At 67.5% G+C, this 910,479-nt stretch carries 876 protein-coding genes, 19 tRNA genes, 1 other RNA gene, 6 pseudogenes and 6 riboswitches (1 of these 908 only partly in view); of the genes and pseudogenes, 590 read left to right on the forward strand and 312 right to left on the reverse strand.

Going from position 1 to position 910,479, the window contains the following annotated elements; all coding sequences use genetic code 11:
• Window positions 1-71 precede the first annotated feature (71 nt).
• Window positions 72-1,055: an o-succinylbenzoate synthase gene (locus tag ABD678_RS05035; protein ID WP_344754383.1), complete on the reverse strand. Its 984-nt coding sequence runs from the start codon at window positions 1,053-1,055 to the stop codon at window positions 72-74.
• Between the two features lie 86 nt (window positions 1,056-1,141).
• On the opposite strand from ABD678_RS05035, the gene ABD678_RS05040 reads away from it, so the two are divergent.
• The 4 genes from ABD678_RS05040 (at window position 1,142) to ABD678_RS05055 (ending at window position 4,874) form a co-directional block, all read left to right on the forward strand.
• Entirely contained in the window at window positions 1,142-1,591 is a 450-nt protein-coding gene (locus ABD678_RS05040; RefSeq protein WP_344754385.1) for a hypothetical protein, read from the forward strand.
• A gap of 46 nt (window positions 1,592-1,637) precedes the next feature.
• A complete protein-coding gene (locus ABD678_RS05045; RefSeq protein ID WP_344754387.1) occupies window positions 1,638-2,627 on the forward strand; it encodes a 1,4-dihydroxy-2-naphthoyl-CoA synthase in 990 nt (329 codons plus the stop codon).
• The gene (locus tag ABD678_RS05050) at window positions 2,627-3,784 is read left to right on the forward strand and encodes an AMP-binding protein (RefSeq protein ID WP_344754389.1); all 1,158 of its coding nucleotides are present in this window, start codon (window positions 2,627-2,629) and stop codon (window positions 3,782-3,784) included. The genes ABD678_RS05045 and ABD678_RS05050 overlap by 1 nt, the downstream gene beginning before the upstream one ends.
• Window positions 3,785-3,896: 112 nt before the next feature.
• A complete protein-coding gene (locus tag ABD678_RS05055) occupies window positions 3,897-4,874 on the forward strand; it encodes a 1,4-dihydroxy-2-naphthoate polyprenyltransferase (RefSeq protein ID WP_425561968.1) in 978 nt (325 codons plus the stop codon).
• Between the two features lie 28 nt (window positions 4,875-4,902).
• Here the strand turns inward: ABD678_RS05055 and ABD678_RS05060 are convergent, their stop codons facing one another.
• Window positions 4,903-5,178 (reverse strand): DUF4229 domain-containing protein, encoded by a 276-nt coding sequence (locus tag ABD678_RS05060; RefSeq protein ID WP_344754391.1) that lies wholly within the window; start codon window positions 5,176-5,178, stop codon window positions 4,903-4,905.
• A 69-nt stretch (window positions 5,179-5,247) separates the two neighbouring features.
• Here ABD678_RS05060 and ABD678_RS05065 point away from each other — a divergent pair, with 69 nt between their 5' ends.
• Genes ABD678_RS05065 through ABD678_RS05075 form a run of 3 tightly spaced genes read left to right on the forward strand, consistent with a single transcriptional unit; the run spans window position 5,248 to window position 8,201 of the window.
• Window positions 5,248-5,586 carry a PLDc N-terminal domain-containing protein gene (locus tag ABD678_RS05065; RefSeq protein ID WP_344754393.1) on the forward strand — a complete coding sequence of 113 codons (339 nt, stop codon included), beginning with the start codon at window positions 5,248-5,250 and terminating at the stop codon, window positions 5,584-5,586.
• Window positions 5,583-7,340 carry a 2-succinyl-5-enolpyruvyl-6-hydroxy-3-cyclohexene-1-carboxylic-acid synthase gene (menD, locus tag ABD678_RS05070; protein ID WP_344754395.1) on the forward strand — a complete coding sequence of 586 codons (1,758 nt, stop codon included), beginning with the start codon at window positions 5,583-5,585 and terminating at the stop codon, window positions 7,338-7,340. Before ABD678_RS05065 ends, menD begins: the two co-directional genes overlap by 4 nt.
• 9 nt (window positions 7,341-7,349) lie before the next feature.
• Window positions 7,350-8,201, forward strand: a complete 852-nt coding sequence (locus ABD678_RS05075) for a PPK2 family polyphosphate kinase (RefSeq protein WP_344754397.1) — start codon at window positions 7,350-7,352, stop codon at window positions 8,199-8,201.
• Between the two features lie 7 nt (window positions 8,202-8,208).
• On the opposite strand, the gene ABD678_RS05080 is transcribed toward ABD678_RS05075, so the two are convergent.
• The gene (locus ABD678_RS05080; protein ID WP_344754399.1) at window positions 8,209-9,477 is read right to left on the reverse strand and encodes an isochorismate synthase; all 1,269 of its coding nucleotides are present in this window, start codon (window positions 9,475-9,477) and stop codon (window positions 8,209-8,211) included.
• A gap of 88 nt (window positions 9,478-9,565) precedes the next feature.
• Between ABD678_RS05080 and ubiE the strand changes: the two genes are divergently transcribed.
• The 4 genes from ubiE (at window position 9,566) to ABD678_RS05100 (ending at window position 13,292) form a co-directional block, all read left to right on the forward strand.
• On the forward strand, window positions 9,566-10,306 hold the full coding sequence (gene ubiE, locus ABD678_RS05085) for a bifunctional demethylmenaquinone methyltransferase/2-methoxy-6-polyprenyl-1,4-benzoquinol methylase UbiE (protein WP_344754401.1): 741 nt from the start codon (window positions 9,566-9,568) through the stop codon (window positions 10,304-10,306).
• Window positions 10,303-11,388, forward strand: coding sequence for a polyprenyl synthetase family protein (locus ABD678_RS05090; protein ID WP_344754403.1), 1,086 nt, complete (start codon window positions 10,303-10,305; stop codon window positions 11,386-11,388). Before ubiE ends, ABD678_RS05090 begins: the two co-directional genes overlap by 4 nt.
• Before the next feature lie 10 nt (window positions 11,389-11,398).
• Entirely contained in the window at window positions 11,399-12,766 is a 1,368-nt protein-coding gene (locus tag ABD678_RS05095; protein WP_344754405.1) for an FAD-dependent oxidoreductase, read from the forward strand.
• A gap of 229 nt (window positions 12,767-12,995) precedes the next feature.
• Window positions 12,996-13,292, forward strand: coding sequence for a GIY-YIG nuclease family protein (locus ABD678_RS05100; protein ID WP_344754407.1), 297 nt, complete (start codon window positions 12,996-12,998; stop codon window positions 13,290-13,292).
• Window positions 13,293-13,442: 150 nt separating this feature from the next.
• Here the strand turns inward: ABD678_RS05100 and cls are convergent, their stop codons facing one another.
• From cls to ABD678_RS05120, 4 genes are all read right to left on the reverse strand, one after another.
• Window positions 13,443-14,906 (reverse strand): cardiolipin synthase, encoded by a 1,464-nt coding sequence (gene cls / locus ABD678_RS05105; RefSeq protein ID WP_344754409.1) that lies wholly within the window; start codon window positions 14,904-14,906, stop codon window positions 13,443-13,445.
• A 28-nt stretch (window positions 14,907-14,934) separates the two neighbouring features.
• Window positions 14,935-15,423, reverse strand: a complete 489-nt coding sequence (locus tag ABD678_RS05110; RefSeq protein ID WP_344754411.1) for a YajQ family cyclic di-GMP-binding protein — start codon at window positions 15,421-15,423, stop codon at window positions 14,935-14,937.
• A gap of 63 nt (window positions 15,424-15,486) precedes the next feature.
• Window positions 15,487-15,930 (reverse strand): type II toxin-antitoxin system VapC family toxin, encoded by a 444-nt coding sequence (locus tag ABD678_RS05115; protein WP_344754413.1) that lies wholly within the window; start codon window positions 15,928-15,930, stop codon window positions 15,487-15,489.
• A complete protein-coding gene (locus tag ABD678_RS05120) occupies window positions 15,927-16,256 on the reverse strand; it encodes a toxin-antitoxin system HicB family antitoxin (RefSeq protein ID WP_344754415.1) in 330 nt (109 codons plus the stop codon). The genes ABD678_RS05115 and ABD678_RS05120 overlap by 4 nt, the downstream gene beginning before the upstream one ends.
• Before the next feature lie 72 nt (window positions 16,257-16,328).
• On the opposite strand from ABD678_RS05120, the gene ABD678_RS05125 reads away from it, so the two are divergent.
• Window positions 16,329-17,102, forward strand: coding sequence for a lytic transglycosylase domain-containing protein (locus ABD678_RS05125; protein ID WP_344754417.1), 774 nt, complete (start codon window positions 16,329-16,331; stop codon window positions 17,100-17,102).
• Between the two features lie 21 nt (window positions 17,103-17,123).
• Here ABD678_RS05125 and ABD678_RS05130 read toward each other — a convergent pair whose 3' ends face one another.
• Window positions 17,124-18,149 carry a LacI family DNA-binding transcriptional regulator gene (locus ABD678_RS05130; RefSeq protein WP_344754419.1) on the reverse strand — a complete coding sequence of 342 codons (1,026 nt, stop codon included), beginning with the start codon at window positions 18,147-18,149 and terminating at the stop codon, window positions 17,124-17,126.
• A 154-nt stretch (window positions 18,150-18,303) separates the two neighbouring features.
• Here ABD678_RS05130 and ABD678_RS05135 point away from each other — a divergent pair.
• Window positions 18,304-18,385 (forward strand) — tRNA-Tyr (locus ABD678_RS05135).
• 57 nt (window positions 18,386-18,442) lie between these two features.
• Here the strand turns inward: ABD678_RS05135 and ABD678_RS05140 are convergent.
• Window positions 18,443-19,057, reverse strand: coding sequence for a site-specific integrase (locus ABD678_RS05140; RefSeq protein ID WP_344754421.1), 615 nt, complete (start codon window positions 19,055-19,057; stop codon window positions 18,443-18,445).
• On the opposite strand from ABD678_RS05140, the gene ABD678_RS05145 reads away from it, so the two are divergent.
• Window positions 19,029-19,268, forward strand: a complete 240-nt coding sequence (locus ABD678_RS05145; RefSeq protein WP_344754423.1) for a hypothetical protein — start codon at window positions 19,029-19,031, stop codon at window positions 19,266-19,268. The two genes, ABD678_RS05140 and ABD678_RS05145, sit on opposite strands and share 29 nt — an antisense overlap.
• A gap of 415 nt (window positions 19,269-19,683) precedes the next feature.
• Here ABD678_RS05145 and ABD678_RS05150 read toward each other — a convergent pair whose 3' ends face one another.
• Window positions 19,684-20,274, reverse strand: a complete 591-nt coding sequence (locus ABD678_RS05150; protein ID WP_344754425.1) for a hypothetical protein — start codon at window positions 20,272-20,274, stop codon at window positions 19,684-19,686.
• A gap of 168 nt (window positions 20,275-20,442) precedes the next feature.
• Window positions 20,443-20,799 carry a hypothetical protein gene (locus ABD678_RS05155; protein WP_344754427.1) on the reverse strand — a complete coding sequence of 119 codons (357 nt, stop codon included), beginning with the start codon at window positions 20,797-20,799 and terminating at the stop codon, window positions 20,443-20,445.
• 210 nt (window positions 20,800-21,009) lie between these two features.
• On the opposite strand from ABD678_RS05155, the gene ABD678_RS05160 reads away from it, so the two are divergent.
• From ABD678_RS05160 to ABD678_RS05215, 12 genes are all read left to right on the forward strand, one after another.
• Complete coding sequence (locus tag ABD678_RS05160) at window positions 21,010-21,186, forward strand: hypothetical protein (RefSeq protein ID WP_344754429.1); 177 nt, start codon at window positions 21,010-21,012, stop codon at window positions 21,184-21,186.
• Window positions 21,187-21,765: 579 nt separating this feature from the next.
• On the forward strand, window positions 21,766-22,413 hold the full coding sequence (locus tag ABD678_RS05165; RefSeq protein ID WP_344754431.1) for a Panacea domain-containing protein: 648 nt from the start codon (window positions 21,766-21,768) through the stop codon (window positions 22,411-22,413).
• Window positions 22,403-23,086: a hypothetical protein gene (locus ABD678_RS05170; protein ID WP_344754433.1), complete on the forward strand. Its 684-nt coding sequence runs from the start codon at window positions 22,403-22,405 to the stop codon at window positions 23,084-23,086. The genes ABD678_RS05165 and ABD678_RS05170 overlap by 11 nt, the downstream gene beginning before the upstream one ends.
• A 509-nt stretch (window positions 23,087-23,595) precedes the next feature.
• On the forward strand, window positions 23,596-24,897 hold the full coding sequence (locus ABD678_RS05175; RefSeq protein ID WP_344754435.1) for a TrkH family potassium uptake protein: 1,302 nt from the start codon (window positions 23,596-23,598) through the stop codon (window positions 24,895-24,897).
• The gene (locus ABD678_RS05180) at window positions 24,890-25,585 is read left to right on the forward strand and encodes a potassium channel family protein (protein WP_344754437.1); all 696 of its coding nucleotides are present in this window, start codon (window positions 24,890-24,892) and stop codon (window positions 25,583-25,585) included. The genes ABD678_RS05175 and ABD678_RS05180 overlap by 8 nt, the downstream gene beginning before the upstream one ends.
• Before the next feature lie 9 nt (window positions 25,586-25,594).
• Window positions 25,595-26,398: an inositol monophosphatase family protein gene (locus ABD678_RS05185; protein ID WP_344754439.1), complete on the forward strand. Its 804-nt coding sequence runs from the start codon at window positions 25,595-25,597 to the stop codon at window positions 26,396-26,398.
• 216 nt (window positions 26,399-26,614) lie between these two features.
• On the forward strand, window positions 26,615-27,745 hold the full coding sequence (locus tag ABD678_RS05190; RefSeq protein WP_344754441.1) for a M23 family metallopeptidase: 1,131 nt from the start codon (window positions 26,615-26,617) through the stop codon (window positions 27,743-27,745).
• Between the two features lie 118 nt (window positions 27,746-27,863).
• Window positions 27,864-27,935: transfer RNA gene (locus ABD678_RS05195), tRNA-Thr, on the forward strand.
• Window positions 27,936-27,960: 25 nt separating this feature from the next.
• Window positions 27,961-28,034 (forward strand) — tRNA-Met (locus ABD678_RS05200).
• 234 nt (window positions 28,035-28,268) lie between these two features.
• On the forward strand, window positions 28,269-29,093 hold the full coding sequence (locus tag ABD678_RS05205; protein ID WP_344754443.1) for an SDR family NAD(P)-dependent oxidoreductase: 825 nt from the start codon (window positions 28,269-28,271) through the stop codon (window positions 29,091-29,093).
• Between the two features lie 25 nt (window positions 29,094-29,118).
• Window positions 29,119-29,754 carry a TetR/AcrR family transcriptional regulator gene (locus ABD678_RS05210; protein ID WP_344754445.1) on the forward strand — a complete coding sequence of 212 codons (636 nt, stop codon included), beginning with the start codon at window positions 29,119-29,121 and terminating at the stop codon, window positions 29,752-29,754.
• A 39-nt stretch (window positions 29,755-29,793) separates the two neighbouring features.
• Complete coding sequence (locus tag ABD678_RS05215) at window positions 29,794-33,291, forward strand: bifunctional proline dehydrogenase/L-glutamate gamma-semialdehyde dehydrogenase (protein WP_344754446.1); 3,498 nt, start codon at window positions 29,794-29,796, stop codon at window positions 33,289-33,291.
• 24 nt (window positions 33,292-33,315) lie between these two features.
• On the opposite strand, the gene ABD678_RS05220 is transcribed toward ABD678_RS05215, so the two are convergent.
• A complete protein-coding gene (locus tag ABD678_RS05220) occupies window positions 33,316-33,876 on the reverse strand; it encodes a DUF488 domain-containing protein (protein ID WP_344754447.1) in 561 nt (186 codons plus the stop codon).
• A gap of 396 nt (window positions 33,877-34,272) precedes the next feature.
• Between ABD678_RS05220 and ABD678_RS05225 the strand changes: the two genes are divergently transcribed.
• From ABD678_RS05225 to ABD678_RS05235, 3 genes are all read left to right on the forward strand, one after another.
• The gene (locus ABD678_RS05225; RefSeq protein WP_344754449.1) at window positions 34,273-34,719 is read left to right on the forward strand and encodes an FAS1-like dehydratase domain-containing protein; all 447 of its coding nucleotides are present in this window, start codon (window positions 34,273-34,275) and stop codon (window positions 34,717-34,719) included.
• Window positions 34,720-34,796: 77 nt separating this feature from the next.
• Complete coding sequence (locus ABD678_RS05230) at window positions 34,797-35,192, forward strand: MaoC/PaaZ C-terminal domain-containing protein (protein WP_344754450.1); 396 nt, start codon at window positions 34,797-34,799, stop codon at window positions 35,190-35,192.
• Complete coding sequence (locus ABD678_RS05235; RefSeq protein ID WP_344754451.1) at window positions 35,189-36,358, forward strand: UDP-N-acetylmuramate dehydrogenase; 1,170 nt, start codon at window positions 35,189-35,191, stop codon at window positions 36,356-36,358. The genes ABD678_RS05230 and ABD678_RS05235 overlap by 4 nt, the downstream gene beginning before the upstream one ends.
• Window positions 36,359-36,432: 74 nt before the next feature.
• Here ABD678_RS05235 and ABD678_RS05240 read toward each other — a convergent pair whose 3' ends face one another.
• The 4 genes from ABD678_RS05240 to ABD678_RS05255 form a co-directional block, all read right to left on the reverse strand.
• Entirely contained in the window at window positions 36,433-37,308 is an 876-nt protein-coding gene (locus ABD678_RS05240; protein ID WP_344754453.1) for an ABC transporter permease, read from the reverse strand.
• Window positions 37,305-38,225: an ABC transporter ATP-binding protein gene (locus tag ABD678_RS05245; RefSeq protein ID WP_344754455.1), complete on the reverse strand. Its 921-nt coding sequence runs from the start codon at window positions 38,223-38,225 to the stop codon at window positions 37,305-37,307. Before ABD678_RS05245 ends, ABD678_RS05240 begins: the two co-directional genes overlap by 4 nt.
• An 85-nt stretch (window positions 38,226-38,310) precedes the next feature.
• Window positions 38,311-38,646, reverse strand: a complete 336-nt coding sequence (locus ABD678_RS05250; protein WP_344754457.1) for a hypothetical protein — start codon at window positions 38,644-38,646, stop codon at window positions 38,311-38,313.
• On the reverse strand, window positions 38,643-40,292 hold the full coding sequence (locus tag ABD678_RS05255; RefSeq protein ID WP_344754459.1) for a tetraspanin family protein: 1,650 nt from the start codon (window positions 40,290-40,292) through the stop codon (window positions 38,643-38,645). The genes ABD678_RS05250 and ABD678_RS05255 overlap by 4 nt, the downstream gene beginning before the upstream one ends.
• Window positions 40,293-40,396: 104 nt before the next feature.
• Here ABD678_RS05255 and ABD678_RS05260 point away from each other — a divergent pair, with 104 nt between their 5' ends.
• Window positions 40,397-41,578 carry an ATP-binding protein gene (locus tag ABD678_RS05260; RefSeq protein WP_344754461.1) on the forward strand — a complete coding sequence of 394 codons (1,182 nt, stop codon included), beginning with the start codon at window positions 40,397-40,399 and terminating at the stop codon, window positions 41,576-41,578.
• Window positions 41,575-42,222 carry a response regulator transcription factor gene (locus tag ABD678_RS05265; protein WP_344754463.1) on the forward strand — a complete coding sequence of 216 codons (648 nt, stop codon included), beginning with the start codon at window positions 41,575-41,577 and terminating at the stop codon, window positions 42,220-42,222. The genes ABD678_RS05260 and ABD678_RS05265 overlap by 4 nt, the downstream gene beginning before the upstream one ends.
• A 250-nt stretch (window positions 42,223-42,472) precedes the next feature.
• Here ABD678_RS05265 and ABD678_RS05270 read toward each other — a convergent pair whose 3' ends face one another.
• Window positions 42,473-43,372, reverse strand: a complete 900-nt coding sequence (locus ABD678_RS05270) for a hypothetical protein (protein WP_344754465.1) — start codon at window positions 43,370-43,372, stop codon at window positions 42,473-42,475.
• Between the two features lie 137 nt (window positions 43,373-43,509).
• Window positions 43,510-44,742: a pyridoxal phosphate-dependent aminotransferase gene (locus ABD678_RS05275; RefSeq protein WP_425561950.1), complete on the reverse strand. Its 1,233-nt coding sequence runs from the start codon at window positions 44,740-44,742 to the stop codon at window positions 43,510-43,512.
• A 231-nt stretch (window positions 44,743-44,973) separates the two neighbouring features.
• Between ABD678_RS05275 and ABD678_RS05280 the strand changes: the two genes are divergently transcribed.
• The 6 genes from ABD678_RS05280 to ABD678_RS05305 all read left to right on the forward strand — a co-directional run bounded on the left by ABD678_RS05280 (window position 44,974) and on the right by ABD678_RS05305 (window position 48,470).
• Window positions 44,974-45,046, forward strand: a tRNA-Trp gene (locus tag ABD678_RS05280).
• A gap of 85 nt (window positions 45,047-45,131) precedes the next feature.
• A complete protein-coding gene (gene secE, locus ABD678_RS05285) occupies window positions 45,132-45,410 on the forward strand; it encodes a preprotein translocase subunit SecE (RefSeq protein ID WP_344754469.1) in 279 nt (92 codons plus the stop codon).
• A gap of 76 nt (window positions 45,411-45,486) precedes the next feature.
• A complete protein-coding gene (gene nusG / locus ABD678_RS05290) occupies window positions 45,487-46,440 on the forward strand; it encodes a transcription termination/antitermination protein NusG (RefSeq protein ID WP_344754471.1) in 954 nt (317 codons plus the stop codon).
• A gap of 170 nt (window positions 46,441-46,610) precedes the next feature.
• Window positions 46,611-47,042 carry a 50S ribosomal protein L11 gene (gene rplK / locus ABD678_RS05295; RefSeq protein WP_344754473.1) on the forward strand — a complete coding sequence of 144 codons (432 nt, stop codon included), beginning with the start codon at window positions 46,611-46,613 and terminating at the stop codon, window positions 47,040-47,042.
• A 2-nt stretch (window positions 47,043-47,044) separates the two neighbouring features.
• The gene (rplA, locus tag ABD678_RS05300) at window positions 47,045-47,734 is read left to right on the forward strand and encodes a 50S ribosomal protein L1 (protein WP_344754475.1); all 690 of its coding nucleotides are present in this window, start codon (window positions 47,045-47,047) and stop codon (window positions 47,732-47,734) included.
• Window positions 47,735-47,894: 160 nt separating this feature from the next.
• On the forward strand, window positions 47,895-48,470 hold the full coding sequence (locus ABD678_RS05305) for a GNAT family N-acetyltransferase (RefSeq protein ID WP_344754477.1): 576 nt from the start codon (window positions 47,895-47,897) through the stop codon (window positions 48,468-48,470).
• A gap of 81 nt (window positions 48,471-48,551) precedes the next feature.
• Here the strand turns inward: ABD678_RS05305 and ABD678_RS05310 are convergent, their stop codons facing one another.
• Complete coding sequence (locus ABD678_RS05310) at window positions 48,552-49,490, reverse strand: NADP-dependent oxidoreductase (RefSeq protein ID WP_344754479.1); 939 nt, start codon at window positions 49,488-49,490, stop codon at window positions 48,552-48,554.
• A gap of 59 nt (window positions 49,491-49,549) precedes the next feature.
• Here ABD678_RS05310 and ABD678_RS05315 point away from each other — a divergent pair.
• Window positions 49,550-50,158: pseudogene (locus ABD678_RS05315) on the forward strand (DUF998 domain-containing protein); the annotation flags it as partial.
• A 33-nt stretch (window positions 50,159-50,191) separates the two neighbouring features.
• Here ABD678_RS05315 and ABD678_RS05320 read toward each other — a convergent pair.
• Window positions 50,192-50,791 (reverse strand): YqaJ viral recombinase family protein, encoded by a 600-nt coding sequence (locus tag ABD678_RS05320; protein ID WP_344754481.1) that lies wholly within the window; start codon window positions 50,789-50,791, stop codon window positions 50,192-50,194.
• A 218-nt stretch (window positions 50,792-51,009) separates the two neighbouring features.
• Between ABD678_RS05320 and ABD678_RS05325 the strand changes: the two genes are divergently transcribed.
• The 3 genes from ABD678_RS05325 to rplL all read left to right on the forward strand — a co-directional run bounded on the left by ABD678_RS05325 (window position 51,010) and on the right by rplL (window position 52,987).
• A complete protein-coding gene (locus ABD678_RS05325) occupies window positions 51,010-51,753 on the forward strand; it encodes a hypothetical protein (protein WP_344754483.1) in 744 nt (247 codons plus the stop codon).
• Window positions 51,754-52,010: 257 nt separating this feature from the next.
• Complete coding sequence (rplJ, locus tag ABD678_RS05330; RefSeq protein ID WP_344754485.1) at window positions 52,011-52,520, forward strand: 50S ribosomal protein L10; 510 nt, start codon at window positions 52,011-52,013, stop codon at window positions 52,518-52,520.
• Window positions 52,521-52,591: 71 nt separating this feature from the next.
• Window positions 52,592-52,987, forward strand: coding sequence for a 50S ribosomal protein L7/L12 (gene rplL, locus ABD678_RS05335; protein WP_344754487.1), 396 nt, complete (start codon window positions 52,592-52,594; stop codon window positions 52,985-52,987).
• A gap of 298 nt (window positions 52,988-53,285) precedes the next feature.
• On the opposite strand, the gene ABD678_RS05340 is transcribed toward rplL, so the two are convergent.
• Together ABD678_RS05340 and ABD678_RS05345 are read right to left on the reverse strand one after the other, a co-directional pair.
• Window positions 53,286-54,890: a helix-turn-helix transcriptional regulator gene (locus ABD678_RS05340; protein WP_344754489.1), complete on the reverse strand. Its 1,605-nt coding sequence runs from the start codon at window positions 54,888-54,890 to the stop codon at window positions 53,286-53,288.
• Window positions 54,891-55,187: 297 nt separating this feature from the next.
• The gene (locus tag ABD678_RS05345; protein ID WP_344754491.1) at window positions 55,188-56,231 is read right to left on the reverse strand and encodes a LacI family DNA-binding transcriptional regulator; all 1,044 of its coding nucleotides are present in this window, start codon (window positions 56,229-56,231) and stop codon (window positions 55,188-55,190) included.
• A 316-nt stretch (window positions 56,232-56,547) separates the two neighbouring features.
• On the opposite strand from ABD678_RS05345, the gene ABD678_RS05350 reads away from it, so the two are divergent.
• The 9 genes from ABD678_RS05350 to ABD678_RS05390 all read left to right on the forward strand — a co-directional run bounded on the left by ABD678_RS05350 (window position 56,548) and on the right by ABD678_RS05390 (window position 69,634).
• Window positions 56,548-57,885 (forward strand): ABC transporter substrate-binding protein, encoded by a 1,338-nt coding sequence (locus ABD678_RS05350; protein ID WP_344754493.1) that lies wholly within the window; start codon window positions 56,548-56,550, stop codon window positions 57,883-57,885.
• A gap of 123 nt (window positions 57,886-58,008) precedes the next feature.
• Window positions 58,009-59,142, forward strand: a complete 1,134-nt coding sequence (locus ABD678_RS05355; RefSeq protein WP_344754495.1) for a carbohydrate ABC transporter permease — start codon at window positions 58,009-58,011, stop codon at window positions 59,140-59,142.
• Window positions 59,139-60,113 (forward strand): carbohydrate ABC transporter permease, encoded by a 975-nt coding sequence (locus ABD678_RS05360; RefSeq protein ID WP_344754497.1) that lies wholly within the window; start codon window positions 59,139-59,141, stop codon window positions 60,111-60,113. Before ABD678_RS05355 ends, ABD678_RS05360 begins: the two co-directional genes overlap by 4 nt.
• A gap of 275 nt (window positions 60,114-60,388) precedes the next feature.
• Window positions 60,389-61,705 carry an ABC transporter substrate-binding protein gene (locus ABD678_RS05365; protein ID WP_344754499.1) on the forward strand — a complete coding sequence of 439 codons (1,317 nt, stop codon included), beginning with the start codon at window positions 60,389-60,391 and terminating at the stop codon, window positions 61,703-61,705.
• A 12-nt stretch (window positions 61,706-61,717) separates the two neighbouring features.
• Entirely contained in the window at window positions 61,718-63,082 is a 1,365-nt protein-coding gene (locus tag ABD678_RS05370) for an ABC transporter permease subunit (protein ID WP_344754501.1), read from the forward strand.
• Window positions 63,079-63,960, forward strand: a complete 882-nt coding sequence (locus ABD678_RS05375) for a carbohydrate ABC transporter permease (protein ID WP_344754503.1) — start codon at window positions 63,079-63,081, stop codon at window positions 63,958-63,960. The genes ABD678_RS05370 and ABD678_RS05375 overlap by 4 nt, the downstream gene beginning before the upstream one ends.
• Before the next feature lie 123 nt (window positions 63,961-64,083).
• Window positions 64,084-65,940, forward strand: coding sequence for an ABC transporter ATP-binding protein (locus tag ABD678_RS05380; RefSeq protein WP_344757090.1), 1,857 nt, complete (start codon window positions 64,084-64,086; stop codon window positions 65,938-65,940).
• A gap of 102 nt (window positions 65,941-66,042) precedes the next feature.
• The gene (locus ABD678_RS05385) at window positions 66,043-68,208 is read left to right on the forward strand and encodes an adenylate/guanylate cyclase domain-containing protein (protein WP_344754505.1); all 2,166 of its coding nucleotides are present in this window, start codon (window positions 66,043-66,045) and stop codon (window positions 68,206-68,208) included.
• Window positions 68,201-69,634: a mechanosensitive ion channel domain-containing protein gene (locus ABD678_RS05390; protein ID WP_344754507.1), complete on the forward strand. Its 1,434-nt coding sequence runs from the start codon at window positions 68,201-68,203 to the stop codon at window positions 69,632-69,634. The genes ABD678_RS05385 and ABD678_RS05390 overlap by 8 nt, the downstream gene beginning before the upstream one ends.
• A gap of 31 nt (window positions 69,635-69,665) precedes the next feature.
• Here the strand turns inward: ABD678_RS05390 and ABD678_RS05395 are convergent, their stop codons facing one another.
• On the reverse strand, window positions 69,666-70,343 hold the full coding sequence (locus tag ABD678_RS05395; RefSeq protein ID WP_344754509.1) for a DUF305 domain-containing protein: 678 nt from the start codon (window positions 70,341-70,343) through the stop codon (window positions 69,666-69,668).
• Window positions 70,321-71,025, reverse strand: coding sequence for a DUF3105 domain-containing protein (locus tag ABD678_RS05400; RefSeq protein WP_344754511.1), 705 nt, complete (start codon window positions 71,023-71,025; stop codon window positions 70,321-70,323). The genes ABD678_RS05395 and ABD678_RS05400 overlap by 23 nt, the downstream gene beginning before the upstream one ends.
• 154 nt (window positions 71,026-71,179) lie before the next feature.
• On the opposite strand from ABD678_RS05400, the gene ABD678_RS05405 reads away from it, so the two are divergent.
• Window positions 71,180-72,544, forward strand: a complete 1,365-nt coding sequence (locus ABD678_RS05405) for a cystathionine beta-synthase (protein ID WP_344754513.1) — start codon at window positions 71,180-71,182, stop codon at window positions 72,542-72,544.
• Window positions 72,545-72,562: 18 nt separating this feature from the next.
• Window positions 72,563-73,702 (forward strand): cystathionine gamma-synthase, encoded by a 1,140-nt coding sequence (locus ABD678_RS05410; protein ID WP_344754515.1) that lies wholly within the window; start codon window positions 72,563-72,565, stop codon window positions 73,700-73,702.
• A 32-nt stretch (window positions 73,703-73,734) separates the two neighbouring features.
• On the opposite strand, the gene ABD678_RS05415 is transcribed toward ABD678_RS05410, so the two are convergent.
• Window positions 73,735-74,619, reverse strand: coding sequence for an EamA family transporter (locus ABD678_RS05415; RefSeq protein ID WP_344754517.1), 885 nt, complete (start codon window positions 74,617-74,619; stop codon window positions 73,735-73,737).
• Between the two features lie 21 nt (window positions 74,620-74,640).
• On the opposite strand from ABD678_RS05415, the gene ABD678_RS05420 reads away from it, so the two are divergent.
• Together ABD678_RS05420 and ABD678_RS05425 are read left to right on the forward strand one after the other, a co-directional pair.
• Window positions 74,641-74,784: a hypothetical protein gene (locus ABD678_RS05420; RefSeq protein ID WP_344754519.1), complete on the forward strand. Its 144-nt coding sequence runs from the start codon at window positions 74,641-74,643 to the stop codon at window positions 74,782-74,784.
• A gap of 63 nt (window positions 74,785-74,847) precedes the next feature.
• Window positions 74,848-76,212: an APC family permease gene (locus ABD678_RS05425; RefSeq protein ID WP_344754521.1), complete on the forward strand. Its 1,365-nt coding sequence runs from the start codon at window positions 74,848-74,850 to the stop codon at window positions 76,210-76,212.
• A 28-nt stretch (window positions 76,213-76,240) separates the two neighbouring features.
• Here the strand turns inward: ABD678_RS05425 and xylB are convergent, their stop codons facing one another.
• Window positions 76,241-77,698, reverse strand: coding sequence for a xylulokinase (gene xylB, locus ABD678_RS05430; protein ID WP_344754523.1), 1,458 nt, complete (start codon window positions 77,696-77,698; stop codon window positions 76,241-76,243).
• A 60-nt stretch (window positions 77,699-77,758) separates the two neighbouring features.
• Window positions 77,759-78,946, reverse strand: coding sequence for a xylose isomerase (gene xylA, locus ABD678_RS05435; protein ID WP_344754525.1), 1,188 nt, complete (start codon window positions 78,944-78,946; stop codon window positions 77,759-77,761).
• Window positions 78,947-78,976: 30 nt separating this feature from the next.
• Between xylA and ABD678_RS05440 the strand changes: the two genes are divergently transcribed.
• The 6 genes from ABD678_RS05440 to ABD678_RS05465 all read left to right on the forward strand — a co-directional run bounded on the left by ABD678_RS05440 (window position 78,977) and on the right by ABD678_RS05465 (window position 85,802).
• The gene (locus ABD678_RS05440; protein WP_344754527.1) at window positions 78,977-80,143 is read left to right on the forward strand and encodes an ROK family transcriptional regulator; all 1,167 of its coding nucleotides are present in this window, start codon (window positions 78,977-78,979) and stop codon (window positions 80,141-80,143) included.
• A 93-nt stretch (window positions 80,144-80,236) separates the two neighbouring features.
• On the forward strand, window positions 80,237-81,466 hold the full coding sequence (locus tag ABD678_RS05445; RefSeq protein WP_344754529.1) for a multidrug effflux MFS transporter: 1,230 nt from the start codon (window positions 80,237-80,239) through the stop codon (window positions 81,464-81,466).
• A gap of 70 nt (window positions 81,467-81,536) precedes the next feature.
• Window positions 81,537-82,166: a phosphatase PAP2 family protein gene (locus tag ABD678_RS05450; RefSeq protein ID WP_344754531.1), complete on the forward strand. Its 630-nt coding sequence runs from the start codon at window positions 81,537-81,539 to the stop codon at window positions 82,164-82,166.
• Between the two features lie 25 nt (window positions 82,167-82,191).
• Window positions 82,192-83,457, forward strand: coding sequence for a saccharopine dehydrogenase family protein (locus ABD678_RS05455; protein WP_344754533.1), 1,266 nt, complete (start codon window positions 82,192-82,194; stop codon window positions 83,455-83,457).
• Window positions 83,458-83,638: 181 nt separating this feature from the next.
• Complete coding sequence (locus ABD678_RS05460) at window positions 83,639-83,971, forward strand: hypothetical protein (protein ID WP_344754535.1); 333 nt, start codon at window positions 83,639-83,641, stop codon at window positions 83,969-83,971.
• A gap of 37 nt (window positions 83,972-84,008) precedes the next feature.
• Window positions 84,009-85,802 (forward strand): helicase HerA-like domain-containing protein, encoded by a 1,794-nt coding sequence (locus tag ABD678_RS05465; RefSeq protein WP_344754537.1) that lies wholly within the window; start codon window positions 84,009-84,011, stop codon window positions 85,800-85,802.
• Between the two features lie 26 nt (window positions 85,803-85,828).
• Here the strand turns inward: ABD678_RS05465 and ABD678_RS05470 are convergent, their stop codons facing one another.
• A complete protein-coding gene (locus ABD678_RS05470; RefSeq protein WP_344754539.1) occupies window positions 85,829-86,530 on the reverse strand; it encodes a spermidine synthase family protein in 702 nt (233 codons plus the stop codon).
• Window positions 86,531-86,853: 323 nt separating this feature from the next.
• Between ABD678_RS05470 and ABD678_RS05475 the strand changes: the two genes are divergently transcribed.
• Window positions 86,854-87,597: a nucleotide-binding protein gene (locus ABD678_RS05475; RefSeq protein ID WP_344754541.1), complete on the forward strand. Its 744-nt coding sequence runs from the start codon at window positions 86,854-86,856 to the stop codon at window positions 87,595-87,597.
• Window positions 87,598-87,847: 250 nt separating this feature from the next.
• Here the strand turns inward: ABD678_RS05475 and ABD678_RS05480 are convergent.
• Window positions 87,848-87,932: transfer RNA gene (locus ABD678_RS05480), tRNA-Ser, on the reverse strand.
• A gap of 189 nt (window positions 87,933-88,121) precedes the next feature.
• Between ABD678_RS05480 and ABD678_RS05485 the strand changes: the two genes are divergently transcribed.
• The 8 genes from ABD678_RS05485 to ABD678_RS05520 all read left to right on the forward strand — a co-directional run bounded on the left by ABD678_RS05485 (window position 88,122) and on the right by ABD678_RS05520 (window position 96,471).
• The gene (locus tag ABD678_RS05485; protein WP_344754543.1) at window positions 88,122-89,288 is read left to right on the forward strand and encodes a hypothetical protein; all 1,167 of its coding nucleotides are present in this window, start codon (window positions 88,122-88,124) and stop codon (window positions 89,286-89,288) included.
• A gap of 3 nt (window positions 89,289-89,291) precedes the next feature.
• Entirely contained in the window at window positions 89,292-91,925 is a 2,634-nt protein-coding gene (locus tag ABD678_RS05490; protein ID WP_344754544.1) for a multicopper oxidase domain-containing protein, read from the forward strand.
• A gap of 23 nt (window positions 91,926-91,948) precedes the next feature.
• On the forward strand, window positions 91,949-92,212 hold the full coding sequence (locus ABD678_RS05495; protein ID WP_344754545.1) for a DUF1905 domain-containing protein: 264 nt from the start codon (window positions 91,949-91,951) through the stop codon (window positions 92,210-92,212).
• 192 nt (window positions 92,213-92,404) lie between these two features.
• Window positions 92,405-93,799, forward strand: a complete 1,395-nt coding sequence (locus ABD678_RS05500; protein WP_344754546.1) for an MmgE/PrpD family protein — start codon at window positions 92,405-92,407, stop codon at window positions 93,797-93,799.
• 45 nt (window positions 93,800-93,844) lie between these two features.
• Window positions 93,845-94,666 (forward strand): phosphosulfolactate synthase, encoded by an 822-nt coding sequence (locus ABD678_RS05505; RefSeq protein WP_344754547.1) that lies wholly within the window; start codon window positions 93,845-93,847, stop codon window positions 94,664-94,666.
• Window positions 94,667-94,918: 252 nt separating this feature from the next.
• Window positions 94,919-95,371, forward strand: a complete 453-nt coding sequence (locus tag ABD678_RS05510) for an iron chaperone (RefSeq protein ID WP_344754548.1) — start codon at window positions 94,919-94,921, stop codon at window positions 95,369-95,371.
• A gap of 43 nt (window positions 95,372-95,414) precedes the next feature.
• A complete protein-coding gene (locus ABD678_RS05515) occupies window positions 95,415-95,924 on the forward strand; it encodes a MogA/MoaB family molybdenum cofactor biosynthesis protein (protein WP_344754549.1) in 510 nt (169 codons plus the stop codon).
• 88 nt (window positions 95,925-96,012) lie between these two features.
• Window positions 96,013-96,471, forward strand: a complete 459-nt coding sequence (locus ABD678_RS05520) for a luciferase domain-containing protein (RefSeq protein ID WP_344754550.1) — start codon at window positions 96,013-96,015, stop codon at window positions 96,469-96,471.
• A 31-nt stretch (window positions 96,472-96,502) separates the two neighbouring features.
• Here the strand turns inward: ABD678_RS05520 and ABD678_RS05525 are convergent, their stop codons facing one another.
• The 3 genes from ABD678_RS05525 to ABD678_RS05535 are packed head-to-tail and all read right to left on the reverse strand — an operon-like array spanning window position 96,503 to window position 98,674.
• On the reverse strand, window positions 96,503-96,820 hold the full coding sequence (locus ABD678_RS05525) for a DUF2249 domain-containing protein (protein ID WP_344754551.1): 318 nt from the start codon (window positions 96,818-96,820) through the stop codon (window positions 96,503-96,505).
• 58 nt (window positions 96,821-96,878) lie between these two features.
• A complete protein-coding gene (moaC, locus tag ABD678_RS05530) occupies window positions 96,879-97,367 on the reverse strand; it encodes a cyclic pyranopterin monophosphate synthase MoaC (RefSeq protein ID WP_344754552.1) in 489 nt (162 codons plus the stop codon).
• Complete coding sequence (locus tag ABD678_RS05535; RefSeq protein WP_344754554.1) at window positions 97,364-98,674, reverse strand: molybdopterin molybdotransferase MoeA; 1,311 nt, start codon at window positions 98,672-98,674, stop codon at window positions 97,364-97,366. The genes moaC and ABD678_RS05535 overlap by 4 nt, the downstream gene beginning before the upstream one ends.
• A 93-nt stretch (window positions 98,675-98,767) precedes the next feature.
• On the opposite strand from ABD678_RS05535, the gene ABD678_RS05540 reads away from it, so the two are divergent.
• From ABD678_RS05540 to ABD678_RS05560, 5 genes are read left to right on the forward strand one after another with little or no spacing between them, the layout of a single operon-like run.
• Window positions 98,768-99,169: a TOBE domain-containing protein gene (locus ABD678_RS05540; protein WP_344754556.1), complete on the forward strand. Its 402-nt coding sequence runs from the start codon at window positions 98,768-98,770 to the stop codon at window positions 99,167-99,169.
• Window positions 99,166-99,957: a molybdate ABC transporter substrate-binding protein gene (gene modA, locus ABD678_RS05545; protein ID WP_344754557.1), complete on the forward strand. Its 792-nt coding sequence runs from the start codon at window positions 99,166-99,168 to the stop codon at window positions 99,955-99,957. Before ABD678_RS05540 ends, modA begins: the two co-directional genes overlap by 4 nt.
• Window positions 99,954-100,772: an ABC transporter permease gene (locus ABD678_RS05550; RefSeq protein WP_344754559.1), complete on the forward strand. Its 819-nt coding sequence runs from the start codon at window positions 99,954-99,956 to the stop codon at window positions 100,770-100,772. Before modA ends, ABD678_RS05550 begins: the two co-directional genes overlap by 4 nt.
• A 1-nt stretch (window position 100,773) precedes the next feature.
• Window positions 100,774-101,892, forward strand: coding sequence for an ABC transporter ATP-binding protein (locus ABD678_RS05555; protein WP_344754561.1), 1,119 nt, complete (start codon window positions 100,774-100,776; stop codon window positions 101,890-101,892).
• Complete coding sequence (locus ABD678_RS05560; RefSeq protein WP_344754563.1) at window positions 101,879-102,475, forward strand: vitamin K epoxide reductase family protein; 597 nt, start codon at window positions 101,879-101,881, stop codon at window positions 102,473-102,475. The genes ABD678_RS05555 and ABD678_RS05560 overlap by 14 nt, the downstream gene beginning before the upstream one ends.
• A gap of 9 nt (window positions 102,476-102,484) precedes the next feature.
• Here the strand turns inward: ABD678_RS05560 and ABD678_RS05565 are convergent, their stop codons facing one another.
• The 6 genes from ABD678_RS05565 to ABD678_RS05590 all read right to left on the reverse strand — a co-directional run bounded on the left by ABD678_RS05565 (window position 102,485) and on the right by ABD678_RS05590 (window position 110,782).
• Entirely contained in the window at window positions 102,485-103,474 is a 990-nt protein-coding gene (locus tag ABD678_RS05565) for a cytochrome P450 (protein WP_344754565.1), read from the reverse strand.
• The gene (locus ABD678_RS05570; RefSeq protein ID WP_344754568.1) at window positions 103,461-106,307 is read right to left on the reverse strand and encodes a vitamin B12-dependent ribonucleotide reductase; all 2,847 of its coding nucleotides are present in this window, start codon (window positions 106,305-106,307) and stop codon (window positions 103,461-103,463) included. The genes ABD678_RS05565 and ABD678_RS05570 overlap by 14 nt, the downstream gene beginning before the upstream one ends.
• Window positions 106,308-106,405: 98 nt before the next feature.
• Window positions 106,406-107,236: an ECF transporter S component gene (locus ABD678_RS05575; protein WP_344754570.1), complete on the reverse strand. Its 831-nt coding sequence runs from the start codon at window positions 107,234-107,236 to the stop codon at window positions 106,406-106,408.
• Complete coding sequence (locus ABD678_RS05580; protein WP_344754572.1) at window positions 107,233-108,945, reverse strand: ABC transporter ATP-binding protein; 1,713 nt, start codon at window positions 108,943-108,945, stop codon at window positions 107,233-107,235. The genes ABD678_RS05575 and ABD678_RS05580 overlap by 4 nt, the downstream gene beginning before the upstream one ends.
• Complete coding sequence (locus ABD678_RS05585) at window positions 108,942-110,045, reverse strand: CbiQ family ECF transporter T component (protein WP_344754574.1); 1,104 nt, start codon at window positions 110,043-110,045, stop codon at window positions 108,942-108,944. The genes ABD678_RS05580 and ABD678_RS05585 overlap by 4 nt, the downstream gene beginning before the upstream one ends.
• A gap of 2 nt (window positions 110,046-110,047) precedes the next feature.
• Entirely contained in the window at window positions 110,048-110,782 is a 735-nt protein-coding gene (locus ABD678_RS05590; protein WP_344754576.1) for a hypothetical protein, read from the reverse strand.
• A gap of 113 nt (window positions 110,783-110,895) precedes the next feature.
• A riboswitch (cobalamin riboswitch) is annotated at window positions 110,896-111,024 on the reverse strand.
• On the opposite strand from ABD678_RS05590, the gene ABD678_RS05595 reads away from it, so the two are divergent.
• Complete coding sequence (locus tag ABD678_RS05595) at window positions 111,017-111,613, forward strand: cob(I)yrinic acid a,c-diamide adenosyltransferase (RefSeq protein ID WP_344754578.1); 597 nt, start codon at window positions 111,017-111,019, stop codon at window positions 111,611-111,613. (Overlaps the previous riboswitch by 8 nt.)
• A 5-nt stretch (window positions 111,614-111,618) precedes the next feature.
• On the opposite strand, the gene ABD678_RS05600 is transcribed toward ABD678_RS05595, so the two are convergent.
• The 13 genes from ABD678_RS05600 to ABD678_RS05660 all read right to left on the reverse strand — a co-directional run bounded on the left by ABD678_RS05600 (window position 111,619) and on the right by ABD678_RS05660 (window position 126,209).
• On the reverse strand, window positions 111,619-112,884 hold the full coding sequence (locus ABD678_RS05600) for a SufS family cysteine desulfurase (RefSeq protein ID WP_425561969.1): 1,266 nt from the start codon (window positions 112,882-112,884) through the stop codon (window positions 111,619-111,621).
• 43 nt (window positions 112,885-112,927) lie between these two features.
• Window positions 112,928-113,371, reverse strand: a complete 444-nt coding sequence (gene sufU / locus ABD678_RS05605; RefSeq protein WP_344754583.1) for a Fe-S cluster assembly sulfur transfer protein SufU — start codon at window positions 113,369-113,371, stop codon at window positions 112,928-112,930.
• 48 nt (window positions 113,372-113,419) lie between these two features.
• The gene (locus tag ABD678_RS05610) at window positions 113,420-114,154 is read right to left on the reverse strand and encodes an SDR family oxidoreductase (protein ID WP_344754585.1); all 735 of its coding nucleotides are present in this window, start codon (window positions 114,152-114,154) and stop codon (window positions 113,420-113,422) included.
• 37 nt (window positions 114,155-114,191) lie between these two features.
• Complete coding sequence (locus ABD678_RS05615; protein ID WP_344754587.1) at window positions 114,192-115,514, reverse strand: MFS transporter; 1,323 nt, start codon at window positions 115,512-115,514, stop codon at window positions 114,192-114,194.
• 30 nt (window positions 115,515-115,544) lie between these two features.
• Complete coding sequence (narI, locus tag ABD678_RS05620; protein WP_344754589.1) at window positions 115,545-116,351, reverse strand: respiratory nitrate reductase subunit gamma; 807 nt, start codon at window positions 116,349-116,351, stop codon at window positions 115,545-115,547.
• Window positions 116,348-117,076: a nitrate reductase molybdenum cofactor assembly chaperone gene (gene narJ, locus ABD678_RS05625; RefSeq protein ID WP_344754591.1), complete on the reverse strand. Its 729-nt coding sequence runs from the start codon at window positions 117,074-117,076 to the stop codon at window positions 116,348-116,350. Before narJ ends, narI begins: the two co-directional genes overlap by 4 nt.
• Window positions 117,073-118,737: a nitrate reductase subunit beta gene (narH, locus tag ABD678_RS05630; RefSeq protein WP_344754593.1), complete on the reverse strand. Its 1,665-nt coding sequence runs from the start codon at window positions 118,735-118,737 to the stop codon at window positions 117,073-117,075. The genes narJ and narH overlap by 4 nt, the downstream gene beginning before the upstream one ends.
• On the reverse strand, window positions 118,737-122,492 hold the full coding sequence (locus ABD678_RS05635; RefSeq protein WP_344754595.1) for a nitrate reductase subunit alpha: 3,756 nt from the start codon (window positions 122,490-122,492) through the stop codon (window positions 118,737-118,739). The genes narH and ABD678_RS05635 overlap by 1 nt, the downstream gene beginning before the upstream one ends.
• A 122-nt stretch (window positions 122,493-122,614) precedes the next feature.
• Window positions 122,615-123,238 (reverse strand): helix-turn-helix transcriptional regulator, encoded by a 624-nt coding sequence (locus tag ABD678_RS05640; RefSeq protein WP_344754597.1) that lies wholly within the window; start codon window positions 123,236-123,238, stop codon window positions 122,615-122,617.
• A 4-nt stretch (window positions 123,239-123,242) separates the two neighbouring features.
• Entirely contained in the window at window positions 123,243-123,869 is a 627-nt protein-coding gene (locus ABD678_RS05645) for an HAD-IC family P-type ATPase (protein ID WP_344757092.1), read from the reverse strand.
• A complete protein-coding gene (locus ABD678_RS05650; RefSeq protein ID WP_344754601.1) occupies window positions 123,797-125,095 on the reverse strand; it encodes a heavy metal translocating P-type ATPase in 1,299 nt (432 codons plus the stop codon). Before ABD678_RS05650 ends, ABD678_RS05645 begins: the two co-directional genes overlap by 73 nt.
• A gap of 160 nt (window positions 125,096-125,255) precedes the next feature.
• The gene (locus tag ABD678_RS05655; RefSeq protein WP_344754603.1) at window positions 125,256-125,963 is read right to left on the reverse strand and encodes a Crp/Fnr family transcriptional regulator; all 708 of its coding nucleotides are present in this window, start codon (window positions 125,961-125,963) and stop codon (window positions 125,256-125,258) included.
• A gap of 12 nt (window positions 125,964-125,975) precedes the next feature.
• A complete protein-coding gene (locus tag ABD678_RS05660) occupies window positions 125,976-126,209 on the reverse strand; it encodes a heavy-metal-associated domain-containing protein (RefSeq protein WP_344754605.1) in 234 nt (77 codons plus the stop codon).
• Window positions 126,210-126,363: 154 nt separating this feature from the next.
• Between ABD678_RS05660 and ABD678_RS05665 the strand changes: the two genes are divergently transcribed.
• Genes ABD678_RS05665 through ABD678_RS05675 form a run of 3 tightly spaced genes read left to right on the forward strand, consistent with a single transcriptional unit; the run spans window position 126,364 to window position 129,449 of the window.
• Complete coding sequence (locus tag ABD678_RS05665; protein WP_344754610.1) at window positions 126,364-128,154, forward strand: molybdopterin-dependent oxidoreductase; 1,791 nt, start codon at window positions 126,364-126,366, stop codon at window positions 128,152-128,154.
• Window positions 128,105-129,190: a GTP 3',8-cyclase MoaA gene (gene moaA / locus ABD678_RS05670; RefSeq protein WP_344754612.1), complete on the forward strand. Its 1,086-nt coding sequence runs from the start codon at window positions 128,105-128,107 to the stop codon at window positions 129,188-129,190. The genes ABD678_RS05665 and moaA overlap by 50 nt, the downstream gene beginning before the upstream one ends.
• 13 nt (window positions 129,191-129,203) lie before the next feature.
• On the forward strand, window positions 129,204-129,449 hold the full coding sequence (locus ABD678_RS05675; RefSeq protein ID WP_344754614.1) for a MoaD/ThiS family protein: 246 nt from the start codon (window positions 129,204-129,206) through the stop codon (window positions 129,447-129,449).
• 9 nt (window positions 129,450-129,458) lie between these two features.
• Here ABD678_RS05675 and ABD678_RS05680 read toward each other — a convergent pair whose 3' ends face one another.
• Genes ABD678_RS05680 through acnA form a run of 6 tightly spaced genes read right to left on the reverse strand, consistent with a single transcriptional unit; the run spans window position 129,459 to window position 136,016 of the window.
• Window positions 129,459-130,634 carry an acyl-CoA dehydrogenase gene (locus ABD678_RS05680; RefSeq protein ID WP_344754617.1) on the reverse strand — a complete coding sequence of 392 codons (1,176 nt, stop codon included), beginning with the start codon at window positions 130,632-130,634 and terminating at the stop codon, window positions 129,459-129,461.
• A gap of 22 nt (window positions 130,635-130,656) precedes the next feature.
• On the reverse strand, window positions 130,657-131,085 hold the full coding sequence (locus ABD678_RS05685; protein WP_344754619.1) for a molybdenum cofactor biosynthesis protein MoaE: 429 nt from the start codon (window positions 131,083-131,085) through the stop codon (window positions 130,657-130,659).
• A 2-nt stretch (window positions 131,086-131,087) separates the two neighbouring features.
• Window positions 131,088-132,248 carry a ThiF family adenylyltransferase gene (locus ABD678_RS05690; protein ID WP_344754621.1) on the reverse strand — a complete coding sequence of 387 codons (1,161 nt, stop codon included), beginning with the start codon at window positions 132,246-132,248 and terminating at the stop codon, window positions 131,088-131,090.
• 51 nt (window positions 132,249-132,299) lie between these two features.
• Window positions 132,300-132,563 (reverse strand): DUF6457 domain-containing protein, encoded by a 264-nt coding sequence (locus tag ABD678_RS05695; RefSeq protein ID WP_344754623.1) that lies wholly within the window; start codon window positions 132,561-132,563, stop codon window positions 132,300-132,302.
• A complete protein-coding gene (mobA, locus tag ABD678_RS05700; protein WP_344754625.1) occupies window positions 132,556-133,209 on the reverse strand; it encodes a molybdenum cofactor guanylyltransferase in 654 nt (217 codons plus the stop codon). The genes ABD678_RS05695 and mobA overlap by 8 nt, the downstream gene beginning before the upstream one ends.
• A gap of 20 nt (window positions 133,210-133,229) precedes the next feature.
• Window positions 133,230-136,016 carry an aconitate hydratase AcnA gene (gene acnA / locus ABD678_RS05705; protein WP_344754627.1) on the reverse strand — a complete coding sequence of 929 codons (2,787 nt, stop codon included), beginning with the start codon at window positions 136,014-136,016 and terminating at the stop codon, window positions 133,230-133,232.
• A 166-nt stretch (window positions 136,017-136,182) separates the two neighbouring features.
• Between acnA and pdhA (ABD678_RS05710) the strand changes: the two genes are divergently transcribed.
• From pdhA (ABD678_RS05710) to ABD678_RS05790, 17 genes are all read left to right on the forward strand, one after another.
• A complete protein-coding gene (gene pdhA, locus ABD678_RS05710; RefSeq protein WP_344754629.1) occupies window positions 136,183-137,271 on the forward strand; it encodes a pyruvate dehydrogenase (acetyl-transferring) E1 component subunit alpha in 1,089 nt (362 codons plus the stop codon).
• Complete coding sequence (locus ABD678_RS05715) at window positions 137,268-138,260, forward strand: alpha-ketoacid dehydrogenase subunit beta (RefSeq protein WP_344754631.1); 993 nt, start codon at window positions 137,268-137,270, stop codon at window positions 138,258-138,260. The genes pdhA (ABD678_RS05710) and ABD678_RS05715 overlap by 4 nt, the downstream gene beginning before the upstream one ends.
• Before the next feature lie 9 nt (window positions 138,261-138,269).
• Window positions 138,270-139,613: a dihydrolipoamide acetyltransferase family protein gene (locus ABD678_RS05720; RefSeq protein ID WP_344754633.1), complete on the forward strand. Its 1,344-nt coding sequence runs from the start codon at window positions 138,270-138,272 to the stop codon at window positions 139,611-139,613.
• 101 nt (window positions 139,614-139,714) lie between these two features.
• A complete protein-coding gene (locus tag ABD678_RS05725; protein WP_344754635.1) occupies window positions 139,715-140,818 on the forward strand; it encodes a tellurite resistance/C4-dicarboxylate transporter family protein in 1,104 nt (367 codons plus the stop codon).
• 25 nt (window positions 140,819-140,843) lie between these two features.
• An RNA gene (ffs, locus tag ABD678_RS05730) (signal recognition particle sRNA small type) lies at window positions 140,844-140,940 on the forward strand.
• Window positions 140,941-141,031: 91 nt separating this feature from the next.
• The gene (gene pta / locus ABD678_RS05735) at window positions 141,032-143,140 is read left to right on the forward strand and encodes a phosphate acetyltransferase (protein ID WP_344754637.1); all 2,109 of its coding nucleotides are present in this window, start codon (window positions 141,032-141,034) and stop codon (window positions 143,138-143,140) included.
• A complete protein-coding gene (locus tag ABD678_RS05740) occupies window positions 143,137-144,321 on the forward strand; it encodes an acetate/propionate family kinase (protein WP_344754639.1) in 1,185 nt (394 codons plus the stop codon). Before pta ends, ABD678_RS05740 begins: the two co-directional genes overlap by 4 nt.
• A gap of 28 nt (window positions 144,322-144,349) precedes the next feature.
• The gene (locus ABD678_RS05745; protein WP_344754641.1) at window positions 144,350-146,506 is read left to right on the forward strand and encodes a DNA polymerase III subunit gamma and tau; all 2,157 of its coding nucleotides are present in this window, start codon (window positions 144,350-144,352) and stop codon (window positions 146,504-146,506) included.
• Window positions 146,507-146,509: 3 nt separating this feature from the next.
• On the forward strand, window positions 146,510-147,109 hold the full coding sequence (gene recR / locus ABD678_RS05750; RefSeq protein WP_344754643.1) for a recombination mediator RecR: 600 nt from the start codon (window positions 146,510-146,512) through the stop codon (window positions 147,107-147,109).
• A 48-nt stretch (window positions 147,110-147,157) separates the two neighbouring features.
• Window positions 147,158-147,910, forward strand: a complete 753-nt coding sequence (locus ABD678_RS05755) for an SDR family NAD(P)-dependent oxidoreductase (RefSeq protein ID WP_344754645.1) — start codon at window positions 147,158-147,160, stop codon at window positions 147,908-147,910.
• Between the two features lie 94 nt (window positions 147,911-148,004).
• Window positions 148,005-149,270 (forward strand): aspartate kinase, encoded by a 1,266-nt coding sequence (locus tag ABD678_RS05760; protein WP_344754647.1) that lies wholly within the window; start codon window positions 148,005-148,007, stop codon window positions 149,268-149,270.
• A complete protein-coding gene (locus tag ABD678_RS05765) occupies window positions 149,267-150,319 on the forward strand; it encodes an aspartate-semialdehyde dehydrogenase (protein ID WP_344754649.1) in 1,053 nt (350 codons plus the stop codon). The genes ABD678_RS05760 and ABD678_RS05765 overlap by 4 nt, the downstream gene beginning before the upstream one ends.
• A gap of 183 nt (window positions 150,320-150,502) precedes the next feature.
• A complete protein-coding gene (locus tag ABD678_RS05770; protein ID WP_344754651.1) occupies window positions 150,503-151,978 on the forward strand; it encodes a malate:quinone oxidoreductase in 1,476 nt (491 codons plus the stop codon).
• Between the two features lie 138 nt (window positions 151,979-152,116).
• Window positions 152,117-153,388 (forward strand): sensor histidine kinase, encoded by a 1,272-nt coding sequence (locus ABD678_RS05775; RefSeq protein WP_344754653.1) that lies wholly within the window; start codon window positions 152,117-152,119, stop codon window positions 153,386-153,388.
• Complete coding sequence (locus ABD678_RS05780) at window positions 153,385-154,536, forward strand: hypothetical protein (protein WP_344754655.1); 1,152 nt, start codon at window positions 153,385-153,387, stop codon at window positions 154,534-154,536. Before ABD678_RS05775 ends, ABD678_RS05780 begins: the two co-directional genes overlap by 4 nt.
• Complete coding sequence (locus ABD678_RS05785) at window positions 154,523-155,215, forward strand: response regulator transcription factor (RefSeq protein WP_344754657.1); 693 nt, start codon at window positions 154,523-154,525, stop codon at window positions 155,213-155,215. The genes ABD678_RS05780 and ABD678_RS05785 overlap by 14 nt, the downstream gene beginning before the upstream one ends.
• Complete coding sequence (locus tag ABD678_RS05790) at window positions 155,215-155,892, forward strand: thymidine kinase (RefSeq protein ID WP_344754659.1); 678 nt, start codon at window positions 155,215-155,217, stop codon at window positions 155,890-155,892. The genes ABD678_RS05785 and ABD678_RS05790 overlap by 1 nt, the downstream gene beginning before the upstream one ends.
• A 43-nt stretch (window positions 155,893-155,935) precedes the next feature.
• Here ABD678_RS05790 and ABD678_RS05795 read toward each other — a convergent pair whose 3' ends face one another.
• From ABD678_RS05795 to ABD678_RS05805, 3 genes are read right to left on the reverse strand one after another with little or no spacing between them, the layout of a single operon-like run.
• Window positions 155,936-156,271, reverse strand: coding sequence for a hypothetical protein (locus tag ABD678_RS05795; protein WP_344754661.1), 336 nt, complete (start codon window positions 156,269-156,271; stop codon window positions 155,936-155,938).
• Window positions 156,268-156,711, reverse strand: a complete 444-nt coding sequence (locus tag ABD678_RS05800; protein ID WP_344754663.1) for a GNAT family N-acetyltransferase — start codon at window positions 156,709-156,711, stop codon at window positions 156,268-156,270. Before ABD678_RS05800 ends, ABD678_RS05795 begins: the two co-directional genes overlap by 4 nt.
• A gap of 40 nt (window positions 156,712-156,751) precedes the next feature.
• Window positions 156,752-157,669: an NADP-dependent oxidoreductase gene (locus tag ABD678_RS05805; RefSeq protein WP_344754665.1), complete on the reverse strand. Its 918-nt coding sequence runs from the start codon at window positions 157,667-157,669 to the stop codon at window positions 156,752-156,754.
• A 183-nt stretch (window positions 157,670-157,852) separates the two neighbouring features.
• Here ABD678_RS05805 and ABD678_RS05810 point away from each other — a divergent pair, with 183 nt between their 5' ends.
• Window positions 157,853-158,479: a TetR/AcrR family transcriptional regulator gene (locus tag ABD678_RS05810; RefSeq protein WP_344757094.1), complete on the forward strand. Its 627-nt coding sequence runs from the start codon at window positions 157,853-157,855 to the stop codon at window positions 158,477-158,479.
• 40 nt (window positions 158,480-158,519) lie between these two features.
• Here ABD678_RS05810 and ABD678_RS05815 read toward each other — a convergent pair.
• From ABD678_RS05815 to ABD678_RS05825, 3 genes are all read right to left on the reverse strand, one after another.
• Window positions 158,520-158,593: transfer RNA gene (locus tag ABD678_RS05815), tRNA-Pro, on the reverse strand.
• A 41-nt stretch (window positions 158,594-158,634) separates the two neighbouring features.
• Complete coding sequence (locus tag ABD678_RS05820) at window positions 158,635-159,594, reverse strand: metallophosphoesterase (RefSeq protein ID WP_425561970.1); 960 nt, start codon at window positions 159,592-159,594, stop codon at window positions 158,635-158,637.
• Between the two features lie 5 nt (window positions 159,595-159,599).
• Entirely contained in the window at window positions 159,600-162,122 is a 2,523-nt protein-coding gene (locus ABD678_RS05825; RefSeq protein ID WP_344754669.1) for a transglycosylase domain-containing protein, read from the reverse strand.
• An 81-nt stretch (window positions 162,123-162,203) separates the two neighbouring features.
• Between ABD678_RS05825 and ABD678_RS05830 the strand changes: the two genes are divergently transcribed.
• Both ABD678_RS05830 and ABD678_RS05835 read left to right on the forward strand, forming a co-directional pair.
• Complete coding sequence (locus ABD678_RS05830; RefSeq protein ID WP_344754671.1) at window positions 162,204-162,374, forward strand: DUF4177 domain-containing protein; 171 nt, start codon at window positions 162,204-162,206, stop codon at window positions 162,372-162,374.
• A gap of 21 nt (window positions 162,375-162,395) precedes the next feature.
• Window positions 162,396-162,857, forward strand: a complete 462-nt coding sequence (locus ABD678_RS05835) for a RidA family protein (protein ID WP_344754672.1) — start codon at window positions 162,396-162,398, stop codon at window positions 162,855-162,857.
• A 121-nt stretch (window positions 162,858-162,978) separates the two neighbouring features.
• Here the strand turns inward: ABD678_RS05835 and acs are convergent, their stop codons facing one another.
• Window positions 162,979-164,961 carry an acetate--CoA ligase gene (acs, locus tag ABD678_RS05840; protein WP_344754673.1) on the reverse strand — a complete coding sequence of 661 codons (1,983 nt, stop codon included), beginning with the start codon at window positions 164,959-164,961 and terminating at the stop codon, window positions 162,979-162,981.
• Between the two features lie 281 nt (window positions 164,962-165,242).
• Between acs and ABD678_RS05845 the strand changes: the two genes are divergently transcribed.
• From ABD678_RS05845 to ABD678_RS05870, 6 genes are all read left to right on the forward strand, one after another.
• Window positions 165,243-166,430, forward strand: a complete 1,188-nt coding sequence (locus ABD678_RS05845; RefSeq protein WP_344754675.1) for a low temperature requirement protein A — start codon at window positions 165,243-165,245, stop codon at window positions 166,428-166,430.
• Between the two features lie 199 nt (window positions 166,431-166,629).
• The gene (locus ABD678_RS05850; protein WP_425561971.1) at window positions 166,630-167,577 is read left to right on the forward strand and encodes a TadA family conjugal transfer-associated ATPase; all 948 of its coding nucleotides are present in this window, start codon (window positions 166,630-166,632) and stop codon (window positions 167,575-167,577) included.
• The gene (locus ABD678_RS05855) at window positions 167,570-168,541 is read left to right on the forward strand and encodes a hypothetical protein (RefSeq protein WP_344754677.1); all 972 of its coding nucleotides are present in this window, start codon (window positions 167,570-167,572) and stop codon (window positions 168,539-168,541) included. Before ABD678_RS05850 ends, ABD678_RS05855 begins: the two co-directional genes overlap by 8 nt.
• Before the next feature lie 308 nt (window positions 168,542-168,849).
• Window positions 168,850-169,620: a hypothetical protein gene (locus tag ABD678_RS05860; protein WP_344754679.1), complete on the forward strand. Its 771-nt coding sequence runs from the start codon at window positions 168,850-168,852 to the stop codon at window positions 169,618-169,620.
• Window positions 169,613-170,086 carry a hypothetical protein gene (locus ABD678_RS05865; RefSeq protein WP_344754681.1) on the forward strand — a complete coding sequence of 158 codons (474 nt, stop codon included), beginning with the start codon at window positions 169,613-169,615 and terminating at the stop codon, window positions 170,084-170,086. Before ABD678_RS05860 ends, ABD678_RS05865 begins: the two co-directional genes overlap by 8 nt.
• Window positions 170,087-170,088: 2 nt before the next feature.
• Window positions 170,089-170,589 (forward strand): hypothetical protein, encoded by a 501-nt coding sequence (locus ABD678_RS05870; protein ID WP_344754683.1) that lies wholly within the window; start codon window positions 170,089-170,091, stop codon window positions 170,587-170,589.
• Window positions 170,590-170,649: 60 nt separating this feature from the next.
• Here ABD678_RS05870 and ABD678_RS05875 read toward each other — a convergent pair whose 3' ends face one another.
• The 3 genes from ABD678_RS05875 to ABD678_RS05885 form a co-directional block, all read right to left on the reverse strand.
• Window positions 170,650-170,829 carry a hypothetical protein gene (locus ABD678_RS05875; RefSeq protein ID WP_344754685.1) on the reverse strand — a complete coding sequence of 60 codons (180 nt, stop codon included), beginning with the start codon at window positions 170,827-170,829 and terminating at the stop codon, window positions 170,650-170,652.
• A gap of 619 nt (window positions 170,830-171,448) precedes the next feature.
• On the reverse strand, window positions 171,449-171,721 hold the full coding sequence (locus ABD678_RS05880) for a hypothetical protein (protein ID WP_344754687.1): 273 nt from the start codon (window positions 171,719-171,721) through the stop codon (window positions 171,449-171,451).
• A gap of 99 nt (window positions 171,722-171,820) precedes the next feature.
• Window positions 171,821-172,384 (reverse strand): hypothetical protein, encoded by a 564-nt coding sequence (locus ABD678_RS05885; protein ID WP_344754689.1) that lies wholly within the window; start codon window positions 172,382-172,384, stop codon window positions 171,821-171,823.
• Window positions 172,385-172,471: 87 nt separating this feature from the next.
• Here ABD678_RS05885 and ABD678_RS13795 point away from each other — a divergent pair, with 87 nt between their 5' ends.
• From ABD678_RS13795 to ABD678_RS05910, 6 genes are all read left to right on the forward strand, one after another.
• Window positions 172,472-172,699, forward strand: a complete 228-nt coding sequence (locus tag ABD678_RS13795; protein ID WP_425561951.1) for a helix-turn-helix transcriptional regulator — start codon at window positions 172,472-172,474, stop codon at window positions 172,697-172,699.
• 139 nt (window positions 172,700-172,838) lie between these two features.
• On the forward strand, window positions 172,839-173,699 hold the full coding sequence (locus ABD678_RS05890) for a DUF3800 domain-containing protein (RefSeq protein ID WP_344754691.1): 861 nt from the start codon (window positions 172,839-172,841) through the stop codon (window positions 173,697-173,699).
• A gap of 57 nt (window positions 173,700-173,756) precedes the next feature.
• Window positions 173,757-173,999, forward strand: coding sequence for a hypothetical protein (locus ABD678_RS05895; RefSeq protein ID WP_344754693.1), 243 nt, complete (start codon window positions 173,757-173,759; stop codon window positions 173,997-173,999).
• 12 nt (window positions 174,000-174,011) lie between these two features.
• Window positions 174,012-174,509: a hypothetical protein gene (locus ABD678_RS05900; protein ID WP_344754695.1), complete on the forward strand. Its 498-nt coding sequence runs from the start codon at window positions 174,012-174,014 to the stop codon at window positions 174,507-174,509.
• Between the two features lies 1 nt (window position 174,510).
• Entirely contained in the window at window positions 174,511-174,939 is a 429-nt protein-coding gene (locus ABD678_RS05905; RefSeq protein WP_344754697.1) for a hypothetical protein, read from the forward strand.
• A 178-nt stretch (window positions 174,940-175,117) separates the two neighbouring features.
• Entirely contained in the window at window positions 175,118-176,329 is a 1,212-nt protein-coding gene (locus ABD678_RS05910; RefSeq protein WP_344754699.1) for a DNA-methyltransferase, read from the forward strand.
• Here the strand turns inward: ABD678_RS05910 and ABD678_RS05915 are convergent.
• Window positions 176,243-176,818: a hypothetical protein gene (locus ABD678_RS05915; RefSeq protein ID WP_344754701.1), complete on the reverse strand. Its 576-nt coding sequence runs from the start codon at window positions 176,816-176,818 to the stop codon at window positions 176,243-176,245. The two genes, ABD678_RS05910 and ABD678_RS05915, sit on opposite strands and share 87 nt — an antisense overlap.
• A gap of 580 nt (window positions 176,819-177,398) precedes the next feature.
• Between ABD678_RS05915 and ABD678_RS05920 the strand changes: the two genes are divergently transcribed.
• The 20 genes and pseudogenes from ABD678_RS05920 (at window position 177,399) to ABD678_RS06015 (ending at window position 196,650) form a co-directional block, all read left to right on the forward strand.
• Entirely contained in the window at window positions 177,399-179,774 is a 2,376-nt protein-coding gene (locus ABD678_RS05920) for a phage/plasmid primase, P4 family (protein WP_344754703.1), read from the forward strand.
• A 184-nt stretch (window positions 179,775-179,958) separates the two neighbouring features.
• On the forward strand, window positions 179,959-180,231 hold the full coding sequence (locus ABD678_RS05925) for a hypothetical protein (RefSeq protein WP_344754705.1): 273 nt from the start codon (window positions 179,959-179,961) through the stop codon (window positions 180,229-180,231).
• Window positions 180,232-180,552: 321 nt separating this feature from the next.
• The gene (locus ABD678_RS05930; protein WP_344754707.1) at window positions 180,553-180,681 is read left to right on the forward strand and encodes a hypothetical protein; all 129 of its coding nucleotides are present in this window, start codon (window positions 180,553-180,555) and stop codon (window positions 180,679-180,681) included.
• Window positions 180,678-180,884 carry a hypothetical protein gene (locus ABD678_RS05935; protein WP_344754709.1) on the forward strand — a complete coding sequence of 69 codons (207 nt, stop codon included), beginning with the start codon at window positions 180,678-180,680 and terminating at the stop codon, window positions 180,882-180,884. The genes ABD678_RS05930 and ABD678_RS05935 overlap by 4 nt, the downstream gene beginning before the upstream one ends.
• 46 nt (window positions 180,885-180,930) lie before the next feature.
• Window positions 180,931-181,098: a hypothetical protein gene (locus tag ABD678_RS05940; protein WP_344754711.1), complete on the forward strand. Its 168-nt coding sequence runs from the start codon at window positions 180,931-180,933 to the stop codon at window positions 181,096-181,098.
• Between the two features lie 94 nt (window positions 181,099-181,192).
• Entirely contained in the window at window positions 181,193-181,525 is a 333-nt protein-coding gene (locus tag ABD678_RS05945) for a hypothetical protein (protein ID WP_344754713.1), read from the forward strand.
• A pseudogene (locus tag ABD678_RS05950) lies at window positions 181,522-182,610 on the forward strand (recombinase family protein); the annotation flags it as partial. The gene ABD678_RS05945 and the pseudogene ABD678_RS05950, both read left to right, overlap by 4 nt.
• A gap of 631 nt (window positions 182,611-183,241) precedes the next feature.
• Window positions 183,242-183,352: pseudogene (locus ABD678_RS05955) on the forward strand (DUF4244 domain-containing protein); the annotation flags it as partial.
• A 408-nt stretch (window positions 183,353-183,760) separates the two neighbouring features.
• A complete protein-coding gene (locus ABD678_RS05960; protein WP_344754715.1) occupies window positions 183,761-184,057 on the forward strand; it encodes an Rv3654c family TadE-like protein in 297 nt (98 codons plus the stop codon).
• Window positions 184,058-184,126: 69 nt separating this feature from the next.
• The gene (gene topA / locus ABD678_RS05965; protein WP_344754717.1) at window positions 184,127-186,913 is read left to right on the forward strand and encodes a type I DNA topoisomerase; all 2,787 of its coding nucleotides are present in this window, start codon (window positions 184,127-184,129) and stop codon (window positions 186,911-186,913) included.
• A 5-nt stretch (window positions 186,914-186,918) separates the two neighbouring features.
• Window positions 186,919-187,536, forward strand: a complete 618-nt coding sequence (gene tmk / locus ABD678_RS05970) for a dTMP kinase (protein WP_344754719.1) — start codon at window positions 186,919-186,921, stop codon at window positions 187,534-187,536.
• Between the two features lie 20 nt (window positions 187,537-187,556).
• Window positions 187,557-188,723 carry a DNA polymerase III subunit delta' gene (locus ABD678_RS05975; protein ID WP_344754721.1) on the forward strand — a complete coding sequence of 389 codons (1,167 nt, stop codon included), beginning with the start codon at window positions 187,557-187,559 and terminating at the stop codon, window positions 188,721-188,723.
• On the forward strand, window positions 188,720-190,261 hold the full coding sequence (locus tag ABD678_RS05980) for an alpha/beta hydrolase (RefSeq protein WP_344754723.1): 1,542 nt from the start codon (window positions 188,720-188,722) through the stop codon (window positions 190,259-190,261). Before ABD678_RS05975 ends, ABD678_RS05980 begins: the two co-directional genes overlap by 4 nt.
• Before the next feature lie 60 nt (window positions 190,262-190,321).
• Window positions 190,322-190,972, forward strand: coding sequence for a TetR family transcriptional regulator (locus ABD678_RS05985; RefSeq protein ID WP_344754725.1), 651 nt, complete (start codon window positions 190,322-190,324; stop codon window positions 190,970-190,972).
• Between the two features lie 43 nt (window positions 190,973-191,015).
• A tRNA-Thr gene (locus ABD678_RS05990) sits at window positions 191,016-191,088 on the forward strand.
• Window positions 191,089-191,312: 224 nt separating this feature from the next.
• Complete coding sequence (locus ABD678_RS05995; RefSeq protein ID WP_344754727.1) at window positions 191,313-192,176, forward strand: CAP domain-containing protein; 864 nt, start codon at window positions 191,313-191,315, stop codon at window positions 192,174-192,176.
• Between the two features lie 9 nt (window positions 192,177-192,185).
• Window positions 192,186-193,169 (forward strand): Gfo/Idh/MocA family protein, encoded by a 984-nt coding sequence (locus ABD678_RS06000; protein WP_344754729.1) that lies wholly within the window; start codon window positions 192,186-192,188, stop codon window positions 193,167-193,169.
• 45 nt (window positions 193,170-193,214) lie between these two features.
• Window positions 193,215-194,843, forward strand: a complete 1,629-nt coding sequence (locus ABD678_RS06005; protein ID WP_344754731.1) for a D-alanyl-D-alanine carboxypeptidase/D-alanyl-D-alanine-endopeptidase — start codon at window positions 193,215-193,217, stop codon at window positions 194,841-194,843.
• A 14-nt stretch (window positions 194,844-194,857) separates the two neighbouring features.
• Window positions 194,858-195,463: an isochorismatase family protein gene (locus tag ABD678_RS06010; protein ID WP_344754733.1), complete on the forward strand. Its 606-nt coding sequence runs from the start codon at window positions 194,858-194,860 to the stop codon at window positions 195,461-195,463.
• A gap of 20 nt (window positions 195,464-195,483) precedes the next feature.
• Window positions 195,484-196,650, forward strand: coding sequence for an MFS transporter (locus tag ABD678_RS06015; protein ID WP_344754735.1), 1,167 nt, complete (start codon window positions 195,484-195,486; stop codon window positions 196,648-196,650).
• An 83-nt stretch (window positions 196,651-196,733) separates the two neighbouring features.
• Here the strand turns inward: ABD678_RS06015 and hpaD are convergent, their stop codons facing one another.
• The 6 genes from hpaD to ABD678_RS06045 all read right to left on the reverse strand — a co-directional run bounded on the left by hpaD (window position 196,734) and on the right by ABD678_RS06045 (window position 203,455).
• Window positions 196,734-197,783, reverse strand: a complete 1,050-nt coding sequence (gene hpaD / locus ABD678_RS06020) for a 3,4-dihydroxyphenylacetate 2,3-dioxygenase (protein WP_344754737.1) — start codon at window positions 197,781-197,783, stop codon at window positions 196,734-196,736.
• Window positions 197,780-199,273, reverse strand: coding sequence for a 5-carboxymethyl-2-hydroxymuconate semialdehyde dehydrogenase (hpaE, locus tag ABD678_RS06025; RefSeq protein WP_344754739.1), 1,494 nt, complete (start codon window positions 199,271-199,273; stop codon window positions 197,780-197,782). The genes hpaD and hpaE overlap by 4 nt, the downstream gene beginning before the upstream one ends.
• A complete protein-coding gene (gene dapA, locus ABD678_RS06030) occupies window positions 199,273-200,247 on the reverse strand; it encodes a 4-hydroxy-tetrahydrodipicolinate synthase (protein ID WP_344754741.1) in 975 nt (324 codons plus the stop codon). Before dapA (ABD678_RS06030) ends, hpaE begins: the two co-directional genes overlap by 1 nt.
• Entirely contained in the window at window positions 200,244-200,921 is a 678-nt protein-coding gene (locus tag ABD678_RS06035) for a GntR family transcriptional regulator (RefSeq protein WP_344754743.1), read from the reverse strand. Before ABD678_RS06035 ends, dapA (ABD678_RS06030) begins: the two co-directional genes overlap by 4 nt.
• Window positions 200,918-202,408: a fumarylacetoacetate hydrolase family protein gene (locus tag ABD678_RS06040; RefSeq protein WP_344754745.1), complete on the reverse strand. Its 1,491-nt coding sequence runs from the start codon at window positions 202,406-202,408 to the stop codon at window positions 200,918-200,920. Before ABD678_RS06040 ends, ABD678_RS06035 begins: the two co-directional genes overlap by 4 nt.
• Window positions 202,409-202,549: 141 nt before the next feature.
• Complete coding sequence (locus ABD678_RS06045; RefSeq protein ID WP_344754747.1) at window positions 202,550-203,455, reverse strand: LysR family transcriptional regulator; 906 nt, start codon at window positions 203,453-203,455, stop codon at window positions 202,550-202,552.
• 115 nt (window positions 203,456-203,570) lie between these two features.
• Between ABD678_RS06045 and ABD678_RS06050 the strand changes: the two genes are divergently transcribed.
• Genes ABD678_RS06050 through ABD678_RS06075 form a run of 6 tightly spaced genes read left to right on the forward strand, consistent with a single transcriptional unit; the run spans window position 203,571 to window position 210,114 of the window.
• Window positions 203,571-205,169 (forward strand): ABC transporter substrate-binding protein, encoded by a 1,599-nt coding sequence (locus ABD678_RS06050; RefSeq protein WP_344754749.1) that lies wholly within the window; start codon window positions 203,571-203,573, stop codon window positions 205,167-205,169.
• Between the two features lie 47 nt (window positions 205,170-205,216).
• Complete coding sequence (locus tag ABD678_RS06055; protein WP_344754751.1) at window positions 205,217-206,233, forward strand: ABC transporter permease; 1,017 nt, start codon at window positions 205,217-205,219, stop codon at window positions 206,231-206,233.
• Window positions 206,230-207,132, forward strand: a complete 903-nt coding sequence (locus ABD678_RS06060) for an ABC transporter permease (RefSeq protein WP_344754753.1) — start codon at window positions 206,230-206,232, stop codon at window positions 207,130-207,132. Before ABD678_RS06055 ends, ABD678_RS06060 begins: the two co-directional genes overlap by 4 nt.
• Complete coding sequence (locus ABD678_RS06065; RefSeq protein ID WP_344754756.1) at window positions 207,129-208,091, forward strand: ABC transporter ATP-binding protein; 963 nt, start codon at window positions 207,129-207,131, stop codon at window positions 208,089-208,091. The genes ABD678_RS06060 and ABD678_RS06065 overlap by 4 nt, the downstream gene beginning before the upstream one ends.
• On the forward strand, window positions 208,088-208,912 hold the full coding sequence (locus tag ABD678_RS06070) for an ATP-binding cassette domain-containing protein (protein WP_344754758.1): 825 nt from the start codon (window positions 208,088-208,090) through the stop codon (window positions 208,910-208,912). Before ABD678_RS06065 ends, ABD678_RS06070 begins: the two co-directional genes overlap by 4 nt.
• Entirely contained in the window at window positions 208,909-210,114 is a 1,206-nt protein-coding gene (locus ABD678_RS06075) for a serine hydrolase domain-containing protein (protein WP_344754760.1), read from the forward strand. The genes ABD678_RS06070 and ABD678_RS06075 overlap by 4 nt, the downstream gene beginning before the upstream one ends.
• A 23-nt stretch (window positions 210,115-210,137) precedes the next feature.
• Here the strand turns inward: ABD678_RS06075 and ABD678_RS06080 are convergent, their stop codons facing one another.
• Window positions 210,138-211,682, reverse strand: coding sequence for a PucR family transcriptional regulator (locus ABD678_RS06080; RefSeq protein WP_344754762.1), 1,545 nt, complete (start codon window positions 211,680-211,682; stop codon window positions 210,138-210,140).
• Window positions 211,683-211,765: 83 nt separating this feature from the next.
• On the opposite strand from ABD678_RS06080, the gene gabT reads away from it, so the two are divergent.
• The 7 genes from gabT (at window position 211,766) to ABD678_RS06115 (ending at window position 218,350) form a co-directional block, all read left to right on the forward strand.
• Window positions 211,766-213,151, forward strand: a complete 1,386-nt coding sequence (gene gabT / locus ABD678_RS06085) for a 4-aminobutyrate--2-oxoglutarate transaminase (protein WP_344754764.1) — start codon at window positions 211,766-211,768, stop codon at window positions 213,149-213,151.
• A 169-nt stretch (window positions 213,152-213,320) separates the two neighbouring features.
• A complete protein-coding gene (locus ABD678_RS06090) occupies window positions 213,321-214,784 on the forward strand; it encodes an NAD-dependent succinate-semialdehyde dehydrogenase (protein WP_425561972.1) in 1,464 nt (487 codons plus the stop codon).
• A 105-nt stretch (window positions 214,785-214,889) separates the two neighbouring features.
• The gene (locus ABD678_RS06095; protein WP_344754768.1) at window positions 214,890-216,050 is read left to right on the forward strand and encodes a thiolase family protein; all 1,161 of its coding nucleotides are present in this window, start codon (window positions 214,890-214,892) and stop codon (window positions 216,048-216,050) included.
• Between the two features lie 34 nt (window positions 216,051-216,084).
• A complete protein-coding gene (locus tag ABD678_RS06100; protein ID WP_344754770.1) occupies window positions 216,085-216,843 on the forward strand; it encodes an SDR family NAD(P)-dependent oxidoreductase in 759 nt (252 codons plus the stop codon).
• A 92-nt stretch (window positions 216,844-216,935) separates the two neighbouring features.
• Complete coding sequence (locus ABD678_RS06105; protein ID WP_344754772.1) at window positions 216,936-217,184, forward strand: ribbon-helix-helix protein, CopG family; 249 nt, start codon at window positions 216,936-216,938, stop codon at window positions 217,182-217,184.
• Window positions 217,181-217,555 carry a type II toxin-antitoxin system PemK/MazF family toxin gene (locus tag ABD678_RS06110; RefSeq protein ID WP_344754774.1) on the forward strand — a complete coding sequence of 125 codons (375 nt, stop codon included), beginning with the start codon at window positions 217,181-217,183 and terminating at the stop codon, window positions 217,553-217,555. Before ABD678_RS06105 ends, ABD678_RS06110 begins: the two co-directional genes overlap by 4 nt.
• Window positions 217,556-217,558: 3 nt before the next feature.
• On the forward strand, window positions 217,559-218,350 hold the full coding sequence (locus ABD678_RS06115; protein ID WP_344754777.1) for a TrmH family RNA methyltransferase: 792 nt from the start codon (window positions 217,559-217,561) through the stop codon (window positions 218,348-218,350).
• Window positions 218,351-218,436: 86 nt separating this feature from the next.
• Here the strand turns inward: ABD678_RS06115 and ABD678_RS06120 are convergent, their stop codons facing one another.
• Complete coding sequence (locus tag ABD678_RS06120) at window positions 218,437-220,305, reverse strand: ABC transporter ATP-binding protein (protein WP_344754779.1); 1,869 nt, start codon at window positions 220,303-220,305, stop codon at window positions 218,437-218,439.
• Between the two features lie 257 nt (window positions 220,306-220,562).
• Here ABD678_RS06120 and ABD678_RS06125 point away from each other — a divergent pair, with 257 nt between their 5' ends.
• The 10 genes and pseudogenes from ABD678_RS06125 to ABD678_RS06170 all read left to right on the forward strand — a co-directional run.
• On the forward strand, window positions 220,563-221,963 hold the full coding sequence (locus ABD678_RS06125; RefSeq protein WP_425561973.1) for a GH1 family beta-glucosidase: 1,401 nt from the start codon (window positions 220,563-220,565) through the stop codon (window positions 221,961-221,963).
• 85 nt (window positions 221,964-222,048) lie between these two features.
• Window positions 222,049-223,296, forward strand: a complete 1,248-nt coding sequence (locus ABD678_RS06130) for an extracellular solute-binding protein (protein WP_344754783.1) — start codon at window positions 222,049-222,051, stop codon at window positions 223,294-223,296.
• Between the two features lie 100 nt (window positions 223,297-223,396).
• Window positions 223,397-224,278: a carbohydrate ABC transporter permease gene (locus tag ABD678_RS06135; RefSeq protein ID WP_344754785.1), complete on the forward strand. Its 882-nt coding sequence runs from the start codon at window positions 223,397-223,399 to the stop codon at window positions 224,276-224,278.
• Window positions 224,265-225,155, forward strand: a complete 891-nt coding sequence (locus ABD678_RS06140) for a carbohydrate ABC transporter permease (RefSeq protein ID WP_344754787.1) — start codon at window positions 224,265-224,267, stop codon at window positions 225,153-225,155. The genes ABD678_RS06135 and ABD678_RS06140 overlap by 14 nt, the downstream gene beginning before the upstream one ends.
• Before the next feature lie 35 nt (window positions 225,156-225,190).
• The gene (locus ABD678_RS06145; protein WP_344754789.1) at window positions 225,191-226,738 is read left to right on the forward strand and encodes a glycoside hydrolase family 5 protein; all 1,548 of its coding nucleotides are present in this window, start codon (window positions 225,191-225,193) and stop codon (window positions 226,736-226,738) included.
• Window positions 226,739-226,753: 15 nt separating this feature from the next.
• The gene (locus ABD678_RS06150; protein WP_344754792.1) at window positions 226,754-227,980 is read left to right on the forward strand and encodes an ROK family protein; all 1,227 of its coding nucleotides are present in this window, start codon (window positions 226,754-226,756) and stop codon (window positions 227,978-227,980) included.
• An 81-nt stretch (window positions 227,981-228,061) separates the two neighbouring features.
• Window positions 228,062-229,033 (forward strand): ABC transporter ATP-binding protein, encoded by a 972-nt coding sequence (locus tag ABD678_RS06155; RefSeq protein ID WP_344754794.1) that lies wholly within the window; start codon window positions 228,062-228,064, stop codon window positions 229,031-229,033.
• Entirely contained in the window at window positions 229,030-229,908 is an 879-nt protein-coding gene (locus tag ABD678_RS06160) for an ABC transporter permease (RefSeq protein ID WP_344754796.1), read from the forward strand. The genes ABD678_RS06155 and ABD678_RS06160 overlap by 4 nt, the downstream gene beginning before the upstream one ends.
• Entirely contained in the window at window positions 229,905-230,735 is an 831-nt protein-coding gene (locus ABD678_RS06165) for an ABC transporter permease (protein ID WP_344754798.1), read from the forward strand. The genes ABD678_RS06160 and ABD678_RS06165 overlap by 4 nt, the downstream gene beginning before the upstream one ends.
• Window positions 230,736-230,881: 146 nt before the next feature.
• Window positions 230,882-231,742 (forward strand): annotated as a pseudogene (locus ABD678_RS06170) (formylglycine-generating enzyme family protein); the annotation flags it as partial.
• Here the strand turns inward: ABD678_RS06170 and ABD678_RS06175 are convergent.
• The 6 genes from ABD678_RS06175 to mvaD all read right to left on the reverse strand — a co-directional run bounded on the left by ABD678_RS06175 (window position 231,739) and on the right by mvaD (window position 237,431).
• Window positions 231,739-232,119 (reverse strand): DUF202 domain-containing protein, encoded by a 381-nt coding sequence (locus ABD678_RS06175; protein ID WP_344754800.1) that lies wholly within the window; start codon window positions 232,117-232,119, stop codon window positions 231,739-231,741. The pseudogene ABD678_RS06170 and the gene ABD678_RS06175 overlap by 4 nt on opposite strands.
• The gene (locus tag ABD678_RS06180; protein ID WP_344754802.1) at window positions 232,104-232,490 is read right to left on the reverse strand and encodes a YidH family protein; all 387 of its coding nucleotides are present in this window, start codon (window positions 232,488-232,490) and stop codon (window positions 232,104-232,106) included. Before ABD678_RS06180 ends, ABD678_RS06175 begins: the two co-directional genes overlap by 16 nt.
• A gap of 45 nt (window positions 232,491-232,535) precedes the next feature.
• The gene (locus ABD678_RS06185; RefSeq protein ID WP_344754804.1) at window positions 232,536-232,889 is read right to left on the reverse strand and encodes a hypothetical protein; all 354 of its coding nucleotides are present in this window, start codon (window positions 232,887-232,889) and stop codon (window positions 232,536-232,538) included.
• Between the two features lie 143 nt (window positions 232,890-233,032).
• Window positions 233,033-235,354, reverse strand: coding sequence for a hydroxymethylglutaryl-CoA reductase, degradative (locus ABD678_RS06190; protein WP_344754806.1), 2,322 nt, complete (start codon window positions 235,352-235,354; stop codon window positions 233,033-233,035).
• Complete coding sequence (locus tag ABD678_RS06195; RefSeq protein WP_344754807.1) at window positions 235,351-236,436, reverse strand: mevalonate kinase family protein; 1,086 nt, start codon at window positions 236,434-236,436, stop codon at window positions 235,351-235,353. Before ABD678_RS06195 ends, ABD678_RS06190 begins: the two co-directional genes overlap by 4 nt.
• Window positions 236,433-237,431: a diphosphomevalonate decarboxylase gene (mvaD, locus tag ABD678_RS06200; RefSeq protein WP_344754809.1), complete on the reverse strand. Its 999-nt coding sequence runs from the start codon at window positions 237,429-237,431 to the stop codon at window positions 236,433-236,435. Before mvaD ends, ABD678_RS06195 begins: the two co-directional genes overlap by 4 nt.
• Window positions 237,432-237,494: 63 nt before the next feature.
• Between mvaD and ABD678_RS06205 the strand changes: the two genes are divergently transcribed.
• Genes ABD678_RS06205 through ABD678_RS06220 form a run of 4 tightly spaced genes read left to right on the forward strand, consistent with a single transcriptional unit; the run spans window position 237,495 to window position 242,198 of the window.
• Complete coding sequence (locus ABD678_RS06205; protein ID WP_344754811.1) at window positions 237,495-238,994, forward strand: hypothetical protein; 1,500 nt, start codon at window positions 237,495-237,497, stop codon at window positions 238,992-238,994.
• Window positions 238,995-239,014: 20 nt separating this feature from the next.
• Complete coding sequence (locus ABD678_RS06210) at window positions 239,015-240,328, forward strand: flavin-containing monooxygenase (RefSeq protein ID WP_344754813.1); 1,314 nt, start codon at window positions 239,015-239,017, stop codon at window positions 240,326-240,328.
• Window positions 240,325-241,251, forward strand: coding sequence for a bile acid:sodium symporter family protein (locus ABD678_RS06215; RefSeq protein WP_344754815.1), 927 nt, complete (start codon window positions 240,325-240,327; stop codon window positions 241,249-241,251). Before ABD678_RS06210 ends, ABD678_RS06215 begins: the two co-directional genes overlap by 4 nt.
• Window positions 241,248-242,198, forward strand: a complete 951-nt coding sequence (locus ABD678_RS06220) for an SDR family oxidoreductase (RefSeq protein ID WP_344754817.1) — start codon at window positions 241,248-241,250, stop codon at window positions 242,196-242,198. The genes ABD678_RS06215 and ABD678_RS06220 overlap by 4 nt, the downstream gene beginning before the upstream one ends.
• Here the strand turns inward: ABD678_RS06220 and ribH are convergent.
• The 9 genes from ribH to ABD678_RS06265 form a co-directional block, all read right to left on the reverse strand.
• A complete protein-coding gene (ribH, locus tag ABD678_RS06225) occupies window positions 242,195-242,677 on the reverse strand; it encodes a 6,7-dimethyl-8-ribityllumazine synthase (protein ID WP_344754819.1) in 483 nt (160 codons plus the stop codon). The two genes, ABD678_RS06220 and ribH, sit on opposite strands and share 4 nt — an antisense overlap.
• Window positions 242,674-243,960, reverse strand: a complete 1,287-nt coding sequence (gene ribB, locus ABD678_RS06230; protein WP_344754821.1) for a 3,4-dihydroxy-2-butanone-4-phosphate synthase — start codon at window positions 243,958-243,960, stop codon at window positions 242,674-242,676. The genes ribH and ribB overlap by 4 nt, the downstream gene beginning before the upstream one ends.
• Window positions 243,957-244,592: a riboflavin synthase gene (locus tag ABD678_RS06235; RefSeq protein WP_344754823.1), complete on the reverse strand. Its 636-nt coding sequence runs from the start codon at window positions 244,590-244,592 to the stop codon at window positions 243,957-243,959. Before ABD678_RS06235 ends, ribB begins: the two co-directional genes overlap by 4 nt.
• Window positions 244,593-244,594: 2 nt before the next feature.
• A complete protein-coding gene (gene ribD, locus ABD678_RS06240; protein ID WP_344754825.1) occupies window positions 244,595-245,656 on the reverse strand; it encodes a bifunctional diaminohydroxyphosphoribosylaminopyrimidine deaminase/5-amino-6-(5-phosphoribosylamino)uracil reductase RibD in 1,062 nt (353 codons plus the stop codon).
• A gap of 79 nt (window positions 245,657-245,735) precedes the next feature.
• A riboswitch (FMN riboswitch) is annotated at window positions 245,736-245,887 on the reverse strand.
• 139 nt (window positions 245,888-246,026) lie between these two features.
• On the reverse strand, window positions 246,027-246,809 hold the full coding sequence (locus tag ABD678_RS06245) for an HAD family hydrolase (protein WP_344754827.1): 783 nt from the start codon (window positions 246,807-246,809) through the stop codon (window positions 246,027-246,029).
• A 56-nt stretch (window positions 246,810-246,865) separates the two neighbouring features.
• On the reverse strand, window positions 246,866-247,417 hold the full coding sequence (locus tag ABD678_RS06250; protein ID WP_344754829.1) for a GNAT family N-acetyltransferase: 552 nt from the start codon (window positions 247,415-247,417) through the stop codon (window positions 246,866-246,868).
• 2 nt (window positions 247,418-247,419) lie between these two features.
• Window positions 247,420-248,427: a tryptophan--tRNA ligase gene (gene trpS, locus ABD678_RS06255; protein ID WP_344754831.1), complete on the reverse strand. Its 1,008-nt coding sequence runs from the start codon at window positions 248,425-248,427 to the stop codon at window positions 247,420-247,422.
• A 35-nt stretch (window positions 248,428-248,462) separates the two neighbouring features.
• Complete coding sequence (locus tag ABD678_RS06260) at window positions 248,463-249,290, reverse strand: exodeoxyribonuclease III (RefSeq protein ID WP_344754833.1); 828 nt, start codon at window positions 249,288-249,290, stop codon at window positions 248,463-248,465.
• Window positions 249,291-249,299: 9 nt separating this feature from the next.
• Window positions 249,300-250,328, reverse strand: coding sequence for a YihY/virulence factor BrkB family protein (locus ABD678_RS06265; protein WP_344754835.1), 1,029 nt, complete (start codon window positions 250,326-250,328; stop codon window positions 249,300-249,302).
• A 120-nt stretch (window positions 250,329-250,448) separates the two neighbouring features.
• Here ABD678_RS06265 and ABD678_RS06270 point away from each other — a divergent pair, with 120 nt between their 5' ends.
• Window positions 250,449-251,966, forward strand: a complete 1,518-nt coding sequence (locus ABD678_RS06270) for a sigma-70 family RNA polymerase sigma factor (RefSeq protein ID WP_344754837.1) — start codon at window positions 250,449-250,451, stop codon at window positions 251,964-251,966.
• Between the two features lie 183 nt (window positions 251,967-252,149).
• On the opposite strand, the gene ABD678_RS06275 is transcribed toward ABD678_RS06270, so the two are convergent.
• Genes ABD678_RS06275 through sdhC form a run of 4 tightly spaced genes read right to left on the reverse strand, consistent with a single transcriptional unit; the run spans window position 252,150 to window position 255,592 of the window.
• Window positions 252,150-252,914 (reverse strand): succinate dehydrogenase iron-sulfur subunit, encoded by a 765-nt coding sequence (locus ABD678_RS06275; RefSeq protein WP_344754839.1) that lies wholly within the window; start codon window positions 252,912-252,914, stop codon window positions 252,150-252,152.
• Complete coding sequence (sdhA, locus tag ABD678_RS06280) at window positions 252,914-254,713, reverse strand: succinate dehydrogenase flavoprotein subunit (protein ID WP_344754841.1); 1,800 nt, start codon at window positions 254,711-254,713, stop codon at window positions 252,914-252,916. Before sdhA ends, ABD678_RS06275 begins: the two co-directional genes overlap by 1 nt.
• Window positions 254,710-255,162 carry a succinate dehydrogenase hydrophobic membrane anchor subunit gene (locus ABD678_RS06285; protein ID WP_344754843.1) on the reverse strand — a complete coding sequence of 151 codons (453 nt, stop codon included), beginning with the start codon at window positions 255,160-255,162 and terminating at the stop codon, window positions 254,710-254,712. The genes sdhA and ABD678_RS06285 overlap by 4 nt, the downstream gene beginning before the upstream one ends.
• Window positions 255,163-255,166: 4 nt before the next feature.
• Entirely contained in the window at window positions 255,167-255,592 is a 426-nt protein-coding gene (gene sdhC / locus ABD678_RS06290; protein WP_425561974.1) for a succinate dehydrogenase, cytochrome b556 subunit, read from the reverse strand.
• A gap of 123 nt (window positions 255,593-255,715) precedes the next feature.
• On the opposite strand from sdhC, the gene ABD678_RS06295 reads away from it, so the two are divergent.
• From ABD678_RS06295 to ABD678_RS06330, 8 genes are all read left to right on the forward strand, one after another.
• Complete coding sequence (locus ABD678_RS06295; protein WP_344754845.1) at window positions 255,716-256,837, forward strand: mannose-1-phosphate guanylyltransferase; 1,122 nt, start codon at window positions 255,716-255,718, stop codon at window positions 256,835-256,837.
• Between the two features lie 178 nt (window positions 256,838-257,015).
• On the forward strand, window positions 257,016-258,068 hold the full coding sequence (locus ABD678_RS06300; protein ID WP_344754847.1) for a BMP family lipoprotein: 1,053 nt from the start codon (window positions 257,016-257,018) through the stop codon (window positions 258,066-258,068).
• A 142-nt stretch (window positions 258,069-258,210) separates the two neighbouring features.
• A complete protein-coding gene (locus ABD678_RS06305; RefSeq protein ID WP_344754849.1) occupies window positions 258,211-259,731 on the forward strand; it encodes an ABC transporter ATP-binding protein in 1,521 nt (506 codons plus the stop codon).
• Complete coding sequence (locus ABD678_RS06310; protein ID WP_425561952.1) at window positions 259,728-261,068, forward strand: ABC transporter permease; 1,341 nt, start codon at window positions 259,728-259,730, stop codon at window positions 261,066-261,068. Before ABD678_RS06305 ends, ABD678_RS06310 begins: the two co-directional genes overlap by 4 nt.
• A gap of 20 nt (window positions 261,069-261,088) precedes the next feature.
• Window positions 261,089-262,351 (forward strand): ABC transporter permease, encoded by a 1,263-nt coding sequence (locus tag ABD678_RS06315; RefSeq protein WP_344754851.1) that lies wholly within the window; start codon window positions 261,089-261,091, stop codon window positions 262,349-262,351.
• The gene (locus ABD678_RS06320; protein ID WP_344754853.1) at window positions 262,351-263,634 is read left to right on the forward strand and encodes a CynX/NimT family MFS transporter; all 1,284 of its coding nucleotides are present in this window, start codon (window positions 262,351-262,353) and stop codon (window positions 263,632-263,634) included. Before ABD678_RS06315 ends, ABD678_RS06320 begins: the two co-directional genes overlap by 1 nt.
• A gap of 2 nt (window positions 263,635-263,636) precedes the next feature.
• Entirely contained in the window at window positions 263,637-264,038 is a 402-nt protein-coding gene (locus ABD678_RS06325) for a cytidine deaminase (RefSeq protein WP_344754855.1), read from the forward strand.
• Window positions 264,035-265,369 carry a thymidine phosphorylase gene (locus ABD678_RS06330; protein ID WP_344754857.1) on the forward strand — a complete coding sequence of 445 codons (1,335 nt, stop codon included), beginning with the start codon at window positions 264,035-264,037 and terminating at the stop codon, window positions 265,367-265,369. The genes ABD678_RS06325 and ABD678_RS06330 overlap by 4 nt, the downstream gene beginning before the upstream one ends.
• Before the next feature lie 103 nt (window positions 265,370-265,472).
• Here the strand turns inward: ABD678_RS06330 and uriH are convergent, their stop codons facing one another.
• Window positions 265,473-266,417 carry a uridine-preferring nucleoside hydrolase UriH gene (uriH, locus tag ABD678_RS06335; RefSeq protein ID WP_344754859.1) on the reverse strand — a complete coding sequence of 315 codons (945 nt, stop codon included), beginning with the start codon at window positions 266,415-266,417 and terminating at the stop codon, window positions 265,473-265,475.
• Between the two features lie 63 nt (window positions 266,418-266,480).
• Between uriH and ABD678_RS06340 the strand changes: the two genes are divergently transcribed.
• The 3 genes from ABD678_RS06340 to ABD678_RS06350 are packed head-to-tail and all read left to right on the forward strand — an operon-like array spanning window position 266,481 to window position 269,555.
• On the forward strand, window positions 266,481-267,656 hold the full coding sequence (locus ABD678_RS06340; protein ID WP_344754861.1) for an adenosylhomocysteinase: 1,176 nt from the start codon (window positions 266,481-266,483) through the stop codon (window positions 267,654-267,656).
• Between the two features lie 4 nt (window positions 267,657-267,660).
• Window positions 267,661-268,404, forward strand: coding sequence for an IclR family transcriptional regulator (locus tag ABD678_RS06345; RefSeq protein WP_344754863.1), 744 nt, complete (start codon window positions 267,661-267,663; stop codon window positions 268,402-268,404).
• Window positions 268,401-269,555, forward strand: coding sequence for an adenosine deaminase (locus tag ABD678_RS06350; RefSeq protein WP_344754865.1), 1,155 nt, complete (start codon window positions 268,401-268,403; stop codon window positions 269,553-269,555). The genes ABD678_RS06345 and ABD678_RS06350 overlap by 4 nt, the downstream gene beginning before the upstream one ends.
• 457 nt (window positions 269,556-270,012) lie before the next feature.
• On the opposite strand, the gene ABD678_RS06355 is transcribed toward ABD678_RS06350, so the two are convergent.
• The 4 genes from ABD678_RS06355 to ABD678_RS06370 form a co-directional block, all read right to left on the reverse strand.
• A complete protein-coding gene (locus ABD678_RS06355) occupies window positions 270,013-270,168 on the reverse strand; it encodes a hypothetical protein (protein ID WP_344754867.1) in 156 nt (51 codons plus the stop codon).
• 11 nt (window positions 270,169-270,179) lie between these two features.
• Window positions 270,180-270,815 carry a C40 family peptidase gene (locus ABD678_RS06360; protein WP_344754869.1) on the reverse strand — a complete coding sequence of 212 codons (636 nt, stop codon included), beginning with the start codon at window positions 270,813-270,815 and terminating at the stop codon, window positions 270,180-270,182.
• Window positions 270,816-271,011: 196 nt separating this feature from the next.
• Window positions 271,012-272,337, reverse strand: a complete 1,326-nt coding sequence (locus tag ABD678_RS06365; RefSeq protein WP_344754871.1) for a hypothetical protein — start codon at window positions 272,335-272,337, stop codon at window positions 271,012-271,014.
• Window positions 272,338-272,391: 54 nt separating this feature from the next.
• Window positions 272,392-273,849: an HNH endonuclease signature motif containing protein gene (locus ABD678_RS06370; RefSeq protein WP_344754873.1), complete on the reverse strand. Its 1,458-nt coding sequence runs from the start codon at window positions 273,847-273,849 to the stop codon at window positions 272,392-272,394.
• A 197-nt stretch (window positions 273,850-274,046) separates the two neighbouring features.
• Between ABD678_RS06370 and ABD678_RS06375 the strand changes: the two genes are divergently transcribed.
• Both ABD678_RS06375 and ABD678_RS06380 read left to right on the forward strand, forming a co-directional pair.
• The gene (locus ABD678_RS06375) at window positions 274,047-277,808 is read left to right on the forward strand and encodes a DEAD/DEAH box helicase (protein ID WP_425561953.1); all 3,762 of its coding nucleotides are present in this window, start codon (window positions 274,047-274,049) and stop codon (window positions 277,806-277,808) included.
• 60 nt (window positions 277,809-277,868) lie between these two features.
• Window positions 277,869-278,060: a hypothetical protein gene (locus ABD678_RS06380; RefSeq protein ID WP_344754875.1), complete on the forward strand. Its 192-nt coding sequence runs from the start codon at window positions 277,869-277,871 to the stop codon at window positions 278,058-278,060.
• 59 nt (window positions 278,061-278,119) lie between these two features.
• Here the strand turns inward: ABD678_RS06380 and mscL are convergent, their stop codons facing one another.
• Genes mscL through ABD678_RS06395 form a run of 3 tightly spaced genes read right to left on the reverse strand, consistent with a single transcriptional unit; the run spans window position 278,120 to window position 279,510 of the window.
• Window positions 278,120-278,548 carry a large conductance mechanosensitive channel protein MscL gene (gene mscL / locus ABD678_RS06385; RefSeq protein WP_344754877.1) on the reverse strand — a complete coding sequence of 143 codons (429 nt, stop codon included), beginning with the start codon at window positions 278,546-278,548 and terminating at the stop codon, window positions 278,120-278,122.
• A 15-nt stretch (window positions 278,549-278,563) separates the two neighbouring features.
• The gene (locus tag ABD678_RS06390) at window positions 278,564-278,911 is read right to left on the reverse strand and encodes an FmdB family zinc ribbon protein (protein ID WP_344754879.1); all 348 of its coding nucleotides are present in this window, start codon (window positions 278,909-278,911) and stop codon (window positions 278,564-278,566) included.
• An 8-nt stretch (window positions 278,912-278,919) separates the two neighbouring features.
• Window positions 278,920-279,510: a 5-formyltetrahydrofolate cyclo-ligase gene (locus ABD678_RS06395; protein WP_344754881.1), complete on the reverse strand. Its 591-nt coding sequence runs from the start codon at window positions 279,508-279,510 to the stop codon at window positions 278,920-278,922.
• Window positions 279,511-279,549: 39 nt separating this feature from the next.
• Here ABD678_RS06395 and galU point away from each other — a divergent pair, with 39 nt between their 5' ends.
• The 4 genes from galU to ABD678_RS06415 all read left to right on the forward strand — a co-directional run bounded on the left by galU (window position 279,550) and on the right by ABD678_RS06415 (window position 282,310).
• Entirely contained in the window at window positions 279,550-280,443 is an 894-nt protein-coding gene (gene galU, locus ABD678_RS06400; protein WP_344754883.1) for a UTP--glucose-1-phosphate uridylyltransferase GalU, read from the forward strand.
• Window positions 280,444-280,446: 3 nt separating this feature from the next.
• Entirely contained in the window at window positions 280,447-281,094 is a 648-nt protein-coding gene (locus ABD678_RS06405) for a GNAT family N-acetyltransferase (protein ID WP_344754885.1), read from the forward strand.
• 140 nt (window positions 281,095-281,234) lie between these two features.
• A complete protein-coding gene (locus ABD678_RS06410) occupies window positions 281,235-282,164 on the forward strand; it encodes a hypothetical protein (protein ID WP_344754887.1) in 930 nt (309 codons plus the stop codon).
• Window positions 282,165-282,234: 70 nt separating this feature from the next.
• A tRNA-Ala gene (locus tag ABD678_RS06415) sits at window positions 282,235-282,310 on the forward strand.
• Window positions 282,311-282,342: 32 nt separating this feature from the next.
• On the opposite strand, the gene rimK is transcribed toward ABD678_RS06415, so the two are convergent.
• Window positions 282,343-283,527 (reverse strand): 30S ribosomal protein S6--L-glutamate ligase, encoded by a 1,185-nt coding sequence (gene rimK / locus ABD678_RS06420; protein WP_344754889.1) that lies wholly within the window; start codon window positions 283,525-283,527, stop codon window positions 282,343-282,345.
• Between the two features lie 24 nt (window positions 283,528-283,551).
• Between rimK and ABD678_RS06425 the strand changes: the two genes are divergently transcribed.
• The gene (locus ABD678_RS06425) at window positions 283,552-284,025 is read left to right on the forward strand and encodes an ATP-dependent zinc protease family protein (RefSeq protein ID WP_344754891.1); all 474 of its coding nucleotides are present in this window, start codon (window positions 283,552-283,554) and stop codon (window positions 284,023-284,025) included.
• 22 nt (window positions 284,026-284,047) lie between these two features.
• Here ABD678_RS06425 and ABD678_RS06430 read toward each other — a convergent pair whose 3' ends face one another.
• From ABD678_RS06430 to ABD678_RS06440, 3 genes are all read right to left on the reverse strand, one after another.
• On the reverse strand, window positions 284,048-284,644 hold the full coding sequence (locus tag ABD678_RS06430) for a MarR family winged helix-turn-helix transcriptional regulator (protein WP_344754893.1): 597 nt from the start codon (window positions 284,642-284,644) through the stop codon (window positions 284,048-284,050).
• Entirely contained in the window at window positions 284,641-285,228 is a 588-nt protein-coding gene (locus ABD678_RS06435; RefSeq protein WP_344754895.1) for a protoglobin domain-containing protein, read from the reverse strand. Before ABD678_RS06435 ends, ABD678_RS06430 begins: the two co-directional genes overlap by 4 nt.
• Window positions 285,229-285,326: 98 nt before the next feature.
• Window positions 285,327-286,235 carry an Fpg/Nei family DNA glycosylase gene (locus ABD678_RS06440; RefSeq protein WP_344754897.1) on the reverse strand — a complete coding sequence of 303 codons (909 nt, stop codon included), beginning with the start codon at window positions 286,233-286,235 and terminating at the stop codon, window positions 285,327-285,329.
• 234 nt (window positions 286,236-286,469) lie between these two features.
• Here ABD678_RS06440 and ABD678_RS06445 point away from each other — a divergent pair, with 234 nt between their 5' ends.
• Window positions 286,470-287,801, forward strand: a complete 1,332-nt coding sequence (locus tag ABD678_RS06445) for an MFS transporter (RefSeq protein WP_344754899.1) — start codon at window positions 286,470-286,472, stop codon at window positions 287,799-287,801.
• Between the two features lie 37 nt (window positions 287,802-287,838).
• Window positions 287,839-288,462, forward strand: coding sequence for a hypothetical protein (locus tag ABD678_RS06450; protein ID WP_344754901.1), 624 nt, complete (start codon window positions 287,839-287,841; stop codon window positions 288,460-288,462).
• A 67-nt stretch (window positions 288,463-288,529) separates the two neighbouring features.
• Here ABD678_RS06450 and ABD678_RS06455 read toward each other — a convergent pair whose 3' ends face one another.
• From ABD678_RS06455 to ABD678_RS06485, 7 genes are read right to left on the reverse strand one after another with little or no spacing between them, the layout of a single operon-like run.
• Entirely contained in the window at window positions 288,530-289,438 is a 909-nt protein-coding gene (locus ABD678_RS06455; protein ID WP_344754903.1) for a siderophore-interacting protein, read from the reverse strand.
• Window positions 289,439-289,441: 3 nt separating this feature from the next.
• Window positions 289,442-291,514: an iron ABC transporter permease gene (locus tag ABD678_RS06460; RefSeq protein WP_425561975.1), complete on the reverse strand. Its 2,073-nt coding sequence runs from the start codon at window positions 291,512-291,514 to the stop codon at window positions 289,442-289,444.
• Window positions 291,511-292,488 carry an iron-siderophore ABC transporter substrate-binding protein gene (locus ABD678_RS06465; protein WP_344754905.1) on the reverse strand — a complete coding sequence of 326 codons (978 nt, stop codon included), beginning with the start codon at window positions 292,486-292,488 and terminating at the stop codon, window positions 291,511-291,513. The genes ABD678_RS06460 and ABD678_RS06465 overlap by 4 nt, the downstream gene beginning before the upstream one ends.
• Window positions 292,485-293,327: an ABC transporter ATP-binding protein gene (locus tag ABD678_RS06470; protein WP_344754907.1), complete on the reverse strand. Its 843-nt coding sequence runs from the start codon at window positions 293,325-293,327 to the stop codon at window positions 292,485-292,487. Before ABD678_RS06470 ends, ABD678_RS06465 begins: the two co-directional genes overlap by 4 nt.
• A gap of 49 nt (window positions 293,328-293,376) precedes the next feature.
• Window positions 293,377-294,411, reverse strand: a complete 1,035-nt coding sequence (locus ABD678_RS06475; RefSeq protein WP_344754910.1) for an LLM class flavin-dependent oxidoreductase — start codon at window positions 294,409-294,411, stop codon at window positions 293,377-293,379.
• 36 nt (window positions 294,412-294,447) lie between these two features.
• Window positions 294,448-294,654, reverse strand: coding sequence for a DUF6186 family protein (locus tag ABD678_RS06480; protein WP_344754912.1), 207 nt, complete (start codon window positions 294,652-294,654; stop codon window positions 294,448-294,450).
• Window positions 294,651-295,256, reverse strand: coding sequence for a hypothetical protein (locus ABD678_RS06485; RefSeq protein WP_344754914.1), 606 nt, complete (start codon window positions 295,254-295,256; stop codon window positions 294,651-294,653). Before ABD678_RS06485 ends, ABD678_RS06480 begins: the two co-directional genes overlap by 4 nt.
• 66 nt (window positions 295,257-295,322) lie before the next feature.
• Here ABD678_RS06485 and ABD678_RS06490 point away from each other — a divergent pair, with 66 nt between their 5' ends.
• A complete protein-coding gene (locus ABD678_RS06490) occupies window positions 295,323-295,697 on the forward strand; it encodes a hypothetical protein (RefSeq protein ID WP_344754916.1) in 375 nt (124 codons plus the stop codon).
• Window positions 295,698-295,783: 86 nt separating this feature from the next.
• Here ABD678_RS06490 and ABD678_RS06495 read toward each other — a convergent pair whose 3' ends face one another.
• Window positions 295,784-296,665: a DUF4349 domain-containing protein gene (locus ABD678_RS06495; protein WP_344754918.1), complete on the reverse strand. Its 882-nt coding sequence runs from the start codon at window positions 296,663-296,665 to the stop codon at window positions 295,784-295,786.
• 171 nt (window positions 296,666-296,836) lie between these two features.
• Between ABD678_RS06495 and ABD678_RS06500 the strand changes: the two genes are divergently transcribed.
• From ABD678_RS06500 to ABD678_RS06515, 4 genes are all read left to right on the forward strand, one after another.
• Complete coding sequence (locus tag ABD678_RS06500; RefSeq protein ID WP_344754920.1) at window positions 296,837-297,034, forward strand: hypothetical protein; 198 nt, start codon at window positions 296,837-296,839, stop codon at window positions 297,032-297,034.
• A 100-nt stretch (window positions 297,035-297,134) separates the two neighbouring features.
• A complete protein-coding gene (locus ABD678_RS06505) occupies window positions 297,135-297,920 on the forward strand; it encodes an alpha/beta fold hydrolase (protein ID WP_344754922.1) in 786 nt (261 codons plus the stop codon).
• Window positions 297,921-297,936: 16 nt separating this feature from the next.
• Entirely contained in the window at window positions 297,937-298,923 is a 987-nt protein-coding gene (locus ABD678_RS06510; protein WP_344754924.1) for an aldo/keto reductase, read from the forward strand.
• Window positions 298,924-299,029: 106 nt separating this feature from the next.
• Window positions 299,030-300,454 carry an MFS transporter gene (locus tag ABD678_RS06515; protein WP_344754925.1) on the forward strand — a complete coding sequence of 475 codons (1,425 nt, stop codon included), beginning with the start codon at window positions 299,030-299,032 and terminating at the stop codon, window positions 300,452-300,454.
• Window positions 300,455-300,667: 213 nt separating this feature from the next.
• On the opposite strand, the gene ABD678_RS06520 is transcribed toward ABD678_RS06515, so the two are convergent.
• Together ABD678_RS06520 and ABD678_RS06525 are read right to left on the reverse strand one after the other, a co-directional pair.
• Window positions 300,668-301,636 carry a type IV toxin-antitoxin system AbiEi family antitoxin domain-containing protein gene (locus ABD678_RS06520; RefSeq protein ID WP_344754926.1) on the reverse strand — a complete coding sequence of 323 codons (969 nt, stop codon included), beginning with the start codon at window positions 301,634-301,636 and terminating at the stop codon, window positions 300,668-300,670.
• 248 nt (window positions 301,637-301,884) lie between these two features.
• Window positions 301,885-303,096, reverse strand: a complete 1,212-nt coding sequence (locus ABD678_RS06525; protein WP_344754928.1) for an MFS transporter — start codon at window positions 303,094-303,096, stop codon at window positions 301,885-301,887.
• 349 nt (window positions 303,097-303,445) lie between these two features.
• Here ABD678_RS06525 and ABD678_RS06530 point away from each other — a divergent pair, with 349 nt between their 5' ends.
• Together ABD678_RS06530 and ABD678_RS06535 are read left to right on the forward strand one after the other, a co-directional pair.
• A complete protein-coding gene (locus ABD678_RS06530) occupies window positions 303,446-305,911 on the forward strand; it encodes a ribonucleoside-diphosphate reductase subunit alpha (protein WP_344754930.1) in 2,466 nt (821 codons plus the stop codon).
• Window positions 305,912-306,053: 142 nt separating this feature from the next.
• Window positions 306,054-307,055, forward strand: a complete 1,002-nt coding sequence (locus ABD678_RS06535; RefSeq protein WP_344754932.1) for a ribonucleotide-diphosphate reductase subunit beta — start codon at window positions 306,054-306,056, stop codon at window positions 307,053-307,055.
• An 84-nt stretch (window positions 307,056-307,139) separates the two neighbouring features.
• Here the strand turns inward: ABD678_RS06535 and ABD678_RS06540 are convergent, their stop codons facing one another.
• Complete coding sequence (locus ABD678_RS06540; RefSeq protein WP_344757106.1) at window positions 307,140-307,508, reverse strand: PH domain-containing protein; 369 nt, start codon at window positions 307,506-307,508, stop codon at window positions 307,140-307,142.
• 512 nt (window positions 307,509-308,020) lie between these two features.
• Here ABD678_RS06540 and ABD678_RS06545 point away from each other — a divergent pair.
• A complete protein-coding gene (locus ABD678_RS06545) occupies window positions 308,021-309,169 on the forward strand; it encodes a hypothetical protein (RefSeq protein WP_344754934.1) in 1,149 nt (382 codons plus the stop codon).
• Window positions 309,170-309,597: 428 nt separating this feature from the next.
• Here ABD678_RS06545 and ABD678_RS06550 read toward each other — a convergent pair whose 3' ends face one another.
• Window positions 309,598-310,998 carry an FAD-dependent oxidoreductase gene (locus ABD678_RS06550; RefSeq protein WP_344754936.1) on the reverse strand — a complete coding sequence of 467 codons (1,401 nt, stop codon included), beginning with the start codon at window positions 310,996-310,998 and terminating at the stop codon, window positions 309,598-309,600.
• Window positions 310,999-311,277: 279 nt separating this feature from the next.
• On the opposite strand from ABD678_RS06550, the gene ABD678_RS06555 reads away from it, so the two are divergent.
• The 3 genes from ABD678_RS06555 to ABD678_RS06565 are packed head-to-tail and all read left to right on the forward strand — an operon-like array spanning window position 311,278 to window position 313,956.
• Window positions 311,278-312,168, forward strand: a complete 891-nt coding sequence (locus ABD678_RS06555) for an ABC transporter substrate-binding protein (RefSeq protein WP_344754938.1) — start codon at window positions 311,278-311,280, stop codon at window positions 312,166-312,168.
• A 4-nt stretch (window positions 312,169-312,172) separates the two neighbouring features.
• Window positions 312,173-313,180: an amino acid ABC transporter permease gene (locus ABD678_RS06560; RefSeq protein WP_344754940.1), complete on the forward strand. Its 1,008-nt coding sequence runs from the start codon at window positions 312,173-312,175 to the stop codon at window positions 313,178-313,180.
• Window positions 313,177-313,956: an amino acid ABC transporter ATP-binding protein gene (locus ABD678_RS06565; RefSeq protein ID WP_344754942.1), complete on the forward strand. Its 780-nt coding sequence runs from the start codon at window positions 313,177-313,179 to the stop codon at window positions 313,954-313,956. Before ABD678_RS06560 ends, ABD678_RS06565 begins: the two co-directional genes overlap by 4 nt.
• 121 nt (window positions 313,957-314,077) lie before the next feature.
• Here the strand turns inward: ABD678_RS06565 and ABD678_RS06570 are convergent, their stop codons facing one another.
• On the reverse strand, window positions 314,078-315,358 hold the full coding sequence (locus ABD678_RS06570; protein ID WP_344754944.1) for an ArgE/DapE family deacylase: 1,281 nt from the start codon (window positions 315,356-315,358) through the stop codon (window positions 314,078-314,080).
• Between the two features lie 68 nt (window positions 315,359-315,426).
• Window positions 315,427-319,545, reverse strand: a complete 4,119-nt coding sequence (gene hrpA / locus ABD678_RS06575; RefSeq protein WP_344754946.1) for an ATP-dependent RNA helicase HrpA — start codon at window positions 319,543-319,545, stop codon at window positions 315,427-315,429.
• 111 nt (window positions 319,546-319,656) lie between these two features.
• On the opposite strand from hrpA, the gene ABD678_RS06580 reads away from it, so the two are divergent.
• Window positions 319,657-320,463, forward strand: a complete 807-nt coding sequence (locus ABD678_RS06580) for a CPBP family intramembrane glutamic endopeptidase (protein WP_344754948.1) — start codon at window positions 319,657-319,659, stop codon at window positions 320,461-320,463.
• A gap of 27 nt (window positions 320,464-320,490) precedes the next feature.
• On the opposite strand, the gene ABD678_RS06585 is transcribed toward ABD678_RS06580, so the two are convergent.
• Window positions 320,491-321,162 (reverse strand): winged helix-turn-helix transcriptional regulator, encoded by a 672-nt coding sequence (locus tag ABD678_RS06585; RefSeq protein WP_344754950.1) that lies wholly within the window; start codon window positions 321,160-321,162, stop codon window positions 320,491-320,493.
• Between the two features lie 4 nt (window positions 321,163-321,166).
• Window positions 321,167-321,610: a VOC family protein gene (locus ABD678_RS06590; RefSeq protein ID WP_344754952.1), complete on the reverse strand. Its 444-nt coding sequence runs from the start codon at window positions 321,608-321,610 to the stop codon at window positions 321,167-321,169.
• A 122-nt stretch (window positions 321,611-321,732) separates the two neighbouring features.
• Here ABD678_RS06590 and ABD678_RS06595 point away from each other — a divergent pair, with 122 nt between their 5' ends.
• A complete protein-coding gene (locus tag ABD678_RS06595; protein WP_344754954.1) occupies window positions 321,733-322,617 on the forward strand; it encodes an HpcH/HpaI aldolase/citrate lyase family protein in 885 nt (294 codons plus the stop codon).
• Between the two features lie 39 nt (window positions 322,618-322,656).
• Here ABD678_RS06595 and ABD678_RS06600 read toward each other — a convergent pair whose 3' ends face one another.
• The 6 genes from ABD678_RS06600 to ABD678_RS13800 all read right to left on the reverse strand — a co-directional run bounded on the left by ABD678_RS06600 (window position 322,657) and on the right by ABD678_RS13800 (window position 329,076).
• Window positions 322,657-323,079, reverse strand: coding sequence for a nuclear transport factor 2-like protein (locus ABD678_RS06600; RefSeq protein ID WP_344754956.1), 423 nt, complete (start codon window positions 323,077-323,079; stop codon window positions 322,657-322,659).
• A gap of 84 nt (window positions 323,080-323,163) precedes the next feature.
• Complete coding sequence (locus ABD678_RS06605) at window positions 323,164-324,633, reverse strand: dihydroorotase (RefSeq protein ID WP_344754958.1); 1,470 nt, start codon at window positions 324,631-324,633, stop codon at window positions 323,164-323,166.
• Window positions 324,626-326,095 (reverse strand): MmgE/PrpD family protein, encoded by a 1,470-nt coding sequence (locus ABD678_RS06610; protein WP_344754960.1) that lies wholly within the window; start codon window positions 326,093-326,095, stop codon window positions 324,626-324,628. The genes ABD678_RS06605 and ABD678_RS06610 overlap by 8 nt, the downstream gene beginning before the upstream one ends.
• On the reverse strand, window positions 326,088-326,906 hold the full coding sequence (locus tag ABD678_RS06615) for a cyclase family protein (protein ID WP_344754962.1): 819 nt from the start codon (window positions 326,904-326,906) through the stop codon (window positions 326,088-326,090). The genes ABD678_RS06610 and ABD678_RS06615 overlap by 8 nt, the downstream gene beginning before the upstream one ends.
• The gene (locus tag ABD678_RS06620) at window positions 326,903-328,090 is read right to left on the reverse strand and encodes a CaiB/BaiF CoA transferase family protein (RefSeq protein WP_344757108.1); all 1,188 of its coding nucleotides are present in this window, start codon (window positions 328,088-328,090) and stop codon (window positions 326,903-326,905) included. The genes ABD678_RS06615 and ABD678_RS06620 overlap by 4 nt, the downstream gene beginning before the upstream one ends.
• Window positions 328,091-328,302: 212 nt before the next feature.
• Window positions 328,303-329,076, reverse strand: coding sequence for an IclR family transcriptional regulator (locus ABD678_RS13800; protein WP_425561954.1), 774 nt, complete (start codon window positions 329,074-329,076; stop codon window positions 328,303-328,305).
• 432 nt (window positions 329,077-329,508) lie between these two features.
• Here ABD678_RS13800 and ABD678_RS06630 point away from each other — a divergent pair, with 432 nt between their 5' ends.
• The 5 genes from ABD678_RS06630 to ABD678_RS06650 all read left to right on the forward strand — a co-directional run bounded on the left by ABD678_RS06630 (window position 329,509) and on the right by ABD678_RS06650 (window position 335,219).
• On the forward strand, window positions 329,509-330,294 hold the full coding sequence (locus tag ABD678_RS06630; protein WP_344754966.1) for an ABC transporter ATP-binding protein: 786 nt from the start codon (window positions 329,509-329,511) through the stop codon (window positions 330,292-330,294).
• Between the two features lie 17 nt (window positions 330,295-330,311).
• Entirely contained in the window at window positions 330,312-331,208 is an 897-nt protein-coding gene (locus ABD678_RS06635; protein WP_344754968.1) for an ABC transporter permease, read from the forward strand.
• Between the two features lie 53 nt (window positions 331,209-331,261).
• Complete coding sequence (locus tag ABD678_RS06640; RefSeq protein WP_344754970.1) at window positions 331,262-332,332, forward strand: ABC transporter substrate-binding protein; 1,071 nt, start codon at window positions 331,262-331,264, stop codon at window positions 332,330-332,332.
• Between the two features lie 29 nt (window positions 332,333-332,361).
• On the forward strand, window positions 332,362-333,774 hold the full coding sequence (locus tag ABD678_RS06645; protein WP_344754972.1) for an aldehyde dehydrogenase family protein: 1,413 nt from the start codon (window positions 332,362-332,364) through the stop codon (window positions 333,772-333,774).
• 65 nt (window positions 333,775-333,839) lie between these two features.
• Window positions 333,840-335,219 carry an MFS transporter gene (locus ABD678_RS06650; protein WP_344754974.1) on the forward strand — a complete coding sequence of 460 codons (1,380 nt, stop codon included), beginning with the start codon at window positions 333,840-333,842 and terminating at the stop codon, window positions 335,217-335,219.
• A 5-nt stretch (window positions 335,220-335,224) separates the two neighbouring features.
• Here the strand turns inward: ABD678_RS06650 and ABD678_RS06655 are convergent, their stop codons facing one another.
• A complete protein-coding gene (locus ABD678_RS06655) occupies window positions 335,225-336,022 on the reverse strand; it encodes an SDR family NAD(P)-dependent oxidoreductase (RefSeq protein WP_344754976.1) in 798 nt (265 codons plus the stop codon).
• A 107-nt stretch (window positions 336,023-336,129) separates the two neighbouring features.
• Here ABD678_RS06655 and ABD678_RS06660 point away from each other — a divergent pair, with 107 nt between their 5' ends.
• The 17 genes from ABD678_RS06660 (at window position 336,130) to ABD678_RS06740 (ending at window position 354,909) form a co-directional block, all read left to right on the forward strand.
• Window positions 336,130-336,741, forward strand: a complete 612-nt coding sequence (locus ABD678_RS06660) for a cysteine hydrolase family protein (protein WP_344754978.1) — start codon at window positions 336,130-336,132, stop codon at window positions 336,739-336,741.
• On the forward strand, window positions 336,738-337,745 hold the full coding sequence (locus tag ABD678_RS06665; protein ID WP_344754980.1) for a carbon-nitrogen hydrolase family protein: 1,008 nt from the start codon (window positions 336,738-336,740) through the stop codon (window positions 337,743-337,745). Before ABD678_RS06660 ends, ABD678_RS06665 begins: the two co-directional genes overlap by 4 nt.
• Window positions 337,742-338,512, forward strand: coding sequence for a maleate cis-trans isomerase family protein (locus tag ABD678_RS06670; protein WP_344754982.1), 771 nt, complete (start codon window positions 337,742-337,744; stop codon window positions 338,510-338,512). The genes ABD678_RS06665 and ABD678_RS06670 overlap by 4 nt, the downstream gene beginning before the upstream one ends.
• 5 nt (window positions 338,513-338,517) lie before the next feature.
• Window positions 338,518-339,729, forward strand: coding sequence for an FAD-dependent oxidoreductase (locus ABD678_RS06675; protein ID WP_344754984.1), 1,212 nt, complete (start codon window positions 338,518-338,520; stop codon window positions 339,727-339,729).
• Window positions 339,726-341,675: a flavin-containing monooxygenase gene (locus tag ABD678_RS06680; RefSeq protein ID WP_344754986.1), complete on the forward strand. Its 1,950-nt coding sequence runs from the start codon at window positions 339,726-339,728 to the stop codon at window positions 341,673-341,675. Before ABD678_RS06675 ends, ABD678_RS06680 begins: the two co-directional genes overlap by 4 nt.
• 195 nt (window positions 341,676-341,870) lie before the next feature.
• Window positions 341,871-343,100: an extracellular solute-binding protein gene (locus ABD678_RS06685; protein WP_344754988.1), complete on the forward strand. Its 1,230-nt coding sequence runs from the start codon at window positions 341,871-341,873 to the stop codon at window positions 343,098-343,100.
• A 54-nt stretch (window positions 343,101-343,154) separates the two neighbouring features.
• The gene (locus ABD678_RS06690; RefSeq protein ID WP_344754990.1) at window positions 343,155-344,282 is read left to right on the forward strand and encodes an ABC transporter ATP-binding protein; all 1,128 of its coding nucleotides are present in this window, start codon (window positions 343,155-343,157) and stop codon (window positions 344,280-344,282) included.
• On the forward strand, window positions 344,279-345,157 hold the full coding sequence (locus ABD678_RS06695) for an ABC transporter permease (protein WP_344754992.1): 879 nt from the start codon (window positions 344,279-344,281) through the stop codon (window positions 345,155-345,157). Before ABD678_RS06690 ends, ABD678_RS06695 begins: the two co-directional genes overlap by 4 nt.
• A complete protein-coding gene (locus ABD678_RS06700) occupies window positions 345,154-346,014 on the forward strand; it encodes an ABC transporter permease (RefSeq protein WP_344754994.1) in 861 nt (286 codons plus the stop codon). The genes ABD678_RS06695 and ABD678_RS06700 overlap by 4 nt, the downstream gene beginning before the upstream one ends.
• A gap of 46 nt (window positions 346,015-346,060) precedes the next feature.
• A complete protein-coding gene (locus ABD678_RS06705; RefSeq protein ID WP_344754996.1) occupies window positions 346,061-346,936 on the forward strand; it encodes an amidohydrolase family protein in 876 nt (291 codons plus the stop codon).
• Window positions 346,929-348,905 (forward strand): alpha-ketoacid dehydrogenase subunit alpha/beta, encoded by a 1,977-nt coding sequence (locus ABD678_RS06710; RefSeq protein WP_344754998.1) that lies wholly within the window; start codon window positions 346,929-346,931, stop codon window positions 348,903-348,905. Before ABD678_RS06705 ends, ABD678_RS06710 begins: the two co-directional genes overlap by 8 nt.
• Window positions 348,906-348,997: 92 nt before the next feature.
• Window positions 348,998-349,660, forward strand: a complete 663-nt coding sequence (locus tag ABD678_RS06715) for a GntR family transcriptional regulator (RefSeq protein WP_344755000.1) — start codon at window positions 348,998-349,000, stop codon at window positions 349,658-349,660.
• Window positions 349,661-349,675: 15 nt separating this feature from the next.
• Window positions 349,676-351,208 (forward strand): MmgE/PrpD family protein, encoded by a 1,533-nt coding sequence (locus ABD678_RS06720; protein ID WP_344755002.1) that lies wholly within the window; start codon window positions 349,676-349,678, stop codon window positions 351,206-351,208.
• Window positions 351,208-352,113 (forward strand): methylisocitrate lyase, encoded by a 906-nt coding sequence (gene prpB, locus ABD678_RS06725; protein ID WP_344755004.1) that lies wholly within the window; start codon window positions 351,208-351,210, stop codon window positions 352,111-352,113. Before ABD678_RS06720 ends, prpB begins: the two co-directional genes overlap by 1 nt.
• Before the next feature lies 1 nt (window position 352,114).
• On the forward strand, window positions 352,115-353,257 hold the full coding sequence (locus ABD678_RS06730) for a bifunctional 2-methylcitrate synthase/citrate synthase (RefSeq protein WP_344755006.1): 1,143 nt from the start codon (window positions 352,115-352,117) through the stop codon (window positions 353,255-353,257).
• 1 nt (window position 353,258) lies between these two features.
• Window positions 353,259-354,065 (forward strand): sulfite exporter TauE/SafE family protein, encoded by an 807-nt coding sequence (locus ABD678_RS06735; RefSeq protein ID WP_344755008.1) that lies wholly within the window; start codon window positions 353,259-353,261, stop codon window positions 354,063-354,065.
• Window positions 354,066-354,087: 22 nt separating this feature from the next.
• Complete coding sequence (locus ABD678_RS06740) at window positions 354,088-354,909, forward strand: aldo/keto reductase (protein WP_344755010.1); 822 nt, start codon at window positions 354,088-354,090, stop codon at window positions 354,907-354,909.
• A 92-nt stretch (window positions 354,910-355,001) separates the two neighbouring features.
• Here the strand turns inward: ABD678_RS06740 and ABD678_RS06745 are convergent, their stop codons facing one another.
• On the reverse strand, window positions 355,002-355,634 hold the full coding sequence (locus ABD678_RS06745; RefSeq protein WP_344755012.1) for a pyridoxal 5'-phosphate synthase: 633 nt from the start codon (window positions 355,632-355,634) through the stop codon (window positions 355,002-355,004).
• Between the two features lies 1 nt (window position 355,635).
• Window positions 355,636-356,409 (reverse strand): MBL fold metallo-hydrolase, encoded by a 774-nt coding sequence (locus ABD678_RS06750; protein WP_344755014.1) that lies wholly within the window; start codon window positions 356,407-356,409, stop codon window positions 355,636-355,638.
• A 63-nt stretch (window positions 356,410-356,472) separates the two neighbouring features.
• Between ABD678_RS06750 and ABD678_RS06755 the strand changes: the two genes are divergently transcribed.
• The gene (locus ABD678_RS06755) at window positions 356,473-358,332 is read left to right on the forward strand and encodes a thioredoxin domain-containing protein (RefSeq protein WP_344755016.1); all 1,860 of its coding nucleotides are present in this window, start codon (window positions 356,473-356,475) and stop codon (window positions 358,330-358,332) included.
• Here the strand turns inward: ABD678_RS06755 and ABD678_RS06760 are convergent.
• The 3 genes from ABD678_RS06760 to ABD678_RS06770 form a co-directional block, all read right to left on the reverse strand.
• Complete coding sequence (locus tag ABD678_RS06760; RefSeq protein WP_344755018.1) at window positions 358,222-361,308, reverse strand: Ig-like domain-containing protein; 3,087 nt, start codon at window positions 361,306-361,308, stop codon at window positions 358,222-358,224. The two genes, ABD678_RS06755 and ABD678_RS06760, sit on opposite strands and share 111 nt — an antisense overlap.
• 183 nt (window positions 361,309-361,491) lie before the next feature.
• Entirely contained in the window at window positions 361,492-364,548 is a 3,057-nt protein-coding gene (locus ABD678_RS06765; RefSeq protein ID WP_344755020.1) for an FGLLP motif-containing membrane protein, read from the reverse strand.
• 133 nt (window positions 364,549-364,681) lie between these two features.
• Window positions 364,682-366,313: a dolichyl-phosphate-mannose--protein mannosyltransferase gene (locus tag ABD678_RS06770; RefSeq protein ID WP_344755022.1), complete on the reverse strand. Its 1,632-nt coding sequence runs from the start codon at window positions 366,311-366,313 to the stop codon at window positions 364,682-364,684.
• Window positions 366,314-366,349: 36 nt separating this feature from the next.
• Here ABD678_RS06770 and rsmI point away from each other — a divergent pair, with 36 nt between their 5' ends.
• The 10 genes from rsmI (at window position 366,350) to ABD678_RS06820 (ending at window position 377,006) form a co-directional block, all read left to right on the forward strand.
• On the forward strand, window positions 366,350-367,162 hold the full coding sequence (rsmI, locus tag ABD678_RS06775) for a 16S rRNA (cytidine(1402)-2'-O)-methyltransferase (RefSeq protein WP_344755024.1): 813 nt from the start codon (window positions 366,350-366,352) through the stop codon (window positions 367,160-367,162).
• 107 nt (window positions 367,163-367,269) lie between these two features.
• Complete coding sequence (gene metG, locus ABD678_RS06780) at window positions 367,270-368,847, forward strand: methionine--tRNA ligase (protein ID WP_344755026.1); 1,578 nt, start codon at window positions 367,270-367,272, stop codon at window positions 368,845-368,847.
• 3 nt (window positions 368,848-368,850) lie between these two features.
• A complete protein-coding gene (locus ABD678_RS06785; RefSeq protein WP_344755028.1) occupies window positions 368,851-369,765 on the forward strand; it encodes a TatD family hydrolase in 915 nt (304 codons plus the stop codon).
• A gap of 42 nt (window positions 369,766-369,807) precedes the next feature.
• On the forward strand, window positions 369,808-370,635 hold the full coding sequence (gene rsmA, locus ABD678_RS06790; protein ID WP_344757110.1) for a 16S rRNA (adenine(1518)-N(6)/adenine(1519)-N(6))-dimethyltransferase RsmA: 828 nt from the start codon (window positions 369,808-369,810) through the stop codon (window positions 370,633-370,635).
• 10 nt (window positions 370,636-370,645) lie between these two features.
• Window positions 370,646-371,185, forward strand: coding sequence for a hypothetical protein (locus ABD678_RS06795; RefSeq protein ID WP_344755030.1), 540 nt, complete (start codon window positions 370,646-370,648; stop codon window positions 371,183-371,185).
• 21 nt (window positions 371,186-371,206) lie between these two features.
• Complete coding sequence (locus ABD678_RS06800) at window positions 371,207-372,139, forward strand: 4-(cytidine 5'-diphospho)-2-C-methyl-D-erythritol kinase (protein ID WP_344755032.1); 933 nt, start codon at window positions 371,207-371,209, stop codon at window positions 372,137-372,139.
• Between the two features lie 144 nt (window positions 372,140-372,283).
• Window positions 372,284-373,279: a hypothetical protein gene (locus ABD678_RS06805; RefSeq protein ID WP_344755034.1), complete on the forward strand. Its 996-nt coding sequence runs from the start codon at window positions 372,284-372,286 to the stop codon at window positions 373,277-373,279.
• A gap of 150 nt (window positions 373,280-373,429) precedes the next feature.
• The gene (locus ABD678_RS06810; RefSeq protein WP_344755036.1) at window positions 373,430-375,259 is read left to right on the forward strand and encodes an ABC-F family ATP-binding cassette domain-containing protein; all 1,830 of its coding nucleotides are present in this window, start codon (window positions 373,430-373,432) and stop codon (window positions 375,257-375,259) included.
• Between the two features lie 147 nt (window positions 375,260-375,406).
• Entirely contained in the window at window positions 375,407-376,051 is a 645-nt protein-coding gene (locus ABD678_RS06815) for a TetR/AcrR family transcriptional regulator (RefSeq protein WP_344755038.1), read from the forward strand.
• A gap of 25 nt (window positions 376,052-376,076) precedes the next feature.
• The gene (locus ABD678_RS06820; protein ID WP_344755040.1) at window positions 376,077-377,006 is read left to right on the forward strand and encodes an NAD-dependent epimerase/dehydratase family protein; all 930 of its coding nucleotides are present in this window, start codon (window positions 376,077-376,079) and stop codon (window positions 377,004-377,006) included.
• Here ABD678_RS06820 and ABD678_RS06825 read toward each other — a convergent pair whose 3' ends face one another.
• Complete coding sequence (locus tag ABD678_RS06825) at window positions 377,007-377,714, reverse strand: hypothetical protein (protein ID WP_425561955.1); 708 nt, start codon at window positions 377,712-377,714, stop codon at window positions 377,007-377,009. It lies immediately after the preceding gene.
• Between the two features lie 22 nt (window positions 377,715-377,736).
• Window positions 377,737-378,228, reverse strand: coding sequence for a MarR family winged helix-turn-helix transcriptional regulator (locus ABD678_RS06830; protein WP_344755044.1), 492 nt, complete (start codon window positions 378,226-378,228; stop codon window positions 377,737-377,739).
• Window positions 378,229-378,285: 57 nt separating this feature from the next.
• Here ABD678_RS06830 and ABD678_RS06835 point away from each other — a divergent pair.
• From ABD678_RS06835 to ABD678_RS06845, 3 genes are all read left to right on the forward strand, one after another.
• Window positions 378,286-378,357, forward strand: a tRNA-Gln gene (locus tag ABD678_RS06835).
• Between the two features lie 142 nt (window positions 378,358-378,499).
• On the forward strand, window positions 378,500-379,948 hold the full coding sequence (gene glmU, locus ABD678_RS06840; protein WP_344755046.1) for a bifunctional UDP-N-acetylglucosamine diphosphorylase/glucosamine-1-phosphate N-acetyltransferase GlmU: 1,449 nt from the start codon (window positions 378,500-378,502) through the stop codon (window positions 379,946-379,948).
• Between the two features lie 19 nt (window positions 379,949-379,967).
• Window positions 379,968-380,945 (forward strand): ribose-phosphate diphosphokinase, encoded by a 978-nt coding sequence (locus tag ABD678_RS06845; protein WP_344755048.1) that lies wholly within the window; start codon window positions 379,968-379,970, stop codon window positions 380,943-380,945.
• Here ABD678_RS06845 and ABD678_RS06850 read toward each other — a convergent pair.
• A complete protein-coding gene (locus ABD678_RS06850; protein WP_344755050.1) occupies window positions 380,942-381,283 on the reverse strand; it encodes a hypothetical protein in 342 nt (113 codons plus the stop codon). The genes ABD678_RS06845 and ABD678_RS06850 overlap by 4 nt on opposite strands.
• A 131-nt stretch (window positions 381,284-381,414) precedes the next feature.
• Here ABD678_RS06850 and ABD678_RS06855 point away from each other — a divergent pair, with 131 nt between their 5' ends.
• Together ABD678_RS06855 and ABD678_RS06860 are read left to right on the forward strand one after the other, a co-directional pair.
• Complete coding sequence (locus ABD678_RS06855; protein ID WP_344755052.1) at window positions 381,415-382,659, forward strand: APC family permease; 1,245 nt, start codon at window positions 381,415-381,417, stop codon at window positions 382,657-382,659.
• A gap of 42 nt (window positions 382,660-382,701) precedes the next feature.
• Window positions 382,702-383,223: a hypothetical protein gene (locus ABD678_RS06860; protein WP_344755054.1), complete on the forward strand. Its 522-nt coding sequence runs from the start codon at window positions 382,702-382,704 to the stop codon at window positions 383,221-383,223.
• 9 nt (window positions 383,224-383,232) lie between these two features.
• On the opposite strand, the gene ABD678_RS06865 is transcribed toward ABD678_RS06860, so the two are convergent.
• Genes ABD678_RS06865 through ABD678_RS06875 form a run of 3 tightly spaced genes read right to left on the reverse strand, consistent with a single transcriptional unit; the run spans window position 383,233 to window position 386,202 of the window.
• A complete protein-coding gene (locus ABD678_RS06865; protein ID WP_344755056.1) occupies window positions 383,233-384,108 on the reverse strand; it encodes a D-hexose-6-phosphate mutarotase in 876 nt (291 codons plus the stop codon).
• A 7-nt stretch (window positions 384,109-384,115) separates the two neighbouring features.
• Entirely contained in the window at window positions 384,116-385,573 is a 1,458-nt protein-coding gene (gndA, locus tag ABD678_RS06870; protein ID WP_344755058.1) for an NADP-dependent phosphogluconate dehydrogenase, read from the reverse strand.
• Between the two features lie 35 nt (window positions 385,574-385,608).
• Window positions 385,609-386,202 (reverse strand): gluconokinase, encoded by a 594-nt coding sequence (locus ABD678_RS06875; RefSeq protein WP_344755060.1) that lies wholly within the window; start codon window positions 386,200-386,202, stop codon window positions 385,609-385,611.
• Between the two features lie 98 nt (window positions 386,203-386,300).
• Here ABD678_RS06875 and ABD678_RS06880 point away from each other — a divergent pair, with 98 nt between their 5' ends.
• The 17 genes from ABD678_RS06880 to ABD678_RS06960 all read left to right on the forward strand — a co-directional run bounded on the left by ABD678_RS06880 (window position 386,301) and on the right by ABD678_RS06960 (window position 405,491).
• Window positions 386,301-387,086, forward strand: a complete 786-nt coding sequence (locus tag ABD678_RS06880) for a FadR/GntR family transcriptional regulator (protein ID WP_344755062.1) — start codon at window positions 386,301-386,303, stop codon at window positions 387,084-387,086.
• A 150-nt stretch (window positions 387,087-387,236) separates the two neighbouring features.
• Entirely contained in the window at window positions 387,237-388,139 is a 903-nt protein-coding gene (locus tag ABD678_RS06885; protein WP_344755064.1) for a carbohydrate ABC transporter permease, read from the forward strand.
• A 48-nt stretch (window positions 388,140-388,187) separates the two neighbouring features.
• On the forward strand, window positions 388,188-388,982 hold the full coding sequence (locus ABD678_RS06890; protein ID WP_344755066.1) for a carbohydrate ABC transporter permease: 795 nt from the start codon (window positions 388,188-388,190) through the stop codon (window positions 388,980-388,982).
• Window positions 388,983-389,046: 64 nt separating this feature from the next.
• Window positions 389,047-390,348, forward strand: coding sequence for an ABC transporter substrate-binding protein (locus ABD678_RS06895; RefSeq protein WP_344755068.1), 1,302 nt, complete (start codon window positions 389,047-389,049; stop codon window positions 390,346-390,348).
• A 168-nt stretch (window positions 390,349-390,516) separates the two neighbouring features.
• On the forward strand, window positions 390,517-391,635 hold the full coding sequence (nagA, locus tag ABD678_RS06900) for an N-acetylglucosamine-6-phosphate deacetylase (RefSeq protein ID WP_344755070.1): 1,119 nt from the start codon (window positions 390,517-390,519) through the stop codon (window positions 391,633-391,635).
• A 35-nt stretch (window positions 391,636-391,670) separates the two neighbouring features.
• The gene (locus ABD678_RS06905; protein WP_344755072.1) at window positions 391,671-392,825 is read left to right on the forward strand and encodes an N-acetylglucosamine-6-phosphate deacetylase; all 1,155 of its coding nucleotides are present in this window, start codon (window positions 391,671-391,673) and stop codon (window positions 392,823-392,825) included.
• Window positions 392,822-393,589, forward strand: coding sequence for a sulfite exporter TauE/SafE family protein (locus ABD678_RS06910; RefSeq protein ID WP_344755074.1), 768 nt, complete (start codon window positions 392,822-392,824; stop codon window positions 393,587-393,589). The genes ABD678_RS06905 and ABD678_RS06910 overlap by 4 nt, the downstream gene beginning before the upstream one ends.
• A 216-nt stretch (window positions 393,590-393,805) precedes the next feature.
• Window positions 393,806-394,576, forward strand: a complete 771-nt coding sequence (locus ABD678_RS06915) for a 6-phosphogluconolactonase (protein ID WP_344755076.1) — start codon at window positions 393,806-393,808, stop codon at window positions 394,574-394,576.
• A gap of 95 nt (window positions 394,577-394,671) precedes the next feature.
• Window positions 394,672-396,003 carry a tagaturonate epimerase family protein gene (locus tag ABD678_RS06920; protein ID WP_344755078.1) on the forward strand — a complete coding sequence of 444 codons (1,332 nt, stop codon included), beginning with the start codon at window positions 394,672-394,674 and terminating at the stop codon, window positions 396,001-396,003.
• Window positions 396,000-396,785: an SDR family oxidoreductase gene (locus ABD678_RS06925; RefSeq protein WP_344755080.1), complete on the forward strand. Its 786-nt coding sequence runs from the start codon at window positions 396,000-396,002 to the stop codon at window positions 396,783-396,785. Before ABD678_RS06920 ends, ABD678_RS06925 begins: the two co-directional genes overlap by 4 nt.
• A 47-nt stretch (window positions 396,786-396,832) precedes the next feature.
• A complete protein-coding gene (gene manD / locus ABD678_RS06930; RefSeq protein WP_344755082.1) occupies window positions 396,833-398,068 on the forward strand; it encodes a D-mannonate dehydratase ManD in 1,236 nt (411 codons plus the stop codon).
• 6 nt (window positions 398,069-398,074) lie between these two features.
• Window positions 398,075-398,578, forward strand: a complete 504-nt coding sequence (locus ABD678_RS06935) for a gluconokinase (RefSeq protein WP_344755084.1) — start codon at window positions 398,075-398,077, stop codon at window positions 398,576-398,578.
• A gap of 9 nt (window positions 398,579-398,587) precedes the next feature.
• Entirely contained in the window at window positions 398,588-399,409 is an 822-nt protein-coding gene (gene nadE, locus ABD678_RS06940; RefSeq protein WP_344755086.1) for an ammonia-dependent NAD(+) synthetase, read from the forward strand.
• A gap of 272 nt (window positions 399,410-399,681) precedes the next feature.
• The gene (locus ABD678_RS06945) at window positions 399,682-400,401 is read left to right on the forward strand and encodes a 50S ribosomal protein L25/general stress protein Ctc (RefSeq protein ID WP_344755088.1); all 720 of its coding nucleotides are present in this window, start codon (window positions 399,682-399,684) and stop codon (window positions 400,399-400,401) included.
• A 9-nt stretch (window positions 400,402-400,410) separates the two neighbouring features.
• On the forward strand, window positions 400,411-401,004 hold the full coding sequence (gene pth / locus ABD678_RS06950; RefSeq protein WP_344755090.1) for an aminoacyl-tRNA hydrolase: 594 nt from the start codon (window positions 400,411-400,413) through the stop codon (window positions 401,002-401,004).
• A gap of 290 nt (window positions 401,005-401,294) precedes the next feature.
• Window positions 401,295-405,026 carry a transcription-repair coupling factor gene (mfd, locus tag ABD678_RS06955; protein WP_344755092.1) on the forward strand — a complete coding sequence of 1,244 codons (3,732 nt, stop codon included), beginning with the start codon at window positions 401,295-401,297 and terminating at the stop codon, window positions 405,024-405,026.
• A gap of 252 nt (window positions 405,027-405,278) precedes the next feature.
• Window positions 405,279-405,491, forward strand: a complete 213-nt coding sequence (locus ABD678_RS06960) for a hypothetical protein (RefSeq protein ID WP_344755094.1) — start codon at window positions 405,279-405,281, stop codon at window positions 405,489-405,491.
• Window positions 405,492-405,583: 92 nt separating this feature from the next.
• Here the strand turns inward: ABD678_RS06960 and ABD678_RS06965 are convergent, their stop codons facing one another.
• The gene (locus tag ABD678_RS06965) at window positions 405,584-406,237 is read right to left on the reverse strand and encodes a TetR/AcrR family transcriptional regulator (RefSeq protein WP_344755096.1); all 654 of its coding nucleotides are present in this window, start codon (window positions 406,235-406,237) and stop codon (window positions 405,584-405,586) included.
• A 64-nt stretch (window positions 406,238-406,301) separates the two neighbouring features.
• Here ABD678_RS06965 and ABD678_RS06970 point away from each other — a divergent pair, with 64 nt between their 5' ends.
• The 5 genes from ABD678_RS06970 (at window position 406,302) to ABD678_RS06990 (ending at window position 410,103) form a co-directional block, all read left to right on the forward strand.
• A complete protein-coding gene (locus ABD678_RS06970; protein WP_344755098.1) occupies window positions 406,302-407,606 on the forward strand; it encodes a nucleotide disphospho-sugar-binding domain-containing protein in 1,305 nt (434 codons plus the stop codon).
• 58 nt (window positions 407,607-407,664) lie between these two features.
• On the forward strand, window positions 407,665-408,093 hold the full coding sequence (locus ABD678_RS06975; RefSeq protein ID WP_344755100.1) for a hypothetical protein: 429 nt from the start codon (window positions 407,665-407,667) through the stop codon (window positions 408,091-408,093).
• Window positions 408,087-408,335 carry a helix-turn-helix transcriptional regulator gene (locus ABD678_RS06980; protein ID WP_344755102.1) on the forward strand — a complete coding sequence of 83 codons (249 nt, stop codon included), beginning with the start codon at window positions 408,087-408,089 and terminating at the stop codon, window positions 408,333-408,335. Before ABD678_RS06975 ends, ABD678_RS06980 begins: the two co-directional genes overlap by 7 nt.
• Window positions 408,332-409,300, forward strand: a complete 969-nt coding sequence (locus ABD678_RS06985) for an NAD(P)-dependent alcohol dehydrogenase (RefSeq protein ID WP_344755104.1) — start codon at window positions 408,332-408,334, stop codon at window positions 409,298-409,300. The genes ABD678_RS06980 and ABD678_RS06985 overlap by 4 nt, the downstream gene beginning before the upstream one ends.
• 383 nt (window positions 409,301-409,683) lie before the next feature.
• Window positions 409,684-410,103 (forward strand): NYN domain-containing protein, encoded by a 420-nt coding sequence (locus ABD678_RS06990; RefSeq protein WP_344755106.1) that lies wholly within the window; start codon window positions 409,684-409,686, stop codon window positions 410,101-410,103.
• A gap of 164 nt (window positions 410,104-410,267) precedes the next feature.
• On the opposite strand, the gene ABD678_RS06995 is transcribed toward ABD678_RS06990, so the two are convergent.
• The 4 genes from ABD678_RS06995 to ABD678_RS07010 form a co-directional block, all read right to left on the reverse strand.
• Window positions 410,268-410,651 (reverse strand): type II toxin-antitoxin system VapC family toxin, encoded by a 384-nt coding sequence (locus ABD678_RS06995; protein WP_344757112.1) that lies wholly within the window; start codon window positions 410,649-410,651, stop codon window positions 410,268-410,270.
• Entirely contained in the window at window positions 410,648-410,905 is a 258-nt protein-coding gene (locus ABD678_RS07000; protein WP_344755108.1) for a hypothetical protein, read from the reverse strand. Before ABD678_RS07000 ends, ABD678_RS06995 begins: the two co-directional genes overlap by 4 nt.
• 50 nt (window positions 410,906-410,955) lie before the next feature.
• On the reverse strand, window positions 410,956-411,501 hold the full coding sequence (locus ABD678_RS07005) for a hypothetical protein (RefSeq protein ID WP_344755110.1): 546 nt from the start codon (window positions 411,499-411,501) through the stop codon (window positions 410,956-410,958).
• Between the two features lie 99 nt (window positions 411,502-411,600).
• Entirely contained in the window at window positions 411,601-412,062 is a 462-nt protein-coding gene (locus tag ABD678_RS07010; RefSeq protein ID WP_344755112.1) for a hypothetical protein, read from the reverse strand.
• A gap of 109 nt (window positions 412,063-412,171) precedes the next feature.
• Between ABD678_RS07010 and ABD678_RS07015 the strand changes: the two genes are divergently transcribed.
• Window positions 412,172-412,369, forward strand: a complete 198-nt coding sequence (locus tag ABD678_RS07015) for a hypothetical protein (RefSeq protein WP_344755114.1) — start codon at window positions 412,172-412,174, stop codon at window positions 412,367-412,369.
• A 43-nt stretch (window positions 412,370-412,412) separates the two neighbouring features.
• Window positions 412,413-412,895 carry an 8-oxo-dGTP diphosphatase gene (locus ABD678_RS07020; protein ID WP_344755116.1) on the forward strand — a complete coding sequence of 161 codons (483 nt, stop codon included), beginning with the start codon at window positions 412,413-412,415 and terminating at the stop codon, window positions 412,893-412,895.
• Here ABD678_RS07020 and ABD678_RS07025 read toward each other — a convergent pair.
• Window positions 412,892-413,764, reverse strand: a complete 873-nt coding sequence (locus ABD678_RS07025; protein WP_344755118.1) for a YDG/SRA domain-containing protein — start codon at window positions 413,762-413,764, stop codon at window positions 412,892-412,894. The two genes, ABD678_RS07020 and ABD678_RS07025, sit on opposite strands and share 4 nt — an antisense overlap.
• 121 nt (window positions 413,765-413,885) lie before the next feature.
• Here ABD678_RS07025 and ABD678_RS07030 point away from each other — a divergent pair, with 121 nt between their 5' ends.
• Window positions 413,886-419,366: a hypothetical protein gene (locus ABD678_RS07030; protein ID WP_344755121.1), complete on the forward strand. Its 5,481-nt coding sequence runs from the start codon at window positions 413,886-413,888 to the stop codon at window positions 419,364-419,366.
• Window positions 419,367-419,617: 251 nt separating this feature from the next.
• Here ABD678_RS07030 and ABD678_RS07035 read toward each other — a convergent pair whose 3' ends face one another.
• Window positions 419,618-421,876 (reverse strand): hypothetical protein, encoded by a 2,259-nt coding sequence (locus tag ABD678_RS07035; RefSeq protein WP_344755123.1) that lies wholly within the window; start codon window positions 421,874-421,876, stop codon window positions 419,618-419,620.
• An 81-nt stretch (window positions 421,877-421,957) separates the two neighbouring features.
• On the opposite strand from ABD678_RS07035, the gene ABD678_RS07040 reads away from it, so the two are divergent.
• A complete protein-coding gene (locus ABD678_RS07040) occupies window positions 421,958-422,698 on the forward strand; it encodes a hypothetical protein (protein WP_344755125.1) in 741 nt (246 codons plus the stop codon).
• 55 nt (window positions 422,699-422,753) lie between these two features.
• On the opposite strand, the gene ABD678_RS07045 is transcribed toward ABD678_RS07040, so the two are convergent.
• Window positions 422,754-424,661 carry a hypothetical protein gene (locus tag ABD678_RS07045; protein ID WP_344755127.1) on the reverse strand — a complete coding sequence of 636 codons (1,908 nt, stop codon included), beginning with the start codon at window positions 424,659-424,661 and terminating at the stop codon, window positions 422,754-422,756.
• Window positions 424,662-424,731: 70 nt separating this feature from the next.
• Window positions 424,732-425,178: a hypothetical protein gene (locus tag ABD678_RS07050; RefSeq protein ID WP_344755129.1), complete on the reverse strand. Its 447-nt coding sequence runs from the start codon at window positions 425,176-425,178 to the stop codon at window positions 424,732-424,734.
• Between the two features lie 196 nt (window positions 425,179-425,374).
• On the opposite strand from ABD678_RS07050, the gene ABD678_RS07055 reads away from it, so the two are divergent.
• Window positions 425,375-427,939: a DEAD/DEAH box helicase gene (locus tag ABD678_RS07055; protein WP_344755131.1), complete on the forward strand. Its 2,565-nt coding sequence runs from the start codon at window positions 425,375-425,377 to the stop codon at window positions 427,937-427,939.
• A 36-nt stretch (window positions 427,940-427,975) separates the two neighbouring features.
• Here the strand turns inward: ABD678_RS07055 and ABD678_RS07060 are convergent, their stop codons facing one another.
• From ABD678_RS07060 to ABD678_RS07070, 3 genes are all read right to left on the reverse strand, one after another.
• Window positions 427,976-428,191 carry a hypothetical protein gene (locus tag ABD678_RS07060; protein WP_344755133.1) on the reverse strand — a complete coding sequence of 72 codons (216 nt, stop codon included), beginning with the start codon at window positions 428,189-428,191 and terminating at the stop codon, window positions 427,976-427,978.
• A 68-nt stretch (window positions 428,192-428,259) separates the two neighbouring features.
• On the reverse strand, window positions 428,260-428,829 hold the full coding sequence (locus tag ABD678_RS07065) for a hypothetical protein (protein WP_344755135.1): 570 nt from the start codon (window positions 428,827-428,829) through the stop codon (window positions 428,260-428,262).
• A 251-nt stretch (window positions 428,830-429,080) separates the two neighbouring features.
• Window positions 429,081-429,554 (reverse strand): NAD(P)/FAD-dependent oxidoreductase, encoded by a 474-nt coding sequence (locus ABD678_RS07070; protein WP_344755137.1) that lies wholly within the window; start codon window positions 429,552-429,554, stop codon window positions 429,081-429,083.
• Window positions 429,555-429,599: 45 nt separating this feature from the next.
• Here ABD678_RS07070 and ABD678_RS07075 point away from each other — a divergent pair, with 45 nt between their 5' ends.
• The 3 genes from ABD678_RS07075 (at window position 429,600) to ABD678_RS07085 (ending at window position 430,712) form a co-directional block, all read left to right on the forward strand.
• Window positions 429,600-429,803, forward strand: a complete 204-nt coding sequence (locus ABD678_RS07075; RefSeq protein ID WP_344755139.1) for a hypothetical protein — start codon at window positions 429,600-429,602, stop codon at window positions 429,801-429,803.
• Window positions 429,804-429,979: 176 nt separating this feature from the next.
• On the forward strand, window positions 429,980-430,231 hold the full coding sequence (locus ABD678_RS07080; RefSeq protein WP_104096283.1) for a ribbon-helix-helix domain-containing protein: 252 nt from the start codon (window positions 429,980-429,982) through the stop codon (window positions 430,229-430,231).
• Entirely contained in the window at window positions 430,218-430,712 is a 495-nt protein-coding gene (locus tag ABD678_RS07085) for a PIN domain-containing protein (RefSeq protein WP_344755144.1), read from the forward strand. The genes ABD678_RS07080 and ABD678_RS07085 overlap by 14 nt, the downstream gene beginning before the upstream one ends.
• On the opposite strand, the gene ABD678_RS07090 is transcribed toward ABD678_RS07085, so the two are convergent.
• From ABD678_RS07090 to ABD678_RS07100, 3 genes are read right to left on the reverse strand one after another with little or no spacing between them, the layout of a single operon-like run.
• Window positions 430,695-431,504, reverse strand: a complete 810-nt coding sequence (locus ABD678_RS07090; RefSeq protein WP_344755146.1) for a CPBP family intramembrane glutamic endopeptidase — start codon at window positions 431,502-431,504, stop codon at window positions 430,695-430,697. The two genes, ABD678_RS07085 and ABD678_RS07090, sit on opposite strands and share 18 nt — an antisense overlap.
• Before the next feature lie 26 nt (window positions 431,505-431,530).
• Window positions 431,531-432,076 (reverse strand): GNAT family N-acetyltransferase, encoded by a 546-nt coding sequence (locus tag ABD678_RS07095; RefSeq protein WP_344755148.1) that lies wholly within the window; start codon window positions 432,074-432,076, stop codon window positions 431,531-431,533.
• The gene (locus tag ABD678_RS07100; protein ID WP_344755150.1) at window positions 432,073-432,642 is read right to left on the reverse strand and encodes a class I SAM-dependent methyltransferase; all 570 of its coding nucleotides are present in this window, start codon (window positions 432,640-432,642) and stop codon (window positions 432,073-432,075) included. The genes ABD678_RS07095 and ABD678_RS07100 overlap by 4 nt, the downstream gene beginning before the upstream one ends.
• A 106-nt stretch (window positions 432,643-432,748) precedes the next feature.
• On the opposite strand from ABD678_RS07100, the gene ABD678_RS07105 reads away from it, so the two are divergent.
• The 11 genes from ABD678_RS07105 to ABD678_RS07155 all read left to right on the forward strand — a co-directional run bounded on the left by ABD678_RS07105 (window position 432,749) and on the right by ABD678_RS07155 (window position 443,132).
• Complete coding sequence (locus tag ABD678_RS07105; RefSeq protein ID WP_344755152.1) at window positions 432,749-433,417, forward strand: nucleoside triphosphate pyrophosphohydrolase; 669 nt, start codon at window positions 432,749-432,751, stop codon at window positions 433,415-433,417.
• A gap of 156 nt (window positions 433,418-433,573) precedes the next feature.
• Window positions 433,574-434,104 (forward strand): ferritin, encoded by a 531-nt coding sequence (locus tag ABD678_RS07110; RefSeq protein WP_344755154.1) that lies wholly within the window; start codon window positions 433,574-433,576, stop codon window positions 434,102-434,104.
• A 292-nt stretch (window positions 434,105-434,396) separates the two neighbouring features.
• Window positions 434,397-434,996 carry a TetR/AcrR family transcriptional regulator gene (locus ABD678_RS07115; RefSeq protein WP_134542291.1) on the forward strand — a complete coding sequence of 200 codons (600 nt, stop codon included), beginning with the start codon at window positions 434,397-434,399 and terminating at the stop codon, window positions 434,994-434,996.
• A gap of 35 nt (window positions 434,997-435,031) precedes the next feature.
• Entirely contained in the window at window positions 435,032-436,396 is a 1,365-nt protein-coding gene (locus ABD678_RS07120) for a histidine--tRNA ligase (protein ID WP_344755159.1), read from the forward strand.
• 381 nt (window positions 436,397-436,777) lie between these two features.
• Entirely contained in the window at window positions 436,778-438,058 is a 1,281-nt protein-coding gene (gene eno, locus ABD678_RS07125; protein WP_344755161.1) for a phosphopyruvate hydratase, read from the forward strand.
• 179 nt (window positions 438,059-438,237) lie between these two features.
• Window positions 438,238-438,759, forward strand: coding sequence for an FtsB family cell division protein (locus ABD678_RS07130; RefSeq protein WP_344755163.1), 522 nt, complete (start codon window positions 438,238-438,240; stop codon window positions 438,757-438,759).
• Between the two features lie 13 nt (window positions 438,760-438,772).
• Window positions 438,773-439,309, forward strand: coding sequence for a DUF501 domain-containing protein (locus ABD678_RS07135; protein ID WP_344755165.1), 537 nt, complete (start codon window positions 438,773-438,775; stop codon window positions 439,307-439,309).
• Window positions 439,306-440,577: a S8 family serine peptidase gene (locus tag ABD678_RS07140; protein ID WP_344755167.1), complete on the forward strand. Its 1,272-nt coding sequence runs from the start codon at window positions 439,306-439,308 to the stop codon at window positions 440,575-440,577. The genes ABD678_RS07135 and ABD678_RS07140 overlap by 4 nt, the downstream gene beginning before the upstream one ends.
• Before the next feature lie 12 nt (window positions 440,578-440,589).
• Complete coding sequence (locus ABD678_RS07145) at window positions 440,590-441,912, forward strand: NAD(P)/FAD-dependent oxidoreductase (RefSeq protein ID WP_344755169.1); 1,323 nt, start codon at window positions 440,590-440,592, stop codon at window positions 441,910-441,912.
• A 33-nt stretch (window positions 441,913-441,945) separates the two neighbouring features.
• Window positions 441,946-442,019 (forward strand) — tRNA-Leu (locus ABD678_RS07150).
• A gap of 351 nt (window positions 442,020-442,370) precedes the next feature.
• Window positions 442,371-443,132 carry a dienelactone hydrolase family protein gene (locus tag ABD678_RS07155; protein ID WP_344755171.1) on the forward strand — a complete coding sequence of 254 codons (762 nt, stop codon included), beginning with the start codon at window positions 442,371-442,373 and terminating at the stop codon, window positions 443,130-443,132.
• A gap of 105 nt (window positions 443,133-443,237) precedes the next feature.
• Here the strand turns inward: ABD678_RS07155 and ABD678_RS07160 are convergent, their stop codons facing one another.
• A complete protein-coding gene (locus tag ABD678_RS07160; RefSeq protein WP_344755173.1) occupies window positions 443,238-444,056 on the reverse strand; it encodes an MBL fold metallo-hydrolase in 819 nt (272 codons plus the stop codon).
• A 103-nt stretch (window positions 444,057-444,159) separates the two neighbouring features.
• Here ABD678_RS07160 and ABD678_RS07165 point away from each other — a divergent pair, with 103 nt between their 5' ends.
• Both ABD678_RS07165 and ABD678_RS07170 read left to right on the forward strand, forming a co-directional pair.
• The gene (locus ABD678_RS07165) at window positions 444,160-444,756 is read left to right on the forward strand and encodes a TetR/AcrR family transcriptional regulator (RefSeq protein ID WP_344755175.1); all 597 of its coding nucleotides are present in this window, start codon (window positions 444,160-444,162) and stop codon (window positions 444,754-444,756) included.
• A complete protein-coding gene (locus tag ABD678_RS07170; protein ID WP_344755177.1) occupies window positions 444,753-445,865 on the forward strand; it encodes a glycosyltransferase in 1,113 nt (370 codons plus the stop codon). The genes ABD678_RS07165 and ABD678_RS07170 overlap by 4 nt, the downstream gene beginning before the upstream one ends.
• A gap of 31 nt (window positions 445,866-445,896) precedes the next feature.
• Here the strand turns inward: ABD678_RS07170 and ABD678_RS07175 are convergent, their stop codons facing one another.
• The gene (locus ABD678_RS07175; protein ID WP_344755179.1) at window positions 445,897-446,988 is read right to left on the reverse strand and encodes a hypothetical protein; all 1,092 of its coding nucleotides are present in this window, start codon (window positions 446,986-446,988) and stop codon (window positions 445,897-445,899) included.
• 107 nt (window positions 446,989-447,095) lie between these two features.
• On the opposite strand from ABD678_RS07175, the gene ABD678_RS07180 reads away from it, so the two are divergent.
• Genes ABD678_RS07180 through ABD678_RS07200 form a run of 5 tightly spaced genes read left to right on the forward strand, consistent with a single transcriptional unit; the run spans window position 447,096 to window position 453,006 of the window.
• Complete coding sequence (locus ABD678_RS07180) at window positions 447,096-447,713, forward strand: TetR/AcrR family transcriptional regulator (RefSeq protein WP_344755181.1); 618 nt, start codon at window positions 447,096-447,098, stop codon at window positions 447,711-447,713.
• The gene (locus ABD678_RS07185) at window positions 447,710-448,984 is read left to right on the forward strand and encodes an MFS transporter (RefSeq protein ID WP_344755183.1); all 1,275 of its coding nucleotides are present in this window, start codon (window positions 447,710-447,712) and stop codon (window positions 448,982-448,984) included. The genes ABD678_RS07180 and ABD678_RS07185 overlap by 4 nt, the downstream gene beginning before the upstream one ends.
• A gap of 7 nt (window positions 448,985-448,991) precedes the next feature.
• Window positions 448,992-450,227, forward strand: a complete 1,236-nt coding sequence (locus ABD678_RS07190) for a type III PLP-dependent enzyme domain-containing protein (RefSeq protein WP_344755185.1) — start codon at window positions 448,992-448,994, stop codon at window positions 450,225-450,227.
• A gap of 53 nt (window positions 450,228-450,280) precedes the next feature.
• Window positions 450,281-451,594, forward strand: a complete 1,314-nt coding sequence (locus tag ABD678_RS07195) for a D-arabinono-1,4-lactone oxidase (protein ID WP_425561976.1) — start codon at window positions 450,281-450,283, stop codon at window positions 451,592-451,594.
• Window positions 451,591-453,006: a GH1 family beta-glucosidase gene (locus ABD678_RS07200; RefSeq protein ID WP_344755187.1), complete on the forward strand. Its 1,416-nt coding sequence runs from the start codon at window positions 451,591-451,593 to the stop codon at window positions 453,004-453,006. Before ABD678_RS07195 ends, ABD678_RS07200 begins: the two co-directional genes overlap by 4 nt.
• 201 nt (window positions 453,007-453,207) lie before the next feature.
• On the opposite strand, the gene ABD678_RS07205 is transcribed toward ABD678_RS07200, so the two are convergent.
• The 3 genes from ABD678_RS07205 to ABD678_RS07215 are packed head-to-tail and all read right to left on the reverse strand — an operon-like array spanning window position 453,208 to window position 455,347.
• Entirely contained in the window at window positions 453,208-453,942 is a 735-nt protein-coding gene (locus ABD678_RS07205; RefSeq protein ID WP_344755188.1) for an ABC transporter permease, read from the reverse strand.
• A complete protein-coding gene (locus ABD678_RS07210) occupies window positions 453,939-454,688 on the reverse strand; it encodes an ABC transporter ATP-binding protein (RefSeq protein WP_344755189.1) in 750 nt (249 codons plus the stop codon). The genes ABD678_RS07205 and ABD678_RS07210 overlap by 4 nt, the downstream gene beginning before the upstream one ends.
• A gap of 8 nt (window positions 454,689-454,696) precedes the next feature.
• The gene (locus ABD678_RS07215) at window positions 454,697-455,347 is read right to left on the reverse strand and encodes a TetR/AcrR family transcriptional regulator (protein ID WP_344755191.1); all 651 of its coding nucleotides are present in this window, start codon (window positions 455,345-455,347) and stop codon (window positions 454,697-454,699) included.
• Window positions 455,348-455,548: 201 nt separating this feature from the next.
• On the opposite strand from ABD678_RS07215, the gene ABD678_RS07220 reads away from it, so the two are divergent.
• The 16 genes from ABD678_RS07220 (at window position 455,549) to ABD678_RS07295 (ending at window position 470,297) form a co-directional block, all read left to right on the forward strand.
• Window positions 455,549-456,115, forward strand: coding sequence for a LemA family protein (locus ABD678_RS07220; RefSeq protein ID WP_344755193.1), 567 nt, complete (start codon window positions 455,549-455,551; stop codon window positions 456,113-456,115).
• A 153-nt stretch (window positions 456,116-456,268) separates the two neighbouring features.
• Window positions 456,269-457,189 (forward strand): M48 family metalloprotease, encoded by a 921-nt coding sequence (locus tag ABD678_RS07225; RefSeq protein WP_344755195.1) that lies wholly within the window; start codon window positions 456,269-456,271, stop codon window positions 457,187-457,189.
• 619 nt (window positions 457,190-457,808) lie between these two features.
• Window positions 457,809-458,156, forward strand: coding sequence for a RidA family protein (locus tag ABD678_RS07230; RefSeq protein WP_344755197.1), 348 nt, complete (start codon window positions 457,809-457,811; stop codon window positions 458,154-458,156).
• A gap of 47 nt (window positions 458,157-458,203) precedes the next feature.
• Window positions 458,204-459,442: a metal-dependent hydrolase family protein gene (locus ABD678_RS07235; RefSeq protein ID WP_344755199.1), complete on the forward strand. Its 1,239-nt coding sequence runs from the start codon at window positions 458,204-458,206 to the stop codon at window positions 459,440-459,442.
• Window positions 459,443-459,514: 72 nt separating this feature from the next.
• The gene (locus ABD678_RS07240; RefSeq protein ID WP_344755201.1) at window positions 459,515-460,393 is read left to right on the forward strand and encodes an ABC transporter substrate-binding protein; all 879 of its coding nucleotides are present in this window, start codon (window positions 459,515-459,517) and stop codon (window positions 460,391-460,393) included.
• A gap of 4 nt (window positions 460,394-460,397) precedes the next feature.
• The gene (locus ABD678_RS07245) at window positions 460,398-461,342 is read left to right on the forward strand and encodes an amino acid ABC transporter permease (RefSeq protein WP_344755203.1); all 945 of its coding nucleotides are present in this window, start codon (window positions 460,398-460,400) and stop codon (window positions 461,340-461,342) included.
• On the forward strand, window positions 461,339-462,103 hold the full coding sequence (locus ABD678_RS07250; protein WP_344755205.1) for an amino acid ABC transporter ATP-binding protein: 765 nt from the start codon (window positions 461,339-461,341) through the stop codon (window positions 462,101-462,103). Before ABD678_RS07245 ends, ABD678_RS07250 begins: the two co-directional genes overlap by 4 nt.
• Window positions 462,103-462,843, forward strand: a complete 741-nt coding sequence (locus tag ABD678_RS07255) for an urea carboxylase-associated family protein (RefSeq protein ID WP_344755207.1) — start codon at window positions 462,103-462,105, stop codon at window positions 462,841-462,843. The genes ABD678_RS07250 and ABD678_RS07255 overlap by 1 nt, the downstream gene beginning before the upstream one ends.
• Window positions 462,836-463,663 carry an MBL fold metallo-hydrolase gene (locus tag ABD678_RS07260; RefSeq protein ID WP_344755209.1) on the forward strand — a complete coding sequence of 276 codons (828 nt, stop codon included), beginning with the start codon at window positions 462,836-462,838 and terminating at the stop codon, window positions 463,661-463,663. Before ABD678_RS07255 ends, ABD678_RS07260 begins: the two co-directional genes overlap by 8 nt.
• 23 nt (window positions 463,664-463,686) lie before the next feature.
• Window positions 463,687-464,649, forward strand: coding sequence for a phosphoglycerate dehydrogenase (locus ABD678_RS07265; RefSeq protein WP_344755211.1), 963 nt, complete (start codon window positions 463,687-463,689; stop codon window positions 464,647-464,649).
• Window positions 464,646-465,476, forward strand: a complete 831-nt coding sequence (locus ABD678_RS07270; protein WP_344755213.1) for a hydroxypyruvate isomerase family protein — start codon at window positions 464,646-464,648, stop codon at window positions 465,474-465,476. Before ABD678_RS07265 ends, ABD678_RS07270 begins: the two co-directional genes overlap by 4 nt.
• The gene (gene otnK, locus ABD678_RS07275) at window positions 465,473-467,428 is read left to right on the forward strand and encodes a 3-oxo-tetronate kinase (RefSeq protein ID WP_344755214.1); all 1,956 of its coding nucleotides are present in this window, start codon (window positions 465,473-465,475) and stop codon (window positions 467,426-467,428) included. Before ABD678_RS07270 ends, otnK begins: the two co-directional genes overlap by 4 nt.
• Complete coding sequence (locus ABD678_RS07280) at window positions 467,421-468,056, forward strand: class II aldolase/adducin family protein (protein WP_344755216.1); 636 nt, start codon at window positions 467,421-467,423, stop codon at window positions 468,054-468,056. The genes otnK and ABD678_RS07280 overlap by 8 nt, the downstream gene beginning before the upstream one ends.
• A 15-nt stretch (window positions 468,057-468,071) precedes the next feature.
• On the forward strand, window positions 468,072-468,800 hold the full coding sequence (locus ABD678_RS07285; RefSeq protein ID WP_344755218.1) for a molybdate ABC transporter substrate-binding protein: 729 nt from the start codon (window positions 468,072-468,074) through the stop codon (window positions 468,798-468,800).
• Window positions 468,801-468,819: 19 nt separating this feature from the next.
• Window positions 468,820-469,605: an NAD-dependent epimerase/dehydratase family protein gene (locus ABD678_RS07290; RefSeq protein ID WP_344755220.1), complete on the forward strand. Its 786-nt coding sequence runs from the start codon at window positions 468,820-468,822 to the stop codon at window positions 469,603-469,605.
• On the forward strand, window positions 469,602-470,297 hold the full coding sequence (locus tag ABD678_RS07295) for a GntR family transcriptional regulator (protein WP_344755221.1): 696 nt from the start codon (window positions 469,602-469,604) through the stop codon (window positions 470,295-470,297). Before ABD678_RS07290 ends, ABD678_RS07295 begins: the two co-directional genes overlap by 4 nt.
• Window positions 470,298-470,418: 121 nt before the next feature.
• Here the strand turns inward: ABD678_RS07295 and ABD678_RS07300 are convergent, their stop codons facing one another.
• Complete coding sequence (locus tag ABD678_RS07300; protein WP_344755222.1) at window positions 470,419-471,660, reverse strand: winged helix-turn-helix domain-containing protein; 1,242 nt, start codon at window positions 471,658-471,660, stop codon at window positions 470,419-470,421.
• Window positions 471,661-471,755: 95 nt separating this feature from the next.
• Between ABD678_RS07300 and ABD678_RS07305 the strand changes: the two genes are divergently transcribed.
• Both ABD678_RS07305 and ilvA read left to right on the forward strand, forming a co-directional pair.
• On the forward strand, window positions 471,756-472,937 hold the full coding sequence (locus ABD678_RS07305; RefSeq protein WP_344755223.1) for an AI-2E family transporter: 1,182 nt from the start codon (window positions 471,756-471,758) through the stop codon (window positions 472,935-472,937).
• On the forward strand, window positions 472,930-474,195 hold the full coding sequence (ilvA, locus tag ABD678_RS07310; RefSeq protein ID WP_344755224.1) for a threonine ammonia-lyase: 1,266 nt from the start codon (window positions 472,930-472,932) through the stop codon (window positions 474,193-474,195). The genes ABD678_RS07305 and ilvA overlap by 8 nt, the downstream gene beginning before the upstream one ends.
• A 229-nt stretch (window positions 474,196-474,424) precedes the next feature.
• Here the strand turns inward: ilvA and greA are convergent, their stop codons facing one another.
• Both greA and ABD678_RS07320 read right to left on the reverse strand, forming a co-directional pair.
• Window positions 474,425-474,910 carry a transcription elongation factor GreA gene (gene greA, locus ABD678_RS07315; RefSeq protein ID WP_344755226.1) on the reverse strand — a complete coding sequence of 162 codons (486 nt, stop codon included), beginning with the start codon at window positions 474,908-474,910 and terminating at the stop codon, window positions 474,425-474,427.
• A gap of 101 nt (window positions 474,911-475,011) precedes the next feature.
• Entirely contained in the window at window positions 475,012-475,431 is a 420-nt protein-coding gene (locus ABD678_RS07320) for a DUF4307 domain-containing protein (RefSeq protein ID WP_344755228.1), read from the reverse strand.
• A gap of 117 nt (window positions 475,432-475,548) precedes the next feature.
• Between ABD678_RS07320 and mca the strand changes: the two genes are divergently transcribed.
• Together mca and ABD678_RS07330 are read left to right on the forward strand one after the other, a co-directional pair.
• Complete coding sequence (mca, locus tag ABD678_RS07325) at window positions 475,549-476,424, forward strand: mycothiol conjugate amidase Mca (protein WP_344755230.1); 876 nt, start codon at window positions 475,549-475,551, stop codon at window positions 476,422-476,424.
• Window positions 476,421-476,714, forward strand: a complete 294-nt coding sequence (locus ABD678_RS07330) for a hypothetical protein (RefSeq protein WP_344755232.1) — start codon at window positions 476,421-476,423, stop codon at window positions 476,712-476,714. Before mca ends, ABD678_RS07330 begins: the two co-directional genes overlap by 4 nt.
• Here ABD678_RS07330 and trhA read toward each other — a convergent pair.
• Entirely contained in the window at window positions 476,704-477,438 is a 735-nt protein-coding gene (gene trhA / locus ABD678_RS07335; protein WP_344755233.1) for a PAQR family membrane homeostasis protein TrhA, read from the reverse strand. The two genes, ABD678_RS07330 and trhA, sit on opposite strands and share 11 nt — an antisense overlap.
• A gap of 71 nt (window positions 477,439-477,509) precedes the next feature.
• Here trhA and ABD678_RS07340 point away from each other — a divergent pair, with 71 nt between their 5' ends.
• From ABD678_RS07340 to ABD678_RS07355, 4 genes are all read left to right on the forward strand, one after another.
• Window positions 477,510-478,295 carry an isoprenyl transferase gene (locus ABD678_RS07340; RefSeq protein WP_344755234.1) on the forward strand — a complete coding sequence of 262 codons (786 nt, stop codon included), beginning with the start codon at window positions 477,510-477,512 and terminating at the stop codon, window positions 478,293-478,295.
• A 92-nt stretch (window positions 478,296-478,387) separates the two neighbouring features.
• Window positions 478,388-479,512 carry an aminotransferase class V-fold PLP-dependent enzyme gene (locus tag ABD678_RS07345; protein ID WP_344755236.1) on the forward strand — a complete coding sequence of 375 codons (1,125 nt, stop codon included), beginning with the start codon at window positions 478,388-478,390 and terminating at the stop codon, window positions 479,510-479,512.
• A 232-nt stretch (window positions 479,513-479,744) separates the two neighbouring features.
• Window positions 479,745-481,082, forward strand: coding sequence for a PhoH family protein (locus ABD678_RS07350; RefSeq protein ID WP_344757116.1), 1,338 nt, complete (start codon window positions 479,745-479,747; stop codon window positions 481,080-481,082).
• A 21-nt stretch (window positions 481,083-481,103) separates the two neighbouring features.
• Window positions 481,104-481,877 (forward strand): hypothetical protein, encoded by a 774-nt coding sequence (locus ABD678_RS07355; RefSeq protein WP_344755238.1) that lies wholly within the window; start codon window positions 481,104-481,106, stop codon window positions 481,875-481,877.
• 14 nt (window positions 481,878-481,891) lie between these two features.
• Here ABD678_RS07355 and ABD678_RS07360 read toward each other — a convergent pair whose 3' ends face one another.
• The 7 genes from ABD678_RS07360 to ABD678_RS07390 all read right to left on the reverse strand — a co-directional run bounded on the left by ABD678_RS07360 (window position 481,892) and on the right by ABD678_RS07390 (window position 488,263).
• Complete coding sequence (locus ABD678_RS07360) at window positions 481,892-483,289, reverse strand: class II fumarate hydratase (protein ID WP_344755240.1); 1,398 nt, start codon at window positions 483,287-483,289, stop codon at window positions 481,892-481,894.
• A 30-nt stretch (window positions 483,290-483,319) separates the two neighbouring features.
• Window positions 483,320-483,961 (reverse strand): carbonic anhydrase, encoded by a 642-nt coding sequence (locus tag ABD678_RS07365; RefSeq protein WP_344755242.1) that lies wholly within the window; start codon window positions 483,959-483,961, stop codon window positions 483,320-483,322.
• Window positions 483,958-484,626, reverse strand: a complete 669-nt coding sequence (locus tag ABD678_RS07370) for a DUF4245 domain-containing protein (protein ID WP_344755243.1) — start codon at window positions 484,624-484,626, stop codon at window positions 483,958-483,960. Before ABD678_RS07370 ends, ABD678_RS07365 begins: the two co-directional genes overlap by 4 nt.
• Window positions 484,623-484,925, reverse strand: coding sequence for an exodeoxyribonuclease VII small subunit (locus tag ABD678_RS07375; RefSeq protein ID WP_344755245.1), 303 nt, complete (start codon window positions 484,923-484,925; stop codon window positions 484,623-484,625). Before ABD678_RS07375 ends, ABD678_RS07370 begins: the two co-directional genes overlap by 4 nt.
• Window positions 484,926-484,934: 9 nt before the next feature.
• Complete coding sequence (gene xseA / locus ABD678_RS07380; RefSeq protein ID WP_344755247.1) at window positions 484,935-486,167, reverse strand: exodeoxyribonuclease VII large subunit; 1,233 nt, start codon at window positions 486,165-486,167, stop codon at window positions 484,935-484,937.
• A 162-nt stretch (window positions 486,168-486,329) separates the two neighbouring features.
• Window positions 486,330-487,691, reverse strand: a complete 1,362-nt coding sequence (locus ABD678_RS07385) for a hypothetical protein (protein ID WP_344755249.1) — start codon at window positions 487,689-487,691, stop codon at window positions 486,330-486,332.
• Window positions 487,688-488,263: a 3'-5' exonuclease gene (locus ABD678_RS07390; RefSeq protein ID WP_344755251.1), complete on the reverse strand. Its 576-nt coding sequence runs from the start codon at window positions 488,261-488,263 to the stop codon at window positions 487,688-487,690. The genes ABD678_RS07385 and ABD678_RS07390 overlap by 4 nt, the downstream gene beginning before the upstream one ends.
• Window positions 488,264-488,353: 90 nt before the next feature.
• Between ABD678_RS07390 and ABD678_RS07395 the strand changes: the two genes are divergently transcribed.
• From ABD678_RS07395 to ABD678_RS07405, 3 genes are read left to right on the forward strand one after another with little or no spacing between them, the layout of a single operon-like run.
• Window positions 488,354-488,923, forward strand: a complete 570-nt coding sequence (locus ABD678_RS07395; RefSeq protein WP_344755253.1) for a DUF6264 family protein — start codon at window positions 488,354-488,356, stop codon at window positions 488,921-488,923.
• 37 nt (window positions 488,924-488,960) lie between these two features.
• Window positions 488,961-490,175 (forward strand): sensor histidine kinase, encoded by a 1,215-nt coding sequence (locus tag ABD678_RS07400; protein WP_344755255.1) that lies wholly within the window; start codon window positions 488,961-488,963, stop codon window positions 490,173-490,175.
• A complete protein-coding gene (locus tag ABD678_RS07405) occupies window positions 490,168-491,316 on the forward strand; it encodes a hypothetical protein (RefSeq protein ID WP_344755257.1) in 1,149 nt (382 codons plus the stop codon). The genes ABD678_RS07400 and ABD678_RS07405 overlap by 8 nt, the downstream gene beginning before the upstream one ends.
• Window positions 491,317-491,353: 37 nt before the next feature.
• Here ABD678_RS07405 and fbaA read toward each other — a convergent pair whose 3' ends face one another.
• Window positions 491,354-492,385, reverse strand: coding sequence for a class II fructose-bisphosphate aldolase (gene fbaA, locus ABD678_RS07410; protein ID WP_344755259.1), 1,032 nt, complete (start codon window positions 492,383-492,385; stop codon window positions 491,354-491,356).
• A 170-nt stretch (window positions 492,386-492,555) separates the two neighbouring features.
• Between fbaA and glpX the strand changes: the two genes are divergently transcribed.
• Window positions 492,556-493,542, forward strand: coding sequence for a class II fructose-bisphosphatase (gene glpX / locus ABD678_RS07415; protein WP_344755261.1), 987 nt, complete (start codon window positions 492,556-492,558; stop codon window positions 493,540-493,542).
• Window positions 493,543-493,700: 158 nt separating this feature from the next.
• Here glpX and ABD678_RS07420 read toward each other — a convergent pair whose 3' ends face one another.
• Window positions 493,701-495,011 carry a DNA recombination protein RmuC gene (locus tag ABD678_RS07420; RefSeq protein WP_344755263.1) on the reverse strand — a complete coding sequence of 437 codons (1,311 nt, stop codon included), beginning with the start codon at window positions 495,009-495,011 and terminating at the stop codon, window positions 493,701-493,703.
• A gap of 81 nt (window positions 495,012-495,092) precedes the next feature.
• Between ABD678_RS07420 and ABD678_RS07425 the strand changes: the two genes are divergently transcribed.
• From ABD678_RS07425 to ABD678_RS07435, 3 genes are all read left to right on the forward strand, one after another.
• Window positions 495,093-496,010, forward strand: a complete 918-nt coding sequence (locus ABD678_RS07425; protein ID WP_344755265.1) for a LysR family transcriptional regulator — start codon at window positions 495,093-495,095, stop codon at window positions 496,008-496,010.
• Between the two features lie 150 nt (window positions 496,011-496,160).
• A complete protein-coding gene (locus tag ABD678_RS07430) occupies window positions 496,161-497,654 on the forward strand; it encodes a CoA-acylating methylmalonate-semialdehyde dehydrogenase (protein WP_344755267.1) in 1,494 nt (497 codons plus the stop codon).
• A gap of 17 nt (window positions 497,655-497,671) precedes the next feature.
• Window positions 497,672-498,403, forward strand: coding sequence for a hypothetical protein (locus ABD678_RS07435; RefSeq protein ID WP_344755269.1), 732 nt, complete (start codon window positions 497,672-497,674; stop codon window positions 498,401-498,403).
• On the opposite strand, the gene ABD678_RS07440 is transcribed toward ABD678_RS07435, so the two are convergent.
• Window positions 498,400-499,014: an exonuclease domain-containing protein gene (locus ABD678_RS07440; RefSeq protein WP_344755271.1), complete on the reverse strand. Its 615-nt coding sequence runs from the start codon at window positions 499,012-499,014 to the stop codon at window positions 498,400-498,402. The genes ABD678_RS07435 and ABD678_RS07440 overlap by 4 nt on opposite strands.
• A gap of 132 nt (window positions 499,015-499,146) precedes the next feature.
• Here ABD678_RS07440 and ABD678_RS07445 point away from each other — a divergent pair, with 132 nt between their 5' ends.
• On the forward strand, window positions 499,147-499,527 hold the full coding sequence (locus ABD678_RS07445; RefSeq protein ID WP_344755273.1) for a VOC family protein: 381 nt from the start codon (window positions 499,147-499,149) through the stop codon (window positions 499,525-499,527).
• Here the strand turns inward: ABD678_RS07445 and ABD678_RS07450 are convergent.
• The 3 genes from ABD678_RS07450 to ABD678_RS07460 all read right to left on the reverse strand — a co-directional run bounded on the left by ABD678_RS07450 (window position 499,469) and on the right by ABD678_RS07460 (window position 502,621).
• Window positions 499,469-500,506: a LacI family DNA-binding transcriptional regulator gene (locus ABD678_RS07450; RefSeq protein WP_344755275.1), complete on the reverse strand. Its 1,038-nt coding sequence runs from the start codon at window positions 500,504-500,506 to the stop codon at window positions 499,469-499,471. The two genes, ABD678_RS07445 and ABD678_RS07450, sit on opposite strands and share 59 nt — an antisense overlap.
• 71 nt (window positions 500,507-500,577) lie before the next feature.
• Window positions 500,578-501,444, reverse strand: a complete 867-nt coding sequence (locus tag ABD678_RS07455; RefSeq protein ID WP_344755277.1) for a carbohydrate kinase family protein — start codon at window positions 501,442-501,444, stop codon at window positions 500,578-500,580.
• 1 nt (window position 501,445) lies between these two features.
• Window positions 501,446-502,621 (reverse strand): adenosylhomocysteinase, encoded by a 1,176-nt coding sequence (locus ABD678_RS07460; RefSeq protein WP_344755279.1) that lies wholly within the window; start codon window positions 502,619-502,621, stop codon window positions 501,446-501,448.
• Window positions 502,622-502,817: 196 nt separating this feature from the next.
• Here ABD678_RS07460 and ABD678_RS07465 point away from each other — a divergent pair, with 196 nt between their 5' ends.
• From ABD678_RS07465 to ABD678_RS07490, 6 genes are read left to right on the forward strand one after another with little or no spacing between them, the layout of a single operon-like run.
• Entirely contained in the window at window positions 502,818-503,855 is a 1,038-nt protein-coding gene (locus ABD678_RS07465; protein ID WP_344755281.1) for a Gfo/Idh/MocA family protein, read from the forward strand.
• The gene (locus ABD678_RS07470; RefSeq protein ID WP_344755283.1) at window positions 503,852-504,598 is read left to right on the forward strand and encodes an SDR family NAD(P)-dependent oxidoreductase; all 747 of its coding nucleotides are present in this window, start codon (window positions 503,852-503,854) and stop codon (window positions 504,596-504,598) included. The genes ABD678_RS07465 and ABD678_RS07470 overlap by 4 nt, the downstream gene beginning before the upstream one ends.
• Before the next feature lie 35 nt (window positions 504,599-504,633).
• Window positions 504,634-505,680, forward strand: a complete 1,047-nt coding sequence (locus tag ABD678_RS07475) for a BMP family ABC transporter substrate-binding protein (RefSeq protein WP_344755285.1) — start codon at window positions 504,634-504,636, stop codon at window positions 505,678-505,680.
• Between the two features lie 34 nt (window positions 505,681-505,714).
• Window positions 505,715-507,253 carry an ABC transporter ATP-binding protein gene (locus ABD678_RS07480; RefSeq protein ID WP_344755287.1) on the forward strand — a complete coding sequence of 513 codons (1,539 nt, stop codon included), beginning with the start codon at window positions 505,715-505,717 and terminating at the stop codon, window positions 507,251-507,253.
• Window positions 507,250-508,347 carry an ABC transporter permease gene (locus tag ABD678_RS07485; RefSeq protein ID WP_344755289.1) on the forward strand — a complete coding sequence of 366 codons (1,098 nt, stop codon included), beginning with the start codon at window positions 507,250-507,252 and terminating at the stop codon, window positions 508,345-508,347. The genes ABD678_RS07480 and ABD678_RS07485 overlap by 4 nt, the downstream gene beginning before the upstream one ends.
• Window positions 508,348-508,392: 45 nt before the next feature.
• Entirely contained in the window at window positions 508,393-509,286 is an 894-nt protein-coding gene (locus ABD678_RS07490) for an ABC transporter permease (protein WP_344755291.1), read from the forward strand.
• Here the strand turns inward: ABD678_RS07490 and ABD678_RS07495 are convergent.
• Window positions 509,276-510,208: a LysR family transcriptional regulator gene (locus ABD678_RS07495; protein WP_344755293.1), complete on the reverse strand. Its 933-nt coding sequence runs from the start codon at window positions 510,206-510,208 to the stop codon at window positions 509,276-509,278. The two genes, ABD678_RS07490 and ABD678_RS07495, sit on opposite strands and share 11 nt — an antisense overlap.
• 97 nt (window positions 510,209-510,305) lie before the next feature.
• On the opposite strand from ABD678_RS07495, the gene ABD678_RS07500 reads away from it, so the two are divergent.
• Together ABD678_RS07500 and ychF are read left to right on the forward strand one after the other, a co-directional pair.
• Window positions 510,306-511,220, forward strand: coding sequence for a pseudouridine-5'-phosphate glycosidase (locus ABD678_RS07500; protein ID WP_344755295.1), 915 nt, complete (start codon window positions 510,306-510,308; stop codon window positions 511,218-511,220).
• Between the two features lie 72 nt (window positions 511,221-511,292).
• A complete protein-coding gene (gene ychF / locus ABD678_RS07505; protein ID WP_344755297.1) occupies window positions 511,293-512,369 on the forward strand; it encodes a redox-regulated ATPase YchF in 1,077 nt (358 codons plus the stop codon).
• Window positions 512,370-512,531: 162 nt separating this feature from the next.
• Here the strand turns inward: ychF and ABD678_RS07510 are convergent, their stop codons facing one another.
• Window positions 512,532-512,879, reverse strand: coding sequence for a VOC family protein (locus ABD678_RS07510; RefSeq protein ID WP_344755299.1), 348 nt, complete (start codon window positions 512,877-512,879; stop codon window positions 512,532-512,534).
• Between the two features lie 52 nt (window positions 512,880-512,931).
• Here ABD678_RS07510 and ABD678_RS07515 point away from each other — a divergent pair, with 52 nt between their 5' ends.
• The 9 genes from ABD678_RS07515 (at window position 512,932) to ABD678_RS07555 (ending at window position 517,926) form a co-directional block, all read left to right on the forward strand.
• Window positions 512,932-513,450, forward strand: coding sequence for a helix-turn-helix domain-containing protein (locus tag ABD678_RS07515; protein ID WP_344755301.1), 519 nt, complete (start codon window positions 512,932-512,934; stop codon window positions 513,448-513,450).
• Window positions 513,451-513,557: 107 nt separating this feature from the next.
• Window positions 513,558-513,896, forward strand: a complete 339-nt coding sequence (locus ABD678_RS07520) for an ArsR/SmtB family transcription factor (protein ID WP_344755303.1) — start codon at window positions 513,558-513,560, stop codon at window positions 513,894-513,896.
• Window positions 513,893-514,357 (forward strand): SRPBCC domain-containing protein, encoded by a 465-nt coding sequence (locus ABD678_RS07525; protein ID WP_344755305.1) that lies wholly within the window; start codon window positions 513,893-513,895, stop codon window positions 514,355-514,357. The genes ABD678_RS07520 and ABD678_RS07525 overlap by 4 nt, the downstream gene beginning before the upstream one ends.
• A gap of 142 nt (window positions 514,358-514,499) precedes the next feature.
• Entirely contained in the window at window positions 514,500-515,054 is a 555-nt protein-coding gene (locus ABD678_RS07530) for an OsmC family protein (protein ID WP_344755307.1), read from the forward strand.
• Between the two features lie 109 nt (window positions 515,055-515,163).
• On the forward strand, window positions 515,164-515,943 hold the full coding sequence (locus tag ABD678_RS07535; RefSeq protein WP_344755309.1) for a hypothetical protein: 780 nt from the start codon (window positions 515,164-515,166) through the stop codon (window positions 515,941-515,943).
• Window positions 515,940-516,251 carry a hypothetical protein gene (locus ABD678_RS07540; protein WP_344755311.1) on the forward strand — a complete coding sequence of 104 codons (312 nt, stop codon included), beginning with the start codon at window positions 515,940-515,942 and terminating at the stop codon, window positions 516,249-516,251. The genes ABD678_RS07535 and ABD678_RS07540 overlap by 4 nt, the downstream gene beginning before the upstream one ends.
• 91 nt (window positions 516,252-516,342) lie before the next feature.
• A complete protein-coding gene (locus ABD678_RS07545; RefSeq protein WP_344755313.1) occupies window positions 516,343-516,708 on the forward strand; it encodes an iron chaperone in 366 nt (121 codons plus the stop codon).
• An 82-nt stretch (window positions 516,709-516,790) separates the two neighbouring features.
• A complete protein-coding gene (locus ABD678_RS07550) occupies window positions 516,791-517,372 on the forward strand; it encodes a DinB family protein (protein WP_344755315.1) in 582 nt (193 codons plus the stop codon).
• Window positions 517,369-517,926, forward strand: a complete 558-nt coding sequence (locus tag ABD678_RS07555; RefSeq protein ID WP_344755317.1) for a GNAT family N-acetyltransferase — start codon at window positions 517,369-517,371, stop codon at window positions 517,924-517,926. Before ABD678_RS07550 ends, ABD678_RS07555 begins: the two co-directional genes overlap by 4 nt.
• On the opposite strand, the gene ABD678_RS07560 is transcribed toward ABD678_RS07555, so the two are convergent.
• Window positions 517,923-519,821: a CASTOR/POLLUX-related putative ion channel gene (locus ABD678_RS07560; protein ID WP_344755319.1), complete on the reverse strand. Its 1,899-nt coding sequence runs from the start codon at window positions 519,819-519,821 to the stop codon at window positions 517,923-517,925. The two genes, ABD678_RS07555 and ABD678_RS07560, sit on opposite strands and share 4 nt — an antisense overlap.
• 79 nt (window positions 519,822-519,900) lie before the next feature.
• Window positions 519,901-519,996, forward strand: a riboswitch (glycine riboswitch).
• A riboswitch (glycine riboswitch) is annotated at window positions 519,997-520,094 on the forward strand.
• A gap of 9 nt (window positions 520,095-520,103) precedes the next feature.
• Here ABD678_RS07560 and gcvT point away from each other — a divergent pair.
• From gcvT to gcvP, 3 genes are read left to right on the forward strand one after another with little or no spacing between them, the layout of a single operon-like run.
• A complete protein-coding gene (gene gcvT, locus ABD678_RS07565; RefSeq protein ID WP_425561956.1) occupies window positions 520,104-521,267 on the forward strand; it encodes a glycine cleavage system aminomethyltransferase GcvT in 1,164 nt (387 codons plus the stop codon).
• Between the two features lies 1 nt (window position 521,268).
• Window positions 521,269-521,655, forward strand: a complete 387-nt coding sequence (gene gcvH / locus ABD678_RS07570; protein ID WP_344755323.1) for a glycine cleavage system protein GcvH — start codon at window positions 521,269-521,271, stop codon at window positions 521,653-521,655.
• On the forward strand, window positions 521,655-524,540 hold the full coding sequence (gcvP, locus tag ABD678_RS07575; protein ID WP_344755325.1) for an aminomethyl-transferring glycine dehydrogenase: 2,886 nt from the start codon (window positions 521,655-521,657) through the stop codon (window positions 524,538-524,540). Before gcvH ends, gcvP begins: the two co-directional genes overlap by 1 nt.
• A 95-nt stretch (window positions 524,541-524,635) precedes the next feature.
• Here gcvP and ABD678_RS07580 read toward each other — a convergent pair whose 3' ends face one another.
• Together ABD678_RS07580 and ABD678_RS07585 are read right to left on the reverse strand one after the other, a co-directional pair.
• Window positions 524,636-525,397, reverse strand: coding sequence for a CPBP family intramembrane glutamic endopeptidase (locus ABD678_RS07580; RefSeq protein WP_344757118.1), 762 nt, complete (start codon window positions 525,395-525,397; stop codon window positions 524,636-524,638).
• A gap of 38 nt (window positions 525,398-525,435) precedes the next feature.
• Entirely contained in the window at window positions 525,436-525,849 is a 414-nt protein-coding gene (locus tag ABD678_RS07585; protein WP_344755327.1) for a thiol-disulfide oxidoreductase DCC family protein, read from the reverse strand.
• A gap of 258 nt (window positions 525,850-526,107) precedes the next feature.
• Between ABD678_RS07585 and ABD678_RS07590 the strand changes: the two genes are divergently transcribed.
• From ABD678_RS07590 to ABD678_RS07600, 3 genes are all read left to right on the forward strand, one after another.
• Window positions 526,108-527,862 carry an ABC transporter family substrate-binding protein gene (locus ABD678_RS07590; RefSeq protein WP_344755329.1) on the forward strand — a complete coding sequence of 585 codons (1,755 nt, stop codon included), beginning with the start codon at window positions 526,108-526,110 and terminating at the stop codon, window positions 527,860-527,862.
• Window positions 527,863-528,063: 201 nt separating this feature from the next.
• Complete coding sequence (locus ABD678_RS07595) at window positions 528,064-529,602, forward strand: ABC transporter permease (RefSeq protein WP_344755331.1); 1,539 nt, start codon at window positions 528,064-528,066, stop codon at window positions 529,600-529,602.
• Window positions 529,602-530,627, forward strand: coding sequence for an ABC transporter permease (locus ABD678_RS07600; protein ID WP_344755333.1), 1,026 nt, complete (start codon window positions 529,602-529,604; stop codon window positions 530,625-530,627). The genes ABD678_RS07595 and ABD678_RS07600 overlap by 1 nt, the downstream gene beginning before the upstream one ends.
• Window positions 530,628-530,632: 5 nt before the next feature.
• Here ABD678_RS07600 and ABD678_RS07605 read toward each other — a convergent pair whose 3' ends face one another.
• Window positions 530,633-531,223 (reverse strand): PH domain-containing protein, encoded by a 591-nt coding sequence (locus tag ABD678_RS07605; RefSeq protein ID WP_344755335.1) that lies wholly within the window; start codon window positions 531,221-531,223, stop codon window positions 530,633-530,635.
• A gap of 53 nt (window positions 531,224-531,276) precedes the next feature.
• Here ABD678_RS07605 and ABD678_RS07610 point away from each other — a divergent pair, with 53 nt between their 5' ends.
• Complete coding sequence (locus tag ABD678_RS07610) at window positions 531,277-532,989, forward strand: ABC transporter ATP-binding protein (RefSeq protein WP_344755337.1); 1,713 nt, start codon at window positions 531,277-531,279, stop codon at window positions 532,987-532,989.
• 204 nt (window positions 532,990-533,193) lie between these two features.
• Window positions 533,194-535,122: an ABC transporter family substrate-binding protein gene (locus tag ABD678_RS07615; RefSeq protein WP_344755339.1), complete on the forward strand. Its 1,929-nt coding sequence runs from the start codon at window positions 533,194-533,196 to the stop codon at window positions 535,120-535,122.
• Window positions 535,123-535,244: 122 nt separating this feature from the next.
• Here the strand turns inward: ABD678_RS07615 and glgB are convergent, their stop codons facing one another.
• Entirely contained in the window at window positions 535,245-537,470 is a 2,226-nt protein-coding gene (gene glgB / locus ABD678_RS07620) for a 1,4-alpha-glucan branching protein GlgB (RefSeq protein WP_425561957.1), read from the reverse strand.
• A complete protein-coding gene (locus tag ABD678_RS07625; RefSeq protein WP_344755341.1) occupies window positions 537,470-539,515 on the reverse strand; it encodes an alpha-1,4-glucan--maltose-1-phosphate maltosyltransferase in 2,046 nt (681 codons plus the stop codon). The genes glgB and ABD678_RS07625 overlap by 1 nt, the downstream gene beginning before the upstream one ends.
• Before the next feature lie 346 nt (window positions 539,516-539,861).
• On the opposite strand from ABD678_RS07625, the gene ABD678_RS07630 reads away from it, so the two are divergent.
• The 7 genes from ABD678_RS07630 (at window position 539,862) to ABD678_RS07660 (ending at window position 547,140) form a co-directional block, all read left to right on the forward strand.
• The gene (locus tag ABD678_RS07630; protein WP_344755343.1) at window positions 539,862-540,404 is read left to right on the forward strand and encodes an alternate-type signal peptide domain-containing protein; all 543 of its coding nucleotides are present in this window, start codon (window positions 539,862-539,864) and stop codon (window positions 540,402-540,404) included.
• 85 nt (window positions 540,405-540,489) lie between these two features.
• Window positions 540,490-541,068: a TasA family protein gene (locus ABD678_RS07635; protein WP_344755345.1), complete on the forward strand. Its 579-nt coding sequence runs from the start codon at window positions 540,490-540,492 to the stop codon at window positions 541,066-541,068.
• Between the two features lie 2 nt (window positions 541,069-541,070).
• Entirely contained in the window at window positions 541,071-542,792 is a 1,722-nt protein-coding gene (locus tag ABD678_RS07640; RefSeq protein ID WP_344755347.1) for an RICIN domain-containing protein, read from the forward strand.
• Window positions 542,792-543,508 (forward strand): hypothetical protein, encoded by a 717-nt coding sequence (locus ABD678_RS07645; protein WP_344755349.1) that lies wholly within the window; start codon window positions 542,792-542,794, stop codon window positions 543,506-543,508. Before ABD678_RS07640 ends, ABD678_RS07645 begins: the two co-directional genes overlap by 1 nt.
• Window positions 543,505-544,134, forward strand: a complete 630-nt coding sequence (locus tag ABD678_RS07650; RefSeq protein ID WP_344755351.1) for a signal peptidase I — start codon at window positions 543,505-543,507, stop codon at window positions 544,132-544,134. The genes ABD678_RS07645 and ABD678_RS07650 overlap by 4 nt, the downstream gene beginning before the upstream one ends.
• Before the next feature lie 53 nt (window positions 544,135-544,187).
• Window positions 544,188-546,782, forward strand: a complete 2,595-nt coding sequence (gene glgP, locus ABD678_RS07655; RefSeq protein WP_344755353.1) for an alpha-glucan family phosphorylase — start codon at window positions 544,188-544,190, stop codon at window positions 546,780-546,782.
• Window positions 546,775-547,140 carry a hypothetical protein gene (locus tag ABD678_RS07660; protein WP_344755355.1) on the forward strand — a complete coding sequence of 122 codons (366 nt, stop codon included), beginning with the start codon at window positions 546,775-546,777 and terminating at the stop codon, window positions 547,138-547,140. The genes glgP and ABD678_RS07660 overlap by 8 nt, the downstream gene beginning before the upstream one ends.
• A 17-nt stretch (window positions 547,141-547,157) precedes the next feature.
• Here the strand turns inward: ABD678_RS07660 and ABD678_RS07665 are convergent, their stop codons facing one another.
• On the reverse strand, window positions 547,158-548,414 hold the full coding sequence (locus ABD678_RS07665; protein ID WP_344755357.1) for an LCP family protein: 1,257 nt from the start codon (window positions 548,412-548,414) through the stop codon (window positions 547,158-547,160).
• Window positions 548,415-548,535: 121 nt separating this feature from the next.
• Here ABD678_RS07665 and ABD678_RS07670 point away from each other — a divergent pair, with 121 nt between their 5' ends.
• Entirely contained in the window at window positions 548,536-549,951 is a 1,416-nt protein-coding gene (locus ABD678_RS07670) for an amidase (RefSeq protein ID WP_344755359.1), read from the forward strand.
• Window positions 549,952-549,976: 25 nt separating this feature from the next.
• Here the strand turns inward: ABD678_RS07670 and ABD678_RS07675 are convergent, their stop codons facing one another.
• Window positions 549,977-550,408 (reverse strand): hypothetical protein, encoded by a 432-nt coding sequence (locus ABD678_RS07675; RefSeq protein WP_344755361.1) that lies wholly within the window; start codon window positions 550,406-550,408, stop codon window positions 549,977-549,979.
• Window positions 550,409-550,491: 83 nt separating this feature from the next.
• Here ABD678_RS07675 and ABD678_RS07680 point away from each other — a divergent pair, with 83 nt between their 5' ends.
• Complete coding sequence (locus ABD678_RS07680; protein WP_344755363.1) at window positions 550,492-551,718, forward strand: glycosyltransferase; 1,227 nt, start codon at window positions 550,492-550,494, stop codon at window positions 551,716-551,718.
• Window positions 551,719-551,766: 48 nt separating this feature from the next.
• Here the strand turns inward: ABD678_RS07680 and ABD678_RS07685 are convergent, their stop codons facing one another.
• From ABD678_RS07685 to ABD678_RS07705, 5 genes are all read right to left on the reverse strand, one after another.
• The gene (locus ABD678_RS07685) at window positions 551,767-553,215 is read right to left on the reverse strand and encodes a dihydrolipoyl dehydrogenase family protein (protein WP_344755365.1); all 1,449 of its coding nucleotides are present in this window, start codon (window positions 553,213-553,215) and stop codon (window positions 551,767-551,769) included.
• A gap of 209 nt (window positions 553,216-553,424) precedes the next feature.
• Window positions 553,425-554,261, reverse strand: coding sequence for a crotonase/enoyl-CoA hydratase family protein (locus ABD678_RS07690; protein ID WP_344755367.1), 837 nt, complete (start codon window positions 554,259-554,261; stop codon window positions 553,425-553,427).
• A gap of 38 nt (window positions 554,262-554,299) precedes the next feature.
• Complete coding sequence (locus ABD678_RS07695) at window positions 554,300-555,157, reverse strand: arginase family protein (protein ID WP_344755369.1); 858 nt, start codon at window positions 555,155-555,157, stop codon at window positions 554,300-554,302.
• Window positions 555,158-555,194: 37 nt separating this feature from the next.
• Window positions 555,195-555,938, reverse strand: a complete 744-nt coding sequence (locus ABD678_RS07700) for a PspA/IM30 family protein (RefSeq protein WP_344755371.1) — start codon at window positions 555,936-555,938, stop codon at window positions 555,195-555,197.
• Window positions 555,939-556,008: 70 nt separating this feature from the next.
• Window positions 556,009-557,946, reverse strand: coding sequence for a TPM domain-containing protein (locus ABD678_RS07705; protein WP_344755373.1), 1,938 nt, complete (start codon window positions 557,944-557,946; stop codon window positions 556,009-556,011).
• A 333-nt stretch (window positions 557,947-558,279) separates the two neighbouring features.
• On the opposite strand from ABD678_RS07705, the gene ABD678_RS07710 reads away from it, so the two are divergent.
• Window positions 558,280-558,840 carry a hypothetical protein gene (locus tag ABD678_RS07710; RefSeq protein ID WP_344755375.1) on the forward strand — a complete coding sequence of 187 codons (561 nt, stop codon included), beginning with the start codon at window positions 558,280-558,282 and terminating at the stop codon, window positions 558,838-558,840.
• Window positions 558,841-558,928: 88 nt separating this feature from the next.
• Here ABD678_RS07710 and ABD678_RS07715 read toward each other — a convergent pair whose 3' ends face one another.
• From ABD678_RS07715 to ABD678_RS07725, 3 genes are all read right to left on the reverse strand, one after another.
• Window positions 558,929-559,720 carry a hypothetical protein gene (locus ABD678_RS07715; protein ID WP_344755377.1) on the reverse strand — a complete coding sequence of 264 codons (792 nt, stop codon included), beginning with the start codon at window positions 559,718-559,720 and terminating at the stop codon, window positions 558,929-558,931.
• Window positions 559,710-560,222: a SigE family RNA polymerase sigma factor gene (locus tag ABD678_RS07720; protein ID WP_344755379.1), complete on the reverse strand. Its 513-nt coding sequence runs from the start codon at window positions 560,220-560,222 to the stop codon at window positions 559,710-559,712. Before ABD678_RS07720 ends, ABD678_RS07715 begins: the two co-directional genes overlap by 11 nt.
• Window positions 560,223-560,470: 248 nt before the next feature.
• Window positions 560,471-562,336: a phosphoenolpyruvate carboxykinase (GTP) gene (locus ABD678_RS07725; protein WP_344755381.1), complete on the reverse strand. Its 1,866-nt coding sequence runs from the start codon at window positions 562,334-562,336 to the stop codon at window positions 560,471-560,473.
• Window positions 562,337-562,448: 112 nt separating this feature from the next.
• Here ABD678_RS07725 and ABD678_RS07730 point away from each other — a divergent pair, with 112 nt between their 5' ends.
• A complete protein-coding gene (locus tag ABD678_RS07730) occupies window positions 562,449-563,879 on the forward strand; it encodes a helix-turn-helix domain-containing protein (protein WP_344755383.1) in 1,431 nt (476 codons plus the stop codon).
• Window positions 563,880-563,982: 103 nt separating this feature from the next.
• On the opposite strand, the gene ABD678_RS07735 is transcribed toward ABD678_RS07730, so the two are convergent.
• The 8 genes from ABD678_RS07735 to ABD678_RS07770 all read right to left on the reverse strand — a co-directional run bounded on the left by ABD678_RS07735 (window position 563,983) and on the right by ABD678_RS07770 (window position 572,184).
• Window positions 563,983-565,032, reverse strand: a complete 1,050-nt coding sequence (locus ABD678_RS07735; protein WP_344755385.1) for an N-acetylglucosamine kinase — start codon at window positions 565,030-565,032, stop codon at window positions 563,983-563,985.
• A gap of 11 nt (window positions 565,033-565,043) precedes the next feature.
• A complete protein-coding gene (locus ABD678_RS07740; RefSeq protein ID WP_344755387.1) occupies window positions 565,044-566,303 on the reverse strand; it encodes a 6-phospho-beta-glucosidase in 1,260 nt (419 codons plus the stop codon).
• Between the two features lie 34 nt (window positions 566,304-566,337).
• A complete protein-coding gene (locus ABD678_RS07745) occupies window positions 566,338-567,195 on the reverse strand; it encodes a carbohydrate ABC transporter permease (protein ID WP_344755389.1) in 858 nt (285 codons plus the stop codon).
• Window positions 567,192-568,145: a carbohydrate ABC transporter permease gene (locus ABD678_RS07750; protein ID WP_344755391.1), complete on the reverse strand. Its 954-nt coding sequence runs from the start codon at window positions 568,143-568,145 to the stop codon at window positions 567,192-567,194. The genes ABD678_RS07745 and ABD678_RS07750 overlap by 4 nt, the downstream gene beginning before the upstream one ends.
• Before the next feature lie 29 nt (window positions 568,146-568,174).
• Window positions 568,175-569,479 (reverse strand): extracellular solute-binding protein, encoded by a 1,305-nt coding sequence (locus ABD678_RS07755; RefSeq protein WP_344755393.1) that lies wholly within the window; start codon window positions 569,477-569,479, stop codon window positions 568,175-568,177.
• A 107-nt stretch (window positions 569,480-569,586) separates the two neighbouring features.
• A complete protein-coding gene (locus ABD678_RS07760) occupies window positions 569,587-570,777 on the reverse strand; it encodes an ROK family transcriptional regulator (RefSeq protein WP_344755395.1) in 1,191 nt (396 codons plus the stop codon).
• Window positions 570,778-570,887: 110 nt separating this feature from the next.
• Window positions 570,888-571,985 carry a glycerate kinase gene (locus ABD678_RS07765; RefSeq protein ID WP_344755397.1) on the reverse strand — a complete coding sequence of 366 codons (1,098 nt, stop codon included), beginning with the start codon at window positions 571,983-571,985 and terminating at the stop codon, window positions 570,888-570,890.
• Window positions 571,986-572,111: 126 nt separating this feature from the next.
• Window positions 572,112-572,184, reverse strand: a tRNA-Arg gene (locus tag ABD678_RS07770).
• Between the two features lie 84 nt (window positions 572,185-572,268).
• On the opposite strand from ABD678_RS07770, the gene ABD678_RS07775 reads away from it, so the two are divergent.
• A complete protein-coding gene (locus tag ABD678_RS07775) occupies window positions 572,269-572,736 on the forward strand; it encodes a hypothetical protein (RefSeq protein ID WP_344755399.1) in 468 nt (155 codons plus the stop codon).
• 12 nt (window positions 572,737-572,748) lie between these two features.
• Here the strand turns inward: ABD678_RS07775 and ABD678_RS07780 are convergent, their stop codons facing one another.
• Window positions 572,749-573,357, reverse strand: a complete 609-nt coding sequence (locus ABD678_RS07780; protein WP_344755401.1) for an arginyl-tRNA synthetase — start codon at window positions 573,355-573,357, stop codon at window positions 572,749-572,751.
• Window positions 573,358-573,452: 95 nt separating this feature from the next.
• Here ABD678_RS07780 and ABD678_RS07785 point away from each other — a divergent pair, with 95 nt between their 5' ends.
• The 7 genes from ABD678_RS07785 to gatB all read left to right on the forward strand — a co-directional run bounded on the left by ABD678_RS07785 (window position 573,453) and on the right by gatB (window position 583,070).
• A complete protein-coding gene (locus ABD678_RS07785) occupies window positions 573,453-575,141 on the forward strand; it encodes an arginine--tRNA ligase (RefSeq protein ID WP_344755403.1) in 1,689 nt (562 codons plus the stop codon).
• A gap of 59 nt (window positions 575,142-575,200) precedes the next feature.
• Window positions 575,201-575,578, forward strand: coding sequence for a VOC family protein (locus tag ABD678_RS07790; protein ID WP_344755405.1), 378 nt, complete (start codon window positions 575,201-575,203; stop codon window positions 575,576-575,578).
• A 9-nt stretch (window positions 575,579-575,587) separates the two neighbouring features.
• Window positions 575,588-577,906 carry an NAD-dependent DNA ligase LigA gene (ligA, locus tag ABD678_RS07795; protein ID WP_425561958.1) on the forward strand — a complete coding sequence of 773 codons (2,319 nt, stop codon included), beginning with the start codon at window positions 575,588-575,590 and terminating at the stop codon, window positions 577,904-577,906.
• 222 nt (window positions 577,907-578,128) lie between these two features.
• The gene (locus tag ABD678_RS07800; protein ID WP_344755407.1) at window positions 578,129-579,481 is read left to right on the forward strand and encodes an alpha/beta hydrolase; all 1,353 of its coding nucleotides are present in this window, start codon (window positions 578,129-578,131) and stop codon (window positions 579,479-579,481) included.
• Between the two features lie 51 nt (window positions 579,482-579,532).
• Window positions 579,533-579,847, forward strand: coding sequence for an Asp-tRNA(Asn)/Glu-tRNA(Gln) amidotransferase subunit GatC (gene gatC, locus ABD678_RS07805; protein WP_344755409.1), 315 nt, complete (start codon window positions 579,533-579,535; stop codon window positions 579,845-579,847).
• Window positions 579,844-581,550 (forward strand): Asp-tRNA(Asn)/Glu-tRNA(Gln) amidotransferase subunit GatA, encoded by a 1,707-nt coding sequence (gene gatA / locus ABD678_RS07810; RefSeq protein WP_344755411.1) that lies wholly within the window; start codon window positions 579,844-579,846, stop codon window positions 581,548-581,550. The genes gatC and gatA overlap by 4 nt, the downstream gene beginning before the upstream one ends.
• Window positions 581,547-583,070, forward strand: a complete 1,524-nt coding sequence (gatB, locus tag ABD678_RS07815; protein WP_344755413.1) for an Asp-tRNA(Asn)/Glu-tRNA(Gln) amidotransferase subunit GatB — start codon at window positions 581,547-581,549, stop codon at window positions 583,068-583,070. The genes gatA and gatB overlap by 4 nt, the downstream gene beginning before the upstream one ends.
• A 40-nt stretch (window positions 583,071-583,110) precedes the next feature.
• On the opposite strand, the gene ABD678_RS07820 is transcribed toward gatB, so the two are convergent.
• From ABD678_RS07820 to ABD678_RS07830, 3 genes are all read right to left on the reverse strand, one after another.
• A complete protein-coding gene (locus ABD678_RS07820; RefSeq protein WP_425561977.1) occupies window positions 583,111-584,610 on the reverse strand; it encodes an MFS transporter in 1,500 nt (499 codons plus the stop codon).
• 82 nt (window positions 584,611-584,692) lie between these two features.
• On the reverse strand, window positions 584,693-586,126 hold the full coding sequence (locus tag ABD678_RS07825; RefSeq protein WP_344755417.1) for an HNH endonuclease signature motif containing protein: 1,434 nt from the start codon (window positions 586,124-586,126) through the stop codon (window positions 584,693-584,695).
• Between the two features lie 151 nt (window positions 586,127-586,277).
• Window positions 586,278-587,324, reverse strand: a complete 1,047-nt coding sequence (locus tag ABD678_RS07830) for an NYN domain-containing protein (RefSeq protein WP_344755419.1) — start codon at window positions 587,322-587,324, stop codon at window positions 586,278-586,280.
• Window positions 587,325-587,406: 82 nt separating this feature from the next.
• Between ABD678_RS07830 and ABD678_RS07835 the strand changes: the two genes are divergently transcribed.
• Window positions 587,407-587,880 carry a GNAT family N-acetyltransferase gene (locus ABD678_RS07835; protein WP_344755421.1) on the forward strand — a complete coding sequence of 158 codons (474 nt, stop codon included), beginning with the start codon at window positions 587,407-587,409 and terminating at the stop codon, window positions 587,878-587,880.
• A gap of 9 nt (window positions 587,881-587,889) precedes the next feature.
• Complete coding sequence (locus ABD678_RS07840) at window positions 587,890-588,969, forward strand: alanine racemase (RefSeq protein WP_344755423.1); 1,080 nt, start codon at window positions 587,890-587,892, stop codon at window positions 588,967-588,969.
• Between the two features lie 63 nt (window positions 588,970-589,032).
• Here the strand turns inward: ABD678_RS07840 and ABD678_RS07845 are convergent, their stop codons facing one another.
• Window positions 589,033-590,421: a pyridoxal phosphate-dependent decarboxylase family protein gene (locus tag ABD678_RS07845; protein ID WP_344755425.1), complete on the reverse strand. Its 1,389-nt coding sequence runs from the start codon at window positions 590,419-590,421 to the stop codon at window positions 589,033-589,035.
• 168 nt (window positions 590,422-590,589) lie between these two features.
• On the opposite strand from ABD678_RS07845, the gene ABD678_RS07850 reads away from it, so the two are divergent.
• The gene (locus tag ABD678_RS07850; protein WP_344755427.1) at window positions 590,590-590,871 is read left to right on the forward strand and encodes a Fe-S cluster assembly protein HesB; all 282 of its coding nucleotides are present in this window, start codon (window positions 590,590-590,592) and stop codon (window positions 590,869-590,871) included.
• A 46-nt stretch (window positions 590,872-590,917) separates the two neighbouring features.
• Here the strand turns inward: ABD678_RS07850 and ABD678_RS07855 are convergent, their stop codons facing one another.
• A complete protein-coding gene (locus tag ABD678_RS07855; protein ID WP_344755429.1) occupies window positions 590,918-591,190 on the reverse strand; it encodes a DUF2277 domain-containing protein in 273 nt (90 codons plus the stop codon).
• Between the two features lie 44 nt (window positions 591,191-591,234).
• Between ABD678_RS07855 and ABD678_RS07860 the strand changes: the two genes are divergently transcribed.
• Window positions 591,235-591,987, forward strand: a complete 753-nt coding sequence (locus ABD678_RS07860; protein WP_344755431.1) for an SDR family oxidoreductase — start codon at window positions 591,235-591,237, stop codon at window positions 591,985-591,987.
• A gap of 69 nt (window positions 591,988-592,056) precedes the next feature.
• On the opposite strand, the gene ABD678_RS07865 is transcribed toward ABD678_RS07860, so the two are convergent.
• Both ABD678_RS07865 and ABD678_RS07870 read right to left on the reverse strand, forming a co-directional pair.
• The gene (locus ABD678_RS07865; protein ID WP_344755433.1) at window positions 592,057-592,476 is read right to left on the reverse strand and encodes a DUF1761 domain-containing protein; all 420 of its coding nucleotides are present in this window, start codon (window positions 592,474-592,476) and stop codon (window positions 592,057-592,059) included.
• Between the two features lie 65 nt (window positions 592,477-592,541).
• Complete coding sequence (locus ABD678_RS07870; RefSeq protein ID WP_344755435.1) at window positions 592,542-594,062, reverse strand: MDR family MFS transporter; 1,521 nt, start codon at window positions 594,060-594,062, stop codon at window positions 592,542-592,544.
• Between the two features lie 186 nt (window positions 594,063-594,248).
• On the opposite strand from ABD678_RS07870, the gene ABD678_RS07875 reads away from it, so the two are divergent.
• Both ABD678_RS07875 and ABD678_RS07880 read left to right on the forward strand, forming a co-directional pair.
• Complete coding sequence (locus ABD678_RS07875) at window positions 594,249-594,593, forward strand: ArsR/SmtB family transcription factor (protein ID WP_344755437.1); 345 nt, start codon at window positions 594,249-594,251, stop codon at window positions 594,591-594,593.
• Window positions 594,590-595,063: an SRPBCC family protein gene (locus ABD678_RS07880; protein ID WP_344755439.1), complete on the forward strand. Its 474-nt coding sequence runs from the start codon at window positions 594,590-594,592 to the stop codon at window positions 595,061-595,063. The genes ABD678_RS07875 and ABD678_RS07880 overlap by 4 nt, the downstream gene beginning before the upstream one ends.
• Before the next feature lie 513 nt (window positions 595,064-595,576).
• Here the strand turns inward: ABD678_RS07880 and ABD678_RS07885 are convergent.
• Window positions 595,577-596,071, reverse strand: a complete 495-nt coding sequence (locus ABD678_RS07885; protein ID WP_344755441.1) for an EXPERA domain-containing protein — start codon at window positions 596,069-596,071, stop codon at window positions 595,577-595,579.
• 92 nt (window positions 596,072-596,163) lie between these two features.
• On the opposite strand from ABD678_RS07885, the gene ABD678_RS07890 reads away from it, so the two are divergent.
• Together ABD678_RS07890 and ABD678_RS07895 are read left to right on the forward strand one after the other, a co-directional pair.
• Window positions 596,164-596,340, forward strand: coding sequence for a PspC domain-containing protein (locus tag ABD678_RS07890; protein WP_344755444.1), 177 nt, complete (start codon window positions 596,164-596,166; stop codon window positions 596,338-596,340).
• Between the two features lie 107 nt (window positions 596,341-596,447).
• Window positions 596,448-597,476, forward strand: coding sequence for an LLM class flavin-dependent oxidoreductase (locus ABD678_RS07895; RefSeq protein ID WP_344755446.1), 1,029 nt, complete (start codon window positions 596,448-596,450; stop codon window positions 597,474-597,476).
• 42 nt (window positions 597,477-597,518) lie between these two features.
• On the opposite strand, the gene ABD678_RS07900 is transcribed toward ABD678_RS07895, so the two are convergent.
• A complete protein-coding gene (locus ABD678_RS07900; protein WP_344755448.1) occupies window positions 597,519-598,040 on the reverse strand; it encodes an SRPBCC domain-containing protein in 522 nt (173 codons plus the stop codon).
• A complete protein-coding gene (locus ABD678_RS07905) occupies window positions 598,037-598,375 on the reverse strand; it encodes an ArsR/SmtB family transcription factor (RefSeq protein WP_344755450.1) in 339 nt (112 codons plus the stop codon). Before ABD678_RS07905 ends, ABD678_RS07900 begins: the two co-directional genes overlap by 4 nt.
• Before the next feature lie 100 nt (window positions 598,376-598,475).
• Between ABD678_RS07905 and ABD678_RS07910 the strand changes: the two genes are divergently transcribed.
• From ABD678_RS07910 to ABD678_RS07925, 4 genes are all read left to right on the forward strand, one after another.
• Window positions 598,476-598,817, forward strand: a complete 342-nt coding sequence (locus ABD678_RS07910) for a carboxymuconolactone decarboxylase family protein (RefSeq protein ID WP_344755452.1) — start codon at window positions 598,476-598,478, stop codon at window positions 598,815-598,817.
• Between the two features lie 38 nt (window positions 598,818-598,855).
• Window positions 598,856-599,974 (forward strand): Rv2578c family radical SAM protein, encoded by a 1,119-nt coding sequence (locus ABD678_RS07915; protein ID WP_344755454.1) that lies wholly within the window; start codon window positions 598,856-598,858, stop codon window positions 599,972-599,974.
• A 131-nt stretch (window positions 599,975-600,105) separates the two neighbouring features.
• The gene (locus ABD678_RS07920; RefSeq protein ID WP_344755456.1) at window positions 600,106-600,414 is read left to right on the forward strand and encodes a hypothetical protein; all 309 of its coding nucleotides are present in this window, start codon (window positions 600,106-600,108) and stop codon (window positions 600,412-600,414) included.
• Window positions 600,415-600,458: 44 nt separating this feature from the next.
• Entirely contained in the window at window positions 600,459-600,941 is a 483-nt protein-coding gene (locus tag ABD678_RS07925; protein ID WP_344755458.1) for a GNAT family N-acetyltransferase, read from the forward strand.
• Between the two features lie 20 nt (window positions 600,942-600,961).
• Here ABD678_RS07925 and ABD678_RS07930 read toward each other — a convergent pair whose 3' ends face one another.
• A complete protein-coding gene (locus ABD678_RS07930) occupies window positions 600,962-601,426 on the reverse strand; it encodes a Dps family protein (protein WP_344755460.1) in 465 nt (154 codons plus the stop codon).
• Between the two features lie 286 nt (window positions 601,427-601,712).
• Between ABD678_RS07930 and ABD678_RS07935 the strand changes: the two genes are divergently transcribed.
• The 4 genes from ABD678_RS07935 to ABD678_RS07950 are packed head-to-tail and all read left to right on the forward strand — an operon-like array spanning window position 601,713 to window position 605,068.
• Window positions 601,713-602,450, forward strand: a complete 738-nt coding sequence (locus tag ABD678_RS07935; RefSeq protein WP_344755462.1) for a M23 family metallopeptidase — start codon at window positions 601,713-601,715, stop codon at window positions 602,448-602,450.
• A gap of 40 nt (window positions 602,451-602,490) precedes the next feature.
• A complete protein-coding gene (locus ABD678_RS07940; protein WP_344755464.1) occupies window positions 602,491-603,315 on the forward strand; it encodes a glycosyltransferase family 2 protein in 825 nt (274 codons plus the stop codon).
• Window positions 603,316-603,347: 32 nt separating this feature from the next.
• Window positions 603,348-604,619, forward strand: a complete 1,272-nt coding sequence (gene dinB, locus ABD678_RS07945) for a DNA polymerase IV (protein ID WP_344755466.1) — start codon at window positions 603,348-603,350, stop codon at window positions 604,617-604,619.
• Window positions 604,616-605,068, forward strand: coding sequence for a nitroreductase family deazaflavin-dependent oxidoreductase (locus tag ABD678_RS07950; RefSeq protein ID WP_344755468.1), 453 nt, complete (start codon window positions 604,616-604,618; stop codon window positions 605,066-605,068). The genes dinB and ABD678_RS07950 overlap by 4 nt, the downstream gene beginning before the upstream one ends.
• 16 nt (window positions 605,069-605,084) lie before the next feature.
• On the opposite strand, the gene ABD678_RS07955 is transcribed toward ABD678_RS07950, so the two are convergent.
• Window positions 605,085-606,017 (reverse strand): LLM class F420-dependent oxidoreductase, encoded by a 933-nt coding sequence (locus tag ABD678_RS07955; RefSeq protein WP_344755470.1) that lies wholly within the window; start codon window positions 606,015-606,017, stop codon window positions 605,085-605,087.
• Between the two features lie 26 nt (window positions 606,018-606,043).
• Window positions 606,044-606,154: riboswitch (TPP riboswitch) on the forward strand.
• A gap of 34 nt (window positions 606,155-606,188) precedes the next feature.
• On the opposite strand from ABD678_RS07955, the gene ABD678_RS07960 reads away from it, so the two are divergent.
• The 4 genes from ABD678_RS07960 to ABD678_RS07975 are packed head-to-tail and all read left to right on the forward strand — an operon-like array spanning window position 606,189 to window position 609,586.
• Window positions 606,189-606,800, forward strand: coding sequence for an ECF transporter S component (locus tag ABD678_RS07960; protein ID WP_344755472.1), 612 nt, complete (start codon window positions 606,189-606,191; stop codon window positions 606,798-606,800).
• Between the two features lie 2 nt (window positions 606,801-606,802).
• A complete protein-coding gene (locus tag ABD678_RS07965) occupies window positions 606,803-608,245 on the forward strand; it encodes an ABC transporter ATP-binding protein (RefSeq protein WP_344755474.1) in 1,443 nt (480 codons plus the stop codon).
• Between the two features lie 59 nt (window positions 608,246-608,304).
• The gene (locus ABD678_RS07970; RefSeq protein ID WP_344755476.1) at window positions 608,305-609,084 is read left to right on the forward strand and encodes an energy-coupling factor transporter transmembrane component T family protein; all 780 of its coding nucleotides are present in this window, start codon (window positions 608,305-608,307) and stop codon (window positions 609,082-609,084) included.
• Window positions 609,074-609,586: a nucleoside/nucleotide kinase family protein gene (locus tag ABD678_RS07975; RefSeq protein WP_344755478.1), complete on the forward strand. Its 513-nt coding sequence runs from the start codon at window positions 609,074-609,076 to the stop codon at window positions 609,584-609,586. Before ABD678_RS07970 ends, ABD678_RS07975 begins: the two co-directional genes overlap by 11 nt.
• Window positions 609,587-609,592: 6 nt before the next feature.
• Here the strand turns inward: ABD678_RS07975 and ABD678_RS07980 are convergent, their stop codons facing one another.
• From ABD678_RS07980 to ABD678_RS08015, 8 genes are all read right to left on the reverse strand, one after another.
• Window positions 609,593-610,216 carry a hypothetical protein gene (locus tag ABD678_RS07980; RefSeq protein ID WP_344755480.1) on the reverse strand — a complete coding sequence of 208 codons (624 nt, stop codon included), beginning with the start codon at window positions 610,214-610,216 and terminating at the stop codon, window positions 609,593-609,595.
• A 68-nt stretch (window positions 610,217-610,284) separates the two neighbouring features.
• Window positions 610,285-610,641 (reverse strand): metallopeptidase family protein, encoded by a 357-nt coding sequence (locus ABD678_RS07985; RefSeq protein ID WP_344755482.1) that lies wholly within the window; start codon window positions 610,639-610,641, stop codon window positions 610,285-610,287.
• A complete protein-coding gene (locus ABD678_RS07990; RefSeq protein WP_344755484.1) occupies window positions 610,634-611,131 on the reverse strand; it encodes a DUF2017 domain-containing protein in 498 nt (165 codons plus the stop codon). The genes ABD678_RS07985 and ABD678_RS07990 overlap by 8 nt, the downstream gene beginning before the upstream one ends.
• Window positions 611,128-611,412, reverse strand: a complete 285-nt coding sequence (gene clpS / locus ABD678_RS07995; RefSeq protein WP_344755486.1) for an ATP-dependent Clp protease adapter ClpS — start codon at window positions 611,410-611,412, stop codon at window positions 611,128-611,130. Before clpS ends, ABD678_RS07990 begins: the two co-directional genes overlap by 4 nt.
• A gap of 143 nt (window positions 611,413-611,555) precedes the next feature.
• Window positions 611,556-611,631: transfer RNA gene (locus tag ABD678_RS08000), tRNA-His, on the reverse strand.
• A 42-nt stretch (window positions 611,632-611,673) separates the two neighbouring features.
• On the reverse strand, window positions 611,674-612,294 hold the full coding sequence (gene orn, locus ABD678_RS08005; protein WP_344755488.1) for an oligoribonuclease: 621 nt from the start codon (window positions 612,292-612,294) through the stop codon (window positions 611,674-611,676).
• A gap of 34 nt (window positions 612,295-612,328) precedes the next feature.
• Window positions 612,329-613,564: an MFS transporter gene (locus ABD678_RS08010; protein WP_344755490.1), complete on the reverse strand. Its 1,236-nt coding sequence runs from the start codon at window positions 613,562-613,564 to the stop codon at window positions 612,329-612,331.
• Complete coding sequence (locus ABD678_RS08015; RefSeq protein ID WP_344755492.1) at window positions 613,564-613,998, reverse strand: MarR family winged helix-turn-helix transcriptional regulator; 435 nt, start codon at window positions 613,996-613,998, stop codon at window positions 613,564-613,566. Before ABD678_RS08015 ends, ABD678_RS08010 begins: the two co-directional genes overlap by 1 nt.
• Window positions 613,999-614,097: 99 nt before the next feature.
• Between ABD678_RS08015 and ABD678_RS08020 the strand changes: the two genes are divergently transcribed.
• Window positions 614,098-614,373 (forward strand): oligoribonuclease, encoded by a 276-nt coding sequence (locus ABD678_RS08020; RefSeq protein ID WP_344755494.1) that lies wholly within the window; start codon window positions 614,098-614,100, stop codon window positions 614,371-614,373.
• Between the two features lie 28 nt (window positions 614,374-614,401).
• Here ABD678_RS08020 and ABD678_RS08025 read toward each other — a convergent pair.
• Window positions 614,402-614,474, reverse strand: a tRNA-Arg gene (locus tag ABD678_RS08025).
• A gap of 43 nt (window positions 614,475-614,517) precedes the next feature.
• On the opposite strand from ABD678_RS08025, the gene ABD678_RS08030 reads away from it, so the two are divergent.
• A complete protein-coding gene (locus ABD678_RS08030) occupies window positions 614,518-615,594 on the forward strand; it encodes an NAD(P)H-dependent flavin oxidoreductase (RefSeq protein ID WP_344755496.1) in 1,077 nt (358 codons plus the stop codon).
• On the opposite strand, the gene ABD678_RS08035 is transcribed toward ABD678_RS08030, so the two are convergent.
• The 4 genes from ABD678_RS08035 to ABD678_RS08050 all read right to left on the reverse strand — a co-directional run bounded on the left by ABD678_RS08035 (window position 615,591) and on the right by ABD678_RS08050 (window position 618,675).
• Complete coding sequence (locus tag ABD678_RS08035; RefSeq protein ID WP_344755498.1) at window positions 615,591-616,223, reverse strand: hypothetical protein; 633 nt, start codon at window positions 616,221-616,223, stop codon at window positions 615,591-615,593. The genes ABD678_RS08030 and ABD678_RS08035 overlap by 4 nt on opposite strands.
• A 97-nt stretch (window positions 616,224-616,320) precedes the next feature.
• The gene (locus ABD678_RS08040; protein WP_344755500.1) at window positions 616,321-616,596 is read right to left on the reverse strand and encodes a hypothetical protein; all 276 of its coding nucleotides are present in this window, start codon (window positions 616,594-616,596) and stop codon (window positions 616,321-616,323) included.
• Window positions 616,597-616,716: 120 nt separating this feature from the next.
• Window positions 616,717-617,667, reverse strand: coding sequence for an EamA family transporter (locus ABD678_RS08045; RefSeq protein WP_344755502.1), 951 nt, complete (start codon window positions 617,665-617,667; stop codon window positions 616,717-616,719).
• A 3-nt stretch (window positions 617,668-617,670) separates the two neighbouring features.
• Window positions 617,671-618,675 (reverse strand): aldo/keto reductase, encoded by a 1,005-nt coding sequence (locus ABD678_RS08050; RefSeq protein WP_344755504.1) that lies wholly within the window; start codon window positions 618,673-618,675, stop codon window positions 617,671-617,673.
• 121 nt (window positions 618,676-618,796) lie between these two features.
• Here ABD678_RS08050 and ABD678_RS08055 point away from each other — a divergent pair, with 121 nt between their 5' ends.
• The 5 genes from ABD678_RS08055 (at window position 618,797) to ABD678_RS08075 (ending at window position 622,393) form a co-directional block, all read left to right on the forward strand.
• Window positions 618,797-619,015, forward strand: a complete 219-nt coding sequence (locus ABD678_RS08055) for a methyltransferase (protein ID WP_344755505.1) — start codon at window positions 618,797-618,799, stop codon at window positions 619,013-619,015.
• Window positions 619,016-619,134: 119 nt separating this feature from the next.
• Complete coding sequence (ssb, locus tag ABD678_RS08060) at window positions 619,135-619,602, forward strand: single-stranded DNA-binding protein (RefSeq protein WP_344755507.1); 468 nt, start codon at window positions 619,135-619,137, stop codon at window positions 619,600-619,602.
• Between the two features lie 74 nt (window positions 619,603-619,676).
• Window positions 619,677-620,165 (forward strand): DUF6993 domain-containing protein, encoded by a 489-nt coding sequence (locus ABD678_RS08065; RefSeq protein WP_344755509.1) that lies wholly within the window; start codon window positions 619,677-619,679, stop codon window positions 620,163-620,165.
• Window positions 620,166-620,232: 67 nt separating this feature from the next.
• On the forward strand, window positions 620,233-621,915 hold the full coding sequence (ettA, locus tag ABD678_RS08070; RefSeq protein ID WP_344755511.1) for an energy-dependent translational throttle protein EttA: 1,683 nt from the start codon (window positions 620,233-620,235) through the stop codon (window positions 621,913-621,915).
• Window positions 621,916-621,919: 4 nt separating this feature from the next.
• Window positions 621,920-622,393, forward strand: a complete 474-nt coding sequence (locus ABD678_RS08075) for an acyl-CoA thioesterase (protein ID WP_344755513.1) — start codon at window positions 621,920-621,922, stop codon at window positions 622,391-622,393.
• Here the strand turns inward: ABD678_RS08075 and ABD678_RS08080 are convergent.
• The 3 genes from ABD678_RS08080 to ABD678_RS08090 all read right to left on the reverse strand — a co-directional run bounded on the left by ABD678_RS08080 (window position 622,387) and on the right by ABD678_RS08090 (window position 623,935).
• Window positions 622,387-622,890, reverse strand: coding sequence for a COG4315 family predicted lipoprotein (locus tag ABD678_RS08080; RefSeq protein WP_344755515.1), 504 nt, complete (start codon window positions 622,888-622,890; stop codon window positions 622,387-622,389). The two genes, ABD678_RS08075 and ABD678_RS08080, sit on opposite strands and share 7 nt — an antisense overlap.
• 98 nt (window positions 622,891-622,988) lie before the next feature.
• The gene (locus tag ABD678_RS08085; RefSeq protein ID WP_344755517.1) at window positions 622,989-623,459 is read right to left on the reverse strand and encodes a hypothetical protein; all 471 of its coding nucleotides are present in this window, start codon (window positions 623,457-623,459) and stop codon (window positions 622,989-622,991) included.
• Window positions 623,456-623,935 (reverse strand): QcrA and Rieske domain-containing protein, encoded by a 480-nt coding sequence (locus ABD678_RS08090; RefSeq protein WP_344755519.1) that lies wholly within the window; start codon window positions 623,933-623,935, stop codon window positions 623,456-623,458. Before ABD678_RS08090 ends, ABD678_RS08085 begins: the two co-directional genes overlap by 4 nt.
• Before the next feature lie 130 nt (window positions 623,936-624,065).
• On the opposite strand from ABD678_RS08090, the gene ABD678_RS08095 reads away from it, so the two are divergent.
• A complete protein-coding gene (locus ABD678_RS08095; RefSeq protein WP_344755521.1) occupies window positions 624,066-624,602 on the forward strand; it encodes a sigma-70 family RNA polymerase sigma factor in 537 nt (178 codons plus the stop codon).
• Window positions 624,599-625,273 (forward strand): anti-sigma factor family protein, encoded by a 675-nt coding sequence (locus ABD678_RS08100; RefSeq protein WP_344755523.1) that lies wholly within the window; start codon window positions 624,599-624,601, stop codon window positions 625,271-625,273. Before ABD678_RS08095 ends, ABD678_RS08100 begins: the two co-directional genes overlap by 4 nt.
• A 105-nt stretch (window positions 625,274-625,378) precedes the next feature.
• Here ABD678_RS08100 and ABD678_RS08105 read toward each other — a convergent pair whose 3' ends face one another.
• The gene (locus tag ABD678_RS08105) at window positions 625,379-626,248 is read right to left on the reverse strand and encodes an acyl-CoA thioesterase (RefSeq protein WP_344755525.1); all 870 of its coding nucleotides are present in this window, start codon (window positions 626,246-626,248) and stop codon (window positions 625,379-625,381) included.
• A 65-nt stretch (window positions 626,249-626,313) separates the two neighbouring features.
• Between ABD678_RS08105 and ABD678_RS08110 the strand changes: the two genes are divergently transcribed.
• Window positions 626,314-626,991: a hypothetical protein gene (locus ABD678_RS08110; RefSeq protein WP_344755527.1), complete on the forward strand. Its 678-nt coding sequence runs from the start codon at window positions 626,314-626,316 to the stop codon at window positions 626,989-626,991.
• A 10-nt stretch (window positions 626,992-627,001) separates the two neighbouring features.
• Window positions 627,002-628,138 carry a hypothetical protein gene (locus ABD678_RS08115; RefSeq protein ID WP_344755529.1) on the forward strand — a complete coding sequence of 379 codons (1,137 nt, stop codon included), beginning with the start codon at window positions 627,002-627,004 and terminating at the stop codon, window positions 628,136-628,138.
• Here ABD678_RS08115 and ABD678_RS08120 read toward each other — a convergent pair.
• The 3 genes from ABD678_RS08120 to ABD678_RS08130 form a co-directional block, all read right to left on the reverse strand.
• Window positions 628,135-628,755, reverse strand: coding sequence for a DUF2510 domain-containing protein (locus ABD678_RS08120; protein WP_344755531.1), 621 nt, complete (start codon window positions 628,753-628,755; stop codon window positions 628,135-628,137). The genes ABD678_RS08115 and ABD678_RS08120 overlap by 4 nt on opposite strands.
• 99 nt (window positions 628,756-628,854) lie before the next feature.
• Window positions 628,855-630,540, reverse strand: coding sequence for an FAD-binding dehydrogenase (locus tag ABD678_RS08125; RefSeq protein WP_344755533.1), 1,686 nt, complete (start codon window positions 630,538-630,540; stop codon window positions 628,855-628,857).
• A 195-nt stretch (window positions 630,541-630,735) separates the two neighbouring features.
• Window positions 630,736-631,548, reverse strand: coding sequence for an IclR family transcriptional regulator (locus tag ABD678_RS08130; protein WP_344755535.1), 813 nt, complete (start codon window positions 631,546-631,548; stop codon window positions 630,736-630,738).
• Between the two features lie 208 nt (window positions 631,549-631,756).
• On the opposite strand from ABD678_RS08130, the gene hutH reads away from it, so the two are divergent.
• From hutH to hutI, 4 genes are read left to right on the forward strand one after another with little or no spacing between them, the layout of a single operon-like run.
• Window positions 631,757-633,316 (forward strand): histidine ammonia-lyase, encoded by a 1,560-nt coding sequence (gene hutH, locus ABD678_RS08135; protein WP_344755537.1) that lies wholly within the window; start codon window positions 631,757-631,759, stop codon window positions 633,314-633,316.
• Entirely contained in the window at window positions 633,313-634,974 is a 1,662-nt protein-coding gene (hutU, locus tag ABD678_RS08140) for a urocanate hydratase (protein ID WP_344755539.1), read from the forward strand. The genes hutH and hutU overlap by 4 nt, the downstream gene beginning before the upstream one ends.
• Window positions 634,974-635,855: an arginase family protein gene (locus ABD678_RS08145; RefSeq protein WP_344755541.1), complete on the forward strand. Its 882-nt coding sequence runs from the start codon at window positions 634,974-634,976 to the stop codon at window positions 635,853-635,855. The genes hutU and ABD678_RS08145 overlap by 1 nt, the downstream gene beginning before the upstream one ends.
• Complete coding sequence (hutI, locus tag ABD678_RS08150) at window positions 635,852-636,991, forward strand: imidazolonepropionase (protein ID WP_344755543.1); 1,140 nt, start codon at window positions 635,852-635,854, stop codon at window positions 636,989-636,991. Before ABD678_RS08145 ends, hutI begins: the two co-directional genes overlap by 4 nt.
• A gap of 216 nt (window positions 636,992-637,207) precedes the next feature.
• Here the strand turns inward: hutI and ABD678_RS08155 are convergent, their stop codons facing one another.
• From ABD678_RS08155 to pepN, 4 genes are all read right to left on the reverse strand, one after another.
• A complete protein-coding gene (locus ABD678_RS08155) occupies window positions 637,208-637,405 on the reverse strand; it encodes a hypothetical protein (protein WP_344755545.1) in 198 nt (65 codons plus the stop codon).
• Between the two features lie 174 nt (window positions 637,406-637,579).
• Window positions 637,580-637,987 carry a globin gene (locus ABD678_RS08160; RefSeq protein ID WP_425561978.1) on the reverse strand — a complete coding sequence of 136 codons (408 nt, stop codon included), beginning with the start codon at window positions 637,985-637,987 and terminating at the stop codon, window positions 637,580-637,582.
• Between the two features lie 86 nt (window positions 637,988-638,073).
• On the reverse strand, window positions 638,074-639,027 hold the full coding sequence (locus ABD678_RS08165; protein ID WP_344755547.1) for a mechanosensitive ion channel family protein: 954 nt from the start codon (window positions 639,025-639,027) through the stop codon (window positions 638,074-638,076).
• Window positions 639,028-639,031: 4 nt separating this feature from the next.
• Window positions 639,032-641,590, reverse strand: a complete 2,559-nt coding sequence (pepN, locus tag ABD678_RS08170) for an aminopeptidase N (RefSeq protein ID WP_344755548.1) — start codon at window positions 641,588-641,590, stop codon at window positions 639,032-639,034.
• Between the two features lie 124 nt (window positions 641,591-641,714).
• On the opposite strand from pepN, the gene ABD678_RS08175 reads away from it, so the two are divergent.
• Entirely contained in the window at window positions 641,715-642,350 is a 636-nt protein-coding gene (locus ABD678_RS08175; protein WP_344755549.1) for a mycothiol-dependent nitroreductase Rv2466c family protein, read from the forward strand.
• On the opposite strand, the gene ABD678_RS08180 is transcribed toward ABD678_RS08175, so the two are convergent.
• Window positions 642,231-643,007, reverse strand: a complete 777-nt coding sequence (locus ABD678_RS08180; RefSeq protein WP_344755551.1) for a hypothetical protein — start codon at window positions 643,005-643,007, stop codon at window positions 642,231-642,233. The genes ABD678_RS08175 and ABD678_RS08180 overlap by 120 nt on opposite strands.
• A gap of 118 nt (window positions 643,008-643,125) precedes the next feature.
• Here ABD678_RS08180 and ABD678_RS08185 point away from each other — a divergent pair, with 118 nt between their 5' ends.
• The 7 genes from ABD678_RS08185 to ABD678_RS08215 all read left to right on the forward strand — a co-directional run bounded on the left by ABD678_RS08185 (window position 643,126) and on the right by ABD678_RS08215 (window position 649,596).
• Window positions 643,126-643,707, forward strand: a complete 582-nt coding sequence (locus ABD678_RS08185) for a hypothetical protein (RefSeq protein ID WP_344755553.1) — start codon at window positions 643,126-643,128, stop codon at window positions 643,705-643,707.
• Window positions 643,708-643,748: 41 nt separating this feature from the next.
• Window positions 643,749-644,234: a ribose-5-phosphate isomerase gene (locus tag ABD678_RS08190; protein ID WP_344755555.1), complete on the forward strand. Its 486-nt coding sequence runs from the start codon at window positions 643,749-643,751 to the stop codon at window positions 644,232-644,234.
• 1 nt (window position 644,235) lies between these two features.
• On the forward strand, window positions 644,236-645,246 hold the full coding sequence (locus ABD678_RS08195) for an Fpg/Nei family DNA glycosylase (protein WP_344755557.1): 1,011 nt from the start codon (window positions 644,236-644,238) through the stop codon (window positions 645,244-645,246).
• Window positions 645,247-645,287: 41 nt separating this feature from the next.
• Entirely contained in the window at window positions 645,288-645,911 is a 624-nt protein-coding gene (locus ABD678_RS08200; RefSeq protein WP_344755559.1) for an FMN-binding negative transcriptional regulator, read from the forward strand.
• Window positions 645,908-647,371 (forward strand): amidohydrolase, encoded by a 1,464-nt coding sequence (locus tag ABD678_RS08205; RefSeq protein ID WP_344755561.1) that lies wholly within the window; start codon window positions 645,908-645,910, stop codon window positions 647,369-647,371. The genes ABD678_RS08200 and ABD678_RS08205 overlap by 4 nt, the downstream gene beginning before the upstream one ends.
• A 120-nt stretch (window positions 647,372-647,491) precedes the next feature.
• Window positions 647,492-648,817, forward strand: a complete 1,326-nt coding sequence (locus ABD678_RS08210) for a sensor histidine kinase (RefSeq protein WP_344755563.1) — start codon at window positions 647,492-647,494, stop codon at window positions 648,815-648,817.
• Window positions 648,818-648,948: 131 nt separating this feature from the next.
• Window positions 648,949-649,596 carry a response regulator transcription factor gene (locus ABD678_RS08215; protein WP_344755565.1) on the forward strand — a complete coding sequence of 216 codons (648 nt, stop codon included), beginning with the start codon at window positions 648,949-648,951 and terminating at the stop codon, window positions 649,594-649,596.
• 43 nt (window positions 649,597-649,639) lie between these two features.
• Here the strand turns inward: ABD678_RS08215 and ABD678_RS08220 are convergent, their stop codons facing one another.
• Together ABD678_RS08220 and ABD678_RS08225 are read right to left on the reverse strand one after the other, a co-directional pair.
• Window positions 649,640-649,819, reverse strand: coding sequence for a DUF2510 domain-containing protein (locus tag ABD678_RS08220; RefSeq protein ID WP_344755567.1), 180 nt, complete (start codon window positions 649,817-649,819; stop codon window positions 649,640-649,642).
• A gap of 134 nt (window positions 649,820-649,953) precedes the next feature.
• Window positions 649,954-653,736, reverse strand: coding sequence for an SCO7613 C-terminal domain-containing membrane protein (locus tag ABD678_RS08225; protein ID WP_344755569.1), 3,783 nt, complete (start codon window positions 653,734-653,736; stop codon window positions 649,954-649,956).
• A 100-nt stretch (window positions 653,737-653,836) separates the two neighbouring features.
• On the opposite strand from ABD678_RS08225, the gene ABD678_RS08230 reads away from it, so the two are divergent.
• The 3 genes from ABD678_RS08230 to ABD678_RS08240 all read left to right on the forward strand — a co-directional run bounded on the left by ABD678_RS08230 (window position 653,837) and on the right by ABD678_RS08240 (window position 655,750).
• A complete protein-coding gene (locus ABD678_RS08230; protein WP_344755571.1) occupies window positions 653,837-654,739 on the forward strand; it encodes an NAD(P)H-binding protein in 903 nt (300 codons plus the stop codon).
• Between the two features lie 18 nt (window positions 654,740-654,757).
• Entirely contained in the window at window positions 654,758-655,126 is a 369-nt protein-coding gene (locus tag ABD678_RS08235; protein ID WP_344755573.1) for an A1S_2505 family phage non-structural protein, read from the forward strand.
• Window positions 655,127-655,399: 273 nt separating this feature from the next.
• Window positions 655,400-655,750 carry an ArsR/SmtB family transcription factor gene (locus tag ABD678_RS08240; protein ID WP_344755575.1) on the forward strand — a complete coding sequence of 117 codons (351 nt, stop codon included), beginning with the start codon at window positions 655,400-655,402 and terminating at the stop codon, window positions 655,748-655,750.
• Between the two features lie 19 nt (window positions 655,751-655,769).
• On the opposite strand, the gene ABD678_RS08245 is transcribed toward ABD678_RS08240, so the two are convergent.
• The 3 genes from ABD678_RS08245 to ABD678_RS08255 form a co-directional block, all read right to left on the reverse strand.
• Complete coding sequence (locus tag ABD678_RS08245; protein WP_344755577.1) at window positions 655,770-656,255, reverse strand: hypothetical protein; 486 nt, start codon at window positions 656,253-656,255, stop codon at window positions 655,770-655,772.
• Window positions 656,256-656,328: 73 nt separating this feature from the next.
• The gene (locus ABD678_RS08250; RefSeq protein ID WP_344755579.1) at window positions 656,329-657,375 is read right to left on the reverse strand and encodes a DMT family transporter; all 1,047 of its coding nucleotides are present in this window, start codon (window positions 657,373-657,375) and stop codon (window positions 656,329-656,331) included.
• 75 nt (window positions 657,376-657,450) lie between these two features.
• Window positions 657,451-657,528: transfer RNA gene (locus ABD678_RS08255), tRNA-Gly, on the reverse strand.
• Between the two features lie 613 nt (window positions 657,529-658,141).
• Here ABD678_RS08255 and ABD678_RS08260 point away from each other — a divergent pair.
• From ABD678_RS08260 to ABD678_RS08275, 4 genes are all read left to right on the forward strand, one after another.
• Window positions 658,142-658,633: a tyrosine-type recombinase/integrase gene (locus ABD678_RS08260; RefSeq protein WP_344757126.1), complete on the forward strand. Its 492-nt coding sequence runs from the start codon at window positions 658,142-658,144 to the stop codon at window positions 658,631-658,633.
• A 298-nt stretch (window positions 658,634-658,931) separates the two neighbouring features.
• On the forward strand, window positions 658,932-660,080 hold the full coding sequence (locus ABD678_RS08265) for a TIR domain-containing protein (RefSeq protein ID WP_344755581.1): 1,149 nt from the start codon (window positions 658,932-658,934) through the stop codon (window positions 660,078-660,080).
• 36 nt (window positions 660,081-660,116) lie between these two features.
• The gene (locus tag ABD678_RS08270) at window positions 660,117-660,251 is read left to right on the forward strand and encodes a hypothetical protein (protein WP_344755583.1); all 135 of its coding nucleotides are present in this window, start codon (window positions 660,117-660,119) and stop codon (window positions 660,249-660,251) included.
• Window positions 660,252-660,381: 130 nt separating this feature from the next.
• A complete protein-coding gene (locus ABD678_RS08275) occupies window positions 660,382-661,203 on the forward strand; it encodes a hypothetical protein (RefSeq protein ID WP_344755585.1) in 822 nt (273 codons plus the stop codon).
• Window positions 661,204-661,283: 80 nt separating this feature from the next.
• Here ABD678_RS08275 and ABD678_RS08280 read toward each other — a convergent pair.
• Window positions 661,284-661,354: transfer RNA gene (locus tag ABD678_RS08280), tRNA-Gly, on the reverse strand.
• A gap of 162 nt (window positions 661,355-661,516) precedes the next feature.
• Here ABD678_RS08280 and ABD678_RS08285 point away from each other — a divergent pair.
• The 4 genes from ABD678_RS08285 (at window position 661,517) to ABD678_RS08300 (ending at window position 664,551) form a co-directional block, all read left to right on the forward strand.
• A tRNA-Pro gene (locus ABD678_RS08285) sits at window positions 661,517-661,591 on the forward strand.
• Window positions 661,592-661,644: 53 nt separating this feature from the next.
• Window positions 661,645-663,057: a trigger factor gene (tig, locus tag ABD678_RS08290; protein ID WP_344755587.1), complete on the forward strand. Its 1,413-nt coding sequence runs from the start codon at window positions 661,645-661,647 to the stop codon at window positions 663,055-663,057.
• 175 nt (window positions 663,058-663,232) lie between these two features.
• Entirely contained in the window at window positions 663,233-663,847 is a 615-nt protein-coding gene (locus ABD678_RS08295) for an ATP-dependent Clp protease proteolytic subunit (protein WP_344755589.1), read from the forward strand.
• Between the two features lie 32 nt (window positions 663,848-663,879).
• On the forward strand, window positions 663,880-664,551 hold the full coding sequence (locus ABD678_RS08300) for an ATP-dependent Clp protease proteolytic subunit (protein WP_344757128.1): 672 nt from the start codon (window positions 663,880-663,882) through the stop codon (window positions 664,549-664,551).
• A 99-nt stretch (window positions 664,552-664,650) separates the two neighbouring features.
• Here the strand turns inward: ABD678_RS08300 and ABD678_RS08305 are convergent, their stop codons facing one another.
• From ABD678_RS08305 to ABD678_RS08315, 3 genes are all read right to left on the reverse strand, one after another.
• The gene (locus tag ABD678_RS08305) at window positions 664,651-665,271 is read right to left on the reverse strand and encodes a copper resistance CopC family protein (protein ID WP_344755591.1); all 621 of its coding nucleotides are present in this window, start codon (window positions 665,269-665,271) and stop codon (window positions 664,651-664,653) included.
• A 3-nt stretch (window positions 665,272-665,274) separates the two neighbouring features.
• Window positions 665,275-665,952 carry a YcnI family copper-binding membrane protein gene (locus ABD678_RS08310; RefSeq protein ID WP_344755593.1) on the reverse strand — a complete coding sequence of 226 codons (678 nt, stop codon included), beginning with the start codon at window positions 665,950-665,952 and terminating at the stop codon, window positions 665,275-665,277.
• A 94-nt stretch (window positions 665,953-666,046) separates the two neighbouring features.
• Window positions 666,047-666,664 (reverse strand): hypothetical protein, encoded by a 618-nt coding sequence (locus ABD678_RS08315; protein WP_344755595.1) that lies wholly within the window; start codon window positions 666,662-666,664, stop codon window positions 666,047-666,049.
• Window positions 666,665-666,863: 199 nt separating this feature from the next.
• On the opposite strand from ABD678_RS08315, the gene clpX reads away from it, so the two are divergent.
• Window positions 666,864-668,141 carry an ATP-dependent Clp protease ATP-binding subunit ClpX gene (gene clpX / locus ABD678_RS08320; protein WP_344755597.1) on the forward strand — a complete coding sequence of 426 codons (1,278 nt, stop codon included), beginning with the start codon at window positions 666,864-666,866 and terminating at the stop codon, window positions 668,139-668,141.
• A gap of 58 nt (window positions 668,142-668,199) precedes the next feature.
• On the opposite strand, the gene ABD678_RS08325 is transcribed toward clpX, so the two are convergent.
• Window positions 668,200-668,340: a hypothetical protein gene (locus ABD678_RS08325; RefSeq protein ID WP_344755599.1), complete on the reverse strand. Its 141-nt coding sequence runs from the start codon at window positions 668,338-668,340 to the stop codon at window positions 668,200-668,202.
• A 66-nt stretch (window positions 668,341-668,406) separates the two neighbouring features.
• Here ABD678_RS08325 and ABD678_RS08330 point away from each other — a divergent pair, with 66 nt between their 5' ends.
• The 7 genes from ABD678_RS08330 to ABD678_RS08360 all read left to right on the forward strand — a co-directional run bounded on the left by ABD678_RS08330 (window position 668,407) and on the right by ABD678_RS08360 (window position 677,170).
• A complete protein-coding gene (locus ABD678_RS08330) occupies window positions 668,407-669,633 on the forward strand; it encodes an ROK family transcriptional regulator (RefSeq protein WP_344755601.1) in 1,227 nt (408 codons plus the stop codon).
• Window positions 669,623-670,507: a carbohydrate ABC transporter permease gene (locus ABD678_RS08335; protein WP_344755603.1), complete on the forward strand. Its 885-nt coding sequence runs from the start codon at window positions 669,623-669,625 to the stop codon at window positions 670,505-670,507. Before ABD678_RS08330 ends, ABD678_RS08335 begins: the two co-directional genes overlap by 11 nt.
• Window positions 670,497-671,324: a carbohydrate ABC transporter permease gene (locus ABD678_RS08340; protein WP_344755605.1), complete on the forward strand. Its 828-nt coding sequence runs from the start codon at window positions 670,497-670,499 to the stop codon at window positions 671,322-671,324. Before ABD678_RS08335 ends, ABD678_RS08340 begins: the two co-directional genes overlap by 11 nt.
• A 31-nt stretch (window positions 671,325-671,355) precedes the next feature.
• A complete protein-coding gene (locus ABD678_RS08345; RefSeq protein WP_344755607.1) occupies window positions 671,356-672,618 on the forward strand; it encodes an ABC transporter substrate-binding protein in 1,263 nt (420 codons plus the stop codon).
• Window positions 672,619-672,623: 5 nt separating this feature from the next.
• Window positions 672,624-673,733, forward strand: a complete 1,110-nt coding sequence (locus tag ABD678_RS08350; RefSeq protein WP_344755609.1) for a glycoside hydrolase family 15 protein — start codon at window positions 672,624-672,626, stop codon at window positions 673,731-673,733.
• Window positions 673,730-675,940, forward strand: coding sequence for a glycoside hydrolase family 31 protein (locus ABD678_RS08355; RefSeq protein ID WP_344755611.1), 2,211 nt, complete (start codon window positions 673,730-673,732; stop codon window positions 675,938-675,940). The genes ABD678_RS08350 and ABD678_RS08355 overlap by 4 nt, the downstream gene beginning before the upstream one ends.
• A gap of 108 nt (window positions 675,941-676,048) precedes the next feature.
• On the forward strand, window positions 676,049-677,170 hold the full coding sequence (locus tag ABD678_RS08360; RefSeq protein WP_344757130.1) for a benzoate/H(+) symporter BenE family transporter: 1,122 nt from the start codon (window positions 676,049-676,051) through the stop codon (window positions 677,168-677,170).
• On the opposite strand, the gene ABD678_RS08365 is transcribed toward ABD678_RS08360, so the two are convergent.
• The gene (locus ABD678_RS08365) at window positions 677,148-679,169 is read right to left on the reverse strand and encodes a M3 family metallopeptidase (RefSeq protein WP_344755613.1); all 2,022 of its coding nucleotides are present in this window, start codon (window positions 679,167-679,169) and stop codon (window positions 677,148-677,150) included. The genes ABD678_RS08360 and ABD678_RS08365 overlap by 23 nt on opposite strands.
• 25 nt (window positions 679,170-679,194) lie before the next feature.
• Between ABD678_RS08365 and ABD678_RS08370 the strand changes: the two genes are divergently transcribed.
• From ABD678_RS08370 to ABD678_RS08380, 3 genes are all read left to right on the forward strand, one after another.
• On the forward strand, window positions 679,195-680,016 hold the full coding sequence (locus ABD678_RS08370) for a methyltransferase domain-containing protein (RefSeq protein WP_344755615.1): 822 nt from the start codon (window positions 679,195-679,197) through the stop codon (window positions 680,014-680,016).
• Window positions 680,017-680,107: 91 nt separating this feature from the next.
• Window positions 680,108-680,803, forward strand: a complete 696-nt coding sequence (locus ABD678_RS08375; protein ID WP_344755617.1) for an ArsR/SmtB family transcription factor — start codon at window positions 680,108-680,110, stop codon at window positions 680,801-680,803.
• Window positions 680,804-680,831: 28 nt separating this feature from the next.
• Window positions 680,832-681,107 carry a hypothetical protein gene (locus ABD678_RS08380; protein ID WP_344755619.1) on the forward strand — a complete coding sequence of 92 codons (276 nt, stop codon included), beginning with the start codon at window positions 680,832-680,834 and terminating at the stop codon, window positions 681,105-681,107.
• Between the two features lie 50 nt (window positions 681,108-681,157).
• Here ABD678_RS08380 and ABD678_RS08385 read toward each other — a convergent pair whose 3' ends face one another.
• The 5 genes from ABD678_RS08385 to ABD678_RS08405 form a co-directional block, all read right to left on the reverse strand.
• The gene (locus ABD678_RS08385; RefSeq protein WP_344755621.1) at window positions 681,158-681,448 is read right to left on the reverse strand and encodes a hypothetical protein; all 291 of its coding nucleotides are present in this window, start codon (window positions 681,446-681,448) and stop codon (window positions 681,158-681,160) included.
• Window positions 681,448-684,036 carry a valine--tRNA ligase gene (gene valS, locus ABD678_RS08390; protein ID WP_344755623.1) on the reverse strand — a complete coding sequence of 863 codons (2,589 nt, stop codon included), beginning with the start codon at window positions 684,034-684,036 and terminating at the stop codon, window positions 681,448-681,450. Before valS ends, ABD678_RS08385 begins: the two co-directional genes overlap by 1 nt.
• 96 nt (window positions 684,037-684,132) lie before the next feature.
• The gene (locus ABD678_RS08395) at window positions 684,133-684,714 is read right to left on the reverse strand and encodes a hypothetical protein (RefSeq protein WP_344755625.1); all 582 of its coding nucleotides are present in this window, start codon (window positions 684,712-684,714) and stop codon (window positions 684,133-684,135) included.
• Window positions 684,715-684,735: 21 nt separating this feature from the next.
• The gene (locus tag ABD678_RS08400; protein WP_344755627.1) at window positions 684,736-685,401 is read right to left on the reverse strand and encodes a hypothetical protein; all 666 of its coding nucleotides are present in this window, start codon (window positions 685,399-685,401) and stop codon (window positions 684,736-684,738) included.
• 124 nt (window positions 685,402-685,525) lie between these two features.
• A complete protein-coding gene (locus ABD678_RS08405; RefSeq protein WP_344755629.1) occupies window positions 685,526-686,848 on the reverse strand; it encodes an MFS transporter in 1,323 nt (440 codons plus the stop codon).
• A 79-nt stretch (window positions 686,849-686,927) separates the two neighbouring features.
• On the opposite strand from ABD678_RS08405, the gene ABD678_RS08410 reads away from it, so the two are divergent.
• The 11 genes from ABD678_RS08410 (at window position 686,928) to ABD678_RS08460 (ending at window position 699,741) form a co-directional block, all read left to right on the forward strand.
• Window positions 686,928-687,488: a TetR/AcrR family transcriptional regulator gene (locus tag ABD678_RS08410; protein WP_344755631.1), complete on the forward strand. Its 561-nt coding sequence runs from the start codon at window positions 686,928-686,930 to the stop codon at window positions 687,486-687,488.
• Between the two features lie 21 nt (window positions 687,489-687,509).
• Window positions 687,510-687,863 (forward strand): GntR family transcriptional regulator, encoded by a 354-nt coding sequence (locus ABD678_RS08415; RefSeq protein ID WP_344755633.1) that lies wholly within the window; start codon window positions 687,510-687,512, stop codon window positions 687,861-687,863.
• Complete coding sequence (locus tag ABD678_RS08420) at window positions 687,860-688,861, forward strand: DUF1648 domain-containing protein (protein ID WP_344755635.1); 1,002 nt, start codon at window positions 687,860-687,862, stop codon at window positions 688,859-688,861. Before ABD678_RS08415 ends, ABD678_RS08420 begins: the two co-directional genes overlap by 4 nt.
• Before the next feature lie 251 nt (window positions 688,862-689,112).
• Complete coding sequence (locus tag ABD678_RS08425; RefSeq protein ID WP_344755637.1) at window positions 689,113-690,081, forward strand: hypothetical protein; 969 nt, start codon at window positions 689,113-689,115, stop codon at window positions 690,079-690,081.
• A gap of 353 nt (window positions 690,082-690,434) precedes the next feature.
• A complete protein-coding gene (locus ABD678_RS08430) occupies window positions 690,435-693,869 on the forward strand; it encodes an isoleucine--tRNA ligase (protein WP_344755640.1) in 3,435 nt (1,144 codons plus the stop codon).
• On the forward strand, window positions 693,862-695,268 hold the full coding sequence (locus tag ABD678_RS08435) for a bifunctional folylpolyglutamate synthase/dihydrofolate synthase (RefSeq protein WP_344755642.1): 1,407 nt from the start codon (window positions 693,862-693,864) through the stop codon (window positions 695,266-695,268). Before ABD678_RS08430 ends, ABD678_RS08435 begins: the two co-directional genes overlap by 8 nt.
• Complete coding sequence (locus ABD678_RS08440; RefSeq protein WP_344755644.1) at window positions 695,265-695,654, forward strand: DUF4233 domain-containing protein; 390 nt, start codon at window positions 695,265-695,267, stop codon at window positions 695,652-695,654. The genes ABD678_RS08435 and ABD678_RS08440 overlap by 4 nt, the downstream gene beginning before the upstream one ends.
• Window positions 695,651-696,073 carry a nucleoside-diphosphate kinase gene (ndk, locus tag ABD678_RS08445; protein ID WP_344755646.1) on the forward strand — a complete coding sequence of 141 codons (423 nt, stop codon included), beginning with the start codon at window positions 695,651-695,653 and terminating at the stop codon, window positions 696,071-696,073. The genes ABD678_RS08440 and ndk overlap by 4 nt, the downstream gene beginning before the upstream one ends.
• 388 nt (window positions 696,074-696,461) lie before the next feature.
• Complete coding sequence (locus ABD678_RS08450; protein WP_344755648.1) at window positions 696,462-697,823, forward strand: quaternary amine ABC transporter ATP-binding protein; 1,362 nt, start codon at window positions 696,462-696,464, stop codon at window positions 697,821-697,823.
• The gene (locus ABD678_RS08455; RefSeq protein WP_344755650.1) at window positions 697,820-698,749 is read left to right on the forward strand and encodes an ABC transporter permease; all 930 of its coding nucleotides are present in this window, start codon (window positions 697,820-697,822) and stop codon (window positions 698,747-698,749) included. Before ABD678_RS08450 ends, ABD678_RS08455 begins: the two co-directional genes overlap by 4 nt.
• Window positions 698,750-698,832: 83 nt before the next feature.
• On the forward strand, window positions 698,833-699,741 hold the full coding sequence (locus tag ABD678_RS08460) for a glycine betaine ABC transporter substrate-binding protein (protein ID WP_344755652.1): 909 nt from the start codon (window positions 698,833-698,835) through the stop codon (window positions 699,739-699,741).
• Between the two features lie 151 nt (window positions 699,742-699,892).
• Here ABD678_RS08460 and ABD678_RS08465 read toward each other — a convergent pair whose 3' ends face one another.
• Together ABD678_RS08465 and ABD678_RS08470 are read right to left on the reverse strand one after the other, a co-directional pair.
• Window positions 699,893-700,201, reverse strand: coding sequence for a GIY-YIG nuclease family protein (locus ABD678_RS08465; protein ID WP_344755653.1), 309 nt, complete (start codon window positions 700,199-700,201; stop codon window positions 699,893-699,895).
• A gap of 223 nt (window positions 700,202-700,424) precedes the next feature.
• On the reverse strand, window positions 700,425-701,027 hold the full coding sequence (locus ABD678_RS08470; RefSeq protein ID WP_344755654.1) for a vitamin K epoxide reductase family protein: 603 nt from the start codon (window positions 701,025-701,027) through the stop codon (window positions 700,425-700,427).
• A gap of 263 nt (window positions 701,028-701,290) precedes the next feature.
• Between ABD678_RS08470 and ABD678_RS08475 the strand changes: the two genes are divergently transcribed.
• Complete coding sequence (locus ABD678_RS08475; protein ID WP_344755655.1) at window positions 701,291-703,834, forward strand: Rne/Rng family ribonuclease; 2,544 nt, start codon at window positions 701,291-701,293, stop codon at window positions 703,832-703,834.
• On the opposite strand, the gene ABD678_RS08480 is transcribed toward ABD678_RS08475, so the two are convergent.
• Window positions 703,818-704,105, reverse strand: coding sequence for a DUF4031 domain-containing protein (locus ABD678_RS08480; protein WP_344755656.1), 288 nt, complete (start codon window positions 704,103-704,105; stop codon window positions 703,818-703,820). The two genes, ABD678_RS08475 and ABD678_RS08480, sit on opposite strands and share 17 nt — an antisense overlap.
• An 18-nt stretch (window positions 704,106-704,123) precedes the next feature.
• On the opposite strand from ABD678_RS08480, the gene ABD678_RS08485 reads away from it, so the two are divergent.
• The 18 genes from ABD678_RS08485 to ABD678_RS08570 all read left to right on the forward strand — a co-directional run bounded on the left by ABD678_RS08485 (window position 704,124) and on the right by ABD678_RS08570 (window position 721,367).
• Complete coding sequence (locus ABD678_RS08485; RefSeq protein WP_344755657.1) at window positions 704,124-704,711, forward strand: hypothetical protein; 588 nt, start codon at window positions 704,124-704,126, stop codon at window positions 704,709-704,711.
• A 110-nt stretch (window positions 704,712-704,821) separates the two neighbouring features.
• The gene (gene rplU / locus ABD678_RS08490; RefSeq protein ID WP_344755658.1) at window positions 704,822-705,130 is read left to right on the forward strand and encodes a 50S ribosomal protein L21; all 309 of its coding nucleotides are present in this window, start codon (window positions 704,822-704,824) and stop codon (window positions 705,128-705,130) included.
• A gap of 12 nt (window positions 705,131-705,142) precedes the next feature.
• Window positions 705,143-705,397, forward strand: a complete 255-nt coding sequence (gene rpmA / locus ABD678_RS08495) for a 50S ribosomal protein L27 (protein ID WP_344755659.1) — start codon at window positions 705,143-705,145, stop codon at window positions 705,395-705,397.
• 134 nt (window positions 705,398-705,531) lie between these two features.
• Window positions 705,532-707,073: a GTPase ObgE gene (obgE, locus tag ABD678_RS08500; RefSeq protein ID WP_344755660.1), complete on the forward strand. Its 1,542-nt coding sequence runs from the start codon at window positions 705,532-705,534 to the stop codon at window positions 707,071-707,073.
• Window positions 707,066-707,863 (forward strand): glutamate 5-kinase, encoded by a 798-nt coding sequence (gene proB / locus ABD678_RS08505; RefSeq protein ID WP_344755662.1) that lies wholly within the window; start codon window positions 707,066-707,068, stop codon window positions 707,861-707,863. Before obgE ends, proB begins: the two co-directional genes overlap by 8 nt.
• Window positions 707,860-709,125 (forward strand): glutamate-5-semialdehyde dehydrogenase, encoded by a 1,266-nt coding sequence (locus tag ABD678_RS08510; RefSeq protein ID WP_344755664.1) that lies wholly within the window; start codon window positions 707,860-707,862, stop codon window positions 709,123-709,125. The genes proB and ABD678_RS08510 overlap by 4 nt, the downstream gene beginning before the upstream one ends.
• 86 nt (window positions 709,126-709,211) lie before the next feature.
• Window positions 709,212-709,430: a hypothetical protein gene (locus ABD678_RS08515; RefSeq protein WP_344755666.1), complete on the forward strand. Its 219-nt coding sequence runs from the start codon at window positions 709,212-709,214 to the stop codon at window positions 709,428-709,430.
• 11 nt (window positions 709,431-709,441) lie between these two features.
• Window positions 709,442-710,044: a nicotinate-nucleotide adenylyltransferase gene (nadD, locus tag ABD678_RS08520; RefSeq protein ID WP_344755668.1), complete on the forward strand. Its 603-nt coding sequence runs from the start codon at window positions 709,442-709,444 to the stop codon at window positions 710,042-710,044.
• Between the two features lie 266 nt (window positions 710,045-710,310).
• Complete coding sequence (locus ABD678_RS08525; protein WP_344755670.1) at window positions 710,311-711,537, forward strand: hypothetical protein; 1,227 nt, start codon at window positions 710,311-710,313, stop codon at window positions 711,535-711,537.
• Between the two features lie 35 nt (window positions 711,538-711,572).
• Window positions 711,573-711,929 carry a ribosome silencing factor gene (rsfS, locus tag ABD678_RS08530; protein WP_344755672.1) on the forward strand — a complete coding sequence of 119 codons (357 nt, stop codon included), beginning with the start codon at window positions 711,573-711,575 and terminating at the stop codon, window positions 711,927-711,929.
• Entirely contained in the window at window positions 711,926-712,885 is a 960-nt protein-coding gene (locus ABD678_RS08535; RefSeq protein WP_344755674.1) for a hypothetical protein, read from the forward strand. Before rsfS ends, ABD678_RS08535 begins: the two co-directional genes overlap by 4 nt.
• 74 nt (window positions 712,886-712,959) lie before the next feature.
• Entirely contained in the window at window positions 712,960-713,592 is a 633-nt protein-coding gene (locus ABD678_RS08540) for a hypothetical protein (protein ID WP_344755676.1), read from the forward strand.
• Window positions 713,593-713,672: 80 nt separating this feature from the next.
• A tRNA-Ala gene (locus tag ABD678_RS08545) sits at window positions 713,673-713,745 on the forward strand.
• 55 nt (window positions 713,746-713,800) lie between these two features.
• Window positions 713,801-714,781, forward strand: coding sequence for a squalene cyclase (locus ABD678_RS08550; protein ID WP_344755678.1), 981 nt, complete (start codon window positions 713,801-713,803; stop codon window positions 714,779-714,781).
• 25 nt (window positions 714,782-714,806) lie between these two features.
• Entirely contained in the window at window positions 714,807-715,559 is a 753-nt protein-coding gene (locus ABD678_RS08555) for a trimeric intracellular cation channel family protein (RefSeq protein WP_344755680.1), read from the forward strand.
• Between the two features lie 73 nt (window positions 715,560-715,632).
• Window positions 715,633-717,669 carry a hypothetical protein gene (locus tag ABD678_RS08560; protein WP_344755682.1) on the forward strand — a complete coding sequence of 679 codons (2,037 nt, stop codon included), beginning with the start codon at window positions 715,633-715,635 and terminating at the stop codon, window positions 717,667-717,669.
• Window positions 717,670-717,708: 39 nt separating this feature from the next.
• Window positions 717,709-719,547 carry an outer membrane protein assembly factor BamB family protein gene (locus ABD678_RS08565; protein ID WP_344755684.1) on the forward strand — a complete coding sequence of 613 codons (1,839 nt, stop codon included), beginning with the start codon at window positions 717,709-717,711 and terminating at the stop codon, window positions 719,545-719,547.
• On the forward strand, window positions 719,544-721,367 hold the full coding sequence (locus ABD678_RS08570; protein WP_344755686.1) for a hypothetical protein: 1,824 nt from the start codon (window positions 719,544-719,546) through the stop codon (window positions 721,365-721,367). Before ABD678_RS08565 ends, ABD678_RS08570 begins: the two co-directional genes overlap by 4 nt.
• Here ABD678_RS08570 and qcrB read toward each other — a convergent pair.
• The 4 genes from qcrB to ABD678_RS08590 all read right to left on the reverse strand — a co-directional run bounded on the left by qcrB (window position 721,364) and on the right by ABD678_RS08590 (window position 726,043).
• Entirely contained in the window at window positions 721,364-722,923 is a 1,560-nt protein-coding gene (gene qcrB, locus ABD678_RS08575) for a cytochrome bc1 complex cytochrome b subunit (protein ID WP_344755688.1), read from the reverse strand. The genes ABD678_RS08570 and qcrB overlap by 4 nt on opposite strands.
• A 99-nt stretch (window positions 722,924-723,022) precedes the next feature.
• Complete coding sequence (locus ABD678_RS08580; protein WP_344757132.1) at window positions 723,023-724,477, reverse strand: SDR family NAD(P)-dependent oxidoreductase; 1,455 nt, start codon at window positions 724,475-724,477, stop codon at window positions 723,023-723,025.
• A 134-nt stretch (window positions 724,478-724,611) separates the two neighbouring features.
• Window positions 724,612-725,088 carry an SRPBCC domain-containing protein gene (locus ABD678_RS08585; RefSeq protein ID WP_344755690.1) on the reverse strand — a complete coding sequence of 159 codons (477 nt, stop codon included), beginning with the start codon at window positions 725,086-725,088 and terminating at the stop codon, window positions 724,612-724,614.
• Between the two features lie 37 nt (window positions 725,089-725,125).
• On the reverse strand, window positions 725,126-726,043 hold the full coding sequence (locus ABD678_RS08590) for an EamA family transporter (RefSeq protein ID WP_344755692.1): 918 nt from the start codon (window positions 726,041-726,043) through the stop codon (window positions 725,126-725,128).
• Window positions 726,044-726,123: 80 nt separating this feature from the next.
• On the opposite strand from ABD678_RS08590, the gene ABD678_RS08595 reads away from it, so the two are divergent.
• On the forward strand, window positions 726,124-727,059 hold the full coding sequence (locus ABD678_RS08595) for a nucleoside hydrolase (protein WP_344755694.1): 936 nt from the start codon (window positions 726,124-726,126) through the stop codon (window positions 727,057-727,059).
• Between the two features lie 25 nt (window positions 727,060-727,084).
• Here the strand turns inward: ABD678_RS08595 and ABD678_RS08600 are convergent, their stop codons facing one another.
• A complete protein-coding gene (locus tag ABD678_RS08600; protein WP_344755696.1) occupies window positions 727,085-728,656 on the reverse strand; it encodes a molybdopterin-dependent oxidoreductase in 1,572 nt (523 codons plus the stop codon).
• Between the two features lie 53 nt (window positions 728,657-728,709).
• On the opposite strand from ABD678_RS08600, the gene ABD678_RS08605 reads away from it, so the two are divergent.
• The 3 genes from ABD678_RS08605 to ABD678_RS08615 all read left to right on the forward strand — a co-directional run bounded on the left by ABD678_RS08605 (window position 728,710) and on the right by ABD678_RS08615 (window position 734,044).
• The gene (locus ABD678_RS08605; RefSeq protein WP_344755698.1) at window positions 728,710-731,283 is read left to right on the forward strand and encodes a DEAD/DEAH box helicase; all 2,574 of its coding nucleotides are present in this window, start codon (window positions 728,710-728,712) and stop codon (window positions 731,281-731,283) included.
• 51 nt (window positions 731,284-731,334) lie between these two features.
• Window positions 731,335-732,720: an MFS transporter gene (locus tag ABD678_RS08610; RefSeq protein WP_344755700.1), complete on the forward strand. Its 1,386-nt coding sequence runs from the start codon at window positions 731,335-731,337 to the stop codon at window positions 732,718-732,720.
• A gap of 70 nt (window positions 732,721-732,790) precedes the next feature.
• Window positions 732,791-734,044, forward strand: a complete 1,254-nt coding sequence (locus ABD678_RS08615) for a Glu/Leu/Phe/Val family dehydrogenase (RefSeq protein ID WP_344755702.1) — start codon at window positions 732,791-732,793, stop codon at window positions 734,042-734,044.
• Window positions 734,045-734,329: 285 nt separating this feature from the next.
• Here the strand turns inward: ABD678_RS08615 and ABD678_RS08620 are convergent, their stop codons facing one another.
• Window positions 734,330-735,175, reverse strand: a complete 846-nt coding sequence (locus ABD678_RS08620; protein WP_344755704.1) for a UbiA family prenyltransferase — start codon at window positions 735,173-735,175, stop codon at window positions 734,330-734,332.
• A gap of 35 nt (window positions 735,176-735,210) precedes the next feature.
• Complete coding sequence (locus tag ABD678_RS08625) at window positions 735,211-736,737, reverse strand: amino acid permease (RefSeq protein ID WP_344755706.1); 1,527 nt, start codon at window positions 736,735-736,737, stop codon at window positions 735,211-735,213.
• 183 nt (window positions 736,738-736,920) lie between these two features.
• Between ABD678_RS08625 and ABD678_RS08630 the strand changes: the two genes are divergently transcribed.
• Genes ABD678_RS08630 through ABD678_RS08650 form a run of 5 tightly spaced genes read left to right on the forward strand, consistent with a single transcriptional unit; the run spans window position 736,921 to window position 741,952 of the window.
• Window positions 736,921-738,303, forward strand: a complete 1,383-nt coding sequence (locus tag ABD678_RS08630) for a glutamine synthetase family protein (protein WP_344755708.1) — start codon at window positions 736,921-736,923, stop codon at window positions 738,301-738,303.
• Between the two features lie 19 nt (window positions 738,304-738,322).
• Window positions 738,323-739,048, forward strand: coding sequence for a gamma-glutamyl-gamma-aminobutyrate hydrolase family protein (locus ABD678_RS08635; RefSeq protein WP_344755710.1), 726 nt, complete (start codon window positions 738,323-738,325; stop codon window positions 739,046-739,048).
• Window positions 739,045-740,418, forward strand: coding sequence for an aldehyde dehydrogenase family protein (locus ABD678_RS08640; RefSeq protein ID WP_344755712.1), 1,374 nt, complete (start codon window positions 739,045-739,047; stop codon window positions 740,416-740,418). The genes ABD678_RS08635 and ABD678_RS08640 overlap by 4 nt, the downstream gene beginning before the upstream one ends.
• Window positions 740,415-741,203, forward strand: coding sequence for a 3-oxoacyl-ACP reductase (locus tag ABD678_RS08645; protein WP_344755714.1), 789 nt, complete (start codon window positions 740,415-740,417; stop codon window positions 741,201-741,203). Before ABD678_RS08640 ends, ABD678_RS08645 begins: the two co-directional genes overlap by 4 nt.
• Window positions 741,204-741,205: 2 nt before the next feature.
• Window positions 741,206-741,952, forward strand: a complete 747-nt coding sequence (locus ABD678_RS08650; RefSeq protein WP_344755716.1) for a FadR/GntR family transcriptional regulator — start codon at window positions 741,206-741,208, stop codon at window positions 741,950-741,952.
• Between the two features lie 9 nt (window positions 741,953-741,961).
• Here the strand turns inward: ABD678_RS08650 and ABD678_RS08655 are convergent, their stop codons facing one another.
• Entirely contained in the window at window positions 741,962-742,939 is a 978-nt protein-coding gene (locus ABD678_RS08655; RefSeq protein WP_344755718.1) for an NAD(P)H-quinone oxidoreductase, read from the reverse strand.
• A gap of 41 nt (window positions 742,940-742,980) precedes the next feature.
• On the opposite strand from ABD678_RS08655, the gene ABD678_RS08660 reads away from it, so the two are divergent.
• The gene (locus ABD678_RS08660) at window positions 742,981-743,472 is read left to right on the forward strand and encodes a hypothetical protein (protein ID WP_344755720.1); all 492 of its coding nucleotides are present in this window, start codon (window positions 742,981-742,983) and stop codon (window positions 743,470-743,472) included.
• Window positions 743,473-743,500: 28 nt separating this feature from the next.
• On the opposite strand, the gene ABD678_RS08665 is transcribed toward ABD678_RS08660, so the two are convergent.
• From ABD678_RS08665 to ABD678_RS08680, 4 genes are all read right to left on the reverse strand, one after another.
• The gene (locus ABD678_RS08665) at window positions 743,501-744,550 is read right to left on the reverse strand and encodes an FUSC family protein (protein ID WP_344755722.1); all 1,050 of its coding nucleotides are present in this window, start codon (window positions 744,548-744,550) and stop codon (window positions 743,501-743,503) included.
• Window positions 744,551-744,576: 26 nt separating this feature from the next.
• Entirely contained in the window at window positions 744,577-744,924 is a 348-nt protein-coding gene (locus tag ABD678_RS08670; protein WP_344755724.1) for a hypothetical protein, read from the reverse strand.
• A gap of 159 nt (window positions 744,925-745,083) precedes the next feature.
• Window positions 745,084-746,169, reverse strand: coding sequence for a winged helix DNA-binding domain-containing protein (locus ABD678_RS08675; protein WP_344755726.1), 1,086 nt, complete (start codon window positions 746,167-746,169; stop codon window positions 745,084-745,086).
• Entirely contained in the window at window positions 746,166-747,998 is a 1,833-nt protein-coding gene (locus tag ABD678_RS08680; RefSeq protein ID WP_344755728.1) for a glycoside hydrolase family 15 protein, read from the reverse strand. Before ABD678_RS08680 ends, ABD678_RS08675 begins: the two co-directional genes overlap by 4 nt.
• 60 nt (window positions 747,999-748,058) lie before the next feature.
• On the opposite strand from ABD678_RS08680, the gene ABD678_RS08685 reads away from it, so the two are divergent.
• Window positions 748,059-749,438 (forward strand): glucose-6-phosphate dehydrogenase, encoded by a 1,380-nt coding sequence (locus ABD678_RS08685; RefSeq protein ID WP_344755730.1) that lies wholly within the window; start codon window positions 748,059-748,061, stop codon window positions 749,436-749,438.
• Here ABD678_RS08685 and ligD read toward each other — a convergent pair.
• Window positions 749,435-750,370: a non-homologous end-joining DNA ligase gene (ligD, locus tag ABD678_RS08690; protein ID WP_344755732.1), complete on the reverse strand. Its 936-nt coding sequence runs from the start codon at window positions 750,368-750,370 to the stop codon at window positions 749,435-749,437. The two genes, ABD678_RS08685 and ligD, sit on opposite strands and share 4 nt — an antisense overlap.
• Before the next feature lie 98 nt (window positions 750,371-750,468).
• Between ligD and ABD678_RS08695 the strand changes: the two genes are divergently transcribed.
• Window positions 750,469-750,885, forward strand: a complete 417-nt coding sequence (locus tag ABD678_RS08695) for a low affinity iron permease family protein (protein ID WP_344755734.1) — start codon at window positions 750,469-750,471, stop codon at window positions 750,883-750,885.
• Here ABD678_RS08695 and ABD678_RS08700 read toward each other — a convergent pair.
• Complete coding sequence (locus tag ABD678_RS08700; protein ID WP_344755736.1) at window positions 750,882-751,637, reverse strand: siderophore-interacting protein; 756 nt, start codon at window positions 751,635-751,637, stop codon at window positions 750,882-750,884. The two genes, ABD678_RS08695 and ABD678_RS08700, sit on opposite strands and share 4 nt — an antisense overlap.
• A gap of 128 nt (window positions 751,638-751,765) precedes the next feature.
• Window positions 751,766-752,851 (reverse strand): App1 family protein, encoded by a 1,086-nt coding sequence (locus tag ABD678_RS08705; RefSeq protein WP_344755738.1) that lies wholly within the window; start codon window positions 752,849-752,851, stop codon window positions 751,766-751,768.
• Between the two features lie 209 nt (window positions 752,852-753,060).
• Between ABD678_RS08705 and ABD678_RS08710 the strand changes: the two genes are divergently transcribed.
• The 5 genes from ABD678_RS08710 to ABD678_RS08730 all read left to right on the forward strand — a co-directional run bounded on the left by ABD678_RS08710 (window position 753,061) and on the right by ABD678_RS08730 (window position 757,125).
• Window positions 753,061-753,696 (forward strand): TetR/AcrR family transcriptional regulator, encoded by a 636-nt coding sequence (locus tag ABD678_RS08710; RefSeq protein ID WP_344755740.1) that lies wholly within the window; start codon window positions 753,061-753,063, stop codon window positions 753,694-753,696.
• A 167-nt stretch (window positions 753,697-753,863) separates the two neighbouring features.
• Window positions 753,864-754,769: an ABC transporter ATP-binding protein gene (locus tag ABD678_RS08715; RefSeq protein ID WP_344755742.1), complete on the forward strand. Its 906-nt coding sequence runs from the start codon at window positions 753,864-753,866 to the stop codon at window positions 754,767-754,769.
• The gene (locus ABD678_RS08720; protein ID WP_344755744.1) at window positions 754,769-755,452 is read left to right on the forward strand and encodes an ABC transporter permease; all 684 of its coding nucleotides are present in this window, start codon (window positions 754,769-754,771) and stop codon (window positions 755,450-755,452) included. The genes ABD678_RS08715 and ABD678_RS08720 overlap by 1 nt, the downstream gene beginning before the upstream one ends.
• A complete protein-coding gene (locus ABD678_RS08725; RefSeq protein ID WP_344755746.1) occupies window positions 755,449-756,192 on the forward strand; it encodes an ABC transporter permease in 744 nt (247 codons plus the stop codon). The genes ABD678_RS08720 and ABD678_RS08725 overlap by 4 nt, the downstream gene beginning before the upstream one ends.
• Before the next feature lie 6 nt (window positions 756,193-756,198).
• A complete protein-coding gene (locus ABD678_RS08730) occupies window positions 756,199-757,125 on the forward strand; it encodes an ABC transporter substrate-binding protein (RefSeq protein ID WP_344755748.1) in 927 nt (308 codons plus the stop codon).
• Window positions 757,126-757,156: 31 nt separating this feature from the next.
• On the opposite strand, the gene ABD678_RS08735 is transcribed toward ABD678_RS08730, so the two are convergent.
• Window positions 757,157-757,834 (reverse strand): DedA family protein, encoded by a 678-nt coding sequence (locus ABD678_RS08735; protein ID WP_344755750.1) that lies wholly within the window; start codon window positions 757,832-757,834, stop codon window positions 757,157-757,159.
• A complete protein-coding gene (locus tag ABD678_RS08740) occupies window positions 757,831-758,688 on the reverse strand; it encodes an aminotransferase class IV (protein ID WP_344755752.1) in 858 nt (285 codons plus the stop codon). Before ABD678_RS08740 ends, ABD678_RS08735 begins: the two co-directional genes overlap by 4 nt.
• An 11-nt stretch (window positions 758,689-758,699) precedes the next feature.
• Here ABD678_RS08740 and ABD678_RS08745 point away from each other — a divergent pair, with 11 nt between their 5' ends.
• The 5 genes from ABD678_RS08745 to holA all read left to right on the forward strand — a co-directional run bounded on the left by ABD678_RS08745 (window position 758,700) and on the right by holA (window position 767,020).
• A complete protein-coding gene (locus ABD678_RS08745) occupies window positions 758,700-760,139 on the forward strand; it encodes an anthranilate synthase component I family protein (protein WP_344755754.1) in 1,440 nt (479 codons plus the stop codon).
• Between the two features lie 133 nt (window positions 760,140-760,272).
• Window positions 760,273-762,822: a leucine--tRNA ligase gene (gene leuS, locus ABD678_RS08750; protein ID WP_344755756.1), complete on the forward strand. Its 2,550-nt coding sequence runs from the start codon at window positions 760,273-760,275 to the stop codon at window positions 762,820-762,822.
• A 139-nt stretch (window positions 762,823-762,961) separates the two neighbouring features.
• Window positions 762,962-763,603: a ComEA family DNA-binding protein gene (locus ABD678_RS08755; RefSeq protein ID WP_344755758.1), complete on the forward strand. Its 642-nt coding sequence runs from the start codon at window positions 762,962-762,964 to the stop codon at window positions 763,601-763,603.
• 8 nt (window positions 763,604-763,611) lie between these two features.
• Window positions 763,612-765,981, forward strand: coding sequence for a ComEC/Rec2 family competence protein (locus ABD678_RS08760; RefSeq protein WP_344755760.1), 2,370 nt, complete (start codon window positions 763,612-763,614; stop codon window positions 765,979-765,981).
• Window positions 765,982-766,012: 31 nt separating this feature from the next.
• Window positions 766,013-767,020, forward strand: a complete 1,008-nt coding sequence (gene holA, locus ABD678_RS08765; protein ID WP_344755762.1) for a DNA polymerase III subunit delta — start codon at window positions 766,013-766,015, stop codon at window positions 767,018-767,020.
• A gap of 146 nt (window positions 767,021-767,166) precedes the next feature.
• Here holA and rpsT read toward each other — a convergent pair whose 3' ends face one another.
• A complete protein-coding gene (gene rpsT / locus ABD678_RS08770) occupies window positions 767,167-767,427 on the reverse strand; it encodes a 30S ribosomal protein S20 (protein ID WP_344755764.1) in 261 nt (86 codons plus the stop codon).
• Between the two features lie 195 nt (window positions 767,428-767,622).
• On the opposite strand from rpsT, the gene ABD678_RS08775 reads away from it, so the two are divergent.
• From ABD678_RS08775 to hemW, 5 genes are all read left to right on the forward strand, one after another.
• Entirely contained in the window at window positions 767,623-768,021 is a 399-nt protein-coding gene (locus ABD678_RS08775) for a DUF5655 domain-containing protein (protein ID WP_344755766.1), read from the forward strand.
• A 202-nt stretch (window positions 768,022-768,223) separates the two neighbouring features.
• Entirely contained in the window at window positions 768,224-770,110 is a 1,887-nt protein-coding gene (gene lepA / locus ABD678_RS08780) for a translation elongation factor 4 (RefSeq protein WP_344757134.1), read from the forward strand.
• A 57-nt stretch (window positions 770,111-770,167) separates the two neighbouring features.
• Complete coding sequence (locus ABD678_RS08785) at window positions 770,168-770,833, forward strand: DUF1990 family protein (RefSeq protein ID WP_344755768.1); 666 nt, start codon at window positions 770,168-770,170, stop codon at window positions 770,831-770,833.
• Between the two features lie 115 nt (window positions 770,834-770,948).
• Window positions 770,949-772,712: an acyl-CoA dehydrogenase gene (locus ABD678_RS08790; protein WP_344755770.1), complete on the forward strand. Its 1,764-nt coding sequence runs from the start codon at window positions 770,949-770,951 to the stop codon at window positions 772,710-772,712.
• 33 nt (window positions 772,713-772,745) lie between these two features.
• A complete protein-coding gene (gene hemW / locus ABD678_RS08795) occupies window positions 772,746-773,987 on the forward strand; it encodes a radical SAM family heme chaperone HemW (protein WP_344755773.1) in 1,242 nt (413 codons plus the stop codon).
• A gap of 106 nt (window positions 773,988-774,093) precedes the next feature.
• Here the strand turns inward: hemW and ABD678_RS08800 are convergent, their stop codons facing one another.
• Window positions 774,094-774,468: a DUF4870 domain-containing protein gene (locus ABD678_RS08800; protein ID WP_344755775.1), complete on the reverse strand. Its 375-nt coding sequence runs from the start codon at window positions 774,466-774,468 to the stop codon at window positions 774,094-774,096.
• 74 nt (window positions 774,469-774,542) lie between these two features.
• On the reverse strand, window positions 774,543-774,953 hold the full coding sequence (locus tag ABD678_RS08805) for a DUF4870 domain-containing protein (RefSeq protein ID WP_344755777.1): 411 nt from the start codon (window positions 774,951-774,953) through the stop codon (window positions 774,543-774,545).
• Between the two features lie 204 nt (window positions 774,954-775,157).
• Between ABD678_RS08805 and hrcA the strand changes: the two genes are divergently transcribed.
• From hrcA to ABD678_RS08850, 9 genes are all read left to right on the forward strand, one after another.
• The gene (gene hrcA / locus ABD678_RS08810; RefSeq protein WP_344755779.1) at window positions 775,158-776,180 is read left to right on the forward strand and encodes a heat-inducible transcriptional repressor HrcA; all 1,023 of its coding nucleotides are present in this window, start codon (window positions 775,158-775,160) and stop codon (window positions 776,178-776,180) included.
• Between the two features lie 17 nt (window positions 776,181-776,197).
• Entirely contained in the window at window positions 776,198-777,295 is a 1,098-nt protein-coding gene (gene dnaJ, locus ABD678_RS08815) for a molecular chaperone DnaJ (RefSeq protein WP_344755781.1), read from the forward strand.
• Window positions 777,296-777,307: 12 nt separating this feature from the next.
• Window positions 777,308-778,036, forward strand: a complete 729-nt coding sequence (locus ABD678_RS08820; RefSeq protein ID WP_344755783.1) for a 16S rRNA (uracil(1498)-N(3))-methyltransferase — start codon at window positions 777,308-777,310, stop codon at window positions 778,034-778,036.
• A gap of 50 nt (window positions 778,037-778,086) precedes the next feature.
• Complete coding sequence (locus ABD678_RS08825) at window positions 778,087-778,455, forward strand: histidine triad nucleotide-binding protein (RefSeq protein WP_344755785.1); 369 nt, start codon at window positions 778,087-778,089, stop codon at window positions 778,453-778,455.
• Window positions 778,445-779,569 (forward strand): PhoH family protein, encoded by a 1,125-nt coding sequence (locus ABD678_RS08830; protein ID WP_425561959.1) that lies wholly within the window; start codon window positions 778,445-778,447, stop codon window positions 779,567-779,569. Before ABD678_RS08825 ends, ABD678_RS08830 begins: the two co-directional genes overlap by 11 nt.
• Window positions 779,566-780,027: an rRNA maturation RNase YbeY gene (gene ybeY, locus ABD678_RS08835; RefSeq protein WP_344755787.1), complete on the forward strand. Its 462-nt coding sequence runs from the start codon at window positions 779,566-779,568 to the stop codon at window positions 780,025-780,027. The genes ABD678_RS08830 and ybeY overlap by 4 nt, the downstream gene beginning before the upstream one ends.
• 4 nt (window positions 780,028-780,031) lie before the next feature.
• The gene (locus tag ABD678_RS08840) at window positions 780,032-781,324 is read left to right on the forward strand and encodes a hemolysin family protein (protein WP_344755789.1); all 1,293 of its coding nucleotides are present in this window, start codon (window positions 780,032-780,034) and stop codon (window positions 781,322-781,324) included.
• Entirely contained in the window at window positions 781,321-782,214 is an 894-nt protein-coding gene (era, locus tag ABD678_RS08845) for a GTPase Era (RefSeq protein WP_344755791.1), read from the forward strand. The genes ABD678_RS08840 and era overlap by 4 nt, the downstream gene beginning before the upstream one ends.
• Before the next feature lie 122 nt (window positions 782,215-782,336).
• Complete coding sequence (locus ABD678_RS08850; protein ID WP_344755793.1) at window positions 782,337-783,128, forward strand: LuxR family transcriptional regulator; 792 nt, start codon at window positions 782,337-782,339, stop codon at window positions 783,126-783,128.
• A gap of 106 nt (window positions 783,129-783,234) precedes the next feature.
• Here the strand turns inward: ABD678_RS08850 and ABD678_RS08855 are convergent, their stop codons facing one another.
• Window positions 783,235-784,743, reverse strand: a complete 1,509-nt coding sequence (locus ABD678_RS08855) for a trypsin-like peptidase domain-containing protein (protein ID WP_344755795.1) — start codon at window positions 784,741-784,743, stop codon at window positions 783,235-783,237.
• Between the two features lie 165 nt (window positions 784,744-784,908).
• A complete protein-coding gene (locus ABD678_RS08860) occupies window positions 784,909-785,556 on the reverse strand; it encodes a hypothetical protein (RefSeq protein ID WP_344755797.1) in 648 nt (215 codons plus the stop codon).
• A gap of 221 nt (window positions 785,557-785,777) precedes the next feature.
• On the opposite strand from ABD678_RS08860, the gene leuA reads away from it, so the two are divergent.
• Window positions 785,778-787,538, forward strand: coding sequence for a 2-isopropylmalate synthase (gene leuA, locus ABD678_RS08865; RefSeq protein WP_344755799.1), 1,761 nt, complete (start codon window positions 785,778-785,780; stop codon window positions 787,536-787,538).
• 23 nt (window positions 787,539-787,561) lie between these two features.
• Here the strand turns inward: leuA and ABD678_RS08870 are convergent, their stop codons facing one another.
• Window positions 787,562-788,224, reverse strand: coding sequence for a pyridoxamine 5'-phosphate oxidase family protein (locus ABD678_RS08870; protein WP_344755801.1), 663 nt, complete (start codon window positions 788,222-788,224; stop codon window positions 787,562-787,564).
• Between the two features lie 103 nt (window positions 788,225-788,327).
• On the opposite strand from ABD678_RS08870, the gene recO reads away from it, so the two are divergent.
• From recO to ABD678_RS08890, 4 genes are all read left to right on the forward strand, one after another.
• Window positions 788,328-789,062, forward strand: coding sequence for a DNA repair protein RecO (gene recO, locus ABD678_RS08875; protein ID WP_344755803.1), 735 nt, complete (start codon window positions 788,328-788,330; stop codon window positions 789,060-789,062).
• Window positions 789,059-789,862, forward strand: coding sequence for an isoprenyl transferase (locus ABD678_RS08880; protein WP_344755805.1), 804 nt, complete (start codon window positions 789,059-789,061; stop codon window positions 789,860-789,862). The genes recO and ABD678_RS08880 overlap by 4 nt, the downstream gene beginning before the upstream one ends.
• Window positions 789,863-789,954: 92 nt before the next feature.
• Window positions 789,955-791,049 carry an aminotransferase class V-fold PLP-dependent enzyme gene (locus tag ABD678_RS08885; RefSeq protein WP_344755807.1) on the forward strand — a complete coding sequence of 365 codons (1,095 nt, stop codon included), beginning with the start codon at window positions 789,955-789,957 and terminating at the stop codon, window positions 791,047-791,049.
• A 96-nt stretch (window positions 791,050-791,145) separates the two neighbouring features.
• The gene (locus ABD678_RS08890) at window positions 791,146-792,531 is read left to right on the forward strand and encodes a glycine--tRNA ligase (protein ID WP_344755809.1); all 1,386 of its coding nucleotides are present in this window, start codon (window positions 791,146-791,148) and stop codon (window positions 792,529-792,531) included.
• Between the two features lie 87 nt (window positions 792,532-792,618).
• Here ABD678_RS08890 and ABD678_RS08895 read toward each other — a convergent pair whose 3' ends face one another.
• Entirely contained in the window at window positions 792,619-793,356 is a 738-nt protein-coding gene (locus ABD678_RS08895; protein WP_344755812.1) for an SDR family NAD(P)-dependent oxidoreductase, read from the reverse strand.
• Between the two features lie 131 nt (window positions 793,357-793,487).
• Here ABD678_RS08895 and ABD678_RS08900 point away from each other — a divergent pair, with 131 nt between their 5' ends.
• Together ABD678_RS08900 and ABD678_RS08905 are read left to right on the forward strand one after the other, a co-directional pair.
• Complete coding sequence (locus tag ABD678_RS08900) at window positions 793,488-794,141, forward strand: DsbA family oxidoreductase (RefSeq protein WP_344755814.1); 654 nt, start codon at window positions 793,488-793,490, stop codon at window positions 794,139-794,141.
• Window positions 794,138-794,281, forward strand: coding sequence for a hypothetical protein (locus ABD678_RS08905; RefSeq protein ID WP_344755816.1), 144 nt, complete (start codon window positions 794,138-794,140; stop codon window positions 794,279-794,281). The genes ABD678_RS08900 and ABD678_RS08905 overlap by 4 nt, the downstream gene beginning before the upstream one ends.
• 73 nt (window positions 794,282-794,354) lie before the next feature.
• Here ABD678_RS08905 and ABD678_RS08910 read toward each other — a convergent pair.
• A pseudogene (locus ABD678_RS08910) lies at window positions 794,355-794,866 on the reverse strand (aminoacyl-tRNA deacylase).
• Window positions 794,867-794,898: 32 nt separating this feature from the next.
• Here ABD678_RS08910 and dusB point away from each other — a divergent pair.
• From dusB to ABD678_RS08965, 11 genes are all read left to right on the forward strand, one after another.
• Window positions 794,899-796,098 carry a tRNA dihydrouridine synthase DusB gene (gene dusB, locus ABD678_RS08915; protein ID WP_344755818.1) on the forward strand — a complete coding sequence of 400 codons (1,200 nt, stop codon included), beginning with the start codon at window positions 794,899-794,901 and terminating at the stop codon, window positions 796,096-796,098.
• Entirely contained in the window at window positions 796,091-797,392 is a 1,302-nt protein-coding gene (locus ABD678_RS08920) for a deoxyguanosinetriphosphate triphosphohydrolase (RefSeq protein ID WP_344755820.1), read from the forward strand. The genes dusB and ABD678_RS08920 overlap by 8 nt, the downstream gene beginning before the upstream one ends.
• Window positions 797,393-797,401: 9 nt before the next feature.
• Window positions 797,402-799,321: a DNA primase gene (gene dnaG, locus ABD678_RS08925; RefSeq protein WP_344755822.1), complete on the forward strand. Its 1,920-nt coding sequence runs from the start codon at window positions 797,402-797,404 to the stop codon at window positions 799,319-799,321.
• Window positions 799,322-799,523: 202 nt separating this feature from the next.
• The gene (locus ABD678_RS08930; protein WP_344755824.1) at window positions 799,524-801,155 is read left to right on the forward strand and encodes an ABC transporter substrate-binding protein; all 1,632 of its coding nucleotides are present in this window, start codon (window positions 799,524-799,526) and stop codon (window positions 801,153-801,155) included.
• A 107-nt stretch (window positions 801,156-801,262) separates the two neighbouring features.
• The gene (locus tag ABD678_RS08935) at window positions 801,263-802,360 is read left to right on the forward strand and encodes an ABC transporter permease (protein ID WP_344755826.1); all 1,098 of its coding nucleotides are present in this window, start codon (window positions 801,263-801,265) and stop codon (window positions 802,358-802,360) included.
• Between the two features lies 1 nt (window position 802,361).
• Window positions 802,362-803,348 (forward strand): ABC transporter permease, encoded by a 987-nt coding sequence (locus ABD678_RS08940; RefSeq protein WP_344755828.1) that lies wholly within the window; start codon window positions 802,362-802,364, stop codon window positions 803,346-803,348.
• On the forward strand, window positions 803,345-805,078 hold the full coding sequence (locus ABD678_RS08945) for an ABC transporter ATP-binding protein (protein ID WP_344755830.1): 1,734 nt from the start codon (window positions 803,345-803,347) through the stop codon (window positions 805,076-805,078). Before ABD678_RS08940 ends, ABD678_RS08945 begins: the two co-directional genes overlap by 4 nt.
• A gap of 1 nt (window position 805,079) precedes the next feature.
• Entirely contained in the window at window positions 805,080-805,907 is an 828-nt protein-coding gene (locus ABD678_RS08950; RefSeq protein ID WP_344755832.1) for a dipeptide/oligopeptide/nickel ABC transporter ATP-binding protein, read from the forward strand.
• Entirely contained in the window at window positions 805,904-806,911 is a 1,008-nt protein-coding gene (locus ABD678_RS08955) for a D-isomer specific 2-hydroxyacid dehydrogenase family protein (RefSeq protein ID WP_344755834.1), read from the forward strand. Before ABD678_RS08950 ends, ABD678_RS08955 begins: the two co-directional genes overlap by 4 nt.
• A gap of 5 nt (window positions 806,912-806,916) precedes the next feature.
• A complete protein-coding gene (locus ABD678_RS08960; protein WP_344757138.1) occupies window positions 806,917-807,897 on the forward strand; it encodes a lactonase family protein in 981 nt (326 codons plus the stop codon).
• 77 nt (window positions 807,898-807,974) lie between these two features.
• Window positions 807,975-808,047: transfer RNA gene (locus tag ABD678_RS08965), tRNA-Asn, on the forward strand.
• Here ABD678_RS08965 and ABD678_RS13805 read toward each other — a convergent pair.
• Window positions 808,009-808,842, reverse strand: coding sequence for a TetR/AcrR family transcriptional regulator (locus ABD678_RS13805; protein ID WP_425561979.1), 834 nt, complete (start codon window positions 808,840-808,842; stop codon window positions 808,009-808,011). The two genes, ABD678_RS08965 and ABD678_RS13805, sit on opposite strands and share 39 nt — an antisense overlap.
• Between ABD678_RS13805 and ABD678_RS08975 the strand changes: the two genes are divergently transcribed.
• The 9 genes from ABD678_RS08975 (at window position 808,809) to ABD678_RS09015 (ending at window position 814,856) form a co-directional block, all read left to right on the forward strand.
• Complete coding sequence (locus tag ABD678_RS08975) at window positions 808,809-808,994, forward strand: hypothetical protein (protein ID WP_344755838.1); 186 nt, start codon at window positions 808,809-808,811, stop codon at window positions 808,992-808,994. The two genes, ABD678_RS13805 and ABD678_RS08975, sit on opposite strands and share 34 nt — an antisense overlap.
• 45 nt (window positions 808,995-809,039) lie before the next feature.
• Complete coding sequence (locus tag ABD678_RS08980) at window positions 809,040-809,603, forward strand: DUF2269 domain-containing protein (RefSeq protein WP_344755840.1); 564 nt, start codon at window positions 809,040-809,042, stop codon at window positions 809,601-809,603.
• Window positions 809,604-809,693: 90 nt separating this feature from the next.
• Entirely contained in the window at window positions 809,694-810,398 is a 705-nt protein-coding gene (locus ABD678_RS08985) for a DUF899 family protein (RefSeq protein WP_344755842.1), read from the forward strand.
• A gap of 98 nt (window positions 810,399-810,496) precedes the next feature.
• Window positions 810,497-811,681 (forward strand): sensor histidine kinase, encoded by a 1,185-nt coding sequence (locus ABD678_RS08990; protein WP_344755844.1) that lies wholly within the window; start codon window positions 810,497-810,499, stop codon window positions 811,679-811,681.
• Window positions 811,682-811,694: 13 nt separating this feature from the next.
• The gene (locus ABD678_RS08995) at window positions 811,695-812,363 is read left to right on the forward strand and encodes a response regulator transcription factor (protein WP_344755846.1); all 669 of its coding nucleotides are present in this window, start codon (window positions 811,695-811,697) and stop codon (window positions 812,361-812,363) included.
• Window positions 812,364-812,490: 127 nt separating this feature from the next.
• Window positions 812,491-812,820 carry an SHOCT domain-containing protein gene (locus ABD678_RS09000; protein WP_344755848.1) on the forward strand — a complete coding sequence of 110 codons (330 nt, stop codon included), beginning with the start codon at window positions 812,491-812,493 and terminating at the stop codon, window positions 812,818-812,820.
• Between the two features lie 95 nt (window positions 812,821-812,915).
• On the forward strand, window positions 812,916-813,842 hold the full coding sequence (locus ABD678_RS09005) for a sensor histidine kinase (protein ID WP_344755850.1): 927 nt from the start codon (window positions 812,916-812,918) through the stop codon (window positions 813,840-813,842).
• The gene (locus ABD678_RS09010; RefSeq protein WP_344755852.1) at window positions 813,829-814,548 is read left to right on the forward strand and encodes an AzlC family ABC transporter permease; all 720 of its coding nucleotides are present in this window, start codon (window positions 813,829-813,831) and stop codon (window positions 814,546-814,548) included. The genes ABD678_RS09005 and ABD678_RS09010 overlap by 14 nt, the downstream gene beginning before the upstream one ends.
• Complete coding sequence (locus ABD678_RS09015) at window positions 814,545-814,856, forward strand: AzlD domain-containing protein (protein ID WP_344755854.1); 312 nt, start codon at window positions 814,545-814,547, stop codon at window positions 814,854-814,856. Before ABD678_RS09010 ends, ABD678_RS09015 begins: the two co-directional genes overlap by 4 nt.
• 2 nt (window positions 814,857-814,858) lie before the next feature.
• Here the strand turns inward: ABD678_RS09015 and def are convergent, their stop codons facing one another.
• Window positions 814,859-815,425 carry a peptide deformylase gene (gene def / locus ABD678_RS09020; protein WP_344755856.1) on the reverse strand — a complete coding sequence of 189 codons (567 nt, stop codon included), beginning with the start codon at window positions 815,423-815,425 and terminating at the stop codon, window positions 814,859-814,861.
• A 40-nt stretch (window positions 815,426-815,465) separates the two neighbouring features.
• On the opposite strand from def, the gene ABD678_RS09025 reads away from it, so the two are divergent.
• The 3 genes from ABD678_RS09025 to ABD678_RS09035 all read left to right on the forward strand — a co-directional run bounded on the left by ABD678_RS09025 (window position 815,466) and on the right by ABD678_RS09035 (window position 817,756).
• Entirely contained in the window at window positions 815,466-816,389 is a 924-nt protein-coding gene (locus ABD678_RS09025) for a DMT family transporter (RefSeq protein ID WP_344755858.1), read from the forward strand.
• Between the two features lie 40 nt (window positions 816,390-816,429).
• Window positions 816,430-817,668 carry a glycosyltransferase gene (locus tag ABD678_RS09030; protein WP_344755860.1) on the forward strand — a complete coding sequence of 413 codons (1,239 nt, stop codon included), beginning with the start codon at window positions 816,430-816,432 and terminating at the stop codon, window positions 817,666-817,668.
• Window positions 817,669-817,682: 14 nt separating this feature from the next.
• Window positions 817,683-817,756 (forward strand) — tRNA-Ile (locus ABD678_RS09035).
• A gap of 198 nt (window positions 817,757-817,954) precedes the next feature.
• On the opposite strand, the gene ABD678_RS09040 is transcribed toward ABD678_RS09035, so the two are convergent.
• Complete coding sequence (locus ABD678_RS09040) at window positions 817,955-819,289, reverse strand: helicase associated domain-containing protein (RefSeq protein ID WP_344755862.1); 1,335 nt, start codon at window positions 819,287-819,289, stop codon at window positions 817,955-817,957.
• A gap of 629 nt (window positions 819,290-819,918) precedes the next feature.
• Here ABD678_RS09040 and ABD678_RS09045 point away from each other — a divergent pair.
• Entirely contained in the window at window positions 819,919-820,170 is a 252-nt protein-coding gene (locus ABD678_RS09045; RefSeq protein WP_344755864.1) for a hypothetical protein, read from the forward strand.
• 532 nt (window positions 820,171-820,702) lie between these two features.
• On the opposite strand, the gene ABD678_RS09050 is transcribed toward ABD678_RS09045, so the two are convergent.
• Window positions 820,703-821,290, reverse strand: a complete 588-nt coding sequence (locus ABD678_RS09050; protein WP_344755866.1) for a cation transporter — start codon at window positions 821,288-821,290, stop codon at window positions 820,703-820,705.
• A gap of 87 nt (window positions 821,291-821,377) precedes the next feature.
• On the opposite strand from ABD678_RS09050, the gene ABD678_RS09055 reads away from it, so the two are divergent.
• The gene (locus ABD678_RS09055; protein WP_344755868.1) at window positions 821,378-821,545 is read left to right on the forward strand and encodes a hypothetical protein; all 168 of its coding nucleotides are present in this window, start codon (window positions 821,378-821,380) and stop codon (window positions 821,543-821,545) included.
• Window positions 821,546-821,560: 15 nt separating this feature from the next.
• Complete coding sequence (locus ABD678_RS09060; protein ID WP_344755871.1) at window positions 821,561-821,758, forward strand: hypothetical protein; 198 nt, start codon at window positions 821,561-821,563, stop codon at window positions 821,756-821,758.
• 64 nt (window positions 821,759-821,822) lie between these two features.
• Here the strand turns inward: ABD678_RS09060 and ABD678_RS09065 are convergent, their stop codons facing one another.
• Window positions 821,823-822,215 carry a type II toxin-antitoxin system VapC family toxin gene (locus ABD678_RS09065; RefSeq protein ID WP_344755873.1) on the reverse strand — a complete coding sequence of 131 codons (393 nt, stop codon included), beginning with the start codon at window positions 822,213-822,215 and terminating at the stop codon, window positions 821,823-821,825.
• A complete protein-coding gene (locus ABD678_RS09070) occupies window positions 822,212-822,442 on the reverse strand; it encodes a FitA-like ribbon-helix-helix domain-containing protein (RefSeq protein WP_344755875.1) in 231 nt (76 codons plus the stop codon). Before ABD678_RS09070 ends, ABD678_RS09065 begins: the two co-directional genes overlap by 4 nt.
• Before the next feature lie 143 nt (window positions 822,443-822,585).
• Here ABD678_RS09070 and ABD678_RS09075 point away from each other — a divergent pair, with 143 nt between their 5' ends.
• From ABD678_RS09075 to ABD678_RS09085, 3 genes and pseudogenes are all read left to right on the forward strand, one after another.
• Window positions 822,586-823,326, forward strand: coding sequence for a hypothetical protein (locus tag ABD678_RS09075; RefSeq protein WP_344755877.1), 741 nt, complete (start codon window positions 822,586-822,588; stop codon window positions 823,324-823,326).
• A 52-nt stretch (window positions 823,327-823,378) separates the two neighbouring features.
• Window positions 823,379-824,572 (forward strand): MFS transporter, encoded by a 1,194-nt coding sequence (locus ABD678_RS09080; RefSeq protein WP_344755879.1) that lies wholly within the window; start codon window positions 823,379-823,381, stop codon window positions 824,570-824,572.
• A 10-nt stretch (window positions 824,573-824,582) separates the two neighbouring features.
• Window positions 824,583-825,311: pseudogene (locus ABD678_RS09085) on the forward strand (dienelactone hydrolase family protein).
• A gap of 27 nt (window positions 825,312-825,338) precedes the next feature.
• On the opposite strand, the gene ABD678_RS09090 reads toward ABD678_RS09085, so the two are convergent.
• A complete protein-coding gene (locus tag ABD678_RS09090) occupies window positions 825,339-826,544 on the reverse strand; it encodes a MarP family serine protease (RefSeq protein WP_344755881.1) in 1,206 nt (401 codons plus the stop codon).
• 75 nt (window positions 826,545-826,619) lie between these two features.
• Here ABD678_RS09090 and ABD678_RS09095 point away from each other — a divergent pair, with 75 nt between their 5' ends.
• Entirely contained in the window at window positions 826,620-827,450 is an 831-nt protein-coding gene (locus ABD678_RS09095) for an aldo/keto reductase (RefSeq protein ID WP_344755883.1), read from the forward strand.
• A 5-nt stretch (window positions 827,451-827,455) separates the two neighbouring features.
• On the opposite strand, the gene ABD678_RS09100 is transcribed toward ABD678_RS09095, so the two are convergent.
• A complete protein-coding gene (locus ABD678_RS09100; RefSeq protein WP_344755886.1) occupies window positions 827,456-827,797 on the reverse strand; it encodes a hypothetical protein in 342 nt (113 codons plus the stop codon).
• 223 nt (window positions 827,798-828,020) lie between these two features.
• On the opposite strand from ABD678_RS09100, the gene ABD678_RS09105 reads away from it, so the two are divergent.
• Window positions 828,021-828,533 carry an MDR/zinc-dependent alcohol dehydrogenase-like family protein gene (locus tag ABD678_RS09105; RefSeq protein WP_344755888.1) on the forward strand — a complete coding sequence of 171 codons (513 nt, stop codon included), beginning with the start codon at window positions 828,021-828,023 and terminating at the stop codon, window positions 828,531-828,533.
• Between the two features lies 1 nt (window position 828,534).
• Here the strand turns inward: ABD678_RS09105 and surE are convergent, their stop codons facing one another.
• Both surE and ABD678_RS09115 read right to left on the reverse strand, forming a co-directional pair.
• On the reverse strand, window positions 828,535-829,284 hold the full coding sequence (surE, locus tag ABD678_RS09110) for a 5'/3'-nucleotidase SurE (protein WP_344755890.1): 750 nt from the start codon (window positions 829,282-829,284) through the stop codon (window positions 828,535-828,537).
• A complete protein-coding gene (locus ABD678_RS09115; protein ID WP_344755892.1) occupies window positions 829,281-830,276 on the reverse strand; it encodes a 1-phosphofructokinase family hexose kinase in 996 nt (331 codons plus the stop codon). The genes surE and ABD678_RS09115 overlap by 4 nt, the downstream gene beginning before the upstream one ends.
• A gap of 128 nt (window positions 830,277-830,404) precedes the next feature.
• Here ABD678_RS09115 and ABD678_RS09120 point away from each other — a divergent pair, with 128 nt between their 5' ends.
• From ABD678_RS09120 to ABD678_RS09150, 7 genes are all read left to right on the forward strand, one after another.
• A complete protein-coding gene (locus ABD678_RS09120) occupies window positions 830,405-831,004 on the forward strand; it encodes a DoxX family protein (protein ID WP_344755894.1) in 600 nt (199 codons plus the stop codon).
• Between the two features lie 109 nt (window positions 831,005-831,113).
• On the forward strand, window positions 831,114-832,508 hold the full coding sequence (locus tag ABD678_RS09125; RefSeq protein ID WP_344755896.1) for an HNH endonuclease signature motif containing protein: 1,395 nt from the start codon (window positions 831,114-831,116) through the stop codon (window positions 832,506-832,508).
• A gap of 35 nt (window positions 832,509-832,543) precedes the next feature.
• Window positions 832,544-832,852: a hypothetical protein gene (locus tag ABD678_RS09130; RefSeq protein WP_344755898.1), complete on the forward strand. Its 309-nt coding sequence runs from the start codon at window positions 832,544-832,546 to the stop codon at window positions 832,850-832,852.
• A 157-nt stretch (window positions 832,853-833,009) separates the two neighbouring features.
• The gene (rpsO, locus tag ABD678_RS09135; protein WP_104094938.1) at window positions 833,010-833,279 is read left to right on the forward strand and encodes a 30S ribosomal protein S15; all 270 of its coding nucleotides are present in this window, start codon (window positions 833,010-833,012) and stop codon (window positions 833,277-833,279) included.
• Window positions 833,280-833,364: 85 nt separating this feature from the next.
• A complete protein-coding gene (locus ABD678_RS09140) occupies window positions 833,365-833,598 on the forward strand; it encodes a DUF167 domain-containing protein (RefSeq protein WP_344755903.1) in 234 nt (77 codons plus the stop codon).
• Between the two features lie 62 nt (window positions 833,599-833,660).
• A complete protein-coding gene (locus tag ABD678_RS09145; RefSeq protein WP_344755905.1) occupies window positions 833,661-834,308 on the forward strand; it encodes a lysoplasmalogenase in 648 nt (215 codons plus the stop codon).
• Window positions 834,305-834,514: a hypothetical protein gene (locus ABD678_RS09150; protein WP_344755907.1), complete on the forward strand. Its 210-nt coding sequence runs from the start codon at window positions 834,305-834,307 to the stop codon at window positions 834,512-834,514. The genes ABD678_RS09145 and ABD678_RS09150 overlap by 4 nt, the downstream gene beginning before the upstream one ends.
• A gap of 5 nt (window positions 834,515-834,519) precedes the next feature.
• Here the strand turns inward: ABD678_RS09150 and ABD678_RS09155 are convergent, their stop codons facing one another.
• Together ABD678_RS09155 and ABD678_RS09160 are read right to left on the reverse strand one after the other, a co-directional pair.
• The gene (locus ABD678_RS09155) at window positions 834,520-835,290 is read right to left on the reverse strand and encodes a hypothetical protein (RefSeq protein WP_344755909.1); all 771 of its coding nucleotides are present in this window, start codon (window positions 835,288-835,290) and stop codon (window positions 834,520-834,522) included.
• 160 nt (window positions 835,291-835,450) lie between these two features.
• On the reverse strand, window positions 835,451-836,650 hold the full coding sequence (locus ABD678_RS09160) for an LPXTG cell wall anchor domain-containing protein (RefSeq protein ID WP_344755911.1): 1,200 nt from the start codon (window positions 836,648-836,650) through the stop codon (window positions 835,451-835,453).
• A gap of 122 nt (window positions 836,651-836,772) precedes the next feature.
• On the opposite strand from ABD678_RS09160, the gene ABD678_RS09165 reads away from it, so the two are divergent.
• The 3 genes from ABD678_RS09165 to ABD678_RS09175 all read left to right on the forward strand — a co-directional run bounded on the left by ABD678_RS09165 (window position 836,773) and on the right by ABD678_RS09175 (window position 839,792).
• Window positions 836,773-837,858, forward strand: a complete 1,086-nt coding sequence (locus tag ABD678_RS09165; protein WP_344755913.1) for an LLM class flavin-dependent oxidoreductase — start codon at window positions 836,773-836,775, stop codon at window positions 837,856-837,858.
• 168 nt (window positions 837,859-838,026) lie between these two features.
• Entirely contained in the window at window positions 838,027-839,169 is a 1,143-nt protein-coding gene (locus ABD678_RS09170; protein ID WP_344757140.1) for an LLM class flavin-dependent oxidoreductase, read from the forward strand.
• A complete protein-coding gene (locus tag ABD678_RS09175; protein ID WP_344755915.1) occupies window positions 839,166-839,792 on the forward strand; it encodes an FMN reductase in 627 nt (208 codons plus the stop codon). The genes ABD678_RS09170 and ABD678_RS09175 overlap by 4 nt, the downstream gene beginning before the upstream one ends.
• 12 nt (window positions 839,793-839,804) lie before the next feature.
• Here ABD678_RS09175 and ABD678_RS09180 read toward each other — a convergent pair whose 3' ends face one another.
• Genes ABD678_RS09180 through ABD678_RS09190 form a run of 3 tightly spaced genes read right to left on the reverse strand, consistent with a single transcriptional unit; the run spans window position 839,805 to window position 842,709 of the window.
• Window positions 839,805-841,178, reverse strand: a complete 1,374-nt coding sequence (locus ABD678_RS09180) for an NAD(P)(+) transhydrogenase (Re/Si-specific) subunit beta (RefSeq protein WP_344755917.1) — start codon at window positions 841,176-841,178, stop codon at window positions 839,805-839,807.
• Window positions 841,175-841,504 (reverse strand): NAD(P) transhydrogenase subunit alpha part 2, encoded by a 330-nt coding sequence (locus ABD678_RS09185; protein ID WP_344755919.1) that lies wholly within the window; start codon window positions 841,502-841,504, stop codon window positions 841,175-841,177. The genes ABD678_RS09180 and ABD678_RS09185 overlap by 4 nt, the downstream gene beginning before the upstream one ends.
• Window positions 841,504-842,709: a Re/Si-specific NAD(P)(+) transhydrogenase subunit alpha gene (locus ABD678_RS09190; RefSeq protein ID WP_344755922.1), complete on the reverse strand. Its 1,206-nt coding sequence runs from the start codon at window positions 842,707-842,709 to the stop codon at window positions 841,504-841,506. The genes ABD678_RS09185 and ABD678_RS09190 overlap by 1 nt, the downstream gene beginning before the upstream one ends.
• A gap of 111 nt (window positions 842,710-842,820) precedes the next feature.
• Here ABD678_RS09190 and ABD678_RS09195 point away from each other — a divergent pair, with 111 nt between their 5' ends.
• The 6 genes from ABD678_RS09195 (at window position 842,821) to ABD678_RS09220 (ending at window position 851,255) form a co-directional block, all read left to right on the forward strand.
• A complete protein-coding gene (locus ABD678_RS09195; protein WP_344755924.1) occupies window positions 842,821-843,675 on the forward strand; it encodes an LLM class flavin-dependent oxidoreductase in 855 nt (284 codons plus the stop codon).
• Between the two features lie 326 nt (window positions 843,676-844,001).
• Window positions 844,002-846,281, forward strand: coding sequence for a polyribonucleotide nucleotidyltransferase (locus ABD678_RS09200; protein WP_344755926.1), 2,280 nt, complete (start codon window positions 844,002-844,004; stop codon window positions 846,279-846,281).
• A gap of 274 nt (window positions 846,282-846,555) precedes the next feature.
• Entirely contained in the window at window positions 846,556-847,668 is a 1,113-nt protein-coding gene (gene pdhA, locus ABD678_RS09205) for a pyruvate dehydrogenase (acetyl-transferring) E1 component subunit alpha (RefSeq protein ID WP_344755928.1), read from the forward strand.
• On the forward strand, window positions 847,668-848,723 hold the full coding sequence (locus ABD678_RS09210) for an alpha-ketoacid dehydrogenase subunit beta (protein WP_344755930.1): 1,056 nt from the start codon (window positions 847,668-847,670) through the stop codon (window positions 848,721-848,723). The genes pdhA (ABD678_RS09205) and ABD678_RS09210 overlap by 1 nt, the downstream gene beginning before the upstream one ends.
• Window positions 848,724-850,148: a dihydrolipoamide acetyltransferase family protein gene (locus ABD678_RS09215; protein WP_344755933.1), complete on the forward strand. Its 1,425-nt coding sequence runs from the start codon at window positions 848,724-848,726 to the stop codon at window positions 850,146-850,148.
• 264 nt (window positions 850,149-850,412) lie between these two features.
• Window positions 850,413-851,255 (forward strand): serine protein kinase RIO, encoded by an 843-nt coding sequence (locus ABD678_RS09220; RefSeq protein ID WP_344755935.1) that lies wholly within the window; start codon window positions 850,413-850,415, stop codon window positions 851,253-851,255.
• Window positions 851,256-851,269: 14 nt separating this feature from the next.
• Here the strand turns inward: ABD678_RS09220 and ABD678_RS09225 are convergent, their stop codons facing one another.
• A complete protein-coding gene (locus ABD678_RS09225; RefSeq protein WP_344755937.1) occupies window positions 851,270-851,773 on the reverse strand; it encodes a mycothiol transferase in 504 nt (167 codons plus the stop codon).
• 77 nt (window positions 851,774-851,850) lie between these two features.
• Between ABD678_RS09225 and ABD678_RS09230 the strand changes: the two genes are divergently transcribed.
• Entirely contained in the window at window positions 851,851-852,507 is a 657-nt protein-coding gene (locus tag ABD678_RS09230; RefSeq protein WP_344755939.1) for a VOC family protein, read from the forward strand.
• A gap of 33 nt (window positions 852,508-852,540) precedes the next feature.
• On the opposite strand, the gene ABD678_RS09235 is transcribed toward ABD678_RS09230, so the two are convergent.
• The 3 genes from ABD678_RS09235 to ABD678_RS09245 form a co-directional block, all read right to left on the reverse strand.
• Complete coding sequence (locus ABD678_RS09235; RefSeq protein WP_344755941.1) at window positions 852,541-852,867, reverse strand: DMT family transporter; 327 nt, start codon at window positions 852,865-852,867, stop codon at window positions 852,541-852,543.
• A gap of 9 nt (window positions 852,868-852,876) precedes the next feature.
• Window positions 852,877-852,940, reverse strand: a riboswitch (guanidine-III (ykkC-III) riboswitch).
• 7 nt (window positions 852,941-852,947) lie between these two features.
• Window positions 852,948-854,237 (reverse strand): MFS transporter, encoded by a 1,290-nt coding sequence (locus ABD678_RS09240; RefSeq protein ID WP_344755943.1) that lies wholly within the window; start codon window positions 854,235-854,237, stop codon window positions 852,948-852,950.
• Between the two features lie 183 nt (window positions 854,238-854,420).
• Window positions 854,421-855,014 (reverse strand): TetR/AcrR family transcriptional regulator, encoded by a 594-nt coding sequence (locus tag ABD678_RS09245; protein ID WP_344755945.1) that lies wholly within the window; start codon window positions 855,012-855,014, stop codon window positions 854,421-854,423.
• A 117-nt stretch (window positions 855,015-855,131) separates the two neighbouring features.
• On the opposite strand from ABD678_RS09245, the gene ABD678_RS09250 reads away from it, so the two are divergent.
• From ABD678_RS09250 to ABD678_RS09280, 7 genes are all read left to right on the forward strand, one after another.
• Window positions 855,132-856,739, forward strand: coding sequence for a carboxyl transferase domain-containing protein (locus ABD678_RS09250; RefSeq protein WP_344755947.1), 1,608 nt, complete (start codon window positions 855,132-855,134; stop codon window positions 856,737-856,739).
• A gap of 11 nt (window positions 856,740-856,750) precedes the next feature.
• Window positions 856,751-858,805 carry an acetyl/propionyl/methylcrotonyl-CoA carboxylase subunit alpha gene (locus ABD678_RS09255; RefSeq protein ID WP_344755949.1) on the forward strand — a complete coding sequence of 685 codons (2,055 nt, stop codon included), beginning with the start codon at window positions 856,751-856,753 and terminating at the stop codon, window positions 858,803-858,805.
• Window positions 858,802-859,968 carry an acyl-CoA dehydrogenase family protein gene (locus ABD678_RS09260; RefSeq protein ID WP_344755951.1) on the forward strand — a complete coding sequence of 389 codons (1,167 nt, stop codon included), beginning with the start codon at window positions 858,802-858,804 and terminating at the stop codon, window positions 859,966-859,968. The genes ABD678_RS09255 and ABD678_RS09260 overlap by 4 nt, the downstream gene beginning before the upstream one ends.
• Window positions 859,969-859,978: 10 nt before the next feature.
• Window positions 859,979-860,476 (forward strand): MaoC family dehydratase, encoded by a 498-nt coding sequence (locus ABD678_RS09265; protein WP_344755953.1) that lies wholly within the window; start codon window positions 859,979-859,981, stop codon window positions 860,474-860,476.
• A complete protein-coding gene (locus ABD678_RS09270) occupies window positions 860,473-861,285 on the forward strand; it encodes an HpcH/HpaI aldolase/citrate lyase family protein (protein ID WP_344755955.1) in 813 nt (270 codons plus the stop codon). Before ABD678_RS09265 ends, ABD678_RS09270 begins: the two co-directional genes overlap by 4 nt.
• Window positions 861,286-861,364: 79 nt before the next feature.
• Window positions 861,365-861,736, forward strand: coding sequence for an ArsR/SmtB family transcription factor (locus tag ABD678_RS09275; RefSeq protein ID WP_344755957.1), 372 nt, complete (start codon window positions 861,365-861,367; stop codon window positions 861,734-861,736).
• On the forward strand, window positions 861,733-863,391 hold the full coding sequence (locus ABD678_RS09280) for a SulP family inorganic anion transporter (RefSeq protein WP_344755959.1): 1,659 nt from the start codon (window positions 861,733-861,735) through the stop codon (window positions 863,389-863,391). The genes ABD678_RS09275 and ABD678_RS09280 overlap by 4 nt, the downstream gene beginning before the upstream one ends.
• 15 nt (window positions 863,392-863,406) lie before the next feature.
• Here ABD678_RS09280 and ABD678_RS09285 read toward each other — a convergent pair whose 3' ends face one another.
• Window positions 863,407-863,940 carry a YbhB/YbcL family Raf kinase inhibitor-like protein gene (locus tag ABD678_RS09285; RefSeq protein ID WP_344755961.1) on the reverse strand — a complete coding sequence of 178 codons (534 nt, stop codon included), beginning with the start codon at window positions 863,938-863,940 and terminating at the stop codon, window positions 863,407-863,409.
• A 123-nt stretch (window positions 863,941-864,063) separates the two neighbouring features.
• Between ABD678_RS09285 and ABD678_RS09290 the strand changes: the two genes are divergently transcribed.
• Window positions 864,064-865,065, forward strand: coding sequence for an aldo/keto reductase (locus ABD678_RS09290; protein ID WP_344755963.1), 1,002 nt, complete (start codon window positions 864,064-864,066; stop codon window positions 865,063-865,065).
• A gap of 36 nt (window positions 865,066-865,101) precedes the next feature.
• Here ABD678_RS09290 and ABD678_RS09295 read toward each other — a convergent pair whose 3' ends face one another.
• Complete coding sequence (locus tag ABD678_RS09295; RefSeq protein WP_344755965.1) at window positions 865,102-865,695, reverse strand: TetR/AcrR family transcriptional regulator; 594 nt, start codon at window positions 865,693-865,695, stop codon at window positions 865,102-865,104.
• 377 nt (window positions 865,696-866,072) lie between these two features.
• Here ABD678_RS09295 and ABD678_RS09300 point away from each other — a divergent pair, with 377 nt between their 5' ends.
• Both ABD678_RS09300 and ABD678_RS09305 read left to right on the forward strand, forming a co-directional pair.
• Window positions 866,073-867,425, forward strand: coding sequence for a M16 family metallopeptidase (locus tag ABD678_RS09300; protein WP_344755967.1), 1,353 nt, complete (start codon window positions 866,073-866,075; stop codon window positions 867,423-867,425).
• Window positions 867,426-867,469: 44 nt separating this feature from the next.
• Window positions 867,470-868,072, forward strand: coding sequence for a histidine phosphatase family protein (locus ABD678_RS09305; RefSeq protein ID WP_344755969.1), 603 nt, complete (start codon window positions 867,470-867,472; stop codon window positions 868,070-868,072).
• Between the two features lie 10 nt (window positions 868,073-868,082).
• Here the strand turns inward: ABD678_RS09305 and ABD678_RS09310 are convergent, their stop codons facing one another.
• Window positions 868,083-868,565, reverse strand: coding sequence for a GNAT family N-acetyltransferase (locus tag ABD678_RS09310; protein ID WP_344755971.1), 483 nt, complete (start codon window positions 868,563-868,565; stop codon window positions 868,083-868,085).
• Between the two features lie 57 nt (window positions 868,566-868,622).
• Between ABD678_RS09310 and dapB the strand changes: the two genes are divergently transcribed.
• Window positions 868,623-869,378 carry a 4-hydroxy-tetrahydrodipicolinate reductase gene (gene dapB / locus ABD678_RS09315; protein WP_344755973.1) on the forward strand — a complete coding sequence of 252 codons (756 nt, stop codon included), beginning with the start codon at window positions 868,623-868,625 and terminating at the stop codon, window positions 869,376-869,378.
• A complete protein-coding gene (locus ABD678_RS09320; protein WP_344755975.1) occupies window positions 869,375-869,830 on the forward strand; it encodes a hypothetical protein in 456 nt (151 codons plus the stop codon). The genes dapB and ABD678_RS09320 overlap by 4 nt, the downstream gene beginning before the upstream one ends.
• A gap of 12 nt (window positions 869,831-869,842) precedes the next feature.
• Here the strand turns inward: ABD678_RS09320 and ABD678_RS09325 are convergent, their stop codons facing one another.
• Window positions 869,843-870,271: an OsmC family peroxiredoxin gene (locus tag ABD678_RS09325; protein WP_344755977.1), complete on the reverse strand. Its 429-nt coding sequence runs from the start codon at window positions 870,269-870,271 to the stop codon at window positions 869,843-869,845.
• A gap of 143 nt (window positions 870,272-870,414) precedes the next feature.
• On the opposite strand from ABD678_RS09325, the gene thyX reads away from it, so the two are divergent.
• From thyX to dapF, 22 genes are all read left to right on the forward strand, one after another.
• On the forward strand, window positions 870,415-871,143 hold the full coding sequence (gene thyX, locus ABD678_RS09330) for an FAD-dependent thymidylate synthase (protein ID WP_344757142.1): 729 nt from the start codon (window positions 870,415-870,417) through the stop codon (window positions 871,141-871,143).
• Between the two features lie 145 nt (window positions 871,144-871,288).
• The gene (locus ABD678_RS09335) at window positions 871,289-872,125 is read left to right on the forward strand and encodes a MurR/RpiR family transcriptional regulator (RefSeq protein ID WP_344755979.1); all 837 of its coding nucleotides are present in this window, start codon (window positions 871,289-871,291) and stop codon (window positions 872,123-872,125) included.
• A gap of 59 nt (window positions 872,126-872,184) precedes the next feature.
• Entirely contained in the window at window positions 872,185-873,354 is a 1,170-nt protein-coding gene (locus ABD678_RS09340) for an ABC transporter substrate-binding protein (RefSeq protein ID WP_344755981.1), read from the forward strand.
• Window positions 873,355-873,358: 4 nt separating this feature from the next.
• On the forward strand, window positions 873,359-875,149 hold the full coding sequence (locus ABD678_RS09345; RefSeq protein ID WP_344755983.1) for an ABC transporter permease: 1,791 nt from the start codon (window positions 873,359-873,361) through the stop codon (window positions 875,147-875,149).
• Complete coding sequence (locus tag ABD678_RS09350) at window positions 875,146-876,258, forward strand: ABC transporter ATP-binding protein (RefSeq protein ID WP_344755985.1); 1,113 nt, start codon at window positions 875,146-875,148, stop codon at window positions 876,256-876,258. Before ABD678_RS09345 ends, ABD678_RS09350 begins: the two co-directional genes overlap by 4 nt.
• Window positions 876,255-876,845, forward strand: coding sequence for a histidine phosphatase family protein (locus ABD678_RS09355; protein ID WP_344755987.1), 591 nt, complete (start codon window positions 876,255-876,257; stop codon window positions 876,843-876,845). The genes ABD678_RS09350 and ABD678_RS09355 overlap by 4 nt, the downstream gene beginning before the upstream one ends.
• A 52-nt stretch (window positions 876,846-876,897) precedes the next feature.
• The gene (dapA, locus tag ABD678_RS09360) at window positions 876,898-877,875 is read left to right on the forward strand and encodes a 4-hydroxy-tetrahydrodipicolinate synthase (RefSeq protein ID WP_344755989.1); all 978 of its coding nucleotides are present in this window, start codon (window positions 876,898-876,900) and stop codon (window positions 877,873-877,875) included.
• Entirely contained in the window at window positions 877,872-879,548 is a 1,677-nt protein-coding gene (locus ABD678_RS09365) for a ribonuclease J (RefSeq protein WP_344755991.1), read from the forward strand. Before dapA (ABD678_RS09360) ends, ABD678_RS09365 begins: the two co-directional genes overlap by 4 nt.
• Window positions 879,549-879,676: 128 nt before the next feature.
• Entirely contained in the window at window positions 879,677-880,684 is a 1,008-nt protein-coding gene (locus ABD678_RS09370; RefSeq protein ID WP_344755993.1) for an efflux RND transporter periplasmic adaptor subunit, read from the forward strand.
• Window positions 880,681-881,406, forward strand: a complete 726-nt coding sequence (locus ABD678_RS09375; protein ID WP_344755995.1) for an ABC transporter ATP-binding protein — start codon at window positions 880,681-880,683, stop codon at window positions 881,404-881,406. The genes ABD678_RS09370 and ABD678_RS09375 overlap by 4 nt, the downstream gene beginning before the upstream one ends.
• Window positions 881,406-882,620 carry an ABC transporter permease gene (locus tag ABD678_RS09380; RefSeq protein ID WP_344757144.1) on the forward strand — a complete coding sequence of 405 codons (1,215 nt, stop codon included), beginning with the start codon at window positions 881,406-881,408 and terminating at the stop codon, window positions 882,618-882,620. Before ABD678_RS09375 ends, ABD678_RS09380 begins: the two co-directional genes overlap by 1 nt.
• A gap of 55 nt (window positions 882,621-882,675) precedes the next feature.
• Entirely contained in the window at window positions 882,676-885,393 is a 2,718-nt protein-coding gene (locus tag ABD678_RS09385) for an FtsK/SpoIIIE family DNA translocase (RefSeq protein ID WP_344755997.1), read from the forward strand.
• Between the two features lie 2 nt (window positions 885,394-885,395).
• On the forward strand, window positions 885,396-886,007 hold the full coding sequence (pgsA, locus tag ABD678_RS09390) for a CDP-diacylglycerol--glycerol-3-phosphate 3-phosphatidyltransferase (protein ID WP_344755999.1): 612 nt from the start codon (window positions 885,396-885,398) through the stop codon (window positions 886,005-886,007).
• Window positions 886,008-886,023: 16 nt separating this feature from the next.
• The gene (locus ABD678_RS09395; protein ID WP_344756001.1) at window positions 886,024-886,548 is read left to right on the forward strand and encodes a CinA family protein; all 525 of its coding nucleotides are present in this window, start codon (window positions 886,024-886,026) and stop codon (window positions 886,546-886,548) included.
• Between the two features lie 172 nt (window positions 886,549-886,720).
• A complete protein-coding gene (locus ABD678_RS09400) occupies window positions 886,721-887,029 on the forward strand; it encodes a helix-turn-helix domain-containing protein (RefSeq protein ID WP_344756003.1) in 309 nt (102 codons plus the stop codon).
• Between the two features lie 82 nt (window positions 887,030-887,111).
• A complete protein-coding gene (locus ABD678_RS09405; protein ID WP_425561960.1) occupies window positions 887,112-887,357 on the forward strand; it encodes a DUF3046 domain-containing protein in 246 nt (81 codons plus the stop codon).
• Window positions 887,358-887,604: 247 nt separating this feature from the next.
• Window positions 887,605-888,750, forward strand: coding sequence for a recombinase RecA (recA, locus tag ABD678_RS09410; protein ID WP_344756005.1), 1,146 nt, complete (start codon window positions 887,605-887,607; stop codon window positions 888,748-888,750).
• A 20-nt stretch (window positions 888,751-888,770) separates the two neighbouring features.
• Window positions 888,771-889,367 (forward strand): regulatory protein RecX, encoded by a 597-nt coding sequence (locus ABD678_RS09415; protein ID WP_344756007.1) that lies wholly within the window; start codon window positions 888,771-888,773, stop codon window positions 889,365-889,367.
• Window positions 889,368-889,421: 54 nt separating this feature from the next.
• The gene (locus ABD678_RS09420; protein WP_344756009.1) at window positions 889,422-889,877 is read left to right on the forward strand and encodes a hypothetical protein; all 456 of its coding nucleotides are present in this window, start codon (window positions 889,422-889,424) and stop codon (window positions 889,875-889,877) included.
• Window positions 889,878-889,939: 62 nt separating this feature from the next.
• Entirely contained in the window at window positions 889,940-891,442 is a 1,503-nt protein-coding gene (gene miaB / locus ABD678_RS09425) for a tRNA (N6-isopentenyl adenosine(37)-C2)-methylthiotransferase MiaB (protein ID WP_344756012.1), read from the forward strand.
• Window positions 891,439-892,365, forward strand: coding sequence for a tRNA (adenosine(37)-N6)-dimethylallyltransferase MiaA (gene miaA / locus ABD678_RS09430; RefSeq protein ID WP_344756014.1), 927 nt, complete (start codon window positions 891,439-891,441; stop codon window positions 892,363-892,365). The genes miaB and miaA overlap by 4 nt, the downstream gene beginning before the upstream one ends.
• On the forward strand, window positions 892,358-893,233 hold the full coding sequence (gene dapF / locus ABD678_RS09435) for a diaminopimelate epimerase (RefSeq protein ID WP_344756016.1): 876 nt from the start codon (window positions 892,358-892,360) through the stop codon (window positions 893,231-893,233). Before miaA ends, dapF begins: the two co-directional genes overlap by 8 nt.
• A gap of 4 nt (window positions 893,234-893,237) precedes the next feature.
• Here dapF and ABD678_RS09440 read toward each other — a convergent pair whose 3' ends face one another.
• Window positions 893,238-893,846, reverse strand: a complete 609-nt coding sequence (locus ABD678_RS09440; protein WP_344756018.1) for a class I SAM-dependent methyltransferase — start codon at window positions 893,844-893,846, stop codon at window positions 893,238-893,240.
• A 42-nt stretch (window positions 893,847-893,888) separates the two neighbouring features.
• On the opposite strand from ABD678_RS09440, the gene hflX reads away from it, so the two are divergent.
• Entirely contained in the window at window positions 893,889-895,403 is a 1,515-nt protein-coding gene (gene hflX, locus ABD678_RS09445; RefSeq protein WP_344756020.1) for a GTPase HflX, read from the forward strand.
• Between the two features lie 15 nt (window positions 895,404-895,418).
• Here the strand turns inward: hflX and lexA are convergent, their stop codons facing one another.
• Complete coding sequence (gene lexA / locus ABD678_RS09450) at window positions 895,419-896,162, reverse strand: transcriptional repressor LexA (RefSeq protein WP_344756022.1); 744 nt, start codon at window positions 896,160-896,162, stop codon at window positions 895,419-895,421.
• A gap of 287 nt (window positions 896,163-896,449) precedes the next feature.
• Here lexA and ABD678_RS09455 point away from each other — a divergent pair, with 287 nt between their 5' ends.
• From ABD678_RS09455 to ABD678_RS09480, 6 genes are read left to right on the forward strand one after another with little or no spacing between them, the layout of a single operon-like run.
• Window positions 896,450-896,839 (forward strand): LysM peptidoglycan-binding domain-containing protein, encoded by a 390-nt coding sequence (locus tag ABD678_RS09455; RefSeq protein WP_344756024.1) that lies wholly within the window; start codon window positions 896,450-896,452, stop codon window positions 896,837-896,839.
• 47 nt (window positions 896,840-896,886) lie between these two features.
• Window positions 896,887-897,966: a histidinol-phosphate transaminase gene (locus tag ABD678_RS09460; protein WP_344756026.1), complete on the forward strand. Its 1,080-nt coding sequence runs from the start codon at window positions 896,887-896,889 to the stop codon at window positions 897,964-897,966.
• A gap of 9 nt (window positions 897,967-897,975) precedes the next feature.
• Window positions 897,976-898,581 (forward strand): imidazoleglycerol-phosphate dehydratase HisB, encoded by a 606-nt coding sequence (hisB, locus tag ABD678_RS09465; protein ID WP_344756028.1) that lies wholly within the window; start codon window positions 897,976-897,978, stop codon window positions 898,579-898,581.
• 2 nt (window positions 898,582-898,583) lie between these two features.
• The gene (hisH, locus tag ABD678_RS09470; protein WP_344756030.1) at window positions 898,584-899,225 is read left to right on the forward strand and encodes an imidazole glycerol phosphate synthase subunit HisH; all 642 of its coding nucleotides are present in this window, start codon (window positions 898,584-898,586) and stop codon (window positions 899,223-899,225) included.
• 54 nt (window positions 899,226-899,279) lie between these two features.
• Window positions 899,280-900,026: a bifunctional 1-(5-phosphoribosyl)-5-((5-phosphoribosylamino)methylideneamino)imidazole-4-carboxamide isomerase/phosphoribosylanthranilate isomerase PriA gene (gene priA, locus ABD678_RS09475; protein ID WP_344756032.1), complete on the forward strand. Its 747-nt coding sequence runs from the start codon at window positions 899,280-899,282 to the stop codon at window positions 900,024-900,026.
• A 41-nt stretch (window positions 900,027-900,067) separates the two neighbouring features.
• A complete protein-coding gene (locus tag ABD678_RS09480; protein ID WP_344756034.1) occupies window positions 900,068-900,832 on the forward strand; it encodes an SseB family protein in 765 nt (254 codons plus the stop codon).
• Here ABD678_RS09480 and ABD678_RS09485 read toward each other — a convergent pair.
• Window positions 900,825-901,163: a DUF1844 domain-containing protein gene (locus ABD678_RS09485; RefSeq protein ID WP_344756036.1), complete on the reverse strand. Its 339-nt coding sequence runs from the start codon at window positions 901,161-901,163 to the stop codon at window positions 900,825-900,827. The genes ABD678_RS09480 and ABD678_RS09485 overlap by 8 nt on opposite strands.
• Before the next feature lie 246 nt (window positions 901,164-901,409).
• On the opposite strand from ABD678_RS09485, the gene infC reads away from it, so the two are divergent.
• From infC to pheT, 10 genes are all read left to right on the forward strand, one after another.
• Window positions 901,410-902,075, forward strand: coding sequence for a translation initiation factor IF-3 (infC, locus tag ABD678_RS09490; protein WP_344756038.1), 666 nt, complete (start codon window positions 901,410-901,412; stop codon window positions 902,073-902,075).
• The gene (gene rpmI, locus ABD678_RS09495; RefSeq protein WP_344756040.1) at window positions 902,068-902,262 is read left to right on the forward strand and encodes a 50S ribosomal protein L35; all 195 of its coding nucleotides are present in this window, start codon (window positions 902,068-902,070) and stop codon (window positions 902,260-902,262) included. Before infC ends, rpmI begins: the two co-directional genes overlap by 8 nt.
• A gap of 27 nt (window positions 902,263-902,289) precedes the next feature.
• The gene (rplT, locus tag ABD678_RS09500; protein ID WP_344756042.1) at window positions 902,290-902,682 is read left to right on the forward strand and encodes a 50S ribosomal protein L20; all 393 of its coding nucleotides are present in this window, start codon (window positions 902,290-902,292) and stop codon (window positions 902,680-902,682) included.
• A 110-nt stretch (window positions 902,683-902,792) separates the two neighbouring features.
• The gene (locus ABD678_RS09505) at window positions 902,793-903,620 is read left to right on the forward strand and encodes a TrmH family RNA methyltransferase (RefSeq protein ID WP_344756044.1); all 828 of its coding nucleotides are present in this window, start codon (window positions 902,793-902,795) and stop codon (window positions 903,618-903,620) included.
• A 123-nt stretch (window positions 903,621-903,743) separates the two neighbouring features.
• Entirely contained in the window at window positions 903,744-904,499 is a 756-nt protein-coding gene (locus ABD678_RS09510; RefSeq protein ID WP_344756046.1) for an amino acid ABC transporter ATP-binding protein, read from the forward strand.
• Window positions 904,500-904,532: 33 nt separating this feature from the next.
• Complete coding sequence (locus ABD678_RS09515) at window positions 904,533-905,402, forward strand: glutamate ABC transporter substrate-binding protein (protein ID WP_344756048.1); 870 nt, start codon at window positions 904,533-904,535, stop codon at window positions 905,400-905,402.
• 79 nt (window positions 905,403-905,481) lie between these two features.
• Entirely contained in the window at window positions 905,482-906,129 is a 648-nt protein-coding gene (locus tag ABD678_RS09520) for an amino acid ABC transporter permease (protein ID WP_425561980.1), read from the forward strand.
• Window positions 906,126-907,046: an amino acid ABC transporter permease gene (locus tag ABD678_RS09525; RefSeq protein WP_344756052.1), complete on the forward strand. Its 921-nt coding sequence runs from the start codon at window positions 906,126-906,128 to the stop codon at window positions 907,044-907,046. Before ABD678_RS09520 ends, ABD678_RS09525 begins: the two co-directional genes overlap by 4 nt.
• Before the next feature lie 11 nt (window positions 907,047-907,057).
• Entirely contained in the window at window positions 907,058-908,113 is a 1,056-nt protein-coding gene (gene pheS, locus ABD678_RS09530) for a phenylalanine--tRNA ligase subunit alpha (protein ID WP_344756054.1), read from the forward strand.
• Window positions 908,113-910,479 carry the 5' portion of a phenylalanine--tRNA ligase subunit beta gene (pheT, locus tag ABD678_RS09535; protein ID WP_344756056.1) on the forward strand. It continues 186 nt past the right edge of the window, so 2,367 of the gene's 2,553 nt are visible here — the first part of the coding sequence; its start codon is at window positions 908,113-908,115; the stop codon falls past the right edge of the window. Before pheS ends, pheT begins: the two co-directional genes overlap by 1 nt.

Consider the following 910,479-nt stretch of genomic DNA (forward strand, 5'->3'; position numbering starts at 1 on the left):
GACAGACACCATCTCGGCATCGGAGGCAAGACCCCCATCGACCGAATCAACAACGGTCGAGGTCAGTACAGCTAGGTCCGCGCGAGCACGGCGTGGCAGCGCCGGAGCCGCTCGAGCCACCAGCCGCGGCGTTCGTTCGGGGCGGCGTACCGGGCGAGCAACTCATCGCTCACCTCGATCCGGCGTACCGGCACTGCCCCCTCGACCGGGACGAGGGGTCTGTCGGTGACGTCGGCCGCCAGCAGTGCGGCGGTTCCGAGGCCGCAATCGAAGGGCAGGTCCGCGACGGCCGCCGCGAGGTGGGCGCCCATCGACAGCCCCACCGAGGTATCGAGAGCGCTGGATACGACGACCGGTAGCCCGGCCTCGGCGACGATGCGCAGCGCGGCCGCGATCCCGCCGAGCGGCTGCGCCTTCACGACGAGGAGATCGGCCGCACCCGCCCGTGCCACCGCAAGCGGGTCAGTGGCCTTCCGCACACTCTCGTCGGCCGCGATCGGCACGCCGAGATCCCGGATGCGCGAGCGCAGTGCGGCGAGCTCGGCAACGCTCGCGCAGGGCTGCTCCGCGTACTCGAGGTCGAACGCAGCCAGCGCACGCAGGGCAGTCTCGGCCTCGTCGACTCCCCATCCGCCGTTCGCGTCGACCCGGATGCGTCCTTCCGCGCCGATGTATTCCCGCGCGGCCGCCACCCGGGCGACGTCGTCGGCGAGCGCCTGCCCGCGTTCGGCGACCTTGACCTTGACGGTGCGGCATCCGGGGAACCGGTCGAGCACGCCGGTGACCTCGTCGGGCCCGACGGCGGGCAGTGTCGCGTTGGCGGGGATCGAGTCGCGGAGCGCCGCCGGAGGCGGCGACCATCCGAAGTCGATCGCTGCGGCGAGCCAGGACGCGCTCTCCGCATCGTCGTACTCGATGAACGGGGAGAACTCGGTCCAACCGTACGGCCCGCGCAGGAGCATGGCCTCCCGCACGTCGATGCCGCGGAACCGCGTCGACAGCGGCAGGGTGACGACGTGCGCGGAGCCGAGCAGGTCGTCGAGATCAGGGTGCACGGCTCCAGTCTGCCCCGGTTGGGGCCGGTGCCCTATCCTGAGAGCCACGCAGGCGGATGTCGACAGGTCGACGAGGAGGTTCCGGGGTGAGGATCGAGGACGGCACGCCGACCGAGCCCGGCCCGGCGTGGCCGGCGACCGGGTCAGGGGGCACTCCGCTGCCGGATGCTGCGCTGCCGTATGCTGCGCTGCCGTACGCGGCCTTGCCGGTCACCGAACCGCTCCCTCCCGAGAGTCCGGTCACGCCGCCCACGCCGCACACGCCGTGGCCGCTCGGCTACATCGCGTTCGGTATGGCTGTCCTGCTGGTCGTCGCCGAAGGCGTCGCCGTGTACCTGGCGACCTACGGACAGCCGGTGGCGGCCACCGTCATCGGTCAGGTACTCGTCGTGCTCACCGCCCTCCCGCTCGCGCTCGGCCTGCTCGCCGTTCTGCGTGGTCGCCAACGCGGATGGGGCATCGCGGCCATGGTGCTCGCGGTCATCGCGAACCCGCTCATCCTCATCAACCTGCTCGGGTTCTTCGGCACCATCTGACCCCTCAGTCCGACGGCTTGATCCGGCGGTTCGTTAGGCTGTGAACATGGCCATGGTCTCCGAATTGTTCGACGCAACGCTGTGGAAAGCGGTCGACGGTTTCGACTCTCTCGCCGACCTCACCTACCACCACGACCAGGGCGGCCGCGTCGCGCGCATCGCCTTCGACCGGCCCGAAGTGCGCAATGCGTTCCGGCCGCAGACCGTCGACGAGCTCTACCGCGCGCTCGACGACGCGCGGCAGAACCCGAGCATCGGCGTCGTGCTGCTGACCGGCAATGGGCCGAGTTCCAAGGACGGCGGCTGGGCGTTCTGCAGCGGTGGGGACCAGCGGGTGCGGGGGCGGAGTGGGTACCAATACGAGGCGCCTACCTCTCCGGTCGAGCCTTCCTCTCCGGTCGAGTCTTCCTCTCCGGTCGAGTTTGCCGAGACCCGGCCCGACGACCGGCGGATCTCGGCAAGCTCGATGAGAGAGGGAGGCGTCGGCCGCCTCCACATCCTCGAGGTCCAGCGCCTCATCCGGTTCATGCCCAAGGTCGTCATCGCCGTGGTTCCCGGCTGGGCGGCCGGCGGCGGCCACTCGCTCCACGTCGTGTGCGACCTCACGATCGCGAGTGCGGAGCATGCCCGCTTCAAGCAGACGGATGCCGACGTCGGCTCCTTCGACGCGGGCTACGGGAGCGCGTACTTCGCCCGCCAGGTCGGACAGAAGTTCGCGCGGGAGGTGTTCTTCCTCGCCAGGGAGTACTCGGCGCAGCGTGCACTCGAGGCGGGTGCCGTCAACGCGGTCGTCCCCCACGCGGAGCTGGAGAGCACCGCGTACGCCTGGGCGCAGGAGATCCTCACCAAGTCGCCGACCGCCATCCGGATGCTCAAGTTCGCCTTCAACGCCGTCGACGACGGGCTCGTCGGTCAGCAGGTGTTCGCCGGCGAGGCCACCCGCCTCGCCTACGGCACGGATGAGGCCGCCGAGGGCCGCGACGCCTTCCTCGAGAAGCGCGACCCCGACTGGGGCCCTTACCCCTGGCAGTTCTGATGACGCGACCGCTGGAGGTCACGGCGGGCGACCCCGACATAGTGCTGCCCGCCCTGCGGTCCGCGCTCGGCGGCGGCCCCGCGATCATGCCGCTGCCGGAAGGCGCCGACCGGGCCGGCATCCCGAACGAGGTCCCGCAGCGGGTCGCTCTCGTCGTGCAGACGAGCGGCTCGACCGGCTCGCCCAAGCGCGTCGCCCTCAGCGCGGATGCCCTGCTCGCGAGCGCTGCGGCATCCGAGGGGGCACTCGGCGGCCCGGGGCAATGGGTGCTCGCCCTGCCCGCCCACTACATCGCCGGCGTCAACGTGCTCGTGCGATCGATCGCGGCGGGGACGGAGCCGATCATCCTGCCGCAGGGCCACTTCGACCCCCACGTCTTCCTCGAGGCGGCGGCCGCCATGGATCACCCCGCGCGCTACACCTCGCTGGTCCCCGCGCAGCTCGCAAGCCTGCTCGGTTCCGTCGAGGGCAACGATCTCGACGCGCTGGAGACCCTTCGCCGTTTCGATCGCATCCTCGTGGGCGGTCAGTCGACGCCGACCGGGCTCCTCGCGCAGGCGCTCGAGCTGGGGTTGGGCGTGACGCGCACCTACGGGTCGAGCGAGACGAGCGGAGGATGCGTCTACGACGGGGTCCCGATCGGCGCGACCGCCGTTCGCCTGGCCGGGGATGCTGTGGAGGGTGAGATCGAGCTCGGCGGCCCCGTGCTCGCCGAAGGCTACCTCGGCGACGATGAGCGCACCGCAGCGTCGTTCTATTCCGATAGCGGCATGCGCTGGTATCGCACGGGCGACACCGGGGAACTGGTAGAGGGGGTGCTGCGAGTGACCGGCCGACTCGACGATGTGATCGTCTCCGGCGGGATCAAGGTTTCACTCGCGGCGGTCGAGCGCATCGTGCGTTCGCTGCCCGGGCTCTCGGATGCCGTGGTCGTCCCGCGTGCGAACGACCGCTGGGGCGAGGTTCCCATCGTCGCGACCACGGCATCCGCATCGCCAGAAGGACTGCTCAAGGCGGTACGCACCGCGGTGGGCGTCGCGCTCGGCCCCGCGGCCCGCCCGGCGGAGCTCGTCACCGTCGAAGCCATCCCCGTGCTCGCCAGCGGAAAGCCGGATCGGGCGTCGCTCGTCGCCCGGCTTGCTCCGCCCGCTGGATAGGATTCTTGTCGTGGCCAGGAACAGCAACCCCAAGCAGCAGCGCCTCGACCCGGCGAAGACGCCGGTCAAGGGCGCTGTGCGCGAACCCGTCAAGCAGTCCTCGAAGGTGAAGATCGCCGAGACGCCCACCTACGAGAAGAAGAAGCCGGTCACGGTGAAGAAGCGCAAGGGCGGTCGCCCGGGCGGCCGGTCGCCGGTCCCGGTCGTGCACCCGGCGACGTTCGGCGACTGGGTCGCCGGCGCGCGCATCCGCACCCTGCCCCTCGCGATCGCACCCGTGGCCCTCGGAACGGCCGCGGCCTACGCCGCGAGTGGATTCCTGGACTGGCACTGGGTGCGCGCACTTCTCTGCCTCGCGGTCGCGCTCGGTCTTCAGATCGGCGTCAACTACGCGAACGACTACTCCGATGGCGTACGCGGCGCTGACACCCACCGCGTCGGCCCCTCGAGGCTCACCGGCTCGGGTGCGGCCAAGCCGCGTACGGTGCTCGCGGTCGCCCTCGTCTTCTTCGTGCTCGCGGCGGCCGCCGGCGTCACCGTCGTGGTGCTGAGCGGACAGTACTGGATGCTCGCGGTCGGCGCCGCCTGCATCCTCGCTGCCTGGTTCTACACCGGCGGCAAGCATCCGTACGGCTACTACGGCCTCGGCGAGGTGTTCGTCTTCCTGTTCTTCGGGCTCGTCGCCACGGCGGGTACGACCTTCGTGCAGGTCGGGACCGTCAACCTCGAGAGCTGGGTCGCCGGGACCTGCGCCGGTCTCCTCGCCTGCGCGGTGCTGGTCGCCAACAACCTGCGCGACATCGACCAGGACCGGGTGGCCGGCAAGCGCACGCTCACGGTGCTGTTCGGGTCGCTCGTCTCGCGCATCCTGTTCACGGTGTTCGCGATCCTGCCGTTCGTGGGGCTCGCGTTCTTCGTCCTGCTCTACGAGAACGCCTACCTCGTGTACTTCTGCCTGCTGCTCGCGGTCCCGGCGGCGATCATCGTGCTCACCGCGAAGACACCGAAGGAGTTCCTGCTCGCCTTGAAGCTCACGAGCCTCACCGCGCTGTTCTTCGGCGTCGGTCTGGCCCTCGCGATCGCGTTCTAGGGCGCCGCCCGGCCAGCCTGGTCCCTGCTCAGTGGGACTGCTCCTCGCGGCGGTCGAGCGCCTCGTTCTCGAGGTCGTTGTCGTCGTCCCGACTGGTTCCGTTGTGGCGCCAGCCGTAGACGGTCTCGGCCACCTCGTTCCGCTGCTTCGTCAGGAACAGGTAGGAGAGGCAGCCCGCGATGACGACCGAGATGAGCGCCGATGCCCACCACGGCACGTTCACGACCATGAGGATGGCGAACGGCACGGCGAACAGGATGACCCGGATGATCGAGTAGAGGAGGATTCGGCGCGCAGGACTCACCTGCCCAGTGTAAATCTCTTGAGAGTGGTCGCTGGAGCACCGATCAGCCGACTGGCTTACAATCAGCACATGCGGGCGTTCCTGACTTTGGCCGCCGCGGCCCTGGCCGTCGGCTTCTGGATCTACGCAGTCGTCGACTGCGCACTCACCGACGCGCGCCGGGCCCGCGGCATCCCGAAACCCGCCTGGGTCGTCGTGGTGGTCGTGCTCAACGTCGTCGGCGGCCTCCTCTGGTTCCTGATCGGCAAGGACCGCACGCAGGACCGCGGTGCTATCCCACTCGGCCGCGCACCGGATGACGACCCGGCCTTCCTGCGCCGCCTCGGCTCGGACGCCGACCAGGATGAGCGCATCCGTCGGCTCGAGCGGGAGATCGCCGAACTCGACGACGATTCGAAGGACTCGTGACCGAAGGGAGCCCGGCCACCGATTTCGCGGTGGCGGTGCTCGGCGAGTTCGTCCGGCTGGGCGTTCGTCACATCGTTCTGAGCCCCGGCTCCCGCTCCCAGGCGCTTGCGCTCGCGGCGGCGGAGTTCGAGCGCGCCGGGCTGGTCACGCTCGCGGTGCGGATCGACGAACGCGGTGCCGGATTCCTCGGCCTCGGCACGGCGGTCGAGACCGGGCTTCCCGCGCTCGTCATCACGACATCGGGCACCGCGGTCGGCAACCTCCTGCCGAGCGTGCTGGAGGCGCACCACGCCGGGGTGCCGCTCATCCTGCTCACCGCCGACCGGCCGGAGGAGCTGCGCGGGATCGGCTCCAACCAGACCACCGACCAGCTCGGGATGTTCGGCGACTTCGTGCGGTTCGCGCGCGAGGTGGAGGCCCCGAGCACCACCGGCTTCGACGCGGCCTATCCGCGCGAGCTTGCGACTGCGGCGTTCTCGGCCGCCCTCGGCCATTCGGATGCTCCGGGCCCGGTGCAGGTGAACCTGGCCTTCCGTGAGCCGCTCTCCGGGACGATCGACCCGGTCCTGGTCGCGACGCTCGGGGGTTTGCGGGAGGCACCCGCAGCCCGGGAGTCCCGCGGGTCGACCGGGGCGGTCACCGAGCCCATCCGGGTCGTCCCCGACACGGTCGTCATCGCCGGTCATGCTGCGGGCGAGGAAGCGGAGGCGGCAGCTCGGGCGTTCGGCGCGCCGCTCCTGGCCGAAGTGTCGAGCGGTGCGCACTTCGGGCCGAACCTCGTCGTGGCGTACCGTGAGCTCCTGAACGACGAGAGCTTCGGAGGGCGGGTCCGGCGGGCGGTCGTGTTCGGGCATCCGACCCTCAGCCGTGAGGTGCCGCGACTGCTCGAACGCGACGATGTCGAGGTCATCGTCGTGCGCGGGCAGGCCGGCGAGGCCTACAACCCCGGTCGCCGCGCGAGCCGCATCCTCGAGACGGTCACCCTGGCCGGCGAGCCGGATGCGGGCAGGAAGGGTGCCACCGCGCAGGATGCCACGGCGCGGGCGTGGGTGGGCTCCTGGGTGGCGGCGAGTCGTGCGCTCCTTGACGTCCCCGCGAAGGTCGACCCGGCCGATGCACGCACCGATGACGCCCGGGCGGTCTCGGCTTTCACGAAGGCGCAGCTCGCGGTGTTCCGGGAGCCCGTCACGCGACGGATGCTCGTGGAGACTCTCTGGCAGAAGACCTGGCCGCACGACCGTCTCGTGCTCGGCTCCTCCAGGCTCATCCGGGAAGCCGACCGCGTCGTGCCGGGCAAACGCATTTCCGTGCACGCGAACCGGGGTCTCGCGGGCATCGACGGGACGATCGCGACCGCGACCGGCATCGCGATCGCGAGCCAGCAGGAGGGTGGCGTGCCGGATGCGGGCAGAAGCGGCGCTGCCGGCATCACCCGCGTGCTGCTGGGCGACCTCGCCTTCCTCCACGATGTCGGTTCTCTGCTCGGCGCACCGGGGGAGCAGGCCCCGCGCATCCAGGTCATCGTCGGCAACGACGGCGGCGGGACCATTTTCGACTCTCTCGAGGTCTCGGCGACCGCGTCGACGGAAGCATTCGACCGCGTCCTCTACACGCCGCACGAGGTGCGGATCGCCGCCATCGCCGAGGCCTACGGCTGGGACTACCTGCCGGCGAGCAACCGGGGTGAGCTCGACGAGGCACTGGGCACGGCATCCGGGAGGACCGTCATCGAGGTTCCGCTGCCTCGCGAGTAGCATCGGCACATGCCGAGATCAGCCTGGACCGACGATCCCGCCACGCTGCTGAAAGTGATGAGCGGTTTCGTGCTCGCCGACGTCGACCCCTCCTCGACCCCCGGATTCGAGGGCGACAAGGATGACGGGGAGGCGCTGCTCACCGACGCCGGCCCCGAGATCGCCGACCTGCAGGAGCGGCTCTACGCCGAGAGCAGGGAGGGCGGGCTGCGCAAGGTGCTGCTCGTGCTCCAGGCGATGGACACCGCGGGGAAGGGCGGCGTCATCCGGCACGTCGTCGGAGCGATCGACCCGCAGGGCGTCAAGGTCCACGGGTTCAAGAAGCCGACGCCGGAAGAGCTCGAGCACGACTTCCTGTGGCGCATCCGGAAGCAGCTGCCGCCCGCCGGCGTCGTCGGCGTGTTCGACCGCTCGCACTACGAGGATGTGCTCATCGCCCGGGTGCGCGGCCTCGCGCCGGCGGAGGAACTCGAGCGCCGCTACGACGCCATCGTCGCCTTCGAGAACGAGCTCGTGGCCGACGACACGACCGTCATCAAGGTCATGCTCCACCTGAGCGCGGCCGAGCAGAAGGAGCGGCTCGCCGAGCGGCTCGACCGCGCAGACAAGCACTGGAAGTACAACCCGGGCGACCTCGACGAGCGCGCTCTCTGGCCGGAGTATCAGCGGGCCTACCAGCTCGCACTCGAGCGCACCGCGACCGAGGCTGCCCCCTGGTATGTGGTGCCCGCCGACCGCAAATGGTACGCGCGCATCGCGGTGCAGCGGCTGCTGCTCGACGCGCTGCGCCGTCTCGACCCGCAGTGGCCGGCCGCCGATTTCGACGTCGAGGCCGAGAAGAAGAGGCTCGCGCAGTCCTGACCGGCGCTCACGCGCCGAGCGCCTCGACGATCGGCCGGAACTTCATCGTCGTCTCGGCGAGCTCGTGCTCCGGCACGGAGTCGGCGACGATTCCCGCCCCCGCGAATGCTCGCACGAGGCCGTCGGCCCCGACCTGCGCGCAGCGCAGGCCGATCGCCCACTCGCCATCCCCGTCGGCGCCGATCCAGCCGACCGGGCCGGCGTAGCGCCCGCGGTCGAAGGGCTCGAGCTGTTCGATCGCGGCGACGGCGTTCGCGGTCGGCGTGCCGGCGACGGCGGCCGTCGGGTGGAGTGCGGCGGCGAGATCGAGCGAGCCGGAGTCGTCGGAGAGCACGCCCTCGACGTCGCTTGCGAGGTGCCAGAGGTTCGGAAGCCTGAGGGTGAACGGCACATCGCTCGCGGTCACGCCCGGGCTGTGCGGGCGGAGGGCTGCGAGCACGCTCTGCACCGCGTACTCGTGCTCGTCCTGGTCCTTCGCCGAGGTGGCCAGGGCGACGGAGGCGTCGAGGTCGGATGCCGCATCCGTCCCCCGCGCACCGCTGCCGGCGAGCACGCGCGCCGAGACGGTGCCGTCGTTCACCTTCACGAGGGTCTCCGGGCTCGACCCGAAGAAGTCGTCGACCGCGAAGGTCCAGCAGTCGGGGTAGCCGGCGGCGAGCGCCTCGAGTGCGCCGCCGATGCTCCCGCCCGCCGGCAGGCGTCCGATCAGGTCGCGGGCGAGCACGACCTTCTCGAGCTCTCCGGCCCGGATGCGTGTCACACCGTGTGAGACCGCCTCGAGGTAGGCGTCCGGCGACAGCGCTCCCGGTTCGAACCGGATGCCGGTGGCCGGAACGGCGCGGCGGCCAGGTGCTCCAGCGGCCGCGTGATCGCCCGGCGCAGGCGGCGGCGCATCCGTCGCACCGATACGCGTCATCCAGGCGCGTCCGTCCCGGCGCCCGATGACGACCTCGGGGACGATGAGCACACTCGGCGCCTCGGATCGAGCGGCGAAGGCGAACGTCCCGAAGGCGACGAGTCCGGTGCCGGGAAGGCCGACCTCATCGGCGACCAGTGCACGGCCGGCGAGGTCGCGCCAGGCGGCCGCGGCATCCGTCATACGGGAGGGGCCGCTGAAGTCCCAGCGGAGGGCGGTGCCGAACCCGGCGAGACCGTCGCCCCGGCGGAGCCAGAGAAGCTGACGCTCCGGCGGCAGCAGTGCGGTGAGGTCGCCCGGGTCGTCGATGCCGACGGTGGAGACGGTGAGCGCAGGGGCCTCACGCTCTCGTTCGCTCACGCTCCCAGCGTAGCCGCGCTGCCGGGCCGCCGTGGGCGGTGCGGTAGAGCGACGGCGGCCCCTCGGCGGTCCCGAATAGACTGGGAGCATGGCGAAGGCGGACTTGGACAAGCAGCCCGATGAGGTTGCCGCGATGTTCGACGAGGTCGCCCAGAAGTACGACCGCACCAACTCGGTGCTGTCGATGGGGAACTCGTTCCTCTGGCGCCTGCAGACGGTACGCGCGATCGCTCCCCAGCCGGGCGAACGCATCCTGGATGTGGCGGCCGGCACGGGTACGAGTTCGGCCGCGATCGCGCGGCACGGCGCCGACGTCGTGGCCCTCGACTTCTCAGCGGGAATGATCGCGGAGGGCCGTCGCCGCCACCCGTCGATCGACTTCGTCGAGGGGGATGCCATGGCGCTCCCGTTCAAGGCGAACGAGTTCGATGCCGCGACGATCTCCTTCGGCCTGCGCAATGTCAAGGACCCGCGGAAGGCCCTCAAGGAGCTCTACCGGGTCGTGAAGCCGGGTGGCCGCGTGGTCGTCTGCGAGTTCTCGAAGCCGCCGCGAGCGCTCCTGCGTGCCGGCTACGGCGTCTACCTCAAGTACGTCATGCCGCGGGTCGTCGGGCTCTCGAGCTCCAACCCCGAGGCCTACAGCTATCTCGCCGACTCGATCAACGACTGGCCCGACCAGGCCACGCTCAGCCAGTGGCTGCGCGGTGCGGGCTTCACGCGGGTCGCCTACCGCAACCTCACCTCCGGTGTCGTCGCCCTTCACCGCGGCCACAAACCGGCCCGCAAGCCGCGGGCGAAGCCTGCCACCAAGGAAGCAGCCCCGAGTTGAGTTCGCAGCCGAGCGCGCAGCAGCTCCGTCGACGCCACAAGCTCAAGTCGACCCTGGGGCTGGGTGAGACGCTCTTCGCGTCCGCCGACGAACGTCGTTTCGCCCTCGCGCTCGAGGATGGCCTGCGCCTCGTGGAGGACGGCCTCCTCAAGGAGATGACCTTCGCCGACAACCTCGCGGATGTCACGGCGCGCTACCTGTTCGAGGCGGGAGGCAAGCGCATCCGGCCAACGCTCGCCCTGCTGACCGCGCAACTGGGCCTCGGGAACACCCCCGAGGTGGTCGTCGCAGCGCAGGCCATGGAGATTACCCACCTCGCCTCGCTCTACCACGACGACGTGATGGACGATGCCGAGGTGCGCAGGGGCGTGCCGAGCGCGCAGTCGGTGTGGGGCAACTCGGTCGCGATTCTCACGGGCGACCTGCTGTTCGCGCGCGCGGGTCGGCTCATTGCGAGCCTCGGACAGCGGGCGGTCCAACTGCAGTCGATCACCTTCGAACGCCTGTGCCTCGGGCAGCTGCACGAGACGATCGGACCCGAACCGGATGACGACCCGATCGAGCACTACCTGCAGGTGCTGGCTGACAAGACCGGTTCGCTCATCTCCGCCGCAGCCCAGGTCGGGGTGATCTTCGCCGAGGCGCCCGAAGAGTTCCAGGAGCCGCTGCGCGAGTTCGGGGAGAAGATCGGCGTCGCCTTCCAGCTCATCGACGACGTGCTCGACCTCTCCGGCGAACTCGAGGAGACCGGCAAGACCCCCGGTACCGATCTTCGCTCAGGGGTGTCGACCCTTCCCCTCCTGTACCTGCGTCGCCAGGCGATCGACGACCCGGATGCGGCAGCCCTCGTCACCCGCCTCGACCGCGGGGTCCAGGGCGGCCCGGTCGCCTCGGCCAGCGCCTCGGCCGAGTTCACGGCCGCCGTCGCCGACCTGCGCGAGCACGAGGTCACCCGCGCGACACTCGACGAGGCGCACCGCTGGGCGCACGAAGGCGTCGCCGCGCTCTCCCCGCTTCCCGACGGCCCGGTGCGCACGGCGCTCACCCGGTTCGCGGACACCCTCGTCGAGCGTTCGAACTGAGAATCTGCGGATGACAACGCTTCGCGTCGCGATCGTCGGCGCCGGTCCGGCCGGCATCTACGCCGCCGACCTGCTGCTTAAGGCCGACCGTCGCTTCGAGGTCTCGATCGACCTGTTCGAGCAGCTCCCCGCCCCTTACGGACTCGTCCGCTACGGCGTCGCCCCCGACCATCCCCGTATCAAGGGCATCATGAACGCGCTGCGCCAGGTGCTGGACGGCGGCGACATCCGGCTGTTCGGCAACGTCCAGTACGGAAGGGATGTGACCCTCGACGACCTCAAGCGCCACTACCACGCCGTCATCTTCACGACGGGGGCGGTGCGCGACGCCGAGCTCGACATCCCGGGCGTCGGGCTGCCGGGCAGTTTCGGGGCGAGCGACTTCGTGAGCTGGTACGACGGCCATCCGGATGCCCCGCGCGACTGGCCGCTCGACGCCCGCGTGGCCGCCGTCATCGGCAACGGCAACGTCGCGCTCGATGCCGCGCGCATGCTCGTCAAGCACGCCGAGGACCTGCTCTCCACCGAGGTCCCCGCGAATGTCTACGATCAGCTCGCCGCCTCGCCGATCACCGACGTGCACCTGTTCGGTCGTCGCGGACCCATGCAGGTCAAGTTCACGCCGCTCGAGCTGCGCGAGCTGGGCGAACTGCGCGACGTCGATATCGTGCTCGCCGACGAGGACTTCGGCATCGACCCGGCGGCCGAGGTCGCGATCGCCACCAACAAGCAGATCTTCGTCATCAACCGGATCCTCACCGAGTGGCGGTCGCGCGAGGTGGGCGCGGCGTCGCGCCGCATCCACCTGCACTTCTACGCCCGGCCCTTCGAGGTCGTCGGTACCGACGGTGCCGGCGAGAGTCGGGTCGGCGGGCTGCGCTACGAGCGCACGGCTCCGGATGGTGCGGGCGGCGTCGTCGGGACGGGCGAGATCCGCGAGCTCGCGATCGAGGGGCTCTACCGCGCGATCGGGTATTTCGGCACGCCGCTGCCCGGCATCCCCTTCGACGAGCATCGCGGGGTCATCCCGAACCGGGCCGGACGTGCGATCGACGACGATGACCAGCTCGTGCACGGGGTCTACGCGAGCGGCTGGATCAAGCGCGGCCCGGTCGGGCTCATCGGAGCGACGAAGAGCGACGCCATGGAGACCGTGCAGAGCCTCCTGAACGACCAGGCCGAGTGGTGGACGCCGTCCGAGCCGTCGCCGGATGCCGTGATCGCCATGCTCGAGGACCGCGGCATCCGCTACACCGACGTCGACGGCTGGCATCGCCTCGACCTGCACGAGCGGGCGCTCGGCGAGGCGGACGGTCGGGAGCGCATCAAGGTCGTGCCCCGCGAGGAGATGGTCGACATCTCCCGCGACGATCGCTGACGAGCGTCGACCCCCTTTCGTCTCCGGTCGAGCCGTAGCTCCCCGGTCGAGCCGCTATTTTCTCCGGTCGAGCTTGCCGAGACCCCGGGCCCGAACCGCTATTTTCTCCGGTCGAGCTTGCCGAGACCCCGGGCCTGAATCGCTCCCTCACCGTCGTAACCTCGTCGAGTTTTCCACTGATAGCTCAGTGGCGGGCACCGTGCCAGCGCTTCGTGAGGCACACTGCCGCATGCCGTTTTTCTACATCCTGACCTGCAGCGATGGAAGCTTCTACTGCGGGAGCACGCACGATCTGAGCCTCCGCTTCTGGCAGCACGAGTCGGGACTCGGCAGCGCGTATACGTCGAAGCGACTTCCGGTGGCGCTCGCCCATTGTGAGGAGTACGACACCATGCATGAGGCGTTTCTGCGGGAGAAGCAAGTGCAGGGCTGGGGCCGGGCGAAGAGGATCGCACTGATCGAAGGCCGGGTGGGCGATCTGCCGGCGCTCAGTCGGTCTCGGCAGGCTCGACCTGAGAGTGGGTGAGCTGATTTCTCCGGTCGAGCCGTTAACTTCTCCGGGCGAGTCGTAGCTTCTCCGGTCGAGCTTGCCGAGACCTGCGGCGGTCGGTCTCGGCAAGCTCGACCTGAGAATGTGCGGAATATCTCGGAGCGAGCTCGTCGAGATCGAGACCCCCTACTGCACCGCCGAGGTGAGCCTCGCCACGTTGTCGAGCACTTGGGCGCCGAAGGGCCGCGCGAGCCACTCATCGAGGTGCAGCTCCCGGCTGTTCTGGCGGTAGTCCTCCTCGAGCATCCGGAGCTCCCGCACGAAGGAGTGCCCCCGCACCATGACCGAGATCTCGAGGTTGAGGCTGAACGAGCGCATGTCCATGTTGCTCGAGCCGATGACGGCCACCTGCTCGTCGATCGTGAAGTGCTTCGGATGCAGCACGGTCGGCGACCGGTACAGCCAGATCCGCACGCCCGACTTGAGCAGCTCCTCGTAGTAGCTGCGCTGAGCGTGGTAGACCACGGGCTGGTCCCCCACCTCCGAGACGAAGAGCTGCACGTCGAGGCCGCTCTGCGCCGCAGTCGTGATCGCGTACAGCATCGACTCGTCCGGGACGAAGTAGGGGCTGCAGATGATGATGCGCTCCTGCGCCGCATAGAGCAGGGAGTTGAAGAGCCGCAGGTTGTTCTCGCCGTCGAAGGACGGCCCACTCGGTACCACCTGGGCGCCCACCCGGTCCTTGACCCTCACCTCGCGGATGGGGTCCGTCTCGCGCGTGAGCAGCTCATCCGTCTCGCTGTACCAGTCGGTCACGAAGAGGGCGTTGATTCCCGCGACGATCGGCCCCTCGAACCGCACCATGAGGTCCTTCCAGTGCAGGCCCCGGCGCTTGTTCGACCGCTTGTTGTAGCTCGAGTCGATGATGTTCTGCGAGCCGGTGAAGGCGACGAGCCCGTCGACGACGAGAAGCTTGCGATGGTTGCGCAGGTCCAGCCGCTGGAACTTCCAGCGCAGCGGTTGGAAGGGAAGCATGAGCTGCCACTGCACACCCATCGACTTGAGCCGCCGGATGGTGCGCCGATACCCCGGATAGCGCAGCGAGGCGATGTGGTCGAGCAGCACGCGCACCGTCACCCCGCGGGCGGCGGCGGCCTCGAGCGCGTCGAAGTACGGGGCGGTCGTCTCGTCGAGCGACATGATGTAGAACTCGGAGTGCACGTACCTCTTCGCCTTGCCCACGGCATCCGTCATCGCCTGCAGCGACTCGAGGTAGTCGGGGTAGAGGCGGGCATCGTTGCCCCCGACGAGCGGCATGGCCCCCAGGTTGCGGTTGAGCGCGGCGATCGGTTCGAGCCACTCCGGCCACGGATGCTCGTGGCTCACCTGGTCCATCCCCTCCGTCGTGTCGAGGATGTAGCGGTTGATCTCCTCCTGCTTGTCGCGCCGGCCCTTCGGCAGGTGACGGCTGCCGAGCACGAGGAACAGCAGGATGCCGATGTAGGGCAGGAAGAAGATCGCCAGCAGCCAGGCCATGGCCGTCTGCGGGCGGCGGTTGCGCGGGATGACGATGATGGAGACGACGCGGATGACGAAGTCGACCGCCACGAGGAAGATCGCGACCCAGAGGGCGAAACTCCAGCCGTCCACCGTGCTCCGATCGGTCAGGCGGTGTGCGTCACCGGAAGTTCACGAACTGCAGGTCGACGTCGAGCTTCGCGGCCTTGAGGATGGCCATGGTCGCCTGCAGGTCGTCGCGGCTCTTCGAGCTGACTCGGAGCTCGTCGCCCTGGATCTGCGATTTGACGCTCTTGGGCGCCTCGTCGCGGATGATCTTGCCGATCTTCTTGGCATCCTCCTGCGCGATGCCCTGCTTGATGCCCGCCTCGAGGCGGTACTCCTTGCCGGAGGCGTACGGTTCGCCGGCGTCGAGGCTGCGCAGCGAGATGCCCCGCTTGATGAGCTTCGACTCGAACACCTCGAGCACGGCCTTGACCCGCTCCTCGGTGTTCGCCTTCATGAGCACCTTCTCGCCGCTGTAGTCGATCTCGGCGCCGACGTTCTTGAAGTCGTAGCGCTGGGAGATCTCCTTCTGCGCCTGGTGCAGGGCATTGTCGAGCTCCATCTTGTCCACTTTGCTGACGATGTCGAAGGTTGAATCTGCCATGCGCCCAATGGTAGCCGGGCGGGTGCGGGCGGGCGATTCGGTCTGCTTGGCGGGGCCGGTAGGTCAGAGGATGGCGAAACCCATTTCCCGCGCAATGGCCGCCTGCTCCCCGTCGCGGGTGGCGAAGCCGCGCTCCTCGCCCGGTTCGCTGAGCTCATCGAGGGCGAGGCGTGCACAGGCGAGATGCCAGGCATCCATTGAGCGGATGCCGGAGCCGCGAACCAGCTCGAGGGCGATGCGCTCGAGTTCGGCCTGCTCGGCGTCGACAACGGTCAGTGTGCCGGACACTTCACTGACATCGTCTTCGAACGCCGCCAGCAGTGCCTGATGGTCGCCTCGGTGTGCGGCTGCGGCCCGAATAAGTGCGCCGGTCACCTCGATGCGGGTCCACGAACCAGTGATAGTGGTGTGTCTCGGGTCCTCCAGGAGTCGTCGAACCTCGACGTGGTCGATTTCATCGGCGAGGTAGCCACGAACAACGACCGAGGAGTCGAGGTAGACGATCACCGCTCACCGCGCTCGTACGCCATGATCTCATCGGCGATCGGCCCCACCCCTCGCATCGATTCGAGGGCGCGTTCCAGAATCGCTGCCTTCTCTTCGGGGGTGCGCACCGGGGCGAGCTCGGCCTTCGGATGCGGCCGACCCCGCCCCACCGTGCCGACGACCATGAGCTTGAGCTTGAGGCGGTCTCGGCGGGAGAGGGAGGACGGATCGATGCCGAGTCCGAGGATCTGGTTCGCGAGGGCGTTGACCGAGGTCCCGGATGCGCGTGCCTGGTCAGTCAGGCGAGCATGGAGTTCCTCAGGGACTCGAAGGAGAAGCTGCTTCATCGCACAATGATAGCAGTTGACCACCGTGATATCAGTCCGTCTGTCGCAGCAAACTGTGATGGGATAGCCCGGATGTCGACCCGCTCCCGTGTTCTTGTCGCGATTGCCGCCGTGGCCGCACTCGCGGTGATCGTGGTCGCCGTCATGCTCGTGCTGAGCCCGCGGCTCATGCTCCCGGGCGACTCCGGTGCAGCGCCTCCTGAGCCGCCCGGGCCCGACCACGCACTCCCGGCCGCTGCACCGCCCCTCGCTGAGGCTCGGACTCGCGCGGGCGTCGCGGGGCTTGCGGATGCCGACTGGGTCGAGCGGGTCTCCGCGGCATCCGGAATCCCTGCTCGCGCGCTCGCCGCCTATGCGGGCGCCGCGATCGTGAAGGCGCGGGCGATGCCATCCTGCGGGCTCGGCTGGACGACGCTCGCCGCGATCGGACTCATCGAAAGCGATCACGGCCGGCACGGTGGCTCGAGCGTCGGCGAGGACGGCACGGTCACTCCGCCCATCTTCGGCATTGCCCTCGACGGCGCGGCCACCGCGCACATCGCCGACTCCGACGGCGGCGCGATCGACGGCGACGCCGAGTACGACCGGGCGGTCGGTCCCATGCAGCTCATCCCGCAGACCTGGCGCAACTGGCACGTCGACGGCAGCGGCGACGGCGTCGAGGATCCGCAGAACATCGACGATGCGGTCGTGGCGACCAGCAACTACCTCTGCCGGGCGAGCGGCGACATGGCCGGCCGCGAGGGCTGGCGCGCGGGGGTCGGCGCCTACAACTCCTCGGACGCCTACGTCCAGTCGGTCGCGGATGCTGCCAACCGCTATGCGAAGGATGCCTCCGGCGACTGAGCGGGGACGGCCCAGGGTGCCTCAGCGCCTCCGGTTGCTCACGCGTGCGGTGCTCGACCGCACGATCAACTCGTAGGGGAGCGACGTGTTGAGCGTGCCCTGCGTGCGGCGGCTCGGGTGCAGCTGGTCCATCAGGATCTCGACCGCCAGCCGTCCCTGCAGTTCGGGGAACTGGGCGACCGTGGAGAGCCCGAAGAAGTCGGAGAGGTCGTGGTCGTCGATGCCGATCACGGAGACGTCCTCCGGTACCTCCAGGCCGAGGTCGCGTGCGGCGAGGATCGTGCCGATCGCCATCTCGTCGGATGCCGCGAACACCGCGGTGGGACGCTTGCGCGGGTTGCCGAACAGCTGCTTCGCCGCCTGGTAGCCGCCGCGCATCGTGAAGTCCGCGGTCTGGAACAGTTCGGGGTCGACGGGGATGCCGGCGGCCTCGAGCGCCGACTCGTAGCCGACGCGGCGGTTGGTCGGCAGGTGGAAGTCGCGCTCGTATTCCTTGTTGCCGCCGATGTGGGCGATCGTGGTGTGCCCGAGCGAGAGCAGGTGTTCGGTGGCGAGCCGGGCGATCGCGACGTCGTCGATACTCAGGGTGCGCACCCCCGGCAGTGGTCCGCCGACGCCGACGATGGGCTTGTTCATGTCGAGCAGGCGGGTGGTCTCCCCGGCCGTGAGCTCGAGGGAGACGGCGATGACGGCATCCACCCGCTTACGCAGCAGGAAGTGTTCGAAGACACTGCGGCGCTCATCCGCCCCGCCGCCCAGGTTGTAGAGGGTGAGGTCGTAGCCGTTGGCGAGGAGCGCGCTCTCGGCCCCCTGCAGCACGGAGCTGTAGAACCACTGGTTGAGCACCGGGATGACGACGCCGACGTTCTTGGTCCTGCCGGTGGCGAGGCTGGAGGCGTTGGAGCTCACGACGTAACCGAGCTCGGATGCCGCACTGATGACCCGCTCACGGGTCGCCGCCGAGACGTGACCGTTGCCGCTCAGGGCGCGCGAGACGGTCGCCGTCGAGACGCCGGCGAGCTCCGCGACTTCGTTGATGCCGGGCACCACACCTCCTCGTCGACCGGTCGGGTACCGCTTCGCCGATCCTATCCGCGCGCGGCATTCGATGACGGCGCCGGCGTGATTTCAGGAGACCCGCCGACCCGCTATCCTTGATTCTTGTCTCCGGTCAGGTGAATACATGTGGCCGGAGCACTACGGCAAGTTACCCAAGCGGCCAAAGGGATCTGACTGTAAATCAGACGTCTCAGACTTCGGGGGTTCGAATCCCTCACTTGCCACTCTCAATGAAACAAAGGGTTTCCGGCCTCTTCGACCGGAGGCCTTTGTCTTGCTCCCTACGATTGTGCGTGCATTGTGTGTGCAGTTCGGTCGCGGGGGACCAGCATCGCGGCTGCAGCCTCGGCCGCGTCACGGTTCGCGTCGCGCAGCAGGTGGCCGTAGAGGTCAACTGTGACGGCGATGGTGGAGTGCCCGAGGCGCTTGCTCACGACGGCGAGGGGAACGCCGGCGCTGATGAGCAGGGACGCGTGCAAGTGCCGGAGGTCGTGGAAGCGAATCTTCGGCAGGCCGGCCTTGAGGGCGTAGGTGTCGAAGTAGCGGGTGACGTAGCGCGGCTTGAGCTCGCGACCGTCCTCGTCGGTGAAGACCCGCCCTGAGTCTTTGTACGCGGCACCCCAGGCGTCTCGCTCCTCGTCCTGGCGGAGTTTCCATGCGGCGAGCGCATCCACGAGACCATCGTCGAGAGAGACGACGCGGTCCTGCCCGGAACTGGTCTTGATTTCCCCCTCGAAATTGACTCCACCGACCTCGATGAGCTGTACCTTCACGACGAGTTCCCGGTCGGTGAAGCTGACGTCTTGCCAGCGCAACCCGCACAATTCCCCACGGCGCAGCCCTGTACGGATGGCGACCTCGTAGAGGATGAAGGGCAAGGACACCGGCAGGCTCACCATCGACAGACTGACCCTCGACGCCTACAAGGAGGGTCGCATCACTCCGCTTGAGGGGAAGCTGCTCCAGCAGTACAGCCGGCAGAGCCCTCGCGGTCGTAAGCGGGCCCGGTCAACCCCCATCTCGCCTGAGAAGATTCAGGCCATGAAGGACAAGCTCGAGCGGGTGATGGCGCAATTTGAAGCCAAATATCCGAATCCCCGACACTGAAGATTCAGGCCCGGTCATCCCCCAGGGCGCAGCCTGCTTCACGAACAGACTCGCAGGGGCGACTCTCGACGAGCTGCTCGAGAACGCTGGCCGGAACTGGTGGCCTGAACACTCCCTCGAAGTCGAGTGGGAGCTACTGCGCTGTCACGCGTTCCAGGCAGAATGCCTACTCATCGACAAGGCCGAGAACCGCGCGTGGGAGCGCCAGATGCTCGAACTCTTCCACCGGAATCTCCCGTACGAGGAATACGTTGAGGCGCGCATGAGCGCCCTCGAGGCGCGGCTCAGGGCGCGGAAGCTGGCGTAGTCGAACCTCCGATACAAGTACTGGTTCAAGCCGCGCCGAGCACGCCTGGTGCAACGAGAGGTGCGACGCTTCTACGGGCAATGGACCGGGTCGTAGATTCCGACGGCGTCATTCCCAAAGGTCGGCGGCACTCGCTCGCGCCTGGGCATCGATGATCTTCTTGACGCCCTCGTCAGCCTTCCTCAGAGCATCCAGCGCTCTCACATAACCTTTTCGTGCGTCGATGACCGCAGTGGTGACGCGGAATGATCCTCCTTGCGTCGTCACCTTCTCAGTTCCGTCATACCAGTCCCAGTCGCGCCACTGGCCGGGCGCAAACCCGTACCCCTTCAGCACGTCCGCCAAATCAGCGCCGACCCTCGCAATTGGAGCAGACTCAGCCTTCTCGACGCGTCCCGAATAGCCTCCAGGAGATGGCACAAGGAGCTCCGGCGTAAAGCCGGCCAGCGCTTTCGCTACAACATCGGCAGATCCCTCTGCCATCGCTACAGCCGACTGCTTGAGGTCCTGGACTCGATCGCGACCCATTTCCTTACTGACGTCCGGCTCGCCCGTCACGTGCGCCTTGGCCTGCTCAACAATCCAATCGGCGACCGCAGCGCCGACCGCGGCCCGCCACGCCGAAAACGCCACCTGCGCGAGCCCCAGGCGTTCGTCGTAGCTCTCACGTGCCGTCGCCAATTCTTTTTCGTCATCCATGCGCACATAGTATTCGCGACCCCAGACGTGCCGTACACGCGTACACGCGTCGTGCGCGCGCGTAGGCTGACTGATCGCGGCCAGTTCAGTGCTGAGGCCAATGCTTCTCGGGTATTCGGGGGCATTGGGGCAGTGGAACGTTCGACAGCCCGGTCGACGGGGTCGTTGTTACCGGTACGTGCCGTTGTGGTGCCGGTTGACGTTGTAGAGGGCGTAGCTGAGGCGCTTCTCGGCTCGTGACGGTTCGCCGTTCGGTCGCATGGGGTTTGGCAGGTGGAAGTACTGCTCCATGAGTTCGTCCTGGCGTTCGACGCGGGCCACCCATTGGTCGATCTGGGGGGCCCGGACGGCGGTGCCGACCTTCCAGGTGTTCTTGAAGCTGAGGCCACGTTCGCGGGCGACTTTGGAGACGAGGCCGGGGGAGACTTTGTATCGGCGTGCGATCTCGTTGCGGCCGAAACCGACGAAGATGTCGTCTCCGATGCGTTGGCGGAGCTCCTGACTGATGGGCATGGTCCGTGGCATGGATCTCACCTTCAATCTATTCTCTCGCCCTTTTTCTCGTGTGGTGATCAACTGGTCGATGGGCTGGGCGTGTTCGTTCTGCTATCGTCATCGCCTCATCGCGTCGCCTAGCTGCTTGTGGGGAGGCGTGGGCATCGGGATTGTCGGGTCGGGGGTCTACGGTTGGGGAGCGCTCAGCATCGGGCTGAGGCGTGAGAAAGGACGATCGATATGGCAAGTCAAGTCGAGGCGAAGGATGCGCTGTGGAGCGCGATCGAGAAGCTCGCGAAGGAAGCCGAGAGGTACAACAGCCCCGCGGGTAGTGTGATGCTCAGGGATACAGCGATCGCGTACCGCGCCGTCGTTGGTGGCGCTCAGCCTGGCTCGATGGTTGTCGAGTCGAAGTAGCAGTACTGCCGAACGCCCCGAGAGTTGTCGGCTCTCTCGAGGCCTCGGGATGACTCACGCCATCCAATATGGGCTACTCACGGATTGAACTACAGGCGCATCATGATCGCGCGCTTGACGCTTGTCGAACGTTCGACGAACTGCCGCGGTCACGGAGTGAAGAATCGCTCAGCAGAATGTCAGTCCTCACCGCTACCGTCAGAGCATGAACATCGCGCAGCTCATCCTTGAAGCGTTTCCCGAGACGCTTGCTAATATCTGGGGTTGGCTCGTAGCGGCGTTCACAGCGAACCCCTGGGTCTTCCTGTTCGCGGGCGCGATGGCGCTCCTTAGTACCTTGGTGCCGGCCCGACGCCGACGTAGGCGCGCCCACTACTAGATGCGCGCCAAGATCTTCCCGCGGCCATTGGAGATCGTTGACCGGCGGACAGCTTGCTGCGAGCGAGGAGTGGGAACTACTCAGGGTGTACGAGTAAATGCGACACCCCACCTTGGGGGCCAACTCCGCTGAAAGACGTCTCTGTATACTTGTGTCAAGGCCCGCTGTGGATAACTTGTGTAAAAGCCTGTGGATAACGATTGGAGAAGGCAGTGGACGTTCACTCTGCCGCCATCGCCGCCCGGTTCTTGGCAATCGCAGCCGAAGAGGGTGGCGGGATCACCAACCTCAAGCTTCAGAAGCTCGTCACCTTGGCTCAAAGCCTCAACCTCTTCCGGCACGGATCGCGACTCTTCGTTGAAGATGTCCAGGCTTGGAAGAATGGTCCCGCGATCAAGCCGCTTTACGGCATGTATAAGCGCTTCAAGCAGTCGCCCATTTCAGCAATAGATGACAGCTGGAAGAGCCGCGAAGATATCGATAAGTCCTCTGTCGCCGTCATAGATGAAGTTTGGCGTGTCGCTGGCGATCTGTCGGCGTCGGAATTGTGGAAGCTCACGCACGAATCCGGCCCATGGAAAGACCGCTACCTGCCGGATGTCAGCGATATCGTCATCCCCATTGAAGACCTGAGCAACGCTTGGCCGGCGTATAAGCATCGAGCCCAGACCATGTCCGGCAAGGCGCCTGCGGCCCCCTCCGCGGTGGATTTCTCCACTGTCGAGGTGTCAGCAAGCGATGCCGCTCTCACTCCTGTGGTCGGATATGGACAACACGGATTCAAGGACTTCGACGAGTACAAACGTGCGCGCAGCCTGCTGCTCGGACACGTGAGCCGTGAAAGCTGATCCGAGCGATTCTGATCGTTTGAGCCGCGACCGAATCCTCGTCGTGCTAGACGTCAACATATACCTTGATGTCGCGCGGATCGTAGGGGCACCGTTCACCTGGGAGAAATTCGACGCAGCGGTTCGTGTAGCACTTGAGAGTCCGATCCCGAACCCGACCGACGCGGGATATGACAGCATCCTGGCGATCGCAACCACCCGCAAGGGGGTGCACCCGTCCGGAGCCCGGCTCGAAGTGTGGACCAGTGAGCACATCGACCGGCTCGTGGCCTTGAAGGCCGCTCAACCGCCCGACGCGCGTGACCCGCGCGATCGGGGACTTGGGTGGCCCGCACACTATGCGCGCGAACTGGTTGAAATCTTGATCAACGACGTCGTCGTGGAATATAGCAACGGTGACACGATCGGTGTCGTGGCGATTCCATACGGCAACCCGCCGCTCGATCACGAAGACGGTTGTGTGTTTGCGACGGCCCGGGACTCTGGGTGGAGCGGAATCTATTACGAGCGGTATTGCATAACTCGTGATGTTCAGTTCCGGACAGCTGCTCTGCCCGGCCAGATTGACGTCCTGCATCCTCACGAGTGGGTCATTCGCTACAGGAACGAGTCTCGAGCGGCAAGCATCGCGACGATGCCGAAACCTCCTAGACAGAAGTCGCCAGCCGGCTGACCTTGCACACCGAGCACACCGAGCACACCAGTACGGGTGCTCGATCGGTCCGCCGACCTCGAACAGATTGCAGGCACTGGCTGCAGTTCGGGGTGCCGAGATCCTCGAGGTCGGCCATGTCGCGACCTTAGCCCTCCAGACGGCTTGTGTGTGCAGTTGTGTGTGCAAACTGCAGATCACTCCCTGTGCCAGACTGGATGAAAGGCATCTGATATCGCCTGGATTCCCCGAGGTTCCGGGCCAGACAGCACTGGATGTGCTGAACGATACGACCGGTATCCCTCTGTAAATCAGACGTCTCAGACTTCGGGGTTCGAATCCCTCACTTGCCACTCTCAAGAACCAGGGTCCCGCCCGCTTCGCCCGGAGCCCCGGGGCGAATGCACCTCGCGGGGTTCGGTCAGCGCAGAACTGCTGCCTCCGAAGAGTAGGGTTTCGGGGTGCGACCTCAACGGCTGCCTCGAGTGTCTTCGGCGCTGCGAAGACGAAGTCACCTGCACCCTGCGCAGGTGATCCTCCTCGGCTTCGTTCTCGCCATCGTGATTGGCGCTTCTCTGCTCACCTTGCCCTTCGCAAAAATCGGCCCCGGCGGGGCTTCCTGGATCGAGGCTCTCTTCACCGCGGTCTCCGCCGTGTGCGTCACCGGTCTCGTCGTCGTCGACACGCCGGCCTACTGGACGGGGTTCGGACAGGGCGTCATCCTTCTCCTCATCCAAATCGGTGGCTTCGGGGTGATGACCTTCGCCTCCGTCATCGGCCTGACCGTGATTCGTCGTATGTCACTGCGATCCAGGCTCAACGCGGCAACAGAGACAAAAACCCTCGGCCTGGAGGACGTTCGTGCCCTCGTCCTCGGCATCGTCCGGATCTCGCTGGTGATCGAGGGGGCAGTGGCGATAGCCCTGACCGCGCAATTCGCGATCGGCTACGGGTATTCGCTGGGTGAGGCCGCGTGGCTGGGGGTGTTCCATGCCGTGTCGTCCTTCAACAATGCCGGCTTCGCCCTGTTCAGCAACAGCATTGTTCCCTTCGCGACGGATCCGCTGATCTGCCTGCCACTCTGTGCGGCGACCATTCTCGGGGGACTCGGCTTCCCCGTCATCATGCAGTTGAAAAAGCACCTCCGCAGACCGCTCAAGTGGACGATGAACACCCGGATCGTGCTCTGGGCGACGGTGTTCTTCCTCGTGTTGGGGACGGTGTATGTCACCGCGCTCGAATGGAACAATCCGGACACACTCGGCCCCCTGGACTGGCCGGGGAAAGTCCTGGCTGGATTCTTTCAGTCGGTGCAGACCCGCACCTCCGGCTTCAACAGCGTCGATATCGGAGCCCTGCATCCTGCGACTCTTCTCGGCATGGATGTGTTCATGTTCATCGGTGGCGGGCCGGCGGGAACAGCCGGCGGAATCAAGGTCACCACCTTCGCCGTACTCTTCTTCATCCTTGTCGCCGAGATTCGAGGTGAGGCCGTTGTCAACATCTTCGGCAAAAGACTCTCGCGGGCCGTTCACCGTCAAGCGATCTCCGTTGTTCTCCTCGCGACAGCCCTCGTCATGGCAGCGACAGTCGTGCTCATGCTCTTGACCGACTTCGAGCTGGGACCGGTGCTCTTCGAAACCGTGTCCGCATTCGGGACCGTCGGCCTCTCCACCGGGATCACGGCCCAACTTCCCGTCGCCGGTCAACTCGTCCTCATTCTCCTCATGATCGTCGGCCGGCTCGGCCCAATCACCTTCGCCTCGGCACTCGCGCTGCGCGAACGCACCCTCGCCTATGAACTCCCCAAAGAAAGGCCGATCATTGGTTAAGCTCAAAAGATTCCACGGCGACCCGATCCGGGTCGCCGACGCTGACTCCGTCGCCGTGATCGGGCTGGGACGCTTCGGGAGTTCCCTCGCGCTGGAGCTGATGGACAACGGCACCGAAGTGCTCGGCATCGATGGAGACGAAGACATCGTCCAGAGCCTCAACGGGCAGCTCACCCACGTCGTGAAAGCCGACTCCACGAAGGAGGAAAGCCTCCGACAGCTCTCGCTCCCCGACTTCGAACGCGTCGTCGTTGCGATCGGCAGCGACGTCCAGGCCAGTATCCTGACGACCTCCCTGCTGCTGCGATTCAACATCCAACATGTCTGGGCCAAGGCCGTCAGCGATGCCCATGGCACGATCCTCGAACAACTCGGCGTGCAGCACGTCATCTACCCCGAGAAAGACATGGGCAAACGCGTTGCCCACCTCGTGCGTGGCGCCATGCAGGACTACATCGAGATCGGCGACGACTTCGCCCTCGTCAAGACCACGCCGAACTCGGTCGTCATCGGCAGACCTCTGGGTGAAACCCAGATCCGATCGAAGTATGGTGTGACGATCACCGCCTACAAGCGCCCCGGCCAGGCTTGGAACTACACCACCGCTGAGACGATTATCCAGGCAGGAGACACGATTCTGGTTGCGGGAGCAACTCGAAGGGCTGAAGTCTTCAGCCAACTTGCGTGAGCCGACGACATGACAACACCATCAGAACTGCTTGAGCTCGCCACGAGGATCGCGGTGACGACGGGCGACCTGATCGCCCGGCGGCGCGCAGAAGGTGTGCGGGTGGCTGCGAGCAAGTCCTCGCTCGAGGATGTCGTGACGGATGCCGACCGCGAGGCCGAGACGCTCATCCGTTCGCTCATCGCCGAGGCGCGACCGGAAGACGGCTTCCTCGGGGAGGAGAGCGGCGCCGAGGCGGGGACGAGCGGACTCACCTGGGTCGTGGACCCCATCGACGGGACCGTCAACTACCTGTACGGCATCCGGCAGTATGCCGTGAGCATCGCGGTCGTCGAGGGCGAACCTGAACCGGAGACCTGGCGTGCGCTCGCCGGTGTCGTCGTCAACCCGGCCGCCGATGAGGTGTTCGCGGCCTCCGTCGGGGGCGGCGCGACGCTGAACGGCCTGCCGATCCGGGTCGCCCCGCCCGTCGACCTGTCGCAGGCGCTCGTCGGCACGGGCTTCGGCTATCTTGCCGAGAGGCGGGTCGAACAGGCGAAGGTGCTGGTCGGGCTCGTGGCGCAGGTGCGCGACATCCGGAGGCAGGGGTCGGCGGCGCTCGACCTCTGCGCGGTCGCAACCGGGCGGCTCAACGCCTACTTCGAACGCGGCCTCAAGCCGTGGGATCACGCGGCGGGCGGCCTCATCGCGGCGGAGGCCGGCGCGCGCGTGAGCGGCCGCGGCGGGGCTTCGGCGAGCAGCGAGTTCCTCGTCGCGGCGGAGCCGTCGGTCGCGGCCGCCCTGGAGTCGGTTCTCGACGAACCTGGAAACTGAGGATTTGGGGCTGTTGCTCTTCCAGCCGATTGCGTTATTCTTTATGAATCCGTTATCTGGCGATGTCACGACGTAGTCAGAACCCGATCTAACTCGGCTTGCGACCCCCTCGAGTACCAGCCGATTGTTGAGGAGCACCAGGTCATGACTTCGCTGTGGTTCACTGCGCGTCATGGCGGGGACCTCGATTCCGCTGAGGCCGGGGTCCGATAGCCCGTGGCAGATTTCGACTGGATGAACGGTGCGGCAGGTACCGACGTCGACGCCGCCGACTCCGGATTCGCGCAGCTCGGACTGGTTTCCACGCCGCAGGAGCGGGTCGCCCCGCACGAACAGACGACCGCCCCCCTGCTGACACGTCGGGAACTGCGCGAGCGCGAGCAGGCCGTCAGGGCGCGGCCGGCGGCGAATCCCGGACGCAATCCCGGACGCAGGCGCAATGTCTCCGCGGCAGCGGCATCCGAGGGTCATCGTTCGCGGAAGGCGCCGAAAGCGCCCAAGGCGCCGAGGGTCGCTCCTCCCGCCCGACCACCCCGCGTCGACGGTCGGCGCCCGGTCGCGGCGTCAGAGCCCCCACGTGATGCGATCGTGCGGAGGCCGAGCGCCCCGAGGTCCGCTCCCAGGCCGCACGGCAGGAAGCGGTCGTTCCGGCGGCGGATGCTCTCCAAGCTCATGACCTTCGGTGCCATGGTCGGGGCCGGTCTCATGATGGTGTCGACGTCGATCCCGGCGAACGCGTTCTTCAACCCTGACAGTTCAGTGGAGTCGGCGTTCTCCGCCCCCGCGGAGAGCGAGGTGCAGACCCTCGAGGTGAGGCCCCTCGCCGAGAACACCCTGGCGCGCGATGGTTACACGGCCGTGTCGCTCAGGGAGCAGATCTTCCTTCGGTACGGCAACCGCAACTTCGCGTACACGAACGACCCGAACGGAACCATCCAGTGGCCGTTCGCGGTCGCGGTTCCGATCAGTGACGGATTCGGCTACCGGATTTCGCCGTGCGCCGGGTGCTCGACCGATCACAAGGGTGTCGACTTCACTCCCGGCGCCGGCGCGGTGATCCAGGCGATCGCCGACGGCGTGGTGAGCGCGGTCGTCCCATCCCATTACGGTCTCGGCAACCACGTGATCATCGACCACCACATCAATGGGCAGTTGATCCAGAGCGTCTACGCCCACATGGCGGACAACTCCATGCGGGTCGTGGTCGGCCAGCACGTCAAGGTCGCCGACGAGGTGGGCCTGGTCGGAAGCACGGGAGAGTCGACGGGTGCCCACCTGCACCTCGAGATTCACGTCAACGGTGTTCCGGTCGACCCCTTCGCCTGGCTCAAGGCCAACGCGAACTAGGCGCTTCCCGGGGACGTGGCATTCGCCGATCGATCGGGTGGGTAAGGTCGAAACCACCCTGCCGGTGGATGCTAGTCTCTTACGGTGTCAATCCCACGCGGGTCGTGGTGTTTTGCGCGCCCCCTTAGCTCATTGGTAGAGCACTTCCTTGGTAAGGAAGAGGTAGTGGGTCCGATTCCCACAGGGGGCTCGGCCATCCGGTTTCCGGATGCCGTGGCTGGGTAGCTCAGTTGGTGAGAGCGCACGACTCATAATCGTGAGGTCGCGGGTTCGAATCCCGCCCCAGCTACTTTTGTCTAGCCCGCCGGTTCATTAGCCGTCGTGATACCACTGGTCGAGCGGCAGCGTAGCGGCGTGCCGAAACCCGCGAAAGTTCGCGTCGAGGGGTCGAATCGTCAGCTTGACCATCGCTTTGACGATCAGACTTATCGCAATCCGCAGTCGGCGCCGAAGGACCTCAACGGGCGCTAGCGTGTGAGCTGAACGCTCCAGCCCATGAACACCGACGAAAGGGAAGGGTCGCATGGACTCCGTCTCAGGTAGGACCGTGCTCGTCACCGGCGCAGCCCGCGGCATGGGGGAGCTCTACGCGCGGCGGGCCGTCGCCGAAGACGCGCGGGCCGTCATCCTGTGGGACCTCGAACAGGTCGCCCTCGACGAGGTGAGCGCATCCCTCGCCGGTACCGCAACGACAGTGCTCGCGCAACGCGTCGACATCTCCAGTCTCGACGACATCACCACGGCGGCCGCCACGGCACGCGAGGAGGTCGGGGCGCCCGACATCCTCATCAACAACGCCGGCATCGTGCGCGGCGGCGCCTTCTGGGAACACGACCCCGTCACCGGCATCGACGCCACCATGCGCATCAACACGATCGCGCACATGTGGATCACGCGCGAATTCCTGCCCGACATGATGGCCGACACCGCCACCCCGAAGCACATCCTCAACATCGCCTCCGCCGCCGGCACCGTCGCCAACCCCGGCATGACCGTGTACGCCGCATCCAAGTGGGCGATGATCGGCTGGAGCGACTCCCTGCGACTCGAACTGCGCAAGACAGGCCACCGCCACATCCGGGTCACCACGTTCTGCCCCAGCTACATCTCCACCGGCATGTTCGAGGGCGCTCGCGGCCCCGCACTCACCCCCATTCTGACCCCGAAGAACGCGACAGATGCCGCGTGGCGGGCCATGCTGCGCGGCGCGCCCGTGCTGTACAAACCGTGGACGGTGAGACTCTCCATGGTGCTGCGCGGCATCCTGCCCGTTCGCGCCTGGGACTTCCTGGCCGGCCGCGTGTTCAAGGTGTACAGCTCGATGGACGAGTTCACCGGGCGCTCGTAGGCTGGTGACTCCACGAGAGGAACCGATGCCGAAATCCGTGCCGAAACCTGCGCCGTCACCCGCCGGGCGCACCCCGAAGGGCGTCGCCAAGCGCGAGGCCATCCTGGATGCCGCGCTCGAGGTGTTCGGCGAGGTCGGCCTGCACGGGGCATCGCTGCGGGAGATCGCGGGTCGCGTGGGCGTGAGCCACCAGTCGCTCATGCACTACTTCCCGACCAAGAATGAACTGCTCATGGCGGTGCTGCGGCGACGCGACGAGCGGTTGCGCCGGCACTTCGACGACGAGGGCGGCATGTCCCTCACCGAACTCATCTCGCTCGCCGAGGACAACGTGGGGATGCCCGGCGTCATCGAGCTCTACAACATGGCTTCGGCGGAGGCGACCAACGACGAGCATCCGGCGCACGCCTACTACGCCGAGTTCTACGAGAGCATCATCGCCTCGAACGCGCGATATCTACAGCGAGCCGCGGATCGCGGGCTGCTGCGCGAAGGGTGGACCCCCGAGTCGGCGGCTCGCGCGATTCTCGGGATGATGGACGGCCTGCAGTTGCAGTGGCTCTACGACCGGGATGACGTGCGCGTCGCCGAGAGCCTGAAACTGCTGGTCAGCGCGCTGATTTCAGCGCCGTTGAGCGAGCTGGACGACCCCGTCAAATAAACTTGCCAATTGGCAAGGTTTAGGTACTATTCTGGCTGCATGGCCAAGACCTCCACCGCTTCCGTACGCCCGCCGCGTGCTGTCCAGAGCGCCACCCCAGCCCTCCCCGCGACGATCGCCGACGACGCCGTCGAGCTCGCCCGCACCTGGGCGAAGCGCGGCGCCGCAGCCGGATCGAGCGGCTCCGCCGCCCTCCTCGCCCAGGTGCTCAAAGACCAGAACGGGCTCGACTTCACCATCGGATTCGTCGACCGCGTCATCCGCCCAGAGGATCTCCGCGTCGCCGCCCGCAACCTCGCCGACCTCGCGAAGCGCACGCCGTCCTTCCTCCCCTGGTACATGCGGATCGCGATCCGCCTCGGCGGGTTCGTCGCCCCGCTGCTGCCCTGGCCGGTCGTGCCCATCGCCCGCGCCGTCCTGCGCCAGATGGTCGCCCACCTCATCGTGGATGCGCGCCCCGCCAAGCTCGGCCCGGCCATCGCGCGCCTCAAGAAGCCCGGCATCCGGCTCAACATCAACCTGCTCGGCGAGATCGTGCTCGGCAAGGCCGAAGCCGAACGCCGCCTCGAGGGCACGAAGAAGCTCCTGCAGCGCCCCGACGTCGACTACGTCTCGATCAAGGTCTCCTCGATCGAGAGCCAGCTCAACATGTGGGCGTTCGACGAGACGGTCGAGCGGGTGACCAAGCGACTCACGCCGCTCTACGAGCTCGCTGCGGCATCCGCGACCCCCAAGTTCATCAACATGGACATGGAGGAGTACCGCGACCTCGACCTCACGATCGCCGTGTTCGAGGCCATCCTCGACCAGCCGCAACTGCTGAAACTCGAGGCCGGCATCGTGCTGCAGGCCTACCTTCCGGATGCCCTCGGCGCCTACCAGCGCATCGTCGAGTGGTCGACAGCGCGCGTCGCCCGCGGCGGTGCGCCCGTCAAGATCCGCCTCGTCAAGGGTGCGAACCTCGCCATGGAGACCGTCGAGGCGACCATGCACGGCTGGGAGCTCGCGACCTGGCCGAGCAAGCAGGCCACCGACACGAACTACAAGCGCGTACTCGACTGGGCGCTCACGCGCGAGCGGACGACCGCCGTGCGCATCGGCATCGCCGGCCACAACCTCTTCGACATCGCTTTCGCCCACCTGCTCGCCGAAGCGCGCGGCGTCTCCGACCACGTCGAGTTCGAGATGCTGCTCGGCATGGCAGAGGGCCAGGCGGATGCCGTGCGCGCCGACGTCGGCGGCCTCCTGCTCTACACACCCGTCGTGCTGCCGCAGGAATTCGACGTCGCGATCGGCTATCTCATCCGGCGCCTGGAAGAGAACGCGAGCCAGGAGAACTTCATGTCGGCGGTGTTCGAGCTCGTCGACGACGAGGAGCTGTGGAACCGCGAGCGCGACCGGTTCCTCGCGTCGCTCGCGGATGTCGACGTCGAGGTGCCGGCGCCGAATCGCCGGCAGTCGCGACTTGCGGCGCACACCGCTTTCGTCGGTGGATTCGCGAACACCCCCGATACCGACCCGGCGCTGCCGGCCAACCGCGCCTGGGGCGCGAAGGTGCTCGGCGCCGTCGAGAAGAGCCCGCTCGGGCTCGACATCGTTGCGGCCGCTGCCGTCACGAACGAGAAACAGCTCGACGCGGTGTTCGCGCGGGTGCTGCCCGCGGCGAAGGGCTGGGCTGCGCTCGGCGGGAAGGGTCGCGCCGCGATCCTCCGCAGGGCTGCCGACGTGCTCGAGGAGACCCGCGGCAACCTCATCGAGGTCATGGCCGCCGAGGCCGGCAAGACCATCGCCGAGGGCGATGTGGAGGTGAGCGAGGCGATCGACTTCGCCCGCTACTACGCACAGCTCGCCGAGGAGCTCGACACGGTCGACGGGGCCAAGTACACCCCCTCGACGCTCATCGTCGTGACCCCGCCGTGGAACTTCCCGGTCGCGATCCCCGCCGGCTCGACGCTCGCCGCGCTCGCCTCCGGCGCATCCGTCATCATCAAGCCGGCGAAGCAGGCGCAGCGCTCCGGCGCGGTCATGGTAGATGCGCTCTGGCGTGCCGGCGTGCCGCGCGACGTGCTCGCGCTCGTCGACCTGAAGGAGCGCAGCCTCGGCGAGAAGATGGTGTCGCACAGACAAGTGGACCGCGTCATCCTCACCGGCGGCTATGAGACGGCGGAGCTGTTCCGCTCGTGGCGGCCGGAGCTGAACATCCTCGCCGAGACGAGCGGCAAGAACGCGATCATCGTGACGCCGTCCGCCGACCTCGACCTCGCGGTGGCGGATGTCGTCAAGAGCGCGTTCGGCCACGCCGGCCAGAAGTGCTCGGCGGCGAGCCTCGTCATCCTCGTCGGTTCTGTCGCCCGGTCGGAGCGCTTCGAGAAGCAGCTCGTGGATGCCGCGACGACTCTGCGGGTCGGCTACCCGAGCGACCCCACCACCCAGATGGGTCCGATCATCGAGGCCGCGAACGGCAAGCTCAAGCGCGGTCTCACCGAGCTCGAGCCGGGCGAGCGCTGGCTCCTGAAGCCCGAGCAGCTCGACGAGACTGGGCGGCTGTGGTCGCCCGGCATCCGCACCGGAGTCGCCGCGGGAAGCGACTTCCACCTGACCGAGTTCTTCGGGCCGATCCTGGGGATCATGCGGGCGGCGACCCTCGGGGAGGCGATCCGCCTGCAGAACCAGGTCGACTACGGACTCACCGCAGGGCTCCACTCGCTCGACCCGAACGAGCTCGCGACGTGGCTCGCCAAGGTTGAGGCCGGGAACCTCTACGTCAACCGCGGCATCACCGGTGCGATCGTTCGGCGCCAGCCGTTCGGCGGCTGGAAGCGCTCGGTCGTCGGTGCGAGCACGAAGGCCGGTGGGCCGAACTACCTCGTGCACCTCGGGTCGTGGTCGCGCACGAAGGCGACGGTGAAGGCTTCGGTGTCGGATGCCGTGGCGGCGATCGTCGCGGCGGCCGGTTCCGAGTGGGTCGGCCGTGCCGCGCAGAGCGACCAGGCCGCCTGGGAGCGCGAGTTCGGTGCGGCGAAGGACGTCTCGGGCCTCGGCGTGGAGCGGGATGTGTTCCGTTACCGGTCGCTGCCCGTCACGGTGCGGCTCAACGCCGGCGGCTCGGTCGACGAGCTCGCACGGGTCGTCGCGGCCGGCGTGCGGGCCGGCGGCCTGCACGACGACGGCAGCGCTGCGCGCACCTCGGAAACGGGCCGCAACGTCTCCGTGAGCGCGGCGGAGCAGCTGCCTGCGGAACTTGCCCGTGCGATCGAGGCGACCGGGGCATCCGTCGTCATCGAGAACGATGAGGCCTGGCTCGCGCGCGCCGGCGCGGGGAGCCTGCGAACCTCGCGGGTGCGACTGGTCGGCGGCGGGCACGTGGACCTCGCGGTCGCGCTCGGCGGAAGCCCCGACGTGGCGATCTACTCGGAGTCTGTGACCGAGGCCGGTCGCATCGAACTGCTTCCGTTCCTCCGCGAGCAGGCGATTGCGATCACGGCGCACCGCTTCGGCAACCCGGACCACTGGTCGGAAGAGGTTCTGCCGCTGTAGTGGCGGTTCTGTCGCGGCAGCGCGTCACCCGGATTCGGGGCGGGGATAGGTGATCGCCCCGTCGTGCACCCGCGCGAACTCGGTCAGCTCTGCGGGCGTCGTCGAGGTCGGCGACATGATGTCGAAGACCTCGACCCCTGCGACGATGAGCGCGTCGGTGATGAGCCGCCGGTGACACCGCCACGGCACCGCCTCGCTGCACATGATCGCCGGGACCGACACCGCCGCGACATCCATCAACTCTGCAAGCCCGGAACGGAATCCGTCGGTCGCCATGTAATCGGCATAGTCGCGAAACGCCTTGACCCTCCACCCGCCGTTCACGCTGGGAACGCCTGCCGGTGTGTGCCGGCGGCCGCCGAGGTCCTCGATCCATCGGTACCGGATGTCGTCGGGCAGCGCGTGCTGAATCGCGGCCTGGTTCCACTGCGGAAATTTTCGGGACGAGGGAAACGACCGCACGTCGACGAGCTCGTCGACGCCGTTCTCCTGCAGCATCGCCAGCACTTCGTCGAAGGCACGGGTGGAATGGCCGATGGTGAAGACTCGAAGCGTCGCCCGGTCGGCTGCACTGTTCTCAGACATTCGTCCTGACCCCCCCCCAGGTCAGGACTCTAGGCGATGCGCCCAGAGAATGGGGTCGGAATGTCGGTGGTCGCACCTAATCTTGAGAAATGGCGCGACACGCCGAAAACACTATATGTAGGGGAATGACATTCGTGTGATTCCCGTTATATAGTAGGAGACCACGCAGGGGCTGGATATCCGGTTCTTGGGGGATATCCGCTTCGAGAAGACTTAAGGAGGTCACCATGGAGAACGACACCGACACCGTCGGCGGCTACGCAGTTCCCGTCGACCCGATGGATCTTCTGCAGTGCGACAGCTGCCAGTAGGCAGCCGCACGACAGGGTTCTAGAAGCCCCGGACACCACGAAGGTGACCGGGGCTTCGTCGTTTCCGCCTCGATAGGATGGGCGGATGGGAGTGAACCCTGACATCGCCGGCCGCGTCTTTCCCCGGGCCGAGCCCTACCTCGTCGGGCGGGAGAAGATCCGCGAGTTCGCCCGCGCCGTCTTCTCCGAGAACCCGGTCAACCATGATCCGGATGCCGCGCTCGCCGCAGGCTACCCCGACGTCGTCGCCCCGCCCACCTTCCCGATCGTCGTGCAGGAGCGCACCCTCGCCCAGCTTCTCGCCGAACCGGATGCCGGCATCGACTTCACGCGCGTCGTCCACGGCGACCAGCGCTTCAGCTACACCCGGCCCATCGTCGCGGGCGACGAGCTCACCGCGACACTCACCGTCACGAGTGTCAAGTCGCTCGGGGGGCACTCGATGGTCACCTCCGAGTCGGCCATCGTCGACGCGACCGGTGCGCACGTCGTCACCGCGACATCCACCCTCGTCGTGCGGGGTGATGAGTAATGGCGCACGAAGGGTCCGAAAGTGCCCTTCCCGGGGTGCATGAAGGGCCATCTGGGGCCCTTGGGGAAGGGCTCACGGTGGGCGAGGTGGTGGCCGAGCGCGAGTTCCACCTCACGCGCGACTCGCTCGTGCGGTACGCGGGGGCATCCGGCGACTTCAACCCCATCCACTACCGCGACGACGTGGCGACGAGCGTTGGCCTGCCCGGCGTGCTCGCCCACGGCATGCTCACGATGGGCATCGCCGCACAGCCCGTCGTCGACTGGATCGGCGACCCGGGACTCGTCTCCGACTACCAGGTGCGCTTCACGCGGCCCGTGCTCGTTGACGCGACGGATGGCGCACTCGTGCGCGTGGTCGCCAAGGTCGGCGCCGTCGACGACGTCGGGGCGCGTATCGACCTGACCGTGACGTTCTCCGACGAAACCGTGCTCGGCAAGGCGCAGCTGCGCATCCGCACAGGATCGGCATGACGCAGGGGGGCGAGAGGCTCTCCGAGCTGACGACCTTGCGCGTCGGCGGCGAGGCGCGAGAGCTGCTCGCACCCGAGACGACCGACGAGCTCGTCGAGGCCGCCCGCGAGACCTGGGCGAGCGGCGAGCCCTGGCTCGCGCTCGGCGGCGGCTCCAACCTGCTCATGGCGGACGAAGGCTTCGACGGGACGGTCATCCGGGTGCTGACGCGGGGGATAGAGCGGGTCGGGCCAGCGGGGGACTCCCTTCGTGACGCCGACTTCGTCGGCTCCTCAGGGAGCGGTAGTTCAGGGAGCGGCGACGAGAACCGCTCCCTGAGAAGCGCGCAGCGCGTCACGAAGGGAACCTCCGTGATATTGCGGGTCGCTGCCGGCGAACCGTGGGACGTCGTCGTCGCCCACGCCGTCGACAACGGGCTCTCCGGCATCGAAGCACTCTCCGGCATCCCCGGTTCCGCAGGCGCGGCCCCAGTGCAGAACATCGGTGCGTACGGCCAGGAACTCTCCGAGGTGCTCGACTCGATCGACTTCCTCGACGCCGGGACGGGCGAGCGGATGCGGCTCGCCGCATCCGACCTCGGCCTCGGCTACCGCAGCTCAGCCCTCAAAGGCTCCGCAGACCGCCCGGGCCGCCGCGGAGTCGTCCTCTCACTCGACCTCAGGCTGGAGGCGAGCGAACTGAGCGCACCCATCGCCTACGACCAACTAGCCACCGCCCTCGGCGCCACCGCGGGCGACCGCGTGCCACTCGCCGCCGCGCGCGCCGCCGTGCTGGGGCTGCGCGCATCCAAGGGCATGCTCCTCGACCCCGCCGATCCGGATTCGGTGAGCGCCGGCTCCTTCTTCACGAACCCGATCGTCTCCGAGAACTTCGCCCGCGGGCTCCCGGATGCCGCCCCGCGCTGGATCATCGACCCCGACGCACCTGAGTCCCCGGTCAAGCTCAGCGCGGCCTGGCTCATCGAGCGCTCCGGCATCACGCGCGGGTTCTCGCTGCCCGGTTCCCGCGCGGCGGTGAGCAGCAAGCACACGCTCGCGCTCGTCAACCGCGGCGGCGCCACCGCCAGCGATATCGCCGAGCTGGCCCGCTACATCCACCTGCGCGTGCTGAGCGAGTTCGGCATCCGCCTGCAGCCGGAGCCCCAGCTCGTCGGCCTGAGCCTCTGACCTTCACCGTTTGTGCGCACTTTTGGTCGGAATGACGCCGGCCAGACCGACCAGAACTGCGCACAAACGGGCGCTCAGGAGTCCTTTCGGATCCAGCGGAACGTCATCCGGCACAGGAACAGGCCGACGACGAACCAGACGCCCATGATGATCGCCACCCACGGCAGGTTCCAGTCGCCGGTCTGCTCGAGCGCCGCGAACGATTCGGGCAGGAACACCGCGCGCATCCCCTGAGCCATCCACTTGAGCGGGAAGACGCTCGCGACGTTCTGCAGCCACTCCGGCAGCATGCTGAACTGCAGGTAGACGCCGGAGATGAACTGCAGCAGCAGCACGATCGGGATGACGACCGCCGTCGCGCTCTTGCCGCTGCGGGGCAGGGCGGACAGCGCGATCCCCAGAACGCAACTCGTGATGACCCCGAGCAGGAACACCCACACGAACAGCAGCCACTTCTCCGGGTCGGTCGGCAGTTCGACGCCGAACGCGAACCTCGCGACCACGAGGAGGAGCGCCGCCTGCAGCACGGCGCTCACCATGACCATGCCGATCTTGCCGATGAAGTAGGAGATGACCGGCAGGGGCGAACCGCCGAGGCGCTTGAGCGTGCCGTCGCCCTTCTCGCCGGCGATGTCGACCCCGAGGTTCTGCACGCCGCTCAGGAGCATGCCCGCCGCGACCATGCCGGGCAGGTAGAAGGCCGCCCAGGTGATGCCGCCCGTGCCGTCGGGCGCCGCGCCGATGTTGCCCGCGTTGCTGAACGCGACCGCGAAGATCGAGAGCATGAGGATCGGGAACAGGAACGTGAAGAACACCGAGTCGCCCTGGCGCGCGTAGACCTTGAGCTCGTAGCCGACCCGGGAGAGGCCGAGGCGGATGCTGCGCCCGATCGAGTGGATGCGCGGGTCGGGCGGCGTGGTCGGCGGCTGCGCCGCGGTCGTCGTGGTCATGCGCGTGTCGCCTCCGGGCTAGTGGTATCGGTGTCGGGGGAGGCGGCATCGAGGGGGTCGGATCCGATGCGCTCGGCGCCGACGAGGTCGAGGTAGATGTCCTCGAGGCTCGGGCGGATGACCTCGAGCCCGTCCGGCTCTCCTCCGTGCTCGGCGTGGAGCCGCGCCACGAGAGCCGCCGGCTCGGTCGTGCGCTCTTCGCGCAACGCGCCCCGCTCACGCCAGCGGACGACGGGGATGCGCGCATCCGCACCGCCGAGTTCGCCGACGCGGCCGATGTCCACGATGAGTCCGCCGTTGATGACGGCGGCCCGATCGGCGAGGTGCGCGGCTTCGTCGAGGTAGTGGGTCGTGAGCAGGATGCTCGTGCCATCCGCTTTGAGCCCGTCGATGAGCCCCCAGAACTGGCGCCGTGCCTGCGGGTCGAAGCCCGTCGTCGGCTCGTCGAGGAAGAGGAGCTCCGGCCGTCCGATGATGCCGAGGGCGACATCCACGCGCCGTCGTTGCCCGCCGGAGAGGTTGCCGATGCGGGTCTTCGCCTTGCCCGTCAGGCCGACCGCCTCCATGACCTCGCCGACGGGGCGGGGGTTCCGGTAGTAACCGGCGAAGTGGGTCAGCTGTTCGAGCACCGTCACGTTGCCGCTCTCGCCGGTGCTCTGCAGCACGATGCCGAGCCGTGCCTTCCAGTCGATTCCGCCGTGCTGCGGGTCGACGCCGAGCACGCTCGCCTCGCCGCTCGTGCGGTCGCGGTAGCCCTCGAGAATCTCGATCGTCGTCGACTTGCCCGCGCCGTTCGGCCCGAGCAGGGCGAAGGTCTCCCCGCGCCGGATGTCGAAGGTGACTCCGTCGAGACCGGTCACAGCGCCGTAGGTCTTGCGAAGGTCGCGCACGCTCACGACGTTGTCGGGATCGGTCATTGCACCATCCTGCACCGTCACGCCACCCGACGGTGACGGCCGGCTGAGCGGGCTTCGGTACCCACCGATCGGGTCGAGCCCGCCCTCAGCCGATCGGGCGACTCGACCGCTGGCGTTGGAGGCGCCGGATGACGCCGAGCAGGCCCCACAGCAGGATGAGGCCGCCGAGCACGAGCACCCCGATGAGCACGTATCCGCCGGGGGTGAGCGAACCGAGCCAGGAGGCGAACGCCGACCGCGCACCCGGTGTGCCGATCACGGTGAGCACTGCCCCGGCGATCGCGCAGACGATGAGGCCCCACGCGATCGCCCCGAATCGGATGCGCGGGCGCACCCGGGATGAGGAAGCATCCGCCGTGTCCGCGCGAGGCGTCTCAATCCCGGTGTCGTCGGTCGTTGCGAATTCGGTCGTGTCGGTCATGGTGCGACCTCTTCCTCGGTCGGGGTCGGTGTCGTGATGCTCTGGTCGTAGAGGTAGATCTGCCCAGCGCCCTGCCAGATGCGCAGCGTCGGGATGTCGGGGGAGTCGACGCCGATCACGGCGGTCCAGACCCACTCATCGCCCACCTTGTGCGTCGACTGCGTCGCCGGGCTTCTGTCGTACTCGCTATTGCCGTCCCCGTCGTCATCCCTTCGTTCAAAGAGGTAGATGTTGCCGGATCGCGACCTCAGCTCGACACGCACCCCGGCCCCGTCGGCGATCTCGAACTCGATCGTCCCGGCGCCCTGCCAGATATCGGTCACGCCGGCCGGGGCTCCTGCGTACGTCGAGAGGTAGAGGTTGCCGAACAGCTGCGTATACCGTGCGGACTCCCCGACACCGACACCGTAACCGGAACCTGGCCAGAGCAGCACGCGATCGCGCGGGACCGTCGCACTCACGAGGGTTGCGAGCAACACGAGCACGGCGAAGAATCCCAGCACCCCGCTGCGCCGACGACACAGGCCGGCCACGATGATTGCCACCCCGAGCACGATCGCGGCAACCGCGAGCGAGACCGTCACCTCATACCCGGCGAGCGCGGGCGTTCCGGATGCCACGAGTGCGGCGATGCCGCCGCCGACGATGGCGGCGCCCAGCACGCTGAACGCCGTCGCCGCATTGATGCGCGGATTCGCCAATCGCCTCAGCCGTCGCCGTTCCACATGCTCGGCGGATGCGGCCAGCGCCCGTTCGCGGGCTTCCGCGGCCCTCTGCTCGCGGATCTCCCGCTCGGTCGCCGCCCGCTGGGTCTTCCACTCCGCGTGCTGAGTCTTCCACTCGGCCTGCTGCTGCTTCCACGCCTCGAGCTCGTCTGCACCGGCACCCGCCGCGGGGGCGGGCGGTGGGGCGGGCGCCGCGAACGCCGCGGAACCGGCCGGGGCTGCCGCTGCATCCGGTGTCACGACCGGGTGGGTGGTCGCGCTCCCGGCGGAATCCGCCGCCAGGCCGGCATCCGGAACGATGGGAACCGGAATCGTGTCCGGCTGGTCGTCGGTCGTCGCCGGTGTGACGATCGGGTTGCTGTCCGCGCGGCGGGCGATCCAGATCACGAACAGCACGATGGCGGTGAGGATCACGGCGGTCCACAGCACGCGGCCGAGGGAGGAGGCCCAGGAGAGGTCACCCCAGTAGAACGCGCCCGCGTACCAGAAGCCCTGCGTGAGCGGGAGCAGCGAAAGCAGCGTCATGATGCCGATGCCGATGAGGGCCGGATCGAAGCGCCCGCGGCCGAGCTCCTCGGCGTGGATGCGGTCGTTCGTGTCCGGCAGCAGCAGCCAGGCGGCCGCGTAGAGCAGGAGGGCCGGGCCGCCGAGCACCGCGATGACGACGATGATGCCGCGCACGATGATCGGATCGATCCCGAGTCGCACCGCGATGCCGGCCGCGACACCGCCGAGCCAGCCGGGCTGGCGCTGGATGCCGGTGCCCCGTATCCAGGAGAAGAAGCGGTTGCCCTGTCGCGGGCCTGGAGGCGTCGCGGAGGATCCGGTGGAGGTGGGTTCGGTGGCGGATGCGGCGGGCGGCTGCTCGCCGGTGTCGTCCGGTTCTGCGGTGCCAGCCTTGGGGGTCTTCGAGGATGCCATGTCTGAATGCTCCCGCACCCGCGGCATCCGCCTCTATGAGGGTTCACCCTGATTCGACCCTGAGTGCACCCCCACCCTGGCGCCGCACGTGCTTGGATTCAAGGGTGACCACGACCTCCGCGCACGCCACGACCCGCCCGGGCCTCATGACCCGGCCGCGTCGGGTCATCGTCTCCGGGGTGGCCGCCGGACTCGCCGAGCACCTCGGCTGGCCCGTCGCCACGGTGCGCGTGCTGCTGGTCGTGCTCGTCCTTGCCGGCGGTGCGGGCATCCTTCTCTACCTCTGGCTATGGGCGCTCACGCCGCTGCGTCCCGCGGATGTCGACGACGACAGCGGTGTCCGCCGCGCGGTCCCCGGGGCAGCCATCCTCGTCTCGTTGGCAGGCGTCGCGGCGCTCGTTGCGGCCATCGTCCCGCGGTACGGGCTGCCGACGCCACTCGTCCCGGGCGCGCTCGAGACCGTCCTGTTCGCCCTCGCGGCGGTCGCCTGGAGCCTCGGTTTCGATCGCAGCGACCCCGGCCGCAGCGCGCGATACGGGGTCGTGGTCCGCAGCACGGCGGCCGGCCTCATGATCCTGCTCGGCATCGTCCTGCTCCTGCGCGAACCGCCCGCGCTCACCGCGGTCGTCGCGGTACTCCTCATCGTGCTGGGCAGCGGGGTGCTCTTCATCCCGCGTGTCGTGACGCTGTGGAGTGAGGTGCTCGCGGAGCGCGCCGGCCGCGTGCGCGAGGAGCAGCGGGCGGAGATCGCGGCGCACCTGCACGACTCCGTTCTGCAGACCCTCGCGCTCATCCAGAACCGCGCCGGCGCATCCAGTGAGGTCGCGCGCCTTGCGAGGGCGCAGGAGCGGGAGCTGCGGGACTGGTTGTTCGCGGGAACCGGTCCGGTGAGCGAAGACCTCGCCACCGAACTGCGCGAGATCGCCTCGGAGATCGAACTCGAATACCCGGTGAGGATCGACGTCGTCACCACGGGCGAGACGACCGTTGCGAGCGCTGCGATCGTGGCAGCAGCCCGCGAGGCCATGCTCAACGCGGCACGTCATGCAGGAGGCGAGGTGTCGGTCTATCTCGAGACCTCCCCCGCCGCAACCGACGTCTTCGTGCGGGATCGCGGGCCGGGAGTTGACCTCGCGAGCCTTCCGGACGACCGTCTCGGCATCCGGGAGTCGATCATCGGCCGGATGCTGCGAGTCGGGGGAACCGCACGGGTGTCGCCGGGTGCGGGCGGGGCCGGCACCGAAGTCCATCTGCACCTTGACAGCGAGCGGGAGCCCACACCGTGACCCGCGTTCTGATCGTCGATGACCATTCGATCTTCCGCTCCGGGCTGCGGGCGGACCTCGACGACACGATCGACGTGGTCGGCGAGGCGGCGGATGTCGGCTCGGCCGTCGCGCAGATCGCCGCCCTCGAGCCGGAGGTCGTCCTGCTCGACGTGCACCTGCCGGGGGGCGCGGGAGGCGGAGGTGCCGAGGTCATCCGGAGCAGCGCCGCGCTGCTGGACCGCGTGCGCTTCCTCGCGCTCAGCGTGTCGGATTCGGCCGAGGATGTCGTGGGCGTGATCCGCGCCGGCGCTCGCGGGTACATCACGAAGGGCAGCTCCGGGGCGGAGGTGAGCGCGGCGGTCGCCTCGGTCGCGGGTGGGGACGCGGTCTTCTCGCCGCGCCTGGCCGGCTTCGTGCTGGATGCGTTCGGCGCCGTCGCCGGGGAGCAGGCTGTCGCCGATGACGAGCTCGACCGGCTCTCGGCCCGCGAGCGCGAGGTCATGCGGCTCATCGCCCGCGGCTACGCCTACAAGGAGGTCGCCGCGGACCTCTTCATCTCGATCAAGACCGTCGAGACGCACGTCTCGGCCGTGCTGCGCAAGCTGCAGCTCTCCTCCCGGCACGAGCTCACCGCCTGGGCGCTCGAGCGCAAGCTGCTCTGACCTCTCGCAGAAGGGGCCGAAATTGTCCTTCCGGGGCATGTTGAAGGTCACTTTGAGACCCTTTTGGTGGTTCACCGAGTCAATGGCGTAGCGGCGGGGCCATGTTGCGCAAGCTGCAGCTCTCCTGGCGCCACGAGTTCACCTCCGGGGCAGGCTGCTCTGACCCCACGCAAGAGGGTCCCAAAGTGCCCTTCCCGGGCGTGTTGAAGGGCGTTTTGGGACCCTTTCGGTGGGTCAGGACGTCAGTGAGTCAGCAGCTCGGGGACCGATCAGCGAGCACTTTCCGGATGCGCTGGACGAGTTCACCTGAATCGGCAAGATCGCGATTGTTGACCTGGAGCACGTACCAGTGATCCGCCTCAAGTCGCGAGATGCGCGTCATGTCCGCGGCAAACTCCTTCGTCCCATCGTGGAAGCGGCTCTGGTACTCGATGATGACCTTCTTCCCTCGGATGACCAGGTCGCCCCGATATCGATATCCGCCCGACGTGACGATCCACTCGTTCGCCGTGACCCCCGAGATTCGCGCTCCGAGCACCAGGACCCTCAGGATCGACTCGCGGCGTGACTCGGAATGGTCGTCGAGCCGCTCGATGGCCCACCGAAGCCGTCCGGCTCCGGCGCGGCCGCCCCAGCCGTCAACGGCCGCACGAAGCGCGTCCTGGCTGGTGAGCGGGAGTTCGTGATGGATGAGGTAGTCGCCCGCCGCGACGAGGTCCGGCCCGGAGAGTACGGACGCGAGGTCGCACCAGGTGCGTTCGGGAGTGGTCATGCGGATGCCGTTCCGCATCCACAGTTCGTCGGCGCGGATCTGCACCTTTCGGCCGGCGGTGCCGCGACCTCTCGGCGCCCGGTGCGGGGCCGGCGCCGCGACGTGAAGAATCCGGGAGCGTTCATGACGGGCGGGAAGTGGTATCCGCAGGATCACGGCGGCGGAGACCCCGCAGACGAAGACGTGCCCTGGCGCCCCGCACTGGAACGCTCTCGCGAGCGCCTCGATCGTCGTGGCGGGTCGGTGCGTGCGGATGCCGTGAAATGGCCTGTGCAGATCGGGCCCGCGCATCCGCTTCGTGCCGAGACCGGCCGCGTGGCCCTGTTCCGTGGTGAAGGGTTCCGATATCAGGCGTGCTGGGAGGCCGATGCGAGGCATGACCGACAGGGTGCCACAGCCTCCACCGCGGCCAGGTCGACTATCCACAGCCCGCGAAAGGGCCTCATCTGACCCTTCCCGGGGGCGCTAAAGGGCCATTCGAGGCCCTTGCATGCGACCGCCGTGGGACCAAGCCGTCAGGCGAAGAGCTCCTGCAGCCTCCGGATGCCCTCCAGCAGTGGCTCATCACCGAGCGCGTAGGAGAGCCGCAGGTAGCCGCTCGGCCCGAACGCCTCGCCCGGCACGACCGCGACCTCCGCCTGCTCCAGGATGAGGTCGGCGAGCTCGAGGGACGTGGTGGCGACGACACCGCCCCAGGCGCGCCCGAGCAGCCCCCTGACATCCGCGTAGGCGTAGAACGCGCCTTCCGGCATGGGCGCGTGAAGACCGTCGATCCGGTTGAGCTCTTCGATGATGACGTTGCGCCTGCGCTCGAAGGCCTGGCGCATGAGCTCGACCGTTTCCTGCGGCCCGGTGAGCGCGGCGAGCGCCGCCCGCTGCGAGATGTTGGAGACGTTCGACGAGAGGTGCGACTGCAGGTTCGCAGCGCCCTTGATCGCATCCGCTGGGCCGACCATCCAGCCGAGCCGCCATCCGGTCATCGCATAGCTCTTGGCGACCCCGTTGACGAGCAGTGTCTGGTTCGCGAGCTCCGGCACGGCCTCCACGATCGAGACGGCTCTGACCGGTGGGGAGTCGGGGGAGTCGGCCGGCGAGTAGACGAGGTTCTGGTAGATCTCGTCGGTCATGACCCAGATGCCGTGCTCGAGCGCCCACCGCCCGATCGCGGCGGTCTCCTCCGGCGAGTACACCGCTCCGGTCGGGTTGGAGGGCGAGACGAAGACGAGCAGCTTCGTCTTCCGCGTGCGCGCCGCCTCGAGCTGTTCGACCGTCACACGGTAGCCCTGGTCGGCGCCGGCGAAGACCTCGACCGGCACACCGCCGGCGAGCTTGATGACCTCGGGGTAGGTGGTCCAGTACGGCGCCGGCAGGATGACCTCGTCGCCGTCGTCGACGACCGTCGCGATCGACTGAAACACAGCCTGCTTGCCGCCGTTCGTGACGATGACCTGCGCCGGGTCGACGGCGAGGCCGCTGTCGCGCCGGGTCTTCTCGGCGATCGCCGCGCGCAGTTCCGGCAGGCCGGCGGCGGGGGTGTAGCGGTAGTTGCGGGGGTCGAGAACGGCGGCGGATGCGGCATCCACGACGTTCGACGGCGTCACGAAGTCCGGCTCGCCCGCTGCGTAGGAGATGACCGGGCGGCCCTGCGCCTGCAGGGCCTTCGCCTTCGCATCGACCTTGAGCGTCGCGGATTCGGCGATGGCGGCGATTCTGCGAGAGATGCGTGCGTGTTCGTTGGTCACGAGCATCAGCTTAAAGCACGAACCCAGCCGGAGACCGGGTGACGGAGGCCGGGCGACGGAGGCCGGATGGCGCAGGATTCTCGGGAAGGCGGAACGGCATCCGCGGGCTTTGCGCGAGGGCGACCGCGTCGCCTACACTGGAGCGAGGTAGTTGAAATCTGCCATGCTTTCGTGCGCCAATTTTTGGCAGAACCCCTCGGGCGTGAATCGCGAGACTGTGGCTTTTTGGCACTGCTGAGGGCGGTGGCTCAATTGGTAGAGCAGCGGTCTCCAAAACCGCAGGTTGCAGGTTCGAGTCCTGTCCGCCCTGCAGCTGGATACGGGCAACCGCTCGTGACAGCGCGAGCACGTCCGGTCACCTTGGCCGGCTGCGCACCATCCGGAAGGTAGTCACTGTGGCGAGAAGAGTGGTCGACGAGCCCAGCGAGGACATCGTCGCGAACGCCAGGATGGACCGTGCCCAGAAGCGCGGGCCGTTCGGGCGAATCAGGCTGTTCCTGCGCCAGGTGATGAACGAGCTCAAGAAGGTCATCACACCGACCCGCAAGGAGCTCATCAGCTACACGGGGGTCGTCCTGGTGTTCGTGGTCTTCATGATGGCGATCGTCTCGCTGCTCGACCTGCTGTTCGGAACAGGCGTCGGCTACGTCTTCGGTGACGGTCCGACCCAGTAGTACCTTCGCGCACCGGCGCGACTTTGCACGTGTGATCGGCCCGTCGGCCGGGTCACCGGAAATGGAATGAGAATCAGTGCCTGACAGAGAGTTCGAAGAGCTCGAGGACGTCGACCTCGCGACCGCGGCTGAGCAGTCCTCTGAGGAGGACGAGGCCCAGGAGGGCGACATCCTCGCCGAGGAGATCGCCTCGGTTGTTCCCGCCGAGGAGCGCGCCCTGCACATCGAGGGCGAGGGCGTCAGCACCGACGGCGCCAGCACCGACGGTGTCGATGTCGAGGCGGGACTCGAGGCGGCACTGGATGCCGTGCAGGCCGCCACCGAGTCGGAGTCCGACGCCGCGTCGACCGATTCGGATTCGACGAGTCCGGATGCCGGTGGTGCGGATGCCGAGGCCTCCGACGAGGACGCGGTCGACCCCTACGCGGACTTCCGCGCCGAGCTCAAGGCCAAGCCGGGCAAGTGGTACGTCATCCACTCCTACGCCGGGTTCGAGAAGCGCGTGAAGTCGAACATCGAGAACCGTCGCGTGAGCATGGCCATGGAGGACTACGTCTTCGAGGTGCAGGTGCCCATGGAGGACGTCGTCGAGATCAAGAACGGCCAGCGCAAGCTCGTGAACCGCGTGCGCATCCCGGGCTACGTGCTCGTGCGCATGGACCTCAACGAGGACAGCTGGTCGGTCGTGCGGCACACGCCGGGCGTCACCGGCTTCGTGGGCAACTCGCACAACCCGACCCCGCTGCGGTTCGAGGAGGCGTTCTCGATGCTGCAGAGCCTCGTGCAGATCGTCGAGGCTCCGACCAAGGGCGGCGGCGCGAAGGGCGGCAAGACCGCGGCGCGCACCATCCCGCAGGAGGTCGACTTCGAGGTCGGCGAGACCATCACGATCAAGGAGGGCTCGTTCGCGGGCCTGCCGGGTTCGATCAGCGAGATCAAGCCGGAGAGCGGCAAGCTCACCGTGCTCGTCTCGCTCTTCGAGCGCGAGACCCCCGTCGAGCTCTCGTTCGACCAGGTCACGAAGTTGTAGCGGTTCGGGTCAATGCTGCACAGCAGCGTTGATGCGAGCCGGCACAAGGTCGAGTAGCGGCGAAGCCGCGTATCGAGACCCCAGATAGAATTCAAGATCACCGCCCCGGAGATACCGGACGCGGGAGAGCTGGACGGACATCCGCCCGGTTCGACAGTAAAGGAAGAAAAATGGCACCCAAGAAGAAGGTGACGGGGCTCATCAAGCTCCAGATCCAGGCCGGCGCCGCCAACCCCGCACCGCCCATCGGGCCGGCGCTGGGCCAGCACGGCGTCAACATCATGGAGTTCTGCAAGGCGTACAACGCGGCGACCGAGTCGCAGCGCGGCAACGTCATCCCGGTCGAGATCACCGTGTACGAGGACCGCTCGTTCACGTTCATCCTCAAGACCCCGCCGGCCGCAGAGCTCATCAAGAAGGCCGCCGGAGTCCCGAAGGGTTCCGGAACGCCCCACACCGTCAAGGTCGGCAAGCTCTCGAAGGATGCCCTTCGCCAGATCGCCGAGACCAAGATGACCGACCTCAACGCGAACGACGTCGAGGCGGCCGAGAAGATCATCGCGGGCACCGCCCGTTCGATGGGGATCACGGTGGAGGCGTAATCATGGCGACCAAGTCAAAGGCATACCGCGCTGCTGCCGAGAAGATCGAGGCCGGCAGGTACTACACCCCGCGTGAGGCGGTGGGCATCGCCCGCTCGACCGGCTCGAGCAGGTTCGACTCCACTGTGGAGGTCGCGCTCAAGCTCGGCGTCGACCCGCGCAAGGCGGACCAGATGGTGCGCGGCACCGTCATCCTCCCGCACGGGACGGGCAAGACGGCTCGCGTCATCGTGTTCGCCACCGGGCCGGCCGCCGAGGCCGCGCTCGCTGCGGGCGCGGACGAGGTCGGCGGTTCCGAGCTCATCGAGAAGGTCGCCGGAGGTTACACGAACTTCGACGCCGCCGTCTCGACCCCGGAGCTCATGGGCCAGGTCGGTCGTCTCGGCAAGGTGCTCGGCCCCCGCGGCCTCATGCCCAACCCGAAGACCGGCACGGTCACGCCGGACCCGGCGAAGGCCGTCTCCGACATCAAGGGCGGAAAGATCGAGTTCCGCGTCGACAAGCACTCCAACGTGCACTTCATCGTGGGCAAGGCCTCCTTCACCGAGGACCAGCTCGCGGAGAACGCCAAGGCGGCACTCGACGAGATCGCGCGCGCGAAGCCGAGCTCCTCGAAGGGCCGCTACGTGCTGAAGGGGACGGTGTCGACGACGTTCGGCCCCGGCATCCCGCTCGACGTCACGGTTCTCTGACAGAAAGCTCTCTGACAGACAGTTTTCCAGCAGAGCACGAGCGAAGGGTCTCGCCTCCGGGCGGGGCCCTTCGTCGTCTCCCCGGCATCCGCCCACCGCTGTCGCGTGAACCAATTCGAAGGAGTAACACGCGTGTCGGGCCATTTAGGCTGTCACAGTCATGAAGAGCGGTGAATCTCCTTCGAATTCGTTCACACCGGAGCCGACCGTGCGCCGGGCGGGTGCGGCGGATGCCGCGGTGCTGCACGAGGTCGCCGCGACCACTTTTCCCCTCGCCTGCCCGCCGGACTCCAAGTCCGAAGACATCGAGGCGTTCATCGCCGCACACCTGACCGCGGACGCGTTCGCGCGCTACCTCGCCGACCCGGCCCGGACCCTCCTCATCGCCGAGTTCGCCGGCGAGCCGGCCGGCTACGCGATGCTCATCGCCGAGGAACCGCACGATCCGGATGTCATGGCAGCGGTCATCCGGCGTCCCACGGTGGAGCTCAGCAAGTTCTATGTCATGCCGGGACAGCACGGGCGCGGCGTAGCCCAGGTGCTCATGACGGCGACGGTCGGCGAGGCAGCCCACAGCGGTGCGGCGAGCCTCTGGCTCGGAGTCAACAACCAGAACGAGCGGGCGAACCGCTTCTATGAGAAGAGCGGGTTCGTCACGGTCGGCACCAAGCGGTTCCGCCTCGGCGAACGGTGGGAGAGCGACTTCGTCAGGGAGCTCGTGCTCGCCGATTCCTGAGTCGAGCCCCAGCTGCCAGACCCCAGCCGGCCTGACCCCCAGCCGTCTGGCCTCAGCCGACCTGACCCCAGCCGTCTGGCCTCAGTCGGCGACCCGCAGCACGATCTTGCCGCGCGTGTGGCCCTCCTCGAGCAGGCGGTGCGCATCCGCGGCCTCGTCGAGCGGGAACTCGCGGTCGACGTGCACCACGAGCTCGCCGGCGTCGATGAGTTCGGCGATCGCGGTGAGCGATGCCGTGTCGGAGAGCGCCTTGATGTCGGTCGCGCGCATGCCGGCGGCAGCGGCATCCGCCCGGAATTCGGGCCAGCTGCCGGTCGGGACGTTGATGAGCAGTCCGCCCGGGCGCATCGCCCTGAGCGAGCGTGTTCCCGTGTCGTCGTGCACATTGCCCACGAGGTCGACCACGAGGTCGAGGTCGCCGGTCTCCTCCTCGAAGCGGGTGGTGCGATAGTCGATCACCTCGTCGGCCCCGAGCTCCCGCAGCCAGTCGACATTGCGCTCGGATGCGGTGGCGACGACGTGCGCACCGGCTCGCTTCGCGAGCTGTACGGTGAAGTGCCCGACCCCTCCGGCCGCCGCATGGACGAGCACCCGCTGGCCCCGCTCGACCTGGCCGACCGTCACGATGCAGCCCCAGGCGGTGAGTGCTGCGCAGGGCACGGCTGCCGCCTGCGCCTCGGTGACGGTTCGCGGTGCACGGGCGATCGCCACGACCGGCACGGTGAGGTATTCCGCGTAGCTCCCGGAGAGCCGCGGCACCGAGACCATTCCGTAGACCGCGTCCCCCGGCTGGAACGGATGCGTGTCGAAGGCGGGTCGCACGATCGTGCCGCAGAAGTCGACCCCGAGGATCGCCGGATACTCGCGGATGAGCCCGGCAGCCCCTCGCCCGGCGCGCGTCTTCGCGTCGATCGGGTTCACCCCCGCCGCGCTCACCTTCACGAGTGCCTCGCCGATGGCGGGCACGGGCAGGGGGAAGTCTGTCGGGACGAGGACCTCAGGTCCTCCGATCGTGTTCATTGCGACTGCGTGCATCTGGTCCATCACACCACCGTAGTCGCAGGCCATAGCATGGTGTTGTGACCGACAACCTGCCGGCTGCCGGTCGCCGGAGCCTCGACGCCCACCTCGCCCTCCTCGGCTGTGCGCTCGTCGCCGCAGCGCTCGTCATCATCTGGGGCGCCAGACTCACCGTGCCCCGCGTCATGTACGTGAGCGAGCTCGGGGCGACGGGGGAGCCGACGGCGGAGTGGTTCCGGGCGGCACTGCTGCTCATCGTCGTGGGCGGGAGCCTCATCGCGTGGGCCGGCCGCCGCATCCGCACGATCGCGCCGCTGCTGCGGGCCTGGGCGCCCGCGATCTCGCTGTGGGTCGGATGCGCGTTCTTCCTCGTCGCCTCCCAGGTGACCTGCACGGCGCGCTGCCCCCTGCCCTACGGCCCGAGCTTCACCTGGCAGGATTTCATCCACACCTCGGTCGCCGTTCTCGCGTTCGCCGCGGCCTGCTGGGCCATGCTGCAGTGCTCGTTCGCGGTCGGTCATCGGGCGCTGCGGCGCTTCTCGCTCGCGAGCGGGATCGCGGTGGCGGCCGTCGCCGGTACCGGCGGCATCCTCTCGCTCGCGCGCTTCGGCACGGATGTCGGCAGCGTGCTGGAGCTCGTCGCGACGACGATCGCGCTCGCCTGGCTCGGTGTGCTCGGGGGTTCCCTCGTCGCCGTCGGGTCAGCCGCGCAGCAGTTCGAGGAGGCGGTCGGCGAGCCCGATGAGCTGGTGGATCTCGTTGTCGTCCCGGTCGACCCACCGCACGCGCGGCTCGGCTTCGACCGGCACGAAGTCGCGATGCTGCTCCCAGACGACGAGCGTGCGTTCGGCACCTAGCACGTACTGCTGCCACCAGACCTGCCGCAGGTAGCTGCGCGGGATGCTGCGCCACGGCTTCGCGGTCGTCTTGATCTCGGCGAGTTCGATGGCTCCCTCCCGCAACCGGATGCCGTCGGGCGTTGCGAGGTGCGCGTCGTTGTGCTCGGCGTGGTACAGGTCGATGCTCGGGTCGATCCCGTAGACGGAGCGCACCCAGCGGGCGATCTCCGGCTCGCGCGCTCGGCCGTGGTCCGTGTAGGCGTTGCCGGTGAAGCTGCTGCCGTTGACCTTCTCGAAGGCGACGGCCTGGAGCGCGCGTTCGCTCGAGAGGCGGGCGACATCCGTGGCCGTGACGCCGCGCCGTCGGGCACGCAGCCAGGCGACCCGGTCGGTGGACCGCGCGACGATGCGAGCGCGATGGTCCGGGACGGGGTCTCCCCAGAGGGCCGGCTGCACGCTCACCCGATCATTCTCTCCCCTGCTACCGTCCCCGGCACGCCTCGCGCGGGTGTTTTCTTCTCGCGCGGGTCGAACTCATCCCGCGCGAGAAGAAAACACCCGCGCATCCTGGGTCGATCGTGTCGACAGCCAGAAACCCCCGGATGCCGCCGAGTCGGGGTCTGAAGTGACAGACTAGGGGAGCCCCCGCACCCGAAGGACCCGACGTGAGAATTGCGACCATGGGGAAGCTGCTGCCCGCGATGGGCGTGCTGCTCCTCACCCTGCTGTGCGGGGTCGCGGTCTCCCCCGCCCTCGCCGCCGATCAGCCGAAGACGCCGCAGCAGGTGGCCGACTACTTCGCCGATGGGCTCATCCCGCGGCTCATCGACCTGTACGGGTCCGGCGACGGGGTCACCAAGGGGATCGACTTCGACGCGACGACGACGGTGGGTCCGATCTCCCGCGTACTCGAATGGACGCCCGACTTCCTGGCCGGCAGGCAGACCGAGGTGCCGACGGTGCTCACCAACAACTGGGTCGCGTCGGTGAGCGTGCGCGGCGCGGTCCTCGGGCTCGCGACCGTGTGGATCAACCCCGCACTGGATGCCCCGGAACTCGCGGCCTTCGACCCGCCCGAACTCGCCCGCGCGCTTGCTGCCGCCCCGGCGGAGTCGCTGCTCGTGCACGACCCGGCCCGCAAGGCCTGGTTCGCGATCGACGGGGACGTGTTGACGCCGCTCGTGCCCGGTACTTCGGGAGCGACCGAGGCGACGACCCCGGATGCCTACCAGCACACCATCTCGGATGCCGCGATCGGCGATAACGCGGCGGGTTCCGCGCCGCCCGGCGTCGCGATCGCCGCTCTCGTCCTCGGAATCGTGGTCGTCGGTCTCGCGGTGTTCGTCCTGCTGCCGGTGCGGAGGCGGTCGAAGGCCGCCGACGATGACGAGTTTGACGAGGACGTCGACCTCCCAACCCCATGACACCGTTCTTCGGCCCTGACGAGTTTGCACGGAACGAGCCCGATCCCGTAGTCTTGACGAAGCCAAAGACCGCTGGTTCGGTGTGCCTGCAAGGGGATGCCGCGAAGGATCGCAGAAGCGAACGCCCGCGCAGGTGTGTGAAGTAGACATCCGGATACCGGAATCCCTGCTCCGTGCGCATGCGCCGGAGCATTCTTTTTTGCCTGAACTCGTCGACCTGAACCCAGTTCGAGCGGTCTCCAACAATAAGGAGTGCCATGGCGGACAAGGAAGCATCGGTCGCCGAGCTCACGGACAAGTTCCGGAACTCGAACGCCGCCCTGCTCACCGAGTATCGCGGACTCACGGTCGCCCAGCTCAAGCAGTTGCGCGGGTCGATCGCCGAGCACGCAACCTACGCCGTGGTGAAGAACACGCTCACCAAGATCGCAGCCAATGCGGCAGGAATCAGCTCGTTTGACGACGAACTGGCCGGCCCATCCGCGATCGCGTTCGTCCACGGAGACACTGTCGCCGTGGCGAAAGCACTGCGCGACTTCGCCAAGGCGAATCCTCTGCTCGTCATCAAGGGAGGTTACTTCGACGGTAACCCCCTGAGTGCAGCAGAGGTGACGAAACTGGCCGACCTCGAGAGCCGGGAGGTGCTGCTGGCGAAGCTGGCCGGCGCCTTCAAGCAGTCGCTGTTCGGTGCGGCCTACCTCTTCAACGCACCGCTGTCGAAGACCGTCCGTACGGTCGACGCTCTGCGCGCGAAGCAGGAAGCCTAAACAGCCCCTCCGTCGGCACCGTCCGACGGGTCAGATCGACAACGTACCAACGTACAAACAAGGAGAAAGAAATGGCCAAGCTGACCACAGACCAGCTGCTCGATGCGTTCAAGGAGCTCACCCTCATCGAGCTCAGCGAGTTCGTCAAGAAGTTCGAGGAGACCTTCGAGGTCACCGCCGCAGCCCCGGTTGCTGCTGCTGCTGCCGCCCCGGCCGCCGGTGGCGCCGGAGCCGGTGCCGCTGAGGAGGAGGAGAAGGACACCTTCGACGTCGTCCTCGACGCCGCGGGCGAGAAGAAGATCCAGGTCATCAAGGAGGTCCGCGCCCTGACCAGCCTGGGTCTCGGCGAGGCGAAGGCTCTCGTCGACGGCGCGCCGAGCACCGTTCTCGAGGGCGTCAACAAGGAGACCGCCGACAAGGCGAAGGCCCAGCTCGAAGAGGCCGGCGCCACCGTCACCCTCAAGTAGTCCGCCACCACGGCGACGCATGAAGCGGCGCGGGACACACCTTAACCACGAGGCATGTCCCGCGCCTTTGCCGTCTCAGCCGGGAAACTCGGGATCAGGGACGAGCATCCCGACTGTTGTTCACCAGGACGCCCGACGGCGAAGCATCCCTGGCTCTTGGTGGGGCAGCGCGGCTCACAATTCGGGTTGCGTGAACCGCCTGGTTCGGACACCCGGGCCGCACGGAGGATAACCTCCGGGTCGCGCCCGTGCCCTCCATACAACCACAGCCGTGTTCGGAATGCAGGATGAGGGCGGGTTAGTAGGGGGTGATTTCCAGGTACAGCCCCAACTCCCGTACCCGGCGCACCGCTTCCTTGCGATTGGTCGCCGCGAGCTTGCGGTAGATGCTGCGCACGTGGGTCTTCACCGTGTTGGTGGAGATGAACAGTTCGGCGGCGATCTCGCTGAGCGTCTTGTCGAGGTAGAGGTGCTGGGCGACATCCAGTTCGCGATCGCTGAGCGGCTCGATCGAGGTGCCGCTCATCCCACCGAGCCCCGCCCTCAGCTCCTCGAGCACCGAGTGGACGTGCTCGGGCTGGTTGCGATCGGTCGCGCGGCCCAGCATCCGCTGCATCGTCATCGCCGGGACGAGTGTGAACGGCGTGCGCATGCGGGTCCTGCTCACGAACAGGAGTGCCCGATCGAAGGCGATGTCGGCGATCACCTCGTTGCCGAGGTCGTAGTTCGCGGCCGCTTTCAGCAGAAGCACGTCGATCATGGTCCTGCTCGAGTGGCTCTCGCCGAGGCGCTCGCAGTCCTGCAGGGCGGCGAGGCATCCGGCGCTGTCCCCGGACTTGAAGCGGATGCCCGCGATGAAGCGCGCGGGGCAGTTCGCGTGGTTCTGGGTGGGGGTGAGGCTCGAGATGATCTGCTCAGCGGCAGTCAACTCGCCGAGGTGCATGAGCAGGGTGCCCCGCATTCCCTCGCACTGGATGCGCACGGCCGCCGGCCCCTCCCAGGAGCGGATGAGCTGCTGCGCGTGGTGGACGTGGTCGAGCCCCTCGATATACCGTCCGTTGATGATGGAGATGGCCGCGGTCGCGTAGAGGGCTAGTGGCTCCCAGTCGGTGCGTTCGGTAATCGTTCGCACCCTCTTCGCGAGTGCCTCGGCATCCTGCAGATGGTTGCGTTCGACCGCGACGAGCAGTTCGGCGATGCGGGCGAGCGCGCCGAACCGGCTCTCGACGACCTGCGGATCACCGGCCTCTCTCATGCGGGCGACGAAGTCCTCGACGCAGTCGAAGTCGCCGGAGGTGTATTTGAGGAAGCCCAACCCGGCGAGGCATTCGATGAGCTCCGGCTCCGCCAGGTGGGGATCGCTCAGGCCGTGCGCGAGGCGCAACCAGCCGCTCGCGGCCTCGTAGTCGCCGAGATGGATGGCGATCATCCCCTGTTGGAGCGCCGTGACGGCCTGGACCGCCACGCGCTTGGCCGGGGTCAGTGTCACATCGCGCTCGAGCACCTCCCAGGCGGAGTCGGCGAGCTCCCGCGCGGACTCGAGCCGGCCCAGCGAGCGCAGGGCCGCGGCATGGTGCGCTCGGAGCGTCGCCACCGTGTGGACAGAGGCGCCGTCCTGCGCATCCAGGAGTGCCTGGGCGGTATGGAAATAGGGGAGCGCTGCCGAGCGGCTCGGCGAACCGACCGAACGATAGCTCGCACCGATCGCGGTCAGGATGCGTGGGTCGGTGTTCCAGTTGTCGAAGGGGAGGCCCTCGATGAGCTCGCGCAACTCACGACCCCGGGAGCTCGTCAGGTGAGGCCATTGATCGGCGATGTGTTCGACGGCGGCATGGTGGTCACCGGTCTCGAGTGCGCGCGCGACGGCATCCGTCAGCTCTTCGACGCTCCCTGACCACTGCACGATTCACCCCGTCGCCATATCGGATGAGCCCCGTCACGAATCCGGGGGCTATGGCTCGGGCCCGCCCAGGTGCCGTGAGAATGCCCGCACGTGCCGGCAGACGGCACTGTCCAGGGCCCACAGTGAGGATACTTGCAACGGTCAGCCGTGTCCACCATAATGAGGACGCACCGCCCCCAGTATCTCTGGCAGTCCCCCGAACTCCCGAGAAGCCGTGTACCCCGATTTCGAATCGCTCTAGACAGTCTTACCCTCTGGCTAGCCTTCGGAGCATGGTGCCGGGGCAGGATGCAAGGATCAGACGGCGACGGCGTCGCCAGCGGAGTCATCCGCGGGTGGCGCCGTCGTGCTGGTTCGCACGGCGAAAGCGACCGGCATCGTGATCCGGTTGTCGATCGGCTCCTCCGCGTGGCCCGAGAGGCGGTCGAGGACGACGTTGGCGGCCATGGCGCCCTGGCGCGCAGGGAACTGTTCGAGGGTCGTGAGCCCGAACATGGGGGACAGGTCGTGGCCGTCGATGCCGACGATCGAGAGCTGCGACGGCACCTGGATCCCGAGTTGGCGTGCTGCGATGATGACGCCGATCGCTATCTCATCGCATCCGGCGACGATCGCGGTAGGACGCAGGCGTGGGTCCGCCAGCACCTGAAGCGCCATCGTGTACCCGCCGGGGATGCTGAACGGGACCGCCCGGAAGCTGCCGAAGCGCTCGAGCGCACTGTCGGCAAGAGCGAGCCGGAAGCCGGCCAGGCGCTGCGCGTGAACGCGAAAGTCCATCTGCTCCTCCTGGTCTCCGCCCAGGTGCATGATCCTTCGGTGCCCGAGGCTGATGAGGTGGGTGGTCGCCAGGCGTGCGGCCTCGACATCGTCGATGTTGAGGGTCGGGATGCCGTCGATGGCCCCCCCGAGTCCGACGATCGGCTTGCCGAGGGAGCGGAGCTGGTCGACCTCGTGCGCGGTCAGCTCGATGCCGACGGCGATCACGGCATCCACACGCTTGCGCACGAGGAAGTAGTCGAAGATGCGCCGTCGCTGTTCGGCGTCCGAGCTCAGCCGGTACAGGGTCAGATCGTATCCGGCGCCGATGAGGGTGGACTCGATCCCGTCGAGCACTTCGGCGAAGAACCAGCGGTTGACGTAGGGGATCACGACCCCGACGTTCCGGGTCTGCCCGGTGACGAGGCTCGCGGCATTGGAGGAGACGACATAGCCGATATCGGTCGCCGCCTGCACGACCCGCTCACGCGTGGCGTCGGAGACGTAGCCGCGGCCGCTGAGCGCACGGCTCGCGGTCGACTTCGAGACGCCTGCGATGCGGGCCACATCGGCGATCGCACTCATCGTCGACACCTCCTCGGACCCTGCACGCACAGCATAGCCAGCATCCCGGCGATATGGAACCGGTTCCATATTTTTCGAACCCCGGAAACACCGCGAACATCGAATCATCGTGTCCGGGGCGCAACTCACGTGATGCAAACGTTAGCAATTCGGGGTGATCAAGCGCTTGCAGTCGTCACGGCGGGTGCAATAGCTTGGATCATGGAACCGGTTCCCGAAGGCGGGCACTGAACCACTGGCGGGACGGGTTTCGGCACACACCGACCCGTCGGGCTCTATTCCTCCGGCGGAATGACCTCACTGAGGAGGGAAGTACATGAGTTCCACCCTGCATAGACGTTTCACGGCACCATTGGCGATCCTGGCCGCATCGAGCCTCGCGCTCGTCGGCTGCGCCGGCGGTGGCACGGGCGATGAAAGTCACGGACCCGGCGATGCCGGCAACGCCGACGGCGTCGTCACCATCTACGGGACGATCTCCGACACCGAAGCGGAACTTCTCCAGCAGTCCTGGGCGGACTGGGAGAAGGACAACAACATCGAGATCAAGTACGAGGCCAGCAAGGAGTTCGAGACGCAGATCAGCATCCGGGCCCAGGGCGGCAACGCACCCGACATCGCGATCTTCCCGCAGCCCGGACTCCTCGGAGACCTTGCGAGCCGCGACCTCATCCAGCCTGCCCCCGATGGGGTGAAGGCGAACGTGGAGAAGTACTGGTCGACGGACTGGGCAAACTACGCGACGACCGACGACGTGCTCTACGGCGCCCCGCTCATGGCGAGCGTCAAGGGCTTCATCTGGTACTCCCCGAAGAAGTTCGCCGACAACGGCTGGGAGGTCCCCACCACCTGGCAGGGGCTCCTCGACCTGACCAAGAAGATCCAGGAGTCGACCGGCGAGCCGCCGTGGTGCGCCGGCTTCGGCTCTGACGCGGCCACCGGATGGCCGGGAACCGACTGGATCGAGGACCTCGTCCTGCGCCAGGCCGGCCCGGAGACCTACGACAAGTGGGTCAGCCATGAGGTTCCGTTCTCCGACCCGGCGATCAAGGGCGCGTTCGACTCGCTCGGCGAGATCCTGCTGAACCCGGATTACGTGAACGCCGGCTTCGGCGACGTCAAGTCGATCAACGCGACACCGTTCGGCGACGTGGCCCGCGCGATGGGCAACGGAACCTGCACGCTCACCCACCAGGCGTCGTTCTTCGACGGGTTCCTCCAGGATCCGGACAACGGCAACGTCAAGGTGGGCCCGGATGCCGACATCTGGGCCTTCATGACCCCGTCCGTCGAGGCCGGTGGCAATGCGGTCACCGGTGGTGGCGAGATCGTCGCGGCGTTCTCGAACGACGCGGACACGGTCAAGGTGCAGGAGTACCTGTCGAGCCCGGAGTGGGCGAACAGCCGGGTGAGCCTCGGTGGCGTCATCAGCGCCAACAACGGCCTCGACCCGGCCAACGCGTCGAGCCCGATCCTGCAGGAAGCGATCAAGATCCTCCAGGACCCGAACACGACGTTCCGCTTCGACGGCTCGGACCTCATGCCGGGTGTCGTGGGCGCGGGATCGTTCTGGACCGGGATGGTCGACTGGATCAACGGCAAGTCGGTGGATGAGGTTCTCACCACCATCGACGGCTCCTGGCCGTCCAGCTAGGTTGCACCGTGGTGGGGCCGGCGGCGACGTCGGCCCCACTACCCTGGCTCGCGCGACGCTGATACGCTCGCGGAGCACAAGGCGCTCCACCCTGAGTCCGACGCCGTACTCGAAAGGTTGCCCATGTCACAGTTCCTCGGCTGGATAGCGACACTTCCCGCCTGGCTGCAGATCGTGCTCGTCATCGCGGCTTTCCTCGCCGTCATCGGGCTGCTGCTCTTCTTCATCGAGATCGCTCCGCGCTCGGGGAAGAAGTACACGATCGTCCGCCTCGCGGTGTGCGTGCTCGTTCCGCTGATCGCGATGCTCCTCCTCGGCTCGGTGGTCTGGGCCGCACTCATCGCCGCCGTGCTGGGGGCCCTGTTCTTCTACCTCGACTACCGGTCGAAGCAGGGCGCCGGATACCTGTTCCAGTTGATCGGTTTCCTCGCCCCTGCGGTCATCCTGCTCGCGATCGGCCTCATCTACCCGACAATCGGCACGACGATCCAGGCCTTCCAGGACAACCGCAGCAAGGGCTTCGTCGGCCTCGACAACTTCGTCTGGATCTTCACCCAGCCCTACGGCATCCGGGTCGTCGTCAATACGATCGTCTGGGTTCTCCTCGTCCCGGCGCTCTCGACCATCTTCGGCCTCGCCTACGCGGCGTTCATCGACAGGTCGCGCGGGGAGAAGATCTTCAAGGCGCTCGTCTTCATGCCGATGGCGATCTCCTTCGTCGGCGCGAGCATCATCTGGCGCTTCGTCTACGCGGCCAAGCCCGCCGACCAGGACCAGATCGGCCTCCTCAACCAGATCGTCGTCTGGTTCGGGGGCGAGCCGGTGTTCTGGCTGCAGAACTCGCCCTGGAACACCTTCTTCCTGATCATCGTGCTCATCTGGATCCAGACCGGATTCGCCATGGTCATCCTCTCGGCCGCCATCAAGGGGGTGCCCGCCGAGCAGCTGGAGGCCGCGGAACTCGACGGGACGAACGCCTGGCAGAGGTTCATGAACGTGACCGTGCCCGGCATCCGGAGTTCGCTCATCGTCGTGCTCACCACGATCTCGATCGCCTCGCTCAAGGTCTTCGACATCGTGCGCACGATGACGGCCGGCGCCAACGAGACGAGCGTCATCGCGAACGAGATGTACACGCAGTGGAAGGGGTTCGAGACGGGCCGCTCCGCAGCCTTCGCCGTCGTCCTGTTCCTGCTCGTCATGCCGATCATCATCTACAACGCGAGACAGATCAAGAAGCAGAGGGAGATCCGATGAGCGCCGTCACCCCCATCGATGTCCCGATGAGCGACTCGACGAGCAGGCAACTCGCTCGCGGCGAGGCCAGGGTGGAGGCGGCCACCAAACGCACCAAGCGCCGCCTGACCAGTCGCACCGCGACGATCGCCGCGCTCGTCATCGCCATCCTGTGGACCACCCCGACCTTCGGGCTCTTCCTGTCGTCGTTCCGGCCGGCCGGGGAGGTCGCCACGACGGGGTGGTGGACGATCTTCTCCAACTGGGGATTCACCTTCGACAACTACCTGCAGGTTCTTGAGGCGGGCAACACCCAGCTCACGATGGGCCAGGCGTTCCTCAACTCGATCGCGATCACCCTCCCGGCCACCGTCATCCCGCTCGTGATCGCCTCGCTGGCCGCCTACGCCTTCGCCTGGATCGACTTCAAGGGCAAGGACTGGATGTTCATCGGCATCTTCGCCCTGCAGATCGTTCCGCTGCAGATGGCGCTCGTTCCGCTGCTGAGCCTGTTCTCGCGCGGCGTGAACATCGGCGGAGTCGAGCTGTTCAGCGGCCTCAACGCGGGGACGTCCTACTCGCAGGTGTGGATCGCGCACACGATCTTCGCGCTTCCTCTCGCGATCTTCCTGCTGCACAACTTCGTCTCCGAGATCCCGCGGGAGCTCATCGAGGCCGCGAGGGTCGACGGCGCGAGCCACGGCCAGATCTTCTTCCGCATCATCCTTCCGCTCACCATGCCGGCCATCGCCTCCTTCGGGATCTTCCAGTTCCTATGGGTCTGGAACGACCTGCTCGTGGCGCTCGTCTTCGCCGACGGCACCGTCGCACCGATCACCAAGCTTCTCGCAGAGGTGACCGGCAAGTACGGCCAGGACTGGCACCTGCTCACCGCGGGAGCCTTCATCTCGATCGTCGTCCCGCTCATCGTGTTCTTCTCATTGCAGCGCTACTTCGTCCGCGGCCTGCTCGCCGGCTCGACGAAGGGGTAAGAGCCGACCGGACCTGCCGAAACCGTCTGAACCGTGCGTGGTAAGGGTGCGTTCTCGGCAGGTCCGGTCCTTGCCCGCGCCCGAGGGGCAAGCTGGGCGCCGACTGAGAGCACTCTATGAGTAGCTGAGTTTGGGTCGCCACAGCTTGTGAGTGATAGTTAGCAAGCCTAACGTTGTGCGCGATATCACCAACCGATTGTCTGCCCCATTGTGAGACACCAACCGGCGATGAACGGGAGAGACCCGCCGGTGAATCGACTCCACAAGGAGGAGACATGCGTTTCCATCGAGCCCGAAAAGCACTCATCCCTCTCGCCACTGCGGCCATTCTGGGTGTCACCCTCGCCGGCTGCAGCTCAGGCGGAACGCCGCCGGCGTCGACGACGCCGAAGGAGGACCTCTCCGGTGTCACGCTCAACGTCGCGGCCGACTGGTCGGGCGCCGAGCAGGCCAACTTCGAGAAGGTGCTCGCCCAGTTCTCGAGCGAGACCGGTGCGAAGGTCAACTACACGAGTTACGGCAGCAATGTCGCCACCACCCTCAACACCAAGATCGCCGGCGGCGATCCGCCCGATGTCGCGGTCATCCCGCAGCCAGGCCTCCTGAAGTCGCTGGCGCAGGCCGGCAACCTCATCCCGCTCTCCGCCGACACTCTCGCGACCGTCAAGAAGTACTACTCGCAGGACTGGATCGACCTCGGCTCGGTCGACGGAAAGACCTACGGGGTCTGGTTCAAGGGCTCCAACAAGTCGACGGTCTGGTACAACACGAAGGTCTACCAGAACGCCGGCGCCGACGTGCCGAAGACCTGGGACGACTTCGTGGCCGCCCTGCAGAAGGTCTCCGACTCCGGTGTCCCGGGCCTCTCCATCGGGGCGGATGTCGGCTGGCCGCTCACCGACTGGTTCGAGAACATCTACCTGAGGACGGCTGGTGCCGCGAAGTACGACCAGCTGACCAACCATGAGATCCCGTGGACCGACCCCTCCGTCATCGACGCGCTCACGATCCTCTCCAAGCTGTGGAGCAACTCGGCGCTCATCGAGCCGGGCGGCGCGCAGCGCACCTTCGGCGACTCGGTCACCGAGGTCTTCGGCAACCCGCCCAAGGCCGGAACCGTGTACGAGGGCGACTTCGTCGCAGGGAACATCACGTCCCAGACGAAGTCGGTCATCGGCACCGACGCGAAGTTCTACGACTTCCCCTCGATCAACGGATCAGACCCTGCGGTCGTCGGCGGAGGCAACGCGGCCATCCAGCTCAAGGACAACAAGGGGGCTGCGGCCCTCATGAGCTACCTGGCCGGCCCTGAGGCGGCGACGATCTGGGTGAAGCTCGGCGGGTTCACCTCACCGAACAACGGCGTCGACGTGTCCAACTACCCGGATGACACCTCCCGGCAGATCGCAGACGCCCTCGTGAACGCGAAGACGTTCCGCTTCGACATGTCGGACCAGGCGCCGAGCGCATTCGGCGGCACCTCCGGTTCGGGCGAGTGGAAGATCCTGCTGGACTTCTACCAGAACCCGACGAACATCCAGGGCACGGCCAAGGCTCTCGAAGCTGCGGCGACAGCGGACTACGGCAAGTAGGAGTCTGCCGACGTGTCCACCGCGGTGGAAGCGGTCGACGGGAAGGACGTGAGGCTCGCTCCGGCGGGTCCGCGCCCTTCCCTCAGCCGCGCGCGACGTTCGCTCGTGACCGCGGTCATCTTCCTCGCCCCCGCGCTGTTCCTGCTGGGGGTGCTCATCGGCTATCCGGTCGTCTACTCGGTGTGGCGTTCCCTGTTCGACGCGAGCGGCAGGAACTTCGTCGGGGGCGCGAACTACGTGACGATGTTCACCGACCCGGCCACCTTCCTCTCCATCCGCAACAACGTCATCTGGGTCATCGTCGCGCCCGTGACCTGCACGGTGCTCGGGCTCATCTTCGCGGTGCTCATGAACCGTATCCGCTGGGCGAGCGCGTTCAAGCTCATCGTCTTCATGCCCATGGCGATCTCGATGGTCGCCTCGGGGGTCATCTTCCGCACGCTGTTCCAGGAGAATCCGGATCTCGGCGCGGTCAATGCGGGGCTCGTCGCGATCCACGACGCGGTCGCGGACGGCGCCGGCTATCCAGGAGCCCGCCCGCGCGACGGCGTCGGCCTGACCGGCACCGGGGGTGCGGTCGAGTCGGGCGCCGCGGTGCCGGCCGGTGGGCAGCAGGACTTCCCGCTCGTCGGCATCCTGGGTGCGACCCTTCCTGGCGACGCGGCGACCGCCGTTCCGGCGTCGAAGGCTGCGGATGACGAGATCACCGGCACGGTGTGGCTCGACTTCGTCACGGGCGGCGGTGGTGTCGACGGCGAGCTCGGCGACGGCAAGAAAGGGCTGCCCGGTGTCACCGTGCAGGCGGTCGACTCGGCCGGCGCCGTCGTCGCCTCCGCGGTGACCGGTGCCGACGGGACCTACGCGATCAGCGGTCTCGACCCTGGCGACTACCGGGTCGGCCTCCCGGCCTCCAACTTCGCGGCGAACTACGCCGGCGTCTCCTGGCTCGGGCCGACGCTCGTGACGGCCGTCATCATCCTCGCCTACGTCTGGATCTGGGCCGGGTTCGCGATGGTCATGATCGCCTCGGGGCTCTCCGCCATGGACGTCTCGCTCCAGGAGGCGGCGCGCGTGGACGGGGCGAGCGAGTGGCAGGTGTTCCGCCGGATCACCGCACCGCTGCTGTCGCCGGTGCTCATCGTCGTGTTCATCACGCTCATCATCAACGTGCTCAAGATCTTCGACCTCGTCTACGTCATCCCGCCGGGGTCGTCACTTCCCTCGGCGAGCGTCATCGCCGTGCAGCTTTGGACGGTCTCCTTCGGCGGCGGCAACGACCAGGGGCTCGGCAGCGCGCTCGCGATCCTCCTCCTCGTGCTCGTGCTGCCCTTCATGATCATCAACGTGCGGAGGTTCAGGATGGAGCGCGAGCAGTGACCGCGCCCGCCGGGATCGTGACGGCGCGGCGCAGGGTCGCCGGGCGCATCCTCGACTTCTTCGGGAAGGGCGCCGTGAACGTCGTCCTCATCGTCGTCGCGGTGTTCTGGCTCGTCCCGACGATCGGGTTGTTCCTCTCCTCGCTCCGGTCGACGACCGACAACAGCCAGAGCGGATGGTGGACCGTGTTCACGAGGCCTGCCCAGCTCACCGTCGAGAACTATGCGAACCTGCTCGGCAACGCCCAGTTCATGGGTTCGTTCGTCAACACGATCGCGATCACCGTGCCGGCCACGGCGCTTGTCGTGGTGATCGGGTCGCTCGCCGGGTACGCCTTCGCCTGGATCCGGTTTCCCGGTCGCGACTGGCTGCTCGTGGTCGTGATCGTCCTCCTCGCCGTTCCCCTGCAGGTCTCGCTCATCCCGATCGCGAAACTGTACGGCGAGGTGGGGCTCTTCGGCTCGGTCGTCGGCGTCATCCTGTTCCACACCGCGTACGGGCTGCCGTTCGCGATCTTCCTGCTGCGCAACTTCTTCACGCAGATCCCGGGGGAGATGCTCGAGGCGGCGCGCATCGACGGGGCGAGCGAGTGGCGCATCTTCGGCCGCATCATCCTGCCGCTCGGGCTGCCGGCGATCGCGAGTCTCAGCATCTTCCAGTTCCTGTGGACCTGGAACGACATGCTCGTCGCACTCATCTTCACGAATGCGACCTCCCAGCCGGTGACGGTCGCCATCCAGAGCCAGCTGCGACAGTTCGGGGCGAACATCGACATCCTCTCCGCGGGCGCCTTCCTCTCGATGATCGTGCCGCTCGTCGTGTTCTTCGCCTTCCAGCGCTACTTCGTCTCCGCCCTGCTCGCCGGGTCCACGAAGTAGCCGGTCCGCGCCCTCCTCCCGCCCCTCCCCCCGCGAGACCGCATTTTCCGCATCAAAGCCGCCCGTTGGTGCGGAAAATGCGGTCTTGCGAACAGTTTGCGGGAGGATGAGGGGGTGAGCGGAATGCGTGGCGGAGGCGGTGGGCGCGGCCGCATCGGCAGCGCGGATGTCGAAGCGCAGCGCGCGGCGAACGCCTCGGCTCCCCGGGTGGCGGGCCTGCTCCGGCGGATCGCGGAGCTCTTCGTCCCGCACCGCACCCAGCTCGTCACGACCGGCGCGCTCGTCATCGTCGGCGCCGGCCTCTCGGTGCTGCCGCCGCTGCTCACGCAGCAGGCCTTCGACCACGGACTCTTCCCCAGGGGCGGACCGGACCTGCCGGTGCTCGGCGGCATCGTCGCCCTCATGGTCGTCATCTACCTCGTCTCCGCCGCGCTCGGGGTCTGGCAGACCTGGCTCACCGCGACGGTCGGCAATACGGTCATGGGAGCGCTGCGGGTCAAGCTCTTCGACCACCTGCAGCGCATGGAACTCGCCTTCTTCACCCGTACCAAGACCGGCGTCATCCAGTCACGCCTCCAGAACGATGTCGGCGGCGTCGCCGGGGTGCTCACCAACACGGTCTCGAGCGTCCTCGGCAACACCGTCACGGTCATCGCCGCCTTCGTCGCCATGGTCGTGCTGTCCTGGCAGCTCACGGTCGTGGCGCTCATCCTCATGCCCGTCCTGGTCATCGCCCAGCGCCGGGTCGGCCAGGTGCGGGCGCGCATCGCGACGAAGACGCAAGAGTCGCTGAGCGAGCTCACCGCGATCACGCAGGAGACCCTGTCGGTCTCCGGCATCCTGCTCGCCAAGAGCTTCAACCAGCAGCCCTCGGAGGTCGCCCGCTATCAGGACGAGAACGACAACCAGGTGCACCTGCAGGTGCGGCAGCAGATGAGCGGTCAGTGGTTCTTCGCGATGGTGCAGATCTTCCTCGCGATCATCCCGGCGATCATCTACCTGTGCGCGGCCTGGCTCATCCTCGGCGAGGTTCCGGTGACCGCGGGAACGATCGTCGCCTTCACGACCGTGCAGGCGCGACTCATGTTCCCCCTCCTCGGCCTCATGCGCGTCGCCCTCGACCTGCAGACCTCCGGCGCGCTGTTCGCCCGCATCTTCGAATACCTCGACCTCAAGCCGACCATCCTCGACGCCCCGGACGCCCAGCCCGTGCGAGTGCATGGCCGCGACCTCGGCAAGGTCGAGTTCGATGATGTCGTGTTCGGCTATCCGGATGAGTCGGGCCAGGCGGCCCCCACCCTCAAGGGCGTCTCCTTCACGATCGAACCCGGCCAGTTCGCCGCCTTCGTCGGGCCGTCGGGGGCGGGGAAGACCACGATCTCCTACCTCATCCCCCGGTTCCACGACGCGACGAGGGGGCGGGTGCTCTTCGCCGGCGACGACGTGCGCGACCTGCGGCAGGAGTCACTGCTCGAGAACATCGGAATCGTCAGCCAGGAGACCTACCTGTTCCATGCGACGATCGGCGAGAACCTGCGTTACGCGAAGCCGGGAGCGAGCGATGCCGAACTCGAGCGCGCCTGCCGGGCTGCGAACATCCATGACACTGTTCGATCGTTCCCGGACGGCTACGACACTGTCGTCGGTGAGCGCGGCTACCGCCTGAGCGGCGGTGAGAAGCAGCGCATCGCGATCGCCCGCGTCCTGCTCAAGGACCCGGCCGTGCTCATCCTCGACGAGGCCACGAGCGCGCTCGACTCGATCTCGGAGCGGGTGGTGCAGCAGGCGCTGGATACGGCATCCCGCGGCCGCACCACGATCGCGATCGCCCACCGGCTCTCGACGATCGCCGCCGCGGATGTCATCTTCGTGCTCCAGGCGGGGGAGGTCGTGGAGCGCGGAACCCACACCGAATTGATGGCGGCGGCGGGGGTGTACGCCAGGCTGTACGCGGAGCAGGCGGGTGCGCGCGCCGGGTGAGGTTCGACCCGGCGAAGGCTGGTCGAACCGGCCATTGTTGACGCGTACCCGCATTCACTACAGTGAGTGCCAGCCCTTCGGGCCGGACCAACGGGAGCCCCTGTGTCACGAACCGAACCAACGCCGCAGCGGGCCGACGGCGCCGTCCGCAGGTCGAGCCGCCGCGCGGGCCTGAGCATCCAGTCGGCGCTCCTCATCATGCTGCTCCTCGTGAGCCTCCTTTCGAGTTTCGTGGTCGGGCTCATCGGCTACGTCAACGGCTCCGACTCCCTGCGCGACGCCGCATTCGACCGGCTCGTCGGGGTGCGCGACGCGCGGGCGCGCGAGGTCAGCGAACTGTTCACCCGCATCAAGAACACGATGCTGCTGGAGGGCAGGAGCGCCGAGACGATCGACGCGACGCAGGCGTTCACGGAAGGGTTCGCCGCCCTCGAGGACACGGAGCTCACCGAGGATGAGCGGATCGCGATCCGGGCGTATTTCAGCGGCCCGTTCGCACGCAGGCTGGGGGATGCCACCGGCCACATCATCGATGCCGCGAGCTTCGTCCCCTCCGGTGCGGCGCAGAGCTACCTGCAATTGCACTACACGATCCCGTTCGACGACTTCGACGCCTCGATCGAGACCGTCGACGCGGGGGACGGCAGCGAATGGTCGGCCGCGAACGCGCGCTACCACGAGCAGTTCCACCGGATGACCCAGCTGCTCGAGTTCGAGGATGTGCTCCTCATCGACACCAAGGGCAATGTCGTCTACTCGGCGTACAAGGGCGTCGATCTCGGTACGAACCTGGTCGACGGACCTTACGCGTTCAGCAACCTCGCGACCGCCTACGCGAAGGCGCTCAGCACGAACATCCTCGACACCGTCGAGTTCACCGACTTCGGGGAGTATCCGCCGTCGCTCGGCCGCCCGGCCGCCTGGGCGGTCTCACCGGTCGGGTCGGACGGCCAGGCGATCGGGGCGATCGCGGTCGAAATGCCGATCGACGCGATCAACTCGGTCATGACCGGCGACCTGCAGTGGAGCGCGAAGGGTCTCGGCGACACCGGGGAGACCTACCTCGTCGGGGGCGACCACCTCATGCGGTCGACCTCGCGCGAGGTCGTCGAGCATCCGGACGACTATCTCAGGAAGGCGGTCGCGACGGGCACCAAGCCGGATGTCGCCGACCGCGTCGTCGAGACCGGGAGCACCCTCCTGCTCCAGCAGATCGACACGGATGCCGTGAGCCACGCCCTGAACAGCGAGACCGGAACGCTCATCGGCAACAACTACCTGGGGGAGGAGTCCCTCGCCGCCTACACCCCGGTGCGGGTGGGCGACCTCGACTGGGTCATCGTGGCCGAGATCGGCACGACGGAGGCGTTCGCGCCTGTGCGCGAGTTCACGCGCAACCTCGTGCTCTCCTCGACCGCTCTCATCATCGTCGTCGCCCTGCTCTCGCTCGTGCTCGCCCAACTCATCGTGCGGCCACTGCGCAGGCTCAAGACCGCCGCGGGTCGCATCGCCGCCGGCGAGCAGGGGGTGCAGGTCGATGCCGGCCGCAGCGATGAACTCGCGGATGTCGGCACGGCCTTCAACGACATGAGCAGGAGCCTGCAGGTCAAGGCTTCTCTCCTGGACGAGCAGATCGCCGAGAACGAGCGGCTGCTGCTCACGCTCATGCCGCCGACGGTGGCCAAGCGCTACCGGGACGGCGACCAGAACATCGTGGAGGACCACAAGGAGGTCACGGTTCTCTATGCGGACATCGTGGGTTTCGACGAGTACAGCAGGAATCTGCCGTCGGAGAAGGCGCTCGAACAGCTCAACGAACTGCTGCGGAGCTTCGACGAGGCGGCCGACCTGCATGGTGTCGAGCGGGTCAGGACGACGCGCAGCGGCTACCTGGCGAGCTGCGGCCTGACCATCCCGCGTGTCGACAACGCGCGGCGTACCGTCGACCTCGCGGTCGAACTGCAGTTCATCCTCGAGCGGTTCGGCGCCCAGCTCGGGGCGAGTCTGAATCTCCGGGCCGGAATCGACACCGGTACCGTCACGAGCGGCCTCGTCGGCCGATCGCACATCGTCTACGACCTCTGGGGCGACGCCGTGAGCCTCGCCTTCCGGGTGCAGGGGGAGACCGCGGAGCCGGGCATCTTCCTCACCCAGCGCGTCGTCGACAAGCTGCCGGGCAGCCAGAGCCTCGTGTCCGTCGGGCTGCTGCAGACCGCCAAGGGGGAGCAGCGCGTATGGCGCGTGGATATCTCCGGTCGCCATGTCTGACCTCCTGGGCCAGCCGTGGTTCTGGCCGGCCGTCATCATCGTCGTCGGACTGCCGGTCTCCCTCCTCGTGCTCACCGAGGTGCACAGCACCCTGGCGCGCCGCGGGAGCCCGGCGGCGCGCGTCGTCGCCCTGCTGCGCAACTTCGTCGTCCCGGTCGGGGCATTCCTGCTGCTCATCAGCCAGGCCGGCTACCTCAACGTCGACTGGAGCTGGACACGGATCACGGCGACCGTCTTCGGGTTCCTCATCATCCTGCTGCTCATCAACGCCTTCAACCTCGCGTTCTTCGAGACGGCGAAGAAGGGCACCTGGCGGCAGCGGGTCCCGTCGATCTTCGTGGAGATCGTGCGGCTCGTGCTCATCATCGTGTTCGTCGCCCTGTTGTTCTCGTTCGTCTGGAACGCCGACATCGGCGGCCTGTTCACGGCGCTCGGCATCGGATCGATCGTCATCGGCCTCGCGTTGCAGAACGCGGTCGGATCGGTGGTCTCCGGCCTGCTGCTGCTGTTCGAGCAGCCCTTCGAGCTCGGCGACTGGCTCGATGCCGATGGCGTCCGCGGGCAGGTGGTGGAGGTCAACTGGCGGTCGGTGCACATCAGGACGGATGCGGGCATCCGGATCGTGCCGAACGCGAGTCTCGCCTCCAGCTCCATCGTGAACCTGAGTCGCAGCGAGGGCGCTTTCGGCGTCTCCACGCTCACCCGGTTCTCGACGGATGATCCGCCCCAGGCCGTCATCGCGGTGTGCCGGGAGGTGGCACGCGGGTTGCCGCAGACCATCCCGGGCGAGGAGGCCATCGTCACCCCGCACCCCAAAGGCCGGTACACGGTGTATCTGACCCTGAATTCGCCGGCCGACGAGTTCAGTGGCCCGCGCCTCTTCAAGACCCGCATCTGGTACGCGGCGCGGCGGGCGGGCCTTCACTACGACAACGACCTGACCGACAGCCACCAGTCCGAGGAGAACTACCGCGCGGCGCTCCTGCAGGTGGCGCCGGCCCTGTACCTCTCGAACGAGGATGCGCTGCAGTTCCGCGAGAAGGTCGTCCTCGAGCGCTACGGCGCCGGTGAGGTCGTGCAGGCGCGCGGATCGGTACCGGAGGGCATGCGGTTCATCCTGCGCGGCACGGCCGCGCTCGCCGCGCGCACGACGGATGGCGCCGAGATCACGGTCACCGAACTCGGGCGGCTCGAGATCATCGGGCTCACCTCGCTCACGCGCCAGGCGGTCGCCGCGGCCATCACGGCGGTGACCGACCTCACCGTCATCCTCGTGCCCAACGAGATACTCGACCAGTTCGTCGAGTCGAACCCGGAGCTCGCCCTCGACATCGGAACGGAGATCGACAACCGTCGCGCCAAGACGGCGACGGTGCTGGGCGAACTCGGTGTCGCCACGCATCCGGATGACCGCTTGACGGCCTGATCGTCTGACGGCGCGACGGACCCGGTCGGAGCTACTGCCGCTGGGCGAGCAGCTCCTGCATGTAGTCGATCTCGCTCTGCTGGGCGGCGATCATGCCGCGCGCGAGGTTCGTGACGACGCGGTTCGTGGAGCGGTCCAGGATCGCCTCGGCCATGTCGATGCCGCCCTTGTGGTGCGCGATCATGAGGGTGAGGTAGAGATTCTCGGCCTCCACGCCCGTTGCGGCGCTCAGCTCGGCCATCTGCTCGTCCGTGGCGAGCCCAGGCATCGGCTCGCCGGGGACGTGGGCAGCCTCCCCAGCACCATGGTCGTGACCGGTCCCGCTGCGACCCGGCCGCACCATCCAGGTCATCGACGGCTCGCTCGCAGCCTGGGGCAGTCCCCACACGGTGAGCCAGGAGAACATCTGTCCGGCCTGCTGCTGCTGCGCGAGGGCGATGTCGTAGGCGAGCAACCGGATGTCCGGGTCGTCGGTCTCGTCGCGCACGATCATCGACATCTCCACGGCCTGCTGGTGGTGGAGCTGCATGTCGCGTGCGAAGCCCGCCTCGGCGCTCGTGTCGTTCGGGACCACCTCGGCCGGCGTGGTGAGACGCCCGGCGAGGAAGCCCGCGATGACGAGTGCGGCGACGCCGAGGATCGCGAGGACGATCGTCCTGGTCGGAACCGCGTGCGCAGCGCCGGTGTCAGCCGATCTTTCCGGGGCCATCCACCGCTCCCGTGCAGGATGCGCCGAGCTCCGGCGCCGTGCCCGACTGCCAGTACCGGGCGATGAAGCCGTCGAGGCGCTCGTCGTCGACACCGTCCATCCGGATCTGGGCGCCCCACGCCGAGGCGACCACCGGGGAGTCGAGTCCGGGGTACGGCGACAGGATGCTGTAGGTCCGCGGCATCCGGTCGCGCAGCGTGTCGAGTGCGGCGCCGGTCACCTCGTCGGGGTTGTAGGTCACCCAGACCGCACCGTGCTCGAGGGCATGCACCGCGCGTTCGTTCTCCTGCGGTTCGTCGTAGATGCCGCAGTTGAGCCAGGCGCTCCAGTGCGGACCGCCGGCCGGCGGGTCCATGCCGTAGTCGGCCTTGTAGTCGACCCGCTCCGGATCGACGTGAACGGCACCGGGGACGTCCCAGGTCTTGAGTCCGGTGAGCTCGATCGACAGCGGATCCTTCTTGGGGGTGGCCGTGATGACGACGATGGTGACGACGAGACCGACCGCGACGATGCTGCCGACCACTGCGCCCCAGATGCCGAAGAGCCGGTTGCGCCTCGAGCGCGCCTGTTCTTTCTTGAACGCCTCGACCTTGGCCTGGCGACGCTGCTCGCGTTCCTGCTTCACGGTGAGCTTGCCGCCGGGCGCGGCGGACTTCTTCGGCGGGTTCGTGCTCGATGCCATGGGCGTCGTCCTGTCGGTCGGGCGGCGGGGGTTCCTCTTTAACCTAGACGGTCTGCTGGTAAGAAGTCCGGCCGACGGGCAAACATTCCCGCCCGCCCCGGTATCGCACACGCCCGGGTAACGCTCACCGTGCCGCTGGTAGGTTTGGCTCACCATGAAGTACGCCAACAGCATCCTCGATCTGGTCGGCAACACGCCGCTCGTGAAGCTCCAGCACGTCACGGACGGGATCGCGGCGACCGTGCTCGTGAAGGTCGAATACCTGAATCCCGGTGGCTCCTCGAAGGACCGCATCGCCGCGCGCATCGTCGACGCGGCCGAGCGCGAGGGGCTGCTGAAACCGGGTGGGACGATCGTCGAACCGACGAGCGGCAACACCGGAATCGGCCTGGCCCTCGTCGCACAGCAGCGAGGCTATCGCTGCGTCTTCGTGCTGCCCGACAAGGTCGGCGAGGACAAGCGCAGCGTACTCACCGCCTACGGCGCCGAGATCGTCGTGACGCCCACCGCGGTCGCGCCGGAGAGCCCCGAGTCGTACTACAGCGTCTCCGACCGGCTCGCGCGGGAGATCCCGGGCGCCTTCAAGCCGAACCAGTACTCGAACCTCAACGGGCCGCTCAGCCACTATGAGACGACCGGTCCGGAGATCTGGCGCGACACCGAGGGCGAGATCACCCACTTCGTGGCCGGCGTCGGCACGGGTGGAACCATCAGCGGCACGGGCCGGTACCTCAAAGAGGTATCGGATGGCCGGGTCGTCGTGATCGGAGCGGATCCGGAAGGGTCCGTCTACTCCGGCGGCACCGGGCGCCCCTACCTGGTCGAGGGCGTCGGGGAGGATTTCTGGCCCGAGGCCTACGACCCGAGCGTTGTGGACGAGATCGTGGCGTCGAGCGACGCGGAGTCGTTCGAGTACACCCGCCGTCTCGCCCGTGAGGAGGGGCTGCTCGTGGGCGGCTCGAGCGGCATGGCCGTCGCCTCCGCGCTCAAGGCGGCGCGCACGCTTCCTGCCGAAGCGGTCATGGTCATCCTGCTGCCTGACGGCGGTCGCGGCTACCTCGGCAAGGTCTTCAACGACCGCTGGATGGCCTCTCATGGGTTCGCCGCCGCCGGGCAGGGGCCTACCGTGGAGGACGTGCTGCTCAGCAGGGACGGCGAGGAGCACCTTCTCGTGCATGCGCATGCGAGCGACACGGTGCGGGACGCCATCCGGATCCTGCGGGAGAACGGCCTTTCACGGCTGCCGGTGCTCTCGGCGGAGCCGCCGGTCGTCATGGGGGAGGTGCTCGGCGCCGTGGATGCAACGACGCTGCTCGACCTCCTCGCCTCGGGCGAGACGAAGCCGGATGACGCCGTTGAGACCCGCATCGGGCCGCGACTGGGCCTCATCGGCATCCACGAAACGGTCGACACGGCGCGCGAAGCCCTCACCCAGGCGGATGCTCTTCTCGTCGCCCGGGATGGCAAGCCGGTCACGGTTCTCACCCGCAACGACGTCCTCGCCTACCTCTCCTCCTGAACCACTGAAAGCGACACCATGAGCCACGACTTCAGCACGCGCGCCGTCCACGACGGTCAGGGCTTCGACCCGACCACGGGCGCCGTCATCCCGCCCGTCTACCTCACGACGACGTTCGTGCAGAAGAGCATCGGCGACCTGCGAAATGGTTACGAGTACACGCGCGGGACCAACCCGACGCGCGACTCGCTGCAGGCTCAGCTCGCGAGCCTCGAAGGAGGAAAGCACGGCCTGAGCTTCGCCTCGGGCCTCGCCGCGGAGGACGCCCTCCTGCGCACGGTGCTGAAGCCCGGCGACCACGTGCTCATGGGCAACGACGTCTACGGTGGCACGCACCGGCTCGTGAACCGCATCTTCGTCCCCTGGGGCGTGTCGCTGAGCGTCGTGAACATGAGCGACCCGGATGCCGTGCGCGCGGCGATCACGCCGACCACGAAGGTGCTGTGGGTCGAGACGCCCAGCAACCCGCTCATGACGATCTCCGACATCGCGGTGCTCGCCGAGCTCGGCCACGCGGCCGGCGCCCTCGTCGTCGTCGACAACACCTTCGCCTCGCCCTACCTGCAGAACCCGCTCGCGCTCGGCGCCGACGTCGTCGTGCACTCGACGACCAAGTACCTGGGCGGCCACTCCGATGTGCTCGGCGGCGCCGTCGTGCTGAACGACGACGAGCTCGCCTCGCGCGTCGGCTTCGTCCAGTTCGCGGCCGGCGCCGTCTCCGGCCCGATGGATGCCTGGCTCACGACCCGCGGAGCCAAGACCCTCGCGCTGCGGATGGAGCGTCATTGCGCGAGCGCGCAGGCCATCGCCGAGAAGCTCGTCGGGCATCCGGCCCTCGAGCACGTCTACTACCCCGGCCTGCCCGACCATCCCGGACATGAGCTCGCCGCACGGCAGATGCGCGGGTTCGGCGGGATGCTGTCGATCACCTTCCGCGGCGGTGCTGCGGCGGCGAAGAAGTTCGCGGAGTCGACGAAACTGTTCCAGCTTGCCGAGTCGCTGGGCGGCGTCGAATCCCTCGTGAACTACCCGGCCGAGATGACGCACGCCTCGGTGCGCGGAACAGAGCTCGAGGTGCCCGACAACCTCATCCGGCTCTCGGTGGGCGTCGAGGACGCCGCCGACCTCATCGAGGATGTGCTGGCCGCGCTGAAATAGCCGTTCCCTCCTGCGCTGGTCGTGGCTCGGCGTCAGGGCGTTACGGTTGCGGTGGCCTCCAGTTGGGAGGCGGGCGGGGTGCGCTGGGTGGCGAACGCGGTGGCGGCGGCGGCGCACACGAGCACGACCGCGAGTTGTTGCAGGAGCGACAGTCCCTGCCCGAGGATGAGCCAGCCGAACAGTGCGGCGATGACCGGAGAGCAGCTCGTGATGATGGAGTAGAGGCGAGGCGTGATCCTGCGCAGGATGACGCTGTCGAGGCTGTACGGGATGGCCGAGCACAGGATCCCCGTCGCCACGAGCAGGCCGAGCACCCGCCAGTCGATCGCCGAGTAGTCGACGACCACGAGCGCGGCCGGCCCGATGATGGCGAGCGCGACGACGCTCGCGATGCCGAGCCCCTCGAGTCCCTTGAACCGTGCCGCCACGGTTCTCGTGACGAGAATGTAGAGCGCCCAGCTCACGCCCGCCGCGAGTGCGAGCAGGATGCCCACGACATCCAGCTGCCCCTCGCCGCCGGCCAGGATGAACACGCCCGCGCCCGCGGCGAGCGCGCAGGCGACGTCGAGGATGCGCCGGGAGGTCGCGAGGGCGATCGAGAGCGGACCGAGGAACTCGATCGTCGCAGCGATACCGAGGCCCACGCGCCCGACCGCCTCGTAGAAGGTCAGGTTCATGACGGCGAGGATGACGCCGAGCGCGATGGCGGGCCAGAGGGCGCGCCAGGAGCGGCCGCGTATCCGGGGCCGGGAGAGCGGAACGACGACGAGTGCCGTCACGAGCTGACGCACCGCGACGACGACGACACTGCCGACGATGGGGATGAGAAGGCCCGCGATCGATGAGCCGAAGTTGATGCTCACCTCGGTGGCGAGCTGCGTCGTCGCGCCGACGGTTCGATCGCGTTGGGTGGTCACAACTTATGACAGTAGACGGTGGTGAGATGGCGCAGCGCCAGGCGCGATGCCACGGCCGGCGATGCCGGCCGGATGCCGACGAGTGTGCCGACGAGGTCGGTGGCGGATGCGAGAATGACACCGAGCGCGACGCCGGCTGCATGGCACGACGTCGACATGGCGTGAGGTAGACACAGAGTGGCAGTTTCTCGATGGACGACACCTGACTGCCAGAGAGACTATGGAGTGGTGAGCAACCGTACCGTCGCGACGATCGCCGATCCCGGGCCTGCCGGCACCGGGCACGCCGGCACCGTCGGCCTGCTGCAGGGCTCATCGCTGTACATCGCCTCCGTGCTCGGCACCGGCATCCTCGTACTGCCGGCGCTCGCGGCGACCGCGGCCGGCCCCGCCTCGATCCTCGCCGTCGTCGCGGTGCTCGTGCTGTCCATCCCGCTCGCCGGCACGTTCGCCGCGCTCGCGGCACGGCATCCGGATGCCGGTGGTGTCGCCACCTTCGTGCGGCTCGCGCTCGGGCCGACGGCCGCCCGGATGGCCGGCTACTGGTTCTACTTCGGCGTGTGCGTCGGCGCGCCCGTCGTCGCGGTGCTCGGCGCCTCCTACATCGGTGCGATCTTCGGAGCGCCGCAGTGGGTCATCGTGCTGCTCTCGGTACTCATCTTCGTCCCACCGTTCGTGTCGAACATGTACGGGCTGCGGGTGTCGGGCGCGGTACAGCTCGTGCTCACCGGCGCACTCGTCGCCATCGTGATCGGGGTCGTGGCGGTCACCCTGCCTGCCGCGCATCCGCAGAACTTCGAACCGTTCCTGCCGAACGGCTGGCTCGGGGTCGGTACTGCCATCAGCCTGTTCGTCTGGGCGTTCGCCGGTTGGGAGGCCGTCACCCACATCGCCGGTGAGTTCCGCAACCCGCGGCGCACCATCCCGCTCGCCACCGCGATCGCCATCGCCGCCGTCGGCATCGCCTACCTCGCGCTCCAGTTCATCACGATCGCCGTGCTCGGATCGAACGCGGGAGACAGCCCGGTTCCCCTCCTCGACCTCGTCGCCACGACCGCGCCGGGCGTCGGCCCCGCAGCCGTCGCCGTCATCGCGGGCATCGTCTCGCTCGGCGTGCTCAACACCTACCTCGGCGCCTTCGCGAAGCTCGGCGCCTCGCTCGGGCGCGACGGCGACCTCCCGCGGTGGATGGCGGCCGGTGCGGAATCCGGCGGCATCCCCAGGCGCAGCCTGCTCGTCGTGGGTCTGCTCATCGGCGTGTACTTCGTGGCGCTGAGCCTCGCCGGGCTCGATCTCGCGGCCTTCATCCTCATCCACACGAGCTGCATGGTGGCGATCTACGCACTCGGAATGTGGGCGGCCGTCCGGCTGCTCGAACGCTGGTCGGTCGGCTGGTGGATGGCCGTGGTCTCCTGTGTCTTCGTGGTCGGGCTGCTCATCCTCGCCGGAGTGCATCTGCTCGTCCCTGCTGGGCTCGCTCTCACGGCAGTCATCGTCACGGTCGTCAAGCGGGTGCGCGCGAGGCAGCCTCGCCCCGTTCCCCGCGAGTCGGGGCATCCTGCGGGTGCGACGGATCCGGAAGCCGCACATTGACCCGAGTCATGACGGGGTGGACGACTCGTCAGGCGCGGTGCGATGAATACTGCTCGCGGATGATCGGCCGGTGGTCGGATGCCGGCCGCGAGGCGATGCCGATCTGCCAGGCCGGGCGCTCGCCGGTGAGCGCCCAGGCGGCCTGCACGGCGGCGCCCGCCGCGACGTATTCGCCGGGTTCCGGCACCACGACGGGCAGGTCGAACACCTGGGCTGCGATCGTCGCGACGGCGGCGTTCTGTGCCGCGCCACCGATGAGCAGGATGCGACGCGCTTCGACCCCGCAGCGCGTCAGGGCGTCGAGGCCGTCGGCGAGCCCGCACAGCATTCCCTCGATCGCCGCCCGCGCGAGGTTCGCGCGCGTCGTCGAGGCGAGCGTCATGCCGGTGAGGCTGGCCGTCGCATCCGGCAGGTTAGGGGTGCGCTCGCCCTCGAAGTAGGGGGTGAGGACGAGGCCGCCTGCGCCTGGCTCCGCGGTGAGGGCGAGGCGACCGAGCTCATCGTGGTCCGTGCCGAGGACTGCGGCGATCGAGACGAGCGTGCGTGCGGCGTTCAGGGTCGCGACGAGCGGGAGGAAGCCGCCGGCGGCATCCGCGAATCCGGCGACGGTGCCCGCCGTATCGCGTACCGGCCGGTCGGTGACGGCGAAGACCGTGCCGCTCGTGCCGATCGAGACCACGACATCACCGGTCGCCGCGCCCAGCCCGAGGGCCGCCGCCGCGTTGTCGCCGGCGCCTGCTCCCACCACCAGCCCACCACCCGCGCCTGTTGTTGTCCCAAATGAAGGCATTTCGGCATCGACGGTCTGCGCTGCCCAGGGATCCAGTACCCGGGGAAGCTGGATGCCTTCATTTGGGACAGGGACGTCCGGAAGGCGGAGTGCGCGGGCGAGCAGGTTGCGGTCGTAGGAGCCGGTCGTGGGGTCGAAGTAGCTGGTGCCGCTCGCATCGGATCGGTCGGTCGTCAGTTCGGAGAGCACCGGCCCGAGCGGGCTCTCACCGACGGGGCCGTAGCCGCGCAGGCGCCAGGTGAGCCAGTCGTGGGGGAGTGCGATGGCGACCACGCGCGCGGCGTTCTCGGGTTCGGCGTCGGCCAGCCAGCGCAGCTTGGTGAGGGTGAAGGATGCGACGGGCACTGTTCCGGTGCGGCGTGCGAATTCGGCGGCGCCCACCTCGTCGACGAGGTCAGCGGCGGCCTGCGCTGAACGAGTGTCGTTCCAGAGCAGCGCGGGACGGATGACGCGCCCATCGGCATCCAGCGCCACCATGCCGTGCTGCTGGCCGGCGATCGAGATCGCGGCCACGTCGCCGAGACCGCCCGCATCCGCGATCGCCGCTCGCAGCGCCTGCCACCACGCCTCAGGGTCGACCTCGGTGCCGTCCGGATGCGGTGCCCGCCCGCTGCGCACGATCGCTCCGGATTCGAGGTCGCGGATGATGACCTTGCAGCTCTGAGTGGAGGAGTCCACCCCGGCGACACTAGTCATCGCGCACCGCCGTCATCGCGCACCGCCGTCATCGCGCACCGCTGTCATCGAGCACCGCTGTCACCGAGCACCGAGGAGATGCTCGGTCGCGAGCTGCTGCAGGGCGACGAAGTTGAAGCCACGGCCGCCGAAGTAGACCGAGGTGTCGAAGTCTTCGAACGCGGTGCGGTCGGCGAGCAGGTCGTCGTAGGTCTCGCCCGTCGCGAGGGTCGGCACGGAGAGCTCCGGCACGCGCGCGGCCTCGAGCGCGGCCTGTACCTCCGGGTCGGCGCGGAACGCCGCGGCCCGCTCCTTGAGCAACAGGTAGTTGCGCATGTTGGCGGCGGCAGAGGCCCAGACGCCCTCGACATCCTCGGTGCGCGAGGGCTTGTAGTCGAAGTGCCGCGGCCCGTCGTAGGCCGGTCCGCCGCCCGGTGCACCGTTCTCCAGCAGGTCGACGAGCGCGAAGGCGTTGTACAGGTCGCCGTGCGCGAACACGAGGTCCTGGTCGTATTTGATGCCGCGCTGCCCGTTGAGGTCGATGTGGAACAGCTTGCCGTGGTACAGCGCCTGCGCGATCCCGGCCGCGAAGTTGAGCCCGGCCATCTGCTCGTGCCCGACCTCGGGGTTGACGCCGACGAGCTCCGGCCGCTCGAGCGACGCGATGAACGCGAGCGCGTGCCCGACGGTGGGCAGCAGGATGTCGCCCCGCGGCTCGTTCGGCTTGGGCTCGATCGCGAACCGGATGTCGTAGCCCTTGTTCGTGACGTAGTCGCCGAGCAGGTTGACGGCTTCCCGGTAGCGCTCGAGGGCGGCACGGATGTCCTTGGCCGCGTCGTACTCCGCGCCCTCGCGTCCGCCCCACATGACGAAGGTCTTCGCTCCGAGCTCGGCGGCGAGGTCGAGGTTGCGCAGGACTTTGCGCAGCGCGTACCGGCGCACCGCACGGTCGTTGGAGGTGAACCCGCCGTCCTTGAAGACCGGCTGGCTGAAGAGATTCGTCGTGATCATCGGCACCGCGAGTCCGGTGTCGGCGAGCGCCTGCTTCAGGCGGTCGATCTGCTGCTGGCGGGCGGCATCCGTCGAGCCGAACGCGAACAGGTCGTCGTCGTGGAAGGTGAGACCCGAGGCGCCGAGCTCGGCGAGATGGGTGACGGCGTCGACCACGTCGAGCGGCGGTCTGGTCGGCCCGCCGAAGGGGTCGGTGCCGTTGTAGCCGATGGTCCACAGCCCGAAGGTGAATTTGTCGTCGCGTGTCGGTGTCGCCATTGCCTGCTCCAAGGTACATTTGTTGTTGCCATGAACATATCCCCTCCCGCAATCGGGCGCAATCACACCGACGATGTTCACCGCCACAATCTGTCCGCCATCCTGACCGTCGTGCATCGTAGTGGCGGTGTCCCCCGAGCCCGCCTCACCGAGTTGTCCGGGCTCAACCGCTCCACCGTCGCCACCCTCGTCGCCGAGCTCGTCGAAGCGCGACTCGTGGTCGAGGCGGAACCCGATGCCCGCGAGAGCGCCGGCCGTCCGAGCCGATACGTGCGGCCGGGTACGCTCCCGGTCGCCATCGCCGTCAACCCGGAGGTGGATGCGATCACCCTGGGGGTTGTCGGCCTCGGCGGCACGGTCATCCAGCGGATGCGGCGACCGGTGGAGGACGGTTCGGATGTCGCCGGCGTCGTCGAGCAGATCGTCAGCATGATCGGTGAACTCGATCTGAGGGAGAACCGCGTCGTCGGGATCGGAGCCGCCGTTCCCGGACTCGTGCGCCGGTCGGACGGCGTGGTGCGGCTCGCCCCGCACCTGCAGTGGGTCGATGTCCCCTTCGCGCGGATGCTGGAGGATGCGACCGGGCTTCCCGTCCGTGCCGCCAATGACGCCTCCCTCGGGGCGACCGCGGAGCGCGCGTTCGGCGCGGGCATCGGGGTCGGCGATCTCGCCTACCTCAACGGCGGGGCCAGCGGAATCGGCGGTGGCATCGTGATCGCGGGGAACCCGCTCGCCGGCGCCGCGGGCTACGCCGGCGAGCTCGGCCACACCCTCGTCAACAGCGAAGGGCGCGCCTGCCATTGCGGCGCGCGGGGCTGCCTGGAGACTGAGGTCTCCCAAGCGGCGCTTCTTGCCGCGGCGGGAGCCGGAGACCTCCGCGAACTTCAGGCCGTCCTGGCGGCAGGCACGAGTCGGGCGCTCGATGCGGAGATCAATCGGCAGCGCCGCCACCTCGCGGTTGCCCTCCGCAACATCGTCAACGTGCTCAACCCCTCCCGGGTCGTGCTCGGTGGTTTCCTCGAGCTGCTCATCGGAACGGAGGACGGCAGCCTGGCGGCGCTCGTCGGCGACACTGCGCTGGGAGCGCCATTCGAGTCGGTCGAGATCCTGCCCGCCGCCTTGGGTGCGGACATCCTCATGATCGGCGCGGCCGAGCTGGCCTTCGAGCGGGTGATGGCCGATCCGCTGGGCCGGTGACGGTAAAGTCGACACCGTACGCGCACCAGGGTCGCTTCGCGCAAGTCCGCACTTCCGCCGCGAGCAAGTCCGCGCCCGATCCTGGGAACTTCCTTGACCACCATCGTCCATCCCGGGGACTCCCTCTCCGGCCGCCAGCGCCTCGTTTACGTGCTCGTGCTGGGCGCGCTCACCGCGCTCGGACCGTTCACGGTCGACCTCTACCTGCCTGCCTTCCCCGCCCTCGAGCACGAGTTCGCGGTCTCGACGGCGCTCATCCAGCTCACCCTCACGGCGACCGCGGTCGGTTTCGGTGTCGGGCAGCTCCTGGTCGGACCGTGGAGCGACCGGGTCGGGCGCCGACTGCCGCTCATCCTCGCCACCGCGCTGCATGTCGCGGCCAGTTTCGCCGTCGCGCTCGCGCCGGATGTGCTGTGGCTCGGCCTCTTCCGGGTCCTGCAGGGCATCGGGGCGGCCGCGGGCGGTGTCGTCGCGATGGCCATGGTGCGCGACCTGTTCGGCGGAATCCCGCTCGTGCGGATGCTCTCCCGCCTCGCGCTCGTCAACGGGCTCGCCCCGATCCTCGCCCCGGTCATCGGCTCGCAACTGCTGACCATTCTCGACTGGAGGGGCATCTTCTACTTCCTCGCCGCCTACGGAATCCTCGTGGTGGTCGCCACGACGGTGTTCATCGTCGAGACCCTGCCGCCCGCGCGACGCGTCGACCGAGGTCATGCAACGGTGTGGGAGCGCTACCGGGCGATCTTCTCCGACCGGGTCTTCGTCGGGGTCGCGATCATCTCCGGAATGACCTTCTCCGGCCTCTTCGCCTACCTCTCGTCGTCGTCGTTCCTGTTCCAGCAGGTGTACGGGATGAACCCGCAGGAGTTCGGCATCCTGTTCGCCGCGAACTCGATCGGAGTCGTCGCCGGGGTGCAGATCTCCTCGCGTCTCGCGAACTACTTCGGCCCGCAGTGGATCCTCGCGGTCTCGACCGCCGTGCTCGTGGTGTCGGCGACCGCGATCGTGGTCGTCGACATCCTGCACCTCGGGCTCATGGCGATCCTCATCCCGCTGTGGGTGTTCATCACCGCCTGCGGATTCGGGTTCCCGCTCGTGCAGGTGCTCGCGCTCGCCAACCATCCGAAGGAGGCGGGCACAGCGGCATCCGTGCTCGGGGCGCTCAACTTCGGCCTGGCCGGGGCGATCTCGCCCATCGTCGGGGTGTTCGGGATCGATACGGCCATCCCCATGGGTGCTGTCATGGCGGTCACCGCGGTGGTCTCGGTGCTGGCCCTCTGGCTCGTGGTGCGACCATCGACCGTGCCGCCGCTCGTGCGCTAGCTACCATCAGACGATGGATGGGCTGCCGAGTACGCGAACGTCGCGAAAGGCCACGCGCCACTGGCCATGGGTGAGCGGCCTTTCGGCGGTCGTCCTCGCCGTGCTGCTCGGGTTGCTCATCTTCGCCAGACACAACGGACCGATCCTCGTCGACGAGGTCTGGATGGACGAGATGCTCGAGCACCGGGTCGGTTGGCTCGAGGGGCCCGCGCTCGTGCTGAACTTCGTCGGCGGCGGATGGTTCGCCCGGATCCTCGTCCCCGTGGGGACGGTCGCGGCTCTCCTGGTCGCGCGCCGACGTTGGGCAGCGGCGTACTACGCGCTCGCCGTCCTGCTGAGTGTGCTCGCCGTCCAGTCGCTCAAGGCGACCTTCGACCGTCCGAGGCCCGAGGAGATCCTTGTCGTGAGTGATGCCGGCTCCTTCCCCTCGGGCCATGTCGCCAACGCTGCGACGCTCGCGGTCTCGCTCGCCATCATCCTCGGGCGTGCGTGGGTCTGGTACGCGGGGGCCGTCTACACGGTCGCCATGGCCCTCAGCCGCACGTATCTCGGTGCTCACTGGCTGACCGACACGGTCGGCGGCGCACTCCTCGGTGCGGGAATCGCGGTCATCGTCTGGGCGCCGCTGGCACGGCGACTGGATCGCGAGCGAGGGTCGCGGCGGGCGACGAACTCCCACGAACGCCCGCTACCTTCCTGAGGGTGAGAGCCGCTAGCGTCGATCCATGAGAATCCTCCTCGTCGGCGCCGGCGGCGTCGGCAATGCGATCGCGAAGATCGCCGCCCGCCGCACCTTCTTCGAGACCATGATCGTGAGCGACTACGACCTCGCGCGAGCGGAGGCGACGGTCGCCTGGGTCGAAGCGAAGCATGGACCGCAGGGCGGGCGATTCGTTGCGGCGAGAGTCGACGCCTCGAATCCGGATGACGTGGCTGCCGTCGCGAAGGAGCATGGCGCCACCCATGTCATGAACGCGGTCGAGCCCAAGTTCGTGCCCACCATCTTCGCCGGGGCGCTCGCCGCCGGGGCGGACTACCTCGATATGGCCATGAGCCTGTCCGAGCCGCATCCGGTGAACCCGCACGAGGAGACCGGCGTCAAGCTCGGCGACGACCAGTTCGCCCAGGCGCCCGACTGGGAGAAGGCCGGGCGGCTCGCCCTCGTCGGTATCGGTGTCGAGCCGGGGCTCTCGGATGTCTTCGCGCGCTACGCCGTCGACCACCTGTTCGGCGAGGTCGAGGAGCTGGGCGTGCGCGACGGTGCGAACCTCGTCGTCCGCGACGAGGCCGGCAACGAGATCTTCGCACCATCCTTCAGCATCTGGACGACCATCGAGGAGTGCCTGAACCCGCCGGTGATCTGGGAGAAGGACAAGGGCTGGTATACGACGGCGCCGTTCAGCGAGCCGGAGATCTTCGACTTCCCGGAGGGCATCGGCCCGGTCGAGTGCGTCAATGTCGAGCACGAGGAGGTGCTCCTCATGCCGCGCTGGCTGCCGGCGAAGCGCGTGACCTTCAAGTACGGGCTCGGGAACGAGTTCATCGGCATTCTCAAGACCCTGAACCAGCTCGGCCTCGACAAGACCCAGCCGGTGCGGGTGCGTTCGGCGGATGGCCCCGTCATGGTGGCGCCGCGCGACGTCGTGGCCGCCGGGCTCCCGGACCCTGCGACGATCGGGCCTCGGATGACGGGCAAGACCTGTGCCGGAGTGTGGGTGACGGGCACGGGCAAGGACGGCGCCCCTCGGTCGAGCTACCTCTACCACGTGAGCGACAACGAGTGGACGATGGCCGAGTACGAGAGCCAGTGCGTCGTGTGGCAGACGGCGTTGAACCCGGTGATCGCGCTCGAGCTGCTCGCATCCGGCGTGTGGTCGGGCGCGGGCGTTCTCGGTCCGGAGGCCTTCGACGCGAAGCCGTTCCTCGACCTCATGGCGCTGCCGGAGGCCGAGGGAGGCTATGGGCAGGCGTGGGGCATCTGCGAGCAGTGATCGGCGGCGAGCTGCGCGAGTGATGGCCGTCCGGACGAGTGTGCCCGCCCCGGCGCCATCATTCGTCCGGACGGCCATCACTCGCGGCGGGAGGGCCTGCAGTGGGACGGCTCGTCGGCTCCGGTGACTCCCAGCCGATCGGCGTAGCCTGCCCGCAAGTACAGCAGGATGGGTGAGAAGGATGTCGCGTTCCGATCGTCGGGATCCCACGCGGGTGGGCGACCAGCCCGCGCTGCGCACCTCGGGCGGTGCCGTCTGGCTCAGTGTCGGCGGGGCACTGGCCGCGCTGTCCATCGGGTTGTTGCTGGCACTCAACTCCCTCCAGCCGCCGGTCGGTCTCATAGGCGCCGCAGTCATCCTCGTGCTCTACGTCTTCATGGTGGCGGCGGTCCTCGCGATTCCCGCTCGCCGTGCAAGGCTCATGACCCTGGCCTGTCTGATGATCGCGATCGCGGTCACGGCGCTCGTGTTCGTCCTGATTGTGAATGCCGCGGAGTGGTCGGCCGTGCGCTGAGCTTCGAACCAGTCGACCCACGAATAGGCTTGGCGCCATGACGGATGCAGCGGAGCAGGTGGCGGCGGCGAAGAGAGCGCTCGAAGAGGCCCAGGCGGCGCTCGCGAAGGCCCAGGCCGCTGCTGATGCTGCCGATGCCGCTGCGGCGACTGAAGCTGCCGCATCCGAGACGGCGAAGGAGCCGGATTCCGCTAGAGGCACGGAAGACAGCATCGCCCCACCGGCGCCCCTCAAGCCTGACGCCGTCGCAACCATCAAAGCCGGTTACGCCTTCGAGGGCTCGGTCCTGGAGATCGGCGCCCTCGTCAACGGCCAGGCCGACCCGGGCGTGCAGGTGCGCATCCCGATCGGCATGCTCAACCGCCACGGGCTCGTCGCCGGCGCGACCGGCACCGGAAAGACCCGCACCCTGCAGGTTCTCGCCGAGCAGCTCTCGACGGCCGGCGTCCCGGTCTTCGCGGCCGACATCAAGGGCGATCTCACCGGGGTGTCGGCGCCTGGCCCGGCGAGCGACAAGCTCCTCGCCCGCACCCGCGGCATCGGCCAGGACTGGGCGCCGGCGAGCTTCCCGACCGAGTACTTCAGCCTCGGCGGCGTCGGCATGGGGGTGCCGGTGCGCGCGACGATCTCCGGGTTCGGGCCGACCCTGCTCTCGAAGGTGCTCGGGCTCAACGAGACGCAGGAATCCTCGCTCGGACTCGTGTTCCACTACGCGACGAACGCCGGCCTCCCGCTCGTCGACCTCGCCGACCTGCGCGCCGTTCTCACCTGGCTCACGAACGAGGGCAAGGACGATCTGAAGAATCTCGGCGGGCTCTCCAAAGCCACCGTCGGCGTCATCCTGCGCAACCTCATCGCGTTCGGCGACCAGGGTGCAGACGTCTTCTTCGGCGAGCCGGAGATCGACACCGCCGAGTTCCTGCGCACCGCATCCGATGGCCGGGGCATCATCAGCCTGCTCGAGGTGCCGGGTGTGCGGGACAAGCCCGCGCTGTTCTCGACCTTCCTCATGTGGCTGCTCGCCGACCTTTTCAACGACCTGCCCGAGGTCGGCGACCTCGACAAGCCGAAGCTCGTGTTCTTCTTCGATGAGGCGCACCTGCTGTTCCAGGATGCGTCGAAGGACTTCCTGCTCGCGATCGTCCAGACGGTTCGCCTCATCCGTTCGAAGGGCGTCGGCATCGTCTTCGTCACGCAGACGCCGAAGGACGTTCCGGATGACGTGCTCGCCCAGCTCGGCTCGCGCATCCAGCACCAGCTTCGCGCCCACACGCCGGATGCCGCCCGCGCCCTGCGCGCGACCGTCTCGACCTACCCGATGTCGGGGTACGACCTCGAGCAGGTGCTCACTCAGCTCGCGACCGGTGAGGCGATCGTCACGGTCATGAGCGAGACCGGTGCCCCAACGCCGGTCGCCTGGACGCGGCTGCGCGCACCGCAGGGGTCGATGGACCCCGCGTCCCCGGATGCCGTGAAGGCCGCCGTCGCCGCCTCGCCGCTGCAGGCGAAGTACGGCACGGCGATCGACCCTGAGTCGGCGCGCGAGATCCTGGCGAAGAAGCTGGCCGCAGCATCCGCCGCCGCATCAGCCCAGCGAGACGCGGCGTCCGCCCAGGACGAGGCCGCGCAGGCGCAGGCCGACTACGAGCGCATGCAGCGCGAGTGGGAGAAGACCCGCCCGAAGACGCGCAAGCCCACCACCCGCACGACGACCCGCACCTCGTCGAAGAAGGAATCGAATCCGATCTCCGACTTCATCCGGTCCAGGCAGGGCAAATCGATGATCAATACGGTCATCAAGGGCATCTTCGGGACGCTCAAGCGCCGCTGAGGCCCCGCTGCGACGCGGACTGAACGCTAGGGATGACGGGTCGCCACGTACACCGTGTTGGAAGAAACGCCGCCGGTGAGTGCGTTGTCGAAATCGACGATGTGCGCGACGGGGTCGCTGAACACGACGCTAAGGCGGGCCATGAATTCGTCGTCGGGCGGGTCATCCGACCACAGCGCGAACACGCCACCCTCTACCAGGTGGTGGCGCACCTGCCCGAGCCCTGCCATCGTGTAGAGGTCGGAATGGCTGGGGTCGAGCTGGTGGCGTGGCGAATGGTCCACATCGAGCAGGATCGCGTCATACCGGGTGGTGGGCTTGCGCCGCATCAGAGCGAAAAAGTCGTCGAGCACGAGCGTGGTGCGGATGTCCCCCGTCAACTGCGCCGACACGGGCAACAAGCCCCGTTCATGCCAGTCGATGACGGCGGGGAGCGCATCGATCACCTCGAGTGAACCGACCCGGGCATCCGCAAGGGCCGCGACCGCCGTGTATCCGAGACCCAGACCGCCGACCACCACGGTGAGGTTGTCGCCGCTGACCGCCGCGAGCCCCAGGTCGGCAAGCGCCACCTCCGCCACCGTGAACAGGCTCGACATGAGAAACTCTTCGCCGAGCTTGACCTCGAACACGTCGACACCGAGGGTCGGTTCGAGCCGACGTCGCAGAGTGAGCTCACCCATGGGGGTCTCTTGCCAATCGAGTTCCTCGAAGCGGGCAGTGGTCATGGTGTGAGCCTAACTAGCGCAGTCGCGACTTTGGGCAAGAGCGGAGAATGGGGGATTCGTCCCCACCGATCCGCTGCCACGCGTCGGAACTGGCGGCGTGGCCCATCCAAGGACTCGAATCCGCAGCGCCGACAATGGAAATGCGCGCCCACCGTTCGGGCGAAGGTGCATTTCTGTTGGCGGGTTGTCTGCTAAATGCGCTTTGCCCTGCCGCTGCTGACCTGTTTGCAGGAGCATCGTACGTGATCCCAATGAAAGTCGGCAAGAATGCCAAGACTATGTGCGCCAAATGGGATTCAGTCTCTCGCTAGTAGGTTTACGTCATGACTGAAACGAACTCGTTGGCCCGCGTGTTCATCGGCTCGTCTATAGAAGGCCGCGAGGTTGCGCGCCACTTGCAAGTGGAGTTGGGGAACAAATGCCAGGTTGTCCGGTGGGATCAGGAAGTATTTGACCCGTCAGGATACGCGCTTGATTCTCTAGTTGCTACTGCCGCCAAGATGGACTTTGCCGTGCTCATTGCAACACCCGATGACACGATAGCGAGCCGGGGAGTTACTACGCCGACTGCACGAGACAACGTAGTTCTAGAGTTCGGGCTGTTTGTCGGCGCTATCGGCAGAGCCCGTACTTTTCTACTCGCCACTGGAGTTTTGACACTGCCGAGCGATGTCTTTGGATTGACTCGATTGACATACCAGCGTTCGCCCGACGGAAACGAGCGAGCCGCGGTCACCAGCGCGGCACTCGAGGTCGAGCAACAGATACAGAAACAGGGCCTCCGTACACATACCGTCGCATCCCAAGACTCGGACTCCGTGCGCTCAGCCCTCGACAAAGAGCTCGCAATCTTACTCACCAACGCTACGGCGCAGGGATGGTCCGTTAGGACGGATAGCACAACTACACTTCGTCTACGTACGCCGCGAGGCAAGACAATGACGCTCACTAAAGGCCCCACCGAGGCTACTCGTCATCAACTCCGGGAGTTCGTCGCCGAACTGAGGGCGGCAGGACTTCGGGTGAACTCCAGTATTCGGCGACCGGTGGAGGAGTCGCCCTTTTAGAAGGCAGGGAGCATGTCCTCCTGTGTCGCACCCATAACGGCTGCGGCACAAGAGGACGGCGCTCCAACTCGGGCTCTACCGAGAGCACCTCGGAAGGTAGCTGCGCCTCGGCCGTGTCCCTGAGTTCAGGCATCGCGCCCGGCTGCCGCCTGGGCAGCATACTTGTAACACGGCGTGCTCAGTCTAGATAAGCGACACATTCAGGTTTCAATGTTGGTTACGAGGCCTATATCGCGAGACATCACATGAGCGGAGAATGGGGGATTCGAACCCCCGAGGGCTTGCACCCAACACGCTTTCCAAGCGTGCGCCATAGGCCACTAGGCGAATTCTCCAGGTCGCGCCGCGGTCGAGCTGCGGCGGCCTCCAAGAATCTTACGGGATTAGTCCATGCCCGGCATTCCCACTCCACCGTCCCAAATGAAGGCAATCACGCACGTCCACGCGCGACTGGCCTGCGAACGGGAAGGCCGGGCCGGTGATTGCCTTCATTTGGGACGGGATGGCGGCGCTACGATCGAAGCGTGACCTCCGCCCTGCGGCCGACCGGCCAGGGGATCGGAACCGGTGCACCCGAACGCCCGGTTCTCGACCGTACTGCGCTGCGGCTCGTCTTCCTCATCCCCGGGGGCCTGGCGTTGCTGCTCGGTCTCGACGCGGCACTCCTGCTGCTCGGGGTGTGGGCGCCGCTCTCCTCCGCTGAGGTCGCCGCGCTCCATGCACCGCTCATGGTGTTCGGCTTCGTCGGCACCCTCATCGTGCTCGAGCGCGCGGTCGCGGCCCGCCGCGCGTGGGGTTTCGCCGCGCCCGCTCTGCTCGGCCTCGGCAGCCTGCTCCTCCTCTCCCCGCTCCCGGATGCCGTGGGCCAGACGCTGGTCCTCCTCGGCTTCTGCGCGCTGCTGGGCGTGTACCTCGTCATCCGGAGGCGCTCGCCGGCTGCAGCCATCGACATCCAGCTCCTCGGCGCGGTCGCCGGGCTCGCAAGCGCGATCCTGTGGATCTCGGGCGTCCCGATCTCAGCAATGGTGCCCGGAATGGCCGCCTTCCTCATCCTCACGATCGCGGGAGAGCGGCTCGAGCTCGCCCGCATCTCGCCCGTCGTGGATACCCGGGCGGAGTCGCTCGGGCTCGCCGCATCCGTGCTCGTGGTCGCGGCGGCCGCGATCGCACCGCTCTGGCCGGAACCGGGTTACCCGCTGCTCGGGCTAGCCCTCGCCCTGCTCGTGGTGTGGTTGTTCCGCTACGACGTCGCGACGCGCCTGGCCAGCACGAGAGGGCTGCCTCGCTACATGGCAATCTGCCTGCTCGCCGGCTACGTCTGGCTCGTCGTGGCGGCCGGCGTCTGGATCGTCGGGGGAGAGGCTGCCGACGGACCGCGGTATGACGCGGTGCTGCACTCGATCTTCCTCGGCTTCGTCATGTCGATGATCATGGCTCACGCACCGGTGATCCTCCCTGCGGTGCTGCGCAAGCCGCTCCCGTACCGCTGGTTCCTCTACCTGCCGGTCGCCCTCCTCCACGCCTCTCTCGTCGTGCGGGTGCTCGGCGGGGACGCCTGGGCTTCGACCGAGGCCATTCGAATCGGCGGGGTGCTCAACGTCGTCGCCGTGCTGTCGTTCGCTGCGCTCGCCGTCACGAGCGCTGCGATGGGGCCGCCGAAGAAACCCGTCAACAACGCCCTGGAAGGCTGAAGAATGAGCCGCAAGCTCTGGTACCTGCTCATGAACGGCCTCGTCGCCCTGTGGCTCGTCGCGGCGGCGATCATCGTCCTCACGCACCGCTTCGTGCCCGCGGGCGACTGGCTCATGGTGCACCTGCTGCTGCTCGGCGCCGTGAGCACCGCCATCCTGGTCTGGAGCCAGCACTTCGCCGACACGCTCCTGCGGCGACCCGCCCCCGGGGGGCGCGCGTTCCACGGTATGCGCCTCGTCGGCCACACGGTCGGGGCCGGGCTCGTCGTCGCGGGGATGGTCACCATGCTGTGGCCGCTCGTCCTGGCCGGCGGCATCCTCGTCGGGGTCGTCGCGGTGACCCACGTCGTGACACTGTTCCTGCAGTCGCGTGGCGCGCTGCCGGCTCGGTTCGCCCCGCTCGTCTGGTACTACATCGCGGCCGGGCTCGCACTCGTGATCGGGGTCGGCCTCGGCATCGTCATGGCGCGCGTCACGCTTCCCGACGGGCTGCACGATCGTCTCTACCCCGCGCACCTCGCCTTCAACCTGCTCGGCTGGGTGGGGCTCACGGTCGTGGGCACCGTCATCCTGCTCTGGCCGACCGTGCTGCACACGCGCGTCTCGGATGCCGTCGATGCCATCGCCCGCCGCACCCTCTGGCTCATGGTCGGCGGGCTCGTCGTCGTGGGAGGTTCGGTCGCGCTCGACCTGCGACCGCTCTTCGCCCTCGGCATCCTCATCTATCTGGTCGGTGTGGGCTTCGTCGTCGTCGAGGGGGTGCGTCAGGCCCGGCGCTCGGCGCAGGGCACTTTTGCGAGCTGGAGTATCGGTGCCGGCGTGCTGTGGTTCGCCTTCTGCACGATCGCCTTCGGCGTCGTGGTCGTCGAGGCGCCGGGGTGGGCGGATGCCGCCTCCGGCGTCGGCTGGCTCGTCGGCCCGTTCGCGGTCGGCTTCGCTGCGCAGGTGCTGATCGGGGCGCTCAGCTACCTGCTGCCGGTCGTGCTCGGCGGCGGGCCGGAGGCGAGTCGGCGCACCGCACGTGAGCTGGACCGTGTAGGGCTCTACCGGGTCAGCGTCGTCAACCTCGGGATCGTGGTGTTCCTGCTTCCGGTGCCGAGCTTCGTCAAGGTCGTCGTCTCGCTCGTGGTGTTCGCGGTGCTGCTTGTGTTCCTCGTGCTCGCAGTGCGGGCGGTGCTCGCCTCCCGGGCGACGGCGACAACGGCGACAACGGCGACAAGGACTACAACGGCGGCGGCCCCTGCGGACACAGCTGCGGTTCCCGCGCGCCGCGGGGCCGCGCTCGCGGCCGCCGTGTCGACCGTGGTCCTCGCGCTCACGATCGGGATCGCCCTCGACCCCACGGCAGCCGGGTTCCAGCTCGCGGCGCCCGCGGCATCCGTGACCCCGACCGGCCACACGACGACCGTCGAGGTGAGCATGAAGAACATGCGGTTCAGTCCCGATGTCGTCGAGGTGCCGGCCGGCGACGAGCTGGTCATCCGGCTCACCAACAAGGACAACCAGGTGCACGACCTCGTGCTCGCGAACGGGGCGTCCTCCGGGCTGCTGAACCCCGACGCGTCGACCGACGTGAAGGTGGGCGTCGTCGGTTCGAACATCGACGGCTGGTGTTCGATCGCCGGTCACAAGCTTCTCGGCATGGTCATGACGGTCAAGATGATCGGCGGTGCGACCGCGTCCCCGGCGCCGTCCGACACCCCGGCGGCCGGCGGCCACGACCACGGCGCACAGGCCGGGCCATCGGCGGCCGAGGACATCGACCTCGCAAAGGAGCCGGATGCGACCTTCCGGGCGCACGACGCCGTGCTCGCGCCTGCGACATCCGGGACCACCCATGAGTACACCTTCACCGTGCGGGAGGGCATGCGCGAGGTCGCACCCGGTGTCAAGCAGACGCTGTGGACCTACAACGGCACAGCGCCAGGGCCGACCCTGCGCGGCCAGGTCGGCGACACGTTCGTGATCACGCTCGTCAACGACGGCACCCTCGGGCACTCAGTCGACTTCCACGCCGGATCGCTCGCCCCGGACGAGCCGATGCGTACCATCCAGCCGGGCGAGCGCCTCACCTACACCTTCACGGCCACGCGTGCCGGCATCTGGCTGTACCACTGCTCGACCATGCCCATGTCGCTGCACATCGCGAACGGCATGTTCGGCGCGGTCATCATCGACCCGCCAGGGCTCACACCGGTCGACCGGGAGTTCGTGCTCGTGCAGTCCGAGTACTACCTGGGGGGACAGGGCGCGATAGCGGACGCGACGCGCATCGCGACGCAGAACCCGGATCTCGTCGTCTTCAACGGCTACGCGAACCAGTACAAGTACCGGCCGCTCGAGGCGAAGGTCGGCGAGCGGGTGCGCATCTGGGTGCTGGATGCCGGGCCGAATCGGCCGAGCGCGTTCCACGTCGTCGGTGGGCAGTTCGACACCGTGTACGCCGAAGGCGACTACTTGTTGCGCGATGGCGGCAGCACCGGTGTCGGCGGCGGCCAGGCGCTCGCGCTGCAGCCCGCGCAGGGCGGCTTCGTCGAGTTGACGTTCCCCGAGGCGGGGAGCTACCCCTTCGTCACGCACATCATGTCGGATGCCGAGAAGGGGGCAGCCGGCGTGTTCCACGTGACCGGCCCCTGATCCGGGCTCGCTACGCTGGCGTCATGTCCGACGAACTGACCTTCCGCTCGACGATCGTCAACCCGGAGTGGATGCCCGCCTGGTCGGTCATCGAAGTGCCGGGTTCGCAAGACTTCTTCGGAACGGGGAAGTCGGTGAAGGCCGACACGACCGTCGACGGTGTCACGGTGACCTCCGCGCTCATGCCGACGGGCCAGGGCTACCACTTCATCTCGGTGAGCGCTGCGCTGCGCAAGAAGCTCGGCAAGGATGTCGGCGACGAGGTCGAGGTGCGCATCAGGCGCTGAGCGGTTGTCTCGAGGCATCGACTCGTTCGAGCAGCGTGGTACGGGTTGCGGGTCGCTGCAATCCTCGCGAATTTTCTAAAAGCGGAATATGTCTCTTTAGAGCGAGGTTGTCACCAGTGGTCGCCCCGATTCGCTCGCCCCGGCCGCTGAGTCGGAGAACGGCTCGGGAGAAACCGCGGGAAAGAGATTCCGATGACCGAAGTCCAGGAGCTGGCCGCATTCGTGACCGGTGCGAGGTTCGCGCAATTGAGCGCGACGGCGGTGGAGCAACTGAAGATCCGCGTACTCGACACCATCGGCATCGCCATCGCTGCCCTCGACGCGCCGCCCCTCGTCGCCGTCCGTGAGCTCACCGAGTCGCTCGGCGGAAACGGGGCGTCGACCCTCATCGGCGGCGGGGCATCCGCCCCCGACCGTGCCGCGTTCTACAACGTCGCCCTCAGCCGCTATCTCGACTTCATGGACAGCTACCTCGCGAAGGGCGAGACGAATCACCCGTCCGACAACATCGGCGCGGTGCTCGCCGCGGCAGAAAGCGTCGATGCGAGCGGTGCCGACTTCCTGACGGCCGTCGCGGTCGCCTACCAGGTGCACACGCGGCTGTCGGATGTCGCCCCGGTGCGCGCGAAGGGTTTCGACCACACGGTGCAGGGCGCCTACGCGGTCGCCGCCGCCGTCTCGAAGGCGCTCGGCCTGAGCGTCGACCAGACGGCGAACGCGATCGCGATCTCGGGAACAGCCAATAACGCGCTCCGGGTCACCCGCACCGGGAACCTCTCGAACTGGAAGGGCCTCGCCTACCCTCAGGTCGGCAAGGAGGGCACGTTCGCGGCGCTCCTCGCCCGCGCGGGCATCACCGGCCCCGAGGAGGTCTTCGAGGGCAACAAGGGCTTCAAGGAGACCATCGCCGGCGACTTCACGATCGACTGGTCAACAGAGGATCTCGAGAGCGTCCTGCGCACGATCATCAAGAAGCACAACGCCGAGATCCATTCGCAGTCCTCGATCGACGCGGCCCTCGACATCCGCTCGCAGGCCGGATTCGACGCGACGCAGATCGCGGCCGTGCGCGTCACGACATTCCAGGTCGCGTTCGACATCATCGGCGGCGGGGAGGAGGGCAGCAAGCGCGAGATCCGCACGAAGGAGGAGGCCGATCACTCCCTCCTGTACATGGTCGCCGCGGCGCTGCTCGACGGTGAGGTGCAGCCTGCCGCCTTCGCGCCGGAGCGCATCACCCGGGCCGATGTGCAGGAGCTCCTCCAGAGGGTCACCGTGACCCCGGATGCCGGCTACTCGGCACGGTTCCCGAACGAGATGCCCTCCCGCGTCGAGGTCGAACTGGCCGACGGCACGGTGCTGATGGCAACCACGGCCTCCTACAAGGGTTTCTTCACCAATCCGCTCGACTGGGCGGATGCGATGGGCAAGTTCACCCGACTGGTCACGCCGTTCACCGGTCCCGACCTCCGCGACCAGCTCGCCGAGGTCATCCACAGCCTGGATACACAACCGGTCCGGGAGCTCACAACGCTCCTGGCCCGGGTGCCGCTCACGCGGCGCAAAGGATCCACATCAGTGGCCTGAGGCGCCCACCCGGCGTCCGGCCAGCCATCCGAACAAGGAGTAATCATGGCAAACACCAGTTTCGATTTCATCCCCCGCGCATTCCGCCCGGAGAAGCCCCGCACGTTCGGGCTCACCGAGGTGCGCGGACCGTACTACTCCACCTACGGAACGCGGCACCTCGCCGACGTGCTCGACGTGGCCGGCCAGTGGGTCGACGGCGTGAAGTGGGCGGGCGGATCCTTCGCCCTGCTGCCCCGTGAGCAGGTGCGCGCGTTCAGCGACCTCGCCCACGAGCACGACGCCTACATCTCCTCCGGCGGATGGCTCGAGACCGTCCAGCGCTACGGTCCCGACGCGATCGACCACTACCTCAAGGAGGCCAAGGAGGTCGGGTTCGACGTCATCGAGATCTCTGCCGGGTTCATCTCCATCCCCACCTCGGGCCTGCTGCGTCTCATCGAGCGGGTCAAGAAGGCGGGCCTCAAGGCCAAGCCGGAGCTCGGCATCCAGTTCGGGTCGGGTGGCGACTCGACGGAGGAGGAACTCGCCGCGGAGGGCAAGAAGGATGTCGGTGACCTCGTCGCCCGCGCCAACAAGGCTCTCGAGGCCGGCGCCGACATCATCATGATCGAGTCGGAGGGCATCACCGAGAACGTGACGACCTGGAACACGGCCCCGGTCGCCTCGATCATCAACGGCGTCGGTATCGAGCACGTCATGTTCGAGTCGGCAGACCCGCTCGTGTTCGAGTGGTATATCAAGAACTACGGCAACGAGGTCAACCTCTTCGTCGACCACTCACAGGTTCTGCAGCTCGAAGGGCTGCGTCAGAACATCTGGGGCAACAAGTCGACCTGGGGGCGCATCGCGAACCCCAGTTTCTAGGCGTCGGACACTCCGCTGCGGCGCTTCCCGCAACCGCGGCCGAGCCGCCGGTTCCCCACAACCGGCCCAGGCCCGCGGTCGACGGCACTCTGTGGCCGTCGCCGCGGGCCTCGTCGTGTCTGGAGTGATCCTGCGCGGCTCAGGTCGGCAGACCGAGCAGGAATCGAGAAGCGCAGGCACAGGTCGCGCTTGTATCGTGACTGTCACGAACACGACGGCTCGATCGAGCGTCGCGACGAACGGGAGGCAACCATGGCAGGCAGGTCCGACAACGAGGAAGGCAAGTTCACCGCCGACGAGCGCGCCGCGATGAAGCAGCGCGCCGCCGAACTGCGGGAGCAGCGCAAGGGCGGCAAGGCCGAGGAGAAGAGGGAACGGGAGGCGCAGGCCTGTCGTGACGCGATCGCCGCGCTCACCGGTTCCGACCGCGCGATCGCCGAAAAGCTGCACGCGATCGTGACCGAGGTCGCGCCCCAGCTCGAGCCCAAGACCTGGTACGGCTTCCCGTCCTACGCACGCGACGGCAAGGTCGTCGTGTTCTACCAGTCGGCGTCCAAGTTCAAGACCCGCTACGGGACGGTCGGCTTCACCGAGGATGCCCTGCTCGACGATGGCGTCTTCTGGCCTGCGGCCTACGCGGTGCTCGAAGTCACGGATGCCGTCGACAAGGAGCTCCGTTCCCTCGTGAAGCGTGCTGCCGGCTGACGCAGCGAGCCGCGATGGGGTTCGGGGTCGTACGGTTGTACTCATGCAGCACCACCACGACGCCCAGAACCCCCCGATCCATGCCCGAGTGATCACGGTCTCCGACCGCAGCGCCCGCGGCGAGCGTCCGGACACATCGGGTCCGCGAGCGGTCGAACGCCTGGAGGCCGATGGCTACCTGGTCGACTCCGCCCTCGTTCCGGATGGCGTGGACAGTGTCGCCGGCGCGATCGGCTCCGCCATCCGATCCGGGGCACGACTCGTGATCACGAGTGGCGGAACCGGAATCGGACCGAGGGACCTCACCCCCGAGGGCACCCGTCCGCTCCTGAGCCGCGAGCTTCCCGGCATCGCCGAGGAACTGCGACGCGAGGGCGCGCGCAACACGAAGACGGCCGTGCTCACGAGGGGTCTGGCCGGTATCGCCGGGGACCCGCCCGGCTCACTCGTGGTCAACCTGCCGGGGTCCGTGAAGGCCGTCGACGAGGGCCTCGACGTGCTGCTGCCTCTCGTACCGCATATCCTCAGCCAGCTCGACGGCGGGGACCACTGAACGCTCCGACATCCGCCGCCCGCCGCGGCCACATTTTCACGGTCTGGAGCCGGGTCGCGCCACGCCGCAGGAGCATATCCTCGATGGCATGTCCGATCTTCCCGGCCGGCCCGGGGTGCGTCCGAAGACGTCGGCGTCAGGTCCCCACCGGCAGTTGAGCCAACAGTCCCGCCCTGGCACCTGGGGCCACACTGCGTCAGCGATCTTCGGGCTTGCCGGGGTCGTCGAGGGCCACAGCTCGGTGTGCCCGCCTGCATCCCGCGCCGTGCTGCTCGAGGGCCTGCCGACGGTGCGCGACCCGGAGACCTCCCTCGCGCCTGTGGGAGACCCCCTCGAGCCGATCCACCTCCATGGGGTCTTCGACACGAGCCTGCACCTGTGCCTGCCCGTCGAGCGTGCCCGCGAGGTATGCGCCCTGGGGTGGGGGGAGCCGCACCGGTACGCGGGTCATGGGACCGAGATCATGATCTACGGCCCTCGCGACCGCGATGAACTCCTCGTGCTCGTCCACCTGGTCGGCGAGAGCATCGCCTTCGCACGAGGCTGAGGGCGTCCGCCAGATCGGCCGGACGCGCAGGTCAGGCGGCGTTCTGCCTCGTGATGTGCAGCGTCCAGACATCCGGACCCTCGGTGAGGTAGCTCACGCTGAACCGGCCGGGCTCCCGCTGTTCGAGTTGCGCGAGCAGCGGGAGCGGGTTGTGGTCGGCCACGAGATCGATACTGACCCCCGGCGCGATCGAGCCGAGAGCCCCGAAGATGGTCGCGTGCCGGATCGCGTGCGGAATCTGCCGTACGTCCAGGACGATCTCGCTCTCGTTCTCGTGTCCGCACGCGCAGCCGGAGTGCGCCGCACTGCTCGGGGCCTGCCGTTGAAGGTCAATCGATTCTGCAGTCATGCTTCCACGATAGGCACGACGTCGAACTTCTGCCCGGCGTGCGACCGTGACAATTCACTCAGTTGGCGGGATCCGGTCGCCGCCAGTCGCCGGAGCGGCCACCGGACTTCGCGAGCAGCCGTACGTTCTCGATCTGCACCGTCTTGTCCATGCCCTTGACCATGTCGACCACAGCGAGTGCCGCGACGGCGACGGCCGTCATGGCCTCCATCTCGACCCCGGTGCGGTCGGCCGTGCGCACGGTGGCTGAGACACGCACCCCGTCGTCGACGACCTCGAGGTCGACGCTCGCCCCGTGCACACCGATGACGTGGGCGAGGGGGAGGAGATCCGGCGTGCGCTTGGCCGCCTGGATGCCGGCGATCCGCGCGACCGCGAGGACATCCCCCTTGGGCGCTGTGCCGGAGCGCAGCGCGGCGATCACGGTCGGTGCGCAGCGGACGAAGCCGGCCGCGGTGGCCTCGCGCGCCGTCGGGGTCTTGGCGGTCACATCGACCATGCGGGCCTGGCCGGCGGAATCCAGGTGGGTGAAGGGCTGCTCGCTCATGGAACCAGTGTGACATCCACGACGTCGCCCTCCCGCACCTCGGTCACCGCTTCGGGCACGAGCGCGAGGGCGTTCGCCCCGGCGAGGCTCGCGACGAGGTAGGAGCCGGAGCCGCCGCTGCTGGCCGGGCGCACGCCGAGCGTGCCATCCGGATGCCATTCCGCGACCACCGGCATGTACTGTGCGCGCCCTGCCGGGCTTCGCCACCCCTCCGAAGCGATACCTCGTGCGACTCCGCGCACGGCGTCGCGCTGAACATCCGACCGACCCTGCATCGCGAGGAGGGCGGGGCGCACGAACTCCTCGAAGGAGACGAACACGCTCACCGGGTTGCCGGGGAGCGCGAAGATCGGTGTGCCGACCCCGGTGCCCGGCCACCGGCCGAAGCCCTGCGGTTTGCCCGGCTGCATGCGCACGGGTCCGAACCAGACCCCGAGCGGTGCGAGCACGGCCTTGACGACGTCGTACGCGCCGACGCTCACCCCACCCGACGTGATGAAGGCGTCCACGGTCGCCGCATTCTGCTCGAAGATTGCCCGGAGGGCATCCTCGTCGTCGGGCACGGAGCCGAGCTGCACCGGGATCCCGCCGGACTCGGCGACCGCCGCTGCGAGCAGGATCGAGTTCGAGTCGTGGATCTGACCGCGCGCGAGCGATTCACCGGCCGGCCGGAGCTCGGTGCCGGTCGAGAGCACGCCGACGCGCGGCGCCGGATGCACGAGCAGGTCGCGCACGCCGACGGCGGCCGCCGCCGCGAGATCGCGCGCGCCGAGCATCCGGCCCGCGGGCAGCACCGCCTCGCCGACGCGAACGTCGGATCCTGCGTGCCGGATGTGCGCAGCGGGCTGGGGTGCACGGAAGATGAGCACGGTCCCCGTACCGGAATCGGTGTCTTCGACCGGCACGATGCAGTCCGCGTCGTGGGGGACCGGTGCGCCGGTCATGATGCGGGCCGCCTCCCCGGCACCGAGCGGCGGGTCCACCGCAGAGCCCGCGGGGAGGTCGGCGACGACCCGCAGTGCAACGGGCGCCTCCCGCGTCGCGGTTGCAGCATCGACCTGGCGCAGCGCGTAGCCGTCCATGGCCGAGTTCTCGAATCCGGGAACGTCGACGAGGGCGACGATATCGGCCGCGAGTACCCGATCCCGCGCGAGCGACAGTGGCACGGTGACGGCGGGAAGTGGCGAGAGGGAGTCGAGGATGCGCGTCCGGTGCTCCGCGACGCCGATCGTCACGGGGCCGTGTTCGCCCGCGCCGTGTTCGCCTCCGCGGTGATCGGGCCCGCCGTGGGCCTCCCGATGTGTCATGACTCAACCCTACCGATGAGCTCGATGCGCACTTTCCAGCCTTCCCCTCGATTTGCACATTTCAGCCGCAGATGCGGTGATAACCTTTGAATCATGACGCAGTATCGGATCAGCGAGGCGGCTCGACTTCTCGGCGTGAGTGACGACACCGTCCGCCGCTGGGTCGCAGCGGATGTCGTGGAGGCGACCCAGGACGACGCAGGTCGCCAGGTCATCGCCGGCATCGAACTGGCGCGCCACGCACAGTCGACCGCGGTCGCGCCCGACGACCCTTCCGGCATCGGCAGCAGCGCGCGCAACCGGATGGTCGGGCTCGTGACGGCCATCGCGAGCGACACCGTGATGTCCCAGGTCGAGTTGCAGTGCGGCCCGCACCGGATCGTCTCCCTCATGTCCACCGAGGCGGTGCGCGATCTCCGCCTCGAGATCGGGTCCCTCGCCGTCGCGGTCGTCAAGTCCACCATGGTCATCGTCGAGACACCGAACGGCTCATGACCGTGCGCGGCACCGCACCTCGTCGCGGGCGCGCCGTGATTCTCCACGCGGCCGCCTTGGGAGTCGCGACACTCCTACTCTCCGCGTGCACCCCGTCGGCATCCGACACGGCGCACCCCGGCAGCCTCAGAATCCTCGCCGCCGCCTCTCTCGTCGCATCCTTCACTGAGCTGGCCGGGGAGTTCGCCGCCGACAACCCCGGGGTGACCGTGGCCCCGATCTCCTTCGACGGCTCCTCGACGCTCGCGACGCAGATCGCCGAAGGAGCGCCGGCCGACGTGTTCGCCTCGGCGGACGAGGCCACCATGGCGACGGTCGCGGACGAGGTTGGCGGGTCACCGTCCGACTTCGCCTCGAACACCCTTCAGATTGCGGTGCAGCCGGGAAACCCGCTGCACATCACGGGGCTCTCCGACCTCACCAGACCCGGGGTGCAGGTCGTGCTGTGCGCACCGGAGGTCCCGTGCGGCACGGCATCGCACACCCTCCTCGACCTCGACGGAGTCTCGCTCACCCCGGTCAGCGAGGAGCAGAGCGTCAAGGCCGTGCTCGCCAAAGTGCAGGCCGGTGAAGCGGATGCCGGCCTCGTCTACGTGACGGATGTCGCCGCTGCGGCGGGCTCCGTCGAGGGCGTGAGCATCGCGGGGGCCGAGCGCGCCAGGAACACCTACCCGATCGCCGTGCTCGCGCGCGCAGCCGATCCGGATGTCGCGAGGGCATTCGTCGCGTTCGTGCTCTCCGCCCGGGGCCGGGCCGTTCTCGCGACGTACGGTTTCGCCGCGCCATGAGCGGGTGGGTGACGGGCTCGAGGCCGGTGGGGATACCCCGCCTGCTCTACGTGCCTGCCGCGCTCGGGTTCGCGCTGCTGCTCCTGCCCGTCATCGGTCTTCTCGTCCGGGCCGACTGGCCGAGGGTTCCCGCCGCCATCACCTCGGTCGAGGCGCTCTCCGCACTGGGACTCTCCCTGCAGACGGCGACCGCCGCGACCATCCTGTGCGCCATCGTCGGGGTGCCGCTCGCCCTCGTCATCGCGCGGTCGAGGCAGCGCGTCGCGGGCGTCCTGCGGGCGCTCACGACCCTCCCTCTCGTGATGCCACCCCTGGTCGGCGGCATCGCCCTGCTCTACCTGCTCGGGCGCAACGGGCTCGTCGGAGCCGTGCTCGAACCGGCGTTCGGCATCCGAATCCCGTTCACGACCGCGGCCGTCGTGATCGCGCAGTCGTTCGTCGCCCTGCCGTTCCTCGTGATCTCGGTCGAGGGGGCGCTGCGCACGGCGGGGACGCGGTTCGAGACGGTCGCCGCGACGCTCGGTGCGGGCAGGTGGACGGTGTTCAGGAGGATCACGCTCCCGCTCATCCTGCCCGGTCTGGTCTCGGGCACGGTGCTCTGCTTCGCCCGCGCGCTCGGCGAATTCGGCGCGACGGCGCTCTTCGCCGGCAACGCGGCAGGGATCACGCGCACGATGCCCCTCGCGATCTACACGGCCTTCAATGGTGCGGGTGTGAGCCAGGACTCCGCCGTCGCCCTCTCCCTGCTGCTCATCGTGGTCGCCGTCGTCATCCTGCTTCTCATGCGCAGCTGGCGGCCGGAGCCGGAGCGTTGACGTGACCCTGAGCGCGGAACTGGTCGTTCGTCGGGGAGACTTCGTCCTCGACGCGAATCTTGAGGTGGGCGCGGGCGAAGTACTGGCGCTGCTCGGCCCCAACGGGTCGGGCAAGTCGACCCTCCTCGGCGCGCTCGCGGGCCTCCTCCCGGTGGCGACCGGCAGCATCCGGGTGAACGGGCGTCCGCTGACCCGCGTGAGTGCCGGCGAACGGATGTCCCTACCGGCCCACGCCCGCCGGGTCGGCCTGCTCGGTCAGGAGTCGCTCCTCTTCCCGCACCTGACCGCAGTGCAGAATGTGGCCTTCGGCATCCGCGCAGCCCACGGGAGCAGAGTCGACGCCGGCAGGAGGGCAGAGCGCTGGCTGGCGGATGTCGGACTCTCCGGCTTCGAAGGGAGGCGGCCGGCCGAACTCTCCGGAGGGCAGCAGCAACGGGTCGCCATCGCGCGCGCGCTCGCAGCGGAACCCGACCTGCTGCTGCTCGACGAGCCGATGGCCTCCCTCGACGTGGAGGCCGCGTCGAGCATCCGCACGCTCCTGCGCGAGCGGCTGTCGAGCACGGGGACGACGACGGTGCTCGTCACCCACGATGTCGTCGACGTCATCGTGCTGGCCGACCGTGTCGTGACCCTCGACAGCGGGCGGGTCGCCGACGACGGCAGCGCCTCGGATGTTCTCGGTCGACCGGTCAACGGGTTCGCGGCGTCACTGGCCGGCCTCAACCTCCTGGCCGGGCGAGTAACCGGCCGTGGACTGGTCGCCGTCGCTCACGGCCACGTCCTCGCGGGCAGCGGTGATCTCCCGCCCGTGGGTAGTGAGGCCTGGGTGGCCTTTCCTCGGTCGGCGGTCACCGTCCGGGAGCCGGGCGCGGAGCCGACTCCTGCCGTGGAGAACTCGTGGGTGGGCACGGTCGCCGCGCTCGAGCCGGCCGCGGGCGGCATCCGGATCGTCCTCGCCGGCGACGAGGTCGTCGCCGAAGTGCCGTCATCGCAGGTCCTTGCGCGGCAGCTGGGTTCGGGGTCCGTCGTGTCGCTGCACGTCGACCCGGAGTTTGTCACGGTCTACCGTCGTCACGGCCGGGGCGGTCATGCGTCACACTGGGAGGGTGGCTCTGACTGAATCCGCGCGCCGTCCCGTCGGCCTGCCGATCACGTTTCTCGTCACGGGGATCATCGGACTCATCGCCTCCCTCGCGCTCACGCTCGACAAGATCGCACTGCTCGAGAACCCCAACGCGCAACTCGCGTGCAACTTCAGCGTGCTCGTCGGGTGCAGCGACAACCTGAACTCCGCGCAGGGCTCCGTCTTCGGCTTCCCGAACCCGATCCTCGGCATCGTGTTCTGGTCGGCCGTGATCACGGCTGGGGTCGGGATGCTCGCCGGCGCCCGGTTCGCCGGCTGGTTCTGGGTGCTGTTCGGCATCGGCACTGCTGCGGCCCTCGCGCTCGTCGTCTGGTTTATCTCCCAGAGCGTCTTCGTCCTGAGGGTGCTGTGCCCGTGGTGCATGGTGACCTGGGCGGTCACGATCCCGGTCTTCTTCGTCGTCGTGCTGCACACCCTCCGGTCCGAGTGGGTCCCGGCTCCGATCCGCAAGGTGGCCTCAGCCGGGTTCTTCTGGATCCCGATCGCGACGCTCCTCTGCTACGTCATCGTCGCGGTGCTCGCCCAGGTGCAGCTCGACGTGCTGAGCGAGTTCTTCTGATCGGCACCCCTACCGGGTGATCCGCACCGGGAGCGTGCGGAATCCGCTCGCCGGGTAGGTGGCGGGGTCCACCGGACCCAGGACGAGGTCGATCCGGCGCGTTCCCGTCAGGAGCGCTGAGAGAGCGACGCGCAGTTCGAGGCGCGCGAGCCCGGCGCCAGGACAGACATGGATGCCGCGCCCGTACAGCACGTTGTGTGGTGCATTGGCCTCCGGCCGGTAGTCATCCGGGTCGCCGAAGACGGTCTCGTCCCGATTCGCGGACGCCCAGAAGATCGTGATCCGCTCGCCCTCCGCGATGCTGCGGCCGCCGAGCACGACGGGGCGGGTCGTCACCCGGCGGTTCGACACGAGAGGCGAGTGGATGCGCAGGATCTCGTCGATCGCGGCCGGAAGCTCCTCGGGGGAGTTCCGCAGGCTCTCCTGCAGGTCCGGATGCCGGGCGAGGTGGCCGACGAGGATCCCGACACTGGCAGCCATGGTGCCCAGCTCGCCGACCGTCCAGTTGCGCAGGATCGACACGATGAGATCCTCCGACAGGGGCTCGCCATCGATCGTCTCGCGCAGCAGTCGGCTCGTGGCGTCGTCGTCCGGTCCGGGCTGCGCTCGCCGGTCCGCGATGACCCGGCGCACCGTGTCATCGAAGTCGCGGGCGACCTCCTCGATCGCCGCGCGATCGCCGGCGAGGGTAGTGCGTTGGTTTCGGGCGACCCAGTCCCGAAGGGCGTCCCGGGTGTAGTCGGGCCAGTGGAGCCAGGCCTGCTGGGTGCGCAGGGCGTAGTCGAGGGCGAAGCCTTCGATGAACTCGACGTCGGCGTCGTCGGGCAGTGCGTCCGTCAGTTCGCGGGCGATCGTCTGGAACGACGATGCGTAGCCGGCCACGTCCCCGTCATCGAAGTAGCGATCGATGAGGGCGCGCAACTGATCCGACTGGACCTCGGGGCTGCGCACATCCCAGTCCCAGGCCGACTCGGCCGACGCCGGGTCAGCTGCAGCCACTCGTGCTCCCGCAGCTCTCGCACACGTAGCACGAGCCGGAGGGGCGCATCTTGACCCCGCACGACAGGCACAGCGGCGCATCCGCCACGAGGCCCTGCTGCGCCTCGAGCAGTTGTGCGCTCGAGTGCACCGCCTCCGGCGCGGCGGGCGGCACGGTGGCAGCAGGCACGGTGGCGGGGGGCACGACCGCGACGGGCGCATCCTCGGTGACAGCCGCCGCGGGTGTCTCCTCGGCCAGGTCCGCCGTTCCGGGTTGCGGTTGCGCGTACTCCCCCGCGTTCAACTGGGCCGTGCGCTCAGCGGTCGTGTACACGCCGAGGCCCGCGCGGGTCTCGTACGGCAGGTGGTCGAGGGCGAGGCGGCGGAAGATGTAGTCCATCATCGACTGGGCGATCCGGATGTCCGGGTCGTCGGTCATGCCCGCCGGCTCGAACCGCAGGTTCGTGAACTTCTCCACGTAGGTCGTGAGCGGCACCCCGTACTGCAGGCCGATCGACACGGCGATGGAGAACGCATCCATGACCCCGGCGAGGGTGGAGCCCTGCTTGCCGAGCCGCAGGAAGATCTCGCCGAGCCCGTTGTCGGGGTAGGAGCCTGCCGTCAGGTAGCCCTGGGCGCCGGCGACCGTGAACGAGGTGGTCATCGACGGGCGCGTCTTCGGGAGGCGGCGGCGAACGGGTGCGGCGTGCTCTGCCGTGGTCGTCGTCGCGGCGGTCTCCCTCTTGCCGTCGGAGAGCGGCTGGCCGACCTTGCAGTTGTCGCGGTAGATCGCGAGCGCCTTGAGGCCGAGCTTCCAGCCCTGGTAGTAGACCTCCTCGACCTCGTCGATCGTGGCCTCCTCCGGCAGGTTCACGGTCTTGGAGATCGCCCCGGAGAGGAACGGCTGTACGGCTGCCATCATCCGCACGTGCCCCATGGGGGCGATGGAACGCCGCCCCATGGCGGTGTCGAAGATCTCGTAGTGTTCGGGCCTGAGCCCGGGAGCGTCCACGACGTGGCCCTTGTCGGCGATGTACTCGACGATCGCCTCGACGGTCTCTTCCGGGTAGCCGAGGCGGCGCAGAGCGCGCGGAATGGTCTGGTTGACGATCTGCATCGAGCCGCCGCCGACGAGCTTCTTGAACTTGACGAGCGAGAAGTCGGGTTCGATCCCCGTCGTGTCGCAGTCCATCATGAAGCCGATCGTGCCGGTCGGCGCGAGCACGCTCGCCTGGGCGTTGCGCCACCCGCTCTGCGCACCGACCTCTATGCTGCGCTTCCACTCCTGCTCTGCGCGCGCGTGGATCGCGCCGTCCATGGCCCCGAGGGGGTGCAGCTCATCGTTCGCCGCCGCGTGCTTGCGCATGACCCGCTCGTGCGCCTTCGCGTTGCGGGCGAAGCCGGCGTATGGCCCGACGATGGCGGCGAGCTCCGCCGAGCGGCGGTAGGACGCACCCGTCATGAGCGAGGTGATGGCGGCGGCGAGAGCGCGGCCGCCGTCGGAGTCGTAGCCGTGACCGGTTGCCATGAGCAGTGCGCCGAGGTTCGCGTAGCCGATGCCCAGCTGGCGGTAGTCGCGGGTGTTCTTCGCGATCGGCTCTGTCGGGAAGTCGGCGAAGCAGATCGAGATGTCCATGGCGGTGATGATGAGCTCGACGGCGGCCGTGAACCCCTCGACGTCGAAGGTGTCATCGGCCTTCAGGAACGCGAGCAGGTTGAGCGAGGCGAGGTTGCACGAGGAGTTGTCGAGGGACATGTACTCGGAGCACGGGTTCGAGCCGTTGATGCGCCCGGATTCCGGGTTCGTGTGCCAGTCGTTGATCGTGTCGTCGTACTGGAGCCCCGGGTCTGCGCACGCCCAGGCGGCATCCGCGATCTCGCGGAAGAGCTCCTTGGCCCGCACGGTCTCGATGACGCGGCCGCCCGCGCGTGCGGTGAGGTCGAAGCCGGCATCCTTCTCCACGGCGCGCATGAACGCGTCGCTCACCCGCACCGAGTTGTTGGCGTTCTGGTACTGCACGGAGGTGATGTCCTGGCCGCCCAGGTCCATGTCGAAACCGGCGTCGCGCAGGACGCGGATCTTCTCCTCCTCCTTCGCCTTGGTCTGCACGAATTCGCGGATGTCGGGGTGGTCGACGTCGAGCACGACCATCTTCGCCGCGCGTCGCGTCGCCCCTCCGGATTTGATCGTGCCGGCGCTCGCATCCGCGCCGCGCATGAACGAGACCGGACCGCTCGCAGTGCCGCCCGAGGAGAGCAGCTCGGCGGCCGAGCGGATGCGGGAGAGATTCACACCCGAGCCGGAGCCGCCCTTGAAGATCATGCCCTCTTCGCGGTACCAGTTGAGGATCGAGTCCATGGTGTCGTCGACCGAGAGGATGAAACAGGCGCTCACCTGCTGCGGAGAATCCGTGCCAACGTTGAACCACACGGGGGAGTTGAACGAGAACGCCTGGTGCAGCAGGAGCCAGGTGAGCTCGTCGCCGAATGCGGTCGCGTCCTCCGTGGAGACGAAATAACCGTGTTCGATCCCCGCGGCGACGTACTTGTTCACGACCCGGTCGATGAGCTGGCGCAGGCTCGATTCCCGCTGCGGCGTGCCGGCGGCGCCGCGGAAGTACTTCGTGGTCACGATCGTCGAGGCGTTGAGCGACCACGTGGTCGGGAACTCGACGCCGCTCTGCGAGAAGATCGTCTCCCCGGTCTTCCAGTTCGTCTGCTCGACGTCGCGACGCTCCCACTCGACCTCGTCGTACGGGTGGATGCCGGGGGTGCTGAATCGTCGCTCGATGCGGAGGCCGGTCGCACCGGCCTGCTGGGCATTCCCGTGTGCTGCGCGTTGTTCGGTTGCCATGTCTCGCTCCCCGTCGTGCTGGAATCCGCAGTTTCCGCTGAGTCCGTCAACAGCCAGATATAGCGGCTGTCCCAACATCTAAGCACTACATATAGTGATTATCGAGAGCCGGGACCGGGTTTAATCGGATTCGAGAACGAACCGATCCCCGCGGTCCTGCGCAGGGCCTTCAGGACCGGCCGGCCGAGCAGTGCGACCCCGACGGCGAGGACGATCGCGCGCATGAGGTCCCACCCGAGCGAGGTCGCGACGCTGAAGAGAGCGAAGCGCTGGAGGTTCTCCCACACGGATGCGTCGGGCTGGAAACTCAACGCGGTTCCGGCGCCGATCGCGAACGGCCAGAACGACAGGTTCATGAGCTGGCCGTACAGGAACCCGCTCACGGCCGCGAACGCGGCGAGGCAGGAGAGCTCGCGCGCGCCGCGCATCCGTCGGGGGAGCAGGCCGGCGCCCATCCCGATCCAGGATGCCGCGAGCATCTGGAACGGCAGCCACGGGCCGAATCCGCCGGTCAGCAGCGCGGAGGCGAAGAGCGTGACAGAGCCGAGGGCGAACCCGAACCCCGCGCCGAACACGCGCCCGCCGAGGATCACGAACAGGAACACGAACTCGACGCCGGCGCTGCCGGCCGACAGGGGGCGCAGCACCGCGCCGATCGCCGCGAGCAGACCCAGCATCGTCACGGTCTTCGCGTCGATGCTGCGGTCGCCGAGCGCGACGAGCGTCACGAGAACCACCGCGAGGAGCACACCGGCGAGCACGACGGGGGCTGCCGCCGTCTGCGCGAGAGGCGAGTCCTGGCCGACGAGCAGCGGCCAGGTGAACGAGGCGACACCGATGACCGAGGTGATGGCGAGGGCGGTACCCGTGCGGGCGCCGAGCGGGATCGACCGGATGCCGGACCCCGCCGACCCGGCGTTCTGGGTCATAACGTGCCCGCGATCGCCCGACGCACGCCATCGACCGTGAGGAACGGCAGCGGCCGCAGGATGCGGGCGACCTGCGGCGCAAACCCCGGGCTCGCCGTGAGCACGTCGGATACCGGGCCATCGGTGATGATCTCGCCGTCGGAGAGCACGACGACCCGATCCGCGGTCCCCGCGACGAACTCCACGTCATGGCTGGAGAGCAGCACGGCGCCGCCGGATGCCGTCACCTCGGCCAGCAGCGCGCCGAGTCGCCGCTTGGCCTCGTAGTCGAGCCCGCGGGTCGGCTCGTCCAGGAGCACGACGCCGGGAGCGCCGGCCAACTGGAGCGCGAGCACGAGGGCGAGGCGCTGCCCCTCGGAGAGATCGCGCGGGTGCGCAGCCTCCGGCACGCCGGGCCAGAGGCGTTCGAGGGTGGCGGATGCCGTGCCGGGCAGTGCGCCAGCCGCGCGGTCCGCCTCGCGGCACTCCGCACCGACGCTCTCGAGGTAGAGGAGGTCCGCCGGCGCATGCGGGACGAGGACGATATGCCGGATCGCGGCATCCGGGGCGAGGGTCGCCGGATCGACACCGCTCGCGGGGTCCGAACCAACCACCGCGCCGGGCCCACCCGGCAGGCCGGAGCCATGCTCCGCACTGGAACCACCCGCCATACCGTGGCGGCCGACGACCCGCACGGTGCCGTCCGATCGCGTGCCCGTGCCCTGCAGCGCCCAGAGGAGCGACGACTTGCCGGAACCGTTGCGCCCCATGAGCGCCGTGAGCTCGCCGGCCCGGAGGTCGAGGTCGAGACCGTCGATCGCGGTCATCCGGCCGTACCGCACGCGGAGACCGCGGGCGGTGAGTGCGATCGATCCGGCCGCCGGTGCGACGGCGCCGGACGGCACACTCGACTGCGCAGAGCGGAGTCGCTCGCGCAGTGGCCCCGCGACGCGGCGCGCATCGCGGATGGAGAGCGGCAACGGCTCCCATCCGTCGAGGCGACCCAGCTCGACGATGGGCGGCGCGATGGGGCTCGACGCGAGCACCACGGCAGGCGTACCGTACTCGAGCGCGCCTTCAGTGTCGAGGCGCAGCACGGAATCCGCGTACTGGATGACCCGTTCGAGGCGATGCTCTGCGAGCAGCACCGTGACCCCGAGGTCGTGGACGAGCCGAAGGAGAGCGGCGAGTACCTCCTCCGCGGCGTGCGGGTCGAGTGCGGAGGTCGGTTCGTCGAGGACGAGCACGCGGGGACCGGCGGTCAGCGCAGAGCCGATCGCGACGCGCTGCTGTTCACCAGCCGAGAGGGTCGTGAGGGCGCGGTGCCGGAGCCGGTGCAGGCCGAGCAGGTCGATGACCTCCTCCACGCGTTGCCGCATGGTCGGGGCGGGGACACCCAGCTGCTCCATGCTGTACGCGAGCTCGTCCTCGACGCGTTCGGTCACGAACCCGGCGAGCGGATCCTGTCCGACCACGCCGACCGTGCCGGCGAGGTCGCGTGGGGGGTGGGTGCGCGTGTCGAGCCCGTCGACGGTGACGGTCCCGGTCAGGTGGCCGCCGGTGAAGTGCGGCGCGAGACCGTTCACGAGCCGCAACACCGTCGACTTTCCCGACCCCGTCGCGCCGACGACGAGGCACAGTTCACCCTCGGGAATCGAGAGGCTCGCATTGTCGAGAACCGGTGTGCTCGCCTCCGAATACCGGAACGTCACGGCGTCGAACCTGATCATCTCCTCACCGCCACAAGCGCGGGTACGATCGCGAGCGCGCCGCACACGATGAACGTGAGGGACCAGCCCCCGACGTCGGCTGCGGCTCCACGGAGGGGAGGCGGCAGGATGGCGGGAACCGCGACGGCCAGCACGGCGACCGCGACACCGCATCCGGCGATCAGACTCTCGCGCGCTCCCCAGGTGTCTGGGCGGTACGTCGTCGTCGCGATGCGACGGGAGGCGATGATCGACCCGGTGATCGCGGCAGTCGCACCGGCGGCCAGAAGGGGGAACGCGAGCCAGCGAGGGCCGGAGCCGTCCAGAAGCGCGTAGGTGCCGAGGGCCGCGCCGACGAGTGCGCCCAGCATGAGGGCGAGCACGGTGCGACTGCTGCCCTTGTGCACCCGTGCGTAGCCGCGAGAGTCCATCGACGCGGCGAGTGCGATCGAGCGTTCGAGCGCATCCTCCAGCACGGGGAGCGTCGTCGCGGCGACGGCTCGCCTCCCGCGCAGCGACCTGCCGCGCAACGCCTGCGCCCTGCGCACCCGTTGCCACGACTCCACGAGCTGCGGTGCGAGGGTCATGGCGATGACCGCGGATGTGCCCAGCAGGTGCAGCGACGCCGGCAGACTGCGCAGGGTCCGCTGCGGGTTCGTGAGGGCGACGGCGGACCCGAAGCACACCAGAAGGGCGGCGAGCGCGAGGCCGGCCGACGCCGCGGCCAGGAGCCCGGATGCCGTCACGGGACCGAGCAGCGCGATTCCGCCCGCCCAGTCCGGCAGCGGGATGCGGGGAAGCGGAACGAGCACGTCACCGCCGGTCTTGATCCCGACGAGGACGTAGAAGACGACCCGGACGATCACGACAGCGGTCGCGAGCGCCAGGTAGGCGGGGAAGGCACGGGAGAAGGCCGAGTGCTCATGGCACAGCCAGACGACTGCCACGAGCGCCGCGAGGAGGATCACGGTCGAGACGATGCCGGGGGACCGTGTCGTGGCGACGGCGATCCCGATAGCCCAGATCCACCACGACACCGGATGCGGGCTGCCGCGCCCGGCCGGACGCTCCTCGACGCTCTGGTCGAGTCGCGGCGTCGTGACGGGGTCTGCGCTCGGCACTCTCAGTCACTCGCTCCCGGGCCGCGGCGGCGGGCGCGCACGGCGAACACCACGACGAGGGCGGCGATGACGACGAGGAAGCCGATCGCGGTCGCGGTGAGCGCCGCGCCCTGAGCCGCCTGCGCCTGTTCGCCGGGTGGTTCGGTACCGGGTTCGTCGCCCGGTACCTCCTGCGGGGCGGTCGCCGGCGTGCTTGTGACCACGGCGTCGGCGACATCGCCGGGGGCGATTCCGGGCGGAGTCGTCCCGTCGTTGTACCTCCACCCCTCGATCTGACCCGGGACGGGATCGCTCGAGTCTGCCCCGACCTGGTAGCTCGTCCACTCACCGTCGGGGGTGGCATGCCAGTAGGACCAGAACGATCCGTCGAAGGTCTCCGGGCACGGGTCCGGTCTCGAGTCGATGGCGCACAGGAAGCCGGGTTGCGAATCGGTCACCGTGAAGCCGGCGGCCACGAGCGCGGCGCGACCATTCTCCGGGTCGCCGTCCGCGCATCCGACCTCGACTGCGCCGGCCTTCCCGTCGACGGTGACGTCGGTGAAGTCGACTACGACGGTGACCCCGTCACTGCAGGACGCATCCGCTGCGAGGGCCGGAGTCCCCCCGGCCGACACCGGCATGCCGACTGCCCCGATCGCGAGTGCAGCCGTTGCCAGCATCCGGATGCCGGCGCGGGTGAATCCACCGTGGCGATCCGGGCGGTGGGCGGTTCCGCCTGCGGAAGCGGACGACGTCATGGCTGGCCTTCCCTGTGGGGTCGGCGAGCGTGCCCGGTTCCGCGGGGCGGTAACGACGTCGAGTGTCGTGCGGGGTACCCGGACTCCGTCACGCAGACCGCGGCGATCAAGAGTTGTACTGCCCTCCCGTGACAGGTATCCCGGCTCGACGGTTCACACCGTCCTACGGTTGCGGGTCAGCACCGGATTTCGACCGGTTTCCCCTCCGCGGGAGTTGTGTCACCCTGAGTACGGGTGACTCTCCTCACCCTAGTGTCGGGTCCGACGGGAGGCCAGAGCGTGAGCCGTGTTTATACGAGGACGGGCGACGGAGGCACGACCGGGCAGCTCTACGGCGGTCGAATCGAGAAGGGCAGCGCCCTCGTCGAGGCACTCGGGGACATCGATGAGACGGTGTCGGCGCTCGGCGTGGCGCGGGCCGGATGCGACGACGACCGCATCGCCGCGATCCTGCTTCGCGTCCAGCGGGAGCTCTTCGTCGTCGCCGCGGACCTCGCCGTCAACCCAAAGCACCGCGACCGGCTGGAGCCCGGGGTCTCCCTCGTCGAGCCGGAACTCGTCACGGCCATCGAACAGCTCATCGACGAGCTCACCGAGGAGCGACCGCTCAAGCCGGTCTTCCTCGTGCCGGGCACGACCCGCCTGGAGGCCGCGCTCGACCTCGCGCGCACCGTCGTGCGGCGTGCGGAGCGTCACACGCTGCGCGCGAAGGACGCCGGACACGTCGTGAGCGAGCCCGTTCGCCACTACCTGAATCGACTCTCCGACCTCGTGTTCGTGCTCGCGCGCCGGGCCGCGGGTGAGGCGGAGGAGCCCGCAAGCCACGGCTGACCGCCTCAGGCGCGGAAGAACGCCCTGACCCGGCCGACGCCGTCGAGGAAGGCGGCCAGGTCCGCATCGGTCGTGTACACCGAGGTGCTCGCTCGCGTGGATGCTGCCAACCCCAACCGTCGGTGCAGTGGTTCGGCGCAGTGGTGGCCCACGCGGACGGCGATCCCCAACTCGTCGAGGAACTGCCCGACGTCGTGCGAGTGCACGCCGTCGACGATGAAGCCGGCCAACCCCACCCGCGGCTCGCCCGGCGCGGGGCCGAGGAGCCGGATGCCCGGGATCGCGGCGAGGCCCGTCGCGAGCGCCTGCCCCAGCTCGGCATCGCGCTCGTGAACCCGGTCCATCCCGAGATCGTCGAGGAAGTCCACTGCGGCAGCGAGGCCGATGGCCTGTGAGACCGGCTGCGTTCCCGCCTCGAATCGCGCGGGGGACGGGAGGTACTCCGCGTGCTCCATCGTGACGCTCGTGATCATCGAGCCGCCGGTCAGGAACGGCGGCATCGCATCCAGCAGCTCTCGGCGGCCGTAGAGCACTCCGATGCCGAGAGGGCCGAGCATCTTGTGGCCGCTCAGCACGGCGAAGTCGACATCGAGAGCCTTCACGTCGAGTGGCAGGTGGGGCGCCGACTGGCATGCGTCGAGTACGACGAGCGCGCCGACCCGTCGTGCGAGTGCGACGAGCTCTGCGACGGGGTTGATCGCCCCGAGCACGTTGGAGACGTGGGCGAAGGCGAGGACCCGGGTGCGCTCGCCGATGATGCCCGCCGCTTCATCCATCCGGAGCCGGCCGGCGTCGTCGACCCCGATGTGACGGAGGGTCGCGCCCGTGCGCCCGGCGAGCTCCTGCCAGGGGATGAGGTTCGCGTGGTGCTCGAGTTCGGTGACGACGAGCTCGTCACCGGGGCGCAGGCGGAATCGTTCCGCCTGTGCCCCTCCTCGTCCGCTGCTCGCGTTGGAGAACGAGTAGGCAAGCAGGTTGAGGGCGGCGGTCGCACCAGCGGTCCACACGATCTCCTCGGCCGTCGCGCCGAGGAAGCGGGCGAGGCGTTCGCGGGAGACTTCGAAGAGCTCGGTCGCCTCCGCGGCGAGAGCGTGGGCTCCGCGGTGTACGGCCGCGTTGTGGTGTTCGAGGAAGGCGCGCTCGGCATCGAGCACGGCGCGGGGCTTCTGGCTCGTCGCCGCCGAGTCGAGGTAGACGAGGGGATGATCGTTGACGCGACGCCGCAGCACGGGAAACTGCGCGCGAATCCGGTCGATGTCGAGCGGCACGATCCCAGCTTAGAGGTGTCGATCGTTGGGGAAGGTCGGCCCACCCTCAGGCGTCGATGCGGCTCAGACCGTCTTCGAGAGCGGTCCAGGCGAGCATCGCGCAGTTGATACGCGGCGGGTACAGCGAGACGCCGCTCAACGCGACCGCATCGCCGAGGAGCTCCTCGTCCCCGTCGTCCGTCCCCCGCGACTGCAGCATCGAACGGAATCCGTCGAGACAGCGAGTGCACTCGTCGCGCGTCAGACCGGCCACGATGTCGGAGAGCATGGATGCGGACGCCTGCGAGATGGCGCAGCCCTGGCCGGTCCAGCCGATCGACTCGACGACACCATCGCCCGCGCGGATGTGGAGGGTGATCTCGTCGCCGCACGACCGGTTGATCCCGTGGGATTCTGCGGTCGGATCCTCCAGCAGACCGTAGCCGTGGCGCTCGTGCGAGTGATCGACCAGAACGTCCTGATAGAGATTGCGCAGGTCCTCGCGGCTCATATTTCCACTCTAGACCGGCGTGAGAACGAGCGCCCTGGGGCCGGACGATCAGACGTTGAGCGCCTGGCCGACCGTCGCACCGCCGTCGACGATGAACTCGGTTCCGGTGGAGAACGTCGCATCGGCCACCAGGTACAGGATCAGCCTGGCCACCTCATCCGGTTCGCCGATTCGGGGTATCGGCTGGGACGCGTACATCTCGTTGCCCTCCAGTCCCGCCGTCATGGGCGTTCGGATTCCGCCGGGGTGTACAGACACCACGCGGATGTTGTCACGACCCAGGTCGAGGGCGGCGGCCTTCGTGAGTCCCCGCACGCCCCACTTGCTGGCGACATACGCGCTGAGGTTCGAGTAGCCCATCATCCCCGCCGTGGACGAGAGATTGACGATGACACCGCCCCCGGCGGCCTTCATCGTCTCCACGACGGAACGGATGCCGAGGAAGACGCCGGTGAGGTTGATGTCGATGACTCGATTCCACTCCGCAAGCTCCGTCGTCGCGACCGGGGTGAACGCGACGACGCCCGCATTGTTGACCAGGATGTCGATGTTCCCGATCGTGGCCACCACATCGGCGACGACCTCGCGCCAGTTGTCCTCGCTCGTGACATCGAGGTGGCGGTAGTGACCACCGATCGACGCCGCGACGGCGTTGCCATCCTTCTCGTCGACATCCGTCACGACGACCGTGGCACCCTCGCTCGCGAGAAGCGCCGCGTCCGCCGCACCCATGCCCATCGCGCCGCCGGTGATCAGGGCGACCTTTCCATCCAGCTTTCCCATTGCCCTGCCCTTTTCTCTTCTGCCGGCCCCGGATGGGTCAGCTCGGCTTCTCTGCGTGCGGCCGCGCGTAGTACCACCACGCGAGGACCGTGCAGAACGCGCACCACACTGCGCAGATGATGAAGAACGCGGTGGGTGCCATGACGGACAGGGACATCCCGACGAGGAACGGCCCGAACGCCCCGATCGCCGCGGTCCATCCGATGGCACCGCCCGCCTGCCTCGGGGGGAAGATCATCGGCATCTGCTTGAAGGTTCCCGCATTGGCGAACCCGGAGAAGAAGAAGATGAGCGTCATCCCCGTGAAGAAGCCGGAGAACTCGCTCACCGAGGTCGGGCTCAGGAAGAACAGGGTGACGATGGTGCCGCCCGTCATCCCGAGCCCCCCGATGAACGTGAACTTCGCACCACCCCACCGGTCGCAGAGCGGCCCGACCGCTGCGCGGACGAGCGCGCCGAGCATCGGCCCGATCCAGGCCCAGGTGAGCGGGTTCGGAGCGTCGGGGAACGAGCCGTACACGTTGAGGATGATGAGGCCGGTCTGCGCGGCCAGACCGCTGAAGGCGCCGAACGACATGAGGTAGATCGCGGTCATGATCCAGGTGTGCTTGAGGCGGAAGATGTCGAGCTGCTGCCGGAAGTTCGCCGTCACCGGCACACGGCGCAGCACGACGACGGCCATCGCAACCGCGAGCAGCACCCACGGGATGAGCACGAGGCCGCCGTTGTGCAGCCAGACGAGCTTGCCCTCCGAGTCGCTCTGAGGGGTGAGGAGGGCCGTGCCGAAGAGACCGAAACCGACGACCCAGGGCAGCAGAAGCTGCATGAGCCCGATCCCGAGGTTCCCGATCCCCGCCTGGATTCCGAGCGCCGTCCCCGCGAGCCGTTTCGGGAAGAAGTAGCTCGTGGAGGCCATGAGGCCGGAGAAGCTGCCTCCCCCGACGCCGGCGGCGAGAGAGAGTGAGATGAGCACCCAGTACGGGGTCGTCGTGTCGCGGGCGGCGAGAGCCCATCCGAAGAGCGGGAGCACGAGGAGTGCGCCGCTGAAGGCCACGAGGATGCGGCTTCCCATGATGGGAGGCAGGAACATGAACACGAGCCGAAGGGTGCCGCCGGCGAGCCCGGGGACGGCCACGAGCCAGTAGAGCTGCTCCGTCGAGAGCATGTTCTCCGGGAGGCGGATGTCGTTCAACCGTGGTGCGATGGCACTCACGAGATACCACGTGGCGAACGCCAGGATCATCGTGTACGTGGTCACCCAGAGGGTGCGCCACGCGAGCTTTTTATCCCAGGTCGATTCGTCTTCCGGGTTCCAGTTCGAGAGATCGGGTTTGAGCGCCGAGCCTGCGACGGTGGTCATCGGGGGCCTTTCCTGGACGTGGTGATGGTGCTAACGATCGGAACTGAGTTTCTGCTTCTGCTTCGGCCTGGTCGAGTCGATGACGGGGCTCTTCTGCCAGCCGCGACGGATGGCGCGGGCCCCACGGTGATCGTCGCGTGATCGGTAGACCACATAGGGGCGGAACAGGTACATCACCGGCACGGACAGCACATGCACGAGGCGCGTGAACGGCCAGATCAGGAACAGTCCCGTCGAGGTGAGCACGTGCAGCTTGAACGCGAGGGGAACGCCGACCATGAAGGTGGCATCCGGCTGGAACAGGATGAGGCTCCGGATCCACGGTGAGACCGTCTCGCGGTAGTTGTATCCGGTGGCCGGCGCCTGGAACTGGCCGATGACCTGGAACTGGATGACCGCGATCATGCCGAACACGAGTGAGCCGGCCAGGAACGAGTACATGATGACATCCATGACGGTCGTGACCCGCAGGACCCTGCGGATGGCGCCGCGGCGTGCCAGGAGGATGGCGAGCCCCGCGACGGTGATGGCCCCGACGATGACGCCCGCCCAGGTGGCCCCAAGGTGGTAGAGGTGCTCGGTGATGCCGAAGAACTCCAGCCACTGGTGCGGGATGAGCAGGCCGACGACGTGCCCCACGAACACACCGAGGATTCCGTAGTGGAACATGGGCGATCCCCAGCGCAGCCACTTGCTCTCGTAGGTCTGGCTCGAGCGGGAGGTCCAGCCGAACTTGTCGTACCGATAGCGCAGGATGTGCCCGACGATGAAGCTTGCGGCGGCGATGTAGGGGAACGCCACCCAGAGCAGAACGTCAAGGACGGTCAGGTCACTCATACCCGTACTCCTTCGCTGGACTCACCCGACGGGCTGAACGGCGCGAGCGCGCCGAGGAAGGTGGTGACGCCGACCATCTCGGTCGGCGGTCCCTCATTGACGAGGCGCAGGTAGCGCTCGCGGGTCGCGGCGTCGATCTCCGGGAACGAGCGGCAGACGGCGGCCACCACGTGGGAGTACGGACTCTCGAACGTCTCGAGTGCGGTGCGCAGGACCTCGATTCCCTCGCGGTAGGAGCTGAGGAGCTGGCCGGCGATGGGCGAGTCGCTGCGCGCGGAGAACTCGAGCACCATGGGCAGGTAGTCGGGCAGTTCACCCTCCTCCACCTCCCAGCCGGCGGCGCGGTACGCCTCGATGAAGCCGACGAGCGCCATGCCGCGCCGCCGCGTATCGCCCGTCGAGTAATAGGTGAGGTACGGGCAGCACTTGCGCTTCTGGTCGAAGGTCGACGTGAAGTGCGCCTCGAGCTCACCCTGGCTCATGACGGTGGCCTCCGAGAGGAACGCGTCGAACTCCGCGGCGATCTCCTGCGGAAGCGAGGTGACGACGGATGCCACCTGGTCGAAATGGGCCCGGCGCTCGGGCGTCGGATAGTCGAGCAGGATGGAGGCCGCCATGTGCACGGTCCTCCGCTCGTCGTCGGTGAGCGCGGAGGTGTCGAGACTCTGGGGCGCCTTCTTTCGTCGGCCCCCCGGCACCCTCCTGCGCTCGGTCACGGTCGTCACGCAGGGCTCCCGGATTCGGCGGGCGGGAACATCCCGTTCGTGATGCCCTTGCCGTTCCAGTTCAGGAGGTTCAGCCTGCCCGGCGTCGACGGCTCGCTCGGGTCGCTCACGTTTCGCAGCGCGTCGAAGCTGGCGACGGTCGAGTCGATCGGGGTGCCGGGGATGCGGTCCGTCGCGCGGATGTCGCCCGTCGATCGCGCGCCGCCCATACCGGGGCCGCCGTCCGTGTCGAGCGAGCACGCGAAGTCCTCGAGGTCGCGCGCCGACTCGACGTGGGCCTTCGGGATGACGTAGCGGTCCTCGTACTTGGCGATTGCGAGCAGGCGGTACATCGCCTCCATGTCCTCACCGGACATCCCGACGGCCCGCGCGATGTTCTCGTCGGCCTCGTTGCCGAGGTTGATGTCACGCATGTAGGAGCGCATGGCCGCGAGCTTCCTCAGCGAGTACTCGATCGGGACGGTGTCTCCCGCGGTGAAGAGGCCCGCGAGGTACTCGACGGGGATGCGCAGCTTGTCGATCGCGGCGAACAGGTTGCGCACATCCTCGCCGTCGTTTCCGCTGTTGGAGACGACATCCACGACAGGGGAGAGCGGCGGGATGTACCAGACCATCGGCATCGTGCGGTACTCGGGGTGCAGCGGCAGCGCCACCTTGTACTCGCTGATGAGCTTGTAGATCGGGCTGTTCTGCGCGGCCTCGATCCAGTCGTCCGCGATGCCGTCACGCTTGGCCTGGGCGATCACCTCGGGGTCGAACGGGTCGAGCATGACCGAACGCTGGGCATCCAGCAGCTCGTGCTCGTCCTCGATCGCGGCGGCCTCGAGCACGCGGTCGGCGTCGTAGAGCATGAGGCCGAGGTAGCGCAGGCGCCCGACGCAGGTCTCGGAGCAGATCGTCGGCTTGCCCTGCTCGATGAGCGGGTAGCACAGCGTGCACTTCTCCGCCTTGTTCGTCTTGTGGTTGAAGTACACCTTCTTATAGGGGCACGCGGAGACGCACATGCGCCATCCGCGGCAGTCGTCCTGGTCGACGAGAACGATGCCGTCCTCCTCGCGCTTGTACATCGCACCGGACGGGCATGCGGAGACGCAGGACGGATTCAGGCAGTGCTCGCAGATGCGCGGCAGGTAGAACATGAAGGTGTTCTCGAACTCCATCTTCACGTGGTCGCTCATGTGGGCGAGGATCGGGTCATCCTGGGCGGTCTCCTGTGAGCCGCCGAGGTTGTCGTCCCAGTTGCCGGACCACTTGATGTCCATGTTCTCGCCGGTAAGCAGCGACTTCGGTCGCGCGACGGGGCCGTTCTTGGTCTGCGGCGCCGAGGTGAGCATGTCGTAGTCGTAGGTCCACGGCTCGTAGTAGTCGTCGATCGTCGGCAGGTCGTTGTTGGAGAAGATGGTCGCGAGCTTCTTCAGCCGTCCGCCCGACTTCAGCTTCAGGCGGCCGTTCTTGTTGCGAACCCAGCCGCCGTTCCACTTCTCCTGGTCCTCGTACTGCCGCGGGTATCCGAGACCAGGCCTGGTCTCCACGTTGTTGAACCAGACGTATTCCATGCCGTCGCGGTTCGTCCACACCTGCTTGCAGGTGACGGAACAGGTGTGACATCCGATGCACTTGTCGAGGTTCATCACCATCGACATCTGGGCCATAACGCGCATCAGTACTCCACCTCCTGGCTGCGGCGACGGATCACGGTGACCTCGTCACGCTGGTTCCCGGTCGGACCGAGATAGTTGAATGCGAACGACAGTTGTGCGTAGCCGCCGATGAGGTGGCTGGGTTTCAACAGGATGCGGGTGAGCGAGTTGTTCGTCCCGCCTCGCTGTCCGGACGTCTCCGCGATCGGCACGTTGATCGTGCGATCCTTCGCGTGGTACATGTACACCGTTCCCTCCGGCATCCGGTGGGAGACGATGGCGCGGGCCACGACGACGCCGTTGCGGTTGTACGACTCGATCCACTCGTTGTCGCGGACCCCGATCTTGTTCGCGTCGGGTGGGGACATCCAGATCGTCGGGCCGCCGCGCGAGAGCGTCAGCATCATGAGGTTGTCCTGGTATTCGGAGTGGATCGACCACTTCGAGTGGGGCGTGAGGTAGCGCACCGTGACCTCGGCGCGGCCGGCCGAACCCGGCGCGCCCGTGGGGTCCATCGAGCCGACGGGCGAGTATCCGTCGAACAGGCGGTGCATGTCGAGCGGCGGGCGGTAGACGGGCAGCTGCTCGCCGAGCTCCACCATCCAGTCGTGGTCGAGGTAGAAGTGCTGGCGACCGGTCAGGGTGTGCCAGGGCTTGAGGTTCTCGACGTTGACCACGAACGCGCTGTAGCGGCGCCCACCGTGCTCGCTCCCGGACCATTCGGGGGAGGTGAGGACGGGCACGGGCGCGTCGGAGACGTCCTTGAGGGTGAAGCGCCTGCCCTCGTTGTCGCTCGCGAGGTGCGCGAGCTTCTGGCCGGTCTGCTTCTCCAGGACGCGGAAACCCTGCGTCCCCAGCCGACCGTTCGTCGTGCCGGAGAACGCGAGGATCATCTCTGCGGCACGCTTGTCGGTGTCGAGCTTCGGGCGGCCCTTCGTCGGTCCGCTCTGCACAACACCGTTGCGGCGGGCGAGGTCGGCGACCTCGACGTCCGGGTTGAACTTCACACCCTTGGTGATGAGTCCGAGCTTCTCGGAGAGCGGTCCGAGCGATGCCATCCGCGCGGCGAACGCGGGGTAGTCTCGCTCGACGACGGCGAGCTTCGGCATCGTGACGCCCGGAATCAGTTCCGGGTTGTCGACGACGATCCCGTGCGGGGTGGCCATCGCATCCGGAGTGTCGTGCAGGAGCGGGGACGCGACGAGGTCCTTGCGCACCCCGAGGTGCTCTACCGCGTACTCGGAGATCTTCTTCGCGAGCAGGTGGAAGATGTCGAAGTCGGTCTTCGCCTCCCACGGCGGGGTGATCGCCGGGTTGAAGGTGTGGATGAACGGATGCATGTCCGTCGTCGAGAGGTCGTTCTTCTCGTACCAGGTGGCCGGCGGGAGCAGGACGTCGCTGAACGTCGTCGTCGAGGTGTTCCGGAAATCGCTCGTGACGAGCAGGTCGAGCTTGCCCTCCGGCGCCTCATCGACCCAGTCGATCGTCTTCGGCCTGCGGTCCGGACCGGACTCCTCGCCGCGGATGGCCGCATCCGTTCCGAGGAGGTGCTTGAGGAAGTACTCGTTGCCCTTACCGGAGGATCCGATGATGTTCGCGCGCCAGACGTTGAGCACGCGGGGGAAGTTCTCCGGGGAGTCCGGGTCCTCGCACGCATAGCGGAGGTCGCCGCTCGTCAACTGATCGACGACGTATTTCGCCGGCTCGACTCCGGCCTTCTCGGCCTGGTCGACGATGTCGAGCGGGTTGCGGTTGAACGTCGGGTAGCTGGGCATCCAGCCCCGTTTGGCGGACTCGACGAGGGTGTCGGCCGTCGTGCGGCCCGCGAACAGCCCGTTGCCGAGCTCCGTGGACAGGCTGTCGGCCGGCAACCCGTCGTAACGCCACTGGTCCGTCGCGAGGTACCAGTACGCGGTGCTGATCATCTGGCGCGGCGGGCGCACCCAGTCGAGACCGAAAGCGAACTGCGCCCATCCGGTGAGCGGACGCACCTTCTCCTGGCCGACGTAGTGGGCCCAGCCGCCCCCGTTCTTGCCCTGGCACCCCGTCATGGTGGTGAGCGCGAGGAAGGAGCGGTAGATGAGGTCGGAGTGGAACCAGTGGTTCGTTCCCGCGCCCATGAGGATCATGGACCGGCCGTCGGAGTCCTCCGCGTTCTGGGCGAATTCGCGCCCGATGCGCATCGCGGTCGCGGCGGAAACCGAGGTGATCTCCTCTTGCCACGCGGGCGTTCCCGGGGATGAGGCGTCGTCGTAACCGGTCGGCCATTCGCCGGGGAGCCCATCGCGACCGACGCCGTACTGCGCGAGCAGCAGGTCGAACACGGTCGTGACGGTGCGCCCGGCGACCTGCCGGACGGGAACCCCGCGGCGGATGGTGCCGGAGCCTCCTGCATGCTCCTGGCCGGGCTGCGGCTCGAGGTCGAACCGCGGCAGGTCGATCGAGACGGATTTCTTGTCATAGTCTGCTGCATCCGCGATCGACAGCAGAGGGTCGACGTCGCCGAGGTCGAGGTTCCAGAGGCCGGCGTCGGCCTCTGAGAAGCGGTGGCCGAGGGAACCGTTGGGAACGACGGGCGCGGCGTTCTGGTCGAGGAGCACCGGCTTGAACGCCGCGTTCGCGACCTTCCCGTCCTTGCCGGGAAGGGCATCCGCCATGAGGAACTTGCCCGGCACCCAGGCGTCGCCGCGCTTCACGAGCTCGATGAGGTACGCCGAGTCGCTGAACCTCTTCATGTAGTCGATGAACATCGGGGTCTTGCGCTCGAGGAGGAACTCCTTGAGGATGACGTGCCCCATCGCGATCGCAAGCGCGGCATCCGTACCGGGGTGGGTCGCGAGCCACTCGTCGGCGAACTTCGTGTTGTCGGCGTAGTCGGGGGAGACGACGATGACCTTCTGGCCCTTGTAGCGCGCCTCCACCATGAAGTGGGCGTCGGGGGTGCGGGTGACGGGAACGTTCGAACCCCACATCATGAGGTACGACGAGTTCCACCAGTCGGCGGACTCCGGCACGTCGGTCTGGTCTCCGAAGACCTGGGGGGATGCGACCGGCAGGTCGGCGTACCAGTCGTAGAAGGAGAGCATCGTTCCGCCGAGCATCGTGACGAACCGCGAGCCGACCCCGTGCGAGACGATCGACATCGCAGGGATGGGCGAGAATCCGGCGATGCGGTCGGGGCCGTAGGTCTTGATCGTGTGCACGTGGGCCGCTGCCACGATCTCGGATGCCTCCTCCCAGCTCGCCCGGACGAGGCCGCCCTTTCCGCGGGCCTGTTTGTACGCGCGAGCCGTCTCCGGGTTTCCGGTTACCTCTGCCCACGCCAGGACGGGGTCGCCGGTCTTCGCCTTCGCGGCGCGGAAGGCCTCGAGCAGCACGCCGCGCACGTAGGGGTAGCGAACGCGGGTGGGCGAGTAGGTGTACCAGCTGAACGCTGCGCCGCGCGGGCAGCCGCGCGGTTCGTACTCCGGCGAGTCCGGCCCGACGAGCGGGTAGTCCGTCTGCTGAGTCTCCCAGGTGATGATCCCGTCCTTGACGTAGACCTTCCAGGAGCAGGAGCCCGTGCAGTTGACGCCGTGGGTCGACCGCACCTCTTTGTCGTGCGACCACCGGTCGCGATAGAAGGAGTCCGCCTCCCGGCCACCTTTGAGGAAGACCGAGCGGAGGTCCTCAGAGACCGTGCCGGGGCGGAGGAACCGGCCCAGATTGACGAGGGTGTCGGCGAGAAGGCCGTCCGTCCCTGCGCGTGCGGTGCTGGCATCCTTGCGAGTGCTCACGGCGGCTCCTGTGTTGCTCGGGACGCCCCGCGGTCGCGATCGCGTCCTTTCGGACAGTCTTGTCGACCCTGTCGAGGGGGGCAAGGACAAAGGCCGTGATAAATACCGGTCCCGCGGGAGAGTCAGAAGATCTGATCCGCCTCGGCGTCGTCCAGGTCGACGGTGCAGGTTTCGGGCCCGCAGAACGGGTGGAGCTCGGTGGCCCGCAAGGGACCGTCGTCGATCGCCAGGGCATCCTGGACGAGCGCGAAGTGCACCTCGCACACCTGAGGGTTGTCGTGGGCGAGCCCTGCGAACGGGCATCCGAACATCGTCATGTGGGTGTGGCCCGAGTTGATCTCGGCGTCGAACCCGCATTGCTCCATGTGATCGTCGAGGGAGTCCAGCTGCCGGGTCCTCGCCTCGTCATCGCCGGTCACGTCCCGGATCGGGAGCAGGCGTCGCAGGAGCGCGGTCCTGTTCTCCGAGGACTCCTGCCGACGCCGCCGGGCCGGGTCCTGCCGGTCGCGGGCGGCACGGTAGCGCAACTGCGGGCGGCCTCGTCCGACGCTCGGAATCGACTCGGAGTCGACGAAGCCCGCCTCGATCAGGCGGTGAAGATGCTCGCGCGCCGTGTTGTGGTGCAGGCCCGTCACGTCGGCGAGTTCGGTCACGGTCTTCGCGCCATGCTGTTGCAACTCGTGCAGCAGGTTGATCCTGCTGAGCGAGGCCAGTGTCCGGTAGTCCGGAAGGCGGCGCGGGGCCATGTCCCTATTCAACGCCAAGCCTCTCCGGAATACCAGCGCCCGCCGGCGATGATTCCTGGTTGCCGACAGCACGCCGATATCGAGTGCCGAAGCGCACGAGCCTGACCGCGTTGAGGATCACGACGAGGACGCTCACCTCGTGCACGAGCATCCCCGTCGACATGAACACCTGCTGCGCGAGCACCCCCGCGAGGAGCACGACGACGGTGCCGAGCGCGATGATCGTGTTCTGCTTCATGTTGCGCACGGTCGCCCTGGCCAGTGAGAGGGCGTGCACGAGCTGGTCGAAGCGATCGGCCATGAGGATGACATCCGCCGTGTCGATCGACACGTCGGTTCCCGCCCCCATCGCGATACCCACGTCGGCGGTGGCGATCGCCGGCGCATCGTTGATCCCGTCCCCGATCATCGCCACCCGGCGGCCCTCTGCCCTGAGCTCGCTGATCGCAGCGACCTTGTCCTGGGGGAGCAGTTCCGCCCGGACCTCGTCGATTGCGAGTTCGTCAGCCACTCGCTGGGCCGTGTGGGCGTTGTCCCCGGTGAGCATGACGAACCGACTCACACCGCTGTCCCGAAGTTCGGCGATGGCGGCGCCGGCGTCGGGGCGGATCCGATCGGCGATGGAGATGATGCCGGCGAGTTCGCCGCGTCCGGCGACAGGTGCGCGCCCCCTGTCGAGAGCACCCGGCGTGATCCGATCGCGATCAGGCGGCCGTCGACGATTCCCCGGATGCCGCCTCCCTTGATCACATCCACGTCGCGGGGCGTCCCGGGGAGCACCAGGCGACGGGATTCCGCCTCGTCGACGATCGTTCGCCCGAGCGGATGCTCGGAGGCGACCTCGAGGCCGGCTGCCAGCCGCAGCATCCGCTCTTCGTCCCCGCCGACGGCCAGGACCTCGGTGACCCGCGGAACGCCCTGGGTGAGGGTTCCCGTCTTGTCGAACACGATCGTGTCGACCTTCGACAGGCGTTCGAGCGCGTCGCCGCCCTTCATGAGCACACCATGCCGCGCCCCGTTTCCGAGCCCCGCCACCATCGACACGGGAGTCGAGATGACGAGGGCGCCGGGGCAGGCGATGACGAGGAACGTGAGGGCGAACTCGATGTCGCGCGTGACGATGAACACGATCACGGCGAGCACGACGATCGCCGGCGTGTAGATGCCGGCGAACCGGTCGAGGAACCTCTGGGCCCTCGTCTTCGTCTCCTGGGCCTCCTCGACGAGCTCGATGATGCGGGAGAACGTCGTCTCCTCGCCCACCCGGTCGGCGACGATCTCGAGGTAGCCGCTGTCCACGATCGTGCCGCTGAACACGGGGTCGCCGACCGTGAGCGAGACGGGGAGGGGCTCACCCGTGATGGTGGCCTGGTTCACGTGGGCCCGGCCGAATTCGATCGTGCCGTCGACGGCGATAGTGCCGCCGGAGTGCACGAGCACGCGGTCGCCCGGGATGACATCCTCGGCCGCGACGGTGACGGTCTCACCGTCGCGCCGGACCTGTGCCACCTGCGGTGCGAGATCGACGAGGTCCCGAAGCGAGCGCCTGGTCTTCTCGAGCGTGCGCGCCTCCAACCAGGCGCCGAAGATGAAGAGGAACGCGACGACCGCCGCCTCGACGTACTCGCCGATGATGAGCGCGCCCACGACGGCGATCGTCACGAGAAGGTCGATGCTGAACGCCTTCGCGCGCAGAGCCTGGAACGCGCGCATCGCCGTGGGGACTCCGGCGACGACCGCCGCGACGATGAGCGCAGGGTCGCGCCCCGGCGCGACGGAGCCCAGGTGAAAGCCGAGTGCCACGAGCAGCAGCGCGCCGGATGCTGCGGCGATCCAGAACTTCCTGCGACCGGTCATCGGTCTCTCCTCACTCCCTGCGCCGTGAACTCCGACGCGACCCCAGTACACGGCACGCGACGCGAAGGCGCCTTGACCCCGGTCAAGTTCCCGGGGCCGGGCTCTCAGACGAGGCGGAGCGCCCGCGCTGTTTCAGACGAGGCGGAGCGCCCGCGCTGTTTTAGACGAGGCGGAGCGCCTCGATGTCGAGGAGGTCGACGCGGCGGCTGCCGTGCAGGTGGATCCAGCCGTTGTCCTCGAAGGCGGCGAGCCTGCGGCTCAGGGTCTCCGGCGTCAGACCGAGGTAGGAGGCGACATCCTTCTTGCTGATGGGGAGCAAGAAACTGCTGCGGTGGTACTCGTCGGCGAGCCCGACGAGGTACGCGGCGACCCGGCCGGCGGCATCCTCGCCGGTCATCGCGCTCACCTGCTCCTCGGTGGTGCCGAGCCTGGCACTCAGCGTCTCCAGCATCGTGAACGCCACGGAGGGGTAGCGCAACAGGTAGCTGCGCATGTCCTCGTGGTCGAGCGAGCAGATCTCCGACTCGTCGAGCGTGACCGCGAAATGGTCGGATGCGCTCGGCGAGATGACGGCCTTCTCCCCGAGGAAGTCGCCTGAGCCGAGAACGCGGATGACCTGCTCGTGCCCGGACTCGGTGATCCGGTACACCTTCACTGTTCCAGTGTGGATGATCCGGAGGTACGGGTTGATGTCGCCGGCTCCGTACAACTGCTGGTTGCGCGGGACGACCCTGGGCCTGACCCTGCTCGCGATCTCACTGATCTGCTCGTGGGTCAGGCCGGCGAAGAGCGGCACCTTCGCGACGAGTGCCTCGAGCTCTGCGTGGGCACCATCGCCGCCGCTCTCGCACCCGTGGTGGTGATCCATGTCTCTAGTGAATCAGTTGACCTTCTGGCCGAGGACCGGATAGCCCAGTTTCGTGATCGAGTCGGCGATCTCGTCGGCCGTCACGACCGCCTCGTCGAAGGACACCTTGACCTTGTTCGAGTTGAACATGACCTGGGCCGATTCCACGCCGGGCTTTCTGCCCACGACGGTCTCGATCTTGTTGATGCAGGACGGGCACGTGAACGGCTCTGTCTCGAACTTCGCGGTGCGGATACCGGTGTTCATGATCTGACCTCCCTGTACCGAGCCCCTGTGGCCCGGTACCTCCATTGAGCCGAATGGGCGACCGGTGCGCCTTGACGCAGGTCAACTCCGACCGCGGCACTTGTCACGGCGCCTTCCATGGCCGGTCGAGAAGGTGAGGGCTACGCTGGAAGATATGATCCACCCGCCGTCCGACGACCAACTCTTTCCAGCACCAGACAAGGGCTACGCCACGAGCGGGGTCCACACGAGCTATCGGACGGAACTGGTCAAGAAACCCCACGACGTGGTGGACGAGGACTGGGCGGGCGGAGTGCCGCCCCAGTACGGGGTCGCCCCGCGCATCCGCGTCGGTCGTGACAAGTGGTTCAACCTGCTCTGGCTCATCCCCATCGGACTCGTGTTGCTTGTGGCGGGCATCGCCGTCGCGAAGGGGCTGAGGGAGCTCCCCGGGGTCCAGGAGTTCATCGCCCAGTACCCGGGGGAGTCGGAGCTCCCTGCCGGTGCCCCGGTCGGCTTCCCCGCCTGGCTCGGCTGGCAGCACTTCCTCAACGCCTTCTTCATGATCTTCATCATCCGCTCCGGCGTGACGATCCTCGCCGACCACCCGCGCCTCTACCTGACCCGGCACTCGACGCCGGGCAAGGACTGGTTCCGGATGCAGAAGCCGGTTCCCGCAGACCCGCTCTACACCGCGAAGATGGACTCGCTCACCTTGCCGGATGGCGTCGGGCTGCCAGGACGCCGGCACTCGATCGGCCTCGCCCGCTGGTGGCATCTGGGCATCGACACGCTGTGGCTTCTGAACGGGCTCGTGTTCTTCGTCCTCATCTTCGTCACGGGGCAGTGGATGCGGCTGGTCCCGATGAGCTGGGATGTCATCCCGCATTCGATCTCGGTCGCGATCCAGTACCTGTCGCTCGACTGGCCGCTCGATAACGGCTGGGTGAACTACAACAGCCTGCAGCTGATCGCCTACTTCCTGACCGTGTTCGTCGCGGCGCCGCTCGCCCTCATCACCGGGCTCGGGATGTCTCCGGCCCTGTCGACCCGGTTCCGCTGGATCAGTTCGATCTTCAGCATCCAGGTCGCTCGTTCGCTGCACTTCGCAGTGCTGTGCTGGTTCGTGATGTTCATCATCGTGCACGTCTCCCTCGTGTTCGCGACCGGGGCGCTGCGCAACCTCAACCACATGTACGCGGGTCGTGACGACGAATCCTGGGTCGGTTTCTGGGTCTTCGCGGCCTCGCTGGTCGTCATGATCGTCGCCTGGGTCGCGGCGACGCCGCTCACCTACCGGTTCCCGCGGAAGGTGCAGAAGGTCGGCTACGCCCTCATCGGTCCGGCGCAGAAGCTCTTCGAGCACATCGACGCGAAGCCCGGCCAGTACACCGAGAAGGACATCTCACCGTACTTCTGGCACAACGGCAAATACCCGGAGACCGAGGAATACCAGAAACTGCGCGACGGCGACTTCGCCGACTACAAACTGCGCATCAACGGGCTCGTGGAGAACCCGGTCGAACTCGACCTGGCCCAGCTGCGCGCCCTCGCCCACCACGAGCAGATCACGCAACACTTCTGCATCCAGGGCTGGTCGGGAGTCGCGAAGTGGGGCGGCGTCTCGATGTCGACGATCCTCGATCTCGTGAAACCGAAACCGGAGGCGAAGTGGGTGATCTTCTATTCGTTCGCCCTCGGGCCGGATGGCGGCATCTACTACGACGCCCAGTCGATGGAGCAGATGCGGTACCCGCTGACCATGCTCGCCTACGAGATGAACGACGAGGACCTCTCCTTCGGCCACGGGGCCCCGCTGCGCCTTCGCAACGAGGTGCAGCTCGGGTTCAAGATGGTCAAGTGGATCAAGGGCGTCGAGTTCGTCGAACACTTCGATGAGATCGGTGGTGGTCACGGTGGATACAACAACGATCACGAGTTCTTCGGATACCGACAGTCGATCTGACGCCGCGCCGCTCGTCGACGTGCGGGGCCGCCCGCTCCACGACATCCGGTTCTCCGTCACGGACCGCTGCAATTTCCGCTGCGTGTACTGCATGCCGAAGGAGATCTTCGGGCGGGACTACGCGTTCATGCCGCGCGAGGAGCTGCTGACGTTCGAGGAGATCACTCGGCTCGTCGCCATCGGAATCGGCCACGGTGTCGAGAAGATCCGGCTCACCGGTGGCGAGCCGCTGCTGCGCAAGGGGCTCCCGGAGCTCGTCGCCATGCTGAGCGAGCTGCGCACACCGTCGGGGGCTGCTCCGGACATCGCCGTCACCACGAACGGCTCTGCGCTCGCCCACCTGGCCCCCGCTCTCAAGGATGCCGGGCTGCGCCGGGTGACGGTCTCGCTCGATTCCCTCGACGACGCCACGTTCCAGTCGATGAACGACGTGCGGTTCCCCGTGGCGAAGGTCCTGCACGGCCTGGACGTCGCCCACGAGGTGGGCCTCGGACCCATCAAGGTCAACATGGTCGTCAAGAAGGGCCTGAACGACCAGGACATCGTCGCGATGGCGCGCCACTTCAAGGGCACCCCGTTCATCCTGAGGTTCATCGAGTTCATGGACGTCGGAACGACGAACGGCTGGCAGCTTCGCGAGGTCGTGCCCTCCGCCGAGGTCATCGCCCGCATCCACGCTGAACTGCCGCTCGAGGAGGTCGAGCCGAACTACCGCGGCGAGACCTCGCGGCGCTGGCGGTACCGGGATGGCGAGGGCGAGATCGGCGTGATCTCGAGTGTCACGCAGTCCTTCTGCCACTCCTGCTCCCGGGCGCGCATCTCCGTCGACGGCAAGCTCTACACCTGCCTCTTCGCCGACACGGGGCACGATCTGAGGGCGCTGCTGCGGGGCGGGGCGTCGGACAATGAGTTGTCGGAGGCGATGGCGACCATCTGGCGCGCGCGGACAGACCGGTACTCGGAGCTGAGGGGCCTCAACACCCCTCGCTCGGGCAGGGGAGCGAAGCGAATCGAGATGTCCTACATTGGCGGCTGAGACGGGTACCGGCGTGATCGTTGCGGTCAGATACTTCGCTGCGGCGGCGGATGCTGCGCAGTGCGAGGAGGAACAGCTCGTGCTCGAGGACGGCGCGACGCTGGGCTCGCTCAAGGCGCTCCTCGTCGAACGATACGGGGACCTCATGCGCCGCGTCGTGGAATCCGGTTCCTTTCTGCTGAACGGTGTCGTGCGCAAGGACGACGCGGTTCCGGTGGGCGAGCGAGTGGATGTGCTCCCGCCCTTCGCCGGCGGCTGACGCCCTGCCTTAGGAGAACGCGGCGATCCCCGTCTGTGCCCGGCCCAGAATGAGCGCGTGCACGTCGTGGGTGCCCTCGTAGGTGTTGACGACCTCGAGGTTCACGAGGTGCCGCGCGATCCCGAACTCGTCGCTGATCCCGTTGCCGCCCAGCATGTCGCGAGCCTGGCGCGCGATGTCGAGCGATTTGCCTGCGCTGTTGCGCTTCATGATCGAAGTGATCTCGGGGGTCGCCGTACCGTCGTCCTTCATGCGTCCGAGGCGGAGGCAGCCCTGCAGCGCGAGGGCGATCTCGGTCTGCATGTCGGCGAGCTTCTTCTGGATGAGCTGGTTCGCGGCGAGCGGGCGGCCGAACTGCTTCCGGTCCAGCACGTACTGCCTCGCGGTGTGCCAGCAGTCCTCCGCCGCGCCGAGCGCACCCCAGGAGATGCCGTACCGGGCCGAGTTGAGGCACGTGAACGGTCCCTTGAGGCCACGGATGTCGGCAAAGGCGTTCTCCTCGGGGCAGAACACGTCATCCAGGACGATCTCACCGGTGATCGACGTGCGCAGGCCCACCTTGCCGTGGATGGCGGGGGTGCTCAACCCTTCCCAGCCCTTCTCGAGCACGAACCCGCGGATGTCGCCGGCGTCGTCCTTCGCCCACACCACGAACACGTCGGCGATGGGGCTGTTCGTGATCCAGGTCTTCGCGCCGGAGATGCGATATCCGCCGTCCACAGCACGGGCTCGCGTGACCATGCCGCCCGGGTCGGAACCGTGGTCCGGTTCGGTGAGTCCGAAGCAGCCGATGAGCTCACCGCCGGCGAGCCCCGGAAGGTATTTCCGTCGCAGTTCGTCGGTGCCGAACTCGAGAACTGGCACCATGACGAGCGAGGACTGAACGCTCATCATCGAGCGGAACCCGGAGTCCACCCGTTCGACCTCGCGGGCGATCAGTCCGTAGCTGACATAGTTGAGACCGCTGCCGCCGAACTCCTCCGGAATCGTCGCACCGAGCAGTCCGAGCTCTCCCATCTCACGGAAGATTCCAGGGTCGGTGTGCTCGTTGCGGAACGCATCCAGCACCCTCGGGGCGAGCTTGTCCTGCGCGTACTTTGCCGCCGCGTCGCGGATCATCCGCTCGTCGTCGGTGAGCTGCTCGTCGAGGTGAAGCGGGTCTTTCCAGTCGAAGCCGTGTGCCATGGGTCAAGTTTGCACTACCGGGTCACAGGCCGACCCATTCCGATCGGCCGTCCGTGAAGTACTGGCGCTTCCAGATCGGTACCGTCGACTTGATGCGCTCAACGAGAAGCTCGCACGCGTCGAACGCCTCTCGGCGGTGTGCAGCGGAGGCGGCCGCCACGAGGGCGACATCGCCGATCTCGAGGTGCCCGATCCGATGCGCTGCGGCGACGGCGAGGCCGGTCTCGTCCGCGACGGATGCGCAGCATTCTGCGAGGATACGTTCGGCATCCGGGTGCGCCTGATAGTCGAGGGAGAGGATGTCGTGGCCGTCGTCATGGTTCCTCACCACACCGTGGAAGAGTACGACGGCACCGCTTCGCGGGGACTCGACCGACCCCTGAACGGTGCGCACGCTGATCTCCTCACCGGTGATGACGGCGAAGGGGCGCGGCCCGATGCTCGATGGCATGCTCAGTACCGGACCAGGGCGGGCTCAACGGTGGCGGAGTAGGAGTCGATTCCGCCCGCCAGGTGGCGGACGTTGTCGAATCCGGAGTCGCGCAGGAAGGCGAGTGCTCTCGCCGACCGAACCCCGGAATGGCAGTACAGGACGACGGGGATGTCACGCCGGACCTCGTCGATTCGGCGGGTCAGGGTGCCGAGCGGAATGAACTCGGACGGTTCGATCGTCACGATCGCCCTCTCGTAGGGTTCGCGGATGTCGATGAGCTGCACCGGTTCGCCGCGCTCCAGGATCCTCGCGAGCTGCCGCGCATCGACCTCGTCGCCCTCCGCCTCCTCGTCGTGAGTCGCCGTCGTCGCGACCCCGCAGAACGCCTCGTAGTCGATGAGCTCGGTGATCGGCGGCGACTCAGGGTCAGCGGCGAAGTCGATGTCCCTGAACCGCCCGGTGAGCGCATCGTAGGTCGTGACCGTACCGAGCAGCGGTTGCCCGATCCCCGTGATGATCTTGATCGTCTCCGCGCCCATGATGGCCCCGATGACCGCGCAGACGCTCGGCAGCACCCCGCCCTCCGAGCAGGAGGGGATCGTGCCGGGGATGGGCGGCGTGGGGAACAGGTCCCGGTAGGTGGGCCCCTGCCCTGCCCACGCGACGCCGACCTGGCCGTGGTACTGCAGGATGGCGCCCCACACGAGCGGCTTACCCGTGATCGCTGCGGCATCGTTGGCGAGGTAGCGGGTCGGAAAGTTGTCGCTGCCGTCGAGCAGCACGTCGTAGTCGGCGAGGATGTCCAGGATGTTGCCGGAATCCACGCGCACGTCGTGCCGGATGATGACGGTCGAAGGATCGATCCCGGCCACCGTGTCGGAGATCGAGTCCAGCTTGCTCCGCCCGATGTCGGAGACGCCGTGGGAGATCTGGCGGTGCAGGTTCGACAGTTCGACGACATCCGTGTCGACGATGCCGATCGTGCCGACGCCCGCCGACGCGAGGTAGGGGACGGTCGCGCTGCCCAGACCTCCCGCGCCGATGACGAGGACCCGGGCGTTCGCGAGCCTGCGCTGGGCCACCTCGTCGAACCCCGGCAGCGCGAGTTGACGGCTGTAGCGCGCGAGTCTCTCCGGTGCGAGGGGAGCACCGGGCTCGACGAGGGCGCCCGGTGAACTCACGCTGGCCTCCCTGATGCGTCGGCAGCCGTTCGCCGACAGGTTCACACCATTCTATTCGGCGGCGGCGAGCCTCGTCGCCGTGGCGATCGCCTCCGAGACCGCCACGGCGGGGTCGCTCCCGTTCCCGGCCGAACGTCCTGCGGCATAGCCTGCGAGGAACGTGGTGACAGGAGCTGCGGGGCGCACGACGGCGCGGGCGGCGTCCCCTGCGAGCTCGAGCACACGGTCGATGTCGAGCTCGAGCTCCTGCAGCTCGAGCGCTTCGGCGAGCCTGCTCGCCCAGTCCGCGAGGGCGGTGCGTTCGTCGTCATTCATGGGATGTCCCTTCGTCGGCGGTGGAGTAGAGCGGTTCGGGGGTAGTTGGCGGTGGCAGCGCGCTGAGTCGCGCCGCGTCGGCCCAGGAGTCGACATCGGATGTCGTGCCCGCCGGCACCGCCACGGGCACGAGCGCGAGATCCTCGATGAGACGGAACACGCGCAGCGAGTCGAGCAGGCCCTCGGCCCGGTGTCGAGCGACGGCCTCGACGATGGCCTCGGTTCGATAGCACGCAGCCAGAGGCTGCTCACGGCCGTCGGCGTCGACGGCGATCGCCCCGTCGGCCTGGGGATGCGCGGCGAGCGCCTGCTCCAACGCTGCGATCGCACCGTCGACCCGCGGCATGTCGCACGCGAGTAGGAGTATCGCTTCACTCGGTGTCGCGGATGCCCCGTCGAGCGCATCCAGGCCAGCGGCGATCCCCGCGACGGGGCCCGAGAACGGCGGACTCTCCCTCACCAGCAGCACGGCATCCGGAATCGCTCGGGCGGGTTGCGGACCGACGACCACGATGCGGCGGGCGCCGTCAACCGCGGCCAGGGTGCGCTCCAGCAGCGTGACGCCGTCCACGGTGAACTCCGACTTGGGGATGGAGTCCAGCCGCGCCGAACGTCCTCCGGTCAGGACGATCGCGTCGATCAGCACGGCCCAACCCTACGGCCGAGTCAGGCCGCCAGCAGCTGCCGCAGCACGTATTGCAGGATGCCGCCGTGCCGGTAGTACTCCGCCTCCGCGGGGGTGTCGATGCGCACGGCCGCCTCGAAGTCGCGCGCAGCCCCGTCATCCGGCGTGACCGTCACGGTCACTCTGGCCGGCGCAGCGGATGCCCCGTCGAGGCCCGAGATCGAGTAGGTCTCCTCGCCCGTGAGGCCGAGGCTCTCGGCAGTGTCACCGGGCAGGAACTGCAGTGGCAGCACCCCCATCCCGATGAGGTTCGACCGGTGGATGCGCTCGAAGCTCGTGGCGAGCACCGCCTTGACCCCGAGCAGGAGCGTGCCCTTCGCCGCCCAGTCGCGGGAGGAGCCCGATCCGTACTCGGCGCCCGCGATCACGAGCAGCGGGACACCGTCATCGAGGTACCGCCGTGAAGCGTCGAAGATGGTCGTCTGCTCCCCGTCGGGGAAGTGCCGCGTGAATCCGCCCTCAACGCCCGGAACGAGTTGGTTGCGCAGTCGGATGTTCGCGAACGTTCCGCGGATCATGACCTCGTGGTTGCCGCGCCTCGAGCCGTACGAGTTGAAGTCCTTCGGGATCACGCCCTGCTCCTGCAGCCACACCCCCGCCGGCGAATCGCGCTTGATGCTCCCGGCCGGGGAGATGTGGTCGGTCGTGACGGAGTCGCCGAGCAGCGCGAGCACGCGGGCGTCCCGGATGTCGCGCAGGGCTTCAGGCTCCCGCGGCATGCCCTCGAAGTACGGGGGCTGCCGCACGTAGGTGGAGGTGTTGTCCCAGGCGAACATGTCGGCATCCGGGATCTCGAGTCCCTGCCAGTTGTGGTCGCCGTCGAAGACGTTCGCGTAGCCCTTCGAGAACATGTCCGCCTCGACGACCTGGCCGACGACCGCCTGCACCTCCTCGACGCTCGGCCAGATGTCGCGCAGGTAGACGTCCTGGCCGTCCTTGCCGACCCCGAGGGAGTCGGTCTGCAGGTCGGTGTTCATCGTCCCGGCGAGAGCGTAGGCGATCACGAGCGGCGGGGAGGCCAGGAAGTTCATCTGCGTCTGAGGGTGGATGCGACCCTCGAAGTTGCGGTTACCGGAGAGCACCGCAGACACGTTGAGATGATGGTCGTCGACCGCCGTCTGGATCTCCGGTATGAGCGGCCCCGAGTTGCCGATGCAGGTCGTGCAGCCGTATCCGACGAGGTCGAAGCCGAGCTGGTTGAGGTAGGGGGTGAGCCCGGCCTTCTCGTAGTAGTCGGTGACGACGCGGGAGCCCGGCGCGAGCGAGGTCTTGACCCAGGGCTTGGAGCTGAGGCCGAGCTCGACCGCCTTCTTCGCCATGAGGCCGGCGCCGATCATGACCTCGGGGTTCGAGGTGTTCGTACAGGAGGTGATCGCCGCGATGACCACGTGGCCGTTGTCGATCGTCGTCTCGCTGTCGCCCACGGTGACCGTGATCGGGTCGGAGAGCCAGGGGACCTCCTTCTGCTTGACCGTCCGGTCGACCGGAAGCGCACTGCGGCTCACATCGCCGAGCGCGATGGGGTCGCTCGCCGGGAAGGACTCGGCGCTCGCCTCATCCAGGCCGACGAGCTCCTCCGGCGCCTTCGACCCTTCGGTGAGGATGGCGCTCACGACCTTGCGGGCCTTGCGCAGCGGGATGCGGTCCTGCGGCCGCTTGGGGCCGGCGATGGATGCTTCAACACTCGCGAGGTCGAGTTCGAGCACGAGCGAGTAGTCGGCCTCGCGGCTCGGATCGTGCCAGAGGCCCTGCTCCTTCGCGTAGGCCTCGACGAGGGCGACCTGTTCCTCCGGGCGACCGGTGAGGCGGAGGTAGGCGAGCGTCTCGTCGTCGATCGGGAAGATCGCGCAGGTCGAGCCGTACTCCGGGCTCATGTTGCCCAGGGTCGCGCGGTTCGCGAGCGGGATCGCGGCCACACCCGGGCCGAAGAACTCGACGAACTTGCCGACCACCCCGGTCTTGCGCAGCAGCTCGGCGACGGTGAGCACGAGGTCGGTCGCCGTGGTCCCCTCGGTCAATGAGCCGGTGAGCTTGACGCCCACGACCGGCGGGACGAGCATGCTCATCGGCTGGCCGAGCATCGCCGCCTCGGCCTCGATGCCGCCGACGCCCCAGCCGAGCACGCCGAGACCGTTGACCATAGGAGTGTGGGAGTCGGTGCCGACGAGGGTGTCGCAGTAGGCCTGGTTCGTGCCTCCGCGCTGTCGCGTGAAGACGACCCGGGAGAGGTACTCGAGGTTCACCTGGTGGCAGATACCGGTGTCCGGCGGCACGACGAGGAAGTCGTCGAAGGCCTGCTGCGCCCAGCGCAGCAGCTGGTAGCGCTCCTGGTTGCGCTGGAACTCGAGGTCGGCGTTGATCCGGAACGCCTTCGGGGTGCCGAACGCGTCGGCGATGACCGAGTGGTCGATCACGAGCTCGGAGGGGATGAGCGGGTTGATCTTCTGCGGGTCGCCGTCGAAGGCGGCCATGGCATCCCGCATCGCGACGAGATCGACGACGCAGGGGACTCCGGTGAAGTCCTGCAGCAGCACGCGCGCCGGGGTGTACTGGATCTCGGCACCGTGCTCGGCGGCCGGATCCCACTCGGCGACGGCTCGAACCTGGTCGGCCGTCACGAGGGTGCCGTCCTCGTTGCGCAGCAGGTTCTCCAGGAGCACCTTGAGGCTGTAGGGGAGCCGCTCGTAGCCCGGGACGGCATCCAGTCGGAAGATCTCGTAGGTCGTGTCGCCGACCGTCAAATCCGCACGCGCGCCGAAACTGTTCATGACTCACTCCTCCGCCCGACCGCCGGAGATGCTCTCACCTTCGGCGGTGATCCTCCTCCCATAGTCCGCTGTTCCTCGGGGGGTGTCAACGCGAGCACCGCCGTGAACAGCTCGGACGTCCGAGTAATAGGCTGGAAGTGAGCGGTCTATCGAAAGCGAGGCCCGAATGGCGGACACACGACGTCCGGCAGGTGCCAGAAAGACCGCGAAGCAGAACGGCGACTCCGCCGACGTGCTTCGCGGATACTACGAGCAGATGGTTCTCGTGCGCGAGTTCGAGCTCCGTGCGAGCGAGATGTATGCGCGGGCGAAGATCGGCGGGTACTGCCACCTCAATCTCGGTGAGGAGGCCACGGTCGTCGGCCTCATGGCGGCCCTCCGCGCCACCGACTACCTGTTCACGACCTACCGCGACCACGGCTACGCGATCGTGCGCGGCATGGACCCCGGCGCGGTCATGGCCGAGCTCTTCGGCAAGACGGCGGGCGTCGTCGGCGGCCGCGGCGGTTCGATGCACATGTTCGATGCCGACCTGCGGATGCTCGGGGGCTACGGAATCGTGGGCGGTCAGATCCCCCCGGCGACGGGCGCCGCATTCGCGATCGACTACCGCAGCAAGGCGGGCAAGAAGGCCGAAGCGGTCATGTGCCTCATGGGTGACGCGACGACCAACATCGGCGCGTTCCACGAGTCGCTCAACCTGGCCGGCCTCTGGAAGCTCCCCATCGTCTACGTCATCGTCAACAACCGGCTCGGGATGGGCACCCCGGTCGAGCTGGCTTCCGCGGAGCCCGACCTCTACAAGCGCGGCTCCGCCTACCGCATCCCCGGCGTCCGCGTCGACGGTGACGATCCCGTCGCTGTGCGGGATGCGGCGATCGCCGCCCTCGAGAAGGCGCGCGCCGACCGGCAGCCGAGCATCCTCGAGACCATGAGCTTCCGCCTCAAGGGGCACTCGGTCGTCGACCCCGCGCGCTACCGCTCGAAGGAGGACAACGAGGAGGCGCAGGCCAACGATCCGGTGCCGGCCTTTCGCAATCGGCTGCTGAAGTCGGGCGCGCTCGACGAGAAGGCTGCCGACGGCATCCACGACGCGATCGAGAAGCGGGTGACGGATGCCGTGGAGTTCGCCGACGCGAGTCCGGATCCGTCGCCCTCCGAGCTGTTCGACGCTGTGTATGCGACGCCGGTGGCGAACGAGTCCAGGGCGTACCCCGGCGATCCGGTCACGGCCGTGGGGTCGGTGGTGTCATGACCGAGCTGACGTACCGCCAGGCGCTCAACGACACCTTGCGCGCAGAGCTCACCCGGGACGAGAACGTGTATCTCATCGGCGAGGAGATCGGCGTCTTCGAGGGCTCGTACAAGATCACCGCGGGGCTGCTGAAGGAGTTCGGGCCGAAGCGCGTCGTCGACACCCCCATCTCGGAGGAGGGGTTCACCGGGGTCGCGATCGGGTCGGCCATGCTGGGCCTGCGGCCCGTCGTCGAGATCATGACGCTCAACTTCTCGCTCATCGCGATCGACCAGATCGTCAACCACGCGGCCAAGATGTACGGGATGTTCGGCGGACGCGTGAAGGTGCCCATGGTCATCCGCACCCCCGGTGGTGGTGGGCAGCAGCTCGCCGCGACGCACTCGCAGAACCTCGAGGTCTGGTACGCGCACATCCCCGGGCTCAAGGTCGTCGCCCCCTCGAACCCGGCCGACGCGAAGGCTCTGCTCACGGCGGCGATCCGGGACGATGACCCGGTGCTGTTCCTGGAGAACCTGGCCCTCTACAACACCAAGGGCGAGGTTCCGGATGGCGAGCAGGTCGCCGAGATCGGCCGTGCCGCCATCGCGAGGGAGGGCACCGACCTCACCGTCGTGAGCTACTCGCGCGGTGTCGTGACGGCCCTCGAAGTCGCAGAGCAGCTGGCGGGGGAGGGGATCTCCATTGAGGTCGTTGACCTGAGAAGCCTGCGCCCGCTCGACCGGGAGACGTTCTGCGAATCCGTGAAGAAGACGAGTCGCGCGGTCATCTTCGAGGACGACATGCTGAGCTACGGCATCGGCGCCGAGATCTCGGCGACGATCGGCGAGGCGGTCTTCGACTGGCTCGACGCTCCCGTACGCCGGGTCGCCGCAGCCGAGGTCCCCCTGCCATACGCGAAGCCGCTCGAACTCGCAGCGATGCCGGATGCTGCGGCGCTCACGAAGGTCATCCACGAGACGCTCGCGGCGAGCGGATACCGGAAGTAGGAGGCTGCCATGTCTGAGGTTGTGATGCCCCGCTTGTCCGACACCATGGAGGAGGGCGAGCTCTCGAAGTGGCTCAAGAACGTCGGGGACCCGGTCGCGAAGGGCGATGTCCTCGCCGAGATCGAGACCGACAAGGCGACCATGGACCTCGAAGCGTTCGAGGCCGGTGTGCTCGAGCAGCAGCTCGTGGAGGCCGGGTCGGTCGTTCCGATCGGAACGCCCGTCGCGGTCATCGGCGATGGGAGCGGTTCGGCGGCGAAGCCCGCTCCCGCACCGGCCGCCGAAACGCCCGCCGAACAGCAGGACACTGGCCCGGTCGAGCCGACGTCTTCTCCGGTCGAGCCGACGTCTTCTCCGGTCGAGCCTGTCGAGACCGGATCTCGGCAGGCTCCGTCCGGGAAGCCTGTGGTTGAGCCGTCGACCCCAGCGGTCGGCAAGCCCAGAACCTCCCCCCTCGCCCGCAAGATCGCGAAAGAACACGGCATCGACCTCGCGGCCCTCACCGGCTCCGGTACGCAGGGCCGCATCGTCCGCGCGGATGTCGAGGCCGCCATCGCAGCGGGTACCGGCATGGCGACCCCGGCAGCACCGGCGACGTCGTCGGGTGCAGCGGCGGCCCCAGCCTCAACTCCCACGCCCGGTACCGACCAGCACCGCGAGGACGAGCGCATCCCGGCCAACCGCCTCCGGTCGGTGGCGGCGAAACGGCTCACCCAGAGTCAGGCGGTACCGCACTTCTTCCTCACGAGCGTCGTGGATGTCGAGAAGCTGCTCGCGTTCCGCGGCCAGGTGAACGAGGCGCTCGCTGCCCAGAATCTCAAGGCGAGCGTCAACGACGTGATCGTGCGGGCGGTCGCGGTCGCGCTGCGGCAGCATCCGGAGGCGAACGCGTCCTGGGTCGACGATGCCGAGGGCCAGGCGGTCGTGCGGCATGCCCGGGTCAACGTCGGGATCGCTGTCGCGACGGATGCCGGACTGCTCGTGCCGGTCATCCGGGACGCCGACCGCAAGACCCTCGGGCAGATCTCCACCGAGACCGTTGCTCTCGCCGAGAAGGCGCGCGATGGCAAGCTCTCCCTCGATGAGATGACCGGCGGGACCTTCAGCGTCTCGAACCTCGGCATGTTCGGCATCGACCAGTTCACGGCAGTCATCAACCCGCCGGAGGCCGCGATCCTCGCGGTCGGTGCGGCCAGCCCGGTGCCGGTGCTGCGCGACGGCGTGCTCGTCGATGTGCCGAAGCTCAGGATCACCCTGACCGTCGACCACCGCGTCATGGACGGTGCGATCGCGGCGGGCTTCCTGCGCGACCTCGTCGGCATCCTCGAGCAGCCCTTGCGGATGCTCCTCTAGCCGGCAGCGAGCAGCCCTGGCGGATCTCGTTAAGCCGGCGGTGGTATTTTTCACCGGGTTCGGCAGTGACACCGTCGCGCGTGCCCGCGTAGCCTACGAACATGGCAACGGCGAGGATGACCGACGCGAAACAAAGCAACCTCATGGCCGGCCGAAGCCGGCTCGGAACAGCGGTTCGCAAGCTGCCTCCCGGGGCCTTCGCCTTCGTGATGGCGACCGGTATCGTCGGGGCAGCGTTCTCGCTGGTCGGTCAGGACGCCATCACCATCGTTCTGCTCGTCATCGCCGTGGTGAGTCTCGCCGCGCTCCTGGGCGCGCTGGTGTGGCGGGTGGTGCGCCATTGGGACCTTGTCTACGCCGACGCCCGCAACCCGGCGATCGCGTTCGGATTCGCGACGATCGTCGCTGCCCTCAACGTCGTCGGCGCGCTCTTCTTCTCGATCGAGCCGGCGGTGACGATCGTTCTCCTGTGCATCAGCGTTCCGTTCTGGCTCGTCCTGACCTACGGCATCGCCGCGGCGATGATGCTGGGTCCGCAGGATGGCGCCCCGGCGCTCAAGGCGAACGGCAGCTGGTTCATCTGGGTGGTCGCGACACAGTCGATCTCGGTCGTGACCGGCATCATCGACCATGGGCTGGAGATCAACATCCTCGGTGTCATCGCGGTCGCGATGTGGAGTATCGGTGTCGTGCTCTACATCGTTCTCACCGTGATCATCACGCTGCGCCTCATGACGACGACACAGGATGCGTTCGGCATCCGGCCGACCTACTGGGTGTACATGGGGGCGACGGCGATCACGGTGTACTCGGGCTGGTCGATCCTGAGCCTGCTCGCGGACCTGCCGATCATCAAAGCCACGCACGACTTCGTGTCGGGGTTCACCTTCATGCTCTGGGCTTTCGGTGTCTGGTGGATTCCGCTGCTCGTCATCTTCGGGCTCTGGCGCCACGCGGTGAAGCGCTACCCGGTGCAGTACGAGTCCGAGCTGTGGAGCATGGTCTTCCCGCTCGGGATGTTCTCGGTCGCGAGCATCCACCTGGGACGACTTCTCGGCCTGCCGATCGTGCACGACCTGGGGATCATCTGCACCTGGATCGCCGGAGTGATGTGGGTCGCGGTGACTGTCCTCATGCTGAAATCGGCCTCCCGCAGGGAGATCCCAGGTGCGACGACGACCGAGAGAATCGCGCAGCATCGCTAGCGAGGCGCGTCCCGGTTAGACTGGTGACGGCTCCCCGTGTGGCGCCATCCAGGCCAACTCCCCCAGGACGGAAACGTAGCAAGGGTAACCGGGCTCTGGCGGGTGCGCGGGGAGTCGTTACATTTTCGGGCAAGCGCTTCACGCGCCCGATACCTCGCTTCGCTCGGCGGACTTCCGCGATGGTTCACGGGGCGCGGCACGTAGGCTGGAAGCGTGGCTCGCTCCATCTACATCACCTCGGCCGAGGGCAACACCGGCAAGTCGACGATCGCACTCGGAGTGCTCGACACCCTCACCCGGTCGATCGAGCGAGTCGGGGTGTTCCGGCCGGTGGCGCGCTCGAGTGCCGAACGCGACTACGTGCTCGAACTCATGCTCGAGCACGACGGGGTCGACCTCGACTACGACCTGTGCGTCGGTGTCGGCTACGAAGACGTCCACAACGATCCGGATGCCGCCCTCGCCACGATCGTCGAACGGTTCAAGGCCGTCGAGGCGCTGTGCGACGCGGTCGTCATCCTCGGCTCCGACTACACGGATGTCGGAACTCCGACCGAGCTCGGCTACAACGCGCGCATCGCCGCGAACCTCGGTGCGCCCGTCGTGCTCGTGCTCGGCGGACGCGTCGGCGAACACGCCGAGGCGCGAACCCCGGATGCCCTGCGCCAGCTCGCCGAGGTCACGGTCGCCGAACTGCATCACGAGCACGCGACGCTGCTCGCCGTCATCGCGAACCGGAGCGACCCGGGCAACGCGGACGACATCCGGGCCGCCATCGGCAGCGTCGTGCCCGCCGGCCAGAACGGTGCCGGCGTGCCGGTCTGGGTGGTCCCCGAGAATCCGGTGCTCGTCGCCCCCACCATGCGGTCCATCATGGAGGCCACCGCGGGCACGCTGCTGAAGGGTGACCCGGAACTCCTGAGCCGGGAGGCCCTCGGCGTCGTCGTCGCCGCCATGGGCATGAACAACGTGTTGCCGAGACTCATCGAGGGTTCCGTCGTCGTGGTCCCCGCCGACCGTACCGAGGTGCTGCTCGCGGTGCTCATGGCCAACGAGTCCGGCACATTCCCCTCCGTCGCGGGCATCGTGCTCAATGGCGGGTTCGAGTTGCCAGAGCCGATCGAGCGGCTCATCGAGGGCATCCGCTCGACGTTGCCGATCATCCGCACCGAGCTCGGCAGCTACGACACGGCGGTGCGCATCACGCGCATCCGGCCGCGCCTGGCCGCCGACTCGCAGCGCAAGCTCGACACTGCACGCTCCATGTTCGAGGAGAACGTCGACGCCGACGAGCTGCTCGGCCTGCTCGACCTCGAACGCACCCCCGTCGTCACCCCGCTCATGTTCGAGTACGGGCTCATCGAGCGCGCGCGCACCGACCGTCGCCACATCGTGCTGCCGGAGGGCGAGGACGACCGCATCCTGCGCGCCGCCGCGACCGTGCTGAGTCGTGGCATCGCCGACCTCACGATCCTCGGCGAGGAGATCGAGGTGCGTTCCCGCGCGATCGGGCTCGGCCTCGACATCCAGAAGGCGGCCGTGCTCAGCTCCTTCGACGACGTGCTGCGGCTGAAGTTCTCGGAGGAATATCACCGGCTGCGAGCGCACAAGGGCGTCACCCTCGATCGGGCGCGCGACACCGTCACCGACCCCTCCTACTTCGGGACTCTCATGGTGCAGCTCGGGCTGGCCGACGGCATGGTCTCCGGCGCCGCGCACACGACGGCGCAGACGGTGCGCCCCGCGTTCGAGATCATCAAGACGAAGGAGGGGGTCTCGATCGTCTCGAGCGTGTTCCTCATGGCGCTCGCCGATCGCGTGCTCGTCTACGGCGACTGCGCGGTCATCCCCGACCCGACCGCCGAGCAGCTCGCCGACATCGCCGTCTCCGCCTCCGAGACCGCGCAGCAGTTCGGTATCGAACCGCGCATCGCGATGCTCTCCTACTCGACCGGCGAGTCAGGGACGGGGGCGGATGTCGACAAGGTCCGCGAGGCGACCGCCATGGTGCGCGAGCGGCTGGCCGGCATCCCCGTCGACGGGCCGATCCAGTACGACGCGGCGGCGGATGCGGCGGTCGCACGGGCGAAGCTGCCCGAGTCCGAGGTGGCCGGGCGCGCGACGGTGTTCATCTTCCCCGACCTCAACACGGGCAACAACACCTACAAGGCGGTGCAGCGCAGTGCCGGTGCCGTCGCGATCGGACCGGTCATGCAGGGGCTGCGTCTGCCGGTCAACGACCTCTCACGCGGGGCGACGGTGCAGGACATCGTCAACACGGTCGCGATCACGGCCATCCAGGCGCAGGCCGCGCGCGCATGAGCCGCGTTCTGGTCGTCAACTCGGGCTCCTCATCGCTCAAGTACCAGCTCATCGAGCTCGACGGCGAACGGGTGCTGGCGTCGGGCCTCGTCGAGCGCATCGGTGAAGCCTCCCTCGCCGACGACTCCCGCAATCCTGTCCCGGATCACACCGCTGCATTCCAAATCATGCTCGAGGGGCTGCGAGAGCAGGGCATCGACCTCGACGAACCTCTTGCCGCAGTCGGGCACCGGGTGGTGCACGGCGGCGAACGGTTCGTCGAGCCGACGATCGTGACCGACGAGGTCAAGCGGGAGATCGATGAGCTCGCAGTGCTCGCTCCACTGCACAACCCGCCGAACCTCGCCGGCATCGTCGCGGCGGAGGCCACCTTCCCGGGTGTGCCGCAGGTCGCCGTGTTCGACACCGCCTTCCATCGGACGCTCCCGCCGGTCGCCCGCACCTACGCGATCGACGCCGACCTCGCGGAGCAGTATGGCATCCGGCGTTTCGGATTCCACGGCATCTCATTCGAGTACATCTCCGGCGAGGCCGCGCGCTTCCTCGGGCGGCCGTCCGCCGACCTCAAGCTCATCGTGTTCCACCTCGGCAATGGCGCGTCGGTGACCGCGGTCGACGGCGGCCGGTCGGTCGAGACGTCGATGGGTCTGACGCCGCTCGAGGGGCTCATGATGGGCACGCGCGGCGGCGACATCGACCCGGGTGCGATCATCCACTTGCAGCGCGAGGGCGGTCTGACCGCGGATGCGATCGACGAGCTCCTCAATCATCAGAGCGGGCTGCTGGGGCTCGGCGGTTTCGGCGACATCCGGGATGTGCAGAAGGCGGCCGCAGCCGGCGACGCTCGCGCGGCGCTCGCCCTCGAGGTGTACCTGCACCGCATCCGGGGCTACCTGGGCGCGTACCTGGCGCAGCTCGGGCGGGCGGATGCGATCGTCTTCACGGCCGGCGTCGGCGAGAACAACGCCGCCGTGCGGGCGGCCGCGCTCGCGGGGCTGGAGAGCTTCGGCATCCGGGTCGACACCACGCGAAACGAGTCGGACTCTCGTGACGCGCGCACGATCTCGACCGACGGATCGGCGATCGACGTGCTCGTGATTCCCACGAACGAGGAACTGGAGATCGCGCGGCAGGCGCTCGCGCTCGTCACCGGACAGCGGGCTGGGGACAGCCCGGCGTAGGGTCAGCGGCGCCCAGTAGCATGGGGTGGTGGTCACCGCCCTGTATCGCCGTTACCGGCCAGAAACGTTCGCCGAGCTGATCGGCCAGTCGCAGGTGACCGAGCCGCTCATGACGGCGCTGCGCACCAACCGGGTCAATCACGCCTATTTGTTCAGCGGGCCCCGCGGATGCGGCAAGACGACGAGCGCGCGCATCCTGGCCCGCTGCCTCAACTGCGTCGAAGGCCCGACCGACACCCCCTGCGGGAAGTGCCCATCCTGTGTCGAACTCTCGCGCGACGGCGGCGGGTCGCTCGATGTCGTCGAGATCGATGCTGCCAGCCACAACGGCGTCGACGACGCGCGGGACCTGCGCGAGCGCGCCGTGTTCGCCCCAGCCCGTGATCGCTACAAGATCTTCATCCTCGACGAAGCGCACATGGTCACACCCCAGGGCTTCAACGCGCTGCTCAAGATCGTCGAGGAGCCGCCCGAGCACGTCAAATTCATCTTCGCGACGACCGAGCCGGAGAAGGTCATCGGCACGATCCGCTCGCGCACGCACCACTACCCCTTCCGGCTCGTGCCGCCCGCTCAGATGCTCGAGTACGTGCAGCAGTTGTGCGAGAGCGAGAAGGTCACCGTCGCACCCGGCGTGCTGCCCCTCGTGGTGCGCGCGGGCGGCGGCTCGGTGCGCGACACGCTCTCACTCCTCGACCAGCTCATCGCCGGCTCCGAGGGCGACTCGATCGAGTACGAACGGGCGGTCGCCCTCCTCGGCTACACCCACGCCTCGCTCCTCGGCGAAGTCATCGACGCCATCGGCGCACGGGATGCCGCCGCCGCATTCTCCGCGGTCGACCGCGTCATCCAGACCGGCCAGGATCCCCGCCGGTTCGTCGAAGACCTCCTCGAGCGGCTTCGCGACCTCATCGTCGTGGCCGCCACCGGTGGCGGGGCCGCAGCGGTGCTGCGCGGCATCCAGCAGGACGAGCTCGACCAGATGGCGGCGCAGGCCTCCCGGTTCGGTGAGGCAGAGCTCAGCAGGGCTGCGGATGTCGTGGCCGGCGCGCTCACCGAGATGACCGGCGCGACCTCCCCCCGCCTGCACCTCGAACTCATGATCGCGCGCGTGCTGGTCCCTGCGTCGGATGCCTCCGCGCGAGGGACACTCGCGCGCGTGGAGCGGCTGGAGCGGAGGGTCGGTGTGGAGGGGGGTGCTGGAGACACTCCTGTGGCATCGCGGGGGAACCCGACAGCCGAGACGGCTGTCGGCGCTGGCGTCGCCGGCGAAGGCGAGAAATCGCCTTCGCCCCGTGGCTCCAGCGCGCCCGTAGACGCCCGCCACACCCGAGGCTCCACTCCACTGCCCGACGACTCGTCGTCGGCGGATTCCGAGTCACCGCTCCCTGAGGAGGGCGGAGCACGTCACGAAGGGAGCCCAGAGAAGACTCCGGCCACCAGCGCCGACAAGGCAGTCACGTTCCAGCAGCTCTCCGACGCCTGGGCCGAGATTCTCGAGGTCGTCGGCAAGAAGAAGCGCGCAGCGTGGGCCGTCGCCTTCACCGCGAAGCCGATGGGTCTCAAGGAGGACGTGCTCGCCCTCGCCTTCCCCAGCCAGAACGACGTCGAGAACTTCAAGAAGCCGCAGGCGGCCGATCAGAGCGTGAGCGAGATCCTGCGGCAGGCCATCATCGAGGTGCTCGGACTCCGCGTGAAGTTCATCGCGAGGGCGGATGCTGCGGCCGCGAACGCCGCCGACGCTGAGCCGGATGCCCCGCCGGCTGAGCCTGGCCCCGACCGTTCGACCGAAGTCGTGCCCGAGCCTCGCCCAGCGGTCGACGCGGAAGGCTGGGCTGTCGCTCCGATCCCATCCGAGAAACCCGCCTCTACTCCGGTCGAGCCTGGATCTCGGCAAGCTCGATCCGAGAAGACTGGTGCTCGATCCGAGAGAGTTCCGGTCGAGCCGGCTTCTTCTCCCGTCGAGCCTCCTGCTTCTCCGGTCGAGCCTCCTGCTTCTCCGGTCGAGCCTGTCGAGACCGCCGAGCCCCGATCTCGGCAAGCTCGATCCGAGAAGGCAGCGAAGTCAGCCCCATCCGGCGGCAAGCAGCGCTATGGCGAGGCCGTCGTGCGCGAGATCCTCGGCGCCAACTTCATCGAGGAGCAGCCCATCGCACCGCGCGTCACTCCGAGTCCGGAGGCCTGACCCGTGTACGAAGGCATCGTCCAGGAACTCATCGACGAGCTCGGCAGGCTTCCCGGTATCGGCCCGAAGTCCGCGCAGCGGATCGCATTCCACATCCTGCAGACCGAGTCCTTCGATGTGTCGCGGCTCGCGGAGGTGCTCGTGGAGGTGCGCGAGAAGGTGCGGTTCTGCGAAGTGTGCGGCAACGTCACCGAACAGGAGCGCTGTACGATCTGCCGTGACCCGCGCCGTTCGGCCACCACGATCTGCGTCGTCGAAGAGGCGAAGGATGTCGCCGCCATCGAGCGCACCCGCGAATTCAGGGGCCTGTACCACGTGCTGGGCGGGGCCATCAGCCCGATCGACGGGGTCGGGCCCGACGACCTCCGCATCCGGCAGCTCATGGAGCGCCTCGCCGACGGCACCGTCACCGAGGTCATCATCGCAACCGACCCGAACCTCGAGGGCGAAGCGACAGCGAGCTACCTCAGCAGGCTCCTCGTCCAGCCGAATCTTCGCGTCACGCGATTGGCGTCCGGGCTGCCGGTCGGCGGCGATCTCGAGTACGCGGACGAGGTGACCCTGGGGCGCGCGTTCGAGGGTCGTCGCGTCGTACAGGGCTGACAGCCGTTCTCTCAGCAAAAGCCGACCTTCATCGCGTAATATATACATATGAATATAAATGAGGGCCGGTTTGCCGGCAAAGTCGCCATAGTCACAGGGTCGGGTTCAGGGATCGGTGCTGCGGTCACGCGCAGGCTCATCGCTGAGGGCGCGAGCGTCGTCGGCGCCGACCTCAACCCGGGTGGCGCGTCGGAGAACTACGTTCCTGTCGTCACCAACGTCACGGTCGAATCCGACCTCGAGGCGGCCGTAGCGACCGCGGTGTCATCGTTCGGCGGCCTGGATCTCGCCTTCAACATCGCGGGGGCGGCCAAGGGTGCGCCGATCGTCGACCATTCCGAGGCTGACTGGGACTTCACCGTCGACCTCGTGCTGAAGGGCGTCTTCCTCAGTACCAAGCACGAAGCTCGCGCCATGAGGAACGGCGGCGCGATCGTCAACGTCTCGAGCCTCAACGCCCACGTTCCCATGTTCGGTGGAAGCGCCTATGCCTCCGCGAAAGCGGGAGTCGAGATGTTCAGCAAGAATGCCGCCCTCGAACTCGGTCGCAGCGGAATCCGGGTGAACGCCATCCTTCCGGGCCTGGTCTCGACGCCGCTGACCTCCGCCTTCAGCGAGAACGAGGTGCTCGCATCCGACTTCAACAGCAAGATCGTGCTCGGCCGCCCGGCCGATCCCGACGAACTCGCCGGCCCGATCCTGTACCTCGCGAGCGAGGACGCCGGGTACATCACCGGAACGAGCCTGGTCGTCGACGGTGGCTGGGAGATCACCGGATACCCGGATCTCAGCAAGTACTAGAGCAGGCCAACCGGGCTCGCCCCGTGCCGAGTCACGTAACCGGCGGCTCGGCCCGTTTAGAATAGGGCGTTACCCCGCAAATCCAGGAGCGTCCGTGAGCCTCATCGTGCAGAAGTACGGCGGATCGTCGGTCGCGGATGCCGTGAGCATCAAGCGCGTGGCGAAGCGCATCGTCGAGACGCGCAAAGCAGGCAACGAGGTCGTCGTCGTCGTCTCGGCCATGGGTGACACGACCGACGAGCTCGTCGACCTCGCGACGGAGGTAGCACCGCTTCCGTCCGGCCGGGAGCTCGACATGCTGCTCACGGCGGGGGAGCGTATCTCGATGGCTCTTCTCGCCATGGCGATCAAGTCGCAAGGCTTCGAAGCGCGTTCCTACACGGGCAGTCAGGCGGGCATGGCGACGGATGCCCGGCACGGCAGCGCGCGCATCGTCGAGGTGAACCCCACGCGCATCCGGGAGGCCATCGACGCCGGGGCCATCGCGATCGTCGCGGGATTCCAGGGCTTCAACCGCGGCACAGGCGACATCACGACCCTCGGTCGCGGTGGGTCGGACACGACGGCCGTCGCGCTCGCCGCAGCACTCGGCGCCGAGGTGTGCGAGATCTACACGGATGTCGACGGCGTGTTCACCGCAGATCCGCGGGTCGTGCCGAGCGCCCGCAAGCTTGCGAAGATCACGAGCGAGGAGATGCTCGAGCTCGCGGCGGCCGGCGCGAAGGTGCTCTATATTCGCGCGGTGGAATATGCCCGGCGGCATGGGGTGACGATTCACGTGCGGTCGTCGTTCAACAATAATGAGGGGACGCTCGTCGTCAATCCGAAGGACGGAGAAACCGTGGAAGAGGCCATGATCGCGGGTATCGCGGTCGATCTCGGCGAGGCGAAGATCACCGTCGTCGGGGTTCCGGACGTCCCGGGCAAGGCGGCGGAGATCTTCACGATCGTCGCGACGACCGAGGCGAACATCGACATGATCGTGCAGAACGTTTCGGCCGCCGACACCGGGCTGACCGACATCTCCTTCACCCTGCCCATGGCCGATGGCGCCCGCGTTATGCAGACCCTGCTCTCGGAGAAGGAGCGGGTCGGATTCGACAGCCTCCAGTACGACGACCAGATCGCGAAGCTCGCGCTCGTCGGTGCGGGCATGCGCACGAGTTCGGGCATCTCCGCGAAGCTCTTCACCGCGCTGTTCGAGGCGGGCGTCAACATCGAGATGATCTCGACGAGCGAGATCCGGATCTCGGTCGTGACGCGCGCCGACACGATCGACGACGCAGTGCGCGCGGTGCACACCGCATTCGAGCTCGATGGCGACGAGCTCGCCGTCGTCCACGCAGGGACCGGCCGATGAGCCGCGGCATCAACATCGGCGTCGTCGGCGCCACCGGCCAGGTGGGCACGGTCGTGCGCCGCCTGCTGGAGGAGCGCGACTTCCCGGTCGCGAGCATCCGGTACTTCGCCTCTGCGCGCTCGGCCGGGACGACGCTGCCCTGGAAGGGCGAGCAGATCACCGTCGAGGATGCCGCGACCGCCGACCCCACCGGTCTCGACGTCGCGATCTTCTCGGCCGGCGCGACGACCTCGAAGGCGCAGGCCCCCCGGTTCGCTGCCGCCGGCGTGACCGTCATCGATAACTCGTCGGGCTTCCGCATGGACCCGGATGTCCCGCTCGTCGTGAGCGAGGTCAACCCGCACGCGATCGCGGACGCCCGCAAGGGGATCATCGCCAACCCGAACTGCACCACCATGGCTGCGATGCCGGTGCTCAAGGTGCTCGACGCCGAGGCCGGACTCGAGCGCCTGATCGTGAGCACGTACCAGGCGGTCTCCGGTGCAGGGCTCGCCGGGGGCGAAGAACTGCTCGCCCAGGCGAAGGCCGCCATCGGGCAGGACGCAGCAGCGCTCGTGCACGACGGCTCGGCGGTCGACTTCCCCGCCGCATCCACGTTCCCGCGCACGATCGCGTTCGACGTCGTCCCCTTCGCGGGCAACCTCGTCGACGACGGCCTGGGGGAGACGGACGAGGAGAAGAAGCTTCGCAACGAGAGCCGCAAGATCCTCGAACTGCCCGAGCTGCTCGTGAGCGGGACCTGCGTTCGCGTGCCCGTCTTCACCGGCCATTCACTTTCGATCAACGCCGAGTTCGCGCGGCCGCTCTCCGTCGCGCGCGCGACCGAGCTGCTCGCGGATGCCCCCGGCGTCCAGCTCTCAGACGTTCCGACCCCGCTCCAGGCGGCCGGGACCGACCCGAGCTATGTCGGCCGCATCCGGCAGGACGAGGGTGTGCCGAACGGTCGCGGTCTCGCCCTGTTCATCAGCAACGACAACCTGCGCAAGGGCGCCGCGCTCAATGCGGTGCAGATCGCAGAGCTCGTCGCTGCGACCCTCATCCCCGCCTAGCTCGTCGCCCCGTCGGCACCCCCTTGCCCCGCCCAACCTGTCCCAAATGAAGGCATTTCGTGAAGGGGGCCGTCCGCTGCCCCGCGGCGCCGTTGTCCCGGTACGGGAATGCCTTCATTTGGGACAAGCGACGAGGCAGCGAGGTGGAAAGCGGCGGCAGTTTCGCGACACTAAACTGGAGCAGTGAGCCCCGCAAACCCGATCGACGTCGCGCTCATCGGCGGCGGCATCATGAGCGCAACACTCGGAACCATCCTCAAGCAGCTCGAGCCGGGTTGGAGCATCCGCATCTTCGAGGCGCTGCCCGAGGTCGGGCAGGAGAGCTCGAACCCGTGGAACAACGCCGGCACCGGTCACTCTGCTCTCTGTGAGCTCAACTACACCAAGGATCTCCCCGACGGCACCATCGACATCTCGAGCGCCGTCAAGATCAACGAACAGTTCCAGGTCTCCCGCCAGTTCTGGTCCTACCTCGTGAAGAAGGACTTCCTTCCCGCCCCCGAGGACTTCATCAGCCCCGTCCCGCACATGAGCTTCGTCTGGGGCGATGACAACGTCGCCTTCCTCAAGCGTCGATTCGACGCGCTCAAGGACCACCCGCTGTTCGCCGGCATGGAGTACAGCGAGGATCCTGCGGTCATCTACTCCTGGGCGCCGACGCTCATGGCGGGCCGCCCGAAGTCGCAGCACATCGCGGCCACCCGCATGGAAGCCGGAACCGATGTCGATTTCGGCGCGCTGACCCGCGACCTCACCTCCTACCTGACTGCGAACGGCGCCGTGCTGAGCACGGATGAGAAGGTGACGGGCCTGCATCGGATGCGCGACGGGCTGTGGCGTATTCGACTTCGCCGCGCGATCGGCAAGAGTCCGTCGACCGTGCACGCGCGCTTCGTCTTCGTCGGTGCGGGCGGCGGGGCGCTGAAGCTCCTGCAGAAGTCCGGCATTCCGGAGGCACGTGGCTACGGCGGCTTCCCGGTGAGCGGCCAGTTCCTGCGCACCGACAATCCTGCGCTCGTCGCGAAGCATCGTGCGAAGGTCTACGGCAAGGCGTCGGTCGGAGCGCCGCCCATGTCGGTTCCGCACCTGGACACCCGCGTCGTCGACGGCACCGCGAGCCTCATGTTCGGCCCCTATGCCGGGTTCAGCCCGAAGTTCCTGAAAACCGGCTCCTGGCTCGACCTGCCTCTCTCGATCCGCCCCGGCAACATCATCCCGATGCTCGCGGCCTTCAAGGACAACCTCGACCTCTCCTGGTACCTCATCACCCAGTTGCTCGCGGGCAAGCGCACGAAGTTCGCGGCGTTGCGTGAGTTCATGCCGGATGCGCGGCCGTCCGACTGGTATCAGATCACCGCCGGCCAGCGCGTCCAGGTGATCAAGAAGGATGCGAAGAAGGGCGGCATCCTGCAGTTCGGCACCGAGGTGGTCACCGGGGCTGCCGGATCGATTGCGGGTCTGCTCGGAGCATCCCCGGGAGCCTCCACCGCCGTGCCGATCATGCTCGACCTCATCGGGCGGTGCTTCCCGGACCGCTTGGAGGCGTGGACCCCTGGCCTCCGCACGATGATCCCGAGCTACGGCAAGAACCTCTCGGATGCCCCGGCGCTCGTCGGAAAGACCCTCGCAGCGACCGCGAAAGTTCTCGAGCTCAACTAGACCTCAACCCCAGTTCGGGGCACAGAGACCCCGGGGCCGAGGGGTTCTCGACGAAATCCCGCACAATTCGGGGTACAGTCTTGGGGCAAACGGTGACATACTCAGGGACACGTACCACCCGAGCGGAAGTTAGCCGACGTGTCGTTAGGACTGCCAGCACACCTCGCACCCCAGGCGGTTCGGCGTTCCCTGGTCGCGGCCCAGCGCACCGTGTCGATCACCCTGCTGTGCGTCGCCCTGTTCTCCACCCTCGTACTCCAGAGCGCCCGTGTCGACTCGATGCTGTGGCCGGCGGCGCTCGCTCTCCTTGCCCCGATCGGGATTCTCCTCCTCCGCGACCGCGACCGGCCCAGCTGGTGGCTGGCGGGGTACCTTCTCATCGGGGGGTTCGCGGTCTATGTCCACGCCCTGGTGCTGGTCAGCCAGCCGATCCCCATCGTCGACGGTGACGGATTCTCGTTCCTTGCGGTCAAGGTGGCACTCATCATGGTGGGGGGAGCGGTGTTGGGCGTCGGCCCCGGCCTGGCCTGGTCGACGGCCGGCTACGTCGTCGCGGAGGCTGCGATCGGGGTCGCTCTCCTGCAGGCAGGGCTGCCGCTGCACCTCGATGCTCCTGCGTTCTTCGCCTACCTGGCGACCATGGTGGTCATCCCGCTCGTCGGTTATGTGCACCGGCGTCAGCTCGGTGCGCAGCCGCGGCTGCACCGCGCGGCGCAGGACGAACAGGTCGCCGCTTTGCGCTATCGCATCGAGGTGAAGGCGGCGACCCTCATGCACGATACCGTGCTCAACAACCTCGCGGCGCTCGCCGACTCCTCGGGGGATCGACTCGATCCGACCCTGCGCCGCCAGATCCAGGAGGATGTCGATTCCCTCGTCGGCGAGGAGTGGCTTGCCGACTCGTCGGACGCCGTCGACGAGAAGATCCGCCTCGACTGGCAGCACAGCGGGCTCTTCACGGCCATCCAGGAGAGCCGGCTGCTGGGGCTCGAGGTGGATACGACGGGGGACCTCGCGGCGGTCGGCCGTCTCGACCGGGAGAGTTCGATAGCGCTCGGCCTGGCCGTCAAGCAGTGCCTTGTGAACGTCCTCAAGCACTCCGGTACCACCTACGCTGAGGTCGCCGTATACGGTTCGGATACCGCCCTCTCCGTCATGGTGGTCGACAACGGCGCCGGATTCTCCGAGGCTGCGACGGGCGCAGACCGACTGGGCCTGCGATCGTCGGTGCGCAAGCGTATCGAACTCCTCGGCGGCCAGGTCAACGTCTGGTCGACACCGGGCCGTGGCACCTCCATCATGATCAAGGTCCCCGTCGCCGGGCATGAGGGCGCGACCACCGTCCCGTCCGCGGTCGCGACAGGACCGGTCTCGACAGGGCCGGTCACGCTCGGAGGCGACACGCCATGACCGGTCTGGAGCGTACGAGGCAGCAACTCGATCCGGTGGGCACCCTCGGCAACCGGATGCTCGTTCTCGTGCTCGCGGTCGGAGCGTTCTACTACGGCATCGTCATGACGGTTCGATCGCTCGACCAGGTGTCGAGCCTGCCGCTCGCCATCCTCGCGCTCCTATGGCTCGCGGCGGCCTCCATCACCGTCGTGGTCGCGACATCGCCGACCCGGGCCCCGTTCACGAGATCCGGCCACGTCGTCGTCCATCTGCTCGCGCTCGGGGCGGTCACCCTCTCGGTCGCGAGCCAGTGGGGAACGAACCAGCGGATCCAGGACGATTTCGGGCCCATGGCACTCGGGTTCCTCATGCTCGCGATCGGCCCCTATCGGCCGGCCACGGAACTCGCGTCGGCGGGAAGCCTCTCCGCCGTCTTCGTCGGCTTCGTGACCCTCCTCGAAGTGCCGGCGCTCCAGTCGGCCACTCCTCCGGTCGCCTTCGTCATCGTCGGGATGACGCCCGTGCTCGCACTCTCCTACGCGTCCGCCTCCTACTCCGGTCGGCTCGTCGAGTCGCTCGAACGCTGGCAACGACGTGCCATGCACTCCGTGACATCGCGCACCAGTCGCCTGCGTGACGGCATCACGCGTTCGGTGCGGCATAACCGGGTGATGATCCTGGGCCGGGATGTGCTTCCCTTCTTCAACTCGGTGCTCGAGCGGGAGAACGTGACCCAGGATGATCGGGTGCGAGCCCGGGAGATCGCCGAGTCCCTTCGCTCCCTCATGGTCGCCGAAGCCGACCGCACCTGGCTGGAGGTCATCGCCGGTGACGACGGGTTGGAGGCCGAGCGCCTCCAGCGCGCCGTCATCGACCCGGCGGGGCGAGCATCCGCCATGGTCACCGACCAGAGGACCGTGCTGCGGGCGCTCATCGTGGCGATCCTCGACGAACCGGCGTTCGTCGGGAACACCCTGAGGATCGAGCTCGGGGGTCGCGGAACGGTGTGTCGTGGTGCCCTGACTGCACGGCTCGAAACGACCGATTCCTTCGTCCGCTCTGCGTTCGCTCCCTACTTCGCGGTCATGCGGATTGTCTTCTCGAGCCTGCAGGTCGACTTCCAGGACCTGACACTGACAATAGGATTCACCTATGAGCAGCGTTGACCCGAGCATGCCCACGCCCGCCGGGACCGCGGAGGGGCGTGCCCCGATCAGACTCGCGGTGCTCGACGACCACGAAGTGCTGCTCGACAGCCTGGACAGCTGGATCGCGTCGAACGCCCCGGATTTCGACCTCGTGCTGAGCGCCCAGACCTGGCTCGAGCTCGTGCACAGCGACAACTTCCCGACCGAACTGGTCTTCCTCGACTTCCAGCTCAAAGAGTCGGTCTCCATCGAAGCGCGCGTGCGGACCTGTCGCGCGGCCGGGGCGAAGGTCATCGTCCTGAGCAGTCTGGACACGCGGGAGGCGCGCGAGCGGGCCCTCGCCGCGGGGGCATCCGATTTCCTGTCCAAGTCGCTGCCGATGCGCGAGGTCATGGACACCGCGCGCCGCATCATGGGAATGGACGTCGGCTCTCACGAGCAGAAGGACTGGCGACCGCTTCCGGTCGGGGCCGTCCTCCAGGCGAGGCCGAAGCTGAGCCCAGGCGAGGAGGAGGCGCTCACGCTCTACGTTTCCGGCCTGAGCACAGCCGAGGTGGCGGAGAATATGAACGTGCAGTATGAGACGGCGAAGACGTATCTTCGGCGCGTACGGGAGAAGTACGCGAAGGCGAACAGACCGGCCAGCAAGAAGGCGGACCTCATCCTTCGGGCGGCCGAGGACGGATACCTGGAGTAGTGGCGAAGCTGTACTTCCGTTACGGGGCGATGAACAGCGGCAAGAGCACCAACATGCTCCAGGCCGCCTACAACTACGAGGAGCGCGGCCAGCAGGTGCTGCTCGCCAAGCCGCAGATCGACACCAAGGGAGACACCGATATCGTCTCCCGTCTGGGTGTGCGCCGGCCGGTCGACTTCGTGATCGCACCTGACGACGACCTGTGGGCGCTGTTCGCCGAGGAGCGGGCGAAGCTCGAGGTGGCGACCGGGAAGCCGCTCAACTGCCTCCTCGTCGATGAGGCGCAGTTTCTCACCGAAACCCAGGTCGACGACCTGCTGCGCATCGCGATCCTCGCCGACGTCCCCGTGCTGGCGTACGGCATCCGCACCGACTTCCAGACGGTCGCCTTCCCGGGCAGCAGACGGCTGCTGGAGATCGCGCACTCGCTCGAGGAGCTCAAGACGATCTGCCGCTGCGGCCGCAAAGCGGTGTTCAACACCCGCACGGTCGGCGGGCAGTACATCTTCGACGGCGACCAGGTGGCGATCGAGGACGGCGTGGATGTCGTGTACGAGTCGCTCTGCGGCGCCTGCTACCTCGAAGAGAGCGGCGGTGTGTTCAACCGGGGCCGCCGGGTGTTGTCCGAGCCGCTCGGCACCGCCTACAACTCGGCGCCCGACTCCGACTTCGCCTGAGCCGGGTTTCGATACATCGCCGCGTGGAGCGGTCCCGCCGCCATCAGCTTGACGCCCGCTCGAGCTGCTCGACATCCCGGTACAGGCATTCCACCAGGGCGTATGCCGGACAGGATGGCCCGTCGGTGCCGTCGGTCGAGGCCACGCGGGCGAACTCGCCGTGAGCTTTCGACAGCAGGATCGCGAACTCCTCGTCCTTGACGATGCACTGTTCCGTGTCGAGCCATTCGCGGAGAAGCTTCTCGACGTCCTGGTGGTAGACATGCGCGTCAGACCACACCATCGCCACGATGCCGGCGATCTGTTCCTCGCGGGGTGCCGGGCCACCACCATCCATCACGGGGAATTGCTGAACCGGCTTCGGCTTCTTCCTCTTCATCTGGTCACTCCCGGATGCTCTGGGTCGATGAGGTCGGCGTACTCGGGGTGGTGCTCGATGAAGGTGCGCACGATCGGGCACCTGATGGTGACCGTCTTTCCGTGCGCGCGTACGTCGTCGAGTACACGTCGGATGAGCTCGGTGGCGATGCCCTGTTTGCGGAACTCGGGGAACACCGAGGTGGCCAGCAGCACCAGGCGACCATCGCCGGCGACGCTGTAGGGCATGCCGGCGATCTCGCGGTCACCGACGATCGCCTCGTAGATGCCCGCTTTCTCATCGTTGACGACGGCGAAGTCGAATGCGGGGGCACGGGGATCGTCGATCACCTCGTCGATGAGGACGACCTGATCCTGGCTGAGGGTGCCTTTCCCGTCGGGGTATCCGGCCTCATCGGGGTACTCGAAGTCGTAGCGGCTCGACCGGGTCGGGTCTGTCATAGGGTGTCCTTTCGTCTGCTCGTTCGTGCGGGGTGCGTCTTTACGGACGAACCCGGATGATCGTCTTTCCCTTGGATCGCTCGGTCGGGTTGAGGGCGGCGACGGCGTCGTCCAGAGTCGCGACGTTGCCGATGTTCGTCCGCAGTCGTCCGTCTCGCACCCGCTGGACGATCTCACCCAGTTGGGCACGATCGGACTCGACGACGAAGTCGACGGCCAGACCGTCCTCGGGCCATGCCTCGGCCGGCCCGGTAATGGACACCAATGTTCCTCCGGCCCGGATCAGGCCTGCGGACCGCTTCTGGATGTCACCGCCGATGACATCGAAGACCAGATCGACTCTGCCGATGTCCTCCAGGGCATCGCTGTCGAGGTCGACGAACTCATGCGAGCCGAAGTCGAACGCTTTCTGACGATCGGCGGCTCGTCCGGTGCCGATGACATGGGCGCCGGCCTCGCGCGCGAGTTGGGTGACCATCGTCCCGACCGCGCCGGCCGCGCCGTGCGCGAGGACGCTCTGCCCTGCCTGGAGACGGCCGTGCACGAACAGGCCCTGCCACGCGGTGAGGCCCGAGATCGGCAGGCTCGCGCCCGCCGTGAAGTCGGCGTCGCCCGGAAGCGGCGCGAGGTTGCGTGCCTCGATCGCCACATACTCCGCCAGGGTGCCGTCGCGATGCCAGTCCGAGAGGCCGAACACCCGTTGCCCCACCGACAGTCCGGTCGTGCCATAGCCGAGGGCGGTGACCACCCCGGCCAGTTCGTGCCCGAGGATCGACGGCGTTCGATCCTGACCGGCGCGATCGATCCAGGTCGACGGCCACGTCACCTCAGTCGGAACGAACCCCGAGGCGTGAACCTCGACGATGACGTCGTTGATCGCCGCCCGCGGCTCCGGGCGCTCCATCAGCATCATCCCGGCCGCCCCCGCGGCCTGATCCGTCGCCACAATCGCCTTCATTCGGCACCTCTCTCCTATCCAGTCTGACGCGGTTTGGTCCAGCCGCAACTGGACTATTTCGTCCAGTCTATTACGGGATGCGTGGATGGCCCTGACCGGCAGCCGGCGCCACGGCGCGGTCGAGGAGCCGCTGGTGCCGAAGCCGCCGAGAACGAGTAGCCCGATAAGTAACATGGACCCGTGATGACGACCGCTGACTCGCCCGAGGGCAGGCGCCTGACGGCGCGCGGGGCGAAGACGCGCGCACGGATCATCACGGCAGCGGCCGACCTGATCTACGTCCGGGGAGTCGGGGCCACCACACTCGACGACGTGGTAGCGGCGAGTGGGGTGAGCAAGTCCCAGTTGTACCACCACTTCGCCGGCAAGGGCGCGCTCGTCCGGGCCGTCATCGACCATACGGGAGAGCGTGTCATCGAGCGTGAACGCGCTGCCCTCCGCCAGGTCTCGACCATCGCCGGGCTGCGACGCTGGCGGGACGCCTTGGTAGAGAGCAACGAGCTGCAGCATGGCGCCTACGGCTGCGCGCTCGGCTCACTGGCCGCCGATGTCGCCGATCACGACGATGTCGCCCGTCAGTCCCTGTCTGAGCTTTTCACCGAATGGCAGGGGCTCCTGGCGGGCGTGTTGCGCAGGCTCCAGGACACCGGCGCGCTTTCGCCCGAGGTGTCGACCGACCAGCTCGCGACCGGGCTCATGGGCGCCCTTCAGGGTGGGTACCTGCTGGCCCAGGCCGTGCACGACGTCACACCGATGGCGACGTCGATCGACATGGCGCTTGCGCACATCGAGAGCCTGTCGACCGGTTGAATCCACTCCGGACCGAACCAGCCGAGAAGTTAAAGATCTGTCGGGGTAGCGGGATTTGAACCCACGACCTCTTCGTCCCGAACGAAGCGCGCTACCAAACTGCGCCACACCCCGATACTGCACCCAGCCGAACCTCGCGGCTCAACCGGACCTCATCAAGAATAGCTGAAATCGTCGCCGGTCAGTGTCACGACCACTGCTTCGGGCGGACAGGAGAACCGCACCGGCGCGTAGATCGACGTTCCGACGCCGGCGGAGACCTCCAGATACGCTGCATTCAGGGCGTGACGCCACAGGTGCAGCCCACTCGCCATTGTCCGGGGGAGGTCGGAATTGGTCACGAGCGCACCGATCCCCGGCACCTGCACCTGACCGCCGTGCGTGTGCCCGGCGAAGATGACATCCGCACCGTAGTTCACGAAGGAATTGAGCACCCGTTGGTAGGGGGCATGGGTCACGCCGATCGTGACGGGTTCGGGACCGGTGCGGTCATCCTGCCAGCCGACGTTCTCGCGCATCTCGTCCATCGCGCCGGGGAGCAGATCCAGCCGGTCCCAGTCGCGGTGGGCGTCGCCCACGCCGAGGAACTCGAGACGAGAGCCCTTGATCGTCATCGCGCGCACCGTGTTGTTGAGGTCGAGCCAGCCGAGCGACTCGAAGAAGCCCTCGAGGCGCCGTGTATCGAGCTTGACAGGGTCGGTGGTCTCGACCCGACGCTCCCTGAAATACGCGAACGGGTTCTTGATGCTCGGACCGAAGTAGTCGTTCGACCCGTGCACGAACACTCCGGGGATGCCGTCGAACGGCTCGAGGGCGTACTCGATCCCATCGATTCCGCGCACGTGGCCGAGGCTGTCGCCCGTGACGACCACGAGGTCCGGCTCTTCGACGACGAGGCCGCGGATCCAGTCCTGCTTCGCCCGCTGCCAGGGCGCCATGTGGAGGTCGGAGAGGTGCAGCACCGTCAGCGGTCTCGCGCCGGGGTCGAGCACCGGGACGGCCTCGCGTCGCACGGTGAAGCGGTTGCGCTCGACGAGCGCTCCCCACAGGAAGGCACCGAGAGCCGCTGCTCCGAGGGTGGCGAGCGTGGTCCCTGCGGCGCGGCCGACCCCCACCCGACTCACGGCATACAGCCCGGTGGCGGGCTGCCGTCAGGCAGGGCGGAGACCGTGAGTGTGACGGCGGCCGTCTTCGAGGTGGGAGTGCCCGGTGACGGGTTCGACGCGGTCACTTCGCAGGTCGGGTCGCCCGGATTGGCCGTCGGCTGCCACTCGACACTGATCTTGTCGGAGTCGAAGCCGGCAGCGACCAGATCCTGGTTTGCCTGGTGCAGCGACTTCGTGATGACGTCGGGCATCTCCACGTACAGGGTCCCGTCGCTCGTGAACACCGTGACCTGGTAGCCCTTCGACACCTTCGTCCCAGCTGCCGGATCGGTTTCCGCAACGGACCCGGTCGGCGCATCCGAAGCCTTCGTGCCGCCATCGGCATAGTTGAGGCCGAGGCTCAGGAGGAGGGCTTTGGCCTCCTCGACCGTCTTGCCTTTCAGGTCCGGGAGCTCGAGCGTCGTGCCACTCAACAGGTTCGCGGGCGGGCTCGGGAACGCCGAACCGCCGTACTCACTGGTCAGCGGTCCGAGAACCCCCAAGCCGATTCGGTGCCGGATCAGGGAACCGAAAGTACCGGCGACATTGATCCGCCTCAACGACTGGTGACCCTCGATGTTGCCGACCCACACGGCCATGGCCACCTTTGTGCTGGAGCTGATCACCCAGGTGTGCCATGCCTGGTCATCCGTCCCCGATTTGCCGATGAGCGGGGTACCGTTACGAGGATTCGATGCGTAACCGGTTCCCCCACCGTCCATCACGGCTTTGAGCGCATAGGCCGCGCCGGCCGCGATGTCCGCGGAGATCGCCTGATGGCAACGACTGTTCTGCCCGCCGATGTCGGTGCCGTTCGCATCGACGATCTTGTCGATGGCGATGGGGGCGCAATAGACGCCGCCACCGCCGATGGTCGCGATCGCGGAGGCCATGGTGAGTGGCGCGACCTCGTTGACGCCAAGAATGGATGATGCATCCGTCTTCAGCGGGTTGCCGTCAGCGCGGTGGACCCCCAGGGATTCGGCGACGTCCCGGATGTCGCACAAGTCAAGCTGTTCGGCCATGGAGATGAACGCCCCATTGACGGACCGGGCAGTCGCTCGAATCACCGTCCAGGGGCCCTGCTCACCCGCGTCGTTGGCGGGGTGATATGGGGGGTTGTAGACGTAGCCGCCGACGCAGTCGGCCTTGAAGTGCCTCGAGTCGTGGGGTGACGCGTTGACGACCTCGCGCAGGCCGTGGCCGTTCATCAACCAGTCGGTGAGGGTGAACAGTTTGTAGGTGGATGCCGCCGGAAACCCGGACGAGCCGCCGTAGGCCTTGTCGGTGTTGAAGTTGACAGCCGTAGTCTGGACGGGGTCACCGTTTCCCGTGTCGTCGAAGCTCTTGTTCTGTGCCATCACGAGGATGCGGCCGGTGCCCACCTGCACGGAGGACACTGCACCGCCGAGCTTGAACCGATTCTCCGCTCGCGGTGCGTAGGCCTCCAATTGCCCCTCGGCGTTCGCCTGCTCGTCGAGGTCGATCGTCGTGTAGACCTTGTAGCCGCCACGATCCCAGTTCGCCTCGCGCTCGTCAGGGGTGCTGCCGAGCATCTCGAGATCCTTGACGCTCTTGCGGATGTAGTCGCAGAAAGTCTTCGCCGCGGACGCGTAGGTGCATCCGCTGCTCGGAGCGGTGATCTTGACGTAGTCCTCGATGGGGGTTGCGACGGCCTCGTCGTACTGGGCCTGCGTGATCATCTTGAGGTCGAGCATGTTCTTCAGGATGAAGTCGCGCCGCACCTTGTTCGCCGGATACTTCTTGGGGTCGTCGAGGTTCTGGTCGTTGGGCAGCTGCACGATCGCGACGAGGCTCGCGGCCTCGACGAGGGAGACATCCGCGGCGCTCTTGCTCAGGTACTGCTGTGCAGCCGACTCGATCCCGTAGGTGTTGCCGCCGAAGCCGGCGATGTTGAGGTAGGCCAGCAGGATCTGGTTCTTGGTGTAGTTCTTCTCGAGGCCGATCGCGAACTTGGCCTCCTTCAGCTTGCGATCGAGAGACTGCGCCTGGGCCGCCGCGATGGCCGCGTCGCGCTGCTCCTTCGTCGGGAGCAGGAGGGCATTCTGGATGTTGATGTTCTTCACGAGCTGCATGGCGAGGGTCGAGGCGCCACTGCCGATCTCGTTGCTCGAGAGGTTTCCGAGCGCTGCGCGGATGATCGACTGGACGTCGACGCCGCCGTGCTCGTAGAAGCGGCGGTCCTCACCGGCGACCACGGCATGCTTGATGAAGGGGGAGACCTGGTCCCAGGCGACCTCTTCGCGGTTCTGTTTGAAGATCTCGGCGAAGGGAACGTACTCGCCGTTGAGCTTGCCGTACAGGGTGTTCTTCTGGGCGAGCTCGCCTACCTCCATGTAGTCGGGGAGCGCTTCGAACACGCCGATGGAGGAGTTCGCGGTCATACTCGTCACGGCGAGAGCCGGGGTGACCAGCGCGGTCACGAGAACTCCGGCGAGAACGCTGAAGCCCAGGAGTCCCGCGATCGCTGAGAGCACGCCGAGAGGCTGGGTTTTTTGGCGAGGCATAGGATACAGAGTAACGGGTGAACCGACCGTAGAACCTGAATGGATGCCGTGATGACGCGCTGGGAGTACCTGACGACGCCGCTCATCGTGCACAACACCGCTGCAATCCTCAACAACTGGGGCGAGCAGGGCTGGGAGCTCGTGCAGGTCGTCACCGGCCCGGAGGGTGGCCTGGTCGCCTACCTCAAACGCGCACTGCCGGCAGAAGACTCTGCCGACTGATCGAGAAGATGGGAATGCCTGATGTCCACATTGGATGACCGCCTCCGCGAGCTCGGGCTCGTCGTTCCGGAGGGCTCCAAGCCTGTCGCCGCCTACATTCCGGCGGTCGTGTCCGGCAACCTCGTCTACACCTCAGGGCAGCTGCCGATGGTGGATGGCGCACTCCCGGCCACGGGCAAGGTCGGCGCTGCGGTCGCCCCGGAGGATGCGAAGGCGCTCGCCCGCACCTGTGTGCTCAACGGCCTGGCCGCCGCCCGGTCGGCGATCGGGTCGCTCGACCGCATCACGCGAGTCGTCAAGGTCGTCGGTTTCGTGGCATCCGACCCGTCGTTCACCGGCCAGCCGGGCGTCATCAACGGCGCGTCGGAGCTGCTCGGCGAGATCTTCGGCGAGCCGGGCCAGCACGCCCGCAGCGCCGTCGGCGTGGCAGTGCTGCCGCTGGATGCCCCGGTCGAGATCGAGTTCGTCTTCGAGTTCGCCTGATCCGCAGTTAACCGAGCTGGCGAGAGAGGGCGTCGATTTTCTCGCGAGTTTCGAGGCGTCGAAGCCGCCTCGATGTCTGAGCTGAAAATCGACGCCCTCTCTCGCCAGCGCCCCGCAGAACTTACTTGAGCTTCTCGGTGATGATCTGCATCACTTGCGTGTCGGCGAGCGTGGTCGTGTCCCCGACCTCGCGCCCCTCCGCCACATCCCGCAGCAACCGTCGCATGATCTTGCCCGACCGGGTCTTCGGCAGCTCGGTCACGATGAAGATCTGGCGCGGCCTGGCGATCGCGCCGATCTGCTCGGCGACGTGGGCGCGCAGGATCGCGCTCGCCTCCTCAGGGGTCTGCGCGGCCTCCTGCTTCGCCCGCAGGATGACGAACGCGACGACGGCCTGGCCGGTCGTGTCGTCGGAGGCGCCGACGACCGCGGCTTCGGCGACGATCGGATGCGACACGAGCGCCGACTCGATCTCCATCGTGGAGAGGCGGTGGCCCGAGACGTTCATCACGTCGTCGACCCGCCCCATGACCCAGACGTCGCCGTCGGAGTCGAGTCGTGCGCCGTCGCCGGCCAGGTACATCCGGCGCTGCGGTGACCCCTCGAAGTCGAACTTCTCCCAGTAGGTTTCGATGAAGCGCTCCGGGTCGCCCCAGATGCCGCGCAGCATCGCCGGCCACGGTTCGGTGACCACGAGCAGTCCGCCGTTGCCGTTGCCGACCCGGGCACCGGTCTCGTCGAGCACATCCACCGAGATCCCGGGGAGCGGAACCTGTGCCGAACCCGGCTTCGCCGAGGTGATGCCGGGCAGGGCTGACACCATGATCGCGCCGGTCTCGGTCTGCCACCAGGTGTCGACGACGGGGGTCTCGCCGCCGCCGATGATGTCTCGGTACCAGATCCAGGCCTCGGGATTGATGGGCTCACCCACCGACCCGAGCACGCGCAGCGAGCTGAGGTCGAACTTCTGCGGGTATTCACGGCCGGTCTTCATGAACGCGCGGATGGCGGTCGGCGCCGTGTAGAGGATGGTCACGCCGTATTTCTCGATGAGCTCCCACCAGCGTCCGGGGTGCGGGGTGTCGGGCGTGCCCTCGTACATGAGCTGGGTGGCGCCGTTGGCGAGCGGGCCGTAGACGACGTAGCTGTGGCCGGTCACCCAGCCGACGTCGGCCGTGCACCAGAACACGTCGGACTCCGGATGCAGGTCGAAGACGTTCTTGTGGGTGTAGGCGCACTGGGTGAGGTAGCCGCCGGAGGTGTGCAGGATGCCCTTCGGCTTTCCGGTGGTGCCGGAGGTGTAGAGGATGAAGAGCGGGTTCTCCGCCTCGAAGGGCTGGGCCTCATGCTCGGCGGAGGCGGTCTCGACGGTGTCGTGCCACCACAGGTCGCGCCCATCGGTCCAGTCGACCTCGTTCTCGCCGCGCTTCACCACGAGCACATGCTCCACCGTCGTCGCGCCGCCGGCGGCCTGGCTGCTGAGCGCAGCATCCACCGCGTTCTTGAGGGGGAACACTTTGCCCTTGCGCCAGCCGCCGTCGGCGGTGATGACGAGTTTGGCGCTCGCATCCTCGATGCGGGACCGCAGCGACTCCGCGCTGAATCCGCCGAAGACCACCGAGTGCACCGCGCCGATGCGGGCGACCGCGAGCATGGCGATCGCCGCCTCCGGGATCATCGGCAGGTAGATCGCGACCCGGTCGCCGCGCCGGATGCCGAGGGCTTCGAGCGCGTTCGCCGCCTTCTTGACCTCTTCGGTCAGCTGCGCGTAGGTGATCGACCGGGAATCGCCGGGTTCGCCCTCCCAATGGATCGCGACCCGGTCCCCGTTGCCGGCGAGCACGTGCCGGTCGAGGCAGTTATAGGCGACGTTGAGCTGCCCGTCGGCGAACCAGCGCGCGAAGGGGGCGTTGTTCCAGTCGAGGGTTTCGGTGAACGGCGTATGCCAGTGGAGGAGTTCCCGGGCCTGGTCCGCCCAGAACCCGAGGCGATCATCCTTCGCCTTGTCGTAGAGGTCGGGCTTGGCAACCGCCTGTGCGGCGAATTCTGCGGAGGGCGGGAAGCGCCTCTCCTCGTGAAGCAGGCTGTCGATCGTCTCGCTCATGGTTCTCCCGGGCGCTTCCTTGCGTTGACGGTGACATGCACGGTCACCTGGAATTCGACATTACTCGGTTGTGAAAGTCACCACCCAAACGAGGGTCGGCTGCGTTAGACTGAAGGCTGTCAAATGAGAGTTTGACCTGCAGCGAGCGCTACGATTCCCCCCAATCAGCTCGTTGCCGTGGCGGCGCCCGTTCCCCCCAACTGGCGCCGCCCCTCTCGTTAAGGCGAGTCTCCCCACTGCCCCGTTGTTCTCGCCCCGCCCGGTGGCGGATGATGGTGGCCATGGTCTCCGAACCCGCACAGGGACATCCGGGGCCTGCTGCGCCCCGACGCGTTGCCGACTGGTACGAGTTGTTCTTCGATCTGGTCTTCGTGGTCGTGGTCGCGGTCGCCGTCCACCTCATCGAGGTCGACCCGGCGATCGGAACGGTCGTCGTGTTCGTTCTGCTCCTGTTTCCGCTGTGGTGGGCCTGGGTCAACCTCATGGTCACCAACAATCTGTTCGGTGACCGGTTCCGGTTGATCGGGGTTCTCGTGGTCGCGGCGATGCCTGGGCCGGCTGCGATGGCGGTCGCGATCTCGGGCGGAATCGACCGTTTCGCCTGGCTTTACGCGGCAGGGGCGGCCTGGATCCGCATCCTGCTGCTCGTCATGTGGCTCGTTCCGAGGGCGAAGGAGGCGAGCTCGATCTCGCCGTGGCGCACGGTTGCCTACAACCTCGTGACCGCTGCCGTCTGGCTCGTGTCGATCGTGGTCCCCGCGCCATACCAGTACGTGTTGTGGGCGGTCGCGGTGGGTGGGGAGATCGGGCTCCTTGCGGTGCGCTCCCGATTCTCTTCGGAGGTCTACGACCGCGCTTCGGTCTCGCATTCGCTCGAGAGGATCGGGCTGTTCGTCGTCATCGTGATCGGCGAGGCCGTCTATCTCTCCGTGACCGGGCTGGCTGAGCATCCGACGGTCGCCGGCAGTGCGGCGGCGCTCTTCGGGTTCGTCGTGTGCGTCATGATCGCGCGGGGGTTCTTCCGCTGGGGGATCCCGACGGCGGAGGCCGGGCTCGAGGCCGCGCAGCGGGCGAAACATTACGGCGCGTTACGCGACGTGGTCATGTACCTGCCGTTCCTGCTCATCGTGGGGCTCACTTTCGTCGCGGCGTCGATCGGTATCGCGGTCGTCGATGCGGCCGAGCCGCTGACGCTGGGCGTGCGGGTTCTTCTCGCGACGGGGGTCGGCATCCTGCACCTCGCGAACGCGGTCATCGGCGTGAGGCTCGGCAGGCGATGGCGCCGCATCGCCGTGATGTTCGTGCCGGGTGGCGTTCTGCCCGTGCTCGCCTGCCTTGCGAGCGGCGGGCTCGCCGCGTGGGCGACGATCGCGCTCGTCGCGGCCGCACTCATCGTGCTCGACCTCGTGAGCTTCGCACTCGAGCGGACAGCCGTCGGCCTCTCCACTCCTCCACAGCCGGTCACCTGAGCGGGAATTCACCGGACGACGGGCGCGCCGTCTGGTCGCATACCCGGCGCACCTAGCCTGTCCGCATGTCCCCGGATGCCCGACCGCGATTCGTGGCCGTGCGCCCAGGAGTCCGAGCGCTGGGGACAGAGTCGCTGGGGCGGGGCCGCAGGATGTCGGGCCATCCAGCACCGTCGAGCCGATACCACCCGCGCGGAACCTGCCCGAGTTCGGCGAACTCGCCTCCTTTGTGTCGGACCCGGCAGTCACGGATGTCTTCGTCAACAGCGCGGGGGAGTTGTGGGTCGACCGGGGGCATGGGCCAGAGCGCAGGCCGACTCTTCCGCTGACCGAGCCGGAGCTGCGCGAGCTCGCCGTACGCCTCATCGCGCTCGGAGGCAGGCACATCGATGAAGCTGCCCCCTGCGTGGATGTCCGCCTGCACGACGGCATCCGGGTGCACGCCGTGCTCCCTCCCGTCTCACCGCTCGGGACGCTGCTGTCGATCCGGCTCCCGCGCGTGCGGCGTCTCGCGGTCGACGATCTCGCCTCTGCAGGATTCTTCGACGACGTCGCCGTCGATGGAGTGCTCGATCTCGTGGCCCGGCGAGCCAACATCCTCGTGACGGGCGCGGGCGGCAGCGGCAAGACGACGCTGCTCTCCGCGCTGCTCGCGGCGGCGGCGCCGACCGACCGCATCATCGCGATCGAGGACGTCGCCGAACTGCAGGTGGATCATCCGCACTTCGTCTCCCTGGAGGCGAGACAGCCGAACCTCGAAGGGGCTGGTGAGATCGGTCTCGCCCGGCTCGTGCGCGAAGCGCTGCGGATGCGACCGGACCGGCTCGTCCTCGGCGAGTGCCGTGGTGCGGAGGTGCGCGAACTGCTCGCCGCGCTCAACACCGGGCACGACGGGGGAGCGGGAACCCTGCACGCCAATTCCCTCGAGGACGTTCCCGCGCGTCTCGAAGCCCTCGGCGCCCTCGCCGGCCTGGGCGTCACCGCGATCGCGCGGCAGGCGGTCAGCGCGATCGGGGCGGTGCTGCACGTCGGGAGGGGGGACGGCATCCGGCGACTCGTCGCGGTCGGGCGGTTCACCGTGGATGCAGCCGGGCGCCTGCGCACTGAGGCTCTTCCGCGGCAGCGGGCGGAGGAAGCCGGTGGCTGAGACCGCGAGTCTGGATCCGGTGGCCAGCGTCGTGCAGCGACTGGGCGTTCTGCTTGCTGCCGGGGTCACCCCTGCATCGGCATGGGGCTACCTCGCCGAGTCGTTCGATGACCGGCCGTCCGGTGGAAGGACCTCGGGGCACGCGACGCAGGACATTGTGGCGACAGTTGCGGCGCGGGTCGGCACGGAGCCGGTCGCCGGGGCGATCCTGGCTGCCTTGCCGGCGGAGTCGGCGCCGCGGCGCGGCGAGGCCTGGGCGGCGAGCGGCGCCGCCTGGCGTGGGCTCGCCGCCGCGTGGTTCGTCGCCTCGGATGCCGGGGCTCCGCTCGCACCGAGCCTCCGGGATCTCGCGGGGTCGCTTCGCGATCTCGCCGAGACCCAGCGCGACGTCGATGTCGCGCTCGCCGGGCCGGCCGCGACCGCGAAGTTCGTGACCGTTCTCCCGGTGGTCGGCATCCTGTTCGGGCTCGGTCTCGGGTTCGACACGCTCGGCGTGCTGTTCGGCACTGTGTCCGGGGCGCTGTGCCTCGCCGGAGGGGCGGCGCTCATGCTCGTGGCCCGCGCCTGGAACCGTCGCCTGTTGCGGGCCGCGACACCGAAGGACGTCACTCCAGGCCTGTCGCTCGAGTTGCTGTCGATCGCGGTCTCCGGTGGGGCATCCCTCGATCGCGCCCGCCGAGCGGTCGCGAGTGCGCTCGAGCGGTGCGAGCTCGACGGTCGCGACGCCGAACTCGACGAGGTGCTCGAACTGTCGCGGCGCGCCGGCGTGCCCGCAGGGGCGCTGCTGCGCAGCGAGGCGGAGCAGTCGCGACGCATCGCCCGCAGCGCGGCTCGGCAGAAGGCGGCGGCGCTCTCGGTGACCCTCATGCTCCCGCTCGGCCTGTGCGTACTGCCGGCGTTCCTGCTGCTCGGCGTCGCCCCGCTCATGATCGCCGTCATCTCCTCAACAGCCGGGTCGTTCTGAAGTTCTCCCCCGATCGACCCTCGTTGGCCGAGGGCCGTCGTCGACCCGGCACACACTGGGTGACGACAACAGAGAGGACCATCATGATCCAGAGGATTCGCCGCCGACTCGCATCAGGGACCGGAACATCGGAGACCGGTGCATCGACCGCGGAATATGCCATCGTGACGATCCTCCCCGTGCTCAGGGTTTCCCGGCGTTCGACTTCGCCATCGAGGACGGTCCCCGCGCGGCGTGACGAGACTCCTCGTCGCGCCCGCGACGGGGCCAACTGAGGGCCGAGGCCCGACACGAAAGGAAACACCAAAATGACGAGCAAGTTCGCAGAGGCGCTTGCAGTGGTCAACGGGCGGTACCAGCCGACCGCAGCCCCGCCAGCGCGGAGCGCGCCTTCCTACCCGGAGGCTTACGCCAAGTTCGAAGCCGCGAAGCGGGAGGCGGTGAAGTTCCACGATAAGAACTGGAACAACAGCGCCATCACTCACGAGCGCCGCCGCCGCCTCCAGATGGCGCGCGCCGAACTGCGACAAGTGCTGGACGCCACTTCCGCACAGGCGGGGGCCGATCCCGACGCGGCCCGGCGGGCGGCGTTCGAGCAGATTGCCGCGACTGACGCCAACTCGGTGGCCGTCGTCTCCAACGAGTGGGGCAAGGTTCGGGCGTTACTGGACTCGGGGCGCAACCTCGGCCAGATCATCGACAACGCCGACCGGCGGCGGCTGTCCGCGATCCTCGACCACCTCGACTCCGACCTCGCGGTGCAGACCGGCGACCCGGAGGGCGTGGCCGCGGAGGTCTCGCAGGCGGTGCTCGTCCGGCTTGCCGGGCTGGGTGACGAGAAAGCACAGCAGGCCATGGCCGCCCAGGAGGCCACCGAGCACAGCGCGGCTTGGCGGGAGGTCATCGAGCAGGCCGGGAGCGGACAGGTGACACTGAAGGCGCGCACGGCGCTTTACCAGGCGAACGTCGACGAGTACCGGGCGGCGTTCAACGACGACCTGGAGGCCGCAGAGCTCGACCAGGCCGTGGCCAACCTGGACAGCCTCCAGGTCGATGCGAAGGAGGGTGCGGATGGCTAGCCTCCGTCCTTGGACCCCGGAGGACGACGCGACCCTGCGCCGCCTCCATGGCTCAGGTATGGCGCTGCACTCCATCGCGAAGGCGATGAAGCGCTCGAAGGATACTGTGGCGAAGCATGCAGTCCCCCTCGGTCTCGACTTCGACCGAACAGCGACGGCAGTTGCCACCGAGGCGGCGAAGAAGGACGCCAAGGCTCGCCGGGCGGCGCTGGAGTTGGCCGTGCTCGCGGATCTGGAGGAAGCGCGGAAGCGCGTCGGGCGGGCGGAGTCAGCACGCGAGTTCCAAGCGGTCGCTCAGGGCATGGATGCACTCATGCGGTCGTATGTGAACTTGCTCCGGCAGGCTACCGACGACGGTGGCTTGGGCGAGGCGCGCAGCATCGTCGGGGCTATCCTCGGTGCGATCCGGGGGTCGGTAGAGGGCGAGCCTCGGCTCAATCCGACCGCGGCGAAGACGGAGGTGTGACTATGGTCATTCTCCAGTTGCCGACCGGTTTCCAGATCGGCGACGTCGTAGGGCACGAGTGGACTAGTCGCCTTACGGTCAGCCGCGAGCAGTACCCGGATGGGTCTGAGTTCTGCGTCTGCTGGGTCGGATCGTTCTGGCTACTCACGGACCGATCAGGAGGCCAGTCTGGGGAGGGCGACGGTGTAGCTGTCGGGTTCGCACCTTCGGGCGAGGTTTGGTCCGACCCCGCTTGGGAGGAGCGACTCGATGGCTTCGATGCGCTGCCCGAGGACAGCAATCCACTGTCGAAGGCGGTGCTGCTGGCACCGGTCATCGCCACCTTCGCCACGATGCTGCTGCCCATGGTCGATGAAGGGTTCGCCATCGGTGCGGACCTGGAATGGACCCTGGAGGCGGCGCAGGCAAGTTCACAGTTCGATTCGCTGATGGGTACGGTCATGTGCCTGGCATTGACCGCCCTTTGGCGTGCGGAGGACGAGCGGCGCGAAGCGGGCAAGTAGCGCGCTCCGGGTGAGCGTGTGACGGGGCCGGGTCCGGGATGGGCTCGGCCCCGAGCCGTGTCAGTCCTCGTCGTGGGCTTGCTGAAGTTCGTCCTCGCTGAACCCGAACGTGTAGTCGGGGTCCTTGCCCTTCGAGGCCCAGATGTCGGCGGCGTCCCAGACGCTCATGCCGTCGCCGCTGTCGTCGTCGAGGTCGTCGCTCGGCACGGTGCCGTCGTCGAAGTGGTCGGCTCCGATCATGCAACGGCACTCCTTCACCTCCCAGGCGACGTTGGTCGTCCGGTAATGCAATGGCCCTGTCGGCATCTGAGTCCTCCTCGCTGGCGGTGGTCACGCCCACTATAGGTCTCCCCGACGCACCGTGGGGTCTCGGAGGCGCTGGGAGACGCGGGACGCCCTCGAAGCCGTCTCACTGTGTCTCAGGTCGCGGGAGAGCCGCCCGGGGCCGCTCTGTATCGGTCCCCGAACAGCCAATGTGTGTAGTCCGCGAGGTTCTGCCCGTACTCGGCGAACCACTCAGGGTCGGACTCCTGCTCGAACTCAGCATCCGCCTGTTGCACAACCGCCTTGACTTCTGCGGGTGTCTCCGGTCCAGCCATCACTTGCCCTTCTGAAGTTCAAGATGTGGTAACTCGGCTGTCGTGCTTCCCAGTGTCCAGCCGCCACGAACCATCCACAATCCCCAGGATCACGGAGAGCCTGGCGAGTACCCTCGGACCATGGGCGACGTGGTGGAAGGGCCATGGGTAGACCCCGAGGAACTCGGCATCTTCGCGCCGAACTGCCCGAAGTGCCTCGTCCGGATGCAGCCTGGTGAGGTTGGCTGGACCTGTCCCGAGTGCGGCCTGGTGAGTGTTCCCTAGAGGTTCGACTTCATCCAGTCCGTCACCGCAGAGTCGATGCCGAAGCTGGCCCATGACCGCCCATCGACGTTGATCACAAGCACCTCGTCGTTGGTGTCGATGCGCTGCTTGATACCGTCGCGGAGATCGCCGACTGAGAGCGAAGTCTTGACAAGGAAGCTGCTCTTCAGCGGCTTAGCCCAGCCCTGATGCGACTTCAGGTAGGTGATGAGGCTGTCGTAGTTCTGACCAGCCTTGTTGAGGTCATAGTTGACCCAGTGAACGGACATTTCGACTCCAAGGGTAAGTGAACTTCTCGGGTAACCCGAGGTTAGCTCCGACCCCAGACATGACGGAGTTTCTTCTGGGGGCGCTGGTTCCCCGAGCGGTTACTTGCCTGTGACCAGTGAACCCGTGGCTGTAAGAACCTTCAATGTGGCAAGGACGGGATTGTCCCGGTAGGTAGTGCTCGTAGCCACCTTGCGCACAATGTCGACGACCTCATGGGCTCCCACTACGCGAATCGGAGAACCGCCCACGAGTTGCGAATCGCACCACGCGCGCACACGTTGCTCGTGGCCTCCAGCGAATCGCCCAACATAGAGCCGGATCTCCAATTGATTGACGTCATAACCGAATCGTTCAGCAGCACTGCGCGTCACGGCACCTCGAACGTCGGGATTGTTCAGGAGCGCATACCAACCGGAATGGGTTGGAGATTCGCCCGAGACCTGCTCCGCGACCACGCCACGAGATCCGAAGAATGACTTGACTGTGGCGAGCACGAGTCGCTCTCGATTCGCGCCGATGAGGTCAACCTCGAATCCGTGAGTCTGGAACTCTGCATAGCCAGCCTTCCTAGTCTGTCGTCGAACGGGAAACTTCAACGCGCCCGAGACCACAAGCCCCTCGGTTTCCATCGCGAGTGCAACGAATTGCTCGAATGCCTCCATGTCAGCCCTTCGGATCGGTGAAGATATCTTCACGATAGTGAAGGTTTCGACACTGACTTGGAGACCATGCCGCGATGAACTGACTCAGTGCCCTACCCTGTCCGAGAGCCGAACTTCGAAGCGCTCCGGATTGAGTTGGGGAGGCAGCGAGCGGTGCGTGGCTGGACTTATGACGAGTTGGCGGAGCGCTCTGGCGTGACTCGAAGGACCCTTATCGCTATGGAGACCGGCACGACGAATGGTCGTCTCGATTCATGGTTCCGCGTGGCCCAGGCGTTTGATTTGGACCTGGGGACTCTGCTGAAAGCACTGTGATCGTGGCACGTTAACCGGTTTCGCTACAGCGACCCTCGACTTGACGGTGGGGAGGGTGCAGCGACATCCCATGCAACGCTCGAAAACGCCATTCATCCACCGATAACCTCTCAGTATGCGCTGGATGTGAGGAGTCGATATGCATGTTGTGTATGCCGACGATTCGGCGCAGAAGGGCAAGCGCGAAGGCCAGGGAATGCTCGTTGCGCTCGGCGCTGCTGCCTTCGAAGAGTCACACGTGAAGCCTTTCGCTGACGACTTCTATGCGATTTACGACAAGCACGGGATCCCACACGAGGTCGAACTTAAGTGGTCGCCTGATAGTCGAGTGGATTGGTTTCGGGCGGAAGGCAAGACAGAACTATTGACGCCCGTCCGTCGGGCCGTGCTCAAGGCAGCCGTTGAACACGAGGTTCGAATCTTCGCCTCAATCTGGGATAAAGGGGCGCAGCTCACAATGCGCGGTCAACCCGCTGAGCATTGGGTAATCCAGTTTCTCTTCGAGCGAGTGGCGATGTTTCTGGAGAACGCCGACCACCGCGGCATGATTGTGTTCGACAAACCGGGCGGGAGCCATCAGGACGAGGACGCATGGATCGAGGGCACTCGCTATCTCACGGATCTCGGGACGGAGTATGTGAAATCCACCGCGATCATTGCTCCAATCTTGACGGCACCCTCGCACCACCACCCACATTTGCAACTCGCTGATCTGGTGGTAGGCGCAACGACTGCTGCCTTCGCGGGCAACAAGTACGGTTTAGCCCTGATGAAGCGCCTCAAACCAATGTTTCACACGAACTACTGGGGCAACTCAATTGGTGGTTCAGGTGTAAAGCTTTATCCCGACCACGTGTGCAACCTCTACCACTGGGTACTGGGCGATGAATTCGTAATGCGTCGAAGTATGGGAATTCCGATGCCCATCGACGGGCTCGGTTGGCTCTATGTCGCGAGCAACGGGCTACCCGCCCGGAGAGGCAAGTCTGCTGCCTCCTGAGTTCTCCGACGCGCTAACCAATGACCACCCTCGCGGCGCGTATGCCATTCTCTAGTCATGGCAGAGCCGATCGATTGGATAGTGGCTGGCGCAACGATCGCGTCCGCTGGAGTGATCGCATGGCAGGCATGGCAGACGCGTGCCGCCGTGCAGGCATCCAAGGACACGGTGACGGCGGCTAACCGCTCAGTCGAACTTGCTGCCGAGGCGCTCCGCGAAAGTCAGCTCGCTCGATTAGAGACCGCATTTCCTCGATTCTTCGTGACAACCCACCCGTGGATTGACCTCGGCACAGTTTAACAGTCGGCCACCGTGACGAATGCGCAAAATGGGAGCTATGTCCGCTTTGAACCCATGACGGAAGGACGTATCTTCAAGCTCCCCCGGGACGAAGCCGTGGAGCTGCTTTACCGTCACAGAATCAAAATCCGGAACGACGGGCCCGGTTCAGGGCTGGTTGAACTCCGAACAGGATCTCAATGGGGCCCGGGAGATTACGAACCTGTGGTCGCGGCAGGGACAACCCGAGAGGCATTCGTGATGGCGCGCTTGTCAGTAGCGGACTGGGTTGAACTGAGCGAATCGCGTGGGGTTGCCAAGACGGGCACAGTACGGATTCGAGGACCGAAAGACTCCGATCTGGATGAGACCTTCATGGTCGTTCTCACGGGTTCAGTTCTCGCACCAGTCGCCGACGCAATCGGCGATTGGCATGTCCCAGTTCTAGAGTTCGACCAGCCAATGGAAGCCCGTGTCGAACCGGGCAAGCGAAAGTACTGGCGATCCCGCTCGCAGAATCAGGAGTTTTGACGTGGCGCCACTTGCCCCCGCAGGACCGCCGCGCGCCGTCTGGGTCGTGATGGTCGAGCCGCCGACGCCGCCCATCGACGACCCGATGCTAGGCGGGCATCCTGCCGGAACGCCCCTTGCGCTGTTTCCGCCGCGATGGGGCATCGACAAATTGCTCCCCGTCGTTGATTCATTTGTGCAGTTGCTAGACCCCAACCTCGTTGACAAACTCGATTACAGGCAGATGTCGCACGTGCCCTACCCAGCCAGAGTCGTCGGGTATGGAATGGAGGTGGAGGGCGGCTGGAACCCCACTGTGGTGGCGTTCAAAGTTCAGGACCTCCAGGTGTTCACCGAGGACGAGACCGGTATCGAGTCTGTGACCTTCACGCGAGTGCCGCCGTCCGCACCTGAGTGGTTGCTTCGGGAGAGAGAGCTGGGTCTCCGCTAGTAAAGATCGACTCAACAATTCATGACCGAAGTGCACCTGCTCCGCTAGCAGGAGTCGTCGCTTTCGACGGATGGGATCGGGGTTCCGTGGGGGACTGACCCGCCCGGGCTAAGCCTGCGCGGCGTTCGTGCCCAAGTGTCAGTGGGCACATGTAGAATGACGTCTAGACGTCAACGAAATGGGTACCGTGGGAAAGTTTCAGCCTGGCCAGATCAGAGATGGCATCGCCGAGTGCCTCAGCAGGCATGGCATGGACGGCGCCTCCATCGGCGAGATCGAGGCTCACATGGAGACGGCCTTTGGGGAGGCGGTGGCGTCGTCTTCGATCCGCTCTTACCTCCAGCTAAACACGCCAGGTAAGTTCGAACGGCTCGGTCGAGGTCGCTACCGCATTGCTGATGCGGGGCTCGTTATGACCGATCCAGCTCCTGATGGGGAGGTTGAACTCAAGGGTAAGCCCGTGTACCGACACGGCAAGACTCGACTCTTCCGGGCAGACTCACTGGAGTGGCTTCGTGAGCAGCCGGAGCACTCCGTTCACGGAGTCGTAACCGACCCTCCGTATGGACTGGTCGAATATACGCCGACCGAACTGGCGAAGCTTCGAGCGGGACGAGGAGGTACCTGGCGCATTCCGCCGTCGTTCGATGGGCACCAGCGCGCTCCGCTCCCTCGCTTTACTACGCTGAGCAGCGCCGAGCTTGATCAGCTCGAACGGTTCTTCAGGCAATTCGGCGAGATTCTCATGCCGGTGTTGGTGCCCGGCGCTCACGTCATGGTAGCGGCGAACCCTCTGGTGTCACACCTCGTGTCATATGCTCTCGACGCGGCGGGCTTCGAACGGCGCGGCGAAGTGGTTCGTCTTGTCACGACGATGCGCGGAGGTGACCGGCCGAAGAACGCCCACGAGGAGTTCCCCGACGTGTCGGTAATGCCGCGCTCGAATTGGGAGCCGTGGCTTCTGTTCCGGAAGCCGGTCGAGGGGACCGTCGCGGAGAACCTGCGGAAGTGGAAGACCGGGGGCCTCCGGCGTATCTCCGACGAGCGTCCGTTCGGTGACGTGATCGCGTCGTCGCCGACGAACGTCAAGGAGCGGACGATTGCGAACCATCCGTCGCTCAAACCACAGGCGTTTATGCGGCAAGTGGTTCGCGCGATCCTGCCCCTCGGTGAGGGCATCGTTCTCGACCCGTTCGCAGGGTCCGGGTCCACGCTCGCTGCGGCTGAGGCAGTCGGCTATCAGTCCGTTGGCGTCGAGTTGGATCCCACTTACGCGGAGTTGGCATCCAAGTCCATCCCGAAGCTAGCTGCGCTCCCGGATCGGGTTGGGCTGGTCCATGTAGATCCAGTTGGCGCGGAGGCGAGCGACGCCGTCCCGGTCGAGGGTTGAGGTCCGGGTGCCGAGCGCGCCACGGTTGTTCGTGCGGAAGTCCTCCGGATCCACCTCTGACAGGTAGACCTCGCGGAATAGGAGCGGATTGCGATCGGTAGCAGGCTCCGTGGCGTGGTCGGTCTCATAGACAAACACGCACATCCATTGCTTGCGCCCACCGTGGGTGTCGACTGCGCCACCACGCTTGAGCGTTGATTTGATCTCGACGCCCTCGGTTCCGGACTTCACCGAGTTGTTCGGATAAATGCCCTCGACCACGAGGTCGGGGTGACCGTTGTGGAAGTTGTTCTGCACTAGCGACCGGGAGTGTTTGGCGACCGAGGCGGTGAGCATGTCGGAGATTGTGCCGGACAGATTAGCCTTCCGGAGCATGTCGTCGAGCCGCGCGAGGTCGCGCCCCCGCAGGAACTGGTTCACGTCGTAGAAGAAGTCGTATACGTCCTGCATCGCCGACTGGAAGTCGATGATTCGGAGGTTGTATGGCAAGACAGGGGCAGGGTTGAATTTGTCGAGGTATACCTCTTGACGCGAAACCATGACGTCAGCGTAAGTGAAAACTCTGACGTCAGCGAGACATTTACGCTGACGTCATGAAAATGTGATCAAACTGCCTACTTCCATGGCAGGTAACACTTGTGGTTCCCTGGTTTTGGTGCTGGCTGGTCCCGGCCCAACTTCGGTTGAATACACGCTCGACCCTCGGTCCCAACTCTCGACCGAGGGTCGAGCGTACTCCGGCAGTTCCGCCAGTCCTTGACTCGTGGTCACGCTACACGCGCTCGCTGACCAAGGACTTGTGGCTGGGGTGAAACTGTGCTGAACTTACTCCCGCACTACTAGAGCAGCTCACCTGTCTCGACATGCTGTGTCCCAGGGAGAGTAACCCAGGGTGGGGTGGGCTGAGCTAATCAGATGGCAGGTCGGCCCGCTGGTTCCGATAAAGGGACCAGCTATTGCGAACTACTCTCGATCTCACCGTCGCGTCACTTCCTGACGACGACTTCCACCGCCTGCTCTCGCTGTTGTTCGGCGAGGACGAGCCCACCTCCAACGAGGAGGTGGGCGCTTGACCCCGCGGCTCACCGCCGAGCAACTCGCAGCCCCAGACGGGGTAGAACCCCGGCCTGCGGCTCGGAAATCACGGGAGGCCGTCCCGGAGCCCGGCGGTTATGCCTCCGCTACCAGCCAGTACGCCGCGCTGGGGTGGGGCACGATTCCGGTACTCGGCAAGACCCCGCCGCCGAGCGGAGCGACCGGGCGCGCGGGGACCGTCACCGACGAGAAGCGGGCCGAGTGGTCACGCGACAGGAAGTGGCGCGACTCGAACATCGCCATTCGGCACGACGGCACCATCGCCATCGACGTTGACGAACACGACGACAAGCACGGAGCGCGTCAACTGGGCGATTGGGTGTCGAGGTTCGGCATCCTCCCGCGAACCTTCAGCAGCACGGCACGAGCTGACAGTGCGCCCGAAAGTCGCCAGTACATCTACCGGGTGCCGCCTGGAACCCGACTGATATCCGGCGGCGAGAACGTCGAAATCTGCCAACACGACCACCGATACTCGATGGTCTGGCCGTCCGTGCACCCCGAGACCGGCGAGCAGTACCGCTGGTTCGGGTCGGACGGTTCGCCGCTCGATGGTCCGCCCGCGGTCGAGGATATCCCGTTCCTGCCTGACCGCTGGCTCGAAGGACTCGCCGCCGACCGAGCAGCAAACCGAGCAACCGAGCGGAGGACCACCGCTCCCCGCAGAAGCCTCGCGGAACTGCTCGCCGATCCACCCGCTCGCGGCGACGGCCAGACTAACGACTGGCTGACACAGGTCGCAGGGCACTTTGCTCGCCAGCACCGCGACCGTCGCGACCTCTACGAGACGAAGGTCCGGGAAGCCGCCGCGCGCGTCGACCCAGACTACGAGGACACCGAGAAGACACTGGAGTCCGTCTGGCGAGGTGACGTGCAGCGCAACCCTTCGCGGGTGCGCCCACAGGCGCTCGACGACTCAACGCTCGTCGACTCGATGGCCGATGCGTTCCGGTTGTTGATCTGTTGGTCCGGCGGGCACGGATGGCGCGAGTGGGACGGCAAGGTTTGGGAGTCCAGAACCGACGCCTACGTGGTGGAGCGGGTGCGGCTGGCGATGCAAGACCTCTACCACCGGGAGTCGGCGGCGACGACCGATTCGAAGCGTGCCTCCGCACTCGGGCAACTGCTCTCAGGCGGCAAGGTGCGGGGTGTCACCGGGCTCCTCCGGGGCGCACTCGAAGTCGAGTCCACCGCGTTCGACTCGCACCCCGACCTGCTCAACTGCAACAACGGCATGGTCGACCTGAGGTCGGGTGAACTTCGCCCGCACGATCCGCGGATGTTCATGACCAAGGTCACGACGACCGACTACGTGCCCGGCGCGACACACCCCGACTGGGACAAGGCGCTCGGCGCGATCCCCGAGGACGTACGTCCGTTCATGCAGGTCCGGATGGGGCAGGCCGCAACTGGGTACCGCGTCACCGACGAGTTGATGCCGGTTCTCTACGGCGGCGGCAAGAACGGTAAGACGACGTTCCTCTCGTCAGTGCAGTCTGCCCTCGGCTCGCACGCCAGGTCGGTCTCCGACCGAGTGCTGACGGCCCGCGACACTGACCACCCGACCGAACTCACCGACCTCCAGGGGCTGCGGCTCGCGGTTATCGAGGAGTTGCCGGAGGCTGTGCCGCTCTCGGTGAAGCGGCTGAAGGACACCGTGGGTCAGCCAACGATCACGGCTCGGAAGATCGCGAAGGACACGGTGACCTGGGAGACCAGTCATGCGCTGCTCCTGGCGACCAACCACAAGCCGCGGGTCAACGAGACCGACCACGGCACTTGGCGGCGGCTCGCGCTCGTCCGCTTCCCGTTTGTGTTCGACGGCAAGGACGGGGCAGACCACAAGCCCGGCGACCCCGGACTTCACGACCGGATGCGGCGAGGTGTGGAGGGTCGTCGGGAGGCGGTGCTGGCCTGGATCGTTGAGGGTGCCCACCGTTGGTATCGATCGGGCCAGGTGTTCCCACCGATACCGGAGCGAGTCACCCGAGACACTGAGGAGTGGCGCGGCGAATCGGACGTAATCGTTTCCTACCTCACCGACCGCATCCGGTTCGACTCGCAAACTGCGGTCGGTACCACTGACCTGCTGCACGACCTCAACGCGTGGCTCGATGCGCACGGCAAGGCGGCCTGGGGCGACCAGCTCCTCACCGAGCGCTTCGGCACCCACGAGCGCGTCACCGGGCAAGGGGTCGAGAAGAAGCGCGTTCGAGTGGCCTCATCCGGCGTCCAGGTGGTCGGACGGGACGGCAGGCCGTTGGCCCGGCAGCCGGAGGGGCAGGCCCGCCTGTGGCTCGGTGTGGCGTTCTCGGCGGACGGCGAAACGACCGAGGGGATCCCGTGGTGACGGGCATGAGACGGAGTGAGACGGGGTTCTCGGAGCTCCTCGGGGAGAACTCACTCTTCTCGTCTTCCGAAACCCCGTCTCACCCCGCCTCACCCCCCTGGTCAGCCACCGCCCACGAGACACACGACCGGCAGACGTTCGACCTCTCGCACGCGCGAACTTCACCCACCGAAAGGAGCACCCAATGACCGACCAGAGCCTCGCCGCCTGGGTCCGCGCTCATGTTGATGAGGTGCGGGGGTGGCCTGCAATCTCGCGCCCTGACCGCATGTGCCTCGTGGCCGTGTGTGACCGCCCGGTGTTCGCAAGCTTGCTCTGCAAGACGCACTACAAGCACGCGGTGTTAGTCCGGCGCATCCACCGCGACGCGATGCACGTCGTCCCTCGAACTGCGATCTGGCCCGAGTACGGCATGCCGGTCTATGCCGACACCAACCCCCAAGACCTCGGGGCCTGACGCCCCGTGGAAGTAGATATGACCGACCGATTGGAGAACCAGCCATGAAGCAGAACCAGCACGCAGTTAAGCGCGCACGGCGAGCCCGCCGCCGTCGCGTCTACGACGCGCGACGCACCAGGCGTCGTTGATCGACCGGGAGGGGCGACTCTACTCCAACTCGCCGCCCCTCCCTCCCACCCGAAAGGAACACCATGGCGACGGATTCGCACGGGAGCCAGCGTCCCCATGCCGGTTACTCGGGACGGGGAATTGTGCGCAGTACCGCGGGTACATTTTCATGGAAATCAGAACCAATTCTGCCTCTGACCAGGAGAAAACATGATCCGCGAACTGTTTCGAACACTGATTGGCGACCTGCGCGCCCGAGTCCCCTGGCGCGACATCGAAGCCGACTTGTGGGCCACCTACTACGCGATGAAGGTCCAGCGACAGGCGGGTCCGCGATGACCGAGCAGGCCGACCTCCAACCCGGCGATGTCGTCATCATCGACGACTTCGGTGAGCCCCGCACCTGCACCGCGACGCTCGTCAGTGGGCTTCCCGACATGGTGTGGTTCCGCGGGAGGCCTGCCGACACCCAACTCTGGCTCATCGACAGAGACGGTCGTGCATTCCGTGCCGACATGCCCAGGTGGGAGGGACGGCGATGAATATCAGCGGCCCCGCCTACGATCCCCAGCAGGAAGGGACACAGCCGTGGCACTCACCAACGACAAAAGAACCCGTCGGTACCAGGAAGCGTTCGACGAGTTCGTACAGGAGCGCAGACTCGACATCGAGTACCCCGACACCTGGAGCGACGCCGATAACCAGGCGTGGGCCGCAGTCGTTGCGCAACTCCGAGCCGAAGGCGTCATCCGCTAAGCACTGCCCCTCCTGTGAGCGCGACATACCCCTGACCGGATGGGGCTGGTCGGACCGCGCCCACACCCGCCGGCCGCCGTATTGCAAGCCGTGTATGAACCTCGCTGGACGCGATTCCTACGCCCGCAAGCGCGAGCGCGAGCGGCGACTCAGTGAGCCGGACGGACGCGAGCACCTGACGAACCACTACGACACGGCGCTGACCCTGTGTGGTCGGCTCACCGGCTCGGCGCTCGCGAGCCACTACTACGACGAGCTCGCGACTACAAGCCTGCCTACATGCGCCGACTGCACCCGCATCGATGAGCTGGCCTGCCTCGAAGCGGACGCCGCCCAGCGGCGCCCCCGTGGCCCCTTCGACCCAAACCCATATCGCCAGACCTACCTCGCCGCTGTCGAGCGGCAGATCGGGAGTGTGACCGCATGACCACCAAGAAGATCACCCGCGCCGCAATCTACGCCCGCGTCTCGACCGAGGAGCAAGTGGACGGCACCTCGCTGGACGAGCAGGTGCGACTCTGCCGCGAGGAGGCGACCCGGCGCGGCTGGGAGGTCGTCGCCGAGTACATCGACGCAGGTATCTCCGGCACCGACCGGAGTCGCCCCCGCTGGCGCGCCATGCTCAACGTCGCCCAGCAACGGGAGATCGACGCCGTGGTCGTTCTAAAGCTCGACCGGTTCGCACGCCGCGCCGCCGACATCCTCACCGAGACCGACCGCTTCATCGAACTCGGGATCGGCTTCGTCGTGGTCGACCAGGCCATCGACATGAGCACACCCGCCGGACGCATGATGCGAACTATGCTCGCGGGCGTCGCGGAGATGGAGCGCGACCTGATCGTTGGGCGTACAGTGGCCGGGCAACGTGCCAAGGCCAAGAACGGTGGACGTCCCGGTGGCGAGCCCCCGTTCGGCTGGCGGATTGAGGGCAAGAACACCAAGGTGTCGCGGGTCGTGCCGGACGAGAACGAGCGCGCCGTGCTGCGCGAGGCGGTCGACTGCATCATGCGCCGCCGGATGAACATGCAACAGGCGACCGACCATCTGAACGGGATCGGGATGCGCCCCCGCAAGGCCGCACGCTGGAACCCCGATGTTCTCCGCCGGATGCTCGCCAACCCGACGCTCTACACGGGGCGTTCCATATGGGGCGCGACCGAGACCGGCTCGTTCTACAAGCGGAGCCATCACACCCGGCTGGATCGGGACGGCCGGCCCGTCCACGGCGATCCCATCAAGATCGACCTGGGCAATCCGCCGCTCACCGAGAAGGAGCACCGCGCGATCATGCGGACCGTCGAACGGCGGAGCACTCGCGGCAAGTCCGCCGAGGCCAGGACGCAGATGCTCTCGACCCGCCTGGTTGGCGCGTGCGGCAAGCATTACATCGGGGTGAGCATCAACGGGAAGCCCTATGACGTGTACCGCTGCACGGGGAGGAAGCACATGAACGGGCCGGACAAGTGCAAGTGCAAGCAGGTGCGAGCGGACTCCCTCGATGCCCGAGTGTGGGGGGAGATCAAGGGACTGCTCGGCAGTCCCGAGCGCTTGGAGGCGATGGCACGGCGGTGGCTGGAAGTACCGGACGACGCCGACCTCTCGGACCTCGGCCCGATCCTGGCAAAGCTTGATCAGGAGATCGAGCGAAAACAGCGCGCCCTCACCCGCGCCCTGGATGATCGCTACGAGGCTGACGATCTGACCGAGCACGACGAGCGGATCGCCCGGTTCAGGTCGGAACTGTCGGCCCTGCGGCAACGCCGTGACGCCCACGCGGCGATGGACGCGGCGAAGCAGGAACGGACAGAGCGGCTGAACGATCTTGTGGCGCTCGCGGAGCGTGCTCGCGGGCGGTTGGAGAGCATGTCCGACGCCGCGCGACGGGAAATCGTCCAGATCCTCGACATCCGCGTAACCATGCTCGGCGATGTGGTCATGCATCTGCCCGAGCGGGTCTCCGAACCCGAGCGCGTCCGCATCACCGGCATCATCGACCCACGCCTATTCGGCAACGGCGACACGCAGAACCGGGAGGGGAGCGTCAACCCCCTGCCCGGCTTCCCGGGTGTCGCGAAGCCCAAGACCGGGGTAGGAGCGCGCCCCGCGGCAAGGCTTCACGACCCGAGTAACCCTGGCGCCGAGAACGATGGCGGCCGTGGCCTTTGCCGGCCTGCTCGTCGCCATTCTGCGCAGCGACGAGGTGCGCGGGATACTTTTCGACCTCGTGCAGCGCGCGCTCACCTTCGGCGGCTGAGCGCATGCTGTACCGCCAGCGGGGCAGCGTCACGGCCGAGTTCGCTGCGGTCGTGCCCGCCGTCATGCTCATCCTCGCTCTCTGCCTCGGCGGCCTGCAGCTCTCGACCCGTCAGCTGCGGGTGCAGGACGCCGCCGCGCTCGCCGCGAGGAGCGCCGCCCGGGGTGCTTCCTTCGACGCCGCCGCGCTCGTGCCCGGGGCGTCAACGAGGATCGAGCGGCGCGGCAACCTCGTCTGCGCCGCCATCACCGTGGCGGGGACGCCCCTGGCCGGCGTCCTCGGTGCGATCGAGATCTCAGCGTCCAGTTGCGCGTTCGCCGGCGGCGGATGAGCCTGCGCGCCGAGACCCGGCTCCGGAGAGCACTGCGCGCCGAATCCGGTGCCGGCTCGGTGCTCGGCATCGCGGTCGTGAGCGCGATCCTCGCCGTGGTTCTCCTCGTCGTACCTCTTTATAGCGTGCTCGTCGCGAGGGGCTGGGCGACGGCCGCCGCGGATGCCGCCGCGCTCGCCGCAGCGGACGTCGCGGTCGGGATCGCACCGGGTGTTCCGTGCTCCACTGCGGCATCCGTTGCGAAGATCAATCGCGCGGTGGTGACGGAATGTCAGGCAGATGGGGTTATGGTGACCGTGAGGGTCAGCATCCCGGTTCTCGGGTTCCCGGTGTCGGCGACCGCCACGGCGGGACCACCCGCCATGGCACCGTGACGAGTGCGCGCGCTGATTCTGTGTGTATGGTGTCCCCTGTTGCAGTAACTGAAGCCCGTAAGGAGTCGCGTGCCCGGCACGAAGAAACTGGTCATCGTCGAGTCGCCGGCGAAGGCCAAGACCATCGCCCAGTATCTTGGCGACGGCTACGAGGTGCAGGCCTCGGTCGGTCACATCCGCGACCTCATCGAGCCGAAGAACCTCCCGCCCGAGCTCAAGAAGGGTTCTCTCGGCAAGTTCTCGGTCGACGTGGAGAACGGGTTCGAGCCGTACTACGTCGTCTCCGACCAGAAGCGCAAGACCGTCGCCGACCTCAAGCGCGCCCTCAAGGACGCCGACGAGCTCTACCTCGCGACAGATGAGGACCGCGAGGGCGAGGCGATCGCCTGGCACCTGCTGCAGGTGCTGAACCCCAAGGTCCCGGTGAAGCGCATGGTCTTCCACGAGATCACGAAGGACGCCATCGAGCACGCCCGCGACAACACCCGTGACATCGACACGGCGCTCGTCGACGCGCAGGAGACGCGGCGCATCCTCGACCGGCTCTACGGCTACGAGGTCTCGCCGGTGCTCTGGCGCAAGGTCGGGCCCGGCCTCTCCGCCGGCCGCGTGCAGTCCGCAGCGACGAGGCTCGTGGTGGATCGCGAACGCGAGCGACTCGCCTTCGTGAGCGCCGCCTACTGGGACCTGCTCGCGCAGCTCGCGCCGCAGGCCTCGAGCGACTCCTTCGAGTCGCGACTCGTCCGCCTCGATGGCGGGCGCATCGCCACCGGCCGCGACTTCGACGACCTCGGCACGCTCAAGGTCGGCGCCGTCTCCCTCGACGAGGCCGCAGCGGAGGCGCTCGCCTCTGCGCTGCGCGAAGACTCGACGACGTTCACGGTCAGCTCGGTCGAGTCGAAGCCGTACACCCGTCGCCCAGCGGCGCCATTCACGACCTCGACCATGCAGCAGGAGGCCGCGCGCAAGCTGCGGTTCTCCGCCCGCCAGACCATGAGCGTCGCCCAGGGCCTCTACGAGAACGGCTACATCACCTATATGCGTACCGACTCGCCTGCGCTTTCGCAGCAGGCGATCACCGCGGCCCGCACCCAGGCCAGCGCGCTCTACGGCGCCGACAGCATCCCGGAGAAGCCGCGTGTGTATGCCGGGAAGTCCAAGAACGCGCAGGAAGCGCACGAGGCGATCCGCCCATCCGGCGACACGTTCCGCACGCCCGGCCAGCTCGAGGGCACCCTGCGCGGCAACGACTGGAAACTCTACGACCTCATCTGGAAGCGCACCGTGGCCTCCCAGATGGCGGATGCCAAGGGCTCGACCGCGACCGTCACGATCGCCGGAAAGACGACGGATGCCCTGGCCGAGTTCGTGGCGAGCGGCACGGTCATCACCTTCCGCGGCTTCCTCGCCGCCTACGAGGAGGGACACGACGAGGAGCGCAACGAGTCGGCGGAACCCGCCGAGGCGAAGCTCCCCGCCCTCGCCGAGGGCCAGGTGCTCGAGCTGCGCGAGGTGGAGGCGAAAGGTCACGAGACCTCACCGCCGCCGCGCTACACCGAGGCGAGCCTCATCAAGACGCTCGAAGAGCTCGGCATCGGCCGCCCATCCACCTTCACCTCGATCATCTCGACGATCATCGACCGCGGCTATGTGACGCCCCGCGGCACCGCACTCGTTCCGAGCTGGATCGCGTTCTCCGTCGTGCGTCTGCTCGAGGACTACTTCACCGAGCTCGTGCAGTACGACTTCACCGCCGGCATGGAGAACGATCTCGACCGCATCGCGGACGGTAGTGAGAAGAGGGTCGACTGGCTCAACAGCTTTTACTTCGGCGGCCCCGACTACAAGGGCCTCCGCAACGTCATCGACAACCTCGGGGAGATCGACGCGAAGACGATCAACTCGATCCCGCTCGACGACCTGGTGACCCTGCGCATCGGCAAGTACGGCCCCTACCTCGAGGTCATCGACCCGGATGCCGCCCCCGACGCCAAACCGCGCCGCGTCAACATCCCGGATGAGCTGGCTCCCGACGAGCTCACGCTGGCGAAGGCCCACGAGCTCATCGATGCGCCCGTCGTCGTGGACCGGGTGATCGGCATCAACCCGGAGAACGGCAAGGAGATCGTCGCGAAGAACGGTCGCTACGGTCCATACGTGACCGAGCTCGAGCCGGAGCCGCCCGCTTCTCCGGTCGAGCCGCCCGCTTCTCCGGTCGAGCCCGTCGAGACCGTCGACCCGCTCACAGGCGAGGTCACCGAAAAGCCTAAAAAGAAACCGGCCAAGAAGAAGTCGACCGCGCCCAAGCCGCGCACCGCATCCCTCTTCGCCTCGATGGATCTCGCCACGATCGACCTCGAGACCGCCCTTCGCCTGCTGAACCTGCCGCGCGTCGTCGGGCAGGACCCGGAGACCGGTGAGGACATCACCGCACAGAACGGCAAGTTCGGCCCCTACCTCAAGAAGGGCACCGACTCCCGCTCGCTCACGACCGAGGAGCAGATCTTCGACCTCGACCTCCAGGGCGCACTCGAGATCTTCGCCCAGCCGAAGTACGGCGCACGCCGCCCGTCGAGCGCACTCAAGGAGTTCGATGCGGATCCGGAGAGCGGCAAGCCCATCAAGGTCAAGGACGGCCGGTTCGGCCCCTACGTGACCGACGGCGTGACCAACGCGACGATCCCGCGCGGCGAAACCGTCGAGGACATCGACTTCGAGCGGGCTGTTCAGCTGCTCGCCGACAAGCGGGCGAAGGGTCCTGCGAAGCCGAAGGCCAAGAAGCCGGCCGCCAGGAAATCTGCGGCGAAGAAGCCGGCAGCCAAGAAGCCGGCCGCCAAGAAGCCGGCCGCGAAGTAGCAGCGATGCGCGGGCTCTTCATCACCTTCGAGGGGGGCGACGGCTCCGGAAAGTCGACGCAGTCGGCCCTGCTCGTCGAGTGGCTCGAGCAGCAGGGCCGCACGGTCGTCACGACGAGGGAGCCGGGCGGCACAGAGCTCGGCGAGGAACTGCGCGAGATCGTCCTGCACAGCCGCGGCCACATCACGCCGAAGTCGGAGGCGCTCATCTATGCGGCCGACCGCGCCCACCACATCGCGACGAAGGTGCGGCCGGCGATCGACTGCGGCGACATCGTCGTGCAGGACCGCTACCTCGACTCCTCCGTCGCCTACCAGGGCGTCGCGCGGGGGCTCGGCGCGAAGGAGGTCCGGGACGTCTCGCTGTGGGCGACCGACGGGCTCCTTCCCGACCTCACGATCCTGCTCGACCTCGACGAGTCCGTCGGACGGGACCGGATGTCGTCCCGCACGAAGTACGACCGGCTCGAAGCGGAGGAGCGCGAGTTCCATGCCACCGTCCGCGCCGCCTACCTCGACCTCGCTGCCGCCGAGCCGGGAAGGTTCCTCGTGATCGACGCCACGGAGGAGGTCCCGGAGATCGCGGCGAACATCCGGGACCGTGTCGCAGCACTTCTCGGCTGAGACTCCCTATGCTTGCGCGTATGTCACTGTGGGATGAGCTGACCGGCCAGCCCGAGGCCATCGCCGTCTTCCGCGCGGCGGCATCCGGCGTCACGCAGGCCGACGCGCCCCAGGCCGACTCGATGACGCACTCCTGGCTCATCACCGGGCCGCCCGGATCCGGGCGCTCGAACCTCGCCTACGCCTTCGCCGCGGCGCTCCTCAGCCCTGGGAACCCGGAGGGGGACGAGGCGACCAGGCGCCAGGTGGAGGCGCGAACGCATCCGGATCTGGGCGTGCTCAGCACCGAGCGGGTCATCATCTCGATCGACGAGGTGCGTGCGCTCGTGACGAGTTCGCAGTTCTCGCCGTCGGTGGGCCGCTACCGCGTCATGATCATCGAGGACGCCGACCGGATGACCGAGCGCACTTCCAACGTGCTGCTCAAGGCACTCGAGGAGCCCCCGCCGCGCACCGTCTGGATCCTGTGCGCCCCGAGCGAGGCCGACCTCATCCCGACCGTGCGATCGCGGGTGCGCAGTGTCAGACTGCGGGTGCCGGCGCTCGCGGATGTCGCCGACCTCATCGCGCGGCGCGACGGCGTCGACCCCGCGCTCGCCCTGCGCGCGGCGAGGGAGGCCCAGAGCCATATCGGGATGGCGCATCGACTCGCGACGAACGAGGATGCGTGCGTCCGTCGCGAACGCACCCTGCAGGCGGCCCTCGGCATCCGCACCGTGTCGGACGCCGTGATCGCGGCGGGGGCGCTGCTGGAGATGGCGACCGAGGATGCGAAGGCGATCACCGAGGAGCGGGATTCCGAGGAGCGCGAGGGCGCGCTGCGATCGCTCGGCATCGAGCCGGGCGGTACGATCCCGCCCGCGCTCAGGGCGCAGTTGCGGTCGCTCGAGGAGGACCAGAAGCGGCGGGCCACCCGGAGCCTTCGCGATGGGCTCGACCGCATCATGGTCGATCTGCTCTCGCTCTACCGCGACATCCTGCTGCTGCAGCTCGGTTCGGAGGTCGAGCCGATCAACCTCGAGATTCTCGACCGCTTGCGGGAGGCCGCGGGCGCGGCGACTCCGGAGCAGACGCTCGCCACCCTCGAGGCCATCTCGACCGCCCGCCGTCGCATCGACAGCAATGTCGCGCCGGCGCTCACCCTCGAGGCGATGCTCATCTCCGCCCGGCGGAGAATCAGCTCGTGACCCGCCGGAGGTGGCCGCTGCGGACCGCACTGGCTGTCGCGTGCCTCGCGTTCGTCGTCCCGCTCAGCGGCTGCGTCACCCTGTTCCTCCCACCCGCGCCGGAGCTCACCTCGAAGCCGACCGAGGAGAAGGTGGACGCCGCGCTCGTCCCGTACTACTCGCAGGTCCTCGCCTGGTCGAAGTGCGAGGGCAGCTTCCAGTGCGCGACCGCGACAGCGCCGCTCGACTGGAACGACCCCGCACGCGACTCCATCCACCTCGCACTCATCCGCTCGCCTGCGACCGGCTCACGGCTCGGTTCCCTGCTGGTGAACCCCGGAGGGCCGGGCGGCTCAGGGTACGACTTCATCCAGGACAGCCTGAACTACGCCGTCGACGCGAAGCTCACCGAACGCTACGACATCGTCGGCTTCGATCCGCGCGGCGTCAATCGCTCCTCCGCCGTCTCCTGCTACGACGACCCCTCCGAGCTCGACAACTTCCTCTACGAGCTCTCGCCCCGCGATCTCGGCCAGGATGCTCTCGTCGATCACATCGAGCAGACCTACGCCGATTTCGGCGCCGCGTGCCTCGAGCACACCGGGGAGCTGCTCGGCTATGTCGACACTGTGAGCGCCGCCCGCGACCTCGACCTGTTGAGGGCGATCCTGGGCGATACGAAACTCAACTACCTCGGGTACTCGTACGGGACCTTCCTCGGGGCGACCTACGCGGGTCTCTATCCGGAGAAGACCGGACGCCTCGTGCTCGACGGCGCACTCGACCCGGCGACGACCGACTTCGATGTGACGCTCACGCAGGCGAAGGGTTTCGAGGATGCGGCGCGCGCCTACCTGGCCGACTGCCTCGCCGGCTCGGAGTGCCCGTTCCGGGGCACGGTCGACGCCGGCATGAAGCGCATCCGAACGCTGCTCGACCGGCTCGATGCGAGCCCGCTGCGGGCGAGCGACGACCGGATGCTGGGAAGCGACGCGATGTTCACCGCGATCATCCTGCCCCTCTACAGCCAGTCGAACTGGCCGTACCTGAGCGACCTCTTCACCGATGTGTTCGCGGGCAACGCCGACTACGCCTTCCAGCTCGCGGATGCGTACAACGGCCGCAACTCCGACGGCACCTACCAGGACAATTCCACCGAGGCCTTCATAGCCATCAACTGTCTCGACTACAGGCAGACGAGCACACGGGACACCCTGGCAGCGGAGGCGGCGGAGCTTGCGAGGGTGGCGCCGACATTCGGCCCGCAGATGTCATGGGGCGGTACCTCCTGCAGCGAGTGGCCGTTCCCCTCGACACGCGTTCGCGAGGCGATTCGGGCGCCGGGATCCGCGCCGATCCTCGTCGTCGGCACCACGAACGACCCGGCGACGCCGTACCAGTGGGCGGTGAATCTCGCCGATGAGCTGGAGAGCGGCCACCTCGTGACGTACCACGGCGAGGGGCACACGGCCTACAACAAGTCGAACTCGTGCGTGAACGACACGGTCGATGCCTACTTCATCGATGGGACGGTCCCGGCGGAGGACCCCGACTGCTGAGCCGGGCGCCCTGGCCCGGCTGAGATTGTGCAAAATTGCAGTCGGTGCAAGAATGGGCGCATGAGTGAGCCGGAGCCCGAACCGACCCCTGGCCTTCGCGAGCGCAAGCGGCGTGCCACGCGATCGGCGATCCAGGTCGCCATACTCGACCTGGCCGCCCGGCACGGCTACGACCAGGTCACGATCGACGAGGTCAGCGCTGCCGCCGACATCTCGCCACGCACCTTCTTCAACTACTTCTCCTCCAAAGACGACGCGGTCATCGGAGACTTCCCCTCGTTGCCCGAGCTTCCGGCCACGGCCGAGTTCCTCGCGGCGGGGCCGCGGGAGAGCATCTACGCGGGGCTCGGCCGGTTGCTGGATGCGGCATCCGGTGCCCTCGCGGAGGAGCGGATGCCGGAGGAGCGCCGCCGAGCGCTGCTGCGGGAGCACCCGGGGCTCTTCGCGAAGCGGATGGCATACCTGCACCGCTTCGAGGACGAACTGACCGGGATCATCGCCGAGCGCCTCGCCACCGACGATGCGACGATCGCCGGCGACGCCGCCGCCCTCCAGCGTCGTTCGCGGTTGCTCAGCCTCATCGGGCTCGCGGCCGTTCGCTACGCCTACCGCGCCTGGATCGGTGCGGAGGATGGGCGCTCGCTCGGCGACAACATCCTCGAGGCGTTCAGCGAACTCGAGGAGACGCTGGCACCAACGAGCCGGTCGTGATCGGCTAAGCTTTCATGCTGTGTCTCCTGCCTGCAGGAGGCCGGCCGCCTTAGCTCAGTCGGTAGAGCATCTCACTCGTAATGAGAAGGTCGTCAGTTCGATTCTGACAGGCGGCTCTCGCCCCCACTTCGTTTCCGCACTTCGTGTCCGCACTTCGGGGGACCGACACGCTGTTCCACCCCCCGATCGTGTGACAATCGGCGCAACAAAACGCCCCCAAAACAGGGGTTATCGACGCATCGGGGCTTGCCGCGGATTGCCTCCCCAGCCCTGGGGCCGTAGCGTTGAACCAGCGATTCGTTGGGGAACGGTCGCCAGGCACCTTCTGGGGGGAACTGTCGTGAAGCGCTCTGCTTTTCTCATCACCGTCTTCACGGCGGTGCTGACGCTCGTGCTGCCGTTCGTCGGCGGCAGTGGGCCGTCGCTGTTCGGCAACGCCAGTTCCGCCGGCGCCGTCCAGCAGACCGGACTCCCGATATTCGCGACCGCACCCATCGCAGCCACCACCGCATCCTCCTCCGCGCCGGTCGCACTCGCCTACGTCAACGAGGCGGTGCGCGTGGCGCAGCAGGATGCGCGGGCCAAAGAACTCAAGGTCGATTCCGAGCACCTCGCCCAGAAGCCCGTACCGAAGCCCGTCGTGGTCTCTCCTGCCGACCGGGCGAGCGGCACTGCCGCCCGCCGGGCCGCCGTGGTCGCCGCCGGTGGCAGCTGTCCAGGTCCCATCGGAGGTTCGACGAGTGGCGCGCCGAGCAAGGTCTCGTCCGGAGGGGTCGCCGGCACGACGAGCGCCGACCTGGCGTCGTTCGCTTCGACCTACAACGCCATCCGCGTCGCCAACTGCCTCGCTCCCGTCCCGATGAACCACATCCGCTACGACAGTTGCATGGAGACTCGCCTGTTCTGGATGGCGGAGGACCCGAGCGAGGACCCGTTGAGCGCGTGGGGCCACATGGGCTCGCAGCGCAGCGACGGTGTTCCGAGCCGCGGATGCGACGGCAACCTCGCCGGCGGGTACAACAACACCGGCGCGACGGTCGCCCAGAAGTGGTGGAACTCCCCGGCGCACCGCGCCTCGCTCTACCGGCCCACCTACACGGGCAGTACAGCCGGGGTCTGCATCTACTTCGCGATGACGCACGGCGGTATCCCGAACGAGCCTTACAGCTTCACCCGGGCCGCCGCGCGCTGGGGCGGCTGCTAGATTCCCTTCGTGGGAACGCTTCGCTGGGGCATCCTCGGGACCGGCTGGATCGCGCACGCCCAGACGGCGGATCTTCTGGCCAACGGCTTCACCGTCACCGCGGTCGGCTCGCGGACGATGGATGCCGCGGCGGCCTTCGCGGGCGAGTTCGGCATCCGCAAGGCCCACGCGAGCTATGAGGAACTCGTGGCGGACGACGAGGTCGATGTCGTCTACGTGTCGACGCCGCATCCGCTGCACGCCGCCAATGCGCTGCTCGCACTCGAGGCGGGCAGGCACGTGCTCGTCGAGAAACCATTCGCGCTGAACGCGCGCGAGGCGCGGCAGGTCATCGGCTTCGCCGAATCTCGCGGACTCATCGCCCTCGAGGCGATGTGGACGAGGTACCTCCCGACCATGGTGCGCCTGCGCGAACTCATCGCCGGCGGCGTGATCGGCGACGTGCGCACCCTCATCGCCGACCACGACCAGGTGCTCTCGGATGACCCGCTCGCCCGCGGCCTGAACCCCGATCTCGGCGGCGGGGCCCTGCTCGACCTCGGCATCTACCCCATCTCCTTCGCCTACGACCTGTTCGGTGCGCCGACCACCGTGCTCGCGAACGCCGCGATGACGGCGACCGGGGTCGACCGCCAGACGGCGATCGTGCTCGGGTTCGACGGCGGGCGGCAGGCCGTCATGCATGCGGCACTCGACACCCGCGGGCCGAACCGTGCGGTGGTGCTCGGCACGAAGGGACGCATCGAGCTCGACGCGGTGTGGTACACCGCGACCTCCTTCACCGTGTTCGACTCGGCCGGCGAGGTGATCGACCGCTACGACGAGCCGGTGAATGGCCGCGGGATGCACTTCCAGGCGGCCGAGCTCGAGCGACTCGTGGCCGGGGGGTTCACGGCCGGAAGCATCCTGCCGCCGTCGGAGACCGTGCAGATCATGGAGACGCTCGACGAGGTACGCCGTCAGATCGGCCTGACCTATCCGCAGGAGGGCTGAGGTCGCTGGCATCCGGCGCCCGGCGTGCGCAGTTATCATGGGCGAGTGAGTGACGAACAGCCCCTGACCCGTCGGGCAGCCCGTGAGGCCGCTGCCGGCAAGGGGAAGCGGCGTGCCCGATCGACTCCGCCCGCCGGGAGCGCCGCGCCGACGGAACCGGTCGCGACGGATCCGGCAGCCGCCCCCGCCCCGGCCTGGGCCGCCACGCCCACCGAGGTGATCGGTGGCGCTGGTCCCGGTGCCCAGGACGCTCAGGATGCGGGGGAGAAACGCGGCGGATTCCGCGCCGCCCTCGAGCGGCATCCGAACACCCTGATGTTCTCGGCCCTCGGAGTAATTTTCCTGCTGCTCGGCACCGGGGCGGTCTTCACCGGCATCGCCGTCGGCTCGGCGGAAGCGGCCGTTCCCCTCGAGACGCAGACGCCGACACCCGACCCGCCGCGAAACGTCCCCGCGGAGATCGCGTCGGCCTCGGCGCTGCGCACCTGCTCCATCGACTCGCTCACCGAGGACCCCCGCCTGTTGACCTTCGCGGGATCGGTCATCAACGTCACGACCGGCGAGGTGCTCTTCGACCGCTCCGCAGAAGACGGTGCCCCGCCCGCGAGCGTGCTCAAGGTGCTCACCGCCGCTGCAGCGCTCGCGACCATCGGGCCCGACTATCGGATGGCCACGCGCGTCTACGAGGGCAGCACCCCCGGCAGCATCGTGCTGGTCGGCGGCGGCGACCCGACCATCAGCGCACTGCCCGCCGGGGTCGAGAGCTTCTATCGTGGCGCCCCCAAGATGGATGATCTCGCGGCGAAGACCAAGACGGCCTGGGAGGCCGCGCATCCTGGCGAGGAGATCACCTCCGTCATCCTCGACGCCACCTACTGGGACCCGGCCGATAAGTGGGACCCGACCTGGGAGCGCAGCGAGCAGACCATCGGGTATCACTCGGAGGTCACGGCGCTCATGGTCGACGGAGACCGCGCCAATCCCCAGAAGGGGACCAGTCCGCGCAGTACCGACCCGATCGGCCGCGCCGGCAATGCGTTCGTCGCCGCCCTCGACCTGGGGCACCCCGTCGACATCAGCACAGGGGCGGCTCTCGCCGGCAAGCCGCTTCTCGCCGAAGTGAAGTCCCAGCCGATCAAGATCCTCATCGGGCAGATGCTCCTCACCTCGGACAACACGCTTGCCGAGATGATCGCCCGCGTCGTGTCGAAGGAGTCGGGCGCCGGCGGGACGGCAGCGTCCCTCGCCTCGGTCATCCCTGGATCGCTTGCCACCTATGGGCTCGACCCCGTCGGGGTGATCGTCCGGGATGGTTCCGGTCTGAGCGCGAACAGCGCTGTGGCACCGCTGTTCGTTGCCCAGCTCATGGCGAAGGTATACACAGGTGGCCAGGGACTCGACGTCATCAAAGCGGGGCTGCCCGTCGCCGGCAAGACCGGAAGCCTGGCGAGCCGGTTCACCGGCGCGAACGCCGTCGCACGGGGCAATGTCGTGGCGAAGACCGGCTGGATCAAGTCGTCGCGAACACTTGCCGGATGGGTCCATGCGACCGACGGGTCGGTGCTCTCCTTCGCGTTCTACGCCCTCGGCCCCGTTCAGGCGAACGCGACGGATGCGCTCGACACCGTCACCACCGGCGTCTACAACTGCGGCAACAACCTGTCAAACAACTGAACGGGGGAGGACTCATGGGCAAGGCACTCTTCATCATCGACGTGCAGAACGACTTCACCGAAGGAGGCGCGCTCGGGGTGGACGGCGGTGCGGCGGTCGCCGCCGGGATCACCTCCTACCTGCAGCAGCATCCGGATCACTACCAGCAGGTCTTCGCCTCCCGAGACTGGCACGATGCTGTCGGCGACAACGGCGGACACTTCGCGACCGACGGAGAACCGGACTATGTGACCACGTGGCCGGTGCACTGCGTCGCCGGCACGGAAGGCGCCGAATACCACCCGGCCCTCGACACGAGTGCCGTGACCGTTCACGTGCGCAAAGGCCAGGGTGTGCCGGCCTACTCAATCTTCGAGGGAACGACCGACGAGGGGAGCACCGTCGCCGACGCGCTCGAGGAGCTCGGCATCCTCGATATCGATGTCGTCGGGATCGCCACCGACTATTGCGTGCGCGCATCCGCCCTCGACGCACTCGAACTGGGCCGACACGTACGCGTGCTCACCGACCTCGTCGCCGGGGTCGCGGCGGAGAGCTCCGAGGCGGCGCTCGCCGAGCTCGGTCACGCGGGGGCGGAGCTCCTGACCTCAGAGCAGTCGGAGTCGATATCGCCCGAGTGAACCGAGGCGGCATCGCCATCATGGCGGCGTCGCACGTTGTCGATGACTTCTATCAGGGGGTCGTTCCTGCCCTCCTGCCGTTCCTCGTGATCGAGCGTCAGTACAGTTACGCGGCCGTCGCAGGTCTCGTCCTCGCGGCGAACCTGCTGTCCTCGGTCGCGCAACCCGCCTTCGGCTGGTGGGGGGACCGCCGGCCCCGGCGATGGCTCATCCCCGTCGGGATGCTCACGGCCGCCGTCGGTGTCGGCCTCGTCGCCTTCTCCGTCGAGTACTGGGCGACCTGGGTGCTCATCGCCATCGCCGGGCTCGGGATCTCCGCATTCCATCCGGAGGCGGCGCGAGCTGCGCGCGTCGCCGCAGGCGACAGCAACCGCGCGATGAGCGTCTTCGCGCTGGGCGGCAACACCGGGTTCGCCCTCGGCTCTCTGGTGACGACTCCGCTCCTGCTGCTCACGGGGCTGCAGGGTGCGATCTACCTCATCATCCCGGCCGCGCTCATGGCGGTGCTGCTGTTCGCTCGGCTGGGGAGGGTGCTCGACGGGCCGGTCGGCACGCCGAAACGGGTGGTGCACCCGCCCGGCCCCGACAACTGGCCCGCATTCCTTCGGCTCACCGCCGTCGTGGTCGTGCGGTCGATCATCTTCTTCGGTGCGGTGTCCTTCGTGGCGCTCTACTTCATCCACGGTTTCGGGACGTCGGAAGCGCTCGGCGGCCTCGCCCTCAGCGTGTTCCTGTTCGCCGGCGCGGGAGGAACCCTCATCGGCGGATGGCTGGCCGACCGCGTCGGGCGGCTCCTGAGCATCCGGCTCGGCTTCGCCGCGACGATCCCGGCGCTGCTCGGCCTCGTGCTCTCGCCCGACTGGTTCGTCGCCCTCGTGTTCGTGGCGGTCTTCGGGGTCGCCATCTTCGTGCCGTTCGCGGTGTTCGTCATCCTCGGGCAGGACTACCTGCCGAACCGGATCGGGATCGCGAGCGGGGTGACGGTGGGGCTCGCGGTCACCGTGGGCGGGCTGTTCAGCCCGCTGCTCGGGTGGATCGCGGACCAGACGGATCTGCGGGTGACCTTCGCGATACTGCTCGGGCTCACTCACGGTCGTGGCGCTCGCCCTCGCCTTCCTGCTGCGGGAGCCGACGCCGGTGCCGCGCCATCCGCGGCCTGCCGGGGACGCGACGGCCGAGGCCGCTGACGAGGGCGTCCTGTAGCCGATCCCGCTGGTTGAGCGGTAATACGGGGTCACCAACTTCCCGCGCACACTCGGACAGTCGCTGACTAGACCTGGTTTCCGAGCTTGTACTCGGGCATCGCCTCGCCCTCGCGCGTGTAGGAGAAACCGTCGGCACCGATCGTGACCGCGGCCTCCTGGGCCTCTACGCGTTCGACGAGAGGCTTTGGCCGGCCGTCGAGGTCGAGCACAGTGGAGGCCTCGGAGTACCAACTGGGAACGACGGGGTTTCCCCACCAGTCGCGGCGCTGGTTGTCGTGCACGTCCCAGGTGAGCGTGGGGTTGTCGGGGTCGCCCGTGTAGTAGTCGTGGGTGTAGATCTCGATGCGATGACCGTCGGGGTCGCGCAGGTACAGGTAGAAGGCATTCGAGACGCCGTGACGGCCGGGGCCGCGCTCGATGTGGTCGGAGCGGCGGTGTGCCCCGAGCGTGTCGCAGATGTTGACGATCTGGTTGCGCTCGTGGGTCGCGAACGCGATGTGGTGCAGGCGCGGCCCGTCGCCGCCGGTGAGGGCGATGTCGTGAACCGTCGCCTTGCGGTACAGCCAGCTCGCGTACACGGTGCCCGCGTCATCCTGGATGTCTTCGCTCACCTTGAATCCGAGGCTCTCGTAGTGCGCCTGGGCGGCCGGCACGTCGGGGGTGAGGATGTTGAAGTGATCGAGCCGCGAGATCGCCCCCGTCCCCTGCAGGTCATAGCGGCGCGTGTACCGTTCGACATGCTCGGCGTCGTAGAAGAACTCGATAGGGAACCCGAGCGGGTCGATGACGCGCACCGCCTCGCCGATCCCGCGGGTGGCACCGGATGCGCGGTGCTCGACCGGGCAGCCGAGTGACTCGAAGTGGGTGGCGGCCTTGGTGACCTCGGCCTGCGATCGCACCCGGTAGGCGAGGGCGGCGAGGGCGGGCTGGGGGCCTCTGCGCAGCACGAGCGAGTGGTGCAGGTACTCCTCGAAGGCGCGCAGGTAGATCGCGTCGTCGTCTTCGTGGGTGACGACGAGGCCGAGGATGTCGACGTAGAAATGGCGGCTCGCGGCGAGGTCGCTCACGATGAGCTCGGCGTACGCGGCGCGGATGATGTCAAAACTTGCGGTCACCGTGAAGCTCCAAACTTCGGGGTATGGACGGGGGACAGGCTGATGTGCACGGCCTGCTGCTCGGTGTAGAAGTCGAGCGAGCGGTAGCCGCCCTCGTGCCCGAGGCCGCTCGCCTTGACCCCGCCGAACGGGGTGCGCAGGTCGCGCACGTTGTGCGAGTTGAGCCACACCATGCCCGCCTCGATGCCGTGCGCGAAGGTGTGGGCGCGCTTCAGATCGCTCGTCCACAGGTAGGCGGCGAGCCCGTACTTGACGGCGTTCGCGAGTTCGAGCGCCTCATCGTCCGTGTCGAAGGGGGTGATCGCCACGACCGGCCCGAAGATCTCCTCCTGGAAGATGCGGGCATCCGGTTTCACGTCGGCGAACACGGTCGGCGCGACGTAGTTGCCGGTCTCGAGCCCCTCCGGACGTCCGCCGCCCGCGACGAGGCGCCCTTCGCCCTTGCCGAGCTCCACGTAGCTCATGACCTTGGCGTAGTGCTCCGGATGCACGAGTGCGCCGACCTCGGTCTTCGGGTCGTGCGGGTCGCCCACGACGATGTTCTTCGCGCGCTCGGCGTACTGCGAGACGAAGTCGTCGTAGATCGAGCGCTCGACGAGGATGCGGCTTCCCGCCGTGCAGCGTTCGCCGTTGAGCGAGAAGACCCCGAACAGGGTCGAATCGATCGCGGCGGGGAGGTCGGCGTCGGCGAAGACGATCGCCGGGGACTTGCCGCCGAGCTCCATCGAAAGACCCTTGAGGTGCGGGGCGGCGTTGGTGAAGATGGTCTGCCCTGTCGTCGTCTCGCCGGTGAACGAGATGAGACGGACATCCGGATGCTTGACGAGCGCATCGCCGGCCTCCTCGCCGAGCCCGTTGACGAGGTTGAAGACGCCCTTCGGGAGCCCGGCCTCCTCGAAGATCCCCGCCCACAGGCTCGCCGAGAGCGGCGTGAACTCGGCGGGCTTGAGCGCGACCGTGCAGCCGGAGGCGAGCGCGGGAGCGAGCTTCCAGCTCTCGAGCATGAACGGCGTGTTCCACGGCGTGATGAGTCCGGCGACCCCGACCGGCTTGCGGTGCACGTAGTTCACCTGGGCGCCGGGCACCTGGTAGGTGTCATCGCGCTGCGCGACGATCAGGTCGGCGAAGAAGCGGAAGTTCTCCGCCGCCCGCTGGGCCTGCCCGAGCGCCTGGGTGATGGGCAGGCCGGTGTCGAAGGTCTCGAGTTCGGCGAGCTCGGCATCCCGAGCCTCGACCTGGTCGGCGATGCGGTTCAGGATGCGCGCCCGCTCGCGGTTCTTCATGCGCGGCCAGGGTCCGTCATCGAAGGCGCGCTTGGCCGCGGCGACAGCCCGGTCGATGTCGGCCTGCTTGCCGGAGGCTGCCTGCACGTAGGTCGTGTTCGAGACAGGGTCGAGCACGTCGAAGGTCGAGCCATCGACGCTCTCGACGAACTCGCCGTCGATGTAGTGCCGGATGCGGTCCGGCAGGTTTTCGGGGACGAAGTGCATCAGCTGCCTCCTGTCGTGTAGCCGCGAGTGGTGTGTCCGTCGACCGTGTAACCGGCGACTGGGCTCAGGTACTGCTCGCCCTCGGCCATGAGCTGTCGTATCTTCTCGAGCCCGGCATCCGTCGGCTCGATGAGGGGCGAGCGCACGTGGCCGCTCGAGATGAGTCCGCGCTGCTCGAGCACCCACTTGCCGGGGGCCGGGTTCGTCTCGACGAAGAGCAGGTCGACGAGCGGGTGCAGGCCGTAGTGCAGTTCGCGGGCGCGGGCGAAGTCGCCCGCTTCCCAGGCCTCGAACATCTGGGCGACGGCGGTGGGAGCGATGTTGGCGGTCGCGCTCACGAAGCCCGCGCCGCCGAGAGCCATGAGCGGCAGGCACAGCAGCTCGATGCCTGACCAGACGAGCAGCTCGGGCCCGCACAGGTGCAGCACGCGGGAGAAGTGCTCGAAGTCCTTCGTGGTCTCCTTGACGCCGACGAAGTTCTCGACGTCGCGGAACAGGCGGGCCACGGTTTCCGGGGCGATGTCCACCGCGGTGCGGGAGGGCACGTTGTAGGCGACGATCGGCAGGTCAGGGAACTCTTCGGCGACCGTCTTGTACCAGCGATAGAGCGCCTCTTGGGTGGGGCGGGCGTAGTAGGGGGTGATGATGAGGGCGGCGTCGACGCCGGCATCGCGTGCGGCAGCGGTGAGTTCGAGGGTCTCATCGAGCTTCGCGGATCCGGTACCCGGCATGAAGGGCACGCGATCGCCGATAGCAGCGGCGACCGTGCGGATGGCGTCAGCGCGCTCGGCGATCGTCTGCGCGCTCGGCTCGCCGGTCGAACCGCCGATCGAGATGCCGTGGCTGCCGGATGCCAGTTGCCAGTTCACGAGGTTGGTGAGGCTCTCGTGGTCGACGGGCCCTGCCCTCGTGAATGGTGTCATGAGCGGGGCGATGGATCCGCGGATCCTGCTCGGGTCACTGCGGAACTTCATGCTGTCTCCTTGTGGGCGTGCTGGTGGGCGAGGAAGGCGTCGAGCGTCCCGAGCCGGTGGTTGCGGGCGGCGAGCTCCAGTTCGAAGGTCTCGGCGCCGGCCTCGATGAGCCCGAGAATCGCCTCGTGCTCGGCGACCGACTCCCGCGCGCGGCCCGGCACGAAGCTGAACGTCGACTCCCGCAGCGCCCGCAGCCGCGCCCAGCCGCGGTCGACGAGCTCACGGATGTGCGGGTTAGGGCAGTGCTCGAAGAGCACGGCGTGGAAGTCGAGGTTCAGCGCGGTGAAGGCCACAGGGTCGAAGTGGTGCAGGCTCTCGGCGAGCGCGTCGTTGATCGCCCGCGCGCGGGCCACGTCATCCGGGGTCATGAACGGGGCGGATGCCGCGGTCGCCCAGCCCTCGACGAGGCTCAGCGTCTGCATGGTCACCTCGTACTCGCGCGGGTCGACCATCGCGACCTGCGCGCCGACATTGCGTTCGAACTGCACGAGCCCCTCGGCCTCGAGCAGGCGGATCGCCTCCCGCACCGGCACGACGCTCACGCCGAGTTCGCCGGCGATCGCCCCGAGCACGAGGCGGTAGCCGGGGGTGTAGCTCGAGTTCTCGATGCGGGACTTGATGAAGTCGTAGGCGAGCTGCGACTTGCTCTGCGTCGCGATCGCGGTGGTGGTCATCGCGCCTCCAGCCACTGCTCGTATCGAGCCTTCCACACGGCGTTCAGCGGGTAGAGGCCGTCGACGCTCTCGCCCGCGGCGACCATCTCGGCGATGAAGGTCTCCTGTCGCTCCTGCTCGATCGCATCCTCGACGACCTCCTCGACGAGGGAAGGCGGAATGACGAGCACACCGTCGCCGTCCCCGGCGATGACGTCGCCGGGCTGCACGGCTGTGCCGCCGCACGCGACCGTGACATCCGTCTCCCAGGCCACATGGCGGCGGCCGAGCACCGCAGGGTGCGGCCCGGCATGGTAGGTCGGGATGCCGAGGGCGGTCACGGCGTCGAGGTCGCGGACGCCGCCATCCGTCACGATGCCGGCCGCGCCGCGCACCTGCGCGCGCAGGGCCAGGATGTCGCCGACCGTCCCTGTGCCCTTCTCACCGCGGGCTTCGATCACGAGCACCTCGCCCGGATTCAGCGAGTCGAAGGCGCGCTTCTGCGCGTTGAAACCGCCGCCGTGGGAGGCGAAGAGGTCTTCGCGGCCGGGGATGAAGCGCAGGGTGCGGGCGAGGCCGACGAGGCGCGTGCCCGGCTGCGTCGGAGTGAGACCGTCGATCGACACCGTGTTGAGGCCGCGCTTGCGCAGTTGTGAGCTGAGGGTCGCGGTGCCGACCGAGTTGATCTTCGCGGTGAGCTCGTCGGTGAGTGTGCTGGAGCCGGGAAGCGAGCGCGGCTTCTCCTCCCGGCCGGCCGTCGGCGCCGTCGGAACAGCCTCCGCCGAGCCGAAGGCCTCGACCCGTAGCTCGTCATCGACCCGCGGCCCGAAGCCGTAGTCCCCGAACGCCGTGACCCCTTCGATAACCGGTGTCACGAGGCGCCCGGTCGTGCGGCCCTCGGCGTCCTCGACCGCGACTTCGACCGTGTCGCCCGGCTGCACCACGGTCGACCCCGCGGGAGTTCCCGTGAGGATGATGTCGCCCGGCTCGAGGGTCACGAGCTGCGAGAGGTCGGCGATGAGCTGCCCAAACGGGAACAGGAGCGTCGCCGTGGTGTCGTCCTGCACGAGTTCGCCGTTCACCCAGGTGCGGATGCGCAGCCCGGCCGGGTCGAGCAGGTTGGCGGCGAGGATCGCCGGCCCGATGGGGGTGTAGCCGTCCCCGCCCTTCGAGCGGAGGTTGGAGCCCTTGTCCGCGTATTTGAGGTCGTAGACGCCGAAGTCGTTGGAGGCGGTGACACCCGAGACGTACGACCAGCCGTCCTCCGGTGAGACCCGTCGCGCAACCTTGCCGATGATCAGTGCGATCTCGCCCTCGAAGGCCAGCAACTCGCATCCGGCCGGCCGCTCGATCGGGGTCTCGGATGCCGAGAGCGAGGTCGAGGGCTTGAGGAAGTAGCCGGGCTGTTCGGGGGTGCGCCCGCGCTGGGCGGCACGGCTCGGGTAGTTGAGGTGGACGGCGATGACCTTGCCCGGGCGGGATCCCAACAGCGTCTCGAGCTCGGTCACCCGGCACCTCCAGTGGTGTACGAAATAATATACGATCTCAGCACACTCGGGCCGCCACCGCAAGACCCTCGCTCCTTCCCAGGAGCCCAGGTGCCGAAGGGCGGAGGGACGCCGCAACCCGGAGGCGATGGTACGGGCGATTCAGAGCTGGACCGCCAGGCCCCCCGCCACCTGCGGATACAGCTCGGCGATGAACTCGCTGAGCTCGTCGAGGGTGTCGCCGATCTGCGCCGACGCGTAGTGCAACGGACCCCACACCCCGAACAGAGTGATGATGAGGTCCTGCCCTCGCACCCGGATGGGCACGCTCTGAAGGCCGTACCGAGCGTCGTCGGACAGGACGCAGACGCCGCGACCCGCCGCGGCGAGGGCCTGCGCCGTCGCCGTCGACTCGGTCTCGACCGCCGCAGCATAGGTGAGTCCGGCGGTGGCGACGGCCGTGTCGAACATCTGGCGCACGCCGTGGGCGGGAGTCATGGCGATGATGGGCTCGGTGACCAGTTCCGTCATCGAGATGCTCTCGCGGCCGGCGAAGCGATGTTCCGGATGCACCTGGGCCCACAGGTAGGCGTGGCCGATGACCCGGTATTCGAGGTCGGCCGGCGGGATCCTGGTGCCCACCGCGAAGTCCGCATCGCCGGCCCAGAGCCGCGGATAGACCCGCTCGGGGTTCGCCTCGATCACGTTTCCGATGGTGCCGTCCTGCCCAGTGCGAACGATGAAGGGTGCGATGATGTCGGCGACGGTGGTCGGCGCGGCGACGAGGTTGAGCTGCGGGACCCAGCCGCGGGCGATCGCGGCGGAGGTGGCCTCCGCCTGTACGGCCCGGGTGAGCAGGTCGCGGGCGACGGGCAGGAAGGCGCGGCCGGCCGCAGTCGGGACGAGGCCGCGTGGTGTCCGGTCGAACAGGGTGAAGCCCAGGTCGGACTCGAGTCGCCGGATCTGCCGGCTGAGCGACGGCTGGGCCACATGCACCTCGGCCGCCGCGGCATGGAGGGATCCGTGCTCGCACACGGCCGTGAAGTAGTGCAGCAGTCGAAGTTCCAATCGATGCCTCCAAGGTATCGGGTTTACTTAAATACAGTATTAGCGGGTTATCGCTCTGGTCCATAGTCTGTACTCAACCCTGCCCCTCACGGGGCCCCACAACAGGAGGCCTGACATGGAAGTCACGCAGCTTCGCCGTACACCGCGGCTCACTGTGGCGCTGGTACTCGCGAGCGCCGTAGTGCTTTCCGGGTGTACCGCCACGAACAACGGAAACGAACCCGGCGGCACGACCGTGCTGAAGGTCGCGGCATCCGCGGCCGTCACCACCTGGAACCCGGTGACCTCGTTCTCGACGGAGGCCCTGTACATGGGCAACGTCTACGAGACGCTGATCTGGCGCAATCCGGATGGCGCGGCCGAGGAGTTCACCCCCGGCCTCGCGGAGACCTGGGCGGCCAGCTCCGACGGACTGACCTGGACATTCGACATCCGCGAAGGCGCCACCTTCCATGATGGCGAGCCCGTGAACGCGGAGGCCGTCAAACTGAGCATCGAGGCGGCCAAGGCCAAGGGCGGTGCGTCGTTCATCTGGGCGCCGCTCGAGTCCATCGAGGCCACGGACGAATACACCGCGGTGTTCCATCTCTCCTACGCCGCCCCGCTCGACCTCATCGCCGCCTCCACCTACGGGTCGTGGATCGTCTCGCCCAAGGCCCTCGCCGCTGCGGACGCCGACGAGAACTACTTCGAGGAGGGCAAGGACGCCGGGAGCGGCCCCTTCACCGTCGACTCCTACACGCCCGGCTCGTCGGTCGTGCTGAAGCGGTACGACGACTATTGGAACAAGGATGCGCTGCCGTACTACAGCATCGTGGACATCGCGATCACGCCGGATGCGGTGACCTCGCAGCAGATGCTGACGAGCGGCGAGGTCGACCTCGCCACGAACATCCCGCTGGCGAACGTGAAGACGGTCGCGGATTCCATCGGCGCCGAGGTGCGGACCTCCAACTCGCCGTTCAACTTCGTCGCCCTGTTCAACACCACGCGCCCGCCACTCGACGACCCCATGGTCCGCCAGGCGCTCAGCTACGCGGTGCCCTACGACGACATCATCGATGTCGGCGCCCAGGGCTACGGAACACAGTCGCGCGCGGCGGTACCGAAGGGCATCTTCCCGTACTCCGACGATGTCCCCGTCTACACGCAGGACCTGGACAAGGCACGCGACCTCCTCGCTCAGGCCGGCCACGAAGGCGGCGGCTTCGACCTCGTCCTCACCTACGCGTCGGAGAACTCGGCAGAGGCGAACTTCGTGCCGCTGATCAAGGATGCGTTCGCTCAGATCGGGGTCGATGTCGAGGTCCGTGGAGAGCTGTTCAACCAGCAGTGGGAGAACGCGAAGGCCGACCCTGCTTCTGCCCAGGACATCTTCGTCCTGTACTACTGGCCGACCTACAGCGACGCCGGTGCCGACAACCTCTGGTCGCTCTTCCACTCGAGCGAAGCGCCGTTCTTCAACCTCAGCTACTGGAAGAACGCGCAGTTCGACACGATGATCGACGACGCGGCGGTGCTCTCGGGCAGTGACCGTGCCGCAGCGCAGGCGAAGTACATCGAGGCGATGAACCTGCTCGTCGACCAGGCTCCGGCCATCTTCCTCTACGACACGCAAGCGATCCTGGTGTCACCGCCTGACCTGAACGTCGGACAATTCAACGAGAACTACCCGTTCACGACGTTCTTCGCGCCGATCACTCCGGCGTCCTGATGAGTTCGGGGTGGGTCTTCGGGCCCACCCCGGACTAGGGGGCAACCTTGACACTTTTCCTGCTCAAACGCGTCGGTACCTCGGCGATCGTCCTGTTCAGCCTGTCGGTCATCGTGTTCCTGCTCACGCGTCTCATCCCGAGCAACCCCGCCGTGATCTACGCCGGACCCAAGGCCCGGCCGGAGGAGCTGGCGCGGGTGACCGCCGAGCTCGGACTCGACCAGCCGCTCTACCTCCAGTTCTTCCGCTACCTGGGCGGACTCGTCACGGGCGACTGGGGCAACTCCCTGGCCACCAAGCGCCCGGTGCTCGACGAACTCGCACTCCGCACCCCCGCAACCCTCGAACTGCTCGCGGTGGCCATGCTCTTCGCCCTCGTGGTCGGTGTCATTCTGGGGGTGATCGCCGCCCGCAGACCCGGCCGGATACTCGACATGGTCATCCGCTTCCTCTCCATCGGCGGCGTCTCGATGCCGGCGTTCTGGCTGGGTCTCCTCCTGCAGGTCTTCTTCGTCGGCGCCCTCGGCATCCTGCCGGCGACCGGGCAGTTCAGCACCGAGATCAAGTATCTGAGCCCCATCACCAGCGTTACGGGTTTCCCGTTGCTGGACAGCCTGCTCACCGGCAACTGGGTCGCGTACTCCGACGGGCTCGCGCACGTCATACTCCCCGCACTCACCCTCGCCGCATATCCGCTCGGCCTCATCGCCCGGATGACGAGGGCCTCGATGCTCGACGTGGCGGAACAGGACTTCGTCTTCACGGCCAGGGCCTACGGTCTGAGGGAGGGGCTCATCCGCTGGAAGCTCGCCCTCAGGAACGCGCTTCCGCCGACCATGACGATCGTCGGGCTCGCCGCGGCCTACACGCTCACCGGGACCTTCTACGTGGAGATCGTGTTCAACTGGCCCGGTATCGGGCAATTCGCCGCGGGCGCGATGCTCGCGGTCGACTATCCCGCGATCGTGGCGATCACGATGCTCAGCGCGGCGGGCTACCTCGTCGCCAACCTGGTCGTCGACATCGTCCAGGCCCGACTCGATCCGAGAGCTCGACTGTCATGACCTCTGCATCCGGGGTGCCGCCGCTGGCCGCCTTCGTCCCGCTCGGTGAACGCCCCTTCACCCGCATCCGTCGCGTGCTGGCTCGCGACCCGATGGCGATGGTCGGGGTCGCCATCGTCGTTCTCGTCCTGGTACTCGCCCTGTTCGGCCAGTGGATCGCGCCGTATCCGGAGCAGGGGCTCGGCTCGCCGCGCCCATCGCTGAGGGGGCTCGCCCCGGGCGCGGAGTACCTCTTCGGCACCGACCAGCTCGGCCGTGACGTGCTGAGCCGGATCATCATGGGAGCCAGGCCCGCTCTCCTGATCTCGGTGTTCGTCGTCCTGTTGGCCATGGTCATCGGAATACCCCTCGGAGCCATCGCCGGCTACCGGGGAGGCTGGGTCGACCAGGTGCTCATGAGAGTCACCGAGGTCTTCCAGTCCTTCCCGCCCCTGCTGCTGGCCATGGTCACCGTCGCCATTCTCGGACCGAGCCTCGTCAACGCCGGAATCGCCCTGGCGGTGTCGTGGTGGCCCTGGTACGCCCGACTGGTGAGAGCGGAAGCACAATCGCTGCGCGGCCGCCCGTTCGTCGAGGCCGCGCGCGCGATCGGGGTGCCGACCTGGCGCATCATCCCCCGCCACATCCTGCGCAACTCCCTGACCCCGATCCTCGTGCAGGCCACGGTGGACATCGGGAGCGTCGTGCTCGCGGCCGGGGCGCTGGCGTTCATCGGCCTGGGCGCCCAGCCGCCGGAGCCGGACTGGGGGCTCATGGTGGCAGAAGGCCGCGGGCTCATCTTCACCCAGTGGTGGATCTCCACGTTCCCCGGCCTCGCGCTCTTCGTGACGGTACTCGGCTTCAACCTCATCGGGGACTCGCTGAGGGACATCTTCGACCCGAGGTCGGTGAAACGATGAGCGAGCTGCTGGTCGTGGATGACCTCACGGTGACATTCCTCGAGCGGGGGAAGCCGAAGAACCGGCCGCTGCGCGGCATTTCGCTCACGATCGGCGAAGGCGAGATCCTCGGAGTCGTCGGGGAGACGGGATGCGGCAAGACCCTCACCGGCCTCGCGGTGCTCGGGCTGCTGCCCCAGGGCGCGCAGCCGAACGGCCGGATCGTCCTCGACGGGGTGGAGCAGGATTTCACGAAACCCTCGGCCGACACCCGCGGAAGGATCGTCTCACTCGTCTTCCAGAACCCGGGCACCGCGTTCAACCCGGTCTTCACGATCGGCGCCCAGATGCGCGACGTCATCCGCCGGCATCGGGGACTGCGGCGCGGGGAGGCGCGAGAGCACATCCTGCACTATCTCGCTGAGGTCGGGCTGCCCGACCCGGACCGGGTCTACCGCAGTTTTCCGCACGAGCTCTCCGGCGGGATGCTCCAGCGCGCGATGATCGCGATGGCCCTGCTGTGCGAGCCGCGGCTCCTCGTCCTCGACGAGCCGACGACGGCGCTGGATGTCACCATCGCCAAGCAGATCCTGCAGCTCATCCGGAGGCTGCGCGACCAGTTCGGCTTCGGCGTCCTCTTCATCACGCACAACCTCGGGGTCGTGAACGAGCTCTGCGACAGGCTCGCGGTGCTCTACGCCGGCCGGGTCGTGGAGTCGGGCCCGACCGCCGAGGTGCTGCAGGATCCGCAGCATCCGTACACGCGGGGACTCCTCAATGCGCTGCCCAGCAGGCAGACCCCTGGCAGCCCGCTCGAGGCGATTCCCGGTGCGGTCCCCGGCAATCTGCTCGCGGTCACCGCGTGCGCCTTCGCGGACCGGTGCCGCTATGCGATCGCCGCCTGCCGTGAGATCGACCCGCTCCTCGAGGAGCTGTCGGCAGGCCACGGAGTGGCCTGCATCCGGGCGGGGGAGATATGAGCGCGCTGATCGCGGTGCAGAACCTCGTGAAGATCTACCGGGCGCACCGCCAGGAGGTACGGGCCGTCGACGATGTCTCCTTCGAGATCGAGGAGGGGACCACGTTCGGCCTCGTGGGGGAGTCCGGCTCGGGCAAGAGCACGATCGCCCGGTGCGCTCTCGGGCTCATCCCGCTGAACTCGGGGGAGGCCCGCTTCGATGGGAGGCGCATCACCGGGCTCACCGAGCGGGCGATGCGACCGGTCCGGGCCGAGATGGGGATGGTGTTCCAGAACCCGGTGGCCGCGCTCAACCCGCGCATGACCGTCCGGGACTCCATCGCCGAACCGCTGCTCACCCACACCACGGTGCGGGGGCGCGCACTCGACGACCGCGTCGGACAGTTGCTGGAGGAGGTCGGGCTCGACGCCGGATTCGCCACCCGCCTGCCCCATCAGCTCTCCGGCGGACAGAGCCAGCGGGTGGGCATCGCCCGAGCGCTCGCCACCCGGCCGCGCCTGCTCGTCCTCGACGAGCCGACGAGCGCCCTGGATGTCTCGGTGCAGGCGCAGGTGCTCAACCTGCTGCAGGAGCTGCGAGCCCAGTACGGCCTCACCTACCTCATGATCTCCCACGACCTGGACGTCATCCGCTACCTGTGCGACACCGTCGGCGTCATGCGACGGGGACAGCTCGTGGAATCGGGATCGGCGGCCCAGGTGCTGACCAGCCCTCGACACGAGTACACGAAGCAGTTGATCGACGCCATGCCGGAGGCCCCGGGGGCGAAGCCCCGCGGTGCCGACACCATTCCCACGAAGCTACGGAGGACGACGCAGTGACCGGAACCGCCTGGACATCCGCCGGGATGTCGGAGCCTGCAACAGCCCGAGGGCGCCAACTGCGCGAGCGCGGCATGGACCAGGAGCGGCCGACCATCGACACCTGGCAGGATCCGCCGTTCAACCGCTGGACGTTCTCGCACGTCGACGAGTTCGTCACGAGCGTGAGCATCTCGACCGGCAGGGAGCGGTCGCAGAAGGCCGTGAACGACCTCGATGCGTTCAGCGGGAAGGTGCCGGAGCTCGAACGGCGACTGGCACAGACCTGGACCGATGTCATCCTCGTCGTCCACGAGGATCGGATCGTGGGCGAATGGTACGGGGAGGGGTCCCGTCCGGATGACCGGCACCTGCTCATGTCGGTGTCGAAGTCGATCTGCGGCATCGTCGTGGGCGCGCTCGCCGACGACGGGCTGATCGAGCCGAGCCGCACCGTCGCGCACTACATCCCCGAACTCGCCGAGAGCGCCTACGGCACTGCCACGGTGCAGCAGGTGCTCGACATGACGGTGGCGGTCGAGTACCTGGAGGAGTACGCCGACCTGAACTCCCATGTGCGCGCCCACGACCGGGTCGCCGGCTGGAGGACGCGTTTCGATACGGATCCCAGGGACACCCACGAGTTCCTGATGGGGCTTCGGCCCGCCGGCGAGCACGGGAAGGTGTTCCAGTACTGCTCGGCGAACACCGACGTCCTGGCCTGGCTCGTGGAGGTCGTGACCGGGAAGCGCTACCACGAGGTCGTCGGGGAGCGGGTGTGGTCCAGGCTGGATGCGCAGTCGGATGCGCGGATCACCGTGGACTCGAGCGGCTTCGCCTTCGCGAACGGCGGCATCTCCTGCACGGCGCGCGACCTCGCCGGAGTCGGTCGGCTCATGCTCGCCGGAGGGGAGTTCGATGGTCGGCGGATCGTGTCCGATGGCTGGGTGCGGGCGACCATGGCCGGGGGCGACCCCGAGGCGGCCCGCGGTCTGCCGTACCAGGACATCCATCCGAACGGCTCGTACAAGAACCACTGGTGGGCGACCGGCAACGAACGGGGCAGCGTCTACGCGGTGGGGATCCATGGCCAGTACGTCTGGCTCGATCCTCCGACCAGGACCGTGATCGTGAAGTTCTCCTCCGCCCCCGAGGCGCTGGGCAGGACGATGAACTCGGATCATGCCCGGCTCTTCCAGGAGTTGTGCGCGGCCCTGGAGTGATCCATGGCCGGCCGACGGGCCGGTCAGAGCGGGGTGCGCCTGCCTTCGGCGACCAGGGACTTCAGGCAGATCCAGAGGTCGGCGCGGGTCTGCGGGTCGAGGAGCGATCGGCCGAGCGCGGTCTCCGCCACCGCCAGCCGGTTCGTCATCGTGTTGCGATGGACGCCGAGCGAACGCGCTGCCGCACCCAGGTGACCGTTGTGGACGAGGAAGGCATGGAGGGCGTCGATGAGGTCGGCGCTGTCGGCGCGGCCGGTGATGTCGCGCAGCAGCTCGGTCGCGTAGGCCTGGAGCGCCGAGGGCGGGAGCAGGGCGTCGACGCCCTGCTCGCTGAGTTCCGACCAGCGGACGATCGGTCGTCGCTCGGTGGCGAAGGCGAGCGCGTCGAGCGCCGCCGACTCGCTCGAACGGAGTTCCGTGGCGGAGACCGTGGGGCCGACGCCCGCCGTGAGGCCGTGGAGGGTGCTCGTGAAGTCCGTGCTCGCGGCGGTGGCTTCGTCGACGACGATCGCGAGCGACTCCCAGGGGTGCGAACTCCCCTCCGTCGGGACGACGCGGGCCGGCAGACAGCGGTCGGCGAGGCCTACCTGCGTCTCGAGGCGGTTCAGAGCCGCCTCGATCATCCGGGCATCGCCCTGAGCACGGACGACGACGGCCGGGCCGGGGGGAAGACCGGTGCCGGGCGACGTGTCGCCGAGGAGCGCCTGCGCGGCGGCCAGCTCACCGCGGATCAGGAGGGAGTACACACCTGACCGCAATCGCCGGTCGGCCTGCCGTTCCGCCTGGGCGCGCCGGCGATCGAGCGCCAGGAGTGCGATGGACGTGGTGACCGCCGAGCGGAGGGGGACGGTGAGCGGACCGTCGGTGGAGAGGACGAGGTAGGCGTCCACCTCGTCGCCGATGCCGACCGGGTGCACCGTCAACCGCGTCGACACAGTGACCTCCGATGCGGCACCGCGGCCATCGGACCCGACGAGGCGGGCGACGAGCGGTCTGGCCCGGTCGAGCAGGTCGTCGTTGCGCGGACCGTGGGCGGTCCCGGCCAGCAGGTCTCCGCGGGGGTTCGTGAGGATCGCCTCTCCATCGACGATCGCCCCCAGCGCCTCCAGGACGGCGGCGCCACCGGGGTTCGACACCGCGATCCTGGTGAGCATCCGCTGGTGGTCGAGAGACTCGCGGATGCCCAGCCTCTCCGCTTTCTCGAGGAGCTCGGCGACGGCGCGGCTGACGGCGATGAAGGGCACGTGGCGAGGCACGGTGAAAAGGTTCAGACCCTCTTCCCGGGCCGACTCGACCAGCGCGGCCGGCGCCTCGTCGTGCGTGAGCCCGACCCCGAACCCGATCGCGACGACGCCGGCGGCCAGGCAACGCCGCACCAGTTCGCGCCAGCCCGCTCCCGTCCTCTCGGTCAGGCCGGTTGTCAGGAGGATCTCGCCGCCTTCGAGGAACGGGCTGGGGTCCTCCAGCTCGCTCGTGGCCACCCAGCTGACTCCGGCATCCGGATCGACGACGGTGAGAGGGGTCAGTGAGAGCGCGGGGAGTTCCAGGATCTGGGCGAGGCGGATCATCCTGTCAGTGTTGCACAACAGCTGGCCCACCACTGTGCAGTAATGCCACTCATCGCCGGCGCGGTCCGCCTATTCTTTCCCCCATGAACCTCCCCGAAACCCTCGCCGTGGCGAGACCGCCTCTCACCGGTGGCGGGACCACGTCCCTGCCTCAGATCAGATCGCTCGCGGGGGCGATGCCGGGGCCGCGGTCGACGGAATGGGATGACCGTCGTCGCCGATCCGTCTCCGCCGCCGTCAGCACCACTCTCCCCGTCTACGCCGCCGCAGCGGGAGGAGGGGTGCTGGTCGACGTCGACGGGAACTCCTTCATCGACTTCGCCTCCGGAATCGCGGTCACGAGCGTCGGCAGCAGCGCCCCGCCCGTCGTCGATGCGGTCAAGGCCCAACTCGACCAGTTCACCCACACCTGCTTCATGGTCACCCCCTACGGTCCATACGTCGAAGTGGCCGAACTGCTCAACCGCATCACTCCCGGCGACTTCGACAAGCGCACCGCGCTCTTCAACAGCGGCGCCGAGGCGGTCGAGAACGCGGTCAAGATCGCCCGCCGGTACACGGGACGGCCCGCCGTCGTGGCCTTCGACCACGCCTACCACGGGCGCACGAACCTCACCATGGCGCTCACCGCGCGTAATCAGCCGTACAAGTCCGGCTTCGGCCCGTTCGCTCCCGAGGTCTATCGCGCCCCGATGTCCTACCCGTTCCGCGACGGAGGTCGCTCCGGGCAAGCCGCTGCGGCACAGGTCATCGCCGGGATCGAGAGCCAGGTCGGCGCCGAGAACCTTGCCGCCATCATCCTCGAGCCCATCCAGGGTGAAGGAGGGTTCATCGTCCCCGCCGACGGCTTCCTGCGCGAGCTGGCATCCTGGGCCAGGGCCAACGGAGTCGTCTTCATCGCCGACGAGGTGCAGACCGGCTTCGCCCGCACGGGGGCGATGTTCGCGTCCGAGCACGAGCAGGTCGAGCCCGACCTCATCGTGACGGCCAAGGGTATCGCCGCCGGGCTGCCGCTCGCGGCCGTCACGGGCCGCCAGGAGATCATGGACGCCCCGCAGCGCGGTGGACTCGGCGGCACCTACGGCGGCAACCCGCTGGCCTGCGTCGCCGCCCTCGCCAGCCATCGCATGATCGAGGAGTACGGGCTGGTCGATCGGGCCCGCCGGCTCGGCGAGGTGGTCTTCGAGCGGCTGCGTGCCCTCCAGTCAGCGGACCCGAGGGTCGGCGATGTGCGCGGTCGCGGCGCGATGATCGCGATGGAGCTCGTGAAGGCGGGGACGCTGGAGCCCGACGCCGCGCTGGCGGAGGCGGTCGTCGACTTCGCGCATCGTCACGGCGTCATCCTGCTGCGCTGCGGAACCCTGGGCAACGTCGTGCGACTGCTGCCACCCCTGGTGATCGACGAGTCGCTCCTGGGCGAGGGCCTCGACGTGCTCGCGGATGTGTTCGCCTCGGGGGGCGCGAGGTGAAGGCCTCGTGTCGATACCCGGATGCGGCGACCGGATGCGGCGGCCGGCTCGCCTCCCTGCGCCGTATTCTGGAGGAGTGGGAAGTCCGGCGATGACGTCGGCGTCGGCGGTGTCGACAACGGCAGTGCTGCAACCGCAGTGGTGAGAAAGAGGTGTGCTCGTGAGTGAAGTGCGCGAGGCCGAGCTGTTGGCTTCGGTCCCGGACAAACTGTTCATCGCCGGGAAGTGGGTGGCGGCATCCGGTGGCGGCACGCTCGACGTGCAGGATCCCTCGACCGGAAAGGTCATCCGTACGATCGCGGATGCGACGGCCGAGGACGCGCAGAAGGCGATGGATGCCGCGGCCGACACTCAGGCTTCCTGGGCGGCGACCGCGCCGCGCGAGCGCAGCAACATCCTGCGCCGTGCCTTCGACCTCCTCATGGAGCGCGCGGACGACTTCGCTCTGCTCATGACGCTCGAGATGGGCAAGCCGCTCGCCGAGTCTATGGGCGAGGTCAAGTACGGCGGCGAGTTCCTGCGCTGGTTCAGCGAGGAGGCGGTGCGCATCCAGGGCCGCTACGGCTCGAACCCCGAGGGCACTGGCACGATGATCGTGACGCAGCGGCCGGTCGGCCCCTGCTACCTCATCACGCCGTGGAACTTCCCGCTCGCGATGGCGACCCGCAAGATCGCGCCGGCGCTCGCCGCGGGCTGCACGGTCGTCGTCAAGCCGGCCGCGCTCACACCGCTCACGACGCTCGCCTTCGTGAAGCTGCTCGAGGAGGCCGGGCTGCCGGCCGGGGTCGTCAACGTGCTCACGACATCGTCGTCGAGCGCCGTCTCGAAGCCGATCTTCGCCGATTCGCGCCTGCGCAAGCTGAGCTTCACCGGGTCGACCCCGGTCGGCGTCGCGCTGCTCAAGCAGGCGGCCGACGGCGTGCTGCGCACCTCGATGGAGCTCGGTGGCAACGCCCCGTTCGTCGTCTTCGAGGATGCCGACCTCGATGCGGCGGTCGACGGCGCGATGATCGCGAAGTTCCGCAACATCGGCCAGGCCTGCACGGCGGGCAACCGTTTCATCGTGCAGGAGTCGGTCGCGGACGCGTTCGCGCAGAAAGTGACCGAGCGCGTCAAGGCGTTCAAGGTGGGTCGGGGCACCGACGACGGCGTCACGATCGGCCCGCTCATCGACACGAAGGCGGTCGAGAAGGTCGGCGCGCTCGTGGCGGATGCCGTGAAACGCGGCGCGAAGGTGCACACCGGCGGCTCGGCGATCGCCGGCGATGGGACCTTCTTCGAGCCGACCGTCATCAGCGAGGTGAAGCCCGGGAGCGACATCCTGAGCGAGGAGATCTTCGGGCCGGTGCTGTCGATCGCCACCTTCAAAGACGAGGCGGATGCTGTGCGCATGGCCAACGCCACGGAGTACGGCCTCATCGGCTACGTCTACACGAAGGACCTCGCGCGCGGCCAGCGGATGATCGACGCGATCGACACGGGCATGATGGGCCTGAACGTCGGGGTCGCCTCGAACGCGGCGGCGCCGTTCGGAGGCGTCAAGCAGTCCGGCCTCGGCCGCGAGGGTGGCTTCGAGGGCATCCACGAATACCTCTCGACGAAGTACACGCTGACGCCCGCGCACTCCGGCTGAGAGCGAAGGCGATTTCTCGCCTTCGCTGCCGGTGCCAGCGCCGACGGCCGTCTCGGCCGCCGGTCAACCTCGGCGGCGAACGCGCATCGACCGTAGGCTGGGACTATGCACGAAGCAGTCATCGTCGACGTCATCCGTACCCCCTCCGGCCGTGGCAAGCCGGGCGGTCAGCTCTCCGGCATCCACCCGGTCGACCTGCTCGCGGGGGTGCTCGAAACGCTTGTTCAGCGCAGCGACCTCGACCCAGCACTGGTCGACGACGTGATCGGCGGATGCGTGTCGCAGATCGGCGAGCAGGGCTACAACGTCGCGCGGAATGCGCTGCTCGCGGCAGGCTTCCCCGATTCGGTGCCCGGCACGACCGTCGACCGGCAGTGCGGGTCGAGCCAGCAGGCTGCGATGTTCGCGGCGCAGGGCGTCATGACGGGCCAGTACGACATCGCGATCGCGTGCGGTGTCGAGTCGATGAGCCGTATCCCGCTCGGCACCTCCGCGGCTGGCATGGACCGCTACGGCTCGAAGCTGCGCGCCCGCTACCCCGAAGGGCTTGTCAACCAGGGTGTCTCCGCCGAACTCATCGCGCACAAGTGGGGGCTCGACCGCGACGTGCTCGATGCGTTCTCGGCCCGATCGCACCGGCTCGCGGTCGAGGCGCGGGAGGCGTTCGCGGATGAGATCGTCCCGGTCGACGGACACACGATCGATGAGACGGTGCGCGACACCACGACCGCCGAGGGACTTGCCGGCCTGAACCCGGCATTCCGCACCGACGAGCTCGCCGATCGCTTCCCCGAACTCGACTGGCGGATCACGCCCGGCAACTCGAGCCCGCTCACCGACGGTGCATCCGCCGCCCTCATCATGAGCGCCGAGCGCGCCGAGAGCCTGGGCCTGAAGCCGAGGGCGCGATTCCACGCCTTCGCCGTGACCGGCAGCGACCCGATCTTCATGCTCACGGGCGTCATCCCGGCAACCCGCAGGGTGCTCGAGCGCGCCGGCCTCACGATCGACGACCTCGACTGGTACGAGGTGAACGAAGCCTTCGCATCCGTGCCGCTCGCCTGGCAGAAGGAGCTCGGCACGGACCCCGACAAGCTCAACCCGCGCGGCGGGGCGATCGCGCTCGGGCACGCGCTCGGGTCATCCGGAACTCGTCTGCTCACGACCCTCGTCAACCAGCTCGAGGCGAGCGGCGGCCGTTGGGGTCTCCAGACCATGTGCGAGGGCGGCGGCATGGCCAACGCGACGATCATCGAACGGCTCTGAGCCGGTAGGAGGAAACCATGCAGGAGGTCTCTGAATGAACATCGGCGGATGCTCGGCGCTCGTCACCGGCGGCGCCTCGGGCCTCGGGCTTGCGACGGCGCAGGCGCTCGCCGCGGCCGGCGCCGAGGTCGTGATCCTCGACCTGCCGAACTCGAAGGGCGAGCAGGTTCCGGATGTCGTGTTCGCCCCCGCGGACGTCACCGACGAGGCGCAGGTGCGGGCTGCCATCGCGATGGCGACCATGCCGCTGCGGATCGTCGTCAACTGTGCCGGCGTCGCGACCGCGGAGCGTGCCCTCGGCAAGGAGGGGCCGCTGGCGCTCGACCGGTTCGAGCGGGTCATCCGGGTGAACCTGATCGGAACGTTCAACGTCATCCGGCTCGCCTCCGAGGCGATGGCGGCGACGGAGCCGGTGGGCGGGTCGCGACAGGGCGAGTCGGAGCGCGGCGTCATCGTCAACACGGCGTCGGTCGCCGCGTTCGACGGGCAGATCGGCCAGGCAGCGTACGCCGCCTCGAAGGGCGCGGTCGCGGCGATGACGCTGCCGCTCGCCCGCGAGTTCGCGGCGCGACTCATCCGTGTCATGACGATCGCGCCGGGAACGTTCGACACCCCGATGTTGGCGGCCTTGCCGGAGGCGGCGCGCGACTCCCTCGGAGCGCAGGTGCCGCATCCATCGCGCCTCGGCCGACCGGAGGAATACGCGGCGCTCGTGAAGCACATCGTCGAGAACCCGATGCTCAACGGCGAGGTCATCCGGCTCGACGGCGCCATCCGGATGCAGCCGAAGTAGCCTGTGGAGAAGTCGGAGCTGGTCATGGGCGACCGCGCTAACCTGCTCGGATGGGTCGACCTTCAGCAGTAATACCGAGTTATACTGGGGCGATGAAGACCGCGATCTCTGTTCCCGATGAGCTGTTTGCACGGGTCGATGATGCGGCGGCGCGCACTGGTATGAGCCGGTCGGCGTTCTTCTCGGCCGCTGCCGAGCGCTACCTCGCCGCGCTTCGGGACGACGACTTGACGACGAGGATCGATGCCGCGATCGCCACGGTCGGTGATCCGCGTGACGAAGCCGTCATCCGCCACAACAACGCGTGGCTGGCCGCCGAGACGGAGACCGAACACTGGTGACAGGCCACGTCATCACGCCGGCTCGTGGCGAGATCTACTGGAAGGATTTCGGCTCGCCGACGGGGAGTGAACCTGACTATCGACGACCAGTGGTTGTGGTGCAGGACGATCGGTTCAACCGCAGCGCGATCGCGACGTGCATTGTCGCAGTGGTGACGAGCAACGTGGGACTGGCGACGATACCCGGCAATGTCTTCCTGCCCGCGTCGGCATCCGGGCTGCCTCGAGACTCAACGGTCAACCTCTCGCAAGTGATGACAGTGGACACCCTCACGCTGTCGGGGCCGGCCGGGTCGATTCCCGACTATCTCATGACCGATATCGACGCCGGCTTACGTCTGGTTCTTGGTTTGTACAACCAGGCGCGGTGACGGATGCCCGTCATCGAGATTGCCGACTTGGCCGACCCCCGACTCGCCGACTTCGCCCACGCGACGGATGTCGGGCTCAAGAACGGTCGCGGCCCCCACGGCCTCTACATCGCCGAGTCGGCGCTCGTGCTGGAGCGGGCTCTTCGTGCGGGTCACACGCCGCGCGCGGTGCTCGCGCTCGGCGACTCGGTCGAGCAGGCCGTCGCCCTCGTCGGGCCGGACGTTCCGGTGTTCTCCGGTCCCGGCGAACTGCTCGCCGAGCTCACCGGCTACCTCCTCCACCGCGGGCTCATCGCCTCATTGGAGCGCCCGCCGCTGCCGGAGCCAAGGGCGTTGCTCGCGGGAGCCCGTCGCATCGTGGTGCTCGAGAACGTCGTCGACCCGACGAACGTGGGCGCGATCTTCCGTTCGGTCGCGGCGATCGGTGCGGATGCCGTGCTCGTCACCCCGCGCTGCTCCGACCCGTTCTACCGGCGGGCGATCCGCGTGTCGATGGGTACCGTGCTGCAGGTGCCGTGGACGCGCATCGGGGACTGGACTTCGACCCGGGAACTGCTCACGGCATCCGGGTTCCATGTCGCAGCTCTCGCCCTCGCCGACGGCGCGGTGAGCCTGCGCGACTTCGCCGCGACCCCGCCCGAACGCGTGGCGCTCGTGCTCGGCACCGAGGGCGACGGTCTCACCCCGGATGCCCTGGCCGCCGCGGACACGATCGTCCAGATCCCGATGCGGCACGGCATCGACTCGCTCAACGTCGCCGCGGCGGCCGCCGTCGCGATGTGGGCGCTCGCCTGAGGACGGCGCCACGAAAGGGTCCCGAAGTGCCCTTCGGAGGCAACGGGAAGGGCACTTCGGGACCCTTTCAGGGACCATCGGCCAGATCAGGCCAGGAGCTGGTGGTGCGCGAGCTCCTTGTAGAGGGGCGTCGAGGCGATCAGTTCGGAGTGCGTGCCGACGCCGATGACGCGGCCATGGTCGAGCACGACGATCTGGTCGGAGTCGACGACGGTCGAGAGTCGGTGCGCGATCACGATGAGGGTGCGGTTCTCGGCGACCGCGTCGATCGCTTTGCGGAGCAACTGCTCGTTGAGACCGTCGAGGGAGGAGGTCGACTCGTCGAGCAGCAGGATGGGCGGGGCCGCGAGCAGGGCGCGCGCGATCGCGAGCCGCTGGCGCTCGCCGCCGGAGAGCATCACGCCGTCCTCGCCGACTGGCGCATCGAGGCCGAGCGGGTTCCGCTCAAGAACCTCGGTGAGGTTGACCGCATGCAGCACGTCGATGCACTGCGCATCCGTCGCATCCGGGGTGGCGAGGGTGAGGTTCTGCCGGATGCTTCCGGCGAGCACCGGCGCATCCTGTTCGACGTAGCCGATCTGCGCGCGCAGCTCCTCTCGGTCGAGAGCCCGGATGTCGACCCCGCCGAGGCGCACCGCCCCGGCATCCGGGTCGTAGAACCGCTCGATGAGGGCGAGGATCGTGCTCTTGCCGGCGCCGGACGGGCCGACGAGTGCGGTACGCGTGCCACGGGGTGCGCCGAAGGTGACGTCGTGAAGGACACCGGTCTCGACAGGCTCGACCGGAGAAGCATCAGGCTCGACCGGAGAAGCATCCGGCTCGACCGGAGAGTTGGGCTCGACCGGAGACGACTGCGAGTACCCGAACGACACTCCCTCGAAACTGATCGCGTCATCCGATTCGACCGGCGCAGCAGGCGAGACCACCGCATCCGCTTCGCCTTCGCTCGGCAGGTCGATGATCGCCTGGATGCGCCCGAGCGCTCCGAGCGCGGCGTTCACCGAGGTGACTGCCCCGAACGCCTGCCCGAGCGGCAGGATCATGAGGAACAGGAACAGGATGAACGCGACGAGCGACGCCACCGTGATCGCGCCGCTCGCGACCCGGAATCCGCCGACGCCGAGCACAACGAGGAACGACACTTGCATCGCGATCCCCGCGACCGGCACGACGAGGGCGGAGATCTTCGCAACGGTGATCCCCATCCTCCAGGCGCCGACGGCATCGTCCTCGACTGCGGCGATCTCGCGGTCGGTCGCATTCGCGGCCCGCACGGTACGCACTGCGCTGATCGCGCGTTCGACGGATGCCGCGAGGTCGCCGACCCGGTTCTGTGCCTGCTGGCTGGCGACCCGGATGCGGGAAGCGAGCAGCGTGACCGTCACGACCGAGACGGCGATCACGAGCACCGTGAGCCCGAGCAACACGGGATCGATGATGAGCATGGCGACGAGCGCGCCGATGAACGTGAGCGAGCCGCCGATCGCCTCGACGAGCCCCTGGGTGAGCACGGCGCGGAGGAGTGTGGTGTCCGAGCCGACGCGGGAGACCAGGTCGCCGGTGCGGCGCGTGTCGAACTCGCTGATCGGCAGGCGCAGCATCCGCCCGACGAGACGCTTTCGGCTGGAGAGCACGACGCCTTCGCCGGTGCGCTGCAGCAGGTAGTGCTGGTAGCCGGAGATGAGCCCGGATGCGACGACGAGCCCGACGAGCAGCCAGACGAGCGCGCCGAGCCCGCTGCCTTTCTCGACGAGCGTGATGACCTGGCTCACGAGGAGCGGCTGGGCGAGGCTCGCGGCCGCCCCGAGCACGCTCAGAACGGTGACGAACGTGAGCACCTTCTTGTGTTCGAGAAGGTAGGGGAGCAGCTGGCTGAAACGGGCACGCGGGCCCTCGTCACCGGTGCCGCCCCGCCCGCGTCTCGTGCCCCCACGGTTCGTGGTGGTCGTACTCACTCTTCCTCCCGCCAGCGGGTCGAGGAGTGCGGCGCCACGCGATGGTCGTCGTGATTGCTCAGAACGGGGGAGATACCGGACACTCTGTCCACTGTAGTTGACCTGCTGCGGCGTGCGAGCGGGCAGCCTGCGGTCGGGGAGCGTTCCTGGATTCTGCTTGTGCTCAGTTATAGTAATAGTTATAGTAAGCCGTAGAATAAGTAAGAAATCGGCATCGAGCACCATGCCCGGCCCGCAGGGAGAACCAGTCAATGACGATGAACGCCAGTCGCAGAATCGCGCAGCGCCTCGACGTGGAGGCAGCGCTTCTGGACCCCGGAGCGTTCCCTTCCGACTTCCGCTGGGGCCTTGCCACGGCCGCCTACCAGATCGAAGGCGCTGCGAGCGAGGGAGGAAGAGGGCCGAGCATCTGGGACACCTTCTCCATGACTCCCGGCCTCACCCGGCATGGCGACACGGGAGACGTGGCCTGCGACCACTACCACCGCTGGAGCGACGACCTGGACCTGCTGGTGGATCTCGGCGTGCAGGACTACCGTCTTTCGGTCTCCTGGTCGCGGCTGCAACCCACCGGGCGGGGCGGGCTCAACCCACAAGCCGTCTCGTTCTACCACGACCTGCTCGGCGGCCTTCGCGACCGCGGCATCCGCCCGCTCGTGACCCTCTATCACTGGGACCTCCCCCAGCCCCTCGAGGATGCAGGCGGTTGGCCGGCTCGCGCCACCGCCGAACACTTCGCTGAGTATGCACGACTCGTGGTGCGCGCCCTCGGCGACCTCGCCACCGACTGGGTGACGCTCAACGAGCCGTGGTGCAGCGCATTCCTCGGCTATGGGACGGGTGCCCACGCGCCCGGCCGCCGCGACGAACTCGCTGCGATCGCCGCCGCCCATCACCTGAACCTCGCGCACGGGCTCGCGCTCGCCGCGATCCGAAGTGAAAGGCCGGATGCCGCCGTCGGCATCTGCAACATCGTCACCGAGGTGCTTCCCGAGTCCGACGACCCGGCTGACTCGGCTGCGGCCGAACGCCTGGATGCCTCAAGCAACCGCGTGTTCCTCGACCCGGTGTATTCCGGCGGCTATTCCGCGGAGGTCCACGCGGTCTTCCCGGAACTCGCCGGCCACATCCGTCCGGGCGATCTGGAGCTCATCGCCGCGCCCACCGACTTCGTCGGCGTGAACCACTACCAGCGACTGATCGCCTCGCATGACGACGAGGCAGGGCGCCTGAAGGTCTCGGACCACCCGGCCGAACCGGCGTCGACCTCGTTCGGATGGTCGGTGACCCCGGATTCGCTCGCCGCGGTTCTCCAGAGGGTCTCGACCGAGTACTCCAACCTTCCGATCTACGTCACCGAGAACGGCGCGAGCTACGACGACTACGTCGACCCGGATGGTGTCGTCGCCGATACCGAGCGCGTCGCCTACCTCCGGGGCTATCTCGATGCGGCGGCCAGGGCCATCCGCTCCGGCGTCGATCTGCGTGGCTACTACGCGTGGAGCTTTCTCGACAACTTCGAGTGGGCGGAGGGCTACGGCAAACGCTTCGGCCTCGTCCACGTCGATTACGGCACTCAGGAGCGGATTCCGAAACTGAGCGCGCACTGGTACCGGAGGACCATCGCCGGCCAGTCGGGTCATCCGCAGCGAGGATGACCCGACCACAATGGGAGCAGGTCGTTCGTGGCTTCGGCTCCTGCACCACACCGCGAATCACACCAACAAGAAGAGGAATAGCTCAATGAAGAGAACAGCAAAGACGGTCCTCGGGATCGTCGCGGTCGCGAGCCTGACGGCCGGACTCACCGCATGCACGGGCGGCGATTCGGGCGACGGTGAGCAGTCCGGCCCGCTCACCGTGTGGATCATGGGCGACTCCGGCACGAACTTCGAACAGCTCGTCGCGCCCTTCACCACGGAGACCGGAACCAAGGTCGAGGTCGTGGCCATCCCCTGGGATGGGATCGACGAGCGCCTGACGACCGCGGTCGCCTCCGGTTCGGGCCCGGATATCGTCCAGATCGGTCTCTCGAAACTCCGCACCTTCGCGGATGCCGGAGCCCTGCTCCCACTCGACGGAGAGCTCGCGGCCCACCCGGGACTCGCCTCCGAGAACTTCGCCGACGGGGTCGCGGGTTCCGCGACGGCGGTGGCGGGGAAGATCGTGAGCGTCCCCTGGGTGAGCGACACGCGCGTGCTGTTCACGAGGACGGACATCCTCGCCGAGAACGGAATCGACTCTCCGCCCGCCACCTGGGACGAGTTGCGGACCGACGCGAAGACGCTTGCCGCGCGCGGCAGCGGACAGTACGGCTACTACATTCCCCAGTGGGACAGCCCGCTGCCGGTCGTCATGACCTGGGACTTCGGCGGCAACATCATCGATGCCGACGGGAACGTGAACTTCGACACCCCCGAGTTCGCCGAGGCCGTCGACCTGTACACCGGGCTCTACGCCGATGGCAGCGTTCCGACCAACAGCGACTTCGACCAGGCGCAGGGTTTCATCTCCGGCATCGCTCCGATGCTCGTGAGCGGGCCGTACCTCGCCAAGGCGATCAGTGATGCGGCACCCGAACTCGACGGCAAGTGGGCCGTCACTACGGTGCCTGCGGCCTCGAGCGGGACCTCGCTGTTCGCCGGCTCCAACATGGGCGTGTGGTACAACAGCCCGCGCAAGGATGCCGCGCTCGACCTGCTCGAGTTCCTCTCCAAGCCTGCGACACAGCTCAGCTGGTACACCATCAACGGCGAGCTGCCGACCGTGAAGGCGGCCCTGGAGGACCCCAGCCTCACCGGCGACCCGCTCGTCAAGGTCTACTCGGCGCAGCTCGCGGATGCCAAGGTGCTGCCGCTCGTCCCCAACTGGGACGGCGGGGTCGGCTCCGACCTGCTGACGGCGCTCAACTCGATCGTGCTCACCGGTGCAGACCGTGACAGCACGCTCGCCGAGTTGTACGCGAAGACGAAGGACGTCTCGATCAACTGACCGGATGGGGCGCCTCCGAGCCGGGGCGCCCCACATCCGGGTCGGTGATGGCGAAGCCATCATCGACCACATCGATCACGGAAGCAGTGAGGGAGGGCAGATGAAGAGATCCGCGATGGTCCCCTACCTCCTGGTGTCCCCTGCGATGCTCCTTCTCGTCGTCTTCGGGGTCTTCCCGATCCTGGTCGCGGCTCTCGTGAGCCTTACCGACATGAACATCTCGGGCCTGGCGAACTGGGCGAACGTGAAGTTCATCGGGGTGGACAACTACGGGAAGCTCCTGGGAGATCCGGATTTCGGCAAGGCGCTCTTCAACACGGGCGTCTTCGTCCTGGTAGGCGTGCCATCGGTCGTCATCCTGTCTCTCATCGTCGCGCTCCTGCTCCACCGCAGCGAAGGCCGGTTCGCCCGCGCGTTGCGCTCGTTCTACTTCGTCCCGGCGATCACCGGCATCGTCGCGATCTCCCTGGTCTGGGGCTACCTGTACAACACCCAGTTCGGGCTCTTCAACTGGCTCCTGTCCCTCATCGGCGTCGAACAGGTCCAGTGGCTCTCCGATCCGGTGCTCGCCAAGTTCTCGGTCGCCCTCGTGGCGATCTGGCGAGGAACCGGCCTCAACATCATCATCTTCCTCGCGGCGCTGCAGGGCGTCCCCCGGGAGTACATCGAGGCCGCTGAACTCGATGGTGCGAGCGAGTGGCGCACGACCCGGTCGATCACGATCCCGCTTCTCGGGTTCGCCATCTTCTTCGTCACTGTGACGACGATGATCGCCTGGCTGCAGTTCTTCGACGAGCCGTTCGTGCTCACCGACGGCGGCCCCCTCGGGACAACGACCTCGGCGTCGATCTTCCTCTACAAGGAGGGCTTCCGGCTGAATCAGTTCGGCTACGCGAGCGCGGGCTCGGTCGTGCTCTTCGCGATCATCGCCGTCGTGACGCTCATCCAGCTTCGCGGACGGAGGGCCGATGTCGAGTATTGATTCGCGTCGCCGCGCGGTCGGGGCTTCTTCCCGGTCGCAACCCTCACGACAGTCGACCAGGGCATCCAGGCGGGCGCTGTCGGTCACGATCGGGGTCGCGCTGGCCATCGGGGCTGTCATCACGGCGTTCCCGTTGTTCTGGATGCTCAGCGGGTCGCTCAAGCCGCACCGCGAGTCGATCTCCTACCCGCCGCAGCTGCTCCCGCAGAACCCCACCCTCGATCAATATGTACGGCTGTTCACCGAGCTCGACTTCGGTCGCTATCTCGTCAACACCGTCATCGTCGTCCTGATCGGCGGTGTCGGCATCCTGCTGATGGCGATGGCCGGCTACGCCTTCGCCAAGTTCGACTTCCGCGGCAAGGGCTGGATGTTCTTCCTTGTGCTGGCCACGCTCATGATCCCGGTCCAGGTGACCATGATTCCGACCTACCTGATCCTCAACAGCATGAAGCTCACCAACACCCTCGTCGGAATCGCCTTGCCCACGCTGGTGAGCGGATTCAGCATCTTCCTCTTCCGACAGTTCATGTCGACCGTGCCCACCGAGTTGCTCGAGGCGGCGCGACTGGATGGCGCCGGTGAATTCCGTACCTTCTGGCAGGTCGTGCTCCCGCTGTCGAAACCGATCCTGGCCGTGCAGGCGGTGCTGACCTTCATCAGCGGCTGGAACAGCTTCCTCTGGCCCCTCATCATCGCGAGCGATCAGAAGCTTTACACGCTCTCCGTGGGGTTGTCACTCCTCAACAAGCAGATCTCGGTCGACCCTTCGCTGCAGATGGCAGCGGCATCCGTCATGGTCGTCCCCGTGCTCATCGTGTTCATCGTCTTCCAGCGGTACGTCGTCCAGGGCTTCGCCCTGTCCGGCCTGAAGTGATCCAGGAGCCCTCTTTCGTGACTGACAGTCCAGTAGTGACAACCCCGCGATTCGCCGCGCGACCGGCGACCTTCGACGGCTTCGTGCGGGCCCAGGGTGCTCGACTGGTCGATGGAGCCGGTCGCGAGGTGCTCCTGCGCGGTGTCGGGCTCGGCAACTGGTTGCTTCCCGAGGGCTACATGTGGAAGTTCGGAAAGGGCGCCGAGTCGCCGCGCGAGATCGAGTCTTTGGTCGAGCGGCTCATCGGCGCATCCTCCGCCGAGGCCTTCTGGACCCGTTTCCGCGAGGCGTTCATCTCCGAGGCGGACATCCAGCGGATCGCCGAGAGCGGGTTCGATCACGTGAGGCTGCCGATCAACTCGAGGGTTGTGCAGACGGCGGATGGGGAACCGATCGAGGCCGGTTATGCGCTCATCGACCGGGTCGTCGAATGGTGCCGCCGTCATCGGCTCTGGGTGTTGCTCGACCTGCATGGTGCACCGGGCGGCCAGACCGGGACGAACATCGATGACTCGCCGCGGGGTAAGCCCGAACTGTTCATGGAGGAGCGGTACCGGCGCAACACTGTGCGGCTCTGGCGCGACCTCGCGAGTCGCTACGCGGCTGACACCACCGTGCTCGGCTACGACCTCCTCAATGAGCCTTTGCCCAACGAGTGGCAGGACGTGTACGCGGTGGAGCTCATCGACCTCTACCGGGACCTCACTGCAGAGATCCGTTCTGTCGATCCGCACCACCTGATCGTCTATGAGGGTTCGCACTGGGCGACCAATTGGCAGATCTTCACCGAGGTCTGGGACGAGAACTCGCTGCTCCAGTTCCACAAGTACTGGTCTTCGCCGGACGAGGCGAGCATCTCGACGTTCCTCGAGACGCGCGAGCGGCTCGGCCTGCCCATCTACATGGGGGAGGGCGGCGAGAACACCCTGGAGTGGATCTATACCGCCACCCGGCTGTACGAGACTCACGACATCGGCTGGAACTTCTGGCCCTGGAAGAAGCTCGACACGAGAACCTCCCCCTTGTCGGTCGTGCCGCCCGTGCGCTGGCCGGAGGTGATCGGCAGCATCGGGGGCGAAGCCCGGTTGAGCACCGCGGATGCGGTCGTCGTCTTCGACGAGCTGCTCGAGGCGATGCGAGTCGAGAACTGTGTCTGGCAACCGGACCTGGTGGCAGCCCTCACCGCCGAGTCGCCCTCCGTGCTGCCGGCGTGGGGGTTCGGTTTCCGGGGCGAGGGCGAGTCTTACGCGACGAGTGCGGCGAGACCGATGGAGGGCATCCGTTGGCAGGAAGCCGTGACACTGCGCTTCGCAGTCGACGGGGCGTCGCCCGAGAACCCGTTCGGGCAGTCTGACGGGAGGGCGTACGCGAGGGACGAACTGTTGGTGGCCGAGCTCGAGCGGGGGGACTGGCTCGAGTTCGAGCTCGACCCGGCGACGGATGCCCGTGCGGCGGAGGCGCTCGGCCCTGGTGGGGAGCCTGCGGCGATGGAGCTCACGCGCACCGAACGAGGTCTTCGGGCGACGGCCACCCGGCCGACGACATTCGCCAGGATCGTACTGCGGGGTCGCGGGAGTGATTGATATCGTCGAGGCATCATGATCGCCGACGTCGGGTCAGTGCGAGGCAGTGCGCCCATCCGGGAGCCGGCCACGGTCACCACCCTCCGCGCGCGGAACCGCGCCATGGTGCTCAAGCAGATCATCCTCGCCGGGCAGACCACGCGGGCGACGATCGCGCGCGAGTGCGGGCTCTCGGTGGCGTCGGCGACGAATCTCGTCGTCGAGCTCATCGGCGAGGGGCTTGTTCTCGAGGCAGGGTCGGTCTCCTCACGCGGTGGACGCCCGATCACACTGATCGAACCCCGGCCGGATGGGGCCTACTTGATCGGTGCCGACGTCGGTGAGCGCGGCGTCGCGGTCGAGCTGTTCGACCTCAGCATGGCCCGGGTCGACCGCGAGTTCCGTGGCGGGCGAGAGCTCGAGAGTCCGGAGACCATCGCGCATGATCTGGATGACGCGCTCAGTGCGCTCCGCGAGAGGAATCCCACTGCCTGGAAGTCGGTCGTCGGCGTCGGGCTCGGGCTGCCGGGCATCGTCGAAACGGAGGCGGACGGGCGTCAGGTGCTGTACGGGCAGAGCCTCGGATGGCCGCCGGTCCCGATCGCGGACCTCATCTCACACGACATCGCGGTGTACGCCGATAACGGAGCGAAGGCGCAGGCGAAGGCCGAGCTGTGGTTCGGGGGGGCACGGGGGGTCGAGCACGCCGTAGTGGTCCTCCTGGGTCGTGGTGTCGGCCTCGGCGTGGTGGCCGGTGGTGAACTGCAGTACGGCTCGATGAGCAGTGCCGGCGAGTGGGGCCACGTGAAGATCGAACGCGACGGCAGACCCTGCCGTTGCGGCGGGCGCGGTTGTATCGAGGCGTATGTCGGCGCCGACGCCATCCTCTCCGCATGGTCGGAGGCTGGGGGGCGCTACGAGGGGACGGGCTGGAGGGCGCTCGGTGAGCTCATCGACTCCGCGGAGTCCGGTGACCCCGCAGCGAGCTCCGTAGTCGATGACATCGTCAGGACTCTGGGAGCCGGGCTCGGCAGCCTGGTCAACTTGGAGAACCCACAGCGGGTGCTCATCGGCGGCTGGGTCGGGCTGCGTCTCATGGAGTCTCTTGCGGGGCGGCTCGATGCCGCCATTCGCGAGAATGCCCTCCAGCGGCCGGGGAGCCAGTTCGAGCTCCTGGCCGCCACTTTCGGCGGCGACACCGTTGCACTCGGAGCGGCGATCATGCCGCTCGAGACGCTCATCAGGGCACCGCGCGCAGTCTGACGACCGGGCGCGCCACCGCGCCTCGTCGGATCCGCAGATTCCCGCAGAGGATGTCGGCCGCACCGACTATTCTTGACTCTCGTGCCAGAGCCAAAGACCTCCTCGACCGCGCGTTCCGCGGGTACCGCCGCCGCATCGGTCATCAGTGCGAGCAACCTGACCAAGAAGTACAAGGACTTCGCCGCCGTCGACGGGATCTCCTTCGAGATCGCGCCCGGAGAGTCCTTCGGATTCCTCGGGCCGAACGGCGCCGGCAAGTCGACGACGATGCGGATGATCGGGGCCGTGTCGACCCGGACATCCGGCGACCTGTCGATCATCGGACTCGACCCGAACGACTATGGGCCGGAGATCCGCTCCCAGCTCGGTGTCGTCCCGCAGTCCGACAACCTCGACTCCGAGCTCAAGGTTCGCGACAACCTTCTCGTCTACGGGCGCTACTTCGGGCTGCCGCGCAGCTACCTCGGCCCCAAGGCCGACGAGTTGCTCGAGTTCGCCCAGCTGGGCGAGAAGGCGAAGTCGCGCGTCGACGACCTCTCCGGCGGGATGAAGCGAAGGCTCACGATCGCCCGTGCCCTCATCAACAACCCGCGCATCCTGCTGCTCGACGAGCCGACGACGGGCCTCGACCCGCAGGCGCGCCATATCCTGTGGGATCGCCTGTTCCGGCTCAAGGAGCAGGGGACCACGCTCGTGCTCACGACCCACTACATGGACGAGGCGGAGCAGCTGTGCGACCGGCTCGTCGTGATCGACAAGGGCGCCATTATGGCCGAGGGGTCGCCGGCGTCGCTCATCAGGAAGTATTCGACGCGCGAGGTGCTCGAGCTGCGCTTCGGCTCGGACCGCAACGCGAGCATCGCGAAGAAGGTGGAGAAGCTCGGAGAGCGCATCGAGGTGCTGCCCGACCGCATTCTCGTCTACAGCGACAACGGCGAGGCGGTGCTCACAAAGGTGACCGAGCTCGGACTCAACCCGCTCACCTCGCTCGTGCGCCGTTCGAGCCTCGAGGATGTCTTCCTGCGGCTCACAGGGCGGAGCCTCATCGAATGACGCATTCCTCTCCGGTCGGGTCTTCTTCTTCTCCGGTCGAGCTTGCCGAGACCCCGACCGCCACCGCCCGCGCCATCGCCGCCGGCGTCAAGCCCCGCGCCTACGGCGGCTGGTACGTCGCCGAGCACCGCCTGAAGGTCATGCGCGGCTACCTGCAGACGATGATCGCCACCGGAATCGGCACGCCGCTGCTCTACCTGTACGCGCTCGGGGTCGGTCTCGCGACCCTTGTCGACGCGAACATGGGCGCGGGCGGCAGCCAGGTGAGCTACCTCATCTTCGTCGCGCCGGCGCTTCTCTGCAGCGCCGCGCTCACCGCAGCGACCGAGGAGTTCAGCTACCCGATCATGCTCGGGTTCAAGTGGAACCCGACCTTCTTCGGCATGAATGCCGCGCCCATGCAGGGCGGCCAGATCATCAACGGCGTGACCTACTCGGTCATCATCCGCCTCGTCGCCCAGAGCATCGTCTACTACCTGTTCATGCTGCTGTTCGGCGCGATCCCGGGCCCCCTCGGATGGCTGGTGATCGTCGTCGGCGTCATGACCGGTATGGCGCTCGGCACGATGCTCATGGCTTACGCCACGCACCTCGAGGAGGACAAGGGCCAGTTCAACTACATCATGCGGTTCGGCGTGATCCCGATGACCCTGTTCTCCGGCACGTTCTTCCCGCTCTCGACGCTTCCGGTGTGGCTGCACTGGATCGGCTGGATCTCGCCGCTCTGGCACGGCACCGAACTCTCCCGGGTGCTGTCCTACGGCTACGAGGAGCCGATCTGGCTCTCCGCCATCCATGTCGTCTACCTCGTGGCACTCACCATTCTCGGCTGGTGGCTGGCCCGCCGTCTCGCCGTGAGGAGGCTCAACAAGTGACTACCATCGAAGCGCCCCCGTTGAGCCATGTGAACCGGCCGTTCCTGCTGCCCTCGCTCTATGCCGGAAATGCGCGCTCGGTCATGGAGCGCGGCGTTCTCGCCACGGCGAAGACCAACTGGCTCATCGTGGTCTCCGGATTCTTCGAGCCGGTGTTCTACCTGCTCGCCATGGGGATCGGGCTGGGCTCCTACATCGGATCCGTCCAGGTCCCCGGCGGTCCTACCATCCCCTATGCCGCCTATATCGCACCGGCGCTGCTCGCGGTCGCCGCGATGAACGGCGCCGTCTTCGACTCGACCTGGAACGTCTTCTTCAAGATGAACTTCGGGAAGATCTACGACGGGATGCTCGCCACCTCGCTCGGCCCGTTCGATGTCGCACTCGGGGAGATCATGCTCGCCCTCGCCCGGGGTGCCGTCTACGCGTGCGGGTTCATGATCGTCATGCAGGTGCTCGGCCTCAACCTCGCCTGGACCGCCATCCTCGCCCTGCCAGCGGTCGTGCTCATCGCATTCGCGTTCGCGAGCTTTGGGATGGGCATCACGAGCTACATGAAGACGTTCCAGCAGATGGACTGGATCAACTTCATCATGCTGCCGATGTTCCTGCTCTCGGCGACCTTCTACCCCATCACGGTCTACCCCGAGTGGATGCAGTGGCTCATCCAGGCGATGCCGCTCTGGCACGGGGTTGAGCTCGTGCGCGGTCTCACGACGGGTCTCCTGTCACCCGCGATGATCTGGCACGTGCTCTACTTCGTGGTCATGATCCTCATCGGGATGACGCTCACGACCAGGCGCCTCAAGGTCCTGTTCCTGAACTGAGCAACAAGGCCGGGCCGACCAGCTCTGGAATAATCATGCTCATGGGACATCTAGACGGCCACCCTGATTGCTGTACACCGAGCCAGCACTGTGTCGGCCACACGGCGGAGGTTGTCAGGGAGTCCGCACTTCCTGGCATAGGACGCTCCCAGCACATGATAAAACAAGCACGAGTTCCTGCCGGCACCTTCTCCATGGGCGATTCGACGGACGACGGTAACGCCGGCGACGGCGAGACACCGGTCCACGAGGTTTTATTGCCGACGTTCGAGATCGACGCCACGAGCGTCACCAACGATCAGTTCGCCCTCTTCATCGCCGAGACCGGATATCGCACTGAGGCCGAGAGTTTTGGCTTCTCCGCGGTCTTTCACCTCGCGGTGGAGACGGATTTGTCAAATATCATGAGTTCCGCACGGGGGACGCCCTGATGGCTGGGTGTTACGGGTGCGGATTGGGCGCATCCCGGCGGCCCAGGTTCCGGCCTTGAGTATCTGGGATCCCACCCGGTAGTGCACGTCAGCTGGAATGACGCCGTCGCCTACTGTGAATGGGCGGGGCGCAGGCTACCCACAGAGGCGGAGTGGGAGCGAGCGAGCCGAGGTGGACGGGAAGGCAACGTCTACCCCTGGGGCAATGAACTCATGACGGACTCTGGTGCGTGGCAGTGCAATATTTGGCAGGGTACATTTCCCCGGGTCAACACCGTCGATGACGGATGGCTCACGACCGCACCCGTGGAAACGTTCTCTCCGAACGATTTCGGCCTGTGGCAGACGGTGGGCAACGTCTGGGAATGGTGCTCTGACTGGTACTCGCCGCGGTACTACGAGCGCTCGCCGCGGGAGAATCCGCGTGGCCCGGATACCGGAAGCGCCAGGGTGCTGCGCGGCGGCTCCTACCTGTGTCACGACTCCTACTGCAACCGGTATCGCAATTCGGCGCGCTCCTCCAACACACCGGATTCCTCGATGGGCAACGCGGGCTTCCGAACCGTCGCGCTCTAACGCCCCAGGGTCACCGTGAGCACGAAGCCCAGGCCGGCGATCGCGAGGCAGAACACGGCGAGCGCCCAGACGAAGAGTGGAAAAGCCTTCGAGAAGGCGACGCGTTCCTCCGCCGCGGCGACCAGGGCGCGGTGGGCGGATCGGTAGCGGCGATACCCGACGAAGAAGAGTAGCGAAGTGGCAATTAGTCCGACCCCGGCAACAGTGGAGCTCAGGACGATCGAGATCTCGGCGAGCAGTCGCGCCGCGATGAGGATGCCTACGGCAAGCGCGAGCGTCGTACGCTGCCAGGACAGTGCGGTCCTCTCGGCCTGAAGGCCGAGGTCGAAAGGTCTATCCGGCAGCTCGATCACGGTCTGGATCAGCCGAGTTCCCACAGCAATCCGACACCCAGAAGCAACCCAGCGATCGCGACACCGATACCGATCGGTCCCGCGAGTCCCGGCGCCGGAAGCGACCGTTCGAGTCGCAGAGCGCGCTCGACGGCCATCCAGCCGAACCAGGCTTGAAGCGGCGCGCCGATGCCCAGGAGGATGAGGAGCAGTGATGCTGCCAACCTGAATCCCGGCGTGATGGGAAGTGCGAATGCCTCGAGCGCCACACCGGCCGCAATGAGCGCGAGTGAGGTGCGAATCCAGGCCAGAAAGGTGCGCTCGTTCGCGAGACTGAAGCGTGCATCAGGTTCCGCACCAGACCCATATACGCGCCGGGGGAACCGTCGCCGGACCGTCCCGCCGTCGTTTGTCATCGTTGATACCTCACGCACCGATTCTACCGAGGCGCGGCCCCTGCCCTAATGCCAGAGCACCGCGATGGCGATGTTGGCGATGGTGAGCGCGCCGATGACCCAGATAGCCCAGGAGACGACCGGGTTCTTCTTGCGGAACAGGAACACGAGCACCGTGATGATGAGCACGATGGCGAGCTTGACGGCGATCTTGGTGTTGTTGATCTCGCCGCCGCCCATCTGGATGAGGCCGACGAGCGCGACGCCGGTCACGAGCTGGGTGAGGGCGCCGTGGATCATGGCCGCGACGATACGACCCTTGCCGGCGATCGCATCCTTGACCTGGACGAGAACACCGCCGAGCAGGGAGGCGAGGCCGATGAAGTGAAGGATGAGGATGATGCCGAGAAGGATGTCCATGCCGATCATCCTCCCAGAGCGCGTGCTGCCGAGCCAGTCGGCACGGGATCAGGCCTCGAAGAAGACCACGTACACCCAGGCACCGGCGAGCACGATCGCACCGAGGGCGCACAGGGTGAGCAGGATGCGGGAGAAGTTGAAGGTCACCGTTTCACTCTACCGTTCGGCGAAGTCCTGATCTCGGTGAGGTAGGTCTGGTAGCCGGCGACATCGAGCGTGTTGGCGACCGAGTGGATGCGACCGGGTTCGGCGATCGCGATCATCGCGCCTCCGCCGCCGCCACCGGTGAGCTTCGCACCGAGCGCGCCGGACCGTCGAGCCAGGTCGACGAGCGCTTCGAGCTCCGGGCTCGAGACCTGCAGCGCGTTGAGCAGGCCGTGGTTGAGGTTCATGACCTCGCCGAGCGCCGGCAGGTCGCCGCGGCGGAGCGCTTCGACGCCGGTGCCGACCAGCCCGTCGATCTCGGAGAAGATCGCCTCGTAGTGCTGCGGGTTCTTCTCCCACCCGGCGTGCACGCGTCCGACGGTGTCGGCCGTGAGAGAGCGGACCCCGGTCAGGCCGACGACCACGGGAATGGGCACCGGGATGTCGAGCTCCTCGATCTCGTTGCCGGCATCCGTCTTCCGGAACAGGATCGTCTGACCGAAGGTCGCGACCGTGTTGTCGATACCGGAGGGCGTGCCGTGCACGAGTTGTTCGCACTCGAAGGCGAGCTGCGAGATCTCCTCTTCGCTGAGTGAGAGCCCGAAGCTGTGCACGAGCGCCCGGATGACCGAGACGGCGAGTGCTGCGGATGCGCCGAGACCGCTCGCCCTTGGGAGCTCGGGGAAGACCTCGACGCGCACGGGAGTGTCGGCGACACCAAGGCGAGCCGCAATGAGCGTGGCGACGCGCTCGGCGAGGGCGGCGCCATCCGGGTTGTGGGCGGCGGGGTCCGAGTCCCAGCCGGAGATCACGAGCTCGCTCTTCGCGGCGGCATCCGGTCGGGCCCCAGCCACGGCTGCCGGCCGCGTCACCTCGGCGCGGATGGCGAGGTTGATCGGTGCCGCGATCGCACGATAGCCGTACACGACCGAGTGCTCGCCGAGGAGGATGATCTTGCCGTAGCCGACATTCTGCGCGGGGTCGACGCTCGCGGCGATGATCGGGGCGATATCGATGGTGCCGGTGGCGGTCGCGCCGCCCCTGAGTGTTTCGATGATCTTCTGCGCCTTCCACACCTTGATGTCGCCGCTCGCCACGAGCCTCTCGACGACCTCCTCGAACTGGTCCTCGCTCGCCCCCGCCGCGACGGCGACGCTGCGCGCGTGCAGCCGCATGTGTCCCGGCTGGATGCCTTCGGTCGAGAGCGCCTTGAGCGCGGCGAGATTCTGGGCGAGCCCGACGGCGGCCATGACCTCGGCGAGCTCCTTCGCCGAGCCGGTCCCGAGGATGTTGTAGGCGAGACGGACGGCCGGGTTCGACTGCACCTGGCCGCCGACCGTTCCGACCTTGAGGGGGAGTTCGATCTCACCGACCAGGTTGCCCGCCTCATCCGCCGACCAGTGGGTGAGCGGCTGGTAGCGGCCGCTCGTCGAGGCCCAGGCATGCGCCGCCGCCTCGATGGCCCGCCAGTCGTTGCCGCTGGCGATCGCGACGGCGTCGACGCCGTTCATGATGCCCTTGTTGTGGGTGGTGGCCCGGTAGATGTCGAGTTCGGCGAACTCGCCGGCGAGCACGATGCCGTCCCGGACATCCGCCCCGCCGAAGTGTTCGGTGGCGAGGCTCGCGGCGGGGATCACCGCGCGGGCGCGGACCATCGCCCGGTCGGTGAGGTTGGAGAGGATGCGCAGGAACACCCGGCCGCCGCTCAGCTCCTCGATGAGCGGGCCGACCGCCTCGCACATCGTGTTGACGAGGTTGGCGCCCATCGCATCGCGGCTGTCGACCACGAGGTGGACGACGAGAAGCTCGCCGTTGCCGGCGCTCGCGCCGCGCAGGTGCACTTCGACGTCCAGCGCGCCGCCGCCGCGCGCCACCATGTTCGGGTGCGTGCTGTTGGCCAGGTCGAGGATGCGCTGCCTGCCGTCGAGGATGCTGCGGCGGGCGGCATCCGGATCGGCGACATCCAGCACCTGCACCTGGCCGATGATGAGCGGGTCGTCGGCCGTGCTCGTGAAGCCGCCCGCCTCACGGACGATCAACGCGGCGGAGCTCACGGCGGCGATGATCGAGGGCTCCTCGACGACCATGGGTACGAGGTAGTCGCGCCCGTTGATCGCGAAGTTGAGCCCCAACCCCATGGGCATCGAGAACACGCCGACGACGTTCTCGGTGAGGCGGTCCGCCTTGATCGCGGTGAGGATATAGGAGCCGGTGCTGAGCGACTCGTAGTCCTCCGGGCCGATGATGCCCCGGTCGCGCAACTCCCTCAGACGCTCTTCGACGCTCAGCTGGTAGAAGCGCGGAATGCGCGAACTCGTCATGCGACAGCCTCGATCCTGACCCCATCGAGGCTGGTGGGAATGGGGATCACGGCGGCTCCGGCATGGGCGAACGCGGACTGGAGTTCGTCCGTCGCCTCCAGCTTGGCAAACACCAGCCCTAAGTCGCCACCTCCCGCGCCCGTGGTCTTGAAGACGGCCCCGGATGCGGCGGCCAGCGCGCGCAGTTCGCGGTGGCGATCGGTGACGATGTCGGCGCCCGAGTGGAGACCGAGCGTCTCGAGCGCGCGGAAGTAGTCGTCAGCGAGCGTGAGGAAGGAGCCGGCGTTTTCAAGGGCTGTCTTCGTGGTGGCGGCGAGCTCGGCGAGGGCGTCGAGGTCGCGACGGTGGCCTTCGGGGTCGCGGCGGCCGTAGTCGGCGACGCGGGCGACGAGATCCACGGTGCTGCTGCCGGTGCCGGTCACGACGGCGAAGAGATCGAGACCGTCCGGCCAGGCGACGTGCACCGGTGGCTGGTCCCGGGTGTAGAGGATGCGGTCGCCGTACACGCTCGCGGCGACGTCACCGCCGCTGCCCGATCCGCCCTGGGCACGTCGATGGGCGGCGTCGGCGAGCGCGAAGAGCTCGTCACGGGCGAGGTCGACCCCGCGCGAGCGCGACAGAACGGAGGCGAGGGCGGCGGCCAGGGCGGCGGTGAGGGCGGCCGCGACGGCCGCGCTCGAGCCGAGTCCGAGCTTGTGGCCGTCCTGCTGGAAGGGCGACGTGTCGATGTGGATGTCGACGCCGGCATCCGGGGAGACATCGAGCTTCTCGAGGTGGGCGGCGACCTCCCGCCGGACGGCATCGAACAGCGCCAGGGGTTCCCGCGTCTCGGGGGCCAGGTTCGTGGGGAGCGCCCCGTCATCCCCGAGGAGGAGCGCCTCGATACCGAGTTCGCGGGCCGTGAGCCGCCACCCGGGCGATCCGCCCCCGCCGACGGTCGCCGTGACGGCGGCACGCCGGTCGACGGCCAGGAGCAGCGCCGGAGCACCGTGCAGCACCGCGTATTCGCCGAGCAGGAAGAGCTTTCCCGGGGCGGTCGCCGTCACTCGTGTGGACGTCGTCGTGCGGGCCGACGCACTCACGATTTCGACACCACCCTGGCGGCCGGGCCGAGCGTGCTCGTCCTCGTCTCGGCGACCCCCGGGATTGCGGCGAGTGCGGCCGAGACCGCCGCCGCATCCTCAGGACGGCACAGTGCCTTGAGCTGCGGCCCGGCGTCGATCGTGAAGTACACCGGCAGTCCTCCGGCGCGCAGCGCCCGCACGGCGTGGATGCCGGCGACGGTTGCGGCGTTCCAGTAGATGAGGGCCGGCCGGGTGGTGAGCATGATCGAGTGCAGTGCGAGGCAACTGTGCTCGGCGAGCTCGCCGACCGTCTCGAGATCGTGGGCGAGGATGGCGGCCCGCATCCGGTCGAGCCCGGCCGGAGCCGATTCGACCCACGGGCGGTAGAACGGGGAGCTCGCGCTCGTCGCCTGCATTCCGGCCGTCGAGGAGACCGTCTTCGGCCCCGGATCGGTGATCGCGACGACGACGCTGAGCGGCCAGGCCTCCCCCTCGAGCAGCGGTTCGGCGAAGGAATCGCTTCCGTCGGGGGAGGATCCGGCGTGCAACTCGGCGTACCCGCCGAAGATCGACCGGGCGGCGGATGCCGAGCCGCGTCGGGCGAGCACCGACGACTCGCGGGGGGTCGCCTCGATCCCGGCGGCCGCCGTTGCTGCGACGGCGAGTGCAGCGAACCCGGATGCGGAGGAGGCGAGGCCGGCCCCCGTCGGGAAGTTGTTCTCCGACACCACCCTGGCGCGCAGGTCGAGCCCGGCGCGTTCGCGCACCAGGTCCAGTACGACAGCGACCTTGCCGACCGGCTGTTCCCGGCCATCCAGCCACAACTCATCGTCGGCGAGGCCCGTGTCGAAGCTCACCGTCGTGTCGGTGTGCAGGGCATCGAGCGTGATCGAGATCGACCCGACCGCCGGAACGTTGAGGGTCGCGTCGCGCTTGCCCCAGTACTTGGCGAGCGCGATGTTGCTGTGCGCGCGAGCCCGAGCAGTGAGGTCACCGCCGATGGTCCCGTCCACAGTGGTGCTCCGATCGCGTTGGTGAACATTTTAGCCTCCCACCTGCTTGCTAAAATCGTGACCGTGGCCTCGCCGCCGCCCGAACGAAGGAACCGCGTGCTCCCCGGAATCAGTGGATTGTCGCTCTATCTGCCCCCGTACCGCGTGCAACTGCAGGACTGGTGCGCCTGGAACGACGAGTCGTGGGAGAAGACGCGCAGCGTCGTCGGCCGCAGTTTCCGGATGCGCGGGCCGGCCCAGAGCGTCTACACGCTCGCCGCGAACGCCGTGCTGCGCCTCATCGAGGACTACGAGCTCGACCCGCAGCGCATCGGGATGCTCGCCCTCGGCACCGAGTCGAGCAGCGACAACTCCGCTGGGGCGATCATCGTCAAGGGCATGATCAACGACGCGCTCGAGGCGAAGGGCATGCCCATGCTCGCGCGCGACTGCGAGGTTCCTGAGTTCAAACACGCCTGCCTCGCCGGTGTCTACGGGCTCAAGGCCGCCCTGCGCTACCTCGCCGCGGATGGCGCCGGCCGGCAGGCAATCGTCGTCTCCGCCGACATCGCCGAGTACGCGCTCGGCAGCACGGGTGAGCCGACCCAGGGCGCCGGTGCGGTCGCCATGCTCGTCGACGGCGAAGCACGACTGCTCGAGGTCGACATCGCCGCGGGCGGCAGCGACTCCGACTACCGCACGGTCGACTTCCGCAAGCCGTTCGCACGCTTCCGCCAGGCACCCCGCGACGACGGCCAGATGCAGGACCTCCCGGTCTTCAACGGCCGGTACTCCACGAGCTGCTACATCGACGCGACCCACCATGCGATGGCGGCCATGCTCGCCAAGCGTGGTGGACGCCCTGTGGACTACTTCAGTCAGGTCGACCGCGTCTTCATGCATCGCCCGTATACCCAGATGCCGACGACCGGTTGGGTCATGGCCTACCTGTTCGCGCTCGCCGCGGACGACGAGGGGCGCGCGCAGCTGCGCGAGTACTGTGCGGCATCCGGAGTCGACGCGGATGCCCTGCTCCACGAGCTCGATACCGCCTCGCCCTTCGACGAGTCGATCGTGACCGGTGCGAGCGACGGTGACGTCTTCCCGCTCTCGCGCAAGCTCCGGCAGCACCTGCGCGGGCTCGACCTGTGGCAGTCGCTCGTCGTCGACAAGTTGAGCCTCGGCGCGGATGCGATGCGCGACCTCGGCAACCTGTACTCCGCCGCGCTGCCCGCCTGGCTCGCCTCCGGGCTGCGGCAGGCTGCGGATGACGGCATCGACATCGCTGGGCAGTCCTGGCTCGCGCTCGGCTACGGCAGCGGCGACGCAGCTGAGGCGATCCCGATGCGCGTCGCGGATGGCTGGCGGGAGGCGGCGAGCCGCATCAACTTCGCCGAGGCGCTGGGCGACCCCGTGGACCTCGCCGAGGCGCAGTATCTGGCCCTGCATGAGGGACGTTCGAGCGACCTCGTGCCTGTACCGCCGAGCGGCGAGTTCGTGGTCGAATCGATCGGCACCGTCGACGGCCCTGACTTCCACAATCTCGGGGTCGAGTTCTACCGATACGTTCCGACGAGCAACTGATCCCCGAAGGGTATCCGCGCATGGCCCACGGGATGACGCCTCGCTATGCCCTGATCGGTGCGGGTCCGGCCGGCCTCGCCGGCGCGCGCAATCTTGACAGGTTCGGCATCGACTTCGACGGCTTCGAAGCGGCATCCGAGGTCGGTGGACTGTGGAACATCGATAACCCGCGCAGCACGATGTACGAGTCCGCGCACCTCATCTCGAGCAGGACCACCACACAGTTCGCCGAGTTTCCGATGCCGCCCGGCACGCCCGATTACCCGGGGCACGCAGACCTGCGTCGCTATTTCGCGGCGTTCGCCGAGGAATTCGACCTGCGCCGGCGCTTCCGTTTCGACACGGTGGTGACATCGGTGGAACCGGTCGGTGGCGCTTGGCGGGTGACCTGGACTGGCCCCGACGGGGCGGGCAGCGAGATCTATGCGGGTGTGATTCTGGCCAATGGAACTCTGGCCGAACCGTCGATCCCGGCGTTTCCCGGTACGTTCAGCGGCGAACTCCTCCACAGCAGCGCCTACAAGTCGGCACGCGTCTTCGAGGGCAAACGCGTGCTCATCATCGGCGCGGGTAACAGCGGATGCGACATCGCCGTCGACGCCGTGCATCACGCGGCGAGCATCGACCTGAGTGTCCGGCGCGGATACTATTTCGTGCCCAAATATCTGTTCGGGCGCCCCGCCGACACGCTCAATCAGGGCAGACCGCTGCCGGCCAGGATCAAGCAGTGGGTCGACACTCACGTGCTGCGGCTCTTCACCGGCGATCCGGCGAAGTTCGGATTCCCGAAGCCTGACTACCGGATCTACGAGTCCCATCCGATCGTCAACACGCTCGTGCTGCAGCACCTCGGGCAGGGCGACCTGCGCATCCGGCCCGATATCGCCCGTTTCGATGGGGATACCGTGCACTTCGCGGACGGCACGAGCGACGACTACGACCTCATCATGCTCGCGACCGGGTACGTTCTCGACTACCCGTTCCTCGATCGTCGCCACCTCAACTGGACCGGGATGGCACCGAAGCTCTTCCTCAACATCTTCGGCAGCGACACCGGCGAGCCGATGCCGAACGGGATCTACGTGCTCGGGATGGTCGAGGCATCCGGGCTCGGCTGGCAGGGCCGCTACGAGCAGGCGGAGCTTCTGGCACGCTATCTGGCGGCGGATGGTTCGGCGCAACGAGATTTCGAGAATCAGCTCGCCAGGCGATGGCCTGACCTCACGGGTGGATACCATTACCTCGCGCTCGAACGGATGTCGTACTACGTCAACAAGGACGCCTACCGTCGAGAGGTGAAGAAGCAGATCCGCCGACTGAAGGGTCCAGCGTGAACATCGACGACGTCGTCCTCAACTTCAACCCGGGGTCTCTTCTGGCGCTGGACATCGTGATCGCCCTCATCATGTTCGGCATCGCACTCGCCGTGAAGGTCGAGGACTTCAAGGCCGTCATCACCATGCCGAAGGCGATCACCGTGGCGATCGCGGCGCAGTTCCTGCTGCTGCCGGCCGTGACATTCGGGCTCACACTGCTGCTGCAGGTCGGTCCATCGATCGCGCTCGGGATGATCCTGGTCGCCTGCTGCCCGCCGGGGAACATCTCGCAGGTGCTCACCAACCAGGCCCGCGGGAACGTGGCGCTCTCCGTGTCGATGACCGCGATCGGCAACCTTCTGGCGATCTTCCTCATGCCGCTCAACTTCGCACTCTGGGGGAGCCTGCACCCCACGGCCTCGAAGATTCTGGAGGCCGTGCAACTCGACGCGCTCGACATGCTGCTGAAGATCGTCCTCATCATCGGCCTCCCATTCGCGCTCGGGATCCTCATCGGCAATCGCTGGCCGGCCCTCACCGCGAAGGTGCAGCCGTGGGTGCGCGGAATCAGCCTCGTCGCCCTGCTGGCCTTCATCGTGTTCGCGCTCGTCGGGAACTGGGCCTACTTCATGGCCTACATCGGGGTCGTGCTCCTCGCGGTGTTCCTTCATGACGCCGTGGCCCTCGCCCTCGGTTACGCCACCTCGAAGGCGACGAGACTGGATGTGCCGAGCACGAAGGCGGTCACGTTCGAGGTCGGCATCCGGAACGCCGGTCTCGGTCTCGGCCTGGTCTTCGCGTTCTTCGACGGGCTCGGCGGCATGGCGATCGTCGCCGGCTGGTGGGGGATCTGGGACATCGTCGCCGGCCTCGCGCTCGCCACGGTCTGGTCGCGTTTCACCGTTCGGAAGAATCGGGAGAAGGCTGCAGTACCGGCATGACGCGGGTCCTGGTCACCGGGGGAAACGGCTTTCTCGGCAGTTCGGTCGTTGCAGGCCTCGCCGCCTCGGCCGGAGTCGACGTCGTGGTGAGCGGTGACGTGCGGGACCCGACGCGTACCGTCGCCGGCGTCGTCTACGAACACGTCGATATCACGCAGCCGGAGCAGCTCCAGGCCACGATGCGCGAACACCGGATCGACACCGTCGTTCACCTGGCCGCGATCATGAACCCCGGCCCGCACATCACCCGCGAACAGGAATACCGGGTGGATGTCGACGGCACCCGCCATGTGCTGGACGCGTGCCTGGCCGCCGGAGTGCGCCGAATCGTCGTGTCTTCGAGCGGTGCCGCGTACGGCTACCACCGCGACAATCCTGAGTGGATCATCGAGACGGACGCGATCCGGGGTAACCCCGAATTCGCCTACTCGGACCACAAGCGCCTCGTCGAGAACCTGCTCGCCGAAGCGCGGGAGCAGCATCCGGAGCTCGAACAAGTGGTCTTCCGCATCGGCACGATCCTCGGGGCCACCGTCGACAACCAGATCACCGCCCTGTTCGAGCGGCGGCGCGTGCTCGCCATCGCCGGGTCCGACAGTCCGTTCGTGTTCATCTGGGACGAGGATGTCGTCGCCTGCATGGTGCGCGCAGCGACCGACGGCCCTGCCGGGATCTTCAACCTCGCCGGCGACGGTGCGGTGACCGTGCACGAGCTCGCCGGGATGCTCGGCAAGAAGCTCACGGTGCTGCCCGCCTGGCTGCTGACAACGGTGCTCGCGGTGGGCAAGCTGCTGCGGGCCACCAGGTACGGCCCCGAGCAGGTCGGCTTTCTCCGTTACCGTCCGGTGCTCAGCAACGAGCGGCTCAAGAACGACTTCGGCTACTCACCGAAGAAGACGAGCCTTGAGGCGCTCGAGGCGTGGAAGGTCGCGAGAAGCCGACGTTAGCCGCGCAGGGCGCGCAGCAGCACCGCCGTCTCCAGGGCCGCGGATGCCGCCTCGGCACCCTTGTCCTCCTTCGAGGCCGGCAGACCGACACGATCGATGCCCTGCTGCTCGTCGTCGAGGGTGAGCACCCCGAACCCGACCGGCTTGCCGGTGTCGAGGGCGACGCGGGTGAGCCCATCCGTCGCTGCATTCGAGACGAAGTCGAAGTGGGGGGTGCCGCCCCGGATGATGACGCCGAGGGCGACCACGGCATCCGCCCCCGCCTCGAGCGCCGCCTTGCAGGCGACCGGCAGCTCGAAGCTGCCGGGCACGCGTACCTCGGTGATCTCCGCGCCGGAGACATCGAGCACGCGATGCGCCCCCGCCAGCAGCCCGTTCGCGATCGTGTCGTGCCAGCGGCCGGCGACGATCGTGACCTTGAGGCCCGTACCGTCGATGGCGGGGGAGTCGGGGTGGTTCGGGGATCCTGCGCCGCTCATGACGGGTGTCCTTCCAGTTCGATGAGATTCGAGATGTCCGCCGGGAGGTGGTGGCCCATCCGGTCGCGCTTGGCGTCGAGGTAGCCGTGATTGAACTCGCCCACGCCGACGAGCAGGGGGACGAGTTCGCTCACCGTCACACCGTGCGCGGCGAGCTGCTTCGCCTTGTCCGGGTTGTTGGTGAGCAGCCGTACCGAGCTGACACCGAGATCCTCGAGGATCGCGACCGCAGCGCCGTAGTCGCGGAGGTCTGCCGGGAAGCCGAGCGCGAGGTTCGCGTCGAGGGTGTCGAGGCCGCCCTCCTGGAGCTTGTAGGCGCGCAGCTTGTTCACGAGCCCGATGCCGCGACCCTCGTGGCCGCGCAGGTAGACGAGGATTCCGCCGTCGCGCTGGATGAGCTCGAGCGACTCGTTCAACTGCGGCCCGCACTCGCACTTGAGCGAGCCGAACACCTCGCCGGTGAGGCACTCGGAGTGCACGCGCACGATCGGGTTGTCGCCCGGGTCGCCGGCGATGACGGCGACGTGGTCCGCCCCGGTCATCCGGTCGCGGTAGGCGCGGAACCGGAACTCCCCGTAGACGGTCGGCACCGTCGTCTCCACTTCGAAGATCACCCGGGAGGTCTCCGCGATCGAGTCGACCGGGGCCGGGGCGACCGAGGCATCCGTGCTCGCATTCTGCGCGTTCAGATACTCGATGAGGTCGGCGATCGTGATGACCGCCACCCCCTCGGCCTCACCGAGCTCGATGAGGCCGGGCAGACGCATCATCTCGCCATCGTCCTGCACGATCTCGGAGATCGCCCCCACCGGGGTGAGGCCGGCGAGCTTCATGAGGTCGACCGCCGCCTCGGTGTGGCCGGCGCGCTCACGCACCCCGCCATCCATCGCCCTCAGGGGCAGGATGTGCCCAGGGCGGTGCAGGCTGGTCGGAGTCGACGCCGGGTCGGCGAGCACGCGCAGGGTGTGGGCGCGGTCGGCGGCGCTGATGCCGGTGCTGAACCGGTCGGCGGCGTCGACGGTGATCGTGTAGTTGGTGCCGCGCGGGTCCTCGTTGTCGAGCACCATGACCGGGAGGGCCAGCCGATCGGCGAGCTCGTCGGTCATCGGTGCGCAGATGAACCCGGACGAGTGGCGCACCATCCAGGCGATCCACTCCTGGCTCGCGAGCTCCGCGGAGATGATGACGTCGCCCTCGTTCTCGCGGCCCTCGTCGTCGGCGACGATGACCGGCTTGCCGGCGCGCAGTTCGGCGAGCGCCGTAGGGATGTCGGCGAGGCTCATGACCTGCTCCTCTCGTTTGCGCTGGTCTCGAGCATCCGCTCGACGTGACGGGCCAGGATGTCGGTCTCGACGTTGACGAGGTCGCCCGGGTGCTTGAGGCCGAGGGTCGTCACCGCGAGAGTCTCGGGGATCAGGGACACTTCGAACCAATCGCTGGACTTGGCGTCGTCGTCGTCCCTCCCCACCGCGCTGACGGTGAGCGAGACGCCGTCGAGGGCGATCGAGCCCTTGCGCACGACGAGGCGCGCGAGTTCGGGCGCGAGACTGAACCGCACCACGCGCCAGGCGCTGCCCTCGGTGACCGCGAGCACCTCAGCCGTCCCGTCGATGTGACCCTGCACGATGTGTCCGCCGATCCGGTCGCCGACCTTCGCCGCGCGCTCCAGATTCACGCGGTCACCGGGTTTCGGCGCGGTGAGGGTGCTCATTCGGATCGTCTCGGCCATGACATCCGCCGTGAACCAGTCCGGACCCTGGTCGACCACGGTGAGGCATACGCCGCTGACCGAGATCGAGTCGCCGTGGGCGGCATCCGAGACGGCGAGCGGTGCGCGCACCGTGATGCGCGCGGCATCCTCCGACGACTGCCAGTCGATCACTTCGCCGAGTTCCTCGATGATTCCAGTGAACATGGTTACCTCTCCTTGCCTTCCTGCTGGTCGACCCGGTCGCTCGCAAAGGCATCGACGTCACGCGCCCTCACGAGAATGTCCTCCCCGAGCCGCTCCACGCCCACGATGCTCAACCGCCGAGCCTGCGCGAGTGTTCCGATCCCGAGATCGCCGAGCGCAAGACGCGGCCCGCCGAGCAGTGTTGGCGCGAGGTACATGAGGTACTCGTCGACGAGCCCTGCGGCGACGAATGCGCTCGCGAGCGTCGGCCCGCCCTCGACGAAAGCGTGCCGGATGCCACGGGTATACAGCCCGCGCAGGACGGTCTCGAGGTCGCGGCTCGCCGTCGCGATGAGCGGCTTCGGGTGTCCATGGAGCCGTGCGCCGGCGGGCACCGCCCGCTTGCCGATCACGACGGGGACCGGCTGCTCGGCGAGCAGCCCGCCGTCGGCATCGCGTGCGGTGAGGCTCGGGTCGTCGGCGAGCACGGTGCCGGTGCCGACGATGATCGCGTCGGCCGCCGCCCGTTGCTGGTGCACGTGTGCCCGCGCCGTCTCGCCGGTGATCCACTGGCTCGTGCCGTCGGATGCCGCAGCACGGCCGTCGAGGCTCGACGCCCACTTGAGTGTGACGTAGGGGCGGCCGAGCCGGGTCGCGGTGAGCCAGGGGTGCAGGAGCTCGCTGACGGCATCCGCGAGCATTCCGCCGGTCACCTCGACGCTTGCCTGGCGCAGTCGTTCCGCTCCACCGGATGCCGCCGGGTTCGGGTCGGAGACGGCGTAGAAGACCTTCGCGATGCCGGCCGCGATGAGCGCCTCGCTGCAGGGACCGGTGTGACCGAGATGATTGCAGGGCTCGAGGGTGACGACCGCGGTCGCGCCGCGTGAGCTGTCGGGGGAGAGTTTGGAGAGCGCATCCACTTCGGCATGGGGGGTGCCGATCCCCCGATGCCAGCCCTCGGCGATGATGTCGCCGTCGGGGGAGAGGATGACGCAACCGACCTGCGGGTTGACCCCGTTCGCGGGCCCCCGTTCGGCGAGTTCGAGAGCGCGACGCATCGCGTCTTCGATCGCCTGGCTGGTCATCCGGTTCCTCGTGTCTCATCGAGACGGACTCCGGGAACGCTCGCGCGAACGCCAAGCGCTATGAACGCTCGCGCGTTCACTCGTGCTGCCTTCCATCCGGACTGAGAACCACCACTGGTTCATAACCGTCGGTCCCGGAATTCCACCGGCTCAACCGCTCCCAGCCTTGGCCGGTCGCGGGTCGCGGACTGTCACCGCCGGTTCGGACTTTCACCGACCCCGGAGCACGTACTTGTTACAAAGTCTACCAACGCCCCCGCGCCCGGATTATTCCTGCCCGGGTGGTGAACGAAAACGAAGGAGAACCGGCGTTTGCGCACCAGAACGTGCCGAATGGATCGCCGTCACGGCCGATCTCCTTCGTTTTCGTTCACATGGTGTGGCCGGCCAACAGTGGAGGGAGTTCGATGAGGGATCGGATGACGAGGACTCCGGATGCCGTGGCCGCGGAAAGATCCTCCGCAGTCGCCGTTCCCTGGCGGTCGAGCCACACACCGGTCAACCCCGCACTCGTGGCGCCGATCGCATCCGTGTGCAAGCGGTCACCGACGTAAGCGGCAGAGGCGGGTTCGACCTCGAATATCGAGCATGCATGTTCGAAGATGCGGGCATCCGGTTTCGCGAAGTCGAGCTCGCCCGAAGCGATCAGATGCTCGAATAACCCGTCGAGCCCGACGGCGGTGACTTTGAGCGACTGGTACTCGAGTTCGCCGTTGGTCACGACGCCGAACCGCACACCCGGAATGGCTCGCTTCAGCGTTTCGAGGCAGGGTAGAGCATCGTCGTGCAGTGCCCACGCCCTCTCGTATTCGAGATAGTAATCGCTGTACCAGCGATCGGCGGCGGCATCGTCGAGTTCGACCCCGTAGGGTGCGACGAATCCCCGCACTCGTGCCCGCCGCTGCTCGAAGAAGTCGATCTCGCCTGCAAGGTAGCGGTGATAGTGCTCCTCTTCGAGGGCGTGCCACCGGTCGAGTTCGGTGGTCTCGTCCGCGTCGGCAAACGCGCCGCCCAGTGCCGAACGATGCGCCGTGACTCCGAGACCGACGGCCTCAGCGTGGGCGAAGATCGTGTCATCCAGGTCGAAGAGTACGAGCGAAAACGAAGGAGAACCGACGGATGCCGCACCGTTTTGCGCCGGGGTGGTCGTCATCCGGTCGTCTCTCCTTCGTTTTCGTTCACGCGGCGGCTGGGGGCGCAGGGCACGGTTCAGGTGCCGGGCCAGCCGGGCTTCGGGGTGCGATCGTCGGCCGCGTGCAGCACCGCCTGCCAGGAGTCGGGACGGGATCGGTCACGGCGGACCACGATGGCGGGCTCGACCCCCGTGTAACGGAAACCGGCCCTGCGCGCGACGGCGAGCGAGGCGGTGTTCCCGACGACCGCCTCCCAACGGATGCTCTCGAGCCAGCGGCTGGTGAACACCCAGTCGACGACGGCGGATACCGCGAGGGGCATGTAGCCGTGGCCTCGGTGCTCGGCACCGAGCCAGAAACCGATCATCGAGTTGGTTTCGCGCAGCCCGACGACCCCGAGGAATTCGCCGCCCTCGCGAATCGCCCAGGTGACCTCGTCGCCGCGCGACCATCCGCCGGGAACGTACTCATTCACGAAGAATTCGGCATCCTTGCGCTCGTACGGCCAGGGCAGGGTCATGAACCGCTCGAAGACCGGATCCTGGCAGTACCGTGCGATCGCGTCGACATCCGCGGCCACCGGCTGGTCGAGCAGGAGTGGCCCAGCCTCCAATGTGAAGGGCTGCACGGCTATACGCGCGGCAGGAGGCCGACGCGGTCGTACACCTTCGCGAGGGTCGCATCCGCGATGGTCGCAGCCCGCGCGGCATTGCCGGCGAGCACTCGGTCGAGTTCGGCGGGGTCATCGAGCAGCTCGAGCGTCCGCGCCCGGATCGGCCCGAACGTCTCCACCACGACCTCGGCGAGATCCTTCTTGAGATCGCCATAGCCGCGTCCGGTGTACTCCGCCTCAAGCTCGGCGATCGTCTTCCCGGCCAGCACGGAGTAGATCGTGAGCAGGTTCGCAACCCCGGGCTTCTCGCCGCGGTCGAACCGCACCTCGCGCCCGTCATCCGTCACCGCCGAGCGGATCTTCTTCGCGGTCACCGACGGTTCGTCCATCATCCACACGACACCGGACTCCGACGACGCCGACTTGCTCATCTTCGCGGTGGGCTCCTGCAGGTCGTAGATGCGCGCGGTCTCCTTGAGGATGACCGCCTCGGGCACCACGAAGGTCTCGCCGAACCGTGAGTTGAACCGGCCGGCGAGGTCCCGCGTGAGTTCGACGTGCTGCCGCTGGTCGTCCCCGACCGGTACGGCCACGGCGTCATACAGCAGGATGTCGGCCGCCATGAGCATCGGGTACGCGAACAGGCCGACCGTCGCGCCGTCACTGCCCTGCCTCGCCGACTTGTCCTTGAACTGGGTCATCCGGCTCGCCTCGCCGAAGCCGGTGATGGTGTTGAGCACCCAGGCGAGCTCCGGATGCGCTGCGACGTGAGACTGCACGAACAGTGTCGACTCGGCCGGGTCGATCCCTGCAGCGATGTACTGCGCCGCCGTGCGGCGGGTGTTCTCGCGGAGGAGTGCCGGATCCTGCGGCACCGTGAGCGCGTGCAGGTCGACGATGCAGAATACGGCGTCGTAGTCGGTCTGCAGGTCCTTCCACTGAAGGAGCGCCCCGATGTAGTTGCCGATCTGGAGGCTGTTGGCCGAGGGTTGCATGCCCGAGAACAGGCGGGGCTTCGAGGTCATGCAGTTATTCTCCCAGAGCCTCGAGGGTCAGAAGCTCAGATGTCGTAGTCGACGACGACGGGGGCGTGGTCGGACCAGCGCTCCTCGTAGGAGGCCGCCCGGTCGATCACGTAGTTCTGCACGGTCGCCGCGAGTGCCGGAGTGGCCATGTGGTAGTCGATGCGCCATCCGGTGTCGTTGACGAACGCCTGGCCGCGCGCCGACCACCAGGTGTACGGCCCCTCGACCTCGCCTGCCCAGCGGCGGCCGACATCCACCCAGCCGAACCCGGCGCCGGCGTTGTAGTCCGGGTCGTCCTCCGCGCCGAAGAACCGGTCGAAGTAGGCGCGCTCCTCCGGAAGGAACCCGGCGGACTTCTGGTTGCCGCGCCAGTTGCGGATGTCGAGCCTGCGATGCCCGACGTTGAGGTCGCCGACGATGAGCGAGAGGGGGTTGTGCTCGGCGAGCGCCGGCACTCGTAAGAGCATCGCCTCGAGGAACTTGTACTTCTCGACCTGCTTGGGCGTTCCCGCCTCACCCGAGTTGACGTAGGTGCTCACGACCGTGACGATCTTGTCTCCCACCTCGTAGTCGGCCTCGAGCCAGCGGCCGGCGCTGTCGAAGTCGTCCGGGCCGAACTCGACACGGTGGATGGAGGCTTTGTTTCTGCTGGCGAGCGCGACGCCCGCGCGGCCCTTCGCGGTAGCGGCGTCGTGCAGGATGTCCCACTCCGGTCCGAGCAGGCCGACGACATCCTCGGTCGAGGCACGAACCTCCTGCAGTGCGAGGATGTCGACACCGCGCGCATCCAGCCATGCGCCCATGCCGTGGCGGTAGGCGGCCCGGATGCCGTTGACATTGACGGTGGCGATGCGAAGCGACATGGAATCAGCCTACCGGGGGCCACCGTCACGGCTCCTGTCCCGTCGGAGGATCCGACTGAACCATCCTCGTTGGCGCGCAGCGATGGCTGCCAGTTCCGCCTCCTTCCTCGCCAACGCAACGCGTTCGGCCTCCCTGCGTGCCGCCGCGACTTTGGGGTCCGCGGCGATACCGGCATCCGCCATGCCCACCGCGATCCAGCTCGCTCCGAGAAGAATGGCCGCGCAGACGAGGTTGAACCAGATGAGCAGACCGATGATGATCGCGAACGAGGCGAGAAGCGGATTGCGGCCTGCACCACCGAGAAGGGCCCCTCCGAGCACCTTGAGGACGCCGAGCACGACAGCGCCGAGGACCGAGCCGACCAGAAGTCGCCGGATGGGGATCGTCAGCCCCGAGAGCACCCGATAGAGCGTGCCGAGAACGACCGTGTCGAGCAGGAGCATGAGGGCGAGGCCGATGGCGCGCCCGGTTGCCGCAGCGATCATCGAGTCCTCCCGGATGCCGAACCAGCCGAGCGTGATGTCCAGCGCCTGAGTACTGAACACCGAGAGCGCGGAAGAGAGGAGAAGCGCCGCGCCGAAGCCAATGGCGAGTCCCAGATCCTTGAGTTTGAGCAGCAGGAAGTTGACCTGTTCGCCGGGAAGGTCGAAGAGGGCGCGGACGGCGTCGCGCGTCGAGGAGAGCCAGCCGAGGGCGGTGAGCAGGAGCCCGACCGCCGCGATCGCACCGGTCCAGCCGAGGATCTCTACCTGCGTCAGCTGATCGGGGTCGATGACCCCCTCCGCCCCACGCCAGGCGAGGAGGCCCGGCACGGAGCGCGCAATCGTGTCGAAGAAGGCTCCGCCCAGCGCAGGGTTGCCCTTCAGGATGAGTCCGAACGCGGCGAAGCCGACCCAGATCGCCGCAAAGACGGCGAACAGCGACTGATACGACAACCCGCCCGAGAGCAGGAAGCCGCGTCGATCGGCGAAGTGGCGGAACACCCGTACCGGTTTCAGCGCGAGGACCCAGGCGATGGCCTTCTTGATCGAGGACACCTGCCGAGAGTATCGAGGATTGCTGAAGTGCTCCTGCGGTTCTCCCGACACGATACGCGCGCGGTAGAGTGAGGTCTGGTCAGGGCCGCCGAAACGCGCCATACTGATGAGCAGATCGCGGTGAATCCCGAGGCGATCGAGATGCGTGCAGGGGTGCGTATGGGCCAGGTCGAATCCGAACAGACGGACGTCTCCGACGCGGACCTCATGCTCCTGGCGCGTGAAGGCGACCGCACCGCTTTCGGCGAACTGTGGATGCGCCACGCCCGGTCGGGGATCACCGTGGCACGGCGATTCACCTCGAGCCTTGACGCCGAGGACCTCGTGGCCGAGGCCTTCGCGCGGATCTACCAACGCGTGCTCGATGGCGGCGGGCCGGACGGCGCGTTCCGCCCCTACCTCTATACGACCATCCGCAACCTCGCGAGCCGCTGGGGCAGTGACCGGCGCGACATCCAGATCGAGGACATCGAGGACCTCCGCGACGACAACCTCCCCGAGGACCCTTCGATGGTCGCCCTCGACACGCACCTGACCGCGAGCGCCTTCCGCAGCCTTCCGGACCGCTGGCAGTCGGTGCTCTGGTACACCGAGGTCGAGGGGATGGCACCACAGGACGTCGCCCCCATCCTCGGGCTCACCGCCAACGGCGTCGCCGCGCTCGCCTATCGTGCGCGTGAAGGGTTGCGCACGGCCTGGCTCCAGGCGCACGTCTCCGAGGCGGGCACGACCGCTGACTGCCGATGGGTCATGAGTCGGCTGGGCGAGCACGCCCGGAACGCTCTCACCGATCGTGAACGATCACGGTTCGATGCCCATCTGGACGAGTGCGACAAATGCGGCTCCGTCGCCGTCGAGGTCGACGAGGTGGGCTCGAGCATCGCCGTCGTGATGCTCCCGCTTCTGCTCGGTGCGACTGTGGGGGGCTCCCTCCTCGCCTCGCTCGCCCCGGCGGAGGCTGTGTCGGCGATGCCGCTTCCGGATGTCCCGGCCGTGTTCGATGCGATCGCCGCCTCGGCGGCACCGTCGGCCGTGACCGCTGCGGGAGTCGGTGCGGGTGTGGCCGCCGGCGCGGGCGCCACGGCATCCGCACCGCTGCTCGCGGGCGCGCTCGCAGTCACCGTGGTGCTCGGCGGAGGGGGCGCGATCCTGCTGCAACCCGCCCCGGAGCCCGCACCGCCCGTCGGGATGCAGCGCAGCGTTCAGCTGCCGGCCCCCGCGGCCCCATCCGGAGGCACCGCCTCCGAGGGAATTGATCCACAGAATGATCCGGCAGTGTCGAGGGGCCTCATCACCGCCCTCACCGACCCGGTCAACACGATCATCCCGAATCTGCCCGTAGGCCCCGTGCCGGAACACGTCGCGCCGGAAGGCGTCGTCGGTGCGTTCGTCGACCTCGACCTCAATGGCAAGGGGACGCCGGGTGCGACTGTCTCCGCCCAGGTCGCGGACCAGGTCTACACGACGGTCGTCGCCGTCGACGGGGCCTGGGCGATCAGGATCACGGCGCTGCCCGAAGGGAGCGGCCCGATCACGCTCTCGCAGAAGCTGACGATCCTCGGGATCGCGGTGCCGCTCGACATCCCGCTGACCCTGTTGTCGGACCCCCTCGGGGTCACCGTCGAACTCCTCAACTGAGGCCGACGGCAACCGGGAAGAACCCGCAAAAAATCCCGCAAAACTTTCTTGGATTCCGGCGTCATAATTCCCGCCGGGGCCGGTCTCTCAGTGTGAGGGAAATCTCTGCAATCCAGGGGGAGACGACGCCGACAGCCTTTCGGGTAGGTTGTCGGCGTTTCTCGTTTACACGGGAGAAGAGGCTCAGGCCTTGCCGCGCAGGATCGCCTGCTTGACCTCGGCGATCGCCTGCGTCACCTGGATGCCGCGCGGGCAGGCATCCGTGCAGTTGAAGGTCGTGCGGCAGCGCCAGACGCCCTCCTGGTCGTTCAGGATGTCCATGCGCACCTGGGAGCCCTCGTCGCGCGAGTCGAAGATGAAGCGGTGCGCGTTGACGATCGCGGCGGGGCCGAAATACTGGCCGTCGGTCCAGAACACCGGGCAGCTCGAGGTGCATGCCGCGCACAGGATGCACTTGGTCGTGTCGTCGAAGCGGGCCCGCTCCTCGGGGGACTGCAGGCGCTCCTTGCCGTCCTTCGGTTTGTTCGAGGCCATGAGGAACGGTTGCACCTCGCGGAAGCTGTCGAAGAACGGCTCCATGTCGACGATGAGGTCCTTCTCGAGCGGAAGGCCCTTGAGCGCCTCGACGTAGATCGGCTGCGAGATGTCGAGGTCCTTCAGCAGGGTCTTGCAGGCGAGCCGGTTGCGACCGTTGATGCGCATCGCATCCGAGCCGCACACGCCGTGGGCGCACGACCGGCGGAACGCGAGGGAGCCGTCGATCTCCCACTTGATCTTGTGCAGTGCGTCGAGCACCCGGTCGGTGCCGTGCATCTGGAGGTCGTAGTCCACCCAGCGCGGTTCGTCATCGACCTCGGGGTCGAAGCGGCGCACGATCATCGTCACCGTGAAGGTCGGAACCTCGTCGTGGGCGCGCGGCCCGCTCTTCTCGAGAACGTCGGATGCCATCAGTACTTTCTCTCCGTCGGCTGGTAGTTCGTGACGACGACCGGTTTCCAGTCGAGCTTGATGTGGTCGTCCGCCTCGGCGGACTCGGCGTCACCGGTCAGGTACGCCATCGTGTGAACCATGAGGTTCTTGTCATCACGTTTCGGGTAGTCCTCGCGCATGTGGGCTCCGCGGCTCTCCTTGCGGTTCCGTGCGGAGTAGACCACGACCTCGGCGAGGTCGAGCAGGAAGCCGAGCTCGACCGCCTCAAGCAGGTCGGTGTTGAATCGCTTGCCCTTGTCCTGGACCTGCACGTTGCGGTACCGGTCGCGCAGCGTCTTGATGAGGTCGCCGACCTCGCGCAGCGACTCGTCGGTGCGGAACACCTGGGCGTTGCGGTCCATGGCCTCCTGCAGCTCGCGCCGGATGACGGCGATGCGCTCGCTCCCGTCCCCGCCGCGCACGTGGTCGAGCAGGCGGCGCACTCCGGCCGTCGGGTCTTCGGGCAGCGGAACCCAGTCCGCGGTCTTCGCGTAGGCGACCGCGTTGTTGCCCGCACGCTTGCCGAACACGTTGATGTCGAGCAGCGAGTTCGTCCCGAGACGGTTCGAGCCGTGCACGCTCACGCAGGCGCACTCCCCGGCGGCGAACAGCCCCGGCACCGTCTCGGTGTTGCTGCGCAGCACCTCGGCGTTGTTCGTCGTCGGGATGCCGCCCATCGCGTAGTGCGCCGTGGGCAGCACCGGCACCGGTTCGGTGTACGGCTCGACGCCGAGGTAGGTGCGGGCGAACTCGGTGATGTCCGGGAGTTTCGCGTCGATGACGGCGGGCTCCAGGTGGGTGATGTCGAGGTAGACGTAGTCCTTGTACGGTCCCGCACCGCGCCCCTCGCGGATCTCGGTCGCCATCGACCTGGCGACGATGTCGCGCGGTGCGAGGTCCTTGATGGTGGGCGCGTAACGCTCCATGAAGCGCTCGCCGTCGGCGTTGCGCAGGATCGCCCCCTCACCGCGGGCTGCCTCCGAGAGCAGGATGCCGAGGCCGGCCAGCCCGGTCGGGTGGAACTGGAAGAACTCCATGTCCTCGAGCGGGAGGCCCTTGCGCCACACGATCCCGACGCCGTCCCCGGTGAGGGTGTGGGCGTTGGAGGTGGTCTTGAAGATCTTCCCGAAACCGCCGGTGGCGAAGATGATCGACTTGCCCTGGAAGACGTGCAGGTCGCCGGTCGCGAGCTCGTAGGCGACGACGCCGGCCGGACGTTCGATGCCGTCGACCTCGCTCATGAGCAGGTCGAGCACGTAGAACTCGTTGAAGAAGTTGATGCCGTGCTTGACGCAGTTCTGGTACAGCGTCTGGAGGATCATGTGGCCGGTGCGGTCGGCCGCGTAGCAGGCCCTGCGCACCGGCGCCTTGCCGTGCTCGCGCGTGTGACCTCCGAACCGGCGCTGGTCGATGCGGCCCTCCGGGGTGCGGTTGAAGGGCAGACCCATGTTCTCGAGGTCGATGACCGCGTCGATGGCCTCCTTGGCGAGGATCTCGGCGGCATCCTGGTCGACGAGGTAGTCGCCCCCCTTGACCGTGTCGTAGGTGTGCCACTCCCAGTTGTCCTCTTCGACGTTCGCGAGGGCGGCCGCCATGCCGCCCTGCGCCGCACCGGTGTGCGACCGCGTCGGGTAGAGCTTGGAGATGACTGCGGTGCTCGCGCTGGGCCCGGCCTCGATCGCCGCGCGCATCCCCGCGCCGCCCGCACCGACGATGACGATGTCGTGCTGGTGGTAGTGGACGCCGTCGATGATGTCTCCCTGGTCCGGTTGCGTCATGATCCGACTGCCGGGCAGAAGGTCGGGAGCAGGTCGACGGGCTGGCCTGCGGGGCACGGGTCGAAGGTGTAGATCACGAGGGTTCCCAGGATGAGTAGTACGACGGTGGCGGCCAGGATGGCGCCCTTCAGGGTGACGCCGACCAGCCGGTTGTGGGCGTAGTCGTTGGTGATGGTGCGCATGCCGTTGGCGCCGTGGATGAGCGCGAGCCAGAGCAGGAGCGTGTCCCAGACCTGCCAGAACGGGCTGGAGAGCTTGCCGCCGACGAAGGCGAAGTCGAGCGCTTTGACGCCGTCCCCGATCATGAGGTTCACGAACAGGTGGCCGAAGATGAGCACGACGAGCACGACGCCGCTCGCGCGCATGTAGATCCAGCCCCACTTCTCCCAGTTGATACCGCGACGGCGGACGGTGCGCGGGGTGCGGGGTGCTTCGATGGTGGTCGTCATGGCCTCACTCCGAGAACACGTTGATCAGGTGCCGCGGGACGAACCCGATGAGCAGGATGATCCAGAGGGCCAGCGCGATCCACTGCAGGAGCTTCTGGTGTTTCGTCCCCCATGCCCAGAAGTCGACGAGGATGATGCGCAGGCCGTTGAGGGCGTGCAGGCCGATCGCGGCGACGAGCGCCACCTCGCCGAGTCCCATGATCGGGTTCTTGTAGGTGCCGATGACCGCGTTGTAGGCCTCGGGGCTCACCCTCACGAGTGCCGTGTCGAGAATGTGCACGAGGAGGAAGAAGAAGATCGCGACGCCGGTGATCCGGTGCAGTACCCATGACCACATGCCGACGTTGCCGCGATACACGGTCCCAGCGGGAGCCTTCGGCTTCACGATTCTCGGAAATGGGTACTTGCCCTGCGGTGCCGCAGACGCCACTGTTCCCGCCGATTTTCCAGGCACGACCAACCCTCCTGCAGATGTACCACCCACCGGGCCCACACCAGCCTCACTTACTGCTGACACTGCCAGTCTATTCCTGCGTTCGCTAGTCTGAACGCCATGGCCACCAGACCGAACGGCCTCGACCGGTTCTACAGCATCATTCCCGCCGGGGGTATCGGCTCCCGCCTGTGGCCGTTGTCGAGGGCAGATGCTCCGAAGTTCCTTCACGATCTCACCGGGTCCGGCAAGACGCTCCTGCGCGCCACCTGGGACCGTCTCGAACCGCTCTCGGGGGCCGACCGCATCATGGTCGTCACCGGTCGCGCGCACCGCGCCGCCGTCGAGGAGCAGCTCCCGGAACTCATCGACCGCAACGTCGTGCTCGAGAGCGAGCCGAAGGAGTCCTCCGCGGCGATCGGCCTCGCCGCCGCGATCCTGCACCATCGCGAGCCGGATGTCATCGTCGGCTCCTTCGCGGCAGACCACGTCATCGGCGACATCCGCGGCTTCCATCGAGCGGTCGGCGAGGCGGTGGCAGCGGCGGATGCCGGCTACATCGCGACGATAGGGATCACCCCGACCGAGCCGGCGATCGGCTTCGGCTACATCCACTGCAACGGCAGGCTCGGAATCCAGGGTGCTCCTTCGGCCGTCGGGGCGGACCGCTTCGTGGAGAAGCCGAGCCTCGAGGTCGCGGAAGGCTACCTCGCCGACGGGAACTTCCTCTGGAACGCCGGCATGTTCATCGCCAGGGCCGATCGCCTTCTCGAGCAGCTCGGTGAGAGCCAGCCCGAGTTGCTGGAGGGCCTCACCGAGCTCGCCGAGGCGTGGGACACCGACAAACGCGGCCTCGTCGTCGACCGGGTGTGGCCGAGGCTCACCAAGATCGCCATCGACTACTCGGTCGCCGAGCCCGCGGCGGCGGCGGGGAGGCTCGCCGTCGTCCCCGGCGGGTTCGACTGGGACGACGTCGGCGACTTCGCCGCGATCGCCAAGCTCCACTCCGGCGGACGCAAATCCGACCTCGCGATCCTCGGCGAGAACGCCCGCGTTCTGGCCGACGCATCGAGCGGTGTCGTCATCAGCCAGAGCGGCCGGTTGATCTCCCTCATCGGCGTCACCGACATCGTCGTCGTCGACACTCCGGATGCTCTTTTGGTGACCACGAGCGCGAATGCGCAGCGGGTCAAGGCCGTCGTCGACGCGCTCAAGCTCTCGGGGCGCAGCGACATCCTCTGAACATCGTCACCCGGCCCCGGATCGCCCGTTGCAGCTTGGTAACCATTGCGTGTTCTACCCCTCGGAGGGTTGCGGGGAAGTTCGCAACATTAGGTAATCTGGTCGGATATCGCCGCGGCGCCAGTGCCGCGGCAGCACCTTGGAGGACACCTTGAGAATCACCTCTCGAAAGACCGTGATGAGCGGTCTCGCACTCGCCGGCGTGAGCAGCCTGCTGCTCGCCGGATGTGCTGCAGCACCCGAAACGGGCGACGACACGCCCGCAGCCCCCGACTTCCTGCCATGCATGGTTTCGGACACCGGCGGGTTCGACGACAACTCATTCAACGAGATCGGCAAGCAGGGCCTCGATGACGCGGCCGCAGCGCTCGGTGTCAAGGCCAACGCGGTCGAGTCCCAGGCGGAGACCGACTACGCGTCCAACCTGAGCAACCTCGTCGACCAGGGCTGCAACATCATCGTGACCGTCGGCTTCCTGCTCGCGGACGCGACGAAGGCCGCCGCCGAGGCGAACCCGGATGTCGACTTCGCGATCATCGACGACAGCTCGATCGACCTGCCGAACGTCAAGCCGATCGTGTTCGACACCGCCCAGGCCGCGTTCCTCGCCGGCTATGCAGCGGCGAGCTACTCGAAGACCGGCATCGTCGGCACCTTCGGTGGCATCCCGATCCCGCCGGTCACCATCTTCATGGACGGCTTCGTCGACGGTGTGAACTACTACAACGAGGTCAAGGGCACGAGCGTCAAGGCACTCGGCTGGGATGTCGCCGCTCAGGATGGCGCCTTCACCGGCGGCTTCGAGGCGAACGACACCGCGAAGAGCACCGCGAAGAACCTCCTCGACCAGGGCGCCGACGTGCTGCTCCCGGTCGGTGGTCCGATCTACACCTCGGGCGCCGAGGCGATCAAGGACTCCGGTAAGGACATCGCGCTCATCGGCGTCGACGCCGACGTCACCCAGACCGACCCGAGCGTGGCCGGCATCCTGCTGACCTCCATCATGAAGGGCATGCAGGTCGGTGTCGCCGAGGTCGTCAAGTCGACCGCGGATGGCAAGTTCGACAACAGCCCGTTCGTCGGCACCCTCGCCAACGGCGGTGTCTCGATCGCTCCGTTCCACGACTTCGAGTCGAAGGTGGACCCGGGACTCCAGGCTGAGCTGGACGCCCTCACGGCGGACATCATCAGCGGCAAGGTCAAGGTCGAGTCGCCTTCCTCGCCGAAGTAGGCGGAGCAGTAACACTCAGGAGCCGGGGAGACCAGCAGGGCTGGTCTCCCCGATTCCGTGTAGTCTTCCCAAACGCGCTGTGCTCGAAGGCGCTGGGTATTATCACCGGCAGGGTCGCCGGTTGTAGAGGATTTGATACGCAATGAAGCTCGAACTTCGCGGGATCACGAAACGGTTCGGCACGCTCGTCGCCAACGATCACATCGACCTCGTGGTCGAGGCCGGCGAGATCCACTGTCTCCTCGGCGAGAACGGGGCGGGCAAGTCCACGCTCATGAACGTGCTGTACGGCCTGTACCAGGCCGACGAGGGGGAGATCCTCCTCGACGACAAGGTTCAGCACTTCGCCGGGCCGGGCGACGCCATGGCCGCCGGCATCGGCATGGTGCACCAGCACTTCATGCTCATCCCCGTCTTCACGGTGGCCGAGAACGTCATGCTCGGGCACGAGCCCACCAAGTTCGCCGGCACCCTCGACCTCGCCACCGCGCGCGAGCGGGTGCGCGAGATCTCCGCCCGGTTCGGGTTCGACGTCGATCCGGATGCCACGGTCGGCGATCTTCCGGTCGGCGTCCAGCAGCGGGTCGAGATCATCAAGGCGCTCTCGCGCGACGCCCGTGTGCTCGTCTTCGACGAGCCGACCGCGGTGCTGACCCCGCAGGAGACCGACGAGCTCATGGAGATCATGAGGCAGCTCAAGGCCACCGGTACCTCCATCGTCTTCATCACCCACAAGCTGCGCGAGGTTCGCGAAGTCGCCGACAAGATCACCGTCGTGCGACTCGGCAAGGTCGTCGGACAGGCCAGCCCCACGGCGAGCAACGAGGAGCTCGCCTCGATGATGGTCGGCCGCGCGGTCGAACTCACGATCGAGAAGGGCAAGGCGAAGCCGGGGGAGCCGGCGCTCGTCGTCGACGGGCTCTCGGTCATCGACGCTGTCGGCCAGCTCGTCGTCAACCACATCAGCTTCGACATCAAGGCCGGAGAGGTCGTTGCGATCGCCGGCGTGCAGGGCAACGGCCAGACAGAACTCGTCGAGGCCATCATGGGCTTGCAGCCGAAGGTCAGGGGACACATCGGCCTCGACGGCCAGGCGCTTCTCGGGCTCACGGTGCGCGAGATTCTGGACGCGGGCGTCGGATTCGTGCCAGAGGACCGCAACGAGGACGGCCTCGTCCCCGAGTTCTCCATCGCCGAGAACCTCATGCTCGACCGGGCGACCGGCGAACCGTTCGTGAAGTACGGCAGCCTGCAGCTCGGCACCCTCGCGGACTTCGCCCAGGAGAAGCTGCGCGAGTTCGACATCCGGGCCCAGGGGATCGGCACGCTCGCCGGCAAGCTCTCCGGCGGCAACCAGCAGAAGGTGGTGCTCGCCAGGGAGCTGAGCCGCGAACTGCACCTGCTCGTCGCCGCCCAGCCCACGCGAGGGCTCGACGTCGGGTCGGTCGAGTTCGTGCACACCAGAATCGTCGAGGCGCGGGATGCCGGGGTTCCGGTGCTCGTCGTCTCCACAGAACTCGATGAGGTCGTCGCACTCGCCGACCGCATCGTCGTCATGTACCGCGGTGGCATCGTCGGGATCGTCCCCGGTGACACGTCGCGAGACGTACTCGGACTCATGATGGCGGGCGAGGCCCCCACGGGAAGCGGCAAGGCAGCATGACAACCGACAAGCAGAGCCCCAAGAGCTCCCACGACGCCGGCCAGCAATTGCCGGCAGTCTCCTCCACCCCCCAGGAGCCGATGACGCGAGAGCAGGGACAAGAGGAGACCCTGGCAGCGGAGCCATCTCGCTGGAACACGGCGCTGCGCGAGATCTTGTCCGGGAGCGCCGTCATGTCGGTGCTCGCGGTCGTGCTCGCGATCATCATCGGCGGCATTCTCATCGCGCTGACGGATTCGCGGGTCGAGAGCGCGGCCGGGTACTTCTTCGCCCGCCCCGGCGACCTGTTCAAGGCGGTCTGGGACTCGGTGTCCGGTGCGTACTCATCCCTCTTCCAGGGCTCGATCTACAACTTCCGGCGACCTGGCTTCCTCAACGGGATCAAGCCGCTCACCGAGACCCTCGCCTTCGCCACGCCCCTCATCGCCGCCGGTCTCGGTGTCGCGCTCGGGTTCCGCGCCGGCCTGTTCAACATCGGTGGCCGAGGCCAGATGCTCTTCGGCGCCGCCGCAGCGGGTTGGGTCGCATTCTCCTTCGACCTGCCGTACGGACTCCACCTCATCCTCGCGCTCGTGGTCGGCGTCGCCGCCGGGGCGCTGTGGGCCGGCGTGGCCGGTCTGCTCAAGGCGCGCACCGGGGCGCACGAGGTCATCACGACGATCATGCTCAACTACGTCGCGTACTACTTCGTCTACTGGATGCTGAGCACCCCGGGGCTCCTCCAGGCGCCGGGCTCCAACAACCCGAAGACGCCCGCCATGAAGGACACCGCCATCCTGCCCGACCTCCTCGGGCCGCAGTTCAACCTCCATCTCGGGTTCATCATCGTGATCGGCGCCACGATCTTCGTCTGGTGGCTGCTCAACCGCTCGAGCATGGGCTTCCAGTTCCGCGCCGTCGGGTTCAACCCGCACGCGGCGAAGACGGCCGGCATGAGCGTGAACCGGATGTACATCTACGTCATGCTGTACTCCGGCGCCCTCGTCGGTCTCGCCGGTGTCTTCCAGGTGCTCGGAACCGTGACGACCGGCTTCAGCGCCGGCATCGACGCTGGTATCGGGTTCGATGCGATCACCGTCGCCCTGCTCGGCCGGTCGAAGCCGTGGGGCGTCTTCGCCGCCGGCATCCTGTTCGGCGCGTTCAAGGCCGGCGGATTCGCGATGCAGGCCTCACAGGGCATCCCGATCGACATCGTGCTCGTCGTCCAGTCGATGATCGTGCTCTTCATCGCCGCGCCGCCGCTCGTGCGCGCGGTGTTCCGCCTGCCGAAACCGAACCTCCTCGCGCCCGAGAAGACGGCGAAGCTCCAGGGCAGGAAGGCGGTGGTGACCAAGTGAGCGCGGCACCAGCAGCACCCATGGCATCCGCACCCATCGTGCTCGAGAAGACGGTCATCAAGAGCTGGAAGGCGCCCATCGCCTTCGGCATCTTCGCCCTCGTCTCGGTGATCGCCTTCGGCATCTTCGGACGACCGGGCACGACCCACTTCCGGCTGTCGACGGATGCCGACTTCATCCAGATCCCGGACTGGCACCTGCCTTCCCAGCTCACCTGCTGGATCCTCGCGGTCATTCTCGTCGGCCTCGCCGCCTACTCCGCCTGGCGGGTGCAGGTCGCGGCGAAGGTGCCGCTGTGGCTCACCGTCATCTTCGCGATCGTCTTCATGTTCGCCTTCCTCACCTGGGCGGCCGCCGGGGCGCTCATCCCGCTCCCGGGCCTCCTCATCGGCGCAGTGAGCCTGAGCGTGCCGCTCATCTTCGGTGCGCTGAGCGGCGTCATCTCGGAGCGCTCCGGTGTCATCAACATCGCGATCGAAGGCCAGTTGCTCGCGGGGGCGTTCGTCTCCGCCGTGGTGGCCTCGGTGACCCGGCAGCCGCTCGCCGGTCTCGCCGCCGCGATGATCGCCGGCGTGCTCGTCTCCTTCGTGCTGGCCGCCTTCGCGATCAAATACATCGTCGACCAGATCATCGTCGGTGTCGTGCTCAACGTGCTCGTCGCGGGCCTCACCGGGTTCCTGTTCTCGCAGGTGCTCACCAAGAACGAGCTGCTGCTGAACAAACCGCCGCGATTCCCGCGCATCGACCTGCCCGTACTCGGTCAGATCCCGATCATCGGGCCTGTGCTCTTCAACCAGACGATCATCGTCTACATCATGTACCTCACGGTCGCGGCGGTCGCCTACGCGCTCTTCCGCACCCGCTGGGGCCTGCGCACCCGCTCGGTCGGCGAGCACCCTCAGGCTGCGGACACCGTGGGCATCAAGGTCAACCTGACGCGGTTCTGGAACGTGTCGCTCGCGGGCGCCATCGCCGGCTTCGGCGGGGCGTACTTCACGCTCGGCTCGGTCGGATCGTTCACCAAGGAGATGACGGCGGGTGCCGGCTTCATCGCGCTCGCCGCGGTCATCTTCGGACGGTGGGACCCCATCCGGGCCACCCTGGCTGGCCTGCTGTTCGGGTTCGCGACGAACCTGCAGAGCGTCCTCGGCATCATCGGGTCCCCGGTGCCGAGCCAGTTCATGCTCATGCTGCCGTACATCGTGACGATCTTCGCGGTCGCGGGGCTCGTCGGCCAGTCGCGCGCCCCCGCCGCCGACGGCAAGCCGTACATCAAGTCCTGATGACCGCCAGGGATGCCGCACCGGCCCGGTCGGTGTCCGGTGGCCAGCCGAGATCGGGCGGCCAGTCGATCTCTGGCGGCACCTGGGCTGCGATCGCCGTGGTGCTCGTCGCGCTCAACCTGCGCCCGGTCATCGTGGCCGTCGCGCCGCTCTTCGACACGATCAGCGCCGAACTGGAACTCAGCTCGTTCCTCGCCGGACTGCTCGTGACCCTGCCGGTGCTGTGCTTCGGTGCGCTCGGCCCGCTCGCCCCGGCGATCGCTGCGAAGATCGGTTTCGAGCGGAGCCTCGCGGGGGTGCTCGTCGCCGTCGTCGCCGGTTCGGCTCTGCGACTCATCCCGACGATCCCCGCACTGTTCGCGGGAACCCTGCTCATGGGGGCGGGCATCGCCATCGGCAACATCCTCCTGCCCGGCCTCATCAAGAGGGACTTCTCCCACCGGCTCGGGCTCATGTCGGGGCTGTACTCGATGTCGCTTGCAGCCGGTGCGACCCTGGCCGCGGGAATCACCATCCCCATCGCGGAGGCCGCCGGGTGGACCTGGAATGAGGCTCTCGCCGCATGGGGCCTCTTCGCGGTGCTCGGCCTGGCCTGCTGGGTGCCGTCGCTCTGGCACGCGCGAGGCTCAGCGGGGCACCCGCCGACCCTCGGCATCCGGCTGTCGGGGGACCGGGTCGCCTGGTTCGTGACCGCCTTCTTCGGGCTGCAGTCGTTCAACTTCTACTCGACGACCGCGTGGCTGCCCACCATCCTGATCGGCTACGGGCATGATGCGGTGTTCGCCGGGCTCATGCTCTCCCTCGTGAACCTCGTGAGCATCCTCCCGGCCCTCGTCATCCCCCTCGTGCTCGATCGGATGCGCAGCCAGGCCGCGTTCTCGATCCTCGTCTCGGTGATCTATTTCGCGGCGTTCGGCGGGTTCCTCGCGCTCCCGGGCCCTGTCGTGCTCTGGATGGTGCTGCTCGGACTCGCTCAGGGCGCCGGCCTCGGTCTCGGCCTGACCTTCATCGTGCTGCGCTCGCCGGATGCCGCCCACGCCACGAAGCTCTCCGGGATGTCGCAGAGCTGGGGCTACCTGCTCGCCGCGATCGGGCCGCTCGCGCTCGGGGCCCTGCACGACCTCAGCGGGGCGTGGGTCGTGCCGGTGCTGCTGCTCTTCGTCATGCTCGTGCCGCAGGCCATGGCGGCCTGGCTGGCCGGGCGACCCGGCCTCGTCGGGGAGCGCCGCCCACCGGGCCCGCCGACGGGCGGCGCGGCTAGATTGGAGGAGTCGGAAGGATGACCATGACTGACATCGACTGGGACGGGCTGCGCGACATCGCGAACGAGGCGAACGCGCACGCCTACGTGCCCTATTCGAAGTTCCCGGTGGGCGCTGCCGCGATCGTCGACGACGGTCGGGTGATCTCCGGCTGCAACGTGGAGAACGCCTCCTATGGGCTCACCCTGTGCGCCGAGTGCGCCCTCGTCTCGAGCCTGCACATGACCGGGGGCGGGAGGCTCGTCGCCTTCACCTGCGTCGACGGCCACGGCAACATCCTCATGCCCTGCGGGCGCTGCCGCCAGCTGCTGTTCGAGCACTCGGCCCCCGGCATGCTTCTCCAGACGGTCTCCGGCGTGAAGACCATCGACGAGGTCATCCCCGACGCCTTCGGACCCCGCACTCTCGAGGAGTACCGCGCATGACCGCCGCGACAGCCGGCGACGCTGCCCAGGCCCACGGAATCGAGCCCTTCGACACGGTCGACCTCATCCATGCCAAGCGCGATGCGAAGAAGCTCTCGACCGCGCAGGTCTCCTGGCTCATCGACGCCTACACCCGCGGCTACATCGGCGATGAGCAGATGGCCGCCATGGCGATGGCCGTCTTCCTCAACGGGATGGATCGCGACGAGGTGCGCGACCTCACCCTCGCCATGATCGACTCCGGCGAACGGATGAGCTTCGACGGCCTCTCGAAGAAGACGGCCGACAAACACTCCACGGGCGGCGTCGGCGACAAGATCACGCTTCCGCTCGCCCCGCTCGTCGCCTCGTTCGGGGTCGCCGTTCCGCAGCTCTCCGGCCGCGGCCTCGGCCACACCGGCGGCACGCTCGACAAGCTCGAGAGCATCTCCGGCTGGCAGGCCGACCTCAGCAACGACGCGATGCGTGCCCAGCTCGAATCGATCGGCGCCGTCATCTGCGCAGCCGGTGCCGGTCTCGCTCCGGCCGACAAGAAGCTCTACGCGCTGCGCGACATCACGGGAACCGTGGAGTCGATCCCGCTCATCGCCTCCTCGATCATGAGCAAGAAGATCGCGGAAGGCACGAGCGCGCTCGTGCTCGACGTGAAGTTCGGCTCCGGTGCATTCATGCAGGACCCCGAGCGCAGCCGCCAGCTCGCCGAGACCATGGTCGCGCTCGGCACGGATGCCGGGGTGGCGACGACCGCGCTGCTCACCAACATGAACGTGCCACTCGGGCTCGCGATCGGCAATGCGAACGAAGTGCGCGAGTCGGTCGAGGTTCTCGCGGGCGGTGGGCCGGCGGATGTCGTCGAACTCACGCTCGCCCTCGCCCGCGAGATGCTCGCCTCGGCCGGCCAACCCGATGCCGACGTCGAGGCCGCCCTGAAGGACGGTCGCGCGATGGACACCTGGCGCGCGATGATCTCCGCCCAGCAGGGAGACCCGGATGCCCCGCTGCCGGTGGCGAAGGAGACGCACGTCGTCACGGCCGAGCGCGACGGCATCCTCGTCGACCAGCAGGCGCTGCCGTTCGGGATCGCCGCGTGGCGGCTCGGGGCGGGACGCGCTCGCAAGGAGGACCCGGTACAGCATTCCGCCGGAGTGGACCTGCACGCGAAGCCCGGCGACACCGTGACGAAGGGCCAGCCGCTCTTCACCTTGAGCGCGGACGAGCCGGCCCGCTTCGAGCGTGCGCTCGAGGCGCTCGAGGGCGCCTACCGGATCGGCGACCCCGGCGACGAGGTCCTGAACGGCGGTCCGCTCGTCGCTGACCGCATCACGGCCTGAGCTGTTCCTGACCGCGAGTGATGGTCGACCGGACGAGTGATACCGCCTGGGCACCCACATTCGCCCGGACGACCATCACTCGCCGTGGTCAGCACCGCCGAAGTCAGGCGGGATCGCCGATGCGCTCGAGTGCGTCGGTGATCAGACCCCAGAACTTCGCGTGGTCGAGGTCGGTCGCAGCATAGGTGTTGCAGGTCTCCGGCGCCTCTTCGCGGAAGTCGGCGACCGTCATGCCGAGCGTGAGGGTTCCGGTGAGCTCGACATCCAGCGGCACGCGCACGACCTTCATCACGGTGGGGTCGATGACGAGGGCGACCGCGCAGGGGTCGTGCACGGGCGGATGGTCGAAGCCCTGCGCATCCTTGTAGCTGTGTGCGAAGAACTCGAGCAGTTCGAGCACGAAGCGCGCCGGTGCCGTATCGATCGTCGTGATCGCGGCGACGACCTCGGGTGTCGCGAGCGCCTGATGGGTGACGTCGAGCCCTACCATCGTGAGCTTCCACGACTCGTTGAAGACGATGTGCGCCGCCTCGGGGTCGATCACGATGTTGAACTCGGCGGAGGCGCTCCAGTTGCCGACGTGGTAGCCGCCGCCCATGAGCACGACCTCCTTGACGCGGCCCGCGATGCGCGGTTCCTTGCGCACGGCGAGGGCGATGTTGGTGAGGGCGCCGGTCGGCACGAGGGTGATGGTCCCCGGCTCGTGGCTCATGATCGTGTCGATGATGAGGTCGACGGCGTGCCGATCCTCTGCCGCGAAGGCCGGCTCCGGCAGCACCGGGCCATCGAGTCCGGAGTCGCCGTGGATCGACTCGGCGACCTCGGCCTCTCGCACGAGCGGCCGGTGGGCGCCGGCGGCGAACGGTACGCCGGTGATGCCGGCGACCGTTGCGACGGCGAGCGCGTTGCGGGTGACCTTTTCGATCGTCTGGTTGCCGTGCACGGTCGTCACCGCCACGAGGTCGATCTCCGGATTGCCGTGCGCGAGAAGGAGGGCGATCGCGTCGTCGTGGCCGGGATCGCAGTCGAGGATGATCTTCGTGGTCATGACTGCATCCTACGCGAATTCAACGCATATGAAAATCAGATTCATATAGGTAAGCTTAGGGTCATGAATGAACTCGCCGAACGCGGCAGACGACGGACAGAGTGGATCAGGTCCCGGATGCCGTTGCTCGCCGCCGTCCACGCCCACTTCCTGGAGACCCGCCCCTTCGCCGGCCACCGGATCGGGATGTCCCTGCACCTCGAGCCGAAGACCGCGGTACTTCTCGAGACCCTCGCGGCCGGTGGCGCCGAGGTCGTCGCGACCGGCAATCACGGCTCCACCCAGGACGACGTCGTCGCATTCCTGCGCGAGGGCGGCATGACGGTGTTCGGCAGCCGCGCAGACACGATCGAGAAGCACCACGAGAACCTCGCGGGCGTGCTCGACGCGAGCCCGGACATCCTGCTCGACAACGGTGCGGACCTCGCCGCCGGCATCGTCGAGCGTGGCACCCAGACGGGCATCCTGGGCGGCACGGAGGAGACCACCTCAGGGGGCCTCCGCCTGCGCGGCGAGCTCGCCGGCAGCATCCCGTTCCCCATCGTCGTCATCAACGACAGCATCCTCAAGGCCATCGGCGAGAACCGCCACGCGGTCGGCCAGTCCGTCGTCGAGAGCTTCATGCGGATCACCAACCTCATGGTCCCAGGCCGCCGCTTCGTCGTCGCCGGTTATGGCTGGTGCGGCCGCGGCGTCGCCCAGTACCTGCGTGCGCTCGGCGGGCGGGTCGCGGTCGCCGAGATCGACGAGCTCAAGGCGTTCGAGGCGGCCCTCGACGGGTACCGCGTCGACACGATGGAGAGCCTCGCCGGCTGGGGCGAGGTGTTCATCACGGCGACGGGGCATCCGGATGTCATGGGCCCGGCGATCTTCCCCCTTCTGAACGACGGCGCCGTACTGGCCAACTGCGGGCACTTCCCCTGGGAGATCGACGTCACCGCCCTCAAGGCACGGGCGAGCGGGGTTCGCGTGCTGGACGACGCGATCGAGCGCATCGACTTCGCGGACGGCCGCCACGTCATCCTGCTCGCCGAAGGGCGCATGATGAACCTCGCGGGCCGGGAGCCCAAGGGCAACTCGCTCGAATCGATGGACCTCGGCTTCCTGCTGCAGTCACTCTCCCTCGAACGCGTGGCGACCAGAGCCGAGACCCTCGAGCCCGGTGCGCAGCCGGTTCCCGACGACATCAACCGCGATATCGCCAGACGGATGCTCGCCGCGATGGGGGCGGACCGGTAGAGCTGTGGAGACACGCAGCACGGACTCCGTCGCCGGTCCAGAGGAAGCCGGCCCGGAATACGCCGTCCCCGCCCTCGACAAGGCCCTCGACATCCTCGAAGCGCTCGCCGAGGAGGGCGGTGGGCTCAGCCAGGGCGAGATCGCGGCGCTCGTCGGCCGCACTCCCAGCCAGGTCTTCCGTGTGCTGCAGCGTCTCGAGCGGCGCGGCTGGATCGTGCGCGAGAGACCGTCCGGCCTCTACCTGCTCTCGACGAAGATGCTGGACCTCGCCCATCGTCACCCGCCGCTTCGCGGACTCGTGGCCCACGCGCTCCCGGTGATGCGCGCACTCACGGATGCCGTCCACCAGTCCTGCAACCTGAGCACCCTCGATGCGGGTCGCGTGCGGGTCGTCGCGCAGGTGGAGAGCCCTGCCGCGTTCGGGTTCCGGGTGCGGGTGGGGGCGGAGTTCCCGATCGACACTCCGGCCGGGCGCGTGCTCACCGCCGGTGCCCCCGAAGGGTATCTTCGCGCCGACGACAGCCTCCAGCCCGGGATCACCGACCTCGTCGCTCCGGTCGTCGACCGCGACGGTGAGACGGTCGCGGCGATCACCGTCCCGTACATCGCGACCTCCTTCAGCGACCTCGACATCGACTCGGTGCTCGCCGAGGTGAGGTCGGCAGGCGAGACGGTGAGCTCGCTCCTGCAGGGGGAATCTCCTGCCCCCGTCCGATGGCCGGCCGCCTCCGCTAGATTTGCGGAATGACGACAGCGAATTTCGAGGCCGCGGCGGGGAAGCAGTTCACCCTGGGCAGTGACCTGAGCATCAACTCCCTGCCCAAGGTCTCCCTGCACGACCACCTCGACGGCGGCCTCCGCCCGCAGACGATTATCGACCTCTCGACCGAGCTGGGCCTCGACCTTCCGGCCCCGGATGCGGCATCGCTCGGAGCCTGGTTCGCGAGCCAGTCCGACTCCGGCTCGCTCGTCGAATACCTCAAGACCTTCGACGTGACGATCTCGGTCATGCAGACGCCGGAAGGGCTCGCGAGGGTCGCTCGTGAGTTCGTCGAGGATCTTCACGCCGACGGGGTCATCTACGGCGAGGTCCGCTGGGCGCCCGAGCAGCACCTCACCCGGGGCCTCAGCCTCGATGAGGTCGTGGATGCGGTCCAGGGAGGTATCGAGGACGGCATCGCCGCGGTCGCCGCCGCCGGTGGCCGCATCCGGATCGGCCAGCTCGTGAGCGCCATGCGCCAGAACGACAACGGGCTCGAGATCGCTCAGCTCGCCGTCCGCCACCGCGAGCACGGCGTCGTCGGGTTCGACATCGCCGGACCGGAGGACGGGTTCCCGCCGAGTCGGATGCGCACGGCCTTCGACTACCTCGCCGAGCACTACCTGCCGACCACCGTGCACGCCGGGGAGGCGGCGGGTCTCGACAGCATCCGGAGCGCCCTGTTCGACGGACGCACCCTGCGACTTGGCCACGGCGTCCGCCTCGCCGAGGATATCGAGGTCGAGGAGACCGCTGCAGGCGATTCAGCCGGGGGCGACAGCACCTTCGTGACGCTCGGCCCGCTCGCGGAGTGGGTCAAGGACCGCGAACTCGCCCTCGAGCTCAGCCCGACCTCGAACCTGCAGACCGGCGCGATTGCGCAGTGGGGCAGCGAGCTCGTCGACCACCCGTTCGACCTGCTCTACCAGCTCGGGTTCCGCGTCACGGTCAACACCGACAACCGCCTCATGAGCAACACGACGCTCAGCCGAGAGCTGGCGATCCTGGCCGACACGTTCGGTTACGACCTCGGCGACCTCGAGGTCTTCCAGCTCAATGCGGCCGCGGGAAGCTTCCTTCCGGTGGAGGACCGCGAGGAACTCGCGAACCGCATCGTGGCCGGTTTCGGCGACGCCTGAGTTCCACCGGGATCTGATGGCTGCTCGCATCGGGGAGCCGGATCGGGCAGTATGTAACGACGACGGTCTCGGGAGGATTGTGAAGTTCGACACCAGGGCACGGATACTGGGTTCCCTGGCAGGCACCGGGCTGGCGATGGCGCTGGGTGCGGGGCTGGCGCTCGCGGCGGGCGGTGTATTCTCGGTCCCCGACCAGGTGCCGCCCTCGCCCGCACAGGGTTCGAGCGCGACCCGGTCCGAGGTGCATGCGCGCACGGATGGCGGGAATCCGGGCGGTACGCCGGACACGTCGCCGCCGCCGTCGCCCGCGCAGAAATCGCGGTCGGGCGCAGCGCCTCCCGCCGGACCACCGGCCCGTGCCGTGCCGTCGCCTCACGCCGCCCCACCGCCTGCTGCGCCACCGCCCGCGCCGCCGGTGGAGGCTCCTGCGGCCCGCCTTGCTCCTGCGCCGGGCCCGTCACCATCCGCCGAGGGGGATGCCGAAGCCGAGGACGATTGCCGATCGGATGACCACGGAGACGACGACGGCTCGTATCGCTGCGATGACGACGACCATCACCGAGGCGAACACCGTTATCGGTAGTGCAGCCGGCATGCTGCCGGGGCCGGGCACCGAGCCGAACGCTACGGGGTGGCGGCGAGTCGCAGGTAGACCGGGTTGCCCCAGATCGGGTGGAGTTCGACGTAGCGTCCCCACCGCGGAGAGTCGAGCAGCATCCCGCCGCCGGCGTAGATTCCGATGTGCTGTCCGGGCCACCAGAGCAGGTCACCGGGAACGGCGTCGGCCGGCGAGATCCTGACACCGTACCGAGCCTGGGCGTCCGCCGTGCGGGGGAGGCTGATGCCGAAACCCTTGAAGACGTACTGGGTGAACCCGTCACAGCTGAAGCTCGTCGTCGGGCTGTTTCCCATACCGTAGGGGACGATGCCGACGAACTGCATCCCGTAGGCGACGACGGCGGCCCCGCTGTAGGTCTGCGCCGGCGGGTTGAGTGTCACGAAGCGGTTGACGGCCACGGAGGCGACGACCGGGGCCGGCTTTGTTGCGCTGTACCCGTCGCGGCTGACGGCGAGTTCTACTGCCGGGGCTGAGGCGAAAGTCTGGGTGATGACCTCTTTGGGTGCCAGCGCGGCGACATTCCCCTGGCCACTGTCCTGATTGAACGCGTAGGCCGGAAGTGCGAGGGTCGCCACGAGTCCTCCGGAGACCGCGATGACCGCGAGCTTCGCGAATTGCTCTCGGACTTTCTTGGAACTCAAGCGGAACAAACCCTTCTCTTACCTGGAGACAGTTGCCGTGGTTGGCATCTTGGCGGCGCCCTCTCCGGGCAAACCCGAGGTCAATGGTACCCCGTGCCCGGCTGAGACCCAATCGCGAGGGCCAGGTTCAGGACTTTCCCAGCCCCGGACACCGCAGGGGGAGACGCCCTCACGGTCGATACGGCCTGGCGATGGCTCAGCGGCCGAGCAGGTCGAATCGGGCGAGCGCGTCGGCGTCGCGCGAGTAGGTCGCCGAACTGCGGGCGGTGTCGAGCGCGGCGACCGGATCGGATTCTGCTTCGGCGACGGCGAGCAGCCGCTCGGCTTCGGCCAGCCTCGTCCTCGCCTCGGCGCCGACTCCGCCGCGGCGGGTGGTGATGAAGTTGCGGGTCGCCGTGAGCTGGCTGCGGGCCCCGACGAGCGCCCCGACCAGCGCGGTCCTCGCACCGTCGAGGCGTCGTTGCTGATTGCGGGCGCCCGCCATGCTCGAGTCCAGTTCGGCATTGGCGGCGCGCAGGACCTCGAGGGTCGCGAGTGGGTCGGTCAGCAGCGCGTGGGCGGCCAGTGCGCGTTCGACCGTCCCGATGGCGCGGCCGACGGCGGCGCTCGAGTCGGCATCCGGCGGGGCGTCGCGCAGCGCTCGCGCCTCGGCGAGGTTCTTCTGGGTGGACCCGCGCAGTGAGGTGACGGCATCCGAAGCCTTGCCGAGCTCATCGCGCAGGGCGTCGATGGCATCGAGGAAACGCCCGGCCCGATAGGCGCCCTCACCGGCCTCCCGGATGAGGTCGGTCGCCGGTCGCGCATCGGCCACCGCTTCGCCGTCCCGGCCGTCGAGTGCCTCCTGGGCGCGATCGGCGGCGGATGTCGCCTTCTCGCGCTCCTGAGCGGCCCGGTCGAGGTTGTCGGCGACCGACGCGATCGCACTGGCCGAATAGTCGGAGCGGAGCGTGGCGAGCGTCGCGGTGGATGCGGCCATCCGGGCGTCGAGCGCCTCGATTGCGCGGCCGACCGCGGCGAGGTCGGCGGGAGCGTTCTTCTCGAGTTCGCGCCGGGCGGCGAACGCCTTCTCCTGTGCGTCGAGTGCATCCTGCGTGCTCTCGCACAGGTGCACGATCCTCGCACTCCACTCGCGGCGCTGGGTCTCGGTGTCGGGGTGGGCGTCGTCGAGCTTCTGCTGGAGGCCGAATGCTTCGCGCAGATCGGACCGCGCGGTGACGAGTACCCGCTCGAACTCCTGGGAGGTGACATCGCCGAACTGGGCGATCGCGAATCCGAGCTCGTCCTCGGCGTTCTTCACCGCGTCGTCGGCCCGCACGAGCAGGATGTTGGCCTTCTGCTGGAGCGCCCCCAGCGCATCCTCACGTCGGCCCGCCCTGCGCTGGCCTGACCTGCCCTGGCCAACCCTTCCCTGGCGGGCCGTGCGCCGGGCGAGCAGCCAGAACCCGGCACCCACGGCGAGGACGAAGATCACGACGAGCGTGATGCCGACGGTCCACGCGGCGCTGACCAGTTCACCACCCATGCGGGCTAGTTTATGGGGACGCGATCGAGGCAGGGCAGAGTTCTCCCCTGGCCGTCAACCCGTGCGTTCTCGCTGCAGGTGTCGGATGACGGGACTCTTGCTTCGAAGCGGGATCGGCACCTGTTCCGGATCGACGGCCCGGGGCGGGACGAGCCAGAATCCATTGCCGGACCCCGATGCCCGCCGACCATCGACGGCCTCCCGGCCGAAGCGCCGGATCTCCCAGTGATTGTTGTGCAGGAGCAGGTGGTGGAAGCGGCACAGGAGCACGCCGTCGTCGATGTCGGTCGCGCCGTGATCGCGTTTCCAGTGCCGAATGTGATGGGCCTCGGTGAAGGCCGGCGGCTGGTGGCAATCGGGCCAGAGGCAGCCTCCGTCACGGGACGCGAGAGCCTCTCGCTGCCGCTGGTTGTAGAGGCGCTGGGTGCGACCGAGGTTGAGAGGCATCCCGTCGACGGTGACGGTGAGTTCGACCGAGTCGCCGCAGCAGAGGTCGGCGGCCACGGACTCCGGGCTGATCGGCGACTGGTCGTTCTCGATCACGCCGAATCCGATACCGGTGCGGATCGTCTCCTCGGTGGCGACGAGCTTCACGAGCGGCCGCATGCGACTCTGGGCCTTCTGCGGGTCGGCACCCGCACCGACCCGCACGAGTTCGACAAGCGCGTCGAGGGCGATGCGGTCGGTCGTGCGCTGGTCGTCGACGATGGCCTGCGCACGTCGCTGCTCGTCCGGGTCGACGAAACGCGGGCCGCCACGTCGGGGGCTCGTGAACGGATCGAGGGCCGCCGACAGGGCGGCAGCGGATTCCGGATCGGCCTCGCCGGCGAATCCGTACATGCCGTTGGCCTTCGCGTAGAGCCGGAACCCGCCGCGCTCGTAGAGCTCCTGCTGGCGCGCCTTCACCCCCGTGAGGTCGATGAGGTCGCGTTCGAGGCGTGCAGTCTTGTAGGCATGATCTGCGCTGAGGGTGGTGGCCTCGTCCACGAGTCTCGTCGCGAGTTCGCGCAGTGCCTCGATGCCGACCTGCTCGGTGGGTCGGCCCAGTCCGCGGCGGAGGGCCCCGGCACAATCGACCGAGAGGTCGCCGGAGGCGACAGCGGCGGCGATGGGGGCATCCCAGGGGAGCACGAGGGGTTCACCGGCGATCTCGGTGACGCCGGTATCGAGGAGTTCCTGGGTCGCCGAGGCATCGTCGAGCGCCTTGCCGAGTGAGACGAGCTGTGCAGCTTCGCGACCGGTTGTCTTGGTCACCGATTCGAGCATCTTCTCCGGGCTGGAGAACCCTTCGCGCGCGGCGAGTCCCGAGTGGCCGAACTCCCGGCGGGAACGGCGGGCCACCTCTGCTGCCGCATGGGCCTCGAATGCGCCCAGTCGGCGCTTGTGGTCGGCGATCGCCCGCGTGAATTCGAGCACCTGCGCATCCGAGAGGCGCTGGAAGTCGGCGGCGCACGACCCGAACTCGACCACCGCGGTTGCGGAGGTCACGAGGGTCGACGCCAGATCGTTCACATTGCGATTCTATTATGTTCTAATATAGATCGCAATACGGATGCTTAGATTAGTGTATAACTTCGTATCAACAGGAACCGCGACCAGAGAAGCAGTGACGCCGGGCTCGCCCGCCCCATCCGTTCGTCCCCCCGCCAACCGCGCAAAACCGGCCTCGCCTCCCCGGAAATCACAGGTTTTCTGCTTAAGGTGGCATCGTGTGGCGGGCCGGCAATCATGACGACGACTTCCTGGAAGAACCAGCGGAGCTCCTACCCGACCCTGCCCGCGCCGAGACGCAGGTCACCGCCCCCCACGCCCTGAGCCTCGGCGACCCGAGCTTCACCCCCGTCAACGTCGCCGAGCCGACCTGGGACGGCTGGCGACAACAGCTCGGCGGGATCGGCGGCGAGAGCCCGCTCCTCCATTTCGTCGACGGCCCGGCGACGCGCATCGAGCTCGGGGCGACGCATCCGGGTGGTCTCGCGCAGTTCATCACCGGCAAGACGACTCTGCTGTCGAACCTCATTCGTGACGACCTCGCGCTGCGCGCCGCCAAGCACGCAGCGGGGGCGATCTCGGCGAAGGCCCTCGAGCTCGCGACCGCGCGCGGCATCGACTCCGTGCATCTGGGCATCGGCATCGCCGAGTGGCAGTTCGACGGAATCGACCATCGCGCGCCGATCCTGCTGCGCCCGCTCGCCATCCGCCGTTACGGCAGCGACTTCGAGCTTCGCCTGCGCGGGCAGCCGTTCCTGAACCCGGCCCTCGCCGCCGCCCTCGAGTCGCAGTTCGGCATCGTGCTCGACGCGCGCGGATTCGTGGCGCTGGCCGAACAGGACGGCTCCTTCAAGCCGAACCCCGTCATCGACCGCCTGCGTGGGCTCACCGGCCACCTCGAATGGTTCAATGTTCAGCCCCGCCTCGTCGTCTCCTCCTTCGCGGATGTCGCCACCGCCCTCGTCGCGGATGCCGCCGACCTGGAGCACCCGCTCCTCGATGCGCTGGCCGGCAACCCGAGCGCGAAATGGGCGGTGGAGGAGAGCTATCGCCAGGCCGAACTGCAGAACCCCGACCAGCGCACCCCGGAGACCGATACGTTCCTCCTCGATGCGGACGCCGAACAGGAGAACGTGATCGCCCAGATCGCGGCGGGCAACTCCGTGGTCGTGAAGACTCTGCCCGGCACCGGCGGGACGCAGACGATCGTCAACGCGATCGGCGCACTCGTGCAGCAGAACAAGCGGGTGCTCGTCGTGAGCCCTCGCCGGGCATCCCTCCACGGCATCGCGCAGCGCTTCGGCGATATCGGCCTCTCGGGCCTCGCCGTCTCACCGGCGACCCTGCGCCGCGACATCATCCGGGGGATCGGTCGCAACGAGAAGGCCAGGTCGCCGAAGCTCGGTGAGATCGACGAAGCCCTCGTGCGCCTGCGCAAGGTGCTCCTCGACTACCGGGGTGCGATCGCCCGCACCGATCCAGAGCTCGGGGTCTCCGTACTCGACTGCCTCACCGAACTGTCGCGGCTGGCCCTGCTGCCGACCCCGCCGGCGACGACCGCGAGGCTCGGACGGGCATCCGTCGAACTCATGGCGAAGGGGCGGGAGCGCGCCGCCACCACGATGGTGCAGGCGGCCAGGCTCGGAGAGTTCAAGTACGGCCCGGGCGACTCCGCCTGGTACGGCGCGAGCTTCACCAGCACCGAGCAGGCCACCCGTGCGCACGGCATCGCCAAGCAGTTGTATCACGTGGAGTTGCCGCGGCTCGTCGACCGGGCCAACCAGCTCGTCGGCAGCACCCGGATGCGTCCCTTCGAGACGATCGCCGAGCTCGGCGTGTACCTGCGGCTGCTCACCGACATCCGCGACACGCTCGACAAGTTCCTGCCCGTCGTCTTCGACCGTTCGCTCAGCGAGCTCATCGCGGCGACGAGTTCCCGCAAGGAGTCGGCGCACATGTCGGGCGCCAACCGGCGTCGGATGCGGCGGCTCGCCCGCGAGTACCTGAGGCCTGGCGCCCACGTGCCCGAGCTCAACGAGGCGCTGCGGCGCATCCAGCAGCAGCGGTTCCTCTGGCAGCGATTCGCCACCGACGGGGTCGCGCCCGAGGTGCCGGTCGGCATCGCCGACGTGCAGGTCGCCCACCAGCAGGTCATGCAGGACCTGGCGGCGCTCGACGAGCCGCTCGGCAACCACACGACCGCGAGCCAGCTCGCCAACATCCCGGTGAACGAGCTCGCCGTCCGGATGGCGGGACTCGCCGCAGAGTCGGATGCCCTCCACAACCTGCAGGAGCGCACGGCGCTTCTCTCCACGTTGCGCGAACTCGAACTCGACCCGCTCCTGGCCGATCTCGCTGGCCGGCATGTGCCGGAATCCCAGGTGGCCGCGGAACTGGAGCTGGCCTGGTGGCGCTCGACGCTCGAATCGCTCCTCGAGGCGGACCGGGCGTTGCTCGGTGCGAACACGGATGTGCTCGACCGTCTCGAGGCCGACTTCCGCCTGGTCGACGAGGCGCACGCATCCGGAAGCGCCCAACTGCTCGCCTGGCAGCTCGCCGAGAACTGGAGCATCGGGCTCGTCGACTGGCCGGAGGAGGCGAGCGCCCTCAAACGCCTGCTGCGCGGTCCGGGCACGACCTCCCGCGACCTGCAGGAGGCTGCTCCGCATCTTTCCCGCGTCGCGGCGCCGGTCTGGATCGCCTCGCCGTACGAGGTGCCCGGCATCACCGACACGCTGCGGTTCGACGCCGTGTTCCTCGTGGATGCCGGTGCGACGACGATCGCCGAGAACGTCGGCGGCATCCGGCGGGCGAAGCAGGTCGTCGCGTTCGGCGATCCCGTCACCCAGACCCCGTCGGCCTTCGAGCTCGCGCTCGGCGAGGGGGAGCCGGTCCCGCACACCGAGGAGGAGCTCGACGAGCTGCACGCCTCGTCGGCGCTCGCCGTGCTCGGCACGCTGCTTCCGACGCTCACGCTCACCCGCAGCTATCGTGCCGGTGGCGAGGATCTCGCCGAGCTCGTCAACCGCCGCTTCTACTCCGGGCGCATCGAGTCGATCCCCTGGGCAGGCAGCTTCCTCGGGCACGGCAGCATCCGGATCGACCACGTCGACAACGGAACCGGCATGCCCGACCCCGAGACCGGTGCCGTCGAGAGTGTGGACGCCGAGGTCGACCGCGTCGTCGAGCTGGTTCTCGAGCACGCTGCCCAGCGGCCCCACGAGTCCCTCATGGTCATCACGGCGAGCCCGCGTCACGCCGTGCGCGTACAGCGCGCGGTGCTGCTGGCCCTCTCGACGCGGCCGGAACTGCACGACTTCCTGCTCGGCGATCGGGCCGAGCCGTTCACGATCGCCACCATCGAGCAGGCCGTCGCGGAGAGCCGCGACCGCGTCATCTTCTCGATCGGCTACGGCCGCACCCCGCATGGTCGGGTTCTGAGCGATTTCGGGGTGCTCGGCGTTGCGGGCGGCGAGCGGATGCTGGCGGTCGCCATGACGCGTGCCCGTCGCGCCATGGTCATCGTGACCTGCTTCGAGGCATCCGACATCGATGAGGACCGGATGCGTCACGGGGCGATCGCGCTCGCCGAGATCCTCACCGACGTCACCGCCCGTACCCGTGAGGAGTCGATTCCGGACGACAGCGACCCGTTGCTCGTCGACCTCGCCCGGCGGCTCGAACTGCGCGGCCTGCGGGTCGCGCTCGGTCATCGCGGCAAGCTGGGGCTCGTGACCTCCCACCAGGGCATGTGCCTCACGATCGAGACGGATGCGGTGCTGCACGGTGGGAGCCTGCGCGAGTCGCTGCGGTTGCGCCCTGAGCTGCTGCGCCGGCTCGGCTGGCACTACCTGCGGGTCTACGCCTTCGAACTGTTCAGCGAACCGGATGCGGTCGCCGACCGTGTCGTCGCCATGCTCGGGGCCGGCCGGGCGCCGGTGACCGAGCCGATCCCGGTTGTGACCGGCTTGCGAAGTTAGGCGGCGATGAACGGCAGGCACGAGGCGGACCTTCCCCCCGATGGCCCGTCGGAGGATCAGGTGAGTACGGACCGCGACCAATCCGAAGAGGCGGAGGGCGCTGGGCCGGGGGATCGGTCGAGGAACCGGCATCGTCGCGTGCGCACGGCTGCCGTGCCGGGGTCGGACCCGGAGCCGCAGCCTGAGCCGCCGCGGCACTCCACGCACGAGAACGACGAGCGGCTGCGGGCCGACAAGCCGCCGCATTGGTAGTACAACGGACTGTGGCCTTCGTCCCCCTGTGCCGCGCGCTCCTCAGGGAGCGGTAGCGATCAGTCGGAGTGCTTTCCGCCGCCCGACGTCGCGAGCAGGTCGCGGATCTCGGTGAGCAGCTGCAGCTCGTCCGGCGGCACTTCCTCATCCGAAGCGCCGGCCTTGCGCTTGGCCTCCGCGCGCTCCTTCAACTTGTTGATCGGGAGGACGAGCGCGAAGTACACCGCAGCGGCGACCAGCAGGAACTGGATGGCGGCACCGATGAGCGCGCCAAACAGTATCTGCGCCTCGCCACCCGAGGTGGTCGGGATCGTGACGATGAGCGACTTGCTCAGGTCCGCGGTGTTGAACAGCGCGCCGAGCGCCGGGTTGACGACCCCGTTGACGAGCACGCCGACGATCGCCGTGAACGCCGCACCGATGACGACCGCGACAGCGAGGTCGATCACGTTGCCGCGCATGATGAACTCTTTGAATCCCTTGAACATGGCTGGTTCTTCTCCCTATGAGGTTGCTGGGGCTGCGCTGCTGGTCGCGGCCTTCCCTGTCCCACTCCCGGTGCCGGGGGTCGATGCGGCCTTCTCCTTCGTGGCCGGCGGCGCCTTCTCGGTCTTCGTATCGGTTCCCGACCTGTCGCCGCTGCTCTTCTCGCCACCACCGGCCGAGGCCGGCTTCGCCCTCGAGTCGTTGCGGTAGAAGCCCGAACCGTTGAACGAGACACCGACCGGGCTGAAGACCTTGCGCAGTGCGCCGCCGCAGGTCGGGCAGACGGTGAGGGTGGCATCCGAGAACGCCTGGTGGATGTCGAAGGCGGTCCCGCATTCTGTGCAGCGGTAGGAGTAGGTGGGCACGGTGTTCCTTAGGCGGCGGACTCGGGGAACGTCGTGATCCCGGAGGGGGTGACGACCCCGTTGACCGGTTTGTCGTGAAGCTCGGTCGGAACCGAGTCGACGAGTTCGTTGTCGAAGATCACAGCATAGACCGGCGGGCACTTCTCCATCGATCCGAGGGTGCGGTCGAAGTAGCCGCGCCCCCAGCCCATGCGCATGCCGGTGCGGTCCACGGCGGCGGCCGGAACGAGGATGAGGTCGACATCGTTGATGGCGATCGGGCCGAGCAGCTCGCCGACCGGTTCCGGCATCCCGTCGATCCCCTCCTGTTCGGCATCCGTCGACACCGCCCAGTCGAGCAGTCCGTCGTCGCGGCTCACCGGCAACAGCACCCGGATGTCGTTGTCCTCCGCCCAGGACAGGAACGGCCGGATGTTCGGCTCGTCCTGGGCGGGCAGATAGGCGGTGAGGTAGTGGGCGTCGAGGTCGGTCGCGAGGTCGACGAGATGCTGGGTGAAACCCGCGGTGGCGTTCTCGAGTTCTGAGGAGGTGAGCGTGCGGCGACGCCCGCGCAGCTCGGCTCTGAGCGCCCGCTTCTGGTGGCTCTCGTCACCGCTCATGCTGCCAGTTTACGGTGAGCGGACGGGTAACCTTGCCCCATGGCGTTTCAGATCACCAAGGCGGTCATCCCTGCGGCAGGCCTTGGCACCCGGTTCCTCCCTGCGACGAAGGCCATGCCGAAGGAGATGCTGCCGGTCGTCGACAAGCCGGCCATCCAGTACGTCGTGGAGGAGGCGGTCGCCGCCGGACTCATCGACGTGCTCATGATCACCGGGCGGAACAAGAGCGCGCTCGAGAACCATTTCGACCGGGTCGGCGAACTCGAGGCGGCGCTCGAGCGCAAGGGCGACACCGTGCGCCTGCAGAAGGTCAACTATTCGACTGAGCTCGCCGAGGTGCACTACCTGCGCCAGGGGGACCCGCTCGGTCTCGGCCACGCGGTGCTGCGGGCGAAGATGCATGTCGGCGACGAGCCGTTCGCCGTGCTGCTCGGCGACGACCTCATCGACGAGCGCGACCCGCTGCTCTCCCGGATGCTGGAGGTGCAGGCCGCGCGGAACTGCACCGTGATCGCTCTTCTCGAGGTCGATCCTTCGCAGTCCCACCTCTACGGCATCGCCACGGTGGAAGCGACCGAGGTTGACGATGTCGTGCGCATCACCGGACTGGTCGAGAAGCCGGCGGAGGGAACCCAGCCCTCGAACCTCGCCATCATCGGGCGGTACGTCCTGCGCCCGGAGATCTTCGGCATCCTCGAGCAGACCGAACCGGGCCGCGGCGGCGAGATCCAGCTCACCGACGCGCTCGAGACCCTCGCCACCGATCCGTCGATCGCGGGCGGGGTCTATGGCGTGGTCTTCCGCGGCCGTCGCTATGACACCGGCGACCGGCTCGACTACATCAAGGCGATCGTGCAGCTCGCCGTCGAGCGCAAGGATCTCGGCCCGGCGCTGCGGCCGTGGCTCAAACAGTTCGCCGACGACCTGGACTGACCCATGACCATCCCCACGCTGAGCGAAGGTTCGGTGACGATCCGTGCCATCCGGCTTCGGGATGCGCGGCGTCTTGAGCGGGAACTCCTGGACAACCGGCGCTGGCTGCGGCAGTGGGAGGCGACCAACCCGCACGGCGCGATGAACTTCGATGTGCGCTCGAGCATCCGGAGCCTGCTTGCGAACGCGCGCGCCGGGCTAGGCCTCCCGTTCGTGGTCGAGCACGATGGTGAGCTGGCAGGCCAGCTCAACGTGTCGTCGATCGCCTGGGGCAGTGTCTCGTCGGCGACCATCGGCTACTGGGTGGCCGAGCGGTTCGCCGGCAGGTCGCTCACGCCGACGGCGGTCGCGCTCGCGACCGACTACTGCTTCTTCCAGCTCGGGCTGCACCGGATGGAGATCTGCATCCGTCCCGAGAATGAGCCTTCGCTCCGGGTGGTGGAGAAGCTGGGTTTCCGGTACGAGGGGCTGCGCAGGCGGTACATCCACATCAACGGGGACTGGCGCGACCACTTCTGTTTCGCCCTCACCTCGGATGAGTTGCCGGTCGGGGTGCTGCGGCGCTGGCTCGACCGCAAGGTTCCGGATGGCGCGGGCGTCGTGCCGGCATCCGACCGCGCCGCCGCCCAGAGCCCCGCACCAGGCCCCTGAAGCGCCGCGCGGGTGTTCTGGTCGCCCGCGGGTGAATTTCGGCCCGCGTCGGAGGAAAACGCCCGCGTTCGGCGAGGATCGATGGCGTGGTGCGGCGAGCCGAGCCACGGATGCCGCGCGGGCGCCTTACCGTTGATCGCATGGGAATCGACGGGATCGGATCGAGCGTAGTGATCGCGCTCGCGGCGGTGCTGTGGTTCATTTACCTCGTACCGACTTGGCTCAAGCGGCGCGAGTATCTCGCGACGGAACGCAACGCCGTGCGGCTGCAGCAGACGATGCGCATCATGGCGGAGAGCGCCGAGTTGCCGGCCGTGGTGCGCGTCGAGGCGACCGCGCGCACGGCAGCGGCTCAGGAGCGCGCCATTCGCAAACAGGCGAGGCTGGCCGGTCGCCGGGGCACCCCGTTCCCCGAGGAGGCTTCCGTAGGCGCCCGGATGCCGGCCCCTGAGGGATCGCGCAGCGATCGCCGCGAAGGGAATTCACGGGCCGCCCGCCGCCTTCGCCGCTCCCGGGCACTCGCCTCCCTCGTCCTCATCGCCTCCTTCGTGGCGGGCGGGTTCGGTGTCTCGGCGCTCGCGACGTCGGGCTCCTGGCTGCTGCTGGCGGCATCCACGGTCGTCGCCGTCGGCGCGCTCGCGCTCCTCGGTCAGGCCTCCGCCGTCTCCCGTGCGCGTGCCGAACTGCGTCGCGCCGTGGTCACGCCACCCTTGCAGGCTCCGCTCCATGACGACGCCGACTACACCGAGGAGCGGCAGCCGGGATGGATGCCGGTTCCGATTCCGAGGCCCCTCTACCTCCGTGGTCCCGCCCCGGTCGCGGTCGAGACGGTCGTCGCGAAAGCAACCGCCCCACAACCCGACCACGCCGCAGCCCTCCGCGCAGCCGCAGCCGAGGCCGAGCATGCGCTTCGGGCAGCCCATGCTGCACCGGAGGTCACCCGCATCGCGCCGCCCTCTGCCCCGGCCGCCGAGTCCCGTTTCGCGCGCATGGGCATGGTCGACACGAAGGATGCCGCTCCCGCCGACCTCGACGACATCCTGCGCCGCCGTCGCACCCTCGCCGGCTGAGCGCACCGGCATCTCGGGTCGAGCTTGTCGAGACCGCGGCCCTCCGTGCTAACGTAGCTACGCAGCATCCGGGGCTATGGCGCAGTTGGTAGCGCGCTTCGTTCGCATCGAAGAGGTCAGGAGTTCGAATCTCCTTAGCTCCACCACCTACACCGGAACTGCCGTAACGGGCAGAACGTCACCCCTCGGGGATCGGCTCCTTCGGCAGCTTGCGCACCCGCCGGCGCCGGCGCGTCGGCATCATCGATCGCATCTCCTCGAGGCGGCCGAAGCACAGCAGGCGGTCGCCGGCCTCCATCACCGTCGTGCCCTTCGGGTTCGGGATGACGCTCGTACCGCGGTGGAGGGTGAGCACGGTGAGGTCCCGCTCGCTCAGCATCGAATCGCGCAGGGCCCTGCCGACGAGGTCCGCGTTGCTGTGCACGACGATCTCGGCGACGCCGTAGCCGGTCGACACCGTCAGCCTCTGCCGCACGTCGATCTCGGGGAACGCCACCTGGTTGTCGATGAAATCGATGATCGCCCCCGCGACATCCAGCTCCGTCGCCTTCTCTATCCCCTCGAGCCCGGGCGAGGAGTTGACCTCCATGACGAGCGGGCCGTCCTTGCCCTCGAGCATGTCGACACCGGCGACGCGCAGGCCCATGATCTGCGCCGACCGCACGGCCGCCTGCTCGTAGGCCGGCGTGAGCTCCACCGGCTCGACCCTCCCACCGCGGTGCACGTTCGACCGGAATTCGTCTCCCACTGCCACCCGCCGCATCGCCGCGACCACCCGATCCCCGACGACGAGCGCCCGGATGTCCCTCCCGCGGCTCTCGGAGATGAAACTCTGGATGAGCACGTTCTGCTTCGTCGAGTGCAGGGTCTCGATGATCGCTTCCGCGATCTTCACCTCCGGCGCCAGGATCACCCCGATCCCCTGGGTGCCCTCGAGGAGTTTGATGACGACCGGCGCGCCGCCCACCTTCTCGATCGCGAGCCGAACATCCCCGCGGTTGTGCACGAATGCGGTCGCCGGCATCCCGATGTTGTGGCGGGAGAGGATCTGGGTGGCCCGCAGCTTGTCGCGGGAGTTGGTGATGCCGTTCGCGGTGTTGGGCGTGTAGACATCCATCTGCTCGAACTGCCGCACGACGGCGGTGCCGAAGTAGGTGATCGAGTTGCCGATCCTCGGCAGGATCGCGTCGTAGTCGGAGAGCCGCCGGCCCCGGTACTGCAGGTCGGGTTCGGCGTCCGAGAGGTCGATGGCGAAGCGCAGCGTGTTGAGCACTTTCACCTGGTGCCCGCGTTGGAGCGCCGCGGCGCGCAACCGCTGCGTCGAATATGCCTGCGGCGCTCGCGAGAGGATCGCCAGTTTCATCGTGCCCCCTGCGAAGATGGTCGAGTGAGAGACGACCACCATTCAAGCACCATCGTGGGCTGGCGCGAATGGGTGAGCCTGCCGGGGATCGGCGTGCCCTGGATCAAGGCGAAACTCGACACGGGTGCGCGCAGTTCAGCGCTGCATGCGTTCGACATCGAGGAGTCCGCCGACGGCGAGCGGGTGCGGTTCAAGGTTCGCCCCTGGCAGCGGTCGGTCGAGGATGCCGTCGAGGTCGAATGCCCTGTGCACGACCGCCGTATGGTGCGCAGTTCATCCGGACACAGCGAGGCGCGCATCGTCGTGCTCGTGGAGGTCGGAATCTCGGGACGCACGGTTCTCGCGGAGACGACGCTGAGCAATCGCGATCAGATGGGCTTCCGGATGCTCATCGGCCGCGAGGCGCTTCGGCAGGGCTTCCTGGTGAACCCGCGCAAGTCGTTCCTGGCGGGTCGAGCACCGAAGCCGATCCGTCGCCGCAACCGGGATCGCGCGTAGGCCCCGGGGCCCGGTCCTGGCTTCAGCTCGCGAGCAGAGGTTCGTGCTCCGGGCAGTCGACGCGCAGGGCGGCAGGTGGGAGCGGGATCTGCAGCAGGGCGCACCGGGCGTCGAGTCCGTCGCGATGGTCGTAGAAGCGGCAGGTGCGGCAGGTGCGGGCCACCTGGATGATCCCGGCGTCGAGGAGGTTACCGATGAGGGAGAGCAGGATGTCGAGGACGGCCTCCTGGTCCGGGCCGGCGAGCGCTGCGACGCTGCTCCGGAGGATCTCCCCCGCACGCCGGACCTCGCCGACGAGTTCTCGGCCGGAGTCGGTGAGCTCCATGGTGGTCCGGCGCCGATCGGTATCCGATCGACGCCGGACCACGTGGCCCTTGCGCTCGAGGGCGAGGAGGGAATCGCTGACGGTCGGCTGGCTGACCTCCAGCTCCTTGGCGAGCAGTCCGATGACGGGTCGCGGAGACTCGTCGATGGTCTGCAATAATTCGAGCTGCAGTGGTGTCAGGCCGACCCTGGAGGCGACGGACTGGCGATGCGATCGCAGGCCGCGCGCGATGCGGTCGAGCGCGGCGACGATCTTCTCCGGGACATCGCCGGGGGAGGGGTTCGCTGAGGTCACCACAATTCCGGGTTGTACGGCCGGGTCCAGAGCACGACCGAGAGAGTCACCGCCTTCATCCAGGCATGGTACATGGCATCGACCTCGGCGGGATCGGCGCCACGCGCTCCCAGGAAGTCGCGAATCGTCACGGTGATGGGGACGATGAGGGCGATGAGGTGGCTGAGCGGCACGTGGCCGGAGGGCGAGTCGACCCCGTCGGTACGGTTCTTGCCCCTGGTGTGGTGACGGAGGGCGATCTCCTCCTGATAGGCCAGCCAGTCCGCATCGAACGGGCGCGCGCACAGGTCGGCGATCCATCGTCCGAATCGTTCCCGCACGGCCGCGAGGTAGACGCCGTCGGGCTGCCCGTCGGAGCCGGCGAAGGTGGCGACCAGGTGCGGGTTGGCGCCGACGAAGCCGTACCAGACGTCGAGGATCTGCTCCGTCTGGGGGACCAGTATCTCGCCAGCGCGGCGAAGCGCCTCGCTGTCGTCCTCGCTCCAGAGCACTGAGCGCTGGATCTGGGCGAGGGTGTCGATCGAGACCGGTGAGGGGGCGAGGGAGGTGTCCCCGTAGCTGTATCCGGCAGGGTGGTGATTCATGGACAGTGCCTTTCCGTGAGGGGCGTTTCCCAATCACGGTTAAAGAATAGGAGTCCTATCTAATTTGTCAAGCCTGGCGGACGAGCCCGATCCTGGAGCTACTTCAGCAGCCGCGACAGCACCCGGTCGGCGAGCGGCTTGCCTCCGGTCTGGCAGGTCGGGCAGTACTGGAAGGTCGAATCGGTGTAGATGACCTGCCGCACGGTGTCGCCGCACACCGGGCAGGGTTCGCCGGTGCGGCCGTGGACCTGCAGGCCCGACTTCTTCTCCCGCTTGAGCTCGGATGCCGCGAGCCCGTCCGCGCGTTCGATCGCCCCGCGCAGGGTCGCCTGCATCGCGTCGAAGAGGCTGCCCGCGTCATCCGGCGACATCGCCGCCGGCTTGAAGGGGGACATCCGGGCCGCGTGCAGGATCTCGTCCGAGTAGGCGTTGCCGATGCCGGCGATGACGGCCTGGTCGCGCAGGAGGCCCTTGATCTGCTTGCGACCGCCCGCCTCGAGGATGCGCCGGAAGCGTTCGAGGGTGAAGCCCGCCCCGAGGGGGTCGGGGCCGAGCCGCGCGATACCCGGAACCTGGCGCGGGTCGCGTACGACGTAGATCGCGAGGCTCTTCTTGGTTCCCGCCTCGGTGACGTCGAAGCCTGATCCCTTCGCCAGGGTCGTGCCATCCAGCGCGGTTCCGTCATCGAGAACGAGACGCGCGGCGAGCGGGGTCTTGCCGGGGCGGCCCGAACGCTGCGGCGCTGCCTCGCGCCAGCGGATCCAGCCGGCCCTGGCGAGATGCAGGATGAGGTGCAGTTCGCCTTCGCCCTCCCGCTCGAGCAGGAGGTCGAGGAATTTGCCGTGCCGCGTCACATCGGTGACGGTGCGACCGGAGAGTGCTGAGATCGGCGGGTCGAAGGTCTTGAGCGCCGCGAACGCGATGATCTCGAGCCGCTCCACCGTGCGACCGCGCAGGCGCGTGCCGAGATCCGTCACGAGGGCGTGCACCTCGGGCAACTCCGGCATGACACCAGTCTTCACTGTGCCGACGGCACCCGTCCATCCGCGATGCCCGCGCCCCGTCCCCGGATCATGACGGGGTTTGTCTCTCCTGACGCCGAACGTTCGTCGTCATGGGAGGCGAACGGCGTCATGAGCAGTCGGTCGCGCATCCAGAACCTGAGAGAAGCTGTCGCGTGGTGGATGCCCGGAAGGGGCTAGTCTGGCACGCCGGATTCCCGGCCCGATCAGGAGAAACTCATGACGGAATCCACGGACGCCACAGACTCGGCGCCCGACGACGCCCAGGGCCGGGCCACTGAGAATCGGCCGCACTGGAAGCGGGATGTCGTCGTCTTCCCCACGAGCCAGACGATCTCCCTCTTCGGCTCGATGCTCGTGCAGTACGCGATCATGTGGCACCTGACCCTCGTGACGAAGTCGGGTGTCGTGCTCGCGCTCGCCGCCGTGTTCGGCTTCCTGCCGCAGGCGGTCGTCTCCATCTTCGGCGGCGTATGGGCGGACCGCGTCAGCCGCAAACTGCTCATCATCTGGGCGGATGCCGCGATCGCCGTCACGACGCTCGCCCTCGCGATCTTCATGCTCTCAGGGCTCGACGACCTCTGGCTCATCTACGCGACGCTCGCGATCCGGTCGACCGGGGCCGGCATCCAGATGCCCGCAGTCTCCGCGCTCATCCCGCAGCTCGTACCGACCGCGCACCTCATGAGGGTCAACGGGATCAACGGCTCGATCCAGTCGGGGATGGCGCTCCTGGCGCCTGCGGCGGCCGGCGTGCTGTACGCGACGGCATCCATCGTGTCGATCTTCTTCGTGGATGTCGTCACGGCCGTGATCGGGATCGTCCTGCTTGCGACCCTCGCCGTACCGACCATCCGGCGCGCCGGCGCGGAGCATCCGAGCTACTTCGCTGATCTCGTCGAGGGGGTCAGGTACGTCGCGCACCACGCCTTCGTGCGCTGGCTGCTCATCGTCTTCGCGATCGTGTTCGTGCTCATCGTCGCGCCGTCGTACCTCACACCGCTCATGGTGGTGCGCTCCTTCGGCGACGAGGTGTGGAAGCTCACCGCCACCGAACTCGCCTTCAGCATCGGCATGGTGCTCGGCGGCATCGTCATCTCGGTGTGGGGTGGAATGAAGAACCGGATCACGATGATCGCGGCCTCCTCGCTCGTTTTCGGTGGCATCTCGATCGCGATGGGACTCTCGACGAACCTGTGGGTGTTCCTGTCGTTCATGTTCCTGCTGGGACTCGTGGTGCCGTTCTTCTCGACGCCGTCGATGACCCTCCTCCAGGAGCGCGTCGAACCCGAGCGCCAGGGTCGCGTGTTCGGTTTCGTCGGGATCGTGATGGCCGTCGCGATGCCGTTCGGGATGGTCGCGTTCGGGCCGCTCGCCGACGTCTTCACGGTCGAGTCGCTGCTCATCGTGGCCGGCATCCTGCTGTTCATCGTGATCGCGATCGCACTCACCGTGCCTGCCGGGCGCCGGGCGATGGCCGCGGCCGGCGCGCCGCCGACGCCGACCGCCGTCTCGACGGATGGTGGCGCATCCGACCTGGTGGAAAGCTGATAGTTTCTGGGGAGTCCATTCGCTCCTGGGGGAAAACTTGACCGCACAACGACTCGCGCCTGCTCTCACGCTCACGGCTTTCGCCCTCCTGCTCAGCGGGTGCACCTTCTCTGCGAATCTCACCGTGTCACCGGATGCCGTCGCCAAGACGGTGGAGGACTCGCTCGAGGAGAAGGTCGGCACCCGTCCCGATGTCGACTGCGGCGAAGAGCAGGTGGACCTCGTGAACGGCACTGTCGTCGAGTGCGTACTGACTGACCCCGAGACCCTGGACGAGTACGACACGACGGTCGTCATCAACCAGGTCGAGGGAACCGATTACCGCGTGGACTACACGGTCGCCGACCAGCCGCGGGCCGGATCCGGCACGACGCCAGAGGCGGAGGAACCGGCGGAGGAGCCCGAGGCTGAGGGCATCCGGCACACCGTCGCGGCCGATTCCGTGAGCAGGCTCGCCGCAGACGCTCTCTTCCGGGAGGCGCCCCCGCAGTTCGAAGTCGACTGCGGGGACGGCGACCTCGAGGTCTTCCTCGGCGCGGTCTTCGACTGCGCCGCGACTCATCCGGAAGGCGCCGTCTACGATGCCAGCATCACGGTGACCGATGTCACGGAGACGAGCTACTCCATCGACGTGGTGCGCGCGGCGACTCCGCGCAGCTAGGGCGTGTCTTGTGGTTGTCGTGTCCAGGCGATGACGGTGTCGGGGACGACTGCGGCGCGGCGAGCGACTAGTTCTCGCTACGGCCGAACCGCCAATATCCCATGAACGCGACGCTGGAGCGGTCCAGCCCGGTGTCGCGCACCAGAAAGCGGCGCAACTCCTTGATGCACCCCGCCTCGCCGGCGAGCCAGGCGTAGAGCGTCTGGACGGGCTCGGTCGCGGGCACCTCCCACAGCACCTCGTCGTCGACATCCACCTCATCCAGTTGAGCGAGCGCTGATGCGCCGCCGCCCGGCCTCAGTTCGCCCACCCACCGGCGTACGGCCGCATCGAGCAACTGCCCCTGGTGCGGCTGGGGGGCGGCATCCCGTGGCAGCCACGTGACGGTGACCCCGGTCGGCCCGGGAACCGGCAGCACGTCGCCAGCGGTCGGAACCTCGATGAACGCCTGGCCGCGAGCCTCGGCGGGCAGCGATTCCAGAATGCTGCAGATCGCCGGGGCGGCCGTCTCGTCGCCGGCGAGCAGCACCGACTCGGCAGCGCCCGGATTCCATTCGACCCCGCCGATCCGTGGACGGTCTGCTTCGACGAGCGTGCGGACATCCGGTCCGATCACCAGCAGGTCGTCGCCGACGGCGGCCGAGGAGACCCAGCGGGTCGCCGGTCCGGTGTCGCCGTGCACGACGAAGTCGACATCGATCTCCCGCTGTTGGATGCGCGCCGCCCTCACGGTGTAGGTGCGAAGGATGCAACGGTCCTCCTCCGGGCTCGCCCGCCACTGGTCGTACCAGTCGCTCGTGTCGCGGGGGAACGTGCCGAGACCCTTCCCGCCGGGGAAGACCAGCTTGATCCGCTGATCGAGCCCCGCGAAAAGGAAGTTCTCGAGCTCATCGCCGCGGAACGTGACGCGGACGAAGGACGGACCGATCGGCCGGATGCGGGACACCCGTACCGCGAAGACTGCGTAGTCGACCATGGGCTAGCTCCGTTCGCCAAGACTGGACAGGAACCGGGAACGCCATAGCAGCCAGGCGAAGTACGGTGCACCGACGATCGCCGTCACCAGACCGGCCGGGAGCTGTCCCGGGGCGATCACAGTGCGTCCGATGGTGTCGGCCACGCTGACCAGGATGGCGCCGAGCAGCGCCGCCGCAGGGATCACGCGGGAATGCCTGCCGCCCACCAGAACGCGCGCCGCGTGCGGGGCGACCAGCCCGACGAAGGCGATGACGCCGACGGATGACACGGCGGCGGCGGTCAGCGCCACGGCGATCGACAGCATGGCCAGTCGCGACCGGCCGAGGGGGACCCCGAGCAGGCGCGGGGTGTCGTCGTCGAGCGCGAGAAGGTCCAGGTTGCGCCGCCGCCAGCCGAGGATCGGCAGCGCGATCGCCACGGCGGCCAGCACCGGCAGCGCGGATTCGAACGACCGGCCGTAGGTGGAGCCGGAGAGCCAGGTGAGCGCCTTCGTCTCGTTGTAGGGGTCGGTGAGCACGATCAGCAGTGTGATGACCGCGAGCGTTCCCGCGGCGACCCCGATGCCGATGAGTACCAGACGGTTCTGCGAGAGGCCGCCCCGCGCCGCGAGCCCGAACACGAGCGTGGCGCTCAGGGCCGCCCCGGCGAGTGCCGCCCCGGTGACGAGCCACGCGCCGGCCAGTGGAACCGCCGTGATGACGGCGATCGCACCGAGTCCTGCGCCGCCGACGACGCCCAGGATGCCCGGCTCGGCGAGCGCATTCCGCGACACCGCCTGCACGATCGCCCCGGCGAGCGCGAGTGCGGCGCCGGCGAGCAGGGCGACGAGCACCCGCGGCATCCGGGTATTGAGGATGAACGTCGTGGTGTCGCCCGCGCGCCCGGTGATCCAGTTCGCCACATCCCCGAGCAGCAGCCGTGCATCGCCGAGCAGCGTCGCCGCGATGACCGCGCCGATGGTCGCGGCGGCGATGATCCCGATGGTGAGGAGAAAGCGACGGCGGGTTCGCAGGCGGGCCAGGGCGATCCGCGTCGACGTGATACCGGAGTCGCCGACCCGGTACGCGAGCGCGATCAGGAACGCCGCCCCGAGCAGGGAGGTCACGACGCCCGTCGGCACCTCGACACCCGCCTGCGCGCCGAGTAGCCCGCGCAGCGCCACGTCGGCGCCGAGCACCACCACGATTCCCACCAGACCGGAGACCGGTACGAGCACGCGGTGCCGATACAGCCCCCGGATGCGTGGGGCCAGCAGTCGCACGATCGCCGGCGCGCACAACCCGACGAACCCGATCGGCCCGGCGATCGTCACGGTCGCGGCCGACAGCAGCACGGCGAGGGTCACGGCGATGATCCGCGTGCTGCGCGGGTCGACGCCGACGACGCGGGCGCTGTCGTCGCCGAGGGAGAGGATGTCCAGACGACGGGACAGCACGAGCAGGCCCGCGATACCGATCAGGATCACGGGGGCCATCTGGGCGGCCGCCTGGATGCCGATCTGGCCGAGCGACCCGCTGCCCCACGCGAACAGGCCGATCGTCTCCTGGCTGAACAGCAGGAGCAGCACCGCGGTGATCGACGCCAGCCCCAGCGCGATGGCGGACCCGGCGAGGATCAGCCGCAGCGAGCCGCTGCCGCCCGAGGACAACGACAGTACGAGCGCCGCGGCCAGCAGTCCGCCGCCGAACGCGACCAGCCCGGCGGGCAGCACCGGAAGGGTCACCCCGAACGCGGCAACGGCGACGATCGCGAGGAACGCGCCGGCATTGACCGCCAGGGTGTCCGGCGAGGCGAGGATGTTGCGGGAGACCGATTGCATCGCCGCCCCGGCCGCGCCGAGCGCCAACCCGACCAGAAGGCCGGCGACCAGCCGCGGCAGTCGTGACGCGATGACCACCGCGGCGGCGTCATCGGTTCCCCTGCCGGTCACCAGGTCGAGCAGCTCGCCGGCACCGACCGCCGCCGTGCCCTGCGTGAGGTGCACGACGGCGAGCAGCAGGATCACCGCGCCGACGCCGCCGATGAGCGCGGGCAGCCCCCAGCCCACGCGGGCGATCGGGCGGGTCAAGGTCAGTCCGTGAGCGCTGCGACCAGCGCGTCGATGTACTGCTCCATCGACGACGGCCCGCCGAACATCCAGATCCCGTCAACGAGCCGGTGCACGTTCCCGCCCGTCACGAACGGCAACGACTCCCAGATCGCGTTGCCGGCGAGACCCGCGGCGAACGGGTCGGTCTCGGCAGTGCCATTGGTGATGTAGACGAAGGTCACGTCGCCGAGCGCCGTGAGCCCCTCGACATCGGTGCTGGCCAGTCCGTAGTCCGGGTCGCCCTCGAGGGTCCACGGCGTGGTCAGACCGAGGGACTCGTTCACCGCCGCGATCAGCGAACCCGAGACGAAGGGGCGGATCGACACCTGGTTGGAGGCCACCCAGCCGTCGGCGAACGCGACCGGCTCGCCGGTGAGGCCTGCGGCGCTGAGAGCGGCAGCGCCATCCGCAACGGCCTTCTCGTACTCCGCGAGCAACGCCTTCGCTTCGGTCTCGGTTCCGGTGGCCTTGGCGATCAGGTTGACGTTGTCGTACATCTGCTCGATCGGGCGGCTCGCGTCGGCGGAGCGGACCACGAGTACGGGCACGAATTCCTCCAGCTGCGCGATCGCGGCCTCCGGCAGGTCGGTCGTCGCGACGACGAGGTCCGGCTTCAGCGAGGCGATGGTCTCGACACTGGGTTCGCCGCGCACCCCGATGTCGGTGACGTCGTCCGAGAGCGGCTCTGCGGAGACCCAGGCGGTGTACCCGTCGACATCGGCCGCGCCGACCGGCATCACGCCGAGGGAGACCAGGTGCTCGAGTACGTTCCACTCCGTCCCGACCACCCGGCTCGCCGGACCGTCGAGTTCGACGTCGACGCCGCGCGCATCCGTGATCGTGATGGTGTCGGCGGATGCCTGGGCGCCATCATCGGGTTCCTCGGTCACGCCGCAGCCGGAGAGGGCGAGTGCAGCGGCGATGGTCGTGGCGGCCAGGGGGAGCAAGCGGAATCTCATGGTGCGGTGATCAGCCTTTCGGATCGTGAGTGATGGTGGCCGATCGCGCGGGTGCGCAGTCCGCCGGTGAAGGGGTCGGTGTCGACATCGATGCGGATGCCGTAGACGGCGGTCAGCCGGTCGGGGGTGAACACGTCATCGGCGGGTCCGCTGGCGACGACCCTGCCCTCGGAAAGGAGTACGACGTCGTCGGCGACGGCCGCGGCCTGGTCGAGATCGTGCAGCACGACGCCGATCGTGACGTTGTGATGATCGGCGAGATCGCGGATGAGGTCGAGCGTCTCCACCTGATAGCGCAGGTCGAGGAAGGTGGTCGGTTCATCCAGCAGCAGGATGCCGGTGTCCTGGGCGAGGCAGCTCGCGAGCCAGACGCGCTGGAGCTGTCCGCCGGACAGTTGCTCGACACTGCGATCGGCGAGATCGTCGACGCCGGTGACGGTCATCGCGCGGGCAACGGATGCCGCGCCATGCACGTCGTTGGACCTCCATCGTCCGCGGTGGGGGTGACGCCCGAATTCGACCACGTCCCGCACGCTGATCCCGCTCGGCGCCGTTCTGCTCTGGGAGAGCAGGGTCAGTTGGCGGGCGAAGTCGGAGCGCCGCAGCATGAGTGCGTCGGTTCCGTCGTCGAGCATGATGGTGCCCGCGAGCGGTCGGTGCAGGCCGGCGATGGCGCGCAGCAGCGTGGACTTGCCGCTACCGTTCGGTCCGACGAGTGCCGTGACTTTGCGCGGTGTCAGCCGGAGGCCGGCCCCATGAACGACGGTGGCTGATCCGTAGGAGAGCGTCACGCCGGCAGCGGTCAGCCCCTGCGGTGAACGGCTCTCCGGAATAGGCATGAGGTAAGGCTAACCTAATCTCGCCGCCGAGCATACCGGGAGCCCCGCGTTACGTCCCGCGACTCGGCTTCCAGCCGAGCGCGGGCGCGATGTGCTCGGCGATGGTCCGCAGCAGGTGGGTGTTGTAGGCGACACCCAACTGGTTGGGGACCGTGACGAGCACGGTGTCGGCTTCCTGCACGGCGGTGTCCTTCGCGAGTTCCTCGACGATTCGCTCCGGCTCGCCCACGTAGCTCTTGCCGAACCGGGCGAGGCCGCCCTCGAGGTGTCCGACATGGTCGCTGCGCTCGCGCGAGCCCATCCCGCCGAAGTACTCGCGGTCGAGGTCGGTCACGATCGGCAGGATGCTGCGGCTGACCGAGACACGCGGCTCGCGCTCGTGGCCGGCCGCCCTCCACGCGTCCCGATACCCGGCGATCTGCTCGGCCTGCAGCTCGTGGAACGGCACGCCGGTGTCCTCGGTGAGCAGCGTCGAGCTCATGAGGTTCATGCCCTGCTCAGCGGTCCATACCGCGGTGGCGCGGGTGCCCGAACCCCACCAGATTCGGTCGGACAATCCTGGCGACTGCGGCTCGATCGCGAGGCCGCCGTCGACGCCGGTCATCTTCGGGTCGGAGCGGGCGACAGCGCCGCCGCCGATCGCGGCACGGAACAGCTCGGCATGGGAGCGGGCGAGATCGGCATCCGTCTCTCCCTCCGCGGGAACGTGCCCGAACGACTCGTAGCCGCGCAGGGCCGGCTCCGGCGATCCGCGGCTGATGCCGAGCTGCAGGCGGCCGCCGCTGATGAGGTCGGCTGCGGCGGCATCCTCGGCCATGTACAGCGGATTCTCGTAGCGCATGTCGATGACGGCCGTGCCGATCTCGATCCGCTTGGTGCGTGCGCCGATCGCGGCGAGGAGCGGGAAGGGCGAGGCCAGCTGCGGGGCGAAGTGGTGTACGCGCACATACGCGCCATCGATGCCGAGCTCCTCCGCAGCGACCGCGAGATCGATCGTCTGGAGCAGGGCGTCCTTCGCCGTTCGCGACCTCGAACGGGGGATGGGCTGCCAGTGGCCGAAGGAGAGGAACCCGATGCGCTTCACCCTGTGTTCAGCGTGCGAGGTCTGCAGCATATTCCCTCACACCGTCTGCCCGACGAGGAAGTGCCAGCCCGCCCACCACCAGAACAGCAGGATGCCGATGCGGGCAGAGCGCGTCGCCATGACCCGATCCATGAGCGTGCCGAGCGGGGAGATTCGGTCGGGGTCGCGATGGGCGAGCATCTCGACGAGGACCGCCGCGGCGAGGCAGGCCAGATAGCCACCGATCGTCACGAGTCGGATCATCGCCGCGTTCCCCTCCGCAGCAAAGCGATTCCGACGACGAGCCACAGCGCGGTGAACACGACGCGCCCCTCGATCGTGTCGAGCGCGGGGTCGAGCAGCAGCGAGATGCTCGGATGCGCGAACTGCGCGGCCTCCGACGGCAACCCGAGCAGGAACGACGTGACCTCGATGAGGCAGATCGCGACGGCGATGATCGCCCACAGGATGCCGGCTCGACGCAGCGGCGTGGGCGCCGCATCCGTCGATCTCGGGTCGGGCCAGGCGAACAGCAGCACGGTGAGCCCGATGCCGGAGACGATGAGCCCCTCGACGAGCCCATGGCGCGGAGCGAGCACCATGAGGGTTCCGAGCACGGCGGCGACGCCTGCGAGGGCGCTGCGCCCGGCCCGCCCGGACGGGAGCCCGACCGCCGGCAGCGCAACGAGGCCGAACTCGTCAGCGAGGAGAACCGCCGCGACGGCGAGGAAGAATGCGCCGTCGACCGGCGCCCCGCGAAACAACTGGAACAGTCCGGTGATCACGAGGATGATCGTCCACGGCCGGGCGAGGCGGCGAAGCGCGAGCCGTTGCCTCGTCGCCCGGTCCGCCGGGTCCTGACGCATGGGCCTAGGCTACGCCGACCGCCGTGTCCGCGTGCGGGCGCCTGCGGGGACGCGCATAATCGAGGGGTGACCCAGAACCCGGATGCCGAGGAGACACTCGCGGGACTCGGGCGGGAGATCGAACTGCTCGCCCGCAGCGCGTCGGATGCCGCCGCTCTGGCCCGCCCCGGCACGTCGGAGGAGCTCTTCGACCGGGCAGCGGTGCTGCGCGAGAACGCGATGGGGATCATCTACGACGGCGACGGATCGAGCGACCAGGAGCGCGTCGGCCGGCTGCTCGCGCTCCTCCCGGCGCTCCTGACGGTCGTCGACGAGGCCCGCGACACCATCGGCCGCCTGCGCGAGCTCGCCGGCGAGGACGACCCGGCCAAAGCTGTCAGCCCCTGGGACACCGCCGGCCGCGGCGCCCCGGCCCGCCCCGACTGGAACACGACTACTTAGCGGATTCCGGTCGATAGTTCGGACGCGGCGGCTCCGTTTACCGCCAGAGCGTTCGAACTATCGACCGGAATCCGCGACTCGCCGCCTCACTCCGACTGAGCAGCCTTACGACGCCGCGCCAGCCGCACCCACAGCAGCACGATCGCCGTCACGATGCCGGCCGCGATGAGCCACGGCACGAGCACCCCGAGCACGACGAGCGCCGCATTCAGGAAACCGACGAAGGCGGTCCATCCGGCGACGAGGCCGGTCCAGAAGGTGTCCGGCGTCTCGGCCGGGGTGTCCCTCTCGGAGATGAGGTAGAGGGTCACGGTCGACAGCTGCACCTGGTCGTCGAGGTTGCGCTTCTGCGATTCGAGGCTCTCCAGGTCGGCCTGGCGTTCGGACAATGCCGACTCGATCTTGATGAGCGCGTCGGTGGAGTCCGCCTTGGCCATGAGGTCCAGGAGTCGGTCGACGGAGGTGCGAAGGGCGGCGATCCTGGCATCCAGGTCTTCGGACTGGGCCGTGACATCCGTCGAGTCGATCGACGTGTCGCGGGCGACCCCGAGGTCCTTGAGTTCTTCGAGGGTCGCGGTGAGTTTCGCGGACGGGATGCGCAGGGTGAGCTGAGCGCTGCCCGGTTCGTTCTCGGATGCTGCGCGTTCGCTGCGGTTCGCCACCGTCCCCCCGGCGCGGTCGACGATGCGTGCCGCCTCATCCGCAGCATCGATGGGCTTGTCGACGGTAACCGTCACCTGCACGGTCGTGATGATGCGCGGACCGACGGGAATGCCCGCCGTATCGTCGCTGACCGCGCCGCCATCCGACGACTCGTAGCCCAGCTCACCCTGCGGGGCAGACTCCGGCGCACCCACCGATGGCATCGAATCCTGCGAGCTGCCACCGGACATCGAGCATCCGGTCAGCGCGACGGCCGAGAGTGCGGCGGAGAGTGCCAGGGTTGCGGTGATCAGTGAGCGCCTCATGCGGCAACCATATCGACGGGCGAATTCGGGCGAAACCCAACGAAAGTCACGATTCGGCCGTCACCAACCTGTGCCCAGTGGGGGCGGCGCCTGACAAGGCGCTGAGCATTCGAAGTTACCCGCACCCCCCCGTTGTAGGGTCACGGTAAGGAGGAAAAGGGGGAGGACATCATGGGCTTGTTCGACAAGGCGAAGGATGCCGCCGACGCCACCGGCGAGAAGGTCGCCGAAGAGGCGAAGGAGATGAAGGAGCGCATCGCCGACCAGCTGGACGCCATGAAGGCCGATGCGGATGTCGCGCACGCCGAGGCGGAACGCGATGCGACGCACGCGAAGAACGAATACAAGGAGAAGCTGCGCGAGGATTGACCCGCGGTGCGCTCGCGGAAGGGGACCGGATCATCCGGTCCCCTTGTTCGTGCCGTGCCGCCTTTTCCGTGCGGTGCTGCGGGTGGGCGATACTGGGCTCATGGCGATGTTCTCCTGGTGGCGCCGAGCGAAGGGGCCGCTTCTGCACATCGCGGGCGATGAGGGCGAGGGTCCGGTCGTCGTCCTCATCCACGGGATCGCGTCATCCTCGGTCACCTTCGAGAAACTGGTCCCGATGCTCGTCGACCGGCACCGGGTCATCTCGATCGACCTGCTCGGCTTCGGGGAGTCGCCGTCACCGGCGGATGCGACCTACACGCTCGAGGAGCACGTCTCCGCGCTCACTCGCACGATCGACTCGCTGAAGCTCCGGGAGCCGTTCGTTCTCGTCGGCCACTCGATGGGCAGCCTCATCGCGAGCCGGTATGCCGCGACCAACCGACGGCGACTGACGAGGCTCGTGCTCGTGAGTCCGCCGATCTACGTGTCGCCGAGCGCGATCGGCGACCGGCGTGACCGGGCCGCGATGGGGATCTACCTCAAGGCCTACGAGTACCTTCGCTCCAACAAGGCTTTCACGATCCGCAACGCCGCGATGCTCGCGAAGCTCTCGCCGATCAGGAACGTGCTCGAGGTCTCGGAACGCAACTGGACCGCGTTCGTGCTCTCCCTCGAGAACCTCATCGAGTCGCAGACGACCATCAGCGACCTGGCGGCGGTGCGGGTGCCGGTCGAGGTCGTCTACGGGACGCTGGATCCGTTCCTCACCCCGGCCGGCCTGCGCATCGTCGAGCAGCTGCGCGGCATCACGGTGCACAAGGTTGAGGCGAACGATCACATCATCCGCACGAGGCTCGCGCGCGTGGTCGTGAAGGCGATCGGATGACGGGGAGGAGAAATCGATGAAGGCGAACGTCATGGAGAGGGCCGGGCTCGCCGTCTCGGCGGTCGGGCTCGGCACCTGGCAGCTCGGCGCCGACTGGGGCGAGGTGGACGAGGCGGATGCGCGCGCCGTGCTCGACGCGGCCGCCTCGAGCGGCGTCACCTTCTTCGACACGGCGGACGTCTACGGCGACGGCCGCAGCGAGATCATCATCGGCGGTTACCTCGCCGACCGTCCCGGCCACGGCATCCGCGTCGCGACGAAGATGGGGCGCCGGGTCGACCAGCTGGCCGAGAACTACACGCTCGCGAACTTCCGGTCCTGGACCGACCGCTCGCGCCGGAACCTTCGCACCGACACCCTCGACCTCGTGCAGCTGCACTGCCCGCCGACCGCGGTGTACTCGATCGATCGGGTCTTCGACGACCTCGACACGCTCGTCGCGGAGGGCGCGATCGCCCGGTACGGCGTGAGTGTGGAGAAGGTCTCCGAGGCGCTCGCGGCGATCGCGCGACCCGGTGTCGCGTCGGTGCAGATCATCCTCAACGCGTTCCGGCTGAAGCCGCTGGATGCCGTGCTCCCCGCCGCGCGCGAGGCCGGAGTGGGGATCATCGCCCGCGTACCGCTGGCATCCGGACTGCTCTCGGGCCGATACACCGCGCGCACGACGTTCGCCGAGAACGACCATCGCAACTTCAACCGGCATGGCGAGGCGTTCGACGTGGGCGAGACCTTCTCGGGCGTCGACTATGCGGACGGCGTGGCTGCCGCGAACGAGTTCGCCGTGCTCGCCCGAGAGCACGGGCTCGAGCCGGCGACCGCTGCGATCGCCTGGGTGGCGCAGCTCGATGGCGTGAGCACCGTCATCCCCGGCGCGCGCAGTGTCGCGCAGGCGCGGGCGAACGCGGAGGCCGGTTCGGTGGCCCAGCTCGGCCCCGAGTTCTCGGCACGGGTGCGCGAGCTCTACGACCGGTTTTTCCGGGAGGCGGTCCACCCGCGCTGGTGACGTTTCGGTCATCCACGAAGAAAAGGCTTGCGGATTCCGCAAACGCGATATAGCGTGACTTTCTGACTCAAGATATATCGCGACTTCGACACTGGAGGGAACTCGGATGAATGGTGACCAGGAGGCGCCGGCACCGACATCGGTGACCGGGTCGACGACGTCGACCGGGGCGACCGGGTCGGCCGCATCCGCGACATCAGGAGGCAGCCCGGCGAAGAAAGCCCTCGGCCCCGCCTTCGCGAACCTCTTCACCGCGAACATCGCGAGCAGCCTGGGAGACGGGATCGCCAGGACCGCCATCCCGCTCCTCGCGGTGCAGGTCACCCAGGACCCGCTGCTCATCTCCGGCATCGCCGCCCTGGCGATGCTGCCCTGGCTGTTCTTCGCGATCCCGGCCGGCATCCTCATCGACCGGATCGACCGGCGGGCCGCCATGGCCATGGCCAACACGGTGCGCACCCTGCTGGCCGTCGCGCTCTTCGTCATCACGGCATCCGGGAATCTCACCATCTGGTGGCTGTACCTGATCATCTTCGTGTACGGGATCTTCGAGACCGTCTACGACGGCGCGGTCCGTGCGGTGGCGCCGAGCATCCTTGAGAAGGCCCAGCTGCCGCGCGCGAACTCGCTCATCGAGGCCGGCGAGCAGGTCATCCAGAACTTCGTGTCGGGCCCGGTCACCTCGCTGCTGTTCGCGGTGTCGGTGCTCATCCCGCTCGGGGCGAACGCCGCGGTGTACGCGATCGCGGTCATCCTCGCGATCCTGTTGCCGAAGGTCGCCTCCGGTCGCCAGTTCGCGAAGGCCCACGCCGAGAAGAACGGCGATTCGGTCGCCTGGTACAAGCAGTTCGTCGACGGCCTGCACTTCATCATGGCGAACAAGCAGCTCAAAACGCTGTGGTTCCTCAGCACGTTCAGCGGGATGTGCATCTCGATCGCGACCGCGAGCTTCGTGCTCTACCTCGTGGACCGGCTCGGGCTGCCCGAGGCTCTCTTCGGGGTCTTCATGCTCTCGGGCGCGATCGGAGGGATCGGCGCCTCGCTCGTCGCCGCGCGGTTCAAGGCCCGTTGGGGGACAGGGCTCACGGTCGCCGTCGCGAACGTCGTGGCCTCGCTCGCGGTCGTCTTCATCGGGGCCGTTCCGACGCTCTGGGCCGCGGCGGTCGCCTTCGTGATCGTGAGCGGATCGATCACGGTGTGGAACATCCTGATCATGTCCCTGCGGCAGAGCATCATCCCCGGGCGGCTGCTCGGGCGCGTTCACGGCACCTGGCGCACGCTGCTCTGGGGCAGCATGCCGGTCGGGTCGATCATCGGAGGGCTCATCGGCCGCATCGACCTCGTCCTGCCCTTCATCATCGGGGGCGGGCTCTCAGCGCTCGCCGGCATCCTCTGGTTCCGGTTCCTGAAGACGCTCCCCAACCCCGAGGATGTCGACAACGGCGACGATGCGGCCCTCGCCGGCGCGGACGACTCCGCCGCGCGCGCTGCGGAGACCGCAGGCCCCACCGACCCCGCCATCCAGGAGTAGCTTCCACAGCCGGGCTCATGAGGGCATTCGGTCCAGGATGTCCCATCGATCGGCCCAGCGATACCCATCAGTTGACCCCATGAGGCCATTCGTCCCTCATGACGGCGAACGTTCGCCCTCACTCGGTACAAACCCCCTCATGAGTCGGATGCAGGGCGCCAGGAGCGCCGGATGCCGGCGCGCAGGCGGCGGATGACGTCCGCTCCGCTGCGCTCAGCCAAGCCCTGCCCTCTGAAGCGTCTCTCTCAGCCGAGCGGGCGAGATCGCGACCTTCCAGCCCCAGCGGGCGAAGCCGTGTCCCGCGGCGCGGAGGTCGTCCTCGCGGGCCTTCTCGTCGAGCATCACCTGTTGCGAGGTCCGCCCGGCCATGAACGCGGGATCGGTGTACTTCCATTGGCCGTCGAACTCGCCGATGAGATCGAACTGCGGCCACCAGAAGTCGACGGTCCAGATCCGCCCACTCGCACCGGCGAGTTCGACCTGGAGTTCGGGGGCTGGAACGCCGGCGCGTAACATGCTCACCCGGCTCATCGATTCGCCGGGGCGATCGGCGAGCCCGTTGGAGAACTCGATCGCCGCTCGGGCCTTGGTGGCTCCGTGAGCAGGGGAGATCCGGTCGAGCTCGCCCAGGATGTCCTCCCGCGTGAGCAACGTCGACGGGATCCCGGGCAGCGGATGTGCGGTCCTTCGGAGTGCGGCATCCGCCACCGCGACCGACTGCCCGAAGGTCGCGACGCAGGCCACATCGACCACGGTCCGCGCGAGCGACGTGACCGAGAGCCCGTCGATGTACTCGGGTTCAGCGGAGTCTCCCGTTGTATGGCGCAGCACCCCGGGCGTCGACCGCCCGCCTTTCGAGGGCGCCACCAGGACATGCACGCGTTGCGGCCAGTCGCCGACCCAGGGCAGTCGCCACAGCGCTGCAGCGGAGTGGTGGGAGAATCTGGCATCCGGATGGCCGACCGCGGCCGCCTTGACGCGCGTGCGGTAGCGGGCGTGTCGATCCATCGCGCGCCAGAGCTCCGTCCCCACGTAGACGCCGCGCGCCACAGCGACGAACTCGCCCCGGGCGACCATCCGGTAGAAGGCGCTGCGCTCGGCACGCACCACTAGTTCGCGGATGACGGTGAAGTGCTCCCGCCACTCCGCCTGCGTCAGGCGGAAGGCTGCTGTCTGCGTCATCCGACCATCATGGTGAAACTTCAGGGACGGGTGCCGCGGCGTCCGTCATTCGGGGGACTCGTCGCACTGCCTGGTCCGGTGGAGGAGTGGAGCCGGGCGGCGGGGGTGGACGCAGCCGAGCGGACGACATCCGGCTTACGAGGCGCTTTGTGCCGGATGAGGGCGAACGTTCGCCCTCATGAGATGCGAACGGCCTCATGATTCGTCACGCGCACTCGGCGACGGCGGCGTGGCGAGAGGCGCGGATGCTACGGCCGCACGGCCTGGATCGGCTCGGTGTCGGGGATGGGGCTCGCGTCGCGACCGCGCAGGTCGGGGTGAGCTCGCCGCAGCACCACCGGGATGAGGAAGCCGACGAAGGCGAAGGCGATCGCGACCCAGAAGGCTCCTGGGGCGTCGAAGGCGTCGATCATGAACCCGGCGGCGGCGGACCCCAGGGCGGCGCCGATGAGCTGGCCGGTGCCGACCCATCCGTAGGCCTCGGCGGTCTCGCTGAACTTGACGCTCGCCGAGACGATCGCGAACATGACCGCGAGCGCGGGGGCGATCCCCACGCCGGCTATCGCGAGCGAGAGGGCGAGCCACCAGAACTCGAGCGAAGCGGCGGCGACCGCCATCCCGAGGAAGACGATGAACATCCGCCGCGCGAGCGCCCAGGGGCCGATCGGGATGTGGCCGAAGGCGAGTCCGCCGATGAGCGACCCAACGGAGAAGATCGCGAGCACGATCCCGGAGTTCGGGCTGTCGTGCCCGAAGGTCGCAACGACGCCGGCCTCGACGGCCGCGCATGCACCGACGAGCAGGAATCCGGTGACCGTCGCGAGCAGCACGGCGGGCCGGGCGAGCACGGCCCCGATCTTGCGCCGACTGCGCGGGATGCGCACGCGACCGACCTCGGGGGAGGAGATGAACCAGATCCCTCCGACCACGAGGAAGATCATGGCGAGCACGATCGCGAGCACCGTGCTGATCTGTGTCGCGACGAACGTGGTGATGACCGGGCCGACGACCCAGATGACCTCCTGGGCGGAGGCGTCGAGGGAGAAGAGCGGGGTGAGTTGACGGGAGTTGACCATCTTCGGGTAGATGGTGCGCACCGCGGGCTGTACCGGCGGGCTGCTGAGTCCGCCGATGAAGCCGACGACCATGTACACCGGCACGGGCAGTGTCGGCGCGAAAGCGATGACTCCGAGCGCGCTCGCGCACACCACGAGCGTGAGGGTGAGCACCTTCCGCATGCCCCACACGCCCATCCAGCGACTCGTGAGTGGTCCGGCGATCGCCTGCCCGACGCTCGTGGCGGCAAGCACGAGGCCGGCCGCCCCGTAGGAGTGATGGATGCGCTCGATGTGCAGCAGGAAGGCGAGGGAGAGCATGCCGAAGGGGAACCTGGCGAGCAGTTGCGCGGACATGATGCGCGCGACTCCGCGCGTCTGAAGGAGGGTCCAGTAGCTGTCCACAAGGGTCCAAGTCTATCGGCGGGCGTGGCGTCGAACGGTGCTGCGGCGCGGCCGTGCAGCGCGCACCCGGATGTCGGTGGCGGGCGCGAGAATCGGCTAACAGGCTGTGCAGAACTCGTCCGAGTTATGCACAATTGTGGATGACACGCCCACTACATATTGGGTTTAGCGAATGCTGAATACCCGCTATATAGTGATGAGACTGCAATGGAGCGCGGCGGGCCGAAACCCAGGATTCGGTCGGATCGGACCCCGTCGCAGTGCAGTTCGCGGGCTCGTCCAGAGCTTGTTGGGGATGGGAGAACCGCCGGTCGGAGCGGGTTTTTTCAAGGATTCGGGAGTACTTCATATGGCCATCACAGTCGTCAAGCGCAACGGGCAGCGCGAGCCGTACGACGCCAACAAGATCAACCTCGCGATCGAGAAGGCCAGCGCCGGCCTCGACGAGAACATCACCTGGGTCACCCAGATCGCGAGCGAGCTCGAGCTGACGCTCTTCGACGGCATCACGACCCAGCAGCTCGACGAGGCCGTCATCCAGGTCGCGCTCCAGAACGTCAAGGACGACCCCGAGTTCGACACCGTGGCCGCCCGGCTCCTCCTCAAGACCATCTACAAGCGCGTGCTCGGCGACTACGAGAGCGACGAAGAGCTCCGCCGCCTGCACGTCGAGCACTTCGAGCCCAACATCCGCCGCGGCGTCGAGGAGGGGCTGCTGGACACGCGCCTCCTCGAGCTGTTCGACATCGACCTGCTTGCGAAGACCCTCGAGCCCGACCACGACGACCTGCTCAAGTACATCGGCGTCGTGACGCTCAACAACCGCTACGGGATCAAGGGGCGCAACGGCGACGCGCTCGAGGTGCCGCAGTACTTCTGGATGCGCATCGCGATGGGCCTCTCGCTCAACGAGGCCGACCCGACAGCTCAGGCCATCCGGTTCTACGAGAAGATGTCGAAGCTCGAGTACCTCGCGGCGGGCTCAACGCTCGTGAACGCCGGAACCAGCTACCCGCAGCTCGCCAACTGCTTCGTCATGGAGATGCAGGACGACATCGAGCACATCGCGAAGACCACGCGCGACGTCATGTGGCTCACCAAGGGCACCGGCGGGATCGGGCTCTCCGTGACCAAGCTGCGCGCCCAGGGCTCGCCCATCCGGAGCAACAACACGACCTCGACCGGTCCGATCCCGTTCATGCACACGATCGACTCCGTGCTGCGGGCGGTCAGCCGCGGCGGCAAGAAGTTCGGCGCGCTGTGCTTCTACATGGAGAACTGGCACCTCGACTTCCCCGAGTTCCTCGACCTGAGGCAGAACTCCGGCGACCCGTACCGTCGTACCCGCACGGCCAACACCGCGGTGTGGATCAGCGACGAGTTCATGAAGCGCGTGCAGAACGACGAGGACTGGTACCTGTTCGACCCGCTCGAGGTCGCCGACCTCAACGAGCTGTACGGCAAGGCGTTCTCCGAGCGCTACGCCGAGTACGCGGCCATGGCCGAGGCCGGCGAGCTGCGGATGTTCAAGAAGACGACCGCGCGCGAGCAGTTCAAGGCGATCCTCATCTCCCTCTCCGCGTCGAGCCACCCGTGGCTCACCTGGAAGGACACGATCAACAACCGCGCACTCAACAACAACACCGGCACGATCCACCTCTCGAACCTGTGCACCGAGATCTGCCTCCCGCAGGATGTCGACAACGTCTCGGTCTGCAACCTCGCCTCGATCAACCTCTCGCAGCACCTCCTCGCGAGCGGCGGAATGGACTTCGCGAAGATCGAGGAGTCCGCCCGCATCGCGGTGCGCCAGCTCGACAATCTCATCGACATCACCAAGTCGAGCGTTCCGGAGGCCGATTTCTCCAACCACCAGAACCGTGCGGTGGGTCTCGGCGTCATGGGGTTCACGGATGTCGTGGAGAAGCTGGGCTACAGCTACGAGAGCGAAGAGGCCTACGACCTCATCGACGAGATCATGGAGCACGTCTCCTACGCGGCGATCGACGAGTCGGCCGAGCTCGCGAAGGAGCGCGGTTCCTACCCGAACTTCGACGGCTCCGGCTGGTCGAAGGGCATGGTGCCGCTCGACAGCATCGCGAAGACCGAGGAGGACCGCGGGGTCCCGATCACGGTCAACCGCACGACCCGTCTCGACTGGGACGCCATGCGCGAGAAGGTCAAGGGCGGGATGCGCAACGCGACGCTCATGGCGATCGCGCCCACGGCATCCATCGGTCTCGTCGCCGGCACGACGCCGGGCCTCGACCCGCAGTTCACGCAGATCTTCAGCCGGTCGACCTCGTCGGGCAAGTTCCTCGAGGTCAACCGCAACCTCGTGCGCGACCTGCAGGATCTGGGGCTCTGGGGGAGCGTTCGCGAGGCGATCCTGCGCAGCCAGGGCGACATCCAGTCGATCGACGCGATCCCCGCGCACCTCAAGGAGGTGTACAAGACGAGCTTCCAGCTCTCGCCGTACGCGTTCCTCGAGGTCGCCGCCCGCGCGCAGAAGTGGATCGACCAGGCCATCAGCCGCAACATGTACCTCGAGACGCGCGACCTCGGCGAGATGATGGACATCTACTACGGCGCATGGGAACGCGGCGTCAAGACGACGTACTACCTGCACATGAAGCCGCGTCACCAGGCGGAGCAGTCCACCGTCAAGGTCAACAAGGCCGAGGACATCTCGACGGGCGCCGGCGAGAAGCGCGGATTCGCGGCGGCGGGCGCCCCCGCCGAGCCGGCAGCGGCATCCGCCCCCGCCCGCAAGGGATTCGGCTTCGCCGGGCTCGCGCCGAAGGACGGTGAGTGACTATGGACGAGGACGAGTTCTACGTCCCCGCCGACCCCATGGACGAGCTGCAGTGCGACAGCTGCCAGTAGCAGTCACCGCTCCCTGAGGAGGCCGCAGGCCGTCTCGAAGGGGCCTCCAGTAACGAAAGAAGGAAAGCGCAATGTCAGGGATTCTCGGTACGGGCGTGCAGGAAGGGCTGCTGCTCAAGCCGGTCAAGTACCAGTGGGCGATGGACCTCTACGACCAGGCGGTCGCGAACACCTGGTTCCCGAACGAGATCCAGCTCGACCAGGACATCGCCGACTTCAAGAAGATGACGGATGAGGAACGTCACGCGATCACGTTCCTCATGAGCTACTTCAACCCGAACGAGCTGCTCGTCAACAAGGCGCTCGCGTTCGGCGTCTACCCCTACATCAACGCGGCGGAGTGCCACCTCTACCTCGCCAAGCAGATGTGGGAGGAGGCCAACCACTGCATGAGCTTCGAGTACGTGCTCGAGACCTTCCCGATCGACCGCGAGGCCGCCTACGGCTCCCACGTCGAGGTGCCGTCGATGGCGCGCAAGGAGGAGTTCCAGGTCAAGTTCATCAAGCGCATGACCGAGGAGACCCTCGACATCACGACCACGAAGGGCAAGCAGGACTTCGTGCGCAACCTGGTCGCCTACAACATCATCCTCGAGGGGATCTGGTTCTACTCGGGTTTCATGGTCGCGCTGAGTTTCCGGCAGCGGAACCTCCTGCGCAACTTCGGTTCGCTCATGGACTGGGTCATCCGCGACGAGAGCCTGCACCTCAAGTTCGGGATCAACCTCATCCTCACGGTGCTCGAGGAGAACCCCGAGCTGCAGACGCCGGAGTTCGCGGCCGAGATCAAGCAGATGATCCTGGATGCCGTGGAGATGGAGGAGGCCTACAACCAGGACCTGCTCCCGAGCGGCATCCTCGGCCTGAACGCCACCTACATCAACCAGTACGTCAAGTACCTCGCCGACCGGCGGCTGGAGGAGCTCGGATTCGACCCCGAGTACAAGGTCTCGAACCCGGCCAAGTGGATGGCGACGGCGAACGACACGTACGAGCTCGTCAACTTCTTCGAGTCGACGAACACCTCCTACGAGGCGAACGCGAAGGCCGTGACGGGTAAGAAGAGCGAGTAGTCACCGTTGTGAGGAGATCGCCGTCGGCGATCGTCTCGAAGGAAGCCGGCGGATGCGCTCAGCAGCTCAGCTCAGCTGGCCACGTCAGTGGTTGAGTACGGCCCAGGCAATGAGGCTGTCAATGCGTCGAACGTCGGCACCCTTGGCGAGCTTGATCTTGATGTGTCCCGCTCGCGTCCAAAGCTCTATCTCTGAATTCCAATCAAGCTTTCCTGCGTTCTCGGATGACCACATGTTGATTGCACCGTATGGCAGAGAGTAGATTTCCACTTTCTTGCCGGTCAGCCCCTGCGCGTCGCGGACGATAAGACGCTTGTTCGTGAACGTCGCCGAATCTCGGAACGTCTTGAATGAAGCGACGGCTTGTTCGCCCTCGGTGAGAAGCCCTTCGACGTCGTTAGGGACCGGGATCTCTATCTGAAGGGTCCAAGTCAGAATCGGTGTTGGTTCCACGCCCTGATCTTGGCGTACTTGAGTCGAATTCGTCAATTCCTTCGAGCTCATCGCCCTAGTTGCGGGGAGATGCGCCGGTCATGGACTGAATCGACATATCAGCATCATTGGTCTGCTTGGTTGCGACGCAAACGTGGCACTCCTCCTCGGCGTGACTTAGTTGAGATGTCGCTCGTGGGCACCAATGGCTCCATCTGGCTTGGAATCTGGTCCGCCCCCTTTTCATCGGACCAAAAGTCGGCGGAGGGCGATAGCGTGAATCCAGTATGGAAATCCAATTCGGACTCGATTAAGACTGGACCGGTTCTAGATTCTTGGGACACACAGCGAATCTCATCGATGTATCCGCGGTCACCGTCGCCTTACTCGCGCGTCCACTCGAATGGCGCATTAGGGCGGTCGAAGAGATCATCGTTGATTCGGCTACTTCGTGTTTGCGACGGCGATCGCTACAGGTCGCCCCACTGCGGGAAGTTCTTTCTCCCCATGTCTCCTCGAATGACACACATGCTTTGCTTGCACTGAACGTCGCGCCGCTCCCGCGAGGCCCGCTACTGGAGTTTGATGTGCACGGGCCGCTCGGTGATGCTTGGCTCCTACCGCGACTAGAAATCGCCGCACGGCAAGGGCTCTATTTAGAAGGACTCGCAGCCAGCTTTGGACAAACGGTGTCTCCGGAACTTCGAGTCTTATTGGCTGCACTACTTGGATTCACGGGTGAATGGTTCGCTGATGGGAAAGTCGCTGACCTCGAAGACTATCTCAAGGAGGGATTCGGGGATCGCCCTCCCGATGATGTTGTTCAGCACTGGCGTGCTATCGCTGAAGATTGCCGAGACGTACTCCGTCCCCGACTAGATGAGTTCAGAAACTATTCGGCTCCCGAGAATCCCGCCATGGTGCTTCCTGAGTTGTTTGCAAATGGGCAGGTGAATTCTTTTGAAGACGCGAGTCGCGCGCTAGAACAGTACCGAGAACTGCTCCGGGTTTGCGATGAGAAGGCATCCTCGGCTTCACCGAATGCGGCCAATGACTTACTCAACTCGCTCGCGGACTACGGCAATAACTTTGACCTGATCGTCGCAATGCTAGTCCCGCTCGATGAACCTTTCATGGTCAAGTTTTCCGAGCGACGAGACTTGTCTTTGTCGCCTTTTCGCAATCTTGGGACCCAGGATTTGGTAATTGCTGACGCCCAAACCAACCACGTCACATTCAAAGTGACGGATGCGAACGTCCGGATCGGCAAGTTCAGCGCCCGGCAACCGGGAACCAGTGATTTTGCATACGGGGCATTTCAAGCTCGAGAAGACCAGCAGGGCCGTGCCATCTACGCGCATGACGCGGAACGGGACTATCGCATCCGGCTAACTTTTCGCCTTGCGTTCCTTCGTCGACTTCAAGTAGTACCGTACCTCGCGGCCGCAATCCTGTTTATGCTCGTACTTGCCCTTCTCCACGAACGCCCTGGAGACCTAAAGGATCTTGCCTTAATTGTTGGACCGTCAGCACTGGCGGCTTCTGTTCTGCTCGCGCGAGAACCTTCCACTCTCGGCTCTCGTCTCCGTCAATTGAGTTCGATTGTGCTCGCAGTAACGCTGGCAGCCTTAATCCTCATTGCGGCCATCCTGTACGTCAGCGGTCTCATTGCGGCCGAATGAAGTAACATCCCACCAAGGAGGCACTATGGCAAAGAATACTGGCCGCGGATCACGCCAAGGCGCGGTGTCAGGTCGATCTCAGGTGCGTACGTCGTCAGGGACGTGGGTCAAACGCGATTCCACGAGTGGCCGATTCCTTGAGGCGAAGAAGAGCGGCGGGAGCTTCAAAGGGATTCGTAAGGAGAAGTAGTTCTCCTCAATTCTCGAGCCCGGTTGAGATGCCGCCCTGTCCGGATAGGGGCGAAGCCGTCGATGGTGGCGCTCCCTATTGAGCTTAGTGTTTCACTACGTTCGTTCCGGTTGTCGCCGGTCGGTGGTCGGGGTGTCGGCTCGAATCCTCAGCTTGTCGGAGCATGTGGCGACCGTGCAGTTGAGTGGACCCCGACGGGAACTTCAAGGAGTGCTACATGCGGCCTTGACATTTCCTGCTAAGGAGCCGAAGGTGCAACAGCTGTCGGCCGTAGTCCCGCCAGCACCTCATTCAGCGCCTCCGTGCTTGAGGGATGCGTCCAGATCCCGTCGCGCAGGTTGGTCGCGGTCACGCCCGCGCGCATGGCCAGGGCCAGCAGGTTGATGACCTCCTGCGCATCGATCGAGAACACGGTCGCCCCGAGGATCAGGTCGGTGTGCGGGTCGACCAGCACCTTGATCAGCCCGTGCGTGTCACCGACGATCTTCGGCCGCGGCATCGCGGCGATGTCAGCGATGCGCTTCGAGGCGACCAGGACATCCCGACCGCTCTCGCGCGCCTGTGTCTCGTTCATCCCGACCCTGGCCAGCGGCGGGGTGAGGAAGACGGTGCTGGGAACCGCGACGCGGTCAGCCCTCGAGCGTTGACCGTTGCCGGCGAGCTGGTCCAGGACGATCCGGTGGTCGTCGAGCGAGATGTAGGTGAACTGCGGTCCGCCGTTGATGTCGCCGACCGCGAAGACCCCCGGCACCGAGGTCTGCAACCGATCGTCCACCACGACGAAACCGCGATCATCGACCGCGATGCCCGCCGCCTCCAGGTCGAGCCCGTCGGTGGTCGGCTTACGGCCCGTCGCGACGAGCACGGCATCCACGGTGAGCCTCCGGATGTCGTCGGCGGTCGCGACGACGACGGTCGCCGCATCCGGCTCGTCCTCGATCCGCTCGACATCGGCGTCGAGCACGAACTCGACTCCGGACTCCTCCAGGAGCGCCTGCACGGTATCCGCCACATCGCGGTCCTCGTGCCGCATCAGGCGTTCACCGTGGTCGACGACGGTCACCTGTGAACCGAAGTGGGCGAACATGCCCGCGAACTCGAGCCCGACATAGCCGCCGCCGACGATCAGCAGCCGCTCCGGCAGCGGCTCGACGTGCTGGATGGTCGTCGAGTCGTACACGCGGGCGCTCTCGGATGCCCCGGCGATCGCCGGCGTTGCGGGCACGGTTCCCGTGTTGATCACGATCGAGCCGGCCCGGATGTGCAGCAGGTCGGACCCCGCAGTCACCTCCACCTCGTGCGGACCGACAAACCGTGCGCGGCCGTCGATGAGGGTGACGGCGTCGACGTCGGCGAGCATGGCGTGGTTGCGGGCGCGCAGCCTGGCCGTGAGGTCATCGCGCCCGGCCACGGCATCCGTGAACCAGGTCTGCGGGTCGTCACCCGGGCGGCGCTCGGCGGCGCTGTGCACGAGGTCCTTGGTCGGCACGCAGGCGATGTTGATGCAACCGCCGCCGTACATCGACTCGGACTGTTCGACCAGAGCAATCGTGCGCCCCTGTCGACCGAGCGCACCGGCGAGGGTCTTGCCGCCCTTGCCCCAGCCGATGACCAGCACTTCGACCTCGATGTCTGCCATGACGCACCTCCGATCGGTCAAGCCTACGAGGGAATTTTCGTCACCGGATGGGCCTTCGCTGCTCTGTTCCGCGCGCCCGGGGGACGGTATGGCGAATAAGCGCGCAAGCATCCGCCGCATCCGGTCGGTTTCGACACCGAACCGTGTCGGTCGCGGCGATTCCTGCACCGAGTGCAGGAGTAGGCTGCGGATACCGGCGTGTCGACGAGGTGCGCGTTCGACGAACTCTTCGCCTCGGTACGCCGAGGCACCATTCACCAGGAGAAGAGAAGGTCAGAAATGCGCACGAAGTACGCGCTGCCGGCGATCGTCGCCGCTGCAGCACTTTTGCTCACCGGTTGTGTGGACAACAGCACCGACACCCCCGGTACCGGAGGCGACACCCCAGCGGTCGGAGTCGACGAAGCGGCGGTCGCGCTGCTCCCCGACGACATCAAGGCCTCCGGCAAGCTCGTCATCGGCATCGACCCGACGTATGCGCCGAACGAGTACAAGGATGACGCCGGCAACCCGATCGGCTGGGACGTCGACCTGGGCAACGCCATGGCGGCCAAGCTCGGCCTTACGCCCGACTACCAGATCTCGAGCTTCGACAAGATCATCCCGAGCATCACCGGTGGCACCTACGACATCGGACTCTCCTCGTTCACCGACAACGAGGAGCGGGAGAAGAGCGTCGACTTCGTCAACTACTACCAGGCCGGCATCCAGTGGGCGCAGCAGATCGGCAAGACGGTCGACCAGGCGAACGCCTGCGGCCTGACCGTCGCAGTGCAGGCGACCACCTATGAGGAGACCGACGAGCTGCCCGCCAAGTCGAAGGCGTGCACGGATGCCGGAAAGGCAGCCATCACGATCCTCAAGTTCGACAAGCAGGACGAGGCCAGCAACGCGCTCGCCCTCGGCCGCGCCGACGCCATGACCGCGGACTCGCCCATCACGCAGTACGCGGTGTCGCAGCTCAGCGACAAGATCGAGTTGGCTGGAGACGCGTTCGACGTCGCGCCGTACGGCATCGCGGTCGACAAGGGTTCGGCACTCGCCCAGGCGATCCAGGCCGCGCTGCAGTCGATGATCGATGACGGAAGCTACAAGACGATCCTCGACAAGTGGGGCGTCTTCAGCGGGGCCATCGACAAGATCACGATCAACGCGGCCACCGCCGGCTAGTTAAATGAGTTCGCCAGACTCTGGCCGTTCGGCGACACGGGAACCCGTGTCGCCGAACGGCGTCGGGCAGCCAGCCCCCATCAAAGCCATTCGCCTCAAACACCCGTGGCGTATCACCGTCGCCGTCATCCTCGTCATCCTGCTGGCGCTCTTCCTCATCGACGCCTCGCAGCGCGAGGCCTACGGCTGGGACAACTTCGGCAAGTACATCTTCGACAAGCGGATCTCGCAGGCTGCCGGCTACACGCTCCTGTTGACGATCTACTCGATGGTCATCGCGATCGTGCTCGGCATCACCCTCGCCGTCATGCGGCTCTCCGACAACCCGGTCGTCAAAGGCGTCGCCTGGTTGTACCTGTGGGTCTTCCGCGGCACCCCGGTTTACGTGCAGCTCGTGTTCTGGGGCCTCATCGCGACCATCTACTCGACGATCGACATCGGCATCCCGTTCACGGCGCCGTGGATCCAGTTCGAGACCAAGAACGTCATCGACGTGTTCTGGCTCGCTGTCATCGGGCTCGCACTCAACGAGGCCGCCTACATGGCGGAGATCGTGCGCGCCGGCATCCTCTCGGTCGACAAGGGTCAGGATGAGGCGGCCACCGCCCTCGGGATGTCCTGGCTGCAGACCATGCGTCGTGTCGTCATCCCGCAGGCGATGCGCATCATCATCCCGCCGACCGGCAACGAGGTCATCTCGATGCTCAAGACGACCTCGCTCGTCACCGCCGTGCCGTTCAGCTTCGACCTGTACGGCAGATCGCGGGACATCTCCGCGGTCATCTTCGACCCGATCCCGCTGCTGCTCGTCGCCTCGGCGTGGTACCTGCTGTTCACCTCGATCCTCATGGTCGGTCAATACTTCCTCGAGAAGCGGTTCTCGCGCGGAGTCGGGCAGGCGCGGCCGGACAAGAAGGGCGGCACCGGGACGGGTGGCGCTGAAACGGGGGCGGTCCAGGTCGCTACCGGTGCCATCCGGGTCGACTCGCACGGATCGGAGCACACGAAATGACCGCCGCGACGGTCGAGATCCCCATGGTGCACGCCGACTGCGTGTCCAAGAGCTTCGGCTCCAACGAGGTGCTCAAGAGCATCTCGCTCACCGTCAAGCGCGGCGAGGTCCTGTGCCTCGTCGGGCCGAGCGGCTCGGGCAAATCCACCTTCCTGCGCTGCATCAACCATCTCGAACGCGTCGACGCCGGCCGTCTCATGGTCGACGGTGTGCTCGTCGGCTACGAGGAGCGCGGAGACAAGCTCTACGAGCTGCACCCGAGGGAGGCGGCCCGCCAGCGCCGCGACATCGGCATGGTATTCCAGCGCTTCAACCTGTTCCCGCACATGACCGCGCTCGAGAACATCGTCGAGGCGCCCATCCGCGTCAAGGGCGTGAAGAAGGATGCCGCTGTCGTGCGTGCCCGCGAACTGCTCGCGCGGGTCGGCCTCGGCAACAAAGCGGATGCCTACCCCGCGCACCTCTCCGGTGGCCAGCAGCAGCGGGTGGCGATCGCCAGGGCACTCGCCATGGACCCGAAGCTCATGCTCTTCGACGAGCCCACCTCGGCGCTCGACCCGGAGCTCGTGGGCGAGGTGCTCGATGTCATGAAGACGCTCGCCGAGTCGGGCATGACGATGATCGTCGTGACGCACGAGATGGGGTTCGCACGGGAGGTCGCCGACTCGCTCGTCTTCATGGACGGCGGAGTCGTCGTGGAGTCCGGCGACCCGGTCGAGGTGCTCACCAACCCGCAACACAAAAGGACGCAGGCGTTCCTGTCGAAGGTGCTGTAGGGGGCAGGCGGCGTTCGGCAATGCGTTTGCCAGCTCCGCCCATAGACGCCCGCCACACCCGAGCTGCCAAACGCATTGCCGAACGCCGACGGTAGTGGAAAGCGACGGGCTTCTGTACGTCCTACAGGTGCGCGCCGCAGCGGCGCACCGCGAGGAGCGCGAGCGAGCGGGTCACGGAGATGAGCTCGTCGAGGTTCACCTGCTCGCGCACGGCATGGGCGAAGCGCACGTCGCCGGGGCCGAAGTGCAGGGTGGGGATGCCGCCGATCCCCGAGTACAGGCGCAGGTCGCTGCCGTAAGGGGCTGCGGCCCGCTCCGGGGTGGTGCCCACGAGATCGGAGATCGACGCTGACACCTCGTCGATGAACTCGTGCTGGGCGTCGATGCTTCCGCTCGCGAACTGGCCGCCAGGCCAGGTGACGATTGCGGGGTGATCTCGCAGCCACGGGTCGAGCGCGCAGGCGGCGGCGACGCGCTCCTCGAGGGCGGCCCGGGCATCCGCCGGGTCCTCGCCGAGGAGAACGCCCATGCGCCCATCGGCGACAAGGCTCTCCGGAACGCTCGACGACCAGTTGCCGGCGCGCAGGAGTCCGATCGAGATGCCGAACGGCATCTCGTAGTTGCGGAACAGCGGATCGGGGTCGGCGTTGCGCTCCGCCTCGAGATCCTTGATGGCCGCATCGATCCCGAGGAACGAGTCGAAGGCGCTCACCCCGCTCAACCGGGTGCTGCCATGCGCCGCCTTGCCTGCCACCTCGATTCGGAAGGTCAGCGCGCCGGCGCAGGCTGTCACGATGCGCCCCGTCGTCGGTTCGGTGAGCACGGCGGCGTCCCCGCGGTGGCCGCGCAGCATCGTGGCGAACGCCCCGAGCCCGCCGTCCTCCTCGCTCATGACTGAATGGACCGCGAGCGGTCGCTCGAGCGAGACTCCGGCCGTGCGAAGCGCGCGCACCACGGCGAGATTCGCCGCGATCCCGGCTTTCATGTCGCAGGCGCCCCGGCCGTGCAGTACCCGGCCGACGATATCTCCCGCGAACGGGTCACGGCCGTCCCACTTCGCCAGCTCGCCCTCCGGTACGACGTCGACGTGACCCTGCAGGACGAGCGCGGGCTGACCGTCGCCCGGGGTGACGCCGACGACGCCGTAGCCTTCGTGGCGATCGGTCTCCTCGCCGGGATAGAGCGGATGCGCGCGCAGCTCGTCGAGGTCGAATTTCCAGCTGTCGACGTCGAGACCCAACTCCTCGAGCACACGCGCCTGCGAGTTCTGCAGGTCGGATTCGGCGTCGGTCCCGGTGGTGCTGGGCACGCGGATGAGGTCGACCAGGCTTTCGATCAGGACTTCATCGTCGATCGCGTCGAGGACTCGGCGCTCGACGGGGGTCAATTCCGTGGCAGGCATATGCCTACTTTATTGCGGGGGAGGCTTCCCCCAAGCGGCCTTTGACAAGCTCGATCAGCGGACGATGGTCAGCCGTTGGCGAGCAACTTCGTGATCCGCTGGAGGCTTACCGGCTCTGCGGTGCCGAGGTGCTGGGCGAACAGGGAGAGACGCAACTCCTCGAGGAGCCAGCGGGCGTGGGTGAGCGCGGCAGCGGCATCCGGATGCGGTGGCAGTTCACCGCCCGCCGCGCGGTAGCGTTCGGTCGCCGACTGCACCTCCGACATCCAGACGCGGTCACGGCCGAGGTTCTCGGCGAGCTTGCCGACGCGGTGGGTGATCCCGGTGAGGTAGACCGGCAGGCGGCGCAGTTGAGCAAGTCCGGTGCGGGAGACGAAGCCCGGGAAGACGAGCGCATCGAGCTGCTCGCGGGCGTCGGCGAGCGGTGCGATGAGCGCGATGCTGGAGGCTGCGGTGATCGCTTTCTCGGCGTTCCTGGCTGCGGCGAGCACTGAACTCACGAGGCTCACGGCCGCGAAGAGCGAGTCGAGGACGGAGGCGGAGAACTCGTCGCGCACCCCCTCGAAGTCCGCGCGGGAGCGGATGTCCCGCTCGCCGAGCACGGCATCCGCGCAGGCGAGCATGCAGTCGGCGAAGAGCGCGCTCGTCGACGGATAGGGGCTGCGCGCGAGCGCGAGCTTCTCGGGCGCGGTGAGGTGCTCCTGCACGTAACCGGTGGGGGAGGGCACGGCGAGTTGCAGCATCCGGAGCACGCCGCGGCGGTGCTCCCTGGCCTGATCGGCCGGCGTCGCCATGAGTCGGATCGCGACGCTCGGCCCATCGTCGACGAGGGCAGGGTACGCGCGGATCGTGTTGCCGGCCTGGCGCGTGTCGAGGATGCGGGGGAGCTCGTCGAAGTCCCAACTCGTGAGGCCGTCGCGCTCGATCGCGTTCGGCGTGCTTACGACCGCCTTCGCAACCGACTCCCGGGTGCGGGACCTGAGCTTGTGCTGCAGGCTCCCGAGGTCTTTGGACGCGGCGGCCTTCCGGCCGTGCTCGTCGATGACGGCGAACGTCACCATGAGGTGTGGGGGGATGCGCTCGAGGTCGAAGTCGTCCACGGCGACCGGCGTGTAGGTCGCGCGCTGGATCTGCGCGGCCAGGAACTCGCGGAGACCGACCTCGTCGGATCCCTCGATCGGCGCATCCTGAAGCAGCCGCCTCGCCCAGTCGGCGGCCGGCACGACGTTGCGGCGGATCGCCTTCGGCAGCGACTTGATGAGGGCGACCACGAGCTCTTCGCGGAGGCCCGGCACCTGCCAGTCGAAGCCGGCCGGAGCCAGCCGGGGCAGCAGGGCGATCGGCACGTGCACGGTCACGCCGTCGTCCTCGGCGCCCGGCTCGAAGCGGTAACTGAGCTTCAGGCGCTGGTCGCCCTGGTGCCAGACATCCGGGTACCGTGCGTCGAGGTCGGGCCGGCGCCCTTCGTGACGCGCTGCGCGCTTCTCGGGGACCGGGACGTCCTCATCGAGGAGGTCTGCGCGCGTCATGGTCAGCAGGTCGGGGTTCTCGGCGCGCGCCTTCTTCCACCACGACTCGAAGGCGCGCTGGTCGGTGACCTCGGCCGGCAGCATGCGGTCGTAGAAACCGAACACCGCCTCGTCGTCGAACAGGATGTCGCGCCGCCGGGTACGCTCCTCGACTTCGGCGAGCTCGCGGCGGAGGGTGCGGTTGGCGCGGTCGAAGGCGGTCAGGCGCTTGTCGAGCCCGCCGAAATCCCATTCGCCATCCACCAGCGCACTCCGGATGAACAGCTCGCGTGCGAGCTCAGGATCGATGCGTCCGAGCTGCACGCGCCGTCGGGCCACGATCGGCACCCCGTAGAGCGTCACCCGCTCGTAGACCACCGCCGAACCCTGCTTCTTCTCCCAGTGCGGCTCGCTGTAGCTGTGCTTGGCGAGGTCGCCCGCGATCGGTTCGGCCCAGGAGAGGTCGATCGCGGCATTGGTGCGTGCGAACAGCCGGCTCGTCTCGACGAGCTCGGCGCTCATGACCTCGGCCGGCTGCTTCTTCGCAAGCGCAGACCCGGGGAAGATCGCGAACCGCACCTGGCGTGCGCCGAGGTACTCCCCGCGCTGTTGCTTCTTCGCGTCGCCCTTCTGCTCGTCCCGGATGCCGATCTGGCTGAGCAGGCCGGCCAGCAGCGCGCGGTGGATGCCCACGGCATCCGCCCCGGTCGGACCATCGTCGGCCGCCCCGGTGCCGGACCTGCCGACCGTTAGCCCGAGCTGTTTGGCGAGCCGCGTGAGCTGCCGGTAGACGTCGCCCCACTCACGAATTCGAAGGTAATTGAGGTACTCGGCCTTGCACAGGCGCCGGAACGCGCTGCTGGAGAGCTCCTTCTCCTTGCGTTTCGTATAGTTCCAGAGGTTGAGGAGGGTCACGAAGTCGCTCGTCTTGTCGGTGAAGCGGGCGTGCGACTGGTCGGCCTGCGGACGCTTCTCGAGGGGGCGCTCGCGGGGATCCTGGATGCTGAGGGCCGCGACGATCGCCATCACCTCGCGCGTGACCGCGTACTTACCGGACTCGATGACCATGCGCCCGAGTCGCGGGTCGATGGGAAGGCCGGCCAGTTGGCGGCCGATTTTGGTGATCCTGGGCGGTCTCGACAGGCCCGACCCGAGAGAGTCGGTCGATCCGCCTTTTTCTCCGGTCGATCCGCCTTTTTCTCCGGTCGAGCTTGTCGAGACCGCGCCGAGCTCCCGCAGCAGGTCGAGCCCGTCCTTGATGCCGCGTGAGTCCGGCGGCTGCAGGAACGGGAACTCGGCGATGTCGCCGAGCCCGAGCGAGATCATCTGCAGGATGACGGCGGCGAGGTTCGTGCGCAGGATCTCCGGCTCGGTGAACTCCGGCCGCGCGAGGTAGTCCTCCTCCGAGTACAGCCGGATGGCGATGCCGTCGCTCGTGCGGCCGCTGCGGCCCGACCGCTGGTTCGCCGAGGCCTGCGAGATCGCCTCGATCGGCAGCCGCTGGATCTTCGACCGCACGCTGTACCGGCTGATGCGCGCAGTGCCGGCGTCGATGACATACCGGATGCCCGGGACGGTCAGGCTCGTCTCGGCGACGTTCGTGGCGAGCACGATACGGCGACGGATGCCGGCCGGGCGCGATCCGAACACGCGGTGCTGGTCGGCTGCGCTGAGCCTGCCGTACAGGGGCAGCACTTCGGTTCCTTCTCGGATCGAGCCCGCCGAAATCCGCCCCTTGATCGCCTCCTCGGCATCACGGATCTCGTTCTCGCCGGAGAGGAACACGAGCACGTCGCCGTCGTTCTCGCGGGACAACTCGTCCAATGCCGCGTTGATCCCGTCGAAGAGGTCGGTACCTTCCGGCGACTCGTTCGTTGAGCGCTGCCCTGAGGTTTTCGAAGCGTAGCCCGCTCGCGGGCGTATCGAAACCTTGCCGGGGTGGTTTCGATAAGCGCCTTCGGCGCTACTCAACCGGCGGCTCTCGCGGGTTTCGTCGGGGGTGGCATCGGGGTCGTCGGCGGGGTCATCGGAAGGTGGATCGGGGGACAGCGGCCGGTACCGGATCTCGACCGGGTAGCTGCGGCCGGAGACCTCGACGATGGGCGCCGGCGTGCCCGCCGCATCCGCGAAGTGTCGGGCGAAGCTCTCGGGGTCGATCGTGGCGCTCGTGATGATGACCTTGAGATCCGGCCGCTTCGGCAGCAGCTGCTTGAGGTAGCCGAGCAGGAAGTCGACCGTGAGACTGCGCTCGTGCGCCTCGTCGATGATGATCGTGTCGTATTTCTTGAGCATCCGGTCGCGGTGGATCTCGTTCAGCAGGATGCCGTCGGTCATGAGCTTGATGCGGGTGTCCTTGCCGACCTTGTCGGTGAACCGCACCTGGTAGCCGACGAGGCCGCCGAGCTCCGTACCCAGCTCCTCGGCGATGCGCTCGGCGATCGTGCGGGCGGCGATGCGTCGCGGCTGCGTGTGCCCGATCGACTCGCGGCCGAGCTCGAGGCAGATCTTCGGAAGCTGCGTCGTCTTGCCCGAGCCGGTCGCACCCGCGACGATCACGACCTGGTGATCCCGGATGGCCGCGGCAATATCGTCGCGCCGCTGGCTGACCGGCAGGTCGGGCGGGTAGGTGATCGGCACGGTGCTGACAGGCACAGTGCGGATGCGCGGGCTGGCATTCATGAGCCTTCCAGCCTAAGTGCACCGCGGCATCCGTGGGCCCGATCGGCGGCCAGTGGAGGTCAGGAGTGTGCAGCAACGGCGATCACGGGGGCCTTGTGCTAGAAAACAGTGATGGCACCGCAGGCAGAACTCCCGACCACCGCGACTGCGGCGAGCCCCGCTCGCAGCTCCGGAGCCGGTTGGCCCTTCGCGCTCCCGTTCGTGCGAGTTGCGCTGACGGGGGTCGCTGCGCTGTCGACCGCGGGAGTTCTTGCCCTCGCCGGCCAGCCCTCCGGCCTTCCCTCGGTCTCGATCTTCGCTGCGCTGTTCCTGCTGCCGGTGAACATCGTGAGTTTCCTGCTGGTTCGCCGGCTCGTCCATCGTGCGGGAAGCAGCATCCGCAGCCTCATCGGCTATGGCCGGGCGCGACTCGGACGTGACATCCTGTGGGGCCTGCTCTGGATTCTGGTGCTCTACGTCCCCTTCGCGCTCGCGATCGTGGGCACCATGTTCGTGCTCTTCGGGGCCGATGCCTTCACCTCGTTCGAGGCGGTGTTCGCGCCCGACCCGGGCGAGATCCCCGCTCTCGGGACCGTCGCCTCGATCATCTTCGCGGTGGTCGTGTTCGTCAGCTTCGCCCCGCTCAACGCCCCCACCGAGGAACTCGTCTACCGCGGGTACAGTCAGGGCGGACTGGCCGCGTATCCGGTGATCGCGATCCTCGCCCCGTCGTTCGCTTTCGGACTGCAGCACATCTTTTTCGCCAGCACGGTGCCAGGGATGCTCGTCTACGGCGTCGCGTTCTTCGTGTGGGGGATCGGGTCGGCGCTCATCTACCGCCGCCAGGGCCGCCTCATGCCCCTCATCGTCGCGCACCTTCTCGTGAACCTTGCCACGACGGTTCCCGCTCTCCTCCTGCCGTTCGTGCTCGGTGGATGACGAGGTCGGCGACGTACGCTGACCCGCTTATGCCGCAGGCTCGAGGTGGAATGTGCCGGCGAAGCGTTCGAGGAGCGCGCCATCGCCGGAGAGGACCCGGACCGTCTTCTGAGCCAGGGCATCCGCCGGGCTGAGTTCGCCCGAGATGAGCCCGCGGATGCCGGGGCCGGCCGCGAAGGCGAGGTCGGCGCCCCGCGTGCCCGGCCGTGCGTTGCCCGGGCCCAGCCGCAGCACGTTGAGGTGATCGCGGTCGACGTGGAGGCGCAGTGCGAAGTCGCCGAGGTGCGTGTCGTAGACGGTCGCGGGCAGTCGGTGGGCGGCATCCGGCTGGAACGCGGTGCGGAAGGCGATCGTCATCGAGTCGGGGGTGATGATGTCGCCCTCAGCGGGTTCGCCCATCGCCTGGAAGCCCCACCGCCCGAGAGCGAGCACGACGTCCTCCAGGCCGCGGCCGAACTCGGTGAGCTCGTACACGAGACCGTGGGCGAGCGGGACCCGGCGCACGATGCCGGTCGCCTGAAGCTCCTTGAGGCGCGAACTCAGGATGTTGGTGGGGATGCGGGGGAGCCCCTGCTTGAGGTCGCTGTACCGGCGCGCGCCGACGAGCAGGTCGCGAACGATGAGCAGCGCCCACCGTTCGCCGACCAGCTCGACCGCCGTGACCACACCGCAGTATTGTCCGTAGTTGCGCGCCGCCATCGGGTCAGGAGTCCTGGCCCTGCTGGGCCATGAACGCCTCCGGGCCGATCTCGGCGGCGACCGGGTCCATCCAGAGCATGCCGAAGGTGTTGCCGTCCGGATCCTCGAAGTCGCGGGAGTACATGAAGCCGTAGTCCTGCGCCTCGCGCTGCTCGGCCCCTCCCGCGGCGAGGACCTTCTCGAGGAAGGCGTCGACATCGTCCCGGGCGTCGGCGCTCAACGAGATCTGCACCTGGGCCGAGGTGCCGGGGTCGATGATCGTCTTGTCGGTGAAGGTCGCGAAGTAGTCGCGCGTGAGCACCATGAGGTAGATGGTGTCGGAGATGACGACGCAGATCGCATTCTCATCGCTGAAGTTGTCGTTGATCGTCCAGCCGACGCCGGAGTAGAACGCTCGCGCGCGCTCCAGGTCGCTGGTGGGGATGTTGACGAAGACGCTGGTTGGCATGGTGGCCTCCTGACCGATTTGTCGGGGGATGTGCTTTCGTGGTGACGATACTTGCAAAAAGCAAGTGCGCTTGTCAATAGCAAGTGCGTGATCGGATGGCCCCGGCATCCTAAGCTGGGATCATGGAGAGCGGCGGCACGGGCACCGGATCGCCGCGGAGCTACCTCTACGTTCCGGGTGACCAGGCCGAGCGCCTCGAGAAGGCTCCGGGGCGAGGTGCCGACGCCCTGATCCTCGATCTCGAGGATGCCGTGGCACCGCAGAACAAGGCGGCCGCCCGTGAGCTGGTCGGCGGTTGGATCCAGGGGCATCCGGAGTTCGCCGCCTCGGTGTGGGTACGGATCACCGCGGAAGACCCGGCTGCTGACCTCGAGGCGATCACTGCTCCGATCGCCGGTGTCATGGTGCCCCGGGCCGAGACCGCACTCCTCGCCGAAGTCGACGAATTGCTGGCTGCGCGGGAGAGTCGGCTCGGAATCCCGGCCGCCAGTATTGCCGTCATCCCACTCATCGAGACCGCGCGTGGGCTGCTGGATGCCGTCCAGCTGGCGAGCGCTCCCCGCACCGTGCGCCTGGCCATCGGGCGAGCCGATCTGGCCGGCGAGTTGGGACTCGGTATCGACCCGGAGGGGCCGGAGTTCCGGAGCATCCTGCTGCAGTTGGTGATCGCGAGTTCCGCGGCTGGCATCTCGGCACCGGTCGCCCCGACCTCCACCGACTTCCGCGACCTCGACGGGCTGCGGGCGAGCACTGAGCAGTTGCTGCGGCTCGGCTACCGCGGCCGTACGGCCGTGCATCCGGCGCAGCTTTCCGTGATCAACGAGGCGTTCACCCCGGCGGCGGATGAGGTGCAGCGCGCCGAGCGACTGGTCGCCGCCTTCGAGGAGGCCGAGCGCAGCGGGTCGGGAGTCACGACCGACGAGAACGGCCGGATGGTGGATGCCGCCGTCGTGCGCTCGGCGCGCGACGTCCTGGCACGCGCCCGCCCGGCGAGGACGACCGAGTAGGGTCGCGAGGCGCTGTCATTCGCGAGGTCCTCGCGAGACTCAGCGGGCAGCTCCTACGGAGAGCCGCTGGGCCAGTAGGGGCGTGACCCCGAGCTCCGAGAGGTCATTCCAGACGTACTGCTCGTGAATGAGTCCGTCGCGGAGGATGAACAGGTCGATGTAGCGCACTCCGGCGAAGCTCGTCCCCCAAAGGGTCTCGCCCTTGAGAGCCCCTGACGAGATGCAGCTCACGGCTCCGTCACTCGTGCGCTCACCGACGAAGAAGTCGGTGCGATCCTTCTGGACCCATTTGTAGCGGTGCGAGGCGTCCGCGACGACGCTCGGCAGGTCGTCGAAGGTGAGCCCTCCGGGGAAGACCAGCTTCGCTCCCGGTGCCAGGTAGGCGCTCGCCGCCTCGAGATCCTTCTCGCCGAACAGTCTCAGGTAGGTGTCGACGATCTCGACCTCGGGTGCGCGCTCCATAGCGTTCGATCCTTCTCCTCGTGGGCAGTCTGTCGCCAGACTAGCCTTTCGAGAGGGTCGGCACCGACCGCGATACGGCAGGCCTCAGCGTCGAGGTCCGCGGGGGATGTAGGCTCCCTCGGCGGTACCGGTGACCTGGCCGCCGGCGAGCACCTGGTTTCCGCGTACGAAGGTGTCGGTGACCGTGGCATCCAGCGTGAAGCCCTCGAACGGCGTGTACTCCTGCGTCGACTCCGAGTCCTTGGCGTGGATCACCTGGCTGTGGTTCGGGTCGACGAGCACCACGTCGGCGTCGAAGCCGACCGCGAGGTCGCCCTTGTCGTGCAGGCCGTAGCGCTGGGCGGGATTCCAGGACACCAACTGGGCGATGCGCTGGAGGCTGAGGCCGCGTTTGAGCCCCGCGCCGACGAGCCCGGGGAGCAGATATTCTGCGCCGCCGAATCCGGACTTCGCGGCGAACACGTCGTCGCGGTCCTCGTGGCCGAACTTCATCTCGTCCTTGCAGCAGGCGTGGTCGCTGACCACCCAGTCGATGTCGCCGGCGATCAGGTGCCCCCAGAGCGCCTCGACATCCTCGGCCGATCGGAGAGGGGGGTTGACCTTGCCGCCGAGGTTCGCGGCCGTGTGGAAGTCGGCGAGCAGGTGCCCGATGGTGACCTCGCGCCGGAAGTCGATGTGGGGGAACGCCTTCGCCATGGTCATGGCCGCCTCGAGCGCCTTCGCACTCGACAGGTGCAGCAGGTTGATGGTCGGCAGGGCGGTCTCGTGGGCGAGGTAGGAGGCGATCGAGATCGCCAGGCCCTCGGAGTGTGGCGGTCGCGCAGCGCTGTAGGCCTCGAGTCCGGTGAGCTTGCCCTCGTTCTGCACCATCGCGGTGTAGGCCCGCATGATCTCGGCCGTCTCGCAGTGCAGCGAGAGCGAGATCTCGTCGGCGTACTCCGGGAACTGCTCGCGCAGTCGCTGCACGCCCCGCATCACGAACTCGAAGTGGGCGATGTCGTAGGACTCGCCGTCGGGGATCATCAGGAACTCGCGCTGGCTCGACGAGGCCCCGTGCAGGCCGAAGCCGCCGTAGAACATGAAGATCTTGAAGGAGGTGATGCCGAAGTCCTTCGCGATGAGCGGGAGCTCGTCGATGTGCTCCTTCATCATCGGCGCGACGTGGAAGGCGTAGTCGATGTAGGACTTGCCTTCGCAGGCCTCCAGCACCTTGGGCAGGAACTGGGCGTACGGCCCGCCCTGGTTCAGGTAGTACTGGCCCGTGCGCATGTAGGTGATCCCGGTGGTGACGCCGCCCTGGGCTGATGCGCGGGACTCGCTCACAGCATCCTCGGCGAGCGGGTTGTAGATGCCCCAGTGCTGGTGGCCGTCGACCGCACCGGGAAAGGCCAGCTTGCCGCCGCCGTCGACGACGCGGGTTGCGAGGCCGGCGTCGATGCCGGGGGCGATCGCGGCGATCTTGCCTTCCTGAACGGCGATGTCGGCGTCGATGACGTCGGAGCTGTTCGGGCTCACCACCCGGACGTTCCTGATCAGAAGGTCGAATTCAGACATAGGAGTCCTCCTTGGGCTCGTCGGGGGATGCGGTGATCGGGGATGCGGGAGTGGAACCGAGGCGGGCCAGCGGGCTCAGAAGAGTTCCCATGTCGTCCAACTGTTCCATCCGGGCGACATTCTCGCGAATGCTCGAGACCGCGTCACCGTCGAGCACCCGCCCGGCGTTGTCGGTGAACTTCGTGGCGAGCTCGTCGTAGGTCAGCGGCCGTTGCGGGCCGCCGCGGTTGGCGAGGACCTTCTTGACGTGCTCCCGCCCGTCGGTCGTGCGCACGCGCAGGACGGCAGGGAACTGGTGCGGGAATATCGCGTCGCACTCCGGGTCGGCCTCGACGCTCACCTTCGCCATGAGAGCGCGCAGCCCCGGATCGTGGGCCCTCTCGTCGGTGAAGTCGTCGAGCCCGAGTCCGAGGCCGCTTCCGCCGTGAAGTGCGGCGGCGACCACGAAGGGGGCGCTGAACTGGGCCATGTAGCCGGTCTCCGGCATCCGTTTGACCTCGATCGGCTCGCCGATCGTGCGCACGGTCGGTGCCGAGACGCCGACCGTGACCGAGGCGACCTCGTCGGGCGCGAGGCCTTCCGCGCGCAGCTCCAGCGCGGCGTCGATCGCGGCGTGGGTGAAGTGGTTGGCGGGGTAGGGCTTGAAGAAGATTCCCGGAACCGACCATTCGCTTCCCAGGTGGTCGGTGATCGCGCTCGCATCGAAGACGCCATGCAGCCAGGCCTGGAAGAAGCCGAACCGTCCCTCGAGGACGGTGGGCGGCCCGGTGAAGCCGAGTGCGACGAGCTGGGCGGCGGAGACGCCCGCGTGCGCGGCCCATCCGCAGTGCAGGCGTTTGACGGTGCCGCCCGTGCGGTTCGACTCGATGATGCCGGAGGCCATGGAGGCCGCCACGCCGAGCACGTCGACGAGGCGGTCCTCGTCGAGGCCGAGCAGCATCCCGGCCGCCACCGCGGAGCCGAGCGCCCCGCAGATGGAGGTCGCATGCTGACCGTGCTCGAAGAAGGTCGAGTTGCCTGTAACGCTGTCGTAGCCGGCCATGCCCACGCGCACGCAGATCTCGATGCCGACCGCGATGGCGGCGATCGTGGCGCGGCCATCAGCCCCGGCTGCCTGTGCTGCGGCGAGTGCTGCGGGGACCACCGAGGCGCTCGGGTGGAGCACGGAAGGCAGGTGCGTATCGTCATAGTCGAGCGAGTGTGCCAGCACGCCGTTGACGAAGGCGGCCTGCGCGGCGGGAACCCGTCCGTTCACGCCGATCGCCGTCGCGTGCGGCACCCCGCCCTGGGCGCCGACCCAGGCTGCGGCCGCGCGGCTCGTCTCGAGCGGGGTTGCGGCCGCGCAGATGCCGAGGATGTCGAGGACCCTGCCCCGCACACTGTCGATCACCTCGACCGGAAGCCGGTCGTAACTGCTCGCCACGGCGAAGGCGGCGAGGCGCTGGGCGAGGGTGTCAGGCATCCGGAACCACCGCGAGGGGACGTACGGGCGAGCCGGTCGCGCCCTGGAGGTTGAGCGGCACGAGGATGAACGTGAACTCGTGGACGCCGGCGTCGGCGAGCTCCTCGAGATCGAGTGCCTCGATGATGTAGATCCCGTGCTCGACGAGGAGTACGCGGTGAGCGGGGAGCACCGAGTGGCCTGAGCCGGCGGGAAGCCATTCGAACGCGATGGTGTCGGCCCCTGCCGCGATGACCTCGCGGTCGGCGAGCCAGTTTGCGCCGGCCTCGCTGATGCCCGGGACCCCCGTCGACGTTCCGAGGTAGGCCTCGGCGCCGTCGGCGAACCGCCTGCCCCAGCCGGTGCGGATGAGCACGACGTCGCCCGCGTCGATCCGGGCGCCCTGACGCGCCACAGCGGCATCGAGGTCGGCGGTCGTCACCTGGTACGCCGGCTCGCACACTTCGATATCGATGGCCCGTGGAATGTCCAACACCACGCCGCGACGCACGATGGGGGAGATCGTGTGCACGCCGTGCGTCGGGTAGCCGCCGCCGATGCAGGCGTCGCCCGCGTTCGCGCCACCGTGGAGCAGCCCGTCCTGCGATACGTGCGCGAGTGCGTCGATGTGGGTCCCGACATGGGTACCCATGACGAGGAGGTCGTTCGCGGCGGAGCCGCCATCCGGGCGCACCATGTCGCCGTGCCGGCGAGGAAGCGTGTGAGTGTACTTCGGATGATTCGGCGACTGCGGCATCCCGGCGAAGAAAGGCCGGCCGAGGTCGAAGATGCGCACTCCCGCGCTGACCGCATCCAAGAGCGCGTCGGTCATCTGATCACTCCTTCTTCGCGCAGGGCGCGAACAGTATCGGCGGCGTAGCCGAGTTCATCGAGAATGGCGTCGGTATCCGCGCCGAGGGGACGGCCGGTGAAGCGGATGCTGCCGGGCGTCTCGGACATCCGCCACAGGACGTTGTGCATGAGCATCGGACCCAGGTCGGGATCGTCGACCTCCACGAGCATCTTCGTTTCGCGGATGTGCGGGTCATCGACGATGTCCTTGGCGCTGTAGATCGGGGCGACGGCGCCGCCGACCCGCTCGAACTCTGCGACGACCTCACGGCGATCGCGCTGCCCGATCCAGTCGGCGACGTAGCCATCGATGAGGTCGGCGTGGTCGGCGCGCCCTCGCCCGCTGCCGAACCAGGGCTCCTCGAGGAGCTCCGGATGTCCGACGAGGGTCATGATGCGCTCGGCCACGCTCTGCGCGCTGCTGGAGACCGCGACCCAGTGCGCGTCGCGGGTGCGATAGGTGTTGCGCGGGGCGTTGTTCGTCGAGCGGTTGCCGTGCCTCTCCTCGATGATGCCGGTCTGCTGGTAGACCGTCGGGCTGGGACCGACCGCGGTCATGATCGGCTCGAGGATGCTCAGATCGATCACCTGCCCAGGGCCGCCGTTCACCTCCCGGTGACGCAGCGCCATCATGACCGCGGAGGATGCCGCGATGCCGCAGATGCTGTCGGCGAGGCCGAAGGCCGGCAACGTGGGCGGTCCGTCGCTGGAGCCCGTGAGGTGGGCGAATCCGCTCATCGCCTCGGCGAGAGTGCCGAAGCCCGGCCGCGCGGAGTATGGGCCGGTCTGGCCGAAGCCGGTGAGGCGGACCAGGATGAGCTTCGGGTTCACCCGGTGGAGTTCGTCGGGGCCGATGCCCCACCTCTCAAGGGTGCCGGGGCGGAAGTTCTCTACGACCACGTCGGAGGTGGCCGCGAGTCGCAGGAAGACCTCGGCGCCCTCCTGAGTGCCGAGGTTCAGGCCCACCGTCCGCTTGTTGCGGCTGACTTCCTTCCACCACAGCGAGACGCCATCCTTCTGGCCGCCGTGGCCTCGCATGCTGTCGCCATGAATCGGGTGTTCGATCTTGATGACATCGGCGCCGAAATCGCCGAGGATCTGACAGCACAGCGGGCCGGCGAGGATGGTGGAGGCGTCGATGACCTTCAGGCCGTGCAACGGCATTGCTGACAACGAGGCTCCCGTGAGTTCCGGTTAGAGAAACGTCTCTGGGGCTTGACTCTAGCCTAGGTTCTCGAGGGAATCCAGCTAGATTATGGCGATACGTAGAGAAACGTGCGTCATGGCAGAGTTCAGAAGAAGGGCTGTGCGATATCTGTTTCTCTTAGCGAAACACCTTGCGGGAAGAGGCGCCCAGCGAGAAAGGTGCCATGGTCCTAGCGAGTAGCGTGCATTCCTTTGGATATCTCTCGTGCGGTCGACACCACGAAGGGAATGAAGCGGCTCACTGCCTCGTCGTTGAAGCGTGAGAGCGGCCCACATACGCTGATCGAGCCGATGACGTCGTCGCGCATGCCGAAGACGGGCGAGGCGATAGAGCCGGCACCGGCCTGCCGTTCGCCGACGGAACGCGCATACCCGAGCTTGCGTACCTGATCGAGCTGGTGCCGAAGCTCATCGGCGTCGGTGAGCGTGTGTGAAGTGAGGGGATCCAAGCCGCGCTGGATGATGTGTTCGATCTGCGAAGCCGGAAGGTGGGCGAGGATCGCACGCGACGAGGAGCCGGCATGCAATGGGTACATCCTGCCGAGCTCGACAGTCATTTTGATCTCGTTCGGACTCTCGTACTGATCGACGTAGGCGCGGGAATCCGCCGTGAGCAGAGACAGAGTCGTCGTCTCTCCCGTCGTATCCCGGAGTCGGAGGAGTGGCTCGCGTCCGACGGTTCTGACGTCGAGCTGTCGAAGGGCCCTGGCCCCGAGGACGGTCGCACTCGGTCCGAGTGAGTAATCGCGACTTTTCGCCGAGTACTGGAGAAGGCCCCGTGAGACGAGCGATTGCAGGATTCGGTGCACCACAGCCTTCGACAGATCGAGATCCCGTGCGAGTGCGCTCACACCGATCGAGGAGTTGGTTCTGGCGAAGGCCAGAAGTACGTCGGCGACTCGTTCTGCCGATTCGGTGCCGGCTCCCGCGGCTTTTACGGTCATCGCTGCTCGGTCCTGTTCAGGTGGAGAGGGATGCGGTGCCCGAGCGACCCAGGACACGCATTTCAGCTGGTTCAAAGCTACTCAGCTTACCGGCCGACTCTAGACGGAAGTCGGGTCGACGCGGGCGGGTTCGATGCCGCATTCGGTTCCCAGGGATGACCAGCGTGCTGATCCAGCGAAAGAAGCGTTGTTGTGTTTCGCTTAGAGAAACATTCGTCACCATGATGGAATAGTAATCGAAGTCGCAGGGATTGCCTGAAAATTACGCTGAAATCGCTGATACGTCGGTCGAGTCTATTGACAGAATCGACGAGATATGCGACTCTCGTGCTCGATGACTATGAACTTGCGGTACGCTTAGCGGAACACTTGGCAAGTTGTGATTGTTATCGAGTGCGCTGTTCATCACCACGGGAGCAAAGAGGCAAGTCTATGGGAGCTATCACCGTCGACGCGGTGAGCAAAGTCTTCACCAGCCGCACTGAGAAGCAGGTCATGGCGTTGCGGGAGATCTCGCTCGAAGTCAAGGAGGGCGAGTTTGTCGTGTTGCTCGGTCCCTCGGGCTGCGGCAAGACGACGCTTCTTCGGATCATGGGGCAGCTGGAGGCCGCCACGGTGGGAACAGTCACGATCAAGTCCTCCAAAGGGGGTGGCGACAGCACCATCGGCTTCGTCTTCCAGGAACCGACGCTCATGCCATGGCGGACCTCCGAAGACAATGTGGGCCTGCCGCTTGAACTCACCGGAGTGCACAAAAAGGACCGATTGCGACGTGTGGGAGAGATGCTCGAGCTCGTCCAATTGGCTCACGCGCGGCGAAAGACTCCTGCGCAACTCTCCGGTGGAATGCGCCAACGTGTGTCGATCGCGCGTGCGCTCGTTCACGATCCCGATGTGCTGCTCATGGATGAACCGTTCGGAGCGCTCGACGCCCAGACTCGCGACATGATGAATATCGAGCTTCAGCGCATCTGGATGCAGAACCCGAAGACAGTGGTGTTCGTGACGCACTCCGTAGCGGAAGCTGTCTTCCTGGGGGACCGCATCGTCATGCTCGGCATCAACCCCGGTCATGTCCATTCGATTACGGAGGTGAACCTTCCGCGACCGAGAACGATGGAGATGGCCGAGTCTCAAGAGTTCCGTGAGTTGGTCGCCGAGCTTCGGGAGCAGATCGGCGACGTCCAGCGGTCCGACTACATTCCCATCTCGGTGTGACGGAAAGAACGGCATCCATGATCACCAACGAAAACCCCGACACCGCGGCCATCCTCACCGAGCAGGGACCGAAGAATCTGAGCGCAACCGACGCAGAGATCCTGGCCCGGGCACCGATCCCCGGGCTTCGCCAACGGATTCTCAAGAGCCGGTGGTTGACGATCGTCTCCACGCCCCTGCTGATCATCATCTTCCTTGTCGCCTGGAAGCTGTATACCGAGTGGAGCGGTGTCACTCGCTTCGTGCTGCCCGCTCCGGAAGCCGTCGGGGCAGCCTTCCTTGATCAGATCACAGATCCTCATACCTGGACGCAGCACATATGGACCACCTTCTACGAAGTCGTGGCCGGGCTTTTCTGGGCGATCATCGTCGGGGTCGGTCTAGGCTTCGCGATCGGGAAATCGCCCGTCTTCGAACGGGTCTCGCGCCCCTTCGTCGTTGCCACGCAGGTCGTCCCGAAAGTGGCCCTCGTACCGCTCTTCCTGCTGTGGCTGGGTTTCGGCGCCGAGTCGAAGATTCTCATCGCAGCACTATTGGCCTTCTTCCCGCTGCTCATCAACACCGCGCTCGGTGTGCGCTCTGTGCCACGGTCCATGCACGATCTCATGACCTCGCTCAAGGCGAACCGGCTTCAGCGGTTCTGGAAGGTGGAAGTCCCGCACACGATGGCGTACATCCTCGCGGGGCTTGAGGTAGCGGTCGTTCAGGCAACGGTCGGTGCGATCGTCGGTGAATACCTCGGCGGCGACAAAGGCCTCGGCAGGTGGGCCGTTGACCTTCAGAATGCTTTGCAGATCGACAAGCTGTATGGCTCGATCCTGATCATGACGCTCTTCGGCTTCGTCCTCTACAGCGTCGTTGCCGGATCTCGCCGTCTTCTGATCCCATGGCATGAATCCGTACAGAAGAGATGAAAGCACGTGATCGATAGTCCCACCCCCATCACTAGAGAAACCAGGAGAGAACCATGAAGTTCGGCACCAGCAATCAGACATCGTTGTCGCGTCGCGCCTTCCTCGGTGGCACCCTCATCGCAACCGGCACCGGTGCGGCATTCATTCTTGCGGGCTGCGCAGCACCGGCACCGGAGAATCCGGGTACCGGTAAGCCGAAGACGCTGAGCGGCACCTACATGACGGCATTCGGCATCAGCCTCAGCTTCGTCGAGGTACTCGTTGCGAAGGAGCGGGGCTTCTTCGACGAGCAGGGCCTGAATCTCGATATCAAGGGTGGCACCGGCACGGCGTCGGCTATCCAGGGTGTGCTCAGCAATGCCGTCGATCTCTCTCGCACGGCAGGCGTCAACGCCATCATCGCCTGCGCCAACGAGGGCGCGCCGCTCCTCTCTATTGCGACGGTTCGTCAGCGCTCGCAGTTCGATCTCGTGTCGCTCGCGGACAAGCCGGTCAAGAGCCCGGCCGAGTTGGCTGGTAAGACTGTCGGCGTCGTCTCCGCGGGCGGGTCCACCGAAAACCTTCTGGACATGATGCTCGTGGGCGCAGGCGTCGATCGTGCCAGCGTGAGCCGTCCGATCACGGGAGTCGGAACGGCTGCGTACGAACTCGCTCGCAAGGGCGAGGTCGACGCCTGGATCTCGGTGGACACCGACCGGCAACTCATCAATGACGAGCTCGGAGCGGTCTACTACTTCAACTCGGACGACTACGCCAAGGTTCCCTCGGACACCTACAACCTGTCGTCGAAGCTCCTCGATTCGGGCTCCGACATGCCGACTCGCTTCCTGGCAGGCGTCTTGCAGGCAATGGAGTTCGCGAGCGACCCGGGCAACTATGAGCAGGTCGTCAAGGATCTTCAGGTGTACACACCGGATGCCGACACTGAGCAGTCGCTTGCTGCGATGCCACTGCTCGTCGAGGGGTGGACCGCCGGTGGTAAGAATGAATTCCTCGCGCTCGACGATGACGCCTGGTTGAGTGGTCAGGATCTGATGCAGAAGACCGGCCTGATCAACCAGACGGTCGGCATCGACAAGCTGATCACGCACGAGTACCTCGACGACGCGCGCAAGCTCGTCTAGAAACTCAGAGATGAGGAGGCAGGTCGCTCGTGACTCAGGTTGTCTATTCCCCCATTGAAGGCAGTGTTCTTCGTGAGCTTCCGCTCACTACGGCCGCGGAAGTGGAAGTGGGAATCAGCGCGGCCCGCGCTGCGCAGGTGGAGTGGGCGCGACGGCATCCGAGTGAGCGCGGGCGGCTGATCGCGAGCGTGGCCGGGATCATCGAGAGCCGCGTCGAGGAGATAGCCGAACTTGAGAGCAGGAACACCGGCAAGCTGCTCTCGGATACCCGACGAGAAGTACTTCGCGCGGCCGGCTCCTTCCGTTACTACGGAGGATGGGCGGACAAGGTTGTCGGTGAGATGATTCCCATGGACGGGGATCATCTCATCTACACCTCGCCCGAGCCCTACGGAGTAGCAGCGGGAATCATCCCGTGGAACGTTCCGTTCTTCTTCGCGGCCAAGAAGATCGCACCCGCGTTGGCATTCGGCAACGCTTGTGTTCTCAAACCTGCGGAGGACACACCACTCACTGCTTTGCTTCTGAAGGATATGCTCCGCTCGGCGGGTATCCCCGAGGATCTCGTTCAGGTCTTCATCGGCGGGCGCGAAGTGGGCGAGGCCGTTGTCGCTTCCCCGAACGTCGATCTCATCGTTTTCACGGGGAGCGACGCCACTGGCAGGGCGATCGCCAGAAGTGCCGCCGAACGGCTGGTGCCGGTCGCCATGGAACTCGGCGGCAAGTCGCCTCAGGTGGTGTTCCAGGATGCGGATCTGGAGAAGGCAGCCGATGCGATAACCCTGGGGGTATTCGCCTCCTGCGGGCAGATGTGCATTGCCGGCTCCCGGCTCGTTGTTCATCGCTCCGTCCACCGCGCCCTCGTCGACCTGCTTGCGGAACGTGTTCGGGGCCTTACCGTTGGGGATCCATTCGAATCGGGAACGGATGTCGGTCCCCAGATCACGTCGCTTCAACGGGACAAGACGCTGGCCTTCATCGAAGAGACCTCGAAGGTCGGGAAGGTCGTCGCCCAGGCATCGATGCCGGGCAATCCCGCGTTGAGCGGAGGCTTCTACGTTCCGCCGACGATCTTCGACGATTTACCGCCCGATGCAAGAGTGCTGAGGGACGAGGTGTTCGGACCGGTTCTGGCGGTCACGACGTTCGACGACGACGAGGAGGCGGTTGAGTTGGCTAACCGCACCGACTTCGGGCTCGCGGCCGGGATATGGACCTCGGACATCGGACGCGCTCACCGTATGGCGGCCGCGGTCCGCGCGGGCACTGTGTGGATCAATACGTATCGGGTTCTCTCCGAGCTGGTCCCCTTCGGCGGTATCGGCCTGTCTGGTTACGGCCGAGAGAATGGCACCGAGGCGGCCAGGTTGTACACGCGGCCCAAGTCGGTCTGGACTTCTCTCGCACCCGGCGCGCCCGCGGGGTTCACGATGGGCCAGTAATGACCGAACCCATGACATCCCCGCTTACCGGCTCGGGGACAGTCAATCGTTGGCGGATTCATTCGGTGCTCCTGGTCACGGTCGCCTTGACCCTGACCGGCATCAGCATCGTGAACGTCGCTTTGCCGTCGATCCGACAGAGTCTCGGGGCCACCGAGTCGGATCTTCAGTGGGTCCTTGCCGGTTATGCTCTGAGCTTCGGGGTCACCTTGATCCCGGCGGGCCGGCTTGGCGACCTCGTGGGTCGTCCACGGCTCTATCTCATCGGAGTCCTCGTCTTCGCCACGGCCTCCATCGTCGCGGGGCTCGCGGGCGATGTTCTTCTGCTCAACCTCGCCCGAGTGCTTCAAGGCATCGGTTCCGGACTTCTCAGCCCGCAAATACTCGGGATGATCCAGCAGTACTTTCAGGGTGCGGAGCGTGCACGCGCGCTCGGAGCGTACGGCACCGTGGTCGCGGTGTCGATGGGAATGGCGCCATTGCTCGGTGGCCTCATCATCGACTCCGTGGGCGGTGAGGAGGGGTGGAGATGGACGTTCTTCGTCAACGTGCCGGTGAGCGCGACAGCGCTCGTTCTCGCACTCCTCTGGTTCCCTCGTCCCGTCGTATTCCAGCGCAACGTGGAGCGCGGGTCGAGACTCGATTTGGACCTGGTGGGGTCGCTTCTGTTGGGGCTGTCGATCTTCCTGGTGCTGTTTCCCTTCGCCACACCGATCGGGGGCTACGTCTGGGGGTTGCTCCCGGTGGGGGTGGCCGTCCTCGCGGCGTGGGTCCTCTGGGAGCGTCGGTACAAACGTCTCGGCCGGATGCCGATGGTGGATCTGGGCATTCTCTCGGATGCCGGATTCAGTTCCGGGGTGGCTCTCGCCACGGTCTACTTCTTGGGGATCACCGCCGTTTGGGTGATCGTGGCGGTCTATCTTCAGCTCGGAATCGGTTTCAGTGCCTTCCAGGCCGGATTGATCGGGTTGCCCAGCGCTCTGCTCGGGGCTATCTCAGCGCGCTGGGCGGGTAGACACGTCTACTCGATCGGGCGCCGTATCGTTTCCGCGGGAATCGTCGTCGCTCTCGTCGGCCTGGTACTCACTATCGTCGTGCTCCATCTGAGCGCCGGGGGCTGGGTGAGCCCATGGTGGCTTCTGCTCACGCTGGCTCCCATAGGCGCGGCGCAGGGCTCGGTCATCAGCCCCAACCAGACCATTACGCTCACTTCGGTGCCTCTCCACTACGCCGGATCCTCAGGCGGCGTTCTGCAGACCGGCCAGCGAGTGGGGTCGGCCATCGGCGTCGCCGTGATCACGGCGATCCTCTTTTCGGTGCAGCCGGTTGCGGGATGGGAGACGGCGGCGACCGCTGCGTTCGGAGGCATCATCCTGGCCTTATGTCTCGCGCTCGCGATCTCGTTGCGTGATCAACATCGGCGTCGAGTCACGGGGGGTGATTGACGGTGTCAGGCCGGTCCCATATGACTGCCAGCGTTGACCAGGATGTTCTGGCCCGTGATGTAGCGGCTCGCGTCGCTGAGGAGGAAGCTCACGACCTCGGCGATATCGCGGGGGCGGATGGGTTCCTTGATGCACTGCGTGTCGATGACGCGCTTGCGGTACTCGTCGCCGTGCTGGGCGACCGTGATGTCCGTGGTGACCATGCCCGGCGAAACCGTGTTGACTCGGACCAGGTGATCACCGAGTTCCCGGGCGAGGCCACGGGTTATCCCGATGATGGCAGATTTGGACGAGACGTATTGCAGGAACTCGGACGCCCCGTAGCTGACGACGTTCGAGGCGATGTTGACGATGGCCCCGGCACGTTGCGCGACGAGGCGGGGTGCGACTGCTCGCGTGCAGAGAAGCACCGAGGTGGCGTTGACGGCGAGGGCGCGCTCCCACTCTCCAAGGTCCAGCTCCATGAACGGCCGGCGCTGGAGTGTCGTGAACAGTGCGGCGCAGTTGACGAGACCGTCGATTCGTCCGGTCGTCGAGACGATCTCGTTCACACCTTCCTCGATGGAGGACTGAACGGTCACATCGCCCCGCAGACGGAGGGCCCGGCCTCCCTCGGCCTCGATCAGGTCCACGGTTCTCCCGGTGTCCTGGATGTCAAGCGCGGCGACGACGACCCCTCGTGCGGCGAGTTGGCGAGCGATGACCTGACCGAGGCCCTGGGCCGCGCCGGTGACCAGTATGGATTTGCCCCTCATGTCGTCGACGGGTCGGTGGTCGTGAAGGTCGTCGGGTTCAGTGCTCATAGAAGCGACTCCGTTCGTTCGTGGCAGTCCGGTAGGTCCCGCTATTCTAACACAAGCAATATTCAGGTTTATAAAGAATCCGGAGAGAAACAGGCAAGGAGCGCATGATGAGACTCGATGAGAAGACCGCTGTGATCGTGGTCGATATGCAGAACGACTTCTGCTCTTCGGAAGGCGCGCTGGCCGGGCTCGGTGCGGACGTTTCGAGGAACCAGGAGGTCGCGGCCCGACTTCCTTTCTTCCTCCAGCGTGCGCGGGAGAAGGGGGCGCTAGTCATCTGGATACTGCAGAATGCGCGAGCAGAGTTCGTCTCGGAGGCGCGACGAGAGCGGGCCTCGGCCATGGGGCGAGGCGTCACTGCGATCGCAGCAGCAGGCACGTGGGGAGCGGAACTCTACGACGGGCTCGTCCCACAACCCGGGGATGTCGCCCTCGAGAAGAGCAAGTACAGCGCGTTCGTCGGAACGCCGCTTCGAAACCTCCTGCAGGCGAGGGCGCGCACGAAACTCGTCGTCTGCGGCACGGCTGCCAACGTCTGCGTCGACTCGACGGTGCGCGATGCCTATATGGCTGACTTCACGGTCGCTCTCCCCCGCGATCTGGTCGGCAGCACACGCGCCGCGCTCGGGGAGTCGGCGATCGAGAATCTCGGGATCTACTTCTGCGAGGTGGTCGAGTCCGAAGAGATTGTCGCCGCCGAGAGCGATGTGGTGTTGTGACGATCCTGGCCGCGGTCCAGGCCTCGTCGGTGTGGCTGGATCGGGAAGCAACGATCGACAAGGCCTGCGGCCTGATCGCCGAGGCAGGGAAGGCGGGTGCCTCGCTCGTCGCCTTCCCGGAGAACTTCGTGCCGGGGCATCCGTCCTGGTTCCACTACCTGCCGGGCGGGCATCGTGACAGCATCAGCCGGGCTCTGCGCCTCATCGATCAGTCGGTGACGATCCCCGGGCCGTCCACGGATCGGCTCGCCGAGGCGGCCCGGATGGCCGGCACGACCGTCGTGATCGGGCTGACCGAGCGGGCCCCCGGTGCGAGCGGCACCCTGTACAACACGCAGCTCTGCATCGGACCCGATGGCGCTCTGATCGGCAAGCACCAGAAGCTCGTGGCAACCATGACGGAGCGGATGGTGCATTCGCCCGGAGGCGCGGAGACGCAGCGTACTTTCGAGACGCCCCTCGGTGTCGTGAGTTCCTTGATCTGCGGGGAGAACTCGAACCCGTTGGCGCTCGGCATGATCGCTGCGCAGCATCCGCTTGTGCATGTCGCCAGCTGGCCGGCTCACGTGTCGCCGAGTTCGCTGGGAGGAGTCCGGGAGATCAGCGGTATCGCCTCGAGAGGCGTCGCCCATATGCTCGGCTGTTTCGTCGTGAGCGCCAGCGGTGTGAACGATGCCGGCATGATCGCCGACATCGCGATAACGGACGAGGATCGGGCCTTTCTCGCCGATCCGGAGAAGAACGGCGGCGCGTGCATCGTGAACCCCTCGGGGGTGATCATCGCCGGCCCCCTCGAAGGGAACACCGAGGGCATCGTGACCGCCGACGTCGACTTCGACGCCTGCCTGCGCTCGCGGCTCATCAACGACATGGGGGGACACTACAACCGATCGGACGTCTATCAGTTGAGGGTCGACAATCGGGCAGCTCCGCTCGTCACCCTGATCCGGGACGAGCCGGCGCAAGCCGAGCGTGATCAGGAGAACGGAGAGGATGCCGAATGATGAAGCGCCATGCTCTCGGGGTGATCGTCCCCCCGGCCAACCCCACGGTCGAACCCGAGCTGAGGAGGCTCCTTCCACGCTCGGTCGACGGCTATGTCGCCCGGCTCCCGGTCCTGGAGGGAGACCTCAAGGCTCGTCTCAGCGGATACGTCCCCGACTTGCCTCCGACGGCGAGGACTCTGAACGGTCTCGGCCTCGAGGCGGTGCTCGCTGCCTGTACCGGCAGCTCGTACCCTCTCGGCGAGAAGGGCGATGGCGAGTTGGCGGTCCGGTTCGGGGCGGAGCTGGGGGGAGTGCCGGCCTTCACCTCGGCGGGTGCGCTCGTGAAGGTCCTGAGGAAACTCGAGGCCCGCGAGGTCATTCTGGTGAGCCCCTATCCGGATTGGCTCACGAACGCCTCCGCGGGCTTCTGGAGAGGCGCCGGATTCGTGGTGGCGAAGACAGTACTGATCCCGGGCACCGGGAAGATCTACGATCTCGAGAACAGCGCCGTACTGCCAGTCCTCGATGAGGCGATGTCGGAGGCCGCCGACACACCGGACGCGGTTGTTCTCGTCGCGGGAACCGGAGCACCGAGCCTGGATGCGCTCGAGGCGAGAATGCCCGAGGCTCCCCGACCGGTGGTGTCGTCGAACCTCGCCTCGGCGTGGGTGAGTCTCATGGCACTGGATGGTTCGGGTGACCTGGTACAGCAGAGCGAGAGCCCCGCTCTCGTCTCGCTGCACGAACGGATCATGAGCAGACGCAGCAACGATCGAAAGGGCTGAGCAGGGTGAGTACAACTGTCGACGCACGAGTCGCCATCGTCGGAGGGGGTCCGGTGGGGATGGTTGCCGCGCTGGGGCTGCACCAGCGCGGGGTCCCGGTGATCGTCCTCGAGTCGGAGCCGGATCGCATCCGTTCGGAGTGGCGAGGTTCGACTCTCCACCCACCGACGCTGGAGATCTTCGACGAGCTCGGCATCGCGGAGCCGATTCTCGCGACGGGAGTGCGGCTGGAGAAGATGGTCTACCGCGACCTCGAGCTCAGTGGAGAGGCCGCCTTCCGCTATGACGTGATCTCCGACCTCACGCGATTCCCCTTCCGGCTCCAGTACGAGCAGTACAAAGTCATTCGTCATCTCAAGGATGCTCTTGTCGCCGAGGGGGTTCCCGTCCTCTACGAGCATGCGATGACGTCTTTCGCCGAGGATGAAGGTGCCGTGTCGATCACCGTCGACGATGGCGCGACCGAGAAGGTGATACGGGCCGAGTGGATGGTGGCGGCCGACGGCGCTCACAGCATCGCCCGGAAGGCGCTCGGCCTCGATTTCCCCGGGTTCACCTATCCGACCCAGAGCCTCGTCGTGGCGACCCCGCTCGACTTGGGGGCTTACGTCGATGACCTCCCTCCGGTGAGCTATTGGAGCGGGCCGCGAGGGCGCGTCTCCGTCATCCGCACGCCGGACATCTGGCGCCTGGCGATCACCACCGATCTGGGGGTCGACGAGGAGTACGAGTACACCGGCGACAATCCGCACCCGTCCTTCATCGACGGGATGAGGCTTCTTCTACACGGGGCTGTCGACCCTTTCTCCATAGAACTGAAACAGCATCAGTTCTATCGCAGCCATCAGCGTCTCGCCGATAGGTTCCGCGTCGGGAGGGTCCTCTTCGCCGGCGACGCGGTGCATCTGGCCAGTACCACTGGCGGCATGGGGCTGAACTCCGGTGTCCACGATGCGCATCAGCTCGCGCTCGCATTCGAGCAGGAGGACCTTGAATCCGCACTGAACGCATACGCCACAGGCCGTCGCCTGGTCTCGGAGATGCTCGTGCAACCGATGACGACGGACAACCGGGCAGGAACGGATCTCCTCGACCCCCGGTACCGTCAGGCTCGCCTCGAGGAGTTGCGTTCGCAGGCCGGCGACCTCGTGTTGGAGAAGGAGCACATCTATCGTGCGGCGATGCTGGGTGCAGCCGGGCTCGAGTTCTCCACGTGACACCGGCGGCCCGAGGCGATGCCGCATCCGATGAGAGGGACCCGGGAGACGACGGTCCCCCTCGAGACGCCGCCGAATTGGAGGGATGGCTGGCCGAGGCGCACCTGCCCTCCCTTCTCGCCGCCCTGGCATACCGGACCGGCGAGCTCGGCGTGCTCGAAGGCAGGTTCGGTCCGAAGACGGGGTTCAAGGCCCTGCGCACCGAACCGCCGGGAGGCGTCGACCCTGAGGTCAGGGCCGATGCCGTCGCAGCGGCGTCGGATCTCATCCGCAGGCTAGGAGAATTACCGGAACCAGTGCATTCCGATGAGCGGCTTCGCGCGATCATGGAGTTCCTGACCGGTCTGCTCGAGGCCGACTATCTGCCCTTGCTCAAGCATGAGCTGGCCCTGCCCGAGGATGCCGGGCATCCGGGTTGGACGTTGTCGGAGCTCGCCCCGGGGCGGAAATTCACCGCGGTCGTCATCGGAGCGGGGATGTCGGGGCTGGCCGCCGCCCATCGACTTCGGCAGGCGGGGGTTCCGGTCACGGTCTTCGAGCGCCGACCGGATCTCGGCGGAGTGTGGCACGACAACGACTATCCGGGAGCCCGGCTCGACACGAGCAACTTCAATTACAGCTACTCCTTCTCGCAGCACGGCGAATGGGAGGACCAGTTCTCCCCGCGCGATGCCGTGCTGGACTATCTGCGGGGCCTTGCCGAGGACTTCGGGTTGCGGGAAGCCATCCGATTCGATGAGACCGTTACTGAGGGGCGCTATGACGAGAAATCGGGTCTGTGGTCTCTCGTCGTCATGAACTCGGCGACGGGTGCGAGGACGGTCGTCGACGCGAACGTCCTCATCTCGGCGGTGGGCCAGTTGAACGAGCCGTACTACCCTGAGATCCCGGGATTGGGGAGCTTTTCCGGCCCTGTCTGGCACACCGCGCGCTGGCGGCACGATGTTCCGATCGACGGCCTGCGGCTCGGGGTGATCGGCACCGGTGCGAGCGCCTTCCAGGTGATCCCGCCGCTCGCGAAGGCGGCGGCGCATCTGAGCGTGTTCCAGAGGACTCCCGCATGGGTCCTCCCGACTCCCGGGTACAACCTGCCATTGGATCCGGGATTCAGGCATCTGTTGTCAACGACCCCTTACTATTACCGGTTCTATCGCTTTACCCAGTTCTGGCGCAATGTCGAGGGCCTTCGGGAGTTCGCAGTCGTCGATCCAGCCTGGGAGCATCCGGTATCGGTCTCTGAGGCGAACGAGGCGGTGCGGGCGGTCCTGGAGGAGAGCCTGCGGACGGCCTTCGCCGATCGCCCGGACCTGGTCGAGAAGCTGCTGCCGGCTTATCCGCCGTATGCGAAACGTTCGGTGCGGGACGATGGAACGTGGGCCGAAGCCCTGCAGCGCGACAATGTCGACGTCATCACCGATTCGATCGAGCGCGTCACTCCCGATGGCATCGTCGTCGCCGGCGAGACGATTGCTCTCGATGCGATCGTCCTCGGCACCGGGTTTCGGGCCTCGGAGTTCCTCGCCTCCCTCTCCCTGACCGGGCTGGACGGACAGACACTCGAGGAGTATTGGGGCGGGGACGCCCGCGCCAAGTACGGGAGCACGATTCCCGGGTTCCCTAACCTCTTCTGCCTCTACGGACCCAACACCAACGTCAATACGAACGGCAGCGTTGTGCTCTTCGTCGAATTGGCACTCGAGTACGCGATGTCCTGCGTGGGCGAGTTGCTGCGTCGTGACGCGAAGGCGATGGTGCTGCGCGAGGAGGTATTCGAGGAGTTCTACGAGCGGCTCGACGAGGCGGCAAAGGGGTTGGCGGTCGGGCACTCCACGGTGAACAGCTGGTACCGGAATCGCTTCGGGAGGGTCTCCCAGAACTGGCCGCTGTCGACCATGGAGTTCTGGCGCGGCACGAGAGGGCCAGGGAACGATTACGACTACCTGTGACCCGTGGACGCGGTCCTACAGTAAGCCGCCATCGAGAAGCGCATATGTACCGCCTATCGGAACATATAGCGAACGGAAGTGAAGAAGAGGCTGGCGAAGAGGGCGGAGTGATCTCGAGCACCTCAATTTTAAGGAGATATCTTCGGAGAAGGTGGCGAAAATCACTCCCTGTTACGCCCGCGGGAGGCGCGATGCGTGATCTCGCACGTCGTTTCGTCTAGCGAAACAAATTTGTGGAAAATTGCCGAAAATGTTGACAATGCGATCGGAAGACGACAGAGTTTGTTCCATCGAGAGTGCACCTTTCGTCCGCAAACCGTAGGAGTCACATTGGATCGCAGAAGCTTCCTGAAGGCAATCTCAGTCGCCGGTCTCGGCGCCGTCTCTGTCGGTGTGCTGGCGAGTTGTGCGCCCACGTCGCAGCCGGGGTCCGGAGACAATCCCGACGGTGCGGACCTCACTGCGGACATTGCCTTCGCACTGTTCCCCGGATATCTCGACTTGATGAACAAGCACGTGTTCGGCCCCTTCACCGGCAAGAACTCGAAGGTCAGCATCGCCCCGCTGGAGGGCCCGGCTTCCCAGACCTATGCGCAGCTGCTCGCAAGTCCCGAGTCGGCTCGGTCGATCCAGGGCGGGATGATGAACGACGCCCTGTCCTGGTCCGGTGTCAAGGACGGCCTCTGGGAGCACATGACGACCGCAGACGTGCCCAACCTGGAGAAGGTTCCTGAGGAACTGCGCAACGATGCAGGAACACCCTGGGTGTTCAACGGATTCGGCATCTCGTACAACCCGGAGAAGCTGCCTAGCGGGCTCGACAGCTGGAATGATCTCTACAGTCCCTCGCTCAAGGGCAAGGTCGCGATGTGGCCTGCCTACTTCGACGCCTATCTCATGGCCGCCGTTGCTGCCGGTGCGGATAGCACGGAGGTCGAGAAAGGTATCGAGCAGTGGAAGAAGGCGAAGGACAACATCGGCATGTGGATCACCTCCGTTGCCGATCTGCACCAGGCGATGGATCGTGGTGAGATCTGGGCCGCTCCTGACTACCTGAGCGTCACAGTTCGGGACTCGAAGGCAGGTATGAAACTCGCGATGTCTCTTCCTTCTGAGGGGGCCGTCCTGAATACCTATCAGCTTGAGTCGGTCAGCGGTAACAGTGCCGACCAGAAGAAGGCCATGGCCGGATTGATCGACCTCTCACTCGGCGATGGCGCACAGAAGGCTGCTTTCGAGCAGTCGTTCCTGACCCCGTCGAACGGTGACGTCACGGTCGATGCCAGCAGTGCACAGATCGAGGGTCTTAACGGTTATAGCTTCACCGCGGCCGACGCGGTCAAGCGCTTCTACAAGGTCGACTACAAGTGGGTCGGCGAGAATACTGCGATGATCAAGAAGCTGATCGAAGACAATCTGCAGTAGCCTCGTCCGGACTCCGCTGCCGGAGCCGGGCACCGACGTCAGGAACCACCGAGAATGAACGCTGCCTCCATTCGATTGAATTCGGTCAGCAAGAGTTTCGGTCCGGATGTCCACGCGGTTCAGGACGTCTCTCTCACGATCGAGCCGGGGAGTCTCGTCACGCTGCTCGGGCCAAGCGGGAGTGGCAAGACCACCATCCTGCGATCGATCGCCGGCTTCGAGGACATCTCCTCCGGTGAGATACTCATCGACGGCGAGTCGATCGCCGCGACCCCGACCCACCGGCGGCAGCTGGGGATGGTCGCGCAGGACTACGCCCTGTTCCCCCATATGACGGTTCGCGACAACCTTGCCTTCGGGATCAGGAGCTCGAGGCGCGCCCGACGAGAGCGTTCGCGTCTGTCGTCCGGTCAGGTCGCGGAGCGGGTGGACCGCATGCTCGCTCTGGTGGGGCTCGACGGGTTCCAGGCGAGGAGGCCGCAGCAGCTTTCCGGCGGACAGAAGCAGCGAGTCGCCCTCGCGAGGGCGCTCGTGACGGACCCGAGGGTTCTGCTCCTGGACGAGCCGTTCGCCGCCCTCGACAAGCATCTCCGCGAGCAGCTGCAGATCGAGGTCCGCAGGATCCAGCAGGAGGTGGGCATCACCACCGTCTTCGTGACGCACGATCAGGGTGAGGCCCTCTCCATGAGCGACCATGTCGCCGTGCTCAACCGTGGCAGGCTCGAGCAGTACGCCACCCCGCTGGAGATCTACGATGAGCCGGCGACCCGGTTCGTGGCCGAGTTCGTCGGAAGGATCAATCTGCTCGATGGGGTCGTCGCATCCGGCAATGCCGGTCGGACGGATGTCGTGCTGGCGGATGGGAGCCGGATAGCCCTGGAAGGCGGGCGAGAGACGCCGGCGGGCGAGAGGGTCCAGTTGTCCGTCCGCCCCGAGCGCATTCGTCTCACTCATGCCTCCGAGCGTCACGACGACGGCCTCAACACCATCATGGGCGTCGTCAAGACGGTGGTCTACCTCGGGGATCGCATCGATGTGACGATGAACACCATCGTCGGGGAGATCGCGGCGAATGTTCCGCGCGATCGTTCCGGCGACACCGAGTTCGCCGATGGCGATCATGTCCGGATCCAGTTCGCCTACGGCGCTGGGACGGTGCTTCCGGACCTCCTGCCGTCATGAACGCGCGCCTGAAGATGACGGCGAGCAGGCGACGACTCGTCTCGTTACTGATCAGCATCTCACCGGCACTCATCCTGATCGGGGCGCTGTTCCTCCTGCCGCTGCTCCGCCTGATCCAATTGAGCACTACGGATGCCTACCCGAAACCGAGCGAGGTCCTCACCTTCGAGAACTACGCGGAGATCTTCGCGAGGGCATTTCATCTGACCTCGCTCGTCACGTCCCTGGAGCTTGCGGTGGTCGTCACGGTGATCACCGCGGTGCTCGGATACCCTCTCGCGTACTACCTGGTCCGTTCCACCTCGAGGTACAAGGCGCTGATCCTGCTGGCCATCATCTCGCCACTCCTGATCAGTGTCGTCGTCCGGAGTATCGGCTGGCTCATCCTGCTCGGTCGGGAAGGCGTCGTCAACCAGCTTCTTCTGTCGCTCGGTCTCGTCTCGGAGCCCCTTCAGCTGCTGTACAACTTCATGACGGTGGTCGTCGGCGAGGTGAATATCCTGATGCCGTTCATGGTGCTCAGCCTCACGACATCGTTGAGCCAGATACCGCGCTCGCTGGAGGAGGGGGCTTCTGTCATGGGAGCAGGAGCGGTGCAACGCTTCCTGCGCGTGACCCTTCCCCTCAGCGCTCCCGGCTTGATCTCGGGGGCGATGCTGGTGTTCATCCTGACCATGGGTTCCTACGTCACCCCTCAGATGCTCGGAGGCGGCAAGGTGAACGTGATCACGACCGACATCTACAGCAGGATGATGGTCGACTTCGACTGGCCGATGGGCGCGGCCCTTTCCGTCGTGACGCTGCTGTTGACGTTGAGCGTCGTCGTGGTCATGAGTCGGATCCAGTCCCGGCTGATGGGTGGGATGACGCGATGAGCCAGGAGATGCTGAGCACGACACTGCCGCCCGCGACGGTCCCGGCGCGCAGAGGCAGAGCCGGAAAGAGGCGCGCGACGCCTCGGATGCTCGGGCTCTATGCGGCCGTCATGGCACTGCTCTCGGCGCTTCCGCTGCTCATCCTCATCCCGGTGAGCCTGAACCCGAAACCGGTGGTGGGTTTTCCCGAGGGCGGACTGAGCCTTGCCTGGTACGTCAAGGTTTTCGAGGGCACGAACTTTCCCGAGGCCTTTCTCACGAGCTTCCTCGTCGGGATCGTCTCAACGGGGATCAGCCTTATCGCCGGTTCTCTGGCGGCCTGGGGGCTCACTCGCAATCGTTTCAAAGGTGTTGCGCTGGTCGAAGCCTTCCTGCTGAGCCCGTTGCTGCTCGCGCGCATCGTCTACGGCATCGCGATGCTGATCGTGCTCACTCAGTTCGGCCTCATCCGCACGACGTCGGGGCTCATCGTGGCTCACGCGGTGATCGTGATGCCGTACGTGGTCCGCATCGTCGGGAGCACGCTGCTGGGAATCCCCAAATCCCTGGAGGAGGCGGCCGCTGTGCTCGGTGCAGGCCAGGTCCGCACGTTCGCCCGGATCACCTTTCCCCTTCTCCGGCCCGGTCTCATCGCCGCGACCATCTTCGGGTTCATCACGTCTTTTGACGAGTTCACCATGACCGTGTTCCTCGTCGGTGCGCAGACCAGGACTCTGCCGGTGGAGATCTTCAGATACGCAGAACTGATCGTCGACCCTTCGGTCGCCGCCTTGAGCGTCATGCTGATCCTCGGGACCTTGGTGGCGGTCATCGTCCTGGAGAGGACGCTCGGGTTGGAGAAGGTGCTGAAGGCCTGAGGCCCGAGGCCGCCGAGCTCGAGGGCTCAGAGTGAAGAGATATGGAGTGAATGTGATCGTCGACTGTTCCGTCAACTACCGTGGGCACCCGAACCTCGGGCTCTACGACTACCTTCAGATCCCGCGTCGCGATCCGAAGCCGTGGCAGCTGGGCGACCTGATCGCCGAGCTCGACGCCAACGGCATCGCGATGGCCGGCCTCATCGCCAGTGTGGTGGCCGATGGCGTTGGGGGAGAGATCGATCCGATCGGTGCGGAGGAGATCCATCCGATGCTCGCAGCGGCGCCGGATCGGCTCTTCGGCTGGGTGGGGATCAATCCGCTCACCACCATGGAGACCGTCCGCTACATCGACTACGCCGTCCGTGAGCTCGGCTTCAAGGCCGTGCACGTTTATCCGCACTGGTTCGGGGTGCCGATCAACGACCGGCTCTACTATCCGATCTACGCGAAGTGCGCCGAGCTCGGGGTGCCGATCGGTCTCCAGGTGGGCACCCAGTCGCCACGCTCCGGCGCGAAGTTCTCAGCCCATCCGCTGCTCCTGGACGATGTCGCTTTCGACTTTCCCGAGCTGAAGATCCTGGGCCTGCACCTGGGCCATCCGTTCCTCACCGAGATGCTCATGCTGTGCAAGAACCACGAGAACGTGTACGTCGTCGCCGACGCGCACCCTCCGGCCCACTGGGGCAGTGAGGTGCTCGACTACATACTGCAGAAGTACTGGTCGAACAAGGATGGCGCCCGAAAGGTCATCTGGGGTACCGATTACCCGGTCCAGGGCTTCGCCGAGTCGCTACGGCAGCTTCGCGACCTGGAGCTGCCCGCCGAGACTCTCGACCTTGTCGCTGGAGGAAATGCGCGGCGGGTCTTCGGGCTCGACGAGGTCCCGGCTCCGACTGATCAGGAGGAAACTCATGCGTAATGAGGCGCTTACGGTACGGTCGGCGTACCGGCACATGTCGCTCATCCGCCGCTTCGAGGAGCGAGTGCTCGAGCTCTCGGCGGAGGGGCTGGCGGCCGGGTCCATCCATCCGTGCCTCGGCCAGGAGGCGATTCCGGTCGGCGCGCTGGCGGCGCTCCAGCCGCAGGACAGGGTGCTCGCCACCTACCGGGGCCACGGCTGGGCCCTGGCTTGCGGATCCGAGCCGGCGGCGGTGCTCGGCGAGATCGCGCAGCGAGCCGGTGGCACCAACGGTGGGAGGGCGGGTTCGGCCCTGCTCAGCGATCCGGATGCGGGGTTCCTGGGCGAGAACTCCATCGTCGGCGCCGGGGTGCCGATCGCGGATGGGGTGGCACTGGCCGCGAGGTCCCAGGGGACCGGGCGGGTCGTCGTCACCTCGATCGGCGATGGCGCGATGAATCAAGGCTCGACGTCGGAAGGGATGATCTTCGCCGCCGCCAACAACCTTCCCGTGATCTTCCTGTGCGAGAACAACGGATGGTCGGAGATGACCCCGATCTCCCGGACGACCCGGGGAGCGGACCTCGCCGTACGCGGGACGGCGCTGGGCATCGAGAGCCACGTCGTCGATGGCCTCGATCCGTTCGCCGTGGAGAAGGCGGTCTCCCAGGCCGCCGAGGTCTGTCGCAGGGGGGAGGGGCCGGTCCTGCTCGAATGCAAGACGGTGAGGCTCAAGGGTCATTACAACAAGGACATCGAGCACTATCGCCCGACAGAGGATCAGGAGGCGGCCACTGCCGCCGATCCGATCGCCCGGTTGCGGAACGCTGCGCTCGACCACGGGCTGCTGGAGGAGCAGGATCTGCGTGACGTCGACGCGGAGGTGGCCTCGATCATCGACGACGCCACCCTTCGGGTGCGCTCGATGCCGCTTCCGGACCCCGCGACCGTCCTCGATCACCTCTACGGCGAGGTTCCCGTGCCCGGGGCTGTCTCGGGGCAGGTCCAGACTCTCGAACTGACCTACCAGAGGGCGGCCAACCTCGCCTTGAGAACCGAGCTCGAGAATCGCCCGGAGGTGCTCGTCTACGGCGAGGATGTCGGCTTCAGCGGAGGCATCTTCGGTGTGACCCGGGGTCTGCAGAAGGAGTTCGGCAGCGAGCGCGTCTTCGATACACCGATCTCGGAGAGTGCCATCCTCGGTTCCGCCATCGGCGCGGCCATGGAGGGGATGCGTCCCGTCGTCGAGATCATGTGGGCGGACTTCGTGTTCGTCGCGCTCGATCAGATCGTCAACCAGGCGACCAACGTCAGGTACATCAATCGTTCGAGACTGCATGCTCCCCTCACGATCAGGATGCAGCAGGGGGTCACCCCCGGATCCTGCGCCCAGCACTCCCAGTCCATTGAGGCATTCTTCGCCCACATGCCGGGGATCAAGGTGGGGCTGCCGTCCACGCCTCAGGATGCGTACGACATGCTCCGGGCGGCGGTGGCCGATCCGGACCCGACGGTTCTCATCGAAGCGCGCGAGCTCTACCAGGAGAGCGCGTCCGTCGAGGTCGGAGGCCCCCTCCAGCGGGCCGAGGGCGCCAGGGTCCACCGGGATGGGGAGGACGTGGCCATCATCACCTGGGGGGCGATGCTGCACCGTGCCTTGGCTGCGGCGGAGCGGCTGCAGTCCGAGTCCATCTCTGCCACGGTCCTCGATCTGCGGTGGTTGCGTCCTCTCGACGAGGAATCCATCGCCTCGGTCGTCGAGAGATGCCGGGGTCGTGTCCTCGTCGTCCACGAGGCCACCGAGACCTCGGGTTTCGGTGCCGAGGTGGTCACGAGGATCACCGAGCGCTGCTTCGACGAGTTGCCGTCACCCGTTGTACGACTCGGAACTCCGGATGTGCGCATGCCGTCCGCCCCCAATCTGCAGCAGGCCGTTGTGCCGACGTCGGAGAAGATCTACTTCGCGGTGCGAGCCTTGCTGGGTCGGTAAGAAAGGCGCTCTGTATACATAGGTGCGATATAATCGGAGAAAGCGGCATTCTTTTGCTGTCTGTCGCGATCTTTGTATACGCAGGAGGTGCGATGCGGGCGAGCGATCAGGCCTTCGAGGCGCTCCGCGGCGAGATCCTGGAGTGGACATTGCGTCCCGGTACCATCCTCACCGAGGTCGAGCAGGCCGATCGCCTGAAACTCTCCCGTACCCCGATCCGTGAGGCGTTCGCGCGGCTCACCGCCGAAGGCCTGCTCGTCCCGTTGCCCGGCCGTGGCGTTGTCGTCAGCGACCTCTCCCGGGAGACGATCATCGAGCTGTTCGAGCTGAGGGTCGTACTCGAGTCCGAGGCCGCGCGGCTGGTCGCGCTGCGCCGGGATCCTGCGGTCTTCCTCGCCCTGCGCGATGAGTTCCTCGTCGCCCCCGCCCTGCTCGAGCACGACGATGATCGTCGGGAGTACTACGCTCTCGTCGAGCGTCTCGACGCGGCGATGGACGCGGCGCTCCAGAGTCGTTTCCTGCTCGCCGCCATCCGTCAGTTGCGACCCCACTTGACCCGCGCGCGCCGACTGGCGCGTGACGACAGCGCCCGGTTGATCGCCGCTGCGGGCGAGCACATGACGATCGTCGAGGCGATCGTCGACGGCGACTCCGAGCTTGCTGCGAATGCCACCAGCATCCACCTGAAAAAGAGCCTGAAGAATATTCTGAACGCGGTTGACACGACCACCGAGACAGTAACCACATCACGATAAGCAAGGGGGAACACCATGGATCAGCACGAAGTACGCGTACACAAAAGCGAAGAGAACCTCGCCCGCGAAGGCCAGCTCGCCTGGAAGATCGCCGAGGTCGCGACCGACCCCGTCGAGGTGACCCCCGAGGCGACCGACATGGTCATCAACCGCATCATCGACAATGCTGCCGTGGCGACCGCCTCGCTGCTGCGGGGCCCGGTGATCGCCGCGCGCGCTCAGGCGCTGTCGCAGCCGGTCTCGACCGGAGGCGTCGGTGCAACGGTGTTCGGCAAGCCCATCGATCGCAGAGTGACCCCGGAGTGGGCGGCCTGGGCCAACGGCGTCGCCGTGCGCGAACTCGACTACCACGACACCTTCCTCGCCGCAGAGTACTCGCACCCCGGCGACAACATTCCCCCGATTCTCGCGGTCGCCCAGCACGTCGGCCGCAACGGCACCGACCTCGTTCGCGGCATCGTGACCGGGTACGAGATCCAGATCGACCTCGCCAAGGCGATCAGCCTGCACGCCCACAAGATCGACCACGTCGCCCACCTCGGCCCGAGCGCCGCCGCCGGAATCGGTACCCTGCTCGGGCTCGACACCGAGACGATCTTCCAGGCCATCGGCCAGGCCCTGCACACGACGACGGCGACCCGCCAGTCCCGTAAGGGCGAGATCTCCACCTGGAAGGCCCACGCGCCAGCATTCGCCGGCAAGATGGCGGTCGAAGCCGTCGACCGGGCGATGCGCGGCCAGACGAGTCCGACCCCGATCTACGAAGGCGAGGATGGCGTCATCGCCTGGCTGCTCGACGGCCCGGATGCCCGCTACACCGTCCCGCTGCCCTCGCGGGGCGAGGCGAAGGCCGCCATCCTCGACAGCTACACGAAGGAGCATTCGGCCGAGTACCAGGCCCAGGCCTGGATCGACCTCGCCCGCAAGCTGAACCGAGAGCATCCGGAGCTGACGAGCCCCGATGGCGCCCAGCGCATCGAGCGCATCGTCATCCACACGAGCCACCACACCCACTTCGTGATCGGTTCGGGTGCGAACGACCCCCAGAAATACGACCCGACGGCCAGCCGCGAGACGCTCGACCACTCGATCCCGTACATCTTCACCGTCGCGCTCCAGGATGGCGAGTTCCACCACGAGCGCTCCTACGCGCCCGACCGTGCGAGCCGGCCCGACACGGTCGAGCTGTGGAAGAAGGTCAGCACGGAGGAGGACGCCGAGTGGACGCGCCGCTACCACTCGCTCGACACCGCGGAGAAGGCGTTCGGTGGCCGCATCGAGATCACCATGACCGACGGCTCCACGATCGTCGATGAGATCGCCGTCGCGGATGCGCACCCGCTCGGCGCGCGCCCCTTCGCCCGTGAGCAGTACATCGACAAATTCCGGATGCTGGCCGAGCATGTGCTCGACGAGGAGGAGATCGAGCGTTTCCTCGGGCTCGTTCAGCGACTGCCCGAGCTCGAAGCCGACGAACTCGGCGGTCTCACGGTGGTCGCGAAACCTGGCCTGCTCGTCTCCGCCGACACCCCGAAAGGACTCTTCTGATGCTGTACTCCACGGTGACCCCGGCCGCCAAGCGCCAGCTCCTTCGCGAGCGGCTCACCAGCGGTGAGCTCCTGCGCTTCCCGGGCGCCTTCAACCCGCTCAGCGCCAAGCTCATCCAGGACAAGGGCTTCGAGGGTGTCTACATCTCCGGCGCCGTCATCGCCGCCGACCTCGGCCTGCCCGACATCGGCCTCACGACGCTCACCGAGGTGGCGATGCGCGCCGGCCAGATCGCGCGGATGACCGACCTCCCGGCGATCGTGGATGCCGACACCGGCTTCGGCGAACCGATGAACGTCGCGCGCACGGTGCAGACCCTCGAGGATGCCGGGGTCGCCGGCCTGCACATCGAGGACCAGGTGAATCCCAAGCGCTGCGGCCACCTGGACGGCAAAGCCGTCGTCGACTCCGACACCGCGATCAAGCGCATCCGGGCGGCGGCCAGCGCACGCCGGGACCCGAACCTGCTCATCCTGGCCCGCACCGACATCCGGGCGGTCGACGGGCTTCAGGCGGCCGTCGATCGTGCGAAGGAACTCGTCGACGCGGGTGCCGACGCGATCTTCCCGGAGGCGATGAAGGATCTCTCCGAATTCGAAGCCGTGCGGAAGGCCGTCGATGTTCCGGTGCTCGCGAACATGACCGAGTTCGGCAAGAGCGAGCTGTTCACGACCGAACAGCTCGCCGGCATCGGCATCAACATCGTCATCTACCCGGTGAGCCTGCTGCGCCTCGCCATGAGGGCGGCGGAGCGGGGTCTCGACACCCTCCGTGCCGCCGGTACGCTGAAACCAGCTGTCGGTGACATGCAGACGCGCGCGCGACTGTACGAACTGCTGGACTACGAGGCGTACAACGCCTTCGACTCCGGCGTCTTCAACTTCACCCTCGAACCAACGGAGTGACATGACTGACCAGGACATTCGCAAGGGCCTCGCCGGCGTCGTCGTCGACACGACGGCGATCTCCAAGGTCAACCCGGAGACGAATTCGCTGCTCTACCGCGGCTACCCGGTGCAGGAGCTCGCTGCGAACTGCCAGTTCGAGGAGGTCGCCTACCTGCTCTGGAACGGCGAGCTGCCGACGCCTGTGCAGCTGGAGGAGTTCCAGAAGCTCGAGCGCTCGATGCGTGCGCTCGATCCGCGGACCAAGCGCGTCATCGACGAGCTGCCGCTCACCGCTCACCCGATGGATGTCGTGCGCACCGCGGTGAGCGTCGTCGGCGCGACCGATCCCACGCTCGCCGAGGAGAACGGCATCCTCGACCGGAACCTGAACAACGGTCGCGCGATCTATCTCCTCGCCCAGCTCCCGGCGATCGTCGCCTACGACCAGCGTCGTCGCCGCGGCCAGGAGCTCGTGGAGCCCCGCGACGATCTCGCCTACTCGGCGAACTTCCTGCACATGACCTTCGGCGAAGTTCCGGACATCACGGTCGTCAACGCCTTCGACGTCTCGATGATCCTCTACGCCGAGCACTCCTTCAACGCTTCGACGTTCACGGCCCGCGTCGTCACGAGCACACTCGCCGACCTGTACTCGGCCGTGACGGCGGCGATCGGCGCGCTCAAAGGGCCTCTGCACGGCGGCGCCAACGAAGCCGTCATGCACATCTTCGAGGAGATCGGCACTGCGGACCGCGCGGAGGCCTGGCTCGACACCGCCCTCGTCGAGAAGCGCAAGATCATGGGCTTCGGCCACCGCGTGTACAAGAACGGCGACTCGCGCGTGCCGACCATGAAGGCGGCGCTCGACACGCTCATCGCCGAGTACGACCGACCGGATCTCGCAGAGCTCTACGGCACGCTGGAGAAGGCGATGGACGACCGCAAGGGCATCAAGCCGAACCTCGACTACCCGTCCGGCCCCGCCTACCACCTCATCGGGTTCGACACCGAGCTGTTCACGCCGCTCTTCGTCATGAGCCGGATCACCGGCTGGACGGCGCACATCATGGAGCAGATGGCCTCCAACGCGCTCATCCGTCCGCTCTCCGCCTACGACGGGCCGGACGAGCGACACGTGGCCCAGCAGTCAGTAGCCTCCTAGGGTGACCCTGAACCGGGGCCGGATGCTGCGGCTTGCCGCGATCGGACTCGTCGTCGGGTTCTTCTCCGGCCTGTTCGGTGTCGGCGGCGGGATCGTCCTCGTCCCGCTGCTCATCGTGGTGGTCGGGTTCGCGCAGCGCCGGGCGAGCGGAACGTCGCTGGCCGCCGTGCTCCCGACCGCGATCGCGGGCATGATCGCCTACGCTGCGCACGGCTCGGTCGACTGGATCGCCGGTGGTTTGCTGGCTGCCGGGGCGATCGTCGGGTCGCTCCTCGGTACCTGGCTCCTGCACCATACCCGTCAGAAGATTCTGCGCTGGATCTTTGTCGCCTTCCTCCTCGTCGTCGCGGTACGGATGCTCTTCCTCGTTCCCGACCGCTCCGTCGATCTGGCCTTCAACCCCTGGGTCATCGCCGGTCTCGTCGCGCTCGGCCTCGTCACCGGCACCCTCTCCGGGTTGCTCGGTATCGGCGGGGGAGTGTTCATCGTTCCTGCGCTCATGCTCGTCTTCGGCGTGGGCGACCTCGTGGCGAAGGGCACGTCGCTGCTCATGATGATCCCGACGGCGATCACGGGCACGATCGCGAACGCGCGGCGGGGTCACACCGACCTCACGGCGGCGGCCGTCATCGGATGCCTGTCCGTTCCGGCCTCGATCGGCGGGGCCGCGCTGGCCTGGGCTGTACCACCGGCGCTCGGCAGCATCCTGTTCGCCCTCCTCCTCGTCTACTGCGCCGTGCAACTCGCCTGGAATGCGCTCAGCCAACCGCGCCCTGGGCCGACGGAGCAGCCCGCGCCTCCGGCCTAGTCGCTCGGCCTAGGCTCGAGCCATGGACAGCATCACGCTCAACGACGGCACAACCATCCCCCAGCTCGGCTTCGGCGTCTTCAAGGTCGACCCGGCGCAGACCGAGCGCATCGTCTCCGAGGCGCTCGAGGTCGGCTATCGGCACATCGACACGGCCGCCATCTACGGGAACGAGGAGGGTGTCGGGCGAGCGATCGCGGCATCCGGCATCCCGCGCGACGAGCTCTACGTGACGACCAAGCTCTGGAACGACCGGCAGGGCGACGCCCCGGCGGCGCTGCGCGAGAGCCTCGACAAGCTGGGCCTCGAGCGCGTGAATCTGTACCTCATCCACTGGCCCGCCCCCGCGAACGACCGGTACGTCGACGCCTGGCGCTCCCTCATCGAATTGCGCGATCAGGGCCTCACGACGAGCATCGGCGTCGCGAACTTCCTCGTGCCGCACCTCGAGCGGCTCCTCGCCGAGACGGATGTCGCTCCCGCCGTCGACCAGATCGAGTTGCACCCCGCCCACCAGCAGCCGGAGACCGCGGAGTTCGCCCGCGAGCACGGCATCGCCGTCGAGTCCTGGGGACCGCTCGGGCAGGCGAAGTACCCGCTGCTCGAGCTGCCGGAGGTCACCGCGGCGGCGGCGGCGCACGGCAGGACTCCGGCTCAGGTGATCATCCGCTGGCACCTGCAGAGCGGGTACATCGTGTTCCCGAAGACGAACCACCGCGAACGCATGGTCGAGAACTTCGACGTCTTCGACTTCGAGCTCACGGATGCCGAGCTCGCCGCGATCACCGCCCTCGAGCGCGGAGGCGCGGGCCGGGTCAGCAGCGACCCCAACACCGTCAGCTGACTACCGTTCCGCTCCCCGAGGAAGCCCACAGGGCTGTCACGAAGGGAGCTGGGGAGGGAGCATTCCGCGGACACGCCCCCGCGCGGCAATCCTCAGGGGTAGAGACGGCGGTGGGTCCAGCCGGAGGGGGTTCGGTCGTAGCGCAGGCGACGGTGCATCCGGTCGGCACCGCCGTGCCAGAACTCGATCGAGTCGGGACGGAGTCGATACCCGTTCCAGTCGGCGGGGCGCAGCAATGGTACTCCCGGCGCCGCGAGCCTGGCCGCCTCCGCTCGGTACGCGGCGTCGTCCTCGAGCGTCGCGCTCTGCGCGGATGCCGCAGAGGCCGCCTGCGACTGGACCGGCCGATCCGTCCAGATCGCGTCGGACTCGGCATCCGTGAGCAGTTCGACAGCGCCCGTCAGCCGCAGTTGCTGTCGCGTCTCCCGCCAGTAGATGACGGCGGCCGCGCGCGGGTTGGCGGCGAGCTGGTGACCCTTGAGGCTGCTCGTATTCGTCGCGAACGTCATCCCACTCGCATCGAACGACTTCGCGAGCACGAACCGGTTCCCGAGATCGCCATTCTCATCGGCCGTCGCGATGGCGATGTTGTACGGCTCGATCACGCCGAGGCGCTCCGCGGTGTCGACCCAGGAGACGAGCAGGGGCATCGGGTCGGCCGGCGGAGAGTCGAATTCGGGCAGCTCGAGGTCGATCGTGCCGGTCACCGAAGGCCGCGAGTGCATGTCAGAGCGTCCCGACCTCGATGACGACCCGCTCGCCGCGTGGTGAGTCGACGAGGACCTCGGTCAGGTCGGCGGCGGCGAAGGCCTTCTCGAGCTGCTCGCGGGACTCCGAGAAGTGTTCCCAGTCCTCGGTGTGCACTCCCACGACCTGCTGCGCCGCAAGGATGATGGCTGCCTTCACCGCGGCGGCCGACCCGAAGGTGAGGTCGGCGTCGATCTCCCGCACGCGGGCGGCACCGGCATTGAGGATCGCGATCGATGCGCCGCCGAACGTCCCGGTCACCTCCCGGACGACATCGAGCGATGCGTTGTCGCCGCTGACGTAGACCGTCGGCTCCCCTTCGGCCTGCAGTACGAACCCGATGACCGGGCCGATGGCTTCGGCGACGTCGTCCGGTCCGTGCAGTGCCCGCGTCGCCGTCACTGTGACAGAGCCGACCGGATGCGATTGGCCTGGTTCGAGTCCGACCGCCGTCCCGCCGAGCTCGGCGGCTCCCGCGACCGTCGTGAGTGTGCGCGGTACTTCGGCGAGATACTCACGTCCCGCGGTGTCGAGGTTGTCCTCGTGATGATGGTGGGAGACGAGCGCGAGGTCGACCGGGCCGAGCTGGGCGGGCTGCAGGGCGGGGCCGCGGGTCTTCACGAGCGCCTGTCCGCCATCCGGGTCCGGGTAGCGGCCGGGCTCGTCGAAGGTGGGGTCGGTGATGATGCGCAGGCCCGCGTATTCGAGCAGCACGGTCGGCCCGCCGAGGTAGGTGACGGCGATTTGGGTCATGACTTCAGGCTAGGACGTGGCCGACGATCCTGCACGGATGGCGCAGCGGCGTACCGTGGGATCATGCCCAATGTTCTTGCCGAGGCGCTCAGCCCATACCTGCGCCAGCACGCCGACAACCCGGTCGACTGGCAGCAGTGGGGGCCGGAGCCCTTTGCGGAGGCTGCGCGCCGTGACGTTCCCGTCTTCGTCTCGATCGGCTACTCGACCTGTCACTGGTGCCATGTCATGGCGAGGGAGAGCTTCAGCGACCCCGCGATCGCCCGGCTGCTGAACGCGAACTTCGTCTCGATCAAGGTCGACCGGGAGGAGCATCCGGAGGTCGACGCCGGGTACCTCGCCGCCGCGAGCGCCTTCACGCCCAACCTCGGGTGGCCGCTCAACGTTTTCGTGACCCCCGCCGGGCAGGCGTTCTTCGCCGGGACGTACTGGCCGCCGGATGCCATGGCCGGCCATCCGTCATTCCGGCAGGTGCTCGACGGCGTCACCGATGCCTGGGCGAACCGGCGCGCCGAGGTCGAGTCGAATGCGGCGGATGTCGCTGCCGCGATCCGGGGGCATGCCGCGCATCCGGCGGCGGCGCTTCCCGACCGGGCGGAACTCGACAAGGTCGTCGACCTCCTCGCGGCGAACGAGGATCGGCAGTTCGGCGGGTTCGGGTCTGCGCCGAAGTTCCCGGTGGTTCCGGTACTCGACTTCCTGCTCGAGCACGGTTCGCCCGAATCGATCGCTCTCGCCGATCGCACACTGACGGCGATCGCCGACTCGGGCCTCCGGGACCGGGTGGAGGGCGGGTTCTTCCGGTACGCCACGCGCCGGGACTGGACCGAGCCGCACTACGAGCGGATGCTCTACGACAACGCGGGACTGCTGCGGGCGTATTCGCTGCTGGCCGTCCAGGTTCCCGAGCGCGCCGACCTCGCCCGCGAGGCGGCGGAGGGGATCGTCTCGTTCCTGATGCGAACCATGCGGCTGCCGGGTGGTTTCGCCTCCGCGCAGAACAGCGAGAGCTTCGTGGACGGATACCTCACCGAGGGCGACTACTACTCGTTGAGCGCTGAGGATCGCGCCGCCCAACCGGATCCGGCGCTCGATGAGAAAGTGCTCACCGGCTGGAACGGTCTGGCCATCGGGGCGCTCGCGAGCGCCGGCCACCGCTTCGGCCGCGACGACTGGCTGGATGCCGCGCGCGATGCCGCCACCACCATCCTCGCGTCCCAAGTGAAGGAGTCGGGTGAGCTGGTCAGGGCCACCCTGGCTGGAAACCCCTCTGCGGCAAGGGCCACACTCGAGGACTATGGCCTGCTGGCTCGTGGGCTCCTGCAGTTGGCCCAGGCCACGGGGGAGTTGCGGTGGGCAGGTGAGGCACGCCGCCTCGTCGATGCCTGCACGACGGACGAGGGGTTCGCGATTCCGGGTGGTGGCGATCCGACACTCGCCGGATTCGGCATCGACGCCGGTGTCGACCCCACCGAGGGCGCGCTGCCCTCCGGGACGAGTGCGCTCGCCGAGGCGTCGTACCTGCTCTACCTCCTCAGGGGCGAACGCGAGTACCTGCGTCAGAGCGGCCGCGCCATGGAGAGGCTCGCCGGTCCCGCGGTGCGTCAGCCGCTCGGCTTCGGTTCCGCGCTCGCGGTCATGTCGGCGCTCGCATCGCCCGTGACGCAGCTCGTCGTGGTGACCGACGATCCGGATGCTGCGCTCGCGGATGCCGCCCGGGGGTGGTTCGAGGCCGGCGGAGTCTCGGTGACGGTGTCGGCATCCGGTGCGGCGGAATGGTCCGACGCAGGATTCGAGCTGTTCGAGGGCAGGTCACTTCACGACGGTCTGCCCACCGCCTACCTGTGCAGCGACTTCGTCTGCCGGCTCCCGGTCACCGACGTTTCCGGCCTCGTCGGCCTCGGGATGCGCGCGGAACCATAGGTAGACTCCCACGCACACGGCGGCGAATACGAGCAGGACGGTCAACCAGATCCAGAACGGACCGTCGATCTGTCCCCACAGTTGCCCACTCGGCAGGACGATGAGGAAGAACGCGACGAGCGCCACGAGGTAGGTGAGTGTCCACCGGACTTTACCGCCGCGGAACAGGCTCGCGCCGTCCAGGTATCCGATCGGCAGGAGCCCGATGACGAGCCCGGAGATACCCTCCACGGCGACGGCCACGAGCGAGTCGTCGAACAGGGCCCCGGCGAACGTGTTCGGCGCCACGACCCCATTCATGAGGCTGTAGACGACCCAGCTGGCCACAGAGATGCCGAGCACGATCGCCGCCCAGATGAGCACTTCCCGGACCTCGTCCTTGAGGGTTGCCGACGCGCTCAGGGAGAGCCCGAGGACCAGGCCGACAAGGAGCCCCGGTGTGAAGTCGAGCAGTCGGGAGAGGATGACGCCCACGAGCGCGACGACGAGGCCGAAGGGCTCGAGCTCGATGACCGAGGCGATGCTCCAGCGCCTCTTGAGGATGATGCCGGTGATCGCGTTCGCGGCGTAGCCGAGCACGAACATGCCGATGACGCACGCGAGGAACAGCCGAAGCGACGAGAGGTCGAAGCCGAAGCGGGGGTCGGAGAAACTGAAGATGAGTGCCGCGAGCGTCGTGACCGCGAGGCCGCCGACGAGGCGTCGTTGGGCGAGCCAGGAGCGCATCCGGGAGAGCCACGGCAGTTTGGGTTTCGGGATCCTACCGAACAGGCGCCCGTAGTTCTCCTCGATCGTCGAGTTGAGAAGCTCGGCGGGGAAGGCCACGAGGAACAGGAAGGCGAGGCTGCTCGCCACCGCGGCACCGATGACCGCGGGATCGATGAAGAGACTCTGCGCGGCGGGCAGTGCCTGACTGAGGACATTGGGCGCTGCCGGCTCGTCGCGGTGGTCCTGGACCGCACTCGGAGCGCTGAGGGGAGGCAGGACGATGGTCGGAGCGGGTACCGGTGCGGGAATCACCGCAGGAACCGCAGCGACGATCGTGACCGGAACCTCTACGGTCTGGGCCACATCGCCAGGGGGTGCGACGGTGACCACGTAGTGGTGCAGGCCGGGAACGACCGTATTCGGGATCACGGTGTTGAGCCGGAACGTTCCATCGCCCTTCACGACGCTGGTGCCGAGTGGAACCGGGGTCGAGTGCAGCTCCGCGGTCACCTTCGCACCGATCGGCAGGTCGCTGCCGACCAGAGTGATGTTCTGTCCCGGCGCCGGGCTTCCGCCGAGCGCGTGGAAATTCAGGAACCAGGAGGCGGAGAGGGTTGGCAGTGAGCCGAGCGGTGGGTTGGGCCGCGGGGTTGCCGGCGGAGTGGCCGGAGCGAGAACCGTGAGCCGAAGCTTCACGATCGAGGAGCCGCTCGAGTTTCCGGCCAGGTCGGTCTGGGAGAACGCGAAGTAGTGCACCCCGACGCCGAGGGCGGCGCTCGGTGTGCATCGGAAACCGCTCTCGCCGGAGACCTGCGTTCCCTCCCGGCAGTCGACCGGGATCGATCCGTCGCGATAGATCCGCAGGGTGGCGTCGGGTTCGCCCATGCCGGAGATGAGCGGATGCGCGCTCGTCGTCGTCGCGAGGACGACACCGTCGGACGTCGGGCCGGTCGGCGTCCACAGTTCGAAGGCCTCTGGCGCGGTCGTGTCCACGGTCAGGCTCAGTTCCGGGCTCGCCGGAGCCGAGGTGTTGCCGGCGACGTCGGTCTGGGTGAAGGGAAGGAGGAAGGTCCCGTCCGGGATGAGCGAGGTCTCGAGAGTGCAGCTCCAGTCTCCGGTGATGCTCACCGTGACCGTCTCGGTACAGGCGCCCGCCACCGAATCGATCATCGCACCGGGTTCACCTGTGCCGACGATGGTGGGGGTCGGATCGTTCGTCAGGGCCTCGATCGTGCTTTCGGAGGTGGTGCCGGCGGGCGAGGTGATGACGGGGGGTGCCGGCGGGGTGCTGTCGCGGATGGTGATCGTCACGGCCGGCGAGCTCAGCTCCGACGTGTTCCCGGCGAGGTCGGTCTGCGTGGCGGTGAGGTCGTGGTCGCCCTCCGACAGGATCGCCGTGAGCGTGCACGACCAGGCCCCGGCGTCATCCGCGAGGATCGCCCCCGCCGCACAGTCTGCCGGGACGCCGTCGACGAGGAGCTGGACGGTCGCGCCACCCTCGGCGCCCCCGCTGATCGTCGGCGCAGGAGAACTGTCGACCATTCCCTCGAAACCGTTGATGGTCGGTGGGGTCGGGGCGACGGTGTCGATGTGGATGGTCCGCGGCTCCGACTGCAGCTCGTCGCTCGTCACGCGGTACGTGTAGTTCCCGTCGGCCAGCGCAGGGTCGGCCGTGCACTCCCAGGCGAGGTCGTGCACGGTTCCGGAGCACAGTACGACGCTCGTGTCCGTCGTCACCTGGAAGGCCTGCCCGCCGGCGGTCCCCGTGAATGACGGGGTGTCGTCATTCGTGTATGAGTCGCCCGCCGGGGAGGTGATCGTCGGCGGGTCAACGCTGGTCGGCGGCTCATCGTTCTGCTTGTCGACGAGGGTGATCAGGATCGTGGCGCTCGGGAGCGACGTCCCGTCACCATTGGTCGCCGTCGCCCGGAGGTAGTTGAGCCCCAGCTGCAGGGAACCGGTGAAAGACCCGCCATCGCCGGAGCACGACCAGACCTGTTTCGACTCGGGGTTCGGATTCACCATGGTGCAGAGTGGTGTGAAGGTGATGTTGTCGCTCGATACGCTGACGGTGACGACGTCGACCCCGACATCCATCGACCCGTGGATCTGGGCTTCCTGGCTGGAGGTGGTGACCCAGGGATCGTGGGGCTGGTCGATCACGGGCGCCGCGGGTACGGCAGCCCAGGCGGGCGACGATCCGATCGCCACGGACAACAGGGCGATGGCGCTGACGGTGATGATCGTGGCGACTTTGCGCACGCCCATAAGGGGACTTCTCTCGGATAGGCACAATTCCGCGGGGGACGGAAATTCGGGTAAGAGCCAGGAACCAGAGAGGAGGCCCCAGACAGTGACAACAATCTAATACTTGACGGAGCAGTTGTCACTAACGAATATATCGCTTAGGTGGGAAGGCCAGGTGCACACCACCGGAGCAACGGTGTGACGCTAGCGGGACACCGTCTCGTGCTCGCGATGGTCGGTGGTTGCAGCCTCGCGTCCGGCCGCCGATTCTGCGATGCCGTCGGAAGCGTCCGTGTCATCCTCGGGTTCCGGATGCGCCCGGAACCACAGGTAAACCCCGACGCACAGGGCGGCGAACGCGAGCAGCACCGCCAGCCAGATCCAGAACGGACCCTGGATGTCGCCCCACAGCGCCCCGCTCGGCACGACCACCGCGAAGAACGCGACGAGGGCGACGAGGTAGGTTCCGAGCCACTGCCAGCGGGAGTGCCGGTAGAGGCTGCGGCCGTCCAGGAAGCCGATCGGCAGGAGCCCGATGACGAGGCCCGAGATGCCCTCGGTCGCCACGGCCACGAAGGTGTCGTCGACGAGCGCGCCGCCGAAGGTGCCGGGGGCGACGATGCCGGAGAAGAAGCTGTAGCCGAGCCAGCCGACGATCGACAGACCGAGTATGGCGCCCGCCCAGGTGAGCACGTACCGGGCCTCGTCCCGCAGCTTCGCGGAGGCGCTCAGCGAGAGTCCGAGGACGAGCCCGATGAGGAGCCCCGGTGCGAAGTCGAGCAACCGGGAGAGCACGACGCCGGCGAGGGCGACGAGCAGGCCGAACGGTTGGAGTTCGATGACCGAGGCGATGCTCCAGCGCCGCTGGAGGATGGCGCTCGTGATCACGTTCGCGATCCAGCCCAGCACGAACATGCCGATGGCGCAGGCCAGGAACAACCGCAGGGAGGTGAGGTCGAATCCGAATCGCGGATCGGAGAAGCTCAGGATGAGGGCCGCGAGCGTCGTGAGGGCGAGACCGCCGACGACCGGGGTCCTCTTCAATCGATTTCGCACGCGATCCAGCCAGGGCAGCTTCGGCTTGCGGATCCGGCCGAACAGTCGCTGGTAGTTCTCGTCGAGGGTCGAGTTCAGCAGCTCGGCGGGCAGGGCGACCAGGAACAGCAGGGCGAGGCTGCTCCCGGCGGCCGCAGCGAGCACGACCGGGTTGGTGATGATGTCCTGCAGCGTCGGCAACGACTGGCTCAGGGTGCTCGGAGCCGCCGGTTCCGTGCGGTCCGCCGTTGCCGCGGTGACGCCCGACCCACCCGGGTCAAGCGGGGGAAGGTCCTTGTCCGTGACGGCGGGCGGCGGCGGGATGACGGACTCGGGAGCCGCCATGACGGTGACGGGGCTCTCTACGGTCTGCGGCTCGCCGTCGAGGGGGCTCACGGTGACGACATAGTGGTGATCGCCTGGCGCGACGGTGTTCGGTATGTGGGTGTTGAGCGTGAACGTGCCGTCGTCCTTGACGACCGTGGTACCGAGGGGCACCGGGTCGGAGTGGAGTTCGCCCACGACCGTGGCTCCCGCCGGCAGCGAGCTACCGGTGAGGACGACGTTCTGGCCGGGAGTCGGCGCGTCGTTGTCCGACGTGAACGCGAGCGACCAGAGGATGCCGACGGTCGGCTGCGGCGCGGGCGGCGGTGCCGGCGGTGCCGGCGGTGCGAGAACTGTCAGTCTCAGGTAGACGACCGGGCTGCCGCTCGAGTTGCCGGCGCTGTCGACCTGGGTGAAGCCGAAGTTGTAGGTTCCGGGGCTGAGCGCCGGCGCAACGGTGCAGCCGAAGCCACCCTCTCCGGCGTACTGCGGGCCCTCGTCACACGGGACAGGAATCGACCCGTTGCGATAGATGTAGATCCGTGCGCTGCCCTCCCCGTTGCCGGAGATGAACGGATGCGGATTCGAGGTCGTCGCGGTCGTCACACCTCCTGATGTGGTGCCGGTGGGCGTCCACAACTCGAAGTAGGTCGGTGCGACGGTGTCGAGCGAGAAGCGGACGAAGGGACTCGTGAGCGGCGACGAGTTCAAGGCGGCATCGGTCTGGCCGAAGTGCACGTCGTAGTCGCCGTCCGGGGTCATCGGCGTCGTCAACTGGCACGACCAGTTGCCGCTGCCATCCACGATCGTCGGCACGATCATACAGGTGTTGCCGACAACATCCAGGGTCGCACCGGGCTCGCCGGTTCCGTAGACGGTCGGGTTGGTGTCATTGGTAACGACGAGGTTCATGCCGGCGAAGATGTCGCCGATGGGCGAGGTCACAATCGGCGCAGCGGGTGGGGTGTTGTCGGTGACGGTGAAAGACTCACCGACGCTCAGGGGGGAGATGTTGCCGGCCAGGTCGGTCTGGAATGCGGTCAGGGTGTGCGGTCCTGCGGGCAGGCCATCCGGGAGGTTGCAGGACCAGTAACCGGTGTAGTCGATCGGCCCGGTGTTGCACGGCACGGAGACGCCGTCGACCAACAGGTCGATCGTGGCGTTCTCCTCGGCACTGCCGGAGACGGGCGCTCCAGGGCTGCTGTCGACCGGGGTCACCATCGCGTCGATCACGGGCGCTGCCGGGGCGACCGTATCGATGTGGATGAACCGGGAAGTCGAGAAGACCTCTGTGGCGCTGTACGAGGTGCTGACCATGTACTCGTAGTCGCCGTCGGGCAGCGCCGGTGAGGCCTCGCAGTTCCAACTGAGGTTGACCACGGTTCCGTCGCAGAAGGTGAAGGACTCATCCGTCGTGAAGACGGTGAAGTAGCTTCCCTCGGCTGTGCCGGCGAACGTCGGCATGTTGTCGTTCGTGTAGATGTCATCTGCCGGCGAGGTGATCGTCGGCGGGTTCACGAGGGTGATGAGGATGGACGGGCCGAGCACGGAGGTCCCGTCCACATTCGTGGCGGTGGCCGCAAGGTAGTTGTCGCCCAACGCGAGGCTTGCCGAGGTCGGAGCGCAGCCGAACCACCCTGTCCCACCCGGAGTGTCGGTCATTGTGCAGTACGGGACGTTGCTCACCACGTCGTTGCTCAGGTAGACGTCGACCTGGGTGACGTCGATGTCCTTGTTGCCCTGCAACGTCGGCTGGTCGTAGCTCGTGGTCCAGGGGGAGAACGTCTGGTTGATGGTCGGCGGGGCCGGGATAGCGGCATAGGCCGCCATCGATCCGGTGACGACGGAGAGCCCGACGAGCGCCATGACGGCGCCGACGGCGGCTATCTTGCGCGAGATCACGGGCGACTTCCCTCACTGCAGGGTTGCCGGCTGGCGGCACGGGGGTTGGGTTGCGGCGGCTGCGGGTCCGGCGCTTCAACACAATCTAGCGTTGAATCGAGTCGATATCAGCAAGTGGTATATCGCGAAGGCGCTATCGCCAGGTCGGAAGCCAGTAATGCGATTGGATGAACTCGAGCGGCACCTGCATCCCGGTCCAGAGCGGGAAGAAGAACGCGCTCGCGAGCACCATCGCGGCCAGGACGACCGCGAGAAGCCGGATGCCGCCCAACCGGCGCCAGGTCTCATCCGTCCTCTTCCCGAGCAGCAGGCCCATCGTGAAGACGAGAGCGAGGATGAGGAACGGCTCGAACACGATCGTGTAGAACTGGAACACCGTGCGGTTCAGGTAGAGAAGCCACGGCAGGTAGCCGGCCGCGAGTCCCATGAGAATGGCCCCGACCTGCCACTCCCGGTATCGCACCAGCCGATAGACCAAGTAGCAGGCGGCGGCGACGGCGGCCCACCAGATGAACGGGTTGGCGATGCCGGTGATCGACTCGCCGCAGCGGGTGAACTCGCATCCGAGTTCCCCCCGGTCCGTCCCGAGGTAGTACATCGCGGTCGGGCGCACCATGAGCAGCCAGGTGAGCGGATTCGCCTGGTAGCCGTGCGGCTGGTGCTCGCCGATGTGGTAGGCGTAGGCGCTCGCCTGGTAGTGCCAGAAGCTCTGCAGGTCGAGGGGGACCCAGGCGAGCAGCCCCTGCCAGGCGTTACCGGCCTGCTCCGCCCAGTGCCGGTAGTAGCCGCCGTCGGTGGAGAACCAGCCGGTCCAGGTCACGAGGTAGGTCGCGAGTGCGATCGGGACCATGAGCAGGAAGGTCGCCGGAGCCTGCTTGAACGCCGTGCCGCTGCCGAAGAAGGTGACGCCGGCGCGGCGGCGGGCCACGGCGTCGACGACAAGTGTGTAGAGGGCGAAACCGGCCAGGTAGTAGAGGCCGTTCCACTTGACAGCGGAAGCGAGTCCGAAGGCGAGCCCCGCCGCGAGGAGCCAGGGGCGCCACCAGAGCGCGGGCCCCCAGTCGATCGTGCGGCCGGCATCCGCTCGTCGCCGGAGCCAGCGGTCGAGGCGGCGCCTGCTGTGGCCGCGGTCGAGAAGGATGGCGCCGAAGCCCAGAAGGACGAAGAACGCGAGGATGCCGTCGAGCAGGGCGACGCGCGACATGACGATCGCGTTGCCGTCGATCGCGAGAAGGCCGCCGGCGATCGTCGCCAGCAGGGTCGAGTGGAAGAGGCCCTTCGCGATGATGGTGACGAGGGCGACCAGCAGGATGCCGACGACGGCCGTGCCGATACGCCAGCCCACCGCATCCTGTGCGCCGAAGATGGCGAGGCCGATCGCGATGATCCACTTGCCGAGCGGAGGGTGCACGACGTAGGAGCCGGTGTCGAGGTAGCCGTCGACGCTGCCGGTGTTGAAGGAGGCGTTGGCCTCGGCGGGCCACTGGGACTCGTAGCCGAGGTGGAGGAGGGTCCAGGCGTCCTTGACGTAGTAGGTCTCGTCGAACACGAGGAAGTGGGGGTTGCCGAGGTTCCAGAGCCTCAGGACCGCCGCGAGCACGGTGACCGCGATCGGGCCGCCCCACGCCCAGGCGCGTTGCCTGCCCGGGCTCGACAGCATCCGCCCCCACCAGGCGTCCAGGCGCGAACCGCGTGGCTCGGCCGCAGTGCCGGCAGGGTGGAGCCCCCCGGCGACCACCTCATCGAACTCGCGGCCACCGGTCACCCCGCCATGCTAGCCGCCGAATGGGAGGATGGGGCGGTGATCATCCTCGCGGCCACCCCCATCGGCAACCTCGGCGACGCGTCGCGGCGGCTGGTCGAAGCGCTCGAGAACGCGGAGACGATCGCCGCGGAGGACACCCGCACGACCATGCACCTGCTGCGCGCGCTCGGCATCGAGAACCGGCCGCGCCTGATCGCGCTCCACGAGCACAATGAGGTCGAGAAGGCCGCCGAGATCGTCGAGCTCGCGCGCGACGCGGATGTCCTGGTGCTGACGGATGCCGGCATGCCGGCGATCAGCGACCCCGGCTTCCCCCTCGTGGCGGCGGCCGCGGCGGCCGGCGTCACCGTCACCGCGATCCCCGGCCCGAGCGCGGTGCTCACCGCGCTCGCGGTCTCCGGCCTGCCGACCGATCGGTTCACGTTCGAGGGGTTCGTCCCGCGCAAGGGGCGTGTGGCCTGGTTCTCCGCACTCGCACACGAGGAGCGCACGATGGTGTTCTTCGAGTCGCCCAACCGCCTCGCCGAGTCCCTGGCCGACCTCGCGGCGGCACTCGGTGGCGCGCGTCGCGTCGTCGTCGCGCGGGAGCTGACGAAACTGCACGAGGAGGTGCGTCGGGGAACGGCCGATGAGCTCGCCGCCTGGGCGGCATCCGGGGTGCGCGGCGAGATCTGCATCGTCGTCGCCGGGGCCGAGCCGGCATCCGCATCTCTCGACGGGGGGATCGCACAGGTGCTTGCGCTCGTCGCGGCCGGAACGGGCCTCAAGGATGCCGCCGGCGAGGTCGCCGAGGCCACCGGGCTCAGCCGTCGCAGCCTCTATCAGGGCGCGTTGAGCTCCCGTCCGTAAGCCCTACGCGACTGAGTCAACCCGCCCTTGCAGGCTCGGTCGGCGCTGGCGTCGCACGGTTGCTGTGCAACCGTCATGGCTCCAGCGCGCGGAATAGGATTGAGCGCATGGCCGCCGACCGCTCCTTCTATATCGCGACGCCGATCTTCTACGTGAACGACGTGCCGCACATCGGCCACGCCTACACCGAGGTCGCCGCCGACGTGCTCGCGCGCTGGCACCGGCAGGCCGGCGACGACACCTGGCTGCTCACCGGAACGGACGAGCACGGCGAGAAGATCCTGCGCACGGCGATCGCCAACGACACGACACCGCAGGCCTGGGCGGATGAGCTGGTCGAGTCGGCCTGGAAGCCGCTGCTCAAGACGATCGACATCGCCAACGACGACTTCATCCGCACGACGGATGCTCGGCACGAGCAGGGCGTGACCCTCTTCCTGCAGAAGCTCTACGACGACGGCTACATCTACCTCGGCGAATTCGAGGGCTACTACTGCGTGGGCTGCGAGGAGTACAAGCAGCCGAACGAGCTCGTGCCGGGGGCCGGCGAGTACGAGGGCCAGCAGGTCTGCGCCATCCACTCGAAGCCGGTCGAGATCCTCAAGGAGACCAACTATTTCTTCCGGATGAGCGACTTCGGGCAGAGGCTGCTCGACCTCTACGAGGCGAACCCTCGGTTCGTGCAGCCGGACAGCGTGCGCAACGAGATCATCCAGTTCGTGAAGCAGGGGCTTCGCGACCTCTCGATCTCACGCTCGAGCTTCGACTGGGGCATCAAGCTCCCCTGGGACGATACGCACGTCGTCTACGTCTGGTTCGATGCGCTGCTCAACTACATCACCGCGATCGGCTATGGAACCGACCAGGTGCAGTTCGACCGTCGTTGGCCGGCCGTCCAGCTCGTCGGAAAAGACATCGCGCGCTTCCACGCGGTCATCTGGCCCGCCATGCTCATGGCGGCAGGGGTGGAGGTGCCGCGGCAGGTGTTCGGTCACGGCTGGCTGCTCGTCGGCGGCGAGAAGATGTCCAAGTCGAAGCTCACCGGTATCGCGCCGAGCGAGATCACCGAGACCTTCGGATCGGATGCCTTCCGGTTCTACTTCCTGAGCGCGATCAACTTCGGGCAGGACGGCTCGTTCAGCTGGGAGGACCTCTCGGCGCGCTACCACTCCGAGCTCGCCAACGGCTTCGGCAATCTCGCCTCGCGCGCGATCGCCATGATCGGCAAATACTTCGACGGGCTCGTTCCGGCGCCGAGCGGATACACCGACGACGACCTCGCCATCCAGCAGGCCGTCTCGGCGGCGGCGAAGAACGCGGATGCCGCCATGGATCGCCTCGCGATCGACCAGGCGATCGAGGCCATCTGGACTGTCGTCGACGACCTCAACGGCTACATCACGGCGCAGGAGCCCTGGTCGCTCGCCAAGTCGGATGCCGACCGGGAGCGGCTGGGCACCGTGCTGTACACGGTCGCCGAGGGGCTTCGCGCACTCGCGGTACTGCTCTCCCCGGTCATGCCCGTCGCGACGGAGAAGCTGTGGGCGGCGATCGGCGCGGCGGGGGCGCTCGCCGAGCAGCGCATCCGCGAGGCCGGGAGCTGGGGCCAACTCGCGCCCGGCAGCAGGGTCTCTCCGCTCGAGCCGCTCTTCCCCCGCATCGAGACCGCACTTTCGGCGGTGTAGCCGATGAGCGATTCCCAGTACATCCGGCAGCGTGACAACACGACCGAGCACGGCCAGACGCGGGACCTCAGCTACCCGCCGCTGCCTGAAGCGCTCACGGTGGGCGTGTACGACAACCACGCGCACCTGGAGATCGCCGACGGAAGCAACCCGTTGGACTATCGGGAGCACCTCGACCGCGCGAGTGCGGTCGGCATCCGCGGCGTCATCCAGGTCGGCGGTGACCTCGAGACCTCGCGCTGGTCGGCGGAGATGGCCGCGCGGGAGCCGCGCCTGCTCGCGGCCGTCGCCATCCATCCCAACGAGGCGCCGAACTACGAGGCGGCCGGCACCCTGGATGCCGCGCTCGCCGAGATCGACGAACTCGCCTCCCGTCCGCGCGTGCGGGCGATCGGGGAGACCGGCCTCGACTTCTTCCGCACCGATGAGGGCGGGCGGGCCGCCCAGTTCCGCTCCTTCGAGGCGCACATCGGCATCGCGAAGAAGCACGACCTTGCCATGCAGATCCACGACCGGGATGCGCACGGTGACGTGATCGCGACCCTGCTGCGCGTCGGCGCCCCCGAGCGCACGGTGTTCCACTGCTTCTCGGGCGACGCTGAGATGGCCAGGCTCTGCGTCGACCACGGCTGGTATCTGTCCTTCGCCGGTACCGTGACGTTCAAGAACGCCGGCGGGCTGCGAGAGGCGCTCGCGGCGATCCCGCGCGACCGCATCCTCATCGAGACGGATGCACCGTTCCTCACCCCCACCCCTTTCCGTGGGCGACCGAACTCCCCATATCTCATCCCGCACACCCTGCGCGCGATGGCCGAGCATCTCGGCACCGACGTGTCGATGCTCGCCGCGCAGGTCTCCTCGAACACCGAGCTCGTCTACGGCTCCTGGGACGCCGAACCCGTCGACCGCCCCCTCTGATGGGAGCAACGGGTTGATGGGGGCGACGGGCTGATGGCGGTGATGGGCGGGTATCTGGGGCCGGCGGAGATCCGCGACCTCGCTGAACTGCTCGGGCTGCAGCCGACCAAGAAGCTCGGCCAGAACTTCGTGGTCGACGCCAACACGGTGCGCCGCATCGTCGCGGCCTCGGGGGTGACGGATGCCGACACGGTCGTCGAGGTCGGCCCCGGCCTCGGCTCGCTCACCCTCGGCCTGCTCGCGACGGGGGCATCCGTGGTGGCCGTCGAGATCGACCCTCGGCTCGCCGGGCAGTTGCCGAAGACCGTCGACCAACTGCATCCGGATGCCCCGCTCACGGTCGTCACGGCCGACGCCATGACGGTTACCGAGCTTCCCGGCAACCCGAACGCTCTCGTCGCGAACCTCCCGTACAACATCTCGGTGCCCGTGCTCCTGCACCTGCTCGAGCATTTTCCCCGCCTGCGCACCGGTCTCGTCATGGTGCAGGCCGAGGTGGGCCAGCGTCTGGCCGCTCCTCCCGGCTCGAAGGTCTACGGCAGCCCGAGCGTCAAGGCCGCCTGGTACGGCGCCTGGCGCACGGCCGGCCAGGTGAGCCGTCAGGTGTTCTGGCCGGTCCCCAACGTCGACTCGATCCTGGTCGGCTTCGAGCGTCACGCGACCCCCCTCGGCACCGAGGGGGAGCGGCGCGCGATGTTCGCGATCGTGGATGCCGCGTTCCAGCAGCGCAGGAAGATGCTGCGGCAGGCGCTCGTCCCCGTCTTCGGTACTACCGCATCCGCGACCCTCGAGGCCGCGGGCATCGACCCGACCGCGCGTGGCGAGCAACTCTCGGTCGCCGACTTTCTCGCGATCGCCCGCGTCGGCTAGCGTTGCGGTCATGGCGGCAGTGTCCCCCCAGAAGATGAGCGACGAGCGGATGCTCGAAGCGACCGGCCGAGTGCGCGCCGATTGGCACGCGCTCCTGGATGCGGCCGGAGCGCGCGACTGGGCGCATCCGAGGATCGCGCGCTGGCTCGTCGAGGAGCACGGCATCGACGGCTGGTGGGCGCAGGGCGTCACGGTCGGCTTCGAGCAGGCGATCGGCAGGCGGCTGCCCGGGCAGCGCGCCGACGGGACGTTCGAGGCCTCGGTGACGAAGACGCTCGGCGCCGCACGGGAAGCGGTCCTCGACCAGGTCATCGCCATACTCGTCGAACAGCTCGGCGAACCGGCGTCGCTCAGCCCGGATTCCCTTTACTCGACGGCGCGCTGGAAGATCGCCGACGAGACGGTGGTTGCGGCGATCTCGGAGCCGAAGCCGGGCAAGACACTCGTGGCGCTCACCCGGTCGCGCATCCTCGACGGTGAGACGCTCGACGCGGCGAAGAGCGAGTTGCGTGGCATCCTCGGCCGCCTCGGCCCGTCAGGCGGCGGGTAGCGGGTCGACTAGGTTAACTCCATGACCACCGAGGCGAGCAGGGTGGTGCACGCGAGGGCACCGGGGAAGATCAACGTCTACCTCGGCGTCGGTGCGCTCGGCGATGACGGCTACCACGAGATCGCCACCGCGTACCAGGCCGTTTCGCTCTACGAGGATGTTCGTGCGAGCGATGCCCCCGATTTCTCCGTCGCGTTCACCGGCCCTGTCGACCTCCGCGAGCTCGAGACGGACGGCTCCAACCTCGCGATCCGTGCCGCGACGCTCCTGGCCAGAACGACCGGCTACCGACGGGGGGTGCGCCTCGAGATCGAGAAGAACGTGCCCGTCGCGGGCGGCATGGGCGGCGGATCGGCGGATGCCGCGGCCACGCTGCTCGCCTGCGACGCGCTGTGGGGCACCGACCTCAGCCGTGAGGACCTGCTGGAACTCGCGGCCACGATCGGTGCGGATGTTCCCTTCGCCTTCACCGGCGGCACGGCGGTCGGTACCGGCCGCGGCGACCAGTTGAGCCCTGCCCTCGCGCAGGGACAGTTCCAGTGGGTTCTCGCGTTCGCCGCCTTCGGCATGAGCACCCCCGACGTGTACCGGGAGCTCGACCTTCACCGGGAGCGCCACGCCCTCGACATCTTTCCGGCTGAAACGCAGCCCCGGGTGGATCCGAACGTGCTGCAGGCGCTCCGTGCCGGCGACCCGCACCTGCTCGCCGAGAGCCTCTTCAACGACCTGCAGGCCCCCGCGCTGCATCTGGAGCCGCGGCTGGCCGAAGTCATCGAGCTCGGCGAGGAGAACGGCGCGCTCGCGGGCGTCGTCTCCGGCTCCGGCCCGACGGTCGCCTTCCTCGCCGCGGATCTCGACAGTGCTCTCGAACTCCAGATCGCCTTGTCCGCCGCACGGCACACCGTCGCCAGGGTGACCGGCCCCGTGCACGGGGCGCGCATCCTCGGCGAGTAGCCGGCCGCCCCTTCTCCGTTGACTCGGGTCATTTTGCGGGTCGTCATGGCGCGCAACCCGCACGATGGCCCGAGTCAACGGAATCGAAGTGCGACCTGTGGATAGGTTCTGCAGAGCTAACGCCCGTTCGAGCAGAATCTCGGCATGTCCAGACCCTCGCCGCTGCCGGATGCGCTGGGCGGCTCGCCCTTTCGTGTCGGGGAGGCGAGGGGGCTGGGCGTGTCCGCGGCGCGGCTTCGCGCATCCGACCTCGAGGCGCCATTCCATGGCATCCGGCGGTCGAAAGCCGCGCCCGCCGAGAATGCGGAGACTGGTGAAGAGCGGGCGCGCGTGAGACTCGAAGGGCTCCGACGGGACTGTGAAGCCTTTCAGCGTCGGGAGGGGCGACCGGTCATCTTCAGTCACGTCACGGCTGCGCGGCTATACCGGATGCCGCTGCCGTGGCGCCTGGAGTCGCGTCAGGTCCTCGACGTGGCGGCCCTCACCCCCGACCACGCGCCGCAGGGAGCGGGGATCATCGGGCACCGTCTGACCGGTGGCAGCTTCGTCGTCGCCTCAGCCTCCGGATTCCTCGTGCCGGCTCCGCTCCGAGTATGGGTACAGCTTGCCCCACTCCTTTCGGTTGACGAGCTCATTGTCGCCGGTGATCACCTGGTTCGACGCAAGGCGCCGTTCGCGAGCCTGAACGAACTGCTCGAGACTGTGGCGCGCCTGCGCAGGTTGCGCGGTGTGAGGAAGCTGCGGGCTGCCGCAACCAGGGTCAGGGCAGGCACGGATTCCGCGGCGGAGTCCAGAACGCGGTTGGTGCTCATCGATGGTGGGCTCCCCGAACCTGTCATCGGCCACAAAGTGTTGGATCGAGATGGTTACTTCGTCGGCACCCCCGACCTCGCCTACGTCGTCGAGCGGGTCGCGCTCGACTACGAGGGCGAGATTCATCGCGTGGACCGGGAGACGTTCGAGAGCGACATCGAGCGACGGGAGCGGTTCCAGGATGCCGGCTGGCGCCACATCCGGGTGACGAGGGAACACCTCGCCCATCCGCACACGCTTGTCGACCGGGTCGGCTTCGCCCTGGCCGAGCGCCGGGCCGATCGCGGGGCTTCGAAGACTTTCGCTTCCGCCCACCTCCTCCGTTGACTCGGGTCATTTTGCGGGTCGTCATGGCGCGCAACCCGCAAGATGACCCGAGTCAACGGGAGTGAAGGGTATCGGCGACGCGGGCGGGCCGACGGGCAGGAGCGACGGCGACCCCGCATCGCCGGAGCGCCGCGGGTAGCCTTGAGACATATGGCCCACCTTCTCGGCGCTGAGTCGCTGCACCTCGAGTACCCGACCCGCGTCATCTTCGACTCCGTCACGGTCGGGCTGAACGACGGCGACCGGATCGGAGTCGTCGGCCGCAACGGCGACGGCAAGTCCACCCTGCTGCGTTTGCTGGCCGGCCGCCTCGAACCGGATGCCGGGCGCGTCACGCGCAGGGGCGGCATCCGCTTGGGCATGCTCGACCAGGCCGACGAGCTGCACAGCGAGCGCACCGTGCACGAAGTCGTGATCGGCGACATCGACGAGCACGTCTGGGCGGGCGACCCGAAGGTGCGCGATGTGATCGCCGGGCTCATCGCCGACCTCCCCTGGGAGGCCCGCGTCGACGATCTCTCCGGCGGGCAGCGGCGCAGGGTCGCGCTCGCCGCGCTCCTCATCGGCGACTGGGATGTGATCTTCCTCGACGAGCCCACCAACCACCTCGACGTGGAGGGCATCGCCTGGCTCGCGAAGCACCTCAAGACTCGCTGGTCCCGGAACGCCGGTGCGCTGGTCACCGTGACCCACGACCGCTGGTTCCTCGACGAGATCTGCACCGCGACCTGGGAAGTGCACGACCGCCTGATCGAGCCGTTCGAGGGCGGCTACGCGGCCTACGTGCTGCAGCGGGTGGAGCGCGACCGGATGGCGGCGGCGAGCGAGGCGAAGCGCCAGAACCTCATGCGCAAGGAGCTCGCCTGGCTGCGCCGTGGCGCCCCGGCGCGCACGAGCAAGCCGAAGTTCCGCATCGACGCGGCGAACGAGCTCATCGAGAACGAGCCGCCGATCCGCGACAGCGTCTCGCTCGCGCAGATGGCGATGCAGCGGCTCGGCAAGGATGTCGTGGACCTCGAGGACGTGTCCGTCTCGTACGACGGGGCCGAAGTCCTCCGCGACGTCACCTGGCGCATCGCGCCCGGCGAGCGCACCGGCATCCTCGGGGTGAACGGCGCCGGCAAGTCGACGCTGCTGAACCTCGTCGCTGGGACCCTCCAGCCGACGAGCGGGCGGGTCAAGCGCGGAAAGACCATCAAGGTCGCCCAGCTCACCCAGCAGCTCGCCGAGCTCGCGGATGTCTGGAACGACCGCGTGAACGATGTCATCTCGCGCCAGAAGAGCTCGTACCTCGCGGGTGGCAAGGTGCTCACGCCGGGGCAGCTGCTCGAGCGGGTCGGATTCCAGAGCGCTCAGCTGAGCACCCCGGTCAAGGATCTCTCCGGCGGCCAGAAGCGCCGGCTGCAGCTGCTGCTCATCCTGTTGTCGGAGCCCAACGTGCTCATCCTCGACGAGCCGACCAACGACCTCGACACCGACATGCTCGCCGCCATCGAGGACCTGCTGGACTCGTTCCCCGGAACCCTGCTCGTCGTCTCGCACGACCGGTACCTGATCGAGCGGGTCACCGACCAGCAGTACGCGATCATGGACGGGCGGTTCCGCCACCTGCCGCGCGGGGTCGACCAGTACCTGGAATTGAGGTCTGGTAGGGCTGTTGCATCGGGGCAAAAGCCTGAACCGGCGGCCGGGACGGCCGACGGCGCCGGCGTCTCAGCGAAGTCCGGAATTGGCCTTCGCCCCCAGCTCCATCTCGCGGGCGCCGACCTCCGCAACGCCCAGAAGGAGTTCGCGGCGGCCGGGCGCAAGCTCGAAAAGCTCGGCCAGAGCATCCGGGACGTGCACGAGCGGATGGCCGCCCACGACCAGTCCGACTATGTCGGCCTCGGCGCTCTCAGTCAGGAGCTGGCGGGCATCGAGGCCGAGAGGGAAGCGCTGGAGACCCGCTGGCTGGAGCTCGCCGACGTGCTCGGTGAGTGAGGGTGGCGCATCTCGCCGATGTGCTCGGCGAGTAGCGGTGGTTGAGCTCGCCGACGTGCTCGGGGAGTAGTGGAGCACTGGCGGGCCGCTTGCACTCGAATCCTCGGGCGTCTATTCTATAAGTAAGTAGTTACTTACTTTAGGGGAATGACGATGGCCGGAAACGCGACGCGGGAGCGCCTGATCGCCGAATCCATGCGACTCTTCGGCGAGCGGGGCTACGCCGGAACCTCGGTGGCCGACATCGAGGCGGCGGCGGGCCTGTCCTCCGGCGCCGGCAGCCTCTACCGTCACTTTCCCTCCAAGCAGGCGTTGCTCGCGGCGGGGGTTCGTCAACAGATCGACGCGGGGCAACACCTCCTGAGGCTGCTCGCAGACGCCGATGACGGTGCCGCGATACCGTTGCGTGAGCGTCTCATCGCGGTGGCGACGGCGGGCCTCCGCAGGCTTGAGCAGGAGGCCGACCTCAATCGGATCATGCTCAAGGATCTCGCCCACTTCCCCGAACTGCTGGACCTGGCTCGCCGGGAGGAAGTGGCAAGAGTGCACCAGGCGGTCGCTGCCTGGCTGGACGCCCAGCTCGGCGCCCGGTCCGACGGTCAAGCCGGCACGGGCCGCAGGGACACCGAAGGAATCGCGGCGGTCCTGGTCGGAGCAGTCTCGAACTTCTGGATGCTTCGCGACATCTTCGGCGAGCATCCGGCGGGGATCAGCGAGGAGCGCTACCTGGCCAGCCTGGTAGACGCGCTGATGCCGTCACTGCCCGGCGTCGAAAAGACGCTCGAGAACTGACGCGGCCGAGGGAAAGGAATCCACAATGAAGGTCATACTTGCAGGCGCAACGGGCGCGCTGGGCGTTCCACTGGTTCGGCAACTCGTCTCGGCCGGCCACGACGTGGTCGGCATCACCCGCGGTGAAAGCGGCGAGCGGCTGCTCACCCAACTCGGTGCGACTGCCATCCGCGCCGACGTCCTGGACCGGGCCGCCCTGCTCGACGCGGCCGGTGGCATCCAGGCGGATGCCGTCATGCATCAGCTGACGGCGCTCAAGAAGGCCCCGGCCGGCCACGGTGCGATGCGTCAGACCAATGTTCTGAGGACCACCGGTACCGAGCATCTGCTGGAGCTGGCGAAAGCGGTGGGTGCGCGCCGTTTCGTCACCCAGTCGATCGTCCTCGGATACGGCTACCGCGACCACGGTTCGCAGGTGCTCACCGAGGAGTCGCCGTTCGGGCAGATGCACGGGAACGCCTTCGATGCTCACGTCCGGGCCATGGTGTCGGCGGAGCAGCAGGTCTTCGAGGCCGATGGCATCGAGGGCATTGCACTGCGGTACGGGCTCCTGTACGGGGCTGCTGCCGATCAGGACAAGGTGGCGCGGATGCTGCGCAAACGCGCTCTCCCGGTCGCGAGGCATGGCGGATACCTCCCGTTCATCCACCACGATGACGCGGCTGCAGCGACGGTCGCTGTGCTCGAGCGGGGTGCATCCGGCCAGGCGTACAACATCGTCGACGACACGCCCGCGACGTTTCGCGACCTCGTCACCGGCATCGCGAGGGCCCGCAACGCACCGGAACCGCTGATCCTGCCGGGCTGGCTGCTCAAGCTCGCCGCCCCGTACGGCGGCGTCGTGCTCAGTGATGTGTCCCTTCGCGTCTCCAACGCCAGGGCGAAGCGGGAACTCGGTTGGTCACCGGCGTACCCGTCCTACGCGGATGGCCTCGCCGACGCTGTCAACGGATGACTACTCGCCCAGCTCGCTCAGTTCTTCCGAGACATCCGCGTCATCCGGTCGTTCCGCGGCGAGCTCGCGTTGGATCTCCAGCGCTTCGTCCAGCCTGCCCAACGAGCGCAGGCACCGGGCGAACGCCCACCGCGCCCGGAACCGCTGGTCCTCGCTTCCGAACCGGATGGCGGCTCCCTGGGCGAGGGAGAACTGGGTGAGCGCGTCGTCATAGCGGTGCAGGTCGTGGAGGTGCCATCCGAGGTTGTTGTGGAGTGCAACGGCCCAGCGCCGGATGCGCTCGTCGTCGGTCCGGTCGAGCACGGCCAGCGCCTCGTCGGTCCAGCGCGCGGCATTGTCGGTGTCCGTGATCGCGAGCATGTGCAGTGCGTCGACTTCGAGGAACCCGAGGCCGGCCCGGCTTGCGGTCACCCGGGCGCTGGTGAAATATACGATGGCGTTCTCCGGATGCCCGGAGCTGTTGAGCAGTCGCCCCCGCTCGAGCAGTACTCGCGTTGTCACCGGCGGAGAGTCGAAGATGATGCGACCCAGCAACCGGCCGGCTTCCTCGAACCGGGACTGGAGGCCGAGCGCCCGCGCTACCTGCGTCTCCAGTTCCGCCCGGCTCTCCGGGGGTTCATCCGGTTCGCGTGCGGCATCCTTGAGTCGCAGCTCGCTTGCCGACGGGTCGGCGAAGTCCCACAACTGGTCGAGTCGTTCCTGGGTCACCATGCGCTGCTGCCCTCGTCTTTCAGTCGAAGTCGAGGCTCAGCTTGCGCAGCAGCGAGGCGAGACGCTCCCGGTCGCCGGGGGCGAGTTTCTCGAGCAGTACGGACTCGGCGACGAGTAGGGTGCTGATGGCGGCATCGACGCTCGCCTGACCTTTGGGCGTCATGACGACGAGGATGCCGCGGCCGTCGTTCGGGTCCGTCCTGCGCTGGACGAGCCCCCGTTCGACGAGCCGGTCGATGCGGTTGGTCATCGTGCCGGAGGAGACGAGGGTCTGCTGAAGGAGCGCCTTCGGGCTCAACTGGTACGGCACGCCGGCGCGGCGCAACGCGGAGAGCACATCGAACTCCCACGAGTCGAGTTCTGAGGTCGAGAAGGCTTCGCGGCGGGCGCGGTCGAGGTGCCGGGAGAGTCGTCCGACGCGCGAGAGCACCTGCAGCGGTGCGAAGTCGAGATCCGGTCGCTCGCGTGACCACGCCTCGACGATCCGGTCGACTTCGTCGTGGGTGGGCATGCTCCCATTATCGCGGCCTTTGCGTCTGGCAGACTTGACTTCGCGCAGCACGCGCGATCCGCCTTGGTGTAACGGCAGCACGACAGCCTTTGGAGCTGTTAGGTCCAGGTTCGAATCCTGGGGGCGGAGCTCGTCTCGCGGTCTTCGCGATTCGAACACTCAGCGCCAGGCCAGCACCATCCCGTCGACTCGGGTCATATCGCGGGTGCGGGTGACCTCGTACCCGCGATATGACCCGAGTCAACAAGAGAAGGAGAGAGAAGGAGGAACCATGACCGACCAGAACCTCGCGGTGATCGTGCTCGCAGCAGGCGAGGGCACCCGGATGCGGTCTGCGACCCCCAAGGTCCTCCACATCCTCGCCGGCATCCCGCTCGTCGGCCACGTGCTCGCGACGGCGCGGGAGCTGCATCCGGCCCACATCATCGCGGTCGTGCGGCACGAGCGGGACGCGGTCGCCGCGGTCATCGCACAGAACCTGCCGGAGACCGTCATCGTCGACCAGGATGAGGTCCCGGGAACCGGGCGCGCGGTCGAGGTCGCGCTCGGTGCGCTCCCCGGTGATTTCGCCGGCGACGTCGTCGTCGTGAGCGGCGACGTTCCCCTTCTCGACGCCGACACCCTCGGCCGTCTGCTCGAGACCCACCGCGCGCACCATGCTGCGGCGACGGTCCTCTCGGCGGTGCTCGACGATGCGAGCGGTTACGGCCGGATCATCCGGGGCGCCGACGGGCTCGTCGACCGCATCGTCGAGCAGAAGGATGCCGACGAGTCCGAGCTCGAGGTCACCGAGATCAACTCCGGCAGCTACGTCTTCGGCGTCCGGTCGCTGCGCGACGAGCTTCCCAAGGTCGGCACGGGCAACGCGCAGGGTGAGAAGTACCTCACGGATGTCGTGGGCCTGCTGCGCGCATCCGGGAACCCCGTCGAGGCGGTTCCCGTCGCACAGAGCTGGATCGTCGGCGGAATCAACGACCGGGTGCAGCTCGCCGAGGCGGCCGCGCGACTGAATGCGCTCATCGTGCGCGGCTGGCAGCTTGCCGGCGTCACGGTGCACGACCCGGCGACGACCTGGATCGACCTCAACGCGACCATCGCCGAGGATGTCGAGATCCTCCCCGGCACCCAGATCAAGGGCGCGACGAAGATCGACCGCGGTGCGATCATCGGCCCCGACACGACACTGGTCGACTGCGAGATCGGCGAGAACGCGGTCGTGAAGCGCACCGATGCGACCCTCGCGGTCATCGGCAAGGGAGCATCCGTGGGGCCGTTCGCCTACCTGCGCCCGAACACGGTGCTCGGCGAGAACGGCAAGATCGGCACCTTCGTGGAGACCAAGAACTCGACGATCGGGTTCGGCAGCAAGGTTCCGCACCTCAGCTACATCGGCGACACCGAGGTGGGCGTGCAGTCCAACATCGGTGCCGGCACGATCACCGCGAACTACGACGGGGTCGAAAAGCACCGTACGACCGTCGGTTCGCACGTGCGGACGAGCTCGCACAACGTGTTCGTCGCGCCCGTTAGGATTGGTGACGGAGCCTACACCGGTGCAGGAACCGTCGTCCGCAAGGATGTTCCGGCCGGCGCTCTCGCCATCAGTGTGGCTCCCCAACGGAACATGATGGGCTGGGTCGAGGAGAAGCGTCCGGGCACTGCGGCAGCCGAGGCTGCTGCGGCGGCCGGCGAGTCCGGCGACCGGCCAGACGTCGGCTAGCCGGCAGAGAGCGGGAGACGTGTCCGGCATCAAGATCACCGGCCAGAAAAGACTCGTCATCGTCTCAGGGCGCGGCTACCCTGAGCTCGCCCAGCAGATCGCCGATGAGCTCGGCAGCGAGCTCGTGCCCACGGATGCGCGCACCTTCGCCAACGGCGAGATCTACGCGCGGTACGACGAGAGCGTGCGCGGATGCGATGCGTTCGTCATCCAGTCGCACACGACCCCGATCAACGAGTGGCTCATGGAGCAGCTCATCATGGTGGATGCGCTCAAGCGCGCCTCCGCCAAGCGCATCACGGTGGTCGCCCCGTTCTACCCGTACGCACGCCAGGACAAGAAGGGTCGCGGCCGCGAGCCGATCTCGGCGCGGCTCGTGGCGGACCTGTTCAAGGCGGCCGGCGCCGACCGCATCATGAGCGTCGACCTGCACGCCGCGCAGATCCAGGGCTTCTTCGACGGGCCGGTCGACCACCTGTTCGCGATGCCCGTGCTGCTCGAGCACTTCCGCACGACGCTCGACACCTCGAACCTCACGGTCGTCTCGCCCGACATGGGCCGCGTCCGCGTCGCCGACATCTGGAGCGACAAGCTCGGCTCGCCGCTGGCGATCATCCACAAGCGCCGGGACCCGCTCGTGCCGAACAAGGTCACGGTGCACGACATCGTCGGCGACGTGGAGGGCCGCGTCTGCCTCATCGTCGACGACATGATCGACACCGGCGGCACGATCGTGAAGGCTTCGGAGGCGCTCAAGGCCGCCGGGGCGCTGAGTGTCGTCGTCGCGGCGACGCACGCGATCTTCTCCGATCCTGCACCGACGATCCTGCAGTCGGAGTTCATCGACTCCGTCGTCGTGACCGACACGCTGCCGCTGCCGGCGGCCAAGCGCTTCCCGACGCTCACCGTGCTGTCGATCGCACCGCTGCTGGCGCGGGCGATCCACGAGGTGTTCGACGACGGCTCGGTCACCTCGATGTTCGATGGGGCTGCTTAGGCATCCACCCCGCGCGGCAGTTCGACCATTCCAGGGATGAGTCCGAGCGAGACGACGTGCCTGCCGTCATGGAACCCGCCGACCGCATAGCACTCCCAGCCGATGCCGCCCGGCCCGAAGAGCTCGAATCTCGCCGACGACCCGGTGGCATCCGGAGCGACGTAGGCGACCGCTCGCGCGCATGAGGAGGAGGCGGTCGCCGCGCTCACCGTCACAAGGTTGGCGACGAGCGGCAGCACCATCGCCGCCACCGCAACGAGCACGATGACGCGCATGACAGTGCGACGCCGCCGGCCGTAGAGCGGGCGGTCGTCGATCTCGCTGTCGGCGGTATCCACTGCCCCATCCTCCCATTGGATGAACGAATTCGAAGGAGTTCTGCCGGCAAACGACCCCCGCGAGCACTTTCCGCCCCGTCGGCGTCGGTTCTCCTTCGTTTTCGTTCACCACAGCCCACTAAGGTGTGCGCATGACCACGCTGCAACGCCGCCTCGGGATCGGCGGGGCGATCGTCATCGGCCTCGCGTCGATGATGGGCGCCGGCGTCTTCTTCGTGTGGGCGCCGGCTGCGCAGGCGGCCGGCAGCGGCCTGCTCGTCGGCCTCGTGATCGCGGGGCTCATCGCCACGCTCAACGCGCTCAGCTCCGCGCAGCTCGCCATGGTGCATCCGGTGTCCGGCGGCACTTACGCCTACGCGCGCGCCACGGTCGGTCCGTGGACGGGGTTCACCGCCGGATGGCTGTTCCTGGCGGGCAAGACCGCCTCGGTGGGTGCCATCGCCCTGATCGCGGGCGGATACCTGTGGCCGGATCAGGCACGGGCGGTCGCGATCGCCGCCGTCGTGGTGCTCGCCGTCGTCAACATGACGGGAATCCGCAGCACCGCGGTCGTGAGCACCGTGATCATCACGATCGTGCTGGTCGGCATCGCCGCGATTCTCATCTCGGCGCTCGGCCAGTTGCCGGAAGCGCCGCCCTTCGACGCGATCGACGCCGGCCCGTTCGGCATCCTGCAGTCGGCGGGACTCCTGTTCTTCTGCTTCGCCGGCTACGCACGCATGGCGACGCTTGGCGAGGAGGTTCGCGATCCGCACCGCACCCTCCCGCGCGCGATCCTGGCGGCGCTCGCGATCGTGCTCGTGATCTATGCCGCCATCGGCATCCTGTCGCTCACGGTTCTCGGCCCGGATGTCCTGGCCGCGTCGAGCGCGCCCCTCGCCGATCTGGTCGGCGCGGCCACGCCGCTCGGGGCCGTCGTGCGCGTCGTCGCGGGCATCGCGTGTCTCGGCTCGCTCGCCGGCATCCTCGCCGGGCTCAGCCGCACGTCGCTCGCCATGGCGCGCGAGCGGGATCTGCCCCCGGTGCTCGGCTTCATCTCGAGCCGCACGCACGCCCCGATCGTCGCCGAGGCGACCTTCGCCGTGCTCGCGATCGTCGGCGTCCTCGTCCTCGACCCGGCGAGACTCGTCGGCTTCTCGTCCTGTGCGGTGCTCGTCTACTACGCGATCGCACACCTGTCGGCACTGCGCCAGCCGGTGGGGGAGCGCTGGCTGCCACGCTTCGTGCAGGTGGTCGGACTGGTGGGCTGCCTGCTGCTCGCTGTCACCCTGCCGTGGCAGGCGATCGTCTACGCGGCCGTCGTGCTGGCGCTCGGACTCGCGGCACGGATGCTCTTCTCGCGGGCGAGGAGATCCGAAACACCGACGGTGCAGTAGTACCAGTACGATGACCTGAAACGAGAACCGGGAGACGCCGACATGGGACTGTTCGACGCCATCAAGAAAGCTTTCGACGCGGGTGGGATCAAGGTGGGGCTGGAGGTTCCGAAGAGCTTCCAGTGGTCGGATGAGTCGATCCCGGTCACGGTGACGCTCACCGGCCACAAGACCGAGCCCCGCACGGTGACCGCCCTCGCGTTCAAGCTCGAGGAGGACGACGATGACGACCGCGGCACGGGTCGCCCCGGCTCGCGCATCTCAACGGGCAGCGGTGGGAGTCTGAAGTACACACGCACGGAGACCATCGAGCTGCAGCCGCTCCAGGTCGTCACGGTCGAGGTGTCGATTCCTCTCAAGCCGGATGCGGCGATCACCAAGGAGGCCGGCTGGGTCGGCAAGGCCGTCGACGCGATCGCGATACTCGGCACGATCCGGTTCAACTCGCAGTGGTACGAGCTCTCGGTGCACACGACCGTCGAGGGTGCTGCGGCGTCCAAGGGCACGTCGAAGCGCATCCGGAATGGCGACGTGTCCTTCAGCGCCTCGTTCTCGATCGGCTGAGTAGCTCGATCAGTCGAGCGGTGCGACGGAGAACCGCGCGCCCATGTGATGGCTTTCGCCCGGGCCGAGAGTGACTGCGGCTTCCCCCACGTTACAGGTTTCGAAGCAGAGCATGGTTGACCAGCCATCGTCGGAGAAGTCGTCTATGGTCTTGGCTGTCGCTGGGCCCGGGTTCCAGACCACCACTCCGTTGGACTCTTCGGAGTTAACTGAGATGGCGCGTCGATTCCCCGCATCGAGGATCACACCGGAGTTCGCAGGTGAGTATCGTCGGCCAATGCCGAATGGCCCCGGATCGAGCGGGCGGCCTTCGGCGGCGAACCCTTGGCCGTCGATGAGGTAGTCGAGGCCTTCGAGTCCAGTTACCTGTGTTCGTCGGACATCACCGATCGCGAAGTAAGTGTGGAAGGCCTCCTCGAACGTGAATTTTTTGGCGTCGCGGTTGGTCACCTCCAGTGCGAGTTGAAGCTCCATGCCGAGCGTGATGGTCATGGTGAGTTCGAAACGGTACGGCCATACCGTCGCTCGCGTCATCGGGTTGTCGCGAAGTTGTAGTGCGAGTTCGACTGCGTCGCCCCGTTCTCGCACACGAAGGAGCGTCCATGGCAGGACGCGGGCGAACCCGTGCTGGGGAGCATCCCGGTGGTGCGCGTAGAAGTTGAACCAGGGAAAGCAGAGTGGAATGCCGCCGCGCAAGGGGAGTCCGGGCGCGAAGCGACTGCGGGCGCTCATCCACAGCACCGGGCTGCGGTCGCGTGGAATCCATGACGTGAGGTGTGCTCCCTGCAGGCAGAGTTCACCCGTACCACCGGGTGCATCGATCTTGAGAAATGTCAGGCCGCCCGCTCTCTCAATCGGCCGCACCGACGTGGGGAGTTCGATCACGACGTTCTCAGTGGGTGTCGGTGGTTTCGACTTCGCTGCGATCGCCTGACCACAGGGTGTGGAAGGTCCCTGGCGCATCCACTCTCTTGTAGGTGTGGGCGCCGAAAAAGTCGCGCTGGCCCTGCACGAGCGCGGCTGGCAGGCGGTCAGCTCGTAGTCCGTCGTAGTAGGCGAGCGATGACGAGAACGCGGGGGAGGGGATGCCCGCCTGGGCGGCCGCAACGACAACCCGACGCCAGGAGTCCTGCGCGGCCGCAACAGCGTCGCGGAAGTACGGGGCGGTGACGAGCGCGACAAGGCCGGGGTCGGCGGCGTAGGCCTCGGTGATCCGGTTGAGGAACTGGGCTCGGATGATGCATCCGCCGCGCCAGATCTTCGCGATCTCGCCTTTCTTGATGTCCCAGCCGTACTCCTCGGCGCCCGCGATGATCTCGTCGAAGCCCTGCGAGTAGGCGATGATCTTGGAGGCGTAGAGGGCGAGGCGAACGTCCTCGACGAAGGCGTCGGCATCCTTCACCTGCCACGGCGTGGTCGGCCCGGGAAGGTCGGATGCCGCGGCGCGCTGGGCGGGCTTCGACGACAGCGAGCGGGCGAAGACGGCCTCCGCGATACCGGAGACCGGGATGCCGAGGTCGAGGGCGGTCTGCACGGTCCAGGCGCCGGTGCCCTTCGCGCCGGCCTGGTCGACGATGACGTCGACGAGTGGCTTGCCGGTTCTCATATCCGTCTGGCGCAGCACTTCCGCGGTGATCTCGATGAGATAGCTTTCGAGTTCGCCCTTGTTCCATTCGGTGAAGACGTCGGCGATCTCAGCCGGACTCTTGCCCGTGCCGCGCCGGATGAGGTCGTACGCTTCCGCGATGAGCTGCATGTCGGCGTACTCGATGCCGTTGTGGATCATCTTGACGAAGTGGCCGGCCCCGTCGGTGCCGACGTGCGTGACGCAGGGCTCGCCGTCGACGACCGCGGCGATCGAGCGCAGGATCGGCCCGAGTGTCTCCCAGGCCTCAGCGGAGCCGCCTGGCATGATCGAGGGGCCGAGCAGCGCACCCTCCTCACCGCCGGAGATGCCGGCGCCGACGAAGTTGATTCCGGTCTCGCGCACCGCCTTCTCCCGGCGGATGGTGTCGGTGAAGAGCGCGTTGCCGCCGTCGACGATGATGTCGCCCGGCTCGAAAACCGCCACGAGCTGGTCGATCACGGCATCCGTGCCCGCACCGGCCTTGACCATGATGATGGCGGTGCGCGGTGCGCTCAGGCTCGCGGCGAAGTCCTCGATCGTCTCGCTCGCGACGAACCGGGCTTCCGGCTGCGCGGCAACCAAATCGCGGGTCTTCTGAGGCGAGCGGTTGTAGACGGCGACCGTGTTGCCCTCCCGGCTTGCCAGGTTACGAGCGAGGTTGGAGCCCATGACGGCAAGGCCCACGACGCCGATGTTTGCCTGTGCGGTCGAGTGATCGGTCATGGTTTCTCCTGAACTTTCGCGGACTCCCTTTCAGGTTATCTGTCTCGAAGTGCCGGAGGTATCGCAGCGGCGGCAACGGCACTTCTGACAGTGTCGACGATGCGGACCGGAGATTCCTCGATATCGACACGGATGCCCCGTTCGTCCTCAGCCAATGGCTCGAGACTCAGGTATTGCGAGGCCAGAAGCGTCGGGGGCATGAACTCGTGATTTCGACCATCGATGCGCTGGTGGACGACCGACATCGGGCCGTCGAGGAAAACGAAAAAGGCATCGGGAACGTGCCTTCGGAGCGCATCGCGATAGGAGTGCTTCAGGGCGGAGCAGGCCATCACGGTACCTCGATTCGCCGTTCTCGAGTCAGCCAGATATCGGCCGACTGCCTCTAGCCACGGCCACCGCTCGACGTCGCCCAGCGGATAGCCGGCTGCCATCCGCTCGACATTCTCTGGAGGATGCAGGCTGTCTGCATCACAGAATGTGAAGTCGAGTTCCCGCGCCAACATATTGCCGACTGTGCTCTTTCCGGCGCCCGAGACTCCCATGACGACGATAGAAAGAACCCGCTCCTCCGGATCGACATCGGAGTAGTCAGATCTCCCGAAACTGGTGATGGCGGAACTCCTCAATTTTCACAGGCACACTGCAATGAGCCCCTTTATGAGCGACAATATGCGTTTAAAGCATACTTATGCAAGTTAGAGGAGCTATCCCGTATCATTTGCGGATGAACGATGATGAGCAAGGCATGTTCACGGTGGACCCAAAGGATGATTCCTTGACGACGGTTGCCGGTGGCCTCCACGCGCGCGTTCTCGAACGATTGGGCTTGGCGATCTGCGGCCAGGAGCTCACAACCGGGTCAGTCATGAAGATCGAGGATATCGAGCGCCAATATGGGGCATCGAGATCCGTGATCCGAGAGGCTGTTCGTGTTCTCGAGTCCATGGGTCTTGTCACGTCTCGCCGCCGGGTGGGAGTGCTCATTCAGGCTCCGAGCGAGTGGAACCTGTACGACCCACAGGTGATCCGCTGGCGCCTTGCCTCGAGGGCCAGGGTCACGCAGCTTCGTTCGCTGACTGAGCTTCGCACCGCGATCGAACCGGAGGCTGCCCGCCTGGCCGCGATTCGTTCCCCCCTCACCAATGCCAGCGACCTTATGGGCCTCTCCGGTCAGCTCTGGGCTGCAGGCGAAGCGGGTGATCAGGGACTATTCCTGACCCTCGACATCCAGTTCCATAGTCTTGTATTGGCGAGTTCGGGCAACGAGATGTTCGCGAAGCTCGACAGTCTCGTGGGTGAGGTCCTCGCCGGTCGAACGAACTACGGGTTGATGCCGAACCACCCGCATGAGGAGGCTTTGCAACTCCACGTGGACGTCGCATCCGCTATCCAGCGAGGTGCTCCGGATGCCGCACAGAGCGCCATGCTGCGCATCATGCAGAGGACGATGGAGGAGATGGCGCATCTTTGGGACGCCCCCCATCAGAATGGCGAGTTCATCCGCCGATAGTCTGATCCCGAATAAAGATAATATTCGGATGCATTCTGGACTTGTATAAGTATGCTCTTTTCGTTTAGAGTCGCACACTAAGGATGCGAGATGTGAATCTCTGCCGTCCCCACATCGTCAGTCACCTTGGCGAAATTCGAGGAGGAATCTGTGGAAGCCACGAGGCGTAAGCGCCGGCAGTTCCCCGCCGGTGTGCTCTTCATCCTCCCTGCTTTCCTCTTCATCTTCGTTTTCATGCTGTACCCGCTGGTTTCTTCGGGGTACATGAGCCTGACCGAGTACAACTTCGTCTACGACGATGTTCCGAAGTTCATCGGTCTTGACAATTATTTCGCGGCATTTCGGGACCCTCAGTTCGTCACGGCTCTTACGAATACCTTCGTCTTCGGCATCTTCTACTTCGTCATCGTCATGGTGTCCTCGTTGGCGATCGCCTTGCTGCTCTTTCAGAAGCTTCGATTCAACTCCTTCTACCGCAGTGCGGTCTTCGTCCCCATCGTGGTACCGCTCTCGCTGGCTGCTCTCGTCTTCCTCTGGATTCTTCAACCGAACTACGGGTTGCTCAATTACTTTCTGGGCGACGTTCTGGGACTACGGTTCCTCACGCAGCCCTGGCTGAGCAATGGCACGACTGCGATGGCCTCGATCATCGTCCTGGCAGCCTGGGCGAGCATCGGGTTCGTCACGATCCTGTTCCTGGCCGGGCTGCAGGGGATCTCCAATGACACTCTCGAAGCGGCGGAAATGGATGGCGCCCGAGGCCTGAGGAAGATCTTCTACATCGTGCTGCCGAGTCTGAGGGAGACCTACATCCTGACGGGGACCTGGACGATCATCCACGCACTCAAGGTCTTCGTCGAGCCCATGGTGATGACCGACGGTGGGCCGGGAACGAGCACTCTGGTCGTATATCAGCAGGTCTACCTCACGGCGTTCACCTATTTCGACATGGGATACGCCTCCGCCATGGGCTACATCCTAGGCCTCATCATTCTCATTCTGGTCGTACTGAACTTCTTCATCGGCAGGATCAGGGCGGACAAAGATGCCTAAGGAAGTGAGGGTGAAATGGTGAAAGCCTCCTTGGCCTCTCGGCTGTGGATGAACGCAGTACTGATAATTCTGGCCATTCTGTTCCTGGCGCCCTTGATCTATATCCTGCTCAACTCCTTCAAGCCCGCGGGGGAGATATTCCAGGTGCCGCAGAGCATCCTGCCGAAGGAGTGGACCTTCGAGAACTATCTTGCGGCGACGAGCAAGGGGTTCCTCGATTACTTCCGCAACAGTGTCGTCATCACGGTCGGTGGTGTCTTGCTGACAGTGTTGTTGAGCTCCTTGGCGGGATACGGTTTCGCCAAGCTTCCGTTCAAGGGCGTCAATCTTGTCCTTCTGACGATTGTCGCGACTCTCACTATTCCCTTGGTGATCTTCCTGGTCCCGATGTTCCTGATGGAGAATTCCGTCGGTCTTCTCAACACGAATCTCGGGCTCCTGCTCCCGAACGTCGCTGTGTCGCTCCCGTTCGCGATCCTCATCATGCGGGCCTCTTTCCTGGCTATTCCCAAGGAGGTCGAAGAGTCCGCGACCATGGACGGCGCCGGGGTGATTCGTCGCTGGTGGACGGTCATGCTCCCCATGGCCCGAAACGGCGTCGTCCTCGTCGTGATCATGTCCAGTTACGCGATCTGGGGGGAGTACACCATGGCGAAGACCCTCGCGATGGATCCGCCGGCAATGCCCCTTTCGGTCGGTCTCACCCTGCTCAAAGGAGAGGTCTGGCAGTACGGGATCCTTGCAGCCGTGATCGTGCTCGCCATGCTTCCGCCGATCATCATCTTCATCATCTTCCAGAAGCACATCGTCGCGGGAGTCGCCCAGGGGGCGGTCAAGGGGTGACGCGAGTTCGCGATATCAAGTGTCAATCCAGCAAGAGCGTTCAACCAAGAAAGGTGCAATACACATGAAAAGACAACACAAAGTCGTGGGCCTCGTAGCTTCGGCTGCGATCGCGGCCATGACTCTCGCCGGATGTTCCTCCGGTGGCGAGGGTCCGGGAAACGGCGGAGAAGAATCGAACGAGATCACCGTTGCCGCACAGGCATGGATGGTCGAGAAGTTCCATATGGCGGACATGGTCAAGAAGTTCGAGGCCGCCAATCCCGGAAAGACGGTGAACGTCGTCGAATACCCGGACAATCAGGCATTGTCGAACTTCGCCCTGCAGTGGAGCCAGAACAAGTCGAGCCAGGACATCGTCGTCGTCGACGGCGCCTCGGTCGCGGTTCAGTTCCTGGCCAAGGATCTGATCATCGACTTCAACAAGACCGACTTCTTCGAGGGTGCAACCGCGAAGGACAAGTTCGTCGGTGAGACACTCAAGTTCGACTCGCTTGGCGACGTTCAGTTCGCTATCCCGATCGGGCTTGAGACGTACAACATCAGTGCCAATAAGACCTACTTCGACGAAGCGGGTCTGCTCGATGCCAACGGTGACATTCCGGCACCGAAGGACTGGGACGAACTCTACGAGATGGCCAAGGCCATGACCGTCAAGGACGGCAATACCGTCACACGGCCCGGCATGACCATTCAGTGGGGTCCCAACGCAATGAGCACCATGATCGCAGTCGAGCAGGCTGTCCGCGGCAGCTTCTACAAGAGCGACGGAAAGACGCTGACCTTCGACACTCCGGAAATGCGAGAGGTTCTGGAGATCTGGAAGAAGGGTGTGACCGAAGGGGTCTTCTCCATCGACACCTTTGCGAACAAGGACGCGGGCCGCAGCAACTTCAACGCGGGGAACATTCCGATGGTCCTCGAGACGGCGGCCCACGTGCCTGAGGCTGCGCCCACGATCGGTGTCGACAACTCCGTCGTGCTCGCCATGCCAGGGTCTCTGGAGAACGGCTCGTACGGCTTCACCGCAGGAATCATCGTCCCTTCCGCCTCCAAGAACCAGGCCCTCGCTCTCAAGTTCATCCAGGAGGGCATGATGTCCGATGTGCAGGTGGATGTCGGACTCGAGTGGGGCAAGCTCCCGGTCATCAAGGAGTACTTCGACCAGATCGATGCCCCGTGGAAGACCGCGATGTACGACCTTGTGAAGATCTCCCAGCCGGCTCCGATGTACCGCGACCTGCCGGAAATTCAGGTGACCGGTAAGCAGATGCTGCAGGAGTACCTGACCGGTGCGAAGGACCTCGACGGGTTCCTCGCCGATCTCGAGTCACTCATCGATAAGGCGAACAAGGAAGCGCAGTAGCCTCTGAGGCTCGCCTCAGCACGAGTGGGGCTCCGCGGACTCGGGACATCACGTCCGGAGGAAGCGGAGCCCCATCCGGCTGGGCTGGCACGCGGTGGTCCATCTACCTGAAGGGCAGGGATAGTGGCAGCACAATGGACTGGCAGACTGTGGTCGACCGGCGAGGGTGTGAGGGTCACCGCAGAGAAAGGCCTGGTCACGGAAATCTCTCCCGCTTCGGCATCCGGCCAGTGGATCGCCCCTGCGCTCATCGACGTGCAGGTCAACGGCATGGGGGGCTTCAACCTCAACGGGGACGCGGCTTCCGTCGAAACCGTGCGCGGTACCGTCGATGCTCTGCACCGTGAGGGCGTGACGCGCTTCTGCCCCACGATCGTGACGGCCACCGAGCAGAGCATTGTCGCGAGCGTCGCCTCGGTCGCACGGGCCTGCGAGCAGGATGCGGGCGTCGAACACGCGGTCCTCGGTATCCATGTGGAAGGCCCCTTCATCTCACCCGAGGACGGGCCGCGCGGCGCGCACAACGCCGAGTGGGTCCGTCCGCCGGATTGGGACGAGTTCCTCCGCTGGCAGGATGCCGCCGGCGGCAGGATCAAGAAGGTCACTATCGCACCGGAGTGGCCGGGAGCGATTTCGTTCATCGAGAGGCTCGTCGCGACCGGCGTCATCGCCTCGATCGGTCACAGCGCGGCGTCGGTCGAGGACGTCAAGGCCGGTGTCGACGCAGGGGCCAGGATGGCCACGCACCTAGGCAATGGCGCGCACCCGCTCATCAGGCGTCACCCCAACTACATCTGGGCTCAACTCGCCGAGGACAGACAATGGGCGGGACTCATTCCCGACGGCTTCCACCTACCCCCCGAGACCCTGAAGGTCATGATTCGAGCAAAGGGCCGCAAGGCGATCCTGACGAGCGACGCCTCCTACCTCGCGCAGATGCCTGCTGGGCGGTACGGTACCCACCACGGACACGAGGTCGTTCTGGAGCCGAGCGGCAAGCTCCACCTCGCGAGCACGGAGGACATCCTCGCGGGCTCCGCCCTGACTCTGCGTCGAGGCGTGCAGAACGTCGCCAACTTCGGCATCCTGCCGCTCGGCGAGGCAATCGACCTCGCGACACTCCATCCAGCCGAGTTGTTCGGGCTCGCCGACAGTGGGGTGGGAACGCTCCGGGTCGGCGGACCGGCGGATCTCATCACTTATCAGTGGGATGCAGAGGCCCCCGTCGGAGAGCTGAAGATCACCGGCACAGTGTCACGGGGTGAATGCGTCTATGTCGCAGAGTGACGTCTTCCAGGACGGGAACCTGGCTGAGCGGGTAGGTGATCAAGGTGCGTGAGGCGCTGGTAGGGCCGGATATTGTCGCGGACAGCGAAGTGCTCCAGGACCATTCCGTGCTCGTTCGGGACGGGAGGATCGAGGCCATCGTCCCGCTCCGCCAGGTGCCCACCGATTATTCAAAGCGGGAACTCGGCCAAGGAATCCTGACCGCCGGGCTGGTTGACATCCATACTCACGGAGCTGGTGGGCGCGGCTTCAACGAGGGCGATGCCGGAGGGCACCGACAAGCACTCGAGGCGTACTTGGCTGCGGGGGTTACGTCTCTGCTTCCGACCATGTCGGCGGCTCCCATTGAGGATCTCGTAGCGTCGCTCGAGGTGGTCGACTCCATCCGCAGTAGTGCGGGCCTGCCTCGCATCGAAGGCGCTCACCTTGAGGGTCCATATTTCTCCGACGCCCAGCGCGGTGCACAGGATCCGCGAACGCTGCGCATGCCCGACGACGGCTCGGTCGAGCAACTTCTCGACCACGCACGCGTGATCCGAATGATGAGCCTTGCCCCTGAATTGCCGGGGGCGGTCAGGCTCACCGAGCGGCTGGTGTCGCTCGATATCGTCGCGGCGGCCGGTCATACCGATGGCCGCGACGAGGACCTCTTCGCCTGCCAGCGCGCGGGGCTCAGCCATGTCATCCACGTCTTCAGCGGGCAGTCGACGACAGTCCGCGAGGGTCCGTGGCGTCGACCTGGGATGCTCGAGGCCACTCTCGCCTCCGATTTGCTGACTGTGGAGATGATCGGGGACGGGAAGCATTTGCCGCCGACCCTGATGAAACTCGCAATGCGTTGCCTTCCTGATCGACTGTGTCTTGTGTCCGACTCGACGCCGGGTGCCGGGCTGCCCGATGGAAGCCGATACGGGATGGGCGACAACGAGTATCTTGTCGAGGATGGCGTTGGTGTGACGACGGACCGTACTGCATTCGCTGGAAGCACGACCCTGATCTCTCAGATGCTCCCCATCGTCTCCCAACTCGGGGTCGGCCTGACCGACCTCATCGCGATGGCGACATCGATCCCAGCTCATGCGGCCAGGCTTTCCGAGGTTGGACGAATCGCCCCCGGGTACCACGCGGATTTCGCGCTTTTCGACGAGGCGCTCTCGCTGCGGAGCGTGGCGCTGGCCGGACGATGGTGAGCCTGCTTGACGCTGGCATCATCATGGTGGCGGGAGTCGCTGCGGGGATCATCAACGTCGTCGCCGGTGCGGGAACGCTCATTACCTTCCCAGTGCTGCTTGCGCTCGGTATTCCGCCCGTCACGGCGAACGTCTCGAACACGGTGGGACTCGTGCCCGCATCGATCTCGGGTGCATACGGATATCGCAGGGAGTTGCAGGGCCAGTGGCGCAGTGTGCTGTGGATGGCGTCGCTTTCCGGCATCGGCGGTCTCACCGGGGGTGCTGCCCTGCTCCTGCTGCCCGCCGAGAACTTTTCGATCATCGTCCCCTTCCTTCTGGTCATCGCTGCCGTGCTGGCGGCCATCCAACCCAGGGTTGCCGCATACGTGAGGCGTCGATCGTCGGCGGAGGCAGCGAGTGCCACCCGACCGCTCACCTTCGGATTGATCCTGGGTGTCTTCTGCACCGGGATCTATGGCGGCTATTTCGGGGCAGCGCAGGGAGTGGTGCTCCTGGCTCTCCTCGGAATCATGTGGTCAACGGACATGAACCGTGCGAACGGCGCGAAGAACGTGCTCGCTGGCGTCGCCAATGTCATTTCGGCGATCCTTTTCATCACGATGGGAATCGTCGACTGGCCGGTTGCGATACTCGTGGGCGTGGGTTCTGCGGTCGGCGGATGGATCGGTTCGCGCATCGGACGCAAGCTGCCGGCACCGATACTTCGCGCAATCCTGGTCGCGGTTGCCCTGATCGCCGCCTTGGTGCTCTTCGTGACGTGACGGAGCGCGCGTTGCGGCAACGCAGGGGAACGAATCAAGTCAATCGTCATACCTCAAGAAGACTAATGACCAAAAATCGCTGGAATTTCAGTGATTGGAAGTAGCAGTGATATTTGAATAAGTATGCTTTATTGAATAGTCTGTGATGAGGCGCGGAAGCCAATACCTCGCCTCCGAGACGCGAACTGGGATATTTTGCAGCGAAAGGACCTACCCATGGAGAATCTCACCTACGACAAGCTCGAGGTCACCCTTTCCGAGTCGAATGAGGAACTTGGAATCGAAGTGGCCAAGGCTTTCGCAGATGCGGCCAGCGCTGCGTTGGCGGTGAAGGACGAGATCGCGGTGATCCTCGCGACAGGGAATTCCCAGTTGAGCTTCGCGCGCGCGGTCCGTTCGCGTGAGGACATCGACTGGTCGCGCATCACGATCCTGCACATGGATGAATACCTCGGGATGTCGGAGGAACATCCGGCCAGCTTCCGTCGCTGGATGCAGGAGAACCTCGTCGCATACGTTTCGCCGAAGGCTTTCGAAGGCGTTCGAGGCGATCATGAACCCGTCGAAGAGGAGCTTGAACGCTACTCCCAGTTGGTTCGTGACCTTTCCCCGTCCATCACGGTCATGGGCATCGGTGAAAACGGCCACCTCGCGTTCAATGACCCTCCAGCCGAATTCGAGACATCCGAAACCATGAAGCTCGTTGACATGGATGAGGTCTCCCGCAAGCAGCAGGTAGGGGAGGGACATTTTCCCTCGCTCGCCGAAACGCCACAACAGGCACTCAGTCTCACTATCCCGGCTCTACTGCGCTCGGAGATCGTGCTGGTTGGGGTGCCAGAAGAGCGAAAGGCCACTGCGGTGAAGAACGCGCTCGAGGGTTCGGTGAGTCCGAACTGTCCAGCATCGATCCTGCAGACCCAGGGGCACGCACGCGTCTTCCTCGACCGGGACTCGGCCTCCCTTCTCGATCGCGCAGCATCATGACCTCAGCCTCGGGCCTGTCGGTTGTCGGTGCCGGTGACTCACGTCGACTGCGAGTGGTCGCCTCCTTGGCCTCCGATCTCCGGGGATTCGAAGGTATGGCCTCTGAGGGCGATGGCGGGACGATTCTGGAGGGTCCGCTTTCTGCGAAGAACGCAGCCATGGTGAGAGCGAAGATGCCCGTGCTCAAGCCGAGGCCTATCGGCCTTCTCGCGTCGGCCGGTGTTGGCGACCGACTCGGTCTCGCCACTGCCGGTCAGGTGCGGGCATTCCGAAAGTCCGGGTCGGGAATCATGCCCGTCTTCGCACAGCAATCCGCTCGCGAGATGGACCGTTTGGGGCGCACACCGCAGCGGGTTCTGGACGATGCGACCTTCGGATGCCTGCAAGCCGGTTGGGATCGGCCGGTGGGGGCGGATGCTGATCACCTCAAGTCGACCGATGAGGTCGACCGATGTCTGGATGCCGGGTTCACCTCGTTCACGCTGGATCCCGGCGATCACGTCCGTCACCTGGAAGGGGAGCCGAGCGATGCCCAGCTTGCCGAATTGCCCTGGGGGGAGCTGGAGGACACCGCCGACGCGATGATGCGACGCTATGCGGGTCGCAGCATAGATCTCGGCGACAGCGTCCTGCGCATACCGGAGGGTGACATCCGTTTCGCCGCAGCGAAGTACGGTCCGGCCGTGGCCCACGTCGTGTCCATGTATCGGCACCTCATGGGAAGGGCGAAACATCCGGTCGAGGTCGAGGTTTCCGTCGACGAGACGGACGACGTGACAACCCTGATCGAACACGTATACCTTGCGACAGAGATGAAGCGCCTCGGTATGGAGTGGGTGAGTTTCGCCCCCCGATATGTCGGCAGGTTCGAGAAGGGCGTTGACTACATCGGCGACCGGGATGAGCTCTACCGCAGTCTCGTGCAACATTCGAACATCGCCCGCGCGTTCGGCCCCTACAAGATCAGTCTTCACTCAGGTTCCGACAAATTCAGCATCTACGACCTGGTGGTGGAGGCGACCGGTCGTCTCGTGCACCTGAAGACGTCGGGGACCAACTACCTCGTCGCGCTCGACATTGCGGCTCAGTTCGCGCCCGAATTGTTCCGGGAGGTCTACGAGGTGAGTCGTGAGGCCTATCGTGGTGCGCGATCGAGCTACCACGTCTCCGCACAACTGGATCGCACTCCGGACATCGGAGAGGTTCCCGACGAGCGTCTTCCCGATCTCGTCGCGTCATTCGACAGTCGACAGATCCTGCACGTCGGATACGGAGCAGTGCTTCGTACCGAAGATGGCACGGGGCCTTCGAGTGCGGATGCGGCGCTTCGCGAGCTCCTCGAGACCCGTGTCGACGAGTACGAGTCCCTGCTCGAATCGCACATCGGCCGCCACCTGGCGCCGTTCTCATTGATGGAGACAAGATGACAGAGATTCTCGACCCGGGTGAACTCTTCAGCTTGAAGGGAACCAGGGCTGCCGTCATCGGCGGTACCGGCGTGCTCGGCGGTCGGTTCGCACAGTGTCTCGCCGCCGCGGGAGCCGCCGTCGCGGTACTTGGCCGTTCCCAGGAGCGGGGGGCGGATGTCGTCAGCTCCATTATCTCCGCGGGCGGCTCAGCAGAATTCGTTCCGGTCGACGCCACAGAGCGGAGTTCGCTGGAGTCGGCAGCAGCAGCGCTCGAGGAGCGTGGCGGCCTCGACATCCTCGTCAATGCTCCGGGAGTCAACAGCACAACCCCGTTCGAGCTTCTGGACGATGAGGAGTGGAACCGGTTGCTCGATGTCAATCTCGGATCGGTGTTCCGCACCTGCCAGATCTTCACCCCGCTACTGCGCAATCGTGAGCACGGAGCGTCGATCATCAATATTTCGTCAGCATCATCCGGCCCGCCGCTCAGCCGGGTTCTCGGCTACGGGGTCGCGAAGGCGGGCGTCAACAATCTCACTCAGTACCTCGCTCGCGAACTCGCGGGGGACGGCATCCGGGTGAACGCGATCGTGCCCGGCTTTTTCCCCGCCGAGCAGAATCGCACGGTGCTGACCCGTGATCGGGTGAACAGCATCATCGGCCACACGCCCTTGCAACGACTCGGTGTTCCGCAAGAACTCGACGGAGCGCTCCTGTGGCTCGCCGCCTCAAAGGCATCGGGCTTCGTCACCGGATCTCTCGTCACCGTCGATGGCGGCTTCTCGGCGATGACGATCTGACCGTCGTTTTCCACTCGACCATCGCTCTAGCCCATCAGGAGGCAATCATGATCATCACCAAAGCAGAAGTCATCGTCACGAGCCCCGACCGCAACTTCGTCACGCTCAAGCTGACGACGGATGACGGTCTCACCGGCCTGGGCGACGCGACCGTCAACGGCCGGGAACTCGCCGTCGTGAGCTACCTGCGCGACCACGTCGTCCAGTTGCTCATCGGCCGCGACGCCTCGAAGATCGAGGACACCTGGCAGTTCCTCTACCGCAGCGCCTACTGGCGCCGCGGGCCTATCACGATGGCGGCCATCGCCGCCGTCGATATGGCGCTGTGGGACATCAAGGGCAAGGCCGCGGGCATGCCCGTGTATCAACTGCTCGGCGGAGCGAGCCGCACGGGTCTCATGGCCTATGGTCACGCATCCGGAAAGGAACTTCCTGAGATCTTCGACTCCGTTCGCGATCACCTCGAACAGGGCTACCGGTCCATTCGTGTGCAGACGGGTGTACCTGGCCTCAAGGCCATCTACGGGATCGCCTCGAACGACGCGGCAGCCGCCCTCGGGACGCGCTATGACCACGAGCCCGCAGTGCGTGGTGCGTTGCCTCAGGAGGAGGACTGGGATACGCGGTCGTACCTGCGTCATATCCCCACCGTGTTCGAGGCGGTCCGCAACGAGTTCGGACCGGAACTGCCACTGCTTCACGACGGGCATCACCGGATGACCCCGATTCAGGCGGCTCAGCTGGGGAAGAGCCTCGAGCCCTACGACCTCTTCTGGCTCGAGGACTGCACTCCGGCGGAGAATCAGGAAGCACTGCGTCTCGTGCGTCAGCACACGACGACTCCCCTCGCGATCGGCGAGATCTTCAACACCATCTGGGATTTCAAAGACATTATCCGCGAACAGCTCATCGATTACGTGCGTGGTGCCGTGACACACATGGGAGGTATTACGGCCCTCAAGAAAACCCTCGACTACGCGGCCATGTACCAGATCAAGTCGGGCATGCACGGGCCGACCGACATCTCGCCCGTCGGGATGGCGGCGGCCATGCACCTCGGCCTCGCGATCCACAACTTCGGCATCCAGGAGTACATGAAGCACGGTGCGAAGACGGATGCCGTGTTCGAGCAGTCCTTCACCTGGGAGAACGGCCTGCTGCACCCGGGTGACAAGCCGGGCCTCGGCGTCGAGCTCAACCAGGATGAGGCGGGCAAGTACCCGTACGAGCAGGCGTACCTCCCCTACAACCGTCTCGCCGACGGCACGGTCCACGACTGGTAGCGGAGCGTGAAACCACTCATCGTCGTCCTCGGCGTCAGCGGCTCGGGAAAGACGACCATTGGCGGGCTCCTTGCCGGTGCGCTCAGCCTCCCGTTCGCGGATGCCGACGACCTGCATCCGGAGGCGAACGTCCGCAAGATGGCGGCAGGGCATCCGCTCGACGATAACGACCGATGGCCATGGTTGCAACGGGTCGGCGGCGTGCTGTCGGATGCGGACACAGCCGACACTGGGCTCGTCATCGCCTGTTCCGCGCTCAAGCGGTCCTACCGCGACGCCATTCTTGAGGTGGAGCCCCGCGCCCGCTTCGTGCTTCTCGACGGAGATCGCGAGTTGCTGCAGAAGAGGCTCGCCCAGCGCGAAGGCCACTTCATGCCCGCCACCCTCCTCGACTCGCAACTCGCCACCCTCGAGCCCCTCGCCGACGGCGAACCCGGCGTCACGGTGAGCATCGACCAGACCCCCGCGCAGATCGTCGCCGAAACGCGCGCGAAACTGGCGCCGTTGTAGGGTGGCGTCATGCGCCCCCTGCAGCAGCAGATCATCCGCGACCTGAACGTGTCGGCGACGATCGACCCGCGCGAGGAGATCGAAGCGCGGGTCGGGTTCCTCGTCGACTACGCGAAGGCCACCCACGCGAAGGGCTTCGTGCTCGGCATCAGCGGCGGGCAGGACTCCTCGCTCGCCGGCCGCCTTTGCCAGCTTGCGGTCGAGCGGCTCGCGGCCGACGGCATCCCCGCGGAATTCATCGCGGTGCGCCTGCCCTACGCGATTCAGCGCGACGAAGATGACGCCCAGCTCGCGCTGCGGTTCATCCAGCCGCAGCGCACGGTCGACTTCAACATCCAGCGCGCGGTCGACGGCTTCGAGGCCGAATACCTGGACGCGATCGGCGATGAGATGACCGACTTCACGAAGGGCAACGTCAAGGCTCGCGCGCGGATGATCGCCCAGTACGCGATCGCCGGGCAGCGCTCCCTGCTCGTCGTCGGCACCGATCACGCGGCGGAGGCGGTCACCGGTTTCTACACCAAGTTCGGTGACGGCGCCGCCGACCTCCTCCCGCTCAGCGGTCTCACCAAACGGCAGGGCCGAGCCCTGCTCGAAGAGCTCGGCGCACCGGAACGTCTCTACCTGAAGGAACCCACCGCCGACCTGCTCGACGACACCCCCGGCCAGAGCGACGAGGCGAACCTGGGCCTCAGCTATCAGCAGATCGACGACTACCTCGAGGGGGCGGATGTCCCTCCCGCCGTCGCCGAGACGATCGAGGCGAAGTACGTCGCGACGCGCCACAAACGCAACCTGCCGGTCTCGCGTTTCGACGACTGGTGGCGCTGAGCGCACCCGACGTCGGACTTACGGGCGCACTCGGCTGCGCGCATCCGACCCCCGCGCATTCGACGTGCGCGCGCATGCGCTAAACTCGGGGATTGAACTTCGGCGAGGGATCGCTGGGGCCAGGCCGTTCCAGGACGGTCGGGCGCAGCATCCGTAATCGACGCGGTGAGCAGGCAGGGTCTTCACAGGCCGCACAGTCTTTCCTCACGCGCAGGCGTTCGAGTTGACCACCACGAGACACGCGGGCCAGACAGCCTGCGAAGGAGACAGACATGACTGACAAGAAGGTCAGCACGGGCAAGAAGTCCGACGCCGACAAGAAGGCCCAGGCCGACAACCACATCAAGGCCGAGCTGCGCGAGAACTTCGGCAAGGGCTTCGCCCGCCGCCTGCGCGCCGAGGGCCGCATCCCCGCCGTCATCTACGGCCACGGCACCGCGCCGCAGCACGTGAGCCTGCCGGGCCATGAGGTCGGCCTGCTCCTGCGCAAGGCGAACGCCATCCTCGACCTCGATGTCGCGGGCAAGAAGCAGCTGGCCCTCGTCAAGGATGTGCAGAAGGACCCGGTGCGCCAGATCATCGAGCACCTCGACCTCGTCATCGTCAAGAAGGGCGAGAAGGTTCACGTCGAGGTCCCGATTCACCTCGAGGGCGAGTCGTTCAGCGGCACCATCGCCATGCTCGAGGTCAACACGATCCGCCTCGAGGCCGACGCCACGAGCATCCCCGAGCGCATCGTCATCGACATCGAGGGCGCCGAGGAGGGCACCAAGATTCACGCTTCGGAAGCCACGCTGCCGGAGGGCTCGAGCCTGCTCGACGACCCCGAGCTCCTGCTCGTGAACGTCATCGTTCCGGCTGCGGTGAGCCTGGGCGAGCCCGCAGAGGGCGAAGAGGCCGAGGGCGAGGCTGCGGAGGGCGCCGAGGGCGAGGCTGGCGCGGAGGCCGAGTCGGCATCCGGCGAAGCACCCGCCGAGGCTGCTGCCGAGTAGCCTGCTCGCATGACCACCGATTCGTGGCTCGTGGTCGGGCTCGGAAACCCCGGGCCCGGCTACGCCGCGAATCGTCACAACGTCGGCGAGATGGTCGTCGCCGAACTGGGCACCCGGATGTCGGCGAAGTTCAAGCGACACCGCGCGAACGCGATGGCGGCTGAGGTGCGCGCCGGCATGGGCGGACCGAAGCTCATCCTCGCCGGGACGAACACCTACATGAACCTCTCCGGCGCGCCGGTCGCGAACCTGCTCAAGTTCTACAAGCTTCCGCCGGAGCGCCTGATCGTCGTCCACGACGAGCTCGACATCCCGTTCGACACGGTGCGTCTCAAGTTCGGCGGCGGCCACGGCGGGCACAACGGCATCCGGGACATCGTGTCGGCGGTCGGCACGGGCGACTTCATCCGTGTGCGCGTCGGCATCGGGCGACCGCCCGGGCGGCAGGATGCGGCCGACTTCGTGCTCAAGGACTTCTCCTCGACCGAGCGCGCATCGCTGCCGTCGCTGATTTCGGATGCCGCGGATGCCGTCGAGGTGATCGCCGTCGACGGGCTCACCGCGGCCCAGCAGCGCTTCCACTCGCCTGATCCCGCGTCTTGACCTGACCGCGTCCTGGCCTGGCCTGGCCGCGTCCTGACCTGACCTGGCCGCTTTCTGGAGTGGCCCGTGCCCGAGGGCACCGCTCCCCGGTCCGCGCCCGGGGCTCGGCGCCCGTCGATGCGGAGTTTTGTCAACGATGCGCCGGCTGTAGCGTGCGCATCGTTGACAAACCTCCGCATCGATCCTGTGTCCGGACGCCTCCGCTCCCCGAGGGTCCGATGGCTCGCTGGCTGAGCAGCGGGCAACGCTCGACCAACGCACGCCCAGCCGGCGGTTACTAGACTTGTCCGGTGATACTCGAGGGCTTAAGTGCCAGGCTTCTGCACGCCCGCACGTTCTCCGAGGCCGCGCGAAACGCCCGCAACAGCACTGACTTCTCCCTCGTCGACGGCCTGCGCGCCCCACTGCTCGCCACTCTCCTCGATGCCCGGACCGGCCCGCAGGCGCTCTTCGCGATCGTCGCCACCGGTCGCGACTCCGAATCCCTGCGCGATGCCCTCGCCGCGGTCGTCCCGGATGCCGAGATCCTCGAGTTCCCCGCCTGGGAGACGCTCCCGCACGAGCGCCTGAGCCCGAGCGCGGAGACGGTCGGCAAGCGCATCCGGGCTCTGCGGCGGCTGCAGGAGTGGCAGGCGGAACAGGCACAGGATGTCGGATCCGCGCAGGGCGCAGCGTCGCCCGGCGACCCGACTCGCGTGAGCCCTGGGCATCCGATCATCGTGGTGGCGAGCGTGCGCGCCGCACTGCAGCCGCTTGCCCCCGGCCTCGCCGCGCTCGAGCCGATCACGCTCACGGTCGGCGGCCGCGGTTACAACCTGGCCGAACTCTCCGAGCAGCTGGTCGCCCTTGCCTACACCCGCGTCGACATGGTGACCCGGCGCGGCGAGTTCGCGGTGCGCGGCGGCATCCTCGACGTGTTCGCTCCGACCGACGAGCATCCGGCGCGGGCCGATTTCTTCGGCGACGAGCTCGAGCAACTGCGGCCGTTCTCGGTCGCCGACCAGCGTTCGCTCGAGGAAGAACTCGTCTCGGTCGAGCTGCAGCCGAGCCGCGAACTGCTGCTCACGGATGCGGTGCGCCAGCGGGCGGGCGAGATGCAGCACGAGTTCCCGAGTCTCAGCACCCTGCTCGCGAAAATCGCCGAGGGCATCCCGGTCGACGGCATGGAGTCGCTCGCGCCGGCGCTCGTCGACCGGCTCGTGCCGGTGACCGATTACCTGCCCCCGGATGCCGCGGTCGCCGTGATCTCGCCCGAGCGCGTCGCGAGTCGCGCGGTGAGCCTGGGGGAGACGAACCGCGAGTTCCTGGCGGCGGCGTGGAATGCGGCGACGGCGGGGGCGGAGGCGCCCATCGACCTCGACGCCGGGGACTTCCTGTCGATGAGTGAATTGCGCGAGCGAGCCGGCGGGTGCACCTGGTGGACGCTGAGCAGTTTCGACAGCGGGGTCTCGACCGGCTCGACCGGAGAAGTAATGTTGGGCTCGACCGGAGACGGCCATACTTCTCAGACCGAGCCCGTCGAGACTCCCGATCCGCATACCTCTCGGATCGAGCCCGTCGAGATCCCCGAACCGCTCACCGTCGACGACCATTACCTCCGCATCGAGGCCGCTCCCGCCCCCAACTTCGCCGGCAACCCCGACGGCGCCATCGAGCACATCGCCACCCTCCTCAAGGACGACTGGACCGTCGTCATCACCGCCCAGGGCGCCGGCCTCGTCGAGCGCGCGGCATCCGTGCTCGCCGAGCACAACCTCGCCGGCCGCATCGTCGACGCCTTCCCCGAGGATGCCGAACCCGGCGTCGCCTACCTGCTCAAGGCATCCGTGGAGGCCGGCTTCGAACTGGCCGAGACGAAGCTCGCCCTGTTCAGCGAGTCCGAGTTCTACGGTCGCTCCGCCGGCTACGACTCGCGCCAGGTGAAGAAGCTCGCGAGCCGGCGCCGCAACGTCGTCGACCCGCTGCAACTGAAGACCGGGGACTTCGTCGTGCACCAGACGCACGGCATCGGCAGGTTCGTCGAGCTCGTGCAGCGCGAGGTGAGCACGGGAGGCCGGAATCCCGTCAAGAACTCCCGCGAGTACCTGCTCATCGAGTACGCCCCGAGCAAGCGCGGCTACCCGGGCGACAAGCTCTACGTGCCGACCGACCAGCTCGACCTGCTCACCCGCTACGTCGGCGGGGAGGCGCCCGCGCTCAGCAAGATGGGCGGCAGCGACTGGTCGGCGGCCAAGGGCAGGGCGCGCCGCGCGGTGCGGGACATCGCGGTCGAGCTCGTCAAGCTCTACAGCGCCCGGATGGCGAGCCGCGGTCACGCGTTCGGTCCCGACACGCCCTGGCAGCGCGAGCTCGAGGAGGCGTTCCCGTTCGTCGAGACGCCCGACCAGCTGACGACGATCGACGAGGTCAAGGCGGATATGGAGCGCGCCATCCCCATGGATCGCCTCCTCTCCGGTGATGTCGGTTACGGCAAGACCGAGGTCGCGGTGCGCGCGGCGTTCAAGGCGATCCAGGACGGCAAGCAGGTCGCCATGCTCGTGCCGACGACCCTGCTCGTGCGCCAGCACCTGGAGACCTTCTCCGAGCGGTTCGCCGGCTTCCCCATCCACCTGCGCGCGCTCAGCCGGTTCCAGACCGACAAGGAGGCGAAGGAGACGATCGCGGGGCTCGCGGATGGCACGGTCGACCTCGTGATCGGAACGCACCGCCTGCTCACCAACGACATCCGGTTCAAGGATCTGGGCCTCGCCATCATCGACGAGGAGCAGCGTTTCGGCGTGGAGCACAAGGATGCGCTCAAGAAGCTCAAGACGAACGTCGACGTACTCGCGATGAGCGCGACGCCCATCCCGCGCACGCTCGAGATGGCGGTGACCGGCATCCGCGAGATGTCGACGCTCGCGACGCCGCCGGAGGACCGGCATCCGATTCTCACGTTCGTCGGGCCGTACAGCGACAAGCAGGTGGCGGCCGCGATTCGGCGCGAGCTGCTGCGCGAGGGGCAGGTGTTCTTCGTGCACAATCGGGTCAAGAGCATCAACCGGGTCGCGTCGCAGCTCGCCGAGCTCGTGCCGGAGGCGCGCATCGCGGTCGCCCACGGGCAACTGCCGGAGGGCGTGCTCGAGCAGGTCATGGTCGACTTCTGGGAGCGTAAGTTCGACGTGCTCGTGTCGACGACGATCATCGAGACCGGCATCGACATCACGAACGCGAACACGCTCATCATCGACCGTGCTGACAAGTACGGGCTGAGCCAGCTGCACCAGATCCGCGGGCGGGTGGGGCGCGGGCGCGAGCGCGCGTACGCGTACTTCCTGTACGACGAGAACAAGCCGCTCAGCGAGACCGCCCACGACCGGCTCGCGACGATCGCGGCGAACAACGAGCTCGGCGGCGGCATGCAGATCGCGCTGAAGGATCTCGAGATCCGGGGTGCGGGAAACCTGCTCGGCGGGGAGCAGTCCGGGCACATCGCCGGCGTCGGCTTCGACCTGTACCTGCGGATGATCGGCGAGGCCGTGAACGACTTCCGCGGCGAGGTCGCCGAAGGGCAGACCGAGCTGCGGCTCGAGCTGCCGGTGGATGCGCACATCCCCGAAGAGTATGTCGAGAGCGAGCGGCTGCGGCTCGAGGCCTACCAGAAGCTGTCGGCGGCGAGCGGGCCGGCATCCACCCCGGATGCGCTGGATGCGGTGCTCGAGGAACTGACCGACCGCTACGGCCCACCGCCCGAGCAGGTGCAGAACCTGATCGCCGTGTCGCGGCTCAGGCGGATGGCGCAGAAGGCCGGGCTCTCCGAGCTCGTGAACGCGGCCGGCAAGGTGCGCATCGTCGGAGCTGAGCTGCCGGACTCGATCCAGGCGCGACTGCAGCGGATGTACCCGGGATCGCGCTACCTCTCGGCGACCCGCACGGTCATGCTGCCGCTGCCCGAGTTCCCGGATGACGCGGCGCTCATCGAGTGGGCGGCGACGCTGCTCGGGGCGATCTACCCTGCTACCGCGCCTTCGCCGCTTGAGTAGCGTCCCGTCACTTCCACCACACCTACACCCTGAGGTCATGACGCGGTTTGTGTCTCATGACGGCGAATTTTCTGCGTCATGAGACACAAACCGCGTCATGACCGAGCGATCCGCTGGTTGAGTAGTCGCCGCAGGCGACGTATCGAAACCCGCCGTCGCGACACCTCGATTTCGATACGCCCGCTCCGCGGGCTACTCAATCGGCGGTAGCTACTCTGGCCAAGCCGACCTCCGATTCACTACGGTGTCGTCATGGACCCTAACCCACCTGTTCCCTTCGACTTCGGCATGATCGCCGGGTTCGGCATCGTGTTCTTCGTCATCTGGCTCGTCGTGACGGCACTCATTGTGCTGCTCGCGATCTGGATCCAGTACACGATCGTGTGGCGGGCCGTGCGCCGCGGCATGCGCGAGTTCCACTACGGCGGCAAGGACGCGCCGCAGGCGCTCCCGCCCGTCCAGTAGCCTCCCGACTTGCGCGGTCGGGGGCCCAGATCCTCAGACACGCGACGCTAGGGCCTCTCGCAGTGCGAGACGGAACAGCAGGGCCCCCGGTGTCAGGAGTCGGTGGGGGAGAGCACGAGCTGCCGCACCGACGCCTCGAGCCAGGTCGTGTAGCGCGCGTGACTCCAGCCGGCCTGGGCCACCAGTTGCTGGTGACCCTCGGCGGAGATCACGAACGACAGCACATCGGCCAACCGGTTGCGTGCGGAGTCGGTGGTGATCATGTCGCGCCGGTCGAGTTCTGCGATCGCGGTGCGGCAGTCCTGAAGCTTCCGCGACAGCAGATCGTCCATCTCGAACTTGGCGAGGGGATCTGAGGCCGCCGCCGCGGTGAACGCCGCCCACAGCGCGCTCGTGCGCGCGTTGGCGTCGGCGATGAACCTGACCATGGTGCTCAGGAACTCGTCGTTGTCGGCAATCCCGAGGGTGGCGCGCCCCGCCTCGCTGTCGACGATGTTCTCGTGGCTCTCGTTGCCGGAGAAAGCCTGCTCGAATGCTCCGATCAGCAGTGCGCTCTTCGGGCCGTTGAGCTTCACGGTCTCCACCGAGACGCCGGCGGCGACGGCGATGTCGCGCAGGGAGGTGCCGGCGAAGCCCGCCTCGGCGAAGCATCCGGCCGCCGCGTCGAGGATGCGCTGCCGGGTGTTCGCCGCCTGCTCCTCTCGAAGCGGCGAGCGGTAATCGCGAGAGGTTTTCGTCGCTGCCATATTGACTCCCTTATCGGTGTAGTGAATACTATCCCGTGACACCGAAGTCTAACAAAGGATCATCATGGCATCCATTCTGTTGTGCGCCACCCCCGTGCACGGGCACGTCACGCCGCTGCTCGCGGTCGCCGCCTTCCTCGTCGAGCGCGGCCATCGGGTGCGTTTTCTCACCGGTTCGCGCTATCGGGAGAAGGTCGAGGCGACCGGCGCCGATTATCTGCCGCTGCCGGCGGAGGCCGACTACGACGGCAGCAACCTGGATGCCGCCTTCCCCGGGCGGGTCGGCTTGTCCGGGCCGGCCGGCATCCGGTTCGACCTCAGCACGATCTTCCTCAAGCCCGCGCCGGCCCAGTTGCGCGCCGTCGATGCGGCGATCAGGGCCGAGAAGCCGGATGCTGTGCTGGTCGAGGGCCTCTTCCTCGGCGCAGCGATGCTGGTGGCGCGCCCGCGCGAGACCCGGCCACCGGTGGTGATCCTCGGCATCGTGCCGCTGAGCGTCGAGAGCGTCGACACCGCTCCCTACGGCCTCGGCGTGATGCCGAAGCCCGGTGTGATCGGGCGGGTGCGCAACGCGCTGCTCGCGGTGCTCGCCAAGAGAATCGTGTTCGGCTCCTTGCAGAAGCTGGCGGAGCGCACGGTGCTCGATGCCACGGGATACCCGCTTCGCACTTTCTTCCTCAACTACCCTGCGCTCGCGGACGCGGTCGTGCAGTTCACGGTGCCGAGCTTCGAATACCCGCGTCGCGACCTGCCGGAGACCGTGCACTTCGTCGGGCCGGTGTCGCGGAGCGCCACCTCCACGCAGGCGCTGCCCGAATGGTGGGACGAGTTGGACGGCTCCCGTCGGGTGATCCACGTCACCCAGGGCACCGTCGCCAACATGGACTACGACGAGCTGATCGCCCCGTCGATGGCCGGGTTGGCGGACGAGAACGTGCTCGTCGTGGTGAGCACGGGCGGGCGGGATGTCGCGACGCTGCCGCATCCGTTGCCGGCGAATGTGCGCGCATCCGAGTACCTGCCCTATGACAAGCTGCTGCCGTTGACGGATGTTCTGGTCACCAACGGCGGATACGGCGGGGTGCACTACGCGATGGAGTACGGCGTGCCGCTCGTGGCGGCCGGGCTCAGCGAGGACAAGACCGAGGTGACGGCGCGGGTGCAGTGGTCGGGGGCGGGGATCAACCTGAAGACGAACCATCCGAAGCCCCCGCAGGTGCGCGACGCCGTGCGGCGTGTGCTCGCCGATCCGAGCTATGGGAAGGTGAGCGCGCGCATCGGTGCCGACATCGTGGCGTCGCCCGGTCTGGCCGGCCTCGAGGAAGTCGTCCTGACGCTGGCGGGGGCCGACGCTGTCGGGAGTATTTGACATCAAGTAAAAGATTCTTTACAGTGACCATGTCAATAATCTTGTACAAGGAGTTCACATGGCATCCGAAGAACGCAACGCCTGGCAGTTCGGGATCCTCGCGATCGTGGCCTACACGGTCTATGTCGCGGTCATCCTGGGTCGCGCCGCGGGCGCACCCCTCGTCGAGGTAGAGTTCGCCTGGCCGATGATCTGGACGATCCTCGGCTCGATCGCGGCATCCATCGTTATCGCGATTCTCCTGGGCACGCTCTTCCCGAGAACCGTCCAGAAGCCGGATGTCCGCGACAAGCAGATCGGCCGCTTCGGCGACCACGTGGGCCAGGGCTTCGTCATCGCGGGCGCGCTCGCGGCGATGCTCATGGCGATCGCCGACTGGGACCGCTTCTGGATCGCGAACGTCATCTACCTCGGCTTCGTGCTCTCGGCGGTGCTCTCGTCGGTCGCGAAGATCGTGGCCTACCGCAAGGGGTTCCAGCCGTGGTGAAACCGACGATGGTGACCAACGACATCCGGACCCTGCGGTTCACGCACGGCGAGATGACGCAGGCCGAGCTGGCCGACCGTGTCGGGATGACGCGGCAGACGATCATCGCGATCGAGCAGGGGCGGTATTCGCCGTCACTCGAGGTCGCGTTCCAGATCGCGCGGGTGTTCGGGGTTCCGCTCGATGAGGTTTTTCAGTATCCGGATGCCGACGCGGCTCCGCAGGGAAAGGCAGGCAAGTGAAGGCGATCATGCAGGACTCCTACGGCTCGGCCGACGTGCTCGAGTTGCGCGAGGTGGAGCGGCCCGTGCCGGCGGCGGATGAGGTGCTCATCCGGGTGAAGGCGGCCGGTGTCAACATGGCCGATTGGCACGTGATGACGGGGGAGCCGACGTTCGCCCGGTTGTTCCTCGGCTTCGGGGGCCCGAGGGAGAAGACGCGGGGTTCGGATGTCGCGGGTGTCGTTGAGGAGGTCGGCTCGGCTGTGACGCGGTTCCGCGTGGGCGATGAGGTCTTCGGCTCGGCGTCGGGGTCGTTCGCGGAGTTCGCGGTGGCCCGCGAGAAGCGGGTGGTTCTGAAACCGGAGAGCGTGCTGTTCGTGCAGGCGGCCGCAGTGTCGATGGCGGGCTACACGGCGTTGCAGGCGCTGCGCGCTGCGGGCGTGGTCGAGGGTGTGGAGGCCGGCATCCGGGTGCTCGTGGTCGGCGCCGGGGGCGGGGTCGGTTCGTTCGCGGTGCAGCTCGCGAAGCATGTCGGGGCGCACGTCACGGGCGTGTGCAGCACGGGCAAGGTCGAGCTCGTGCGTTCGCTCGGCGCGGATGCGGTCATCGACTACACGTCCGAGCCCGTGACGGGGGAGTTCGACGTCGTGATCGACATCGCGGGTGGACGGTCGCCGGCCGAGTCCCGCAGGCTCCTCGCGCCGAAGGGCGTTCTCGTGATCGTCGGCGGCGAGGGCGGTGGCAAGGTGCTCGGACTGGCCGGCCGCAGCCTCGCGGCGCCGTTCCTGTCGATGTTCGCGAGCCAGAAGCTCGTCGGCCTGTTCGCGACCGAGTCCGCGGATGACCTGGCCGCCCTGGCCGAGCTCCTCGCCTCCGGCGCGATCACCCCGGCCATCGACCGCACGTTCCCGCTCGCCGAGGCACCGGATGCGATCCGGCACCTGGCGGCCGGCCGTGCGGCCGGGAAAGTTGTGGTGGCTCCCTAGGCTCGCGGGCGAGTTATCCACACGGGGAGCATTCTTTCGAACCATCTGGCGGGATATCGCTAACGTGGCGTCATGCGTGTCGGCGTCTACATTGACGGGTTCAACTTGTACTACGGCGCACGCGGGATTTGCGGGCGATCGACTCCGGGATGGCGGTGGCTCGATCTAAGGGCCCTCTCGGCGAACCTTCTTCAGCAGCAATCGAACTGGTCAAATGCAATTGTGGAGCGAGTGGTGTTTTGCACCGCGCGCATCAGCGGGGGTGACAATCCGGGTGGCCAGCGTGATCAGGATGTCTACCTGCGTGCTCTGAGGGAGGCTGGCTCCGCGGACGAGCAGTCGATGGGCCACTATGTTTCGCGAACGTCTACTGTCCCGCTTGCGTGCCCGACAAGAAAGGGCGGCCAGTGTTAACGAAGCCCGCCTGGCCGGTCATGGTGAAGGACGTTTCGGGTCAGCCGCGGCCCGACTCAGTATTCATGGTGTCGGTCGCTCGGCGCGAGGAGAAGGGCTCCGACGTCAACGTCGCTTCCCATCTACTACTTGACGTGCTCAGCAATCGAGTTGATGCGGCGATCGTGATCAGCAATGACAGCGACTTGGCCTTCCCCGTTAAGGAAGTGCGCCGCCGCGTGCCGGTGGGGCTCGTCAATCCGACCAGAAACTTTCCCGCTGGGCGAATGAATGGGTCCGCGAGCGATGGTGTCGGCCAGCATTGGTGGTACCAGCTGCGGAAGACCGACTTCGAAGATGCACAGCTACCGGATCCGGTCGGCTCAATCTTCCGGCCTGTGGGCTGGTGAACGCGCCTTCGCGCAATCTCGGGTAAGCTAACTGCTACACCGCTCGGCCCCTCTGGGGCCGAGTTTTCTTTAACTGGTACTGGGGCCTCGAGCGCCGCTGGTTGATGGATCGCCGAAGGCGATCGTCTCCAAACCAACTCACGATGACCACGAGGGGATCTGCCTCACCGAAGCGTTCCCACCCCGATACTCTCAGCGGCGCGAGTGAGCTGCTGATCGAAGGTCGCGAGCGGCAGCCCCTCCAGCTGCGCGACGGCCAGCACGCAGCAGTCCGGCATCCGGAGCCCGGTGGTGGCTCGTAGTTCGGCGAGGATCAGCGGCTCGCTGGCTGAGGCTTGGTGCGCGGCTACGCCGATAGTGGTGAGGTTGTCGAGTAGCTGGCTGCCGCGTCCGGTTCGTACGGCACCGACGAGTACTTCGGCGAGGGTGAGTTGATGCATCCGGAATCCGTGGACGGCGTGGTCTTCGAGCAACTCCGCGGCACGCTGGTGATGGCGGTCGTTCGGGTCGAGGAAGGCAATGACGACGCTTGCGTCGAGAACGATCATGCTGGCCAATCGGTGCGAAGATCCTCCAAGTAGCCGGGGCCGTAGGCATCCGGTTCGCTTCCCTGCAGGCGCTTAAGGGCGGCTAGTCGGATTTCTAGCGCGGCATCCTGCGCGAGCGCTTCGCCACCGGCGGTGATTGTGCGGACGATGAGGCGAGACCGTGGCTCGTTCGGCCACCGTTTTGCGGCTTCGTCGAGGGCGCGCGCGACGTCGTCGGTCTCGGTGACCTGGTAGCGGCGGCGGGATGTCGGCATGAAAGCATGGTACCACCGAGGCTCGAGGTGGTACACCGTTGCGCTCGGTGTCATGACTCGTCAGTCGTGGTGGCCTCGTAGCGCTCCCGGTTGCGGCGGAGCATCTCGTCGTGCTGAGTGCAGGCCAGGCAGGCGCAGGGGTATTCATGCGGCCCCGGAATCGTGGCATTGCGCGGTAGGTGCTCATAACCGAAGTAGTCCCGAAAGCTGTAGCGCGGCCCGTCGCTGTAGATGCTTTTCCCGTTGGAGAAGTAGATGCTCAGGAGCTCATGCTCGATGAGTTCCGGCGCCAGTCGGAGGGTTTCGGAGAAGTGCTCGAACGGTTCGCTGTAGCCGCCGTGAAGTTCGGTGTCGAGGTGGGCGACCGCGTAATAAGTGACGGGGCGGAGGGCGCGCTTGTTCAACGCCTTCACAAACTTCGGAATGCGGTTCTCGATCGCGTCGGAGGCATCGCCGCCGACTTTCGCCATGTGCTGGTTGCGCAGGTTCTCATCCAGGGCGAGGACCCAGGTGCCATTCCCTCCCTTGGCGTGAGGTTTGGCGAAGAGCTTGGGCGCAAAAAGTTCGAACAGGTCATAGCCGGCTTCGATGATCATGGGGCGAGGGTACAGAGGCCCGAATAGCAGGGTGCTGCAACTGCCTAAACTGGGGAAAGTGTGCAGGTCTGTGCAGCTGTGAGGGAGGGGATGTTGAACCTAAAATTCAGTCCCGAGCACAAACGGCGCGAGCGCCTCGCGGAGCTTCGCATTTAGGGTCGCTGTGTAGTACCGGTGCTTCTCCTTCCACTCCTTGGTATTCAGGAAGGTCGTGTGCTGCCCGCATAGTTCAACGAGCGCATCGTGCTCGATGAGGTACCAGGTCTCTTTCGCGCGAAAGGCTATGTAGAGGGCCTTCGATTGGTACTTCTTGTGAATCTCGAGTCCAGCCTTGAGTTGGACGTTCAATGTTCGGTCGCCATGATGGTGGTAGGCAAGGAAGTCCGCACCCTGCCAGTCGTCGGCGAGTTTGATGCAGTTAAATCCGAACTCGGCGAGAAGCGCAGCAACCTTCTGGAAGTTGTAGATCTCTTTCTGGTTCGCGTTGAGTTCGGCGTATTTGATCTGTGGCCACCTCGAGACGGGGCCAAGCGGCGTTGTAGGTTGCGTGTGTTCGGTCATGAAGTTTAGTTTCCTTCATCGCATGAAGACTGGGCGCCTGCGGCAGTCGTTGCCGCGCCCTGCTTTCGTGTATGAGTCGACATGGGACAGCCTCGACTATGTTCGGGTCATGTTCAATGACTACCTCGGAAACTATGCCGGTCTCGGAATCGTCCTCCTGATCATCTACCTCGTTGTCTCCTTGGCGATGATTGGGGTCTTCATCTGGATCATGTATTCGATCATCTGGCGGGCAGTGCGTCGTGGGATGCGCGAGTTCTACGCCGAAACGGATCTGCCTCCGAGTGCTCGCTTCACGTCGCCATAGTTGTCGGGGGAGCGTGCATTCGCGCGACGGATAACCTTTCACCATGGCTCTTCCCGAGGTATGCGTCTGCTACCTCATCCGGGAGACCGCGCATGGAGCCGAGGTGTTGCTCGGCCGCAAGAAGACCGGCCTCGGTCGCGGCAAGCTGGTCGGCCCGGGAGGGAAGCTTGAGCCCGGTGAGTCGTCGACGGATGCCGTCGTGCGCGAGGTCGCCGAGGAGGTCGGGGTGGTCGTCGATGCTGACGCGCTCGAGCCCATCGGTGAGCTGACCTACCCGTTTCCGCATCATCCGGAATGGAGTCAGAAGTCGTGGGCGTTCGTGTGTCGTCGATGGGCGGGGGAGCCGAAGCCATCCGTCGAGCTCGAGCCCGAGTGGCATCCGCTCGACGCCATCCCGCTCGACGGGATGTGGGATGACGCGAAGCACTGGCTGCCGAACGCGCTGCGAGGGGAGTACGTCGTCGCGACGTTCGCGTTTGCCGAGGATGGCGAGACCATCGAGTCGACGGACTGGGTCCCGCGCTAAGCGAATCCCCACTGCGACCGGTGGTACTGTGCGTTAGCAATGTCGAGCTTGTGATCCTTGCGGAAGGTCAATTCGGCGAACGGGGTAAGGTCACTCGTCTTCGCCACCGTGAGGTCGTTGAGGATCACCATTCCGCCGATATCGAGCTGTGTGTGGTGGTTCGGGCAGAGGCAAAGAAGGTTGTTCAACGCATCAGCTCCCAGATGGGGTCGCCCAAGCGGTCGGACATGGGCACCTTCCGAGTAGTAGCGGTCGCTAATCCCGGGTATCGACGATTGGCATATCTGACAGTGGTGCTCGTAGAGGGCTTTCACTTCACGAGAGAGTTGAGTGTCGCGGATGCGGCGTGAGATCGTGCTGGTTGCGAATGCTGGATCCAGAACCGGCTCTTCCTCTGTCCATAGGTGCGCTTGTTCGGGGATCCGATCGAGTCGGAAGCGGACAATCTCCAAACCTTCGGCTCCCTCTTCAATCCACCAGTCGGTGACGAGGAAGAGTCCCGCGTACTGATATCCCGAGGGTGGGGCATAAGGGTTCGATCGGTGAGCGCCTCGCACGACGCGGACGGGGAGTCCTTCAACCTGGCTTGTGATGAGCCCAGCGTTTCCCGGTGCATCGACTGACTGGTTCTTGGTCTGCTTCGTGGCGCCCGGATCACGACCGCCGTGACCGGTGTAAATGATGTAGTCGCCGTAGTCTCGATCATCCACGTAGCCGCCCGAGACGACGATCGAGTCGGCGCCTTCCTGCTTGGCGCCGGAGATGCCGGCTTGGGTCGGGCGATGAACATGGGCGTCGTGCAGCTCGCGGCGGTCGACGAAGAGGTCGCCGACCTTGACGCCGTCGGGTGTGCCGAAGAATCTGGCCATTTTGCGTCCTCGCGCTCAGGAAAGTGAGCCTTTCATAGAGTGCCTGTTTATACCGAGCTTGGCGCGTTCTTGTTCGGTATGCCACTTTCGTCGATCTTTGCCTGGGGGAATCGATGGAGGTGTGAAGGCGCAGGTGACAGAACCGGATCATCGTTCGGTCGTCGAGCTTCCTCAAATAAGAGTGAAGGAACCAGAGGTCGCAGGTTCAAATCCTGTCAGCCCGACATTTGTCAGCCCGACACCGAAGTACCGGAGATTCAAGGGTTTCCGGGACTTCGAAGGACTTTCACCCATCCCGGTCTTCTCGCTTTACCGTCTATGTCCAGTATTTCTGGACATAGACGGTAAAGTGTGTTTCATGGCAACGGCGGGAGAGACGCTCCAGGCGACACTCAGTGAGACTGAGTTCGGCGCTTTGAGGGTGCTCTCCGAAAGCACCGTCCCGCTTTCCGGCCGCAAAGTCGCGACCGCCTTGGGCATGTCGCCGACGGCGGCCAACGATGCGTTGTCCACATTGTCGGAAGCGGGATTCGCCACCTCACGGAAGTCAGGAAGGGCAACCCTGTGGCAGCTCGCTGTCTCGAACCCTTCCATCAGCGCCTGGTTGGCGGAAGCCGTGCCCGCTGACCGGGCACCCTCGACTGGGTCAAGCCCGTACTCGACGGGCGGGGGCGGCGTCCGTCTGGAGCACTCGTACGCAGCGTGCCTGATTGCTGGCCTCCTCGCGGGTTACGCACTTCCCGAACTCGGCGATGCCATATTGGTGGACTCGATTCGCCTCCAGGCCAGCGACTTGAGCGATGCTGACGACGTCGTGATCGAGGGTCGAGATGCTCACGGTGAGCGGCATCGTGCATCGCTTGCCGTGCGAAGGAACCCAGCCCTGACCACCAGCGACGATGCATCGGTCCCCCTCGTCCGGGACTTCCTGGCGATCGTGACAGATCACTGGACCGAGGTGTCCTCGGGCAGGTGGCGGCTCGTCCTAGCCGTGTCGACCAACGCGAATGCGGTGACCGAGCTCGCCGAATTGGCGGAACTCGCTCGTTCTCTCCCGACGTCAGCTGAACTGGCGGCCCGCCTGACGCAAGCGGGAAGGACCAATGCCCGCGTTCGTGGTCGGTATGACCAGCTCAAAGGTCTGGTGGAGCGGGCATCGGAGGGCCTCTCCTCAGCCGACGGGCTGACCGCGGAGGAGTTGACGTGGCGGCTCATCTCGAGTCTCAGCACGCGAAGCCTTCGCCTCGAGCGTACGGATAGGGCTGACCGAACGGCCGCGGTCAACATGCTGCAGCGAGTGCTTAGCGATGGCACGCCGGCCGCGGCCGATGCATTGTTCTCTCGCCTCGAGGAGCTTGTCGGTGAATGGGCCCCGCAGGCGGCCGTGCTCACTCAATCGCTGGTTCGACAAAAGCTGAGCAACTACTCGCTGGCGAGGTCCGCATCGTTCGCGTCCGCGTGGGGGTTGTTCGACCGACTCGGGACTCGACTTCGTGAATCCGTTCGCCCAGCTCTGCGGTCGGGCCAGCAGGCGCTCGAGCTTGAGCGCCCCGCCGAAAGAGCGCGGCTCGTCGAGGCCATGCGGTCAGTGGGTAAGTCCGTTGGCGCCCTTGCGGTCACCGGCGACCCCGACGTCGGGAAGTCGGCCTTGTCTCTGCGCGCGGTCGAGACGCTTGAACGGGAGGGTGCGGCCATCGTCAGCCTCAGCCTGCGCGACCTCCCGGTCACCGTGATGGAGCTCGAGGGGCAGTTGGGCGGCCACGCACTCGACGATGTGATGGCCGCGGGAGAAGTGCGACCTGTCCGACTTCTCCTCGTGGACGGCGCCGAGTCCGTTCTCGAAGGTAAGGGGCAGATGTTCCGCGCGATCATCGCGGCTGGCCTACGGGCTGGCTTCGGCGTGGTGAGCGTCACTCGCACCGACGGCTCTCGTCAAGTCCGGGATGAGATGACCAAAGCCCTCGAGCTGGCTGGGTCAAGCCTGTCGCCAGGCGAGCACCCCGTCGGGCCGTTGACCAACGACGAGCGTCAGGCTCTTCCGGAGGCATTCACGGCCCTTACGCGTCTGAGCGTTGACTCGCGCGCCAGTTGGGTGCTCGGACGGCTGGGACTGGTCGATGCGCTGTTGCGGACCGGCGCCTCACTCGCCCCTGGCGATCTGTTGTGCGAGGCCGACGTGTATTCCACAGTGTGGCGGAGTCTCATTCGCCGCGACGAGATCCACCCGCCGGGAGCCGCGTCCCCGGACGACCGCGATCAGGCCGCGCTGAGCGTCGCCAAGCGAATCCTCGGCATCGCCGCAGACCCTCCCCATGGAACCGGCGCCGCTGAACTGCGCTCCGACGGAGTCCTCCGGGTGCCCAACAACCCCGCGCTCGCCGCCGGCGATGAGTTCGCCACTGACCTGTTCCGCGACTTCGCTCTGTGTCGACTCTTCATCACGCAAGCGTGGGAGGCTCTCAGCTCGGCTGGGGCCCCGCGCTGGTCCATCCGCGCCGCCCGCCTCGGGTGTCAGGTCGCGCTGCTCGACCCCAACCGCGTAGACGCCTGGGCCAATCTCTCGGCGAGGTTCGGCGAGATTGCCAGCGCCCAGGGCGATCGATGGTTGGAAGTTCCCTACGAGGCCCTGCTCACCCTGGGGGATGCGGAGCCGGCCCTCCGCGAGCTGTGGGGGACTCTGACCGACAATGACTCAGCTGGCCTCGGCATCCTGCTCCGCCTCGCCGAGGTGCGGTACGTCCACGGGACGATCGGCGACGCGTTCGCTCTTGCGCCGCTGGTGAAGGTCGCATTTTGTGAACGGCCCAAGATCGAGCGCGGCCCACAGTTCGGCCGCCGGAACGTACACGAGGTCATCCGAGATCTCGTCCTGGCTTGGCTGCGCGGGATGGCGACCGTCAGTCCGCAGTCCGACCCTCTCCGCCAAGAAGTCCGCGACATCATCCTCGCTGGCGACCCACCCCTCTACGACGACTTCGCCATCGAGGCCCTCGCCTCTCTGGGCCCAGACATCGACGACAAGGCAGAGGCGTGGCTGCGGCAGGTTGGCAGCGACCGGCCGGGAGACCTCAACGCGGCCGTGGAGTCGTTCGCTGTCGTCGCGAGCATGTCGCAAGCACGGCCCAAGCTGCTGCTGGATCTCGCGGAGGCCTACTACATCGAGCTGCCCGATCCAGACGATCACTGGGGCGGTGGCCGTCTCGACGACGGCATCCGAGACTTCAAGCACGGACTCGGCGTCGGCTTCGGGATCCCGGGAGCCGCCTGGTACTACGGCCCCTTTTTCAGGTTGCTGAACACGATTCCCCGTGAGGCAATCGGCTTCATCAATCGAATGCTCGACCACGCGGCGAGAGTGCGCGTCGAGAAGACCTACGACTTCATCGACAAGCCGCAGGAGGCCGCCGAGCCAGCCGGCATCGAAATGGACGTCGCCGGCATCGGGGTGCGTCGCTACATCGGCGACAGCCACGTCTGGGCCTGGTATCGAGGATCGAGCGTCGGGCCGTACCCGTGCATGAGCGCGCTGCTTGCTCTTGAGCGATTCATCGACCACATGCTCGAGAGCTTGGACATCCCGGCACGAACCCTCCTCGAACTACTCCTGCGCGATTGCCACAACCTCGCCGTGCCGGGGCTGCTCGTCGGGTTCCTCACGAGGCACCCCGACCAAGTCGGTGATCTCCTTGACGTCTTCCTCGAGCACCCCGAGATCTGGCACCTCGAGACATCCCGCGTCGTGGGCGAGCACTTCCATGTGCGCGACCCGGACGCAGACAAGCTCACGGGCCTCGGCCGCCGATCGAACACCCCGCACCAGACCGTGGCCGGCATGGTGGTCAACGCGCGAGTCAACGGCGATGAAAAGCGTCTCGCCCAGCTCGTCGAGGTTGGGACTCACCTCGTCGACAACGCCAAGGCAACCCTCACGGGCGCAGCAGGCGATGCGGAGTACATCGCCATGATCGAAGGCTGGGCCGCCGGGTTCCGATTCAACAATTACCGCGCCAGCTCGACTCCGGACGGAGTCCTGATCGAGTTCGAGCGCCCCGCCGAAATCGAACAAATCCTCGCGCCCGGCAACCAGGAGCTGCAGACGGTCAACCTGATGTACGCGTTCCAGAATCGCTACGGGCGCTACAACGACGATCCCGAGAACTGGCCAGTGGAACACCTCGAGGAGGACCTCGCCGTCGCCCGACGGATGGACGACGAGGAGACGGTCCCCAAGAATTTCTACGGCCCTGAGAACGCCCTGGTGGCCGTCGCGGCGGCCGCAGTACACGCTGAAGCCATGGGTCTCGCCACCCTGGATCCGTCCAACCTCGCGTGGGCGGCGGGCGCCGTCATCTGGGCTGGCGAGAACCCCCAGGTCGACGGGATGGACTACAGCGGCTCGATGTTCTCGATGGGTGCAGACAGAGCAGCTGCCGCGTCCGTGCCGCTGCTCCTTCTCGCGCCGTTCGACGACCTGGGTCTGGACCGGCAGCAGATCGAGCGCTGCCTGCGATCCCTCGGGACCAGCGTCTTCGACGAGGTACGAGCAAACTACGTCAAAGGCACCCTCCCTGTTTGGGCTGCACCGTGCGACATCGACGCGGACACCAACCGCTGTCGTCGGCACGCCCCGGCGTGGGCCGCGGCAACAGCGGGCCTGATCGACTGCCGGCTCGGACCGTGGAATCGAGACGGACAGCGGCGGGAGTCCGATCCGCTGCCGCCACCATTCCACGAGTCGCTACTCCTCGTCGCCGACGGCGACCTACTCGTCAACCGACTACGCATGCCGCTCGCCTGCATGATCGACGCCCGCAACGTCGCGTGCCTTCAAATTGAAGTAGCAGAACTCTGGGCACCCCTGTGGGACGCCCACCGCAGAGGACTCGCCCACTGGTGGAAGGAGGGGTACGACCACTACGCACACATCACACACGAGCCCATCGCCCGTCGAATGATCGAGGTTGCGTTGGACGGCGACCGCGACATCATCGGTGCGCACATCGAGACCTTCGCTGCAGACTCAAACGCCCTGCATCTCCTCTTCGACGGGTTCGCCACGGTGTTCACCTATGACGGGGGCCTTCGGGCCCGCATGGCCGAGTTCTGGCCCTGGGCGCTCAAGATCGCCCTGGACACCGTCGGCGACGGAACCGAGCTCCGATCGCAACGGCACGGGTTCGACTACATGGCAGCGGCCCTGCTCCCTACCCCAAGCCCAAGGTCAGCGGACCCGGACATCGATGGCACTCTGGCAAGATGCCGTGAGACCTGGATTCAACCGGCTGACCTCGGCGACCTCCCCGACCGCTGGCTGCACCTCGCGCGTACGGAGGCAAAGGCCGTCGATGCAGTCGTCAAGTTCGCGAAAGGCGCCCCGCTTGCGTGGCAGACGACCGCCGCCCTCACCTGGATCGAGACGATCATCGACAGCCGCTTTGACCTGATCGCGAACCACCTGTGGCACCTCGAGGAATGGCTAACTGACCTTCGCAACGCTGGCGCGATAGTCGGTGGGGTCAAAACTCACTACCACCGAATCGTTGACGGGCTCGCCGCCGCGGGCGACCACGGAGCCGTCAGACTCCAGCAACTGGATGAATAAGGCATCCACTCACTCTTGCAGCTTGAGCGGGACGAGCCGTCGCGGGTCGAGCATCATCGCAACGTCATCGAGTGCTCTGTCGAAAACGGGAAACCTGCGAGCCTCCAGAATTTCAGGAAAAATCTCTCTGATCAGGGATTTCTCCAGAGGGATTTAGAGTCAAGTCTGACGCCGCAGGTTCAAGTCCTGTCCAGTTCACGATCGTGTTGCCGGGCGCTCGGTTGGTGGCTGTACTTCTACAGGTCAGGCGCTCAGCGCCCTTCGTCAGCTAGTTTGCGTTCCGATCTTTGGAGTCCCGCTTTCGTGACTGCCGCGTCGAGCTGCGGATCGAACTCCCACTCGTTGTCGAGATGTAGGAAGACATCAAACGGGGACTGGCTTCCTTGCCAAGCACCGAAGGCCGAGACCGGACCAAGGCCGGACGCGTACTGTCGAAGAGCCGCGTATTGAAGGAACTGGGCCTCTATTGACTTCTTGGTTGCGCCGGCCTTGAAGCTCATCGCGACGAACCCGAACCGTTCACCGACCGGCGCCGAGACCTCACTGTACATCGAGTGCGGCCGGCGATCCTTCCGGGTCGCCGCTCGAAGTTGCCTTGGTGCACTTCCTAGTTGGTTTCGCTGCGGCAGATCCATCTCAAGGAGGTTGAGGCTGGCCTGAAGCCAGCCGTAAGGTCGATGCTCGTCCAGTAGGTGCAGCGTGTCTATCAGGTCGGCTGTCAGGGGCTGAGTGGGCTTCGGAGCTGCGACGGCTTGTTGACCGATTTTGTAGAAGTACCAGGCGTCGAGGTCCTCGTTGAGGCCCATGACCATCTCGGTGGCATCTGTGGGTTTGTCCGTGTAAAGGCCCATTGTGATGTAGTGCATGACGTAGTCGAGTTCATCGGCAGCCAGGATGGTGTTTTTGTCGGCCGCTCTTCTGCGCCGCGAGAGAAAGTGGACCAGCTCGCTGGGCCGGGACAGAAGTTCTGCCGTGATCTCAAGATCGTGCACGTTCACGATCCACGGTGCGGATGCACCGGCCTGAATCAGGCCGCTGTCGACCAGTTCAGCCGTGATCGTCGCGATGAAGTTCAGGTCTTCGAGCGACAGCGCGATGGTGAAGACGTCGGTGATGTTCGAGATGTCGAGATCCCAGTTCGTTCGAGCCTTCTCAAGTGTGCCGTCCGTCCCGAGGGATGAGGCGCTGCGGATGTGGAGCGACGAGCCTTCGAGGATGATCGCCCGAAGCCGCTCAGCTTGCTCTGCGGCCTTCGTGACGATCGGGCCGAGTTCGAGCCAGAGCCGTTCAGCGGCCCCGGAGCGCGCAAGGGGGGTGATGCGGTTGCTCTTAGCCTCGAGCACGATCGCGATATGGCCGACGAGGATGAGGCCGTCTGCCTCAAATCGTTTGTGCTGCCCGTCGACGTACTCGACGTTGACCAGCGCCTTATCGGGGCGCAGTGCCTCCGCCAGGGCGCGCATTCCGCGCCGCTCGAGCAATTCGCCCCGTTGCTTCATGTACGACTGGTCCATCGGCTTTGCGGACAGCTCGATCTCGAACAGTTCGCGCATGCCAAAGATGAGCCAGGTCGGCTGGACCAATAGCCACTCTCTCCGGCCGTCGGCGTTCGTTCTCGATATGAAAGGTCGGATTCGCATTGGGTTGTCGCCGCGGAGGAACTCCTTCACGAGTCCCGTGTTCTCCGCATCGAGGTCGATGGTGAGTCGCTCAACGAGCGCCCGCAGCGATGCGTCCGGGAGCCCGGTGCGTTCCTTGAGCTGATCGAAGGTTAGTGCGACCGCGGAGCCGAAGTCCGAGAAGCCCTGCACCGTGGCTATATGCGCCTTGGCGGCGTCGATGCCGCGCGGATGTGCTTCGAGGTGTGCCAACAGTTCTGAGGACTCTGCGAGCTGATCATCGAGATCGTCCGCGGCTGCACGAATGCGGTCTGCGGCGGTCTGCGCGACAAACGAGTTCAGTGACTCGTAGACGGCGAACATCTCCTCCGCACCGAAACCGAGTCTGTCGAGCAGTGACTGACGAATCTCCCCGGTGAACAGCTCTTTGAGAAGCTGCATCTCTTTGTCATGGAACCGAGGCAGGCGGAGGAAGATCTCCCGGGAGATCGCCGCATGCGTCAAACGGGGCACCACCCGCCCAGGCTGATTACCTCTCCGCCCAGCGCGGATGAGCGAGAACATCACGCGCATGTCCGCTGCGAATAGCGCTCCCGGGATCAGCGAGTGCATAGTCGAGAGCGCTCGCGAGTCTCCCAAGTCGCCGGCAACGTGTGGCCCTCGCCCTTCGGCGAAGATCAATGCGGCGAGCTCGGGCAGCGCCATCAGCCTGTCCGTGTCAGGCGGTACTTCGGTCTGGCCGTTGAGCGGCGTCACCGCGAGGCTGAGGTTCGCGATGGCGTCGAACGAATCCAGTCGTTTGCTCGCTCGACGAATGCGCCGGAGAAGGGCTCGCTCGCGCAGGCTCGCCGCAAAGCCGAGCACGCCGGGAAGCCGCCGAAGAAAGTTCACGACTCAATGATCGCGTGCGGATCAGACAATTGGAGGCGTGGTCGCCGGCACTATGTCCGAAGTAGCTCAGACGATCTTCCTATGACAGAACTCGCGTACATGGTCCGAGAAGACTGGGGACAGCACGGAACCGCAATGGTGCCCCAGAGCGCGGTCATCCGCGAGTGGATCGGCGCACCGCCCTACATCTTTGCTGTCACTGATCTGAAGAAGTTCAATTCCGACGATCGAGGCGCAGACCTCGAGGCCGCAGAGTACATCGCTCCTGAAGTTGCAACCCACAAAGTCTTCAACATCAGCGAGCTGTCGCGGCTCGAACGCGAAGACAAGGTCATCGATCACGCGATCGTCGTTCTGCACCCGTACGAGCAACGTGAGCTGGACACCATCCGCGAAGCTGCTAAGGCCGATTCGGTCGGCCGCCTTTTTGTCTTGATCTGGTCCCCTCATGACATCGTGAGGACGTGGCTAGACGGCCTGGGCGCGATCAACCTGCACACTGGCAAGTCCCTGCCTGATCCCGACCCCCTGATGGTTGCGGCGTCGGGCATGATGGTCGGCGAGGAGTACAACGGGCTCAGCTCGGGCCACGGCAAAGACGCGGTCGTGCAACTCGTCCGGGTGTTCGCCGCAGAAGGATATTCGATCGACGTCGACGCATGGCTGCGCGCGTACTTCGCCGCTGGCGGCAGTTTCCGGCACGCTGAGTCCATCGAGAAGCTCGTCAAGGATATGAAAGCCGGCACCCGCCACCGGGTCACGCCACGCTACCGCGACAACATCGTCCAGATCATCAGAGAGCGAGTCAGATCTGGTCAATAGCCGTTGGGGATCACGGAAGAGCGACATATCGATGCCCTGCGCCCGTCCGTCGAAGCTAGGGGGTCGCGGCCTTCGCCCTCCACAGATCGGCGGCCGACGTGCCCGCGAGGAGGGACGCGGATTCCTGCAATTCACGATCGAGGATGATCGGGAGGTCTTGACCTGTGACGAAGGAGTCCAATCCGACGCGCAGTGCGTAGCGACTGAGGTAGCTGGCCATGGAGCTCACGGAGTCGACGACATGCGTTCCGACGGGGTTTCCATGAACGAGTGCGTTGCGCACTCTCGTCCTTCTGTCCGCGAGGACATCTCTTTCGAGCTCGTAGTCGTGGATGAGCTGCGCGTAGCTCGTCGGATCGCTGACGCTGCGGATCAGGCGTGTGATCCAGGCTCGTTCGGACTCGATTCGACAAACGTTCAGTAGGTCAGCCTCGTTGTCGGCGACGAAAACTAGCCACGGCGCCTTGGAGCTCGTGGAGTAGAGCTTTCGTTGAAGTTCTCTGACTTTGTCCGCCTGCGGTCCTGACCCAAGGAGGCACCAACGCACCGCTCGGTCGACGTCGGACTCCCATCGTGAGGCCGGCCAGCGGCGAAGCAGTAGGGCGAACAGGTCGGCTGGGGGGAGAGCAGCGTGTGCGGCGATGTGCTGCACGACCCGATCCTCGAGCGGGATCGCAGCGCGGACATCAGCGTCGCGCGCAGGCTGCAGCAGGCGCTCGCGACTGTACGGCAGATCAGCAGCGGTCTGTGCTTCCAGCGCCGCCGAAAGATACATCGGGAGCGGGACCGTCGACAAGGCGTTCCCAAGATCTGGCGCGAAACTGCGGATCGCCTCCGCGGTGATGTTCAGCCCGTAATAGTCGTCGGCGATGGGAGCCGAGCCCGTGGCCTGCATGGACATTCCGGCGACCTCACCGCCACGCAGCACCACCGTTTGTGCAAGTTCCGGGCGAACGCCGTTAGACCAATGGATGACCGCGTTCAGCAGAGCACTGACGATGTTCTCGGCGCGAAGCGCCGCGCCGGCCAGTGAGGTCCTCCCAAGGTCGACTCGGACCAGCAGGTCTGCGTCGGGCTGCTCTTCGATTGACTCCGGAAACCGGAGAAGCCCCATTTCGACAATCTTGGATAGTTCTGCCTTGTGTTTGAAGTCCTGCCTTCCCGGCTGCGCGTTTGGGACGAACCACGCAGCCTGCATGAATGTCACATTGCCCGCCTGGACCGAGAAGTCGATCCGCCCTCCGAGATAGCCCAGCCAAACCACAACCGGCTCATCTTCAGCCGGTTCCAGCACAATCGCCCCGGCACGCGTCAGACGCTCCTCCGCGGGCAGCGATATCTTCGCCCATGGCTCATCGCTCGGGCCGCGGCCATACGCCAGCATCTCCTTCACTGAGCTCAGCACTGACTCCGGGTCAAGTCGCCGCAGCCGTAGTTGGTCGTACAGCAGGTCCGCGATCGGCCGGTACTCGCGGTGAACCAGCGTGGTCTTTCGTGCCACTTCGACGAGATCACCCCAGCACTGGGCAACGGTATCGTCGGCAATCAGCGCCGCTAGCAGCGCACGTCCGGATGCCTCCACGTCGGTCCACGCCGCGTCAGTGCGCATGCCCGGCGCCTGAGCGAGGATGATGCTGCCGGCGGCGTCCTTCTTGCTCAGATCGAGTGAAAAGAATGCCGACTGGAACAGGGCGATCGGACGCGCAAGGTGCGCGCGGATGTTTGGCCCGAGCGCGACCACTGACTGGTCGAGGTCCGACCTCAGAGACTTTCGGTTGGCTGCCTTTCGCCAAGCATCTTCGCCGCTGGCGAGACTGACCCAATCGAGGATCGCCGTCACGCTCGTGGTGAGTGGCAGCACCGTCGTCGCACCGTGTCGGCGGTAGAGGGACGAGACAAGCGACTTCATCCATCGAGGCTCACCGGGCGGCCAGTCGTCTCTCACATTGTAGTCGATCATCACAGATCTATTCTCATCTGTCCTCGACTGCTAGCTCTGCGCTTCGTCCTGCCTACCTCCGCCTGGGCAAGAATCAGATGGAGTTCCGATCCCTGCCGGCGCGGAATCGCCCCTCCTCTTCGACGTAGACGCAGACCTTATCGGTCTGGACGTTGAAGCTTCCAGCCGGCTGGTCTCCATGAACTTCGATGAGGTCGCCGTCAGGTGCAAGCCGGAATGCACCGCGGCTTGTGGTTATGAGGGAATCAACCCCGACCGCCACTCGCCCGACGCCAGCGCGCGGCTCGAACCCCACTTGTCCATAGAGCAGTAGAGCACCATCGTTCCGCTCGATTTCACCATTGAAGCTTCCCTGCACCATCAAGATCGCGTCGGCTTCGACTATCGCGGGTCCCAAGAACGCCCCAAGTACTGTGAGCTGCCCACCAGAGCGCACTGTTGCTCCGGCTCGAACCGCACCCTGGATCATCCGATCCGAAGTCACCACAAGATGCTCAGGAAAGTCATGCGCTTCAGCCACGTCGGTCCTCTCGTCTGCGCCTGCGGCCTCCGACGCCAGAGGCCAATGAACCATTCTCCCGTATCGAGCACTTCTCGTCGTGCCCTCGGTGCGCCGGAGACACCAGAACCCGAACTGGGGTATGCCGGGCGCTGTCGGCATCGAAGAGGTGCGGGGACAATGGGACGGCAACTAACGATCTGATGGAGGGAGCCAGATGAGTTTCGAGGAGCGTCTCGCTTCGTTTTGCTCACCGAGCCTTCAAGGGCTTCGACCCGCACAGTTGCGCGCCCTCGCGACCTATGACGACATCCGGAGCAGCAGCACCGACATCGGGATCGAGTTGCCAACGGGTGCAGGCAAGACCCTTATCGCGCTGTTGATTGCAGACCAGGCCCTTGAGGAAGGTCGAACCGTTGCGTACCTGACGGGCACGAAGCAACTCGCTGAGCAAGCTGTAGAACAGGCGCAGCTCCTTCCTGGACTTGATGTCAAGCTCTTCTACTCCCAGCACTACCCGGCTGCTGCGTTGCAGGCCTACAACCAGGCGCAGGCCGTGGGCATCATGAACTATTGGGTCTATTTCAACAGCAGCCCCAGGGTGGAACCGGCCGATCTTGTCATCTTCGACGATGCACATCTGGCTGAGCAGGCACTGTCCGGGATGTTCACCCTTCGCATCCCGCGGGGAGCAGGGGGCGGGACGGACCTTTTCCGTGAGATCTGCGACCTGATCCTGCAGCTCGCGCCCGAATCGTACCCGTCACTGCAGGCCCTGAGAGATGGAGCGGCGCCGCGGAACAGCCCACCGGAGCTGATCTCCTTCGTGGACTGGGCCGCCGTCGCGGCAAGCGTCGAAACCGCGATAGATGGGTCCCGGTTCGTCGCCGGCGAGCGCGACGCTGGCTATTCCTGGCAGGCGATCCGGGCGCACCTCAAGCGCTGTGGTGTACTCATCGGCCCTGCCGCGATCGAGATCCGTCCGTACCACATCCCCGCGCAGACGGTCACTGGATATCTCCGATCCGAACAGCGCGTCTATCTCTCGGCAACGTTGGGCCAGTCCGGAGACATCCAGCGACGCCTGGGTGTCAAGGAGGTCGTTGCGGCCGCTACCGCCAGCGATGCGGCGCTCGCTGAGCTGGGCAAGCGTACCTTCCTCATCAACCCCACGCAGGACGCAACCCTGTCGCCAGAGACTTGGGCGTTCGCGATGCAGCAGGTCCAGGCCGCCGCGGCCGACGGGGGTGGGCGGGTTGCGTGGCTGTGCTCAAGCCATCCTGAGGCCGACGAGGTCCAAACTAGACTCACCGATGCCGGAGCGACAGTCTTCCGATTGCGCGCCGGTGACGACCCATCAATTGACCGGTGGCGTCGCGCGCCGAACGCTCACCTCGTCACGGCCGGCCGATTCGACGGACTCGACTTCCCCGACGACATCTGTCGGCTGGTCATCATCCCGAGCGTCCCATCAGCGTCCACGGAGTTCGAGCGATTCGTCGTTGCTTACCTCGGCGACGCTTCGTACATGCGTTACCGCATCGGACAGCGAGTGACCCAAGGCCTCGGGCGAGCCAACAGGACAGCCAACGACTCCGCGCTCTACATCGGACTCGATCCCGGGTTCGGACCGATCCTTGCGGACGCATCAGTGCAGGCCGCCCTCGGCCGCGACGTCCGCCCGGTGGTGACAGAGGCTCTGCAGTATCACGGGGATAGCTGGCAACGAGTCATGACTGCGGCGAGAAGTCTCTGGCGGACTCATCGGCAACCAGCCGGGCCTTTTCTCGAAGAACCGGTCGCAGCCGCCCGTAGAAGACCGGGGCGAGCGCTGGGCAGCACCGCACAAGGCGAAAGCGCCCCCCATGAGGTCGCCGCGATCACACGGCTATGGCTCGGCGACAACGCTGATGCGGCACAGAGAGCCGACGAGGCAGCGCAGGTGCTCCGCGATGCCGGTGAACTCGAGCACGCGGCGTTTTGGCAGTACGTCCAAGCTCACGCCCTCTTCGACCGAGGGCGGCCGACCGACGTCGCGTCGGCAAGACAGGCGATCGAGGCGGCCGTCACGTCCGCACCGCAAACCGCGTGGTTCGTTCGACTGAAGCGAACCATCGACACGCTCGCGGGCACCACGGTCGACGGAACAACCCATGACCCGCTCTTCCTAAGTTGGGACGACTGGATTCGAGAGGCGGGTACCAAGGTCCAGCGTCGAGTCGCCAACGGCCGCCAGCTTCTTGAAGGCACCCACGATCAGCGATGCGACGGACTCGCGATCCTTGCTCGGCTCTGTGGCGCCGACGGTGACAGGCCAATGGGCCAAAGCGCGACCGACGCGCGATGGGTTTGGGCCTCACCACGTAAGGGGCAGAGGAGGGTTTGGGAGGTGAAGACCGGTGATCCGGAACGAGTTCCCCGCGACGATATCAATCAGGTCCTCGGCCAAGTTCAGGAGGAGGAGATGCGCAATCCGCTCTCAAGGGTTGTCGGATGCCTGCTTACTTCGCTTGACGAAATCGAACCGGATGCTGCGCGCGCGGCGATGGACAAGGTTGTGCTGGTCAACCTCGACGCCGCCTTCGCACTCTATGACGTGATGGCTGAACGGTTCATCAGCTATTTCACGGCATATGGGACCGGAACCGCCCTCGAGCGCGGAAGCGCTCGTCAAGCCACGGAGCCCCGCCTCCCCGCGGGGGACTGGCTCCATAACCTGCTTAGTCCGCGAGGAGCGAACTTCCTGACACGCGCTGACATTGACTCTCTCTTCCTTGTTTGAGTAGGAATGTGGCTGAGGATCTGGGTGATGGGCAGCTCATCCATCGCCAGAGCACCCCGCGATAACCCCAGCGTCCCGCCCGACCCCGCCCAGCAGCTGCGAGGTGAGCCCGTACGGGAACGGCATCCCTACGAAGTACAGGCAGGGCATGCTCGCCACGACGCCGCGCGGTGCATCCCGCAGACCATGCTCGTCGAGCGGCAGGCCGGCGATCCAGTCGAGGCCGGGGCGGTATCCGGTCGCCCTGATCACGATCGTGGCCGCGCCACGACCGCACCGGTACGCGCCCGGGAAAATCCCCGCTTCCCCGCCATCAAGTTCTACTTCTGAACGATGATGAGATTCATGCCGTTATCAGGGTGGTAGCTCCACGATGCCGTGTAATCAGCCCATTCACCCGCCTGCCGGCCATCAAGCGCACGTGTGACGCCAATTTCCTCTGTGAGGTATTTCGGCATATCAAGCTGTTCATAAACACAATCCAAGGCAAGCGTGGAGATGCCGAGGATATCGTCATCCTTCGGCTTTGTGCGAACGATGAGTGTTTTGCCGCCATCCTCAACCGTAACGACACCATCAAAGATCTTGTCGATGAAGTCAGAGTCTTCTTTCGGTTTGTCTGAGTCAGTTGTGGGAGATGGTGAGCTCGTGATGTTTTCCTCATTCAGTAGCGCCTGGAAGGGCTTAGAACCGGAGCATGCATCCCCTGCTCGCTGGATCGCTGTGGGCTGCGTGAGCACCAGGACAATACCAGCCGCTAGCGCAAGCACGAGAACTCCGCCGCCAACGATTGCGAGGAGCTTCACGTTTAGCTTCCGCGGAGAAGCTATCTCTGATGTATCACCGGGAGATGCTTCATCCCGGTCATCCGCTTCCGTTGACTCTGACATGGGAACCTCGTTCTCACTTGTCCAAAAATGAGGGAAACACTCTCATTCCTGCTGACCCTATCGGCTCTATGGAGGCGCCGGTACGACCATTTCGGGGCAGTTTCGCAAGGAGCTGGCCTGCACCTCAGCGAGAGATATGACGCAACGCCAAAGAGCGCATTGGCTCACCACGCGAAGGACCGTTGTTGCAGGTTTGGACGAAACGGTCGGAGCCGAAACTTGGATCGCTTGTTGACGAGCCAGACAAGGGCCTATGAAGAGTGAGGGACGTGCGACTCACTGCAATTCGCAACTCGTCCCGCCACATACCCAGCATCCCGCCCCACTCCGCCGAGTAGCTGCGAGGTGAGTGCGTACTGGAACGGCATCCCGACGAAGTACAGGCCGGGCATGCTGGCCACGACCCCGCGCGGCGCATCTGGCAGGCCGTGCTCGTCGAGGGGGAGGTCGGCGATCCAGTCGAGGCCGGGGCGGTATCCGGTCCCCCAGATCACGGTCGCGGGCCGCGGCACAACCGTACCGGACGCAACCGGCAGGCCATCCGTCGCCCCCGTGATGCGCGGCAGCAACGTCACGCCGGCATCCGTCACCTGCTTCATCGAGATCCGGATGAGCGGCGCCCCGCGCGAGTGAAACCCCCGCGCGACCTTCCGCCCGATCGGGGTCGCCCGGGTGAGCACGCCGTTGACGAACGCCCAGTACAGCCCGCCGGCGGGCAGGAACACGGCATCCGGGATGTGCGGGGTCGGGCGCCCGGCGAGGAAGACCGGATGCGTCTGCGCCAGTTCACGGGCCAGCTCGAGCGCGATCTCGGCCCCGAGGTGCCGGCCCCCACGATGAGCACCGGGCCGCCCGCCACCGAGGCGGGGTTGCGATACTTGTCGGAGTGCATTTGCCGTGTGCCCGCATCCAGACCGGCGGCGAAACCCGGCACGGCAGGCACCCGCGCCGCACCTCTCGCGGTGCTGGGGTAGTGATTCCACTCCTGCACAATGGCGGGCGCTGCACTTCATCCACTTTTGGCGGAGGTTCCGATCGGGGCTCGAGGGGCCTGCGCGATACTCGTCCGCATGACGACAATTACTTCCCGTCCAGAGCCTGAGCCGCTATGATTGCACATGCGTTGCATACGCAGAGCGAAGGGCAGCCGATGACAGCGAAGACCGTGGGATTCGCGATCGCCGATGAGGATCGCGAGCAACTCGACGCGCTCGTCGAGCACTACGGCAAGGGCAACCGATCCGAATTCCTTCGCGTGGCCATGAGACGCCTGCACCGCGACCTGGTGGCCGAACGGTTGCAGTCGCTCCAGGCTCGTGCTCGGGAGGAACTCGCCGGCCGTGCAGTCTCCCGCGAGGAAGTGACCGCCCTCGTCAAGCAGACCGCCCGTGGCCGCGAGTAGCTCCACCACATCCGTCGTCTTCGACATTCACGTTCTCGTCAACGCCCTCGTCGGGCCCGAGTCGGCGTTTCCGCTACTCGCTGCGGTACCTCCCTCGACGAGCAACGCCTCTGCAGACTGCCTGTCGATCGCGCTGGATGCGGACGAGTTCCGCCTGCACCTCTCACCGCACATCCTCACCAACACGGTGCGGGTGCTGCGGCTTCTGGGGATCAGCGCGGAACTCGCGGAAGACTACATCGAGACGATCCTCGACATCGTGGCCGAGTCGGGAGGGCAGATCATCGACCCGGCGAGGACCGTCTTCGATGTCGACGACTACGAGGACAACCTGGTGCTCGATCTCGTCGTCGCCACCGACTCGCTCATCCTCGTGAGCGATGACACCGACCTCACGCGGCTGAACCCCTGGAATGGGCGCCTCATCCTGCGCCCGCGGGACTTCGTCAGCCGGGTGGTTCAATCACGGCGTGGGCGGTGACGGCACCTCGGACGCCGGCGGCGCCGCATCCGTCACCCGGTGCACCTTGTACACCACCACCGGGATCAGCACGAGCGAGCGCAGGTCGAAGACGGCGTGCGCGATGATCGGCCAGACGATGTTGCCGGTCAGCAGGAACAGCGCCATGAGCACGACGCCGATTAGGAAACTTCCGACGATGCCCCACACCCCCTGGTAGGCGTGCAGCAGCCCGAACACCACAAGGCTCACGGCGACCGCCAGCAGCGCGTTCCCGAAGACCCCGAAGATGAGCGCGGGCATCGCGAGCCGGAACAGCAGCTCCTCCACGACGCCCGCGTTGACGGAGAGCGCCCAGCCGAACTTCAGCTCCGCGCGGTTGCGGGGCAGCAGCGCGTGGATGTCGCCGATCGTCGGCACCTGCTTCTCGTTTCGCCCGAGGAACACCGTCCCCACGATGCCGACCAGCAGTCCGACACCCGCCCCGATGAGCAGGCCGGATGCCAGCCCGCTGTCCGCGAGCAGGCCGCGGAAGCCTGCCACCGGCGGCCACTCGTCGACCTGCGCCAGCATCCGGGGCACGAAGCCCCACACGAACAGGAGCACCACGAGCGCGGACCCGCCGAACCACCCGAGCGACTCGAGCACCCACTTGCGGAACATCGCCTGCCGGCGAACAGTCGAGTGATAGCGCTTGAAGCGCTGGTACTCGCGGCGGTCCTTCGTGCCCGCGCGCCAGACCAGCAGCCCGAGCAGTGCCACCAGAACGACGCCGAGCACCCACGGGGTGGCGAGGGCGTCGACGGGCAGCACCCCGCAATTCTGTCAGCTACGGCTGGTCAGCCCTCACGCGCATCGAAGGACGCTGCCGTGCCGATGCGCATCCGGGGCAGCTCGCGGCCGGCGATCGACCCGCTCGGCGCCGTGCCGATGATGCTCGCCCCGCAGTGCTCGTAGAACGGCACCGCGAAAGGATCGGCGTCGAGCACGAGCGATGTCAACCCCATCGCCGCCGCCCGCGCGAGGGCATGCCGCAACAGCCTGCCGCCCACGCCCTGCCCGATGAAGGCCGGGTCGACGAACAACGCCTCGAGGACTCCCTCGACTTCAGCGCCGGCCCCCGTTCCGGCATCGGATGCGCGCCCCAGTCCGGCTGCGCGCCCCGATCCGGATGCGTCACTCACGACGCGCGAGAACCCGGCGAACTCGCCCCCGTCCCCCTCCGCGACAGACACCTCCCCGGCGGCGCACTGCTTCGCGGTCACGGTCAGCTCGGCGCGGCACGCCTCGAGGAACTCGGCGTCATAGCCCCAGTGCGCCTTCGAGCGCAGGGCGAGCTCCGAGAGGCGGCCTGCGTCATCCGCCCGCGCCTGCCGGATCCTCACGCCTTCACCGCCCGGCCCGCCGCGAACGGGATCGTGAAGCCGAGCCCGGACGGCATCCGGTACTCGTGCAGTTCGTCGATCCGTAGCCCCGACCGGCGGATGCTCTCGACCGTCTCGCGAGCGAGGTGGCATCCGCGATCCAGCCGTCTCGTGAGCGGGGTGGCCAGGCGCTGCACACCGCGCAGCACCGTGCGCGGCGCGGCCGCCACATGTTCGACGAACACGAGCTCGCCGCCCGGGCGCAGCACCCGGATGATCTCCTCGAGCGCCTTCTGCTGGTCTCCGACCGAGCACAGCACGAGCGTGCTGAGCACTGCATCCACACTCGCGTCCGGCAGCGGGATGTCCTCGCAGGTGGCGACGAGCACCTCGCGACGACGACCCCACCGCGCGGCGTTCGCACGCAGCGCCTCGGTGTCGCGCGGGTTCGGCTCGAGTCCGATCCAGTCCACGTCCTCGGCGAGGAAGCCGAAGTTCGCCCCGTCGCCGGCACCGACCTCGAGGACCGTGCCGTGCAGGCCGCGGACGAGCGCGGCCTCGAGCTCGGTCGAGTTCTCGGATGCCATCACCTCATCCTTCCACGGTCCTCCAAGCGACCGCAGCGGCATCCGGAATCATACGAGTCGTACCACCTCCTGAACGACGAAAGCCGCACGGGTGGGAGGATAGGGCATGGCCGCTTCGCATCCGAAACTCGACGAACTCATCGCCGTGCTCGCCCAGCTGCGGGCGCCCGGGGGATGCGCCTGGGACGCCGACCAGACCCACGAGAGCCTCGTGCGCTACCTCGTCGAGGAGTGCTACGAACTCGTCGACGCGATCGAGACCGGCGACCGCGACGCGATGCTCGAGGAGCTCGGCGACGTGCTCTACCAGGTCGTCTTCCACGCCGACCTCGCCGCGCACACCCCCGGCGAGGACTTCACGATCGAGGATGTCGCCGCCCACATGACCGCGAAGATGGTCGGCCGGCATCCGCATGTCTTCGGCGATGCGGCCGCCCGCGAGGCCATGAACATCCAGTCGGCCGACGACGTCGTCGCCGTCTGGGACGAGCTCAAGGCCCACGACAAGCCCGACCGCTCGAGTGTGCTCGACGGCGTCCCGCAGGGCATGCCCGCGCTCGCGCTCGCCGACAAGCTCGCCGGCCGCGCCGAGAAAGTGGGGGTCGCGATCGCGGTTCCGGATGCCGTGGCCGAGTCCGCCACGGAGGCCGAGCTGGGTGCGCACCTGCTCGCCATCGCGTCGACCGCGCGAGCCGCGGGGCTCGACCCGGAGCGCGCGCTCCGCACCGCCCTTCGCACCCTGCAGGAGGAGATCCGGGCTGCGGAGGCCGACTGAATCGCGGGGTTCGATGCGCCTGCGGCGCGGGCTACTCAACCGGCGGTTACCCCGTCGGTCGAGTGCCGCCGAAGGCGGTGTATCGAGACCGCCGCCGTCGCGAAGGCAAGCCTTGCCTGTCTGGAAACTGTCGGCGGGGCCGCGTACCGTCGAGACATGACGAAGACAAGTTTCGACGCGTTGCTCACGACCCAGATCGGCAACGAATTCGCCGCGAGCCAGCAGTACGTCGCGATCGCCGTGTGGTTCGACAACCGCGACCTTCCGCAACTGGCCAAGCACTTCTACCGCCAGTCGCTCGAAGAGCGCAACCACGCCATGATGCTTGTCCAGTACCGACTCGACCGTGACCTCGGTATCACGATCCCCGGCGTCGACACGGTCGTCAACGACTTCAAGGACGAGCGCGCGCCGATCGCCCTCGCCCTCGAGCAGGAGAAGCGCGTCACGAAGCAGATCGAGGCCCTCTTCGCAGCCGCCCGCGCCGAGAATGACGCGCTCGGTGAGCAGTTCATGCTGTGGTTCCTCAAGGAACAGGTCGAGGAGGTCGCCTCGATGACGACGCTGCTCACGATCATGAACCGTGCCGAGAACCTGTTCGACGTGGAGAACTACCTCGTGCGGGAGGCCATCGGCGACGGCGGACTCGACGCGGATGCGCCACAGGCCGCCGGGGGCGCGCTCTAAGCAGCGGGCGCCGTTAACGGGGTGGTGCCCACACCAACCCGAATGGTGTGGGCACCGAGTCCGACTCGCGGCACAGCTCGCACGCAGGCAGCACGGTCGGACAATGTGGCCAGCAGCGCGCAATTGCACCGCTGGTCAGGGCAGAGAAGACCTGATCCAGAACCTTCTCGTGTGATTTCGTTGCGTATCGCCCGTCTTGATCCCCCCGGATCCTCGTCGACGGGGCAGCGTCGCAACATGGCAACTGTAATTCATAACACCCGTTTGTGCAAACATCCGTTATGTTAAATAAATGAGTCGTCGACCGGATCCGGGCCGCAAACCGGAATTGCTCGCGCAGATTCTCGAGTACCTCCTCGACAAGCCACTCGCGAGCCTCACGTTCCGAGCCGTCGCGACCGCGCTCGGCGTGAGCACCTACACGCTCGTCTACCAGTTCGGCACGCGCGCAGAGCTCGTGAGCGACATCGTGGGGGCGATCTCCGACCGCCAGTCCGACATCGAAGAGCGCCTCATCACGAGCCCCGGCACGCTCGACGCGTACTACGAGAACCTCGAGATCTCCTGGCGGTGGACGCTCGACCCGCGCAATCGCCAGCTGCAGCGACTCGAGTTCGAGGCATCCATGCTCGAGGCGCTCGATCCCGACCTCCACAACTTCAGTCGTGCGCTCTACGGCACCTGGCTGCGGGTCGGTCGCGATTCGCTCGAGTCGTTCGGCCTCTCGTCACACGATGCGGAGATCGAGGCGCGCATCATGGTGGACGCGTTCTACGGTCTGCAGTACGACCTCGTCGTCAACAATGACGCGGTCGCCGCGACGGCGGCGTTCGAGCGACTCGTCGAGCACCACCGCGAACGCGTCGAGGCGCTCGCGATTCAGCCCGCCTGAGGCGGCCCACCGGCCCGAGGTGCCAGAATCGAGGGATGGCGACCCAGGTGAACCCGCCCCGCGGCATGCGCGACTTCCTGCCCGAGGAGAAGGCGCGGCGCGAGCGCGTGCTCTCCGTCATTCGCGACACCTACCGCGCACACGGCTTCGATGAGATCGAGACACCGGTCGTCGAGGACAGCTCCCGCCTGCACGCCGGCCTCGGCGGCGACAACGAGAAGCTCGCGTTCGGCATCCTGAAGCGCGGTCTCACCGCTGAGGATCTCGCGGCGGCGACCGACCCGCTCGACCTCGCGGACCTCGGCCTGCGCTTCGACCTGACCGTGCCGCTCACGCGTTTCTATGCGACCCACCGGGCGGCGCTGCCGAGTGTGTTCCGCTCGATCCAGCTCGGATCGGTGTGGCGCGCCGAGCGCCCGCAGAAGGGTCGCTACCGGCAGTTCGTGCAGTGCGACATCGACGTCATCGGCGACGCCACGGGCCTGGCCGAGGCCGAACTCATCGTCGCTTCGCTCGCCACCTTCGACGCGCTCGGGCTCGACGGCGTGACAATGCGCGTCAACGACCGCCGCATCCTCACCGGCCTGCTCGTCCACCTCGGCTTCCCGTCCGACTCGCACGCCGGCGTGCTCGTGACCCTCGACAAGCTCGACAAGGTCGGCCCGGATGGCGTGGTCGCCGAACTCGAGGCGAACGGCGCCGCTCTGGATGCCGTGGCCGCGCTGCGCGGTTTCCTTACGCGTGCACAGACGGCCGAGTCGCACGGCTATGGCGAGCAGCAGATCCGTGCGGCGCTGCCCGAGGGATTCGACTCTCCGGCGGTCGCCGACCTCGTGGCGCTTGGCGAGAACGTCGCTTCGGCGCTCGGCGCCGGGTTGAGCGCGGGCGACTTGAGCGGCGCTGGCGCGGGCGGCGCAGACTCGGACGGCGTCGGTTCCGCGACCGGCCTCCCGCTCTCCTTCGACCCGTTCCTCGTGCGCGGCATGGGCTACTACACCGGCGCGATCTTCGAGGCGATGCACCCGTCGGCCGGATACTCGCTCGGCGGCGGCGGGCGCTACGACGGAATGATCGGGCGGTTCCTCGGCACCGATGTGCCCGCGACCGGATTCTCGATCGGTTTCGAGCGCATCGTCGACCTCGTTACGCTCCGTGGCGACGCGTCGGCGGATGCCGTGGTGCTGCTCCACGATTCCGACGCCGACCCCGCGCTGCTCGTCGCGCTCAAGGCCGAACTCATCGCGCAGGGCAAGCGCGTGCGGCTGGAGCGAGCACCGCGGAACGTCAAAAGTCTGCTCGACTCGCTCGCGGCATCCGGTTTCCGCCAGTTCGCCCACGTCGGCGACGCGGCGACCGCCTCCGACCTCACGTTCCGTGATCTCTCGACTTCTGCTGGTTGAGTAGCACGCCACGAAGTGGCACGCGTATCGAAACCACTGCCCGCAAGCGCCCACGAACTGCGGCAAGTTCGGGGTCGAGGCATCGTGCACCCCGAACTTTCCGCATCTCGCGCGGCCGCGGCCGACCTCGAGCCCGGGACCTCTCTGCTTCCGTTGGTTGAGTAGCCGCCCGAGGCGGCGTATCGAAACCGGGTAGCCCGAAGCATGGTTTCGATACGCGCTTCTCCGAACGTCGGGACGGCGCTCGGAGAAGCGGTACGCGAAGGCCAGAAATGGCCCTCGCTGCTCTGTGCCGCGCTCAACCAAGCGGGTAGGGGTGACCGGCAATTCGTGGCGAGTAGGCTTGCAGCCGACGAAAGAACACGACGAAGGAGAACCCCCGTGGCATTGATCGAGGCTGTTGGCGCGCGCGAGATTCTGGACTCCCGGGGCAACCCGACGGTCGAAGTCGAGGTGCTTCTGGATGACGACACCGTTTCGCGCGCGGCCGTACCGTCCGGTGCATCCACCGGTGCTTTCGAGGCCTACGAGCTGCGCGACGGCGACAAGAAGCGCTACGGCGGCAAGGGCGTGCTGAAGGCCGTCGACGCCGTCATCAACGTGCTCGGCCCTGCACTCGAAGGCTACGACGCCGCCGACCAGCGCCTCGTCGACGCCGCCATGATCGAGCTCGACGGTACCGACAACAAGAAGAAGCTCGGCGCCAACGCCATCCTCGGCGTCTCGCTCGCCGTCGCCAAGGCGGCGGCCGACTCGGCTGACCTGCCGCTCTTCCGCTACCTCGGCGGACCGAACGCCCACACCCTCCCGGTGCCGATGCTCAACGTCATCAACGGCGGGGCCCACGCCGACACGAACGTCGACATCCAGGAGTTCATGATCCTGCCCATCGGCGCATCCAGCTTCGCGGAGGGGCTGCGTTGGGGTGCCGAGACGTATCACGCGCTCAAGGGGCTCCTGCATTCCAAGAAGCTCAGCACCGGCCTCGGCGACGAGGGCGGATTCGCGCCCGACCTGAAGAGCAACCGCGCCGCGCTCGACCTGCTCGTCGAGGCGATCACCGCGGCCGGGTTCAAGCCCGGCAAGGACATCGCGCTCGGCCTCGACGTCGCCGCGACCGAGTTCTTCGCGGCCGGCAAGTACACCTTCGAGGGCAAGAAGGTCACCGCGAAGCACCTGCTCGACTACTACACCGAGCTCGTCGCGAACTACCCGCTCGTGACGATCGAGGACCCGCTCGCCGAGGACGACTGGAAGGGCTGGGTGGAGCTCACCGCAGAGCTCGGCTCGAAGGTGCAGATCGTCGGCGACGACCTCTTCGTCACCAACCCGAAGCGCCTCGCGACCGGCATCGAGAAGGGTGCAGCGAACTCGATCCTCGTGAAGGTCAACCAGATCGGCACACTCACCGAGACGCTGGATGCCGTGGCCCTCGCCCAGCGCAGCGGCTACACGGCGGTCATGTCGCACCGTTCCGGCGAGACCGAGGACACCACGATCGCCGATCTCGCCGTCGCCACCGACTGCGGCCAGATCAAGACGGGTGCTCCGGCGCGCAGCGAGCGGGTCGCCAAATACAACCAGCTGCTGCGCATCGAGGAGGAGCTCGCGGATGCCGCGGTCTACGCCGGGCGCAGCGCCTTCCCGCGGTTCAAGGGGTAGGTAGCGGGCGGCCTTCTCGGGGACCGGGCGGTCTTCTCGGGTGTCGGGCGGTCTTCTCAGGTCGAGCCTGTCGAGACCGGATTTCGGCAGGCTCAATCGGAGAGAGGGCGCGAGGTCGGATTTCGACAGGCTCGATCGGAGAGACGGAGAGCGACCCCGCCGCCGCTTAGGCTTGAGCCATGGCCCGGCAGCAGCGAACCCAGCGCGTTCCCGTGCGCCTGCCCGAGCAGAGCGCGCAGGCCGGCTGGCTGCGCAGCATCCGGTTGTCGGGGTTCACGATCGCGACCCTCACCGTGCTCGTACTCACCGTCGTCGTGCTCGCGCCCAGCTTGCGCATCTTCGTCGAACAGCAGCAGCAGATCGCCCAGCTGCGGGCCGAGGTCGAGGCGCAGAAGTCCGGCGTGAAGGATCTCCGCGACGAGCGCGCCCGCTGGGACGACCCGAGCTACATCGAGGCGCAGGCCCGCGAGCGGCTCAACTACGTCTACCCCGGCGAGTACAGCTATCTCGTGATCGACGACGGCCAGACCGTGTCCACAGGCGACGGGCAGCCGATCAGCGACCAGGTGCAGACCACCCAGGTCGACTGGGTGCGGATGCTGCTCTCCTCCGTGCTGACCGCCGGCCTCACCGACGACAAGCCGGGTGAGATCGTCGCCCCGGTGATCCAGGGACCTGACGAGGACGGGTCCGACGAGTGAAAGCATCGACCGGATGACGAGGCCTCCGTTCCCGCCGCCCAGCGCCGACGACATCCGCCTCGTCTCCCACCAGCTCGGGCGCCCCGCGCGCGGCGTCATCGGGATCGCCGCCCGCTGCGTGTGCGGCGCACCGACCGTCGTCGCGACCGCACCGCGGCTGGACGACGGCACGCCGTTCCCGACCCTCTACTACCTGAGCCACCCTGCTGCGACCGCCGCGGTGTCGACGCTCGAGGCGACCGGGGTCATGTCCGAGTTCGTGACCGAGCTCGAGCAGGATGCCGCCCTGCGCGAGGGCTACGCGCGCGCCCACGAGGCCTACCTCGCCGATCGCACCGGTATCGAGGATGTCGAAGAGATTCGCGGCATCTCCGCGGGCGGCATGCCGGCCCGCGTCAAATGCCTGCATGCGCTCGCCGCCCATGCGCTCGCCGCGGGTCCCGGCCTCAATCCGATCGGCGACCTCGCCCTCGCCCGTTCGTCATGGTCGCCGAGGGTCTGCCAGTGCGCGGACTACGACGCGGCCGACCCGCAAGGAGGGGAAGCGTGAGGCGCGGGCTGGGGTGGCGCAGCCGTGTGAGGGGCGCCGTCGCAACCCTCGCCGCCCTCGGGATCGCCGCCTCCGTCGCCTTCGTCGGCTCGCCCGCCTCGGCCGACGCGATCCGCGACAGGGAGTACTGGCTCAGCCAGTACGGCATCACGGCCGCCTGGAACACCACGAAGGGCGCCGGCGTCACGATCGCGATCATCGACACCGGCGTCGACGGCGCCCACATCGACCTCCAGGGCGCGGTCGTCGGCGGCACGGATGTCTCCGGCATCGGCGACTCGGACGGCCAGAAACCCATCGGCACCAGCTCGGAGCATGGCACCATGGTCGGCTCGCTCGCCGCCGGGCGCGGGCACGGTGGCGATTCAGGTGTCATCGGCTCCGCCCCGGCCGCCTCGCTCCTCTCCATCTCGATCGGCTTCGGAGCGGGCACGCGCAGTTCCGACGATCAGATCGCGGATGCCGTGCGCTGGGCCGTCGACAACGGCGCCGACGTCATCAACATGTCGCTCACCCGCAACAGCCTCGAGTGGCCGAGGAGCTGGGATGACGCCTTCCTCTACGCCTTCGAGAACGACGTCGTCGTGGTCGCGGCCGCCGGCAACCGGGGCAGCGGGACGACCGAGGTCGGGGCACCCGCCACGATTCCCGGCGTGCTCGTCGTCGGCGGTGTCGATCGCAACGGCAAGGCCAGCTTCGACGCCTCATCCCAGGGCATCACGATCGCCGTCTCGGCCCCCAGCGAAGACCTCGTCGGCGCGGCCCCCGGCGGCGGCTACTACGCGTGGGCCGGGACGAGCGGGGCGACCCCGATCGTGGCCGGCATCGTCGCGCTCGTGCGGGCCGCGCATCCGGACCTCGACGCCGCCAACGTCATCAACCGCATCACCGCGACCGCCAAGTCGCCTGGTGTCGAGGTGCCGAGCCCCATCTACGGCTACGGACTCGTGGATGCCGCGGCCGCGGTGACCGCGAATGTCCCCTCCGTCTCGACGAGCCCCGCGCAGGAGCTCAAGGACTGGATCCACCTGCACCGTCGCGCCGAGGCGAGCCCCGAGCCGACCCCGATCGGCACGCCCTCGTCGACCCCGTCGCCGACGCCGGTGCCCCAGGCCGGCCCGCAGAGCCCGCTCGGAACCCTCCTGCCGACGGTAGCCCAGCTGCGGGATGTGGGCATCCCGTTGCTCGTGTACGCGGTGTTCCTGACCCTTCTCATCGCCTGGCTCGTGCAGGTCGTCCGGCGTGTCAGGAGGTCTCGGCGCTCGTAGTAGATTGGTCTGGTGCCAAAAATCCTGATTGTCGGCGGCGGGTACGCCGGTTTCTACACTGCACTCAAGCTCGAGAAGTGGTTGCGTACCGGCGAGGCCGAGGTCACCATCGTCGACCCCCTCCCGTACATGACGTACCAGCCGTTCCTCCCTGAGGTCGCCGCGGGCTCCATCGAGCCACGGCACGCGGTCGTCAGCCACCGTCGTCACCTGCGCAACACCGAGATCCTCACGGCACGCGTGACCAAGATCGACCACGCGAACAAGACCGCGACCATCACCCCGGTCGTCGGCGACGAGTGGGAGTTCGAGTACGACATCGTCGTGGTGACCGCCGGATCGGTCTCCCGCACCTTCCCGATCCCGGGTGTCGCCGACCTCGCGATCGGCATGAAGAACATCGAAGAGGCCATGGCGGTGCGCGATCGCGTGCTCACCAACTTCGACAAGGCGGCCGACCTGCCGTCCGGCCCCGAGCGCGACCGGCTGCTCACCTTCACCGTCGTCGGCGGCGGTTTCGCGGGCATCGAGATCTTCGGCGAGCTGCGCAGCCTGGCGAGCGAGCTCATCCGGTACTACCCGACCATCTCCTTCGAGGACACCCGGTTCCACCTCATCGAGGCCATGGACCGCATCATGCCCGAGGTATCGCTCAAGACCAGCCACTGGGTGCTCAGGAACCTCGCCGAGCGCGGGGCCGAAGTGCACCTCGAGACTCAGCTCACCTCCGCCGTCGGCGGCAAGGTGGAGATGTCGGATGGCGGGTCGTTCGAGTCGGACCTCATCATCTGGACCGCGGGCGTCATGGCGAACCCGGTGCTGCGCGACACCGACCTTCCGCTCGAGGAGCGCGGGCGCCTGCGCGTCGGTGCGGACCTTCGGGTGCTGAACGACGACGGCGTGGTCCCGGATGCCTGGGGTGCGGGCGACGTCTCGGCCGTCCCCGACCTCTCCGGCGGCGGTGTCGGCGGGTACTGCGTGCCCAACGCCCAGCACGCGGTGCGCCAGGGCAAGCTCATGGCGAAGAACGTGGTCGGGGTGCTGCGCGGGGATGCGCCGGCCGAGTACTTCCACAAGAACCAGGGTGCGGTCGCCGGCATCGGCCTGTACCACGGCGTCTACCAGTCACGCGGACGGCTGGCGATCAAGGGCCTCGTCGCGTGGTTCATGCACCGGGGATACCACGGGCTGGCGGTTCCGATGTGGGAGCGCAAGATCCGCGTCTTCGGCAACTGGATCTTCAACTTCCTGTTACACCGCGACATCGTCTCGCTCGAGGCGCGCATCGCCCCGCGTGCGTCGTTCGAGGAGTTCGCCGCTCGGCCCAAGGGCTAGAGGTATCCGGCCTCTAAACTGGGCGGACGCATCGCCCCCGTAGCCCAATTGGCAGAGGCAGACGACTTAAAATCGTCACAGTAAGGGTTCGAGTCCCTTCGGGGGCACGCTGTGGCGTGCTCCCTTCGGGACTCGCCTTCTTCTTGATTTCGCTCGCGCGAAATCGGTTCGACTCCCTCCGGGGGCACGCTGTGGCGCGCGCCCTCCGGAGCTCGCCCTTTACCTGAATCTGCTGACGCAGATTCGGGTTCGACTCGCCCTGCGAGCCCGGCTTGCGGCCACTACCCGGTCGAGTCAGCGGAAGCGATGCTAGGCTCGCGCTGTTCGTGACGCGACTATGCAGGAGGTGAGACCCATGAGCGACGTATCCCTGTGGGTACTCCCTTTCGAGTTCACGATCGCGCGACCGAGGTAACTGTCGCAGGGAGTGCCTCTCACGACATCCGAAAGGCACTTCGATGCGCACATCATTCTTCACTTCTGAGACCATCGCAGATGGCGTGGTCGAACGCGACTTCCAGGTCGGCGACGCCCCCGGCGTGCTGTGGTCTCCCGCCTCCGTTTCACCGGGAACACCGCTCGTGCTCATGGGCCACGGCGGCGGCCTGAACAAGCGCTCGCCAGGACTCGTCGGTCGGGCCCGCGACGCAGTGCTCCGGGACGGGTTCATCGTCGCGGCCATCGATGCGCCGGGGCACGGAGATCGACCTCGATCCGCCGAGGACCAGCACTGGGTCGACACCATGCTGGCCGAGCGGGCAGCAGGCCGCTCGATGGCGGCGACGATCGCCGCGTACAACGGATCGCTCGCCGAGCGGGCGGTTCCCGAATGGCGGGCGACGATCGACGCACTCCAGGAACTGCCTGAGATCGGCGCCGAGGTACCGATCGGCTTCTCGGGCATGACGCTCGCGAGTGCGATCGGGATCCCATTGGCCGCGGTCGACGACCGGATCACTGCGGCGATCTTCGGGGGAGTGTTCGTCTACGAGGCGATCACCCGGGCCGCCAGGCAGGTGACGATCCCGATCGAGTTCCTGCTTCCCTGGAATGACGACGAGATCGATCGCGAGTCGGGCATGGCGCTGTTCGATGCATTCGCATCGCAGGACAAGACCCTGCATGCTTTCCCCGGCAGCCACTTCCGGGTCCCGATCGAGCGTATCGACACCCGATTCTTCGCCCGGCAGCTGAGGCGCGAGGGTTCGATAGCCGCTTGATCGGCGAGCCGCCTCCGGCAGCGGAACCCGCACAGCGGGGCTCCGCATCCGCCATCCAGAGGCACAGTCGAGCGCGGGCGTGCCGGTCGCTCTCGAGGAGGTGGATCAGGTCTGGTCGTCGTGGTCTCCGCGCACCCAGGCGATGTGCCGCTCGGCCGAGCGACGGATCGAGTCGTGCCCGCCACTCTCGATCCGGTTGTCGAAGTTGCCGATGACGGCATCGAACCGGAGCCGGCCCAGATCATCCGCGATGCGCTGTACGACTGCGGCTGAGAGCGGGATCTTGTTCGGGTAGCTGCGCAGGAACCCGACCGACCATCCGTCCGGGTTCGGGAAGACGGTGTCGCCGGTCAGCAGGGTTCCGCGCCCGCCGGCCCCCGCAGGCCAGAGCGCGACGGCGCTGCCCGCGAAGTGGCCACCGATCTGGTGCAGCGTGACAGAGCCCAGCTGCTCCTTGCCGCTCCAGAAGCGGATCGACGCATCCGGTCGACCGAGCCACTGCGCATCGGCCTCATTGACGAGCACTGGCGCATCGAGGGCATGCCCCCATTCCACCTGCACCCCGAACATGTGCGGGTGGCTCGTCGCGACGCCGAGCACCGGGCCGAGCCCGCGGATGCGCGCGACGGTCTCGTCGTCGATGTAACCCGGCGGGTCCCAGAGCACGAAGCCGTCGCCCGCGTCGACGACCTGCATGCTGTGTCCGATGCCGACCGTCGGCTCGGTCGAGACGACGTGACGCCCAGGCTCACCGTCGCGCCAGGTGAGGCGCTGGTCGGCGGCCGCGAGTTCGTCGAGCGTGGTCCAGGCCTGACCGGTCGCCGGCACCCACTGGCGGTCGTCGGCGCAGATGGTGCAGACCTCGGGCAACAGATGCGCGTACTCGACGCCGCAGGTTGCGCACAGTGAGAACGACTGGGACATGGTGGGCTCCTCTCCGCCACTCACACGCTAGTCTCGTCCGTCTCGAACAATTTTGTGTCACTAGCTATTGACATCAAATATCGACCACCGCTAGCGTTTCGGCATGTCGTCGAGAGACTACGAGATGCGCGCCCGCGCCGAGTCGGTGACCGCCACGCGTTGGCGCATCCTCCGCTCCGTGCTCGACCTCGCGACCGAGCGCCTCACCGTCGAGGTCACCCTCGATGATGTCGCCGCGCGAGCCGGGGTGAGCGTGCGCACCGTGCTGCGACACTTCGGCGACCGCGAGAGACTCCTCGATGCTGCCTTCGAAGCCGCCGCGGCCGACATCATCGCCGAACGGCTGGCACCCGCCGATGACCCGACGAGGGCCATCGCGGTGCTCGTCGACCACTACGAGCGGCGGGGCGACCTTGTCCTCCGCCTGCTCGCGCAGGAGGAGAATCCGCGGATCGGCCCCGCCATGGCGACAGGGCGCCTGGTGCACCGCGAGTGGGTGGTCAACGTGTTCGGGACAGCACTGCCCGGGGGGATGCAGGAGCAGGAGGCCGTGATCGACCTGCTCGTCGTCGCGACCGACGTGTACGCCTGGAAGCTTCTGCGCCGCGACCGCGGCCTGGGGCGCGTCGTCGTCGAGGCGCGAATCCTGGCGCTCACCGCCGCGGTGCTCGCCGATGCTCGAGAAGGGAAGTCAGAATGACCCGCACGCTCATCGTCACCTTCAACGGCGGTGGGAACCTGCCGCCCGCGCTCGGAATCGCGGCCGAGGTCGCCCGCCGCGGGGGAGACGTGCGCTTCCTCGGCCACTCGCAGCAGCGGGCCGGAATCGAAGGCGCCGGGTTCCGATTCGAGCAATTCCGCCGCGGCCGGGACTACGACGCGACGCTCCCGCGACGCACCCTCGACGGCCTGCTCGACTTCACCGCGATGGTGAGCGATCGCGGAGTCTCCGCAGACGTGCTCGAGGCGGCCGCAGCCGAGCCGACCGACGCCGTCGTGATCGACTGCCTGCTCTACCGTGCGCTCGCGGATGCCGTCGCGGCCGGTCTGCCCGTCGTCGAGCTCATGCACACCCTCTACCGCTTCAACGTCACGAACGCTCGGGGACCTGTCGGGATGATCACCCGCCTGCGCGGGGTCGACCCGGTCGCGGCCATCGCCGCCCCGGAGCTTACGCTCGTCGCGACCCGCCGCGAGTTCGACGGCGGCGATCCGCCGCCCGCGGTCCGCCATGTCGGCCTCGTGTGGCAGGGGACGCCCGTCGCGGCCCGCCCCCGATCGACCCCGCGCGTTCTCGTGAGCTTCAGCACGACGAGCTTCCCCGGCCAGCTCGAGGCTCTCCAGAACACGGTCGACGGGCTCGCCGGCCTGGATGTCGAGGTCGTCGTCACGACGGGACCGTCGATCGACCCGACAGAGGTGCGCCCTGCGGCCAACAGCACGATCCACCGCTACCTCGATCACGGAAAGCTTCTCGCCGAGACCTCTCTCGTGATCGGACACGGCGGACACAGCACCGTCGCCCGCGCCCTCTCCTATGGCATCCCCATGCTCCTGCTGCCCATGCATCCGATGCTCGACCAGCCCGCGGTGGCCCAGGCGGTCGCCGACCAGGGGGCGGGCCTCGTGCTCTCGCGGAGGGCGTCCCCCGAGCGCATCCGGGAGTCCGCGGAGACTCTGTTGGCTGACGGGCCCCACCGCGATGCCGCGACTCGCCTCGGCGCATCCATCCGCGAACGCGACGGGGCTGCGGCCGCGGTCGACCTCGTCGAGGAGTTCGTGCGCACCAGGCTCGCCTCGGCCGGGTGACCACGGCGCCCGGCGCGGGCCGACGGAGGGCTCAGTCCGCGTAGCCGAGCGCGTCGAGGGCTTTCTGCGCGAGAGTCGCCAACGCGTCGATGCCGGCCGCCGAGTTGCCGGTGACGCTGATCCAGACACCGTCGGCGAGAACGTCGACGTGACAGAAGTCCTGGTCGCCGGCGCATCCGGCGAACGCGGCCTCGCCGAGGCCGTCGCGGGCGGTCACCGGCCTCGAGTCGGGGCGCGGCTTGGCCCATTCCGCCTCCCAGGCCCAACCGGCGCCCGGCAGAACGGTCACCCCGAGGGGCATCGCCTGGGCGGAGGAGTACGCGTTGCTCCAGGAGCAGTCGAGTGCTTCGGCCAGCCCTGCGTTGTAGAGGAGCGGCATGAGCAGGCTCGCCTCGCGGGCGGCCATGCCCTCCGTGGCGACGATGGCGCCGACCTCCTCCGCGGTCGCGAGCAGGTCGCAGTCGACCGGCACGCTGAGACCGGATGCCGGGGACCGCCAGGCGCTGTCGGCGACGCTGGCAGCACCCACCGCATCCGTCACCGCCTCGACGATCGCCATGGCCGTGTCGGGATTGAGTGCGTTGTCGAGGTCGACGCGCAGCCACGTGCTGCCGACGAGTATCCCGAACTGGCAGTACCGATAGTCGGAGGATGTCTGGCAGTTGCCGTACGCGTCGTCGCCGAGGCCCGGCGCCGCGGGCAGGTAGGTGAACTCGTCGTGCCAGGACTTCCACGCCTCCGCCGCGTCGGGCAGCGCCGTGACCTCGAGGTTCGCCGCGAATTCGCCCTGCTGGTCGGCCGCGTCGCTCCAGTGGCAGCGAAGCGCGCCGGCCTGGGCCAACCCGACCTGGGAGAGCGGCCATGTGCCGCCCGGCTCTACCGGGAAGGCATCCGGTTCGACGGCGTCGCCGAGGGCGACCCGGATGTCCTCGAGCGGGACGAGGTCGGCGCACGCGATCGAGAGCAACGGTGTGGGCAATGCGGCGTCGGAGTCACCGGGGTTGCCAGGACCACCCGGGCCACCGGCATCCGGACCCGGCGAGCATGCCGCAAGCCCCACGACCACTGCACCGACGACCGCGCTGACGACGAACAACTGACTGAGGCCGCGTGGAGTGCTCATACCGTTACAACGTACCGGGTGCCACGCAGGGTTGACAGGGGCAGTGGAGTCGGCCACTATTCTGCATAGTCGAGCGTCTTGGACGCTTGACCCACTGGGGAGGATGCGTGGCCAGACTGTCGTCGGCGCAGCGTCGCGTCGAGCTCGTTCAGGCCGCACTGCGCGTCATCGAGCGCGATGGCGTGCACGGTGCGACGACGCGTGCAATCGTGGCCGAAGCCGACATGCCGCTCGCGAGCTTCCACTACGCCTTCCGCTCGCGTGACGAGATGATCCGGGAACTCATCGCGTTCGTCGTCGAGCAGGAGGGCCTCGCAGCCGAGGGCTCGCTGCGGCCGGGCACCGACATCCGCGGGACCGTGCGTGCCGGCCTCCAGGGCTACTTCGACCTCGTCGTCGCCGACCCGAACCGCGAGCAGGCGATGTTCGAGCTGTTCCACTACGCCCTGCGCACCGAGGAGCTGCGCGACCTTCCGAGGCTGCAGTACGAGCGTTACCACCGCACCGCGGCCGCGGTGCTCGAGGCCGGAGCCGCACAGACCGGAATCGCGTGGAGCATCCCCGTCGCCGACCTCGCCCGCCTGCTGGTGACGCTCACCGACGGGCTCACCCTCGCCTGGCTCGCCGACCGCGACGACGCCGCCGCCGCCCGGACCATGGACTTCGCCGCCGACACCATTTCCGCCTTCGCCCAACCACCAACACCCAAGGAGCACACGCAATGACGCAGAACACGACAGCCGCTCCAGCGGCGCTCTCCGAACCCACGCGGCTCGTCTCCGCGAGCTGGATCGCGCTGTTCGCGACCGCCTGGTTCGGCATCTGGATGGCGCAGCTCACGCCGGTGCAGCTCCTCCTCCCACAGCAGGTCGAGGCGCACGTCATCTCCGACAACTGGGTTGACAAGGTGGTCGCGTTCGGCATCATCTCCGGTATCGCCGGCGCCTGCGCCCTCGTCGCCTACCCGCTGACCGGCGCGCTCTCCGACCGCACGACGAGCCGGTTCGGCCGTCGCCGGCCCTGGATCCTCGGCGGCGCGCTCCTCTTCGCCGTCTCGCTCGTCGTGCTCGGCCTCCAGGACACCATGGTCGGCATCGGCATCCTCTGGTCGTGCGCGATCATCGGTTTCTGCATGCTCACCTCGGCGCTCACCGCGACGATCTCCGACCAGGTGCCGATCCACCAGCGCGGTTTCGTCTCCGGTTGGCTCTCCGCCCCGCAGGCGGTCGGCACGATCGCCGGGCTCCTCCTGGTCATCACCCTCGCACTCAGCCAGTTCTTCGGCTACACGCTCATGGCCGTGCTGCTCGTCCTCTTCGTGCTGCCGTTCGTGCTGCGCATCCCGGATGCCGTGCTCCCCACAGAGGAACGCCCGCCGTTCACGATGCGCGCCCTCATCGCCGGTTTCTGGATCAGCCCCCGCCAGTTCCCCGACTTCGGCTGGACGCTGCTGAGCCGCATCCTGGTCAACTTCGGCAACGCGTTCGGCACCGGCCTGCTGCTGTACTTCCTGCAGGACGGACTTGGCTTCGCCGCCGGCGACCCCGCCGAAGACGCCCTCCTCACCCTGACCCTCATCTACATGGTCTTCGTGATCGTCGCCTCGCTCGGACTCGGCCGGCTCTCCGACCGGCTCGGGCGTCGCAAGATCTTCGTCTTCGCCGCCTCTGCGCTGCAAGCGGTCGCCGCGCTCATGCTCGCCTTCGTCCCGACCTTCGAGGTGGCCATGGTCGCGGCAGGATTCCTCGGCCTCGGCTACGGATGCTTCCTCTCCGTCGACCAGGCGCTCGCCACCCAGGTGCTGCCCTACGCGGCCGCCCGCGGCAAGGATCTCGGCATCATGAACATCGCGACGACGGTCCCGCAAGCGCTCGCGCCTCTGCTCGGCGCATTCATCGTCGCGGCGCTCGTCGGCTTCCAGGGGCTGTTCCTCATCGCCGCGATCTCCGCGCTCGTCGGCGGGCTTGCGGTCATCCCGGTGAGAACGGTGCGCTAGGCACGGTATGAGACTCGATCGTCCGTCCGACACCCCATGGCTGAGGCCGGGGGAGTACTGGCCCGCGCTCGCCGCGGCGACCGCCGGGCTCGATACCCCCTTCGGCGTGCTCTCGCAGCCCGCGCTCGCGCACAACGCACACGAGATGCTCGGGCGGCTGCACGGCGGCCCGGCGAACGGCACGACCATCCGCGTTGCGAGCAAGTCGTTGCGCGTGCGGAAGGCGATCGAGGCGGTCGAAGCCCTGCCCGGGTACCGGGGTGTGCTCGCCTACACCCTCGCCGAAGGGCTGTGGCTCGCCGAGACGATCCCGGATGTCGTGGTCGGCTACCCGAGCGCCGACCGGTCGGCGATCGAGCGGCTCGGCCGCGATGAACGGCTCGCTGCGCGCGTCACGATCATGGTGGACTCGGTCGCCCAGCTCGACCTCGTCGACAGCGTGATCCCGCCGGGGAAGCGGAACGGCATCCGGGTCTGCCTCGAGCTCGACGCCGCGTGGGATGCCCCGCTGCTCGGTCACGTCGGCACCTGGCGTTCGCCCGTGCACTCGGTCGCGCAACTGCGTGCTCTCGCCGAGCGCGTCATCGAGCGGCCCGGGTTCGATCTCGTGGGGCTCATGGCCTACGAGGGGCAGATCGCCGGCACGGTCGACCGCCCGGCCGGGAAGCCCGTCTACGGTGCGGTCGTGCGGTGGATGCAGAAGCGCTCGGCGCACGAGCTCGCCGCTCGCCGTGCCGCCGCGGTCGCCGCGCTGCGCGAGCTGACCGACCTCGAGTTCGTGAACGGCGGGGGCACCGGCTCGCTCGAGTCGACGAGCGCCGAGCCCGCGGTGACCGAGATCGCGGCGGGCAGCGGGCTGTTCGGCCCGCACCTCTTCGACCACTACGGGAGCTTCCGGCCGGCACCCGCCGCCGCATTCGCCCTCTCGGTCGTACGCAAGCCTCGGCCGGACATCGCCACGGTGCACGGCGGCGGCTGGATCGCATCCGGACCGCCGGCCGCCGACCGCCTGCCGCTCGCGGTCTGGCCGGAGGGGCTGCGCATGGTCCCGCGCGAGATGGCGGGGGAGGTGCAGACGCCGCTCACCGGGTCATCCGCGCTCGAGGTCGGCGACCGGGTCTGGTTCCGGCACACCAAGGCCGGCGAGCTCGCCGAGCACCTGAGCGAGGTCGCCGTCGTCGAGGGGGACCGCATCGTCGACACTCTCCCGACCTATCGGGGGGAAGGGAAGGCATGGCTGTGATCGGGGTGGACGGTGCGAATACGACGGGGGCAGGGGGCATGCGCGGAGCCGACCTGCTGCAACCGGGCCGGCGCTGGCAGAACTGGGGCCGCGTCGAGGCTGCGGAGCCGGTGTACATCGCCAGGCCGACGAGCGTCGACGAGGTCTGCGCGGTCGTGCAGCGCGCCCGTGAGCTCGACCTTCCTGTGAAGGCGGTCGGCGCCGGCCACAGCTTCACCGCGATCGCCGCGGCGCCGGGGGTGCAGGTCGATCTCGCGGGGCTCGACGGGCTGTTGGAGGTCGACAGCGAGCGCCGGCGCGTCACGATCGGCGGGGGCACCAACCTCTACCAGCTCCCCGCACTGCTCGCCCCGCACGGCCTCGCGATGGAGAACCTCGGCGACATCGACCGGCAGACGATCGCCGGCGCGACCTCCACCGGGACCCACGGCACCGGCGGGGCGTTCCGCGGGCTCGCCGCGCAACTCGTGGCCGTCACGCTCGTGACCGCCGACGGCGGCATCCTGCGGGTGAGCGAGACCGAGAACGCCGAGTTGCTGCCGGCGGTGCGGCTCGGGCTCGGCGCGCTCGGCATCCTCGTCGACGTCACCATCCAGTGCGTTCCGGCCTTCGCCATGCACGCGCTCGAGCGGCCGGAACCGCTCGCCGACGTGCTCGACGGCTTCGGGGCGCGCGTCGAGGCGGCCGACCACTTCGAGTTCTACTGGTTCCCCCACACCGACTCGGTGCTGACCAAGACGAACACCCGACTACCCGCCGACGCCCCGCTCGCTCCGCTCGGCGCAGTGCGCACCTGGTTCGACGACACTTTCATGGCGAATGGGGTTTTCGAGGCGACGTGTGCGATCGGCACGGTGCTGCCCCCCGCGGTTCCGGCCATCAACCGGCTCGCGACCAGGCTCACCGGTAACCGCGAGTTCACCGAGCAGTCGGCCTCGGTCTTCACGACGCAGCGTTCCGTGCGGTTCCGGGAGATGGAGTACGCGATTCCGCGCGAGGCGGTCCCGGATGCCGTGCGCGGCATCCGCTCGCTCATCGCGGACCGCGGATGGCGCATCTCCTTCCCCATCGAGGTGCGCGCGGCCGCCGCCGACGACCTGTGGCTCTCGACCGCGCACGGCCGGGCGAGCGGCTACATCGCCGTTCACCGCTACTGGCGGGAGAACCACCTCGAATACTTCCATGCGGTCGAAGACCTGCTGCGCGGCTACGAGGGAAGGCCGCACTGGGGCAAGATCCACTTCCAGGATGCCGCTTCGCTCGCCGCGGGGTATCCGCGGTTCGGGGACTTCCTGGCCGTGCGCGACCGTCTCGACCCGGATCGCGTGTTCGCGAACACCTACCTGGAGCGGGTGCTCGGACCATGACCGACCACAGCCACATCGACGATCTCGACCCCGCGGTCTTCGCACAGCGCGTGCCGCCGGGCTTCGTGTTCGGCACAGCGACCTCGGCCTTCCAGGTCGAAGGGGCGGTACGCGAAGGCGGGCGCGGGCCGTCCACCTGGGACACCTTCATGGCGCAGCCGGGGCGCATCTCCGACGGAAGCACCGCAGCGATCGCCGACGACCACTACCACCGGTACCGCGAGGATGTCGCGCTCATGAAGGAGCTCGGCCTCGACGCCTACCGGTTCTCGCTGTCCTGGCCGCGCATCCAGCACGGCGGGAAGGGCGGTGCGAACCGCGAGGGCGTCGCGTTCTACGACCGGCTGCTCGACGAGCTGCTCGCGGCCGGCATCCGGCCCATGGTCACGCTCTATCACTGGGACACGCCGGAGGAGCTGCAGCAGACCGGCGGCTGGATGAACCGCGACACGGCGAAGCGTCTTGGCGACTTCGCCGCGCTCGCCGCTGAGGCGTTCGGCGACCGGGTGGACCAGTGGGTGACGATCAATGAGCCGACGACGGTCACGCTCAACGGCTACGCGCTCGGCATCCACGCACCGGGACACGGGATGCTCTTCAACGCCCTGCCGGCCGCCCACCACCAGTTGCTCGGGCACGGGTACGCCGTGCAGGCGCTGCGCGCGGTCGGCGTGCCGGGCGGTATCGGGATGACGAACGTGCACTCGCCTGTCGTTTCCGCTCGCGACCGGATGACGGACCGCTTCTTCGCGAACGTGTTCGACACCGTGCACAATCGCATCTTCGCCGACCCGGTGCTGCTCGGGCAGTATCCGAAGCCTCCGTTCGGGTCTGGCCGGCTGTTTCGGGCGCTCAGCGAGGTCGACGACGAGGATCTCAAGGTCATCCACCAACCGCTCGACTTCTACGGCCTCAACTACTACATGCCGACCCGCATCCGGGCCGGGTCTCCGAAGACCGGGGAGACCCCGGATGGCGAGGCCGAGGTCATGAAGGAGGTGCCGTTCTCGCTCGAACCGTTCCCGGAGTTCGCGAAGACCGGGTTCGGCTGGCCGGTCGCGCCCGAGTACCTCGCGGTCACGCTCGGCGACATGGTCGAGCGGTATGGCGACGCGCTCCCGCCGGTGTACATCACCGAGGGCGGCGTGAGCTATCCGGATGCGCGCGGCGCGACCGGCGCCTTCCACGACGATCGGCGCATCGACTACCTCGCCGAACACCTCGCGATCGTGCTCAACGGGGCACCGGGCATCGACCTGCGCGGGTACTTCGTGTGGTCGCTGCTCGACAACTGGGAGTGGGCGGCCGGGTTCAGCCAGCGGTTCGGGCTCGTGCACGTCGACTTCGACACACTCGAGCGCACCCCGAAGGACTCCTACCGCTGGTTGCAGGCCGTGCTCGCCGCGCGCTGACCACTACTGCACAGACCCCACCGCGCATCTTCCGTTGACTCGGGTCAAATTGCGAGTAATTCGGTGCCACAAGCCGCAATTCGGCCCGAGTCAACGGAAGGCGGGCGGATGCCGGGGCGGTGCCAGGGCGCGGCACTGAAAGCGGGGTGCGGATGTGGATGCGGTGCAACTGCGGCTACGGTGCGGATGCGGCTGCGCGTGCTACGGCGTACGACGCCGCAGCGTGATCGACCCGAGCACGATGGCCCCGACCGCGAACGCGGCGATGATGAGCAGCTTCATACCCACGTAGCCGGCATCCTCGGAGTCCCGCGCGACCGCGTTGAGCGCGTCGATCGCATGCGAGAGCGGGAGCCAGTCGGAGATCGCGTGCAGGACATCCGGCATGTTCTCGCGCGGCAGGAAGATGCCGCCGAGCAGGATCTGCGGGAACACGATCGCCGGCATGAACTGCACGACCTGGAACTCGGTCTGGGCGAACGCGCTCGCGAGGAGGCCGAGCGTCGTGCCGAGCACGGCATCCGCGAAGGCCACGGCCAGCAGCAGCCACACCGAGCCCTCGATCTCGAGACCGCACACCCACACGGCGAAGCCGACCGCGATCGCCGACTGCACGATCGCGAGAAGCCCGAACGCGAGCGTGTAGCCGAGGATGAAGTCGAGCTTCGAGATCGGCAGGGTGAGCAGCCTCTCGAGCGTGCCCCCGCGCCGTTCCCGCAGCGTCGAGATGCTCGTGATCAGGAACATGATGATGAAGGGGAAGAGCGCGAGCATCGCCGGTCCGACGAGGTCGAAGACCGGGGTGTCGGAGAACAGCCAGGCCATGAGGCCGATGAGCAGGCTCGGCACGATGAGCAGCAGCCCGATCGTGCGCGGGTCGTGACGGATCTGCGTGAGCACGCGCCCCGTGGTGGCCAGAGTGCGGCGAAGACTCATGACGCCTCCTCGAGCCGGTCGGGGCCGGCATGCTTCGGATGCCGCCGGATGAGCGTGAGGAACGCCCCCTCCGCGTCCGCGGCGCCGGTGCACTCCAGCAGGCCCGTCGGCGTCTCGTCGGCGAGGATCTCGCCCTCGCGCAGGAGCACGAGGCGATCGCACCGGGTGGCCTCGTCCATGACGTGGCTCGAGACGAGGAGGGTCGTCCCGCCCTCGGCGAGCCGGCGGAACAGGCTCCACAGGTCGACGCGCAGCACCGGGTCGAGGCCGACGGTCGGTTCGTCGAGCACGAGCAACTCGGGGCTGCCGAGGAGTGCCGCGGCGAGGGACGCGCGGCTGAGCTGCCCGCCGGAGAGCGAGTCGACGAGCTGGTTCGCCTGGCCTCCGAGGTCGGTCGACTCGATGACCCGGTCGACGTCGGCGCGCTCGGCGTGCAGGATCGACGCGAAGTAGTTGAGGTTCTGGCGCACGGTGAGGTCGGGGTAGACGCTGGCATCCTGGGTGACGTAGCCGACCCGGTGGCGCAGGATCGCGCTTCCGGCAGCGTGCCCGAGCACGGTGACGGTTCCGCTCACGTCGCGCTGCACACCGACGATCGCGCGCATGAGGGTGGTCTTGCCGGAGCCGCTCGGGCCGAGGAGCCCGACGAGGGAGCCCTTCGGCACGTCGAACGAGACCCCGTGCAGCACTTCCTTCTTACCGCGGCGCACCCGGATCTCATCCGTATGGATCGCATAATTCTCCATGTGATGAATTATTCTGCTGTGACCGCGTTCGTGTCAAGGGGTGCTGGATAGCCGGTGAGGTGCCATTGGATGGCCGGGCCGATCCGTGCGGCCACCTCGGCGATGGATGCGCTCGCGAGGGGGTCGATCCGCACGCCGAAGCGGACCATGAACAGTCCGACGAGCTGCGAGGCGGCTGCGGTGGCGCGCATCTCGCCGTCATCCACACCCAGCTCATCGGCGATCCTGCGCATCACCTCGCGCACGAGGAACTGTCGCAGCATGGTCGCGGCGAAATCGTGGCCGAGCGCGGTGCGGATGAGACTGATGACGCGTTCGCGCGCCTTCCCGTTCTCCATCGCGGTCAGGGCGGCGGTCACCAGGTTCACCCCGATCGAATCGCGAGGGCCGCGCAGCACCTCCTTGATGATCTGGTCGGGCCGGATCGGAACGCTCACCGATTCCGCGAAGAGCTCGGCCTTGTCGGCGAAGTAGTGGTGGACGAGGGCCGGGTCCACATCCGCCCGGCGCGCGATCGCCCTCATGGAGACCGCGTCGTAGCCGTGCGCCAGGAACTCCCTGGATGCCGCCGCGACGATCTGCTCACGGGCATCCGCTTCACCGGTGCGCCGGCGCCCGCGCGGTCGCGGAATCACCTCGCCGCTCGCCGATCGTGCCATACCGACAGGCTAGCGCGCGTCATGCTCGGGTAGGCCGGGCTCCGACTCCTTTGACCGGGATGGGAGTTCGCTCGAAGCGAGGTGGATTCTCAGTGGGAGACGAGGCGGAGTTGGTTATAGTTGACGAGAATGCGGCAGGCCGACGGCGTGCCGCGAATAGTGCGCCACGCCCCACGGCAGCCAATAAGGAGCTTTCAGCACATGGAACTACTCATCGTCATCGGCATCATCGTCCTGCTGGTCGTCATCATCGGCATCTACCTGTGGTCGACCTACAACGGGCTCGTGCGCCTGAACGTCCGCGTCGATGAGGCGTGGAGCGACATCACGGTGCAACTCAAGCGACGTGCCGACCTCATCCCGAACCTCATCGAAGCGGTCAAGGGCTACGCAGCGCACGAGAAGGGCGTCTTCGAGGCCGTCACGAAGGCCCGTGCCGAATCACTGAGCGCCGGCACCCCGGGCGAGGCTGCCGCTGCCGAGAACCACATGCAGGCCGCGCTCAAGAGCATCTTCGCGGTCGCCGAGGCCTACCCGCAGCTCCAGGCCAGCCAGAACTACCTGCAGCTGCAGGGTGAACTGGTCGACACCGAGGACAAGATCCAGGCCTCTCGCCGGTTCTACAACGGCGGTGTGCGCGAACTCAACACCAAGATCAAGGTCTTCCCGAACACCCTCTTCGTCCGCGGTCTCGGCTTCACCGAGCGCGAGTTCTTCGAGGTGTCCGACTCGGCCGCGATCGCGGAGCCGCCGCGGGTTCAGTTTTGACCCGAAGGTTGAAGCTTCGAAGAAGGTTCAACCGAAGGGTCAAGATTGAATAGCCCGAAGGGCGTATCGAAATCCGTGGCGCATGGCCGTAGCGAGCGGCCCGCCGCCCGCGTCTCGAGACCTCCTGAGCCCACGCAGTAACGAAGGCATCCCATGTACAGAGCCATAGCGCGCAACAAGCGCAACACGGTCTTCATCATCGCGCTGTTTCTCGTGCTCGTCGCGGTCATCGGCTTCGTCGCGAACCTCCTCACGGTGGGCAATCCGTTCGACTCCGATAACCCGTTCGACCCCGGCAACTGGACCATCACCATCGCGACGATCATCGGCGCCGGCATCTACGTGCTCATCCAGTACTTCGCCGGCAGCGGCGAGGCGCTCGCGATGAGCGGAGCCCGGCAGATCCAGAAGGCCGACAACCCGCGGCTCTACCGCGTGGTCGAGAACCTCGCGATCACCAAGGGCCTGCCGATGCCGAAGGTCTACATCGTCGACGACCCCGCCCCGAACGCGTTCGCGACGGGGCGGAAGCCGGAGGCCGCATCCGTCGCTGCCACGACCGGTCTGCTCGACATGATGACCGACAGCGAGCTCGAGGGCGTCATGGCGCACGAGATGGGCCACGTCGAGAACTTCGACATCCGACTCAACACCGTTGTGTTCGCGCTCGTCGTCGCGATCGGCGTGATCGCCGACATCCTCATGCGGATGATGTGGTTCAGCGGTGGACGGCGGAGCAACAACAACTCGAACCCGATCATGCTCATCGTGGGAATCGCCGCCCTCATCCTCTCTCCCATCGTGGCGACGCTCATCCAGGCGGCGATCTCGCGTCAGCGCGAATACCTCGCGGATGCGACGGGCGCGATGACGACGCGGCACCCCGAGGCGCTCGCGAGTGCCCTGGAGAAGCTGGGCCAGTACGGCCGGCCGCTGAAGCGCCAGAACTCGACCATGGCGCACATGTGGTTCGGTGACCCGTCGAAGCCGGGCGTCATGGACCGGCTGTTCGGCACGCATCCGCCGATCTTCGACCGGGTTCAGCGTCTTCGGGACAACGCGACGAAGTTCTAGAGGGCCGAAGATCTAGATACTTTTCCCACGGGAGCGCGTGCATCGGGGCCTGACAGGATGTCCCCCCCATCATCAGCCCGGCCGCGCTCCTTCAATCGGTGATGGGCCTGGCCCATGTTCGATGTTGCAAATCGCCGACTAAAGCGCCTTGATGCCCGCGTCATCGGAGGGGAAGTGGCCGCAGTTCATGATGGCCTTGCGCAATTGGTAGTTCAGTGGGTCGATTGCGTTGTGGCGGAGATCACCGGTGCAGCATCGGGGGGAATGCCGGGAACGGGATGGACTGGTATCGGGCATCCTGGAGCGCTGGATAGCGTTCGGGTTCGGATTCGCGTTGCCAATGTTGGAAGCGATGAACTCATCCAGCGCGATACGGCCGCGGCAGTCGCCGTGCCGCCGTCTTGACTGGCCAGAAATATATATATATATTTATGAGGAAGTCGGCCCTTAGGCGTCATGTGCGGAGATGCTGTGACACACCTCGTGAGCCGACGTGCACCCTGCGAACGGCGACGCAGGGGTGATGCACGAGAAAGCTCGCCCCTCGACCCTCCACGAAAGGCCACTCATGCCGTACTCAGCAGTCAAAGCAGCTGGTGTCTTCGACACTCCTGCACCGATGTCGCAGTCGACCCTGACTCCGGCGGGCCGGACCTTGCACATCTCCGGGCAGACCCCGCAGGCCGAAGACGGTTCGACGGTAGCGGTCGGCGATATCACCGGTCAGACCGAGAAGGTGCTCGGCAACATCAAGGCGCTCGTCGAGCAGGCCGGCGGCAGCCTCGCCGACGTCTGCCGCATCGTCGTCTACATCGTCGACAGGTCCGATCTGCCGGCCGTGATGGAGGTGCGCAAGCGTATTCTTCCCGAGCCCTACCCCGCCACCACGGCGATTGTCGCCGGCGGCCTCGGAAACCGCGAATGGCTGGTTGAGATCGAAGCGACCGCCGTGCTGGCCGACGCATAATGAGCCAGCTACCTCCGGAGACCGGCGCCGGTCAGAACCTGGTTCTGTTGGCGGGTCAGCTGTTGGATGGTAACGGCGGTGCCACGACTGATGTCGCGGTCCGGATCGAAGGGGAGAGGATCACCGCAATTGGCGCGCGCGGTGACGACGCGCTCACCGCCGACGCTACGGTCATCGATTTGGGCGGCTCGACCCTGATGCCGGGGATGATCGACGCCCACATGCACTTCTTCGGCGTGCCCAGCGACGCCTCCAACACCATGCGGTTCGAGACTCTTCCCTACCGCGCGTTTCGGGCCGCCGGGGAAGCGAAGCGGATGCTCGATGCCGGCATCACCTCCGCTCGCTGCCTCGGATCCGCGGTGGGCCCGGACATGCGCCGCGTCATGCGAGAGGGCCTGATCCCCGGGCCCCGGCTGGAAGTCTCGGGCGACTTCATTTGCTCGACGGCCGGTACCTGGGACCACTTCAACGTGCCGATGGAATGGGTGGCGAAGCAGGGCATCATCGCCGATGGGCCCGACGAGTGCCGCAAGATGGTGCGCACGCGCATCCGTCAGGGGGCGACCGTCATCAAGATCGGCGTTTCGAAGGGTGCGCTGGGACACCGCTTCCGCCCCTGGGGGGAGGACCCATACAACGAGGCACCCGGTTTCTCGCTGGCTGAGATCCGGGCCGTGACCGACGAGGCGCACCTCAACGGACTCGAAGTCAGCGCCCACTGCATCGGCGAACCGCAGGTGCAGCTCGCTCTCGACGGGGGCGTCGACATCATCGAGCACGGCTTCGGGATTACTGACGCCACCCGCGACCGTCTCGCGGCGGAGGGCAAATGGGTGGTGACCACACTTTCGCACCCGTACCTGCACCACGCCGCAGCCGACGAGTTCGGCTATCCGGCCTGGAAGAAGGAGGCGTTCGCGAAGCACGTCGACGCGATCAGCAGCGACTTCGCGAAGGGGCTGGAAGCCGGCGTCAGGTATGCGCTCGGCAGTGACAACATCGGCTGGCCGACGCACCCACAGGGGGCGATGGCGCTGGAGTTCGAACTCGCCGAGCGCTGGGGGATGTCGGCAGGCGATGCAGTCGTGGCAGGCACCCGCTCCGGCGCCCAGGTCATGCGCACCGACCACCTCGTCGGGACGGTCGAAGTGGGCAAGCTCGCCGATATCATCGCGCTCGACGGCGACCTCTTGCGCGATATCACGCTCCTACGCACACCGCAGATGGTGATGCAGGGCGGCGAGGTCGTCGTCGCGCCGACCGAATCCGCCTCGCTTCGGTGAGCCCGAGAGACACATCAGATACCCATGCAGTACCCGATAATGCCCGCGGGCATTGGAAAGAAGGCACCAATAATGAAGGTATACGGCAAGGTCACAACGATCGCGGCATCTGTCGTCGTTGTCGGCGCAGCGCTGAGCGGCTGCGCGACAGACGATGGCGCGGTGGCACCAAAGCCCGACGATGACGCGGTCATCGCCGAAATCGCAGACATGGTCCCCAAGGAGTTCACCGACCTCGTCTACGTTCTCGACGCCACCTATCCTCCGCTCTCCTACCAGGACGCGTCGGGCAAGATGACCGGCGTCGAGTTCGATCTCGGAATGGAGGCGTTCTCCCGCGCTGGCATCACTGCTGATGTGCAGCCCTCGGGGTTCGACGCGATCATCCCGGGAATCCAGGCAGGCAAGTACGATGTGAGCGCGTTCAACGACAATGCCGAGCGCCAGAAGATTTTCGACTTCGTCGACCTCTTCCAGTCGGGCAGTTCGATCATCGTGTCGCACGACAACCCGAAGTCCCTCACGATCAATACGCTCTGCGGTCACAAGGTCGCGGTCCAACTCGGCTCCCAGCAGGAGACCACCGTCGCGCCGTCGCTGAACGAGGCGTGCCAGGCGGCCGGAGAGGATGCCTTCGAGGTCATCACCTACAACAGCGGCAACGAAGCGGTCCTCGCGGTGATCAGCAAGCGCGCTGACGCCGTGCTCACCGAGACGATCAGTGCGGGTTACGCGGTCACGGAGAACCCGGATGATCTGGCCATCACCGATGACGAGCCGCTCGACCCGCATCCTGTCGCGCTCGGCATGATGAAGGACACCGGGCTCGCCGAAGCCCTGCAAGCGGCTCTGCAGTCGATGATGGATGACGGGACGTACGCGAGGATCCTGGCCGACTGGGGCATGGGCTCCCTCTCGATCGACTCGGCGACCATCAACGCGGGAACGTAATACCATGGCGATCGATCTGTCGGCGTCGACGGTCGACGTTGCACAGATGAAGGTCGTCCCGCGCAGGCATCCCTGGCGCTGGGTCGGGGTCGCGATCGTGCTCATCACGGTCGCGACCCTGATCCAGGGTTTCCTCACCAACCCTCGCTATCAATGGGGCGTCGTGGGAGATTACCTCCTGTCCGGGGCGGTGCTGGCCGGGCTCGGGCGCACTCTGCAGCTCACCGCGATCGCAATGACGATCGCAATCATCCTCGGCATCGTCCTGGCGCTGATGCGACTGTCGCAGAACCCTGTACTGCGTGTGGTGGCCGGGGCGTTCGTGTGGCTCTTCCGGGGTACTCCGCTGCTCGTGCAACTGCTGTTCTGGAACTTCATCTCGGCGCTCTTCCCCACGATCTCGATCGGGGTACCTCTCCTCGGCCCCGAGTTCGTGAGTTTCGATGCGAATACCGTGATTCCCACATTCGTCGCCGCGATTCTGGGACTGGCCCTGTACGAGTCGGCCTACATGTCCGAAATCGTGCGCGCCGGAATCCTCTCGGTCGATCGCGGGCAGTTCGAGGCGGCGCAGTCCATCGGGATGCGGCGATCGCTACTGATGCGCAAGATCGTGCTCCCGCAGGCGATGCGCGTCATCATTCCACCGACCGGCAACGAGACGATCGGCATGCTGAAGTTCTCCTCGCTGGTCAGCGTCATCGGGCTGCCCGAACTGCTCAACTCCGTGCAGTTGATCTATGCGCGCACTTTCGAGACGATCCCCATGCTGATCGTGGCCACCATCTGGTATCTCGTCGTGACCACGGTGCTGACGATCGGACAGTTCTTCATCGAACGCTACTTCGGCCGTGGCGCTCGGCCGCAAGCGCAGGGCACGCCCATCGGGCAGTTCCTTCGTAAGGCGTTCACATTCCACGACAAGTCCCGGAAGGAATCCGCACAATGAGCTCAGCGATCATCTCCGCGCGCGGAGTGCAGAAGAGCTTTGGTCGGGTGGATGTCCTGAAGGGGATCGACCTGGACCTCTTCGAAGGGCAGGTGATGTGTCTGCTGGGGCCATCCGGCTCCGGCAAGAGCACGTTTCTGCGATGCGTCAACCATCTCGAGTCGGTCTCCGGCGGTGTGCTCACCGTACACGGCCAGCTGGTCGGATACCGTGAACGCAGAGGCAGGCTCTACGAGTCGTCGGAGGCGGAGATCTGCCGGGATCGTTCCGACATCGGGATGGTCTTCCAACACTTCAATCTGTTCCCGCATATGACGGTGCTGGAGAACCTCACCATCGGCCCGGTAACGGTGCGAGGGAAGTCGCGAAAGGCCGCGGCGGTGCGGGCCGTCGAGTTGTTGGACCAGGTCGGCCTGGGAGACAAGCTGAAGGCGTACCCGCGACAGCTGTCGGGCGGGCAGCAGCAGCGGGTGGCCATCGCCAGGGCGCTCGCGATGGAGCCGCGGCTGATGCTCTTCGACGAGCCGACCAGCGCGCTCGATCCGGAACTCGTGGGCGACGTGCTCGCCGTCATGAAGAACCTCGCGTCGGAGGGGATGACGATGCTTGTCGTTACCCATGAGATGGGATTCGCCCGTGAGGTCGCCGATGTCGTTGTCTTCATGGACGGTGGCGTCGTCGTGGAGTCCGGCCCTCCCGGTGAGGTGCTCGACAACCCCAGGAACGAGCGGACGCGGGCCTTCTTGTCGGCGGTGCTCTGATGGTCACCCTGATCGCGGAAGAGCATGTGCTCGCCCCGAAGGCGGCGATGACGGTGGAGCTCCGGCAGGGACAGGTGCTGCGCGTCACCGACCTCGAGGGGCAGCAGGTGGTCGACATGGCCGTCTGGAACTTACACAACCTGCGAGAGAAGCTATCGACTTCGTACTCGCGGACGCGTTACTTCCCGCCAGAGGGACAGTCGTTCCGCCCGCGTATGACCGTGCAGCAGGGCGACTGGGTGATGTCTGGACTCTGTCGTCCTCTCATGACGATCCTTACGGAGACCGCCGACCCCCCGGGGACCCACGGTGTGCACCACCGCATGTGCAATGCCTTCTTCTACGCCTCGCACGGGGCAGGCATTCGGGACGGCTGCTTCGAGCAGCTCGCCGCCGTCGCCGCCCCGTACGGAGTGCCCGCCGAAGATATCCCCGACTCATTCGATATCTTCCAGAACTACCCCTACGACGTCGATGCGGAGGGATTTCTTGTCAAGGATCCCGTGACGCGGCCCGGTGACTACATCGAGTTCCGTGCAGAGATGGATCTGCTCGTCGCTTTGAGCAACTGTCCCGATGACGAGGTCGCCGCGGCCAACGCGTTCCACTGCACGAGCACCGGAGTTCAGGTGCGCGACGACCCCGAGTGGGTCGCTCGTCCGGTGCTGGATCCGCGCGAGTGGCTCCTCGAGCAACTGCGCGTGCGCGGGATCGATCCGTTGGGCGCAGCCCATGTATGAGGCGACACCGATCGTAAACGGATTCCCCGGAAAGACCGAGACGCATGGCTCGTTCGGCTGGAGCAGCGTCTGGTTGCTGCGCGGATTCGACCGCGTGATCATCGTGGAGACCGGCCCTCCGTCCTATCTTCCACTGATCACGACCGCACTGAGTGAACTCGGACTGGGGACGAACGAGGTGACGGATGTGCTGATCACCCATGCGCACTGGGATCACCTGGGCAACATCAGCCTGTTTCCGCAGGCCCGGCGATGGATCGGCCGTGTCGAATACGAGTGGGCGCTCTCCCAGGCTCCCGACGAGCCTTTCGTCTCGCAGCCTCTTCTGGGTGCGTTGTCGCATCCGCAGGGTCTTCTCCGATTGATCGACGGCGAGAGCGAGCTCGTCGCTGGGGTTCGCGCGCACAACGTGCCCGGGCACACGCCGGGACACCTCGCGTTCGCCGTTGACACGACCGAGGGACCGAAGCTGTTCACCGGGGACGCGGCCAAGAACATCCACGAGCTCGAGTCGGTCGCGGTCGATTCCGCCGTGGACCGAGGGCTCGGCGCGCGGAGTGTGACCTGGATCCGCGAGTTCGCACGGAACACGGGTTCCTCAGTGGTTCCCGGCCATGACGTCGAATGTGAGCTGACGGGTCACGGATGGCAGCGGCGGTCCGAACAGCGGGCCGAGATCCAGTTCTTTCATCGGCGCGACGCACCTCCTGCGCGCATCAGCCTGAGCGATGCGGAACTCGGTCCTGTGGCAGTCGAACCCTTTCCACCGGAGTGCGGGATGCCGCGCCCCTCCATTAACGAACAAGCAAACGCGGAGTAGTAATGCATTCGGATCGCAAAAGCGTGACCGTGACCACGAATTACCTTCATCCTGGAGGCCCAGTGGAACGGCTCCTGCGGGAGGCCGGTTTCGAGGTTCGCTTCTCTTCTGAGGTCTTGAGACGAGGGACCGAGTGGACGGTCCATGAGCACATCCCACAGACGGATGCCCTGATCCTTGGTACCGAACCACTGACTGCGAGTGATCTCGCCGCCATCGATGGGTTGGAGATCGTGGCGCGGACGGGCGCTGGGTACGACAACGTCGATATCGCCGCCGCCGACGTAAACGGCATCGCGGTCTGCAATACCCCCGGTGCCAATCGACAGTCCGTCGTCGAACTCACCATCGGTCTTCTCCTGAATCTCGCCCGTGACCTCCCGGCGAACATCAATGCCACCGCACGCGCGGAGTGGCCGCAGAATAGTGGGTCGGAGCTCTCCGGATCCGTGCTGGGCATCCTGGGCGTGGGTGCCATTGGGCGATCCGTCGCCCAGAGTGCGCGCGCGCTGGGGATGTCGGTCATCGGCCACGACCCGTGGGTGGGCGCGGACGACATGGCCGCGGTAGGGGTTGAGGCGGTGACGCTCGATGAGTTGCTGTGTCGAGCGGATTATGTCTCCCTGCACATCGCCCTCACTGAGGAGACACGCAACCTCATTGATCGCAGTGCGTTTCGCCGTATGAAGAATTCCGCGTTTCTGGTCAATACATCGCGAGGGGGGATCGTGAATGAGCGCGATCTGATCTCGGCGCTGCAGGACGGGGAGATTGCCGGAGCGGCGTTGGATGTGATCGAGCGTGAGCCGGTCACCTCCGCCGATCCTCTGCTGACTGCGCCGAACCTTCTGCTCACTGCGCATATCGCCGGCGCGACGAATCAGGCGCGCCAGCGATCGGCCGAGATCGCCGTGCAGCAGATCGTCGACTTCTTCGCCGGCCGGGTGCCGGCGCATCAGGTGAACCTATCGAAGGTGACCGAATGATTGATCAGAGGATCGCTCCGCCGCTCCGAGACGCCGATGGCGACGGTCTGCGGTTCGCGGCGAACCTTAAGTGGCTGTTCACTGACGTTCCGATAGAGGACAGGATCAGGGTGGCTGCTGAGCATGGATTCCGCGCCGTCGAATACCCGGCTCCTTACGAATTCTCCGTTGATTCGTTGCGAAGAATGCTCACGCAGGGCGGTGTGGAACTCGCGCTGATCAACACTCCGCCGCGAACGGAGTCCGGGCGGACGGTGACTGGGATCGCCTGCGACCCGTCCCTGCGGACGGAGTTCCGTTCTGGTGTCGAGCTGGCCCTCGAGTACGCAGCAGGGTTGGACGTGCCATTGGTCCATGTCGTTGCCGGGCCCGTCCCTGCTGACGTGCCCTTCGAGCGAGCATGGGCGGAATACCTGCTCAATATCGCGTGGGCCTCCGAGATTGCGAGGTCCACGGGCATCACCCTGCTCATCGAGCCGCAGAACCTACGGAGCTCACCGGGATTCGCACTCACATCACAGGGCCAGGCCGCAAGCGTCATCGACGCCGTCGGCTCCGATCGGCTGAGACTCCTCTTCGACGTCTTCCATGTGCAGGTGCAGGAGGGCGGTGTGACAGAGAAGTTGGTACGATTCGCGCCGATCATCGGACACATTCAGATCGCAGACGCGCCGGATCGCACGGAACCCGGTACCGGAGAGCTGTCGTGGAGGCATGTCTTCCGACAGCTGAAGCAGATCGGCTATCGCGGCTGGATTGGATGCGAGTACTCCGCGACGACACCTGAGGGACTACGGGTGGACTGGCTGAAAACCTGGGAGGAATGATGACGAAGAAGCCCCTGGTGGCGCTCATCAGCGCGACACCGCTGGCGATTCCTCCGGCCGAGGCCGCGATGGCCGAGACCTTCTGCGAAGTCGAGATCTGGAACCTGCTCGACGATCGATTGATGACGGAAGCGGCGCTGCAGGGTGGGCTCACGCCTGAGCTCGCGGCGCGCATGGAGACTTTGATCGATTTCGCGATCGGCCAGGGGGCGGACGCCGTCCTCTTGACGTGCTCCCTCTACGGCTCCGTCGCAGATGGTTTCGTCGCCCCCATTCCGGTGCTCGCGCCCGATAGGGCCGTCTTTGACGACGTCACAGGTTCGTCCTACCAGCGGATACTCGTCGTGGCGTCCTTCGAGGAGGCGCTGAAGGACAGTGCATATCGCCTGGGGAAGGATGCCGCCGCGAGCGGTCGTGCGATCGAGGTCACCGGGGTCGTGGCCACCGCGGCGATGACGAGCGCGAAGTCCGGGAACACGCGGGCGCTCGTCGATGACCTGGCAGAGGCGGTCGAACCGGCGTCGGCCGGCATCGATGCGGTGCTGCTCGCTCAGTACTCGCTCGCGCCGGCGCGTGAGGACTTGGAGAGGCGACTGGGCATCCCTGTCCTGTCCGGTCCTTCCAGCGCCGCGGTGAAGCTGCGTGATGCGTTCGTCGGATCCGCGCCGCGGGGGGTCCTGGGGGCTATCGCGGATGACTACACGGGAGCAGTCGATGTGGCAGATGCCCTGCGCTCCGCAGGGTTGCGCACCTTGCTCTTCTTCGGCCTCGACGCCCCGCCTGAGCATCTGCCGGAGCATGATGCGATCGTGATCGCGCTGAAGACGCGGTCTGTGCCGGCCGCCGAGGCGGTAGAGGAGTCCTTGACAGCTCTGGACTATTTGCAACAGCATCGCGCAGATCAGATCTACTTCAAGTACTGCTCGACGTTCGATTCGACCCCGGAAGGGAACATCGGTCCCGTGCTGACGGCTCTGGCTGAGCGGCTTGATGCGGACATGGTCGTGACGACACCGAGTTCTCCGCATCACGCACGCACGGTTTACAGTGGGCAGCTCTTCGTGGGGGGAGTGCTGCTGGAGGATTCGCATATGGCGCAGCATCCGCTCAATCCGATGACGGATTCCCTGCTGCCGCGCCTTCTGGCAGCCCAGACGGACCGCCAGATCCGCTCCCTGTCGTTGGAGACGATCCGCGCGGGAATCGGCGCCATTGATGCGGAGTTGGGTGGGCACGCTGGTCGCCAGCCGAGCTTCGTCGTCGCCGACGGTATCACCCAGGACGATTTGGACGCACTCGCGGTCACTCAGATCGATCGTCCGCTCGTGGCGGGGGCGGCGGGCTTTGCGCTGGCGATGGGGCGGGCGCGTGCCCGGCGTGGCGACCGTGCCCAGAGCGGGGACGGCGCATCGGGGAACCAGTTCCGCTCAGCCGTTCTCGCAGGAAGTTGCTCGGCGTCGACGCTCGAGCAGATCTCGCGGTTTCAAAGTCAGGGGTTCCCGTCCTACCAGTTGACGGCTACGCCGGAGATGACCATTGAGTCGCTGAGCAGCGACGCGTTGCGCTGGTACGACGCCCTTGAAGAAGGCTCCGTGCCACTGTTCTATTCCTCGGTGAACGCGGAGGAGCTGGCACGGATCCGCGCCGAATTAGACGGTGATCGTGTGGCGGCCATTTTCGAGCAGGCGCTCGCGTCGATCGCCGTCGGGCTACGAGAGCGCGGCGTCGATCGGTTCGTCGTTGCCGGAGGGGAGACCTCGGGCACGGTGACACAGCGCCTCCACGTAACAGGCGGCATCATGGGCGGCCGGGTCGACGACGGCGTGGCTTGGTTGTACACGGCGCAGGATCCGCCGCTGGCACTGCTCCTGAAGTCCGGCAACTTCGGCGACCCCGATCTCTTCTTGAGGTCCACGGATCCGGAGCGGGCGTGGGGTGAGATCGATGACTGACCTCGTGAATCGGGCCATGAACCGTGTCGTGGAGGTGAGCCGCTACGTCCATGAACGCGGTCTCACCCACGGCAGCACGGGCAACCTGTCGGTGCGCCTGGGTGACGAGATCGTCGTCACACCCACTGGCAAGAGTCTCCGCACGCTCGAAGTGGTCGATCTCGCGATCATCGGACTGAATGGTGAAGCACGCTCATCGGCGAAGGCGTCCAAAGAGGCTGTACTGCATGCTGCGGTGTTTCGGGCGCGCCCCGGAGCGACGGCGGTGATCCATACGCATTCTCGCTTCTCGACGGCAGTGTCGTGCCTTCGGGATATCGACGAATCCGATGCGCTTCCCCCTCTGACCGCGTACTATGCGATGCGCGTGGGAAAACTCCCCGTCGTGCCGTACTTTCCGCCGGGCGACCCGGAACTGGCTGTGCGAGCCGGTCTTGTCGCCGAGGGGAGCCACGCCATGCTGCTGCGGAACCACGGACCGCTCGTCGCGGGCAGAGATCTGGACCACGCGCTCGATGTACTCGAGGAATTGGAGCAGACAGCAGAGCTCTCCCTCTTGCTTGAGGGACGCAGGACGTCGCCCCTTGAGCCTGATGCCGCTCGCAGGCTGCATCCGACGGACAACTGAATTCACGAGTCGGATATGCAGACGATCACCCTGTTCAGCGGCCTTGCGCTGAAAGACGTCCTCGAGGACGACATCATCGGGCCGTTCATCGAGAAGACCGGCGCCATTGTCAGGCGCGTGTACGAGCCGACCATGATCCTGCGGGACATGGTGCGAAACGGGGAGGCACCCGATGTCCTCGTCGGGGTCACCTCGACTCTCCACGAGATGGCTGCAGACGGTGATGTGCACACCGCCTCGATTCGCGGCCTGGTCCGCTCAGAGGTCGGCGCGGCTGTCTCCGAGGCCTCATCGCTTACCGTTGCGGAAACTGTCACCGACTTCCAAGATCTGATGCGCCGTGTCTCCTCCGTCGCATACTCGGCGACGGGGGCCAGTGGGGCGGTGTTCCAACAGGTGCTCACCGACTTGGGGCTCACCGATGTCGTCACACCCAAGGCAGTAGTGCTCCCGAAGGGCTTTACCGCGGAGGCCGTCCGCGACGGAAGAGCCGAGATCGCTATTCAGCAGATCAGTGAGCTGGCCGCGGTATCAGATGTGCGCATCCTCGGACCTCTCCCGGCCGATCTGGGCGCCTATGTCGAGCTCTCGACCGCGATCGGAACAAACTCGGGAGACGAGATTCTCGCGGAACGACTCATCCTGCATCTCAGCGCGGAGGAGTACGCACCAGCTTATCGACGAGCCCACCTCACCCCGATCGCTGCCAGGCACACCAGGCCTGGCAACGTCGGCATCGGCTAATGTTGCGGATTGGATTGATATGACAAGAGTTCTCCTCACAGGTGCTAGCGGCCGGATGGCAGCGGCCATCCGGCCGCGGCTCCGAGAGATGTTCGACGAGGTCGTACTCTTCGCTCGTTCGCCGATGGATGATCCGGGTGCGAATGAGCGCTCGATCGCGGGTGACCTCGCAGACCGCGACGCCGTGGTCAGGGCAGCGAACGGCGTTGACGTCGTAGTCCACTTGGGCGGCAAGGCCGATGAGGCGCCCTTCGAAGAGATCGCCCAAGCTAATATCACCGGGACGTACAACGTGTTTGAGGCGAGCAGAAGCGCGGGGGTTCGACGGGTTGTCTATGCCAGTTCGCACCATGTGACTGGCTTTCACTCTGTCGAGACCATGGTCGACGAGACCAGTCCCGTTCGACCGGACACGATCTACGGCGTCAGCAAAGTTTTCGGCGAGGCGCTGGGGCGTCTCTATACCGACAAGTGGGGCCTGGAGGTCGTCTGCTTGCGGATCGGAGTCTGCCGAGAGCGTCCAGAGAATTCGGACCAGCTTCGAACCTGGCTTTCGGTCCCCGACAGCATCTCTTTGGTGGAGGCAGCGATCTCTGCAGATCTTCCCGAGAGGTTCTGGGTCGTCTATGGCGTCTCGAACAACTCCCGCAGATTCTGGCGAGATGGCTCGGCGCGAGCTCTCGGATTCTCTCCCCAGGACAAAGCGGATGACTTCAGCGAGGAGTTCGACGCCAAGGCCTCATATTCATCGAACAATCAAGGCGGACGATTCACGAATGCTGAGTATGCAGGGGGCACCTGGTGAATGAAGACGGATCCCACCGACTGCCGATTGCGGATCGCGTCTACGACACGCTCTCGGTTCAGTTGATGACGGGCGAGCGCCCCCCGGGAGAGCGCTTGAAGATCCACATGCTGTCCCGAGAGTTCGATGTGAGTCCGACGCCGATTCGTGAGGCGCTGGCGCGCTTGGAGCACACCGGATTCATCGAGCGGCACTCCCAGCGCGGCTATGTGGTCGCGCGTCTTCTCGGAGCCGAGGAGATCGCCCAGCTCATGGACGCACGGCTTCTCCTTGAACCCACCATGGCTCGAGCTGCTGCCGAGCGGGCTTCGGCAGGCTTCCTGTCGCGGCTCGCAGACACGATCACAGTCATGCAGGATACGAAGGCAGGCCCATATGGTGAAACTCTGCGAGAATGCTGGCTCGCAGACGAGCAGTTCCACGGACTGATCGCCGATCAGTCCGGCAATCCGTTCATCGCCAAGGCCTATCGCTCGTTGGGCGGTCAGCTGCAGCGGTTCCGTATCATCGGCAAGTCTGGTGTGTCGCATGCCAGATCGGCCTGTGGGGAGCACGAGATGATCTTCGCGGCGATAGAGTCCGGAGACATCGATGGCACTGCGACTGCGATGAGCCGCCATATCGTCAATGCAAAAGGACGGGCCTTTGACGATGTCGTGCGTGCGGCAAGAGCTCCCGGCGCTGACAACTGATTCTTCAGCCAGCAGCCGAATTCAGGTGAGGCGCACTGTCTAGAGCGTCCTCGACAGCACCACCAGGTTCTGGCAGGTCGGGGCGCCCTCCCGTCCCGAAGATCTCGCAGCCGTCATTCGATTATTCCGTGCTATCGGGGCGCGGGAGCACCGGTACGCCGAGTTCCGCTGCGACCGCGGGGGCCAGGTCGCCCCAATCGGCGACCGAGACCGCATCGAGTCCCTGCCAGGATGCTGTGGTCCGCAGGAGCGGTGCGATGCGTTCAGCAACGTGCCCTGCATCCGCATGTGCCTCGGTCCACGCCGACTGCACGCGCAGAACCCGCGCCTGCCGGTCGCTCTTGAGGTCGATGCGGCCGACGATCGCATCATCGAGCAGGATCGGCAGGCTGTAGTAGCCGAAGACGCGCTTCGGGGCCGGGGTGTAGATCTCGATGCGGTAGTGGAAGTCGAACATCCGCAGCGCGCGCTCACGCCGCCACACGACCGGGTCGAAGGGGGAGAGCAGGGCGGTCGTCTCGATGCGGCGGGGGATGCGGGCGTCGCGGTGCAACCAGGCCCGTTCCTTCCGGCCCTTCTCGTTCCAACCCTTCACCGTGACCTCCTGGACGACGCCGTCGTCTGCGAACTCCTGCAGCAGTCCAGCAACATCCACCTTCTTGAGCCGGAAATAGTCGGTGAGATCCGAGGTCGTGCCGACGCCGTGCGCCCGCGCCGCGTGCTCGACGAGCGCCTTGTGCGCCTCGTTCGCCGGAACCTCCTGCTCCAGGAGCTCCGCCGGCATGAGGTGCTCGGCGAGTCCGTACACGCGCTCGAACCGGGTGCGCCCCGCGCTCACCACCTCGCCCCAGCGGAACAGCACCTCAAGCCCGGTCTTCACATCCGACCAGCCCCACCAAGGACCGGATCGTCGGTTCGCGTCGTGCTCGACCGCGCTCGCGGCCAGCGGCCCCTTCTCGGCCAACTCCGCGCGCAGCCAGTCGAGAATGCTCCGGTGCGCGGTGGCCCAGTCGAGCAGGCCATTGGATGAGGCGGTGCGGTAGCCTTCCATCCGCCAGCGGAAGAGCGGCCACCATTCGCGCGGGATGAGCGCGGCCTCGTGCGCCCAGTACTCCACGTAGCGACCGCGGCGGGTGAAGGTGAGCCGGTCGAGCAGGTCCTTGTCGTAGGCACCGAGCCGCGCGAAGACCGGAAGATAGTGGCTGCGCTCGAAGACGTTGACTGAGTCGAGCTGGAGCAGGCCGATGCGGTCGATCGCGAGGTTCAACTGTCGCGTGCCCACGGCATCCGGGGCTGGACGCCCGAAACCCTGGGCCGCGAGGGCGATGCGGCGCGCCTGGGAAGAGGAGAGTGAATCGACCATCGCCTCCGACGATACCGTGCGCGACTGACAGGGGTTCACGGATACCGCAGAGGGAATATGACCGATACGGCATACCCTCCCGCATAGACTGAAGCGTGATTTTCCGTAAGCGGGGCACGGCTGCCGAAGGCCGACGGCAGGCTCTGCAGCGTCACGCCGTACAGCGGCAGACCGTGGAGGATGCCGTCCCGGTCGGCATGCGGATCGCCGGCGCCTGGTCGTGGCGCCTTCTGGTCATCGCCGGCGTCATCGCGGTGTTCGTCTTCCTCGTCATCCAGCTGAAGCTCATCGTTATTCCGCTCATGGTCGCGATTCTGCTCGGGGCGCTCCTGGTTCCCCTCGTGCAATTCCTGCAGCGTCACCGCTGGCCGAAATGGCTCGCGGTCGCGGTCGCCGAGGTCGGGCTCATCGGCGTCGTGACCGGACTCGTGTATCTCATCGTCACCCAGATCGTCCGGGGCTTCCCCGACCTGCGCGACCGCTCCCTCGTGTTCTTCGAGGAGCTGAAGACGCTCCTGCTCAACTCGCCCCTGCATCTCACCGAGGCGCAGATCAACGACTACCTCGCCCAGAGCTGGGAGGCGATCCAGCGGGACAGCCAGTGGCTGCTCTCCGGCGCCGTATCGTTCGGCTCGTCGTTCGGGCATTTCCTCGCCGGCATCCTGCTCGTGCTCTTCGCCACGCTGTTCATCCTCATCGACGGCAGGCGCATCTGGCAGTGGACCGTTCGGCTGTTCCCCCGGCGGGCGCGGGCAGCGGCCGACGGCGCAGGGCGGGCCGGATGGGTCACCCTGACCGACTTCGTGAGAGTCCAGATCTTCGTGGCCTTCATCGACGCGGTGGGCATCGGGCTCGGCGCCTGGATCCTCGGCCTGTTCTTCGGCGGGTTCCCGCTCGTGGTCCCCATCGCGATCGCCGTCTTCCTCGGCTCCTTCATCCCCGTGGTCGGCGCCGTGCTGACCGGTGTGATCGCCGTCTTCGTCGCCCTCGTCTACCTCGGAATCTGGCCGGCGGTCATCATGCTCGGGATCGTGCTGCTCGTGCAGCAGGTCGAGGGCCACGTACTGCAGCCGCTCGTCATGGGTACGGCCGTCAAAGTGCACCCGCTCGCCGTCGTCTTCGCGGTCGCCGCCGGCGGGTTCCTCGCCGGAATCGCCGGTGCACTGTTCGCCGTCCCGGTCGTCGCGACGCTCAACATCATGATCCACTACATCGCGCGGGGCGAGTGGCGCGAGCATCCCGACCCCACGCTCGAGGATGTCCTGCGCGATGAGTGAGGCATCCGGCGCCCCGGAGCCCGGCGCTTCGGCGAACGCGATTCCGGCGCTCGAGGACATCGAGGCGGCTCGCGAGATCGTGGCCGCCGTCGCGAACACGACCCCGATGGAGAGCTCCCGGTACCTCTCCGAACTGCTCGGTTCACCCGTGTACCTCAAGTGCGAGAACCTGCAGCGCACCGGCTCCTACAAGGTGCGGGGAGCATACAACCGGATGGTGCGGCTCACCCCCGAGGAGCGCGAGCGCGGCGTCGTGGCGGCCTCGGCCGGGAACCACGCCCAAGGTGTCGCGCTCGCCGCGCGGGAGCTCGGCATCCGGGCCACGATCTTCATGCCGGTCGGGGTCGCCCTGCCGAAGCTGCAGGCCACGAGGAGCTATGGGGCGGATGTGGTGCTGCGCGGTCACACCGTCGCCGAGCCGCTGCGTGCGGCGGCCGAGTTCGCCGAGACGACCGGGGCCATCCTCATCCCGCCCTTCGACCACCGCGACGTCATCACCGGCCAGGGCACGCTCGGGCTCGAGATCCTCGATCAGGTGCCCGACCTCGACACCGTGATCGTGCCGCTCGGCGGCGGCGGACTCATCGCCGGGGTCGCGAGCGCGGTCAAGCAGCGCGCCGCCCGCGAGGGCCGCACCGTGCGGGTCATCGGCGTGCAGGTCGAGAACTCCGCGCCGTACCCGCTCTCGATCGAGGCGGGCGAACCGGTCGAGGTGCGCATCAAGCCGACGATCGCGGACGGCATCGCGGTGAGCAAGCCGGGGGAGCTGAACTTCGCGATCATCCGGGAGCTCGTCGACGAGATCGTCACGGTGAGTGACGACGACACGGCGCGCGCCCTGCTCCTGCTGCTCGAGCGCGCCAAGCTCGTCGTCGAGCCGGCCGGTGCCGTCGCGGTCGCGGCGATCGTCACCGGCAAGGTGAGCGACCTCGGCACGACCGTCGCGATCCTGAGCGGAGGCAACATCGACCCGCAGGTCATGGAGCGGGTCATCTCGCTGGGGCTCGTGGCGAGCGACCGCTTCCTCAAGCTGCGCGTCAAGCTGCCGGATCGCCCCGGCCAGCTCGCGCGCATCGCCGAACTGATCTCGGATGCCAACGCGAACGTCATCGAGGTGTCCCACACCCGGCACGGCCGCGGTGCGCTGCTCGGCGAGGTCGAGCTCGAGCTGAGCCTCGAGACGCGAGGGCCGGAGCACGTGCAGCGCGTGCTCGACCACCTGCGCGAGGCCGACTACGACCCGCGCGTCGACTTCTAGGCAACCGTTCCCGGCTACCGCTCCCTGAGGAGGGGGTCGCTGGTTGAGTAGTGCGCAGCGCGTATCGAAACCAGATTGCGGTTCGCACCTGACTCCGCGAGATGCGGCAAGTTCGGGGTGTGCGGGCACAGCGACCCCGAACTTGCCGCATTTCGCGCATGGTTGCCAGCCCGTTCGCTCCTCAGGGAGCGGGACTGCGCCCGGAGCGGAATCGTGCGGTAGTGCGGTACTAGAAGCTGTAGGTCTTCACCTTGAGCAGCTCGACCGTGATCTCCTTGCCGTTCGGCGCCGTGTAGACGACCGAGTCGCCCTGCTTGTGGCCGATGATGGCCACGCCGAGCGGGCTCTGCTCGCTGTAGACGTCGAGGTCGCTGTCGCCGGCGATCTCGCGGTTGCCGACCAGGAACTCGCTCTTCTCGCCCGCGATCTTCGCGGTCACGACCATGCCCGGCTCGACGACGCCGTCGTCCGGGGGGTTGCCTACCTTCGCGGTGCGCAGCAGGGCCGTCAACTGGCGGATGCGGGCCTCGATCTTGCCCTGCTCCTCCTTGGCGGCGTGGTAGCCGCCGTTCTCCTTGAGGTCGCCCTCTTCGCGTGCGAGCTCGATCTTGCGGGCGATCTCGATGCGCCCCTCCCCGCTCAGGTGCTCGAGCTCGCTCGTCAGGCGGTCGAACGCCTCCTGGGTCAGCCAGGTCTCTGCAGTGGCGTCAGCCATTGTGCACTCCTTCGGTGAGTCCCGCCCCGTCGGCGGCCATGCGCCAGCCAAACAAATGAGACCGGCCAGTTCGACCGGTCTCCGAAGCGATTCGCTCAATCCTACGTGAGCCAGCAACGGTAGATCAAGCCGGTGACGGCCCGTTGCGCGGTGCGGACCGTCTCCGTGTACTGCCGTGTGTAGGTCTCGGATGCGGGCAGGTCGACGATCTTCCAGCCCACGATCCCGTGCGCCTCGTTCTGCGCCTGCAGCGCGCAGGACACCTCGGTACCCGCAGTCACCGAGACCTCCCAGGTCACGCTCACGGTGCGGTCGTCGACGAGTCGGTGGCCGATGTCGCGGGCGTCGAGGCCGCCCTGACCGTTGTCGAGGCCGGCCCAGACCACCCAGGCGGTGAAGATCGCAGCGAAGAGCACCGCGGCGACGACGATGATCCAGCGATCGCGTCGCGAGCGGTCGGCCGTACGCCCGTAGCGCGCATCCAGTGCCGCGCGGGTGCGCTCCGGTGTGGCGTCTGCCATCGCTCTCCTCGGATGTGACCGCCGGCCGGGACGACCCTGCCGGCTCGGCCGATGTGTCCTGTCGGTCTGGCCGATTAGTCTGGTAACCCAAGGCTAATCGTCGAACGGAGTCCATTGGTGTCCAGACGGCTGCTCGCGGTACACGCCCACCCCGACGACGAGTCGAGCAAGGGCGCTGCGACCTACGCGCACTACGTGAACGACGGCGCGCAGGTGCTCGTCGTGAGTTGTACGGGCGGCGAGCGGGGCGACATCCAGAACCCGGGGCTGGACCGGGTCAGCGCGGCCATGGCCGAGCGGGACATGGCGGGGTTGCGTCGGCTCGAGATGGCGGCGGCGCGCGAGGCGATCGGTTTCGACCACCGCTGGCTCGGGTTCGAGGACTCCGGGCTGCCCGAGAACGACGAACCGCTCGCGGCCAACTGCTTCGCCCTCATCCCGCTCGAATACTCCGCCGCGCCGCTCGTGAAGATCATCCGCGAGTTCCGGCCGCAGGTCATGGTCACCTACGACGAGCAGGGCGGCTACCCGCACCCCGATCACATCCGCACGCACGAGATCTCGATGTACGCGATGGCGGCGGCGGCGGATGCGACCCGATACCCCGAGGCCGGGCCGGCCTGGCAGATCCAGAAGGTCTACTACGACCGGATCTTCAACACGCCGCGGGCGAACGCGATGTACGAGAAGCTGAAGGAGTCGGACCCGGAGTCGCCGCTCCTCGGCGAGCTCGACGACATCCGCAAATGGATGCGGGAGCGCCCGGACCTCGCGACGACCCACGTCGAGGTCGGCGCGTTCTTCGACGCCCGCGATACGGCACTGCGGTCGCACGCGAGCCAGGTGGCCCCGGACAGCCACTTCTTCTTCTGGCCGAACGAGTTCCAGCGCGAGGTGTGGCCGTGGGAGGACTACCAGCTCGTCACCTCCCTCGTGGAGAGCGAGTTGCCGGAGGACGACCTGTTCGCCGGAATCGAGGAAGAGGACCGATGATCCACGCCGCAGTCGCTGCACTGGCCGCCCTGTTGCCCGGCGCCGCCGCCTTCGTCACGTTGCTCCCCGGAGCAACCGAACCGACCCCGTCTCCGGCCCCGGACTTCGACCCGAACTCGGTCACGCCGACCTGGGTCGGCTTCGCGATCACCTTCCTCGTGGCCGTCGCGGCCGTACTGCTCATCATGGACATGGTGCGCCGCATCCGCCGCACCCGCTACCGCGCGGAGATCCAGGAGAGGCTCGAGGCGGAAACCGATGTGGAGGCCGACGGCGAATCTAGGCCGTGAGCGGCGGGTCGATCGCGACGAGGAAGATCGCGGTCCAGTGGCACAGGAACGCGAGCAGGGTGAGCGTGTGGAAGATCTCGTGGAACCCGAACCTGCCGGGGAAGGGGTTCGGCCGTTTGAGGCCGTAGACGACGGCGCCCGCCGTGTAGAGCAGCCCGCCGACGATGATCAGGATCATCATGGCCGCGTTCGCCGCGAAGAAGTCGACGATGAACATGACGGCCGCCCAGCCGAGCAGCACGTAGAGCGGCACGTAGAGCCAGCGCGGCGCGGAGATCCAGAACACCCGGAACCCGATGCCGATCAGCGCACCGCCCCAGACGAGACTGAGAAGCAGGATCGCCTTGCCCTCGGGGAGCGCGAGCACCGTGATCGGGGTGTAGGAGCCGGCGATGAGCAGGAAGATGTTCGCGTGGTCGAGCCGCTTGAGCACCCTCTTCGTCCGCTCGCTCCAGTTGAAGCGGTGGTAGAGGGCTGAGACGCCGAAGAGCAGCAGTGAGCAGAGCATGAAGACGGCGGAGCTCAGCTTGGCGGCGAGGCCGTCGGCGAGCACGATGAGGATGATGCCGAGCGCGATCGCGGCGGGGAACGTGCCGGCGTGGATCCAGCCGCGCCAGGTCGGTTTCGTGTCCTGGTGCTCGCTGGCGTCCTCCAGGAGTGGGATGTTCGGAAGGTCGACTTCCGTCACATCCGCCGCCGCCTCATGGCGTACATCCGCAGTCATGGGCTCAGCTTAGGCGCGCACCGTAACAGCAGGCTGGGAATCGCAGGCGCCAAGTGGACTAACGTAGCCGTGTGCGAAAGCGGGAAGTGCCGTTGGGCCGTGGAATCCTCTATGGCCTGTACCAGAGGCGGCTGAGGCGCGAGATCGCCGACCTGACGGTACCGAAGCACATCGCCATGATCCTCGACGGCAACCGGCGCTGGGCGCGGCAGAATCTCCTCGAGTCGGCCGGTCACGGCCACCGGGCGGGCGCGGCGAAGTTCCGCGAGTTCCTGATCTGGTGCGACGACATCGGCGTGAAGGTGACCACCCTCTACCTGTTGTCGGCCGACAACCTCACCGGGCGCACGAACGAGGAGCTCCAGGAGCTCTTCGAGATCATCGCCGACCTCGCCGACGACCTCTCCCACTTCCGCAACTGGCGGGTGCAGCACGTCGGCTCACGCGACGGGCTGCCGGGGGCGCTCATCGCGAGCCTCAAGGCAGCCGAGGCCCGCACCGCGAAGAACACCGGCATGCACATCAATCTCGCCGTCGGCTACGGCGGTCGGCGTGAGATCGCGGATGCGATGCGCAGCATCGTTCAACAGCACGCGACCGCAGGCAAGTCGCTCGACGCGCTCGCCGAGATCCTCACCCCCGAACTCATCGGCGAGCACCTCTACACGGGGGGACAGCCGGATCCGGACCTCGTCATCCGCACCTCGGGGGAGCAGCGGCTGAGCGATTTCATGCTCTGGCAGAGCGCCCACAGCGAGTTCTACTTCGTCGAGGCGCTCGGGCCCGACCTGCGCGAGGTCGACTTCCTCCGCGCCGTGCGCGACTACGCGAGCCGCGAGCGACGTTTCGGGCAGTAAGACGGGCACCCGAGCCGCCCGTCACGGGCGGGCAGCGGTCATCGAGCGGGTGGACGCCGGGGTCTACCCCGGCGCCATGGGACACTGGAGCCATGTTGTCGATCGACGATTTCGCGCTCCGGTTCGACGAGGAGCCAGGCTATCTCGACTTCGCGCGCGTCGGCCCGCTTGCGCGGACGGTCGTCGAGGAGGAGCAGGCTCAGGTCGAGCTCCTGCGCAAGGCCCGCTTCGGGAGCCTCGACAGTCTCCTGGCCCAGGACGAGCGCGTGCGCACCGCGGTCGCCGCGGTCACCGGATTCCGTCCTGAGCAGCTCGTGTTCCAGCCGAACACGAGCACGGGCCTGTTCCAGGCGATGCTCGGGCTTGACGGCGGAGTGCTGATGTCGTCGGCCGAGTTTCCGAGCAGCCCCTTCGCGGCGGTGCGCGCCTCCGACGCCCTGGGCGCCCTGACGCCGCAGTGGCTCGACACCGACTACGGCGGGGTCACCGCGGGGGCAGTCAAGCAGCAGCTCACGAAGGAGACGTCAGCCGTGGCGGTGAGCCTCGTCGACTTCCGGACCGGCCACGTCGCGGACCTCGACGGCATTCGGCAGGTCATCGGCGACCGTCTGCTCATCGTGGACGCGATCCAGGGCTTCACGGTCGTGGATGCGCCCTACCAGGTCGCCGACGTCGTGGTGTCCGGCGGCCAGAAGTGGGCGCGGGCCGGGTGGAGCACGGGCTTCCTGGCCTTGAGCGACCGGGCAGCCGACCGCATCCGTCCGATTCTCTCCGGCTTCAACGCGACGGATGAGGGGGACATGCCTCTCGACTCCGTTCCGCATCCGGCGCGCGGCGCCAGGGCGTTCCAGGTGAGCAACCCGAGCCCGATCGCCGAGGCTCGTCTCGCCTCCGCGCTCGAGGAGATCGCCGAGGTCGGAGTTCCCGCGATCGCTGCGCGCGTCGCCGAGCATGCGGTGCGCGTCATCGAACTCGCCGACGAGTTCGGCATCCCCGTCGTCTCCTCGCGCGACGACCGCGAACGTGCCGGCATCGTCGTGCTGGAGCCGGCCGTCGACCAGTTCACCGTACTCGTCGCCTCGCTGCACAACCACGGTGTCACGGTGACCTCCCGCGGCGGGACAGTGCGGGTGAGCGTGCACGTGACGACAACGGAGGAGACGCTCGGGATGCTCCGCGCCGCCTTCCAGTCGTTCGCCTCGGCGACCACCGTGTGAGCTCTGGGGGCGACCCCGAAGGTGGGGCATCATCCGATACCGGCATCGGGCGTGTCGTCACTGTTTCTGCAGACGCTTGCACGTAGCGTCGAGACATCAGGCACGGCGCCTGACCGAAGCGGCCACGCAAGTTCGCTTTCGAGATCTGGTCGGCTGCAACGGACATGGTCCGGACCCCCGGGGTTCGGGGATGGAGTAGTCAGTGGCCACGAGCAGGACCACCCAGCAGAAGATCAGCCAGCCCGACCGGGCTGCGGATGCCGGGGAGGTGGTTCGCCAGGCCGAGAAGACCTATGTGCTCGACACGTCGGTGCTCCTCTCCGACCCCAAGGCGATCTTCCGCTTCGCCGAGCATGCCGTCGTCCTCCCGGTCGTCGTGATCAGCGAGCTGGAGTCGAAGCGCAACGACCCCGAGATCGGCTACTTCGCCCGGCAGGCGCTGCGCAACCTCGACGACCTGAGGGTCAAGCACGAGCGGCTCGACTTCCCGGTCGCGGTGGGATCGGGTGGGAGCCTCCGCGTCGAGCTCAATCACACGAGCATGTCGATCCTGCCCTCCGGGCTGCAGCTCGGCGACAACGACTCGCGCATCCTGGCGGTCGCGCTCAATCTCGCCGGTGACGGGCTCAACGTCACGGTCGTCTCGAAGGACCTCCCGTTGCGGGTCAAGGCGGCCTCCGTGGGGCTCGCCGCCGAGGAGTACCGCGCCGAGCTCGCGGTCGACTCGGGCTGGACCGGCATGGCCGAGATCGATCTCGGCTCGAAAGACATGTCGAAGCTCTACGACGAGGAGGCCCTCAGCACCCGCCTGGTCTCCGATATCCCGGTCAACACGGGGCTCGTCATCCATTCGGAGCGCGGATCGGCCCTCGGCCGGGTGACCGGCCCCGGCACGGTGCGGCTCGTGCGCGGCGACCGCGACATCTTCGGCCTGCACGGTCGTTCCGCCGAGCAGCGCCTCGCGATCGACATGCTCCTCGATCCGGAGCTCGGGATCGTCTCGCTCGGCGGCCGCGCCGGGACCGGGAAGTCCGCGCTCGCCCTGTGTGCGGGCCTCGAGGCTGTGCTCGAGCGTCAGCAGCACCGCAAGATCATGGTGTTCCGTCCGCTCTACGCGGTCGGCGGCCAGGAGCTCGGCTACCTGCCGGGGGATGCCGCCGAGAAGATGAACCCCTGGGCCCAGGCGGTCTTCGACACCCTTGGCTCCGTCGTGTCGCAGAACGTGCTCGACGAGGTCGTCGAGCGGGGGTTGCTGGAGGTGCTGCCGCTCACGCATATCCGGGGCAGGTCGCTGCACGACGCCTTCGTGATCGTCGACGAGGCGCAGTCGCTCGAACGGAACGTGCTGCTGACGGTGCTCAGCCGGATCGGCCAGAACTCCCGGGTCGTCCTCACCCACGACGTGGCCCAGCGTGACAACCTGCGGGTGGGCCGGCACGACGGGGTGGCTTCGGTCATCGAGACGCTCAAGGGCCACGACCTGTTCGGCCACGTCACGCTCACGCGATCCGAGCGCTCCGACATCGCCGCGCTGATCACCGAGCTCCTCGAGGGCAACGACGTGGCCTGATCGAACTGTTAAGGTCGAGAGGTGACAATCCTCCTGCTCGTCGTTCTGGTGAGCCTGGGGGTCGTCTTCCTCTGGGGGCTTCTCGCACCGCGAAGTCAGTGGCGGATGCTCGTGAGCTGGAGTTACCGTGACCCCCATGCGAACGAACCGACCGGCTCGGCCTACACGCTCTACCGCCTCGTCGCCGCCCTCGGTATCGCGACGATGGTGGTGAGCGGACTCCTCGCCTATCGCTCGTGGGTCGATAACCAGCCTCCTCCGCCGCCCCCGCCGACAGCCGTCGAGCGAATGTGGGGCTCGCCCTATCCGCTCGTCGTCAACCGCGTCGTCCATGCGCTCGGTAAAGTGCCCGCCGGCCTCGTCGAACAGCCGATCCTCGGCTATCAGGCGGTGAGCGGCACGACTCGGCAGCCGGTCTACCTCTTCCGGCTGGGGGTGTTCGACCCCGTCGCGGCGACGGAGGAGAACGGCTACATCGGCACCGACCCCGATACCGGGTTCCTGGCGCTCGACACAGCGGAGCTCGTCGTGAAGGTCGCCGGCGATCCGCAGTGCTTCCCGCATGCTGCCGTCATCCGCGAGGATGCCAAGGCGGTACGGGTGGGGATCTACTACGGGCAGGCGAACCCTGCCGACGGGTCGAACGCCGAAAACCTGGCCGACTGCAACACGCGCGCGAGCGGGCTCAATGTCCCGGTGCTGGTGCCACTGAAGCTCGCATCACCGCTCGGGGACCGCCCCGTACTCACGCTCGACGGCGATCCGATCCGGCAGGTGCCGGTCATCGACCAGTAGGCCCGGGCCGGGCTTCAGCCCGGGTGGGTCATGCTGAGCACATCGAGCAGCGTATCCAGCTGTTCCTCGGTGATCTCGCCACGCTCCACGAAACCGAGTTCGACGACCGACTCGCGGACCGTGATCCCGCGGGCGACCGCGTTCTTGGCGACCTTCGCGGCGGCCTCGTAACCGATCACCCGGTTGAGCGGCGTGACGATCGACGGTGAGGACTCCGCCAGCGCCCTGGCACGCTCGACGTTCGCTTCGAGCCCGTCGACGACCTTGTCGGCCAGCAGGATGCTCGAGTTGGAGAGCAGGCGGATCGACTCGAGCAGCGCCGTTCCCATGACCGGGATCGCGACGTTGAGCTCGAAGGAGCCGCTCGCACCGCTCCACGCGATCGTCGCATCGTTGCCGATGACCCTCGCGCACACCATGAGCACGGCCTCGGGGATGACCGGGTTGACCTTGCCGGGCATGATCGAGGAGCCGGGCTGCAGGTCGGGGATATGCAGTTCGGCGAGACCGGTGTTCGGGCCGGAGCCCATCCAGCGCAGGTCGTTGCAGATCTTGGTGAGACTCACGGCGAGCACCCGCAGAGCCCCGGATGCCTCCACGAGTCCGTCGCGCGCGCCCTGCGCCTCGAAGTGGTCCTCCGCCTCGGTGATGGGCAGGCCCGACTCTTCGGCGAGCACCGCGATGACCTGCTGGGGGAACCCGGCCGGGGTGTTGATGCCGGTGCCGACCGCGGTGCCGCCGAGGGGGACCTCCGCGACGCGTCCGATGGTCGCCTGCACGCGCTCGAGGCCGAGTCGAACCTGTCGCGCGTACCCGCCGAACTCCTGGCCGAGGGTGACGGGCGTGGCATCCATGAGGTGGGTGCGACCGGACTTGACGACGTTCGCCCACTCCTTCGCCTTCGCCTCGAGCGAGACGGCGAGGTGCTCGAGGGCAGGGATGAGGTCCGCCAGCAGGGCACCGGTGACCGCGACGTGCACCGAGGTCGGGAAGACGTCGTTCGAGGACTGGGAGGCGTTGACGTGGTCGTTCGGGTGCACCGGCGAGCCGAGCGAGGCCGTCGCGAGCGAGGCGAGCACCTCGTTCATGTTCATGTTCGAGGAGGTGCCGCTGCCGGTCTGGTAGACGTCGATCGGGAACTGGTCGTGGTGGTCGCCGCCGATGATCGTGTCGGCAGCCGCGACGATCGCGTCGGAGATCTTCTGGTCGAGGATGCCGAGCGAGCCGTTGACGATCGCCGCCGCGCGCTTGATGCGGGCGAGCGCCACGATCTGGGCCGCCTCGAGGCCGGCTCCGGAGATCGGGAAGTTCTCGACCGCGCGCTGCGTCTGTGCTGCGTAGAGCGCGGTCGCCGGAACGCGCACCTCGCCCATCGTGTCGTGTTCGATGCGGAACTCGCCTTGCGTACTCACGGGTGTGACATCCTTCGTGCGGGGTGGTGGTCAGGTGGGCTGCACGTCGCCGACGATCACGTCGGGAACGGCGAGTCCCTCGAGGAGTCGGTAGTTCGCACCGACGATAGCCAGCGTACCCGCAGCGATGGCCTCGCTCATGAGTTCGGAGCCGGCGACGAGGCCCGCGACGGTGTCGCGGAGGTGCTCGCGGCCCACCTCGGTCGCGTCGAGCGGGCCGGTCCCCGGATGGCGGTCCCGCACCCGGCCCACCGCATCCGTGATCGGGTCGATGAGGTTCCGGATGTGCGGGGGGATCGCCGGAGCGTTCTCGTCCTGGCACTGGATCGCCGCGGCGACAGCGCCGCACTCGTCGTGGCCGAGCACGACGATGAGCGGCACCCCGAGGATCTCCACCGCGTATTCGAGCGAGCCGATGACCGAGTCGGAGTTGACCTGTCCGGCGTTGCGGACGACGAAGAGGTCGCCGAGCCCCTTGTCGAAGATGATCTCGGCGGCCAGCCGCGAGTCGCTGCAGCCGAACAGGGCGGCGTGGGGGAACTGCTTGCCGATGAGCTCGCCGCGGCGCTCGACGTCCTGCCGCGGATGCCGTGGCTCGCCGGCGATGAACCGCCCGTTGCCGCGCACCATCTCCCGCCAGGCCTTCGCGGGCGTCGTCGTGGGAGTGGTCATCGTTGCATCCTTATCGTCGGGGCCAGGGCGGAGGCCAGTACTTCGAACTCGTCGTCGGGCGCCGTACCGAACAGGACGTAGCTGCTCGTCCGGCCGGACTCGTCCTCGGTCCCGGTCGCGGTCATGGCGTAGGCGAGGTTGCCGGCATCCTTCGCGAGGCGGTGGTCGTAGACCTGCCAGGTGACCCCGTCGATGACGGTGCTGCCGGTGGCGGAGCGGCCGGCGAGCTGGTTCGACACCCAGGTCGGATTCGCGTCGATTCCCTGGCGCAGCGCCACGAACTGCTCCTTCGGGGTGAGGAAACCCACGTACCAGTTCGCGACGCCATCGGCCGGCATGGCGGAGAAGCTCGCGGCGTTCGAGGTCCAGCCCTCGGGCAGCGACGGCGCAGCCAGCGGCACCCCGGCATCCGCCTCGGCAGCGATCGCCTGGTAGTCGATCGGTTCGCGCGCGGGAGGGTCCGGGCGCACGACCACGAGCACGGTGACGAGCACCACGAGGAGGCAGGCCACGAGGGCGAGTGCGAGATTGAGGAAGGTCTGGCCCTGGCGGTGCCGTCGCGACGACTCCGCCTTGCGGTCGGCGATCTCCTGGGGGGTCTCCGGCCGTCCGAGCTCCGCGACGACGGGAGGTTGCCTGGATCGTGGTGGTGTGTCGGGGCTCATGCCGAAGGGGTGCCCTCCGCGGCGGAATTCCCGGGAGCAGCGTTGCCCACGGCACCGCCCCGTGCCGCATCCAGGCGGGCCTTCGCGCCGATGAGCCACTCCTCGCACCGTCGGGCGAGGGCCTCGCCGCGCTCCCACAGGGCGAGCGACTCCTCGAGCGTCGAGGAGCCCTGCTCCAACTCGTTCACGACCCTCACGAGTTCGTCGCGCGCCTGCTCGTAGCTCAGGTCGGTCAGGTCGGTCGCTGTGCTCCTGGATGCCGAGTTGCCGGATGCCGTGCTGTCGGATGCGGTTGCCACGGTTCCAGACTACCGAGCCCTGGACCCTGTCGGAGCGTTGCTGTCCACAGTCGTCCCCACGGTGCCGTCGGCGAGAGTGAGGAGGAGGGGTGTGCCGGCCACGGCATCCGATGCGCGACGAAGCACCGCGCCGCCCGGAAGCTGGGCGATCGCATAACCGCGGTCGAGGGTGCGTTGCGGCGAGAGGGCGCGCAGCTGACCGGTGAGCTCGGCCACAGAGGTGCCGGCTCGCTCGAGGAGGCGGTCGACGAGCTCGGCCCCCCTCGCGACGTGCCGGGTGAGCTCCTCCGAGCGGACCTCGACGATCCAGTTCGCACTCGACAGCGCCGGCCTCGTGCGCAGTTGCCCGATGCGGTCGATCTCAGCGGTCACGAGCCCGGTCACGCGCGTCCCGATGCGCGAGCGGGCCTGCTGCACGCGACTGAGCTCCTCCGCGACATCCGGGACGACCCGCTTGGCGGCATCCGTCGGGGTCGAGGCCCGCAGGTCGGCGACGTCGTCCAGCAGCGGGCGGTCGTTCTCATGGCCGATCGCGCTCACGAGCGGCGTCGTGCACTCCGCGGCGGCCCGCACGAGCGTCTCGTCGCTGAACACGAGCAGGTTCTGGAAATCGCCGCCGCCGCGCGCCACGATGATGACATCCACCTCCGGGTCGGCATCGAGCGTGCGGATGGCGGAGACGACCTCGCCGACCGCCCGGTCGCCCTGCACCGCGGCATGCACGACGCGGAAGGCGACGGAGGGCCAGCGCAGCTGCGCGTTGCGCAACACGTCCTTCTCGGCGTCGGAGTCCTTGCCGGTGACGAGCCCGATGCAGTGCGGGAGGAACGGTAGCGGCTTCTTGCGATCGGCGTCGAACAGCCCCTCCGCCCTGAGCTTCTGGCGCAGGCGCTCGAGGCGCTCGAGCAGGTCTCCGATGCCGACGTGGCGCATCTCGAAGACCTGCATCGAGAGCGTGCCGCCCTTGACCCAGTAGTTGGGTTTGAGCAGGGCGACGACGCGATCGCCCTGCTTGAGGTCGTCGGGGAGCTTCGAGCGCACCGACGACCAGATCGTGAACCCGATCGTGGCGTCGGCCTCGAGATCCTTGAGCTTGCCGTAGACGTTGCCGCCGGAGACGCCCCACTGGGTGATCTCGCCCTCGACCCAGGCCGTGCCGAGACGATCGATCCAGCCCTTGAGCTTGTCGGCGAGGATCGCGACCGGCCAGGGGGTCTCGCGGGTCGAGGGCGCATCGGTCATGGACGTTAGGTTACGGGATGCTTCCGACCGCCGGGACGGCGATCGGCGCTGGCGTCGCTGCGAAGCAACCTGACGGCCCGGAGTGCCGTCAGCGCTGGCGTCGCGGCGAAGGCCAGAAATGGCCTTCGCTCCAGGCTCCAGCGCGCAGAGATGGTCACCGCCTCATGCTTCGGCGCGCTGAATTCCCTCGATGTAGGCGTTGATCGTCGGCATTCCCATGAGCTTGTCGTGGAAGAAGGTGTTGACGACGTTGATGACCCGAGCCTGCGCCGCCTCCACCTCGGCGATGCGCCCTGCACCGGCGTTCTGGTGCTCGAGCGACTGGCGCAACTGCAGGAGCGCCTTGACGACCTCGGTCTCCTCGTCGCCCTCGAGCGCCCTGATGACATCGAGAACGAGCGCGTCGGCCTGGGACTGGACGTCGGCGATCGGGATCGACGACCCCGGCTGGGTGGCGTTGTCGAGCGTCGAGATGAGGGACCACACCTGGTACAGGATCGTCGTCGGCTCGTCGAACAGCTCACGGACGTAGGCGGCCTCCAGATGCTTGCCGGAGAGCCGGAACACGTTGTACATCCGCTTGGCGGCCTTGCCGTAGTTGAGATGGTGGGTGAGGTACTTGCGCACCTCCTGCTCGAGACGGTCGACGTAGTCGTCGAGTGCGTCGTCGGAGACGAACTTCGCGACCTTGGCGAACATCGGGACATCCTCGGCGTCGAGGTAGACCTCCTGGAAGAAGGCGTCGAGGTAGCCGTCGAGCGAGACGATCTCGCCATCCGGGGCCTCCCAGGTGACGTCGATGACGTTGCTCGCGTTGGAGAGCTGGCGGCGCTCGGAGTCGACCACGACCCAGTCGAGCTTGCACCAGCCGGGGTCGAGTGCGACCTCTTCCCAGCGCAGTACCGTCTCGCCCTGCGGACCTTCCACGCGCAGCTCCCGTGCCTCGATCTCGTCGAAGTCCCAGCTGATCGGACTGCCCTTGCTCACGCTTTTGCCCGCATGGGTGCCGTCGAAGGGATAACTGCCGAGTTTGGCCTCGAGGAACTGGTAAGTGGCGCCCTGGCGAGTGGTGAGCACCTTCTCTCGCAGGAGCTCCGCCATGGTCGCGCAGGCCGCTTCACGGGTCGGTGCCTTGATGTTGAGACGCTGGAAGTAATCGCAGTCTCCGGGGAAACTCTGGATCTTCGACTGCGCGGCGGAGCCGGAGATGGCCAGCGCGCTCTCGACGTCGGGAGACGGACCAGTTACCTCGACGATCTTGCCGAACCGGCGGAACCGCTCGAGGTCGCGCGGGCTGAAGTCGAGCATGGCGACGCGGTGACCGAAGGCACCGCTCGCGGTGTCGACGACGAGGTCGCCGCTGTCGGACTGCTGGGCGATGGAGGCCATCCACTTGACGGTGTCCTCCTCCTTGATCTCGAAGCCGAGCCGCTGGGCGGACTCCATGAGGCGCCGCACGTCGGCGGCGTCGCCGAGGGTGTCGAGAGCATCCGGGCTGTTGGCTGCGGGTTGTGTCGTGGTCATTTCTTTCTCCGTTTCGTCGTCGGCGGATGCCGTCGGGTCGTTGCGTCAGCCGCGATCGCGGTAAAGAGGGTGGCCTGGTCCTGTGCGTCGCCCAGGGCGTTGTGGGAGAGCGGTCGTCCGTCCAGGTAGTGGGGGGAGAGGAACCGGAGGCTCGTCTCGGCCCAGGTTCCCCCGGCCATGCCGAGGTAATAGGACTTGATGTCGATCGCCGAGTGGCCGAAAGGGTTGCGGCCGAGGAATCGCTGGAAGTAGTCGCACACGAACATCCAGTCGAAGGCGGCGTTGAACCCGACGAACACGGCCGTGTCGCCATCCGGAACGATCTCGGCGATCCAGTCGGCGAAGCGCTGCATGGCCTCGTCGGAGGCGACACCGTTGGCTTCGAGGTATTCGAGGGTGAGCCCGCCGATCGAGAGCGCCTCAGTCGTCATCTGGTCGTTGACGGGCTTGAGTTCGACGTAGAAGCCGTTCGCCGGGTCGTCGACCGGGCACGCGCCGATCGAGAGCATGGAGTAGCCGCTCGGATGCGGACCAGCCGTCTCCACATCGACGCTGATCAGTGTTTCGGCCATGGGGCTCCCGTCCACTCAGGCAACAGGCTACGGGATGCGGGGGGACGCTCTCCACTGCTGCCGTGCAGGCGTTGTTCGTAGACTGTGCAGGTGACGGTCCCGAATGACGCCCCCGGCCAGGAGCCGCGCCCTCGGCCGGAGTACGGGGAGTACGCGAGCCCCGAGGAGCAGGAGCAGGCGATCGCCCGCTCGCAGCCCCGCGAGGGTTCCGTGGGGCCGGATCGGCAGGCCCAGGCCATGCCCGCCGCGACACCCGTCGCACCGGACCATGCGCCGGTGCCTGCGACACCCGCGCCGGCGGGAGTCGGCGATCGGATGGTGACAGTGTTCCTGCTCGCCCTCGGTCTGGTCTACCTCATCGGCGGCGCGGGCGGCTACCTCGCCCTCGGGAAGACCCTCGACACCGTCTACGCGCAGTTCGGCCTCGGCGACTACACGCCGACGGCGGCGACCCCCGCCTTCGGTATCGCGATCGTCGTCGGCCAGGCGGTCATCTGGATCGTCGCGGCGGCGTGGTCGTACCGGCGCCTCTCGAGCGGCCGACGGTCGTGGTGGGTGCCCGTGCTCGGGGCGGTGGCGACGTTCCTGGTGACGGTCGTTCTCTTCGGGGTGCTCCTGGCGGGGGATCCCGCGTTCCTCGCCTACGTGTCGGAAGCCTGAGCCGGAAGGCGCTGTCATCACCGTACGATGGCGGTCAATGAGTGAGCAATCGATCCACAGAGCGGTGCCCCCTCGGGAACTCGCCGCGACGATCACGGCGCGCTCCGTGCTCCGGGCCGGATGGGCGGTCGCGGCCACCTACCTCGCGATCTCGGCCATCGCGATCATCGAACTCTGGATCGTCCGGCGCTATCCGGTTGAAGCTGCGATCCCCCTCCTCGCGCTCGCCGTCATGGGAGTGGCATTGTTCTTCCTGGTCAGGTACGTGAGTTGGTGGAGCGGCCTCATGTACCTCGCTGTCGGCGGGCTCGCCACGTTCGCCTACGTGTACGGTCTGCTGTCGATCGACCCGACCGTCAACGACCAGGGAACCTATCTCGTCAACCGGTTGGTCATCGTGTTGCTCCTGATCGGGCCCGTGAGCAGCAGGCTCATCCACGGGGTGCTGTGGTGCAGCGGCGGATGGCTGCTCGGCACACTCGCGACGATGGCGGCGCAGTCCGCGCTCGGGCTGTCGGTTCGGCCCGGGTTCGGCCCGGTCGTCTCGCTCTCGATCTACCTGACCGTCATCGTCCTGTTCGTGTTCATCCGGCGAGACCAGCGTCGGTTCGTTCCCGACTTCTCCGCCATCGAGGTGGAAACGGCCCGGATGGCGGGCCAACGCGAACTGGAGGAACGGGCAGTCGCACTCCTGCACGACACCGTGCTCAGCGACCTGGTTGCCCTCGCGAACGGCAAGAGCGCCCTCGACGAGCGCACCCGTGCGCGATATCTCAGCGATATCGGGAGGGTCACGAGCGGTCGACTCGAGCCGCGCGCCAACGCAGGCGCCGAAGGCGATGGCACCGACGAGGATTTTCGTCAGGAACTGCTCGCGGTCATCAGCGACTTCCGCTGGCGGGGGCTCGCCGTCGACGTGACCGGCGGTGAGGCGATGTCGGCGAGGCTGACCCCGGCGGCCGCGGATGCACTCCTCGGCGCGGTACGCGGGACTCTCGAGAATGTGGCGCGGCACTCCGGTTCGACGAGGGCCGAGGTGTTCCTGGAGGTATCAGGACCCGACCTCTCGGTCATGATCGTCGATCACGGTGTCGGCTTCGATCCGGAGGACGTCCCGGCGAACCGACTCGGCATCCGACGCTCACTCATGCAGCGAATCGAGGGCAACGGGGGCAGAGTACGGATCTGGTCGGCGCCCGGTGCAGGCACCTCGGTGCTCATCTCCCTGCCCCTGGAGGCGACGGATGATTGAGGCTTTCACGAGGTCGCCGCGGGAAGTGGACCTCCTCAGCTGGTTCACCGGCCCACTCGTGCCGACAGTGTTCGGCGGGCTTGCCGTCGTCTATGGATTCGGAATCGCCCTGTTGTCGCAGGGGCAGGAGATCTACCTTCCGCTCGAACTGGCCTCCGTGGCGTCCATGGCCATCGGATTCGTCATCATCGCCCTCCTCACCTCTTCGCGCCGCCTGGAACTCACCCCAGCGCTCAGCATCGCCCCGGCGGCGTTCGGGTGGATCGGACTCGGGCACTCGGCTTTTGCCCACATCCAGAGCACCGAGCAGGTCGAACTCTGGTGGGCCCCCGTTGGGCTCGGATTTCTCGTGGCGGCTCTTGCCCCCTACCTGTCGGCGATTCGTCTCCTCGTCATCGGCGGTGCGAGCACCATGGTCACGATCGCCGCCACGGCCGCCATGATGACGATCGGGGCGAGGCCGGAGTATTGGCCCACCGTCACCCAGCTGCTGCTCGGGGCCGGGTCGGTCGTGGTCGCCACGGTGGCAGCGGCGGTTTTCTCCTCCCAGGTCGTGCGGCGCACCATGGAATGGGCGGCCTCGGCACCGGGCCCCGTGCTGTCGAGCGGGGTGTTGGGCGAGTCGGCGAGACGCCGGATCCTGCGCCAGGAACTGGCCAGTGTCGGCGATCGTGCCGTGCCGCTGCTCGAACGCGTCGCGACAGCGGGCATCGTCACGCCCGCTGACCGCGAGCAGGCACGAGCGCTTGCGGAGGACTTGCGGGCTGAGCTCGTCGAACGCTCGAACCGGAGCTGGCTCGAATCGCTCGCTCGCCGCATGAACCTCACTGTCATCGACCAGGATCATCGCGCCGACCGAATGAACCGAGCCCAGCGTTCAGCCCTGCTCGGCCTGTTGCAGGCGGCGATTGATAGGTCTGCATCCGCCGGCGCGCCACTGGTCATCGAACTCCGCGGCGAGCCGGACGGATCCACGGCCGTCGCGCTCAGTACGGACGTTGCGCTCCCCGAGGGCCGGAGACTCACCCTGCTCGCCCCGCACTACGTCACGTTGCGGGCCGCCGTCGACGAGCTGGAGTGGGACGCCGGCGAGAAGCTTCGGCTGCGATTCCGGCTGCCGCCGGACCACTCGAAGAGCTGAGTGGCGTGGTCGCCCGGCGTACCCGGGTCCTAGGGTGTCAGCGTGAGGTGATCGAGTTGCCCGCCGAACCGAGCTGCTGGGTGGACTGGGCGACTCGCTGCGCCATCGCCGACTCGGCCACCTTGCCCCAGGCACGCGGGTCGTACTGCTTCTTGTTGCCGACACCGCCATCCACCTTGAGCACGCCGTCGTAGTTCTTGAGCATGTAGTCGGCGATCGAACGGGTGTAGGCGTACTGGGTGTCGGTGTCGACGTTCATCTTGATGACGCCGTTGCGCACGGCGGTCGCGATCTCATCGTCGCTCGACCCTGAGCCGCCGTGGAAGACCAGGTCGAGCGGGTTGGCGGCCGTGCCGAACTTCTTCGCGATCCCGGCCTGGATCTCGGCGAGCAGTTCCGGCTTGAGCTTGACGTTGCCCGGCGCGTAGACGCCGTGCACGTTCCCGAAGGTGAGGGCGGCCATGTAGCGGCCGTTCTCACCGAGGCCGAGCGCCTCGACCGTCTGGATGCCGTCCTCGACCGTCGTGTACAGGTGCTCGTTGATCTCGTGGCTGACGCCGTCCTCCTCACCGCCGACGACACCGATCTCGACCTCGAGGATGGCGTTGATCGCCTTCATGCGGGGCAGGATCGACTGGGCGATCTCCAGGTTCCCGGCGAGGGGAACGCTCGAGCCGTCCCACATGTGGGACTGGAAGATGGGCTCCCCACCCGCCTTCACTCGAGCCTCCGAGGCCTCGAGGAGCGGCATGACGAAGCCGTCGAGCGCATCCTTGGGGCAGTGGTCGGTGTGGAGGGCAACCGTGACGGGGTAGTTCTTCGCGACCTCGGTCGTGAACGCCGCGAAGGCGAGCGCGCCGGATGCCCGCGCCTTGACGCTCTGGCCGGCGAAGTAGTCCGCACCGCCGGTCGTCACCTGGATGATGCCATCCGAACCGGCCTCGGTGAGTCCCTGCAGAACCGCGTTGATGGTCGCCGAGGAGGAGACGTTGAAGGCCGGAAACGCGAATCCGCCCTTCTTGGCCTTGTCGAGCATCTCGGCGTACTGGTCCGGGGTGGCGATGGGCATGACTACTCCTTGGAGATTCCGGTGTGCTTCGAGTCTATTGACAACCGGGCACCCGCTACCGCCTCGGGGCGAGAAAGCGGGGACAACCTGACCTGATGTTTAAGAACATCGGATATTTCGGGCATTGCGCGCAGAGCCTGATACTCGCGGTCAATAGGGTTGGGGGTGTGATGACGACCGACACCGGCACCCTGTTCCTGCACCCCGACCGCAACCTCGCCATGGAGCTCGTGAGAGCCACCGAAGCGGCGGCCATCCGAGCCTGGCCCTTCATCGGTCGCGGCGACAAGAACGCGGCCGACGGGGCGGCGGTGGATGCCATGCGCAAGTTCCTCGGCACCGTCAACTTCGACGGGGTCATCGTCATCGGCGAAGGTGAGAAGGACCACGCGCCGATGCTCTTCAACGGTGAGCACGTCGGCAACGGGCGGGGACCGGCCTGCGACATCGCGGTCGACCCCATCGACGGTACGTCGCTCACGGCGGCCGGGCGCCAGAACGCGCTCTCGGTGATCGCGGTCTCCGACCGCGGCAGCATGCTCGACGCCTCCTCGGTCTTCTACATGGACAAGATCGTCGCCGGGCCGGAGGGGTTCGGCGTCCTCGACCTGGACCGCCCGATCGGGGACAACATCCGGGCGCTCGCGAAAGCGAAGAACAAGCCGGTCGGCGAGATGACGGTCGCCGTGCTCGACCGTCCGCGGCACATCCAGCTCATCGACGAGATCCGGGCGGCCGGCGCCGGCACCCGGCTCATGCTCGACGGCGACGTCGCCGGCGGGATCAACGCGGCGCGCTACGACACCCGCATCGACCTGTGCGTCGGCATCGGCGGGAGCCCGGAAGGCATCACGACGGCCTGCGCCATCAAGGCGCTCGGCGGGTTCATGCAGGCCAGGCTCGCACCAGGGACCGATGACGAGCGCGAGAAGGCGAAGGATGCCGGCCTCGACCTCGACGCCCTCATGGACGCCGACGACATGGTCAAGGGCGACAACACCTTCTTCGTCGCAACCGGCGTGACGGATGGCGGGCTCGTCGACGGCGTACGCAGGAAGGGGCCGATCATCCGCACCGAGAGCATCGTGCTGCGGTCGCGTTCGGGGACGATCCGGCGGGTCACCGCGGAGCACCTCGTCGCCAAGTGGCTGGACTGACCTGTGCGTCCCGGTCCCAGGTGTTGCACACACCGACGAAGGGTCCCATATGGCCCCTCCGCGAGTGTGTGAAGGGCCATATGGGACCCTTCATCGGGGTGAGCGCACGCTGCGCCCAGGTCGACGCCGGTCTCTCGAAACGCTGATCGGGTGACCCCTCAGGGGGTCGTGGCGTCCGTGTCGGCATCGGAGACCAGCTCGAAGGCGGTGAGCTCGCGCGGTGCCTCCTCGATGCCGGGGAGCGTGCCGAGCACCTTCGACTCGTCGAGCGCGCCGAGTCGCCGGGCGCTCGGCAGCACCTGTCGCTCGAGCGAGCCGACGAAGGTGTTGTAGTCCTTGACGCTGCGCTCGATCGAACGGCCGAGCTTCTCGACGTGCTCCGAGAGTTTCGCGAGCCTCCCGTAGAGCTCCTTGCTGAGGTCGAAGAGGAGCTTCGCGTCCTCGGTGAGCACGTTCTGCTGCCAGGAGAAGGCCACGGTCTTGAGCACCGACCAGAGTGTCACGGGCGAGGCGAGGGCGACCCGCTTGCCGAACGCGTAGTCCATGATGGCGGGGTCGGCCTCCAGGGCGCTCGAGACGAGCGATTCGCTCGGGATGAAGGCGATGACGAGTTCCGGCGAGGCGTCGAGCCCCGCGTAGTACTCCTTGCCGGCGAGCGTGTCGATGTGCGAGCGCAGTGCTTTGACGTGCTCCTTGATGAGGCGCTCCCGTTTCGCGCCCTCGTCCCCGGTCGCGGTCACCGGGATGCCGCTGGCCTCAAGGTAGGAGTTGAACGGCACTTTGGCGTCGACCGCGATGTTCTTGCCGCCCGGCAGGTGGACGACCATGTCCGGGCGGCCTGCTCCGGCATCCGAGGAGATGCTCGACTGCACGTCGAAGTCGACGCGTTCGATGAGGCCGGCCGCCTGCACGACGTTGCGCAACTGCGTCTCGCCCCATACCCCCCGCGTGCTGTTGCTCTTGAGCGCGGCCGCGAGCGACTCGGCGGTACTGCGCAGGCGCTCCTCGGATTCCGTGGCCGACTTGAGCTGTTGGCTCAGCTCACCGTGCTGCTGCCGGCGCTGTGTCTCGAGTTCGGTGACCTTGGTCTGCATCGCCCGCAGGTTCTCCTGCACCGGAGTGAGCATCTGCAGCACCTTGCTCTCGGCGCGCTCGCGCTCCTTCTGCGCTTCCTGCTCGGTACGCTGCCGCTCGAGCAGGTCGCGGTGCTGCTCCTGGAGCCCGCCGACCTGCTCCTTGAGCGCGGTCGCGGTCGCCTGCACGGATGCCAGCTCTGCCGCGAGCGCGGCCTGCGCCGACTGCTCGGCGGCCCGCAGTTCGGCGAGCGCGGTCTCATGGCGGGCCTGGAGCACGGCCGGGTCGTCACCGCCGCCGGGGATGCGGCGCAATCGACCGACGAGCCAGCCGATGACCGCGCCGAGTACGAGGCCGCAGGCGATGCCGACGAGGAGGGCGAGCAGTGGATCCATGGGACCAGTGTGTCAGCGTGCGCCGACAGCGTGCCCGAGGGCGGCCTCCGCGCGCCGTCACCGACCACGTAGGGTGATGCCATGACCTCACCGTCGCCGCGCAGCACCGAGGTGAGCACCGACGACCTTCGCTACCTGCTCTCCGTTGCCAGGACGGGCCGGCTGGTCTCCGCCGCTGCACTCCTCGGCGTCGACCACACGACAGTACGCCGCCGCATCGACCGCCTTGAGGCGACCCTCGGGGTGCGGCTTCTCGACCGCGGAGCGGACGGATGGGAGCTCACCGCGATCGGTCGCGATGTCGCGTCCCGCGCGGCAGGTCTGGAGCACATCGTCGAGCAGGTTGTGGGGGCGGCATCCGGCGGCACGGAGGAGTTGCGCGACACCGTGCGGGTCGCGGCACCCGACGGGTTCGGGGCGGTGTTCGTGGCGGCCGCACTCGCCAGGGTACGGCAGGAGCACCCGGGCATCACCGCTGAACTCGTCACCTCGACGAGGCCGCTCAGCCTGCGCGGCTCGGGCTACGACCTGGCCGTGACGATCGGTTCCGGCACGAGCACGCGGCTGACCGCCGAACCGCTCGCGCCGTACTCGCTGCGCCTGTACGCCTCACCCGACTATCTCGCCGCCTATCCACCGATCCGCTCCGTCACCGACCTCGATTCCCACACGCTCGTCTTCTACGTGGATGCCCTGCTCACGGTGCGCGAGCTCGACCTGGCCCCCGTGCTCTCCGGCATGCGGGTCGGGTTCGGGTCGACGAATGTGTTCGCGCAGCTCGAGGCGACCCGGCGCGGCGCGGGCATCGGGCTTCTGCATGCGTTCATGGGGGAGCCGGACCCCGGTCTCGTTCCCGTGCTGCCGCGCGAGGTCGACTTCCGGCTGCAGTTCTCGCTCTCGGCCCGCAGGGACAGTCTCGCGGTCGAGTCCGTGAGCGTCGTGCGGGACGCCATCCGACGGGAGGTCCGAGAGCGGGAGGGCGAGCTCATCCCGCGCTGAGCAGTTCCCCGTCCAGTCCTCGAGCAGGTCCGTGCTCACGCCGCGCGACCATGCGATTTCGCACATCCACTCCGCGGTAACAGCCCTTGATTGCAGATGTATTCCGGCCGACACTGGGGTGAACGACACCTCACGAAAGGGGCAGGGATCATGGGCGACATCCTCAACCACTGGATCGGCGGCGCAACGGTCGAAGGGGAGTCGACCCGCACCTCGCCGGTCTACAACCCCGCGCTCGGCACCGTCGCCAAAGAGGTGCGTCTGGCCACCGTGGGCGACATCGCCACCGCCGTCGCCGCAGCGAAGGCAGCGTTCCCGGCCTGGGCGGAGACCTCCCTCGCCAAGCGTCAGGCCGTGATCTTCAACTTCCGCCAACTGCTCAACGAGCGCAAAGAGGACCTTGCGCGCATCCTCACCGCCGAACACGGCAAGGTGCTGTCGGACGCCCTGGGCGAGATCGCGCGCGGCCTCGAGGTCGTCGAGTTCGCGAGCGCCATCCCGCATCTCATGAAGGGCGAATACAGCGAGAACGTCTCGACCGGCGTCGACGTGTACACGACGCGCGAGCCGCTCGGCGTCGTGGGCATCATCAGCCCGTTCAACTTCCCGGCCATGGTGCCGCTGTGGTTCTTCCCGATCGCGATCGCGGCGGGCAACGCCGTCGTGCTGAAGCCCTCGGAGAAGGACCCGAGCGCGGCGAACTGGATGGCGGAACTCTTCGCCGAGGCGGGCCTGCCGGACGGCATATTCAACGTCGTGCACGGGGACAAGGTCGCGGTCGACGCGCTCATCGAGCATCCGGATGTCGCCTCGATCTCCTTCGTCGGCTCCACCCCGATCGCGCGCTACATCTACGAGAACGCGGCGAAGCAGGGCAAGCGCGTCCAGGCGCTCGGCGGGGCGAAGAACCACATGCTCGTGCTTCCGGATGCCGACCTCGACCTCGCCGCGGATGCCGCCGTCAACGCCGGCTTCGGATCGGCGGGGGAGCGCTGCATGGCGATCAGCGTGCTCGTCGCGCTCGAGCCCATCGCCGACGAACTCGTCGCCAAGATCGCCGAGAGGATGAAGGGGCTCAAGGTCGGCGACGGCCTGCGCTCCTGCGACATGGGCCCGCTTATCACGAGGGAGCACCGCGATAAGGTCAGCGGCTACATCGACCTCGCCGCCACGGACGGCGCGACGGTTGTCGTCGACGGTCGCGGTGTGGGCGTCGATGGGGAGGCCGACGGTTTCTGGCTCGGCCCGACCCTCTTCGACAAGGTCCCGGTGAGCTCGAAGGTTTACGTGGACGAGATCTTCGGGCCGTTGCTGTCGGTCATCAGGGTGCAGACGTTCGAGGAGGGCATCGAGCTCATCAACAGCGGCCCCTACGGCAATGGCACGGCGATCTTCACGAACGACGGCGGGGCCGCGCGCAAGTTCCAGCGCGAGATCCAGGTCGGCATGATCGGCGTCAACGTGCCGATCCCGGTGCCGGTCGCCTACCACTCCTTCGGCGGCTGGAAGCACTCGATGTTCGGCGACACGAAGGCCTACGGCGTCGACGGCGTGCGCTTCTTCACGCAGGAGAAGGCGATCACGCGCCGCTGGCTCGACCCGAGCCACGGCGGCATCAACCTGGGCTTCCCGGAGAACCGCTGAGGGTCTACTGTCGCGGTATGACCCCGACGAGGGCACCTGGCATTGCGCTCGTCTGCGCGGCCGTCGCACTGGTAGCGGTGGCTGCGCTGGAGCTGGCGGTGGGAAGCGCTCGCGGGGACGGTGACAACCCCGCGGAGAGTCTCGACTATCTTGCTTCGTATGGCCAGCTCTATGCACTGTCCGGCCTGGCCCTCGTCGCTGGTGGAATGGCCGTGATCGTCGCGGCCCTCGGAGTGCGCCGGTTCGCTCGGACGGCAGGTGTTTCGCTTGCGCTTGAGTCGATCACGGTGGTTGCGGTACTGGCCGCAGGTTTTTTCGCGGTTGCCGGCGTGATGCGAATGCAGGCCGTCGGTACCGTGCCGCACATCCAGGGTCTCGATCAGCAGTGGGGCGAGTCTGCCTACCTGGTGGTGCAGATAGCGGGGACCCAGGGTCTGCTCTCCGCGGGGCTGATCGGACTTGCAGCGTGGCTCGTCGGCTTCGTACTCTTCGCGTGGCGCCGCAGGGTTCGTTGGCCTGGGGTGGTGGGGGTGATCCCGGCCCTGCTTCTGCTGTTATTGCTCACGGACCTTGCGATCCCGTTCGTCGTTGAGATCGTCGGTGATGGCCTGTTCCTTGCGTATATCGCCAGTATCGTCATCGGGTTGCCCTTGTGCTGCTTTATCTTGGGCGTTGCATTGCTGTTGCCCGCCACGCAATCCCGACTATCGACGGTGCCTGGCCCGCGGCCTGTCGGATTCCGGGGTTAGCCGAGCGCCATGCTGCGGTGAGCGGTGGAAGTCGCTGCCGCGGCCGGGCCGATCGCACGGAGTCGCTGGCTCGTGATCGTCGCGAGGTGCGCGATGTCGATCGCGTCGTGGCGCCGCGCGGCGTGGACGACGATCGCCGCGCAGGCCTCGGCGTCGGCGAGGGCGTTGTGGTGGTCGAAGTCCTCGAAGCCGGCGGCCATGGCGGCGACCGGCAGCCGGTACGAGTCGAGGTGGTAGGTGCGACGCGCGACCTGCAGGCTGCACAGGTAGCTGAAGTCGGGGCAGTCGACGAAGCTGGCGGCGCAGGCGGCGGTGATGACCCCCATGTCGAATCCGGCGTTGTGGGCGACGAGTGTGTCGCCCGCGGCGAAGGCGACCAGGTCGGGGAGCTGCTCGCTCCAGAGCGGGGCGCCCTCGACATCCGGGGCCATGATGCCGTGGATACGCGTGTTCCACTCGTTGAACGCGTCGTAACCGAGCGGCGGATGGATGAGCCACCCGGCCTTGTCGACGACTTTGCCGTCTCGAACCTTCACCATGCCCACCGAACACGCCGACGCGCTGTTGGAGTTGGCGGTTTCGAAGTCGATGGCGGTGAAGTCGAGTCCCATCACCGCATCGTCTCACGGGCATCCGACCATCCGCTGCGCCACGCCCCGCTGATCAAGATTGGGGCGTGCACCGGGGGCGGATGCGGATGTCGGGCGGGCCGTGTTGACTGGGCTGGAAGGAAGGGAGTCGCCATGTTCCTCGGACTGAGGACCGTCATCTACCCCGCGCCGGACCTGGCAGCCGCGAAGGCCTGGTGGATCGAGGCGCTCGGCATCGAGCCGTACTTCGACGAACCGTTCTTCGTCGGCTTCAGCCCGGGCGGTTACGAACTCGGCCTGAACCCCGGCGCAGACCCCGCGCTCGGGGCCGTGAGCTACTGGGGTGTTGCGGATGCCGATGCGGCCTACGCGCGCCTCGTGGCGATGGGCGCGACACCGCTCGAGCCCATCGAGGAGGTCGGGGACGGCATCCGGCTGGGAACCGTTCGCGACCCGGTAGGCAGCATCGTGGGAGTCATCGAGAACCCGGTGTTCGAGTTGCGGCCGGTGGAGTCGGCGGGGCCGGGGCGGTAGAGGCGCGCGCCTGAAGGTGCGTCTGCATCGTCAGGTTCCCGCTGCGGTCGCCCTGGATCGCGGCCAGTAGCTTCTGCCCGGCGAGGCGGCCGAGTTCCTGCCCGTCGAAGGTGACTGAGGTCAGCGGCGGGTCGAGCAGTTGCGCGAAAGGGATGTCGTTGTAGCTGGCGATGCTCAGGCGATCGGGGATCGGGACTCCGATGGAGTGCGCGGCCCCCACGACGCCGAAGGCGAGCATGTCGTCGGCGCAGACTATTGCCGTGACTCCGACGGCGTCCCATTCCTGCCAAGAGGAGAGGAAGACCTTGGAGCCTTCTGCGACGCTTAGTTCGTCGGCGAATGCGGTGGCGACGATGTTGCCCCCGTTTGCCCGCAAGCTTCCTTCAAGGCCTTCGCGGCGCTGTACGAAGGTGTCTTTGGAGCGCCGGACATCGAGGTAGGCGATCCAGCGGTGGCCGAGCGAGGTGAGGTGTTCGGCGATCTGGCGTGATGCGTCCCGGATGTCGATGTCGACGCGGTCGAGTGAGACGGTCGCATCCGGTGAGTCGATGAGCACGGTGGGGCAGGTCGCCTGAAAGGTGGCCAGGACCTCGTGGGAGGGGTTGGCGAGCACGAGGCCGGCGATGTTGCCGGCCTGCGCTTCGCGCACGGTGTCCGAGTCATAGTCGGCGCCGCCGGGGCCGACCCGCAGGTCGACGCCGTACTTGCCCGACAGCGATTCGACGATGCCGTGGAATACGTCGCCGAAGAAGGGGTTCCGCACATCCGGGCAGACGAGCACGACGTTGGACGGTGTCCGCGTGGCGAGACTCCTCGCACTCTGGTTGGGGCGGTAGTCGAGCACGTCGATGGCGGCCAGGATGCGCGCGTGAAGCTGCTCGCTGATACGCCCCTCGTGCTGGCCATTGACGACGAGCGAGACGGAGGCGACCGAGCATCCGACGTACTCGGCCACATCGCGTGAGGTGACTCGTTTCATGCGGATGGACTCGCTTTCGTTGCTGCCCGGTCGGTTGTCAATCTACGGCACTGCGGATGTTCCGGGCGGCGCTACCCGGCAAGCGCTCCCGGTTGGCCGAGTGCGATGGATGCCAGGTCCGACCCCGATCGGACGGCATCGGCGACGGTGCTCCCCACGATGACCGCGGAGAGGAACCCAGCGGCGAACGCGTCGCCGGCACCGGTCGAGTCGAGGACCTCGGTGAGGCGGGGCACCGGAACGAGCTCGATTCCCGTGGCGGTGCGGATCTCGACGGGTGCCGGGCCCCGCTTGACGATGTAGGTGCGACCTGGTGGCGGGGTGTGGACGTCGAGACCCAGGAAATCGGACTCGTCGGAGTTCGCGAAGACGATCTTCGGCGCGAGCTCATCGAGGAGGTCCATGGTGGGGGCGGTGCCGAGCTCGCGCATCACCGAGACGGCGGAGACGTCGATGCTCGTCGGCGCCCCGAGCGCAGTCATCCGCCCCATGAGCTCGGTGATCGATCGCCGGGCGGACGGGGTCGTGAACCCGTAGAGGGGCACGTGCAGCCATCCGACACCCTCGAGCCAGCCGGGGTCGACGGTATCGAGTTCGCTCGCCGCAGCACGGTCGGGGAACATCGTGCGCTCGCCGTCGGGGTCGACGAGCACCACGACGGTGCCCGTTCGCCCCGCCCGCTGCACGCGGACATCGATTCCGGTTCCGTGGAGTTCGGCCACAAGCTGGTCGCCGCGGGCGTCCGCTCCGACCCGACCGATGAAGCGCACAGGGCACCGCCGGGAGGCAGCGGCAGCCACGTTGGCTGCGCTGCCACCTCGTGAGCGGTAGACCGTCGCGGCGTTGTCGTTGCCGCGCTCGATCGGCCCCCTGGTCCAGATGACCACGTCCTCGAGGAGGTCACCGGCGACCGCGAGCGTGGCCCCCGACTTCGTCATCTCAACGGGACCAGCGCGCGGCCGGCATCGTCTCGAGGATGTCGTGCGCGATCGTGAGATCGATCGACCGGGGGACGAGCTGGTCGCCGGGGACGAAGTCGGCCAGGCTCGTGGCGAGGGCGTGGACGGCGTGCCCCTGCAGCGCGAACCCGACATCCATGACCTCGATCGGGTGACCGGTGGCTGCGCTCAGGTTGAGCATCTCACCGCGGGCGAGCAGCCGGATGGACTTGCCGGAGTCGAGCGTGTACTCGACGACGTGCGGGGCGAGCCTCGTCTCGGTCGTCGCGGCGTTCCGCAGGCCGGGAACGTCGATCTCGGTGCTGAAGTGGCCGACGTTGCCGAGCATCGCCCCGTCGCGGAAGAGCGGAAAGTGCTCGGGCCGGATGATGCCGGGCCGCCCGGTGATCGTGATGACGGTGTCGGCGATCGGGAGTGCCTGCTCGAGCGGCATGACAAGCATCCCGTCGTACGCGGCTTCGAGTGCCCGGATCGGGTCGATCTCGACGAGCAGCACGGTGGCGTTGAGCGCGCGGAGTGTGCGTGCGAGGCTCCGGCCGCAGGACCCGTAGCCGACGACGCAGAAGGTGCGCCCACCGACGATCGTGTTGGTCGCCCGCATGAACCCGTCGAGCACCGCCGGGCCGATCCCCTTCTCGTTCTCGACGATCTGCTTGAGAGGGCTGTCGTTGATGATGACGACCGGGAACGGGACTTTTCCAGCGAGCTCGTTGCGCAGGCGCAGGGCGCCGGAGGTGGTCTCCTCGGTGGCAGCAACGACCCGATGCGAGTCGGCGGCGAGGCTGGCAGCGATGAGATCGGCGCCGTTGTCGACGAGGATGTCCGGCCTGGTCTTGAGGATGGCGGCGATGTGCTCGAGCTGGTCGGCATAGGTGCCCGCACGCTCGCCGCGGACGTCGATGTCCAGGTCTGCGCGCAGTGCTGCCGCGACTGCGTCGTCAGTGGTGCCGGGGCTGCCGGCCATCGAGAGCGATGCTCCGCCGGCCACGAGGAGTTCGGCCAGAACCGCGGTCTTCGATTCGACATGCAGTCCCATGGCGATGGTGCGACCTTCGAGGGGGCGCTCGGCCTCGAATCTGGATCGAAGCCCCGCCAGCAGCGGCATGTTCTGACGTGCCCAGGCGATTCGCTCGGCGCCTTCGGTGATGAGGCTCATGTGTGTCTCTCCATTCCCTGATCTACTCGGTCTAGGACAGGGTGAACCACGAAGTGCCCTTATGTCAAGCGCTTGACGTCTAGAACCTCTGTGACCCTTCCTCTTCCGGTGGGAAAAAGAATGAAGAAAGTTAAGCGCTTGACGTATAGCGCTTAACGTGTCACTCTCATACACACCCCAACGCAAAGGAGCACCGGTGAGCACCACCAGCGGGAGCATCATCCTCGGCAGCGGCTACATCGCCGGCCGCCATGCGACGGCGCTGCACGAGGCCGGACGTTCGATCGTCGGCGTCCACAGCCCGACGGCCGAAAACGCGGCGAGGGCCGCCCGCGCCTGGGGCTCGACTGCGTACGACTCATTCACCGAACTGCTCGACGCGCCCGGGGCGACGCACCTGCACGTGTGCACGCCGACCACGAATCACGCGAGTGTCGTGACCGCCGCCATCGAACGCGGACTCACCATCGTGTGCGAGAAGCCGCTCACGGTCGACGCGTCGAGCGCGCGCGACCTGGCCGATCGCGCAAGAGCGGCAGGAGTCGACAACTACCTGACCTTCAACCGCCGGTTCGACAACGGTATCCAGCTCATGAGGCAACGCTTCGCCGCTGGCGAGATCGGCGGTGCCGTCGCCGTCTACGGGTATTACCAACAGGAGTGGAATGCTCCGGTTTCCACCCGTGACTGGAGGTTCGACCCTGCCCAGATCGGACCCAGTCGGGTGGTAAGCGAGATCGGTTCCCACTGGTTCGATCTTGCACGCTACGTGCTCGGCACCGACGTCGCCTCCGTCAGCGCTCTCACGGCGAACATGGGGGAGCGGGCGTATAGCCAGGGCAACGACACCGGCACGTTCACACCGGTCAACGAGGACCTGTTCGCCTCGCTCCTCCGATTCGAGGGTGGCGCGGTCGGGAGCCTGTTCGCGACGCAGCTCGCCCAGGGCGCCTGGGACGACATCACGCTGAGGATCGACGGCACCGCAGGATCTCTTTCCTGGGACAGCCGCGAGCCTGGCCGCCTGAAGGTCGCGCACAAGGGCCTCGGGGTTCTCACTCTCGGTTCTGGTGCGGACACCCGATCGATCGAGGACATGATCGCCGCCATCTATCGCGGCGACGACACGATCTGCGCCGACTTCGCCGACGGCGTGGCCAACTGCGCAGTGCAGGATGCCGTACTCGCTTCCGCCGAGTCCGGCCAGTGGACGACGGTGAAGGAGAAGGCATGACTGTTAAGGGTTCGGTGGCGCTGGTCACGGGAGCGGCTCAGGGAATGGGGCGCAGCTGTGTCGACGCCCTGCTCGAGGCCGGCGCGGCGAAAGTGCTCGCCGTTGACCTCAATCGCACCGAGAGCACGGATGCCCGGGTCGTCCCGATCGAGCTCGACATCACCGACGAGAACGCGATCCGCGACCTGTTCGCCGAGACCGATCAGGCAGTGCAGGTCCTCGTCAACTGCGCGGGCGCCTACCGGTTCCGCAACGGTCTCGAGATCGAGACGGAAGACTGGAACCGGTCGTTCGCCATCAACCTGCAAGCGCCCTTCCTCACCATGAAATACGCCTCACGCCGGCTCATCGGTGAGAACCTGCCCGGTGCTTTCGTCAATATCGCTTCGATCGCGGGCAAGCGAGGATTCCCGAATCAAGCCGACTACTGCGCAGCGAAGGCGGGGTTGATGGGTCTCACCCGCGCAGCGGCCCTGGACCTCGGCTCCCACGGAATCACCGTGAACGCCATCGCACCCGGAACGGTCGACACTCCCATGATGGCGAAGGTCGTCGCCGACCTCATGGACATCACCGGTCTCGGCGTCGAGGAGCAGCGCAATGAGCTCACCAGGGATATCCCGATCGGACGGATGCAATCCCCCCAGGAGATCGCCGCAGCGGTCGCCTTCCTGACTTCGGCCTCGGCTCGCGCCATCACTGGCGAAACCCTGGTCGTCGACGGCGGTCTCACCCGGGACTGACCAGAACCCTGAATGCACCACAGAGGAGTAGAGACATGAAGAGGTATTTGTCCAGCCCGCGGCGCTCGATCATGACCGTCGTCGTGTTGGCGGCAGCAATGACGCTTGCCGCCTGCAGCACCACCCCCGAGCCCGGCGCCGGAGACGAGTCCGTGTCGATCGCCTTCGTCAGCCCGCAGAAGGCCGGCGACAGCGGACCCATCGACGACATGATCGCCGCACTCGACCGGTTGAAGTCCGACTACGACGCCACCACCAAGTACGTCGAGCTGAGCGACCCGTCGACCTACGAGAGCACGTTGCGCAATCTCGCCCAGGCCGGGACCGACTACGTCGTGACCGCCTTCCCCGGCATGCAGCAGCCGCTGCAGGCCGTCGCCCCGGAGTTCCCGGACACCAACTTCCTACTCATCTTCGGTGACAAGTTCGATCCGGAGCTTCCGAACGCGCGGTCGGTCTCCTACGACGTCTACCAGGCGATGTACGTGTCGGGTATCGCTGCGGCGAATGCGACGACCTCCGGCAAGATCGGCTACATCGGTGGGGCACCTCAGCCGCCGCTCAACGCGAACTACCACGCCTTCTCCGATGGGGCGAAGTCGGTCGACCCGAGCATCACCGTGATCGGCGCCTTCGTCGGCAGCTTCGACGACGCGGCCAAGGGCAGGGACGTCGCCGCATCGATGATCGCGGAGGGTGTTGACGTCATCCAGACGGATGCGGCAGCCGCCTCCCTCGGGGTCATCACCGCAGGCCAGACCGGCGGCATCCTCGTGATCGCCGACTCCTCGGGCGAGGTCGCGGCGCAGTACCCGGAGACCGTCGTCGGCACCACGTTCCTCAAGTTCGGCGATTCGCTGTACCAGCAGATCAGTACAGCGTTGGACGGCTCCTTCGAGTCGGGCTATGTGACGAGCGGCCTGGCTGACGGAATTGTCGGACTCAACCTCTCCGACGCGTTCCTGAATGGCACCAGCCCCAAGGCTGCCGCGATCAAGGGGATCGTCGACCAGCTGACCAAGGCGGTCGACGACGTCTCTTCCGGCGCCGTCACGGTGACCTTCGACCCCAGCGGTATCTGACCGGGTAGTCGAGCGAGAGAGAAGGACAGGTTTCATGCCCGACGCATTGGAGGCGCGCAGCCTCACCAAGCACTTCGGTGACTTTGCGGCGATCGATGACGTGAGCCTGTCCTTCCCTCGCGGCCAGGTTCACGCCGTTGTGGGGCAGAACGGCGCGGGAAAGACCACCTTCTCGCGTCTCATCTGCGGACTCTACGAGCCGACCGCGGGAGAGGTCCTGGTTGACGGGACCCCCCTGCGCGTCGGCGACATCCGCTCTGCCCGTCAGCAGGGTGTCGACATGGTCCACCAGAACTTCTCCCTCCCGCCTTCCTTCACGGTGGCGGAGGCGATGCAGCTCTTCGACCCGGGCGCACCGGCCGTCGTCGGTCGTCGCGCGATGGAACGCCGCTGGAGCGAGGCCCTTCGCCGTCGGGGCAGCGCCATCGACGCGCGTCGGCGCATCCGCGACCTGTCCGTCGAGGCCAGGCAGTCACTCGAGATCATTCGTGCACTCGAGGGTCAGCCGACGGTCCTGCTTCTCGATGAGCCGACCGCCGTACTCGCGCCGTCCGAGGTGCAGGGACTCTTCGAGCAGGTGCGCCGGCTGCGCGACAGCGGACTCACCATCCTTATCATCCTGCACAAGCTTCCGGAGGTCTTCGCGATCGCCGACACCGTGAGCGTGTTGCGGGAGGGTCGGGTCGCGCTCGCCGTGACTCCCATCGGGGAGGTCACGGCGGAGGAGCTGACCCGGCACATCATCGGCCCGGACAGCGAGCTTCCCCAGGCGCACAGCAGGGCGGAAGACGCCGTCGGGAGCGCAACGGGTGCGGACCACCTCGATCAGGCGTCAGGAACCGTTCTCGAGCTGGAGGCGGTGGATGCGCCGCCGAGCGCGAGCGATCGATCTCTCGAAGACGTCGACCTCCGGGTCAGGGCCGGCGAGGTGCTCGGCATCGCCGGGGTGGAGGGCAACGGGCAGGAAACCCTTCTGGACGTGCTCTCCGGATTCGGGAGAGTCTCCTCGGGCACCATCCGGCTGGAGGGCACAGAGGTCACCGGGCTCGGCGTGCTCGCACGTCGCCGGCGGGGAGTGCGGTTCATCCCCTCCGATCGCAACAGCCAGGGAGTGAGTCTCACGACGTCCCTGTGGGAGAACATCGCGATCACCGATCTGCTGCTGGAGGGGCGCCGCTGGTTCTCGCCCCGCGGCCGGAAGGCGGCGGCCGCGACGCGACTCGCGACCTGGAAGGTCAAACATCGACGGGTCGAGCAACTTGCCGGAGAGCTGTCCGGCGGTAACGTGCAACGCGTCATCCTCGCGCGGGAGCTCGCGGACGGAGTGCGGCTCGTGATTGCCGGCAACCCCACCCGCGGACTCGACCTCGCCGCGACCGCATTCGTTCGGGCAGGGCTCACCGCCCTCGCCCAGGAAGGTGTCGCCGTGGTCATCGTCTCGGCAGACCTTGAGGAGATCAGGGACGTGTCGGACCGGATCTGCGTCATGAGAGGCGGGCGCATCGTCGCCGCGCTTGAGCGCAATGCACCCCTCGCGACGGTGGGGGCGGCCATGGTGGGTGACGCAGCATGATCACCAACGGGAGCGCCTTGTTGCGCAGCATCGTGATGATCGCGATCGCGATCGTAGCCTGCGCCATCATCTTCCAGCTCTCCGGATACTCGGCCGTCGACGCGATGTCCGGCTTCGTACAGGGCGCCATCACCGGCCCCGGCTCGCTCATGAGCACCCTGCGCTGGAGCCTGCCGCTCATGCTCGTCGGGGTCGGAACCGTGCTGTGCTTCCGCAGCGGATACTTCAATGTCGGGGCGCAGGGTCAGCTCTACATGGGCGCGATCGCTGCTGCCGCGCTCATCCCGGTGCTGCCCGGCCCCGCCCCCGTTCGGATGGCGGTCGGTGTCCTGGCGGCGATCGCCGCGGGCATGCTCTGGTCGCTCATCGCCGCCTGGCTCAAGACCTCGACGGGTGCGGACGAGCTGCTCACGACCCTCATGCTCAACTTCATCGGGGCGCTCGTGCTCCAGTACGTCACCAACGGGCCCTTGCGCGACCTCTCCGGCTCCGGGCAGGTGGCTGCGGCGCCGCCGCTGCCCCTCGACGTCAGGATCACCGGGTCGTCGGGCGTCGGGCCGGTCAACGTCACGCTCGTCATCCTCGTCCTGATCGGATGCTGGTTCCTGGTCAACCGGACGACCTTCGGCCTCTCTGCGACGATCGTCGGCCGCAACCCTCAGGTCGCCGCGCGCCAGGGCGTCAACCCGCGCTCGATCGTCTGGTCGACCTTCGCTCTCTCCGGTGGTCTCGCCGGTCTCGCCGGCGCGCTCGAGGTGCTCGGCCCGACGGGTCGCCTCATCCAGGGGTTCAGCCCCGATGTCGGCTTCACCGGTGTTCTCGTCGCCCTGGTGGGTGGCCTCACTGTGCTGGGGGCGACCTTCGCCGCTCTCTTCTTCGGCGCGCTCGCAGCGGCCATCGGATACCTGCCGATCGTGACCGACCTCCCGCGCTCCGCCCTGGAAGTCCTTCAGGGACTCGTGGCCCTGCTCATCACGGTGCAGTTGCGCGCACGTTGGAAGAAACGTGCGGCCAAGGCGAAGCCCGATCCGGCTCCGGCGGTGTCGAAACCCGGGGTATCGGAACCGGCGGCGCGAACAGAGGATCCGACATGATCCTGCGACCGACGACATCCGATCCCGACAGGAGGTAGAACGACCATGTGGCAGTTTCTTGAGACCAGCCTTCAGGATGCGACGCCGATTGCCCTCGCGGCGCTCGCCGGCACCTTCGCAGCGCGGTGCGGGATCTTCCATCTCGGGCTTGAGGGGCTCATGTGCGTCGGCGCCTTCACGTCCGTCGCGGTAACGATCGGTACCGGCAACGTGCTCACCGGGCTCACCTTCGCGGCGATCGTGTGCGCCATGCTCTCGGTGCTGTTCTGGGCGATCACGGTCAAGCTCAAGGCCGACCCCATCATCGCCGGCCTCGCGCTCACGACCCTCGGCCTCGGAGCCTCGACCTTCGCCCAGGAGACGATCTTCTCGACCCGCGGCACCATCACCGCGCCGGAGGGGCTCTGGCAGCCGTTCGCCGGCACCGGCTTCCCTATGCCGACCCTCTCGATCATCGTCATCGTGACCCCGCTGATCATTCTTGCCTCGTGGATCGTGCTGCGCCGCTCGCAGTTCGGTTTCTCCATCTCGGCGATCGGCGAGTTCCCCTACGCGGCGAGAAGTGCGGGAATCAACATCGATCGGACGCGACTCACGGCCCTGGTCATCGGCGGGGTGCTGTGTGCTCTCGCCGGTGCACAGCTCGCGCTCGGCGGCCTGACCTCGTTCTCCTCCGACATGACTGCGGGGCGTGGCTTCATCGCGTTCTCGGCCGTCGTTCTGGGCGGCTCGCATCCACTGGGCGCGGCGGCGGCGAGTCTCTTCTTCGGCGCGGCGAATACGCTCGGCATCCAGGCGCAGCTGGCCAAGTGGCCGGTTCCGCTCGAGCTCGTGCTCATGCTGCCCTACATTCTCACCATCGTCGCCGTCGCACTCACCGGGGTGCTCTTGCGCAAGGGTGCGGTCGCGCAGTCGGCTTTCGGGGAGCTCAGGAGCTGACCGATCCCGGTGCGGACTCGGTTCGCGACGCGCCCTGCGCTGCCACCCGCCGGACCAGGTCGACGAGGGCGAGCACCTGCTGCCTGGGCTCATCCGCGAGCCAGGCGACCGACATGGGCAGCAGCTGGGGCTCCGCGAGCGGGATGGTGGTGATCCCCGGGAGTACGAGGTTGGCGGTCGACTCGGGCACGAGCCCGAACGCGCGTCCTTCGGAGATGAGGTACGAGCGTGCGCCGACGATGCGTGGGCGGCTGACGAGCACGAGCGGCTCGAGCGAGGACTGCGCGCAGATTTCCAGCAACCGGTCGTAGTACTCGGGGTTGCGCTCGCGCGGCCAGAGCAGCAGGGGAACGTCGGCGAGGTCGGCCAGACTGATGCCGTCCGCACCAGCGAGCGGATGCTCCGAACTCAGCGCCACGAACACCGGTTCCCAGCGGACGATCTCGGTCTGGAAGCGCGCGGGAACATCGATGTAACGGCCGATCCCGACATCGGCGCGACCGGATGCCAGTGCCACTCCCGCTTCTCCCGTCTCGACGGCGAGTTCCTCGACGACAACCCCGGGCATCGTCTCTTCCGCCACGCGCAGGATGTCGGGGACGAGTGCGTTCATGGCGCTCGGCGTTGCCGCGAGTCGGATGCCGGAGTTCGCCGGTCCGGTCAGCCGGGCGGCGACCTCGGTGAAACTCTCACCCGCTTCGAGCAGCGCGCGAGCAAGAGGGAGGAGCGCTTCGCCGGCGGCGGTGAGCACGACGGAGCGGGTCGAGCGCTCGAAGAGCGCGAGTCCGAGATTGCGTTCGAGCCGGCGGATCTCCTGGCTCACGACGGGCTGTGAGACGAAGAGGTTCTCGGCGGCCCGGCCGAAGTGCTCGGTCGTCGCCACGGCCACGAAGAACTCCGCCTGCCGCATCGTGATATTCATAGGGTCACCTTATCAAAGCCATCCTAATCCGTCTTGTTCTTATCAATAGCACCGGCTTACAGTGGAGGAAACACCCACCGATCTCGAAGAGGTTCCCATGTCCCATTCACCATTCGTCGTCTCCACCGAGGTCGCCGATGCGCTTGCCGCCGGCCGCCCCGTGGTCGCCCTCGAGTCGACCATCTTCACCCACGGTCTGCCGCGTCCCCGCAACCTCGAGGTCGCGCGCGAGGCGGAAGAGAGCCTGCGCGCATCCGGCGTCACGCCCGCCACGATCGGCGTCGTCGACGGGGTGCCGACGATCGGCATGTCGGATGCCGAGATCGAGCGCCTCTCCCTCGACGACACCGTCGTCAAGGTGAGCCTGCGCGACCTGCCCATCGCGGCCGCGAAGAAGCTGAACGGCGGCACGACGGTCGCCGCCACCGCCTACCTGGCGCACCTGGCCGGCGTGAAGGTCTTCTCCACCGGCGGCCTCGGCGGGGTGCACCGCGGTGCGGAGACCACCTTCGACGAGTCCTCCGACCTCGGCACGCTCGCCAGGGTGCCGCTCGTCGTCGTGAGCGCCGGCGTCAAGTCGATCCTCGACATCCCGCTGACCCTCGAGCGCCTCGAGACCCTCAACGTGCCGGTCGTCGGTTACCGCACGACCGACTACCCCGGCTTCTACGTCTCCGACTCCGGCTACGACATCGAGTACTCGGTCGACAGCCCGGAGGAGATCGCCGCGATCGCGAAGAACCGCGACGAGATCGGCCTGGAGTCGACACTCCTCGTCGCCAACCCGGTCGCCGAGGACAAGCAGCTTCCGCCTGAAGTGCACGTCGCGGTGCTCGCCGAGGCCATCGAGGCTTCGCATACCGCCGGGATCTCCGGCAACGAGACGACCCCGTTCCTGCTCGACTACATCCAGCGCGCCACCAAGGGTGCGAGTCTCGACGTCAACGTCGAGGTGTACCGCGGCAACGTCGCGCTCGGCGGTCTCATCGCGGCTGCGATCCAGAAGGCCTGAGTTTCAGCAGCACTGATCGGTCGGGTTGCTGCGGGCAGGGGCCACGGCGGGTAGCGGATACGCTTAACCCCCGTGGCCCTTACTATCGCGATCGTCGGACTACCGAACGTCGGCAAGTCGACCCTGTTCAACGCCCTCACCCGAAACCAGGTGCTCGCGGCGAACTACCCGTTCGCGACGATCGAGCCGAACATCGGCGTCGTGAACCTCCCGGATGCCCGGCTCACGGTGCTCTCCGACATCTTCGGCAGCGAGCGCATCCTTCCGGCCCCGGTCTCCTTCGTCGACATCGCCGGCATCGTCAAGGGCGCGAGCGAGGGGGAGGGGCTCGGCAACAAGTTCCTGGCGAACATCCGTGAGGCGGATGCGATCGCGGTCGTCTCGCGCGGTTTCGCCGACCCGGATGTCGTGCACGTCGACGGACGGGTGGATGCGGCATCCGACCTGGAGACGATTCACACCGAGCTCGTGCTCGCCGACCTGCAGACGCTCGAGAGGGCGATCGAGCGGTACGAGAAGGAAGTGAAGACGAAGCGCACCGAGCCCGTCGTGCTCGAGACCGCGAAGGCGGCGGCCGAGTGGCTGAACACCGGCAGGCCCCTGTCGGCCGACGTCAAGCTCGACCTCGAACCGATTCGTGAGCTCGGGCTGCTGACCGCGAAGCCGTTCATCTACGTGTTCAACGTGGATGAGGGCATCCTCGGCGACGCGGCGGCGCTCGACGGTCTCGCCGCGCTCGTCGCGCCCGCGAAGGCGGTCTTCCTCGATGCGAAGCTCGAGTCGGAGCTCATCGACCTCGACCCCGCGGATGCCGCGGAGCTTCTCGCGTCAACCGGCCAGTCCGAGTCGGGTCTCGACCAACTCGCCCGCATCGGCTTCGACACGCTCGGCCTGCAGACCTACCTGACGGCGGGCCCGAAGGAGGCGCGGGCCTGGACGATCCACAAGGGCTGGAAGGCGCCCCAGGCCGCCGGGGTCATCCACACCGACTTCGAGAAGGGCTTCATCAAGGCCGAGGTCATCTCCTTCGACGACCTCGTGGCGACCGGCTCGGTGCACGAGGCCCGCTCCAAGGGCAAGGCCCGCATGGAGGGCAAGGACTACGTCATGCAGGACGGCGACGTGGTGGAGTTCCGGTTTAACGTCTAGCGTTAATGGCGCACCTCGTTCTGGCTCAACCTACAGACGCGCTACGAACTGGAACTCGCGGAGGGTCGGATGGCCGATCAAGTCGCCGCAATCACTCCGCTGAAGGTCGCGTGAGGTCGCAACTTCTCGGATTGCGCCCACCGCGCGATGGCGTCGATCGGCCTAGTCGGCCGTACTTTGATCGATGATGTAGGTGATGTTGCCGGACGGGTCGGTCACACTCGCCCACCAGCCTCCAGGAATCTCCGACGGTTCTTTCGCGACCGACAAACGTTCGCGCCGCTCGTCGATCCACAGTCGGACGTCATCCACGGTGAGTATCGGCCCCGATTTCTCGCTGCCTGTCGTGGAAACGTCCAGCATGACGCTCACCTCGCCGTCCGATGGTCCGATGGCGGCGGTGCTGTCACCTTCGCGCCAGAGTTCAGTCCAGCCCAACGCATCGCGGTAGTAAGCGAGCGCTTGCTGGAGGTCGGTGACCGGCAGGTACACCATCTCGATTTTCTCCATGTCCAGATCGTAATCGGGTTACGATATTCCGTCAACGTGTTATGTTGACCGTGTGCCGGACTGGATCCCCAATCGATCGTCAGCCAAGGGCCGGCTCGCCCTGGCTGCACTCGAGGTTTTCGGATCGTCGCCCTTTGACGTGGTGTCGGTGTCGACCCTCGCACGAGCGGCCGACGTGACGACCGGAGCGCTCTATCACCACTTCGGAAGCAAGGTCGGTCTCTACGACGCGGTTCGTGGTGACGTCGAACGGCGTGTACTGGATCGGGTTGAGGGGGCCTTCGCCGCTCGGCCCGACGACGAACCCGCCGCCGCCGCCCTCGCTGCACTGAAGGTCGCGTTCGATTACCTCACCGATCAGGGCTACACCCGGCTCTTGGGCGCCGATCACCCTGATCGGCGCGTCGATCCGATCGTCGAGTACCTCTCCGGTGTCGTTGACCGCGATCACGTGCCGCTTGCCCGTCTGTTGTGTGCCGCGTGGCGTGAGGCTCTGCTCAGTGTGAGTGACGGCGTTTCCTCAGCTGACGCCCGAACTGCGCTCGACGCACTTCACGTTCGAGTGCAGTGAGACGCTTGGGGTGAAAGCGATGACCCCGCCGGGTCGAGCGAGTACGCCGGAAGCCGCCGTGCGTCCATGTCTTGCGCGTCGACGGGACGTAAACCATACTTAGCTACATGGCTAACTATTCGGAGGCCCTCGACAACGTCTTCGCCGCGCTGTCGGATCCCACCCGTCGTGCCGTCGTGCGTCGTCTCGGTGCGGGCGAGGCGAGCGTCAGTGAACTTGCCGCAGACACGTCCATGGCGCTGCCATCGTTCCTGAAGCACGTGCGCACACTGGAGCGCAGCGGCATCGTTCGCACGTCGAAGGTGGGCCGTGTGCGCATGTGCTCGCTGCGGCGAGAGCAGCTTGCCGCGATCGACGATTGGCTGATCGCTCAGCGTCGCGGGTGGGAGGAGCGCACTGACCGACTCGAAGACCTCGTCACCCGCCCGGAACAGGAGGAAACATGAACCCCGATCTCGATTTCATGATTGAGCGCATCATTCGCGCACCCCGTGCCACCGTCTGGAAGGCATGGACCACGCCGGAGCTCTTCGAGAAGTGGTGGATCCCCAAGCCCTACTCGTGCCGAGTCGATGCATTCGCGCCGCACGCGGGTGGTGGCTTCGTCACCATGATGAGTGAGGACGGTTCTGCGTTCACACCGCACATGGATGCGGCGTTCCTCGTCGTCGACGAGGGGGAACGCCTGGTGTTCACGAACGCCGTGGACAGTACTCTGCGTCCTGCAAACCCGATGCCGGTTCCGGTGACGGGAGAGGTGACGCTCGCCGATCATGCCGACGGGACCCTCTACCGGATCGTGGCGCGTCATGGGGATCCCCGGGCTCGCGCTCGACATGAGGAACTCGGTCTGTCCGACGGCTGGGGCTCTGTCGCCGAGCAGCTGGCCGCGCTCGCTGAAGCGTGACGATCGAGGGTCGACGCGTGGTACTCCGGGCACCCGCGCGGGACGCACCCGTTGCACGACCTCACAGCGCGTTCGTTACGCCAGGTTCCCTCGTGTGACGTAACGTTCGGCGTGGGATTGCGCCGGTCTATAGCGTCGCCTCATGACTATCACCGACACCCAATTCACCGTCCCGTCCATCGCCGACGAGGAGCGCGCCCAGCGCCTCGATGAGGCCGCCGTCGCCTGGGGTGAGCGCATCGCCGCCACACCATCCAGCGCCCACCTCACCTACCACGTGAACGGAGTGGGCACCGGCTCCGTCGCCACCGAAGTAACCGTCGGCAAGCACAGCTTCCTCGTGGACGAGCCCGACTCGCTCGCCGGAGACGACCTCGCGGCGAGCCCCGTCGAGTACGCGCTCGGCGCGCTCATCTCGTGCCAGGTCGTCGTCTACCGGTTGTATGCGCAGGCACTCGGCATCCGGATCGACGCCATCGACGTGACGGCGGCCGGCGACCTCGACGCGCGCCGCCTGTTCGGCATCGACGAGTCGGTTCGCGCGGGATTCAGCGACGTGCGCCTGGCGATCTCCATCTCCGGCCCCGACAGCCAGGAACGCTATGACGAACTGCGTGAGGTCGTCGACGCGCATTGCCCAGTGCTGGACCTCTTCGCCAACCCGACCCCGGTGAGTGTCACGGTCACCAAGGCCTGATCCCGTCGATCGCCTGCCCGTGAGCCGCCGACCGCGACTGCGCACTGGTGCAGACCCCTTCTCTGCTGCTAGATTGCACCGGTAGCTACCACTTTCTTTTGGGGGGAAAATGAAGCGCTCATTAATCAGTCTGGCCGCAATCGGCTCACTGGTCGTCGGCTCACTCGGCGTTGCAGGCGCAGCACAGGCGGCAACGCCCGATGAGGTCGCCGACTGGATCACGGCCGCGGCCCTGGAGAACCTGGGTCTCACGACCGGGTCTCCGGAGTTCGAGGACGCCATCAGGGATGCCATCCAGCAGGCGCTCGAGGCCGGCCTGATCTCGGCCGCGGTCGAGGAGGTCGCCGACGACGAGGGTGACGAGGGCGATGCGGACGACGCCCTGGACGAGACGCTCGAGGAGCAGGGCACCATCTGGGACGAGATCAAGGAAGCATGGCGTACCGGCCAGGAAGAGGCACACGCCGCCTTCACCGAGTGCCGTGACGCCGCCGAGGGCGGCGCGAACCTGTGTGCTTTCGAGTTCCGCTACGCGATGCAGGTCAACAACATCGCCGCCTTCCAGGCGCGTCACGAGGCGCGCTTGCTCGCCGATGCCGACTCGATGACCGAAGAGGAGCTCGCGAATGCTGAGGAGAAGCTCGCTCACCACGAGTCGATCGCCATGGCGCGCCTCGATCGTGCCGCTGCGCACCTCGCGAAGAAGACCGGCACCGTGATCGAGGACGACATCGAGGAAGCGACCGAGGAGGCCCTCGTGACGATCGAGGCGACCTCGTCGGTCAAGGCTCACGCCAACAACGGAAACGGCGCTGGCAAGTCGCACAAGCCCGACCGGTCGGACCGGCCTGCCAAGGGCAACAACGGCAAGGGCAACCCGAACAAGTGATTCGGCTGCGCAACCGGTCAGGACTGCTCGGTGCGGTCCTGGCCGGTTTCGTCGTCGCCGGATTGCTGTCGGGCTGCACGGCCACCCCGCCTGAATCGGTGACGGATACCGAGGTCAGGGCCCCGGATTCCATCACCGCGAAAGGCGTCGTCCTCGCAGCCGTCCTGCTCTCGACCGCCGACATCACCGCCGCAGTAGCGGAAGGGCTGGTCACGCCGGCCGAGGTCGATACGGCGCAGAAGGCGATCGAAGAGGGAACCCTCGACGAGTGGCGGCAGAAGGCCGAGCAGGAGTCCTCGACCGACTGAGGCTCGAGCGTGAAGGACACATCGGGCCTGCGCGACTCGTGACGTCCGGTCGCCGCTTGAGCGTCTCGCGGCCGGGAGGTACCCTCGGCCCATGGCGAAACCGCAGACGGTCGACGACTACATCGCCGCGTTCCCCATCCCGGTGCAGTCGCGGCTCCGGGAGCTGCGTGCACTGAGCAGGGCGAGCGCGCCGCTGGCAGCCGAGGGTCTCAAGTGGGGCAACCCGGCATATTCCTCGGGCACGATCCTGTTCGCCTTCGCCGGTTACCGCGGGCACTCCAATTTCGTCTTCACCCCGAGCACGAGGGAAGCATTCACCGACGAGCTCACCGCGTTCACGACAGGCAAGGGCTCGGTGCAGCTCCCGCACGAGGAGCCGGTACCCGCCGATCTTCTCCGCCGGATGATCGCCTACCGCATCGACGAGTTCGAGAACCAGCACATCCTCTGGCGCTAGCGAGCGCCGACAGGCGCCCCCTCCACTTGCCTTCCTCGAGGTCGGTATTCGGGGTTACTCGGTGCTGGTTTAGTCTGGGCGAATGCTGACGGAGAAGGAAACCCTCCACCGCTACGTGCAACAGGGCAGGGAGGCGCTCCTATGGAAACTCGACGGGCTCGGCGAACGCGATGTGCGCTGGCCGATGACCCGTACCGGCACGAACCTCCTCGGCATCGTCAAGCACGTCGCCAGCGTCGAGATCGGCTACTTCGGCGAGGTGTTCGACCGCCCGTCGGGTGAGCCGCTTCCCTGGTTCGCAGACGGCTCCCCGGACAACGCCGACATGTGGGCGACCGCAGACGAGTCGCGGCAGGGCATCATCGACCTCTACCACCGGTCCTGGGCGCACTCCGACCGCACGATCGACGAGCTCCCGCTGGATGCTCCCGGCTTCGTCCCATGGTGGTCTCCGGAGTCGCGCGACGTCACGCTGCACCGCATCCTCGTGCACATGATCGCCGAGACGGCCCGGCATGCCGGGCATGCCGACATCGTCCGCGAACTCATCGACGGGCAGGCAGGAGTGCGCGCCGACAGCAGCAACCTGCCCGATCACGACGCGGCATGGTGGTCCGACTACGTCGCGACACTGCAGCGGGCTGCGGAGGATGCCGCAGGATGACGCCCGACCTCCCCATCGAGACCGAGCGCCTCATCCTGCGGGCGTTCACCACCGCCGACGCCGAGCGCTACTTCTCCTACCGCAGCCTCCCCGAGACCGTCCGCTACCTCTACCGCGACCCGTTGACGCTCGCCGAGTCGATCGAGCGGATGCCCCAGTACGCCCGCCTCGAGTTCGAGAAGGATGCCGACATCTTCACGCTCGCGATCCAGCCGAAGGGCGAGACCGAGCTTGCCGGCGAGATCCTGTTCAAACTCGAGAGCACGCGTGCCAGGCAGGGCGAGATCGGCTACAGCCTGCATCCGGATGCCATCGGCAGGGGCTACGTGACGGAAGCCGCCGAGGCCATGCTTCGCCTCGGGTTCGAGCACTTCGACTTCCACCGGATCTTCGCGCGCATCGACGCGGAGAACGCCCGGTCGGCGCGGGTCGCCGAGCGTCTGGGGATGCGCCGCGAGGCACACCTCATCGAGAACGACTTCTTCGGCGGCCGCTGGGGCAGCGAGTACGTCTACGCCATCCTCGCCTCGGAGTGGCGTGGGCGGCCCGCCTAATCCTCCGCGAGGACGACGATGCGATCGGATGCCGCGAAACTCACCCGCTCACCCTTCGGCGGGTTCAGCAGCACCCCGTAACCCCGTGCGGCGTCGTGAGCATGGGCGACGATCCGGTACCCGATCGCGGTCTCTCCGCGCCGTCTGGCCGCCTCGAGCAGGGTGTAGAAGTCGACCGGCTCACCGGGGCGCACATAGCGGTCGACCGGCTTGAGGTAGATCTCGCTGCCCTCACTGGAGAACAGGGAGTCGAAGACCTTCGCCAGGATGCGGTTCTCCGAGAGCTGGGAGAGGGCGAGGCTGATGAGCTTGTCGCTCACGATGAAGTCGTCGGCCTTCGTCACCTCGGCGATCTCACGGTTGCGATCATCGAGCATCTCGCTCACGATGTTGAGCGCGGCGCCGGCGTTCTCACCGATCTCGCGCAGGTGCAGCAGCGTCACGAGGGTCTTCGCATCGGCGCGCTGGGCGTCCGCCATCTCCTTGTAGGCGAGCACGATGATGTGGTCGAACGAGGGGACGTCGAGGCTCTCGAGCATCGCACGGCTCGTCGTGTCTCCCCGGATGTACTCGATCTCGAGGCTCCCCAGCTCGGGCAGCTTGGGCGGTTTGGCCTCCGCCACGATGGTCACCTGCGAGCCATCGCTGACGTACTCGTCGAGCTCCTGGAGGATCGTCCCGAGGTCGGAGTTGCAGCCGAGCACGAGGGTGCGCTCGGAGCGTCGTTCCCCGTCCGGCGTGCCGGTGATCGCGGCCGGGTCCGGAGTGCCGGGAGTGCCGAGCTTCACCGCGCTGTCGTCGGTGGAGATGACGATCAGCCGGTCGTCGGAGGTGAGGACGGTGGCGGCATCCGGGTTGATCATGACCGTCTCGCCTCTGGCGATGCCGAAGACGCAGGACTCGGCGAACGCGAGCTGGGCGTCGAAGTAGGTCTTCCCGGCCAGGGTCGGCTGCGCGGTGAAGTAGATCTCGTCCCCCTCGAAGTCGAGCAGCTCGGTATAGACGGCGCTCAGCCCGCTCTGACGACAGGTCTGCACCGTGATGCGGCTGATGAGGTCGCGGGTGAGCACCCAGCTGACCTCATCGCGCCCGACGAGCGTCGCCGCCTCGAGATTGCGCGCATCCTGCAGTTCGCCCACGATGTTGAGCACACCATCGCCGCGCCGAGGATTGTTGGTGAGTGCGAGCGCCATCTTGATGACGACCGAGTCGGGGTCTTCGCTGCCTTCAGGCGCGACGAGGATGATGCTGCGCGCCGAGTGCGGATTGCCGAGCTCGAGGTCGCCGAGATCCATGGGGTCGCCGCTGCGCACGATGATGCGCGTCGACGTGTTGCGCGGCAGCACGGCCTTCAGCTCGTCCTCCAGTTCCACCTTGTCGCGATTCGCCAGCACGACGATGGCCGGTCTCCTGCGCGATTCGTTGGCGATGCACAGCTCGCTCACGATCGGCAGCACCTTCTGGCTCCAGCCGAGAATGAGCGTGTGATCGGCCTCGAGGACGCGCGAGCGGCCTTTGCGCAGGTCTTCGACCTTGCGGTCGAAGGCGCTCGAGATGATGCCGATGAGGCTCGCCACCATGATGAGGCCGCCGATGGTGACGACGAGCATCGCGGCGCGGAAACCCCAGCCGCGGTCGGTGCCCATCGTGCCGGGGTCGAGCGTGCGCATGAGGTTGCCCCAGAGGATCTCGAAGAACGTCGGATCGTCGTCGCCGGTCTCCTGAGGCGGGAAGAATCCGAACACGACGACCACGAGGGCGATGACCGCGATGAACAGGAGGGTGGCCACGCCGAGCAGGCCCATGACCGCGATCGTGCCCCGCGCCATGATGTTGTCGAACCAGTAGCGGAACCGGTCACGCAGCGGGGCCGGAGCTGCTCCTCGAGTCGGCATGGCCGTCATCCTAGTGGGACGGGGGCACGCACTGGGAGCCTCCGCTTGCTAGGCTTGCACGACAATCGAATATCGGGCCGCACACGATGCGGGAGAGCCGTCCGATCACCGGCACGGCACCGAAGGAGCAAGCCTCCCCGCCAATCTCTCAGGTCACCAGTACCGCATCGCCCAGGCCACTCTGGAGAGCGGTTTTTGCGTAGCAAGAACCCGCCCACGGTGAAAGCCGACGACAGTCGGTGAAACTCTCAGGCCCAAGACAGAGGGGGAGTTCGTCCGCTCATGCCAGGAGAACTCGTGTCCGATTCCCCCACACCCCGATCGCAGATCACCGAACGACATTCGCCGCTCCATCGACTGCATGTGGATGCCGGTGCGAGCTTCACCGACTTCGCCGGCTGGCAGATGCCGGTGAGCTACGGTTCCGATCTCGCCGAGCATCACGCCGTGCGCCGCGCCGCCGGCATCTTCGACATCTCCCATATGGCGGAGATCAGCGTGACGGGCCTGGATGCCGCAGCCTTCCTCGACTACGCCCTCGCCGGCAAGATGTCGACCCTCTCGCTCATGCAGGCGAAATACAGCCTGCTGCTCGATGAGAGGGCCGGGATCGTCGACGACCTCATCGTCTACCACAACGCGGACGGGGAGTACCTCGTCGTCGCGAACGCCGGCAACCACGATGTCGCCGTCGAGGAGCTCGTCGCCCGCGCGGCAGGGTTCGACGTGACGGTCACCGACGTCAGCGACGCCACCTCCCTCATCGCCGTGCAGGGGCCGCGGGCACTCGAGATCCTCGAGGCGACCGAGGGGCTCACCGTCCTCGACGGCCAGCAGCCCTTCGCCGACCTCAAGTACTACTGGTCGACGGGCGCCGCCTTCGGCGACGGTACCGTCTTCGTCGGGCGCACCGGGTACACCGGCGAAGACGGCTTCGAACTCTACGTCGACACGGCGAGTGCCGAGCAGCTCTGGCGCGCGCTCGTCGCGGCCGGGGAGCCCCTCGGGCTCGTGCCGGCCGGACTGGCCAGCCGCGACACCCTCCGCCTCGAGGCCGGGATGCCGCTCTACGGTCATGAGCTCGGCCGCGATGTCCTGCCCGTCCAGGCGGGCCTGGCTCGCGTCGTGCACTTCACCAAGGAGGGCGACTTCGTCGGCCGGGCCGCGGCGGAAGCCGGACCGCCGGAGGGGGCGAGGGTCCTCGTCGGACTCGTCTCCGACGGCCGCCGCGCAGGGCGTGCCGGCTACGGCGTCTTCGCCGGTGACACCGCCGTCGGCGAGATCACGAGCGGCGCCCTGTCGCCGACACTCGAGCATCCGATCGCCATGGCGTTCGTCGACCCGCAGTACTCCGAGCCCGGAACCGTGCTCGACCTCGACGTGCGGGGGACCAGGATCCCCGCGACCGTCACCGCGTTGCCGTTCTACACGAGAGAGAAGAACTGACATGACCGAGAAGGCGAATCTCAAGTTCACCGCCGAGCACGAGTGGCTCGACATCCAGGGGAAAACGGCGACGATCGGCATCACCGACTACGCCGCCGACAAGCTCGGCGATGTCGTGTTCGTCGAGCTGCCGAAGGCCGGCAGCACCGTGCAGGCAGGCAGGGTCGTCGGCGAGATCGAGTCGACCAAGTCGGTGGGGGAGCTCTTCGCTCCCGTCGACGGCACGGTGCTCGAAGCCAACAGCGTCGTCGTCGACAGCCCGGAGCTCGTCAACGAGGACCCGTTCGGCAAAGGCTGGATGATCAAGGTCGAGGTCGCCGACGCATCCGTCTTCGATTCGGCCGGCCTGCTCGACCTCGACGCCTACACCGCGCTGGTAGGGGAGTGATGGCGTCGAACCCCGCCCCGCTGCGGAACCCGGAAGACCTCGATTCGTTCTCGTCCCGCCATATCGGCACCGGAGGCGACGCCCAGGCCACGATGCTCGGGGCGCTCGGCTACGAGTCCGTCGACGCGCTGCTGTCTGCGGCGGTCCCCGACTCGATCCAGCTGAAGAATGCCGCATCCGTGCTGCCGCCGGCCGCGACCGAGCGCGAGGCGCTCACCGAACTCCGCGGCATCGCCTCCCGCAACACGGTGAATCGCGCCATGATCGGGCTCGGCTACTACGACACGATCACGCCCGCGGTCATCAAGCGCAACGTGCTCGAGAACCCGAGCTGGTACACCGCCTACACGCCGTACCAGCCGGAGATCTCCCAGGGACGCCTCGAAGCGCTCATCAACTTCCAGACCATGGTCGCCGACCTCACCGGCCTCGACACGGCGAACGCCTCGATGCTCGATGAGTCGACGGCGGTCGTCGAGGGGATGCTGCTCGCACGGCGCGCATCCAAGTCCGACTCGAACGTGTTCCTCGTCGACGCGGATGCCTTCCCCCAGACGAAGGCGCTGCTCGAGAATCGCGCGGAGGCCGTCGGCATCCAGTTGCACTACACACCGTACGACATGTCGCCTCCGCCGTCGGACATCGATGTCTTCGGCGCCTTCATCCAGTACCCCGGCGCTTCCGGCCGTGTCTGGGACCCCTCCGAGGTCATCGATGCAGTGAAGGCCCAGGGGGGTGTGACCGTCGTCGCAGCCGACCTGCTCGCCCTCACCCTGCTCAAGTCGCCCGGTGAACTGGGCGCCGATGTCGCGGTCGGCACGACGCAGCGCTTCGGTGTTCCGATGGGCTTCGGCGGACCCCACGCCGGCTACATGGCGGTGCGCTCAGGGCTCGAGCGACAGCTTCCCGGCCGCCTCGTCGGCGTCTCGAAGGATGCGGACGGTCACCCCGCCTACCGCCTCACCCTGCAGGCGCGCGAGCAGCACATCCGTCGCGAGAAGGCCACCTCGAACATCTGCACCGCGCAGGTGCTGCTCGCCGTCATGGCGGGCATGTACGCCGTGTACCACGGTCCAGGGGGCTTGCGCGTCATCGCCGAACGGGTCGCGCTCTCGACCCGGTTCCTGGCCGGCGCCGCAAGCGATGGCGGGCATACGGTCGTGCACGGCAACTACTTCGACACGCTCACACTGGAGACGGGCCGCAGCGCCGACGACCTCCTCGAGCGCGCCGGCCAGGCCGGCTTCCTGTTCCACCGCGTCGACGACGACCACGTGCAGTTCTCCGTCGATCAGACGACGAGCGCCGAGGAGCTGCGCGCCCTCGCCGGGGTGCTGGGCGCCGAAGGCGTGGTGCTCGAAAACACGAGACCCGGCCGCGCCGATCTGGCCGACTGGATCCCCGAAGCCCTCCTGCGCACGAGCGACTACCTCACGCATCCGGTGTTCAACACGCACCGTTCGGAGACGAGCATGATGCGCTACCTCAAGTACCTCGCCGACAAGGATTACGCGCTCGACCGCGGGATGATCCCGCTCGGTTCGTGCACCATGAAGCTCAACGCCGCGACCGAGATGGAGGCGGTGACCTGGCCCGAGTTCGCCGGCATCCACCCGTTCGCGCCCGAGGCGGATGTCCTGGGCTACCTCGACCTCATCGAGCAGCTGCAGAGCTGGCTCGCCGATGTCACCGGGTACGACTCCGTCTCCCTGCAGCCGAACGCGGGCAGCCAGGGCGAGCTCGCCGGGCTCCTCGCCATCCGGGGCTATCACCGCTCGCGGGGCGAGGACGGGCGCACCGTCTGTCTCATCCCGTCGAGCGCGCACGGCACGAACGCGGCGAGTGCCGTGCTCGCCGGCATGCGCGTCGTCGTGGTCGACTGCGACGAGCTCGGCAACGTGGACGTCGGCGACCTGCGTGCGAAGGTGCAGGAGCACGCGGCGGAACTCGCCGCCCTCATGGTCACCTACCCTTCGACGCACGGCGTCTACGAGCACGAGATCCGCTCGATCACGGATGCTGTGCACGAGGCCGGCGGACAGGTCTACATCGACGGTGCGAACCTCAACGCGCTGCTCGGGTATGCCCGATTCGGGGAGTTCGGCGGCGACGTCTCGCACCTCAACCTGCACAAGACCTTCTGCATCCCGCACGGCGGTGGCGGCCCGGGTGTCGGCCCGGTCGCCGCGAAGGAGCACCTCGCGCCCTTCCTGCCCGGGCACCCCCTGTCCCAGCGTGGGGCCACGAGCAATCCGGTCTCGGCCGCCCCCTACGGCAGCCCGAGCATCCTGCCCATCACCTGGGCCTACATCCGGATGATGGGCGCCGACGGGCTGCGTGAGGCGACGGGCGCGGCCGTCCTCGCCGCGAACTACCTCGCGGTGCGCCTGCGCGAGCACTTCCCCGTGCTCTATTCGGGCGAGAACGGGCTCGTCGCGCACGAGTGCATCCTCGACCTGCGTCCGCTCACCGAGCGCACCGGGGTCACGGTCGACGATGTCGCGAAGCGGCTCATCGACTACGGGTTCCACGCCCCGACGATGTCGTTCCCGGTTCCCGGCACCCTCATGGTCGAGCCGACCGAGAGCGAGGATCTCGGCGAGCTCGAGCGCTTCATCGAGGCGATGGTCGCGATCAAGGCCGAGGCGGATGCCGTGGCCGCGGGCGAGTGGCCGGCCGACGACAACCCGCTCCACAACGCTCCGCATACGGCGCGGTCGGTCATCGTGGGGGAGTGGGAGCACGCCTATCCGCGCGAGAAGGCCGTGTATCCGGTGTCGTCGCTGCTCAGGGACAAGTACTGGCCGCCGGTGCGCCGCGTCGACCAGGCCTGGGGGGACCGCAACCTCTTCTGCGCCTGCCCGCCGCCGGAGGCCTTCGAGTAGCGCGCTGGAGCTTGGAGCGAAGGCCATTTCTGGCCTTCGCCGCAGCGCAGCGTGCCAGCGCCGACGCCCGTCTCGGGTGGCGGTCCGGGGTGGTCTCACAACCAGGGGAACGTGGCCACCGCCCAGGGATACCCCACGAAGATCGCCGCGTCGATCACGAAGTGGGCGATGACGAGCGGCAGTACCCGGCCCCACCGGGTATAGAGCCAGCCGAACAGCACCCCCATGGCGATGTTCCCCACGAACGCGCCGAAGCCCTGGTACAGGTGGTAGGTGCCGCGCAGCAACGCTGCGCTGAGGATGATCGTCCAGCGACCCCAGCCGAGTTCGCGCAGCCGCGTGAACAGGTAGCCGACCACGATGACCTCTTCGACGATGCCGGCGCGCGCGGCCGAGAGCAGCAGGATCGGCACGGTCCACCAGTACTGGTCGAGCGCGGTGGGCACGACATTCACCGTGATCCCGAGCGCCCGCCCCGCCACGTAGAGTCCGATCCCCGGGATGCCGATCACGAGGGCGAGCGCGAGGCCGCGTAGCGCGTCACGGCCCGGCTGCCGGAAGTCGACGCCGAGCCTGCCCAGGTGCGGCCGTGCCGCCTGCCAGAGCAGGAAGCCGACGAGGGCGACCGGAACGAGGTCGAAGAAGATGCCGAGGAACTGGTAGATGAGGTCGAACACCTCACGCGTGCTGAGCGGTGCGTTGAGGGTCGCGGTCTGCTGGCTGAGCGAGGTCTTCTGGGTGAGCCGGTTCGCGATCGCGACGACCGAATAGACTGCGGAAAGCCCCAGCGAGAGGCCCAGCACGATGAGGATCTCCCCCCACAACCGCCGCCGCAGCGACGGGACCGGCAGAGGCATCGGCACAGGCCCCGGTTGCGCGTGATGGATCGGTTCGCTCACTCCGGGCGCCCCGCCCGGCAGGCGGGGGTTCCCCCCGGCAGCAGGTACCGGTACCGCGCCACGAGTCCGTAGCCGGCGGCGGCCGCGAGGGAGAACGGCGGCGTGTCGAGCAGGATGCCCAGAAACCGCCATCCGAGCGCCGGTTGGTGGCGGAGCACGACCGAAACGGCCAGGTGCCCGCCGTACTGGTGCAGGTCGCCGCGCGCGTCCCTCGCCACGAGCCAGACCCGCTCGGCAGCCTCCTCGGCCGTCAGCCCCAGGTCGTCGAGTTCGGCCCACTGGTACGGGGTTGTCGCGGGCATCGCCGGGAGGGCGCGCTCCAGCCAGTTCACCGCACTTGTGCAGAACCCGCAGTCGCCGTCGAAGACGAGCACCGCGTGGTCGCGGGAGAGGGCGGATGTCGGGGGCACCTCACCGATGCTACGCGCCGATACGCGCCGCTTTGGCCCGTTGGGTTGCCGCCGATCGCCCGATCGATGCAAATCGACGAAAAAGTGCGCAATAATTCGTCGCAGATTGCAAAATTGTCGTGTGCGCGTTACCACTGGGTAACGTTTGCCCTTACAGTTTTGCCTGTGGAGCAGACCCTGTTTAGGGTTCTCTATAACAAGCGAGTCGGGGTGCTAGGAAATCATCCTGTCTCGTATCCATCTTGCACAGGAGGAAAATTGAAAATCAGACGCATAGGAGCGCCGATCGCGGTCGCTGCCGTCGCGGCGATGCTGATCACCGGTTGCACAACGACCGGTGAGACGCCGGAGGCCCAGACCGGAGGAACCATCACGGTCGCCGAGGTCAACGAGCTCACCGCATTCACGTCGAGCACGAGCACGTCGAACCTGGACATGAACGGCAAGTTCATCGGGTACACCCGCTCGAGCTTCTTCTACCTCGACGACAAGCTCAACATCATCCCCGATGAGAGCTTCGGAACGGTTGAGAAGACCAGCGATGACCCGCTCACCGTCAAGTACACGCTCGCGAAGACCGCGACCTGGTCCGACGGCACGCCGGTCACCGCAGACGACCTTCTGCTGGCCTGGGCGATTCAGTCCGGATTCTTCAACGACTCCACGATCGACGCCGACGGCAACGTCACCAGTGGCACCACGTACTTCGACTACGCGGGTGACACCTCGGGCCTCGGCCTCGCCGACCGTCCGGTCGTCGGTGACGACAACACGTCGATCACCCTCACCTACAGCGAGCCCTACGCGGACTGGCAGCTCATCAACCCGATCGACGCGCCCGCGCACGTCGTCGCGGACCACGCCGGCGTCTCGCTGGCCGACCTGAGCGACGCGTTCCTGAACGCGCCGCGTGGTGACGCCGCCGCTCCTGCCGAGGCGAACGCGACCATCAAGGCCGCTGCCGACTTCTGGAACACCGGCTTCGACGCCACGTCGCTTCCGTCCGACAAGAGCCTCTACCTCTCGTCGGCTGCGTTCGTGCTCGACGCGTGGGTTCCGAAGGAGTCCATCACGCTCGTCCTGAACCCCGAGTACAAGGGTGACCTCAAGCCGAAGGTGGACAAGATCGTCGTCCGCTTCATCGGTGACGCCCAGGCTCAGGTGACCGCCCTCAAGAACGGTGAGGTTGACATCATCAACCCGCAGGCATCCGCCGACACCATCAACTCTCTTGAGGCGCTCTCGGACGTGACCACCCTCACCGGTGACCAGTTCAGCTACGACCACCTCGACCTCACGTTCAACACGGGCGTGTTCGCGAACGCTCCGGACATCCGCGAGGCGTTCCTCAAGGTGGTTCCGCGCCAGCAGATCCTCGACGCGATCGTCACGCCGCAGAACCCTGAGGCGACGCTCGACAACTCGCAGCTCTTCTTCCCCGGCACCGACGGCTACAACGCCACGGTCAAGGTGAACGGCTCCGACGCGTTCAACGATGTCGACATCGAGGGCGCCAAGGCGCTGCTGAACGGCCGCACCCCTGAGGTCCGCGTGCTGTACAACACCAAGAACCCGAACCGTGTCGCTTCGTTCCAGGCCCTCCAGGTCTCCGCGGAGCAGGCCGGGTTCAAGATCGTCGACGCGGGTGCTGAGAACTGGGGATCGCTCCTCGGTAGCGGCACGTACGATGCCTCGATCTTCGGCTGGATCTCCTCGGGTGTCGGCGTTGCCGGCGTCCCGCAGATCTTCGGCAGCAAGGGCGGCGGTAACTACAACGGTTACGCCAACTCCAAGGTCGACGAGCTCGCCAACCAGCTCCAGGTGACCCTGGACAAGGCCGAGCAGGACAAGATCCAGGTCGAGATCGACACGCTCCTGTGGCAGGACTTCTACGGAGTCCCGCTGTTCGTTGCTCCGGGCGTCATGGCCCACAGCAACAACGTCACGGGTGTTGTCTACTACCCGGGCCAGGCCGGTGTCGGCTGGAACTTCTGGGAGTGGGCGAAGAAGTAGCACCCTGGCTCAGTCCACTGTGACTGACCCTGGATGAACTTCCAGGGCGGAGCGCCAGGACCACCCATGGTCCTGGCGCTCCGTTCGTTCCCTCCGTTCCAGCCCACGCGCCCGAGCGATGCGCTACAAGCGCGGATGCTCGGCTAAACTTCCCGCAGGCCCGCCACCGATGTCGGCCTGCGATCGCGAAAGTGTTTTCCCATGGTGTCTTTCATCGCGAGACGACTCATCGTCTCCGTTCTGCTCCTCATCGGAGCGGCGTTCATTATGTACCAGCTCACCGCGCTCGCGGGTGATCCGCTCGAGGAGTACTACCAGAGCAGGCTCCCCAACCGTGATCAGCTCATGGCGGCGCGAGTCGAAGCGCTTCAGCTCAACGTGCCGGCGCCCTTGCGGTTCTTCCTCTGGCTCGGCGGGGCCGCCAAGTGCGTCATCCCGTTCGCCAACGCCTGCGACCTCGGGCTCACCGCACAGGGCCAGCCGGTCATCGCCCTCCTGCCCCAGGCCATCGGGTCCACCCTCCAGCTCGTGACGGCCGCGACGGTGCTCGCCATCATCGTCGGCATCACGATCGGCATCGTCTCGGCTCTGCGCCAGTACACGACCTTCGACCTCGTCGTCACGTTCTTCTCGTTCCTGCTCTACTCGCTGCCGTCGTTCTGGGTCGGCATCCTGCTCAAGGAGTGGGTCGCGATCGGATTCAACGACTTCCTGAGACATCCGGTGGTCGGCATCGGCTGGATCATCGGGATCTCCCTCGTCATCGCCCTCATCTGGGTGGGGCTCATCGGCGGCGACAACCGGCGAAGGCTCTCCGTCTTCCTGGTCTCGGGACTCGCGACGGCCGCCGTGCTCGTCTACTTCTCGCTCACCGACTGGTTCACGCGTCCCTCGCTCGGGCCGGTGTTCGTCTTCGTCATGGCCGCGGGCATCGCCGTCATCCTCACCGCCCTCCTGGCCGGCCTGCGCAACCGCAGGGCGCTGCTGACGGCGGTCATCCAGGTCGTCATCGCGCTGATCTGCTACTTCGCGCTGCAGGGGCTGCTGGACGTCTCGAGCATCTATACGCTGCTCATCCTCGGCGTCATCACCTTCGCCGTGGGCATGCTGACCGGTTATCTCGTCGGAGGACCCGATCGGGGCCTCAACATCAGGGTGGGTGTGTTCACCGCCCTCCTCTCGGCCTCACTCATCCTCGTCGACCGGCTCATGCAGGCCTGGCCCGCCTACGTCAACAGTTCGGCGATCAACCGCCGGCCGATCGCGACGGTCGGTTCCCAGACACCGGGGCTGCCCGGCGACATCTGGGTGCACGGCGTCGACTCGTTCACCCACCTGCTGCTGCCGACGCTCACCCTCATGCTCATCGCCTTCGCCGGCTACACCCGGTACTCGCGAGCCGGCATGCTCGACGTGCTCAACCAGGACTACATCCGCACCGCGCGGGCCAAGGGGATGCCGGAGCGGGTGGTGATCGTGCGTCACGCCTTCCGCAACTCGCTCATCCCGATCGCGACGATCGTCGCCTCCGACTTCGGCGCTCTGCTCGGTGGCGCGATCATCACCGAGCAGGTCTTCGCCTTCTCCGGGATGGGGGCGATGTTCCAACGGGGGGTCACACTTCCCGATCCGAACCCCGTCATGGGGTATTTCGTCGTCATCGCGACGATGGCCATCATCTTCAACTTCATCGCAGACATGACCTATTCTGCGCTCGACCCGAGAGTGAGGGTCCGCTGATGTCGCTCATCGCTGGAACCGACCTGCCTGAGTCCGCACCGCCGGAGGAGACCCGCGAGGTCACCCAGGGCATGAGTCAGGGCCGCCTCATCTGGAAGCGGTTCATCTCCAACGGCGTGGCGATGACCGCGCTGGGATTCTTCCTCTTCATCGTCGTGCTCTCGCTCACCGCGACCGGCGCCTTCGGCATCCCCGGCTGGTGGAAGTACACCTACACCGACCTGCCGAAGCTGCTCAACGGTGGTGCCCCGACCCTGTCGCTCATCCCCGAGTGGCTCGGCGGCGACGGCATCCACCTCGGCGAGCACCCCTTCGGGCAGACTCTCATCGGGATCGACTATTTCGCGATGACCATGCGCGGGGTCCAGAACTCGCTCATCGTGATGTTCATCATCGGCATCCTCGTCGCGGTCATCGGGACCGTCATCGGGGCGGTCGCCGGGTACTACCGCGGTTGGGTCGAGTCGGTGCTCATGCGCTTCACCGACCTGATCATCGTCATCCCGGTCATCGTGCTGGGCGCCGTCGTCGGAAAGATCGCGAGCGAGCACTTCAAGGGGCTCGGCGTGCTCGGCCTGTCGATCGTGCTCGGCCTGTTCCTCTGGACGGGGCTCGCCCGACTCGTGCGCGGCGAGTTCCTCACGCTGCGGGAACGCGAATACGTGGATGCCGCCCGCGTCTCCGGAGCGCGGGACGCCCGGATCATCTTCCGTCACATCCTGCCGAACGCGATCGGCGTCGTGATCGTCACGACAACGCTCGTCATGGCGGCGGCCATCCTGCTGGAGACCGGGCTGAGCTTCCTCGGGTTCGGCATCCGGAGCCCTGACGTCTCGCTCGGTCTCATCATCAGCCAGAACCAGACGGCCTTCAGCACGCGGCCCTACCTGTTCATCTGGCCCGGTGTGTTCATCGTCGCCATCGCGCTGAGCGTCAACTTCATCGGCGACGGCCTGCGCGATGCCTTCGACCCGCGACAACGGAAGTTCGTGGCGCGGAAGATGAAAGAGCGGGTCGAGTCGTGAGGCTGCTAGCCGAGCGCGAGGGAGACCATCGCGGCCACGAGCAGCGCGGCGCTCATCGCGATCACCGCCCAGTGCCAGCGCCGCGTCGCCGGCGTGCTGTCGGCGACGCCGAGTTCGATGCGCTCCTCCGCGACGAGTTTCTCCCAGCGCTGGCGGACGAGGTAGGCCGCCGCCCCGGAGTCGGTGGTGGGCAGGTCGCCCGGGCGCATGGTGCCGACGCCACCCGTCTGCGACTCCACGCGGCCCATCTCCCGTCGGCTGAGCGCCGTCGCGAGGCGGCCGGGCGCCGGAGCGGCCGTCGCGGTGTAGCGTCCGCCCGGGGTCACGAGGGTGAGCGCGTAGCGGGTCTCGACCTGGATGAGCGCCGTCCACGGTACGACGACCGTGCTGAACACATTGACGATCGTCACGGCGTCGTCGGCGACCCCCACGGCGGGTCGCCAGAGCCCGGCCCAGGCCAGGAACGCGCCGAACGCGATGAGGGGAAGGTATTCGGCGGACTTGCCGAGACCGGAGACCAGGACGGCGGCCACCGCGCCGCAGCAGAACAGCCAGACCGCAATGGCGAGTACCTGATTGAAGCGGGAGTGGAACATTCCCCTATCGTCGCAGGTGATGGTCGCTGATGGTTGACAGGGAGACCACGGAAATGACAGAGACAGCAACACAGACCCCGGTCGAAGACATCCCAGAGCTCGACGTGCCCGAGGCGAGCGACCGGGTCCCGGTGCTCAAGGTCGAGGACCTGAGCGTCGACTTCGGCGTCGACAACGAGTGGGTCCCAGCTGCGATCAAACTCAACTACGAGGTGAACAGGGGCGAGGTGCTCGCCATCGTCGGCGAGTCGGGTTCCGGTAAGAGCGCGAGCTCGATGGCCGTGCTCAACCTGCTGCCGGTCAACAGTCGCATCCGGGGCAGTGTGAAGCTCAACGGTGTCGAGCTGCGCGGCATGCGCGACAGTGCCATGCGGCGGGTGCGCGGCGAGAAGATCGCCGTGATCTTCCAGGAGCCGATGACCGCGCTCAACCCGGTCTATACGATCGGGTTCCAGATCGTTGAGACACTGCGCCAGCACTACGGGACGAGCCCGGCCGCCGCGAAGGAGCGTGCGATCGAACTGCTGACCATGGTCGAGATGCCCGACCCGGTGAAGGCCTTCAACTCCTACCCGCATCAGCTCTCCGGTGGCCAGCGTCAGCGGGCGATGATCGCCCAGTCGATCTCCTGCGACCCCGACCTGCTCATCGCCGACGAGCCGACGACGGCACTCGACGTCACGGTGCAGGCGGAGATCCTCGACCTCCTGCGCAACCTGCACAAGCGGCTCGACTCGGCGATCGTGCTCATCACGCACGACATGGGTGTCGTCGCCGACCTCGCCGATCGGGTGGTGGTCATGCATCGCGGCCTCATCGTCGAGAGCGGCACCGTGCATCAGATCTTCGACAAGCCGGTCGAGCCGTACACGATCGAGTTGCTCTCCGCAGTTCCGCACCTCGGTACGAACGAGGAGCGGCTGTTGCCAAGGACGGAGGCCGCGAAGGAGCCGGTCCTCTCCCTCAAGCACGTGACGATCGACTACCCGAAGCGCGGACGGGTTCCCGCATTCCGAGCCGTCGACGATGTCTCGCTCGAAATCCACCCCGGGGAGCTGCTCGGCCTCGTCGGCGAATCCGGATCCGGTAAGACCACGATCGGCCGTGCGGCCATGGGTCTGCTGCCGATCACCGAGGGCGAGTTGCGGGTCGTCGGCAAGGACATGGCGAACATGCCGACCAGGGAGCTGCGGGAGCTGCGTCGCAAGACGGGCATCGTGTTCCAGGACCCGGCATCCTCGCTCAACCCCCGGATGCCCGTCGGTCAGAGCATCGGGGAGCCCATGCTCCTCGCGGGCATCGCCAAGGGCAAGGAGCTCGACCGCAAGGTGGAGGACCTGCTCGAGCAGGTCGAGTTGCCGACGTTCTTCCGCAACCGCTACCCCCACGAGTTGTCCGGTGGCCAGAAGCAGCGCATCGGCATCGCGCGCGCCCTGTCGCTGAGTCCGCAGTTGCTGGTCGCCGACGAACCGACCTCCGCGCTCGACGTCTCGGTGCAGTCCCGGTTCCTGGAGCTCCTGCTCGAACTGCAGGGGCAGCTCGACTTCGCGTGCCTGTTCATCAGCCACGACCTCGCGGTCGTCGATCAGCTCGCCCACCGCATCGCGGTGCTGCGCAACGGCAAGCTCGTGGAGCAGGGGACGCGGGACCAGATCCTGCGCGGTGCGAAGGACGCCTACACCCAGCGGCTCATCGCCGCCGTGCCTTTGCCCGACCCGGACAAGCAGCGGGCCAGTCGCGAGCAGCGTCTCGCCTCGCGGCACTGACCGCATCGTCGGGCTTGAGGGCGGTGCTGGAACCGGCCCGGGGCAGTGGTCACGTCATCCGCGGTCACAGGGAGCTTCGGGGACGGACCCGTCCGTCGCCAAGGTCAACCGGACTCTCAGGTGCCTGTGGTGAGGTCGAATGGGCGTTGGAGTCTCCAGCGCGAACGTGAGCGTGAGGGCTGAGTGCTGACTGGGGTTTCTGTCATGAGGGCGCACCGGTCCTCGCGGGTGGTCGCACTCGCTGCTGCGCTGGTCGGCCTGCTCGCGCTGGCCGGATGCTCGACGCCGACGGTCATCGAGGACAGCTCGGTGACCGTGGCCATGAGCCGGGCGTTCTTCTCCCTCAACGATCGCACCTCCTACGGCAACTCTCCCGCGAACTCGCAGGTGCTGCAGGCGACGAGCTCCCGCTTCGCGGCGTACGACGAGAACTCCGAACTCGTGGCGGACACCTCTTTCGGCACCTACCAACTGCTTTCCAATGATCCGCTCACGGTGCGCTACACGATTGCGAACGATGTCACCTGGTCCGACGGCGTGCCGGTGGATGCCGCGGACCTGCTGCTGGCCTGGGTCGCCAATTCCGGTGCGCTCAATACGAAGGACTTCGACGACGGCCCGTACATCGACGAGGAGACCGGTCGTTATGCCGAGCCGTTCCCGTCGGATGTCGTGCACTTCGACGGTGCGACGAGCGAGGGACTCCAGTATGTGACCGAGATGCCGGAGATCGGTGACGACGGCCGTTCGCTCACGCTCACCTGGGATCGCTACTTCGTCGACTGGCCGCTCGTCCTCGAGGTGGGGCTGCCTGCGCACGTCGTCGCGACGAAGGCGTTGAAGCTCACCCCCACCGCCGTCCCGGATGACGAGACGGGCGCGGTGTCGGATGCCGACCGCGTCCGCGACGGCGAGACGGCGAAGGCCGCCCTCGTGGAGGCGATCCAGGAGGACGATACGGCGGAGCTCTCGGCGATCGCCAACGTCTGGAACTCGGGGTTCAATCTCGAGCGACTTCCCGACGACCCCTCCCTTCTCGTCTCGAACGGGCCCTACACGATCACCGGGTTCGAGGCGGGCGACCACCTCGTGCTGAGCGCGAATCCGAACTACCGCGGCGATCACCGGCCGGTCTTCGAGACGATTCGGGTGCGGTTCATGGCTGACCCGCTCGCTCAGGTGCAGGCGCTCGCGGACGGCGAGGTGGATGTCGTGACGCCCCGTCCGAATCCGGATGTCGTGGACGCGTTGCGCCGGATCGCAGGCGGGGCCGCGCCCGGCGTGACCGCATCCGACGAGCCGGACCGCGAGGGGGCGCACGGTGTGACGGTGCTCGACGGGGTCGACGGAACCTACGAGCACCTCGACCTGAAGTTCGCGAACTCGAAGAACGGCAGTCTCGACGACCGGCGGGTGCGTGAGGCGTTCCTCAAGGTGGTGCCCTGGCGGGCGATTCTCGACGCGATGGTCACGCCCGTGCTGGGGGAGGCCCAGCCTCGGGCCTCACAACTCTTCTTTCCGGGTGCGCCCGGCTACGAAGGGTCGGTCGCGGACAACGGTTCGCGCTCGCTCGAGCGCGTGGATGTCCCGGGAGCGAAAGCGCTGCTGGCCGAGGCGGGTGTGGCGAAGCCGGTCGTCTGCATCATGTTCGACCCGGCAAACCCCAGGCGGCAGGAGGAGTTCAAGCTCATCAGGGAGAGCGCATCCGATGCCGGGTTCGCGGTGACCAACTGTTCGAGCCCGGACTGGCTGAATCTCCTCAGCACGCTGGGGACCTATGACGCTTCGCTCTTCTCCTGGCGGGTGACCAACCTCTCCTTCACGGGGATTCAGGCGATCTACCTGACCGACGGGCTGAGCAACCTCAACGACTACTCGAACCCTGAGGTCGACGCGCTGCTGGCGACCCTGTCGGTGACCGTGGACCCCGCGAAACAGCTCGAACTGCGGCAGCAGATCGACGCGATCCTGTTCGAGGACTCCTACGGACTGCCGCTCTACCAGAATCCGGTGATCGTCGCCCACGACGACTCCGTGAGCGGGATCGGGATCGCTCCGCTCGCGCCGGGCATCTTCTGGAACGTGTGGGAGTGGATGCCGGTGGTCGAGGCGAGCCCGAGCCCCTCGGGTTGAGCACCTGCTGACTGACGTCCACGGGTCGACGGTGCACAGGATCATGGCCTCGGGCACGAGGTTCCCCGCCCCGCCGTCACCGGAGTCGTCGCCTACCGGATGGGTCCGGAGGCCGCCTCAGCTCAGTGACGCGGGGTCAGCCAGAGGGCGGCGAGCGGCGGAAGCGTGAGCTCGGCGGACGCCGGCCGCCCGGCGTGGGGCTCTGAGTTCGCGACGATCGTGCCGAGATTGCCGACGCCCGAGCCGCCGAACTCCACGGCATCCGTGTTGAGGAGCTCGACCCACTCGCCGGCGACCGGGAGACCGAGGCGGTAGGGGCCGACCGGGTTGCCGGAGAAGTTCACGATCACCGCGACCGGGTCGCCCGCCGCCGACCAGCGCAGGAACGCGATCACAGTGTTGGCGGCGTCATCGCCCACGAGCCACTCGAAGCCGCCGGGGTCGTGGTCGCGCTGCCAGAGCGCCGGCTCGGCGCGGTAGACCCGGTTGAGCTGGGCGACGAGCGCCTGCAGACCCCGGTGCACCGGCTGTTCGAGGATCCACCAGTCGAGACCGCGCTCTTCGCTCCACTCCGACGGCTGGCCGAACTCCTGGCCCATGAACAGCAGCTGCTTGCCCGGATGCGCCCACTGGAAGGCCAGGTAGGCCCGCATGTTCGCGAGCTTCTGCCACTGGTCGCCCGGCATCTTGTGCAGGAGCGAACCCTTCCCGTGCACGACCTCGTCGTGGCTGATCGGCAGCAGGAAGTTCTCGCTGTAGGCGTAGACCATGCTGAAGGTGAGCTCGCCGTGATGGTGCGAGCGGTAGAGAGGATCGACCGCCATGTACTGCAGGCTGTCGTGCATCCAGCCCATGTTCCATTTGAGGCCGAAGCCGAGCCCTCCGGCATCCGTCGGCGCGGTCACGCCGGGGAAGGCCGTCGACTCCTCGGCGATCATCACGATGCCCGGATTGCGCTTGTAGGCGGTCGCGTTGACCTCCTTGAGCAGGTCGATCGCCTCGAGGTTCTCCCGCCCGCCGAAGCGGTTCGGCGTCCACTCGCCGTGTTTGCGGGAATAGTCGAGGTAGAGCATCGAGGCGACGGCGTCGACGCGCAGCCCGTCGATGTGGAACTCCTCGAGCCAGTACAGCGCGTTCGCGACGAGGAAGTTGCGCACCTGCGACCGTCCGAAGTCGAAGACGAGCGTGCCCCAGTCGGGCTGTTGGCCCCGGCGTGGATCCCTGTGCTCATAGAGCGGTTCTCCGTCGAAGCGGGCGAGCGCCCACTCGTCCTTCGGGAAGTGCGCCGGGACCCAGTCCATGATGACGCCGATACCGGCCGCGTGCAGCCGGTCGATGAGCCCGCGCAGATCGTCCGGATGCCCGAACCGGCTCGTCGGCGCGTAGTAGCCGGTCACCTGATAGCCCCACGAGCCCCCGTAGGGGTGCTCGGCGAGCGGCATGAACTCCACATGGGTGTAGCCGAGCGAGGTCACGTGATCGACGAGCTCCGTGGCGAGCTCGCGGTAGCCGAGCCCAGGCCGCCACGACCCCAGGTGCACCTCGTAGACGCTCATCGGGCCGTCGAGCGGGTTCCGGTCGGCGCGCTCGGTGAGCCAGGCCGAGTCCGCCCAGTCGTACCGGGATTCGCCCACCTTCGACGCCGTCGCCGGCGGGACCTCGGTGTATCTCGCCATCGGGTCGGCCCGCAGCACCCAGACGCCGGCCGGTGTGAGCAGTTCGAACTTGTACGTGGTGCCCGGTCCGACGGCGGGGACGAAGAGCTCCCACACGCCGTTGTCGTCGAGGCGCCGCATGGCGTGCCCCGCGCCGTCCCAGTCGTTGAAGTCTCCGACCACCCTCGCGGCCTGTGCGTGCGGTGCCCACACCGAGAATGACGTACCGTCGATGCCCTCGTGCGGTCGGTGATGAGCCCCGAGCACATGCCAGAGCTGTTCGTGCCTGCCCTCGCCGAACAGGTACAGGTCGACCTCCCCGACCGAGGGAACGAACCGGTACGGGTCCTCGGTGACCCAGTCCGGGCCGGACTCATAGGTCGCCTCGAGCGTGTACGACTGCCCCCTGCCGCGGGCTCGACCCTGCCAGATACCTTCGCCAAGGTGCCTCAGCGCGATGCGCGTTCCGTTCGCCCGGATGGCCGTGACGGTCTTCGCGAGCGGCCGCCTGGCTCTCACGACCCAGCCGCCCCCGTTGACGTCGCGCTGGTCGAGAGCGTGCTGGCCGAGAACGGCGTGGGGTTGCGGATGCCGCCCGGCGGCGATCGCCGCGAGTTCGCTGTGGGAGGGGATGGGCAGGGCGGGCGCACGCGCGGGGCGGCCGACGGCTTTCGGCTCGCGTCCGCTCACCATCAGCGCGCCTTCGGGGGCTCGACCCGCAGGATGTGCACGGGCTCGGTGAAGGCATCCAGCCGCACATAGTTGTCGCGGCCCCACTCGAAGCGTTGTCTGGTGATCAGGTCGGTCACCTCGAAGCGCGCATCCATCCCCGCATCGACCATGTCGAGCCCGAATCGCTCGGGATCGAGCCGCTCGAGGTCCAGATGGATGGTCGTCTCCCGCACCGAGTGCGGGTCGACGTTCGCCACGACGATGATGGTGTCGCTGCGACCGCTGCGCACGAACTCTGCGGCCAGGTGCTTGCTGTAGACGAGGATCGCCTCGTCGTCGCTCCAGTGCACCTCGAGGTTCCTGAGCTGGCGCAGCGCCGGATGCTCGGAGCGGACCCGGTTGAGCTGTCGCAGGTAGGGGGCGATCGACGCCCCGCTCTTCTCCGCCTTCGCCCACTCGCGCGGCCGGTACTCGTACTTCTCGTTGTCGATGTTCTCCTCGGAGCCGGGCCGCGCGACGTTCTCGATGAGTTCGTAACCCGAGTACACCCCCCAGCTCGGGCTCCCCGTCGCAGCGATCGCGGCCCGGACCTTATAGGCGGGCACCCCGCCGAACTGCAGGTATTCGGTGAGGATGTCCGGGGTGTTGACGAACAGGTTGGGGCGCAGGTAGTCGCTCGACTCGTGTGAGAGCTCCGCGAGGTAGTCCGCGAGCTCCTTCTTCGTGTTGCGCCAGGTGAAGTAGGTGTAGGACTGCTGGAAACCGACCTGTGCGAGCGCGCGCAGGGGGGCAGGACGGGTGAAGGCCTCGGCGAGGAACACGACATCCGGATGCGCGACCCTCACCTCGTGCAGCAGCCACTCCCAGAACCGCAGCGGTTTGGTGTGCGGGTTGTCGACGCGGAAGATGCGGACGCCGAGGTCGATCCAGTGCTCGAGGACTCGCAGGACCTCCTCGCGCAGCCCCTTCTCGTCGTTGTCGAAGTTGAGCGGGTAGATGTCCTGGTACTTCTTGGGCGGGTTCTCGGCGTAGGCGATGCTCCCGTCGACGAGCGTCGTGAACCACTCCGGATGATCGAGCACCCAGGGGTGGTCGGGGGAGCACTGGAGGGCGAGGTCGAGGGCGACCTCGAGGTTGTTGGCCTTCGCGGTCGCCAGGAACTCCCGGAAGTCCTCCTCGCTGCCGAGGTCGGGATGGATGGCGTCGTGGCCGCCCTCCGGCGAGCCGATCGCCCAGGGAGAGCCGGGGTCGTGGGGGCCTGCTGTGAGCGCGTTATTGGGGCCTTTGCGAAAGCTCGTGCCGATCGGGTGGATGGGTGGGAGGTAGACGACGTCGAAACCCATGGAGGCGATCGCCGGAAGGCGCCGCGCTGCGGTCAAGAAGGTGCCGCTTCGCCAGCTGCCGTCCTTGTTCTGCCTCGCGCCCTCCGAGCGGGGGAAGAACTCATACCAGCTGCCGACCCCGGCGCGAGCGCGTTCGACCCTCACCGTGAACTCCTCGCTCTCCGTCTCGGTCGAGACGAGCGGATGCGCGTCGAGCTCGGCGGCGAGCTTCGCGTCGGCGGCTGCGGCCAGACGATCAGCCGGTGCTGCGGCGACGTTCGCGAGTGCGTGGAAGGCGCTCGTGATCACCGGGTTGCCCGGTCGCGCATTGTCGGCACGGTGCAGGAGGACTGCGCCGGTCGCGAGCATGAGCTGCACGTCCACGCCCGCAGGGACCTTGGTTTCGGCGGCGTGCAGCCAGGTGGCCCAGTCGTCGGTCCAGGCCTGGATGCGATACTGCCAGTCTCCGGTCTCCTCGAGCTGCACCGCGACCTCCCAGAGATCCGTGCCCTTCCCGGCCAGGCGCATCCGGTGAGTCGAGGTCGCGCCGGAGGGCGCGGTCAGCAGGAGCGCCGCCCTGAGCTCGTCGTGGCCGTCCTTGAAGATGGTCGCGCGGAAGGGGACGACCTCGCCGTCCCAGGCTTTGGCGGGCCGGCGGTCATCCGGCTGGCGCGGGGAGAGCGGGCGGATCGGGATCCGTCCCGACGTCGGCCGGTATTCGGGTGGCTGGTGTGCAGCGCTCACACTTCGACCGTAGCGAACCAGGCTCGAAAACGCGTGTGTCAGCGGCAGATTGCCTCGTGCCGGATCGGCGGCCGGCACTGGCCGAGCATCGGACAGGCCCCCGAGGTGGTGTGACTCGTTTTGGGTGGGGTACAGGTCTTGTCCGCCATTATGCCGACCGAATACCGTTTTCGGTGGGGGATTCATTCGGGGGCGAATCGAGCACTACGACTCGAACCCGGTTCCTTGAACACAGCGGACGGTTACCCTGCCGGCCGCGAACATTGCATAACCCGCGACCCGAAAGCGGGCTTCCAGCTTCAGTGGATGCTGCGTGCACGGGTCCTGACCCGAACAGGACACACCAATGAACAAGCTCACCAAGGCAGCGATTGCCGGCGCAGCCGGAATCGCCCTTCTTCTCGGAGGCGCGGGCTCGCTCGCGTACTGGAACGACTCCACCTCGCTCGCCGGTGGCACCATCAACGCCGGCCAGCTGCAGATCACGGCTGACCCGGATGGCGGGGTGTGGACGGACGCCGACGGCGATCCGGTCGACCTCGCGACGTTCCTCGCGGTTCCCGGCGATGCACTCACCTACACCGATACCTTCACGCTCATGGCGACCGGGGACAACCTGTCGGCGACTCTCGCACTCGCCCCGACATCCATCACCCCTGCATCGTCCGATTCCGAGGATGTCGCACTGGCGGCCCTCCTCAGCTCGAGCGCCGTGTTCACGGTGGACAGCGTCACCACCAGCACCGTCACGGCGAATGCGGGCACGCAGACCGTGGATGTCGCCGTCACGATCACCTGGCCGGACGGCACATCCACGACTGACAACGCCGCTCAGCTGGGGTCGGTCGTGCTCGCGAACATGTCGGTCGTCCTGACCCAGGTCGTCTAGTACGCCGGGGTGGTGGATGCGGGAGTCCGAATCCCGTATCCACCACCGGGCACCCGAAGACCACCCGACCCGAGGAGGTGATGTCATGCCCAGAAACTCATGCGAACCGCGCCATCGTGCGCACCAGAAGCCTGTACGACGCACCGCGATCACGGTCGGCGGCATGCTCGCCTCGTCCGCCGCCATCGCGGGGGCGAGCATCGTCGCAGTCGTCGCCGCCGGCGGCACCTACGCCATGTGGACCAGTGCGGCCACGATGAGCGGCGGGACCATCTCGAGCGCCTCGGTCGATCTCACCGTCAACAACCAGTCGAGCTATGCGCTGGGCGGTGCGGCGTGGTCGAAGCTCCTGCCCGGCGATGTGGTGTCGCAGGAGGTCACACTCGAGAACACCGGTACCGCCGCCAGCACCGTGACCGCCGAAACGAGCGGGCCCTTCGGCGCCCTGCTCGTCCATCTGGCCAGGGGAGGGTGCCCGGCGCCTCCGGCCGCCCCGATCGCCGGCCCGAGCTCGACCGTGAGCCCGACCGACCTGGGCGTCTTCGCGGCGGGTGAGGCATCCGTCGTCTGCCTCCAGACCACCATGCCGGCGGGGGTCGCCGACACCGTGCAGGGCACGGGTCAGGATTTCACCATCACCTTCACCGCGGCGACGGAGTCGTGATCATGGGTACCCAGCGGATGCGCACCCGATCCTCGGCACGCCGGCGCCGGCGCGCGACCCGCCGCGGGCTCATCGCGGGCATCACGACCTTCCTTCTCCTGGCCGGCAGCGGCATCAGCTATGCGGCCTGCACCGCCGGGGCCGCGGCGACGAGCACCGCGAGCGCGGCGAGCCTGACCATCACGACGGCGGGATTCGACTCCAACGCCTTCGTCTTCCAGAACCACCTCATGACGACGACCGGCAGCGTCACGGTCGCCAACGACACCGATACGACGAGCACCACCCCCGGCACCTTCGAGTTGAGCCTCGGCTATACAGGATCGGCGGTGCTCGCCTCCCGGCTCACCGTCACGGTCTGGCCGACCACGGACGCCTCCGGCTGCGCCGGCGTTGCGACTCCGCCGTCCGGAGCCGTGACCGGTCGCTGGGACACGGTCGCCACGACCGCATCGCCCATCGTTGGCACGCTGGTCGCGGGGTCCGCACAGGGCTACTGCCTGCGGGTGACCGCAGCCGAACGCGGCGACCTGGCATCGGCCACCGGTGCGCTCGCGATCCAGCCGAACATCTCGGCGATCCTGAAGGTCGGCAACTGGTCTCGGTCCACCGGCGCCTCCACGACGCAGACGACCGCCTGGATCTTCCCGGCATACGGTCCAACGCCGAACACCTGGTACCAGATCAGGAACCTCGGGACGGACAACTGCGTCGACGTGTACGGCGCCTCGACCGTCCCGGGAACCGGAGTCATCGACTACGCCTGCAAGACCGGCGACGTGAGCGACGGCTACAACCAGCAGTGGAAGTTCACCCGGGCGAGCGGCGACTACTACGACATCACGCCCCGCCACGAGCAGACCATCCGAATGGATGTCACGGGGGGCTCGACCGCGACACTCGCCGCGGTGGACGTCCAGACGGCACTCACCGCGCGACTCAGCCAGGAGTGGCAGCTCCAGCTGCGCGCGACCGACGTCTACCAGCTCGTCAACCGGGCGAGCGGCCTGTGCCTGCAGGTGAACGACACGTCCGTCTACGGCCCGGAGGCCGAGTACGCACAGGCGGTGTGCGACGGGTCGGTGGGTCAGAGCTATTCACTCACCCAGGTCGCTGTCGACGTACCGTCGATCGCACTCGCCTGCAGTTCTGCAGCCGGCGGCGGGGTCACGTTCTCCTGGTCCGGCGACGCCATCGACACCTACGACTTCCAGGTCAAGCCGAGCACCGACAGCATCTGGAGCGGCGTCGGAGACGTCGCGACGGGCGTCACCGCCATCACCATCCTGCCCGCGGCGATCACCGGCGCCGACGGTCAGTACGACGTGCGCGCACTGTGGCTCGCCAACCTGCTCACCGCGGGCGGCGTCAACCTCTGGAAGACCGCCGGTGCGCTCAGTTGCACAGCCCCGGCACCGGTCTCCATGACCTGCGAGGGAGACGGCGTGTCGGCCGAACGGACCGTCCACTTCACCTTCAGCTCCACGCCGGCGGAGTACCGACTGCAGATCGACACGGGCGGGTCCACCTGGCAGGATCTGAACGGCGGGGCCTACTACACCGGGACGAGCGCGGTGATCAGCGGAAACCCACCGTTCGACCTCGGCAACGGCGCCTACCCGGTGCGGGCGATCACCAGCGCAGGGATCGTCGTCGCCACCTCCGGGCTGAGGGTGCGGACGGGCGGCGCATCCGGCCCCTACCACTACCTCGATTGCCGATGATGCTGCGCCTTGCCAGGACGCCCTCGCCGTGGATCGGGGGCCCTGCCGTCGCCCTGGTGGTCGCGATGGCGCTCGCCGCCTCGTGGCCTGCGCCCGCGTACGCCGCGCCGGCCGACGGCATCCAGGTGAGTCCGGATGGCGTGACGTACGCCGCAGCGCTTCCCGGCGGCCTGTTCGACCAGATCGCCATCTCCGTGCCGGGCGACAGCCAGGCGACCGAATTCTGGGTCCGCAATGCCGGACCGGTGCCCGCCGCTCTGCGGATCGCGATCGCGATGGTCACCGTCTCGGACCCCGTCCTCGCCGACGCCATCACGGTCAGTGCCGGCACGACAGCGCATCCGGGGGCCCCGGTCGCGCTCGCCGCGGTCCAGTCGTGCCGGGTGCTCACCGAGGGCGACCTGCTCTCGCCGGGCGGTACCGTTCAGGTGTCGGCCACGCTCGCCCTCGGCGACCTCGACGGGCTCTCCGGGCAGGGCGGAACGGCGACGTTCGCCCTCCGGGTCGGCTTGACCGACTCCGCCGCTCAGCTTCCGCCCACCTCGTGCGGCAACAGCGGAATCAGCCTCCGAGTCACCGGTGGCGACGGCGACATCCCGCTCGCCATGACCGGTTCGACGTTGCCTCTCCCGTTCGTCATCGGAGCAGCATCGCTCCTCGGCGTCGGCCTCTTCCTCCTGGTCGCCGCGAAACGACGCAGGGAGGCGGAAGAGTGAGCGGACGCCACGAAGCGAGCAGACGTGCAGCCAGGCCGACGAAGGCCTCGCGCGGCCTGCTCGGCTACCTCGGATGGGGTCTGAGCGCCGGGCTGCTGGCGTTCGTCGCGCTCATCGGGGTGCTCGCGATCGTGGTGCCCGCCGCCACGGGGGCCACGCCGATGACCGTGCTGACCGGCTCGATGACCCCGACCTACCCTCCGGGAACACTCATCGTCGTCAAACCGATCGACGCCGAGGACATCCGGGTCGGCACACCCATCACCTACCAGCTCGAGTCAGGCAAGGATGTCGTGGTCACCCATCGGGTGGTCTCCATCACCACGGCGTCGGACGGCTCCAGGGAGTTCACCACCAGGGGCGACGCGAACGCCGTCGCCGACGAGAAACCCGTGCGGCCGGTCCAGGTGCGCGGCGAGGTCTGGTACAGCATCCCGTACCTGGGTTGGGTCAACACCGCGGTCAACGGCGAGAGCCGTGTCTGGATCATCCCCGTCATCGCCGGTGGGCTCTTCCTCTATGCCGGATACGCCGTCGCGAGCAGCATCGCCTCCGCCCGCAAGCGCCGCCGCGAGCGGGAGCGCCGGAGGGAGCGTTCGGAAACGGTGGACCCGGTCCGGCCCTGAGCCCCGCGCCGCGTTCACAACCTCACCGGGAACTGCGCCTAGGCTTGATCGACGTGAAGGCCATCAGAAGGTTTACCGTCCAGCCCGTCCTGCCGGAGTCGCTCGACGCGCTGGACGAGCTCGCCACCAACCTGCGCTGGTCCTGGCACCTCCCCACCCGCGAACTCTTCGAGCAGCTCTCGCCGCCCGCCTGGGAGGCGACCGGCCACGATCCGATCGCGGTGCTCGGCACGCTCGATGCCGCACGCATCGCCGAACTCGCCGACGACGAGCGCCTCATCGCCCGCGCCAACGCACTCCGGGACGACCTCCACGACTACCTCGGCAAGCCGCGCTGGTATCAGTCGCTCCCGGATGGCGTCCCGCAGTCGATCGCCTACCTCTCGCCCGAATTCGGCATCGCCGCCGCCCTCCCGCAGTACTCCGGCGGCCTCGGCATTCTCGCCGGGGACCACCTGAAGAGCGCTTCCGACCTCGGCGTCCCCGTCATTGCGGCCGGCCTCTTCTACCGTTCCGGTTATTTCGCGCAGGCCATCTCCTCGGACGGCTGGCAGCAGGAGTCGTACCCGGTGCTCGACCCGGACGGGCTCCCGCTCACCGTGCTGCGGCATCCGGACGGCACCGCCGCGCGCGTTGTGCTCGCCCTTCCCGACGATCGCGCACTCCACGCGCGGATCTGGCAGGTCGCGGTCGGGCGCGTCACCCTCCTCCTGCTCGACTCGGACATCCCCGAGAACGAGGACAGCCTGCGATCGGTGACCGACCGCCTCTACGGCGGTGGGGGAGAGCACCGGCTGCTCCAGGAGCTGCTGTTGGGCATCGGCGGCGTGCGCGCGATCGACCTCCACGCTCGCCTGACCGGAACCCCGCTGCCCGAGGTGTTCCACACCAACGAGGGCCATGCCGGGTTCCTCGGTCTCGAGCGCATCAGCAACCTCATCGGCGGCGGCCTGAACTTCGCCGCAGCGCTCGAGGTCGTGCGCGCCAGCACGGTATTCACCACCCACACGCCGGTTCCTGCCGGGATCGACCGGTTCGAGGCGGACCTCGTCGAACGGTACTTCTCCACCTCGCTGCTGCCCGGCGTCGCCGTCGCCGATGTGCTCGCGCTCGGTGCGGAGGACTACGAGGGCGGCACGGAGGACACCTTCAACATGGCCGTCATGGGCCTGCGCCTCGCCCAGCGCGCCAACGGCGTCTCGAAGCTGCACGGCGAGGTCAGCAGGCGGATGTTCGGCTCGCTCTGGCCCGGATTCGACAGCGAAGAGGTGCCGATCGCCTCCATCACGAACGGCGTGCACGCACCGACCTGGACGGATCGCGCGGTCACCCGGCTCGCGGCCGAGAAGCTCGAGACCACCGACACGACGGCCTGCGACTGGCTCTCCGACGCGGTGACGGATGCCGACCTCTGGAGCCTGCGCGGCGAACTCCGCGCGAAGCTCGTCGACGACGCGCGCCGGCGCATGACCGCCGCCTGGACCGCCCAGCACCCGGGCGCGGTGCCGCCGGCCTGGTACTCGACGCTGCTCGATCCGGACACCCTCACGATCGGGTTCGCGCGCCGCGTCCCCACCTACAAGCGCCTCACGCTCATGCTCCATGACGAGGACCGGCTCCGCTCGATCCTGCTCGACCCCGAGCGGCCGGTGCAGATCGTCGTGGCCGGCAAGTCGCATCCGGCCGACGATGAAGGCAAGCGCCTCATCCAGCGGCTCGTGCGGTTCGCGAACGAGCCGGCGATCCGGGGGCGGCTGGTCTTCCTGCCCAACTACGACATCGGGATGGCCCAGACCCTCTACCCGGGCACCGACGTCTGGCTCAACAACCCGCTCCGCCCCCTCGAGGCGTGCGGGACGAGCGGAATGAAGGCCGCGATGAACGGTTCGCTCAACCTCTCGATCCTCGACGGATGGTGGGCCGAGTTCTTCGACGGGGAGAACGGCTGGGCCATCCCGAGCGCGGATGCTGCGGGCGACTCGGCCGAGCGCGACGCTCTCGAGGCGGGCGCCCTGTACGACCTCATCGAGCATCAGGTGGCGCCGAGGTTCTACGACCGCGGGGAGGACGGCGTTCCGACGAGGTGGGTCGAGTCGATCCGGCACACCCTCTCCACCCTGTCACCACAGCTGAGCGCCGACCGCATGGTGCGGGAGTACGTCGAGCGTCTCTACGTTCCGGCGGCCGCCTCCACCCGCGTCCTCACGGCGGAGGATGCGAAGGGCGCCAGGGAGCTCGCGGCCTGGCGGCAGAGGATCGTACAGGCCTGGCCTGCTGTGAGCGTCGGCAATGTCGAATCCGGGGGAGTGGACGCCGTCCCGCAGGTCGGCGACGAGTTGCACGTCCGCGCCCAGGTGCACCTGGGCGGACTCTCCATCGACGACGTCACGGTCCAGCTCCTCCACGGCTCGGTCCGCTCCGACGACGACCTCCTCGCCCCCGAACGGCTCGCCCTCGAACCCGATGAATCGGGGCCCTCGGGTGCGATGCCCCCGGATGCCGATTCGGCCCGATTCGCCGGGTCCGTTCCGCTGGCGAAGGCGGGGAGCTTCGGGTACACGGTGCGGGTTCTCCCGCGGCATCCGGGGCTCACCAGCGGAGTCGAGCTGGGTCTTGTGGCGGTCGCGCCGGGCTCGGACCGTGCCTGAGGCGCCCCGCACGCGCCCGGAGCACGCCGAGGTGCTCCACGAGTTCCGCGCGCACATCCGGGCGAGGCCGAGGGCCGTGTTCGAGGCGATCGTCGCTCGCGAGGATCCCGGCCCGGATGCCCAGAGCATGTTCACGGCAGACCCCTCGGCCTGGCTCGTCATCTCCCAGGGCGGCTGGTGGTACCGCGCGGAGTACCGCGTGGTGCCGGACGCGACGGGGTCGAACCTCGAGTACACCCTGCTCAATGTCGCGGAGACGGCGCACCGGTTCGGCAGGTTCACCGGCCGCAAGGTCATCGAAGCCGCGCCGGTCGCCTTCGACCGGCTCGTCACCGAGCTTCGGGCCGAACTCGAATAGCGGGATCGCCTGGACCGTTATGGTCGGTAGGTCTGCCCCTCCGAGCAGGTCTGCTGAGCGGAGGACTGGCCGGTGATCGTTGAAGGCAGTGGAACCACGTTGGCGAGTGGAGGTGTCGCAGGGTCGGAGGGTGCCCCCGTTGCGCTCGGGTCGGCCGGCGGAGTCGTCGCGTTCGGGTCGAGGGAGGCCCCAGGGCCAGTCGAGCCGGTTATCTGCACAGGCAGGTCGGCGGCGATCGCCGCGAACAGCTTGTCCGCGGCATCCTGGATGGGAAGCACGCCCCCCTGGCCGTTGCTGTTGCCGAACCGGGACGGGTACTGGATGAGCTGGATGTTCTCGGCCGGGATGTCCTTGAGCGCGAGCGCGATCGACGCCAGGGTGAGTGGATTGCGGAGGCTGTTGGAGACCTCCATGTTGTCGACGGCTGCCTTGGCGAGCCCGTAGACCTTGATGGGATCGGTGAGGGTCTCGCGGGCCTTGACCTGGCGCACGAGCGCCGACATGAACACCTGCTGGTTGCTGATCCGCGCGAGGTCGGTACCACCGTTGACGCCGTAGCGGCTGCGGAGGAACATGAGGGCGTTCCAGCCCTTGAGCGTTTGCGGCCCGGCAGCGAGGTCGAGCCCGATCTGGCCGTCGTGAATCGCGCTCGCGACACACACCGTCACGCCGCCGATCGCATTCGACATCTCGATGACGCCGTTGAACTCGATCTTCGCGGCGAACGGTATGTCGAGGCCGGTGACCTCTTTGACCGTCTCCACCACGCAGGCGAGACCGCCGTAGGAGAGGGCGACATTGATCTTGGCGGAGGACTGGGAGCCCCAGTTGCCGCTGCCGTCGACCTTCGGGCAGGAGGGGATCCGCACGAACAGGTCGCGCGGGAAGCTCACGACCGTCGCGTTGGTGTGGTCGGCGGAGATGTGGAGCAGGATCGTCACGTCGTTGAGGTGTTCGCCTCGCCGCCCGTATGCGGGGTCCCCTTCACCACTGTCGCTTCCGACGAGGAGCATGTTCACGCCGCCCTCGATCGCGCCGATATCGGGTGCAGGCCCCTCGGTCTCCCCGATGAGCGCGACGCCGGGTTTCACGGAGCTCGCGATGTCCCACACGGCGTAGCCGACGACCGCCGCACCGCTCACGAGAACGACGGCGAGGCCGGCAGCCAGGAACTTCAGGATGGTCGCGACGGGGCCCGGTGGGCGCAGCCGACCGTGCCGCGCGATGGTCGGCTCTGGCGCCCTGCGGCCCCCTCGGGGACGAAGTTCACTCACTCACCCGATCCTAGGCCAGCCGTTCCTGAGAACGTGCCCGGAATGCGACGCGTTGCGAGGGCAGTTCTCCCTCCGGCGGCGGCTCTCGGTCGTGAAACGGTCTGCCGCGTAGGCTCGGAGCGTGTTCGAACTCCACCACCTCACCGCCCAGGAGCAATGGGACTGGCTGCAGCGCGGCGAGATCACGGTCCCCGAACTCGTCGCGCACTATCTCGACCGCATCGCCCGTCTCGACGGCGAGCTCGGCGCGTTCATCACCGTGACACCGGATGCCGCCCTCGCCCGCGCGCGCGAGGTGGAGGAGGCGGCGCCCCGATCCGCCGCGCTCCGGGGCCTCCCCTTCGCCGACAAGGATCTCGTTCAGCGCAAGGGAGTGCGAACGACCTACGGCTCGCGCCTGCTCGCCGACTACATCCCGGATGTCTCCGACGAGCTCGTGACGGTGCTCGATGCCGCGGGGGGCGTGAGCCTCGGTAAGACGAACACCCCGGAGTTCGGTCTCCCCTCCTACACCGAGAACCTCGTCGGGGGGCCTGCCCGGAACCCTTACGACACCGAGCTCGGACCCGGCGGCTCGAGCGGCGGCGCTGCCGTCGCGGTCGCCGCCGGGCTCCTGCCCTTCGCCCCCGGCTCCGACGGCGGGGGTTCGGTGCGCATTCCGGCCGCCGCGACAGGGCTCGTCGGCATCAAACCCTCCCGAGGGCTCATCCCGGCCGGCACCGGCATCGACAAGCTCGCGGGACTCGTCGTGCCCGGACCCCTCGCGCGCACGGTCGCCGACGCTGCCATGCTGCTCGATGCGATGATCGCCGGGGGAGACCACCCCTTCACGCTGCGCGCGCCGCGCTGGGAGGGTGGAGCGCTGCTCGGCAGCGCGGTCCGCGGTGAAGGCCGGTATCAGTTGGGGGTCATGACGACCTCGCCCTGGGATGACGCGTACGACATCCGGATCGCACCCGAGGCGGTCGCGGCGCTCGACCTCGCGGTGCGTGAATTCGACGCACTCGGGCACGGGATCGAGCGGACCGCCCTCGAACCCGATGACAGCTACGCGCCGGCGTTCCGCACGATCTGGCAGGCGGGAGCCGCGAGCATCCCGGCGGAGGGCGAGGAGCTGGCCCTGCTCGAACCGCTCACCCAGTGGCTCGTGGCTCGCGGCCGCGAACTCAGCGCGCGTGAGCTCGCCGAAGCGCTCACCGCGCTCGCCCTGTACGAACGCTCCGTCATCCGGCAGTTCGCGGGGTTCGACGCCGTGATGACGCCGGCGCTCGCGATGACGCCGCGGCCGATCGGCTGGTACGACCAGGACGATGCGGAACTCAACTTCGCACAGCAGGTGCAATACACGCCGTTCACCTCGTTCCTCAACGTGTCAGGGCTGCCAGCGATCACGCTGCCGGTCGCCACGACGGATGACGGCCTCCCCATGGGGGTGCAGCTCATCGGTCGCCCCGGCGGCGAGCACGTGCTGCTGGCCCTCGGCGCACAGCTCGAGCGACGCCTGCGCTGGCAGGAGCGGCATCCGCCCCAGTGGTAGCGGTTGGTGTCAGGGCGCGAGTCGGCTAGCGAACGTAACCGCCGCGGCGCAGCCCGGCCTCGATCTCGAAGCGGTTGGCGGTCCCGGTCTGGCCGGCCGCGATGTAGAGCGGGATGAAGGCGAGCCCGTACCTCTTCCACTGTGCACGGTGCACCGCCTCGTGTGCGAGCACACCGGGAGAGAGCGCGTCATGGGTGAGGAAGACCGCGCCGATCGTCGTACCCCCGCGTCCGAACGCCCACCGCGGGCACCCCCGCGCCACGATCACCCCGCCCTGGGGTCGGATGCGGCCAAGGCTGAGAGAGGCCCCCCAGATGAGCCCGCACACCGTCGCGAACCAGTAGCCCGGCCTGGCGATGACCGGGCTCAGCAGCACCGCCCGCAACCATCGCACGCGGGACACCGCCCGCACGAGGGACTGCGTCCCGCGTTCGAAGCGGGATCCGGCGATGGCCATGCTGACTGTTCTAGCACCTCCAGGGCTCGGTCGCGCAGGAGCAGGTCCGGGTCGGGGAGCAGGCCAGGCAATACAGTGTTGGCATGGTCGGCATCCCCACCCGCGTCGCCCTCGTGTCGATGCACACCTCTCCGGCCCGGCAGCCGGGAACGGGCGATGCTGGCGGAATGAACGTCGCGCTGCGGTCACTCGCCACCGAGCTCGCCGCTCGTGGTGTCGAGGTCGAGCTGCTCACGCGGGCGGACGGGGCGGCATCCGAGCGGCAGCTTGAACCCGGGGTGGTGCTGCACGAGCTGGCGGCGGGTCCGGAGGGTCCGATACCGCGTGGCGAGCTCGCGGCGGTCTCCGACGAGTTCGGTGAGGCCGTCGCCACGCTCGCGGGGCGTCGCAACGCTCGCTACGACCTCATCCACGCGCACTACTGGCTGAGCGGCATCGCCACGCTCCCGGTCGCCCTCGAGCTGGGCCTGCCCTTCGTGCAGAGCTTTCACACGCTCGCCGCGCTCAAGGAGCGGAATCCGGCCCCGGGCTCGACCCCGGAGCCCGACCGCAGGCGGCATTCCGAGCAGTACCTCGCCGGGCAGGCGACCGCGATCGTCGCAGGCTCGGCCGCCGAGGCCACGGTGCTCATCGACGAAGTGCGCGCGCCGGCCGAACGCGTGTGGGTCATCCCGCCCGGAGTCGACGTCGACCTGTTCCGCCCCAACCGCACGGATGCCGACGAGCGCGTACGGGAAACGCTCGCGGTCGCACCCGGCCGCCCCATCCTCGTCGTAGCGGGCCGGGTGCAGCCGCTCAAGGACCAGGAGCTCGCCATCCGGACGCTCGCCGAACTGCATGCACTGCGCGGATGGGCGCCGGTGCTCGTCGTGGCGGGAGAGGCCACGCCCGGCGACGAGGCCTATGCCGCGCACCTGCGCTCACTCGCGCAGGACCTGGGGGTCGTCGAGGATGTGCGCTTCGTCGGGGCACTGGGCCGGGATCGCCTCGCCGAGTTGTTCACCGCGGCATCCGTGACGATACTGCCCTCGCACAGCGAGACCTTCGGCCTGGTGGCCCTCGAATCGGCCGCTAGCGGTACGCCCGTCATCGGCTACCGGGGGAGCGGCATGGTCGAGTCGATAGCGGAAGGGCGCTCCGGGCTTCTCGTCGACACCCGCGAGCCGCGCGACTGGGCCGAGGCCGTCACTCGCCTGCTCGACGACCCGCAGGGGCTCGCGCGGATGTCGGAGTCCTCTCGCGACCACGCGCTCGACTACACCTGGGCGGCGTCGGCGACGGCGCTGCTCGGAGTGTATGGGAGCCTCTGAACCCGGCGACCTCGGCGGCGGGCCGGAACTCGCCGCCATGCTGAGCCCTCAGCCGCGATAGGCCTCGAGCAGCCGCAGCCACACCTCGCTGACGGTCGGATAGGCCGGCACGGCGTGCCAGAGCCGGTCGAGCGGCACCTCGCCGACGACGGCGTTCGTGGCCGCCTGCACGAGTTCGGCGACATCCGGACCGACGAAGGTCATGCCGACGATGACCTGACGACTCTCATCGACGACCATGCGGGTGCGCCCGGTGTAGCCGTCGGCGTGCAGGCTCGCCCCGCCGAGGTTGCCGAGGTCGTAGTCGACGACGCGGATGTCGAGGCCGGCCTCCCGGGCGGCCTTCTCGGTCAGCCCGACCGAGGCGACCTCCGGCTCGCAGAAGGTCACCTGGGGAACCGAACGATGGTCGGCGGTGGCGACGTGGCGGCCCCACGGGGCGTCGTCGACCTCCTCGCCGTTCGCGCGCGCAGCGATGACGTCGCCCGCGGCCCGCGCCTGGTACTTGCCCTGGTGGGTGAGCAGGGCGCGGTGGTTGACGTCGCCGACGGCGTAGAGCCAGTCGACCCCGTGCACCCGCAGGGTGTCGTCCACGTCGATCCAGTCGCCGTCGCGCCACCCGCCGCCGTGCCCGCCGCCTTCGCCCGGAGCCGAAAGGTCGAATGCCTCGAGCCCGAGCCCCATCGTGCGCGGGACCCGGCCCGTCGCGACGAGCAGCTCCTCGGTGGTCACCGAGCTCCCGTCATCGAGCTCGACCACGACCTCCTGCCCGTTCCGGTGCACGGATGCCGGTGAGACCCCGGTGCGCACGGTCGCGCCGAGCCCGCGGAGGCCCTCCTGCACGAGCTCGCCCGCGAAGGGCTCCTCGTGGCCGAGCAGGCCACTGCGCGAGAGCACGGTGACCTGGGTGCCGAAACCGGCGTAGGCGGTCGCCATCTCGACAGCGACGACCCCGCCGCCGATGATCGCGAGTCGCGCCGGTGCCTGTGTCGCGCTCGTCGCGTCACGGCTCGCCCACGGAGCGGCCTCCCGCAGGCCGGGGATGTCGGGCAGCATCGCGGCCGAACCGGTGCACACGGCGACGGCGTGACGGGCGGTGAGCACGATGGGTCCGCCATCCGGAACCGCCACGGTCACCTCGCGCTCGCCGGTGACGCGGGCGTCGCCGCGCACGAGGTCGATCCCGACCGAGTCGAGCCAGTCGACCTGACCGCTGTCGTTCCAGTCGTGGACGGTTGCATCGCGGCGGGCGAAGACGGCGGCGACATCGAGCTCGCCGGCCACGGCTTCGCGGGCACCGCCGACGGCTCGGGCCGCGCGCAGGGCGGCTGCGCTGCGCAGGAGGGCCTTCGAGGGCATGCAGGCCCAGTAGGAGCAGTCGCCACCGACCAGCTCCCGCTCGACGATCACGACGGAGAGTCCGCCCGCGCGGGCGCGGTCCGCGACGTTCTCGCCGGCTATGCCGGCCCCGATGACGATGAGGTCGTACTCGGTCATCCCTCGAGGCTACGCCCTCTTCCTTCGCGCCGAGTCGGGTCATCTTGCGGGTATCGCGCCTATCGCGCCCGCAAGATGGCCCGACTCGAGGATGTGGCCGGGTGGGTGGGCAGGCAGGCAGGCAGGCGGGCGGGCAGGCAGGTGGGTGGGCGGGTGGGTGGGCGGGCGGGCGGACAGGCGGGCGGGCAGCGCCGGATTCGGTGACCGGGTCAGCGACCGACGAACTTCGCGGGCTGCCGGGTGACGAACGACTCCATGCCGAGGCGGGCATCCTCGGTCGCGGCGAGCCGGACGAGCTCCGGCTGGAGTTCCGCCTCGGCGGCCGCGTCGCCTTCCCGGATGGCGGTGCGGGCGTTCGCGAGCGAGGCCTGCACAGCGAGCGGCGCCTGGGCCGCGATGCGATGGGCGAGCTCCAGTCCGCGCGCGTACTGCTCACCGTGCGGAACCACCTCCTGCACGAGCCCGATCCGCAGAGCTTCCGCCGCGTCGAAGCTGTCCCCGGTGAGGATCCAGCGCATCGCATTGCCCCAGCCGACCGCGCGCGGCAGCCGGATGGTCGCTCCGCCGAAGGGCAGGATGCCGCGGCTCACCTCCATTTGGGAGAACACCGCGGAGTCCGCCGCGATCGCCAGGTCGCTCGCGAGGATGAGCTCGATGCCGAGCGTCAGGCACAGACCCTGGACGGCCATGACGACGGGCTTGCGGACGGCACGCCCCTCGACGGCCCAGGGGTTGATTCCGCCCTCCGGCACGATGTCGATGCCGTCCGGCCCGATGCGGGGACCGACATCCGCGAGGTCGAGTCCTCCCGTGAAGTGCTCGCCGTGCGCGAAGACGAGGCCGGCGCGCAGCTCAGGATCGCGGTCGAGCTCGCCGTAGGCGAGGGAGAGCTCCTGCAGGAGCCGAAGGTCGGCGGCGTTGCGCTTCGCGGACCGGTTGAACCCCATGAGCAGGACGTGGCCGTCGCGTTCGACGGTGATGCGCGGCTCGCCGTCCGTCTGGCCACTGCCGCTCGGGTGGACCTCACCGTGTTGGGCATCGTTCATGACGCCAGCCTATGGCCCGCCCTGAGGCTCCGGCACGGTCAGGCGGTGAGCGCCCCGATGATGCGCAGGATCGTCGGCAGGTCGTCGGATGCCGCCTCGGGCGTCGAGGGCGCGAACTCGCAGATCGCGGCGCCGGCCAGCTCGAAGCGGGCGGTGACCACGCGGATCGCATCCAGGAGGGCGGCGACCGTCACCCCGAACGGCTCGGGGTGGCCGAGCGAGGTGAACTCGCCCGGGTCGAGCACGTCGAGGTCGAGGTGGAGGTAGACCGCGCTCGCGCCGGTCGCCTCGATCGCGGCGACGAGCGCATCCGGGGTCAACTCGGAGGGTGGCAGCATCCGGATGCCCCGCTCGGCGATCCACTCGGCCTCCGGCTCGTCGAGCGCCCGCGTCCCCGCGAGCACGATGCGCGAGGGCGGCACTGGGGCGTCCGGAACGAACGAGGGGAGACCATCGCCCGCGAGCGTGCGCAGGACCATCCCGTGGAACGCGCCCGAGGGTGAGTTCTCCGGTGTGTTGAGGTCGGCGTGCGCGTCGAGCCAGACGACGGCGAGGTCATCCGGATGCGCCGCGTGGGCCCGTTCGATCGGCGCGAGATCGACGCCGCAGTCCCCGCCGATCGTCACGATGAGATCCGCCGGAGAGACATCGGGGTCTGTGCTGTCCGACAGCGCCGCGAGCGTCTCGGCCGTCCGATCGCGCACCACCTGAACAGAGCTCAGTCGCCGCACGCCGCTGCCGAGTCCCTCGCCGGCACCGAGCGGCACGTCGACGACGACGGTCCGCGACGCCGGAAGGTCGCCGCGGATCGCCTCGGCACCGTCCTGCAGTTGCAGGGCCCTGGCCGATCCAGAACCCTGCCACTGCGGGACGACGAGAAAGGTGGTCGACACCATATTTCGATCGTGCAGTCGTGCCGTCGAGCGGATTCGGCTACTCGCCGGACGTCACGGCCCTCTGCGGGTCGCCGCCGGCCTTGAGGGCTGCGAGCCGGGCATCGACCTCGACATCCTTGTCGCTGTCGGCGAGCTGCTCGAATTGCGCGTCGAGGCTGGATGCTGCGAGCTCCTGCTGGCCGAGCACCTTCGCCTCCTCGCGGCGGATCTTCTCCTCGAAGCGGTGGATCTCACTCGTCGGGTCGAGCATGTCGATGCTCTTCATGGCGTCCATGACCTGCTGCTGGGCGTCGGCCGTCTTCGCGCGGGCGATGAGTTCGTCGCGCTTGGAGGAGAGCTCGGAGAGCTTGCCGCGCATGCCATCGAGGCCCTTCTTGAGCTTGTCGACGACCTCGGTCTGGCTCGCGATGGTCGGCTCGGCGGACTTCGCCTCCTTCTCGGCGGAGAGCTGACGGCCGAGCGCCACCTTGGCGAGGTTGTCGAACTTGTCGGCGTCGGCGGTGTTGCCGGCGGCACGCAGTTCGTCGCCCTTGCGGCTGGCGGCGAGCGCCTTGCCGCCCCAGTCCTGGGCGTTGGCGACGTCCTCGGCGTGGTCCTGCTCGAGCAGGCGCAGGTTGCCGATGGTCTGTGCGATGGCGCTCTCGGCCTCCGCGATGTTGTTCGTGTAGTCCCGCACCATCTGGTCGAGCATCATGGCGGGGTCTTCCGCCGCGTCGAGCAGTGCGTTGATGTTCGCCTTGGCCAACTGGGCGATCCTGCCGAAGATGGACTGCTTTACCATTGTGTTTCCTTCCGTCGTGCCACCGTGGTGTGCAACTGGTTGATCGTGCCTGACCGTACGCCGTCGAGCCTCAGAACCTGCCGCCGCTGCTGCGCCGGCCGCCTGAGCTCCTGCTGCTGCTGCGCGAACTCCCTCCAAAGCTACTGGAGCGGGAACCGCCTCCGAAAGACGAGCTGCCTCGGGAACTGCTGCGAGAACTGCTGCGACTTCCGCCGCTGAAGATGCCCCCGCCTCCGCCGCCGTAGCCTCCGCCCCCACCACCGAGCAGTTCGCCGAGGAGCCCGCCGAGGCCGGCGCCCTCGTAGCTCGAGTCCGTGTAGTTGCCGCGCGTATCCCAGCCGCGCACATCCGATTGGGCGGAGCTGGAGGCCTCCTCGGCGAGGGAGGACGCCGACTGCGCCTCGGCGAGCGCGCCGACCGGGTTCGTGGTCGCGAGCGCGGCCGCGCTCTCGAGGTGACGTCTCGCCTCGGAGAGCCGGGTGCGAGCGGTGCTGCCGATCCCGCCGCGCCGCGTCGTGATGTAGTCGTCGACCGCGGAGATCTTCGCGCGCGCCGTGGTCAGCGCGCGTTCGAGCGACGCCTTCGCGCGTTCGACGCGCTCCTGCTCGTTCCGAACGGTGGTGAGGATGCCGTCCAGCTGTGTGTTGGCGGCCTGCAGTCCGACGAGACTCGCGACCGGATCGTTTCCGGCGTCCGCAGACGAGAGGGCGCTCTCGGCGGCGGCGATCGCGGGAGCCAGGCCGGCATTGTCACCCGCCGGAAGGGCTTTTGCCGCGGCGAGGTCCTGGCGGGTGTCGGCGATGACGGCATCGAGCTGGGAGCCGGCGAGTGCGAGATCCTTCGCGGCGCTGTCGATCGCCTCGAGCAGCTGCGCAGTCTGTCCGACACCCTGCTGGGCTGCGCGTATGCTCACCGCTGCCGCAGAGGAGTCCCCCGAGGCGAGCGCCTTCTCGGTCGCCTTCGCCGAGGCTTCGGCGAAGGCGAGGAGCTTCTCGACCTGGTCCGGGTTGCCGGCCACCTCCGAGAGCGCGGCCGGCGAGTACGACTGCTGCAGTGAGGCAAGGGTCTTCTGCGCCTCGGCGAGCCTCGTCCGGGTCAGGGCCGCGGCCGCGCGTGTGGCGACCAGGGCATCCGGAGCCGTCTTCTCGAGTTGGCGAAGTTCATCGAACGCGTCGGCCTGTGCGTCGAGTTCGGCGTCCGCACTCGTGCACAGCTCGATGATCTGCCGGGTGAGCTCCCGCTTCTCCTCCGGTGTCTCGGGGAAGGCGTCGTCGAGCTTCTGGCGGAGCTCGAAAGCGCTCGCGACCTTCTTCTTCGCCTCGGCAAGAGCCTCACGGAACTGTTTCGTCGCCTCGTCGCCGAACTGGGCGATCGCGAAGCCGAGCTCCTGCTCGCTCGTCTTGAGGGAGTCATCCAGCTGGACGAGGAGACGGCCGGACTGCTGGTCGAGCTCTTTCTGGGTGGGCTCACCCGACGCGGATGCGTCTCCCGCAGTTCTGCGCTTGCGCCGGACGCGCGAGTAGATGAGGGCGCCGGCGCCGCCCGCGACCACCACGATCCCGACCGGAATCCAGGGGAAGCCGCCACCAGAAGAGTCTCCCGACGTTCCCGCGAGCCCGTCCGCCATGGCGATCGCGGCATCCGCCCACTGGTCGTCGCGCAGTTTCGGGATGAGCCGGTCGTTCTCGATCGAACCGGTCGTCGACTCGGGCAGCTCGAAGTCGTCGGGGTAGGAGACGGTGAAGTTGCGATCCTGGATCGCGATGGCCAAGAGAACGTCGTTGCTGCCGAAGCCGTTGAGGATCGCGGTCGCGTTCGCCCAGTCGTCCGGCGCCGTGCCCTCGAAACGATCGACGTAGACCACGAAGAGCTTGATGCCGGTCTTCTCGTAGAGCGCATCGATCGCGGCGATCACCTCGTCCTCGTGACCGGTGATCGCGCCGGCGTTGTCGAGCACGTAGGCGCCGCGCAGCGGTGTCGGATCGTCCGCAAGGGCCGCGGAGGGCATGAGGAGGGTCCAGGCGAACCCGAGGGCCAGGACCAGACCGATGACCGGCGCGAATCGGGTTGCCGGTCCCGATCGACCGGCCGTGGTGGTCGCGATGTCACGATCAACGTGTCTGATGGCCGGCTCCCTGCAGTCGGTGATCTATTGAGCAGATTGTATCCGCAGTGTTTAACGACCCGCATGTCCCGCGAATACACTGAGAATCACGCGTTTCTCAGCTTATTCCAAGCTTTTTGTGCGTGTGCCCTGTACACGGCTGCCGCGCGCTGTCACAATGGGGCCGTCACGGTCATCGTGGCCGTGGTGTCTTCTGGAAGGTAGAAGGAAAAAACTATGGCATCTGTTGACAAAGACACCGCCAACTGGCGACTGTTCGGCGGCGGCGGGCTTCTCGTCGGCGGCATCCTGTGGCTGCTCGCGGTCATCCTCGGCCAACCCAGCGTCATGGGTCCGGGCGATGTCTCGAAGTGGCTGGGCATCATCGGCCTCGTCGTCGTCGCGATCGGGTTCTTCCTCGTCGCATGGGGCCAGACCGGCTCGAATGGCGCGGTCGGGGGCAGCATGCTCGGAAAGATCGGACTGTGGGCCGCCGCCCTCGGTACGCTCCTCTGGGCGCTCCTGCCGCTCTTCGGCGTGGCGATCGCCGGCACCTGGGGCTGGGTCGTCGCCATTCTCGTGGTGGTCGGTACGCTTCTGGCGGCCATCGCCATCATGCAGAAGGGTGTCGCACGGGGCCTGGCCAAGTGGATGATGTGGCTCGTGTTCCTCCTGGCGTTGCTGTTCTTCCTCGGCACGGTCGCCGGGGTCGGTGCACTCGCCAGTTGGGTGATCGCGCTCATCTTCGCTATCGTGGTGGCCCTGACCGGATTGATCTACCTCCTCAACAAGAAGTAGAGCTCCGGAAACACGCGCGATCGCTGCCCCAGCGTTGTGGCAGCGATCGTCGCGTTTAACCGCCCGTCGCGTTTAACCGCCCGCGCGCTCAACCACCCGTCAGCGTGATGTCCTGCGATGGGCCCCCGACGAGTTCCGCCGGGGCATCGGATGCGTCGAGTGCGAGATCGATGCGGGCGCTCACCTGGTACACGCCGGTGCTGAGCGGGGGCAGGTCGCTCGGGAAGGAGAGACCCGATTCGTCCTCCATGGTGCACTCGACGGGTGTGAGGCTCGTCGGGTAGTCCATCGACTCGCCGGGGGCCAGGTCGACGAGGATGCCGATCGAGCGCACCGCCCCGTTACTGTGCCACACCGTGACACCGTTGTGGGAGATGACAATGGTCGGCTGGGCGTCGGTCGTCCCGGTCACCCGCTGGGTACCGGTGTTGGTGAGCGTCACCGTCCCTTCGACGGGCAGGCCGTTCGCCGGTCCCTCCTCCGGGAAGTCGGTGGTGAGCACGAGGCCGGAGGCGCTCGGGCCGGTCTCGATGAGAGGCGTCCCGCAGCGGTTGGACAGTGCCGCCGACTCGCGGCTCGGATCTGGAGCCATCGGATGCGAGCCTCCCGCCGTGAAGTCGTCGATTGCGGTCTCCGGCGCTGCCCCGCTGTCGGACGCCGACATGAGCACCGACTGGGGCCAGGGGATCGCGGTGACCCCGGTATAGCCGATCCCGACCACGGCGAGCAGGGTCGCCGAGCCCAGCACGAATTGCTTCGGGCGCCGGTGGGCGCGCGCCTTTCGGATGACGGAGGCGGCGTCGAGCGGTTCCGCGCCGGTGCGGGCTGCTGCATCCGGGGCTGCACGCAGGGCGTCGCGGAGTTCGGACTCAGTGGGCATGGGTGCCTCCCGCATCCTTGAGCATGTCGTCGTCGGCCGGTTCGGCGAGAGAGACGGCGAGCTTGCCGAGTGCATCGCTCAGGTAGCGCTTCACCGCACCGGGACTGATCTCGAGTTGGGCGGCGATGTCGTCGACCTTGAGGTCCTCGTAGTAGCGCAGCACGATGCAGGCGCGTTCCCGCGGTGCCAGACCGCGCAACTGGCCAAGAAGGTCGATGCGGGCATCCGTCGCGGGGGCCGCCGACTCCTGCTCCTCCGGCCCCGCCGTGAGGTGGGCGATGCGCCGCCACAGCGTGCGGCGACGTCCGCCGTCGAGGTAGGTGTTGAGCACGGCCTTGCGCACATAGGCTTCGGCGCTGGCGACCGTGAAACCGTTGCGCAGCCGGCCGAAGGTCTTGACGAGGGCATCCTGCACGAGGTCTGCGGCGTCATCCGTGTTGCCGCACAGCAGGTAGGCGTAGCGCCGCAGCGAGTCGCCGCGCTCGGCGACCAGACGGGTCACGACCTGCTCCCATGGCTGCGCGCCGGAGTGAGCACCCGATTGCCCAGTGGCGTGCTCTGGCACCGACAGCCCCTCTCTCGCTGCCACCATTCTCCCGGTTCGCAGCCCTGGAGAGGTGCGCGGAAGCGAAACGGTGCTCATACCTACCAAGACGAAGCCCGGGGGCCAAACGTTGGGCGCGGTGGAGTTATGGCAATCGCGCAGCGATTGCGCGACCCCAGCGCCGAGCGAGCCTGCGAGCTCGGTCTCTACTCTTCCTTCTTGAGCCGCGCCCGAATATCCTCGAGCTGCCGCGGCAGCGCATCCGGAAGCCGGTCGCCGAAGGTGGAGAAGAACTGCCCGGTGCCGTCGAGCTCGTCGAGCCAGGCTTCGCGATCGATCGTGAAGAGCTCGTCCCAGTCCTCATCGGTCACCTCGAGGCCGTCGCGGTCGATGCCTCCAGCACGCGGAATGAGACCGAGCGGGGTGTCCTGTGCGGGGACCTGGGCGTCGACGCGGTCGAGGATCCAGGCGAGCACGCGCGAGTTCTCGGCGAAGCCCGGCCAGAGGAACCGGCCATCCTCGCCCTTGCGGAACCAGTTGACCTGGAAGATGCGCGGCACGGTCGCGTTCTGGCGCAGGGTCTCACCCATCCGGAGCCAGTGGGCCCAGTGGTCGGCCATGTTGTAGCCGCAGAACGGCATCATCGCGAAGGGGTCTCGGCGCAGTTCGCCGACCTTGCCCTCGGCGGCGGCGGTGCGTTCGGACGAGACTGTCGCACCCATGAAGACGCCATGCTCCCATTCGCGGGCCTCGACGACGAGGGGGACGTTGTGGGCCCGGCGACCGCCGAAGATGATCGCGTCGAGCACGACGCCGTTCGGGTCGTCCCAGGTGTCCGCGATCGAGGGCGCCTGGCGTGCGGCGACCGTGAACCGCGAGTTGGGGTGCGCGGCCGGGGTACCGGATGCCGGGGTCCAGTCGTTCCCCTGCCAGTCGGTGAGGTGCTCGGGCGCCTTCTCGGTCAGTCCCTCCCACCACACGTCGCCGTCGTCACGCAGGGCGACGTTGGTGAAGATCGTGTTGCCCCAGATCGTGTCGACGGCGGTCGCGTTCGTCGTCGGGCTCGTGCCGGGGGCGACGCCGAAGAAGCCTGCTTCGGGGTTGATCGCGCGCAGGCGGCCATCCGGGCCAGGGCGCAGCCAGGCGATGTCGTCGCCGATGGTCTCGACCTTCCAGCCGGGGATCGAGGGCCGCAGCATGGCGAGATTCGTCTTGCCGCAGGCCGAGGGGAATGCCGCCGCCACGTGGAAGACCCGGCCACGGGGGTTGGTGACCTTGAGGATGAGCATGTGCTCGGCGAGCCAGCCCTCGTCGCGCGCGATGACGGAGGCGATGCGCAGCGCGAAGGACTTCTTCGCCAGGAGGGCGTTGCCTCCGTAGGCCGACCCGTAGGACCAGATCTCGCGGGTCTCGGGGAAGTGGGTGATGTACTTGGTCTCGTTCGACGGCCACGGGACATCCTTCGCGCCCTCCAGGAGCGGAGCGCCGACGCTGTGCACGGCGGGAACCCATGGTGTCTTCGCGGTGATGAGGTCGAGGGCGGGCGTACCCATGCGGGTCATGATGCCCATGCTCGCCACGACGTAGGGGGAGTCGGTGACCTGCACGCCGAGCTTCGCGAACGGGCTGCCGAGCGGCCCCATGGAGAACGGGATGACGTACATCGTTCGACCGCGCATGCTCCCGGAGAAGAGCCCCTTGAGCGTCTTGCGCATCTCCTTGGGGTCGCGCCAGTTGTTGGTGGGGCCGGCGTCGTCCGGGTCTGCGGAGCAGATGAAGGTGCGCGCCTCGACGCGCGCGACATCCTGCGGGTCGCTGCGGGCGAGGAAGCTGAAGGGGCGGTGCTCGGGGTTGAGGCGGATGAGCGTGCCCGACTCGACCATGCGTCGGGTGATGAGATCGAACTCGTGCGCGGATCCGTCGCACCAGTGGATGTTGTCCGGCTGGGTCAGGGCGGCGATCTCCTCGACCCATTTGACGACAGAGTGCGGAGCACCCTCGGGTGTGCCGTTCGCGGCGTCGATCCGGTCATCCACCACGGTTTCCGTACGATTGGGGGCAGTGAGAGTCATGTCGTCCAGCTCCTCGTGAAAATCTCCTGTCCTACCATCGTGCGCGCCTCAGCAGAAGATTTGCGGAGAATCAGGTGGAAAGATCACTGAATCTTTCACTATGGTGGAATTCATGACCGACCTCGTGACGCTGGGCCAGCGCATTCGCCACTACCGAACGGATGCCGGGTTCACCCTCGACCGGCTCGGCGAGGCGGTCGGAATCGCCGGCAGCCAGCTCTCGCTCATGGAGAACGGCAGGCGCGAGCCGCGACTCTCCCTCCTCCAGTCCATCGCCGGGACGCTCGGCGTCGAGGTCTCCGACCTTCTCGACCCAGCACCGCCGTCGCCGCGCGCAGCCATGGAGATCGAGCTCGAGCGGATGCAGCGCAGCGCCGTCTATGCGGGACTCGGACTGCCCGCCATCCGGCCCTCGCGCACCATGCCCGATGACACGCTCGGGGCACTCGTCGGGCTGCACCATGAGCTCGCGCGGCGGGCTCGCGAGGCGATCGCGACCCCGGAGGAGGCGCGGCGGGCCAACACCGAGCTGCGCCAGTACATGCGGACGCAGGACAACTACATGCCCGAGATCGAAGAGCTCGCCCAGGAGCAGTTGCGCCAGGTCGGGCATTCGACGGGCGCGCTCACCCACCGCTCGGTGAGCCTCATGGCCAAGAAGCTCGGCTTCGAACTCATCTTCGTCGCCGACCTGCCGCACTCGACCAGGTCGGTCACCGACCTCGAGAACGGGCGCATCTACCTGCCGCCGGCCTCCATCCCCGGCGGCCACGGCCTGCGGTCGATGGCGTTGCAGGCGCTCGCCCACCGGTTGCTCGGCCACCACGAGCCGGCCAGCTACGCCGAGTTCCTGCGGCAACGGCTCGAGATCAACTACTTCGCGGCCGCCTGCCTCATGCCGTTGCGGCAGTCGGTCGACTTCCTGAAGGGGGCGAAGGCCGGCAAGAACCTGGCGATCGAGGATTTCCGCGATGCGTTCGGGGTCACCCACGAGGCGGCGGCGCTGCGCTTCACCAACCTCGCGACGACCCATCTCGATATGACGGTGCACTTCCTGCGCGTCGGGGAGGATGGCGCGCTCTACAAGGGCTACGAGAACGACGGGCTGCGGCTGCCGACCGACGTGACCGGGTCGACGGAGGGGCAGATCGTCTGCCGTCACTGGAGCGCGCGGCTCGCCTTCGAGCGCACCAACCGCACGACCGAGTTCTACCAGTACACCGACACTCCGGCCGGCACCTACTGGTGCTCGACCCAGATCGGTACCTCCCAGGCGGAGGAGTTCTCGATCACGTTCGGGGTGCCGTTCGCCGACGCCAAGTGGTTCCGTGGGCGCGAGACGACGAACCGGCGGGCCTCGACGTGTCCGGATGCGAACTGCTGTCGGCGCCCCGCCGGCGAGCTCGCCTCGCGCTGGTCGCACAAGGCGTGGGCGAGCGCGAAGCTGCACGCGCACATCCTGTCGCCTCTGCCGTCGGGGACCTTCCCCGGCGTGGACGACACCGAGCTCTACGACTTCCTCGAGGCGCACTCCGGCAGTTGAGTCACCGCTCCCTGAGGAGCCGGAAGCGCGTCGCGAAGGATGCCGGCCGCATACTCGCCTCAACCGCCGTTCCCGGCGAAGTGGTCCACCGTCTCGGCCGCGGTCAGGTCGCGGCTTCGTCGCCCTTCGCGTCACCCTGTGGGAGCGAGAGCCGATCGGCCACGGCCGCCTGCGCCCGAGCGAGGGCCTCCGAAGCGGCACCCGCCGACTCGAGTGCGAGCAGCGCGGCGCCGACGATCGGGCGGGCTCGCACGAGGTGGACCCGCACGCGGGGCGCTCGTGCCGCGAGACCCGTCTCGATCCCGTCGATGAGCCGTCGGTTCGCCGCGGCGAGCACCCCTCCTCCCAACACGAGCGGGAGAGGCGTATCGCCGAGCCCGAGTCGGGTGATCGCCGAGACCGCCATCGAGACGATCTCCTCCGCCTGGCGATCCAGGATGGCGAATGCCGCCGAATCCCCGCCGTCGGCGGCCGCGAGGACGAGGGGTGCGAGCTCGGAGAAACGGTGCCCGGGAAGCCGCCCGAAATGGAACGCCTCGATGACGGTCTGGACGTCCTCGAGGCCGAAGTGGGCGGGGATGCTCGTCGTGAAGACTGTCGGCCCACCGCGTCCGTCGATGGCGCGGGCAGCGTGCCAGAGCGCCTGCTCGCCGAGGAAGGTCCCGCCGCCCCAGTCCCCGGAGATCGTGCCGAGCGCGTCGAACCGCGCCTGCTCCCCGTCGGCGCGGACGCCGATACAGTTGATCCCGGTCCCGCACACGACGGCGACCGCATCCGGCTCCTCTGTGCCGGCGCGCAGGAGCGCGAACATGTCGTTGTCGGCGACGAAGGGTCGCCCGCCCCGCGTCCAGGGGAGCGGTTCGAGTGCCGTGCGGAAGGTGGCGACCTCGACCGGGAGGTCGAGCCCGGAGAGGTATACGCCCGCCTGGAGCACGGATGGGCCACCGCACGCCTCGAGGAGTTCGTTCACGAGCGCGTCGACAACCCTCACCGCCCCATCGACTCCGATGATCTGCGGGCTCGACCCTGTGCCGTGCGCCATCGTCAGGAGCGCGCCGTCGAGGCCGAGGGCCACCGCATCCGTCTTCGATCCGCCGCCGTCGACGGCGATGACGATCGGATCACCGGATGCCCGTGTCGCTGCTGCCTTCATGGATGCAATGCTCATTCGGCCCATGCCAGGTGCTGCGCGTTCTCGGCGATCAGCAGATCGGTGAGCTTCTCCGCGCGGTCGTACTGGCCGACGAGCGGATGCGCGAGCAGGGCGCGCAGCACACGGTCGCGCCCGCCGTGGACGGCCGCGTCGAGGGCGAGCCGTTCATACCCTGCCACGTGCTCGACGAGGCCGGCCATGTCATCCGGGAGCGGATCGACCGGCAGCGCGTGCACACCGGTCGCATCGACCGTCGCCGGCACTTCGATGACGTGGTCATCGGGGAGGAACGGCAGCCTGCCGTTGTTGAGCAGGTTCACGACCTGGACGTCGCCGCGGTTCGACCTGAGTGAGGCGATGAGGTCGACGGCAGCCTCCGAGTAATAGGCGCCCCCGCGCTTCTCCAGCTCCTCCGGCTTCGTGTCCACCGACGGGTCCGCATACTTCTCCAGCAGCGCATGCTCGATCGCCATGACCTCCTCGGCGCGCGTGGGGGAGCCGAGCTGCTCCCGGAGCACCTCGTCGTGCGCGTAGTAGTAGCGCAGGTAGTAGGAGGGGACATTGCCGAGCAGGCGCAGCAGGCCCTCGGGAAGCTCCACCTCGCTGGCGAGCTCTGCCAGGTGGGCCTCGAAGAGCTCGGAGAATCGATCCTTCCCGTCGACGCTGGCCCCACGCACCCAGGTGAGGTGGTTGAGTCCGACGTGATCGAGTTGCACCCGCTTCCAGTCCACGTCGAGCATTCCGGCGAACCGGCGCTGGAATCCGATCGCCACATTGCACAACCCGATCGCACGATGGCCGGCGCTCAGGAGCGCGCGCGTCACGATCCCGACCGGGTTCGTGAAGTCGATGATCCAGGCGTCCTTCTTCGCGTGGCGGCGCACGAGCTCGGCGTACTCGAGCACGACGGGCACCGTGCGCAGCGCCTTCGCGAAGCCGCCGGGGCCGGTCGTCTCCTGGCCGATGCAGCCGCACGCGTGCGGCCAGGTCTCGTCGCCCTTCCTGGCCGCCTGGCCGCCGATGCGCAGCTGGAGCAGCACGACATCGGCATCCGAGACCCCCGCGACCACGTCGGAGCTCGCCACGATCTTCCCCGGATGTCCTGCTCGCGCGAACATGCGCCGCGAGACTCCGGAGACCAGCTCGAGCCGGTGCTCATCCGGGTCGACGAGCCAGAGCTCCTCGATCGGGAGCAGCTCGCGCAGGCGTGAGAAGCCGTCGATGAGTTCTGGAGTGTAGGTGGATCCGCCGCCGATGACGGTGAGTTTCATGGCCTGTCCTTAGTGTGTCGATTCATGGAAGCGCTCAGCCCTTGACGCCGGTGAGGGTGATCCCCTCGACGAACGTGCGTTGGGCGAAGAAGAAGATGACGACGACGGGGAGGGTGACGAGCATGGTCACGGCCATGGTCGTGCCCCAGTCCGTGCCGTGCGAGCCATGGAATGTCGCGAGACCGTAGGAGACCGGCCAGGCCAGGGGGTTCTCGGAGGTGTACAGGAACGGGCCGAAGTAGTCGTTCCAGCTGTGGAAGAACAGGAAGATCGCGGCGGCGGCGATCCCCGGCTTCGCCATCGGGACGACCACGCGCAGCAGCACCCCGAGCTCGCCGTTTCCGTCGATCCGCGCGGCATCCGAGTACTCCTTCGGGATCGTCAGGAAGAACTGGCGCAGCAGGAAGATCGAGAACGCGTCCCCGAGGATGTTCGGGAGGATGAGCGGCCACAGGCTCCCGGTGAGCCCCAACTGGGCCCACATGACGTAGATCGGGACGACGGTGACCTGCGGCGGAAGGAGCATCGCGACGATGATCCCGAGGAAGATCAGGTTGGCGCCCCGAAACCTGATCTTCGCGAGGACGTACGCGGCGGGTACGGAGGACACGAGCATGAACAGCGTCGCGAGTGTCGCGTAGAGGGCGGAGTTCCCGAACCACAGGGCAAGCGGCACCTGCGTGAACGCCTTGCCGTAGTTGTTGAAGTCCCAGGGCGCCGGCCAGAATGACGCCGTGAGCGTCTGGGTGCTCGACATGAAGGAGGTCAGCAGCACGAACACGATCGGCCCGACGAACAGGACGCCGAGGGCGACGAGCAGGGTGTGCTCGGCGATCCAGGACAGTACGCGGCTGGGCTTCTTCTTCGTGTTCCGGGCGACGAGGGTCGTCATGATGCGTCCTCCGGGGTGAAGGCCTTGACCTTGCGCAGCAGCACGCCGACGAGCACGCTCGCGACGACGAACAGGATCACGGCGAGCGCGGCGGCGTAGCCGAGCTGGAAGTTGCTGAACCCGCGAACGTACAACCACTGGGTGTAAGTGAGCAGGGAGTCGCCGGGGTAGCCGAGGACAGATCCGGGGTTGGTCGAGACGACGCCGGCGCTGCCGCTGGCGACGGCGCTCGCCACGGCGGATTCGGTGAAGTACTGCAGGGCGGAGATGATGCCGGTCACGACCGCGAAGATCAGCACGGGCACGATCGTCGGGATGGTGATGTACCAGGTCTTCTGGATGCCGTTGGCCCCGTCGAGGGATGCCGCCTCGTACTGGTCCTGCGGAACGTCGAGCAGGGCGGCGAGGAAGATGATCATGATGTCGCCCATGACCCAGATGCCGAGGAGCACCAGGGAGGGCTTGGAGAGCGCGGGGTCGTTGAACCACAGCGGACCCTTGATGCCGAAGAACTTCAGGAACAGGTTGACCGGCCCGGTGCCCGGGTTGAACAGGAACACGAACGCGACGACGGAGGCGACCGGCGGTACGAGCGCCGGAAGGTAGAACAGGGTGCGCCAGAAACCGCTTCCGCGCTTCGCCCGCACGAGCAGCCAGGCCACCGCGAGTGCGGCCACGATCCGCACCGGGACGAGGATGACCACGAACCACAGGGTGTTGACGGTCGCGGTCACGACCCTCGGGTCCTTCGTGAACAGGTACTCGTAGTTGCGGAAGCCGACCCATTCGGGCGGGGAGAGCAGGTTGTAGCTCGTGAGCGAGTAGTAGACGTTCGCCAGGAGCGGGTAGACGAAGAAGACGAGCAGGCCGAGGAGCGCGGGCGTGAGCATCCCCCAGACGAGCAGAAGCCGTCTGGTGCGCGGCCGGAGGGGACGGGTGACTTTCGCCACCCGTCCCTCCGTGCTGACCGTCGCGGTCATTACGGACCGGTGCTCAGGGCGATCGAGTTGTCGATGTCCGTGTCGACCTTCGCGAGGCCCTCGGTGAGGTCACCGCCGGCACCGGACTGGTACGCCTCCCAGTACGTGGAGAGCGTGTCCTGGTTGCCGCTGCCGATGGCCGTTGCCGGGTTGGTGGCCAGGTGCGGGCTCGCGACGACGTCGAGGAACGTCTGGAACTGCGGCGGGAAGTCCAGGTTCGGCGAGGCGAGTGAATCCTTCGTCGTCGGGACGTTCTTGATGCCGTTCGCAAGTTTCACCAGCGCATCCGTGTCCAGTGTCAGGTACTTCAGCAGCGCCCAGGCCGCCTCGGGGTTCGAGGCGTTCTTCGCGATGCCGGCGATCGTGCCGCTCGTGTAGCCACCGCCGTAGAGGTCGGGGTGGTCGTCTGCCACCGGGAACGGTGCGGTCGCGTAGTGGAGGTCCGGCTTCTGGTCGGCGAGGAACGCGACGCGCCACTCACCGTCCATGTTCATCGCGAGCTGACCGGTCTGGAAGGCGTTGTCGGCCGACCATTCGTCGCCGAGCCCAGCCGTGAAGGCCTGCAGCTTGTCGTAGCCGATCGCGTCGACGAATCCCTTCTGCCAGGTCATGAGTTCCTTCCAGGCGTCGGAGTTGATCGCACTCTTGCCGTTCTCCATCCAGGTCGCACCGGATGCCGGGGCGTAGTGGATCGGGACGTTCTCATAGGAGCCCATGAGCGGGTTGAAGCCGAGGGTCTTGATCGACCCGTCCGGGTTGTAGGTCGTGAGCGCCATGGCCATGGCCTGCAACTCGGACAGCGTCTTCGGCGGTTCGGTGAAGCCGGCCGCGGCGAAGAGGTCCGTGTTGTAGTACAGGCCGTAGACATCCGCGAGCATGGGAAGCATGCACTGCTTGCCGTCGAAGGAGGTGTAGCTCTTCGCTGTCTCGGAGAGCTGCGACATGTCGACGTTGTCGCGGGCGATCACGTCGTCGAGGTAGCGGAACGACCCACTCGAGCAGAAGGAGCCGACCCGGTCGGTCGATCCGGAGATCGCGAGGTCGATGTTGCCGCCGGTGGCGATGACCTTGGCGATCTTCTCGTCGTCCTGGCCGTCGTGGATGGTGACTTTCACCTTCGGGTTGGCCTTCTCGAAGTCTTCGACGACCGACTTGATCGTGGCTGCTTCACGATCGGTGAAGAAGTGCCAGAGCGACACGTTCCCCTCGATCGTGGCCGGGGTGCTGTCGGCGAAGGGTACGGCGGCACTGCTGCCGGTGCACCCGGACAGGGTGAGCGCGGCCGCCGTGGCGATCGCAGTCAAGACGCCGACTCGGCGTATTGGGAAGTGGTGCTTCAACGTAGTACCTCACTGTTCTTCGTTGGGTCCTGTTCTCCTGCGAGGACTCTGTGTTTCGGTGTGGGGGCCTTTCAGCCCAACTCGCTGAATAGGCGCTGCCGCACCTGGTGAACGAGGACCTCTCGTGCCCCGCGGAGAACCGGGAACTCGAGGACGGATGAACGCGTGACACCGGGGTGCCACGGGGTTGTGCGCGCGATTTCTGTTCGGACGAGGTCGGCGAGGAACTCGCCGCCCGCAGTGCCGATCGGCCCGCCGAGAACGATGAGTTCCGGATCGAGGATCGCGAGGACGGGGATGACGCCGAGCGCCACACGCGGCGCGATGGCGGCGAACACCGACTCCCGGGCCGGATGGTCGGCAAGCGCGCCGACGATGTCGCGCGCGGAACCGGTCATGCCGTTCGCCCTCGCGATCTCGATGACCTTCTCACCGCCCACGAGTTGCTGCAGATCGGTCGCCTCGGGGTCGATTGCGGCGGCCGATTGGGGGACCGAGAGGTAGCCGATCTCGCCGGCGCCTCCGGCCGCACCGCGGTGCACTTTCCCGTCGAGGTCGGTGGCGAGGCCGAGGCCTTCGCCCATCCAGAGCAATGCAAAACTGCTCGATCCGGCGCCGACGCCCTCCGACCGTTCCGCAATCGCGGCGAGGTTCACATCGTTGTCGATGTGCACCTGGCGACCGAGGGCGGACTCGAGGTGGGTACGGATGCCGTGCCTCGGCCATTCGGGGAGGGTGTCGATGAAGGAGAGCTCGTCGCTGCGAGGGTCGATCGAACCCTGGACGCCGATCGAGACGACACGGACGGCCTCCATGTTCGCCCGTGCGGCGGCGCAGGCTGCGCCGATCGCGTCCCGGATGTCTGTGGCGGCTGGGTCGGCGGCGGCGGAGCTCGTTGTCTTTCCGGCATCCGCGTCGATCGCGGTCTCGACGACGGGGCGTTCGGTGCCGACGGCATCGACGACGGTGGAGCGGATGGTCGTCTTGTCGATGTCGATCGCCACACCCAGTACACGGTCGGCTCGCACACCGTAGCTCGTCGCGTTCGGGCCGCGTCCGGCGGAGACCTCACCGACGACCTCGACGAGGCCGACGCTTTCGAGTCGGGAGACGATCTGGCCCACGGTGGGCTTGGAGAGGCCGGAGAGTTCGCCGAGGCGGTTTCGGGTGAGCACCCCGTGCTCCAGCAGCAGGGTGAGTGCGGTGCGCTCGTTCTGACCGCGGAGCCAGGACGGGGTACCGGGAATGGTCTTCGTCGACATCGGAGTCTTTCGTTCAGCCTGCGTCGAATGTAACAGGAAACTTTCCTAATAGAAAGAGGCATGTTGCGGAGTGCTGAAACGGAACGCGGTTCCTCGGACCCGGCTTCCCGTCAGTCCAGCACGGCGAAGTGCAGCGCAGCCTCCCGTGCCGCCCGTTCCAACTGCGGAGCCGGATCGGCGATCGCCACCGCGACCGAGCCCGCGAGGTCCGCGAGCGAGATCGACCAGCCCTCGGCCTCGGCCGCGATCTGCCCGGCGATGACCCCGACCGGAACGTGGTTCTGCGCGGCGAGCCCGAGAAGCTCCCCGACGACCTTGCCGGTGGAGGACGTCGTGTCGAACCGGCCCTCCCCGGTGAGCACGACATCCGCCGACCGGATGAGCTCGGTGAGCCCGGTTACCCTCTGGACGTGCCGTGCGCCCGGCTCGATCCGCGCTCCCCAGGCCTCGACGAAGCCGTAGGCGGTCCCACCCGCGGCGCCGGCGCCAGGCCGGTCCGGATCGCCGCCCAGGACCGCGGCCAGACGTGCGAGCCCCGCCTCGAGGGTGCGGATCTCCGCGACTCCGGCACCCTTCTGCGGTGCGAAGACGGCCGCCGCGCCCTGCGGACCGACCAGGGGGGCGGTGACGTCGGCGAGGAGAGTGACGCCGCCGGGTGGCGGGGGGAGCAGAGAGCCCGTGTCGACTCGCCCGAGCCGGGCGATCGCGCCCCCTCCGTCGGCCAGCGGTGCGTCGTCCTCGTCGAACAGCTCGAGGCCCAGGGCGCGGAGGGCGCCGACGCCACCATCGGTCGAGGCGGATCCGCCGAGACCGATCACGAGCGAGTCGATCCCGTGATCCAGGGCATGCCGGATGACCTCGCCGAGCCCGCGCGTCGTGGCGCCGAGCGGGTCGGGCCCTGCCATGAGCGGAAGCCCGGAGCACTGGGCGAGCTCGACGACACCGATCCCGTCGGGCAATTCGAGCCAGGCGCCCTGGGTGGCGCGGCCATCCGGGCCGGTGACCGGTCCGACCGTCTGGAGCACCGCATCCGGGATGGCCGCGGCGATCGCCTCGAGGGTGCCCTCGCCGCCGTCGGCCTGCGGGAGGAGGGTGACGACGTCATCCGGCCGTACGCTCCTCCAGCCCCGGGCGATCGCTGCCGCGACCTCGTGTGCCGCGAGGGACCCCTTGAAGGAGTCGGGGGCGACGACGACGTGCTTCGGCATGGCTTTCATCCTGCCGCACGTGACGCCGCTTCGAAGCCAGGCCGCCTCGCGCACGCGGTCGCGACGGCGGGGGCGAGGGGCGATGCTGCCTGCTCTAGTCCCGTCCTCCCGGCCACTCCGCAGCAGTGCCCCCAGCAGGATTTGAACCTGCGGCCTTCTGCTCCGGAGGCAGACGCTCTATCCCCTGAGCTATGGGGGCCAGGAGTGCGTGACAAGGTTACCAGCCGTGGCGATCGGACGAGTCCCGCGGTCGCGGAATCGGAGCCGGGAATAGGCTGGCAGCATGGACCTGGATGGCGCGCGGATGCTTGCCGTGACCCTCGCAGTCGGCTCCGGGGTGTGGGTCGGCGGGCTCGTGACCGTCATCATCCTTTCGGCCAGCAGCCGGAAGACGATTGCCCCGCCAGACCGCGTCGTACTTTTTCGCGACTTCGGGAGGCGGTTCGCCATCTTCGTGGGCGTCACGGCCCTCTTCGTTGTCCTGCCAGCACTTGTGCTGGCCACGATCGAGCCGGCGCCGCTCACGGCGAGCACCCTCCTGCTCGCCCTGGGTCTCCTTCTCGCCACGGCCGCCGGCATCCTTCAGGCGCGCAGGATGACGAGGCTGCGCGGATCCGCGGCCGGGCCGGTCGACGCTGCGGAGGCGAGCATACGGGGCAACGCGCAACTCGCCGCCGCAGTGCGTGTGGTGCTGGTACTCGGCTACCTCGCACTGGTCGTACTCGCAGCGCTGCAGGCGAGCATCGCCTGAGTTGGGTAGGCGTCAGCGCGCCGCCGCTACTGCGTCCTTCATAAGGGCACCGGCGTCTCCCGCGCCGGAGAAGTACACCGAGGTCGCCGTGATCCAGAACGGGCCGCTGAAAGCCTGAACGACCCCCGCGTCGCCGTCGGTCGAGAAATATGCGGCGTCGCCCAGCCCGCTCACCGGCGTTCCGTTGCTCGCGGCATCCCGCGCCGCGGCGAACGCTGTCGGACCGGGCTGCGAGATCGTCACATCGATGGTTTCTCGGCTGGTCTGATTCATCCAGCGGCAAGCCGTGCCCTGATTGGCGACGGCCTGGGCGGCGAGGGTGCCGGCACCCGGAGTGAACTTGGCGAGCAGGCCGAAGTTCGGGTTGAAGTCGTACATGGTCTGGGCATCGATGACCGATGCGCACGGGATCGACACCGGGGTCGGCTTCTCTTCGGGCGCGGTGGTTTCGCTCGGCGAACTCGAAGGCGACAATGACGGCGACGCAGAGGGCGTCGAATCCGAGGGCGAGGCAGAAGGCTCCGTCGGCTCTCCTGGCGACAGGCAGCCGGTGAGCGAGACGGCCGTCGCGAGGGCGACGGCGGTGAGCGTGGTCCGGATGGCGAGTTTGCGTGTCAGCACCGCTTCATTCTCGTCGCCCGGTCGCCGGCACCGAGGCTGCAACGCCGCGAACGGGACGATCGCCGTGGTATCACCGCCCGATAGAATCGACTCTCGTGACCCCCGCCGAACTCTCCGCCGCCGTCCTCGCGATCGTCCAGGACGAGCTCGCGCGACGCGGCAGCGCGGGGTTGGCAGGCACGGGGGAGGCCGGCGCTCTCCAGGTCGGCCCGGATGACGTCACCCTCGAGCGTCCCAAGAACCGCGATCACGGCGACTGGGCCCTCAACATCGCCATGAAGCTCGCGAAGCAGCTCGGAACCAACCCGCGCGAACTCGCCGCCGCGCTCGCCGCCGGCATCGGCGCGATCCCCGGTGTCGCGGGTGTCGAGGTCGCCGGCCCCGGCTTCATCAACATCCGCCTGGATGCCGGAGCCGCCGGCGCACTCGTGAAGACGATCGTCGAGCTGGGCGAGAACTACGGCCACAACGACGCGCTCGCCGGCCAGACCATCAACCTCGAGTTCGTCTCTGCGAACCCGACCGGGCCGCTGCACATCGGCCACACCCGCTGGGCCGCCCTCGGCGACTCGATCGCGCGCGTGCTCACGGCATCCGGCGCGCACATGGTGAGCGAGTTCTACATCAACGACGCCGGCAACCAGATGGACAACTTCGGTGCCTCGGTGCTCGCAGCGCTCAAGGGCGAGCCCACGCCGGAGAACGGCTACCCCGGAACGTACGTGACCGCGCTCGCCGAGCGGGTGCGCGAGCAGCACCCCGGCATCCTCGACGAGACCCCGGATGCCGCGCTCGCCCTCGCGCGCGAGACCGGCTACCAGCTTCAGCTGGCCGACATCCGCGAGTCGCTCGAGAAGTTCAACGTGCACTTCGATGTGTGGTTCAGCGAGCGCACGCTGCACGAGCCCGACGCGAGCGGGACCAGCCCGGTCGAGTCCGCGATCGGGCGGCTGCGCGCGCAGGGGCACGTCTTCGAGGAGGACGGCGCGGTCTGGGTGCGCACGACCGACTTCGGCGACGACAAGGACCGCGTCATCCGCCGCAGCAACGGCGTCTACACCTACTTCGCGTCGGATGCCGCCTACTACCTCGACAAGGGCGACCGCGGCTTCGCGCACAAGATCTACCTGCTCGGAGCCGACCACCACGGCTACGTGCACCGGCTCAAGGCGCTTGCCGGTGCGGCGGGCGACGACCCGGAGAAGGACATCGAGATCCTCATCGGGCAGCTCGTTAGCATCAACGGTGCGCGGCTCTCGAAGCGCGCCGGAAACATCATCGAGCTCGACGACCTGCGCGAATGGCTCGGCACGGACGCCCTGCGCTACTCGCTCGGGCGCTACCCGGCCGATTCGCCGCTCACCCTCGACCCCGAGCTGCTCAAGAAGCGCACGAACGACAATCCGGTCTTCTATGTGCAGTACGCGCACGCGCGCACCCACCAGGTGGCGCGGAACGCGCAGAGCTCCGGGGTCGACCGCAGTGCGTTCGAGCCGGAGTCGCTCGTGCACGAGACCGAGAACAACCTGGTCGGGCTGCTCGCCGAGTTGCCGCGCATCGTCGCCCAGTCGGCGCAGCTGCGCGAACCGCACCGCGTCGCACGCTACCTCGAGGAGCTCGCCGGCGCCTACCACCGCTGGTACGACTCCTGCCGGGTGACCCCGCTCGGCGACGAGCCGGTGACCGACGTGCACCGCACACGGCTGTGGCTGAACGACGCGGCCGGTGTCGTGCTGCGCAACGGTCTCGGCCTTCTCGGGGTCTCGGCGCCGGAGCGGATGTAGCGGTCGTCCCATGCGCTGAGGCTCTGGAGCGTGTCAGGGGCGGGTGCGAGACTTCTCCCATGAAGATTCTGAAGCAGGTCGTTGTCTTCGACACCGGGGACCTCGCCGCCGAGAGCGCCTTCTGGGCCGGGTTCCTCGGGGGAACGGTCGAGGCCGAGGACGACTGGCACACCCTCTACGTCGATGGCAACCAGGCGCTCGACTTCCAGCACGTCGCGAATCACGTGAAGCCCGACTGGCCGGACGGCCAGCCCCAGCAGCTGCACCTCGACCTCTACGTCGACGATATCCACGCGGCCGAGGAGAAAGCCCTGTCCCTGGGCGCGAAGCTGTTGAGACCGACGAGCGAACTGGATGCCGAAGAAGGTTTCCGGGTCTACGCCGACCCGTCCGGGCATCCGTTCTGCCTGTGCTGGAATCCCGCCGCGTCTGCGTAGGCTTGCGCTGTGGCTGACAACGAGGCTGACGACGAGGTGCCTACCGCGCTCGAATCCGACCTCGATCCTGACCTCGACCTCGATCAGGCGAAGGGCGAAGCGGATGCGCTGACGACGCGCATCCTCGAACTGCGCGACGCGTACTACGAGCGCGACGAGGTGCTCGTCGATGACGCCGAGTACGACCGGATGATGCACCGGCTCGAGCACCTCGAGCACCTCTTCCCCGAGCTCCAGGGCCAGGACAGTCCGACCCAGACGGTCGGCGGCCGAGCCCAGACCACGCTCTTCGCTCCCGTGCAGCACGCCGAGAGAATGCTGAGCCTCGACAACGTCTTCTCCATCGAGGAGTTCCTGGCCTGGGCCGCGCGTGTGGAGAAGTCCGCCGGTCGCAGCGTGGACTACCTGTGCGAGCTCAAGATCGACGGGCTGGCCCTCAACCTGCGCTACGAGAACGGAATGCTCACGACGGCGGCGACCCGCGGCGACGGGGTCATCGGAGAGGACGTGACCCAGAACATCCGATACCTCACCGGGATCCCGACGAGGTTGAAGGGCACCGGGCATCCGCCGATCGTCGAGGTGCGCGGGGAGGTGTTCTTCCCGGTCGAGCTTTTCCGCGAGCTCAACGCCAAGCAGTCGGAGGCGGGGGAGCGAGTGTTCGCGAACCCGCGGAATGCGGCATCCGGGAGTCTGCGTCAGAAGGAGGAGGGCAAGAACGAGGTCCAGCGTGCACTCATGCACGATCGGCTCTCCCGGCTGCGGATGCTCGTGCACGGCATCGGGGCATGGCCGAATCCCCCCGTCGCCGCACAGTCGGAGGTCTACGACCTGCTCGCCGGCTGGGGTCTGCCGACGAGCACCCACTACCGGGTCAAGCACTCCGCCGAGGAGGCCGCCGGGTTCATCGAGCACTTCGGCGAGCACCGCGACAGCGTCGAGCACGAGATCGACGGCATCGTCGTCAAGGTCGATGAGCTCGCCCTCCACGACGAGCTCGGCGCGACGAGCCGCGCCCCGCGCTGGGCGATCGCCTACAAGTACCCGCCCGAGCAGGTCAACACCAAGCTGCTCGACATCGTCGTGAGTGTCGGCCGCACCGGGCGGGTGACCCCGTTCGCCGTCATGGAGCCGGTGCGCGTGGCGGGTTCGACTGTTCGGCAGGCGACACTGCACAATCAGGATGTCGTGAAGGCCAAGGGCGTGCTCATCGGCGACACGGTCGTGCTGCGCAAGGCCGGTGATGTCATTCCCGAAGTGCTCGGACCCGTTGTGGAGCTGCGCGACGGCACAGAGCGCGAGTTCGTCATGCCCGCTGCCTGCCCCGAGTGCGGCACGAAGCTCGCCCCTGCCAAGGAGGGCGACATCGACCTCCGCTGCCCGAATGCGAAGAGCTGCCCAGCGCAGGTGCGTGGTCGGGTCGATCACATCGGAAGCCGCGGCGCACTCGACATCGAGGGTCTGGGCGAGGTGAGCGCGGCCGCGTTGACGCAGCCGCTTGAGCCGGCCGAACCGCCGCTTCCCACCGAGGCGGGCCTCTTCGACTTGCGCCTCGAAGACATCTTCCCGATTCGCGTCGAGGTGCGCGACAACGAGACCGGGCTCGTGAAGTTGATCGATGGGGGGCTGGAGGACGGCGAGCCCAAAGTCGTCGCCCCATTCCAGCGCGCCCGTAAGAAGAGCGGTAAGGATGCCGACCCGCCGTTCGACCCGGCCGGCGAATTCGATGGTGACGAGGACTTCGTGGTGTCCAAAGGGGCACTCGAGCTCATCGCCAATATCGAGGCGGCGAAGACGAAGCCGCTCTGGCGACTGCTGGTCGCGCTCAACATCCGGCATGTCGGCCCGGTGGCGGCGCGCGCGCTCGCCGACTGGTTCGGTTCGCTCGACGCCATCCGCTCAGCCGATCGTGACGAGCTCGCCGCGGTCGACGGCGTCGGCGGCATCATCGCCGATGCGCTCCTCGACTGGTTCACCGTCGACTGGCACCGCGACATCGTGGAGCGCTGGACGGATGCCGGTGTGCAGTTCGCGACGCCCGGTCACCCTGGCCCCGGCGCAGCAGCGGCAGCGGGCGGACCGCTCGCCGGGCTCACGGTCGTCGCGACCGGAAGCCTCGAGGGTTTCACGCGGGAAGGCGCGCAGGAGGCCATCATCGCGGCCGGAGGCAAGGCGGCGTCGAGCGTGTCGAAGAAGACCGATTTCGTCGCGGCCGGCCCCGGCGCGGGCTCGAAACTCACCAAGGCCGAGGAGCTGGGTATCCCGATTCTCACTGTCGAACAGTTCGTGATCCTGTTACAGGAGGGGCCAGCGGGACTGAAGATATAGCCGTATTCGTATGAGAAAATCGAGCATTGCTGGCAGAGTTCGCTTTCTACCCCTATTATGGGGGCGAACGATTCATACGTTGCGATGAGGGGTCCCTCAAGCCCGAGTCGCTAACGATTGGAAGTGCCCTAGTTGCTGCTGGAATTGACAGCATTGGCGCTTTCCCTTTCCCTGGGCGGGGCGAGCGTCGCCTTCGGCGTGCACGAAATCTCCCCGAAATCCGTGGCCTCACCGTCCGTTGCGGCCGATCTCGCCCAGCAGCCCTTCACCCAGCAGCCCTTCACCCAGCGCCTGATCCAGCAGCGCGCAGGGGATGCTCCAGGCCATGCGCGGCAGGTCGATATCGCACCCGTCATCGTCCCCGCCTTCGCGGATGGTGGGGTCACGAAGCTGACGCCGGTCGACCTGACTCTCATCCCGAGCCTCGGCGGGCGGGCACTGCTCGACCAGTTCAGCCTGCTGCCGACCAGTGTGCTCGAGCGTTATGTCAACGATCACCCGGATGCGGTGGCCGACCTGCTCGCGACACCCATCGCCGCGACCGAGGTGGAGCGCTGGTGGGGTGAGTCAAGTCCTGCGGTCAAGCAGAAGCTGATCTCGACGACACCGGACCTCGTCGGCAACCTCGACGGGATCCCCTTCGGTACCCGCAACCTCGCCAACCGGCAGTACCTGGCGGCGGCGATCAGTGGCCTCGAAGAGCGGCTGAGTTCTGGTGTCGGCCGCGGCATGAATGTCGACATCACGAATCACCTCCACATGCTCACCCAGATCGACAATGCACTGAAGTCGAAGGCGGGGGATCCGGTGAGGACTCTCGTGAGCCTCGACACGGATGCGCCCGGCCGCGCCGCGATCGTGGTCGGCGACCTCGCCAGCGCGGACTACGTGAGCTATCTGATCCCGGGAATGTTCTTCACGATCGACGGCCAGGTGGATGACTGGGCGGACACGGCGACGACACTGTTCCACGACCAACTCGGCTGGCTGGACCGACTCGGCGAGTCGGCCAAGACCGTCGCGACCGTGGCCTGGATCGGCTACCAGACCCCGCACCTGCTGAATGTCGGATCGCTCACTCTCGCGGATGAGGGCGCGGGCTATCTTGCCCGCACCATCGAGGGCTTGCAGGCGCTGCGCGGGGACCACCAGCCCTACGTGTCTGTCATGGCGCACTCCTACGGCTCCACCGCCGCGATGATCGCACTGCAGCGCGGCGACTTCCAGATCGATGCGCTGGCGGTCGTCGGCTCGCCGGGGAGTTCCGCGCAGACCGCGGCAGCCCTGTCCGTGCGCAACGCGAACGTGTACGTCGGCGAGGCCGGCTGGGATCCGGTCGTCAACTCCGCGTTCTACGGGAGTGATCCCGGGGCTGCATCGTATGGCGCATACCGCATGAGCGTCGCCGGCGGGGTCGACGCCATCACGAACAAACTGCTCGGTGCCTCTTACGGTCACAACGAGTACTTCCAGCCCGGAAGCGAGTCGATGCGCAACCTCGCCCTCATCGGGATCGGTGCCGGCGGTCTTGTGATGAACGACTCGGGGACCACGATCGCAGCGGCGGGCAGGTAGGCGCAGTCCTCGCGTGACGAGCCGGACATCCGGCTCGAATAGGATTGAACGGTGTCCGAGACCACTCCGTCGCCCCTCGATGCCGCCCAAGTCGCCCATCTGGCGAACCTCGCGCGCATCGCACTCACCCCTGACGAGATCGAGAAGCTGACCGGCGAGCTCGGGATCATCATCGAATCGATCGCGAAGGTGTCCGAGGTGGCGACCCCGGATGTCCCTGCCACGTCGCATCCGATCCGTCTCACCAATGTCTTCCGCCCGGATGTCGTGGGCGAGACGCTCACGCCCGAGCAGGCGCTCGCGGGCGCTCCCGAACGCGACGGCGACCGTTTCAAGGTGTCGGCGATCCTGGGGGAGGAGCAGTGAGCGAGCTCATCACCCTGTCGGCTGCGGCGCTCGCCGAGCGACTGCAGTCGGGCGAGGTCTCCTCGGTGGAGGCGACCCAGGCCCACCTCGACCGCATCGCGGAGGTCGATGGCGACATCCGCGCCTTCCTGCACGTCTCGGCGGATGCGCTGAAGATTGCAGCGGAGGTCGACGGCGCGCGGCGGCTCGGCGCGAAACTCAGTCCGCTCGCGGGCGTACCGGTCGCGATCAAGGACGTGCTGTGCACGCAGGACATGCCGTCGACCGCGGGCTCGCGCATTCTCGAGGGCTGGATCCCGCCCTACGATGCGACGGTCGTGAGCAGGCTGCGCAAGGCGAGGCTCGTCCCGCTCGGCAAGACCAACATGGACGAGTTCGCGATGGGCTCGTCGACCGAGCATTCGGCTTTCGGCCCCACCCACAACCCCTGGGATCTCGAGCGGATCCCCGGCGGCTCCGGAGGCGGCTCGGCCGCAGCGGTCGCGGCCTTCGAGGCGCCGCTGGCCCTCGGCAGCGACACCGGCGGCTCCATCCGCCAGCCGGCCTCCGTCACCGGGACGGTCGGCATGAAGCCCACCTACGGCGGGGTGTCGCGCTACGGAGCGATCGCGCTCGCCTCCTCACTCGATCAGGTCGGCCCGGTCACCCGCACGGTGCTCGACGCCGCACTGCTGCACGATGTTATCGGCGGGCACGACCCGCACGACTCGACCTCGCTGGCGGATGCCTGGCCGTCGTTCGCCGATGCGGCGCGCGCCGGAGCGGCATCCGGGTCGCTCAAGGGTGTGCGCGTCGGCGTGGTGAAGGAGCTCGGCGGCGAAGGCTTCCAGGCCGGCGTGAGCGCGCGCTTCGCGGAGGCGCTCGAGGTCATGGCGGCGGCCGGCGCAGAGATCGTCGAGGTGTCGGCGCCCTCCTTCAGCTATGCGATCGCCGCCTACTACCTGATCCTGCCGGCGGAGGCGTCGAGCAACCTGGCGAAGTTCGACAGTGTGCGGTTCGGGCTGCGGGTCAACCCGACCGGCGGCGGCACCGTCGAGGAGGTCATGGCGGCCACCCGCGAGGCCGGGTTCGGACCCGAGGTCAAACGCCGGATCATCCTCGGCACCTATGCGCTGAGCGCCGGCTATTACGACGCCTACTACGGGAGCGCGCAGAAGGTGCGAACGCTCATCCAGCGCGACTTCGACGCCGCGTTCGAGAAGGTGGACGTGCTCGTGTCGCCCGCCGCGCCGACGACCGCGTTCAGGCTCGGCGAGAAACTCGAGGACCCGCTCGCGATGTACCTCAACGACGTGACGACGATCCCGGCCAACCTCGCCGGCGTGCCCGGGATGGGCCTGCCGATGGGACTCGCGCCCGAGGACGGTCTGCCGACCGGCATCCAGCTCATGGCGCCCGCCCGCGAGGATGCGCGCATCTACACCGTGGGGGCGACCCTCGAGGCGCTGCTCGAGCAGTCCTGGGGTCACACTCTCATGAGCCAGGCGCCGAAGCTCCGCTCTTCTCCGGTCGAGCCTCGCGCTTCCCAGGTCGGGCCTCGCGCTTCCCAGGTCGGGCCTCGCACTTCTCCGGTCGGGTCGGCTTCGTCTCCGGTCGGGTCGGCTTCGTCTCCGGTCGGGTCGGCTTCTTCTCCGGTCGGGTCGGCTTCTTCTCCGGTCGAGCCTGCCGAGACCCCCGCCGCACCAGAAGGGGGTTCGCGATGACCTCCACCGCAGAACTCATGGACTTCGAGAAGGCCCTCGAGCTCTTCGAACCGGTGCTCGGCTTCGAGGTGCACGTCGAACTCAACACGCAGACGAAGATGTTCTCCGCGGCGCCGAACCCGGCAGCCCCGGGGGCGGAGGCCGGCGAGCCGAACACCATGATCACCCCGGTGTGCCTCGGCCTGCCCGGCTCACTGCCGGTCGTCAACGAGCAGGCGATCCGGTTCTCGATCAGCCTCGGCCTCGCGCTCGGTTGCGAGATCGCGCCGTCGAGCCGGTTCGCGCGCAAGAACTACTTCTACCCGGACCTCGCCAAGAACTACCAGATCAGCCAGTACGACGAGCCGATCGCGCATGACGGCATCGTCGAGGTGGAGCTTGCGAACGGCAAGACGTTCCGCATCGAGATCGAGCGCGCCCACATGGAGGAGGATGCCGGCAAGCTCACGCACGTGGGCGGGGCGACCGGTCGCATCCAGGGTGCCGACTACTCGCTCGTCGACTACAACCGCGCGGGGGTGCCGCTCGTCGAGATCGTCACGAAGATGATCATCGGGGCCGACCACGATGCGCCGGAGCTTGCGAAGGCCTACGTTTCGACGATCCGCGACATCGTCGTGGCGCTCGGCATCAGCGAGGCACGGATGGAGCGCGGCAACCTGCGCTGCGACGCGAACATCTCCCTCTCGCCGCGCGGTTCGGGGAAGCTCGGCACGCGCACCGAGACGAAGAACGTCAACAGCCTGCGCAGCGTCGAGCGGGCCATCCGCTACGAGATCCAGCGGCAGGCCGCAATCCTGGCCGCGGGCGGGACGATCACCCAGGAGACCCGTCACTGGCACGAGGACTCTGGCACGACTTCCGCCGGTCGCCCGAAGAGCGACGCCGACGACTATCGGTACTTCCCGGAGCCCGACCTGCTCCCGGTGGAGCCCTCGGTCGAACTCATCGAGGAACTGCGCGCAGCACTGCCGGAACCCCCGGCCGAGCGTCGTCGCCGGCTCAAGGGGTCGTGGGGCTTCACCGATCTCGAGTTCCAGGATGTCGTCAACTCCGGCCTCCTCGTCGAGGTGGAGAGCACGGTCGCCGCCGGCGCTTCGCCTGCGCAGGCCCGCAAGTGGTGGACGGGCGAGATCGCCAGGCTTGCCAATGCGGGCTCGGTCGACCCTTCGTCGCTCGTGTCACCGGCGGATGTCGCGGCGCTCGTCGCGCTCGTCGAGTCCGGTGAGCTCACCGACCGGCTCGCCCGTCAGGTGCTCGAGGGCGTCATCGCGGGGGAGGGTTCCCCGGCCGAGGTCGTCGAGAAGCGGGGGCTCAAGGTGGTCTCCGACGACGGGGCGCTCATCGCTGCGATCGATGAGGCGCTCGCTTCGCAGCCGGACGTGCTCGAGAAGATCCGCGACGGCAAGGTGCAGGCGGCCGGTGCCGTCATCGGCGCGGTCATGAAGGCGATGCACGGCCAGGCGGATGCGGCTCGCGTGCGCGAACTGGTCCTGGAGCGTGCGACGACCACGTCCTGAGAACCGTTCCCCAAGGAGCGCGCGGCACAGGAAGGGAACCTCAGGGGGCGGCGGGCCCCGCAACACGCGGCGCGACCGCGATCGCCACGACGGCGATGAGCCCGGCGAACGCGAACACTCCGGCGAACGACAGCCCCACGGCGAGGAAGCCGGCGAACACGACACCGGTGAGCGCGAGCGACAGCGCGCTGCCCAGCGAGTCGCCGATGGCGAGTGCCGAGCTGTTGAAGCCTTGCGCATCCGGCTTCGAGAGCGCGAGCGTGAGGGTGCTGAGTCGTGGGTACATGAGTCCCATCCCGCCACCGCCGAGCACCCAGCCGGCGATCGCGAGGGCGGGCGGGAGTCCGAGAAATGCGGTCAGGAAGGCTGAGAGGATGGCGGCCAGCACGAGCACGCTGCCGATCGTGGTGCACGTCGCGTCGCCGAGTGTTCCGCTCATGCGGCCCTGCAACCAGGATGCGCCGGCCCAGGCGAGCGCCCCGAGGGTGAGGGCGAGGCCGGCGAGGGTCGGCGAGAAGTCGTATTGCTCGATAAGCAGGTACGGCAGATAGACCTCGGCGCCGAAGAATGCCGAGGCGGCGAGCCCGCGCAACAGGATGACGCTCGGCAGGCCGCGACGGGCCAGAAGGGCTCCCTTCGGCAGGAGTGGCCGCACCGCGACGATCGCGATGACCGCGGCGACGCCGGCGAGCGGCAGGCCGATGCCGTCGACTTCGGAGACGAGGCTGAGGGCGAGCACCGCCAGGGCGGCGAGAACGGCCCAGGCGATCCGGCCGAACGCCCAGGGTGCGGAGGCTTCCTGGCCATGGGGATGTCGTTCGTGGGAGTGTTCGCGTTCGCGGGTTTCGCTTGCGATGGTGTGGGTAGCCTCAGTGTGGGTAGCGTCAGCGTGGCTTGCGACGGCGGAGGCTGCACTGTCCCCATCCGGGTTGGCGTCCGAGAGACCCCGCAGCGCCGGGGCGACCATCGCGGTTGCGATGCCGACCAGCGCGACGACCCCGAGGAACACCCAGTGCCAGCTGAAGACTTCGGTTACGATGCCGGCGGCGAAGGGCCCTACGAGCGAGGGGATCACCCAGGCGGCCGCGAATCCGGCGAAGATCGAGGGGTGCAGGCGGGCCGGATATACCCGCGCGACGACGACGTAGAGCGCGACGGTGACCGCGCCTGTTCCGAGCCCCTGCACGAGGCGACCCAGGACCAGCATCGGCATCGTGACGGCGGTACCGGCGATGAGTAGGCCGATCGCGAAAAGCACCGAGGAGGTGTACAGGGGAATCACCGGACCGGTGCGGTCCGACCAGTTGCCGGCGATCACCATCCCGATCACTCCGGTGGCGAGCGGCCCGGCGAAGGCGAGTGCGTAGAGGCTCGCGCCGCCGAGGTCGGCGCTGACGACCGGCATGATCGTCGTGACGGCGAGCGATTCGAATGCCCCGAGGAAGACGAGGGCACACGAGCCGATCGTGATCCACAGGTAGCCGCGACTGAAGAGCCCCGGTTGTGCTGTCGCCGCGGATGCCGCGCGCTCTCCGGGCATAGCGGTGGCGTCGGAAATGCGGGGCATTCCCTGAGCCTACGCGTTGCAACCGACGGGCGTTGTGGCGGGTGGGCGTGCGGAATCAGGAGGCGCGCTCGGCCAGGAGATCGCGCAATGCAGCACTGCGTGACGGCATCAGCTGGGGTTGTTGCGACAGGGCGAGGTCGGGCGGCGGAATGAGCCAGTAGTCACCTTCGGACACACGGATCTCCCAGTGATTGTCGTGAAGGAGCATGTGGTGATGCCGGCAGAGCAGGATCCCGTTCTCGAGATCGGTGGGGCCGTGGTCACGCTTCCAGTGTCGGACGTGGTGGGCTTCGGTCCAGGCCGGGGGTCGTTCGCAACCGGGCCAGCGACATCCGCCGTCCCGTGCCGCAAGGGCGATGCGTTGTCGCGGGGTGAAGAGGCGTTGCTCGCGACCGACATCGATTGCCTGCCCATTGTCGTCGAACACGATGGGGACGGTCCCGGAGGTGCAGACGATGCGCTCGACGGTTTCCAGGGAGATCGGGTCGGCTTGACCCTCAAGTCGACCGCTGCCGCGCCGCGTGGAGAGCGCAGTCCCACTGACGAGCACTCGCACGGCCGGCGTAGCCCTCCCCACGATGTGAGAGACATCCGCGTCCATGGCGAGGGTCAGGAGGCCGAGGAAGCTGTCGGAAGCGAGTTGCTCCGTCGTGCGGGAGTCGTTAAGGATCGCTTCGGCCCTGGCTTGCTCGCCCTCGTCGACGAAGCGCGGTCCACCGCGACGTGGGGAGGTGATCTGGTCGTAGATCCCGTCGATCAGCGCAGCGCCTTCTGGGTCGAGCTCCCAGGTGTATCGGGTCATGCCATCCGGCTGCTTCCAGCGGCGGAACGAACGACGCTCTCGTCGTGCCCGCTCGCGTTCGGCGATGCCGAGGGCGTCGAGACCATCTCGAGCGTCGCGCGCCATGCGCAACAGCCGGTCGGTGTCGGCGCCCGATCCCGCGTCGACGATACGTCGGGCGGCATCCGTGAGCGCGTCGACGCTGACGCCTGGCCCCGGTTCGCCGAGCCCGGCCCGGATGGCTTCGGCCGAGGCAGCGGACAGCGTACCGGCCGCGACCGCAGCGCCCACGGAGACGAGCCACGGTTCGGCGAGGTCCGTGCTCTCGGCGTTTCCGACGCCATCGGCGGACTCAGCAGCATCTGCCAGGTCGACGTCGTTGAGCATCGTCCCGACCCGGACAAGGGTCACGGCTTCCCGCGTCGAGGAACCGGTCGTGTGACGGATGAGCGCCGCCGGGGTTCGGAAGCCCTCCTTGCGTGCCAGGCCACTCAACCCCGCCTCCGGCTGCGACCGCCGCACGACCTCACCGGCAAGCACCGAGGCGCACGCATCGAGATGCCGCCTCGCCTCGGCAATCGCACGTTGCGCATCGAGCAGTCCGGTGTCGCCGAGCCCGCGGGCAGCCGATGCCGCACTCGCCACCAGGGCGTTCGCAGACAGCGCGGCATCCAAAGATGCGACGAACATATCTGCGGTGGTTGCCATGGAGATATTCTCCCAGATTCGAAACAAGGTGAAAAGGCTTAAGCCCGAATCTTGGGATAACTCGTCAGAACGACGCCTGTGGAGGAGCGGAGGCGTGTGAGGAGCGGAAGAGTGGAGAAGTGGAGTGGTGGGTGAGCGAAGGCGCCGCCAGTCAGCTCCCCGCCTCTCTCGCCCCACGCAGCCGCACGAACCTCAGCTGCCCATCCTCCTTGAGCTCGATGACGTTGCCGCGCGACCTGAGGAAGTCGGTGAACGTCTTGTAGCCGAGCAGCTTCTCCTGGAAGGTGGGGTCCATCCGGAGCATCTGCGTCTTCACGCCCGAACTCGCCACCCAATCCACGTCGTCCTTCGACTGGCCGAGCTCGAGGGCACGCCGGAGGAGACTCGTCGCCGCCCTCTGGTCGGCCGGTTTCGCCGTGCCGGCTCCGGATGCGGCGGGTGTGGCCGCCGTCCCCGCTTTCCTGGCCGGCTGCCTGCCCTTGCCGGCCGTCGTCGTCGCGCTCGCGGACGCGACCCCAGCGGCCGTCTCTGCAGCATCCGTAGGGGCAGCATCCGTTCGGGCAGCATCCGTTCCGGCAACATCCGTTCGGGCTGCCTCCGCCTCGGCTCCCTCAGCCTCCGAAACGTCGAGCCCCGGCAGCCCGTCATAGTCCTTGTACTCATTGCAGGCCGCGTTGAGCGCCTTGCTCGTCCCGCCGGCAACCCCGATCCCGACGACGTAGCGCCCGAGACGGCGGCAGCGCTGCGCAAGGGCGATGAAGTCGGAGTCGCCGGAGACGATGACGACGTGGGTAAGTTCCGGCAGGCGGAAGAGGTCCTCGACGACGTCGACCGACATCCGGATGTCCGCGCCGTTCTTCATCGACTGCACGGTCGGGAACATCTGCACGAGTTCGACGGCGCGCCCCACGAGCTGGTCCCGATAGTTCGCGTTGACCGGAACCGACCAGTCGGCGTAGGCGCGGCTGATGGCGACCGTGCCGAACGATGAGGCGTAGTCGAGCACCGCTCCGAGGTCGACGCGGGCCTGTTCGACGCGGGCGCCTTCCTCGGACTTCCGCCCCGCGGCGGTCACGACGTACTCGCGCGCGCCGTCGCGCTTGAAGTGGCCGCGACCGTGCACCTGGTCGTAGCGTGAGATCACGATGTTGTCGAAGTCGATGTAGACGGCGACGCGCCCCTCGGTCGGTTCTGGCATGGTTTCGTCTCCGATGGTCGTTATCGCCAGTCTGGTCGGTTGCCCACTTCACGGCAACGTCAGCGACTGCGAGACTGTGGTGATGGAACTCCGCCGCGCAACCACCGATGACTGGGCCGCAAGCCGCGACATCAGGCTCCGAGCACTGTCGCAGGACCCGAACGCGTTCTGTTCGTCGCTCGAGAGCGAGTCCGGCTTCGACGAGCAGCGGTGGCGGAACCGATTGGGGCACGGCATCACTGTTCTCGCCTGGGAGGGCTCGGACCCGGTGGGTACCGTGACCGGAAAGCCGGATCCGCACGAGGAGGGTGGCCGCGAGATCGTGGCGATGTGGGTCGCCCCCGCGCATCGCGGCACCGGCCTCGCGGACTCGCTCATCGCATCCGTCGTCGACTGGGCCGCGACCGAGGGCGCGCACGAGGTTGCGCTGTGGGTGGCGGAAGACAACTCCCGGGCCAGGTCGCTTTACGAGCGCGTCGGTTTCGCGGCGACCGGTGAGACGGATGCGATGCGTCCCGGGGTGGATCAGCTCCGGATGCGGCTGTCGTTGCGCTAGCGTCGAGCCATGCCCACCGCGCCGAGCACGGCACCCGACACCCCGTACCTCACCGTCGACCTCGACATCCTCGAACGGAACCTGCAGCGCGGGGCGGAGGACGCCCGCGAGCGCGGTCTCGTGCTGCGTCCGCACGCGAAGACGCACAAGGTTCCCGAACTCGGCCGCCTTCAGCTGGAGCACGGCGCCGTCGGCCTGACCCTCGCGACCGTGAGCGAGGCCGAGATCTTCGCGGATGCCGGCTTCGACGACATCTTCATCGCCTACCCGGTGTGGCCGTCCGAATCGCGGGCGGCCCGCATGCGCGGGCTCGCCGAACGCATCGCACTGCGTGTCGGCGTCGACTCGGTCGAGAGCGCGCAGGCGCTCGGCGCAGCTCTCCAGGGAGCCCCGGTCGAGGTGCTCGTCGAGGTCGACAGCGGCCACCATCGCAGCGGAGTGCAACCCGCGGATGCCGGGGCCGTGGCTGTGGCTGCGGCCCGCGCCGGCCTGCATGTCGTCGGCGTCTTCACCTTCCCCGGCCACAGTTACACGCCGGGCGGGGGAGAGCGGGCGGCCCGCGACGAGGCCTCTGCGATTTCCGAAGCCGCTGAGGCACTGATCAGTCACCGCATCGATCCCACCGTTCGCAGCGGCGGGTCGACCCCGAGCCGAGCCGGCTCCGACTCCACGGTGCTCACCGAGTTGCGGCCGGGCGTCTATGTCTTCAACGACGCACAACAGGTCGAGCTCGGCACCTGCAGTTTCGACGAGGTCTCGCTCACGGTGCAGGCCACGGTCGTGAGCCGCGTCGGGCACGACGTGATCGTCGACGCCGGCAGCAAGGCGCTCGGTGCCGACCGCGCGGCCTGGGCGACCGGCTTCGGCCGCCTTCCCGAGCTCCCGGATGCGCGCATCCTCGCCCTCTCGGAGCACCACGCGACCGTTCGCCTGCCCGAGGTCGAGACCGTTCCGGAGCTGGGCACCATGATGCGGATCGTCCCGAACCACGTCTGTAGCACCGTCAACCTGGCCGACGAGTTCTTCGTGGTCCGGGGCGGTGCCATCGTCGACACCTGGGAGGTCGCCGCGCGCGGCGCCAACAGTTGACGGTCTGCGAACCGGTCGCCGGAGTTCCGAATACGTCGCCGGTGTCGCCGGTGTCGCCGGCGTTCAGGCGTCCTCGGCCGCGATGACGCGCTCGATCGCGGCGAGGGACTGCGCGACATCGTCGTCATCCGTCGACCAGTTGCTCACCGAGATGCGCAGGATGTCGCGCCCCGCCCAGTGGGAACCGGACATCCAGGTCGTGCCATCGGCGAGGAGTCGTGCGGTGATGCTCCGGGTCCGCTCATCGGAGCCGAAGCTCACGCACACCTGGGTGAACACCACCTCGTTGAGGACTTCGACTCCAGGCATTCTCGCAAGCGCCTCGGCGAAGGTCTGGGCGTGGGCGACGAGACGGTCGACGAGGGCGATCACGCCGGACCGGCCGAGCGACCGCAGCGCGGCCCACACCGGGACGCCGCGGGCGCGACGGGAGAACTCGGGGACCTTCTCGAACGGGTCGCCCGATCCATGGTCGTCATTCAGGAGATAGCTCGTGTGGACGCCGAACACCGAGCGCACGACCTCGGGCCGTGAGACGATCGCGACGCCGCAGTCATAGGGAACGTTGAGCGTCTTGTGCGCATCCGTTGCCCACGAGTCGCAGGTCTCGAGCCCGGCGAGCTGGTGACGATGCGTCGGGCTCACCGCTGCCCACAGCCCGAACGCGCCGTCGACGTGAACCCAGGCACCGTGCGCGTGTGCGATCGCCGCAGCCTCGGCCAGGGGGTCGGAGGCGCCCGAGTGCAGGTTGCCCGCCTGCAGGCAGACGATGGCGGGGCCGGTCACGGCGGACATCGCCTCGGCCAGCGCACTCGGGACCAGCCGGCCCTGAGCGTCGGCTTCGACCGCGACCGGCTTGCCGAGGCCCAGATATTTGAGCGCGAGGTCGACGGATGCGTGGCGATCCGCGCCGGCGAAGACGGTCACCCGCGGTGCGCCGGTCAGCCCCTCGGTCACGAGGTCCCAACCGGCCTCCGTGAGCACATGGTGCCGTGCCGCGGCCAGCCCGACGAAATTCGAACCGGTCGCACCTGTCGTGAATCCGACATCCGAACCCGCTGGCAGGCCCAGGAGGTCGAGGAGCCAGGCCCCGGCGATCTGCTCCGCTGCCGCGGTCGCCGGAGTCGCACCGCGCATCGCCGCGTTCTGATCCCACGCGCTCACGAGCCAGTCCGCCGCGAGCGAGGCCGGAAGGGTCCCCCCGATGACCCAGCCGAAGAATCGGCCCGCCGGCATGGCCATGAGTCCGGGCTCGGCGAGTCTCGCGAGTTCGTCGACGACGGTGAGCGCCTCGATCGACTGGTCCTGCAGGGGCACCGAGAATCTGGCGAAGAGCTCGTCAGCGCTGAGCGCGGGTCCGACCGGCCGGGTCGGGACGGACTGGAGCCAGCCCGTGGCATGCGCGTGCGCGCTGTCGAGCGCGTCACGATATTCCTCAGGTCGAGCGGACATCGTCACAGTGTAGGGGTGGTCCGCTCGCCGCGATAGGGCCGCGCCGCGGCGGAGAGGAGGGTGGCTTCCTGGGTGTGAACTTGCGCAGAGTCCGGCTCTGCGCTTGAAACTCGGGTGGTGGAGGAGAAGGGTGGGACATTCATGAACACCGGACGGAAAGGAACTGCCATGCTCACCCTGACAGAGAACGCCAGTACGCTCATCAAGAACCTGGCCGACCAGACCACCGTTGCAGATGCTGCGGGGTTGCGCATCAGCGCGGAGGCCGACAGTGCGAACTTGAGCGTCGATCTAACCCCGGAACCGGAGCCGACCGACCAGGTCATCGAGAGCGCCGGCGCCCGGGTCTTCCTCGAGGAGAACGCGGCGCTCGCACTCGACGACAAGGTTCTCGATGCGCAGCTGGACGAGGCCGGCGCGGTCCGCTTCGCGATCGGCCAGGCAGGGTAGTCCTGAGCTTCCCGCCCGGTGCGACGACCCGGCGGCGGAGGAGCCCCTAAACCGTCGCGAATCGCCGGGCAGATCGTGCTTTCGCCTTCTCTGCCTCGATGGCCCGGTCCTTCGGCGGAGTGGTGGCGATGAGATCGTCGAGCAGGTGCTGCGTCACGTGCGCGGTCTCGTGGACGGCCCGATCGAATGCGGCCTCGTTGGCTTTCGACGGTTTCGTCGTCCCGCTGATCTTGCGCACGTACTGCAGTGCTGCGGCGCGAACCTCATCGTCGTTCGCGGCCGGCTCGAAATTGTGGAGGGTGTGGATGTTGCGGCACATGCTGAGAGGCTAGTCGCGGCCGCCGGCGGGTGCACAATGGAGAGGTGAGCACGATTCTCGTTACCGGGGCGACCGGGACACTGGGCACCCCCACGGTGGCCCGGTTGCGGGAAGCCGGCCATGACGTTCGAGCCCTCAGTCGCACGAGCGGGCCGGGTCTCACGACCGGCGATCTCCTGACCGGCGACGGCATCCCGGCCGCTATCGCCGGGGTCGACGCCGTCATGCACCTGGCGACCGGGGTGCAGGATGTCGCCCAGGGGAAGGCCGCCATCGGCGCAGCCCGGGCCGCCGCCGTCGAGCACTTCATCCTCATCTCGATCGTCGGGATCGAGGACATCCCGCTGGGCTACTACCGGGGCAAGGTGGAGATAGAGAAAACGCTCGTCGCCTCGGGGATCCCGCACACCATCCTGCGGGCCACCCAGTTCCACCAGTTCGTCAACGCGATCTTCGCCGGGACGAAGTATTCACCGGTCATCCTGGTGCCCCGGTTCTCGTTCCAGCCCATCTCGACCGACGAGGTCGCAGTGCGCCTCGTCGAGCTTGCCGGTGCGGATGCCTCCGGTCGCGTCGCCGACATCGGGGGTCCTGAGCAGCGCACCGCCCGCGACCTCGCCGAGGCGTGGAAGAGGGCGACCGGGTCGCGGCGCGCGATCTGGAACATCCGGATGCCGGGCAAGACTGCCGCCGGGTACGCCGCCGGTCACAACCTCGTGCCGGGAACCCCTTACGGCGTGGTGACCTTCGATGACTATCTCGCGGCGAAGTATCAACGCGGAACTGGAGAAAAATAGCGTAAGCGCCCGGAAAGCGATAGGTCGGCCAACTGTCCCTGTCGACACGCCCAGCTGTTCACCGCATCGCTACGCCGGCCACACCCCGATGATGATGGCCATGATGACGACTGTCACGAGCTCATGCGCGATGTTGAGCACGGTGAGCCCGCTCGGCCGGTTGTCGAAGGCGTCATGGGTGATGAACCGCGCGGCGGTGAATCCCGCCCACAGCACGATGGCGGTCACGATGGTCGCCCAGAGGAACCCTCCTCCGTAGAAGTCCCAGGCGAGGTAAGCGGCACCGGCGAGTACCCACGCGGTCACGAAGCTCACGAGCAGGGTCGTGATGATCGGACCCGTGGCGTCGCTCATCTTGCCGGTGGGTGTCACGCCGGCCTTCTTCATCCAGTAGTTGCCGAACACCTTCGGCGTGTACCAGATGGCGCCGACCACCATGCTCGAGAGCGTGGCGACGATGACGGCCCAATAGTTGATCTCGGGGAGCATGATGGTCCTTTCCGAAGGCGACGTTGCCGTGATGCTCGAATCCTAGACCCGTAGGGCGATCCCCGTCAGTGCCGGTCGGCGCTCGCCTCCGGCTCAGTGTCCGCCGGTACTCCGGCGACTGTGTCGGCAGGGCGGCGGATGAAGGCGGCGAGCGGGATCGCGAACAACGAGATGATCGCCCCGGCGAGGAAAGCCAGTTGGATGCCGCCCGCCGTCGCCGTGACCTCTGTCGCGCCGCGAGCGGTGAGCGTCGCAGCCTGTGCGGTCATGATCGTCACGAAGAGCGCCGTTCCGGCGGCACCGGCGACCTGCTGCACCGTGCCGACGATCGCGCTCCCGTGAGAGTACAGATCGGGCGTGAGAGCGCCGAGCCCCGATGTGAAGAGCGGTGTGAACATGAGCGCGAGGGCCAGGGAGAGGACTATGTGGGCGGCGAGCACCCACCAGAAGGGCGTGTTCTCGGTGAACATCGCCATTCCCCAGAAGACCACACTCACCAGGGTCGAGCCGGTGACCACGAGCGCGGTGGGTCCGATCCGGTCGTAGATCCGCCCCACGATGGGCGCGAGCAACCCCATGAGCAGGCCGCCGGGCAGCAGAAGCAGCCCGGTGCCGAGGGTATCGAGGCCGAGCACGTTCTGCAGGTAGATCGGTAGCAGGATGATGGTGCCGAAGAGTGCGAGCATGCTGACGAGGATCATCGTGATGGCGAAGGTGAACTGCCCGGATCGGAACGTCCTCAGGTCGAGCAGGGCGTCATCCCGCCGCTGAAGCTGCAGCTGGCGCAGGATGAAGATCGCGAGGGCGATGACTCCGACGCCGAGCGGCAGCCAACCGTTGAGCGGGTTGTCTCCTGAGGCCACGGCCCCGAGGTTGCTCAGGCCGTAGACGATGCCGCCGAACCCGAACGCCGACACGATGACCGAGAAGACGTCGAAGTGGGTCGGCTTCGGCGTCGTCACGTTCCGGATGCGCGCGAACCCGAGTGCGAGCGCTGCAATGGCGATCGGCAGGACGAGGATGAACATCCACCGCCAGTCGAGAACGCTCAGGATGAGCCCGGAGATCGTGGGCCCGAGTGCCGGGGCGACGGAGATGACGATCGAGATGTTCCCCATCGTGCGCCCGCGCGCGGCCGGCGGGACCAGCGTCATGACGGTCGTGAAGAGCAGCGGCATCATGATGGCCGTGCCGCTCGCCTGCACGACGCGGGCGAGGAGGAGCACCGCGAAGCCCGGGGCGATCGCCGCGATGAGGGTGCCGAAGGTGAAGAGCGTCATCGCTGCGATGAAGACCGGTCGAGTGTTGAACCGCTGGATGAGCCATCCGGTGATGGGGATGACGACGGCCATCGTGAGCATGAAAGCCGTGCTGAGCCACTGCGCCGCGTTGGCGTCGACCCGAAGCTCGCGCATGAGCACGGGGAGGGCGACGCCCATGAGCGTCTCATTGAGGATGACGACGAACGCCGACACGAGCATGAGCCCGATGACAAGGCGGTTGCGCGCGCTGGTCGTCGCGGATTCGGCCGCTGCGGAATCGGTCGCCGGAACCCCGTCGAGGGTTGGAATTGCAGGCTCGGTCATGGAGACCTTCAGGTCAGGGGGATGGGATGCGTTCTGTATGAAGCGCAGGATGAGTCTCGGTTATTCCACCGACATTGATTCGCGCCCGGTCCAATGTAGACGACTTTCGGGGGATTGACACCGGCGATAGCCCGGCGTAAAGTCAAATAATCAACTAAACAGTTGATAAAGCTATAGGTTGATCATATGTCGAACAACGAGGCGGATGCCGCACTCGACCGGGCTTTCATGGCGCTGGCCGACCCGGTGCGCAGGGCCATCGTCGCGCGCCTGTCACGGGGGCCGGCGACGGTCAACGACCTCGCCGCGCCCTTCGAGATCACCAAACAGGCCGTGTCGAAGCACATCCAGGTGCTCGAGGGCGCCGGGCTCATCACCCGCACGCGGGACGGCCAGCGCCGCCCCTGTCACCTCGACCCGGCCGCACTCGAAGCACTCACCGGCTGGATCGACACTTATCGCCTCATGGCCGAGCGGCAGTACCGCCGACTCGACACAGTGTTGAAAACCATCAAGGAGAAGAAGAAATGACCAACGCACTCACCATCACCGCCGAACCCGGCGTCCCGTTCACCGACTTCGTGCGTGAGTTCGACGCACCCGTGGCGGCGCTGTTCGAAGCCCACCGCGACCCGGCGCTCGCGGCGCAGTGGTCCGGGCCCGACGGCTACGAGGTGGAGATGGAGCGGTACGACTTCCGCACCGGAGGCGGATACCGCTTCACCCACATCGACGGCGACAACCGCTACACCTTCAACGGCGTCTTCCACGTCGTCCGCGACAACGAGTTCGTCATCCAGACCTTCGAGTTCGAGGGATTCCCGGATGTCGTGAGCATCGAGTCGCTCCGCTTCGAGGATCTGGGCAACGGCCGCAGCCGGCTCGTCGGCCACGCCGTCTACCCGAGCCAGGAAGCGCGCGATGGAATGATCGAGAGCGGCATGGAGCGGGGGATGTCGGAGGGCTACAACCGGCTCGACGCCCTGCTCGCATCCTCGTGAGTCTGCTTCGGGGTGCGGTAGCCCGGGAGCACAAGAAAGGAGCCGGGCCCATGGGCCCGGCTCCCGAATGCGCGAGACAAGTCGCGGCTGCGTAGTGGTAGCTACGCGCTATTGCTCTTGCTGGATGCCTTCGCCTTCTTGTCGGCGCGCTTCTCCTTCAGAGACTTGGCTGCCGCAGTCTTGTTGCTGCTCTTCTTGGGCGATTTGTCTGCCATAAGGCACTCCCTCCCTCGGAAGCACGATCGGCTTCGATTAGACCCGACCTTACGCCACCGTGCTGGGTTCCGCATCCGGACTCTTCTGGCCCACGCCTTCACGCGCGTGGATTCGCTCGGATGCCCAGCTGCCGCCGAGCCTCGCGCAGGCTCCGTGGCCTTCGCGTGCTCACGAACTGCGGCAAGTTCGGGGTTGCCGAGCGGTTCCACCTCGAAATTGCCGCAATTCGCGGGGCGCCGGCTATCAGGAGTGTCGAGATCCGGAGTCCGGGCGTCGCGGGCGGTGCTCGGTGGATACTCAGAACCGCCGCGCGAACGGCAGGGGCTTTCGCATCCGGATGAGCAGCAGGATCGGGATGAGCACGTAGGGCAGGTTGAAGGCCAGGAACTTGAGCGGGTTCTGGGTCTGGAACTCCGGCTCGCCGAAGAACTCGACGCCGAAGACGACCACGCCGGTGATGACCGCGATCGCGGTCGCGTAGATGACGCTCGGGAGCTGGATCCAGTTCCAGCCCCTGACGATCGAGATGACGAGCAGCACGTAGAACACCGGGTAGACGAACGCCGAGAGCCCGGTCACGAAGCGCATCCATACCGGCGGGTGCAGGAACAGCGGGTCGGCGTCGTGCGCGTACCAGTAGTTCGAGTTCACGAAGAAGTTGTCGGATGGCTGGCTGAAGTCGACGCCAAGCGTCGGCAGCAGGTCGCTGATGAGCGAGGTGACGATGAAGAGCGAGAAGATCACGAGGAAGAAGACGTCGATCTTCCGCTCGCGCAGTGGCAGGTTCTGCATGCACGCGAGGCTAGCGGATGCCGGGCCTGTCAGGGTGGAATCGGGGGATACCCCGATAGCGCGCGTCGGCGGCGCCTGTCAGGCTGGATGTCATGAACCTCAGTCGTCCCCGTTCCAACCGCGTCATCGCGGGCGTGTGCTCCGCCGTCGCCAACCGTTTCGGGTGGAACCCCACCACCGTCCGCGTGCTCACCGTGCTCAGCTGCCTGCTGCCCGGCCCGCAGTTCGTCATCTACATCGTGCTCTGGGTGCTCATCCCTTCCGAGTGAGCGCGCCCGGCCGGGTGAGCGCTCACCCCCGGGAATGATTGCGTGACCGCGCAGGTTGGATCGATGGATTCAAACGCATACGTATCGCGATCTCCCAGGGAGCAAGCATGGAACTCGAACTCGGCCTCGACACCTTCGGAGATGTGACGACGGATGCCGAAGGCGAGCGCCTGTCGCACGCCGCATCCATCCGGAACCTCGTCGACCAGGCGGTACTGGCCGATGAGCTCGGGCTCGACTTCTTCGGGGTCGGCGAGCACCACCGGGACGACTTCGCCGTCTCGGCACCCGAGGTCGTGCTCGCGGCCATTGCGAGCCGAACCAGCCGCATCCACCTGGGATCGGCCGTGACGGTGCTGAGCTCCGACGATCCGGTGCGCGTCTTCGAGCGCTTCTCCACGGTAGATGCCGTCTCGAACGGCCGCGCAGAGGTGATCCTCGGACGCGGCTCGTTCACCGAGTCCTTCCCGCTCTTCGGGTTCGACCTCGCCGACTACCAGCAGCTCTTCGAGGAGAAGCTCGACCTCTTCGCCGAGATCATCAAGGGCGAGCCGGTGACCTGGTCCGGGCAGTTGCGGGCCGGACTCACCGACCAGAACGTCTATCCGCCCATCGAGAACGGCGCGCTCAAGACCTGGATCGGGGTGGGCGGGAGCCCCGAATCGGTCGTGCGCGCCGCAAAGTATGGCCTGCCGCTCGTACTCGCCATCATCGGGGGAGACCCGCTGCGGTTCGCCCCCTACGCCGAGCTCTACCACAAGGCGCTCGCCCAGTTCGGGCGCGAGCCGCTGCCGATCGCCGCCCACTCGCCCGGCCACCTCGCGGCCACCGACGAGCAGGCCGTCGAGGAGCTCTACCCGCACTTCAAGGCGAACCGCGACCGCATCGGCGCCGAGCGCGGCTGGCCGCCGGTCACCCGCGCCGAGTATGAGCGCGAGGCACGGGATGGCGCGCTCTTCGTCGGCTCGCCGGAGACGGTCGCGGCGAAGATCGCGAAGACGGCGCGGGGTCTCGGGCTCACCCGCTTCGACCTCAAGTACTCGAACGGGACGATGCCGCACGAACAGCTCATGACGAGCATCCGCCTCTACGGCGAAGAGGTCGCCCCCCGCGTTCGCGAGCTGCTCGCCGACTGACGGGTCGTCGCGGTTCGGGTTCGCGAGGCATCCGGGCACGAGTTAATCGCGCAGGGCACCGAAGCGCTCCTCCCACACCGGTCGTAGCGCCTCGTAGCGCTCGTCCCAGCCGATGCCGGCCGCGCGGGTCGGGTCGGCGACGGATGCCGGGGCCGCGCCGAGCAGGTCGTCCAGCTGCTCGAGGTAGGTCTGCCATCCTGGGCCGTAGTAGATCGACTGCACGCCTTCGTGGTGCAGGCGGAGTCGTGCCCCATCCGGAACCGCGTCCACCGTCACCGTGAGCACGGTGGGCGACTCCTCGATCGCGTGCCAGCTCGTCACGAAGCGGTGCGGCGGCTCGCATTCGGTGACCGTTCCGCTGCACCACACGCTTCCGTCGTCCCCGAGCGCCTGCCAGGCCCCGCCGAGCACGAGGTCGCCGGTGTAGGGCGCCATCCACCGGGCGAGGCGGTCGCGGTCGGTCACCGCATTCCAGAGGTCATCGACGTCGGTTGCGAGGATGCGCTCGAATTCAAGGTTGAACGCCGTGCCGGACTTGGTGATCTCGCCGAACATCATGGTCATGGTGTGTTCTCCTTTCGTGCCCGCTTGCCGCGGGCGATCTCCGTTTCGAGGGCGTCGAGGCGCTGGTTCCACAGGCTGCGGTAGCGGTCGACCTGGTCCTGCAGTTGGTCGATGACGAGGGGCTCGAGCCGATAGATGCGGCGGGCGCCTTCGGGGCGGGACGCGACGAACCCGGCCTCCCGCAGCACCCGCAGGTGTCGCGCGACAGCGGGCTGGCTGATGCCGAACTCACGCTCGACCACACGCGACACCTCGCCCGCGGACTGGTCGCCCGCCGCGAGGAGCTCGACGAGACGCCGGCGAACCGGGTCTCCGAGGATGTCGAGTGCGTGCACATCCGAATCATATAACACGTGAGTTATAAGAACAAGCCGAGAGCGACAGCATGGTTCGCCATCCACGCGTAATGTGAAATACGAGGAAAGGAATTTTTCGATGAGCGACTCCGTCTACCATCCGATGACCCCCGAGCTGGCGAAGATGCGCCGAGAACTCGTGCCCGAGACCTACGCGGCCTGGGACCAGTTCAGCAAGGCCGTCTTCGCCGAGGGCGCCCTGGACGAGAAGACGAAGCAGCTCATCGCGGTTGCCGTCGCGCACGTCACGCAGTGCCCGTACTGCATCAAGGGGCACACGAAGATCGCCGAGCGGAAGGGCGCGAGCCCACAGGAGATCATGGAGGCGATCTGGGTCGCCGCCGAGATGAGGGCGGGCGGTGCGTTCGCCCACTCCGCGATCTCGCTCGGCGAGCTGTCGGAGCACGAACACACCCACTGACCCTTGCGCGTCACTCGAATTAATGTTCGAATGACAGGATGCGGTGGAGCGGCCAGGAGATCAACGCGGAAGCAGCGGATGCCCTGCCCGGCCTCGCGCGCCTGAACAACCTCGTCCGCACGGTGCAGACCCCCGAGTTCGACGGGGTGACCTTCTACGAGGTGCTCGCCAAGAGCGCGCTCAACCACGTGCCCGGCCAGAGCGCGATGCCGTTCGGCTGGACCATCAACCCCATGCGCGGCTGCCTGCACCGGTGCGTGTACTGCTTCGCCCGTCCGACCCACCGGTACCTCGACCTCGACGCGGGCAGGGATTTCGACACGCAGATCATCGTCAAGGTGAACGTGGCCGAGGTGCTCGCGAAAGAAGTGTCGAGGCCGACGTGGGGGCGGCATCCGGTCGCGCTCGGGACCAACACCGACCCCTACCAGCGCGCCGAGGGCCGCTACCGGCTCATGCCGGGGATCATCGCGGCGCTCGCCGGCTCCGGTACCCCGCTGTCGATCCTCACCAAGGGCACGCTCCTCCGGCGCGACCTGCCGCTGCTCAAGGAGGCGAGCGAGCACGTGCCGGTCGACCTCGCGATGTCGATCGCCGTCTACGACGAGGAACTGCAGCAGTCGATCGAGCCGGGAACCCCGAGCGCGAAGGCGCGGCTCGCTACTGTGACCGCGGTGCGCGAGGCCGGGCTGAACTGCTCGGTCTTCCTCATGCCGATCCTCCCGTACCTCACCGACTCGCGCGAGCACCTCGAGCTCGCGCTGCGGCAGGCGAAGGATGCCGGGGCCGGCTCGGTCCTTTACACCGCGCTTCACCTGCGGCCGTTCGTGAAGGAGTGGTTCATGCTCTGGCTGGAGCGGGAGCACCCGGAGCTCGTCGGGCGCTACCAGCAGTTGTATGGGGACAAGGCCTACGCGCCCTCCGGCTATCGCAAATGGCTGGCCGCACGCATCAAGCCGCTCATTCGGCGGTACGGGCTCGAGCGAGGCCGGGAAGATCCGGCGACGGGCGGCGTGCGCTCGAGCACGCTCGGCCGGCTGCGCAACGCCGAAGGGGAGCGCCCGCCCGGTGCCGGCTCGCCCGGTGTGGGCTCACTCATCGCCGAGGAGCTGCCTCCGGCGATGGCGGCACGGATGTCGTCGCCGACCCTGTTCTGACCGAACGTCGTGCTGCGCCGGCCGCAAACGGCGGGAGGCCGTGAAGTTCATGGGAACTCCGGCCGCCGCCTGCCCTCCGGCGTAGCATCGGGACTACCCGGCACAGCGCACCACGTTGGGAGATGAGATCGATGGCACTGCAGTCACTGGACCAGGGAGCGCGGCCCGAGCAGGACGCCACCACTCCCTCCGCTGTGCCCGTCACCGGGCTGCTCACGACCCCGCCCGTCACCGTGACGATCGTTCGGGAGCGGATCCAGTACGGCGGTCGTATCTTCTACTGCACGCCGGAGATGGCCCGGATCTTCCTCAAGCACGCGCGCGACGTCATCGAAAGCGGGGAGGAGCAACTCGTCCCGCTCCTGCACAGCGGCGGCATCGACCTGCTGCTCGTATCCCGTGCGACGCCGTACACGCTGCTCGATCCGCCCGAGACCTAGGGGCCTGCTGGGCGTTGCGGTCGGCGGTGCGCGAGACTGGACGGATGCGACTGCGCGAGCTCACCCCGTCCGATCTTCCGGCGATCACCGACCTCAACAACGCGGCGACGCCCGCAGTCCCTGTCATGACCGAGGAGGGGCTCGGTGCGGTCCTTGCGGCGAGCAGCGCCGGGTTCGCCGCGGTCGATGAGGATGAGGTGATCGGCTTCGTGATCGCGTTCGCGACGGGGTCCGACTACGCGAGCCCGAATTACCGCTACTTCGAGGAACGAGGCACCGACCACCTCTACGTCGACCGCATCGTCGTGGCGGAGAGCGCACGGGGTATGCGGGTCGGCCAGGCGCTTTACGAGCGCGTCGTCGAACTTGCGGTCGCCAACAGTCGTGTCGAGGTCACCTGCGAGGTCAACCTGGACCCGCCGAACCCCGGCTCGCTCGCCTTCCACGACCGCATGGGGTTCCGGGAGGTGGGCAGACAGCAGACCGACTACGCCACCGTCGCACTGCTCGCGCGACCCCTCAGCTGATCGTGGGGGACTGAGTCGGATCAGGCGGCGCGCCTGCGCGGCTTCTGCGTCTCCGCGCTCACCATCCAGGCGAACTGCTCGAGCTTCTCGATGATGACGTGCAGGATGTCTGCGGTCGTCGGATCCTCCTCGTCGACCGGGTCGTGCACCCTCCTGGCCGTGCCTGCGACGGCATGGAGGCGTTCGGTCACGAGGCTCACGACCTCTTTCGTGTCGACCTGGTCTGCGGGGAACTTCGCGAGCGTCGTCGTCTTCGTCACCGTCTCGGAACGGCCGTCCGGGAGCGCCTCGAGGGCACGCATCCGCTCGGCCACGACATCCGAGAGCTCGCGTGCGACGGCGATGATCTCATCGAGCTGCAGGTGCAGGTCGCGGAAATTCGACCCGACGACGTTCCAGTGGGCCTGCTTGCCCTGGATGCCCAGTTCGATGAGGTCGACGAGAACCGCCTGCAGATCGGCAGAGAGAGTTTTGCTTGCTTTCATGCTCGACACCATACGCGCGCAAGCTTGAGATCGACCATTACCTCCGCCCAGCCACGCGTACCTCCCCTCCTCCACAGGAAACGCGGAGGTTGGCCCTCCACAATTGATGACGGCGCGGGAACAGTGCGCGCTCGCCGGTGTGAGAATTCCGCAGGTGAGCAGTGCCATTGCCGTGAGGCCCGCAGAATCGGCCGCCCCAACCGAGCGCATTGATGCGCGTTTGTCCGAGTGTTCTGCTGCGACCGGCGAGTCGCCCTGCGGAGCAACGATCTGGAAGAACAACCACGTGCACGAGAAGACATCGCGGCTACCCGCGCGCGCTCCGAAGGCAGTCAGGAAGCCGAACCTTCCTGGCCTCAACGGCCGGTCCGTCCGCAACCTCAGCCAGGTGAAGGCCGTGCGGGTTGTGCGCCGGAACTTCCTCGCCTCCCTCGCCGCGCTCGGTGTCATGGTCACAGCGGGCGTCGCGGTGCCGGCCTACGCGCAATCCGTCGCCGAGTCGCAGATGCAGGGGCAGGTGCCGGAACCCCAGGTCGTGACGGTTGTCGCGGCCGGTCCGGACCTCGTCGTCGTGCGCGACTCCTACACGGTCGTCGCGCCACCACCACTTCGCTGGCCGGTCGACAGTCTCACGATCTCGAGCGGATTCGGTCCACGCACCTCGCCGTGTGCCGGGTGTTCCAGCTATCACCAGGGAGTCGACTTCGATCCGGGCTACGGCGTCCAGGTTCACGCCATCGCCGCCGGTGTCGTCGTCGAGACCAGCAACCCCTTCTACACGGAACTCGGCGTGCATGTGTCCATCGAGCACGTGATCGACGGCCAGAAGATCGTGAGCATCTACGGGCACATGCAGTACGGCACCATGTCGCTCAAGGTCGGCGATAGCGTCAAGGTCGGCCAGATCATCGGCCTCGTCGGCAGCACTGGTGCGAGCACCGGCCCGCACCTGCACTTCGAGATCCGGGTGGGCGGGACCGACGCGGTCAATCCCTACACCTGGATGCTCGCCCGCCTCGGCTAGGCATCCTGCAGCGCCCTCCGAGGCGCTACATTGATGACTGATGCCTCCCACCCCGCTTCCCACCGTCTCGATCGTCATCCCCGCCTACAACGAGGAGGCGTCGATTCGCGCCTGCGTGACTGCGGCCATCTTCCAGACCTCGCCGGCGAGCGAGATCATCGTCGTCGACAACAAGTCGACCGACGGCACGGCCGGGATCGTCGCAGCGATCCAACGGGAGCATCCGGACAGCCCGGTGCTGTACTTCCAGCAGAACGAGGAGCAGGGGCTCGTCCCCACGCGCAACTTCGGCCTCGACCGCGCCCAGGGCAACGTGATCGGCCGGATCGACGCCGACTCGGTCATCGAGCCGAACTGGGTCGAAGAGGTGCAGAAGGCCTTCGCGGACGAGGGTGTTGCCGCGGCGACCGGGCCGGTGCTCTACTACGACATGCCGTTGCGACGGTTCGGGCTCAAGGCGGATGACCAGGTGCGCCGCTTCATTCTGAAGCTCAGCCGCGACTACCACTTCCTGTTCGGCAGCAACATGGCCATCCGGCGCACCGCCTGGCTCGCCATCCGCGACCAGACCTGCCGTGACGAGGGCGACGAATTGCACGAGGACATCGACCTCTCCGTGCACCTGGCCCAGAACGACCTGACCGTCGCGTACGTGCCGACCATGGTCAGCGGGATGTCCGCCCGGCGCCTCGAGGACTCGCCGCGCGATTACGCCTACTACGTCCGGCGCTTCGAGCGCACCTACGCCCGACACGGGCTCATGAACCCGGTGCTGCGTGCGCCGATGTGGGTGTTCTTCGCGATCTACCCGCTCGGCAAGACGATCCGCGTCATCCGTCAGCGGCGTCTCGCGCGGGCAGCCTGACGGTTGTCGCCCCGCCCGGTTAGCCTGAGTGGGTGGGCAGGCAGGATGGCAGTACGCGGCAGGTGAGTGCTGCCTCCGTCGACAGTTCGACGGCCACGATCCTGCACGTCGACCTCGACGCGTTCTTCGCCTCGGTCGAACTCCTCGACCGGCCGGAACTCGCCGACAAGCCGGTCGTCGTCGCCCACGACTCTGCACGTTCGGTCGTGACGGCGGCGAACTATCCGGCGCGCAGGTTCGGCGTGCGCTCGGCCATCCCGCTCGCCCGGGCCCTGCAGTTGTGCCCGAGTGCGGTCGTGCTCGAACCGCATTTCGAGAAGTACCGCCACTACTCACGGCAGGTCATGGCGATCTTCGACGACATGACCCCCATCGTCGAACGACTCGGCATCGACGAGGCGTTCCTGGATGTCGCTGGCGCCCGCGGCGTGATCGGCTCGCCCGCCGAGGTGGCTGCCCTCATCCGGCAGCGGGTGCGCGACGAGACCGGGCTCGCCTGCTCGGTCGGCGCTGCCGCCACCAAGTTCGTCGCCAAGCTCGCGTCCGGCCTCGCGAAGCCGGACGGCCTGCTCGTGATCCCGAGAGCGGAGACCCTCGGGTTCCTGCACCCTCTGCCGGTGAGCGCGCTGTGGGGCGTCGGCGCCGTGACCGAGAAGTCGCTGCTGGGGCGTGGCCTTCACACGATCGGCGACATCGCCGAGACCCCGGTCGCGGTGCTGCGCCGCATCGTCGGGGAGGCTGGTGCGGCGAAGCTCCACGCGCTCGCAAACGGCATCGACCCACGGCGGGTGACACCGGACACGGTCGATAAGAGCGTCGGTCACGAGGTGACCTTCGAGGTCGACGTGTCGGAGCCGGGCGTGCTGCGTCGGGAACTGCTGCGCCAGGCCGACCAGGTGGCGAGGCGGCTGCGCGCATCCGGCGTCGAGGGTCGCACCGTCGTACTCAAGCTGCGCTACTCGGACTTCACGACCATCACGCGGTCGAGGACGCTCGCCGAGCCCACGGATGTCGGTCGCCGGATCGCGGAGGAGGTCCGGTCGCTCTACGACGCGCTCGGCGCGCATCCGCCGGTACGGCTCATCGGGGTGCGGATGGAGCAACTCGCCGTGAGCGGAGGCGCCCCACAGGGGCTCTGGGACGACGACGAGGACTGGCGGGACGCCGAGCGTGCGATCGATGGTGTGGGGGAGCGGTTCGGGCGGGATGCGGTGCGGCCGGCGTCGCTCCTGCGACCGGCCAGGGAGGTGGGTCCGTCCAAGCGACGACCGCATCTGCCGGACGCGGGTAGCGTTGACATATGACCACCGAACCTGGATCGAGCCCCGAAAACCCCCTCGACAACACGACCGACTGGGTCGCGAAGCAACTCAAGGAGTATGACAAGTCCGACGGGACTTCCTGGCCGACCCTTCGTGGTCGGCCGCTCATGCTGCTGACGACGAAGGGGGCGAAGTCGGGGGTGTGGCGCCGCACGGTGCTGCTTTACGGCGAGCACGATGGTCGCGTGATCCTCGTCGCGTCGAAGGGCGGGCATCCGCAGCATCCGGCCTGGTACGTCAATCTGCGGGAGAACCCCGAAGTTCGCGTGCAGGTGCATGAGCGCAAGTTCGCCGCGATCGCGAGGACGGCGACGGTGGAGGAGAAGCCAGAGCTCTGGGCGCTCATGGCCGAGATCTGGCCTTCCTACCTCGAATACCAGGAGAAGACCGACCGCGACATCCCGGTCGTCGTCCTCGACCCGCTCGGCTGAGGTTCAGGCGGCCGATTCAGGCGTTGCGGTTGAACTGCGGCACGACCTCGCGGGCGAGGAAATCGAGGTGGTCGAGGTCGTGCAGGTCCAGGACCTGGAAGTAGAAGCGCGTGAACCCCGCCTCGGCGAGCGCGCCGACCTGGTCGACGATCTCGGATGCCGTCCCGACGAAACTGCCGTCCCGCATCCGGTCGAGGTCGCGACCGATCGCGGTCGCACGCCTCTCGGCATCCGCTGTCGTGGTGCCGCCGGCGACCGTGCCCGCCGTGGACATGATGAGGGTCGAGGGATCGCGACCGAGATCCTCGCACGCCGCACGAACGCGGGCCATCCGGGGCGCCATCTCCGAGAACGAGGCGAACCCGGTGTTGTATTCGGTCGCGAAGCGGGCGGCGAGCGCCGGCGTCTTCTTCGCGCCGCCACCGCCCACGATGACCGGCATGGGCGACTGCACGGGCTTCGGCAGGGCGGGGGAGTCGACGAGCGTGTAGTGCTCGCCGGCGAAGTGGTAGCGCTCGCCGACCGGGGTCGACCAGAAGCCGGTCACGATCTCGAGCTGCTCCTCGAGCATGCCGAACCTCTTGTCGGGGAACGGGATGCCATACGCCCGGTGCTCCTTCTCGAACCAGCCGGCGCCGAGGCCGAGCTCGGCCCGCCCGCCCGACATGGCATCCACCTGGGCGACCTGGATCGCGAGAATGCCGGGGTGGCGGTAGGTGACGCTCGAGACGAGCGTGCCGAGCCGGATGCGATCGGTCTCGCGCGCGAGGCCGGCGAGGCTCGTCCAGGCATCCGAAGGGCCGGGGAGGCCGTCGCCCTCGCCCATCCGGAGGTAGTGGTCGCTGCGGAAGAAGGCGTCGAATCCGAGACGTTCGCTCGCCTGGGCGACGGCGAGCAGATCCTCGTAGCTGGCGCCCTGTTGCGGCTCGGTGAAGATGCGAAAGTCCATGTCCCCAGCCTGCCATGGCTATACTCAGAGGCGAACACGGGAGTCCGGTGAGCCGGGCTGAGAGGAAGCTGATCGAAGCTTCGACCGTCGAACCTGATCTGGATCATGCCAGCGCAGGGAGGACCATTCTCAACATCCCGTGCCATTTCCTCGAGTGAAAGGGCACGAAAAGTGACCAAGACAACAACATCCACCCCGACCCGCAATCTCAAGTGGCGCGTCGTCGACATCGTCGTGGCCAGCGTGATCGGCGTCGCCAGCGGCGCGATCTTCCTCGTCTGGAACGTCGCATCCGGGCCGCTTACCGACCCGCTCAAGCTCCTTCTGCCGGGTCTGCAGGCCCTCGGTGGCGGCTTCTGGCTGTTCGCCGGCGTGCTCACCGGGCTCGTGATCCGCAAGCCAGGTGCTGCGCTCTACGGTGAGCTGGTTGCCGCCGCTGTCTCCGCGCTCGTCGGAAACCAGTGGGGGCCGACGACCCTCGTGAGCGGACTGACCCAGGGGCTCGGCGCCGAGCTCGTGTTCCTCGTCTTCCTCTACGCGAACTGGCGGGTCTGGGTCGCGATCCTCGCCGGAGCCGTGGCAGGCCTGGCGATGGCGGTCACCGACCTTCTCATCTGGTACCCGGGCGCGGCCACCCTGTTCATGACGGTGTACACGATCTCCGGGATCGTCTCCGGTGCCGTCATCGCAGGCTTCCTCTCCTGGCTTGCGGTGCGCGGGCTTGCGAAGACGGGCGCGCTGGACCGATTCGCCTCCGGCCGCGAGACGACCGCACGCGTCTGACGATGACCGAGGGTTCGCCGGCCTCACCCGCGCGCGTGAGCGCCAGCGGATGGGGCTGGCGGCACGCTTCCCGTGAACGCTGGGCGGTGCGCGACCTCGATCTCACGATCGAGCCGGGGGAGCGCGTGTTGCTGCTCGGGGCATCCGGCGCGGGCAAGTCGACCCTGTTGCAGGCGCTCGCGGGCGTGCTCGGCGGAGACGAGGAGGGCGAGTCGTCCGGTGGGCTCCTCGTCGACGGAGCAGCGCCGACCCGGACGCGCGGTCGTGCCGGGCTCGTGCTGCAGGACCCGGACAGCCAGGTCATCCTCGCGAAGGTCGGCGACGATGTCGCTTTCGGGTGCGAGAACCTCGGTGTCCCGCGCGAGGAGACCTGGCGGCGGGTGCGCGAGGCGCTGGATGCCGTCGGCCTCGATGTAGCGCTCGACCGCTCGACCGCAGCGCTCTCCGGCGGTCAGAAGCAGCGGCTCGCGCTCGCCGGTGTGCTGGCGATGCGCCCCGGTCTGCTGCTGCTCGACGAGCCGACGGCGAATCTCGACCCGGCCGGGGTGATCGAGGTACGGTCCGCCGTGGAGCGAGTGCTCGAACGGACGGGCGCCACCCTGGTCGTCGTGGAGCACCGGGTCGACGTGTGGCTTCCCCTCGTCGATCGCGTGGTCGTGCTCTCGCCGGAGGGCGGACTGCTTGCCGACGGCGCACCGGATGCCGTGCTCCGGGCGCAGGGACGCTCGCTCGCCGAGGCGGGGGTCTGGGTGCCGGGCTTCCCCCCTCCGCTTCCGGCCCGTCGTCGCGCACCGGGGGCCGGGCTTCTTGCCGCACGCGAGCTGTCGGTCGGACGCGACACGGCCATCCGGGAGGGCATCGAGCTGACGGTGGCGGCCGGTACCGCGACCGCGATCACCGGGCCGAACGGTTCCGGCAAGACCACACTGGGCTTCACCTTCGCCGGGCTCCTGCCGCCGATCGCGGGGGAGGTCGAAGCGACCGGGGAACTGCGCGGTGCTGCGGGCGTGCACCCCATCCGCTGGAAATCGCGCGAACTGCTCACCCGCATCGGTACGGTGTTCCAGGAGCCGGAGCACCAGTTCCTCACGGCGACCGTGCGCGACGAGCTCGCGGTCGGGCCGCGTGCTCTGAAGCTCCCGGCCGCCGAGATTGCCGCGCGCGTCGATGAACTGCTGCAACGCCTGCGCCTCGACATGCTCGCCGCCGCCAACCCCTTCACCCTGTCCGGCGGCGAGAAGCGCCGATTGAGCGTGGCCACCGTGCTCGCGACGCGCCCGCGCATCCTCGTGCTCGACGAGCCGACCTTCGGACAGGATTCCCGGACCTGGGCGGAGCAGGTCGCGATCCTCGCCGAACTCGTCGACGATGGCGGGGCGATCGTCGCCTCGAGCCATGACCGGTTGTTCGTCGAGGCGCTCGCGGATGGCGAGGTGAGATTGTGAGCGTCGGGGATGAGGGGTCTCGGCAGGCGCGACCGGAGAAAGTGGCGCGACCGGAGAAAGTGGCGCGACCGGAGAAGAGCGCGACGCATCCGTTCGACCGTGTGAACCCGGTGTCGAAGCTCGGCGCCGCACTCCTGCTCGCAGCCTGCCTCGTGCTCACGATCGATTGGGTCTCGGCGAGCACGGCGCTCGTGCTCGAGCTCATGGCGATCCCCTTCCTCGGGGTGCGGCCGCGCGAGTTCTGGCTGCGCACGCTCCCCGTGTGGATCGCCGCACCTTTCACCGGGCTCACGATCCTGCTCTACGGCCAGGCGGCGGGAAACGTCTACTGGGAGTGGTTCGCCATCCGGATCAGCGACGGCTCGATCGACCTCGCGACCGCGACCGCCGTGCGTGTGCTCGCGATCGGGCTGCCCGCTGTCGTGCTCTTCATCACGGTGGATCCGACCGACCTCGCGGACGGCCTCGCCCAGGTGTGGCACCTGCCTGCCCGCTTCGTGGTCGGGGCGCTTGCGGCGCTGCGGCTCGTCGGGCTCTTCCTCGACGACTGGAAGTATCTCGAACTCGCCCGGCGGGCTCGCGGCGTCGGCGATACCGGGCGCATGCGCCGGATCCCGGGACAGGTGTTCGCTCTGCTCGTGCTCGCCATCCGACGGGGGAGCAAGCTTGCGACCGCGATGGAGGCGCGCGGGTTCGGTGGACCGACCCAGCGCACCTGGGCGCGCGATTCGCGGTTCGGATGGCGCGAGTGGGCGGTGCTGATTGCTGGTTTGATGGTGGGCATGATCGCGATCGCCGCCGCAGTGCTCACCGGCCACTGGAACTTCATTGTCGGCTGAACCTGCGCCGACCCCTCGGCGCCCCGACATCGTGCTCGTCGACGGTCGCAGCGGCTCCGGAAAGACCGAGCTCGCGCGCGCCATGGTCGCCCAGAAGCCCGAGTTGCAGCTCGTACGCATGGACGACCTCTACCCGGGCTGGGACGGGCTGGAGGCAGGCAGCCGGCACGTGCACGACTACGTGATCGCCGCATCCGTCCGGCGCTGGCAACGCTGGGACTGGGCGGATGGCGCCCCGGCCGAATGGCACGTTCTCGACCCGGCGCGGCCCGTACTGGTCGAAGGATGCGGCGCGCTGAGTCGTGCGAACCGTGCTCTCGCAGCCTGGGCGGTGTGGGTCGAGCTCGACGAGCCGACCCGCCGAGCCAGGGTGCGCGCGCGGGACGGCGACTCCTGGGCGGACCGCTGGGACGACTGGGCGGCCCAGGAGGAGGCGTTCATCGCCCGCGAGAACCCGCGTGAGCTCGCCGACACCGTGGTCGACGGGAACGAGATCTCCTGAGGCCGATCAGTCTCCGACGTTCCAGCGCTGGACGAACGGGCTGCCCTCGGGCCGCGTCTCGAGGCGTTCGCCCGCACATGTTACGGACATGTCCGCCCCGCTCGAGTCGGTCAGCGGCAGGTCCGTGGCCGGCAGATTCGTCACGACGCCCTCGATCTCGATCGTCAGCTCGAGCTGCACGTCGGTTTCCCAGTTGCTGAACTCGACCCGGTCGCTTGCGGCGTCCCAGGCCCAGTCGCCGTAAGCGGAACCGAACTGGCGGAGCTGGGTGATCGAGGTCGGAGCGTCGGCGGGCGCGACGGTCAGCTCGAAGGTGACGTCGACCGAGTTGGTTGCGAGCCCCTCCTCGGCGAGTTGAAGCTCCTGGGTGCCGAATCCGCTCACCGCGACGACGGGCATTCCGGTGTCCTGCATCTGGGTGAGGAGTTGCGCGGCCATGTCCTCGACATCCAGCTGCCAGGTCTTGTCGATGAGGCAGCCGGTGTCGGATGCCGGGGAGTCGGCTGCCGGTGCGTCGGCTCCCGGTTCGGAGCCCTCCGACTCGCCTGGAGCGGTCGTTGCACATCCGGCGAGGGCGAACAGCGCCAGGATCGGTGCGACGAGAAGGGTTGTGGAGCGTCGTGCGGTCATGGTGTGTCCCCGTTCCGGAGCAGGTGCTCCTACCTGTGCGACGAATCGGGGTGCAGTTCGGGTTGACATCAGCCCCAGCCGAGTTCGTGGAGTTGCGCGTCGTCGATCCCGTAGAAGTGGGCGATCTCGTGCACGAGGGTCACGTGGATCTGGTCCCTGAGCTCGCCGAGGTCGGCGCTCACGTCGAGCAGCGGCTCGCGGTAGAGGATGATGCGGTCGGGCAGTTCCCCGAAGCCGTACTGCCCGCGGTCGGTGAGGTTCACACCGTCATACAGGCCGAGCAGGTCGAGCGAGCCGTCCTCCGGCCGATCCTCGACGACGAACACCACGTTGTCGAGGCCGTCGACCATGTCGTCCGGCAGCAAATCGAGCTCGTCGACGACGAGTTGCTCGAAGGCTTCCGCATCGAGGTCGAGGTCAGCCATCGGCCGCCGCCGCATCCGGAGCAGTGGCATCCACGGCCTCCACGAGGGAGTTCTGAAGGAACCCGAGCCAGTCGTAGAGGTTCTGCAGGATCGCATCCTCACTCGGTGCTTGATCGTCCGATTCGATGCCGAGGCGGCTCGCGAGGGTGAGCCGGATGTCGGTGAGGCTGCGCAGCCAGGCGCCGGCCTGCTGCGGGTCGAGTCGCAGCACACCCGTTTCGATGCTGTCGGAGAGCGTCAGGATGAGCGTGTCGGCGTTCGCGAGCTTGCGCTCGATGAGGCCACCCGCGGTGAACCGGCGGAACTCGGCCGAGGCGGCCGGATCATCCGGGTAGGCGTCGGGGATGAGGCGCACGACTGCGGGGTCCATACCGTCCCCCTCGCGCAGGAGCGCGGTGAGCTGCGAAGCGAGGTTCTGCAGCAGGAGCGCCTCGTCCCGCTCGATTCCGGCGGTCACCGCGCCGTCGTCCGCGCGCTCGAAGGGCTTCACGCATCCGCCTTACCGAGCGTCGCCCAGAGCCCGTAGTCGTGCATCGCCTCGACGTGACGCTCCATCTCTTCGCGAGGCCCCGTCGCGACGACGGCGCGCCCCGTGAGGTGCACCTGCAGCATGAGACGCTCGGCCTCGGCGGGCGTATAGCCGAAGTAACTGCGGAAGACGTACGAGACGTACGACATGAGATTCACCGGGTCGTTGAGCACGATCGTGACCCAGGGCACATCGAGGGCGCTGCGCTCGCGCACGCGCGTCTGCTCGATGGTGTCCGCCATGCTCCCAGCCTAGGGTCGACGGACCGCCGGTTCCGCCCGGGAGGGCTCGAGGATCGCGAATGTGCCTCGTTCGGACGAGTGTTTGCGCCTCGGCGGGCACATTCGTCCGAACGAGGCACGTTCGTCGCGTGAGTGAGTGAAATTGGGGTGATCGACGGGACTCGAACCCGCGGCATCCGGCACCACAAGCCAGCGCTCTACCAACTGAGCTACGACCACCATGTACCGGGAGACAAGCTCCGGCAACGACTCACCATCTTATTACAGTCGTGCCGCGAAGTTCTCCACCACGGATGCGGAAACCACCTGAACCTCGTCGGTCGTCGGCCCGGGGTCGGGGACGATCGCTGTGCGGCGATAGTACTCGAGCTCACGGATCGATTCGAGGATGTCGGCCAGGGCGCGGTGTCCGCCGTCCTTCACCGGCGCGTTGAAGTAGACGCGCGGCAGCCAGCGTCGCACGAGTTCCTTGATCGAGGAGACGTCGACGTTGCGATAGTGCAGGTGGGCGTCGACGCGCGGCATGTAGCGGGCGAGGAAGGCTCGGTCGGTTCCGATCGTGTTACCCGCGAGCGGGGCCTGCTGTGCGACCGGCACGAAGCGACGGATGTAGTCGAGCACGGCATCCTGCGCCTCGTCGAGGCTCACGCCGTCGGGGATCGCCTCGAGCAGTCCTGAGTTCGCGTGCATGTCGCGCACGAACTCGCCCATGTTGTCCAGCGCGGACTGATCTGGCTTGATGACGATGTCGAAGCCGGGGTCGAGGATGGCAAGGTCGAAGTCGGTGATGACGACGGCGACCTCGACGAGTTGGTCGGTGCTGACATCGAGACCCGTCATCTCGCAGTCGATCCAGACGAGTCGATCGTTGCCGTTTGCCATTGCTGCAGTCTATCGCCGGGCGCCGACGCGCCGGTCAGGCGGCGTCGCCGATGCCGATGGCCTCTGCCTCGAGGGCGAGCGGCGCGGGACCCGAGTCGACGCGACGGAGGAACCTGCGGCCCGCGATGACGACGACCGTCGCGAGCAGGATCGAACCGGCCGCGAAGAAGTAGGGGGTTGAGGGGAGGAAGAGCACGGCTAGCTCAGTCGCGATGGGCGGGGCGACCGCTCCGCCGAGGAACCGGACCGCCGAGTAGGCGGAGGAGGCGACGCTGCGCGGCAGGTCGGTGGCCTCCATGACCGACTCCGTGAACACCGTGTTGAGGATGCCGAGCAGCAACCCGCCGACGATGACCGCGATGACCAGGCCGAGCTGCGAGGCGATGAAGAACCCGGCGGCGAGCAGGTCGAGCGCGAGCAGTGGCAGCACGACCGCGAGGACCGTGGTCCGGCGGAGTGCGGCGGTGAGGAGTGGTGCCACCCACACCGAGGTCACGGCGACCGAGACGCCCCAGCCGAAGAAGACCAGGCCGAGGCCGATCGCGTTCATCCCGAGCGGGAAGGGCGTGTAGGCCAGGAGCACGAAGAACCCGATGTTGTAGAACACGGCGGCGAGTGCGAGCGTGCCGATCGCGGGGTTCAGCATCGCCCGGAAGGGTGCTGAGAGCTTCACCGGGATGCGCTCGACGGCATCCTCTTTGCCGAGCAGTACGACGATGGCGATGAATCCGATCGCCATGAGCACGGCGGTACCGAAGAACGGGCCGCGCCAGCTGATCGTGCCGAGCAGGCCTCCGAGCAGTGGACCGATCGCGATGCCGAGTCCGAGTGCGGCCTCGTAGAGGATGATGGCGGATGCGGTGCCGCCGCTCGCCGCGCCGACGATCGTCGCGAGGGCGGTGGAGATGAAGAGCGCATTGCCGAGACCCCATCCGGCGCGGAATCCGATGACGGCCTCGACGTCACCGCTCAGCGCCGCGGCGAGGGAGAACGCGACGATGAGCCCGAGCCCGATCAGGAGGGTGCGCTTTGCGCCGATGCGGCTGGAGACCCAGCTCGTGAACAGCATGGCGAGTCCGGTGATGAGCAGGTAGCTCGTGAACAGCAGCTCGGTCTCGGTCGGCGTCGCCTCGAGGTCGGCGGCGATCGCCGGGAGGATGGGGTCCACGAGGCCGATGCCCATGAACGCGATGACGCAGGCGAATCCGACCGCCCATACCTGCTTCGGCTGACGGAGGATGCTCTCGGTTTCGGTCCTGACGTGCGGCATCAGGCGGCTGCCCGTCCGGTCGCGGTCCTGGCTGTGAGGATGTCGACGGCCCGCGCGAGTGCGGCGAGGTCTGCGGCGGTGAGACCCGAGAACATCGGTTCGAGGGCCGCCGTCAGGGCGTTCCGCCAGTCGTCAAGCGCTCGCAGGCCGGCCGCCGTCACGGTGACGAGCCATGCTCGCGAGTCGTCGGCATCCGCGACCCGCTCGACGAGCCCCTCGTCGACCAGCTGGTGCACGACCTTCGTCATGGATGGCTGGGTCACCCGCGCGGCGGAGGCGAGCTCTCCGATCCGCAGCGGGCCGTCGGTCGAGAGGATCGAGAGGGTGTTCCACACGGCGGAGGGCGTCGTGTTCCCTGTGCTCCGGGCGGCGATGCGGGTGAGGCGGTGGGCCGCGACGATGAGGTCGGCCAGGAGTGGGGCGCTGCTGTTCACCGGGCAAGTATATAACCAAGCTATATAACCGGATGATGTGGATCGATAGTGAGAGTAATTGCTGGTGCGCAGGTCGGCCCGACGTGGTAATAAGAGAGCATGAGCAACGACACTCCCGTGATCAAGCGCGGCGACGAGTACATCGTGATCTATTCCGGCGGACCGAACGACGGCCAGACCGGGAAGCGGATCAGCACGGATGGCACGTGGGACGACGAGATCACGGTGCTCACGGCGGTCGACGGCAAAGAGACCATGATCGACTACAACATGGCGAGCTGGCGGGAACTCGGCGGCCAGTACCACGTCACCTACACGTACGACAAGGCCGACAGCGAGCCGGTGGAGGACCCGGAGGATCGCGGCGGGCAGTAGGCCGTCGAACCAGGCCTCACAACTCCGGTGCCCCGAGCAGGACTCGAACCTGCAACCTACGGATTAGAAGGCCGTTGCTCTATCCATTGAGCTATCGGGGCGCCAGTCGAGGATACTACGGCGCTCTTCATGGGAGAGTGAGTCATGGGCACATGGACCGACACCGCATTCACCCGGATGCTGGGCATCGAACTACCGATCGTGCTCGGTCCGATGGGCGGGGCGTCCTCGACTGGGCTCGTGGCAATCGTGAGCCGGGCCGGCGGGCTCGGATCGTATGGGGCTTACGGACTTTCGGGCGAGCGCATCCTCGACGTCGCCAGGGACATCCGCGAACGCACCGACCGGCCGTTCGCGCTCAACATCTGGATCCCGCACGACGGCGGTGACGACTACCGGCCCGACGAGGAGGAGTTCGCGCGCCACCTCGCACCACTTACGGGCTGGTTCGAGGAGCTCGGCGTGCCGCTCCCGGTGCGACCCGAGCGCCTCATGCCGAGCCACGAGGAGCAGGTCGAGGCTGTGCTGGAGGCCAGGCCCGCCGCGCTCAGTTTCGTGTTCGGTGCGCCAGCCCCCGGCATCCTCGATCGCGCCCGCAGTCTTGGCATCACGACGATGGGCACGGCGTCGACCGTTGCCGAGGCCGTCTTCCTCGAGCAGTCCGGCGTCGACGTCATCGTCGCCTCAGGGCTCGAGGCGGGCGGGCACCGCGTCTCGTTCCTCCGGCCCGCCGAGGAGTCGCTCATCGGCAACCTCGCGCTCATCCCTCAGGTCGCGGATGCCGTCGGCGCGCCGGTCGTGGCGGCCGGAGGCATCGCCGACGGTCGAGGAGTGGCCGCGGCGCTGACCCTGGGGGCGGATGCCGCACAGCTCGGGACCGCGTTCCTCGCCACCGACGAGTCCGCAGCCAGCGCGCCTCACCGGGCGAAGCTGTGGAGCACCGAGGCGGAGACCACCGCGTTGACCCGCGCCTTCAGCGGGAGACTGGCGCGCGGCATTCCCAACAGCCTGAGTCGAGCGGCGGATGCCGGCGAACTGCCCATTGCACCGTTCCCGCTTCAGGGCTGGTTGCTCGGCAAGCTCAAAGCCGCGGCGGTGGAGCAGGGTCGCACCGACCTGATCTCCCTGTGGGCAGGCCAGTCCGCGAGGTTGCTGCGCCACCATGACGCGACGGACCTCATCCGTGCACTGGCCGACGACGCCGGGAAACGCCTACCCTAGGAATCTCCATCCGTCGTCGGGCGGGTTGCCGGGGGAGCAGCGGCCGGCGCGGGGGCATCGGGCTCCTGCATTGTGGCCGCCTGCTGCGCCTCCCACGCCCTCTGCTGGGCGGCGAGATCCTGGTCGCCCAGGGACTCCTCGTAGGCCCAGGAGTCGAGGTCGTTCTTGAACAGCTTCTTCGCCCGCCCGGGATGCTCCTGCCAGTCGATGAGCCGGTCCTTGAACTCCTTGAGCGACTGCGCGGCCTGGAAGCTGAACGATACCGCCTCCTTCTTGAGCTCGGTGAGCTGATGGGTCGCCCAGTCAGCGGCAAGGTTCGAACCGGCCAGTGGGAGGAGTCGCAGCCGTACGTCGCATTCGAGCGCGATGTGATCGGCCTGCTGCTGCTCGGGCGCGGAGAGCGAATTCCAGTTGGCTGCGCGGCGGGCCGCCCCGATCATCGCCGTCACGGCGGATGCCCGCTCGTCCCGGTCGTGCATGCTCACGATGCGCTTGGTCGATCCTCGTCCGATGAGTGCGGCGACGATGCCAGCGACGAGAATCGCGACCCCGGGAACGATCGCCGTCGAGACGACGTGCGATCCGGCGTCCGAATAGAACCATTCGATGAAGTCATTCCACCACTGCATAGCGGCAGGTTACCCCGGGTGCCTCGGGAGCGCCCTGATTCCTCCGCGCGTCCCGGGAACGCTCAGGCTATTCTCCGGCAGGCGGTTCCCAGCGGCGTCATCCGAACCGCAGGCAGTCCACGGCGTCGTCGAAGCTCCAGAACTCGCCGATCGGGAGGAAGCGCTTCTGCAGAGCGATGAGCCTCTTCGAGCGGTAGCGCCGCCCGCGCGGCTCGAGGAAGCTCTCGACGTAGCCGAGAACCTCGCCGTCGACGCGGGTCACGCGCCACAACTCGTCGTGCAACTGCACGAGGCTGATACCGCGCCTGGTCGGAACGGGATCGATGGGAAGCCGGTCGAGTACTGTCGATCCGGCGAAGTCGAACGTGGTCACGTTGCGCTCCTCATGGGTACGAACTTCTGGTGTTCAGCCGGCCGAACTGTTGGGGACGACTCCACGCTAAGGGGGGCCACCGACATCCGGATGCCTCGCCCGCACGACCGGAAGGACGGGTCAGACGAGCGAGTCGGTCGACTCCGCGGTGATGGCGAGGTCGGCATCCACGACCTTGTCGAGGCGTGCCGTCTGGGCGAGGATGATGCCGGCCAGTACGACCACGACCCCCACGATCTGCACCGGATCCAACCCCTCGCCGAGCCACAACCAGGCGACGACGAACGCGAAGATGACCTCGGCGGAGGCCACGACACCTGCGGCCGTCGCCGTGAGGTGCTTGAGGGCGAGCAGCGAGAGGAAGAACGGCAGGAACGACCCCATGATCACGTTCCAGAGCAGGGGGATGAGGAGCGGGAGCTCGAGTTGCGCGAGGGTACCGCTCATCGACACCGGGGTGGTGAAGATCGCGGGGTCGATGGTCCACCAGCCGCTGAAGATCCCCCAGAAGATCGCGCTCGCGGTCATGGTCCAGAAGGCGACCGCCATGGGGGAGGTCTTTCCCACCTCGCGTTCTCCGAGCAGGAAGTAGAGCGCGAGAGATCCGGCCGCGCCGAAGGCCATGAGTACGCCGAAGGGGACGAGTTCACTCGCCCAGATCTGCGCGACGACCGCGAGACCGGCGAGCACGAAGCCGATCGCCACCCACAGTCGCGCACGCACCCTCTCGTGGAGGAAGAAGAAGGCGACGAGCGCGACCATGAGCACGGCGGTGTACTCGATGAGGAGGGTGATCCCGACCGGCAGGATGCTGATCGCCACGGCGTAGTTGAACTGCAGCAGGGCGACGCCGACGACACCGAGGATGGAGAGCAGCCCCAGCTGCCGCCAGGTGACCCGGAACGCCCCGCGGTTGAGGAACAGCAGTACGACGGCCGCGATGAGCGCGGTTCCGGAGACCCGGAACAGGGTCAACTGGGCAGGGTCGAGCCCAGCACCGATGATGACCTTGGTGACGCTTCCATTCATGCCGAAGAGCAGCGCTGCGCACAGCGCGTAGACGTATCCCACGGGCTATCGAAGGCCCGTGCCGTGGACGGCGAGCGGTTCGATCGCGGCGAGCTCGGCATCCGTGAGCGGGGGAGCGGATGCTGCAGCGAGGTTGTCCTCGAGCTGGGCGACACTGCTCGCCCCGATGAGCGCGGAGGTCACCTGCGGCCGTCGAAGCACCCAGCTGAGCGCGAGTTGCGCGAGGCTCTGGCCACGACCGCGCGCGATCTCGTCGAGCGCACGCGCGCGCTCGAGGTAGGTCGCCGAGATGTTCTTCTCGGTCATCCACCTGCCTTCGGCGGCACGTGAGTCGCTCGGGATGCCGTCCAGGTAACGGTTCGTCGCGAGGCCCTGGGCAAGGGGGGAGAACACGATGCAGCCGACCCCGAGCTCGTCGAGCACGTCGAGCAGGCCGTTCTCCGGCGTACGGTCGAAGAGGTTGTACCGCGGCTGGTGGATGAGCAGGGGGACGCCCTCGGCCTTCAGCGCGGCATGTGCAGCCCGCGTCTGGTCGGGGTTGTAGTTCGAGATGCCGGCATACAGCGCCTTGCCCTGCCGCACGGCCGTGGCCAGTGCACCCATCGTCTCCTCGACCGGAGTCTCGGGGTCGGGGCGATGCGAGTAGAAGATGTCGACGTAGTCGAGCCCCATGCGCCCCAGGCTCTGATCGAGCGAAGACAGCAGGTATTTGCGCGAGCCCCATTCGCCGTAGGGGCCGTCCCACATGTCGTAGCCGGCCTTCGTCGAGATCACGAGCTCGTCGCGGTACGGGCGGAAGTCCTGTTCGAGGATCCGCCCGAAATTGGACTCCGCTGCGCCGCCGGGAGGCCCGTAGTTGTTGGCGAGGTCGAAGTGCGTCACGCCGAGGTCGAACGCCCTCCGCAGGATGGCACGCTGGGTGTCGAGAGGACGGTCGGTGCCGAAGTTGTTCCACAGGCCGAGCGAGATCCGGGGGAGCTTGAGTCCGCTTCGCCCGGTGCGCACATAGGGCGCCTGTTGGTAGCGATCGGATGCGGGCACATAGCTCATGGGGTTAGCCTACGACTGGAATGACCGCGCGCTTTCGCCCACGCCATATGGGCCAACGGGCTTCGCGAAACGGATGCTCGCATCGTGGGCGCGGCCCTTCGAGAAGTGGAAGGAAATCATGATGGACACGTCAACGCAGACTGTCGAATCGCAGACCTGGGTCGCCTTCGGGCCGGCCGGCGCTCTCGGCTCGGTGCATCGCATCGACGGCGGTTTCACCTTCAGACTGCTCACCGACGACGGCTATCGAGCCACGTATCCGAGCCTCGAGGTCGCCAAGAGTGCGCTCTTCGCCGCCCTCGAGCCGGGGTCGGACTGGCCCGAGTTCCGAGAGCACTGAGTTCGGCGGACACTGAGTTCGGCGGGGTCTACTCCTCCACCGAGGGACGGCGGAGGAGTTCTCCCCGGATCGGGTCGTCCGCGCCCTGCGGAGGCAGCGCATCCGGCACACTGGCCCGCATGACAGACACCATGACACTCACCGGACTCGTGGCCACGCCGCCGCGACACATCATCACCGCCGAGGGGCTCGCCGTGACGAGCTTCCGACTCGCCTCCAACCAGCGCCGCTTCGATCGCAAGAAGAACGCCTGGGTGGATGCGGGTACCAACTGGTACGGCATCTCCACCTACCGCCAGCTCGCCACCAACATCGTCGGCTCCGTGCAGAAGGGCGATCGTGTCATCGTGACCGGCCGGCTGCGCATCCGCGATTGGGAGAACGGCGAGAGGCGCGGAACCAACATCGAGATCGACGCGGATGCTCTGGGGCACGACCTCTCCTGGGGCACGGCTGCCTTCACCCGCAGCGTGCAGTCGGTCGCGGTGGAGTCGTTCCCCGAGTCCGCAGGCGAGGCCACGTCGGAAGAGACGGAATCCGAGACCGAATCGATCCCGGTGAGCGAGGAGATACCGGTACCGTTCTAGACGTTGGGGACAATTCTCCGACTTAGACTCGACTGTGGTCGCGCGAGGCGGCTGAGTGACGGAGAGGGTAACGGATGCGCGAGGCTCAGAGCTGGAGGACTGCCGTCGTGATCCTCCTGGTCGCCACCGTGCTCGTCGGATGTGCCCCGGACCGCGACATGACGGTCCCGATGCCTCTCCCGACCACGACCCCGAGCGACACCGCACCACCCACCGTCGAGCCGGACCCCGATCCGACCATGCTCCCGGGTGGGACCGCGCTCGCCAATCGCAAGTACTTCGATTTCGTGAACAACCGCCTTCTTGCCGTCAACAGCAACCCGGCCGGCCGGGCGATCATCGACAACCTGGTGGCCGCCGGGTTCGACAAGTCGGCGATGCAGGTCACGCCCGACACGACGAGCCAGTTGCGCCTGCCTGCCGATTCGATCGAGTTCTCGGTGCGTCTGCACGACGACTGTCTCATCGGGCAGTTCATCGGCGGGAAGTACTTCAGCACCATCGGCCCGATGCTCACCAACGGCAGCTGCCTCATCGGCGATACCCGGCCCATCGACTGGTAGCGCCGAGCGGCCCCGCTGTCGACGGTCGCGGAATTCATGCCGTTGCGGGTTTCGTAGACTAGTCCGCATGGCCGAATTCATTTACTCGATGGTGCGCGCCCGCAAAGCGGTCGGAGACAAGCTCATCCTCGATGACGTCACGATGTCGTTCTACCCGGGGGCGAAGATCGGGATGGTCGGCCCGAACGGGGCCGGAAAGTCGACGATCCTCAAGATCATGGCCGGGCTCGACACCCCGAGCAACGGCGAGGCGAGGCTCAGCCCCGGGTACACGGTGGGCATCCTCATGCAGGAGCCGGTGCTCGACGAGGACAAGACCGTCCTCGAGAACGTGCAGGAAGGCGTCGGCGAGATCAAGGCCAAGGTCGACCGGTTCAACGAGATCTCGGCGGCGATGGCCGAACCGGATGCCGACTTCGACACCCTGCTCGCCGAGATGGGCGTGTTGCAGGAGGCCATCGACGCCGCGGACGCCTGGGATCTCGATTCCCAGCTCGAACAGGCGATGGATGCCTTGCGCACGCCGCCCGGCGACGAGAAGGTGTCCCACCTCTCCGGTGGTGAGAAACGCCGTGTCGCGCTCACGAAGCTCCTGCTCCAGAAGCCCGACCTGCTGCTGCTCGACGAGCCCACCAACCACCTGGATGCCGAAAGCGTGCAGTGGCTCGAACAGCACCTCGCCAAGTACCCGGGCGCCGTCATCGCGGTCACCCACGACCGGTACTTCCTCGACCACGTCGCCGAGTGGATCGCCGAGGTCGACCGCGGCCACCTCTACCCCTACGAGGGCAACTACTCGACCTACCTCGAGAAGAAGCAGGAGCGCCTGCAGGTCCAGGGCAAGAAGGACCAGAAGCTCGCGAAGCGGCTCGCGAGCGAGCTCGACTGGGTGCGCAGCAACGCGAAGGGCCGCCAGACCAAGTCGAAGGCCCGTCTCGCCCGCTATGAGGAGATGGTGACGGAGGCGGAGAAGACGAGGAAGCTCGACTTCGAGGAGATCGTCATCCCGGTCGGTCCGCGCCTCGGCGCCCAGGTGCTCGACGCGAAGAAGCTCGTCAAGGGTTTCGACGGGCGCATCCTCGTCGACGGTCTGAGCTTCACCCTCCCGCGCAACGGCATCGTCGGGATCATCGGCCCCAACGGCGTCGGCAAGACGACCCTGTTCAAGACGATTGTCGGCCTCGAGCCGCTCGATGGCGGCGAGCTCAAGGTCGGCGACACCGTGCAGATCTCCTACGTCGACCAGAGTCGGGGCGGAATCGACCCGAACAAGACGCTGTGGGAGGTCGTCTCCGAAGGGCACGACTTCATCACGGTCGGCAAGACCGAGATCCCCTCTCGCGCCTACGTGAGCCAGTTCGGCTTCAAGGGGCCGGACCAGCAGAAGAAGGCGGGGGTGCTCTCGGGTGGTGAGCGCAACCGGCTCAACCTGGCCCTCACCCTCAAGCAGGGCGGCAACCTCCTGCTCCTCGACGAGCCCACCAACGACCTGGATGTCGAAACCCTGGGCAGTCTCGAGAACGCCCTGCTGGAGTTCCCCGGCTGCGCCGTGGTCATCACCCACGACCGGTGGTTCCTCGACCGGACCGCGACCCACATCCTCGCCTGGGAGGGCACGGAGGAGAACCCCTCCTACTGGCACTGGTTCGAGGGCAACTTCGAGGCGTACGAGGAGAACAAGATCGAGCGTCTCGGTCCGGATGCCACGAAACCGCACCGCAGCACCTACCGCAAGCTCACCAGGGACTGAGCCGGTGCGCATCCACATTCCGATCCCGCTGCGCTGGGGCGACCTCGATGCGTACAACCACGTCAACAACGTCCAGATGATGCGCATCCTCGAGGAGGCCCGCGTTCGGGCGTTCTGGGCGCCCGAGGTGGGCGAGCCGGCCCCGACGGCCGTGCTCAGGGCGACCGCCGGATCCGACACGGTGACGATGATCGCGGGCCACCTCGTGGAGTATGTCGCCCCGGTCGAGTACCACCGCGATGCGCTCGATGTGCAGTTGTGGATCAGCGCCGTCGGCGGGGCGAGCGCCGACATCGCCTACGAAGTGTTTTCGGGGGGCACCCTCGTCGTGCGCGCCGAGAGCACCATGGTGTTCATCGACGCGGCGACGCAGCGTCCTCGCCGGATCGCGGATGACGAGCGCGTGGCGTGGGAGCCGTACGTCGGCGAGCCGGTCGTCTTCAAGCGCGACGCCAAGCTCAGGGCACGGGGTCAGTAACCCCGGTCTTCCGTCGGCGGGGCCTCGGTGATCTTGGTGCCGGAGGCGTCGACGACCCACCAGGTGCCGTCGTAGCCCTGCCCGGTTGTGTCGCCGGGAGCGCCATCGCCCACGTAGGTGTAGAGCGGATGCCCGTTGATCGTCACCTGCTTCACACCGCCGGCAGCGTCGATCGTGCCGACCGTTCCCGTGACACCCTCGACCTCCGGGGTCGTGGAGTCCGTCGTGATCGCCGGCCACAGTCTCGCGCAGGATCCGCTGCAGGAGCTCTCCCCGGAGTCCGCGACGTCCTCATCGAAGACGTAGGCGGTCATCCCGGCGCCGTCCACGATGATCTCCCCGAGCGAGGTCGAGGCGGTGTGGAGCGGGCCGTCCGCCGCCGGTGCGCCACCGGGAGGCTCCTGCGCGGGAGCGCATCCGGCCAGGATGAGCGTGGCGACGCCTGCGACGGCGAGCCAGCCGGCCCGTCGTGGAGATCTCTGGGTTGTCGTAATCATGGTCCTGCCTTCCTCCGGGGTCGCGGCGCGTCTCGCCCGGCCTACAGGAGACACGAGACGGACGCCCGCTCGGTTCATCGGGCGGGTGGCGGGTCGTTTCAGAGGAAGGATCCGGTCCACACGGCCGCGGCTCCGGACTCGCCGATGAGAACGACGAGCACGACGGAGCCGACTGATGTGACGATGGCGGCGGCATCGAGCGCCACGACGACAGCGAGCCGAAGCGCGTGGGGCAGCGCCGGGTCGAGGCGATACCAGAGCCAGATCGCCGCAGCGACCACGAACACGGCGATGACCCACGGCAGCAGCAGCGGGCCGAGCGTGGTGTGGCGCTCGAGGAGCGGCGTCGCGCCGACGCGCTCCTGCAACCATTCGCCCGCAGCCGTCGTGAACGGGACAGCGACGAGGCCAACGAGAGCAACGATCGGGGTGACGATGCCGAGCCGTCTGCGCGCCACGGGCCAGAACGCCGAGAGCAGAAGGCATAGTGCCGCGAGCGGTACGACGATCACGACCAGATGCACGAGCAGCACGTGCACCGGGAGACCGTTGATGACGTAGTCGATCACGCGATGACCACCGCTCCGCCGGCGATCGTGACGGCGATCGGGTTGAGCGGCCGCACGGCGGGGCCTGCCAGGACTGCCCCGGTGGCGGCCTCGAATCGTGAGCCGTGGCAGGAGCAGTCGAACTCGTCCATGATTGCGGCCACCAGGCATCCCTGGTGAGTGCAGATGGCGCTGAACGCGACCACGTCCCCCTCGGCGGGCTGAGCGAGCAGAATGTCCTGCCCGCTGACGGTGACGGAAGCGGTGCCGCCCACCGGGATCTCGGTGACCTGCACGAGCTCGGTGCCCGGAGGCAGTGGGGACGCCACGGGTATGTGATCCGGGGGAACCTGGCTGCGGGTCCCGTCGGTCCCGTTGGTCCCGTCCGTGTCCGGTCGGAGTGGTGCGGGAGCGCACGCGGCGAGCACGAGAGCGCTCGACCCGAGTACGGCGGCGCCGCCGGTCGTGATGAGCGAGCGTCTGGTCAGTTCGGTCATGTCGTTCCCCTCGCGCGTCCGGCCTGTCAGTCGGTCCGTCTCAGTTTCCACGATGCGGCGAGGCGAAAAGTTCACCCGCGTGAACCGATCGGGGTGTGGCAACGTTAATAGGGCTGAGGGAGGCATCCGGATGCCGATGGAGCCAGCGGGCAGTCGCCGGGCCTTGGCGACCCAGGACGAACTCGTTCGCGCCCTGCACGACGAGCACGCCTCGGCGCTCTGGCGCTACGTCGTCTCGATCTGCGGCGACCGACAACTTGCGGAGGACATCGTGCAGGAGACCCTGTTGCGGGCCTGGCGTCGCCCCAGGGTGCTCGACCAGACCGCGGGCTCCGCGCGAGCCTGGCTGTTCACGGTCGCTCGCAATCTCGTCACGGACCACTACCGCAGTGCTCGCTCCCGCCACGAGATCGGAACGGACAGCCCGCCTGAGCGCCTCGCCGACGACGGGGTCGACGCGATGCTCGACCGCTGGCTCGTGGCGGATGCGCTCGCCGCGATCTCGCCGGAGCACCGCGTCGTCGTCGTTCACGCCTACTATCTCGGCCAGTCGGTCGCGGTGATCGCCGAAGTGCTCGACGTGCCGGAGGGAACCGTCAAGTCCCGCCTGCACTACGGATTGCGCGCCCTCCGACTTGCTTTGCAGGAGCGGGGGGTGACCGGATGACCGACACCTACCGCGACTGGGATGCCGCCTACTTGCTCGGCTCGCTCTCGCCTGCCGAACGGCGTGAGTTCGAGGACCACCTGGCCGACTGCCCGCGCTGCTCGGCCGCCGTCGCCGAACTGGCCGGGCTGCCTGGACTGCTGTCGATGGTGCCCGTCGACGAGGTCGATCCGGTCGAGGAGGTGCCTAAGGAGTTGCTTCCGCGCCTGGTCACCGCAGCCAGGCGACGCCGTACGCGCGTCCGCGCCCTCACGGGTGGTCTTGTGGTCGCGGCAGCGGCGGCGGCCGTTGCGGTGACCCTCGTCCTGCCCCAGATCGTGCCGGCCGATCCGGGGGAGCACAGTGCGGAGCTGACGCTCAGCCAGGTCGTGGCGAGTCCACTGAGCGCCGACGTACGCCTCATCGTTCACGATTGGGGGACGAGCATCGAGATGACCTGCCGGTATGCGGGTGATTACGGAGGTACCGGCGGCCCAGGTGGTTCCGGCGCCGACTATGCGATGTACGTGACCGACTCCGCGGGCGAGGCCACGCAGCTCGCGACCTGGACGGCGATGCCGGGGAGCACGGTCGAGCCGTCGGGCACGACGAGTCTCACGCTCGACGAGATCCGCTCGGTGGAGGTGCGCTCGGTCGAGAGCGGCGCCATCCTGCTCGCCGGCAGCCCCTGAGGCGGGATGCACCGAGGCGGGATGCACCGAGTTGGGAGGCACCGAGTTGGGAGGCACCGAGGCGGGATGTCCCGTGCTCGCTGACCGGACTCCCTCGCCCGATCTTCAGGACTCCGGAACCCGGACCATGCCCTCCTGGGCGACGGTTGCGAGCAGCGCACCCTCGCGGTTGAAGATGCGGCCGGTGGCGAGGCCGCGTCCACCGATCGCGGTCGGCGACTCCTGCAGGTAGAGCATCCACTCGTCGGCGCGGCCGAACCGGTGCCACCACATCGCATGGTCGAGGCTCGCGACCTTGAGGCCGGGCGTGCCCCAGGTGACCCCGTGGCGGCGGAGCACCGACTCGAGGATCGAATAGTCGCTCGCGTAGGCGAGGGCGGCGCGGTGAAGGCCGGGGTCATCCGGGAGTTTTCCGATCGCCTTCATCCAGACGGCCTGGTGCGCGACGCGGTCCTTCGCCTTCGTGAGGTAGACCGGGTCCTCGACATGACGCATCTCGAACGCGCGACCGGTGGCCCAGTACTGCGCGACGGGGTGGTCGATGGCTCTGAGGAGTTCCTCGTCGCTGGCGAGCGACTCGGGTCCGGGCACATCCTCGGGGAAGGAGACCTGGTGGTCGAGGCCCGGATCCTCATCCTGGAACGAGGCGATCATCGACAGGATGGGCAGGCCGTTCTGGTACGCCTGCGTGCGCCGGGTCGAGAAGGAACGACCGTCGTGGATGCGGTCGACGGCGAAGGTGATCGGGAGATCGACATCCCCCGGGCGAAGGAAATAGCCGTGCAACGAGTGGATCGACCGGTCCTCGGCGACGGTACGCGTCGCGGCGACGACCGACTGTGCGAGCACCTGGCCGCCGAAGACGCGACCGAGCGGCATCCACTGGCTCGGACCGGAGAAGATGTCCTCGTTCGTGCGCGCCCCGGTGTCGGTCAGGTCGAGCGAGGCGAGCAGACCGGCGATGGGGTCGTTCATTCATTCTCCCGAGTTGGGGATGCGGGTTCCGCAGACCCCGCCGTTGTAGGTAGTTTAGAGGGCAGATGAGCCGAACATTCTCCCTGGTTGACTCCCTCGCCCTCAGCGACCTGCAGACCTTTCTCGGTCGCGCCGGAAGGGTCGAGGACGGTTCCGTGCGCCTCATCGCCGACTCCGGGCTGCTCGCCGCCTACGTCGCGATCTTCTACCCGGTCGGACTCCATGACGACACGCCCACCGTGCTCGGACTTCGCACCTTCGCCCTCGCGGATGGCGGACCATTCGACGCGGTCGTGCCGGTGCGCTCCCTCCTCGAGCGCCTCGCAAGGCTCAGGATCGACGTCGAAGACCCCGCCGCGCCTGTCACTGTGAGCCTGCCGATCGAGGTCAACACGGTCGTCTGGGCGGCGATCTCGCCGCCGCGCGGCGGATGGCGCGGCCTCGAGCCGGTTCCCGCCGGTGAACTCCTCACCGTCGCGGATGCCGGGATCGCCGAGATCCGCGACACCGTCCCCGCGGGCACGGGCGAGCAGCTCGTGCATCGTGCGCGGGCGGAGGTCTGGGGGAGGCCCATCGACGGGTTCGAGCACATCCCGGCCGGTGCGGCATTCGCGACTCACACGCTCGGGTTCCTCGCCCCGCCGGAACCGGTGCGGGTCTACGAGACCGGGCCGTGGACGCGGCTGAGCTCCGAGCGCGGGCACGTGCTCGTCCGTCGCAGGGCCTGGACCCTCCAGGCGTAGGGTGACGAACGTGCTTCGTCATGTGGCCGCTGTCGTCTCCACCTGCCTCCTGCTCGCCGGCGTCGCTCTCCTGGTCGTTACCGCGGGGGCAACACGGCTCTCGAGCGGTGAGGCGGATGCCCCGAGCGTGCTCTCGGCGACGGTCCCGGTCCAGGACATCGGCCTCACAGTGAGTCATACGCTGGTCACCGCCGCTGTCACGCTCATCCTGCTGCTCGTCGTCGGCTACGCGAGCCTGCTGCTCGGCAACGCGATCGGGGATGGCGGGAACGGCAACCGCATCTTCGGTCGTGCGATCGCCTCGTGGGAGAAGGCGACTGCGCGGCTGCGTCGGCCGAGGACTCCGGGATGGGTGCCGATCGCCGCCGGAATGACGGTGGCGACGATCATCGCCGGGTTCGTCGACCCCGGCTTCGGATTCAACCTCGGCTCGCTGCGGATGCTCGTGTCGGTCGCCCTGGCCTTCGTCATCCAGAACCTGGTCGGCTGGTGGCTCGTTCGGCGAGCGTTGAGGATCACCGAGCCTGATCTGAAGCCCGGCATCCGGTTCAAGTTCGGCTCGCTGCCCATCCTGCTGGTCGCCGTCATCCTGTCGCGGGTCGTTGGCTTCGAACCGGGCATGGTGTTCGGGCTCATCGTCGGACTCTCCTTCGGGGCGACACTCGCGAAGACGAGGCAGGCCCGCGTGGTGCTCGTCGGAGCCGGCTACGCCTTCGGGCTCGCGATGGTCGGCTGGCTCGGCTACAGCATCGTCGTCTCCACGGCGGGCGGCGCCCCCGGCTTCTGGGAGGTCTTCGCGAGCGAGACACTGAGCGGTCTCGCCGTGAGCGGCATCGCCGCGCTCCCGATCGCATTGCTGCCGATGGCCTTCGTCGAGGGCGGAGCAGTGTTCGCGTGGAAGAAGTCGGCCTGGGCGCTGTGCTACGCCATCGGCCTGTTCTCGTTCTTCGTCATCCTTCTGCCACTGCCGTCCGGCTGGGGCGAGGTCGGGGCCCCACTGGCCACCTGGGTGGGGCTCTACGTCGCCTACGCTGTGCTCGCGATCGGGGTCTGGGCATGGTTCCGCTTCACGGCGCCGCGAGTTGCGGAACCCGCGGCGGCACCCGCATCCGGGGCCGCGTCGACGAGCGCCGGGGGGACCGCCTAGCGCGGGAAGGTCGACACCGCGGCGAAGACGGCGGACATCATGGCCACCATGATGTAGATCACGACGCCGAACGAGACGACGAGCGTGGCGATCGTCGCCCACATGGGCGAAATCCCGCGGCCGGTGCGCTTCCTGACGACGACGGACCGGCCGATCGCGTACACGGCGGAGGAGAGGAACACCCAGGCGAAGTGGAACGGGCGCGGAACCCCTCGGCGCTGCAGCTCACGCCAGTCGAGGTAGGCGAACCAGGCGCAGAGGCCGTAGCCGACCCATCCGCCGATCGTGCCGATGAGGTAGCCGGGGCTCACCAGGAAGGCGAGCGAGCTCATGCCGGTCGGGTCGCTCAGGTCGATCAGGCTGCCCCAGTCGATCGTGAACAGGCCGATCATCGGGATGAGGGGCAGGAGAACGACGAGCCAGATCCAGACGGTGTTCCACTCCGTGCCCTCTGGCGCCTTGAGGGCGGCGGCCGTGGCAGTGGTGGAGTACCCGGCAGTGGCAGAGTACGGTGCGGCGGTGGCGGAACGATGCTGGGACCACTCGATGCCATCCCACCAGCGTGACCGGGTCGCATCCTCGGGGTCCGGGTACCAGCCTGCCGGCGTGTTCGTCATGGTGCAGAGCCTAGTGCGCCCTTACTCCCCCGTTTGTGCGCACTTCTGGTCGCTATGGCAGGGAGCTTACCGACCAGAGGTGCGCACAAACGGAGGGGGTCAGGCGTGAGCGGCGGCGCGCCCGGCCTGCCGGCCGCTGAACAGGCATCCGCCGAGGAAGGTACCCTCGGGGCTGCGGTAGCCGTGCACCCCGCCGCCACCGAATCCGCTCGCCTCGCCCGCGGCGTAGAGGCCGGGGATCGGCTGCCCGTCGGCGCCGATCGCCTGGCCGTCGAGGTTCGTCTCGATGCCGCCGAGGCTCTTGCGGGTCAGGATGTGCAGCTTGACCGCGATGAGTGGCCCGGCCTTCGGGTCGAGGATGCGGTGCGGCTTCGCGACTCGGATGAGCTTGTCGCCCAGATAGTTTCGGGCCTGGCGCAACGCATTGACCTGGGCATCCTTGGCGAACTTGTTCGTCAGCTCGCGGTCGCGCGCCTCGATCTCCTCGCGCACGCGCGCGGAGTCGAGTTCGACATCCGGGGAGAGCCTCTGCATGCCCGCGATGAGCTCGTCGAGGGTGTCGGCGACCACGAAATCCTCGCCCTGGCTCTTGAAAGCCTCGACCGGCTCTGTGGCCCCCTTGCCGAGGCGCTGGCGCAGCAGCTCCCGGATGCTCTTGCCGGTCAGATCGGGGTTCTGCTCGCTGCCGCTCAGCGCGAATTCCTTCTCGATGATCCTCTGGGTGAGCACGAACCAGCTGTAGTCGTGGCCGGTCGTGAGGATGTGCTCGAGCGTTCCGAGCGAGTCGAAACCGGGGAAGAGCGGCACCGGAAGGCGCTTGCCGGTCGCGTCGAGCCACACGCTCGACGGGCCGGGCAGGATCCGGATGCCGTGCCTGGCCCAGACCGGCGCGTAGTTCTTGATGCCCTCGACGTAGTGCCACATGCGGTCGCCGTTGATGAGGCTCGCGCCGGCCTTCTCGCTGATGCCGAGCATGCGGCCGTCGACGTGCGCGGGGACTCCGGAGAGCATGTCCTTCGGGGCCTCGCCGAACCGGGCCGGCCATTGCGCGCGCACGAGATCGTGGTTTCCGCCGATCCCGCCGCTCGCGATGATCACGGCCCCGGCGCGGGACTCGAACTCGCCGGCCGCATCGCGGTTGCTCGCCTCGCCGCGCGCCGCGGCATCCGGCTGGAGCACGGTGCCGCGCGCGCCGACGACCGCCCCGCCTTCGACGATGAGCTCGTCGACCCGATGGCGGAACTCGAGCGTGACGAGTCCAGCCTCCACCCCTGCACGAACGCGCTTCACGAACGGTTCGAGGATGCCGGGGCCGGTTCCCCAGACGATGTGGAAGCGGGGGACGGAGTTGCCGTGGCCGGTCGCGGTGTACCCGCCGCGCTCGGCCCAGCCGACGACGGGGAAGAATCGGATGCCCATCCCGCGCAGCCACTCACGCTTCTCGCCCGCGGCGAACTGCAGGTAGGCCTCGGCCCACTGGCGCGGCCAGAGGTCCTCCTCGCGGTCGAAGCCTGCGGTGCCGGCCCAATCCTGGCGGGCGAGGTCGAGGGAGTCCTTGATGCCCATCCGGCGCTGCTCGGGGGAGTCGATGAGAAAGAGCCCGCCGAACGACCACCAGGCCTGCCCGCCGAAGCTCGCCTCCGGCTCCTGCTCGAGGATCGTGACCCGCTTGCCCGCATCGACGAGTTCTGCGGCGGCGACGAGGCCGGCGAGGCCGGCGCCGATCACGATCGCGTCGCTCGTGGTCGTGGCGGTGGTCGTGTCGGCGGCGCTTGTGTCGGGCATCCGTACTCCTTCGTCCGGTCGTTCCAAACTTAGCGAAGCCCGCGGGGACGATGCGGAGTTTCGTCAACGATGCGGCGACCACAGCATCCGCATCGTTGACAATCCTCCGCATGGTTGAACCTGGATGGTTGAACCCCGGATGCTTGAACCCGGCTGAGCGCGTGAGCGCCCGCGGCCGAACGGTGGTGGCCCCGGTCAGGCCCGACCCCGGATGCGACGGCTGAGCGTCGCGGCGGCCGCCGTGACCGCGCGCCCGAAGCGCACCCACTGCGCGTCGTCGACGAGGGTGCGGCGGAAGGTCAGCCCGACGGCGGCAGCGGGGTAGTCGTTGTGGTCGAGGACGACGGCCGCGACCGACGCGTACGCCAGGTCGATATCGCCATTCTCCGTGGCCCAACCGCGCTCGCGGGTCTCCCCGAGCAGATTCACGAGTTCGGCGAGGGAGGCCGGCCCGCGGCTCGTGCGCAAGGGGAGGGGGCGGGAACCGTCGGAAGCGCGGGTCGCACCACCAGCGGGTTCGTCCCGCGAGCCGGAGTAGATCGCCTCGAACTGCGCATCCGGAAGGGACGCGAGCATGGCGCGCCCGGTGGCAGTGAGATGAGCGGGCAGCCGTACTCCGATGCTCGTGACGACGGCGGGCGCGCGAGCGGCGGCGACCTTCGAGGCGTAGACGACATCCGCATGCTGCAGCACGCCGAGGTGGGCGACGACCGGCAGTTTCGTCTCGGCCACAAGGCGTTCGAGCACAGGGGCCGCGAGCCGGGCGAGTGCGCCTGCGGCGAGCACCGACGAGCCGATCTCGCCGAGGAGCGGTGCGAGGGCGAAACCCTGGTGCTCGGGCGAGTGCACGACGAAACCCTCGTCCTGCAGCACGCGCAGCAGGTGGTAGATGCTCGAGCGCGGCAGGTCGAGGTCGCGGCTCATCGTCGCGGCCCGCACCGGCCCGCTGTGCCCGGCCAGGTACCGGATGATGCGCAGCGCACTGCGCGCAGCGGGCACCTCCGTCATCGTTCCTCCCTGTCGGTTGTTCACCCGGCCAAGTCCCAAATGAAGGCGATTCGGCGGGCCGGTGCCGAGAATTCAGGGCAGTTCGCCTTGGGCCTCTGAAATTGCCTTCATTTGGGGCATGCGGCGGGCGGTGGATTGTCTGGTATCTCAGACAGATTATCCCTGTCGACAGGGTCGTGGCATCCGTTTTACGGCTCTAATGAGTGGCATGGCCAACAATCACACCGCAGTCGTCGAGTTAGGGACCGGGGCGCCGACCCGCGCCGACGTGATCGCCGTCGCCCGGGATGGTGCGCACGTCACGCTCGCACCGGATGCCGTGGCGGCGATGGAGCACAGCCGCGCGGTCATCGATTCCCTCGCCTCCGACCCGCAGCCCCACTACGGCGTCTCGACCGGTTTCGGGGCGCTCGCGAGCAAGCACATCCCCTTCGAGCGTCGCGCGCAACTGCAGCGGTCGCTCGTGCGCAGCCACGCGGCCAGCAGCGGCCCCGAGGTCGAGCGCGAGGTCGTGCGGGCGACCATGCTGCTGCGGCTCTCGACGCTCGCAACCGGCCGCACGGGCGTACGCCCCGTCGTCGCAGAGACCTACGTCGCACTGCTCAACGCGGGCATCACCCCCATCGTCGGCGAGTACGGCAGTCTCGGCTGCTCGGGCGACCTCGCCCCGCTCGCCCACTGCGCCCTCGCCTTGCTGGGCGAAGGAATGGTGCGCGACGCCGCCGGCGACCTCGTACCAGCCGAGGACGCCCTGGCCGCCGCCGGTGTCGAGCCCATCGAACTCCACGAGAAGGAGGGCCTCGCCCTCATCAACGGCACCGACGGCATGCTCGGCATGCTCGTCATGGCCATCCACGATCTGCGCGCGCTCGTCACGACCGCGGACCTCGCCGCGGCCATGAGCGTCGAAGGGCTGCAGGGGACCGAGGCGGTCTTCGCGGCCGACCTGCAGGCGCTGCGTCCGCATCCGGGCCAGGCCGACTCTGCCGCCAACCTGCGCGCTGTGCTCGCGGGCTCGCCCATGATCGGCCATCCCGAGGGGTTCACCCGGGTACAGGATGCCTACTCGCTGCGCTGCGCGCCCCAGGTGCACGGCGCGGTGCGCGACACGATCGCCCACGCGACCCTCGTCGCCGAACGCGAACTCGCGAGCGCGATCGACAACCCCGTCGTGACGCTCGACGACCGGCTGGAGTCGAACGGCAACTTCCACGGGGCACCGCTCGGCTACGTGCTCGACTTCCTCGCGATAGCGGTCGCCGACCTCGCCTCGATGAGCGAGCGGCGCACCGACCGCTTCCTGGATGTCGCCCGCAACCACGGCCTGAACGCCTTCCTCGCCGCCGACCCCGGCGTCGACTCCGGACACATGATCGCCCAGTACACGCAGGCGGGGATCGTGAGCGAGCTGAAGCGCCTCGCGATGCCGGCATCCGTCGACTCGATCCCGTCATCCGCCATGCAGGAGGACCACGTGTCGATGGGCTGGAGCGCCGCCCGCAAACTGCGTCGGGCGATCGACGGGCTCGGCAGGGTCATCGCGATCGAACTGCTCACGAGTGCGCGTGCCATGGACCTGCGCGCCCCGATCCAGCCCGGCCCGGTCGCCAGCGCGGTACGGGCCCGGCTTCGCACTCGGGTGGAAGGACCGGCCACCGACCGCTACCTGGCCCCGGAGATCGCGGCCGCCCACGACATGGTGCTCGACGGCTCGCTGCTCGCGGCTGCGGCATCCGTCGTCTCGACAGCAGGAGGAGAGCTCGTATGATCGGCGCACGGCCCGTGAGGGCACACCGCGGAACCCAGTTGCACACGCTCGGCTGGCCTCAGGAGGCGGCACTGCGGATGCTGCAGAACAACCTCGACCCGGAGGTCGCCGAGCATCCGGATGACCTGGTCGTCTATGGCGGAACCGGCAAGGCCGCCCGCGACTGGGCCAGCTTCGACGCGATCGTGCGCACGCTCGAGACGCTGCGGGGCGACGAGACGATGCTCGTGCAGTCCGGCAAGCCGGTCGGCGTGCTGCAAACGCACGAGTGGGCACCGCGCGTGCTCATCGCGAACTCGAACCTCGTCGGCGACTGGGCGAACTGGGACGAGTTCCGCCGCCTCGAGCAGCTCGGGCTCACGATGTACGGCCAGATGACGGCCGGATCCTGGATCTACATCGGCACGCAGGGCATCCTGCAGGGCACCTACGAGACGTTCTCCGCGGTCGCCGCGAAACGGTTCTCGGGAAGTCTCGCCGGCACGATCACCCTCACCGGCGGACTCGGCGGCATGGGCGGCGCGCAGCCGCTCGCCGTCACCATGAACGACGGCGTCGCGATCTGCGTCGACGTCGACCCGAGCCGCATCGCCCGGCGCCTTGAGCACCGCTACCTCGACGTGGAGGCCCGCTCGCTCGAGGAGGCGCTCCAGCTCGCCTACGACGCCCGTGACAACCGGAAGTCCTTGAGCATCGGCCTGCTCGGCAACGCGGCCGACGTGTTCCCGCGCATGCTCGCCCAGGGCGCCGAGATCGACATCGTGACCGACCAGACGAGCGCGCACGACCCGCTCGCCTACCTGCCGCTCGAGTACTCCTTCGACGAGTGGGAGGCGGCGCGCACGAAGGACCCGGTCGGCTTCGCGGATGCCGCCCGCCACTCCATGGCGAAGCAGGTCGAGGCGATGGTCGGCTTCCAGAAGGCCGGCGCCGAGGTGTTCGACTACGGCAACAACATCCGCACCGAGGCTTTGGCGGCCGGGTTCGCCGACGCCTTCGCGTTCCCCGGCTTCGTGCCCGCCTACATCCGCCCGCTGTTCAGCGAGGGCAAGGGCCCGTTCCGGTGGGCTGCGCTCTCCGGCGACCCCGCGGACATCGCGGCGACCGACCGGGCGATCCTCGAGTTGTTCCCGGAGAACGCCTCGCTCGCGAAGTGGATTCGGATGGCGGGGGAGCGCGTGCACTTCCAGGGGCTGCCCGCACGCATCTGCTGGCTCGGCTACGGGGAGCGCGACCGCGCGGGGCTGCGGTTCAACGAGCTCGTCGCGTCGGGCGAGATCTCTGCGCCCATCGTGATCGGCCGCGATCACCTCGACTCGGGGTCGGTCGCCTCCCCGTACCGGGAGACCGAGGCGATGAAGGACGGCTCGGATGCCATCGCGGACTGGCCACTGCTGAACGCGCTCGTGAACGCCTCGTCGGGGGCGACCTGGGTGTCGATCCACCACGGCGGTGGGGTCGGCATCGGGCGCTCCATCCACGCCGGGCAGGTCACGGTCGCCGATGGCACGCCGCTCGCCGCCGAGAAGCTCGCGAGGGTGCTCAGCAACGATCCGGGCATGGGCGTGATCCGGCATGTCGACGCCGGGTATGACGAGGCGATCGAGGTCGCCGAAAGGCTGCACGTTCGGGTGCCGATGCGCGAGACTGGGGCCTGATGGATCACTCAGCGCTTCCCACCGACCCGCTCTGGCCGCGCGCCGGTAACTGGCCCGCGCCATCCGGCCACTCGGACTTCGCCCTCATCGGTGTGCCGACCTGGCGCACCTCCATCTCGGCGACGAACGCAGGGCACACTCCGGATGCCGTGCGCGCCATGATCCCGCGCTACAGCCAGTTCTCGCACTCCGGGGGCCGTGAGCTCACCTTCGCCGACCACGGCGATGTACTCGACCCGGATCTCGACGAGCGGGGCGCGGTCGCGGCGGTCGCGGCGGTCGACGCCGAGCTCCTCGTCGCCCTCGGCGGCGACAACGCCGCGACAGTGCCGACGGCGCTCGGTCGCTGGGGTGACCGACTCGCAACCGCCGGTCTTGTGACCGTCGACGCGCACTACGACCTGCGGGACGGGGTGTCCAACGGCTCCCCGGTCCGCCGCCTGATCGAGGCGGGGCTCGACGGCCGAAGGGTCGTTCAGGTCGGGATATCCGACTTCGCCAACTCCGGCGAATACGCTGCGCGTGCCCGTGACCTCGGGATCACGGTCGTGCTGCGCGATGAACTCCTGGGGCGGCCGATCGCGGACGTCATGGCCGAGGCCTTCGAGATCGCAGGCTCCGCCGGCGGACCGATCCACGTCGACCTCGACGTCGATGTCTGCGACCGCTCGGTCGCGCCCGCATGCCCGGCATCCGTACCCGGCGGCATTGCGGCGCACGAGTTGCGGGCGGCGGCGCGGGCGGCAGGCAGGCACGGCCAGGTCGAGTCGATCGACCTCGTCGAGGTGGATGCGAGCGCTGACACGCCCGATGCCCGCACCATCCGCCTCGTGGCGCTGTGCGTGCTCGAGGCGGCTGCAGGTCTGGCGCAGCGACCATGAGCACTCTCGTCGACAATATCGGCCTGCTCGTCACGAACGAGGCGGACCGCTCCGAGCGCGAGAACGCCGCGCTCGTGATCGACGACGGGCGTGTCGCCTGGGTCGGAGATGCCGGCTCTGCCCCGGATGCCGATGAGCGCATCGACGCGGAGGGCCGCTGTGTCATCCCCGGCTTCGTCGACAGCCACAGCCACCTCGTGTTCGCTGGGGATCGCTCCGACGAGTTCGAGGCCCGGATGACCGGGCAGAAGTATGCCGCGGGCGGTATCCGTCGAACGGTCGGTCTCACGCGAGAGGCGACGGATGCCGAACTCGCCGCGAATGCGAGCCGTCTCGTCGCCGAGATGCGCGCGCAGGGCACCACGACCGTCGAGATCAAGAGCGGCTACGGCCTCACGACCGTGGACGAGGCGCGTTCCCTCGCCATCGCGAAGGCCTTCACGAGCGAGACGACGTATCTCGGTGCGCACGTCGTGCCGGCCGAGTTCGCCGACGACCCGGCTGGATACGTCGCCCTCGTGACGGGGGAGATGCTCGACGCCTGCGTCCCGCACGCGAAGTGGATCGACGTGTTCTGCGACGACGGTGCATTCGACGTCGACCAGGCTCGGGTGATACTCAGGGCCGGGATGGCGAGCGGGCTCGGCGCACGGATGCACGGTGCGCAGCTCGCGCCATCGGGTGCCGTGCGGCTCGCTGTCGAGCTGGGGGCGGCATCCGTCGATCACTGCACCTTCCTCACCGACGCGGACGTCGATGCTCTCGCGGGCTCGGACACCGTGGCAACCCTGCTGCCGGGAGTCGAGTTCTCGACCCGCCAGCCGTATCCGGATGCCCGCCGCCTCCTCGACGCGGGTGTCACCGTCGCGCTCGCCTGCGACTGCAATCCGGGCTCGAGCTTCACGTCGTCGATGCCGTTCTGCATGGCCGTCGCCGTGCGGGAGATGCGCTTCAGCCCCGCGGAGGCGCTGTGGGCGGCGACGGCGGGGGGAGCGGCGGCGCTGCGCCGCACCGATGTCGGGGGGCTGGCCGTCGGTCAGCGCGCGGATCTCGTCATCCTCGACGCCCCCAGCTACGTGCATCTCGCCTACCGCCCCGGCGTGCCGCTCGTGCAGCGGGTCGTCACGGCGTCCTGACGGTACCGCGCCGGGCCGCGCCGCCGCGCCGCGCCGGGCCGCGCCGCGGTGCCGAGCTGCGCTGCCGAGCTGCGCTGCCCAGCTGCGCTGCGCGCTACCCTTCGAGAGCCTCAGGGGACGCTCGACCGGCGGGATGTCCCGCGGGCTCGCACGGTGGCCATGACCGCTGGTTGAGTAGCATCGCGCAGCGACGCGCATCGAAACCACCTGAAGAATTCAGTCCCGCCCGATCTTCAATTGCTCCTTGACACCGAGCCCGACCTGAACGACGGCCAGCCCGAGTGCGACCCAGCCGAGCCAGTTTCCCCAGACGAGTAACAGGACGCCGGCCAGTCCGAGCGGAATCGCCGAGAGGTAGACGAGGAGAACGAACTTGCGGGGGTTGCCTGCTGCGGGAACATCGTCTTCTGCCACCGGTCCAGCATCCATCGTGTCGCGGCCGCCGCGCAAGGGAATCCCTCACGAGATGCGGCAAATCCGGAGTGCGACGACGGTTCTACCCCGAACTTGCCGCAGTTCGCGGGCTCCCTTCGCAGCGCACCGCCCCGACGCGCCAGGCATAGGAGGTCGTCCGAAGTACTCCGCCCGCTACTCGTCGAAGGTGTTGACGAGCGAGTGCGCGGCCCGGTCGAGGTAGCCCCAGAAGGTCGCATCCTGCAGGGGTGGGAGCTCGAGCGAGTCGAGGGCGGCGCGCATGTGTCCGAGCCAGCGATCGCGGGCATCCGGGTTCACTGTGAATGCGACGTGCCTCATCCGCAGGCGCGGGTGACCGCGTTCCTGGCTGTAGGTGGTCGGCCCGCCCCAGTACTGCTGAAGGAACGAGCTCAGCCGATGGATCGCCCCCTCGAGATCCTGCTGCGGGTACATCGGCCAGAGCACCGGGTCGGTCTGCACGCCCTCGTAGAAGCGCCGCACGAGCCGGTCGAAGGTCTCGCTGCCGCCGATCGCGTGGAACAGCTCGCCCTGCGCGGCCGGCCCGCCCTCGCCGACGCGCAGGGTCACCGGGCTCGATATGCGGGCGGTAGTCGGCTGGTCGGCTTCGAGTCGATCGCTGCGCGATCCCTCAGCCAACGGCTCCTCGCTCACGCCGTACCCTCTTCATCGGCCTTCGTCTCCTGCTTCGCAGGGCCGACCGCCGGCCGCCGGTCGTCGAGGATCATCCGGTTGAGGGAGGGCACGTTGACACCGAGGCCGTCGAGGGCGAGCTTGATCCGCATCCGCAGTTCGCGCGCGATATCCCACTGGTCGGGGGAGCGCGTCTTGACGACGAGCCGCACGACGAGGGCCTCCGCGGTGACCGATTCGACGCCCCAGATCTCGGGTGTCTCGAGCACCTTCCGACGCCACTGGGGGTCGGTGGCGAGCCCCTTCGCGGTCGTGAGGATCGTCTCCTTCACCTCCTCGAGGTCGGCGTGGTACGGCACGGGCAGGTCGATGATGACCCGCGCCCAGCCCTGCGACTTGTTGCCGACGCGCAGGATCTCCCCGTTGCGCACATGCCAGAGCGTGCCGTTGACGTCCCGGATGCTCGTGATCCGCACGCCGACCGACTCGACCGTCCCCGAGGCGACGCCGAGGTCGACGACATCCCCGATGCCGAACTGGTCTTCGAAGACCATGAACATGCCGTTCAGGATGTCCTTGACGAGGTTCTGCGCGCCGAAGGCGAGCCCGGCGGCCACGACGCCGGCCGCACCGAGGATGCCGAGCACCGGAACCCCGAGCACGTCGAGGATGAGCACGAGCGCGGCACCCATGACGACGACGGTGAGCACGCTGTTGATGACCGTGCCGAGTGTGCGGGTGCGCTGCACGATGCGTGCGGCATACAGGGGAGCGGATGCCAGCTCCTGCGTCTCCTCGACGTTGTGGGTCTTCTTGACGCCGGTGATGACACGTTCGATCGAGCGGCGAAGGATGACGAGCAGCAACCAGCGCAGCAGGAACGCGCCGACGACGATGCCGACAATGGTGATCGGCACGCGCCACTCGACGATGAAGCCGCCGAGCGTCGTCCAGAGAACCTGCCAGTCCATGCGGCTACCTCACGTCGGCCGCCTGCGCCGCGAGCGCGCGCTCCACGCCGGCGAGGTTCTCGGTCACGAGCCGGCGCAGCGCCGGGATGTCCGGGTTCGCATCGAGCCAGGCCTTGGTCGCGTCGATGAGGGCCTGTGACGCCAGCGGTGCTGGATACAACCCGACGATGAGCGTCTCGGCGATGTGGTAGCTGCGACTTGTCCACAGGTCACCCAGCGACGCGAAGTACTTCGCCACGACTGCGTCGAGCGACGACGGGTCATTGACGTGCTGGTAGCCGAGCGCCGTGTTGCGCACGATCGCGTTGGGCAGCTCATCCGAGTCGACGAGCGAGGCGAAGGCAGCGAGCTTCGCTTCGGAGGTCGCGAACGTCGCCCGCGCGCGAGCGGCAGCCTGCTGTCCGTTGGCCGTGTTGTCCTTCGCGAGCGCCGCATCGATGTCGGCGGGGGTTGCGGCCCCGTTGAGCACGAGGCCCTCGAGCAGCTCCCATCCGAGGTCGGTGTCGATCGTCAGGCCTTCGAGTACGACCGTGCCGTCGAGCAGTCCGCGCAGGGCGCTCACGTGGTCGCCCGTGGAAGCGACCTGGGCAAAGAACTTCACGAACTGGAATTGTGCGTCGGAGGCGGGTGCGGCGAGCTGGGCGAGCGTCCACAGGTCGGAGCCGACCTTCTCGATCGTCTTGGCGCGGTCGACCGGCGCGACGTACTGCCGCGCGACGAGCAGCAACTGGCTGAGAGTAGTGCGAATGGTGGTGCTCTCGGTCTCGGTCGCGATGTTGCCGAGGACGAGCTTCACGTAGTCGCTCGCGGGGGTCTCGGCGTCGCGCGTCGAGTCCCACACCGAGCCCCAGACGAGGGCGCGCGCGAGCGGGTTCTCGATGTCCTTCAGGTGCTCGATCGCGACGGCGAGCGAGTCTGCGTCGAGGCGGATCTTCGCGTAGGCGAGGTCGTCGTCGTTGATGAGCACGAGATCCGGCTTCGCCATCCCGACGAGATCCGGCACCTCGGTGCGCTCGCCGTCGACATCCAACTCGACCCGGTGCGAGCGGACGAGCTTGCCGCCCTGCAGGTCGTAGAGGCCGATCGCGAGACGGTGCGGGCGAATCGTGGGGTAGTCCGGGGCGGCGCTCTGCAGCACGGCGAAGCCCGTGAAGTTCCCGCTGTCGTCCTTCTCGAAGGAGGGGCGCAGCGTGTTCACGCCGGCCGTCTCCAGCCACAGCTTCGACCACTCGGTGAGCTTGCGCCCGCTCGTGATCTCCAGCTCGGCGAGCAGGTCCTTGAGCTCCGTGTTGCCCCACTCATGCTTCTTGAAGTACGCGGCGACGCCGGCGAAGAACTCGTCCTCGCCGACCCAGGCGACGAGCTGCTTGAGCACCGAACCGCCCTTGGCGTAGGTGATCCCGTCGAAGTTGACCTGGACATCCTCGAGGTCGTTGATCGTGGCGACGACCGGATGCGTCGACGGCAGCTGGTCCTGGCGGTACGCCCAGCTCTTCTCCATCGCCTGGAAGGTGGTCCAGGCCTCGGTCCACTCCGTCGCGTTCGCCGTGGAGATCGTGGAGGCCCACTCGGCGAAGGACTCGTTGAGCCACAGGTCGTTCCACCACTTCATGGTCACGAGGTCGCCGAACCACATGTGGGCGAGCTCGTGCAGGATCGTGACGACGCGACGCTCCTTGATCGCGTCCGTCACCTTCGAGCGGAAGACGTAGGTCTCCGTGAAGGTGATCGCGCCCGCGTTCTCCATGGCGCCCGCGTTGAATTCGGGGACAAAGAGCTGGTCGTACTTCTCGAAGGGGTAGGCGTAGTCGAACTTCTCCTCGTAGTACGCGAAGCCCTTGCGCGTGATGTCGAAGATGTAGTCGGCGTCGAGGTACTGGCTGAGCGACTTGCGCGAATAGATCCCGAGCGGGATCGTGCGTCCGTCACGGCTCGTGAGCTCGCTCTCGACCTTCGCGTAGGGACCGGCGACGATCGCGGTGATGTAGGAGGAGATGCGCGGGGTGGTCTTGAACACCCAGGTTGCGCTCCCTTCTCGCCCTGAGCCCGTCGAAGGGGCGGCGGTGCGCGACTCCACCGGCTGGTTGCTCACGACCTCCCAGGCGTCGGGCGCGGTCACGGTGAAGCGGAACGTCGCCTTGAGGTCGGGCTGCTCGAAGACCGCGAACACGCGGCGGGAGTCCGGCACCTCGAACTGCGAGTAGAGGTACACCTCGCCGTCGACCGGGTCGACGAAGCGGTGCAGGCCCTCGCCGGAGTTCGTGTATTCGGCATCCGCGACGACCGTGAGCACGTTGTCGGCGGCGAGGCCGTCCAGCCGGATGCGCATGCCGTCGGCAGCGGACGTGTCGACGGCGGCACCGTTGAGCTCGATCGAATGAACCGTGCGGGTGAACGCGTCGATGAAGGTGGATGCGCCGGCCGTCGCGGAGAACCGGACGGTCGTCGTGCTGCGGAACACCTCGGCTCCGGTCGTGAGGTCGAGCGTGACGTCGTAGCTGTCAACGCTGACGAGCGCCTTGCGCTCCTGGGCTTCGACGCGGGTGAGATTGTCTCCTGGCACGGGGGCTCCTTCGTGGGGATCGTCGTTGCGCGCAGGCGGATCGGCCCGGCATCGATCTCCCAGCCTAGTATTCGCCACTGGACGCCGTCAGCGCGGGGTCCGGGCCCGGCGTAGGTTAGTTGTTATGTCAACGAATCCCTCAGCTCCTTCCCCTGCCGCCACCACCCACGTCGACTTCTGGTTCGACCCTTCGTGCCCCTGGGCGTGGATGACGAGCCGCTGGGTGGATGAGGTCGCGAAGCACCGGGATCTCGATGTGACCTGGCACATCATGAGCCTCGCCGTGCTCAACGAGGACAAGGACGTCTCCGAGAGCTACCGCGCGTTCTTCCCCCGCGCGCTGCGCTACACGCGTCTCGTCGCGGCCGTGCGCGAGCTCGAGGGCCAGGATGCCGTCAAACCGCTCTACGACGCGCTCGGCATCCGCATCCATCCGGGCGGGTCGAAGAACCCCGACGAGGTCATCCCTGCGGCGCTCGCCGAGCTGGGCCTTCCCGCCGAGTACCTGCGCTACGCCGACAGCGACGAGTACGACGAGCAGCTGCGGGCGAGCCACTTCGACGGGATCAACCGCGTCGGACAGGATGTCGGCACCCCCGTCATCGCGGTCGACGGCGTCGCGTTCTTCGGGCCGGTGATCTCACCCGCGCCGAAGGGCGAGCAGGCCCTCGCCCTGTGGGACGGCGTCGTCGCGGCGGCGCGCTACGACGGCTTCTTCGAACTCAAGCGCTCCAGGACCCGCGAGCCGATCTTCGACTGACGCCTCGTCGAGCACTGGGGTCTCGTCGAGCACGGCGCGGCAGTCGGAGATCGCGCGGCGCAGCACCTTGCGCAGCAGGGTATCCGCTCCGGGGGAGCAGGCCTGGGCGATGCCGAGCACTCCAGTGCGGATGACCGACTCGGCCATCCGGGATACCGCGCGCTCGCGGGCGGCGGTCGCATTCTGCGCGACGAAGTCCTCCGCCCAGCGTGCCGCGAGCGGCGCCTTCGAGAAGGCGTCGTCGATGCGCGCGGAGAGTTCGCCGTCGTCCGGATGCCCGAGCAGGGCCAGACGCATCCGGCAGGAGAGGATGCCGACTGCCAGTGCGCGCTGGCGCTCCTCGCTCGCGATGGGCAGGGCGCTCGTGGCGACCCGCAGCGCCAGGAGGATCTCGATGCGACGGTCGTCGCCGTTCAGTCCGATCACCGAGGGGATGAGTTCGGCGAGCCGGGAGCGTGCACGGTCTGAGGTGCAGTCGTTGACCATCCGGGCGAGGAAGGCGAGTGCGGGGTGCGTGCAGGCGGGATGGTCGCTCCATCGCTCGCCGGCGAGCCAGGAGGCGAACTCCATGAAACAGGCGCCCGAGCGCGGGGATCGGTGGCGCCCGGGGGACAGGATCGGGACGAGCGTAGGACCGAGATCCGTGGACGATGTCATCGCTGGCCTCCCAACCGAACGAGGAACCCTGCTTCCAGTGTCCTCCTCGTTGCGCGTTACCGCCAGCGTCGCGCTCCATTGACGGAGCACTGTCAGCCGTGAGCGTTACGTTGCCGGAATGGACGAAAAGGAACTCTTCCTCCAGTCGGATGCCGCGTTGCGCTCCGTCATCGACCGGATCGCACCTGAGCAGCTCGGGCTCGCCGCCCCCGCCGAGTGGTCGAGGAAACAGAACCCGACACTGCGCGACATCCTCGCATCGCACACGCTCGACGAGCTCTGGGTGCCCGACATGCTGGCGGGCCGCACGATCGAGGAGGTCGGCGATCGGTACTCCGGTGACCTGCTCGGGGATGACCCGATCGCGAGCTACGACCGCGCTCACGACGGAGCGACCGCAGCAGTCGACGCCCACCTCGACCTGGACGCCGTGGCCCATTTGAGCTACGGGGACTTCCCGGTGCGGGAGTATCTCGTGCACATCAGCATCTACCGGGCCTTCCAGGCCTGGCTGATTGCGAAGCTCCTCGGCATCGGATACTCGCTGCCGCCGGAGCTCGTCGAGGGATTGTGGGAGCACGTCGGACCCCAGGTCGACGCCCTCCGGGAAATGGGCGTCTTCCCGCCGGAGATCGCGGTGGCGCCGGATGCCGACAGCGAGACCAGACTGCTGGCCAGGGTCGGCTACTTCGTTCCGTAGGCCGTCTCGAGCCGGGCCGCCGCCCTACCTACACTGGAGCCATGCGCATCCACATCGCGACCGACCACGCGGGCCTCGAATTCAGCCGCGACCTGCAGGAGCACCTTCGGGCGGCAGGTCACGAGGTCATCGATCACGGCCCCGCCGAGTACGACGCCCTCGACGACTACCCCTCGTTCTGCATCAACGCGGCGATCGGCGTCATCGTCGACCAGCAGGCAGGCGTCGAGGCGCTCGGCGTGGTCTTCGGGGGCTCCGGCAACGGCGAGCAGATGGCGGCGAACAAGGTGCGCGGGGTGCGTGCGGCACTCGTCTGGAGCAGGTCGACCGCGCAGCTCGCCCGCGAGCACAACGACGCGAACGTCATCTCGATCGGCGCGCGCCAGCACACCGTCGAGGAGGCGATCGAGTTCATCGACCTCTTCATCGCCACGCCGTTCTCCGGCGAGGAGCGCCACGCCCGCCGTATCGCCCAGCTCACCGAGTACGAGGACACCGGGGCGATCGCCGGCAAGCAGGTCGACTGACATGCCAGAGGGCCACTCCGTTCACCGCATCGCCAACCAGTTCGAGGCACACTTCGTCGGCGAACGCGTCGCCGTCACATCCCCTCAGGGCAGGTTCGCCGCCGGTGCGGCCCGGCTCGACGGGTTGACGATGACCGACGCCCAGGCGGTCGGCAAGCAGCTGTTCCTCGAGTTCGCCGAGGCAGAGGATGCTCCGCGCCGGTGGCTGCGCGTACACCTCGGCATCTACGGCGCCTGGGACTTCGCCGGGGACGTCAGCGTCGACGCCTCCGCGCTCGCGGCCGGCGGCAGGATCGGGCAGACGGGCATGAAAGGCGTCGGAGACGGAACGCAGAGCGGTGCCGGCACCCAGGGCGAGAACGAGGACTCCCTCGCGTCCATCGGCGCCCCACGCCGCACCCGGCTCCGTATGGCCGAGTCCGAGAAGGAGACCGAACTCTCGGAGTTCCCTTCGCCGCCCGTCGGGCAGGTGCGGGTGCGCCTCCTCACCGACACCGCCGTCGCCGACCTCCGGGGTCCCACCGCGTGCGAAGTCCTCACGCCGGAGGAGGTCGCCGCCGTGATCGCGACGCTGGGGCCCGACCCCATCGTCGACCCGGGGCAGGCATCCGAGGATCGCTTCGTGGAAGCCGTGCGCAAGCGGCGCACCCCTATCGGGCTCCTGCTCATGGACCAGTCCGTCGTCGCCGGCATCGGCAACGTGTACCGAGCCGAACTGCTCTACCGCGCCAGACTCAACCCCCACACACCTGGCAACGTCCTGCCCGAGGATGTCGCGCGGACGCTGTGGCGCGACTGGGAGCACCTCCTGAACGTCGGCGTGCGGACCGGGCAGATGCTCACCATGGACGACCTCGACGCGGAAGGCTACGCCCGAGCACTCGCGAGCCGCGACGACCGGCACTGGGTGTACCGCCGCGCCGGGCTTCCCTGCCGCACCTGCGGGACTCACATCGTGCTCGAGCTGGCGGCCGCCCGAAAACTGTACTGGTGCCCGGTCTGCCAGGCGTGACGCGCTGAACCGACCGGCCCCAGCGTGCCAAGATGGTGGCCATGATGGACACCGGCCGCTACGTGAGCCTCGACGAGAACGAGGTCAAGCGCCTCATCCGTGACAACCCCTGGGGCACCATTGTCACCAACACCGCGAAGGGTCTCGTCGCGAGCCATTACCCGATGCTGTTGGAGGAGGAGGATGCCGACGGGATCAGCATTGTCAGCCACGTCGGCAAACCCGACGACGACAAACTCGAGCTCGGCCAGCACGAAGCGCTCGTCATCATCCAGGGCCCCAACGGCTACATCTCGCCCGGCTGGTACGACAAGATCAACGTGCCCACCTGGAACCACGTGACAGCCCACCTCTACGGTGTGCCCGAGATTCTCACCGACGAGGAGAACTGGGCCGTGCTCGATCGGCTCACCCACCATTTCGAAGACCGGATGCCGCACCCCGTGCTCCTGGAGCACCAGGAGGAGTATGCGCGGGCGGAGATGGCCATGACCGCCGGGTTCCGGATTCGCGTCACCCGTTTCGAAGCCCGCCTCAAGCTCAGCCAGAATCGCCCGCAGGTCGCCGGCCGCATCATCGATGAGCTCGATCACGGCGACAACTACCGGCAACCGGCCCTCGCCGACGAGATGCGGCGCGTGCACACGCCGAAAGAATCCGCGTGACACTGCTGCGGGGCGCGCGACTCCGCGACAGTCTCGTCGATGTGCGCTTCGAGAACGGCCGCATCACCGACATCCGCCCCACCGGTGACGCGGCCGGCACCGCCGACGCCACGGGCGACACCATCGACGTCGATGGCCGCTGGCTGCTGCCCGGCCTGTGGGACCACCACACCCATCTCACCCAGCACTCCCTCACGCTGCGGCGAGTGGACCTCTCCGGCGCTGCCTCCGCGGCCGAGACAGCCCGGACCATGGGAGCTTCCCTCGCGGTGAGCCCGCCCGAGCGGGGCCTGCCTCTCATCGGCGCGGCGTTTCGCGACGGTCTCTGGCCCGACGCGCCCACGGTCGAGCTCCTCGATGCCGCCACCGGTGATACCCCGACAGTGCTCGTGAGCGGTGACCTGCACACCACCTGGCTCAATTCGGCCGCGCTCGCCGCGTACGGGTTCGCGGGGCACCGCACGGGTGTGCTCGTCGAGGACGACGCCTTCGCCGTCACCGCCGCACTTCAGAACGTGCCGGAGTCGACGCTCGACGGCTGGCTTCAGGATGCTGCCGCTCTCGCTGCCGGCCGAGGCGTCGTCGGCGTGGTCGAACTGGAGATGGTCGCCAACATCGATACGTGGCGCCGCCGCTACTCCGACGGATTCGATGGTCTGCGCATCCAGGCCGGCATCTACACGCCCTACCTCGAGGCGGCGCTCGCGGCGGGCCACCGCACGGGCGACGTGCTCGATGGAGAGGGGCTGCTCACGGTCGGGCCGTTCAAGATCCTCACCGACGGATCCCTCAACACCCGCACCGCCTACTGCGTCGACCCCTACCCCGGCACCACCGAGCGGGGCATGCTCACCGTGACGACCGACGAGCTGCTGCCCCTTCTTCGCGCCGCCGTCGGGGGCGGCATCGCCCCCGCCGTGCACGCCATCGGCGACGAAGCCGTGCGGCTCGTGCTCGAGGCGTTCACCATGCTCGACGGCTCGCCTCTTCCCGCGGGAACCCGCATGGAGCATGCCCAACTCGTGCGCACCGAGGACTTCCCTCGGTTCGCCGCACTCGGGGTCGCCGCGAGCGTGCAGCCCGAGCATGCCATGGACGACCGTGACGTCGCCGACCACTACTGGGCGGGACGCACCGGTCGTTCGTTCGCCCTCCGGTCCCTCCTCGACGCAGGGGCCGAACTGCTCCTCGGGTCCGACGCGCCCGTCGCACCACTCGATCCGTGGACGACGCTCAGCGCCGCGGTCACCCGGTCGAGGGACGGCCGTGAGCCGTGGCATCCGGAACAGGCGATCACCGTCGAGGAGGGGATTGCGGCATCCGCCCACTCTGTCGTCGCCGTGGGCGAGGTCGCCGACCTCATCGCCGTCGATCGCGACCCGTACGAGCCCGGCAATCTCGCGGGAATGCCCGTCGCCCTGACCCTTCTCGCTGGTCGCACCACCCACTCGACCCTGTAGTCGGGGGTTATCCCCCGATCGAACCCGGGAGTGCGCAGCATGTCGCCGAGTGGCCGCCGACGCGAGGCTGGGTTCATGACGAATACGACCCAAAACCCGACTTCTGCCACGCTGGAGCCTGTGATCACCACCTCGAGACCACCAGAGACCTACGGTCGACGGTGGCGCACGGTTCCGCGGGAGCTCTGCTTCCACGCCCCGACCATCGTGGTCGTGGCCATGGCGTTCATCGTGCTTTCAACGCTCTTCTCGACTGCGACATCCCTCATCGCCATCGTCGTGGGCATCTTCGTACTCACGGTCACCATGTGGGTCGCCCGCTACTTCGGCGAGCTCGAACTGACCCGCCTCGACTGGGCCGGCATGCCGGCCATTGCTCGCCCGCGTTGGCAGCAGCCGGGGCCCGGTTTCTGGTCCAGGTTCCTGACCCCGCTCGCCGACCCGCACGCGTGGGTGTACTTCATCCACGGCACTGTCGTGAACTTCGTGGTCGGCATCGTCACCTGGAGCGTCGTGCTCACCTGGGTCGCGGGCTCGCTCGGCGGACTCACCTATTGGTTCTGGAGCGCCTTCGTGCCACAGGACGACTTCTACCTCTCCGAGGTGATCGTCTCGTTCTTCACCGCCGGCACCGTGACGGTCGATGGTCGAGCCGCCGAATCGATCATGAATCTCCTGTTCGGCATCGTCTTCCTCGTGACCCTCCCGTATGTGACGCGCGGCCTCGCCCGGCTGCACCACGTCATCGCCAGGGCGATGCTCGGTGCGTGGCGGTCCGAAGAGCTCGCAGAGCGGGTCGGCGAGCTCAGCGCCTCCCGCGGCGCCGCCGCGGCCGCAGAAGGCCACTCGCTGCGCCGACTCGAGCGGGACATCCACGACGGACCGCAGCAACGCCTCGTTCGACTTCAGATGGATCTCGCGGCCGCCGAGCGCAAGCTCGCCACCGATCCGGATGCCGCGCGCGCCCTCATCGAGGAGGCCAGGGTGCGCTCGCAGGAGGCGCTCGACGAGCTGCGCGCACTGTCCCGCGGATTCGCCCCGCCGATCCTCCTGGATCGGGGGCTCGTCGCTGCCCTGGAGTCGCTCGCTTCGCGCAGCACCATCCCGGTGAGGGTGTCGAGTGCGCTCGACCCGGCAGTCGACCTTCCGCAGGAGATCGAACGTAACGCCTACTTCGTGGCGAGCGAGCTCGTCGCGAACGCGGTCAAGCACTCCGGCGCAGGCACGGTTCAGGTCGTCGTGGCACTGCGCAGGCTCCCCGAGCAGGACGAGTGGTGGCTGGATGTCGCGGTGACGGACGACGGCCACGGCGGTGCGACATCCGTCGACGGCCACGGGCTTGCCGGCCTGGAGGAACGGCTGCGCGGGTTGGGCGGCACCCTCGAACTCGACAGCCCGACGGGCGGTCCGACCGTCGCGACCGGTCACCTTCCCGTCACCTATTAGTCGTCGCCGCGCCGAAAACCGACTCGCCGTCCTGGAGACATCCGGGGCGGCGAGTCGGTTTCGGTCGCGGGGAGGCCAGAATCCGAGGCGCGGGAGGCGGTGACGGTTCTCGCGGCCGTAATCTTGAGGGCATGACAGCCCTGCGCGTGGTCGTGGCCGACGATTCCGTGCTGCTGCGCGAGGGGCTCGTCCGCGTGCTCGTCGAGGCAGGGGTCGAGGTCGTCGGATCCTACGGCGACGGCGACAGCATGCTCGCGGCACTGCCGGAAGTGAATCCGGACCTGGTGGTGCTCGACGTACGGATGCCGCCCACCTTTCGTGACGAGGGCGTACGTGCCGCCATCCGGGCCAGGCAGGTGCAGCCCGGGGTCGGCATCCTGCTGCTCTCGCAGTACGTCGAGGTGGCTTACGCGCGCGAGTTGCTCTCCGACGGCAGCGGGGGTGTCGGCTACCTGCTCAAGGACCGGGTCGCCTCACTTGCCGAGTTGCAGGATGCGATCGAACGGATCGCATCCGGAGGCACCGTGCTCGATCCGGAGGTCGTCTCGCAGCTCCTCGGCCGGCGCCACGACCCGCTCGAGTCGCTCACCCCGCGCGAGGGCGAGGTGCTGACACTCATGGCAGAGGGCAGGACGAACGCCGCCATCGCCGAAGCGCTGTTCATCGGGACGGGCGCGGTCGAGAAGAACGTGACTGCGATCTTCCAGAAGCTGGGCCTCGACGACTCGGGCAGCGATCACCGTCGCGTGCTCGCGGTCCTGGCCTGGTTGCAGCGCTGAGCGCTACATCAGATCAGAACGCGCGAGCGGAATCTCGATCGACTTATGACGCGAGTCGACCGAGGTACTCGGTCGCGTAGCCGATCGCCGGCTGGATCTCCGGACGGGGAGCCTCCAGCTGGTCGGTCCAGGCTGTTCCGGTCCACCAACGGAGCATCGGAAGGCCGGTGGGATCCGGGTACCAACCGAAAGGCGGAAGGGTCGGGTGAGGGGTTGAGGACATGATGATTCCTGGGGGTGCCTGCCGCTGGGCGCTTCGGGTGCGGCGAGTGGCTTACCGAAAGCCGGGGGGTAAGTCGGTGTACCCATGGTAGAAGCGTCACGGCAGTTCCGCAGGCCCCCCTTGTGGGGGCAGCATCACCTCAAAGCGGCGAATTTCATCGCAACACTCTTGAGGTTGCGGATTCGTTGCTCATAGCGGGCCGCGAGCACAATTAACAGCACTCCGCCGGCACCCAGCCACAGCCACCACGGCAGGAATTCGTAGGCGGCACGAAGCTGAGGCAGGAACGTCGCGATTCCGTGGATGAGCACGACCACGACACCGATGACGAACGGCGCCTGCAGGCGCCGGACGACCGCGATGACGATCACCGCGATTCCCACCACGCCCAGCCCGACGAGGCGCCAGAGCGGTCGATCATCGATCGTGGCGAAGAGCGAGGGGAGGAGCAGAACGGCGGTTCCGGGTGCGAGCCAACGCCAGCTTCGCGCGGTCGGCACGGCGCCGAGCTCCGTGAAGCCGGTGACCAGCAGCGCGACGGCGATCGGGATGCTCGCGACCTCGACCGGGTGGAGGACATCCATCCATGCGCCCGCCAGGCCGGCGATCGCTGCGAAGACGATCGCGACGACAGCCACGAGCCTGGTCAGCGGCGGCCGGGAGACGAGGAAGGCCACGACGTGCAGCGCCGAGAAGAGCAGCACGAGCGCGATGAGCCGGATGTCGCCGGCCTGTCCCTCCCGAAACGCCGGGGTCTCGAGGGCGAGCACGGCGGTCATCGCCACGAGGCCGAGGGACTGGCTCCCGGTCGCGCGAAGCCGCCCGTTCCCGTCCGGTCGGGTACGCGCCTGCAGGAATGCGGCGACCATGAGCACGAGGAAGACGGCCACGAGCCAGGTGTCCCGTTCGAGCTCGGCGACCGGCAGGAAGAGGGCACGGCCGACCGCGACCACGATGACGCCGATCGCGCCGGCGAGCGCGCACGCATCCGCGGTCCACCGCCACCAGGCGCTGCCGATGACGGCGCTGCCGGCGATGAGCAGAACCGCGGAGATGGCGAACAGCCAGATGGCATAGGTCGCGGTACCGGTCGCCGCGTTGACGCCGAGCGGCAGGAGACTCACGAGCAGTCCGCCGAGGGTGATGAGCGGAGCGGCTTTAGCGTCGCGCGCCGGTTGTTCGCGCCGGGCAGCGCGGGCGATGAGCGCGGCGATGGCGATGAGGGCGAGGCTGAGCGGCACCACGTAGTACTCGAGGTCGGTGACCCGGTCACCGTTCAGGCGCCACCACAGTCCAGCCGTCGCGAGGGCGAGCGCCAGCCAGCCGAGGTGGTGCCGCACCGACCGTGAAGTGAAGAGACCGTCCCCGTCGATCGCGAGCAGGAGCACTGCGACGGCGGCGAGGAGCAGGACCAGCCAGGCGAGTCCGGCATCCGCCCGCACCGCCGTGAGGACGGCGGGGATACCGACGAGGGCGACGCCGAGCTCCCGGGTCCAGCGCGGCGCGGTGGTCGGGCGCAGGGTCGTGACGGTGAGGGCGCCTGCCGCGGCCAGCAGCGCGGCCGTGATCGGCACGACGGATGCCACGAACTCCGGCAGGTCGAGCAGGCGCGCGAAGGAGCTGACCGCGAGATAGAGCGCGGGTGCTGCGGCGATCGAGGCTGCGATGCGTTCGGAGCGCAGGGCCTGGTTTCGACGCAGCCCGAGCCACAGGGCGAGCGCCAGGAGAAGCAGGAGCGCGGTGGCGAGGCTCGTCCAGTACTCGGGAAGGAGGAGGGCGGCGCGACCGGATGCCGGCATCCTCGTGACAAGAATGGTCGCGAGCGGTAGTGAGACGGCGGATGCTGCACCAGCGACCCAGAACTCCACCCGCCGGTCGAGCGCGCTCACCGCGCCATCCGGGATGGCGGCACCGAGCAGGACGACGATGGCGGCGATCGAGGTCAGGACGAAGCGGTTGGCTAGCGCCCACTCCAGCCCGAAGTCGGTCTCGAGCGTGAGCTGATCGGCCACCGAACCGACCGAGAGCAGGGCGAGGGCGATCCCGCTGCCGAGGAGCGCGGCCCTGGCGCCCGGCTGCTTCACCAGGGAGCGAGCGGCGATGAGCATGCCGACGATGACGAGGGTGCCCATCCACCAGGTCGTCGTGGTGGCGAGGCCCACGAGGTAGCCGAGCACCCCGGCGACGATCATGGTGGTGACGAGGATGACGCGATGGCGCGGCCGCACGGCGGCGTGGCCGCGGGTGAGGAGCAGGGCCAGGAGGCAGGCCACGGCGATGAACAGCCAACCAACCATGACGGCCCAGTGCGTGCGGAGCTCCGGAACAGCCACGAGAGCAGTGATGGCGGCGGCCCACAGCACCGCGGTGGATCGCGCGGGGGAGTGCAGCCTGCGGGTGAGAGCCCAGACGATCGCAGCGAGGGCGGTCAGGGCGGCGAGCGCGAGCACCGCCCAGCCGGTGTCGGGGGAGAAGCGGGCCACGGCATCCGTCGGTTCGATCGACCACGGCGGGACCGAGGTGCGGGCCGCGGCGAACAGGGTCGACGCGGCGGCGTGGAAGAGCGGGACGGTGAGGATGAGCGCGGCGACTGCGGCTGCGCACCATGCGGCGATGGCGCCCGAGGTGCGCGGCGCATCTGCGGGTATCCGCGCGGAGATCGCTTCGAGGGCTAGAGCGACTGCTGTAGCGGCAAGAAGCGGCCAGACGAGCCGGAACTGGTCGTCGTCGATGCGCGAGGCGGAGAAGGCGACGGCGGTCGCGATGACCACGCCTGCGAATCCGGAGAACAGCCTCGCGAAGATCCGGTCGACGGATGTCGTGGTCGGGCGGGCGAGCAGGGCCCAGACGTGGCCGGCCCCGATGGCTGCGACGACGAGAGCCGCGATGGTGGGCGCCCAATCGAAGCCCGGGTAGGCGCTGAGGCACAGACTGAGGCTCGCGAGCAGGGCGATCGCGGTGGTGACGAGCACGATCACGCGTTCCACGGTGGCGGGGTCGCTCGGCCGGGCGGCCCAGCGGTGCACGAGCCCGGCGACGGCGATCGAGGAGAAGACGAGCAGTCCGCTCGTTGCAGCACTGAGGTGCTGGGTGAGGCCCGCCGTGAGAACGCCGACCCCGGGGGCGAAGGTCGCGAACCCGGCGATATTGGGGATACGCAGGGCTGAGACGCGGTGCCAGAGGATGAATCCGGCGGCCGCGGCGATGAGGACGATGCCCCAGTACACCGCTGTGTCAGCGCGCTCGGCGTCGAACAGGTTGTTGGCGCGCAGAGCCCAGGCGTCGAGGTAGACGAGCACGACGGCGAAGGCGGCGATGCCCTCGGCGGTGGCAGTGAGATTGCGGCGGCGCAGGAGCGACGCGGCGACGAACGCGGCGACGGTGATCGCACCGATGATGACGCTGCGCCAGACGATGCCGAAGTTGATGAAGGCATAGACGAGGAAGAAGATCGCCGCGACCGACAGCAGCGAGACGCCGACGATGAGCAGCGTGACCTGCACGCTCGAGCGCCGTGGTGCCGCTGCTACCTCTCTCTGCTGATCGAGTAGCCCGTCCGCGTCGGCGGGCTCGTGTATCGAAACTGCCGGAGCCGTGACCGCCGGAGCCGCAACCGGAGCCGCAACCGGAGCCGCCGTAGATGCCGCAACCGGCGCAGCGACCGCCCGCCCCGCCTCGTACCGCATCTTCCCGATGATGGCCACGCGTTCGTCGAGCTTGCCCGCCGCCGCGACCGAGGCCTCGAACAGCTTTGCGGCATCCGGATGCCCGACCTCGAGTCCGCACACCGAGCACACGGTGCTGCCGAGTGCGGCGAAGCAGGCGGGGCACAGGTTCGTGCTGAGGAGGTCCTGCGGGTTGCGCGGGAAGACGATCCGCCCGGCGTATGCGCTGTAGTCGATACCGTCATCGGCCATGGTTGGGCTCCCCCCCGGGGTCGGTGTCGATTCAGAGTAGCGGAGGACGTCATCGTCCTCTCGGCTCGCCTCGCTCCTAAACTGGCGGCATGGGGCATCGATGAGGATCGCGATCACGGGAGGCACCGGTTTCGTCGGAAGGCACCTCACCGAGCGATTCGACCCCGCGGATGTCGTGGCCGTCTCTCGCCGGACGGGCGTCGGCGTCGACGACGTTGAGGCGCTTGCCGCAGCCTTCGAAGGCTGTGAGGTCGTTGCGCATCTCGCCGGCATCGATCGCGAGCTCGGCAAGCAGACCTTCCAGCGCGTGCACATCGACGGCACCGCGAACGTGATCGAGGCTGCGAAGCGGGCGGGCGTGCGCAAGATCGTCTTGCTCAGCTTCCTGCGCGCACGACCGGACAGCGACTCGGGCTACCTCGAGTCGAAGTGGGCGGCCGAAGAGCTGGTCCGGGCATCTGGGCTCGACTACACCATCCTCAAGGCAGGCATGATCTACGGGCGAGGCGACCAGTTCGTCGACCGGTTGAGCCGCACTGCGTACTCGTTCCGCGTGTTTCCCGCGGTGGGATTTCGCGAGAGGCCGGTCAGGCCGATCCCGGTAGGCGACCTCGTGGACATCGCCGTCGCGGCGGTGAACGGGCGCATGTCGGGGGAGACCGTTGCCGTCACCGGTGCCGAGGAACTCCTGCTGAGCGAGGCGTTCCGTCGGGTTGGCCGCGTGGTAGGCAAAAAGGTATGGGTGACGGCGGCGCCGGTCTGGGCGCTGTATGCGGCGGCGCAGTTCTTCGAGTGGACGATGAAGGTGCCGCTCGTGGCGAAGGCCCCGCTACGGATGCTGGCCGAGGGCGTCGTGGATGCCACGCCGCCGGCATCCGCTGTGCCCGACGACCTCACCCCGCAGACGATGTTCACCGACGACGAGATCCGGCGCGCACTGCCGGAACCGGGCGGTTTCGGCTGGAGCGATCTGCGGTTCATCCGCTCGGCGACGCCGAGGTAGCCGGGTTACCCTGTCCCGATGATCACCGACCTGGCTCCGGACGAGATCTTCGTGTTCGGCTCGAACGCGTCCGGGCAGCACGGCGCGGGGGCGGCGCGCACCGCGCTGGAGCGATTCGGCGCGGTGTGGGGCCAGGGCAGCGGCCTTCAAGGGCAGTCCTACGGGATCGACACCATGAGCGGGTTCGAGAAGATCCGAGCGGAGGTCGCGACGTTCCTCGCCTTCGCGGGGGAACATCCGGAGCTCCGATTTCTGGTCACCAAGGTCGGATGCGGCATTGCCGGCTACGTGCCCGCTGAGATCGCGCCGTTGTTCGCGGGCAGTCCGACGAACGTCGTTCTTCCGGCCGAATTCGCGTCGCTGCTCGCCCCACCGGCCCTCGACTGACCGAGCTGCCGGCGTCATGGACGCACACGAAGAACGCGGTGGGGCTCGTCGCCCTCATCCCATTTCGATGATGAGACGGATGCGGTCGCCGCGACGAGTGCCGCGGCGACCGGCCAGGGCTCAGCAGCAGCCAGTGCCGCAGAGCTCGGGCGGACAGGTCAGCGGGTCGCAGCAGTCCTCGTCCATGGTGCACCTCCTCCATCGATCATCGTCGATGAAAGAAGTCTCCGTCAGTACATCGACGATTGTCAATATATGTGCGAGAATTCGTTCATGACGATGACCGAGCTGCTTCCGATCCGCGACCTGCAGGCGTGCTGTGCCCCGATCACGCGCGAGCCGGTGTCGGTGTTGAACGCGGAGAGCCTGGCGGTCTCGCTCAAGGCGCTCGCCGATCCGGCCCGTCTGCGCATCCTGTCGATGGTGGCCGCGCACGAGGATGCCGAGGCATGCGTCTGCGACCTCACCGAACCGCTCGGCCTGTCGCAGCCGACGGTGTCCCACCATCTCAAGGTGCTGGTGGATGCCGGCTACCTCACGCGCTCGAAGCGCGGCACGTGGGCTTACTTCGCGATCGTGCCCGGTTCGCTCGACTCGGTGGCGGGGCTGCTCGCCACAGTGTGAGCTGCGGGACTGTCACAGATCAGGCGGGTCGCGCCACCATGAGCCAGATGATCACGGCGAGTCCGACGCCGCCGACGAGAGCGAGGGCGGTCGGCCGCCAGGATGTCGGGAGCGTTTCGAGCAGCCCCTCCGTCGCGGTGGCTTCGGCCTTCGCCTGGGCGGACTTGGGGATCTTCGCGCCGGTGAGCGCGCGGATGCCCTTGTAGTACGGACTCGCGATCCCGTACATCGCGCCCATGACGAGCACGAGCAGCACGATCGAGACCCAGAGCCACCAGGTGCCCCACGAGTTGGTCGTGAAGCCGAGGATGACGCCCGCGACGATGAGCACGAGCAGGCCGATGTACATGAAGGTGATGCCCCACGAGGAGACGTCCAGCAGGGCGGCGATGCGCTCGCGCGAGGTCTCCTTGCGGAGCCGGAACGAGACGGCGATCGAGGCTCCGTGGCCGAGCACGAAGGCGAAGGAGCCGAGCAGATGGAAGAAGATCAGGGTGGTGTACATCGGCCCAGATTACTCGGCGGGTGACCTCCCGTCACCTGTTGTCTGAAAGACCCGGATGCCGGTTGAGAGCACCTCAGTGGCCGTGCCGGTGATGCGCGTCCGGGTAGTGCTCGTGCGTGTGCGTGAGCGCCTCGTGAGCGTGTTCGTGACGGTGCCACGCTCCGACGGCCGGAACCTCGCCGTCGGCATGGTCGTGCTGGTGATGTTCGTCGTGCGTGTGCCAGTGGTCGTGCACCATCGGCTCGTGGGTGTGCTGGTGTTCGTGGCGCTCGCTGAGGTGCAGCCAGACGCCGATGGCCATGAGGATGGCGGCGACAGCGAGCGGCCAGGTGACCGGCTCGCCCATCGCCACGGCGATGAGGGCGCCGAAGAACGGGGCGACCGAGAAGTAGGCGCCGGTGCGCGCGGTGCCGATGTGCCGCATCCCCACGATGAACAGGGCGAGCGAGACACCGTAGGCGAACAGGCCGACGAGCATCGATCCGGCGATCGCCCAGGCGTTCGGCAGGGTGGCGCCGATCGCGAAGGCGAGGGCGAGGTTGACGGGGCCGGCCACGCCGCCCTTCACGGCGGCGAGCCAGGTGGCGTCGTTCAGGGCGACCTTGCGGGTGAGGTTGTTGTCGAGGCCCCAGCACAGGCAGGCGCCGAGGATGGCGAGTGCGGGCCAGGGCGAGCCGAGGTTCGCCCCGGATGGCACGCTCAACACGACCGCACCGGCGACGATCGCGACCATACCGAGGGCGATGCGGCGGTCGAAGTTCTCCCGGAACACGAACCAGGCGAGTGTCGCGGTGAACACTGCTTCGGCGTTGAGCAGCAGCGAGGCACCGGATGCCGGCATGTTCGCGAGGCCGACCATGAGCAGCACGGGTGCGACGAGCCCGCCGAAGAACACCGCTCCGATGAGGGGCGGCAGTTCGGTGCGGGCGATCCTCACCCGGGGTGCGCGTCGCACGAGCCGCCACACGGCGAGTCCGAGCCCGGAGCCGGTGTAGAGCAGCCCGGCGAGCATCCACGGGCTGACATCGCCGAGGAGCAGTTTGGCGAAGGGGGTGCCGGCCCCGAACAGGATCGCGGAGGCGAGCGCGGCCTGAACGCCGACGTTGCGCAGACTTCGCATGCGGAAACTCCTTCTCGTTACCCATCCAGTATCAGGGCATCGGGGGAGCCCTTGGTCGACGAGCAACTCTGAGCGTGGAGGGGATGACGAGAATCGAACTCGCGTAATCAGTTTGGCAGACCCTCCTGACGGTCCGACCCACCCGACCCACCCGGCCCACCGTCGCCCGTCGTAGCCCTCCTAAGCCCGATCTGGCTCGGAATCTCGGGGGAGTTGTGAGGCGGTAGCCGCGGGCCTTGGGCCGCCTCGGCTCGCCTCGGGCGACGTCTGCGCAGCGCGGGCGCGGGGTTTTCGCGGGGATTGGGGAACCCGCATGCTCAGTTTCCTGCGGAGTCACGCGACCGCGAATCCGAATCGCAGGCGACATCTCAAGTTCGGGGTCGAACTCAGACCAGTCGATTTCCTTGTCGCGCCGGAGCGGCCCAATGGTGATGGGGAAGGTTACGGGCAGCGGGCCGAACTCGTCGCGGTTGGACGTGCCACCCCAGCGGCTAGCGTAAGCGACGGACACGATTTAGCCCTCACGCGGCATGCTGCCTCGGACATATCGAGCCGTACGGAACCTCACCAACTTCCCGACGATGAGCGGGCGACCGGCGCTGGAGGCGGGCCGCTTGAAAGTTACGCGACAGCCGATGTCGAATTGGTTGAGATCATCAACACTGCCGCGCGGGTGGAGCAGATCGCGACCGAACTCGACGCCTCCTACCCCTGGACTGCTGGTGTGTTTCGCCGCTCAGGCCGGACTCCGCGCAGCCGAACTCCAATGCCTCCGCTTTCGGCACGTGCGACTCGACCTCGGACACGTCAAAGTTCGCCAGACCATCCGCCGCGTCAACGGGCAGTGGACGGTCGGCACGGTCCGCGCGGGAGAGGTGCCGCTGCTGTCGCGCTCGCCCATTGCAGAGTTGCGAAAGTACGTTCTGGCGCACCCGCGCTCAGGCGACCCGGACGCCCTGTTCTGGCCGGCCGGGTCAAACGGGTCACGGCGACCGGACTACACACGACCGATCGACAGCGGGGCTACTATCTCGTCCCCGCAGCACGACGCCTCGGCGTCGCCGACCATATGCGACTGCACGATCTGCGGCACACGTTCGCGAGCCTCATGCTCGCGGCGGGCTTCAAGACCTACGAGGTGAGCCGGTGGATGTGTCACGCCTTCGGCGCCACCACTGATGGCCTCTACGTCCACCTGTACCCAGTCGACTACGACGCGCAGATCGCGCGGTTCGAGGCCTTCGTCACCGAGGCCTAACGACCTGATGCGGCGTGCTTCGGCAGTGATTGAAACGTGTCCGACTGGACAGCTGCACCACTAGTAAGCGCAAACAGGTAGCGCGGGGGCCTAAAATGCCTTGATTCCAGTCTCAAAACGAGTCCAACACAAGCATGTTTGCTTTGCTTCAAGCGTGGTAAAAGCAGCAGTTATCTCGACTGTCCCGGTTATATAGGGTTCTAGGGCTATGGAACATTGCGCTTCTACCACGCTTCTCCTACGTCAGAATCGACTGGCGTGATAGAATGGAAGGGTGTACCAATCCGAAGGAGGCCACATGGCTACCAGCACAGATGAAGAAGAGCCGTTGGGCGCGCGTCGTAAGGCGCGGCTGAGCCAGGCGGACGTCCCTAGTTACTCGATCACCGAGGCGTTGCGCGTCCCGAACGCACTGCGTGACGAGTACGGAAAGCAGGCAACGCGGCCCCTCATGGTCGCCGCTGCACTCAACATGTCTCCGACCGGGGGCACGTTCCGCATGATCACCGGTGCTGCCGTTGCTTACGGGCTCACGGACGGGGCCGCGCAAGGTGAGACGATCGGCCTGACCGGACTAGGTCGCAGAGCCGTAGCGCCGACGTCTGAAGGTGACGACCGAGCGGCGCTTCGCGAGGCCGTGCTTCAGCCGCGCGTCGTGCGTCAGTTCCTCGAGAAGTACGACAGCAGCAAAGTGCCTTCTCGTGCGATCGCTCTGAACGTGCTGGAAGACATGGAGGTGCCGGGCGACGTCACCGAGCGAGCGCTCGACATGATCTTGGAGAACGCTCGCGTCGCCGGATTTATCCAGGAGATCAACGGCCAGGAGTACGTGAATCTCGACGGCACCAGGGGCGGCACGTCCCTCGCGGCCATCGCTGACCTCCAAGACATCGCGATTTCGGGCGCTGACTCGGGTTCGAGCGACGCGGTACCTAGCGGGCTCACGCCCCCCCCGATGCCGATCGTTCCTGCTGCCACGGTTGTCGTGCAGGCTAACAGCCTCGCGACCAACAAGCGCGTGTTCGTGAGCCACGGCAAGAACTCAGACATCGTCAACCAGATCAAGGAGTTGTTGACGTTCGGAGGTTTTGAGCCCATCGTCTCGATCGAGAAGGAGTCGGTGTCGAAACCGGTGCCCGACAAGGTGATGGACGACATGCGCTCCTGTGGCGCGGGCATCGTGCACGTCGGTTCGGAGAGTCGCCTGTCGGACCCCGACGGTAAAGAAGTCAAGGTTCTGAACGAGAACGTTCTGATCGAAATCGGCGGGGCCATGGCCCTGTACAAGCGCAACTTCATCCTTCTGGTGGAGAAGGGCGTCACGTTGCCTTCCAACCTGCAGGGGCTCTACGAGGTGCGCTACGACGGCGACAAACTCGACTACGAGGCGACGATGAAACTGCTCAAGGCGTTCAACGATTTCAAACTGGCCTCCACCGAGGAGTGACCAGTCCGCCCACGCAGAGGAAAGGAGGTGATGAACATGGCAAGCAAGTCCTCGAAGTCCACGGGCCGCGCGCGTAGCGCGATCACGGGACGCTACGTGAAGATGACCACGGCCGCACGCAATCCGCGTACGACCGTGGTCGAGAAGCCCACCAAGCGCTCTGGAAAGTAACTGATGGTGAGCAGCAAGGGCGGGGACTCGGCCTCATGGCTGGGTTCCCGTTCTCTATTTCAAGCCTACCTCGGTCGCTTCGACGTCTGCCGTTCGGGTCTATCTTGTCTCCATGAGCAAGCCACGCGCGGTGAAGCCCGGAGTCGAGATTTCGGCTTGGTCCGATCAGAAGTGGGTCCGCGGAATCAGCCACATCGGCGCGGTGAGCGAGGTCGCGACAGCCTGGGATGCGGCAGTGCATGTGTGGGTTGACCTGGCCCTCAGCGACGACCGCTACATCATCGACGCGACTCTGCGAACCAATGCCAGCCCGCCGCTTGAAGAAATGGCTCTCCGGCTCGGTGACGCGATCCACTGCTTCCGCAGCGCGCTCGACTCCCTCGCGTGGTCTCTCTGCCACCTCGACGGCGCAGCACCGGCCGAGTCGACCAAGGTCTATTTCCCCTGCACGCCAACCGAGGCGAAATGGAAGAACGCGGCGAAGGCGCTCGATTCGATGCCGGAGGAGTTCCGAGAGCGCATCCATCAGATGCAGCCATTCAACACCGGACCCGGAAGCCCGCTTCAGTTGCTCGTGGACCTGAGCAACCAGGACAAGCACCGGGGCATGATTACCGGGCGGGCGAACCCCTCAACGTTTCAGATCGGCGTACACACGGGGGGCGCGACCGGAGCCCGAAACGGGATCACGAACGGGCTACGTGTGGACTTCCTGAATCCTGAGATGAAGTTGGGCGACGGCGTTCCCTTCGCGCGCGTTGAGACGAGCGTGCCCGTTGACCTCGTTCACGAACGCGAGCCGGTCGGGTTGGCGTACTTCGTCACCGTGGGCGACCTGGAGTACCCGCTGGGTGACGTTCAGTTGGGCCTGATCCAGTTACAGCAGGTCATGATCTTCGTGCGTGAGGGGCACTTCCCCGCTCAGCCTCCCGCAGCAGCGCCTTCTGCGTGACGCGGGTTTTCGCGGGGTTTTCGAAATCACCCTGTCGAGCGGTGCGGAACAACCCGGCCTTCGACCAGTGGTTTCTTGTGAGGGGATGACGAGAATCGAACTCGCATCATCAGTTTGGAAGACTGAGGCTTTACCACTAAGCTACATCCCCGCGAGTGTCAGCCAGAGGCCCACAACGCGCTGCAATCCTAATGCATGAAGTGCGCTTCGATCCTCAGCGCTGCGGCCCGCCTCGCAGAACTCGGCTAGACTTGCCGAGGCCAATTTCTGTGCGCGTGCGCGTCATCCGATTCCCTGGCCGGCATCCTTCGTACGGGGCGTAGCTCAGCTTGGCTAGAGCGCCCGCTTTGGGAGCGGGAGGTCGCAGGTTCAAATCCTGTCGCCCCGACAGACGTCCCAGATCCAGCATCCCAGCACCACCAACCAGGAGAAATCGAAACCGTGAAGACCACCGTCGACCGCCTGAGCCCCACGCGCGTGAAGCTGACCATCTCGGTCACCCCCGAGGAGCTCAAGCCGAGCGTCGACCACGCCTACAAGCACATCGCCGAGCAGGTCAACATTCCCGGCTTCCGCAAGGGCAAGGTTCCTGCGCCGATCATCGACCAGCGCATCGGTCGCGACGAGGTGCTCAACCACGCCGTCAACGACGGTCTCGACCGCTTCTATCGGCAGGCCGCGGATGAGGCCAAGGTTCGCCCGCTCGGACGTCCGGCCGCCGACATCGTCGAGCTGCCCAACGTCAAGGACTTCAGCGGCGACCTGCTCATCACCGTCGAGGTCGATGTGCGCCCCGAATTCGCTCTCCCGAAGCTCGACGGCCTGAAGCTCACGGTCGACGCCGTCGAGGTGACGGATGCCGAGGTCGAGGAGGAGCTGCAGGGCCTGCTCAGCCGTTTCGGCACGCTCGTCACCGTCGACCGGCCGGCCGCGACCGGCGACTTCGTGCAGATCGACCTCGTTGCGACCATCGGCGGCGAGGAGGTCGACACGGCGAGCGGCATCTCCTACGAGGTGGGCAGCGGCGAGCTCATCGAAGGCATCGACGAAGCCCTCGACGGACTGAGCGCCGGCGAGGACACCACCTTCGAGGCACCGCTCATGGGTGGGGACCACGAGGGGGAGGCCGCGCAGATCGCCGTCAGCCTCACGGCCGTCAAGGAGCGCGAGGTTCCCCCCGCCGACGACGACTTCGCCCAGATCGCCAGCCAATTCGACACGATCGACGAACTCAAGGCGGACATCCGCGAGCAGGTCGGCCGCTCCAAGACCTTCGGGCAGGGCGCCCAGGCACGCGACCAGATCGTCGACAAGCTCCTCGAGTCGGTCGAGATCCCCGTGCCGCCGCAGCTCGTCGAAGACGAGGTGCACCGCCACCTCGAGAACGAGAACCGCCTCGAAGACGACGAGCACCGCGCCGAGGTCACCGTGTCGAGCGAGAAGACGTTCCGCAGCCAGATCCTGCTCGACGCGATCGTCGAGGCCGAAGAGGTCAAGGTCAGCCAGGACGAGCTCACCCAGTACCTCGTGCAGGGCGCGGCCCAGTACCAGATGGAGCCGGGCGAGTTCATCAAGATTCTCGACGAGAACGGCCAGATCCCCGGCATGATCGGCGAGGTCGCCCGCGGCAAGGCTCTCGCGACCGTGCTCTCCAAGGCGACCGTCACCGACACGAACGGCAAGGAAGTCGACCTCTCGGCGTTCACGGCATCCGCCACCGCCGAGGGCGGCGACTTCGTCGAGGCGAGCGCAGGAACCGGGTCCGGCGACCACGATGGCCACGACCACGGCGGCGCCAAGGACAGTCACGGACGCAAGCCCGGCCACGAGCACTACGGGCACGACCACAAGTAGGCCGCGCGCGTTCTTGTCGGGCGCGGGTCAATAGTCACCCGCGTGTAATGAAATCACCCGCGCGACGAGTCGCGCGAGGCACCGCGGCGCTCTGCCGAGGGCGAACATGCCAGATCGCGTCGGCGCGCTCCGATAGATTCGACTCACAGCGACAACGGAAACGGAGCTCGACAGCATGGCCCAACCGGCACTGGTCAGCAGCATCTTCGACCAACTCCTCCAGGACCGCATCATCTGGCTTGGCTCAGAGGTGCGCGACGACAACGCGAACGAGATCTGCGCGAAGATCCTGCTGCTCGCTGCGGAGGACTCCAAGCGCGACATCTACCTCTACGTCAACTCGCCAGGCGGTTCGATCACCGCGGGCATGGCGATCTACGACACCATGAAGTTCGTCCCCAACGACATCGTCACGGTCGGTATTGGCATGGCCGCCTCGATGGGGCAGTTCCTGCTCTCCTCCGGCACGAAGGGCAAGCGCTACATCACGCCCAACGCGCGCGTGCTCCTGCACCAGCCTTCGGGTGGTTTCGGTGGCACCGCAGCGGACATCCAGACCCAGGCGAAGGTCATCCTCGACATGAAGAAGCGGATGGCGGAACTCACGGCCGAGCAGACCGGCAAGTCGGTCGACCAGATCATCGAAGACGGCGACCGGGACAACTGGTTCACGGCCCAGGAGGCTCTCGAGTACGGGTTTGTCGACCACCTGCGCGAGTTCGCGACGGATGTCATTGGCGGCGGCGGCACGGACGACTCGGGCAACTCCGGCGACTCGGCGAAGAAGTAGGGACACGACAGATGGAATTCACCAACCCTTCGATGTACTCAGGGCGACAGGCGGCGGGCGGCATCGCCAGCCCCGGCGCGGAGTCGCGCTACATCCTCCCCAGCTTCGAGGAGCGCACCGCCTACGGCTACAAGCGGCAGGACCCCTACGCGAAGCTCTTCGAGGACCGCATCGTGTTCCTCGGGGTGCAGATCGACGACGCCTCCGCGGATGACGTCATGGCACAGCTTCTCGTGCTCGAGAGCCAGGACCCCGACCGCGACATCGTCATGTACATCAACTCGCCCGGTGGCTCCTTCACCGCGATGACGGCCATCTACGACACGATGCAGTACATCCGGCCGCAGATCCAGACCGTGTGCCTCGGCCAGGCGGCCTCCGCCGCAGCCGTGCTGCTCGCGGCCGGTGCGCCGGGCAAGCGGCTCGCACTTCCGAACGCGCGCATCCTCATCCACCAGCCGGCGACCGGGGATGCCGGCCACGGCCAGGCCTCCGACATCGAGATCCAGGCGAGGGAGATCCAGCGGATGCGCACCTGGCTCGAGGAGACCATCTCCAGCCACTCGAACCGCACCCCCGAGCAGGTCAACAAGGACATCGACCGCGACAACATCCTGAGCGCGGCCGAGGCCCTCGAGTACGGGCTCATCGACCAGGTGCTCACGAGCCGGAAGACCACGCCCGCGGCGATCGCCGCGAAGTAGGTCGGATCTCGGGTCGAGCTTGCCGAGATACGGTCTCGACAAGCTCGACCGGAGAAGGTGCGCTCGACCGGAGAAGGTGCGCTCGACCCGCATCGCGAGCTACTGGGTCGGCGGTGTCTTGCGCGGCCTGAGCAGCAGAAGCGTCGCGACGACAGCGATCGCCACGGCGAGGACTCCGCCGCCGATCCACAGGGCATTCGTCACGGAGTCGTCCGCGGCGCCTCCGGCATCCGGCGGCGTGACTCCGGGCTCGGAAGCCGCAGGCTCCGGCTCGGTCGCCTCGCCGCACACCGGCGGCGACATCGTTCCCACGGTCGATGTCTCGGCACCCGCCGCCGGCTCCCAGCTGTAGGGGATCTCGCCGGAGACGGTGTGGCCGTCCGCCGAGATCACCTGCCAGGTGAGCGTGTAGTCGCCGGCCGGGCCGGCCGCCGCCGTCATCGAGACCGATGGCCCGCTCACGGTGACGCATCCGTCGCCGTAGTAGAGACCGTCGGGGCCGACGACCTGCATGACGAATCCGCCGCCCGCCCCACCGAGGTCGAGGAGGTTGTCGTTCGTCGTGACGATGAACTCGTCCGGCAGGGTCGTGAGCACCTCGTTCTCACTTGGTGTCGACGACAGGTAGAAGTTGTGCGCGAACGCGGGCGAGGCCGCGGCCAGGACGGCCACGGTCGCCACGAAACCGGCTAGCGCGATCTGGCGTGTGAGGTTCCGCACGGCTCAGCTCACCTCCTTCCGGCGTAGGCCGGCGATCGCGACGACGACGCCGATCGCCCCGAGCACGAGTCCGCCGACCCCGAGACCACGAGCCACGGCATCCGCGCTCGACTCACCGGCATCGGCCGATCCGGCCTGGTCGCCGTGATGGTCGCCTGTCGGCGCGTCGCCCACGTAGAGGACGGGCGCCGGATGCTCGGCGTCCTCCCCGGTCTCTGCCCACGAGACGACGGTGCCGTCGCTGTAGGTCTGAAGCGTGGTGAACGTCACGGAGCCGACATCCGGCACCGGGCCGAGAGAGACGGGGAACACCTGGAGCTGCCCGGTCGCGATCTCGTGGCCGGGGTCGGCGGTCCAGACGATCGAGGTGACCGCCTCGGTGATGGTGTTCTCGCCGACCGTGACCGGGGTGGGCAGGGCCTCGCGGATGAGCTCCGCGGTCCACCCGGTGACCGGCACGTAGCTCACGCTCGAGAACGGCGTGTCGGTCGGCAGTGTGACCTCGAGCTTCGTCGTGACGGCGGTCGCCGACTCGTTCGGCACCTTGAAGTCGATGAGCGCGTACGACCCCGGGGATGCCGTATCGGGGCTCACACTCACGTGGGCGGATGCTGCCGCCGGAGCGGCGAGAGCGAGCATGAGTGCGGCGCCGGCGGCCGCGACGATATGGAGTTTCTTCATGGGAATCCTTTCCGCCGTGCCGCGGCACGGGGTTCGACAATGCACGGCTTCGTCCGTGCGCGATCTGGTGGCTGCGCAGTGGCGCAGGAGAGTGTCAGGCGAGCCGGGCCGACGGCGGACCGCGGTGGCGCAGCTCGGCGAATTCGAGTCGGCGGACACGGGGGTGTTCGGCGTGGATGCGCGTGGCCGTGAGCCGCACGCGGGCCGACTCCGCGACGGGCTCCGGCATCCGGGCCAGCAGGCCGAGGACGATGGTGCGTGCGAATCCGGCGATCGTCGCGGCCGACCGCTCACCGTAGGCGAGCGCGAGGAAGGTGATGACAGCGGCGGCGAGGTGCGCGAGCCACATGTCGCCGGTCGTGTGGGAATGGCCGGTGAGCGGCGCGAGGAGGGTCAGGGCTCCGTGGTCGTGACCCGTCGTCGGTGCGCCCACCGGAGGGATGGTCGTCGGCGCCGCGGATGCCGCCCCGCTGAGCGCGCTGAACACGCCGTGGAACATGGCCTGGCTGGCCGCGATCGAGGCAGCCAGGCGCATCCGGGGCCACCGTCTGCCGGCGAGGGCGATGCACACGAGCCAGGAGAACGCGAGGCACAGGGCGAGTCCGGCGGTGCCGGGAAGCGGTCCGCCGGCGACCAGGTGCGAGAAGGCTGCGACGAAGGTCGAGACGAGGGCCGCGAGGGTTCCGCGGGCGACTCGTGTCCACCGTGTCATGGTTCTGCCCCGGACTTCCTCTCGCGAACGACCCTTCCAGTCTAGGCGGCGCGCCGGGGCCCCAAACGGTCACGTTGCAGCGACTGTCACCGCGCCGGGTTAGGCTCGTATCTGCACCGGATTCTGTAGTCGGGGTCCGTGCACAGAGTTTCGTGCGATGGCCCACAGCGTTGCGGGTCCACACCAGGAGGAGGCGAGCATGGCACGCATTGGCGAGAGCGCCGACCTGCTCAAGTGTTCATTCTGCGGTAAGAGCCAGAAACAGGTTCAACAGCTCATCGCGGGGCCCGGCGTGTACATCTGCGACGAATGCGTCGAGTTGTGCAACGAGATCATCGAGGAGCGTCTCGCCGAGTCGGGCGAGGAGGCGGCGAGCGAGTTCGAGCTGCCGAAGCCGAAGGAGATCTTCGCCTTCCTTGAGGAATACGTCATCGGGCAGGAGCAGGCCAAGCGTGCCCTCTCCGTCGCCGTCTACAACCACTACAAGCGCGTCCGCGCCGAGAAGACGATCATGCCGGCCGAAGCGGTCGCCGACGATGTCGAGATCGCCAAGTCCAACATCCTGCTCATCGGCCCGACCGGATGCGGCAAGACCTATCTCGCCCAGACTCTCGCTCGCCGGCTGAATGTGCCCTTCGCAGTGGCGGATGCGACGGCGCTCACCGAGGCCGGCTACGTCGGCGAGGATGTCGAGAACATCCTGCTCAAGCTCATCCAGGCGGCCGACTACGACGTCAAGCGCGCCGAGACGGGCATCATCTACATCGACGAGATCGACAAGATCGCCCGCAAGGCCGAGAACCCGTCGATCACGCGCGACGTGTCGGGGGAGGGCGTGCAGCAGGCGCTGCTCAAGATCCTGGAGGGCACCGTCGCGTCGGTTCCTCCGCAGGGCGGGCGCAAGCATCCGCACCAGGAGTTCATCCAGATCGACACGACGAACGTGCTGTTCATCGTCGCCGGCGCCTTCGCGGGGCTCGAGGAGATCATCTCGCACCGGGCGGGCAAGAAGGGCATCGGCTTCGGCGCCCCGCTGCACAGCAAGGGCGACGACATCAACCTGTTCAGCGAGGTGCTCCCGGAGGACCTCCACAAGTTCGGACTCATCCCGGAGTTCATCGGCCGTCTCCCCGTCGTCGCGACGGTCACGCCGCTCGACCAGGTCGCGCTCATGGAGATCCTGACCGTCCCGAAGAACGCGCTCATGCGCCAGTACCAGCGGATGTTCGAGATCGACGGCGTGAAGCTCGAGTTCGAGGCGGATGCCCTCGAGGCGATCGCCGACCTTGCGGTGCTGCGCCAGAGTGGTGCCCGCGGCCTGCGTGCGATCATGGAGGAGGTGCTCGGGCCGATCATGTTCGAGGTGCCATCCAACACGGATGTCGACCGTGTGATCGTCACGAAGCAATCCGTCATCGACAACGCTGCCCCGACGATCGTCCCGCGCAAGCCCGAGCGTCGCGAGAAGTCCGCGTAGAAGTCGCCCGTTCCCTGAGGAGCGCGCGGCGCAGAGCAATGAGGACCATTTCTGATCCTCATGCGTCGCCGGCGCTGACCGGCGTCTCGCCGGTCAGGTAGCGGGCGTCACGACGGGAGCCGTCCGTGATGCCCCCTCGTCGCAGTGCGTCGCGCGCTCCTCGGGCAACGGTGGCTTCCCACAAACTCGTCCTTGACATTCTTCGCGACTTACTTCTAAGGTTCCTTTAGTTCTAAACAAAGTTGTTCCCGAACCAAGGACCCCCATGGCGACTCGCTCGACCGGCCGCACCGACGTCACTCGGTCCGCGATCCTCGCGCGTCTCGGTGCGCAGGGCCCCGCGTCCCGCGCCGACCTCGCGCGAGCTCTCGACGTGAGTCCCGCCCTCATCACGCAGCTCGTCAAGGAACTCATCGCGGATGGCCTGGTCGATGAGCGGGAGCACTCGCCGTCGCAGGGCGGACGCCCCGCCAGACGGCTCGGCCTCGTCTCGTCAGCCGGCCACGCGGTCGGACTCAAGATCGCACCCGATCACCTCGCCTTCGTCGAGGTCGAGCTCGATGGAACCGTCATCCGCTCGGCGCAGGAACCCTTCGACGCGTCGTCGGCCACTCTCCTCGAGGGCCTCGGCAATGCTGTAGAGGGCTTCATCGATGGCGGCAGCGGCGTACCGATCCTGGGTATCGGCGTCGCGATCCCCGGCACCGTCGACGCCCAGGGCAGCGGCATCGTCGACTCCTACCAGCTGGACTGGAACGACATGCCGATCGGCCCGACGCTGCGCCGGATGCTCGGACTTCCGGTGCTCGTCGAGAACAACGTCAACGCGCTCGCCATGGCGGAACGGCTCTTCGGCATCGGCCGCAACCACGCCACATTCCTCACCCTCACGATCGGTACCGGCGTCGGCCTCGGGCTCGTCATGGATGGCGTCGTTCTTCGTGGCGGCTCGGGGGGAGCCGGTGAGATCGGTCACGTCCCGCTCGTGGCGGACGGCATCCTCTGCAGCTGCGGGAACCACGGATGCCTCGAGACCGTGATCGGCCAGGCAAGCCTCGAGCGGCGGGCGCGCGATGCGGGGGTCATCCCCCCGCGCGCCGGGATCGCCGCGCTCACGCGGGCGGCCGACGATGGCGACGCGCGCGCGCAGGCGATCTTCAGCGAGGCGGGCCAGGTCCTCGCCCGCGTGCTTGCCGGCGTCGTGCAGGTCTTCGATCCCGAGTCCGTCATCGTTCTCGGTGAGGGAACCGCCGCCTGGAAGCATTGGGCGTCGGGCTTCGAGCCCGAGTTCCGGGCCACCCTCCTTCCCTCGCGTCGCGGCGTTCCCGTGGAGATCGAGACCTGGACGGACGAGAGCTGGGCGCAGGGTGCCGCAGCTCTCGTGCTCTCGACCCCGTTCGATGCGGTGGGTCTTGCCGGCGAGCAGGGGCGTCTTGTGAGATCCAGGCTCTCTGTCGTGCCGAAGCCGGGGGTGCAGAGCCATGGTCGGTGATCGCGGATGGAAGAAGGTCGGCCTGGTGGCGCTGTTCCTCCTGCCTGCCCTGATCCCGCTCCTGGTCTTCCGCATCTTCCCGATGCTCGCCTCGCTCTGGGTGAGCATGACCAAGTGGAATCTCCTCCGGCCGCCGGAGTACCTCGGGATCGACAACTATGTCGAGGTGCTCACGGATGCCAAGTTCCACAAGGCGCTCCTCAACACCCTCTATTACATGGTGGGCTATCTCCCGCTCGTGCTCGTGGGGGCGATCGCCATCGCCGTGCTCCTGAACAGCAAGCTCAAGGGTGCGACCTTCTTCCGGGGCATCTACTTCCTGCCCGTCGTCACGAGCTGGGTCGTCGTGGCGCTCCTGTGGAAGTGGCTCCTGAGCCCGCAGGGCGGGATGGTCAACTACGTGCTCGGGCTCGTGGGGATCGACGGGCCGGGATGGTGGACCGATCCGAACTGGGCGATGCCCTCGATCATCATCGCCTCGGTGTGGAAGGACCTCGGCTTCAACATGCTGATCCTGCTGGCCGGGCTCCAGAGCATCCCCGACCACCTCTACGAGGCCGCCACGATCGACGGGGCGACCCGCTGGGAGAAACTGCGGTACGTCACCCTTCCGCTGCTGACCCCCTCGATCCTGTTCGCGATGATCCTTGCGATGATCGGGGCATTCCAGGTCTTCGATCAGGTCTGGGTCATGACGGAAGGCGGCCCGGCCGGTGCCACGACGGTCGTCATGGAGCAGGTCGTCAAGAACGCCTTCAAGTACGGACTCATGGGGGAGGCCTCCGCGATGAGCTGGGTGCTCTTCGCGATCATCCTCCTGTTCACGGTCTTCCAGCTGAGATTCCAGAAGCGGTGGGTGCACTATGGGGACTGAATCGAAGGCCGCGGTCTGGACGCGTACGATCGTCATCGCCGCAGGCGGGCTCGTCTTCCTCTTCCCCTTCGTGTGGATGGTCTCGACCTCGCTCACGACGACGGGCGAACTGTTCAAGCTGCCGCCGCAGCTCATCCCCAACCCGGTGGACGGCGCGGCCTACGAGCGGTTGTTCACCGAGGTCCCGATCCTCCGCTGGGTCCTCAACAGCGTCGGGGTCTCCCTCGCCGTCACCTTCCTCCAGGTGCTCAGCAGTGCGATGGCCGCCTACGCCTTCACCCGGTTGACCTTCCGAGGGCGCAACGCGATCTTCGTCCTCTTCCTCGCAACCCTCATGGTCCCCTTCCAGGTCATGGTGGTTCCCCTCTTCATCGAGTTGAGGTACATGGGGATGCTCGACTCCTACTGGGGCCTCATCATCCCTGAGATGGCGATGCCGTTCGGGGTCTTCCTGCTGCGCCAGGCCTTCCTCGGTCTCCCGCGCGAGCTGGAGGAGGCCGCCTTCATGGATGGCGCCGGCCACATCCGCAACTTCTTCACCCTCGTGCTGCCGCTCTCGAAGCCGGCGATCGCGACGGTCGCCGTCTTCTCCTTCATGGGCTCCTGGAACAACTTCCTGTGGCCCCTCATCATCATCAACTCCCCGGACTTGATGACGCTGCCCCTTGGTCTCTCCAGCCTCTCCAGCCGGTTCGTCACCGACTGGAACCTCGTGCTGGCGGGAGCGACGATCTCCGTTCTGCCGATCGTCGCTGTATTTCTGTTTGCGCAACGCTACGTCCTCCAAGGCGTTGCCATGTCGGGGCTCAAAGGCTGAGCCCTTCATCGAGAGAGGAACAACCGCAATCATGCACATCACCAAACCCGCAGCTCGCTGGCGGATGGCGGGAGTCGGCATTCTCGCGACCACCGCACTGCTGCTCGCCGGATGCTCGGCCGGTCCCGCGGAAAGCGACGGCCCGGTCACCATCGAGTTCTTCAACTTCACCGCCGGTGCCGATCACGAAGCCCAGCTCCAGAGGATCGTCGACGCATTCGAGGATGAGAACCCGAACATCACCGTCAAGGTGCAGAACGCTCCCTATGAGGACTACTTCACCTCGCTCAAGACCAGGATCGCCGGAAACACAGCACCGGACACGTTCGAGTTGAACTACGAGAACTTCGTGTCCTTCGCCTCCTCCGGTGCACTGCTGGACCTGGAGACCGCCGCTCCCGACGCGATCGACAAGAGCGTCTATTTCCCGAAGGCCTACGACGCCTTCAACTTCGACGGAGTGCAGCTCGGACTTCCCGAGAGCTTCTCCGTCGTCGTCCTCATCTACAACAAGGACCTATTTGACGCGGCTGGGCTCGATTACCCGACCGCCGACTGGACCTGGGCGGACGAGAAGGCTGCTGCGGAGAAGCTCACGGATGCGGGCGCCGGAATCTTCGGCGAGTACCAGCCCGTGCAGTTCTTCGAGTTCTACAAGTCCCTTGCGCAGAGCGGTGGCGAGTTCTTCAACGCCGATATGACCGAGGCGACCTTCAACAGTGAGGCCGGCATCGCGGCGGCGCACCACCTCGTCGACAAGGTCGGCAACACCATGCCGAACGAGGCCCAGATGGGCGGCATCGGCGATGACGTGCTCTTCCAGCAGGGCAAGATCGCGATGTGGCACAACGGGATCTGGCAGTTCAACAACCTGCTCGACATCCCGAGCAAGTGGGACGTCGTCGTCGAGCCGGGCAACACCCAGCACGCATCCCACTTCTTCGCCAACGCCGGTGTCGCGTCCGCGAGCACCAAGCACCCGGTCGAGTCGGCCAAGTGGCTGCAGTACCTCGCCTCGTCGGACCTCACGGTGGACATCCGGCTCAACGAGGACTGGGAGCTCCCCGCGGTGGCCGACAAGGCACTGCTCGAGCCCTACCTGTCGATCACGCCTCCGGAGAACCGCCAGGCGGTGTTCGACTCCCTGGACGCGGTCGTCGTGCCACCGGTCATCGAGCGCCAGCAGGAGTTGCAGGACATTGTGACCCTGTACCTGCAGAAGGCTGTGCTCGGTGAGCTGTCGGTCGAAGACGCGCTGGACCAGGCCGTCGAAGAAGTCAACGCGCTGCTCTAGAGATGATGAACAACCCGATTCACGCGCCTCTGATCTCGAGAAGCATCGAGGTCATCAAAGATGGACAGGCGGCCACCGGAGCGTACCTCGCGTCTCCGACCTTCCCGACCTACCAGTACAGCTGGTTCCGGGACGGGGCATTCATCGCCGATGCGATGAGCCGGGTGGGTGAGATCGCCAGCGCCGAAGCGTTCTTCGGCTGGTGCGATCGCATCCTCACAGACCGACGCGATCAGATCCTCGATCTGGTCGCCCGGGGTGAGCGCGACGTGGAGGACGTCGCGCTCACCGAACACCTCCACACGCGGTACACCATCGACGGCGAGGAGTCCGGCACCGAGTGGCAGGACTTCCAGCTGGACGGCTACGGGACCTGGCTGTGGGCGCTCGACCAGCACAGCATCCGCCACGGTCGCGATCGCACGGCCTTCGCGGAGGGTGCCGCACTCACGGTCCGCTACCTCTGCGTCTTCTGGGCGAGCCCGTTCTACGACTGGTGGGAGGAGAACGGCCACCGCAGGCATCCGTCGAGCCTCGCGCCCATCCGCAGGGGGCTTCTCGCCGCGAGCGGCTGGGAAGAACTCGACGACGACCTCCGGATGCGTGCGGCCGTCGTGGCCCAGCAGATCGCCGACCTCGTCGCGGAGGAAGGGCTCCACGACGGCCACCTCACCAAGTACTTCGGAAGCGACCAGGTTGATGCGAGCCTCATCGCCTGCATCACCCCCTTCGAGCTCTACCCGATGGGCGACCCCGTCGCGACGGCCACGATCGAGCGCATCGAACGGGAGCTCGCACCGGCCGGCGTCTACCGCTTCCTCGACGACACCTATTACGGCGGCGGGGAGTGGATCCTGCTCGCCGGATTCCTCGGCTGGCACTACTCCGAGGCGGGCAATGTCGGCCGAGCGCGTGAGCTCGCCGACTGGATCGCCGCACAGGCGGATGCCTCCCTGAATCTGCCGGAACAGGTCGACACGCACGCGCTTCACCCCGAACGCATCGCCGAGTGGGTGGAGCGCTGGGGGCCGAGTGCGTCCCCCCTGCTCTGGTCCCACGCCATGTATCTGACCCTCGCCACGAGTTTGAGAATGACAGGAGTACCCCACCGGTGATCCGCCACAACCCACCAGGGCGAGGCCATGCCTATCGCCCCAGCCTCGACCAGCGCGATCCGGTTCAGCCGGAGGCGGGGGAGCAGGTCACCCTCGGCGTGCTCGTCTCCGGAGAGGTGGGCGTTCCCGTCGTCGAGCTCGAGGTCAACGACCGGATCGCCGTTCTGGATGCGCGCCGTCTCGACACGGCCGATTCCGGTCTGGCGCTCGGGGACGCCGGGGGGCATCTCGCCGCAGCGGCCGAGGCGGGGGAGGACACCGGTGGGCTGGATGCCTGGCAGGCTGTCGTCGGCCCCTTCGCAGCCGGCGACCGGGTTCGCTATCGCTTCCGTTCCGCCGACGCGTGCGAAACATCCCCGTGGTTCGCCCTGCCGGTCGGCGTCTGGGGGCCGACCGGAGGGGAGCTTGTCGCCGACGGCGCCGCAGGTCGCATCGAGTCCGGTTCCGTTCAGTGGCTCATCGTCGACGGGAAACCTGTTCGCGCGCGATTCGCGCTGAGCCTCTCCGCGGGGGAGCACGTCGTCGGCCTCGGCGAGAGGTTCCATTCCCTGGACCAGCGCGGCTGGGCTGTCGATGCGACGGTCTTCGAGCAGTACTGCGACCAGGGTGTTCGCACCTACCTCCCTGTGCCGTTCGCGCATGTCGTGGGCGGTGACGGCTGGGGTTTCCACGTCGACACCACGCGTCGGGTGTGGTTCGATGTCGGGCAGCGAGACGCGGACAGACTCTGGGTCGAGGTGCTCGTCGACCCGGATGCCCCGCTCGTCACCCTGCACCTCTGGGACGGGTCTCCCGCCGACGCCCTCTCAGGGTTCTTCGCCAGCGTCGGGAAGCCGGCGCTCATCCCCGATTGGGCCTACCGGCCGTGGATCAGCTCGAACGAGTGGAACACGCAGGAGCGTGTCGAGGCGGAGGTGGCGCGCTCGCTCGCCGAAGGCGTCGCGGTCGGCGCGATCGTCATCGAGGCCTGGAGCGACGAGGGCACCATCCACATCTGGCGTGATGCGCAGTACACGCCGCGGCACGACGGCGAACCATTGCGCTACCAGGATTTCACCTTCCCGCCCGACGGGGCGTGGCCGGACCCGAAGGGCATGATCGACCGACTGCACGCCCAAGGGGTCAAGGTCATCCTGTGGCAGATTCCTGTCGTGCCGGATCACGACATCGAGGACGACGAGCAGCTCATCGCCGACCGCGTCGCCCTTCAGGAACGTGGCTTCGCCGTGCTCGAGGAAGACGGCAGCCCGTACCGGAACCGGGGCTGGTGGTTTCCCCGCGCGCTGCTCCCCGACTTCACAAGACCTGAGGTGCGCGAGTGGTGGACCGAGAAGCGTCGCTACCTGCTCGAGGAGATGGGTGTCGACGGGTTCAAGACGGATGGCGGCGAGCACACCTGGGGGGACGAGCTCCGCTTCGGCGACGGCACGCGCGGCGACCTCACCAACAACCGCTATCCGAACCTTTACGCCCAGGCCTTCCACGAGCTCCTCGAGCGCGCGGGCACGGACGGTCTGACGTTCAGCCGGGCCGGACATGCCGGCGCAGGCAGTTTCCCGGGGCATTGGGCCGGCGACGAGCGTTCGACCTGGGAGGCGTTCCGCGCCTCCGTGACCGCAGGGCTCACGGCAGGGGCATCCGGGATCTTCTCGTGGAGCTGGGATCACGGCGGGTTCTCCGGCGAACTGCCGAGCGCCGAACTCTATCTCCGGACCGGCGCCATGGCCGTGTTCAGCCCGATCATGCAATACCACGCGGAGTTCAATCACCATCGGGTCCCGTCGCACGACCGCACGCCGTGGAACATCGCCGAACAGTCGGGCGATCCCCGCGTGCTGGAGGTGTATCGCCGCCTCACCGAGTTGCGCGAGCGTCTCGTGCCCTACCTCATCGAGCAGGCGAGGCTCGGAACGGAGCACTCGAAGCCGCTCCTGCGTGCCCTGTTCTTCGAGTGGCCGCACGACGAGAGAGTGTGGGAGTTTCCCCTCCAGTACCTGCTCGGCGACGACATCCTCGTCTCACCCGTCACCGAGCCCGGCGCCACCGAGTGGTCGACCTACCTTCCGGAAGGCGAGTGGGTCGATGCCTGGACGGGTGAGGCATTCGGCGGCGGGTGGGTCGTCGAACGGCCAGTACCGATCGACGTGATCCCGGTCTACGTGCGGGCGGAGTCGTGGGAGAGGCTGAGGAGCGTCTTCACCCCATAGGATGGCGTCATTCCCGCCCACGCGAAGGACCGATAGCCCATTCTGCAGCCCATCTCGGCCGGTGTCGTCGGCTCCATCGCGGGCTTCGCGACGTCGTTCGCTCTCGTCATCGCAGGACTCCAGGCCGTCGGGGCGACGGATGCCGAAGCCTCGTCCGGCCTGCTCATCCTGTGCGCGACGGTCGGGGCCGCCTCGATCGTCTTCGCGCTTCTCTATCGCATCCCGATCTCGATCGCCTGGTCGACGCCGGGGGCCGCACTCCTCGTCGCGGCGGGCCAGAACCACGCGAACTTTGCCGGGGCCGTCGGCGCATTCATCGTCTGCGGAGCGCTCATCGTGCTGTGCGGGCTCTGGCCGGCGCTCGGGCGGCTCATGACGAGCATCCCGAAGCCGATCGCGAGCGCGATGCTCGCCGGCATCCTGTTCCCGATCTGCCTCGCACCGGTGACGGCCGTATTCGACCACCCGCTCCTCGCACTACCGATCATCCTCGCCTGGCTCATCATGCTGAGACTCGCACCCCGGTGGGCCGTGCCCGCTGCGATGCTCGTGGCCGCGGTCGTCATCGCCGTGTCGGCTGGTGGTGCCTGGCTGCAACGCGCCGAGCTCGCGCCACAGCTCACCTTCGTGGCTCCCGTGTTCGACCCCGCCGTGATCGTGAGCCTCGGCCTGCCGCTCTTCATCGTCACGATGGCAGGGCAGAACGTGCCTGGCTTCGTGGTCATGGCGACGTTCGGCTACGACACCCCCGCTCGACCCGTGCTCGTCGGGACAGGGCTCGCTTCGATCGGCGGGGCGTTCTTCGGTGGACACGCCATCAACCTCGCGGCGATCACGGCCGCCATCATGGCGAGCCCTGAGGCCGACCCGGACAAGTCGAAACGGTGGATCGCGACGCTCAGTGCCGGAGCGCTCTACCTCGTGCTCGGCCTCGGGGCGGGGGTCGCGACGGCACTCGTCGCCGCGTCGCCGCCGATCCTCATCATCGCGGTCGCCGGGCTCGCCGTCGTCGGGGCGCTCGTCACCTCCATCAGCGGCGCGCTCGAGGAGCCGCCGCATCGCATCGCGGCCATCGCCACCTTCCTCGTCACGGCATCCGGCCTCACGATCGCCGCAATCGGCTCCGCGTTCTGGGGCCTCGTCGTCGGCGCGATCATCATGGTGTGGCTCGGCTGGCGGCGTCGCGCGGACCGGGAAGAACCGAGCGCTACTCCAGCCCGCGACGCTTGAGCAGGGGCTCGATCACGGCGTCGCGGCCGCGGAAGTCGCGGTAGGCATCCAGCGCATCCATCTTGCCGCCGACTCCGAGCAGCTTCTCTCGGAAGCGGTCTCCGTTCGCCCGGGTCAGCCCGCCGTTCTCCTTGAACCACTCGACGGTGTCGGCATCCAGCACCTCGCTCCAGATGTAGGAGTAGTAGCCAGCGTCGTATCCTCCGGCGAAGGTGTGCGCGAAGTAGGTGCTCGAGTACCTGGTCGGCACCGCCGGGTTGTCGAGGCCGACCGCTGCGAGGGCCTTCGCCTCGAACGCGGCAACATCCGTCACCACATCGTCGGCAGTGATCGAGTGCCAGGCCTGGTCGAGCAGGGCCGCGGCGAGGTACTCGCTCGTCTGGAAGCCCTCGTTGAACTGCTCTGAGGCGTGCAGCTTGTCGACGAGCTCCTGCGGCATCGGCTCGCCGGTCTCGTGGTGCACGGCGTAGTTGGCAACCACCTCGGGCCACAGCATCCACATCTCGTTGACCTGGCTCGGGAACTCGACGAAGTCGCGGAACACGCTCGTTCCGGTGAACTTCGGGTAGGTCACCCGCGCGAAGAGCCCGTGCAGCGCGTGCCCGAACTCGTGGAACAGGGTGTTCACCTCGTCATAGGTGAGCAGGGTCGGCTCGCCCGCAGCAGGCTTCGGCACATTGTGGTTGTTGACGACCACGACCGGCTGGTCGAGCAGGTCGTTCTGCCCGACGAGTTCGTTCATCCAGGCGCCGCCGCGCTTCGAGTCGCGCGTGTACAGGTCGTAGACGAACAGGCCGACGGGGGAGCCGTCCTCGTTCGTCACCTCGAAGACGCGCGCATCCGGGTGGTACGCCGTGAGGTCGGGACGCTCCGCGAAGGTGATGCCGTAGAGCTTCGTCGCCGCGAAGAACACGCCGTCCTGCAGCACGCGCTCAGCCTCGAAGTACGGGCGCATCGCCGCGGTGTCGACGTCGTACTTCGCCGTGCGCACCTTCTCCGTGTAGAAGGACCAGTCCCAGGGCTCGATGGGGTGACCCGCGAGCTCCTCGAGATCCTTCTGCTCGGCGCGGGCGTTGCGGGCGGCGGGCGGGGCGAGCCTGCCGAGCATGTCGGCGACCGCCTCCGGGGTCTTCGCCGTCTCATCCGCTGTCACGAAACCGGCGTGCGTGTCGAAGCCGAGGAGACGCGCTCGCTCGGCCCGCAGCTTCGCGATCTCCAGAACGAGGTCGCGGTTGTCGTGCTCGCCACCGCGGATGCCGCGTGCGCGGGACGCCGACATGATCTTCTCGCGCACGTCGCGGCGGGTGAGGTCGGAGAGGTACGGGTGTCCGGTCGGCAGCACGAGCGTCACGAGGTACTTGCCATCGAGTCCGCGCTCCTTCGCGGCCTCCGCCGCTGCCGAGATCTCGCCGGAGCCGAGGCCTTCGAGCTCGGCCTTGTCCTCGATCACGATCGCAAGGTCGTTGGTGTCGGCGAGCAGGTTCTTCTCGAACCGCGTGGTGAGCGTGGAGAGCTTCTGGTTGTAGTCCTTGAGCTTCTCCTTCTGCCCCTCGTCGAGGTCGGCACCGGCGAGAGTCATCTCGGTGTAGTACCGCTCGACCAGGTAGCGCTGCTCCGAGCTCAGGCCCTGCGAATCCAGCTGGTCGTGGAGCGCCTTGATGCGCCGATACAGCTGGGAGTCGAGTTTGATGGCATCCTCGTGCGCCGCCATGAGCGGAGCGAGCTTCTCCTCGAGCTCGTTGGTGAAGTCGCTCGAGTCGGAGGAGGACTTGTTGTAGAAGACCCGGGCGACCCGCAGGAGCGTCTGGCCGCTCTGCTCGAGCGGGATCATGGTGTTCTCGAAGGTCGGCGCGTCCTGCGTGCCGGTGATGTTCGAGATCTCGGCGAGCTGCTCCTCGAAACCCTTCTCGAAGGCGGGCAGGTAGTGCTCGTCCTCGATATCGGCGAAAGGAGGGAGTTGGTAGGGGAGGGTGCTCGGTGCAAAGAACGGGTTCGTCATCCTCCAACCTTATTAGGCTGGTTCCATGTCAAGTACAGGGTCGGGTACAGGGGATCGCTACACGCACGGGCACCACGAGAGCGTCCTGCGTTCGCACAGTTGGCGCACGGTCGAGAACTCGGCCGGCTACCTCATCCCCGACCTCGTGAGCGGCGCGACCGTGCTCGATGTCGGATGCGGCCCGGGCACGATCACGGTCGACATCGCGGCCCGGGTCTACCCAGCTCGCGTGATCGGCATGGACGCCTCCGCCGAGGTGATCGCCAAGGCCATCGAGCTCGCCGCCGAGCGTGACGTCGACAACGTGGAGTTCGTGGTCGGCAACGCCTACGAGCTCGACTACGAGGACGGCGCTTTCGACATCGTGCATGCCCATCAGGTGCTTCAACACGTGTCCAATCCCGTGGGGATGCTGCGCGAGCTGCGCAGGGTCCGTGCGACCGACGGGGTCGTTGCAGCACGGGATGTCGACTACGGCGCCTGCTTCTGGTACCCGGACTCGGCGGGGCTCGAGCGCTGGCTCGAGGTGCTGAGCGCTGTGCAGCGCAGCAACGACGGCGAGCCGGATGCCGGTCGCCGTTTGAAGGCCTGGGCGCGGGATGCCGGCTTCGCCGACGTCAGTTCCACGGCATCCATCTGGGCGTTCAATTCTGAGGCGGATCGGGAGTGGTGGGGCAGCCTCTGGGAGACCCGGATGCTGCAGTCGGCGCTCGCCGTCGACGCGATCGACACCGGCCTCGCCTCGCAGGACGACCTCATCGACATCTCCCGCGCCTGGCGGGACTGGATCAACGAGCCGGACGGCTGGTTCGCGATGCCGCACGGGGAGATCCTCTGCCGGGGGTAATGCAAAGGAACGCTTGCAAAGAATCAGTTGCAAAGTACTGATTGCAAAGAAGTAGTTGCAAAGAACTCTTTGCAATGCTATTTTTGTACCCATGAGCAAGAACGACGACCCCGGCACCACGCCAGAGCGCACGATGGACCTCGAGTCCCTCAAGGCGCTCGCGCACCCACTGCGGGTCAGGATCTTCGACGTGCTCTCCACCTATGGCACCTTCACGGCGAGCGGCCTGGCCGAGCGTCTCGGGGAGTCCAGCGGCGCAACCAGCTACCACCTTCGCCAGCTCGAGAAGCACGGCTTCGTGCGGGAGGTCGCCGGTAAGGGAGTCGGTCGCGAACGCTGGTGGGAGCGCACCCCTGGTGGGGTCAGCATCGGCAACGAAGAGACGCGTCAGACCTCGGCCGGACGTGAGGCCACCCAACTCGTCATGCGCGAGTGGTCGAGCAGCCGGGAGAAGAACCTCGCCGAGTTCCTCGAGCGCGGGATCGATGAACTGCCGAAGAGGTGGGCGGACGCGAGCATGGTGAGTGTCACCAACGTCTTCGTCACCTCGGCGGACCTCGCCGAGTTCACCGAGAAATACATGGAGCTGGCTACCGAGTTCGCTGAGAAGCACCGCGACCAGACCGCAGCAGGGACCCGTCCCGTCCAGCTCCAGTTCCACGGATTTCCCGTCATCGACGGTGTCGAGATCCCCGAAACGACGCTCCAGAAGGAGAACAAGAATCATGACCATGACCGCCCCCATCGCCCTACTCGAGGCCCCGGAAATGTCGGTGGTCGCCCGTAAATTCGTTGTCGGAGAGGAGATGAACACCATGACAACCGCAACCGCCCTGGAGTGCGCAACGCCTCTGAACCGCACCGTTTCCCCGAACGGTACTATGCGCGCTCCCGTGGCTCGCCGGGCTCCCGCGCGCGGCATCGACCGCGCCGTGACGACCCTCGCCGTTGCGATGCTCAAGTGGTCTCGCGCACGCGAACAGCGCGCCGCGACGACCCACCAGGAGCACTACCGTCGCCTGCAGCTGAGGAACTCGGAGCTGCAACGCGAAGCTGACGCCCTGCGCCTCACTCAGCGCATCGGGTTGTAGCGCCCCAAATTTTTCGACTCGACTCCGGCGAGAAGCGGTGTGCGGCTTTCCTAGAGCTCTTCCTCCACCCACTCCTCGCCGGAGTCGCCTGCTGCAATAGTAGCGGCGCCGCTCGAAGGATTGAAGCGAATCACCGTCACATCCTCTGAGCCGTGCGCCGGATCCAGTTCGACGATCGGCCGGCCCTCGAGCCAGGTGAGCGTCCAGCGGCGAGCGGATGCGTCCGAGCCTTTGGAGGCGTCCGACGCCGCCTGCTCGACCTCGGCGATCGCCGCGACCACAGCATCCGGCAACCGCGTCGGCGGCTCAGCACCGAATGCCCACCGCGTACCGAGTTGCATCAGCCTGTGGTCTCGGCGAGCACGATCGAGGTCACCGCGACCTCGTCAGCCTCGGCGAACTCGAGTTCGGTGATCCGTCCGACCGCCTTGAGGTCGTCTGCGGCCTCGCGCAGGAGGGCAGGGCCGGCAATTGTCGCCGAGGCGACCTCTGTCTTTTGGGAGGCCTTCGCATCCGTCTTGGCCCGCCGGATGCCAATGAGGGCTTCGCTCACGAGCCCGAGCAGTCCGGTCGGGGCCGCACCGCCGCCCGCAACGGGCCACGGTGCGGTGTGGATGGACTCGTCATGCGTCCAGGACCAGACTTCCTCCGTGGCGAAGGGCAGCACGGGCGCGAACAGGCGCAGCAGCACGTCGACAGCGGTGCGCAGGGCGGCCACGGCCGAGGCCTGACCCTCGGCGCCGGATGCACCGTAGGCGCGTTCCTTCACGAGTTCGAGGTAGTCGTCGCAGAAGGTCCAGAAGAACTGCTCTGCCGCCTCAAGCGCGCGAGCGTGGTCGTATTCGTCGTAGGCCTTCGTGGCGATGCGGATGACCTCGTCCAGTTCGGCGAGCAGGTCGACGTCGAGCGCTTCCGTTGGCCCCGTAGTCCGCGAAGCGGACGTATCGAAACCAAGCGGTACCTCGAACGAGTACACGAACTTCGCGGCGTTGAGCACCTTGATGGCCAGTCGCCGCCCGATCTTGATCTGCTTCGGGTTCTGCGGGTCGAAGGCCGCATCGGTTCCGAGCCGCGACGACGCCGCCCAGTACCGCACAGCATCCGAGCCGTGGTCGTCGAGCATCCCGGCGGGGGTGACGACGTTGCCCTTCGACTTCGACATCTTCTTGCGGTCGGGGTCGACGATGAAGCCGCTGATGCCGGCGTTCTTCCACGGCACGACGCCGTGCTCCAGCTGGGCGCGCAGGACGGTCGAGAACAGCCAGGTGCGGATGATGTCCTGCCCCTGGCTGCGCAGGTCGTAGGGGAAGACGAGGTCGAAGAGCTCCGGGTCGCGTTCCCAGCCGCCGGCGATCTGCGGTGTGAGGGAGGAGGTCGCCCAGGTGTCCATGATGTCGACCTCGCCGACGAAGCCGCCGGGCACCCCGCGCTGGCTCTCGTCGTAGCCGGGGGCGGTATCCGACGAGGGGTCCACCGGGAGGGAGCTCTCGGGCGGCACGATGACCGCACCCTGCTCACCGTTCGCGTCGAGCTCGTACCAGACCGGGATGGGCACGCCGAAGAAGCGCTGTCGTGACACGAGCCAGTCGCCGGTGAGCCCGCCCACCCAGTTCTCGTAGCGCACCCTCATGAAGTCGGGGGCGAAGTTCACTTCGCGGCCGCGCTCGAGGAGCGCGTCGCGCAGTTTCTCGTCGCGTGCGCCGTTCGTGATGTACCACTGCAGGGTGCTCACGATCTCGAGCGGCTTGTCACCCTTCTCGAAGAACTTGACCGCATGCGTGATCGGCTTCGGCTCGCCTTCGAGGTCGCCGCTCTCTCGCAGCAGCTCGACCATGCGTGCCTTCGCGCTGAACACGGTCTTGCCGGCGAGTTCGGCGAAGGCGGTTTTCGCCGCATCCGTCACCAGGGCATCCGGGGCCTCGTCGACGATGCGCCCGTCCCGCCCGATGATGGTGCGGTTGGGCAGATCGAACTCACGCCACCAGACGACGTCGGTCACGTCGCCGAACGTGCAGATCATCGCGATGCCGGAGCCTTTGTCCTGCTGGGCGAGACGGTGCGCGACGACGGGCACCTCGACGTCGAAGATCGGGGTGCGCACGGTCGTGCCGAAGAGCGGCTGGTAGCGTTCGTCATCCGGATGCGCCACGAGCGCGACACAGGCGGCGAGCAGCTCAGGGCGCGTCGTCTCGATGTGCACGGGGGAGCCGTCGGGCTTGTGGAAGGCGACCCGGTGGAACGCGGCCGGCATGTCCTTGTCTTCGAGCTCGGCCTGCGCGACAGCGGTGCGGAACGTCACGTCCCATAGGGTGGGTGCTTCGGAGCGGTACGCCTCGCCGCGGGCGAGGTTGCGCAGGAACGCGCGCTGCGCGGCGGTCTGCGACTTGGGGCCGATCGTGCGGTAGGTCTGCGTCCAGTCGACGGAGAGTCCGAGTTTGCGCCAGAGCGCCTCGAACTGCTGCTCGTCCTCGGCGGTGAGCTTCTCGCACAGCTCGATGAAGTTTCGGCGGCTGATCGGCAGCTGGTCGGCTGCCTTCGCGCTCTTGTTGTCGCCGCCTTCGAAAGGCGGAGTGAACGCGGGGTCGTAGGGAAGCGAAGGGTCGCAGCGCACCCCGTAGTAGTTCTGCACCCGGCGTTCGGTGGGCAGCCCGTTGTCGTCCCAGCCCATCGGGTAGAAGAGGCTCTTGCCGCGCATTCGCTGGTAGCGTGCGGCGAGGTCCATGTGCGTGTAGCTGAAGACATGGCCGATGTGGAGCGATCCGGATGCCGTGGGCGGCGGAGTGTCGATCGAGTAGATGTTCTCGCGCGGCGTCGTATGGGCGAGGGCGGCGTCGCGGTCGAACCGGTAGGTTCCCCTGGCCTCCCATTCGGTGCCCCATTTGCTCTCCAACCCTTCGAGGGCGGGCTTGTCGGGGACGGCGTCAGCCATGGCATTCTCCGGTTTCGCTATGTGCGGCACCGTGTCATGTTCTGAGGTGCCTGAGTGTGGGTTGTGCACCCATCGTACCGGAGCAGGCCGGCTCGACTAACGGCTCAGGTCGGTCACCGTCCAGGTCTTGCTCACGTGTTCGCCGTTCGGGCCGACGAGCGTGATCGTGTAGTCGCGGGACGGTCCCTGGTCGAAGCAGGGGAAGAGGTGCTCGTCGGTGAAGTCGTTCTGGTTGCCGCTCAACGGGACCTGCATGTAGTTCTTGTCCTTCGCGTCCTGATCGCCGGGGGAGTACCAGGCCTGGACCGCATTCGCGCTCGCCCAGGACACCATGAGGGTGGGCTTCGGCGGCTGGTAGTCCTCATTGCCGGCATCGCAGGTCACGGTCGTCGGAGCGTTGAAGGCGGTGAAGCGGGTCGATTCATCCTCGGGTGGTGCGGCCTCGCCGGCAGGGCTCTCGCTCGGACCCTCGCTCGACGACTCGCTCGGCGAGGCACCGGGGGACGACGAGGGCGAGGTGCTGGAGTTCAAACCCGTCGGCTCCCGATCGACGGCCGAGCCCTGGCCGAGGATGAAGAAGACAAGGGCGATGAGTGCGAGCAGGAGGACGCCGATCACCGCGATGAGCGCGATGAGGGTTCTGTTGTTCTTCTTGCTCGGTGCCGGTTCGGTGGACAACGGTCCTCCTCAGCGTTGCGGTTAGAAGTGATCTCCCGTGATCGTGACCGTCCACGTCTTGCTCACGTGCTTGCCGTCGGGTCCGACGAGAGTGATCGTGTAGGTATTGCTTCCGTCGGAGCAGTCGACGATCTGCTCGTACGGGAAGTCACCCTGATTCCCGTTCAGGGGGATCTGCATGTACCCCGAGTTCGCGGCGTCGTCCGTGCCGTTGACGAACCACGCCTCGTCGGCGCCAGCGGTCGACCATGAAACGGTGAACGTCGGACGGGTCGCGGGGAAGGACGGTCCACCGGCCGAGCAACTCTGGCTCGACGGGTAGTTGAGCGTCTTGAATCGCGGTCCGGTCTCCTGCGGCGGCGGGGGCGGAGGCGGCGGCGCAGAACTCGGCGATGCGCTCGGGCTCTCGCTGGGTGTCTCGCTGGGGGACGCGCTCGGGCTCTCGCTGGGTGTCTCGCTCGAGCTCGCCGACGGGCTCGTGCTGACGTCGGAGACCGGTTCCGCACTCGGGCCACCGATCCCGCGCGACAACAGCAGCGTCAGCAGCACGACAACGGCGATGAGCAGCAGTCCGCCGACGATCGACAGGATGAGGATGAGGAGCTTCGATTTCTTCTTGCCGCCTTCGCCGACGGTCGCCGCCGCGCTCGGAGCCTCGAATCGCTCGGTAGGTGTGTCGTCGCTCATGAATCCCCGCCGGTCAAGAAAGGAATGCGCACGTGCTGAAATCGATCGAGGGTCATTCTAAGGGCGCGGGAGGTCGACGCACCAGAGCCGACCTCCCGCACCCGGCACGGGGAGAGTCGTGGCGTTACGACTCGGCGACGACCTCGTCGCGCACGCGAATGCGCACGGCGATGAGTGAGGCAACGAGGGTGAGGACCGACAACAGGGCGAGCACGATCCCCGGATGCCACCAGGCGGCATCCGTCGCCGTGGACAGCGCCTGTGTGGCGAGCGGGATGAGGCCGGAGATGACGGCGGCGACGCTGTAGGCGATCGAGAGTGCGCTGTAGCGCACCGGCCCGCTGAACAGATCGGACATGAGGCCGCCGAGCCCGGCCCAGCTGAGAGTGGGGAGGATCCCGCCGATGATCATCGTTCCGACGAGGATCGGGAACGTCGCGAACTGCAGCATCCAGTACATCGGGAAGGTGATGAGCAGGGTGCCGAGCGCGCCGATCGCGACGACCCTCGCGGAGCCGATGCGATTCGCCCACACCCCGAAGAGCGGAATCGTGACGAGTTGCAGGAGGCTGCCGATGAGCGTCGCCTGGAAGAGCTCCTGATAGGAGAATCCGAGGATGTTGACGCCGTAGGCCATCGTGTAGGTGTTCATGAGCGAGTACGAGCCGATGCCGAGCAGGGCAGCACCGATCGCGACGATGACCGCGAACGGATGCGTGCGAAAGACGTCGAGCACCGGGATGCGCGAGCGGCGGCCCGTGTCGACCAGGGTCTTGAAGACGGGAGTCTCGTCGATCGCGAGCCGCAGGTAGAGCGAGACGGCCAGCAGCGGGAAGGCGAGCAGGAACGGCAGTCGCCATCCCCAGGCGAGCATGTCCTCGCCGCTCAGCGTGAGCGTCAGGAGCAGGAAGAGGGCGCCGGTGAGGATCGTGCCGACCGGTGAGCCGAGCTGGGGGAGCGCGGCGTAGAACCCGCGCCTGCGGTAACCGGCATGTTCGGTGGCGAGGAGGATGGCGCCGCCCCACTCGCCGCCGAGGGAGAGTCCCTGGACGATCCGCAGCAGTGCCAGCAGGATCGGGGCGAGGATGCCGATGCTCGCGAAATCGGGGAGGAGGCCGATCGCGCCGGTCGCGACACCCATGATGCCGATCGTCCAGAGAAGCGTGCGTTTGCGGCCGATGCGGTCGCCGAGGTGCCCGAAGATGACCGCGCCGAGTGGGCGGACGAGGTAGGACATCGCGAGGAGCAGGAACGACAGGATGGTGCCCGCCGCGCGATCCTGCTCCGGGAAGAACAGCGGCGCGCTGAAGATCGCGCTGAAGTAGGCGAAGACGTAGAAGTCGTACGATTCGAGGGATGTTCCGACGAAGGACGCCCAGACGACCTTGCGAGCCACTTTCGGTTCGGTGGGCTTGACGACCAGGGGTTCCAGCTCTGTCGCGGTCACGCGCGGCCTTTCGGTTCAGGAGTGCGGTGGGATGGATTGTTAGACTGAGTCCAGAAATAGATACTAGTGGAGTCGACGGATGAAAAGCGAGCGCATGACGGCGGGCCGCCCGCGGGCGTCGTCGCGGGGCACGATCGAGGATGCCGCCGCCGAACTCTTCCTCGAGCAGAGCTACGGCGGCACCACGATCGACGAGATCACCCAGCGGGCCGGCGTGAGCCGCGCGACCTTTTTCAACTACTTCTCCTCCAAGAGCGATCTGCTGTGGATCGACGCCGACCACGCGATCGAACGACTCGAGGAATGCCTGGGCGCGGGTGCGCCATTGCTCGAGGCGGTGGCGACGGTCGCCGCCGAGGTGGGCCCGGAGCGCGTCCCTCTCGCGGTCACGCAGGCGGATGCCATGGGCACGCGCGAGGAGCTCGTCGCCTCCGGCCTCGTACGGGTGGCCCGCGTGACGGCGCTCATCCGCACGGCCATGGCCGCCGAGTCCGGAGGAGACCGCCGAGCACTCTCCGTCAACGTGCGTGCCAATGCCGTGGCCGGGGCGATCGTCGCGGCGTGGGGCGCCTGGATCGTGGGCGGCGTGGGTCGACGGGGTTTGCGGGATTACCTCAGTGACGCACTTGCGCTAGTCTAACTATAACAATAGACTCGCCTCGTGCTCATCAGAATCGACCCGTCCTCCGGCGTCCCGCTGTTCGACCAGCTGGCCGGCAGCATCCGGGCATCGACGATCACCGGGGCCATCGCGCTCGGCGAGCGCCTGCCGTCGGCACGCGAGCTCGCACAGTCCCTCGACATCAACGTGCACACCGTGCTGCGGGCATACCAGTTGCTGCGCGATGAAGGCCTCATCGAGCTGCGACCAGGGCGTGGTGCGATCGTGACCGGCCGGCCACCCGGCGGCTACGAGGATCTCAACACCGCCGTCGACGCCGTCATCGCCGAGGCGCGCAAACTCGACATCGCTCCGGCGGCGCTCGCCGCACTCATCAGGGAGACCTACCAATGACCGACACCGCACGGCAGACGAAGGCCACGAGGCTGCGGGCCATCGTGATCGGCACGGTCGTCCCGATCGCGGTCGCGCTCGTCACCGTGGCGCTCCTGGTGTCGTGGATGCCGCAGCTTCCCGACCCGATCGCCGTCCACTGGTCGGGTGCCGGGCCCGACGGCTTCGGATCGGCGATGCCCTTCATCCTTCTCCCGCTCGGCATCACCGTGGTGTTCAGCGCGTTCGCAGCGGTATGGTCATGGCGGTCGACGCCTTCCGGGCGCCTCACCTGGAACCAGAAGTTCCTGGTCGTCACGAGCCTGTGGCTGGCGGCACTGCTGAATGTCGGCATCGGAGGGAGCGTGGCGATTCAGCGGGGGCTGGCCGATGCCCACGATGCCCAGGGCGTCGGGCCCTGGTTCGCCGTCGGCGTCGGCGCCGGGTTCGTCCTCGCCGTCGCCGGCTGGTTCCTGCTGCCCCCCGCGGAGAGGGTGGGCCAGGCGGGCACGAGTCCGAGACCGGTGGATGTCCAGGGCCAGGAGCGGGTGTCGTGGTCGCGCTCCGCACGCCTCGGCACCGTCGCTCTCGTGGTCGTTGCGCTGACCCTCGTGGTCGCCATCGGCGCAGTCGTTGTGGCAGCGTTCGCCTCCAGGGGGTCGGGCGCCTTCGCCATCGTCGTTCTCGTCTTGGTCGCCGCTCTCGTGGCGACCAACACATGGTGGCGCGTATCCGCCGACCATCGCGGTTTCATCGCCAGGGGCGTGTTCGGCTGGCCGCGCAAACGCATCCCGCTCGACGACATCCGCTCGGTGCAGGTCGTCGAGGTCGACCCGACGCGCGATTTCGGCGGATGGGGCTGGCGCTGGGGCGGCCAGGGGCGCACCGGGATCATCCTGCGTGCGGGCGAGGGTATCGAGGTGACGACCACGCCGGGCAAGCATTTCGTCGTGACCGTCGACGACGCCGCGACCGGCGCAGGCGTGCTTGCCGCGCTCATCGCGCAGCGCACCCGCTGACGGGCCTTCCCGCCCGCCTTCCCACCTATCTTCCCCGCATCCGCTGCCACCATCCGAGGCCAGAACCAGCGTTGGCGCGGGTGTTTTCATCGAGCGCTGGAATTACGACACCCGCGCAGGGCAAAAACACCCGCGCGGGCCGGATCTCGTTCCACCTCTTCCCCTCCCACACAGTCCCGATCGGCATCCGCTCTCCACCGTTTCGCGCATCCTGAGGACCTGTGCCGCGCGCAAAGCCCGACGATAGTGCCATGCCTGCCACTATCGACTTCCTCATTCGACGACGCGACCTTGAGGTCATCGGTACGCCCGACTCGAGCGTGCGGCGGGCGCTGCGCCGAGGCAGCCTGGTACGCGTGGCAGCCGGCAGCTACGCCGACCTCGATGTTTGGAATGAACTCGAACCCATCGATCGGCATCGGGCGCGGGTCATGGCGGTGGCCGGTCGCCTGCGCACGGCTCCGGTGTTCTCGCACTTCGCGGCGGCGGCGCTCTGGGGCATCCGGATTCTCGGGCCATGGCCGACAGTCGTCGATGTCACGCTGGAGCGGGCATCGGGAGGTCGATCGGATGGTGCGCTTCGTCGGCACTGCACCGGGCTCGACGGCATCGAGGTGCTGGAACTCGATGGGTTGGCGCTGACCTCGCCGGCGCAGACCGCCGTGGACCTCGCAAGAGAGCTCCCCTTCGCGGATGCCGTCGTCGCGCTTGATTCCGCGTTGCACCGCCGGCGGCGGCCCACCCCGCTCGCAACGGAAGACCAGATCGCGCGCGTCGTCGCGGCGACGGAAGGCAATCGCGGCTACCGACGAGCGCTTGCCTCTTCGGGGTTCGCGACGTCACTCTCGGATTCGGTGGAGGAGTCGCACAGCCGGGTGCAGCTGCATCTTCTGGGCTTTCCCGAACCCGAGCTGCAACGCAGGTTCGCACTGGCGAACAGCCGCCACGCGGAGGTCGACTTCTACTGGCCGGATTTCGACCACATCGGAGAATGCGACGGTCGTATGAAGTATCGGGATCCACGGATTCTGCAGGGGAGGACCCGGGACCAGGTGTTCTTCGCCGAGAAGGGGAGGGAGAACGAGCTGCGACAGCAGGTGCGGATGTTCTCGCGCTGGGAACCCCGGGAGCTCTACCCACCCCAGCAGCTCTACGATCGGCTCGTACGGGACGGGTTGCCGTCGTCGAAGCCGCGGCCCGCCCCACGATGGCGGACGTAACGCGGGTGTTCTCGTCGCCCGCGGGTACTACTTCGCCCGCGGGCGACAAGAACACCCGCGCGGCCAGGGATCTCGGTAACCACGAGGGATCTCGACCAGGATGTGTGCGAGTCCGCCGGGACGCGTATCCTTGACGCAGAGGCATCGATCCGGCCATCACCGGGGAGCCTTCGGAAGAACGTTGCGCGCCGCCGTCTTGGCGGTCGGTAAAGCAACAAGTAGAACCGAACGGGTGGGCCCGTCATCGCCTGCAATGAGTGGCAGTTCTCCGGGACTGCAAACGAGGTGGTACCGCGGCATCCGTCGTCCTCGTGTTGACACAGCACCAACGTCCAGCACGAGGAATGAAACCGATGACCTACCCGCTTTCCGCAGACGGCGAACCGGCCGAGCCGCTCAGCCCGAGCCCGCGCTTTCCGGAGCTCGAGGAGCGCATCCTCGCATTCTGGGCGAAGGACGACACCTTCCGCGCCTCCGTCGAGCAGCGCGAGGGCGCCGAGGAGTGGGTCTTCTACGACGGCCCGCCGTTCGCGAACGGACTCCCGCACTACGGCCACCTGCTCACCGGCTACGCGAAAGACCTGTTCCCGCGCTTCCAGACCATGCGCGGCAGGCAGGTGCATCGGCGCTTCGGATGGGACACCCACGGCCTCCCCGCCGAACTCGAGGCCGAACGCCAGCTGGGCATCACCGACAAGAGCCAGATCGAGGAGATGGGCATCGCCGCCTTCAACCAGGCGGCGCGCGAGTCGGTGCTCAAATACACGAAGGAGTGGGAGGAGTACGTCACCCGGATGGCCCGCTGGGTCGACTTCGAGAACGACTACAAGACCCTCGACACGACCTTCATGGAGTCGGTCATCTGGGGCTTCAAACAGCTCTACGACAAAGACCTCGCCTATGAGGGCTACCGTGTGCTCCCTTACTGCTGGCGCGACCAGACGCCCCTCTCGAACCACGAACTTCGGATGGACGACGACGTCTACAAGATGCGCCAGGACCAGTCCGTCACGGTCACCTTCCCGCTCACCGGGGAGAAAGCGGATGCCCTCGGCCTCGCCGGCGTCAACGCCCTCGCCTGGACGACGACGCCGTGGACCCTGCCCACCAATGCTGCGCTCGCGGTCGGCCCCGGCATCGAGTACGCGGTCGTGCAGGCCCGGGTCTCGGCCCTTCGAGAGCCTCAGGGGGGTCCAAGCTCGACCGGAGAGGATGGGTCGACTGAGTCTCTCGGGTCGAGCCTGTCGAGACCAGCCAGTGATGGCGCACGCTATCTCCTGGCCGCCGACACGATCGGCTCCTACGCGAAGGAACTCGGCTACGCCTCCGCGGAGGAGGCCCACGCGGCGGTCGAGCGCACTGTCCTCGGCAGCGAGCTCGCCGGCATCCGGTACGAGCGCCTGTGGGACTACTACGCGGATGCCGAGAAGTACGGCACGCAGAACGCCTGGCAGGTGCTCGTCGCCGACTACGTCGAGACCGGCGAGGGCACCGGCATCGTGCACCAGGCGCCTGCCTATGGCGAGGACGACCAGCTCGTCTGCGGCCAGGCGGGGATCCCGGTCGTCCTCTCGGTCGACGACGGGGGACGCTTCCTGCCCGAGGTCGAGGGCGTCGAGGGCCTGCAGGTCTTCGACGCGAACCCGGTGCTCGTCAAGCAGCTGCGGGCCATGGGCCGCCTGCTCAAGGTGGCGAGCTACGAGCACAGCTACCCGCACTGCTGGCGGTGCCGCAACCCGCTCATCTACAAGGCGGTGTCGAGTTGGTTCGTGAAGGTGCCGGAGTTCCGCGACCGGATGGGCGAGCTCAACCAGGAGATCACCTGGGTGCCCGACAACGTCAAGGACGGCCAGTTCGGCAAGTGGCTCTCGGGCGCCCGCGACTGGTCGATCTCCCGCAACCGCTACTGGGGCTCGCCGATCCCGATCTGGAAGAGCGACGACCCGGCCTACCCGCGGGTGGACGCCTACGGCTCGCTCGCCGAAATCGAACGCGACTTCGGCCGGATGCCGGTCAACGCGGCGGGCGAGCCCGACCTGCATCGCCCCTACATCGACGAGCTGACCCGCCCGAACCCGGACGACCCGACCGGCCGGTCCACCATGCGCCGGATCGAGGATGTGCTCGACGTGTGGTTCGACTCCGGTTCGATGCCCTACGCGCAGGTGCACTACCCCTTCGAGAACCAGGAGTGGTTCGACAGCCACAGCCCGGCCGACTTCATCGTCGAGTACATCGGGCAGACGCGCGGCTGGTTCTACGTCATGCACGTGCTCTCGACCGCGATCTTCGACCGACCGGCCTTCACAAACGTGCTCAGCCATGGCATCGTGCTCGGCAGCGACGGTCAGAAGATGTCGAAGAGCCTGCGCAACTATCCGGACGTCAACGAGGTCTTCGACCGCGACGGCGCGGATGCGATGCGCTGGTTCCTCATGTCGTCGTCCGTCATCCGCGGCGGCAACATCAGCGTCACCGAGGAGGCGATCCGCGCGGGTGTGCGCGAGTTCCTGCTCCCGATGTGGAGCACGTACTACTTCTTCGCCCTCTACGCGAACGCCGCGACGCCTTCTCCGGTCGAGTCTGTCGAGACCCGTGGCGCGGGATACCTCGCCCGTTGGCGCACCGACTCCACCAACATCCTCGACCGCTACCTGCTGGCCAAGACCCGTCGTCTCGTGACCGACGTCACAGTCGACCTCGAGGCGCTCGACTCGCCCATGGCATCCGCGAAGCTGCGCGACTTCGCCGACGTACTCACCAACTGGTATGTCAGGCGAAGCCGCGACCGCTTCTGGGCCGGCGACGAGCGGGATGCCTTCGACACCCTCTACACGGTGCTCGAGACCGTGCTGAGGGTGGCGGCGCCGCTCATTCCCCTCGTCGCCGAGGAGATGTGGAAGGGGCTCACGGGTGGCCGCAGCGTCCACCTCGAGGACTGGCCGGATGCGAACCTGTTCCCCGCGGATGACGCGCTCGTCTCCGCCATGGACCGGGTGCGCGAGATCGCCTCGGCCGGGCTCGCGCTGCGCAAGTCGACCGGGCGCCGGGTGCGACTTCCGCTCTCCCGACTGACCGTCGTCGGCGACAGCGCGGGGCTGGCCGAGTTCTCCGACATCCTGAAGGACGAACTCAATGTCCGGCACATCGCCTTCGCCCCGCTCACCGAGGGCAGCCTGGGCGATTTCGGCATCACGCGCCGGCTCTCGGTCAACGCGAGGGCGCTCGGCCCCCGGGTCGGCAAGGACGTGCAGCGCATCATCCAGGCGTCGAAGTCCGGGGACTGGAGTGTCGACGGCGAGACCGTCGTCGCGGGGGGCACGGTGCTGCGCGACGGAGAGTTCGAGCTCGTGCTCGAGTCCGCCGACCCGGCGAGCGCCGTCTCCTTCCTCGACACGGAAGGCTTCGTCGTGCTCGACACCGCCACGACGCCTGAGCTGGAGGCGGAGGGGCTCGCCCGCGACGTCATCCGGGCCGTGCAGGAGACCCGGCGCTCCGCCGGCCTCGACGTGAGCGACCGCATCAACCTGCGCCTCTATTTCGAGGATCCGGGGGAGGCGTCGAGCGTGGCGGCCTATGCCGGCATGATCTCCGAAGAGACGCTCGCGCCGGCGATCGAGGTACGCTCGGCTGAGTCGTTCGACGGGGAGTTCGCGAACCTCGAGGAACTCGCAGCGGTGCACGGCTCCGGCGATGCGTTCCGGGTCACTGTCAAGGCCGGGCTGTACGCGAACACCGGCGCGGTGCTCGTCGAACTCAACCGCCAGGGCAGGGGAATCGATGTCTAGGAAGCGCGAAGCAGAAGACCCGGAGATCGGCGACGATGCGCTGTTCCAGTCGCAGGCCGACCGGGTCTACGCCGAGCTCCTCTCCCGCGTCGGCGAGGCGAACCCGCAGCCGAGACTCGGGCCGACCCGGCGGGCGGCGGAACTTCTCGGCGACCCGCAACGCGCGTACCCGATCATCCACGTCACCGGCACGAACGGCAAGACGAGTACGAGTCGAATCGCCGAGAGCATCCTGCGGGCCTACGGCCTGCGCACCGGGCTGCTCACGAGCCCGCACCTCGTGCGCATGAATGAGCGCATCGTGATCGACGGCGACCCGATCGCCAACGAGGCTCTCGTGGCCAACTGGGACGACATCCAGCCCCACCTCGCCATGGTCGATGCCGAGCTCGAGGCTGCGGGCGAGCTGCCGGTCACCTTCTTCGAGGCCCTCACTGTGCTCGCCTTCGCCTGTTTCGCGGATGCCCCCGTCGACGTCGTCGTGCTCGAGGTCGGGATGGGCGGAGAGTGGGATTCGACGAACATCGCCGACGGTCAGGTCGCCGTCTTCGCCCCGATCGCGCTCGACCACATGCATCGGCTCGGCAACACGATCCTCGAGATCGCGACGACGAAGGCCGGCATCATCAAGCCCGCCGCCCGCGTCGTCTCGGCGAAGCAGGTCCCGGATGCGCTGGCCGCCATCGAGCGCGCCGTCGCCCTCACCGAATCCACCCTCGCGGTCGAGGGCGAGGCGTTCGCGCTCGAGTCGACGACCATTGCCGTCGGCGGGCAGGTCATCTCGGTGCGCGGTATGGCCGGGCACTATGCGGACCTCTTCCTGCCGCTCTTTGGCGACCACCAGGCCGCCAATGCGACTCTCGCGATCGCGGCCGTCGAGTCGTTCCTCGGCGGGGGTGCGCAGCCGCTCGACCACGACATCCTCGCCGAGGGGCTGGCCACGGCGACCTCGCCCGGACGCCTGCAGATCCTCGGCACCGAGCCGACCGTGCTCATCGACGCCGCCCACAACCCGCACGGGGCGAAGGCGCTTGCCGCAGCGATCGGCAGCTACTTCGACTTCGCCGAGCTCGTGCTCGTGATGGGCATCCTCGAGGACAAGGACGCCCACGGCATCGTCGACGCGCTCGCGCCGCTGGCTTCGCGCATCCACGTGACCCAGTCGCACTCGGACCGGGCGATCCCGGCGGAGGCGCTCGCCGAGCGGGTCGGCGAGTGGGCGCACGAGGCGCCGCGACTCGAGTTCGACGACCTCGACGCCGCACTCTCCGAAGCACGAGAGTGGGCGGATGCGGCTCCGGGCCGCGCCGTGCTCGTCACCGGCTCGATCACGCTCATCGGCGAGGCGATCGAACTCGCGACTGCTCAGGGGTGGGCTATGCAGGGCGGGAACCGATGAGCGGCCGGCAGCCGACTCCGCGCCGGGCGCGAACGGCCACCGAGTCGCTCCTGTCGATCGTGCTGGGGCTCGAGGCCGCCCTGCTGTTCTTCGTGACCGTCACCGCTTTCGGGCTGAAGGTGCTGCCCCCCGCAGTCGTGTTCGGGGGAGGGGGAGCACTCTTCGCGATCTTCCTGCTCGCGGCCTGGCTCATGAGATTCCACTGGGGAGTGTGGCTCGGCTGGCTGCTCCAGGTCGCTCTCATCGCGATCGGGTTCATCCTGCCGCTCATGTTCTTCATCGGCGCCGGGTTCGTCGCCATCTGGGTCTACTGCTTCGTGACCGCCCGCCGACTCGATGCGCGCAATCGTTCATCCGACAACAGCCCAACAAAGGAGACACCATGAATGCCCCCGTCGAAGAGACCCTCGTGCTGGTGAAGCCGGATGGCGTCGCCCGCAGCCTCACCGGCGAGATCCTGCGCCGCATCGAGGCGAAGGGGTACCAGCTCGTCGACATCCGACTCGTGCACGCCGACCGCGACCTGCTGGCGAAGCACTACGAGGAGCACCAGGGCAAGCCGTTCTACGAGCCGCTCGTCGAGTTCATGGAGAGCGGCCCCGTGGTGGCGATGCGCGTGGCGGGCGACCGAGTCATCGAGGGGTTCCGGATGCTCGCGGGCACGACCGATCCGACGACGGCCGCCCCCGGCACCATCCGCGGCGACCTCGGCCGTGACTGGGGCCTCGCCGTGCAGCAGAACCTCGTGCACGGGTCGGATTCCCAGGAATCGGCCGCTCGCGAGCTCGCGCTGTGGTTCGCTTAACCGACATCGCAGGCTTTGCACGATAACGAAACGGCAACGATGCCCCACGCGATCCAGCGCCGTCGCTGAGGAGTGAAAACGCATGCGGATCAGGGGTTTCTATACGCGTATCTGATGGTATATCACCATTCCGGCGCTACTCAGATCATTGCTAGCGTGGGGGACTGAAAGTTCAGACCGCGCTCGCGCTCGATTTCTGCGAAACGCAGAGAGTGCGCGATCGTATGGTTGGCGCGATGAAGTCGATCCCGTGATCGCTTCGGCCCGATCGGTCGCCGCACCGGAATTCACTGGCATGTCGGCGGTCTTGACGGGGCGGTCGATGCAAACCCGGACGTGACCGAAGCCGCCCGCACCGCTGAGTTTCTGCGTGGGCGCGGAGGAAACCGTGGCAGAACCCGAGACCGTCGCTGTCCGAGCGCACAAGCTCTACAAGGTGTTCGGCCGCCGGCCCCAGGAGGCCGTGCGCGCCCTCGAGGCAGGGTCGAGTCGTGAGGAGGTCGGGAGCTACGGCACCGCCGCCGTCATCGACGCGAGCTTCGAGGTCAAGGCCGGCGAGATCTTCGTGGTGATGGGGCTCAGCGGATCCGGCAAGTCAACGCTCATCCGGATGCTGAATGGACTGCTCGAGCCGACATCCGGCGTCGTCACCGTCGATGGCACCGACATCTCGGGGATTCCGGCTCGCGAGCTTCGCGAAGTCCGGCGTCGCACCATCTCGATGGTGTTCCAGCACTTCGCGCTCCTGCCCCACCGTACGGTCCTCGACAATGCCGCCTATGCGCTCGAGGTCCAGGGCGTCCCGAGGCCGGAGCGCGAGGAGCGTGCCCGGCGCGTCATCGACATCGTCGGGCTCGGTGGCTGGGGCGACAAGCTCCCGGAACAGCTCTCCGGCGGGATGAAGCAACGCGTCGGCCTGGCGAGGGCGCTCGCGGCGGAAACCGACATCCTGCTCATGGACGAGGCGTTCTCGGCTCTCGACCCCCTCATTCGACGGGAGATGCAGGAACAGCTCGTGGAGCTGCACGCAGACCTCGGCAAGACCATCATCTTCATCACGCACGACCTCAATGAGGCCATGTTCCTCGGCGACCGGATCGCGGTGATGCGCGACGGTCGCATCGTTCAGGTCGGGACCCCGGAGGACATCCTCACCGACCCGGCCAACGACTACGTCGCCCAGTTCGTGCAGGATGTCGACCGTGCGCGGGTGCTCACGGCCGCGAGCGCGATGGAGCCTGCCCGCTCAGTGGTCTCCCACACCGCCGGACCGCGGGCTGCGTTGCGCGAGATGCGGGACCTGCAGACTTCGGCTGCGTTCGTCGTCGGGCGCGGCAGAACCCTCATCGGGGCGGTCCGCGACCGCGACGTCATGCAGCTCGTCAAGACCAATACGGCAGAACTCGAGCCCGCGATCGACACCGAGGTGGCCTCGGTCGCCGCCGATATCGCCCTCGCGGACCTCTACGAGGTCGCCGTCGAGAGCGATCTTCCCATCGCCGTCACCGACGACAAGCGTCGGCTGCTCGGAGTCATTCCCCGAGTGACGCTCCTGGCGGCGCTCGGCAACATCGACACGAGCAACGGCGAGCCGAACTCCGTCGAGCCACCCGCGACGATTCCGATGAACATCATCACCGAGACGCTCCTTGAGTCCGCGCAGCGGGGCGATGCGGATTCAGACGGCGCCGATCCAGACGGAGCCGCCCCTGACGACCGGGTCGCCTCGGCGAAAGGGGCGACAGGATGATCGACCTCCGGATTCCGCTCGGCGATGGGGTCGAAGCCTTCGTCGACTTCGTCACCGACAACCTCGCCTTCATCTTCACCTTCCTTAGAACCGTCTTCAAGGGGTTCTACGACGGGGTCGACTGGGTGGTGTCGACGCCGCCGTTCTGGGTCATCATCATCCTCATCGCCGCGCTCGCGGTCTACGCCAAGAACTGGAGGTTCGGGGCCGGCGTTGTGGTGGGTCTCCTGCTCATTCAGTTCATCAACCAGTGGGACAACGCGATGGACACCCTTGCGCTCACACTTGTTGCGGCCTTCATGGCCGTGATCATCAGCGTCCCGCTCGGCATCTGGGCAGCCCGCTCGGACACCGTGTCGACGATCGTGAGACCGGTCCTCGACTTCCTGCAGACCATGCCGGCGTTCGTCTACCTCATCCCCGCCCTGTTGCTCTTCCGGATCGGCGTCGTCCCAGGGATCGTCGCGACAGTCGCGTTCGCCTTGGCGCCGGGGGTGCGGCTCACCGAGTTGGGCATCCGCGGCGTCGACAAGGAGGTCGTCGAGGCGGGTCACGCCTTCGGTGCAGCGCCCGGGCGCATCCTGCGGCAGATCCAGCTTCCCCTGGCGCGACCGAGCATCATGGCGGGCGTCAACCAGGTCATCATGCTCTCGCTCTCGATGGTCGTCATCGCGAGCATGGTCGGTGCTCCAGGGCTCGGCAAGGACATCATCCAGGCGCTCAGTCGTATCGATGTCGGTCTCGGCTCTGAGGCGGGACTGGCCGTTGTCATTCTCGCGATCATCCTGGACCGGCTTACGGCGACCCTGGGAACGGCTCGCAAGAGAAGGTTCGGCCAGGCCGAACAGAAGAATTCGTCTGGCGAGGAGCCAGCCGATCCGAACTCGGTCGACGACACGTTGACCGACACGGTGCCCGCCAGGTAGACGGCATCGGCCGTTCCGCCCGGTGTGGTGCAACACCGCCAATCACCCCCGCACAGCAGGGGCCGAAAGGAAGAGACAAACACATGAAGAAGCGAATACTGGCCGCACTGGCCATTGGCGCGGTCGCCACGTTGGGCCTTGGTGCCTGCGCAGCCGACACCGATCCCGGCACCGGCAACGAGGGCCAGGAGCAGACCACCGACAAGATGGACCTGACGATCGGTGTGTTCAACGGTTGGCCCGAGGGCGAGGCGGCTTCCTTTATCTGGAAGCTCATTCTTGAGGACAAGGGCTACAACGTCACCCTCGAGTACGCCGACGCAGGTCCCGTGTTCGCCGGGCTGAGCACCGGTGACTACGACGTCGCGTTCGACGGCTGGCTGCCGACGACACACGCCAAGTACATGGAGGACTACGGCGACAAGCTTGTCGACCTGGGCTCCTGGAACGAGGACGCTGTCCTCACGGTGGCCGTGAACGCGGATGCTCCGATCGACTCGCTCACTGAGCTGGCCGACCACGCCGACGAGTTCGACAATCGCATCGTGGGTATTGAGCCGGGCGCTGGTCTCACCGGGGCAGTGCAGGACAACGTCATCCCGACCTACGGTCTCGAGGACATGGAGTTCATCACCTCGTCGACGCCCGCGATGCTCGCTGAGCTCTCGGCAGCGCTGGACGCGGGAGAGAACATCGCTGTGACGCTGTGGCGTCCGCACTGGGCCTACAACGAGTTCGACATCAAGGACCTCAAGGACCCTGAGGGCACGCTTGGAGCCTCGGAGTCGATTCACTCGATCGCCCGTGTCGGCTTCGAGGACGACTACCCGCAGTTGACGGAGTGGATCAAGGACTTCACGCTCAGCTCCGACCTGCTGTACTCGCTGGAGAACGTGATGTACAACGTCGACCAGGCCCCGGACGACTATGCGCCGATCGTGGCGACCTGGATGGCTGACAACCAGGACTACATCGACGGTCTCACCGACTAGGACCGATCCCAGTGAATCGGGCGGTCCCTCGCGGGGCCGCCCGTTTCGTGTTCCCTGTCCCCGGACCGTTACCTCGCTGGTTGAGTAGCGCGGAGCGCGTATCGAAACCGAGGTCATTGGTGCTGTGGCTTCGATACGCCCGCTCCGCGGGCTACTCAACCGTCGAAGAACCCCGCCTCCTCGAGAAGTCCTTCCGGCTGAGCGCTGGCAGATCGTTGTACCGTCCCTCGATGAGCGCTTCCCGCTTGCGTCGCGACCAGCCCTGGATCCGCTTCTCCATTGTGAAGGCATCCGCAACCCGCTCGTACTCGTAGGCGAAAACGAGGATGACGGGGAGTCGTCGCTTCGTGTACTCTGCGCCGAGCCCCATCGAATGTTGTTGAATGCGCTGCTCAAGGTCGACGGTGCTGCCGACGTAGTAGCTATCGTCCGAGCAGCGAAGGATGTAGACGTGGGGCATGCGTCAAGGCTGCACGTTTGAGGGATATTGCGGGGAAGTTGTGCACAGCTTGGTTTCGATACGCGACCTTCGGTCGCTACTCAACCAGCGAGTAATGGCGACCCCGCCGGTTGACGCGGTGACCCCGCTGGTTGAGTAGCGCGGAGCGCGTATCGAAACCGAGGTCATTGGTGCTGTGGCTTCGATACGCCCGCTCCGCGGGCTACTCAACGAGGAGCAACGGTCAGAACAGGTTGTCGATGAGGTCGAGGCGCACCTGTGCGATGGCCGCCACGACGAGATAGCTCACGAGGGTCAGAAGCGGCACCCAGCCATAGGCGGTGGTGAAGAAGCGGCGCGCCCGCTCGCCGACCGGGATGTTCCCGACCGAGAGGTTGTAGAAGGTCACCGCCCAGAACAGCGGGATCGTGACGCTCCACACCACCATGCACCACGGGCAGAGCGTCCCCAGGTGGAAGATGCTCTGGTAGATGAGCCAGCACACGAACCCGAGTGCGCCGGCGATGCCGAGGTTGAACAGCATCCAGAACCAGCGCGCGAACCGCGCTCCCGCGAGCATGGCGGCCCCGACCGCGATGGGCGCGACGAAGCCGCCGAGGCCGAGCAGCGGGTTCGGGAAACCGAAGACGGAGCCCTGCCAGGACTCGAGGTTCTCGCCGCACTGCACGAGCACGCTGAAGTCGCAGCTCAGGTTCGTGTCGGGATTCACGAGCGTCTGTATCTTCGCGATCGTGAGCTCCCAGGAGGCCCAGAAGCCGATCGCTCCGGCGATGATGAGGAAGATGGGGAGGATGAAGGGCCGTGCTGCCGGCGAAGTCTGGCTCACTCTGGCGATTATTGCACGCGGCGAAATCGGGATTGGCGGCGAGGCGTGCGATAATGGCCTCAGCCCTCCGAGCCGCGCTCGGATCGGCCTGGCAAAGCTTCCCGGTCTGTGAACCGGGCACTTGCGAACCGTTCGGCGGTTTGCATCAGAAAGCGTGATAACGCAAAGGATTAGCGGCGGTTCGCCGGTGGCGAATGGCGGCATGAGAGTGATTCCCGCAGGGGTGGCGCGGCTTCCCGCGGCGGGCTAGGAGTGCACCAGCGATGGTGGAGACAAACGAAAACGACAAGAAGAGAACCCGGATCTTCGGCGGACGCCGTGCGAAGGCCGATGCGGCCCAATCGACTGCAGCCCAGTCGACAGCAGCTCCGCCGGATGCCGCCCCGGCCTCACCGGTGACGGAACCCGATACGACGGCGGCGAAGGCACCTGTGCGCAGGGCGCCGGCGAAGAAGGCCTCGCCTCCGAAGTCCGCGGCGACCGCAGCGGCGGAGAAGGCCGTCTCGACGGCCGTGGATGCCGCCGGATCCGAATCGAAACCCGGCGCGAAGGCCCGGAAGGCCCCGACTCGGAAGGACTCGACTCAGGAGGATGCCGCCACGAAGGCCCCTGCCCGGAAGGAGTCCGCTCCCAAGCGGAAGGCACCGGCAGCCCCGGCCTCAGCACTCGCCCCGCTCTTCCAGGCGCCCGACCTCCCCCCGATCGCGGAGCGCCAGGGCAACCGTTCCGGCTCCGACGGCGAGGAGTCGGGGACCGTGCGTCGACGCACGCGCCGCCGCTCCGGCGAAGAGGGCGATGCGGATGCCGGCCAGCCGAACACGGTCGTCAAGGTCCGGCAGCCCCGCCAGCAGCCGGCGCCGAGCAACGAGCCTCAGCGCGTCAAGGGTTCGACGAGGCTCGAGGCGAAGAAGCAGCGCCGGCGTGACGGACGCGACGCAGGCCGCCGCCGCCCGGTCATCACCGAGGCCGAGTTCCTCGCCCGCCGCGAGAGCGTCGACCGGGCGATGGTCGTGCGCTCGAAGCACGACCGCATCCAGATCGGCGTCCTCGAGGACGGCGTGCTCGTCGAGCACTACGTCGCGAAGGCGCAGGACGCCTCGCTCATCGGCAACGTCTATCTGGGCCGCGTGCAGAACGTGCTCCCCAGCATGGAGGCCGCGTTCGTGGACATCGGTCGCGGGCGCAATGCCGTGCTCTACTCGGGCGAGGTCGACTGGGATGCCGCCGCGGAGAATTCCGCGGAGGGCAAGCAACAGGCCCGCCGCATCGAGCTCGCGCTCAAGCCGGGCGACAAGGTGCTCGTGCAGGTCACGAAGGATCCGGTCGGCCACAAGGGCGCTCGCCTGACCAGCCAGGTCTCTCTCCCGGGGCGCTACCTCGTCTACGTGCCGAATGGCTCGATGAACGGGATCTCCCGCAAGCTGCCGGACACCGAGCGCGCCCGACTCAAGAAGATCCTCAAAGAGGTGCTCCCGGAGAACGTCGGCGTCATCGTGCGCACGGCCGCCGAGGGCGCGACGGATGAGCAGCTCACGCTCGATGTCAACCGTCTCACCTCGCAGTGGGCGGAGATCAGCAACGCAGTCGAGAAGGTGCAGGCGCCGGCGCTCCTCCACAGCGAGCCCGATCTGCTCGTGAAGATCGTTCGGGATGTCTTCAACGAGGACTTCCAGAAGCTCGTGGTCGACGGCGACGACGCCATGACGACGATCCAGGGCTACCTGAGCGCCGTCGCGCCCGACCTCGCCGACCGCGTCGCGAAGTACGAGGGAACGGTGGATTCCTTCGACGAGTTCCGCATCTCCGAGCAGATCGAGAAGGCCCTCGACCGCAAGGTGTGGCTGCCGTCGGGCGGTTCGCTCGTGATCGACCGCACCGAGGCGATGACGGTCGTGGACGTCAACACCGGCAAGTTCGTCGGCTCCGGTGGCAACCTCGAGGAGACGGTCACCAAGAACAACCTCGAGGCGGCGGAGGAGATCGTTCGCCAGCTGCGCCTGCGCGACATCGGCGGCATCATCGTCGTCGACTTCATCGACATGGTGCTCGAGTCGAACCGCGACCTCGTGCTGCGCCGACTCGTCGAGTGCCTGAGCCGTGACCGCACCAAGCACCAGGTGGCCGAGGTCACCTCCCTCGGCCTCGTGCAGATGACCCGTAAGAAGCTGGGCCTCGGCCTGCTCGAGTCGTTCAGCGAGCCGTGCGAGGTCTGTGCCGGTCGGGGCATCATCGTGCACCACGATCCGGTCACCAAGCACCGCCAGTCACCTCAGCCGGAGCCCAAGCGCGGCCGCGGCCGTGGTGGACAGCAGGCGAGCCAGAAGAACAGCGGTGGCAACGGCAACGGTGGTGGCACCCACGCCATCACCGAGGACGTCAAGAACGCGCTGGCCAAGATCGCGGCCAGCACGATCGCACCCGCCGTCGAGCTCGCCGATCAGGTTCCGTCCGCGGCAGAGGCGGATGCGCCTGCCACGGAGCCGGGGCCTCTCGAGGCGCCCGTTCCTCTTGGAGCGCCCGTGCCTCCCGCTGCACCGGAACCCCCTGCCGACCCTCCGGCTCCCGCCGCGCCGGAAGTCCCGGCCGAGCCGGCGTCTCCGTCTGACGAGGAGGAGACCGTCGCGATCCTGGACATCCCGGTCAAGAAGTCGTCGCGTCCCGCCCGCAGGATCAGCAGCAAGGATGCCGAGCAGCTGCTCGACTCCGTGCTCGACGCCCTCCCGGAGCCGGCCCAGCCGGGAACCGGTCGGGCGCGCACCTCGCGACGGGCATCATCCGCGGGCCTCACGGTCACGCCGAAGGAGTAGGCCGGTCCCGCCGTTCGCGCTGGCTGACGCGCAGCCCGCTCGCCTGCAGGCGCTCGACGAGTTCGCGGTTGCCGACCGGTTCGGCGCCGGCCGCGACGAGGTCGGCGTAGCGGTGCTCGGGGACGTCGTAGTGGTCGAGGTCGAAGGACCGCCGCGGCAGCCCGGCTGCCTCGGCGAAAGCGTGCAGCTCTTCGAGTGACGTGTCGCTCACGAGATGCGCCCAGAGCGTGTCGTGGGCCGGCCATCTAGGCTGGTCGATGAGCACCGTCATGAGTGAAAGTCTAGGAGCGTGATTCGGATGCGAGGCTTCGCCAGTCTGTTCGGCCGCAGGGGCGTCGTGGCGGCGGCCATCGCGGCACTCATCGTCGTGACGGTGGAGGTGGTCCTGCAGCTCGTCATCACCTCATTGGGCACGGGCATCCTGCTCATGCAGGGCAGCGGATCCGGCAACGTCCCGTATCTGTTCCCCGCGAGCCTCGTCAACCTCGTCCTGGGCGTATTGCCGTTCGCGATCGGCGTGTTTCTGAGCCTGTGGTTGCTGGCACCGGTCGCCGCGGAACTGCACATCGCGCACGTCATCACGCGCGCGCTCCTTGCGGTCGCCGCCGGTGCGCTCATCGTCTTCATCGTCCGGCTTCTCGGCTCGCTGTTCACGAACTTCGACGAGTCGGCCGGATACGTCTTCGGCTGGGCATCCGGCCTGTTCTCCACCGTGTCGTCGAACGCGGGTTGGGCTTTCGCCCAGTCCCTCTACAGCGCTCTCACCACCGCGATCAACCTCATCCCGTTGACCGTGCTGGCCTGCGTCCTGCTCTGGGTGTGGCTGCGCGATCACCCGGCGAAGCATCCGGTCGCGGGCCTCATCGACGAGGTTTGACCGACCTCCGCGAAATCCAGTAGTATTGACCTTCGGCGTGTGCTGGGCTGAGCCCGCTTTCTACGCCAACGTCTTCAATCAGGACAGTCTTTCAACAGTGAGGGTTCCACGTGGTTTACGCAGTTGTGCGCGCCGGCGGTCGGCAGGAGAAGGTCGAGGTCGGCTCGGTCGTCGTCCTGGACCGCATCAAGGCGGACAAGGACGGCAACATCGAGCTCGTGCCCGTGCTGTTCGTCGACGGTGACAAGATCACCCACGACGCCAAGTCGCTCGCGAAGATCACCGTGACCGCCGAGGTCGTCGGAGACCTGCGCGGACCGAAGATCAACATCCAGAACTACAAGAACAAGACCGGGTACAAGCGTCGCATGGGGCACCGCTCCGAGCTCACCCGCGTCAAGATCACCAGCATCAAGTAAGGGGCTGCACTCATGGCACACAAAAAGGGAGCAAGCTCCACCCGCAACGGCCGCGACTCCAACGCGCAGCGCCTCGGCGTCAAGCGCTTCGGCGGTCAGGTCGTGAGCGCCGGCGAGATCATCGTCCGCCAGCGCGGCACGCACTTCCACCCCGGCGTGAACGTCGGCCGCGGCGGAGACGACACGCTGTTCGCCCTCGAGGCGGGCGCCGTGGAGTTCGGTGCGAAGGGCGGCCGCAAGGTCGTCAACATCGTGGCGGCGAACTAGTCGTACTGTTCTGTCCGATCCCTTCGTGACGATCGCCGCGGCGATCTCCTCAGGGAGCGGGAGGAACGGTTCGGGACACGCGGGCGGGCTTCGGCCCGCTTGCTGCCGTTAAGGGCGAAGGAGAGGAGGGCACCATGGCGACATTCGTCGACGAGGTGACCCTCCACCTGCGCGCCGGAAACGGCGGCGACGGCTGCGTCTCGGTGCGACGCGAGAAGTTCAAGCCGCTCGCCGGCCCGGATGGCGGCAACGGCGGCGACGCGGGCGACATCGTGCTCGTGAGCGACCCGCAGGTCACGACCCTCCTCGGCTACCACCGTGCACCGCACCGCAAGTCGGACAACGGGGGTCCGGGGATGGGCGACAACCGCAGCGGGTTCGGCACCCCCGATCTCGTGCTCCCGGTCCCCGTGGGCACGGTCGTGAAGGATGCGGACGGCTCCGAACTCGCGGACCTCTCCGAGCCGGGCATGCGCTTCGTCGCGGCGGCCGGCGGCCAGGGCGGGCTCGGCAACGCGGCGCTCGCGAGCACCAGGCGCAAGGCTCCCGGCTTCGCGCTCCTCGGCACCCCCGGCTGGGAGGGCGACATCGTCCTCGAGCTCAAGGTCGTCGCGGATGTCGCCCTCGTCGGCTTCCCGTCCGCGGGCAAGTCGAGCCTCGTCGCCGCCATGTCCGCGGCGAAGCCGAAGATCGCCGACTACCCGTTCACGACGCTGCACCCCAACCTCGGCGTCGTGCAGGCGGGCGAGACGAGGTACACGATCGCGGATGTCCCGGGTCTCATCGAAGGCGCGAGCGAGGGCAAGGGCCTCGGCCTCGAGTTCCTCCGCCACGTGGAGCGGTGCTCCGCCTTGCTGCACGTGCTGGACTGCGCGACCCTCGAGCCGGGCCGCGATCCGCTGAGCGACCTCGACACGATCCTGACCGAGCTCGCCGCCTACCCCGTTCCGGACGGTCAACTTCCGCTCCTGGAGCGCCCGCAGCTCGTCGCGCTCAACAAGATCGACGTGCCGGAGGGGCGCGACCTCGCCGAGCTCGTACGCCCCGACCTCGAGGCGCGTGGATACCGGGTGTTCGAGATCTCGACGGTGAGCCGGGAGGGACTGAAACCGCTCTCCTTCGCACTCGCAGAACTCGTGGAGGCGAGCCGTGCGGCGGCGGAACCCGCGAAGCCGCGCATCGTCATCCGCCCGAAGGCCGTCGACGACGGGGGTTTCCGCATCCGGGTCGAGGGCGGCTCGGGGGGCAATGTCTACCACGTGATCGGCGCGAAGCCGGAGCGCTGGGTCGCCCAGACCGATTTCACCAACGACGAGGCGATCGGCTTCCTCGCCGACCGGCTCGCGAAACTCGGCGTCGAGGACGAGTTGTTCAAGGTGGGGGCGGTCGCCGGGTCTACAGTGGTGATTGGCGCTGGCCACGGTGTCGTCTTCGACTGGGAGCCGACACTCACGTCGACAGCCGAGCTGATCACGAGTCCGCGCGGCGCAGATGCCCGCCTGGACGCGTCGGAGCGTCCCACCAGGAGCAAACGTCGCGACGACTACTTCGCCCGCATGGACGCGAAGGCCGCCGCGCGTGCGGAACTCATCCGCGAGCGCGAGGCCGGCCTCTGGACCGACGACGAGGGCTTCGCCATCGACCGAGACAAGGACACCGAAACCGAGCATGACTGACCCGATCACCTCACGCGCCCAGGTGCCTTCGGCCCGCCGCGTTGTCGTGAAGGTCGGCTCATCCTCAGTGAGCGGTGTGAACGCCGGGCAGATCGCCACGCTCGTGGACGCGCTCGCTGCGGCGCACGCCCGCGGCACAGAGGTCATCCTGGTCTCCTCCGGTGCGATCGCGACCGGCATGCCCTACCTGCGGCTCGACGATCGCCCGAGCGACCTCGCGACGCAGCAGGCCGCCGCCGCGGTCGGGCAGAACGTGCTCATCTACCGCTATCAGGAGAGCCTGGACCGCTACGGCATCGTCGCCGGGCAGGTGCTGCTGACGGCGGGCGACCTCGAGAACCCCACCCATCGCAGCAACGCCCAACGTGCCATGGAACGGCTTCTCGCCCTGCGCATCCTGCCGATCGTGAACGAGAACGATACGGTCGCGACGCATGAGATCCGATTCGGCGACAACGACCGGCTGGCTGCGCTCGTGTCGCAGCTCATCGCCGCCGACCTCCTCCTCCTGCTCTCGGATGTCGACGCGCTCTACACGCGGCCGCCGCAGGATGCCGGGGCGGTGAAGATCGAGAACGTTGCGTTCGAGGACCAGCTGGGGCAGATCGAGTTCGGCGGTATCGGCTCGACCGGCGTCGGCACCGGGGGAGCACGCACCAAGGTGTCCGCCGCGAAGCTCGCCGCGGCATCCGGAACACCCGTGCTGCTGACCTCGACCGACCGGGTCGCCGATGCCCTCGCCGGAGAGCACCTGGGCACCTGGTTCGCCGCTGGTACGATTTCGGCATGAGCGGGACCCTTGTGGCAGCGTCTGTCTCCGACGCCCTCCTCGCCGCGCGCGAGGCATCACGCGCGCTTGCAGCGGCGACGACGCAGCTCCGGAACGAGGCGCTCGAGGCCGTCGCCGCAGCGATCGAGGCCGGGGCGTCCGGGATCATCGAGGCCAATGGTCTCGACCTCGCCAACGGGAGGGAGAACGGGCTCACGAACGGCCTGCTCGACCGGTTGCGTCTCGACGACGTCCGCATTCGGGGTCTTGCGACGGCCGTGCGCGAGATCGCGGTGCTGCCCGACCCGGTCGGCGAGGTCGTGCGCGGGTCCACCCTGCCCAACGGGCTGCGGATCAGCGAGGTGCGCGTACCGTTCGGCGTCGTCGGCGTCATCTACGAGGCGCGTCCCAATGTGACGGTCGACCTTGCGGCGCTCGCCATCAAGAGCGGCAACACGGTTGTGCTGCGCGGGGGGAGTGCTGCGCTGGGTTCGAACCGCGCACTCGTCGGGCTCATCCGGTCGGCGCTCGAGTCGGTGGGGTTGCCCGCCGACGCGGTGCAGTCGATCGACGCGTTCGGGCGCGAGGGCGCGAAAGAGCTCATGCGCGCGAGAGGGCTTGTGGACGTGCTCATTCCGCGCGGCAGCGCCCAGCTCATCGCCGCAGTGGTCGAGGAGTCGAAGGTGCCGGTGATCGAGACCGGCGCCGGAGTCGTCCACCTGTTCCTCGACGAGTCGGCCGGGCTCGAGACGGCGATCGAGCTCGTGCGGAACTCGAAGGTGCAGCGGCCGAGCGTCTGCAACGCGCTCGAGACCCTGCTCGTGCACCGGGCCGCAGCCGACCGTCTGCTGCCGGGGGTGCTCTCGGCCCTGCGGAACGAGGGTGTGACGCTCCATGCGGACGACGAGGCGCGTGCGCTGGTCCCGGATGCCGTGCCGGCCACCGAGGAGGACTGGGCGGCCGAATACCTCTCGCTCGACCTGGCCGTGAGAGTCGTCGGAAGCCTCGACGAGGCGCTCGAGCACATCCGCACCTACTCGACCCATCACACCGAGTCGATCGTGACGAACGACGCCGCGAACGCGGAGCGGTTCCTCGCCGAGGTCGACTCGGCAGCCGTGATGGTCAACGCGTCGACGAGATTCACCGACGGCGGCGAGTTCGGCTTCGGCGCCGAGGTGGGGATCTCGACCCAGAAGCTGCACGCCCGGGGTCCGATGGGACTTCGTGAGCTCACGAGCACGAAATGGATCGTGCGCGGCTCCGGTCAGGTGCGCGGCTGAATTCCAGCCTGGAGCACCGCCGAACACGATAGATTGGTCGGGGCGTCCGGCGCGAGTTGCGCGGACGCCGGTGGAACGGAGAAGAAATGCTTTTGCTCGCTGTCGCTGCTGCCGAAGAGCACGCCGCCCCCCTCATCATGCCGAACTGGGCGTTCGCCCTCACGGCGTTCATCATCTTCGCCGTGCTCGGGTTCGTGGCCTGGAGCTTCCGCGACGTCGCCAACCGTCACAGCAACCGCGTCCACACCGGTGCGGGCCACGCGGGCACGAGTCATGCGGGTGCAGACCAGCACGCGGGCCACTAGGTCTCACCTCCATGGCCGCCCCCACGCAGAAGCGTGTTCGCATCGGCGTGATGGGTGGCACATTCGATCCCATCCACAACGGCCACCTCGTCGCAGCGAGCGAGGTTCGCCAGCACTTCGACCTCGATGAGGTCGTCTTCGTTCCGACCGGTCAGCCGTATCAGAAGCGCGACGTGTCGGAGGCCGAGCACCGCTATCTCATGACCGTGATCGCCACGGCATCCAACCCCGACTTCACGGTCAGCCGCGTCGACATCGATCGCCACGGCCCGACGTATACGATCGACACCCTCCGCGAGCTTCGCGCCGCCCGTCCGGATGCCGAGCTCTTCTTCATCTCGGGGGCGGATGCGGTGGCCCAGATCCTGGATTGGAAGGATGCGCAGGAGCTTTTCTCGCTCGCGCACTTCGTAGCTGTGAGCCGCCCGGGACATCCGCTGACCGTTTCCGGATTGCCGGAGGAGCACGTAAGCTTGCTAGAAGTGCCTGCGCTGGCCATCTCCTCAACGGATTGCCGCAGCCGGGTCAGCCGGGGTTTCCCGGTATGGTATCTGGTTCCCGATGGGGTCGTGCAATACATCTCCAAGTACCATCTGTATCGGAGTTCTACGTGACAACCTGGCAAGATCAGCAGCCGATGAGTCGGCGCGCTCTTCGTGAGAGCGAGCGCGCTCACGCCCAGGCGGTGCTGTCCGACACTGGTGAGATCGAATCCCAGCAAACCCCTGCTGACCAGCAAATCTGGTCCCAGTCGCCCAGTGCGGAGCCTCTCGATTACACGACCCAGGCGCGCCAGCCGGCTCCGGCTTCAGACCAACCGATGCGTCGTCCGAGGTCTTCCGCCTCCGCGTACGGCGCCACGGAAGCGCCCGGATATCGCGTGCGCGATTTCAGTCCAGAGGGCAGAGGCAACTCGTTCTCCGCGACGCAGCCGACGGCATCGGCGCCGTGGACTCCGCCGGCGGCCGGCAGCGAGGATCTCAGCTACCACACCTCCGCGGAGCCCGATCGGGTCGGACCGACGGCCTTCGGAGGGCCGATCGCCGTACCCCCAGTGGTGGTCACGTCTGAAGAGGCTGCACCGACCCCTTCGATGCTTCGGACCGCTCAGCCCGGCGCCCCGGAGGAGCACACTCTGACCCGGCGCGAGTTGCGCGAGCTGCGCAATGCCGCAATGCCTCCGGTCGTGGAGCGTCAGCCGGCTGTCGCGCCCGAGGAGTCGGCTGCGCCAGAGGCCGGAGTCGCCCCGATTGCCGCAGCACCGACGGCCAAGGCCCCACAGCCCGCGCAGAGCGCGGAACTGGCCGCGGCGATGGCCGAGTTCGATGCGCTCTTCCTCGCGAAGGCGCCGCCGCCGCCAGTCGTCGCACCTGTGCCGGTCGTCGCACCTGTCCCGCTCGTCGAGCCCACGTTGCTGATCGAGCCGGCGCCGCTCGTCGAGCCGACCCCATCCGTCGGGCCGACCCCGCTCGCGGAGGCGCCCGCGGCCCCGCAGCCGGCGATCCCGAGCCCTTCAGTTCCAGCATCCGAGGTTCTGCCCCCGATGCCGCCCGCTCCGGTCGGCCAGGAGCCGGTGGTTCCCGCGGAGCCGCTTCGCGAGATCATCACCGCGCCCGAGGTCTATGCGGCCCCGGTCGGCCATTGGTCGAACCAGACGGGCATCGATGAGGAGTATGCGGGAGTCGTCGGCACGCACAGTCGAAATCTCGCCGCGAGCGATGCGATCACGACGAGTGCGCTCGTGCTCCCGACGTTCCCGCAGACCGGACCGCTCACTGCACCGGTGAGCAGTACGGGCGAGATCCTCATGACGGGCTCGATCGACCTCCCGCGCAGCCTCGGCGTGAACGGGTTCAATCCGGCACGCTACGACCGTTCCGACATCGACGCCGTCATCGACGCCGCCGATCGTGAGGACTCGGCCCCCGACTCGGCGCCGGTGCGTGCCATCCGTGCTGTCAGCACCCACACCTCGTCGCAGGGCATCGTCAACGTCAAGCGGCCGAAGGGCAACAACCTTCCGATGATCCTCTCGATCACGGCGGGGGTCATGGCCATCGGCGTCATCGTCCTGTTCGTCGCCGGGATGATCTTCAAGATCTTCTGATTCGTGCCCAACATCCTTCTCGTGGCCGGCCGATCGTGACGGCGTCCGATCGCGCGCGCGAACTGCTCATGATCGCGGCCGCCGCCGCCGACTCGAAGCAGGCCGAGGATCTCGTGGCACTCGATGTCTCGGTGCCGCTCCCGTTCGCGGATGTCTTCCTCCTCGCGAGCGGTCGCAACGAACGGCAGGTGGTCGCGATCGCCGGCGAGGTCGAAGAGAAGCTCATCGAGTTCGGAGCGAAGCCGCTGCGGCGCGAGGGCAGGACCGAAGGCCGGTGGGTGCTGCTCGATTTCGGCGATCTCGTCGTGCACGTCTTCCATGAGGAGGACCGGATGTACTACTCGCTCGAGCGGCTCTGGAAGGACTGCCCGGTACTTCCGCTGGGGCTGTGACCGTGCTGCCGAGGTGGGACGCCCTCCCCGGCGATGCCGAGCGTTGCGTGGCGGCGATCGACGCGTGGACTGCCGCGCTTTTCGACACCGGGGTGGTCGCGGCATTCCAGAATGCCCCTCTCCGCGGCCCCGCGCCCGGGCGTACTCTCGACGCTCTCGACGCCTTCGCGGCCGCGAATTGGGACTTCAGGGGCGGGCGTGAGCGCAACCTCGCCCGCGTACCCGATTTCACTGCGGCGCAGCTCGCCGCGATCGATGCCTCGACGGCGGCGCTCGGCCTCGACGGAACGCCACCGCCGAGCCGCCGCCACTACGATGCCGTCGTCATGACCGGCGGGATGGTGCGCGCCGGGATCGTCAAGCCGCGATATCTGCGAGAGCTCGCCGACGCGGGCCTCGACTGGAATGAGGGGGTCTTTCTTGGCGGGTTCCGCCCCTTTGCCGGCGACGAGGTGGAGCTTGCGCCGCGGCTCGGCGTCGACGGCGACAACGAGGTGGATGCGATGGCTGCCGGGATGCGCCAGGCGTTCGGGCTGGCTGGCGCGCCGGCATCCGAGCGGTCGGAGGACGGCAAGGGCGCCGAAGCCTGGCGGGACCTCTCCTGGGTCGCCGATGGCCGCACCCTGCGGGTGGTCGCAGCCCCATCATCCGAGCCCGCCGTGCGCCGCGCGAACACGGCGGACACCTATCGGTTCTGGGCCGGCCGCGCGCTCGATGCGCGCTCGGTGCTCGTCATCACGACGCCCGTGTACGTGCCGTATCAGGGGGCTGCCGCGATCGAGATCCTGGGGCTCGAGTTCGGGTTCTCCGTCGAGACGGTCGCGGTGAGCCGCACGGCGAGCGACCTCGGCACCGACACCCAGCAGTTCCTCCCGCATCACCGGCTGCAGGAATTGCGTTCGGCGGTGCAGGGGATGCGCAACCTGCGATCTCGGCTTACCGGCGGGTGCCGCTGAGGCTACCGCACGCCTCCGGAGCATGCCACAATGGCCGTGACCGCACCACGATCTCCATGAGATGGGGCATCACCATGAAGAGCCGCGTCCACGCCGCCCGTGCCGGTGCGATCAAGAGCAGAGCCCTTCCCACCGTCGCCTTTCTCGCTCTGCTGGCGATTCCACTCAGCGGATGCGCCCCCGAACCGGTCGTCCCATCGACGAGCCCCAGCCCCGGTGTGAGCTCCTCGCCGAGTCCGACCCCGAGCGAAACGCCGGATGCGGCATCCCTCGTCATACCCGACACCTGCGACGGTCTCGTGTCGCTCGATGTCGTACAGGCCCAGTTCTCCTCCGGTTTCGACCCGCTCCCCAGCAGCCTGACCGACAGCGATCCGGTGGCACACGATTTTGCGGCGCGCGGCGGGCTCATGTGCGTGTGGGGGATCCCGAACTCCGATGCGGGGTTCCTCTCCGTCTACGTCGCCGCGCGGGGGCCCGCGACGGATGCACTCCAGGTGACGCAATGGCAGGCTGCCGGTTTCTCGGAGTGCCCGCCGTTCCTGGACGAGTGCTACTACGAGCACACGGTCGACGAGATCGGCGAGTTCTGGACCGTCCACATCCTCGTCGAGGGCTTCGAGCTGCGGGTCCAGGCGACCGCGACATCGCTCGACCCCATGCTCAACATCGCGCGGGCGGCGTCGACCAGCATGGGCTATGTCTGATCGATGCGCCGGAGCGGTTCCGTGCGACCTCGGCAGGTGTAGTAATCTAAGGAAGTTGTTTGCGAGCGATCGCGAACCACGGGGCTGTGGCGCAGTTGGTAGCGCACCTGCATGGCATGCAGGGGGTCAGGGGTTCGAATCCCCTCAGCTCCACAGATTTTCTTACTCCGCTCCGGGACATGTCGGCGTGCCGCTGTAACCTGCCGCAATGACGATCGACCGGAAACTGCTCGACTGGATGCTCGACTCCGACCCCGCGCTGCGCTGGCAGGTCGAGCGCGACCTCGTCGGCGCCCCACCCGAGGTGTGGGAGGCGACCAGGTCGCGCGTTGCGACCGAGGGCTTCGGGGCAAGGCTGCTGGCGCTGCAGGATGCCGACGGCCAGTGGGCGGGCGGCGCCTACTTCCCGGGTGGCTTCGACTTCGCCGGGCCCGAAGCCGCCGACGACGCCGGCCAGCCGTGGACGGCCACGACCTGGCCGCTCAACATGCTTCGCGAGTGGGGGCTCGACGCCTCCGCGCTCGCCGGCACCGCTGAGAAGCTCAAGGCCAACAGTCGCTGGGAGTATGACAACCTCCCACACTGGGACGGCGAGGTCGACTGCTGCATCAACGGCTACACGCTCGCCAACGGCGCATGGCTCGGCGCGGATGTCTCGGGGCTCGCCCGGTGGTTCGTCGACCACCAGCAGCCGGAGGGCGGCTGGAACTGCGAGTGGGTGAACGGCTCGACCCGGTCTTCCTTCCACTCCACGCTCAACTCGCTCAAAGGCATCCTCTACCACGAGGCGGCCACCGGCGGTAGCGACGAGCTGCGCGCCGCCCGCCGCGCCGGCGAGGAGTACCTCCTCCAGCGTCGGCTCATGCGCACGCTCACGACGGTAGAGTTCCCGGGCCACTGGGTCGGCCGCTTCGTGTACCCGTTCCGCTGGTTCTACAGCGTGCTCAACGCGACCGACTACTTCCGCGCGGCCGCCCTCCACGACGGCGTTGCACCCGACCCGCGGATCGCCGACGCGATCGATGCCGTGCGCGCCGCACGCCGAGCCGATGGCACCTGGGAGCAGGAGCGGCGGCATCCGGGACGCGTGTGGTTCGAGGTCGACGTCCCGCCCGGCGAGCCGTCGCCCTGGCTGACCTTCTACGGCACGCGGGTGCTCGAGTGGTGGGACGGCGTCACGGCCCCGTAGCGCCGCACCACTAGAGTTGGCCGCGATGAACGCCGCGATTCTCCTCCCCGATGGCGTGACACTGGGTGTCGCGACCCTCAGCGACGCCATCCGCCTCGTCGATCTCGCCGGCGTGCTCGCCAACGCGATCCTCGGCGGCATAGCCGCCCGCGCGGCCCGGCTCGACCTCGTCGGCTTCGTGATTCTCGCGATCCTCTCCGGGCTCGGCGGGGGCATGATCCGCGACACCCTGCTGCAGCAGGGTCCGCCCGTCGCCCTCACCGACCCCTACTACCTCGGGGTCGCCATCGTCGGTGCGATCATCGCCTTCTTCATCAGGTTCAAGGGCCGGTTCCCCCGCCTCGCGCTTCTACTGCTCGACGTGCTCGCGGTCGGATGCTGGGCCGCAGTCGGCGCGCAGAAGGCACTCGCCGCCGACCTCGGCTGGTTACCCGCGATCCTGCTCGGCATGCTCACTGCAATCGGCGGTGGGATGGTGCGCGACGTCTTCCTCATGAGGGTTCCCACGGTTTTCGGCGGTAACACCCTCTATGCGACGAGTGCTTTCGTGGCGAGTGTCGAGATGGTGGTCCTGACCGAGCTCGGCCAGCCGGAGATCGGAACCGTCGTCGCCATCCTGAGCGCGGCCGCCCTCTCCCTGCTCGCCAAGCGCTTCGGCTGGATTCTCCCCTCCGAGATGCGAATCCGCCCGCCGAAGGCACTCAGGGGCTGGCGCGCCGGATGGTGGAGCGGGCGGGGCGGGGCATCCGATCCCCGGCCGACCGAACCACCGGAGTGACCCGGTTCTTGTGTCCGGTTCGGGCGCGCGGTACATTCCCACTCGGTAGCCGATTCCGTTGGAGGGGGCCAGCATGTCGCCGGACGGAGCCGCAAGCGAGGTAGGCGCAGAGCTTCCGGTCTCGATCGTGAAGACCAGCGGGGTCGTCAAGCGATTCTTCGTCGCGATCGGCCTCGTCATCCTGGCGGCACTGTGGCTCGCGCTCGGGCTTCTCATGTTCGCGCTCGTCGTCGTCATCGGGGCTCTGGTGGGCATCGGATTCCTCCTCTGGTGGGCCTGGGCGGTGCTCGTCAACGCCTACTTCGGCCTCCGGCACCGGAAGTACCCGGTCTCCTTCCGCTTTCCCCGGAGCCCGGCCTGGGCGAGACTCGTTCTCAACGACGCCGTGAACTCCTCCGTCGGAACGACTCTCGCCGCGGCAGCCCGCGGCAGCATCCTCTTCCTCGGACCGCTCATCTTCACCCTGCGGCTGTTCCTCGGCTGGCGGAGCTGGCGGCTGCGGCGCTCCCGGACCTCGGTCGTCGACCTCCCGCTGCGCGGGTCGACGCTGTTCCGCGCGACACTGCGTGCGCTCATCGACGTCGGGAGCCACTGGCACTTCTTCGCCGACGGCTACGAGGAGACGACGAGTCGCTACGACGGATGGCTCGCATCGTCCTTCGCCGAGATCGGTGCGTTCCTCGCATGGTGGCCTCAGACCGCGCGTGCGGTGGAGGACTATACGGTCGAAGGCGAAGCACCGTTCCCGGTCACCCCGGATGCCGCGACCGACACCCGGATGAGGCTCCAGCCCTCACCGGACCCCCGCGGGTTCCCTGGACTGGCCTCGGCGGTCATCCGTCGCAGAAGGATCACGAGCCTGCGCGACCTCTACCAGAGTGCCCGCGAAATCGACGACATGTGCGATCCGAACCTCGACGACTCGCCGGACTGCGCAGTCGTCAGGGTCGTGCACACCACGAATCGCGCCTGGGGGGACCTCTGGATGGTGCAGGTCTCCAGCACCCAGAGCTGGCACCCCCGCGCGGGCAAGGCGCCGAACGACCTGACCGCCGACCTCCTCGCGGTCTCCGGCAGGGAGTCCAGCCTGCTGAGAGGGACCCTCGCCGCGATCGCCGAGGCGAAGATCCCGGCGGATGCCCCTGTGCTCATGAGCGGATTCAGCCTCGGTGGCCTGGTCGCCGCCCAGATCGCGACGGGGAGGTATCCCATCCCGGGCGTCTTCTCCACCCTCAGGATCGAACACCTCATCACGGCGGGCTCTCCCATCGCGCGCTTCCCGGTCGCCGAAGGGATCCGGGTTCTCTCCCTCGAGCACCGAATCGATCCGGTTCACCGCCTTGACGGCCGACCGAGGGCCACCGATACGGAATCGGTCGTTCCCTGGGTCACGGTCAGCGCCGGACCACCGCTCCCTCCCGATTACACGCTCGGTCATACCCACCAGGCACCGAGCTATGCCGAGACGGGCCAGACCTTCGCGGTGGAGCTCACGGATCCCATCGCACAGGACTACTGGAACGGCAATCGGGAGGTCATGGGCGCGTGCGAATACTTCAGCGGCCGGCAGGTTCTCACCGACTTCGCCATCGTGCGGAAGGGGGTCTCGGTCCCCAGGCCCGCCGTGCCGGTCTATGTCCAGCGTGCCGAGGAGGGGCAGACCCGCGGCCGTCTCCGTGCCTTTCTCCGCCGACTTCACGGGGTCATCGCGGCAGACGTCTATCTCTCTCGCAGCGGCTTCCCCACGACGAGGTCGTGGAGCGTGGACCTGCTCGTCGTCGACCTCGATGAAGCCCTGTCGCCAGCGCGGCGCCGCTTCACCTACGTGGGACTCCTGGCGGTCGCGAAGAGCGGCGGCGCGATCGCCATCAGCATCCGGATCATGGCGCGGGACCAGCAGAACGGCTACGTCGCGGCATCCCTGCAACGAACGGTCGACGGCGCACTGCGGGAGGACATCGACGTGGAGGGCGACCTGCGGGTGGAGCCCCTCGAGCCTCTCGGCGCCCTGGTCGAGACCCCCGTTGTGCAGGTGGTCGGAGCCCGGACGACCTTCGTCTACGCGGGCGACCCATTCGCGGGGTCCGGCCGCGACGCCTCGGCGTTGTAGCAGCCATCACCGTTGCCCCTCTACCCCTACGATGGGCGGATGGAGTCTCCGCCGCCCGAGCGCCCCCATGCCGATCCGGCGGAACGGCGCGTGCGGCCGGCATCCCTGATCGCGGCCGGATCGATCGCCGCCGTGGTGCTCGTGACGGGGGCGACGATCGCGGTCGCCGACCGTCAGACGACCGAAGTGCTCGGTGGTGCTGCGGCGAAATACCTGCCGGCAGACGGCTATCTCGAATGGGTTCTCGACGATCTCGGAACGCTCCGGATGTCCGAGTCGGCTCGCACGATCGGCTTCAGCAACATCCTGCAACTGCCGGTGTCCGCCGGGGCATCGGTCGTCGGCGACCTGGGCGATGACGTCCGCATCGCGCAGTTGTGGCGCGAGTCCGCCACGGGATTCTCCGGTGGGGAACTCACCCAGACCACCGAACTGCACCGGCTCTCGGAAGAGGGGCTCACGCTTCTCGCAGGCCACGGCGGCTCCGTGGGATTCGCGTATTCGCCCGCACTCCTCGAACTTCCGGCGGATGTCGCGCCCGGCTCGACCTGGAGAAGCGAGGGCGACGCGCTGCCGGGCGGGATCATGACCTACACCGCCGACCACCGGGCATCCGAACCGACGAACGCCGAGCTCATCGCCGCCTCCGGGCTCGACGACGCCGAGCTCGCCGCCTGCCTGCAGACCGAGGGCGCCAGCGTGTACCGCGATTCGAGTGGAGCCACCCTGCTCGAGATCACCGAGATGGATTTGTGGTGCGAGGGGCGTGGCCGCGTGGCCATCGTCGGCACCGTGAACGGCAGCCCGGTCGCGCAGGGGCCGCCGTCGTCGACGCCGACCGCGGCCGCGACGGATGCCGTTGCCGCGCCGCCGGGTTGGGGTGCGATCGACGACTGGCGGCCGGTGGAGGTCGAGATCCGCTACCCCGACGCGTTCTTCGGAGAGCAGCATCTCCTGGTGTCTCTCGCCAATGCACCGAGACGCACGGCCTCGGGGCTCATCGTCGCCGCCGACCAGAACGCCGACGACCTCGTGGCGCTGCGGCTCGACTCAGGACTGCTCCAGCGCCGGTGGTTCGCGCACCCGGGCGGTGAGATCATCGCCCTCGCGACCGCGGGCGACGTCACGGTCGTCACGACGAGCCTGCGCCAGGTCATCGCCTACTCGGATGCGGGGCAACGCCTGTGGACCATGGACACCCGTGAGCTCGTCTTCGCCCCGCCCGCGGATGCCGGCAACGGCAGCGTGATCGTCGTCGGCCTCGACGGGATCGTCTCCAGGGTCGACCTGCCGACCGGCGACATCGTCTGGCAGCGGAAGCTCGCCGCCGACGTGAGCCTTCCCGCGACGGTCGCGGGCGACAGCGTCGTGGTCATCGACCGGGCGGGGGCGATCACCACGTTCGCACTGGACTCCGGTGAGACGGTCTGGTCGGAGGACACCGGCGAGACGGCGAGTTCGGTGGCCACGTCCGACGGCGCGATCGTCGTGGCCAGGGAGGACGGCATCTTCGGCGGCTACGACGCCGCATCCGGAGACCACCTGTGGGAGTTGCGCTACGGCGGATTCCTGCGCGCCTCGGCCGACCTCGGTGACGCACTCGTGCTTGTGACGAACGAGGCGACCACCGCGGTCGAGGCGAGGTCGGGCATCGTGCGGTGGACGCTGGCCGGCGCGCAGGATGTCGTGACCGACGGCGAGCGCATCGTGCTCTTCGAGGACTCGCGCGCGCGCCTGGTCGACGCGACCGGCGGGAGCGAAGGCGAGTGGAGCATCCCGTCGCTCGCCCTCTCCATCTACCGGTACGCGCTCCCGGGCGTCGACGGGTTCTGGGTGTTCCGCAGCAACCAACCGGCCGTCATGGTGGGGCAGCCGTGAGCGCCGACGCGACTCCGGTCGGCGTGTCGGCGACCCCGGTGGCCCGGCGCCGGTCGGCGTTCGTGCGCGGGCCCCTGCTCGCGTGGTCGATGTTCGTCGAGCTCTTCGACCACGTGCTCGCCGACTCCTACCGCGAGGGCCGCCTGCGGGCGAAGGCCTGGCCGCTCGGGCTTCGGGCGATTGTCGTACTCGCCATCTGCGGTTACGCGCTCGCCGTGCTCGGCATCGTGTTCTCGGGGCTGCTGCGGGAGTCCCTCGAACTCTCGGTGACGGTCGGTTCGGAGACGCTGTCGTTCCCGCGTCCGGTGCTCTGGATGCTGCTGCTCCTCGTCGTACTCTCCATGGCGCTCCTGCAGACCGCAGCGCTTCACGTCTCGGCGTGGCTGTCGACGGCCATCACCATCCTCGTGGTGCTGATCCTGCAATTCGCGAGTGCGCCGGACAGCTTTGACCTGTTCTCGCCGGGACGGATTGCGACGCTCGTGGCCGGCATCGGGCTCATCGTGTTCACGATCGTGCGCCGTCGGTACCGCTTCGCGTGGTGGGAGTTCGTGGTCATCCTTCCGACCATCGGTATCGCCTTCGCCGTCGCATCCGGTCGCGCCCTGGCCACGAGCGCGCCATCCGGTGTCGACTTCGGGCCCGCCATGCTCTCGCTCACGATGACGACTCTGGGGCAGCTCGCAGTACCCGCTGCGATCGCCGCAGGCGCCGCGGTCGCGGAGCTTTCCGCTTCGACAGCGTTGTGGGCGGTCGGCGTCGTGCGGCGCAGGCTCCCCGCAGTCGCCCTCGTCATCGGGCTCGTGATCGTGATCCTCTGGCGCGTCTGGGCACTTGTCGTCGCGTTCACCGACCCCGACGGGGTGAGCCCGTTGCAGCTGGCGACCTCACTGTTGCTCATCGCGGCGATCGCGGCACTCTGGTACGCGCTGTCCTTGCTGCGCGGGCGACGCCGCCTCGTACCGAGCGCGTCGCGTCTCGTCGATCGAATGGGGTCGGTTGCGACGCCCATTGCCGCGGCGCTCGCCATCACCCTCGCACCCCTCGTCATCACCCTTCTCGTGGTGCAGGTCCTGTTCGCCTACGGTGTACCCCTCGACCTGCTCGCGTGGCCGCAGGCCGCTGTTGCCCTCCTCACGACGTCCACGGCGATCGGCATCGTGCGCCTCGTGGTGGGCCTCACCACGATCGTGCTCGCCGTCATCCTCGCGCGCCGCGGCATCCGCACCATCCCCGAGCTGATCGGCGGCATCGGCGTCGTCACGGTGACCGTCGCCGTCGCCCCGCTCGCCGGGCTCGGCAGCTGGCTGTGGACGAGCGGCGGTCTCACCGCGGTCGCGACCGTCGGATGTTTCGCGCTGCTGGCCTGGTTCGGCATCCGTCGGCAACTCACCATGCGAAGGGTGACCGGGCTGGCCGTCGCGCTGCTGCTCGCCGCGTTCTTCGACCAGCGCGACTTCGTCTCCGACCCCCTCGGCGCCGTACTCGGCTTCACCGGGGTCGCCTTCGTGCTCTTCGGCTTCGTGTGGTCCTTCCTGACCGGCGGTGGAGGTGCGAATGAGACTTCGCGGAAATACCCTCGCCCCGCGCGCCTGCTCCTGTTCCTCGCGAACAGTGTCTTCGGCGTGACGGTGCTCGCCTTCACCGCGCTCGCGCGCAACCCGGACGCCTCCATCAACCTTGGCGCATTCGCCGAGATCGGCGACCAGCTGTTCGGGACCGGCCTGCTCGTCTGCGCCCTGCTCTCGGTACTCGCCGCGGTCGTCGCCGACCGGATGCCGCCCATCGAGGGCAAGACCGCAGGCCGGTCGGACGACTAGCTCGCGTCCAGCTCGTCCAGGTCCGGCGCGATCCGGTCCTCGAAGAAGAACCTCGAGATCCGGGCCCGCAGCCGGGTGGTCAAGCGGATGCGGCCGTCGGCATCCGGGTGCAGCTCGAGCGGCCGGTCGCCGGGTGGTGCGATCAGCCGCCAGCGTTCGTAGGCATCCGCGGGCTTGTGGATCTCGACGTACTCTCCGCCGGGGAAGCGGACGATACGCCCGCTCTCGTGCCCGTGCAGAAGGATCTCCCGATCCTTCCGCTGGAGGGCGAAGCAGATCCGGCGGGCGAGCAGGAACGCGATGACGGGGCCGACGATCACGATGACCTGGTACGCCGTCACCACGTTCTCGACGCTCAGGTGCAGATGGGTGGCGGCGAGGTCCGCACTGGCGGCCCCCCAGAGCGCGCCGAAGAAGACGATGCCGGCCACGCCGATACCGGTCCGGGTCGGGGTGTTGCGCGGCCGATCCAGGAGGTGGTGTTCCCTCCGGTCGCCGGTGATCCACTGCTCGAAGAACGGATAGAGCAGCACGGCCAGCAGGTAGAGGCCGACGAGGGCCAGCGGGACGATGACGGCGAAGGTCCAGGTGTGGCTTAGCCAGACGACTTCCCAGCCGGGCGGAATCAGCCGCAGCGCGCCGTCGAGGAAACCGGTGTACCAGTCGGGCTGGCTCCCGGCGGAGGCGTCGGCGGGGGAGGACGGCCCGTAGAGCCAGATCGGGCTGATGGTCGTGGTGGCCGCCACGAGCACGAGCAGCCCGGCGACGATGAGGAACAGCCCGCCGGCGCGAACGGCGGCGTTCGGGAGGATCGGAACGCCGACCACGTTGTCCTCGGTGCGTCCCGCTTCGGCGAACTGGGCCGGTTTGTGCACCCAGGCGGACCGGATGCGTGCGGCCACGAGGACGACGAGCAGTACGGGGACGACGACGATGTGAAGGGGGTAGAGGTGGGCGATGATGTCACCCGGGAACGGCCCTCCGAAGAGCAGGGCAGAAGTCCAGGTGCCGACGATCGGGATGCCCAGCACGATGCCCTCGACGATGCGGAGGCCCGTGCCGGAGAGCATGTCGTCGGGCAGCGCATACCCGCTCCAGCCGCCGACGAGCGCGGTGATGAGGATGAGGAAGAGAAGCACCCAGCTCCCCAGCCGCGGCTTGCGGAAGGCACCGGTGAAGAAGGTGACGAGCAACTGCAGGATGAGGGCGGTCGGGAGCAGGAGCGCCGCCCAGTGGTGCGCCTGCCGCATGAGCAGTCCGCCGCGCAGGTCGAACGAGATCGTCATCGTGGAGTGCATGGCGGTCGACATCTCCACCCCATCCAGCGGAGCGTAGCTCCCGCGGTAGGTGACCGTGGTGCTCGACGGCGAGTAGAAGAACATCAGGAAGAACCCGGTGACGAAGATGACGAGGATGCAGGCCAACGCGACGACGCCGAACATGTTCGACCAGTGGACCGGAGCCCTCCTGGCCCGGAGCTCGGCGGCAAGTGCCGCGACCGTTCTCCCCATCGCCGTACGGGTCGTGAACCAGTCGATTGCCGAAGTCCTCTGCATGATGCTCTCCCGTCTCCCTATAGCCGAGACCGAACAGACCCCCTCGATGTGACAGCGATCCTGCACGGATCTCCGTCGCTCCATGGTACGGCTGGGCAGCTACCAGGCTGCGGGTCGGTAGTCCTTCAGGAAGACTCCGTAGACATCCTCGCCCGCCTCGCCGCGCACGATGGGATCGTACACCCGGGCGGCGCCGTCGACGAGGTCGAGGGGGGCGTGGAAGCCCTCTTCGGCGAGTCGAACCTTGGTGTGGTGCGGGCGCTCGTCGGTGATCCATCCGGTGTCGACAGCGGTCATGAGGATGCCGTCGGTCTCGAGCATCTCGCCCGCACTCGTGCGGGTGAGCATGTTGAGGGCGGCCTTCGCCATGTTGGTGTGCGGATGCCCCGGCCCCTTGTAGCGTCGGGCGAACTGGCCCTCCATCGCCGAGACGTTGACGACGTACTTTCGGTGTGCGGTGCTCGCGGCCATCGCGGGACGCAGCCGGCTGATGAGCAGGAAGGGCGCCGTCGTGTTCGCGAGCTGAACCTCGAGCAGTTCGAGCGGGTCGACCTCCTGCACGTGCTGGGTCCAGCTGTTGACGTGCAGTTCGTCGGGGACTAGGCCGCCCGCGTCGATCGCGGTGCCGGCCGCCATCCGCTCGAGCGAGGAGGATCCTGCGGTCATGGCGAGCTCGGCGAGTTCCTCGGCGGTGACCCCCGCCGTTCGGGCGAGCAGTGGATGCGCGGCGACGGACGCGGCGAGGGCCTGCGGGTGCGCGTCGTTCGTGTGCCCGAACGTGAGCAACTCGGGGAGCGGCCCGTCGGGCAGCGGTTCGAGTTCCGCGGCGGCGAGCGGCGCGTAGGCGCCGGGAGAGCGGCGCACGGTCTGCGCGGCGTTGTTGATGAGGATGTCGAGGGGCCCGGCCTCCGCGACCGAGTCGGCGAGCCCGAGAACCTGGGCCGGATCGCGCAGGTCGATGCCGACGACGCGCAGCCGGTGCAGCCAGTCGGCGGCATCCGGGAGGCTCGAGAACCGGCGCACGGCGTCGCGCGGGAAGCGGGTCGTGATCGTCGTGTGCGCGCCGTCGCGCAGCAGGCGCAGGGCGATGTGCATGCCGATCTTGGCGCGCCCGCCGGTGAGGAGCGCGCGGCGACCGGTGAGGTCGGTGCGGGCGTCGCGTTTGGCGTGGCTGAAGGCGGCGCACTCCGGGCAGAGCTGGTGGTAGAACGCGTCGACCTGGGTGTACTGCTGCTTGCAGATGTAACAGGCACGGGGCTTGAGCAGTTCACCAGCGATGGGCGCGGCGACGCGCGTCGCAAGCGGGATGCCACGGGTCTCGTCGTCGATGCGGTCGGGTGCTCCGGTCGCGGTCGCGGCGACGACGGCGCGGTCGGCTTCGGCGATCTCGGCGCGCTTCTCGAGCCGACGGGTCTTCTTGACGGCCTTGAACATCCGTGCGGTCGCCTGTCGGACGGCGATGAAATCCGGATGCTCCTCGTCGAGTGCGTCCATCGCGGCGAGCACACGAAGCACGGTTTCGAGGTCGGCGGTTGCGATGCCTACGGGGTTGATGCCTGCAGGATCGAAGTTTGCGGGGTCGGTAGGCTGAGGTTCGCTTGCTCCCCGCTGATCCTCCGTCACCGCACGATTCTACCGGCGAGAGCCGAGCCTCGCCGTTGCCGCGGTTCCGATCGGAGGGAACCCGTCTACTTGTAGAAACCGTCCCGCAGGTTGATCCCGTGCTCGACCCAGACCTTGAGGGCGGCGAGCATCCCCGTCCAGCCCTCGCAGTTGCCGAAGGCGTTCTTCGCACCGGCGGCGGTTGCCTTCCAGGAGGACTCGGTGATCGTCACGAGAGTGCGGGTGTCGCCGTCGATGGGTTCGAACTCGAAGGTCGTCGTGGTCGTTCCGCTCTCGCTCGTCGTCTCGCTCCCTCCCCACCGGATGACGATCCGCCGGGGTGGGTCGGCTTCGAGCACGGTGACCGGGAAGGCGCCGGGGAAGTCGTGGAAGTCCCAGGTGACCTCGGTGCCGGCCTCCAGGCGACCGTGCGCCCCGCCGGTCGTGAAGTACTTCGACAATCGAGCAGGATCGGCGACGGCCTCATAGACCTCCGCGCAGGGCCGGGCGACGCGCCCCGACACCGTGAAGGAGAGTGATTCGAGCTGATTGCTGGTATCCATGCGGAGATCCTACGACTGCCTGCCGGGAGCGCCGCGGCTAAGACGTCCCGAGCAGGATGGCGGCCGTGATCGCGAGGGCGACACCGAAGAACTGCACGAGCGACATGCGTTCCTTGAGCACGAGTCGGGCGAGGATGACCGTCCCTACCGGGTAGAGGCCCATGAGCACGGCGACGACCGCGAGGTTCCCGCTGTGCAGGGCGACGACGAGCAGGATGTTGCCGATCCCGAGCAGGGCCCCGGCGACCGCGCTCGTGATCCAGATGCGTGCACCCGCCGGTTCGCCATCCGAGAGCTCGGCCTGGGGGGCGGCATCCGCCTCGCCCTTCAACCAGCCATCGCCCGTGCGGAGCCTCCGCACCGCCAGCAGCGGCAGCAGCACGACGAAGCCCACCGCGATGTCGAGGAATGCCGGGAATACGCCTGACTCTATCGGTGCGGTATCGAGGGAGACGACCGAGAGTCCGAGGGTGACTCCCGAGACGAGCGCGAGCACCCCGCCCCGGGGCGTGATGCGCTCGATCCTGCTTCCCGGGGTCTGGGCACCGGCCGGAATGGAGATCAGGGTCGTCGCAACAAGAGCGAGCACGACGGCGATCCAGGCGACGAGTTGCAGGCTCTGCCCGGTGACGGCGGCGACGATGACCGGCACCGCGGTCTGGATGAGCGCGATGAGCGGAGCGAGCAGGCTCATCGGACCGATCGCGAGGGCAGCGTAGAAGGTCACCATCCCGACGATCGCGAAGAGCCCCGCAATGGAGCCGGCCCAGAGAGCCTCGTCGCTGTAGACCCAGGGGAACAGCACCAATGCGAGTGCGGCGACAACGGCCGCGGTGAGGTAGATGGCGGTGCTCGCTTTGATCACCGTGAGGCGGCGGGCGGTGAGCGCGCCGAGGAAGTCCGAGGCTCCGTAGAGCAGGCTCGCCAGAAGGGCGAGGATGACGACAGCGGTCACGGGTTATCGGAGCGACGTATCGTCATGCCACCACTGTAGCGTCGGGGTAGGACAACGAGACACCGCCCTAGGCTTGTGGCATGACCGTGAAGAGACTCCTGCTCGACTGCGACCCCGGCCTGGATGACGCCCTCGCGATCCTGCTCGCCCACGGCGACCCCGCGCTCGAGCTCGTCGCGCTCACGACCGTCGGCGGCAACGTCGTGCTTGAGAACACGACCCGCAACGCGCTCGAGCTGCGCGAGTACCTGGGCTTCCCGGATGTCCCGGTCGCCTCCGGCGCCGCCGGCCCGCTCGTGCGGGAGACGAAGAACGCGGCCGAGGTGCACGGGGTCGGCGGAATCGGCGACGTCATCCTGCCGAAGGCCACGCTGCCCCTGGATTCCCGTGACGCCGTCGACCTCATCATCGAGACGCTGCGGGATGCCCCGGGCGAGATCCACCTCGTGGCGACCGGCCCGATGACGAACATCGCGCTCGCCCTGCGTGCGGAACCGCGCATCGCCGAGTGGGCGGCATCCTTCACGATCATGGGCGGTTCGTTCACGCGCGGCAACACGACGCCCGCCGCCGAGTTCAACATCTACGCCGACCCGGAAGCGGCCGCCGAAGTGTTCGCGGCCGGCTGGCAGGTCGTGATGGTCGGTCTCGACCTCACACTGCAGGCGCTCGTCGATGACGCGATCAAGCACCGGATGCTCGACCTCGGCCCGCTCGGTCGCGACATCGTCGTGCCGCTCGCGACCTTCTGGAACGACCCGCAGGATCCCGACTGGGGCGGCCAGGCCGTACACGACGTGTGCGCCGTCGCCTACCTGACCCGACCCGACCTGTTCACGAGCGTGCCCGCGCGCGTCGAGGTCGAGACCGCGGGGGAATGGACTGCCGGGATGACCGTGACCGACTTCCGGTCGAGCATCCCCAACGCGCTCGTGCCCGTCACGCTCGACGTGCCGGGGTTCTGGGACTACGTGCTCGGCGTCTATGAGAGCGTCGCTGCCTCTCGCGAGTCCTGACCCGGAGGCTGCTCCGCCCGAGGGGTCAGCCGACGTCGACGACGATCGAGTGCAGTCCGGTGGCGCCGTCGGGGACGACATCCGCGTAGGCCGAGGTCTGAAGCCGGCCGTTGGCATCCGTCGCCCGAACGGTGAGCTGGTGCCGCCCCTGCCGCGCGTTCCAGGGGTACGACCACTGACGCCAGGTGTCCGCAGAGATCGCGTCGGCGAGCACGGCATCCGACCACGCCCCGTCATCGACCTGCACTTCGACGCGCGAGACGCCGACGTGCTGCGACCACGCGACACCGGCCACGACGACCTCGCCCTCCGCGACCTGTCGCGACTCGCGCGGGGTGTCGATGCGGGAGGAGAGCTTGACCGGGCCGCGCGCACTCCAGCCCCGGTCGGTCCAGTAGGCCGACTCCTGCGCGAACGTCGAAACGGTGAGCTCCGTCACCCACTTCGTGGCAGAGACGTATCCGAACAGGCCGGGTACGACCATCCGCACGGGGAAACCGTGCTCGGCGGGAAGCGGCGAACCGTTCATCGCGACGGCCAGGATGGCGTTGCGGTCGTCGGTGAGGGCTTCCAGCGGCGTGCCCGCCGTGAAGCCGTCGACGCTGCGCGAGAGCACCATGTCGGCCCCCGACTTCGGACCTGCCCTCGCCAGCAGCTTGCGGATCGGGTAGCCGAGCCACAGGGCATTGCCGATGAGGTCGCCACCGACGTAGTTCGAGACGCAGGCGAGGGTCGTGTAGCTCTCTTCGAGAGGCAGGGCGAGCAGCTCGTCGAAGGTGATCGTGACGTCGCGCTCGACCATTCCGGTGACGGTGAGCGTCCAGTTGGCCGGATCGACGGAGGGCACGATGAGCGCGGTGTCGATGCGGTAGAAGCTCTCGTTCGGGGTGATGAGCGGGGTGATCCCGGCGACGTTGAGCGTGGCGCCAGGAGGCACGGGCGGCGCCGCCACGGCGGGCGCGGGGAGCGTGAACATGCGGCGTGCCGCGTCGACCGCCTGGATCCCGGATGCCGCCACGCGGCCTGCGACGACCGCCAGCACGCCGAGCCCTGCGGCAAGGCCACTCGTGATGAGGAAGGTGCGTCGCGGAACGCCGTTCGGGTTCGGGTCGGCGCTCACGGCGGCGGACTGCCGGGTGAGGACGCGCAGGAGGGTGACGCCGATCCCGATGGCCAGGAGGGACGGTATCGCCGAGAACATCGAGGAGTCTGCACGCGTCGTGGCCGCCACGAGCCCGACGACTCCGACGGCGCCGAGAAGCACCTGGCCCCACGGCGGTCGCGACCGCTCGAGGAGGCCCGCGGCGGCCGCGAGCACGGCGACGAGCACCGCGACGGAAGCGATGATGACGACCTTGTCCGCCGTTCCGACGAGGGCGATGACGCTCTCCTTGAGCCAGGGCGGTGCGACGTCGATCACGAGGGACCCCGCGGCGAAGAGCGAGCTCGATCGTGGGGCGATCACGGCGGCGACGATTTCGGCGACGCCGATCCCCGCCGCGGCCGACGCGATACCGGCGAGCGCCGCGCGTCGACGCGCGGGACCCGCAGCAACGGTTGCCGTCGGGTGCGGCTCGCCCACGGTCTGCTGGGACATTCACCCAGAGTACGCGCGACGCGCGGCATCGCGCGGGTGTGCGACGGTTAAGTGTGCAGATCCCCGAGAGCGCCGACCCTGACCTCGTCTATGGCGCGTTCGTCGAGTGGGCATCCGCTGAGGGCTTCACGCTCTACCCCGCACAGGACGAGGCCGTGATGGAGCTCGTCACGGGAGCCAACGTCATCCTGAGCACCCCGACCGGCACGGGCAAGTCGCTCGTCGCGGTCGCCGCCCACTTCGCGGCGCTCAGCGCCGGTAAGCGCAGCTTCTACACCGCGCCCATCAAGGCGCTCGTCTCGGAGAAGTTCTTCGCCCTCGTCGACACCTTCGGCGCCGAGCGGGTGGGCATGGTCACCGGTGACTCGAGCGTCAACCCGGATGCGCCCATCATCTGCTGCACGGAGGAGATCCTCGCGAACCTGTCGTTGCGGCACGGCGAGGACACCCCGGTCGACCTCGTCGTCATGGACGAGTTCCACTTCTACGCCGATCCGGAGCGCGGCTGGGCCTGGCAGGTGCCCCTGCTGCGGATGCCGCGGGCACAGTTCCTGCTCATGTCGGCGACGCTCGGCGACGTGGACTGGCTTGCGAAAGACCTGACCGCGCGCACCGGGCGGCCCACGGCATCCGTCACCGGGGTCGACCGGCCCGTGCCGCTGCACTTCTACTACGCGACGACGCCCATCCACGAGACGGTCGAGGACCTGCTGGAAACCGGACAGGCGCCCATCTACATCGTGCACTTCTCGCAGGCCGCCGCGCTCGAACGGGCGCAGGCGCTCACGAGCGTCAAGATCGTCGACCGCGAGCAGCGGGATGCGATTGCCGACCTCATCGGCGATTTTCGCTTCACGACGAAGTTCGGCCAGACGCTGTCGCGACTCATCCGCTCGGGGATCGGCGTGCACCACGCTGGGATGCTGCCCAAGTACCGCCGGCTCGTCGAGCAGCTCGCCCAGCGCGGACTGCTGCGGGTCATCTGCGGCACCGACACGCTCGGGGTCGGCATCAACGTTCCCATCCGCACGGTCGTGCTCACGGCGCTCACCAAGTTCGACGGCACCCGGATGCGGCAGCTCAACGCTCGCGAGTTCCACCAGATCGCCGGTCGCGCCGGTCGCGCCGGCTTCGACACCGCGGGAACGGTCGTCGTGCAGGCGCCGGAGCATGAGGTCGAGAACGCGCGGCTCGTGGCGAAGGCCGGGGATGACCCGAAGAAGCTCAAGCGGGTCGTGCGCAAGAAGCCGCCGGAGGGTTTCGTGTCGTGGGGCGAGCCGAGCTTCAGCCGGCTCGTCGCGGCGGAGCCCGAACGGCTCGTGTCGAGCATGCGGATGAGCCACGCGCTGCTGCTCAACGTCATCGGGCGCGGCGGAGACGCCTTCGCCGAGCTGCGCGCACTCGTGGAGGACAATCACGAGCCCAGGGCGCGGCAGCTCGAGCTCGCGCGGCAGGCGCTGTCGATGTACCGCACGCTGCGCGCCGCAGGCATCGTGGAGCAGGTCCCGTCGTCTCGCCCTGAGACCGGACTTTCTCGCCCTGAGCCTGTCGAAGGGGAGCCGGCCGTGGCCATCCGCCTCACCGTCGACCTCCAGCCGAACTTCGCCCTCAACCAGCCGCTCTCGCCGTTCGCGCTCGCGGTCATCGATCTGCTCGACCCTTCCCCTTCGACAGGCTCAGGGCGAGAAAGTCCGGTCTCGGGGCGAGAAGGCAGCTATGCCCTCGATGTCATCTCGGTCATCGAGGCGACCCTGGAGGACCCGCGCCCCGTGCTCTCCGCGCAGGAGCACCGCGCGCGCGGCGAGGCCGTCGCCGCGATGAAGGCGGAGGGCATCGAGTACGAGCAGCGTATGGAGCTCCTCGAGTCGATCACCCACCCGAAGCCGCTCGAGGAGCTCCTCGACGCCGCCTTCGCCACCTACCGCGCCTCGCAGCCCTGGGCCGCCGATTTCGAGCTGCGGCCGAAGTCGGTCGTGCGCGACCTGTACGAGCGGGCGATGACGTTCAACGAGTACGTGGGCTTCTACTCGCTCGGCCGATCGGAGGGTCTGCTGCTGCGCTACCTGTCCGAGGCGTTCCGGGCCGTGCGCCAAACCATCCCGGAGTCGGCGAAGACCGACGACATCCGGGACCTCGTGGAGTGGCTCGGCGAGCTCGTGCGGCAAGTCGACTCGAGCCTGCTCGAGGAGTGGGAGGAGCTCAGCCACCCCGATGCTGCGCCCGACGACGTTCCCGTCGTCCCTCCGCCACCGCCGTCGGTCGTCACGAATGAGCGCGCGTTCCGGGTGCTCGTGCGCAACGAGCTGTTCCGCCGTGTGCAGCTCGCCGCCCTCGACGACGCGGATGCCCTCGGCGAGCTGGATGCCGCATCCGGTTTCGACGCGGCCCGCTGGGGCGAGGCGCTCGACGCCTACTACGCCGTCCACGACCACATCGGCACCGACGCGGACGCCCGCAGCGCGGCCATGCTCATGATCGAGCAGCAGCCCACGGAATGGGTCGTGCGCCAGATCTTCGCCGACCCCGCCGGCGATCACGACTGGGGGATGAGCGCCGTCGTCGACCTCGCCGAGTCGGCCGAACAGGGTGTCGCGGTCATCCGGGTCACCGACGTCGGGTCATCATGATCGGGCGGCTCTGACCACCGCAACGTCCCCGCGTGGGTGTTTACTGTGACCATGACCAGTCAGCAGCGGCTCGTTCTCTCGGTCGCGATCCTCGCCTCGTTCGTCGCCTTCCTCGACGGCTCCGTCGTCAACGTCGCACTCCCGGCCATCAGCAGCGAGCTCGGCGGTGGCCTCTCCACCCAGCAGTGGGTCGTGGATGCCTACCTCATCACCCTCGGCGCGCTCATCCTCGTCGCCGGCTCGCTCTCGGATGTCTACGGCAGGGTCGTCGTCATCCGGGTCGGCTTGTGGGGGTTCGGCCTCACGTCGCTTCTCTGCGCGCTCGCGCCGAACGTCGAGGTCCTCATCGTGAGCCGCGGGCTGCAGGGGATCGCCGGTGCGCTCCTGGTCCCGAGCTCCCTGGCGATCATCATGTCGGCGTTCCGCGGGGCCGCGCAGGCGAAGGCGATCGGCTCCTGGACCGCGTGGACGAGTGCCGCCTTCATCGCCGGCCCCGTCGTCGGCGGGCTCTTCGTCGACATGGTCTCCTGGCGACTCGTCTTCGCGATCAACCTCATCCCCATCGCCGTCACGATCTTCCTGCTCGCGAAGATTGAACAGAAGGGCGAGCGCGATCACGGTACGAGGATCGACTTCGCCGGGGCGGTGCTCGCCATCGTCGGCGTCGGGGCACCCGTGTTCGCCCTCATCGAGCAGGGCAACTACGGATGGGCGAGCCCCGTCATCTGGCTCCCGATGGCCATCGGCGTGCTCGCCTTCGCGGGCTTCCTCTGGCGCCAGGCGACGGCGGCCCAGCCGATGATGCCGCTCAACCTGTTCCGAGTGCGCAACTTCGCGGTCGGCAACCTCGCCACGCTCTTCATCTACGGCGCGCTCGCGATGTCCGGGTTCATCGTGGTCGTGTTCCTGCAGCAGACCGGTGGCTGGCCGGCCATCCTCGCCGGCATCGCCGTGCTGCCGGTCACGATCATCCTCATGCTCCTCTCCTCGGTCTTCGGTGGGCTCTCCGGCAAGTACGGCCCCAGGCTCTTCATGTCGGTCGGGCCGATCATCGCCGGGCTCGGCCATCTGCTCATGCTGAGCGTCACGGCCGACGTGAACTACTGGTGGCAGTTGCTGCCCGGCATCCTGCTGTTCGGGCTGGGCCTGTCGATCACCGTCGCACCGCTCACGGCGGCCATCCTGGGTTCGATCAGCGAGAAGCAGTCCGGAATCGGCTCGGCGATCAACAACGCCATCGCACGCGTGGCCGGGCTCGTGGCGGTTGCGATGCTCGGGATCATCGTCGTCGAGCGCCTCGACGTCGACGGCGTGCATCGCGCTCTCATCGTGTGTGCGGCCCTGCTCATCGTGGGCGGTGTGATTTCCGCGATCGGCATCCAGAATCCTGCGAACATCGCGCAGGAGTCGACGGAAAACGCAGCCGTGGATCAGTAAAGGTGCATGGCTTTCATGGCACGCTGGACTGGGTCTCACCCGTACCGAACCAGTTGACGAAGGAGTCACCGTGGCCGATCCTGTCTCCACCCCGCTCGAGGACGCCCGCACGAGGCTCAAAGAGGCGACCGACCTGCTGGGCTGCGACCCGGGCATGTACGCAATCCTCGCCAACGCGAGTCGAGAACTCACCGTGAGCATCCCGCTGCGCCGCGACGACGACAGCATTGAGGTGCTCACCGGCTATCGCGTTCAGCACAACCTCGCGCGCGGACCGGCCAAGGGCGGCCTGCGTTACAGCCCGCATGTGCATCTCGACGAGGTGCGCGCCCTCGCGATGTGGATGACCTGGAAGTGCGCCCTGCTCGACGTCCCGTACGGCGGGGCGAAGGGCGGGGTCACGATCGACCCGCGGCAGTATTCGCAGCGTGAGCTCGAACGCGTGACGCGCCGCTACACGAGCGAGATCATGCCGATCATCGGACCGGAGACGGACATCCCGGCACCGGATGTCGGCACGAGCGAGCAGACCATGGCCTGGATGATGGATACCTACTCGATGAACAAGGGGTATTCGATCCCGGCGGTCGTCACCGGCAAGCCCATCAGCATCGGCGGTTCGCTCGGGCGGGCCACCTCCACCTCGGAGGGCGTCGTGCACATCGCGCTCGCCGCGCTGCGCGACAACGGGATCGACCCTCAGAAGTCGACCGCCGCGGTGCAGGGATTCGGCAAGGTCGGTCGCGGGGCCGCCCAGTTCGCCTTCGAGGCCGGCCTCACGGTCGTCGCGGTGAGCGACGAGTACGGCGCGCTGTACAACGTATCCGGCATCGATGTCGCGAAGCTCGGTGAGTACGTGGATGAGACCGGCAGCGTCGTTGGGTTCTCGGGCGCCGAGGCGCTCGACGGCCACGCCCTGCTCGAACTCGAGGTCGACCTGCTCATCCCGGCCGCGGTCGAGGGCGTCATCCACGAGCAGAACGCGCCGAACATCAAGGCGAAGGTCATCGTCGAGGGCGCGAATGGCCCGACGACCCCCTCCGCCGACGCGATCCTCGAGGCGAAGGGGTGCATCGTCGTGCCCGACATCCTTGCGAACGCCGGCGGTGTCATCGTGAGCTACTTCGAGTGGGTGCAGGCCAACCAGGCGTACTGGTGGCGCGAGGACGAGGTCGAGTCACGGCTGGAGGAGCGGATGCTCGGCGCCTGGGCGAAGGTGCACGACTACGCGAAGGAGCGCAAGCTCTCGCTGCGTGGTGCCGCCACGACGCTCGCGGTGCAGCGGGTCGTCGAGGCGCACGTCATCCGCGGCGTCTACCCCTGATCGACTTGCCGGTGGTTGAGTAGCGACCGCAGGCCGCGTATCGAAACCTTCGCACTGATGACCTCGGTCTCAATGCGCGCTGCGCAGCAGCAGTCGTCCGGCGTCACGCCGCAGCGATGTCCCAAATGAAGGAGGTGGCGCGACGATAGCGCAATATTTGCCGGAAACGCGGCCCTCGAAAGTCGACCGCCGTTGCCAACTCCTTCATTTGGGACAGTCATGTGGGACAGCGACGGCTTGGGTGGGGCGGTAGCGGCAACGCGGATAGCCCCATGCGCAGGCCAATCAGGCAACGAGGTGTGCGCCGGAGAGGACGAGAGATACCACGGCGACGAGAGCGCCGAGGATCACGAGCCGGAAGAGCGGCCGCCCTGGTGGTCGCGTTAGGGCGAGAGTGATGCCGGCGACGGCGATCGCCGCCTCGACGCCGAGGCAGGCCCAGCCGACGAATCCGGGCATCCCTGAGCCGAAAACGACGAGACCGGATGTCGCAGCCAGCGCGAGGAACGTCACGATCCCGGATGTCCGCGCCCCCAACCGGTGCGGGAGCCCCACGACGCCGGTCGCCCGGTCGGCTTCGAGATCGGGGAGGACGTTCGCGAAGTGGGCGGCGACTCCGAGGAGCGCCCCTGCGGCGGGAGCCCAGGCCGCTGGCAACGCGGGGGAGGGCAGCGCGAGCGTGACGATCGCGGGAAGCGCGCCGAACCCGACGAGGTAGGGGAGCAGGGAGAGCGCGGTGCGTTTGAGCCAGAGGTTGTACGCCCAGCCTGCCGCGATGAACAGTGCGTGCGCGATCGCTGCGAGAAGCCCGAGCGGGAGGGTAAGCGCGACTGCAAGTAGTAGCCCCGCGAACGCCGCGCCGCGTACGAGCGGGATACCGACCTCGCCCGTGGCGACCGGCTTGTCGCGGCGCCCAGCGGCCCGGTCACGTGCGGCATCCAGCCAGTCATTGGCGAGCCCGACCGAGGCCTGGCCACACAACATCGCTGCGCCAAGCATTGCTAGCCGCCACGGCTCAAGGACGACGCCCATCCCGAGCAAGACCGTGATGAGCGTGACCGCGAGCGTTGGCCCCGGGTGGGTCGAGCCGACCAGGGCCAGGACCGGATGTCGCCGCCCGGGTCCCCGCATCCTCACATGGTAGTCGGCTCGATCGTCACCGGCGGCTAACTCTTCGCTCCGTCTCCCTTGAAGACGTCCTCCTCCATGACGTCGTAGCCCTCGGCCTGGGGGTCGCGGTGCACACCACCACTCAGGGCGTATTCCTCCTCCGGCGAGAGCACGAGCTGCTTGCGACCGAACAGGGCGAAGAGCAGGAGTGCGACGACGTAGACGATGACGATCGCGACGATCGCCGGTCGGAACGCCTCGTTGACCAGGAAGCCGAGGAAGATCACCGCGGCCAGTACACCGGCGACAATGGCTCCACCAACGCCCACCGGGCTCAGGTAGGGGCGCTTCGCATTCGGGAACCTCCTGCGCAGGACCACGAACGACACCATTTGCAGGAGGTACGCCAGTACGGCGCCCCACACGGCGATGTTCAGGACGATCGGTCCGGCGATGGCACCCCCGAAGTCGACCAACAGCAGCGCGGCGTATCCGATCACTCCGCCGATCAGCAGCGCAACCCATGGGGTCTGGCGCTTTCCGGTCAGCGACAGGAACTTCGGGTAGTAGCCGGCGCGGCTGAGCGAGTACATGTTGCGCCCGTAGGCGAACATGATGCCCTGGAGAGAGGCCAGCAGCCCGATGAGCGCGAACGCCGCGAGCACCGCTGCGAGACCCTCCGGCACGATCGCACGGAATCCGTCGAGCAGCGGCTCTGCGGCAGTGCCCAGCGCCGCTGAACCGGTGATGCCCGGGTTCAGCACGAGCACGACGAGTCCGCAGACCACGAGCGTCCACAGCCCGGTGATTCCCGCCTTCGGGATGTCCTTCGACGGGTTGTGGGACTCCTCAGCGGCCAGCGGCAGCTCCTCGATCCCGAGGAAGAACCAGATAGCGAACGGCAGGGCGAACAGGATGCCGATCCAGCCGTGTGGCAGGAAGGAGGTTTGACCCGCATCCGGTGCGATGTCGAACAGCTTGTCGGCACTCCACACGCCGGAGAAGATGGCCATGAGTGCGAACACGCCAAGGATCGCGATGGAGATGACCGACACGATGATGGCGAACCTGAAGGAGATTGCTGCGCCAGCCGTGTTGAGAGCGATGAAGATCAGATAAAGGATGATCCACCACATCCACCCAGGTAGTTCGAAGCCGAAGAGCACGCCCGTGATCCCATTGGCATACGCCGCGGAGAAGTAGACGATGACCGCGGTCGTCGCCACGTACTCGATGGTCTCGGCGAGCCCCGTGATGAACCCTCCCCAGGGGCCCATCGCCGCTCGGGCGAACGAGTAGGCACCTCCGGTGTGGGGCATGGCCGCTGCCATCTCACCGATGCTGAACAGCATTCCGAAATACATGATCGTGACGACGACGAAGGCAATGGCCATGCCGCCGAAGCCGGCGAAATCGAGTCCGAAGTTCCAACCCGAGAAGTCGCCGGAGATGACGGCGGCGACACCGAGACCCCAGAGGCCCCAGACCCCGGCAGTTCTCTTGAGACTGCGCTTTTCGAAGTAACCGTCCTCGGCCTTCGTATATGTGACACCGGACACGCTGGTGCCCTTGTTCTCAGCCATTCGTCCTCCAAAAGGTATCCACCGGCGCGGGCATCGTTGCCTGCGGGATTTTCCACGAGTGTGGCCCCTATTGGTACCCCATGTCTACCTTTAGATGCAAAAACCCTCCAATAAGTTCTAGTCTGTTCGTGACTGACCTGTGCTCTAATGGTCGGATTGGCAGACTCACCGAGGAGTGACGGCATGACCGAATCGACCACACAACCGCGTTCCGGCAACCTTACGGTCGACGAACTCAACGTCCTCATCGACGACGGGTCGATCGACACCGTGATCATCGCCTTCACCGACATGCAGGGCCGATTGATGGGAAAGCGGGCTTCAGCTCGCCTGTTCCGGGATGAGCTCGCCGGGCACGGCGCCGAATGCTGCAACTACCTGCTGGCCGTCGACGTCGAGATGAACACGGTGAGCGGGTACCGGATGTCGTCCTGGGAAAAGGGCTATGGAGACATGGCCATGATTCCGGACCTGGGCACGCTTCGGCTCATCCCGTGGCTCCAGGCGACCGCCCTGGTGATGGCCGACCTCACCTGGCTGGATGAGGCACCCGTCGTGCAGAGCCCGCGCGAGATTCTCAAGACCCAGATCGCTCGCCTTGCCGAACACGGGCTGGTGCCCTTCGTCGGCACCGAACTCGAATTCATCGTATTTGAGGACACCTACCGGGAGGCCTGGGGCAGGAACTACTCGGGTCTCACCCCGGCGAGCGATTACAACATCGACTATGCGCTTCTGGCCTCCACGCGCATGGAGCCCCTCCTGCGTGATATCCGGAACGGCATGGATGGTGCGGGCATGTACTGCGAGGGCGTCAAGGGGGAGTGCAATTTCGGGCAGCAGGAGATCGCCTTCCGCTACGATCGCGCACTCGCCACTTGCGACAACCACGCGATCTACAAGAACGGCGCCAAGGAGATCGCCGGCCAGCACGGCCAATCGATCACCTTCATGGCGAAATACAATGAGCGGGAGGGCAATAGCTGCCACATCCACTTCTCGGTGCGGAGTGAGAACGGCGATGCGGTGCTCGCAGACGAGAAGGGCAAGCACGGTTTCTCGAAGTTGATGGAACACTTCATCGCTGGTCAGTTGGCGACCCTTCGCGAATTCTCACTGTTCCTCGCCCCCAACATCAACTCGTACAAGCGTTACGTCGAGGGAAGTTTTGCGCCGACGGCCGTAGCCTGGGGCCTGGACAACCGAACCTGCGCCCTGCGAGTCGTCGGGCACGGGCTCGGTCTGCGAGTGGAGAACCGGGTGCCCGGCGGTGACGTCAACCAGTACCTGGCGGTGGCCGCCCTGATCGCGGGCGGGCTCCACGGTATCGAGAACGAGCTGGAACTCGAGCCGATCTTCGAGGGCAACGCCTATGTCAGCGATGCTCCCCGGGTTCCGGCGTCGTTACGCGAGGCGGCATCGTTGTTCGCGCAATCCGAGATCGCGAAGTCGGCCTTCGGCACGGATGTCGTCGACCACTACCTCAACAACGCCCGTGTCGAACAGGCCGCGTTCGATGCCGCCGTGACGGATTGGGAGAGAGTCCGTGGCTTCGAAAGGTTCTGACTCCACGAACGCATCGCCGATGCCCGGACGCGCGCCGGTCATCGGCCTGACCACGTATCTCGAACGTGCGCAGCAGGGGGTCTGGGATGTGAAGGCGTCCTTCCTGCCGCACGCCTATTTCAACGCCGTCAATCGCGCGGGTGGCATCGCCGTACTGCTGCCCCCGCAACCGGTCGACGCGCAGATCGCCGATCGCGTGCTGGACGGTGTCGACGGGCTCATCGTCACTGGTGGCAAGGACGTCGACCCGGCCCGGTACGGGCAGCAACCGCACGAGACAACAGACGAGCCGCGCCGGGACCGGGACGCGTGGGAGGACGCGCTCCTCACGGCGGCGATCAGGCGTGAGCTCCCGTTTCTCGGCATCTGCCGCGGCATGCAGCTGCTCAATGTCGTGCTGGGCGGGACCCTTCATCAACACCTTCCCGAGGTGATCGGCTCGAACCGCTACAACCTCGGCGGCGGCAACTACAGCGAGAACGACGTCGCGGTCGATGACGGCACGGTACTGAGCGAGACCCTGGGCGGGCCGGTGGTCAGCGTGCACTCCTACCACCACCAATCGATTGACCGGGTGGCGGATGGCGTGACCGTCAGCGCCAGGTCGGGCGACGGCGTGATCCAGGCTGTCGAGCTGGAGCGGGTACCGTTCGGCGTGGGGGTGCAGTGGCATCCGGAGGAGAACCCGGACGACATCCGGTTGTTCGAGGGACTCGTGGATGCTGCCAGGAAGGCCATGAAGTGACCGAGACGACCGTCATCAATCCCGCGGATGAGACCGTTGTGACGACGGTGGTGCAGAGCTCCCTCGAGCAGGTCGACTCCGCAATTGCAGCGGCAGTCTCCGCCCAGCGCGCATGGGCCGCCCTGCCTCCGGCCGAACGCGCCACAGCCCTGCGGCGTTTCGCCGTCGTCGTGGACGAGGCGATCGAGGAACTCGCCCTGCTTGAAGTCGCGAACTCCGGGCATCCGATCACCCAGGCGAGGTGGGAGGCCGGGCACGTTCGCGACGTTCTCAACTACTATTCCGCCGCCCCGGAGCGGATGCTGGGCCAGCAGATCCCGGTCGCCGGCGGCCTCGACGTGACCTTCCTCGAACCGCTCGGCGTCGTCGGTGTGATCGTGCCATGGAACTTCCCGATGACGATCGCGAGCTGGGGTTTCGCGCCGGCACTCGCGGCAGGGAACGCCGTTGTCCTGAAACCAGCGGAGTGGACACCGCTCACGGCGATTCGCCTCGGAGAACTGGCGCTTGACGCGGGTCTTCCGACCGGTCTGTTCCAGGTGCTGCCGGGAAAGGGGTCGGTGGTTGGGGAACGATTCGTCACCCATCAGGACGTTCGCAAGGTCGTCTTCACCGGGTCGACCGAGGTGGGCAAACAGGTCATGGCGGGATGTGCGAAACAGGTCAAGGCCGTCACCCTCGAACTCGGCGGGAAGAGTGCGAACATCGTGTTCGCTGATTCCGACCTCGAGAAGGCCGCTGCGACCGCACCGTACGCGGTGTTCGAAAATGCCGGACAGGACTGTTGTGCACGCAGTCGAATCCTCGTCGAGAGGGGCGTTCTCGACCGATTCCTCGAACTGCTCGAGCCGGCGGTCAAGTCGGTTCGTGTCGGCCCTCCCTCCGACGAGAGGACCGAGATGGGCCCGCTCGTCTCGCAGGCGCACTTCGACAGCGTCTCGGCGTACGTTCCGGAGGACGCGCCCGTCGCCTTCCGGGGGAGTGCGCCCGACGGGCCTGGCTACTGGTTCGCCCCCACCGTTCTCCTGCCCCAGTCGCGCAATGACCGCACCGTCATCGACGAGATCTTCGGACCTGTCGTCACTGTGCTGCCCTTCGACGATGAGGCCGATGCGATCTCGCTTGCGAATGCCAGTGCGTACGGGCTGTCCGGCTCGATCTGGACACGCGATGTCGGGCGCGCCATCCGCGTTGCGCGGGGAGTGGAGAGCGGAAATCTCTCGGTGAATTCGCACTCCTCGGTGCGTTACTCGACTCCGTTCGGCGGCTTCAAGCAGAGTGGTCTCGGTCGAGAACTGGGTCCGGATGCCGCCGCCGCGTTCACCGAGACCAAGAACGTCTTCATCGCAACCGACCAAGGAGAGCCATGACCCTGCAGAAGATCGACCTCACCCAGCGGCTCGCGGGGAGAGTCGCGGTGATCACCGGTGGTGCGAGCGGTATCGGGCTCGCGACGGCCAGGCGATTCGCTGCGGAAGGGGCAACGGTGGTGATAGGCGACTTCAACGTCGAGGCGGGTGAGAAGGCCGCCGCCGAGGTCGGTGGCCTGTTCGTCAAAGTGGATGTCGCCGATGAGGCGCAGGTCAACACACTCTTCGATTCCGCGCAGAAAGAATATGGCTCTCTCGATATCGCGTTCAATAATGCCGGGATCTCGCCTCCCGATGATGATTCGATCGAGACCACGGAACTCGCGGCCTGGGACCGCGTGCAGGACGTCAATCTGAAATCCGTCTACCTGTGCTCGCGGGCGGCGTTGCGGCACATGGTGAAGCAGCAGCGTGGCTCGATCATCAACACGGCATCCTTTGTCGCCGTCATGGGTTCGGCGACGAGCCAGATCTCCTACACCGCGTCGAAGGGCGGCGTGCTGGCGATGACCAGGGAACTGGGCGTGCAGTTCGCCCGCCAGGGCATCCGGGTCAATGCCCTGTGCCCCGGCCCGGTCAACACCGAGTTGCTTCAGGAACTCTTCGCGAAGGACCCGGAACGTGCCCAGCGTCGACTCGTGCACATCCCTATCGGTCGGTTCGCCGAGCCGGAGGAGTTGGCGGCCGCTGTCGCGTTCCTCGCGAGCGACGACTCCTCGTTCATCACCGCATCGACCTTCCTCGTCGACGGCGGGATCAGTTCCGCCTACGTGACACCCCTGTAGTCGTGGCGGATCAGGAGGGGACCACCGACCCGAGTGTCGTCGGAGGGGCGCTGTTCCGCCCGGTGCGCAGTGGGAACACCTTCGAGGACACGGTCGCCCGATTGCTGCAGACCATCCGGTTGGGAATTGTTGCGCCGGGGAGTGCCCTGCCCTCCGAACGCGACCTGGCCCTGCGGTTTTCGGTGAGTCGCGACACCGTGCGGGAGGCGATCCGCTCCCTGGCGGATGCCGGGTTCCTGGTCTCCCGGCGGGGCCGGTACGGTGGGACGTTCGTCAGCGACACCCTGCCGCTGGGGACGCTGGGAATCACCGGCATCGTGCAGTCGACGCCGACGGCTGCCGACATCGACGACGTTCTCGGGTTGCGTGAGATCCTCGAACTCGGCGCTGTCGGCACCGCGACGATCAGGTCGCTGTCCGCCGCGGATCGGGAGCTGCTGTGGAGTCGGCTTCAGGAGACCAAGGAGGCGTCCATCGACGACTACCGGCGCCTCGACTCCCGCTTTCACCTGACCATCGCGGAGCTGACGGGGCTGCCATCGCTGGTATCCCTCATCGCCGACAACCGGATGCGAGTCAACGAACTGCTCAACAACATCCCATTACTCGCTCCCAACATCGATCATTCGAACGAGCAGCACGAGGCCATCGTCGTCGCAATCCTCACCGGCGACAGGGAGCGGGCAGTCGAGGCGATGCGTGAGCACCTGGAGGGTTCCGCAGCGTTGCTGCATGGCTTCCTGAGCTAGGAGAGAACCCTAGGGCACGAGCAGCAGCTTGCCGATGTGGGTGCTCGATTCGAGCCGTTCGTGCGCCCGCCGTGCCTCCGCAAGAGGGAACCGCTCGTCGACCACGGGAACGACCTGCCCTGAGGCGACGAGCGGCCAGGCGTTCGCGAGCACGCTCGCGATGATCTCGTTCTTCTCGGCCAGCGGCCGCGCCCGGAGGGCGCTTCCGTGGACGCTTCCCCATTTCGCCATGAGCCGACCGACGTTGAGGGCGCCTGGCGCTTTGCTCTGGTTGCCGATGAGCACGATCCGGCCGTGACGGGCAAGCGACTGGATGTTGCGGTCGAGGTAGTCGCCGCCGATCGCATCGAGGATGACGTCGGCCCCGCGACCGTCGGTCGCCTTGAGCAACTCGGCCACGAAATCCTGTTCGTGATAGTCGATGAGGATGCCGGCCCCGAGTCGTCCGCATGCCTCGAGCTTCGCCGCTGTCCCCGCAGTGACTGCGACCTCGCAGCCGAACGCGCGCGCAAGCTGGATGGCCATCGTCCCGATACCGCTCGAACCGCCGTGGACGAGGAGCGTCTCGCCGGCGCGCAGGGCGGCGGTCATGAAGACGTTCGACCAGACCGTCGAGATCGCCTCCGGCAGTGCGGCGGCATCGACGAGGTCGATCGTCTCCGGGACCGGCAGCAGCTGGCCCACCGAGGCGATCGCCGACTCGGCATAGCCCCCGCCCGGCAGCAGGGCGCAGACCCGGTCGCCGACGGCGACATCCGTCACCCCGTCGCCGAGCGCGGAGATGACCCCCGAGACCTCGAGCCCCGGCCAGTCGGGAGCACCGGGAGGCGGCGGATATCCGCCTTCCCGCTGGTGCAGGTCGGCGCGGTTGACCCCCGCCGCGGCAACGTCGATGAGCACCTCGCCGTGCGCGGGAACCGGGTCGGGGAGGTCGGCCTCGACGAGAACCTCCGGCCCCCCTGGTCGACTGATCCTGACGGCCCGCATGGCTCCACGGTACGCCCAGCCAGCGGGGATACCGTTTAACCATGCCGACCACGCTGGATCAGGAAACCATTGCCGAAGTACTGCCGGGAAGCTGGCGTGTCGGGGCGACCAACATCGTCGACTGGCTCGATGGCGATCGTCGCGACCCGGTGTTCCGCTTCGAGGTGAGCGAGACGACACCGCTCGCGATCTCCGAGGAGCAGGAGTTCACCTCGCCAGAGGGCAAGAGCCGGCTCATCACGATCCAGAGCGAGTGGGTCGACGGGGTCTTCCGGTCGAAGGGGCGCGGCATCCTCAAGAGCGGTGCGAGCCGCTGGCGCCTCGGAGGAATGAGCGAGGACCGTTCGGTCCTCGTCATCCGGGTCGCGACCGTACGCGGTGGGCAGGACGGACTGCTCGTGCTCGTGCGATCGGATGCGGCGTCGGGTGAACTGCGCAGCATGATCGCAACGCGCTCCGACGAGTTCGGACTCGGACCCGAAGACTTCGCCAGTCTCAGCTGGCTCGACCTCTCGGCGTCCGGCGGCTTCTAGGGGCCGGGGCGGTTCGCCGCCGGGACGGTCAGTCGGCCAGTCCGGCCAGCACTTCGCGGACGCGCCGGAGGTCTTCCATGAGCGAGCCGACCAGGATCCAGTGATCCGGATGCGGCTTCGCGATCACGAGGGGGGCGGTCAGGGCCGGGAGCTCAGCGGTCACCGGTTCGGCGTCGTCGTGGAGGGGGCGCGTGAGGTTGCGCGCGGAGAGCCGCACATCGTGCGAGGCACGGTCCAGTTCGACGGTGATGGCTCCCACGGTCGGGTCGGACGCGAGGGCGTCGTCGTAATGGTCGTGCACCGCGCGGGTCATGCCGACCACACGCGTCACGAGCACGGAGAGGGAGGCGAGGTACTCACGGTCCCGTTCGAGTGCCGTACGGTGCCGGGTGCCGAGCGGGTTGAGCATGAGACTGTCCTCGGCCGTCGACACGGCGGCGGCGGCCTCCGCCTGCAGGGCGCGAAGGGTTCGGACTCGCACGAGCATCGATCGGAGCGCGGCGGCATCCGAGACCGACCTGAGGTTCGCAGTGAGTTCGTCGAGCGATGCCGCGATCCCGTCGGCCAGCCGGGTGACGGCCGCGTGCGCCGGGCCCGCGAGAACCGGCGGCACGATGATGACGTTGACGACGAGCCCGATGACGGCACCGATGACCGTCTCGATGACACGTTCCCCCGCGTAATGCAGTGTCCCGCCGCCGAGCGCGACGACGAGCATGGCGCTGATCGGGATCTGGTTCGCCGAGCCGGGGGTCAGACGCAGCACCCAGGCGAGCAGGAGTGAGACGACGATGACCCCCAGGACGACCCAGGTCGCATCCCCGAGCAGCTCATGCGCCGTGTAGGCGAGCGTGACGCCGAGGACGACGCCGATGCTTCGCTCCAGGCCCTTCGCGAGCGACTGGTTGACGCTCGGCTGAACGACGAGCAGCGCCGCGATGGTGGCGAAGATCGGCACGGGCTGTCCGAGGAGCAGATTGCAGGCGAGCCAGGAGGCGATCGCCGCGATCGAGGTCTTGACGACCTGCAGCACGGGGCTCCTGGTCTTCGACTGGAGGGACAGGACGGGGCGCGCCATCCGTTCAGCGTAGCCGCGTGGGCGGCTCACTCGGTCGGGAGCTGGAGCCCTTCGAGGTCCTCGATCTCGACGGGCAGGTAACCGTCGTCCGGAACGTTGCTTTCCGCGGGCACGAACGGCACCGAGTCGTCGACCACGCTGTGACCTTCGGACTCGCCGGGTGCGGCCGCGGCTGCGGGATCAGCGGCGCCGACCGCGACGCTCGCCAGAAGTGCCCCGGCGAGGACGAGGGATGCCGCAGCCGCACTGATCGAGGCGTTGGAGAGGTTGAGGGTGCCGGCGAACCGGAGGCGGCGAACCGCCACGGCGATGCCGACGAGGGCGACGACAGCGATGGCGAGGGTGATGATGAACGGTAGGTTGATCCCGGCCATGGGGGCAGGGACAATGCTCAACGCAGCAGACATTGCCGGTTGTTCCTCTCGGGGTGAAGGAACGGCTTTCGGGTGAAAGTGTTACGTGCGACCGCATGCCGGATAACGGGGAGACACACGGGTGTACCCCAGCACGTTAGCAGCCGGCCTGAGCTTAGGTCAAGACGGACTTTCGATGAGCTTCGCACCGAGAAACCGTGCGTAGGCGGTGCTCTCGCGTGCGAATCCCTTGTTCGCCGTCGCGTTGAGCGGCGAGAACGGTTGCGCCGCGACGACGACCCCTCTGGCACGTTCGGTGCGTCGCCAGGTCCCCACGACGAGCCCGTCGTTCACGATCGTCGATTGGAACATGCCGTTGCCGCCGGGGACGATGCGCTCCGCGTGCTCCGCTGACAGCTGCGGCGTGCGGTCCTGATAGCCGAGCAGGTACTCGTCGAACCCGGGAAGAATCCGGATGCCGTCCCGCTTAGGCTCCGGGTCTGCTCCGGCTGCGAAGTACAGCGGTTCCCCGTCACGCTCGATCGACGACAGGCTGTCGCGCGCGACAGCGAGCCCGACCCGCGCATCCCCGAGCGTCGTCGACGACCACCAAGCGAAGTCCCGGATGCTCGCGGGTCCGTGGCTGCGGAAGTACCGTCCGACGAACTCGCCGAGCGCCTCCTCGCGCTCCAGCATCCTGCTGTTCCGGATCCACTCTTCGGCGAGCACGAAGGTCTGCTGTCTGCCCTCGGGCGGGCCGAAGCACAGGGTTCCGGTCTGCGAGAGGTACCACAGCACGTGGTAGCCGCGTTGGCCGTCCGGCGACACCCCTGCGCCCGCGAAGACCTCGTACATGGCGTCGCGGGCGAGGATGCGTCCGCCCTCGAGCGCGGCGATCGACGCGTCCCTCGCGCCCTCGAGCAGCCGCTCGTCGAGTCCGAGGGCGGCGCGTCGGGCGAGCGCCCCCTTCACGAGACGCTCCGAGGTGAGCGAGAGCATCCAGCGCAGGTCCTCCGCCGCCACGAAGTGGAGTGTGCCGCGCATGGGCCAGGAGCGCACGATCGATCGGTCGAGGATCGCGGCGTCCACGTCCGCCACCGTCGAACCGGGCAGGCGCAGGCCGATCGACCACGTGGCGCCGGCGAAGTCCTGCGCCTGCATCGCCGTCATCCAGCGAACGACGGATGCGGGGGTCGCCAGGTCGCTCGCGCTGATCCGCTGGGCGGCCAGGCGCATCCGGACGATGCGGCGGTCGGTGCTCCTCACGGCCGGCCCTCTCCGCCGGTGTCGACCTCGTGGGTCTCCGGTGCCGGCCGCGATTCGGCCAGCGCGATCGCCTCGGCGGCGCGCACGAGACCGAGGTGGGAGAGCGCCTGCGGGGTGTTGCCGACCTGGTGCCCGGAGGTCATGTCGTACTCCTCGGAGAGCAGGCCGACATCATTGCAGAGGGCGACGAGCCGGTCCATGAGCTCGACGGCATCCGGAAGTCTGCCGCTGCGCGCGTACTGCTCGACGAGCCAGAACGAGCAGGCGAGGAAGGGGTACTCGCCCGTCGGCAGTCCGTCGTCGGTGTGCTCGGTGCGGTAGCGCAGCAGAAGGCCGCTGCTCTCGAGGAGCTCATCCTCGATCGCGGCGACCGTCCCGAGCATGCGCGGGTCGTCGTAGGCGATGTAGCCGATCTGGGCGAGCTGGAGGAGGGTCGCATCCACGCCCGGGCTGCCGTAATACTGCGTGTAGGTGTTGCGCTCGCGGTCGAACGCGTTCTGCTCGATCTCGTCGCGGATCGTATCGCGCAGGGCCTCCCAGCGCTCGGCGGGGCCGTCGAGCCCGTAGTCGCGCACCGCGCGGATACCGCACTCGAGCGCCGCCCAGAGCATCGCCCGGGAATGCGTGAAGGCGCGCTGGGGCCCGCGCATCTCCCACATGCCGTGATCGAGCCGCTGCCAGTTCTCCTCGACGAAGCGCAGCATGACCCGCTGTAGCGGCCAGGAGAACTCGTCCTCCTCGACCCCCCGCGCGCGTGCCTTGGCGAGCGCGATCATGGTCTCCCCGAAGATGTCCCCCTGGTACTGCGTGAAGGCCGCGTTGCCCTTGCGGACCGGCGAGGCGCCCCGATAGCCGGGGAGGCTGTCGATCGTCACCTCGGTGAGTTCGCGTTCGCCGCCCAGGCCGTACATGATCTGGATGTCCCCCGGATCCCCGGCGATCGCGCGAAGGAGCCAGTTGCGCCAGGTGAGCGCCTCCCCGCTGAAGCCGCGGCTGAGCAGCACCTCGAGCGTGGCCGACGCGTCGCGGAGCCAGACGAAGCGGTAGTCCCAGTTGCGGACGCCACCCCATTGCTCCGGCAGGCTCGTCGTGGCGGCGGCGGCGATGCCGCCGGTGTCTTCGTGGGTGAGCGCCCTGAGCACGAGCAGGGAGCGCAGCACGAGGTCCTCGTACCTGCGCTCGCGCTGGTCGCAGGATGCCGCCCAGTCGGTCCACCACGCCGTCGTCGCCGTGATGCCGGCATCGATGTCCGGGCGCAGCGGGGCGACACGATGGGACGGGTACCAGGTGAGCGAGATGTCGACCGTCTCGCCCTCCGACACCGTGAAGTCGGAGACGTGGGCGTGATCGGCAGCGGTGAGCTTCGGTCCCCGCACGACCACCGCATCCGGGCCGGCGACCGCGATGATGCCGTGGCCGGCCTTCTCCTCGAACTGCCGCACCCAGGGCATCGCATCCGAGTAGCCGAACCGGATGCGCAGCTCCTGCTTCATCGCGACGTTCCCGCGGATGCCGCGCACGCGTCGGACGACATCGGCCCGCCGGTCGCCGTGGGGCATGAGTTCCGTCACCTCGACCTCGCCCTCCGTCGTCACCCAGCGAGTCACGAGTATGAACGTCGAGCCGAGGTAGCTCCTGGTCGTTTCGAGCACCTCGCCGGCGGGGGCCAGCAGCCACCGGCCGTGATCCTCGGTGCCGAGGAGTGCTCCGAACGTGGAGGCGGAGTCGAAGCGGGGGAGGCAGAGCCAGTCGATGCTGCCGTCCCTGCCGACGAGCGCCGCCGTGTGGCAATCCCCGATGAGTGCGTAGTCTTCGATGTCCAGGGGCATCGTCCCATTGTGACATCCGATCATGACCGGGCTCAGGGCGCGCGGCGTTACCCTTGGGTGATGGCACGCCAGATCGGAACCCTCGTCATCTTCGGAGCAGGAGGAGACCTCGCCCGTCGCCTGCTCCTCCCCGGCCTCGGGCAGCTCGTCGATCTGGGCCGAAATCCGGATTTCCGACTCATCGGGGTCGGCCAGAATGCGATGTCGAACAGCGCCTGGCGCGCGCGCGTGGCGAAATCCTTCGAGGCGGGTGGTGCGACCGGAGCGAAGGCCCGTGCGCTCGCTGCCGAGACGGAGTACCTGAAGGCCGACGTCACGAATCCGGATGACCTCACCCGCATCCTTGCGGCCTGCACCGGCACACCCGCGCTCTACTTCGCCCTGCCGCCCCAGGTCACGATCGCGGCCTGTGCGGCGCTCGCGCACGTCGACCTGCCCGCGGGGACGGTGTTCGGGCTCGAGAAGCCGTTCGGCACCGACCTGAAGAGCGCCGTGGCGCTCAACCGGCAGCTCGTCAAGCTCATCCCGGAGCAGCAGATCCACCGGGTCGATCACTTCCTCGGCAAGTCGACGGTGCTCAACCTGCTCGGCCTGCGGTTCGCGAACCGCATCCTCGAGCCGGTCTGGAACGCCGACAACATCGAGCGCGTCGACATCGTCTTCGATGAGAAGCTCGCCCTCGAGGGCAGGGCGGGCTACTACGACCACGCGGGCGCCCTCATCGACATGATCCAGAGCCACCTGCTGCTCGTCATGGCACTCGTCGCGATGGAGCCGCCGTCGAGCATCGACGCCGAGGACCTGCGCGGGGCGATGGCCCAGGCGCTGCGCGCGACCAGCGTGCTTGGCGGGGACCCCGCCGGCTCGAGCAGGAGAGCCAGGTACACGGCGGGGGCCATCGGAGGACGGAAGCTGCCCTCCTACGTCAAGGAGCCGGGCGTCGATCCGAAGAACCGCACGGAGACCCTCACCGAGGTCGTGTTCGGCATCGAGAACTGGCGCTGGGCCGGCGTGCCCTTCACGCTGAGGTCGGGCAAAGCGCTCGAGCGGGCTCGCAAGGAGATCGTCGTGACCTTCAGGGAGGTGCCGCACCTGCCGGCCGGCTTCAGCGGCAAGCCGGGTCCCGCGGCGCTGCGGATCTCGCTGAGTCCGGACGACATCAGTCTCGACCTCAACATCAACGGCTCGGGCGACCCCTTCACGATCGACCGCGTCGTCCTGAGCACCGAGTTCGGCGCCGGCGAGCTCGGCCCATACGGCGAGGTGCTCTCCGGCCTGCTCAGCAACGACCCGACCCTCTCGGTGCGGGCGGATGAGATCGAGGAGTGCTGGCGCATCGTCGAGCCGGTGCTCGCGGCGTGGAAGAAGGATGCCGTGAAGCTGGAGAGCTATCCGGCCGGTTCTGCCGGGCCTGCTGCATGGCGCCGCAGTCGTCTCTAGGCTCTGCCACCCAGGAACGAGCCCAGCAGGTCCCCATCGCGCTCGACCCGCTCGAGCACCTCGCGGTGGTCGAGCTGCGCGAGGTCTGGGCCGTCGACACCGGAGGAGTCGAGCTCGTCCCAGGTGCGCGGCGCGGCGACGGTCGGGCGCAGCCGCCCGCGCAGCGAATAGGGTGCGACGGTGGTCCTCGACGCGAGGTTCTGGTTCCAGTCGACGAACACTCTGCCGCGACGCTTCTCCCTGACGAGGGTCGCGACGATGAGGTCGGGATGATCGGCCTCGAGTGAGTCCGCGAGTTCCTTCGCGACCTCCGTCAGGCGCTCGGAGCTGCGCTTCCCGTCGGCCGCTGCGTAGAGGTGGATGCCCTTGCTCCCGCTCGTGACCGGATGCGCGTCGAACCCGAGCGCGGAGAGTCGATCGCGCGCGATCCGGGCGACCTGGACGCACTCGGCGAGGCCGACGCCTTCCCCGGGGTCGAGGTCGAGCACGAGACGGTCCGGGTTGCGCTGCGCGCCTCGCGGGCCGAACCGCCACTGGGGGACGTGGAACTCGAGCGTTCCGCGCTGCACGAACCAGAGCAGCGTCGCCGTGTCATCGATGAGCGGGTAGTCGTTCGAATGGTCGGCGTGCTGGATGGTTCTTCGGCGAATCCAGGACGGCGCGTCGCGGTCGAGGTTCTTGTGGAAGAACACCTCGCCGGGGGCATCCGCGGTTCCGACCCCGTTGACCCACTGCTTGCGCGTGGCCGGGCGTCCGGCGAGGTAGGGCAGGATCACCGGCGCGATCGCCCGGTAGTACTCGATGACCTCGCCCTTCGACATCCCGGTCTCCGGGTACATGACCTTGTCGAGGCTCGTCAACGAGATCCGGTGACCGTCGACGGTGATCGCCGAGCCCCTCTTGTCTGCGGGCGACGCGGGAGTGGCTGCCATGACTCCATCATCGAGAATCACCTGACCGTTTGCTGGACATCGCTTCCCGGCCCGCAGCACCGACCTAGGTTGATGGTGACATCGGGAAGGAAAAACTCATGGCCGAGAACCCAGTGATGCCCACGGAAGTCTCAGCGCGCATCGGCGCATTCGACCGGTTCGCGGAGGCCGCATCCCGCGTCGCCAGCCGTGCCTGGTTCTTCTGCTTCTGCGTGCTCCTCGTCGTACTGTGGGCGCCGTCGATCGTGCTGCTGCGGGACATCGACACGTGGCAACTCATCATCAACACGCTGACCACGATCATCACGTTCCTCATGGTCGCCCTCCTGCAGAACAGCCAGACTCGAGCGGACCAGGCCGTTCAGCACAAGCTCAACGCGATCGCCGACATGCTCTCCGACCTCGCCCGCGAAGACGGTCTCGAGGACGACGCGCGGGAGCTGCGCCGGGCCGTCGGTCTCGAAGAACACGAGAGCACGACCCACAACGCCGACACGAGTTCAGAGGGGCGCTAGTCCTCGGGATCGGAGGGGTCGATGGGCGCGTGGTGGTCGCGGCCGGCCTCCCCACGCTTCCAGTAGCCGTCGATCTTCACCTGGCCGGGCGGCAAACCGAGCTCGCGCCGCAGGTAGCGGCGGATCGGGATGAGCGTCGTCGCCTCGCCGGCGACCCACACGAAGGTGTCGTCCCCGATCGGGCCGAGCGCCCGGATGGCCCGCTCGAGCGCGCCCTCCGCCTTGCCGAGCCAGACGACCCTGGCCTTGTGCACGTGGTCGGGGTCGAGGTAGGCCGCATCCGACGGATTGTCCAGCTCGACGAAGCCGAAGATCTCGATCTCCTCCGGGAGCAGTTCGATCCAGCGGGCGACGGCGGGAAGGGCGGATTCGTCGGCGCCCAGGATGACGCGCCTCGCACCCGTCGGCGGCAGGTGGGAGCCGCGAGGCCCCGCGACGCTGAGCACGTCGCCCTCCGTGGCGGATGCCGCCCAGCTCGATGCCGGCCCGTCGCCGTGGAGGAAGAAATCGAGATCGAGCTCTGCGGGCCTGCCATCGGCTGCCGGGCGGAATGCGCGGGGCGTGTAGTCGCGGCGGACGCCCTCCGAGAACAGCAGCTTGACGTGGTCGGCCGCGCCGAGGCTCGTGAAACCGTCGAGCTGCTCGCCCTGCAGGGTGACCCTCAGGAGGCCGGGGGACAACTCCTTCGTCCTCGCGACGGCGAGGTCGCGGACGACTACTTCGTGGCGCACAAGCTGGCCGCGCTCGATCACTGTGGGACTCCTGGGGGTTTCCGGGCGGACCGTTCTCCGGCCGCACTCGACGACATTCAACGCTAGTGCACCCGGCGGGACCGTGCTCCCACGGGTGCGGTGCGAGGACGTGCCGGAGCGACGGCGGTTCAGAGGAGCCCGTAGGCGGCGAGCTGGTCGGCGAGCCCGGCGCCATCCGGCGCATAGACCCAGCGGATCGGCCCATCCGGATCGTGGTCCCCGGTCTTGCGCCCGCCCGCGAGCACCGCCTCGCCGCCGGAGAGCTGCCGGATGGCGACGGCCGCGATCCGGTCGGGATGCTCGGCGGCGAAGGAGGCGTAGAGGTCCTCGTCGTGCTGGCCGTCGTCGCCGACGAGGATCCAGCTCAGGTTCGGGAACTCCGCCACGAGCCTGCGCAGGCTCTCCTCCTTGTGCACTCGCCCGCTGCGGAACCATCGGTCGTGCGTCGGCCCCCAGTCGGTGAGCAGGAGTGGTCCCGGAGGATACAGATGTCGGGAGAGGAACCGGGTGAGGGTCGGGGCGACGTTCCAGGCGCCGGTCGAGAGGTAGACGACGGGGGAGCCCGGGTGGTCGCGTACGAGCTTCTCGAACAGCACGGCCATTCCCGCGACCGGGGTGCGTGCGTGCTCGTCGAGCACGAACGTGTTCCAGGCGGCCAGCAGCGGCCGGGGCAGGGCCGTGACCATGACGGTGTCGTCGACGTCGGAGATGAGCCCGATCGTCGCGGCCGGATCGACGATGAAGACGGGTGCGGAGACCGGCTGCGACTCACCCGTGCGCAGGGTGATGGTGTGCCAGCCGGGGGAGAGGGCGACCTCGATGACCTCGTCGACGACCCCGCCGCGGTCCGCGGTCACCGGATGCTCCACCCCGTCGACGCCGACATGCACCGTCACTTCGCCGACAGGCACGCTTGTGAAGCTCCGCCAGCCGCGGATCTTCCGATACCGGATGTCGTCGACCGCCTCGGGCTTGGCGAGAAGCACGCGCGAGAGCACGCGGATCCACTGTGTCGAGCCGTAACCCGTGTAGGGCATGACGACGGGGGTAAGTCCGCGCCTGCGCGCGCGCCTCTCGCGAAAGCGGTGGAACCGGTCCTCCAGCCTTGCGGGGAGACGGAGCGGCGGTGCGAGGTCCCCGGAATCCGGACCTCCGGCGGCCCGGTCTTCGGGGTTCGGGCCATCGGCATCCGGCGTCGTCGCTGGCCCAGTCATCGTGCCAGTCTTTCACGGTGCGGTCAGGCCCGGCGACGCGCTTCGCACGAGGTCGGGGAGTTCCTGAGAAAAGTCCTCATATCCACTGAGTTGAGGAAGTATATCGCGCCCTCGCGAAAGGGGCGGGCTACAATTTACTCAATAATCCTGGCGACCGTCGGCCGTTGATCGGTCACTGTCGTCAGCTGACAAATGAGACGGAGAACGCCGTGTCGGGACCGACCGTACTTCTACGCAATGAGCCCGTGCAGGCGCGCAGCACTGCGCGGCTGACCAGCCTTCTGGATGCAGCTGCGGCGGCGATCGACCATGTCGGATTCGAGCGCCTGACGACCGCAATGGTGGCCGAGCGGGCCGGCGCCTCCATCGGAACCGTCTACCGCTACTTCCCCGACCGGATCGCCGTGCTGCAGAGCGTGGCGGCGCGGGCGGTCGACCGCTTCTCCGACCGGGTGCGCACCACCCTGGGCAGCCGCCAGTACGGCACCTGGTGGGATGCGATCGAGGCGCTCATCGACGAGGGGGTCGATGCCTTCGCCAAGGAGCCGGCCTTCGCCGCGCTGCGTTTCGGCGACGTTCTGGATCTGCGCCCGCGCGAGAACACCCGGACCGGCAGCAGCGAGGTCTCCGACGTGCTCGCCCCCGTGCTCGTCTCCCGGTACGGCTTCAAGGACGATGCTGACCTCCCCTTCCGCCTCGAGGTGGTGTTCCAGCTCGTCGACTCGCTCCTGGCCCGGGCCTTCGCGTTCGACGCCCGCGGTGACAAGCAGTTCATCCGCGAGGCCAAGCGCGTGGCGCACAGCTACCTCGTGAGCGTCTACGGGGAGCCCACCCCGGCGGTCTGAGTCCGCCGCATCCGTTACCGCACGAAGCTCCAGGCATCGGCCGACCCGTCCCCAGCGCGGAGTCGGTCGATCCTTTTTTGCTGAAGATCGGCCCAGCAGGGAATGCCGGGGGTGCCCAGTAGTGTTTGACTGGTCTGACGGCAACTCGAGGAGATGAGCCAGAGCCGATGATCGAGTTCCAGTCCGTTTCCAAGCGATTCCCCGACGGGACGCAGGCTGTCGACGACTTCGACCTGGTGATCCCCTCTCGCAAGACGACCGTGCTGGTCGGCTCCTCCGGGTGCGGCAAGACGACGCTCCTGCGCATGATCAACCGGATGGTCGACCCGACGGGCGGCTCGATCCGTATCGACGGCGACGACATCGCCGGGCTGGAACCGGTCGCCCTGCGGCGAAGGATCGGCTACGTCATGCAGAACTCCGGGCTGCTCCCGCATCGCAGGGTCATCGACAACGTGGCGACGGTACCCATGCTCGAGGGTGTGCCGCGCCGGGTCGCGCACGCACGAGCGCTCGAACTGCTCGACACCGTCGGCCTCGACCGCTCGCTTGCGGAGCGCTACCCGAATCAGCTCTCCGGTGGCCAGCAGCAGCGGGTCGGGGTCGCGAGGGGCCTCGCGATGGACCCCAACATCCTGCTCATGGACGAGCCTTTCGGCGCCGTCGACCCCATTGTGCGCGCCGACCTGCAACAGGAGCTGCTCCGGCTCCAGCGCGAGCTGGGCAAGACCGTCGTCTTCGTGACCCACGACATCGATGAGGCCTTCCTGCTCGGAGACCAGGTGGTCATCCTGCAGGTGGGGGCGCACATCGCCCAGCAGGGGCATCCGAAGCAGATCCTGGCCAACCCGGCGAACGACTTCGTCGCCGACTTCATCGGTGCGGGGCGCGGCAAGCGCCGCCTCTCGGTGGACTCGAGCGTCCCCTCCGCCGGCGACGACTATCTCCTCGTCGACGGGAGCGGATACGCCGCGGGCGTCGTCGAGGCGCCGGGCGGGGTGCTCGTCGGTGCCGGATCCGGGCCGAAGTCCCGGAGCGTCTCGAACAAGACCGACCAGGCGGGCGACGCCTGATGCAATGGCTATGGGACAACCGTGATCTGGTCCTCGGCCTCACCCTCGAACACGTGAGGCTGAGCATCCTCCCGATCATCGTCGGTTTCATAGTCTGCATCCCGCTCGGCTGGGTCGCGACCCGGAACCGCGTTGCCCGGTCCGTTCTGCTGAGCCTCGGCGGCATCCTGTTCACGATCCCGTCGCTCGCGCTGTTCGTCGCCTTGCCCGTCATTCTTGGTACCAAGATCCTCAGCGACATCAATGTCATCGTCACCCTCACGATCTACGCGATCGCGATGATGATCAGGGGTGCGGCGGATGCGTTCGCCTCCGTGTCCACCTCGGTGCTGCAGTCGGCGACGGCCGTCGGCTACTCCGCATTCAGCCGGTTCTGGTCGGTCGAACTGCCCCTCGCCGGCCCTGTTCTGCTGGCGAACCTGCGTGTCGTGTCGGTGAGCACGGTGAGCCTGCTGAGCGTCGCTGCCCTCATCGGCAAGGGCGGTCTCGGCTACCTGTTCCTCAACGGGTACCAGCGCGACTTCCCGACCGAGGTGGCGATCGGCATCGTCTTCATCCTGCTCATCGCCCTCGCCTTCGATCTCGTCCTGGTGGCGCTCGGACGCATCCTGCTGCCCTGGGCGCACACCGTCTTCCCGCGGCTCAGGGCCAGGCCGGTGGCCGATGCGGTGGCCGCGTCATGAACTTCTTCGCCGAAGCATTCGCCTGGATCTTCGATCCGGCGCACTTCGCCATGGTGAACGGGATCTGGCCGCGCACGGTCGACCACCTGTTCTACACGGCGGTCACGATGCTCATCGCCATGGTCATCGCCATTCCGCTCGGGCTCCTGATCGGTCACACCGGTCGGGGCCGGAACCTCGTGATCGTGACGACGAGTGCGGCCAGGGCCCTCCCCACCCTCGGTTTCCTCCTGTTCATCATCCTGTTCTCCGGACTCGGGTTGTGGCCGTTCGTCATCGTCATGGTCGTGCTCGCTGTTCCTCCCCTGCTCGCGGGCGTCTATTCCGGGCTCGAGGGCGTGGATCGCCAGACGATCGATGCGGCCAGGGCCGTGGGGATGTCGGAATGGCAGATCATCGGCCGAGTCGAGATCCCGCTGGCTCTCCCGCTCATTCTGGGCGGCATCCGGTCATCGGTGCTGCAGGTCATCGCGACCGCGACGATCGCCGGGTATGTCGGACTGACCGGCCTCGGCCGATTCCTCATCGAGGGGCTTGCCCTGCGCGACTACACGCTCGCGATCGTCGGAGCCATCCTGGTCGCCGTCCTCGCGCTCGCGGTCGACGGGCTGCTCGCCCTCATCCAGAGACTTGTCGTCCCGCGCGGGGTGTCCCGCGGGATGGCACGCACCATCAGCACCAGGTCGCGGCGGCCCACCAGGCTGCCGGCCATGACTGTGGCACCCATCAAGGAAGGATAAAGAGAAATGCATGCACCCAAGAGAAACCGCATCACCGCGGGTCTCCTTGCGATCGGGCTCACGGCAAGCCTTGCCGCCTGCAGCAGCGGCAACCCGCTCGGAGGCGACGGGAACGATTCGCTCGGCTCGATCACGATCGGCTCCCAGGGCTTCGCGGAGAGCGACATCCTCGCCCAGCTCTACGGCCAGGCGCTCGCTGCCGGCGGGTACACGGTGGACTACGCCCCGGGCATCGGATCGCGCGAGACGTTCATTCCTGCGCTGCAGGACGGGTCGATCGACCTCATCCCCGACTACGCGGGAAACCTGCTGTACGGCGCCGACCCCAAGGCGACAGCCGCCTCGACGGCTGATGTCATGGAGGCGCTCCCCGCCGCCCTCGAGCCGCTCGGCCTCGTCGTGTCCACGGCTGCAGAGGCACAGGATGCCGACTCGCTCGTCGTCACGAAGGAGTTCGCCGAGGCGAACAGCCTCGTGACGATCGCCGACCTCAAACCCATCGCCTCCAAGATCACGATCGGGGCGAACACCGAGTTCGAGGGTCGATCCTACGGGCGTGAGGGGCTTGAAAAGGTCTACGGCGTGAAGGGGTGGAAGTTCAAGGCGATCGACGACTACGGCGGGCCGGGCACCCTGAGCGACCTGCTCAGCGGGGCCATCCAGGTCGCCGATATCTACACGACCACCCCGTCGATCAAGCAGAACGACCTCGTCGTGCTCGAAGATCCGAAGCATCTCATCGCGGCGCAGAACATCGTCCCGCTGTTCAACAAGGACGCCTACTCGGTGCGGGTCGCGAACATCATCGACCAGATCTCGAACAAGCTCACGACCGAGGAGCTCATGAGCCTCAACGAGATCAGTGCCGGTGACTCGAAGCCGTCACCCGAGAAGGTCGCGAAGGACTGGCTCACCCAGATGGGCCTCATCTAGAGGCAGCCGGTCGCGACTCCGCGCCGGCAGCTCAGGGAAGGTCCTCCCGGGTGGTGGCATCGCCATCGCCCGGGAGTTCCATGTGGCGGCGCTGACTGCGCTCGAGGAGCTTCTTCACGCCGAAGGCCACGAGCACGAACACGACGATGATGACCACGAAGATATATCCCGCCCAGTGCAGTCGCCCGGCGAGCTCACGGTAGGTGCCTGCCGCCAGCCACCCGACGGAGGCGTAGGTGACCGCCCAGATGACGCAGGCCGGGAGAGTCCAGGCGATGAACTTGCGGTAGCGCATCGTGCTCATCCCGACCGTGAGCGGGATGAGCGAGTGCAGCACCGGCAGGAAGCGGGACACGAAGACCGCGATCCCGCCCCGACGATCCAGGTAGTTCTCGGCCCGCATCCAGTTCTCGTAGCCGACGCGCTGGCCGAGCCGACTGCCGCGGATCTTCGGGCCGAAGTACCGGCCGAGGGCGAAGCCGATGCTCTCGCCACCGAGTGCGCCGGCGATGACGATGATCACGAGCGCCACATACTCGAGCCAGTTGGAGATGCCCGTGCTCGCGACGATCACGATCGTGTCCCCGGGGACGATGAGGCCGATGAGCACCGAGGTCTCGAGGAGGATGCCGATGCCGGCGATGATCGTGCGAGCGATGGGGTCGACGTTCTGCACGATGTCGAGCAGCCAGGTGAGCACCTCGTTCATGCGGCGGCCGCCCGTACCGGCTTGCGCAGGGCCTCGCGGCGACTGCGCCAGAGGGCGAGCCGACCGGGCAGCTCGGCGAGCTGCAGTCGGCCCCTCCCGGCGCCATCCTCGTCAGCGCCATCGACCCAGCTCGTCACGATCCGGATGCCGTGGAGCGCGTTGAGAGCCCAGACCTCCGTTCCGTCGAGCTCGGCCGGGGTGACCGGCTCTCGGTGCGTTTCGACCCCGAGCGCCGTCGCCAGGCCGAAGACGCTGCGCGCCGTGACACTGTCGACGCGATCGAACTCCTCCCAGCCCGGCCCCTCGGGCGCTCCGAACAGGATGTCGCCCCGCCACCACACGATCGACGTCGTCCCACCCTCCACGACGAATCCGTCCGGGGTGAGGATGACGCCGTCGTCGGCCCCCCGCTCCTGCGCGGCGCGACGTACCTGCATCATGGCGCCGAGATCGGGACCCTTGATCGTCGGAACGCGGCGAAGCTCAGGCCCGCGGTGGGTGGCCAGCGCGACCGACGACGACAACGGCGGCGCCGTGCGCTCCCGGTAGAGGAAGGAGGCCGCGCCATTCTTCGACTGCAGTTCGACGCGCGGGAACCAGTCGCCTTTCGCAGGGATCGCCGCGATCGACGCCTCCCAGAACGACGCGAGTGCGGCATCCGTGAAGCCCTCGAGCCCTGCGCCGCGCTCGGCGGCGGCCGCGAAGAACCGGTCGCGGTGGAGGCGGAGGGCGAAGGCGGTGCCGTCGGTCGTCAGCCAGGAATCGGCGGCCTCCACGACCCATTCCGTCGGGTCGCAGTAGTCGATCGGAATGAGGGCGTCGCCCGCCCAGCGGGAGAGGGCGGCGGAACTCATAGAGTTAGCGTATGCGCCGCCGCGTGATCGCGACACCTCGGAGCGAGTGGGTCGATCCCGCCGTCGCGTTCCAGGCCCTGTGCCGTGGGGACCTTCCCGCGTTCTGGCTCGACTCCGGCGTGAGCGCGACCACCGGGTGGAGCTACCTCGGGGTCGCCTCGCGCACGGTGACCGCTTCGATCGAGGGCGGCAGCCTGACCGAGTGGCCATCCGGCGCACGTCGCGACGGCACGGTTCTCGACTTCCTGCGCGAGGAGCTGGGGCCGGGAATCGAAGCGGATGACACGGCCGGCACCGGACCGTTCCGGCTCGGCTGGGTCGGGTGGCTCGGCTACGAACTGCACGCGCAGGCCATGGGCACCGGCATCCGTCGGCCATCGCGCTACCCGGATGCCGCCCTCATGTTCGTGGATCGCGCGCTCGCCTTCGACCACGCCACCCGCACGGTCAGCCTGGTGGCGCTCGGCGAAGACTGGACCGGCGACCTCGCCGCCTGGCGCGGGGCGACCGAGGCCGCCCTCTCCCCACCGTTTGTGCGCGATTTTCGGCGGAATGGGATGGGCCAGAGCGCCCAGGATCGCGCACAAACGGCGAGATGGGCGTACGCCGACTCCGATTACCTTGCGAAGATCGCCGCCTGTCAGCGGGCGATCGCCGCCGGAGACGCCTACCAGCTGTGCCTCACGACCGAGGTGCGCCTCGACGCGCATCCGGACCCCGTCGACACCTACCTGCGGCTGCGCGAACTGAGCCCGAGCCACCACGGAGGATTCGTGCGCATCGGTGGAGTGAGTCTCCTCAGCTCCTCCCCGGAGCAGTTCCTCTCCGTCTCCGCCCCCGAGCCGGGCTCGCGCAGCCGCATCGTCGAGTCGAAGCCCATCAAGGGCACCCGTCGTCGCGGCACGACACCCGAGGAGGACGCCGCCCTGCGCGCAGAACTGCTCTCGAGCGACAAGGAGCGCGCGGAGAACCTCATGATCGTCGACCTCATGCGCAACGACATCGGGCGCATCAGCGAGGTGGGCTCGGTGACGGTTCCGGGCCTGCTCGCGGTGGAGACCTATGCCCAGGTGCACCAGCTCGTGAGCACCGTGAGAGGAGTGCTGGCGGCCGGCCTCGACCCGGTGGATGCCGTGGCGGCCTGCTTCCCGGCCGGCTCCATGACGGGCGCGCCCAAGCACAGTGCGGTGCTGACACTCGACGGGCTCGAGGAACGACCGCGCGGGATCTACTCCGGCGCCTTCGGATACTTCGGGCTGGACGGGCGGATCGACCTCGCCATGGTCATCCGGAGCATCGTGCTCGACGCCGACGGAGCGACGGTCGGCACCGGCGGCGGGATCACCGCGCTCTCGGTTCCCGAGGAGGAGCTCGAGGAGGTTCGAATCAAGGCGGCGGCCCTCCTGCGCGTTCTCGGCGCTGCCGAAGACGGCTCGCCGCGGTCTAAATGACTGTCGCGGCGACCCGGCTCGCGACGCGGCGAGCCGTGAGTCGCTAATCTGGTAATTCGGGTCGCGGCGGCGAGCACGCCGGACATCAACGGTGATCGCCCGTACCCACCCCTCCGCACGAAGAGAGACTGCCGTGGCACACCATCACGCCGATGACGCATCCGGGTACGACGTCGCCCGCATCCAGGCGAAATGGCAGGCGGTCTGGGACGAGCTCAAGCCGTTCAGCACGAGCGACCCCGACGACACCCGGCCGCGCAAGTACGTGCTCGACATGTTCCCGTATCCTTCCGGCGACCTGCACATGGGCCACGCGGAGGCCTACGCGCTCGGCGACGTCATAGCGCGCTACTGGCGCCAGCAGGGCTTCAACGTGCTGCACCCGATCGGCTGGGACTCCTTCGGGCTGCCCGCGGAGAACGCCGCGATCAAGCGCGGGGTCGACCCGCGCGGCTGGACCTACGACAACATCGAGCAGCAGAAGCGGTCGATGAAGCTGTACGCCGCATCCTTCGACTGGGATCGCGTGCTGCACACGAGCGACCCCGAGTACTACAAGTGGAACCAGTGGCTGTTTCTGAAGCTGTACGAGAAGGGGCTGGCCTACCGCAAGGACTCCTGGGTCAACTGGGACCCGGTGGATCAGACGGTTCTGGCCAACGAGCAGGTGCTCGCGGATGGAACCTCGGAGCGATCCGGTGCCATGGTCGTCAAGAAGAAGCTCACCCAGTGGTACTTCAAGATCACCGACTACGCCGACCGCCTCCTCGACGACCTCAACCAGCTCGAGGGGTCCTGGCCGTCCAAGGTGCTATCGATGCAGCGCAACTGGATCGGCCGTTCGGTGGGTGCCGACGTCGATTTCATGATCGAGGGTCGCGATACGCCCCTGACGGTGTTCACGACGCGTCCCGACACCCTGCACGGCGCCACCTTCATGGTCGTCGCGCCGGACTCGGAGCTCGCGGCCGAGCTCGTCGCCGGTTCGACCCCCGAGGTGCAGGCCGCGTTCGCCGACTACCTGGCCGAGGTGCAGAAGAACACCGAGATCGAGCGGCAGGACGCCACCCGGGAGAAGACCGGCGTGTTCCTGGAGCGCTGGGCGGTCAACCCGGTCAACGGCGAGCGCGTTCCGATCTGGTCGGCGGACTACGTGCTCGCCGACTACGGGCACGGCGCGATCATGGCGGTACCGGCCCACGACCAGCGCGACCTCGACTTCGCCCGGAAGTTCGGCCTGCCGGTGCGCGTCGTCGTCGACACGAACGCGCCCATCACCGGGGCGATCCCGGTCATCGTCGACGGACAGATGCCCGAGGATCTGCCGCCGCTGGACCCCGGCGGCACGGGTGTCGCGCTGCATGGCGACGGCCGGATGATCAACTCCGGCCCGTTGGACGGCCTCAGCAAGTCCAACGCGATCCACCGGATGACCGAGCTGCTCGAGGCGGCAGGCACCGGCCGGGCGGCGAAGAACTTCCGGCTGCGCGACTGGCTCATCTCACGCCAGCGATTCTGGGGAACGCCCATCCCGATCGTCCATGGCGAGAACGGCGAGCTCGTCCCGGTGCCGGAGGACCAGTTGCCGATCGAGCTGCCCCCGACCGAAGGGCTCGACCTCGCACCCAAGGGCACGTCGCCGCTCGGCGGAGCCGAGGAGTGGATGGCGGTCGCGAATCCGGTCGACGGCAGCCCGGCGCGGCGCGATCCCGACACCATGGACACCTTCGTCGACAGTTCGTGGTATTTCCTGCGGTTCCTGAACCCCCACGACGACGCGCGCGCGTTCGACCCGGCCGAGGCCGAGAAGTGGGCGCCCGTCGACCAGTACGTCGGCGGGGTGACCCACGCCATCCTGCACCTGCTGTACGCACGATTCATCACCAAGGTGCTCTTCGACCTGGGCTATGTGACCTTCACCGAGCCTTTCAGCGCACTGCTCAACCAGGGCATGGTGCTCATGGACGGCTCGGCGATGAGCAAGAGCAAGGGCAACCTCGTGCGCCTGAGCGACCAGCTCGAGGAGCATGGGGTCGACGCCGTGCGACTGACGATGGCCTTCGCGGGCCCACCGGAGGACGACATCGACTGGGCGGATGTCGCACCGCACGCCTCCGCGAAGTTCCTCGCCCGCGCGTGGCGGCTCGCCCACGATGTGACGAGCTCGCCGGATGTGGACTGGAAGACCGGCGATGCCACCCTGCGCCGAGTGACCCATCACCTGCTTGCGGATGCGCCCGGGCTCATCGAGGGCTTCAAGTTCAACGTGGTCGTCGCTCGCGTGATGGAGCTCGTCAACGCGACCCGCAAGGCGATCGACAGCGGCCCAGGGGCTGCGGATGCCGCGGTGCGCGAGGCGACGGAGACCGTCGCCCTGACCCTCAGTCTCTTCGCACCGTATGCCGCCGAGGAGATGTGGGAGGCGCTCGGCTATCCGCCACCCATCGCCCTGTACGGCTGGCGGAAGGCCGACCCGACGCTTCTCGTCGCCGAGTCGGTGACCTGCGTCGTGCAGGTGGACGGCAAGCTGCGCGACCGCATCGAGGTGAGCCCCAGGGCCACACCGGCCGAGCTCGAAGCGCAGGCCAGGGCGCTGCCGGCGATCGTGCGCACCGTGGGCGACCGTGAGATCGCGAAGGTCATCGTGCGCGCTCCGCGGCTCGTCAACATCGTCACCCGCTGACTCGGTATTCCCGCTGACTCGGTTCTCCCGCGCGCCCGGGCGTCGGCTCTGCTCCTCCACAGACGGTTCCTCGAGCGGTAGTGCACCTTTGGTCCCGGGTGGGAGCAGGGGAGTGCGCTGACGCGATTAGCCTCGGCGCATGCCGCTGGCCGACCCGCTCACGGCTTCGTGCACCAGCCGATTCCGGGTGGGGCTCGGGGCTGCCGTGGTCCTGCTCGTCGTCGGCCTCGGCATCGCCGTGCTCGTCACGGCGCTCTCCGCGAATGGCGGCACCACGACGGTCATCAGCGCGCCGGATACCGGGGCGGCGGGCACCGGGGCGGCGGCGCCGAGTGCCGAGGCATCCGCGAGCGGTGTCGCGATCTACGTCCACATCCTCGGGGCGGTGAGCCGTCCGGGGCTGTACCAGTTGCGCGACGGTGACCGGGCGATCGACGCGATCGCTGCGGCGGGCGGCTACGCCGAGGGTGCAGACCGGCGGCAACTGAACCTCGCCCGGTTCCTGAGCGACGGCGAGCAGATCTATGTCCCGCGGGAGGGGGAGGCCGGCGCACGGCCCGGCGGCGGGCCGACATCCGGGACCGTCGGCGGCAAGGTGAACCTGAACACCGCGGATGCCGCGGCGCTCGAGACCCTCCCGCGCGTCGGCCCGGCGCTCGCCGCGCGCATTCTCGCCTGGCGGGCGGCGAACGGACGTTTCACCTCGATCGAGGACCTGCTCGGCGTCTCGGGCATCGGCGAGAAGACCTTCGCGGGGCTCAAGGACCTCGTGACGATCTGATGGTCGCGATGGGCGCGCGCTTCGGGCGGGTGGATGCCCGACTCGCGATCCCCGCGGCCGCCGGCTGGGTGGTGCTCGGCGCGATCCTCGGGATGCCGGGGCTGCTGGCTCCCGCCGCGGTCGGCGCCTGGGTGGTGAGCGCGCTGTGCGGTGCGGCAGCCCTCGTGGCCGGGCGAGGTCGCCGTGTGCTCGCGACCCTCACCGTCGTCGGCGTCGCCTGCGCGCTGCTCCTCACGAGCGCTGCGATCCATTCGGCGGCGCGGCGCCCCGCCGCGCTCCTCGACGCGGCATCCTCGGGACGGTATCTCAGGGTCGTCGCTGTGCTGGGCGAGACCGTCACGGCGAGACCCCCAGCCGGCGCGGGGCTCTCCACGGGGCGACCCGGCCCGGTGCGGGTCACCATCACCGATGCCGTCATCGGCGGAACCAGCCTCGAGGGGATCGAGGTGCCCGCCCTGCTGTTCGGCTCGGCCCCGGTGGGCGGGATCGGCACCGTCATCGAGGCATCCGGAACGATCGCCGGGGCGGCCCCGGGGGAGAGCGCGCAGTTCCTGCTGTTCGCCAGGGGCAGTCCGGCCGCCGTCGCCGGGCCGCCCTGGTTCCTCGACTGGGCGAACGGGCTGCGATCGTCGTTCCTGGCGGCCTCTGCGGCGCTCCCCGGCGACGGGGGAGCCCTCCTGCCCGGGCTCGCGATCGGGGACACGAGCAGGGTCGGCGACGCCCTCGGCCGATCGATGAAGGCGACGTCGCTCAGCCACCTGACGGCCGTTTCCGGCGCGAACTGCGCCGTCGTCGTCGGCCTCATCATGCTCGGTGGCGCTGCGCTCGGTTTTTCCCGCCGCACGCGCATCGCGGCTTCGGTTGTCGTGCTCGCCGGATTCGTTGTGCTCGTCACACCGGAGGCGAGCGTGCTGAGGGCCGCCGTCATGGCGGGGCTCGTGCTCGGCGCGCTCCTCGCCGGACGCCCGGCGAGCGGGGTCCCGGTGCTCTCGCTCGCCATCGTCATCCTTCTCACGGTCGACCCATGGCTGTCGCGCAGCTACGGGTTCATCCTCTCGGTGCTCGCCACGGCGGGGCTCCTCGTGCTTTCCGGTCCGCTTGCGGCCCTCTTCGCCCGGTGGCTGCCCGCCTGGCTCGCGATGCTCGTCTCGATCCCACTGGCTGCGCAGCTCGCCTGCCAGCCGGTACTCATCCTCCTCAACCCGGCCGTGCCGGTCTACGGGGTCGTCGCGAACATCCTGAGCGAACCGGCCGCACCCATCGCCACCGTGCTCGGGCTGGCCGCCTGTATCGTGCTGCCGGTCTTCGAACCGCTCGGGCGGGTTCTGGCCGCGATCGCCTGGCTTCCGGCGTCGTGGATCGCCGCGGTCGCCCGGTTCTTCTCCGCCCTGCCTGCCGCGCAGGCTCCCTGGGTGCCCGGCATGGTCGGCGTCGCACTGCTCGCCGCCGTCACGGCGCTCGTGCTCGTCGTCCTGTTCCGCCGCCGCGATCGCGCCACCCGGATGCTGGGAATCCTGCTCGTCGCTTCCCTCCTGGCCTACTCGAGTTCGCTTCTCGGGCTGGGGCTCGGCCGTCGGATGTCGCTCCCGCACGACTGGCAGGTCGCGGCGTGCGACATCGGGCAGGGCGATGCGGTGCTCGTGCGCAGTGCGGGCGAGGTCGCCCTCATCGACACCGGCCCGGATCCTGCGCGGCTCGCGCGCTGCCTGGATGAGCTGGGCATCCGGCGCATCAGGCTGCTCGTGCTCAGCCACTACGACCTCGACCATGTCGGAGGGACCTCGGCGGTGCTCGGAATGGTCGAGCAGGCGATCGTCGGGCCGGTCTCGGACGAGCACGACACGGCCCTCCGCACCTCCCTGGCCGATGCCGGCGCCGAGGTCCACGAGGCCGCCCGGGGCACCGTCGGAACGCTCGGCGACCTGCGCTGGGAGGTGCTCTGGCCGCCCTCGAGGCTCGGCACTCTCGAGCCCGGCAATGCGGCGAGCGTGGTGGTGCGCTTCGAGGGCGTCGGCCCGTGCCCGCAGGGTTGCCTGAGCTCCCTCTTCCTCGGGGACCTCGGCGAGGAGTCCCAGTCGAGGATGCTCGGTATGGCGAGACCGGCCCCTGTCGACCTCGTCAAGGTCGCTCACCATGGTTCCGCCGATCAGAGCGCGCGACTCTACGAACGGCTGCATGCCCGGGTCGGTATCGTGAGTGCCGGCGCGGAGAACACTTACGGGCACCCGACCGATCGGCTGCTCGGCATACTGCAGGATGCTGGAACGGCGATCGCCCGCACCGACCTCGAGGGCATGATCCTCGTTTCGCCCGGCCCTGGCGGCACCGTCAGCGTGTGGACCGAGCGCGCGGCCGGCCGTGACGTCGGCGCGCATTAGGCTGGTTCGGACGAGGCGAGGGAGGGTGCGGATGGCGGCAGCCGGTGCGGCGCGGATCCCGCAGCTCGCCTGGGACAAGGTGCGCCCTGCCCCGGTCGTGCTCGTCTCCGGCACGGAGGACTTCCTCGCCGAGCGCGCCATCGGGCTGCTGCGCGACATCCTGCGCGCCGAGGATTCGAGCCTCGAGGTGAGCGACATCGCCGCCGACGCCTACGCGCCGGGTGAGCTGGCGACGCTCGCAAGCCCCTCGCTCTTCGGCGAGCCGCGGCTCGTGCGGGTCACCGGCGTGGAGAAGTGCACCGATGCGTTCATCGCTGAGACGCTCGGCTACCTCGAGGCCCCGGCCGCAGACTGCTATCTCATGCTGCGACACGCGGGCGGTGTCCGCGGCAAGAAGCTCCTGGATGCGCTGCGGGGCGGGCTCGGCGGCGGCATCGAGATCGCCTGCACCGAGATCAAGAAGGAGTCGGACAAGCTCGACTTCGTGACGGCGGAGTTCCGCACCGCCGGCCGCCGCATCACCGCGGGCGCCGCTCGCGCCCTCGTCGCAGCGTTCACCGAGGATCTCGCCGAGCTCGCGGCGGCCTGCCGTCAGCTGCTCGCCGACGCGGGGGATGAGGTCACCGAGGCGACCGTCGAGCGCTACTACTCGGGCCGCGTGGAGACGAACGCGTTCCGCGTGGCCGACACGGCGATCGCCGGTCGGCACGGCGAGGCGCTCGTGCTGCTGCGCCATGCGCTCGCCTCGGGCGCCGATCCGGTGCCTATCGTCGCCGCGTTCGCGAGCAAGCTGCGCACCATGGCGAAGGTGGCCGGGGCTCGCGGCAGCTCAGGCCAGCTCGCCCAGCAGTTCGGGCTCGCCCCCTGGCAGGTCGATCGAGCCAAGCGCGACCTGCAGGGCTGGACCGAGGACGGCCTGGCACGTGGCATCCAGTTGCTCGCCGAGACGGATGCCCAGGTCAAGGGGGCCGGGCGCGATCCGGTGTACGCGCTCGAGCGCATGGTCAACGTCGTGAGCGCGCGCGGCGCGCAGCCCTGACGCTGACGCTCGCCAGGCTCGCGAACGCGGGCAAATCTGGGGTGCGCGCACCCGCGACCCCGGATTCGCCCGTTTTCGCGTCACCGCATCGACGAAGAACGCCCCGGTCGAGGTGACCGGGGCGTTCTCAGAAGTGATGGCGCCTGTTACAGCGCGGCGACCTGCTTGGCGATCGACGACTTGCGGTTCGCCGCCTGGTTCTTGTGGATGACGCCCTTGCTGGCCGCCTTGTCGAGCTTGCGGGTCGCGGCGACGAGCGATGCTGCCGCGGCCTTCTTGTCACCGGCGGCGATGGCTTCGCGGGTCGCGCGGATCGCGGTCTTGACCTCGCTCTTGACGGCCTTGTTGCGCTCCGTCGCCTTGCGGTTGGTGCCGATGCGCTTGATCTGCGACTTGATGTTTGCCACTGGTGAACCTTTTCGTTGTTGTCGAGCAGTCTGATGTCACGGCCGATCGGCCGGGAGAGTCGATGTGGGCTTTCGATTCGCAGCACATCCGTAACGAATGCCGCGCGAGCCAACAGGTAACTTTATCAGAGCGTCGCCAGTTTCGGACAATCCGAAACCAAACAGAAATGACGGGCATCTCACTGGGGAGGCAGCGTGGCAGGGTCAGAGCGGATCTGGACGGTCGCGGACCACCTCGAGGGTGCCGTTCCCGAACAGGTTGCGCTCTACCGGGCCGTCGAACGGGCCATTCTCGACTGCGGGCCGGTCACCATCTCGGTGTCGAAGACCACCATCACCTTCAAGGGAGCCCGCCGTGGCTTCGCCGGTGCTCGGCCGACCCGAAGCGGGGTCCAGGGCTACCTCGACCTCGGTCGCTCGCTTCTCGGCGACCCCCGAATCCGCAGCGCAGCGCCGTACACGAAGCGCCTCTGGGTGAACCATTTTCGCCTCGCCTCCGTGGCGGAACTCGATGAGACCTTCCTCGACTGGGTCCGGGAGGCGTTCAGGGTCGGCGAAGGGGATCACCTCCTGGGCCCGGCGATCCGCGAGTAGCCGTCTCCACGGCACTCTCTCCGGCAGGACCTCGTCGCGGTTCGGCGCCGAATGATGGTCCAGCGGACGAGTGTGCATGCCGAGGCGGCCACACTCGTCCGATCGGGCATCACTCGGGCATGCCCGCCCCGCAGAACATGGGAGAATTGTCCGACCCCGCCAAACCCCGCGGGTGGCCGCAGCAACCAGCATTGAGGAACGCGTGACCCCGAAAGCACTGAAGGCGCTCGAGCCGTCGGCGACCGACCCCGCGTTCATCCGCAACTTCTGCATCATCGCGCACATCGACCACGGCAAGTCGACTCTCGCCGACCGGATGCTGCAGATCACCGGCGTCGTCTCCGACCGCGACATGCGCGCCCAGTACCTCGACCGTATGGACATCGAGCGCGAGCGCGGGATCACGATCAAGAGCCAGGCGGTGCGGATGCCGTGGGGGGGGTCGGCGAGCTCGACCGGAGATTCCGCGCCTGCAGGCAAGCCCCAGACCTACGCCCTCAACATGATCGACACTCCCGGCCACGTCGACTTCACCTACGAGGTCTCCCGCAGCCTCGCCGCCTGCGAGGGCGCCATCCTGCTCGTCGACGCAGCGCAGGGCATCGAGGCGCAGACCCTCGCGAACCTCTACCTCGCACTCGACAACGACCTGGAGATCATCCCGGTCCTCAACAAGATCGACCTGCCGGCCGCCGACCCCGAGAAGTACGCGAAGGAGCTCGCGGGTCTCATCGGCGGCGACCCCGAGGACGTGCTGCGGGTGAGCGGCAAGACCGGCGTCGGCGTCGAGGAACTGCTCGACCGCGTCGTCGAGCGCATCCCGGCGCCGAAGGGCGACGCGAGTGCCCCGGCGCGCGCGATGATCTTCGATTCCGTGTACGACAGCTACCGCGGCGTCGTCACGTACGTGCGCATGATCGACGGGTCGCTCGCCCCGCGCGAGCGCATCCAGATGATGTCGACACGCGCCATCCACGAGCTGCTCGAGATCGGCGTGAGCTCCCCGGAGCCGGTGCCGACGAAAGGCCTCGGTGTCGGCGAGGTCGGCTATCTCATCACCGGGGTGAAGGATGTGCGCCAGTCGAAGGTGGGCGACACCGTCACGACCGCCGTCAAGCCGGCGACCAAGGCGCTCCCGGGCTACACCGAGCCGAAACCCATGGTGTTCTCCGGCCTCTACCCGATCGACGGCAGCGACTACCCGGAACTGCGCGACGCCCTCGACAAGCTCAAGCTCTCGGATGCCGCGCTCGTCTACGAGCCGGAGACCTCCGTGGCGCTCGGCTTCGGCTTCCGCTGCGGATTCCTCGGCCTGCTGCACCTGGAGATCGTCACCGAACGGCTGGAGCGCGAGTTCGGGCTCGACCTCATCACGACGGCGCCCTCCGTCATCTACGAGGTCTCGAGCGACGACGGGAAGACCGTGACGGTGACCAACCCGAGCGAGTTCCCCGGCGGCAAGATCGCAAGCGTTCGGGAGCCCGTGGTGAAGGCATCCATCCTCGCCCCGAAGGACTATGTGGGGACGATCATGGAGCTCTGCCAGGGGCGCCGTGGAACCATGCAGGGCATGGAATACCTCGGCGAGGATCGCGTCGAACTCCACTACACGATGCCGCTCGGCGAGATCGTGTTCGACTTCTTCGACCAGCTGAAGTCCCGCACGCAGGGCTACGCGAGCCTCGACTACGAACCGCACGGCGACCAGGAGGCCGATCTCGTCAAGGTCGACATCCTGCTGCAGGGCGAGCAGGTGGATGCGTTCAGCGCGATCGTGCACCGGGACAAGGCCTACGCCTACGGGGTGCTCATGACCGGGCGCCTGCGTGAGCTCATCCCGCGGCAGCAGTTCGAGGTGCCCATCCAGGCGGCGATCGGGGCGCGCATCATCGCGCGCGAGAGCATCCGGGCCATGCGCAAGGACGTGCTCGCCAAGTGCTACGGCGGTGACATCACCCGCAAGCGCAAGCTCCTCGAGAAGCAGAAGGAGGGCAAGAAGCGCATGAAGATGGTCGGCCGCGTCGAGGTGCCCCAGGAGGCGTTCATCGCCGCGCTCTCGGGGGATGTCGAGAAGAAGGACAAGAAGTAGGGTTCTGGTCATGATGGCAGCGGCGAGATGCGCGTTCTGCGGTACGGAGCATCGGCCATGAGCCGCCAGCCGCCCTGGGACGCGACCGTCACCTACGGGGCGGTCGGCGGCACGAAGGCGCCCGACCTCCTGGCATTCCCTCCCACGGGGTTCAGGCCGTTCGAACAGCGTTCGCGGATCGGGCACGGTGTCGCGCGGTGGGAGCACGCCTGGCAGTCGACCATGACGTGGGGGATCCAGCGGGGCAGCGGGATGCGGGTGCAGCTGAACGAGTCGCCCGCCGAGGTCACCGAGGGCACCTACACTCCGGTCGCCTTCGACGGGGCAGGCAGACCGGTCGCTCCAGAGCTCACAGCAGGCTCGGGCGAAGAGAGCGAGGTCGTCTACGGGGCCGAGGGCCAGTCCTTCATCGCGCCGGGTGACACCGCGCTTCTCGTCGTCCCGTTCTGGTTCTTCGGCGTCCACGCGCCCTGCAGGGTCATCTACGTGATCGACGAGCCGAACCGCAAGGGATTCGCCTACGGGACGCTCCCGGGGCATCCGGAGAGCGGCGAGGAGGCCTTCATCGTCGACCAGACGGAGGACGGCTCGGTGTGGCTCACGATCCGGGCGTTCTCGAGGCCTGCAGGTTGGCTGTGGTGGATGGTCTATCCGGTGCTGCGGCTCACCCAGACGATGATCACCCGACGGTACTTCCGGTCGCTCTCCGATCCGCTCGGCTGAGGTCGGGGCGGCCGACTGTGGAGTTCCACCGATCACCGCTCGCCGAAACGGCGGTCGATTGTCGTCCGGCACCAATGCTGCGGGAGCGGGGCGGCCGCGTGGCTACGCTGGAGCCATGACCGACTATCGTCCTCCCGTCGCCGACCTCGCCTTCGTTCTCGAGCACATCGCGGGATACCGCGACGTCGCAGCGCTCCCGGAGTTCGAGCATGCCGACCTCGAGACGGTCGTCGGCATCCTTGAGGACGCCGGCGACTTCATGGCCGGGGTCGTCGCGCCGACGAACCGCATCGGCGACGCCGAGGGGTCGCAGCGCCAGCCGGACGGCTCGGTGCGCACGCCTGCACCGTTCAAGGACGCATACCGCAAGTACGTCGAGGCCGGCTGGGGCGCCGTCCCCTTCCCCGACGAGTTCGGCGGCGGCAACTTCCCCTGGTCGGTCGGGCTCGCCATCCAGGAGATGCTCACCTCCTCCAACATGGCTTTCGCGCTCTGCCCACTGCTGACCCAGGGCGCGATCGACGCGCTCCTGGCCTACGGCAGCGACGACCAGAAGCAGCGCTACCTGCCGAAGATGATCAGCGGCGAGTGGACCGGCACGATGAACCTCACCGAGCCGCAGGCCGGGTCGGATGTCGGAGCCCTCACGACCCGCGCGGTCAAGCGCGACGACGGCAGCTACGCCATCAGCGGCCAGAAGATCTTCATCACCTACGGGGAACACGACCTGTCAGAACAGATCGTGCACCTCGTGCTGGCCCGCACTCCGGATGCCCCGGCCGGCACGCGTGGCATCTCCTGCTTCATCGTCCCCAAGCTCCTCGTGAACGAGGACGGCTCGCTCGGGGAGCGCAATGCGGTCAACTGCCTCTCGATCGAGCACAAGCTCGGCATCCACGGGTCGCCGACCTGCGTCCTCGAGTACGACGAGGCGACCGGCTACCTCATCGGCGAGGAGAACATCGGCATGCGCATCATGTTCGTCATGATGAACAGCGCCCGGCTCTCCGTCGGGATGCAGGGCCTGGCTGTTGCCGAGCGCGCCTACCAGGAGTCGCTCGGCTACGCGCGGGAGCGCATCCAGGGCAAGGCGATCGGTGCCACCTCGGACTCGCCGATCGTCGACCACCCCGACGTGCGCCGGATGCTCATGACCCAGAAGGCCTACATCGCCGCCCTTCGCGGGATGATGTACCTCAACGCGGCGCAGATGGACGTCGCCCAGTTCCACCCGGACGAGGCAACCCGTGCCCGCGCTTCCGAGGTCGTCGGTCTCCTGACGCCGATCTGCAAGAGCTTCGGCACCGACCTCGGCAGCGAGCTCACCTCGCTCGCGCTGCAGATCTACGGCGGTATGGGCTTCATCGAGGAGACCGGCGCCGCCCAGCATTACCGTGATGTGCGCATCACCGCGATCTACGAGGGCACCAACGGTATCCAGGCCGCGGATCTCGTCGGGCGCAAGCTCGGAGTGCGCGGCGGCGCCTCCTTCCTCGAGTTCATCGCGCAGATGCGCGAACTGGATGGCGAACTGGCGGCGGCGGGCGAGGGCTTCGACGGAATCCGCTCCTCCCTCGGCACCCAGCTCGACGCTCTCGAGAGCGCGACGAAGTGGATGCTGAAGAACGGTGCCGCCGACCCGAACGCCGCGCTCGCCGGCTCCTCGCCGTACCAGCGGATGTGGGGGCTCGTCGTCGGAGGCTGGCTGCTCGCGAAGGCTGCGCTCGCCGAAGCGGGGATCGCGGAGCCCGGCGATCGCCTCGTGCTCGCGCGCTTCTACGCGGGGCAGCTGCTCCCGCAGGCCTCGGGCCTGCTCGCGGCCGCGACCGCGGGTGCCGAGGACCTCTTCGCGCTCGACGCCGACGCGCTCGCCTCCTGACCGACTGCCCGCCGGCTGCGAGACAATGGGCTCATGCCCTCCGCCCTGCCCATCGCCGACCCGGCACCGCTCGACGGGCTGCTGCCGGCATCCGTCGCCGAGGGCGTCGCCAGGCGCAATTTCGGGGTCTACCTGCACGTGCCGTTCTGCCGGGTCCGGTGCGGCTATTGCGACTTCAACACCTACACCGCCGAGGAGTTGCGTGGTACGAAACGTGCGGATTACGCGGGCCAGGCGATCCGGGAGATTGCGCTCGCCGCATCCGTGCTCGACGGCGCGGGGCTGCCCGGCCGGCCCGCCTCCACGGTGTTCTTCGGCGGGGGCACACCGACCCTGCTTCCCGTCACCGATCTCGTCGCGATGCTCTCCGCGGTGCGCGACACCTGGGGGCTCGCTCCGGGCGCCGAGGTCACCACGGAGGCCAACCCCGACTCGGTCGACGCCGCCTACCTGCGCGCGCTGGGTGCCGCCGGGTTCACCCGGGTGTCCTTCGGGATGCAGTCCGCCGTCCCGCACGTGCTCGCCACGCTCGAGCGCACCCACGATCCCGCGCGCATCCCGCTCGTCGTGCGCTGGGCACGGGATGCCGGCCTCGACGTCAGCCTCGACCTCATCTACAACACGCCGGGGGAGAGCCTCGACGACTGGCGTGCGTCGCTCGAGGCGGCGATCGCCGAACAGCCTCACCACCTGAGCGCCTATTCGCTCATCGTCGAGGACGGCACGAAGCTCGCGCGCCAGATCCGCCGCGGCGAGGTGGCCCAGCCCGACGATGACCTCGCGGCCGAGCAGTACGAGCTGGCCGACCGGATGCTGGGCGAGGCAGGCTACGAATGGTACGAGGTGAGCAACTGGGCTCGACAGACCTCGGATCGAGCCGGCCGGGATTACCGGTCGCGCCACAACCTCGCCTACTGGCAGGGGCACGACTGGTGGGGGATCGGCCCCGGCGCCCACAGCCATGTCGGCGGTGTGCGCTGGTGGAACGTCAAGCACCCGGCGGCCTACGCCGAGCGGATCCTCTCCGGTCAGTCACCGGCGGCCGGGCGCGAGAGCCTCGACGGAGAGACGCGCCGCGTCGAGCGGGTGCTGCTGGCGACGCGCATCCGGGAGGGGCTGTCTACGGCCGAGCTCACGGATGCGGGGCGCGCGGCGGTCGCCGGCCTCATCGCGGACGGCCTCGTCGAGCCGAAGGCCGCGCTGCACGGCACAGTGGCGCTGACCCTGCGCGGGCGGTTGCTCGCGGATGCCGTGGTGCGGCAGCTGCTGGCGTGACGCGGCCATGCTTCTCGGATTGAGCCTGTACTTCTCGGCTTGAGCCTGTATTTCTCGGATTGAGCCTGCCGAAATCGAGATCTCGACAGGCTCGACCGGAAGAGGTCTACTTGATGAACTTGATCGCGAGCGGGTACTCGTAGTACTCGCCCTTGTTCGCCGCGACGGCGGCAAGGATGCAGAACACGATGTTCCCGATGGCCGCCGCAGCGAGGATCAGCAGTCCGATGACGATGAGGGACGTGATCGCACCGACGAAGTAGGCGATGACGAGCGTGATCTGGAAGTTGAGCGCGGTACCGGTGTGCTGGCGCACGAACGGGCCGCGATCCTTCAGGATGAGGTAGCCGATGAGCGCGGGCAGGAAGTTGAAGAAGATCCCGCCGAGGTGCACGAGGATCGCCCAGAGCTTCTCGTCGGCCGGGCTGAGTGGCTGCGCGGCCTGGTAGGGGTTGGGAGGGGTCGGCATGGAATCTGACATGCTCCCATTAAAGCAGGAGAGCCGGGCACCTGGCCCGGCTCTCCCAGAAAACTCTTCGCAGTTACTTGATGAAACTACTTGATGAACCGGAAGTTGACCGGGTAGCGGTAGCTGCCGCCACCATTGACCTTGATGCCGCCCATGATCGAGAACGCGACGTTGGCGAGGTAGATGAGCCATCCGATGAGGGTGAAGATCCAGAGGATGCCCCACAGCCCGCTGACGATGAAGACCGAGGTCAGGATCGCGCTGATGATCGCCCACGCGATGTAGATGATCAGGAAGGTGATCTGCCAGTTGAGGGCTTCCTTGCTCTCCTGCTTGGTGAGCGTGCCGCGGTCCTTGAACACGAGGAAGATGATGAGCGACGGCAGGATCCAGAGGATTCCGCCGAAGTGCGCGAACATCGCCCACTGCTTGTCCTCGGCAGCCGTCAACGGTGCCGCCGGCTGCGGCGCTGCGGCCGGTGGAGTTTGATCAGTCATTAACTTTGCCTTTCAGGTGTTCGAGTCCGATGCCTGACGGTGCGGACTGGGCCGGCCTTGGCATGCCCCTCATGGGAGGGTAGGGCACAAGCTCACCCATAAGGTACTGCCCCTGCCCCGTGGGTGCAACGCCTGCTTTGTGGTATGTCGCGATACCATTGGCAGTCGGAGCACTTGAGTGCCAGAGCCGGGAAGGACGTGGAAATGGCTACCGATCGCAGTCTCGACGTGCTTCGCGTCATCGTCCAGGACTATGTGGCCTCGCGCGAACCGGTGGGCTCCAAGTCGATCGTCGAACGCCACGCCTTCGGCGTCTCAGCGGCGACCATCCGCAACGACATGGCGCTCCTGGAGGAGGAGGAGCTCATCACCGCCCCGCACACCTCATCCGGGCGCATTCCCACCGACAAGGGCTACCGCGTCTTCGTCGACCAGCTCGCCGACCTCCGGCCGCTCACCACGGCACAGCGCCAGGCGATCGAGACCTTCCTCGGCCATGCGAGCGATCTCGACGAGGTTCTCACCCGCACCGTGCGCCTGCTCTCGCAGCTCACCCACCAGGTCGCGCTCGTGCAGTATCCGTCGCTCGGGCGCTCGCGCATCCGACACATCGAGCTCGTGCCGCTCAGCACCCTCCGGCTCATGATCGTGCTCATCACCGACACCGGTCGGGTCGAGCAGCGCCACATCGATGTCGAGGCGCCCCTCGACGAGGCGTTCCTCGGCGAGGTGAGGGCCAAGCTCAACGGGATGCTCGGCGGTCTCGGCATGGCGGATGCCGCCGTGGCGCTTCAGGGGATCGTCGACTCGTTCCAGCCCGTACGGCGCGCCTTCGTCGCGGAGATCGTCGAAAGCCTGGGGGAGCAGGTCGCCGCCACCCGTGGCGAGAAACTGCTCATGGCGGGGGCGGCGAACCTCGCACTCACCGCGGAGGACTTCGGCGGGAGCATCTACCCGGTACTCGAGGCGATCGAGGAGCAGGTGACCCTGCTCAGGCTCTTCGCCGAGATGGAGCCGGACCAGCACGGGCTCGCCACGAGGATCGGGATCGAGAACGCGGCCTTCGGGCTCGGCGAGACCTCGGTCCTGGCGAGCGGCTACACCTCGACGGGCGGCGAGTTCGCGCGCGTCGGCGTGCTCGGCCCGACGAGGATGGATTACCCGAACAACATGGCAGCGGTGCGCGCCGTCGCCCGCTACCTCTCCCGCCTGCTCGGCGAGGAATGATACGCAAGGGAAATTGAGTGGCAGACCACTACGAAGTACTCGGGGTCGAGCGGACGGCGACGCCCGAGGACATCAAGAAGGCGTACCGGCGACTGGCCAGGGAGCTGCATCCGGATGTGAACCCCGGCGCTGAGGCGCAGGAGAAGTTCAAGCTCGTCACGCACGCCTATGACGTGCTCTCCGACCCGCAGCAGCGGGAGCAGTACGACCTCGGAGGGCAGGGCGGCTTCGGCGCGGGTTTCGGCGGCTTCGGCGACATCTTCGAGACCTTCTTCGGCGCCGCCCAGCGCACGAGCGGTCCCCGGTCCCGCAAGGAGCGAGGGCAGGATGCCCTGCTTCGCATCGAGGTCGAGCTGGGCGACGTGATCTTCGGCATCAAACGCGACCTCGAGGTCGACACCGCGGTCGTGTGCGGGACCTGCGAGGGCTCCTGCTGCGCACCCGGGACCCAGCCGGTCACCTGCGACATCTGCCAGGGAACCGGCCAGATCCAGCGCTCGGTGCGCAGCCTCCTCGGCAATGTGATGACCTCGAGCCCCTGCGGGACCTGCCGCGGCTACGGCACGGTCATCCAGAACCCGTGCCCGACCTGTGGTGGCCAGGGGCGCGTGCGTGCACGCCGTAAGGTGACGGTCGACATCCCGGCCGGCGTGGAGACGGGCCTGCGGCTTCAGCTCTCCGGCCAGGGTGAGGTCGGCCCGGCGGGCGGCGCGAACGGCGACCTCTTCCTCGAGGTGAAGGTGCGCCACCATGACATCTTCAGCCGCAACGGCGACGACCTCATGGCCACCCTCGAGGTGCAGATGACGGATGCCATTCTCGGCACGAGTGCGACGATCGACGCTCTCGACGGCCCGGTGACCGTCGAGGTCAAGCCGGGTGTCCAGAGCGCCGAGGTCATCACGGTCAAGGAACGCGGCGTCACCCATCTGCGAGGCTCGGGCCGCGGCGACCTCAGGATCGGCGTGCAGGTGGTCACGCCGACGAAACTCGACGCCAGGCAGCAGGAACTCATCAAGCAGTTCGCCGGAACGCGCAAGTCCGCCGCCCCGACCCTCACGCACTTCCAACAGGGGCTGTTCCAGAAGCTGCGCGACCGCTTCCTGGGCATCTGACCCTCCGAGACCGTGGCGCACTTCTACCTGAGCGATGCGGCGACGGATGCCGTGGCCGGCAGCACGATCGCCGTGACCGGCTCCGAGGCGCGTCACGCGGTCACCGTCGGCCGTCTGAAGGCCGGGGAGCGGCTGAGCGTCGGGGACGGGCGGGGGATGATCGCCGAGGGCGTCGTCTCGGCGGTCGCCGGCGAGAGCTTCGAGCTCACCGTCGAGTCCACCCGCTTCGAGGAGGCACCCCGCCCGGCGATCTGGCTCGCCCAGGCCCTCGCCAAGAACGACCGCGACGAACTCGCCATCCAGGCGGCGACCGAGCTCGGTGTCGACGGGGTCATCCCGTGGGCGGCCGGCCGCTCCATCGTCAAGTGGGAGGGCGCGAAGGTCCGCAGGCACGAGGAGCGCTGGGCGAGCATCCTGCGGGAGGCGAGCAAGCAGTCGGTGCGGCACCGGATTCCCGAGTTGCGACCGCTCGCCTCGACTGCGGCGCTCGCGAAGCTGGGGGAGGAGTTCCAGCTCGTGGTCCTCGAACCCACTGCTGAGGTGAAGCTGAGTTCGCTGCCGAGGACCGGTCGCGACCTGCTCGTCGTTGTGGGGCCGGAGGGAGGCATCGCGCCGGCCGAGCTCGCCCGGCTGGCCGCGGCAGGGGCATCCGCGGTCTCGCTCGGCACGAACATCCTGCGCACGAGTACGGCCGGGCCGGCCGCGATCGCCGTCCTGGGTGTCGCGCTCGGCCGCTGGTAGCCCGCCCGCTGGTGGCACGGCTGAGGACACCAGCGGTTAAGATGGTCTCCATGCCGGAAACCAGCGAACCGTCGATCTTCACGCGTATCGTCGCGCGCGAGATCCCGGCCGACATCGTGTTCGAGAACGACACGATGATCGCGTTCCGGGACATCAACCCGCAGGCGCCAGTGCACCTGCTCGTCGTGCCGAAGACCGGGCAGTACCGCAACGTCTCCGAGCTCGCCGCGGGCGACCCCGCCCTGCTCGCCGAACTCGTGGGGACCGCGAAGCACCTCGCCGAGGAGCACGCCGGCGGGGAGTACCGACTCATCTTCAACGAGGGTCCCTCGGCCGGGCAGACCGTCTTCCACGTGCACGCGCACGTCCTCGGGGCCGGTCCGGACGGCGGTCTGGCGGAAGGATCTCTTGGCCAGTAACGACCAACCCAGCGGCGAGGATCCCACGGGGGACCGGGACGCGCGCGAGCGGTTCGAGGTGGACGGGATCGCGATGGTCCGCCTGCTCGGCCCGCAGGACCGCCTTCTCAGGACGGTCGAGAGCCAGTATCCGCTCGTACGCGTGCTCGTGCGAGGCAACGAGGTGACCCTCGAGGGCGACGCCGGGCAGGTGCAGGAGGCGAAGCGACTCGTCGAGGAGCTCATCAGCATGGTGCGGAACGGACAGGATCCGGGCGAGCCCGAAGTCGAGACCTCGGTGCGGATGCTCAGGGCCGACCCCGGCACGAGTCCGGCCGAGTTGCTCAGCCAGGCGATCCTCACGACGCGGGGTAAGAGCATCCGGCCGAAGACGCTCGGCCAGAAGAACTATGTGGATGCGATCGACCGCAACACGATCGTGTTCGGGATCGGCCCGGCCGGAACCGGCAAGACCTACCTGGCGATGGCGAAGGCCGTGCAAGCGCTGCAGCGCAAGGAGGTCAGCCGCATCATCCTGACCCGCCCCGCCGTCGAGGCGGGTGAGCGGCTGGGGTTCCTGCCTGGAACCCTCAACGACAAGATCGACCCCTACCTGCGGCCGCTCTACGACGCACTCAACGAGATGATGGATCCCGAGGTCGTGCCGAAGCTCCTCGCCACCGGCACGGTCGAGGTCGCCCCGCTCGCCTACATGCGCGGGCGTACCCTCAACGACTCGTTCATCATCCTCGACGAGGCCCAGAACACGAGCCCCGAGCAGATGAAGATGTTCCTGACCCGGCTCGGGTTCGGCTCGAAGATGGTCGTCACCGGCGACGTGACCCAGGTCGACCTTCCGGCCGGGGCGAGCGGCCTGCAGCTCGTCACGCGCGTGCTCACCGAGATCGACGACATCCACTTCGCGAGGCTCACGAGCGAGGATGTCGTGCGGCACAGCCTTGTCGGGCGCATCGTCGACGCCTACACGAAGTACGACGCGGAACGACAGGTGCAGCGTTTCGAACGCCAGCAGGGCGAAGGCCAGCAGCATGGCGGACCCAACCGCGAGGAGCGCAGGGCGCCCCTCCGGCGCGGCCGCAACCCGCAGGATCACCAGCGGAAGGCGGGGACGTGAGCATCGAGATCAACAACGAGTCCGAGGTCGAGGTCGACGAGCCCTCCCTGCAGCGACTCGTCATCTACGCGCTCGACCGGCTTCACGTGCACCCGGATGCCGAACTCGGCATCGTGCTCGTCGACGAGGCGGCCATGGAGCAGCTCCATGTGCAGTGGATGGACGAGCCGGGGCCGACGGACGTGCTGAGTTTCCCGATGGACGAACTGCGGCCGGGAACCGATGATGTCATGACCCCGGCCGGGCTCCTCGGCGACATCGTGCTGTGTCCCCAGGTGGCGACGAGTCAGGCGGAGGCAGCCGGCCACGGCCTCATCGACGAACTGCTCCTGCTCACCTGCCACGGCCTCCTGCACCTGCTCGGGTTCGACCACGCCGAGCCGGAGGAGGAGCGCGAGATGTTCGGCATCCAGCGCGACATCCTCGCGGGGTTCGCCCAGGCCGAGCGAAAACGCTAGCGCCATGATCCCCGTCTTCGTGAGCGTCGCGGTCGTGCTGGTCGCCCTCGGCGGCTGGCTCGCGGCGGCGGACTCCGCGCTCGGAGTGCTCTCGAGGGCGGACCTCACCGAGCTCGCCTCGACCGCGCGGGCGCGCAGGTCGCTCCTGGCGATCGCGGCGGATGTCGGCGCCCATGTCAACGCCGTCAATTTCATGCGCGTCGTGGCCGAGACGACCGCTGCGGTGCTCGTCACCCTCGCCTTCGCCTATGTCTTCGACGAGTGGTGGTGGGCGCTCCTGCTGTCCGCGTTCATCATGACGCTGGCATCCTTCGTGCTCGTGGGCTCGAGCCCGCGCGCGGTCGGCCGGGTGAACGCCCGACCGGTCATGCGGTGGAGCGCCTGGCTCGTGCATGCTTCGCGTGTCGTGCTCGGCCCCATTGCGGCGGCTCTCGTGGCCATCGGCAACCGGGTGACACCCGGGCGGCCGAGGACCGTCTCGTTCTCCTCCGAGGAGCAGTTGCTGAGCATGGTCGACGAGGCGACCGCTCTCGACGTGCTCGAGGAGGACGACCGCGAGCTCATCCATTCGATCTTCGAGTTCAACGACACCGTCGTGCGGGAGGTCATGATCCCGCGCACCGACATGGTGGCGGTCGACGGTGACGAGGGGATCTCCGCGGCGATGTCGCTCTTCCTGAGCAGGGGGGTGTCCAGGATGCCGGTCATCGGCTCCGACATCGACGAGGTGCTCGGCGTCGTCTACCTGCGGGATGTCGCCCGGCTCACCTTCGAGAAACCTCTGGATGTCGAGAACACGCTGGTCTCCCAGCTCGCGCGGGCGGCGCTCTTCGTTCCGGAGTCCAAGAAGGTCGACGAACTGCTGCGCCAGATGCAGTTGGAGTCCAACCACCTCGCGATGGTCGTCGACGAGTACGGGGGGATCGCCGGGCTCGTGACGCTCGAGGACCTCATCGAGGAGCTCGTGGGCGACATCTCCGACGAGTACGACCGCGAGGTCGTCGAGGTGCAGCAGCTCGCCCCGGGACGCTACCGGGTGAGCGCACGGCTGCCGATCGACGAGCTCGGCGAGTTGTTCGGCCTCGAGCTCGACGACGACGACGTGGAGACGGTCGGCGGGCTCATCGCGAAGGCACTGGGGCGGCTGCCGACGACCGGCTCGGTCGCGCACTCCGCCGGGCTCCTGCTGACGGCGGACCGGACCGAGCGGCGGGGGACCAGGCTGAGGACCGTCATCGTCGAGCGCGACGAGAGCGTCGAACTGGATCTGGCCGAGGCCAAGGGGAATGAGTCATGAGCGAGCAGTTCCGGGCGGGCTTCGTGACGTTCGTCGGACGCCCCAATGTCGGCAAGTCGACCCTGACGAACGCGCTCGTCGGTGAGAAGGTCGCGATCACGAGCAGCAAGCCGCAGACCACGCGCCGCGCCATCCGGGGCATCGTGCATCGGCCGGACGGCCAGCTCATCCTCGTGGACACCCCGGGGATGCATCGCCCGCGCACCCTGCTCGGCGAGCGTCTCAACGACGTCGTGCAGTCGACGCTCGCGGACGTCGACGTCATGTGCCTGTGCGTGCCGGCGAACGAGAAACTCGGGCCGGGCGATCGCTTCATCAACGAGCAGCTGGACCAGTTCCCGAAGGCGAAGAAGGTCGCGATCGTGACCAAGGTGGATGTCGCCTCGAAGTCGGCGGTCGCCGAGCAGCTCCTGGCGGTGAGCAGGCTGCGGGAGTGGGCGACCATCATCCCGGTGTCTGCGCTCACCGGTGTGCAGCTCGACATCCTCGCGGCGGAGCTCGTGGCCCTGCTCCCGGAGTCGGAACCGCTTTACCCGCGGGAGACGGTCACCGAGGAGGACCTCGAGGCACGCATCGCCGAACTCATCCGCGAGGCGGCGCTCGAAGGGGTGTCGGATGAGCTTCCGCATTCGATCGCGATCACGATCGACGACATGGTCGACCGGGACGACAAGGAGCTGTTCGAGATCTATGCGAACCTGTTCGTCGAGCGCGACAGTCAGAAGGGCATCATCATCGGCCACAAGGGGAGCCGGCTGGCCGAGGTCGGCGCGCGGGCGCGGGCGGCGATCGAGCCGCTCGTCGGCAAGCAGGTGTTCCTGTCGCTGCGGGTCAAGGTGGCCAAGGACTGGCAGCGCGACGCGAAGCAGCTGGGCCGCCTCGGCTTCTAGGCGCCGCGAGCACTGGGAGTGGCGTACATCCAGCGGATGATGCTGACCGACGGAGGAGTGACATCCGGTTCCCGGTGCCAGGCAGGCTCTACCGCGCAGTCCCCGTGAGCCACTACAATTCGGTGACCGATCAGGGACAGGCGGGCATCGTGGCCATCATTGAACTCGAGGGAGAGAGCGCGCAGTTGCGCGGTCAGCTCGAGCGCGCCGGCGACCGCGGCGCCGTGACGATCGCGGTGACCGGTCCCGCCCGCAGCGGCAAATCCGCCGTCCTGCGCTCGGTCGTGGCCGAGCACGAGGACTGGCTCGTGCTCTGGGCGAACTGCCTGCCACTCGGCGATTCGATCCCCTTCGGCGTCATATACCAGTGGTTCGCCGGGCTCGCACGGGTCACCGAGGAGGGCGACGAGCCATTCGACGGCCCGGGTGCCGCCCTCCGCGAGCTCGTCGTCAGGGGAGCGGTGGACACGTCTGCGACCGAGATCTCCTACGCCGTGCGCTGGGCGATCGCGCGCCTCGCCGGCCGGCAGCGGGTCCTGCTCGTCGTGGACGATCTCCAGTGGGCGGATGCCGCCTCGGCCACCGTGATCGGCCACCTCGTATCGCTGCTCTCACCCGAGCCCATTGCGTTGCTGTGCGGTATCCGGGAGGAGCGGGAGGTGCCGAAGCCCCCGGTCGTCGAGGCGATTCTCCATGCGGCGAGCGTCGTCTCGTTGCGGAGGGGCCGGCTCACGCCCGCTGAGTTGAGGGTTGCCACGCTGGCGGCGGCGGGGCTGTCGAATCGGGAGATCGCTGCCCGGCTCTTCGTGACGCTCAAGACCGTCGAGTTCCACCTGTCGCGCTGCTTCCGCAAGCTCGGGGTGACGACCAGGCACGCGCTCGCCGCAATGCTGGAGACGGAACCGGTGGCCTGAGGCTTGGGTTCTCCCCGGCCGCGGTGGGACGCGCGGATCGGGGCGGAGCTTTCGCACCGCCCCGATCCGGCCTCCCACCACAGGGCTGGGGGAGCCTGTGTCCTGGCTAGAACACCGCCTGGAAGCTGTTCAGGATGTTGTCGAGCACGACATCCTTGTCCGAGTCCGTCACCATCTGCACGGTGAGGATCATGAGATGCGTGTTGCTCGCGTCGTTGGCGACCACGACGGCGTAGTCGGTGCTCGTCCCGCCGCATCCGGTGAAGTAGACGAACTGGCCGATGTAGTAGCTGTCGTCATACGCACCCTCGTTTCCGACCGTGCAGTCCGCACCGACACCGCTCTTGTAGTTGCCGATGATCTGCATGAGGTCGCTGCCGAGGGCGTCCTCACTCGCGGTCACGCGAACCCCGGGAACCGACCAGCTCGAGTTGTAGTTGGCCAGGTCCGTCGTCGCGGTCACGTCGTAATACGTGGCGCCGCTGTCGTCGGTGAAGCTCGACCCGTCGATCTGGTTCCAGTTGCTGGGAACGTTCACGCTCACCGTCCCGGAGTCGTCGGTGACGGTCACGAAGCTGTCGACGGTTCCTCCGTCGCCGCCCTGGGAGTTGCCGCTGGAGACGAGTTCGAGCTCCTTGCCATTGAACTGGCCCTCGTAGATCGAGTCCTCGATGGGCCGGTAGACCTGGAAGTCGATCGTCGCGTCGACGCCCTGGGTCTTGAGCACCTGGCAGTAGTCGCCGAGTGAGCCGTCCCTGGCCAGCGTGACGCCGGCCATGTCGAAGAGCACGTCGCCGGGCTCGATGCCGGCGGCATCCGCCGGGCTTCCGGCCGCGACCGACTCGATCCAGATCCCGAGCGGCGAGCCGTCGTCTGCGGGCTGCCTCGCCTGCGCGTTGAGTCCGAGGGAGAGCACCGGGGTACCGGACTTCAGGTCTTCGAGGACGGGCAGCACCTGGTCGCGGTGGATCGCGAAGTTGTAGTCGAGATCATCGCGGCCGGCGTAGTTGACTCCGACGACCTTGCCCTCCGGGTCGACGAGCGGCCCGCCCGAGTTGCCGCCGCGGATGCGGGCGTCGTGCTCGATGACGTGGTCGAGGGATGCCCAGGAGTCGTCCTGAGGGACATCCGCCTTGGAGACGATGCCTCGCGTCATCGTGAAGTTCGGGTCGCCGAGCGGGAATCCGGCGGAGTAGACGTCGAGGGCTGTCTCGATGTCGCCCTTGTGCCAGGCCATGAACGGGTAGTCGCCCTCGTCGAGCTGGATGACGGCGAGGTCAAGGCATTCCGAGGCGCCGAGCACCTTCGCGTTGTACTGCTTGGACGTGTCGCCGCCGACCCAGACCTTGAGGGTTCCGGCACCGACCACGACGTGGTTGTTGGTGACGGCGATTCCACTCGGATCGATGATGAAGCCCGACCCGCGCGCCGCAGACTCCGACGGCTGGGTCGTGCCGGCCGGGATGAACGTTCCCTGGGCCTGGATCTGGATGGTCGCGGACTGCACGCCCTTGAAGTCGACCGGTTTCGGACCGGCTTCGACGTTGACTGAGAAGCACGAACTGAGCGTGAACGCCGCGATGCTGGCCGTGGCGATCAGGGCGATGGAGCGCATGGTGCGCCGCATCGTTGTGGTGTGTGGGTACACGGGTTCCTCCTGGTGCGACGGGTGCACCTGACCCGTCGATGCCCCCAGCTTTCCGGTTCCCACCGGCCGAGGGGCTCAGAACCGACCCTAGTTTTTCGATACTGGGGTCGCTCTCACGGCGGCGCCGACGGCTCAGCCGCCCTCGACCGGGCGCAGCGCACTCACGACGTGGACGACATCCGGGCCGAAGCGGTTATCGACGTAGCGCTGCAGGTCGCCGTCGTCGTAGATCCAGGTCGCGAAGAGGTAGCCGTTTCGCGGCCCCGATTCGAGCGGCCGCAGGCTCGGGTCAGCGGTATTGAGCTCCGCCTGCACCTCGAGGAGTCGCGACTCCTCGTTGGTGCCGGCGTTGGCGGGGTCCTCGTAGGGGTCGACGATCGGCATCGGGTCGTAGAGGGCGAGGAGCATGGCGGGCTGCGTGAGCGTGAAGCGCTCGCCGTCCCAGGTTCCCTGCAGGGCGTACGCACCCCAGGTGACCCTGCTCGCCGTCTCGGCTCCGTCCACGCTGTCCCAGTCCCATCCGACGATCTCGGGCCCGTCGCACTGGGGAGGGTAGGACTCGAGGACTCCGCCGAGGCAGAACATGGGGGCGGCCTCGTCGACCTGGAGCACGGTGCCCTGGCCGATGACCTCGCCTTCGGCGGCGATTCCGGATGGCGGCTGCCCGCCGGGGGTCGACGGCGTCGCGCATCCGCCGAGGACAAGCGCGGCGACGATGGGCGTGGCGGCGAGCAGGGCGGTTCGCAGCACCGGTCGACGATGGGATCTGGTCCGTGTCATGGCTCTATTCTCACGAGCTGTCGGTCGCGGGAGAACCCAACAGAATCAGTCATTCATTCGTCACGGTTTCGGGCCGACGGCGCGGATGGTATCCTGAAACCGTGTTCGGTCTGCTTCTCCTTAGCTGCCGCGACGAGTCCTAACCCAGGCCTCCCTCGTCGCGGAGTTCGTCGTGGCCTTCTCACCGAATGGCTGATCCGCAGCAGAGAGAACCCAGGACCATGAAGAACACACAATCACCGTCGGCGATGCCGATTCACAAGTACCGTCCGTACCACGAGACCTTCGCCGTCGACCTGCCGGACCGCACCTGGCCCGACGCGAGGATCACCCGGGCGCCGCGCTGGTGCGCGGTCGACCTCCGCGACGGCAACCAGGCGCTCATCGACCCCATGAGCCCCGAGCGCAAGCAGATCATGTTCGATCTGCTCGTGCGGATGGGCTACAAGGAGATCGAGGTCGGGTTCCCCTCGGCGAGCCAGACCGACTTCGATTTCGTCCGCAAGCTCATCGAGGAGGACCTGATCCCGGATGACGTGACGATCCAGGTGCTCACCCAGGCCCGCGAGGAGCTCATCAACCGCACCTATGAGTCGATCCGTGGTGCGAAGCAGGCGATCGTTCACCTCTACAACTCGACGAGCATCCTGCAGCGCGACGTCGTGTTCCGCACCGACCGGCAGGGCGTGATCGATATCGCACTCGAGGGCGCGCGCCTGTGCAAGGCCGCCGAGGCTCTCGCCCCCGGCGTCGACGTCTACTACGAGTACTCGCCGGAGAGCTACACGGGCACCGAGCTGGATTTCGCGCTCGACGTCTGCAACCAGGTGCTCGAGGTCTTCGAGCCGACCCCGGAGCGCAAGGTCATCATCAACCTGCCGGCGACCGTCGAGATGGCGACACCCAACGTCTACGCCGACTCGATCGAGTGGATGTCGCGGCACCTGAACCACCGCGAGAACGTCATCCTGAGCCTGCACCCCCACAACGACCGCGGCACGGCGGTCGCGGCGGCCGAGCTCGGCTACCAGGCCGGCGCCGACCGCATCGAGGGATGCCTGTTCGGCAACGGCGAGCGCACCGGCAACGTCGATCTCGTCGCGCTCGGCATCAACCTGTTCACGCAGGGCATCGACCCGCAGATCGACTTCAGCGACCTCGACGATGTCAAGCGCATCGCCGAGTACTGCAACCAGCTGCCGGTGCCCGAGCGCAGCCCCTGGGCCGGCGACCTCGTCTACACGGCGTTCAGCGGCTCCCACCAGGACGCCATCAAGAAGGGCTTCGAGGCCATGGAGGCCGACGCAGCGGCGCAGGGGAAGTCCGTCGACGACCTCGTCTGGGCCGTGCCGTACCTGCCGGTCGACCCCAAGGACCTCGGCCGCAGCTACGAGGCGGTCATCCGGGTCAACTCGCAGTCCGGCAAGGGGGGAGTGGCCTACCTGCTCAAGGCGGACCACGCCCTCGACCTGCCCCGCAAGCTGCAGATCGAGTTCAGCGGGGTCGTGCAGGCGAAGACGGACGCAGAGGGCGGCGAGGTTTCGAGCAGGGAGATCTGGGCGATCTTCACCGACGAATACCTCCCGTCGACGGTGCCCGACGACAAGTGGGGCCGTTTCGAGCTCACCAGGACCCGCACCTCGAGCGACATGTCTGGCGAGGTGTCGCTCTTCGCCGAGCTTCGCGTCGGCGAGGACATCGTGGAAGCGAACGGCACGGGTAACGGCCCGGTCGCGGCGTTCCTCGACATCCTCTCGGGCGAGGGGATCGACGTGAAGGTGTACGACTACGTCGAGCACGCCCTCGGGGCTGGGGGCGACGCGCTCGCCGCCGCCTACGTCGAATGCCAGGTGGGAGACAAGCGGCTGTGGGGCGTCGGGATCGATGCCGACATCTCCACCGCGAGCCTCAAGGCCGTCGTGTCGGCGGTCAACCGGGCTGTGCGCACGCGATCGGGCGAGCGCGAGCTCGCCGGCGTCTGAGCGACCTCATCCTGGAACGACCCTCACCGCACCGACAGCGCACGACGAGTGCCGCGCAACCGGTCAACTGAGGGTGCGAGCCGGATTCCGTCCCGCAGGTCCGGCGCGGGGAGCGGCTCCCCGTAGGTCGTGGCGATCGGCAGCACCCCCGCCCAGGTGTCGCCGGCGATGTCCTCCTCGGGGTCCTCCGGCCACTGGGTGGAGTTCTTGAGCGTCCATTCGTCGACCGACATCCTGAGCATGAGGGTCGCGGCGAGCTCCCTGCGATTGTGCGGGCGGAGCTCCCCGAGCCTGCCAGGCAGCAGCCCTTCGGTCACGAGGTCGAGAGCGGCGAGCTTCCGGTCTTCGTCGAGCGGGGTGCACGAGCCGAAGAGTATGGCGCTGCGGTAGCGCATGGACGACTCGAAGGCGGAGCGGGCGTACACGAGCCCGTCGACGGCCATGACCGAGACGGTGACCGGGATTCCGGTCGCGAGCCTCCGCAACCACCACGATCCGGTCGAACCGTGAAGGAGGATGTCGTCGCCGTCCGGAACGATCGCGATCGGCATGACGACCGGTCGCCCCTCCTCGACGAAGGCGAAGTGCCCCACCGACGCATCCCGCAGCAGCCGGTCGAGGGGCTCGCGGTCGGTCGAGTTCACGCGCTCCGGCATCCGGGCCGGTCGAGTACGGTTGAGGCTCATCGTGCAATTCTGCTGCACGCGCCGCAGGTCGTGCAGGTCGCGCATCGGGCGGCGGGCCGCCCGCCGCCCGGACAAACCACGCCGAGGCGCCGATAATTGGCGTATGCCTCTCTACCGTGACGAAGCCGTCGTGCTGCGCACCCACAAGCTGGGCGAGGCCGACCGCATCGTCACCATGCTGAGCCGTCAGCACGGGAAGATCCGCGCGGTCGCGAAGGGAGTTCGGCGCACGGCATCCAAGTTCGGGTCCCGGCTCGAGCCCTTCATGGTCGTCGACGTGCAGCTCTACGAGGGGCGCAGCCTCGACATCGTCACCCAGGCGGAGTCGATCGGGGCGTACGGCGCCGAGATCATGAACGACTACGCCTCCTACACTGCGGCGAGCGCCATGGTGGAGACCGCGGACAAGGTCACCGACGACAACGGCTCGCTGCAGCAGTACCTCCTGCTCGTCGGCGCCCTGCGCTCGCTCGCGCGACACGAGCACGAGGCGAGCCTCACCCTCGACTCCTTCCTGTTGCGCTCGCTCTCGATCGCCGGATGGGCGCCGAGCTTCGTCGACTGCGCGGTGACCGGCGCCCCCGGCCCGCACACGGCCTTCGTCGTGCAGCTCGGGGGAGTGGTGGCCGACGAGGTCGCGCCGCCGGGCGCCCCGCGCCTCGACGCGCAGACGATCGGCCTGCTCGCAGCGCTGCTGGCCGGCGACTGGCGGGTCGCGGATGCCGCGGAGGAGCGGTCGCGCAGCCAGGCGAGCGGGGTCATCGCCGCCTACACCCAGTTCCACCTCGAACGCAGCCTGCGGTCGCTGCAGCACGTCGAGCGGGGCGTGCAGGCATGACCCGCGCCCCGAAGACCCACAAGGACTCCGTCGACTTCAGGCCCGTCGACTGGACCGGCCTCTATCCGCCGAAGCTTCCGGCATCCGCGATCCCGGGCCACGTCGCCCTCGTCATGGACGGCAACGGCCGCTGGGCGAACGCCCGCGGTCTCACCCGCATCGAGGGCCATCGCGCCGGCGAGGCATCGCTCCTCGACGTCGTCGCCGGCGCCATCCAGCTCGGCATCCGTCACCTCAGCGTCTACGCGTTCTCGACCGAGAACTGGTCGCGTTCGACCGAGGAGGTTCGCTTCCTCATGGGCTTCAACCGCGACGTGCTGCACCGCCGGCGCGACCAGCTCAACGACTGGGGGGTGCGCATCCGGTGGGCCGGGCGGAAGCCGCGACTCTGGGGTTCGGTCATCAAAGAGTTGCAGTTCGCCGAGAGGCTCACCGAGCGCAACACCGTGCTCGACCTCACGATGTGCGTCAACTACGGCGGGCGGGTGGAACTCACGGATGCCGTGCGCGCGATCGCCGCCGACGTCGCCGCCGGCCGGCTCAAGCCCACCGGGATCACCGAGCGCAGCATCCAGCACCACCTGTACCAGCCGGACCTGCCCGATGTCGACCTCTTCGTGCGCAGCTCGGGCGAGCAGCGCACGAGCAACTTCATGCTGTGGCAGAGCGCCTACGCCGAGATGGTGTTCCTCGACACGCTCTGGCCCGACTTCACGCGCGAACAGCTCTGGCAGGCCGTCGAGCTCTACGCTGCGCGAAACCGTCGATTCGGTGGTGCGAAGGATACTCCGACGACGTGATGTGCACGAAACCTGAGTCCCATCGCGAAACCTTGCAAGAAAGCGGCATCCAGATCGTTCCGGCCGCGCGGCAGCAGGGGCAGGATGGGAGGATGACCTCTGCACAAGCGACTTCTGCCGTGGCGGCCACAAGCCGTTCCCTCTCACCCGCGCTCAGGCGCGCGATCGACGAGTTCCGCAGCGATGCGGCACGCGGCTACCTCGCGGTCGCCTCGATCGGCCTGCCGACGAAGGCGACCGTCGCCGCCCAGCTCGCCGACATCGAGCTCTGGGCCTCCGGCCGACGTGACCCCATGGACTACGACGCCATCCACGAGAACACGCGCGAGCACTACGCGCGTCTTGTCGGTGTGGGAGCGGACCGCGTGGCGACCGGCTCGCAGACCTCGGTCATGGCGAGCATCTTCGCTGCGGCAGTCCCGGCAGGAGCGGAGGTGCTCTGCGCCGACGGCGACTTCAGTTCGATCATGTTCCCCTTCCTGCAGCGGAAGGACATCCGGGTGCGGGCGGTCCCGCTCGACGAGCTCGCGGCATCCGTCACCGACGCGACCTGGCTCGTCGTCTTCTCGCTCGCCCAGTCGGCGACCGGACGCATCGCCGACAACGAGGGCATCGTCGCCGCCGCAGCGCAGCACGGGGCGTTCACGGTGTGCGACCTCACCCAGGCGGCGGGCGTCTACCCCGCGGATGCCGCCATGTTCGATGCGACGCTGTGCCACGCCTACAAGTGGTTGTGCTCACCGCGCGGTGTCGCGTTCATGACCGTGAGCCCACGCTTCCAGGAGGTGCTCACGCCCGTCCAGGCCGGCTGGTACGCGGGCGAGGACGTGTGGGGCTCCTGCTACGGACCGGCCATGCAGCTCGCCGAGTCCGCCCGTCGCTTCGACGTCTCGCCGGCATGGCCCGCGTGGGTCGGCGCCGAGCCCGCGCTCACCCTGTTCTCCGGCCTCGACATGCAGGAGGTGTGGGCGTTCACGAGCGGCCTCGGCGACCGCCTCTGCGATGCGCTGGAGATCCCGCAGCAGCACCAGCCGATCGTGACCTGGGCGGATGCGGACCAGAAGGACATGGCCAGGCTCGTCGCCGCCGGCATCACCGTCTCCGGGCGGGCGGGGCGGCTTCGAGCTTCGATCCACCTGTGGAATGACGAGAGCGACATCGAGGCGGTCGCGCGGGCGCTGCGCTGAGCGCCTGCGCAGCGGTATCGCGTCCCGGCCCTAAACTGGAGGATCACTGCCGACCGGACGCACGCCTCGCGCCCGGCTGACCTCCTGGAGTACACCGTGGCCACCGCCTCCCCCCTCGATGCCGTCATCTCGCTGGCCAAACGCCGCGGATTCGTGTTCCAGGCGGGGGAGATCTACGGCGGATCGCGCTCGGCCTGGGACTACGGGCCGCTCGGCGTCGAACTCAAGGAGAACATCAAGCGCCAGTGGTGGCGGGCGATGGTGACCTCGCGCGACGACATCGTCGGACTCGACTCGGCGATCATCCAGCCTCGCCAGGTGTGGGTCGCATCCGGTCACATCGGCGCCTTCACCGACCCGCTCACCGAGTGCCTGCACTGCCACCGGCGCTTCCGCGCCGATCACCTCGAGGAGGCCTACGAGGAGAAGAAGGGCCGCGCGCCGGAGAACGGGCTCGCCGACATCGTCTGCCCCAACTGCGGGACGCGCGGGCAGTGGACCGAGCCGCGCGACTTCCAGATGATGCTCAAGACCTATCTCGGCCCGGTCGAGGAGGAGAGCGGGCTGCACTACCTGCGGCCGGAGACCGCGCAGGGCATCTTCGTGAACTTCAACAACGTGCTCGGGGCGAGCCGGATGAAGCCGCCGTTCGGGATCGCCCAGGTGGGCAAGAGCTTCCGCAACGAGATTACCCCCGGCAACTTCATCTTCCGCACGCGCGAGTTCGAGCAGATGGAGATGGAGTTCTTCGTCGAGCCGGGCACCGACGAGACCTGGCACCAGTACTGGATCGACGAACGCGTGAACTGGTATGTGGACCTCGGGATGAATCGCGACAATCTGCGGTTGTTCGAGCATCCGAAGGAGAAGCTCTCGCACTACTCGAAGCGCACGGTCGACCTCGAGTACCGGTTCCGCTTCCAGGGCAGCGAGTGGGGAGAGCTCGAGGGGGTCGCGAACCGCACCGACTTCGACCTCTCGACGCACAGCGAGCACTCCGGCACCGACCTGTCGTACTTCGACCAGACGAAGAACGAGCGCTGGACGCCCTACGTCATCGAGCCGGCGGTGGGTCTCACGCGCTCGATGATGGCCTTCCTCGTGGACGCATACCACGAGGACGAGGCGCCCAACACGAAGGGCGGCGTGGACAAGCGCACGGTGCTGCGGCTCGACCGCAGGCTCGCACCGGTCAAGGCGGCCGTTCTTCCGCTCTCCCGCAACGAGGAGCTCTCGCCCATCGCGAAGGAGCTCGCGGCCGACCTGCGCCGCTTCTGGAACATCGACTTCGACGACGCCGGTGCGATCGGCCGTCGCTACCGTCGCCAGGACGAGATCGGCACGCCGTTCGCCATCACGGTCGACTTCGACACGCTCGAGGACAAGGCCGTGACGGTGCGCGAGCGCGACTCGATGGCACAGGAGCGCATCTCCCTCGACAAGCTGCAGGGCTACCTCGCGGAGCAACTGCTCGGCGCGTAGCCCTGCATCCTCGTGCGCGGGTGTTCTCGCCTCACGCGGGCATTACTTCGCCCGCGCTCAACCGAAACACCCGCGTGAGCGCCGAATCTAGCCGGCGGTGTACCCGCCGTCGACGACGATCTCCGACCCGGTCATGAACGAGGACTCGTCACTGGCGAGGAACGCGATGACGTTGGCGACCTCTTCCGGCTCGCCGAGGCGACCCATTGGGGTCGTGTCGATCAGGTACTGCCGGTCGGTGTCGCCCAGGATCGGCGTGTTGATGTAGCCGGGGTGCACCGAGTTCGCGCGAATGCCCTTCTTGGCCCATCCGAGCGCCGTGTTCTTGGTGAGGATGCGCACGGCACCCTTGGCGGCCGCGTAGCTCGGGCCGCCGAGCCCGCCGACGATGCCGTACATGGAGCTGATGTTGACGACCGACCCGTTGCCGGACTTCTGCAGTTCGGCGCTCGCGGCCTTCATGCCGAGGAACGCGCTCGTCTGGGTGACGGCGATGACCTTGTCCCAGCTGGCGAGCGGGGTCTCCTCGATCGGGAGCGTGTCTCCGATGCCGGCGTTGTTGACGAGAGTCGTGAGGCCACCGAACGTCTTCACGGTCTCGGCGACGGCCTTGTTCCAGTCGTCCTCGCTCGTGACGTCGAGGTGCACGTAGTGGGCCTTGCCGCCGGCATCCGTGATCTCCTTGACGACGTCTGCGCCCGCGGCATCCTGGATGTCTCCGATGACGACGTTCGCGCCGCCTTCAGCGAGCTGGCGGGCTGCGGCCTTTCCGATGCCGCTGGCGCCTCCCGTGACGAGAGCGGTCTTTCCGGTGAACCGGGTCATGTTCTCTTCCCTTTCTCAAGTGGTGCGATTCGCACCGTCATTTATATGCAACCGCATAGACTTTGGAACTATTCCTCGAGGGAATGTTCGCGCGCCGGGCTTGGTTTGTCCTGAGGATGGAAGGTCGAGGAGTGAGCGAAGCAATCAAAGTAGACATCTGGTCGGACGTGCAGTGCCCGTGGTGCTACATCGGCAAGCGCAAGTTCGAGGCGGGGGCAGCGCAGTTCGGTGGTGAGGTCGAGGTGGAATACCACTCGTTCGAGTTGGCGCCGGACACACCAGTCGATTTCGACGGCACGCCGGCCGACTATCTCGCCCAGCGCAAGGGTCTGTCCCATGACCAGGTGAGCCAGATGCTCGACCGGGTCACCGGGATCGCGGCATCCGTCGGTCTCGACTACGACTACGACTCCGTGCACCAGACCAACACGGTCAAGGCGCACGAGCTGCTGCACTACGCCAAGTCCAAGGGCCGTCAGCTGGAGATGAAGGAGCGCCTGCTCAAGGCGTACTTCGTGAATGGTGAACACGTCGGCCGCATCGACGACCTCGCCGACATCGCAGCGGAGATCGGGTTCGACCGGGCCGACGTCGTGCGCGCGCTCGAGTCGAACGAGTTCCTGGCCGCGGTCAAGGCCGACGTCGCGCAGGCGCAGGAGTATGGCATCCAGGGTGTTCCCTTCTTCGTCATCGACGGCAAGTACGGCATCTCCGGCGCGCAGGAGGCGTCGACGTTCGCCGCAGCCCTGCAGCAGGTGCGCGAGGAGAAGAAGGCGGCGGCGTGACCGACGCGAAGAAGACCCCTCTCACGATGGTCGGCCAGCCGGATGCCGCCGTGTGCGTCGACGACACGTGCGAGTGGCCGCCGCCGGCCGCCAAGTGCTGCGCGCCCCGGCCTGCGCACCACCTCCTGCTCTGGAACTGACGGCAGCTGGCCGCGAGGGGTCACTTACCGCTGTTCGGTGCAGCCTTTAAGAGCAACAACCGACCCCTCGCGGTCAGGAGCGAGGGGCGAGCGGCTCGGTGATGTCGGCGACGGTCGCGCCGAGCGAGGCGAGGAGGGCATCCGCGTCGACGAAGGCGCTGTAGCCGCGCTCGCCCGCGCCCATCGCGATGCGGTGGCCGGGAATCGTCGCATCGGCGAAGACGGGCCACGCGGTCGTGCTGCCGAGCGGGGTGATCGTGCCCCGGCCGTAGCCCGTGGCTTCGATCGCGAGGGCCTCCTCCGGCATGGCGAGCTTGTTCGCCCCGACGAGGGCGCGCAGCTTCGGCCAGGAGATCTGCCGATCGCCCGGTACGAGGGCGAAGAGGTAGGTCGCCGCAACGGTGCCTTGCGTCGAACGACGAGCGTCTTGACGATGTCGGCGGGCCGGATGCCGAGAAGCTCGGCGGCCTCCTCCAGGCTCCCGGCGCCCGGCCGCTCGACGATCTCGACCTCGAGGCCGCGCGCGGCCGCATCCGCGAGCACGCGCTGCCGGCCCGCGGGTGTACTTCCTGATGCCTCGCCCATGCCGACGACCACTTTCTGGGAGAATCGAAGCGATGACCACTCTCGCCACCGCAACTCCCAAACTACAGCTCGGGCGCATAGCGCTCGAGGTGCCGGTCGTGCTCGCGCCCATGGCGGGCATCACGAACACGGCGTTCCGGCGGCTGTGCCGCGAGTTCGGCGCGGGGCTCTACGTGAGCGAGATGATCACGAGCCGTGCGCTCGTCGAGCGCGGCGAGAAGACGATGCGTCTCATCCGGCATCACGAGTCGGAGACGCCGCGCAGCATCCAGCTCTACGGCGTCGACCCGCACACGGTGGCCGAGGCGATCACGATGCTCGTGGCCGAGGACCGCGCCGACCACGTCGACCTCAACTTCGGATGCCCGGTCCCCAAGGTCACGCGCAAGGGCGGCGGCGCGGCGCTCCCGTGGAAGCTCGACCTGTTCCGGGAGATCGTAGAGGCCGCGGTCAAGGCCGGTGGTGACGTTCCCGTGACGGTCAAGATGCGCAAGGGCATCGACTCGAACCACCTCACCTACCTCGAGGCCGGTCGCATCGCGGCCGGGGCGGGGGTCGCCAGCGTCGCACTGCACGCGCGCACCGCGAGCGAGTTCTACAGCGGCGAAGCCGACTGGTCGGCGATCGCCACGCTCAAGGAGACGGTCACCGACGTGCCGGTGCTCGGCAACGGCGACATCTGGAGCGGGGCGGATGCGATCCGCATGGTCGAGCAGACCGGCTGCGACGGCGTCGTCGTGGGCCGAGGATGCCTCGGCCGGCCGTGGTTGTTCGGCGACCTCGTCGCCGCGTTCCAGGTCAGGGCGGGGGAGCTCTCTCTCGAGGAGGCCACGGCGAGGCAGGCGCGACCGACCCTCGGCGTCGTCGCCGCGACCCTCCGCCGCCACACCGAGCTGCTCGCCGAATTCCTGAGCAGCGAAGACGACGACGGCGAGGAGTGGGCCTGCCGCGACATCCGCAAGCACGTCTCCTGGTATTTCAAGGGATATCCGGTCGGCAGCGAGCTGCGCTCCGCGCTCGCGAGGGTCGAGAGCCTGCAGCAGATGGACGACCTGCTCGGCCGGCTCGACTGGTCCGAGCCGTACCCCGGCGACGACGCGGAGGGCCCGCGCGGGCGCGCCGGGCATCCGAAGCGCACGGTGCTGCCGGAGGGCTGGCTCGACAGCCGCGAGCTGGCCGCTGCCCACCGGGGCGACCTGAGCGAGGGCGAAGCGGACACCACAGGTGGCTGAGTCGGCGACCCCTGCGGCATCGGGCGCATACACCGAGCACGACAGTGCCCGCTGGTTCCCCGAGGAGCACTCCAACCGCCGCAGCGACTTCGCCCGCGACCGCGCCCGCGTGCTGCACTCGAGCGCCCTTCGCCGCCTCGCCGCGAAGACCCAGGTGCTGAGCCCGACGGCCGGTGTCGACAACGCCCGCAACCGCCTCACCCACTCGCTGGAGGTCGCCCAGGTCGGACGCGAACTGGCCTCGAGCCTCGGCCTCGATCCGGATGTCGTGGACACCGCCTGCCTCGCCCACGATCTCGGGCATCCGCCGTTCGGCCACAACGGCGAGCGGGCGCTCAACGCGTGGTGCGCGGACGTGGGCGGCTTCGAGGGCAACGCCCAGACCCTGCGGCTGCTCACCCGCATCGAGCCGAAGGTCTTCGGCGGCGACGGTCGCTCTTACGGACTCAACCTCACGCGAGCCAGCCTCGATGCGAGCTGCAAGTACCCGTGGCCGGCCGAGAGCGCTGTCGGCGACCCGAGCGGCCGCGCCAAGTTCGGCTTCTACCTGGACGACACCCCCGCCTTCGACTGGCTGCGCGATGGGGCACCGGAGCGGCAGCTGTGCATCGAGGCCCAGGTCATGGACCTCTCCGACGACATCGCCTACTCCGTCCACGATTTCGAGGATGCGATCGTCGGCGGCTACATCGATGTGCCGGCCCTCGGGGCCCGAGTCGACCACGACGAACTCGTCGATTCGATGTTCGTGTGGATCGGCGGAGAGCTCGGCCACGATGAGCTCATCGCGGCCTTCGACCGGCTCGACTCGCTGGAATCCTGGATCGACGAGTTCGACGGCACGCGCGCGGCGCAGGGCCGCCTCAAGAACCTCACGAGCCAGCTCATCGGCCGATTCGCCGGCATCGCGACGCAGGCGACGCTCGCCGAGCACGGCGGCGAGCACCTCATCCGGTTCGGCGCGAGCGTCGTCGTCCCGCGCGAGATCCGCGCTGAGATCGCTGTGCTCAAGGGCATCGTCGCGGCGAACGTCATGTCGACGAACTCGCGCAAGCCCATCTACGCCCGGCAGCGCGACACGATCACCGAGCTGGCCGAGGCGCTGCTCGATCGGGGCCCGGATGCGCTCGACGCGGGTTTCGCCGCCGACTGGCGCGAGGCGGACACGGATGCCGGCCGCAAGCGCGCCGTCGTCGACCAGGTGGCGAGTCTCACCGACCAGTCGGCGAACGCCTGGCACCGGAAGTTCGTCGGCCGTCCACAGGGCTCAGCCGCGGAATCCGGCCCCGCCTAGAATCGGCTTATGGCTGGCCTCATCCGCAGGAACGACATCGACGAGGTGCGTTCGCGGATCAACATCGCCGACATCGTGGGCGACTACGTGACTCTCAAGAGTGCAGGGGTCGGTTCGCTCAAGGGCCTCTGCCCCTTCCACGACGAGCGCAGCCCGAGCTTTCATGTGCGCCCGCAGGCGGGTCGCTACCACTGCTTCGGCTGCGGCGAGGACGGCGACGTCTTCAGCTTCCTGCAGAAGATGGACCACGTCACCTTCTCCGAGGCGGTCGAGAGGATGGCGGCCAGGGTCGGCATCGAGCTCCATTACGAGGATGGCGGCAAAGCGGCGAGCGACCACGGCAACCGGGCGAGACTGCTTGCCGCGAACCAGGCGGCCGCGGAGTTCTTCTCCGCGCAGCTCTCGACCCCCGGCGCCGAACCAGGCCGCGCCTTTCTCGGCGCACGGGGCTTCGATCCGGCGGCGGCGGCCCATTTCGGCGTGGGCTTCGCCCCGAAGAGCTACGACGCGCTGAGCAAGCACCTCATGGGGCTCGGCTACACCGAGGAGGAGCTGCTCGGCGCAGGCCTGGTCGGCCAGGGCGACCGTGGCACCTACGACCGTTTCCGCGGCAGGCTCGTCTGGCCCATCCGGGACACCACCGGCCAGACCCTCGGCTTCGGCGCCCGCAAGCTGCTCGACGACGACCAGGGCCCCAAATACCTGAACACCCCGGAGACGGCGGTCTACCACAAGTCGCAAGTGCTCTACGGGCTGGACCTCGCCAAGCGCGACATCTCCCGCGGCAAGCGCGTCGTCGTGGTCGAGGGGTATACGGATGTCATGGCCTGCCACCTCGCCGGCGTCACGACCGCCGTCGCCACCTGCGGCACCGCGTTCGGCGTCGACCACATCAAGGTCATCCGCCGGGTGCTAGGCGACGTCGAGAATTCCGACTCGCACGGACTCGGCGAGGTCATCTTCACGTTCGACCCCGACGAGGCAGGCCAGAAGGCCGCGAGCCGCGCATTCGCCGAGGAGCAGCGCTTCGCAGCGCAGACGTTCGTCGCAGTCGCTCCGGATGGCCTCGACCCGTGCGACCTGCGGCTCGAGCGCGGCGACGACGCCGTGCGCCGGCTCGTCGACGAACGCAAACCCATGTTCGAGTTCATGATCAGGAGAGTGCTGTCCGGGTTCGACCTCGAGACGGTCGAGGGACGGGTCGGCGGTCTGCGCGCCGCAGCACCCGTCGTGGCCGGCATCCGCGACCCTGCGCTCCACAGCGGCTACATCAGGAATCTCGCCGGCTGGATCGGACTCGACCCGCAGGATGTCTCCCGCGCGGTCAAGGGTGCGGCGGGCCGGGCTTCCACGAGCGCTCGCCAGCCGGAACAGGCGACCCCCTCGGGCGACCGGTGGGTGGACGGCACTGCCGCGGGCGCGGGTGGCGCCGGCGAAGCACCTCCGGCTCAGGGGCCGTCGATCACCCAGTTGCCGACCGACCCGGTGACGCGCCTGGAACGCGACGCCCTCATGGCGATCCTCCAGCAGCCGGAGGCCGTCGGCCGCGACTACGCGCTGCGCGTGAGCCAGGCCGCCTTCACCAATACGACCCTCTCCGTGGTGCGCGACGGGATCGCTGCGAGCATGGACGACTTCGATTCGAATCGTTGGCTCGACCGTGTCGCCGAGGAGGTGCCGGAGGCCTTCCGGGGCATCGTCAACCAGCTCGGCGTTGCCCCGATCCCCGAGAAGGAGGGCCGGGAACTCTCGATCTACTGCCGCGGGGTCGCCGCATCCCTCATCGGACGGGATCTGCTCTCCAGCAAGGCCGAACTCCTCGGCCGGCTGCAGAGGACGGATGCCGCGGCCGAGCCCGAACGCTATCGCGAGCTGCAGCGCGAGCTCATGAGGGTCGAGGCGGACCGCCGGGAGCTCATCGCGGACTAGGAGACGCCGCGCACGCCCCAGGTTGCAGAACAGTAAAGTTTCGGCCGCAATCGGTCGGCGATGCTCGGCGCACTTGGAATCCGTGTTATCAAAGGGGTATACAAAGCTGCACGGCCTGCAACCATGCGAGCCGTGCGTTGTGTTCTCACCACAGTCCAGATCGGCTGGGGTGAACCCTCATCACAGAGAGAGGTATCCGGATATGACATCCGCATCCACGATCCGAAAGCGCACGCTCGCCGTGCTCGGTGGCACCGCCATCGCAGCAATGGTGCTCAGCGGCTGCGCGGCCGGAAACGAACCCGGTGACACCGGCGCTTCAGGGACCATCACCGTCGGCACCACCGACAAGGTCACGACGCTCGACCCCGCAGGTTCGTACGACAACGGCTCGTTCTTCATCATGAACAACGTGTTCCCGTTCCTCATGAACTCGAACCCGGGCAGCTCGGATGTCCACCCGGACATCGCGGAGTCGGCCGAGTTCACCTCGCCGACCGAGTACACGGTCAAGCTCAAGCCGGGACTCAAGTGGGCCAACGGCAACGACCTGACGGCATCCGACGTGAAGTTCAGCTTCGATCGCCAGCTCAAGATCGCCGCGGACAACGGCCCGTCGACGCTGCTCTACAACCTGGACAGCACCGAGGTGACGGATGACCTGACCGTCGTCTTCCACCTCAAGAACGGGAACGACCAGATCTGGCCTCAGATCCTCTCCAGCCCTGCCGGACCGATCGTGGACGAGGATGTCTTCTCCGCCGACGCGCTCACGACCGACCAGGAGATCGTCGACGGCAACGCCTTCGCCGGTCCGTACGTGATCTCGAGCTACAAGTTCAACGAGCTCGTCCAGTTCAAGGCCTACGACGGCTACCAGGGTCTGCTCGCAGCGCCGAAGACGGCCACGGTCAACCTCAAGTACTACGCCGACCAGTCGAACATGAAGCTCGACGTTCAGGAGGGCAACATCGACGTCGCGACCCGCAGCCTGTCTGCGACCGACATCGACAGCCTCTCCGGCAACGACAACGTCACCGTCCACAAGGGTCCCGGTGGTGAGATCCGCTACATCGTGTTCAACTTCGACACGATGCCGTTCGGTGCGAAGACCGACGATGCCGACGCCGGCAAGGCGCTCGCCGTCCGTCAGGCGATCGCCGACGTGATCGATCGCGAGGCCATCGCGAACCAGGTCTACAAGGGCACCTACCTGCCGCTGTACTCCTACGTTCCCGCCGGCCTGACCGGTGCCACCGAGGTCCTCAAGGACCTCTACGGCGACGGAAACGGCGGCCCGGATGTCGACAAGGCGAAGGCGACCCTCGAGGCCGCCGGTGTCACCGGCCCGGTCACCCTGAACCTGCAGTACAACCCGGACCACTACGGTGCGAGCTCGGGCGATGAGTACGCGCTCATCAAGTCGCAGCTCGAGGCCTCCGGCCTGTTCACGGTGAACCTGCAGTCGACGGAGTGGGTCCAGTACTCCAAGGACCGTTCGGCCGACGTGTACCCGCTGTACCAGCTCGGCTGGTTCCCGGACTACTCGGACGCGGACAACTACCTGTCGCCGTTCTTCCAGACCGACAACTTCCTGAAGAACCACTTCAGCAACGCCGAGATCGACACGTTGATCCAGGGCCAGGCTGTCGAGGGTGACGCGGCGAAGCGCACGGCGGACATCGAGGACATCCAGGCGAAGGTCGCGGCCCAGCTGTCGACCCTGCCGTTCCTCCAGGGCGCGCAGGTCGTCGTCTCCGGTAAGGACGTGAAGGGTGTCGACGACACCCTGGACGCCTCCTTCAAGTTCCGGTTCAACGTCCTGAGCAAGTAAGGCACGACCAGGCGGCTACTATCGAAGAGCCGTAACAGGGGGCGGTCCGCGCAATCCGCGGGTCGCCCCCTCCTTTTCCGGTCGTGTGCGCACGAAGATTGGCAACGATGACGACAACCGCAACCCCGGTGGATCCCGGATCGGTGACCGATACCACCCAGAAGGCGAGGTCGCGGGGGTCCGGCGGGAATCTCGGGCGCTACATCCTGGTGAGGCTGCTCCTCATCATCCCCACCGTGTTCATCCTCGTGTCGATGGTGTTCATCCTCATGCACATGATCGGCGACCCGATCACGGCGGCGCTCGGCGGTCGGCTGAGTCCCGACCAGTTGCAGGAGCGCATCCACGCCGCCGGCTACGACCGCAACATCTTCATCCAGTACTTCGAGTACCTCGGGCAGGTCGCCACCGGTAACTTCGGTACGACCATCAGTGACAACCGTCCGATCTCCGAGATCCTCCTGACGTACGGCGGCGCGACGCTCGAGCTCGCTTTCTATGCACTCATCGTCGCGTTCATCGTCGGAATCCCGCTCGGCATGCTCGCCGCCTACCTCCGAGACAAGTGGCCGGATGCCGTGCTGCGGGTGTTCGCGATCCTCTTCTATGCGACGCCGGTCTTCTTCGCAGGGCTGCTGCTCAAACTCATCTTCTCGGTGTGGCTCAAGGTGCTGCCGGTCAACGGCCGGGCGTCGGTGGGTACGGAGTTGAACCTCCAGTTCCTCGACCATCCGACGAACATCTACCTCATCGACGCCTTCCGAACCGGCGATCCGGCGGATGTCGGCGACGTGCTCACCCACGCGCTCCTGCCGGGAATCGCCCTCGGGCTCCTCACCGCGGGGATCTTCCTGCGGCTCGTGCGTCTCAACGTCATCGGCACGCTCGGACAGGACTACGTGGATGCTGCGCGCTCGCGCGGCGTCGGCGAACTGCGGCTCGTGCGCAAGCACGCCTACAAACCGGCGCTCGTCCCGATCATCACCGTCATCGGCCTCCAGATCGCGTTGCTGCTGGGGGGAGCGGTGCTCACCGAGACGACCTTCGAGTGGAAGGGCCTCGGCTTCATGCTCGTGCAGTACATCAACGCGCGGGACTTCGTCGCCGTGCAGGGCATCGTCGTGCTGCTCGCGGTCATCGTCGCGGTCACCAACTTCATCGTCGACGTCATAGCCGCGCTCATCGACCCGAGGGTGAGGTACTGACATGAGCACGACCGCCATCGCGAAGCCGAGCATCTGGTCGCGCCTTCCGCTCGTGCATCAGCTCAGGCAGAGTGTCGGCTGGCAGCGCGGCATGCTCGTCGGCGGACTCGTCATCATCGTCGTGTTCCTGCTCACTGCAGCGCTGGCGCCGTGGCTGGCCCCCTTCAGTTTCGACCAGTTGCGGGACGAGAGCGGGACCTTCGGCGCCCAGCTCCCCCCGAACGCCCAGCACCTGCTCGGCACGACGGTGGGCGGCTACGATGTGCTCTCCCGTGTCATCTGGGGGTCCCAGACGGCGGTGCTCGTCATCGTCGTGGCGGTGCTGCTGTCGATCTTCGCCGGCGTGCTGCTGGGGCTCGTCTCCGGCTATTTCGGGGGCTGGCTCGACCGCGTGCTCGTCGTCATCTGCGACGCGATCTACGCCTTCCCGTCGCTCCTTCTCGCGATCGTCATGTCGATCGTGCTCTCCGGGGGCAAGTCGAGCCTGTTCTTCGGCATCCTCGCCGCCGCGATCTCGATCACGGTCGTGTTCATCCCGCAGTACTTCCGCGTCATCCGCTCGGAGACCGTGCGGATCAAGGCGGAGGCCTTCGTCGAGTCGGCGAAGGTCATCGGGGCGAGCAACGCCCGCGTCATGTTCCGCCACGTGCTGCGCAACTCGACGAGGACGCTCCCGCTCATCCTGACCCTCAACGCGTCCGAGGCGATCCTGACGCTCGCCGGCCTCGGATTCCTCGGCTTCGGCATCGAACCGACCTCGGCTGCCGAGTGGGGCTTCGACCTCAACAAGTCGATCTCGGATGTCGCGGCCGGCATCTGGTGGACGTCGATCTTCCCCGGCACCGCCATCGTTCTCGTCGTGCTGGGCATCACGCTCGTCGGCGAGAGCCTCAACGATCTCGCCGATCCGCGCCTTCGGACCCGGCACCGGGCGATCGCGAGCTCCGCAGTTCCGACCGAGGTCGACGAGCTGGAGGAGGCACTGTGAGCAGCCTGGTGAAGGGCGAGGAGGCCCTGCAGATCGATGGCCTCGGCGTCACATTCGCGACCGACGGGGGAGATGTCCGTGCGGTCGACGGCGTGAGCCTGTCGGTGCGCGCGGGCGAGGTGCTCGCGATCGTCGGCGAGAGCGGAAGCGGGAAGACCGTCACCGCCAAGACCATCCTCGGGCTGCTGCCGGAGACGGCGACGACCTCCGGGATGGTGCTCATCGGCCGCGACAACGTCATCGAGGTGTCGCACGCGCGCCTGCGCGAGATCCGCGGCACCGGCGCCGCGATGGTGTTCCAGGAGCCGTCGACGGCGCTCAACCCGGTCTACACGGTCGGCTGGCAGATCATCGAGGGACTCCGTGCTCACGCCAGAATCGGCCGCGCCGAGGCGCGGGCGAAGGCGATCGACATCATGACCCGCGTCGGCATCCCGGACGCCGAGCACCGCGTCGACTATTACCCGCACCAGTTCTCGGGCGGCCAGAAGCAGCGCATCGTCATCGCGATGGCGCTCGTGCTCGATCCTGAGCTCATCGTCGCCGACGAGCCGACCACCGCTCTCGACGTCACGGTGCAGGCCGAGATCCTCGATCTGCTGCGCCGCTGCCGCGACGAGTTCAGCACCGCGATCGTGCTCATCACCCACAACATGGGTGTCGTCGCAGACCTTGCCGACCGCGTCGCGGTCATGTACCAGGGGCGCGTGGTCGAGGAGGCCGACGCGGTGAGCCTGTTCCACCGTCCGGAGCACGACTACACGAAGCGGCTGCTTGCCGCTGTGCCGTTCATCGGGGCCGGTACCGTGCGCACTCGCGAGCGTGCTGAGGAGCGCGCGGCCGAGAAGGCGTCCGAGCCTCTCGTCGTCGCCGAGGATCTCGTGATCGAGTATCCGGGGCGGCTCGGGCGCGGGGGCTTCCGCGCCGTCGACGGCGTGAGCTTCCAGATCGGCGCACGCGAGGTGCTCGGCCTCGTCGGCGAGAGCGGCTCGGGCAAGACGACGATCGGGCGGGCGATCGGCGGGCTCACGAAGATCACCGGCGGCTCTCTGCGCGTGCTCGGCCAGGAGCTGCTCGGCGTGCACGAGAGGGATTTCCGCCCACTCCGACATGACATCGGCTTCGTGTTCCAGGACCCGGCGACCAGCTTCAACCCGCTCCTCACGATCGCCGAGTGCGTCGCCGAACCGCTCGTCGTCCACGGCAAGGCGAAGAATGCCGCCGAAGCACGGTCGCGCGTCGACGAACTCCTCGAGGCGGTGCAACTGCCGCACAGCTATGGCGACCGGTATCCGCACGAACTCTCCGGGGGGCAGCGCCAGCGCGCGAGCCTCGCCCGGGCCATCGCTCTCCAGCCGAAACTCCTCATCGCCGACGAGCCGACGAGCGCCCTCGACGTCTCGGTGCAGGCGCGCGTGCTCGAACTGTTCGCCGAACTGCAGCGAGAGTTCGGGTTCGCCGCCCTCTTCATCAGCCACGATCTCGCCGTCGTCGACCTGCTCGCCGACCGCATCGCGGTGCTGTTCAAGGGCAGGCTCGTGGAGGAGGGGACCGGCGAGAAGGTGCTCGTCGCACCGAAGCATCCATACACCCAGCGGCTGCTCGCCTCGCTCCCGGTGCCGGATCCGGTGCTGCAGGCGAAGCGGCGCGAGGAACTTAAGAGACTGCGCGAGGTCGAGTCCGCCGGCCTGGACGTCACGGGGCTGGCAGGCACAGGGACGGACGGCTGACATGACCGAGCCGGTGGCTAAGGAGGTCGTCCGTGCCGACGACCTCTCCATCCACTATCGGTCGAGGGACGTGCGATCCCGCTGCCTCGCGGTGGCCGGCGTGAGTTTCGAGGTCGCCCCGGGGGAGATTCTCGGGATCGTCGGGGAATCCGGCTCCGGCAAATCGACCCTCGCTGCGGCGATCGCACTCCAGGCCGACTGGGGCGGGCAGGAGTCCGGACGTCCGGAGATCTGCGGAGGGTCCCTGAAGGTCTTCGGAACCGAGTTGCGCCGCATCGGGTCTCGTCGGCGGGACCGCCTGCAGCTCTCGGTCGGCTACCTGGCGCAGGATGGCGCGGAGCGCCTCGACGCGCGGCTCACGGTCGCCGAGAACGTGGCGGAGCCCATCTACTCACGGGACCGCCGGTTCAGTTCCCGCGAGGCCGGTATCGCCGTGGCCACGCTCATCGACTCGGTTCGCCTTCCGCTCGGGCTCATGAACCGATACCCCTTCGAGTTGAGCAGCGGCCAGCGGCAGAGGGTGGCGCTCGCCCGCTCCCTCATCCTCGGGCCGCGCCTCCTCGTCGCCGACGAGCCGACCCGCGGGGTCGACGTGACGGTGCGCACCGGGGTGCTGGATGTCATCCGCGAGCTGCAGGCCGAGCACGAGTTCTCGGCCGTGATCGTGAGCAGCGACCTCGCCGTGACCTCCTACCTGGCCGAGCGCGTGGTGGTCATGAGCCGTGGAACGGTCGTCGGGCTTGGCCCCATCAATGGGGTACTCGCTGACCCGATTCATCCCTATCTGAAGGCCCTCGCGGCGTCGCGATTCGATACAGTCGGTGCATGACATCGAGTGGGGGCTCGGTCCAGCACCGTGCAGTGCTGGCTTCCCCGCCTGAGGAGCTGCCGCCCGAACGGCGCCCGAGGCCGGGGCCGATCGCCGTGCTCCCCGAACCGGACGAGTTCTTCGTCACCGCTGTCCAGGAGGCCGGCGGCACCGTCGCACCGCTTTCGGCGGAGACCCGCGGCGTGATCTGGCTGTCCTACGCTCGCGCTGCCGAGTTCCCCGGAATCCTGGAGCGCTACCCCGGCATCGACTGGGTGCAGCTGCCGTGGGCCGGTGTCGACGCCTTCTCCGGCATCCTCGCATCGACGGTGGGCCGGGATCGCCCGATCTGGACGAGTGCGAAGGGTGCCTACGCCGAACCGGTGGCGGAGCATGCCCTTGCCCTGACCCTCGCGCTCCTGCGCGCGCTGCCGACCCGCGTGGTTGCTCGCAGCTGGGGTCCTAAGATCGGCCGCTCGCTCTTCGGACTCGACGTCGTCATCGTGGGGGCCGGCGGCATCGCCGTCGAACTCCTCCGACTGCTGGAGCCGTTCCGCACGCGCGTGACCATTGTGAGGCGCACGGCCGAAACGATGCCGGGTGCCGACCGCACGGTCACGGCAGACCGGCTCCTCGAGGTGCTTCCGGATGCCGACGTGGTCATCGTGGCCGCCGCCATGACCGGGGGGACGGCGGGGCTTCTCGGCGCCGCCGAGTTCGCGGCTATGAAGCCGACCGCGATTCTCGTGAACGTGGCGCGAGGCGGGCTCGTCGACACGGATGCGCTGACCGACGCTCTCGCATCCGGAACCATTGCCGGCGCTGGACTCGACGTGACCGACCCGGAGCCTCTGCCGGACGGGCATCCGCTCTGGTCGGAGCCTCGCGCTCTCATCACCTCGCATAGTGCCGACACGCCCGAAATGACCACGCCGCTGCTGGCCGAGAGGGTGAAGACTAACGTGCGAGCTTTCCTTGACCACGCGAGATTTGATGGGCTAGTAGACCCGGAGGCAGGCTATTGACTCTGTTGTGGGTAGGTTCGTACACCGAGAACATGGGCGGGTTCTCCCGCGGGATCTCTGCCGTGCGGCTGACCGAGAAGGGCCTGCAACTCCTCGGGCTCGGTGTGGTCGCCTCGTCGCCGTCCTATCTCATCCACGCGACGGTTCCTGGCGTCATCTACGCGGTCGATGAGGGCCTCGGCCGGGTGGAGGCGTTCCACCGCAAGAGCAAGGCTGCCAACCTCACCGTGATGGGTGGGCAGGCGACCTCGGGCAGCCTGCCGTGCCATCTGGCGGCGACGGCCGACTGGCTCTACGCGAGCAACTACCGCACCGGCCAGGTGGATGTCTTCCCACTCGACGCGCAGGGGTTCATCGGCCCGCTGCACCAGTCGCTCGTGTCGACGGGTAAGGGTCCGAAGCCCGAGCAGGACGGCCCGCATGCGCACTCGACGCTCGCCTTCGGCGACATGGCGATCACCGCCGACCTCGGAACCGACCGCGTCAACGTCTACCGTTGGCAGGATGCCGTACTCGGGCTCGAGTCCTCGCTCGAGCTGCCGGCTGGGACCGGGCCCCGCGACTTCGCGGTCTCGCCGGTCGCGGGCAAGATCTTTCTCCTCGGCGAGCTGGGCGGATCCGTGTTCGTGCTCGGAGGGGGACGGAATCTGCAGGTTCTCAAGGCCGGGGAGGCGGGGGCGGCGCCGGGCGATCACGCTGCGGGTCTCGTCGTCGACCCGACCGGACGGTTCCTGTACACCGCCCTGCGCGGCTCGAACCGCATCGTCGCGATCGACGCGAACACGCTTCAGCCGATCGCCGACCTGCCGAGTGGCGGAGACACCCCGCGCGGCCTCTGCATCGTCGGGAACCTGCTGCTCGTCGCGAACCAGAAGTCCGGGACGATCGCCGCGTTCCAGCTCGACCCGCAGTCCGGTGTGCCGATCATGGTGGGCACACCGCTCTTCGTCGACTCGCCGACCTGCCTGCTTCCGGACTTCTCCTGAACGGCCGACCCGTGGCGGGGAGCGCACCGCCGATGGGCTCCTGCATTCTTTGCTAAAGTGACTAGCTGAATCGCCAATCCTCGATAGCTCAATTGGCAGAGCAGCCGGCTGTTAACCGGCAGGTTCTTGGTTCGAGTCCAAGTCGGGGAGCAAATGCCCCTGGTTTCCGTGGAAACCGGGGGCCTTCCTGTTCGAGGCCGAAGCAGCGGCTGCGAAACCCTGCGACCGCGCGGCAGACTCGTGGTCGAGTCGTAATCCGGTCAGGATGACCTCGACGAGTCGGTGGACGGCAGCCATGTCGGTCAACCTGTCGGCCGCGGAGGCGGCGTGCAGGCAGTATGCCGCGAGTTCGGACGGGGGGATGTCCGAGCGCAACCGACTCGAGGCGGCGCCTTCGGCGATGATCTCCTCGAGGAACCCGCTGAGGTGCTGCTGGGCGTGTGAGACGTGGTCGCTGCGATGCAGGATTCGGGCCAGTTCACCGCTGGGCTGGTGGTGCGACAGCAGCACATAGCTCTCGAGCACGGCCCGGAGTTGCTCGGCCGCGTCGTCGTGCTGGCGCCGTACCCGGACGAGTTGCTCGAGGTGTTCCGTGATCCGCTGCTCGTGCCACGCGCTCAGCACCGCGTCGATGTCCGCGAAGTACTTGTACAGCGTCGCCCGTGCGATGCCTGAACTCTGGGCGACCTGCGACATGGTGATCGGAGAGTGCTCGTTCGTTGCGATCAGCTCGGCCGTCGCGGCCAGGGCCGCCTCACGCACCGCGGCACGGTGCGCTTCCACGGTCTCGCTCCAGAGCTTCGGCATGGGGTTAGTATACAAGTGACAACACTGCGACAACCTGATCCATGAGTGACATACTGTCTCGATAAATAGCATCAGCGGCTGCGCAGAGCCAAAAGGAGAGCACCGTGTCCGAACCCGCCCCGCCACCGGTCGCACCATCGGATGCGGGCAAACGTCCGCGCCGGGAGAGCGGCATCCCGCGCTGGGTGATCGTGGGTGGAATCGTCGCGGCGGTCGTGGTCGTGGCGATCGTCGTCGTGCACCTCGCCGGCGGTGGGCTCGGCGGCCACTTCCCGATGGTGGGGCACTGAGGTGATGGGCACTGAGGTGATGAGCACTGACGTGATGAGCACGACATGATGGGCCCGGGAGTCCGCAAGGGCGTGCTCGCCGCCCACCTCGTGGCCTCGGTGGGCTGGCTGGGCGCCGTCGGCGCGTTCCTGCCGCTCGCGATCGTCGGATTGACCAGCCGGGATCCCCAACTGGTGCGCGGCCTCTACCTCAGCCTGGAGTTGATCACGCGGTTCGTCCTCGTGCCGCTGAGCATCGCCTCGCTCGTGACCGGCATCATCCAGTCCCTGGGCACCAGCTGGGGGCTGTTCAGGTATTGGTGGGTGATCGCGAAACTCGTGCTGGTCATCCCGGCCACCGCCTTGCTGCTGCTGCATACCCAGCCGATCTACCACTTGGGCAGCGTGGCCGTGACGGCGGGATTCGCGGCGAACGATCTGGTCGAATCGCGCGGGCAGTTGGTCTTCGATGCCGCTGCGGCGCTCCTGGTGCTACTCGTGGTGACGCTGTTGTCCGTCTACAAACCGCGCGGAGTCACCGGGTACGGTAAGCGCAAGCTCCTCGAGTCGCGCCTTGACGCTACGGCGGTTGTGGATCAACACCGACGCGCCCAGCGAGGACGGTCATGACCGTCCCGGCGGCTCGCTGCCGGGTCGAGTCCGGCCGGGGGGAGCGGATTTCCTGTGTTCTCTCGGAGCACCGTCCATTATTATCCCGCCATGGCTGTCATCGATGTCACCACCCCCGCGCCTCCCGTCGTCGACCGCGAGACCTGGCTTCGCGAACGGGGTGAGCTGCTCGTTCGCGAGAAGGCGCACACCCGCGAGGGCGATGCGATCGCTGCTGCACGCCGCCGGTTGCCGATGACCGAGGTCACACCGATCTCCCTCGTCGGGGCGAACGGTCCGACCTCGATGCTCGACATCTTCGATGGGCGCGACCAACTCATCGTCTACAAGCACATGTGGCACCTCGGCAAACCCTTCGAGGGCCAGTGCGAAGGCTGCACCGCGACGATCTGGAACTTCCATGACGCCGCATATCTGGAAGCGCGCGGCATCAGCTTCGCCATCTTCGGGGCAGGGCCATACGAGGATATGGCGCCGTTCCGGGAGTTCATGGGCTACACGCATCCGTGGTACTCCGTCTACGACGTCGAGGATCCCGCCTACACCGGTGGCGGTCATCTCACCTGCTTCCTGCGTCGTGGCGACCGCGTCTTCCTCACCTACGACACGACCGATCGCGGCACGGAGCCGATCATGGCCGCACTCAACCTCATGGACATGACCGTGTACGGTCGCCAGGAGGAGTGGGAGGACTCCCCGGAGGGCTGGCCACAGGATCCGACCTTCACCGGCTGGCGGAGAGACGGTCGCCCCGTGCCCCAGTGGACTCGGCCGGGGGCCGTGCCCGTCAGCTGACGCGGACCGCGCCCCGCCGAAGAGGGTACTCCCGCGGGAGTACCCGACGACTCCATTGAGCGGATGCCGCATCCGACCCGCGCAACTACGATCGACTCATGTCAGAGCCGGGTTCGCATGGCTACGGGCGCCGCGGAACCGGCCCGCCACGCTGGGTCGCGCTCTGGGTTCCGGTCATCGTGTCGTTCGCGATCCAGGTTCTGCCGGTGCTGCTCCCACGGCGTTTCGGTCCCGTGCTGGCGCCGATCGCGCACCCGCGAGAGTTCGCCTTCGCCCTCCTCATCATGATGGTGGGGCCGCTCGCCCTCATCGCCGCGCGACGGTTCCCCGGGCCGGTCGTGGCTGTGACGGCCGCGGCCGCCTCCATCGCGATGCTGTTCGGCGGGCAGGACTGGCCGCCGTACATCGCCCTCGGGTTCGCGATCGTCTCCGCGATCGTTCGCGGCGCACGGATGTGGGCCTGGACCTCGGTGGGTGCAGCATGGCTCACCACGCTCGTCTGGGCGCTCGCGATCGGCGTCGCCTGGCATCCGCTGCGCATCGCGGGGGTGACCCTCGGCATCCTCATCGTGTTCGGGATCGGCGAGGGCCTCCGCACCCGGCGCGAACAGTTCGCCGAGTACCGCAGGATCGCCGCGGAGCGCCGTTCGAGCGAACTGCAGGCCGAACGGGTGCGCCTCGCGCGCGAACTGCACGACGTGCTCGCGCACTCGCTCAGCCAGATCAACGTCCAGGCCGGGGTGGGCCTCCACCTCATGGAGAGCCAGCCGCAGAAGGCGGCCGACGCCCTCGCGAGCATCAAGCTCACGAGCAAGACCGCGCTCGACGAGGTGCGCTCCGTCCTCGGCATCCTGCGCTCCGACGGCAACCCGGATGCCCCGCTCGTCCCGGAGCCGGACCTCTCCCGCCTGCCCGGCCTCGCCGCCTCCGTTACGAGCCAGGGTGTCACCGTCGCGCTCGACGACTCGCTTACCGAGCCGCCACCGGCCGCCACCCAGCTCGCGATCTACCGCATCGTGCAGGAGTCGCTCACCAACGTCCTGCGCCACGCGGAGGCGACGGCGGCGACCGTGAGGATCGTCGAGGGCGGCGGGGAGTACGTCGTGACCGTCGTCGACGACGGCACGGCAGCGGGCGCATCCGGCCCGGCAGACGGTGACGGACGAGGCCTGCTCGGCATGCGGGAGCGCGCCGAACTGCTCGGCGGCAGCTTCCAGGCCGGCCGTGAACCCGGCGGGAGTTTCCGCGTCGAGGCCAGGATTCCGATGAGGGGGAGCCAGTGAGAGGGGCACAGCCATGACCATCCGCATCGCGATCGCGGACGACCAACAGCTCATCCGTGCCGGCTTCCGCTCGCTCCTGGAGGCCGAGCCAGACCTCGAGGTCGTCGGTGAGGCCGGAACCGGTGCCGAGGCTGTCGCCCTCGTGGCCGGCACGCGTCCTGATGTCGTGCTCATGGACATCCGGATGCCCGACGGCGACGGCCTGTGGGCGACCGAGCAGATCGTCGGCGACCCTGCGCTCGCCGGAACCCACATCGTCATCGTCACGACCTTCGAACTGGACGAGTACGTCGGACACGCGATCCGCGCCGGGGCGAGCGGCTTCCTGGTGAAGGACACCGAGCCGGTCGAGCTCATCCGCGCCGTCCGGGTCGTCGCGGCCGGCGACGCGCTGCTGTCGCCCGGTGTCACCCGTCGGCTGCTCGAGCGCATCTCCACCCGGCTCACCGAACCGCCGGATGCCCAGGCGCTGCAGGTGCTCACCGAGCGCGAACGCGAGGTGCTCGCCCTCGTCGGCCAGGGCCTCACCAATGACGAGATCGGCGGGCGGCTCTTCCTCAGCCCGCTCACCGCCAAGACCCACGTATCGCGCATCATGTCGAAGCTCGCCGCGCGCGACCGCGTGCAGCTCGTCGTCGTCGCCTACGAGACCGGCCTCGTGCGGGCCGGCTTCACGGAGTAGCCCGGGCGCCGGGCCTGCTCCGAGCGCAGTACCCGAAGTGCATCCCGGCGGCAGATTCCCCGACCTGCCGATCGAGCGAGCCTTGGTTGCGGGCTCACTCGGAGCCCAGTTGACAGGAAGGCTCATCGTGATCACCTCACTCGCAATCGCCGCCGCCGGCCCGTTCGCCCACGGGCCGGCCGCCTTCGGGTTCGCCGGATTCTGGTGGCTGGGGTTCCTCATCCCGCTGTTCTGGATCCTCGTGTTCGTGCTCATCTTCGGCATCTTCGGCCGCCGCTGGCGTCGTCGGGCCTGGGAGAACGGCTACGGTCCCCACGGACCTGGCCCAGGCCACTTCGGCCCGGCACGCAACGCCGAGGCCACCCTCGCCGAGCGTTTCGCCCAGGGCGACATCGACGAGAAGGACTACCGCGCGCGGCTCGAAGTGCTGCGGGCGAACGCCCCATCCCAGGGTTGAGCGGATGCGGGTGGCATCGGAATACTCCGGTGCCACCCGTTCGCGGTAGCCTCGTCTAGCGGTCGACATCAGGGCGCCGCCGGGGAGGAACAGGCATGATCGAGTGGCTGCAGGACAACGCCTTCATCGTCGCCCAGGTCGCCACCGTCGCGGCAGTCGTCCTCCTGGTTCTGGCGATCGTCTTCCTCGGCCTGTGGCTCGGCGCACGTCGTCGATTCCGGCGCCAGTCGGCCCTCCTCGTTCATGCCGAGCGGGACGCCATCGACCTCGAGCTGGCCGTGCGCGAGCACCTCGGGCGCCTCCGTATCGTGCGCGAGCTGGGCGACGTCGCGGTCCACTCCGTCTCCGCGATCGTGACCCAGGCCGACGGCGCGCGGTACGCCTCGGCATCCGATGCCTCCGCCGCCGTGCGCGCCGCCATCACCATGGGCGACACGGCGCGCAAGACCCTCGCCGACCTGAGGAGGATCCTCACGGTCGTGCGCGAGGGCGAGGCGGATGCCACACCCCAGCCGCGTCTGAGAAGCGCGAGTGATCTCTTCAAGGTCATGCGGGATGCCGGACTCTCCGTCGAATTCGATGAGACCGGCACGTCGTTCCCCCTGCAGAAGGGGGCGGAACTCGCGGTGTACCGCATTCTTCAGGAGTCGCTCTCGAACGCGCTCAAGTACGGGGGAGAGGGCACCCAGGTCAGGGTGTCGTTCACCTGGCGCGACGAGAGCCTGCAGGTGCTCGTGGACGATGACGGCGTGCGGGCCAGTGCCAGGCGCGACGGGCTCGACCCGAATGAGGTCGCCCGGGAGCGCGCCTACTCGATCGACGAGGATCTGGGCGCCCTCACCGAGGTCGTCACGGGTCCGGGAATCGCCGAGATGCGGGAGCGCACCGAACTCTTCGGCGGAGTCTTCAACGCCTACTCGGTGCCGGGCGTCGGCTTCTCGGTCTCGGCGGTGTTCCCGGCCCTGCGCTACGACAACGGGGTTCACGGTGTGAACCTCGGCGACCGTCGTGGCGAGGAGTAACGAGGACTCGGCCGCGATCCGGGCAGGACTTGCGGTCGGTCTCGCCGCCGCAGCCTACGGGGTCTCCTACGGCGCGCTCGCCGTGGCCGCGGGGCTCGACGTCTGGCAGACCTGCGTCATGAGCCTGCTCATGTTCACGGGCGGCTCCCAGTTCGCCCTCGTCGGCGTCATCGCCACCGGCGGGGTGGCCGCCGGCCCCGCCGCGATCGCCAGCGCCGCGATCCTCGGCATCCGGAACGGCATCTACGGGGTCCGGATGTCGCCCATCATCGGCGGGCGCTGGTGGACCCGCATCGCCGCCGCCTGGGTGACGATCGACGAGACGACCGCGGTGTCGACGAACCAGCCGACGATCTCCAGTCAGCGCATCGGCTTCTGGACGACCGCGGCGGCCACCTTCGTCGGCTGGAACCTGACGACCCTCATCGGCGCGCTGATCGGCGACGCGCTCGGCGACCCGCGCCAGTGGGGCCTGGATGCCGCCGCCGCTGCCGCGTTCGTCGGCCTGCTCTGGCCGCGCCTCAAGCAGCTTCAAACCATCGCCGTGGCGAGCGCGGCAGCGGTCATCGCGATCGTGCTCACGCCTGCCCTGCTACCAGGGCTGCCGGTGCTCGTCGCCGGGGTCGTGGCGATCGTCGTCGGCGGCTTCAACTGGTTCGCCAACTCGGAGCCTCCGCTCGTCCCGCTCGAGAGGGAGGGCGTATGACCCTCTGGCTCATCGTGATCATCGCCTCGCTGGCCTGCCTCGCGCTCAAGCTCGCGGGATACCTCGTGCCGTCGTCGGTACTCGACAAGCCGACGCCCTCCCGCATCGCCAACCTGCTGACGGTCGCCCTGCTCTCCGCCCTCGTCGCGGTGCAGACGCTCGGGCATGGCACCGGGCTCCAGTTCGACGCCCGGGCGCCCGCGCTCGTCGTGGCCGTCATGCTCTTCGCGCTGCGCGTGCCCTTCGTGATCGTGGTGATCGCGGCGGCGGCGACGGCGGCGCTCATCCGGCTCTCCGGGTGGGGTTGAGTTCAGTAACCCTCGAGGTGGTCGAGCCCCGGCAACCAGCTGAGCTCTGGCACACCCCAGCCGTTCCTGCGGATCGCCTTTTGGGCGGCGCGGCCGTTCAGGTGGTCGAGGCGGTCGGCGTAGAGGATGCCGTCCAGGTGGTCGTATTCGTGCTGGAAGATCCGGGCGAGCCAGCCCTCGGCGTGCAGCTCGAACGGCTTCCGGTCCGGGTCGACGGCCGTGAGTATCGCGTGCTGCGCCCTGCGCAGTGCGAAGCGTTCGCCCGGGATCGAGAGGCAGCCCTCGGACTCGGCCTCGTCATCCGGCTCGCCCGTCGGGGTCGGGGTGATCCACAGCTCGGGGTTGATGGCCGTGCCGCTGTGCCGGATGCCGTCCTCGGTCCAGTCGAAGACGAAGACTCGCAGGGGAACGCCGACCTGCGGTGCGGCGAGTCCGACTCCCGGCGCCGCCTTCATCGTCTCGACCATGTCGGCGACGAGGGTCCGCAGTTCCTCGTCGAAACGGGTGACCGGTTCGGCGGGGGAGTGCAGTACGGGGTCACCGGTGATCCGGATCGGGAGAACGGCCATTCGCCAAGAATATCCCGCGTGCAACCGGTAAAGTCGTGGGGTGCCGCCAGACCTGACCGACTTCACGGATCAGTTCGTGACGCTCACGCCGAACCAGTGGCTCGGCATCCCGGTGGCCATCATCGCCGCGGTGTTCCTCGCGCTCGGCGCGCAGTTCCAGCACCGCGGTGTCGGCAGGGTCGAGGCCGACACCGGCGAGATCGATACGAGCCCGGGCCTCAGCCTCCGCCAGATCCTGCTGCTGCTGGCGCGGCCGTCCTGGGTCGTCGGAACCCTCATGCTCGGCCTTGCCGTCGTGCTCCAACTCACGAGCCTCTACCTCGCCCCCATCATCGTCGTTCAGCCGCTCGGGGCGATCGCTCTCGTCATCACCGCCGTGGTCAATGCACGCGTGTCGAAGGTGAAGCTCGACGCGAAGTCGATCAGGGCGATCGCGTTCTGTGTCGGCGGTGTCGGCCTGTTCGTGACGGTGGCGGCTTTCACCGCGAAGTCGAGCCCGATCAACTCGGCCCAGCTCGGCGTGATCCTCGCACTCCTGGGTATCATCACGATGGGTCTCTCCCTCGCCTTCGCGTTCCTGCGCGATCGCTTCAAGGCGATCGTGTTCATCCTCGGGGCCGGCGTTCTCTACGGCTTCGTCGCCACCCTCGCCAAGGTCGTCATCGACCGGGCGAAGACCGGCGACTTCGAGTGGCTCACCGTCACCTGTATCGTCGCGCTGCTCGCGGCGGCGGCGCTCGGAGGGTACTTCGTGCAGAACGCGTACTCCTCGGGGCCACCCGACCTCGTGATCGCCGGGCTCACCGTCGTCGACCCGATCGTCGCCGTCACGATCGGGATCGTCGTGCTGCAGGAGGCATCCGGTGCCCCCTGGTTCGCGGCGATCGCCTACATCGCGGCGGGTATGCTCGCCATTTACGGAGTGTTCCAACTCTCGAAACATCACCCGCAGGCTCAGCGGTAGGCTGGGACGCACGCCAACTGCACGAGGGAAACCCCACATCTTGCCTGACGCCCCGAACGATTCGGCGCACGACGCCGCACGCCATTTGCGCATCCTGATCGGTGCCGACACCTTCGCCCCCGACGTCAACGGGGCGGCGAGTTTCACGTCGCGTCTGGCTGCGGGCCTCGTCGAGCGCGGCCACGAGGTGCACATCGAGGCGCCGGCGTTCAGCCGCAAGCACGGCCGGTTCGTCGAGCAGCACGAGGGCGCCGACCTGGTCGTGCACCGGGTGTACTCGTGGCGCTGGTTCCCGCACGACTGGCTGCGGTTCGTGCTCCCGTGGCGCAGCCAGGCGCACGCGGCGCGCATCCTCGACGAGGTGAAACCGGATGTCGTGCACATCCAGTCGCACATCGTGATCGGCCGCGGGCTGGCCAGGCAGGCGCGCATCCGCGGCATCCGGGTGATCGCGACCAACCACTTCATGCCGGAGAACCTCATCCAGCACACGCTGCTGCCGAAGTTCCTGCGCAAGACGGCCATCCGCATCGCCTGGAACGACGCGGCGAAGACGTACCACCTGTGTGAGGCGATCACGACGCCGACGAGGAAGGGCGCGGAGTTCCTGGAGGCGGCGACCGACCTCACCGGCGTGCACGCGATCTCGTGCGGGATCAACTCGAGCGAGTACACGCCGGACTTCTCCGACAAGAAGGCGAACCGCATCCTGTTCGTCGGCCGGGTGACTGGCGAGAAGCACATCGACGTGCTCATCAGGGCGGTGGCGAAGCTCGACCCCGCACTCGAGGCGACCCTCGACATCGTCGGTGGGGGAGACCTGCTCAACCACCTCAAGAAGCTCGCGAACGACGTGGGGGTCGGCGACCGCACGACATTCACCGGCTACGTATCCGATGAAGAGTTGAAGGCCGCCTACACGAACTCGACGGTCTTCGCCATCCCGTCGATCGCCGAGCTGCAGAGCATCGCGACGATGGAGGCCATGTCGTCCGGGCTCCCGGTCGTCGCCGCGAACGCCATGGCGCTGCCGCACCTCGTGCATGACGGTGACAACGGCTACCTGTTCGAGCCGGAGAACGTCGACGATCTTGCGGCGAAGCTCACCACCGTGCTGACGCTGCCGCAGGACGAGCTCACGCGTATGAAGCGCAACAGCCTGCGGCTGATCGCGCCACACGACATCGAGCGCACGCTCACAACGTTCGAGAGACTGTATCGTGGGGAGGCGGTGACCGATCCGGTCACCGAGGTGACCCTCGACGAGCAGGCCTCCTGACGCGTCGGCGGCGCGGGGCGGTAGCTCAGCTGGTTAGAGCAGCGGACTCATAATCCGTCGGTCACGGGTTCAAGTCCCGTCCGCCCTACGGCCCTATGCCTCCATGCAGCCGCGAGTGGGCGTGCCTGCCCGGCACGGCAGGTCAGCGGGCAGCCGACAAGCGCCGCGAAGGAGTGCACGGCCAGGACACTTGGCTCAGCCAGCCTTGTCGCCTCACCCCGAATAGCGGGCGCTGGCGGGGTGGTCGAGTGAGGCGCAGTGAAAACGTGCGGGCCGTAGTCTGGTCCTACTTCGTGTCGTTCACCGGCATCGCTGCGCGCGCACTCAGGCGCAGATACCGTTTCACTACCTTGCGCGCGTAGCGATAGGGGTCTTCGATGGCCAACTCGGGATGTTTGTTGGTTATGTCTCGCTGGGCCTGATCGATAACGTCCACCGACCGAGCGTTCGACAACTTGGACTTCGACTCCTGGCGTTCGTGCGCGCCTGGGTGGCGTGGTGTTCTCGGCTTTGCCGAAGCGCGCTCGGGCCGCTTCCAGCCGGGGAGTACTTCATCGAGCAACGTCTTCTGCTCGGGTGTGTGCTTCCCCTCCTTGTCAGCCCGACGCTGTCTAGTGAGCCAGAATCCCATTCGTCGTTCTTCGGGCGTGCTGCCTTGGGGGCGGGGACGATGCCCGTGTTCGGCGATAAATGCGTGTATCTCATGGACTCGTACGCCCCACGCTTTCGCGACACCGTTCCCGCGCCAATCGGGAATGAGGGCGTCTAGCGTGCCCGATTGCAACTCGGTGAGTTCGGCACTTCTTGCGCCCGTCAACCAAGTGGCGAGCCGTCGCTCGGTAGGTTCGGATGAGCGGCGCGGGAGTCGCTCGTGCTCAGATACGAAAGCCGCGAGTTCGTTAGCGCGCAGAGTCCACTTTTGAACTGAGCGAGTCTCGTACGCCCACCCCGGAGCAAGTTCATCCAGAGCACGCTTTCGAGACCTCTTGATCTCGCCCCGACGAAGGCGGGTTCGCTGACTACGGAGCCAGTTGCCGATCCCATCGGGGTCGTCGCCTCGATGACTGGTCGAAGGTAGTAGCCCATCGTTTGATTCCATGTACTCGTGCAATTCGCGCAGTCTGGCCTCGAACGTCCTGACGGTGGGAGGCCTTCGTGTCCGGCCTGACGGCGCATCCCATCCCGGCAAGTAACGGCTGATCGCGGCCTGCACGCTGGTATCGAGTCGTCCCGTAGTTAGGGCTGCCCGTTGGTTGGTGAACCAGTGGTGGAGTTGGCGCTCGCGCTTCGCGCTCGCGAGTTGGCTGGGGGGCCGCCCGTGCAGGTCGCGAAACATCGAGTACTCCGCGGCATACAAAGCGTGTAGGTCCGTGTCGATCCTCAATACGCGGTCAGAGGGAGTTCTCCATTCAGGTACGTGTTTGCTAAGTGTCGCCTCGATCTCAGGCTTGAGTTCCCCGCGTGCGTCTTGTCGGCGGAGTCTGTGCATCCAGTAGTAGAGGGCGGACTCACTTTGCGGAACCGATGGTGAGTTACCGGGCTGGCGACCTTCGTTCTCCACGAATGCTGCCCAAGCGATCGCGCGCTCTCGGTGCACTTCGAGCGGGACTGTGCGGGGCATGGCCAGATTTTAGCAATCGACTCGTCAGCGCACTCGGAAAGCACTCCTGTCGCGCTCCCGGGAGTCACCACGATCCCCTATCTACCCACGCCGGCTCGGGCCCCCTCGCAAGCCTCGAAAACCGACGTAACGTGTGGCGAGTCAGGGCGAATTGGGTTCGCGCGGGGTCAGTCAATTAGGGCATCAAATGCTCCCTCATAATCTGCCGATCACGGGTTCAAGTCCAGTCCGCCCTACAACCCTACGGGGATATACGAGCCGGTTGCGCGTCGAAAGGACGGCTTCCTCTGCCAAGCCCGCCCAACCCTCCATACGTGACACCAAAATCCATTGGGCAATCACGCTCGGCCAATCTGAGTTGAAGGCCGCTTGGGCATCTGATCCTGCCGACATCCAGCTGTATCCGAATCTCGCCACTGTGATCCGGATCAGCTTTTTGATTTGGAGACCTCTCGTGTTGCTCAGCGTGCCTCAATCGGACGCCCTTAGTCGGACTTGGAGCTGCACGACGGAGCACGGTTGTCCTCATTCAACGCTTTCGCGTAAAAACGCGACAGTGCACCCGCGCAGTCTCTCCGCAGGAATGTCCTTGGCCAGTGCCACTCTTGCAACTAGGAGAGGAGTCTTCAATGAATCCCAACAGCAGCGTGAAGGTCCATTTCGAATGCGATCGCGGCCACGCTCCACATGAGTTGTGCGTCGCGGTCAACCAGGCAGTCCCGCCGAACTTGCGGTGTGAGGCCGGTCAGCCATCCGGCATTAGCAAGGGTGGTGGCAGTGGCTGCCGTATCCCGGATAACCTCCAGGAACTTGTTACCCGCGAATTGCGGGACAACATGCAGGAGAGTCGCCGCCAGGGCTACGTACTGATCCGCGATTGAGTCCAAAACATTAGATTCCCTGCCGTGCTGGTGTCTGAGCCCGGCCGTATTTTCGGCACGTGGCTCAATTCTCTGCTCCTCTGGAAGTTCACCGTGGGGAGCGGTGTGACGATCAGGCGACGGCGCCGCCTTCCTCCGCATTGCCCTCCAAAGCTTCTTAAAATGCGTTGCAGTGGGGCTACTTTCCCAGCGGATACCGAGAGAGCGAGGGGAGTCGAAACCGCGTAGTCAGCTTGAAGACTGGCTGGTCGCCCCTGGGCCCCCGAAAACGCTGCGATTGCCCATGACGGAACTGCTCCTCAATGTTCCGACTGGGCCTGCCAAGCGCTCTCTCCGAGAGCGAAGATGCTCTTGAATAGGTAGGCAGAATTGGACCCAGCGGCAATTTCCATCTCGACTTGGTACAGGTTAGTAAGGCCTCAAGTACCCGTCATCGGCCGTCGGTCATAAGTTCAAGCCCCGCCCGCTCTACGGGTCGATTACGTGGCCGGGCTGCGCAACTGGGCGCCGAGGCAACCGAAGATGGTCCAGTTCACGGTTCAGGGGTGAGTTCCTGGCGCGACTCGTCCCTCGCGACTCGCCACACCGCGCGCGCCGCATCCAGGTTGAGGAGTCCGATCGCGATACCGACAATGATGTCGGGCCAGCCCGACTGAAGCGGGATGGCGACGAAGGCAGCGGCAATGATCCCCACGTTCGCGAGCGCATCGTTGCGAGCCGAGAGCCATGCCGCACGGCTCAGGCTTCCCTCATGGTGGCGGTGCCGCACGAGGATGAACGCGCAGGTCAGGTTGACCACGAGCGCGCCGAGCGCAGCGAGTGACATGGGTGCGAAGGCGGGAGCCACAGGGTCGAAGATCTTCACGATGGCGGTGACGAACGTGACCACCGCGGGCACCAGGATCACGACGGCCAGGATGCGTCCGACGACACTGCGTGAACGCGCGCTCCACGCGACGGCCACGACGATGAGGAAGTTGATGCTGGCGTCTTCCAGGAAGTCGACGCTGTCGGCGAAGAGTGACACCGAGCCGATGAGCAGCGCTGTCGTGAACTCGATTCCGAAGTATCCGAGGTTCAGGAGACCGACGATGAGTACTGCTCGCCGGAACCCAGTCACTCGCACAGTCTAGGTCGTGTGTCGGCATGCTCCCGGGTGCCGCCGCACCGGAACCAGCCCGTCATCGCCATCCACTACAGTTCGCCCATGACCACTTTCGCCGCCATCGCCGCCACCGTCGTCCTCGGGCTCCTCGCCGTGTTCCAGCTCGCCCTCGTGGCCGGGGCGCCGCTCGGGCACTTCGCCTGGGGCGGGCAGTCGCGCGTGCTTCCCACCCGGCTGCGCATCGGCAGCGTCGTCTCGATCGTCATCTAGGCACTCATCGCGACAGTGCTCCTCGAGCGGGCCGGCCTCGTCCGACTTTTTGGCGACCCTGGATTCGTGCAGGTCACGGCCTGGGTCGTGTTCGCCTACTTCGCGCTCGGCATCCTGCTCAACGCGATCTCCCGCAGCAAACCCGAGCGGTACACGATGGTGCCGGTCACGATCGTGCTCGCCGCCCTCAGCCTGCTGGTCACGCTTGGCTGAGCCAGAGCATCCGGATGCTGCCCGGCAGCAGCCCGTCGAGAGGTGACGGTGGGGGATGCCCGCATCAGGGCGTCAGCACATCGCAATACTGGCGTGCGGCGTTCGCCAGGCGCAGGTCGCTCGTGACCAGCGGGATACCGAGAGCCTCGGCGAGAGCGACGTAGCTCGCGTCGTAGGGGGAGAAGTTATGTCGCAGCGTCCAGATCCGATGGCGCAGCAGTTCGACGCCGTGGCGCTCGAGGCTGAACAGGGTGAAGAACTCGAGTTTGTCGGTCGCATCGCTCGCTCCGAGGCGACCGCTCGTGACATGGCGGCGCAGTGCTGCCATGAACTCGTAATCGATGAGTTGAGGAGCGTGGAAGCGTCCCTCGGCGAAGGAATCGGTGAGACGGGTGATCCGGGACAGAACCAGGTTGTCGAAGAGTGCAGAACAATCGACGACAGCGTTGAAGCTCAATGTGACTCCCTGTCCCTTCGGATGCCCTCTACGACCTCGTCGATCGAGATGTCGAACGTCTTCTTACGCGCCTCCGCGATGATCTCCGCATTGCTGCGGTAGCGCACGAGCTTCGTGAGTTCCTGCGCCACAAAGTCCGAGAGCGACATGCGCTCCGACGCCGCGCGCTCTTTGAGGCGCGCGTGCACCTCATCCGGGAGATTCCGTACCTGCAACATCTTGGACATGATTCCATGCTACATGTGCCACACATGCGCAGATCGGCAAATCTGTTGATAACTTGGTTGACGCCAACGCGCGGGGCTGTCAACCTGCGAAAGCGCCCGGAGCGTCGCGACAGTAACAGCCCACAATTCTCCAGGAGGACAACATGCTCAGCACCGCCAGCTCTGCCACCCTGGTGAATGTGGGGAAGGTTCTCGCTGTCAGTGCGGTACTTGCTCTCTCGATGGGACTTGCCGGGTGCGACCTGGGCGGACCGGTGCCGTCAGACGACCCAGGCGCCGATCCGACGCCTTCGGATCGCCCAGGCGCCGATCCGACCACATCCGCTGAGCCGACTCCCAGCGAGACGCCGGACCTCCGCGACCGCATCTCCTCCATCGTGATCGACGGCGACAGCGTTTACGTGGCAATCTCGGAGGGCGGGATCTATCTCGATGTACCCTTCACGACGGACCCCGAGACCGCGGTCGCCCAGCTGAGTGAGGCCATCAGGCTTCCCGAGATCCGATCGACGCTTCCGGCAAGTATGTGCTTCCACGAGCGCCCGCAGGCCACCTGGGGCGGAATCACATTCACCTGGGGAACCGACTGGCAGCGCCCCGGGGGAGCAAAATTCTTGGCGTCATCCGACGCCGAGCGCACCACCAACGGCATCGCGGTCACGACCCTCGGTGGGCAGTGGGTCGGCGCGACCGAGAGCGAGGTCTTCACCGGAGCGCCCGGAGCATACTCCGACGATTTCGGTTCCCTGAAGACCTTGCACTACGACGTCGCGAGCGGCACCGCGACGGGGAGCCCGGACGACTACTGGGGAGCCATTGCGATCATGGAGGGTGGCGTGCTCACGAGTTTCAGCTCTCCGATCCACTACTTCTACGACTGCTGAGTCCGGCCCCGTATCGTCTGCGCACCCGCGCGTAACCCTCTAGCCTGAGTAGGTGTCGACTCCCGCCGTGAAGCCGCGGCTCTCCCGCGAGACGATCGTGCTCGGAGTCATCGCCTTCTTCGTCATGGTCGGCTTCGGCGTCGTGATCCCGGTGCTCCCGGTCTTCGTGCGCGACTTCGGGGTCGGCTATACCGAGGTCGGCGCGGTCGTCTCCGCGTTCGCGCTCGTGAGACTCGTCGCGAGCCCGTTCGTCGGCAAACTCATCGACCTGGGCGGCGAACGCACGATCCTCGCGATCGGCATCGGGATCGTCGCCGTCTCGAGTGCCATGGTCGGCCTCGCCCAGACCTATCTCGAGGTGCTGCTCCTTCGCGGCGCGGGCGGCGTCGGCTCGGCGATGTTCTCGATCTCCGCCATGTCGCTCCTGCTCGGCACCACCGCACCCTCGATGCGCGGCCGCGCCGTCGGCTTCTATCAGGGCGGGTTCCTCATCGGCGGTATGGCAGGCCCCGCGATCGGCGGCCTGCTCGCCGTCATCTCCCTGCGGGCCCCGTTCTTCTTCTACGCGGGAACCCTCGTCATCGCGGGCGTCGTCGGCCTGCTGTTCCTCAAGCCCGTCTCGAAGGCGGTGAAGGATGCCGGCGCAGGCGCGGCTGCGCCCATCCCGTTCCGCGTCGTGCTCGCCGACCGCCGCTTCCGCGCCGCATGCCTGGCGAACTTCGCCTCCGGATGGGCGAGCCTCGGCGTGCGCAGTGCCATTGTGCCCATCCTCGTCGTCGAACTCCTGCACAAGGAGGAGCTCTGGACCGGCATCGCCTTCGCGATCGCCGCAGTCGCCCAGACCCTCGCACTCGCCCCCGCCGGAAGGTTCGTCGACACGATCGGGCGCAAGCCCGCCATCATCGGCTCCTACGCTGTCGGTGCGGTCGTCATGCTCGCGATCCCGTTCGCCGGCGACATCTGGGTGCTCATCGCGCTGCTGTGTGTGTTCGGCGTGGCCGCAGCCTTCATGGGGACCGCACCCACGGCATCCGTCGGCGACGCGGCCGGCGCCAGGAGTGGCCAGCCGGTCGCCATCTTCTCCGCCTTCTCCGACCTCGGCGCGATCATCGGGCCGCTCGCCGCCGGCGCCCTCCTGGATGCCGTGTCCTACCCGGCCGCGTTCGCCTCCGCCGTCGTGCTGCTCGCGATCGCCGCCGTCTACGCACTGCGGATGCCGCGCCAGACTCCCGCAATGGCAGGATGAGCACATGCCCATGATCCAGATTCCCCATTCCGAGCTGACCGCCTACCGCGCCGATCCGCCCGCCGCGCCGAAGGGCGGGCTCATCGTCATCCACGAGATCTGGGGACTCGTCGACCACATCCGTGACATCGCCGACCGGTTCGCCGCCGAAGGCTATCTCGTGGTCGCCCCCGACATCCTGAGCAATGCCGGCGTCTCGCCGACGGTCGGGCAGGAGCTGCACGATCTGACGAAGAACCCGGATGAGGCGGTGCGCATGACCGCCCAGCCGCTCATGCGTGAAAAACTCGCGGCCTCACGCGAACCGGAATACGGCGCGTGGGCGATCGGTCAGCTGCGCGCGGTCGTCGACTACCTCTAGGCGCAGCCGGGCATCGACGGGCGCATCGCCGTCACCGGTTTCTGCTTCGGCGGCAGCTACAGCTTCGCGCTCGCGGCGGCGGATCCGCGCATCCGCGCCGCGGCTCCCTTTTACGGCGCGCCGCCGGAGACCTCGGAACTCGCCTCGATCGCAGGGCCGGTCCACGCCTTTTACGGCGACCAGGACGAGCGGCTCATGGCGAGCCTCCCCGACGTCAGAAAGGGCATGTCGGATGCCGGTGTCGACTTCGAGGCGACCGTCTACCCCGGCGCCCGGCACGCCTTCTTCAACGACACGAATTCCATGACCTACGACCCGGATGCCGCCGCCGACGCCTGGTCGCGTGTGCTCGGCTTCCTGGGCGAGCGGCTCGGCTGAGCGCCCAGCCTGGGAAGCACGGGGTTCTTAGCGCCGGATGCACGACCCGGAGGACACCGGGGCCGAGAGCGACTCCGCCCGGTCGGCGACCGGCTGCAGCTCCTGCATCGTGAGGGCGTAGCCGACGCCTGCCGTGTCCGCGGACTTCGCGAAGATGACGCCCGCGGCCAGGCCATCCGTGCTCAGGAGCGGACCACCCGAGTTGCCCTCCTGAACATCCGCGGCGAGCTGGTACACCTCGAGCGAGCTCGGGTTGTTGCCATAGATGTCGTTGACGCGCACGGTCATCACACGGTCGACTCGTGCAGAGCCTGACTGGAACGGGCCGCCTAGGGGGTAGCCGTCGAAGACCGCGTCGCTGCCCTCCGGCAGGGTCGGGCTGAGCGGGATGGGGGAGGCGGCCAGATCCTTGACGGCGATGACCGCGAGATCTTTCTGCGGGTCGAAGTACACGATCCGGCCGGGTGTGGCGCCGGCCCCCGGCACTTCGACGACCGGCTCGGACACGCCCGCGACGACGTGCGCGTTGGTGACGACGCGGTCGGGAGCGATGACGAAACCGCTGCCGGACTGGTTCTGCCCGCACTGGTAGGCGCTTCCGGTGACCTTGACGACCGACCGCGCGGCCGCATCGAGCGATGAGGTGCCGCCCTCGATGTTCGGCGCCTCGGGCGGGGGAGGCGGTGTCGAGGGTTCTGTCGGGCCGCCCGCCGCCGAGATGATGCGTGGGATGCCCTGCTGGACGACGATCGAACGAAGCTGGGCAAGGCCTGTCTTGACGGGCCCGGGGGTGAACCGGTCGATGGTGCGCAGCACGGTGGAGCCGGAGATCGCCTGGGTGAGCGCAGGCACACCGAAGGAGCCGACGCTGAACGCCACGACCGAGACGATAAGGGCGGCGACCACGGCGTTCATGATGGCGCCGCCGATGCGGTCGAGAATACTGAGCCTCGACTCCTCCACTCTCCGCCCGAGCATCCGGCCGATCCAGGCGCCGAGGGCCTGGCCGCCGGCGATGAGGGCGATCACCGCGACGATGACGAGCAGCAGGCGCCACGTCGGGAACGAGATCCAGGAGCCGATGAGCGGCACCGCGAAGAAGGCGGCGATCCCTCCGACGATGATCCCGGCAAGGCCGAACAGGCTTCGCACGAACCCGACCACCCAGCCGTAGCTGAAGTAGGCGAGGATGAGCAGGATCAGCAGGGCGTCGAGGATTCCGGAGGTCGACATCCGCACCGCCTTTCGCTCGCCGCAGCCATCCTGTTTGCTGAGAATACCCTGCTCCGCTTACGTCAGACTGGAGACATGACGACTCCCCTGGTGACACTCAACGACGGCAACACGCTTCCGGCGATCGGGTTCGGCACGTACAAGCTGCGTGGCGACGACGGTGCGGATGCCGTGCTCACGGCGATCGAGGCCGGTTACCGCCTGCTCGACACCGCCCTCAACTACGAGAACGAGGCCGAGGTGGGGGAGGCTGTTCGCCGTTCGGGCATCCCGCGCGAGGACGTCAGGATCACCACCAAACTGCCCGGGCGGTTCCACGGCTACGAGGAGGCACTCGCCGGCTTCGAGGAGTCGCGCGCCAACCTGGGCGTCGACTACGTGGACCTCTTCCTCATCCATTGGCCGCTGCCGCGCGTCGGCAAGTATCTCGACACCTGGCGGGCAATGATCCGGTTGCGCGAGGACGGGCTCGTCCGTTCGATCGGCGTGAGCAACTTCACCCAGAAGCATCTGACTCTCATCATCGAGGAGTCCGGCGTCGTTCCCGCGGTCAACCAGATCGAGCTGCACCCGCACTTCCCGCAGGCGGCGATGCGCGCCTTCCATGCCGAGCACGGCATCCAGACCCAGAGCTGGACGCCGCTCGCCCGCCAGCGTTCTGTGCTCGACGATCCGGTCGTCACGGCGGTCGCCGACGCGCACAACGTGACACCGGCTCAGGCGGTTCTGCGCTGGCACGTGCAGCTCGGGTCGACCCCGCTGCCGAAGTCGGCGCACGCGGCCCGGCAGGCGGAGAACCTCGATGTCTTCGACTTCGGACTCACCGACGAGGAGGTCGCCTCGATCTCCTCGCTCGAGTCTGGGCGGCTGTGGGGCGGCGACCCCGACACCAACGAGGAGTTCTGAGCGCTCTAGCCCAGCCCCGGGATCGTCAGCCACCCGAGGGCGATGAGCAGGACGACCGCGTTGAGGATGAGCGCGATGACCGTCACGACCGAGACACCCTTGGCTCCGGTGCCGCGGATCAGCAGCATGAGCACCAGCACGATCTCCAGAAGCAGGGAGAACAGGAAGGTGCCGAGCGGGGCGGGGAACGCGAAGAAGATCGACAACAGCATGAGCGCGGCGAACAGCAGTTCGCCGATCGCGAGGATCGAGTTGCTGCGCCGCCCGCTCAGCCGGCTGATGCCGTCGAAGAGGGCGAGTGCCGCGGCGAGGATCGTGATGATGAAGAGCCAGGAGAGTGTGATCATTTCGGTGCCTTCCACTAGTTCATCGAGAGAACGCTGGGACCGCAGTTCACGCCCAGAATAGCGCCCAGCGCCTCGCTCGCGCCGGAATATTGGGGGGCGGCGAGCGGTTTGCACGTGTATGAGCACCATTCCGACCCGACGGCCCAGTACTGCGCGGCCTGGTATCGCGCGACCCAGCGTTGCGCGGCCCGGTATCGCGCGGCCCGCTGCAGGCGAGGTTCGCGTGACGATCGACGCGACCGGTTCGATGGTTGCGGCTTCGATCGCGGATGTCGGCAGCCCGGCAGACGGTTTCGTGCGTGGCGACCGCGTGGCCTATCCGCTCTCGCTCGGGCCCGGTCCCGTGCTGAGCGTCGACACGCTCATCGGGATCCCGCGCAACGTCTCAGACCGCCAGGCCGCCGACCTTCTCGCGCCCGGGCTGCTTGCCCGCGCGATGATCACGCAGGTTCGTCCTTTCGCGCGGGGGGAGCGCGTGGCCGTTCCGCTGCGCAACTCGCTGCTGCGCCAGGTCGTCTCGGCCTGGGTCGCCTCGCTCGGCGGTGTGATCGTCGACGATCAGGTGGAAGCGGATGTCGTCTATGACGAACCCGCGCGTCGCCTCGCTGCGGTCGAGGCTTCGCACCGGCAGGGACGGCTGCAGCAGGCGGCCACCGAGGTGTTCCAGGCCATCCGCGCCGGCATCTTCGACGAGGTGCGGGTCGTCCATCGCGAGCCGGAGCGGGTCGCGGCGTAGGTCACGCCTGGAGCGCCGCCTCCGCCGCCTCCGAGATCGAGGCGATACTGGTGACCGTCGCGAAGCCCGCCGCGAGAAGGGCGGCATCGCTCCCCGGCTCCTGACCCGCCGGGGTGTCGGCGACAGAGAGCCTGGTGTGCTCCTCGTCGTTGCGGGTCATCGTCGTCTGCACGATACCGAAGGCCGCGAGCGAGCCCTCCCGCAACTCCGGGTCGGGGCCGTTGTGGTTGGGGACGTTCAGGTTGAAGACAGTACCCGTCGGCGTCTCCTGGAGCCGTGAGAGCAGCTGCAGCACGAACGGGGTGGCGGCATCCCAATGGAACTCCTCGGGATGCATGCCGACGTCGAGCGAGACGGCGAGGCCCCGCGCGCCATTCACACCACCGGTCAGGGCGGCGCCGACGGTGCCGGAGTGCAGGATCGCCCGTCCGACGTTCGCCCCCCGGTTGATGCCGGAGAGCACGAGGTCCGGCACGGGGCCGAACGCGCCGTGCGCGGCGATGAGGGCGATGAGCGCTGGTGCGGCCTGAACGGCGTACGCGGGGATCCCCTCCAGGCCTTCGAGCTCCCGGCGCTCGAACCGGATGCGGCCATCCGTCGCCGCCCCGGTGATGGATGCGCTGCTGCCGCTCGACTGCGCGGCCGGCGCGGCGATTGTCACTTCGAGGCCGGCGTCGCTCGCGAGCAACGCGAGCCGGTGCAGGCCCGCGGAGTCGATCCCGTCGTCGTTGGTGACCAGGGCGACGGTCATGGTTCTCCGTCCGAGCTCTCCTGCACCTGGCCGGCCAGCTGGTCGGGGCTGAGGCTCACGGCATCGTCGACTTCGTCGCCGAGCGTGCGGGTGGTGACGAGGTCGCGCATCGCATCGATCGCCTCGGAGTCGCCGGTGCCGAGGCCGTGACGGGTCACGTTGAGCGCGCCGGCGGCCGCGCCGACCATTACGGCCTCTTCGATCGTGCCGCCGGAGGCGAGTGTCGCCGCAACGCCGGCGGTGAGGGAGTCGCCGGCGCCGCTCGTGTCGGCGATCTCCATCTTCGGCGGGGTCACCTCGCTGAGCGCCTCGTCGGTGAGCACGAGGAAGGGTTTGTCGGCGCGGGTGACGATGACGGTCGCCGCGCCCTCCGCTTTCAGCCGCCGCATGGCGGCGATGACCTGGTCGGTGCTGTTCTCGCGTACACGCCCGTCGGCGAGCAGTTCCTCGTCGCTGACCTTCGCGACCGTCACGCCTCCGGCGAGGGCGGCGGTCAGGCGATCGCCGGCGAGGTCGACGATGACCGGCCGCTCGGCCGTCCGGATGTCCGCGGCGAGCCGGCGGTAGACATCCGCGGGCAGCGTGTCCTCGCCCGCCGGGCCGCTCAGGACGACGAGGTCGGCGCGGATGCCCTCCCGCAGCGTCACACCGTAGAGCTCGTCGAGGTCGTGCCTGCTGATGGGGGCGCCGCCGGTCTCGACGATCTTGACCCGCTCACCGCCTCGCCGGTCGTGTACATAGGCACCGCCGCGGGCTTCGCGTTCGACCGCGACGACGTTGATGCCCTCGTCGTCGAGCAGGTGGCGCAGCATCCGCCCGCTCTCCCCGGACAGCACGCTGCAGAGGGTGACATCGGCACCGATCCGGCGGATCATGCGCGCCTGCCAGACCCCCTGACCGCCGGCATGGAAGTGGACGTCGGGGCCGTCCGGATGATCCTCCACGGTCACGGTGAGGACCGGCGAGGGGGCGAAGATCACGATCTCGCTCATGCTGCGACGGTAGGGCGGGAGCTTGTGAATCGCTGGATGAGTCGCTGTGCGATGGCTGTGCCGGGGCTGGGAGCGGTGCGGTCGTCCCGCGTATAGCGTGGAATGCGTACGCGGAAGTGAGGGTGAGAATGGTCGGCATTGCGAAACTGGCGTTCCGGGTGGTGCTCGGCGGGTTGTTCATCGGGCATGGCACGCAGAAACTCTTCGGATGGTTCGGCGGCGGAGGCCTCGACGGCACCGAGAAGATGATGGATCACCTCGACCTGCATCCGCCGCGCCGGAACGCGGTGCTCTCCGGGGTCACCGAGGCGGGATGCGGTGCGCTCCTGGTGGCGGGCGCGGCGACTCCGCTGGCGGCGACCGGGCTCGTGGCGACGATGGCCACCGCCATCCGGACGGTGCATGGGAAGAACGGGCCGTGGAACGCGAACCGCGGCTGGGAGTTCAACGCGGTCATCATCGCGGCGCTGGGCATGCTCGTCGAGGGCGGGCCGGGGAAGCTTTCGGTGGATGCGGTGGTCGGCCGGGCACGCGGAGGGACGGGCCTGGCCATCGGCGTGCTCGTGGCGGGTGCTGCGGCATCCACCGCGGTTGTGGAGCTCGGGCGCTGGGTTGCGCGGCGGGATGCTGCGCGGGTGGTTGCGGATGCCGCGGACGAGTCGACTGCAGACGAGGCGAATTCGAAAGATGATTCGAAGATAGATTCGAGTCTAGCGACGAAACGGTGAAAATGACGAGCCTCTTTCAGAGGGCAAGGCTCCCTTTTTCCTAGAGTTTACCCTAAAAAAGATAGAACATAGAATCTAATTTCACTTCCATCCGTGGTATCATGGAGAAATGCGAAACCCCGCCCCCGAGTTCGATGCATTGACCGGCACCCTCGCCGGGGTGCTCGGTTTCGATGGTGCGGCGGGGTTGACCGACGACGCGTTAATGGAGACCACCGGTGCTCTGGAGCGCCTCGGGCGCTGGCTGAGCGCAGCCCAGGTCGCCGTCGCCGGCGAGATCGACGACCGGTCGCGTCGAGAGCTCGGCACGGAAGGGCTTTCGGCTCGGCGGGGTTGTCGCAACTCGACCGAGCTGCTCGAACGGATCACGCTGGCGTCGAGCGAGACGATCTCCAGACGGTTGAAGATCGGCCGGGCCACGCGGGTTCGCACAGCGTTGACGGGGGAGCGTCTGCCGGCGTCCTTTCCGAGTGTGGCCGAGGCGTTGGGCGTGGGGGCGATCGGCATCGACACCGCCCACACGATCATCCGTGGGCTGAGCTCCGTCGCAGCCGTGGTGGACGTGTGCTCCATCCAGGCGGCCGAGTACGAACTGGTCGCAGCGGCCACCGGTACGAGCCCTGAGTCGCCGATGCCCTGCACTGCTGATGAGACTCGGCTGCAGACGGATGTCTGGAAGGTGCGGCTCGATCAGGACGGTCGCATCCCGATCGAGGAACGGGCCATGCGGATGCGCTCCATCACCCTGGGCCGGGAGCGTGACGGACTCGTCTGGTTGCGTGGCGCTCTGGTTCCGGATGTCGCGGCCAAGTTCCTCACCCTCGTCGACGCCTACACCTCCCCGCGCACCGCGCCCGCATTCCTCAACGATGAGGAGCTGGCCGCCCACAATCTCGAACACGACCCGCGCACCCGCGACCAGCAACGGCACGACATCTTCGCCGGCATCGTCGACATCGCTGCCCGTAGCGCCGAAGTCCCGTCAATGGGTGGTGCGGCGCCGGTGGTGATGGTCAGTGTCCGGCAGGAAGACCTGGACGCCGACCGTGGTGTCGGGCACATCGACGGGCTCGACACCCCCGTCTCGATGCGGGTCATCAAGCACTACACCTGCGCGGGTGGCACCCAGCGTGTGGTCGTGGACGACGCCGGGCGCATCATCGAACTCGGCTCACCGGAGCGGTGCTTCACCGCGCAGCAGCGGCGGGCGATCGCCCACCGTGACGGCGGGTGCAGTGTTCCCGGATGCCATGTCCCCGCAGCCTGGTGCGAGATCCACCACGTCGACCCGGCCGAGAACGGTGGGCCTACTCATACTGACAACGGTCTTTTGCTCTGCTGGTTCCACCACCGCAGCCTCGAAACCTCCGGCTGGCAATTCCGGATGATCAACGGCGCACCCCAGGTCAAAGCACCACCCTGGCTGGACACCAGTCAACAGTGGCGCCCGACAACAGGGTCCCGAACACGCCGACGAGACGCCCTCCAGAAGATCCCCATCTGACAGCAATTCGCGCGTCCGCGCGTCATGATGGATGCATGAAGGTCGAACTGCTCCACATTGTCGAATGCCCGAACTGGGAGGAAACCGGGGTGCGCTTGCGTGCCGCCCTGGACGCCATTGGACAGTCAGCTGTCGACATCGACTACGAGCTGTTGCAGACGCCCGAAGAAGCCGCCCGACGCCCCTTCGCCGGATCGCCCACCATCCTCATCGACGGCGAAGACCCGTTCCCCTCCGGCGGGCCGATCACAGTCCTCGCCTGCCGGGTCTACCGGACCGAGACCGGACTCGCCGGCGCACCCACCGTCGAACAGCTCACCCAGGCCCTGCGCGAGCACGTCTGAAACCACGGAGGCATGTCGGGGTCGCGAAGTCGGGTTCGGGCACGTTCCACCCTGCCCCGCTCTGCTAAACTCTCAAGGTTGCCGTCCAACGGCCGCGGATAAAGAGAGCTGGCACATCAGGTGACCGGCACCGCGCAACGAGCGAAAGGGGCCATCTATGCCATTAGCACCAGATGCCAAGAAAGCGATCATCGACGAGTACGCCACTCACCCAGGTGACACGGGAAGCCCCGAAGTGCAGGTCGCAATGCTGACCGCACGCATCAAGGACCTCACCGAGCACCTCAAGGAGCACAAGCACGACCACCACTCACGTCGTGGCCTGCTGCTGCTCGTCGGACAGCGTCGCCGTCTGCTCGGCTACCTGTCGGACATCGACATCAACCGGTACCGCTCGCTCATCGAGCGCCTCGGATTGCGTCGCTAGGTCTCGACAGGCTCGACCTGAGACGACACTTGGCGGACGGGCCGTCATCCTTCGGGGTGGCGGCCCGTTTCATTAACCTTGGGTCATGGAAGTCACCGTGCGCGTCAAGCCGGGCAGCCGCAAGGGGCCGCTCGTGGACACAACACCAGGCCCGGATGGCGAGACGCTCACGGTATACGTCCCGCAGCGCGCCGTCGACGGGCAGGCCAACACTGCGGTCACCGACCTCCTCGCGAAACACTTCGGCGTCGCCCGCAGCCGCGTCGAGATCATCCGCGGTCACACCTCGCGCACCAAGCGCATCCGCATCGAGGAATAACCCCACGAGACCGAGACCGAGACTGGGCCGAGGCCGCAGCTGAGACCCAATAGGGTCGAGTCATGAACAAAGCCCGGGTCGCGACAGTGTTCGCACCGTACCTGCTCGTCAGCGTCGTCTACCTGGTCGCGCAGGCCACCGATCTGGTAGCGGTGTCCACGTTCCTGAAGCCCCTGCTCATGCTGCTCCTGCTGGCGGCGTTCCTGTATTCGCTGCCGCGCATCCGGAGCGAACTGGCCCTGCTCGGCTCGCTCGGCATCCTGTTCTCCTGGGCGGGTGACGTCACCCTCGGGGCGCCGGGCGATCTCAGTTTCCTCGTCGGGCTCGGCTTCTTCCTTCTCGCCCACCTCGCCTACATCGTCCTGTTCCTCCGCAGACTCCGGATGCGCCGCCTTCGCCTCGCCGCCCTCGTCTACCTTGCGTGGTGGGTGGGCCTCGTGGTCGTGCTCGCCCCGCACCTCGGATCGCTGCTCATTCCGGTCGCGGCATATGGCCTCGTTCTCGGCGCGATGGGGTCGATCGGGCTCAGCTGCAACCGCTGGATCGCGATCGGCGGCGCACTGTTCGTGATCTCCGACACCCTGCTCGGTCTGAACCGATTCCTGCCCGGTTTCGAACTGTGGCAGATCGACACGATCATCATGCTGACCTACCTCGCGGCGCAGGGCCTCATCGCCTACGGTGCGATCCGGATGTCGTGGGCCCGGTGAAGGCCAAGCGCACCGGCCCCCTCGCACGCGTCAGTCTGTTCCGCCTCGGCGTGACGCTCGTCATCGTCGTGACGGCCATCCTCGCGTTCACGCTGCAGGCCGGCGCTTTCCGCTGGCTGTTCCGCGGCGCACTCGTCGTGGGCGCGATACTGCTGTTCGGCAGCTACCTCGTGCAGTGGTGGGTGAAACGGCGCGCCGATCGCTGAAGACGTCAGCGGCGCAGACCCGCAGCCTTGCGACGCGCGCGGTCGGGACGCTGCACGACCGCCGCAACGATCACGGCGACAATACCTACGGGAATGAGCGCCCAGCCGATGACCACCATCGACTGGTGGTGATACTGCGTACCGAAGACCACGAGCGCGGGAACGGCGAAAACAAGGTTCAGCGCGATGACCATCGCGAGTCCCGACACGCGCGCAGCCTTCAGGTTCCCCACTCCGGGCGCCAGCATGTTGGCGTCCGCATACTCCCGGGGTCTGGCGACGACGAAGTAGGGCAGCGTCACGAGCAGCAGCCCGGCGACACCGCCACCCAGGGTGGCAGCGGCGCCAAGCAGATCGAACGCGAAGAAGGTTTGGATCCACGCGGAGAAATGTCCGCTGTTCTGGTCGGGGAACCGTTCGGCGGCGAGCCTCGCCGGCTCCCAGGTGACGACACCGTGAACGATCGTATTGACGAGGATGAAGATCCCGCCGAGTGCGAACAAGCGGAAGCCGAACCGGGGGAGGAACGGCTCACCACGTCTCGTCCAGCACAGTTCAACCGTCATCCATGCTCCGGTAAGCGCCGGAGCCGCGATGCCGAGGTACACGATCGGGCTGTCGGTGAAGGCATCCGCCAGCAGCTCGAGCGCGCCCAGCGTGGAGGCGACGAGCACGAGCGCGGCAACCACGAGCGTCGGGATGGTGAGCTCCCGAACGAGGCGGTTACGGGGTCCCGATACCGCTGCGGACACAGTCTCACGGGCGCTCAAGCTCATCTGGCCAGCCTAGGGGTACTTCCGGAATGCCCGCGGGCGTTCAGAGGTTTTCCCGGATGATGACGACGACAACTCCTCTCCGCTCGAGCGGTGCGACGAGCGACATGGACGAGTTCCCGAGCAACGTGCAGGACATCCGGATGCTGCGGAAGCGCAGGCGCTAGCGTTCGGAATTCACCCGGCGAATCCGCCGGAACACCAGAAGCGCGAGTCCGAGGACGATGATTCCTCCGCCGACCGGGAGGAGCCAGCTCGTTGTAACGCCCGTGGCGGCGAGGACCGGTGCCGGCGGAACCGCACCCAGGTACTCGACCCAAACGGAACCCTGGCCGATGCTGATCATCCAGCGCTGTCCGCTGTCGACGAATTCACCGCTCGTGAGTGGCGCACCCGTGCGCGAGGCCAGCTGACCGGTTACCGTACCGATCTGGGATGAGACGAGCGTGAACACGGTGCCGACGGGTGGCACGGCCGCGACGTTGAGGTGCAGTGTGGCACCGTTCAGGACGGCATCCTTGTAGATGTCGAGGCTGTCGTTCGTCGTCCCGTCGATATCGAATTCGAGGATGCCACCGGCGTTCGCCGTGAACGGTTCCCAGGTGTGAAGGACCGAGACCTCGCCCGCGGTCACCCCGGGGGAGATGCTGCCAGTGTTGAGGGTGAGTGTGCGAACGACGCCGAGCAGGGGGTCGCTGAGGTTGCCGCCCGTGAGGGTGCCGCCGTTGACGACGAAATCCGTGCCGGCGAGCATGCCGGTCACTCGCGTCTCGCCCTGCTGGACATTGAGCCCGTGGTCACCGGCGCCCGCGGTGTTGATCGCGCCGCCTCCGCCGGAGAGGATGAGCACCCCCGTACCGGTCTTGACCACCTTGCCGGCTCCACCGTTGCCGTCGATCCTGTTCGCGAAGTCGATTGTCCCTGCCCCGGCGACGGTGAGTACGTCACTCAGCACATTGACCGTTCCGTGATGGGTGAAGGTTGTCCCCGCCGCTGCGCTCCAGGTCTGATCGCCAACCAGATTCATATCCAGGTTCGTGTCCGCGTCCACGCTCGCTATCGCGCCACCAGTGCCGAGGACGATCCGGTTGCCGTCGAGCAGGAAGTCCGGTGCCGTGAAGGAGAGGCTTCGAACGAGCAGGTCGGCCGCCAGGTTGTTGTGGGCGTGGGTTCCCGTCGCGAAGACCAGGTTCTCGTCGGCGCCCGGCACCCCGAGGTCCCAGTTCGCGGCCGTGGCCGTCTCCTGGTTGCCTCCGCCCCCGGCGGTCCAGGTGTAGGTGACCCCCGCAGCGGATGCCGGCGCTGCAATAGCGACGACACTGACGGCGATGACGGAGAAGAGGAGGGGAAGCCTGGCGCGCATGGTCGGGTTCCTTCGAGTCAGGAGAAGTTGAGAGAATAGTAGTGGGATAGTGCCGCCACATCAATCAATTGATAAGACGAATATTCTGCCCGCCACCTGCTGAGTAGGGGTTTGTTCACTTCATGACCGCAACGCCACTGAAACTGTCCGTGCTCGACCTCGTGCCGGTGCGCACAGAGCAGTCGACAGCGGATGCCCTCGCCGCCTCCATCGAGCTCGCCGTGCGCGCCGACGAACTCGGCTACGAGCGCTACTGGGTGGCCGAGCATCACAACATGCCGGCCGTCGCCGCCACCAACCCGCCCGTGCTCATCGGCATCCTCGCAGCCCGCACCAGCCGCATCCGGGTCGGGTCGGGCGGCGTCATGCTCCCGAACCACTCGCCGCTCGTGATCGCCGAACAGTTCGCGGCGCTCGAGGCGGCATTCCCCGGGCGCATCGATCTCGGCATCGGCCGTGCACCAGGCAGCGACCCCGTCATCACGGCGCTCCTGCGTTCGAGCGGTGCGACGAGCGACGTGGACGAGTTCCCGAACAACGTGCAGGACATCCGGATGCTGCTGAACCCGGATGGCGCGACCCTGCGGATCGGCGGCCGCGAGCAGGCCGCCCAGGGCCATGCCGCTCAGACCTATGTCGTCAGGGCGACCCCGCAGGCGGCCGGCGCACCGCCGGTGTGGCTTCTCGGATCGAGCGATTACTCCGCGAGACTGGCCGCGAGCCTCGGCCTGCCGTACGTCTTCGCCCACCACTTCTCCGGCGAGGGCACCGCGCAGGCGCTCGAACTGTACCGCAGCGGGTTCACCGCCTCCGAAGAGCTCGCAGCGCCCCGCACCTTCCTCACCGTCAACGCGGTCGTCGCCGACACCGCTGAGGAGGCGAAGGCGCTCGCGCTCCCGCAACTGCAGCAGATGGCTCGCCTGCGCAGCGGCCTGCCGCTCGGCCCGCAGATCACCGTCGAGGATGCCGCCGCCGCATCCGCAGACCTGAGCCCGGCCCTCCAGGGGCAGATCGACCGGATGTTGGAACGATGGGTCGTGGACGCGCCGGAGCCTGCAGTGGACCGCATCCGCTCGCTCGCGGCGCAGTTCGGCGTCGACGAGGTCATGGTCTCGCCCGGCGCCGGCGCCTCGGCCGGAGATGACCCGCGGACTGCGCCGGGGAGGGTGCGCACGCTCGAACTGCTCGCAGGAACGCTCCAACCGTGAGCTGTGGGTACGAAATGCGGGCGCGAAATGCGGGCGCGAAATGTGGGGAGGGTTTCCGGGAATAGTGTGGTGACAGTCGCTGTTGACACCGTTATCCATGCAAACGAATAGACTTTGGGAATGACGATGACACAGGCAGCGACACAGCCACAGGACACGAAGAAGGCCATGCAGTTCGGGATCTTCAGCGTCGGGGACATCACGCGCAACCCGGTGACCGGCGAGGAGCCGACCGACGCCTCGCGCCTGCAGGACGTGCTCACGATCGCCCAGCACGCGGAAGAGGTCGGCCTCGACGTCTTCGCCATGGGGGAGCACCACAACCCGCCGTTCATGCCGTCGAGCCCCGTCGCGATCAACAGCTGGCTCGCCGCGAAGACCGAGAAGCTCATCCTCTCGACCGCGACGACACTCATCACGACCAACGACCCGGTGCGCATCGCCGAGGAGTATGCGATGCTGCAGCACCTCTCCGGCGGCCGCATGGACCTCACCCTCGGCCGCGGCAACACCGGCCCGGTCTACCCCTGGTTCGGCGAGGACATCCGCCAGGGCATCCCGCTTGCGCTCGAGAAGTACGCGCTCCTGCGCCGGCTGTGGCGGGAGGAGTACGTCGACTGGAGCGGCCAGTTCCGCACCCCGCTGCAGGGCTTCCAGTCCACCCCGCGGCCGCTGGGTGGCGTGCCGCCGTTCGTCTGGCACGGCAGCATCCGCAGCCCCGAGATCGCCGAGCAGGCCGCCTACTACGGCGACGGCTTCTTCTCGAACCACATCTTCTGGCCGGCGGAGCACACCGCGAAGATGATCGGCTACTACCGCCAGCGCTTCGAGCACTACGGGCACGGCACGGCGGCACAGGCTATCGTGGGTCTCGGCGGGCAGGTGTTCATGCGCAAGAATTCACAGGATGCGGTCGACGAGTTCCGCCCGTACTTCAACGAGGCACCGGTGTACGGCAACGGCCCGAGCCTCGAGGACTTCACGGCGCAGACCCCGCTCACCGTGGGCAGCCCGCAGCAGGTCATCGACCGCACGCTCGGCTTCCGCGAGTACGCGGGTGACTACCAGCGCCAGCTGTGGCTCATGGACCACGCAGGCCTGCCGCTCAAGACCGTGCTCGAGCAGCTCGATATTCTGGGTGGTGAGGTCGTCCCGGTCCTGCGTGAGGAGTTCGCGAAGAACCGGCCCGCCGGAGTCCCGGATGCGCCGACGCACGAGAACCTGAAGGCGGCAGCGGCCGCCGCGGCACTCGTCGAGAAGGCCGCAGAGAAGTCGGCCGATGACGTAGAACTGATGGAGGTCGGATCATGACGAACCGCAGGATAGCGGTCGTGTCGGCGGGGCTCGCCAAGCCGTCGTCGACCCGGATGCTCGCCGACCGCATCACCACGGCGACGGTCGAGAGACTCACCGAACAGGGGATCGAGACCACCGTCGACACTTTCGAGCTGCGCGACACGGCCATCGACGTGACCAACAACCTGCTCACCGGCTTCCCGAGCCCGAAGCTCGAGGAGGTCATCGAGAAGGTCGCGACCGCCGACGGCCTCATCGCGGTGACCCCGGTCTTCACGACGAGCTACAACGGGTTGTTCAAGTCCTTCTTCGATGTCATCGACCCGCAGTCCCTGAACGGCGTACCGGTGCTGATCGGCGCGACCGCGGGAACCCCGCGGCACTCCCTCGTACTCGACTACGCCCTGCGGCCCCTCTTCACCTACCTGCACGCCGTCGTCGTGCCGACCGGAGTGTTCGCCGCGTCGGCGGACTGGGGCGACAGCGGCGACCGGGTCGCGACCCTGCAGAGCCGGGTGGAGCGGGCGGCAGGGGAGTTCGCCTCGCTCGTGGCGGCATCCAACCGGTCTGGCCAGGTGCGCGACCCCTTCGAGCTCGACACGGGCTTCAGCCCGACCGGCTCGTATGTGATCGACTGACGCGGAAGCCCCTTACAGCGCCTTGACGGCCGCGAGCACCTGCGAGAGCGAGTCCTTGGCGTCCCCGAACAGCAGCTCGGTCTTCGGGTCGTAGAGCAGCTCGTTCTCGATCCCCGCGAACCCCGGGCGCATCGAGCGCTTGAGGAACACGATCTGGTTCGCGTCTCCGACCTCGAGAATGGGCATCCCGTAGATCGGCGATCCCGGCGTCGACTTCGCTGCCGGGTTCACGACATCGTTCGCGCCGACGACGAGCACGACATCCGTGGACTTGAACTCGGGGTTCACCTCGCCGAGCTCCTTGAGTGACTCGTAGGGGACGTTCGCCTCCGCGAGCAGTACGTTCATGTGACCGGGCATGCGCCCCGCGACCGGATGGATGCCGAACACGACATGCACTCCGCGGTCCTCGAGCGCCGTGGCCAGTTCGGCGATCGTGTGCTGGCCCTGCGCGACGGCGAGGCCGTAGCCGGGAACGATGACGACGTTCTGGGCATACCCGAGCTGCACGGCGACGTCCTCGGCCGAGCTCGATCGCACCGGCCGGTCGCTCAACTCGGTCGACCCCGCGGTCGAACCGCCCTTGAACGCGCCGAACAGGATGCCGGTGACGCCGCGACCCATGGCCTTCGCCATGGCCATGGTCAGGATGGTTCCGCTCGCGCCGACGAGTGTTCCGGCCACGACGAGCAGGACGTTCTCCAACACGATGCCGCTCGCGGCGACGGCGATACCGGTGAACGCGTTGAGCAGCGAGATGACGATCGGGACATCCGCGCCGCCCACCGGCAGCACGAGCAGCACACCGACCCCGAGGCCGAGGATGAGGAGTGCGACGGCCCAGATCCAGGAGCCTGTCACGACGACGAGTACAGCCGCCGCGACCGACGCGAGGACCGCGATCGACATGATCCAGCGGAGGCCGGGGAACAGCACGGGCCTCGTCGTCATGAGCTCCTGCAGCTTCAGGACGGTGATCGCCGAACCGGAGAACGAGATCGCGCCGATGAGCATCGTGAAGACGATCGCGATGCGCACCCACGGGTCGTCGGTGTGGCCGAGCTCGAGCACCGCGACGAGCGCCGCGGCGCCGCCGCCGACGCCGTTGAACCCGCCCACGAGTTGCGGCATCTGCGTCATCTGCACCCTGCGGGCGATGGGGACCGCGATCGCGGACCCGACGGCGATGGCTGCGAGAATGAGCGGGATGTTCTCGAGCTTCACCGAGAGGAACACGGTGACGACGGCCAGGAGCGCACCGGCCGAGCCGATGAGGTTACCCCGGCGGGCATGGCGCGGCGACGAAAGGCCCTTGAGAGCGAGGATGAAGCACACGGCGGAGACGAGGTAGAGGAGCGCAGTCCACTCGGGGGTGAGGATGCTCACTTCGCGACCTCCTCGGTGCTGCTGCCGGCGGGGGCGTCAGCCTTGGCGGGTTTCTTCCCTCGGAACATCTCGAGCATCCGGTCGGTCACGACGAAGCCGCCGACCATGTTCGCGGTGGCCAGGACGACCGCGACGATCGCGACGGCGAGGAGCCAGGGGTCGCTCGTCTGCCCGGCGACGATGATCGCTCCGACGAGGATGATGCCGTGGATCGCGTTCGCACCCGACATGAGGGGCGTGTGGAGCTTGCTCGTGACCTTGGAGACGACTTCGAAGCCGACGAAGACGGCGAGCACGACGACGGTGAGAAGGGTGATGGCATCCATCACTTGGCTCCCTTCCTGGTGGTGGCGGGTTTCACGGTGCCAGTAGCTTTCGCAGGCTTGGTCGGTTTCGCATCGGCGAGGGCCTGGGCGGTCGGCTCGTGCACGACCGTGCCGTCACGCGTGAGACAGGCGCCGGCGACGACCTCGTCGGAGTAGTCGGGGGAGACCGTTCCCTCCGCGGTCATGAGTGCGAGCAGGTTGGCGACGTTCTTGGCGTACAGCCGGGAGGCGTCCGAGGGGATCGCGGAAGGGGCATCCTGCAGCCCGACGAGGGTCACGGTTCCACCGGCGACGGGCACCGGGGTGTCCTTGCCGGCGACGACGCCCTCGACGTTCCCGCCGGACTCCGCGGCGAGATCGATGACGACGGATCCGGCCCGCATCCCCTTGACCATGTCGGTCGTGACGAGGAGCGGAGCCGCCCGGCCGGGGATCGCCGCCGTCGTGATGAGGACATCCGATGCGGCGATGTGCGGGGCGAGCAGGTCGCGCTGGCGCTTGGCGCGGTCCTCGGCGAGTTCTTTTGCGTAGCCGCCGGTGCCTTCGGCTGCTGTGTCGAGGTCGAGATTGATGAACGTGCCGCCCATCGAACGGACTTCATCGGCGGAGGCGGCGCGGATGTCGTTGGCCGAGACGCGCGCGCCCAGGCGCTTGGCCGTCCCGATCGCCTGCAAACCGGCGACACCGGCCCCGAGCACGAGGACTTTCGCGGGGGGAATCGTTCCTGCCGCGGTCATGTAGAGGGGGAAGAAGCGCGGGTAGCGCATGACGGCCTCGATGACCGCGCGGTAGCCGGAGACGAGGGCCTGAGAACTCAGCGCATCCATCGACTGGGCGCGGGAGATGCGCGGGATGAGTTCGAGGGCGAACGCGGTGACCTTTCCGCTGGCCAGCGCGGATATCGTTGGCAGCTCCGTCGACGGCGATGCGAGCCCGATCGTGACGGCACCCTTCTTGAGCGCCTTCGCGGTGGCCGGGCTCAGCGGACGCACGTGGACGAGAACGTCGAGCGTCCCGAGGGCGAGCTTCGCGGCGATCGTCGCGCCGGCCTCCTGGTAGGCGGCATCCGAATAACCGGATTCGACGCCGGCACCTTTCTCGACGATGACGTCGAGGCCAAGGGACGCGAGCTGCTGAACCGTCTCCGGTGTTGCCGCGACCCTCCGCTCCCCAGCTCGTAGTTCTCGCGTGACACCAACTCGCACCGGCGGCTCCTTTCGGGATGGTTCCAGCGTAGCGAGTGTGAGACCTCGTCGAGTGCAGGGGGAATGCCCGACAATGAGGCAGGGTTGGAGCAGGGGAGAGCGGGGAGAAGCATGGCCGACTACGGGCAGGAACTTCAGTTCGGGACTTTCATCACGCCGACGTCGGCGAATCCGCAGCACGTCGTCGAGCTCGCGGTGCTGAGCGATCGGCTCGGTTTCGACCTCGTGACGTTCCAGGACCACCCCTACCAGCCGGCGCTCCTCGATGCCTGGAGCCTGCTCGCCTTCGTGGCGGCCCGTACCGAACGCATCCACCTCTCCGCGAACGTGTCGAACCTGCCGCTTCGGTTGCCCGCCGTGCTCGCGCGCGCCTCGGTCACGATCGACCAGCTGAGCGGAGGCCGGTTCGAGCTGGGGCTCGGCGCCGGCGGATTCTGGGATGCCATCGAGGGATTCGGCGGTCGTCGACTCACGGGTGGCCAGGCCGTCGACGCGCTCGAGGAGGCCATCCGGGTCATCCGGGCACTGTGGGCCGTTGACGAGCCCGGCCGCGCGGATGTCGACGGCGAGTACTACAGCCTCACGGGAGCGCGCCGCGGGCCGGCGAGCCCGCATCCGATCGGCATCTCGATCGGGGCATACAAGCCCCGGATGCTGCGGCTCACCGGCCGCGCCGCCGACGGCTGGCTGCCCTCCTTCGGCTACCTGGAGAGCCTCGATGCCTTCGCACGTATGAACACGCTGATCGATGAGGGGGCCGAGCAGGCGGGGCGGAGCCCTGCGGACATCCGGCGCTGGCTCAACATCGGCGCAGCGGATGCGACGGTCGACCGGCTCGTCGAACTCGCCGTCGACCACGGCACGAGCGGGTTCATCCTGGCCGGCGACGACGCCGCGACGATGGAGCGCTTCGCCGCGGAAGTCATACCCGCCGTGCGTGCACAGGTCGAGCTCATCCGCCGCTGACCGTTTGTGCTCACTTTTTGGCGCTCCGACGCGCGGATGCCGACGAAAAGTGAGCACAAACGGAGGGCGGCGCGGCGCTAGGCCGCGAGGCCCGCTGCTGGTAGACTCTTCGAGGCTGATTCAGACATCTGATCGGCTGCGGAGCAGGCTGGCAAGATGCTGGTCACCGGTGGTGGTATCCCGTCTCGCACGGTGTATTTCTACTGTTGGCCAGAACCGGCGCCCGTGCGCAATCGCAGCGCGCCCCTGACTGCCTTGACTCTGCTCCGGCGTACGCGCCGCGCCCCACACGGGGGCACGGCACCAGCAAAGGAGAAAGCCCCCACATGGAGGGTCCAGAAATCAAATTCGCCGAAGCCGTTCTCGATAACGGCAAGTTCGGCAAGCGCACGGTCCGTTTCGAGACCGGTCGCCTCGCGCAGCAGGCACAGGGTGCCGTTGCTGCCTACCTCGACGAGGACACGATGCTGCTGAGCGCCACGAGCGCCAGCAAGCAGCCCAAGGACAACTTCGACTTCTTCCCGCTCACGGTGGATGTCGAGGAGCGCTCCTACGCGGCAGGCAAGATCCCCGGCAGCTTCTTCCGCCGCGAGGGTCGCCCGTCGACGGAGGCCATCCTGGTCTGCCGTCTCATCGACCGCCCGCTGCGCCCGTCGTTCGTCGACGGCCTGCGCAACGAGGTCCAGATCGTCATCACCGTGCTGAGCATCGCGCCGGGCGAGTTCTACGACGCGCTCGCGATCAACGCGGCCAGCGCATCCACCCAGATCTCGGGCCTGCCGTTCAGCGGCCCGATCGCGGGCATCCGGATGGCTCTCATCGGCGACCAGTGGGTCGCGTTCCCGAAGTACGAGCAGCTGGCGGATGCGGTCTTCGACCTCACCGTCGCCGGTCGCATCGTCACGGACAAGAACGGCAAGGAAGACGTCGCGATCATGATGGTCGAGGCCGAGGCCACCGAGCACTCGTGGGACCTCATCAAGGCCGGCGCCACCAAGCCGAACGAGGAGATCGTGGCCCAGGGTCTCGAGGCCGCCAAGCCGTTCCTCGCCCAGCTCGTCAAGGCGCAGGCAGCCATGGCCGCGCAGGCGTCGAAGGAGATCCAGGACTACCCGGTCTTCCTCCCGTACGACCAGGCCACTTACGACGCCGTCGCCGCGCTCGCCGAGACCGACCTGGCATCCGTCTACCAGATCGCAGGCAAGGTCGAGCGCCAGAACGCTGACGACGAGCTCAAGGCTCGCGTCAAGGAGGCCATCGCCGCGAAGGTCGAGGCCGGTGAGCTGCCGGATGCCGCAAACGGCCAGGTGAGCGCCGCCTACAAGTCGGTCACCAAGAAGGTCGTGCGTGGTCGCATCCTCACCGAGGGCATCCGCATGGACGGTCGTGGGCTGGCGGACATCCGCCCGCTCGACGCCGAAGTGCAGGTCATCCCGCGCGTTCACGGCTCGGCCATCTTCCAGCGCGGTGAGACGCAGATCCTCGGGGTCACGACGCTCAACATGCTCAAGATGGAGCAGCAGATCGACTCGCTCGCGCCGGTCACCAAGAAGCGCTACCTGCACCACTACAACTTCCCGCCGTACTCGACCGGTGAGACCGGTCGAGTGGGCAGCCCGAAGCGCCGCGAGATCGGGCACGGCTTCCTCGCCGAGCGCGCCCTCGTTCCGGTGCTGCCGGGCCGTGAGGAGTTCCCGTACGCGATCCGCCAGGTGTCCGAGGCTCTCGGCTCCAACGGTTCGACGTCCATGGGTTCGGTGTGCGCGTCGACGCTGTCGCTGCTCAACGCCGGTGTGCCGCTGCGCGCGCCGGTCGCCGGCATCGCGATGGGCCTCGTCTCCGACACGGTCGACGGTGAGACCCGTTACGCGGCGCTCACCGACATCCTGGGCGCGGAGGATGCCCTCGGCGACATGGACTTCAAGGTCGCCGGGACGAGCGAGTTCGTGACGGCGATCCAGCTGGACACGAAGCTCGACGGCATCCCGTCGTCGGTTCTGGATGGCGCGCTCAAGCAGGCGAAGGAGGCTCGCACCGCGATCCTCGCCGTCATCAACGCCGCGATCGACGCGCCTGACGAGATGGCGCCGACGGCGCCGCGCGTCATCAGCGTGCAGATCCCGATCGACAAGATCGGTGAGCTGATCGGCCCGAAGGGCAAGACGATCAACCAGATCCAGGACGACACGGGGGCGGACATCTCGATCGAGGATGACGGCACGGTGTACATCGGCGCCGTCGACGGTCCGTCGGCGGAGGCTGCGCGTGCCGCGGTCAACGCGATCGCGAACCCGCTGAACCCGGAGGTCGGTGAGCGGTTCCTCGGAACCGTCGTCAAGATCGCCACGTTCGGTGCGTTCGTCTCGCTCACCCCGGGCAAGGACGGCCTGTTGCACATCTCCGAGGTGCGCAAGCTCGCCGGAGGCAAGCGGGTGGAGAACGTCGAGGACGTGCTCTCGGTCGGCCAGAAGATCCAGGTGGAGATCACCAAGATCGACGACCGCGGAAAGCTCTCGCTCGCCCCGGTCGAGGAGACCCCCGAGTCGGCGGACACCGACAGCTCTGCCGCCGCGTCCACCGGCCCGGAGGCGCCCGCCGAGGGCTAGGGTCACCGTTCCCTGAGGAGCCGACGAAGTCGGCGTCACGAAGGGGCACCCAACTGACGAGGGGCTCATCCGCGATGCGGGTGGGCCCCTTCGATTGTCATGATCCGGCGCGCGTAGTTGTCATTGCCCGCCCGATCTGCGTAACCTCGCTAGTAGCCCGGCGACGAGGACGGGCGTGAGGCATGCCCCCACAAGGTCGGCAGTCTCTCTGGAGTGGATTCAGGCTCACCCGCCGAGGAATTCCGAAGGAAGGCGTGAAGTGTTGCGTACAACCGTGTCAAACCCCGACGCCGCGGAGGCAGACCTCCTCGGCCAGGAGGACTACGTCCAACTGGTGACGCCCGAAGGCGAGCGTCACGCGAACCCGACCTTCGACCCGTGGGTCGCCGACGTCACTGACGAACAACTCGCCGGCCTGTACGAGGACATGGTCGTCGTGCGACGCATCGACGTCGAGGCGACCGCCCTGCAGCGCCAGGGCCAACTCGCCCTGTGGCCGCCGCTGCTCGGCCAGGAGGCCGCCCAGATCGGCTCCGCCCGCGCCCTGCGCGATGACGACTTCATCATGCCCAGTTACCGCGAGAACGGTGTCGCCTACTGCCGGGGCGTCGCCCTCGACGACCTCGTTCGGGTATGGCGCGGCTACGCGCACGGCTCCTGGGACCCCCAGGAGCACCGGATGGCGATCCCCGCCGTCATCATCGGCGCGCAGACGCTCCACGCGGTCGGCTACGCGGTCGGCATCATGAAGGATGGCGCGGACTCCGCCGCGATCACCTACTTCGGCGACGGGGCGACGAGCCAGGGCGACACCAACGAAGCAATGATCTTCGCCGCCACCTACCACGCTCCGGTGGTCTTCTTCTGCCAGAACAACCACTGGGCGATCTCCGAGCCCGTCGAACTTCAGTCCAAGCAGCACATCTCCGAGCGCGCGCCGGGCTTCGGCATCCCGAGCATGCGCGTCGACGGCAACGACGTGCTCGCGGTCATGGCCGCAACCCGGGTGGCGCTCGACCGCGCCCACACGGGCGGCGGACCGACGTACATCGAAGCCGTGACGTACCGGATGGGGCCGCACACGACATCCGATGACCCCACGCGTTATCGCTCGGCGGAGGAACTCGCCGAGTGGAAGGCGAAGGACCCGATCGCCCGGCTCGAGAAGTACCTCGAGTCGCGCGGTGCGATGACCGAGGAGCTGCGGGCCAGGGTCAACGCGAAGGCGGATAGCGTCGCGGCGGAGTTCCGGGCCGGATGCATCGACATGCCGAAGCCCGAGCCGATGAGCCTCTTCGACAACGTTCAGGTCGAGACGAACCCGGTGCTCGAGCGCCAGCGCGCCCAGTACGCCGCCTATCTCGCGGCCTTCGAGGGAGGCGAGTGATGGCGACCGCAACCGAGACCGCAACCGACACCGCGACCACGCAGGCCGCGACCACGCAGTTAACCCTCGCGAAGTCGATCACGGCGGGGCTGAAGCGCGCCCTGCAGGACGACGAGAAGGTCGTCCTGCTCGGTGAGGACATCGGCAAGCTCGGCGGCGTCTTCCGGGTGACGGATGGCCTGCAGGCCGAGTTCGGCACCGACCGGGTCATGGACACCCCGCTCGCCGAAGCCGGCATCATCGGCATGGCGGTGGGGCTCGCGATGCGCGGCTACCGCCCGGTCGCCGAGATCCAGTTCGACGGGTTCATCTACCCCGGGTTCGACCAGATCGTCGCCCAGGTCGCCAAGCTGCACTACCGTTCGCGCGGCCTCGTGCGGATGCCCATCACGATCCGCGTGCCGTTCGGCGGCGGGATCGGCTCGGTCGAGCACCACTCCGAGTCGCCGGAGGCCTACTTCGCCCACACCGCGGGGCTTCGCGTCGTAAGCTGCTCGAATCCGCAGGACGCCTACGACATGCTCCGCCAGGCGATCGCGAGCGACGACCCGGTCATGTTCTTCGAGCCCAAGCGCCGCTACTGGTCGAAGGGCGACCTCGACCTCGAGCCCGCCGAGGTGCTCCCGCTCGGGAAGGCGCGCGTCGTGTCCTCCGGCTCGGACGTCACCCTCGTCGCGTACGGTCCGCTCGTCGCGACCGCGAAGGATGCCGTGCTCGCCGCTGCGGACAACGGCGTCTCGATCGAGCTCATCGACCTGCGCTCACTCTCGCCCATCGACTTCGAGACGGTCGAGGCATCCGTGCGCAAGACCGGTCGGCTCATCGTGACGCACGAGGCCGCGCAGAGCGGCGGCATCGGTGCGGAGGTGGCGGCGAGCATCACCGAGCGCTGCTTCAACTGGCTCGAGGCCGCGCCCGCACGAGTGACCGGCTTCGACACCCCGTACCCGCCGGCAGCCCTCGAGGAGCATTTCCTCCCGGATCTCGACCGCCTCATGGATGCCGTCGACCGCGTGCTCGGCCGTGCCAATTCGCAGAGCGACTGGGAGAACTAGATGGCGCTCAAGGACTTCGCCCTGCCCGACCTCGGGGAGGGCCTCACCGAGTCGGAGCTCGTGAGCTGGCACGTCGCCGTCGGTGACACGGTCGAGCTCAACCAGCCGCTCGCCGAGGTGGAGACCGCCAAGGCGCTCGTCGAGTTGCCGTCGCCGTTCGCCGGCATCATCCGCAAGCTCTACGCGGAAGAGGGCACGACCGTGCTCGTAGGTGCACCGATCGTCGCGTTCGAGCTCGAGGGTGCCGGTGGCGAGGCCGATGTCGCTCCGGATGCCGCAGCGAACACGGATGCCGGCGCCACCGTCGGCGCCAAGACCGAGCGCGAACCGGTGCTCGTCGGCTACGGCCCGCCCGTCGAGGGCGGCAACCGCCCCGCGCGGCGTGCTCGCAAGGGAGCGTCGCAACCTGCGGCACCGGCGCCCGACCCTCAGGCGAAGGTCGAGGTGGTTCCGCCGCCCACTTCCCGGGTCGAGCCTCCCAGTTCTCCGGTCGAGCCTCCCACTTCTCCGGTCGAGCCTGCCGAGACCCCCCGCTCCACCCCACCCGTCCGCAAACTGGCTCGCGACCTGGGCATCGACCTGGCCATGGTCACGGGAACCGGGAAGAACGGGCTCATCGTTCGCGAAGACGTCGAGGCCGCAGCATCGGCAGGCTCCCTTCGTGACGCCGGCGAGGCCGGCTCCTCAGGGAGCGGAACCGGTGTCAAGGCAGCCGCGCCCGGCGAGCGCGAGACCCGCACCCGCATCCACGGCGTCCGCAAGCACACGGCCGCAGCGATGGTGCAGAGCGCGTTCACCGCGCCGCACGCGAGCGAGTTCCTCACGATCGACGTCACGCCGACCATGGAGCTCATCGCCACCCTCAAGGAGTCCGCGGCGTTCCGCGGCAAGCGCCTCAACCTGCTCACGGTCGTCGCGAAGGCGCTGTGCATCGCAGTCGGACGCAACCCCTCCGTCAACACGCGCTGGGACGAGCAGGCCCAGGAGATCATCCAGTACCACTACGTGAACCTGGGTATCGCTGCGGCGACCCCGCGCGGTCTCATGGTGCCGAACATCAAGGATGCCGACTCGCTCGACCTCGCAGGGCTCGCCGACGCTCTCTCCGGCCTCGTCGAAACCGCGAAATCGGGAACCTCCAGCCCGGCGGAGCTCTCGGGCGGCACGATCTCGATCACCAACATCGGGTCGTTCGGCATCGACGCCGGCACCCCCATCCTGAACCCGGGTGAGGCGATGATCCTGGCGCTCGGCACGGTGAAGCGGATGCCGTGGGAGTTCCGCGACGAGGTGGCGCTGCGGCAGGTGCTCACCCTGAGCGTCTCGTTCGATCACCGCCTGGTCGACGGAGAGCAGGGGAGCAGGTTCCTCGCCGACGTCGGTGCAATCCTCGCGAACCCCGCTGTGCTCCTCACGATGGTCTGAGCTCCGCGATCCCCGACCGGGCCTTGAACTCACCTTGACTCGGGTCATACTGCGGGTTGAGTCCATTCGGTACCCGCAGAATGACCCGAGTCGAGTGGAAGCTGGATGCTACACTCGACCGCGCCGGGATCGCCCTGGAGAGCTGTCAGAGAGAGGAGCACCGTCATGAAGACAGTCATTGTCGCGCGCTCTCTCGCCGACCATCTTCCCTTCGAGGCCACAGCCCTCTAGTTCCGTGTGTGGCCTCCGACCTGGAGTCACACCGTGAACGAATCACTTTCCTCACCCTTCGACGTCGTCCTCTCGTTTGCCGAGGGCGAGCCGGGCGAAGACCAACGCTGGACCACCTGGCCGGCGACCACCCCATCCGAACGCGGTCCGAAACCGTGGCCGGACTGGCTCGTCACGAGCGCCGGCGCATTCGACACCGAGCTCGGCATCCTCAAGACCGGCAAGGAGGCCGACGTGTTCCTCCTCGAGCGCGCGGTGCCGGGCGACCCGTCGCAGAGTGTGCTGCTCGCGGCCAAGCGCTACCGCACGGCCGAGCGCAGCGACTTCCATCGCTCGAGTATCTACACCGAGGGCCGCCGTGGCAAGGACTCCCGCGAGGGCCGTGCGGTGGCGAAGAAGTCCGCCTTCGGCCGTGAGGTCGCGGCGGCACGGTGGTCGCTCGCCGAGTTCGACGCGCTGTGCCGGATGTGGCAGGCCGGCGCGCCCGTCCCGTACCCGGTGCAGGTGAGTGGCACCGAGATCCTCATGGAATTCATCGGAACGGGATCGGTGGCCGCCCCGCGCCTGTCGCAGGCGCGCGATGACCGCGACGTTCTCGAGGAGCTGTTCGCGCAGGTCGTCGACATCATGCGTGTCTTCGCGACTGCCGGCGTCGCTCACGGTGACCTGTCGGCGTACAACCTTCTCGTGCACGAGGGACGCGTGCGGGTGATCGACCTGCCGCAGATCGTCGATGTCGTCGCCAATCCGCAGGGGCTGGACCTGTTGCATCGCGACTGCGTGAACGTCTGCGACTGGTTCGCCCGGCACCGTGTCGCGTGCGACGCGGAGGAGCTCTTCGCGGACCTGCTGGGTTACGCGTTCGGGGCGCGTTAGCCTGCCGTTTCGGTTCAGGCGAGAAGCATCCCGCGGAGGTAGGCGGCCTGCCCCGCGTGCTGCAGATCGTCGGAGATGACGCTCACCAGACGGACTCCGAGCGACACCGGCGGGTCCCAGGACTCGTCGACGATGCGGTCGAGGTCGGCATCCGAGAGTTGCTCGACCCAGGTGATCGTGTGGTCGGAGACCGAGGCGTGGTAGCCGACCAGCAGCTCGGCGTCCACGCGAACCGCCGCCACATCATCCGGGCCGTGTCCATATCCCGTCGCTGCGACCGAGAACGGCAGCGCGAACCGCTCGAACCACCCCTCGGCCGTCCAGCGTTGCTCGATGCCGGAGGCCCCGGCGAGATGGTCGTCCTGGATGCGCGTGAGGTGCCAGAGCAGCCACGCGATCGTGTTGCCGTCGGCATAGGGTTTCATGGCGAGCTGCTCGGGGGTGAGCCCGCGCGGGATGCTCGTGACAACCTCCTGGATCCTGCCGAATGCGTCGGCGAGCACTGCTGCGGTGTTCATGATTCCTCCCTCGGACCCGCCCGTGAATCTGCTGGGCAACGGTTCCCCTGGATCGCGAACCGGTGCACAGTCGACCCATGGACGATTCAACGCTCTCCTCCTCCGACACCGCTGAACGCCTCGAGGGCACCGCGTTCGTGCACCTCTACGGCAAGCTGTATGGCTCCTACGCGACAGACGATTTCGCGAGCGCGACCGCACTCGTCGACGAGGTGGCGAGAGCAGCGGATGCCATGAACCATCATCCCGATATCCGTCTCGGATACGGCACGGTGGACCTCGAGCTCAGTTCGCATGATGCCGGCGGAGTGACGGAGCGCGACCTCGATCTCGCGGCGACCATCCAGCACGTGGCCGAGTCGCTCGGCGCCACGATCCGACCGCGTCGACCGGCGCAGTATGCGATCGCGATCGACACGGTCGACGAAGCCGCGATCCGCGATTTCTGGAAGGTCGGCCTCGGCTACGACGCCCTCGGCTCACCGGAGGAGGCCCTGCTCGTCGACCCGAACGGCGCGGCACCGGTCGTGTGGTTCCAGCACATGGACCCGCCCCGCACCGACCGGAACCGCATCCACCTCGATGTCTACGTGCCGACTCCGGATGCCGAGGGCCGGGTGCGGGCAGTGCTCGAGGCCGGTGGAACGCTCGTGACCGACGAGCACGCCCCCGACTGGTGGGTCCTCGCCGATGCGGAAGGCAACGAGCTCTGTGTGTGCACCTCGGAGAAGTGAACCTTTCATGAGCCGTGCCGCCCACGAGCCCTGCTAGACGGCGCCGCCATCGACGAGCTTGAGTCCGACGACGCATCCGATCAGGCCGAGGATGAGCAGAACCTTCACGAGCGAGGTGGCCTCCCCGCCGAAGATCATGGCGTAGAGGACCGTGAGCATCGCGCCGATCCCGACCCACACGGCGTAGCCGGTTCCGGTCGGGATGCCGCGCAAAGCGAGTGCGAGCCCGCCCATGCTCAACACGAGCGCCGCGAAGAAGACGATCGATGGCCACAGCTTCGTGAAGCCTTCCGACTTGCCGAGCGCGGTCGCCCACACGGCTTCGAGGATGCCGGAGATGACGAGAATGGTCCAGGACATGACTGCTCCCATGGCCAGTCTTGTCGCGAGCCGGGTACTGATCCCTCGTCCGGTGGCCCGATCGGGCCACCTCGATCCTCTCACATCGTGGTGGCGCTGTCCTGGCCCTGCTCGTCCTGGGTGGCCGCGGTCTCCGCAGCATCCATCGAGGCGTTCGTGAGCCGGAACATGAAGAGCAGCAGGCAGAGCGTTCCGATGCCGGTGATGAAGAACACCGGCGGCAGGCCGAGGAACTGCCCCAGCACGCCGCCGATCGCCGCACCGAGCGGCATGGTGCCCCAGGCGAGCAGCCGGTAGCCGCTGTTGACGCGGCCGAGGAGGGTGTCCGGCGTGATGCGCTGGCGCAGCGACACGGCGACGACGTTCCACAGCACGACCGTGAACCCGCCGACGAAGAATGCCGCGCCGATGAGGAACGGGTTCGTCGTGAACGCGGGCGTCATGACGAGCGCGGCACCTCCGACGATCGCGATGCTGAGCGAGAGCGACCGGCCGATCGCGCGCTCGATGTGCTCCGCCGCGAACGAACCGAGCAGGCTGCCGATCGCGGTCGTCGTGAACAGGATGCCGACCTGGGCATCCGTGAGCTTCATCGCCGAGGCCGGACCGGCAGCAAAGAGCACGAAGATCGCGAACGCGGCACTCGAGGTGAGGTTGAAGAGCCCCGTCATGAAGGCGAGAGTGCGCAGCACCTTGTTCCGCCAGAGGAAGCGCAGGCCCACCATGATCTCCGAGCGCATGGATGCCGGCGCGTCGCGCGGCACCCGGAAGTCCCCGCGCACGAGGAACAGCATCCCGACCGCGACGAGCCAGAGGGCCGCGGGTGCTGCGAACGCGATCACGGCCCCCGCGGCCACGAGGATGCCGCCGAGCGGCGGGCCGACGAACTGGTTGGCGGTCATCTCGACCGCGTAGAGCCTGCCGTTCGCTCGGGAGAGCTGAGTGCGGCCGACGATCTGCGGCAGGATCGATTGTGCCGAGGTGTCGTAGAGCGTCTCGGCGGTCCCGGTGAAGAGAGCGACGGCGTAGAGCACCCAGATCGACTCGACCCCGAGGGCGACGGATGCGGCCACCGCCGCGAGCAGGACCGCCCGCGCAGTGTTGGCGGCGAGCATGATCTTCCGCCGGTCCAGCCGGTCGGCGAGGGCGCCGGCCTGCAGAGCGAACAGCAGCCAGGGCAGCGATGCCACGAGGCTGAGCCCTGCGATGAGCACCGGCTCCTGCGTGTACCGGATGGCGACGAGCGGCAGGGCGAGTTTGAAGACGCCGTCGGCGAGGTTCGAGAGGCCGGAGGAGGTCAGCAGCTTCCAGAAGTTCGTGCCCAGAGGGGCTCGATCGCGCGGAGGCTTTGTGGCGGCGGCGTTGGGCACCAGCCAAGGGTACCCGGCACCTCGGTCACGATCGCGCATCCGGCGCACCGCTTCTGCTCCGCTTTTGCCCCGCATCCGCACCCTCCATTCCCGCCCCCTTCCGTTGAGTCGGGTCATTTTGCGGGTGCTGCGCCCTTCTGACCCGCAAAATGACCCGACTCAACGGGAGAAGAATGGGGGAGGTCAGGTGAGGGCGGCGAGCGCCATGCGCTCGAGCTCGGCGCGCAGGGTCGTGCGATCGAGGTCGAGGCCGCTGTGCGGGGTCGAGTTGAGCAGGCCGAAGACCGCGTGGGCGCGCGTGCGCAGGGTGGCGCGGTCGACATCCGGATGCAGGCCCGCGAGCACGTCGACCCAGAGCTCGACGTAGCGGCGCTGCAGCGTGCGGACGGTGTGGCGGTCGTCGTCGGCGAGCTGCTCGAGGTCGCGGTCCTGCACCCGGATGACGTCGGCGTTGCCGAGCGCGAAGTCGGCGTGGAACGCGACGAGGGCTCGCAGCGCGTCGGCTCCGGTCGCACGGGAGAGAACGTCCTGCCCGCCGGCGAAGAGCCCCTCGCTCGCGTCGAGCAGGATCGCGGCGAGCATCGCCTGCTTCCCGCTGAAGTGCTTGTAGAGGGCGGGGCCGCTCACGCCTGCCGCGGCGCCGAGGTCCTCGATCGAGGTGCCGGAGTACCCGCGCTCGGCGAAGAGGCGCGCGGCAGCGGCCAGAAGAGCCTCGCGCCTGCTGGCCTTCGCGCGGCCCCGCGCTGTCGTCGTCGGCTGTCGCTCCGTCGTCGTCATCCGGTCCCGCCTGTAGACAAATCGGTTAGCGATCACTAACCTAGTTGCAGCGGGGCGCGACCACAAGCAGCCCCGCCGACAGCAGTACCAGAAGCCGGACACAACTCGGAGTCGTCGATGGAGACCCTGCACAGCGCGCTCGACACCGCAAGCGAGAGCTTTCGGGCCAACGAGGCGGCCCAGCGCGCCCTCGTCGAGGAGTTGAACGAACACCTGCGGGTCACCGCCCTCGGCGGACCCGAGAAGTCCCGTGAGCGCCACGTCGCGCGCGGCAAGCTCCTCCCGCGCGACCGCGTCGAACGCCTGCTCGACGGCGGCAGCCCCTTCCTCGAGGTCGCACCTCTCGCCGCCCACGACCTCTACGGCAACGACAGCCCGAGCGCAGGGCTCGTGGCCGGCATCGGCCTCGTGCACGGCCGGCACGTCATGGTCATCGCCAACGACGCGACCGTCAAGGGTGGCACGTATTACCCCATGACGGTCAAGAAGCACCTGCGGGCCCAGGAGATCGCCCTCGAGAACCGGCTCCCGTGCGTCTACCTCGTCGACTCCGGTGGTGCGTTCCTCCCCAAGCAGGACGAGGTCTTCCCCGACCGCGAGCACTTCGGCCGCATCTTCTACAACCAGGCGCGGATGTCTGGACTCAAGATCCCGCAGATCGCGGCCGTGCTCGGCTCCTCGACCGCCGGCGGCGCCTACGTTCCGGCGATGAGCGACGAGACCGTCATCGTGCGGAACCAGGGCACGATCTTCCTCGGCGGTCCACCGCTCGTGAAAGCCGCGATCGGCGAGATCGTCTCGGCCGAGGACCTCGGCGGCGGCGAGCTGCACTCCCGCACCTCCGGCGTCACCGACCACCTCGCCGAGAACGATGAACATGCCCTGCAGATCGTGCGCGACATCGTCGCCACGTTTCCGGCACCGGCCCCCGGTGCGTGGGACGTCATCGAATCTCGTGAGCCGGATGCTGACCCTGCCAAGCTCTACGGCGCCGTGCCGGTCGACGTGCAGGGCCAGTACGACGTGCACGAGGTCATCGCCCGGCTCGTCGACGGCAGCCGGTTCCACGAGTTCAAGCGCGAGTACGGGACGACGCTTGTCACCGGGTTCGCGCATATCCACGGGCATCCGGTGGGCATCGTCGCCAACAACGGCATCCTGTTCAGCGAGTCGGCGCTCAAGGGCGCGCACTTCATCGAGCTGTGCGACCAGCGCGGCATCCCGCTCATCTTCCTGCAGAACATCTCCGGCTTCATGGTGGGCAAGGATGCCGAAGCCGGCGGCATCGCCAAAGACGGCGCCAAGATGGTCACCGCCGTCGCGACGACCCGGGTGCCGAAGTTCACGGTCGTCATCGGCGGCTCGTTCGGGGCAGGCAACTACTCGATGTGCGGGCGTGCATACAGCCCGCGGTTCCTGTGGATGTGGCCGGCCAGTCGGATCTCGGTCATGGGCGGCGCGCAGGCCTCGAGCGTGCTCGCGACGATCCGCCGCGAACAGGTCGAAGGCCGCGACGAGGAGTGGTCGGCCGACGACGAGGCCGCATTCAGGGCGCCCATCGCCGAGCAGTACGAGGCGCAGGGGAGCCCCTACTACTCGACCGCCAGGCTCTGGGACGATGGCATCATCGACCCCGCCGACACGCGGACCGTTCTCGGGCTCGCCCTCGAGGTCGCCTCGCACACCCCGCTTCCCGACCCGGGCTTCGGCCTGTTCCGGATGTGACGACCGTGGCCATGTTCGACACCGTCCTCGTCGCGAACCGCGGCGAGATCGCCTGCCGTGTCATCCGCACCCTGCGCGAGCTGGGCATCCGCTCGGTGGCGGTGTACAGCGACGCCGACCGCGGCGCCCGCCACGTCGCCGAGGCCGACACGGCCGTGCGCATCGGGCCGCCGCCCGCGCAGGAGAGCTACCTGAGCATCCCGGCGATCATGGAGGCTGCGAAAGCGACCGGAGCGCAGGCCATCCATCCCGGCTACGGCTTCCTCTCCGAGAACGCGGATTTCGCGCGCGCGTGCGCGGATGCCGGCATCGTCTTCATCGGGCCGGGCGTCGAGGCGCTCGGGCTCATGGGCGACAAGATTCGGGCGAAAGACCACGTCGCGAAGGCGGGCGTCCCGGTCATCCAGGGCGTCACCTCGCTCGGGTCCGACGGCGCACCGCTGAGCGAGGGCGACCTCGAGCAGGCGGCGATCGGTCTCGGCTTCCCCATCCTCATCAAGCCGTCGGCCGGCGGCGGAGGCAAGGGCATGCAACCGGTCTTCGAGGCCGGCGAACTGACCGAGGCGCTTGCGACCGCCCGCCGTGTCGCGAAGGCAGCGTTCGGCGATGACACGCTCCTGCTCGAGCGGCTCGTCACATCGCCCCGCCACATCGAGGTGCAACTGCTTGCGGATGCGCACGGCAACACGATCCACCTGGGCGAGCGCGAGTGCTCGCTGCAGCGCCGCCACCAGAAGGTCATCGAGGAGGCGCCGTCGGTACTCCTGAGCGAGGAGACCCGCGCCCGCATCGGCGAGGCCGCCTGCACGGTCGCGCGCAGCGTCGGCTACCTCGGCGCCGGCACGGTCGAGTTCCTCGTCTCCGACGATGCACCGGACGAGTTCTTCTTCATGGAGATGAACACGCGGCTGCAGGTCGAGCATCCGGTGACGGAGCTCGTGACGGGCATCGACCTCGTCGCCTGGCAGCTGCGGATCGCCGCGGGGGAGACCCTCACGATCGCGCAGGACGACGTCACGCTGACCGGTCACGCCGTCGAGGCGCGGGTGTATGCCGAAGACCCCGAGCGGGGCTTCCTGCCCAGCACCGGAACGGTTCTCGCCCTTCGCGAGGCGACGGGTGACGGGGTGCGCGTCGACAGTGCCCTGCGGCCCGGCCTCGTCGTCCCGCCGGACTACGACCCCATGCTCGCCAAGGTCATCGCGTGGGGCGCCACCCGGGCCGAGGCGCTGGCCCGACTGGACGGCGCGCTCGCCTCGACGACCGTGCTGGGGGTGCGCACGAACGTCGAGTATCTGCGGGCGCTCCTGGCCGACCCGGATGTCCGGGCCGGCCGCCTCGACACGACGCTCATCGAGCGCAGGCTGCCCGAGCTCGTGTTCCGGCATCCGGATGCGGCGCTGCTGTGCGCGGCGGCGCTGTGTGTGCGACCGAGTGAGGGCGGGAGCGGCCCGTGGCACACCGCCACCGGCTGGCGCACGGGCGGCGTGCGGGCCCCGCGACGTTTCGTCTTCGCGACTGGCCAGACCGAGCGGGTCGAGGTGCTCGTCTCGGGCGAGACGGTCACGATCGACGATGTCGTGCACACGATTCGGCGGGTCTCGACAAGGTCGACCGGAGAAGTGGTGGACACGTCCGGAGAAGTGGTGGACTCGACCGGAGAAATTGTCGTCGAGGTCGACGGCGTGGCCATGGCCTGGGCGATCGCCCGCGACGGCGACACGCTCTGGCTCGGCCGGGACGGCTTCAGCTGGCCGCTGCGCGTGCTCGACCGCGAGGCCGAGCTCCGCGAGAAGCTCGCCGCGATCGAGCGCGAATCCAGGCCGGCGAGCCCCGAACTCCGTTCGCCCATGCCCGGCACCGTGGTCTCGGTCCCGGTCGCCGACGGGGAGCGGGTCGACGAGGGCCAGACCGTCGTCACGGTCGAGGCCATGAAGATGGAGCACAGGCTCGTGGCACCGGTCGCCGGCGTCGTGAGCATCACCGCGAAACCCGGCGATCTGGTGAAGCTCGACCAGTTGCTGGCGAGCATCGACGTGACCACGACATCGGAGGAGACATCATGACCCACAACCTGACCGACGAGGAGCGCGACCTCTACGAGCTCGTCAAGGACTTCGCCGACACCGTCGTCGCCCCTCGCTCCTACGAGGCCGACACGAAGCACGAGCTGCCCATGGATGTCGTCGCCCAGATGGGCGAGTTGGGGCTCTTCGGCCTGCCGTTCCCCGAGGAATACGGCGGGCAGGGTGGCGACTACTTCGCCCTGTGCCTTGCGATCGAAGCCCTGGCCCGGGTGGACCAGTCCATCGCGATCACCCTCGAGGCCGCGATCGGCCTCGGGGCGATGCCGATCTATCGCTATGGCACCGACGAGCAGAAGGCTGAGTGGCTTCCCGACCTCGTCGCGGGTAAGGCGCTCGCCGGCTTCGGGCTCACCGAGGCCGAGGCGGGGTCGGATGCCGCTGCCACCCGCACGACGGCCGTGCTCAACGGCGACGAGTGGGTTGTCAACGGCTCGAAGCAGTTCATCACCAACTCAGGGACTCCGATCTCGCGATTCATCTCGGTCGCTGCGGTGACGGGTGAGCGCACGCGTGCCGACGGGTCGGTGTCGAAGGAACTCTCCACGATCATCGTGCCGCACGGAACGCCCGGCTTCACCGTCGAGCAGTCCTACGACAAGGTCGGCTGGCGGGCATCCGACACGCACCCGCTGACCTTCGACGACGTGCACGTCCCGGCTGCCAACCTGCTGGGGGAGCGGGGCCGCGGGTTCGCGAACTTCCTGCGCACGCTCGACGAGGGGCGCATCGCGGTCGCGGCGCTCGCGACCGGCGCGGCAGACGGATGCGTCGAGGAGTCGGTGAAGTACGCGAAATCGCGCAACGTGTTCGGCGTGCCGATCGCGAGTCACCAGTTCATCGCGTTCACGATCGCGCAGATGCAGGCCCGCGTGCACACGTCGCGGCTCGCCTGGCAGGATGCCGCCCGCCGTTGCGACGCCGGCCAGCCCTTCAAGACGGAGGCGGCCATCGCCAAGCTCGTTGCAAGCGACGCGGCGATGCTCAACGCCCGCGATGCGACGCAGATCTTCGGCGGCTACGGATTCATGAACGAGAGCCTCGTCGCCCGGCAGTACCGCGACTCGAAGATTCTCGAGATCGGCGAGGGAACGAACGAGGTCCAGCTCATGATCATCGCCCGCTCGCTCGGGCTTGAGGGCTAGCATGGCGACGATGAACGACGATGCGAAGGGTGCGCCGCGGGAGGTCCTCCAGCGTGGCCTCTACTTCGAGGAGTTCGAGGTCGGCACCCGCTACCTTCACCGCCCTGGGCGCACGATCTCCGAGGCCGACAACATCCTGTTCACGACCATGACCATGAATACCCAATCGCTTCACCTCGACGCCGCATGGTCGGCGACTCAGCCCTTCGGGCAGCGCCTTGTGAACTCGATGCTGACCCTCTCGACCATGGTGGGGAGCTCGGTTGCGCAACTGACAGAGGGAACGATCATCGGGAATCTCGGCTTCGAGACGGTCGCCTTTCCGCATCCGGTGTACCACGGTGACACGCTCTATTCCGAGACGCTCGTGAAGGCCAAGCGCCTCTCGAAGTCGCGACCGGGCCAGGGCATCGTGACGCTCGAGCACACCGCGAAGAACCAGGACGGGGTCATCGTCGCGACGGCCGTGCGCAGCACCCTCGTCTGGTGCGAGGCGGATGCCCCGTGAGCTTCGACTTCGCTCCGGCGCTGCTGTTCTGCCCCGCCGACCGCCCGGACCGGTTCGACAAGGCCGCCGAGCGATCCCCGGCGGTCATCCTCGACCTCGAGGATGCCGTCGCGCCCACCGACAAGCCGGCGGCCCGCGAGGCGCTCGTCGCGCACCAGCTGGACCCGGCGAAGACGATCGTGCGGGTCAACGCCGCCGGATCGCCCGATTTCGCCGCCGATCTCGCGGCGCTCGAACGGACCGAGTACCGCACGGTCATGCTGGCGAAGGCGGTGTCGACCGATCAGTTGCGCGCGCTCGACGGCTACGGCGTCGTCGCCCTGTGCGAGACGGCAGCCGGAGTGCTCGCCGCGCCGGCGCTCGCCGCCCACGAATCGGTCGTCGCGCTCATGTGGGGCGCAGAGGATCTCGTCGCCTCACTCGGGGGAACATCGAGCAGGGACGGCGACGGTCGCTACCGCGACGTAGCCCGCCACGCGCGATCCTCGGTGCTCCTCGCGGCCGGCGCCCATCGCAAGGCGGCGATCGACGCCGTGCACGTCGCGATCGACGACCTCGAGGGGCTCGCAGCCGAGGCGCAGGATGCTGCGGCGAGCGGTTTCGCCGCGAGCGCCTGCATCCACCCCGGCCAGGTGGCGGCGATCCTGGATGCCTACCGACCGAGCGCGGAGGAATTCGCCTGGGCGCAGAGCGTTATCGCGGCGGCATCGGGGGAGAGCGGGGTGTTCCGGCACGAGGGGATGATGGTCGACGAGCCCGTGCTCCGCCATGCTGCGGGCATCCTGCGCAGGGCCGACGCCGGGAAGTGATCGCAGGACGGCGACGGCAGGATGCTAGTCGTTGAATCATCAGATTGGCTATTCTGCAAATCTGCCATATAGTTGAGTAGTGACCACAGAACTCCCCGTAGCCGCCCTCAAGGCGGAGCTCTTCAAGGCGCTCGCACATCCGGTGCGCGTGCGCGCGCTCGAGCAGCTCGTCCTGGGGGAGGTTTCCGTCGGCGAGCTCGCCGACCGGCTCGACCTCGAGGTCACCCAGCTCTCGCAGCAGCTCGCCGTCCTGCGACGCGCGAACGTCGTCGTGACCCGACGCGACGGCAACACGATCCACTACTCGGTGCGCGACCCGAGGATGTCGCAACTGCTCGCCGTCGCGAAGCAGCTGCTCATGACGAACCTCGAAGACTCCCGCACCATCCTCGTCTCGCTCGAAGAGGAGGGATCGAGGACCGCGAGAACCGCCGCAGGCCCGCGTCGGTGAAACGGCGGATGTCGGCCGGTGGCGCCTTCCTGAGGAGCCTCCTGCCCGCCCGCTCCGACTTCGCCGCAGTCAAACGCTCGCCAGGCCGGGACCTCATCGCCGGCCTGACGGTCGCGATCGTCGCCCTGCCCCTCGCCCTCGCCTTCGGAGTCGCCTCAGGTCTCGGTGCAGAAGCCGGTCTGACGACCGCGGTGATCGCCGGAGCCCTCGCGGCGATCTTCGGCGGCAGCAACCTGCAGGTCTCCGGCCCCACCGGTGCGATGACGGTCGTGCTCATCCCCGTCGTGCACGAGTTCGGGCCTTCCGGCGTGCTGCAGGTGGGCGTCATGGCCGGCATCATCCTTCTCGCGCTCTCCGTCTCGGGCATCGGGCGCTACGTGCGCTACCTGCCCTCCTCGCTCGTCGAAGGTTTCACCGCGGGGATCGCTGTCGTGATCGCCCTGCAGCAGTTGCCCAACATGCTCGGGGTCCAGCCGGGCGATCAGGAGCGAGTCGTCGACCTCGCCATCGACGCGTTCGTGCGCTTCGTCCAGTCGCCCGACCCGATCCCGGTCGCGATCGCACTCGGCGTCGCGGCTGTCATCCTGGTGGGCGCCCGCTGGAAGCCCGCGCTTCCACTGTCCCTCGTCGCGGTCGCCCTCGCCACGGTCGTCGCCTACTTCCTGGCCCCTGGCCTCGGCGTCGTGGGCGAGCTGCCGCGGGGCCTCCCCGCCCCGTCTACCGGGTTCTTCGACCCGGTCGCCCTCGCCGCCCTCGTGCCCTCGGCGGTCGCCGTCGCCGCCCTCGCGGCGCTCGAGAGCCTGCTGTGCGCGACCGTGGCCGACGCCATGAGCGTCGGACAGAAGCACAACCCCGATCGCGAACTCTTCGGCCAGGGCATTGCGAACCTCGTCGTCCCCTTCTTCGGCGGTGTGCCGGCGACAGCCGCTATCGCCCGGACCGCGGTCAATGTGCGGGCCGGAGCCCGGTCGCGCCTCGCCTCGCTCACGCACTCGATCGTGCTCCTGCTGTTCATCCTCGTTGCCGCACCGCTCGTCGGGATCATCCCACTGGCCGCCCTCGGTGGCGTGCTGCTGGCCACGACAGTGCAGATGGTGCAGGTCGGGGCGATCCGCAGCATCCTGCGCTCCTCGCGCGGCGACGCCATCGTGCTCGTCATCACCTTCGTCGTGACGGTCGCGATCGACCTCGTGACCGCCGTCATCGTCGGGCTCGCCCTCGCCGGGATCGTCGCGCTCCGGGCGGTCGCGAGGTCGGCGCAGGTCTCGCGCGTGCCACTCGATGAGACCGATCACGCGGACGAGGAGCAGAGCCTGCTCGACGATCGCATCGTCGCGTTCCGACTCGACGGCGCGCTGTTCTTCGGCGCGGCGCACCGTTTCCTGCTCGAGCTCTCCGAGGTGACGGATGTCGCCGTCGTCATCCTGCGGATGAGCCGGCTGAGCACGATCGACGCCACGGGCGCCCTCATGCTCGACGACGCCATCTCGAGGCTCGAGAAGCGAGGGATCATCGTTCTGCTCTCCGGCATCCGCCCAGGCCACCGCAAGGTGCTCTCCGCGCTCACCTCGGCGCCGAGGCTCAAGGAGGCCGGTCGGGTGTTCGCCGACACGCCCGAGGCGATCGGGCACGCGAGGGAACTCGCGGCACAGTGAGCGATCGGCGCCGCGCTACTGCTCGGCAGGCGTGGCCGAGAGGGCGATGAGCTGGGCGCGTCCGATGACCGCGTTCCGCATCACGAAGCCGAGCACGGCAGGGGTGCAGCCGGCGGGCAGCGCGAGGTGCTCCACGTCGAGCGCGGAGACCGTGAAGACGTAGCGGTGTTCGCCGTCGCCGGGGGGCGGGCCTGCACCCTCGAAGCGCTCTGCCCTCGACTCGTTCGCGATCGTGATGGCGCCCTCGGGAAGAAGCCCGGCATCCGGGTTGCCGGCGTCGGCGGGCAGTGCGGTGACCGAGGCGGGGATGTCGTGCACCGCCCAGTGCCAGTAGCCGCTGCCGGTGGGGGCGTCCGGGTCGTACACCGTCACGACGAAGCTCTTCGTCCCGGCCGGAGCGCCGGACCAGCTCAGTGTGGGGGAGCGGTCCTCTCCGCCGGCCCCGGATGCCCTGGCCCACAGCGGGAGATAGTCGCCCGGTTTCACCTCGGGACTCGAGAGCTCGAAGCCGGGGACCACCGGCAGCCGCCAGTTCGGATCGTTCGTCACGGGGTCACTCCCTTCCTCGCCGCACCGATGCGGCACGAGGCGCACCTCTGCGAATAGTAAAACACTGATAACGATCCCGGCGGGTCACGATACAAAGCCTCCGAGGTGTCATAACCTCAGCGCGTGACCCAACTGCTGCCACTCGACCGCGCCGCTTCCGAGCGTGCGGACGTCGACTACCCGACGCTCGCGCGCCGTCGGCTGCTCGGCAGCGCCGGCCCGCGGGTCTTCCCGGTGGCGATCGGCGGGAACGCGTTCGGATGGACGGCGGCGGAGGACGCGGCGGAAGCCATCCTCGACGAGTACCGCTCATTCGGCGGCAACCTCATCGACACCGCCGACTCGTACGCTGCGGGCCGCAGTGAGTCCATGATCGGCAACTGGATGCACTCGCGCCGCAACCGGGACGAGCTCATCGTGGCGACCAAGATCGGGAAGAGCGCCGAGAGCCCGGGTCTTGGCACCGGCGCTGTGACGGCCGCGATCGACGCAAGCCTTCGGCGACTGCGCACCGACCGCATCGACGTGCTGTTCCTCCACGTCGATGACAGGAAGGTGCCCTTCGAGGAGACGCTCGTGGCGGTCGACGAGAACGTGCGAAAGGGCAAGGTGCGATTCGTCGGCGCCTCCGACCATTCCGGCAACCGGTTCATCGAGGCTCGCGTGATTGCCGCCCAGCTGGGGCTCACGCCGTTCATCGCGCTCCAGTGCCGCTACAGCCTGACCCACCGCACCGAGTTCGAGGGGGCGCTCGCCAACGTGGCGGAGCAGCAGCGCCTCGGGGTGATGCCGAGATTCGCCCTCGATGGCGGGTTCCTCGCCGGGAACTACCGGTCCCGCTCGGAGCTCGACCTCAACTCCACCGGCAACGTCGTGCTCGGTGGCGACGCCGAGAGCCACCTGAACCGACGCGGGCAGCGCATTCTGGCGACCCTCGACCGGATCGCCGCAGAGCATGAGAGCGTTCCCGCGTCCATCGCGATCGCCTGGCTCCTGTCGAAGCCGACCGTCACGGCGCCCGTCGTCGGGGTGAGCAATGCAGGCCAGGTGGCCGACCTCGTCGGCGCCATCGACATCCGGCTCACCCGCCAGCAGGTGGCGGCACTCGACGAGGTCTCGGTCTGAGCCTCATCCGTCGGCCTGGAGCTCTCGGAGGCGGCCTCAGGCCTTCGCCTCGGCGATGATGCGCTCGGCAGCCCGCTGCAGCGCTCCTGCGGCGGCGATCGGGTCCCCGGCGTAGCCCCCGGTCATCGCGCCGTCGCGGGCGACGAGGAAGTCGTCGGCGCCTTCGCCGGGCAGAGGGTGGCCCGCTTTCGCAAGCAGGGTCTCGATGGCCGCCGAATACCAGTCGCGATGCTGGACGACGAGTTGGCGGACGGGGTGATTCGGCTCGGGGAACTCGGCGGCGGCGTTGAGGTAGAGGCACCCGCGGAACCCCGGGCGCTGGAGCGCGGCGAGGATGAGGCCGACGATCGAGCTCAGCGCCTCGGCGGGCCCGCTGCTCTGGCGGATGAGTTCCTCGATGTGCTCCTTGTCGTGGTCGTGCCGACCGGCGACATAGGCGATGACGAGGTTGTCCTTGGAGCGGTAGTGCTTGTAGAAGGTCGCCTTGGTGACCTCGGACTCGCTGATGAGACGATCGACTCCGACGAGGCGGATGCCTTCGCGGTAGAAGAGGTCGGTCGCGGTATCGAGGATCCGCTGCTTCGCCCAGGGGGCACGCTGTGACGTTGGATCATGATCGACAATCGTCACAGCGTGGCTCCCTTGGGCAGATCGGCTAGGTATCCTCACTGTCGCCTGGGAGCGGACCGGATCTGGGGGGAAATCCGGCGCCGCGGCCCGTGAACCTTGGTTCACGGAAGCTCCAGTACGTGCAGCCCTGCTTCAGGCGAGGGGCCCGGCAACCGGACTTTCGGGTTAGCTCGGTTGCCGGGGGAGTCAGGCCAGAACTTCGACCTCACCCTCTCCTTGGTTGATTACGATAACACAATTTGGGGACAGACAAGTCTGTTTGTCCACATTTATGCGGACTTGGTGTACCCCAGAACCGGGGTCAATATACCGAGACACCGGATTGGTGGTGGGGCCGGGTGGGTCGCACCCGAGGCGGATGTCCTAGGCTCGGAGAGATGAATGGCGCGGTTCGGTTGCCCCTTGACCTGGCAGAACTCTCTTTCACGGCGACCGGGGACTGCCTCGTGCGCCGCACGGTGCTCCCCGGCGGAGTGCGCATCCTGACCGAACAGGTACCCGGTGCGCGCAGTACGACGATCGGCTTCTGGGTCGCGGTCGGCTCGCGCGACGAACAGCCGGGCCACTACGGTTCGACACACTTCCTCGAGCATCTCCTGTTCAAGGGAACCGCGTCGCGTACCGCCCTCGACATCGCGATCAGCTTCGACTCCGTCGGTGGAGAGCACAACGCGATGACCGCGAAGGAATACACCTGCTACTACGCGAAGGTACGGGACCGGGACGTGCCCATGGCGGTGGATGTGCTGTGCGACATGCTCACCTCATCCCTGCTCGACGCGGAGGAGTTCGAGACCGAGCGCGGCGTCATCCTCGAAGAACTCGCGATGGCCGACGATGACCCTGCGGATGTCGCGAACGAGAGATTCTTCGAGGCGGTGCTGGGGGAGCATCCGCTCGGCCGCCCGATCGGGGGCAGCCAGGAGACGATCCGCGCGGTCTCCCGCGCCGCCGTGTGGGAGCACTACCGCGGAAACTATCGACCGCAGGACCTCGTCATCACCGCCGCGGGTGCTGTGCACCACGACGAGATGGTCGCCGCAGTCGAGGCCGCCCTGGCCGCCGCCGGCTGGGACCTCACCGTGCGTGCCGCCCCCGTCGCGCGTCGCGACGCGCGCGCCGACCTCATCGAACGGGGAAGCCCGCTCACGGTCGTGCAGCGCCCCATCGAGCAGGCCAACATCCTGCTGGGCGTTCCGGGTATCTCGGCGACCGACGAGCGGCGCAGCACCATGGCGGTCGTCAACTCGGTGCTCGGCGGCGGGATGTCGTCGCGCCTGTTCCAGGAGATCCGTGAGAAGCGCGGGCTCGCCTACTCCGTCTACTCGTTCTCGCCGAGCTACTCGGACGCAGGCCTGTTCGGCCTCTACGCCGGGTGTTCACCGGCGAAGGCCGGACAGGTGGCCGAGCTGCTGCTTTCCGAGTTCCAGCGATTCGCTCACGACGGCGTCAGCGACGACGAGCTGGCCAGGGCGCGGGGCCAGCTCGGGGGAGCATCCGCCCTCGCCCTGGAGGACTCCGATACCCGGATGTCGAGGCTCGGCCGCTCCGAGATCACGCTGGGCGAGTTCGCAGACCTCGACGAGTCCCTTCGGAGGCTCGACCTGGTCACGAAGGCCGACGTCATCGAACTCGCGGCGGACCTGGCCTCGCGACCGCTCAGCATCGCCGTCGTCGGCACGACCGACGAGGCCCCGTTCGCCGACCTGGCCGGAGCATCCGCCGCCTGACCCCAACGACCCGCAACAAACACCCGAAACACTGGAGGACGACGATGTCCCACTTCCTGTACCTCGTGCGCCATGGAGAGCAGCAGGACGCCGAGCACGGTATGCCCGACGGTCCGCTCTCGGCCCGTGGGAAACGTCAGGCCCGCGCGATCGCACAGCGGCTCTCCGGCGTTCCCTTCGATGCGGCCTGGCACTCTCCGCTTCAGCGCGCGCAGGAGACCGCGAAGATCATGACGAAGACCATGCCGGGTCTCGAGGCTAAGCCCTCCGCCCTGCTCATGGACTGCATCCCCTCCGGCCCGGACCCCGAGCTCCCGCACGCCTTCGAGCCCTTCTTCGGCGCGGTGACGGCCGAGGAGATCGAGGCCGGCCAGGCGCAGATGGCGGATGCCGTGTCCGAATGGCTGGCGCCCGCCCGCGGTGAGCGCCACGAGTTGCTCATCACGCACAACTTCGTCATCGCCTGGTTCGTGCGGGAGGTCTTCGGCGCCCCCGCCTGGCGGTGGATGGGACTCAACCAGGCCAACTGCGGTCTCACCATCATCCGGGTTCGCACGGCGAAGCCGCCCGTGCTCGTGACGCACAACGACCTCGGCCATCTGCCGGTCGAGCTGCGATCGGGGCTGCCGGAGGCGCAGCCGTACTGAGAGGCGCGCGCTAGGGCGAGAGCGGTTTGCCGTACCAGTTGGTCGCGTTCGGATTGTCGTTGTACGGCTCGATCGCCCGGTAGCCGCTCGAGAGGTAGAGGCCGGCAGCGGCCTCGAGGCTCGCATTCGTGTCGAGCACGGCGTGGGTCGCCCCGAAGCCGATCGCCCGTGCCTCGAGCTCGGCGAGCAGCTTCCGGCCGAGACCCTGCCCGCGCCCCTCCGGCTCGACCCAGAGGTGCTTGACCTCGAACCAGACCTCGTCGTCGATGCCCGGCTCGATCCGCCGGATGCCGCCGCATCCGACCGCATCGCCGCTGCCATCCACGTCACCGACGACGAGGAACACGCCCTGCGGCGGGGCGAACTGCGCATCGCCCGGATGCACGATCGTGTAGCCGTGGGCTCCGGTGAAACCGAGTTCGCGGCTCGCGAAATAGTCGGACAGCAACCGGTGCGCGACGGGGTCGGAGGGCAGGGTTTCCCGGAAGATCACCCTGCCAGCCTAGGGCTGTGCGAGTGCCGGTTGCTCGTGGTTGGTAGGTTTGGCGACATGACAATACGGGTCGCCGTCGTGGGCGCAACCGGGCGCATGGGTGCCCTCGTGTCCCGCATCATCGAGGAGTCCGACGACTTCGAGCTCGCGGCGGGCATCGGCTCGAAGGGCGAGCTCGCGGACATCCTCGACGCGGATGCCGTGGTCGACGTCTCCCTCCCGGCCGCGAGCCCCCGCGTGGTCGACTTCGCCGTCGAGCACGGGCTCGACGTCCTGGTGGGCACGAGCGGCTGGACGAGCGAGCGCATTGCAGCGGTGGAGGCGAAGGTAGCGGCGAAGGCCGCCGCGGGCTCCGAGGTGGGAGTCATCATCGTCCCGAACTTCTCGCTCGGCTCTGTTCTCGCCACGAGATTCGCGGCGACGGCCGCGAGGTTCTTCGACTCGATCGAGGTCATCGAGGCGCACGGCTCCTCGAAGATCGACTCGCCCTCCGGCACCGCCATCCGCACGGCAGAGCTCATGGCGGCAGAACGAACGGCTGCCGGGCAGGGGCTCGTCGCCGCACCGCACACCGACCAGCGCGCCCGCGGAGAGCAGGTGGCCGGCATCCCGGTGCACAGCATCCGTCTGCAGGGCGTCGTCGCGAAGCAGGACGTGCTGTTCGGTGGGACGGGAGAAGTGCTCACCCTCAGCCACGAGACGCTCTCTCCGGCCGCCTACGAGGCGGGGATACTGCTCGCGCTGAGGGCGCTGCCGACAGCGAGCGGGGTCACGGTGGGCCTCGACTCCCTCCTCGGGTTCGGCGAATCGTGAGCAGCAGGATCTTCGCGGCCGTCATGGCCGTGCTGCTCGTGGTGTACCTCGCCCTCGTGGTGCAGCTCGCCCTCCGGCTCATCGCGGTCGATGAGCCGGTCGCCAAGGGACTCGGAATCGCTCTGTTCGTTCTTCCGGTCGTCGGCCTGTGGGCCCTGGTCGCCGAGGTGGTGTTCGGCATCCGCAGCGAGCGACTGGGGCGCATGCTCGCCACCGAGGGAGAGCTGCCGCTTCAGGACCTTCCCCGTCGCCCGAGCGGTCGGATCGAACGTGCTGCGGCGGATGCTGCCTTCGCTCAGTACCAAGCGGAGGCGGAGGCCGCGCCAGGGCGCTGGGAGTCCTGGTACCGGCTCGGGCTCGCCTACGACGCGTGCGGCGATCGTCGCAGGGCGCGGGGAGCGATTCGTCGAGCGATCGCGCTGGAGGGCGGCGGTCGCGGGGCTTCGGACTGAGTCGGCCCGGAACTACGTGAGGCTCGCCTCGAGTGTGATCGTGATCCCGGCGAGCGCACGCGATACCGGGCAGGTCTCCTTCGCCTCGTTGGCGAGGTTCTGGAACGCCTCGTCGGTGATGCCCTCGACGTCGGCGCTCACCAGGAGGTGGCTGCCGAGGATACCTCCCTGGGCGGGGTCGAACGTCACGGCGGCGGTCACCTGCAGGCTCTTCGGCGGCGTGCCCGCCTTGGCGAGCAGGCTCGAGAACTGCATGGAGTAGCACGAGGCGTGGGCTGCGCCGAGCAACTCCTCGGGGTTCGTCCTGCCGGCCTCGCCCTCGGTGCGCGCGGCCCAGGTGACCGGGAACTCCGCGGCCTCGGAGGAGTCGAGGCTGATCGTGCCGCTGCCGGACTTCAGATCGCCGATCCAGAGTGTGGTCGATTCGCTCGTGAGCGCCATGGTCGTCTCCTTCGTTCGCGTGTCTCCACCCTAAGCCAGCGTCGTTCGCTATCGTGAAGGCCGTGTCAGAAGATGCCCAGCCTCCACATTCCCCGGCCGAGCCTGTCGATTCTCCGGTCGAGCCTGCCGAGACCCCCGCGCCCATCCAGTTCCGCTCCGACGTGACGGTGGAGCTCGTGCGCTCCAGCGCCCACGACTCCGACGTGCTCTTCGCCGCACGCGTGTCGACCCAGGGCGAGCAGACCCTCGAGTCGAGCCAGCTCGACGGCGCCCAGACCGAGCAGGATGAGAAGCGCAACCGCGGCCTCATCAACTACCTCATGCGCGACCGGCACGGCTCCCCGTTCGAGCACAACTCGATGACGTTCTACGTGCAGGCCCCGATCTTCGTCTTCCGCGAGTTCATGCGGCATCGCATCGCCTCCTACAACGAGGAGTCGGGACGCTACCGGGAGCTGAACCCGGTCTTCTACGTCCCGTCGGTCGAGCGCAACCTCATCCAGACCGGAAAGCCCGGCGCCTACGAGTTCCATCCCGGGACCGCCGAGCAGACCGCGCTCGTCGAACAGCAGACGCGCGATGTGTCCCGTCACGCCTACGAGGCGTACCAGCGGATGCTCGAGGCCGGCGTCGCGCGTGAGGTCGCCCGGATCGTCCTCCCGCTCACGATCTATTCCTCGATGTACGTCACCATGAACGCCCGTTCGCTCATGAACTTCCTGAGCCTGCGCACCAAGCGCGACGGCAGCCACTTCCCATCCTTCCCCCAGCGCGAGATCGAGATGTGCGCCGAGAAGATGGAGGAGCACTTCGCCGAGCTCATGCCGCTGACCTATGCGGCGTTCAACGGGAACGGCCGCGTCGCGCCCTAGCCCATCGGCGGTGGCGCGGACCTGACGCACTCGGAACCCGCGATGCACGGATGCTTGCAGCCTGCAATTTCGAGTGCAAAAGCCTGCAAGAAAACTTGCAAGAAAGCCCTTGATCGCAAGCTTGATAGCACCATATGGTCGGGACATGCTTCTGCGAGAACGACTCGATGCCTTTGCCGGCCAGCTGACCAGTGCCGATCGTGCCGTGCTCGATGTGCTGCTTTCGCACCCGACGGAATCGGCGTTCCTCCCGGCAGACCGGATAACAGCGCGTGCCAACGTGCACGTTGCCGCGGCGACACGGCTGGCGAAGAAGCTCGGATATGCCGGTTATCCGGGGCTTCGCGAATCACTTCAGCGGGAACTTCTCGACGGTGTCGGAGCAGCCGACCGCATCCGTAACAGGCTGTCCCACGCCGAGTCCGACGATGTTCTCGCCTCACTCGTGAGCGAAGAAGCGGCAGCGCTAGCGGAGGCTGTTCGCACCGTCTCCCATGCCGACCTCAAGGCTGTCGCCAACCAGATACTCGCCGCGCGCAGGACGCTCATCTTCGCCCAGGGCAACGCGACCGTACTCGCCGGAATGCTGGAGCGGCGCTTGCGGCGGTTCGGGTTCAACGTCGGCATGCTGGGGACGAACAACAGGGACCTCGCCGAAACCCTGGTCTCCCTGCAGAAGGGCGATGTCGTTCTGTGCATCGCGCTGCGGCGCATCCCCACTCAGCTGCGCGGCCTGCTGAAGACGATCGACGAGGTCGGCGCGACGAGCATCCTCTTCACCGACACGCTCGACGCTCAAATCCGCCCACGCCCGAACCATGTGCTGGCGGCAGCACGAGGCACCGGTCGCGAGTTCCAATCGCTGACCGTGCCGATGGCGATCGCCAATGCCCTCGTGCTCACGGTTGCCACGGCGGGCGGAAGCCGGGCCATGAAGTCCCTGGAGCGTCTCGACGAGCTTATGAAACGGTTCGGGGACTAGACAGTCGCCACCGGGGCAGTTGTTTCACCGTAATTCCCGACATCAATCAAGGAGGATTCATGCGATCACCATCACAACGCCGCGTTCCCGTGCGCGCGGCGATAGCCGTCATGGCGTTGTCCGGCATGCTGTTGACCGGCTGCAGTAGTTCGACGAACGAACCGCCCGCGTCGGACGAGCTGGACGGCCTCAGTCTCGAGGAGCTGAAGGCGCAGGCCCTCGAGGAGGGATCGGTCGTCGTCTACTCGTTCACCAGTCGTATCGCCGCGATCGAAGCGGCCTTCGAAGCCGAATATCCGGGGATCGACCTCATCGGGCACGACATCTCGGCAACCGAGCAGGTGGCAAGGCTGAAGGCCGAATCGGCGTCGGGAACCACGACCGCGGACGTCGCCTATATCGCGGACGCACCCATCGTGATCCGCGACCTGGTCGAACCCGGCATCCTGCTCCCGTATGTGCCTGCCCGTGTCGCCGACGCGTTGCCCGCGGAACACAGCGCGCCGCTTCCGGCCAATCGGCTCTCCACGAAGGTGCTTCTGTACAACGAGGAAGCAAATCCGGACGGCCCGCCCGTGGCGAACCTCTGGGAGCTCACCGAACCGGAGTGGAACGGCAAGGTGGTCATGGTCGACCCGAACGTGCGCGGCGACTACCTGGATCTGATGACCGAGGCCGTATTGCGCTCAGATGAATTCTCGTCGGCGTACGAAGAGCTCTACGGAAAGAGCGTGCAACTGGATGACGGTATCCAGAACGCCGGCGAGCAGTGGATCAAGATGCTCTATGACAACGGCTTGATCCTGGTCGATGACACGGATGCCGTCAACAGCGCCGTGGGAAAGATGGGCCAGGCCTCGCCGCCCGTCGGTTTCTCGTCGTATTCCGACCTGCGCGACAACGAGGAGGAGGGTTGGGCTCTGCAGGTTGCGGCAGGAGTGGCGCCGGCCTCGGGAATCGTGTTCCCGGCGTACCTCGGGCTCGTCGCGGGCGGCGATCACCCCGCCGCAGCGAGACTCTTCATCGACTTCGCGATGGGAGACGACAGTGAGACCGGCGGCCCGGGCTATGCCCCGCTCTACGTCGCCGGTGATTACCCGACGAGAACCGATATCGTCCCACCGGACGGCGCGCTCACACTCGACGAGCTCGCGGCCTGGGTGATCGATCCTGCCGAGACGATCACGATCCGCTCGGATGTCGCCGACTTCCTGCTGACACTGGAGTAGGCACGTGCGCGCAGAGCCGGCCCTTCGGGGCGAAGCCGTCCGGGTGAGCCCCGGCGATCGCGGGAAGCGGCTTCGCTCCTGGCTCACGAACCCCGTCGCCGTCCTCGGACTGGTGACGACCGCGGTCCTCGTCGTTCTCGTCGTCATGCCGTTGATCGGACTCATCGGTACGACGCTGGGAACGGATGGGCTGGACGCCTGGCAGAAGGTTCTCAGTGGCCGCCTCGCCCCCAACCTGTTCTGGGAGCCGCTCGCCAACTCGCTGGTCATCGGGTCGGCGACGGCTATCGGCTCTGTACTGATCGGCAGCTTCATGGCGTGGCTTGTGGTGATGACCGACGCACCCTTCCGCAAGACCATCGCCGTGCTGGCTACCCTGCCGTTCGCACTTCCGAGCTTTGCCCTGGCCCTGGCGTGGGAGACGGTGTTCCGGAACGATCTCATCGGCGGCCGGGTCGGCCTGTTACAGGACCTCGGCCTGGCGGTGCCGGACTGGCTGGCGTGGGGCACTGTCCCGATCTCCGCGACTCTGATCGCGCATTACTACTCCCTCACCTTCACCCTCGTTGCCGCCGGCCTGGCCACGGTCAATGGCAGTCTCACCGAAGCCGGTGAGATGGCCGGCGCAACGAGGGCGAGGGTGGCCCGCTCGATCGCTTTGCCGATCGTGCTTCCGAGCATCATCTCCGGGGCGATGCTGGCGTTCGCGGAAGGCGTGAGCAACTTCGCGGCACCCGCGCTGCTGGGACTGCCGGTGCGGTTCCAGACGTTGTCCACCAGGCTTTACGGTGCGATTGCGACGGGCGAGACGGAGCGTGGGTTCGTCCTCGCACTGCTGCTGATCGCGATTGCGGCAATGGTGCTGTTCGCGAGCACTCGGGTCGTCGGCGGACGCCGCTCCTATGCGACGATCACCGGAAAGGGTGGCAGGAGGTCGGCCATCTCCCTGGATCGGTGGCGCTGGCCGCTGACTTTGCTCGCCGGCCTGATCGCCCTTGCCACGACGATTCTTCCAGGGCTGGTCCTTCTCATGTCCAGTTTTGCGCGCCGGACGAACTCGTTGACGGGGGGCTTCACGCTGCACTTCTGGATCGGCGAGTCCGATCCGGGGTTCGCCCAGGGGCAGCGGGGGATTCTCTTGAATCCGACCGTGATCGAGGCGATCTGGACCACGATCGGACTGGGTCTGGCGGTTGCCGTCTGCGCGACGACCCTCGGACTGGCGATCGGCTACGTCATCACGCGGCTGAAGCGCCCGAAATTCTTGAGCAACGCTCTCGGCATCCTGTCGTTCCTGCCGTTCCTGTTCCCGGGTGTCGCGCTCGGAGCAGCGTTCATCGCCCTGTTCGGGCGCCCGATCGGCCCGTTGCCGGCGCTGTACGGCACCTTTGCCATCCTGGTGATCGCCGGCGCTGCGTACACTCTTCCGTTCGCCTCGCAATCGGGCCGGGCGGCCGTCGGGCAGATCGCGACGGACCTCGAGGAGGCGGCGACCATGACGGGAGCGGGCCTCGGGCGGCGCATGGTGCGGGTCGTGATACCGCTGGCCGCTCGCGGACTCCTCGCCGGTGCCGTGCTCGTCTTCGTCAAGATGATCCGGGATCTCTCCCTGGTCGTTCTCCTGGTCACGCCGGCCACTCCGCTGCTGTCGGTCATGACGTATCGGTACGCGAGCGAGGGTTTCGCCCAGTTCGCCACCGCAATCACCGTGCTCATCGCCGTCATCTCCATTTCGGCGACTCTTCTCGCTCGGCGTCTTGAGAGCGCCGCACAACCCTGGTCGGAGGCCACGTGAACGTCGCAGAACCCGGTATCGTCATCGAAGACCTGCGCAAGAGCTTCGAAGGCTTCAACGCCGTTCGGGGCGTGGACATCTCCGTTCCGCAGGGGGCGTTCCTCGTGCTGGTCGGCCCGTCCGGCTGCGGCAAGACGACGATGCTGAGGATGCTCGCCGGGCTCGAGCAGCCCACCGGTGGGCAGATCCGATTCGGAGATCGCACGGTCGCCACGGCCACCGGAGGATCGATCGCTCCTGGCAGGCGCGATGCCGGCCTGGTGTTCCAGAGCTATGCGTTGTGGCCGCATATGACCGTGCAGGCCAATATCGAGTGGCCGCTCAAGGTTGCAAAGCAGCCGTCAGGGCGCCGCAAGGCTCGAGTTCGGGAGGTTCTGGAGCTGCTGGGCATCGCGCAACTCGCGAGTCGCTACCCCGGGGAGATCTCGGGCGGCCAGCAGCAGCGTGTTGCCATCGGCAGGATGATCGCCCCCGCCCCGTCAGTGCTGCTTTTCGATGAACCGCTGTCGAACCTCGACGCGAAGCTGAGGGTCGAAACCCGAAGTGAACTGGTTCGCATCCACCGGGCAACGGGAGCAACAAGTGTTTACGTCACGCACGACCAGGTCGAGGCGATGACCATGGCGACCCACGTGGCGCTCATGCGTGACGGCGTCGTCGAGCAGTTCGGTTCGCCCGACGACCTGCTGTCGGATCCCGCGAGCTCCTTTGTCGCAACCTTCATCGGCACGCCGCCGGCGAACGTGATTCCCGCCGTGGTATCCGGTGGAGTCGCCCGAAGCGGTGGCAAAGCGATCGCCTCATTGCCGCCGTCGGTGCCGACCGGACCGATTGACCTGATGTACCGGGCAGAATCCCTCCGGCTCGCTCCTGGTCCAGCAGAGGGCGTGCTTGCCGCTGAATTCGCGGAATCGACTCCACTCGCAGGACGGTTCCTGGTCTCGGCCTCCGTGGGGGGCAAGCGCCTCTCGGTCATCGCCGACGATCACCCCCGGGTATTGGCCGGAGACCGGATCTGGATCGGGTTCCCCGGGCAACCCGACGGGCTCTTCGACAGCGCGACGGGCGCAAAGGTGCTTCTCGAGTGGGCGGCGGGAAGCCCGTTATGAGGCTATTGCTCGTTCGTCATGGAGAGACGGCATGGAACGCCGGGCACCGGCTGCAGGGCAGCGAAGACATCCCGCTGTCCGAATCCGGACGGGGGCAGGGGCGCCTCCTCGCCCCGCTGGTGGCTGCTCAACGGCCGACCCGCTGCATCTCGTCCCCGCTGTCTCGCGCGACGGCGACGGCTGCCCTGCTCGGCTTCCACGATCCCGAACTGGATGAGCGGTGGCAGGAGGCACACCTGGGCGACTGGACAGGACTATCTTCCGCCGAACTGGGGCGACGGGGTGACGGCGCCTATAAATCATGGCGGGCCGGTGTGTTCACGCCACCAGGCGCAGAGACGTTCGAAGCGCTCACCGATCGTGTCGTCTCGGCCGTCGAGCAGCTGTTGCCAAACGATAGGACAGTCCTCGTCGTCACCCACGGTGGGCCTATTCGAGCGTTGTGCCAGGCGTTCGTCGGGCTTCAGGCGAACGCGCTGGTCCCCGTCGACCCGGCGAGCCTGACCATTATCGATTTCACCGATCGGGCGCGGCTGCGCGCCTACGGTGCTACCACGAGCGGTCTCAGCGAGGACCCGCCGGATTGAGTCGCATCGCACCGTGGCCCGGTGCAACCGGCGGCGCGATACCCTGTAACGCGTGACTACTCGTGAGAATCCGTTCGGCCAGGTGCTCGTCGCGCTGGTGACCCCGTTCACCGCCGATGGCGAAGTCGACTGGGCCGACGTCGAGAAGCACATCGACGACGTCATCAACGACGGCGCGGACGGCATCGTCGTGACCGGCACGACGGGGGAGACGAGCACCCTCACCGACCCGGAGAAGGTCAGACTCGTCGAGGTCGGCAAGCATGTCGCGGCAGGCCGGGCGAAGATCATCACGGGCGGCGGCTCGAACGAGACCGCCCACGCGATGCAGTTGTACAAGGCGAGCGAGAAGGCCGGAGCCGACGGCGTCATGATCGTGACTCCGTATTACAACAAGCCGACGCAGTCCGGTATCCTCACCCACTTCCGACTCATCGCGGATGCCACCGACCTGCCGGTCATCCTCTACGACATCCCCGGACGCACCGGTGTGCCGATCGCCTACGAGACGATCGTGCGCGCCGCGAAGCACCCCAACATCCTCGGGATCAAGGATGCCAAGGGCGACTTCAGCCAGGTGAGCCGCGTTCTCAACGAGACCGACCTGCTCTACTTCTCCGGCGATGACGCGAACGTGCTGCCGCACCTGTCGATCGGCGCGACGGGCCTCGTCGGCGTCACGGCGAACGTGGCCGCGCGCCCCTACCGCCAGATCGTCGATGCGGTGAACGCCGGAAAGCTCGCCGAGGCGACCGCAGCCCACCAGAAGCTCGAGCCCCTCGTGCGGGCGATCATGACCCAAGTGCCGGGAACCGTCGCCGCCAAGTACGTGCTGCACGGCCTCGGACGGATCGGTTCACCCCGTGTGCGGCTCCCGCTCGTCGGCCCGGAGGACTTCGAGGCGGCCCAGATCGAGGACGACCTCGCGAGAATCGGCGAGATCCCGGGGCTCGATCTCAGCAATTTCCGCCCCGACCGCAATGCCGCGGCCGGCGGCGCATTGCCGAAGGTGGCAGGGACCACGCGATGAACTCACCGGTGTACGAACCGCGGGCGCTGAAGCCAGGAACCCTGCGCATCATCCCGGTCGGCGGCCTCGGCGAGATCGGCCGCAACATGACGGTCTTCGAGATCGACGGCAAGATCCTCATCGTCGACTGCGGTGTGCTCTTCCCGGAGGAGCACCAGCCCGGTGTCGACCTCATCCTGCCCGACTTCGCCCCCGTGCGGGACCGGCTCGACGACATCCTCGGCATCGTGCTCACGCACGGCCACGAGGACCACATCGGCGCCGTCCCCTATCTGCTGCGCCTGCGCCAGGACATTCCGCTCATCGGTTCGAGCCTCACGCTCGCGCTCATCGAGGCGAAGCTCAAGGAGCACCGGATCACCCCGCTCACGCTCGACGTGAAGGAGGGGCAGAAGGAGAAGCTCGGACCGTTCGACCTCGAGTTCATCGCGGTCAACCACTCGATCCCGGATGCGCTCGCCGTGGCGATCTCCACGAGCGCCGGCGTCGTGCTCCACACCGGCGACTTCAAGATGGACCAGCTCCCGCTCGACAGCCGCATCACCGACCTGCGCGCCTTCGCCCGGCTCGGTGAGGCGGGCGTCGACCTGTTCCTCCCCGACTCCACCAATGCCGACGTTCCCGGGTTCACCGCCTCCGAGCGGGCGATCGGGCCGGTGCTCGAATCGGTCATCGCGAAGGCGCCGCGGCGCGTGATCGTCGCGAGCTTCTCCAGTCACGTCCACCGCGTGCAGCAGGTGCTGGATGCCGCCCATGCGAACGGTCGCAAGGTCGCCTTCATGGGTCGCTCGATGGTGCGCAACATGACGATCGCCGCCGATCTCGGCTACCTCAGGGTGCCGGAGGGCGTGCTCGTCGACACCAAGAAGGCGCTCGACCTGCCGGATGACCGCGTCGTGTTCATGAGCACCGGGTCCCAGGGCGAACCGATGGCGGTGCTGGCGCGCATGGCCAACCTCGAGCACCAGATCGAGGTCGGGAAGGGTGACACGGTCATCCTCGCCTCGAGCCTCATCCCGGGCAACGAGAACGCGGTCTACCGGGTCATCAACGGGCTCACCACGCTCGGTGCGACCGTCGTGCACAAGGGCAACGCGAAGGTGCACGTCTCCGGCCACGCGAGTGCGGGGGAGCTGCTCTACTGCTTCAACATCATCAAGCCGAAGAACGTGTTGCCGGTGCACGGCGAGTACCGGCACCTCGTGGCGAACCAGCGGCTCGCGATCGACACCGGCGTGCCGGAGGAGAACACCTTCATCGGTGAGGACGGCATCGTGCTCGACCTCAAGGACGGCGAGGTCGAGGTCGTCGGCCAGCTCGACCTCGGCTACGTGTACGTCGACGGCTCGACGGTCGGTGAGATCACCGAAGCCGACCTCAAGGACCGCCGCATCCTCGCCGAGGAGGGCTTCATCTCCATCTTCGTGGCGATCGACCCGCAGACCGGCAAGGTCATCGTCGGCCCAGAGGTGCAGTCGCGCGGGTTCGCCGAGGACGAGGCCGTGTTCGACGATGTCAAGCCGATGATCGTCAAGGCGCTCGCGGATGCCGCTGAGAACGGCACGCGCGACACGCACTCCTTCAGCCAGGTCATCCGTCGCACGGTCGGCCGCTGGGTCAACACGCAGCACCGGCGCCGCCCGATGATCGTGCCGGTGGTCATCGAGGCCTAGCCCGGCTTCCGGTGCCGACGACCGGGACGTCGGAAACGTTGGGCTGACAAGGTTCGCCGAACTCGGCGAGGATGGACTCTGGCGCTCCCTGGTGTGACGCCGTCGATCGAGCGTACAAAGGGGCAATCGTGGGCGTGTGGCGTAAATGGATCTTCCCGATCATCCGGATTCTCGTCTTCGCGGCGATCGCCGCGGCGCTCGTCAAGATCGCCTTCTTCCCGGATGTCGTCGCCGTGAGCGATCCGGCCGTCCCCGGCGCCGAGATCGTCGAGCCCCAGGTTCCGGTCATGCGGGGTACCGTGCAGAACGACGTGAGCCTGCAGGGCACGATCTCCGCGGATGCGGCGGTGCCCGCGAAGGCGCCGGCGATGGGCGCCGTGCACAAGGTATTCGTCAACGAGGGCAAGGCGGTCAAGGCGGGCACGGTGCTCATGACCATCTGGACGGAGGTTCCGCGGGAGAACGGAACCTTCTGGTACAAGGAGTCGAAGGTCACCGCCCCGACCACCGGCATCCTGTCGTCCCTCCCGGTCATCGTCGACCAGCTCGTGTCGGTCGGCGAGTCGGTCGCCCAGATCGCGCCGGCGAGCTTCCACGTGACCGGCAGCCTCCCGCCTGAACAGTTGTACCGGTTGCTCGACCAGCCGACCGAGGCGCAGGTCTCCATCACGGGTGGTCCAGCGCCCTTCACCTGCACGGGCCTGACGATCACGACCCCTCTCGCCGGCAGCGAGGGTGACGGCGGAACCGGCGGGGGCACGACCGTGACCTGCGCTGTGCCGTCCGACGTTCGCGTCTTCGCCGGACTCGCCGCCCAGCTCACGATCGCCGGGGGAATCGCCGAAGATGTGCTCGTGGCTCCGGTCACGGCCGTCGAGGGCACCGCGGAGACCGGCAACGTCTACTTCGTGCTCCCGGACGGGACGACCGAGCTGCGGCCGGTCGTGCTCGGGCTGAGCGACGGCGTCAACGTGGAGATCGAGGAAGGCCTGGCCGAGGGCGACCTCATCCTCCAGTTCGTCCCCGGTGCGGTCAGCGACGGCGACGGCGGGAGGGGGCCGGGGTTCCCGCTGCCCGAGGAAGGATGCGAGGTCATGCCGGACGACTCGATCGTCTGCAAGGACCAGCTCCGGTGACGCTCCTGCGACTCGAGGGGGTCACGAGGACCATCCCGCTCCCGGATGCGCCCCCGCTGGAGATCCTCAAGGGGATCGACATCGAGGTGGCGGTCGGCGACCACGTCTCGATCGTCGGGCGCAGCGGCTCGGGCAAGTCGACGCTGCTCAACCTGCTGGGGCTGCTCGACACCCCGACCTCCGGCGAGATCTACTTCGACGACCGCCCGCTGTCCGCACTCGGCTCCGGTGAGCGGGACCGTGCTCGCGGACGCGATATCGGGTTCATCTTCCAGCAGTTCAACCTCCTGGGCGGCCGCACGGCGCTCGAGAACGTCATGACGCCGCTTCTCTACGCGACCGGGAAGCAGTTCTGGCAGCGTGAGCGGATCGCCGTGGAGATGCTCGATCGGATGGGGCTGTCCGAGCGCCTCGGTTCGACGCCGGAGCAGCTCTCCGGCGGCGAGCAGCAGCGCGTCGCAATCGCGAGGGCACTCGTGCGGGGCCCGCGCCTCATCCTCGCCGACGAGCCGACGGGAGCACTCGACGTCGACACCGGCGCGAGCGTCATGGCAATGCTGGACGAGGTCGCCGAGCGCTCGGGAGCCGCACTCATCACGATCACGCACGACGCCAACATCGCGGCGCTCGCCCGGCGCCATTACCGGCTCGACCGCGGAGTGCTCGCCCCGGTGGATGTCAACCGGGTGCTGGCCCTGGCCGCCGAGGAGGTGTCCCTGTGATGCGGATGATCTCCGGCCTCGTCGGCGCGGTGGCCGAGGCCTGGGCCGAGTTGCGCATCCATCGCACCCGTGTGCTCCTGAGCCTCGTCGGGGTCGCCGTCGCCGTGGCGGCGCTCACGAGTGTCGTCGGGCTCGGCTCGATGGTGCAGCAGGCGACGACCGAGACCTACGAGCGGCAGTCCGGCCGCCCGGCCACTCTCTACGTGGGCGTGTACGACGAGCAGGGTGAGCCTCCGGCGGCCGCCGACGTGCGGGCAGCCTTCGACCAGGTCGTCGACCGGTACCGCATCACCTGGGCCGGGGCCGTCAACTATGCGGGAATGACTGTGCAGTTCCGCGACGGGGCGAGTTTCGTCAACACGATCGCGGTCGACTCCGACTACGGGACGATGCACCGGATCCAGGTGACCGATGGGTACTGGTTCACCCCCTCCGACGAGAACCGGTTGGCCCCGGCGCTCGTGGTGAACCAGAAGTTCTACGAGCGCATCGGGTCGCCGGACCTCCGCACGCATCCGACCGTCACGATCCTCGGCGAAGACGATGCGGTCGGCGTCATCGTGGGGGTGGTGCCCGCCGCGGAGTTCGACGACCTCTCGATGTACGTGCTCAACTCGGCATACCTGCGGATGGTGTCGCCTCTCGTCGCCGCGCAGAGCCAACCGCAGTACGAGCTGTGGGTGCCTCCCGAGCTCTCCGACCAGCTCACCGAGCTCATCCGGCGCGACATCGCCGGGGCGCTCGGCGAGGGGATCAACGTCGACGTCAGCAGGCAGGACTATGCGGCCTGGGGAGGAGAGGACCCGCTCCTGCCGATCAAGCTGCTCGTGACCGGTGTCGCCGTGCTCGTGCTCCTGCTCGGCGCGCTCGGACTCGTCAACATCTCCCTCGTGACGGTGCGCCAGCGCATCCGGGAGATCGGCATCCGGCGCAGTTTCGGCGCCACGGCAGGGCGCGTGTTCTTCGCGGTCATGATGGAGAGCGTGGTCGCCTCGGTCGCGGCCGGGGTGGTCGGCGTGCTCGTGGCGATCCTCATCGTCGAGAACCCCTGGGTCCAGGGGATGCTCGCCGAAGGTCTCATGGATGTCCCGCCCTTCCCGATCGGGGCGGCGCTCCTCGGCCTCGGTGCCGCGACGTTCGTCGGCGCCCTCGCCGGGCTGCTGCCCGCGCTCGTCGCCGTGCGCGTCAAGGTCATCGACGCCATCCGCTATTGAGACACTCCCCGGGTAGTCCCCGGCATTGACACCGCCCGCAAGTACCGTAGAGCCCATGGCTGCGCGCACGTCGACGACCTCGGGTACGAGGTCGACCACGCGCGCCCGTACGACGACGGGCCGACCGCGCAGTACCCCCGCACGGCGCCCGACGACGAGGAAGAAGCCTGCCCCGGCACAGGAACCGGGGCTTCTCGCCACCTGGTGGATGTCGCTCGCCCACGCCGCGGGCGGCGCGGCCCGGCTGTTCGGCAAGGAGACCCTCGACAAGGCCGAACGCCGCGACGGCGTGCCGTTCCTGTTCCTGCTGCTCGCGGCGGGCGGGGCCGTCGTCGAGTGGTTCAACCCCAACGACCCCGTCGCGATCGCGCTCGACGCCTACACCTTCGGCGGCGCGTTCGGCCGCCTGGCCTTCGCGCTCCCGGTCATCCTGCTCGTGCTCGCGGTCTGGCTGTTCCGGCATCCGTCGTCCGTCAACGACAACGGCCGGATCGGCATCGGGACCGGCGTGCTCGTCGTCACCATCAGCGCCCTCTGCCACATCTACGGCGGACGACCCGAGTGGGGCGACCCGATCACCGACTTCGCGCGCGCGGGCGGGATCGTCGGATTCGGGATCGGCATGCCGCTCGCGACTTATCTGAGCGTGTGGGTCGCCGTTCCGCTCATCGTCCTCGCACTCGTCCTCTCGCTCTTCATCATCACCAGGACACCGCCGAACCGCATCGGCGACCGGCTGCGCGAGCTCTACTCCTACCTGTTCGGGGCCGAACTGCCCGACCCGGAGGAGCTCGCCGCCAGGAAGGCCGCGAAGGGCGACACGGCGGCGCTCACGACGATCGACGACCTCCCCGTCGACGACGACTCCATCCCGTGGTGGCGCAGGAACAGGACCCGGCGCGAAGACGAACCGGCTTTCGGGAGCCCGGTGCTCGTGGGCTCGGATACCGAGGTCATCGACCACACGCCGAAGGACGACTTCGGCATCGAGCTCATCGAAGACCTGCTCAGGGCCGAGGATGCCGTCAAACGCTTCACCGGCGAGGTCGATGGCGCGCCGGCGACCGGCATCCGCGACGACGCCCTGCACAACGGTTCGGCCGAGGGGGGTCGGGCCGGGGGAGCGCCCGGGTCTGGTCTGCTTCCCGGGTTCTCGGCCACGGCATCCGAGAAGGGCCGGGCCGGGGAGTTCGACGATGCGGCCCCCCAGCAGCCGACAGCGCCGTACCGGTTGCCGGCGGCATCCGTGCTCGTGCCCGGAACGCCCGCGAAGACGAGGTCGGGCGCGAACGACGAGATCGTGCGGGCGATCACGGAGGTGCTCGGGCAGTTCCAGGTCGATGCCAAGGTCACCGGGTTCAGCCGCGGGCCGACCGTCACCCGGTACGAGATCGAGTTGGGCCCGGGCGTCAAGGTCGAGCGGGTGACGGCTCTCAGCAAGAACCTCTCCTACGCCGTGGCGAGCAACGAGGTCCGCATCCTCTCTCCGATCCCCGGCAAGAGCGCGATCGGCGTCGAGATCCCGAACACCGACCGCGAGATCGTCTCGCTCGGCGACGTGCTGCGCTCGAAGGCGAGCACCTCGAGCGCGCATCCTATGACGATCGGCGTGGGCAAGGATGTCGAAGGCGGCTTCGTCGTCGCCAATCTCGCCAAGATGCCCCACCTGCTCGTCGCAGGCTCGACCGGTTCGGGCAAGTCGAGCTTCATCAACTCGATGATCACGAGCCTGCTCATGCGTGCCAAGCCGGCCGAGGTGCGCATGGTGCTCATCGACCCCAAACGCGTCGAACTCGCCCACTACGCGGGTGTTCCCCACCTCATCACGCCCATCATCACGAACCCGAAGAAGGCCGCCGAGGCGCTCTCCTGGGTCGTGAAGGAGATGGACATGCGCTACGACGACCTCGCGAGCTTCGGCTACCGCCACATCGACGACTTCAACGCGGCGGTCGTCGCGGAGGAGATCACCCTGCCGGCCGGCAGCGAGCGAACGCTCAGGCCCTACCCGTACCTGCTCGTCGTCGTCGACGAACTCGCCGACCTCATGATGGTCGCCCCGCGCGACGTCGAGGACTCCATCGTGCGCATCACGCAGCTGGCCCGGGCCTCCGGCATCCACCTCGTGCTCGCGACCCAGCGCCCGAGCGTCGACGTCGTGACCGGTCTCATCAAGGCCAACGTGCCGAGCCGCCTCGCGTTCGCGGTGAGCAGCATGACCGACTCGCGGGTCATCCTCGACCAGCCGGGCGCCGACAAGCTCATCGGCCAGGGGGACGCCCTCTTCCTGCCCATGGGCGCCTCGAAGGCCATGCGCGTACAGGGCGCCTGGGTGAGCGAGAGTGAGGTCGCGGCGGTCGTCAAGCACGTGACGGCGCAGGCGCGTCCCGAGTACCGCAAGGACGTCAGTGCCGCCACCGAGCACCGCCAGATCGACGGCGATATCGGCGACGACCTCGACGTGCTGCTGGCCGCTGCGGAACTCGTCGTGAGCACCCAGTTCGGGTCGACCTCGATGCTGCAGCGCAAGCTCCGCGTCGGCTTCGCCAAGGCCGGCCGTCTCATGGACCTTCTCGAATCGCGCGAGATCGTCGGCCCGTCCGAGGGCTCGAAGGCGCGCGACGTCCTCGTGTCGGCCGAGCAGTTGCCGGCCGTCCTGGCGAAGCTGCGCGGCGAGGAGCCGGCCGATCCGATCGCCGATGCCACGAGCGGATACGATGAGGTGGAAGGCTCGTCAGACGAGGATGCCTGGAACCTGACCGACAGGGAGTGACGGTGGCACTGCGCGGACGAGTTGCCCGCAGCGGGGACACCCCGGCCAGTACCGGGAATGTCGCGAACATCATCACCGTCGTGCGCATCCTGCTCGCCCCGGTCTTCATCTGGCTGTTGTTCGCCGACAACCACGAGTTCGGGCTGCTGCGCTACCTCGCGGCCGGGCTTTTCATCCTCGCGATCGCGACCGACAGCGTCGACGGCCTCCTCGCGCGTCGCCAGAACCTCGTGACGGATGTCGGGAAGCTCCTCGACCCGATCGCCGACAAGGTGCTCATCGGCGCCGCCCTCGTGACGCTCTCGATCCTCGGCGAGCTGTGGTGGTGGGTCACGATCGTCATCCTCGTCAGGGAGTTCGGCATCACGGCGTTCCGGCTCGCCGTCGTCCGCGACCGCGTCATCCCCGCCTCACGCGGCGGCAAACTCAAGACGATCGTGCAGGCGATCGCGATCTCCTTCTACCTCGTGCCGATGTGGCTTCTGCTCGGGGACTGGATGCACTGGTTCAACGCCGTGCTCATGGGGATCGCCCTCGTCTTCACCCTCGTCACGGGTCTCGATTACCTCGTGAAGGCGGTGCGGCACTCGCGCGCTGCGGATCCGGCCGGCTGACGTGCCTGCTCACGGCGTGCCCGCCCCGGACGTGCCTGCTCACGACGTTGCTCGACTCATCGCAGGGCTCGCCTCCCGCGGGCTCACCCTCGCGGTCGCCGAATCGCTCACCGGAGGCCTCCTGGTCGCCGAACTCATCCGGCCGGCAGGGGCATCGGCCGTCGTCCTCGGCGGGGTGGTCGCCTACGACACGGAGCTCAAGCACACGCTGCTCGGCGTCGACAGCGCGCTCCTGGCCGAGCACGGCCCCGTGCATCCGGATGTCGCTCGCCAGCTCGCGAGGAACGTGCGCGACCGTCTCGCCGTGGCCGGCCGCCCGGCCGACATCGGCATCGCGACGACGGGCGTCGCCGGCCCGGATCCGCAGGGCGGGCAGCAGCCGGGGACGGTGTTCCTGGGATTGTCGATGGGGGAAGAGACCCGGTCGCGACGCCTGGAACTCACCGGATCGCGTGACGAGATCCGCATCCGCACGGTCGAGGAGGCCATCCGCTGGATCGGAGAGGCACTCGAACGGGGACTGGTCTCGACGGGGGAATAGGTCCAGCATCGATCTCGTTACAACTGGTGATTCACAATGGCCGTACAGAAAGCACTGGTTAGAGTTTGATCACGGTAGGTTGTAAGGTGACGGGGCTGAGAGGCACTGCCACAGCAGGTTCCGCCGCTGAAATGCACGAGGCAGAGCGATTCGAGAGGAAGAGGAGGGTCCCATGGTTCTAGTCCGCCAGGAAATCGGAGATGTTCTCCGGGACTTTCGTCTGCAGAAGGGCCGTACCCTTCGCCAGGTCGCAAGCAAGGCGTCCGTAGCGCTCGGCTACCTCTCCGAGGTGGAGCGCGGTCAGAAGGAGGCGAGCTCTGAGATCCTCGCCTCCGTCGCGGATGCGCTGGAGACTCCGATCTCCGTCATCATGCGCGAAGTCGGCGACCGTCTCGCCGTCATCGAGGGCATCAACATCATTCCCGACACGGTCCCCGACGATCTCGTCGCGGACTTCGACGCGGACCTGGTGGTCCGCTGAGTCCATCGCGTGAACGCCCCGGCAGCCTCGGCGCCGGGGCGTTCCGTGCAGTCGGGGCCTTCAGCGCGGTTCGGGGCCTTCAGTGCGACTCGGGGAAGCGGCCGCTGTGCGGCTGAGTGAGTTCCGTCGTGCGGTCGCAGCGGAGTTCGGCGAATCGTTCGGCGGGGCGCTCGTTCGGGACCTCGTGCTCACCGAGCTCGGTGACCTGACCTCGGAGCAGGCTCTCGAGGCAGGCGTTCCCGCGAGGGAGGTCTGGCTCGCGCTCTGCCGGGCGAGCGATGTTCCCCCGAGCCGCTGGCACGGCGTGGGGCTTCGCGCGCCGCAGTGACACGCCGGGCGCAATCTATCGAACATTCCTTCGTAGTTGTGTAGGCTCCTGCACAGCAGCCATCGAAGAGGAGTTGTCCACAGTTCGCCCGTCGGTACCGGGAAATGTCACCGGCGAAGCGTACTGTCTGACTCATCGGCGATAGCAGCCGAACGCCTTGTCGCGGTACTCACTGGCCCTGCACCATCGGCGGTGAGAGGAACGGCAGCCTACAGGCACACCGATACGAGTACGAAGGAGTCACACCATGGCAACACCAGCAGATCGCGAGAAGGCACTCGACACCGCTCTCGCCCAAATCGACCGCCAGTTCGGCAAGGGCTCCGTCATGCGCCTCGGCAGCGATGAGCGGGCACCGGTCGCGGTCATCCCGACGGGATCGATCGCCCTCGACGTCGCGCTCGGGATCGGGGGGCTGCCGCGCGGTCGTATCGTCGAGATCTACGGCCCGGAGTCCTCCGGCAAGACCACGCTCACCCTCCACGCGATCGCGAACGCGCAGCGCGGCGGCGGTATCGCCGCCTTCATCGACGCAGAGCACGCGCTCGACCCTGAGTACGCGAAGGCGCTCGGGGTCGACATCGACTCCCTCCTGGTCTCCCAGCCCGATACCGGTGAGCAGGCGCTCGAGATCGCGGACATGCTCGTGCGGAGCGGTTCGATCGACCTCATCGTCATCGACTCGGTGGCGGCGCTCGTGCCGCGCGCGGAGATCGAGGGCGAGATGGGCGACTCCCACGTCGGCCTTCAGGCCCGGCTCATGTCGCAGGCGCTGCGCAAGCTCACCGGCGGTCTCAGCCAGACCAACACGACGATGATCTTCATCAACCAGCTGCGCGAGAAGATCGGGGTGTTCTTCGGCAGCCCGGAGACCACCGCGGGCGGCAAGGCGCTCAAGTTCTACGCCTCGGTGAGGCTCGACATCCGGCGCATCGAGACCCTCAAGGAGGGAACGGATGCCGTCGGCAACCGCACGCGCGTGAAGGTCGTCAAGAACAAGATGGCGCCGCCGTTCAAGCAGGCGGAGTTCGACATTCTGTACGGCTCCGGCATCTCACGCGAGGGCAGTCTCATCGACTTCGGCGTAGAGCACGAGATCGTCAAGAAGTCGGGTGCCTGGTACACCTACGACGGCGACCAGCTCGGCCAGGGCAAGGAGAACTCGCGCAAGTATCTCATCGACAACCCGAAGATCGCGCTCGAGATCGAGGGCAAGATCATGGCCAAGCTCGGGATCGGCGCGGAGGGCAAGGCGGCCTCCGCCGCAGCGCTCGCGCTGGCTGCGGAGGCCATCCTGGCCGCCGATGCCGACGAGAAGTTCCCCGAGGCTTTCGACGAGGCAGGAACGGTCGATTCGATCGAGGAGAAGCTCGCCAGCCGCAAGGCCGTCTGAGCGCGTTCTCCGAGTGAGCAATGAACTCCGATGAGAAGCTGGCGCGGGTCACCTACCTCCCAGGGGTGACCCCGCCGGCCGCTCCCGTTCCCGCTTTCCCTGCCGCCGAGGAGCCGAGTGCGGACGACCGGCAGGCGCAGGAACACCGCGCCGAGAACGTGAGTATGCACGCGCTCACGAGGCGGGGCATGTCGCGCTGGGAACTCGGTGAGGCGCTGTTGGCCCGTGATCTCGATCCCTGCATCGTCGAGGCCGAACTCGACCGGCTGGAGGGCGTCGGACTCATCGACGACACCGCGCTGGCCGAAACCATCGTCCGGACCCAGCGCGAGCGCAAGGGGCTCGGCCGCACGGCGCTCGTCGCCGAACTGCGGAGGCGCCGCATCGACCAGGACATCATCGAGGGGGCGATCGAGGAGTTCGATGAGGACGACGAGCGGGAGCGGGCCCAGCAACTCGCCATCCGTCGGGCAGCCCAGCTTCGCAACCTCGACCACGCGACCGCCGTGCGGCGCCTGAGCGGCTATCTGCAGCGCAAGGGGTATTCCTCCGAGACGGTGAGGGGAGCCGTGCTTATGGCGTTGCCGCGCCAGCCCTCGGGAGTCCGCTTTCGCTGATGTACGCGAGAGGTGCGCCTCCCGTGGGTTTCGTGAGCATCTAGGATCGTGTGCGTGACTTCGCCCCGCCGCAGTGTTTCCCTCACCATCCTTCTTCCAGCAGTGCTCCTCGCCGCCCTCACTCTCGGCGGCTGCGGCATCCTCGAACCGACCCCGACCCCAACGCCCACCGAGACCCAGGCAGTCATCGACACGACGAAGTACATCGGCGGCGAGATCGACCCGGCCGACACGACCTGGAGCGGGACCGACAGCGGCGGCGACCTGACGACCATCACGCTCCACGCCGACGGAACCCTCGCGATCGGCTACGGCGAGACCACCTACGACTACCCGGGCGACACCTGGCGGGTACGGGACGGAATCCTGCGCATGGAGGTCTACCTGGATGAGACGAACGGGCTCGCCCAGTACGTCGGAACCTGGAATCCGGAAACGCGGGTGATCGACACGGTCATGAGGACGACGAAGACCGCGAAGCAACTCACGGTGACCCTCACCCAGCAGTGATCCCCACCATCGAGGCCCGATCGATCGAGACCTGCACGTCGCCGGATTAGGCTTGAGGCACCATGAATGCGACGACGGGGACGAGTGAGCGATCGCGCACCTACGAGGTGCGCACCTTCGGCTGCCAGATGAACGTGCACGACTCGGAACGACTGAGCGGCTCGCTGGAGGCAGCCGGCTATGTGCGGGCTGACAGCGGCGACGCCGACGTCGTGGTCATCAACACCTGCGCAGTCCGGGAGAACGCCGACAACAAGCTCTACGGCACGCTCGGGATGCTCTCCTCCGTGAAACGCAAGCACGAGGGCATGCAGATCGCCGTCGGCGGTTGCCTCGCCCAGAAGGACAAGGGCACGATCCTCGAGAAGGCACCGTGGGTGGATGTCGTCTTCGGCACCCACAACATGGGATCGCTTCCTGCACTCCTCGAACGGGCCCGCCACAACGGTGAGGCGCAACTCGAGATACTCGAGTCCCTCGAAGTCTTCCCCTCGACGCTGCCGACGCGGCGCGAATCCACCTACAGCGGCTGGGTCTCCATCTCGGTCGGCTGCAACAACACCTGCACGTTCTGCATCGTCCCGTCGCTGCGCGGCAAGGAGAAGGATCGGCGGCCCGGCGACATCCTCGCCGAGATCCAGGCCCTCGTCGACGACGGGGCGATCGAGGTGACCCTGCTGGGGCAGAACGTCAACTCCTACGGTGTCGAATTCGGGGATCGCCAGGCGTTCGGCAAGCTGCTGCGCGCGGCCGGCGAGATCCGCGGCCTCGAGCGCATCCGGTTCACGAGCCCCCACCCGGCGGCCTTCACCGACGACGTCATCGAGGCGATGGCCGAGACCCCCGCCGTCATGCCGCAGCTGCACATGCCGCTGCAGTCGGGCTCCGACCGGATCCTGCGCGCCATGCGGCGCAGCTACCGCTCAGAGAAGTTCCTCGGCATCCTCGACCGGGTGCGCGCGCGGATTCCCCAGGCGGCGATCACGACCGACATCATCGTCGGCTTCCCGGGCGAGACCGAGGAGGACTTCCAGGAGACGCTGCGGGTCGTCGAGGCGGCGCGATTCTCCTCAGCCTTCACCTTCCAGTACTCGATCCGTGAGGGCACGCCGGCAGCGACCATGGCCGACCAGGTTCCGAAAGACGTCGTGCAGGAGCGCTACGAGCGCCTTGTGGCGCTGCAGGAGCACATCTCCTGGGAGGAGAACCAGAGGCTGGTCGGCACGGCGGTCGAGGTGCTCGTCGCCAATGGCGAGGGCCGCAAGGACGCCGATACCCACCGCCTGAGCGGTCGTGCCGAGGACGGCCGGCTCGTCCACTTCGACATCCCGGCGGGCAGCGCGGCGCCGCGTCCCGGCGATGTGGTCTCGGTCGTCATCACCCAGGCGGCGCCGTTCCACCTCATCGCCGACGCACCATCCGGCGCCACCCTCACGGTGCGGCACACCCGCGCCGGCGACGCCTGGGATCGCGCCGAGGCGGCGAGCTGTGCGGTTCCGGATGCCCCCGGCACTGCCCCCGGCCGCGTCTCGCTCGGCCTGCCCACGTTCCGCCCCTCCGCGTGACCCTCCCGCTCCTCGCCGTCGTCGGTGCCACCGGTACAGGCAAGAGCGCCCTCTCCCTCGTGCTCGCCGAACGCCTGGTCGCCGACGGGCATCCGGCCGAGATCGTCAACGCCGACGCCATGCAGCTCTACCGCGGCATGGACATCGGCACGGCGAAGCTTGCACCCGCCGAACGCCGCGGCATCCCGCACCACCTGCTCGACATCCTCGAGGTCACCGAGGAGGCCAGCGTCGCCGACTACCAGTCGCGCGCGCTGGAGGTTATCGGCGACATCCGGGGGCGCGGCGCGACGCCCATCCTCGTCGGCGGATCAGGACTCTACGTCTCGTCGGTGCTCTACGACTTCCGATTCCCGGGAACCGACCCTGCCATCCGCGCGCGTCTGGAGGCCGAACTGGCGGCACACGGGCCCGGCATGGTGTTCCAGCGACTCAGGGAACTCGACCCGGATGCGGCTGCCGCGATCGGACCGTACAACGGGCGGCGCATCGTGCGTGCGCTCGAGGTCATCGAGCTCACCGGGGAGCCGTTCGGTTCCGGCCTGCCCGACGAGTCGCGTCTGCGCGAGCCCGCCGTCATCCTCGGGCTGAGTGCTCCCCGGGATCGGCTGGTGAGCCGGCTCGATGAGCGCGTCGCCGGGATGTGGCGCGACGGGCTGCTCAAGGAGGTGCGAGGGCTGCTGGCCCAGGGCCTCGAGCGCGGCGTCACGGCTCGCCGTGCGATCGGCTACGCGCAGGCCGTCGCACAGCTCGCCGGCGACCTCCCCGAGACGGAGGCGATCGGGCAGGCGGCGGCTCTCACCCGGCGGTACGCACGCCGTCAGGTCGGCTGGTTCCGCCGTTACCCGCACGCCGAATGGCTCGAGCACGACGACCCCGACCTGGTCGACCGGGCGTTGGCTCTAACATTGGCTCATGGCTGAACTGCACTTCACCAAGGGACACGGCACCGGTAACGACTTCGTGCTGTTCGCCGACCCCGACGGTGCGGTGAACCTCGGCCCAGACCAGATCCGTGCCCTCTGCGACCGCCACTTCGGCATCGGAGCCGACGGTGTCATCCGCGCCGTGCGGTCGAAGGCGCTTCCGGATGGCGCGGCCGCCCTCGCCGAAGACGCCGCCGCCGAATGGTTCATGGACTACCACAACTCGGACGGGACCGTCTCGGAGATGTGCGGCAACGGCATCCGGGTCTACGCGCGATTCCTGCTGGAGAACGGGCTCGCCGAGCTCGAGAGCGGCCAGACGCTCCCCATCGGCACGCGCGGCGGGGTCCGTGACGTGCAACGGAACGCCACCGGCTACCAGGTGGATCTCGGACGCTGGTCGCTCGACGGCGGCGAGCCGCTCGTGCGGGCACGGGGCCTCAAGGTCGCCAGGCCCGGCTTGGGCATCAACGTCGGGAACCCGCACGTCGTCGTCGCGCTCTCGAGCGACGACGAACTCGACTCCGCAGACCTCGCCTGGATCCCCATCCTCGATCCTGAGCCCGAAGCCGGTGCCAACGTCGAATTCGTGGTGCCGGGCGACCCTCTCGTGAAAGACGGTGTCGGGCACATCCGGATGCGTGTGCACGAACGCGGGAGCGGCGAGACGCTCTCCTGTGGGACCGGTGCGGTGGCGGCGGCGCTCGCCACGCGGTACTGGGCGGGGGAGGGCGCACCGGACCAGTGGCGGGTCGAGGTACCGGGCGGGGTGCTCGGGGTCCGGATGTGGGCGGCGGAGGACGGCGAACACGTCTCGCTCTCCGGGCCGGCCGAGTTCAGTTTCGACGGGATCGTCGCGTACTGAGCGGTTATCTGCGACGGACCTTCAGCACGCGGTAGCCCTTGCTGGTTGCAGCGCGGGAGACCGCGAAGTCGGCCGGCAGGGTGCCGTCGAGCCAGCGCTGCAGGGAGTCCGAGCCGAGGTTGCGCTGCACGACGAGCCAGGCATCCGAATCGGGTTCGAGCCGCGGAAGCCATGACTCGAGCATGTTGTGGAGCACGTTCTTACCGACTCGGATGGGCGGGTTCGAACGGATCGTCATGAACTCGACCCCCTCGGGAACATCTTCGGGTCGGCAGGCGTTGACATTGTCCAGGCCGAGAGTCCCGGCATTGCGGCGCACCAGGTCGAGGGCTCTCTCATTGACGTCGACGGCCCACACCGTCGCGTGGGGGGACTCCAGGGCGAGAGACAGCGCGATCGGCCCCCAACCGCAGCCCAGGTCGAGGAAATGGCCTCCGGGCGGCGGGGGAGGCGTGTGAGCGAGCAGGACCTGCGTGCCGGCGTCGACGCGCTCCGGGCTGAACACGCCATTGGCGGTCGTGAGGGTGTACGGCATGCCGAGCAGGGTGACCTGAATGGGCCTGAGCTGTAGTGCACTTGCCGGAGATGACGAAAAGTAGTGCTCGTCGGCCATGCAGAGAAACTTACCGAAAACCGGAAGGCTAGGGTTAACCCAATGACTGAACGTGAGGAACGAGACCGCGGATCCATGGATCCCGTCGACCGCGTGTTGGCTGCAGCCGACGCCCGGGCGGACAGTCGTGCCCTCTTCGGGGGCTCCGCGCTCGCACTACAGGGCCAGGCGGCGGCATCCGGGATCGATGGGGACCAGCTCGACCTCGAGGAGCGCCAGGCGCTGCGACGTGTCGGCGGACTCTCCACCGAGCTCGCCGACGTCACCGAGGTCGAGTACCGGCAGCTGCGGCTCGAGAACGTCGTGCTCATCGGCATCTACGCCCAGGGCGGCCTCGAGGACGCCGAGAACTCGTTGCGCGAGCTCGCCGCACTCTCCGAGACCGCCGGTGCCGTCGTGCTCGACGGGCTGCTCCAGCGCCGTACGCACCCCGACCCCAGCACTTTCCTCGGCAAGGGCAAGGCCCAGGAGCTTCGCGACGCGGTCGCGGCGCTCGGAGCGGACACCGTGGTCGCCGACACCGAGCTCGCCCCGAGCCAACGTCGTGCGCTGGAGGATGTCGTGGGGGTCAAGGTCATCGACCGCACGGCCGTCATCCTCGACATCTTCAGCCAGCACGCCAAGAGCCGCGAGGGCAAAGCCCAGGTCGAGCTCGCCCAGCTCGAATACCTCCTGCCGCGACTGCGCGGCTGGGGTGAATCGATGAGCCGTCAGGCCGGTGGCCAGGTGGGCTCCGGCGTCGGGATGGGCTCACGTGGCCCCGGTGAGACCAAGATCGAGCTCGATCGGCGCCGCATCCACACCCGGATGTCGCGCCTGCGCAAGCAGATCAAGGGCTTCGCGCCCGGCCGGGAGGCCAACCGGGCGAACCGCAGCCGCCACGCCGTGCCCTCGGTCGCCATCGCCGGCTACACGAACGCCGGGAAGTCGTCGCTGCTCAACCGGATCACGCGCGCGGGCGCCCTCGTCGAGAACGCACTCTTCGCGACGCTCGACACGGCCGTCCGGCGCACTGAGACCGCCGACGGCCGCTCATACACCCTCGTCGACACGGTCGGCTTCGTTCGCAACCTTCCGCACGAGCTCGTCGAGGCCTTCCGCTCGACGCTGGAGGAGGTCGAGAGGGCGGATGTCATCATCCACGTCTTGGATGCGAGCCATCCGGACCCGGCGAGCCAGTTGGCGACAGTGCGCGACGTCATCGGCGAGCTCGGTGCGCGGGACATCCCGGAGATCCTCGTGTTCAACAAGTCCGACCTCGTGGGCGACGACGACGTGCTGGCTCTTCGCGGTCTCGAGCCGGAGGCGGTCTTCGTCTCAGCGCGCACGGGAGCGGGCATCGACGAGTTGCTCGCGCGCATCTCCGACCTCATTCCGAGGCCCGACATCCGGGTGGAACTGCTCGTGCCCTATGAGCACGGCGAAGTCATCGCCGCACTGCATGAGCGCGGCACGGTCGTCTCTACGAGCTACGAGGAGACCGGGACCCGGATCGTCGCACTCGTGATGCCCGAACAGGCCGGGTCACTGCGCGACTACCAGGTCGTCCCCGCCTGACGAGCGCGGTAGGGCTCAGACCGAACGCAGCACCGCGACGACCTTGCCGAGAATCTCGGCATAGTCGCCCACGATGGGGGCGAACGCGGAGTTGCGCGGCAGGAGCCAGGTGTGTCCGTCTCGCTGCTGGAAGACCTTGACGGTGGCCTCATCGTCGAGCATCGCCGCGACGATCTCACCGTTCTCCGCATTCTTCTGCTGGCGAACGACGACCCAGTCGCCGTCGCAGATCGCGGCGTCGATCATGGATTCGCCGACGACCTTGAGCATGAACAGGTCACCCTTGCCGACGAGCTGACGCGGGAGAGGGAAGACCTCGTCCACCTGCTGCTCGGCGGTGATCGGGATGCCGGCGGCGATTCGCCCGACAAGGGGGACCATGGCGGCATCGCCGACCGGGATGGCCGTGTCGGTCGCGCCATCGCTGGTCGGAACCTCGATGAGCACCTCGAGCGCGCGCGTACGGTTCGGGTCGCGGCGCAGGTAGCCGCTCAGCTCGAGCTGGCCCAGCTGGTGCGTGACGCTCGAGAGCGAGGCGAGGCCCACGGCGTCGCCGATCTCGCGCATGCTCGGCGGATATCCGCGGGTTGCCACCGAGCGCTGGATGACCTCGAGGATCGCCAGCTGCTTCTCGCTCAGGCTCTTGCGGCGCCGGGTGCGGCTCGAGGCGAGGCCGAGCTCGACCGGGCCCTGTTCGACCGGGCCCTGCTCCACGGAGACCTGATCCGGTGAACTCGGTTGGGCGGTGTCGTCATCCATTCCGCGCCTGCCAATCTGTGCGTTCGGTCCCGACGATGAGAATGTCGGTGGTTGCTGATGGTCTTTCTCCTGACAATCGAAACTGTATCCCGGATGGGGCCTGAAGACAAACATCATTTCGAGTGTGTCGCGACACGACACGGTGAAATTCTCGAAGATCGGCTTGCTTTTCGCTTCATTCGAAGATAGGTTCGGAACATAGCTTCGTATCCGGCGCTCCCGGCCGAGCGCCGGATACGGAAGTTCTCAGGGAGGCCCGCGGGCGCCCGAGTACAGGGGAGGCACAGATGACCACCACCGCACTGAACTACGCCGGGGCGCCTCGTCGCTTGGGCTCCACTCGCTTGGGCTCCACTCGTCTGGCCTCCACTCGCCTGCGGATCACTCGACGCGGTCGTGCGGTGCTCGCGGTGCTCATCGTCGTCCCGCTCATCGCGATGGCGCTCGCCTTCGCACTGAACGGCGGGGCCGCAACGGCCAGCGCAGAACCGTCCACCACTGACTTCCAGTACGTCACGGTCGAACCGGGCCAGTCCCTGTGGCAGCTCGCCGAGTCGATCGCGCCCGGTGCCGATCCGCGTGATGTCATCTCCGATCTCGTGCGGCTCAACGGGCTCCAGGGCTCCGTGGTCCACCCCGGGGAGCGTCTCGCCATCCCGGCCGCCTACGCCGGGTAGATCGTCGTGAACCGGGGCCAGCCGGCTCCCTCCCGTAGCATGGCCGAGTGGCAGAACTGGATGACCTTCCCCTCCGCGACGACCTGAGAGGCCTCTCGCCCTATGGCGCGCCCCAGAAGCACGTCCGCATCCCGCTCAACGTCAACGAGAACTCTCACGGGATCCCCGAACCGGTCGCCCGCGATGTCGTGACCGCCCTCGCCGGTGCCGTGCTGCAGGCCAACCGCTATCCGGACCGCGAATTCACGGCGCTGCGCGAAGGCCTGGCCGACTACCTCGGGCACGGTCTCACGCGCGACAACACCTGGGCCGCGAACGGCTCCAACGAGATCCTGCAGCAGGTGCTGCAGGCCTTCGGAGGCCCGGGGCGCAGTGTGCTCGGTTTCCCGCCGACCTACTCGATGTATCCGATCCTCGCCCGCGGTACCGGCACCACCTGGGTCGCCGGGAAGCGGGATGCGGATTACGCGATCACGCCCGAGACGGCCGTTCGCGAAATCGTGGCCACGGAGCCCGACCTCGTCTTCTTCTGCTCGCCCAACAATCCGACCGGAACCCCGCTGGCGCTCGACACCATCGAGGCGGCCTACGACGCCGCGAGGGGGATCGTCGTCGTCGACGAGGCCTATGCAGAGTTCGCTCCACCCGACACCCCCTCCGCCCTGACCCTGCTTCCGGGGCGCGAACGCCTCATCGTCTCGCGCACCATGAGCAAGGCCTTCGCCTTCGCCGGCGTGCGGCTCGGCTATCTGGCTGCCGACCCTGCGGTCGCCGACGCGCTGCGCCTCGTGAGACTCCCGTACCACCTCTCCGCCCTGACCCAGGCGGCTGCGGTCGCCGCGCTCGGGCATGCGGATGAACTGCTCGCGACGGTCGCCGACATCGCCGCCCAGCGCGACCGCATGCTCGCGGAGCTCCCCAGGCTCGGCTTCCCCACCCGCGAGAGCTGGACCAACTTCGTGCTCTTCGGGGGAGTCGCCGACCCGGCCGCGCTGTTCGACGCCCTCCTGGAGCGGGACATCCTCATCCGCGACGTCGGCATCCCGAACCACCTGCGGGTCACCGCGGGTACCGAAGTCGAGACGAGCGCCTTTCTCGCGGCGATGGCCGAGCTCGCGGCTCAATAGACTGGGACCATGACCATGCACCGCACGGCCGAGCTTCGCCGCGAGACGAGCGAATCGAGTATCGAGCTCTCCCTCGACCTCGACGGCGCGGGTATCGCCGACATCGATACGACCGTCCCGTTCTTCGATCACCTGCTCACCGCGTTCTCGAAGCACTCGCTCATCGACCTCAGGGTGCACGCGCACGGTGACACGCACATCGACGTTCACCACACGGTCGAGGATGCCGGAATCGTCCTCGGGAAGGCGCTCGCGGCCGCCCTCGGCGACAAGGCGGGGATCTCCCGGTTCGGCGACGCCCTCGTGCCGCTCGACGAGGCGCTCGTGCAGGCCGTCGTCGATGTGTCCGGGCGTCCATACCTCGTGCACTCGGGGGAGCCCGCGGGCTTCGAGCACCACCTCATCGGCGGCCACTTCACCGGCTCGATGGTGCGGCACGTCTTCGAGGCGATCGCGTTCAATGCGGGCCTCACCGTGCACATCACGGTGCTCGGCGGCCGCGATCCGCACCACATCGCCGAAGCCGAGTTCAAGGCCTTCGCGCGTGCCCTTCGGCAGGCGATCTCCCCGGATGCCCGGGTGAGCGGCGTGCCCTCGACGAAGGGTGCCCTGTAACAGTGTTACGGCCATCCGTCGTCGTTCTCGACTACGGCAGCGGCAACGTCCACTCGGCGGCGAAGGCCCTCGAGGAGGTCGGCGCGCGGGTCGAGCTGACCGCCGACCGTGCCCGTGTCGCGGAGGCGGATGGCCTGGTCGTACCCGGGGTCGGCGCGTTCGCCGCCGTCATGGGCGCGCTCGAGGCGGTGCGCGGCCCCGAACTCATCGATCGCAGGCTCGCCGGCGGGCGACCGGTGCTCGGTATCTGCGTCGGCATGCAGGTCATGTTCGAACGCGGCATCGAACGCGGGGAGGACACCGAGGGGCTCGGGCAGTGGCCGGGCGTCGTCACGCGCCTCGAGTCGGAGATCCTGCCTCACATCGGCTGGAACCGGGTCGAGGCGCCGGAGGACTCCGCGCTGTTCGCGGGGCTTCAGAACGAGAGGTTCTACTTCGTCCACTCCAATGCCGCGCTCGACTGGGCGTTGCCGGATGACGCCACCCTCCTCGCCCCTCGCCTCACATGGTCGCAGCACGGTGGCCGGTTCCTCGCGGCCGTCGAGAACGGTCCGCTCTCGGCGACCCAGTTCCACCCCGAGAAGTCGGGGGCTGCAGGCCTGCGACTCCTGGCGAATTGGGTGACCGGCCTCAAAGGTGACTAGTATCTGAGACTTGCCCCCGCGCACGCGCGCGGTCCCACAGCAGAAATGACACCGATGAGTGACTTCAACAGGACACCGCAACTGGTTCTCCTTCCGGCGGTGGATGTCGCGGACGGCAAGGCCGTCAGGCTCACTCGGGGCGAGGCGGGCACCGAGAAGAGTTTCGGCGATCCCGTCGACGCGGCGAGCGACTGGATCGACCAGGGCGCGGAGTGGATCCACCTCGTCGACCTCGATGCGGCGTTCGGCCGCGGCAACAACCACGGCACGATCAAGCGGGTCATCAAGCAGGCGCGCGGGGCCAACATCGAACTCTCCGGCGGCATCCGCGACGATGAGAGCCTCGAGGCGGCGCTCGCGACCGGGGCGAAGCGCATCAACCTGGGCACGGCGGCGCTCGAGAACCCGGTGTGGACGGCGCACGTCATCGCCGAGTACGGCGAGGCGATCGCGGTGGGTCTGGACGTGCGCGGTACGACGCTCGCCGCCCGCGGCTGGACCAAGGACGGCGGTGACCTGTACGAGGTGCTCGATCGCCTCGAGGACGCCGGATGCGCTCGCTACGTCGTCACGGACGTCACGCTAGACGGCACCCTCCAGGGGCCGAATCTCGACCTGCTGCGCGAGGTGGCGAACCGAACCGAGAGGCCGGTCATCGCCTCGGGCGGCATCAGCAGCCTCGACGACATCGCAGCCCTGCGTGAGCTCGTCCCGCTCGGCCTCGAGGGCACGATCGTCGGCAAGGCGCTCTACACGAAGGCGTTCACGCTCGCCGAAGCGCTCGACGTCGCCTCGGACTAGCCGACGGATCCGCTGGCGCCGATGATCCAGACCGTTCGCCGATGACCGAGCCCGGGCCGCTGACCGACTCCGCGGGACAGCCGTGGGCCGGCCGACACTTCGAGCCCAATCCGAGCCCGGATGACGACGGCAGTGCGCCGCCCGCGCTGCTCGAGGCGATCGCCGGGTTCCGCTCCGGCGAAGCCGACGAGGTCGCCGTCGTCCAGGCATTCCGGGCATCCAGGCTGCTCATCCCTTTGCTCGCCAGGCTCGGCGAGGCAGGCGTCAACGCGGAGGGGAAGAAGATCGACAAGAGCCAGGAGCTCTCGATCGTCACGGTGGCCGGGCCGGACGGCCGCACGGTGCTCCCGGTGTTCAGCTCGGTCACCGCGATGAGCGCCTGGAATCCGGTCGCCCGCCCGGTGCCGGCGGTGGGGCCGCGGGTCGCGCTCGCCGCAGCGAGCGAAGGCACCGACCTCGTTGTGCTCGATCCGACCTCGGAGACCGAGTTCGCCATCCGGCGCCCCGCGCTCTGGGCGATCGCGCGGCAGCAGGAGTGGACTCCGAGCTTCCGGTCGGCCGAGGTCGCGGCGGAGTTCGCGGCGTCGGTCGTCGACGAGCCCTCGGTCAGGGGGCTCGTGCTCACCGCGGGCGATCCGGATGCCCGGCTGCGCGGCCCAGAGCTCCGGGTCGAACTCACGCTCATCCCCGGGCTCGAAGGAAGCCAGCTCGAGGACCTGTTGTCCCGGCTGTCTGCCCGGTGGGCGCAGAGCGAGCTCATCGCCGACCGCGTCGACTCGCTGGAGGTGGCTCTCCGGTCTAGTTGACCGGGCCGGTGTACTTCTCACCGGGGCCCTGCCCCGGCGCATCCGGGAACTGCGACGCCTCGCGGAACGCGAGCTGCACCGAGCGCAGCCCGTCGCGCAGCGGGCGCGCGTGGTGGTCGCCGATCTCCGGGGCGGCCGCCGTGACGAGGCCGGCGAGAGCCGTGATGAGCTTGCGGGCCTCGTCGAGGTCGATCTGGGCGTCCGGGTCGTCGGCGAGCCCGCACTTGACGGCGGCGGCGCTCAGCAGGTGCACGGCGACCGTGTTGATGAGTTCCACCGCGGGAACCTCGGCGATGTCCCGTGTTGCGTCATCGACCATCGGCTCGCCCATCGACCATTCCTCTGTTAGACTCGTGCGGGCTCCGGAGCAGTTTCGCTCCGAGCGCGAAAGTGGAGATTCTCCCACCCGCGACCGCATTCTCAAGGTTACCGGGTAGTAGGCGCCCCGCCGTCACGGTCACCCGTGGCGGTAGACCAGGGTGCCAGGTTGATGTCGTCGTGCGAAGGCGCGGCGCGCAACAGGTGACTTTCCCCTCTCGCCGCCGAACGGCATCCGTCGTCCGGTGGGCTGAACACCATGACAGAGGAGTTACCTATCAGCGATCCCCGTACGAATGACCGGATCCGTGTGCCCGAGGTCCGCCTCGTCGGCCCGAGCGGTGAGCAGGTCGGCGTCGTCAAGATCGAGGTCGCACTGCGGCTCGCACAGGAGGCAGACCTGGACCTGGTCGAGGTCGCCCCCAACTCGAAGCCGCCCGTCGCCAAGATCATGGACTACGGAAAGTTCAAGTACGAAGAGGCGCAGAAGGCCAAGGAGGCCAGGCGCAACCAGGCGAACACGATCCTCAAGGAGGTTCGGTTCCGCCTCAAGATCGACAAGCACGACTACGAGACGAAGCGCAAGCGCGCTGAAGGATTCCTGCAGGGCGGCGACAAGGTCAAGGCCATGATCCTGTTCCGTGGTCGTGAGCAGTCCCGCCCCGACCAGGGCGTACGGCTGCTCCAGAAGTTCGCCGAGGATGTCGCCGAGTTCGGCTCCGTCGAGTCGACCCCGACGATCGACGGCCGCAACATGGTCATGGTCATCGGCCCGCACAAGAACAAGGCCACTGCGAAGGCGGAGGCGGATGCCCGCCGGGCCGCCGCGAAGCCGGCCCGCTCCCGAAGCGAGGAGCCGGCCGCGCCGGCGCAGAACGAGAGCACAGCACAGGACGACAGCAAGGAAGAGGAAAAGGATGCCTAAGCAGAAGACCCACTCAGGGGCGAAGAAGCGATTCAAGATCACCGGCAGCGGCAAGCTCATGAAGCAGCAGGCCGGGATGCGCCACAACCTCGAGGTGAAGTCGGGTCAGCGCAAGCGCCGCCTGAACACGGACGAGCCGGTCGCCAAGGCCGATGTCAAGGCCATCAACAAGCTTCTCGGTCGCTAGAGACCACGACGACAAGGAAAACAGGAAATGGCAAGAGTAAAGCGGGCCGTCAACGCCCAGAAGAAGCGTCGCGTCGTCCTCGAGCGTGCATCCGGCTACCGCGGCCAGCGGTCGCGCCTCTATCGCAAGGCCAAGGAGCAGGTCACCCACTCGCTCGTCTACGCCTACCGTGACCGTCGTGCGCGCAAGGGTGACTTCCGCCGCCTGTGGATCCAGCGCATCAACGCTGCGGCCCGCGAGAACGGTCTCACCTACAACCGCCTCATCCAGGGTCTGAACCTGGCCGGCGTCGAGGTCGACCGTCGCATCCTCGCCGAGCTCGCCGTCAACGAGCCGGCGACGTTCGCGTCGATCGTGGCGACCGCGAAGGCCGCCCTGCCGAAGGACACGAGCGCGCCCAGGGACAAGTCTGCTGCGTAGACTTATGGCATGACCCACAATCCGCGCGCGCTGGAGCTGGGAGCGACGACACCGATGTGTCGGCGCCGCGACGCCAGCGCCGATGAAGCTGTGCTTCATCGGAGGAACGCGTGATCGACAATCCGCGTTCCCCGAGAATCCGGGCTGTCGCAAAGCTTCACAAGAGAGGAGCCCGGTCTGAGACCGGGCTTTTTCTCCTGGAGGGTCCGCAGGCCGTCGCCGAAGCGCTGACGTATCGTCCTGAACTCGTCGTCGAGCTCTACGCGACGCCGACTGCGCTCGAGCGCTACACCGACATCGGGCAGACCGCCGTCGATGCCGGTGTCGATGTCGAGTTCGTCACCGAGCAGGTCCTCGACACCATGGCCGACACCGTCACCCCGCAGGGGATCGTCGCGGTCTGCCATCAGTTCCCGATCTCGATCAGGGATCTCCTGAGGGCGTCGGGTCAGGATGGAGGCGGCCCTCGACTCGTGGCGATCCTCGAGGAGGTGCGCGACCCGGGAAACGCCGGCACGATCATCCGGGCCGCGGATGCCGCCGGCGCCGACGGGGTGATCCTGAGCGGTCGCAGCGTCGACCTGTACAACCCGAAGGTGGTGCGGGCGACGACCGGTTCACTGTTCCACCTGCCGATCGCCGTGGGCGTCGAGCTGGATGCCGTGCTCGAGCGGGCGAAGGCGATCGGTCTGCAGGTGCTCGCCGCCGACATCAAGGGCGACGATCTGCTCCAGGTGCGTCGTGACGGCATGCTCGCCCGCCCGACGGCGTGGTTGTTCGGCAACGAGGCGCGCGGGCTCTCCGACGAGCACCTGGCGGTCGCCGACCGCGTTGTGACGGTGCCGATCTACGGTCAGGCCGAGTCGATGAACCTGGCGACCGCGGCATCCGTCTGCCTCTACGAATCGGCTTTCGCACAGCGCGCAGACGGTGGTTGAGTGGTCCGAAAGCAGTATCGAAACCCGCTTTCGCACGGCTCGTCGTGTAAGCGCTTGTCACGTCTCGGTCACGACCGGCGGATGCGTTTGAGCCGCGGCCTCGGCGTATGAAAGTATGGGCACATGGAGCCCTCACAAAGTGGTGAACCCCTTGTCGTCATCGATCACGTCAACAAGCACTTCGGCGAGCTTCATGTCCTGAAGGACATCACGACCACAGTGGGTCGCGGCGAGGTCGTCGTGGTGATCGGTCCGAGCGGTTCCGGCAAGTCGACCCTGTGTCGCGCGATCAATCGCCTCGAGACGATCGACGACGGGACCATCACGATCGACGGTGTCGCGCTGCCCGAGGAGGGCAAGGGCCTCGCGAAGCTGCGCGCCGATGTCGGCATGGTGTTCCAGTCCTTCAACCTCTTCGCCCACAAAACCGTTCTCGAGAACGTGACCCTCGGCCCGCGCAAGGTTCGCGGGCAGTCGAAGGCCGTCGCCGACAAGCACGCCATGGAGCTTCTCGATCGCGTCGGGGTCGCCAACCAAGCGTCGAAGATGCCCTCACAGCTCTCCGGTGGCCAGCAGCAGCGCGTCGCCATCGCCCGCGTGCTCGCGATGGACCCCAAGCTCATCCTCCTCGACGAGCCGACTTCGGCGCTCGACCCCGAGATGATCTCCGAGGTCCTGGATGTCATGGTGCAGCTCGCGCACGACGGCATGACCATGGTCGTCGTGACGCACGAGATGGGCTTCGCCCGCAAGGCCGCGAATCGTGTGCTCTTCATGGCGGATGGCGAGATCGTCGAAGAGGCGAAACCCGAGCAGTTCTTCACCGACCCGCAGAGTTCGAGGGCGAAGGACTTCCTCTCGAAAATCCTCACTCACTGACCAGTGGGCGAGAAACACAGCAAGGAGAGAGACATGAGAATCAGAAAAAGTCTGATGATCACTGCCATCGCCGCCGCCAGCGTCCTCGGACTCGGTGCGTGTGCGGGTGGTGGCGGAACCACGCCGCCGGCAGCCGAGACACCCACGTTCGAGGCCGGTACCACGATGGCGAAGCTCGCGGACGCGGGGACCATCACGATCGGCACGAAGTTCGATCAGCCGCTCTTCGGCCTCAAGGGCCCGGACGGCAACCCGGTCGGGTTCGACGTCGAGATCGGCAAGATCATCGCGGCCGCGCTCGGCATCCCGGCCGACAAGATCAAGTGGGTGGAGACGGTCTCCGCGAACCGCGAGCCGTTCATCGAGAACGGCACGGTCGACATCGTCGTGGCCACCTACACGATCAATGACAAGCGCAAGGAAGTCATCTCCTTCGCCGGGCCGTACTACAACGCGGGCCAGGACATCCTCGTGCTCGCAGGCAACCCGGAGGGCATCACCGGACCGGAGGACCTTGCGGGCAAGGATGTCTGCAGCGTCGCCGGCTCCACTTCGGAGAAGAACATCGCCGAGTATGACGTGAACCTCATCACGACGGACACCTACTCCAACTGCCTGGAGCCCCTCCGCAGTGGCAAGGTCATCGCCGTGACGACGGACAACGTCATCCTGGCCGGCCTCGCCGACCAGAACGCGGGCGAGTTCGAGGTTCTGGGCAACCCGTTCACCGAGGAGCCCTACGGCATCGGTCTCGGCCACGATGATGACGCGTTCCGCGACTTCATCAACGACGTGTTGGAGAAGTCGTACGCCGACGGCAGCTGGAAGGCTGCCTGGGAGGCCACCGCTGGGAAGGTCCTGAAGACGCCGGAGCCGCCGGCCGTCGACCGCTACAGCAACTAGTTCGACCACGGATGCCGGTCCGCCACGCGCGGGCCGGCATCCGCCCGACAGCACGAGGAGGTGATGCGTGGACACGATCATCGGTGCCATTGCCGACGTCACTCCGGCCTACCTGGCCGGCTTCCTGATGACGTTGCAGCTCCTGCTGATCTCCGGCGTCGGCGCATTCGTGGTCGGCGTTCTCGTCGCGACCATGCGGATCTCCCCCGTGCCGTCCCTGCGGGTGTTCGCGACCGTCTACACCGAGGTGCTCCGCAACGTCCCGCTCCTGCTGGTTCTGATGTTCTGCGCCCTCATCCTGCCGATCCTCGGGTCAGACCTGGACTACTACCCGCTCGCACTCATCGGCCTCACGGCCTACACCTCGCCCTTCGTCGCCGAGGCGATCCGCTCGGGTTTCAACGGCGTCCCGGTCGGCCAGGCCGAGGCCGCCCGCAGCATCGGCATGGGCTTCGGCCAGACGGTCACCCTCGTCGTGCTCCCGCAGGCCGCCCGCATGGTGGTCCCACCGCTCATCAACGTTTTCATCGCGCTCACGAAGAACACGTCGGTCGCCGGCATCTTCTTCGTCAATGAACTCTTCAAGCAGACGAACGCGGGGACGAGGGACAACCCGGATGCGATCATCGTGGTTCTGCTCTATGCCGCGTTCCTCTACCTCTGCATCACCGTGCCCCTCGGGCTCATCGCCGGCGCCGTCGAGAAGAGGGTGGTGGTGATGAGATGAGCTTGAGTGTTCTCTACGATGCCCCGGGGCCCAAGACGCGGCGCCGTTCCATGATCGCGTCGATCTTCGGCATCATCGTGATCATCGCGTTCTTCTTCTGGATGTACCTCACGCTCGCGGCACCGCGCGTCAACGCGAATGGTGCAGCGCAACCGGGCATGTTCGACCCCTCGCGCTGGGACATCGTGGCGCGAGCAGACCTGTGGATGTCGTTCGGGAACGGCACGCTCGCCACACTCCAAATGGCGGCGGCTGCGGCAGTGATCGCCGTGGCGATCGGCATCCTGTTCTCCTTCGGTCGTACGGCGCGGTTCGCTTGGATACGCGCGGTCACCGGCGTCATCCTGGAGTTCGTTCGCGGCATTCCGGTGCTCCTCATGATCTTCTTCGTGTTCCTGGTGTTCTCGGCCGGGTCGTACTGGTCGGGAGTGTTCGGTCTCGCCCTCTACAACGGCGCGATCATCGGCGAGGCGCTGCGGGCCGGCGTGAAGTCACTGCCACGGGGTCAGCGTGAAGCGGGCCTGGCGGTAGGGCTCACGTCGCTCAAGACGTGGGTGCTCATCGAGTTCCCGCAGGCGTTCCGGCAGATGCTGCCGATCATCCTCGCGCAACTCGTCGTGCTGCTCAAGGACACCTCGCTGGCCTACATCGTGAGCTATCCGGAGCTGGCACGGACCATCAGCAACAACCGGAACTTCTTCGGCAGCCGGTACATGTTCACGCTGTTCGCGATCGGGCTCGTCATCTACCTCTGCCTCAACCTCGCGCTGTCGTGGTTCGCGAGGTTCGTCGCGCGGCGGAGCGGCCCGCGACTGGGCAGGGCGCTGCCCAATACGCCGAAGCAGCTCGGTGAAGAGGGCACCCGTGCGATCACCCTGCCCGCTCAGGGATACGGGCCACCCGATCCGCCCCACTAAACTTGGGTCTCGTGTCCGACCCCGCTGCAACTCCACACGCTGGCATCACCGAACCGGCCGTTGCCGAGGCGAGGGATGCCGCATTCGCGGCCATCGCCGCCGCTGCGAACCTGAGCGAGTTGAAGGCCGCGCGAACCCGCCACGCGGGGGAGGGCTCGCCGCTCGCACAGCTCAATGGAGAACTGCGCAACATCCCCGCCGAGCAGAGGGCCGCCGCCGGCAAACTCGTCGGTGAGACCCGGGCGAGGGTGACGAAGGCGTTCGAGGCCAGGGAGGCCGAACTCTCCGCGATCGAGGAGGCGGCGCAGCTCGCCGCGGAGACGGTCGACGTGACGGCGGTGTCCAGCCGGTGGACGCCGGGAGCGCGCCATCCGCTGAACCTGCTCATGGAGCAGATCGGCGACATCTTCGTCGGGATGGGGTGGGAGATCGCCGAGGGGCCGGAACTCGAGAACGAGTGGTTCAACTTCGACGCGCTCAACACCGATGCCGACCACCCGGCCCGCACGATGCAGGACACCTTCTTCGTCGAGCCGGAGGGCTCGAACCTCGTTCTGCGCAGCCAGACCTCGCCCGTGCAGATCCGCAGCCTCCTCGAGCGGGAGTTGCCCGTCTACGTCGTCGCGCCCGGCAAGGTGTTCCGCAAGGACGAGCTGGATGCCACCCACACCCCGGTCTTCCACCAGGTGGAGGGCATCGCGATCGACAAGGGTCTCACGATGGCTCACCTGCGGGGCACCCTCGAGCACTTCGCGCGCCTCATGTTCGGCGCCGAGGCGAAGATCCGCCTGCGCCCCAACTTCTTCCCCTTCACCGAGCCGAGCGCCGAGATGGATGTCTGGCAGCCGAACGCGAAGGGCGGTGCGCGCTGGATCGAGTGGGGCGGATGCGGCATGGTCAACCGCAACGTGCTGCGCGCCGCCGGCATCGACCCCGATGAGTACCAGGGCTTCGCCTTCGGCATGGGCATCGAGCGCACGCTCATGTTCCGCAACGAGTTGAAGGACATGCGCGACATGGTCGAGGGCGACATCCGCTTCTCCCAGCAGTTCGGGATGGTGGTCTGATGCGGGTCCCGGTCGGCTGGCTGCGCGAGTTCACCGACGTTCCGGTCGGCATCACCCCTCATGAGCTCCATGCCGCCCTCGTGCGCGTCGGGCTCGAGGAGGAGGACCTTCACACCTTCGAGATCGAGGGGCCGATCGTGGTCGGCCAGGTTCTCGAATTCGTCGACGAGCCGCAGAGCAACGGCAAGACGATCCGCTGGTGCCAGGTGCGGGTCTCGACGAGCTCGACCGGAGAAGGAAGCTCGACCGGAGAAGGAAGCTCGGCCGGAGGGGATGACGTGCGCGGCATCGTCTGCGGCGCCCACAACTTCCTCGTCGGGGACAAGGTCGTCGTGACCCTTCCCGGCGCCGTGCTGCCCGGGCCGTTCCCGATCGCCGCGCGCAAGACCTACGGACACGTCTCGGATGGCATGATCGCCTCCGCGCGCGAGCTGGGGCTCGGGGATGAGCACGACGGCATCCTGCGGCTCGCCGAGCTGGGGCTCGACCCCGAGGTCGGGACGGATGCCATCGCTCTGCTCGGTCTCGACGATTGGGCCGTCGAGGTCAATGTCACGCCCGACCGTGGCTATGCCCTGTCGATCCGAGGGATCGCGCGCGAGTACTCGCATGCGACGGGGGCGGAGTTCCGCGATCCTGCGCTGCACGTCTCTCCGGTCGAGCCCGTCGAGACCCCGGCCGGCGAAAATCCGGTACCTGTCACCCTCAACGACGAAACCCCCATCCGAGGCAACCAGGGCTGCACCCTCTTCGTCACCCGTGTCGTCCGCGGTGTCGACTCCACCCGCCACACGCCGGCCTGGATGATCTCGAGGCTCAAGCTCGCCGGCATCCGCTCGATCTCGCTTGTGGTCGACATCTCGAACTACGTCATGATCGAGCTGGGCCAGCCGCTCCACGCCTATGACCTCGACGCGATCCGCGGGGGCATCACCGTGCGCCGGGCCGTGAAGGGTGAGAAGATCACGACGCTCGACGACCAGGAGCGCACCCTCGACCCGGAGGACCTCCTCATCACCGACGATGAGGGCCCCATCGGGCTCGCGGGCGTGATGGGCGGCGCGAGGACCGAGAACGGCCCGTCGACCACCGACGTGCTCATCGAGGCAGCCAATTTCGATCCGATCTCCATCGCGCGCTCGGCTCGCCGTCACCGCCTGCCGAGTGAGGCATCCAAGCGTTTCGAGCGCGGTGTGGACCCGGAAGTGGCTGCCGCGGCGGCCACGCGTGCTGCCGTACTCCTCGTCGAACTAGCCGGCGGTTCGATGGACGCGCAGACCTGGCAGGTCGGCGAGATCGCCGATCGCGACCCCATCGCACTCCCTGCGGGTTACGTCAACGCGATCGTCGGTGCCGACTTCACCGAGACAGAGACCACCGACTCCCTCACCGCCATCGGCGCGACAGTCGAGACCACCACGGACGGCTACCGGGTGACCCCTCCGACCTGGCGCCCCGACCTGCGCGACCAGGCCGATCTCGCCGAGGAGGTCGCCCGCATCGTCGGGTACGACCGTATCCCCGCTGTACTGCCGACGGCCCCTCCCGGGCGCGGTCTCACCCGGGAACAGCAGCTGCGTCGCTCCGCGGCCCAGGTGCTCACGGCGAATGGCCTCACCGAGGTCATGGCCTACCCGTTCGTGTCAGCTGCCCAACTCGAGCAGTTCGGCGAGTCGGTTCCGGCCATCCGGCTCGCGAATCCGCTCGATGGAGTTGCGGACCGTCTGCGCACCTCCCTGCTGCCGGGGCTCGTCTCCGTCGCCCAGCGGAACCTCTCTCGCGGTCTCGTCGACCTCGCGCTCGTCGAGTTCGGCACGGTCTTCCTGCCTGACACGGCGATCGTCGCGAGCGGTACGGCCCTGCCCCCGGGCGATGCTCGACCCTCGGATGCCGTTCTCGCCGCACTGGACGGTTCGATCCCACGTCAGCCGCGCCGGGTCGCCGCCCTGTTCCTGGGCGACGCCATCCGCAAGCAGCCAGGTCAGCAGGCCGCGGCCGCCGGGCTCTCGGATGCCCTGGCCGCCGCTCATCAGGTCGCCCATGCGGTCGGCGCGTCGATCCGGGTCGAGGCTGCGGCCTACCGCGGGTTCCACCCCGGTCGCACCGCGGCCATCCTGGTGGGCGACGAGCAGGTGGGCATCGCCGGTGAAGTGCTTCCATCGCTCGCCGCCGAGCTCGACCTGCCCGGGCGCGTCGCCCTCGTGGAGCTGGATCTCGACCGACTCATGGAGCTTGCGCCCGAGGAGGTGGCCCCGCGGCCGATCGGCACGCTCCCGGCCGCGACCCAGGATCTCTCCCTCGTCGTCGCGGACACCGTGCCGGCCGGCGAGGTGCTCGCTGCGGTGATCGAGGGGGCGGGGGAGTTG

The organism is Leifsonella bigeumensis (genome assembly GCF_039537265.1).
GTDB lineage: Bacteria > Actinomycetota > Actinomycetes > Actinomycetales > Microbacteriaceae > Terrimesophilobacter > Terrimesophilobacter bigeumensis.

Bases quoted from the DNA above. Each gene is read 5' to 3' on its own strand.
- ABD678_RS05045 (WP_344754387.1), top strand. From the start codon at position 1,638: ATGGCCATGGTCTCCGAATTGTTCGACGCAACGCTGTGGAAAGCGGTC.
- ABD678_RS05050 (WP_344754389.1), top strand. From the start codon at position 2,627: ATGACGCGACCGCTGGAGGTCACGGCGGGCGACCCCGACATAGTGCTG.
- ABD678_RS05065 (WP_344754393.1), top strand. From the start codon at position 5,248: ATGCGGGCGTTCCTGACTTTGGCCGCCGCGGCCCTGGCCGTCGGCTTC.
- ABD678_RS05075 (WP_344754397.1), top strand. From the start codon at position 7,350: ATGCCGAGATCAGCCTGGACCGACGATCCCGCCACGCTGCTGAAAGTG.
- ubiE (WP_344754401.1), top strand. From the start codon at position 9,566: ATGGCGAAGGCGGACTTGGACAAGCAGCCCGATGAGGTTGCCGCGATG.
- ABD678_RS05095 (WP_344754405.1), top strand. From the start codon at position 11,399: ATGACAACGCTTCGCGTCGCGATCGTCGGCGCCGGTCCGGCCGGCATC.
- ABD678_RS05100 (WP_344754407.1), top strand. From the start codon at position 12,996: ATGCCGTTTTTCTACATCCTGACCTGCAGCGATGGAAGCTTCTACTGC.
- ABD678_RS05110 (WP_344754411.1), bottom strand. From the start codon at position 15,423: ATGGCAGATTCAACCTTCGACATCGTCAGCAAAGTGGACAAGATGGAG.
- ABD678_RS05120 (WP_344754415.1), bottom strand. From the start codon at position 16,256: ATGAAGCAGCTTCTCCTTCGAGTCCCTGAGGAACTCCATGCTCGCCTG.
- ABD678_RS05125 (WP_344754417.1), top strand. From the start codon at position 16,329: ATGTCGACCCGCTCCCGTGTTCTTGTCGCGATTGCCGCCGTGGCCGCA.
- ABD678_RS05145 (WP_344754423.1), top strand. From the start codon at position 19,029: ATGAAGGGCAAGGACACCGGCAGGCTCACCATCGACAGACTGACCCTC.
- ABD678_RS05150 (WP_344754425.1), bottom strand. From the start codon at position 20,274: ATGGATGACGAAAAAGAATTGGCGACGGCACGTGAGAGCTACGACGAA.
- ABD678_RS05155 (WP_344754427.1), bottom strand. From the start codon at position 20,799: ATGCCACGGACCATGCCCATCAGTCAGGAGCTCCGCCAACGCATCGGA.
- ABD678_RS05160 (WP_344754429.1), top strand. From the start codon at position 21,010: ATGGCAAGTCAAGTCGAGGCGAAGGATGCGCTGTGGAGCGCGATCGAG.
- ABD678_RS05185 (WP_344754439.1), top strand. From the start codon at position 25,595: ATGACAACACCATCAGAACTGCTTGAGCTCGCCACGAGGATCGCGGTG.
- ABD678_RS05205 (WP_344754443.1), top strand. From the start codon at position 28,269: ATGGACTCCGTCTCAGGTAGGACCGTGCTCGTCACCGGCGCAGCCCGC.
- ABD678_RS05210 (WP_344754445.1), top strand. From the start codon at position 29,119: ATGCCGAAATCCGTGCCGAAACCTGCGCCGTCACCCGCCGGGCGCACC.
- ABD678_RS05215 (WP_344754446.1), top strand. From the start codon at position 29,794: ATGGCCAAGACCTCCACCGCTTCCGTACGCCCGCCGCGTGCTGTCCAG.
- ABD678_RS05220 (WP_344754447.1), bottom strand. From the start codon at position 33,876: ATGTCTGAGAACAGTGCAGCCGACCGGGCGACGCTTCGAGTCTTCACC.
- ABD678_RS05225 (WP_344754449.1), top strand. From the start codon at position 34,273: ATGGGAGTGAACCCTGACATCGCCGGCCGCGTCTTTCCCCGGGCCGAG.
- ABD678_RS05235 (WP_344754451.1), top strand. From the start codon at position 35,189: ATGACGCAGGGGGGCGAGAGGCTCTCCGAGCTGACGACCTTGCGCGTC.
- ABD678_RS05240 (WP_344754453.1), bottom strand. From the start codon at position 37,308: ATGACCACGACGACCGCGGCGCAGCCGCCGACCACGCCGCCCGACCCG.
- ABD678_RS05245 (WP_344754455.1), bottom strand. From the start codon at position 38,225: ATGACCGATCCCGACAACGTCGTGAGCGTGCGCGACCTTCGCAAGACC.
- ABD678_RS05250 (WP_344754457.1), bottom strand. From the start codon at position 38,646: ATGACCGACACGACCGAATTCGCAACGACCGACGACACCGGGATTGAG.
- ABD678_RS05255 (WP_344754459.1), bottom strand. From the start codon at position 40,292: ATGGCATCCTCGAAGACCCCCAAGGCTGGCACCGCAGAACCGGACGAC.
- ABD678_RS05270 (WP_344754465.1), bottom strand. From the start codon at position 43,372: ATGCCTCGCATCGGCCTCCCAGCACGCCTGATATCGGAACCCTTCACC.
- ABD678_RS05275 (WP_425561950.1), bottom strand. From the start codon at position 44,742: ATGCTCGTGACCAACGAACACGCACGCATCTCTCGCAGAATCGCCGCC.
- rplK (WP_344754473.1), top strand. From the start codon at position 46,611: ATGGCACCCAAGAAGAAGGTGACGGGGCTCATCAAGCTCCAGATCCAG.
- rplA (WP_344754475.1), top strand. From the start codon at position 47,045: ATGGCGACCAAGTCAAAGGCATACCGCGCTGCTGCCGAGAAGATCGAG.
- ABD678_RS05305 (WP_344754477.1), top strand. From the start codon at position 47,895: ATGAAGAGCGGTGAATCTCCTTCGAATTCGTTCACACCGGAGCCGACC.
- ABD678_RS05310 (WP_344754479.1), bottom strand. From the start codon at position 49,490: ATGAACACGATCGGAGGACCTGAGGTCCTCGTCCCGACAGACTTCCCC.
- ABD678_RS05325 (WP_344754483.1), top strand. From the start codon at position 51,010: ATGGGGAAGCTGCTGCCCGCGATGGGCGTGCTGCTCCTCACCCTGCTG.
- rplJ (WP_344754485.1), top strand. From the start codon at position 52,011: ATGGCGGACAAGGAAGCATCGGTCGCCGAGCTCACGGACAAGTTCCGG.
- rplL (WP_344754487.1), top strand. From the start codon at position 52,592: ATGGCCAAGCTGACCACAGACCAGCTGCTCGATGCGTTCAAGGAGCTC.
- ABD678_RS05345 (WP_344754491.1), bottom strand. From the start codon at position 56,231: ATGAGTGCGATCGCCGATGTGGCCCGCATCGCAGGCGTCTCGAAGTCG.
- ABD678_RS05350 (WP_344754493.1), top strand. From the start codon at position 56,548: ATGAGTTCCACCCTGCATAGACGTTTCACGGCACCATTGGCGATCCTG.
- ABD678_RS05355 (WP_344754495.1), top strand. From the start codon at position 58,009: ATGTCACAGTTCCTCGGCTGGATAGCGACACTTCCCGCCTGGCTGCAG.
- ABD678_RS05360 (WP_344754497.1), top strand. From the start codon at position 59,139: ATGAGCGCCGTCACCCCCATCGATGTCCCGATGAGCGACTCGACGAGC.
- ABD678_RS05365 (WP_344754499.1), top strand. From the start codon at position 60,389: ATGCGTTTCCATCGAGCCCGAAAAGCACTCATCCCTCTCGCCACTGCG.
- ABD678_RS05380 (WP_344757090.1), top strand. From the start codon at position 64,084: ATGCGTGGCGGAGGCGGTGGGCGCGGCCGCATCGGCAGCGCGGATGTC.
- ABD678_RS05390 (WP_344754507.1), top strand. From the start codon at position 68,201: ATGTCTGACCTCCTGGGCCAGCCGTGGTTCTGGCCGGCCGTCATCATC.
- ABD678_RS05395 (WP_344754509.1), bottom strand. From the start codon at position 70,343: ATGGCCCCGGAAAGATCGGCTGACACCGGCGCTGCGCACGCGGTTCCG.
- ABD678_RS05400 (WP_344754511.1), bottom strand. From the start codon at position 71,025: ATGGCATCGAGCACGAACCCGCCGAAGAAGTCCGCCGCGCCCGGCGGC.
- ABD678_RS05405 (WP_344754513.1), top strand. From the start codon at position 71,180: ATGAAGTACGCCAACAGCATCCTCGATCTGGTCGGCAACACGCCGCTC.
- ABD678_RS05410 (WP_344754515.1), top strand. From the start codon at position 72,563: ATGAGCCACGACTTCAGCACGCGCGCCGTCCACGACGGTCAGGGCTTC.
- xylB (WP_344754523.1), bottom strand. From the start codon at position 77,698: ATGACTAGTGTCGCCGGGGTGGACTCCTCCACTCAGAGCTGCAAGGTC.
- xylA (WP_344754525.1), bottom strand. From the start codon at position 78,946: ATGGCGACACCGACACGCGACGACAAATTCACCTTCGGGCTGTGGACC.
- ABD678_RS05440 (WP_344754527.1), top strand. From the start codon at position 78,977: ATGAACATATCCCCTCCCGCAATCGGGCGCAATCACACCGACGATGTT.
- ABD678_RS05455 (WP_344754533.1), top strand. From the start codon at position 82,192: ATGAGAATCCTCCTCGTCGGCGCCGGCGGCGTCGGCAATGCGATCGCG.
- ABD678_RS05460 (WP_344754535.1), top strand. From the start codon at position 83,639: ATGTCGCGTTCCGATCGTCGGGATCCCACGCGGGTGGGCGACCAGCCC.
- ABD678_RS05465 (WP_344754537.1), top strand. From the start codon at position 84,009: ATGACGGATGCAGCGGAGCAGGTGGCGGCGGCGAAGAGAGCGCTCGAA.
- ABD678_RS05470 (WP_344754539.1), bottom strand. From the start codon at position 86,530: ATGACCACTGCCCGCTTCGAGGAACTCGATTGGCAAGAGACCCCCATG.
- ABD678_RS05475 (WP_344754541.1), top strand. From the start codon at position 86,854: ATGACTGAAACGAACTCGTTGGCCCGCGTGTTCATCGGCTCGTCTATA.
- ABD678_RS05490 (WP_344754544.1), top strand. From the start codon at position 89,292: ATGAGCCGCAAGCTCTGGTACCTGCTCATGAACGGCCTCGTCGCCCTG.
- ABD678_RS05495 (WP_344754545.1), top strand. From the start codon at position 91,949: ATGTCCGACGAACTGACCTTCCGCTCGACGATCGTCAACCCGGAGTGG.
- ABD678_RS05500 (WP_344754546.1), top strand. From the start codon at position 92,405: ATGACCGAAGTCCAGGAGCTGGCCGCATTCGTGACCGGTGCGAGGTTC.
- ABD678_RS05505 (WP_344754547.1), top strand. From the start codon at position 93,845: ATGGCAAACACCAGTTTCGATTTCATCCCCCGCGCATTCCGCCCGGAG.
- ABD678_RS05510 (WP_344754548.1), top strand. From the start codon at position 94,919: ATGGCAGGCAGGTCCGACAACGAGGAAGGCAAGTTCACCGCCGACGAG.
- ABD678_RS05515 (WP_344754549.1), top strand. From the start codon at position 95,415: ATGCAGCACCACCACGACGCCCAGAACCCCCCGATCCATGCCCGAGTG.
- ABD678_RS05520 (WP_344754550.1), top strand. From the start codon at position 96,013: ATGTCCGATCTTCCCGGCCGGCCCGGGGTGCGTCCGAAGACGTCGGCG.
- ABD678_RS05525 (WP_344754551.1), bottom strand. From the start codon at position 96,820: ATGACTGCAGAATCGATTGACCTTCAACGGCAGGCCCCGAGCAGTGCG.
- moaC (WP_344754552.1), bottom strand. From the start codon at position 97,367: ATGAGCGAGCAGCCCTTCACCCACCTGGATTCCGCCGGCCAGGCCCGC.
- ABD678_RS05535 (WP_344754554.1), bottom strand. From the start codon at position 98,674: ATGACACATCGGGAGGCCCACGGCGGGCCCGATCACCGCGGAGGCGAA.
- ABD678_RS05540 (WP_344754556.1), top strand. From the start codon at position 98,768: ATGACGCAGTATCGGATCAGCGAGGCGGCTCGACTTCTCGGCGTGAGT.
- modA (WP_344754557.1), top strand. From the start codon at position 99,166: ATGACCGTGCGCGGCACCGCACCTCGTCGCGGGCGCGCCGTGATTCTC.
- ABD678_RS05550 (WP_344754559.1), top strand. From the start codon at position 99,954: ATGAGCGGGTGGGTGACGGGCTCGAGGCCGGTGGGGATACCCCGCCTG.
- ABD678_RS05570 (WP_344754568.1), bottom strand. From the start codon at position 106,307: ATGGCAACCGAACAACGCGCAGCACACGGGAATGCCCAGCAGGCCGGT.
- ABD678_RS05575 (WP_344754570.1), bottom strand. From the start codon at position 107,236: ATGACCCAGAACGCCGGGTCGGCGGGGTCCGGCATCCGGTCGATCCCG.
- ABD678_RS05580 (WP_344754572.1), bottom strand. From the start codon at position 108,945: ATGATCAGGTTCGACGCCGTGACGTTCCGGTATTCGGAGGCGAGCACA.
- ABD678_RS05590 (WP_344754576.1), bottom strand. From the start codon at position 110,782: ATGACGTCGTCCGCTTCCGCAGGCGGAACCGCCCACCGCCCGGATCGC.
- sufU (WP_344754583.1), bottom strand. From the start codon at position 113,371: ATGAGCCGCGAGGACCTGCGCAATCTCTATCAGGACGTTCTGGTCGAT.
- ABD678_RS05610 (WP_344754585.1), bottom strand. From the start codon at position 114,154: ATGGGAAAGCTGGATGGAAAGGTCGCCCTGATCACCGGCGGCGCGATG.
- ABD678_RS05615 (WP_344754587.1), bottom strand. From the start codon at position 115,514: ATGACCACCGTCGCAGGCTCGGCGCTCAAACCCGATCTCTCGAACTGG.
- narI (WP_344754589.1), bottom strand. From the start codon at position 116,351: ATGAGTGACCTGACCGTCCTTGACGTTCTGCTCTGGGTGGCGTTCCCC.
- narH (WP_344754593.1), bottom strand. From the start codon at position 118,737: ATGCGCGTTATGGCCCAGATGTCGATGGTGATGAACCTCGACAAGTGC.
- ABD678_RS05640 (WP_344754597.1), bottom strand. From the start codon at position 123,238: ATGGCCCCGCGCCGCCTTCCGGACTACCGGACACTGGCCTCGCTCAGC.
- ABD678_RS05650 (WP_344754601.1), bottom strand. From the start codon at position 125,095: ATGACCGGTCGCAGGAAGTTCTGGATCGCCGCAGCATCCGGCGCGCTG.
- ABD678_RS05655 (WP_344754603.1), bottom strand. From the start codon at position 125,963: ATGGATCACCACCACGGGTGCGAGAGCGGCGGCGATGGTGCCCACGCA.
- ABD678_RS05660 (WP_344754605.1), bottom strand. From the start codon at position 126,209: ATGAACACCGGTATCCGCACCGCGAAGTTCGAGACAGAGCCGTTCACG.
- ABD678_RS05665 (WP_344754610.1), top strand. From the start codon at position 126,364: ATGATCCACCCGCCGTCCGACGACCAACTCTTTCCAGCACCAGACAAG.
- ABD678_RS05680 (WP_344754617.1), bottom strand. From the start codon at position 130,634: ATGGCACACGGCTTCGACTGGAAAGACCCGCTTCACCTCGACGAGCAG.
- ABD678_RS05685 (WP_344754619.1), bottom strand. From the start codon at position 131,085: ATGCCATCGAGCATCGGGCCGCGCCCCTTCGCCGTCATCACCGGTGAG.
- ABD678_RS05695 (WP_344754623.1), bottom strand. From the start codon at position 132,563: ATGAATGACGACGAACGCACCGCCCTCGCGGACTGGGCGAGCAGGCTC.
- acnA (WP_344754627.1), bottom strand. From the start codon at position 136,016: ATGAACAGTTTCGGCGCGCGTGCGGATTTGACGGTCGGCGACACGACC.
- pdhA (WP_344754629.1), top strand. From the start codon at position 136,183: ATGGCGGACACACGACGTCCGGCAGGTGCCAGAAAGACCGCGAAGCAG.
- ABD678_RS05715 (WP_344754631.1), top strand. From the start codon at position 137,268: ATGACCGAGCTGACGTACCGCCAGGCGCTCAACGACACCTTGCGCGCA.
- ABD678_RS05720 (WP_344754633.1), top strand. From the start codon at position 138,270: ATGTCTGAGGTTGTGATGCCCCGCTTGTCCGACACCATGGAGGAGGGC.
- ABD678_RS05725 (WP_344754635.1), top strand. From the start codon at position 139,715: ATGGCAACGGCGAGGATGACCGACGCGAAACAAAGCAACCTCATGGCC.
- ABD678_RS05740 (WP_344754639.1), top strand. From the start codon at position 143,137: ATGAGCCGCGTTCTGGTCGTCAACTCGGGCTCCTCATCGCTCAAGTAC.
- ABD678_RS05755 (WP_344754645.1), top strand. From the start codon at position 147,158: ATGAATATAAATGAGGGCCGGTTTGCCGGCAAAGTCGCCATAGTCACA.
- ABD678_RS05765 (WP_344754649.1), top strand. From the start codon at position 149,267: ATGAGCCGCGGCATCAACATCGGCGTCGTCGGCGCCACCGGCCAGGTG.
- ABD678_RS05780 (WP_344754655.1), top strand. From the start codon at position 153,385: ATGACCGGTCTGGAGCGTACGAGGCAGCAACTCGATCCGGTGGGCACC.
- ABD678_RS05785 (WP_344754657.1), top strand. From the start codon at position 154,523: ATGAGCAGCGTTGACCCGAGCATGCCCACGCCCGCCGGGACCGCGGAG.
- ABD678_RS05795 (WP_344754661.1), bottom strand. From the start codon at position 156,271: ATGAAGAGGAAGAAGCCGAAGCCGGTTCAGCAATTCCCCGTGATGGAT.
- ABD678_RS05800 (WP_344754663.1), bottom strand. From the start codon at position 156,711: ATGACAGACCCGACCCGGTCGAGCCGCTACGACTTCGAGTACCCCGAT.
- ABD678_RS05805 (WP_344754665.1), bottom strand. From the start codon at position 157,669: ATGAAGGCGATTGTGGCGACGGATCAGGCCGCGGGGGCGGCCGGGATG.
- ABD678_RS05810 (WP_344757094.1), top strand. From the start codon at position 157,853: ATGACGACCGCTGACTCGCCCGAGGGCAGGCGCCTGACGGCGCGCGGG.
- ABD678_RS05830 (WP_344754671.1), top strand. From the start codon at position 162,204: ATGACGCGCTGGGAGTACCTGACGACGCCGCTCATCGTGCACAACACC.
- ABD678_RS05835 (WP_344754672.1), top strand. From the start codon at position 162,396: ATGTCCACATTGGATGACCGCCTCCGCGAGCTCGGGCTCGTCGTTCCG.
- acs (WP_344754673.1), bottom strand. From the start codon at position 164,961: ATGAGCGAGACGATCGACAGCCTGCTTCACGAGGAGAGGCGCTTCCCG.
- ABD678_RS05845 (WP_344754675.1), top strand. From the start codon at position 165,243: ATGGTCTCCGAACCCGCACAGGGACATCCGGGGCCTGCTGCGCCCCGA.
- ABD678_RS05860 (WP_344754679.1), top strand. From the start codon at position 168,850: ATGACGAGCAAGTTCGCAGAGGCGCTTGCAGTGGTCAACGGGCGGTAC.
- ABD678_RS05865 (WP_344754681.1), top strand. From the start codon at position 169,613: ATGGCTAGCCTCCGTCCTTGGACCCCGGAGGACGACGCGACCCTGCGC.
- ABD678_RS05870 (WP_344754683.1), top strand. From the start codon at position 170,089: ATGGTCATTCTCCAGTTGCCGACCGGTTTCCAGATCGGCGACGTCGTA.
- ABD678_RS05875 (WP_344754685.1), bottom strand. From the start codon at position 170,829: ATGATCGGAGCCGACCACTTCGACGACGGCACCGTGCCGAGCGACGAC.
- ABD678_RS05880 (WP_344754687.1), bottom strand. From the start codon at position 171,721: ATGTCCGTTCACTGGGTCAACTATGACCTCAACAAGGCTGGTCAGAAC.
- ABD678_RS05885 (WP_344754689.1), bottom strand. From the start codon at position 172,384: ATGGAGGCATTCGAGCAATTCGTTGCACTCGCGATGGAAACCGAGGGG.
- ABD678_RS05890 (WP_344754691.1), top strand. From the start codon at position 172,839: ATGCATGTTGTGTATGCCGACGATTCGGCGCAGAAGGGCAAGCGCGAA.
- ABD678_RS05895 (WP_344754693.1), top strand. From the start codon at position 173,757: ATGGCAGAGCCGATCGATTGGATAGTGGCTGGCGCAACGATCGCGTCC.
- ABD678_RS05910 (WP_344754699.1), top strand. From the start codon at position 175,118: ATGGGTACCGTGGGAAAGTTTCAGCCTGGCCAGATCAGAGATGGCATC.
- ABD678_RS05925 (WP_344754705.1), top strand. From the start codon at position 179,959: ATGACCGACCAGAGCCTCGCCGCCTGGGTCCGCGCTCATGTTGATGAG.
- ABD678_RS05930 (WP_344754707.1), top strand. From the start codon at position 180,553: ATGATCCGCGAACTGTTTCGAACACTGATTGGCGACCTGCGCGCCCGA.
- ABD678_RS05935 (WP_344754709.1), top strand. From the start codon at position 180,678: ATGACCGAGCAGGCCGACCTCCAACCCGGCGATGTCGTCATCATCGAC.
- ABD678_RS05945 (WP_344754713.1), top strand. From the start codon at position 181,193: ATGAACCTCGCTGGACGCGATTCCTACGCCCGCAAGCGCGAGCGCGAG.
- tmk (WP_344754719.1), top strand. From the start codon at position 186,919: ATGCGCGGGCTCTTCATCACCTTCGAGGGGGGCGACGGCTCCGGAAAG.
- ABD678_RS05975 (WP_344754721.1), top strand. From the start codon at position 187,557: ATGTCACTGTGGGATGAGCTGACCGGCCAGCCCGAGGCCATCGCCGTC.
- ABD678_RS05985 (WP_344754725.1), top strand. From the start codon at position 190,322: ATGAGTGAGCCGGAGCCCGAACCGACCCCTGGCCTTCGCGAGCGCAAG.
- ABD678_RS06010 (WP_344754733.1), top strand. From the start codon at position 194,858: ATGGGCAAGGCACTCTTCATCATCGACGTGCAGAACGACTTCACCGAA.
- ABD678_RS06015 (WP_344754735.1), top strand. From the start codon at position 195,484: ATGGCGGCGTCGCACGTTGTCGATGACTTCTATCAGGGGGTCGTTCCT.
- hpaE (WP_344754739.1), bottom strand. From the start codon at position 199,273: ATGCACTTCGTCCCCGAAAACCTGCCGGACCGCATCCGGCACTACATC.
- dapA (WP_344754741.1), bottom strand. From the start codon at position 200,247: ATGAAGTTCCGCAGTGACCCGAGCAGGATCCGCGGATCCATCGCCCCG.
- ABD678_RS06035 (WP_344754743.1), bottom strand. From the start codon at position 200,921: ATGACCACCACCGCGATCGCGACGCAGAGCAAGTCGCAGCTCGCCTAC.
- ABD678_RS06050 (WP_344754749.1), top strand. From the start codon at position 203,571: ATGGAAGTCACGCAGCTTCGCCGTACACCGCGGCTCACTGTGGCGCTG.
- ABD678_RS06060 (WP_344754753.1), top strand. From the start codon at position 206,230: ATGACCTCTGCATCCGGGGTGCCGCCGCTGGCCGCCTTCGTCCCGCTC.
- ABD678_RS06065 (WP_344754756.1), top strand. From the start codon at position 207,129: ATGAGCGAGCTGCTGGTCGTGGATGACCTCACGGTGACATTCCTCGAG.
- ABD678_RS06070 (WP_344754758.1), top strand. From the start codon at position 208,088: ATGAGCGCGCTGATCGCGGTGCAGAACCTCGTGAAGATCTACCGGGCG.
- ABD678_RS06080 (WP_344754762.1), bottom strand. From the start codon at position 211,682: ATGATCCGCCTCGCCCAGATCCTGGAACTCCCCGCGCTCTCACTGACC.
- gabT (WP_344754764.1), top strand. From the start codon at position 211,766: ATGAACCTCCCCGAAACCCTCGCCGTGGCGAGACCGCCTCTCACCGGT.
- ABD678_RS06095 (WP_344754768.1), top strand. From the start codon at position 214,890: ATGCACGAAGCAGTCATCGTCGACGTCATCCGTACCCCCTCCGGCCGT.
- ABD678_RS06100 (WP_344754770.1), top strand. From the start codon at position 216,085: ATGAACATCGGCGGATGCTCGGCGCTCGTCACCGGCGGCGCCTCGGGC.
- ABD678_RS06105 (WP_344754772.1), top strand. From the start codon at position 216,936: ATGAAGACCGCGATCTCTGTTCCCGATGAGCTGTTTGCACGGGTCGAT.
- ABD678_RS06115 (WP_344754777.1), top strand. From the start codon at position 217,559: ATGCCCGTCATCGAGATTGCCGACTTGGCCGACCCCCGACTCGCCGAC.
- ABD678_RS06125 (WP_425561973.1), top strand. From the start codon at position 220,563: ATGAACGCCAGTCGCAGAATCGCGCAGCGCCTCGACGTGGAGGCAGCG.
- ABD678_RS06130 (WP_344754783.1), top strand. From the start codon at position 222,049: ATGAAGAGAACAGCAAAGACGGTCCTCGGGATCGTCGCGGTCGCGAGC.
- ABD678_RS06135 (WP_344754785.1), top strand. From the start codon at position 223,397: ATGAAGAGATCCGCGATGGTCCCCTACCTCCTGGTGTCCCCTGCGATG.
- ABD678_RS06140 (WP_344754787.1), top strand. From the start codon at position 224,265: ATGTCGAGTATTGATTCGCGTCGCCGCGCGGTCGGGGCTTCTTCCCGG.
- ABD678_RS06150 (WP_344754792.1), top strand. From the start codon at position 226,754: ATGATCGCCGACGTCGGGTCAGTGCGAGGCAGTGCGCCCATCCGGGAG.
- ABD678_RS06160 (WP_344754796.1), top strand. From the start codon at position 229,030: ATGACGCATTCCTCTCCGGTCGGGTCTTCTTCTTCTCCGGTCGAGCTT.
- ABD678_RS06180 (WP_344754802.1), bottom strand. From the start codon at position 232,490: ATGACAAACGACGGCGGGACGGTCCGGCGACGGTTCCCCCGGCGCGTA.
- ABD678_RS06185 (WP_344754804.1), bottom strand. From the start codon at position 232,889: ATGGACATCCTTCTCGGCATCATCCTCATCCTTCACTTCATCGGCCTC.
- ABD678_RS06190 (WP_344754806.1), bottom strand. From the start codon at position 235,354: ATGACGAGTTCGCGCATTCCGCGCTTCTACCAGCTGAGCGTCGAAGAG.
- ABD678_RS06210 (WP_344754813.1), top strand. From the start codon at position 239,015: ATGGCCCACGGGATGACGCCTCGCTATGCCCTGATCGGTGCGGGTCCG.
- ABD678_RS06220 (WP_344754817.1), top strand. From the start codon at position 241,248: ATGACGCGGGTCCTGGTCACCGGGGGAAACGGCTTTCTCGGCAGTTCG.
- ribH (WP_344754819.1), bottom strand. From the start codon at position 242,677: ATGAGCGGCGCAGGATCCCCGAACCACCCCGACTCCCCCGCCATCGAC.
- ribB (WP_344754821.1), bottom strand. From the start codon at position 243,960: ATGAGCCTCGCCGACATCCCTACGGCGCTCGCCGAACTGCGCGCCGGC.
- ABD678_RS06235 (WP_344754823.1), bottom strand. From the start codon at position 244,592: ATGTTCACTGGAATCATCGAGGAACTCGGCGAAGTGATCGACTGGCAG.
- ribD (WP_344754825.1), bottom strand. From the start codon at position 245,656: ATGACCAGCCAGGCGATCGAAGACGCGATGCGTCGCGCTCTCGAACTC.
- ABD678_RS06245 (WP_344754827.1), bottom strand. From the start codon at position 246,809: ATGACGACCACCCCGGCGCAAAACGGTGCGGCATCCGTCGGTTCTCCT.
- trpS (WP_344754831.1), bottom strand. From the start codon at position 248,427: ATGACCTCGAAGCCCCGCCTGTTCTCGGGCATGCAACCCTCGGCCAAC.
- ABD678_RS06260 (WP_344754833.1), bottom strand. From the start codon at position 249,290: ATGTCGCTTCGCATCGCCACCGTCAATGTCAACGGCATCCGGGCCGCC.
- ABD678_RS06275 (WP_344754839.1), bottom strand. From the start codon at position 252,914: ATGGCATCCGACGTTCTCGAGAAGAGCGGGCCGCGCGCCCACGACGAG.
- sdhA (WP_344754841.1), bottom strand. From the start codon at position 254,713: ATGACGCAACCGGACCAGGGAGACATCATCGACGGCGTCCACTACCAC.
- ABD678_RS06285 (WP_344754843.1), bottom strand. From the start codon at position 255,162: ATGACGACCACCATCGAAGCACCCCGCACCCCGCGCACCGTCCGCCGT.
- ABD678_RS06295 (WP_344754845.1), top strand. From the start codon at position 255,716: ATGGCCACCAGACCGAACGGCCTCGACCGGTTCTACAGCATCATTCCC.
- ABD678_RS06300 (WP_344754847.1), top strand. From the start codon at position 257,016: ATGAGCGGTCTCGCACTCGCCGGCGTGAGCAGCCTGCTGCTCGCCGGA.
- ABD678_RS06305 (WP_344754849.1), top strand. From the start codon at position 258,211: ATGAAGCTCGAACTTCGCGGGATCACGAAACGGTTCGGCACGCTCGTC.
- ABD678_RS06310 (WP_425561952.1), top strand. From the start codon at position 259,728: ATGACAACCGACAAGCAGAGCCCCAAGAGCTCCCACGACGCCGGCCAG.
- ABD678_RS06315 (WP_344754851.1), top strand. From the start codon at position 261,089: ATGGCATCCGCACCCATCGTGCTCGAGAAGACGGTCATCAAGAGCTGG.
- ABD678_RS06320 (WP_344754853.1), top strand. From the start codon at position 262,351: ATGACCGCCAGGGATGCCGCACCGGCCCGGTCGGTGTCCGGTGGCCAG.
- ABD678_RS06325 (WP_344754855.1), top strand. From the start codon at position 263,637: ATGACTGACATCGACTGGGACGGGCTGCGCGACATCGCGAACGAGGCG.
- ABD678_RS06330 (WP_344754857.1), top strand. From the start codon at position 264,035: ATGACCGCCGCGACAGCCGGCGACGCTGCCCAGGCCCACGGAATCGAG.
- uriH (WP_344754859.1), bottom strand. From the start codon at position 266,417: ATGACCACGAAGATCATCCTCGACTGCGATCCCGGCCACGACGACGCG.
- ABD678_RS06340 (WP_344754861.1), top strand. From the start codon at position 266,481: ATGAATGAACTCGCCGAACGCGGCAGACGACGGACAGAGTGGATCAGG.
- ABD678_RS06350 (WP_344754865.1), top strand. From the start codon at position 268,401: ATGACGACAGCGAATTTCGAGGCCGCGGCGGGGAAGCAGTTCACCCTG.
- ABD678_RS06365 (WP_344754871.1), bottom strand. From the start codon at position 272,337: ATGGGTGGTGAACTGGTCAGCGCCGCGTGGACCGTCGGCATCACGCTC.
- mscL (WP_344754877.1), bottom strand. From the start codon at position 278,548: ATGTTCAAGGGATTCAAAGAGTTCATCATGCGCGGCAACGTGATCGAC.
- ABD678_RS06395 (WP_344754881.1), bottom strand. From the start codon at position 279,510: ATGAGCGGTGACGAGAGCCACCAGAAGCGGGCGCTCAGAGCCGAGCTG.
- galU (WP_344754883.1), top strand. From the start codon at position 279,550: ATGGCGTTTCAGATCACCAAGGCGGTCATCCCTGCGGCAGGCCTTGGC.
- ABD678_RS06405 (WP_344754885.1), top strand. From the start codon at position 280,447: ATGACCATCCCCACGCTGAGCGAAGGTTCGGTGACGATCCGTGCCATC.
- ABD678_RS06410 (WP_344754887.1), top strand. From the start codon at position 281,235: ATGGGAATCGACGGGATCGGATCGAGCGTAGTGATCGCGCTCGCGGCG.
- rimK (WP_344754889.1), bottom strand. From the start codon at position 283,527: ATGAAACTGGCGATCCTCTCGCGAGCGCCGCAGGCATATTCGACGCAG.
- ABD678_RS06435 (WP_344754895.1), bottom strand. From the start codon at position 285,228: ATGAATCACCACCCTGCCGGATACAGCTACGGGGACACCTCCCTCGCC.
- ABD678_RS06440 (WP_344754897.1), bottom strand. From the start codon at position 286,235: ATGCCGGAGTTGCCCGAGGTGCACGCCCTCGTGACGGATCTCGGCACG.
- ABD678_RS06445 (WP_344754899.1), top strand. From the start codon at position 286,470: ATGACGGAATCCACGGACGCCACAGACTCGGCGCCCGACGACGCCCAG.
- ABD678_RS06455 (WP_344754903.1), bottom strand. From the start codon at position 289,438: ATGGTCGACTACGCAGTCTTCGCGGTACGGGTGTCCCGCATCCGGCCG.
- ABD678_RS06465 (WP_344754905.1), bottom strand. From the start codon at position 292,488: ATGAGATTCCGCTTGCTCCCCCTGGCCGCCACGACCATCGCCGCTGCA.
- ABD678_RS06470 (WP_344754907.1), bottom strand. From the start codon at position 293,327: ATGCCTATTCCGGAGAGCCGTTCACCGCAGGGGCTGACCGCTGCCGGC.
- ABD678_RS06480 (WP_344754912.1), bottom strand. From the start codon at position 294,654: ATGATCCGACTCGTGACGATCGGTGGCTATCTGGCCTGCCTCGCCGCG.
- ABD678_RS06485 (WP_344754914.1), bottom strand. From the start codon at position 295,256: ATGCGTCAGGACCCGGCGGACCGGGCGACGAGGCAACGGCTCGCGCTT.
- ABD678_RS06495 (WP_344754918.1), bottom strand. From the start codon at position 296,665: ATGAGGCGCTCACTGATCACCGCAACCCTGGCACTCTCCGCCGCACTC.
- ABD678_RS06500 (WP_344754920.1), top strand. From the start codon at position 296,837: ATGGGCTTGTTCGACAAGGCGAAGGATGCCGCCGACGCCACCGGCGAG.
- ABD678_RS06505 (WP_344754922.1), top strand. From the start codon at position 297,135: ATGGCGATGTTCTCCTGGTGGCGCCGAGCGAAGGGGCCGCTTCTGCAC.
- ABD678_RS06510 (WP_344754924.1), top strand. From the start codon at position 297,937: ATGAAGGCGAACGTCATGGAGAGGGCCGGGCTCGCCGTCTCGGCGGTC.
- ABD678_RS06515 (WP_344754925.1), top strand. From the start codon at position 299,030: ATGAATGGTGACCAGGAGGCGCCGGCACCGACATCGGTGACCGGGTCG.
- ABD678_RS06520 (WP_344754926.1), bottom strand. From the start codon at position 301,636: ATGACGCAGACAGCAGCCTTCCGCCTGACGCAGGCGGAGTGGCGGGAG.
- ABD678_RS06530 (WP_344754930.1), top strand. From the start codon at position 303,446: ATGGCCATCACAGTCGTCAAGCGCAACGGGCAGCGCGAGCCGTACGAC.
- ABD678_RS06535 (WP_344754932.1), top strand. From the start codon at position 306,054: ATGTCAGGGATTCTCGGTACGGGCGTGCAGGAAGGGCTGCTGCTCAAG.
- ABD678_RS06550 (WP_344754936.1), bottom strand. From the start codon at position 310,998: ATGGCAGACATCGAGGTCGAAGTGCTGGTCATCGGCTGGGGCAAGGGC.
- ABD678_RS06555 (WP_344754938.1), top strand. From the start codon at position 311,278: ATGCGCACGAAGTACGCGCTGCCGGCGATCGTCGCCGCTGCAGCACTT.
- ABD678_RS06560 (WP_344754940.1), top strand. From the start codon at position 312,173: ATGAGTTCGCCAGACTCTGGCCGTTCGGCGACACGGGAACCCGTGTCG.
- ABD678_RS06565 (WP_344754942.1), top strand. From the start codon at position 313,177: ATGACCGCCGCGACGGTCGAGATCCCCATGGTGCACGCCGACTGCGTG.
- ABD678_RS06570 (WP_344754944.1), bottom strand. From the start codon at position 315,358: ATGCCTGCCACGGAATTGACCCCCGTCGAGCGCCGAGTCCTCGACGCG.
- hrpA (WP_344754946.1), bottom strand. From the start codon at position 319,545: ATGAATGCCAGCCCGCGCATCCGCACTGTGCCTGTCAGCACCGTGCCG.
- ABD678_RS06580 (WP_344754948.1), top strand. From the start codon at position 319,657: ATGGCACCGCAGGCAGAACTCCCGACCACCGCGACTGCGGCGAGCCCC.
- ABD678_RS06585 (WP_344754950.1), bottom strand. From the start codon at position 321,162: ATGGCGGCGCGCAACTACGGACAATACTGCGGTGTGGTCACGGCGGTC.
- ABD678_RS06590 (WP_344754952.1), bottom strand. From the start codon at position 321,610: ATGCCAACCAGCGTCTTCGTCAACATCCCCACCAGCGACCTGGAGCGC.
- ABD678_RS06595 (WP_344754954.1), top strand. From the start codon at position 321,733: ATGGAGAGCGGCGGCACGGGCACCGGATCGCCGCGGAGCTACCTCTAC.
- ABD678_RS06600 (WP_344754956.1), bottom strand. From the start codon at position 323,079: ATGGAGCGCGCACCCGAGGTCGAGATCGTCGACACCTACCTGAGACTG.
- ABD678_RS06605 (WP_344754958.1), bottom strand. From the start codon at position 324,633: ATGTCTGAATTCGACCTTCTGATCAGGAACGTCCGGGTGGTGAGCCCG.
- ABD678_RS06610 (WP_344754960.1), bottom strand. From the start codon at position 326,095: ATGCCTGACACCCTCGCCCAGCGCCTCGCCGCCTTCGCCGTGGCGAGC.
- ABD678_RS06615 (WP_344754962.1), bottom strand. From the start codon at position 326,906: ATGACCGACGCGCTCTTGGATGCGGTCAGCGCGGGAGTGCGCATCTTC.
- ABD678_RS06620 (WP_344757108.1), bottom strand. From the start codon at position 328,090: ATGCCGTTGCACGGCCTGAAGGTCATCGACGCCTCCACCATCCTCGCC.
- ABD678_RS13800 (WP_425561954.1), bottom strand. From the start codon at position 329,076: ATGACCGTAAAAGCCGCGGGAGCCGGCACCGAATCGGCAGAACGAGTC.
- ABD678_RS06630 (WP_344754966.1), top strand. From the start codon at position 329,509: ATGGGAGCTATCACCGTCGACGCGGTGAGCAAAGTCTTCACCAGCCGC.
- ABD678_RS06635 (WP_344754968.1), top strand. From the start codon at position 330,312: ATGATCACCAACGAAAACCCCGACACCGCGGCCATCCTCACCGAGCAG.
- ABD678_RS06640 (WP_344754970.1), top strand. From the start codon at position 331,262: ATGAAGTTCGGCACCAGCAATCAGACATCGTTGTCGCGTCGCGCCTTC.
- ABD678_RS06655 (WP_344754976.1), bottom strand. From the start codon at position 336,022: ATGAGCACTGAACCCGACGACCTTCACGACCACCGACCCGTCGACGAC.
- ABD678_RS06660 (WP_344754978.1), top strand. From the start codon at position 336,130: ATGAGACTCGATGAGAAGACCGCTGTGATCGTGGTCGATATGCAGAAC.
- ABD678_RS06670 (WP_344754982.1), top strand. From the start codon at position 337,742: ATGATGAAGCGCCATGCTCTCGGGGTGATCGTCCCCCCGGCCAACCCC.
- ABD678_RS06690 (WP_344754990.1), top strand. From the start codon at position 343,155: ATGAACGCTGCCTCCATTCGATTGAATTCGGTCAGCAAGAGTTTCGGT.
- ABD678_RS06695 (WP_344754992.1), top strand. From the start codon at position 344,279: ATGAACGCGCGCCTGAAGATGACGGCGAGCAGGCGACGACTCGTCTCG.
- ABD678_RS06700 (WP_344754994.1), top strand. From the start codon at position 345,154: ATGAGCCAGGAGATGCTGAGCACGACACTGCCGCCCGCGACGGTCCCG.
- ABD678_RS06710 (WP_344754998.1), top strand. From the start codon at position 346,929: ATGCGTAATGAGGCGCTTACGGTACGGTCGGCGTACCGGCACATGTCG.
- ABD678_RS06715 (WP_344755000.1), top strand. From the start codon at position 348,998: ATGCGGGCGAGCGATCAGGCCTTCGAGGCGCTCCGCGGCGAGATCCTG.
- ABD678_RS06720 (WP_344755002.1), top strand. From the start codon at position 349,676: ATGGATCAGCACGAAGTACGCGTACACAAAAGCGAAGAGAACCTCGCC.
- prpB (WP_344755004.1), top strand. From the start codon at position 351,208: ATGCTGTACTCCACGGTGACCCCGGCCGCCAAGCGCCAGCTCCTTCGC.
- ABD678_RS06730 (WP_344755006.1), top strand. From the start codon at position 352,115: ATGACTGACCAGGACATTCGCAAGGGCCTCGCCGGCGTCGTCGTCGAC.
- ABD678_RS06740 (WP_344755010.1), top strand. From the start codon at position 354,088: ATGGACAGCATCACGCTCAACGACGGCACAACCATCCCCCAGCTCGGC.
- ABD678_RS06745 (WP_344755012.1), bottom strand. From the start codon at position 355,634: ATGCACTCGCGGCCTTCGGTGACCGGCACGATCGACCTCGAGCTGCCC.
- ABD678_RS06750 (WP_344755014.1), bottom strand. From the start codon at position 356,409: ATGACCCAAATCGCCGTCACCTACCTCGGCGGGCCGACCGTGCTGCTC.
- ABD678_RS06755 (WP_344755016.1), top strand. From the start codon at position 356,473: ATGCCCAATGTTCTTGCCGAGGCGCTCAGCCCATACCTGCGCCAGCAC.
- ABD678_RS06760 (WP_344755018.1), bottom strand. From the start codon at position 361,308: ATGGGCGTGCGCAAAGTCGCCACGATCATCACCGTCAGCGCCATCGCC.
- metG (WP_344755026.1), top strand. From the start codon at position 367,270: ATGGCCGCCGACCGCTCCTTCTATATCGCGACGCCGATCTTCTACGTG.
- ABD678_RS06785 (WP_344755028.1), top strand. From the start codon at position 368,851: ATGAGCGATTCCCAGTACATCCGGCAGCGTGACAACACGACCGAGCAC.
- rsmA (WP_344757110.1), top strand. From the start codon at position 369,808: ATGGGCGGGTATCTGGGGCCGGCGGAGATCCGCGACCTCGCTGAACTG.
- ABD678_RS06795 (WP_344755030.1), top strand. From the start codon at position 370,646: ATGGCGGCAGTGTCCCCCCAGAAGATGAGCGACGAGCGGATGCTCGAA.
- ABD678_RS06800 (WP_344755032.1), top strand. From the start codon at position 371,207: ATGACCACCGAGGCGAGCAGGGTGGTGCACGCGAGGGCACCGGGGAAG.
- ABD678_RS06805 (WP_344755034.1), top strand. From the start codon at position 372,284: ATGTCCAGACCCTCGCCGCTGCCGGATGCGCTGGGCGGCTCGCCCTTT.
- ABD678_RS06810 (WP_344755036.1), top strand. From the start codon at position 373,430: ATGGCCCACCTTCTCGGCGCTGAGTCGCTGCACCTCGAGTACCCGACC.
- ABD678_RS06815 (WP_344755038.1), top strand. From the start codon at position 375,407: ATGACGATGGCCGGAAACGCGACGCGGGAGCGCCTGATCGCCGAATCC.
- ABD678_RS06820 (WP_344755040.1), top strand. From the start codon at position 376,077: ATGAAGGTCATACTTGCAGGCGCAACGGGCGCGCTGGGCGTTCCACTG.
- ABD678_RS06830 (WP_344755044.1), bottom strand. From the start codon at position 378,228: ATGCCCACCCACGACGAAGTCGACCGGATCGTCGAGGCGTGGTCACGC.
- glmU (WP_344755046.1), top strand. From the start codon at position 378,500: ATGACCGACCAGAACCTCGCGGTGATCGTGCTCGCAGCAGGCGAGGGC.
- ABD678_RS06855 (WP_344755052.1), top strand. From the start codon at position 381,415: ATGACCACGCTGCAACGCCGCCTCGGGATCGGCGGGGCGATCGTCATC.
- ABD678_RS06860 (WP_344755054.1), top strand. From the start codon at position 382,702: ATGGGACTGTTCGACGCCATCAAGAAAGCTTTCGACGCGGGTGGGATC.
- gndA (WP_344755058.1), bottom strand. From the start codon at position 385,573: ATGACCGATCACTCGACCGCACAGGCAAACATCGGCGTCGTGGGCCTT.
- ABD678_RS06880 (WP_344755062.1), top strand. From the start codon at position 386,301: ATGAACGATGATGAGCAAGGCATGTTCACGGTGGACCCAAAGGATGAT.
- ABD678_RS06890 (WP_344755066.1), top strand. From the start codon at position 388,188: ATGAACGCAGTACTGATAATTCTGGCCATTCTGTTCCTGGCGCCCTTG.
- ABD678_RS06895 (WP_344755068.1), top strand. From the start codon at position 389,047: ATGAAAAGACAACACAAAGTCGTGGGCCTCGTAGCTTCGGCTGCGATC.
- ABD678_RS06915 (WP_344755076.1), top strand. From the start codon at position 393,806: ATGGAGAATCTCACCTACGACAAGCTCGAGGTCACCCTTTCCGAGTCG.
- ABD678_RS06920 (WP_344755078.1), top strand. From the start codon at position 394,672: ATGGCCTCTGAGGGCGATGGCGGGACGATTCTGGAGGGTCCGCTTTCT.
- ABD678_RS06925 (WP_344755080.1), top strand. From the start codon at position 396,000: ATGACAGAGATTCTCGACCCGGGTGAACTCTTCAGCTTGAAGGGAACC.
- manD (WP_344755082.1), top strand. From the start codon at position 396,833: ATGATCATCACCAAAGCAGAAGTCATCGTCACGAGCCCCGACCGCAAC.
- nadE (WP_344755086.1), top strand. From the start codon at position 398,588: ATGCGCCCCCTGCAGCAGCAGATCATCCGCGACCTGAACGTGTCGGCG.
- ABD678_RS06945 (WP_344755088.1), top strand. From the start codon at position 399,682: ATGACTGACAAGAAGGTCAGCACGGGCAAGAAGTCCGACGCCGACAAG.
- pth (WP_344755090.1), top strand. From the start codon at position 400,411: ATGACCACCGATTCGTGGCTCGTGGTCGGGCTCGGAAACCCCGGGCCC.
- ABD678_RS06960 (WP_344755094.1), top strand. From the start codon at position 405,279: ATGGACCCTAACCCACCTGTTCCCTTCGACTTCGGCATGATCGCCGGG.
- ABD678_RS06965 (WP_344755096.1), bottom strand. From the start codon at position 406,237: ATGGCAGCGACGAAAACCTCTCGCGATTACCGCTCGCCGCTTCGAGAG.
- ABD678_RS06970 (WP_344755098.1), top strand. From the start codon at position 406,302: ATGGCATCCATTCTGTTGTGCGCCACCCCCGTGCACGGGCACGTCACG.
- ABD678_RS06975 (WP_344755100.1), top strand. From the start codon at position 407,665: ATGGCATCCGAAGAACGCAACGCCTGGCAGTTCGGGATCCTCGCGATC.
- ABD678_RS06995 (WP_344757112.1), bottom strand. From the start codon at position 410,651: ATGATCGTTCTCGACGCAAGCGTCGTCATTGCCTTCCTCGACCCGAAC.
- ABD678_RS07000 (WP_344755108.1), bottom strand. From the start codon at position 410,905: ATGCCGACATCCCGCCGCCGCTACCAGGTCACCGAGACCGACGACGTC.
- ABD678_RS07005 (WP_344755110.1), bottom strand. From the start codon at position 411,501: ATGATCATCGAAGCCGGCTATGACCTGTTCGAACTTTTTGCGCCCAAG.
- ABD678_RS07010 (WP_344755112.1), bottom strand. From the start codon at position 412,062: ATGACCGAACACACGCAACCTACAACGCCGCTTGGCCCCGTCTCGAGG.
- ABD678_RS07015 (WP_344755114.1), top strand. From the start codon at position 412,172: ATGTTCAATGACTACCTCGGAAACTATGCCGGTCTCGGAATCGTCCTC.
- ABD678_RS07020 (WP_344755116.1), top strand. From the start codon at position 412,413: ATGGCTCTTCCCGAGGTATGCGTCTGCTACCTCATCCGGGAGACCGCG.
- ABD678_RS07025 (WP_344755118.1), bottom strand. From the start codon at position 413,764: ATGGCCAGATTCTTCGGCACACCCGACGGCGTCAAGGTCGGCGACCTC.
- ABD678_RS07040 (WP_344755125.1), top strand. From the start codon at position 421,958: ATGACAGAACTCGCGTACATGGTCCGAGAAGACTGGGGACAGCACGGA.
- ABD678_RS07055 (WP_344755131.1), top strand. From the start codon at position 425,375: ATGAGTTTCGAGGAGCGTCTCGCTTCGTTTTGCTCACCGAGCCTTCAA.
- ABD678_RS07065 (WP_344755135.1), bottom strand. From the start codon at position 428,829: ATGTCAGAGTCAACGGAAGCGGATGACCGGGATGAAGCATCTCCCGGT.
- ABD678_RS07075 (WP_344755139.1), top strand. From the start codon at position 429,600: ATGCGTCTGCGCCAGTTCACGGGCCAGCTCGAGCGCGATCTCGGCCCC.
- ABD678_RS07080 (WP_104096283.1), top strand. From the start codon at position 429,980: ATGACAGCGAAGACCGTGGGATTCGCGATCGCCGATGAGGATCGCGAG.
- ABD678_RS07100 (WP_344755150.1), bottom strand. From the start codon at position 432,642: ATGGCATCCGAGAACTCGACCGAGCTCGAGGCCGCGCTCGTCCGCGGC.
- ABD678_RS07105 (WP_344755152.1), top strand. From the start codon at position 432,749: ATGGCCGCTTCGCATCCGAAACTCGACGAACTCATCGCCGTGCTCGCC.
- ABD678_RS07110 (WP_344755154.1), top strand. From the start codon at position 433,574: ATGACGAAGACAAGTTTCGACGCGTTGCTCACGACCCAGATCGGCAAC.
- ABD678_RS07115 (WP_134542291.1), top strand. From the start codon at position 434,397: ATGAGTCGTCGACCGGATCCGGGCCGCAAACCGGAATTGCTCGCGCAG.
- ABD678_RS07120 (WP_344755159.1), top strand. From the start codon at position 435,032: ATGGCGACCCAGGTGAACCCGCCCCGCGGCATGCGCGACTTCCTGCCC.
- ABD678_RS07130 (WP_344755163.1), top strand. From the start codon at position 438,238: ATGGCCCGGCAGCAGCGAACCCAGCGCGTTCCCGTGCGCCTGCCCGAG.
- ABD678_RS07135 (WP_344755165.1), top strand. From the start codon at position 438,773: ATGACGAGGCCTCCGTTCCCGCCGCCCAGCGCCGACGACATCCGCCTC.
- ABD678_RS07155 (WP_344755171.1), top strand. From the start codon at position 442,371: ATGCGCACATCATTCTTCACTTCTGAGACCATCGCAGATGGCGTGGTC.
- ABD678_RS07160 (WP_344755173.1), bottom strand. From the start codon at position 444,056: ATGTCCCAGTCGTTCTCACTGTGCGCAACCTGCGGCGTCGAGTACGCG.
- ABD678_RS07165 (WP_344755175.1), top strand. From the start codon at position 444,160: ATGTCGTCGAGAGACTACGAGATGCGCGCCCGCGCCGAGTCGGTGACC.
- ABD678_RS07170 (WP_344755177.1), top strand. From the start codon at position 444,753: ATGACCCGCACGCTCATCGTCACCTTCAACGGCGGTGGGAACCTGCCG.
- ABD678_RS07175 (WP_344755179.1), bottom strand. From the start codon at position 446,988: ATGAGCACTCCACGCGGCCTCAGTCAGTTGTTCGTCGTCAGCGCGGTC.
- ABD678_RS07185 (WP_344755183.1), top strand. From the start codon at position 447,710: ATGACGCAGAACACGACAGCCGCTCCAGCGGCGCTCTCCGAACCCACG.
- ABD678_RS07190 (WP_344755185.1), top strand. From the start codon at position 448,992: ATGAGACTCGATCGTCCGTCCGACACCCCATGGCTGAGGCCGGGGGAG.
- ABD678_RS07200 (WP_344755187.1), top strand. From the start codon at position 451,591: ATGACCGACCACAGCCACATCGACGATCTCGACCCCGCGGTCTTCGCA.
- ABD678_RS07205 (WP_344755188.1), bottom strand. From the start codon at position 453,942: ATGAGTCTTCGCCGCACTCTGGCCACCACGGGGCGCGTGCTCACGCAG.
- ABD678_RS07210 (WP_344755189.1), bottom strand. From the start codon at position 454,688: ATGGAGAATTATGCGATCCATACGGATGAGATCCGGGTGCGCCGCGGT.
- ABD678_RS07215 (WP_344755191.1), bottom strand. From the start codon at position 455,347: ATGGCACGATCGGCGAGCGGCGAGGTGATTCCGCGACCGCGCGGGCGC.
- ABD678_RS07220 (WP_344755193.1), top strand. From the start codon at position 455,549: ATGGAACTACTCATCGTCATCGGCATCATCGTCCTGCTGGTCGTCATC.
- ABD678_RS07225 (WP_344755195.1), top strand. From the start codon at position 456,269: ATGTACAGAGCCATAGCGCGCAACAAGCGCAACACGGTCTTCATCATC.
- ABD678_RS07230 (WP_344755197.1), top strand. From the start codon at position 457,809: ATGTCGCAGTCGACCCTGACTCCGGCGGGCCGGACCTTGCACATCTCC.
- ABD678_RS07240 (WP_344755201.1), top strand. From the start codon at position 459,515: ATGAAGGTATACGGCAAGGTCACAACGATCGCGGCATCTGTCGTCGTT.
- ABD678_RS07245 (WP_344755203.1), top strand. From the start codon at position 460,398: ATGGCGATCGATCTGTCGGCGTCGACGGTCGACGTTGCACAGATGAAG.
- ABD678_RS07250 (WP_344755205.1), top strand. From the start codon at position 461,339: ATGAGCTCAGCGATCATCTCCGCGCGCGGAGTGCAGAAGAGCTTTGGT.
- ABD678_RS07255 (WP_344755207.1), top strand. From the start codon at position 462,103: ATGGTCACCCTGATCGCGGAAGAGCATGTGCTCGCCCCGAAGGCGGCG.
- ABD678_RS07260 (WP_344755209.1), top strand. From the start codon at position 462,836: ATGTATGAGGCGACACCGATCGTAAACGGATTCCCCGGAAAGACCGAG.
- ABD678_RS07270 (WP_344755213.1), top strand. From the start codon at position 464,646: ATGATTGATCAGAGGATCGCTCCGCCGCTCCGAGACGCCGATGGCGAC.
- otnK (WP_344755214.1), top strand. From the start codon at position 465,473: ATGATGACGAAGAAGCCCCTGGTGGCGCTCATCAGCGCGACACCGCTG.
- ABD678_RS07280 (WP_344755216.1), top strand. From the start codon at position 467,421: ATGACTGACCTCGTGAATCGGGCCATGAACCGTGTCGTGGAGGTGAGC.
- ABD678_RS07285 (WP_344755218.1), top strand. From the start codon at position 468,072: ATGCAGACGATCACCCTGTTCAGCGGCCTTGCGCTGAAAGACGTCCTC.
- ABD678_RS07290 (WP_344755220.1), top strand. From the start codon at position 468,820: ATGACAAGAGTTCTCCTCACAGGTGCTAGCGGCCGGATGGCAGCGGCC.
- ABD678_RS07300 (WP_344755222.1), bottom strand. From the start codon at position 471,660: ATGGTCGATTCACTCTCCTCTTCCCAGGCGCGCCGCATCGCCCTCGCG.
- ilvA (WP_344755224.1), top strand. From the start codon at position 472,930: ATGAGTGAGGCATCCGGCGCCCCGGAGCCCGGCGCTTCGGCGAACGCG.
- greA (WP_344755226.1), bottom strand. From the start codon at position 474,910: ATGGCTGACGCCACTGCAGAGACCTGGCTGACCCAGGAGGCGTTCGAC.
- ABD678_RS07320 (WP_344755228.1), bottom strand. From the start codon at position 475,431: ATGGCAGACGCCACACCGGAGCGCACCCGCGCGGCACTGGATGCGCGC.
- ABD678_RS07330 (WP_344755232.1), top strand. From the start codon at position 476,421: ATGATCCACGCCGCAGTCGCTGCACTGGCCGCCCTGTTGCCCGGCGCC.
- trhA (WP_344755233.1), bottom strand. From the start codon at position 477,438: ATGACTGCGGATGTACGCCATGAGGCGGCGGCGGATGTGACGGAAGTC.
- ABD678_RS07345 (WP_344755236.1), top strand. From the start codon at position 478,388: ATGTTGTCGATCGACGATTTCGCGCTCCGGTTCGACGAGGAGCCAGGC.
- ABD678_RS07365 (WP_344755242.1), bottom strand. From the start codon at position 483,961: ATGACCACTCCCACGACGACGCCCGCGAAGGCCTGGCGGGAGATGGTG.
- ABD678_RS07370 (WP_344755243.1), bottom strand. From the start codon at position 484,626: ATGAGCCCCGACACACCACCACGATCCAGGCAACCTCCCGTCGTCGCG.
- xseA (WP_344755247.1), bottom strand. From the start codon at position 486,167: ATGACCGATGCGCCCTCGACCCGCGAGACCCCCTGGCCGGTCGCGATC.
- ABD678_RS07385 (WP_344755249.1), bottom strand. From the start codon at position 487,691: ATGACCACGACACAACCCGCAGCCAACAGCCCGGATGCTCTCGACACC.
- ABD678_RS07390 (WP_344755251.1), bottom strand. From the start codon at position 488,263: ATGGCCGAAACACTGATCAGCGTCGATGTGGAGACGGCTGGTCCGCAT.
- ABD678_RS07400 (WP_344755255.1), top strand. From the start codon at position 488,961: ATGAGTGAGCAATCGATCCACAGAGCGGTGCCCCCTCGGGAACTCGCC.
- ABD678_RS07405 (WP_344755257.1), top strand. From the start codon at position 490,168: ATGATTGAGGCTTTCACGAGGTCGCCGCGGGAAGTGGACCTCCTCAGC.
- fbaA (WP_344755259.1), bottom strand. From the start codon at position 492,385: ATGCCCATCGCCACCCCGGACCAGTACGCCGAGATGCTCGACAAGGCC.
- glpX (WP_344755261.1), top strand. From the start codon at position 492,556: ATGACGACCGACACCGGCACCCTGTTCCTGCACCCCGACCGCAACCTC.
- ABD678_RS07420 (WP_344755263.1), bottom strand. From the start codon at position 495,011: ATGGATCCACTGCTCGCCCTCCTCGTCGGCATCGCCTGCGGCCTCGTA.
- ABD678_RS07425 (WP_344755265.1), top strand. From the start codon at position 495,093: ATGACCTCACCGTCGCCGCGCAGCACCGAGGTGAGCACCGACGACCTT.
- ABD678_RS07430 (WP_344755267.1), top strand. From the start codon at position 496,161: ATGGGCGACATCCTCAACCACTGGATCGGCGGCGCAACGGTCGAAGGG.
- ABD678_RS07435 (WP_344755269.1), top strand. From the start codon at position 497,672: ATGACCCCGACGAGGGCACCTGGCATTGCGCTCGTCTGCGCGGCCGTC.
- ABD678_RS07440 (WP_344755271.1), bottom strand. From the start codon at position 499,014: ATGGGACTCGACTTCACCGCCATCGACTTCGAAACCGCCAACTCCAAC.
- ABD678_RS07445 (WP_344755273.1), top strand. From the start codon at position 499,147: ATGTTCCTCGGACTGAGGACCGTCATCTACCCCGCGCCGGACCTGGCA.
- ABD678_RS07450 (WP_344755275.1), bottom strand. From the start codon at position 500,506: ATGAAACGAGTCACCTCACGCGATGTGGCCGAGTACGTCGGATGCTCG.
- ABD678_RS07455 (WP_344755277.1), bottom strand. From the start codon at position 501,444: ATGACGAAGTCGGGGGCCACGCTCGCGGTCGCCGGTGACCTCCTCGAG.
- ABD678_RS07460 (WP_344755279.1), bottom strand. From the start codon at position 502,621: ATGAGCCTCATCACCGAAGGCGCCGAGCGAATCGCCTGGGCACGTCAG.
- ABD678_RS07470 (WP_344755283.1), top strand. From the start codon at position 503,852: ATGACTGTTAAGGGTTCGGTGGCGCTGGTCACGGGAGCGGCTCAGGGA.
- ABD678_RS07475 (WP_344755285.1), top strand. From the start codon at position 504,634: ATGAAGAGGTATTTGTCCAGCCCGCGGCGCTCGATCATGACCGTCGTC.
- ABD678_RS07480 (WP_344755287.1), top strand. From the start codon at position 505,715: ATGCCCGACGCATTGGAGGCGCGCAGCCTCACCAAGCACTTCGGTGAC.
- ABD678_RS07485 (WP_344755289.1), top strand. From the start codon at position 507,250: ATGATCACCAACGGGAGCGCCTTGTTGCGCAGCATCGTGATGATCGCG.
- ABD678_RS07490 (WP_344755291.1), top strand. From the start codon at position 508,393: ATGTGGCAGTTTCTTGAGACCAGCCTTCAGGATGCGACGCCGATTGCC.
- ABD678_RS07495 (WP_344755293.1), bottom strand. From the start codon at position 510,208: ATGAATATCACGATGCGGCAGGCGGAGTTCTTCGTGGCCGTGGCGACG.
- ABD678_RS07500 (WP_344755295.1), top strand. From the start codon at position 510,306: ATGTCCCATTCACCATTCGTCGTCTCCACCGAGGTCGCCGATGCGCTT.
- ABD678_RS07510 (WP_344755299.1), bottom strand. From the start codon at position 512,879: ATGGAGAAAATCGAGATGGTGTACCTGCCGGTCACCGACCTCCAGCAA.
- ABD678_RS07520 (WP_344755303.1), top strand. From the start codon at position 513,558: ATGGCTAACTATTCGGAGGCCCTCGACAACGTCTTCGCCGCGCTGTCG.
- ABD678_RS07525 (WP_344755305.1), top strand. From the start codon at position 513,893: ATGAACCCCGATCTCGATTTCATGATTGAGCGCATCATTCGCGCACCC.
- ABD678_RS07530 (WP_344755307.1), top strand. From the start codon at position 514,500: ATGACTATCACCGACACCCAATTCACCGTCCCGTCCATCGCCGACGAG.
- ABD678_RS07535 (WP_344755309.1), top strand. From the start codon at position 515,164: ATGAAGCGCTCATTAATCAGTCTGGCCGCAATCGGCTCACTGGTCGTC.
- ABD678_RS07545 (WP_344755313.1), top strand. From the start codon at position 516,343: ATGGCGAAACCGCAGACGGTCGACGACTACATCGCCGCGTTCCCCATC.
- ABD678_RS07550 (WP_344755315.1), top strand. From the start codon at position 516,791: ATGCTGACGGAGAAGGAAACCCTCCACCGCTACGTGCAACAGGGCAGG.
- ABD678_RS07555 (WP_344755317.1), top strand. From the start codon at position 517,369: ATGACGCCCGACCTCCCCATCGAGACCGAGCGCCTCATCCTGCGGGCG.
- ABD678_RS07560 (WP_344755319.1), bottom strand. From the start codon at position 519,821: ATGCCGACTCGAGGAGCAGCTCCGGCCCCGCTGCGTGACCGGTTCCGC.
- gcvT (WP_425561956.1), top strand. From the start codon at position 520,104: ATGCCAGGAGAACTCGTGTCCGATTCCCCCACACCCCGATCGCAGATC.
- gcvH (WP_344755323.1), top strand. From the start codon at position 521,269: ATGACCGAGAAGGCGAATCTCAAGTTCACCGCCGAGCACGAGTGGCTC.
- gcvP (WP_344755325.1), top strand. From the start codon at position 521,655: ATGGCGTCGAACCCCGCCCCGCTGCGGAACCCGGAAGACCTCGATTCG.
- ABD678_RS07580 (WP_344757118.1), bottom strand. From the start codon at position 525,397: ATGCCTCTGCCGGTCCCGTCGCTGCGGCGGCGGTTGTGGGGGGAGATC.
- ABD678_RS07595 (WP_344755331.1), top strand. From the start codon at position 528,064: ATGGTGTCTTTCATCGCGAGACGACTCATCGTCTCCGTTCTGCTCCTC.
- ABD678_RS07600 (WP_344755333.1), top strand. From the start codon at position 529,602: ATGTCGCTCATCGCTGGAACCGACCTGCCTGAGTCCGCACCGCCGGAG.
- ABD678_RS07605 (WP_344755335.1), bottom strand. From the start codon at position 531,223: ATGTTCCACTCCCGCTTCAATCAGGTACTCGCCATTGCGGTCTGGCTG.
- ABD678_RS07610 (WP_344755337.1), top strand. From the start codon at position 531,277: ATGACAGAGACAGCAACACAGACCCCGGTCGAAGACATCCCAGAGCTC.
- ABD678_RS07615 (WP_344755339.1), top strand. From the start codon at position 533,194: ATGAGGGCGCACCGGTCCTCGCGGGTGGTCGCACTCGCTGCTGCGCTG.
- glgB (WP_425561957.1), bottom strand. From the start codon at position 537,470: ATGGTGAGCGGACGCGAGCCGAAAGCCGTCGGCCGCCCCGCGCGTGCG.
- ABD678_RS07630 (WP_344755343.1), top strand. From the start codon at position 539,862: ATGAACAAGCTCACCAAGGCAGCGATTGCCGGCGCAGCCGGAATCGCC.
- ABD678_RS07635 (WP_344755345.1), top strand. From the start codon at position 540,490: ATGCCCAGAAACTCATGCGAACCGCGCCATCGTGCGCACCAGAAGCCT.
- ABD678_RS07640 (WP_344755347.1), top strand. From the start codon at position 541,071: ATGGGTACCCAGCGGATGCGCACCCGATCCTCGGCACGCCGGCGCCGG.
- ABD678_RS07645 (WP_344755349.1), top strand. From the start codon at position 542,792: ATGCTGCGCCTTGCCAGGACGCCCTCGCCGTGGATCGGGGGCCCTGCC.
- ABD678_RS07675 (WP_344755361.1), bottom strand. From the start codon at position 550,408: ATGGCCATCGCCGGATCCCGCTTCGAACGCGGGACGCAGTCCCTCGTG.
- ABD678_RS07680 (WP_344755363.1), top strand. From the start codon at position 550,492: ATGGTCGGCATCCCCACCCGCGTCGCCCTCGTGTCGATGCACACCTCT.
- ABD678_RS07685 (WP_344755365.1), bottom strand. From the start codon at position 553,215: ATGACCGAGTACGACCTCATCGTCATCGGGGCCGGCATAGCCGGCGAG.
- ABD678_RS07690 (WP_344755367.1), bottom strand. From the start codon at position 554,261: ATGAACGATGCCCAACACGGTGAGGTCCACCCGAGCGGCAGTGGCCAG.
- ABD678_RS07695 (WP_344755369.1), bottom strand. From the start codon at position 555,157: ATGGTGTCGACCACCTTTCTCGTCGTCCCGCAGTGGCAGGGTTCTGGA.
- ABD678_RS07700 (WP_344755371.1), bottom strand. From the start codon at position 555,938: ATGGTAAAGCAGTCCATCTTCGGCAGGATCGCCCAGTTGGCCAAGGCG.
- ABD678_RS07705 (WP_344755373.1), bottom strand. From the start codon at position 557,946: ATGCCCTCCGCGGCCCTTGCGGACGATCCGACACCGCTGCGCGGCGCC.
- ABD678_RS07710 (WP_344755375.1), top strand. From the start codon at position 558,280: ATGGCATCTGTTGACAAAGACACCGCCAACTGGCGACTGTTCGGCGGC.
- ABD678_RS07715 (WP_344755377.1), bottom strand. From the start codon at position 559,720: ATGCCCACTGAGTCCGAACTCCGCGACGCCCTGCGTGCAGCCCCGGAT.
- ABD678_RS07725 (WP_344755381.1), bottom strand. From the start codon at position 562,336: ATGACTCTCACTGCCCCCAATCGTACGGAAACCGTGGTGGATGACCGG.
- ABD678_RS07730 (WP_344755383.1), top strand. From the start codon at position 562,449: ATGACCGACCTCGTGACGCTGGGCCAGCGCATTCGCCACTACCGAACG.
- ABD678_RS07735 (WP_344755385.1), bottom strand. From the start codon at position 565,032: ATGAAGGCAGCAGCGACACGGGCATCCGGTGATCCGATCGTCATCGCC.
- ABD678_RS07740 (WP_344755387.1), bottom strand. From the start codon at position 566,303: ATGAAACTCACCGTCATCGGCGGCGGATCCACCTACACTCCAGAACTC.
- ABD678_RS07745 (WP_344755389.1), bottom strand. From the start codon at position 567,195: ATGACGACCCTCGTCGCCCGGAACACGAAGAAGAAGCCCAGCCGCGTA.
- ABD678_RS07760 (WP_344755395.1), bottom strand. From the start codon at position 570,777: ATGTCGACGAAGACCATTCCCGGTACCCCGTCCTGGCTCCGCGGTCAG.
- ABD678_RS07765 (WP_344755397.1), bottom strand. From the start codon at position 571,985: ATGCCGAAGCACGTCGTCGTCGCCCCCGACTCCTTCAAGGGGTCCCTC.
- ABD678_RS07775 (WP_344755399.1), top strand. From the start codon at position 572,269: ATGGACCTGGATGGCGCGCGGATGCTTGCCGTGACCCTCGCAGTCGGC.
- ABD678_RS07790 (WP_344755405.1), top strand. From the start codon at position 575,201: ATGAAGATTCTGAAGCAGGTCGTTGTCTTCGACACCGGGGACCTCGCC.
- gatB (WP_344755413.1), top strand. From the start codon at position 581,547: ATGACCTCCACCGCAGAACTCATGGACTTCGAGAAGGCCCTCGAGCTC.
- ABD678_RS07820 (WP_425561977.1), bottom strand. From the start codon at position 584,610: ATGCCCGGAGAGCGCGCGGCATCCGCGGCGACAGCACAACCGGGGCTC.
- ABD678_RS07825 (WP_344755417.1), bottom strand. From the start codon at position 586,126: ATGGCAACCACCGCAGATATGTTCGTCGCATCTTTGGATGCCGCGCTG.
- ABD678_RS07830 (WP_344755419.1), bottom strand. From the start codon at position 587,324: ATGCCAGAACCGACCGAGGGGCGCGTCGCCGTCTACATCGACTTCGAC.
- ABD678_RS07835 (WP_344755421.1), top strand. From the start codon at position 587,407: ATGGAACTCCGCCGCGCAACCACCGATGACTGGGCCGCAAGCCGCGAC.
- ABD678_RS07840 (WP_344755423.1), top strand. From the start codon at position 587,890: ATGCCCACCGCGCCGAGCACGGCACCCGACACCCCGTACCTCACCGTC.
- ABD678_RS07845 (WP_344755425.1), bottom strand. From the start codon at position 590,421: ATGTCCGCTCGACCTGAGGAATATCGTGACGCGCTCGACAGCGCGCAC.
- ABD678_RS07850 (WP_344755427.1), top strand. From the start codon at position 590,590: ATGCTCACCCTGACAGAGAACGCCAGTACGCTCATCAAGAACCTGGCC.
- ABD678_RS07855 (WP_344755429.1), bottom strand. From the start codon at position 591,190: ATGTGCCGCAACATCCACACCCTCCACAATTTCGAGCCGGCCGCGAAC.
- ABD678_RS07865 (WP_344755433.1), bottom strand. From the start codon at position 592,476: ATGCTCCCCGAGATCAACTATTGGGCCGTCATCGTCGCCACGCTCTCG.
- ABD678_RS07870 (WP_344755435.1), bottom strand. From the start codon at position 594,062: ATGACCGAGCCTGCAATTCCAACCCTCGACGGGGTTCCGGCGACCGAT.
- ABD678_RS07875 (WP_344755437.1), top strand. From the start codon at position 594,249: ATGTCGAACAACGAGGCGGATGCCGCACTCGACCGGGCTTTCATGGCG.
- ABD678_RS07880 (WP_344755439.1), top strand. From the start codon at position 594,590: ATGACCAACGCACTCACCATCACCGCCGAACCCGGCGTCCCGTTCACC.
- ABD678_RS07885 (WP_344755441.1), bottom strand. From the start codon at position 596,071: ATGCAGAACCTGCCACTGCGCGAGCGGAAGATCGACGTCTTCTTCCTC.
- ABD678_RS07890 (WP_344755444.1), top strand. From the start codon at position 596,164: ATGAACCTCAGTCGTCCCCGTTCCAACCGCGTCATCGCGGGCGTGTGC.
- ABD678_RS07895 (WP_344755446.1), top strand. From the start codon at position 596,448: ATGGAACTCGAACTCGGCCTCGACACCTTCGGAGATGTGACGACGGAT.
- ABD678_RS07900 (WP_344755448.1), bottom strand. From the start codon at position 598,040: ATGACCATGATGTTCGGCGAGATCACCAAGTCCGGCACGGCGTTCAAC.
- ABD678_RS07910 (WP_344755452.1), top strand. From the start codon at position 598,476: ATGAGCGACTCCGTCTACCATCCGATGACCCCCGAGCTGGCGAAGATG.
- ABD678_RS07915 (WP_344755454.1), top strand. From the start codon at position 598,856: ATGCGGTGGAGCGGCCAGGAGATCAACGCGGAAGCAGCGGATGCCCTG.
- ABD678_RS07920 (WP_344755456.1), top strand. From the start codon at position 600,106: ATGGCACTGCAGTCACTGGACCAGGGAGCGCGGCCCGAGCAGGACGCC.
- ABD678_RS07925 (WP_344755458.1), top strand. From the start codon at position 600,459: ATGCGACTGCGCGAGCTCACCCCGTCCGATCTTCCGGCGATCACCGAC.
- ABD678_RS07930 (WP_344755460.1), bottom strand. From the start codon at position 601,426: ATGAAAGCAAGCAAAACTCTCTCTGCCGATCTGCAGGCGGTTCTCGTC.
- ABD678_RS07940 (WP_344755464.1), top strand. From the start codon at position 602,491: ATGCCTCCCACCCCGCTTCCCACCGTCTCGATCGTCATCCCCGCCTAC.
- ABD678_RS07950 (WP_344755468.1), top strand. From the start codon at position 604,616: ATGACCACCGAACCTGGATCGAGCCCCGAAAACCCCCTCGACAACACG.
- ABD678_RS07955 (WP_344755470.1), bottom strand. From the start codon at position 606,017: ATGGACTTTCGCATCTTCACCGAGCCGCAACAGGGCGCCAGCTACGAG.
- ABD678_RS07965 (WP_344755474.1), top strand. From the start codon at position 606,803: ATGACCGAGGGTTCGCCGGCCTCACCCGCGCGCGTGAGCGCCAGCGGA.
- ABD678_RS07980 (WP_344755480.1), bottom strand. From the start codon at position 610,216: ATGACCGCACGACGCTCCACAACCCTTCTCGTCGCACCGATCCTGGCG.
- ABD678_RS07985 (WP_344755482.1), bottom strand. From the start codon at position 610,641: ATGGCTGACCTCGACCTCGATGCGGAAGCCTTCGAGCAACTCGTCGTC.
- clpS (WP_344755486.1), bottom strand. From the start codon at position 611,412: ATGGCGGACACCATCGAGCAGACGCGCGTGCGCGAGCGCAGCGCCCTC.
- orn (WP_344755488.1), bottom strand. From the start codon at position 612,294: ATGGCAAACGGCAACGATCGACTCGTCTGGATCGACTGCGAGATGACG.
- ABD678_RS08010 (WP_344755490.1), bottom strand. From the start codon at position 613,564: ATGCCGCACGTCAGGACCGAAACCGAGAGCATCCTCCGTCAGCCGAAG.
- ABD678_RS08020 (WP_344755494.1), top strand. From the start codon at position 614,098: ATGAGCAACGACACTCCCGTGATCAAGCGCGGCGACGAGTACATCGTG.
- ABD678_RS08030 (WP_344755496.1), top strand. From the start codon at position 614,518: ATGGGCACATGGACCGACACCGCATTCACCCGGATGCTGGGCATCGAA.
- ABD678_RS08035 (WP_344755498.1), bottom strand. From the start codon at position 616,223: ATGCAGTGGTGGAATGACTTCATCGAATGGTTCTATTCGGACGCCGGA.
- ABD678_RS08050 (WP_344755504.1), bottom strand. From the start codon at position 618,675: ATGAGCTATGTGCCCGCATCCGATCGCTACCAACAGGCGCCCTATGTG.
- ABD678_RS08055 (WP_344755505.1), top strand. From the start codon at position 618,797: ATGGACACGTCAACGCAGACTGTCGAATCGCAGACCTGGGTCGCCTTC.
- ssb (WP_344755507.1), top strand. From the start codon at position 619,135: ATGACAGACACCATGACACTCACCGGACTCGTGGCCACGCCGCCGCGA.
- ABD678_RS08065 (WP_344755509.1), top strand. From the start codon at position 619,677: ATGCGCGAGGCTCAGAGCTGGAGGACTGCCGTCGTGATCCTCCTGGTC.
- ettA (WP_344755511.1), top strand. From the start codon at position 620,233: ATGGCCGAATTCATTTACTCGATGGTGCGCGCCCGCAAAGCGGTCGGA.
- ABD678_RS08080 (WP_344755515.1), bottom strand. From the start codon at position 622,890: ATGATTACGACAACCCAGAGATCTCCACGACGGGCCGGCTGGCTCGCC.
- ABD678_RS08090 (WP_344755519.1), bottom strand. From the start codon at position 623,935: ATGACCGAACTGACCAGACGCTCGCTCATCACGACCGGCGGCGCCGCC.
- ABD678_RS08095 (WP_344755521.1), top strand. From the start codon at position 624,066: ATGCCGATGGAGCCAGCGGGCAGTCGCCGGGCCTTGGCGACCCAGGAC.
- ABD678_RS08100 (WP_344755523.1), top strand. From the start codon at position 624,599: ATGACCGACACCTACCGCGACTGGGATGCCGCCTACTTGCTCGGCTCG.
- ABD678_RS08105 (WP_344755525.1), bottom strand. From the start codon at position 626,248: ATGAACGACCCCATCGCCGGTCTGCTCGCCTCGCTCGACCTGACCGAC.
- ABD678_RS08110 (WP_344755527.1), top strand. From the start codon at position 626,314: ATGAGCCGAACATTCTCCCTGGTTGACTCCCTCGCCCTCAGCGACCTG.
- ABD678_RS08120 (WP_344755531.1), bottom strand. From the start codon at position 628,755: ATGACGAACACGCCGGCAGGCTGGTACCCGGACCCCGAGGATGCGACC.
- ABD678_RS08125 (WP_344755533.1), bottom strand. From the start codon at position 630,540: ATGCCCGACACAAGCGCCGCCGACACGACCACCGCCACGACCACGAGC.
- ABD678_RS08130 (WP_344755535.1), bottom strand. From the start codon at position 631,548: ATGACGGAGGTGCCCGCTGCGCGCAGTGCGCTGCGCATCATCCGGTAC.
- hutH (WP_344755537.1), top strand. From the start codon at position 631,757: ATGGCCAACAATCACACCGCAGTCGTCGAGTTAGGGACCGGGGCGCCG.
- hutU (WP_344755539.1), top strand. From the start codon at position 633,313: ATGATCGGCGCACGGCCCGTGAGGGCACACCGCGGAACCCAGTTGCAC.
- ABD678_RS08145 (WP_344755541.1), top strand. From the start codon at position 634,974: ATGGATCACTCAGCGCTTCCCACCGACCCGCTCTGGCCGCGCGCCGGT.
- hutI (WP_344755543.1), top strand. From the start codon at position 635,852: ATGAGCACTCTCGTCGACAATATCGGCCTGCTCGTCACGAACGAGGCG.
- ABD678_RS08165 (WP_344755547.1), bottom strand. From the start codon at position 639,027: ATGGACTGGCAGGTTCTCTGGACGACGCTCGGCGGCTTCATCGTCGAG.
- ABD678_RS08175 (WP_344755549.1), top strand. From the start codon at position 641,715: ATGTCAACGAATCCCTCAGCTCCTTCCCCTGCCGCCACCACCCACGTC.
- ABD678_RS08180 (WP_344755551.1), bottom strand. From the start codon at position 643,007: ATGACATCGTCCACGGATCTCGGTCCTACGCTCGTCCCGATCCTGTCC.
- ABD678_RS08185 (WP_344755553.1), top strand. From the start codon at position 643,126: ATGGACGAAAAGGAACTCTTCCTCCAGTCGGATGCCGCGTTGCGCTCC.
- ABD678_RS08190 (WP_344755555.1), top strand. From the start codon at position 643,749: ATGCGCATCCACATCGCGACCGACCACGCGGGCCTCGAATTCAGCCGC.
- ABD678_RS08195 (WP_344755557.1), top strand. From the start codon at position 644,236: ATGCCAGAGGGCCACTCCGTTCACCGCATCGCCAACCAGTTCGAGGCA.
- ABD678_RS08200 (WP_344755559.1), top strand. From the start codon at position 645,288: ATGATGGACACCGGCCGCTACGTGAGCCTCGACGAGAACGAGGTCAAG.
- ABD678_RS08215 (WP_344755565.1), top strand. From the start codon at position 648,949: ATGACAGCCCTGCGCGTGGTCGTGGCCGACGATTCCGTGCTGCTGCGC.
- ABD678_RS08220 (WP_344755567.1), bottom strand. From the start codon at position 649,819: ATGTCCTCAACCCCTCACCCGACCCTTCCGCCTTTCGGTTGGTACCCG.
- ABD678_RS08225 (WP_344755569.1), bottom strand. From the start codon at position 653,736: ATGGCCGATGACGGTATCGACTACAGCGCATACGCCGGGCGGATCGTC.
- ABD678_RS08230 (WP_344755571.1), top strand. From the start codon at position 653,837: ATGAGGATCGCGATCACGGGAGGCACCGGTTTCGTCGGAAGGCACCTC.
- ABD678_RS08235 (WP_344755573.1), top strand. From the start codon at position 654,758: ATGATCACCGACCTGGCTCCGGACGAGATCTTCGTGTTCGGCTCGAAC.
- ABD678_RS08240 (WP_344755575.1), top strand. From the start codon at position 655,400: ATGACGATGACCGAGCTGCTTCCGATCCGCGACCTGCAGGCGTGCTGT.
- ABD678_RS08245 (WP_344755577.1), bottom strand. From the start codon at position 656,255: ATGTACACCACCCTGATCTTCTTCCATCTGCTCGGCTCCTTCGCCTTC.
- ABD678_RS08250 (WP_344755579.1), bottom strand. From the start codon at position 657,375: ATGCGAAGTCTGCGCAACGTCGGCGTTCAGGCCGCGCTCGCCTCCGCG.
- ABD678_RS08260 (WP_344757126.1), top strand. From the start codon at position 658,142: ATGCCTCCGCTTTCGGCACGTGCGACTCGACCTCGGACACGTCAAAGT.
- ABD678_RS08265 (WP_344755581.1), top strand. From the start codon at position 658,932: ATGGCTACCAGCACAGATGAAGAAGAGCCGTTGGGCGCGCGTCGTAAG.
- ABD678_RS08270 (WP_344755583.1), top strand. From the start codon at position 660,117: ATGGCAAGCAAGTCCTCGAAGTCCACGGGCCGCGCGCGTAGCGCGATC.
- ABD678_RS08295 (WP_344755589.1), top strand. From the start codon at position 663,233: ATGGCCCAACCGGCACTGGTCAGCAGCATCTTCGACCAACTCCTCCAG.
- ABD678_RS08300 (WP_344757128.1), top strand. From the start codon at position 663,880: ATGTACTCAGGGCGACAGGCGGCGGGCGGCATCGCCAGCCCCGGCGCG.
- ABD678_RS08310 (WP_344755593.1), bottom strand. From the start codon at position 665,952: ATGAAGAAACTCCATATCGTCGCGGCCGCCGGCGCCGCACTCATGCTC.
- ABD678_RS08315 (WP_344755595.1), bottom strand. From the start codon at position 666,664: ATGACACGGTGGACACGAGTCGCCCGCGGAACCCTCGCGGCCCTCGTC.
- clpX (WP_344755597.1), top strand. From the start codon at position 666,864: ATGGCACGCATTGGCGAGAGCGCCGACCTGCTCAAGTGTTCATTCTGC.
- ABD678_RS08325 (WP_344755599.1), bottom strand. From the start codon at position 668,340: ATGTCAAGGACGAGTTTGTGGGAAGCCACCGTTGCCCGAGGAGCGCGC.
- ABD678_RS08330 (WP_344755601.1), top strand. From the start codon at position 668,407: ATGGCGACTCGCTCGACCGGCCGCACCGACGTCACTCGGTCCGCGATC.
- ABD678_RS08335 (WP_344755603.1), top strand. From the start codon at position 669,623: ATGGTCGGTGATCGCGGATGGAAGAAGGTCGGCCTGGTGGCGCTGTTC.
- ABD678_RS08340 (WP_344755605.1), top strand. From the start codon at position 670,497: ATGGGGACTGAATCGAAGGCCGCGGTCTGGACGCGTACGATCGTCATC.
- ABD678_RS08345 (WP_344755607.1), top strand. From the start codon at position 671,356: ATGCACATCACCAAACCCGCAGCTCGCTGGCGGATGGCGGGAGTCGGC.
- ABD678_RS08350 (WP_344755609.1), top strand. From the start codon at position 672,624: ATGAACAACCCGATTCACGCGCCTCTGATCTCGAGAAGCATCGAGGTC.
- ABD678_RS08365 (WP_344755613.1), bottom strand. From the start codon at position 679,169: ATGACGAACCCGTTCTTTGCACCGAGCACCCTCCCCTACCAACTCCCT.
- ABD678_RS08370 (WP_344755615.1), top strand. From the start codon at position 679,195: ATGTCAAGTACAGGGTCGGGTACAGGGGATCGCTACACGCACGGGCAC.
- ABD678_RS08375 (WP_344755617.1), top strand. From the start codon at position 680,108: ATGAGCAAGAACGACGACCCCGGCACCACGCCAGAGCGCACGATGGAC.
- ABD678_RS08380 (WP_344755619.1), top strand. From the start codon at position 680,832: ATGACAACCGCAACCGCCCTGGAGTGCGCAACGCCTCTGAACCGCACC.
- ABD678_RS08385 (WP_344755621.1), bottom strand. From the start codon at position 681,448: ATGCAACTCGGTACGCGGTGGGCATTCGGTGCTGAGCCGCCGACGCGG.
- valS (WP_344755623.1), bottom strand. From the start codon at position 684,036: ATGGCTGACGCCGTCCCCGACAAGCCCGCCCTCGAAGGGTTGGAGAGC.
- ABD678_RS08400 (WP_344755627.1), bottom strand. From the start codon at position 685,401: ATGAGCGACGACACACCTACCGAGCGATTCGAGGCTCCGAGCGCGGCG.
- ABD678_RS08410 (WP_344755631.1), top strand. From the start codon at position 686,928: ATGAAAAGCGAGCGCATGACGGCGGGCCGCCCGCGGGCGTCGTCGCGG.
- ABD678_RS08420 (WP_344755635.1), top strand. From the start codon at position 687,860: ATGACCGACACCGCACGGCAGACGAAGGCCACGAGGCTGCGGGCCATC.
- ABD678_RS08425 (WP_344755637.1), top strand. From the start codon at position 689,113: ATGCCTGCCACTATCGACTTCCTCATTCGACGACGCGACCTTGAGGTC.
- ABD678_RS08430 (WP_344755640.1), top strand. From the start codon at position 690,435: ATGACCTACCCGCTTTCCGCAGACGGCGAACCGGCCGAGCCGCTCAGC.
- ABD678_RS08435 (WP_344755642.1), top strand. From the start codon at position 693,862: ATGTCTAGGAAGCGCGAAGCAGAAGACCCGGAGATCGGCGACGATGCG.
- ABD678_RS08440 (WP_344755644.1), top strand. From the start codon at position 695,265: ATGAGCGGCCGGCAGCCGACTCCGCGCCGGGCGCGAACGGCCACCGAG.
- ndk (WP_344755646.1), top strand. From the start codon at position 695,651: ATGAATGCCCCCGTCGAAGAGACCCTCGTGCTGGTGAAGCCGGATGGC.
- ABD678_RS08455 (WP_344755650.1), top strand. From the start codon at position 697,820: ATGATCGACCTCCGGATTCCGCTCGGCGATGGGGTCGAAGCCTTCGTC.
- ABD678_RS08460 (WP_344755652.1), top strand. From the start codon at position 698,833: ATGAAGAAGCGAATACTGGCCGCACTGGCCATTGGCGCGGTCGCCACG.
- ABD678_RS08465 (WP_344755653.1), bottom strand. From the start codon at position 700,201: ATGCCCCACGTCTACATCCTTCGCTGCTCGGACGATAGCTACTACGTC.
- ABD678_RS08475 (WP_344755655.1), top strand. From the start codon at position 701,291: ATGGTGGAGACAAACGAAAACGACAAGAAGAGAACCCGGATCTTCGGC.
- ABD678_RS08480 (WP_344755656.1), bottom strand. From the start codon at position 704,105: ATGACGGTGCTCATCGACCAGCCTAGATGGCCGGCCCACGACACGCTC.
- rpmA (WP_344755659.1), top strand. From the start codon at position 705,143: ATGGCACACAAAAAGGGAGCAAGCTCCACCCGCAACGGCCGCGACTCC.
- obgE (WP_344755660.1), top strand. From the start codon at position 705,532: ATGGCGACATTCGTCGACGAGGTGACCCTCCACCTGCGCGCCGGAAAC.
- proB (WP_344755662.1), top strand. From the start codon at position 707,066: ATGACTGACCCGATCACCTCACGCGCCCAGGTGCCTTCGGCCCGCCGC.
- ABD678_RS08510 (WP_344755664.1), top strand. From the start codon at position 707,860: ATGAGCGGGACCCTTGTGGCAGCGTCTGTCTCCGACGCCCTCCTCGCC.
- ABD678_RS08515 (WP_344755666.1), top strand. From the start codon at position 709,212: ATGCTTTTGCTCGCTGTCGCTGCTGCCGAAGAGCACGCCGCCCCCCTC.
- nadD (WP_344755668.1), top strand. From the start codon at position 709,442: ATGGCCGCCCCCACGCAGAAGCGTGTTCGCATCGGCGTGATGGGTGGC.
- ABD678_RS08540 (WP_344755676.1), top strand. From the start codon at position 712,960: ATGAAGAGCCGCGTCCACGCCGCCCGTGCCGGTGCGATCAAGAGCAGA.
- ABD678_RS08550 (WP_344755678.1), top strand. From the start codon at position 713,801: ATGACGATCGACCGGAAACTGCTCGACTGGATGCTCGACTCCGACCCC.
- ABD678_RS08555 (WP_344755680.1), top strand. From the start codon at position 714,807: ATGAACGCCGCGATTCTCCTCCCCGATGGCGTGACACTGGGTGTCGCG.
- ABD678_RS08560 (WP_344755682.1), top strand. From the start codon at position 715,633: ATGTCGCCGGACGGAGCCGCAAGCGAGGTAGGCGCAGAGCTTCCGGTC.
- ABD678_RS08565 (WP_344755684.1), top strand. From the start codon at position 717,709: ATGGAGTCTCCGCCGCCCGAGCGCCCCCATGCCGATCCGGCGGAACGG.
- qcrB (WP_344755688.1), bottom strand. From the start codon at position 722,923: ATGCAGAGGACTTCGGCAATCGACTGGTTCACGACCCGTACGGCGATG.
- ABD678_RS08585 (WP_344755690.1), bottom strand. From the start codon at position 725,088: ATGGATACCAGCAATCAGCTCGAATCACTCTCCTTCACGGTGTCGGGG.
- ABD678_RS08595 (WP_344755694.1), top strand. From the start codon at position 726,124: ATGACCGTGAAGAGACTCCTGCTCGACTGCGACCCCGGCCTGGATGAC.
- ABD678_RS08600 (WP_344755696.1), bottom strand. From the start codon at position 728,656: ATGTCCCAGCAGACCGTGGGCGAGCCGCACCCGACGGCAACCGTTGCT.
- ABD678_RS08610 (WP_344755700.1), top strand. From the start codon at position 731,335: ATGACCAGTCAGCAGCGGCTCGTTCTCTCGGTCGCGATCCTCGCCTCG.
- ABD678_RS08620 (WP_344755704.1), bottom strand. From the start codon at position 735,175: ATGCGGGGACCCGGGCGGCGACATCCGGTCCTGGCCCTGGTCGGCTCG.
- ABD678_RS08625 (WP_344755706.1), bottom strand. From the start codon at position 736,737: ATGGCTGAGAACAAGGGCACCAGCGTGTCCGGTGTCACATATACGAAG.
- ABD678_RS08630 (WP_344755708.1), top strand. From the start codon at position 736,921: ATGACCGAATCGACCACACAACCGCGTTCCGGCAACCTTACGGTCGAC.
- ABD678_RS08635 (WP_344755710.1), top strand. From the start codon at position 738,323: ATGCCCGGACGCGCGCCGGTCATCGGCCTGACCACGTATCTCGAACGT.
- ABD678_RS08645 (WP_344755714.1), top strand. From the start codon at position 740,415: ATGACCCTGCAGAAGATCGACCTCACCCAGCGGCTCGCGGGGAGAGTC.
- ABD678_RS08655 (WP_344755718.1), bottom strand. From the start codon at position 742,939: ATGCGGGCCGTCAGGATCAGTCGACCAGGGGGGCCGGAGGTTCTCGTC.
- ABD678_RS08660 (WP_344755720.1), top strand. From the start codon at position 742,981: ATGCCGACCACGCTGGATCAGGAAACCATTGCCGAAGTACTGCCGGGA.
- ABD678_RS08665 (WP_344755722.1), bottom strand. From the start codon at position 744,550: ATGGCGCGCCCCGTCCTGTCCCTCCAGTCGAAGACCAGGAGCCCCGTG.
- ABD678_RS08670 (WP_344755724.1), bottom strand. From the start codon at position 744,924: ATGGCCGGGATCAACCTACCGTTCATCATCACCCTCGCCATCGCTGTC.
- ABD678_RS08680 (WP_344755728.1), bottom strand. From the start codon at position 747,998: ATGCCCCTGGACATCGAAGACTACGCACTCATCGGGGATTGCCACACG.
- ABD678_RS08685 (WP_344755730.1), top strand. From the start codon at position 748,059: ATGGCACGCCAGATCGGAACCCTCGTCATCTTCGGAGCAGGAGGAGAC.
- ligD (WP_344755732.1), bottom strand. From the start codon at position 750,370: ATGGCAGCCACTCCCGCGTCGCCCGCAGACAAGAGGGGCTCGGCGATC.
- ABD678_RS08695 (WP_344755734.1), top strand. From the start codon at position 750,469: ATGGCCGAGAACCCAGTGATGCCCACGGAAGTCTCAGCGCGCATCGGC.
- ABD678_RS08705 (WP_344755738.1), bottom strand. From the start codon at position 752,851: ATGACTGGGCCAGCGACGACGCCGGATGCCGATGGCCCGAACCCCGAA.
- ABD678_RS08715 (WP_344755742.1), top strand. From the start codon at position 753,864: ATGATCGAGTTCCAGTCCGTTTCCAAGCGATTCCCCGACGGGACGCAG.
- ABD678_RS08720 (WP_344755744.1), top strand. From the start codon at position 754,769: ATGCAATGGCTATGGGACAACCGTGATCTGGTCCTCGGCCTCACCCTC.
- ABD678_RS08725 (WP_344755746.1), top strand. From the start codon at position 755,449: ATGAACTTCTTCGCCGAAGCATTCGCCTGGATCTTCGATCCGGCGCAC.
- ABD678_RS08730 (WP_344755748.1), top strand. From the start codon at position 756,199: ATGCATGCACCCAAGAGAAACCGCATCACCGCGGGTCTCCTTGCGATC.
- ABD678_RS08735 (WP_344755750.1), bottom strand. From the start codon at position 757,834: ATGAACGAGGTGCTCACCTGGCTGCTCGACATCGTGCAGAACGTCGAC.
- ABD678_RS08740 (WP_344755752.1), bottom strand. From the start codon at position 758,688: ATGAGTTCCGCCGCCCTCTCCCGCTGGGCGGGCGACGCCCTCATTCCG.
- ABD678_RS08745 (WP_344755754.1), top strand. From the start codon at position 758,700: ATGCGCCGCCGCGTGATCGCGACACCTCGGAGCGAGTGGGTCGATCCC.
- ABD678_RS08755 (WP_344755758.1), top strand. From the start codon at position 762,962: ATGCCGCTGGCCGACCCGCTCACGGCTTCGTGCACCAGCCGATTCCGG.
- ABD678_RS08760 (WP_344755760.1), top strand. From the start codon at position 763,612: ATGGGCGCGCGCTTCGGGCGGGTGGATGCCCGACTCGCGATCCCCGCG.
- holA (WP_344755762.1), top strand. From the start codon at position 766,013: ATGGCGGCAGCCGGTGCGGCGCGGATCCCGCAGCTCGCCTGGGACAAG.
- ABD678_RS08785 (WP_344755768.1), top strand. From the start codon at position 770,168: ATGAGCCGCCAGCCGCCCTGGGACGCGACCGTCACCTACGGGGCGGTC.
- ABD678_RS08790 (WP_344755770.1), top strand. From the start codon at position 770,949: ATGACCGACTATCGTCCTCCCGTCGCCGACCTCGCCTTCGTTCTCGAG.
- hemW (WP_344755773.1), top strand. From the start codon at position 772,746: ATGCCCTCCGCCCTGCCCATCGCCGACCCGGCACCGCTCGACGGGCTG.
- ABD678_RS08800 (WP_344755775.1), bottom strand. From the start codon at position 774,468: ATGTCAGATTCCATGCCGACCCCTCCCAACCCCTACCAGGCCGCGCAG.
- ABD678_RS08805 (WP_344755777.1), bottom strand. From the start codon at position 774,953: ATGACTGATCAAACTCCACCGGCCGCAGCGCCGCAGCCGGCGGCACCG.
- hrcA (WP_344755779.1), top strand. From the start codon at position 775,158: ATGGCTACCGATCGCAGTCTCGACGTGCTTCGCGTCATCGTCCAGGAC.
- ABD678_RS08825 (WP_344755785.1), top strand. From the start codon at position 778,087: ATGCCGGAAACCAGCGAACCGTCGATCTTCACGCGTATCGTCGCGCGC.
- ABD678_RS08840 (WP_344755789.1), top strand. From the start codon at position 780,032: ATGATCCCCGTCTTCGTGAGCGTCGCGGTCGTGCTGGTCGCCCTCGGC.
- era (WP_344755791.1), top strand. From the start codon at position 781,321: ATGAGCGAGCAGTTCCGGGCGGGCTTCGTGACGTTCGTCGGACGCCCC.
- ABD678_RS08855 (WP_344755795.1), bottom strand. From the start codon at position 784,743: ATGCGCTCCATCGCCCTGATCGCCACGGCCAGCATCGCGGCGTTCACG.
- ABD678_RS08860 (WP_344755797.1), bottom strand. From the start codon at position 785,556: ATGACACGGACCAGATCCCATCGTCGACCGGTGCTGCGAACCGCCCTG.
- leuA (WP_344755799.1), top strand. From the start codon at position 785,778: ATGAAGAACACACAATCACCGTCGGCGATGCCGATTCACAAGTACCGT.
- ABD678_RS08870 (WP_344755801.1), bottom strand. From the start codon at position 788,224: ATGAGCCTCAACCGTACTCGACCGGCCCGGATGCCGGAGCGCGTGAAC.
- recO (WP_344755803.1), top strand. From the start codon at position 788,328: ATGCCTCTCTACCGTGACGAAGCCGTCGTGCTGCGCACCCACAAGCTG.
- ABD678_RS08880 (WP_344755805.1), top strand. From the start codon at position 789,059: ATGACCCGCGCCCCGAAGACCCACAAGGACTCCGTCGACTTCAGGCCC.
- ABD678_RS08885 (WP_344755807.1), top strand. From the start codon at position 789,955: ATGACCTCTGCACAAGCGACTTCTGCCGTGGCGGCCACAAGCCGTTCC.
- ABD678_RS08895 (WP_344755812.1), bottom strand. From the start codon at position 793,356: ATGACCCGGTTCACCGGAAAGACCGCTCTCGTCACGGGAGGCGCCAGC.
- dusB (WP_344755818.1), top strand. From the start codon at position 794,899: ATGACCACTCTCGCCACCGCAACTCCCAAACTACAGCTCGGGCGCATA.
- dnaG (WP_344755822.1), top strand. From the start codon at position 797,402: ATGGCTGGCCTCATCCGCAGGAACGACATCGACGAGGTGCGTTCGCGG.
- ABD678_RS08930 (WP_344755824.1), top strand. From the start codon at position 799,524: ATGACATCCGCATCCACGATCCGAAAGCGCACGCTCGCCGTGCTCGGT.
- ABD678_RS08935 (WP_344755826.1), top strand. From the start codon at position 801,263: ATGACGACAACCGCAACCCCGGTGGATCCCGGATCGGTGACCGATACC.
- ABD678_RS08940 (WP_344755828.1), top strand. From the start codon at position 802,362: ATGAGCACGACCGCCATCGCGAAGCCGAGCATCTGGTCGCGCCTTCCG.
- ABD678_RS08950 (WP_344755832.1), top strand. From the start codon at position 805,080: ATGACCGAGCCGGTGGCTAAGGAGGTCGTCCGTGCCGACGACCTCTCC.
- ABD678_RS08955 (WP_344755834.1), top strand. From the start codon at position 805,904: ATGACATCGAGTGGGGGCTCGGTCCAGCACCGTGCAGTGCTGGCTTCC.
- ABD678_RS13805 (WP_425561979.1), bottom strand. From the start codon at position 808,842: ATGGTGCGACCGGTGGCGGGGCGGGTTCGGACACGGTGCTCTCCTTTT.
- ABD678_RS08980 (WP_344755840.1), top strand. From the start codon at position 809,040: ATGATGGGCCCGGGAGTCCGCAAGGGCGTGCTCGCCGCCCACCTCGTG.
- ABD678_RS08985 (WP_344755842.1), top strand. From the start codon at position 809,694: ATGGCTGTCATCGATGTCACCACCCCCGCGCCTCCCGTCGTCGACCGC.
- ABD678_RS08990 (WP_344755844.1), top strand. From the start codon at position 810,497: ATGTCAGAGCCGGGTTCGCATGGCTACGGGCGCCGCGGAACCGGCCCG.
- ABD678_RS08995 (WP_344755846.1), top strand. From the start codon at position 811,695: ATGACCATCCGCATCGCGATCGCGGACGACCAACAGCTCATCCGTGCC.
- ABD678_RS09005 (WP_344755850.1), top strand. From the start codon at position 812,916: ATGATCGAGTGGCTGCAGGACAACGCCTTCATCGTCGCCCAGGTCGCC.
- ABD678_RS09015 (WP_344755854.1), top strand. From the start codon at position 814,545: ATGACCCTCTGGCTCATCGTGATCATCGCCTCGCTGGCCTGCCTCGCG.
- def (WP_344755856.1), bottom strand. From the start codon at position 815,425: ATGGCCGTTCTCCCGATCCGGATCACCGGTGACCCCGTACTGCACTCC.
- ABD678_RS09040 (WP_344755862.1), bottom strand. From the start codon at position 819,289: ATGCCCCGCACAGTCCCGCTCGAAGTGCACCGAGAGCGCGCGATCGCT.
- ABD678_RS09045 (WP_344755864.1), top strand. From the start codon at position 819,919: ATGAATCCCAACAGCAGCGTGAAGGTCCATTTCGAATGCGATCGCGGC.
- ABD678_RS09055 (WP_344755868.1), top strand. From the start codon at position 821,378: ATGACCACTTTCGCCGCCATCGCCGCCACCGTCGTCCTCGGGCTCCTC.
- ABD678_RS09070 (WP_344755875.1), bottom strand. From the start codon at position 822,442: ATGTCCAAGATGTTGCAGGTACGGAATCTCCCGGATGAGGTGCACGCG.
- ABD678_RS09075 (WP_344755877.1), top strand. From the start codon at position 822,586: ATGCTCAGCACCGCCAGCTCTGCCACCCTGGTGAATGTGGGGAAGGTT.
- ABD678_RS09090 (WP_344755881.1), bottom strand. From the start codon at position 826,544: ATGTCGACCTCCGGAATCCTCGACGCCCTGCTGATCCTGCTCATCCTC.
- ABD678_RS09095 (WP_344755883.1), top strand. From the start codon at position 826,620: ATGACGACTCCCCTGGTGACACTCAACGACGGCAACACGCTTCCGGCG.
- ABD678_RS09100 (WP_344755886.1), bottom strand. From the start codon at position 827,797: ATGATCACACTCTCCTGGCTCTTCATCATCACGATCCTCGCCGCGGCA.
- surE (WP_344755890.1), bottom strand. From the start codon at position 829,284: ATGACCGTCGCCCTGGTCACCAACGACGACGGGATCGACTCCGCGGGC.
- ABD678_RS09115 (WP_344755892.1), bottom strand. From the start codon at position 830,276: ATGAGCGAGATCGTGATCTTCGCCCCCTCGCCGGTCCTCACCGTGACC.
- ABD678_RS09120 (WP_344755894.1), top strand. From the start codon at position 830,405: ATGGTCGGCATTGCGAAACTGGCGTTCCGGGTGGTGCTCGGCGGGTTG.
- ABD678_RS09125 (WP_344755896.1), top strand. From the start codon at position 831,114: ATGCGAAACCCCGCCCCCGAGTTCGATGCATTGACCGGCACCCTCGCC.
- ABD678_RS09130 (WP_344755898.1), top strand. From the start codon at position 832,544: ATGAAGGTCGAACTGCTCCACATTGTCGAATGCCCGAACTGGGAGGAA.
- rpsO (WP_104094938.1), top strand. From the start codon at position 833,010: ATGCCATTAGCACCAGATGCCAAGAAAGCGATCATCGACGAGTACGCC.
- ABD678_RS09140 (WP_344755903.1), top strand. From the start codon at position 833,365: ATGGAAGTCACCGTGCGCGTCAAGCCGGGCAGCCGCAAGGGGCCGCTC.
- ABD678_RS09145 (WP_344755905.1), top strand. From the start codon at position 833,661: ATGAACAAAGCCCGGGTCGCGACAGTGTTCGCACCGTACCTGCTCGTC.
- ABD678_RS09155 (WP_344755909.1), bottom strand. From the start codon at position 835,290: ATGAGCTTGAGCGCCCGTGAGACTGTGTCCGCAGCGGTATCGGGACCC.
- ABD678_RS09160 (WP_344755911.1), bottom strand. From the start codon at position 836,650: ATGCGCGCCAGGCTTCCCCTCCTCTTCTCCGTCATCGCCGTCAGTGTC.
- ABD678_RS09165 (WP_344755913.1), top strand. From the start codon at position 836,773: ATGACCGCAACGCCACTGAAACTGTCCGTGCTCGACCTCGTGCCGGTG.
- ABD678_RS09170 (WP_344757140.1), top strand. From the start codon at position 838,027: ATGCAGTTCGGGATCTTCAGCGTCGGGGACATCACGCGCAACCCGGTG.
- ABD678_RS09175 (WP_344755915.1), top strand. From the start codon at position 839,166: ATGACGAACCGCAGGATAGCGGTCGTGTCGGCGGGGCTCGCCAAGCCG.
- ABD678_RS09185 (WP_344755919.1), bottom strand. From the start codon at position 841,504: ATGGATGCCATCACCCTTCTCACCGTCGTCGTGCTCGCCGTCTTCGTC.
- ABD678_RS09195 (WP_344755924.1), top strand. From the start codon at position 842,821: ATGGCCGACTACGGGCAGGAACTTCAGTTCGGGACTTTCATCACGCCG.
- ABD678_RS09200 (WP_344755926.1), top strand. From the start codon at position 844,002: ATGGAGGGTCCAGAAATCAAATTCGCCGAAGCCGTTCTCGATAACGGC.
- ABD678_RS09210 (WP_344755930.1), top strand. From the start codon at position 847,668: ATGGCGACCGCAACCGAGACCGCAACCGACACCGCGACCACGCAGGCC.
- ABD678_RS09215 (WP_344755933.1), top strand. From the start codon at position 848,724: ATGGCGCTCAAGGACTTCGCCCTGCCCGACCTCGGGGAGGGCCTCACC.
- ABD678_RS09225 (WP_344755937.1), bottom strand. From the start codon at position 851,773: ATGAACACCGCAGCAGTGCTCGCCGACGCATTCGGCAGGATCCAGGAG.
- ABD678_RS09230 (WP_344755939.1), top strand. From the start codon at position 851,851: ATGGACGATTCAACGCTCTCCTCCTCCGACACCGCTGAACGCCTCGAG.
- ABD678_RS09235 (WP_344755941.1), bottom strand. From the start codon at position 852,867: ATGTCCTGGACCATTCTCGTCATCTCCGGCATCCTCGAAGCCGTGTGG.
- ABD678_RS09245 (WP_344755945.1), bottom strand. From the start codon at position 855,014: ATGACGACGACGGAGCGACAGCCGACGACGACAGCGCGGGGCCGCGCG.
- ABD678_RS09250 (WP_344755947.1), top strand. From the start codon at position 855,132: ATGGAGACCCTGCACAGCGCGCTCGACACCGCAAGCGAGAGCTTTCGG.
- ABD678_RS09255 (WP_344755949.1), top strand. From the start codon at position 856,751: ATGTTCGACACCGTCCTCGTCGCGAACCGCGGCGAGATCGCCTGCCGT.
- ABD678_RS09260 (WP_344755951.1), top strand. From the start codon at position 858,802: ATGACCCACAACCTGACCGACGAGGAGCGCGACCTCTACGAGCTCGTC.
- ABD678_RS09265 (WP_344755953.1), top strand. From the start codon at position 859,979: ATGAACGACGATGCGAAGGGTGCGCCGCGGGAGGTCCTCCAGCGTGGC.
- ABD678_RS09300 (WP_344755967.1), top strand. From the start codon at position 866,073: ATGAATGGCGCGGTTCGGTTGCCCCTTGACCTGGCAGAACTCTCTTTC.
- ABD678_RS09305 (WP_344755969.1), top strand. From the start codon at position 867,470: ATGTCCCACTTCCTGTACCTCGTGCGCCATGGAGAGCAGCAGGACGCC.
- dapB (WP_344755973.1), top strand. From the start codon at position 868,623: ATGACAATACGGGTCGCCGTCGTGGGCGCAACCGGGCGCATGGGTGCC.
- ABD678_RS09325 (WP_344755977.1), bottom strand. From the start codon at position 870,271: ATGGCGCTCACGAGCGAATCGACCACACTCTGGATCGGCGATCTGAAG.
- ABD678_RS09335 (WP_344755979.1), top strand. From the start codon at position 871,289: ATGCTTCTGCGAGAACGACTCGATGCCTTTGCCGGCCAGCTGACCAGT.
- ABD678_RS09340 (WP_344755981.1), top strand. From the start codon at position 872,185: ATGCGATCACCATCACAACGCCGCGTTCCCGTGCGCGCGGCGATAGCC.
- ABD678_RS09355 (WP_344755987.1), top strand. From the start codon at position 876,255: ATGAGGCTATTGCTCGTTCGTCATGGAGAGACGGCATGGAACGCCGGG.
- ABD678_RS09365 (WP_344755991.1), top strand. From the start codon at position 877,872: ATGAACTCACCGGTGTACGAACCGCGGGCGCTGAAGCCAGGAACCCTG.
- ABD678_RS09380 (WP_344757144.1), top strand. From the start codon at position 881,406: ATGCGGATGATCTCCGGCCTCGTCGGCGCGGTGGCCGAGGCCTGGGCC.
- ABD678_RS09385 (WP_344755997.1), top strand. From the start codon at position 882,676: ATGGCTGCGCGCACGTCGACGACCTCGGGTACGAGGTCGACCACGCGC.
- ABD678_RS09400 (WP_344756003.1), top strand. From the start codon at position 886,721: ATGGTTCTAGTCCGCCAGGAAATCGGAGATGTTCTCCGGGACTTTCGT.
- recA (WP_344756005.1), top strand. From the start codon at position 887,605: ATGGCAACACCAGCAGATCGCGAGAAGGCACTCGACACCGCTCTCGCC.
- ABD678_RS09415 (WP_344756007.1), top strand. From the start codon at position 888,771: ATGAACTCCGATGAGAAGCTGGCGCGGGTCACCTACCTCCCAGGGGTG.
- miaB (WP_344756012.1), top strand. From the start codon at position 889,940: ATGAATGCGACGACGGGGACGAGTGAGCGATCGCGCACCTACGAGGTG.
- dapF (WP_344756016.1), top strand. From the start codon at position 892,358: ATGGCTGAACTGCACTTCACCAAGGGACACGGCACCGGTAACGACTTC.
- ABD678_RS09440 (WP_344756018.1), bottom strand. From the start codon at position 893,846: ATGGCCGACGAGCACTACTTTTCGTCATCTCCGGCAAGTGCACTACAG.
- hflX (WP_344756020.1), top strand. From the start codon at position 893,889: ATGACTGAACGTGAGGAACGAGACCGCGGATCCATGGATCCCGTCGAC.
- lexA (WP_344756022.1), bottom strand. From the start codon at position 896,162: ATGGATGACGACACCGCCCAACCGAGTTCACCGGATCAGGTCTCCGTG.
- ABD678_RS09455 (WP_344756024.1), top strand. From the start codon at position 896,450: ATGACCACCACCGCACTGAACTACGCCGGGGCGCCTCGTCGCTTGGGC.
- hisB (WP_344756028.1), top strand. From the start codon at position 897,976: ATGACCATGCACCGCACGGCCGAGCTTCGCCGCGAGACGAGCGAATCG.
- priA (WP_344756032.1), top strand. From the start codon at position 899,280: ATGAGTGACTTCAACAGGACACCGCAACTGGTTCTCCTTCCGGCGGTG.
- ABD678_RS09480 (WP_344756034.1), top strand. From the start codon at position 900,068: ATGACCGAGCCCGGGCCGCTGACCGACTCCGCGGGACAGCCGTGGGCC.
- ABD678_RS09485 (WP_344756036.1), bottom strand. From the start codon at position 901,163: ATGGGCGAGCCGATGGTCGATGACGCAACACGGGACATCGCCGAGGTT.
- infC (WP_344756038.1), top strand. From the start codon at position 901,410: ATGACAGAGGAGTTACCTATCAGCGATCCCCGTACGAATGACCGGATC.
- rpmI (WP_344756040.1), top strand. From the start codon at position 902,068: ATGCCTAAGCAGAAGACCCACTCAGGGGCGAAGAAGCGATTCAAGATC.
- rplT (WP_344756042.1), top strand. From the start codon at position 902,290: ATGGCAAGAGTAAAGCGGGCCGTCAACGCCCAGAAGAAGCGTCGCGTC.
- ABD678_RS09510 (WP_344756046.1), top strand. From the start codon at position 903,744: ATGGAGCCCTCACAAAGTGGTGAACCCCTTGTCGTCATCGATCACGTC.
- ABD678_RS09515 (WP_344756048.1), top strand. From the start codon at position 904,533: ATGAGAATCAGAAAAAGTCTGATGATCACTGCCATCGCCGCCGCCAGC.
- ABD678_RS09525 (WP_344756052.1), top strand. From the start codon at position 906,126: ATGAGCTTGAGTGTTCTCTACGATGCCCCGGGGCCCAAGACGCGGCGC.